This is a genomic window from Bradyrhizobium sp. CIR48, from assembly GCF_014198315.1.
Taxonomy (GTDB): domain Bacteria; phylum Pseudomonadota; class Alphaproteobacteria; order Rhizobiales; family Xanthobacteraceae; genus Bradyrhizobium.
The window spans coordinates 171432-874610 of sequence record NZ_JACIHG010000002.1 but is presented as its reverse complement, the minus strand read 5'-3'; the positions used below and the strand labels follow the sequence as shown (position 1 = coordinate 874610).

The 703179-nt window shown below is 64.5% G+C and carries 648 protein-coding genes, 2 tRNA genes, 2 other RNA genes, 10 pseudogenes and 1 riboswitch (1 of these 663 cut by a window edge); of the genes and pseudogenes, 352 read left to right on the top strand and 310 right to left on the bottom strand.

Annotation, left to right across the window (positions count from 1 at the left end; genetic code table 11):
• Positions 1-364 precede the first annotated feature (364 nt).
• Entirely contained in the window at positions 365-589 is a 225-nt protein-coding gene (locus GGD66_RS10500; protein WP_092253553.1) for a DUF6429 family protein, read from the top strand.
• A gap of 10 nt (positions 590-599) precedes the next feature.
• Positions 600-1154: a phosphohydrolase gene (locus GGD66_RS10495; RefSeq protein WP_183257626.1), complete on the top strand. Its 555-nt coding sequence runs from the start codon at positions 600-602 to the stop codon at positions 1152-1154.
• A 94-nt stretch (positions 1155-1248) separates the two neighbouring features.
• On the opposite strand, the gene GGD66_RS10490 is transcribed toward GGD66_RS10495, so the two are convergent.
• From GGD66_RS10490 to GGD66_RS10455, 8 genes are all read right to left on the bottom strand, one after another.
• Positions 1249-1791 carry a mismatch-specific DNA-glycosylase gene (locus GGD66_RS10490; RefSeq protein ID WP_183257625.1) on the bottom strand — a complete coding sequence of 181 codons (543 nt, stop codon included), beginning with the start codon at positions 1789-1791 and terminating at the stop codon, positions 1249-1251.
• A gap of 319 nt (positions 1792-2110) precedes the next feature.
• Entirely contained in the window at positions 2111-2419 is a 309-nt protein-coding gene (locus tag GGD66_RS10485; RefSeq protein ID WP_183257599.1) for a hypothetical protein, read from the bottom strand.
• 67 nt (positions 2420-2486) lie between these two features.
• Positions 2487-4385 (bottom strand): phosphomethylpyrimidine synthase ThiC, encoded by a 1899-nt coding sequence (gene thiC / locus GGD66_RS10480; protein ID WP_183257598.1) that lies wholly within the window; start codon positions 4383-4385, stop codon positions 2487-2489.
• A gap of 189 nt (positions 4386-4574) precedes the next feature.
• Positions 4575-5183, bottom strand: a complete 609-nt coding sequence (locus GGD66_RS10475; protein WP_183257597.1) for a thiamine phosphate synthase — start codon at positions 5181-5183, stop codon at positions 4575-4577.
• Positions 5170-5952 carry a thiazole synthase gene (locus tag GGD66_RS10470; protein ID WP_092253539.1) on the bottom strand — a complete coding sequence of 261 codons (783 nt, stop codon included), beginning with the start codon at positions 5950-5952 and terminating at the stop codon, positions 5170-5172. The genes GGD66_RS10475 and GGD66_RS10470 overlap by 14 nt, the downstream gene beginning before the upstream one ends.
• Before the next feature lie 164 nt (positions 5953-6116).
• Positions 6117-6314, bottom strand: a complete 198-nt coding sequence (thiS, locus tag GGD66_RS10465) for a sulfur carrier protein ThiS (protein ID WP_018318622.1) — start codon at positions 6312-6314, stop codon at positions 6117-6119.
• The gene (locus GGD66_RS10460) at positions 6305-7315 is read right to left on the bottom strand and encodes an FAD-dependent oxidoreductase (protein ID WP_183257596.1); all 1011 of its coding nucleotides are present in this window, start codon (positions 7313-7315) and stop codon (positions 6305-6307) included. Before GGD66_RS10460 ends, thiS begins: the two co-directional genes overlap by 10 nt.
• A riboswitch (TPP riboswitch) is annotated at positions 7303-7431 on the bottom strand. It overlaps the preceding gene by 13 nt.
• Before the next feature lie 178 nt (positions 7432-7609).
• On the bottom strand, positions 7610-8167 hold the full coding sequence (locus GGD66_RS10455) for a lytic transglycosylase domain-containing protein (RefSeq protein ID WP_092253535.1): 558 nt from the start codon (positions 8165-8167) through the stop codon (positions 7610-7612).
• Between the two features lie 242 nt (positions 8168-8409).
• Between GGD66_RS10455 and GGD66_RS10450 the strand changes: the two genes are divergently transcribed.
• Positions 8410-8625 carry a hypothetical protein gene (locus GGD66_RS10450; RefSeq protein ID WP_028145575.1) on the top strand — a complete coding sequence of 72 codons (216 nt, stop codon included), beginning with the start codon at positions 8410-8412 and terminating at the stop codon, positions 8623-8625.
• A 1-nt stretch (position 8626) separates the two neighbouring features.
• On the opposite strand, the gene GGD66_RS10445 is transcribed toward GGD66_RS10450, so the two are convergent.
• Both GGD66_RS10445 and GGD66_RS10440 read right to left on the bottom strand, forming a co-directional pair.
• Positions 8627-9949 (bottom strand): ATP-binding protein, encoded by a 1323-nt coding sequence (locus GGD66_RS10445; RefSeq protein ID WP_183257595.1) that lies wholly within the window; start codon positions 9947-9949, stop codon positions 8627-8629.
• 14 nt (positions 9950-9963) lie between these two features.
• The gene (locus GGD66_RS10440; protein WP_183257594.1) at positions 9964-10743 is read right to left on the bottom strand and encodes a response regulator; all 780 of its coding nucleotides are present in this window, start codon (positions 10741-10743) and stop codon (positions 9964-9966) included.
• A 180-nt stretch (positions 10744-10923) separates the two neighbouring features.
• On the opposite strand from GGD66_RS10440, the gene GGD66_RS10435 reads away from it, so the two are divergent.
• Positions 10924-11496, top strand: a complete 573-nt coding sequence (locus GGD66_RS10435) for a hypothetical protein (protein ID WP_183257593.1) — start codon at positions 10924-10926, stop codon at positions 11494-11496.
• Between the two features lie 231 nt (positions 11497-11727).
• Positions 11728-12258, top strand: coding sequence for a PRC-barrel domain-containing protein (locus tag GGD66_RS10430; RefSeq protein WP_183257592.1), 531 nt, complete (start codon positions 11728-11730; stop codon positions 12256-12258).
• A 105-nt stretch (positions 12259-12363) separates the two neighbouring features.
• Here the strand turns inward: GGD66_RS10430 and GGD66_RS10425 are convergent, their stop codons facing one another.
• The 8 genes from GGD66_RS10425 to GGD66_RS10390 all read right to left on the bottom strand — a co-directional run bounded on the left by GGD66_RS10425 (position 12364) and on the right by GGD66_RS10390 (position 22000).
• A complete protein-coding gene (locus tag GGD66_RS10425; RefSeq protein WP_179736248.1) occupies positions 12364-13575 on the bottom strand; it encodes an ABC transporter substrate-binding protein in 1212 nt (403 codons plus the stop codon).
• A 367-nt stretch (positions 13576-13942) separates the two neighbouring features.
• Positions 13943-14773 (bottom strand): ABC transporter permease, encoded by an 831-nt coding sequence (locus GGD66_RS10420; RefSeq protein ID WP_183257591.1) that lies wholly within the window; start codon positions 14771-14773, stop codon positions 13943-13945.
• Complete coding sequence (locus tag GGD66_RS10415) at positions 14770-16032, bottom strand: ABC transporter permease (RefSeq protein ID WP_183257590.1); 1263 nt, start codon at positions 16030-16032, stop codon at positions 14770-14772. Before GGD66_RS10415 ends, GGD66_RS10420 begins: the two co-directional genes overlap by 4 nt.
• 22 nt (positions 16033-16054) lie before the next feature.
• Complete coding sequence (locus GGD66_RS10410; protein WP_026202048.1) at positions 16055-17113, bottom strand: ABC transporter substrate-binding protein; 1059 nt, start codon at positions 17111-17113, stop codon at positions 16055-16057.
• A gap of 48 nt (positions 17114-17161) precedes the next feature.
• Positions 17162-18271 (bottom strand): ABC transporter ATP-binding protein, encoded by a 1110-nt coding sequence (locus GGD66_RS10405; RefSeq protein ID WP_183257589.1) that lies wholly within the window; start codon positions 18269-18271, stop codon positions 17162-17164.
• A 136-nt stretch (positions 18272-18407) separates the two neighbouring features.
• Positions 18408-19973 (bottom strand): DUF4403 family protein, encoded by a 1566-nt coding sequence (locus tag GGD66_RS10400; protein WP_183257588.1) that lies wholly within the window; start codon positions 19971-19973, stop codon positions 18408-18410.
• 139 nt (positions 19974-20112) lie between these two features.
• Positions 20113-20751: a PQQ-binding-like beta-propeller repeat protein gene (locus GGD66_RS10395; RefSeq protein WP_183257587.1), complete on the bottom strand. Its 639-nt coding sequence runs from the start codon at positions 20749-20751 to the stop codon at positions 20113-20115.
• A gap of 28 nt (positions 20752-20779) precedes the next feature.
• Entirely contained in the window at positions 20780-22000 is a 1221-nt protein-coding gene (locus tag GGD66_RS10390) for a helix-turn-helix domain-containing protein (protein WP_183257586.1), read from the bottom strand.
• Between the two features lie 153 nt (positions 22001-22153).
• Here GGD66_RS10390 and GGD66_RS10385 point away from each other — a divergent pair, with 153 nt between their 5' ends.
• Positions 22154-22945, top strand: a complete 792-nt coding sequence (locus GGD66_RS10385; protein ID WP_409362358.1) for a DUF899 domain-containing protein — start codon at positions 22154-22156, stop codon at positions 22943-22945.
• Positions 22938-23204: a hypothetical protein gene (locus GGD66_RS10380; RefSeq protein ID WP_092253514.1), complete on the top strand. Its 267-nt coding sequence runs from the start codon at positions 22938-22940 to the stop codon at positions 23202-23204. The genes GGD66_RS10385 and GGD66_RS10380 overlap by 8 nt, the downstream gene beginning before the upstream one ends.
• Here GGD66_RS10380 and GGD66_RS10375 read toward each other — a convergent pair.
• Positions 23201-23617: a cytochrome c family protein gene (locus GGD66_RS10375; protein ID WP_246788803.1), complete on the bottom strand. Its 417-nt coding sequence runs from the start codon at positions 23615-23617 to the stop codon at positions 23201-23203. The two genes, GGD66_RS10380 and GGD66_RS10375, sit on opposite strands and share 4 nt — an antisense overlap.
• A 114-nt stretch (positions 23618-23731) precedes the next feature.
• Positions 23732-24448 carry a L,D-transpeptidase gene (locus GGD66_RS10370; protein ID WP_018318642.1) on the bottom strand — a complete coding sequence of 239 codons (717 nt, stop codon included), beginning with the start codon at positions 24446-24448 and terminating at the stop codon, positions 23732-23734.
• A 275-nt stretch (positions 24449-24723) separates the two neighbouring features.
• Between GGD66_RS10370 and GGD66_RS10365 the strand changes: the two genes are divergently transcribed.
• From GGD66_RS10365 to GGD66_RS10355, 3 genes are all read left to right on the top strand, one after another.
• On the top strand, positions 24724-25776 hold the full coding sequence (locus tag GGD66_RS10365; protein ID WP_183230670.1) for a glycosyltransferase family 1 protein: 1053 nt from the start codon (positions 24724-24726) through the stop codon (positions 25774-25776).
• 34 nt (positions 25777-25810) lie between these two features.
• Positions 25811-26500 carry a methyltransferase domain-containing protein gene (locus GGD66_RS10360; protein ID WP_095426049.1) on the top strand — a complete coding sequence of 230 codons (690 nt, stop codon included), beginning with the start codon at positions 25811-25813 and terminating at the stop codon, positions 26498-26500.
• Positions 26501-26625: 125 nt separating this feature from the next.
• On the top strand, positions 26626-27285 hold the full coding sequence (locus GGD66_RS10355; protein ID WP_018318645.1) for a hypothetical protein: 660 nt from the start codon (positions 26626-26628) through the stop codon (positions 27283-27285).
• A gap of 350 nt (positions 27286-27635) precedes the next feature.
• On the opposite strand, the gene GGD66_RS10350 is transcribed toward GGD66_RS10355, so the two are convergent.
• On the bottom strand, positions 27636-29300 hold the full coding sequence (locus GGD66_RS10350; RefSeq protein ID WP_183257584.1) for an aminotransferase class III-fold pyridoxal phosphate-dependent enzyme: 1665 nt from the start codon (positions 29298-29300) through the stop codon (positions 27636-27638).
• 35 nt (positions 29301-29335) lie between these two features.
• Between GGD66_RS10350 and asd the strand changes: the two genes are divergently transcribed.
• Both asd and GGD66_RS10340 read left to right on the top strand, forming a co-directional pair.
• Entirely contained in the window at positions 29336-30199 is an 864-nt protein-coding gene (asd, locus tag GGD66_RS10345) for an archaetidylserine decarboxylase (RefSeq protein WP_183257583.1), read from the top strand.
• 69 nt (positions 30200-30268) lie between these two features.
• On the top strand, positions 30269-30832 hold the full coding sequence (locus GGD66_RS10340) for an NUDIX hydrolase (RefSeq protein WP_183257582.1): 564 nt from the start codon (positions 30269-30271) through the stop codon (positions 30830-30832).
• Between the two features lie 179 nt (positions 30833-31011).
• On the opposite strand, the gene GGD66_RS10335 is transcribed toward GGD66_RS10340, so the two are convergent.
• Positions 31012-32460 carry a FecR domain-containing protein gene (locus tag GGD66_RS10335; protein WP_183257624.1) on the bottom strand — a complete coding sequence of 483 codons (1449 nt, stop codon included), beginning with the start codon at positions 32458-32460 and terminating at the stop codon, positions 31012-31014.
• Positions 32461-32792: 332 nt separating this feature from the next.
• A complete protein-coding gene (locus GGD66_RS10330; RefSeq protein ID WP_092253502.1) occupies positions 32793-33572 on the bottom strand; it encodes a DUF2147 domain-containing protein in 780 nt (259 codons plus the stop codon).
• 194 nt (positions 33573-33766) lie between these two features.
• On the opposite strand from GGD66_RS10330, the gene GGD66_RS10325 reads away from it, so the two are divergent.
• A complete protein-coding gene (locus GGD66_RS10325) occupies positions 33767-34606 on the top strand; it encodes a DUF2147 domain-containing protein (protein WP_183257581.1) in 840 nt (279 codons plus the stop codon).
• A gap of 468 nt (positions 34607-35074) precedes the next feature.
• The gene (locus GGD66_RS10320; RefSeq protein WP_018318653.1) at positions 35075-36280 is read left to right on the top strand and encodes an extensin family protein; all 1206 of its coding nucleotides are present in this window, start codon (positions 35075-35077) and stop codon (positions 36278-36280) included.
• A 43-nt stretch (positions 36281-36323) separates the two neighbouring features.
• Here the strand turns inward: GGD66_RS10320 and GGD66_RS10315 are convergent, their stop codons facing one another.
• A complete protein-coding gene (locus GGD66_RS10315) occupies positions 36324-36659 on the bottom strand; it encodes a DUF6665 family protein (RefSeq protein WP_183257580.1) in 336 nt (111 codons plus the stop codon).
• A gap of 44 nt (positions 36660-36703) precedes the next feature.
• Positions 36704-37339: a TetR/AcrR family transcriptional regulator gene (locus GGD66_RS10310; RefSeq protein WP_183257579.1), complete on the bottom strand. Its 636-nt coding sequence runs from the start codon at positions 37337-37339 to the stop codon at positions 36704-36706.
• A gap of 196 nt (positions 37340-37535) precedes the next feature.
• Between GGD66_RS10310 and GGD66_RS10305 the strand changes: the two genes are divergently transcribed.
• The 5 genes from GGD66_RS10305 (at position 37536) to GGD66_RS10285 (ending at position 45636) form a co-directional block, all read left to right on the top strand.
• The gene (locus GGD66_RS10305; RefSeq protein ID WP_092253495.1) at positions 37536-38849 is read left to right on the top strand and encodes an HlyD family secretion protein; all 1314 of its coding nucleotides are present in this window, start codon (positions 37536-37538) and stop codon (positions 38847-38849) included.
• 29 nt (positions 38850-38878) lie between these two features.
• Positions 38879-40462: a DHA2 family efflux MFS transporter permease subunit gene (locus GGD66_RS10300; RefSeq protein WP_183257578.1), complete on the top strand. Its 1584-nt coding sequence runs from the start codon at positions 38879-38881 to the stop codon at positions 40460-40462.
• 519 nt (positions 40463-40981) lie between these two features.
• Entirely contained in the window at positions 40982-42781 is a 1800-nt protein-coding gene (locus GGD66_RS10295; protein WP_183257577.1) for an ABC transporter ATP-binding protein, read from the top strand.
• A gap of 102 nt (positions 42782-42883) precedes the next feature.
• Positions 42884-44290, top strand: coding sequence for an MATE family efflux transporter (locus GGD66_RS10290; RefSeq protein ID WP_183257576.1), 1407 nt, complete (start codon positions 42884-42886; stop codon positions 44288-44290).
• Positions 44291-44364: 74 nt separating this feature from the next.
• Positions 44365-45636: an O-antigen ligase gene (locus GGD66_RS10285; protein ID WP_183257575.1), complete on the top strand. Its 1272-nt coding sequence runs from the start codon at positions 44365-44367 to the stop codon at positions 45634-45636.
• Here GGD66_RS10285 and GGD66_RS10280 read toward each other — a convergent pair.
• Entirely contained in the window at positions 45633-46376 is a 744-nt protein-coding gene (locus GGD66_RS10280) for a sulfite exporter TauE/SafE family protein (protein WP_179736387.1), read from the bottom strand. The two genes, GGD66_RS10285 and GGD66_RS10280, sit on opposite strands and share 4 nt — an antisense overlap.
• A 224-nt stretch (positions 46377-46600) precedes the next feature.
• On the opposite strand from GGD66_RS10280, the gene GGD66_RS10275 reads away from it, so the two are divergent.
• The gene (locus GGD66_RS10275) at positions 46601-46864 is read left to right on the top strand and encodes a hypothetical protein (RefSeq protein ID WP_049814900.1); all 264 of its coding nucleotides are present in this window, start codon (positions 46601-46603) and stop codon (positions 46862-46864) included.
• A gap of 1 nt (position 46865) precedes the next feature.
• On the opposite strand, the gene GGD66_RS10270 is transcribed toward GGD66_RS10275, so the two are convergent.
• Positions 46866-48236 (bottom strand): PLP-dependent aminotransferase family protein, encoded by a 1371-nt coding sequence (locus tag GGD66_RS10270; RefSeq protein WP_183257574.1) that lies wholly within the window; start codon positions 48234-48236, stop codon positions 46866-46868.
• A 49-nt stretch (positions 48237-48285) separates the two neighbouring features.
• On the opposite strand from GGD66_RS10270, the gene GGD66_RS10265 reads away from it, so the two are divergent.
• Positions 48286-48750 carry a DUF983 domain-containing protein gene (locus GGD66_RS10265; RefSeq protein WP_183257573.1) on the top strand — a complete coding sequence of 155 codons (465 nt, stop codon included), beginning with the start codon at positions 48286-48288 and terminating at the stop codon, positions 48748-48750.
• A gap of 135 nt (positions 48751-48885) precedes the next feature.
• On the opposite strand, the gene rnpB is transcribed toward GGD66_RS10265, so the two are convergent.
• Positions 48886-49365, bottom strand: an RNA gene (gene rnpB, locus GGD66_RS10260) — RNase P RNA component class A.
• Between the two features lie 150 nt (positions 49366-49515).
• Here rnpB and GGD66_RS10255 point away from each other — a divergent pair.
• Both GGD66_RS10255 and GGD66_RS10250 read left to right on the top strand, forming a co-directional pair.
• The gene (locus GGD66_RS10255; protein ID WP_026202052.1) at positions 49516-49869 is read left to right on the top strand and encodes a YciI family protein; all 354 of its coding nucleotides are present in this window, start codon (positions 49516-49518) and stop codon (positions 49867-49869) included.
• Positions 49870-49891: 22 nt separating this feature from the next.
• Positions 49892-51127, top strand: a complete 1236-nt coding sequence (locus GGD66_RS10250) for an RNA polymerase sigma factor (RefSeq protein ID WP_183257572.1) — start codon at positions 49892-49894, stop codon at positions 51125-51127.
• A 4-nt stretch (positions 51128-51131) separates the two neighbouring features.
• On the opposite strand, the gene GGD66_RS10245 is transcribed toward GGD66_RS10250, so the two are convergent.
• Entirely contained in the window at positions 51132-51914 is a 783-nt protein-coding gene (locus GGD66_RS10245) for an N-acetylmuramoyl-L-alanine amidase (protein WP_092253477.1), read from the bottom strand.
• A gap of 524 nt (positions 51915-52438) precedes the next feature.
• Between GGD66_RS10245 and rsmH the strand changes: the two genes are divergently transcribed.
• The 20 genes from rsmH (at position 52439) to ligA (ending at position 79017) form a co-directional block, all read left to right on the top strand.
• Complete coding sequence (rsmH, locus tag GGD66_RS10240) at positions 52439-53428, top strand: 16S rRNA (cytosine(1402)-N(4))-methyltransferase RsmH (RefSeq protein WP_183257571.1); 990 nt, start codon at positions 52439-52441, stop codon at positions 53426-53428.
• Positions 53429-53431: 3 nt separating this feature from the next.
• Positions 53432-53824 (top strand): hypothetical protein, encoded by a 393-nt coding sequence (locus tag GGD66_RS10235; RefSeq protein ID WP_183257570.1) that lies wholly within the window; start codon positions 53432-53434, stop codon positions 53822-53824.
• Positions 53821-55563, top strand: coding sequence for a penicillin-binding protein 2 (locus GGD66_RS10230; protein ID WP_092253471.1), 1743 nt, complete (start codon positions 53821-53823; stop codon positions 55561-55563). Before GGD66_RS10235 ends, GGD66_RS10230 begins: the two co-directional genes overlap by 4 nt.
• Before the next feature lie 79 nt (positions 55564-55642).
• On the top strand, positions 55643-57100 hold the full coding sequence (locus tag GGD66_RS10225) for a UDP-N-acetylmuramoyl-L-alanyl-D-glutamate--2,6-diaminopimelate ligase (RefSeq protein ID WP_183257569.1): 1458 nt from the start codon (positions 55643-55645) through the stop codon (positions 57098-57100).
• Positions 57097-58476, top strand: a complete 1380-nt coding sequence (gene murF, locus GGD66_RS10220; RefSeq protein ID WP_183257568.1) for a UDP-N-acetylmuramoyl-tripeptide--D-alanyl-D-alanine ligase — start codon at positions 57097-57099, stop codon at positions 58474-58476. The genes GGD66_RS10225 and murF overlap by 4 nt, the downstream gene beginning before the upstream one ends.
• 176 nt (positions 58477-58652) lie before the next feature.
• Positions 58653-59756, top strand: coding sequence for a phospho-N-acetylmuramoyl-pentapeptide-transferase (gene mraY / locus GGD66_RS10215; protein WP_018318673.1), 1104 nt, complete (start codon positions 58653-58655; stop codon positions 59754-59756).
• A gap of 7 nt (positions 59757-59763) precedes the next feature.
• Positions 59764-61164, top strand: a complete 1401-nt coding sequence (murD, locus tag GGD66_RS10210) for a UDP-N-acetylmuramoyl-L-alanine--D-glutamate ligase (RefSeq protein WP_183230667.1) — start codon at positions 59764-59766, stop codon at positions 61162-61164.
• A 2-nt stretch (positions 61165-61166) separates the two neighbouring features.
• Positions 61167-61571: a hypothetical protein gene (locus tag GGD66_RS10205; RefSeq protein WP_183257567.1), complete on the top strand. Its 405-nt coding sequence runs from the start codon at positions 61167-61169 to the stop codon at positions 61569-61571.
• A gap of 211 nt (positions 61572-61782) precedes the next feature.
• On the top strand, positions 61783-62934 hold the full coding sequence (ftsW, locus tag GGD66_RS10200; RefSeq protein WP_018318676.1) for a putative lipid II flippase FtsW: 1152 nt from the start codon (positions 61783-61785) through the stop codon (positions 62932-62934).
• A 180-nt stretch (positions 62935-63114) separates the two neighbouring features.
• On the top strand, positions 63115-64215 hold the full coding sequence (murG, locus tag GGD66_RS10195) for an undecaprenyldiphospho-muramoylpentapeptide beta-N-acetylglucosaminyltransferase (RefSeq protein WP_183235119.1): 1101 nt from the start codon (positions 63115-63117) through the stop codon (positions 64213-64215).
• Positions 64216-64339: 124 nt separating this feature from the next.
• A complete protein-coding gene (gene murC / locus GGD66_RS10190; protein ID WP_183257566.1) occupies positions 64340-65743 on the top strand; it encodes a UDP-N-acetylmuramate--L-alanine ligase in 1404 nt (467 codons plus the stop codon).
• 193 nt (positions 65744-65936) lie between these two features.
• Positions 65937-66857: a UDP-N-acetylmuramate dehydrogenase gene (gene murB, locus GGD66_RS10185; protein ID WP_183257565.1), complete on the top strand. Its 921-nt coding sequence runs from the start codon at positions 65937-65939 to the stop codon at positions 66855-66857.
• 96 nt (positions 66858-66953) lie between these two features.
• Positions 66954-67940, top strand: coding sequence for a D-alanine--D-alanine ligase (locus tag GGD66_RS10180; protein ID WP_183257564.1), 987 nt, complete (start codon positions 66954-66956; stop codon positions 67938-67940).
• Positions 67941-68289: 349 nt separating this feature from the next.
• The gene (locus GGD66_RS10175; protein ID WP_018318681.1) at positions 68290-69312 is read left to right on the top strand and encodes a cell division protein FtsQ/DivIB; all 1023 of its coding nucleotides are present in this window, start codon (positions 68290-68292) and stop codon (positions 69310-69312) included.
• Positions 69309-70631 carry a cell division protein FtsA gene (ftsA, locus tag GGD66_RS10170; protein WP_183257563.1) on the top strand — a complete coding sequence of 441 codons (1323 nt, stop codon included), beginning with the start codon at positions 69309-69311 and terminating at the stop codon, positions 70629-70631. Before GGD66_RS10175 ends, ftsA begins: the two co-directional genes overlap by 4 nt.
• Before the next feature lie 87 nt (positions 70632-70718).
• Positions 70719-72518: a cell division protein FtsZ gene (gene ftsZ / locus GGD66_RS10165; protein WP_183257562.1), complete on the top strand. Its 1800-nt coding sequence runs from the start codon at positions 70719-70721 to the stop codon at positions 72516-72518.
• A 363-nt stretch (positions 72519-72881) separates the two neighbouring features.
• Positions 72882-73844 (top strand): UDP-3-O-acyl-N-acetylglucosamine deacetylase, encoded by a 963-nt coding sequence (gene lpxC, locus GGD66_RS10160; RefSeq protein ID WP_018318684.1) that lies wholly within the window; start codon positions 72882-72884, stop codon positions 73842-73844.
• 245 nt (positions 73845-74089) lie between these two features.
• Complete coding sequence (locus tag GGD66_RS10155; RefSeq protein WP_026202056.1) at positions 74090-74980, top strand: outer membrane protein assembly factor BamD; 891 nt, start codon at positions 74090-74092, stop codon at positions 74978-74980.
• A 13-nt stretch (positions 74981-74993) separates the two neighbouring features.
• On the top strand, positions 74994-76667 hold the full coding sequence (gene recN / locus GGD66_RS10150) for a DNA repair protein RecN (protein ID WP_183257561.1): 1674 nt from the start codon (positions 74994-74996) through the stop codon (positions 76665-76667).
• A 196-nt stretch (positions 76668-76863) separates the two neighbouring features.
• Complete coding sequence (gene ligA / locus GGD66_RS10145) at positions 76864-79017, top strand: NAD-dependent DNA ligase LigA (RefSeq protein WP_183235124.1); 2154 nt, start codon at positions 76864-76866, stop codon at positions 79015-79017.
• A gap of 180 nt (positions 79018-79197) precedes the next feature.
• On the opposite strand, the gene GGD66_RS10140 is transcribed toward ligA, so the two are convergent.
• Both GGD66_RS10140 and GGD66_RS10135 read right to left on the bottom strand, forming a co-directional pair.
• On the bottom strand, positions 79198-80472 hold the full coding sequence (locus GGD66_RS10140) for a multidrug effflux MFS transporter (protein WP_183257560.1): 1275 nt from the start codon (positions 80470-80472) through the stop codon (positions 79198-79200).
• A 190-nt stretch (positions 80473-80662) separates the two neighbouring features.
• Positions 80663-82492, bottom strand: a complete 1830-nt coding sequence (locus GGD66_RS10135; RefSeq protein ID WP_183257559.1) for an aminopeptidase P family protein — start codon at positions 82490-82492, stop codon at positions 80663-80665.
• Positions 82493-82678: 186 nt separating this feature from the next.
• Here GGD66_RS10135 and GGD66_RS10130 point away from each other — a divergent pair, with 186 nt between their 5' ends.
• A complete protein-coding gene (locus GGD66_RS10130; protein ID WP_018322541.1) occupies positions 82679-82858 on the top strand; it encodes a hypothetical protein in 180 nt (59 codons plus the stop codon).
• Positions 82859-82983: 125 nt separating this feature from the next.
• On the opposite strand, the gene GGD66_RS10125 is transcribed toward GGD66_RS10130, so the two are convergent.
• A complete protein-coding gene (locus tag GGD66_RS10125) occupies positions 82984-83871 on the bottom strand; it encodes a 50S ribosomal protein L11 methyltransferase (RefSeq protein ID WP_183230662.1) in 888 nt (295 codons plus the stop codon).
• 162 nt (positions 83872-84033) lie between these two features.
• Between GGD66_RS10125 and GGD66_RS10120 the strand changes: the two genes are divergently transcribed.
• A complete protein-coding gene (locus GGD66_RS10120) occupies positions 84034-84189 on the top strand; it encodes a Flp family type IVb pilin (protein WP_018322539.1) in 156 nt (51 codons plus the stop codon).
• A 271-nt stretch (positions 84190-84460) separates the two neighbouring features.
• On the opposite strand, the gene GGD66_RS10115 is transcribed toward GGD66_RS10120, so the two are convergent.
• Positions 84461-86071: an NAD(P)/FAD-dependent oxidoreductase gene (locus GGD66_RS10115; RefSeq protein ID WP_183257558.1), complete on the bottom strand. Its 1611-nt coding sequence runs from the start codon at positions 86069-86071 to the stop codon at positions 84461-84463.
• 228 nt (positions 86072-86299) lie between these two features.
• On the opposite strand from GGD66_RS10115, the gene GGD66_RS10110 reads away from it, so the two are divergent.
• Positions 86300-88579 carry a fused MFS/spermidine synthase gene (locus GGD66_RS10110; protein ID WP_183257557.1) on the top strand — a complete coding sequence of 760 codons (2280 nt, stop codon included), beginning with the start codon at positions 86300-86302 and terminating at the stop codon, positions 88577-88579.
• Positions 88580-88731: 152 nt separating this feature from the next.
• On the opposite strand, the gene GGD66_RS10105 is transcribed toward GGD66_RS10110, so the two are convergent.
• Positions 88732-89715 carry a glycerophosphodiester phosphodiesterase gene (locus GGD66_RS10105; RefSeq protein ID WP_183257556.1) on the bottom strand — a complete coding sequence of 328 codons (984 nt, stop codon included), beginning with the start codon at positions 89713-89715 and terminating at the stop codon, positions 88732-88734.
• Positions 89716-89783: 68 nt separating this feature from the next.
• Complete coding sequence (locus GGD66_RS10100) at positions 89784-90578, bottom strand: L,D-transpeptidase (protein WP_026202764.1); 795 nt, start codon at positions 90576-90578, stop codon at positions 89784-89786.
• 304 nt (positions 90579-90882) lie between these two features.
• Between GGD66_RS10100 and GGD66_RS10095 the strand changes: the two genes are divergently transcribed.
• Positions 90883-91209: a hypothetical protein gene (locus tag GGD66_RS10095; RefSeq protein WP_018322534.1), complete on the top strand. Its 327-nt coding sequence runs from the start codon at positions 90883-90885 to the stop codon at positions 91207-91209.
• Between the two features lie 7 nt (positions 91210-91216).
• Here GGD66_RS10095 and GGD66_RS10090 read toward each other — a convergent pair whose 3' ends face one another.
• Positions 91217-91978: an ABC transporter permease gene (locus GGD66_RS10090; RefSeq protein WP_018322533.1), complete on the bottom strand. Its 762-nt coding sequence runs from the start codon at positions 91976-91978 to the stop codon at positions 91217-91219.
• Positions 91975-92898: an ABC transporter ATP-binding protein gene (locus GGD66_RS10085; RefSeq protein ID WP_183257555.1), complete on the bottom strand. Its 924-nt coding sequence runs from the start codon at positions 92896-92898 to the stop codon at positions 91975-91977. Before GGD66_RS10085 ends, GGD66_RS10090 begins: the two co-directional genes overlap by 4 nt.
• Positions 92899-93174: 276 nt before the next feature.
• Between GGD66_RS10085 and GGD66_RS10080 the strand changes: the two genes are divergently transcribed.
• Positions 93175-93894: a hypothetical protein gene (locus GGD66_RS10080; protein WP_183257554.1), complete on the top strand. Its 720-nt coding sequence runs from the start codon at positions 93175-93177 to the stop codon at positions 93892-93894.
• A gap of 30 nt (positions 93895-93924) precedes the next feature.
• Here the strand turns inward: GGD66_RS10080 and GGD66_RS10075 are convergent, their stop codons facing one another.
• Together GGD66_RS10075 and GGD66_RS10070 are read right to left on the bottom strand one after the other, a co-directional pair.
• A complete protein-coding gene (locus tag GGD66_RS10075) occupies positions 93925-95103 on the bottom strand; it encodes a cytochrome P450 (RefSeq protein ID WP_183257553.1) in 1179 nt (392 codons plus the stop codon).
• A gap of 14 nt (positions 95104-95117) precedes the next feature.
• Positions 95118-96326 (bottom strand): ABC transporter substrate-binding protein, encoded by a 1209-nt coding sequence (locus tag GGD66_RS10070; protein WP_092253423.1) that lies wholly within the window; start codon positions 96324-96326, stop codon positions 95118-95120.
• A 100-nt stretch (positions 96327-96426) separates the two neighbouring features.
• On the opposite strand from GGD66_RS10070, the gene GGD66_RS10065 reads away from it, so the two are divergent.
• A complete protein-coding gene (locus GGD66_RS10065; RefSeq protein WP_092253421.1) occupies positions 96427-96921 on the top strand; it encodes a MarR family winged helix-turn-helix transcriptional regulator in 495 nt (164 codons plus the stop codon).
• A 180-nt stretch (positions 96922-97101) separates the two neighbouring features.
• A complete protein-coding gene (locus tag GGD66_RS10060; protein WP_183257552.1) occupies positions 97102-98043 on the top strand; it encodes a LysM peptidoglycan-binding domain-containing protein in 942 nt (313 codons plus the stop codon).
• A gap of 210 nt (positions 98044-98253) precedes the next feature.
• On the opposite strand, the gene GGD66_RS10055 is transcribed toward GGD66_RS10060, so the two are convergent.
• Positions 98254-99327: a tartrate dehydrogenase gene (locus tag GGD66_RS10055; protein ID WP_183257551.1), complete on the bottom strand. Its 1074-nt coding sequence runs from the start codon at positions 99325-99327 to the stop codon at positions 98254-98256.
• A 144-nt stretch (positions 99328-99471) separates the two neighbouring features.
• Between GGD66_RS10055 and GGD66_RS10050 the strand changes: the two genes are divergently transcribed.
• Both GGD66_RS10050 and GGD66_RS10045 read left to right on the top strand, forming a co-directional pair.
• Positions 99472-100389, top strand: coding sequence for a LysR substrate-binding domain-containing protein (locus tag GGD66_RS10050; RefSeq protein ID WP_183257550.1), 918 nt, complete (start codon positions 99472-99474; stop codon positions 100387-100389).
• Between the two features lie 37 nt (positions 100390-100426).
• A complete protein-coding gene (locus GGD66_RS10045; protein ID WP_183257549.1) occupies positions 100427-101251 on the top strand; it encodes an aspartate dehydrogenase in 825 nt (274 codons plus the stop codon).
• A gap of 203 nt (positions 101252-101454) precedes the next feature.
• On the opposite strand, the gene GGD66_RS10040 is transcribed toward GGD66_RS10045, so the two are convergent.
• The 9 genes from GGD66_RS10040 to GGD66_RS10000 all read right to left on the bottom strand — a co-directional run bounded on the left by GGD66_RS10040 (position 101455) and on the right by GGD66_RS10000 (position 109944).
• Positions 101455-102759 (bottom strand): sorbosone dehydrogenase family protein, encoded by a 1305-nt coding sequence (locus tag GGD66_RS10040; protein ID WP_183257548.1) that lies wholly within the window; start codon positions 102757-102759, stop codon positions 101455-101457.
• A gap of 143 nt (positions 102760-102902) precedes the next feature.
• On the bottom strand, positions 102903-103112 hold the full coding sequence (locus GGD66_RS10035; RefSeq protein WP_018319662.1) for a hypothetical protein: 210 nt from the start codon (positions 103110-103112) through the stop codon (positions 102903-102905).
• Positions 103113-103405: 293 nt separating this feature from the next.
• Positions 103406-104032, bottom strand: a complete 627-nt coding sequence (locus GGD66_RS10030) for an isoprenylcysteine carboxylmethyltransferase family protein (RefSeq protein ID WP_018319663.1) — start codon at positions 104030-104032, stop codon at positions 103406-103408.
• Between the two features lie 27 nt (positions 104033-104059).
• Positions 104060-105091, bottom strand: a complete 1032-nt coding sequence (locus GGD66_RS10025; RefSeq protein WP_183235139.1) for an NAD-dependent epimerase/dehydratase family protein — start codon at positions 105089-105091, stop codon at positions 104060-104062.
• A gap of 28 nt (positions 105092-105119) precedes the next feature.
• Positions 105120-105638, bottom strand: coding sequence for a DUF962 domain-containing protein (locus GGD66_RS10020; RefSeq protein ID WP_165637545.1), 519 nt, complete (start codon positions 105636-105638; stop codon positions 105120-105122).
• A gap of 172 nt (positions 105639-105810) precedes the next feature.
• Complete coding sequence (locus GGD66_RS10015; RefSeq protein WP_183257547.1) at positions 105811-106479, bottom strand: OmpA family protein; 669 nt, start codon at positions 106477-106479, stop codon at positions 105811-105813.
• Entirely contained in the window at positions 106479-106895 is a 417-nt protein-coding gene (locus tag GGD66_RS10010) for a hypothetical protein (protein WP_183257546.1), read from the bottom strand. Before GGD66_RS10010 ends, GGD66_RS10015 begins: the two co-directional genes overlap by 1 nt.
• A gap of 88 nt (positions 106896-106983) precedes the next feature.
• The gene (locus GGD66_RS10005) at positions 106984-107271 is read right to left on the bottom strand and encodes a type II toxin-antitoxin system HicB family antitoxin (RefSeq protein ID WP_183257545.1); all 288 of its coding nucleotides are present in this window, start codon (positions 107269-107271) and stop codon (positions 106984-106986) included.
• A 9-nt stretch (positions 107272-107280) separates the two neighbouring features.
• Positions 107281-109944 carry an ATP-dependent helicase gene (locus GGD66_RS10000; protein WP_183257544.1) on the bottom strand — a complete coding sequence of 888 codons (2664 nt, stop codon included), beginning with the start codon at positions 109942-109944 and terminating at the stop codon, positions 107281-107283.
• Between the two features lie 237 nt (positions 109945-110181).
• Between GGD66_RS10000 and GGD66_RS09995 the strand changes: the two genes are divergently transcribed.
• Positions 110182-110355 (top strand): DUF1328 domain-containing protein, encoded by a 174-nt coding sequence (locus GGD66_RS09995; protein WP_018319670.1) that lies wholly within the window; start codon positions 110182-110184, stop codon positions 110353-110355.
• A gap of 16 nt (positions 110356-110371) precedes the next feature.
• Here GGD66_RS09995 and GGD66_RS09990 read toward each other — a convergent pair whose 3' ends face one another.
• Positions 110372-110878, bottom strand: coding sequence for a thioesterase family protein (locus GGD66_RS09990; protein ID WP_183235142.1), 507 nt, complete (start codon positions 110876-110878; stop codon positions 110372-110374).
• Positions 110879-110962: 84 nt separating this feature from the next.
• On the opposite strand from GGD66_RS09990, the gene GGD66_RS09985 reads away from it, so the two are divergent.
• From GGD66_RS09985 to GGD66_RS09975, 3 genes are all read left to right on the top strand, one after another.
• Positions 110963-112387: an FAD-binding oxidoreductase gene (locus tag GGD66_RS09985; RefSeq protein WP_183257543.1), complete on the top strand. Its 1425-nt coding sequence runs from the start codon at positions 110963-110965 to the stop codon at positions 112385-112387.
• 133 nt (positions 112388-112520) lie between these two features.
• Positions 112521-113819 (top strand): Spy/CpxP family protein refolding chaperone, encoded by a 1299-nt coding sequence (locus GGD66_RS09980; RefSeq protein ID WP_183257542.1) that lies wholly within the window; start codon positions 112521-112523, stop codon positions 113817-113819.
• 36 nt (positions 113820-113855) lie between these two features.
• Positions 113856-114227 carry a hypothetical protein gene (locus tag GGD66_RS09975; RefSeq protein WP_183257541.1) on the top strand — a complete coding sequence of 124 codons (372 nt, stop codon included), beginning with the start codon at positions 113856-113858 and terminating at the stop codon, positions 114225-114227.
• Between the two features lie 52 nt (positions 114228-114279).
• Here the strand turns inward: GGD66_RS09975 and GGD66_RS09970 are convergent, their stop codons facing one another.
• A complete protein-coding gene (locus GGD66_RS09970) occupies positions 114280-115752 on the bottom strand; it encodes a caspase family protein (protein ID WP_183257540.1) in 1473 nt (490 codons plus the stop codon).
• A gap of 425 nt (positions 115753-116177) precedes the next feature.
• Here GGD66_RS09970 and GGD66_RS09965 point away from each other — a divergent pair, with 425 nt between their 5' ends.
• From GGD66_RS09965 to GGD66_RS09955, 3 genes are read left to right on the top strand one after another with little or no spacing between them, the layout of a single operon-like run.
• Complete coding sequence (locus GGD66_RS09965; RefSeq protein WP_183257539.1) at positions 116178-117209, top strand: TRAP transporter substrate-binding protein; 1032 nt, start codon at positions 116178-116180, stop codon at positions 117207-117209.
• Complete coding sequence (locus GGD66_RS09960; protein WP_246788801.1) at positions 117209-119083, top strand: TRAP transporter large permease subunit; 1875 nt, start codon at positions 117209-117211, stop codon at positions 119081-119083. The genes GGD66_RS09965 and GGD66_RS09960 overlap by 1 nt, the downstream gene beginning before the upstream one ends.
• A 12-nt stretch (positions 119084-119095) precedes the next feature.
• Positions 119096-120073: an NAD(P)-dependent oxidoreductase gene (locus GGD66_RS09955; protein ID WP_183257538.1), complete on the top strand. Its 978-nt coding sequence runs from the start codon at positions 119096-119098 to the stop codon at positions 120071-120073.
• A gap of 6 nt (positions 120074-120079) precedes the next feature.
• Here the strand turns inward: GGD66_RS09955 and GGD66_RS09950 are convergent, their stop codons facing one another.
• Complete coding sequence (locus GGD66_RS09950; RefSeq protein WP_183257537.1) at positions 120080-121246, bottom strand: ABC transporter substrate-binding protein; 1167 nt, start codon at positions 121244-121246, stop codon at positions 120080-120082.
• 328 nt (positions 121247-121574) lie between these two features.
• Here GGD66_RS09950 and GGD66_RS09945 point away from each other — a divergent pair, with 328 nt between their 5' ends.
• The 3 genes from GGD66_RS09945 (at position 121575) to GGD66_RS09935 (ending at position 128110) form a co-directional block, all read left to right on the top strand.
• Positions 121575-123965: an EAL domain-containing protein gene (locus tag GGD66_RS09945; RefSeq protein WP_246788800.1), complete on the top strand. Its 2391-nt coding sequence runs from the start codon at positions 121575-121577 to the stop codon at positions 123963-123965.
• Positions 123966-124068: 103 nt separating this feature from the next.
• Entirely contained in the window at positions 124069-125370 is a 1302-nt protein-coding gene (locus GGD66_RS09940) for an MFS transporter (RefSeq protein ID WP_092253379.1), read from the top strand.
• 157 nt (positions 125371-125527) lie between these two features.
• The gene (locus GGD66_RS09935; RefSeq protein ID WP_183257535.1) at positions 125528-128110 is read left to right on the top strand and encodes an EAL domain-containing protein; all 2583 of its coding nucleotides are present in this window, start codon (positions 125528-125530) and stop codon (positions 128108-128110) included.
• Between the two features lie 74 nt (positions 128111-128184).
• On the opposite strand, the gene GGD66_RS09930 is transcribed toward GGD66_RS09935, so the two are convergent.
• From GGD66_RS09930 to GGD66_RS09905, 6 genes and pseudogenes are all read right to left on the bottom strand, one after another.
• On the bottom strand, positions 128185-129138 hold the full coding sequence (locus tag GGD66_RS09930; protein ID WP_183257534.1) for an MBL fold metallo-hydrolase: 954 nt from the start codon (positions 129136-129138) through the stop codon (positions 128185-128187).
• A gap of 130 nt (positions 129139-129268) precedes the next feature.
• Entirely contained in the window at positions 129269-130222 is a 954-nt protein-coding gene (locus GGD66_RS09925; protein ID WP_183257533.1) for an MBL fold metallo-hydrolase, read from the bottom strand.
• 87 nt (positions 130223-130309) lie between these two features.
• Positions 130310-131515 carry an NAD(P)/FAD-dependent oxidoreductase gene (locus GGD66_RS09920; protein WP_183257532.1) on the bottom strand — a complete coding sequence of 402 codons (1206 nt, stop codon included), beginning with the start codon at positions 131513-131515 and terminating at the stop codon, positions 130310-130312.
• A 125-nt stretch (positions 131516-131640) separates the two neighbouring features.
• Complete coding sequence (locus tag GGD66_RS09915; protein WP_104463432.1) at positions 131641-131961, bottom strand: hypothetical protein; 321 nt, start codon at positions 131959-131961, stop codon at positions 131641-131643.
• A gap of 97 nt (positions 131962-132058) precedes the next feature.
• Positions 132059-132394 (bottom strand): annotated as a pseudogene (locus GGD66_RS09910) (helix-turn-helix transcriptional regulator); the annotation flags it as partial.
• Positions 132395-132415: 21 nt separating this feature from the next.
• Positions 132416-133375, bottom strand: coding sequence for an AraC family transcriptional regulator (locus GGD66_RS09905; protein ID WP_177237001.1), 960 nt, complete (start codon positions 133373-133375; stop codon positions 132416-132418).
• A 402-nt stretch (positions 133376-133777) separates the two neighbouring features.
• On the opposite strand from GGD66_RS09905, the gene GGD66_RS09900 reads away from it, so the two are divergent.
• Positions 133778-134710 (top strand): AraC family transcriptional regulator, encoded by a 933-nt coding sequence (locus GGD66_RS09900; protein ID WP_183257621.1) that lies wholly within the window; start codon positions 133778-133780, stop codon positions 134708-134710.
• Positions 134711-134733: 23 nt separating this feature from the next.
• On the opposite strand, the gene GGD66_RS09895 is transcribed toward GGD66_RS09900, so the two are convergent.
• The 4 genes and pseudogenes from GGD66_RS09895 to GGD66_RS09880 form a co-directional block, all read right to left on the bottom strand.
• The gene (locus GGD66_RS09895; RefSeq protein ID WP_246788819.1) at positions 134734-135609 is read right to left on the bottom strand and encodes a catalase; all 876 of its coding nucleotides are present in this window, start codon (positions 135607-135609) and stop codon (positions 134734-134736) included.
• A gap of 201 nt (positions 135610-135810) precedes the next feature.
• Positions 135811-136110, bottom strand: a pseudogene (locus GGD66_RS09890) (TetR family transcriptional regulator C-terminal domain-containing protein); the annotation flags it as partial.
• 77 nt (positions 136111-136187) lie between these two features.
• On the bottom strand, positions 136188-137888 hold the full coding sequence (locus tag GGD66_RS09885; RefSeq protein WP_183257531.1) for a hypothetical protein: 1701 nt from the start codon (positions 137886-137888) through the stop codon (positions 136188-136190).
• Positions 137889-138054: 166 nt separating this feature from the next.
• A complete protein-coding gene (locus GGD66_RS09880) occupies positions 138055-138666 on the bottom strand; it encodes a TetR/AcrR family transcriptional regulator (protein WP_092253363.1) in 612 nt (203 codons plus the stop codon).
• 130 nt (positions 138667-138796) lie between these two features.
• Here GGD66_RS09880 and GGD66_RS09875 point away from each other — a divergent pair, with 130 nt between their 5' ends.
• The 4 genes from GGD66_RS09875 (at position 138797) to GGD66_RS09860 (ending at position 145535) form a co-directional block, all read left to right on the top strand.
• On the top strand, positions 138797-140026 hold the full coding sequence (locus GGD66_RS09875; RefSeq protein WP_183257530.1) for a cytochrome P450: 1230 nt from the start codon (positions 138797-138799) through the stop codon (positions 140024-140026).
• A 142-nt stretch (positions 140027-140168) separates the two neighbouring features.
• Positions 140169-143780: an AsmA-like C-terminal region-containing protein gene (locus tag GGD66_RS09870; protein WP_183257529.1), complete on the top strand. Its 3612-nt coding sequence runs from the start codon at positions 140169-140171 to the stop codon at positions 143778-143780.
• Between the two features lie 359 nt (positions 143781-144139).
• Positions 144140-145258 (top strand): DUF2336 domain-containing protein, encoded by a 1119-nt coding sequence (locus GGD66_RS09865; protein ID WP_177236959.1) that lies wholly within the window; start codon positions 144140-144142, stop codon positions 145256-145258.
• 34 nt (positions 145259-145292) lie between these two features.
• Positions 145293-145535: a hypothetical protein gene (locus tag GGD66_RS09860; RefSeq protein WP_092253357.1), complete on the top strand. Its 243-nt coding sequence runs from the start codon at positions 145293-145295 to the stop codon at positions 145533-145535.
• Between the two features lie 154 nt (positions 145536-145689).
• Here the strand turns inward: GGD66_RS09860 and GGD66_RS09855 are convergent.
• Positions 145690-146186 (bottom strand): annotated as a pseudogene (locus GGD66_RS09855) (GNAT family N-acetyltransferase).
• Between the two features lie 167 nt (positions 146187-146353).
• Positions 146354-147457: a calcium/proton exchanger gene (gene cax / locus GGD66_RS09850; RefSeq protein WP_183257528.1), complete on the bottom strand. Its 1104-nt coding sequence runs from the start codon at positions 147455-147457 to the stop codon at positions 146354-146356.
• 218 nt (positions 147458-147675) lie between these two features.
• Between cax and GGD66_RS09845 the strand changes: the two genes are divergently transcribed.
• Together GGD66_RS09845 and GGD66_RS09840 are read left to right on the top strand one after the other, a co-directional pair.
• The gene (locus GGD66_RS09845) at positions 147676-148017 is read left to right on the top strand and encodes a hypothetical protein (RefSeq protein ID WP_409333976.1); all 342 of its coding nucleotides are present in this window, start codon (positions 147676-147678) and stop codon (positions 148015-148017) included.
• A gap of 159 nt (positions 148018-148176) precedes the next feature.
• Entirely contained in the window at positions 148177-148938 is a 762-nt protein-coding gene (locus GGD66_RS09840) for an outer membrane protein (protein WP_091961499.1), read from the top strand.
• 115 nt (positions 148939-149053) lie between these two features.
• On the opposite strand, the gene GGD66_RS09835 is transcribed toward GGD66_RS09840, so the two are convergent.
• From GGD66_RS09835 to ssrA, 8 genes are all read right to left on the bottom strand, one after another.
• Positions 149054-149494 (bottom strand): hypothetical protein, encoded by a 441-nt coding sequence (locus GGD66_RS09835; protein WP_183257527.1) that lies wholly within the window; start codon positions 149492-149494, stop codon positions 149054-149056.
• Between the two features lie 426 nt (positions 149495-149920).
• Positions 149921-151792 carry a ferrous iron transporter B gene (locus GGD66_RS09830; protein WP_183257526.1) on the bottom strand — a complete coding sequence of 624 codons (1872 nt, stop codon included), beginning with the start codon at positions 151790-151792 and terminating at the stop codon, positions 149921-149923.
• A 37-nt stretch (positions 151793-151829) separates the two neighbouring features.
• On the bottom strand, positions 151830-152105 hold the full coding sequence (locus GGD66_RS09825) for a FeoA family protein (RefSeq protein ID WP_018319701.1): 276 nt from the start codon (positions 152103-152105) through the stop codon (positions 151830-151832).
• 114 nt (positions 152106-152219) lie between these two features.
• Entirely contained in the window at positions 152220-152471 is a 252-nt protein-coding gene (locus tag GGD66_RS09820; protein ID WP_018319702.1) for a ribbon-helix-helix domain-containing protein, read from the bottom strand.
• Positions 152468-152671, bottom strand: a complete 204-nt coding sequence (locus tag GGD66_RS09815) for a DUF4169 family protein (protein WP_018319703.1) — start codon at positions 152669-152671, stop codon at positions 152468-152470. The genes GGD66_RS09820 and GGD66_RS09815 overlap by 4 nt, the downstream gene beginning before the upstream one ends.
• A 281-nt stretch (positions 152672-152952) precedes the next feature.
• Entirely contained in the window at positions 152953-154401 is a 1449-nt protein-coding gene (gene fumC / locus GGD66_RS09810; protein WP_183257619.1) for a class II fumarate hydratase, read from the bottom strand.
• Between the two features lie 89 nt (positions 154402-154490).
• Complete coding sequence (locus GGD66_RS09805) at positions 154491-155009, bottom strand: SspB family protein (RefSeq protein ID WP_183257525.1); 519 nt, start codon at positions 155007-155009, stop codon at positions 154491-154493.
• Between the two features lie 115 nt (positions 155010-155124).
• Positions 155125-155490, bottom strand: a transfer-messenger RNA (tmRNA) gene (ssrA, locus tag GGD66_RS09800).
• 132 nt (positions 155491-155622) lie between these two features.
• On the opposite strand from ssrA, the pseudogene GGD66_RS09795 reads away from it, so the two are divergent.
• The 12 genes and pseudogenes from GGD66_RS09795 to GGD66_RS09740 form a co-directional block, all read left to right on the top strand.
• A pseudogene (locus tag GGD66_RS09795) lies at positions 155623-155930 on the top strand (chromate transporter); the annotation flags it as partial.
• Positions 155927-156458, top strand: a pseudogene (locus GGD66_RS09790) (chromate transporter). The pseudogenes GGD66_RS09795 and GGD66_RS09790, both read left to right, overlap by 4 nt.
• 95 nt (positions 156459-156553) lie before the next feature.
• Positions 156554-157315 (top strand): tripartite tricarboxylate transporter TctB family protein, encoded by a 762-nt coding sequence (locus GGD66_RS09785; protein ID WP_183257524.1) that lies wholly within the window; start codon positions 156554-156556, stop codon positions 157313-157315.
• A gap of 7 nt (positions 157316-157322) precedes the next feature.
• A complete protein-coding gene (locus tag GGD66_RS09780; protein WP_026202241.1) occupies positions 157323-158837 on the top strand; it encodes a tripartite tricarboxylate transporter permease in 1515 nt (504 codons plus the stop codon).
• Between the two features lie 179 nt (positions 158838-159016).
• Complete coding sequence (locus GGD66_RS09775; protein WP_018319710.1) at positions 159017-159997, top strand: tripartite tricarboxylate transporter substrate binding protein BugD; 981 nt, start codon at positions 159017-159019, stop codon at positions 159995-159997.
• Between the two features lie 171 nt (positions 159998-160168).
• Positions 160169-160963, top strand: a complete 795-nt coding sequence (locus GGD66_RS09770) for a thymidylate synthase (RefSeq protein WP_018319711.1) — start codon at positions 160169-160171, stop codon at positions 160961-160963.
• Positions 160964-160968: 5 nt separating this feature from the next.
• Entirely contained in the window at positions 160969-161454 is a 486-nt protein-coding gene (locus GGD66_RS09765) for a GNAT family N-acetyltransferase (protein WP_183257523.1), read from the top strand.
• Positions 161454-161966: a dihydrofolate reductase gene (locus GGD66_RS09760; protein WP_183257522.1), complete on the top strand. Its 513-nt coding sequence runs from the start codon at positions 161454-161456 to the stop codon at positions 161964-161966. The genes GGD66_RS09765 and GGD66_RS09760 overlap by 1 nt, the downstream gene beginning before the upstream one ends.
• 153 nt (positions 161967-162119) lie before the next feature.
• Entirely contained in the window at positions 162120-163256 is a 1137-nt protein-coding gene (hflK, locus tag GGD66_RS09755; RefSeq protein ID WP_018319714.1) for an FtsH protease activity modulator HflK, read from the top strand.
• Positions 163253-164149, top strand: a complete 897-nt coding sequence (hflC, locus tag GGD66_RS09750) for a protease modulator HflC (protein ID WP_018319715.1) — start codon at positions 163253-163255, stop codon at positions 164147-164149. The genes hflK and hflC overlap by 4 nt, the downstream gene beginning before the upstream one ends.
• 72 nt (positions 164150-164221) lie before the next feature.
• Positions 164222-164428: a DUF2065 domain-containing protein gene (locus GGD66_RS09745; protein WP_018319716.1), complete on the top strand. Its 207-nt coding sequence runs from the start codon at positions 164222-164224 to the stop codon at positions 164426-164428.
• A gap of 141 nt (positions 164429-164569) precedes the next feature.
• A complete protein-coding gene (locus GGD66_RS09740) occupies positions 164570-166087 on the top strand; it encodes a Do family serine endopeptidase (RefSeq protein WP_092253339.1) in 1518 nt (505 codons plus the stop codon).
• Positions 166088-166250: 163 nt separating this feature from the next.
• Here GGD66_RS09740 and serB read toward each other — a convergent pair whose 3' ends face one another.
• Complete coding sequence (gene serB, locus GGD66_RS09735; RefSeq protein WP_183257521.1) at positions 166251-167156, bottom strand: phosphoserine phosphatase SerB; 906 nt, start codon at positions 167154-167156, stop codon at positions 166251-166253.
• Between the two features lie 11 nt (positions 167157-167167).
• On the opposite strand from serB, the pseudogene miaA reads away from it, so the two are divergent.
• The 9 genes and pseudogenes from miaA (at position 167168) to GGD66_RS09690 (ending at position 176191) form a co-directional block, all read left to right on the top strand.
• Positions 167168-168123 (top strand): annotated as a pseudogene (gene miaA / locus GGD66_RS09730) (tRNA (adenosine(37)-N6)-dimethylallyltransferase MiaA).
• A 329-nt stretch (positions 168124-168452) separates the two neighbouring features.
• Positions 168453-170228 (top strand): acetolactate synthase 3 large subunit, encoded by a 1776-nt coding sequence (locus tag GGD66_RS09725; protein WP_183257519.1) that lies wholly within the window; start codon positions 168453-168455, stop codon positions 170226-170228.
• Positions 170229-170232: 4 nt separating this feature from the next.
• Entirely contained in the window at positions 170233-171204 is a 972-nt protein-coding gene (locus tag GGD66_RS09720) for a threonine dehydratase (RefSeq protein ID WP_092253331.1), read from the top strand.
• Between the two features lie 23 nt (positions 171205-171227).
• Positions 171228-171770 carry an acetolactate synthase small subunit gene (gene ilvN / locus GGD66_RS09715; RefSeq protein WP_011089241.1) on the top strand — a complete coding sequence of 181 codons (543 nt, stop codon included), beginning with the start codon at positions 171228-171230 and terminating at the stop codon, positions 171768-171770.
• A gap of 3 nt (positions 171771-171773) precedes the next feature.
• A complete protein-coding gene (locus tag GGD66_RS09710; protein WP_091961418.1) occupies positions 171774-172469 on the top strand; it encodes a class I SAM-dependent methyltransferase in 696 nt (231 codons plus the stop codon).
• A gap of 45 nt (positions 172470-172514) precedes the next feature.
• Positions 172515-173405, top strand: coding sequence for an EamA family transporter (locus GGD66_RS09705; protein ID WP_183257518.1), 891 nt, complete (start codon positions 172515-172517; stop codon positions 173403-173405).
• Between the two features lie 7 nt (positions 173406-173412).
• Complete coding sequence (locus GGD66_RS09700) at positions 173413-174015, top strand: LysE family translocator (protein WP_183257517.1); 603 nt, start codon at positions 173413-173415, stop codon at positions 174013-174015.
• A gap of 147 nt (positions 174016-174162) precedes the next feature.
• Positions 174163-175182, top strand: a complete 1020-nt coding sequence (gene ilvC, locus GGD66_RS09695; protein ID WP_018319725.1) for a ketol-acid reductoisomerase — start codon at positions 174163-174165, stop codon at positions 175180-175182.
• Positions 175183-175342: 160 nt separating this feature from the next.
• Entirely contained in the window at positions 175343-176191 is an 849-nt protein-coding gene (locus GGD66_RS09690) for an SDR family oxidoreductase (protein WP_183257516.1), read from the top strand.
• An 11-nt stretch (positions 176192-176202) separates the two neighbouring features.
• Here GGD66_RS09690 and GGD66_RS09685 read toward each other — a convergent pair whose 3' ends face one another.
• Complete coding sequence (locus GGD66_RS09685; protein WP_183257515.1) at positions 176203-176823, bottom strand: hypothetical protein; 621 nt, start codon at positions 176821-176823, stop codon at positions 176203-176205.
• A gap of 107 nt (positions 176824-176930) precedes the next feature.
• Between GGD66_RS09685 and GGD66_RS09680 the strand changes: the two genes are divergently transcribed.
• Positions 176931-177584 (top strand): TetR/AcrR family transcriptional regulator, encoded by a 654-nt coding sequence (locus GGD66_RS09680; RefSeq protein WP_246788798.1) that lies wholly within the window; start codon positions 176931-176933, stop codon positions 177582-177584.
• A gap of 215 nt (positions 177585-177799) precedes the next feature.
• Entirely contained in the window at positions 177800-179512 is a 1713-nt protein-coding gene (locus GGD66_RS09675) for a sulfatase-like hydrolase/transferase (protein ID WP_183257513.1), read from the top strand.
• 147 nt (positions 179513-179659) lie between these two features.
• Here GGD66_RS09675 and GGD66_RS09670 read toward each other — a convergent pair whose 3' ends face one another.
• Positions 179660-181219 carry a glycine betaine ABC transporter substrate-binding protein gene (locus tag GGD66_RS09670; RefSeq protein WP_183257512.1) on the bottom strand — a complete coding sequence of 520 codons (1560 nt, stop codon included), beginning with the start codon at positions 181217-181219 and terminating at the stop codon, positions 179660-179662.
• Positions 181216-181998 (bottom strand): ABC transporter ATP-binding protein, encoded by a 783-nt coding sequence (locus GGD66_RS09665; RefSeq protein ID WP_092253315.1) that lies wholly within the window; start codon positions 181996-181998, stop codon positions 181216-181218. Before GGD66_RS09665 ends, GGD66_RS09670 begins: the two co-directional genes overlap by 4 nt.
• A gap of 280 nt (positions 181999-182278) precedes the next feature.
• Here GGD66_RS09665 and GGD66_RS09660 point away from each other — a divergent pair, with 280 nt between their 5' ends.
• Positions 182279-183097, top strand: coding sequence for an ABC transporter ATP-binding protein (locus tag GGD66_RS09660; RefSeq protein WP_018319733.1), 819 nt, complete (start codon positions 182279-182281; stop codon positions 183095-183097).
• Positions 183097-183885, top strand: coding sequence for an ABC transporter permease (locus GGD66_RS09655; RefSeq protein WP_183257511.1), 789 nt, complete (start codon positions 183097-183099; stop codon positions 183883-183885). Before GGD66_RS09660 ends, GGD66_RS09655 begins: the two co-directional genes overlap by 1 nt.
• A gap of 48 nt (positions 183886-183933) precedes the next feature.
• Here GGD66_RS09655 and GGD66_RS09650 read toward each other — a convergent pair whose 3' ends face one another.
• Positions 183934-184383, bottom strand: a complete 450-nt coding sequence (locus GGD66_RS09650; protein ID WP_028145436.1) for a cupin domain-containing protein — start codon at positions 184381-184383, stop codon at positions 183934-183936.
• A 138-nt stretch (positions 184384-184521) separates the two neighbouring features.
• Here GGD66_RS09650 and GGD66_RS09645 point away from each other — a divergent pair, with 138 nt between their 5' ends.
• From GGD66_RS09645 to GGD66_RS09555, 19 genes are all read left to right on the top strand, one after another.
• Positions 184522-185547 (top strand): ABC transporter substrate-binding protein, encoded by a 1026-nt coding sequence (locus tag GGD66_RS09645; RefSeq protein ID WP_183257510.1) that lies wholly within the window; start codon positions 184522-184524, stop codon positions 185545-185547.
• 30 nt (positions 185548-185577) lie between these two features.
• Complete coding sequence (locus GGD66_RS09640) at positions 185578-186282, top strand: NUDIX hydrolase (RefSeq protein ID WP_092253309.1); 705 nt, start codon at positions 185578-185580, stop codon at positions 186280-186282.
• Between the two features lie 93 nt (positions 186283-186375).
• Entirely contained in the window at positions 186376-187686 is a 1311-nt protein-coding gene (locus GGD66_RS09635) for an ABC transporter substrate-binding protein (protein ID WP_092253307.1), read from the top strand.
• A 15-nt stretch (positions 187687-187701) separates the two neighbouring features.
• The gene (locus tag GGD66_RS09630; protein WP_183257509.1) at positions 187702-188469 is read left to right on the top strand and encodes an ABC transporter ATP-binding protein; all 768 of its coding nucleotides are present in this window, start codon (positions 187702-187704) and stop codon (positions 188467-188469) included.
• 2 nt (positions 188470-188471) lie between these two features.
• Entirely contained in the window at positions 188472-189176 is a 705-nt protein-coding gene (locus GGD66_RS09625; RefSeq protein WP_018319740.1) for an ABC transporter ATP-binding protein, read from the top strand.
• 5 nt (positions 189177-189181) lie between these two features.
• Entirely contained in the window at positions 189182-190063 is an 882-nt protein-coding gene (locus GGD66_RS09620; RefSeq protein ID WP_092253303.1) for a branched-chain amino acid ABC transporter permease, read from the top strand.
• The gene (locus GGD66_RS09615) at positions 190060-191079 is read left to right on the top strand and encodes a branched-chain amino acid ABC transporter permease (RefSeq protein ID WP_183257508.1); all 1020 of its coding nucleotides are present in this window, start codon (positions 190060-190062) and stop codon (positions 191077-191079) included. The genes GGD66_RS09620 and GGD66_RS09615 overlap by 4 nt, the downstream gene beginning before the upstream one ends.
• Positions 191039-191968 carry a polyphosphate kinase 2 family protein gene (locus tag GGD66_RS09610; RefSeq protein WP_183257507.1) on the top strand — a complete coding sequence of 310 codons (930 nt, stop codon included), beginning with the start codon at positions 191039-191041 and terminating at the stop codon, positions 191966-191968. Before GGD66_RS09615 ends, GGD66_RS09610 begins: the two co-directional genes overlap by 41 nt.
• The gene (locus GGD66_RS09605) at positions 191965-193002 is read left to right on the top strand and encodes a patatin-like phospholipase family protein (protein WP_183257506.1); all 1038 of its coding nucleotides are present in this window, start codon (positions 191965-191967) and stop codon (positions 193000-193002) included. The genes GGD66_RS09610 and GGD66_RS09605 overlap by 4 nt, the downstream gene beginning before the upstream one ends.
• 811 nt (positions 193003-193813) lie before the next feature.
• Entirely contained in the window at positions 193814-196153 is a 2340-nt protein-coding gene (locus GGD66_RS09600; protein WP_183257505.1) for a mechanosensitive ion channel domain-containing protein, read from the top strand.
• 97 nt (positions 196154-196250) lie between these two features.
• A complete protein-coding gene (locus GGD66_RS09595; RefSeq protein WP_183257504.1) occupies positions 196251-197243 on the top strand; it encodes a tripartite tricarboxylate transporter substrate binding protein in 993 nt (330 codons plus the stop codon).
• A 161-nt stretch (positions 197244-197404) separates the two neighbouring features.
• Entirely contained in the window at positions 197405-199057 is a 1653-nt protein-coding gene (locus tag GGD66_RS09590; protein ID WP_312014101.1) for an NAD-dependent malic enzyme, read from the top strand.
• 286 nt (positions 199058-199343) lie between these two features.
• Entirely contained in the window at positions 199344-199736 is a 393-nt protein-coding gene (locus tag GGD66_RS09585) for a BlaI/MecI/CopY family transcriptional regulator (RefSeq protein WP_018319749.1), read from the top strand.
• Positions 199733-202249 carry a M56 family metallopeptidase gene (locus GGD66_RS09580; protein ID WP_183257503.1) on the top strand — a complete coding sequence of 839 codons (2517 nt, stop codon included), beginning with the start codon at positions 199733-199735 and terminating at the stop codon, positions 202247-202249. Before GGD66_RS09585 ends, GGD66_RS09580 begins: the two co-directional genes overlap by 4 nt.
• A 144-nt stretch (positions 202250-202393) precedes the next feature.
• Positions 202394-203866 carry a DUF1800 family protein gene (locus GGD66_RS09575; RefSeq protein ID WP_092253287.1) on the top strand — a complete coding sequence of 491 codons (1473 nt, stop codon included), beginning with the start codon at positions 202394-202396 and terminating at the stop codon, positions 203864-203866.
• Between the two features lie 2 nt (positions 203867-203868).
• Positions 203869-205119, top strand: coding sequence for a DUF1501 domain-containing protein (locus GGD66_RS09570; RefSeq protein WP_183257502.1), 1251 nt, complete (start codon positions 203869-203871; stop codon positions 205117-205119).
• A gap of 170 nt (positions 205120-205289) precedes the next feature.
• Positions 205290-206444 (top strand): serine hydrolase, encoded by a 1155-nt coding sequence (locus GGD66_RS09565; protein WP_183257501.1) that lies wholly within the window; start codon positions 205290-205292, stop codon positions 206442-206444.
• Between the two features lie 167 nt (positions 206445-206611).
• Positions 206612-207130 (top strand): septal ring lytic transglycosylase RlpA family protein, encoded by a 519-nt coding sequence (locus GGD66_RS09560; RefSeq protein ID WP_092253281.1) that lies wholly within the window; start codon positions 206612-206614, stop codon positions 207128-207130.
• A 103-nt stretch (positions 207131-207233) separates the two neighbouring features.
• On the top strand, positions 207234-207389 hold the full coding sequence (locus GGD66_RS09555) for a hypothetical protein (protein ID WP_177236955.1): 156 nt from the start codon (positions 207234-207236) through the stop codon (positions 207387-207389).
• On the opposite strand, the gene GGD66_RS09550 is transcribed toward GGD66_RS09555, so the two are convergent.
• From GGD66_RS09550 to GGD66_RS09540, 3 genes are all read right to left on the bottom strand, one after another.
• Positions 207361-207705: a hypothetical protein gene (locus GGD66_RS09550; protein WP_091961321.1), complete on the bottom strand. Its 345-nt coding sequence runs from the start codon at positions 207703-207705 to the stop codon at positions 207361-207363. The genes GGD66_RS09555 and GGD66_RS09550 overlap by 29 nt on opposite strands.
• A gap of 85 nt (positions 207706-207790) precedes the next feature.
• Positions 207791-208063, bottom strand: a complete 273-nt coding sequence (locus GGD66_RS09545; RefSeq protein ID WP_179736050.1) for a hypothetical protein — start codon at positions 208061-208063, stop codon at positions 207791-207793.
• Positions 208064-208195: 132 nt separating this feature from the next.
• On the bottom strand, positions 208196-210883 hold the full coding sequence (locus GGD66_RS09540) for an alpha/beta hydrolase fold domain-containing protein (protein ID WP_183257500.1): 2688 nt from the start codon (positions 210881-210883) through the stop codon (positions 208196-208198).
• Between the two features lie 190 nt (positions 210884-211073).
• On the opposite strand from GGD66_RS09540, the gene GGD66_RS09535 reads away from it, so the two are divergent.
• Both GGD66_RS09535 and GGD66_RS09530 read left to right on the top strand, forming a co-directional pair.
• Positions 211074-211322: a hypothetical protein gene (locus GGD66_RS09535; protein WP_092253276.1), complete on the top strand. Its 249-nt coding sequence runs from the start codon at positions 211074-211076 to the stop codon at positions 211320-211322.
• An 81-nt stretch (positions 211323-211403) separates the two neighbouring features.
• Positions 211404-212894 carry a carboxylesterase/lipase family protein gene (locus GGD66_RS09530; protein WP_183257499.1) on the top strand — a complete coding sequence of 497 codons (1491 nt, stop codon included), beginning with the start codon at positions 211404-211406 and terminating at the stop codon, positions 212892-212894.
• Positions 212895-212915: 21 nt separating this feature from the next.
• Here GGD66_RS09530 and GGD66_RS09525 read toward each other — a convergent pair whose 3' ends face one another.
• On the bottom strand, positions 212916-213095 hold the full coding sequence (locus GGD66_RS09525) for a hypothetical protein (protein ID WP_018319760.1): 180 nt from the start codon (positions 213093-213095) through the stop codon (positions 212916-212918).
• Positions 213096-213244: 149 nt separating this feature from the next.
• Between GGD66_RS09525 and GGD66_RS09520 the strand changes: the two genes are divergently transcribed.
• Entirely contained in the window at positions 213245-214039 is a 795-nt protein-coding gene (locus GGD66_RS09520) for a class III extradiol ring-cleavage dioxygenase (protein WP_183257498.1), read from the top strand.
• 117 nt (positions 214040-214156) lie between these two features.
• Here GGD66_RS09520 and GGD66_RS09515 read toward each other — a convergent pair whose 3' ends face one another.
• The 3 genes from GGD66_RS09515 to glgC are packed head-to-tail and all read right to left on the bottom strand — an operon-like array spanning position 214157 to position 217169.
• The gene (locus GGD66_RS09515) at positions 214157-214417 is read right to left on the bottom strand and encodes a SemiSWEET transporter (protein ID WP_028145410.1); all 261 of its coding nucleotides are present in this window, start codon (positions 214415-214417) and stop codon (positions 214157-214159) included.
• 38 nt (positions 214418-214455) lie between these two features.
• A complete protein-coding gene (gene glgA / locus GGD66_RS09510) occupies positions 214456-215910 on the bottom strand; it encodes a glycogen synthase GlgA (RefSeq protein WP_183257497.1) in 1455 nt (484 codons plus the stop codon).
• A complete protein-coding gene (gene glgC, locus GGD66_RS09505; protein ID WP_183257496.1) occupies positions 215907-217169 on the bottom strand; it encodes a glucose-1-phosphate adenylyltransferase in 1263 nt (420 codons plus the stop codon). The genes glgA and glgC overlap by 4 nt, the downstream gene beginning before the upstream one ends.
• Positions 217170-217536: 367 nt before the next feature.
• Here glgC and GGD66_RS09500 point away from each other — a divergent pair, with 367 nt between their 5' ends.
• From GGD66_RS09500 to GGD66_RS09490, 3 genes are all read left to right on the top strand, one after another.
• Positions 217537-217989 (top strand): hypothetical protein, encoded by a 453-nt coding sequence (locus GGD66_RS09500; protein WP_183257495.1) that lies wholly within the window; start codon positions 217537-217539, stop codon positions 217987-217989.
• A gap of 241 nt (positions 217990-218230) precedes the next feature.
• A complete protein-coding gene (locus tag GGD66_RS09495; RefSeq protein WP_092253266.1) occupies positions 218231-218545 on the top strand; it encodes a septal ring lytic transglycosylase RlpA family protein in 315 nt (104 codons plus the stop codon).
• Positions 218546-218588: 43 nt separating this feature from the next.
• Complete coding sequence (locus tag GGD66_RS09490) at positions 218589-219758, top strand: Gfo/Idh/MocA family protein (protein ID WP_183257494.1); 1170 nt, start codon at positions 218589-218591, stop codon at positions 219756-219758.
• A 52-nt stretch (positions 219759-219810) separates the two neighbouring features.
• On the opposite strand, the gene GGD66_RS09485 is transcribed toward GGD66_RS09490, so the two are convergent.
• The 4 genes from GGD66_RS09485 to GGD66_RS09470 form a co-directional block, all read right to left on the bottom strand.
• Positions 219811-221121 carry an ABC transporter substrate-binding protein gene (locus GGD66_RS09485; protein WP_018322896.1) on the bottom strand — a complete coding sequence of 437 codons (1311 nt, stop codon included), beginning with the start codon at positions 221119-221121 and terminating at the stop codon, positions 219811-219813.
• 158 nt (positions 221122-221279) lie between these two features.
• A complete protein-coding gene (gene uvrA, locus GGD66_RS09480) occupies positions 221280-223790 on the bottom strand; it encodes an excinuclease ABC subunit UvrA (protein WP_183257493.1) in 2511 nt (836 codons plus the stop codon).
• 154 nt (positions 223791-223944) lie between these two features.
• The gene (locus GGD66_RS09475) at positions 223945-225129 is read right to left on the bottom strand and encodes a hypothetical protein (RefSeq protein WP_244550617.1); all 1185 of its coding nucleotides are present in this window, start codon (positions 225127-225129) and stop codon (positions 223945-223947) included.
• A 370-nt stretch (positions 225130-225499) separates the two neighbouring features.
• On the bottom strand, positions 225500-226747 hold the full coding sequence (locus GGD66_RS09470; RefSeq protein WP_183230638.1) for an SMP-30/gluconolactonase/LRE family protein: 1248 nt from the start codon (positions 226745-226747) through the stop codon (positions 225500-225502).
• 297 nt (positions 226748-227044) lie between these two features.
• Between GGD66_RS09470 and GGD66_RS09465 the strand changes: the two genes are divergently transcribed.
• The 5 genes from GGD66_RS09465 to GGD66_RS09445 all read left to right on the top strand — a co-directional run bounded on the left by GGD66_RS09465 (position 227045) and on the right by GGD66_RS09445 (position 232711).
• Entirely contained in the window at positions 227045-227308 is a 264-nt protein-coding gene (locus tag GGD66_RS09465; protein WP_049815127.1) for a hypothetical protein, read from the top strand.
• 1478 nt (positions 227309-228786) lie between these two features.
• Positions 228787-230349: a 2-isopropylmalate synthase gene (locus tag GGD66_RS09460; RefSeq protein ID WP_018321622.1), complete on the top strand. Its 1563-nt coding sequence runs from the start codon at positions 228787-228789 to the stop codon at positions 230347-230349.
• A 306-nt stretch (positions 230350-230655) separates the two neighbouring features.
• Positions 230656-231660: a TRAP transporter substrate-binding protein gene (locus GGD66_RS09455; RefSeq protein WP_183257492.1), complete on the top strand. Its 1005-nt coding sequence runs from the start codon at positions 230656-230658 to the stop codon at positions 231658-231660.
• A gap of 209 nt (positions 231661-231869) precedes the next feature.
• Positions 231870-232478 carry a Spy/CpxP family protein refolding chaperone gene (locus GGD66_RS09450; protein WP_177236954.1) on the top strand — a complete coding sequence of 203 codons (609 nt, stop codon included), beginning with the start codon at positions 231870-231872 and terminating at the stop codon, positions 232476-232478.
• Positions 232479-232635: 157 nt separating this feature from the next.
• Positions 232636-232711, top strand: a tRNA-Lys gene (locus GGD66_RS09445).
• Between the two features lie 130 nt (positions 232712-232841).
• On the opposite strand, the gene GGD66_RS09440 is transcribed toward GGD66_RS09445, so the two are convergent.
• Positions 232842-233078 carry a hypothetical protein gene (locus GGD66_RS09440; protein ID WP_018318142.1) on the bottom strand — a complete coding sequence of 79 codons (237 nt, stop codon included), beginning with the start codon at positions 233076-233078 and terminating at the stop codon, positions 232842-232844.
• A gap of 979 nt (positions 233079-234057) precedes the next feature.
• On the bottom strand, positions 234058-234399 hold the full coding sequence (locus GGD66_RS09435) for an H-NS family nucleoid-associated regulatory protein (RefSeq protein ID WP_183257491.1): 342 nt from the start codon (positions 234397-234399) through the stop codon (positions 234058-234060).
• 486 nt (positions 234400-234885) lie between these two features.
• Here GGD66_RS09435 and GGD66_RS09430 point away from each other — a divergent pair, with 486 nt between their 5' ends.
• Complete coding sequence (locus tag GGD66_RS09430) at positions 234886-235602, top strand: hypothetical protein (RefSeq protein WP_183257490.1); 717 nt, start codon at positions 234886-234888, stop codon at positions 235600-235602.
• Between the two features lie 1515 nt (positions 235603-237117).
• Here GGD66_RS09430 and GGD66_RS41285 read toward each other — a convergent pair.
• Positions 237118-237336 (bottom strand): hypothetical protein, encoded by a 219-nt coding sequence (locus tag GGD66_RS41285; protein WP_244550616.1) that lies wholly within the window; start codon positions 237334-237336, stop codon positions 237118-237120.
• On the opposite strand from GGD66_RS41285, the gene GGD66_RS42350 reads away from it, so the two are divergent.
• From GGD66_RS42350 to GGD66_RS09355, 15 genes are all read left to right on the top strand, one after another.
• On the top strand, positions 237247-237522 hold the full coding sequence (locus GGD66_RS42350) for a hypothetical protein (RefSeq protein ID WP_409362357.1): 276 nt from the start codon (positions 237247-237249) through the stop codon (positions 237520-237522). The genes GGD66_RS41285 and GGD66_RS42350 overlap by 90 nt on opposite strands.
• A 48-nt stretch (positions 237523-237570) precedes the next feature.
• The gene (locus GGD66_RS09420; RefSeq protein ID WP_244550615.1) at positions 237571-237885 is read left to right on the top strand and encodes a hypothetical protein; all 315 of its coding nucleotides are present in this window, start codon (positions 237571-237573) and stop codon (positions 237883-237885) included.
• 99 nt (positions 237886-237984) lie between these two features.
• On the top strand, positions 237985-238491 hold the full coding sequence (locus GGD66_RS09415; protein WP_179735986.1) for a prepilin peptidase: 507 nt from the start codon (positions 237985-237987) through the stop codon (positions 238489-238491).
• Between the two features lies 1 nt (position 238492).
• A complete protein-coding gene (cpaB, locus tag GGD66_RS09410; RefSeq protein ID WP_018318135.1) occupies positions 238493-239458 on the top strand; it encodes a Flp pilus assembly protein CpaB in 966 nt (321 codons plus the stop codon).
• Positions 239458-240663: a pilus assembly protein CpaE gene (locus GGD66_RS09405; RefSeq protein ID WP_183257489.1), complete on the top strand. Its 1206-nt coding sequence runs from the start codon at positions 239458-239460 to the stop codon at positions 240661-240663. The genes cpaB and GGD66_RS09405 overlap by 1 nt, the downstream gene beginning before the upstream one ends.
• A complete protein-coding gene (locus tag GGD66_RS09400) occupies positions 240660-242084 on the top strand; it encodes a CpaF family protein (protein WP_183257488.1) in 1425 nt (474 codons plus the stop codon). Before GGD66_RS09405 ends, GGD66_RS09400 begins: the two co-directional genes overlap by 4 nt.
• Positions 242081-243013 (top strand): type II secretion system F family protein, encoded by a 933-nt coding sequence (locus GGD66_RS09395; RefSeq protein ID WP_183257487.1) that lies wholly within the window; start codon positions 242081-242083, stop codon positions 243011-243013. Before GGD66_RS09400 ends, GGD66_RS09395 begins: the two co-directional genes overlap by 4 nt.
• Entirely contained in the window at positions 243010-243918 is a 909-nt protein-coding gene (locus GGD66_RS09390) for a type II secretion system F family protein (protein WP_183257486.1), read from the top strand. Before GGD66_RS09395 ends, GGD66_RS09390 begins: the two co-directional genes overlap by 4 nt.
• A gap of 2 nt (positions 243919-243920) precedes the next feature.
• On the top strand, positions 243921-244568 hold the full coding sequence (locus GGD66_RS09385; RefSeq protein ID WP_018318131.1) for an isoprenylcysteine carboxylmethyltransferase family protein: 648 nt from the start codon (positions 243921-243923) through the stop codon (positions 244566-244568).
• Positions 244569-244618: 50 nt separating this feature from the next.
• Positions 244619-245050: a hypothetical protein gene (locus GGD66_RS09380; RefSeq protein ID WP_049814884.1), complete on the top strand. Its 432-nt coding sequence runs from the start codon at positions 244619-244621 to the stop codon at positions 245048-245050.
• 9 nt (positions 245051-245059) lie between these two features.
• On the top strand, positions 245060-246442 hold the full coding sequence (locus GGD66_RS09375) for a pilus assembly protein TadG-related protein (protein WP_183257485.1): 1383 nt from the start codon (positions 245060-245062) through the stop codon (positions 246440-246442).
• Entirely contained in the window at positions 246439-246858 is a 420-nt protein-coding gene (locus GGD66_RS09370) for a TadE family protein (RefSeq protein WP_018318128.1), read from the top strand. Before GGD66_RS09375 ends, GGD66_RS09370 begins: the two co-directional genes overlap by 4 nt.
• Positions 246859-247291: 433 nt before the next feature.
• Positions 247292-248971: a type II and III secretion system protein family protein gene (locus tag GGD66_RS09365; RefSeq protein WP_092253231.1), complete on the top strand. Its 1680-nt coding sequence runs from the start codon at positions 247292-247294 to the stop codon at positions 248969-248971.
• 12 nt (positions 248972-248983) lie between these two features.
• Positions 248984-249382: a hypothetical protein gene (locus tag GGD66_RS09360; RefSeq protein ID WP_092253229.1), complete on the top strand. Its 399-nt coding sequence runs from the start codon at positions 248984-248986 to the stop codon at positions 249380-249382.
• Positions 249383-249463: 81 nt separating this feature from the next.
• Positions 249464-250000, top strand: coding sequence for a tetratricopeptide repeat protein (locus GGD66_RS09355; RefSeq protein ID WP_183257484.1), 537 nt, complete (start codon positions 249464-249466; stop codon positions 249998-250000).
• A gap of 37 nt (positions 250001-250037) precedes the next feature.
• On the opposite strand, the gene GGD66_RS09350 is transcribed toward GGD66_RS09355, so the two are convergent.
• On the bottom strand, positions 250038-250808 hold the full coding sequence (locus GGD66_RS09350; protein ID WP_183257483.1) for a hypothetical protein: 771 nt from the start codon (positions 250806-250808) through the stop codon (positions 250038-250040).
• Between the two features lie 481 nt (positions 250809-251289).
• Between GGD66_RS09350 and GGD66_RS42170 the strand changes: the two genes are divergently transcribed.
• From GGD66_RS42170 to GGD66_RS09330, 4 genes are all read left to right on the top strand, one after another.
• Complete coding sequence (locus tag GGD66_RS42170) at positions 251290-251940, top strand: response regulator transcription factor (RefSeq protein WP_183257482.1); 651 nt, start codon at positions 251290-251292, stop codon at positions 251938-251940.
• Between the two features lie 57 nt (positions 251941-251997).
• The gene (locus GGD66_RS09340) at positions 251998-253767 is read left to right on the top strand and encodes an ATP-binding protein (protein ID WP_183257481.1); all 1770 of its coding nucleotides are present in this window, start codon (positions 251998-252000) and stop codon (positions 253765-253767) included.
• A 256-nt stretch (positions 253768-254023) separates the two neighbouring features.
• On the top strand, positions 254024-254425 hold the full coding sequence (locus tag GGD66_RS09335) for a hypothetical protein (RefSeq protein ID WP_183235216.1): 402 nt from the start codon (positions 254024-254026) through the stop codon (positions 254423-254425).
• 90 nt (positions 254426-254515) lie between these two features.
• A complete protein-coding gene (locus tag GGD66_RS09330) occupies positions 254516-255247 on the top strand; it encodes a sulfite exporter TauE/SafE family protein (protein WP_183257480.1) in 732 nt (243 codons plus the stop codon).
• A gap of 214 nt (positions 255248-255461) precedes the next feature.
• On the opposite strand, the gene GGD66_RS09325 is transcribed toward GGD66_RS09330, so the two are convergent.
• The 3 genes from GGD66_RS09325 to GGD66_RS09315 form a co-directional block, all read right to left on the bottom strand.
• Positions 255462-255914, bottom strand: a complete 453-nt coding sequence (locus GGD66_RS09325) for a VOC family protein (RefSeq protein ID WP_183257479.1) — start codon at positions 255912-255914, stop codon at positions 255462-255464.
• Positions 255915-255947: 33 nt separating this feature from the next.
• Complete coding sequence (locus GGD66_RS09320; RefSeq protein ID WP_183257478.1) at positions 255948-256157, bottom strand: hypothetical protein; 210 nt, start codon at positions 256155-256157, stop codon at positions 255948-255950.
• 261 nt (positions 256158-256418) lie between these two features.
• The gene (locus GGD66_RS09315; protein ID WP_183257477.1) at positions 256419-257348 is read right to left on the bottom strand and encodes a LysR substrate-binding domain-containing protein; all 930 of its coding nucleotides are present in this window, start codon (positions 257346-257348) and stop codon (positions 256419-256421) included.
• Positions 257349-257548: 200 nt separating this feature from the next.
• Between GGD66_RS09315 and GGD66_RS09310 the strand changes: the two genes are divergently transcribed.
• From GGD66_RS09310 to GGD66_RS09285, 6 genes are all read left to right on the top strand, one after another.
• The gene (locus GGD66_RS09310; RefSeq protein ID WP_183257476.1) at positions 257549-259249 is read left to right on the top strand and encodes an acyl-CoA dehydrogenase family protein; all 1701 of its coding nucleotides are present in this window, start codon (positions 257549-257551) and stop codon (positions 259247-259249) included.
• Between the two features lie 5 nt (positions 259250-259254).
• The gene (locus GGD66_RS09305; RefSeq protein WP_183257475.1) at positions 259255-260040 is read left to right on the top strand and encodes a 2-keto-4-pentenoate hydratase; all 786 of its coding nucleotides are present in this window, start codon (positions 259255-259257) and stop codon (positions 260038-260040) included.
• A gap of 191 nt (positions 260041-260231) precedes the next feature.
• The gene (locus GGD66_RS09300; RefSeq protein ID WP_244550612.1) at positions 260232-261155 is read left to right on the top strand and encodes a tripartite tricarboxylate transporter substrate binding protein; all 924 of its coding nucleotides are present in this window, start codon (positions 260232-260234) and stop codon (positions 261153-261155) included.
• Positions 261156-261304: 149 nt separating this feature from the next.
• A complete protein-coding gene (locus GGD66_RS09295) occupies positions 261305-262252 on the top strand; it encodes a tripartite tricarboxylate transporter substrate binding protein (protein ID WP_244550630.1) in 948 nt (315 codons plus the stop codon).
• Positions 262253-262255: 3 nt separating this feature from the next.
• Positions 262256-262741, top strand: a complete 486-nt coding sequence (locus GGD66_RS09290) for a tripartite tricarboxylate transporter TctB family protein (RefSeq protein WP_092253205.1) — start codon at positions 262256-262258, stop codon at positions 262739-262741.
• Positions 262742-262750: 9 nt separating this feature from the next.
• Entirely contained in the window at positions 262751-264259 is a 1509-nt protein-coding gene (locus GGD66_RS09285; RefSeq protein ID WP_092253202.1) for a tripartite tricarboxylate transporter permease, read from the top strand.
• Positions 264260-264290: 31 nt separating this feature from the next.
• On the opposite strand, the gene GGD66_RS09280 is transcribed toward GGD66_RS09285, so the two are convergent.
• A complete protein-coding gene (locus GGD66_RS09280) occupies positions 264291-264905 on the bottom strand; it encodes a TetR/AcrR family transcriptional regulator (protein ID WP_092253200.1) in 615 nt (204 codons plus the stop codon).
• Between the two features lie 98 nt (positions 264906-265003).
• Here GGD66_RS09280 and GGD66_RS09275 point away from each other — a divergent pair, with 98 nt between their 5' ends.
• Both GGD66_RS09275 and GGD66_RS09270 read left to right on the top strand, forming a co-directional pair.
• Entirely contained in the window at positions 265004-265492 is a 489-nt protein-coding gene (locus GGD66_RS09275; protein WP_183257474.1) for a tautomerase enzyme, read from the top strand.
• A 15-nt stretch (positions 265493-265507) separates the two neighbouring features.
• Positions 265508-266287, top strand: a complete 780-nt coding sequence (locus GGD66_RS09270) for a crotonase/enoyl-CoA hydratase family protein (protein WP_179735950.1) — start codon at positions 265508-265510, stop codon at positions 266285-266287.
• A 144-nt stretch (positions 266288-266431) separates the two neighbouring features.
• Here the strand turns inward: GGD66_RS09270 and GGD66_RS09265 are convergent, their stop codons facing one another.
• From GGD66_RS09265 to GGD66_RS09220, 10 genes are all read right to left on the bottom strand, one after another.
• Positions 266432-269584 carry an efflux RND transporter permease subunit gene (locus GGD66_RS09265; RefSeq protein ID WP_183257473.1) on the bottom strand — a complete coding sequence of 1051 codons (3153 nt, stop codon included), beginning with the start codon at positions 269582-269584 and terminating at the stop codon, positions 266432-266434.
• Positions 269581-270816 (bottom strand): efflux RND transporter periplasmic adaptor subunit, encoded by a 1236-nt coding sequence (locus GGD66_RS09260; protein WP_183257472.1) that lies wholly within the window; start codon positions 270814-270816, stop codon positions 269581-269583. The genes GGD66_RS09265 and GGD66_RS09260 overlap by 4 nt, the downstream gene beginning before the upstream one ends.
• 64 nt (positions 270817-270880) lie before the next feature.
• Positions 270881-271126: a hypothetical protein gene (locus tag GGD66_RS09255; RefSeq protein WP_183235230.1), complete on the bottom strand. Its 246-nt coding sequence runs from the start codon at positions 271124-271126 to the stop codon at positions 270881-270883.
• A gap of 332 nt (positions 271127-271458) precedes the next feature.
• Positions 271459-272016 (bottom strand): HdeD family acid-resistance protein, encoded by a 558-nt coding sequence (locus GGD66_RS09250; protein WP_018318104.1) that lies wholly within the window; start codon positions 272014-272016, stop codon positions 271459-271461.
• 171 nt (positions 272017-272187) lie between these two features.
• Entirely contained in the window at positions 272188-272673 is a 486-nt protein-coding gene (locus GGD66_RS09245; protein WP_183257471.1) for a DUF992 domain-containing protein, read from the bottom strand.
• Positions 272674-273261 (bottom strand): hypothetical protein, encoded by a 588-nt coding sequence (locus tag GGD66_RS09240; protein WP_183257470.1) that lies wholly within the window; start codon positions 273259-273261, stop codon positions 272674-272676.
• Positions 273258-274370, bottom strand: a complete 1113-nt coding sequence (locus tag GGD66_RS09235; RefSeq protein WP_179735938.1) for an AI-2E family transporter — start codon at positions 274368-274370, stop codon at positions 273258-273260. The genes GGD66_RS09240 and GGD66_RS09235 overlap by 4 nt, the downstream gene beginning before the upstream one ends.
• A gap of 48 nt (positions 274371-274418) precedes the next feature.
• Complete coding sequence (locus GGD66_RS09230; protein ID WP_183257469.1) at positions 274419-274661, bottom strand: hypothetical protein; 243 nt, start codon at positions 274659-274661, stop codon at positions 274419-274421.
• A gap of 31 nt (positions 274662-274692) precedes the next feature.
• A complete protein-coding gene (locus tag GGD66_RS09225) occupies positions 274693-276132 on the bottom strand; it encodes a basic amino acid/polyamine antiporter (RefSeq protein ID WP_183257468.1) in 1440 nt (479 codons plus the stop codon).
• 131 nt (positions 276133-276263) lie between these two features.
• Entirely contained in the window at positions 276264-276467 is a 204-nt protein-coding gene (locus GGD66_RS09220; RefSeq protein ID WP_018318098.1) for a DUF6894 family protein, read from the bottom strand.
• 241 nt (positions 276468-276708) lie between these two features.
• Here GGD66_RS09220 and GGD66_RS09215 point away from each other — a divergent pair, with 241 nt between their 5' ends.
• Positions 276709-277419 (top strand): Bax inhibitor-1/YccA family protein, encoded by a 711-nt coding sequence (locus tag GGD66_RS09215; protein WP_183257467.1) that lies wholly within the window; start codon positions 276709-276711, stop codon positions 277417-277419.
• 19 nt (positions 277420-277438) lie between these two features.
• Here GGD66_RS09215 and GGD66_RS09210 read toward each other — a convergent pair whose 3' ends face one another.
• On the bottom strand, positions 277439-277942 hold the full coding sequence (locus GGD66_RS09210; RefSeq protein WP_018318096.1) for a DUF1269 domain-containing protein: 504 nt from the start codon (positions 277940-277942) through the stop codon (positions 277439-277441).
• 206 nt (positions 277943-278148) lie between these two features.
• Positions 278149-278349, bottom strand: coding sequence for a DUF3551 domain-containing protein (locus GGD66_RS09205; RefSeq protein ID WP_018318095.1), 201 nt, complete (start codon positions 278347-278349; stop codon positions 278149-278151).
• 273 nt (positions 278350-278622) lie between these two features.
• Here GGD66_RS09205 and GGD66_RS09200 point away from each other — a divergent pair, with 273 nt between their 5' ends.
• From GGD66_RS09200 to GGD66_RS09150, 11 genes are all read left to right on the top strand, one after another.
• Entirely contained in the window at positions 278623-279729 is a 1107-nt protein-coding gene (locus tag GGD66_RS09200) for an efflux RND transporter periplasmic adaptor subunit (protein ID WP_246788797.1), read from the top strand.
• Entirely contained in the window at positions 279726-282791 is a 3066-nt protein-coding gene (locus tag GGD66_RS09195; protein ID WP_183257466.1) for an efflux RND transporter permease subunit, read from the top strand. Before GGD66_RS09200 ends, GGD66_RS09195 begins: the two co-directional genes overlap by 4 nt.
• 143 nt (positions 282792-282934) lie before the next feature.
• Complete coding sequence (locus GGD66_RS09190; RefSeq protein ID WP_183257465.1) at positions 282935-284368, top strand: basic amino acid/polyamine antiporter; 1434 nt, start codon at positions 282935-282937, stop codon at positions 284366-284368.
• Positions 284369-284394: 26 nt separating this feature from the next.
• On the top strand, positions 284395-285657 hold the full coding sequence (gene arcA, locus GGD66_RS09185) for an arginine deiminase (RefSeq protein ID WP_183257464.1): 1263 nt from the start codon (positions 284395-284397) through the stop codon (positions 285655-285657).
• Between the two features lie 145 nt (positions 285658-285802).
• The gene (locus tag GGD66_RS09180) at positions 285803-286624 is read left to right on the top strand and encodes an outer membrane beta-barrel protein (protein WP_183257463.1); all 822 of its coding nucleotides are present in this window, start codon (positions 285803-285805) and stop codon (positions 286622-286624) included.
• Between the two features lie 618 nt (positions 286625-287242).
• A complete protein-coding gene (locus GGD66_RS09175; protein ID WP_092253162.1) occupies positions 287243-288451 on the top strand; it encodes an ATP-binding protein in 1209 nt (402 codons plus the stop codon).
• Positions 288452-288511: 60 nt separating this feature from the next.
• Positions 288512-289135 (top strand): response regulator transcription factor, encoded by a 624-nt coding sequence (locus GGD66_RS09170; RefSeq protein ID WP_183257462.1) that lies wholly within the window; start codon positions 288512-288514, stop codon positions 289133-289135.
• Positions 289136-289303: 168 nt separating this feature from the next.
• Positions 289304-289939, top strand: a complete 636-nt coding sequence (locus tag GGD66_RS09165) for a response regulator transcription factor (protein ID WP_028143785.1) — start codon at positions 289304-289306, stop codon at positions 289937-289939.
• A 129-nt stretch (positions 289940-290068) separates the two neighbouring features.
• Entirely contained in the window at positions 290069-291415 is a 1347-nt protein-coding gene (locus GGD66_RS09160) for a hypothetical protein (RefSeq protein WP_183257461.1), read from the top strand.
• A gap of 12 nt (positions 291416-291427) precedes the next feature.
• Positions 291428-291937: a DUF2249 domain-containing protein gene (locus tag GGD66_RS09155; RefSeq protein WP_183257460.1), complete on the top strand. Its 510-nt coding sequence runs from the start codon at positions 291428-291430 to the stop codon at positions 291935-291937.
• Complete coding sequence (locus GGD66_RS09150; RefSeq protein WP_092253157.1) at positions 291934-292257, top strand: metal-sulfur cluster assembly factor; 324 nt, start codon at positions 291934-291936, stop codon at positions 292255-292257. The genes GGD66_RS09155 and GGD66_RS09150 overlap by 4 nt, the downstream gene beginning before the upstream one ends.
• 17 nt (positions 292258-292274) lie before the next feature.
• On the opposite strand, the gene GGD66_RS09145 is transcribed toward GGD66_RS09150, so the two are convergent.
• Both GGD66_RS09145 and GGD66_RS09140 read right to left on the bottom strand, forming a co-directional pair.
• Positions 292275-292871: a UbiX family flavin prenyltransferase gene (locus tag GGD66_RS09145; RefSeq protein ID WP_018318082.1), complete on the bottom strand. Its 597-nt coding sequence runs from the start codon at positions 292869-292871 to the stop codon at positions 292275-292277.
• Positions 292868-294397: a UbiD family decarboxylase gene (locus GGD66_RS09140; protein WP_183257459.1), complete on the bottom strand. Its 1530-nt coding sequence runs from the start codon at positions 294395-294397 to the stop codon at positions 292868-292870. The genes GGD66_RS09145 and GGD66_RS09140 overlap by 4 nt, the downstream gene beginning before the upstream one ends.
• A gap of 100 nt (positions 294398-294497) precedes the next feature.
• On the opposite strand from GGD66_RS09140, the gene GGD66_RS09135 reads away from it, so the two are divergent.
• Genes GGD66_RS09135 through GGD66_RS09125 form a run of 3 tightly spaced genes read left to right on the top strand, consistent with a single transcriptional unit; the run spans position 294498 to position 296980 of the window.
• Positions 294498-295043 carry an SCP2 domain-containing protein gene (locus GGD66_RS09135; RefSeq protein ID WP_183257458.1) on the top strand — a complete coding sequence of 182 codons (546 nt, stop codon included), beginning with the start codon at positions 294498-294500 and terminating at the stop codon, positions 295041-295043.
• On the top strand, positions 295043-296020 hold the full coding sequence (locus tag GGD66_RS09130; protein WP_183257616.1) for a peptidase U32 family protein: 978 nt from the start codon (positions 295043-295045) through the stop codon (positions 296018-296020). Before GGD66_RS09135 ends, GGD66_RS09130 begins: the two co-directional genes overlap by 1 nt.
• A 27-nt stretch (positions 296021-296047) precedes the next feature.
• Positions 296048-296980, top strand: a complete 933-nt coding sequence (locus GGD66_RS09125; RefSeq protein WP_183257457.1) for a U32 family peptidase — start codon at positions 296048-296050, stop codon at positions 296978-296980.
• Between the two features lie 23 nt (positions 296981-297003).
• Here the strand turns inward: GGD66_RS09125 and GGD66_RS09120 are convergent, their stop codons facing one another.
• The 20 genes from GGD66_RS09120 to GGD66_RS09025 all read right to left on the bottom strand — a co-directional run bounded on the left by GGD66_RS09120 (position 297004) and on the right by GGD66_RS09025 (position 319072).
• Positions 297004-297630, bottom strand: a complete 627-nt coding sequence (locus GGD66_RS09120; protein ID WP_183257456.1) for an FMN-dependent NADH-azoreductase — start codon at positions 297628-297630, stop codon at positions 297004-297006.
• A gap of 3 nt (positions 297631-297633) precedes the next feature.
• The gene (locus GGD66_RS09115) at positions 297634-299208 is read right to left on the bottom strand and encodes an isochorismatase family protein (RefSeq protein ID WP_183257455.1); all 1575 of its coding nucleotides are present in this window, start codon (positions 299206-299208) and stop codon (positions 297634-297636) included.
• A 21-nt stretch (positions 299209-299229) separates the two neighbouring features.
• Positions 299230-300078: an N-acyl homoserine lactonase family protein gene (locus GGD66_RS09110; RefSeq protein WP_018318076.1), complete on the bottom strand. Its 849-nt coding sequence runs from the start codon at positions 300076-300078 to the stop codon at positions 299230-299232.
• A 31-nt stretch (positions 300079-300109) separates the two neighbouring features.
• Positions 300110-300994, bottom strand: a complete 885-nt coding sequence (locus GGD66_RS09105) for an amidohydrolase (protein ID WP_183257454.1) — start codon at positions 300992-300994, stop codon at positions 300110-300112.
• Entirely contained in the window at positions 300991-302112 is a 1122-nt protein-coding gene (locus tag GGD66_RS09100; RefSeq protein ID WP_183257453.1) for a VWA domain-containing protein, read from the bottom strand. Before GGD66_RS09100 ends, GGD66_RS09105 begins: the two co-directional genes overlap by 4 nt.
• Positions 302109-302990, bottom strand: a complete 882-nt coding sequence (locus GGD66_RS09095; protein ID WP_018318073.1) for a MoxR family ATPase — start codon at positions 302988-302990, stop codon at positions 302109-302111. Before GGD66_RS09095 ends, GGD66_RS09100 begins: the two co-directional genes overlap by 4 nt.
• Positions 302991-303000: 10 nt before the next feature.
• Positions 303001-304023: a xanthine dehydrogenase family protein molybdopterin-binding subunit gene (locus GGD66_RS09090; protein WP_018318072.1), complete on the bottom strand. Its 1023-nt coding sequence runs from the start codon at positions 304021-304023 to the stop codon at positions 303001-303003.
• 1 nt (position 304024) lies between these two features.
• Entirely contained in the window at positions 304025-305617 is a 1593-nt protein-coding gene (locus GGD66_RS09085; RefSeq protein ID WP_183257452.1) for a xanthine dehydrogenase family protein molybdopterin-binding subunit, read from the bottom strand.
• A gap of 12 nt (positions 305618-305629) precedes the next feature.
• Positions 305630-306106 (bottom strand): (2Fe-2S)-binding protein, encoded by a 477-nt coding sequence (locus GGD66_RS09080; protein WP_028143768.1) that lies wholly within the window; start codon positions 306104-306106, stop codon positions 305630-305632.
• Positions 306107-306112: 6 nt separating this feature from the next.
• A complete protein-coding gene (locus GGD66_RS09075; RefSeq protein ID WP_183257451.1) occupies positions 306113-306931 on the bottom strand; it encodes a xanthine dehydrogenase family protein subunit M in 819 nt (272 codons plus the stop codon).
• A 2-nt stretch (positions 306932-306933) separates the two neighbouring features.
• Positions 306934-307377 (bottom strand): SRPBCC family protein, encoded by a 444-nt coding sequence (locus GGD66_RS09070; protein ID WP_092253134.1) that lies wholly within the window; start codon positions 307375-307377, stop codon positions 306934-306936.
• Positions 307378-307379: 2 nt separating this feature from the next.
• A complete protein-coding gene (locus tag GGD66_RS09065; RefSeq protein WP_018318067.1) occupies positions 307380-307817 on the bottom strand; it encodes an SRPBCC family protein in 438 nt (145 codons plus the stop codon).
• A 9-nt stretch (positions 307818-307826) separates the two neighbouring features.
• A complete protein-coding gene (locus tag GGD66_RS09060) occupies positions 307827-310739 on the bottom strand; it encodes a flotillin family protein (RefSeq protein ID WP_183257450.1) in 2913 nt (970 codons plus the stop codon).
• A gap of 26 nt (positions 310740-310765) precedes the next feature.
• A complete protein-coding gene (locus GGD66_RS09055; RefSeq protein WP_092253132.1) occupies positions 310766-311599 on the bottom strand; it encodes a phosphoenolpyruvate hydrolase family protein in 834 nt (277 codons plus the stop codon).
• Positions 311600-311602: 3 nt separating this feature from the next.
• Positions 311603-313813: an ABC transporter permease gene (locus tag GGD66_RS09050; protein WP_183257449.1), complete on the bottom strand. Its 2211-nt coding sequence runs from the start codon at positions 313811-313813 to the stop codon at positions 311603-311605.
• Entirely contained in the window at positions 313806-314588 is a 783-nt protein-coding gene (locus GGD66_RS09045; RefSeq protein WP_018318063.1) for an ABC transporter ATP-binding protein, read from the bottom strand. Before GGD66_RS09045 ends, GGD66_RS09050 begins: the two co-directional genes overlap by 8 nt.
• Entirely contained in the window at positions 314581-315663 is a 1083-nt protein-coding gene (locus GGD66_RS09040; RefSeq protein ID WP_018318062.1) for a branched-chain amino acid ABC transporter permease, read from the bottom strand. Before GGD66_RS09040 ends, GGD66_RS09045 begins: the two co-directional genes overlap by 8 nt.
• 1 nt (position 315664) lies before the next feature.
• Positions 315665-316675 (bottom strand): branched-chain amino acid ABC transporter permease, encoded by a 1011-nt coding sequence (locus GGD66_RS09035; protein ID WP_183235254.1) that lies wholly within the window; start codon positions 316673-316675, stop codon positions 315665-315667.
• A gap of 193 nt (positions 316676-316868) precedes the next feature.
• On the bottom strand, positions 316869-317696 hold the full coding sequence (locus GGD66_RS09030) for an AraC family transcriptional regulator (protein WP_018318060.1): 828 nt from the start codon (positions 317694-317696) through the stop codon (positions 316869-316871).
• Between the two features lie 125 nt (positions 317697-317821).
• Positions 317822-319072: an ABC transporter substrate-binding protein gene (locus GGD66_RS09025; protein WP_183257448.1), complete on the bottom strand. Its 1251-nt coding sequence runs from the start codon at positions 319070-319072 to the stop codon at positions 317822-317824.
• A 230-nt stretch (positions 319073-319302) separates the two neighbouring features.
• Here GGD66_RS09025 and GGD66_RS09020 point away from each other — a divergent pair, with 230 nt between their 5' ends.
• The gene (locus GGD66_RS09020; protein WP_092253126.1) at positions 319303-320160 is read left to right on the top strand and encodes an SDR family oxidoreductase; all 858 of its coding nucleotides are present in this window, start codon (positions 319303-319305) and stop codon (positions 320158-320160) included.
• 75 nt (positions 320161-320235) lie between these two features.
• Here the strand turns inward: GGD66_RS09020 and GGD66_RS09015 are convergent, their stop codons facing one another.
• Positions 320236-320751 (bottom strand): ferritin-like domain-containing protein, encoded by a 516-nt coding sequence (locus GGD66_RS09015; RefSeq protein ID WP_018318057.1) that lies wholly within the window; start codon positions 320749-320751, stop codon positions 320236-320238.
• A gap of 87 nt (positions 320752-320838) precedes the next feature.
• Between GGD66_RS09015 and GGD66_RS09010 the strand changes: the two genes are divergently transcribed.
• The 3 genes from GGD66_RS09010 to GGD66_RS09000 all read left to right on the top strand — a co-directional run bounded on the left by GGD66_RS09010 (position 320839) and on the right by GGD66_RS09000 (position 323959).
• Positions 320839-321033: a hypothetical protein gene (locus GGD66_RS09010; RefSeq protein ID WP_018318056.1), complete on the top strand. Its 195-nt coding sequence runs from the start codon at positions 320839-320841 to the stop codon at positions 321031-321033.
• A complete protein-coding gene (locus GGD66_RS41280) occupies positions 321030-321341 on the top strand; it encodes a hypothetical protein (RefSeq protein WP_246788796.1) in 312 nt (103 codons plus the stop codon). The genes GGD66_RS09010 and GGD66_RS41280 overlap by 4 nt, the downstream gene beginning before the upstream one ends.
• A gap of 296 nt (positions 321342-321637) precedes the next feature.
• On the top strand, positions 321638-323959 hold the full coding sequence (locus tag GGD66_RS09000) for a molybdopterin guanine dinucleotide-containing S/N-oxide reductase (protein ID WP_183257447.1): 2322 nt from the start codon (positions 321638-321640) through the stop codon (positions 323957-323959).
• A 123-nt stretch (positions 323960-324082) separates the two neighbouring features.
• On the opposite strand, the gene GGD66_RS08995 is transcribed toward GGD66_RS09000, so the two are convergent.
• A complete protein-coding gene (locus GGD66_RS08995; protein WP_183257446.1) occupies positions 324083-325069 on the bottom strand; it encodes a helix-turn-helix domain-containing protein in 987 nt (328 codons plus the stop codon).
• Between the two features lie 355 nt (positions 325070-325424).
• Between GGD66_RS08995 and GGD66_RS08990 the strand changes: the two genes are divergently transcribed.
• Positions 325425-328307 carry a winged helix-turn-helix domain-containing protein gene (locus GGD66_RS08990; protein ID WP_183257445.1) on the top strand — a complete coding sequence of 961 codons (2883 nt, stop codon included), beginning with the start codon at positions 325425-325427 and terminating at the stop codon, positions 328305-328307.
• Between the two features lie 167 nt (positions 328308-328474).
• Here the strand turns inward: GGD66_RS08990 and GGD66_RS08985 are convergent, their stop codons facing one another.
• The gene (locus GGD66_RS08985) at positions 328475-329182 is read right to left on the bottom strand and encodes a hypothetical protein (protein ID WP_183257444.1); all 708 of its coding nucleotides are present in this window, start codon (positions 329180-329182) and stop codon (positions 328475-328477) included.
• Between the two features lie 118 nt (positions 329183-329300).
• Positions 329301-332174, bottom strand: a complete 2874-nt coding sequence (locus tag GGD66_RS08980; protein WP_183257443.1) for a winged helix-turn-helix domain-containing protein — start codon at positions 332172-332174, stop codon at positions 329301-329303.
• Between the two features lie 330 nt (positions 332175-332504).
• On the opposite strand from GGD66_RS08980, the gene GGD66_RS08975 reads away from it, so the two are divergent.
• The 6 genes from GGD66_RS08975 (at position 332505) to msrA (ending at position 337615) form a co-directional block, all read left to right on the top strand.
• On the top strand, positions 332505-333176 hold the full coding sequence (locus GGD66_RS08975; protein WP_183257442.1) for a sensor histidine kinase: 672 nt from the start codon (positions 332505-332507) through the stop codon (positions 333174-333176).
• Between the two features lie 129 nt (positions 333177-333305).
• Positions 333306-333995 (top strand): VOC family protein, encoded by a 690-nt coding sequence (locus GGD66_RS08970; RefSeq protein ID WP_183257441.1) that lies wholly within the window; start codon positions 333306-333308, stop codon positions 333993-333995.
• A 245-nt stretch (positions 333996-334240) separates the two neighbouring features.
• A complete protein-coding gene (locus tag GGD66_RS08965) occupies positions 334241-335548 on the top strand; it encodes an epoxide hydrolase family protein (protein WP_183257440.1) in 1308 nt (435 codons plus the stop codon).
• A 31-nt stretch (positions 335549-335579) separates the two neighbouring features.
• A complete protein-coding gene (locus tag GGD66_RS08960) occupies positions 335580-336428 on the top strand; it encodes an enoyl-CoA hydratase/isomerase family protein (protein ID WP_183257439.1) in 849 nt (282 codons plus the stop codon).
• Positions 336429-336538: 110 nt separating this feature from the next.
• Entirely contained in the window at positions 336539-336961 is a 423-nt protein-coding gene (locus GGD66_RS08955; protein WP_092253109.1) for an OsmC family protein, read from the top strand.
• 138 nt (positions 336962-337099) lie between these two features.
• Positions 337100-337615 carry a peptide-methionine (S)-S-oxide reductase MsrA gene (gene msrA, locus GGD66_RS08950; RefSeq protein WP_179735870.1) on the top strand — a complete coding sequence of 172 codons (516 nt, stop codon included), beginning with the start codon at positions 337100-337102 and terminating at the stop codon, positions 337613-337615.
• Positions 337616-337634: 19 nt separating this feature from the next.
• Here msrA and GGD66_RS08945 read toward each other — a convergent pair whose 3' ends face one another.
• The 8 genes from GGD66_RS08945 to GGD66_RS08910 form a co-directional block, all read right to left on the bottom strand.
• Entirely contained in the window at positions 337635-340481 is a 2847-nt protein-coding gene (locus GGD66_RS08945; RefSeq protein WP_183257438.1) for a winged helix-turn-helix domain-containing protein, read from the bottom strand.
• Between the two features lie 158 nt (positions 340482-340639).
• Positions 340640-341794 carry an MFS transporter gene (locus GGD66_RS08940; protein WP_183257437.1) on the bottom strand — a complete coding sequence of 385 codons (1155 nt, stop codon included), beginning with the start codon at positions 341792-341794 and terminating at the stop codon, positions 340640-340642.
• A 1113-nt stretch (positions 341795-342907) separates the two neighbouring features.
• Entirely contained in the window at positions 342908-344140 is a 1233-nt protein-coding gene (locus GGD66_RS08935; RefSeq protein WP_183257436.1) for a Zn-dependent hydrolase, read from the bottom strand.
• Complete coding sequence (locus GGD66_RS08930; protein ID WP_020508750.1) at positions 344133-344918, bottom strand: ABC transporter ATP-binding protein; 786 nt, start codon at positions 344916-344918, stop codon at positions 344133-344135. The genes GGD66_RS08935 and GGD66_RS08930 overlap by 8 nt, the downstream gene beginning before the upstream one ends.
• On the bottom strand, positions 344915-345688 hold the full coding sequence (locus GGD66_RS08925) for an ABC transporter permease (protein WP_028142738.1): 774 nt from the start codon (positions 345686-345688) through the stop codon (positions 344915-344917). The genes GGD66_RS08930 and GGD66_RS08925 overlap by 4 nt, the downstream gene beginning before the upstream one ends.
• A 72-nt stretch (positions 345689-345760) precedes the next feature.
• Complete coding sequence (locus GGD66_RS08920) at positions 345761-346705, bottom strand: ABC transporter substrate-binding protein (protein ID WP_026202420.1); 945 nt, start codon at positions 346703-346705, stop codon at positions 345761-345763.
• A 105-nt stretch (positions 346706-346810) separates the two neighbouring features.
• Complete coding sequence (gene hutC, locus GGD66_RS08915; RefSeq protein ID WP_183230526.1) at positions 346811-347539, bottom strand: histidine utilization repressor; 729 nt, start codon at positions 347537-347539, stop codon at positions 346811-346813.
• Positions 347536-348894, bottom strand: coding sequence for a formimidoylglutamate deiminase (locus GGD66_RS08910; RefSeq protein WP_183257435.1), 1359 nt, complete (start codon positions 348892-348894; stop codon positions 347536-347538). The genes hutC and GGD66_RS08910 overlap by 4 nt, the downstream gene beginning before the upstream one ends.
• An 84-nt stretch (positions 348895-348978) precedes the next feature.
• On the opposite strand from GGD66_RS08910, the gene hutI reads away from it, so the two are divergent.
• Genes hutI through hutU form a run of 3 tightly spaced genes read left to right on the top strand, consistent with a single transcriptional unit; the run spans position 348979 to position 353429 of the window.
• Positions 348979-350193 (top strand): imidazolonepropionase, encoded by a 1215-nt coding sequence (gene hutI, locus GGD66_RS08905; protein WP_183257434.1) that lies wholly within the window; start codon positions 348979-348981, stop codon positions 350191-350193.
• Positions 350190-351749, top strand: a complete 1560-nt coding sequence (hutH, locus tag GGD66_RS08900; protein ID WP_183257433.1) for a histidine ammonia-lyase — start codon at positions 350190-350192, stop codon at positions 351747-351749. The genes hutI and hutH overlap by 4 nt, the downstream gene beginning before the upstream one ends.
• Positions 351750-351758: 9 nt before the next feature.
• Positions 351759-353429, top strand: a complete 1671-nt coding sequence (hutU, locus tag GGD66_RS08895; RefSeq protein WP_183257432.1) for a urocanate hydratase — start codon at positions 351759-351761, stop codon at positions 353427-353429.
• A 168-nt stretch (positions 353430-353597) separates the two neighbouring features.
• Here hutU and GGD66_RS08890 read toward each other — a convergent pair whose 3' ends face one another.
• Positions 353598-354218, bottom strand: a complete 621-nt coding sequence (locus GGD66_RS08890) for a TetR/AcrR family transcriptional regulator (protein WP_183257431.1) — start codon at positions 354216-354218, stop codon at positions 353598-353600.
• 254 nt (positions 354219-354472) lie between these two features.
• Here GGD66_RS08890 and GGD66_RS08885 point away from each other — a divergent pair, with 254 nt between their 5' ends.
• The 9 genes and pseudogenes from GGD66_RS08885 (at position 354473) to GGD66_RS08845 (ending at position 362837) form a co-directional block, all read left to right on the top strand.
• Positions 354473-355333 (top strand): xanthine dehydrogenase family protein subunit M, encoded by an 861-nt coding sequence (locus GGD66_RS08885; RefSeq protein WP_183257430.1) that lies wholly within the window; start codon positions 354473-354475, stop codon positions 355331-355333.
• A complete protein-coding gene (locus tag GGD66_RS08880) occupies positions 355330-355854 on the top strand; it encodes a (2Fe-2S)-binding protein (RefSeq protein WP_092261843.1) in 525 nt (174 codons plus the stop codon). The genes GGD66_RS08885 and GGD66_RS08880 overlap by 4 nt, the downstream gene beginning before the upstream one ends.
• Positions 355851-357968, top strand: a pseudogene (locus GGD66_RS42345) (xanthine dehydrogenase family protein molybdopterin-binding subunit); the annotation flags it as partial. The gene GGD66_RS08880 and the pseudogene GGD66_RS42345, both read left to right, overlap by 4 nt.
• Before the next feature lie 116 nt (positions 357969-358084).
• Positions 358085-358197: transfer RNA gene (locus GGD66_RS08870), tRNA-Asp, on the top strand.
• A gap of 52 nt (positions 358198-358249) precedes the next feature.
• A complete protein-coding gene (locus GGD66_RS08865; RefSeq protein WP_183257429.1) occupies positions 358250-359491 on the top strand; it encodes an ABC transporter substrate-binding protein in 1242 nt (413 codons plus the stop codon).
• 11 nt (positions 359492-359502) lie between these two features.
• The gene (locus GGD66_RS08860) at positions 359503-360378 is read left to right on the top strand and encodes a branched-chain amino acid ABC transporter permease (RefSeq protein ID WP_018320760.1); all 876 of its coding nucleotides are present in this window, start codon (positions 359503-359505) and stop codon (positions 360376-360378) included.
• Positions 360375-361373 (top strand): branched-chain amino acid ABC transporter permease, encoded by a 999-nt coding sequence (locus GGD66_RS08855; protein WP_183257428.1) that lies wholly within the window; start codon positions 360375-360377, stop codon positions 361371-361373. Before GGD66_RS08860 ends, GGD66_RS08855 begins: the two co-directional genes overlap by 4 nt.
• Positions 361370-362125, top strand: a complete 756-nt coding sequence (locus tag GGD66_RS08850; protein WP_183257427.1) for an ABC transporter ATP-binding protein — start codon at positions 361370-361372, stop codon at positions 362123-362125. The genes GGD66_RS08855 and GGD66_RS08850 overlap by 4 nt, the downstream gene beginning before the upstream one ends.
• Positions 362118-362837, top strand: coding sequence for an ABC transporter ATP-binding protein (locus GGD66_RS08845; protein WP_183257426.1), 720 nt, complete (start codon positions 362118-362120; stop codon positions 362835-362837). The genes GGD66_RS08850 and GGD66_RS08845 overlap by 8 nt, the downstream gene beginning before the upstream one ends.
• A 6-nt stretch (positions 362838-362843) precedes the next feature.
• Here the strand turns inward: GGD66_RS08845 and GGD66_RS08840 are convergent, their stop codons facing one another.
• From GGD66_RS08840 to GGD66_RS08820, 5 genes are all read right to left on the bottom strand, one after another.
• The gene (locus GGD66_RS08840) at positions 362844-364847 is read right to left on the bottom strand and encodes a bifunctional diguanylate cyclase/phosphodiesterase (protein WP_183257425.1); all 2004 of its coding nucleotides are present in this window, start codon (positions 364845-364847) and stop codon (positions 362844-362846) included.
• 337 nt (positions 364848-365184) lie between these two features.
• Complete coding sequence (locus tag GGD66_RS08835; protein WP_183257424.1) at positions 365185-365457, bottom strand: TonB-dependent receptor plug domain-containing protein; 273 nt, start codon at positions 365455-365457, stop codon at positions 365185-365187.
• 65 nt (positions 365458-365522) lie between these two features.
• Positions 365523-366752: a hypothetical protein gene (locus GGD66_RS08830; RefSeq protein WP_183257423.1), complete on the bottom strand. Its 1230-nt coding sequence runs from the start codon at positions 366750-366752 to the stop codon at positions 365523-365525.
• Between the two features lie 248 nt (positions 366753-367000).
• Complete coding sequence (locus GGD66_RS08825; RefSeq protein WP_409362360.1) at positions 367001-369286, bottom strand: autotransporter outer membrane beta-barrel domain-containing protein; 2286 nt, start codon at positions 369284-369286, stop codon at positions 367001-367003.
• A 761-nt stretch (positions 369287-370047) separates the two neighbouring features.
• A complete protein-coding gene (locus tag GGD66_RS08820; RefSeq protein ID WP_183257421.1) occupies positions 370048-370347 on the bottom strand; it encodes a hypothetical protein in 300 nt (99 codons plus the stop codon).
• Between the two features lie 161 nt (positions 370348-370508).
• Here GGD66_RS08820 and GGD66_RS08815 point away from each other — a divergent pair, with 161 nt between their 5' ends.
• Positions 370509-371318 (top strand): extracellular solute-binding protein, encoded by an 810-nt coding sequence (locus tag GGD66_RS08815; protein ID WP_183257420.1) that lies wholly within the window; start codon positions 370509-370511, stop codon positions 371316-371318.
• Here the strand turns inward: GGD66_RS08815 and GGD66_RS08810 are convergent.
• The 6 genes from GGD66_RS08810 to pstS form a co-directional block, all read right to left on the bottom strand.
• Complete coding sequence (locus GGD66_RS08810) at positions 371292-371990, bottom strand: ABC transporter permease (RefSeq protein WP_183257419.1); 699 nt, start codon at positions 371988-371990, stop codon at positions 371292-371294. The genes GGD66_RS08815 and GGD66_RS08810 overlap by 27 nt on opposite strands.
• 167 nt (positions 371991-372157) lie before the next feature.
• Entirely contained in the window at positions 372158-372856 is a 699-nt protein-coding gene (locus GGD66_RS08805) for an MIP/aquaporin family protein (RefSeq protein ID WP_183257418.1), read from the bottom strand.
• Positions 372856-373266, bottom strand: coding sequence for an arsenate reductase (glutaredoxin) (arsC, locus tag GGD66_RS08800; protein WP_183235289.1), 411 nt, complete (start codon positions 373264-373266; stop codon positions 372856-372858). Before arsC ends, GGD66_RS08805 begins: the two co-directional genes overlap by 1 nt.
• A 17-nt stretch (positions 373267-373283) precedes the next feature.
• Positions 373284-373763 carry an ArsI/CadI family heavy metal resistance metalloenzyme gene (locus tag GGD66_RS08795; RefSeq protein WP_183235290.1) on the bottom strand — a complete coding sequence of 160 codons (480 nt, stop codon included), beginning with the start codon at positions 373761-373763 and terminating at the stop codon, positions 373284-373286.
• A gap of 11 nt (positions 373764-373774) precedes the next feature.
• Positions 373775-374119 (bottom strand): helix-turn-helix transcriptional regulator, encoded by a 345-nt coding sequence (locus GGD66_RS08790; protein ID WP_183257417.1) that lies wholly within the window; start codon positions 374117-374119, stop codon positions 373775-373777.
• An 88-nt stretch (positions 374120-374207) separates the two neighbouring features.
• Positions 374208-375263, bottom strand: coding sequence for a phosphate ABC transporter substrate-binding protein PstS (gene pstS / locus GGD66_RS08785; RefSeq protein WP_183257416.1), 1056 nt, complete (start codon positions 375261-375263; stop codon positions 374208-374210).
• A 356-nt stretch (positions 375264-375619) separates the two neighbouring features.
• Between pstS and GGD66_RS08780 the strand changes: the two genes are divergently transcribed.
• The 4 genes from GGD66_RS08780 to GGD66_RS08765 all read left to right on the top strand — a co-directional run bounded on the left by GGD66_RS08780 (position 375620) and on the right by GGD66_RS08765 (position 379967).
• A complete protein-coding gene (locus GGD66_RS08780; RefSeq protein ID WP_026202414.1) occupies positions 375620-376471 on the top strand; it encodes a 3-hydroxybutyryl-CoA dehydrogenase in 852 nt (283 codons plus the stop codon).
• 269 nt (positions 376472-376740) lie between these two features.
• Positions 376741-377205: a group III truncated hemoglobin gene (locus GGD66_RS08775; RefSeq protein ID WP_018320743.1), complete on the top strand. Its 465-nt coding sequence runs from the start codon at positions 376741-376743 to the stop codon at positions 377203-377205.
• 263 nt (positions 377206-377468) lie between these two features.
• Positions 377469-378122, top strand: a complete 654-nt coding sequence (locus GGD66_RS08770) for a ubiquinol-cytochrome c reductase iron-sulfur subunit (protein WP_092261860.1) — start codon at positions 377469-377471, stop codon at positions 378120-378122.
• 117 nt (positions 378123-378239) lie between these two features.
• Entirely contained in the window at positions 378240-379967 is a 1728-nt protein-coding gene (locus GGD66_RS08765) for a methanol/ethanol family PQQ-dependent dehydrogenase (RefSeq protein WP_092261827.1), read from the top strand.
• Between the two features lie 280 nt (positions 379968-380247).
• On the opposite strand, the gene GGD66_RS08760 is transcribed toward GGD66_RS08765, so the two are convergent.
• From GGD66_RS08760 to xoxF5, 7 genes are all read right to left on the bottom strand, one after another.
• Positions 380248-380505 (bottom strand): hypothetical protein, encoded by a 258-nt coding sequence (locus GGD66_RS08760; protein ID WP_018320740.1) that lies wholly within the window; start codon positions 380503-380505, stop codon positions 380248-380250.
• A gap of 72 nt (positions 380506-380577) precedes the next feature.
• Complete coding sequence (locus GGD66_RS08755; RefSeq protein WP_183257415.1) at positions 380578-382905, bottom strand: molybdopterin cofactor-binding domain-containing protein; 2328 nt, start codon at positions 382903-382905, stop codon at positions 380578-380580.
• Between the two features lies 1 nt (position 382906).
• On the bottom strand, positions 382907-383359 hold the full coding sequence (locus GGD66_RS08750) for a (2Fe-2S)-binding protein (RefSeq protein ID WP_018320738.1): 453 nt from the start codon (positions 383357-383359) through the stop codon (positions 382907-382909).
• Between the two features lie 631 nt (positions 383360-383990).
• The gene (gene gfa / locus GGD66_RS08745) at positions 383991-384554 is read right to left on the bottom strand and encodes an S-(hydroxymethyl)glutathione synthase (RefSeq protein WP_018320737.1); all 564 of its coding nucleotides are present in this window, start codon (positions 384552-384554) and stop codon (positions 383991-383993) included.
• Positions 384555-384586: 32 nt separating this feature from the next.
• Entirely contained in the window at positions 384587-385696 is a 1110-nt protein-coding gene (locus tag GGD66_RS08740; protein ID WP_018320736.1) for an S-(hydroxymethyl)glutathione dehydrogenase/class III alcohol dehydrogenase, read from the bottom strand.
• A 60-nt stretch (positions 385697-385756) separates the two neighbouring features.
• The gene (locus tag GGD66_RS08735; protein ID WP_018320735.1) at positions 385757-386245 is read right to left on the bottom strand and encodes a c-type cytochrome, methanol metabolism-related; all 489 of its coding nucleotides are present in this window, start codon (positions 386243-386245) and stop codon (positions 385757-385759) included.
• Between the two features lie 111 nt (positions 386246-386356).
• Positions 386357-388159: a lanthanide-dependent methanol dehydrogenase XoxF5 gene (xoxF5, locus tag GGD66_RS08730; RefSeq protein WP_018320734.1), complete on the bottom strand. Its 1803-nt coding sequence runs from the start codon at positions 388157-388159 to the stop codon at positions 386357-386359.
• A gap of 511 nt (positions 388160-388670) precedes the next feature.
• Here xoxF5 and GGD66_RS08725 point away from each other — a divergent pair.
• On the top strand, positions 388671-389639 hold the full coding sequence (locus GGD66_RS08725; protein ID WP_018320733.1) for a helix-turn-helix domain-containing protein: 969 nt from the start codon (positions 388671-388673) through the stop codon (positions 389637-389639).
• Positions 389640-389676: 37 nt separating this feature from the next.
• On the opposite strand, the gene GGD66_RS08720 is transcribed toward GGD66_RS08725, so the two are convergent.
• From GGD66_RS08720 to GGD66_RS08695, 6 genes are all read right to left on the bottom strand, one after another.
• Complete coding sequence (locus GGD66_RS08720) at positions 389677-390102, bottom strand: hypothetical protein (protein WP_183257414.1); 426 nt, start codon at positions 390100-390102, stop codon at positions 389677-389679.
• A gap of 144 nt (positions 390103-390246) precedes the next feature.
• The gene (locus GGD66_RS08715) at positions 390247-391236 is read right to left on the bottom strand and encodes a tripartite tricarboxylate transporter substrate binding protein (protein ID WP_183257413.1); all 990 of its coding nucleotides are present in this window, start codon (positions 391234-391236) and stop codon (positions 390247-390249) included.
• A gap of 110 nt (positions 391237-391346) precedes the next feature.
• Positions 391347-392372, bottom strand: a complete 1026-nt coding sequence (locus GGD66_RS08710; RefSeq protein ID WP_183257412.1) for an FUSC family protein — start codon at positions 392370-392372, stop codon at positions 391347-391349.
• Positions 392373-392621: 249 nt separating this feature from the next.
• Positions 392622-393551, bottom strand: a complete 930-nt coding sequence (locus GGD66_RS08705; protein ID WP_183257411.1) for a transporter substrate-binding domain-containing protein — start codon at positions 393549-393551, stop codon at positions 392622-392624.
• Positions 393548-393904 carry a cytochrome c gene (locus GGD66_RS08700; protein ID WP_091966698.1) on the bottom strand — a complete coding sequence of 119 codons (357 nt, stop codon included), beginning with the start codon at positions 393902-393904 and terminating at the stop codon, positions 393548-393550. Before GGD66_RS08700 ends, GGD66_RS08705 begins: the two co-directional genes overlap by 4 nt.
• A gap of 11 nt (positions 393905-393915) precedes the next feature.
• Entirely contained in the window at positions 393916-395580 is a 1665-nt protein-coding gene (locus GGD66_RS08695) for a methanol/ethanol family PQQ-dependent dehydrogenase (protein ID WP_018320727.1), read from the bottom strand.
• 342 nt (positions 395581-395922) lie between these two features.
• Here GGD66_RS08695 and GGD66_RS08690 point away from each other — a divergent pair, with 342 nt between their 5' ends.
• From GGD66_RS08690 to GGD66_RS08670, 5 genes are all read left to right on the top strand, one after another.
• The gene (locus tag GGD66_RS08690) at positions 395923-396315 is read left to right on the top strand and encodes an EF-hand domain-containing protein (protein WP_183257410.1); all 393 of its coding nucleotides are present in this window, start codon (positions 395923-395925) and stop codon (positions 396313-396315) included.
• A 137-nt stretch (positions 396316-396452) separates the two neighbouring features.
• On the top strand, positions 396453-396782 hold the full coding sequence (locus tag GGD66_RS08685; protein WP_246788793.1) for a hypothetical protein: 330 nt from the start codon (positions 396453-396455) through the stop codon (positions 396780-396782).
• A gap of 229 nt (positions 396783-397011) precedes the next feature.
• A complete protein-coding gene (gene pqqA, locus GGD66_RS08680; RefSeq protein WP_012029362.1) occupies positions 397012-397092 on the top strand; it encodes a pyrroloquinoline quinone precursor peptide PqqA in 81 nt (26 codons plus the stop codon).
• Positions 397093-397354: 262 nt separating this feature from the next.
• Positions 397355-398197, top strand: a complete 843-nt coding sequence (locus GGD66_RS08675) for a hypothetical protein (RefSeq protein ID WP_246788792.1) — start codon at positions 397355-397357, stop codon at positions 398195-398197.
• A gap of 154 nt (positions 398198-398351) precedes the next feature.
• Positions 398352-398561 (top strand): hypothetical protein, encoded by a 210-nt coding sequence (locus GGD66_RS08670; RefSeq protein ID WP_018320724.1) that lies wholly within the window; start codon positions 398352-398354, stop codon positions 398559-398561.
• Between the two features lie 9 nt (positions 398562-398570).
• On the opposite strand, the gene GGD66_RS08665 is transcribed toward GGD66_RS08670, so the two are convergent.
• Genes GGD66_RS08665 through GGD66_RS08645 form a run of 5 tightly spaced genes read right to left on the bottom strand, consistent with a single transcriptional unit; the run spans position 398571 to position 402252 of the window.
• Complete coding sequence (locus tag GGD66_RS08665) at positions 398571-398918, bottom strand: hypothetical protein (protein WP_026202409.1); 348 nt, start codon at positions 398916-398918, stop codon at positions 398571-398573.
• A 26-nt stretch (positions 398919-398944) separates the two neighbouring features.
• Positions 398945-399748 carry a pentapeptide repeat-containing protein gene (locus GGD66_RS08660; protein ID WP_177237451.1) on the bottom strand — a complete coding sequence of 268 codons (804 nt, stop codon included), beginning with the start codon at positions 399746-399748 and terminating at the stop codon, positions 398945-398947.
• 48 nt (positions 399749-399796) lie between these two features.
• A complete protein-coding gene (locus GGD66_RS08655) occupies positions 399797-400525 on the bottom strand; it encodes an ABC transporter ATP-binding protein (RefSeq protein ID WP_183257407.1) in 729 nt (242 codons plus the stop codon).
• The gene (locus tag GGD66_RS08650) at positions 400515-401252 is read right to left on the bottom strand and encodes an ABC transporter permease subunit (RefSeq protein WP_179735803.1); all 738 of its coding nucleotides are present in this window, start codon (positions 401250-401252) and stop codon (positions 400515-400517) included. Before GGD66_RS08650 ends, GGD66_RS08655 begins: the two co-directional genes overlap by 11 nt.
• 1 nt (position 401253) lies before the next feature.
• Positions 401254-402252 carry an ABC transporter substrate-binding protein gene (locus tag GGD66_RS08645; protein WP_183257615.1) on the bottom strand — a complete coding sequence of 333 codons (999 nt, stop codon included), beginning with the start codon at positions 402250-402252 and terminating at the stop codon, positions 401254-401256.
• Positions 402253-402339: 87 nt separating this feature from the next.
• Here GGD66_RS08645 and GGD66_RS08640 point away from each other — a divergent pair, with 87 nt between their 5' ends.
• Positions 402340-402699, top strand: a complete 360-nt coding sequence (locus tag GGD66_RS08640) for a hypothetical protein (RefSeq protein ID WP_026202407.1) — start codon at positions 402340-402342, stop codon at positions 402697-402699.
• A gap of 189 nt (positions 402700-402888) precedes the next feature.
• Here the strand turns inward: GGD66_RS08640 and GGD66_RS08635 are convergent, their stop codons facing one another.
• Both GGD66_RS08635 and GGD66_RS08630 read right to left on the bottom strand, forming a co-directional pair.
• Entirely contained in the window at positions 402889-403707 is an 819-nt protein-coding gene (locus GGD66_RS08635) for a quinoprotein dehydrogenase-associated SoxYZ-like carrier (RefSeq protein ID WP_183257406.1), read from the bottom strand.
• Positions 403708-403763: 56 nt separating this feature from the next.
• The gene (locus tag GGD66_RS08630; RefSeq protein ID WP_092261813.1) at positions 403764-404690 is read right to left on the bottom strand and encodes a quinoprotein relay system zinc metallohydrolase 2; all 927 of its coding nucleotides are present in this window, start codon (positions 404688-404690) and stop codon (positions 403764-403766) included.
• A gap of 126 nt (positions 404691-404816) precedes the next feature.
• Here GGD66_RS08630 and GGD66_RS08625 point away from each other — a divergent pair, with 126 nt between their 5' ends.
• Positions 404817-405698, top strand: coding sequence for a substrate-binding domain-containing protein (locus GGD66_RS08625; RefSeq protein ID WP_183257405.1), 882 nt, complete (start codon positions 404817-404819; stop codon positions 405696-405698).
• The gene (locus GGD66_RS08620) at positions 405695-406252 is read left to right on the top strand and encodes a PQQ-dependent catabolism-associated CXXCW motif protein (RefSeq protein WP_092261811.1); all 558 of its coding nucleotides are present in this window, start codon (positions 405695-405697) and stop codon (positions 406250-406252) included. The genes GGD66_RS08625 and GGD66_RS08620 overlap by 4 nt, the downstream gene beginning before the upstream one ends.
• Positions 406253-406420: 168 nt before the next feature.
• Here the strand turns inward: GGD66_RS08620 and GGD66_RS08615 are convergent, their stop codons facing one another.
• From GGD66_RS08615 to GGD66_RS08590, 6 genes are all read right to left on the bottom strand, one after another.
• On the bottom strand, positions 406421-406720 hold the full coding sequence (locus GGD66_RS08615) for a copper-binding protein (protein WP_018320714.1): 300 nt from the start codon (positions 406718-406720) through the stop codon (positions 406421-406423).
• A gap of 129 nt (positions 406721-406849) precedes the next feature.
• Positions 406850-407458 (bottom strand): hypothetical protein, encoded by a 609-nt coding sequence (locus GGD66_RS08610; RefSeq protein WP_183257404.1) that lies wholly within the window; start codon positions 407456-407458, stop codon positions 406850-406852.
• Positions 407455-408303 (bottom strand): ABC transporter permease, encoded by an 849-nt coding sequence (locus tag GGD66_RS08605; RefSeq protein WP_183257403.1) that lies wholly within the window; start codon positions 408301-408303, stop codon positions 407455-407457. Before GGD66_RS08605 ends, GGD66_RS08610 begins: the two co-directional genes overlap by 4 nt.
• Positions 408300-409106, bottom strand: coding sequence for an ABC transporter ATP-binding protein (locus GGD66_RS08600; RefSeq protein WP_183257402.1), 807 nt, complete (start codon positions 409104-409106; stop codon positions 408300-408302). The genes GGD66_RS08605 and GGD66_RS08600 overlap by 4 nt, the downstream gene beginning before the upstream one ends.
• Positions 409103-410071: a YVTN family beta-propeller repeat protein gene (locus tag GGD66_RS08595; protein ID WP_183257401.1), complete on the bottom strand. Its 969-nt coding sequence runs from the start codon at positions 410069-410071 to the stop codon at positions 409103-409105. Before GGD66_RS08595 ends, GGD66_RS08600 begins: the two co-directional genes overlap by 4 nt.
• 8 nt (positions 410072-410079) lie before the next feature.
• Complete coding sequence (locus GGD66_RS08590) at positions 410080-411261, bottom strand: ABC transporter substrate-binding protein (RefSeq protein WP_183257400.1); 1182 nt, start codon at positions 411259-411261, stop codon at positions 410080-410082.
• Positions 411262-411321: 60 nt separating this feature from the next.
• Between GGD66_RS08590 and GGD66_RS08585 the strand changes: the two genes are divergently transcribed.
• Positions 411322-411894: a DUF3280 domain-containing protein gene (locus tag GGD66_RS08585; protein WP_091966648.1), complete on the top strand. Its 573-nt coding sequence runs from the start codon at positions 411322-411324 to the stop codon at positions 411892-411894.
• Between the two features lie 170 nt (positions 411895-412064).
• On the opposite strand, the gene fghA is transcribed toward GGD66_RS08585, so the two are convergent.
• Both fghA and GGD66_RS08575 read right to left on the bottom strand, forming a co-directional pair.
• Positions 412065-412910 (bottom strand): S-formylglutathione hydrolase, encoded by an 846-nt coding sequence (gene fghA / locus GGD66_RS08580; protein ID WP_092261806.1) that lies wholly within the window; start codon positions 412908-412910, stop codon positions 412065-412067.
• Positions 412911-412984: 74 nt separating this feature from the next.
• Positions 412985-413605: a response regulator transcription factor gene (locus GGD66_RS08575; protein ID WP_183257399.1), complete on the bottom strand. Its 621-nt coding sequence runs from the start codon at positions 413603-413605 to the stop codon at positions 412985-412987.
• 142 nt (positions 413606-413747) lie between these two features.
• Between GGD66_RS08575 and GGD66_RS08570 the strand changes: the two genes are divergently transcribed.
• The 5 genes from GGD66_RS08570 (at position 413748) to GGD66_RS08550 (ending at position 418970) form a co-directional block, all read left to right on the top strand.
• Entirely contained in the window at positions 413748-415106 is a 1359-nt protein-coding gene (locus tag GGD66_RS08570; RefSeq protein ID WP_183257398.1) for a histidine kinase, read from the top strand.
• A 163-nt stretch (positions 415107-415269) separates the two neighbouring features.
• Positions 415270-417741: a TonB-dependent receptor gene (locus tag GGD66_RS08565; protein ID WP_183257397.1), complete on the top strand. Its 2472-nt coding sequence runs from the start codon at positions 415270-415272 to the stop codon at positions 417739-417741.
• Between the two features lie 111 nt (positions 417742-417852).
• Entirely contained in the window at positions 417853-418215 is a 363-nt protein-coding gene (locus tag GGD66_RS08560; protein ID WP_092261803.1) for a hypothetical protein, read from the top strand.
• Positions 418216-418348: 133 nt separating this feature from the next.
• Positions 418349-418501 carry a hypothetical protein gene (locus GGD66_RS08555; RefSeq protein ID WP_183257628.1) on the top strand — a complete coding sequence of 51 codons (153 nt, stop codon included), beginning with the start codon at positions 418349-418351 and terminating at the stop codon, positions 418499-418501.
• A gap of 61 nt (positions 418502-418562) precedes the next feature.
• Positions 418563-418970: a hypothetical protein gene (locus GGD66_RS08550; protein ID WP_018320701.1), complete on the top strand. Its 408-nt coding sequence runs from the start codon at positions 418563-418565 to the stop codon at positions 418968-418970.
• Positions 418971-419037: 67 nt separating this feature from the next.
• Here the strand turns inward: GGD66_RS08550 and GGD66_RS08545 are convergent, their stop codons facing one another.
• Positions 419038-419613: a nuclear transport factor 2 family protein gene (locus GGD66_RS08545; RefSeq protein ID WP_183257396.1), complete on the bottom strand. Its 576-nt coding sequence runs from the start codon at positions 419611-419613 to the stop codon at positions 419038-419040.
• A gap of 81 nt (positions 419614-419694) precedes the next feature.
• Here GGD66_RS08545 and GGD66_RS08540 point away from each other — a divergent pair, with 81 nt between their 5' ends.
• The 3 genes from GGD66_RS08540 to GGD66_RS08530 all read left to right on the top strand — a co-directional run bounded on the left by GGD66_RS08540 (position 419695) and on the right by GGD66_RS08530 (position 424729).
• Positions 419695-420648 carry a LysR family transcriptional regulator gene (locus GGD66_RS08540; protein WP_183257395.1) on the top strand — a complete coding sequence of 318 codons (954 nt, stop codon included), beginning with the start codon at positions 419695-419697 and terminating at the stop codon, positions 420646-420648.
• A 291-nt stretch (positions 420649-420939) separates the two neighbouring features.
• A complete protein-coding gene (locus GGD66_RS08535) occupies positions 420940-421374 on the top strand; it encodes a helix-turn-helix domain-containing protein (RefSeq protein ID WP_104461260.1) in 435 nt (144 codons plus the stop codon).
• 529 nt (positions 421375-421903) lie between these two features.
• Positions 421904-424729: a winged helix-turn-helix domain-containing protein gene (locus GGD66_RS08530; protein ID WP_183257394.1), complete on the top strand. Its 2826-nt coding sequence runs from the start codon at positions 421904-421906 to the stop codon at positions 424727-424729.
• 64 nt (positions 424730-424793) lie between these two features.
• Here the strand turns inward: GGD66_RS08530 and GGD66_RS08525 are convergent, their stop codons facing one another.
• Positions 424794-425210 carry a putative quinol monooxygenase gene (locus GGD66_RS08525; protein ID WP_183257393.1) on the bottom strand — a complete coding sequence of 139 codons (417 nt, stop codon included), beginning with the start codon at positions 425208-425210 and terminating at the stop codon, positions 424794-424796.
• A gap of 29 nt (positions 425211-425239) precedes the next feature.
• A complete protein-coding gene (locus GGD66_RS08520) occupies positions 425240-426079 on the bottom strand; it encodes a VOC family protein (protein WP_026202401.1) in 840 nt (279 codons plus the stop codon).
• 205 nt (positions 426080-426284) lie between these two features.
• On the opposite strand from GGD66_RS08520, the gene GGD66_RS08515 reads away from it, so the two are divergent.
• From GGD66_RS08515 to GGD66_RS08505, 3 genes are all read left to right on the top strand, one after another.
• Positions 426285-427748 carry a GH1 family beta-glucosidase gene (locus GGD66_RS08515; RefSeq protein ID WP_183257392.1) on the top strand — a complete coding sequence of 488 codons (1464 nt, stop codon included), beginning with the start codon at positions 426285-426287 and terminating at the stop codon, positions 427746-427748.
• Between the two features lie 257 nt (positions 427749-428005).
• Positions 428006-429238: an acetyl-CoA C-acetyltransferase gene (locus GGD66_RS08510; RefSeq protein WP_183257391.1), complete on the top strand. Its 1233-nt coding sequence runs from the start codon at positions 428006-428008 to the stop codon at positions 429236-429238.
• Positions 429239-429594: 356 nt separating this feature from the next.
• Positions 429595-429897, top strand: coding sequence for an HU family DNA-binding protein (locus GGD66_RS08505; RefSeq protein ID WP_018320691.1), 303 nt, complete (start codon positions 429595-429597; stop codon positions 429895-429897).
• 72 nt (positions 429898-429969) lie between these two features.
• Here GGD66_RS08505 and GGD66_RS08500 read toward each other — a convergent pair whose 3' ends face one another.
• The 5 genes from GGD66_RS08500 to GGD66_RS08480 form a co-directional block, all read right to left on the bottom strand.
• A complete protein-coding gene (locus GGD66_RS08500) occupies positions 429970-430125 on the bottom strand; it encodes a hypothetical protein (RefSeq protein WP_183257390.1) in 156 nt (51 codons plus the stop codon).
• A 5-nt stretch (positions 430126-430130) separates the two neighbouring features.
• Positions 430131-432512, bottom strand: coding sequence for an endopeptidase La (gene lon / locus GGD66_RS08495; RefSeq protein WP_183257389.1), 2382 nt, complete (start codon positions 432510-432512; stop codon positions 430131-430133).
• 8 nt (positions 432513-432520) lie between these two features.
• The gene (locus GGD66_RS08490) at positions 432521-432904 is read right to left on the bottom strand and encodes an Hsp20/alpha crystallin family protein (protein WP_018320688.1); all 384 of its coding nucleotides are present in this window, start codon (positions 432902-432904) and stop codon (positions 432521-432523) included.
• A gap of 179 nt (positions 432905-433083) precedes the next feature.
• On the bottom strand, positions 433084-433650 hold the full coding sequence (locus GGD66_RS08485; protein ID WP_092261794.1) for a ferritin-like domain-containing protein: 567 nt from the start codon (positions 433648-433650) through the stop codon (positions 433084-433086).
• Between the two features lie 113 nt (positions 433651-433763).
• Positions 433764-433970 carry a hypothetical protein gene (locus tag GGD66_RS08480; RefSeq protein WP_018320686.1) on the bottom strand — a complete coding sequence of 69 codons (207 nt, stop codon included), beginning with the start codon at positions 433968-433970 and terminating at the stop codon, positions 433764-433766.
• Positions 433971-434058: 88 nt separating this feature from the next.
• Between GGD66_RS08480 and GGD66_RS08475 the strand changes: the two genes are divergently transcribed.
• The 3 genes from GGD66_RS08475 (at position 434059) to GGD66_RS08465 (ending at position 437297) form a co-directional block, all read left to right on the top strand.
• Positions 434059-434685 carry a MarC family protein gene (locus tag GGD66_RS08475; protein ID WP_183232111.1) on the top strand — a complete coding sequence of 209 codons (627 nt, stop codon included), beginning with the start codon at positions 434059-434061 and terminating at the stop codon, positions 434683-434685.
• 158 nt (positions 434686-434843) lie between these two features.
• The gene (locus tag GGD66_RS08470) at positions 434844-435497 is read left to right on the top strand and encodes a class II aldolase/adducin family protein (protein WP_018320684.1); all 654 of its coding nucleotides are present in this window, start codon (positions 434844-434846) and stop codon (positions 435495-435497) included.
• A gap of 12 nt (positions 435498-435509) precedes the next feature.
• Positions 435510-437297 (top strand): chloride channel protein, encoded by a 1788-nt coding sequence (locus GGD66_RS08465; protein WP_183257388.1) that lies wholly within the window; start codon positions 435510-435512, stop codon positions 437295-437297.
• A gap of 7 nt (positions 437298-437304) precedes the next feature.
• Here GGD66_RS08465 and GGD66_RS08460 read toward each other — a convergent pair whose 3' ends face one another.
• The gene (locus tag GGD66_RS08460; protein ID WP_026202400.1) at positions 437305-437562 is read right to left on the bottom strand and encodes a DUF2798 domain-containing protein; all 258 of its coding nucleotides are present in this window, start codon (positions 437560-437562) and stop codon (positions 437305-437307) included.
• Between the two features lie 303 nt (positions 437563-437865).
• Between GGD66_RS08460 and GGD66_RS08455 the strand changes: the two genes are divergently transcribed.
• From GGD66_RS08455 to uraD, 5 genes are all read left to right on the top strand, one after another.
• Positions 437866-438267: a hypothetical protein gene (locus GGD66_RS08455; RefSeq protein WP_183235317.1), complete on the top strand. Its 402-nt coding sequence runs from the start codon at positions 437866-437868 to the stop codon at positions 438265-438267.
• A 1303-nt stretch (positions 438268-439570) separates the two neighbouring features.
• Positions 439571-439846, top strand: a complete 276-nt coding sequence (locus GGD66_RS08450) for a hypothetical protein (protein ID WP_183257387.1) — start codon at positions 439571-439573, stop codon at positions 439844-439846.
• Positions 439847-439936: 90 nt separating this feature from the next.
• Positions 439937-440350, top strand: a complete 414-nt coding sequence (locus GGD66_RS08445; RefSeq protein WP_014493672.1) for a DUF3830 family protein — start codon at positions 439937-439939, stop codon at positions 440348-440350.
• Positions 440351-441286 carry an allantoinase PuuE gene (puuE, locus tag GGD66_RS08440; RefSeq protein ID WP_183257386.1) on the top strand — a complete coding sequence of 312 codons (936 nt, stop codon included), beginning with the start codon at positions 440351-440353 and terminating at the stop codon, positions 441284-441286.
• 6 nt (positions 441287-441292) lie between these two features.
• Entirely contained in the window at positions 441293-442180 is an 888-nt protein-coding gene (gene uraD / locus GGD66_RS08435) for a 2-oxo-4-hydroxy-4-carboxy-5-ureidoimidazoline decarboxylase (protein ID WP_183257385.1), read from the top strand.
• Between the two features lie 67 nt (positions 442181-442247).
• Here uraD and GGD66_RS08430 read toward each other — a convergent pair whose 3' ends face one another.
• Together GGD66_RS08430 and GGD66_RS08425 are read right to left on the bottom strand one after the other, a co-directional pair.
• On the bottom strand, positions 442248-444989 hold the full coding sequence (locus GGD66_RS08430) for a molybdopterin cofactor-binding domain-containing protein (RefSeq protein WP_183257384.1): 2742 nt from the start codon (positions 444987-444989) through the stop codon (positions 442248-442250).
• Complete coding sequence (locus GGD66_RS08425) at positions 444986-445813, bottom strand: FAD binding domain-containing protein (protein ID WP_183257383.1); 828 nt, start codon at positions 445811-445813, stop codon at positions 444986-444988. Before GGD66_RS08425 ends, GGD66_RS08430 begins: the two co-directional genes overlap by 4 nt.
• Before the next feature lie 147 nt (positions 445814-445960).
• Between GGD66_RS08425 and GGD66_RS08420 the strand changes: the two genes are divergently transcribed.
• Entirely contained in the window at positions 445961-447310 is a 1350-nt protein-coding gene (locus tag GGD66_RS08420) for an 8-oxoguanine deaminase (RefSeq protein WP_183257382.1), read from the top strand.
• Positions 447311-447404: 94 nt separating this feature from the next.
• Here GGD66_RS08420 and GGD66_RS08415 read toward each other — a convergent pair whose 3' ends face one another.
• The 4 genes from GGD66_RS08415 to GGD66_RS08400 all read right to left on the bottom strand — a co-directional run bounded on the left by GGD66_RS08415 (position 447405) and on the right by GGD66_RS08400 (position 452127).
• Positions 447405-448481: a BMP family ABC transporter substrate-binding protein gene (locus tag GGD66_RS08415; RefSeq protein ID WP_183257381.1), complete on the bottom strand. Its 1077-nt coding sequence runs from the start codon at positions 448479-448481 to the stop codon at positions 447405-447407.
• A 77-nt stretch (positions 448482-448558) separates the two neighbouring features.
• Positions 448559-449476 (bottom strand): ABC transporter permease, encoded by a 918-nt coding sequence (locus GGD66_RS08410; protein WP_183257380.1) that lies wholly within the window; start codon positions 449474-449476, stop codon positions 448559-448561.
• The gene (locus GGD66_RS08405; protein ID WP_183257379.1) at positions 449463-450554 is read right to left on the bottom strand and encodes an ABC transporter permease; all 1092 of its coding nucleotides are present in this window, start codon (positions 450552-450554) and stop codon (positions 449463-449465) included. Before GGD66_RS08405 ends, GGD66_RS08410 begins: the two co-directional genes overlap by 14 nt.
• A complete protein-coding gene (locus GGD66_RS08400) occupies positions 450538-452127 on the bottom strand; it encodes an ABC transporter ATP-binding protein (RefSeq protein ID WP_409362356.1) in 1590 nt (529 codons plus the stop codon). Before GGD66_RS08400 ends, GGD66_RS08405 begins: the two co-directional genes overlap by 17 nt.
• Positions 452128-452673: 546 nt before the next feature.
• On the opposite strand from GGD66_RS08400, the gene GGD66_RS08395 reads away from it, so the two are divergent.
• Positions 452674-453777, top strand: a complete 1104-nt coding sequence (locus tag GGD66_RS08395) for a hypothetical protein (RefSeq protein WP_183257377.1) — start codon at positions 452674-452676, stop codon at positions 453775-453777.
• A gap of 134 nt (positions 453778-453911) precedes the next feature.
• Here the strand turns inward: GGD66_RS08395 and GGD66_RS08390 are convergent, their stop codons facing one another.
• Positions 453912-454397, bottom strand: coding sequence for a nucleoside deaminase (locus GGD66_RS08390; protein ID WP_183257376.1), 486 nt, complete (start codon positions 454395-454397; stop codon positions 453912-453914).
• A 357-nt stretch (positions 454398-454754) separates the two neighbouring features.
• On the opposite strand from GGD66_RS08390, the gene GGD66_RS08385 reads away from it, so the two are divergent.
• Both GGD66_RS08385 and GGD66_RS08380 read left to right on the top strand, forming a co-directional pair.
• Positions 454755-456014 carry an allantoate amidohydrolase gene (locus GGD66_RS08385; RefSeq protein ID WP_183257375.1) on the top strand — a complete coding sequence of 420 codons (1260 nt, stop codon included), beginning with the start codon at positions 454755-454757 and terminating at the stop codon, positions 456012-456014.
• Positions 456015-456124: 110 nt separating this feature from the next.
• Positions 456125-457498: a hypothetical protein gene (locus tag GGD66_RS08380; protein WP_183257374.1), complete on the top strand. Its 1374-nt coding sequence runs from the start codon at positions 456125-456127 to the stop codon at positions 457496-457498.
• Positions 457499-457509: 11 nt separating this feature from the next.
• Here the strand turns inward: GGD66_RS08380 and GGD66_RS08375 are convergent, their stop codons facing one another.
• A complete protein-coding gene (locus GGD66_RS08375; protein WP_183257373.1) occupies positions 457510-458829 on the bottom strand; it encodes a dicarboxylate/amino acid:cation symporter in 1320 nt (439 codons plus the stop codon).
• A gap of 202 nt (positions 458830-459031) precedes the next feature.
• Positions 459032-459253 (bottom strand): hypothetical protein, encoded by a 222-nt coding sequence (locus GGD66_RS08370; protein ID WP_018319158.1) that lies wholly within the window; start codon positions 459251-459253, stop codon positions 459032-459034.
• Between the two features lie 351 nt (positions 459254-459604).
• On the opposite strand from GGD66_RS08370, the gene GGD66_RS08365 reads away from it, so the two are divergent.
• Positions 459605-459787, top strand: a complete 183-nt coding sequence (locus GGD66_RS08365) for a hypothetical protein (RefSeq protein WP_092261854.1) — start codon at positions 459605-459607, stop codon at positions 459785-459787.
• A 19-nt stretch (positions 459788-459806) separates the two neighbouring features.
• On the opposite strand, the gene GGD66_RS08360 is transcribed toward GGD66_RS08365, so the two are convergent.
• The 3 genes from GGD66_RS08360 to GGD66_RS08350 all read right to left on the bottom strand — a co-directional run bounded on the left by GGD66_RS08360 (position 459807) and on the right by GGD66_RS08350 (position 462488).
• Positions 459807-461186: a VWA domain-containing protein gene (locus GGD66_RS08360; RefSeq protein ID WP_183257372.1), complete on the bottom strand. Its 1380-nt coding sequence runs from the start codon at positions 461184-461186 to the stop codon at positions 459807-459809.
• Positions 461187-461191: 5 nt separating this feature from the next.
• A complete protein-coding gene (locus tag GGD66_RS08355) occupies positions 461192-462139 on the bottom strand; it encodes a MoxR family ATPase (protein WP_026202136.1) in 948 nt (315 codons plus the stop codon).
• A gap of 163 nt (positions 462140-462302) precedes the next feature.
• Entirely contained in the window at positions 462303-462488 is a 186-nt protein-coding gene (locus GGD66_RS08350) for a hypothetical protein (RefSeq protein WP_183257371.1), read from the bottom strand.
• A gap of 223 nt (positions 462489-462711) precedes the next feature.
• Here GGD66_RS08350 and GGD66_RS08345 point away from each other — a divergent pair, with 223 nt between their 5' ends.
• Entirely contained in the window at positions 462712-463686 is a 975-nt protein-coding gene (locus tag GGD66_RS08345) for a quinone oxidoreductase (RefSeq protein ID WP_183257370.1), read from the top strand.
• A gap of 14 nt (positions 463687-463700) precedes the next feature.
• On the opposite strand, the gene GGD66_RS08340 is transcribed toward GGD66_RS08345, so the two are convergent.
• Positions 463701-463976 carry a hypothetical protein gene (locus tag GGD66_RS08340; RefSeq protein WP_018319164.1) on the bottom strand — a complete coding sequence of 92 codons (276 nt, stop codon included), beginning with the start codon at positions 463974-463976 and terminating at the stop codon, positions 463701-463703.
• A gap of 110 nt (positions 463977-464086) precedes the next feature.
• Positions 464087-464695: a S24 family peptidase gene (locus GGD66_RS08335; RefSeq protein WP_018319165.1), complete on the bottom strand. Its 609-nt coding sequence runs from the start codon at positions 464693-464695 to the stop codon at positions 464087-464089.
• A gap of 165 nt (positions 464696-464860) precedes the next feature.
• Between GGD66_RS08335 and GGD66_RS08330 the strand changes: the two genes are divergently transcribed.
• The gene (locus tag GGD66_RS08330) at positions 464861-465391 is read left to right on the top strand and encodes a GcrA family cell cycle regulator (protein WP_092261776.1); all 531 of its coding nucleotides are present in this window, start codon (positions 464861-464863) and stop codon (positions 465389-465391) included.
• 42 nt (positions 465392-465433) lie between these two features.
• On the top strand, positions 465434-466009 hold the full coding sequence (locus GGD66_RS08325) for a hypothetical protein (RefSeq protein WP_018319167.1): 576 nt from the start codon (positions 465434-465436) through the stop codon (positions 466007-466009).
• Positions 466010-466055: 46 nt separating this feature from the next.
• Here the strand turns inward: GGD66_RS08325 and GGD66_RS08320 are convergent, their stop codons facing one another.
• Positions 466056-466412 (bottom strand): hypothetical protein, encoded by a 357-nt coding sequence (locus GGD66_RS08320; RefSeq protein WP_018319168.1) that lies wholly within the window; start codon positions 466410-466412, stop codon positions 466056-466058.
• 594 nt (positions 466413-467006) lie between these two features.
• Between GGD66_RS08320 and GGD66_RS08315 the strand changes: the two genes are divergently transcribed.
• Together GGD66_RS08315 and GGD66_RS08310 are read left to right on the top strand one after the other, a co-directional pair.
• Positions 467007-467192 carry a hypothetical protein gene (locus GGD66_RS08315; protein ID WP_028174427.1) on the top strand — a complete coding sequence of 62 codons (186 nt, stop codon included), beginning with the start codon at positions 467007-467009 and terminating at the stop codon, positions 467190-467192.
• 154 nt (positions 467193-467346) lie between these two features.
• Positions 467347-467688, top strand: coding sequence for a phasin (locus GGD66_RS08310; protein ID WP_092261775.1), 342 nt, complete (start codon positions 467347-467349; stop codon positions 467686-467688).
• A 225-nt stretch (positions 467689-467913) separates the two neighbouring features.
• Here the strand turns inward: GGD66_RS08310 and GGD66_RS08305 are convergent, their stop codons facing one another.
• The 3 genes from GGD66_RS08305 to GGD66_RS08295 all read right to left on the bottom strand — a co-directional run bounded on the left by GGD66_RS08305 (position 467914) and on the right by GGD66_RS08295 (position 471334).
• Positions 467914-468231 carry a cytochrome c gene (locus GGD66_RS08305; RefSeq protein ID WP_183257369.1) on the bottom strand — a complete coding sequence of 106 codons (318 nt, stop codon included), beginning with the start codon at positions 468229-468231 and terminating at the stop codon, positions 467914-467916.
• A gap of 320 nt (positions 468232-468551) precedes the next feature.
• Positions 468552-469382 carry an alpha/beta hydrolase gene (locus GGD66_RS08300; protein ID WP_018319173.1) on the bottom strand — a complete coding sequence of 277 codons (831 nt, stop codon included), beginning with the start codon at positions 469380-469382 and terminating at the stop codon, positions 468552-468554.
• 155 nt (positions 469383-469537) lie between these two features.
• Positions 469538-471334, bottom strand: a complete 1797-nt coding sequence (locus GGD66_RS08295) for a ShlB/FhaC/HecB family hemolysin secretion/activation protein (protein ID WP_183257368.1) — start codon at positions 471332-471334, stop codon at positions 469538-469540.
• Positions 471335-471466: 132 nt separating this feature from the next.
• On the opposite strand from GGD66_RS08295, the gene GGD66_RS08290 reads away from it, so the two are divergent.
• Entirely contained in the window at positions 471467-472672 is a 1206-nt protein-coding gene (locus GGD66_RS08290; RefSeq protein WP_183257367.1) for a FecR domain-containing protein, read from the top strand.
• A 58-nt stretch (positions 472673-472730) separates the two neighbouring features.
• The gene (locus GGD66_RS08285; protein ID WP_183257366.1) at positions 472731-475472 is read left to right on the top strand and encodes an EAL domain-containing protein; all 2742 of its coding nucleotides are present in this window, start codon (positions 472731-472733) and stop codon (positions 475470-475472) included.
• 16 nt (positions 475473-475488) lie between these two features.
• On the opposite strand, the gene GGD66_RS08280 is transcribed toward GGD66_RS08285, so the two are convergent.
• Positions 475489-475749, bottom strand: coding sequence for a hypothetical protein (locus tag GGD66_RS08280; protein WP_018319177.1), 261 nt, complete (start codon positions 475747-475749; stop codon positions 475489-475491).
• 261 nt (positions 475750-476010) lie between these two features.
• Here GGD66_RS08280 and rocF point away from each other — a divergent pair, with 261 nt between their 5' ends.
• From rocF to GGD66_RS08250, 7 genes are all read left to right on the top strand, one after another.
• Positions 476011-476988, top strand: a complete 978-nt coding sequence (gene rocF / locus GGD66_RS08275) for an arginase (protein ID WP_183257365.1) — start codon at positions 476011-476013, stop codon at positions 476986-476988.
• A 323-nt stretch (positions 476989-477311) separates the two neighbouring features.
• Positions 477312-477647, top strand: coding sequence for a hypothetical protein (locus GGD66_RS08270; RefSeq protein WP_183257364.1), 336 nt, complete (start codon positions 477312-477314; stop codon positions 477645-477647).
• A 138-nt stretch (positions 477648-477785) separates the two neighbouring features.
• On the top strand, positions 477786-478130 hold the full coding sequence (locus GGD66_RS08265) for a DUF1236 domain-containing protein (protein WP_183230308.1): 345 nt from the start codon (positions 477786-477788) through the stop codon (positions 478128-478130).
• 95 nt (positions 478131-478225) lie between these two features.
• The gene (locus GGD66_RS08260) at positions 478226-478642 is read left to right on the top strand and encodes a hypothetical protein (protein WP_183230307.1); all 417 of its coding nucleotides are present in this window, start codon (positions 478226-478228) and stop codon (positions 478640-478642) included.
• 156 nt (positions 478643-478798) lie between these two features.
• On the top strand, positions 478799-478921 hold the full coding sequence (locus GGD66_RS41990; protein WP_283814461.1) for a hypothetical protein: 123 nt from the start codon (positions 478799-478801) through the stop codon (positions 478919-478921).
• A gap of 114 nt (positions 478922-479035) precedes the next feature.
• Positions 479036-479548 (top strand): PRC-barrel domain-containing protein, encoded by a 513-nt coding sequence (locus tag GGD66_RS08255; RefSeq protein ID WP_183230306.1) that lies wholly within the window; start codon positions 479036-479038, stop codon positions 479546-479548.
• Between the two features lie 267 nt (positions 479549-479815).
• A complete protein-coding gene (locus GGD66_RS08250; protein ID WP_018319184.1) occupies positions 479816-480100 on the top strand; it encodes a hypothetical protein in 285 nt (94 codons plus the stop codon).
• Between the two features lie 54 nt (positions 480101-480154).
• On the opposite strand, the gene GGD66_RS08245 is transcribed toward GGD66_RS08250, so the two are convergent.
• The 4 genes from GGD66_RS08245 to GGD66_RS08230 all read right to left on the bottom strand — a co-directional run bounded on the left by GGD66_RS08245 (position 480155) and on the right by GGD66_RS08230 (position 483430).
• Complete coding sequence (locus tag GGD66_RS08245) at positions 480155-481450, bottom strand: NRAMP family divalent metal transporter (RefSeq protein WP_183257363.1); 1296 nt, start codon at positions 481448-481450, stop codon at positions 480155-480157.
• 244 nt (positions 481451-481694) lie between these two features.
• Positions 481695-481880 carry a hypothetical protein gene (locus tag GGD66_RS08240; protein WP_183230304.1) on the bottom strand — a complete coding sequence of 62 codons (186 nt, stop codon included), beginning with the start codon at positions 481878-481880 and terminating at the stop codon, positions 481695-481697.
• Between the two features lie 577 nt (positions 481881-482457).
• The gene (locus GGD66_RS08235) at positions 482458-483084 is read right to left on the bottom strand and encodes a hypothetical protein (protein ID WP_018319187.1); all 627 of its coding nucleotides are present in this window, start codon (positions 483082-483084) and stop codon (positions 482458-482460) included.
• A gap of 25 nt (positions 483085-483109) precedes the next feature.
• The gene (locus GGD66_RS08230; protein WP_018319188.1) at positions 483110-483430 is read right to left on the bottom strand and encodes a hypothetical protein; all 321 of its coding nucleotides are present in this window, start codon (positions 483428-483430) and stop codon (positions 483110-483112) included.
• A gap of 330 nt (positions 483431-483760) precedes the next feature.
• Between GGD66_RS08230 and GGD66_RS08225 the strand changes: the two genes are divergently transcribed.
• The 4 genes from GGD66_RS08225 to GGD66_RS08210 all read left to right on the top strand — a co-directional run bounded on the left by GGD66_RS08225 (position 483761) and on the right by GGD66_RS08210 (position 485786).
• Complete coding sequence (locus GGD66_RS08225) at positions 483761-484063, top strand: hypothetical protein (protein ID WP_246785859.1); 303 nt, start codon at positions 483761-483763, stop codon at positions 484061-484063.
• A 338-nt stretch (positions 484064-484401) separates the two neighbouring features.
• The gene (locus tag GGD66_RS08220; RefSeq protein WP_091965624.1) at positions 484402-484629 is read left to right on the top strand and encodes a hypothetical protein; all 228 of its coding nucleotides are present in this window, start codon (positions 484402-484404) and stop codon (positions 484627-484629) included.
• A 495-nt stretch (positions 484630-485124) separates the two neighbouring features.
• Positions 485125-485373, top strand: coding sequence for a hypothetical protein (locus GGD66_RS08215; RefSeq protein WP_018319193.1), 249 nt, complete (start codon positions 485125-485127; stop codon positions 485371-485373).
• Positions 485374-485516: 143 nt separating this feature from the next.
• A complete protein-coding gene (locus GGD66_RS08210; protein ID WP_018319194.1) occupies positions 485517-485786 on the top strand; it encodes a DUF6894 family protein in 270 nt (89 codons plus the stop codon).
• Here GGD66_RS08210 and GGD66_RS08205 read toward each other — a convergent pair.
• Positions 485780-485986: a hypothetical protein gene (locus GGD66_RS08205; RefSeq protein ID WP_018319195.1), complete on the bottom strand. Its 207-nt coding sequence runs from the start codon at positions 485984-485986 to the stop codon at positions 485780-485782. The genes GGD66_RS08210 and GGD66_RS08205 overlap by 7 nt on opposite strands.
• A complete protein-coding gene (locus GGD66_RS08200) occupies positions 485983-486183 on the bottom strand; it encodes a hypothetical protein (protein WP_018319196.1) in 201 nt (66 codons plus the stop codon). The genes GGD66_RS08205 and GGD66_RS08200 overlap by 4 nt, the downstream gene beginning before the upstream one ends.
• Positions 486184-486513: 330 nt before the next feature.
• Here GGD66_RS08200 and GGD66_RS08195 point away from each other — a divergent pair, with 330 nt between their 5' ends.
• Positions 486514-486684 carry a hypothetical protein gene (locus GGD66_RS08195; RefSeq protein WP_183257362.1) on the top strand — a complete coding sequence of 57 codons (171 nt, stop codon included), beginning with the start codon at positions 486514-486516 and terminating at the stop codon, positions 486682-486684.
• Between the two features lie 159 nt (positions 486685-486843).
• Here the strand turns inward: GGD66_RS08195 and GGD66_RS08190 are convergent, their stop codons facing one another.
• From GGD66_RS08190 to GGD66_RS41985, 3 genes are all read right to left on the bottom strand, one after another.
• Entirely contained in the window at positions 486844-487062 is a 219-nt protein-coding gene (locus GGD66_RS08190) for a hypothetical protein (protein WP_143109132.1), read from the bottom strand.
• 208 nt (positions 487063-487270) lie between these two features.
• Positions 487271-487582, bottom strand: coding sequence for a hypothetical protein (locus GGD66_RS08185; RefSeq protein ID WP_092261766.1), 312 nt, complete (start codon positions 487580-487582; stop codon positions 487271-487273).
• A 158-nt stretch (positions 487583-487740) separates the two neighbouring features.
• Positions 487741-488196: a dodecin family protein gene (locus tag GGD66_RS41985; RefSeq protein ID WP_283814460.1), complete on the bottom strand. Its 456-nt coding sequence runs from the start codon at positions 488194-488196 to the stop codon at positions 487741-487743.
• Positions 488197-488372: 176 nt separating this feature from the next.
• Between GGD66_RS41985 and GGD66_RS08175 the strand changes: the two genes are divergently transcribed.
• Both GGD66_RS08175 and GGD66_RS08170 read left to right on the top strand, forming a co-directional pair.
• Positions 488373-488567, top strand: coding sequence for a hypothetical protein (locus GGD66_RS08175; protein WP_179735699.1), 195 nt, complete (start codon positions 488373-488375; stop codon positions 488565-488567).
• Positions 488568-488745: 178 nt separating this feature from the next.
• The gene (locus GGD66_RS08170) at positions 488746-488973 is read left to right on the top strand and encodes a hypothetical protein (RefSeq protein WP_026202141.1); all 228 of its coding nucleotides are present in this window, start codon (positions 488746-488748) and stop codon (positions 488971-488973) included.
• An 83-nt stretch (positions 488974-489056) separates the two neighbouring features.
• Here GGD66_RS08170 and GGD66_RS08165 read toward each other — a convergent pair whose 3' ends face one another.
• Positions 489057-489521 carry a GNAT family N-acetyltransferase gene (locus GGD66_RS08165; RefSeq protein WP_183257361.1) on the bottom strand — a complete coding sequence of 155 codons (465 nt, stop codon included), beginning with the start codon at positions 489519-489521 and terminating at the stop codon, positions 489057-489059.
• 172 nt (positions 489522-489693) lie between these two features.
• On the opposite strand from GGD66_RS08165, the gene GGD66_RS08160 reads away from it, so the two are divergent.
• The 3 genes from GGD66_RS08160 to GGD66_RS08150 all read left to right on the top strand — a co-directional run bounded on the left by GGD66_RS08160 (position 489694) and on the right by GGD66_RS08150 (position 493246).
• A complete protein-coding gene (locus tag GGD66_RS08160; protein ID WP_183257360.1) occupies positions 489694-490470 on the top strand; it encodes a DUF4261 domain-containing protein in 777 nt (258 codons plus the stop codon).
• 62 nt (positions 490471-490532) lie between these two features.
• Complete coding sequence (locus GGD66_RS08155) at positions 490533-491153, top strand: imm11 family protein (protein ID WP_183257614.1); 621 nt, start codon at positions 490533-490535, stop codon at positions 491151-491153.
• Between the two features lie 464 nt (positions 491154-491617).
• Positions 491618-493246 carry a hypothetical protein gene (locus GGD66_RS08150; RefSeq protein WP_183257359.1) on the top strand — a complete coding sequence of 543 codons (1629 nt, stop codon included), beginning with the start codon at positions 491618-491620 and terminating at the stop codon, positions 493244-493246.
• A gap of 252 nt (positions 493247-493498) precedes the next feature.
• Here GGD66_RS08150 and GGD66_RS08145 read toward each other — a convergent pair whose 3' ends face one another.
• From GGD66_RS08145 to GGD66_RS08125, 5 genes and pseudogenes are all read right to left on the bottom strand, one after another.
• Positions 493499-494050: a hypothetical protein gene (locus tag GGD66_RS08145; protein WP_183257358.1), complete on the bottom strand. Its 552-nt coding sequence runs from the start codon at positions 494048-494050 to the stop codon at positions 493499-493501.
• Between the two features lie 198 nt (positions 494051-494248).
• Positions 494249-494365: pseudogene (locus GGD66_RS08140) on the bottom strand (hypothetical protein); the annotation flags it as partial.
• Positions 494366-495085: 720 nt separating this feature from the next.
• The gene (locus GGD66_RS08135) at positions 495086-495502 is read right to left on the bottom strand and encodes a hypothetical protein (protein ID WP_244550751.1); all 417 of its coding nucleotides are present in this window, start codon (positions 495500-495502) and stop codon (positions 495086-495088) included.
• Positions 495503-495638: 136 nt separating this feature from the next.
• On the bottom strand, positions 495639-496076 hold the full coding sequence (locus GGD66_RS08130; protein ID WP_092260841.1) for a nuclear transport factor 2 family protein: 438 nt from the start codon (positions 496074-496076) through the stop codon (positions 495639-495641).
• A 126-nt stretch (positions 496077-496202) separates the two neighbouring features.
• Positions 496203-496373: a hypothetical protein gene (locus tag GGD66_RS08125; protein WP_177237327.1), complete on the bottom strand. Its 171-nt coding sequence runs from the start codon at positions 496371-496373 to the stop codon at positions 496203-496205.
• 492 nt (positions 496374-496865) lie between these two features.
• On the opposite strand from GGD66_RS08125, the gene GGD66_RS08120 reads away from it, so the two are divergent.
• Positions 496866-497618, top strand: a complete 753-nt coding sequence (locus GGD66_RS08120) for a hypothetical protein (protein WP_183257356.1) — start codon at positions 496866-496868, stop codon at positions 497616-497618.
• Between the two features lie 121 nt (positions 497619-497739).
• On the opposite strand, the gene GGD66_RS08115 is transcribed toward GGD66_RS08120, so the two are convergent.
• The 3 genes from GGD66_RS08115 to GGD66_RS08105 all read right to left on the bottom strand — a co-directional run bounded on the left by GGD66_RS08115 (position 497740) and on the right by GGD66_RS08105 (position 500137).
• Positions 497740-499278, bottom strand: coding sequence for an FAD-dependent monooxygenase (locus GGD66_RS08115; RefSeq protein WP_183257355.1), 1539 nt, complete (start codon positions 499276-499278; stop codon positions 497740-497742).
• A gap of 241 nt (positions 499279-499519) precedes the next feature.
• The gene (locus GGD66_RS08110) at positions 499520-499864 is read right to left on the bottom strand and encodes a response regulator (RefSeq protein ID WP_183257354.1); all 345 of its coding nucleotides are present in this window, start codon (positions 499862-499864) and stop codon (positions 499520-499522) included.
• Positions 499865-499936: 72 nt separating this feature from the next.
• On the bottom strand, positions 499937-500137 hold the full coding sequence (locus GGD66_RS08105; protein WP_092260849.1) for a hypothetical protein: 201 nt from the start codon (positions 500135-500137) through the stop codon (positions 499937-499939).
• Positions 500138-500654: 517 nt separating this feature from the next.
• Here GGD66_RS08105 and GGD66_RS08100 point away from each other — a divergent pair.
• The 6 genes and pseudogenes from GGD66_RS08100 to GGD66_RS08075 all read left to right on the top strand — a co-directional run.
• Positions 500655-500852 (top strand): annotated as a pseudogene (locus GGD66_RS08100) (hypothetical protein); the annotation flags it as partial.
• The gene (locus tag GGD66_RS08095) at positions 500849-501148 is read left to right on the top strand and encodes a hypothetical protein (RefSeq protein WP_092260851.1); all 300 of its coding nucleotides are present in this window, start codon (positions 500849-500851) and stop codon (positions 501146-501148) included. The pseudogene GGD66_RS08100 and the gene GGD66_RS08095, both read left to right, overlap by 4 nt.
• A 61-nt stretch (positions 501149-501209) precedes the next feature.
• Positions 501210-501638 carry a GNAT family N-acetyltransferase gene (locus tag GGD66_RS08090; protein ID WP_183235347.1) on the top strand — a complete coding sequence of 143 codons (429 nt, stop codon included), beginning with the start codon at positions 501210-501212 and terminating at the stop codon, positions 501636-501638.
• A gap of 241 nt (positions 501639-501879) precedes the next feature.
• A complete protein-coding gene (locus GGD66_RS08085) occupies positions 501880-503148 on the top strand; it encodes a CaiB/BaiF CoA-transferase family protein (RefSeq protein WP_183257353.1) in 1269 nt (422 codons plus the stop codon).
• A 154-nt stretch (positions 503149-503302) separates the two neighbouring features.
• Positions 503303-504508, top strand: coding sequence for an acyl-CoA dehydrogenase family protein (locus GGD66_RS08080; RefSeq protein ID WP_246788791.1), 1206 nt, complete (start codon positions 503303-503305; stop codon positions 504506-504508).
• 9 nt (positions 504509-504517) lie between these two features.
• The gene (locus GGD66_RS08075; protein ID WP_018319227.1) at positions 504518-505081 is read left to right on the top strand and encodes a flavin reductase family protein; all 564 of its coding nucleotides are present in this window, start codon (positions 504518-504520) and stop codon (positions 505079-505081) included.
• Between the two features lie 25 nt (positions 505082-505106).
• Here GGD66_RS08075 and GGD66_RS08070 read toward each other — a convergent pair whose 3' ends face one another.
• Positions 505107-506015, bottom strand: coding sequence for an NAD(P)-dependent oxidoreductase (locus GGD66_RS08070; RefSeq protein WP_183257351.1), 909 nt, complete (start codon positions 506013-506015; stop codon positions 505107-505109).
• A 168-nt stretch (positions 506016-506183) separates the two neighbouring features.
• On the opposite strand from GGD66_RS08070, the gene GGD66_RS08065 reads away from it, so the two are divergent.
• The 6 genes from GGD66_RS08065 (at position 506184) to GGD66_RS08040 (ending at position 512534) form a co-directional block, all read left to right on the top strand.
• Positions 506184-507167 (top strand): ABC transporter substrate-binding protein, encoded by a 984-nt coding sequence (locus GGD66_RS08065; RefSeq protein WP_183257350.1) that lies wholly within the window; start codon positions 506184-506186, stop codon positions 507165-507167.
• A gap of 80 nt (positions 507168-507247) precedes the next feature.
• The gene (gene ilvD / locus GGD66_RS08060) at positions 507248-508942 is read left to right on the top strand and encodes a dihydroxy-acid dehydratase (protein WP_183257349.1); all 1695 of its coding nucleotides are present in this window, start codon (positions 507248-507250) and stop codon (positions 508940-508942) included.
• A gap of 116 nt (positions 508943-509058) precedes the next feature.
• Positions 509059-509904, top strand: coding sequence for an ABC transporter ATP-binding protein (locus GGD66_RS08055; protein WP_049814925.1), 846 nt, complete (start codon positions 509059-509061; stop codon positions 509902-509904).
• Complete coding sequence (locus GGD66_RS08050; RefSeq protein ID WP_028142596.1) at positions 509901-510686, top strand: ABC transporter permease; 786 nt, start codon at positions 509901-509903, stop codon at positions 510684-510686. The genes GGD66_RS08055 and GGD66_RS08050 overlap by 4 nt, the downstream gene beginning before the upstream one ends.
• Complete coding sequence (locus GGD66_RS08045) at positions 510686-511450, top strand: ABC transporter permease (RefSeq protein ID WP_183257348.1); 765 nt, start codon at positions 510686-510688, stop codon at positions 511448-511450. Before GGD66_RS08050 ends, GGD66_RS08045 begins: the two co-directional genes overlap by 1 nt.
• Before the next feature lie 37 nt (positions 511451-511487).
• Positions 511488-512534, top strand: coding sequence for a peptidase M29 (locus GGD66_RS08040; protein ID WP_183257347.1), 1047 nt, complete (start codon positions 511488-511490; stop codon positions 512532-512534).
• On the opposite strand, the gene GGD66_RS08035 is transcribed toward GGD66_RS08040, so the two are convergent.
• From GGD66_RS08035 to GGD66_RS08015, 5 genes are read right to left on the bottom strand one after another with little or no spacing between them, the layout of a single operon-like run.
• Positions 512531-513523, bottom strand: a complete 993-nt coding sequence (locus GGD66_RS08035) for a 3-hydroxybutyryl-CoA dehydrogenase (protein WP_183257346.1) — start codon at positions 513521-513523, stop codon at positions 512531-512533. The genes GGD66_RS08040 and GGD66_RS08035 overlap by 4 nt on opposite strands.
• A gap of 3 nt (positions 513524-513526) precedes the next feature.
• On the bottom strand, positions 513527-514615 hold the full coding sequence (locus GGD66_RS08030) for an NAD/NADP-dependent octopine/nopaline dehydrogenase family protein (RefSeq protein WP_183257345.1): 1089 nt from the start codon (positions 514613-514615) through the stop codon (positions 513527-513529).
• Positions 514612-516147 carry a class I adenylate-forming enzyme family protein gene (locus GGD66_RS08025; RefSeq protein WP_183257344.1) on the bottom strand — a complete coding sequence of 512 codons (1536 nt, stop codon included), beginning with the start codon at positions 516145-516147 and terminating at the stop codon, positions 514612-514614. Before GGD66_RS08025 ends, GGD66_RS08030 begins: the two co-directional genes overlap by 4 nt.
• 2 nt (positions 516148-516149) lie before the next feature.
• The gene (locus GGD66_RS08020; RefSeq protein ID WP_183257343.1) at positions 516150-517439 is read right to left on the bottom strand and encodes an acyl-CoA dehydrogenase family protein; all 1290 of its coding nucleotides are present in this window, start codon (positions 517437-517439) and stop codon (positions 516150-516152) included.
• Positions 517440-517451: 12 nt separating this feature from the next.
• On the bottom strand, positions 517452-518267 hold the full coding sequence (locus GGD66_RS08015) for an alpha/beta fold hydrolase (RefSeq protein WP_026202152.1): 816 nt from the start codon (positions 518265-518267) through the stop codon (positions 517452-517454).
• Between the two features lie 183 nt (positions 518268-518450).
• Here GGD66_RS08015 and GGD66_RS08010 point away from each other — a divergent pair, with 183 nt between their 5' ends.
• The 4 genes from GGD66_RS08010 to GGD66_RS07995 all read left to right on the top strand — a co-directional run bounded on the left by GGD66_RS08010 (position 518451) and on the right by GGD66_RS07995 (position 523847).
• The gene (locus tag GGD66_RS08010; RefSeq protein WP_179735656.1) at positions 518451-519212 is read left to right on the top strand and encodes an SDR family NAD(P)-dependent oxidoreductase; all 762 of its coding nucleotides are present in this window, start codon (positions 518451-518453) and stop codon (positions 519210-519212) included.
• 43 nt (positions 519213-519255) lie between these two features.
• On the top strand, positions 519256-520092 hold the full coding sequence (locus tag GGD66_RS08005; protein WP_183257342.1) for an enoyl-CoA hydratase family protein: 837 nt from the start codon (positions 519256-519258) through the stop codon (positions 520090-520092).
• Positions 520093-520189: 97 nt separating this feature from the next.
• Entirely contained in the window at positions 520190-522541 is a 2352-nt protein-coding gene (locus GGD66_RS08000) for a bifunctional salicylyl-CoA 5-hydroxylase/oxidoreductase (protein WP_183257341.1), read from the top strand.
• 55 nt (positions 522542-522596) lie between these two features.
• On the top strand, positions 522597-523847 hold the full coding sequence (locus GGD66_RS07995) for a flavin-dependent oxidoreductase (RefSeq protein ID WP_183257340.1): 1251 nt from the start codon (positions 522597-522599) through the stop codon (positions 523845-523847).
• 9 nt (positions 523848-523856) lie between these two features.
• On the opposite strand, the gene GGD66_RS07990 is transcribed toward GGD66_RS07995, so the two are convergent.
• Both GGD66_RS07990 and GGD66_RS07985 read right to left on the bottom strand, forming a co-directional pair.
• On the bottom strand, positions 523857-524315 hold the full coding sequence (locus tag GGD66_RS07990; RefSeq protein WP_183257339.1) for a cupin domain-containing protein: 459 nt from the start codon (positions 524313-524315) through the stop codon (positions 523857-523859).
• A gap of 28 nt (positions 524316-524343) precedes the next feature.
• Positions 524344-525519 (bottom strand): ABC transporter substrate-binding protein, encoded by a 1176-nt coding sequence (locus GGD66_RS07985; protein ID WP_026202153.1) that lies wholly within the window; start codon positions 525517-525519, stop codon positions 524344-524346.
• Positions 525520-525771: 252 nt separating this feature from the next.
• Between GGD66_RS07985 and GGD66_RS07980 the strand changes: the two genes are divergently transcribed.
• From GGD66_RS07980 to GGD66_RS07970, 3 genes are all read left to right on the top strand, one after another.
• Positions 525772-526290 (top strand): MarR family winged helix-turn-helix transcriptional regulator, encoded by a 519-nt coding sequence (locus GGD66_RS07980; protein WP_018319244.1) that lies wholly within the window; start codon positions 525772-525774, stop codon positions 526288-526290.
• 137 nt (positions 526291-526427) lie between these two features.
• Entirely contained in the window at positions 526428-528119 is a 1692-nt protein-coding gene (locus GGD66_RS07975) for a benzoate-CoA ligase family protein (protein WP_183257338.1), read from the top strand.
• 21 nt (positions 528120-528140) lie between these two features.
• Positions 528141-528599 (top strand): RidA family protein, encoded by a 459-nt coding sequence (locus GGD66_RS07970; protein ID WP_409362359.1) that lies wholly within the window; start codon positions 528141-528143, stop codon positions 528597-528599.
• Positions 528600-528637: 38 nt separating this feature from the next.
• On the opposite strand, the gene GGD66_RS07965 is transcribed toward GGD66_RS07970, so the two are convergent.
• Positions 528638-529366, bottom strand: coding sequence for a CBS domain-containing protein (locus tag GGD66_RS07965; RefSeq protein ID WP_092260888.1), 729 nt, complete (start codon positions 529364-529366; stop codon positions 528638-528640).
• Positions 529367-529579: 213 nt separating this feature from the next.
• On the opposite strand from GGD66_RS07965, the gene GGD66_RS07960 reads away from it, so the two are divergent.
• Positions 529580-531433, top strand: a complete 1854-nt coding sequence (locus GGD66_RS07960) for an alpha/beta hydrolase (RefSeq protein ID WP_183257336.1) — start codon at positions 529580-529582, stop codon at positions 531431-531433.
• Here the strand turns inward: GGD66_RS07960 and GGD66_RS07955 are convergent.
• The gene (locus GGD66_RS07955) at positions 531430-532401 is read right to left on the bottom strand and encodes a CHAD domain-containing protein (RefSeq protein WP_183257335.1); all 972 of its coding nucleotides are present in this window, start codon (positions 532399-532401) and stop codon (positions 531430-531432) included. The genes GGD66_RS07960 and GGD66_RS07955 overlap by 4 nt on opposite strands.
• Positions 532402-532426: 25 nt before the next feature.
• Complete coding sequence (locus tag GGD66_RS07950; RefSeq protein ID WP_183257334.1) at positions 532427-533959, bottom strand: bifunctional aminoglycoside phosphotransferase/ATP-binding protein; 1533 nt, start codon at positions 533957-533959, stop codon at positions 532427-532429.
• A gap of 194 nt (positions 533960-534153) precedes the next feature.
• On the opposite strand from GGD66_RS07950, the gene GGD66_RS07945 reads away from it, so the two are divergent.
• Both GGD66_RS07945 and GGD66_RS07940 read left to right on the top strand, forming a co-directional pair.
• Positions 534154-534993 (top strand): universal stress protein, encoded by an 840-nt coding sequence (locus GGD66_RS07945; RefSeq protein ID WP_183257333.1) that lies wholly within the window; start codon positions 534154-534156, stop codon positions 534991-534993.
• A 66-nt stretch (positions 534994-535059) separates the two neighbouring features.
• The gene (locus GGD66_RS07940; RefSeq protein WP_183257332.1) at positions 535060-537753 is read left to right on the top strand and encodes a bifunctional acetate--CoA ligase family protein/GNAT family N-acetyltransferase; all 2694 of its coding nucleotides are present in this window, start codon (positions 535060-535062) and stop codon (positions 537751-537753) included.
• An 11-nt stretch (positions 537754-537764) separates the two neighbouring features.
• On the opposite strand, the gene GGD66_RS07935 is transcribed toward GGD66_RS07940, so the two are convergent.
• Both GGD66_RS07935 and GGD66_RS07930 read right to left on the bottom strand, forming a co-directional pair.
• On the bottom strand, positions 537765-538253 hold the full coding sequence (locus GGD66_RS07935; protein ID WP_183257331.1) for a phage holin family protein: 489 nt from the start codon (positions 538251-538253) through the stop codon (positions 537765-537767).
• Positions 538254-538529, bottom strand: coding sequence for a hypothetical protein (locus GGD66_RS07930; RefSeq protein ID WP_092260902.1), 276 nt, complete (start codon positions 538527-538529; stop codon positions 538254-538256).
• Between the two features lie 174 nt (positions 538530-538703).
• On the opposite strand from GGD66_RS07930, the gene GGD66_RS07925 reads away from it, so the two are divergent.
• Genes GGD66_RS07925 through GGD66_RS07915 form a run of 3 tightly spaced genes read left to right on the top strand, consistent with a single transcriptional unit; the run spans position 538704 to position 541717 of the window.
• On the top strand, positions 538704-539840 hold the full coding sequence (locus tag GGD66_RS07925) for an ABC transporter permease (protein WP_183257330.1): 1137 nt from the start codon (positions 538704-538706) through the stop codon (positions 539838-539840).
• Positions 539841-539842: 2 nt separating this feature from the next.
• A complete protein-coding gene (locus tag GGD66_RS07920) occupies positions 539843-540610 on the top strand; it encodes an ABC transporter ATP-binding protein (RefSeq protein ID WP_018319256.1) in 768 nt (255 codons plus the stop codon).
• A gap of 3 nt (positions 540611-540613) precedes the next feature.
• Positions 540614-541717: an ABC-type transport auxiliary lipoprotein family protein gene (locus GGD66_RS07915; RefSeq protein ID WP_092260906.1), complete on the top strand. Its 1104-nt coding sequence runs from the start codon at positions 540614-540616 to the stop codon at positions 541715-541717.
• 6 nt (positions 541718-541723) lie between these two features.
• Here the strand turns inward: GGD66_RS07915 and GGD66_RS07910 are convergent, their stop codons facing one another.
• On the bottom strand, positions 541724-542041 hold the full coding sequence (locus GGD66_RS07910) for a cytochrome c (RefSeq protein WP_092260908.1): 318 nt from the start codon (positions 542039-542041) through the stop codon (positions 541724-541726).
• Positions 542042-542194: 153 nt separating this feature from the next.
• Between GGD66_RS07910 and GGD66_RS07905 the strand changes: the two genes are divergently transcribed.
• The 3 genes from GGD66_RS07905 to GGD66_RS07900 all read left to right on the top strand — a co-directional run bounded on the left by GGD66_RS07905 (position 542195) and on the right by GGD66_RS07900 (position 544130).
• Positions 542195-542908: a helix-turn-helix domain-containing protein gene (locus GGD66_RS07905; protein ID WP_179735622.1), complete on the top strand. Its 714-nt coding sequence runs from the start codon at positions 542195-542197 to the stop codon at positions 542906-542908.
• Positions 542909-542998: 90 nt separating this feature from the next.
• Positions 542999-543127, top strand: coding sequence for a hypothetical protein (locus tag GGD66_RS41980; RefSeq protein ID WP_283814466.1), 129 nt, complete (start codon positions 542999-543001; stop codon positions 543125-543127).
• Positions 543128-543401: 274 nt separating this feature from the next.
• On the top strand, positions 543402-544130 hold the full coding sequence (locus GGD66_RS07900) for a Crp/Fnr family transcriptional regulator (protein WP_092260910.1): 729 nt from the start codon (positions 543402-543404) through the stop codon (positions 544128-544130).
• A 10-nt stretch (positions 544131-544140) separates the two neighbouring features.
• Here the strand turns inward: GGD66_RS07900 and GGD66_RS07895 are convergent, their stop codons facing one another.
• Positions 544141-544917, bottom strand: coding sequence for a cyclase family protein (locus tag GGD66_RS07895; RefSeq protein WP_092261203.1), 777 nt, complete (start codon positions 544915-544917; stop codon positions 544141-544143).
• Between the two features lie 291 nt (positions 544918-545208).
• On the opposite strand from GGD66_RS07895, the gene GGD66_RS07890 reads away from it, so the two are divergent.
• The 4 genes from GGD66_RS07890 to GGD66_RS07875 all read left to right on the top strand — a co-directional run bounded on the left by GGD66_RS07890 (position 545209) and on the right by GGD66_RS07875 (position 548907).
• Entirely contained in the window at positions 545209-546180 is a 972-nt protein-coding gene (locus GGD66_RS07890; RefSeq protein WP_183257329.1) for a TRAP transporter substrate-binding protein, read from the top strand.
• Between the two features lie 64 nt (positions 546181-546244).
• A complete protein-coding gene (locus tag GGD66_RS07885) occupies positions 546245-546796 on the top strand; it encodes a TRAP transporter small permease (RefSeq protein WP_183257328.1) in 552 nt (183 codons plus the stop codon).
• Positions 546787-548079, top strand: coding sequence for a TRAP transporter large permease (locus tag GGD66_RS07880; RefSeq protein WP_092260916.1), 1293 nt, complete (start codon positions 546787-546789; stop codon positions 548077-548079). The genes GGD66_RS07885 and GGD66_RS07880 overlap by 10 nt, the downstream gene beginning before the upstream one ends.
• Positions 548080-548100: 21 nt before the next feature.
• A complete protein-coding gene (locus tag GGD66_RS07875) occupies positions 548101-548907 on the top strand; it encodes an SDR family oxidoreductase (RefSeq protein ID WP_183257327.1) in 807 nt (268 codons plus the stop codon).
• 14 nt (positions 548908-548921) lie between these two features.
• Here the strand turns inward: GGD66_RS07875 and GGD66_RS07870 are convergent, their stop codons facing one another.
• The 4 genes from GGD66_RS07870 to GGD66_RS07855 are packed head-to-tail and all read right to left on the bottom strand — an operon-like array spanning position 548922 to position 553204.
• Positions 548922-549620, bottom strand: coding sequence for a substrate-binding domain-containing protein (locus GGD66_RS07870; protein WP_183257326.1), 699 nt, complete (start codon positions 549618-549620; stop codon positions 548922-548924).
• Positions 549617-551749 (bottom strand): xanthine dehydrogenase family protein molybdopterin-binding subunit, encoded by a 2133-nt coding sequence (locus GGD66_RS07865; protein WP_183257325.1) that lies wholly within the window; start codon positions 551747-551749, stop codon positions 549617-549619. Before GGD66_RS07865 ends, GGD66_RS07870 begins: the two co-directional genes overlap by 4 nt.
• Positions 551746-552216: a (2Fe-2S)-binding protein gene (locus GGD66_RS07860; RefSeq protein WP_183257324.1), complete on the bottom strand. Its 471-nt coding sequence runs from the start codon at positions 552214-552216 to the stop codon at positions 551746-551748. Before GGD66_RS07860 ends, GGD66_RS07865 begins: the two co-directional genes overlap by 4 nt.
• Positions 552217-552229: 13 nt before the next feature.
• On the bottom strand, positions 552230-553204 hold the full coding sequence (locus tag GGD66_RS07855) for a tripartite tricarboxylate transporter substrate binding protein (protein ID WP_183257323.1): 975 nt from the start codon (positions 553202-553204) through the stop codon (positions 552230-552232).
• A 234-nt stretch (positions 553205-553438) separates the two neighbouring features.
• Between GGD66_RS07855 and GGD66_RS07850 the strand changes: the two genes are divergently transcribed.
• Positions 553439-555529 carry a molybdopterin oxidoreductase family protein gene (locus GGD66_RS07850; RefSeq protein ID WP_183257322.1) on the top strand — a complete coding sequence of 697 codons (2091 nt, stop codon included), beginning with the start codon at positions 553439-553441 and terminating at the stop codon, positions 555527-555529.
• Here the strand turns inward: GGD66_RS07850 and GGD66_RS07845 are convergent.
• Positions 555526-556917, bottom strand: coding sequence for a caspase family protein (locus tag GGD66_RS07845; RefSeq protein ID WP_183257321.1), 1392 nt, complete (start codon positions 556915-556917; stop codon positions 555526-555528). The two genes, GGD66_RS07850 and GGD66_RS07845, sit on opposite strands and share 4 nt — an antisense overlap.
• Positions 556918-557085: 168 nt before the next feature.
• Here GGD66_RS07845 and GGD66_RS07840 point away from each other — a divergent pair, with 168 nt between their 5' ends.
• Positions 557086-557868, top strand: coding sequence for an enoyl-CoA hydratase/isomerase family protein (locus tag GGD66_RS07840; RefSeq protein ID WP_183257320.1), 783 nt, complete (start codon positions 557086-557088; stop codon positions 557866-557868).
• Between the two features lie 134 nt (positions 557869-558002).
• Here the strand turns inward: GGD66_RS07840 and GGD66_RS07835 are convergent, their stop codons facing one another.
• Entirely contained in the window at positions 558003-558431 is a 429-nt protein-coding gene (locus GGD66_RS07835) for a heme-binding protein (protein WP_018319272.1), read from the bottom strand.
• Positions 558424-561435, bottom strand: coding sequence for an FAD-binding and (Fe-S)-binding domain-containing protein (locus tag GGD66_RS07830; RefSeq protein ID WP_183257319.1), 3012 nt, complete (start codon positions 561433-561435; stop codon positions 558424-558426). The genes GGD66_RS07835 and GGD66_RS07830 overlap by 8 nt, the downstream gene beginning before the upstream one ends.
• 205 nt (positions 561436-561640) lie before the next feature.
• Here GGD66_RS07830 and GGD66_RS07825 point away from each other — a divergent pair, with 205 nt between their 5' ends.
• Together GGD66_RS07825 and GGD66_RS07820 are read left to right on the top strand one after the other, a co-directional pair.
• Positions 561641-562840, top strand: a complete 1200-nt coding sequence (locus GGD66_RS07825) for an alanine--glyoxylate aminotransferase family protein (protein WP_018319274.1) — start codon at positions 561641-561643, stop codon at positions 562838-562840.
• Between the two features lie 62 nt (positions 562841-562902).
• A complete protein-coding gene (locus tag GGD66_RS07820) occupies positions 562903-563700 on the top strand; it encodes an enoyl-CoA hydratase/isomerase family protein (RefSeq protein WP_018319275.1) in 798 nt (265 codons plus the stop codon).
• Positions 563701-563873: 173 nt separating this feature from the next.
• On the opposite strand, the gene GGD66_RS07815 is transcribed toward GGD66_RS07820, so the two are convergent.
• The 3 genes from GGD66_RS07815 to GGD66_RS07805 form a co-directional block, all read right to left on the bottom strand.
• Positions 563874-564092: a hypothetical protein gene (locus GGD66_RS07815; RefSeq protein WP_183257318.1), complete on the bottom strand. Its 219-nt coding sequence runs from the start codon at positions 564090-564092 to the stop codon at positions 563874-563876.
• Positions 564093-564267: 175 nt separating this feature from the next.
• Entirely contained in the window at positions 564268-565272 is a 1005-nt protein-coding gene (locus GGD66_RS07810; protein WP_312014100.1) for a hypothetical protein, read from the bottom strand.
• Positions 565273-565699: 427 nt separating this feature from the next.
• On the bottom strand, positions 565700-565855 hold the full coding sequence (locus tag GGD66_RS07805; RefSeq protein WP_183257316.1) for a hypothetical protein: 156 nt from the start codon (positions 565853-565855) through the stop codon (positions 565700-565702).
• 283 nt (positions 565856-566138) lie between these two features.
• On the opposite strand from GGD66_RS07805, the gene GGD66_RS07800 reads away from it, so the two are divergent.
• Positions 566139-566534, top strand: a complete 396-nt coding sequence (locus GGD66_RS07800; protein ID WP_183257315.1) for a hypothetical protein — start codon at positions 566139-566141, stop codon at positions 566532-566534.
• A 274-nt stretch (positions 566535-566808) separates the two neighbouring features.
• On the opposite strand, the pseudogene GGD66_RS42165 reads toward GGD66_RS07800, so the two are convergent.
• Positions 566809-566930 (bottom strand): annotated as a pseudogene (locus GGD66_RS42165) (IS5/IS1182 family transposase); the annotation flags it as partial.
• A 14-nt stretch (positions 566931-566944) separates the two neighbouring features.
• On the opposite strand from GGD66_RS42165, the gene GGD66_RS07790 reads away from it, so the two are divergent.
• From GGD66_RS07790 to GGD66_RS07765, 6 genes are all read left to right on the top strand, one after another.
• Positions 566945-567523, top strand: a complete 579-nt coding sequence (locus GGD66_RS07790; protein WP_183257314.1) for a dihydrofolate reductase family protein — start codon at positions 566945-566947, stop codon at positions 567521-567523.
• A 596-nt stretch (positions 567524-568119) separates the two neighbouring features.
• Positions 568120-572025, top strand: a complete 3906-nt coding sequence (locus tag GGD66_RS07785; RefSeq protein ID WP_183257313.1) for an S-layer family protein — start codon at positions 568120-568122, stop codon at positions 572023-572025.
• 205 nt (positions 572026-572230) lie between these two features.
• Positions 572231-573205 (top strand): tripartite tricarboxylate transporter substrate binding protein, encoded by a 975-nt coding sequence (locus GGD66_RS07780; protein ID WP_165637466.1) that lies wholly within the window; start codon positions 572231-572233, stop codon positions 573203-573205.
• 171 nt (positions 573206-573376) lie between these two features.
• Positions 573377-573919: a tripartite tricarboxylate transporter TctB family protein gene (locus GGD66_RS07775; protein ID WP_152102644.1), complete on the top strand. Its 543-nt coding sequence runs from the start codon at positions 573377-573379 to the stop codon at positions 573917-573919.
• Positions 573920-573930: 11 nt separating this feature from the next.
• Complete coding sequence (locus GGD66_RS07770) at positions 573931-575454, top strand: tripartite tricarboxylate transporter permease (RefSeq protein WP_183235383.1); 1524 nt, start codon at positions 573931-573933, stop codon at positions 575452-575454.
• 154 nt (positions 575455-575608) lie between these two features.
• Positions 575609-576490: an outer membrane protein gene (locus GGD66_RS07765; protein WP_104461356.1), complete on the top strand. Its 882-nt coding sequence runs from the start codon at positions 575609-575611 to the stop codon at positions 576488-576490.
• Positions 576491-576568: 78 nt separating this feature from the next.
• On the opposite strand, the gene GGD66_RS07760 is transcribed toward GGD66_RS07765, so the two are convergent.
• Together GGD66_RS07760 and GGD66_RS07755 are read right to left on the bottom strand one after the other, a co-directional pair.
• Positions 576569-577762 (bottom strand): CaiB/BaiF CoA-transferase family protein, encoded by a 1194-nt coding sequence (locus tag GGD66_RS07760; RefSeq protein ID WP_183257312.1) that lies wholly within the window; start codon positions 577760-577762, stop codon positions 576569-576571.
• A gap of 118 nt (positions 577763-577880) precedes the next feature.
• Complete coding sequence (locus GGD66_RS07755) at positions 577881-578183, bottom strand: hypothetical protein (RefSeq protein WP_183257311.1); 303 nt, start codon at positions 578181-578183, stop codon at positions 577881-577883.
• Between the two features lie 199 nt (positions 578184-578382).
• Here GGD66_RS07755 and GGD66_RS07750 point away from each other — a divergent pair, with 199 nt between their 5' ends.
• The 4 genes from GGD66_RS07750 to GGD66_RS07735 all read left to right on the top strand — a co-directional run bounded on the left by GGD66_RS07750 (position 578383) and on the right by GGD66_RS07735 (position 584297).
• The gene (locus GGD66_RS07750; protein ID WP_183257310.1) at positions 578383-581370 is read left to right on the top strand and encodes a M10 family metallopeptidase C-terminal domain-containing protein; all 2988 of its coding nucleotides are present in this window, start codon (positions 578383-578385) and stop codon (positions 581368-581370) included.
• A gap of 489 nt (positions 581371-581859) precedes the next feature.
• The gene (locus GGD66_RS07745; protein ID WP_183257309.1) at positions 581860-582705 is read left to right on the top strand and encodes a right-handed parallel beta-helix repeat-containing protein; all 846 of its coding nucleotides are present in this window, start codon (positions 581860-581862) and stop codon (positions 582703-582705) included.
• A 64-nt stretch (positions 582706-582769) separates the two neighbouring features.
• Positions 582770-583618 carry a right-handed parallel beta-helix repeat-containing protein gene (locus GGD66_RS07740; protein ID WP_246788790.1) on the top strand — a complete coding sequence of 283 codons (849 nt, stop codon included), beginning with the start codon at positions 582770-582772 and terminating at the stop codon, positions 583616-583618.
• A 121-nt stretch (positions 583619-583739) separates the two neighbouring features.
• Positions 583740-584297 carry a tetratricopeptide repeat protein gene (locus GGD66_RS07735; RefSeq protein WP_183257308.1) on the top strand — a complete coding sequence of 186 codons (558 nt, stop codon included), beginning with the start codon at positions 583740-583742 and terminating at the stop codon, positions 584295-584297.
• A 131-nt stretch (positions 584298-584428) separates the two neighbouring features.
• Here the strand turns inward: GGD66_RS07735 and GGD66_RS07730 are convergent, their stop codons facing one another.
• Both GGD66_RS07730 and gspD read right to left on the bottom strand, forming a co-directional pair.
• On the bottom strand, positions 584429-585010 hold the full coding sequence (locus GGD66_RS07730; RefSeq protein ID WP_312014099.1) for an A24 family peptidase: 582 nt from the start codon (positions 585008-585010) through the stop codon (positions 584429-584431).
• Between the two features lie 18 nt (positions 585011-585028).
• Positions 585029-587311, bottom strand: coding sequence for a type II secretion system secretin GspD (gspD, locus tag GGD66_RS07725; RefSeq protein ID WP_246788789.1), 2283 nt, complete (start codon positions 587309-587311; stop codon positions 585029-585031).
• 240 nt (positions 587312-587551) lie between these two features.
• Between gspD and GGD66_RS07720 the strand changes: the two genes are divergently transcribed.
• The 9 genes from GGD66_RS07720 to gspM are packed head-to-tail and all read left to right on the top strand — an operon-like array spanning position 587552 to position 595007.
• Entirely contained in the window at positions 587552-589240 is a 1689-nt protein-coding gene (locus GGD66_RS07720; protein ID WP_210317765.1) for an ATPase, T2SS/T4P/T4SS family, read from the top strand.
• Between the two features lie 3 nt (positions 589241-589243).
• Positions 589244-590455: a type II secretion system F family protein gene (locus GGD66_RS07715; RefSeq protein ID WP_183257305.1), complete on the top strand. Its 1212-nt coding sequence runs from the start codon at positions 589244-589246 to the stop codon at positions 590453-590455.
• A 22-nt stretch (positions 590456-590477) separates the two neighbouring features.
• Complete coding sequence (gene gspG / locus GGD66_RS07710; protein WP_183257304.1) at positions 590478-590933, top strand: type II secretion system major pseudopilin GspG; 456 nt, start codon at positions 590478-590480, stop codon at positions 590931-590933.
• Positions 590896-591390, top strand: coding sequence for a prepilin-type N-terminal cleavage/methylation domain-containing protein (locus GGD66_RS07705; protein ID WP_183257303.1), 495 nt, complete (start codon positions 590896-590898; stop codon positions 591388-591390). Before gspG ends, GGD66_RS07705 begins: the two co-directional genes overlap by 38 nt.
• A complete protein-coding gene (locus GGD66_RS07700) occupies positions 591368-591763 on the top strand; it encodes a prepilin-type N-terminal cleavage/methylation domain-containing protein (RefSeq protein WP_183257302.1) in 396 nt (131 codons plus the stop codon). Before GGD66_RS07705 ends, GGD66_RS07700 begins: the two co-directional genes overlap by 23 nt.
• On the top strand, positions 591760-592479 hold the full coding sequence (locus GGD66_RS07695; RefSeq protein ID WP_246788788.1) for a general secretion pathway protein GspJ: 720 nt from the start codon (positions 591760-591762) through the stop codon (positions 592477-592479). The genes GGD66_RS07700 and GGD66_RS07695 overlap by 4 nt, the downstream gene beginning before the upstream one ends.
• A complete protein-coding gene (locus GGD66_RS07690) occupies positions 592476-593390 on the top strand; it encodes a type II secretion system protein GspK (RefSeq protein ID WP_183257301.1) in 915 nt (304 codons plus the stop codon). The genes GGD66_RS07695 and GGD66_RS07690 overlap by 4 nt, the downstream gene beginning before the upstream one ends.
• A gap of 1 nt (position 593391) precedes the next feature.
• Complete coding sequence (locus GGD66_RS07685; RefSeq protein ID WP_183257300.1) at positions 593392-594429, top strand: PilN domain-containing protein; 1038 nt, start codon at positions 593392-593394, stop codon at positions 594427-594429.
• Entirely contained in the window at positions 594426-595007 is a 582-nt protein-coding gene (gene gspM / locus GGD66_RS07680) for a type II secretion system protein GspM (RefSeq protein WP_183257299.1), read from the top strand. Before GGD66_RS07685 ends, gspM begins: the two co-directional genes overlap by 4 nt.
• 77 nt (positions 595008-595084) lie before the next feature.
• On the opposite strand, the gene GGD66_RS07675 is transcribed toward gspM, so the two are convergent.
• Positions 595085-598642 carry an autotransporter outer membrane beta-barrel domain-containing protein gene (locus tag GGD66_RS07675; RefSeq protein ID WP_246788787.1) on the bottom strand — a complete coding sequence of 1186 codons (3558 nt, stop codon included), beginning with the start codon at positions 598640-598642 and terminating at the stop codon, positions 595085-595087.
• Between GGD66_RS07675 and GGD66_RS07670 the strand changes: the two genes are divergently transcribed.
• From GGD66_RS07670 to GGD66_RS07660, 3 genes are all read left to right on the top strand, one after another.
• Entirely contained in the window at positions 598641-598805 is a 165-nt protein-coding gene (locus tag GGD66_RS07670; RefSeq protein ID WP_183257627.1) for a hypothetical protein, read from the top strand. The two genes, GGD66_RS07675 and GGD66_RS07670, sit on opposite strands and share 2 nt — an antisense overlap.
• A 224-nt stretch (positions 598806-599029) precedes the next feature.
• On the top strand, positions 599030-599707 hold the full coding sequence (locus GGD66_RS07665) for a hypothetical protein (RefSeq protein ID WP_183257298.1): 678 nt from the start codon (positions 599030-599032) through the stop codon (positions 599705-599707).
• A gap of 45 nt (positions 599708-599752) precedes the next feature.
• The gene (locus GGD66_RS07660; RefSeq protein ID WP_183257297.1) at positions 599753-601333 is read left to right on the top strand and encodes a hypothetical protein; all 1581 of its coding nucleotides are present in this window, start codon (positions 599753-599755) and stop codon (positions 601331-601333) included.
• 6 nt (positions 601334-601339) lie between these two features.
• Here the strand turns inward: GGD66_RS07660 and GGD66_RS07655 are convergent, their stop codons facing one another.
• The 7 genes from GGD66_RS07655 to GGD66_RS07625 all read right to left on the bottom strand — a co-directional run bounded on the left by GGD66_RS07655 (position 601340) and on the right by GGD66_RS07625 (position 608490).
• A complete protein-coding gene (locus GGD66_RS07655) occupies positions 601340-602548 on the bottom strand; it encodes a glycosyltransferase family 1 protein (RefSeq protein ID WP_183257296.1) in 1209 nt (402 codons plus the stop codon).
• On the bottom strand, positions 602545-603312 hold the full coding sequence (locus tag GGD66_RS07650) for a class I SAM-dependent methyltransferase (RefSeq protein WP_183257295.1): 768 nt from the start codon (positions 603310-603312) through the stop codon (positions 602545-602547). The genes GGD66_RS07655 and GGD66_RS07650 overlap by 4 nt, the downstream gene beginning before the upstream one ends.
• The gene (locus tag GGD66_RS07645; protein WP_183257294.1) at positions 603309-604430 is read right to left on the bottom strand and encodes a DegT/DnrJ/EryC1/StrS aminotransferase family protein; all 1122 of its coding nucleotides are present in this window, start codon (positions 604428-604430) and stop codon (positions 603309-603311) included. The genes GGD66_RS07650 and GGD66_RS07645 overlap by 4 nt, the downstream gene beginning before the upstream one ends.
• Entirely contained in the window at positions 604427-604873 is a 447-nt protein-coding gene (locus GGD66_RS07640) for a hypothetical protein (RefSeq protein WP_095425660.1), read from the bottom strand. Before GGD66_RS07640 ends, GGD66_RS07645 begins: the two co-directional genes overlap by 4 nt.
• Before the next feature lie 127 nt (positions 604874-605000).
• Complete coding sequence (locus GGD66_RS07635; protein ID WP_183257293.1) at positions 605001-606179, bottom strand: glycosyltransferase; 1179 nt, start codon at positions 606177-606179, stop codon at positions 605001-605003.
• A 4-nt stretch (positions 606180-606183) separates the two neighbouring features.
• The gene (locus tag GGD66_RS07630) at positions 606184-607488 is read right to left on the bottom strand and encodes a hypothetical protein (RefSeq protein WP_183257292.1); all 1305 of its coding nucleotides are present in this window, start codon (positions 607486-607488) and stop codon (positions 606184-606186) included.
• 39 nt (positions 607489-607527) lie between these two features.
• On the bottom strand, positions 607528-608490 hold the full coding sequence (locus tag GGD66_RS07625; protein WP_183257291.1) for a UDP-glucuronic acid decarboxylase family protein: 963 nt from the start codon (positions 608488-608490) through the stop codon (positions 607528-607530).
• Between the two features lie 217 nt (positions 608491-608707).
• Here GGD66_RS07625 and rfbF point away from each other — a divergent pair, with 217 nt between their 5' ends.
• Positions 608708-609478, top strand: a complete 771-nt coding sequence (rfbF, locus tag GGD66_RS07620) for a glucose-1-phosphate cytidylyltransferase (protein WP_183257290.1) — start codon at positions 608708-608710, stop codon at positions 609476-609478.
• Complete coding sequence (gene rfbG / locus GGD66_RS07615) at positions 609475-610539, top strand: CDP-glucose 4,6-dehydratase (protein ID WP_183257289.1); 1065 nt, start codon at positions 609475-609477, stop codon at positions 610537-610539. Before rfbF ends, rfbG begins: the two co-directional genes overlap by 4 nt.
• Here the strand turns inward: rfbG and GGD66_RS07610 are convergent, their stop codons facing one another.
• Together GGD66_RS07610 and GGD66_RS07605 are read right to left on the bottom strand one after the other, a co-directional pair.
• Positions 610540-611430: a phosphotransferase gene (locus GGD66_RS07610; protein ID WP_183257288.1), complete on the bottom strand. Its 891-nt coding sequence runs from the start codon at positions 611428-611430 to the stop codon at positions 610540-610542.
• Positions 611420-612373 (bottom strand): sulfotransferase, encoded by a 954-nt coding sequence (locus GGD66_RS07605; protein ID WP_183257287.1) that lies wholly within the window; start codon positions 612371-612373, stop codon positions 611420-611422. The genes GGD66_RS07610 and GGD66_RS07605 overlap by 11 nt, the downstream gene beginning before the upstream one ends.
• Positions 612374-612542: 169 nt before the next feature.
• Here GGD66_RS07605 and GGD66_RS07600 point away from each other — a divergent pair, with 169 nt between their 5' ends.
• Genes GGD66_RS07600 through GGD66_RS07590 form a run of 3 tightly spaced genes read left to right on the top strand, consistent with a single transcriptional unit; the run spans position 612543 to position 615176 of the window.
• Positions 612543-613460, top strand: a complete 918-nt coding sequence (locus GGD66_RS07600; RefSeq protein WP_183257286.1) for an NAD(P)-dependent oxidoreductase — start codon at positions 612543-612545, stop codon at positions 613458-613460.
• Positions 613438-614256 carry a transketolase gene (locus tag GGD66_RS07595; protein WP_183257285.1) on the top strand — a complete coding sequence of 273 codons (819 nt, stop codon included), beginning with the start codon at positions 613438-613440 and terminating at the stop codon, positions 614254-614256. The genes GGD66_RS07600 and GGD66_RS07595 overlap by 23 nt, the downstream gene beginning before the upstream one ends.
• Complete coding sequence (locus GGD66_RS07590) at positions 614253-615176, top strand: transketolase family protein (RefSeq protein WP_183257284.1); 924 nt, start codon at positions 614253-614255, stop codon at positions 615174-615176. The genes GGD66_RS07595 and GGD66_RS07590 overlap by 4 nt, the downstream gene beginning before the upstream one ends.
• A gap of 13 nt (positions 615177-615189) precedes the next feature.
• On the opposite strand, the gene GGD66_RS07585 is transcribed toward GGD66_RS07590, so the two are convergent.
• The 11 genes from GGD66_RS07585 to GGD66_RS07535 form a co-directional block, all read right to left on the bottom strand.
• On the bottom strand, positions 615190-616152 hold the full coding sequence (locus GGD66_RS07585; protein ID WP_183257283.1) for a glycosyltransferase family 2 protein: 963 nt from the start codon (positions 616150-616152) through the stop codon (positions 615190-615192).
• A gap of 254 nt (positions 616153-616406) precedes the next feature.
• On the bottom strand, positions 616407-617156 hold the full coding sequence (locus GGD66_RS07580; protein WP_183257282.1) for a glycosyltransferase family 2 protein: 750 nt from the start codon (positions 617154-617156) through the stop codon (positions 616407-616409).
• Positions 617157-617167: 11 nt separating this feature from the next.
• Complete coding sequence (locus tag GGD66_RS07575) at positions 617168-618571, bottom strand: capsule biosynthesis protein (protein ID WP_183257281.1); 1404 nt, start codon at positions 618569-618571, stop codon at positions 617168-617170.
• A gap of 4 nt (positions 618572-618575) precedes the next feature.
• Entirely contained in the window at positions 618576-619964 is a 1389-nt protein-coding gene (locus GGD66_RS07570; RefSeq protein ID WP_183257280.1) for a surface carbohydrate biosynthesis protein, read from the bottom strand.
• Positions 619965-619989: 25 nt separating this feature from the next.
• Positions 619990-620922, bottom strand: a complete 933-nt coding sequence (locus GGD66_RS07565; protein WP_183257279.1) for a hypothetical protein — start codon at positions 620920-620922, stop codon at positions 619990-619992.
• Positions 620919-621809 carry a class I SAM-dependent methyltransferase gene (locus GGD66_RS07560; RefSeq protein WP_183257278.1) on the bottom strand — a complete coding sequence of 297 codons (891 nt, stop codon included), beginning with the start codon at positions 621807-621809 and terminating at the stop codon, positions 620919-620921. Before GGD66_RS07560 ends, GGD66_RS07565 begins: the two co-directional genes overlap by 4 nt.
• A complete protein-coding gene (locus GGD66_RS07555) occupies positions 621810-623333 on the bottom strand; it encodes a hypothetical protein (RefSeq protein ID WP_183257277.1) in 1524 nt (507 codons plus the stop codon).
• A 10-nt stretch (positions 623334-623343) separates the two neighbouring features.
• Entirely contained in the window at positions 623344-624165 is an 822-nt protein-coding gene (locus GGD66_RS07550) for an SDR family oxidoreductase (RefSeq protein WP_183257276.1), read from the bottom strand.
• A 13-nt stretch (positions 624166-624178) separates the two neighbouring features.
• On the bottom strand, positions 624179-624880 hold the full coding sequence (locus tag GGD66_RS07545; RefSeq protein ID WP_183257275.1) for an acylneuraminate cytidylyltransferase family protein: 702 nt from the start codon (positions 624878-624880) through the stop codon (positions 624179-624181).
• A complete protein-coding gene (locus GGD66_RS07540; RefSeq protein WP_183257274.1) occupies positions 624877-625785 on the bottom strand; it encodes a Gfo/Idh/MocA family oxidoreductase in 909 nt (302 codons plus the stop codon). Before GGD66_RS07540 ends, GGD66_RS07545 begins: the two co-directional genes overlap by 4 nt.
• Complete coding sequence (locus GGD66_RS07535) at positions 625782-626831, bottom strand: nucleotidyltransferase family protein (RefSeq protein WP_183257273.1); 1050 nt, start codon at positions 626829-626831, stop codon at positions 625782-625784. The genes GGD66_RS07540 and GGD66_RS07535 overlap by 4 nt, the downstream gene beginning before the upstream one ends.
• Positions 626832-627028: 197 nt before the next feature.
• Here GGD66_RS07535 and GGD66_RS07530 point away from each other — a divergent pair, with 197 nt between their 5' ends.
• Complete coding sequence (locus GGD66_RS07530; RefSeq protein WP_183257272.1) at positions 627029-627640, top strand: acetyltransferase; 612 nt, start codon at positions 627029-627031, stop codon at positions 627638-627640.
• Here GGD66_RS07530 and neuB read toward each other — a convergent pair.
• The 7 genes from neuB to GGD66_RS07495 form a co-directional block, all read right to left on the bottom strand.
• Positions 627637-628707, bottom strand: a complete 1071-nt coding sequence (gene neuB, locus GGD66_RS07525) for an N-acetylneuraminate synthase (protein ID WP_183257271.1) — start codon at positions 628705-628707, stop codon at positions 627637-627639. The two genes, GGD66_RS07530 and neuB, sit on opposite strands and share 4 nt — an antisense overlap.
• Positions 628704-629882, bottom strand: a complete 1179-nt coding sequence (neuC, locus tag GGD66_RS07520) for a UDP-N-acetylglucosamine 2-epimerase (protein WP_183257270.1) — start codon at positions 629880-629882, stop codon at positions 628704-628706. The genes neuB and neuC overlap by 4 nt, the downstream gene beginning before the upstream one ends.
• Positions 629875-631059, bottom strand: coding sequence for a LegC family aminotransferase (locus GGD66_RS07515; protein ID WP_312014098.1), 1185 nt, complete (start codon positions 631057-631059; stop codon positions 629875-629877). The genes neuC and GGD66_RS07515 overlap by 8 nt, the downstream gene beginning before the upstream one ends.
• 19 nt (positions 631060-631078) lie before the next feature.
• Positions 631079-632098, bottom strand: coding sequence for an NAD-dependent 4,6-dehydratase LegB (locus GGD66_RS07510; RefSeq protein ID WP_183257268.1), 1020 nt, complete (start codon positions 632096-632098; stop codon positions 631079-631081).
• Positions 632099-632230: 132 nt separating this feature from the next.
• Positions 632231-633433, bottom strand: a complete 1203-nt coding sequence (locus GGD66_RS07505; protein WP_183257267.1) for an HAD-IIIA family hydrolase — start codon at positions 633431-633433, stop codon at positions 632231-632233.
• An 83-nt stretch (positions 633434-633516) separates the two neighbouring features.
• Entirely contained in the window at positions 633517-636024 is a 2508-nt protein-coding gene (locus GGD66_RS07500; RefSeq protein ID WP_183257266.1) for a hypothetical protein, read from the bottom strand.
• Positions 636025-636075: 51 nt separating this feature from the next.
• Positions 636076-636960: a class I SAM-dependent methyltransferase gene (locus tag GGD66_RS07495; protein WP_183257265.1), complete on the bottom strand. Its 885-nt coding sequence runs from the start codon at positions 636958-636960 to the stop codon at positions 636076-636078.
• Positions 636961-637447: 487 nt separating this feature from the next.
• Between GGD66_RS07495 and GGD66_RS07490 the strand changes: the two genes are divergently transcribed.
• The 3 genes from GGD66_RS07490 (at position 637448) to GGD66_RS07480 (ending at position 640344) form a co-directional block, all read left to right on the top strand.
• The gene (locus GGD66_RS07490) at positions 637448-638188 is read left to right on the top strand and encodes a hypothetical protein (protein WP_183257264.1); all 741 of its coding nucleotides are present in this window, start codon (positions 637448-637450) and stop codon (positions 638186-638188) included.
• Between the two features lie 58 nt (positions 638189-638246).
• On the top strand, positions 638247-639122 hold the full coding sequence (locus GGD66_RS07485; RefSeq protein WP_183257263.1) for a hypothetical protein: 876 nt from the start codon (positions 638247-638249) through the stop codon (positions 639120-639122).
• An 82-nt stretch (positions 639123-639204) separates the two neighbouring features.
• Positions 639205-640344 carry a hypothetical protein gene (locus GGD66_RS07480; protein WP_183257262.1) on the top strand — a complete coding sequence of 380 codons (1140 nt, stop codon included), beginning with the start codon at positions 639205-639207 and terminating at the stop codon, positions 640342-640344.
• Between the two features lie 78 nt (positions 640345-640422).
• Here the strand turns inward: GGD66_RS07480 and GGD66_RS07475 are convergent, their stop codons facing one another.
• The 7 genes from GGD66_RS07475 to GGD66_RS07445 are packed head-to-tail and all read right to left on the bottom strand — an operon-like array spanning position 640423 to position 647643.
• Positions 640423-641262 (bottom strand): SDR family oxidoreductase, encoded by an 840-nt coding sequence (locus GGD66_RS07475; RefSeq protein ID WP_183257261.1) that lies wholly within the window; start codon positions 641260-641262, stop codon positions 640423-640425.
• Positions 641263-641275: 13 nt separating this feature from the next.
• A complete protein-coding gene (locus tag GGD66_RS07470; RefSeq protein WP_183257260.1) occupies positions 641276-642037 on the bottom strand; it encodes an SDR family NAD(P)-dependent oxidoreductase in 762 nt (253 codons plus the stop codon).
• Complete coding sequence (locus GGD66_RS07465) at positions 642034-642882, bottom strand: sugar phosphate isomerase/epimerase family protein (protein ID WP_312014097.1); 849 nt, start codon at positions 642880-642882, stop codon at positions 642034-642036. Before GGD66_RS07465 ends, GGD66_RS07470 begins: the two co-directional genes overlap by 4 nt.
• Positions 642879-643643: an SDR family oxidoreductase gene (locus tag GGD66_RS07460; protein WP_183257259.1), complete on the bottom strand. Its 765-nt coding sequence runs from the start codon at positions 643641-643643 to the stop codon at positions 642879-642881. Before GGD66_RS07460 ends, GGD66_RS07465 begins: the two co-directional genes overlap by 4 nt.
• Positions 643636-644325 carry an acylneuraminate cytidylyltransferase family protein gene (locus GGD66_RS07455; RefSeq protein ID WP_183257258.1) on the bottom strand — a complete coding sequence of 230 codons (690 nt, stop codon included), beginning with the start codon at positions 644323-644325 and terminating at the stop codon, positions 643636-643638. The genes GGD66_RS07460 and GGD66_RS07455 overlap by 8 nt, the downstream gene beginning before the upstream one ends.
• Positions 644325-646244 (bottom strand): N-acetylneuraminate synthase family protein, encoded by a 1920-nt coding sequence (locus GGD66_RS07450; protein ID WP_246788785.1) that lies wholly within the window; start codon positions 646242-646244, stop codon positions 644325-644327. Before GGD66_RS07450 ends, GGD66_RS07455 begins: the two co-directional genes overlap by 1 nt.
• Positions 646245-646266: 22 nt before the next feature.
• Positions 646267-647643, bottom strand: coding sequence for a CBS domain-containing protein (locus GGD66_RS07445; RefSeq protein ID WP_183257256.1), 1377 nt, complete (start codon positions 647641-647643; stop codon positions 646267-646269).
• Positions 647644-647840: 197 nt separating this feature from the next.
• On the opposite strand from GGD66_RS07445, the gene GGD66_RS07440 reads away from it, so the two are divergent.
• Complete coding sequence (locus tag GGD66_RS07440) at positions 647841-649478, top strand: carbamoyltransferase C-terminal domain-containing protein (protein WP_183257255.1); 1638 nt, start codon at positions 647841-647843, stop codon at positions 649476-649478.
• Positions 649479-649480: 2 nt separating this feature from the next.
• Here GGD66_RS07440 and GGD66_RS07435 read toward each other — a convergent pair whose 3' ends face one another.
• A complete protein-coding gene (locus GGD66_RS07435; RefSeq protein ID WP_183257254.1) occupies positions 649481-650704 on the bottom strand; it encodes a phenylacetate--CoA ligase family protein in 1224 nt (407 codons plus the stop codon).
• A gap of 86 nt (positions 650705-650790) precedes the next feature.
• Between GGD66_RS07435 and GGD66_RS07430 the strand changes: the two genes are divergently transcribed.
• Positions 650791-651945 (top strand): AGE family epimerase/isomerase, encoded by a 1155-nt coding sequence (locus GGD66_RS07430; protein WP_183257253.1) that lies wholly within the window; start codon positions 650791-650793, stop codon positions 651943-651945.
• 4 nt (positions 651946-651949) lie between these two features.
• Here the strand turns inward: GGD66_RS07430 and GGD66_RS07425 are convergent, their stop codons facing one another.
• From GGD66_RS07425 to GGD66_RS07400, 6 genes are all read right to left on the bottom strand, one after another.
• Positions 651950-652789 (bottom strand): ABC transporter ATP-binding protein, encoded by an 840-nt coding sequence (locus tag GGD66_RS07425; protein WP_018317431.1) that lies wholly within the window; start codon positions 652787-652789, stop codon positions 651950-651952.
• 143 nt (positions 652790-652932) lie between these two features.
• A complete protein-coding gene (locus GGD66_RS07420; RefSeq protein WP_018317430.1) occupies positions 652933-654216 on the bottom strand; it encodes an ABC transporter substrate-binding protein in 1284 nt (427 codons plus the stop codon).
• A gap of 44 nt (positions 654217-654260) precedes the next feature.
• Positions 654261-655334 (bottom strand): branched-chain amino acid ABC transporter permease, encoded by a 1074-nt coding sequence (locus GGD66_RS07415; RefSeq protein WP_183257252.1) that lies wholly within the window; start codon positions 655332-655334, stop codon positions 654261-654263.
• A gap of 3 nt (positions 655335-655337) precedes the next feature.
• Positions 655338-656231 carry a branched-chain amino acid ABC transporter permease gene (locus GGD66_RS07410; RefSeq protein ID WP_018317428.1) on the bottom strand — a complete coding sequence of 298 codons (894 nt, stop codon included), beginning with the start codon at positions 656229-656231 and terminating at the stop codon, positions 655338-655340.
• 118 nt (positions 656232-656349) lie between these two features.
• A complete protein-coding gene (locus tag GGD66_RS07405) occupies positions 656350-658281 on the bottom strand; it encodes a long-chain fatty acid--CoA ligase (protein ID WP_183257251.1) in 1932 nt (643 codons plus the stop codon).
• A complete protein-coding gene (locus GGD66_RS07400) occupies positions 658278-659099 on the bottom strand; it encodes an ABC transporter ATP-binding protein (RefSeq protein WP_104463664.1) in 822 nt (273 codons plus the stop codon). The genes GGD66_RS07405 and GGD66_RS07400 overlap by 4 nt, the downstream gene beginning before the upstream one ends.
• A gap of 337 nt (positions 659100-659436) precedes the next feature.
• Here GGD66_RS07400 and GGD66_RS07395 point away from each other — a divergent pair, with 337 nt between their 5' ends.
• Positions 659437-660111 (top strand): Crp/Fnr family transcriptional regulator, encoded by a 675-nt coding sequence (locus tag GGD66_RS07395; protein WP_018317425.1) that lies wholly within the window; start codon positions 659437-659439, stop codon positions 660109-660111.
• A 7-nt stretch (positions 660112-660118) separates the two neighbouring features.
• Here GGD66_RS07395 and GGD66_RS07390 read toward each other — a convergent pair whose 3' ends face one another.
• Positions 660119-661381, bottom strand: coding sequence for an MFS transporter (locus tag GGD66_RS07390; RefSeq protein WP_183257250.1), 1263 nt, complete (start codon positions 661379-661381; stop codon positions 660119-660121).
• A gap of 375 nt (positions 661382-661756) precedes the next feature.
• Between GGD66_RS07390 and GGD66_RS07385 the strand changes: the two genes are divergently transcribed.
• The 4 genes from GGD66_RS07385 (at position 661757) to GGD66_RS07370 (ending at position 670666) form a co-directional block, all read left to right on the top strand.
• Positions 661757-664891: a CHAT domain-containing tetratricopeptide repeat protein gene (locus tag GGD66_RS07385; RefSeq protein ID WP_183257249.1), complete on the top strand. Its 3135-nt coding sequence runs from the start codon at positions 661757-661759 to the stop codon at positions 664889-664891.
• Between the two features lie 172 nt (positions 664892-665063).
• Positions 665064-668381, top strand: coding sequence for an adenylate/guanylate cyclase domain-containing protein (locus GGD66_RS07380; RefSeq protein ID WP_183257248.1), 3318 nt, complete (start codon positions 665064-665066; stop codon positions 668379-668381).
• Positions 668382-668402: 21 nt separating this feature from the next.
• Positions 668403-669083 carry a redoxin domain-containing protein gene (locus GGD66_RS07375; RefSeq protein WP_018317421.1) on the top strand — a complete coding sequence of 227 codons (681 nt, stop codon included), beginning with the start codon at positions 668403-668405 and terminating at the stop codon, positions 669081-669083.
• Between the two features lie 137 nt (positions 669084-669220).
• Positions 669221-670666 (top strand): adenylate/guanylate cyclase domain-containing protein, encoded by a 1446-nt coding sequence (locus GGD66_RS07370; protein ID WP_183257247.1) that lies wholly within the window; start codon positions 669221-669223, stop codon positions 670664-670666.
• Positions 670667-670672: 6 nt separating this feature from the next.
• Here the strand turns inward: GGD66_RS07370 and GGD66_RS07365 are convergent, their stop codons facing one another.
• A complete protein-coding gene (locus tag GGD66_RS07365) occupies positions 670673-671512 on the bottom strand; it encodes a uroporphyrinogen-III synthase (RefSeq protein WP_183257246.1) in 840 nt (279 codons plus the stop codon).
• A 175-nt stretch (positions 671513-671687) separates the two neighbouring features.
• Here GGD66_RS07365 and purU point away from each other — a divergent pair, with 175 nt between their 5' ends.
• A complete protein-coding gene (purU, locus tag GGD66_RS07360) occupies positions 671688-672551 on the top strand; it encodes a formyltetrahydrofolate deformylase (RefSeq protein ID WP_183257245.1) in 864 nt (287 codons plus the stop codon).
• A gap of 76 nt (positions 672552-672627) precedes the next feature.
• Here the strand turns inward: purU and GGD66_RS07355 are convergent, their stop codons facing one another.
• A complete protein-coding gene (locus tag GGD66_RS07355; protein WP_018317417.1) occupies positions 672628-672921 on the bottom strand; it encodes a hypothetical protein in 294 nt (97 codons plus the stop codon).
• 575 nt (positions 672922-673496) lie between these two features.
• On the opposite strand from GGD66_RS07355, the gene GGD66_RS07350 reads away from it, so the two are divergent.
• The 11 genes from GGD66_RS07350 (at position 673497) to GGD66_RS07300 (ending at position 686103) form a co-directional block, all read left to right on the top strand.
• A complete protein-coding gene (locus GGD66_RS07350; protein WP_183257244.1) occupies positions 673497-674675 on the top strand; it encodes an ABC transporter substrate-binding protein in 1179 nt (392 codons plus the stop codon).
• 181 nt (positions 674676-674856) lie between these two features.
• A complete protein-coding gene (locus GGD66_RS07345) occupies positions 674857-675726 on the top strand; it encodes a branched-chain amino acid ABC transporter permease (RefSeq protein WP_018317415.1) in 870 nt (289 codons plus the stop codon).
• Positions 675727-675734: 8 nt separating this feature from the next.
• Entirely contained in the window at positions 675735-676763 is a 1029-nt protein-coding gene (locus tag GGD66_RS07340; protein WP_183257243.1) for a branched-chain amino acid ABC transporter permease, read from the top strand.
• Positions 676760-677515, top strand: coding sequence for an ABC transporter ATP-binding protein (locus GGD66_RS07335; protein WP_183257242.1), 756 nt, complete (start codon positions 676760-676762; stop codon positions 677513-677515). Before GGD66_RS07340 ends, GGD66_RS07335 begins: the two co-directional genes overlap by 4 nt.
• Positions 677508-678224, top strand: a complete 717-nt coding sequence (locus tag GGD66_RS07330; protein WP_183257241.1) for an ABC transporter ATP-binding protein — start codon at positions 677508-677510, stop codon at positions 678222-678224. The genes GGD66_RS07335 and GGD66_RS07330 overlap by 8 nt, the downstream gene beginning before the upstream one ends.
• Positions 678225-678248: 24 nt before the next feature.
• The gene (locus tag GGD66_RS07325) at positions 678249-679364 is read left to right on the top strand and encodes a cobalamin-independent methionine synthase II family protein (protein ID WP_183257240.1); all 1116 of its coding nucleotides are present in this window, start codon (positions 678249-678251) and stop codon (positions 679362-679364) included.
• Positions 679365-679840: 476 nt separating this feature from the next.
• Positions 679841-681196: a hypothetical protein gene (locus GGD66_RS07320; RefSeq protein WP_018317408.1), complete on the top strand. Its 1356-nt coding sequence runs from the start codon at positions 679841-679843 to the stop codon at positions 681194-681196.
• Positions 681197-681258: 62 nt separating this feature from the next.
• A complete protein-coding gene (gene metK / locus GGD66_RS07315; RefSeq protein ID WP_018317407.1) occupies positions 681259-682455 on the top strand; it encodes a methionine adenosyltransferase in 1197 nt (398 codons plus the stop codon).
• A gap of 124 nt (positions 682456-682579) precedes the next feature.
• Complete coding sequence (gene ahcY, locus GGD66_RS07310; RefSeq protein ID WP_092261070.1) at positions 682580-684001, top strand: adenosylhomocysteinase; 1422 nt, start codon at positions 682580-682582, stop codon at positions 683999-684001.
• A 166-nt stretch (positions 684002-684167) separates the two neighbouring features.
• Positions 684168-684587: a nuclear transport factor 2 family protein gene (locus GGD66_RS07305; protein ID WP_018317405.1), complete on the top strand. Its 420-nt coding sequence runs from the start codon at positions 684168-684170 to the stop codon at positions 684585-684587.
• A gap of 49 nt (positions 684588-684636) precedes the next feature.
• A complete protein-coding gene (locus tag GGD66_RS07300) occupies positions 684637-686103 on the top strand; it encodes an NAD(P)/FAD-dependent oxidoreductase (protein ID WP_183257239.1) in 1467 nt (488 codons plus the stop codon).
• 18 nt (positions 686104-686121) lie between these two features.
• Here the strand turns inward: GGD66_RS07300 and GGD66_RS07295 are convergent, their stop codons facing one another.
• From GGD66_RS07295 to GGD66_RS07285, 3 genes are read right to left on the bottom strand one after another with little or no spacing between them, the layout of a single operon-like run.
• Positions 686122-687375: a YbfB/YjiJ family MFS transporter gene (locus tag GGD66_RS07295; protein WP_183257238.1), complete on the bottom strand. Its 1254-nt coding sequence runs from the start codon at positions 687373-687375 to the stop codon at positions 686122-686124.
• A gap of 32 nt (positions 687376-687407) precedes the next feature.
• Positions 687408-687644: a 4-oxalocrotonate tautomerase family protein gene (locus GGD66_RS07290; protein WP_183257237.1), complete on the bottom strand. Its 237-nt coding sequence runs from the start codon at positions 687642-687644 to the stop codon at positions 687408-687410.
• Positions 687645-687663: 19 nt separating this feature from the next.
• Complete coding sequence (locus GGD66_RS07285; RefSeq protein WP_183257236.1) at positions 687664-688374, bottom strand: SDR family NAD(P)-dependent oxidoreductase; 711 nt, start codon at positions 688372-688374, stop codon at positions 687664-687666.
• 214 nt (positions 688375-688588) lie between these two features.
• Here GGD66_RS07285 and GGD66_RS07280 point away from each other — a divergent pair, with 214 nt between their 5' ends.
• The 4 genes from GGD66_RS07280 to GGD66_RS07265 all read left to right on the top strand — a co-directional run bounded on the left by GGD66_RS07280 (position 688589) and on the right by GGD66_RS07265 (position 691658).
• On the top strand, positions 688589-689512 hold the full coding sequence (locus tag GGD66_RS07280) for a LysR family transcriptional regulator (RefSeq protein ID WP_183257235.1): 924 nt from the start codon (positions 688589-688591) through the stop codon (positions 689510-689512).
• A gap of 146 nt (positions 689513-689658) precedes the next feature.
• Positions 689659-689814 (top strand): hypothetical protein, encoded by a 156-nt coding sequence (locus GGD66_RS07275; RefSeq protein WP_018317399.1) that lies wholly within the window; start codon positions 689659-689661, stop codon positions 689812-689814.
• Positions 689815-689942: 128 nt separating this feature from the next.
• Complete coding sequence (locus tag GGD66_RS07270) at positions 689943-690872, top strand: aspartyl/asparaginyl beta-hydroxylase domain-containing protein (protein WP_183257234.1); 930 nt, start codon at positions 689943-689945, stop codon at positions 690870-690872.
• Positions 690873-691199: 327 nt separating this feature from the next.
• Positions 691200-691658 carry a nuclear transport factor 2 family protein gene (locus tag GGD66_RS07265; RefSeq protein ID WP_183257233.1) on the top strand — a complete coding sequence of 153 codons (459 nt, stop codon included), beginning with the start codon at positions 691200-691202 and terminating at the stop codon, positions 691656-691658.
• Between the two features lie 75 nt (positions 691659-691733).
• Here the strand turns inward: GGD66_RS07265 and GGD66_RS07260 are convergent, their stop codons facing one another.
• From GGD66_RS07260 to galE, 3 genes are all read right to left on the bottom strand, one after another.
• Positions 691734-692435: a fumarylacetoacetate hydrolase family protein gene (locus GGD66_RS07260; protein ID WP_018317396.1), complete on the bottom strand. Its 702-nt coding sequence runs from the start codon at positions 692433-692435 to the stop codon at positions 691734-691736.
• Between the two features lie 34 nt (positions 692436-692469).
• Entirely contained in the window at positions 692470-694272 is a 1803-nt protein-coding gene (locus GGD66_RS07255) for an ABC transporter ATP-binding protein (RefSeq protein WP_183257232.1), read from the bottom strand.
• Between the two features lie 118 nt (positions 694273-694390).
• Entirely contained in the window at positions 694391-695404 is a 1014-nt protein-coding gene (galE, locus tag GGD66_RS07250) for a UDP-glucose 4-epimerase GalE (RefSeq protein ID WP_091959059.1), read from the bottom strand.
• Between the two features lie 126 nt (positions 695405-695530).
• Between galE and GGD66_RS07245 the strand changes: the two genes are divergently transcribed.
• The 3 genes from GGD66_RS07245 to GGD66_RS07235 all read left to right on the top strand — a co-directional run bounded on the left by GGD66_RS07245 (position 695531) and on the right by GGD66_RS07235 (position 697425).
• Positions 695531-696568: a glycosyltransferase family 4 protein gene (locus GGD66_RS07245; RefSeq protein ID WP_183257231.1), complete on the top strand. Its 1038-nt coding sequence runs from the start codon at positions 695531-695533 to the stop codon at positions 696566-696568.
• A gap of 177 nt (positions 696569-696745) precedes the next feature.
• Complete coding sequence (locus GGD66_RS07240; protein ID WP_183257607.1) at positions 696746-697042, top strand: type II toxin-antitoxin system HigB family toxin; 297 nt, start codon at positions 696746-696748, stop codon at positions 697040-697042.
• Positions 697042-697425, top strand: coding sequence for a type II toxin-antitoxin system HigA family antitoxin (locus GGD66_RS07235; protein WP_246788784.1), 384 nt, complete (start codon positions 697042-697044; stop codon positions 697423-697425). Before GGD66_RS07240 ends, GGD66_RS07235 begins: the two co-directional genes overlap by 1 nt.
• Positions 697426-697461: 36 nt before the next feature.
• Here GGD66_RS07235 and waaF read toward each other — a convergent pair whose 3' ends face one another.
• Positions 697462-698526 (bottom strand): lipopolysaccharide heptosyltransferase II, encoded by a 1065-nt coding sequence (gene waaF, locus GGD66_RS07230; RefSeq protein ID WP_183257230.1) that lies wholly within the window; start codon positions 698524-698526, stop codon positions 697462-697464.
• A 159-nt stretch (positions 698527-698685) separates the two neighbouring features.
• Between waaF and rfaD the strand changes: the two genes are divergently transcribed.
• From rfaD to GGD66_RS07210, 4 genes are all read left to right on the top strand, one after another.
• Positions 698686-699666: an ADP-glyceromanno-heptose 6-epimerase gene (gene rfaD / locus GGD66_RS07225; protein ID WP_183257229.1), complete on the top strand. Its 981-nt coding sequence runs from the start codon at positions 698686-698688 to the stop codon at positions 699664-699666.
• 12 nt (positions 699667-699678) lie between these two features.
• Positions 699679-701163 (top strand): D-glycero-beta-D-manno-heptose-7-phosphate kinase, encoded by a 1485-nt coding sequence (rfaE1, locus tag GGD66_RS07220; protein WP_183257228.1) that lies wholly within the window; start codon positions 699679-699681, stop codon positions 701161-701163.
• Positions 701160-702446: an O-antigen ligase gene (locus tag GGD66_RS07215; RefSeq protein WP_183257227.1), complete on the top strand. Its 1287-nt coding sequence runs from the start codon at positions 701160-701162 to the stop codon at positions 702444-702446. The genes rfaE1 and GGD66_RS07215 overlap by 4 nt, the downstream gene beginning before the upstream one ends.
• Positions 702447-702530: 84 nt before the next feature.
• On the top strand, positions 702531-703179 hold the beginning of the coding sequence (locus tag GGD66_RS07210; protein WP_183257226.1) for an SDR family NAD(P)-dependent oxidoreductase. Its footprint extends 1265 nt past the window's final position; 649 of the gene's 1914 nt are visible here — the first part of the coding sequence; its start codon is at positions 702531-702533; its stop codon lies beyond the right edge, outside the window.

Here is a 703179-nt window from a genome sequence, read left to right as displayed (position 1 = left end):
TCGACGCCATGCAGTTGGAAAATATACTTCGACGTATCCATCCCGATACGGATAATCTGGCTCACGGACGGCTCCTGTGAATGGGTGTGTGACAACCTCATTCTGGCACACTGATGCCGTAGGGGGCCGTCCACCCCATCACCGCGTGATCTATCTGTTGCGGTTGGTCCCCGTACCGAAAAGACCAATCCCGTAGGGTGGGCAAAGGCGCGCTCTTCGCGCCGTGCCCACGCGTTGCCGGACCCACGGAAAGATCGTGGGCACGGCGCAAGAGCGCCTTTGCCCACCCCACGCCGCTGAGTCGCCATTGCAGATTGCCTGTTACGCAATAGGATATCCTCCGCCCGCTCCGGAGGAGATCAAGATGGCCATCAACAACGACAAGATCGACGACGCAGCGCTCGCCCTGCTTTACCTGACTCTGCACGACGGCTATCGGGCCTGGAAGGGGTTTGATTGGGACGTGCTCGGCCGCCTGCATGACAAGGGCATGATTGACGATCCCGTCGGCAAGGTGAAATCCGTGGTGTTTACGGAGGAAGGCCTCGAACGTGCGAAGAGGCTGTTCAAGGAACTGTTCGATGAATGATGCCTTGCCGATGAATCGGGAACAGTTGGCCGCGGCCTATGCGGCGCCCGGCCGCCATTATCACAATCTCGCGCATATCGAGGATTGCCTCGCCGCGCTCGCGCGTGTCGAAGGTCTTTCGGTCGCCGAGCGCGAGACGCTGTCGGAGGCGATCTGGTGGCACGACGTCGTGTACGACCCGACCCGGTCGGATAACGAGGAGCGCAGCGCGGAGCTCGCCGAGCAGCATGTCCGCGCCGAGCTTCGTCAGGAGGTCGGCCGCCTGATCCGCCTGACCAAGACGCACGAAATTGCCGCCGGCGATCGTCTCGGTGCGATCCTGATCTCGATCGACCTCAGCATTCTCGGCACTGATGCCGCGCGCTACGACGCCTATGCCGCCGCGATCCGCCGGGAATTCATCCACGTCGGCGAAGACGACTATCGTATCGGCCGTGCCCGCGTGCTCCGCCATTTTGCTGCACGCGAGGTGATCTTTCCCGATCCGGATTTCGCCGCGAGGTTCGATCGGCAAGCCCGCGTCAACCTCGCGCGGGAGCTGAAGGCGTGGGCTGAAGTGCCGTAGGGTGGGCAAAGGCGCGCCCTTCGCGCGCCGTGCCCACGTTCTGCCGGACCCATGGAAAGATCGTGGGCACGGCGCAAGAGCGCCTTTGCCCACCCTACGCACCAATCCACGCCGCAAGCTCACGCCACGGCTCAATCGTCCAATGCCCGGACGCCGCACCCGACGGCGACGGCAGCACGAAGATCTCCGGCCAGCTCTCATCGCGCGCCTGCCGCCCCAGCGCGATCGCAGCTGACGGCCGGCCGTAAAACAAGCTCGCCGCCTTCTTGCTCGTGAACGCAATCGTCCGCGGCCGATATTTTTCGATCTTCGCCCTGAAGCCTGATACGTCGATCGTCTCCGCCGCGATCTGGTGATCCATCCCGGCGCCCGTCTTGCAGAGATCGGTGAAGCCGATCCCGAGCGCGATCAGCGAAGCGAACTCGCTCGGCTGATAGCGCCGCGGCGTGATCCCGGCCTCATGGATCGCGCGCCAGAAGCGGTTGCCGGGATGAGCGTAGTAGTGTCCGACTTCGGCCGAGCGCGTCGAGGCGGCGGTGCCGACGAACACGAGGCGGAGGTTGGGGCGGAGCTGGTCGGGGAGGCGGTCGAGGAGGGGGGTAGGCAAATCAATTATCCGCAACGTTGTAGCCCGCATGAGCGCCAGCGACATGCGGGGCAACTGTCAATCCCGAATGTCGCTGACGCTCATCCAGGCTACGATTGCTAATCTGCTTTTGGCGTTATGTGCACAGCCCGAGCCATGTCCGTTTCATAGATGCCGCCGGTGCAACGGCCGGTCAGAAGATCGAGCGTGAACGGCACCCAAGTATCACCGATCGGAGTCCAAGCTTCGCCGGTAAGTTCGGTTTCCTGAAGGCAGATGCTGCGGAAGCTATCCCACGAAATCCGCGGACTACTCCATCGTGAATTGTCTGACCGAACAGCGTTGAAGCCGACGAGGCCTTGGAAAAGGATTAGCCAAGAGCCGATGCAGGGATTGCTCGCTGGGTATCACTTGCAACGTGCTCTCGAATGGCACGGTGTTCCGGATCGATAATAAAGGTCTCGCCCCAAGCGACGACGATCACATCCCTACCGTTAGGGTGGTCAAGCACATTGGTGTAGTCGGACATGCCACCGAGGAAATTGCCGACCCACGGGTCGGACCTCTTCGGATAGAAGCGAATAACCAAACCTTCACGGAACTCGCTATCGCCACGTTCTGTGAACGATATGGCCGGCGGGCCGTAAGGTGGCAGTCCTGGCAATACTTCAAACCGCATGCACTGTTCGCATCGTGTTGCGACTTTCGGGACGACATTTGTCGTCCCGAAAGCCTATCCTGCCCCCTCACAACACCCGATTGCTCTCCTTCACCTTCTCCGCATCCAGATACAGGCTCTCGCCCATCTCCTTGAACTTCGCGCTCATCTTGGCCATGCCGTCCTCGGCGGTGCCGGCCATCGACATGCCGACGCTGTTCGGATCGTTCAGCGTTGCGGCGTAGTCCCGCACGTCCTGGGTGATCTTCATCGAGCAGAACTTCGGGCCGCACATCGAGCAGAAATGGGCGACCTTGTGGGCTTCCTTCGGCAGGGTCTCGTCGTGGAAGTTTTTCGCGGTGTCGGGATCGAGGCCGAGGTTGAACTGGTCGCTCCAGCGGAAGTCGAACCGGGCGCGGGAGAGGGCGTCGTCGCGCAATTGCGCGGCGGGGTGACCCTTGGCCAAGTCAGATGCGTGCGCGGCGATCTTGTAGGTGATGACGCCGACCTTGACATCGTTGCGGTCGGGCAGGCCGAGATGCTCCTTCGGCGTGACGTAGCAGAGCATGGCACAGCCGAACCAGCCAATCATGGCAGCGCCAATGCCTGACGTAATGTGGTCGTAGCCCGGCGCGATGTCGGTGGTCAGCGGTCCAAGCGTGTAGAACGGCGCTTCGCCGCATTCCTTGAGCTGCTTGTCCATGTTGATCTTGATCTTGTGCATCGGCACATGGCCGGGGCCTTCGATCATGACCTGGCAGCCCTTGTCCCACGCGATCTTGGTCAGCTCGCCGAGCGTCTCCAGCTCCGCGAACTGCGCGCGGTCGTTGGCGTCCGCGATCGAGCCCGGGCGCAGGCCGTCGCCGAGCGAGAACGAGACGTCATACTTGCGCATGAGGTCGCAGATCTCGTCGAAATGCGTGTAGAGGAAGCTCTCCTTGTGGTGCGCCAGGCACCACTTCGCCATGATCGAGCCGCCGCGGGAGACGATGCCGGTGACGCGGCTGGCGGTGAGGTGGATGTATTGCAGGCGCACGCCGGCGTGGATGGTGAAATAGTCGACGCCCTGCTCGCACTGCTCGATCAGCGTGTCCTTGTAGAGCTCCCAGGTCAGCTTGACGGGATCGCCGTTGCACTTCTCCAGCGCCTGGTAGATCGGCACCGTGCCGATCGGCACCGGCGAGTTGCGCAAGATCCATTCGCGGGTGGTGTGGATGTTGCGGCCGGTCGAGAGGTCCATCACGGTGTCGGCGCCCCAGCGGATCGCCCACACCATCTTCTCGACCTCTTCCTCGACGGAAGACGTCACCGCCGAGTTGCCGATATTGGCGTTGATCTTGGTCAGGAAGTTGCGGCCGATGATCATCGGCTCGAGCTCGGAATGGTTGATGTTGGAGGGGATGATGGCGCGGCCGCGCGCGATCTCGTCGCGAACGAACTCCGGCGTGATGAAGGGGGGTACCGACGCGCCGAAGCTCTCGCCGTCGGCGAGGGCTGCTTCCGCGCGCTCGAGCTGCTGCTTGCGGCCGAGGTTCTCGCGGGCGGCGACGTAGATCATCTCCTTGGTGATGATGCCGGCGCGGGCAAATTCGAGCTGGGTGATCTTGTGGCCGTCGAGGCCGCGCAGCGGCTGGTGATAGGCGCTGAAGGCGCGCGCGGCGTTGTCGGTGGAGACGCTGCCGTTGTCCTCCGGCTTGATCTGCCGGCCCTGATATTCCTCGACGCCGCCGCGCTCCAGCACCCATTGCTTGCGGCTGCGGGCGAGGCCGGCGTTGACGTCGATCGTCACGGACGGATCGGTGTAGGGGCCCGAGGTGTCGTAAACCGGCAGGTTCGGCTCGCCCGCGCCTTCGGACAGGATGATCTCGCGCAAGGGCACGCGCAGGTCGGGCGCAGCGTCAGGCGAGGCGAAGATTTTTCGCGAGGAGGGCAGGGGGCCGGTGGTGACGGCGGGGACGGTCTTTTCGGGGTTGGAGCGGATGTTCATGTGATCCTCCGGTTTAATTCTGTTGTCCAGTGTTTGATCTCGTCATCCTGAGGTGCTCGCGAAGCGAGCCTCGAAGGATGAAAGAGCCGGGCCGCCGCCCTTCGAGGGCCGCTGAAGAAGCGGCCACCTCCAGCGACAACGGCTGCGCCGTTGCGCGGGGGTGACGGGTTGAAGAGGGGCGGACGCACATCACGCAGCCTCCGTCGACAGGCCGAGCCACTGGCGCACCCGGGCATCGGGGTCGGCGTTTTGCGTCACGTCGGACACCACCGCGATGGAATCCGCACCCGCCGCAAAGATCTCCGCGGCTTGCTCGAACTTGATGCCGCCGATCGCGACCAGCGGGATGTTGCCGATGCGCTTCTTCCATTCGGTGATCTTCGGAATGCCCTGCGGCTCGAAGCGCATCGATTTAAGCGTGGTGAAGAAGATCGGGCCGAGCGCGACATAGTCGGGCGTTGCCTTGAGCGCGGTTTCAAGCTCGGCATCGTCATGGGTGGAGATGCCGAGCGAGAGGCCGGCCTCGCGGATGGCCTTGAGGTCGGCTTCCGCCAGATCCTCCTGGCCGAGATGCAGATATTTCGCGCCGGCGACGACGGCGGCGCGCCAATAGTCGTTCACGACCAGCTTGGCTTGCGTGTCCTTGGTGATGGCCAGCGCGTCGGTGACGATCTGCAGCGCGTCGGCGTCGTTGAGCTCCTTGGCGCGCAGCTGGATGGTGCCGACGCCGAGCTTTGTCAGTCGCTCGACCCATTTGAGGCTGTCGACGACGGGATAAAATCGATCAGGATACGGCATGCCAGAACGGAGTCCCAACGACAGGGGTGGAGGGGGAGGCGAAGTCGCGGGCGTTCATCAGCCCGGCTTCATAAGCGGTGCGGCCGGCATCACAGCCGAGGCGGAAGGCGTTTGCCATCGCGACGGGATCGGCGGCTTTGGCGATCGCGGTGTTGAGCAGCACGGCGTCATAGCCGAGCTCCAGCGCCTGCGCGGCGTGGCTGGGAGCGCCGAGGCCGGCGTCGACCACCAGCGTGATGTCGGGCAGGCGCTCGCGCAGCAGCCTCAAGGCATCGCGATTGGTGATGCCCTTCGCGCTGCCGATCGGAGCTGCCCACGGCATCACCACCTTGCAGCCGGCATCGACCAGGCGGTTGGCGACCGAGAGATCCTCGGTGCAATAGGGGAACACTTCAAAGCCGTCCTTGATCAGGATGGTGGCGGCTTCGACGAGGCCGACGACATCGGGCTGCAGCGTGTCGTTGTCGGCGATGACCTCGAGCTTGATCCAGCTCGTGCCGAACAGTTCGCGGGCGAGCTTTGCCGTGGTCACCGCCTCGCGCACGCTGCGGCATCCCGCGGTGTTCGGCAGCACGGTGACGTCGAGCTCGCGGATCAGCTTCCAGAACGCGTCCCCGGTCTTGCCGCCGGCGGATTCGCGCCGCAGCGACACCGTGACGATGTTCGAGCCGGAGGCGCGGATCGCTTCCTGCATGATCGCAGGCGAGGGATAGAGCGCGCTGCCGATCAGCAGGCGGGAGGCGAAGGATTTGCCGTAGAAGGTCACCATGGCTTCAATTTCCTTGCGGGCGACTTGCACAGACCGTCATCCTGAGGTGCGCGCACTTGCGCGCCTCGAAGGATGACAGCGCCGCTTGCGGCCATCCTTCGAGGCGAGCCGAAGACGGCTCGCACCTCAGGATGACGGCGTCGTTTGTGGCGACAGGCATCACCTCACCCTCCCTGCCGCGGCGTGATGATCTCGATCTCGTCGCCGGCTTTCAGTGCCGTCTCGGCCCAGCGGCTCTTCGGCACGACGTCGTAGTTCAGCGCGATCGCGAAATGGGTGCCCTCGTAGTCGAGCTCCGAGAGCAGCGCATCGACGCTTCCCGAAGTCACCTCGCGCTGCTCGCCGTTGACGATCACAAGCATCGCATCACCTCGTTGTCGATCTGGCCGCGCTCGACATAGGCGAGCGTCAGCTCGGCGAGCGCCGGCGCGATCAGGAAGCCGTGGCGGTAGAGGCCGTTGACGCTGATCCTGCGGCCGCGAATGCCGATGCGCGGCAGATTGTCGGGATAGGCGGGACGCAGCCCCGAGCCGAATTCGACGATGCGGGCCTCGCCGAAGGCGGGGTGCACGGCGTAGGCCGCGCCCAAAAGCTCCAGCGCGGAGCGGACGCTGACGCCGGTGTCCTCGGCCTCGATCGAGGTCGCGCCCAGCATGAACAGATTGTCCTCGCGCGGGATCACGTAAAGCGGCCAGCGCGGATGCATCAGCCGCACCGGGCGCGCAAGCTGCACCTCGTCTGTCTCGATCAGGATCATCTCGCCCTTGACGCCGCGAAGCTCGCTCTGCTCGTCGCGGGCGCCAAGGCCGCGGCAGTCGATCACGATGCCGTCGAGATCCCCGGCTGCGACGTCGCTGGAGAATTTGATGGTGCCGCCGGCGGCGCGGATGCGATCGTGCAACTGCGGCAGCACGCGGCGCGGCTCGACATGGCCCTCGGCCGGGAAAAACAGCGCGTCGCGAAAGCGGCCCTCCAGCGAGGGTTCGAGCGCGGCGAGGCCTGAGGCATCGAGCCGGCGGTGGTCCTCGGTCATGCGCGCAAAACGCTCGAAATCGTTGCGTTCGCGCGGATGGGCGACGACCAGCGAGCCGTTGAAGGGCGTGTCGGGCAGCTCGCGCCGCCAGAGGTCGAGCGAGCGCAGCCCCAGGCGGCTGATGATGGGTTCGGCGACCTCGGCCTCGCAATAGGGCGCGAGCATGCCGCCGGCCCAATGGCTGGTGGCGTCCGTCATCGCCTCGTCACCGCGCTCGTGCAAGGTCACGGCATGGCCGGCCTGCGCGAACAGCAGGGCTTGCCAGGCTCCGGCGATGCCTGCGCCGATGATGGATACCGGTGAGTCCGGTCGCTTGGTCGTTTGCAACATCCCTGTCCCTTCGCCGGCATGACCCGGATCAGGTTCAAAGGGTCACCGCGGTCCTGGGCGGTATTGCCCATTTAGCGGTATCTCAGCTCCTCCTCGGAGCACCCCTCGGAACGGCTCTAATGTATGCCACGGAGGCGGGGTGGTCAACGCGTGTTGCGGGAACCCTCATGCCCCGGACGCAGCGCATCACGCAGTGCTGCGCTGCTGAGCCGGGGCCCTTGCTGATGCAGGGATGCTGGGTCCCGACTCTGCGCAGCAACGCTACGCGCTGCAGCGCGTCCGGGACACGAGCGGCTATTGCGAGGCCTGCGCCCGCGCATTGCGGACACGCTGGGCCAGCTTCCTGTGCGGAGTGGCGCCGAACATCGGCTGCGGGTTGCCGTTCGGCTCGAGCCAGGGTTGGCCCATATTGCCCATATTGGTATCGCCCATATTGGCGATTTGCACGGCCTGCTGCCGCTGGCGTTTGGCGGCGTAGTAATAGCCGCCGGCGAAATAACGCACGGCCCGGGCATGGTCGCCATTGGCGGCGCGATAGGCGCCGGCGAGGTATTTCACGGCATAAGTGAGGTTGGTGTTGGGATCGCGCAGGCCGGCGGCGTCGCCGGTGTAGCCGACCCCGCGGGCGGTCGCGAGCTTGATCTGCATCAGCCCGATGGTACCGCCGCGGCCGACGAGGTGCGGCTGGTAGCGGCTCTCGCGCATGATCACGCGATGCACCAGCGCTTCCGGCACGCCGTTGGCGCGGGCATGCGCCGCGACCATCTCGGCATATTCGGCTTCGCCCGCGACTGCGGCCTGCGGCAATGTCAATCCGGCCGCGAGCAGCGCGGCAATGCATAAAATTTTCATCAGATATCCCTGAGGTCCCCTAGGTGACCTGCGCCCAGCCGCCGTTAGGCCTTCGGAACGCGGCGATGATGTGACCAAACGCCGCCATCGCCCGATTTTGCGGTGCCGAGCCGCTGTTACGACTCAAAGCTGGCGCAAGAAAGCTTCGGGGACGGACGATCCCCGCTCGCGGCAGCACGCCTGTCTATTCGCGCGTGCCAGCGAAAGCGAGTAAGAAGACGCTGCAAATCGGGAGAGGTGCCATGACAAAATCAAACATGGCCAGGCTGTATGCCGGCGACATCCCCAGACAGAACCCCTGTGCCCAATGTGGCACGCCGATCCCGCAGCCTGACTGGATCGAGCCGGGCGAGGGACGCGTCTCCTATCTCTGGAATTGCCACGCCTGCAATTATCGCTTCGAGGCGGTGGCCATCTTCGACGAGACCGCGATCGAGCACCCGCCGCTCGCGGCGTGAGTCAGGCGGCGAGCCGCGGCTGCTGCCAGAGCGGCAATTGCATCCGTACGATCAGTCCATGTGGGTTGCGGTCGTGCAGCGACAGCTCGCCGCCATGGGCGAGCGCGATGGCGCGCGCGATCGACAAGCCGAGCCCGAAGCCGGTGGATTCGTCCATGGTGCGCGCATCGTCGCCGCGCACGAACGGCTCCAGCATCTCCTGCTTTCGGGCATCCGAAATGCCGGGGCCGTCGTCCTCGACGTCGATGACGAGCGTGGTGCCCGAGATGTCGAGGCGGATCGTCACCTCGGCGCCGAAGCGCACCGCGTTCTCGACCAGGTTGGTGACGCCGCGATGCAGATCGTCGGGCCGCGCGGCGGCGGTCGCGGACGCCGGCCCGTCATAATGCACGACATGGCCCATGTCGCCGAACTGGTCGGCGACGAGCTGGAGCGTGCTGGCGATGTCGACCAGCGTAACCGCCTCGACCTTGCGGTCGTTGCGCAACAGCGACAGCACCGATTCCAGCATCGCGCGCATCTGATCGAGGTCCATCAGCATGCGCTTGCGGTTGCCCTCGTCCTCGATGAATTCGGCGCGCAGGCGCAGCCGCGTGATTGGCGTGCGCAGATCGTGGCTGATCGCGGCCAGCATCCGGGTGCGATCCGACATCAGCCGGGCGATCCGCTCATGCATGCGGTTGAGCGCGCGCGCTACCGAGCGGATCTCCTCCGGGCCGCGCTCCGGCAGCGGCTCCGCCTCGCCGTCGACGCTGAAATTCTCGGCGGCGTTGGCGAATGACGATAGCGGTGCTGCCAGCGCGCGCACCGCCCACAGGCCGAGCACGCTGACGCAGATGAAGGCGGTCATCAGCGCCGTCAGCCAGGGGCCGCCCCAGAACCACGGGCGCGGGTCGCCCTCGACATGTCCGGCGATCACGGTGCCGTCGGGCAACTCGACGCCGACGCGGGATGCTGTGCCGCCCGAGGTCAGCTGGACCGCCCTGTAGCCGCGTCCGAGATGACGGCGCATCCCGCGCAGATGCTGATTGTCGCTCTCTGCGACGCTTGCGGTGCCAGGCGCGAGCATTTCGATGCCGAGCTTGGGGAAGGCGCGCGCGAGATCAGCGACGAGGCGCGGACGCTCGCCGGCCTCGGCCGAGCCGAGCAGCAACGCGGCATCGGTCAGCTGATGCGCTCCGTCCGGCGGCGTGTCGGGGCGGTCGGGCCGGCTGATCAGGAAGGCGGTGGTGACGACGAGATGGAGCGCGACGGTCGAAGCCAGCACCAGCGCGGCGATCTGCCCGCCGATCCCCTTGAGGTGGAAGAATCCGAACGGCTTCATCGTTGGCGTCCCCTTCAACTGCTCAGGGGCGCCACAACCGCTTCAATGCTCGCTGCTTGAGTGCCTTGAGGACTCGCCACCTGCGTTCGCGGCGTGAACAGATAGCCGCCGGAGCGCACCGTCTTGATGAGAGTGGGATCGGTTGGATTGGGCTCGATCTTGCGGCGGATGCGGCTGACCAGCACATCGATGGACCGTTCGAACGATCCGGTGCTGCGCCCTTGCGTGAGGTCGAGCAGGCTGTCGCGTGACAGCACGCGGCCGGGCCGTTCGCAGAACGTGCGCAGGAGATCGAACTCGGCGCTGGTCACCGCGACGCGCGCGCCTTCGGGATTGCGCAATTCGCGCAGGCGCAGGTCGATGTGCCAGCCCTCGAAGGTCAGCGTGCTTGCGCCTTCAATCGAGCTCGCCGCCTGGGCCGCGGCCTGGCGGCGCAGCACCGCGTTGATGCGGGCGAGCAGTTCGCGCGGGTTGAACGGTTTCGGCAGATAGTCGTCCGCGCCCATCTCCAGGCCGACGATGCGGTCGACGTCCTCGCCGCGCGCGGTCAGCATGATGATTGGCGTCTGCGCCTCGGCACGCACCTTGCGGCACAGGCTGAGGCCGTCCTCGCCCGGCAGCATGACATCGAGGATGATGAGGTCGACGCGGTGATCGGCCATGGCGCGCGACATCTCGCGGCCGTCGCTCACGGCGGTGACGTTGCAGGCGTTGTTGCGCAGGTACTTCGCAATCAACGTCCGGGTTTCGCGGTCGTCTTCGACGACCAGGATGTTGGGATTGGGAACGGCCATGCGCTTTGTTTGTCCAGGATTCGGGCCAAATGGCGAAGATTTTTGTTTCGGATTGTTTCTGCCGGGCTTCCCGCAACAGGCGGCAATCGCGCCGTCGCGAAGCGGCAAGGTCTCGTTAAGGCCGTTAACCATAGCGTGGCGTGGTCCGCGACGAAACCCCGCAAAATCCACGGAGCCATCATGACCTCGATTTCGGCGGCCTCCGCCAACAACCACCCCTCGCCGCTGCAGCGGCTGCAGCAGGAATTGCAATCGGAAGTGTCCGCCGGCACGATCTCGTCGTCGGACCAGTCAGCGCTCTCGACGGCGCTGACCGACATCGACACGGCAGTCCAGCAGAGCCGCTCGAGCGACCAGTCGAGCGGCACGCGTCCCTCCAAGGAGGACATGAAGTCGAAGATCGACGACCTCATTTCGAACGAGGTGTCGAACGGCACGCTGACGTCGGATCAGGCCGAAGCGCTCAAGGGCGTGTTTCAGTCCGCCTTCGCGGGCGGTCCGGGCGGGCCGGGTGGCGCCGGCGGTGCAGGCGGACCTCCGCCCGGTCCGCCGCCGGACGACAGCGCTTCGGATTCGGCGTCGTCTGCGGACTCGACCAGCAGGACGTCGACCGATGCCTCCACGGCCGAGATTCTCCAGCAGTTCCTGCAGGCGCTGCAGCAGTCGCAATCATCGAGCTCGTCCTACGGCGCCAACGGCAGTTCGTCCGGCAATTCCGACCTCTCCGCGCTTCTGATCGACTACAAGAGCTGACCCTGAGCGACGCGGGTCGGCGCGAGTCCTCGCCACGATCGTGCTTCACCCAGGGCGCATGATCGTCGGCGGGGAACCGTGCGCCGCAAAATGTTCCTGGGTGACGCAGGAACAGTCCCTGCGAGGTTTCCGCGCTCGCGCATAGCGCGACGAAATTGCGGCGCGCACGGAACTGCGTGTGATCAGCGCTGTTTTCTCCACACGAGTTTTTTCTGTGAAGGAGAGGACAACATGCTGACGAAATCCATCGCCGCCGGCCTCGCCGGCACCGCACTGCTTGCGACCGTTGCGTTCGCGCAATCGCCGACCGCCACCACCGACAAGGCGCCGACCGCGGCAACCGCGACGACGGCCACCACGACCGCTTCCGGCGAGTGGCGTACGTCGAAGATGTCGGGCCTGAAGGTCTATAACGAGGCCAACGAGAACATCGGCTCGATCAACGAGCTGCTGATGGACAAGAACGGCAACGTCAAGATTGCCGTGATCGGCGTCGGCGGCTTCCTCGGCATGGGCGAGCATCTGGTCGCCGTGCCCTATGAGAAATTGAAGTTCGTCAACGAGGCCGTCGCCTATACCGGCACCGGCACGAACCCAGGCGCCAAGCCCGCCGCATCGACCACGACAGGCGCTGCGACCGGCACCGACAGGCCGGCTGCGACCACGACGTCGTCCACCTCGAAGTGGTATCCGGACCACGCCGTGTTCAATGCCAGCAAGGACGAGCTGAAGAACATGCCGGAGTTCAAGTACGCGGAGTAATGCAGCCCGCGTAACTTCCTAAACGAAGCGCGCCTGGTTTTCGCCGGGCGCGCTGTCGTGTCTATTTCTTACCTCGTCCCGCTAGCGGGGCGAGGGAGACGGCTTTCAGTGCGTCACCAGCGGGCAGCCGCCCTTGTCGAGCGGGCGGAAGGCCTCGTCGCCGGGCACGGTGGCGATCAGCTTGTAGAGGTCCCACTCTCCCTTGGATTCCTCGGGCTTCTTGACCTCGAACAGATACATGTCGTGCACCATGCGGCCGTCGATGCGGATCTTGCCGCCTCTGGCGAAGAAGTCGTTGACCGGCGTCTTGCGCATCTGCTCCATCACCTTCGGCGCCTCGTCGCTCTTGATGGCGTCGATCGCCTTCAGATAGTGCATGGTCGCCGAGTAGAGCCCGGCCTGGATCATGGTCGGCATGTGGCCGACCTTCTCGTTGAAGCGCTTGGAGAAGGCGCGGGTCTCCTCGTTCATGTCCCAGTAGAAGGCGTCGGTGACGATCAGGCCTTGGGTTGCCTTGATGCCGAGCGAATGCGTGTCGGTGATCTCCTGCAGGAGCGCGATCATCTTCTGGCCGCCCTGGGTCAGGCCGAACTCGGACGCCTGCTTCAACGCGTTGGTGGTGTCGCCGCCGGCATTGGCCAGCGCGACCACCTTGGCCTTGGAGGCCTGGGCCTGGAGCAGGAACGAGGAGAAATCCGACGAGTTGAGCGGATGGCGGACTTCGCCGAGCACCTTGCCGCCGCTCTCCTTGACGACGTTGGCGGCGTCGCGCTGCAGCGCCATGCCGAAGGCGTAGTCGGCGGTGACGAAGAACCAGCTATCCTCGCCGCGCTTGACCATCGCCTTGCCGGCGACGTTCGACAGCGCATAGGTGTCGTAGGTCCAGTGCACGGTGTTGGGCGAGCAGGCGGTGCCGGTGATGTCGGACGAGCCGCCGCCGGAATTGATGTTGATCCTGTTCTTCTCGCGCGTCAGCGCCGAGACCGGCAGCGCCACCGATGACGTCGGCACGTCGAAGATCGCGTCGACCTTGTCGTTGTCATACCAGTTGCGGGCGATGTTGACGCCGACGTCGGGCTTGTTCTGGTGGTCGGCGGCGACCACCTGCACGGGCTTGCCCGCGACCTTCGCGCCGTAATCGGCGACCGCCATCTCGACGGCGGCGAGCGAGCCCTTGCCGGTCGCGTCCGCATAGAGGCTGGACATGTCCGTGAGCACGCCGATCTTGACGACATCGTCGGAAATCTGCGCCTGCGCCGCGCCGGACGTAGCGGCAAGGGCGAAACCGGCCGCGACGGCGGCGATGAGTTTTTGCATGGTTGTTCTTCTCCCTGTGTTGTTGTTCGGGCTTTGTTGCGGGGACTGTTCTAGCGACAATCGACCGCGGCAGCTAAGCGATGCGCGCCATAGCGGAATGCAAAAAGAGAAGGGGCGCGCAGTGTTCCCTTCGCCTCTCCCCGCAGCTGATGAGGCTCAGCAGGATCAGCGAGCTCAGGATCGTAGGGTGGGCAAAGGCGCATTTGCGCCGTGCCCACCATCTCAGCATGATCGAGGGACATGTGGGCACGCTTCCGCCTTCGCTCTTCGAGCTACGGCGGACAAGTCGCTTTGCCCACCCTACGATACTGCCGTCGTCCTTGCGAAGACTTCCCCTCACCCTGCAATCGTGGAGAAGGAAGAGCGCTCAGGCGCCGCCGGCCTTGAGCCGTTCATTGCGCCGGCGCAGGCCTTCGAGGGTGGCGAGGAGGATCACCGAGACCGCCGTCAGGATCACCGCCGCTGCTGTAATCGTCGGGCTGATGTTCTCGCGGATGCCGCTGAACATTTCGCGCGGCAGGGTGCGCTGCTCGGGACCTGCCATGAACAGCACGATCACGACCTCGTCGAAGCTGGTCGCGAAGGCGAACAATGCGCCCGAGGCGAGGCCGGGCAGGATCAGCGGCAGGATCACACGGCGAAACGCCTCCAGCGGCGAGGCGCCGAGCGAGGCGGCGGCGCGTGCCAGATTGGTGTCGAAGCTCTGCAGCGTCGCGCCGACCGTGATCACCACGAACGGCGTCGCCAGCGCGGTGTGGGCCAGGATCAAGCCGAGATAGCTGCCGGTCAGTCCGATCGGCGCGAAGAAGAAATACAGGCCGACCGCGGTGATGACGCCGGGCACGACGACCGGCGACAGCACGAAAGCCAGCACGAGCGGCTTGAACCGGCTCTTCCACTGCGCCAGGCCGAGCGCCGCGAGCGTACCGAGCACCATGGACAACAGCGTCGAGGCGACGCCAATGATCATGCTGTTCTTCAGCGAATTCATCCAGCGCGGCGAGCTGATGAAGTCGTCGTACCAGCGCAACGACAGGCCCGGAAGCGGATAGGTCAGGTACGAGCCCGAACTGAAGGACAGCGGCATGATCGCCAGGATCGGCGCGATCAGGAAGATGAACACCAGCGCGGAGACAATGATGGTTGCGGTCCACGCAATGCGCTGGCTCGGCGTGCGGAGAGAAGCATTGTCGCTCAATTCTTCATGCCTCCCGTGACCTGCTGGCCCTGCACCAGCTTGCCGTAGACCAGTGCCAGCAGAATGGTGGCGAGCAGCAGCACCGCACCGAGCGCCGAAGCAAGACCCCAATTGGCTGTTTCGGTGGTGTAGAGCGCGATGAAGTAGCTGATCATCTGATCGGCGGCGCCGCCGACGAGGGCCGGTGTGATGTAGTAGCCGAGCGCGAGGATGAAGACGAGCAGGCTTCCTGCGCCGATGCCGGGCAGCGTCTGCGGCAGGTAGATCCTCAAGAAAGCGGTGAACGGCGGCGCGCCGAGCGAGGCGGCGGCACGCATGTAAGCAGGCGAGATCGCCTTCATGCTGCTGTACAGCGGCAGGATCATGAAGGGCAGGAGTACGTGGGTCATCGCCACGCAGACGCCGAAGCGGTTGTAGATCAGGCGCAACGGCTCGTCGATGATGCCGAGCCAGTGCAGGCTGTCGTTCACGACGCCCTTGCTTTGCAACAGCACGATCCAGGCGCAGGTGCGAACCAGGAGCGACGTCCAGAACGGCAGCAGCACGAAGATCATCAGCAGGTTCGATCGTCCCGGCGGCAGTGTCGCCAGGAGGTAGGCGACCGGGAAGCCGAGGATCAGGCAGAGCGCGGTGACGCTGAGGCTGATGATGAAGGTGCGGGTGAACAGGCTGCGATAGATGGCCTGGTCCGGCGGGGCCGCGACGATCGCGCCGTCGACGTTCCTGACCAGGTCGAGCGCCGCCAGCAGGTAGAAGCCCGTGATGGGGCCGCTGGCGTCCCTGATGGTCGTCCAGGTGGCGCGTTCGCGCCAGACCGGATTGATCTTGCCCAGCGTCTCCTTGGCCGTGCCGGGCTCCGGCATCGTCTTCAGATTGCGTGCCGTGCTGGTCAGGATCGTGCGAAAACCGTTGAGTGCGTAGTTCAGCCGCTTGGCCGCAATCGCAATGGTGCCGGAGGCGCGCGCCGCCACGATGTCGCTTGCGAGCGCAGCGTACGCCTTTTCGTCCGGCAGGTCCTTGCCGTCCCAGTCGGCGAGAGCCGCGACGGTGTGAGGCAGAACCTGACGCACCTCCCGGTCATCGACCGCGCGCCACAGCATGCCGGCGATCGGGCCCGCGAAGGTGAAGAGCAGGAAGACGAGAAGCGGTAGGACCAGTGCCAACGCCTTGACCTGGCGTGTCCGCTCTGCGCGCCTCAATCGGCGCTTGAGCGGCACCTCGGTCGACGCATTGGCGCCGGTCAGGGACGCTTCCGTCATTGGTCGAGCCTTGAGCCGCGCGCTATTTCGCGGCCCATTTGTTGAAGCGCTCGGTCAGGCGGTCGATGTTCTCGAGCCAGAAGCCGACGTTGATCTCGACCGCGTTCTTGATGTTGTCAGGCGCCGTCGGCAGGTCCTTCAGAACGGCGGGCTGCAGCTTGCCGGCGGCGTCCTTGTTCGAGGTGCCGTAGGCAATGTTCTCGGAAAGCTTGGACTGGTTCTCCGCCTTGCCGACGAAATCCAGGAATTTGTAGGCCGCGTCCTTGTTCGGGCTGCCCTTCAGGATCACCCAGCTGTCGAGGGTGAACAGCGCGCCGTCCCAGACCATGCCGAAGTTCTTCTTCTCGTTCTTGTTCGCGGTATCGATGCGGCCATTGTAGACCGAGGTCATCGCGACTTCGCCGGAGGCGAGCAGCTGCGGCGGCTGGGCGCCGGCCTTCCACCAGACGAGGTCGCTCTTGATGGTGTCGAGCTTCTTGAACGCGCGGTCGACGCCCTCGTCGGTCGCCAGCACCTTGTAGACGTCCTTCGGCGCGACGCCGTCGGCCATCAGCGCGATCTCCAGCGTGGTCTTCGGGCCCTGACGCAGGGCGCGCTTGCCGGGAATCTTCTTGGTGTCGAAGAAGTCGGCCCAGCCCTTCGGAGCCTCCTTCAGCTTGTCCTTGTCGTAGCCGAGCACAAAGTCATAGAGGATGGCGCCGACGCCGCAGGGATTGACGGATGGCGGGATATAGGCGGCCTCGCCGCCGATCTTGGAATAGTCCATCTTCTCGAACAGACCTTCCTCGCAGCCGACCGCCAGCTCGTCGCTCTCGACCTGGACGACATCCCAGGTGGCGGCGCCGCCCTGCACCTTGGCGCGCAGCACGCCGACGCCGCCGTCCCAGGACTCGTCATTCATGGCAATTCCGGCCGCCTTCTTGAACGGCTCGAAATAGACCTTCTTCTGGGCATCCTGATACGCGCCGCCCCACGACACGACGGTGAGATCACGCGCCTGCCCGACCGTGGCCAGCGCGGCGCTGGCGGTGAAGGCCGCGGCGAAACCCAGAGCAATCTTGCCAATCTTGCGCTTCAGCATGGTCATTGTTCCTTCTTCATGTGCGTTGCATTGAGTTCGATCGCTGGATCAGACGGGATCGAGGGCGAGGCAGTCCTCGGGGCGAAAGGTGACGAACACGTTTGCACCATGTGTCAGGCTATCATGCGCGCCCGGCTGAAGCTTGACCATGAACTCGGCATTCCCCGAGACATCCAGCACGGCCAGCGCGTGGTCGCCGAGATAGATGGTGTTTTGCACCTTGGCCGGCAGCCGGTTCGGTCCGTCACTGGAGGTGCCCTCCGGGATAATGGTGATCCGCTCCGGCCGCACCGACAGCGAGGTCGATGCGCCCGCGCCTGATATGTTGATCGCCCGCGCGGTGACAGTGCCGCCGGCAGCCAGCGCGACGCGGCAATAATCCTTGTCGACCGTCTCGACGGTGCCGGCCAGCACATTGTTCTCGCCGATGAAATGGGCGACGAAGCTGTTCACCGGGTGCTCGTACAGCGCGTCGGGCTTGTCGATCTGCTGCACGATGCCGTCATTGAACACGGCGATGCGGTCCGACATCGTGAGCGCTTCACTCTGATCATGGGTGACGTAAACGACGGTGATGCCCATCGTCTCGTGCAGTTGCTTGATCTCCAACTGCATCTGCTCCCGCAGGCGCTTGTCCAGCGCGCCAAGCGGCTCGTCCATCAGCACGAGCTGCGGATTGAAGACCAGCGCACGGGCCAATGCCACGCGCTGCTGCTGGCCGCCGGACAGCTGTCCGGGCCGCCGGTGCGCCAGGGTTTCCATCTTGATCATGCGTAACGCCGACCCGACGCGCTCCTCCACGTCCGCCTTGTTCGTCTTGCGCACGGAGAGCGGGAAGGCGATATTCTCCGCGATCGTCAGGTGTGGAAACAAGGCATAGTTCTGGAACACCATGCCGATGTCGCGTTTGTGCGGCGGCATGTTCTTGATCGGCCGGCCTGAGAGGTAGATCTCGCCATGGGTCGGAACCTCGAAGCCGGCCAGCATCATCAGCGTGGTGGTCTTGCCCGAGCCCGACGGGCCAAGCAACGTGATGAACTCGCCCTTCCTGATGTCGAGGTCGAGGTTCTTCACCACGAGATGCTCGCCATCATAGGTCTTCTGAATGCCGGAGAAGCGCACCAGTGCCGGCGCAGGCGTGACCATGCCGGCTTCCATCTTGTCCCTCGCGTTACCCAATACAGTGCTGTCGGCACCTCATTCGAGGTTGCGAGGAACAGCTTAGCACCCTCCGATCAGAATGCCAGCGGCGCAACCGATCAAGAGGCGCCCAGATACGGCGAGCGAAAGCGAGCTACATCCCCGACAGCTTCGTCACCGACACATTCAGCGTGCCGCCGGCTTCCGCGACCACGCGCAGCGTCTTGGAATCGAAGGCGATGTCGGCCAGCGTCAGGCTGTCGATCTTGGCGTCGACCTTGACACCGTCCTCGCTTTTCTGGAAGTCGGCGATGACGCCAGCGATCTTCTCGCGCGCGTTCGCCGCAATCGGCTTCAGGTCGAGCGTCGCCCTCTGCAGCAACGCCTGCTGCATCTGCGGCACCACCGCGCGCGCCGCGGCACCCAAGAGGCCAAAAGCGGCTTCCGACTCCACCGCGAGCTGGATGTCGGTGAGCCGCAGCGTCTGCTGGGCCTGATCGAGCACCGGCCGGCCCCAGATGTGCACGGTCGCCTCGGCGCCGAGACCGAGCCAGCTCTTCTTTTCCTTGGCGCGGACCAAAAGCGAGATCAGCAGGCGCTCGCCCGACGGGATCACGTTGACGCTCTTGACGGTGACGTCGACCGGGCCGGAGCCGTCCTCGGGATAGGTGTGGCCGACCATCTGCGCGGCGATCAGCTTGTTGATCTCGGTGAAGGGCACGTCGATGGGCACGCCGATGTTCACGCCGGTGCCGGTCGGCGGCACGATCGAGATCTTGTCGGGGAACGGGCAGTCCGGCTTGGTCTGCGCCGACGTCACGCGCGTCTCCGCTTCCAGGCCCATCAGCAGCGTCACGGCCTGCGCGTCCACGCGCGGCTGCGCGGCAATGGCGCGGATCGGCTTCATCTCCAGCCAGAGCGGCGGAAGCGCGGTCGAGCCCGAGCCCTGCAGCGGGATCGAGCGGCAGGCCTTGGCCCATTGCAGCTTCGCATTCTCGCGCAGGCTCGGATCGTTGCGGATGCGTTCGGAGACGATGTTGATCTGCTCGCCGACATTCTTGTCGATCAGCGGCTTAACCTGCGCCGGAACGTTGACCTTGGCGCCGGCGACGTTGAGATTGGTATCGCCGAGATTGACCTGGGCGCCAAGATTGGGCTCGAGATGCCAGTTGGCCGCAAGCTTCGGGCGCGAGGTGACGACCACGTTGCCCTTGATCTCGGCGCTGGCGTTCAAATTCTTGATGTTGACAGCGCCGATCCGTTTCGCTGCGTCACCGCCAAGCACGCTGCCGAGCGCGTCGCCGAGCGCGCCTGTGGCCTTCGAGGACAGCGAGCCCGTCACGTTCAGCTTGCCGCTCAGCGGTGTCGAGATCGTCAGCACGTCCTTGTCGCCGGCAGTCGCCATCGGCCCGCGCACGGCAGTCCAGCCGATATCGGCGTTCTCCAGGATCTGCGAGATCGGATTGTCGGCCTTCCCTGCGAAATTGCGCGGGGCGGCCTTCTCGGCCTGGTCGCGGATCGCCGACAGCGCGATGGCGACCGGTGCCACCACGATCGAGCTCTTCGCGACCGGCGGCAACGGCGGCAGCTGCGCCACCGGCGGCGCGGAATTCGTCGCGCGCGGCGACAGCCAGTCCATGGCCTTCAAGCTGATGAAGAACGACGCCGCGAGCACTACGACGGCGATCGTGATGGTCTTCAAGTTGAACGTCAGTCGCATCGATCCCCCAGGCCGCCCCGGCTGGGATTTTACAGGGCAGGCGAGGAGGGCGCTAGAGCGCACCGATGGGGTGGAATTGGGGCGAATGGGTTAACGGCAGCGACCGCATCGCTGCCGTGCATTCCGACCATCGTCGGGGCTAGCCGCGCCGGGGACGGCGGACCGCTCTCACATTGCCGTTAGGGCCACCGCCGCAGAAGAAGCGGTCGCCGCCGTCGGACTCCAGCCCTGACACCATCGTCCCTGCGGGGAGGTCGAGCTGCTCGAGCACCTTGCCCGTGTCGGGATCGATCCGCCTGATATCGCTATCCTCGCCCTCCCAGGTACCGTGCCAGAGCTCGCCGTCGACCCAGGTCACCCCGGTCACGAAGCGCTTGCTTTCGATGGTGCGAAGGACCTTGCCCGTGTCCGGATCGACCTGATGGATCTTGCGCTCGCGATATTGCCCGACCCACAGCGAGCCCTCGGCCCAGGCCAGGCCGGAATCGCCACCGCCACCCGGCGCCGGGATGCTGGTGAGCACCTTGCCCGAGGCCGCATCGATCTTCTGGATGCGATCCTCGGCGATCTGGAACAAGTGCCTTCCGTCGAACGCCGTTCCCGCATGGGCGGCGACATCGAGGGAGCGCGCGACCTTGCCGCTATCAGGATCGACTGCATTCAGCTTGTCGCCGGATGCGAACCAGACATGGCTGCCATCATAGGTGACGCCGTGCACGGCCTCGACGCCCTCAAACGGCCCGTACTCCCTGACGATTTCGGCGGCTGAACGCTTCATGTCTCGCTCCCTGTGATGTGCTCCTACCTTACGTCTTCAGCAGCGGCGTGGGGAGTAACAAGCCTGTCGGGAAACCCGGGACCGGCGGCGTCATCCAGCGCCGCGCCCGCCCATGTCCGAACGACTGCACCTTGTTCGACCGCGCCAGCTCGTCGAGCGCGCGCTGCACCGTGCGCGCACTGGTTCCCAGCGCCAGCGCGAGCGCCGAGCTCGACCACGGCTCGCCGTCGGAGAGGAAGGCGAGGACAGCGGCGTGCTTCTCCTCGACGGGCCGCGCCAGCACGAGAATCTCGCGCGTCTTGCGCGGGGTAAGCGCAAAGCCTTGCTTCGTGGCGCCGACATCGGCCACAGGCTTGAGCTTGGCGCGGAGGCGGCCGATCTCCACGCGCAAGCGCGCGCGATGCGATTCATCGACGTGCCTTGCGCCGAACGCTCCGGTGATGAGCTTTTCTCGCGAGACGTCCGCGGGCCAGGCCTGCGCCAGGAGGCGGACGAGCGCGAACAGCACCGGGCGAGTCCCGAGCGATAGGATCGTGCCTCGCCTGCGCACCGAATGATGGAACGTGTCCACGACCAGCGCGTCCGAGGTCGCGAGCTCCTCGACCTGCTCCAGCAGCAACGGACGTTCGTTGCCATCCGTGATCAGGCGTGCTGCGGGCGTATCGAGCACGCGGTTCGTGCTCTCGACCTCGGCTGTCAGCCCAGGGATGCCCGCCAGGCTCGCTGCGTGGGCCGCCCGGGCAAGCGCCGCGCGCGCGTCTTTGGTTCTGAGCCGCCGTATTGCGATGCCGGCGACCACGAGCTCGCGGACGACCTGCGGGGCAGGCGGAAGCGGAGAGGTACCGAGCTCGGCGAGGATACGCTCGGCGTCGTCGAGCCGTCCGACGAGAAGAAGACGGCGTGCCTCGATGTGGCCCGCATGCGTGGCATTGGCGACATCGCCGTGCTTTTCGAGCGTCGTCCGTGCCGCCGCGAGCGTCTTCGCCGACCAGCTCAGATCGCGCGAGACCAGCGCAATCTCGGCTTCGGCCACCACGCATCTGGCGCGCGCCACCGCCTCGCGCGGACCGAACGCGCGCGCCGCGCTTCGCAGCAGCGTCTTCGCCTTCGCGAGATCGCCGAGCTGCGCCATCGCGATGCCGCGCAGCGCCAGCGACGGCGCATCGTTGCGCAGCGCGACGCGGTTCAGCGCGCCGAGCGGATCGCCGGCCTCGAGCGCGCGCGCGGCGGCCGTGATCAGCGACTCCATGTCAATCCCGCCACACTTGTTACTCCCACCGCGCAACCGCGAGGTGCCAGAATTCGTTGACGGCCGACAAGGTGCGGTGAAGGGCGAGCGGTTCCGCGAGACGCGGAGTGATCGCTCAGGCAAGACGTCAAGCAAGAGATTCGGAGAGTCATGATGACATTAGCCCAAAACGAACGGAATAACGGACAGGCAGGCATGCAAACACCGCCGGTGGTGTCGCCGCAGGACTGGGAGGCCGCCCGTCAGCAACTGCTCGTGAAGGAAAAGGCCCATACCCGTGCCCGCGACGCCCTGGCCGCCGAGCGCCGGCGCATGCCGTGGATGGAAGTGAGCAAAACCTATGCGTTCGAGGGGCCCGGCGGCAAGGTCAGCCTGCTCGACCTGTTCCAGGGCCGGCGGCAGCTGATCGTCTACCGCGCCTTTTTCGAGCCCGGCGTGTTCGGCTGGCCCGATCACGCCTGCCGCGGCTGCTCCATGGTCGCCGATCAGGTCGCCCACGTCGCGCACCTCAATGCCCGCGATACCACGCTGGTGTTCGCCTCGCGCGCGCCGCAGGCCGACATCATCAGGCTGAAGCAGCGGATGGGCTGGACCATGCCGTGGGTCACCGTTACCGACAGCTTTGACGCCGATTTCGGCGTCGACGAATGGCATGGCACGAACGTGTTCTACCGCGACGGCAACCGCATCTTCCGCACCTATTTCGTCAAGAGCCGCGGCGACGAGCAGATGGGCGGCACCTGGAATTATCTCGACATCACGCCGCTCGGACGGCAGGAGGTCTGGGAGGATTCGCCAAAGGGCTATCCGCAGACGCCGACCTACAAATGGTGGAACTGGCACGACAGCTACACCGAAGGCGCGGCGCCCGACAAAAAATGGGTCGAGATCTCCGACGCCGGCGAGAAGGCCTTTCGCGACGAGGCCGCGAAAGGACGTGACTAGTCCGCTCAACGCAACGGCCGGCGCCGGTCGCGATGGCGTGGTGGCTGCGCGCCATCTCGCCAAGTGGCTGGCCTTGGCGGCGACGCCAACCTTCGCGATCATGGCCGTGCTGACGGCCATGATCGGGGGTGGGCCGGACATGCTGTGCGGCGCCGGGCAGGGATCTGTGCTCGGCGGCATGGTGCCGATGTATCTCTTGATGAGCGCGTTTCACTCGGCGGCGTGGCTGAGGTTGATTGCGGAGCGGCGGATTCGTTAGGGCGTCCCACCTGCCTGCAAATAAGCAACGATCTTCCCCGCTTCCTCCGCCGAGATGCCGCCATAGGGCTGCATCTTGTTGCCGGAAACGACCTCGTCCGGCTTGACCATGAAGCGCGCGAGCTTGTCCTGGTCCCAGACGAAACCGGCATCCTTCATCGCAGAGGAATAATTATAGTCCGGGAGCGCGCCGGCCTTGCGTCCCAGAATCTTGTTGAGGTTGGGGCCGAGACGGTTGTCGCCTTCCTTCACGGAATGGCAGGTGCGGCAGGAATTGTTGAAGGCTTGGTGGGCTGCCTCGTTGCCCGCAAGCTGCTGCGCGAGCGAGGGGGTCGAGAGAAGCAGTGTCACTGCTCCGGCGGCCGCAATCGTGCGCAGCGATGAACTTCGTGACGTCTGCAGGCGTGATTGCATTTGCGCCTCCATCGGGGACCCGCGCCGCAGCAAGCGCGCGCCGGAATGTCGAGGGCAAACGAAAGCGGCCCCGGGGATGTTCCGGGGCCGTTTGCGTCACAATGTCCTGTCGGTTCAGCGCGTCGCGGTTCCGAGCTCCGCTCTCCGTTCCGTCATCGGCAGCACAATCACCTTGGTGCCGACGTTGACGCGGGAATAGAGGTCGGAAACGTCATCATTGGTCAGGCGAATGCAGCCGGAAGAGACGCGCTTGCCGATGGTGTCGGGGGCGTTGGTGCCGTGGATGCGGTAGATGGTGCCGCCGAGATACATGGCGCGGGCGCCAAGCGGGTTGCCGGGGCCACCGGCCATGTGGCGCGGCAGATAGGGCTGGCGGGCGATCATTTCCGGCGGCGGAGTCCAGGCCGGCCACTCGGCCTTTCTGGTGACGGACTGCGTGCCCGACCAGGTGAAGCCGTCGCGGCCGACGCCGATGCCGTAGCGCAGCGCCTGGCCGTTGCCGAGCACGTAATAGAGATAGGTGTTGGGCGTATCGATGATGATGGTGCCCGGGGCCTCACGCGTCGCGTAGGACACGGTCTGGCGACGGAAGCGTGCCGGCATCTCCACGGCATCCTGATCTTCGGACGGCTCGGTCTGATAGGTCGGCGCCTGGTAGGGCTGATAGGGCTGGATCGGCTGCGGCGCGGCGAACGGCGGCAGCGGCTGGAAGAAGGGGAAGAGCTGCACTGGCGCGGCCTTGGCTGCGCCTGCGAATGCGATCGCGGAAACCGCGACTGCGCCAAAAGCAACGGCGCGCGAAAACGTCTTGAACGTGTCCAGATTGAACATGTGATCGCCCCTGTTTGCTCGGTGGTCTCGGCCACCGCGGCACCGTTGCGGTGCTCCGTTGCGCAAGATCACTAACGGCAAAACGTTTCGGGACATTTGCGCGGAAAACCGAAAACGGTTTCACGGCGGCAAGGATTGTTTCATGACAGTTTCGTGGCCACAGGCGCCCGTTAACGAACAAAACGGTGGGCCGACACTTCTGTGACGTCACACGCCTGAAATATCCTTCGTTGATGGTCGGAAACCGAGAATCATCAAACTCTCGGGATTTCCCCATGCGGGTATTAATCGCGACTGATGCCTGGCATCCCCAGGTTAACGGTGTGGTCCGCACCCTGACCTCGCTGGCGAACGCCGCCAAGGCCCTCGATGTCGAGATCGACTTCCTGACGCCGGACGGCTTTCCGTCCTGGCCTCTGCCGACCTATCCGGGCCTGCGCATCGCGCTGCCGAGTGGAAAGGAGATCGCGCGACGGATCGAGAAGGCTGCGCCGGACGCGCTCCACATCGCGACCGAAGGTCCGATCGGCTGGGCCGCGCGGGCCTATTGCCGTCGCAACCGGCTTGCCTTCACCACGTCCTACACGACTCGCTTTCCCGAATATGTTGCGGTGCGGACCGGCATCCCCGCCGCCGTCGGTTATGCCGTGCTGCGCCACTTCCATGATGCCGCCGCGATGACGATGGTGGCGACGCCCTCGCTGCGCCAGGAGCTCTCCGAACGCGGCTTCAAGCGGCTCGGCTTCTGGACCCGCGGCGTCAACACCGAGCTGTTTCATCCCGATCATCCGGCACGGCTCGATCTGCCGGGGCCGATCTTCATGACCATGGGCCGAGTCGCGGTGGAGAAGAATCTCGAAGCGTTTCTTTCGCTCGATCTGCCCGGCACGAAGGTCGTCGTCGGTGACGGCCCGCAGAAGGCGGCGCTCGAGAGGAAATATCCGGACGTGGTGTTCCTCGGCGAGAAGAAGGGCGCGGATCTCACCGCGCATCTCGCCGCCGCCGACGTGTTCGTGTTTCCGAGCCTGACCGATACGTTTGGCGTGGTGCAGCTGGAGGCGCTGGCCTGCGGCACGCCGGTTGCGGCGTTTCCGGTGACGGGCCCCAAGGACGTCATCGCCGATCACCCGATCGGCGCGATCGACCACGATCTGCGTACCGCGTGCCTGCGCGCGCTCACCATGTCGCGCGAGACCTGCCGCAACTTCGCGCTGGAGCGTTCCTGGGAAAACAGCGCGCGCCAGTTCGTCGGCAATCTCACCTCACTTCAGCCCAGCCGCGTCCTGCGCGCCTCGCCTCGCATGGCGCGGCGGCCGGTGCGCGGTTGATCTTTCATTTTGAACCACAGCGAGAACCTCATCGATGGCTAAGATCATGAACCTTGACGGCACCCAGCAGCTCGACCTCACGCGTGGCACGGTCGAGCAGGCCTATGACCGCTGGGCGCCCGTCTACGATCTCGTGTTCGGCGGTGTGTTCGCCAAGGGCCGGCAGGCTGCGATCGCGGCCACCAACAAGATCGGCGGCCGCGTGCTCGAGGTCGGCGTCGGCACCGGCATCTCGCTGCCGCTCTATGCACCGAACCTGCGCATCTTCGGCACCGACATCTCGGAAGCAATGCTGGACAAGGCGCGCCAGCGCGTCACCGAGGGCAAGCTGAAGAACGTCGAGGGGCTCGCGGTGATGGATGCGGAGAAGCTCGAATTCCCCGACAATTCCTTCGACGTCGTGATGGCGCAATATGTCGTCACCGCCGTGCCGAACCCGGAGAAGGCGCTCGACGAATTCGCCCGCGTGCTGCGTCCCGGCGGCGAGCTGATCATCCTCACCCGCGTCAGCGCCGACGCCGGCATGCGCCGCTTCATCGAGCAGAAGCTGCAGCCGGTGGTGCGTCCGCTCGGCTTCCGCACCGCCGAGTTCGCCTGGTCGCGCTATGCCAAATGGCTGGCCGGCGCCCACGGCATCGAGCTCGCCGAGCGCCGCCTGATTCCGCCGCTCGGCCATTTCTCGCTGGTGCGCTTCCGCAAGGTCGACGTTGCCAAAGCGGCGTGAGCTGAAGCTCACGCGTTAAGTGCGTCATCGCGCCGCTGCACATCGTCACATGACAAAATGATGATGTCACACGGCCTACATCGAATCCCTGTAATCCCGTACCCGAAAGCATTTTGGGGGAGAGCATGATCAAGAACTATCTCGAGCAGCTGCGGATTCAGCGCTGGGACGACCATCGCTACTATCACCACAGCCGCATCAACCAGAGCCTGCACTTCGTCAGCGCGCTGAGCTTTCTCTTCGCCTATGTCTGGCTGTTCATCGATCCCGTCGTCTCCGCGCTGGTCGGCTGGCTGGTCTCGATGACCTCGCGCCAGGCCGGTCACTTCTTCTTCGAGCCGCACGGCTACGACCACATCAACCAGGCCACCCACGAGCACAAGGAAGAGATCAAGGTCGGCTACAACCTGCAGCGCAAGGTGGTGCTGATGGCGATCTGGGCGGCTTCTCCGCTGGTGCTGTTCGCCGATCCGACGCTGTTCGGCCTGTTCACCCCCTGGGCGAGCGCGACCGACTTCATGCGGCAGGTCGCCAAGATCTGGCTCGTGGTCGGCGGCGGCGGTCTGTTGTTCCGCACCGTGCACCTGTTCTTCATCCGTGACGTCGAAACCGGCCTCGTCTGGATGACCAAGATCCTGACCGATCCCTTCCACGATCTGATGCTCTATCGCAGCGCGCCGCTCGCCCTGATGCGCGGCGAGCTGATGGACCCCGGCCTGCACCTCAACCCCGAGCACACGCTGGGCCTCATCGGCGAGCCCACGCTCGAAGAGCAGCACGCCTGAGCGCGCTGCGTACACGACATACTCCGATGTCTAATGGTTGCGTCATGCCCGGGCTTGTCCCGGGCATCCACGTCTTGGGGGCTTCTTCTTCGCCTCTCCCCGCTTGCGCCAAGGCAATCGCATGTGGTGCAAACGATGTAGCGGCATTGGCAGTGGGCTCCCTCTCCCGCTCGCGGGGGAGGGCTGGGGTGGGGGTGTCTCGGCGTCGGGATTGTCGGGGATTGCTGAGGGTGCCCCTATGCGGCGAGAACCCTCACCCGCCGCGCGCGGGACGATGCTTTCGCATCGCCCGGGGCGCGTCGGCCTCTCCCGCAAGCGGGAGAGGCGGAGCAAGCCCGCGCAGTGTGGCCTCAGCGCCCGAAGCGCTTGGCCAGCATCTCTTTCAAAATCTGCCGCTTGATGTTCTTGTTGGTGAGCACGCCGTCGTGCCACCAGAAGCCGTCCGCCTTCATTTTCCCGGCGGCGCGGACGAAGCGTTCGGCAACCTCGGTGAAGTCGGCGTCGGTGTAGTTCAGGCTGAAGATCAGCCGGCCGGTGCCGACCCAGCTCAAGGACAGGCCTTCGGCGCGCAGATAATATTGCAGCATCCAGTTGTAGCGGGACGGCGTGGTGTATTTCACCGTCCAGATCGACGAGAAGTTGGCGAACCGCACCGGCAGGCCGGCGTCGGTCATCATCTGGTTGAGCTTCTGCGCGCGGCTATTCCAGGTCGCGTCCAGCCCGTCATAGATGGCGCGGAAGTTCGGGCTGGCGAGCCGGCTCAGGAACTCGTCCATGGCCGTCATGACGTAGGGATGCGAGTTGAAGGTGCCGCGGGCAAAGCAGATGTCGGCGGGCCGGTCGTCGCGGAAGCGGCGCATCAGCTCGCGCTTGCCGCAGACCACGCCGACCGGCAGGCCGCCGGCGAGGCTCTTGCCGTAGGTCACCATGTCGGCGCGCACGCCGAAATATTCCTGGGCGCCGCCAGCGGCGAGGCGGAAGCCGACGAAGACCTCGTCGAAGATCAGCACGATGCCGCGCTCGGTGCAGACTTCTCGCAGCCTCGCAAGCCACTCGGTGTAGGCCGCGCGATCGAAATTGCCGCCGCGAGAGGAATCCACCAGCGAGGAATCGCCGGGCGCGTTGGCGTTGGGATGCAGGCCCTGCAGCGGATTGACCAGCACGCACGCGATGTCCTTGCGGGTGCGCAGGACGTGCAGCGTCTTCTCGGACATTTCGGCGAGGGTGTAGGTCTCGTGCGCGGGAATCGGGTTGCCGACGCCGGGCTGCACGTCGCCCCACCAGCCGTGATAGGCGCCGGCGAAACGAACCAGATGCGTGCGCTTGGTGTGGTAGCGCGCAAGCCGCACCGCCTGCATCACGGCTTCGGTGCCGGACATGTGGAACGAGACTTCGTCGAGGCCGGAGATCTGGCACAAACGCTGCACGTTATCGAGGATGACGGGATGATAGGGGCCGAGCACGGGACCGAGCGCATGCGCGCGCTTCTCGGCGCCCTCGATGCACTCCTTGTAGAAGTCGTTGCCGAAGATATTGACGCCGTAGGATCCCGTGAGGTCGTAGGACGTGTTGCCGTCGACATCCGTGACGGTGACGCCGCTGGACGATTCCATGAAGGTCGAGGTGCCCAGGTGCTCGCGGACGAGGCGCGAGAACTGGAATGGCACGCGGTAGCTCTCGGTGAAGTGCAGGTCGGAGATTGTCTCCGCCGCTTCCTTCGTCATCGCGCGTCCCTTGGGATAGCGCTCGGCGTAGAGTTTGGCGAGACGGAAGAAGGCGTCCTTGCGCTGCGTCACGACGTTATCAGGCGCGCCATCGCAGCCGAAATACTGATCCCCGCTGAACTCGTAGAACGGGAGCAGCTTCGCCACCCGGCGCGACATCTTGGAGTGCCCGGCGAGAGAGCGGTGCTTGGCGCGGGACAACTCGACCCGCGCCTTGATCTTCGGGAAGACGGCGGCAGCGGACGCTGCGGCGGCCACGGACATCGAGAGAATCGGCAGTGTCGTTTCCATGACAACAAGCGCTAACCCTGTGAGCTGACAGATTCATGACAGTCAAAGCCCTCATCGCCTCTTTCACCCAGCAGGAAGACCTCAACTTCCTGTTGACCAACCGCATTCCGCGCGCGGCCCTGACCCGCTTCATGGGCTGGTTCTCCAAGATCGAGAATCCGCTCGTGCGAGACTTCTCGATCGCGCTGTGGAAGCTGTTCTCCGACCTCGATCTGTCCGAGGCACGCAAGACGCATTTTAGGAGTCTGCACGATTGCTTCACCCGGGAGCTGAAGCCGGGCCTGCGACCCTTTGATCCGGATCCTTCCACTGTCGCCAGCCCCTCTGACGGCATCGTCGGCGCCCACGGGAAGATCGCCGACACCGAGCTGTTTCAGGTCAAGGGCGCGCCCTATTCGCTGCTCGACCTGCTCGGCGATTCCGCGCTGGTCGACCAGCACCGCAACGGCTCCTTCGTCACGCTGCGGCTGACCTCGAGCATGTATCACCGCTTCCATGCGCCGTTTGACGCGCATATCGAGCGTGTCACGCTGATCCATGGCGATGTCTGGAACGTCAATCCGATCGCCTTGAAGCGGGTCGAGCGTCTCTTCTGCAAGAACGAGCGCGCTGTGATCCGGACGCATCTTTCGACCGGCGAGGCGGTGACGCTGGTGCCGGTCGCCGCGATCCTGGTCGCGAGCATCCGCCTGCACTTCCTCGACATGGTGCTGAACGCGCAGACCCGCGGGCCGGTCAATTTCCCCTGCGACGTCAACGTGGCCAAGGGCGAGGAGCTCGGCTGGTTCGAGCACGGCTCGACCATGATCATCCTCGCGCCCGGCGATTTTACCTTTTGCGAGGGCATCGCCGAGGGCACGCGCATTCGTGCAGGAGAGGCGCTGTTGAGGAGAGGATAGCCTTCAATCCGCCGCGTCCGCCGCCTATATCGTCTTTCGGGGATGCATAGATCGACACGGATGTGAGTGATGGCGCGAGCGCCGGTGATGGCGGCGGGTGGTATTGTGCTGCGGCGGGGAGCGGTGCCGCTGGTTGCAGTCGTGCGTCAGCGCAAGCGCAATGAATGGGTCCTGCCCAAGGGCAAGCTCGACGACGGTGAGACTCCGAAAGAGGCCGCGCACCGCGAGGTGCTTGAAGAGACCGGCCACGACGTCGCGATCCACGAATTCCTGGGCACGCTCGTCTACCAGTCCGGCGGCCGCTCAAAAGTCGTGCATTTCTGGCGAATGGAGGCCGACGGCGGTCCGGTCCGCAAGCTGACGAACGACATCAAGGCGGTCGACTGGCTGCCGCTGGACGACGCGCTTGCGCGCCTGTCGCGGGAATATGAGCGCGCCTTCCTGACCCAGATCGGCCCGATCGCGCTTGCGGCCGCGGGGTTGGCGTCCGCGCCGGTGGCCGAGCCGGTACCGTCGAGCGACGACATCGATGCCGCCTTGCAGACATTGACACCCGCCGAAGCCGCATCCGTCGAGGAGCTGCGGCATGGTCTGCTGCAGAAGGTGAAGGCCTGGCTGCGCGGCGAGGCGTGAGTTCAAGCGCGCTGCTTTCGCGAGTTAATGCGGTTGGGCGAGCGCCAACTCCCTCCACATCGTGATTGCGAGCGCAGCGAAGCAATCCAGGATCCTTCCGCGGAAAGATCCTGGATTGCTTCGTCGCAAGGGCTTCTCGCAATGACGAAGGAGAAAGCGGCGCGGCGAGGGCGGCACTATCACCGCCGCTCCTTCTCCTTCGGAGCCGGCGCCGGTCTGCGCGGTGCGGCGGGGCGTTGCGCGGCAGGGAGGCGCTGCTGGAAGCCGCCGGGGTGCTGCATGCCCGGCTGTTGAGCTGCGGGCGGCTGGCCCGGCTGCATCCCGGTGCGCGGCAGTTGCGGCTGCGGATGAGTCCCGCCCGGCTGTGACGGCATGACTCCTCCGGGCTGAATTTGCCCACCACGCTGCGGCTGTGCTTGCGGCGTGCCGTTTGGCTTTGCGCCCTGTCCTTCGCGCGGTGCACGTGGACGCCCGGCGCCTTGCTGCTCGCCGCGCTGCGGCTGGCCTTGCTGCTGGCCTCGCGGCTGCTGCCCCTGGCCCGCACGCTGGCCACCCGGCTGCACCGCGCCACCTTGTCCTTGCCGTTGCGGCGGCTGGGCACCTTGCCGACCTGGCGTGCCCGGCTGCTGCTGACCGGGACGGTTATTCTGGCCGGGCTGGCCGTTCGGCCGCTGCGGCTGCTGTCCCGGCGCGGTCGTCGGCCGCAATTGTTGTTGCTGCGGCGGCTGGACCGGCCGCGGAATGCGGCTGAGCGCGGTCGGATTGGCGCGGCGGAAGTCGCGTTGCTCGGTAACGATCTGGCGGCCCGTGGTCTGCGCCAGATGCACCTGGCCGACGAAACCGCGGTCGCGCGCGATCTGCTGCGCGGGAATCGTGATCGGCACCGCGGCGAAGCGCATCGCGCCGGCAATGCCCGCGCCGGGCCGGATCGCAAAGCCGCTCGCGCCTTGCGTCAGTGCGCCGAGCCGCGTGCCGCTGCTGCGGTCGTCGACGTCGATGTGGCCGACGCGGCCGTCGGCGTCGGGATAGAGCTTGATGTTGACGTTGCGCGCGTTGCTCGCTGCCGCGCCCTCGGGCACGTCGACGACGCCGGTGGTGCCGCGGATGCCGAGCGTCGCGGTCGGCGTCGTGATCTTCATGTTGCCGGTCTTCGCCACCGCAGCCGCGACGAAGGCGACCGTGCCCCTGCCGACGTCGAAGATCGCGGAGTTCTGCTTGCCGCCGTCCTCATAGACGTAATTGTCGATGGTGATCTTCGAGCTGGCTGAAAGATTGAACGTGGTGGCGTCGTCGAAAGTGATGCCAACCGTGGAGTTCGACGAGGTCTGCACGACGTCGTTGAGATAGATGTCGTCGCGCACGCGCAGCGGATAGGAATTCTTGTCACGGATCACGGTCGCGATGCCCGTCACTGTCGCGACGTTGCCGATCGGTTCGACGGCGGCGGGTTGTGCGTCCGCGGCCGGTGTCGGTGAAGCCGACGGCGCCGGGGAGGACGCTGGCGCCGGCTGCGCTTGTGGCTGGGCCTGCGCAACTTCGATCGCATCGGATGCGATCGCAACGCTCGCGCCGGCCGGCGGCAGGGCCAGCAGGGCGAGCGCGAACACGAAGCGGCGCCAAGCCAGCATTGATGTCACGAGGAAGTCCCGGTGAGAACGCGAGGCGAGATCGGTTGATATCAGCCGGGAGGACCTGAATGGCGGATGAACGTGTGTAGCAGGAGGAGGGCCGAACATTCAAACGGCGCTCTCTCTCCTTATGGTGGAGGAGCGCGCCCCTTTGCGCGCGTGGCGGACGACGCTGCGCGTCGCCGCGAGAACCATGCAGGCCCGCTGTCGATCCGGGCCTCGCCCTTCGAGGCGCCTGCTATGCAGGCTCCTCAGGGTGAGGGGATAGAGTGGGGCCGACGCGCGAGATCCCGGGTCGATGCTTCGCATCGCCCGGGATGGCGAGGATAATGTCAGCTCACGCGCTTCCAGGTCTGGCCGCCGCAGAACATGCCGCCGAAGGCGCAGCCCTGCACGCGCATCGCATTCGGGCCCTTCATCGCGATGGTCGAGTCGTAATTGCGGCCGGAGTCGGGATCGTGGATGCGGCCGCTCCACTTCGAGCCCTCTGGCTTCATGTTGATCAGGATGCGCGCATTGGTCTTCACGGCATAGCCGCAGAGATTGGCGCCGCACTGCTCGACGCGGACATTGCCCTTGTTCTCTTCGGTCGCCCAAACGCCGATCGGCGTGTTGGCGGCTTGCACGGGCGCGGCGGCCGCCGGAGCCGGAGCAGGAACATAAGCAGGGGCCGGCGCAGCGGCGACCGGAGCAGGAGCCGCAACGGGCGCGGGCTGCGTCGTCGCATCGATGGACGGCGCGGCGGCGACGGTCGCCGCAGGGGCCGCGGGAGCAACAACGGGGGCGGCCGGCGCGATCGCTTGCACGGGCGCCTGTTGCACGGGCTGCGGCGCCGGGGCGGGCTGCGCGGTGGTGGCGGGAGCCGGCGTGGTGTCGACGTCATCGTCCTTGGAGCCGCCGAGGCCCTTCAGGTTGATGTTGTTCAGCTTGATCGGCTTGTCCGACAGGCCCGGCGCAACGATGGTCACGCAGTTGAGCGAGGCGCAGTTGCGCGGCGTCTCGATGCGGATGTGCTGGCCCTCGATCTGGAACGAGATCGTGTTGCCGCCGGCTTGAGCGGCGGCGGTCGACGCCAGAAAGAGCGCGGCGGCGGCGATGGTGAGCTTGTTCATGACAACCTCCGAAAATGGCGTGATCCCGATATGGACCGAAGTCGCTGGTGGATGAAGCGTGGTTCGACCCTACGCCGGACCGGCCGGGCGTTCTGTGATGGGGGTCACAACGATGCGCGCCGTCTGGGTGCGACACCGCACATTCAGTGGCAACGCCTCTGCGTAAGCTCGTGGCGACACTCAAGGAGGTGTGGATGAAACGGCTTGCGACTTCGCTTGGCACCTTGATCGCACTGATGGCGATCACGCCCGCGGCCGTGGCCGGCTCCTATTCTTTCTCGATCGGCGGTCACCGCTTCCGCGTTGAGTCGCCGCGCAATTGCCGGTCTGCTTCTTGTGTTTCGGTGTCCAGCCGCAGCCTTCGACCGACAGAGGACGTCAACACGACGTCAGCAGCGCCGCCTGCGGTCGCGGCGCTGCAGCCGGTCTATCCCCCGGCGCCGGTCAAACCGGCGCAAGCGAGCGTCGTCGCGGCATCGCCAGCGCCGACCGGCCCTGTTGTCGCTGCCACGACGTCGCAGCCCGTTGTCGTGCCGCCGACCGGGGTCGAGACGCCGACACTCGCGGCGTCGAACCTCAATCCACCGCGGGTCGACCTGCCGCCGCGCCTGGAGCCGCCGCCCTTCCCGAGTCCCGAGATCAAGCAAACCGCAACGGTCGCACAGCCCAGCGACGACGAGCCGGCCCATATGCCGCTCGGCGAATGGGAGAGCCCCGGCGCCAAGGGCACGGTCCGCATCGAGCGCTGTGGTCCTGCATTGTGCGGTTACGCGCTGACGGAGACGTCGAGCCGCGGCGAGAGCGTGCTCGTCAACATGAAGCCGAAGTCGCACGACGTCTGGACCGGCAACATCTACAGCCGCTCCAGCGGCAACACCTATTACGCGACCATGACGCTGAAGAGCTCCGGCAGGCTCCATGTCGAAGCCTGTGCGCTCGGCCGTTTCTGGTGCTCCGGCAATGACTGGACGCGGATCGAGGCGCCACGAGAGCAACTGATCACGACATCGCGGCAATGGAGTGCGCGGTCGTAGCGTTTCTCTTACCTCCCCTGGAGGGGAGGGTCGATCGCGCAAAGCGTGAGCGGGGTGGGGTGATCTCTCCACTCGGGCACTGTTCGATGAGGAGAGACTGTCACCCCACCCCGTCTCACATTCCGCTGCGCTTCATGTGAGCCGACCCTCCCCCTCCAGGGGAGGGTAAGCGGCCGCGATGTGGTTGATCGATGCTAGATCATGCCGAGCACGATGGCGCCAACGAACGCCATGGCGAGGTACGCGGTGACTATGCTCAGTCTCCCGGCGAACGTCATGAGGTCGCTCCCTCCGTGCGCGCCGCTTTGCGCGCGGGCATTATGGTTAACAGAGACTCTCCTCGCGAAAAAGTCAGGCTTGCTGTCGCTCGGTCCTGCCGACTCCAGGCGCGCGCCGGCCCGTATGGTTAAAGAACTCTGAAATCAACGTGTTGAAGAGTCTTTAAGTAAATTCACCGAACGTGCGTGCATGACGCGCGGAGTTCGTTTGTATCTCGTCGGCTCCATCGTCCTTGTTTCGCTAGCGGGTTGCGGACGCGGCTTCTTCCAGGCCGAACGCGAACCGTGGCGGGCCGAGGCCGAAGCCGCATGCCTGAAATCGGGCGCGGTGAAAGAGGGGCCGGATCTCGTCCGCATCGACCCGATCTCCGGGCCCGGCATGTGCGGCGCCGAGTTTCCGCTCAAGGTCGCCGCCATCGGCGAAGCCTCGAGCAGTTACGGCTTTGCCGACGAGGAGCTGCGCCCGCCGGGCAGCATCGGCGGCCAGCCGCGCTGGCCGGTGACGCAGCCGCGGTCGAATTACCCCCAGAGCCAGAATTATCCGGCATCGTCCTATCCGCAACGATCGAACTATCCCGAAAGCGCGGTGCGCCAACCCTCCGGCTATGGCAGCTCGAGCGGGCCGGTGTCACTGAACGCGCCCGGCGTGGCGGCGCAGGAGGACGAGATCGACCTGCCGCCCGATGGCACCGACGCCGCGGGAGCGGCACGCTACATGAATGCGCCGAGCTATCCGGCGCGGCCTGCACCTTACTCCCAGGCGCCTGCGCAGCAGCCGCCGCCGCGCCTTGGCCCGGCGCAGGGCAATCCCGTCACGGCCGTCGGTCCGGTCGCGATCAAGCCGACCGCGACGCTCGCCTGTCCGATCGTGTCCGAGCTCGACCGCTGGCTCGCCGACACCGTGCAGCCCTCCGCGATGCGCTGGTTCGGCGTCCGCGTCGCCGAGATCAAGCAGATCTCCGCCTATTCCTGCCGCGGCATGAACGGCAATCCGCATTCTCACATCTCCGAACACGCCTTCGGCAACGCGCTCGACATTTCCGCCTTCGTGCTCGCCGACGGCCGCCGCGTTACCGTGAAGGATGGCTGGCGCGGCATGCCGGAGGAGCAGGGATTTTTGCGCGACGTGCAGTCGGGTGCCTGCGCGCATTTCACCACGGTGCTCGCGCCGGGGTCGAACGTCTATCACTACGATCACATCCACGTCGATCTGATGCGCCGTGCCAGCCGCCGCCTGATCTGTCAGCCCGCCGCCGTCTCCGGTGAAGAGGTCGCCTCGCGTGCGCAGTCGCGCAGGCCGTACGCGAATGCGCGCGAGCCTTCCGTGACCGGCTCGCTCGGTGCGCGCAAGAGCACGGGGCACAAGCGCGAGGAAGACGACTACGCCGACGATTAGACGGAGCAGTTGCTCTTGTAGCTGCGCTCACGGAGGCTACGATCTACTTCGGCTTCGCCGGTGCGGGGACCAGCCCCATGCAGAGCTGCACCTCGCCCGGCACGTTGTAGGTTCGCATGATATGGCGGCTGTCGCGCAGACCGGACGCCTCACGCTGCACCACGAACATCCAGAGCGCCTGGCCGGCTTCCAGCACGAGCTTGCGCCGCGCCGGCTGCATCGATGCCGGCAGCTCCGAGCGCGCGTGCGCGGCGTCGAACTCGCGCAAGCGCGTCAGTGCCTGTTCGAGTGTGCGGCCCATCCGTCCAAGCGCGGAGGCCTGTTCCTGGACGATCTCGTAATGGAGGATATCGACGGGCGGGCGAAGATCACGGGACATGGCCGCAAATATAGGGCCGCCTGACTGGTCTGCGCAACGCGCCGCTACTTCGCCTTATACGCGGCCAGGAACATCCGCGTCGCGCTGTCGACCACCTCGGTCATGCGCTCTTCCGACGGCGCGGGCGCAGCCTGGAACACGAAGGGCAGGAACAGCGAGGCCTTGCACAGCTCCATGAACTGCGACGCTGCGAGGTCGCAATCGTCGATCCTGAGATCGCCGGAGGCGACATGGATCTTGAGATAATCGGAGAGGCGGTTGATGGTCTTGTCCAGCACTCGCGCATAATAGCGGCGGCCGACATCGGGCATGCGCTCGGCGATCGCCATCACGGTGCGGATCGCCGATCCGCCGCCGGGCCGGCAGAGCAAGTGGATGTAGGCCCGGCCGAACTCCTTCAGCGTGGTCTCGGCATCGCGCGCGGGATCGAAATTGAACACGACCTGGCCGAACTGGAGCGCCTCCTGCTCGAGGATGGCTTCGAACAGCGCGCTTTTGTCGGCGAAGTAGACGTAGAGCGTGCCCTTGGAGACCTGTGCGGCGCGCGCGATCTCGCCCATGCTGGCGCCGTCGAAGCCGAGATCCATGAACACTTTGCGGGCGCCATCCAGGATCTGGCGACGTTTGGAGCCGTCCTCCTCCTGGATGACGTGCAGATGATCGCGGCCGGCTACAACCATTGGTTCAGGGTCTCGGCAGGTTTTTGAGTCGGGTTTGCGGCCATGAAACCCGAATAAAGGATTCTCGTCAGTAGGGTCCGGCCGGGATTATTATGTATATTGACCGAACCGTTCGGTCAATGATATTTGGATTAGCGAGAGGGAACAGGCCGCACGCCGGCTGTCCCTTTGATCGCGCTTTTTTGGGGAGGCCTTTATGGCCGTATCGAGAGATCAGGCCGCGCGCGTCCTTCGCCAGGAAACGGTGGAGGAGCACGCGGACGGTGATGCCGCGATCGAGAACGCTGCCCCCCTTGCCGAGCAATTGCGCGCTCACGTGGCCGAGGAAGCCAAGCGCCGCACTGCCGAGGCGCCGGAGAAGCCCGCGACCGACAAGCCGGCCGCATCTGCGCCGGAGGCACCCGCTGCCGGCGCTCCCAAATCCGGCAAGCGCAAGTTCGTCCTGATGGGCGTCGGCCTCCTGCTGGCGCTCGCGGCCGCGAGCTATGCCGGCTACTACACGCTGGTTGGCCGCTTCTACATTTCCACCGATGACGCCTATGTCCGCGCCAACAACACCATGCTGGGCGCGCGCGTCTCCGGCCACATCGCCTCGATCCTTGCCGGCGACAACACGACCGTGAAAGCGGGCGACATTGTCTTCCGCATCGACGAGGGTGACTACAAGATCGCGGTCGATGCCGCCGCGACCAGGATCGCGACCCAGCAGGCCACCATCGATCGCATCGGCCGCCAGGTCGCCGCGCTCGACAGCCAGGTGGCGCAGGCCAAGGCACAGCTCGTCTCGGCCGAGGCCGGCCTCAAGCGCGCCGATCTCGACTATGAGCGCCAGCAGGCCCTGAGCAACAAGGGGTTTGCCTCGCGCGCCACCTTCGAGAGCTCGGAAGCCGGACGCGACCAGGGCGCCGCTGCGGTCAAGGCCGCGCAGGCCGCCTACGACGTTGCAATCAGCAATGTCGATGTCGCCAAAGCGCAGCAGGCCGAAGCGCAGGCCCAGCTCGCCGAGCTCAAGACCACGCTCGCCAAGGCCGAGCGCGACCTCGCCTTTACCGCGGTGCGCGCGCCGGTCGACGGCACGTTCTCCAATCGCCTCGTCAACACCGGCGACTTCGTCGCGGTCGGTCAGCGCCTCGGCAACATCGTGCCGCTGGACGCCGTCTATATCGATGCCAATTTCAAGGAAACGCAGCTCAAGCGCATCCGTCCCGGCCAGTCGGTGACGATCAAGGTCGATGCCTACGGCATGCGCAAGTTCTCCGGTGTCGTCGACAGCATTGCGGCGGGTGCGGGCTCGGTGTTCACTCTGCTGCCGCCCGACAACGCCACCGGCAATTTCACCAAGATCGTGCAGCGCGTGCCGGTCCGCATCCGCGTGCCGAAGTCGGTGGCGAAGCAGAACCTGCTTCGTGCCGGCATGTCGGTCTATGCGACCGTCGACACCAACAAGGGCGCGGCCGACGCCGACAGCGAGGTCGACCTCGACGATCCCACCGCGATCCACCCGCAGTAGCCACAGCCTGAGCGCTGCGAGGTCAGACCATGGCCAACGCCACCACCGCTTCGCCCGCCATGATGGCCGATCCCGCTTCGGAGCGCATCGCGCCGAAGCGGCTGTTCGCGTTCATCATCATGGTGTTCGGGATGTTCATGTCGATCCTGGACATCCAGATCGTCTCGGCCTCCCTGAGCGAAATCCAGGCCGGATTGTCAGCGAGCTCCAGCGAGGTCTCCTGGGTTCAGACCGCCTATCTGATCGCCGAGGTCATTGCGATCCCGCTGTCCGGATTCCTGTCGCGCGCCTTCGGCACGCGGTTGTTGTTCGCAATCTCGGCGGCCGGCTTCACCGCCTCGAGCCTGCTCTGCGGCTTCGCCACCACCATCGAGGAGATGATCCTCTGGCGCGCTCTGCAGGGTTTCCTCGGCGCCGGAATGATCCCGACGGTGTTCGCCTCGGCCTATACCGTTTTTCCACGCTCCAAATTCCACATCGTCGGTCCCATCATCGGGCTGGTCGCGACGCTGGCCCCAACCATCGGGCCGACGGTCGGCGGTTACATCACCGACCTGATGTCGTGGAACTGGCTGTTCTTCATCAACGTCGTACCCGGCATCGGCATCACCCTGGGCGTGCTGGCGCTGGTCGATTTCGACGAGCCGCATTTCGAGCTGCTCGACCGCTTCGACTGGTGGGGTCTCTTGTTCATGGCCGGCTTCCTCGGCACGCTGGAATATGTGCTGGAGGAGGGGCCGCAATATGAATGGATGCAGGATACCTCGGTCGCAATCTGCGCCTGGATCTGCGCGATCTCGGCGATCGCCTTCTTCTGGCGCGTCTTCACGGCGGCCGAGCCGATCGTCAACCTGCGCACCTTCTCCAACCGCAATTTCGCGATCGGCTGCGTCCTGCAGTTCTGCATCGGCATCGGCCTCTACGGCCTGACCTACATCTATCCGCGCTATCTCGCCGAAGTGCGCGGCTACAGCGCGCTGATGATCGGCGAGACCATGTTCGTCTCCGGGATCACCATGTTCCTGGTGGCGCCGTTGGTCGGCCGCCTCATGGTGAAGGTCGACATGCGCTACATGATCGCGTTCGGCCTCGTCGTGTTCGCGATCGGCTCCTACCAGATGACCTGGATCACGCGCGACTACGATTTCTACGAGCTGCTGGTGCCGCAGATCCTGCGCGGCATCGGCATGATGTTCGCGATGGTGCCCACCAACAACATCGCGCTCGGCACGCTGGCGCCTGATAGGGTGAAGAACGCCTCGGGCCTGTTCAACCTGATGCGCAATCTCGGCGGCGCGGTCGGACTAGCGGTCATCAACACCGTGCTCAACGACCGCACCGATTTGCACATCACCCGCCTGCAGGAGCGCGTGACCTGGGGCAATGCGTCGGCGACTGAAACCCTGACCATGTTCATGCAGAAGTTCCAGGGCCTCGGCGATTCCACGTTGATGGCGATGAAGCAGCTCTCCCAGCTCGTGCACCGCCAGGCCGTCGTGATGAGCTTCGGCGATGCCTTCTTCGTGCTGACGCTGTTCTATCTCGGCCTCACCCTGCTGGTGACGCTGCTGAGCAAGCCGGCCCCAATGACCGGCGGCGGCGACGCGCATTGATGTTGCCACACACGCGGTGTCGTCGTCCGGCTTAACCGGACGATCCAGTATTCCAGAGGCCGGCGTTGGTGAACTCGCTCTCACCACATCCGCCGCGGCGTACTGGATGCCTCGCTTTCGCGGAGCATCACGGCGGAGGGTGGGACGGCTGTGGAGCGCACCAAGGCCGCCCACACCAAATTGCAACACTCATCCGTGATCTCGCGCGAGCCCCGTTGCAAGTCGCAAACGACACATCTATAAAGCGCACCTCATTCATTCGAACCGGGGAGAGATTTGCATGATTTCGTCGCTTTCGCAGATCGTACGCCCGCGCTCGATGATGTTCTGGTTCGGTATGTACGCGGCCTGTTAGAGGCCTCCTCCGCCAGTTTCGATTGGGCCAAGTTTTCGACCAAGCGTCCCGATCGCTTTCTTTCCCAAGCCAAAGCCAACCTTAAGTGACGCCGTCTCGGCCCTCGCGGCCGGCCTATGTCCATCGATGGAGCCGGCCCGCGCCAAAGGCGGCCGGATGATGTCATGACCGCTCTGTCAAAAAAGCCCGCGGCGATCCGCCTGGTGCTGCCCTTCGTATTCCGGCACTGGCTGAAGCAGCCGGGACGGGGGCTCATCGTGGCCGGCGGCCTGTTGGGTGCGACCATTGCCGACCTGTTCATGCCGGTCTTCTCGGGCCGGCTGGTCGATGCGCTGACGCGTGGCCCGTCCGATCCCGATGCGCAGCATGCCGCCCTGGTTGCCTTCGGCGCCATCGTGGCGCTGGGCGCAGCCTCCGTGGCGCTGCGGCTGGCCGGCCTGCAGGCGATCGTGCCGTTCACGCTCAAGACCATGTCGGACGTCGCACAGGAGGCCTTCATCCGTGTGCAGCGCTTCTCCACCGACTGGCACGCAAACTCCTTCGCGGGCTCCACCGTGCGCAAGATCACGCGCGGCATGTGGGCGCTCGACCTGCTCAACGACACCATCCTGATGGCGTTGGCGCCCTCGCTGCTGGTGTTGATCGGCTCGATGGTCCTGATCGGGTTGCATTGGGCCTCGCTCGGCGTGGTGATCGCGGTCGGCGCGTTCTTCTATGTCACCATCACCGTCGTGTTCTCGACGCGCTACATCGCGCCGGCCGCCCGAGTCTCCAATGCCTGGGACACCAAGGTCGGCGGCACGCTTGCGGATGCCCTGACCTGCAACGCGGTGGTGAAGTCGTTCGGCGCGGAAGCGCGCGAGGATACGCGGCTCGCCCGCGTCATCAACCGATGGCGCGTGCGGGTGCGGCGGACCTGGCTGCGCTACAACTACACGTCCATGGCGCAGCTGTCGCTGCTGCTCTGCCTCCGCACGTCCGTGATCGGCGGCGCGGTGCTGTTGTGGATGTCGGGACATGCCTCGCCTGGCGACGTGACCTATGTGCTGACCAGCTACTACATCATCCACGCCTATTTGCGTGACGTCGGCATGCACATCAACAACCTCCAGCGCTCGGTCAACGACATGGACGAGCTGGTGGCGATCCATGCCGAGCCCATCGGCATCGCCGATGCAACCGATGCGCGGCCGATCGCGATCGAGGGCGGCGAGATCGTGTTCGACGACGTGACGTTCCATTATGGCGGCCATCGCGCGCCGCTCTATGACGGGCTGTCGGTGACGATCCGGGCCGGTGAACGTGTCGGCCTCGTCGGACGCTCCGGCTCCGGCAAGACGACCTTCGTCAAGCTGGTGCAGCGGCTCTACGACGTCACCGGCGGCCATGTGCTGATCGACGGGCAGGACATCGCTCTGGCGACGCAGCAATCGCTGCGCAGCCAGATCGCGATCGTGCAGCAGGATCCGATCCTGTTTCACCGCTCGCTCGCCGAGAACATCGCCTATGGCCGGCCCGGCGCCAGCCTCGAGGCGATCGAGCAGGCGGCGCGGCTCGCGAACGCGCACGACTTCATCCTGCGCCTACCCAAGGGCTACGGCACGCTGGTCGGCGAGCGTGGCGTGAAACTGTCGGGCGGCGAGCGGCAGCGCGTGGCGTTGGCGCGCGCGTTCCTGGCGGACGCGCCGGTGCTGATCCTGGACGAGGCGACCTCGAGCCTCGATTCGGAATCGGAGGCGCTGATCCAGGAGGCGATGGAACGGCTGATGAAGGGCCGCACCTCGATCGTGATCGCGCACCGGCTGTCGACGGTGCGCAGCCTCGATCGCATCCTGGTGTTCGACCGCGGCGAGGTCGTCGAGCAGGGCACCCACGCCGTGCTCGCGAGCAAGCCTGCAGGCATCTATCGCGGCCTGTTCGAGCGCCAGGTGGTGGAGCTCGGGCGCGTCGCAGCGGCGGAGTGAGGGGGCGGCAGCGGGGCGAAGGTCGCGCCGTCACGCCGCCAAGGAATTCGTCAAGGAATGCGTCAAGGAATGCGTCAAGGAATGCGTCAAGGATGGAATGAGATGAAAGACCTGACGAACGGCTCCATCGTGAGACACATCCTGGCCATGGCACCTCCGATCATGGCCGGCATGATCTCGATCATGATCTGCCAACTGGTCGATCTGTACTTCGTGTCGGGCCTGGGCGATGCCGCCGTGGCGGGCGTCGCCGCGGCCGGCAATGCTGGCTTTCTCGTCAACGGGCTGATGCAGGTGCTCGGTGTCGGCGCGGGGGCACTGATCGCGCATGCCGTGGGACGCAAGGACCGGCCGGATGCGAACCTGATCTTCAACCAGGCGATCGTGCTGTCGGTGCTGTTCGGACTGTCGACCCTGCTCGCAGGTGCCGCGCTGTCGCGCGCCTACATGCGTTCGATCGCAGCGGACCAGGCCACGATCGAGGCCGGGACCACTTATCTGCTGTGGTTCATGCCGGCGCTCGCGCTGCAGTTCGCGACCCAAGTCATGGGGGCTGCGCTGCGCGCGACCGGTATCGTGCGTCCCACCATGCTGGTGCAGGCGTTTGCCGTGGCCATCAATATCGCGCTGGCGCCGGTCCTGATCACGGGCTGGGGCACCGGTCATGCGCTCGGGGTCGCCGGTGCGGGGCTGGCGAGCTCGATCGCGGTCGCCATCGGCGTGCTGGTGCTGCTGGCGTATTTCCGCAAGGTCGAGCGCTATGTCGCTTTCAATCCGGCGCAATGGCGCCCGCAGCCGCACCATTTGAAGCGCATTCTCAATGTTGGCCTGCCGGCCGGCGGCGAGTTCGCGATGATGTTCATCTTCATGGCGGTGGTCTATTACGTGCTGCGCGATTTCGGCGCGGCGGCGCAGGCCGGCTTCGGCATCGGGCAGCGCGTGCTCGGCCTGATCAACATGCCGGCGCTTGCGGTCGGGCTGGCGGCCGGGCCGATCGCCGGCCAGAATGTCGGCGCAGCCAACGCTGCGCGCGTGCGGGAAACTTTCGTCAAGGCCGCCTTGATCGTCACGATCGCGATGACCGGCTTCATGATCCTTGCGCAAGTGAAGCCGGAGCTGCTGCTCGCCGGATTCTCGAACGACCGCGAGACCATGGACATCGCCTACCTGTTCCTGCGGATCATCTCGCTCAACATGGTCGCACAGGGGCTGATCTTCACCTGCTCGAGCATGTTCCAGGCCCTTGGCAACACCAGGCCGGTGCTCTTGAGCTCGGCGACGCGCGTCTTCACCTACTCGCTGCCGGCGATCTGGCTGTCGACGCGGCCGGGCTTTCGCATGGAGTACGTCTGGTATTTGTCGGTCGCGGCGACAATGTTGCAGGCGGGCTTGAGCCTGTGGTTGCTGCGCCGCGAGTTCAGGAAGCGCCTGACTCCGGCGCCGAAGGAGAAGGCCCCAGAGCAGGCGAGCGCCGAACCCATTGTGCCTCTCGCCCGCGAGCCTGCGTAACGGTGGCTTGTTCCATCCCGGCTGCTCCGGCTAACTTGCCGGGCGGTTGAGGATGGTGGGCTGCAGAAGGGCCAATGACCGGAGTGACCAACGAGCCGCGGGCGGCGTCATGGCTCTCCGCGATCTGGGCGGCGCGCTATCGCACGCCAGCCCGCTTCGTTGCGCTGATCGCGCTGCTGCTGCCGTGGACCACGACCGGGCTGATCTTCGCGCTCATACCCTGGCTGATCGCGTTCGCATTCGTCGATCTTCGCGCGTTTCCACGTTCGCTGCTTCGCCCGATCTGCCTGCTGCCGATCGCGCTGGTCGCGCTCGCCGCCGTCGGAACGCTCTGGTCGGATGCGTTATGGCCGGAGCGAATCCACGCGATCGGGCCGGCGGCGAAGCTGCTGGTCATTCCGCTCCTGATCTACCAGTTCGAGCGCTGGCCCTACGGCCATTGGGTGTTCTCTGCCTTCCTGACGTCCTGCGCGGCCTTGATGCTCTATTCCTTCGCCGTCGCCTTCGACCCCGCACTCTCGCTGAAGCTCTATCTGTCGCGTGGGCCTTTCAGGGCCGAAAGCGGGATCGCAGTGCGCAACTATATCGACCAGAGCCAGGAATTCGCGCTCTGTGCGCTCGCGCTGGTCTATCCGATCGTGTCGCTGCTGCGACAACGCCGCGCCGCCACCGCGGCGCTGTTCGCGGTGCTCGCGATCGGATTCCTCGCCAACATGATCTTTGTCGTGGTCTCGCGCACGGCGCTGGTGACGCTGCCGATCCTGGTAGTGCTGTTCGCTCTGCTGTATCTGCGCCTGCGTGCGGCGCTGCTTGCCGCGGGCGCGATGGGGCTGCTGGCCGTGCTGCTCTTTGGCGTGTCGCCGCATCTGCGCATGACGGTTGCGAAGTTTCAGGCCGATTATGAGACGAGCGTGCAGGATCGTCAGGTCAGCGGCATGGGTTCACGTCTGGAATACTGGCGGAAGTCCCTTCGCTTCATCGCCGATGCGCCGCTGGTCGGCCATGGCACCGGCTCGATCCGCGGCCTGTTCGCAAGCGTGGCCGCCGATGCGAAGATCGATCCGCTGCGCGGCGAGGTCGTCAGCAACCCGCACAATCAGACCCTCAGCGTAGCCGTGCAGTGGGGCGTCGTCGGTGTCCTGATCCTCTACGCGCTCTGGTTTGCGCATCTCTCGCTGTTTCGCGGCGCGGGGCTGGCCTGCTGGATCGGCCTACTGGTCGTGGTGCAGAACATGCTGACCTCGCTGCTCAACACGCATTTGTTCGACTTCACGCCGGGCTGGGTCTACGTCCTCGGCGTCGGTGTCGCCGGCGGCATGGCGCTTGCCAGGAAGACGCAGAATTAGAGTGCGCCGAGACTGTTCCAGACGAGGGTCAGGCCCGACAGGAACAGCAGGCCGAGCACGACGTCGCCAAAATGCTTGTCGTTGAGGGCGTGATAGACGCGCGCGCCGGCCCAGGCGCCGATCAAAGTGCCGGGAAACGCGACCAGCGCCAGCCAGATCACCTTGAGCTCGACGAGGCCCGATGCGGTCTGCAGCACCAGTGCTGTCGCGAGAACCGTGAAATTGAAGAGCTGGAAGATGCCGCGCCGCTCATGCTTGTTCCAGCCGCGGATGTTGGCCCAGAGGATCGGCAGTGGCCCGGACAACCCGGCGAGGCCGCCAAGAATACCGCCGGCAAAGCCGATCGCGCCGTCGGCGAGGCGGCCGCCGAACTTGATAGCGAGCGGCCTCTTGTTCAGATAGAGCGCGCTCGAGAAGACCAGAATCAAAATGCCGACGCTCAGCTTGAACACTTTTGGATCGGCGGAGGCGATCAGCATGGTGCCGAGCGGGACGCCGATCAGACCGCCGATCAGGAACGGCCAGACCAGCGAGAGATCGAAGCTCTTCCACATCGAGGGCAGCGTCGAGGTTTGCGCGATCACCGAGCAGATCAGCACCAGGGGCACCGCGAGCGAGGGCGGCAGCACGTAGAGCCAGATGCCGAGCGCCATCAGTGCCGTGCCGAACCCGGCCAGGCCCGAGACGAAGCCGCCGGCCAATGCGCCGAGCAACAGCAGCGCGTAGGTGAGCGTTTCCAACAGAATGTCCTCGTCGCCGGGGCGATCCCGAACTGTTGATCGCCGTCGCCCGCATAGCATGCTTGCTGCTGTGCAAGTCAATCCGCCCTGCACGCAAGCGTGATCTGCGACGCCGGGCGTTCGCGAAAGACACGCCTACATGACGGTCGTACTTCAAATCGGGGCCCGCCGCCGCCATCTGAGCTCGGATCGGACGGCCCCGAAAGCGACGATGGAGAATGACCATGACCCGCACTGAAATCGCCGCTGCAGCCGCGCTGTTGGCGGCCGCCTTGATGCCGACAATGGCCCAGGCGCAGCTTTCAGAGCCTGCGGCCTATCAGGCCGCTCATCCCGACCGCGACGTGCTGAATGGCGGCCAGCTCACGCCTGCGGCGCGGGCGGCTCTCGGTCAGCGGGGCGCGCCCAGCGATGCATATGCTTTGCAGGCCTATCCGTCGCCTGGGGCACCGGTCGTGCGCTCCGGCCATCGCCGTCATCGTCGATGATCTAGACGATCTGTCTGGTGTCGGCAGGCTTCTGCAGCGCGCCGACCAGGATGCGCAGCGCTTCCGTTAGTTCAGACCTGTTCCGTGCCGCGCCCAGCGAGACGCGCGCCGCATGCGGCGGTGTCCCATCGACCGTGAAGGCATCGCCGGCGACGACCGCAAGTCCGTTCCGCAACAGATGCGCCGCGACATCGGGCCGGTCCTCAGGCAGCCGCAGCCACAGATGATGCGCCGCGGGCTTGGCCAGGAGCTGGAAGCCTTTCAATGCGCGCTGCGCGAGCTGTTGACGGCCGACCGCCTCGCTGCGGATGGCCGCGATGATGCGATCGGCAATGCCACTTTCGATCCAATGCGTCACCAGCGCGACCATCAGCGGCGCCGGCATCTGCACGGTCGCCTGCAAATACGTCCGCATCTCCCGCTGCGCCTCGCTGTCGGGCGTCACCAGATAGGCAACGCGGAGCGCCGGCGCGATGCATTTTGACAGCGTGGTCGCAAGATAAGTCCGCTCCGGAATGAGATTGGCGATCGGCGATGCCGAGCGGTCGAGCAGGCCGTAGGCGTCGTCCTCGATCAGGATCGTGCCGGTATCGCGGATGATCTTTGCGATCGCGCCGCGCCGCTCGGGGACAAGCGTCGCGGTGGTCGGATTGTGCAGGGTCGGGATGAGATAGACGGCCTTCGGCTTGTGCGCGCGGCAGGCCTTTGCCAGCGCATCGGGCAGGATGCCGCCGTCATCCATGGCGATGCCGACGAGCTTGATGCCGAGCCGCGCTGCTGCGGCCTTGATGCCGGGGAATGTCAGCGCCTCCGTCAGCACGATGTCGCCGGGCCGCGCCAGATGGGCGAGCAGGTTGAAGAGGATCGTTTGCGTGCCCGGAAAGACTACGAGCCTGTCGGCATGCGCGTGCGGCACCCGTGCGCGCATCCAGCGCGCGGCGACCTCGCGCTCATGCGCGCTGCCGCCAGGCGGCTGATAGTTGAGATACGCCGTCAGGCCCGATTGCGCGCGGATCGCTTCCATCCCGGCGATGATGCGCTCGTCGAGCTGCGCCTCCAGCGGATGCGGCGGCACGTTCATCGAAAGATCGATCGCGACGGGATGCGGCAGGTCGACCGCGCGGCGCGCGCTGGTCTCCGACACGAACGAGCCCTGTCCGACCCGCGCCTCCATGATTCCGCGACGCCGCGCCTCGGTGTAGGCGCGCGTCACCGTGGTGAGGTCGAGGTCGAGCGCCTTTGCAAGCGCGCGCTGCGTCGGCAGTTGCTGGCCACGCACGAGCCGGCCGGCGGCGATGTCGGCCTCCATGGCCTCGACGATGCGCTGGTAGCGCGGCCCTGATAGCTCCGAGATTGTCGGGGTCCAATCCATGCAATTTAGGTCCATATTCTTTGAATGTATGGATACAAAAGATTATTGTATGGATCGTCTAAAAGGAAGAGGTGTGGTCATGGCGGCCGATTCAGTCTCTCTGGCGAAGGCGATGTGGCGCGGTTGTCGTGGCAAATGCCCGAACTGCGGCGAAGGACATTTGTTCGGCCGCTTCCTGAAGGTCGCCCATAGCTGTGATCATTGCGGCGAGGAGCTGTTCCACCAGCGCGCCGATGACTTCCCCGCCTATCTCGTGATCGTCGTGGTCGGCCATCTCGTGGTCCCCGCGATCCTCGCAGTCGAGACCGCCTATGCGCCGGCGGTCTGGCTGCAACTCGTGGTGTGGTTGCCGGTGACGCTGTTCGCCTCGCTCGCGTTGCTGCAGCCGACCAAGGGTGCCATCGTCGGGCTGCAATGGCAGATCGGCATGCACGGATTTGAAGTGAGCAAGCAGCGGCGTGAAGCCGATGAGCTCGCGCCGGTGCTGGTAAAAGCGGACACGCGCGCGGCCTGAGGTGCGGCGACGTTAAGGCGTTCCTGAAAATGGTGAGGGGTTCGATGCGGTCAGCATCGAACCCCTCGTTGCTTCGTAGCAAGACGCGTTTTCTTCACGCGAACCGGAAACCCACTTCGCTCGAAAACGCTTTAGAATATCAGCCGGCCTGTAAGCCGGGTTCTGTAAGGCATCGTCCGCTTGCGCGAACGATACGTGACGGCCATTCCTCTGGGGCCATGTTTGCACATGGCCTCGAGCAACCTACCCGGACGGCGGGCCTGACATCGCCCCGCGGCGTTATCGCTTGCGCGAACAGCCCGCTACGCCGTCCCTATTCGGTTTTGCTCCCGGTGGGGTTTGCCATGCCGGCTCCGTTGCCGGACCCGCGGTGCGCTCTTACCGCACCTTTTCACCCTTACCCGTCTACGCAGCGTTCGCTGCTACGACGCGGCAGGCCCGAGGGCTTGCCGCGCCAAAGCCCCGTAGGGGCGAAGGCGGGCGGTTCGTTCTCTGTGGCACTTTCCCTGGGGTCGCCCCCGCCGGATGTTATCCGGCACCGTATGTCAAGGGAGCCCGGACTTTCCTCCCCGGCGGCCTTTCGGCACCTGCCGGAGCGGCCGTCCGGCCGACTGACTGACAACGCATGGGGCATTTGTGACGGTTTCGTCAAGCCGATATCGCGGCCCACGATCCGCCCGAAATAATTTATCCTGAAGATGTCGTTTGCTGCGTGCCCCGTTCGACTGGATGTCGGCGACACAGCCGAACAACAGGAGTGAAGCGATGCAATATCTGCTGATGATCTACCAGAACGAGGCCGAGTACGCGAAGATTGACACCGGAACCAGCCAGAAGATGTCGGCGGAGTATGAAGCCTTCACGCAATCCATCATCCGGAACGGCAATTTCAAGGCCGGCGATCGGCTGCGACCGACCACGACCGCGACGACGGTGCGGGTGCGCGACGGCAAGATGCTGACGACCGATGGACCGTTTGCGGAGACCCGCGAGCAGCTCGGCGGCTACTATCTGATCGAGGCCAAGGATCTCGACGCCGCGATCGAGATCGCTGCGCGGATTCCGAGCGCGCGCGTCGGTTCGATCGAGGTGCGGCCGATCTGGGTCTACGACAAGTGACGGCCTGGCCGCGCGTCGCCGCATGACCCCAGGCGAGATCGACAAAATCTTCCGCGACGAGGCGGGGCGGGCGCTGGCCACGCTGATCCGCCTCGTCGGCGATTTCGATCTCGCCGAGGACGCGCTTCAGGATGCTTTTGCCGTCGCGCTGGAACGCTGGGTGGCGTGCGAGGTCCCCGACAATCCGCGCGCCTGGCTGGTCAATGTCGCCAGGCACAAGGCGATCGATCGTGTCAGGCGCCAGGCTGTCTTCCGCGGCAAGCAGCAGGCGCTCCTGCACGAGATCGAGCTCAGCGCACAAACGGTCGACGAGCCGGCGACAACGCTCGACGACGACATGCTGCGGCTGATCTTCACCTGTTGCCATCCGGCCTTCGCACCGGAAGTTCAGGTCGCGTTGACGCTGCGCACCGTCTGCGGGCTGTCGACCACGCAGGTCGCGCGCGCCTTTCTCGTGGGCGAGGAGGCGATGGCGCAGCGGCTCGTCCGCGCCAAGCAGAAGATCAGGCTCGCCGGCATCCCCTACGAGGTGCCCGAGCGCGAGGCGCTGGCGCCGCGGCTCGATGGCGTGCTCGCCGTGATCTATCTCGTCTTCACCGAGGGCTATGTCGCGACCGCTGGCGCGGATCTGATGCGGCCTGATCTTGCGGCCGAAGCCATCCGGCTCGGCCGCTTGCTCGATCGGCTGATGCCGGATCGCGGCGGCATCAAGGGCCTGCTGGCCCTGATGTTGCTGCACGATGCGCGCCGCGCCGGACGCGAGACCGCGGCCGGCGATATCGTGCTGCTCGAGGAGCAGGACCGCATGCTGTGGGATCGCGCGCAGATCGAGGAGGGCCTGGGCCTGGTCGAGGATGCGCTGCGCGTGCCCGGACGGCCGCAGCCTTATGCTGTGCAGGCCGCGATCGCCGCGCTGCATGCCCGCGCGCCGAGCTTCGAGCAGACCGACTGGCGGCAGATCGCCGGGCTCTACGAGGTGCTGCTGCGCATCTCTCCCTCTCCGGTGATCGAGCTCAACCACGCTGCCGCCGTATCGATGGTCGATGGGCCGGCACGTGCGCTCGATCTCGTCGATGCGATCAGCGCCCGAGGCGGGCTCCGCGGCTATGAGCTGTTGCCCGCAGTGCGCGCGGATCTGTTGCGGCGAATGGGGCGCAAGGATGAAGCATGCGAGGCGTATCGGGCCGCGACTGCGGCGACACAGCTCGAGCCGTTGCGGCGGCTCTATGCGCGGCGGGTGAGGGAGATGAATAACTAGCCCGTCACTTCGACGCGACGGTCGTCCCCTCTGCCGGCAGGCTCGCCAGCAGGGCCTGCAATGTCGACAGCGTCGAATGATCCGCGACACCGTCCAGCCGCGCCGGGCGGAAGTGGCGCTGGAAGGCGGTGACGACTTCCATGGTCGCGGCGTCGTATTTGCCGGTCAGCGGCACGCCGTAGCCGTATCTGGCGAGCGCTTGCTGCAGGCTCAGCACCTCGTCGCTGATGGTGCCCAGCATCAGAGTCTCGCCGCGTACGACCGGGGCCGGCGTCACCCAGTGACCGACGCCGGAATTGGCCAGCGAGTGCCACGGAAATTTTTCACCGGGGTCTTTCTTGCGCGCGGGCGCGACGTCGGAATGGCCGAGTACCCGGTGGGCCGGCACCTTGCGGCGGAGCATGATGCCGCGGCACAGCGCGATCACGGCGGCGATCTGGCGCAGCGGATATTCCGGATAGCCCCAGTCATGGCCGCGATTGATGATCTCGATGCCGATCGAGCACGAGTTGATGTCGTCCTCGCCGGCCCAGGACGAGACGCCGGCGTGCCACGCGCGCCTGGTTTCGGGCACGCATTGCACGATGCGACCGTCCTCCAGCACGACGTAATGCGCCGAGACGTCGGTCCCGGCCGTGCACAGCCGCGCCAGCGCGCCCTCGACATCGGGCATGCCGGTATAGTGCAGCACGATCATATCGGGCTGCCGTGCCTTGCTGCGCTCGCCATAGTTCGGCGAGGGGATGATGTCGGACACGATCGAGGAATCCGGCTCGAACGCCCTCATGCTCGCCGCGGCCTTGGGAACCGGGAGAACGCGTTGACGCTTCGAATCAGATCCAGACGGTGTGGACGAACCGGACGGCGGCATAGGCAAACCAAGGTGGGACGGAGAGTGGGCCAAGCCCTTCTCTTTACTATTCCTTTACCCTCCACCCCGCGCAATCGCGCAGCGCGGTTAACGGATGCATTTTGGCGCAAGTGTGTGGATGAAGCATCACCGCCGCATCAGCTTTTCGACTTGTCACCAGCCGAGCAACGCTTTCTTAACGCTAAGGGCCGTTACTGAGGGATGAAGAGCCGACCCGCGTCCGGAGGCGGCCAAAGCGTATTTTGGCTCGAAATCCCATGGCTGCCCGACAAATTCCGCTGGGAACACTGGGTTTGCAGCCCGGGACGACTGGGCGCGGTAACCATGCTGGACGGTGCGGTCGTGGAACCGCCGCGATACGGAGTCATTCGAGGCGTCATGGGCTTGTTCGTCCCCAATCTCGCTTGGACGTCAGGCTGGGCCTCCAGCAGGTCTGGCGCATGAGCCCGGCTCCGCACATTCCCGTTCTTGGCCGTGAGGCCATCGCCCACCTCGCCCCGCGCGATGGCGGTATCTATGTCGATGCCACCTTCGGCGCCGGCGGCTATAGCCGCGCCATCCTCGACGTGCCGGGAACCCGGCTCATTGCCATTGACCGCGACAGCACCGCCATCGCCGGCGGCGCCGAACTGGTCGAGCGCTCCGCGGGCCGGTTGACGCTGGTCGAGGACCGATTCTCCAATCTTGCCGAGGTCTGCGCCGCGCAAGGCGTGGACGCCGTGGACGGCGTCGTGATGGACGTCGGCGTGTCCTCGATGCAGCTCGACCAGGCCGGTCGCGGTTTCTCGTTCCGGCTCGAAGGTCCGCTCGACATGCGGATGGGGCAGGCGGGGCCGACCGCGGCGGACGTCGTCGCCCGCGCCTCGGAAGGCGATCTCGCCGACATCATCTATCTCCTCGGCGAGGAGCGGCATTCGCGCCGCGTCGCCCGCGCCATCGTCGCGGACCGGCAGGAGACGCCGTTCACGACCACGCGCGCGCTCGCCGACCTCATCGGCAGGGTGGTGCGCTCCAAGCCCGGCGACATTCATCCGGCGACGCGGACGTTCCAGGCCCTGCGCATCTTCGTCAACGAAGAGCTCGAGGAACTTCAGACCGCGCTCGCTGCGGCCGAGCGCGTGCTCAAGCCGGGCGGGCGCCTCGTCGTGGTCTCCTTCCATTCGCTGGAAGATCGCATCGTCAAGAATTTCCTCTCCGAGCGTTCCAAGACTGGCGGCGGCTCGCGGCATTTGCCGGAGGTGGCGCAGGTTCCGCCGAGCTTCCAGCTCCTGACGCGGCGGCCCGTAATCGCCGGTGAGGACGAAGTCGCGCATAACCCGCGCGCGCGCTCCGCAAAGCTCCGCGCCGCCGAGCGCACCTCGGCGCCCGCGCATCAGGATGGCGAACCATCGTCCTGGCCAAAACTCTCCGACGTGATGAGGGGCGGCTAGCGCATGCGCATCATCCACCTCTTCGTCATCGGCGCGCTGATCTTCGCGGCGGCCTATGTCTACCGGATCAAGATGGATTCCACTGCGCGCACCGAGAAAGTGCTGCGGCTTCATGCGGAGATCCGCGAGCAGCGCGACGCGATCGCTTCGCTGCGATCCGAATGGGCCAAGCTCGATGCGCCCCATCGGCTGCAAGGCCTGTCCGACCGGCATCTGCAGCTCAAGCCGGTCAACGGCACGCAATATGATCAGCTCAAGAACCTGCCGGAGCGTCCGCCGCGGATGTTCAGGCCGGGCGAGCCCGATCCGATCGGCGCCATGCTCAACACCATCGAAGCCGCGAGCGATCCTGACAATGTGACGGGCTCCGTGCCTCAGCCCGAGGACAAGCAATGAGCGGTGCGATTCCGGCCAAACCGACGGAACCCTGGCGCCAGCGGCTGATCCGCAGCCTGCTCTACGGGCGCAATGTCGACCGCGCCGCGAAGGCACGCGCGCGCGTTGGTCTTGCCATGCTCGCCTTCGCCTCGGTCTACGCCCTGATCGGCGGGCGGCTCGTGATGTTCGCGATCGGCGCCGATGCCCATGGCGCACGCCGCGCCGCGGCGCAGGAGGTGGTGGCGACCGCACGCCCCGACATCGTCGACCGCAACGGTGCCATTCTTGCGACCGACGTCAAGGCGGCGAGCCTGTTCGGCGAGCCGCGCCGCATCATCGACAAGGACGAGGCGATCGAGCTTCTCACGGCGACCGTGCCCGACCTCGACGAGGCCGAGGTGCGCGAGCGCCTGAGGACGCGCAAGGGCTTCGTCTGGCTCAAACGCGAGGTCACGGCGAAGCAGCAGCAGGCGATCCACAAGCTCGGCATTCCCGGCATCGGCTTCCTGCGCGAGAACAAGCGCGTCTACCCGACCGGCAACGAGGTCGCCCACCTCATCGGTCTCGTCAACATCGACAACCAGGGCATCGCCGGCATGGAGAAGTGGCTCGACAACCAGGGTCTCGCCGATCTCCATCGCGCGGGCTTTGCCACCGACCGGCTGCAAAAGCCGATCGAGCTCTCGATCGATCTGCGCGTCGAGCACGCGCTGCGGGACGAGCTCTTGAAGGCCAAGGAGAAGTTCCACACCAAGGCGGCCTCCGGCATCGTCTCCAACGTCAAGACCGGCGAGATCGTGGCGATGGTCTCGCTTCCGGACTTCGATCCAAACAATCCGAAGGAAGCGCACGATCCGGATCGCATCAACCGCCTGACCACCGGCGTCTACGAGATGGGCTCGACTTTCAAGGCGTTCACGCTGGCGATGGCGCTCGATTCCGGAAAGATCAATTTGAACACGTCGTGGGATGCCCGCGGAAACCTGCACTACGGCAAGTTCACCATCCACGACAGTCATCCGCTCGGACGCTTCATCAACACCAAGGAAGTGTTCACCTACTCGTCCAACATCGGCGCCGCGCGGATCGCGCTCGGCCAGGGGGTCGAGGCTCACAAGGCGTTCCTTGCCAAGATGGGCCAGCTGACGCGGCTGCGCACGGAACTTCCGGAGAGCGCGGCTCCGCTGATCCCGCGCCGATGGGGTGAGCTGAACACGGTCACCATCGCGTTCGGCCAGGGCATGTCGGTGGCGCCGCTGCAGGCGGTGATGGGCATCAACGCGCTGGTGAACGGCGGCTATCTGATTCCGCCGACCTTCATGAAGCGCAGCGAATCCGAAGCTGCGGCGATGGCCAAGCGCGTGATCAAGACGGAGACCAGCGACAAGATGCGGTTCCTGATGCGGCTCAATGCCGAAATCGGCACCGCCAAGACCGCTGACGTCAAGGGCTATTATGTCGGCGGCAAGACCGGCACGTCCGAAAAGGTCATCAACGGCCGCTATGCCAAGAAGCGCGTGCTCAACTCGTTCACGGCCATCATGCCCTGCGACGATCCGAAATATCAGATCCTGATCATGCTGGACGAGCCGCAGGCGATTCCCGAAACCAAGGGCTTCATCACCTCGGGCTGGAACGCTGTGCCGACCGGCGGCAAGGTGATCGAGCGGATCGCGCCGCTTCTGGGTGTCGAGCCGCGGTTCGACCTGCCGCCGTCCGAGCGCCTTATTCTTGCAGCATCCAGGACAACCCAGTAATCAATCGGGTGGGCCGTAGCCGCTGCTGAGTCGGGGATTTCCCTCAAGATTCGGGTTTCGGTACGGCGACTGGAAGACCATGAAGCTGCGCGACCTCTTAGGCAATGATGCCGCGATCGAGCCCGCAATCGCGGCGCTCGAGGCGACGGGCCTTGCGCTCGACAGCCGCGTGGTCAAGGCCGGCGATCTCTTCTTCGCACTCGCGGGCAGCAAGACCGACGGTGCGCGCTTCATCGATGCCGCGGTGGCCGCAGGCGCCGTGGCTGTCGTCGGCGACCACGCGCCGGCTGCCTGCAAGGTGCCGTTCATCACTGTCGCCAATCCGCGTCGCGCGCTGGCGCTGGCTGCGGCAAAATTCTTCCCGTCGCAGCCCGCGACCATCGCCGCGGTGACTGGCACCAGCGGCAAGACCTCGGTCGCAGCGTTTACGCGCCAGATCTGGGAGCGGCTGGGGCACGCCTCCGCCAGCATCGGTACCATCGGCCTCGTCTCGCCCAAGCGCACCGTCTATGGCTCGCTGACCACGCCGGATCCGATTGCGCTGCACCGGCAGCTCGACGAGATCGCGCGCGAGGGCGTGACGCACCTCGCCTTCGAAGCGTCCTCGCACGGGCTCGATCAGTATCGGCTCGACGGCGTGCGCGTCTCCGCCGGCGGCTTCACCAATCTGTCGCGCGACCACATGGATTATCATCCGACTGTCGCGCATTATCTTGCGGCGAAACTCCGCCTATTCCGGGAACTCGTTGCTCCGGGCGGCCCGGCGGTGATCTCGGCCGATCATGATTGCTCGGCGGAAGCGATCGATGCTGCGAAGGCACGCGCCCTGCGCGTGATCGCGGTCGGCCGCAACGGCGACGGGGCAGGCGATGGCATTCGTCTCACCGACGCCAAGGTCGAAGGATTTTCGCAGAAGCTGACGGTCGAGCATCGCGGCAAGCGCCACGCCGTCCGGCTGCCGCTGGTTGGCGAATTCCAGATCGAGAACGCGCTGGTGTCGGCGGGCCTTGCGATCGGCACCGGCAGCGATGCGGCCAACGTGTTTGCGAGTCTCGAGCATCTCGAAGGCGCCAAGGGCCGGCTCGAGCGCGTCGGCGAGCGCAATGGCGCGCCGATCTTCGTCGACTACGCGCACAAGCCCGATGCGCTGGCCAAGGCGCTGCAGGCGCTGCGGCCCTATGCGAAACGAAAGCTGGTCGTCGTGTTCGGCGCCGGCGGTGACCGCGATGCCGGCAAGCGTCCGATCATGGGCGAGATCGCGGCCGGCAATGCCGACGGCGTCATCATCACCGACGATAATCCGCGCAGCGAGAAACCGGAAGCCATCCGCGCCGCGATCCTCGCCACGGCGAAGGGCGCCCGCGAGATCGGCGACCGTGCCGCGGCAATCCAAACCGCGATCGAGGAACTACAGGAAGGCGATGCACTGCTCGTCGCCGGCAAGGGGCACGAGACCGGGCAGATCGTCGGCGGAGAGGTTTTTCCCTTCAGTGATCACGAGGCGGTCGCCGCCGCATTAGCGTCGAGGGTTGCATGAGCGCGCCGATATGGACGGTTGCCGAAGTCGCGCGCGCGCTGGGCGCTGCCGGATCATTTCCGGATACGCCGATCCACTTTGTCACCCAGGACAGCCGGCTGGTAAAGCCCGGCAGCCTGTTCGTCGCGCTGAGCGGTACACCGAGCGGCGGCTTCGTCTCGGCCTTCGCCAGCGCGCGCGACGGCTGGGAGTTCGCGGACAAGGCCGAGGCTTCCGGCGCGGTCGCGATGATCGTGCCGCACGAGATCGCGGGCATTCGCATTCCGCAGATCGTCGTCAAGGACACGCTGATCGACGGCCTGTGGGGCCTCGCGCGCGCCGCCCGCGCCCGCTTCCGCGGGCCTGTGATCGGGCTCACCGGCAGCGCGGGCAAGACCAGCACCAAGGAATTTCTGGCGGCCTATCCGAACGCCTATGCAAGCCCCTCGAGCTTCAACAATTTCTGGGGCGTGCCGCTGACGCTGTGCAATGCCAGGCTAGATGCCAGCCTTTGGGTTGTCGAGATGGGCATGAACCAGCAAGGCGAGATCGCGCGGCTCAGCGAACTGACGCAGCCGACCGTCGCACTCGTCGTCAACGTCCAGCCCGTGCATCTGGAAAAGCTCGGCTCGCTCGAAGCCATCCGCCGCGAGAAGGTGTCGATCGCGCTCGGCCTGCCCGAGGACGGGGTGCTGGTGCTGCCGGCCGGGCTGAAGGCATCCGAATGGAAGGGCAAGGTGGTGCGCTTCGGCGAGCATGCCGAGGTGCACGAGGTCACGCACGCGCCGCATGGCGAGAGCTGGCAGGTCGTGGCCATGATCGGCAAGAAGCAGATCGCCTTCAGCCTGACGCCGGGCGCGCCGCACCGCGTGCAGAATGCGCTGGCCGCGCTCGCCGCCATCCGCGCCGCGAGTCTCGATGCGGCGACGCTGGCGATCAAGCTCGATCGGGTCGGCATCATGACCGGCCGCGGCGTCGAGCAGGCGGTCGGCGGTATCACCGTGATCGACGACAGTTTCAACGGCAATCCGGCCAGCGTCGCCGCTGCGCTGCAAAGCCTCCAGGCGCGCAATGTGACCGGCGGCCGTCGCGTTGCCGTGCTCGGTGACATGCTGGAGCTGGGCGATGATGCACCAGACTATCACACCGGCCTTGCCAAGCATCTCGACGGGATCGACGGGATCTACTGCGTCGGCCCTCTGATGCGCCATCTCTACGATGTGCTCCCGGCCGGCAAGGGCCTCGGCTGGCACGACGATCCCGCCACCTTGAAGCCGAGTGAGGTCGCGAACCTGCTGAAGGCAGGCGACGTCGTGGTTGTCAAGGGCAGCAAGAAGATGTTCTGGGTCAACAAGTTTGTGCCGGGCCTGGTGGCCGCCTTGCAGGCAAAGGCGTAAACTGCTTGGAAGGCGCTGTTCCCGAATCCCACCCTTTGCGCCGCGAAGCGTCCGGTTTCCCGGAGGTCGCGCGACCCATGATGAAGACCAGCGAATGCGCGTGAGGCACGTTGAGGCCAAGCTCAAGAAGATCAAGGCCAAGACCGCGTGCGCAAAGGCGCCATAGGACCGTCTGAATGTTTTACTGGCTGATCGAGCTCTCCAACACATTTCCGGGCTTCGGTGCCGTCCGCACCTTCCTGAACGTCTTCCGCTACATCACCTTCCGCACCGGCGGCGCCGTCGTCACCGGCGCGCTGTTCGTGTTCCTGTTCGGGCCCTGGATCATCGATCATTTGCGCATCCGCCAGGGCAAGGGCCAGCCGATCCGGACCGACGGTCCGCAATCGCATCTTGCCAAGAAGGGCACGCCCACCATGGGCGGGCTGATGATCCTGTCCGGCCTCACGGTCGGCACGGTGCTGTGGGCCAATCCGCTCAACCCCTATGTCTGGATCGTGCTGGCGGTGACGCTCGGCTTCGGCTTCGTCGGCTTCTATGACGACTACCTCAAGGTGACCAAGCAGACCACGACCGGGTTCGGCAGCAAGCTTCGCCTGCTGATCGAGGCGGCGATCGCGCTGGTGGCCTGCTACGCGCTGGTGCGGCTGAACCGCGATCCCGCATCGACCGCGCTGACGATCCCGTTCCTGAAGGACACCGTGCTGCACTTCGGCTGGTTCTTCGTCATCTTCGGCGCCTTCGTCATCGTCGGCTCCGGCAACGCGGTGAATCTCACCGACGGGCTCGACGGCCTCGCCATCGTTCCCGTGATGATCGCGACCGCGAGCTTTGCGATGATCGCCTATCTCGCCGGCAACGCGGTGTTCGCCGAATATCTGCAGATCAAATATGTCGCCGGCACCGGCGAGCTCGCGGTGCTCTGCGGCGCGCTGCTGGGCGCCGGCCTCGGCTTCCTCTGGTTCAACGCGCCGCCGGCCTCGATCTTCATGGGCGACACCGGCTCGCTCGCGCTCGGCGGCATGCTCGGCGCCATCGCGGTCGCGGTGAAGCACGAGATCGTGCTGGCGGTGATCGGCGGCCTGTTCGTGCTGGAGGCGGTCTCCGTCATCGTGCAGGTGGTGTCGTTCAAGCTCACGGGCAAGCGCATCTTCCGGATGGCGCCGATCCATCACCATTTCGAGCAGCTTGGCTGGACCGAGCCGCAGATCGTGATCCGCTTCTGGATCATCTCGGTGATGCTGGCGCTGGCCGGTCTCTCCACGCTGAAGCTGCGGTGATCGATCGATGATCCCCGTCACGTCCTTCGCCGGCAAGACGGTCGCGGTGTTCGGCCTCGGCGGCTCGGGGCTTGCCTCCTGCCACGCCTTGAAGGCCGGCGGTGCCGAGGTAATCGCCGCCGACGACAATGCCGAGAATGTCGCCAAGGCCGCGCAGGCCGGCTTCATCACTGCCGATCTGCGCAACGTGTCCTGGGCGAATTTTACCGCGCTGGTGCTCGCGCCCGGCGTGCCGCTGACCCATCCAGTGCCGCACTGGAGCGTGCTGAAGGCGCGCGAGGCGGGCTGTGAGGTGATCGGCGACATCGAGCTGTTCTGCCGCGAGCGGCGCCGCCACGCGCCGGATGCGCCGTTCGTCGCGATCACCGGCACCAATGGCAAGTCGACCACGACGGCGCTGATCGCACATCTGACCAAGGTCGCCGGTTACGACACCCAGATGGGCGGCAATATCGGCACCGCGATCGTGTCGCTGGAGCCGCCGCGCATGGGCCGCGTCCACGTCATCGAGATGTCGTCCTACCAGATCGACCTCACGCCCTCGCTCGATCCCTCCGTCGGCATCCTGCTTAATGTCAGCGAGGACCACATCGATCGCCACGGCACCATCGCGCACTACGCTGCGGTGAAGGAGCGCCTCGTTGCCGGCGTGCAAGCCGGCGGCACCGCGATCGTCGGCGTTGATGACGGCTTTTGCCGCGACATCGCCGACCGGCTCGACCGCGCCGGCAAGACCGTGGTGCGGATCTCCGTCAAGAATCCGCTGGCCTCAGGCATCCATGTCGAGCACGGCAATATCGTGCGCACCGCGGGCGGCGCCCGCAGCGAAATCGCCGCGCTCGGCGGCATCGGCTCGCTGCGCGGCCAGCACAACGCGCAGAACGCAGCCTGCGCCGCCGCTGCTGCGCTCGCGATGGGCATCAGCCTCGATGTTCTGCAAAGCGGGCTGCGCAGCTTTCCAGGCCTTGCGCATCGCATGGAGCAGGTCGGCCGCCGCGGCAACGTGCTGTTCGTCAACGATTCCAAGGGCACCAATGCGGATGCCACGGCGCACGCACTGTCGTCCTTTGCCGACATTTTCTGGATCGCCGGCGGCAAGCCCAAGGCCGGTGGCATCACTGGCCTGACCGGCTATTTCCCGCGCATCCGCAAGGCCTATCTGATCGGCGAGGCCGCGCAGGAGTTTTCGGGAACGCTGGGCACGCAAGTGGCGCACGAGATCAGCCAGACCCTCGACGTCGCGGTCGAGAACGCCGCGCGCGACGCGGAAGCCTCAGACCTTACCGACGCCGTGGTTCTGCTCTCGCCGGCCTGCGCCTCCTTCGACCAGTACCGCAATTTCGAGATCCGCGGCACCAAGTTCCGCGAGCTGGTGCAGGCGCTGCCGGGCGTGAAGCCGGTGGTGTGAGGATGTCGCGGCGACGCTGGATCGGAATTGTCGTCGCTGCTCTCGCCGTCCCGGTCGCCGCGGGTTTTTTCTTCGTTGTCATCGTCGACAATGTCATGAGCAGATTCGGCGCATGCCGCATCGTTCGCCAGCGCGCATTCGCCTCGCCAAGCGGTAGCCAGTTGGTCGTCGTGGTCTGGAAGTCGTGCGGAGCGACGGTGCCCGACAGCACGCAAGCCAGCATCATCGCGCGCGGCCGGACGTTCTCGCCCGAGAGCACGCCGACCTTTCTTAGCGTACTCGAGCATCAGGACGTTCTCGTTGCCTGGAGTAGCGAGCATGCCGTCAGGATCGGGTCCATTTCGGGGACAGTCCAGATTTACAAACGCGACCAACGCGTGGGGGATGTCACGATCAATTACGAGTAGGCCTCTCGTGTCCCGAACGCGGTGCGGCACGAAGTGACGCTCCGGAGAGCCGGGACCCAGGAGCCGCTGGGCCCCGGCTCTGCAGCGCACCGCAAGGGCGCTGCGCTGCGTCCGGGGCACGAGACTGTGCACAACTTCATCCACTTCCTTAACCCTGCGGTAACCAACCTCGGCGACCAATGGACGGACCTCTGTCCGAAAGCGGCCGCCCATGCTCTCCCGTGAAGAACGCACCCCCTTTTCCGAGTGGTGGTGGACCGTCGACAAGCCGCTGATGGGCGCCATCCTGGCGCTGATGCTGACCGGGGTGATCCTGTCGCTGGCTGCAAGTCCGCCGGTTGCGACCCGCATCGGGCTCGATCCCTTCCACTTCTTCAGCCGTCACGTGCTGTTCCTGCTCCCGTCCTGCCTGGTGCTGCTCGGGGTGTCCTTCCTGTCGCCGCGCGCAATCCGCCGCTCGGCGCTGATCATCTTCGCGGCGAGCATCATCCTGATCGTGCTCACGCTTGCGATCGGCCCGGAGGTGAAGGGCTCGCGGCGCTGGATCACGCTGCTCGGCGTCAACATCCAGGCCTCCGAAATTGCAAAGCCGTCCTTTGTCGTGATCGCCGCCTGGCTGTTCGCGGAGTCGACCAAGCGGCCGGAGATGCCGGCGACCTCGATGGCGCTGGTGCTGCTTATGATGCTGGTCGCGCTGCTGGTGATGGAGCCGGACTTCGGTCAGACCATGCTGATCCTGATGGTGTGGGGCTCGCTGTTCTTCATCGCGGGCATGCGCATGATCTGGGTGTTCGGCCTCGCGGGTCTCGGTGCGGCCGGCCTGTTCAGCGCCTATCTCTTTGTTCCTCACGTGGCCGGACGCATCAAGCGCTTCATGAACCCGGCCTCGGGCGACACCTTCCAGGTCGATACCGCCATGGAGGCCTTCTACAACGGCGGCTGGTTCGGGCTCGGGCCGGGCGAGGGCATCGCCAAGCGCAGCCTGCCGGACAGCCACACCGACTTCGTGTTCGCGGTCGCGGCCGAAGAGTTCGGCATCATCCTGTGCCTGGCGATGCTGACGCTGTTCGCCTTCGTCGTCATCCGCACGCTGTCGCGCGCCTATGCCAATGAGGACATGTTCTCGCGCTTTGCGGCCTCGGGTCTTGCGATCCTGTTCGGCGTGCAGGCCGCGATCAACATGTCGGTGAACCTCCAGCTCATCCCCGCCAAGGGCATGACGCTGCCGTTCATCTCCTATGGCGGCTCCTCGATCGTGTCGCTCGCCTATGGCGTCGGCATGATGCTGGCCCTGACGCGGCTGCGCCCACGCACAGAGGTCGAGGCCAGCGGCCATGCCGACGCGATGCGGAGTTACGCGTAGCTGCTCTCGTGTCCCGGACAAGCGCAGCGCAGAGCCGGGACCCGGAATACCGCAACCAATGGGCCCCCGGTTCAGCAGCGCACCACGTCGCCAAGAGCGACGCGCTGCGCTGCGCCCCGGGCACGAGCATCGTGTCGCCGGCTCGCAATGGCGAAAAAGTCCCTGTAAAACTCCCCGACCATGGACAATTCCCCCCTGATTCTTCTCGCCGCGGGCGGCACCGGCGGCCATCTGTTTCCGGCCGAGGCACTCGGCGTCGAGCTGATCCGGCGCGGCTTTCGCGTCCGCCTCGTCACGGATGAGCGCGCGCTACGTTACAGCGGGCTGTTCAGCAAGGACATGATCGACGTTGTTTCGAGCGAGACCGCGCGGGGCCGCAATCCGCTCCAGCTCGCCTATGCCGGGCTCACGCTCGCGGCCGGCACGCTGTCAGCCTACGCCCTGATCAAGCGCTTGAAGCCGGTCGCCGTCGTCGGCTTCGGCGGTTATCCGACGCTGCCGCCGCTGGTCGCTGCCAAATTCGCCGGCGTACCCGGCATCATCCACGACGCCAACGCGGTGCTCGGCCGCGCCAACCGGTTCCTCTCGGGCCGCGTACGCGCGATCGCGACGTCGCTGCCCGGCGTGCTCGACCGCGATCCGGCGCTATCAGGCAAGACCACGACGGTCGGCACGCCGATGCGCCCGGCGGTGCTCGCCGCGGCTGCCGTGCCTTACGCTGCGCCCGAGGTGAACGGCCCGCTGCGGCTGCTCGTCGTCGGCGGCAGCCAGGGCGCGCGCATCATGGCCGACATCGTGCCTGGTGCGATCGAGCGGCTCGAGCCTGCGCTGTGGAGCCGGCTCATGCTGACCCAGCAGGTGCGGGACGAGGACATGGCACGAGTGCGCGCGGTCTATGACAAGCTCAAGATCAAGGTGGAGCTGGCGCCGTTCTTCACCGATTTGCCGGCACGGCTCGCTTCAAACCATCTCGTGGTATCGCGCTCCGGCGCCGGCACGGTGGCCGAGCTCGCAGCGATCGGCCGGCCCTCGATCCTGGTGCCGCTGCCGGGCTCGATCGACCAGGACCAGTTCGCCAATGCCGGCGTGCTGGTCAAGGTCGACGGCGCGATCCGCATCCCGCAGACCGAGTTCACTTCCGACCGGCTGGCCTCCGAAATCTCCGCCTTCGCCGCCGAGCCTGCGCGCCTTGCCGCCATGGCGCAGGCCGCGCGCGGCGCCGGCCGGCTCGACGCCGCCGAGCGACTGGCCGATCTGGTGGTCAAAGTCGCGGGAATCTGACGCGAAAAAGCCCTTGTCTTCGCCTTCTAAAGCGGGGCATCCAGTAGGAAAGGCGCGCGGCTGATTTGGCCGTGACCTTCGCCAGATGCCGCCTCCGCAAGGCGGCGAGGTCAGGGAACAGAGCATGAGACTGCCGCGCGAGATCGGACCCATCCACTTCGTCGGGATCGGCGGGATCGGCATGAGTGGGATCGCCGAGGTGCTGGTCAATCTCGGCTATGCCGTGCAGGGCTCGGACGCTTCCGACAATTACAATCTCGACCGCCTCCGCAAGAAGGGCGCAAAAGTCTCGGTCGGCCACAAGGCCGAGAATGTCGACGGCGCCGAGGTCGTGGTCGTGTCCACCGCGATCAAGCGCGACAATCCGGAACTGATGGCGGCGCGCGAACGGCGCATTCCCGTGGTGCGCCGCGCCGAGATGCTCGCCGAGCTGATGCGGCTGAAGAGCTGCGTCGCCATCGCCGGCACCCACGGCAAAACCACCACGACCACGATGGTCGCAACGCTGCTCGATGCCGGCGGGCTCGATCCCACCGTGATCAACGGCGGCATCATCAACGCCTATGGCTCCAACGCGCGCCTTGGCGCGGGCGACTGGATGGTGGTGGAGGCCGACGAGAGCGACGGCACCTTCCTGAAGCTGCCGACCGATGTCGCCATCGTCACCAATGTCGACCCCGAGCATCTCGATCACTTCAAGACCTTCGAGGCCGTGCAGGACGCGTTCCGTCATTTCGTCGAGAACCTGCCGTTCTACGGCTTTGCGGTGATGTGCATCGATCATCCCATTGTGCAGAGCCTCGTCGGCAAGATCGAGGATCGCCGCATCATCACCTATGGCGAGAATCCGCAGGCCGATGCGCGGCTCGTCGATCTGACCCCGATGGGCGGCGGATCGAAATTCAAGGTCGCGTTCCGCGATCGCAAGACCGGCGCCGTGCACGAGATTCCGGATTTGATGCTGCCGATGCCGGGCCGCCACAACGCCTCCAACGCGACGGCGGCGATTGCTGTCGCGCGCGAGCTCGGCGTGTCCGACGAAGCAATCCGCAAGGCGATCGCCGGCTTCGGCGGCGTCAAGCGCCGCTTCACCAAGACCGGCGAATGGAACGGCGTCACCGTGATCGATGATTACGGCCACCATCCGGTCGAGATCGCGGCGGTGCTGAAGGCGGCGCGGGAATCCACCGACGGCAAGATCATCGCCGTGGTGCAGCCGCATCGCTACACCCGCCTGCAATCGCTGTTCGAGGAATTCTGCACCTGTTTCAACGATGCCGATGCGGTCGTTGTCGCCGACGTCTATGCCGCCGGCGAAGCGCCGATCGACGGCATCGACCGCGATCATTTCGTCACGGGCCTGCGCGCCCACGGCCATCGCGAGGTGGTCCCGCTGCCGAATGCCGGCGAGCTGGCCAATATCGTCCACGGCATCGCCAAGAGCGGCGATCTCGTCGTGTGTCTGGGAGCGGGCAACATCACGCAATGGGCATATGCCTTGCCGGATCAGTTGAAGGCGCTGGGGTGAGAATGCCGATGGGAGGCTTGCAGGCAGCCGCACGGCAAACTGCGCTCCCTCCCCCCTTGTGGGGGAGGGCGGGGGAGAGGGGTAGCCACAAACTCCGATCTCGCTTGGGGCTACCCCCCTCCCTGCCCCTCCCCCACAAGGGGGGAGCGAATGGAGAAAGCTTGCGTCCCTCACACGAGGTGAGTGTTCACGCATGACCTTCCCCGACATCACTCCCGCTCTCAAAGCCGCGATGCCGGAGCTGCGCGGGCGGCTGCTGGCCAACCAGTCGCTGGCCGAGCTCACCTGGTTTCGCGTCGGCGGCCCTGCCCAGGTGCTGTTCACGCCGGCGGATGAGGACGATCTCGCTTACTTCCTCGCGTATCTTTCTCCCGACGTTCCCGTCTACGTCGTCGGTGTCGGCTCCAACCTCATCGTGCGCGACGGCGGCATTGCGGGCGTCGTGATCCGCCTGGCGCCGCGCAGCTTTGGCGAGGCCAGCGCCAGCGGCGATATCGTCACTGCCGGTGCAGCCACGCTCGACAAGCGCGTGGCGGAAGTGGCTGCATCCGCCAATGTCGGCGGGCTCGAATTCTATTTCGGTATCCCCGGCACCATCGGCGGCGCGTTGCGCATGAATGCCGGCGCCAACGGCGGCGAGACCAAGGACGTATTGATCGAGGCGCGCGGCGTCGGGCGAGACGGCAGCAAGCACACCTTCTCCAACGCCGACATGAAGTTCGTCTACCGCAACAGCGGCGTCGATCCCTCCATCATCTTCACCTCCGCGCGCTTTCGCGGCGAGATCAGGGATAGTGAGGCGATCCGCGCGCGCATGGCGGAGGTGCAGACCCATCGCGAGACCGCGCAGCCGATCCGCGAAAAGACCGGCGGCTCGACCTTCAAGAATCCGCCCGGCCATTCCGCCTGGAAGCTGGTGGATGCCGCCGGCTGCCGCGGCTTGCGCGTCGGCGGCGCGCAGGTCTCCGAGATGCACTGCAATTTCCTGATCAACACGGGCGATGCCACCGCACACGACATCGAGACGCTGGGCGAGACCGTGCGCGAACGCGTGAAGGCAAGTTCCGGAATTGAGCTACACTGGGAAATCAAGCGGATCGGGGTTTCCCCCTAACAGTCATTCCGGGGGCGCGCAGCGCAACCCGGAATCTCGAGATTCCGGGTCTGGTGCTTGCGCACCATCCCGGAATGACAAAGCACGAGGCAGCGAATGCGCATCACCATCCTCTTCGGCGGCTCCAACCGCGAGCGCCTGGTTTCGGTCGCCTCGGCCCAGGCCCTGCATCAGGCATTGCCCGAGGCCGATCTGTGGTGGTGGGACGTCGAAGACAAGGTACACACCGTCCAGTCGAAGCAGCTGCTCGAACATGCCCGCCCCTTCGAGGACGAGTTCGCCCCCGGCACGCGCGGCATCCCGCTGGCGCAGGCGCTCGACCAGGCCAAGGCCGAGGATCGGGTGCTGGTGCTCGGCCTGCATGGCGGACGCGCCGAGAACGGCGAATTGCAGGTGATGTGCGAGGCGCGGGGCGTGCCCTTCACCGGCTCGGGCTCGGCCTCCTCGCATCTGGCCTTCGACAAGTTCGCGGCCAAGCGGTTTGCGGCGCTCGGCGGTGTGACGCCGCCGGAAAACGTTGCGCTCGAGAACATCGACGAGGCTTTTGCCGAATACGGAAGGCTGATCGCGAAGCCGGCGCGCGACGGATCGAGCTATGGCCTGATCTTCGTCAACGCCAAGCAGGATCTCGTGGCCGTCCGCAACGCGGCCAAGCACGAAGAGTACGTCATCGAGCCCTACATCGCGGGCGTCGAGGCGACCTGCGGCGTGCTGGAGCGCGCCGATGGTTCGATCATCTCGCTGCCGCCGATCGAGATCATCCCGGGCGAGGGCAGTTTCGATTACGCCGCAAAATATCTCCTGAAGTCGACCCAGGAGATTTGCCCCGGCCGTTTCGCACCCGAGATCACCGCGGCGCTGCAGGCGCAGGCGATGCTGGCGCATCGCGCGATGTCCTGCGCCGGCTATTCCCGGTCGGACTTCATCGTCTCGGACAAGGGCCTCGTCTATCTCGAGACCAACACGCTGCCCGGGCTGACCAAGTCCTCGCTCTACCCCAAGGCGCTGAAAGCCGAGGGCATCGAATTCGTCGACTTCCTGCGCGGCCTGGTGGACCTCGCCGGGCAGCGGGTGCGGAAATAATTAGGACTGGTTAACGGCCGAATCGGCCAAACGGGCCAGTTTGGGGTCCAAAACCGGTAAAATGCCGGACATCGCGGCATAAATGCCTCACGTCGCGGGGCAAAATGCGCCGGACGTTAACGAACTTTACCTTTTGTTTACCAGGACGTCCGAAGGTTAACGCTGGCGGCGCATATGGCGCTTTGGCTGCCGGCGCGTGAGCTGTCGGGGGTGATGTCACCTCCAGCGAACGCTTTGAAGGGGAGAGGCTTCTTCTGCTGAAGACCAGCACCCGGCCCGGCACGTCGAAGACGTCATGTTCGCCAGGATCCGCGCGATGTCGCGGGCAAACTGTTGACGAGCTCGTGCAATGGATGGAGCAGGAAGCCTCACCCGGTCGTTTTTCAGATCGCTGAGGCCCCAAGCTGACCTGAAGGCGGCCGCTGTCGGAGCGGTCGTGCTTCTGCGCGAGTGGCTGCAGGACAAGCGCCAGCAAAGACTTCACGCCGCGCGTGCTGCCGCCAAGATCAAGGCCAAGGCCATCATCGAGCGTGAGCCGCCGCCGCGCGTGGTCGCATTGGTGGAGCGCTATCTGCCGCGCCGGGTCGGGATCAGCATGACCGTGCTGCTTTTGATCGGCAGCACCGGCTTCGGCATCGTCAAGGGCGGCCATCTCCAGGATTTCATCACCGCGGTCAGCGATGCCCGCAACGCGCTGGCCAATTCCGCCGGGTTCCGCATCACTTCCGTCGTGATCAACGGCCGCAAGCATCTGACCCAGGACGAGATCCTGGCCATCGGCGGCGTCAGCGGCCGTTCCTCGCTGCTGTTCCTCGATGCTGACGCGGTGCGCGACAAGCTCAAGGCCAATCCGTGGATCGCGGATGCGACCGTGCTGAAGCTCTATCCGGGCCAGCTGATGATCGAGCTCACCGAGCGCAAGGCATTCGCGCTGTGGCAGGAGGCCGGCCGGCTCTCGGTCATCGCCGATGACGGCGCCGTCCTCGAACCCTATGTCTCGCGTCGCTTCCTGTCGCTGCCGCTCGTGGTCGGCAAGGGCGCCGAGACCCAGGCCCGCGATTTCCTCGCTCTGCTGGCGCGCTATCCGCAGGTCAACTCGATCACCAAGGCCGCGATCTTCGTCGGCGAGCGGCGCTGGAACCTGAGGCTCAAGGACGGCCTCGACATCCGTCTGCCCGAGCAGGACGTCGGCAACGCGCTGGCGATGCTGTCCAAGCTCGACAAGGAGGACAGGCTGTTCTCGCGCGACATCGTCGCCGTCGACATGCGCCTGCCTGATCGCCTGGTGGTGCAGCTGTCCGAGGACGCCGCCAAGGCGCGCGAGGAGCTGTTCAAGGACAAGAAGAAAAAGAAGGCCGGGGATTCCGCATGACCGGTCTCGATCGCACCCAGACCCCGAAGACGCGCCCGATGCCGCACAAGCGCGGCGGCCTCGTCGCCTGCCTCGACATCGGCACCAGCAAGATCGCCTGCATGATCGCGCGGCTGAAGCCGTCGCCGCCGAGCGAGGCGCTGCGCGGCCGCACCCATGCGGTGGAACTGATCGGTTACAGCCAGATCCAGTCGCGCGGCATGAAGGCCGGCGCGGTGATCGACCTTACCGAATGCGAGCAGGCCGTGCGCCAGGCCGTCGCGCTCGCGGAGAAAATGGCCAAGGTGCGGGTCGAGTCCGTGCTGCTCTCGGTCTCCGGCGGTCGGCTTTCCGGCCAACTGGTCGAAGCCGCCGCAGATATCCGTGGTGGCGCCGTGACGCAGGCCGATGTCAGCCGCGTCACCTCCACCGGCATGCGTCATGCCACCGGCGAAGGCCGCACCGTGCTGCACGCGCTTCCGGTCGGCTACACGCTCGACGGCGTCAAGGGCATCCGCGATCCCCGCGGCATGGTTGCGCATCAGTTCGGCGTCGACATGAACGTCGTTACTTGCGACGCCACCGTGGCGCGGAACCTGATGCTGGCGGTGGAGCGCTGCCACATCAATGTCGAAGCCATGGCGGGCAGCCCTTACGTCGCCGGATTGTCCGTGCTGACCGACGACGAGGCCGATCTCGGCGCCGCCGTTGTCGAGATGGGCGCCGGCACCACTACGATTGCCGTTTATTCAGGCGGCCGTTTCGTGCATGCGGCGGGTTTTGCGGTCGGCGGGCAACACATCACGATGGATCTTGCGCGCGGACTCTCCGCGACCATTGCCGATGCCGAGCGAATCAAGACGTTATACGGGACCGTCATCACCGGCGGATCGGACTCGCGTGAGCTGATGTCTGTGCCGACAGCCGGTGACGAGCAGGATCTGCCGCAGATCGTCTCCCGCGCCACCATCGCCAACATCGTCAAGCACCGTGCCGAGGAAGTCTTCGAAATGGTTCGGGACAAGCTGAAGGATTCGCCCTTCGCCTCAGAGCCCAACGGCCGGGTCGTGCTCTCGGGCGGCGCCTCGCAGCTGACCGGCCTCGTCGAACTCGGCACCCAGATTCTCGGCCGGCCCGTGCGGGTCGGACGTCCGCTCGGCTTCGGCCGGCTGCCCAACGAGGCGAAGAACGCCGCGTTCGCGGTGCCGGCCGGACTCCTCGTCTACCCGCAATATGTTCACCACGAACATGTCGAACCGCGGCATACGCGGCAGCAGGTCAAGACAGGGACCGGCGGTTATTTCGGAAAGGTCGGACGATGGCTACGCGAGGGCTTCTGATGATTCATTTCCGCAATTCCCGACTTTCACCAACTCCCGCGGCCGCCGGCCGGGGCGAACCCACGCGCGCGTGATCGAGAGGCAAACATGACCATCAGCATCAATGTTCCTGATATTCACGAACTGAAGCCCCGGATCACCGTGTTCGGCGTCGGTGGCGCCGGTGGCAACGCCGTCAACAACATGATCACGGCGGGCCTTCAGGGCGTCGATTTCGTGGTCGCCAACACCGATGCGCAGGCGCTGACGATGTCGAAGGCGCAGCGCATCGTGCAGATGGGCACGGCGGTCACGCAAGGCCTCGGCGCCGGCTCGCAGCCGAACGTCGGCGCGGCGGCGGCGGAAGAGGTGATTGACGAGCTGCGCGACCATCTCTCGGGTGCCAACATGGTGTTCGTCACCGCGGGCATGGGCGGCGGCACCGGTACCGGTGCAGCTCCTGTGATCGCCAAGACCGCGCGCGACATGGGCATCCTCACCGTCGGCGTCGTGACCAAGCCCTTCCACTTCGAGGGCGGCCGCCGCATGCGCACGGCCGAAGCCGGCATCAACGAGCTTCACAAGGTCGTGGATACGCTGCTGATCATCCCGAACCAGAACCTGTTCCGGGTCGCCAACGAGAAGACCACCTTCGCCGACGCCTTCGCGATGGCCGACCAGGTGCTGTACTCGGGCGTTGCCTGCATCACCGATCTGATGGTCAAGGAAGGCCTGATCAACCTCGACTTCGCCGACGTCCGCGCCGTCATGCGCGAGATGGGCAAGGCGATGATGGGCACCGGCGAAGCCTCCGGCGACAAGCGCGCGCTGACCGCCGCGGAAGCCGCGATCGCCAACCCGCTGATCGACGACAGCTCGATGAAGGGCGCCAAGGGCCTCCTCATCTCCATCACCGGCGGCAAGGACCTCACGCTGTTCGAGGTCGACGAAGCCGCGACCCGTATCCGCGAGGAAGTCGACCAGGACGCCAACATCATCGTCGGCGCGACCTTCGACGAAGCGCTTGACGGCCTGATCCGCGTCTCGGTCGTTGCCACCGGCATCGAGCAGGCCGCGATCGCCCGCAACAGCCAGGCGACCTCCGCCCCGGTTGCGAATGCGGCGCCGCAGGCGCAGCAGGCTCCCGCAGCTCCCGCCGTCGCAGCCGAGAGCCGTCTAGCCGACCTGACCGCGCGGCTCCGCGCCGACAATCAGCGTATGGCTGAGCGCGCCCAGAAGCTGGAAGGCCAGATTCCGGCCGCAGCCCCGGTCGCTGCCGCGCCGATGGCGCCCCGTCCGAATGTCGAGCGCGCCGCGCTCGCCGCCATCGCCGCCGCCGTTGCGGAGGTCCCGCAGGCGCCCGCGCCGATGCAGACCTATGGCGACGTCACTGTGCGCCCGATCGCGCAGAAGCCGACGCTGTTCCCGGAACCCGACATGGCCCCGATCGCGATGCAGGAGCCGATGACGCCGGAAAACTTCATTCCGCCGCAGGCCGAGCGTGCGCCGGCCCGTGCGCCGCGGATGCCGCGCCTCGATGAGCTGCCGATGCCGGCCCAGGCCGAGATTCGCCAGGCCCGCGGCGAGGTCGAGGAGGAGACCCCGCAGAAGACCCGCCTGTCGCTGCTGCAGCGCCTCGCCAATGTCGGCCTCGGCCGTCGCGACGAGGAAAGCGAGCCGCCGGTCGCGGCCCGCACCGCCGGTCCCGCGATGCCGCCGCTGCCCGAGCGCCGCCAGCAGAAGACCGTGGCGCAGCAGATCGCATCGAGCGAGCCGGTATCTGAGTATGCCCGCCGCCCCGCGCCGCAGGGTCTGGACATGCACGGCCGTCCGGCGCCTGTTGCGCCGGCGCCACAGGGCGACGACCATCTTGATATCCCGGCCTTCCTGCGGCGGCAGGCGACCTGAGGATTGTTACAATAAGGCAGACGAAAAAAGGTCCCGGCAACAAGCTTGCCGGGACCTTTCCTTTTATCCCGTGCATGTCCGGATTGCGCAGACAAGCAACTGATTTTAAATCATTAATTACGTGTTTGGGTGTTCAGTCAAACTGCCGGAAGCGACCCAAAACCTCGGCGCAATTTGGTTAAGCCTTGGCGCGAATACGGCAGGTTTGGGGTAACAATCGGTAAAAAAGCGTGAGTTGGCGCTGTTTGAGGCAGTGACTATGGTTTGGCGTGACTTGGGGATACGGATTCGCAGGAGCCCGGCACTGGCCGGCCAAGTGAGTCCAGTATAAGTCGCAGTGGGTCGTAGTGGGGCGGGTTCCTGATGAAATTTAGCCGGCAAACAACGCTTCGTGCGCAAGCCTCCGTGGCAGGCGTAGGCGTTCACTCCGGTCTTCCCGTCACTCTCACCCTTGGGCCTGCGCCTGTCGACGCGGGTTTTATTTTTGTCCGCACCGGCCTCGAGGGAAGTGACCGCGAAGTTCAGGCGACCGCCGAGCAGGTGATCGCGACCGACTTCGCCACCGTCCTCGGCGATCGCAACGGTCCGCTGGTGTCCACCGCCGAGCACGTGCTTGCTGCACTGCGGGGTATGGGTGTCGACAACGCCACCATCGAGATCGACGGTCCCGAAGTGCCGATCATGGACGGCAGCGCGGCGGCCTTCATTGCGGCGATCGACCAGGCCGGCATCGTTACCCAGCCGGCGCAGCGCCGCTTCATCCAGGTTTTGAAGCCGATCTCGGTCAAGATCGGCGACTCCTTCGGCGAGATCAGGCCCTACGCCAATGGGTTCTGCGTCGAGGTCGAGATCGATTTCACCAATCCCGTCATCGGCCAGCAGAGCTACGCCTTCGAGCTCAACCCGGAGCGTTTCCGCCGCGAAGTCGGCCGGGCCCGGACCTTCGGTCTGATGAGCGACGTGGCGCGGCTCTGGAGCGCGGGCTATGCCCTCGGCGCCTCCTTCGACAACACCGTCGTGTTCGACGACGAGCGGCTGCTCAACACCGAGGGCCTGCGCTACGCCGATGAATGCGCCCGCCACAAGGTGCTGGACGTGATCGGCGACCTGTCGCTGGCCGGCCTGCCGCTGCTTGGCGCCTACCGCTCGGTGCGTGGCGGCCACAAGCTCAACCACGCTGTGCTGACCGCGCTGCTCGCCGACCGTACCGCCTGGCGGGTGGTCGAGGGCGAGGCAGCCCGCCGCACCACGCGCCCCGTGGGCGAGGTCGGCCGCGGAATCGTCGGCGGCCGGATCGCTGCGGCCTATGGGCCGGACGTGTCCTGAACAGAGCTGTTGCCGCCTGCCTCAGGCAGCGGCTTACCCCGGGAAACTCCTGGTAACCACGATCGGCTAGGATTGCGGCACGTTCGCCTTAATCCGGGCGAAATGCCTGCCTATCCGGTTGGTTAAAGATCGCTTTTCGGATACATCGGCGTGGTCGCATGGCAGGCACCACGGTTACATTTCGCGCCCATGACGGGGTTCATGGGCTGGCGGCACCGCATCACAGGGCGTCAGGGCTTAAACTCATGTCGGCACAGCGTACGACGCGCGGATATTTCTCGGTCTCGTCGCGAGCCCGCGGGCTGCTTCAGGCCGTCACCTTCATGATGCTCGCGGTGCCGCTGGCCGGCTGCGGCACCGGCTCGCTCTGGGACAAGTTCACCGCCAAGGACGACACCTTCGTCGAGGAGCCCGCCGATAAGATCTACAATGAGGGCCTGTACCTCATGAACGAGAAGAAGGACATGAAGGCGGCGAACAAGAAGTTCGAAGAGGTCGACCGCCAGCATCCTTATTCCGACTGGGCCCGTAAATCGCTGCTGATGTCGGCCTATGCGTCCTACCAGGGCGGCGACTTCGACGGCTGCATCGGCGCTGCCACCCGCTACGTCACGCTGCATCCCGGCAGCCCGGATGCGGCCTATGCGCAATATCTGATCGCCGCCTCCCATTACGACCAGATCCCGGACACCAGCCGCGATCAGGCCCGCACCGAGAAGGCGATCGCCGCCCTTGAAGAGGTGGTGCGCAAATATCCGAACTCGGAATACGCGACATCCGCCAAGGCCAAGATCGAGGGTGCGCGCGACCAGCTTGCCGGCAAGGAAATGAATGTCGGCCGCTATTACGCGCAGAAGCGCGACTACACGGCTGCGATCAACCGCTACAAGACCGTCGTCACGCAGTACCAGACCACCCGCCATGTCGAGGAAGCGCTGTTCCGGCTGACCGAGGCCTATATGGCGATCGGCATTGTCGGCGAGGCGCAGACCGCGGCGGCTGTGCTTGGGCACAATTTTCCTGACAGCCGCTGGTACAAGGACGCCTATAATCTTGTAAAATCCGGCGGTCTCGAACCGAGCGAGAATCAGGGGTCCTGGATCAGCCGGACTTTCAAGAAGATGGGTCTCGGCTAGGAAATTTGGTTCCATGCTGGCGCGTCTGTCGATCCGTGACATCGTCCTGATCGAACGGCTCGATATCGAATTCGCCACCGGCCTTGCGGTTTTGACCGGCGAGACTGGTGCGGGCAAATCCATCCTGCTCGATGCCTTTGCGCTGGCACTCGGCGGCCGCGGCGACGCGGGCCTCGTGCGCCACGGCGTGGAGCAGGGGCAGGTGACCGCCGTGTTCGATGTCCCCAAGAATCACCCCGCGACGAAAATCCTCGCCGAGAACGGCCTCGAGGACACCGGCGAGATGATTCTCCGCCGCGTGCAGCTCGCCGACGGCCGCACCCGGGCCTTCATCAACGACCAGTCGATCAGCGTGCAGACGCTGAAGGCGGTCGGCGCCGCCCTGGTGGAGATCCACGGCCAGCATGACGAGCGTGCGCTGGTCGATGCCGCGACCCACCGCCGCCTGCTCGACGCGTTCGCCGGCCTGGAGAAGGACGTCGCCGCGGTCGAAACGCTCTGGGACGCACGCCGCACCGCCAACACCGCGCTGGAGGAGCATCGCTCCGCCATGGAGCGCGCCGCGCGGGAGGCCGACTATCTGCGCCACGCCTCCGCCGAGCTGAAGCAGCTCGCGCCCAAGGACGGCGAGGAAACCTCGCTCGCCAACCGCCGCACCACCATGATGCAGGGCGAGAAGATCGCCTCCGATTTGCGCGAGGCGCAGGAGGCTGTCGGCGGCCACCATTCGCCGGTCTCGACGCTGTCGGCTGCGGTACGCCGGCTGGAACGCCGCGGCGTCAATTCGCCCGCACTGGTCGAGCCGGCCGTGAAGGCGATCGACATGGCGATCAACGCGCTGGAGGAAGCCGACCAGCATCTGCAGGCGGCACTCGCCGCGACCGATTTCGATCCGGCCGAGCTCGAACGCATCGAGGAGCGCCTGTTCGCGCTGAGGGCCGCCTCGCGCAAATATTCGACGCCGGTCGACGGGCTGGCCGCGCTGGCCGCGAAATACGCCGCCGACGTCGTGCTGATCGATGCCGGCGCCTCGCGGCTGAAAAAGCTGGAGCAGGCCGCGATCGAGGCAGATAGCCGCTATGCCGCCGCCGCCAAGAAGCTGTCGCTGGTGCGGCAGAAATCGGCTGAGAAGCTCAACAAGGCGGTCAACACCGAGCTGGCGCCGCTCAAGCTCGAACGCGCCAGGTTCATGACGCAGGTCGCGACCGATGAGGCAGCTCCGGGCCCGCAAGGCTTCGACCGCGTCGAGTTCTGGGTGCAGACCAATCCGGGCACCAAGGCAGGACCGATGATGAAGGTCGCCTCCGGCGGCGAGCTGTCGCGCTTCCTGCTCGCGCTCAAGGTCGTGCTGTCCGACCGCGGTTCGGCGCCGACGCTCGTGTTCGACGAGATCGACACCGGCGTGGGCGGTGCGGTCGCCGACGCCATCGGCGGGCGCCTGGCGCGGCTTGCCGGCAAGGTGCAGGTGATGGCCGTGACCCACGCCCCACAGGTCGCCGCCCGCGCCGACCAGCACCTCCTGATCTCCAAGGATGCCCTCGACAAGGGCAAGCGCGTCGCCACCCGCGTCAATGCGCTGGCCGCCGACCACCGCCGCGAGGAGATCGCGCGCATGCTGGCGGGGGCAGAGATTACGGCCGAGGCGAGGGCGGCGGCGGAGAGGCTGCTGAAGGCGGCGACGGCTTGATTGTGTGTCCCGGACGCGGCGCAGCGCGTACGCTGCTCCGCAGAGCCGGGACCCAGATTTCTGCCACGTGGGCCCCGGCTCTGCAGCGCACCGCACCGGATGATGCTCCGCATCGCCGGGAGCGCTGCGCTGCGTCCGGGGCACGAGATTTCCACACGCCTTTACCGTGCTACCCGCTCCGTCGTATCCAAGCACCATGGTCAGAGCAGCAAAATCCAAAACAACACCGCTTCGCGACGTCGCCGACCTCACCAAGGCCCAGGCCAAGGTCGAGCACATGCGGCTGGCGCTGGAGATCGAGGGGCACAACGAGCGCTACTATCAGGAGGACGCGCCCACCGTCACCGACGCCGAGTACGACGCGCTGCGCCAACGCTTCAATGCGATCGAGAAGCGCTTTCCTGAATTCGTCACCGCGGACTCGCCCTCGCAGAAGGTCGGCGCGGCGCCGTCAGGCCGCTTCAAGAAGGTCCGGCATTCCGTTCCGATGCTGTCGCTCGACAACGCCTTTGCGGAGGAGGACGTGCGCGACTTCGTCGGCCGCATCGTGCGCTTCCTGAAGCTCGACGACGACAAGGTCAATTTCTCCGCCGAGCCGAAGATCGACGGCCTCTCGATGTCGTTGCGCTACGAGGGTGGCGAGCTGGTCACTGCGGCGACGCGCGGGGACGGTGCGGTCGGCGAGGATGTCACTGCCAACATCCGCACGCTCGAAGACGTACCGCAAAAGCTGAAGGGCCGGAACATCCCCGATATCTGCGAGGTCCGCGGCGAGGTCTACATGACCAAGAGGGCGTTCCTCGCGCTCAACGAGCGGCAGAAGGCGGCGGGCGATACCATCTTCGCCAATCCGCGCAATTCGGCTGCCGGCTCGCTCCGGCAGAAAGACCCGACCATCACCGCCTCGCGCCCCCTCGGCTTCTTCGCCTATGCGTGGGGGCAGATGAGCGCGATGCCGGAAGCGACGCAGAGCGGCATGATCGACTGGTTCGAGCGCTGCGGCTTCAAGACCAATCCGCTGACCAAGCTGTGTCACTCCGTCGAGGAGCTGATCGCGTTCCACCAGAGCATCGAGGAAGAGCGCGCCGAGCTCGACTACGACATCGACGGCGTTGTCTACAAGGTCGACCGCATCGACTGGCAGGAGCGGCTCGGCTTCGTCTCGCGCACGCCGCGCTGGGGCATCGCGCACAAATTCCCGGCCGAGCGGGCCATGACCGTGCTGCGCGACATCGAGATTCAGGTCGGTCGCACCGGCTCGTTCACGCCGGTCGGCAAGCTGGAGCCGGTCGGCGTCGGCGGCGTGATCGTGCAAAACGTCACGCTGCACAACGAGGATTACATCAAGGGCATCGGCAACAAGGGCGAGGTGCTGCGCGAGGGGCGCGATATCAGGATCGGCGACACCGTCGTGGTCCAGCGCGCCGGCGACGTGATTCCGCAGATCGTGGATGTCGTCCTCGACAAGCGGCCGAAGAGCGCCAGGGAATTCTCTTTCCCGAAGAAGTGCCCGTGCCCGCTGCACACCGACGTCGTCCGCGGCGCAACCGCAGCCGGAGAGGAGGAATCCCGCGCCCGTTGTAGCGGCGAGTTCGCCTGCCCCTATCAGAAGGTCGAGCACCTCAAGCTGTTCGTCTCGCGCCGTGCGTTCGACATCGACGGTTTAGGGGAGAAGCAGCTACAGTATTTCTTCGACGAGGGATGGGTCAAGGAGCCCGCCGACATCTTCACGCTGGAGAAGCGCAACGCGAAGCTGAAACTCGAGGAGATCGAGGGCTACGGTGCCACCTCGGTGCGCAATCTGTTCGGCGCCATCGAGAGCCGGCGCACAATCGCGCTCGAACGCTTCATTTATGCGCTCGGCATGCGTCATGTCGGCGAGACCACGGCGCTGGCGCTGGCACGCGGCTATGGCTCTTGGGACGCCTTCCACGACGCCTGCCTCAAGATCGCTCACGGCGACGAGGAGGCGATGGCCGACATGGACGCGCTCGACCAGATCGGCGACACCGTGATCAAGAGCATCGCCGATTATTTCGGCGAGAGCCACAACCGCGGCATCGTCGAGCGGCTGACCAAGGAAGTCGAGATCGTCGACGCCGAGAAGCCAAAGAGCAACTCGGCCGTCGCCGGCAAGACGGTGGTGTTCACGGGCTCGCTGGAGAAGATGACGCGCGACGAGGCCAAGGCGACTGCAGAGCGCTTAGGGGCAAAGGTGTCGGGCTCGGTGTCGAAGAAGACCGATCTCGTCGTCGCCGGCCCCGGCGCGGGCTCGAAGCTGGCAGAGGCCAACAAGCACGGCGTCAAGGTGCTGACTGAGGACGAGTGGCTGACGCTGATCGGGGAGTGAGGTTTCTTCCTTCTCCCCTTGTGGGAGAAGGTGGCGCGAAGCGCCGGATGAGGGGTTGTATCCACAAACTCGACTGAGAGTGATCTGCGTGGAGAGAGACCCCTCACCCGTCTCGCCGCTCCGCGGCGAGCCACCCTCTCCCACAAGGGCAGAGGGGAAGGGTAACGCGCATAGCCTCCCTCACATCATCCCGCTCTCTTCCTCTTCCGCCTGCTTGATCAGCGTCTCGCTCACCGTCATCTCGCGGCGGGGCACGACGAAGATCATCACGCAGGCACAGAGCAGCGAGATCGCGAGGACTGCGGCGGTGAGTGGCAGCGTCGTTGCGGAGTGGCCGCCGAGATAGGCGCCGAATTGCGACATCAGCGCGCCGATGCCCTGCTGGAGGAAGCCCATCGTGCCGGAGGCGGTGCCGGCGGCTTCGGGGCGGATGCTGATGGCGCCTGCGGCCGAATTCGCCATCACGAAGGCATTGCCGGCCATCACGATCATCTGCGTGCCGAACAGCCAGGCCGGCGCCTCGTTCCAGCCGATCAAACTCCACAGCAGGTTCGCAAGGCTGCCGGCGAGCTGAAGGGCGAGCCCGAACCAGATCAGCTTTTCCAGCGAATGCCGCGGCGCAAAGCGTACGCAGAGCAGGTTGCCGACGAGAAATGCAAAGCCCGAGGTCGCGAACCAGGCGCCGTATTCGGCGCTGCTGCGGCCCATCTGCGTCACCACGATGTAGGGGCCGCCGCCCGCGAAAGTGAAGATGATCTGCGAGGCCAGCACCTGGCACATCACATAGCCGACGAAAGCGCGGTTGCGGATCAAGATGCCGACGTCGCCGCGGAAGCCGCTGCCGGCGGCGCGGCTGCGCCGCGTTTCGGGCAGCGCCACCGCGATGCCGGCGGCGACAATGATCGCGGCGATGGTGATGGCGTAGAAGAGCGCGCGCCAGCCGAACGCGGTCTCGATCAGGCCGCCGGTGAGCGGCGAAACCATCTGCCCGATCATCAGCGCGGCGACCACGAGGCTGATCATCGAGGCGACGCGGTCGCGCTCGTAGATGTCGCGGATGATGGCGCGGCTGATCACCATGCCGGAGGCGCCGCCGAGCGCCTGGAAAAAGCGCGCGGCAATCAATTGCGGCAAGGTCTCGGCGAAGATGCACGCGACGCTTGCCACGACCATCAGCGCCAGCCCTCCGAGCAGCACAGGGCGTCGTCCGAACCGGTCGGACAGCGGTCCCATGATGAGCTGCGACAGCGCGATGCCGACCATGTAGAGCGACACCGTCATCTGCGCGATCGAGATGTCGCTGCCGAAATTCGTCGCCAGCACCGGCAGTGCCGGAACCAGGATATAAAGCGAGATCGGCGCGATCCCGGTCATCACGACCAGCAACAGCAGCACCAGGCGCGACGTCGCGAGGTTGGCCGCCGCTCCCGGCGGTTTGCTGATCATGCCGTGCATTGGTGTCCGTCTTTCGAGTTCGAATCGACTGTAGCGCGCTCGCGCAAGACGGATATCGGCGTTTCGGAATGCGGCTATACGGATTCCGGGATGGTTATGCTGGAGGCGCGATATTCGCTTTAGCCTCCGTGTCGGGAAAACAGCGTTGCGCAAACGGCGTAGCGCCATGCGCGCTGCGGCAGGGTGACCCCTACGCCTTCAGCTCCGCCGTCGCCTGATCGAGCCAGGTCTGTGTCGCCTCGTCCAGCGCGGGCCGTATCTCGGCCCGGACACGCGCGTGGTAGGCGTTGAGCCAGCCGAGCTCGTCGCGGCTCAGCATCGCAACATCGATGAGGCGGCGGTCGATCGGCGCCAGCGTCAGCGTCTCGAACGCGTTCATCGGCTTCTCGGCGCCCTTGATGTCGGCGGCCACCACCAGCTCCAGGTTCTCGATGCGGATGCCGAAACCGTCGGTCTTGTAGTAGCCGGGCTCGTTGGAGAGGATCATGCCGCGCTTCAGCGGCGTGGTGCCGAGCTTCGAGATCCGCGCCGGCCCTTCATGCACCGAGAGATAGCTGCCGACGCCGTGTCCGGTGCCGTGCTCGAAATCGACGCCGGCGGCCCAGAGATATTGCCGCGCCAGCGTGTCGAGTTGCGCGCCCGTGGTGCCGTCCGGAAAGACTGCGCGCGCGATCGCGATATGGCCGCGCAGCACGCGGGTGAAGCGGTCGCGCATCTCGTCGGTCGGCTCGCCCACGGCCATGGTGCGGGTGACGTCCGTGGTGCCGTCTTCGTACTGCGCGCCGGAATCGATCAGCAAGAGGTCGCCCGGCGCGATCCGCCGGTTGCTCTTGCGGGTGACGCGGTAGTGCACGATGGCGCCGTTCGGGCCGGTGCCGGAGATGGTCGGAAACGATACGTCCCTGAGCGCGCCGGTGTCGCGGCGGAACGTCTCCAGCGCCTCGACTGCGTCGATCTCGGTGAGCTTGCCGCTTGCGGCCTCGCGATCAATGAAAGCGAGGAAGCGTGCCAGCGCCACGGCGTCACGCACATGGGCCGTCTTCGTGCCCTTGATCTCGGTGGCGTTCTTGACTGCCTTGAGCAGCGCAATCGGATCGCTGCCGCGCACCGGCTTGCCGCCGGCGCCCGCGATCAGGCGGCTGAGCGCATCGGCCGCTGTGGCACCGTCGAGCGCGATCGCAGCGCCGCTTTTGGCCAGCGCCATCAGCGTCGGCGCCATCGCATCGGGCTCGCGCACGTCGGCGGACTGCTCGAGATGGTCGCGCGTGAGGTTGGAGAGTTTGCGGTGGTCGATGAAGATGGTGGGGCGACCTTCCTTCGGCACAAGCGCATAGGACAGCGGCAGCGGCGTGTGCGCGACGTCGGCGCCGCGGATGTTGAAGGTCCAGGCCACCGCGTGGCTGTCCGATAGCACCAGCGCGTCGACGCCGAGCTTGACGATCTCGGCTCTGATCTGCGTCAGCTTCTCGGCTTCAGTGACGCCGGCATTCTGCAGACTGTGCACGGCGACGGGGGCGATCGGCGGCTGCGGGCGGTCCTGCCAGACCGCGTCGATTGGATTGCTGTCGACGGCGACTAGCTCGGCGCCGGCCTTGGCGCAGGCGGCGGACAGGCGCTCGGCTGCCGCAAAAGTGTGCAGCCACGGATCAAATCCGAGGCGGTCACCGGCTTTCAGATGCGCGGACACCCAGCTTTCCGGCGGCGGATCGATCAGCGATTCCACGGCCCAGGCCTTCGCGTCGACCTGCTTGGCGGCCTGAAGCGTATAGCGGCCATCGACGAACAATGCGGCCTCCTGGGTCAGCACCGCCGCGAGTCCCGCCGAGCCCGTGAAGCCGGTCAGCCAGGCCAGCCGCTCTTCGGACGGCGGCACATATTCGTTCTGCTGCTGATCGGCGCGCGGGATCACGAAGCCGGTCAGCTTGCGGCGGGCGAGTTCTTCGCGAAGGGAGGCGAGTCGCGCCGTCAATGCGACGCCGGCCTCCGGCTCCTCGAATGTCTGGAAGTGTGCTTCGAACATGGTGGATCACTTTAGGATCATGGGGACGAGTCCGCAATCTGGACGCATTCGCATCGCATCTGGCATGGACTGTGCTTGAATGGTTCCATTCGAATTGAGTGGAGTAAAGGATGCGGCAGTTGCGCTTCGTCCGGATGACAGGGAAATTCGAGCAGGTGGTTCATCTCAACGGCGAGGGGACACACGATGCCAGCGTTCACGTTTGAGAAGATTACGCCGCCGGTGCGTCGCGCCCCGACTGCGGCGGCACCGAAGAAACCGCGCGGCGTCATGCGCCAGATGATCGACCGTATCGCCGAGCGTCGCGCGAGGCGTAGCTTGCAGGACGAGCCTCCGATGCGGCGGGACGAGAAGCCCGCGGAGTAGCGCGGCGGAATTTCGTAGGGTGGGTTAGCCGAAGGCGTAACCCACCACGTCTTTTCCCGCGGTGACAGAAAAGGTGGGTTACGCCGAGCGATTGCGCTTTTGCGAAATCGCAGGGCTAACCCACCCTACGACATCTTCCGCAGCAACAGGCTGCTCCACCCCTCGATCCGCAGATGCTTCAACGGCACGAGGCCGCGCGCGCGGTACGCGGCGATCACGGCGGGGGCCTGGTGCGTCAACAGGCCGGAGAGGATGACACGTGCGCCGGGCGCGAGATGCCGCGCCATCGGGCCCGCGAGTTGCCTGAGCGGGTTGGCGAGGATGTTGGCCAGCACCAGGTCGAATGGGCCGGCCTTTTCGAAATCCGGCGCGGCGAAGCCGGTGGCGCGTATTACGCGGACCTGGTTGCCGACCTCGTTCAGCACCGCGTTCTCGGCCGCCACCCGCACCGACGGCGGGTCGATGTCGGAGGCGAGCACCGCGCGATGCAGCGCCTTCGCCGCCGCGATGCCGAGGACGCCGGTTCCGGTGCCGAGGTCGAGCAGGTTCCTCGGACGGGAACTCTTAAGGACATGGTCAAGCAGCAGTAAACAGCCACGGGTGGTGCCGTGGTGGCCGGTGCCGAAGGCGAGCGCCGCCTCGATCTCGATGGCGAGCTTGTTCGGCGCCACGCGGTCGCGGTCATGGCTGCCGTGTACGACGAAGCGCCCGGCCGGGACCGGGACGAGATCTTCCAGGCTGGCCTTGACCCAGTCCTTGGCCTCGACCGTGTCGAAGAGAAGCGTCGCGGCGATCGCATTTCCTGCTGAAGTTGCAACGAGTTCGCGTAGCCAAGCCTGATCGGGCGCCTCGGCGAAATGGAGCGTGACGTCCCATGGTCCGTCGGGCCGCTCGAAGGCGGCAACCGCCGCATCGCCGTCGAAAAACACCTCGGTGAGCACGTCGACGACGCGCCTGGCGTCGGCCTCGCTGCCGATCGAAAAGCTGGCGCGATGGGTGGGAGAAGGCTGCATTCAGGGTTCCGTTGAGTTCAATTTTTGGAGCTTTTATTGCCATTTTTCCGCATAAGTTGCGGTTCCCGGTTAACCGGGCTGTAGGTTGCGCCCCGTATCTTTGCGGATGTCGAAACCAACCAACACAGCTTGGAATTGAAACGGAGGCGAGTTTTGAAGCGCATGGTTCAAAAGTTCTGGTCGGACGAGTCCGGCGCAACCGCGATCGAGTACGGCCTGATTGCCGCAGGTATCGCTCTGGCGATCATCACCGTGGTGAACAGCCTGGGCGTCACCCTGAACGACAAGTTCACTTCGATTAGCAGCTCCTTGAAGTAATTTCCGCCTCCATTTCCCAGCGGGGGCTATTTTTCTTTGAGGTTTTTCCTGATCACCGCCCGCGAGGGGATACCCTGGCGGGCGAGGTCGTTTTCGGGCGAGCGTTCTCAGTGATCTTCACAAATTGTCCACCGCTTGCCTGGACGCCGTCCACCCGCTTGTCCCGCGATTGTCCACCGGCTTTCCCCAAATCGGTCCCGGCGTTCTGGCCCATGTATCCTCGGTCTGACCACAGATCATTCAACGGCCAGTCCACAGCTCATCCACAGACCTATCCACGGCTTCCGAACAGCGACCGGTGATCTCTCAAGATCGTCTGCGCGGCGTTATGGCCGGGCGCGCCGGTGACGCCGCCGCCGGGATGGGCGCCGGAGCCGCAATGGTAGAGGCCCTTCAACGGCCCGCGATAATCGGCATGGCCCAGCATCGGCCGCGCCGAGAACAGCTGGTTCAGCGTCAGCGCGCCATGGAAGATATCGCCGCCGAGGAGGCCGAACTGCCGTTCGAGATCGAGCGGGGACAGGATCTGGCGGCCCAGCACACTCGCCGCAAAACCCGGCGCGTATTTGTCCACCGTCGCGATCATGAGATCGGCGACCTCGTCGCGATGGTCGTCCCACGACTTTCCATCGGGAAGCTCCGGCGCGACGTGCTGGCAGAACAGGCTGGCGACGTGCTTTCCAGCTGGGGCCAGCGTGTCGTCGAGCGTCGAGGGGATCAGCATCTCGACGACCGGCTCCCGGCTCCAGCCCTGCGCCCGCGCATCGAGATAAGCGCGGTCCATGTAGCCGAGGCTCGGCGCCAGGATGATGCCGGAGCTGAGATGATCGCCCTCGCCCGGCAGCGCCGTGAAGGAGGGCAGGCGGTCCAGCGCAACGTTCATGCGGAAGGTGCCGGAGCCGTTCTTCCAGTGCCGGATGCGGGCGAGGAAGTCCGCAGGGAGCGCGTCGGCCGCGACCAGCCGCGTGTAAAGCAGCTTTGGATTGACATTGGCCGCGACATAATTGGCGCGGATGGTTGAACCGTTCTCCAGCACGATTCCGACGGCGCGGTCGCGCTCAACGATGATCTCACGGACGCCGGCATCGGTGTCGATCATGACGCCCCGATCGCGCGCTGTGCGCGCCATTGCCTGCGTGATCGCGCCCATGCCGCCGATGGCGTGGCCCCAGACCCCCTTCTTGCCGTTCACCTCGCCGAAGGCGTGATGCAGCATCACATAGGCCGAGCCGGCGGCGTAGGGGCTGGCATAGTTGCCGACGATGGCGTCGAAGCCGAACAGGGCCTTGACCAGATCATGCTCGAAGCGCTCGTCCAGCATCTCGCCGGCCGAGCGGGTGAAGAGATCGAGCAGGCTGCGGCTCTGTTCCAGCGTGAGACCGCGCAGGATGTTGGCGGTCTTCCAGGCGTTGACGCCTTCGCGAACGGCCGCTGTGCCAAAGCCGTCGACGAGGTTCGGCGGCGCGCGAAGCACGAACTGCCGCAGCACGTCGGCGATGTCTTCCAGCTCGCGCGAAAATCCGTCGAGCGCGTCTGCGTCATGCGCGCTCAGCCGCGCGACTGATGGCTTTGTCCGCCCTTCGCCGGTGAGGAGATAGCTGGCATCCGGCGCGGGCAGAAAGTTCTGGGCGCGCCGTTCGACGATCCGCAGGCCCTGTTCAGTGAGCTTGAGGTCGCGGATCACTTGCGGATTGAGCAGGCTCACAGTGTAGGCCGCGACCGAATTGCGGAATCCGGGGTGAAACTCCTCGGTGACTGCGGCGCCGCCGACCACCTTGCGGCGCTCGACCACGCGCACGCGCAGGCCCGCCATCGCGAGATAGGCGGCGCAAGTGAGGCCGTTATGGCCAGCGCCAATGATGACGACGTCGGTTTCGGTCATGATTTCCCTGGCGTCATTCCGGGGCGATGCGCAGCATCGAACTATGGTGCGGGCTCCGCACCGGAGAATCTCGAGGTTCCGGGTTCGCGCTTCGCGCCCCCCGGAATGACATCTCTATATCAGGCATTCCTCGCTGCAACATCACGAGTGCCTTTATTGCCCGTTCAGGCGCCTTGTGCTCCATTGCGCGCGTCCGGCGCCCGCCGGGGAATGTAGGCTGGAGCTTCCATGGATTCGATCGTGCAACCTGCCGCCACGGAGCAGCCGTCGTCCTCGCGCAACCGGCTGCTGCTGACGGTCTACACCGCTGCGATCTTCGTCAGCGCGCTGCTGCTGTTCTCGGTGCAGCCGCTGTTCACGAAGATGGTGCTGCCGCGGCTCGGCGGCTCGCCGGCGGTGTGGTCGGTGGCGATGGTGTTCTTCCAGTCGCTGCTGCTGGCGGGCTATGCCTATGCGCATCTGTTGATGCAGGCGAGGCGCCGCATCGTGCCGGTGGCGGTGCATCTGCTGCTGCTGATCGCGGCCTTCGCCACGCTGCCGCTCGGAATAGCCTCTGCCTACGGCGAGCCGCCCGCTTCGGGTTATGCGTTCTGGCTGCTCGGCCTGTTCGTGGTCTCGATCGGCCTGCCGTTCTTTGCGCTCGCCGCCAACAATCCGCTGCTGCAGGCCTGGTTCGTTCGCACCGGCCATCCCGCCGGGCACGATCCCTATTTCCTCTACGCCTCCTCCAACATCGGCAGCTTCCTGGCGCTGTTGTCCTATCCGTTCCTGCTGGAGCCGATGTTCACGCTGCATGCGCAGAACCGGCTCTGGACCGGTGGCTATGGCCTGTTGATCCTCCTGATCGCCGCCTGCGGCGTGCTGCTGTTGCGCTCGCCGAAGCTGGCGGTGGCCGATGCGCGAACCGAGGACGTCAACGCGCCGGCGCCTGATATCGTGACGCGGCTGCGCTGGATATTCCTCGCCGCGGTGCCTTCGGGTCTGCTCATCGCGGTCACCGCGCACATCTCGACCGACGTCGCCGCGGCGCCGTTGCTATGGGTGCTGCCGCTGTCGCTGTACCTGCTCACCTGGGTCGTGGTGTTCCAGTCGCGGCCGCTGCTGCCGCACAAATGGATGTTGATGCTGCAGCCGGTCGCGATCGCGGGCGTCATCGTCCTGCTCGCCTTCGGCGGCGAGCAGAATTTGCTGCTGACACTCGGCGGCCATCAACTCTGCTTCTTCGTCATCGCCATGGCCTGTCACGGCGAGCTGGCGCGGACGCGGCCGGCCGCCAGATATCTCACCGGTTTTTATGTCGCGCTGTCGTTCGGCGGCATGGTCGGCGGTCTCTTTGCTGGCCTCGTTGCTCCCTTCACCTTCTCGTGGATCGCCGAATACCCGATCCTGATCGCGCTTGCCGCGCTGTGCCGGCCGTCCGCGAACGAGCGTCTCGCAGGTGTCATCAAATGGTATTGGCTGGTGCTCGCCGCGCTCGCGGTTGCGCTGGTTGCGCCGTCCTACACCACTGGCGGCCTCTCGACCTGGTTGGAGGATCACCGCGTCTGGGTCGCCGGCGCCGTCGGCGTGCTCGCCGCGCTGCTGGCGCTGGCGCTCAATGCCGGCCGCTGGAAGATCTTCGCCACCGTAGCGCTCGCGCTGGCGTTGATCCGAGTTTATCCCGCGGACGAAGGTCGCGTTACGACGGTGCGCAGCTTCTTCGGCGTGCACAAGATCGTGGTGACGCCCGGCGGCTATTTCCACGTGCTGATGCACGGCACCACCATCCACGGCGCCGAGCGCTTCCGCAACAATGACGGCACGCCGGTCACCGGCCGGCCCGAGCCGATCACCTACTATCACAAGGACGGCGGCATCGGTCAGGCCGTCAGCGCGATCCGCGAGCGCAAGGGCGCGCCGCTCAAGGTCGCCGCGATCGGCGTCGGATCGGGCACGCTCGCCTGCGCCGCCGAACCTGGCGAGGACTGGAAATTCTTCGAGATCGACCAGTCGATGGTGGAAGCTGCGCGTGATCCCAAAAATTTCCGCTACATCTCGAGCTGCCTGCCGGACATGAGGCCGGTGATCGGCGATGCGCGCCTCACCTTCGCAAAGGAGCCCGACGGCGCCTACGACCTCATCATCGTCGATGCCTATTCGTCGGATGCGATCCCGATCCATCTTGCCACCGAAGAGGCGATGAAGATCTACAAGGACAAGCTCGCGCCGCACGGGGCCGTGGTGATGCACGTCTCCAACCGGCACCTCGATCTCGAGACCGTCGTGGTCGGCATCGCCGACGCCAATGATTTGAAGAGCTGGGTCTTCAACGAGGATTCCGGGCGCGATGGCGACTACATCTTCTCGACCGACGTCGTCATCTCCGCGCGCGACGAGGCCGACATCGGTCGGCTCGCGTCCTCGAAGGTCTGGGAGCAGACCGAAGCCGACGACAGGGTGCGGGTCTGGACCGACGACTATTCCAACATCCTGGGCGCCTTGTACCGGCGTTTGAAGAACGGAGAGTAGGGCGGCACGACAATCGTCTCCGTGCCCCGGACGCAGCGCAGCGCTCCCGGCGATGCGAAGCATCGTCCGGTGCGGTGCGCTGCAGAGCCTGGGGCCCGGCTCTGCGCAGCAGCGTTGCACGCTGCACCGCGTCCGGGACACGAGACCGACGGTTACGGCACGACCGGCGTCCCCGCCGGCAGCACAATGCCCTTCTCGCCGGCAACCTCCCGCAGCAGGTCGGGCCTGTCGGAAATGATCCCGTCGACGCCGAGCTCCATCATCCGCGCCATGTCTTCGCGCTTGTTGACCGTCCACACCACGACGCGCAATCCGAGTCCGTGGGCCTCCGCGATGAGCGCCGCCGTCACGTCGCCGAAATTGGGCGACCAGATCGTGCCGCCCGCCGCCTTGATCGTCCGTGGCAGCGAGCTGCCGTGATCGGCCGGGCTGAAGCCCGCCGTCCAATTGGTGGCTTTGTCCAGCGCGACTGTCTGGCCCGTGCCGCGCTGGAGCGTCAGGTACACGGTCGGTATCTTCGGCGCCTGCTGCTGGACGAGCTTCAGGGTTCTCCAGTCGAAGGATTGGATCATGACCCTGTCGGAGAACGTTTCGGTCTCGATCAGTCCCAGCAGCTTCGTGACAAAGGCTTGCGGATCGAGCGTTTCGTCGGGGCGGTTCGGATCGATCTTGGTCTCGATGTTAAAGCGCACACGCGAGTTGCCAGACTTGCGCACCAGCGCGAACAGCTCGCTCAGGGTGGGAATGCGTGTCCCCGGCAGGGCGCGCTGGTCGGGGAATTGCTTCGCATAGGCACTGTCCGGCCGGATTTGGCCGACGTCATAGGTCCTGACCTCGTCCAGCCGCAATTTTACCAAGGGCGTGCCGGGCGGAGCAATGTAAGTCCCGCCGACGCCGCGTGCGAGATCAGGATTGAGCCCGCGCTCATGCGAGACGACGACCTCACCGTCCGCGGTCACGCCGACATCGAGCTCCAGCGTGTCCACACCCATCGACAGCGCGTTGGCGAAGGCTGGCAGGGTGTTTTCCGGCAGCAGCGCCCGCCCGCCGCGATGCGCCTCGATATCAAAGCCCATGGCCGGGCCCGCGATCAGCATGGAGAACACGATCAGAATGGTCGCGGCACGTGAGGACATGGTGCCTCGAAAGGAAACTATTTGTACATGCAGGTCGGCGAGCGCGGCGGATGGCGGCCGCGGCCGCCTCAGTTCTGATAGTAATAGCCGCGCGGCTGGTAAACCTGCCGCGGCTGCGGCTGATAGTAATAGCCCTGCTGGCCGGAGCCTTGGTCGTAATAGGGACGCGGCTGCTGCTGGTAGACCTGCGCATCATAGAGCGGGCGTGTGCCGCGCGGTGCCGGATAGCGCGCGCCGGTGTCGCTGCCGTCGGCGGGATAGATGTAGTTGTCGTCCTGCGGCATGTAGCGGCGGGCGGGCTGCGCTGGCGGCGTCAGGTTCACGGGATCGCCGGTGGTCGCGTACTGCTCTTCGGCAGGCTGCTGCGGCGCGCGGGCGACTGCATTGTTGGTGCGGCCGCGCGGATTGCGCGCCAGCGCCACCTGCGCCGAGCCGGTCAGCGTCACCGAGGTGTTGAGCACGCCCTGCTGCTGCACCAGCGCATAGAGCGTCGACGCATTCTGGCGCGACAGCCGAACGCAGCCGTGGGACGCCGGCGAACCGAGACGGCCGACCGAGTCGGTGCCATGGATGGCGTGGCCGACTTTGGTGAAGAAGATCGCGTGAGGCATCGGCGCGTCGTCGAATTCCTTGGAATAGTGATCCTCTTCCATGCGGAAGGCGCGGAATGCGCCGTTCGGCGTTTCGCGCGAGGGGATGCCGGTCGACACCGGCCAGTGATACCGCGCGACGCCGTCGACGGCGACGGTCATCTGCTGATTGTCCTTGTCGACGGTGATCTCGACCTTGGCTTGCGCGCTGCCTGCGCTCAAAAGCATCAGTGAGGTGAAAGCGATAAAAAATGAACGCATCTGGAAACGCATTTGAATCCTGGCCTCCGGCCTGTTCACGCTAGGCGCCGCGGCTCTCCGTCCCCGGCGTGCAATATGCCTGCAATCCGGCCTTCGTTCCAGCGGCCTGCCTGCCCATCGTTAACGCGGCGCGAGGCGTAAGCAAGGCCGCTTTGTGCCGCGCCGCGCGCGGCGAAGCTGACATTTTCGCGAGCGGTGCCCCGTTCACAACGCCGACAATTCGTCACAAAGGCGCAACCATTTGGCCGACCGGTGCGTTGACGATCACCTGCCTCGACAGGCGGCGCTCGCCGCCATTCACCGTTTGGGATCGAAGATGAACAAAGCCCGCATCGCCGCCGCGCCGTCGCCGGCCGGTTTAGCCTTCCGTCTGGTGTTCGCAGCCGCCGCCATCCTGCTCGCGCTGTTGGCGCTGCCGCAGGCCGGCCACGCCCAGGGCATCGTCCGCGGCGCCCAGGAAGGCTCGTACGAGGGCAACCGGATTGCCGGCCCCGTGGGCGGCGCGGTCGGAGGCGTCGTCGGTGCAGGCGTCGGCGGCGCCGTTGGTGCAGTCGAGGGCGTGCTCGGCATTCCCCATCGTCACTACCGTCACCGCTGCCACGGCTATTACGACGGCTACCACCGCTTCCACTGCTATCGGTGATGACGCGTCAGTTCTTCAGCCGATACCCCGTCCGAAAAATCCACCAGATCACGACGAGACAAATCACCAGGAACGCCAGCGTCATGCCGACGCTGACGGACATGCTGACGTCCGCGATCTCGTAAAAGCTCCAGCGGAAGCCGGAGATCAGATAGACGACCGGGTTGAGCATCGCCACCGTGCGCCAGGTGGGCGGCAGCATGTCGATGGAATAGAAGCTGCCGCCGAGGAAGGTCAGCGGCGTCACCACCAGCATCGGGATCATCTGCAGCTTCTCGAAGCCGTCGGCCCAGATTCCGATGATGAAGCCGAACAGGCTGAACGTCACCGCCGTCAGCACCAGGAAGGCCAGCATCCAGACCGGATGGTGAATATGCAGCGGCACGAACAGTCCGGCCGTTGCCAGGATGATCAGGCCCAAGATGATCGACTTGGTCGCGGCGGCGCCGACATAGCCGAGCACGATCTCGAAATAGGAGATCGGCGCCGACAGGATCTCGTAGATCGTGCCGGTGAATTTCGGGAAGTAAATGCCGAACGAGGCGTTGGCGATGCTCTGGGTCAGCACCGAGAGCATGATCAGGCCCGGCACGATGAAGGTGCCGTAGCTGACGCCCTCGACCTGGCTGATGCGCGAGCCGATCGCGGCGCCGAACACCACGAAATAGAGCGAGGTCGAGACGACGGGCGAGACGATGCTTTGCAGCAGCGTGCGCCAGGTGCGCGCCATTTCGAACAGATAGATGGCGCGGATGGCGCGATGGTTCATGACGTCCTCACGAGATCGACGAAGATGTCCTCGAGCGACGATTGCGTCGTGTCGAGATCGTTGAAGCGGATGCCGGCGGTGCGGAGATCGCCGAGCAGGCTGGTGATGCCGGTGCGCTCGCCCTTGGTGTCGTAATCGTAGACCAGCGTCGCGCCGGCATCGCAGAGCTCCAGCTCGTAATGGCCAAGGCTCGCCGGCAGCGCGTCGAGCCTGCCCTGCAGATGCAGCGTCAGCCGCTTCTTGCCGAGCTTCTGCATCAACGTCGCCTTGTCCTCGATCAGCACGATCTCGCCCTTGTTGATGACGCCGATGCGGTCGGCCATTTCCTCGGCTTCCTCGATGTAATGCGTGGTGAGGATGATGGTGACGCCGGACTGCTGGAGGGTGCGCACCACCTCCCACATGCCCTTGCGCAGCTCGACGTCGACGCCGGCGGTGGGCTCGTCCAGGAACAGGATCTGCGGCTCGTGCGACAGCGCTTTGGCGATCATGACGCGGCGCTTCATGCCGCCGGAGAGCGTGATGATCTTGTTGTCCTTCTTGTCCCAGAGCGAGAGGTCCTTCAGCACCTTCTCGATGTGATCAGGATTCTTCGGCTTGCCGAACAGGCCGCGGGAGAAGCTCACGGTCGCCCACACGCTCTCGAAGGCATCGGTGTGCAATTCCTGCGGCACGAGGCCGATCAGCGAGCGCGCCTTGCGGTAGGAAGTCTGGATGTTCTCGCCGCCGACGAGGACGCGGCCCTCGCTCGGATTGGCGATGCCGCAGATGATGGAAATCAGCGTGGTCTTGCCGGCGCCGTTCGGGCCGAGCAGCGCGAAGATCTCGCCCCGCTTGATGTCGAGATTGACGTTTTTGAGCGCCTTGAAGCCGGACCCATAGGTCTTCGACAGGTTGGCGACGGAGATGATGGAGGACATGAGGGCCGGTAGGACTGGGGAGGGGAGGCTGGAACCTGCCGGGAACGGCGGGTCAGCGGAGCCCTGAGATAGGAATGCCTTTGCCGGGCCGCAATTGCCCGGAGAAAAATGGTCTCAAAACAGGCGGTTCGGTGGCAGGTTTCGGGCAGGTGTTGCGCGATGGTCACGGGCTGTGGCTAAGATTGCCATTCACGCGGCTCTTTGTTGCGTCTGCGAGCAGGCCATGGCTACGATTCCGGCCAATCGCAAAGCGTATTGTCCCCAGGGAAAACACCGATGAGACCGAACGGCCGTCACACCGCCGGCGCCAGCCAGTTGTCCGCCCTCCGTGTCTGGGCAATCTGCCTGCTCCTGCTGTCAGCTGTTGCCATCAGCCCGACCACGGCCCGAGCGGCCCCGAGCCAGGCCCAGGTCGCGACCACGCATGTCTATCTGCTCCGCGGCGTGCTCAACATCTTTTCGCTCGGCCTCGACACCATCGGTGCCCGGCTCCAGGCGCAGGGTATCCCGGTGACGGTCGCCAACTTCGTGTCCTGGTCGTCGCTCGCCGATGAAGCCGCGACCGCCTACAAGGCCGGCCGGCTCAAGACCATCGTCCTGGTCGGCCATTCCTCCGGCGCGACCGCGCTGCCGGACATGATCGCGAAACTCAACCGGCTCGGCGTGCCCGTGAAGCTCGCGATCGGCCTCGATTCCGTGTTCAAGACCAAGCTCTCGACCGGCGCGGAGCGTTACATCAACATCTATATCGGCGACGGCCCCGGCGAGCCGGTCAAGCGTGCCGACGGTTTCCGCGGCAAGCTCGACAATGTCGACGTGCGCGGCACCGGTGTCGGCCACATCTCGATCGACAAGAACGAGGCGATCCAACGCCGTGTCATCGCCGAGATCGACGCCGCCATCATGCGTTCGCGCGTACCGGCTGTCCCGGTCGCCGAACGCGGCTCGCCCGGGCAGGCGCGCTCGGCGGCCGCGGCCGCTCCGGCACGGAACTGAGCCGTTGCGCATCCTCCCGCGTGATGCCGCCTAAGCGGGCGTCACGCGGACCGGCATGCTCTCCAGCCCGCGCAGGGAATTGTTGAGCCTGCGTTTCGGCTCCGCCGTGAGCTCGATGGTCTTCACGCGCCTTGCGAGCTCGCTGAAGATCAATTCGCCTTCCAGACGCGCGATCATCTGACCGACGCAGGCGTGGATGCCTGCGCCGAAGCCGACATGGCCGGTCGCGGTCCGTTCGACCTCGAACCGGTCGGCTCTCTCCCATCGCGCCGGATCGCGGTTGGCCGAGGCCATGAACAGCAGCACCTTGCGGTGTGCCGGGATCACGCCGCCGCCGATCTCGAGGTCGCGCGAGGTGGTACGAAAGAACGTCTGCACCGGCGAATCATAGCGCAGGCCTTCCTCGAAGGCATTGCGCGCCAGCTCCGGCCGTTGGTGGAGCTTGCGGTATTCATCCGGATGGGTGGCGAGCGCGAGCAGGGTGTTGCCGATGCCGTTGACGGTGGTGTCGATCCCCGCCGTGAGGAATGGCCGCACCAGGTGGGTCGCTTCGTGCTCGGTGATCTCGCCGTCGTCGGCCGCCTGGTAGATCATCATGCCGAGGCTGTCAGGCCGCAACGCATCTCGTGCGCAGCAGTCCATGATCCAGCTCTGGGCGGCGAGGCCTGCCTTGCGTGAAGCCGCTAGCATCTCGTTCTCGGGGCCAAAGCTGTCGAACACGAACGTGCTCCAGGCCAAGAGGTTCTCGCGGCCGTCCGCCCGGATGCCGATCGCATCGGGAAACACCTTCATCGGATAGGCTTCGGCAAGATCGGTGACGGCATCGAACGTGCCTTTGTCGATCAGCTCCGTGACCTTTTTCTCCGCTTCCTGCTGAAACGTCTCGCGCAGCTTCCTCGCGACACCCGGAGACAGCGTGCGGCCGAGGACCCGCCGGCCCTTGTCGTGGTCGGGCGGATCGATCTGGAGCGTCAGTGGCTTCGGCAGCGCAGGGTTCATCCCGTTGAGCCCGACGCCCTCGCCACTGATGAACGTCTTCCAGTCCTTCAAGGCCGGCTCGACCTCGGAATAGCCCGCCATCGCCCACACGCCGTAACGCTCCAGCGCGAAGACGGGCCCGAGCGCGCGTAGCGCCTCATAGGCAGGATAGGGGTTCAACAGGAAGTCAGGCGCAAACGGGTCGATCGGACTGGAGTCGATGCCGCTCATGGTCAGCTCCGCTTCTATGGCTTGCTGAGCGGGCACTGGCCATCGCTCTCCGAGCGGAACGCGTCCTCGCCCTTGATGGTGGCGACGACCTTCAGCAGATCCCAGCTCGATTTCGACTCCTCGGGCGACTTGACCTGCAACAGGTAGAGCGGGTGGATCTTGCGACCGTCCTTGCGGATATAGCCCTTGCCGAACAGCACATCGTCGGTCGGCATCTCCTTCATCGCGGCGACGACGGCCTTGCCATCCTTGGCGCCGCCGGTCTTGTCGACCGCCTTGAGATAGTGAATGACCGAGGCATAGACGCCGGCCTGCATGTCGTTCGGATAGGCCTTCGAGGGAATGCGCTCGGCGAAGCGTTTGGCGAAGGCCCGCGTGCCGTCGTTCAAATCCCAGTAGAACGGATTCATGATCTGCGCGCCTTGCGCAAACTTCAGGCCAAGCGCGGGAAGCCCGTTCATGCCCAGGATCAATCCGACCAGCTTGTGGTCCTTGGTCAGCCCGAACTCGGCGGCCTGCTTCATCGATGTGATGGTGTCGTCACCGGCATTGGCGAAGCCGACGACGTTCGCGCCCGAAGCCTGGGCCTGCAGCAGGAAAGAGGCGTAATCGGCCGTTCCCAAGGGATGCCGCACGCTGCCGAGCACCTCGCCGCCGGCCGCTTTCACGGCTTCCGCGGCCTGCTTTTCCAGATCATGACCGAAGGCGTAGTCGGCGGTGATGAAGAACCATTTCTTGCCGCCCTGCTGCACGATCGCCTTGCCGAGACCGCGGCCGTAAGAATAGGTGTCGTAGGTCCAGTGCACGGTGTTCGGCGTGCACTTTTCACCGGTCAGCAGCACCGTTCCCGCGCCCGACCCGACGAACACCTTGTTCTTCTCGGCGCTCATGCCGGCGACAGCGAGCGCGATCGAGGAATTCGGAAGGTCGAAGATCGCATCGACGCTCTCGTTCTCGTACCAGCGCCGAGCGATGCCGATCCCGATGTCGGTCTTGTTCTGGTGATCGGCCGCGACGACCTCCACCGGCTTGCCCGCGGCTTTTCCGCCATAGTCTTCGACGGCCATCTTGGCGGCGACGACCGAGCCGATGCCCTGGTAGCTCGCGAACGGGCCCGACTGGTCGTTCAGGATGCCGATCTTCACGACCTCCTGTGCGAAGGCCGGCGCCGCGGTCAGGGTTGCGGCCAAGATGCACAATTTATGCAGGAATTTGCTGTTCATTGGATCCCTCCCATGGGCGGTCTTGGTGCCGCTGAATAATAGTTATATTTTATAGCTATTTTTGAGAGTGTCAATTCGGCCGTCCCTAGGATTGAGAATCATGAGCTCGAAGCCTCTAAGACCCGGAGCCAAATCCACTCCGCAAAAGTCCGCTCCGCAGACGGAGAAATCGCTGGACCTGCGCGCGCTGCAGCGCACCCCCGGATTCATGCTGCGCCTGGCGCAGCTGAAGTTCTTCGAAGGCTTCTACGAGGAGTTCGCCGCCTTGGGCCTGACGCCCGCGACCTATGCGATCTTCGCCGTCATTCGCGACAATCCCGGCGTCCCGCCAAGCAGCCTCGCCAGCCTGCTCCGGCTGCGGCTGCCGAACCTGATCAAGATCCTGAACGAGCTGGAATCGTCCGGCTTTATCAAGCGCAACCGCTCGAAGTCCGATCGCCGCGCCGTCGAGCTCATGCTGACGCCGAAGGGGACAAAGCTCATTGCGGAGGGCGCAAGGCTGACGGAGCCCTATAATCGGAAGATGCTGGCGCCGCTCAGCGAGGCCGAGCAGCGCACGCTGCTCGAATTGCTGAACCGGATGCTGCCATTTTAGCCGTTCGCGAGCGAGGACTGAGGCCAATCGTCGCAAAGTCCGGTCGCGCCGCCAGGCGTGCGGTGAGAGTTCGCGCCCGGAAGAGATGGAGGCCGGTTCCGTGCCCCAAATTCCACCCAATCGGCCGTCACTAAGCCCGCGGGGGAGGTGATCGCCTCCCGTCGTGGGACTGCTGGATTGATGATTGATTTGAGGCGACTAGTCGCGCTGGCAGCCGTTGCGCTGCTCGCCCTGAGCCCCGGCATGGCCGCCGCCTCACCTGCCAAGTCCAAGGCCAACGCGGCCGCACCCGCAGCGCCGCCGCCTCCGCCGTTCGAGCCGTTGCCGCCGCCGAACGTCTACCTGTTCCGTGGCGCCATGGGCCCGATCTTCTCGACCGGCATGGACCGGCTCGGCGAGAAGCTGACACAGGCCGGCTTTTCCGCCGATGTCTATGAATTCACCCTCTGCCGGTTCATCGGCAACCGCGTCATCGCCAGCTACAAGGAGAAGGCGGCGCCGATCGTGCTGATCGGGCACTCCATGGGTGGTCTGTGCTCGATCGTCATTTCCGAGATGGCGGCCAAGGAGAGCATCCCGATCAGCCTCGTCATCGCCATCGATCCCGCGCATGCGACCGGCGACGTGCCGCTCAATGTCGAGCGCTTCATCAACATCTTCCTGTCCGACAGCGTGCTCGGCGGCGGCGACGTCGTCGCGGTCCCCGGCTTTCGCGGCCATTATGCGAGCTACGACCTGAAGGAAAACGCGCGCGTCTCGCACATCAACATCGAGAAGTCCGACGACATCCATCGCCAGATCGTCGAGATGGTGACGCAACTGCCGCGCATTCCGCCGCAGACCCAGGGCGATGCCGTGCCGCTGCGCTACCTCGTCCCCGCGGACACCTTGGTCGAGTTATGGGACAGCGGCGTGCGGGTGCCGGTGCGCCGCGGCGACACCATGGAGAGCATCGCCGCCGCCAATCGCGTGCCGCTGTGGACGCTCGCGCAGAGCAACTCGCTTGCAGAGAACGCGCAGCTCACGCCGGGCCAGACCATTATCGTGCCCCGGCATCTGACACCGCCCGAGCCCACGGCCGCGATGGTGACGCCGCCGCCGGCTCCGACGAAGCGGAAGTAGGGCTCGTTATCTTGCCGCAGAGGACGGTGCGCTCCCTCTCCCGCTTGCGGGGGAGGGGTGGGGAGGGGTCTCTCTACGATCGAGGACCCCCGAGAGGAGAGAGCTCCCACCCGCCGCGCTCTGGCGCGCAATTGCGCTGCCGAGCGCGTCGACCTCCCCCGCAAGCGGGAGAGGTGCAGCGAGTGCTGGGCGACACTCGATCCGATAAGGCTACACATTCGACCCGTTGATCGCGTCGATCACGGCGTCCGTCACTTCCTTCGTCGTCGCCTTGCCGCCGACGTCAGGCGTCAGCACGCCCGCCGCGCAGACGCGCTCGACGGCCGCCATCAGCCTTGAAGCGGCGTCCTTCTCGCCGAGATGCTCGAGCAATTGCGCGCCGGTCCAGAAGGTCGCGACCGGGTTGGCGATGCCCTTGCCGGTGATGTCGAAGGCCGAGCCGTGGATCGGCTCGAACATCGAGGGGAAGCGGCGCTGTGGATCGATGTTGCCGGTCGGCGCCACACCCAGGCTGCCGGCCAGCGCGCCGGCGAGATCGGACAGGATGTCGGCATGGAGATTGGTCGCGACGATGGTGTCGAGGCTTTTCGGATGCAGCGTCATGCGCACCGTCATGGCATCGACCAGCATCTTGTCCCAGCTGACGTCGGGGAATTCGCCGGCGACCTCGGCCGCGATCTCGTCCCACATCACCATGCCGTGGCGCTGCGCGTTCGACTTGGTCACGACGGTCAGGAATTTGCGCGGGCGCGACTGTGCGAGCTGGAACGCGTAGCGCATGATCCTGGTGACGCCAACGCGGGTGAAGACGGCGACTTCGGTGCCGACTTCTTCCGGCAGGCCCTTGTGGGCGCGGCCGCCCATGCCGGCATATTCGCCTTCCGAATTCTCGCGCACGATCACCCAGTCGAGATCGCCGACACCGACATTGCGCAGCGGCGAGGCGACGCCGGGCAGGATCTTTGTCGGGCGCACATTGGCGTATTGGTCAAAGCCCTGACAGATCGGCAGGCGCAAGCCCCACAGCGTGATGTGATCGGGCACATCAGGGGCGCCGACCGCGCCGAAATAGATCGCGTCGAATTTCTTCAGCTCAGCGAGGCCGTCGGCCGGCATCATCACGCCGTGTTTCTTGTAATAGTCCGAGCCCCAGTCGAACGTCTTGACGTTGAAGGCGAGGTCGCCGCTGCGCTTTGCCAGCGCCTCCAGCACGCGGACGCCGGCCGAGATCACCTCGGGGCCGATGCCGTCGGCGGGGATTGCTGCGATCGAATGGGTGCGCATGAGAATGCTCCGTGTGAGAGATCGGGCCGGCATATCAGGCCGGCTACGTCGTCGGCGAATCTAGACGGGAGTGCAGGGCGGACTCAATTGGCGCTGGTTTATACAAAAAAATGATATAATCCTCGCGAGACGAGAGGACCCGGGATGGAATTGCATCAGCTCCGATGCTTCGTGGCGGCGGCCGAGCAGCTGCATTTCGGCCGCGCGGCGCAGCAGCTCCAGATGCTGCCTTCCGCGCTGGGCCGCCAGATCAGGCTGCTGGAGGAGGATCTGGGCACGCGGCTGTTCGCGCGGACGACGCGTGCGGTGTCGCTCACCGAGGACGGCACGACGTTGCTGCGCGATGCCCGCGCCATCCTCGCCAAGGTCGAGGCGGTTGAGAGCAATTTGCGCAACCGCTCGCGCGCCGGCGCTGCTCGGCGGCTGCGGATCGGTGCCATCGACAGCGCCGCCGCCGGGCTGCTGCCGCCGCTCTTGCGCGACTTCCGCGCCAAGCATCCTGATATCGCGGTACAGATCCTGGAGGACAAGACGGTCCGGCTGCTGCCGAAGATCCTGACGGGTGCGCTCGATCTCGCCTTCGTCCGCCCGCCCGGCCGCGCGGACAAGCGGCTCGAATTCCGCGATCTGCTCCATGAGACCGCGATCGTGGCCTTCCCGCAGCAGCATGCGCTGGCCCGGCGCAAGTCGATCACGCTGGCCGACATCGCCGACGAGGCGATGCTGGTGCCGGACCGCCGCTCGCGGCCGCACAGCCACGACCTCACGGTGAAGCTGTTCGATCAGGCCGGAATGACGCCGCGCATCGTCCAGGTCGCCGACGAGAAGCAGACCATCATCAACCTGGTGGCGACGAAGCTCGGGGTTGCGATCGTGCCGCGCTGGACGATGCGGATGGCGGTGTCGGGCGTGCGCTTCGTGCCGCTGCGGCCAAGGCAGAGCGGGCCGGTCGGCCGGCTGCCGCTCGCCGCCGCGTGGCTGCGCGGCTCGCGCGATCCGGCTCGCGATGCCATGCTGGCGGTGCTCGAGGCGCGCCTGCGCAGCTATGCGCGGGAGGCGTGAGGGGCTATGACGGAAGCCCGGATCAGAGGTGAGTGCGATGACTGAACAGAGAGCCCCGAGCGAGATGCGGGTCGCCATTGCCGGGCTGGGCTCGATCGGCACCAAGATCGCGACCGCGCTCGATCAGGGCATCGAGGGGCTGGCGCTGTCGGCCGTGGCCGTGCGCGATCCCGCCAAGCATCAGGCCTTCATCGGCGGTCTGCGTCATCCGCCGACGATCCTGCCGATCGATCAGCTCGGCGAGGTCGCCGACATCGTGGTCGAGTGCGCACCGAGCAGCCAGTTGCGTGCGATCGTCGAGCCTGCCGTGAAGCGCGGCAAGGCCGCGGTCGTCGTCAGCGTCGGCGGATTGCTCGACAATTTTGATCTCGTCGATCTCGCGCGTGCCAATGGCGGCCGCATCATCGTGCCGACCGGCGCGCTGATCGGGCTCGACGCCGTTAACGCCGCCGCAATCGGCACCATTCATTCCGTGAAGATGGTGACGCGCAAGCCGATCGACGGACTGAAGGGCGCGCCCTTCATCGTTCAGAACAAGATCGACATCGACAGTCTGCGCGAGCCGCTGAAACTGTTCGAGGGCAGCGCGCGCGAAGCGGCCAAGGGCTTTCCGGCCAATCTCAACGTCGCGGTGGCGCTGTCGCTGGCGGGCATCGGGCCTGATCGTACCGAGATCCAGGTTTGGGCTGATCCAACCGTGACGCGCAACGTTCACCGCATCGAGGTCGAGGCGGATTCGGCGCGGTTCTCGATGGGCATCGAGAACATCCCGTCCGAAAATCCCAAGACCGGTCTGATCACCGCGCTGTCCGTGATCGCGCTGCTGCGCAAGCAGCGCGCCACGCTGTGTGTGGGGACGTGAGCGATCGAAGCGCTCCATCACCGTCATCCTGAGGTGCTTGCTCTGGGACGCGAATGCGGCGCAGAGCAAGCCTCGAAGGACGACGGCCCGGCTGCATCTCGGCCGTTCATCCTTCGAGGCTCCCGGCGCGATGCTGCGCATCGCGCCACTCGCGCCTCAGGATGACGGGACGCCTATGCGAGCGCCCGTGTCGCCTGGCTACCTTACGCCCCCGTGACGCGCCAGATCACGTTGCCGACGTCGTCGGCCATCAGCAGCGATTTTTTGTCGGGGCCGATCACGACGCCGACCGGGCGGCCGTAGGATTCCTTCTCGTCCGGGGACAGGAAGCCCGACAGGATGTCGCGACCGGGACCGGACGGCTTGCCGTTTTCGAACGGGACGAACACCAGCTTGTAGCCGGACAGCTTGCTGCGATTCCACGAGCCGTGCTGGCCGATCACCATGCCGTCGGGGAAGCCCGGCAGCGTGCCCGCGGGCATCCAGCACAGGCCGAGCGAGGCGGTGTGGCCGCCGAGCGCGTAGTCCGGTTGAAGCGCCTTGGCGACCATCGCAGGATCCTGGGGCACGCGGTCGTCCACCGTCTTGCCCCAATAGCAATAGGGCCAGCCGTAGAAGCCGCCGTCGCGCACCGACGTCAAATAATCCGGCGGCGTCTCGTCGCCGAGCCCGTCGCGCTCGTTGACCACGGTCCAGAGCACACCTGTAGTTGGCTCCCACGCCAGCCCGACCGGGTTACGCAGGCCGGCGCCGAAAATGCGGTGCGTGCCGGCAACGAGGTCGAGCTCGTAGACCGCAGCGCGGCCTTCCTCGACCTCCATGCCCATCTCGGCGATGTTGCTGAGCGAGCCGACGCCGGCATAGAGCTTCTTGCCGTCGGGGCTTGCCAAAAGACTGCGGGTCCAGTGTCCGCTTGGCTTGAACGTCGTGAGCCGCTTGCCCGGCGCGGTGATGCGGTCGGCATTGGCGACGTAAGGGAAAGCCATCACGCCGTCGGTATTGCCGACATAGAAGGTGTCGCCGACCAGCGCCATGCCGAACGGCTGGCTGAGATTTTCCATGAAGGCGCCGCGTTGCTCGGCGACGCCGTCGCCGTCCTTGTCCCGCAGCAGCGTGATGCGGTCGGCGGACACGCCGAGCGCTGCGGCGCGCCGCATCGTTGCCTGCATCGCGTAGTGAAACACGCTGCGCGGCGCGCCCGCGATCTGCGTCGCCTCCGCGATCAGCACGTCGCCATTGGGCAGCACCTCGATCCAGCGCGGATGGTCGAGCCCGGTCGCGAACGCGTTGACCTTGAGCCCGGGCGCGACGGTCGGCTTCTGGCCCTCGCTCCAGCCGCGCGCGGTCGGCATCTTCAAGGTCGGGATCGCGCCTTGCGGCTTCGCCTCGGGAATGGCGGGCTTCTCTCCCCAGGCCGGCGCAGGCACGGTGCCTGACAGCTTCCGCCATTGCAGCGCGATGCCGCCGAGGAGCGCAACGAACTGCGCAAAGACGCTGGAGAAGGTCATGAGAGGGCCCCTGTTTGCGCGCGCATCCAACTGGCTGACGGGGCAGACGTCAACCTGTGGGGGGCGCCGGCCGGGCCTATTCCCGTGGAATGGCAGCCGATCGATTTTGCATGGGACGAACGCCGACGGCCCTTGCCCGGAGATCAGCGAGAGATTTGACGCTCCAGCCGGCGCGCTGCGCGAAAATCGTCGAGGTGATGCATGTTCGGCACCAGCGCGGCCTCCTTGGACAGCAGGTGATAGACCCGCGCCACCGTGCGCTGCTTCTGCTTCGGCCGCCCACGCGGCAGCGCCCGCGCCTTGCGGACGGCGGCGATCGCGTGCTCGCGAAAATAATCGTAGGCGTCCGACATGGCTCGATGCTCGCGCAGGTGGCAGTTGTCGAAGGATAACGGGCTTGGGGAGGGGCGGTTCCTGGTTGAATGTTCCGAGTTGCGCCATTCCGTTCCCGTCATCCTGAGGTGCGACCCATGGGGCGCAACGCGCCGCATGGGAGCCTCGAAGGATGGAGGGCCCGGATGCATTGGCGGCCGTGCATCCTTCGAGGCTCGGCTTACGATGCATTCGCATCGCAAACCTCGCACCTCAGGATGACGGGACCAACAGCAGTCTTACGCGGAGAAAATAGTAGGAAGCTGCTACGCCCTCACCGCGGCGACAGGAACGGGATGATCATCGGCACGCGGCGGCAATAGGCGCCGTAGGCGTCTTCGCCCAGCTCCTTCGACAGAAACACCTCTTCCATCCGGCCCTTCTGCCACATGCCGAGCGAGATCAGGATCGCGCCGAGGATCGTCGTTACGAGGCCGATTGCGATGCCGGTGACGAGCATGCCGAAGATCAAGCCGGTGTAGATCGGGTGACGCACGATGCCGTAGGGGCCGGTGTCGATAACGCGGTGATCTTCTTTGTGGGTGATGGTGTTCGACCAGAATTTTCCGAGATGCAGTCGGCCCCACCAGGCGAAAGCGATGCCTGCGGCCGAGAGGACCGCGGCGATGTAGATGCCGGTGTTGCCGAGCACCCAAAGCGGCTTCCAGCCCAGCAGCTGTGCAACCCACGGCGTGTACAGGATGCCGCCGACCAGGATCGGCAGACGATAGCGCTGCGACTCCAGCGTCATGACCTGCTTCTTGGTCCGCCCCTGCCAAAACGAGGCGCCGACCCAGCTGGCGAGAAAGGCGAGCCAGACCAGGGCCAGGAGTTCGGTCGGCCAGGCCGTGGTCCAGCCACCCCAGGCGACCGAGAGAAGCTTGCTGAAATCGAAGGACATGAAGGTTCTTTGCGTTGGGCGGCGGCTTTAGCTCGCGCGCGAGGAGAGCGCGTGATGCTTGATGGCGCCGGAGGGCTGCTGGCCGTTGCGGGCGAGCAGATGGGTGATGGTTTCGCGCAGCACGGGCTCGATCGGACGCGGCGCGTAGCCGAGCTCGGTGCGCGCCTTGCCGATCGAGAGGTCGCTTGCGGCGAGCGCAATGCGCACGCCCTCGGCGGTGCCGTTGGGCGGCCGGCGCGTGACACGATCGGCGAGGTATTCGAGCATGATGCCCGAGAGCTCGGCGATCTTGCCGGGCACGACGACCGGGAACTGCCGGCGGCCGCTCATCGCCGACATCATCCGCAGGATGTTGCCGAGCGGGACGCAGTCGCCGCCGAGGATGTAGCGCTGGCCGATGCGGCCGCGCTCCATGGTCAGTACGAGGCCCATGGCCACGTCGCGGACGTCGACGAGGTTGACCAGGAAGTTGAGATGCGGCTGCACCTTCTTCTGCAGGAAGTACCACAGCATCGCCGTCGGCGGCGTCAGATTGTGGTCGGCCGCGCCGATCGGCATGGTCGGCGTGCCGATCACGAGTGGAAAGCCGCTGGCCGCCGCCTTCGCGGCATGATGCTCGGCGAGCGACTTCGAGCGCGTATAGGCGCCCGGCATCGCGTCGGCCGGCTGTAGCGCCTCTTCGGCGGCAGCGCCCTTGAGGTCGGAATAGGGGAACAGGATCGATTCCGTCGAGCAGTGCAGGAAGCGCGACACGCCGCGCTTCATTGCGGCCGCGAGCACGATTTCGGTGCCGCGACAGTTGACGTCGTGAAAGTCCTGCTTGTTGGCGACCCACATGCCGGGCAGGCCGGCGAGGTGATAGACCTGATCGACCCCGGCGATCGCAGCATCGACCGCGGCGCCGTCGAGCACCGAGCCGTGGACATATTCAACATCCGCGTTCGCCGCGGCCGGCGCGCGGACATCGAGAACGCGCACCCGCTGCCCACGGGCGCGGAGCGCTTCGACGAGGTGATGTCCGATGAAGCCACTGCCACCGGTAACCAGTACGAGAGCCATGCAGAAGGTTGCTGTTTCGCGTCTAGAGCTATCGGGTTGAAAGGGAATTGGTCGGAAGAGGCGCCAGAATCGCGGCAAGGTCGCGACGGAAGCCCAATGCAATGAATAATTTTGCCATCACGAACATCGGTCCAAGCAAAAGATGCGAAGGAAAAGTGAACAACGAGGCTTCGCGGCCCTCAAAAACCTTGTGACCGATGGCTTGCGCGGCGAGGCCGAGCGCCACCAGCGCGGCGAAAATCGCCCACATCGTCGCGGTGCTGACTTGCGCCGCAACGGTCGTCGCAACCGAAAACAGCACGATCGAGACGGCCAGAATGCCGATCCCGAGCGCCACGTCGAGCAGCAGCCAGTACATCAGGACCGGCAAGGCCAGGATCACGGCGAGGCTGACATCGAAACCGAACAGCGGGAGCCTGACCAGCGTCAGCGGCATCACGGCGCCGGTGAACAACAGGAGAATACCAACCACATGCATCGCCGTGTTCCGGGGGTCGCGATGGTACTCGACATAAACGGCAAGTTGGCGCTGAAAATAGCCACCCATTTCGGTCTCATGCAGCACGGGGTCGGGGAAGGGCGAACAGAGGCTATAGCACTGGACCGGGCGGTGCACAAACCGGGGCTTTTGTCGCGTGAAACCGTATTTGTGCGCCCCGGACAGGCTACAAAACGATCAGGACTTCAAAGGGTTCCGTCGGGTGCGAAGCTGCGCTCGCTCAGCGCTTCTTGGCGGGCTTTTTCGCCGCAGGCGCAGGTGCCGCAGCCGTATGCGGCGCGTCCTCCGGCAGCTTGGCATAGGTCAGGATTTGCAACTGGCCGTTGACGGCCGAGGTCGGCTTGGGCCGGTCGAGAAACTGCTCCTCGCCGAGACCGATCGGATGCAGCCGCTTGGTCGAGATCTTGAACGTGTTCACCAGCACGTCGCGGATCGCGTCGGCGCGCCGCTGGCTCAGGATCGCGTTGGCCTCGCGCGTCTTCGAGTTGGATTCGACGTGGCCGACGATCAGGAACGTGTAGGGCAGCAGCGAGGAATGAACCAGCGCGTCCGCGATGCGGCCGACGGTCTGGTAAGACGCCGGCTGGATGATCGGCGTGTCGGCATCGAACTGGATCTGCGCATTGAAGGCGGGCAGCTTGGCGAGATCAGGTGCGATCAGCGGCCGGTTCACCGGGCCGGGATCGTTCTTGATCCTGGTCTTGGCGCGCTCCATCACCTGCTGCTTCAGCGCGGGAAGGTCGACCTCGGCGGCTTCTTCGAAATGGTTGAGCTTGCCGACGATGTCGTCGCGGGTCGGTGCCGCCGTCTGGGCGACGGCCGTGCCCGCGAGCAAAGCGAGACCGAGCGCGACCGCGGTTCCGGCAATGAAGAGCCTGCTCGCGCGCATCAGCGGTACCCCGCGTCGTCGACGGCCTTCAGGCAGTTGTTGCTGATGCCCTTGGGCGTCGAAACCAGGCAGGGGATCGACTTGCTGGTCTCCTTGGTCGAGCCGCCGCAGACCTTGACGATCTCGCGCTGGCAGGCGTTCGCCACCGTGACGCGCGCGGCGACGCGCTTCTGGATGGCATCGAACGCGCCGAGATAGTCGCTCGCGCATTGCTGGGACAGCACGTCGCGGTTGCGCGACAGGCACTCCTTCAGGCGGGTCGAATCCGGGTTGACGCCGCGGCAATTGGCGACGATTTCGGCGCCGCAGCTTTTGGCCAGCAGCCCGATCGAATCGCCAAAGCTCATGGTCTCCGCCGCCGCAAGCGACGGCATCCCCATTGCCAGCAAGATCAGTGTGATGGAGCCCCGGACCATGGCTGCATCTGATACGGGGAAGTTCGGGCGGGTCAAGGGCTGTTCGGGCGAGAACTGTCGAAGGCGAGGGGAGTGCGGCGAACAGTCCTCACTCGTCGGCCTCTTCGCGGGGCGGCCATTCGATCAGGGCGACCGTGTGTTTCCCGAGGTCGTCGGCGAACTCAGGGTCGGCCTTGAGCTCGTCCAATGTTCTGGGCGGGGGAAGCTGCCGTCCGTCCGCGATCAGCTCCTGCGCGTAGAACGCCAGTGCCTCCGGTGCACTCTCCAGGGCCTCGTCGACGTCATCACCGCCGGAAATGCAGCCGGGCAGGTCGGGAAACCACAGGCTGACGGCGTCGGGATCGGTGTCTTCGATGATGGCAACATACTGAGCCATATCGGGCGCTCACGCCCGCTGCACAAAGCTGTCCACGACCTTCTTCTCGCCGGCCTTGTCGAAGGCGATGGTGAGCTTGTTGCCGTCGATCTTGGTGACGCGGCCGTAGCCGAATTTCTGGTGGAAGACGCGGTCTTCGAGCGAGAATTCCGAGGTGGTGCCGGTCGATTTGGCGACCAGCTCGCCCTCGATCGTCAGGGGACCGCGGCGGCGTGAGGAGAAGCTGCCGAAGTCGGGACCTGAGGACGAGGAGGATGAGAACGTCGCCGCCTCTTCCTCGAAGCCGCCGCTTCTATTGCCGCCGCCACCGCCGCCAGTGCGGCCGCCGCCCCGGTTGCGATTGCCTTCTCGGTTTGCCTGGGCGCGCTGCCAGCCCGGCGTCGAATAGGTGGAGCCGAACGCCTCCATGTCGTCGAAGCGTGAGGCGCCGTAACCGCCGGTGCCGCCCCAGGCCGAGCCGCCCTTGGATTCGGTGATCTCGACATTGGCCGCCGGCAGTTCGTCGAGGAAGCGCGACGGGATCGTGGTCGACCAGGTGCCATGGATCCGCCGGTTGGTCGCGAAATAGATCATGGCGCGGCGGCGGGCACGGGTCAGGCCGACATGGCCGAGCCGGCGTTCTTCCTCGAGGCCGGCGCGGCCCTGTTCGTCCAGCGTGCGCTGGCTCGGGAACAGGCCTTCCTCCCAGCCCGGCAGGAACACGTTGTCGAATTCGAGCCCCTTGGCCGAGTGCAAAGTCATCAGCGACACTGCGTCGTCCTCGGCGCCGCCGTCGCGGTCCATCACCAGCGAGATGTGCTCGAGGAACCCTTGCAGGTTCTCGAACTCCTCCATCGAGCGCACCAGCTCTTTCAGGTTTTCGAGCCGGCCCGCGGCGTCCGCCGAACGGTCCTTCTGCCACATCTCGGTATAGCCGCTCTCGTCGAGCACGATCTGGGCGAGATCGGTATGCGCGGTAACCTCGCGCTGGGCGCGCCAGCGGTCGAACTGGGCGACGACCTCGCGAAGCGAGCCGCGCGCCTTCGGCTTCAGCTCGTCGGTTTCGACCACCGCGCGGGCCGCCTCGAACAAGGGAATGCGGCGCTTGCGAGCGTGGTCGTGCAGCATCTGCACGGTGGCATCGCCAAGGCCGCGCTTGGGCACATTGACGATGCGCTCGAAGGCGAGGTCGTCGGCCGGCGAGTTGATGACGCGCAAGTAGGCCAGCGCATCGCGGATTTCGGCGCGCTCGTAGAAGCGCGGGCCGCCGATGACGCGATAGGGCAGGCCGAGCGTGACGAAGCGGTCCTCGAACTCGCGCATCTGATAGGAGGCGCGCACCAGGATCGCGATCTCGTTGAGCTTCTCGCCGCGGCGCTGGATCTGCTCGATCTCCTCGCCGATGCCGCGGGCTTCCTCTTCCGAATCCCACGAGCCTGTCACCGTGACCTTCTCGCCATCCTGGTCCTCGGTGCGCAGCGTCTTGCCGAGCCGGCCTTCGTTGTGTGCAATCAGATGCGATGCGGCGGCGAGGATGTGGCCGGTAGAGCGATAGTTGCGCTCCAGGCGAATGACCTTGGCGCCGGGGAAATCGTGGTCGAAGCGCAGGATGTTGTCGACCTCGGCACCGCGCCAGCCATAAATCGACTGGTCGTCGTCGCCGACGCAGCAGATGTTTTTGGTCTTCTCCTTCTCCCCGCTCATGTCCGCCGAAGCCTTGGCGAAGGCGGATGCGGGGTCGTGACGAGCTTCGCTCGCACTGAGAAGGTCGGGATGAGGGGGAGTCTCCACGAGCTCGGTGCTCGGAGAGTCCCCCTCACCCGCATCGCTGCGCGATGCGACCTCTCCCCGCGGGCGGGGAGAGGTGAAGGAAGGCGCCTGCGACAGCAGCCGCAGCCACAGATACTGCGCGACGTTGGTGTCCTGATATTCGTCGACCAGGATATATTTGAAGCGCTGCTGGTACTGCCTGAGGATATCCGGGTGCTCGCGGAAGATGCGGATGTTCTCCAGCAACAGATCGCCGAAATCGGCCGCGTTCAGAATCTTCAGCCGCTCCTGATAGCTCGCATAGAGCTTGCCGCCCTTGCCGTTGGCGAACATGGCGGCTTCGCCCGAGGGCACCTGCGAGGGCATCAGGCCGCGGTTCTTCCAGCCGTCGATCAGGCCGGCGAGCATGCGTGCCGGCCAGCGCTTGTCGTCGATGTTCTCGGCCTGCAGCAACTGCTTCAGCAGCCGCACCTGGTCGTCGACATCGAGCACGGTGAAGTTCGACTTGAGCTGCGCCAGCTCGGCATGGACACGCAGGATGCGGCCGCCGATGGAGTGGAAGGTGCCGAGCCACGGCATGCCCTCGACGGCGTGGCCGAGCATCTGGCCGAGCCGGTGCTTCATCTCGCGCGCGGCCTTGTTGGTGAAGGTCACCGACAGAATCTCGGCGGGGCGGGCGCGGCCCTGGCTCAGGATGTGGGCGATACGCGTCGTCAGCACGCGCGTCTTGCCGGTGCCGGCGCCGGCCAGCACCAGGACCGGGCCGTCCAGCGTCTCCACGGCCTCGCGCTGCTCCGGATTGAGCCCGGACAGATATTTCGGGCCCACCGAGGCGCGCGCACGCGCGGCGATGCCGCCGGCTGCGGGCTGGTGGTCGGAGACGTTCTGGGACGTGATCTTGCTCGGCTCGGTCATGCGAATCATGGGCCCCACGATGGCACCGCGGGGTGGCGGAAGGGAGCCTTCTAACAGGGATTGGTGCCTATATGGGGCGGCGGAACGAGGTTTTCCACGTGCGGGGCACGTCAATTTGTTCCAGCGGTCCTCGCGAATTTCCACCCTGTCCGGGCCGGAACCATCGTTCCCGCCTCGAGATTGTCTGGACAGGTGGCGCGGCCAGCCGCGCTAGACGCAGACAGACATCAAGACGAGGGTTTGACCATGCTTGGCTGGGTTGTGACGTTTCTGGTTATCGCACTGATCGCCGGCATCCTGGGCTTCGGCGGCATCGCCGGCGCTTCGATCGAGATCGCCAAGATCATCTTCTTCATCGCGGTCGTTCTATTCCTGGTCTCGGCCGTGGTCGGCCTGGCCCGCGGCCGCAACAGGGTATAGGCCGCCGGATCACGCGCTACCGCTTCGAGGGCATCGCCACGTTCCGGCCGATGCCCTCGGGGCGCGAGACCGCGCTGTGGGCCTTTGTGACCGCAGCGATGCGCTCGCTTATATCCGGTGGAAATGGCGCGACGCGCCGCGCATTCATGTCCATGTGAAGCGACATGTTCTCGGACGTCGCCGACAGCCAGCCCTCGGTTGCGTGCCGCATCTCCTCGAACGTGTGCAGCCGCTTGTCGTCGGCCTCCAGCAGCCAGACCAGGATCTGCACGGGATCGCCGAGGTGGATTTCGCGCAAGTAGCGCACATGGCATTCGGCAGTGAAAGTCGAACCGCCTCGCTCCTTCATGTAGGTCGGCCCGATGCCGAGCTCGGCCCAGAGCTGGTCGATCGCGCGGTCGAACATCACGTTGTAATAGGCCATGTTGAGATGGCCGTTATAGTCGATCCATTGCGGCTCGATCTGCATGATCGAGGCGCGGAATGGCTCGGCTTTGGGCGCTGAGGCGGCAGTCTCCGGCATGTTTCCTTCCAGCGATGCGTCCGGTCGCTTGACTTGACCGGTTTTATATCCTTTGCCACGGTTCTTCTGTCGGGAGGAATGTCCGTGGGTACCACCATCACCAATAATCCGCCGCGGCCGGAGCCGAAAGCCCTCGCGAGCGCGTTGGAGCAGCTTGCCGCACGCTTCGGCAACCGTCTCATCACCTCGCAGGCCGTGCGCGAGCAGCATGGCCATACCACCACCTGGATTCCCAACCAGCCGCCGGATGGCGTGGTGATGGCGCAGGAGACCGCCGACATCCAGGACGTGGTGCGGATCTGCGCCAAGAACCGCGTCCCCGTCATTCCCTTCGGGACCGGCACCTCGCTCGAGGGCCAGGTCAACGCGCCGGCCGGCGGTATCTCGATCGACCTGCGCGACATGAACAAGGTGCTGGCGGTCCATGCCGAGGACCTCGACTGCGTGATCCAACCCGGCGTCACCCGCAAGGCGCTGAACGAGCATCTGCGCGACCAGGGCCTGTTCTTCCCGATCGATCCCGGCGCGGATGCCTCGCTCGGCGGCATGGCCTCGACCCGCGCTTCCGGCACCAATGCGGTGCGCTACGGCACCATCCGCGAGAGTGTGCTGGCCCTGAAGGTGGTGCGCGCCGACGGCGAGATCATCACCACGGGCACGCGCGCCAAGAAGTCATCCGCCGGCTACGACCTCACCCATCTGTTCGTCGGCGCCGAAGGCACGCTCGGCATCATCTCGGAATTGACCATCCGCCTGCGCGGCATCCCCGAGACGATCGCGGCCGGTGCGGTGTCGTTCGAGACCGTGCACGGGGCCTGTCAGGCCGTCATCCTTGCGATCCAGACCGGCATCCCCGTGGCGCGCATCGAGCTGCTCAATGCCGCGCAGGTGCAGGCCTGCAACGCCTATTCGAAGCTGACGCTGCCGGAGACGCCGCTGCTGCTGATGGAATTCCACGGCAGCGAGATCGAGGTTGCCGAGCAGTCCAAGGCGTTCGGCGAGATCGCCAGGGATTGCGGCGGCGGCGAATTCTCCTGGACCACCAAGCCGGAGGACCGCACGAAACTGTGGCAGGCGCGGCACGATGCCTATTGGTCCGTGAAGGCGCTGCGGCCCGGCGACAGCATCGGCGTGGTCGCGACCGACGTCTGCGTGCCAATCTCGCGGCTCGCCGATTGCGTCAGCGAGACCGAGGAAGATCTCAGGCGCCTCAATCTGCTGTCGCCGATCGTCGGCCATGTCGGCGATGGCAATTTCCACTGCTCGCTGGTCTGCGACACCAAGGACGCGGCCGAGATGGCGCGCGGCGAGGAGTTCATGCATCGCCTGGTCGAGCGCGCGCAGGCGATGGACGGCACCTGCACCGGCGAGCACGGCATCGGCCAGGGCAAGCAGAAATACCTCCAGGCCGAGCTCGGCCCCGAGGCGCTCGATGCGATGCGGGCGCTGAAGAAGGCGCTCGATCCGCTCAACATCTTCAATCCCGGCAAGATTGTGCCGGAGGCGTAGGCCTTCGGCACAACAAAGTCGCCGCAAGGCCGATGCCGCCCACCCAGCCGGGCGGGAACTTTCGGCAATCCTGTCGGTTCCAATTCCCGCCAAGTTCCGATGCCTCAATGGCGCGGCTCTGCGGGAGGATGCGATGGTGCGACCGGTCATTGGAATTGCCGCGATGGCGCTTGCCTGCATGCTGGCGGGCGCGGCTCTGGCCAAGGGCGGCCATGGGGGCGGACATGGCGGTGGCCATGGAGGCGGGCACGGCGGTGGCCATCACGGCGGCGGACATTTCCGTGGCCACGGCGGTGGACATGGGCATGCCGGCGGGCATCATCGCGGCATGCGGTTCACGTCCGGTGTCCGACGCGGCGGGCCCAACTTCGGTCAGATCCGCAACGCGGCGATCCGCCCCGCGAGCTTCCGCAATGCCCTGAACACCAGCGCATTCCGGAATGGCCGGCTGATCAGCAATCCGGCAGCGCGTGCACAGCTCGCGGCAGCGGCCGCATTGGCCGGCTGGAGCGGCGCAAGCAGCGGATGGTGGCAGCATGCGGGCGGCGGCTATGGCTGGGTCGGGCCGCTGTTCTGGCCGTTCGCCTATAACGATCTCTACGACTACACGATCTGGGGCGACGGGCTCGGCTTCTGGGGTTACGGATACCCGGACATCTATGCCGGCATTTTCGGCCCCTATGGCTATGATCGCCTGTCGGCCTATCTGCCGCAGCAATCGCAGGGACGACGACGGGCGCGTAGCGCACCGCTCGATCAGCTCTGCGGCAGTGACCGCCGTGCCATCGCCGGACTACCGATCGATCAGATCGCATCCGCGGTGCAGCCGACGGATGCGCAGGGCACAGCTCTCGATGCGCTCGGCAATGCCTCGATCGACGCGGCAGCGCTGATCCGCACATCCTGTCCGACGCAGGCCGCAGCGACGGCGCCCGGCCGGCTCGCAGCGATGCAGCAGCGCATCGAGGCAATGCAGAAGGCTGTCGAGCTGGTCCAGCCCGCGCTCGACCAGTTCTATGGCTCGCTCAACGACGAGCAGAAGGCGCGCTTCAATGCGCTCGCCGAGGATCAGCGTCGTGCGACGGCATCGAACAATGCGAGGGAATCGTCGGTGCAGGCTTGCAGTGTGACCGCCGCGTTCGATTGGCCCGGTGCTGCGATCGATGAGAGGCTTCGTCCGAGCGACACCCAGCGCGCGGCGCTGCAGGTGCTCCAGGACACCAGCGCCAAGGTCAGCGCATCGCTCAAGGCGGGCTGCGAGCCCAACGACGTGATGACACCGCCGGCACGCATGGCCACAATCCGCAAACGGCTCGATGCGATGCTGGACGGAATCAAGTCGGTGCGCGCGGCGCTCGATGATTTCTATGCCACGCTCAACGACGAGCAGAAGGCGCAGTTCGAGGCGATCGGGCCGCGCCGCACGTCCTGAATGGTGCAAGCCAAATAAAGGCCATGGGTGGGGGCAATGAAGTGGTTCGCAAGGCGGCAGCCGGCCGACATCTGGGATGAGCCGATCCAGGGACCGATCGGCGATATCGACGCGGCGGAGCGCATTCGTAACATCTGCGAGGCTGCGAGAGCGGGCGCGGAGGCTGTCGGAGGCCCCGCACCGGCTGATAAGCGCGAACGTGAGCGCTTTGAACGTGCAGCCCGCGTCGCGATGGAGATTGCGATGAAGATCGCGGACGATCTGATGCGTGACGATGCGGTCCGCCGCATCGTCGACCTCTGCGTGAAGGCAAATGATATGAAGACGGCGCAGATCCTGTTTCGCGCGATCCAGGCGGGCTGGATCCGGGAGGCCGTCCAGCACGACTATCCGGCGCTGGCGCAGTAGATCCGGCTCGCGCGTCGGGCGCGAGCCGGATCTATGTCAATGCTGGACAGTCTCAGTATCTGCGGTAGTCGCCGCGATAATGGTCGCCGCCGCCGCGGCCGCCCATTCCCATGCCGATCCCGATTCCGATGCCGATACCCTGCATCACGGCGCCGGGCGGTGGGCCGGGGGGCGGCGCGCGTTCGTAGACCACTTCCTCGGGCGGCGGGCGGCGCTTCGGCGGCGTCTCGACCACCTTGCGCTTGGGCGGGGTGTCGTCGACGCGCTTCTTGATCACGGGCGCGACGCTCGGAGTGACCGGCGTTGCCGGTGTCGTTGGCGTCGAGCACGGGCAGGTCGGGCCCATCGCGACGGCGACCGGGATCGCGGCGGCGGCGACGGGGACGCCATAATTGCGGTTCTGGACGCGGAGCAGCAGCCGGCGCGCAGTCGCGGCGAGGTCGCTATTGTCCCAATTGGCCAGGTAAGCCTCGAACGAAGCGCGGGTGTTGATCGCGGTTGCGCGCTCCCAGGCCAGCATCTGGCGCCGCCGTTCCAGCACCGTGCGCACGCGCGGCGTGCGGGTGTCCTGCGCGTACAGCTCGATATAGGCCTGATAGGCCTCCACGGTGTCCTCGGTGATCACGAGCTCATACGCGACCATCGCAGGCTTGCCCCGTAATTCCTTGCGCCAGTCCTCGAGGCTGCGCGTGCCCCCGGCGAGCGCCATCGCGTTCGCGCCCGGAAGAGCGGGTGTGCTGCCGCTGCTCTCGCCGAAGAACTTGAAGTCGGTCGTCAGCGAGGAGCTTTCCCAGGGGATCTGTCGGCCGTCGGTCGATTGCGCGACGGCGACGCGGATGCGCTTGAACACTTCCTCGATCGGCAGATTGGGCTGCTTGGCGATGGTCAGCGCGGCCGTGGTGTAGGGGCTGTCGATGCCGCTGCCGTCCTCGGCTTCGGCGCCGGGCGAAGTCGAATAGGAAATGAAGGAGCCGGGCGCGCCAGCCTTGGTGTCGACGATCGCAAGGCCGTGGCCGGCGCCGCTGAGCGCCGGGAACGGATTGTTGCGGCAGGCATCGAGCATGAAGATGCGCGCCCGCGTCGGCAGCGCACCAAGCGTGTTGAGCATGTCGTTCAGCCGCACGCCCTGGAGCGGAATGTCGGCCTCGCGCTTGGGATCGAGATCGACAGGCACCAGATAGTTCTCGCCGTCGATCTGCAGGCCATGGCCGGCATAGAACACCAGTGCCACCGTGTCGGCGCCGCTGCCGCTGACCTTGCCGGCGAAATCCGAGATTGCCGCGCGCATCTCGTTCTGCGCCAGGTTGGCCGCCGTGGTGACGGTGAAGCCGGCATTGCCGAGCAACTCCGTCATGCCCTTGGCGTCGTTGGCGGCGTTGGGCAGCTCGGGCACGGTGCGATAGGCGGATTGTCCGATCACCAGCGCGAGCCGCGCTTCGGCTGCAGCGTCCGTCGGCGTCATCAACTGGGCGAGGGCGAGAAAACCGGAAGCAAGAAGCAAATTGGAAAGGACTGGACGGCGCATGGTGTCACCTCCATCGGCAATATTTGCGATGATGGCACCTTTTCTACGTCTGCGCCATGACGCCGTCTGTGCGCTGGATCACGCTGCGCGCTGCGGCAAAATGGGGCAGGCGCCGGCCCATGCGCGATGCATCGGTCTAGCCCCATCCATGTGAATCACGCATTGATCCATGCTCCAATTGGATTGATGCAGGCTCGACGCGACGGGGCCCATTGCGCGGATATGGCCGCAGGCCGATCACTATCGCAAAATCCCCGGGAATCGTAGCCGTTTCGGAGCGCTCACGGACTTCCCAACGCACTTCGCGCACGCTCTGCGGTGGCCGGCCGCCCGCTTGCCTGCGCCGTCGCTTTGGCCATAAAGTCCGCGCAACAGGCCACGGCAACGACCGCGGCGAACAAAAATAATGTGGGAGAGACCGCACCATGACCATCGTGCCCGTGAACCGTCGCGCGTTCATCAAGTCATCCGCGGCGGTCACCGCCGGCCTCGTGCTCTCCCCCGCCATCATCGGCCGCGCCGAAGCCGCGACGCTCAAGCTGAAATGCTCCTCCTCGCTGCCGAACGATCCCAAATTCGCCAACGGTCGCGTCTACTACGACAACCTCGTCAAAAATTTGAAGGGCAACGGGCTCGGCGAGCAAATCGAGGTCGCCTTCTTCCCCGACAACCAGCTCGGCCAGGAGATCGACGTCATCAACTCGGTGAAGCTCGGCGTCATCGATCTCATGGTGTCAGGCTCCTCGATCTCGGCCAATCTGGTGCCGCTGGTCGGCACCTACGATCTCGGCTTTCTGTTCTCCAGCTTCCCGCAGCAGACCAAGGCGTTCGATGCCGGCGCCGCCAAGCCGATCGAGGACGCCCTGCTCAAGGGCGGCAACATCCGCATCATCGCCTGGGCCTATAATTTCGGCTCGCGCAGCGTATTGGCGAAGAAGCCGGTGAAAACGCCGGAAGATCTCGCCGGCCTCAAGATCAGGACGCTGCCGAACCCCGTCATCACGGAATGCCTGCGGCTGATGGGCGCCGCCGCGACGCCGCTGGCCTTCGGCGAGATCTACACGGCCTTGCAGGCCGGCGTGCTTGACGGCCTGGAGCACGATCCGCCGACGATCCTGGCCAGCAAGTTCTTCGAGACGGCCAAATTCTACGCCCTGACGCAGCATAATTTCTCGCCGCTTGCGATCTATTTCAGCGACATGACCTACAACCGCATGGACCCGAAGCTGCGCGAGGGCTTTCTCGATGCCGCGAAGAAGGCCGCGGCCGACACGCGTGCGCATGGGCTTGCAGTCGAGAAGGAGGCGCTGGCCGCCTTGACCGAGAAGGGCGTGACCGTGGCCGAATGCGACCGCGAGGCCTTCAAGAAGCGCGTCGCGCCGCAGATCGAGAACTTCATCAAGGCCCGTCCGGAATCCAAGGCCGTCATCGACATCATCCGTACGACGCAAGCCTGATGGCCAGGTCCGAGATGGTGGTGACGGCCGCCGTGCCCGTTTCGGCCGGCCGTCACGGCAGCATCGCCCTGCTGCTTCGGCTCAGCGATGCGATCGCGGCCATCCTGCTCGCCGCCGATCTCGTGGTGGTCTGCGTCTCGGTGCTGCTGCGCTTCTTCTTCAACGCGCCGGTCGAATGGTCCGACGACGTCGCACGCGGATTGATGGTCGGCTCGGCCTTCTTCGGTGCGGCGAGCGCGCTCGCGCGCGGCGAGAATGTCGGCGTGTCGTTCTTCCGCGATCTCCTGCCGCTGCGCCTGCGCGCGCCGGTCGATGCCGCCGGCGCGCTGCTGGTCGTGCTGATCTCCGGCTACGTCGCCTACAACGCCATCAAGCTGGGCTCGCTCACGGCGGGACAGACCACCGGTTCGGGCCTGCCGCTGGAGCTGACCTTCTATCCGATGGGCATCGGCGCGCTGTTCATGACGGTGTTCGCGATCGACCATCTCTGCGCAAGGCCGTTGCCCGACATCGTCAGGGGGCTCGTTGCGGTCATCGTCATCACCGGGCTCTATCTTGCCTGGGATTACCTGTCGCCGTCCTCGGTGCCGTCGGCGGGCACCTTGATGCTGATCGGCTTCTTCGTGACACTGTTCGGCGGCTTGCCGATCGGCTTTGCGCTGGCGCTCGCCGCGCTCATCTTCATCTGGGTCGAGGGCGCGCTGCCCGGTGTCATCTTCGCCCAGCAGATGGCGCGCGGCATCGACAATTTCGTGTTGCTTGCGATCCCGTTCTTCATCCTCGTCGGCTACCTCATGGAAGCCAATGGCATGTCGGTGCGGCTGATCGAGCTGCTGCAGCGCGCGGTCGGGCGCATGCGCGGCGGGCTGAACGTCGTGATGGTGGCGTCGATGGTGCTGTTCTCGGGCATCTCTGGCTCGAAGATGGCCGATGTTGCCGCGGTCGGCTCGGTGCTGATCCCGGCGGCGCGCCGCTCGAAGCAGAACCCCGGCGGCGCGGTGGCGCTGCTGGCGGCGTCCGCGGTGATGGCGGAGACCATCCCGCCCTGCATCAACCTGATCATTCTGGGCTTTGTGGCCAATTTGTCGATCGGCGGCCTGTTCGTCGCCGGTCTCTTGCCGTCGGCGCTGATGGCGCTGGTTCTGATCGCGGTGTCCATCATCTTCGGCAAGCGGCCGGACAAGGTCGAGGACGTCGAGCCGCAGATGCCGGTGTCGGGGCTCTGGAGCGGCGCGATCGCCTCGTTCGGCCTGATCTTCATGATCTTCTTCGGCTTCAAGAGCGGCTTTGCCACCGCGACGGAGATATCGGCCTTTGCCGTGGCCTATGCGCTCGTGGTCGGCAGCGTGGTGTTCCGCGAGCTCAGCTTCAAATCGGCCGCGCATAGTTTCGTGCAGGCGGCGACGCGCGCCGGTCTCGTGCTGTTCATCGTCGCTGCCGCGCAGTCGCTCGCGTTCACGCTGACCTTGCAGCAGGTGCCCCATGCGGTCGGCGATTTCATGCTCGGATTGTCGAAGACCTCAGGCGTCTGGCTGTTCATCCTGCTTGCCATCGCCGTGCTGATCGTGATGGGCTCGGTGTTGGAGGGCGCGGCCGCGCTGATCATCTTCGGGCCGCTGCTGCTGCCGGTCGCGGTGCAGCTCGGCGTCGATCCCCTGCATTTCGGCGTCGTGCTGGTCATCGCCATGGGCATCGGCCTGTTCGCGCCGCCGCTCGGGCTCGGGCTCTACGGCGCCTGCCTGATCGGCAACGTGCCGATCGAGCAGACGGTGAAGCCGATCATGGGCTATCTCGGCCTGTTGTTCCTCTGCCTGCTCGTCATCGCCTTCGTGCCATGGCTGAGCACCGCGCTGCCACGGGCATTCGGCTACTGAAGGAGTTTTGACGTGAAGGTTCTGCTCGCTCACACACCGGAGATGCGGCGCAATTACTATGGCGATCGCAGCCTGAGCGGCCTACGCGCGGCCGCCGAGGTGATCCTGCACGAGAGCGACGAAACCCTGGACGCCGCCGGCCTCGTGCGCGCGGCGAAAGACGTCGACATCATCGTTGCCGATCGCATGACCGAAGGGCGCGGCGAGATCTTCGCAGCGCTGCCGCGTCTGCGCGCCTTCGTCCGCTGCGCGGTCGATATCCGCAACGTCAATGTGGAAGCGGCTTCAAACGCTGGCGTGCTCGTGACCCGCGCCGGGCCCGGTTTCGTGCAGGCCGTTGCCGAGCTCGCACTCGGCTTCATGGTCGATCTCTCCCGCGGCATATCCCGGGCGACGGCGGACTACCAGGCCGGCCGCAAGGTCGAGGCGCGGATGGGCCGCCAGCTCGCGGGCAGCAAAATCGGCATTATCGGTTACGGCAGCATCGGCCGTTATCTCGTCGAGGTCGCAAAGGTGCTGCGCATGGAGGTGCTGGTCGCCGATCCCTTCGCAACCGTCAGCGACGCGGCGATCCGGCAGGTCGGTCTCGACGAGCTCCTCGCCGCGTCGGACTACGTCGTCTGCCTCGCGATCGCTAACGAGCAGACCGAGAATTTGATCGGCGAAGCGGCGCTGGCCCGCATGCAGAGGCATGCCGTCTTCATCAACCTCTCGCGTGGCAATCTCGTCGATGAGCCGGCGCTGGCGCGCGCGCTGCTGGAGCATCGCATCGCCGGCGCGGCGATGGATGTCGGCCGCGCGCCCGACCAGATGCCGACGCCGGAGCTGGCGAAGTTTCCCAACGTCATCGCGACGCCACATGTCGGCGGGCTGACGCCGCAGGCGATCGAATATCAGTCGCTGGAAACGGTTCGGCAGGTCGAGGCAATCGTCAAGGGCGAGATCCCGTCAGGTGCCGTCAATGCCGACCGCTGGACGCGGCGGCCGTGAGCGGCTTCATAGCCGGTCCACCGCCCTGAACGTTCCGTCCTTCTGGATCACCGTCAAAAACACCTTCGGCGGCGCATCGATCATGCGGATGCCGACATTGACGGCGCTGCCGCTGATGTCGAAGCGGCCGACATCGTTGATGGCGCGGAGCAGGCTCGCGCGCGTCGGGTTCGGCCCGGCCCTTTCCAGCGCCGCGGCCGCAAGCCGGCCGGAGAGATAGCCTTCCAGCGACACGAAGTCCGGTGTCAGCGTCGGATCGAACGCCTTCTGCGCCGCCTGGTAGTCGGCGACGAGCTTGAGCGAGCGGTCCCATGGAAACGGCACGACCTGCGAGACGATGACGCCTTCACCCTCGGGGCCGAGTTCCTTGGCCAGCGCATTGGCGCCGACGAAGGACACGTTGACGAAGGTCGGATGGAAACCGCTGCGGTGCGCGAGCTTAATGAACTCCGCGCAGGGCCCATAGGTCCCGACCATCACGATCGCCTCGGGTTCGGCGCGCCTGATCACCCGCCAGGCTGCGGTGACCGCGCGGGTGTTGCGCTCGAACGTGCCCTCGGCGGCAAGCTCGAGGCCGCGCTTGGCGAGCGCGCGCTTGACGCCGGCCAGACCGTCCCGGCCGAAGGAATCGTCCTGGTAGAAGATGCCGATGCGGGTGAAGTGGCGATCCTCGGTGAGGTGCTTGATCCACGCCTCGGCCTCCGCACCATAGCTCGCGCGGATGTTGACGACGTTGGCAAGCTCGAGGTCGCGGAGGAATTCGGCGCCGCTGAACGGGCCGATGAAGGGAACGTTCCTGGCGCTGATGATCGGAATTGTCGCCATCGCGGTCGGCGTGCCCACCGCGCCGATCAGCGCAAACACCTTGTCGTCGTCGATCAGGTGCAGCGTCTGCGCCACCGAACGGTCGGGGTCGTAGCCGTCGTCGCGGCTGATGAGCTGGAGCTTGCGGCCGTGGACCCCGCCCTTGGCGTTGATCTCGGTGAATGCCGCGACGATGCCTTGCCGCATGCGCTGTCCAAGCGCGGAGGAGGGCCCTTCCAGCGCGGCGGCCTGGCCGAACAGGATCGCATCCTCGCTGACGCCGGCCTCGTCGGCTCTCGCCGCCAGCACGGTCGCGGCGAGGAGCGCGCTGGCCAGGACGAGGGATGTCGCTGATCGAAATCGATACATCAGGGAGTTTTGCCGAATGATGGGGAGGAGCCTTGCGCAACATATTCCTGCGAGCCTGAATAGCTCGCTAACCGGCGACGTGTCGGCAGCCCGTAGTACTCCGGGCAAAACCGGCAACTTGTTTCCAGAATGCCGGATCATTCGGGCACTTCATTAACTAATTCACGCGTTGCGGAATGGAGGGGTTCCGAAATTGTGCAGTTCTTAACCGCGGTCTTGTTCCGATAGCGGCGCCGGCACCTCAACCAGAGGTTCGGTTCGTCGCGGACAGGGGGACGGCGGCTTCAAGATGGGCGATCGCGATCAGAACGATCAGGATCGGAGGCGTATGACCGGATGGTGGCGTGCCGCGCCGCTGCTCGGGCTGTATCGCCCTGCGCTCGTCGCGGTCGGCGTCGGTCTTCTGTTTTCGGTCGTGGGCGCGGCCGCCGTGGCGCGGTGGGAGGATCGCGTCAACAGGATCGAGTTCGAGAACGCGGCCGAAACCGAAGCGATCGTCATGCAGAACGGCATGGGCGAATACATTTCCCGGCTCGTCGCGCTGCGCACGCTGTTCGAATCGACCAACGACGAGGTCACCCGCAGCGAGTTCGAAACCTTCAGCGCCCGTCTGTTCGAGCGCCATCCCGGCATGCTGCGCATCGCCTGGTTGCCGCGCGTCAACCGCAAGGAACGCGCCGAATACGAGACCGCGGCGATCGCGGACGGCGTGTCCGGCTATCGCATCAAGTCGCTCCAGGGCGCGGGCTTTGCGACGGCGCCGCAGACCGATGAATATTTTCCGGTGTTCTACTCGACCCAGCCGAAGACCTCGGCGGTCTACGGCATGGATTACGCCACCGTCCCGGAGCGCCGCGCGGTGCTGGAGCGCGCCCGCGACAACGACAAGGTCGCAGCCATTCGCACGCGCCTGTTCGAACCGAAGGAGGGCGGCCGGCTGCCCGACGTCCTCGTTGCCGTTCCCGTCTACGCCAAGGGGACCTCGCGCGATACGGTCGCGGATCGGCGCCGCAATCTGGCCGGCTTCGTGGTCGGCATCTTCGACATGCCGCTGCTGATCCAGGCAATTCGCGTCACGACCGGAGCAAGCCCCGCGGTCAGCATGAACGTCTATCCGCCTTTCACGGCGCAGATCGTCAGCCTGGAGCAGATGCTGCCGGATTATTCGTCGGCGGCCACGGCGCCGCAATCGATGCGGGACGTTGCGCGGGCGCTGCACTGGGCGGGCAGCCTCAAGATCGGCGACACCGATTGGCAGGTGCGGGCGGTTCCAACCGCCGGCGGTCCGCTGGAGACGACTTACGATCGCGCCGGCGCCGTGCTGATCGTCGGCATGCTGCTGACGCTGTCGCTGTCGACCTATCTCATGCTCGCGAGCCGCAATTCGCGGCGACTGTCGCTGGCGAACCGGCGGGTGCTCGAGCTCGCCCAGACCGACATCCTGACCGGACTGCCGAACCGCGCCTTCTTCCTCACCCGGCTCGACGAGATGAACAGCCAGCTCAGCGTGCGGGGCCTGCCGTTCTCGATCCTGATGCTCGATCTCGACCGCTTCAAGAACGTCAACGACTCGCTCGGCCACGGCGCCGGCGATGCATTGCTGCGCCAGGTAGCGCAGCGGCTGAAATCCGCCGTGCGCGCCAACGACGTGCTGGCGCGGCTCGGCGGCGACGAGTTCGCCATCATCCAGGAAACCGGCGAGGATCAGCGCGCCTGCTCGACCGAGCTGGCGGCGCGGATTGCCAAGCTCTTGACCGAACCGTTCCTGCTGCCTGGTCACCGCGTCGAGATCGGCACCAGCATTGGCATCGCCATCGCGCCGGATCACGGCAGCGATCAGGAGCAATTGCTGAAGAAGGCGGACCTTGCGCTCTATCGTTCGAAATCGGCAGGCCGCAACTGCTTCACCATCTACGACGAGGCGATGTCGGCCGAGCTCGAGGCACGCAACACGCTGGAGGGGGATCTGCGCGACGCCATCGCGCGGTGCCAGCTGGAGGTGCATTACCAGCCGTTCGTCGACGCACTCAGCGGCGCGCGGCGCGGCTTCGAGGCGCTGGTGCGCTGGCGGCATCCGACACGCGGCCTGATCCCGCCGGACCAGTTCATTTCGCTTGCGGAGGAGACCGGGCTGATCGTGCCGCTCGGCGAATTCGTGCTGCGGCGCGCCTGCGCGGATGCGGCCGGCTGGCCATCGGATCTCGCGGTCGCCGTCAACCTGTCGCCGATCCAGTTCAAGGAGGCCCGGCTGTTCGAGGTGATCTGCGCGGCGCTCGCCGATTCCGGCCTGCCGCCCCAGCGGCTGGAGATCGAGATCACGGAATCCGTGCTGCTGGAGCGCGGGGTCGAGAACCACGCCTTCATGCAGCGGCTGAAGCAGCTCGGCGTCGAGCTCGCGCTCGACGATTTCGGCACCGGTTATTCCTCGCTCAGCTATCTGACGGCGTTCCCGTTCGACAAGATCAAGATCGACAAGTCGTTCATCCGCAACCTCACCCAGCAGCCGCGCAGCTCCGCCATCATCTCCTCGATCGTGACGCTGGCGCGCGGGCTGGACATGTCGGTCACCGCCGAGGGCGTCGAGACCCGCGAGGAGTACGAGCGACTGAAGGCGCTCGGCGTCAATTTCGCGCAAGGCTATCTGTTCGGCCGCCCGCAGCCGATCGAGCGAATCCTGTTCGACGCGCCGGCCAAACCCTCGCGGCGCGACGCCGCCTGAGATCTCCCTGACGCATCTCGCTCAAGGGGCATGCGCGAAAAGCGCTTGACCCGGACATCTCCAGATGGTCGGAAGGATCGTCTAGGGATGAAATAAGCACAACATGCGGCTTCCGTTCTTCTACGGCTGGGTCGTGGTCGCCGTGACCTTCGTCACCATGGCCATCGGCGTCAACGCGCGTACCGCCTTTTCACTGTTCTTTCCTCCCATCATCTCCGAATTCGGCTGGGAGCGCGGCGTCACCGCGGGCGCCTTCTCCTTCGGCTTCGTGGTGTCTGGCGTGGTCAGCCCGCTGATCGGCCGCCTGATGGACCGCGCCGGCCCGCGCGCGGTGATGGAGCTCGGCGTCGTGCTGATGGGCGGCGGATTGCTGCTTGCGCCGCTCACCAGCGCGCCCTGGCATCTCTATGTCACCATTGGCGTCATGGTTGGTGCCGGGTCGGTGTGTCTCGGCTATTCCGGCCAGTCGCTGTTCCTGCCGAACTGGTTCATCCGCAAGCGCGGCTTCGCCATCGGCATCGCTTTTGCCGGCGTCGGCATCGGCTCGGTGACGCTGCTGCCATGGGTGCAGCACATGATCGAGCAGACCGGCTGGCGCACCGCCTGCACCGCGATGGGCCTGCTCATCCTGGTCGTGCTGGCGCCGGTCAATCTGCTGCTGCACAAGCGCCCGCAGGACATCGGCCTCGAGCCGGACGGCGATGTCGTCCCGGCCGCAGGTGCGGCCGAGCCGATCTCCAATGTCGTCGATCCCGTCTGGGTCGGGACCGACTGGACGCTGAAACGTGCCGTCGCGACCGCGCGGTTCTGGTGGATCGCACTCGGCTATTTTTGCGGCCTGTACATCTGGTACGCGGTGCAGGTGCACCAGACCAAATTCCTGCTCGACATCGGCTTCAGTCCCGGTGTCGCGGTGTGGGCGCTCGGCATCGTCAGCCTGCTCGGCATTCCCGGCCAGATCCTGCTCGGCCATGTCTCCGACCGGATCGGGCGGGAATGGGTGTGGGCGATCAGTTGCGCCGGCTTTGTGATCTGCTTTGCGGCGCTGATGGCGCTGAAGTTCCAGCCGTCGCTGTGGCTGGTCTACGTGATGGTGTTCACGCAAGGCGCGTTCGGTTACGGCCTCACCTCGATCATGGGTGCGGTGGTGTTCGAGATTTTCCAGGGCAAGCACCAGGGCAGCATCTTCGGCACGATCATGCTGGCGGCGTTGGCGGGCGGTGCCGCCGGACCGTGGGTGACCGGCTTCCTCTACGATCGCACTGGTGACTACACGCTCGCCTTCGCCATCGCGATGATCGTGAGCGCCTTGTCGGCGCTCTCGATCTGGCAGGCCGCACCGCGCAAGGTGCGGGCCGTCGCCGGCCGGCTGCACAAGCTTCACGCGGGAACCGGCGCGGATTAGTTCCGCACGCATCAAGATACCGTCGCCGTTTTCGCGGATCGTTAAGCATGCCGCCTCTTGGCGAGGAGCGATGACGCGGCAAAAAACGACTTGGACACCATCGGAGCGTTAGCGTCGGACCGCTTGCCGTAGTTTCCCGATATCGCCGGGTCAAACGATGTCCGCCTTCGATTGTCTCACTGAAAATCCGGACGTGCTGCGAGCCGCGCTCGAACGCGCCGACGATGGCGTCGTCATCGTCGATGACGCGCATCGCATCACTCATTTCAACGCCGCCGCGGAGCGCATCTGGAAGTTGGCACGCACCGACGTGCTGGGTCGCGATGCCGAAATTCTCGCCCTCAAATGCCTTCAGGCCGATCCGGTGGCCGATCTCCGGGACGAGATCAGTCTCGTGCGCCGTGACGGCAGCCGCATCAGGGCGGCTATCGCGCTGTCTTCCGTGAAAATCGGCGGCGTCAATCATTACATCCTGTTTGCGCGTGACGTCACCATCGAAGCTGAGCGCCGCGTCAGGATCGGGCTTCTCCACGCCGTCTCCGACCAGACCAACCGGGCGGTGATCATCAGCGACACCGAGCAGAACATCGTCTATGTCAATTCCGCCTTCACGACGCTGTTCGGCTACACCAACGCGGAGGCCGAGGGCCGCCGCGCTGGCGAGCTGATCGCCGGCCGGCATACCGATCGCAAGGCCATCGCGAAGCTCATCAAGCGCCTGATGCATGGCGGTCGCCGCGGCGAAGCCGAGGTGCTGGTCTACGACAAGGACGGCGAGGAGATCTGGGTCTGCGCCCGGATCGATGCCTTCCGCGACACGAAGGGCCGGGTCAAGCACATCTTCGCGCTGCTCGAGGACATCACCGAGACCAAGCAGCTGCGCTCGCTCCAGCAACTCATCATGGGCGCGCTCGCCGACGAGGTGCCGATCGGCGAGATCGCCGACAGGCTGTGCCGTCGCGTCGAGGAGATCGCGCCCCACGTGGTCTGCTCGTTGCTTCACGTCGATGCCGCGGGCCTGATCCATCCGCTCGGCGGCCCCAGCCTGCCCGATGATTATTCCCGCGCGCTGGACGGCGTGGCCATCGGCCCCGATGTCGGCTCCTGTGGCACCGCCGCTTTCTACGGCGAACCGGTGCTGGCGACCGATCTGGAGACCGATCCGCGCTGGCAGCCCTACAAGGCCATGCCGCTCGCGATCGGCCTGCGCGCCTGCTGGTCGACGCCGGTCAAGGCCAAGGACGGCCGGGTCATCGCGACCTTCGCCTTCTACTATCGAGAGCCCCGCGCACCCAGCAATTGGCACCGGCGCATCGTCGAGGCCTGCGTCAATCTCGGCGCCTTCGCGATCGAGCGCAAGGAAGCGCGCGCCGAGATCGCGCGGCTCGCCTATCACGACATTCTCACCGGGCTGCCGAACCGCGCGCAGCTGCGCCACCTGATCACCACGGCGATCGATGCCTGCCCGACCGGCAGCCATGTCGCGCTGGCCTTCCTCGACGTCGATCATTTCAAGGACGTCAACGACACGCTCGGCCACGCCGCCGGCGACGAGCTCCTGATCCAACTCGCCCAGCGCCTGCGCGAGCAGATCGGCCCCGAGGACATGCTGGGACGGCTCGGCGGCGACGAGTTCGTCATCCTGCTGCCGCAACGCAACGCCGAGAGCGCCGCGCGCGTCGCGGCCGACATCACGGAGGCGTTGGCTGCACCCTTGAAGCTCGGATCGAAGCTGATGCCGATGTCGGCCAGCATCGGCATCAGCCTCTATCCCGACCATGCCACCGACATCGACACACTGATGCAGCAGGCCGATGCCGCCATGTACATGGCCAAGCAGGCGGGCCGCTCGACCTATCGTATCTTCAGCGCCGAGATGAACGGGCTCACCGAGCAGCGGCTGGCGCTGATCGCGGCGCTCCGCCGTGCCATCGCCGAAGGCACACTGACCCTCAGCTACCAGCCGCAGATCCGCAGCTGCGACGGCGCCATCCACGGCGTCGAGGCGCTGTCGCGCTGGCGTGATGCCGTGCTCGGCGACGTCTCGCCGGCAAAATTCATCCCGCTCGCCGAGGAGTGCGGCCTGATCGAGCAGATCGGACTGTGGTCGGTGCGCGAGGCCTGCCGGCAGATGGCGAGCTGGCGCCGCGCCGGGCTCAACGTCCCTAGCGTGTCGGTCAACCTGTCGCCGATCAATTTCCGCAACGTCACGCTGGCCGCGCGGCTCAAGGACATTCTCTCCGAATACGATCTGTCGGCGGACGCCTTGATGCTGGAGATCACCGAAGGCGCTTTCATGCAGGACGGCGTCGCTGCGCTCGAGACGATGAACGCGATTCGCGAGCTCGGCGTCGGGCTCTCGTTGGACGATTTCGGTACCGGCTATTCCAGCCTCAGCCGTCTCGCGCATTTGCCGATCCGCGAATTGAAGATCGACCGCAGTTTCATGCGCGATATCGAGCGTGACGCCGGCGCGCTCGCGATCGCCACCGCCGTGGTGCGCGTCGGCCAGGGCCTCGGCATGACCGTCGTCGCCGAGGGCGTCGAGACCGAAGGCCAGCGCAAGACCCTGGCCGAGCTCGGCTGCGACGTCGTGCAAGGCTTCTTCTACGCCCCCGCACTTCCCCCCGTGGCGTTCGAGCGCTGGCTGATCGAGCACTGCGCCGAGCAGGCGAGGGCGATGCTGGGGCGGCTGGATGTTGCGCCGGCAGGCAGCGACGCCGTAAGGCGGTCGGCTTAGGGGCCGCGCCGAACACAGGGTGCGAACTCACTCATGCGGTGAGTACGCACCCCCGGCTCTAACCCGACGAGCGGTTAGTAGTCCCAGAAGGCTGGCACCCAGCGAAAGTGGTCGCCGTCGACCGCGACCCGTCCGATGGACGGGAACGGCATGTGCGTGGCGACGAGGAGTTCTTCGTTCGCCGCCAGCTCGCGCAGAAGACGGACCCGGACGCGGGCCGCCTCTTCGGGATCATGCTCGAAGCCGTTGTGCCAGTCGGGGTGGTCGAACCCGACAGTGAACACGGCGTCGCCGGCGAATGTCAGCCGATCGCCGCCTGATGCCAGGCGGACCACGCTGTGCCCGGGGGTGTGGCCACCGGTGCGCGTGACCACCACGCCCGGTGCCACCTCGTGCTCGTCCTCGAAGGTACGCAGCTGGTTGTGGTATTCTTTCGCGAACCGCTTGGCGGTCGCCCGAAGCGCGTCCGGGAATCCCGGCGGCATCGAGACGTGGGAGAAATCGGGCGCCTCCCAGAATGCGACCTCGGCGGCTGCCACGTGGATGCGCAGGTCCGGGCGCAGCCGCTCCTTCACCTCGTCGACGAGCAGCCCGCCAATGTGGTCCATGTGCATGTGCGTCAGCACCACGTCGGTCACAGACTCAAGATCGATACCGGCGGCTTCCAGTCGCTTGCTCAACTGGCCGGCCCGCGGCAAGTGCAAGTCCGGGTCGGATCCTAGTCCGGCGTCGACGAGGATGGTCCGGTCGCCGCTACGCACCACGACCACGTTCAGCGCCCAATCGAACGCGTCCGGCGGCAGGAACATGTCCTTCAGCCACGCCGCGCGGACGGCCGGGTCGGCGTTGTGGGCCAGCATCGCGCCTGGCAGCGTCAGTACGCCGTCGCTGATCACCATCACGTCGATCTCGCCGATCTTCAGCGCGTAGCGCGAAGGAACCAGCTCTTGGGACCCCGGCTTGCCGGGGCGTGTGGTGTGGTGCAGGTTCATGTTCGTCTCCTCAGTGTTACGGATCGTCTGGTTCATCTTGAAAGCTCCTTCGTTCTGCCTTGACGCAGTTCAGTAAGTGACCGCGCGTCTGCCGTGGGCAGTGCGGTCAATGCCTTGAGGTGTTCGGAGATTGGGGCGTTCTGGGGCGACCTGATCCAACACGCGGTTAGTAGTCCCACCAGGTCGGGACCCAACGAAACAGGTCGCCTGCGGTCGCTACCCGGCCGATCGACGGGAACGGCATGTGCGTGGCGACGAGCCACGCGCCCGTCTCCGCCAGCTCGCGCATGAGCCCGATCCGGACGCGGGTCGCCTCCTCGGGATCGTGCTCGAAGCCGTTGTGCCATTCGGGATGATCAAACGAGACCGGGAATATGGCATCGCCGGCGAACATCAGCCGGTCGCCGCCGGACGCCAGGCGGACCACGCTGTGCCCGGGGGTGTGACCGCCGGTGCGCCTGACGACCACGCCCGGCGCCACTTCGTGCTGCTCCTCGAAAATGCGCAACTGGCTACGGTATGCGTCCAGGAACTGGCTGGATGCGCGCCGAGCCAAGTCGGCGAGCGCGGGCGGCATGGCGGTGCGGGAGAAATCGGGCGCTCCCCAGAACTTGACCTCGGCCGCAGCCACGTGAATCCGCAGGTCCGGACGCAGCCGCTCTTTCACCCCGTCGACGAGCAGCCCGCCGACATGGTCGAAGTGCATGTGGGTCAGCACCACATCGGTCACCGATCCAAGATCGATGCCGGCAGCATCGAGTCGCGAGCCGAGCTGCCCGGCTCGCGGAAAGTCCGGGTACTCCACACCGAGCCCGCTGTCGATGAGGATGGTCTGGTCGCCGCTGCGCACCACGACTTCGTTCAGCGCCCAATCGAACGCGTCGCGCGAAAGGAACATGTCGTCCAGCCACGCGCCTCGTGCAGCCGGGTCGGCGTTGGTGGCCATCGACTCCGCGGGCGGTGTCAACACGCCATCGCTGATCACCATCACGTCGATCTCGCCGACACGGAGCGCATAACGCGACGGAACCAGCTCGTCGGACCGCGCTCTGTCGAAATGTGTGGTGTCGTGCAGGTTCATGTTCGTCTCCTTTTGAGCGTGAGAGATCATCTGATTCATCTTTGAGACTCCTTTGTTCGCATGTGGATTGTTGAGGGGCTGCAGCGGGCCGCGCCCGCAGGAGCGCGGCCGTCATCAGGTGGGCGTCTAGAGATCAGTCACGCGTTCCGGATCGGCTGACGCGAGCGCGGCGGCACGCTCGGCGCGCGGCGGATAGATCCAGACCGTGTTGATCTCCCGCTTCGTCTTCTTGGCGACGTCGCCGACCATCTCGACGTTGCGCTCCCAGCCGCGCGTAAACAGCGCGCCGGCTTCGCCGAGGTCGAGACAGGTGACATAGGTTTTCTGGTGGTAAGGCCTTGTCGCAAGGCCGAGCAGCTCGGCTGCGGCATTGTTGCCGGCGAAGGCGCCCATCCGCGTGGCGTGCTGGCACGACATCAGCGCGTAATTGCCCTCGTCGTCGCAGGCCGCACGCGCCGCATCGCCGGCCGCGAAGACGCCCTGAACGCCTGTCACCTGCAGGCAGCGGTCGACAAGCAACCGGCCGAAACTGTCGCGCTCGGCGGGAATCTGCGTCGTCAACGGCGCGGCGCGAATGCCCGCCGCCCAGATCACGGTCTCGGTTTCGATGTGCTCGCCACTCGATAGCGTGACGCCGGATTCATCGAGCGAGGCGACGCCGGCGCCGATCCGTGTCTCCACGCCGACCTTGCGCAGGGCTTCCTCGATGACCGGGCGGGGGCCTGCGCCCATATCGGGCGCGATCGCATTGTTGCGCTCGACGATGATGACGCGAGTCTTTGCGCTCGTGCCGAGGATTTCGCGAAGCCGCGCCGGCATTTCGGTGGCCGCCTCGATGCCGGTGAAGCCGCCGCCGGCGACGACGACCGTGTCGCGCCCGTTCCTGGCGGGCCGCTTGGCGAGGCCATGCAGATGCTTGTCCAGCGTGATCGCATCCTCGAGCGAATCGACGCTGAAGCCGTGCTTGGCGAGACCCGGGATATTCGGGCGAAACAGCCGGCTGCCGGTGGTCACGACGAGGCGGTCGTAAGAGAGCGTCTTTTTCGTGCCCTTCGCCGTGGCGATCTTGACCATGCTCGATTTGGTGTCGACCGTCTCGGCAATGCCTTGCACATAGCTGACGTCGATGGCCTCGAGCACGTCGAGCAGGGGTGCCGTCAGGGTCTCGGGCTTTCGTTCATAGAGCCGCGGGCGAACCACGAGCGTCGGCTCGGGGGCAACCAGCGCGATCTCGAGCTGCTCTGGCGAGACGCCCTGGATCTCGCGCAGGCGGGCGGCGGAAAGGGCGGCGTACATGCCGGCAAAGCCGGCGCCGATGATGACCAGTCGCATGAGTTTACTCCTTGATCTCTGCGTTTTCGATCTCTGCGTTTCGAAAGTCCGTGCGCGCGCCCGTCGCTGCTCCGCTTGAGGCAGCGTCCGGTGACGGCACGAAGAGGTGAAGTGAATCGCCGGCCTTAAGGCGCGGCGCAGCGCGACAGCGGCGAACTCGATGGCCAGCCTTGGTGCAATGAACTTTGGCGTAGCCAACCTTGACGAAAGACGACCGGCTGAGTCGTCCTCGGGCCCCAGTCCTGGTAGGGAAGACCGGAGCCATCCCGGGTCATGATGGACACCAGCGGGTAGGTCGGATGCATGGCTTGCGCCGGAATCTCGACCTGCTCGCCCGTCGCCGACGTGAAGCGAACGGCCAGCGAGAGTCCGTACAATGTTGCGGTTGCAAGGCCTCGGCGTCGCGAAGCGATCACCCGCCGGCTGATGAAGTTTTTCCAGGTCATCTTCGGTCTCCGTCGATTGGTCTGGCACGGTGATGGTCTAGCGGATCGAATCTGCCGCCGCGCCAGAGCGATTGCCGTGGTTGCATCGCGATTGCTGCTAACGCTTGTGCCTGCGCCAGTCGCTCGGGCTCTCGCCGGTCAGCTTTTTGAAGGCGACTGCGAATGCCGTTTGCGAGGAATAGCCAAGCGCAGCTGCGATCGAGACGATCGAATCGTCGGAGTCGCGCAGCATCTTCATGGCCTGCTCGAGCCGGTGCTGGCGCAGCCAGGCATGCGGTGAAAGTCCAGTGCTTTCCTCGAACGCGCGGCGGAAATGGAAGCGGGACAGCCCTGCATCCGACACCAGCGCGGCGAGTGACAGGTCCGCCTCGACTTCGAACCGCAGGCGCTGGATCGCGCGGTTCAGTGTCGTCGCTGACAGTCCGCCGATGACGGACCGGATCGGCGGGGCTCGTTAGCGCGCGTGCCGCCTGCGCCAGTCGCTCGGCGTCTCGCCGGTCAGCTTCCTGAAGGCTGCTGCGAACGCCGTCTGCGACGAATAGCCCAGCGCCGCGGCGATCGAGACGACCGCTTCGTCGCTGTCGCGCAGCATCTTCATGGCCTGCTCGAGCCGGTGTTGGCGCAGCCACGAGTGCGGGGAAAGGCCGGTGCTCTCCTTGAAGGCGCGGCAGAAGTGAAAGCGCGATAGTCCGGCATCGGAAGCCAGCGCATCGAGCGAGACGTCCGCATCGCTGTCCGAGCGCAATCGTTCGATCGCACGGAGCAGGATCTTCGGCGACAGCCCGCCCATGGTCGGCTGGAGCGTGGCTGGCGAACCTGTGTGCGCAACCAGCAGGCGCGTGGCCAGAAGATCCGTCAGCTGATGCCGAAACAGCGTATCCAGGGCTTCGTTGCCTCCCAGCGTATCAGCCGCGCTCAGGAGCAGCCGAGACGTAATGGGGTCAGGATGCGCCGTCCGTTCCAGCAGCTCGTTCGTTCCCGTGATCTCGGCTTCGCGAGCAACGCGCTTCAACGTTGCATCGGGAAGATACAGTTGAACCACATCCACGGGCTTCGGAATGTCCCAGCGGGAGCTTGATCCTTCCGGAATGATGACCACGACCCCGCGACGAAACGTGCCGATCGCAACCGATTTTCCTGTCCGCCGCTCCATGCGCTGCACCATGCCGTTATGGGCCATGATCACGTGGTGGCTCATGGGCTTGACGACGTCGTGCAATCGATCATGTTTCCAATGGGCAATCCCGGCGCCGGAGGAGTCCAGTGCCATGCGAAGTGGCTCGGTCCCGAGCACGCGCGCCATTTCCGCATCGGCGCGTCGCTCGGAGCTCGAGCGATCGTGCGGCTGTGAGCCCGGCGGGGGTGGCAAGCCCTGGTGCGAGGGATTGCGCATGAGTGCAGTGCTCCCGGTCATTGCGTGGCTCCTCCTGATCAGCTCAAGCTTTCGATCAGTGTCCGTACTTGTACGGGTCGGCGCGTGTTCTATGCGCTGCGAAGGTTCCGTGTATTTCCTGAAGCGGTGATGCCTTGTCCGATCCTGCTCCAAGCCGGCGCGCGCTTTCACAAACGCACGATGGACCGGCGATGCGCTGGCCAAGGCATTGACCGGGATTGCGCGAGAGAAATCAAAACTCGTTGAAATTGCTCGTGAAAGGCGGTCTGAGGCAATAAATGCGGCGGGCCGTCATGCGGCTGTCGCTCCGACGCGCTGGTCTGGACCGCCGCTTGGCGATGTCGGATAATTGGGCGTGATTTGGCGATGGCGCCGCGCTCCCAAGTCTCCTCTCACACGAGATCCACGCCCGAGATTCCCGCCATGACACAGGCAGCTGCCTTCGCGCAGAAGGTCGAACGGTTTCTGCATCTGAAAGATGCGCCGCCAACGCTGGCCACGCGTTCGCTGCGCAGCGCGGAGCTCGCCGTCACCGAAACCCGGGATGACCATCCAATGCCGCGTCTTTCCGATTCGATGCCCTCGGAGGACGCCTATCTCGTTGGCCTGAAATTTCGCGATTTCGCCGATTGCGAGTGCTGGGAGCGCGGCCGCTGCGTAATCAAGAGCGATATCCAAGCCGGCGCGACATACCTGTACGACCTGAAACGCGATCCGCGCTACGTGATCGACAAGCCTTTCCATTCCCTGTTTTTCTATCTGCCCCGTTCAGTGCTGGACGACATGGCGAGGCAAGGCGGCGCGCCAAGGATTGGCGAACTCGCCTATCAGCCCGGCGTCGGCCATGACGATATGACGATCCGCCATCTCGGCGCATCGTTCCTGGCGGCATTGCGCCAGCCTGATGAGGCCAACCAGCTCTTCATCGACCACATGATGCTCGCGCTCGCCGCACATGTTGCGACGACCTACGGCGGATTGCGGTGCGCCGCCGAGCCGGCGCGCGGCGGCCTTGCTCCTTGGCAGGTCAAGCGGGCCTGCGAAAGGCTGGAATCCGATCTCCGCGGAAAGCTCTCACTGGACAAGATCGCAGCCGAGTTCGATCTCTCCGTCAGTCATTTTTCGCGTGCATTTCGCGTCTCCACCGGCCTGCCGCCGCACCAATGGCTGCTGCGCCAGCGCGTGGACACGGCCAAGCAATTGATGACGGTGCGCGACCTGTCGCTGGCGGAGATTGCGATATCGGCCGGGTTCGCCAATCAAAGCCACTTCACCCGGGTATTTTCCTCGGTGGTCGGGATGAGCCCGGGAATATGGCGCCGCGAGGCGCAGGGCGTGCCGGAAAGCGAAACGTGATCCGGGCTCAAGACGCCATCCGCTCAACGGCGCCTTGCCTGAGAGATGGCATAGGCGGCGCTGCGCGCTGCAAACATCTCGTCCGGCGGCTGGCCGATGCCGTCGGCAAGATTGGCCGGATTGAACGCGGAGCCGTCGCACGCCTCGTTTGATTCTGTGCCCGTGATCACGATCGTTCCGAGGCGCACCGCTTCGCGCGCATCCTCATCGGGCCAACGCGCGGTCACGTCCATGATGGGGTCGCCGGGCCGGTCCAGCAGCGCCATCACGCTGAACCTGACATCGCGTGCCCCGATCCGGGCTTCGAGCTCGCCGCGCAGAAGGCCGGGGGACTCGGGTGCGGCGGCGTCCTCGGGCGGCCTGCCTTCCTCGCCGACCGGCGCGACCTTGAATTTGATGAACCGTGTCTCGCCCTTTGCATTCGTCGCGGGAAAGGCGTGCACGCCCCAATAGGTCGTGCACGCAAGGCTTGCGGGTGGCGGGTGCACGGCAAGGTAGCTTGCCTGATGCAGCGTTTCGGGATTGGCGGCGGAGAATGCCTCGACCTGCGCCATGTCCTGCTTGCCGTCCGGTCCCGGCATGCGCGCCTGGAGGAACGCCAGCATCTGGTCGAGCGTTCTGGCGAAATGAACCGGGGCGCTCTGGGTGAAGATCTCGGAGCGCTGATCCCCGCTGCCGAGCCGGAAGCTGAAGCCGCGCAGCGAGCACCTGTCAGTGACCACCGCATCCGGGGTGCAGCCGTCCGCCGAGAACCGCGCCAGCACCCGGGACGGCTTGGTGAAGCTGCGGGATCTGGTGATCTCCTTGGCCTGATGCGACGGGGTGTAGGTGCCGCGAACGCATTGGCCCCAGGCAAAGCTCGCCCGTGCCTTTGGCGGAAGCCCGGCAACCGCCTTCAGGGCATCGACAACAGACGTCGGCGTGGCAGCGCCGCTGGGGAACTGAGGCAGGACGAAACCCTAGGTTCGAACGATGGCGCTCGTTTGTGACGCAGGGCGGATCGAGCTTCTTTCCCAAAGCGGGCGCGCCTTGTCCGATCCTGCGACAAATCTCGCGGCTCGCTTGCTCGGGGCCGCCGCGCGCTATGAAGACGCCGCCCCCTAGTCCGACGCCAGCCCCGTCCTCCGCCGCAAATCCGTGATCGCCCGCAGAAAGCTGTCCGCAGGCGTCGTCTCGGGATCGATCAGCCGGTGCAGGCGAAAGCCGTCTTCGAGCGCCAGCACGACGGAGGCCATCCAGGGCGGATTCAGATTGTCGTTGCGTCCGTTGCTCTTCAACGTCGCCTCGACGATGTCGGCCACCAGCTTGCGCCGCGCGCGCAGGCGCTTGGCAAGCTCGGGACGGCGCTTCTCGGCGCGGGCGACGAACAGGATCATCTCCATGTGCAGCAGCGGCGAGCGGATCGGCCCGATTACGCCGCGGGCCAGAAGGCGCTTGTCCAGATCGAGATTGAGGTTGGTCGTTCACGAGCCCGGGTTCATTTCGGCGCGCGGCTGGATTGAGGCACGGGGCAATCGACCCCGAATTTCTCGGCGCGAAGAACCGGGTCCGAAATCCGCGCGATGCGTGCGCAGGCCTTGGTGGCGATGGCGTAGGTCTCCGGCGACGCGTTCCTCTGCGGCAGGCTTGTCAGCTCGCCGCTCCAAATCCGGGTCATATACTCCTTCAGATCACGGTCGCGTACCAAGTCGAATTTCGCGGCAAGCCTGACGACCTCGTTGGATGGCCGGTCGTGCGTGCCTCGCAGCATTGCGATGGCCTTGTCGGAATAGGCCAGCGTGTCGTCGAAAAAAATCAGCGGGCGAACGCTCTTGTACATATAGTTGCGCGCCGCCGGATAGCCTTGAGGCCCAAGACTCGTAATGATCCTCAAGCAGCCCTCGTATTGCCATGTCGCAAGATCGTGGTGTTCCACGAAGATCCGGATGACCCGGTCGAGCAACGCCTGGGCACTTGGCAGCCGCTCACTCAGTTTCCACTCGCGCAGGGAGGGGTTGGCAACCGATTGGCTGGCGATACATTCGTCGCAGATGCCCGGTGTCTCGAGACGCTGCACCACCTTCTCGACCAGCAATGCGGTCTGGTCATTGGTGAGGCCCTTCGCAAAATCCGTCACCGCCGTCCAGCCCTCGCTTTCACGTCCGACGAGAGACGTGGCGGCATCTATCGAGCGCTGGTCGACAATGCCCTTGTCCCGCGCTGCAATCAGCATAGCTGCGACGCTCTTCGGGCTGACATTGGCCAGCTTCGCAAATGTCTGCGCCTGATCCAGCGTTTCCGAAGCGCTCAACGTCGCGAGCGGCACAGGCCCGCCGCGGTCCGAGGCGTAAGGAGGAGTGACGCCGTAGATCGCGCTGATCATCTTCGGGGAATCGATCTCGTCGAGCCCGTACCGTACGGGATGGGAGATCCCGGAGCCGATTTCCCAAGGGCGTGTCGAAGGGGAAAAGAAGCCGAATAGCGGAAAATAGGACAGCACGTAGGCTTGTCCCTGATACCACGAGAACAGCGGTCGCTCCTGGCCGCCGGTCCGCAATCTAGCTTGAGTCTCATTGCAGCAGCCAGAGCCGCCGTTGTTGACGCCGATCCGGTAGAATTGCTCGATCACCAGACCGTCGGGTATCTCGGCGAGGCTGCGCCATTTGAAACATTCGTCAGAACGCCGCTCGTTCTGCAATTGCTGCGAAGCCTGCTTTTCTTCGGCCGAGCACGCATCGCCCCTCGCAAGCGAAACCTCTTCAATGCTGGAAATCTTCTGGTTTGAACTGTCGAGCCGCAGCTTGATCAGGCGATCGACACGACCATCGGCGACGATCTTGTTGTCGACGGTCGGTGGCGACTTCACGATCAGCGTGCGTTGAGCGCTGGCTTCTGGACTGATCGGGCGATCCCATACCTTCGGATCAATACTCTTCTGCAGCCGCCACTGGCCGACGACGGACGCGCCGGCCCATATTGCGATGAAAACAAGAGGCGAGAGCGCCAATCCCGGCTTCGATCGCGCCATCCCATAGATCACCAATCCGATCATCACCGCGAACCAGACGAAATTCATCAGGCCTGCGATCGTCGGGGCGACGAAGGCGAGCATTAACACCGGGAATTGTACCACGCCGAGCAGTACGAACGCGACGGTCAGGATGAGAAGACCAACGACGATCTGCCCCAGGATGCGCATGAGAAGCTGGCTCTCGAACGACCGGCGTCCGGTCAATGAGGTTGTGGTTGCTTTGGGCTGCTACTCTTATCCGGAAGTCCTGCGCCGACGTTGCCCAAACTTCTTCGGCAATCATTTGGCGTAAATGATGAGTTAATCGCCCGCGGACGGAAGATGCCGCGACACCCTAGTCCGACGCCAGCCCCGTCCTCCGCCGCAAATCCGTGATCGCCCGCAGAAAGCTGTCCGCAGGCGTCGTCTCGGGATCGATCAGCCGGTGCAGGCGAAAGCCGTCTTCGAGCGCCAGCACGACGGAGGCCATCCAGGGCGGATTCAGATTGTCGTTGCGTCCGTTGCTCTTCAACGTCGCCTCGACGATGTCGGCCACCAGCTTGCGCCGCGCGCGCAGGCGTTTGGCAAGCTCGGGACGGCGCTTCTCGGCGCGGGCGACGAACAGGATCATCTCCATGTGCAGCAGCGGCGAGCGGGCGAGGGGATCCTGCCGCGAGCGGTCCATCGCCTTCAGCGCAGCGATGAAGTCGTCGAGATTGTCGTGCTGGGCGAGGATGTCGAGGTTGCGCCGGATCGACTGCTCGACATGGTCCTCGAGCATGGCGATGATCAGCTCGTCCTTGCTCTTGAAGTTGGAATAGAACGCGCCGCGGGTGAAGCCTGCCGCCGCCGCGATCGCCTCGATGCTGGCGCCGCCGATGCCGTCCTGCTCGAACACGCGCGCGGCCGCCTCGAACAATTTGTCGCGCGTATCGTCCCTGGTAGGCCTGGTTCTCACCCTTGACATCGGACGAGGTTAGGGCAGAATGCAACTCGATACAACAATGTATCGAGTTGATAAATTTTGGGGATGGTTACGCCGGGCAGTGGGGCTGCGATCGGCGTATTCGTGTCATCGGCAACCGATTGAGGTCACCATGAACGAGCACGTGCAAGGCGCAGGCGGACCGCTGTTCAACCCGCTGTCGCCGGACTTCATCCGCGATCCCTATCCGCACTATGAACGGCTGCGCACGAACGATCCGATCCACGTGACGCCGTTCGGCCAGTTCGTCACCAGTCGCCACGCCGACGTCAGCCTCGTGATGCGCGACAAGCGCTTCGGCAAGGATTTCGTCGAGCGCTCCAAGCGCCGATATAGCGCCGCCATCATGGACGAGCCGGTGTTCCGCAGCATGAGCCACTGGATGCTGCAGGCCGATCCGCCCGACCACACCCGCCTGCGCGGCCTCGTCGTGAAGGCCTTCACCGCCCGCCGCGTCGAGGACATGCGGCCGCGCATCCAGGCAATCGTCGACCAGGCCATCGATGCCGTGATCGAGCGTGGCCACATGGACCTGATCGAGGATTTCGCCTTCCGCCTGCCCGTCACCATCATCTGCGAGATGCTCGGCATCCCCGAGGACCATCGCGAGGTCTTCTACAAGAGCTCGCGTGACGGCGGGCGGCTGCTCGACCCCGTTCCGCTCACTGCCGAGGAGATCAGGAAGGGCAACGAGGGCAACCTGATGGCGCAGATGTATTTCCAGCAGCTGTTCGAGCTGCGCCGCAAGAACCCCGGGGACGATCTCACCACCCAGCTGGTGCAGGCCGAGGAGGACGGCAACAAGCTCACCAATGAGGAGCTGACCGCCAACATCATCCTCTTGTTCGGCGCCGGCCACGAGACCACCGTCAATCTCATCGGCAACGGCCTGCTCGCGCTCCACCGCAATCCGGACCAGCTTGCGCTGCTCAAGGCGCGCCCCGAGCTGATGGCAGGCGCGATCGAGGAATTCTTGCGCTACGATTCCTCGGTGCAGATGACCGGACGCGTCGCGCTGGAGGAGATCGAGGATCTCGGCGGCAAGAGGATCCCCAAGGGCGAGACCGTGCTGTGCCTGCTCGGCTCGGCCAACCGCGATCCCGCGGTCTATCCCGATCGGCCCGACCAACTCGATGTCACCCGCCAGAATGTGAAACCGCTGTCGTTCGGTGGCGGTATCCATTTCTGCCTCGGTGCCCAGCTGGCGCGCATCGAGGCCGAGATCGCCATTGCCACGCTGCTGCGGCGGCTGCCCGATTTGCGCATCGACAACGTCGAAAACCCGGAATGGCGGCCGACCTTCGTGCTGCGCGGCCTGAAGCGGCTGCCGGCGAGCTGGTGAGGCGCGCCGGCATTAACCTCCGCGCGCAACAGTCGCTGTGACTTCGCCACACTTCCCCCTATATAAGGGGCTGTTCCGGCACGCCTGAAGTCCACTAAGGCCAGGGTTTGGTCCGGATGCCGGTTTGGCCGAGGGGAGACCCGTGCAGACGACGCTGCTCGGATTGGCGATTGCCTTCATTATTGCGCTGCTGGCCGCGCTGATCGGGCCTTACTACGTCGACTGGAACCAGTTCAGGCCCCAGTTCGAGGCGGAGGCTGGCAAGATCATCGGCGTACCGGTGCGGGTCGCGGGCGAGCTCGACGCGCGGCTGTTGCCGGCGCCGACGCTGCGGCTGCGCCAGGTCACCTTCGGCGGCAACAACGATCTCGGCCGCCTGCGCGCCGACAAGCTCGATGTCGAGTTCAGCCTGGGCTCCTTGATGCGCGGCGAATGGCGCGCCACCGAGCTTTCGGTGGGCGGCATGGCGGTCGACCTCGGCCTCGATGCCCGGGGGCGGGTCGATCTGCCCTCCACCGCGAGCGGCACCTTCAATCTGGCCTCGCTTGCCATCGAGCGGGTCAATCTCACCGGCCGCATTGCGCTCCACGATGCCGCCAGCCGCTCGACGCTGGAGCTGAACGACATCGCCTTCTCCGGCGACGTCCGCTCACTCGCGGGCTCGGTGCGCGGCGACGGAAGATTCACCGCCGCCGGGGTGCGCTATCCGTTCCGCGTCTCCTCCGGCCCGAGCGCCGACGGCAGTGCCACCCGTCTCCATCTCAACATCGATCCCGGCGAGCGTGCCATCCTCGCCGATCTCGAGGGCGTGCTCGCCTTCGACAACCGCCTGCCGAAATTCGACGGTGCGCTGACGCTGGCCGTGCCGGCGGTCAAGAAGGCGGGCGAGGCGGGTCCAACGCCGTGGAAGCTCACGACCAAGCTTAGGGCGGATCCAGCCGGTGCGAAGTTCGAGCAGATCGACGCGAGCTTCGGCGCTGAAGACAATGCGCTGAAGCTCGGCGGCGTCGGCGACCTCAAATTCGGCGCCTCGCCGCTGCTGCGCGCGGTGCTGTCGGCGCGCCAGGTCGATGCCGACAGGCTCGCGGGCAAGGATGATGCCGAGCCGCTCCGCATCCTGCCGGCGCTGCGCGCGGGGCTGGCTGCCATTCCGCAGGCGCCGATCCCGGCGCAGATCGAGTTCAATTCCGACCAGATCATGCTCGGCGGCCGCCCGCTGCAGAACATCGCGGCCGAGCTTCAGACCGATGGACGATCCTGGACCTTCCAGCGGCTCGAGCTGCGCGCGCCCGGCATGACGCAGCTCTCGCTCAACGGCGCAGCTCCCGGCGCCGACAGTTTCAGCGGTCGTCTCAGTGTCGAATCCTCCGATCCTGACGCGCTGGTGGCCTGGTTGCAGGGCCGCAGCGAGATCAACCGCCGCAGCACGCGGCCGCTGCGCCTTGCCGGCGACGTAACCATCGCCGCCAACCATCTCGCCATCGACAGGCTGAAGGCCGACATCGAAGGCGGCGCCGTCACGGGCCGCATCGCCTTCGTGCAAACAGGCGCGAGCAAGGGCTCGCGGATCGACGCCGAGCTCAAGGCCGATCGGCTCGATCTCGACGCCGCCGCGAGCTTTGTGCGCGCGCTTGCGGGGCCGCAGGGCGAATGGCCGGAAGAGGCAAAGCTCTCGCTCGATATCGGCCGCGCCATCTCCGCCGGCCAGGAGCTGCGGCCGTTCGCGGCAAAGCTCGGTTACGGCCCGGCATCGCTGTCGCTGGAGCAGCTGCGCTTCGGCCAGGCCAGCGGCGTGACCACCGAGGCGAGCGGCAGCTTCGACCGCACCAAGGCCACCGGCAAGCTCGCGCTGAAGTCCTCGGCCAATGCGCTGCGCGAGCTCACCGCGTTGATCGAGCCGTTTGCGCCTGCGGTCCGCGCCCGTTTCGATGCCATCCCCTCATTACCAGGCGCGACCCGCCTCAAGCTCGATCTCAGCCTCGACAGGAATGCCGAGCATGCCGATCGCAGCAATGCCCGCGCCGTGCTCGACCTCGACGCGCCGCAGCTCAAGGCCAGTGCGACGCTGGCTGCGCAGACGCCGGTGGCGGCGGTCAACGGCATCGATATCGACAAATTGCGCAACAGCGACTTCACGCTGGACTCGAAGATATCGACGCCGCAGGCCGGCGCGCTGCTGGCGCTGCTCGGGCTCGATCGCGTGGTGGCCGCAGGCGAGGGCGCGTCGCAATTCGAAGGCAAGCTGACCGGTGCATGGCGGCGGCCGTTGCAATTGAACGCCAAGCTCAGCGGCGGCGGGCTCGACGCCGATGCGCAGGGCAGCGTCGAATTGTCGGAGCCGAAAGCCAGCGTGAACCTGCGCGTGCGTAACGCCAATCTGGCGCCGCTGTTCGGGACCAGCCCGGCCGGCAAATCGATGCAGGCCGTCAGCCTGTCCTCCCGCCTCACGCTCTCCGGCAACCGCCTGACCTTCGACGATCTCGACGGCAATGCAGCGGGCTCGCATTTGCGCGGTCATCTGGCGGTGACGCTCGATCAGGAAAGGAGCGTCGACGGCGAAGTCGGCCTCGATACGCTCGATCTGGCGCCCGCGCTGGCGATGGCGATCGGCGCGGCGGGACACGAGTCCGGCGAGCCGCTGAGCGCGGGGTTGTTGGGCGGCTGGCGCGGCCGCATCGCCTTCCAGGCGTTGCGCGGGATGTTGCCCGGCGGCATCGAGCTGCGCCCGTTCGGCGGCACGCTGCGAAGCGACGGCCAGTCGCTCGCACTCGATGCATTAAAGGGCGGCCTCAGTGGCGGCGAGATGTCGGCGAGCCTCGACGCACGCAACGGCGCGAATGGTCTTGCGCTGAACGCGCGCATCGATCTCAGCAATGTCGATGCGGCGACGCTGCGCTATCGCGATCTCGCGCTGCCGAAGGGGCGCGCCTCGGTGCAGATGGCGCTGACCAGCCAGGGCCGCAGCGTCGCGGCACTCACCGGTGCGCTCGCCGGCAACGGCACGGTGACGCTGGACTCCGCGGAAATCGGCGGCCTCAATCCGCGCGCCTTCGAGATCGCGATTCGCGCCAGCGATGGCGGCCAGGTCGCCGACGACAACCGCCTGCGCCAGCTGGTCGAGCCCGCGCTTGCCGCCGCACCGATCGCGGTGGCCTCGGCGCAGATCCCGTTCACGATCCGCGACGGTCGCTTGCGCGTCGGCGCCACGCCGCTGGAAGCGAAGAACGCCCGCGCCATCGTCTCCGGCGGCTATGACATTCCCGCCGACCAGGCCGACATCCGCGCCAGCCTGACGCCGATCATGACCGGCCTCTCCGGCGCCCCGCCGGAGATCCAGCTGTTCGCGGCCGGCCCTCCCGACAAGCTCAATCGCACGATCGACCTTGCGCCGCTGTCGTCCTGGCTTGCGGTGCGCACGATCGACCGCGAGACGCGCCGGCTCGACGCCATCGAGCGCGGCGAGCCGCCGCCGGCGACCGCGGCGCTGCCGACGCTGGTGTCTCCGGATGCAGCGCCCGAGCAGGCGCCGGTTAACGTGCCGCTGCCGGGCCAAGATCCGCGCCGCGCGCCGTCAAAGCCGAAAGCCGCGCCGCTGCCGAAGGCTCCGCAGGCCGCTCCCGCAGCTCCAAGCCCGCCGCTTGCCCAACAGCTTGCGCCGCTGCCGCCGGCCATCGACGTGAAGCCCGCTCCGGGTCCGCCGCCCGCCAAGCCCAAGCCGAAGCCGCCGCTGGTGCTGACGCCGCAGAATCCGTAAGGGTGCCCTTGTTTAGAGAGATGAATCCGCGGGCTCGGTGCGACCTCTCCCGCTTGCGGGGGAGGTCGGCACGAAGCGCCGGGTGGGGGATGTCTCCACATTGGGAGTCTCTCCGTTGAGACAACCTCTCCCCAACCCTCTCCCGCAAGCGGGAGAGGGAGCGCACCTTCCGAGCCGCCTTGTCCGCCCGTAAACCCATTCCCTCGCATTTGAATGAATTTTGCCCGGCAAAACTGATTTGCCGATTTTACCGAATTCTCGCGTTTGATCTCTAGCGTCAGTTCCCAGGGAATCCGGTGTCCCGCCACGAGCGGCGGGGCGGCGCGCCAAAAGAACTGCCAAGAATTGGGGTTATCGAGATGAACGGGGCGAAAACGCTTCTACAGGATCTGGACGACGCGATCGCGCGCGGCACTGACGAGAGCCGGGCCAAGGCGTTGTGGCATGCGACCGACATTCTGATCACGGGCCGCTACAGCGACGACGAGATCAGCATGTTCGGCGAGGTCATCGGGCGGCTCGCCGACGAGATCGAGGTCGCTGCGCGGGCGCAGCTCTCGGAGCTGATGTCGGCGTGCGATCACGCTCCGCTCAACGTCATCGAAAAGCTGGCGCTCGACGACGAGATCGAGGTCGCAGGTCCCGTGCTGCGCGACTCCACTCGTCTCGACGAGAAGATGCTGGTCGAGAGCGCCATGACCAAGGGCCAGTCGCATCTGCTCGCGATCGCCCAGCGCAAATCGATCGGCGAGGCCGTCACCGACGTGCTGGTCAAGCGCGGCGATCAGGAGGTCGTGACGTCGGTGGCCAGGAACGAGGGCGCGCGTTTCTCCGGTTCGGGCCTGTTGCACATGGTCCGGCGCGCCGAAGGCGATTCGATCCTCGCCGAGCAGCTTGGCCTGCGCAAGGACGTGCCGCGCCACATCTTCCAGCAGCTGATCTCGAAGGCGTCGGAAGACGTCCGCCGCCGCCTCGAGACCGAGCGGCCCGAAATGATGGCGCAGATCCAGAGCTCGGTGACCGAGGTCACCGGCGATCTCCAGTCCAAGTTCGGCCCGTCCTCGCGCAGCTATTTCGTCGCCAAGCGCGTGGTGACGACGCAGCATCGCCAGGGCAACCTCAACCAGGATTCGATCTCGAACTATGCGCGCCAGCATCGCTTCGACGAGGTGCAGATCGGCCTGTCGCTGCTGTCGGCGCTGCCGGTTGACGTGATCGAGCGCGCGATGATGGACCGCAACCGCGAGATGATTCTGGTGCTGTGCAAGGCGCTCGACTTTTCCTGGGACACGACCATGTCGCTGCTGTTCCTCGGCGCCAAGGATCATCTGATCACGGCGCGCGAGCTACACGAAAACGAGCGCGATTTCGGCCGGCTCAAGATCGAGACCTCGCGCAGCGTCTTGAAGTTCTACCAGTCGCGCAAGACCGCGGATTCCATCGCCGGCGGCCGTCAGCCCGAGCTTCAGGTCCACTGAGCATCGTCCCGGAATTCGAAGGGGAGTATTTGCAATGTTGCCTCAATTCGGCACCGCGGTTCGCAAGAAGAACCTCAACAGCGCCGTCACCGCCGATCTCGGCGGCGGAGCACCCGACAAGGCGTCGGTGGACGCGGCCTGGCTCGTGCTGGAAGCCGCCAACGACCTCGGCGACCACGCCGCGATCGACGCCTGCCGCCGCGTCATCGACGCCGAGCTGACCGGCACGGTGGCCGGAAGCTCCGACATCGATCTCGTGCTGGGGTATTTCAGGTAGGATCCGCGAGGCCGCGCGGCGACGTCATCATGCATAAACAACAAGCTAAAGCGCGATGACGCTCCATCCTGATCGCATCGCGCCTTAAGGGGCTGGGCGGCTCAACCTCTTGCGCGGTGGTTACGTCGTCACCGCGCAGGAGGACCCGCGGCTTTCATCGACGGATTCGGTAGATCACCACGTCCTCGCCGTGACGGATCGTGCTCCGCTCGACCAGGTAATTCGATTTCTCCAGCACACGGCGCGATGCGCCGTTTGCGACATAGACAATGCCGATGAGAGACGGCAGCTCGAGCTGTGACAGCCCGATCGAGTGAGCGCAGTCGCGATCTCGCTGGCAAATCCGCGGCCCCAGACGCCGCGCACGAACGCATAGGCGATCTCGATCTCGTCGACGTCATTCACCAGGATGTGCCGGATGCCCGCCCGTCCGGCAAAGGCGCCGTCTTTCGTGCGCAGGGTCCACAGGCCGAAGCCGTATTGATCCCAATGCGCCATGTTGGCGACGAGATATTTCTCCGTTGCCTCCGCCGAGCGCACGCCGCCGAGATAACGCGACGCTTCGGGATCCAGATGGAGCGCGACGAGGTCGGCGAGGTGACTTTCGTTCAGCCGCTCGGCGTTCAGGTTGTCGGTACTGAAGCGATTCATGGAAGCAGAGTGTCGCCCGGAGCTGGTCGCGATCTGGATGTTATCGAGGCCGATGATGCCATCGTGCCGCTGTTTTGCCCGACAGGTCAACCGGCGCGCGGCGCTTTAGGTCGTTGTTCAAGCATGATCTTTCCGGAAAACCGCTGCGCACTTTTCCGGATCATGCTTTAGACCGGGCCGTGCGAGCCGGGCGGGACCATGTAGAGCGTCATCGCGAAGATCGCGTAGATGCAGAGCAGGAGCGCGCCGACGAACCAGGCGGAGCGTCCGCCATTGGTGACGAAGCTCGTCACCACGGCGGCGATCATGACCATGGTCACCGCGCCCGGCCAGAATTGAAGATCCATGGGCTGCGGCCCGACAACGTAGCTCAGCAGCACGAGAACGGGTGCGACGAACAAGGCGATCTGGCTGGCGCTTCCGAGCGCGATGCTCACGCTCATGTCGAGCCGGTTGCGGCGTGCCGCGGAAAACGCCACGGCCATCTCGGCCGCGGCCCCGACCAGGGCAACGACGATGAACCCGACGAATGCCGGGGTCATGCCGAGCGTTTCGGCGGCCTTCTGCACCGACGCGACGAAGATTTCGCTCACGAGCGCAACCAGCACGGTGACGATCCCCAGTGTCGGAACGGCGATTGCAATCGGCAGTATCGGGCCGCCAGCCTCGCCATGGTCGCTGCTTGCAAACAGCTCCTTGTGCGTTTTCAGCGAGAACAGCAGGCCGAGACCATAGGCCGCGATCAGCAGGACCGCCAAGGCGGTGCTCAAGCGCTGCACCGTCGCCTCGTGTCCGGGAAAGTCGAGATCGGCCACGGCCGAGGGTGACAACAGCGCAATCGTGGCCATCAGCAGCAGCGCGGAATGGAGCCTGCCACCTGCCCGGTTGTATTCCTGCACGCGATGCCTCAATCCGCCCAGGAACAGCGATGCGCCCAGCATGAACAGCGAGTTGGTCACGATCGCACCCGCGATCGAGGCTTTGACCAGCATGTATTGACCGGCCTGCAACGCTGTGACCGCGATGATGAGCTCCGTGAGATTGCCAAGCGTGGCGTTCAACAGCCCACCGACCGCATCGCCTGTCTTCTCGGCCACGGCCTCCGTCGCGTGGCTGAGCAGGCTCGCGAGCGGCACGATGGCGATCACGGCCAGCACGAACAGCAGCGTATGCGCGTCCGGCATGACGTGCTCGAGCACGATCACGACAGGCACGACAATCAGCAGCCACAGCAGCGGGCTGTGCCGGATTTCCCTGAGCAGCGCATTCATAGTCCGTCCTTCGCGGTCAGACCTCGACGCTGCCGCCGGAGAGGGGCCCGGTGTTGATCTAGCTCAACGGCTTGCGCGCCCTCGAACCGGCGCCTCAATAGCAGGGCGGCTGATATCCGCACGCCCGGCGATAGCCATAGGCGCCAAAGGCGGCGGCTCCCGCCGCTGCTGCGCTGCATCTGGCCTTCCTCGCTGGCGAATTCGACAAGCCATTCGAGTTGATCTGCATCAAGCGCTGCGATCACGGCCAAACCACAACAGCAACCGGGCTGGTTGGCGAGGCGTTGGTGCGAGCGATGATTCCGACTTGGTACGTCACCTTTGAAGTTCGAAAACGGGGGCTACTTTTGAGACAGCGGAGTCCGCGTGAGACGAAGACTTTCGCGACCGAGCATGAAGCCAAGCTGTTCGCGCGTGCCAGGCTCGACGAGGGGCTTGCGGTCTTTGCAGGCACGATCAACCCCCATCTTCCCAGGCGGCTCATCCCATCCTCCGGCATCCACGCTTGGCTTGCCGACGAACAAGACAGCACTTCGCGCTCCGAGATGGATGGCGAGTAAGCACGTTATCGTGCACAGACGTGGCGCTTGAGTGTTGCCATTTTGGTACGAGCCAAAGCTTCCCTCGCGCGTAACCTTCGAGACGTTCGCAATATGCACGCCAGCCTGCATAAGGCTCAATTTTTGAACGGCAGAGATCTAGGAAAAGGGGATTCGACGATGAAGAAGCTCTCGATAGCTGCGATCGGCTTCGCGGCGCTGAGCATGGTGGCTCCGGCCATGGCTGCCGATATGGCTGTCAAGGCAGCGCCGCCGCCGGTACCTGTGATGGCAGTCTATAACTGGACGGGATTCTACATCGGCGCCAACGGCGGCTGGGGGCAGAGCCGTGGCTGCGTGGACTTCGTGACGGCCGCAGGGACGCTCGCAAGTGGTTGCGCCGATCGCTCCGGCGGCTTGATCGGCGGACAGCTCGGGTATCGCTGGCAGACCAATCAGTTTGTGCTCGGCCTGGAAGCGCAGGGCGATTGGGCCGAGATCAAGAACACGCGTGTCAGCCTGATTGATCCGCTGGTCTCGACCACGGGCAAGACAGATGGCATCGGGCTCTTCACGGCCCAGGTAGGTTGGGCATGGAACGCCTCGCTGTTCTACCTGAAGGGCGGCGCGGCGGTGACCCGTAATCGCTTCGACATTTTCAACAACGTCACGGGCGTTGGCCTCGCCTCCGCAGGTCACACGCGCTGGGGCGGTGCTCTCGGTGTTGGCTGGGAATACGGCTTCACGCCGAACTGGTCGGTCGGTGTCGAGTACGACCATCTCTGGATGGGGCGCGACAACACCGCCTTCGCAGCCGGCGTGGTCACGCCCGGCGGGCTCGCGCTCACGGGCAGCGGCGTCACCCAGGATATCGACATGGTCACACTTCGGCTGAACTATCGCTTCGGCGGTTACGGCGCGCCGGTCACGGCTCGCTACTGATCTCAGGTCTTCCCGGTGAACTCAGGCCCCGGCATCGACCGGGGCCTTTTTCGTGGGAGATGAACAGACGCGAGAATGTCCGGCGTGTTCGAGTGCCGCACGAGCGCCATTGCGATCACCAGTCCCGGTAGCCAAACCACCCGAGCTGTGGTTGCCGCGTCGCCAGGACCATCTGCGGCGTCTGATGCCGTTTCGGTCGTGTCGCAATATGTTGCGACTTTCGCGGTCGCTTGTGCTCGATGGCTTCGCGCGGCGGCGGGTTCGCGCGTACCATCGCAAGTGCGTTGGCGACGGCGGGTGTCTCTGCTCGAATGACCGGCGGCTCTGTGCGGTCGAGGGAAGGAGGCTCCGTGATCGAAGGTGCAGATGCGACCGCCACGATCACTGGCGCGGTCGTATCGAGGACCACACGCTGGGGCCATTTGCGGTCCGAGTGAATGCGTATGGTCGCCCGATCCGCGATCGTCCTCTCGGCGACTTGCGCGCCGGGCAGACAAAAGTCCGCAACGAACAGGAGCGCGAGCAACGCCGCTCCGACCTTCCAGAAATAGGCCAATAACGGCATCCCGGTCGCTCCGTGCCCCCACAATGGCCCAGCTTGCGACGACGTTTCGCCAGTTTCCGACTCGTTGCGCGAGGCAGCTTGATCCAGATCAAGTGCGCGAAATATCTCCAACCTGGTCCTGGCGACTCTTTGATGATGTCATTGCATCCATGCTTTGCCCGACGATGCCGCGCCTCGGAAGCAGCATGCAGCTCGACCGCTGCCGCAGCTTCGCAGCAGTCTGGTCGCGCGTCGGCAAAGCTCGTGACTTGCGAGCCAGACCTGTGCGGCATCGATGATTCTCGGAAGAATGGCATCGTGCCAGTTTTTCGCCCGACCAGGCAGCCGAGACGACTCTCGCCCGCGCGTAAGCCATTGATTTCACAGCCCCCGTCTACTGTGCATGGGGTTGTTTTCGCGATTTTTGTTTTGGAGGGGCTAGCCGGCGCCCAGCGCCACCGCGACGTTGTAGGTCAGGAGGCTCGCGGCATAGGCCAGCACCAGCATGTAGGTGAAGGTCACGGCCATCCAGGTCCAGCTTCCGGTCTCGCGCCGGATCACGGCCAGCGTCGAGGCGCATTGCGGGGCGAAGATGTACCAGGCCAGCATCGACAGCGCGGTGGCGAGCGACCATTTCGTCGCCAGCACCTGGCCGATCTGCTCGGCCGCTTCCTTGCCGCCTTCGATCGCATAGACGGTGCCGAGTGCCGCGACCGCGACCTCGCGCGCCGCCATGCCCGGGATCAGCGCGACCGCGATCTGCCAGTTGAAGCCGACCGGGGCGAGCAGCGGTTCGAGTGCCTTGCCGATCATCGCGGCGAGGCTGAAGTCGATCGCGGGTTCGGTCGCGCCCGCCGGAGGCTGCGGGAACGAGGCCAGGAACCAGATCAGCACCATCATCGAGAAGATCGTGGTGCCGGCGCGGTACAGGAACATCTTGGCGCGGGTGAAGATGCCGATCACGATCGATTTCAACCGCGGCATCTTGTAGTCCGGCAGCTCGAGCATGAACGGCGCCGGCGCATAGTCGCGCAGCATGAAGAACTTGATCAGGAACGAGACGAGAAGCGCGCTGATGATGCCGCAGGCATAGAGGCCGAACATCACGAGGCCCTGCAGGTTGATGAAGCCCCAGACGTCCTTCGCAGGGATGAAAGCCGAGATGATCAGCGTGTAGACCGGAATACGCGCCGAGCAGGTCATCAGCGGCGCGATCAGGATCGTGGTCAGCCGGTCGCGCTTGTTGTCGATCACGCGCGTCGCCATGATGCCGGGAATGGCGCAGGCAAAGCTCGACAGCAGCGGAATGAAAGCGCGGCCGTGCAGGCCGGCGCCGCCCATGATGCGGTCCATCAGGAACGCGGCGCGCGCCATGTAGCCGAAATCTTCCAGCAGCAGGATGAACAGGAAGATGAGGATGATCTGCGGCAGGAACACGATGACGCTGCCGACGCCGGAGATCACGCCATTCTGCAGGAAGCTCTGCAACAGGCCGTCGGGCAGGGTGGCCTGCACGAGCTCCCCGAGCCCGTCGAAGCCGGACTTGAGCACGTCCATTGCCGGTTGCGCCCAGGCGAACACCGCCTGGAACATCACGAACAGGATCAGCGCGAGCACGACGAGGCCGCCGACCGGATGCAGCACGATCGCGTCGATCCGCGCGGTCCATGTGTCGGGCCTGGCAGGCAGGCTGACGCAGTCGGCGATGATGCGGTCGGCCTCGCGCTGGGTCGCGCGCAATTCGGAGACACTGAGCGCGCGCCAGTTGTTCGCCTCCGCCTCGGCGGCGAGCTTTGCCGAGACCTCGTCGGTCAGCTTCAAGAGGTCGGCGGTGCCGCCCTTGCGCACCGCGATCGAGGTGACCACGGGCAGGCCGAGCTCCTTGGCAAGCCGCTCCGTGTCGACGGTGATGCCGCGGCGGGCCGCGATGTCGAACATGTTGAGCACGAGCAGCATCGGCCGTCCGGTGCGCTTGAGCTCGAGCAGCAGGCGGATGGTCAGCCGCAAATTGGTCGAATCGGCCACGCACAGCACGAGGTCGGGCACGGTCTCGCCGGAGGCCTTGCCGAGCACGAAGTCGCGGGTGATCTCCTCGTCCGGGCTGCGGCCGCGCAGCGAATAGGTGCCGGGCAGGTCGACCACCGAGACCTGACGTCCCAGGGGAGTGACGAAGAAGCCTTCTTTGCGCTCGACGGTGACGCCCGGATAGTTCGCGACCTTCTGCCGGCTGCCGGTCAGGGCATTGAACAGCGAGGTCTTGCCGCTGTTCGGCGTGCCCACCAGGGCGAGATGCAGCAGGGGTAATTCCATGGAATCACTGGTCCGGGATCAGAGGTCCGGTCGCTGTCTAGGCGACGATGATGGCCATGGCCTCGCGGCGTCGGACCGCAATCGTGATGCTGTCGACCCGCACGGCGATCGGGTCGCGCCCGACCAGCCCCTCGTGCAGGACCTCGACCCGGGCGCCCTCGACGAAGCCGAGCTCGATCAGGCGGCTCTCGAGCTCGATGTCGGAGAGCGCCGAGCCCGCCTCGCGAGCGGAAAGATGCTGGATGACGCCGGTATAGCCGCGCTGGGCCAGACCCAGCGGCATGTGCGGGCGCGTGTCATTGGTGTCGGTCATGCCCTGTATTTTCAACGCAAGGCATTGAGGTCAAGCGCGCGCGCTCGCTGAAACCGCACCTTAGAGTGATTTTAAAGTGCAGGTCGCGGAGCGCCGTCGAAGGCGCCCCGGCGCCTACTGGGCCGCGACCTTGTCCGGCTGGGGGGCCATGGCCCGGCTCTTGAAGTAGTCCAGCACGAACAGGCGGATCGCCGACGACAAATTGCCCTGCTGGCGGTTGTTGTCGATCTCGCCGACCAGCTCGGACAACGTCATGTTGCGCAAGCCGGAGATCTCCTTCATGCCGTTCCAGAACGCCTCTTCCAGGCTGACGCTGGTCTTGTGCCCGGCGACGACGATCGACCGTTTCACGACGGGCGACTTCATGGCTGCTCCTCGCGATCGATCTGGTGCTGGTCCAACTGATGCTGGTCCAGATGCGCCTTCGCCTTGTCCGCGCGCGTCTCCTGCGCCGACCGTTCCGCCTTCGTGCGGCCGAACTTCGTCCGGTTGGCGTCCGCCTGCTTCGCCGAGGCTTCCCGTTCGGCGCGCTTCCTGAAACGATTCAGGTTGATGACGTTCCCCATGCCGCGTCTCCATCATCCGATCCTTTCCAGGCAGGATGAAACACTCAGAAACAGGGTGCCGCACTGCGCCCCACAAGACTTGATCGCCATTCGCTTGTCCTCGTCAATCGGCCTCTCGGGCCATCAAACGATGAATTTCGCCCCCGTCGAGGGGCGGAAGGGCTGCGTAGCACGCCGTCCTGCCGGAACATTGACGGTAATCAAATCCCGCCCCCAAAGCCGCACATTTCTAGGGCGACGAGCGTCCGTATCATTACGGATGGCTATCGGAATTCGGAGTTCTATCCCGGGCTGGTCATCTTCTCGGGGCGGACCAGGCGATCGAACTCGTCGGCCGAGACGAAGCCGAGCCGCAGCGCCTCCTCCTTCAGCGTGGTGCCGTTGGCATGGGCCGTCTTGGCCACCTTGGCGGCGTTGTCGTAGCCGATCTTCGGGGCGAGCGCCGTCACCAGCATCAGCGAACGCTGCATCAGCTCACTTATGCGCTTTTCGTCGGCACGAATGCCGCTCACGCAATGCTCGGTGAAGGATCGCGCCGCATCCGCCATCAGGCGGATCGAGTGCAGCATGTTGTAGGCGAGCACGGGCTTGTAGACGTTGAGCTCGAAATGGCCCTGGCTGCCGGCCACCGTGATCGCGGTGTGATTGCCGAACACCTGGCAGCACACCATGGTCATCGCCTCGCACTGGGTCGGATTGACCTTGCCCGGCATGATCGAGGAGCCCGGCTCGTTCTCCGGCAGGATCAGCTCGCCAAGCCCCGAGCGCGGGCCTGATCCCAGGAGGCGGATGTCGTTGGCGATCTTGAACAGCCCTGTCGCGACCGAGTTGATGGCGCCATGCGCCAGCACGTAGGCGTCGTTGGAGGCCAGTGCCTCGAATTTGTTGGCGGCGCTGGTGAAGGGCAGCTTCGTGATCCCGACCACGTGCTTGGCGAAAAGCTTCGCGAAGCGCGGCTTCGAGTTGAGGCCGGTGCCGACGGCGGTGCCGCCCTGCGCCAGCGGATAGAGGTCCTTCACCGCGCTCCTGAGCCGGGCGATGCCGCTTTCGACCTGCGCGGCATAGCCGGAAAACTCCTGGCCGAGCGTCAGGGGCGTGGCATCCTGCGTATGAGTCCGGCCGATCTTGACGATTTTTGCGAACGCTTTCTCCTTCTTGCGCAGCGCGCGGAGCAGCTCATCGAGCGCAGGAATGAGGTCGGCATTGATGCGACTCGCGGCCGCGACATGCATCGCGGTCGGGAACGAATCGTTCGACGATTGGCTCATGTTGACGTGATCGTTGGGATGCACCGGCTTCTTGGCGCCGAGCTCGCCGCCGAGCAGCTCATTGGCGCGGTTTGCGATCACCTCGTTGAGGTTCATGTTGCTCTGCGTGCCCGAGCCGGTCTGCCACACGACAAGCGGGAAATGGTCATCGAGCTTGCCCTCGATCACTTCGCGCGCGGCGCGGATGATGGCGCCCGCGCGGCGCCGGTCGAGCAGGCCGAGCTCGAGGTTGGACTGCGCCGCCGCGAGCTTGACGATGCCGAGCGCGTGCACGAGCGAGATCGGCATGCGGTCGGTGCCGATGCGGAAGTTCTGGCGCGAGCGCTCGGTCTGCGCCCCCCAATAACGATCGGAGGGGACCTCGATGGGGCCGAAACTGTCGGTCTCGATGCGGGTGTTGGGGCGGGCAGTCTTCGAGCGGTCAGTCTTCGAGCGGGCAGTTTTGGCCATGAGCACATCCATCCTGCCGCCCGAAATGCCGCGCGGCCGTTTCATGTGCTCTTCTATATAGACAGTTTGGCCGGGCGCGATGGCTTCGGCCCCAACCTAGATCATTTCTTGCGGAAACGATCGAGCCGCACGACTTCGGCGCCGCCCTGGTTCGGAGCCGCAGGCTCCTCCGTGCCTTCCGCCGTTTCAGTGGCAGGCGTCTGCACGGCGACGGCCGACGGCGCGGGAGCTGTCGGCAGCGTCTCGGGCGCGACCTCGGCGACGTCGGACGTGTCGAACTGCAGGCCGAATTTCACGGACGGATCGAGGAAGCTCTTGATGGCGCTGAACGGCACGATCAGCCGCTCCGGAATGCCGCCGAAGGACAGGCCGACCTCGAAGCGGTCCTCGAGCACGGTCAGGTCCCAGAACTGATGCTGCAGGATGATCGTCATCTCTTCCGGATATTGCGCCAGCAGCCGCGGCGACAGCTTCACGCCCTCGGCCTTCGACACGAAGGTGATGAAGAAATGGTGCTCGCCCGGCAGGCCCTGGGCCGCGGCATCGGTCAGCACCTTCCGCAGCACGCCGCGCAGCGCGTCGCGGGCCAGCACATCGTATCGGATATGATCGGTCGCCATGGTGGTCCTGTTGCATCCCCGAAGCCGGACCGTGCCGACCCGACTCGCCAAGCCGCAATAGTACCGCGCCTGACGGGTCAGCAGGAGTCCCCGCCGGGGAAGAAATCAAGAGTAAAGTGGAGGCTTCTGTTGCCAGGTGCCTCCGAACCCCGCCTAACGGAGCTTAACCCGTTAGGACTTTAAGATGGTCTTTCAAACTGCGTTACGCAGCCTGAGCAACCGGAGCAAAGTTGTCGTTGGCAACTATTGCAGTAGCCCGATAACGGCGGAACAATACCGGGAAAAAGTACGCCCTTTACGCCCTCGTCGATCCTATTTCGCCCCCGCCAAAGACCGCTTCGGGATGACCCGTTGGTGGGCTTTGGTGGAGGCGCCGGGTACCGCCCCCGGGTCCGAATGGTTTATTGCGACGACCGTTTATTTCCATAGCCGGCGAACCGGCAGCCCCAATATAGGGCGCAAAGGGTTTGAAAAACAGGGGGTTTTGAACGTTCCCGCGCAGTTCCCTTGGGATAGGTTCCGGACGGAGGCGCGACTGGCCTTAGCGACGCCGCGGCCGGCGTTCTAAGCTTCTGAGATGTCCGAGGATTCAGCACCGGCCGGCCGAGCGCCAGGCCTGTTGCTGCCGCCGACGCTGATCATGACGATGCTTGCGATCATCTACGCCCGTTACGGCGACCTCGACGTGCTGCGCCGCAGCCTCGCCGGCATCTCCTGCGCGGCGGTAGGCCTCGTGATCGCAGTAGTGGTCCGCATGATGACGCCGCTGCTGAAGCGGACGGATCCCCTCGCATTGATCCTGATGGCCGGCGTGTTTCTCGCATCGGCGTGCTTCGCCTGCCGCTTCCGGCGGTGCTGCTGATCGCGATCCCCGTCGGTGTCGGCGCCACTTTTTTCCTGCGGCGGAAAGTAGCAGCATGAAGCCCGAGAATCCGATCTGGGCGCTGATCTCCACCTTTGGACTGATGTCGCTGTTCGCGGTCGGCGGCGCCGCGGCGGCGATGGCCGAGATGCACCGCATCGCGGTCGAGGTGCATCACTGGATGACCGACAAGCAGTTCACCGACGCCTACGCGATCGCGCAGCTCTCGCCAGGTCCGAACGTGCTTATCGTGACCTTAATCGGCTATGCCGTCGCCGGCATCCCCGGCGCACTGGCGGCGACGGCTGGCGATGTGCCTGCCGACGGCGCTGCTTGCTTATTATGTCAGCCGCCTCCTCAATCGGCCCAGCAAATCGCGCTGGCCCGGCTTGATCCAAGCTGCACTGGTTCCGCTTTCGATTGGATTGATGGCGGCAAGTGCCTTGATCCTGGCCCAGTCGACCGATCGCACAATTGCTGCAGTGCTTCTGACCGCAATGGTTGCGGTGATCGCCGCGGTCCCGCGCATCAATCCACTCTGGCTCCTGCTCGCCGGGGGACTGTTGGGTTTTGCTGGCATTGTGTAATGAAAATCGCTAGGCAGTGATCCGGGCGGGGGACCCAGTTCCAGCCGATTTAGAACAACAGTGCTCGTGACTTACCGGTCGCGGAGGAGACATGCATGGCCGATACGATGGGCCACACGGCGACAGCCACCCGAAATACCAAGGTGGCGCTCGGCTTCTGTCTGCTGGCGATTGCGCCGCAGATTTTCGAATTCATCTGGTCGATAGGGACGATTTTCGGTTGGGGCGCGGGACGCGGCCCGGCCACGGTCGTGATCAGCCACGTCACCGCGTTGCTCGCCGGCGCGCCCAGTACGTTGATGGGAGCGGCCACCGGTGACACCAAGAAGGCGTCGTCCGAGGTGCTGCTGGCGCTGATCTATTCCTATCCGATCTTCGTGGTCGCGATCGTCACGCTGTTCATGACCATCAGGTCGGCGCAGGACTATGTCGGCGGGGTCATCCTAATGGCGCTGGCCCTGTTTGCGCTGTGGGCCTCGAGCGATCTGCAGGGGATGCGCGGCTTCTCCTTCGGCGCCGGCACCGCGCCGCGGATGTTCGGCGGACTGCTGGTCGCCTTGTCCGCCGGCATCGCCCTGACCGGACTTCTGACCGATGGGCCGACGATGGCCCATTACTCGTGGCGCGGGCCGCTGTTCGTGATGGCCGCGATCCTGTTCTTCGCGCTGGCGATCCGGCCGCTCGGCCTCGTGGTCACGGCCTTTGCGAGCTTCATGATCGCCGCGACGGGGTCGCATGAGACGCGCTGGCTGGAGGCCGCCATCGTCGGCGCCTGCCTGACCATCGGCTGCGCGATTCTATTCCCCTACGTGCTCGGGTTGCCGATGCCGATGTACCCGCGTTTCATGATCCAGTGAGGGTGTGATGGATATCTTTGCCAACCTCGCTCACGGTTTTGCCGTCGCGCTGACCCCGATCAACCTGCTGATGTGCCTGATTGGGGCGCTGGTCGGCACCCTGGTCGGCGTGCTCCCGGGCATCGGCACCATCGCCACCGTCGCGATGCTGCTGCCGATCACCTTCGGATTGCCGCCGGTTGGCGCGCTGATCATGCTCGCCGGCATCTATTACGGCGCCCAGTATGGTGGCTCGACCACGTCGATCCTGGTCAATATTCCAGGTGAGGCGACATCGGTCGTCACCGCTATCGACGGTCACCAGATGGCCAAGCAGGGCCGTGCCGGCCCGGCGCTGGCGATCGCGGCGATCGGCTCGTTCTTCGCCGGCTGCGTCGCGACCGTGCTGATTGCCCTGCTCGGCGCGCCGCTGACCAAGCTCGCGCTGGCGTTCGGTCCGGCCGAGTATTTCTCGCTGATGGTGCTCGGCCTGATCTTCGCGGTCGTGCTGGCCAAGGGTTCGGTGCTGAAGGCGATCGCGATGATCGTGTTCGGCCTGCTGCTGTCGATGGTCGGCTCGGACATCGAGACTGGCGCCTCGCGCATGGCCTTCAACATTCCAGAGCTCGCCGACGGCCTCGGCTTTGCGACGGTGGCGATGGGCGTGTTCGGCTTCGCCGAGATCATCCGCAATCTCGACCATGGCGCCGAGATGAACCGCGATCTCGTGCAGCAGAAGATCACCGGCCTGATGCCGACAAAGAAGGACCTGCTCGACTCGACGCCGCCGATCCTGCGCGGCACCGTGCTCGGCTCGATCCTCGGCATCCTCCCCGGCGGCGGCGCGGTCATCGCCTCCTTCGCGGCCTACACGCTCGAGAAGAAGCTCGCCAAGAACCCGTCGCGGTTCGGCCGCGGCGCGATCGAGGGCGTGGCGGCGCCGGAAAGCGCCAACAACGCTGCGGCGCAGACCTCCTTCATCCCGCTGCTGACGCTCGGCATCCCGCCGAACGCGGTGATGGCGCTGATGGTGGGCGCGATGACCATCCATGGCATCGTGCCGGGTCCGCAGGTGATGCAGAAGCAGCCCGACCTCGTCTGGGGCATGATCGCCTCGATGTGGATCGGCAATCTGATGCTGATCATCATCAACCTGCCGCTGGTCGGAATCTGGGTCCGGTTGCTTCGCGTGCCGTACCGGCTGATGTTCCCCTCGATCGTGATCTTCTGCGCGATCGGCATCTACTCGGTGAACAACGCGCCGGTCGACGTCATCCTTGCCGGCGTGTTCGGTCTCGTCGGCTACTGGCTGATCAAGCACGATTTCGAGCCGGCACCGCTGCTGCTCGGAATGGTGCTCGGACCGCTGATGGAAGAGAACCTGCGCCGTGCGCTGCTGATCTCGCGCGGCGACTGGAGCGTGTTCCTGACGCGTCCGCTGTCGGCGGTGCTGCTCGCGATCGCGGCGAGCCTGCTGCTGCTCACGGTGCTGCCTGTGTTGCGGTCGAAGCGGGACCAGGTGTTCACCGAGTCTGAGAACTAGGGCATGATCCGGAAAAGTGTCAGGCGGTTTTCCGGAAAGATCATGCTCACGTGAAAAGCCGCCTGCGTCGGCGCGCCGCATTCGGAAGTCGAATCGACTTGTGTTACGGCTTCGTGAAATGAAAATGCCGGCCTTTGGGCCGGCATTTTGCTGTGTCCAAGGGAACGACGGGGATCGACATGACCTTCATTCGCGCGCTCACGAGCGCATGTGCCGCAGCGCTCGCCTCGCTGTGCGCTTTTGTTGCGCCGGCTGAGGCGCAGACTTATCCGACGCGCAGCATCACCATGATCGTGCCGTTTGCGGCTGGCGGCCCGACCGACGTCGTCGCGCGCATCGTCACCGGGCATATGGCGCAGACGCTGGGACAGAGCATCATCATCGAGAACGTGGTCGGCGCCGGCGGCACCACCGCAACCACCCGCGCCGCGCGCGCGGCCAATGACGGCTATACGCTCATCACCGGGCATATGGGCACGCATGCCGCCTCGGTGCCGCTCTATCCCAAGCTCGCCTATCATCCCGAGAAGGATTTCGAGCCGATCGCGCTGCTCGCGGGCACCCCGATCCTGATCCTCGCGCGCAAGGACTTTCCGCCGAAGGATTTGAAGGAGTTCGTGGCCTATGTGAAGGCCAACGCCGAGAAGGTGAATGCTGCCCATGCCGGCGTCGGCTCGGTCTCGCACGTTTCCTGCGAGCTCCTGCACTCGATCCTCGACATCAAGCCGGTCGGCGTGCCCTTCAACGGCACGGGACCTGCGATGAACGCGCTGGTGGCGGGGCAGGTCGACTACATGTGCGACCAGATCGTCAACGCCGTGCCGCAGATCAATGCCGGGACCATCAAGGCCTATGCGATCGCAACGCCGGAGCGCAATCCGTCGCTGCCGAACGTGCCGACCACGGCAGAAGCGGGCCTGCCGAAATTCCAGGCCCAGGCCTGGAATGCGATGTTCGCACCCAAGGGAACTTCGCCGGCGATTCTGGCCAGCCTGAACGCTGCGGCCAGCAAGGCGCTCGACGACGAGACCGTGAAGAAGCGCCTGCTCGAGCTCGGCAGCGTCATCCCGGGCCCTGCGGAGCGGACGCCGGAGGCGCTGGCCACCCTCGTCAAGAACGAGATCGCGAAATGGACCCCGGTGCTCAAGCCGGCAACTTAGGCAGTGCGATCAAGCCGATAGGGCAAGGGGCGGGACCTGGGTTCCGCCCCTTGTCGTTTGCGCCGGGACCACTCACTTTTCCGGGTATAATCTGAGCGGACAGCGAATCGCCGCTGTTGCAGCGCGGGGGCGGCCGCTAAGTTCGCCGCCTCCCCAAAGGCTCAGTCGCACATGCACCAGTATCAGGACCTGCTCGAGCGGATTCTTTCAGACGGCGCCGAGAAGACCGACCGGACCGGTACCGGCACGCTCTCGGTGTTCGGTCATCAGATGCGCTTCAATCTGTCGGCCGGCTTCCCGATGCTGACCACCAAGCGGCTGCCGCTGAAGGCAATCATCCACGAGCTGCTGTGGTTCCTGAAGGGCGACACCAACATCAAATATCTGCGCGACAACGGTGTCACCATCTGGGACGAATGGGCGGATGCCAATGGCGATCTCGGCCCGGTCTATGGCCATCAATGGCGCTCCTGGCCGGCGCCTGACGGCCGCAGCATCGACCAGATTGCGAACGTGGTCGACATGATCAAGCGCAATCCGGACTCGCGCCGCCTGATCGTCTCGGCGTGGAATCCAGCCGAAGTCGACAAGATGGCGCTGCCGCCGTGCCATTGCCTGTTCCAGTTCTACGTCGCAGGCGGCAAGCTGTCCTGCCAGCTCTATCAGCGCTCGGCCGACGTCTTCCTCGGCGTGCCCTTCAACATCGCCTCCTATGCGTTGCTGACCATGATGGTGGCGCAGGTCACCGGCCTGAAGCCCGGCGACTTCGTACATTCGTTCGGCGATACCCATCTCTATTCCAACCATCTGGAGCAGGCCCGGCTTCAGCTCACGCGCGCGCCGCGCGCGCTGCCGGTGATGCGGATCAATCCCGATGTGAAGGACATCTTCTCCTTCCGCTTTGAGGATTTCGAGCTCGTCGGCTACGACCCGCATCCGCACATCAAGGCGGAAGTCGCGGTTTAGCGCCGATGTCGCTCAACATTCGCCGTGTGCGCCCGGGCGAAGCCGGGCTCGTTCTCGCTTTCATCCGAGAGCTCGCCGAATACGAAAAACTCTCGCACGAGGTCGAAGCGACCGAGGCCGACATCGCCGATGCGCTGTTCGGCGAGCGACCGCAACTCTATTGCGCGATCGCCGAGTGGGACGGCGAGCCGGTCGGCTTCGCGGTCTGGTTTACAAATTTCTCCACCTTCAGTGGCCGTCACGGCATCTATCTCGAGGATCTCTACGTGCGGCCGTCGCATCGCGGCAGGGGGCTCGGCAAGGCGCTGCTGGTTTATCTGGCCAAGGAATGCGCCGATAACGGCTGGTCCCGCCTGCAATGGGCGGTGCTCGACTGGAACGCGCCGTCGATCGCGTTCTACAAATCGCTCGGCGCGGTGATGATGGACGATTGGACGCTGTGCCGCGTCACCGGGCCGGCGCTGACGCGGCTTGCCGGGAGTGCGCCCTGATGGAGATCGTCTTCGTCGTCGCGATCGCGGAGAACGGCGTCATCGGCGCGGGCAACGCGATCCCGTGGCGATTGAAATCCGACATGGCGCGCTTCAAGGCGCTCACGATCGGCAAGCCCGTGATCATGGGCCGCAAGACCTTTGAATCATTGCCCCGCCGTCCGCTGCCGGGCCGCACGAACATCCTTATCACGCGCGATGCGGATTATCGCGCCAATGGTGCCATCGTCACGACGTCGGCCGCGGACGCCGACACGGTCGCGCGCGGCGATGCCCTGCGGCGTTCGGTCACTGAGATCGCGGTGATCGGCGGCGCCGAGATCTTTCGGCAATGGCTCGATCGCGCCGATCGCCTCGAAATCACCGAAGTGCATGCGCGACCCGATGGCGATACGTATTTCGACATCGACAAGGCGGAATGGGACGAGGTGGGACGTGTCCGCCATCCTGCCGCAGGCGAGGACAGCGCCGACTTCTCCTATGTGACATATCGTCGGCGGCCGCGCCATTAACCGCATTCGTCAATGTTTACATTGACTTTTTCGAGCCCGAGCATAGCTCGGAAGACGGGCACCGCTGCGTTGTAAGGGACTTGCCTGTCCCCTATAAAGCCGGACCGGACAAAGCGGGCGGGGGCAATTCCACCCTGCCGAGGAGAGCGTCGAATGCCGTGGAAGAATCAGGGCGGTGGCCCATGGGGCTCGGGTCCGAAGGGACCATGGGGCTCAGGCCCGCAACCGGTCGGGCCGAGGCCGCCGGATCTGGAAGACCTTCTGCGGCGCGGCCAGGACCGCCTCCAGCAGATCATGCCGGGAGGCTATTTCTCCGGCATCGGCATCACGCTGATCGTGCTGCTGATCGTCGCGTTCTGGCTGCTGTCGGGCTTCTTCCGCGTACAGTCCGAAGAGCTCGGCGTCGTGCTGCGTTTCGGCAAGCATGTTCGCACCGTGCAGCCGGGCCTGAACTATCATCTGCCCTATCCGATCGAGACAGTGCTGCTGCCCAAAGCGCTGCGCGTCAACACCATTTCGATCGGCATGACGCTGATCGACGATCCGGCGCGGCGCGGCCGCTCCATTCGTGACGTGCCGGAAGAGAGCCTGATGTTGACCGGCGACGAGAACATCGTCGACGTCGACTTCACCGTGCTCTGGCGCATCAAACCGGACGGCGTCGGCGACTTCCTCTTCAACATCCAGAATCCCGAGGGCACCGTGAAGGCGGTCTCCGAGAGCGCGATGCGCGAGGTGATCGGCCGCTCGCAGATCCAGCCGATCCTGACCGGCGCACGCAACGTCACCGAGCAGGGCGTGCAGGAGCTGATCCAGAGGACGCTGGACAGCTATGGCGCCGGCATTCAGGTCACACAGGTGCAGATGCAGAAGGTCGATCCGCCGGCGCAGGTGATCGACGCGTTCCGCGACGTCCAGGCGGCGCGCGCCAATCTCGAGCAGTTGCAGAACGAGGCGCAGACCTACGCCAACCAGGTGGTGCCGCAGGCGCGGGGCCGCTCGGCCAAGATCCTGCAAGACGCCGAAGGCTACAAGGAGCAGGCGGTCGCCGAGGCCAAGGGCCAGAGCGCGCGCTTCCTGAAGGTGTACGAGGAATACAAGAAGGCGCCCGACGTGACGCGTGAACGGATCTATCTGGAGACGATGGAGCGCGTGCTCGGCGGCGCCGACAAGCTGGTCTATGACGGCGGGCCCTCGGGCCAGGGCATCGTGCCCTATCTGCCGCTCGGCGAACTGACGACCAAGCGGCCGCCTACCACCGGTCCGCAGTCGAGCGGAGGCAACCGATGAGGTCCCCGGTCACAGGTTTCGTCACGCTGGTTGGGCTCCTGCTGGTCGTGATCGTCGGCTACATGTCGCTGTTCACGGTGCAGCAGACCGAGCAGACCATCGTGCTCCAGTTCGGCCGGCCCGTCGACGTCGTCACCGCACCCGGCCTGCACTTCAAGGCGCCGTGGAATTCGGTGATCAACATCGACAAGCGGATCCTCGATCTGGAGAACCCGTCGCAGGAAGCGATCGCCTCCGATCAGAAGCGGCTCGTGGTCGACGCCTTCGCGCGCTACCGCATCAAGGATGCGCTGCGCTTCTATCAGAGCGTCGGCTCGATCCAGGCTGCCAACATCCAGCTGACCACGCTGCTGAACGCGGCGCTGCGCCGCGTGCTGGGCGAGGTCTCCTTCATCAACGTGGTGCGCGACGACCGCGAGAAGCTGATGCAGCGCATCCGCGACCAGCTCGATCGCGAGGCCGATGGCTACGGCATCCAGGTCGTCGACGTCCGGATCCGCCGCGCCGATCTGCCGGAGCAGAACAGCCAGGCGGTCTATCTGCGCATGAAGACCGAGCGCGAGCGCGAGGCGGCCGAGTTCCGCGCGCAGGGCGGCCAGAAGGCTCAGGAGATCAGGTCCAAGGCCGATCGTGAGGCGACCGTCATCGTCGCCGAGGCGAATTCGCAGGCCGAGCAGACCCGGGGCGCCGGCGATGCCGAGCGCAACCGCCTGTTCGCCGAAGCCTACAGCAAGGATGCCGACTTCTTCGCCTTCTACCGGTCGATGACGGCTTACGAGAACGGGCTGCGTTCGAACGACACCCGCTTCCTGCTGCGGCCGGACTCGGATTTCTTCCGGTACTTCAGTAACCCGTCCGGCAAGACGGCGACCGAGACGCCGGCGAAGCCGTAAGTTAGACAAAGGGCGGCGGATCTCGCCGCCCTTCGTCCAGACAAGAACAGCATAACGGGAGGTTCCAATCCGATGAGGTCCATTGCGTTCGCCGACTTCCTCATCGGCTTGGGCATCCTGTTCGTGCTGGAAGGCTTGATGTTCGCGGCAAGTCCCAACTGGATGCGCAAGGCCATGAAGAGCGCCATCGCCACGCCGGACAACATCCTGCGGGCGGTCGGGATCGGTTCGGCCATCGTCGGCCTGGTCCTGATCTGGGTCATGCGGCGCCCCATTTAGGCGGCGCGCCAACGCCAAAGTGAAGGCGAGAGACCGGTTTTCGCCGTATTATCGGGGTGTTGAGGCCCATTAACCTGCGCGCTTGCGCCGTCCCCCCGTCAAGCGCAGTCTGGCGCCGAATCCCTCTCTCTGGAGATCACAATGACCGCTGCCACCATTGCCCCGTCCCGCTCGCGACTTGGTGTGCGAATTGGGCTGGCCGCGCTCGCCGTCGCTGCTGTCAGCGCGTTCGGCTCGCCGGCTTATGCGCGCGGACCGGAGGGCATCGCCGACGTCGCCGAGAAGGTGATCGACGCGGTCGTCAACATCTCGACCTCACAGACCGTCGAGGCCAAGGGCGGCGGCAGCAACGCCATGCCGCAATTGCCGCCCGGCTCGCCCTTCGAGGAGTTCTTCGACGACTTCTTCAAGAACCGCAAAGGTCCGGGCGGCAGCAGCAAGGGTGGCGAGCGCGGCGACGGCGGCCCGCCGCCGCGCAAGACCAACTCGCTCGGGAGCGGTTTCATCATCGACACATCGGGCGTCGTCGTCACCAACAACCACGTCATCGCGGATGCGGACGAGATCAACGTCATCCTCAACGACGGTACCAAGATCAAGGCCGAGCTGGTCGGCGTCGACAAGAAGACCGACCTTGCAGTCTTGAAGTTCAAGCCGACCAAGCCGCTGGTCGCGGTGAAGTTCGGCGATAGCGACAAGCTGCGTCTCGGCGACTGGGTGGTCGCGATCGGCAACCCGTTCAGCCTGGGCGGCACGGTGACGGCCGGCATCGTCTCGGCCAAGAACCGCGACATCTCCTCGGGTCCCTATGACAGCTACATCCAGACCGATGCCTCCATCAACCGCGGCAATTCCGGCGGTCCGCTGTTCAACCTCGATGGCGACGTCATCGGCGTCAACACGCTGATCATCTCGCCCTCGGGCGGCTCGATCGGCATCGGCTTCGCGGTGCCGTCGAAGACGGTTGCGGGCGTCGTCGACCAGCTCCGTCAGTTCGGCGAGCTGCGCCGCGGCTGGCTCGGCGTGCGGATCCAGAGCGTCACCGACGAGATCGCCGAGAGCCTCAGCATCAAGCCGGCGCGCGGCGCGCTGGTTGCGGGCGTCGACGACAAGGGCCCGGCCAAGCCGGCCGGCATCGAGCCGGGCGACGTCGTCGTCAAGTTCGACGGCAAGGACGTCAAGGATCCGAAGGACCTGTCCCGCGTCGTCGCCGACACGGCGGTCGGCAAGGAAGTCGACGTCATCATCATCCGCAAGGGCAAGGAAGAAACCAAGAAGGTCACCCTCGGCCGTCTCCAGGATCCCGAGAAGGTGCAGGCCGCGGTGAAGACCGACGAGCCCGCGCCCGAGAAGCCGGTGACGCAGAAGGCGCTCGGCCTTGATCTTGCGGCGCTGAACAAGGATCTGCGCACCCGCTACAAGATCAAGGAGAGCGTCAAGGGCGTGGTCGTCACCAATGTCGACGCGAATTCCGACGCCGCCGAGAAGCGGCTCTCCGCCGGCGACGTCATCGTCGAGGTCGCGCAGGAGGCCGTCTCCAGCGGCGCCGACATCCAGAAGCGGGTCGACCAGCTCAAGAAGGACGGCAAGAAGTCGGTGCTGCTGCTGGTGTCGAACGCCGACGGCGAGCTGCGGTTTGTCGCGCTGAGCGTGCAGTAGCCGTTGGCCGGTGCCGTAGGGTGGGCAAAGCGACTTGTCCGCCGTAGCTCGACGAGCGAAGGCGGAAGCGTGCCCACCACCTCTCGCCGTCGGAGAAAGATCGTGGGCACGGCGCTTTGCGCCTTTGCCCACCCCACGGCTGCGGACCGCGCCGCGAGGGAGGCTACCCCTCCACGAACTCGTCCCGCCGATACCCCTGCGCATACAGCAGCGCGGTGAGATCGCCGTGGTCGATCCGCGCCGCCGCAGCCGCCGCTACGGCCGGCTTGGCGTGATAGGCGACGCCCAGCCCCGCGGCCTGGATCATTGCGAGATCATTGGCGCCGTCGCCGACCACGACCGAATCGATGTCGTCGAGATCGAACGACTCCATCAGATCCACCAGCGTGGCGAGCTTCGCCGCGCGCCCCAAAATCGGCTCCTTCACCTCGCCGGTGAACTTGCCGTCGCGCACGACCAGCTCGTTGGCGCGGTTCTCCTGGAAGCCGATCTTGGCGGCGACTGCGGTCGTGAACAGCGTGAAGCCGCCGGAGACGAGGCAGGTATAGGCGCCATGGGCGCGCATGGTCGCGACCAGTTCGCGGCCGCCCGGGGTCAGCGTGATGCGCTTGGCCAGCACCTCATCGACCACGCCGGCGGGCAGGTCCTTCAGCAGCGCGACGCGCTCGCGCAGTGCCGGCTCGAACTCGATCTCGCCGCGCATGGCGCGTTCGGTGATGGCGGCGACGTGGGCCTTCATCCCGACGAGATCGGCGAGCTCGTCGATGCATTCCTGGCCGATCATGGTGGAATCCATGTCGGCGAGAAAAAGCTTCTTGCGCCGGGCGCCGACTGGCTGCACGACGATGTCGACGGGCAGGTCGCCGCGAAGCTCGCGGAGCCGCTGCTCGATGGCGTGACGGTCGGCTTCGAGGTTACTGTCGGTGCCGAAGGGAATGTCGACCGCAACCCCGTCGAACAGCCAGTGCGCGGGAGCTGCCTGGGGCAGCACGGCGCGGGCGCCATCGACGATGGTGGAGTCGAGCGCGGGATTGTCGGGATTGCAGATCAGCGTGGCGACGAGGGACATTTGAGGTTTTCGTGAGCGAGGGGCAAGTCAGCAGAAGCCATGTTGGCAAGGCTGTGCTTATCGCAGGCCCGACCGCCAGCGGCAAGTCGGCGCTGGCGCTGGAGCTTGCCCTCAGCACGGACGGGGTCGTCATCAATGCCGATTCCATGCAGGTCTATCGTGACCTGCGCATCATCACGGCGCGCCCCACACAAAACGAGGAAGCGCGCGCGCCGCATCGCCTGTACGGTCATGTCGATGCAGCCGTGAATTTTTCGGCCGGTGCCTGGGTGAGTGATGCCGCCACGGCGCTCGACGAGGCAAAAGCGGAAGGCCGTCTGCCGATCTTCATCGGCGGCACCGGACTCTATTTCAAGGCACTGACGGCGGGGCTCTCCGTGGTGCCGCCAATCCCTGCCGAGGTGCGCGAGGACGTGCGCGCGCGGCTGGAACGCAATGGCGTCGAGGCGCTGCATGCGGAACTGGCGCGTCGCGACCCCAGTGCGGCCGAGCGATTGAACCTGCGTGACCGCACCCGGATCGCGCGCGCGCTCGAAGTGGTCGAGGCGACCGGCCGCTCGCTGCTCGACTGGCACCAGGAGGGCCAGCCGCCGCTGCTGCCGAAGGACAGTTTTCGCGCGGTATTTCTCGCACCCGAACGGGACGAGCTCTATGCCCGTATCGATGCCCGCTTCGACGCCATGCTGGGCGCCGGCGCGCTGAGTGAGGTTGAGCGACTTGCCGCCAGAAACCTCGATCCATTGCTGCCGGCGATGAAGGCTCATGGCGTGCCGGCCCTGATCCGGCATCTGCGCGGTGAGCTCAGCCTGGAGCAGGCCGCCACCACCGGCCGCGCCGACACCCGCCACTATGCCAAGCGGCAATTCACCTGGTTCCGGCACCAATTGCCGGAGTTCGAATGGGTGAAGCCCCGGGAGGCGAGGGGATGGCTCGCCGCCATGTGAACGCGGCCCGCGACCCCGCCTGAGGCGCTTTTCTGTCCGGGTTCCCGAATTTACCTCTCGCCGAACCCGGGGAACACCGGTACACTGCCAAAATCGCGCGGGAACGGCCGCATCGCCTTGACATCCAGGCTTTGGCCGCTATGTTTCGCGCAACCTTTGGGAAGCCGGGCGCCCGCCATGCGTAACATTATTACCAAACTCCTTATCGCCGTCGTACCCAGGCACACCGCCGGGGGTGGCTAGCTGCCACCCACATGACAGGCGGTGTGCATGGGCCCTCTTCGGGGCCTTTTTTATTTCCCGAACCAGACACGAACGAAGCCGCTGACAACAGCGCATCCGGAGCAAGCCAATGAGCGACAAGAGCCACGATCCGAACCAGATGACCGGCGCTGCGATGATCGTTCGCGCGCTCATCGATCATGGCGTGACCGACATTTTCGGCTATCCCGGCGGCGCGGTGCTTCCGATCTATGACGAGATCTTTCAGCAGAGCGAGGTCCAGCACATCCTGGTCCGCCACGAGCAGGGCGCCGGCCACGCCGCAGAAGGTTATGCGCGCTCGACCGGCAAGCCGGGCGTTGCGCTGGTGACCTCCGGCCCCGGTGCCACCAATATGGTGACGCCGCTCACCGACGCGCTGATGGATTCGATCCCGCTGGTCTGCATCTCCGGCCAGGTGCCAACGCATCTGATCGGCAACGACGCGTTCCAGGAATGCGACACCGTCGGCATCACGCGTCCCTGCACCAAGCACAATTGGCTGGTGCGCGACGTCAACGATCTCGCCAAAGTGCTGCACGAAGCCTTCTACGTCGCGACCTCCGGCCGTCCCGGCCCGGTGCTGGTCGACGTCCCCAAGGACGTGCAATTCGCGACCGGCACCTATCATCCGCCGCGCAAATCCGACGTGCACCGCTCCTACGCGCCACGCGTGAAGGGAGATGCGACGCAGATCCGCAAAGCCGTCGCACTGCTGGCCCATGCCAAGCGCCCCGTGATCTACAGCGGCGGCGGCGTCATCAATTCCGGCCCCGAGGCGACCAAGCTGCTGCGCGAGCTGGTCGAGGTCACGGGCTTTCCGATCACCTCGACACTGATGGGCCTCGGCGCCTATCCGGCGTCGGGCAAGAACTGGCTCGGCATGCTCGGCATGCACGGCACTTATGAAGCCAACATGACGATGCATGATTGCGACGTCATGCTGTGCGTCGGCGCGCGCTTCGACGACCGCATCACCGGCCGCGTCGATGCGTTCTCGCCGGGCTCGAAGAAGATCCATATCGACATCGACCCGTCCTCGATCAACAAGAACATCCGCGTCGACGTGCCGATCATCGGCGATTGCGGCAACATCCTCGGCGACATCCTCCAGGTGTTCAAGGCCGAGGCGAAGAAGCCCGACATCAAGGCGTGGTGGCAGCAGATCGCGCAGTGGCGCGCCCGCAACTCGCTCTACTACCGGAAGAGCAACGAGGTGATCCTGCCGCAGCACGCGATCCAGAGCCTGTTCGAGGCGACGCGCGGCAGGGATACCTACATCACGACGGAAGTCGGCCAGCACCAGATGTGGGCGGCGCAGTTCTTCGGTTTCGAGGAGCCGCATCGCTGGATGACCTCGGGCGGTCTCGGCACCATGGGCTACGGCCTGCCGGCGGCGGTCGGCGTGCAGGTTGCCCATCCCGACAGCCTCGTCATCGACATCGCGGGCGATGCCTCGGTGCAGATGACGATGCAGGAGATGTCGACGGCGGTTCAGTACGAGCTGCCGATCAAGATATTCATCCTGAACAACCAGTACATGGGCATGGTGCGGCAGTGGCAGCAGCTGCTGCACGGCAACCGCCTGTCGCATTCCTACTCGGAGGCGATGCCGGACTTCGTCAAGCTCGCGGAGGCCTATGGCGGCGTCGGCATCCAGGTGCACAAGCCCGGCGATCTCGACGGCGCCATCCAGGAGATGATCTCGGTCAAGCGCCCGGTGCTGTTCGACTGCCGCGTTGCCGCGCTCGAAAACTGCTTCCCGATGATCCCCTCGGGCAAGGCGCACAACGAGATGCTGTTGCCGGAGCAGGCCAACGACGAGGCCACCGCCAAGGCTTTCGCCGGCGGCAAGGCGCTGGTGTGAGGCCATGTTCGACCTGACCGAGCTCGAGCGCGCACATGCGATCGTGGGGCAGGCGGTGCCGGCAACGCCGGCGCACGCCTGGCCTTTGCTCGCCGAGCGGCTCGGCGCGCAGGTCGTGGTCAAGCACGAGAACCACACGCCGATCGGGGCTTTCAAGGTGCGCGGCGGGCTGGTCTATCTCGAGCGGCTGAAGCGCGAGCGGCCGAAGACATCCGGCATCATCTCGGCGACGCGCGGCAATCACGGCCAGAGCCTGGCGTTCGCGGCGAGCCGCCACGGCGTGCCCGCAGTGATCTACGTGCCGCGCGGCAATTCGGCCGAGAAGAATCGCGCGATGAAGGCCTTTGGCGCCGAGCTCGTCGAGCATGGCGAGGATTTCCAGGCCGCGCGTGAGGAAGCCGAGCGCCGCGCGCAGTTTGCCGGGCTCCATATGGTGCCGTCGTTCCATCCCGACCTTGTGCTCGGCGTCGCCACTTATGCGCTTGAGCTGTTCAAGGCGGCGGCGGACCTCGACATGCTCTATGTGCCGATCGGGCAGGGCTCCGGCATCTGCGGCTGCATCATGGCGCGCGACCTGCTCGGCCTGAAGACCGAGATCGTTGGCGTGCAGTCGACCGAAGCTCCGTCCTACGCGCTGTCGTTTGCGGCCGGCAAGATCGTGACGACCGAAACCAGCAACACGCTCGCCGACGGCATGGCGACGCGCATTCCGGACGCCGAGGCATTCACGCTGATCCGCAAGGGTGCCTCACGCATCGTAGAGGTCACCGACGCTGAGGTCGCGGCCGCGATCCGTGCGCTCTGGACCGACACGCACAATCTCGCCGAAGGCGCGGGAGCAGCCGCGCTCGCCGCGGCGCTTCAGGAAAAGAGCAAGTTGAAGGGCAAGCGCGTCGGTCTCGTGCTGTCCGGCGGCAATATCGATTTCGATCTGTTCCGCCGTTGGGTCGGGACGGACGCGTCAGCGATGGCGTGAGGAAGAGACAAGAGGGGACGACAATGAACCAGCCCGCATCCGCCTACTTCATCGAGGATCGCCACGATCCCAACGAGACGCATACGCTCTCGGTGCTCGTGCAGAACGAGCCGGGCGTGCTCGCGCGCGTCATCGGCCTGTTCTCGGGCCGCGGCTACAACATCGAGAGCCTCACGGTCTCGGAGACCGAGGCCCAGAAGCACCTGTCGCGCATCACCATCGTCACGACGGGTACGCCGATGGTGATCGAGCAGATCAAGCACCAGCTCGACCGCATGATCCCGGTCTACCGGGTCGTCGACATGACCCAGACCAAGCGCTCGATCGAGCGCGAGCTGGCGATGGTGAAAGTGCGCGGGCAGGGCGAGCATCGGGTCGAGGCGCTCAGGCTCGCGGATGCGTTCCGCGCCCGGGTGATCGACGCCACGACCGAGAGTTTTGTGTTCGAGATCACAGGCAATACGGACAAGATCAATCAATATATCGACCTGATGCGCCCGCTCGGCCTCGTCGAGGTGTCGCGCACCGGCGTTGCCGCGATCGGCCGCGGGCCTGAAGGGATGTGAACCATGCTGGCGCGCGACTGGTACTATAACGAGCGGAACCGGATGGGGATCGAGCCCGCGGTGGCCTCGATCTACGACGCCCACGACGATGCCGATCTGCGGGCGCGCGCCGCGCTGAAAATGCTGGGAGTCCAGCGCGGCTGGCGCATCGCCGACATCGGCTGCGGCAACGGCGTGCTGGCGACCGAAGCCGCACTGCTGGGCGCGGAGGTGGACGCCATCGACATCTCGCCGGCAATGCTGGCGCTTGCCGAGATCTACGCGCGTGATCGCAAGGCGCCCGTGCGCACACAGTCCGCCGGCCTGCTCAGCTTCGCCTATCGGCCGGAATCCTACGACCTGATCGTCAGCGAATTCACGCTGCACCACCTGCCGGATTTCTGGAAGGCAGTGGCGATGTCGCGAATCTATCGTGCGCTGAAGCCGGGCGCGAGCTTCTATCTGCGCGACATCGTCTATGCCTCCATGCCCGATGCGATCGAGCGCGACGTCGAGCAATGGGCCGACTACCAGATCAAGAACCACGATTTTTCGCGCGAAGGCGTCGTCACGCATATGCGCGACGAATACTCCACCTTCGGCTGGGTGATGGAGCGGATGCTGACCGACGTCGGCTTCGCGCTGGTCTCGGCCGATTACCACGCACCGATGCACGGCACCTATCTGCTGCGCAAACCAAGAGCCGGCGAGCAAGGCTAGACGACAACAACAGGGCTGCACGACAGGGCAGAACCGAGAACAACAATGAAGCCGGCCGATATCCTCATCGCCATCCTGGTGGCGATCATCTGGGGACTTGCCTTCGTGGCGAGCCGGATCGCGCTCGACGAGCTTTCGCCGGAGCTGATGACGGCGCTGCGTTTTTCCATCGCCGCGTTGCCGTGCCTGTTCATCCGCAAGCCCAAAATCGCCTGGTCGCTGCTGATCGCAATCAGCTTTATGCTGTTCCTCGGTCAATTCCTGAGCCAGGCCTATGGTATCGCCCATGGCGTGCCGGTGGGGCTGACCAGCGTCGTCGTGCAGAGCCAGGCGCTGTTCACGATCGGCTTTGCCGCGATCGCTTTTGGCGAGCGGCCGACGCCGATGCAGGCGCTCGGCGTTGGTATCGCTGCGATCGGCCTTCTGATGATCTGCGGTACGGTCGGCTATGATTTCAGCGTCGCCGCGTTTGCGGTGCTGATGATCTCGCCGATCAGCTTTGCCGTCGGCAATCTGCTGCTGCGCGGTGCCCGCGGCGTGCCGATGTTCGACCTGTTCGCGTGGTTGTGCCTTGCCGCGGCCGTGCCGCTGTTCGTGCTGGCGCTGATCGCCAATGGCCCTGCGCCGACATGGATATCGCTGAGCCACATAACGCTGACAGCGGCTCTCTGCATGCTGGCGCTTGGCGGCATCTCGACCAGCATCGCCTATTGGCTCTGGGGCCGGCTGCTGCGCGACTATCCCGCCGCGCAAGTGGTGCCGTTTGCGCTGCTGGTGCCGTTCGTCGGCTCGGCCGCCTCCAGCATCGTGTTCGGCGAGCGGTTCGGACCCTTGCGGCTCGCCGGCATGCTGACCGTGATCGGTGGTATCGCGGTGATGGTGCTGGCGAAGCGGCCCAAGGCGTTACCCGAAGAACCGTTGCCGAAAACGGCGTGAGGTGAGCATGTCCCAGTCGCTGCTCTATGCCTTCCTGATCTTCATGGTCGTGATGTACTTCACGCCCGGGCCGAACAACATCATGCTGCTGTCCTCGGGCCTGACCTACGGCTTCCGGCGCACCGTCCCTCACATCGTCGGCATCGTCCTCGGCTTCGCCTTCATGGTCGCCGCCGTCGGCCTCGGGCTCGGCTCCGTGTTCCTGGCCTACCCGATCCTCCAGACCATCCTGAAATATGCCGGTGCGGCCTATCTGATCTATCTTGCCGCCGCGATCGCCATGTCCGGCCCGACCAAGCCGGGCGAGGGGGATGGCCGCGGCCCGATGACCTTCTGGGGCGCGGCGATGTTCCAATGGATCAATGCCAAGGGCTGGGTGATCGTCATCGGCACCATCACCGCCTATGCGGCGATCGCCCAATTTCCGCTCAACATCGCGATCCAAACCGTGATCAGCCTGATCGTCGGCACCGTCTCGACCGTGGTCTGGGCCCTGTTCGGCTCGGCATTGCGGCCGGTCCTGACCTCGGAGCGGCTGGTCCGCGCCTTCAATATCCTGATGGCGATCCTGCTGCTGGCCTCCCTCTACCCCGTTTTCATGGATGCATGATGTCGCGGATTTCCATGCAGAAACGGGTTTCCCAGCCGGCTGAAAATGCTCTAGACAGCCCCCGAAATCCGCAAATTTCACCGTCCAAGACTTGAGCAGTCGGACCTGACCAACGGCCGATTCTGGCCCCTAACGAGGAAACGACCCATGCGTGTTTATTACGATCGCGACGCCGACCTGAACCTGATCAAGGGCAAGAAGGTCGCCATCGTGGGCTATGGCAGCCAGGGCCACGCCCATGCGCTCAACCTGAAGGATTCCGGCGTCAAGGACGTTGCCATTGCGCTGCGCAAGGATTCTGGCTCGGTCAAGAAGGCGGAAGCCGCCGGCTTCAAGGTGATGGAAGTCGCCGAAGCCGCCAAATGGGCCGACCTCGTCATGATGCTGACCCCGGACGAGCTCCAGGGCGATATCTATCGCGATCACCTGCACGACAACATGAAGAAGGGCGCCGCCCTCGTGTTCGCGCACGGCCTCAACGTCCACTTCAACCTGCTCGACCCGCGCGCCGATCTCGACGTGCTCATGATCGCGCCGAAGGGCCCCGGCCACACCGTGCGCTCGGAATATCAGCGCGGCGGCGGCGTGCCCTGCCTGATCGCAATCGCCAAGGACGTCTCGGGCAACGCCCATGACCTCGGCCTGTCCTACGCCTCGGCTGTCGGCGGCGGCCGCGCCGGCATCATCGAGACCACCTTCAAGGAAGAGTGCGAGACCGATCTTTTCGGCGAGCAGGTGGTGCTCTGCGGCGGCCTGGTCGAGCTGATCAAGGGCGGCTACGAGACCCTGGTCGAAGCCGGCTACGCTCCGGAGATGGCCTATTTCGAGTGCCTGCACGAAGTGAAGTTGATCGTCGACCTGATTTATGAAGGCGGCATCGCCAACATGAACTACTCGATCTCCAACACCGCGGAGTACGGCGAGTACGTCACCGGCCCGCGCATCGTCACCGCCGAGACCAAGGCCGAGATGAAGCGCGTTCTCGCCGACATCCAGGGCGGCAAGTTCGCCCGCGACTGGATGCTCGAGAACAAGGTCAACCAGACCTCGTTCAAGGCGACCCGCGCCAAGCTCGCTCAGCACCCGATCGAGGAAGTCGGCGCCAAGCTGCGCGACATGATGCCCTGGATCAAGAAGGGCGCGCTGGTCGACAAGTCGAAGAACTAAGTCGTCTCCCGAACGCAGCGCATCACGCAGGTGGTGCGCTGCTGATCCGGGGGCCATTCCGGCTCCTGGGTCCCGGCTCTGCGCTCCGTTTCGCTGCGCTTGTCCGGGACATGGGCAAAAATCCAAGGCATGATCGCGGGAACTCCAGGGGAGGAAGACCATGCGATCTGTCGTCGTCACCGGTGCGTCCACAGGCATCGGCTGGGCTACTGCCAAATTCCTGATCGGGCGCGGCTATCGCGTGTTCGGCAGCGTCCGCAAGCAGGCCGATGCCGACCGGCTTCAGGCTGAGTTTGGCGCCAATTTCACGCCGCTGCTGTTCGACGTCACCGATGAGGCCGCGGTCCTCGCTGCTGCGCGAAAAGTTCGCGAAGCGCTGAACGGTGAGACGCTGGCCGGCCTCGTCAACAATGCGGGCATCGCCGTCGCCGGTCCCGTGCTCGAATTGTCGGCGGATGATTTCCGCCGCCAGATGGACATCAACGTCATCGGCCCTGTCATCGCGACGCAGGCGTTCGGGCCGCTGCTCGGGGCCGACCCGTCGCTGAAGGGGCCGAAGGGGCGGATCGTGATGATCAGCTCGGTCGCAGGAAAGAACGGCAATCCGCTGTCGGCGCCCTACTGCACCTCCAAGCACGCCGTCGAGGGACTGTCGGAAAGCCTGCGCCGCGAATTGATGCTGTTCGGCATCGACGTCATCATCGTCGCCCCCGGCGCGGTGAAGACGCCGATCTGGAGCAAGGCCGAGCAGATCGATCTCTCCGTCTACCAGAACTCGCCCTATCTCCCGGCGCTCAACAAGGTCATGGCCTTCATGATGGACCTCGGCGCGAAGGGCCTGCCGGCCGAGCGGATCGCCGAGATCGTGTTCGAGGCGCTGACCGCGCCGAGCCCCAAGGTGCGCTATCAGATCACGCCCGACCCGCTCCGCCATCTGATCGGTGCCGTACTGCCGAAACGGACGGTCGACCGGATCATCGCCAAGCGGCTCGGACTGCTGCCGCAGTAAAGGCGGGCGCTTCAGCCCGCCGCAACGGTCTGCCCGCGCGGGTGGCGGGCCATCGCGATCATGCGCAGCGTCATCACGATCAGCAGCGGAATGAGGAACGCGGCATAGATCGGCATCGCCGGCACGCGCTTGCCGAACGACACCATGAACTGGAACCAGAGATAATAGCCGCCGACCAGGTGCAGCGTACGCCAGGCGCGGCGCCCGATCAGCGCGGCGGCGCGGTCGAACGAGGTTGCGCTCATCGCGACGATGAAGCCATAGCCGATGCCGCCGAAGATGTAGGAGACGGCCGAGGTCGCCTCGGCAAAGCCGGCAGGATCCATCCAGGCGAAAACAACGATCGCAACCGCGTGGATGGCGTGGGAAGCCGCAAAACTGAGGCCGAGATAGCGGCGGTTGCGGCGCTGCCAGCGGGTCCATGCGTTGGGCCAAAGCCGCGCCATCGCTGCGGCGCTGAAGGCTAGGCAGAACAGCAGCAGGGAGCTGCGTGCGGTGAAGCGGATCACCATCCGCACGCCCTCGACCTCGAATTGCCGCATCGAGGCGATCCACATGCTGAGAAGGATCAGGCTGAGGGTGAGGGCGGCGAGCAGCCGCCAGCCTTCGAACCAGCTTTGACGTTGCAGCATGGTGATCTTCCTCCGTTATGTAATCATCGATTACATTTCGGCGCCGCGCGGCGGTCAATGGTGTAATCACCGCTTACATTCACGTTCGGGTGATGCTAGGAAGCACCATGTCCGCCCGCCAGCCGTCCAAGCCGCGCGCCCGCCGCCCTGCAGCCCAGGCCAGGCCGTATCACCACGGTGACCTCCGCCGTGTCCTGATCGATGCTGCGCTGCAATTGGCGGCGGAGGGAGAGGAGGTCTCCGTCCGTGAGGCCGCGCGCCGGGCCGCGGTATCGCCGGGCGCGCCGTTCCGGCACTTTCCGAACCGCGATGCACTGATGGCGGCGGCGGCCGAAGAGGCGCAGCGGCGTTTCCGTGCCGAGATCGAGGCCGCGCTGAGCGAGGCTCCGGCGGCCGGCCCGCTTGCCCGTTTCCGTGCCTTTGGCCTTGCTTACCTGCGCTGGGCGATGCGCAATCCCGCCCATTTCGAGATCATCTCCACCGGGCGCTATTTCGCCCATGGCAGCTCCGCGGAATTAACGCGCGACAATGCCGAGTTGATCGCGCTGACCGAGGGAATCCTGGCCGAGGCGGCGGAGCAGGGCCTGCTGCGGTCGGCGGACCTCAAGCGCATCCAGATCGCCGGTCGCGCCCTGGTCTACGGCTTCGCCCGGATGAATCTCGATGGCCACTTTCCGCGCTGGGGCGTCGAGGAGGGCGCGATCGAGCGGATGGCGGAAGGCGTGCTCGACCTCTTCATCGCCGGCATCGCAAAGCCTTAACCGAGCGAGCGGCTCGGCCCGCCGCCGTGCGGGCTTCGCCGGTCACTAACAATAAGCGAAGGTCGGGTCACCGCATGCGTTGCCTGTCCTTGACCGTTCCGTTACAGTTTTATGACACGGTGCAGGCTTCCGGCTGCTCCGGACGCCCCGTCACCGTCTCGAGGACCAGACGGCCTGGCATCACCGCGCCGGACTTGAAGTATAGCGTGTCGTCGATGGCGTCCGCGCCCAATCCAGGTCCTTCTGCCACGACCGCCGTGCTGGCGAGCGTCGCCGCGCTCGGCATCTGGCGGCTGCTCGCGGTTGCCGCGCCGCATCTGGCCGCGCTCGCGCTGATGTACCAGACCGAGACCGATTTCGGCTCGCGGCTCTCCTTCGCGCTGGCCTGGGGCATTCTCAACTTTTTCTGGATCACGCTGCTGCGCCGGCCGGCGCTATCAGGCGCGCTGTCGCTGACCATGGTCGTCGTGCTGGTGCTGCTGTCGCGGCTCAAGCACGACGTCGTCCAGATGACGGTCAACTTCATCGACCTGATGATGATCGACCGCGACACCGTCGCGTTCCTGTTCACGATCTTCCCGAATTTGCGCTGGTCGGTGATCCTGGCCGGCTTCGTCACGCTGCCGCTGATGTATGCGCTGTGGTGGCTCGATCCGTTCCGCATCCGCCGTCTGCCGGCGTTCGCCTGCAAGCTGGCCTGCCTTGCCGCGCTGGTCGGCTATTCGCTCTATCATCCGGACGAAGCCTGGCGCGGCTATTACGACGACGGCTATCTGTCGAAATTCTTCCGCTCCGGCGTCAGCTCGGTCTCCGATTTCGTGCAGTACGGTTTCATGGAATCGGCCGCCGCGACCAACGAGCGCCTCAACATGCCGCTGGTCGATTCCTGCCATCCTGCCGGACGCCGGCCGAACATCATCATGATCCATGATGAATCGAGCTTCGACATCCGCGCCGCCCAGGGCATCAAGGTGCCGCAGGGCTATGGCAGCCACTTCAAATCCTGGGACGGCAAGCAGCGCACGTTCCTGGCCGAGAGCAATGGCGGGCCGAGCTGGTTCACCGAATACAACGTGCTTGCAGGCCTCTCCTCGCGCTCGTTCGGCCGCTTTGCCTATTTCGTGACGCGCATCGCCTCGAACCGCGTCGAGCGCGGGCTGCCGCTGGCGCTACGCCGTTGCGGCTACGACACGATGTCGCTCTATCCCGCCCATGGCGGCTTCATGGCCGCGCGCAGCTTCCAGCTGACGACAGGCATCGAACGCTTCCTCGACGCCAAGGATCTCGGCGCCAAGGACGTCGAGCCCGACGGCTTCTTCTACGACAAGGCGCTCCAGCTGATGGGCCAGCAGCCGCCCAACAAGCCGCTGTTCACCTTCATCTATCTCGGTGCCAATCATTTCCCGTGGGAGACGCGCTTCCGTCCCGACCTGCTGCCGACCTGGCGCGCGCCGGGCAATGTGCCGTCCATCGACGAATATCTGCGTCGGCAGGCGATCAGCGCCGAGCAATACAAGGCGTTCGTCGCGGGCCTGAAGAAGACGTTCCCGGGCGAGCCCTTCCTGATCGTGCGCTATGGCGATCATCAACCCGAGTTCGCGCCTGCTATCCTCGAGCCCGGGCTCGACGAAGGCGCTCTCGGCAAGAAGCTGGACGCCTACGATCCGCGCCTCTACGCAACCTATTACGCGATCGACGCCGTCAATTTCGAGCCGGTGAAGAGTGCTGCCGTGATGGACACGATCGACGGCCCCTATCTGCCGCTGGTGATCCAGGAGGCCGCCGGCATCCCGCTCGATCCGTCCTTCGCCGAGCAGAAGGAGATCATGCTCCGCTGCAAGGGCGTGTTCTACAGCTGCAAGGACGGCGTCGAAGCGCGGCGGCTGAACCGCCTGCTGATCAACGCGGGGATCATCAGGGGACTGTAGGCTCTACCGCCATCCTGAGTGGGCATAGCGACTTGTCCGCCGTAGCTCGAAGAGCGAAGGCGGAAGCGTGCCCACCACCTCTCACACGCATCCAGCGACCGTGGGCACGGCGCTTGCGCGCCTTTGCCCACCCTACGAAATCTCAACCTACCGCCCGCCCACCTTCTCCCACAGCCACTTCGCCACCGCATCCGGCGAGGAATTCGCGTCATTGCCGCTGGCGCGCAGATTCGCCTCGCGCATAGTGGCGATGTCGATCTTGCCGAGCAGCGGTTGCAGCGCTGTCTTGAGCCGCTCATCCCCGGCGCGCTTCGGTGCGAGCAGGAGGATCGCGTCGTAGGGCGGAATCGCGTGCCTGGGATCGTCGAGCGCGACAAGATCGTATTTCGCGATCAACCCGTCGCTGGTGTAGCCGGCGATCACGTCGACTTCGCCGCTCGCAACCGCTGCATACATGAAATCCGGCTGCATCTGGCGCTGGGCGCGGAACGAAAGGCCGTAGGCCTTTTGCAGCGCCGCCCATTCCGGCCGCGAGAAGAACTCGTAGTCGCCGGCAATCGATAGCGTCGATGCGTGCGCCGCGAGATCGGCAATGGTCCGGATGCCAAGCGCTTCGGCGCGCTTCTTCGGAAGCACCAACGCATAGGCGTTCTCGAAGCCGAGCTCGCCGAGCAGGGTGATGTTGTCCTTTGCCAGGCTTGCCTTCAAATCCGTCAACAGCTCTGCGCGCGGCTTGATGTCGGAGCGATGCAGCTGATTGGCCCAGAGCGTGCCGGAATAATCGACATAGAGATCGATGTCGCCGGCCTTCAACGCCCCGAAGATCACGCTGGAGCCGAGGCCCGAGCGCGTCGTCGCGGGCAGACCGGCGGCCTGGAGGCGGTCCCTCAGTAGCGCCGACAGCACATATTGCTCGGCGAAGGTCTTGGCGCCGACGACATAGCCCTGCGACGAGCGTCCCATCGTCGGCACCAGCGTTGCAGCGACCAGCGCCGCGATACCGGCTGCGCCGAGCGCGGTGCGGGCGCGGCTGCGCTGGCGCAGGCCGCCCTCGATCAGGCCGAGCAGCTGATCGACGGCGAGCGCCAGCAGCGCCGAGGCAAAGCAGCCGAACAGCACGAACACCCAGTTCTGGGTTTGAAGCCCGGCAAAGATGTAATTGCCGAGGCTGGTCTGCCCGATCGGCGTCGACAACGTCGCGGTGCCGATCACCCACACCGCGGCGGTGCGGATGCCCGCCATCATCACCGGCAGCGCCAGCGGCAGCTCGACCATGACGAGCGACTGCCGCGCGGTCATGCCGACGCCCTTGGCGGCCTCGATCAGCGCGGGATCGATGCCGTTGAGCCCGGTGATGCCGTTGCGCAGCACTGGCAGCATCGAATAGAGCGCCAGCGCCAGCATCGCCGGCAGGAAGCCGAACGCCGAGAAGGATACGCCGAACCAGGCCAGCGTCACCGAGGCGGCCAGCAGCAGCAGCGGATAGAACAGCGCGAGCAGCGCCAGGCCCGGCACCGTCTGCACGATGCTGGCGATCGCGAGCAGGATGGCTCGCGGCGCCGGACGGCTGCGCGTCAGGATCGCCAGCGGCAGGCTGACGGCAAGGCCAAGCGCGAGCGCGGCGAGACTGACCCGCACATGATTGCCGAGATAATCGGGCAGATGCGCCAGCGCCTCGCCCCAGCGTGGATCGGAAAACAGGCTCATGCCGCACCGCTTTGCGGCAGCAGCGCGTTCAGCCGCTCGACCTGGCGCCGCGGCGTACGCAGCAGCTCCAGCACGTAAGCGTCGCTGCTGTTCGAGAGCTCGGTGGGGGTGCCCTGCGCGAGCAGCTGTCCGCTGCGCATCACCGCGATGCGGTCGGCGAGCAGGATCGCCTCCGTCATGTCATGCGTGATCATCACGGTGGTCAGGCCGAGCTTGCGATGCAGCGAACGATAGTCGTCGCCGAGCGCATCGCGGGTAATGGGATCGAGCGCGCCGAACGGCTCGTCCATCAGCACGATGCGGGGCCTTGCCGCCAGCGCCCGCGCCACGCCGACGCGCTGGCGCTGGCCGCCGGAGAGCGCCTCCGGCAGACGGCTGCGATGCGCGTCACGATCGAGCTGCACAAGCTCCAGCAGCTCGTCGACGCGCGCTGCAATATCGGCCGCCGGCTGGCCCAGCAGTTTCGGCGTGATCCCGATATTGTCGGCAACGCTCAGATGCGGAAACAGCCCGCCGCTCTGGAACACGTAGCCGATCCGCCGCCGCAGCGCGACCGGATCGACGCTTTGCACGTCCTCGCCCTCGACCGTGATGGTGCCGCCCTCGGCCTCGATCAGCCGGTTGGCGAGCCGCAGCAGCGTGGTCTTGCCGGAGCCCGATCCGCCGACGATCGCCACAAATTCGCCCTCGGCGATGTCGAGCGACAAACCGTCCACGGCCTTCAGCAGGCCGAAGCTCTTGGTGACGTGGGCATAGCTGATGGCTGGCTTGGAAGGCATCGCAGGTAAGCTCGCTTTTCTCTTACCCTCCCCTGGAGGGGGAGGGTCGATCGCGCGCTGCGCGAGCGGGGTGGGGTGGTCTCTCGACACGGGCAGTGTTGGACGTGGAGAGACCGTCACCCCACCCCGTCTCACATTTCGCTGGCGCTCATGTGAGCCGACCCTCCCCCTCCAGGGGAGGGTAAGAGCGCGGCGACGCCCATGCGTAGCACGCTTGGCGGCTTGATTGAACTTGGCCGCGCGAGCGGCTAAGGCATCGGGCCAAGTTCGGAGGGAATATATGTCAACGCCAACGGCAGTGGCGCTGGAAGATGCCAAGGTTGCGTTCCGGCTTGGGGACGGGCGGGTCTATACAGCGGTGGAAAAGGCCCACCTCACAGTGGCGCAAGGCGAGTTCGTCGCCATCGTCGGGCCCACGGGCTGCGGGAAATCGACGCTGCTCAACGTCGCGGCCGGGCTGCTGAAGCCGGCCGCCGGCAGCGTCAGGATTTTCGACCGGCCGCTCGCGGGGCTGAACCGGGATGCCGGCTACCTGTTCCAGGCCGACGCGCTGTTCCCGTGGAAGACCGCCCTCGACAATGTCGCGATCGGGCTGGAGATCAAGGGCACGCCGCGCGCCGAGGCACTGCCGCGCGCGCAGAAATGGCTGACCTCGGTCGGCCTTGGCGCGTTCGCGGGGCGCTATCCGCACATGCTCTCAGGCGGCCAGCGCAAGCGTGTGGCGCTGGCGCAGGTGCTGATCCGCGATCCAAAAATCCTCTTGATGGACGAGCCGTTCGGGCCGCTCGATGCGCAGACCCGCCAGGTGATGGGCAACCTGCTGCTGGACCTCTGGAACGCCGACCGCAAGGCCGTGCTGTTCGTCACCCATGATCTCGAAGAGGCGATCGCGCTCGCCGACCGCGTCGTGATCATGTCGGCCGGGCCGTCCTCGCGCATCATCGGCGACTGGCAGGTGAGCCTGCCGCGCCCGCGCGACATCTTCGAGGTGCGACTGGACAAGGAGTTCCATGCGCTCCACCGCGAGATCTGGAGCGTGCTCAAGGACGAGGTGATGAAGGGCTACGCGCAATCCACCCAAGCGGCGGAGGCGGTCTGATGTCGCGCCCGACGCTGTTCGCGCTGCAAGTCCTGGTCGCGGTCGTCTGCATCGTGCTGTGGCAGGTGCTGTCGACCGTTCCCGTGTTCGGCAAGATCCTGCTGCCGCCGTTCTTCTTCTCCAACCCGTTCGACGTGTTCAGCCAGATCGTGAAGTGGTTCTCTTCCGGCGTGATCTGGAAGCACCTCGGCATCACGTTGGCGGAATCGATCCTCGCCTTCGTGATCGGTTCGCTCGGCGGCGTGCTGGTCGGCTTCTGGTTCGCGCGCCAGCCGATTGTAGCGGCAGTGTTCGACCCCTACGTCAAGATGGTCAACGCGCTGCCGCGCGTGGTGCTGGCGCCGATCTTCGCGCTGTGGCTGGGCCTCGGCATCTGGTCCAAGGTCGCGCTCGGCGTGACCTTGGTGTTCTTCATCGTGTTCTTCAACGTCTATCAGGGCGTCAAGGAAGTCAGCCGCACCGTGCTCGACAATGGCCGCATGCTCGGCATGAGCGAGCGGCAGCTGATGCAGCACGTCTATTGGCCCTCGGCGCTGTCCTGGATGTTCTCCTCGCTGCACACCTCGGTCGGCTTTGCCGTGGTCGGCGCGGTCGTCGGCGAATATCTGGGATCGGCAGCGGGCCTTGGCTATCTCATCCAGCAGGCGGAGGGCGTGTTCGACGTTGCCGGCGTGTTCGCCGGCATGTTCGTGCTGTCGGCCTTCGTGATCCTGATCGACTATGGGGTCACGCTGGTGGAGCGGCGCCTGTTGGTGTGGCGGCCGACCGCATCGGATGGGCGCGGCTAGGGTGCGAGGCGGGACCCGCGTATCGGCGCGGGCCCCAATCGCGAAGCCTCAATCCAGCAGCTTGGTGTCGTCGGGTGCCTGCGGCGGTGTCTTGATTGCGATCGCCTTGACCTGTCCGCTGATCGGCTTGGTGCCGCCATGCGGCGTGCCCTTCGGGATGATGACGAGGTCGCCCGGCTTGACCGTGACTTCCTTGTCGCCGAGCCAGATCGTGCCGGTGCCGTCCAGGATGTACTGGATCTCGTTGGTGTTGGGATGCATGTGCTTGGGCACATTGCCGACCTGGATCGAGATCGTGGCGCCGTCGGCGCTCGCGAACATTTTTGAGCGGTAGCCGACATTGTTGGCGGCGCCGAGCGCATCGCCTTCCATCTCGCCGGTGTGGATGATCTGCGCGGTGATGTTCTCGGCGGCCAGCGCCGGCCGGAGCAGCTGGTTCGCGCCGCATCCGGCGGCAAAGGCGGCGGCGATCGACAGCCCGATTGCAAGGCGATTCATGGATGATCCTCCCCATCACGAGTTTGTTGTTGTACCCGCATGCTATTGCGCCAAAAGGCCGATGGCCAGTGCCTTGGGCCACGCTTCTCAAGCCCGTCGCGCTGCTCTATGGTGCCGCCGGCCGAACGGAGGAAACCAATGAAGAACACGATTGCCAGGCTCGCCGCGGCGCTGCTCGCGCTGACGCTCACCACCGGATTTGCCGCGGCGCAAAGCAAGGTCACCATCGCGGTCGGCGGCGGCTCCTGCCTGTGCTATTTGCCGACGGTGCTGGCCAAGCAGCTCGGCGAATACGAGAAGGCCGGCCTCGATGTCGAGCTGGTCGACCTCAAGGGCGGCTCGGACGCGCTCAAGGCCGTGCTCGGCGGCAGCGCCGACGTCGTGTCCGGCTATTTCGACCATTGCGTCAATCTGGCGGCCAAGAAGCAGGAGCTCCAGGCTTTCGTGGTCTATGACCGCTATCCCGGCCTCGTGCTCGTGGTCGCGCCCTCGCGCACCAACGACATCAAGTCGGTCAAGGATCTCGCCGGCAAGAAGGTCGGCGTCAGCGCGCCCGGTTCCTCGACCGACTTCTTCCTGAAGTACATGCTCAAGAAGAACGGCGTCGATCCGACCAGCGCCGCCGTGATCGGCGTCGGCCTCGGCGCCACCGCGGTCGCCGCGATGGAGCAGGGCCAGATCGACGCGGCCGTGATGCTCGACCCCTCCGTCACCGTGCTGCAGGGCAGCCACAAGGATCTGCGCATCCTCTCCGACACGCGGACGCAGAAGGACACGCTCGAGACCTTCGGCGGCGAATATCCCGGCGGCGCGCTGTACTCGACCGCGGCCTGGGTTGCCAAGCACGAGAAGGAGACACAGGCGCTCACCAACGCGATCCTCGCCACGCTCGCCTGGATCCATTCGCACAGCCCTGAGGAGATCATGGCGAAGATGCCGGAGGAGACGGTCGGCAAGAACAAGGATCTCTATCTCGCCGCGCTGAAGAACACGATCCCGATGTACTCGGAGACCGGCAAGATGGATCCGAAGGGCGCGGATGCCGTGCTCGCGGTGTTCAGCGTCGGCTCGCCCGAGGTGGCGAACGCCAAGATCGACGTCAGCAAGACTTTCACCAACAAGTTCGTCGAGCAGGCCAAGAAGACCACGGGGAACGCCAAATAGCTGACGCGAAGGCGTGATAGACGCCCCCTCATGACGTCACCGATCATTCATCGCGTCACGACGCTTGCTCTTGCCGTGCGGCCGATCGTCTGGCCGTTCGCCGAGGAGCGTCGCGCCGAGATCGCGGCGCACTTCGCCGAGAAGCAGCGCGAGCGGCCGAAGATCTGGAACGGCCGCGTCCTGCTCGGGTGCCATCCCGTATTCACGGACGGCCATTTCGCCTCGACCTATTTCGAGACCGATTTCGCAAGCTTCCTTGCCTGGCGCGACTGGGGCTTTCCCGGCGCGCCCGTGTTCAACGGGTTTGGCATGGGCGCGTTGCGCACGTCCGACGGCGCCTTCCTGATGGGCGAGATGGCGCAGCACACCGCGAACGCAGGCCGCATCTATTTCCCGTCGGGCACGCCCGATCTCGACGATGTCAGGGATGGGATGCTGGACATTCCCGGCAGCGTCGTCCGCGAAATTCAGGAAGAGACCGGCTTGACGGCGGCGGACTATCGGGCCGAGCCGGACTGGTATTGCGTCGTCAGCGGCCCCACGATTGCGATGATGCAGGTGCTCAACCTCGATATGCCCGGCGACGAGGCTCGCGCCCGGATCGAAACCAATCTCGCCCGTGAGCACGAGCCGGAGTTGTCGGCGATTCATCTCGTGCGCGGGACGGGTGATCTCACGCCGACCATGCCGCGATTTGTCACGGCCTTTATCGAGCAGCAGTTCGCCTCGCGCTGATGCGCGAGGCTTGACATCCCTGCGCTCTGCCCATGTGATGGGGGCAACCAAAAGCAAGACGAATGCAATGCACAATCGTCCAGGGAGGTTTTGATGCGCCTGCGCATGGCTGCCCGATTGGTACGTGGGCTGGTGATCGCGATATCCGCGACGAGCCTGGCGGTGGCCGCCCAGGCCCAGGACAAGAAGATCAAGATCGGCGTCGTTTTTGATTTGACCGGACCTCTGGCCGGCGGCGGTTCCGAACTCGGCTATATCGGCGCAAAGATCATCCTCGACCATTTCGCCAAGACCGGCGTCGAAGGCTACAAGATCGAGGCGGTCTATGCCGATGCGCAGAGCAAGCCCGACATCGCCATCAACGAATCCGTCCGCCTGCTCGAGCAGGAGAAGGTCGACATGGTGCTCGGCTTCTTCTCCTCGGCGCAGTGCGTGCCGGTGGCTGCCCGCGTCGAGCAGCTCAAGAAGTTCATGTGGATGACGACCTGCATCTCGTCCGCCGTGTTCAACGAGAAGGGCTACAAATACGTCTTCCGCCCGCAGGCGAGCGGCGACCAGTTCGGCATGATGACGATGGATTTCATCGCGCAGAACGCCAAGGCGAAGTTCGACAAGGAGCCAAAGGACCTGCGCGTCGCCATCATCCACGAGGACGGCGCCTATGGCGTCGACGTCTCCAAGGGCAACGAGGCAGGCGCGAAGAAAGCCGGCTTCAACGTCGTGATGAAGGAGGGCTATTCGGCGACCGCGCCCGATCTGTCGGCGCTGGTGACCAAGCTCAAGCGTGCCAAGCCCGACGTGATCTTCCACACCGGCTACAACCCCGACATCACGCTGCTGCTCCGCCAAGCCCGCGAGCAGGGCCTGAAGTTCGGCGCGCTGATGGGCCATGGTGCGGGCTACGGCGTCTATGAGAAGCTGAAGGAAGGCATGGGGGCCGACGCCACCTACATCTTCAACGCCGACCCGATCTCGATCTGGCTCGCCAACCAGAAGACCATGGATCCGAAGCTCCCGCCCGTGATCAAGATGGTCGGCGAGGAGTTCGACAAGATCCGGCCCGGGGTTGCCATCCGCTCCGCCCATGTCGGCATCGGCGCGTCCAACACTTACGTGTTCATGGCCGACGTGCTGCCGCGCGCGATCAAGAAATATGGCGGTGTCGATCCCGAGGCGCTGCGCAAGGCGGCGCTCGACACCGACATCCCCGAAGGCGGCACCATGCTCGGCTTCGGCGTGAAGTTCTACGGCGAGGGCAGCCCCATGGCCGGGCAGAACGAGCGCTCGTTCCCCGTCGTGATCCAGTACATCGACGACAAATCCTCCGTGGTGTGGCCGAAGAGCCAGGCGCAGCGCGAAGCCGTGCTGCCGCTGCCGAAAGGCACCACCTACAGCAACCAATAGCGGCGGAGTGCTCTGGTGCTGGAGGTCAGTGGGCTGGTGAAGCGGTTCGGCGGCTTCACCGCCGTCAACAACGTGTCGTTTCGGGTTGATCAGGGCGAGATCCTCGGCCTGATCGGGCCGAACGGTTCGGGCAAGAGCACGATCTTCAACATGCTCTCCGGCACGCTGGCGCCGACATCGGGCTCGATCGTGTTCGGCGGCACCGAGATTGCGGGCCTCGCACCGCACCGGATCATCAACAGCGGAATCGGCCGCACCTTCCAGATTCCGCGGCCGTTCCGGCGCCTGACCATCTTCGAGAACGTCGCGCTCGCCGGCTTTTACGGCCAGGGCCGCCACAGCCGCATCAAGGCCGAGGAAGCGGCCGAACGGTCACTCGCGATGGTCGGTCTGCCGACCGATCGCCATGCCAGCGTCGACGGTCTCGGCGCAGCGGGGTTGAAGAAGCTCGAGCTTGCGAAAGCGCTCGCCACGGCGCCAAAGCTGCTGCTGGCCGACGAGAGCCTCGGCGGTCTCGACGAAACCGAGATGGATCAGGCCGCCGACATGTTGCGCAACATCCGCGACGAGCTCGGCATCACCATCATCTGGGTCGAGCACATCATGGGCGTGCTGATGCGCGTCGTCGATCGCGTCATGGTGCTCGATCACGGCGAGAAGATCTCGGAAGGCTTGCCGAGCGCGGTTGCGGGCGATCCGCGCGTCATCGAGGTCTATCTCGGCACCGATGCCGAGACCACGCAGGCCGCGGCCGCCGAAGCGCGCCGCCGCGCGGGAGGCTAGGCATGCTGGAGCTCCGCGCGGTCAATGCCGGCTATGGCACGTTCCAGGCGCTGTTCGATGTCAATCTCGACGTGAAGGCCGGCGAAGCCGTCGGCGTCATCGGCCCCAATGGCGCCGGCAAGACCACCCTGATGCGTGTCGTCTCCGGCCTGATCCGGCCCTCGCGCGGCTCGATCCGGATGGAGGTGACCGACGTCGTGGCGACTCCGCCGCACAAGATCGTCAGCCTCGGTATTGCGCATGTGCCGGAAAACCGGCGGCTGTTTCCGCAGCTCTCGGTCGACGACAATCTCAAGATGGGCGCCTTCATGAAGGAGGCGCGCAGTCAGTATGCCGAGCGGCTCGAAGTGGTGTTCGACCTGTTTCCACGCCTGAAGGAACGGCGCCACCAGATGGCCGGCACCATGTCCGGCGGCGAGCAGCAGATGTGCGCGATCGGCCGTGCGCTGATGTCCAATCCAAAGCTGCTGCTGCTCGACGAGCCCTCGGCCGGCCTCGCGCCGGTCGTGGTGCAGCAGGTGTTCGAGCTGGTGAAGCGGATCCGCGCCAGCGGGCTGACCGTGCTGATCGTGGAGCAGAACGTGCAGCAGGTGCTGAAAGTGGTCGATCGCGCCTATCTGATCGAGGCGGGCACCATCCGGGCATCCGGCACGTCCGCCGAGATGCTGGCGAGCGACACGGTCAAGGAAGCGTATCTCGGGGTGTGAGGGGCATGCAGGCATTCTTGGACGTCTTCGACATCTATCTGCTGGAGGCCGTGATCAACGGCATCCTGCTCGGCGGCGTGCTGGCGCTGCTCGCGCTCGGGCTGAACCTGATCTTCGGCGTGATCGACGTGACCTGGATCTGCTATGCCGAGCTGGTGATGATCGGCATGTACGCCATGTATTTCATGGTGCAGTATTACGGCGTCAGCTATTTTGTCGCCGCGCCCTTCACCATCCTGCTGGTCGCGATCCTCGGCGCGGCGCTGCATTACCTCGTGATCGCGCCGCTGTTGACTGCGCCGCCGATCAACCAGCTGCTTGCGACCGGCGGCGTGCTGTTCGTGCTGCAGAGCTTTGCCACCGTCGCCTTCGGCATCGATTTCCGCAATCTCGGCATCCGCCTGCCGGTGCTCGCCCTCGGCGACATGAATTTCAGCTACGCGCGGCTACTGTCGTTCCTGGCCGCGCTGGTCGGCATGGTCGCCGTCTATCTGTTCATGACGCGCACCTTTACCGGCACCGCGATCCGCGCCATCTCGCAGGACCGGCAGATCATGGCGTTGATGGGCGTCGACACCAAGCGGATCTATCTCATCACCTCCGCGCTCGGCGGCGCGCTCGCGGGGCTCGCCGCCTGCCTGCTGGTGCTGCAATATGACGTGCATCCCTTCGTCGGCCTGTCCTTCGGGCCGATCACCTTCCTGATCTGCGTGCTCGGCGGGCTCGGCAATTTCATCGGCGGCTTCATCGCCGCCTTCGTGTTCGCCGAGATCATCTCGCTCGGCGGCCTGTTCTCCGACCTCGAATGGGGTTATGTGCTCGCCTTCGCCTTCTTCATCGTCATGATGTTCATCCGGCCCGCGGGCCTGCTCGCGAGGCGCCGATGATGGGGCAGGGGCGGCTTGCGGCATGGGGGATTGGGCTGGCGGCGCTGGTCGCGCTGCCCTTCGTCTATCGCGATCCCTATCATCTGCACATCCTGGTGCTGATCCTGATCTGGTCGTTCGCCTACACGTCGTGGTCGATGATGGGGCGGTTCGGCCTCGTCTCGCTCGGCCATGGCGGCTTCATGGGGATCGGCGCCTATGTCACCGCGCTGCTGTGGAATCACCTCGGCGTGTCGCCCTGGATCGGCATTCCCGTCAGCATGGTCGCTGCCGGCGCACTGGCGCTGATCGTCGGTTATCCCTGCTTCCGCTTCCGCATCACCGGACACTATTTCGTGCTGGTGACGCTGGCGCTGTCGGGCATCGTGCTCCAAGTCATCACGGCGACGCGCGACTACACCGGTGGCTCGCTGGGCTACACGCCGAATCGAACCTCGGGCAACAAGCTGCTGGCACTGCAGTTCGACGACAAGACGACCTGGTATCTGATTGCGCTCGGAGTCTGGCTGTTCGGCATCGTGGTCTGGCACTGGGTCGACCGCAGCATGAGCCGCTACGCGCTGGAGGCGATCTCGGAGGACGAGGACGCAGCCGCTGCCGCCGGCGTCGACGTCACCGCGGAGAAGCTGAAGATCACGCTGCTCAGTGCCCTGATGACGGCGCTCGCGGGCGCGATCTACTGCCAGTACCAGATGTTCATCACGCCCGACACCGTCAGCGGCATCGCGGTGTCGCTGCAGATGGTGTTCGCGGCCATCGTGGGTGGCCTGTTCGTCTCGCTCGGTCCGACCTTTGGCGCCGTGATCACCATCCTGCTGGCGGAAACCCTTCGCATCGGCTTTGGCACCAAGGCGGTCGGCTGGGACAATCTCGTCTACGGCGTGCTGCTGGTCCTTTTCATCATATTCCTTCCCAAGGGCATCCTTGGTAGCTTGCTCGACCGACTGAAGCCGCAACGCAAGGTGCCCCGCGCTCATGAGCAAGAAGCCGTCCAAATCGCTCGCCCAGGAACTTGACCGCTACATCACGCCGTTCCGCTACGATGGATCGGGCAAGTTTCATCTCAAGGCGCACAAGACCGACGAGAAGGGCGATCTCGACAAGGAGAAGGCGCTGGCGATTCTCGACGCCAACAAGAAGCGGCTGATCGGGTTTCAGGAGAAGCTCTATGCCCAGGACCGCTGGTCGCTCCTGATCGTATTTCAGGCCATGGACGCCGGCGGCAAGGACAGCGCCATCAAGGCGATCTTCGAGGGCATCAACCCGCAGGGCTGCGAGGTGACCGCCTTCAAGGCGCCGAGCAAGAACGAGCTCGACCACGATTTCCTTTGGCGGCACGCGGTCGCGCTGCCCGAACGCGGCCATATCGGCATCTTCAATCGCTCGCACTACGAGGAATGCCTCGTCACGCGCGTTCATCCGCAACTTCTGGCCAACGAGAAGCTGCCGTCAAAGCTCCTCACCAAGAACATCTGGAAAGAGCGGTTCGAGGACATTGCCGCCTGGGAGCGGTATCTCTGCCGCAACGGCACCGTGGTGCTGAAGTTCTTCCTCAACGTCTCCAGAGAGGAGCAGCGCAAGCGCTTCCTCGACCGGCTGGAGGAGCCGGCCAAGCAATGGAAGTTCTCGATGGACGACATCAAGGAGCGCGCGCTGTGGCCGCGCTACCAGGCGGTCTACCAGGATATCGTCCGGCACACCTCTACGCCGCATGCGCCGTGGTATGTCGTGCCGGCGGACCACAAATGGTTCGCGCGCGTCGTGATCGGTTCGGTGATCAATGCCGCGCTCGAAAAGCTCGACCTGCGTTTCCCCCGCGCCGACAAGGCCTCGGTGGCGGAGTTCGACGAGGTGCGCAAGGCCTTGGAGAAAGAGGGGACGGGAGGCAAGAAGAAAGCAAAGTGACAGCCAATCGGACCGCCGACCGCAAGACCATCAATTTCGCGCTCCAGGGCGGCGGCGCGCACGGCGCCTTCGTCTGGGGCGTGCTCGACCAGGTGCTCGAAGACGGCAGGCTCGCGATCGAGGCGGTCAGCGCGACCAGTGCCGGCGCCATGAACGCGGTGGCGATGGCTTCCGGCATGGCGCACGGGGGCGCGGAGGCCGCGCGGGAGAGCCTGCACGCATTCTGGTACGAAGTGTCTCGCATGGACATGGCATACGATTTGATGTCGCCGCTGAACCAGTGGATCCAGGCCCTGAAGCTGCCGCCGGAATATCATCCGGTTCACGCCGTCATCCACACGTTGACGCACACGCTGCCGCCGGGTCTGCTCAATCCCTTTCATTTCAATCCGCTCCGGTCGCTCTTGCAGCGGGTCGTCGATTTCGACCGGCTCAATTCCTCGCCCGAGGCACCGCAACTGTTCCTGAACGCGACCAACGTCCGCACCGGCAAGATCAAGGTATTTCAGAGCCCGCATCTCACCGCAGATACCGTGCTGGCCTCGGCCTGCCTGCCGCCCTATTTCCAGGCCGTCGAGATCGACGGCGAGCATTATTGGGACGGCGGCTATCTCGGCAATCCCGCGATCTTCCCGCTGATCTACCGCAAGGGCAGCCACGACGTCGTCGTCGTGCAGGTCACGGCGATCCGGCGCGACGAGCTGCCGACGAGCGCGGCCGACGTCCTCCATCGCATCAACGAGATCAGCTTCAATTCGTCCCTGATGCGTGAGATGCGCGCGATCGCCTTCGCCACACGACTGATCGACGATGGCGAGCTCGACAGCGGCAAGCACAGCCGCATGTACATGCACTGGATCGGCAACGACCAGCTGATGTCGCAGCTCGGCACGGCCACGCAATTCCATCCCGAATGGAGCCTGTTGTGCCGCCTGCGCGACGAGGGCCGTTCGGCGGCGCGAAGTTGGCTGGCGCGCAACTTCGACCAGGTCGGGATGGCCTCGACGGTGGACCTGGCCGACATGTTTCTCTAGGCCTCAGACAAAAACTACGAAAACAACCCCATGCACAGTAGCCGGGCGCAGCGAAATCAATGGCTTGCCGGCGGGTGTCGTATGAATGTGGATTTTGCGAAATGGACTTGATGCGTCGGGCAAAACAGATGCTGCGCCAAACCCTGCGGAACTGACGCCTCCAATTGTGATCGCGCGCTTGTCGATCCCGCTTGACAGTTTTGTGGCACAGGAGGAGCATTCCGCTGGTCGCAAACAAGCGACGCGCAACGTCCACCTCATGAGCAAGGGGAGGTCTATGACTCCACCTCCGCAAATCCAGCCGCGTTAAGTGCGATGGAGCTCGTTCGGACTATCGCATAGCGGCGGAAACCGCGAACGGCACGCCGGGTCAAGGTTTAGCGGGCTGCATCAGTGAGGCAAAGCCCCTACCTTCCCGGCGCTGTATTTTGCATCACATCGATCGTGTCCGGATGGCCGTGACGAGGCTGACCGCGACAGGTGATTTTGACATCCTGCTTTTCTCCTCCACCTTCCTCCTTGCCGTCATTCCGGGCCGCCTCCCGGAATGACGGAGACTGTTTGCATGGCAGGTCGGCTGACCCGAGCGCGTCTCGAAGGATGGCCGCAGCGCACTTGCCAGGCCACTGACCTGCGCCGATGTTGCGGTTCCCCGATCTTCGCATTGCGGCAAATGCCAAGAGAATGTCGCCTCAAAGGCCAACTTCCGACACAGGCCGGAGGCGAATAGCTGCGATCCGACATGACGCATGTGCTTCGGCGGTGACGGTCCCGACGCCGCCGGCTCATTCATTTTTTCCAGGGAATCCTCGTGTCGCATAAGCTTGCCCCGGCGGTCCTCGCCGCTCTCTTCCTCGCGATCTTCTCTCTCTCCGGTGTCCGCGCCGAAACGCCTCGGCCGGCGACCAACAATGCTGCCGCACTGTCGCCCGACGAAGCCAGGCGCGCGCTGGATACGCTCCAGGATGACAAGAAGCGCGGGCAGATGATCGATACGCTGCGCGCGATCGCGAGTGCGTCTGGTCAGCAGCAGCCTGCGCCGCCCGCACCTGAGCAGAAGTCGCCGATCCCGCTCTCCGCCGACGGCCTTGGCGCGCAACTCCTGCTCACGGTGTCGGAGGAGATTGGCGCGATCTCGAGCGAGATCGCCAGCATGGCGCGGACGCTCACGCACTTCCCGGCCTTCTACTACTGGTTCCTGCGGACTGCGAACGATCCTGCCGCCTACAATCTCCTGATCGAGATCGCCTGGAAGCTGGCGCTGGTGCTCGGCTGCGCCCTTGCGGCCGAGTGGGTGATCTTTCGCCTGATCCGCCGCCCGGTTGCGTTCCTGGAAGGACGCGTGCCGCAAACCGCGCACCTGCCGGCACAGGTGATCCCCATTGCCGACCCGCCGTCCTCAACGGCCGATGTCACGCCCGCGCCCGACTTGAACAAGCGACGCCACAGCCTCGCGCGCGTGTGGCAGGTCCTGTTGCGGCTGCCCTTCGTGCTGGGACGTCTCGTGCTCGAACTGCTGCCGGTGGTCATCTTCGTCGGCGTCGCCACCGCGCTGCTCGGCACCGAGATCGGCGAGCCCACGACCGTTCGCCTCGTGATCCTCGCGGTGGTCAATGCCTATGCCTTCTCGCGCGGACTCATCTGCGTGATCCGGGCGCTGGCGGGACCCTTCGGGCTGTTTCCGGTCCGGGCCGAGACCGCGGCCTATATCGAGATCTGGGCGCGCCGCATCGTCGGCGTCGGCGTCTCCGGCATCGCCTTTGCCAATGTGGCCCTGCTGCTCGGCCTGCATCGTACCGGTTATGCGGCGCTGCTGCGCATGGTGATGCTGGTCGTGCACCTCTTCATCGTCGTCATCATCCTGCAATGCCGCCGGCAGGTCGCCGAGGCCATCCGTGCGCCGGCCGAGCGGCAGGGCATCGCGGCCCGCCTGCGCAACCGCGTCGCCGGCGGATGGCACTATCTCGCCATCGCGCTCGATCTTGCGCTGTGGGCCGTGTGGGCGCTCAACATCCGCAACGGCTATTCGCTGCTTTTGCAGTATTTCGTCGGTACGGTCGTGGTGGCGCTGGTCACGCGCGTCGCCATCATGCTGACGCTCAGCCTGATCGACCGCGGCTTCCGCATCAAGCCGGAGATCCTCCAGCGCTTTCCCGGTCTCGAGATCCGCGCCAACCGCTATCTGCCGCTGCTGCGCAAGATCGTATCCGGCGTGATCGGCTTCATCGGCTTCGTCGCCGTGCTCGAGGTCTGGGGCGTGGACGCCATCGTCTGGTTCTATGGCGGCCAGATCGGCAGCCGGCTGATCTCGGCCGTGGTGACGATCGGCCTTGCCGTCCTGATCGCGGCGGCGATCTGGGAAGCCAGCAACGCGCTGCTGGACCGCCAGATCAACACGCTGTCGCGGGACGGGCACTACGCCCGTGCCGCGCGGTTGCGCACCTTCCAGCCGATGCTGCGCACGGCGCTGCTGTGCCTGATCGCCACCGTCGTCGGCCTCACCGCGCTGAGCGAGATCGGCGTCAATGTCGCGCCGCTGCTCGCGGGCGCCGGCATCGTCGGCATCGCGATCGGCTTTGGCTCGCAGAAGCTCGTGCAGGATCTCATCACCGGGCTCTTTTTGCTGCTGGAGAACACGGTGCAGGTCGGCGACAATGTCAGCGTGTCGGGGCTGTCCGGGGTGGTCGAGAACGTCTCGATCCGCACCATTCGGCTGCGCGCCGGCGACGGCGCCGTGCACATCGTGCCGTTCAGCGCGGTCACGACCATCACCAATGCCAGCCGCGGCGCCGGCAACGCCTCGGTCAGCGTCAACGTCGCCTACAAGGAAGACACCGACCGCGCCGGCCAGATTCTCAAGGACATCGTCGACGAGATGCGCCGCGAACCGGAATTCCGCCCGCTGATCCGCGGCGACCTCGATCTGTGGGGCATCGACAAGGTCGACGGTGCGATGGTGTCGATCGTCGGCCAGATCCGTTGCACCGAGGCCGGGCGCTGGCCGGTCCAGCGCGAATTCAACCGCCGCATGAAGCTGCGCTTCCAGCAGAACGGTATCGACGTCGCTTCCGCCACCCAGACCATCCTGATGCACGTCGTGCCGCCGGCAGATGGCGCGGCCAATCTGACGCCGCGGCGGGCCGCCGGATAGCGGTCAACTTACCGCTTGCCTCGGCCCGCCCGCCAGCGTTCACTCGCCCTCCAGCCCGCTGACAACATGCGGGCGGCAAAAAGGGTGGGAGAGGCTGATGCGGGGGCTGTGGGCCGTGTTGCGCGGTCATGTGATCGTCGTTGGCGCGTTGATCGGATGCGCGATGTGGTGCGCACCGGCAAGCGCCCAGCCATCGCGCCCCATAACCCTCATCGTACCGTTCGCGGCGGGAGGCCCGACCGACACGCTGGCGCGAATCCTGTCCGAGCGAATCGCCGCCGAGTTGCACACCACGGTCGTGGTCGAGAACGTGGCGGGCGCATCCGGCAGCATCGCCGGCGCGCGCGTTGCACGCGCGACACCCGACGGCACCACGATCACCATCGGCCATTGGGGCACCCATGTGCTGAACGGCGCGATCTTCAAGCTGCCCTATGACGTGGTCGCCGATTTCGAGCCGGTCGCAATGATCGCGATGGGAACGCAGCTCATCGTCGGCAGGAAGTCGCTCGAGGCGAATAGCCTGAAAGAGATGATCGCCTGGCTGAGGGCCAACCCCGGCAAGGCCACCGCCGGGACGGCCGGGGCCGGCACGGGCGCACATGTCGCCGGCGTCTTCTTCAAGAACAAGACCGGCACCGACTTCCAGTTCGTGCCCTATCGCGGCGCAGGACCCGCGATGATCGATCTCGTCGCCGGGCAGATCGACATCATGTTCGACCAGGCCTCGAACTCGCTGCCGCACGTCAAAAGCGGTGCGATCAAGGCCTTCGCGGTGACCTCGCCGACGCGGCTCGCATCTGCGCCCGATGTGCCGACCGTCGACGAAGCGGGCCTGCCGGGTCTCTACATCTCCTATTGGCACGGCATCTGGGCACCGAAGAACACGCCGAAGGACATCGTCACCAAGCTCAACGCGGCCATCATCGCCGTGCTCGCCGAGCCCGCCGTCAAGCAGCGCTTTGCCGAACTGGGGCAGGAGATTCCGCACCCGGCGCAGCAGACGCCCGCAGCGCTTGCGGCGTTCCAGAAGGCCGAGACCGAGAAATGGTGGCCGATCGTGAAGGCTGCCGATATCAAGCCGGAATAGCCTTGCGACGTTAACCTTTTCGCGTGCGACTGCCTGTCGTTCGCGAGAGTCTCGCTGCGGTGCGAGATCACAATCGATGCCTCCGTCGCTACGTCCTTGATCTCAATGGAGCGCTGGCCGACAATGTCCGCGGTTCAATATGAAGCTTCTTGGGGGAATTCGTGAATAGACCTGCCCGGGTCGTTGCCCAACCGACATCGTCCAATCCGCCGCAAGGCATGACACTGCTGCGCGATCCCTTGCTCAACAAGGGGACCGCCTTCACGGAAGCCGAGCGCGAGGCGCTGGGCCTGCGCGGCCTGTTGCCACCTTGCGTGCTGACGATGGAGACGCAGGCTCAGCGCGTCCTCACCAATCTGCGCACGCTGCCGACCGATCTGGAGAAATACGTCGCGCTGAACGCGCTGCATGACCGCAACGAGGCGCTGTTCTTCCGCGTCGTCGTCGACAATATCGACGAGATCCAGCCGATCATCTACACCCCGACGGTGGGGCTCGCCTGCCAGAAATTCGGCCTGATCTTCCAGCGGCCGCGCGGCATGTTCATCTCCTCGCGCGACCGCGGTCAGATCGCGGACATTCTGAAGAACTGGCCCTATGCGGCCAAGCTGATCGTCGTCACCGACGGCGAGCGCATTTTGGGACTGGGCGATCTCGGTGCCAACGGCATGGGTATTCCGGTCGGCAAGCTCTCGCTCTATTCGGCCTGCGCGGGCGTGCATCCGGAAGCGTGCCTGCCGATTGTGCTCGACGTCGGCACCAACAACGAAGAGCTCTTGAACGATCCCTATTATCTCGGCCTGCGCGAGCGGCGGCTGACGGGCGAGGCCTATGACAGCTTCGTCGACGAATTCATGCAAGCCGCGCGAAAAACCTTTCCGGGCGTGCTGATCCAGTTCGAGGATTTCGCCAATCATTCGGCGTTCAAGCTGCTGCACAAATATCGCGACGAGGCCTGCATCTTCAACGACGACATTCAGGGCACCGCGGCGGTCGCGCTCGCCGGCCTGTTCTCGGCGCTACGCGTGAACGGCGGCAAGCTGAAGGATCAGCGCATCCTGTTCCTCGGCGCAGGCGAGGCGGCAACCGGCATTGCCGATCTCGTGGTCTCCGCGATGATGGCGGAGGGGGCTTCGGAAGCCGAAGCACTCCGGCGCAACTGGCTGGTGGATTCCCGCGGGCTCGTCGTCGGCGGCCGTGAGGGCCTTTCCGGCCACAAGCTGCGCTATGCGCATACGGGTCAAGCGCCGATCGCCGACTTCCTCACCGCGATCAAGACGCTGAAGCCGACCGCGATCATCGGGGTTGCCGCGGTTGGCGGCGCCTTCACGCCCGAGGTGCTCAAGGCGATGGCTGAGCTCAACGAGCAGCCGATCGTGTTCGCGCTCTCCAACCCGACCTCGAAGGCCGAATGCTCGGCGGAAGACGCCTATCGCTACACCGAAGGGCGCGCGCTGTTCGCCTGCGGCAGCCCGTATGACCCCGTGACGCTCAACGGCCGCAGCTTCGTGCCGCGCCAGGGCAACAACTCCTACATCTTCCCCGGCGTCGGCCTCGGCGTCATCGCCAGCGGCTCGAAGCTGGTGACCGACGAGATGTTCATGGCGGCGGCCCATACGCTCGCCGATTGCGTCGGCAAGGAGGATCTCGCGCAGGGCAGCCTCTATCCGGCCCTGCCGCGCATCCGCGAAGTCTCGGTCCGCATCGCCGCGGCGGTGGCGGATGTTGCCTATCAGCGCGGCCTCGCCGACGGACCCGCACCCAACGACGTCAAGGCGCTCGTGCAGTCGCAGATGTACGAGCCGCATTACTAAGCCGCCATCCCCGGCCAAGCGGCGCGGTTAAGGCGCGTCACGTGTCCGCCTCGTCATGGCCGGGCTTGTCCCGGCCATCCTCGTCTTGACGCGCGGTACGAACGTGGATGCCCGGGAGAAGCCCGGGCGTGACGACCTCGCATATTTCGACTTCCCTCAAATCACGAACCGGCAACTAGGTCAGCACACCGGCACCATCCCAGGTGGAATCGCCATTGTGCCGCGCGGCCGCATATGCGACAGTCTGTAGCGCTACAAGAAAACTCAATCCGCAAGGTAAGTCGCCATGGACGATCGTTTGCCCGAACTGGGCGACCTCGAGCACGAGGTCATGCAATTGGTTTGGGCCCATGGTCCTGTCACGGCCGAAATCGTGCGCGAGCGGTTGTCGCGGCGTCTGAAGGAATCAACCGTGCGCACGGTGCTGCGCCGGCTCGAAGAAAAGGGCTATGCTAATCACACCGTGGACGGACGTACCTACGTCTACCAGGCCGCCGAGCCGCGCGCGAAGGTTGCGGCCAAGGCGGTGCAGCGCATCGTCGACTGGTTCTGCAACGGCTCGATCGAGGAGGTCCTCGTCGGCATGGTGGACAACAAGATGCTCGACCAGCAGCAATTGCGCACGCTGGCCGACCAGGTGGCCAAGGCGAAGAAGGCGAGGGGAGTGAAGAAAGAATGATCGCAACTCTGGCGGAGGCGGCACTGCGCTCCCTTGTGCTGGGAGGCGTCGTCTGGTTCGGTCTCAACCTGTTTCGCGTGCGCAACCCGCACGTTCACATGACGGCCTGGGTCGTCGTGCTGCTGGCATCGCTGGCGATGCCGTTCGTGATGCATTGGCCGACGCTCACGATCACCCGGCTGCCTTTGCCGGTCGCCGTGCCGGATGATTTTCTGCCGGCCGACATCTCGATGCTGGAGACGCCGCACCCCGCGCTGCCAGTCGCGCCCGGCATTGCCATCGCGCCGCAGGCCAGAAGCGGGCTCTCGATCAATTGGTGGCTCGTTGCCACCGTGATCTATGCCGGCGTCGCTGGCCTGTTGCTGCTGCGGCTCGCGATCGGGCTCTGCCTGACCTGGCGTCTGGCGCGCGCGGCAAAGCCGATGAAGGGCCTGCAGATGATCGACGCCGACGTGCGCGTCAGCCGCGATGTCGGCGGCCCCGTCACCTTCGGCTCGACCATTCTGGTGCCGCCGCAATTTTTCAGCTGGGACGCGAAGAAGCGCCTTGCGGTGCTCGCGCATGAAGGCGCGCATGTCGTCAACCGCGATTTCTACGTCCTCCTGCTGGCGTCGTTCAACCGCGCGGTGTTCTGGTTCAGCCCGTTCTCGTGGTGGCAGCTGGCGCGGCTTGCCGAGCTCGCCGAGATCATCAGCGACGCCGAGGCGATCGAGGTGATCGACGACCGGCTGTCCTATGCGGAAATCCTGCTCGATTTCGCCAGCACCGTGAAGCCGCGCCCGGTCGAGCTCGCGATGGCGCGGGCCTCGACCGTTCGCGCCCGTGTCGAGCGCATCATCGCGGCTGCCGCGATGCCCGTCGCCGTCAGCTGGCGCAAGCGGCTGTGGATCGCGGCTGCGATCGTCCCCGTGGTGATCGTGTCCGCCGGCATGATCGCCTATCGCACGCCGGACGCGGCGCCCGTGGCCGCGGATATCGGCGAGGTGCCCGTCCAGCATTACCGCCCGTTCGTCAATTTCTACGCCATGGGTCCGACCTCGGTGTTTGCCGTCTTCCGCGAGGGCGACGAGCTTTACGGCCAGCTCACGGGCCAGCGCAAGCTGCGCCTCACGGTCGGCAATGACGGCACGGCGTCCTATGCGGCTTCGTCCGGCGAGATTACGTTCTCAGCTGATGCGGAGCGCCGCTCGTCCGAGCTGACGCTGCGCATGAACGGCCGCGACATTCGTGCGGTTCGTGTCGCAGAGATGCCGGCGGCGGTAGCCGAGCCCGTATCGCTCGACCCGTATGTCGGTTGGTACAGGATTGCGCCAAACCGCGTGCTGACGGTGCGGCGTGACGGTGATCGGCTCCGGGTGCAGGAAACCGTGCTGAGCCCGGCGACGCTCCTCGCCGAAGGTGCCGACATCTTCTCAATCCGTGGCGAGAATCTCCTGATCTTCCTGCGTGACGAGCAATCAAAGGTCTCGCGCGTGCTGGTGCACAATTCGGTCTTTGGCGCCCGCCTGGCGCCCCGGATCGATGCGGCGGTGGCTCAGGCGATCGAGGCGGATTTCGCGCGCCGCCTTGCGGAAGTGCCTGACCGATTCAGGGAGCAGGTCCCGGCGCCCGGCGGCAAGGAGATGATCTTGCGCGGCATCGAGGATCTTCGCCGCGGTACGCCCAACTACGATCGGATGAGTGCGCCGCTGGCGGCCAAGGTTCACCGGCAGCTCAGCGAGTCGCAAACGACGTTCGTGTCGCTCGGCGCGGTGCAATCGATCTTCTTCCGCGGCGTCGGCCCCGGCGGCTACGACATCTATGGCGCGAAGTTCGAGAACGGCACGGCGGAATTTCGCCTGATGATCGAGCCGGACGGTAAGGCCGGCGACGTGCTATTCCGGGCCGACGGCAATGAGGAGCTCGGCGGCATCGTGCCTTGCGCGGAGGAGGCGAGCGTTCGCGGCCGCGCCGGCACCTCGCCGATCAGGATCATGCTCTACAACGAGATGGCCGACGACATCCAGGTGTTCAAGCTGGACGCGGACGGCAATCGCAAGGCGCAGATCGTCAGGCCCAACATGACCTGGTTCACCACCACCACCGTAAATAATCCCTGGATGATCGCCGACAAATCGGGACGGTGTCTGGAGATCCTGATGCCGGGCCGGCAGACCCGCTTCCACAATGTCGAAGCCTCGAATATCGGCGCGCATCCCGGTCGCGCCGCGCGCCGCGCCGTTCCGATCGCCAATGGCGAGGCGATGCTGCGCCGCTATATCGAGGGCGTCGGCAGAGGACAGCCGGACTACGAGCACATGACCTCGGAAGTGGCCGACATCACACGTCAGCAGTTGCCGTTCGACCAGGCGATCCTGGCGCGGCTCGGTGCGTTGCGTGCGGTCTCCTTCCGCGGCGTCACCGCGCTCGACAGCGACATCTACATCGCCCAGTTCGCCAACGGCTCGGCGGAATGGCGCATCGGCGTCAGGAACGACACCATCACGAAGATCGCGCTCGGGCCGAATTTCTAGGGCCGCCGGCCGCTCCCGATGTCTTGATGGAGGTGTTTCAATCTCCGCTTGTCTGTCAGTCCCGCGAATGCTACGATATGTAGCACTACAATTCGTAGCCTCGAGCGATGCCGTCGGGCGGGCTCGTAGAATTGGGCATTCGCCATGAGCAATTCCGCAAAGGCCGAAGCCGTGCTGGCGCTCCATCGCTTCGGGATGGGGCCGCGGCCGGGCTCGATTGCCGCGCTGGGAAGCGACCCGCGCGCCGCGCTGATTGCCGAGCTCGACCGGCCGCTCGTGCTCGCCGCGGCGGCCAGCCTGCCCTCCAGTGCGAAAGCCTATCGCACCGTGGCCGATGCCAATGCGCGGCGCACGGCCCGCGCCAAGCAAGCGCAGCAGCAGGCCAAGAAGCAGCAGATGGCGTCGGCACCCACCGCAGCTGACGACCAGGCTCAGCCGCAATTGCAGACGCAGGGGCAAGCGGGCCAGGAAAAGGACGCCGCCGAGATGGCGGCGAAGCAAGCCGCCGACGCTATTCCTGATCCCGGACGTCCGATGTATTTGCAGGAAGCCAAGCTGCGCACGGAGGCAGCGCTTGCAGCCGATATCGGCTTTGCCGAGCGGCTGGTCTGGTTCTGGTCAAATCATTTCTGCATCTCGGCCAACCGGATCCAGAGCATGTCCGGTGCCTATGAACGCGAGGCGGTTCGCGCCAATGCGCTTGGCCGGTTCGTCGATCTCCTGCTGGCCGTCGAAGGCCATCCGGCGATGCTGTTCTATCTCGACAATCTCGGTTCGATGGGGGCGAATTCGACCGCGGGCATCAACCGCAGCAGCGGCCTCAACGAGAACTTTGCCCGCGAGATCATGGAGCTGCATACGCTCGGCGTGCGCTCCGGCTACACCCAGGACGACGTCATCAGCTTCGCCAACGTGATGACCGGCTGGACGCTGGTGCCGCCGGGCGCAGATCCCCAGCATGGCGGCGAGTTCACCTTCAATCCCCGGCTGCACGAGCCCGGCGGACAGACCGTGCTCGGCAAGCGCTATGAGCAGGAAGATGTCGAGCAGGGCCGCGCCGTGCTGCGCGATCTCGCCGCGCATCCGGCCACCGCGACCCATGTCGCGACCAAGCTCGCGCGGCACTTCGTCGCCGACGAGCCGCCGCCGGCGCTGGTCGAACAGATGGCGAAGGTTTTTCGCGACACCGAGGGCGATCTCAAGCAGGTCGCGACCCTGATGGTGTCGTCGGACGAGGCGTGGCGTGCGCCGCCGTCAAAGCTCAAGCGTCCCGGCGAATGGGTCGTCGGCATGGTGCGTGCGACCGGCATCACGCAGGTCGATCCCGTCCTCTACACCGGTGGCCAGCAGCTGCTCGGCGAGCCGCTGTGGCGTCCGCCCGCGCCCAAGGGTTATCCGGACGATGAAGCGAGCTGGATCGACGGCGTCGGCCGGCGGCTCGACGTCGCCAACAATTTCGCCGAACGCATCACCGGCATGGCCGATCCGCAAGCCATCATCGAGGACGTCCTTGCATCGCAAATCGCCCCCGAGGTGAAGCAGGCGGTCGGCCGCGCCGAGAGCCGGCAGCAGGCACTGGCGCTGCTGTTCATGTCGGCGGATTTTCAGAGGAGGTGAGCATGGGCTTCGTCGATCACCTGCCCACGCGGCGGGAGCTTCTGGTCGGCTCCGGGGCGCTGTTCGCATGGAGCCAGATGCCCAGGATCGCGCGCGCGGAGGGGCGCGATCCGCGCCTGCTCGTCATCGTGCTGCGCGGTGCGCTCGACGGCCTCGGCGCCGTCGCGCCGGTCGGCGATCCCGACTGGATCTCGTTGCGCGGCGATCGCGCGCTGGTGCTGGACGGCAAGCCGCCGGCGCTGCCGCTCGATGCCTTCTTCGCGCTCAATCCGGCGATGCCGAATTTGCACCGGCTCTACAAGAGCGGCAAGGCCGCGATCGTCCATGCAGTTGCGACGCCCTATCGCGAGCGCTCGCATTTCGATGGCCAGGACGTGCTGGAGAGCGGGCTCGTCAAGCCGGGGATGACCAGTTCGGGATGGCTCAACCGCGCGCTGCTCGCGCTGGAATCGGGCGGCCGCGTCGATCCACGCGGCAGCCGCGCGCTCGGCATCGGCTCGGTGACGCCGCTGGTGGTGCGCGGCTCGGCGCCGGTCATGACATGGGTGCCGCAGAAATTGCTCCCGGCGAGCGAGGACACGCAGAGCCGCCTGCTCGATCTCTACCAGCACACCGACCCGAAGCTCGCGACCGTGCTGCAGGCGCGCATGAAGCTCGCTTCGCTCAGCGGGGCACCCAGCGCGGGCGACGTCATGTCGGACGATCCGACCCTGGCGCCGCCGGGCATCGCGCGCGTGCGCGCCTACTTTGCGGAAGCGGCCGGCACCGCTGCGCGCTATCTCGCCAAGCAAGACGGTCCGCGCGTCGGTGCCATGGGTTTTGTCGGCTGGGATACGCATATCGCCGAAGGCGCGGCGTCGGGCCAGCTCTACAATCTGCTCGGCGCGCTCGACGGCGCCTTCGCCGCGATCGAGAGCAACATGGGCGAGGCCTGGGGCGAGACCGTCGTCGCCGTGGTCACCGAGTTCGGGCGCACTGCGCGCATCAACGGCACGCAAGGCACCGATCACGGCACCGGCACGGTCGCATTCCTGATCGGCGGCGGGCTCGCCGGCGGCCGCGTGATCGCGGACTGGCCGGGACTGAAGCCGGCGCAACTGTTCGAGGATCGCGACCTCAAGCCGAGCACCGATCTGCGCGCCGTGCTGAAGGGCCTGCTCAGGGATCATTTGCGCGTCGAGGAGAAGGTGCTGGCGGATGCGGTTTTCCCCGGCAGCGCCGACGTCAAGCCGATGGGGGGCCTTGTGGCCTGAAGGCGCAATGTGCACGCTGACGCAAAGAGAGCTCGATTTTCTCGCCAGCTTGAAGACGAACTGGCAAAGGCTCTATTGGCGTGAGTTCGCGCGCATCCTCAGAGAGAACGCGCAGCCCCGATACGCCGGCGCCGAAGCTGGCTCCGCGCCGCAACAGGGATGAGGCTCGCATGAGGCGGCGCCAGTTCATTTCGCTTCTCGGCGGCGCCGCACTGGCGCCGCTCTCCGCGGTCTGCGCGAACGCAGCCGACGGCTGCGGTGTTCCGCCCGAACGGGGCGACGGCTGGCCGGGCGGCTCCGTCGCTGGCGACAGTCTCGTCAATCGCGAGGCGCTGTGCGGGATGGCCGACCGGCTCGCCACGAGCGATGCCAATATCCATGCGGTGCTGGTCGCCCGCGACGGCAAGCTGGCGTTCGAGCGTTACTTCAAGGGCGCCGACGAGATACCCGGCTACATCTACGGCCGCCGTGTGGAAACCATCGCCTTCGATGCCGATACGTTGCACAACATGAAGTCTGTTTCGAAGAGCGTTGCATCGCTCGTCGTCGGGATTGCGATCGATCGCGGGCTGATACGCGGCGTCGACGAGCCGATCTTCAGCTTCTTCCCCGAGCTGTCCGACTTGCGTTCTCCCGAAAAGGACCGCATCCGGCTGGTGCATGTGCTCACCATGTCGATGGGCCTGAAGTGGGTCGAGGCGACGCCCGCGACGGGAGACGACGACAATGACGAGACGCGCATGCATATGGCGTGGGATCCGTGTCGTTACGTTCTCGGTCTTCCCGTGACCGCCGCGGCGGGGCAGGAGTTCTTCTACAACACCGGCGCGCTCACGCTTGTGTCGGCCATCATCCGCAAGGCGACGGGACGTCCTCTCGATGAATTCGCGCGCGAGAATTTGTTCGAGCCTCTGGGTATCACCGGCACGGCGTGGGGCCGGTACAGGGGGGATACCGATGCCGGAGGAGGATTGCGCTTGCGACCGCGCGACATGGCCAAGATCGGCCAGCTCGTGCTTGCGGGCGGTCGCTGGAACGGCCGCCAGATCGTCTCCAAGGCGTGGATCGAGGCAGAGAAGATCAAGGCGACGGACTCTCAAACCTACGGATATCTGTGGTGGCGCGGCCAAACGCGCCTCAATGACCGCAAGATCAACTGGATCGGCGCGCTTGGCCGCGGCGGGCAGTCGATCCGCATCGTTCCGGAACTCGATCTCGTCGTCGCAGTGACTGCGGGTTACTATCAGGACTACAGCTCGCAAGCGTTTCGATTGCAGTTCGGCGTCTTCCGGGACGTGTTGCGCGCGATCCCGCCTCCGGCCTGAACGGGAAGGGCCCCTCTGGGGCGGTCGCCGTCCCGATTCAGGACATGCAGGTGTGGTGGAATCGTCACAGCTGACGCGAAACGGCGGCGGCCCCACGCCCGCTTTTGTTCCGACAAGGTTCTGCCCTCATTGCCCACCGAAACTCCGGGCAGTTCGGAGGGCGCATCATGTCTTGCATTGCACGTGCCGAAACTGCCCCGATTTCACTGGCAACCGCGAGCCGGCTGCTGCTGGCCATCGTCGGGGCCGCCTCGCTCGCCGCCTGCGCGCAATCGCCTGTCGGCCGCCAGAAGGCCGATCTCGGGGGCACCGGCCGGCAGGCCGCGATCGAGCGGCCGCACCGGGTGGCGGCGCTGCATCCAAGGCCGATCAGCCGGGTGCGCATTCCCAATGGCGATGCAAAGCAAGCGGCCTCGCACGGCGTTGCCAGCTTCTATTCGGATACGGAGACTGCGAGCGGCGAGAAGTTCGACAAGAACGAATTGACCGCGGCCCATCCGACCCTGCCATTCGGCACCAAGCTGCGCGTCACCGACGTTTCCTCCGGCCGCTTCGTGACCGTCAGGGTCAACGATCGCGGGCCCTATATCCGCGGACGCGTCGTCGACGTCTCGCCTTCCGCAGCCGAGGCGCTCGGCATGGTCGACAGGGGCATCACCAATGTCCGGCTCGACGTCGTGCAATGAGTTCGAGACATCGCGTTCGGCCCGCCGCGCTTAACCGGGTGTTAGCGGCTTCTCAAGCACCATGTCTGTCCGAACAATTTGGGGCTGTTGGGGAGGCGGGCGCTTGAACACGATCCGATATCTCGAAGATCAAGCCGCGCGCGCCGAGCGACTCGCCAAACGGATCACGGATACGCTGACGATCGAAAAGCTCCAGGCCTTCGCCGACGAGCGCCGTCGCGAAATCGAAGTCATCGCCGGCAAATATCGGCGCGCATAACTCCCGCATTCATGCTATGGCTATCGATGAAGTCGCTGAGATAGTCGGGTAGCTCTATGCCATAGATGTCGCAGCGTGCCTTTATCGCGCCGGCGACATCGGTCGAGATGTCCTTCATCCAATGTTCGAGCGTGTTGAACGAAATCACCTTGATGGGGTCGTTGAAGCAGCCGGCGACGAGCTCGCCGATAGTGGCTTCGAGATCGCTTCGTTCGATGCGAATCTCCGTCGCCTGGTCGAGGCGATCGATCACCACGAACAGGGTCTGGTCTGCGCCATAGGGCACGACCGGGGGTGGTACGCCAGCTTCAAGCATGTGAGGCACTCGCGGCTTGACTTCCGATCTCCAACAACGGGAAAAACCGGCAGAAGGTTCCTACGCGCCTGCATGTGAAGCGCCGTCAGAGAAACTCTCTCCAGCGCGAGAGTTCGATAACGTGTTCGGGCGAAAGGATGCCGGTCACGAGCGGCGGCTGCGCCGCTGTCCGGATCTCATAGAGATGCCGGGTCGTCGCCGGCTTCCCCATGAACGCCGAGATGCACTCGTCGAGCGTGCCTTCCCTTATCGGGTATGATTCCCGGTCCGGCCGGCGCTGGTTTGCCAGCGATGGCCATTTATGCAGGGCCGCAAGCGCATCGAAATCGACCTTTGAAGCCGCAACCACGTCCCCCATCGTCCCACCTCACGCAAAAAACACCCCAGCACGCGGATTTGCGTGCCGGGGCCCATACCTGTCGCTGCATCTCAATGCCACACGCACTTAACGGGGCAGCGGGGAAAAGGTTCCCGGCCGCTCCGTTTCCGCTCAACTCGCGGCCGCCGCGATTTTGTGCCCTGGGCTGGCGTTGCCGTGATTGTCCTCGTCACCGCGGCTGATCTCCGGCGGCAGCCCGGCGAAGCGTCGCAAGGCTTCCGCCATTTGCACGCGGCCCGGCACGCCCGTGATCACCACATCGACCATGGTGAAGGACGAGTGGAAATGGCCGTTCGCCCTGAGCTGCTCGACCGGGACGCCTGCGGCCGCCATCGCTTCGGCATAAGCGATGCCTTCGTCGCGCAAGGGATCGAACTCGCAGGTCGCCACGAAAGCAGGCGGCAACCTTTCGACCTTGCCGCGGAGCGGCGAGGCGCGCGGATCGGTGCGGTCCGCCGGCGAGCAGTAGAGGTCCCAGAACCAGTACATCAGCGATCGCGTCAGGAAGTAGCCGGTCGCATTGTCGTTATAGGACGGGCGATCGAAGGTGCAGTCAGTGGCCGGGCAGATCAGGAGCTGGCCAGCGATCTCCGGCCCGCCGCGGTCGCGCGCGAGCTGGCAGGTGACGGCGGCGATGTTGCCGCCGGCGCTCCAGCCCGCCACCATTACCGGGCCCGGCTTGCCGCCGAGTTCAGTGGCGTGTTCGGCGATCCAGCGCGTGGCCGCATAGCCGTCTTCGGCAGCGGTCGGGAAGCGATGCTCGGGGGCGTGGCGATAGCCGATGCTGACGAACGTCATGCCGGTCCGCCGCACCATGTCGCGGCAGAACGGCTCGTCCGACTGCTCGTCGCCGAGCACCCAGCCGCCGCCGTGGAAATAGACCACGACCGGATGCGGTCCCGGCGTCGCCGGCTTGTAGACGCGGTAGGGCAGCGCGCCGCCCGTGACGGGCAGGGTACCGTCGACGATCTCGCCGATCGGCCGTCCGGCGGGCCGGCCCTTGTTGAACTCGTTCACGAACTCGCGCGCGCCGATCGCGCCCATCGACTCGATCGGCGGCAGGTTCAGCGACGCGAGCAGGTTCATCACCAGCCGCACGTCGGGCTGCAGCCGCACCACCTCGCCGTCATTGCATTGCTCCGTGCCGCCAGGGCCGGTGAGCTTGAAACCGAGCATGCCGCGGCTGACCACCTCGTCGCAGATGCTGCGATAGGGGCCGACGCCGCCGGTATAGGGCATCAGGCCCTGCACCTTGCCGGGGACGTTGGCGCCCGTATACCAGGTGTTGGCGAGCCGATGCAGCGTCAGCATCGAACAGTCGGCCATGTGCCTGTTCCAGCCGGCCTGCGCCGTCTCGGTCGGCTCGATCGTGGTGAAGCCGGCGTCGCACAATGCGGCCAGTCGGTCGACCACCCAGTCGACATGCTGCTCGATCGACACCGCCATGTTCGACAGCACCGACGGGCTGCCGGGCCCGGTGATCATGAAGAAGTTGGGAAAGCCTTCGACCGTGAGCCCGAGATAGGTCTGCGGCCCCTGCGCCCAGACATCGGTCAGCGACTTGCCGCCGCGCCCGGTGATCGGATGCACGGCGCGGATCGCGCCGGTCATGGCGTCGAAACCGGTCGCGAACACGATGACGTCGACGTCGAAGCTGCGGCCGTTCGTGGAGATGCCACTTGCCGTGATCGCCTTGATCGGCTCCTGCCGCAGATTGACCAGCGTGACGTTCGGCCGGTTGTAGGTGGCGTAGTAGTTGGTGTCGAGGCAGGGACGTTTGGCGCCGAACGGATGGTCGTGCGGCATCAGCGCCGCGGCGGTTTCGGGATCCTTCACGGCCGCCGAGATCTTCTCGCGGATGAGATCGCAGATCAGCTTGTTGCCGTCGACGTCGACGGCCTGGTCGGCCCAGAGCTGGGTCAGGATGTGGACGAGGTCGCCGGCGGCCCAGGCACGTTCGAACCGCTCGCGGCGCTCGGCATCGCTCAATTGCCAGCTCACTGCCATCTGCTGCGGATAGGGCACGCCCGCCATCGACTGGCGCGCCTGCTCGCGATAGGCCGGGCGATCGGACTGCAAAAGGCTCATGCGGTCCGATGGCGCCGGGCCATTATGCGCAGGCAGTGCGAAGTTCGGCGTGCGCTGGAACACGGTCAGATGCGCGGCCTGCTCGGCGATCAGCGGGATCGACTGGATCGCCGACGAGCCGGTGCCGATCACGGCGACGCGCTTTCCCGCGAGATTGACGCCGCCATGCGGCCAGCGTCCGGTGAAATAGACCTCGCCTTTGAAATCCTTGACGCCGTCGATCTCCGGCGGCTTCGGCGCCGAGAGGCAGCCGGTGGCCATGATGTAATGGCGGCAGGAGACCGGTGGGCCATTGTCGGTGGTGAGCTGCCAGCGCTCGGCCTTCTCGTCCCATTTGGCTTCGGTGACCTTGGTCCTGAAGCGGATGTCGCCCCTGAGGTCGTAGCGGTCAGCGACGAAGCCGAGATAGCGCAGGATTTCGGGCTGGGTCGCGTATTTCTCCGACCAGGTCCAGGCCGTCTCGAGCTCGGGATCGAAGGTGTAGCTGTAGTCAATGGTCTGGATGTCGCAGCGCGCGCCCGGATAGCGGTTCCAGTACCAGGTGCCGCCGACGTCGCCGGCCTCTTCGAGCCCGACCGCCCTAAAGCCGGCCTTGCGCAGGCGATGAAGCAGATAGAGGCCGGCAAAGCCGGCGCCGACCACGGCGACATCGACCTGCTGAGCGGTTCCGCGCTCATCGGAGGCACGTGTGGCAACCATCGCGTCAGGCATGGCATCCTCCCGTATGTTTTGTTTTGCCGGCAAGGCTATCGCCACATGCACGGCTTGTCATCACGGCATGTGCAATCTTGGGTAGGCGTTTGCGGCGTCATCGTGGCCGCGTGAATGTTGCGGCACTACACGCACCGCGATGCACAATGGCCGTGATTACCCGGGCTAATCATGCCCGATCCGCCTCTGTATGCTTGCGGTTACAAGCCACGCGTACCGGCCGGGCGTCATGACAGAGTTGAGTGAGCGGACCAAAGCGAACATGGACGTCGTCCTGGAGCAGACGTGCCGGCAATTGCCGCATGGCGGCGATCACGACAGCCGCAGGTTCATCGCCGAGCGCCTGATCGAAGCTGCGCGGGCCGGGCACGCCACGCTTGGCGAGCTCGGCATCGTCGCGCGGCACGCGCTGGCGGAGATTCTCGCAAAGCGCGGTTAGTGCGAGCCGGCAGACTTGCCCCGCCGACGGCGGCGGACGTAACCTGCAGGAAACCGTTCCGCGCATCGAGATGCACCGAAGATGCGATCCCTGCTCGCGCTTCTTGCGGCCTCCATTGTCCTGTGTTGCGCCGGCCCGGCCGTGGCGCAGCCGGTCGGACAATTTCCATTCGCGCTGACGCGTGAAGGACAGATGCTCGGCGCCGTCGAAGGCGAGGTGGCCTCGTTCAAGGGACTGGCCTACGCCGCGCCGCCGGTCGGCGCGCTGCGTTGGCGCCCGCCGCAGCCGACGCCCGAAAGTTCGGAGATGCACACCGCCTACGATTACGGCGCGCCGTGCCTTCAGCCGTCCTTGCCTGATGCGAGCGAGGATTGCCTGACGCTGAACGTGTTTCGTCCCTTCGGGGTCGACGGCCCGCTGCCGGTGATGATGTTCATCCATGGCGGCGGCTTCATCAGCGGCACCGCGAATGAGCGGCTGTTCGACGGTGCCAGGCTGGCGCAAGCCGGCCTCATCGTGGTCACCGCAAATTATCGCCTCGGCGCGCTCGGCTGGCTCGCTGATCCCGCGTTGGCGGACGGCGGCTCCGGCAATTACGGCCTGATGGACCAGATCGCCGCGCTGCGTTGGGTTCATGACAACATCGCGGCCTTCGGCGGTGATCCGCACAACGTCACCTTGTTTGGCAGCGACGCGGGCGCGACATCGATCGCGCTTCTGATGCTGTCCGCGCAGTCGCGCGATTTGTTCCAGAAGGCCATTCTGCAATCGGTGCCCGGTCGCGCGCCTCTGCGCTCGGTGCAGGACGCGCAGGCGACCGGCCGGCAGTTCGTGGCGGCGCTCGGACCGCAGGCGGATTTGCGCGCCGCCGAACCGCGCCGCCTGCTTGCCGCCGAAAGCCGTCTGCTGGAGCAATCGCGGTATGCCTTCGCGCCAATGATGGATGGAAGTCTGGTGACCGAGGATATCGCTGCCGGCTTTGCGGCCGGACATCAAAGCCGCATTCCTCTGATGATCGGCTCGAACGACGACGAGACGGGTTTCGACGGCGAGTTCGATACCAGGGAGGAGCTTGCAGCGTCAGGCCTCACAAGCGATGAGCTGCGCAAGCTCTATCCCGATCTCGCCAAGCCTTCTCTCGACAGGCCTTCTCTCGCCAAGCCTTCGGATATTGCGGCAAGATTTTACACCGACAAAGTTTTTTCCGAGCCCGCAAGGCTGCTGGCGCGCCTGCATGCCGCAAGCGGCGCAGCGACCTTTCGCTATCGCTTCGCTTACGTGCCCGAGGCGCGCCGCGCCAATCCTGGGGCTGGGCACGGGCGCGAGTTGCAGTTCATCTTCGGTGCAGAAGGCGTGCCGGGAGCGGGCATCTTCTCGCGAGCCGATCGCGAGGTCGCAAGCCGCATGCGGTCCTATTGGATCAACTTCGCCAGAAGCGGCGATCCCAACGGTCCCGGTCTGCCGCATTGGGACGCAGCCGCAGGGAGCGATCGCCTGCTGCTGATCACGAACGATCGCATCGCGAGCGGCGACGATCCCTTGGCGGAGCGTCTCGACCGGCTCGCGCGCTAGCGCCGATAAAAATGGTTGGACTTAAGCCGCGAGCTCGACGCGGGGCGCCGGCGTCAGCCGGCCTTCCTCCAGATAGTCCATCGCGCCGTCCTTCTCGACGGCGTAGAACTGCTGGCCGTCCCGCGACTTGAAGGCGGCGCGAACGATGCCGCGGCGGCCCTTGTCACTGTTGACGACATCCCCCAGCGCAAACTTCTTCATCTCACGTCTCACTTGTCTTCAGGCCGACTGCTTCGGCCACGCCGGGGATTTTGGGCGGCAAATCGTTAACGACTTGCTAACCATGCCGGTTTGCCTATGCTCGTTGCCGGACGCGCGGGCACGCGCAGAGTGCCGATGAGACGAGCCCCATGACGCGATTTCCGACCCTGTTCCTGTCGCACGGCGGCGGCCCCTGGCCGTTCATGGAGGACAGGCGGGTGCAATATGCCAGAACCGCCGAAGAGTTCGGCCGGTTGCCGCAGCTTCTGCCGGAGAGGCCGAAGGCCGTGCTCGTCATCACCGGCCATTGGGAGGCCGATGCCTTCACCGTCTCGACCTCGGCGCATCCGCCGATGGTGTACGACTATTACGGTTTCCCCGAGCATACCTATCATCTCAAATATCCGGCGCCGGGCCGGCCCGAACTTGCGACCGAGGTGAAGGCGCTGCTCACGCGCGCGGGCCTCGAATGCCGGGAAGATCCCAACCAGGGTTTTGATCACGGCACCTTCGTGCCGCTCGGCCTGATGTATCCGAACGCCGACATGCCGATCGTGCTGCTGTCGCTGAAGTCTGCTTACGATGCGGCCGAGCACGTCAAGGTCGGCGAGGCGATTGCCCCGCTCCGCGATGAAGGCATCCTGATCGTCGGCAGCGGGCTGACCTATCACAATATGCGTGGCTTCAACCGGCCGGAGTCCAAGCCGGTCTCGTATGACTTCGAGGCCTATCTGAACGAGGCGATCAGCAACCCGGATGCGGCTCGCCGCAACGCGATGCTGGTCGACTGGGAGAACGCACCGAGCGCGCGCCTCGCGCATCCGCGCGAGGATCATCTGCTGCCGCTGATGGTGGCCGCCGGCGCCGCCGGCAGCGATATCGGCAAGCGCGTCTTCGTCGACGAGGTCGCGAGTGTGGCGATGGCGTCGTATGTATTCGGTTGATTCCGTAGGGCGGATTAGCGAAGCGTAATCCGCCGTCGTGCGGCAAGGTGGCGGATTACGCCCGCGGACTGCGCTTCGCGCAGCTGGGGGCTAATCCGCCCTACGCATCCCGCGACCTCACCCGTATTTCAGTTTCATGAACAAAATGCCGCCGGCGAGCAGCATGGTGATGGCGTTGGCGGCGACCAGCGGCGCATCGCCCGAGAGCAGGCCGTAGATCAGCCAGAGCGCGAGGCCGAGCACCATCACAAGAAACATGCCGAGCGAGATGTCTCCGGTGGAGCGCGTCTTCCATACCTTGATGGCTTGCGGCGCGTAGGCCACGGTGGTGCAGGTGGCGGCGGCAAAGCCGATCAGCTTGATCACGAACGGGTCCATGCCGGCTCTATAGCATGGATTCGACGATGGTCATCGCCTCAGGCACGCTCCGTCATGAGCCCGCGATACAGCGCGGCATAGTCGCCGGCGCGGTTGCGCCAGGAGACGTCGGTCGCAAGGCCGTTTAATTGCAGCCGGCGCCAGGTCTGCTTGTCGTGGAAGGCGGTGTTGGCCTTGCGCAGCGTGCCGGCGAGGGCAGCCGCCGTCACGGGTGCGAACTTGAAACCGGTGGCATCGCGGTCGGCGGCGTCGGCTTCGCTGATGTCGACGATGGTGTCCTCGAGCCCGCCGACGCGTGAGACGATCGGAACGGCGCCATAACGCAGCGCGCAGAGCTGGGTCAGGCCGCACGGCTCGAAGCGTGACGGCACGATCAGCGCGTCCGATCCGGCCTGGAGCAGGTGCGCCAAAATCTCGTCATAGCCGATCACGACGCCGATCCGGCCGGGATTGGCGCGGGCGGCGGCCTGATAGCGATCCTGGAGATCGCGGTCGCCGCTGCCGAGCAGCGCGAGCTGCATGCCTTCGGCCAGAATGGTCGGAATGGCCTCGAGCAGCAGATCGAGCCCCTTCTGCCACGACAGCCGGCTGATGACGCCGAGCAGCGGCGCCTCGTCGGAGGAATCGAGATTGAACTGCTGCTGCAGCACCGCCTTGTTCGCGGCCCGGAAGGTCAGGTCCTCGGCGCCGTAGCGGTAGGCGATGTGCGCATCGTCCTGCGGATTCCACACCGAGATGTCGATGCCGTTGAGGATGCCGCTCAGCACGTTCGCGCGTGCGCGCAGCAGGCCACCGAACCCCATGCCGCCTTCGTCGCTCTGGATCTCCTGCGCGTAGGTCGGCGACACCGTCGTGATGCGATCGGCGAATTGCAGGCCCGCCTTCAAGAAGCTGATGCCGCCGAAATATTCGATCTCGTTGACGTTGAACGCGTGCCAGGGCAGGCCGATCGCACCGATCAGCTCCGGAGCGAACTTGCCCTGATAGGCCATGTTGTGGATGGTCATCACGGTGCCGGGCCGCGGGCGATTGTCATAGTGCAGATAGGCCGGCGCGAGCCCGGCCTGCCAATCATGGGCGTGCACGACATCGGGAACGAAGGCGGGGACGAGGCCGTGGCCGATATCGGCGGCGATGCGCGACAGCGCCGCGAAGCGCACGCCATTGTCCGGCCAGTCGACGCCTTCGGTGGTGACATAGGGATTGCCCGGCCGCGCATAGAGATGCGGCACGTCGAGCACGAACAGGTCGAGCCCGTCATGGGAGCCCGCGAGCAGCCGGCCCGGCCCGCCGAAATAATCCGGCCAGCTCCGGATCTCCTCTGCGTTCGATACGATCCGCGTCACGTCGGGATAGCCCGGCATCAAGGTGCGCATCTCGACGCCATGCGCCTTCAACGCGATCGGCAGCGCGCCGGCGACATCCGCGAGGCCGCCGGTCTTGACGATGGGATAGACTTCAGAAGCGACCGCGAGGACGCGAACAGGCCTCATGTATTGAGCCTGTCGATCATCGGCTGGGTGACGAGCGAAATCCCCTGCTCGGTGGTGCGGAAGCGCCTGGCATCGAATGCGGGATCCTCGCCGATCACGAGTCCTTCCGGAATCTCGACGCCGCGGTCGATCACGACGTTCTTCAGCCGCGCGCCGCGGCCGACATTGACATAGGGCATGATCACGGCGTTCTCGACATTGGCATAGGAGTTGATGCGCACGCCGGTGAACAGCAGCGACCGGCGCAGCGAGGCGCCAGAGATGATGCAGCCGCCCGAGACCAGTGAGCTCACGGCCTGGCCGCGCCGGCTCTCCTCGTCATGGACGAATTTCGCCGGCGGCGTGATCTCGGCATAGGACCAGATCGGCCAGGAGCTGTCGAACAGGTCGAGCTCGGGCACGACGTCGGTGAGGTCGATATTGGCGGCCCAATAGGCATCGACCGTGCCGACGTCGCGCCAATAGGCGCGCGGGTCGCTGCCGGAACGCACGCAGGAGGTGGAATATTGGTGCGCCATCGCGCGGCCGTTCTTGACGAGGTAGGGAATGATGTCCTTGCCGAAATCGTGGTTCGAGTTCGGGTCCTCGGCGTCGCGCTTGAGCTCCTCGAACAGGAACTTGGCGTCGAACACGTAGATGCCCATGCTGGCGAGCGAGACGTCCGGCTTGCCCGGCATCGGCGGCGGATCCTTCGGCTTCTCCAGGAACTCCTGAATCCAGCCGTTCTCGTCGATATGCATGATGCCGAAGCCCGAGGATTCCGTCCGCGGCATCTCCAGGCAACCGACGGTGACGTCGGCGCCGCTGTCGACGTGCTGGCGCAGCATCACCTCGTAATCCATTTTATAGATGTGGTCGCCGGCCAGCACCACGATGAAGCGGCAGGCGTGGGATTCGATGATGTCGATGTTCTGGTAGACCGCATCCGCCGTGCCGACATACCACATGTTCTCGGAGACGCGCTGGCTCGCGGGGAGGATGTCGAAGCTCTCGTTTCGCTCCGGGCGGAAGAAGTTCCAACCCATCTGAAGATGCCGGATCAGGCTGTGCGCCTTGTACTGGGTTGCGACCGCGATGCGTCGGATGCCCGAATTGACGGCATTCGACAGCGCGAAATCGATGATGCGGGACTTGCCGCCGAAATAGACGGCTGGCTTGGCGCGGCGGTCGGTCAGCTCCAGGAGCCGGCTGCCACGTCCGCCAGCCAGGACGAACGCCAGCGCCTGACGGGCAAGCGGCTCGGGTCTCGCGGCACTCATGTCATTCCTCCCACTCACACCCGGCGCAGGCCGAGGCTATTTGTCGCGAGAAGCCTCGCGCCATTGGAACCGATAGTAGCGGTACGAATAGTCAATCGTGAAGTAGGTTGTTGGTTGCGCGGGCGAGAAGCTTAATGCTCTGCCTTGGCCGCGGGGCTCCGGCATCGCACCGGTGTCACGTCGGGCAGAGCGGGCGCGTTGGTCCGCCTCGCATGCCGGCAGCCGGCTCGCAGCGAGGCTTGGACGAGGCTTGTGCGCCGCACGCAAATCCGGGCTTGGAAAATCCGGGCTTTGACTTGGCGCAAAGATGCCCGATCATGTCGCTGCGATCCTTTTCCAAGCAAGACGTTAGACAGGGAGCAAGTCGATGAGGATCTGGAAAACGGCAATTGCCTGTTCGGTCGCCGGTGTGGTCATCGCCGGTCAAATTCAACAGACGGCAGCGGCCCCGCTGCCGACCAACGTCGCGACCATGAAGGCCGCTGTTGGTGACGATGTCGCGCAGGTGCATTGGCGCGGCCGAGGCTGGGGCGGGGGCTGGGGCTGGGGTCTTGGCGGCCTTGCGGCCGGCGCGATCATCGGCGGCGCCATCGCCAGCAGCGCGCCTTATGGCTACGGCTATTACGGCGGCGGCCCGTATTACGGCGGCTATGGCTATCCGGGTTACGGCTACGGTTATGCCCCCGCCTATTACGGCGGCTACGGCTACGCGCCGGTGTATCCGCGCTATTATCGGCCCTATCGTCCGTATTACGGCTATGGCTACGGCTACCGGCCGTACCGGGTCTATCACCGGCACTATTATCGCCGATATTGGTGAGCCGTCGCGCTTTGGCTTTGAGCATGGTCTGCGCGCAAACGCGTCACAGGTTTTCGCGCACGATCGCGGCGTGATGTCGCTAGGCCGGCGACGATGCTGCGCGAGATCACCGTACGCGCCGCTCTTTCCGGAAAGTAACAATGTGTGATGGCACGGTCGCTCCTTGCGCGCCGTGAGTTGGGAACCTTAGGGAACAAAGCGACGTTTGCAGCGCCGGGTGTGGCCAACCTGGAGCGGTGCCGTGCAAGCGCAAACCACGCTATTCCTCTGTCTGGCCATTTTTTCGTTTTCACCATTTTCTGTTGCATATGCCGAAAGCGGGCTCGCCTCGTACTACGGCTACGCAAAAGCCGGCAAAGGCGGCGAGCTCACCTGCGCGCACCGGACGCGCCCGTTCGGCAGCGTGCTGAGGGTTTCCTATGGCAGCCGCACGATCCAGTGTCGCGTCAACGATCGCGGCCCGTTCATCCGCGGCCGTATCGTCGACCTCTCGGTGCCGGCCGCCCGCGCGCTCGGGATGATGAGCGCCGGCGTGGTGCGAGTCTCCGTGGAATAGGCCGGCCAGCGCGCTATAGTGCCGCCCAAAGCAAGGGGGCACTATGGTTGGGATCAGGGTCGGACTCGTCGGCTGCGGCTTCGTGTCGGAGCTGCATATGTATGCGTTCCGGCGCGTCTATGGCGTGGACGTCGAGGTCACGGCGGTGGCCGCGCGCGGCGACCACGTCGTCGAATTCGCCGGCCGTCACAACATCCCGCGCGTCTATCGCAGCTTTGCCGATCTGATCGCCGACCGCGAGATCGACGTCGTCGACATCTGCACCCCGCCTAACCTTCATGCCGAAATGATCGTCGGGGCGATGCAGGCCGGCAAGCATGTCATTTGCGAAAAGCCGTTCGCTGGCTATTTCGGCCGCGACGGCGACAAGCAGCCGATCGGCAAGCACGTGCCGAAGGCGCTGATGTATGAGCGCGTGCTGGAGGAGATGGACAAGACGCGCGCCGCGATCGAGCGCACCGGAAAGCTCTTCATGTATGCCGAGGACTGGATCTACGCGCCCGCGGTGACCAAGACTGCGGAGATCATCAAGGCGACCAAGGACAAGATCCTCTTCATGAAGGGCGAGGAGAGCCATTCCGGCTCGCACGCGGCCCACGCCGCGCAATGGGCGATGACCGGCGGCGGCTCGCTGATCCGCATGGGCTGCCATCCGCTCTCGGCCGTGCTCTATCTCAAGCAGGTCGAAGCCAAGGCGCGCGGCGAGACTATCCGCGTTGCAAGCGTCACCGGCGATGTCGGCAACGTCACAGCGGGCCTCAAGCCGGAGGAACGCACCTACATCAAGGCCAATCCCGTCGACGTCGAGGACTGGGGCACGCTGACGGCGACGTTCTCGGACGGCACCAAGGCCACCGTGTTCTCCGGCGACATGATCATGGGCGGCGTGCGCAATCTGGTCGAGACGTATACGTCAGGCGGCTCGCTGTTCGCCAACATCACCCCGAACAATCATCTGATGAGCTACCAGACCTCCGAGGAGAAGCTCGCCAGCGTCTACATCACCGAGAAGGTCGATCGCAAAACCGGCTGGCAATATGTCTGCCTCGAGGAGGAATGGACGCGCGGCTATCTTCAGGAAATCCAGGACTTCATGGAATGCGTGGCGACTAGCCGGCAGCCGCTGTCAGACCTCGCGCTGGCCTATGAGACGATCAAGGTGAACTACGCAGGGTACTGGGCCGCGGAGGAGGGGCGGAGGGTGGTGTTGTAGGGCACGCTTCTCTTACCCTCCCCTGGAGGGGGAGGGTGGGAGCAAGCCGCCCCTACGTCCCGTAGGTCGATCCCTTCGGCAGCGGGAATACCGGGTCTTGCGTCCTGATATTGGTCGGCCACACCACCGAGATGTGCTCGCCGGCGTTCTGCATCACCACCGGCGTCGAGCGCTCGTTCTGGCCGGACAGCGGCGTGCCCGGCGGGAAGAACTTCACGCCATAGCCCTGGATGGTGCCGCCGGCGGGAATGTCGACGTCGAGCGCGGCCTTGCGGATCGCCTCCGGCTCGAAGCTGCCGTACTTCTCCTTGGCCACCGGCAGCACGTTGTTGAGCAGCACCCAGGTCTGGTTGAATCCCATCGAGCAGTGCGGCGGCACGTCGGTGGCGCCGGTCTTGGCCTGGTAGCGCGAGACCATGGTCTTGATCAGCTCGCCCATGCCCGGCGCGAGTTTTGCCGCATCGAGCAGCTGCGCCGGCACCGGGTCGATGTTGCAGAAATTGTCGATGTCGGGACCGAAGGTGGCGCGCAGCTTGTCGAGCTGGCTGTAGCCGGCGCCGGCACCGAACAGCATCTTGAAGCGCAATCCGCTCTCGCGGGCCTGGCGCAGGAACAAAGTGATATCGGGGTTGTAGCCGGCATGCGAGATCACGTCGGCCTTGGCGCGCTTGATCTTGGTCACGAGCACCGAGAGGTCGGGAGCGGACGCCGAATAGCCTTCGCGCAGCACGACCTGAATGCCGGCCTGCTTGGCATAGGCCTCGTCGGCCGCGGCGACGCCGACGCCATAGGGGCCGTCCTCGTGGATCAGCGCGACCTTGACGTCCTTCGCCTCCATGCCGAGCTTGGCTTTCGCATGCTCGGCGATGAAGCCGGCAAAGGCCTGGCCGTACTGGTCGGAATGGATCTGCGCGCGAAACACGTATTGCAAATTCTTGTCCTTGAACACGGCGGTCGAGACCGCAGTCGTGATCCAGAGGATCTTCTTCTGCTGCTCGACCTTCGCCGCCATCGGCACCGCATGCGCGCTGGAATAGACGCCGTTGATGATGTCGATCTTTTCCTGGCTGATCAGCCGCTCGGCCTCGTTGATGGCAACATCCGCCTTGCTCTGCGAGTCCGCCGCAACCGGCACGATCTTGGTCTTGCCGCCGATGCCGCCCTTCTCGTTGACGAGGTCGATGGCGATCTGCGCGCCGACCGAGGAGGCGACCGAGCCGCCGGCGGCGAACGGGCCGGTGAGGTCGTAGATCAGGCCGATGCGTAAATTCTCGGCCTGCGCCTGGGCCCTGGTCCAATCGAGGCTGAGTGTGGCGGCGGCAGCCGCCGTACCCTTCAGCAGCTGCCTGCGTGAAGTCGGCATCCTATCCTCCCTCAAAACCGTTCTTATGACTGGTTGTTATTTTTTTGCGAAGTATGGGGAGCGGGACAGCGGAAAGTCAACATGGCGAAAGTCGGGTCTGTCAGCTGCGCCATAGAACGCAATTGCGAAATGACGGTGAGGTCCGGCGAGACCGAGCGCTACTGCTTCAAGCGCCGCGCCAGATAATGCGCGGTCTTTCCGCTGGCCTTGGCAACCTGATCCGGTGTCCCCGATGCGACGATGCGTCCGCCCTCGTCGCCGGCGCCGGGGCCGAGATCGATGATCCAGTCGCTGTGAGAGACGACGTCCATGTCATGCTCGACCACGACCACGCTGTTGCCGGCGTCCACGATCCGGTCGAGTTGGGCGATCAGCCGCTCGACATCCCGCGGATGCAGCCCTGTGGTCGGTTCGTCCAGCACATAGAGCGTATGGCCGCGTTGCGGACGCATCAGCTCGGTCGCCAGCTTGATCCGCTGGGCTTCGCCACCGGACAATTCGGTGGCGGACTGGCCGAGGCGGATATAGCCGAGACCGACCTCGCGCACCACCGAGAGCGACCGGTTCAGCGCGGCATCGCCCTCGAAGAACTCGAAGGCCTCGTCGACGCGCATCGCCAGCACGTCGGCGATGGATTTGCCGCGGATTGTCACCTCGAGCGTCTTGTCGTTGTAGCGGGCGCCTTTGCAGGTCGGGCAGGGCGCGTAGACGCTGGGCAGGAACAAGAGCTCGACACAGACGAAGCCCTCGCCCTCGCAAGTCGCACATCGGCCTTTCGCGACATTGAACGAGAAGCGTCCCGCGTCGTAGCGGCGGGACTTTGCCTGCGGCGTTGCCGCGAACATCCGCCGCACATGGTCGAACAGGCCGGTATAGGTCGCAAGGTTGGACCGCGGCGTGCGGCCGATCGGCTTCTGGTCCACCACGACGAGGCGGCCGATCCGGTCGAGGCCGGCAACAATCTTGCCGCCCAAGGTCTCGACCCTTGCGGCGAGGCTGTCGTCGTCCGCTTCGTCCGCGAGCGTATGGCCGAGATGCCCGGCGACGGCCTCGACGAGGAATTGGCTGATCAGGCTCGATTTGCCGGAGCCCGACACGCCGGTGATGCTGGCGAGGACACCCAGCGGGATATCGACGTCGAGACCGCGAAGATTATTGCGGGCGACGCCCCTGACCTTCAGGTGGCCCTTCGGCTCGCGACGGGTCGTCGGCAGCTTCTTGCGGGGATGCGCGAGATAGTGGGCGGTGCGCGATTGCTCGATCTGACCGAGCTCTGCCGGCGGCCCGCTGTAGAGGATGAGCCCGCCGCCGTCGCCCGCGTCAGGCCCGACATCCACCAGCCAGTCGGCATGCCTGATCACTTCGATCTCGTGCTCGACCACGAAGATCGAGTTGCCGGCGTGCTTCAGCCGGTCCAGCGCCCGCAGCAGCGCCTCGGTGTCGGCGGGATGCAGGCCCGCGGACGGCTCGTCGAGCACGTAGACGACGCCGAACAGGTTCGAACGAACCTGCGTCGCAAGGCGCAGCCGTTGCAATTCGCCCGGCGACAGCGTCGGCGTGCTGCGCTCGCAGGCGAGATAGCCAAGGCCGAGGTCGAGCAGAACGGCGAGGCGCGCCGACAGATCCTCGCAGATGCGCCTGGCGACGACGGTCTTTTCCGATCTGTCCGTCGAAGTCTTTGCGAACGGCTTGACCAGCTCCTGCAGCTGCTTGAGCGGCAAATGCGACATCTCGGCGATATTGAGCCCGGCGAACCTGACCTTGAGCGCCTCGGGCTTGAGCCGGGTGCCGTGGCAGGTCGGGCAATCCCGCGTGATCATGAATTGCGCGACACGGCGCTTCATCATCGCGCTCTCGGACTTGGCGTAGGTCTGCATCACGTAGCGCTTCGCGCCGGTGAACGTGCCCTGGTAGCTCGGCTCCTCCTTGCGGCGCAGCGCGCGTTTGACCTCAGCGGCGTCGTAGCCGGCATAAACAGGAACGGTCGGCTGCTCCTCGGTGAACAGGATCCAGTCGCGGTCCTTTTTCGGCAGCTCGCGCCAGGGCTTGTCGACGTCGTAGCCGAGCGTCGTCAGGATGTCCCGGAGGTTCTGCCCTTGCCAGGCACTCGGCCAGGCCGCGACGGCGCGCTCGCGGATCGTCCTGGTGTCGTCGGGCACCATGGACTTCTCGGTAACGTCGAGCATCCTGCCGATGCCGTGGCAGGTCGGGCACGCCCCCTCGGGCGTGTTCGGCGAGAACGCCTCCGCATAGAGCATCGGCTGTCCCCGCGGATAATCGCCGGCGCGGGAATAGAGCATCCTCAGCAGGTTCGAGATGGTGGTGACGCTGCCGACGGATGACCTTGTCGTCGGCGCCCCGCGTTGCTGCTGGAGCGCGACGGCGGGCGGCAGGCCCTCGATGTCGTCGACCTCGGGGACTTGCATCTGGTGGAACAGCCGCCGCGCGTAGGGCGACACCGACTCCAGATAGCGCCGCTGCGCCTCGGCGTAGATCGTTCCAAAGGCAAGCGAGGATTTCCCGGAGCCCGACACGCCCGTGAATACGACGAGCGCGTTGCGGGGAATGCGAACGTCGACGTTCCTTAGATTGTGCTCGCGCGCGCCGCGCACCCGGACGAAGCCGTCGTCCTGCATCAGGCTGTCGGGTCGTCTTGGTCGATCGTCCATCTTGCTTCTCCATGCCGCGTCGGAATTAACGGCAAGATCGCAGGATGGGTCCTTCGAGGCCAGTGGGCCTCTGCGTTCTGCACAAAGCCAAGGCCCGCCGCGATGACAGTGAAGGGCCTTGCGAGGGATTTGGGTCGCGGCGGCAAGCCGCGCCTCAGACCATGAAATCCCTGGCGTTGAGATCGGCGGCATGGATGCCATCCAGCGTGATGGTGTCGTTGGCCGTCAGCTGGATCACCGCATTGCCGGCGCTGTCATCGCTGATCAGGCTCTTCAGCGCGCCCCAGTCCGCAAAGCCATAGGCCCGCACATCGATCACGTCCTGCTCGAGTATCGTGCTGCCCGCCGCCTTGTTGCCCTGATCGAAATCGTTGATCACGTCCTGGCCCGAGCCTGCCCCGAACACGAACAGATCGTTGCTCGGTCCGCCCCAGAGCTGATCGTTGCCGCCTCCGCCGTTCAGCAGATCCCTGCCGCCGGTGATCGAGCCGCCTACGAACGGGTTGTAGGCTCGTGCATCGCCATAGAGCCAATCGCCGCGATCGCTCCCGTAGAGAATATCATTGCCACCCTGTGCGTTGCCGGACATCTGCGAGCCATCGCCGACGAGCGCGATGGAGGTCGAATTGGGATTGCCGTCGACGGCTGCGATCAGGATGTCGTCCCCGCCACGGGCATTGTCGCTCATGTAGCCGCTATCGCCGAGCAGTGATGCGCCGCCGGACCGCGCATCGTCGCCGGCCGTATAGATGAGGATGTCATTGCCGCCGCGTGCATCGCCGATCATGGACACCAAGGCATCACCTGACATCGATATGTTGCCAGAGGCGCCAGCCTGGACCACGCTGACGATGTCGTTGCCGCCTTGGGAGTTGCCGCTCATGAGCGATCCGGAATCGCCGCTGAACGCACCATACGATCTGTCGCCCATCTCTGCCTTGATGAGGTCATTGCCGCCCTTGGCATCCCCGGTCATGGCGATTTCGGCGTCGCCTGAGAGATAGACGCTCGCATAGATCGCATTCGAGGCCTCGACATGCAGCAAATCGTTGCCGCCGCGGGCTTGGCCGGACATGATCTGCGCGTCGCCGTCAAAGGTCGTATAGGGCAAGCGGCCCTGGATCGTCGCGACGAGAAGGTCATTGCCGCCATGCGATTGGCCTTCCAGGATCGACTCGTCGCCGACAAACAGCAGGCTACTGGGCCCGTCATCGACTGTTGCGATCATGATGTCGTTACCGCCATGGCCGTCGACCGGTAGACCGGGGTCTCCGAACGCGATCACGAGCTCCTGGCTTCCAACGCTGACGATGATCGTGTCGTTTGGCATACGGCGCATCGTGCAACTCCCAATTTCTTGTCCGGCGCGGACGGAGGCGAAGCGACATGCCTGCGCACCGCGCTGCGGCCCTGCCGCGTCACACATCATCTTTGGTTTGATGGCGGAGATTGGCCCGCGATGGAGCTTGATTGCGGCCGCGGAACCGCCGGAGCGGGCGCGTCGTTAAGCTGTCATGAAACGCACAAGCGAAGGGGTATTTACGGCGATCGATCCGCAGATCGTGCCGCAGAAAGCAGTGCCGTAGGGTGGGCAAAGGCGCAAAGCGCCGTGCCCACCATCTCGTTCCGTATCAAGGGGATCGTGGGCACGCTTCGCTTTGCCCACCCTACGAGAGCGCTGCAAGCCTGCAGGATGCAGCGCTCTCGGCTCAGCCCGGCCCGGCGCCCTGCGTTGCCGTGAACACCGCGTAGAGCGACTGGCTCGCGGCCATGAACAGGCGGTTGCGCTTGGGGCCGCCGAAGGTGATGTTGCCGCAGACCTCCGGCAGGCGGATGCGGCCGAGCAGCTTGCCCTCCGGCGACCACACCGTCACGCCGCTGTAGCCGACGGCGCGGCCGGCATTGCTCGAAGCCCAGACATTGCCGTTGACGTCGCAGCGCACGCCGTCCGGCCCGCACTTCACGCCGTCGATCACGCAATCGCTGAACTTCTTGGGGTTGGAGAGCTTGTTGTCGCCGCCGACGTCGAACACGAAGATCTCGCCCTTGCCGCCCGGGCCGGTGTCGCCCGGCCCTTTGCCGGTCGAGGCGACGTAGAGCTTCTTGTAATCCGGCGAGAAGCACAGTCCGTTCGGATCGGGGACCTGCTCCTCGGTAACGACGAGGTCGATGCGGCCGGAAGGGTCGATGCGATAGCAATTGGTCGGCAGCTCGCGCTTGCCCGGCTGGAAACCGGCCGGCTGTCCGATCCGCGGATTGAGCTTGCCGCCCGCATTGCTCGGGCCGCCCGCGGCATCCGGCTCGCCTTCGTAGAGCTGGCCGCCATAGGGCGGATCGGTGAACCAGTAACTGCCGTCGGGATGCGCGGCGATGTCGTTCGGCGAGTTCAGCTTCTTGCCTTGATAGGAGTCCGCGAGCACGGTGGCGGTGCCGTCATGCTCGTAGCGCGTCACCCGGCGGGTCAAATGCTCGCAGGAGAGCTGGCGGCCCTGGAAGTCGAAGGAGTTGCCGTTGGAATTGTTGGACGGTGTGCGAAACACGCTGACGCGGCCGTCATCCTCGCTCCAGCGCATCTGCCGGTTGTTGGGAATGTCGCTCCACAACAGATACCTTCCTTGCGCGCTCCACGCCGGGCCCTCGGCCCACAGCAGGCCGGTGTACAGGCGCTTGATCGCGGTGTTGGGCTGGGCGAGATCGTTGAAGGAGGGATCGACCGCGATGATGTCGGGGTCCCAGAAATAAGTGGTCGGCGCGCCGTGGGGGCCGAAATCGCGCGGCGGGGTGGTGATGGTGGTCGGCGGTGCGGCGGGTCCGGTCTGGGCCAGAGCGGGGCCGGCGACGGTGGCCGCGGCGCCAAGCGCAAGCCCCCGGACAAGCGTTCGTCGTGAAAGCGCAGCATCCTGGTCACGCTGCTCGTGGTCACGAGCCGTGTGGTCACGAGCCTCTTGGCGTGTCATCGCGTCCTCCCAATGATGTTCGCTGACCGGTTGATCCGGCCGAGCAACCGGAGGTTAATGCGGTCCGGCGCCGGTTGCGAGGGTGGAATCGGATTCGCGCAGGCCGCAATCCCGTCATATTCGAATGCACTTCGCGTCCGCCTTGTGCCGTTTGCAAGGCGCGAAAATGTTCCGCGGATCGAAGCAAAAATTTGCTTGCGGCAAAGCGCGGCAGTCCGCCCGTTCGGCGCAGTTCAAGCCTTGATTTCGCGCTGATTGCCACGCAGAACCCGTGCGGGGGCATGGACGGAGTTGATTGTGGCTGGCGTCATCGTATTGATCGTGTTGCTGGGAATCGCGTTCGCGGCCGGCTATTTCACGCGTGACTACATCTCCAGCAAGCGACGCGCCGAAGCACGCCGCTGGCGCGAATACACCGAGCCGGATTGGCTTCCCGCCAACGCGCCCGCCAACACCAACGAGATCGCGAGCGCCATCACGGCGGTCCCCGTGGTCAACGGCGAGCTCGGCCAGATGCTCGACCGCTGGGAAAGCAGAGCCCGCGCCCGCCGCGCGGGATAGGGCGAAGTTCGTAGCCCGGATGAAGCGACTTGTCCGCCATAGCTCGAAGAGCGACGGCGGACAAGTCGCTCCATCCGGGCTACGGCGCCGAGAGCCTGTGTCGCGCTCTGTCAATCCAAGCGCGCGAAAATATTCCACTTTACCGAAATTCGGTTTCGGCGTATGTGTTTGCCCATCCCGGCTCACCCAAGAGGGGCGACTATGTGTCGTCACTGTCGCGAGCCGGGGTTGCGGTGGACGCGGCAGCGTCGGCATGAGAGGTGCGGGCAGGGCGGGTAGTCCCTGTGAGCCCGAGGCTTCGTGCGGACGACGGCGCTGCCAGGCTTCGTCTCGTCTGTAAGTTTCCGGCTCCGTCGACAGGGCTCGGGAAAACTGCGGCGAAATGGCGGGCCGTGCGTACGGCAAAACCGTGTGGTCCTGGCCGTCGTTGCTACGGTCAAGTGCTTGCGAAGGTGCGAGCGAGCCCAACCGGGCAGACTGCATCATCCAAATTCGCGGGGCGAGGGAGGCCAGAAGGAATGGTCGGCTCCCGGGAGATCACGGCATAAGCCGTCCAACCATCGCGCAGGGAAGGCCGAGTGATCGGCACCACCTGTATGCTGCTGTGCGGTTCTTCCTGCGTGTGCATTTCGCGCAGCAGACCGCGGGTGCGAGCCGGCACCCGGCCTTCCCTGCGCCCTCTTGGATTTAGAGGGTCGCGAGACCAAGCAAAGCTCGGGCGAATGAAGCCGCGAGGCGGAAGAGGCGTGTCTGCGAGTTGAGCTACGTGCCACAAACCAGATCTCGTAGGGTGGGCAAAGCGCAGCGTGCCCACGCCTTGTTGCTTATGGACAGAGATCGTGGGCACGGCGCTATGCGCCTTTGCCCACCCTACGGCACTGCCGCTGGGATGTGCACTGGAGCATCGCAATGATAAGTGGAGACAGCGTGCGCCACGCTCCGCTCTCGTGCCCCGGATGCCGCGCAGCGTCCGCGGCATGCGAAGCATCGTCCGGTTCGACGGCGCGCTGCAGAGCCGGGGCTCCATCCGCATCGCGCCGTGCCGCCCTTGGGTCCCGGCTCTGCGCAGCAACGCAAGTGCGTTACAACGCGTCCGGGACACGAGATCGGCGCAACCAGGTCAGGCTACCTGACCATCTTTTGGCGTTGCAGTTGCTGCTATTTCTCGTCTAGAAACGGGTCACTGAGCCTCCCGGCAACCAACCGTCAATGGTTTTGACCGAGGATTTGGGGCTCAAAAGGGTCTGGCAATGCTGATTCGCGGCCAAATCGATGGGATTTCGGGGGAGGTGGCTCTGGCCGCCGCCACGATCCCGGCCGCGCTGCTGCCCACCCTCCTTATTGGCGGCCTCCTTCTTACTTGCCCCTGAGGGCCGGCTGGGCGCGACGCGCCTGGGCGCTCAGGGGTTGGTCGAGATCACCGGACACCTCAAGCGCCCAGCAGACTGACGGCGCAAAAGCTCAAAAGGAAATTTGCAATGGCCACCGCGAACAAGTCCGACAAGGACCGCGTCATCATTTTCGACACCACCTTGCGCGACGGCGAGCAGTGCCCCGGCGCCACCATGACCTTCGAGGAGAAGCTCGAGGTCGCCGAGCTGCTGGACGATATGGGCGTCGACGTCATCGAAGCCGGCTTCCCGATTACCTCGCAAGGTGACTTCGAAGCTGTGAGCGAGATCGCCCGTCGCTCGAAGAATGCCGTCATCGCCGGCCTGTCGCGCGCCCACCCGGCCGACATCGACCGCTGCGCCGAGGCGGTCAAGTTCGCCAAGCGCGGCCGCGTCCACACCGTGATCGCGACCTCGCCGTTGCACATGCGGGTGAAGTTGAACAAGACGCCGGAAGAAGTGCTCGAGACCTCGGTCGCGATGGTCGCCCGCGCCCGCAACCAGATCGACGACGTCGAATGGTCGGCCGAGGACGGCACCCGCAGCGAGATGGATTTCCTGTGCCGGATCGTCGAGGCCGTGATCAAGGCCGGCGCCACCACGGTGAACATTCCCGATACCGTCGGCTACACGGTGCCGGAGGAATACACCCACTTCATGAAGACGCTGATCGAGCGCGTGCCGAACTCGGACAAGGCCGTGTTCTCCGTGCACTGCCATAACGACCTCGGCATGGCCGTGGCGAATTCGCTGGCCGGCATCGTCGGCGGCGCGCGCCAGGTCGAGTGCACCGTCAACGGCATCGGCGAGCGCGCCGGCAACGCGGCGCTCGAAGAGATCGTGATGGCGATCAATGTCCGCAACGACAAATTTCCGTACTGGAACAAGATCGACACCACCCAGCTCACCCGCGCCTCCAAGGTGGTGTCGGCAGCGACCTCGTTCCCGGTGCAGTATAATAAGGCGATCGTCGGCCGGAATGCGTTCGCGCATGAGAGCGGCATCCACCAGGACGGCGTGCTGAAGGACGCCTCGACTTACGAGATCATGCGGCCCGAAATGGTCGGCCTGAAGCAGTCCTCGCTGGTGCTCGGCAAGCATTCCGGCCGCCACGCCTTCGTGCACAAGCTGGAGGAGATGGGCTACAAGCTCGGCCCGAACCAGCTGGAAGATGCGTTCACGCGGATGAAGGCGCTGGCCGACCGCAAGAAGGACATCTACGACGAGGACATCGAGGCGCTGGTCGACGAGGAGATGGCGGCCTCGCACGACCGCATCAAGTTGACCTCGCTCACCGTGATCGCCGGCACCCATGGCCCGCAGCGCGCGACCATGAAGCTCGACGTCGACGGCCAGATCAAGATCGAGGAGGCCGAGGGCAACGGTCCGGTCGACGCCGTGTTCAACTGCATCAAGCGCCTGGTGCCGCACGAGGCCAAGCTCGAGCTCTATCAGGTCCACGCCGTCACCGAAGGCACCGACGCGCAGGCGGAGGTGTCGGTGCGGCTGTCGCAGGAGGGACGCGCGATGACCGCGCGCGCGGCGGATCCGGACACGCTGGTGGCCTCGGCCAAGGCCTATCTCGGCGCGCTCAACAAGATCGTCATGAAGCGCCAGCGCGACAATGTGACGACGGCGGCTGCGAGCTGACGCCGCTTGCCTTCGCCTCTCCCGCTTGCGGGAGAGGCCGACACGCTCCGGGCGATGCGAAGCATCGTCCCGTGCGTGGCGGGTGAGGGTTCTCTCGGCACAGGCTGTCCCGTTGCGAAGGCACCCTCTCCCAACCCTCTCCCGCAAGCGGGCGAGGGGGGCGCAGCGGCGTGTGCAGCATTCACCATGAATACCTGCCCTGCTAAGGGCCAATAGCGGCTGCGTCTCCCAGCCGCTATTGATGCTGTCGGCATAAGGATTGGCCGCCCGCGCGCCGGGCTGCCTAGATAATAACAGGGAGAGACTATGCGCACCTTCGCGATCGCCGCGTCCATCGCGGCACTGGCACTCGGACTTGCCGGGCCGGCATCGGCGCAATCGCCGATCATCATCAAGTTCAGCCACGTCGTCGCCACCGACACGCCGAAGGGCAAGGGGGCGGAGAAGTTCAAGGAGCTCGCCGAGAAGTACACCGGCGGCAAGGTCAAGGTCGAGGTCTATCCGAACTCGACGCTGTACAAGGACAAGGAAGAGCTCGAGGCGCTGCAGCTCGGCAGCGTGCAGATGCTGGCGCCGTCCAACTCCAAGTTCGGACCGCTCGGCATCCGCGAGTTCGAGGTGTTCGATCTGCCCTACATCCTGCCCGACCTGAAGACGCTGAGGAAGGTGACGGAAGGCCCGCTCGGCACGCGGTTGCTCAAGCTGCTGGATGCCAAGGGCATCACCGGCCTTGCCTATTGGGACAACGGCTTCAAGCAGATGAGCGCCAATAAGAAGCTGATCACGCCCGCCGACTATCAGGGCGTCAAGTTCCGCATCCAGTCCTCGCGCGTGCTGCAGGCCCAGTTCAAGGCGCTCAGCTCGCTGCCGCAGGTGATGGCGTTCTCGGAAGTCTACCAGGCGCTCCAGACCGGCGTGGTCGACGGCCAGGAGAACACCTGGTCGAACATCTATACCCAGAAGATGCACGAGGTGCAGAAGTACATCACCGAGACCAATCACGGCTACATCGGCTACGTCGTGATCGTGAACAAGAAGTTCTGGGACGATCTGCCGGCCGACATCCGCGACCTGCTCACCAAGGCGATGAAGGAAGCGACCGACTTCAGCAACGCGCAGTCGCAGAAGGAAAACGACGACGCGCTCGCCGAGATCAAGAAGAGCGGCAAGAGCGAGATCATCAAGCTCACGGCCGAGCAGGACGAGGCGATGCGCAAGGCGATGGAGCCGGTCTACAAGGACGCCGCCGGCCGCGTCGGCCAGCCGCTGATCGACGAATTCCTTAAAGAGGCCAAGAGCACCACGAACTGAGCACGACGAACCGATCGTTTCGAACGATGAACGAAGGCTTCCGTGCAGCCTGCACGGAAGCCTTTTTGTTGCGAATGATTTCCGATTGCGGCTGGAGGTAAAATCGGGCGTTACAATCCTGGCAAGGGCCCGCTTCCTGTCCAAGTTGTAAGTTGCGTGTCAGCGGCGTCGCGCCCATCTTCATGGACATCCTTCCAGAGGAGGTCCGGATGAAGAAGTTCACCATCGCCGCCATCGCCGTGCTCAGCATCGCCGGCTCGGGCGCGGTCTATGCGCAATATCATCGCCCGTGGATGGAGCACATCCGCCACATCCGCATGAACCCGGAAGACCGCGCCGCTTTTGTCGACGCGCGGATCGCCGCCGTCCATGCCGGCTTGAGGCTCAACGCCGACCAGGAGAAGCTGTGGCCGCCGGTCGAGGCTGCCGTGCGCGAATTCGCCAAGCTGCGCATCGACCGCGCCAATGCGCGGATGAATGCCGGCCCCGGCGATGCCGGCAAGGACGCCGACAGGCCGGAGGATCCGGTCGCCCGCCTGCGCCAGCGCGCCGAGGACATGGGCGCGACCTCGGCGGCCCTGAAGAAGATCGCCGATGCCGCAGACCCCCTCTACAAGACCCTGGACGAGGGCCAGAAGCGGCGCCTCGCCGTGCTGACCCGCCACCGCGGCCCCTTCGGCGGCGGCGAAGACGGCCCGCACCGCCACTTCATGGAACGCGGCATGGACCGCATGATGGAGCGCGGCATGGAGCACTTCCATCGTGACCGTTTCGACCGCGACGGCGGCCCCGACCGGGATCGCGAGGGCCGGCTCTGAACGGGGCGGGATTCTGCGACGATTAACCCTGGAGAAGCCGCTGGAATCCAGCGGCTTTTCGCTTTCTGGGGACTGTGGAAAAACCTTCATTGCATCGCTTGCCAGACCCGGATCGCTTTGCTAAACGACCGACCTCGCAAGGCACTAACCGCCTTTCGGGCGCATAGCTCAGTTGGTAGAGCAGCTGACTCTTAATCAGCGGGTCCCAGGTTCGAGCCCTGGTGCGCCCACCATCCTTAAGAGATTGGCCCGCAAGGGCTTTTTTAAATTCTTCGACAGAACAAAGCGCGTCTCGTGCGACGTTCTTTGTGTGGGGTGGACACGGCGTGCACGCACGATCTGGCCGGCTTAACCTCTTCCGCGTCAGCCGCGCTTTCGCTCAGAGGGTGGCTTAAACTCCACGACCTCGTGCGGGTTGCTCGGATCAGGTGGCTCACTTTTCTTCACGATTAGCTCGAGCTCGAGAGCCTCGAAGGCGAGCTCATCCGCCAAGCGCCTAAACAGCTCACGCTTTTCCATGTCCGTGGCCTGCTGACTCATCAGCGTAAACTCTCTGGCGTCAGCGCGGACCTTTTCCAAACGTCGTCGGAAGTCCTTCATGTGTGCCGGCTTAGCTTTTAAACTTTATCGGCCCGAACAATCAGTTTGCTTGTTCGGATCCACCGGGAGTCAACTGCCGAAACTCGATATTGGTTCTAGGCGGACCGCCAAATTCGCCGCTCATCGTGCTGCGATATTTAGGCCATGCTCTATGACCATGCCCCTGTTCAGGGGTTGCGGGCTGGAGGACGCCGCTGGCTGATGAGCCATCCCTGTCCGGCTCTCGCCGGATGACGCATAGCACTAGCATACCTGAAGGGGCATGAATGTTCGAAAGCGCACAGACGCGAGTGTTGCGCCCGACTAGGCTGCGAGCGATCCTGCAGGCTCGCGAAGCGCTCAGGGCCCAACGGCCTCGGGGGATGCCAAATTGTGCCGGCTGCGCTGAAGCGGCTCCGTCCGCGAACGCAGTGTTGCCGGCTGCGTGCCGGGTATGAGGCAGGATTAAGCTCGACAGATTTTAGATCAACGATGGTCGTCTCGTGCGTACTTTCCTTCTCATTGTGGGAATATGGCTACTGGCGAACGTTCTGTTCGTTGTCGCTGTCCTGCCCTCGCGCAGACCGGCACCTACTCGACGAGCGGGAACTCCATCTCCGGTGACGATCAACACGACGGCCGGTCGCTCGGACGATCACGACCTACCACTCCTGCAGCGCGGGATGACGCCGGTTTCAATCAGAGTTCTTTTCCTCGTCCTCCTCCTTCCAATCCTTCGAGCGTGGAATGCGGTTAGGCGGCACTTCAGAGGGCACCACGACTAGACGTGGGCCATCGCGCGCTTGAGATTCTCGTCGATGTCTTCACTGCGCCGCGGGGCCCCCGAGCGATTCAGCGAGAACCATCAGCCAGATCGCAAGTGCGCTCGCTACGGCCATGCCTCCAAGCATGGTTATGACCCGCGTTGAAACGATGATGTGAAAAGCTCAGAGCCCCAGGGTGCGCCGGCATTCCCATCCCGAAATGCCGCAATCGGCGCTCAATTTGTCTGCCGCTTTTGAGCTGAAGCCTGATCGATCAGAAAATCGTCCAGAGCTCGGCCGCTTCGAAGCTGCGGACGCAGCCATCGCGGCTGCCTGCCGCGACCCGACCATGTCTCCGCTGGGTTCTTCGGATTGCGATATTTAGGACGAACGGGCGGATATGGACGGCGGCGCTTACGATTGAGCCGCGTGACCTCGTTGGCCAGTGCAATCCTGTGGAGCCTTTCCTCCAAATGCGCTTTTTGCACCAACATTTTCTGAGTGAGTTTGGCGGCGACCTCTTGATGAATTATCCAGAGCTCGTCAACGGAGAGCGAATTAAAATGCGCGGTGTTCATGGCTCCATCCGAATCTTGGGCAGAAGGCCCAGGCAGACAAGTCGGGAATCCGGGAGCAGACAAGCCGTCAGTTAAATATTGATCGTGAAATCCACATTTAAATCGAGAGGTGGCAGGGAGAAAGGCGCGACAGTGGTAATATCGTGGCGCAGTATTTAATTCGCCGCGAGGGGATAGCCACGTCTCGTGACATCCACAAACTCACCCCTCGGCGAGTTGCGCTTTCGTGATCGACGAGCGCAACGTTGGCGATCGAGCGGGCGGCCGCGGCGCGGATCGTGGGCAGGTGCGAGGCCCGGCGCAACTCAGATGGATCGATGAATCGATCGCGCCGCCTCGTGTTGCACCCCTGGAGTGCCGGGCCGGCATATTAAATTAGGTGGCCAAGAGAATAATTAATTCATCGCGCCGCCCGATTTAAGCCGCATCGGGGCCGTTGTCGCCGCTAAGGCTCAAGCGGGGGTGGGGCGCACCCGGGAGTTTTCGATGTCCGGTCAATTGCGATTGTACTTCGCCAGTTTGGTCCTTGTCGGAGGTTTTTCGGCGGCGCCCGCGTCTTCCAATCCTGTTGCCGACTTCTTCAATACTGCTACGTCCCAACCCACGGTAACCCCTCCGCCGCAAGCCGAATGCGTGCCGCGTCCCGGTACCGCGACCAGTGGTGGACAGCATTGGGTCTACCGAACGGACGGTCGCCGCAAATGCTGGTTCCTGGCCGAGGGCATCGCGAGGGTGAAGAAGCCCATTCGGGCTCGCGTGGCCAAAGACCGCAGCGCCAGTTTGGACGAAAACGGGACCACGCAGACCAGGCGGAGCGCGGTCGTTGATGCGCGCGCGGAGTTGCTGCGCTCCGCACCGCCCGAGCGATCTCAGACGCCTGTGCCCGAAATGCACGTAGCAGATGCCGCTTCCGATCCTGGCACGGGCCCCACCCTGATGTCGGCGACCCCCATCGTGAATCTTGCCAGCAACCAGCTCACGCCCGAACACTCCGTGCCGGGCCAAGTCGACGCTGGGCAGCTTCTCGCCGCCGCGCCCGCCGACCCACCTCAAGATATGCCGCTGGGCGCGCGCACTGCAGAGGCGCACGGCGAAGCGCGCAGCTGGACGGCCTGGTTCGGTGTGCTGCTGATGACGCTTGGTGGTCTCTCGCTTTTAAGCTCGAACCGCACGCTTCGGCACGCAGTGAGATTACGCCACTGAGGTAGTACAAGGTACTGCCGGCCGCGCGACCGAGGGATTGCACGAGCAGGTATAGCCGAACTGCCACACGTACCAAGGTTCCGTGTGTCGTCACTTAGTTTTACACTGTCCTAGACGGACATTCGAGTATGATGACGGTCGCCTTTTGGATCGGACTGCATCATGCGGTACAAGGTGTTCGTGGTGGACGGCAGCCGGCAAGTAATCTGCACAGCAAAGCTCGACTGCATTGACGAGCAGGCGGCGAGACGCCGAGCCGAGCAAATGCATGAAGAGCACGACGTTGAGCTTTGGGAAGGCGATCGACTCGTTGCGGTGTTCCGAAGTGCAACATCGCATGAAAGTCGGAGCTAACGCGCGATCCTGAATAGGTTGGCCGATCTCGCCGCCGAGTTAGTTAAAGCGTTGTGAGGCACCCCGCCTGGCTGGTTGGCGACATGTCTCAGCGACGTCATAGCCGAGGCTCGCTACTGCCGGGATGAAGGCGCCCAGTCTCTTTCAAGATAGTGGCAGATGCCAGGAACGCGGGCAATCCGTGCATCGAATCGCGCGAGTGAGCCAACGCGGGTCAACCTTCGGACCCGGCGGGGGTCTCTAACCGGCTCTTGCTCTGCCGCTCGCTTTGATACGCCGTCTTCTGCCGATTGTTTTTGCTTCTACATGTCGGAGCTTACTTCGAAGCTTCTCCACCTCTCTAAGCTCAGCCAGAAGCGCCTGATGCCGTTCGCTCAGAACAGCACTCGAAAAAAATCGACGCGTACTCGACATCACATGCCTCAGAAAATGACTTGAAGTAAGAAGTCGACGAAAAGCGAAAGACACAAAGAACGCTCGACCGAAGCTCAATGAGCTAAAGCCGCAGCCGCCAGATGCTCCCAGTACTCTGCCTCTGCAAGCAGTTTCCAGCTTCTCTCAGGTTGGAGTGCGGCAGTCTGTCGGCAAAGCAACGCCATTGCGCGAAAGCGGCGGGCAGCTTCCATTCCAACCTCCCATGTTTTCTTTTCCCCAACATATTTTTCAATTTTGCGATGGAGTCATCATGATTATATACGATAATCAAATATATCATTTAATGGCAGGTCGATTTGACCGACTTCCCGAGTCAAGCGGGAACTGGTTTCGGTTTAAGCTTCACATGGATTTCGAATGCGCCTTGCCGCGCCCTTTTGCGCGTTAAAGCGAACGAGAAAGCGTGCGCGGGGCAGCACCAGGTGATGCGAAGCTTCGTGCGCGAGCATCGCAATGTCAGAAATCCCAACCGAGGGCTCTTCACGCCGCACCCAGGGCACGTGCGCCGGCTACCGAGCCATGACCCGGTCATTGGATGCGTCAGCGGTCTGGCGACGCGCCTCGCTCTTAACGCACAATGCCGCCAACGGCTCGGTGAATGGCCTTACGTTCTGAACAACGGGGCCGCCCAGTACCTCGCTGCGGACCAGGCGATCACCGAGAGCTTCCCGGTGACGATCAATGGCGGCCACGGCCCGACAGATAGCCAGACGGTGACTGTCACGATCACACACAAACGATGCGGCCACGGTCTCTTCCGAGGCGAAGTCCGTCACCGAGGGCAATGCCGCGGCGGCGCTCAATACCACCGGGCAGCTCAGCATCACTGACCCGGATGCGGGCGAAGCCCATGTCGTGGCGCAGAGCAATGCGCACGGCAGCTACGGCGACTTCAGCATCGACGCCACTGACAGGTTGCTGCAGCGCGATAGCTGTTGCCGTCACATTATTCTCGAAGCTCAGAATAACAAAATTATACCCTTGGTCACCCGTACTATTCCGGTGAATCTTTGCCGACCCTTGGCCGGCGCCCTCCGCGGGGTTCGATTGCGGAGTCTGCCATCATCTTCATATTTCGACGTTTTTGCCGGTTTATGGATTCTCACGGTGGCTTGTTTCGCGCGCGATTAACTCAGAAAGGTCATTAATATATTAAATGTTGACGATAATAAACATTTAATGGATAGTTTTATCGCTGGCGGGGCCGGACATAAATCCGCGGCCGCTGGAAGTTGCCGAGGTGTCTGCAAATTCATCTTGAAAGAAGGGATTCTTCCTATGTTGCATCATTTCATCGAGACCAAGGAAGCGTTGAAGCGTCTGCGGACGGACCAGGACGGCGTGGTGTCATTCGAGTACATCATCGTCGCGGTTTGCATCGTTGGCGCAGTGGGTGCCGTGTTCGGCGGTGGAGCCGGCGGGCAGATTGGGGCGGCGCTGACCACCGGGATCACCGCAATCACCACCGCTTTCGCTACCGCGATCGCTGGCTGATACAGCCATTTTGGCGCCAGAGGGGGGCAATCCAGCTGCCCCCCTCCCGCAGGAGTGCTCCCGCCAGTTTGCCTTCCACTTTTTTGAAACGTGCATTTCATGAGTTGGATTGCTCCCACAGCCTCGATCCTGGAAATCCTTTTGTTGCTCTATGTCGCAACGATGGACGTTGCGACCCGCTTGATCCGAAACGAATTTTGTCTTGCGCTGGCGCTCCTCGGGATCGCCGGTCAATTGCCCAGCCCGATTCAAGTCGCTGTGTCGCTGATCACAGCCGCGATCCTGTTTCTGCTGCTTTTTGTCCTATACGCGCGCGGAGGAATTGGTGGCGGCGATGTCAAGCTGCTGGTTGCCCTGGCGGTTGGTCTCCCGCCGAGCGGCGTGATGCAGTTGCTGACCGTCACCGTGCTGGCCGGCGGCGTTCTTGCCTTGGTGCATCTGATGATGCGTCACTTGCCATATCCCAGGTTGGCACCCGCCGGATCGTCGCTCGCGCGCCGGATCTACGCGATCGAGCGTTGGCGCCATTTGCGACACGCCCCGCTGCCTTACGGAGCCGCTATCGCCTGCGGCGGTATCTGGACCATTTTGAGCAAAGGATCATGAAATGTCATCCGCGCTGCGTCTGTCGATCATCGTGGTGCTTTTGCTTGCAACCACAGCGTTCGGATTGATCGCCTATAGCATGAACCTGCCGAAGGCGCAGACTCCGGTCCCAGTACAGGTGACAGCGGCGCCCCTCGCGCCGGCGGCGCCGGCGACCGCCGGGTACTTTGTCGCGGCACGACCATTGCCGAGGGGGACGTTGGCCCGCGAAGAGGATTTCGCCGTCCGCTCGGTGCCACCGGAGCGCGTTCCCCAAGGGGCTATCCTTGAAAACCCCGAGTCCAAGGCCGGACTTCCCGGTTCACTCATCCGCAACTTCGTCGAAGCGGGCAGTCCCGTTACGTTGCAGGACATCCTGCGTCCGCGGGATCGAGGTTTCCTCGCCAGTGTCCTGGCGCCAGACAGCCGTGCCATCAGCATCAAGGTTGACGAGGAGGCCGGTGTCTCGGGCCTCATCAGGCCAGGCGATCACGTCGACGTCGTGTTGACCCAGGTCTTCGAGAAAGTCGATACCGCGCGCCGCGCCCTCAGCGAAACCGTTCTGCGTAATGTTCGAGTCATCGCGATTGATCAGGAGATCGTGCAGGGCGCGCGACCCATCAGCGGGATGGCAGGTAAGCAAACCCAGACCGTGTCACTGGAGCTTACGCAGGTGCAGGTCAAGAAAGTCACTGTCGCAAAGCAGCTCGGGACGCTCTCCTTGGCCGTGCGCGCAGCAGTCGATCAGTGGGACAAGGCAGACACCGGCGCGATGTCGAGCTGTGATGTGTCGCCTGAACTTGCCCGCCAGTATGCAATTTCCGCACAGAGAACGGCAGTGGTCGTTCATTCAGGCGGCGAGGTCAAGCAATATACGGTCAGGAAGCAAGAGGAAGACGCTCTCGTCAGCTGCGACGGTGCATCGGAAACTGTACGCCCGACTGCGACGGCGGCGGGTTACGATAACAGGTTGTCGGAGAAACGGTGATGAACATTGCCATAGCCACCCCGCCTGAAGAATCGACGTCGATCGTCACGCGTAACCGCATCATCGGCTTCGTAAACGATGAACTCAGCGCCGCGGCGTTGCGCAAGGGCCTCGAGGGTGCCAATCTCTCGATCAGGCGCGGCACGATCCGCAATGCCATACGGATGCTCGAAACCGACACGGATCTGTTCGCGCTGGTGGTAGACATCAGTGGCATCGATGATCCCTTTACTGAACTGGAAAGACTGGCCGGCGTCTGTCCGCCCGATGTCCGCGTAGCCGTGATCGGCGACAACCGGGAGATCACCTTCTACCGTGAGCTCCTGGAACTCGGCTTGACCGAGTATCTGCCGCGGCCGCTCACGCGCGATCTGGTGTTGGACAAGCTGCGCCCCAAGCTTCTCGGCGACGTCGCAGCCAACCAGATCGATCGTGGCGGGCACGTGGTCTCGATCTGCGGGGCGCAGGGCGGCGCCGGTGCCACAAGCATCGCGATCAATCTGGCGCTGCAGCTTGCCGAGACAACCAAGGCGAAGGTGGCCCTGCTTGATCTTCATCTGCAGGGCGGCGAAGCCGCCGTGATGCTGGGTGTTCGTCCCGGGCCGGGGCTGCGTATCGCTCTGGAAAATCCGACGCGGGCGGACACACTCTTCCTCGAGCGCGCGGCAATCGAGGTCAACGAAAGGGTTTGCCTGGTCTCGGCCGACGAGGACCTCGATGCGCAGCTCGAAATTACGGAAGCTGGCATACGACACGTGCTGGGTCTGCTGCGTCAACGGTTCAACTACATCGTCGTCGATGTACCCGTCCCATTTCCGCCGTCGATCTATCCCGTGATTGCGCTTTCCCGTCATGTGATGGTGCTGCTCGAATCCGAGGTGACCGGACTTCGCAATGCCCATGCGCTACGCTCCGCCGTGATCAACATCGCGGGCAAGGACCGGGTCTTTACCTTGCTCAACCGGGCCGGTCGTCCCGGGGGCCTTCCGAGGGCGGCGGTTGTCAAGGCCTTGGGTGCAGAGCCCGATATCGTCGTTCCCGATCTCGGCAAGGGCATGACCGAGGCGCTCAATCTCGGAATTCCAGCTCTGAAACACGTCAGAAAATTGCGGCGTCACCTGGCACCGATCGTGCGGGAGATCAGCGGTGTCGCTGCCGAGCGGGTTAGCTGGTGGAGGAGGGTGCTCACAGCACATCTGCGATGAAGAAGTTTGGTAGGCGCGAAGACGACGCACCAGCTCACGTATCTGCATTGGCGGCAGGCCTCCCTGCATCTGCGATAGGCTTGCCTTTGCCGTCGCCCAGCGCGGCTGCATCCGCACCGAGCGTGCCGTCACCTGCGCCAAGGCGCGACGAACCAGCGATCCACCAACCCGTCATCCCGCCTTCGCTGCGTGAGCGGGTGATTGAGCAGATCGAGCCATCGGTGGCCGCAACCGTCTCGCGGGAAGTTCTCCGGCGACAGATTGAAGAGATCATCCATCACATTGCCAACCAGGAACGGCTCGAACTGTCGGGCCGCGAGCAGCTGCAGCTCGCGGACGAAATTGCCGACGACATGACAGGTTACGGGCCGCTCCGTCCGCTACTGCTGGACCAATCGATCAGCGATATCATGGTGAACGGTCCAAGCAATATCTACGTGGAGCGAAGCGGCAGGCTGGAACGAGTCGCGGTGCGCTTCCGCGACAATGACCACATCGCCTCCGTCGCCCAGAAGATTGCCGCGCAGGTTGGTCGGCGCGTCGACGAATCCAGTCCGATGGTGGATTGTCGCCTGCTGGACGGCAGCCGGGTCAACATCATCCTCCCGCCGCTGGCGATCCATAGTCCGTGCATTTCCATCCGAAAATTTCCAAGCCGCCGGTTGGACATCGCCGGATTGATTGAAAACGGCTCGATGACCGCGGCCATCGGACAATTGCTGGAGATCGCCGCCCGCTCGCGGCTCAATGTTCTGGTCTCCGGCGGCACCGGATCCGGCAAGACGACGCTCCTGAACGCGATGAGTCAGTTCATCGATCTCACCGAACGTATTGTCACGATCGAGGACGCGGCGGAGTTGCAGCTTCAGCAGCCGCACGTGATCAGCCTGGAGACCCGGCCTCCCAGCCTCGAGGGCACAGGTCAGGTGACACAACGCGATCTGCTGGTGAATGCCCTGCGCATGCGTCCCGACCGGATCGTCGTTGGCGAGGTGCGCAGTGCCGAAGCATTCGACATGCTGCAGGCGATGAACACCGGCCATGATGGTTCGATCTCCACGGTACACGCGAATAGTACCCGGGATGCCCTGACCCGCATCGAAAACATGGTGCAGATGGGACAGGTCAATCTTCCGTCGCGCGCCATTCGAAGTCAGATCGTCGCTGCGCTGGATCTCATCGTGCAGGTCGAACGCATGCGAGACGGACAGCGCCGCATCGTTCAGATCAGCGAGGTGATCGGCCTTGAAGGGGAGGTGATCACCACCAATGACATCGCAGCCTTCGAGTATCAGGATGAGGATGTGAACGGGCGGATATCGGGCAGCTATAAGTCCAATCTTGCAACCCCGAAGTTCAAGAGCCGTCTCGTCTATTTCGGGCTAGATGGGGCTTGGGCCGAGGCCATGAGGCAAATATGACGCTGGAGTCCGTGATCGTCACTGTTCTGGCGCTCGCGATGTGCGCAGCGGCCGTTTCGTTGTGGCTCGACGCTCGGGAAAGACGCATCAATCGCCGGTTGGCGGTTGCTCTGCCAACGTCGCATCCGGCTAACCTGCCATCCATTCGCCGCTTGGAGAGCGGGTCCCAGGATCAGTTTCTCAATCGGCTGTCCAACTACAATCCCGATATACCTTACACGTTGCATCCGGCCTATGTGCTGCTTGCCGGTGCATTCGGAGCAGCAGCGATCCTTTATGCGAACAGCCAGCTGGGATATTCCATTGTCTACGCGTCCATTGTCGCCGCAATCGCGGCCCTCATTGTGATACGAGGCCTGTTCGGATGGCAGCAACGTCGCTTCGCTCTTCAGCTTTTTCGACAGCTGCCTGATGCGATCCAGTTGGTGACAAGTACCGTGCGATCGGGTCTGCCTGTGCACGAGGCATTTCGTGCCCTCGCGCGCGATATGCCGCAGCCAACGGCCGGGCAGTTTGCCATCGTATGCAGCGAAGTGAATCTGGGAAGACCTGCAGAGGAAGCTATCCAAGCCGTCTATCGGCGAACGCAGGTGGCGGAGTATGCGATCTTTGCGGTGACACTTGCCGTCCAGTTGAAGTCCGGTGGCAGCCTGGCCGAGACCTTGCAGAACCTGGGAGACACTGTCAGGCAACGTGTTGCGCTGGCCGCTCGCGCCAAGGCGCTGGCTGGAGAGGTGATCTTTTCCTCACGAGCGCTGACAGTCTCGCCCTTGATCGCGGGTGGGGTCCTGTACGCAGCCAATCCGCAAACGGTTGATCTGTTGTTCACCGATCCGGTTGGAAACAAGCTGCTGGCTTACGCAGTCCTTTCGGTGCTTGTCGGAGCCCTGGTGATAAGTTGGATGGTCAGAAGGGAAACAGAACTATGACCCCTGGTCTCAGTCTGGTGGCCCTCGCAGTCGTGGCTGCGACCGCGTCCTGCATGTTGATTATCCGCGAAATACACATTCGTACATTGGACGCCCGGGTATCAAACGCCGTGATGGGCGTTGCTGGCCGGTCTGCACCCTTCCAGGATTTGACCGGTTGGTTTTCGTCACTCGGCATGCGGTATCGTCGCTTCTACGCTGAGGAAAATCTGGATCAGCTACGAACCATCCTTCAATCGTCAGGTTTCAATCATCATCGAGCCTTGCCGACCTGGATCGGTGTCAAAGCCGTCAGCATGGCGCTATGCCCGATCATCGCCGGGTGTGTCGCTCAGCTTTTCGGGAAGGCACTGCTGGATGTGATGGTCTTCACACTTATCGGCTTGGCGATCGGGATTCTAGCGCCGCGATTGATACTGGCGGTACTGAAGCGGCGGTTTGATGCCGCCATTCGACTGGGCACGCCGGACATGATCGATTTGCTGGTTGTGTGCAGCGAAGCGGGAATGGGCCTGGAAAGCGGGCTGGCACGCGTCGCGCAAGAAATGCAAGAGACCAATCCCGCTATAGCCCGGGTCATGAGCGGCCTTCTTGATGATCTGCGGATCCTGCCAAGCCGCAGCGACGCATTCGAGAAACTGGGATCTACATCGGATGGGCTTCGCCGATTCGGAATCATGGTCGGCCAAAGCCTGCAATACGGAACGCCGGTGGGGCAGGCTCTGCGGAGTATCGCCGTCGACCTCCGGCGCGAACGTATTACCAAGCTTGAAGAAAGAGCACACAAGCTGGGCGCCAAGCTGACCATTCCGATGGTGTTGTTCCTGCTTCCAGCCATGTTCGTCATTTTGGGTGGAAGTCCCATTCTGCACCTCGTGCGTTCGTTCGCCAGCTTCGGTAAGTAGCCATGAGCACGATCGCCCTTCCGAAAACGTCCTCTTACGACCGGACAATGCAGCTGTTCGGCGGCATGTGGTTCATGTTGCTGGCGCTTGGCGTGGCGATCAAGATCGGATCATCGGCTCATGATCCTTGGCCGTCGCTCCTGTCGAGTGTTTGCCTCGCTGTCTTTTACGTGCTCCTGGCGCTATTGGTCATCACGCGGCCGCCGGCGAAGGCGCAAGCGAACGGCCGTCTCCCAAGGATAGCGGCGTTCGTCGGCACCTATATGCCCTGGACGATCGCCTTCTTCGGCGAAACCGACAAGGCGTTGCCAAACCTGGCGTCCACCGTGTGCGTGTTGATCGGCATGATCATGATGCTGGTCACCATCCGACATCTTGGCAGGTCGTTCAGTCTGGTGCCACAGGCGCGCAACGTGGTGCAAACGGGTCCGTATCGATGGATCAAGCACCCGCTCTACCTTGCGGAAGAAATCGCCGTGTTGGGTGTGGTGCTGAGAAGCCCGACGCCGCTGACAGCTGTCCTGCTCGTCTTGCATATCGGCGTTCAGGTTTGCCGGATTTATTACGAAGAGGACCTGCTTCGTCGCAACTGCCCGGAATATTCCGGTTACGAAGCATCGCGCTGGAGAGTGATCCCTTACGTTTGGTGAGTTCTGTTCCGGTTGACGACCGGAAGGTGAGTATCGGTCGAGGTCAACTCATGAGCCACAAGAGGTCGTTCGTCGTGGATCAGCGCGGCGCCGTCGCATTTGAGACATTGATCGTCTACCCGGTTTTGGTGGCGTTCCTGCTCATGCCGCTCGCCGACCTGGCTGCTGCGGGCTTCCAGTTTATCTCCGCATGGAGCGCATTGCGCTCCTTCGGGCAGTATGTGCAGTACGCTAATCCGCTCGCCCCTGACGGCACGGTGAGCTGGAAGACAGGGCTACAGACCACAGTCGCTGGTCATGCGATCAGCAACCTTCAGGTTTTGTGCGGAGACGCAGGAGCCACCTGTTCGCCAGGCAATCTGGCTTCTCCCAAGTACATTACATTCTCGACAACCATCACTTTGGCTCCAATTGTGTGGAGAGGGGTGCTGTGTCCCACCACTTGTACCTACACGCTGCCTTACTCAGAACGCTTCCAGTAGGAGGCCCCCATGCGTAGTCTACTCCATTCCCAACGAGGCTCTGTCGCATTCGCAACGGTCATCGCTCTCGTGCCGCTCATCGGAGTAGTCGCACTCGGGGCCGAGGCGGGATCGTGGTACGTCACCCGCCAGCACGCGCAGAACGCCGCCGACTCGGCCGCCTATTCGGCCGCCTTGCGGCTCGCATGCGAGATTGCTGGTGCGACCTGCGATACCCAATCAGTGGATTATCGTGGCAAGGAATTTGCGGCACAGAATGGGTTTTGCAACTCCAGCCCGAACGACAGCACGCCCTATCCTGGCACCACGTGTTCGCCTAGTCTTCCGAGCAGAATCTCGCGGGCCGTGCAGATCGATATCGGCAACTACAATGCGGGCACGTTCACAACGCCACCTGCAGGCATCGGCAATGCCGTTCGCGCCAGGGTCAGCCAGCAACAACCGGCGTACTTGGCGGCCGTGCTGGGTTTGACCACCGTCAACATCCCCGCCCAAGCCATTGCACTGGTGCAGCTGCCAAGCAAGGTGTGCGCCCTAGCGCTTGGACCTGATCCGAACGGTGGAGGCGCGCTTAAACTCGCTGGTGGTCTCAGCAATAACGGAACGGGTTGCCCACTGATGTCTGACTACAGTGTGCAACTCGGCAGCACTCCAACTTTTAACGGTTCGGGATGGGCCCTGTTCGGTGCAACCGGCTGTAAGCCGGCTGGCACCTGCGCAAGCACCAGCGTAACGCACAACTATTTTATGCCTCCTGCGCTGGATCCACTTCTGGGACTGCAGAGTGCTACGTTCAACACGAGGACTGGCACTACCTCGGCCAACAGTACAAAGGTGACATGCCCGGTCACTAATCCAATCACCGGATTACCATATCCCAATGGCAGCAAGTGTTATAACCTTCCGCCCAACGACAGCAGCGGCGCGTATACCGGGAATTTTAACTGGGGCAACCAAGACTACGTGACGTTTACTGGGTCAGGAACCTATTTTTTCTATAATGCATCCATAAATATGACGGGCGCGACCGTCACGGGAACAGCGGTGAACATTGTGTTGCTCGGAAATTCGAGCCTCACGATCAACGGCGGGACCATCACGCTCTCCGCTCTTGCCAGTAACCCGACATACCCTGCGCTGAGTGGGGTTCTGATTGACGATCAATCGACCGGGAGCGTCAACATCAGCGGCAACGGCGGGATTAAGCTTGCGGGCTCGATGTACTTTCCCAAGGCAGATGTCTCGTTCAGCGGAACGACTCAACCTGAGAATACTACCTGCTCGCAAGTGATCGCCAAGACCTTGAGCATGAGCGGTAGCCCCTACTTGAGCACGGATGGATGTGCTCCAACCACCATCATTTACACCCAAGTTGTCGCTTTGGTGCAATGATGAGAAAGCTCGACAATCGCGGTATGGCGCCGTTTGAATTTATCATGGTGTCCGTGGCGCTTTTCACATTGATGTTCGCCATCTTCGATCTCGGGCGCTATGCCATCACGATGCAATCCTTGCGGACGCTCGCGAGTGCTGGCGCCCGTGCGGTCATGATCAGCTGCTATACGCCTGCCTTGCTTCAAAGCCCGCCGCAGTCGCCGGCCGGCTGCACCGGGGATCCCCTGTCCACCGCTGCCAAGCAGAACGCGGCCCCCTTCCTGTTTTTCGGTGGTCTGACGCCAACGCTGACCGTGGGGGCCAACAGCAACAGCTTGAGCGTTACAGCTTCCCAGGCAAACTTCACGATGCTGATGCCCATATGGGGCGCAGCGCTCAATGCGCCGAGCGCCTCCAACCAAATTCCCTTCTAGCACAAATATGGCAGCACGACTGACATGTTTCGCTCGACAGCTTTTCGTGGACGCGGCGTGCGGACCAAACGCGCGGGGGCGGAATTACTCGTTCAGGCGAATCGCCAAGCTGCCACCGACTGTCCTTCGATCGCAAAGCCACGACGAGAGCGCGCGCCAAGAGCGGTTGTGCTGCGGGATAGTTCCCCACAACCAGTGAGAATGATGCGCGCTGGCAACATCGAAGGGTTTTCTTTCTGCTTGCGGCGGTGCGGTAAGTATCTCGTCTTGCAAGCTGCCTGCATGAGGGAGGATGATCTTGGAAACACGAAGTAACGAATTGTAGTGGGACAGATTGTAAGCTCTGCGACGTGGTGCGCAGAGGGGAAATGTTGAGGACGTCGGGCACGTAGATTTGCGGGGATCTCCGTGGATCGCAGTGGGGGGACTGGGGATGAGTGGCGATCGCGTATCGGGTAACAGGGCCGGGAGGCTTCTCGCCTTCGGCGTGATGGGTCTGGGCGCGGCACTCGCCTCCTCTGGGTTCGCCGACCGCGCGGCGGCTGCAGACCGGCGGGGCTCCTCCGGTGGCGTCATCGTCAGCGAGATGAATGACGTCCAGCGGGTCAAGCTCGTCGTCAACAAGTCACGTACCTTCAAGGTCGACACGGCCTTTGCGACGATCGTGGCGGGTTCGTCTGACATCGTCGACGTGAAGTCGCTGAGCGATCATCTCATCTACGTGCAGGGCAAGCAGACCGGCACCACCAATGTCATCCTGTTCGACAGCTCGATGAAGCAGATCGGGATCCTCGACGTCGAGGTCGTGATCGATACCGGCAATCTACAGCAGAACATCCGGACCAGCACCGGCGGGCAGGGTATCCGCGTGTCGGCTTCCGAGGGCCAGGTGGTGCTCAGCGGGGTCGCCGCCGACGCAGTTACGGCCGAGCGGGCCATGGCGATCGCCACAAGCACGGTCGCGAAAGGGGGCGTCGTCGTTAACGCGATGAGCGTCGCGGCGCCGCAACAGGTGATGCTCGAGGTGCGCTTTCTAGAGGTGAGCCGGGAGGCTGGACGCAACCTGGGCGTCAATCTGTACGCGGCGAATGCCAATGGTACCAACGTCGGCAATACCGGTCTTGGTTCAACCACGGCCGTCGGGCGGGCACCCATCGGTGGCGTCAATAGTCTCACTAGGGTACCCACCACCGGCGGCACCAGTAACCTTAGCGCCAGCAGCACTCCTGTTGGCGCCAATCCTGCTGGCAGCCTTCCGATACTCGGAACACTCGGGACGCTCGCCGGTACTGCGGGAGGCATTGCGCCGGCGCCGTTCGGAAGCTTGTTGACCAGCATTATCAGGACCAGCAGCGGGGGCTCGGTGGACCTGTTGATCTCGGCGCTGGAAACCAAAGGATTGGCACGCCGGCTGGCGGAGCCAAATCTGACCACGCTGTCCGGCGATGCCGCCCGCTTTCTCGCCGGCGGCGAGTTTCCAGTGCCGATACCGACCCAGACGCAGAACGGCTTTCCCACCATCACAATTGACTACAAGAAGTTCGGTGTTGAGCTCGCCTTCGTCCCCACTGTGCTCTCGCGCGGTGTGATCAATCTTCGCGTCGAGCCGTCGGTCAGCGAACTTGATTTCGCCAACGCTGTGACGATCCAGGGGACGACCGTTCCTGCGCTGACCCGCCGCGACGCGCGAACCACGGTTGAGTTGCGCGATGGCCAGAGCTTTGCCATCGCCGGCCTGTTGCAGACCCGCAATCGCCAGGACGTCTCGCAGTTGCCTTGGATCGGCTCGGTGCCGGTGATTGGAAGCCTGTTCAGCAGCAAATCGTATCAGCAGGAAGAAACCGATCTGGTGATCATCGTGACGCCGCGTTTGGTCGCGCCGGCGGCACCCGGTCAGCAACTGGCATCGCCACTCGACTCCCGCCTGCCGGCCAACGACGTCGATTTCTTCCTCAATGGTCAGATGGAAGTCCGCAAGCGGTACAATGACTACGTCAATTCGGGAGGCGAGGTGAAGGGGCCGTATGGCCACATCATCGCGCCTGAAGTCCGGACCCCCGTCGTCGTCCCGGCCGCGAGTGCCGATCAGACGGTCGTCAAAACTCTAAACTAGAGGACGCGCGAGATGACGATCAGGTATCTGGCTCTGTTTGCGCCCTTCCTCCTCGGGGGATGTTACGGCGTCGCCGGTCATGACGAGGTAGACCGCTACTTTCAGCGTTCCGACAGCATCACGATGACTGCCGGTGATGCGAAGCAGGTCAACGCCGTGACCCATACAATTCATCCATGGCCGCGATACGTCGGTGATCGCCGGATTGCATACGACGCTCGACGTGTGGGCTCGGCCGTGACGCGTTACGGCAACCAGCAACAGCCGGTGGATCAGCTTCCCGACATGGGCGATCCGACGAAACTCATGGGCCAGCGGCCTCCGGTCACGCAGAATGTCAACGTAACTGGATTGGGTGCGGGAGCATCGGCGGGAGTATCGGTGCCAGTCGGCGGGGCAGCGGGCAGGTAGCGGCTTCTGGTAAATGAGTTTAGCGACGGGACAGTTGAGTGCGGTGCAGTGCGTCCGCTGGGCCGGGCGGGGGACAAAATTATGCGACGTGCCATTCTACTGCTGACCTGTTGCTGGCTGGCGTCAGGCCTTGCGGCATGTGACTATACCACGAGAGAGGCTGCCATCGTGGCTCCGGTCGAGCCACCGGGTGGGGACCCGGTGCAGGAGCCGACGGACGTCAAGTACTACCCGTCGGACGAGCCTGTGCGGCTGGGCCTGGAGCATTACAATCGCGGCAGTTACGGGCTCTCACAGCGCTATTTCAAGGACGCCGTCGAGAAATCACCCAAGGACGTCACGGCCTGGATTGGTCTCGCAGCGAGCTACGACAAGCTGCGTCGTTTCGACCTGGCCGATCAGGCCTATGCCCAAGCGATCCGGCTGGGAGGCGAAACCGTTCAGATCCTGAATGACCAGGGGTATTCGTACATGCTGCGCGGCAATCTGAGTGCGGCGCGACGGAAGTTCGAGAAGGCTTATTCGCTCGATCCAGGCAATCCGGTCATCGCCAATAACCTCGAGCTTCTCAATGGCAGCCGGCGGTTCATTGAAAGACCACCAAACAACCAGCCTTAAGCGGTCGATCGGCTGCTGCGATCGCGGCCAGTTCTCGTCAGTTTGGCCCAATCACAGCATCAGCGTGACGGCTGCCGCTCCGGATGATGACAACAACGCCATTGCGAACGGTAAATCGCGCGCCGAGCAGTTTCCGCACCTTCTCCGTGATCGGAGAGGGAAAGGGAACGGTTTCTCCCACGACGGGTTCGCCGACCTTTATCGTCTCAGTCGCGGGGCCAGCAACTGGTGCAGGCTTGATATAGTCTCGGATAAGCTGAATCTCTTCACGTGACAGGATGAGCGGAGCCTGGTCAGGTTGGGTCTCCGACAGCGGCTTGGGTGTTCCGCTGCTTGCCTTTTCACGTATCTCATTGGTGCTTGCGATCTGATCGAGCCTGGCTACGCGTAGCTTGAGCGCGATGATGTCACGTTGCAGTGTTGCGATCTCCAATTTGCGCGCGTTGACCTGCATGAAGACGATGATCGCGCAAACGCAGCTCACGATGAAGCCGACGCTCAGCAGTGCGATCAGCCAACGCTCGAAGTTTCCCATCGACCCTCCGGTCGTCCGGGGGAGTTGATCGCGCTGGAGATGGCGCCGCCAGATGCGGCGTCCTCGGTCGATCCAATTGGTAGAGCCCGTTACGCCGGTCGCCGCCTGGCCCGACCCAAAATGCGCAGGCGACGAGGTGGCTTCCTCGCGGGCCGGATCGACGAACGACGTCGTGTCGACTTGCTCAAGCTCTGGATTCTCGGGAACGCGATCCGCCGTCGTCAGATGGGCGGCAGGATGGAAGGGATCCATCTGCTTATCGAGCCGGCCCATCTCCGCTCTCCATGCAGCCATCTATCAACTTCAGCAGTTCCGCCGACGCGGCTAGAATAGGGTACCCGAGGATTCGATCAATCGAAACGGAAAAGGCTCTAAGCCGCGGAGCCGCTCGAAGGGTAGCTTCAAGAGATAGGGTGCCAACTCGATGCCAGGGTTCACCCGCGCGGATGCTCCGACCACGCAGAACTCGGCAACCACCCTCGCATAGTAAGCACAACCATAAGTGGTAGAATGCCCGCTCTCTTGAAAAGCCGGAATGCGGGCGTCGGCCGCCAGAAGAGATTCAAATCCGACGGAGAATCGCACAGGATCAACGTCCACTTGCCGCCAGCGGCGCGACACGGCTATGGGGCAGGGCCACCGAAAATTGCCTAGGTGACCACGTCCGGCAAGTGGATTGGTGGATTGCCAATCCTTGATTGAAGTTGATTGATACCCTAATACCGTTGCTGACAGGCAACACAGGTGCGGACCGGTGCGGACGATCATTGCTGACGATCACGCGATCATGCGGGAAGGTCTGAAGCAGCTCCTGTCGACCGTCGACGATCTTATTGTCAGCGGAGAGGCGGCGGACGCAGAGGCTGTTCATCGGCTGCTGAACGAAAACTCCGCCGATCTTCTCATCCTTGATCTCGGCATGCCGGGTGTGAGCGGCTTTCAATTCATAGCTCACCTGAGAACCGTTTGGCCGGAGCTGCAGGTTCTTGTCCTCACCGCCAATGTCGAGCCGCGTTCCGTTCGAGCAGCTTTTTCCGCGGGCGCGAGCGGCTATTTGACCAAGAGCGGCGATCCCTCCGAACTTATCACTGCGATCGATGCCATCAGAAAAGGCAACCTCTATGTTGCGGAGGAGGTTCGCTTCGCAGTGGACCACCATGACGGCCCGAACGAAATCCCGGAGCCGATCGCCGCGATCGTATCTCCGGTTGCGCTGACAAGGCGTGAGCGGCAAATCCTGGCGATGATCCCTCACGGCGCCACCAACCGCGATATCGCCAGCCGTCTCGGCATCAGCCCGCTCACCGCCCGGAAACATCGCGAAAATCTCATGCGGAAGCTTGACCTGCACAATGGCGCTGAGTTGACCGCCTACGCGGTTCGTCTCGGCCTTCCTGCGGGTTAGCGCAACGGCAACTCGCAAACGAAGCCGCCGCACCGGCCGGCGCGCGGAGAGGTCTCGATGCAAGAGGACAAGATACGCGAGGCGCTCGTTGAACTCCTGTATCGCAATTCCTATGGGGTCGTGGCTTCCAACGTCGTCATCTCCCTAGCGGCAGCGTCCGTGCTGAGGAGCGCGGTGCCGGCAAGCTGGTTGATCGGATGGCTCGGCGCGGTGTATGTGCTCACCGCCATACGCGTCCTGGCGGCGCGCCGGTTCTTCAAGCGGGTCAGAGAGCCGACCTCAGTGTTGCGATGGGCTTGGCTTGCGGCTGCGTTTTCCTGTGTGTCGGGCCTGCTGTGGGGAATGCTTGGTTGGGTTGGCTTCCGTCCCGAGGAGCCCATTCTTTTTTCATTCACTGCTGTTGTCTTGACCGGTCTGATCTGCGGCACGGTTCCGTCGCTCTCGGCCTTTCCGCCAGCCTTGGTCGGCTCGATCGTCGCAACGATGCTGCCCTTCACGGTACGCTCGATCACCAATGGAGGCGATATTTCCGGCGCATATCTCGCCCTGCTCGCCGGGCTTTTGACCATCAATCTCTATTACTGCCGTACGACGTACCGCATGCTGCATGAGAGCATCAGGTTGCGCCTGGAAAATGTCGAGCTCGTTAGCCACCTCCAGGAAGAACGCGACCGCGCACAAGCCGCGGACCGCGCTAAAACGCGTTTCCTCGCGGCGGCCAGTCATGACCTGCGTCAGCCGATCCATGCCTTGAGTCTTCTGATTGCCACGCTGGCGGCGCTGGGCCACCGCGGCGTTGTCCAGTCCGGCGATGCACGCGATCTGGCAGGCAAGGCAAAATCCATCGTCGGAAATCTCAGCGCCCTTCTGAACGGACTGCTCGACATCTCCCGTCTTGATGCCGGCGTCGTCACTGTTGCGATGGAGACGGTGAATCTGTCCCAGCTTTTCAACCAGCTCAGCAATGAATTCGCTCCCGAAGCGAAGGATCGCGGCCTGGATTGGCGTGTCGTTGAAAGCCGTCTCCAGGTGGACAGCGATCCCATGATGATGAAACGGGTCCTGGGCAATCTGCTGTCGAACGCCTTTCGATACACGAGGTCCGGTGGCGTTCTGCTCGGTTGCCGCAGGCGCGGTGCCTCGGTGGAAATCCAGATATGGGATACCGGCCCCGGCATTCCCGCAGATCAGCAAGCGATGATCTTCGAGGAATTCGTGCAGTTGCAGAACCCGGCGAGGGATCGCACCCAAGGCCTTGGCCTTGGCCTCGCCATCGTTCGCCGCACCGCCGCACTGCTGCAACATCCGCTGAAGCTGGTTTCCGTCGTCGATCGCGGTTCGATGTTTTCCGTTACGGTTCCGCAAGCCAGTGCAGTGGCGCCTCCCTTGCCCGATCACAGCGCGCCACCTGCAGATATCGCCATCAGCATCATGGTCGTGGAAGACGAGGGGGATGTTCTCGACGTCATGGTGCGGCTGCTCACGCTGCAGGGCCATCGGGTCTATGCCGGCCGGTCTGCAGCCGAGGTGCAACAGATTCATGCGGAGGCAATGGCGACCGGCGATGCGCCGGTCGATCTGATTGTGACCGACTACCGCCTCGGAGGTGGTGCTACTGGCCAGGACGCAATCGAGGCTCTTTGCGCCTATATCGGCCGCTCCCTGCCTGCCATCATCGTGACCGGCGATACCTCGCCGGCGCGCATCAAGGAAGCCAGCGCCAGCGGTCATCGTATTCTCCACAAGCCGATCGCCGGCGAGCAATTGAATGAAGCGATTGTTGCCGCCTATGTAGATCGCAAGCAATCAATCAAGAGCGGCTGCTAAAAGCACGCGTAGCTTGCTGCCAAAATTGGCGATCAACCGGCCACGGTTGAGGTTGTATCTCCGCGCGGACGCCCACCGCGCCACTACCTGTGGCGACAAAGGTCTTTCGGCTTTCCCTTCCAGCCGGGTACGAAATACGACATCTGCCGTATCGCTCGCGGATTGCCCCAGTGATATCCACGTGGATGTCATTGCCGCCGTCGCTGGGTACGGTGCTATTTCGCCCAGCAGCGATAATCAATTTCGAGTTTAAAGCATGACGCTCGAATATGAGAAGCAGACGATGTGTCATCAATCGCGCGATTTAGCTCCCTCAATATCTATTCTCGACAGCAAGGTGCGAAGCGTCCTCAACGATATTCTCGTCTCCCTTCACGTATCGCGGCGCCTTGGAGCGAAACGCGTAATCGGAGAGTATCGGCATTTGCTTGCGAAGGACTGTGCTTCGTTGAATTTTCGGACGCGCACAATGCGTAATCTGGACAGGGGAGTTGCCGATAACCCCCGCGCCCGGCGAGCTGCGCCACCTCTCAAGGCGTGGACAATGGCTGTCCTGGTTGGCTTCGGCATTTTGCACGTCGTCGGAGAACGCACGCTGCATCAGGCGCCGAGTATTCGACCGATCGAGCCGGCAACGGCAGCGATCCAAGGCGACTAGATGGATTGGTTGTTTGTCGTTTGAGTGAGCTCGAACGACCCGACGCTGTCCCGCCATCCACGACGACCAGCATCTTTAGGAAGCGGTGTCATGTCCGACATAGCGGTTTATCTTGTGCTAAGCGGGGCGGTGTTTGCAGGCGCGTTCGTGTCTGGCCTTTCCGGGTTTGCGTTCTCGGCGGTCGCTGGCGCCATCCTGCTACACGTGTTTCCGCCTATCGAAGCTGTGCCGTTGATGATGGCCTGCAGCATCACCGTGCAAGCCGCCAATCTGTATGCTCTCCGCAAGAGCATGCAATGGAGAACCAGCCTGGTTTTCATCGCTGGTGGACTATTAGGCGTTCCGATTGCGATCTATCTCCTGCAGAACGTGGATACAGGTATTTTCAGATTGGGATTTGGAGCGCTCGTGTCGCTTTACGCGGCATACGCCCTGGTGCGGCCGACGGCTGCCTACTTGCGTCAGATGGAGAGCCAGAGCAGGAACGCGCTGGTGGGGTTTGGCGGCGGCCTGGTCGGCGGGTTGACAGCGATGCCTGGCGCACTTCCTGCGATCTGGTGCGATATTCATGGTCTTCCGAAAACGCAGCAGCGCGGCCTGGTTCAACCCTACATCGGGGTCATGCAACTTTTTGCCCTCGCCCTCATGCTTTCGCACCACAGCCTCTCGTTGAAAGTCTTGATCGACCTTGGCATTTCTCTGCCCGCCTTAGCTGCGGGAACGGCTGCAGGTATCGTCTTGTTCGGTAGAATCAACGAAGCAGCCTTCAAACGTATCATCCTTGGCTTGCTGCTGTTTTCGGGACTTTGCCTTGTGATTTAGCAGGACCTCGTGGGAAGGCATGCGAGCTTCTGCGTGCGCGCCGGTCCGGGCCGGCTGCTCATCTGCGCGAGCGCGGAATTGAAGTTGTCGCCGACCTACCGGGTGTGAGCGAAAAGACCGTCAGCCGTCACGTCCACGAAATGTCAGGGCAGTGGCTGGAGTTTCCGCAGCATGGTCGGCGACGGTATCGAGCGAGGAGCGGTGTCCACGGGCCTCATCCCCCGAAGCCATAATAGTCACGCACCACGGTCTCGCGGAGCTTGCCCGGCTCGAAGATCTCGATGACGACCCCGTCGGGTGCGCCGAGCATGAAATAGCCGCCGCCTCCGCCCAGGCGGCGGATGGGATTGGGAATATGCAGGCCGGCGGCCTTCATGCGTTCGTAAAGCTCGTCGATGCCGACGACCTGCATGCCGAGATGATGGACGGCATTCTTGCCCTCGCCGCGTGGCAACTGGTCATAGAGATGCAGGGCGCCGATGCCGACCTTGATGAAGACGTTGCGGGCACCGGCAACGTCGCCATCCCACTTCACCTCGGCATCGAACCACTTTTTGTAGAAGGCGATTGTCGCATCGACGTTGGATGCGAACAGATGTACGTGCTGGAGGTGGTAGCGCTGCTTGGTGCCGTAGGGATACTGCCACTCGTTCTCGGGTGTCGTCATTGTCGTCCTCGGATGTTGAAGTCGGATATCGGGTCAGCGCTTCACGAGCGGGCAGGTGCTCTCGGCCAGCGGAATGGTCACCTCCTGGGCCGGGATCGTGCGGAGGATCTTGTAGAGGTCCCACTCTCCCTTGGAGTCCTTGGGGGCCCTGACTTGGGCGAGGTACATGTCGCGGACGACGCGGCCGTCCTCGCGGATCGTGGCGCCATGCGTGAAGGCGCTCTCGATCCGCGTTGCGCGCATTCTTGCGACGACTTGATTTGCGTCGTCCGACCGGTCGCCTCCACGGCCTGTAGATAGTGACGCACCGCCTCGTAAACGCCGATCTGCATGAAGGTCGGCCGCTGTCCCTTGCGGCCGGGCAATCGGAGCAAGCGCGCGCGACGAGCATCCCGAATACAGCCTCATCCGGCGTTCCCCCATCATTGCTGTGGAGGGTCTGTGTCAGAGCTGGTTCAGGCTGGCAAACGAGGTTTTCGCGGTGTCCCTTGAGTGAAACTCAACTCAATCGTTTGCACGCTTTCGCGAGGATGTCCTGGCCGCCGCCTTGTTGGCGCCCTGTTGCTTGCAGGCGTTGCAGAGCCACGTGGCAAAGGCCGCGACCGCCGGATCGTCCGCCATGCGTTGCTCATATTCGAGCACAAAGTGGCGCCGCGTCGGCCGGACCACGGGATGCGCTCTGGCGAGATTGAGTTGTGCAAGATCCGGAGCGAGCAGGCTCTCGATGGCGATGGCGGCGCCGAGCCCGGCCGCAGCGGCCTCGATCGCGAGCCCCAGGTTTTCAAAGCTGCTTCCGCCGCGGATCGGCACCTTGGTGAGCTGCGCGTGGTCGAGCCAGCGTCGCCAATCGTCTGGCCGCGGCCTGTTGTGCAGCAGCGGAACTGACGCGAAATCCAGCACGCCATCCTTCAACAGAGCTGGCGAGCAGACCGGCACGGTGGCGATCGGCAGCAGAGGCCGGGTGACGAGGCCGGCTCTCGGCTCTCCGTCCGAGACGGCAATGACGGCATCGTAGCGGCTGGCAAGAAGATCAACCGGGTTGGCGCTGGTGTGCAGATCGATCTCCAACTCGGGATGTGCCGCCTTGAGCCCCGGCCATATCGGCAGGAGAAAACGCGACAGGAAGAATCCGTAGACGCCGACGGATAGCCGTCTGAACTGCCGCAGGTGCAGGCCTTCAGCGGCATCCGCAATGCGATCGAGGGCCTCGCGGGTGGAATCGGCGAACGCCTTGCCGGCCGAGGTCAGGACGAGGCCGCGCGATCCCCGCAGGAACAGCGCGGTGCCCATGCGCACCTCGAGTGCGCGGACGTGCCTGCTGACTGCGCCGACCGTCACGTTCAACTCGTCGGCGGCTCGCGTGATCGACAGGTGTCGTGCGGCCGCTTCGAATGCCCGCACGGCATGGAGTGGAGGAAGTCGTCGTGAAGCCATGATGGTGCGCCCCGCGGGATGACCGGGCCTTGAGTTTCGCTCAAGGCGCCCGCCCAAGAAGTCGTTTGCGTGGAGCGCTGTCAAGTCATACCCGAACACTGGCCCGGGGTCCGCCCCGCCCAAGATACGTCCGTCCGGAGAGGAAGCTCATGACCGTTCATGCCGGTTTGGCCCGTCGCGAAGCGTCGTCCCGACGCTCGATGGCGTTAGCGCCCACCTGCCGTGGGCTGAACTACTTTGCGATCGACCGGAGCATTCGGGATCTGCTTCCCCTGTACATGGAAGCGCCGCTGCTGGCGCAGCTCGGGCCGCATCTCGCCGAGCTTGGCGCGCTTGCCGGAAGTAAGCTCTACGATCTGTCCGATCAGGCCGAGCGCCATCAGCCGGTGCTGCATCCGCGCGATGGCTATGGCCGCGATGAGGAGTGGGTCGAATACCACCCGGCTTACCGGGAGATGGAGCGGATCGCATTCGGACAATTCGGTATGCACGCGATGTGCAATCGAGGTGGCGTGCTGGGCTGGCCCTCGGTGATGCCGCCGATCGCAAAATACGTGTTTCACTACCTGTTTTCGCAAGCCGAGTTCGGCCTGCTGTGCCCGGTGAATCTGACCGACAGCTCGTCCGAGCTGGTGCGACGTTTCGGCAGCGACGAGCTTCATAAGCGCTATCTGCAACGCATGTGGAGCCAGGATCCGGCCACGCTGTTCAAATGCGCGCAGTTCATGACCGAGAAGGCGGGCGGCTCCGATGTCGGTGCGGCCGAACTGACCGCCGTGCGCGATGGCGCGCATTGGAGGCTCTATGGTGAAAAATGGTTCTGCTCCAACGCCGATGCGGAGCTTGCCGTGTTGCTGGCACGGCCGGAGGGCGCAGTCGGCGGCGGGCGCGGCCTTGGCCTGTTCCTGATGCCGAAGACGCTGCCGGACGGCAGCCGCAACGCCTATCGCATCGTGAGGCTCAAGGACAAGCTCGGCAGCCGCACCATGGCCAGCGGCGAAATCGTGTTCGATGGTGCCGTCGCCTATCAGCTCGGTGAGCTCGATCAGGGCTTGAAGCATATGCTGGTGATGGTGAATTCCAGCCGTGTCTCGCATCTGGCGCGCGCCGCCGGCATGATGCGCCGCTGCCTCAACGAGGCGCTTCAGGCCTCGCGCCATCGCAACGCCTTCGGCCGCGCAGTGGTCGATCATCCCCTGATGCGCCGGCAGCTCGTCAAGCTGATGGTGCCGACCGAGCAGGCGCTGTCCGCGCTACTCTATTCGGCAACCGCACCGGAGAAGGTGCTGCGGCTGCTGACGCCGATCGTCAAATACCGGGCCTGCCGCGACAATGTCACGGTGGCGACCGGTGCGATGGAGGCGCGCGGCGGCAACGGCTACATCGAGGACTGGCCGAACGCGCGGCTGGTGCGCGATGCCCATCTCGGCCTGATCTGGGAGGGCACCAGCAACATCAACGCGCTCGATGCCGTGCAGCGCGCCGTTGGAAAGGTCGGCGCGCACGCCGCCCTGCGCGACGATCTCCTCACCCGGCTCGCGGACACACAGGGCATTCCCGGACAGTTTCGCACGCGGCTCGATGGCGCGGTCAATGGCGCGCTGCGCTTTGCGGAAGAGGTCGCGTCCCGCAAGGAGAATGAGCGCTTCTGCCGGGCCGCGGCGGGCAAGCTCTATCACGCCGTCACCGCCGCGCTGTTCATTCAGGAGGGCTTGCGTCTGGGTGCATCCGGCGGCGACGCCCGCCGCCTGCTGCTCGCGCGTTTCGTGCTGGAGCACCGCGTGCAAGAGCCGAACACGTTGAACCTGGAGAGCCAGCGCTGGGAGGACGAGGCCATCGACCTGTTGCTGGATGAGGCGCCGGTGCCGTTGTCGCGCGCGGCCGCGCTGCTGGTGAGGTAATCGCGATGGATCAGTCGGCCCAACGCGAACTCGCTCGCCTGCTTGCGACCCTGCGCCGCGAAGGACGCCAGCAGAGCGGCCTCGACCAGCGCCTCGTGCCGCCGGACAAGCCGACCGCCTATCGCGTCGCGCGCATGGTCGAGGAGGAGCTCGGCTGGACCGTCGCGGGCTGGAAGATCGCAGCGATGAAGGAAGGGCTGCAGCGCGAGTTGCGTACGGATTCGCCGATCTATGGCCGGGTCTACGCGCCGCTCATCAAGGCGTCGCCAGTTACGGTCGAGTATGCACGTCAGTGCAGTCCGATTCCCGAAGTCGAGTACCAGGCGCTGCTCGGCGCCGATCTTCCGCCGCGTGAAGCTCCCTACAGCATCGAAGAAGTCAAAGAAGCCGTCGTTTCGCTGCATCCGGGCGTGGAGCTGGCCGAGTGTCGTTTCGTCCACGACGCCGCGTTTCCTCCTTTGCCCGCCATCCTTGCGGACGGAGCCGGCAGCGGGACGATTGCATACGGTCCGCCGATCGAGAATTGGCGGCAGCGCGACATTGCCGGCCAGGAGGTCGTGCTGACCTGCAACGGGACGCTGAGGCGGAAAGGCAGTGCGGCGATCGCGCTGGACCATCCGATCGTGCCGGTGACATGGCTCGCCAACGAACTCTCGCGGACCGGCATCGGCCTGAAGGCGGGGCAGATGATCAGCACCGGCACGGTGACGGGAATGTTGAGACCGAAGGCTGGCGAGACGTTCGTCGCGGATTTCGGACCTTTCGGCAGCGTGACGGTGACATACGCGTGATCTGATCGAACTGACAATCTTCCAAGAACAACAGTCGGACGTGGGGGCGCGATGATGTCGTGGTCACACACCCAACCGGCGAGGAGTTGGAAACGGCATGGCGCCAGCCTTGCCTCGAGGGAGGGGAGAAGCCTATGGGATTGATCAGTCTTTGCCGCAAATTACTTCTCGTGTCAGCCGTTGCGTTATCCATGCCTGCGATGGCGAGGGCGGAATTTCCCGAGCGACCGATCAAATTCGTGGTGCCTTTTGCCGCCGGCGGGCCGACGGATGCATTGGCGAGATCTCTCGCCGAGGGGGTCCGGGCCAAGCTCGGCCAGCCCGTCATTGTCGAAAACCGGGCTGGCGCCGGCGCCAATGTCGGAGCCGACTTCGTCGCGAATTCGCCAGCTGACGGTTACACCCTCCTGTTCGGGACATCGGGCCCGCTCGCCATCAATGTGAGCCTGTACACCAAGCTCAGCTACGATCCGATCAAGAGCTTCGATCCGGTCATCATGATCGGCAAGATGCCGAACGTGCTCTCGGTGCATCCCTCCGTGCCGGCGCAGAATGTGCAGGAGTTGATCGCGTATGCGAAAGCCAATCCGGGAAAATTGAGCTTTTCCTCGTCCGGCAACGGCGCATCGACGCATCTCGCTGGCGTCATGTTCAATGCCATCGCCGGCACCGATATCCTGCATGTGCCTTACCGCGGCGGCGCACCCGCGATCAACGATCTCATCGGCGGCCAGGTTCAGATGAGCTTTGCCGACATCTTCGTCTCCGCACCTCACATCAAGGCCGGACTCCTTCGCGCGCTCGGCGTGACGACGATCGAGCGGACGCCGGTTCTGCCTGATGTGCCGACCTTCGACGAGCAGGGCCTGAAAGGTTTCGATGTCAGCGTGTTCTTCGGCGTCGTCGCACCGAAGGGCGTGCCTGAGCCGATCATCGCGAAGCTCAATGCGGCTTTCGTCGCCGCCATGAACGACAACTCGATCAAACCGATTCTCGATGCGCAGGGAATCATCCCGGCGCTGTCGAGCAGTCCCGCCTATCTGGGGACGTTCATGGCGCAGGAAATTCCAAAATGGCGGGACGTCATCAACTCGATCGCACTGCGAATTGATTGAGGCGGGAGAAGCCATCGGCAGTCGTGGTTCGCCAGGGGGCGGTAATTCACGGTGCCGATGACGAGCCGCCGGCAGGGCACATGAAGACACGAGCTTGGCCCCGAGCGAACCACTGGAGAGAGGATCTTATGTTTCAACGTAGCAGTTTGATGATTGCGATCGCGGCGCTCGCCATGTTCGTGCCCGTCTGCGCCGGCGCACAGGAATACCCGATCAAGCCGATCACGCTGATCATTCCCTGGCCAGCCGGCGGATCGACCGACCTCACCATGCGCGCGATCGCCGAGAGCGCCTCGAAGGTGCTGGGACAACCGATCGCGATCGACAACAAGGCCGGAGGAAGCGGCACGGTCGGCCCAGCCACCATGGCCGCATCCGCGAAGCCCGACGGCTACACCATCGCGCAGCTCCCGATGGGAGTGTTCCGCCTGCCGCTGATGCAGGAAACCCCCTGGGATCCGTCGAAGGACTTCAGCTATATCATCCACCTCTCGGGCTACACCTTCGGCGTCACGACCAGTGCGGAAGGTCCGTTCCAGACATGGCAGGACGTGGTCGACTACGCCAAGGCCAATCCGGGCAAGGTCACCTATGCGACGCCTGGCGTGGGCACTTCGCCACATGTCGGCATGGAGCAGATCGCTATGCTCGCGGGCATCAAGCTCACGGCTGTTCCGTTCAAGGGCGGCGCGGAGACGAATGCCGCGGTGCTCGGCCAGCACACCATGCTGCAGGCCGACGCCACCGGCTGGCGTCCGCTGGTCGACGCCGGCAAGCTGCGCCTGCTGATGGTGTGGACCGCGAGCCGCTCGCCGAACTTTCCCGACGCGCCGACGCTGAAGGAGCTCGGCTATCCCGTGGTCTACGACTCGCCGTTCGGCATAGCCGGCCCGAAGGGCATGGATCCCAAGATCGTCGCCAAGCTGCACGACGCCTTCAAGAGGGCGCTGGATGATCCGGCTGTGGTCGCGACGCTGTCCAAATACGACATGGTGCCGAACTACAAGAACAGCGAGGACTACAAGAAGTTCGTCGTCGAGGTCACGGACTCCGAACGCAAGGTGATCGATGCACTCGGGCTCGGCAAGAAGAACTGAGCCATGAGTGACAACAGCAACGTCAAGTTCCGTCCCGACAACACCGAGCTCTGGGGCGGGCTGATCGGTCTCGGGCTCGGCCTCTTCGTGATACGGTCGGGGCTGCACCTCAAGCTCGGCACGATCCACGATCCCGGCTCGGGTTTCGTGCTGTTCTACACCGGCATCCTGATGTGCGCGTTCGCTGCAACGATCATCGTTGCCGCGCTGGCCGACGGCGGACCGACGTTCGGCGCGCGCTGGAAAGATGTGCACTGGGCCAAGCCTGTCATCGTCATCGCGTGTCTCATCATGTTCGCCTTCGCGCTCGATCCTTTCGGCTTCCTGCTGTCCTCGATCCCGCTGATGCTGCTGCTGATGCGTCTGATCGATCCGGTACGCTGGGTCCTCGCGGTGCCGATCTCCGTCCTGGTCCCCGTCGGCATGTGGTGGCTGCTCAAGCATGGGCTTGGCATCCAACTGCCATCCGGCATGTTCGAAATCGGCTGAGCGCTCGCCATGGATACTCTCGTCAATGTCGCGCATGGGTTCGGGGTCGCGTTGGCGCCGATCAACCTGCTTTACTGCTTCATCGGCGTCTTCATCGGCACGCTGGTCGGCGTGCTGCCGGGCATCGGGCCAATCTCCGCGATGTCGCTGCTGCTGCCCGTGACGCTCTCGGGAACACCGGAATCCGGTATCATCATGATGGCCGGCATCTACTACGGCTCGATGTATGGAGGCTCGACCACCTCGATCCTGGTCAACATCCCCGGCGAGGCAGCTTCCGTCGTCACTTGCATCGACGGCCACCAGATGGCGAAGCAGGGCCGCGCGGGTCCCGCGCTCGGCATCGCCGCCTTCGGCTCCTTCATCGCCGGCACCTTTTCGCTGGTCGCCTTGATGCTGGTCGCGCCGAAGCTCGCGAGCGTCGCCATTGTCTTTGGTCCCACCGAGTATTTCAGCCTGATGGCGCTCGGGCTCGTGGTGCTGACCTTCCTCAGCCAGGGCTCGATGGCGAAGGCCTTGTTGATGGCCTGTATCGGCGTCGTGCTCGGTCTGATCGGGCTCGACAGCATTACGGCGCAGCCGCGCCTGACGTTCGGCCGCATGGAACTGATGGACGGCATCGGGCTCGTGCCTGTCGTGATGGGCCTGTTCGGCGTCGCCGAAGTACTGCTCAACACCGAGCAGTTGATCCGGCGCGACATTATCAATGCCAAGATCACCCAGCTCTTTCCGAACCAGGAGGATTGGAAGGCGAGCGCTGGCCCCGTCGGCCGCGGCACCATTCTCGGCTTTTTCCTCGGCATCCTGCCGGGCGGCGGCGCGGTAGTAGCCTCTTTTGCTTCCTATGCCCTGGAGATGCGGCTCTCCAAGACTCCCGAGCGCTTCGGCCACGGCGCGATCGAGGCCGTCGCGGGGCCGGAATCCGCCAATAATGCCGCCGCCGGTGGCGCCTTCATTCCGCTGATGACGCTTGGGATTCCACCGAACGTGGTGATGGCGCTGCTGCTAGGCGCCTTCGTGATTCACGGCCTGCAACCGGGACCGCTAATGATCACGCAGAACCCCGGACTGTTCTGGGGCATCGTCGCCAGCATGTATATCGGCAACCTCATGCTGCTAGTGCTCAATTTGCCGATGATCGGCATGTGGGTGCAGCTCCTGAAGCTGCCCTACAACATTCTGTTCCCCCTCATCATCCTCTTCACCATCATCGGCGTCTATTGCAGCGGCAATAACGTGTTCGACGTCTACGTCATGATCGCGTTCGGGATCATCGGCTACTTCATGCGCAAGCTCGGCTATGAGCCGGCACCGCTGGTGCTCGCCTTCGTGCTGGGACCGATGCTGGAGAACAATCTGCGCAAGTCGCTGATCCTTTCGCAGGGCGATCTCGGCACCTTCGTGACGCGGCCGATCTCGGCGGTGTGCCTCGCGCTTGCTCTGGTGCTGCTGATCGGACCGCTGTTGCCGACGCTGCGCAGAAAGCGCGAACTGGTGGCGCTTGACGAGGGAGCCTGACGTTGACCTGTGCGGCTCTCGCTTCTCGACGCTATGGCTTGTCGATTGCGCTCTTCAGCAGGAGCTCGAGCTCGTGACTGACCTCCTCCAGGGGTTGGGCGCTACGCGCAGCCCTGCACATGGCGACTGTACCTTCGACCGATGCGACGATCAGCGTGGCAAGCCGCCGTGCGCGCGACGCGGTGAGGCCTTCCTGCTTCAGCGCATTGGACAGGATCTGCTGCCAGTCCGCAAAGATGCCCTGAGCGAGATCAAGCAGATGGCGCTGGACCGCCTGTCCGCCGGCGGTTTCCTGATCGGAGGGATCGCTGACATATTCCTCGACGGCAACTGCCAGGATAGGACATCCGGCCTGATAATTCGTCTGCTCCAGCGTCCTCTTCCAAAGCGTGATGAAGGCGCGCAGGCCGGCCATGGCCCCCCGTTCGCTGGTGAGATGCCGCAGGGGACCGCTGACCTGGGTGCCCGCAAAGACAATGGCATCTTCGATGAGCTGCCGTTTGCCCCCGGGAAAATGATGGCTGATCGATCCGCGCGGCGTGCCGGTGTGGCGCACGACCTCCCGTACGCTCGTCGCATTCACGCCGCGGCGGCTCATCAGATCGGCGGCCCCGGCCACCATTTTCGCTCTCGTATCGGACGTCATCGGGCACCTCGTCGTCCGACGCTACAATATGACAGTTGACATAGCTAGCGCCGTGTGGGTGTATGTCACATGACATAGTCAGCCCCGGAGAGCTCGAGATGACCTTTATCCACGTGATGACCCCGCAAGGCCGATTGACCGGTCAGCAGCGCCGGGTGCTTGCCAAGACACTGACGGATGCCGTGCTGGTGCCTGAGGTCGGCCGGCTCGTTACCCAGGCACGGCGAGGTTACCAGGTGCATTTCCTCGAGCGCCCGCTCGACATGATCGCGCACGGCGGAGAGCTGCTCTCGGACCAGCCGAGCGACGTCATGGTGGTGGACGTCGTCGTGATGGATTGCTGCTGGACCCGCGAGGATCGAGCCGCCGTCATTCGCAATGTGCTGAGGGCGCTCGCCGATGCTTGCGAGATGAAGGAGCCCGCTCCGAGCTGGTGGGTCAATTTCCGCATCATCGAAGAGGGCAATTGGGGCTCCCGCGGTGGCGTGCTGTCCTTCCTCGACATTCTCCAGGAGGGCGCAGCGACGTTCCCGCCGGAGCGGGCAGCAGCCATTCGAACCGCACTCGCCATCAAGAACGACAGGTAGACAGGAGACGCTCGCATGACCACCGAAGGCACGATCCGCACCGAGGCGCATGATCACATCCTGAAGATCATCATCGACAATCCCGCGAAGAAGAACTCCTTCTCCCCACAGATGATGGATCTGCTGTCGGACGCGTTGACCGAGTTGCACGACAACGACGGCTACTGGGTCGGCGTGATTTGCGCGGAAGGCAAGGACTTCACCGCGGGCCTCGACATGCCGAAATTCTTCGGCCCGAACGCCGAGAAGCGGACTGTCAAGGAAGGCAATGTCGACGTTTTCGGCCTCACCAAGCGCTGCAAGAAGCCAATCGTCACCGCGACGCAAGGCATCGTCTACACCGTCGGCATCGAGCTGATGCTGGCCGGCGACATCGTGGTGGCCGCCGACGACAGCCGATTCTGCCAGATGGAGGCCAAGCGCGGCATCGCGCCCCTGGGCGGCGCTCACTTCCGCTATCTGTCCCGCGCAGGCTGGGGTAACGCCATGTACCACCTCTTCCTGTGCGATGAATTCACGGCGCAACGCGCCCGAGAGATCGGTCTCGTTCAGGAGGTCGTTCCGGCCGGCCAGCAGATCGGCCGGGCCATGGAGATCGCGGCGATCATCGCCCGCAACGCACCGCTTGGGATTCAGGTGACCAAGGAAGCGGCCGCGAAATACACCGAGCAGGGTGAGGCGGCTGCGATCGCCTGCATTCCGGCGATCCGGGACCGTGTGCTCAAGAGCGCCGACGCGCGCGAGGGCATCCAGTCGTTTATTGAGCGGCGGCCAGCAGTCTTCCAGGGACGGTGAGCCAATGCCACAAGCATCTTTGTGACGGGCGACAGGCGGATGAAGGTGGCTGATAACCAGATCTTTGGACAGTCATCAGCCCCTGGGGGCCTTCTTCGTTGAACGACGCAGCGTTGCGGGATGCAAGGCACCCCCAAAGCCTGTCTAGATTGCATTGCGGTCGGGCGATTTCGGCTGATGGCTTGACTTGAAGGCCGCCTTCGCCCGCTCACGCAGGCGCTGGAAAACCACGTAGAGCATCGGCACGATGAATATTCCGATCGAGCTTGCGGCCAGCATGCCGGCGAAGACCGCCGTGCCGACGGCGCGCCGGCTGAGCGCGGCAGCGCCGGTCGCGATCACGAGCGGCAAGAGGCCCAGGATGAAGGCCGCCGAGGTCATCATGACGGCGCGAAAGCGCATATGTGCGCCCTGGATCGCGGCCTCGTCGAGCGGCACGCCGGCCTCGCGTTGCTCCTTGGCGAACTCGACGATCAGGATGCCGTTTTTGGCGGCAAGCGCGATCAGGACGACGAGGCCGATCTGACCGTAGAGGTCGAGATTGAGCCCAGCGATCTGGATGCCGAGATAGGATCCGAGCACGCCGACGACGACCGAGAGCAGCACGGGGATCGGAATCACGGTGCTTTCATAGAGCGCGACCAGGAACAGATAAGCGAAGAGGACGGCGAGCATAAGCACGATGCCGGTCTGGCCGGCCGCCTGCTGTTCCTGGTAGGCGGTGCCAGTCCACGCGAAACCGTACCCCGGCGGCAGAACATCCTCCGAGATCTGCGCCATGGCGGCGATCGCGGTCCCGGAGGAGATGCCCGATGCCGGGCTGCCGTTGACGGTCACCGAACGATAGTTGTTGTAGCGGGTGATGACCTGTGGCCCGGTCACGATCTTGAGGCCGGCGAGGGATCGTAACGGCACCATCTCGCCCGAGCTGTTACGCACATGGATGCGCCAGACATCGGACGTATCGGCGCGATCGAATGCTTCACCTTGCAGATTGACCTGCCAGGTGCGACCGAACAGGTTGAAGTTGTTGACGTAGATGCCGCCAAGCGTGGCCTGGAGGGCAGTGAAGATGTCGTTGACGGTGACGCCCAGCGCCTGGGCCTTGCGGCGGTCAATATCGAGATAGAGCGATGGATTGGTCGCCGTGAATGTCGAGAATACGCGCGCGAGCTGCGGATCGGCATTGGCTGCGCCGATCAATGCGTTCGTGACGCTGGAGATCGCGGCCGGGGCCTGACCTTCCAGGGCCTGCAATTGATATTCGAAGCCACCGCCGGTGGAGAGCCCGATGATCGGCGGCAGGTTGAACGGTAGCACATTGGCTTGCCGCATCTGCGCGCCGGCGGCGAAGGTCTTGGCGATCAACGCCTGGGCGGAATCCGTTGCCGTCTTGCGGTCGGCGAACGGCTTCAGTCGCGCCACCACGAGTGCGCTGTTCGGCTCGGAGGCTCCGTCGAGCAGGGAAAAGCCGATTACCGCGAGGACGTGGTCGACGGCCGGCATCTGTTTCAAGATGTCCTCGATCTGCCGGGTGGTCTCGCTGGTCCGCGCGACCGATGCGCCGTCCGGCAATTGAACCGAGGTGAAGAAGGCACCCTGGTCCTCCTCGGGCAGGAAGCCCGTCGGGGTCACCAGCGACAGGCCGAAGATTCCTGCGGCAAAGGCTGCCACCAGCAGGAGCGACAAGGCTGCCATGCGCACCAGCCGGCGGACCGCGCCGCTGTAGCGATCGCGCACCCAGTCGATGCCGGTAAGCATGCGGCCGATGATGCCGCGGCGCTGTCCTGTATGACGCAGCAGCAGCGCACAAAGGGCTGGCGACAGCGTCAGGGCATTCAATGCCGAGATCATCATGGCGGCGCTGATCGTCACCGCGAATTGGCGGAACAGCGTGCCCGAGATACCGGGAATGAAAGCGATAGGCACGAACACCGAGAGCAGTACCAGCGTGATCGCGACGATCGGCGCGGTGATCTGGCTCATGGCTTTCTTGCTGGCCTCGGCCGGAGACAGGGCAGGCTCCTCCGCCATGACACGTTCGACATTCTCGACCACGACGATGGCGTCGTCCACCACGATGCCGATCGCGAGCACCATTGCGAGCAGGGATACGGTGTTGGCGGAATAACCGAGCGCGAGCAGGACGGCGAAGGTGCCCACGAGGCTTATCGGGACCGCGACGGCCGGAATAGCGGTGGCACGCATGTTTCCGAGGAACAGATAGACCACGATCACAACCAGGACGAAGGCCTCGCCCAACGTCCACAGCACCTCCGTGATCGTGTCGCGTACGAATGTGGTGGAGTCGTATTGCACGAGATAACCGAGCCCTGCCGGAAACCGGCCGGACAGCCGCTGCATCGTGTCCGCGACCGCACGCGCGGTGGTCACCGCGTTGGCGCCGGGGGCGAGGTAGATCGCAATCGGAACTGCAGCTCGCCCGTCGATCCGGGCTTCGCTGTCGAGATTTTGCGCGCCCAACTCGACGCGGGCGACGTCCTTGACCAGCAGTGAGGATCCGTCCGGCTCGGCGCGCAGCACGATGTTGGCGAATTGATCGACAGTGGCGAGGCGGCCCATTGTCTGCACGTTGAACTGGAACTGCTGATCGTCGCTGATCGGCCGCGCGCCAATGCGGCCGACGGGAGCCTGGACGCTCTGTACGCGAATGGCGGCGACCACGTCCGAGGGGGTCAGGTTGAGGCTTGTGAGGCGCTGCGTATCGAACCAGATCCGCATCGAATAATTCATCCTGGCGAACAGATTGGCCTGGCCGACACCCGGGCTGCTCGCAATCGCGTCCAGCACGTTGATGATGGCGTAATTGGTGATGAAGAGCGGGTCCTGCTGACCATCTGCACTGTAGAGCACCAGGAACTGCAGGATCGAAGAGGATCGTTTCTGGACGGTCACGCCCTGCTGTTGCACTTCCGTGGGCAATTGCGACAATGCGCTCTGGACGCGATTATTGACGTTGACCGTGTTGATGTCGGGATTGGTGCCGAGCGCGAACGAAACCGTCAGCGTATAGCTGCCGTCGTTGCCGCTGGTCGATTTCATATAGAGCGCGCGGTCGACGCCGACCACCTGCGCCTCCAACGGCTGTGCGACGCTGCTCTCCACGACCTCGGCGGAGGCGCCGGGAAAGTTCGCGGCTACGGTGACCTGCGGCGGCACGATATCGGGAAACTGCGCCACCGGGATCTGCGTGAGCGCCAGCGCGCCGGCAATGGTGATGACAAAGGCGATCACCATCGAAAGACGTGGCCGGTCGACGAAGACGCTCGATATCATTGGCTACCGCCCTTGCCGGTTCGGGGCGGCGGGGCGCGCCCGCCTTGCGGAGTCGCCTCGCCGGTTGAGTCTTTCATGCTCGACAAGATCAGCGGACTTGCCGGCTCTGGAGAGACGGTTTGGCCGGCGCGAACCCGCTGCAGCCCTTCCGCGATCACCTTGTCACCGGCCGTCAATCCGCTGATGACGGCGGCGATCGTGGGAGTCGATTGCCCGAGCTGAATGCGCCGCTGCTCTGCCTTATCGTTTGCCCCGACGACAAGAACGTAGTCGCCGCGCTGGTCGGACAGCACCGCCGAGCGCGGGATCGCCAGCACCTCGACAGGCTGGACTCCTTCGAGGACGACGGTGACGAATTCGCCGTTGGTGAGCTCGTGGACGGTAACGCCTGCGGCCGAGGGAGCGCGCAGGATCGGGTTGGCGATCTCTCCACGCACCGTGATCGTGTCGGTGTTCTGGGCGATGGTGTTGTCGACGAAATTCAGCTTGCCGGATTGCCCATACATGCGCCCGTCGGGCAGCCGCAACCGGATCGTCACCGCCTCGAGGCCGCCTTGGGGGCCGTAGCGTTCGCGCAGCTCGAGCCCCTGGCGGAGCGGCACCGGGAACGTGACATACATTGGATCCTGGCTGACGATCGTGGTCAGCACGCCCGAACTCGGACTGACGATGTTGCCTTCCGTCACGGCCGTGCGCCCGATCTTGCCGTCGATCGGCGCGCTGATGATGGTGTAGTCGAGGTTGATCTGTGAGGCCTGGACCTGCGCCTGCGCAGCCTTGACCTGGGCCTCGAGGCTGCGCTGGCTCGCGAGCGCGGCATCGTAGGTCGATTGCTGCCCGGCCGGTCCGCCAAGCAGGGTGCGGGCGCGCTCGGTGGTCAATCTGGCATTCTCGAGCGTCGCTTCGAGCTGTGCCACCTCCGCCTGCTTGGCGGCGACATCGGCCTCGAACGGGCCGCGTTCGAGCTTATAGAGCTGCTCGCCTTTCCTGATTTCGGCACCCTCGGTGAACAGCCGCTGCTCCAGAAATGCGGTGATGCGAGCGGCAATGTTGACCTGGTTGATGGCCTCGATCCGGCCGAGAAACTCACTGCTCTCGGTGATCGGCCGCCGCGCCGCTTCGACGACGCCGACGGCGGGCGCAGGCGGGGCCGGCTGCGGCCGCGCGGGTTCGCCGGCTAGTGTCACGAGGCTCGCCGCCAGCAGTCCGAGCCGGACGTCAGCAAGGTTCATCGTCCGCTCCCTGCACCAGGCTCGGAACTGCCGGCGTCAGGCCTCCGCGATTCGACCAGCTGAGCTAGTCCCGCGCGGTTCGGTTGCTGCGCGCCGGCTCGTCGTAGCCCTTGCGATGGCTATAGAACATCAGCGCGATCAGGCCGCAGCCGAGCACCAGAACAAGGATGGCGGCCGCCGCCAGCACGATGTTTCCGTAAAGCGGCATCGAGGGTGTCGCCGTCCAGACTGACAGGCAGAACCAGCTCGCGCCGAGGAAAAGCACTGCAAGCACGGCGACGAGGATCCATTGGTTCTTGTTGCGTACCATTTCCTCATCCTCTTCGGACTACCAGCGCCATCCGCAATGACGGCGCCCACGATGCCACCAGCAAACCCAGCGGCGGCGCCGGCGCGGTCGCGGGCCCCAGCCAGGATGAGAAGGGCCCCAGCCGGGCCGCGGCGGAGGTCCCCATTGCACCGGGATGGCGCGATCCCCCGGTGCCCGGCCGGCCCGAGAGAGACCGGGATCGGCCGGCATTGCGTCCGCAACACCGATGAATTGAGCGCCGGACGCTCCGATCGCGGCGACGGCAATGGTGTTCATCGCAAGGCTGAGGAAGACGCGGCGACTGGGAGCATCCATGGTTGTTCTCTCCTCTGTTATCCGGTCGTTCGCACCGATTGCAGCGCGTAGAGCAGCCATGCCAGGCCATGAGCAATCAGGTCGACGCCCAACAGAAAGCCGAGAGCCCAAGCGCTGATGGTGGGGAAGCCGAACAGGACCAGCACGCCGGCGATCACCGCGAAGACGCCCGAGATCAGCATCATCCATCCGTTCTGCCGCCAATAGGCAAAGCTCAGCACGCATCGAATGACCCCCGAAGCGAACAGCACCGCGCCGAGGAAATAGGTCAGGATCAGCGCGCCCGAGACCGGCTGGGTGAGCAGCACGACACCGAAGGCGAGGTAGAGCGCGCCGAGCACGACTTGCCAAAGGAACCCGCCCCACCCCTTGGTCCAGAAGGCGTGGGCAATCTCGAATGCGCCGGCGGCGATCGCGGTGAGCCCGATGAGCTTGACACTGACGACGGTGGCGAAGGCAAGGTCGCCGAGCGCGAACAGGCCGGCGGCGATCAGGACGACGCCGAGGAGCGCACAAACCCACAGCGGCGGAGCAACCACGGCATCGAGACTTCCGCGACTGTCATACACTGTCATGCGATCCTCCTGGGCGGTTACGGCCCGAACGAGCATGCATCGGATCCTAGCTTCGAACACCCGACGCCGACATCGGACGAAACCCTGAACAGCGGGGCGGGAATGTTCTCATCCTCTCCCTGCGCGAACCGGCATCAGGAGCGGACCGAACCGGGGACCGAGACGGCGGGATCAGAGCCCGCCTCGCGGTCCCAGTGTCAGCTGAGTTACGCCAGCCGCGAGATTGAGCCCGATCGAGCGTTCGACCGAGATCGGCTGCAGCATCACGCTCCTGCGCGAGCCGCCGACCAGGACGTTGGCGCCGAGGCCGGGACCGAATGCAAGATTGCCGCTCGCGCCGACGTAACTGCCGCGCAACGTGCCGGGGCCTATCCGCGAGTTCCTGGCGAGGACGGCCCACGATAGCGCGCCGGCGCTGGTCACGCCGATATCAACGCCGACGCGCCGTATCCGCCCCTCGTAGACGTACTGCCGGGGCGGGCGCAGCGCGTTGAATACGCAACGCAGCGCCTGCGTCGATCCAAGCACCAGTCCGACGCGTGGCTCCGAGAAGCACAGGAGCCTGCCCACCCTGAATCTCTCGGCTTGCGCGGGCGAGGTGACGGCGCAAAGAACGAGTGATGCGCCAATGGCGGCAAGATATCGCAACGTTCGCATTCAATCCTCCCGGTGGTTCGTGATGTCCCTGGCGCTCTGCGAGGGGCTGCCGTCCTGACGCCACCAGAACGAGATGGCGAGGCCAATCAGCAGCACTGCGCCGAGCAGGAAGAAGAAGATGGATTGCTTCAGCCAGGAAATCGCCCGAACGGCGGCGCCCATCGCAAGGCCAAGGAAGGCGATCTGCAACGACAGCAGGCTCAGGCCCGCAAGGAACGTGCCGAGCGCGAGCAACGTCAGCAGGACGAGTCCCGTTGCAGGGGTCGGAAGCAGTTGCTGCACGCCGGAGATCAGCATGATGTTCATCGTGATCAGGACCGCGATCCAGTGCAGGGCCTGCGTCCAGATCAGCCGGATCTGGCCCTCCTTCCCCTCGATCTCCGGCCACTTGGTGACAACGCAGACGACGCCGATGGCGAGCGCCAGGAATTCCCAATAGCCGGTCAACGGCTGGTGCGAGACGTTGGTATAGGCAACGCCGACGATGGCGAGCAGCAGCGCGACGACGTAGGGGAGTTGCTGCCACAGGAAACGCGCCGTCGTCGAACGCGCAGGGGCATCACTCGGCTGCGCTTCGAATTCGCTCATGGCTGCTCGCTCGCAATTAATGGCGGCTTGGGATCGCCGCCCAGATAGTCCTCGACATAGAACCTGACGATCGCAACCCGACCGATCGCAACCAGCGGCATCGCGACCGCGACGCCCATGACGCCGAACTGAGCGCCGAGAAGGACGATCGCAACCAGTGTCCACGCCGGCGGGGTCTCGACTGCCTGGCGCTGGATCAGTGGGCCGATCACGTAGCCTTCGATCGACTGGATGATGGTGTACACGGCGACCGCCCAGATCAGGGGCGATGCGCCGAGCGGCATCGCGACGAGCGCGATGGGGATCGCGGCAACGATCGGCCCGAGATAGGGAATGAAGTTGGACAGACCGGCCTGAAGTCCAAGCACGAAGGGACCGGGCAGCCCGATAAGATAGAGCGCGAGCCACACGCACAACGTCATCAGCATGATGCGGATCAATTGTCCGACGAACCACAGCCGCATGACGTTGCCCATCTCGTCCATCACGGCGCGCGCACGGGCGCGATGGGAATGCCTGACCAGCGCGATCACGCTTTCGCGGTGGCCGGTGGGATCGAAAGCGAAGAGAATGCCGAGGAACAGGATCACCAGCACGGCGGTCAGAACGCTCGATGCTCCGCCGAGCAGAAATTGAGCGTGGCTGAAGAACCGGCCCTGATCGGCGAATAGCCATTGTGCAAAGTCGCGGCCCCATTCCGGGCCGAGCAGGTCGACACCATACGACAGCAGGTGCTCCTGGAGCAGGTCGACCTGCGCATCCATCACTTTCAGAAGCAGACGCGTCTGTTCCGGCAGCTTGCGCGCGCCCCAGGCGAGGCCAAAGCAGGAGAGCGCGGACAGAAGCAGGACAACGAGCGTCAACCGCCAGGCTCGTTTGAGTGGAAGGACCGGCGCCAAGGTTCGCGCCAAGGCGTCCAGAAAGGCGGCGAACAGCACCCCGGCGAAGACAATCAGGAGGCTGGAGACCGTTTGCCAGATCAGGAACAAAGCGATGCCGGCGGCGAGCAGGGTGAGACCGACGGCCAGCAGACTTGGCCGTCCGGCCTCTCCGGTCTCGTCGACAGCGGTCTCGTGCCGAGGGAGTTCTCGGTAGTTTAGGGAGCGCATCCGGGAATCGCTGTCAGGTTGATCCATTGAAGGGGCCACTACGAGGTCTCAGGTGCGAAGGCGCCGGCTGCCATAATGCGGGTGTCTGCCACCGCGATGACGCCAGTACCGGTGCTTTGTCGGATTGGTGTTGGTGTTCGGGGGCGCCTGCTTTTTGGATGCGGCGGTGCCGGTCTCCTTTGCCATCGCCGCGCTGTTGTCCTTCGATTGCGCGAGCGTGACGGTGGGTGGCGCCGTGACGGCCAGCAACCCGGCGAGCAGCAAGCTGCAACGCGTGATCGTCATGTTCATGTTCGCCTCCCTACAATTCAAAGACGCTGGGTCAGATCGAAAGGGCACCGACGGCGAGCCCATAGACTCCGCCGCCCGCCGCGATTGCGACCGCTGCAAACAGGATGGCTTCGGTTCTCGTGAAGGTGCTTTCCTTGCGCTCGCGTTTGGCCATCAGGAACAGCAAGGTTCCGGGCGCGTAGAGGATCGAGGACAGCAGGAGAAACTTCGGGCCGCCGGCGTAGATCATCGCGGCGGCGTAGAGCGTCGCAACGGCGGCGCGGATCCAATCGGTCGTGCGGGCGCGCTCGCCGGCGTTATAGGTCTCGCCGGTCGATGCGAGCTTGAGGCCATAGGCCGCGACGAGGACGTACGGGATCAGCGTCATCGCACTCGTCATCTTGAGTGCGAGCGTGAAGGCATATTCGGCGAACCAGCTGACGAGCAGAAACGCCTGGATCACGCAGTTGGTCAGCCAGAGCGCACCCACAGGAACCTTGTTCGCATTCTCACGCGCGAGAAAGGACGGCATCGTGTGGTGTATCGCCGCCGAATGCAGGATCTCCGCGGCGAGCAGCGACCAGGACAGATAGTTGCCGAGGATCGAGATCAACAGCGCCACGCTGATGAACACGTTGCCCCAGCGCCCGACCATTGATTCCATCACGCCTGCCATCGACGGCGTTGAAAGATCCGCCAGCTCGTTCCGCGGCAACACGCCGTAGGAGAGCAGCGTCACCAGGACGAGCAGGCAGAGAACGCTCAGAAAGCCCACCACCGTTGCAATGCCGATGTCCGCGCGATTCCTGGCGTAGCGCGAATAGACGCTCGCGCCCTCGACGCCGACGAAGACGAATACGGTAAGCAGCATCGTAGAGCGTACCTGGCTCAGCACCTGTCCGAGACTCGGCGGCTCCGTTCCCCAGAAATTCCGCACCAACAGGTCGCGATCTAGAACGAACGCGGCCACGACGATGAACAGGAGTATCGGAACGATCTTTGCGAAGGTTGCAATCGTGTTGAGCCTGGCCGCGCCCCTGATGCCCCGCAGGACTAGAAAGTGCACACTCCACAGAAGCAGTGTCGCCGATGCAATGGCCGTCGGTGTCGTGCCGTCGCCAAAGATCGGAAAGAACTGCCCGAGTGTGGCCTTGATCAGAATGAGACAGGCGACGTCGGCAAGACAGCAGCCGATCCAGTAGCCGGCTGCCGAGGCGAATCCGATGTAGTCGCCGAATCCGGCCTTGGCGTAGGCATAAATGCCGGCATCCAGTTCCGGTTTGCGCTGCGACAGCGACTGGAAAACGAGCGCCAGCATAAGCATGCCCGTCCCTGCGATGATCCATGCGATGATCGCACCGAAGGCGCCGGTGGCGCGTCCGAAGGCAGCCGGCAGGGCGAAGATACCGGATCCCACCATCGATCCGATCACAAGCGCAATCAACGCGTTGCGGGAAAGCTCTTGATCGGCCTCGTTCGACGAAGACGCCATGACGGAAGGTGGCCTCCCAATCCGGAGCGCGGCGGTGGTCACATCTGCCGACCGCCCCCCGCGGACGACCTTAGAAGTGTCTGCCGCATGCGCACATCAGGGATTCTCTGTAGGAGGTGAGGGCAGAAAAATCAGCCGCCGCCCGGGGCTCCGCAAGCCGTCTGCGGCGGGCTGGCCACAAGCACGACGCCGCCGCGGCAGAATTCACCGGCCTTGGCGAGCTCGGCGGCGAGGCGCCTGGCGTGCAGGATGGCTGCATCCTGATCTCGGCAGTCCTGTCCGATCCCGTCGGGAAAGAGGCCGTATTTGTCGGCGATGTGAAAGAAGAAGCGCATGGCATGGGTTAGATCGCGACCCGCCCGGCTTCCAAGTGACAAAGCTGTAAGGAGCGTAGGCCAAAAGGCTTAGACGTCGTTCCAAGCTCTCGCATCGGTAATGTGCGGCGTCGCTGCGATGCCCGCAGTTGCGACAGAGAAGGGTAATTTCCACGGGCGGCATTCGGGTGATTGTCCGATGCCGCTCCGGAAGCCCGAGGATTAGTGTCGCCTCCCTCGGCAAAGTCCTGAGGAGGCGGATGTGTCAAATTTCGATCAAGACCTGACTGCGGCAGAGACGACTGGCAGTGCGTTTGCGGTGGACGCCGGCCTGCATGAATACATGCTCCGCATCTACGCTCACATGGCCGCGGGCGTCGGCTTGACCGCCGTTGTGGCCTGGCTGACCTATCAGGTCACAGGCCCGGCACTGCTGCAGAGTCCTTTGATGTGGGTCTTCATTCTGGCGCCGTTGGGGCTGGTGTTCTTCATCGGCTCGCGCATCAACACGCTGTCCGTGTCGACGGCACGGCTGCTGTTCTTCCTCTACGCAGCCTTGGTCGGCGTATCGCTCTCGACATTGTTCCACATCTACACGGACTCGTCGATTGCCCGGGTCTTCTTCATCGCCGCCGCGAGTTTCGGAGCGCTCAGTGCGTTCGGGTATACGACGCGACGCGATCTCTCCGGGCTGGGTACGTTCCTGTTCATGGGGTTGATCGGCGTCATCATCGCAAGCCTGATCAACATCTTTCTGTCCTCGAGCGCGCTCGACTGGCTGATCTCGATCGTTGGCGTCGGCGTATTTGCCGGGCTTACCGCCTACGACACGCAGCGGATCAAGGCGATGTACGACAGCGCGGATGACCATACCGCTGCGGGTCGCAAGTCGGTCATCGCGGCGCTGTCGCTCTATCTGAATTTCATCAACCTCTTCATGATGCTGTTGCGGCTTGCAGGCGGCCGGCGCTGAGATGGGGAGGACGGCGGCTTCAGGCCGCCGGCCGCTCCACCGCACTCGTCAGCGCATCGCGAAGGAGCTTTTCCTTCGTCTCGTCGAGTGACGTCTTGAGCACAACGCCGCCGGCGCTCTTGATCTCGTTGATTACCTTGTCCGCCGTCATGTGCTTGATCAGGACGAACAGGGCCGCGTTGCCGGGCTGGAGGCTGGTCGACAGGCTCTTCATGAAGGCGTCGTCGATGCCGAAATCCGAGAGCGCGCCGCCGAGCGCGCCGGACGCGGCGCCCACCGCGACTCCGAGGATCGGGTTCAGGAACAGGACGCCGATGAGAAGGCCCCAGAAGCTTCCCGTCATTGCGCCCATGGCAGTGGTATTGACGAGTTGATTGAGCTTGATGCCGCCCGCGTCCGTCTTAACGGCAATCACGGCGTCGCTGATTGTGATCAGATATTCCTTCTGCAGCCTGAACAGCTGCTGGCGGACTTCTTCTGCCTTTGCTTCCGACGGATACACGATCGCGACAAGATCGGACATTGACACCTCCCGTTGATCCAAATGCGAGGGAGCAGTCGATGCTACCGTGCAAGGAGACCCGCCGCGATTGGAGGAAACCCCGGACGTTGGCGGAGGAATGTCCCGATGGGGCAGGCACAGTTGGCAAATGCCGAATCCGGGTGGCGTACGACAACCAACAGCACGTCATTTACGCCGCCCGGCCGATATCGGACTGAGCGCTGCCGTCAGCGGCGGCGATTTTGCACGCAGGTGCCCTGGCGCCCGCTCACCGATGCGCGGCATTGGGAGCGGGTCTCATACATGCAGTTGAGCATTCCCTTGATCTTCGAGCACCATGCCAGATCCTGCGCCTGTACGGGCGTCGTCGAACCCATCGCGCTGAGCGCAATGAAGATGGCCGCGGACAGCAAAGCCAGCTTTCTCATGTCGATCCTCCTGTCGTCGTGTGAATCATTCGGAGCCTGAGCGGCCGGTTCCCTTGCCACCTGCTGCTTTGGCGAACGCGCCGCGGCGGGAGCAGGTGCAGCCTTAATGCACCGCTTGCGGCGTTTCCGGTATCGGGTGATTGCCTGACGTTGCCCTGGGAATCTTCTGACTGCTGCCGGAAGGGTCTCCGGACCACGATTGCATCTGTGATCGCTCAGTAGATTTACCGATGGAAGCGAGATGATCTATCGACAAGATCGTCAGCGGAGCAGTTGACCGATGATCATGTCATGCCGATGCGGCCGCTGAACATCGCGCTTGTCGCAGCGGTTACCACGCTGCTGGTTGCCGCCTGTGAAAGAGACCCGGTGGAGGATGCGCCCCCGGCGCCACGTCCGGTTCGCACGACCACGGTCGAGAAGCGCGAGCAGTTAACGCCGTTCACGTTTACGGGGCGTATCGAGGCGGAGGACGAGGTAAGCATCGCATTTCGAATCGGCGGGCGGCTGCTTTCGAACAACACCCGGCTTGGTGATCGCGTCCAGGCCGGCCAGCTTCTGGCGCAACTGGAAGCGCAGAACGAAGCGAACGCGCTACGCCAGGCGCAGGCGGCACTTGCTGCTGCGCAAGGCCAGCTCACTCAGGCCCGCAATCATTTCGAGCGTCAGCAGACGCTGCTGGCGCAGGGTTGGACCACCCGCGCCAACTTCGAAGCCGCGACGCAGGCGCAGCAGACCGCCCAATCGCAGCTCGATATGGCCGAAGCCCAGTTGAGCGCCGCCCACGATCAAGTTGGCTTTACCGAGCTGCGCGCCGATGCGCCGGGCAAGGTCACCGAAACCGGCCCCGCCGCCGGCGAGGTCGTTCAGGCCGGGCAGACGATTGCGAAGATCGCTCGCCAGGACGGTCGCGATGCGGTCTTCGATGTGCCCGCCCAACTGGTGAGAGCGGCGCCTGCCAATCTGCAGGTAACGGTCGCGCTCACGGACGATCCGGCAGTGACGGCACAAGGGCGCATCCGGCAGGTCGCCGCCCAGGCCAACCCGGTCACGCGGACCTTCGAGGTCAAGGTGGGCCTTACCGATCCGCCGGCTGCGATGCGGCTCGGGGCGACCGTGATCGGGCGCGCCGAGGCGAACTCCGGCCCGATGATCGGCATTCCCGCAACCGCGCTGACGAGGATGAATCAACAGCCGGCCGTCTGGGTCTTCGATCCCTCGGCCAATACGGTCTCAGTGCGGAACGTCGACGTGCTGCGGTTCGACCAGGCGCAGGTGATCGTCGCGCAAGGGCTTGATAGCGGCGAGATCGTCGTGACCGCAGGCGTTCAGGCACTTCATCCAGGCCAGAAGGTGCGCGTGCTCGGGTCGGGGCGATGAGTGGATTCAACCTTTCGGAATGGGCCCTGGGGCGACGCTCGCTGGTCGTCTACCTCATGCTGATAGCGGTGGCCGCCGGCGTCCTGTCATATTTCCGGCTGGGCCGGAACGAGGATCCCGCCTTCACGATCCGGACCATGGTCGTTCATGCCGTCTGGCCAGGGGCGACGGCCGACGAGACGATGAAGCAGCTGACGGAGCGCCTCGAGCGCCAATTGCAGGAGACCCCGCATCTGGATTTCCTGCGCAGCTTCACCCGGCCAGGCCTCACGACCATCTTCGTGAACCTCAAGGGAAGCACCAATGCGCGGGATGTCTCCGATACCTGGTACCACGTGCGGAAGACGATCGGCGACATTCGCCATACGCTGCCTGCCGGTGTCGTCGGGCCGTTCTTCGACGACGATTTCGGCGACACCTTTGGCATCGTCTATGGCTTTACCAGCGATGGCTTCGAGCAACGCGAGCTGCGTGACCGGGTCGAGGCGATCCGTTCGCAGCTCCTGGCTGTGCCGGATGTCGCGAAGATCGAGCTGCTGGGCGTACGGGAGGAGGTGATCTTCGTCGAGTTCTCCAAGCAGGAGCTCGCAAATCTCGGTGTCGATCGCACGGCTCTGATCGCGGCGTTGCGGACGCAGAATATCGTGATGCCGGCTGGAACGATTCAGACCGGCACCGAGCGGATATCGCTGCAGGTGTCGGGCAGCTTCCTGTCCGAGCAGGACATCGCCGATATCAACTTCGCCGCCGGCGGTCGCATGCTGCGCCTCAGCGACCTTGCGATGGTGCGGCGGGGCTATGCCGATCCACCCCAGCCGCTGTTCCGGATCAATGGCCGCCCGGCGATCGGGCTTGCCATCGCCATGCGCGACGGCGGCGACATCCTCGCGCTCGGCAGGAACGTCAAGGCGGCGATGGCGCGGATCACCGCTGATCTGCCGATCGGGATCGAGCCCAGCCTGGTGGCCGACCAAGCCGTCGTCGTGGGCAAGGCGGTCGGCGAGTTCATGACCTCGTTGGTGCAGGCGATCGCCATCATTCTGGCCGTGAGCTTCATCAGCCTTGGGGTTCGTCCGGGCCTGATCATCGCGCTGGCGATCCCGCTCACGCTCGCGGTCGTGTTTCCGGTCATGGCGGTGCTTCAGATCGACATGCAGCGGATATCGCTAGGGGCCCTGATCATTGCGCTTGCCCTGCTGGTCGATGACGCCATGACGACGACGGATGCCACGCTCATTCGCCTGGCGTTGGGCGACAGCAAGGTCGAGGCCGCCAGCTACGCCTTTCGGACCCACGCGCTGGCCATGCTTGCGGGGACGCTCGTGACGATCGCGGGCTTCATTCCGGTCGGCTTTGCCGCCAGCGCCGCGAGCGAATACACGTTCTCGCTGTTCGCGGTGGTCGCGATCGCGCTGCTGGCGTCCTGGTTCGTCGCGGTGACCTTCGCGCCACTGCTCGGCGTTGCCATCCTTGTCCCGCCCAAGCAGAAGGGCGCTGCGGCTCCCGGACGGGTATTCCGGCTGTATCGACGCTTGCTGATATCGGCGATCCGCGCCAAATGGCTGACCCTCGGTGGGACCGCCGCGCTGTTCGTCGCCTCCGTGCTCGCGCTGCCGCTCATTCCGCAACAGTTCTTTCCGTCCTCCGATCGGCCGGAACTGCTGGTCGATCTCAGCCTGCCGCAGAACTCGTCGATTTTTGCCAGCGAAACCGCGGCAAAGCGTCTGGACAAGATGCTGACGGGGGATCCCGATGTCGCGCATTGGAGCACCTATGTCGGGCGCGGTGCGATCCGGTTCTATCTGCCGCTCAGCGTCGAATTGCCGAACGACTTCTTCACGCAGGCGGTCGTCGTGGCCAAAGACATCGGGGCGCGTGAGCGGCTGCATGGCAAGCTGGAACGATTCCTCGCCGATGAGTTTCCGAACGCGATCTCGTCGGTGTCTCCGCTCGGCCTCGGTCCCCCGGTCGGATGGCCACTGCAGTATCGCGTCAGCGGTCCGGACGTCGAGTGGGTGCGCGACATCGCGCTCGAGGTCGCACGGATCGTCGGGGCCGATCCGGCCGCCAAGAGCGTGAATTTCGACTGGATGGAGCCCGATCGCCAGGTGCGGATTCGCGTCAACCAGGACGAGGCCCGACTTCTCGGCCTCAGTTCGCAGACGATTTCCACCGTTCTGAACACCGTGATATCCGGCACGCCGGTCACGCAGGTGCGGGACGATATCTACCTGGTCGATGTGGTGGTCCGCGCAACCGATGAACAGCGCGTCTCGCTGGCGAGCTTACGCACGTTGCAGATGCCGATCGCGGGTGGCCGGACCGTTCCATTGAGCCAGCTTGCATCGTTCGAGTATGATCAGGAGTTTCCGCTGATCTGGCGACGAGACCGCGAGCCCACGCTCACGGTTCGGGCGGCCATTGCCGACCGTGTGCTGCCGGAGACGGTCGTCAACAGGCAGGCCGCGGCCATGGCAAAGCTGAAGGCGGCGCTGCCGGCTTCATACCGCGTCGTGGTCGGTGGCACGGTGGAGGAAAGCCGGAATTCGCAGGCGTCCGTCATGGCGGTGGTGCCCGTGATGCTGTTCGTCATGTTCACGGTCCTGATGGCCCAGTTGCAGAGCTTTCCGCGATTGTTGATGGTCGTCAGCGTTGCACCGCTCGGTCTGATCGGCGTCGTCGCAGCGCTGCTGTTGTCGGGGCGGCCGTTGGGCTTCGTCGCCATTCTCGGTGTGCTTGCTCTGCTCGGCATGATCAGCAAGAACGCGGTCATCCTGATCGGCCAGATCGAGGCGGAGCGTTCACTGGGGAAGGGACCCTGGCAGGCCGCGGTGGATGCCAGCAGTTCCCGCTTTCGTCCAATCATGCTGACGGCCGTCTCCACCGTTCTCGGCATGATCCCGATTGCTCCGACGGTGTTCTGGGGGCCGATGGCCTTTGCGATCATGGGCGGCCTGCTGGTTGCGACAGGTCTGACCCTGGTCTTCCTGCCGACACTGTATGTGGCATGGTTCGGCGGAAAGGAGCCGGCCGAAGCTTCCGGTTCTTCGTTCGCGGCCTGAGGGCGTGTGGGCGGTGAGGGTAATCCCGGACCTCGACTAGGTAATCACCTGATTGGCCATGCGCGCTCCACGGCGCATCGTCCGGCTCGCAGCGAGCGACGCGGCCGCTGCGCCGACCATCGTTCGCGGTCCGAGGCCTTCACATGAGCGCGACGCCGTCGATCCAGAAGCTTTCGCTGTTTGCTCTGACGGCCATGGTGGTCGGCTCCATGGTCGGTTCCGGCATCTTCTCACTGCCGCGCACTTTCGGCATCGCAACCGGTCAATTCGGCGCCATCTTCGCCTGGTGCATCGCCGGTGGTGGCATGTACACGCTGGCGCGCGTGTTTCAGTCATTGGCAGAGCGAAAGCCTGAACTCGACGCCGGTGTCTACGCCTATGCGAAAGCGGGTTTCGGCGATTATCCCGGCTTCCTCTCGGCGCTTGGCTACTGGATGGGAAGTTGCATTGGCAACGTGTCGTATTGGGTCCTGATCAAGTCGACCTTGGGCGCGTTCTTTCCCGTGTTCGGTGACGGCAATACCGTCACCGCCATCATCGTCGCCTCGATCGGGATCTGGCTCTTCCATTTCATGATCCTGCGTGGCGTGCAACAGGCCGCCGCGATCAACACCATCGTGACGATCGCCAAGATCGTGCCGATCCTGGTCTTTATCGTCATCCTGATCTTCGCCTTCAAGGCCGACCAGTTCAGCGACAATTTCTGGGGTGGCGAGGACATGCCGGACAAGGGGCTCTTCGAGCAGATCCGCGCGACCATGCTGGTCACGGTGTTCGTGTTCCTCGGGATCGAGGGGGCCAGCGTCTATTCCCGCTATGCCAAGGAGCGATCCCATGTCGGGGCGGCGACGATCATCGGCTTTGTGATGGTGACCAGCCTGATGGTGCTCGTCACCATGCTGCCCTACGCCGTGCTGCCGCGCGCCGACATCGCCGAGATGCGACAGCCGTCCATGGCGGCGGTGCTGGAGGCCGTGGTCGGGCATTGGGGCGCGGTCTTCGTCAGCATCGGACTTCTGGTTTCGGTGCTCGGGGCTTATCTCGCCTGGAGCTTGATCTGCACCGAAGTTCTTTCGGCCGCCGGCCGCACCAGGGATATGCCGGCCCTGTTCGGCACCGAGAACGAGAACAAGGTCCCGGCTGCGGCTCTGTGGCTGACCAACATCGTCGTCCAGCTCTTCGTCATCAGCACCTATTGGTCGCGGGACGCCTTCTCGCTGATGCTCAATCTGACGAGCGTCATGAATTTGATCCCGTTTTTCCTGGTCGCCGCCTACGGGCTCCTGCTGGTCAAGCGGGGCGAGACCTATGAGAAGCGTCCGGACGAGCGTCGAAGCGGGCTGGTCTTTACCGGCATTGCGCTGATCTACACGCTCTTCCTGATCTATGCGGCCGGCATGAAATATCTGCTGCTGTCGGCCATCCTCTACGCGCCCGGCACGGCACTGTATTTGTGGGCGCGCCTCGAGCAGAAGGCGAGAGTCTTCACCTTCGTCGAGTGGATCATCTTCATTGTCGTTGCGATCGGCGCGGTGATCGGCGTTCATGGCCTGGCCACCGGCTACATCACGATCTGAACGGAGCAATTCCGGAGATAGGCCTCATGACAAAGCAGACATCGGATGCAGGGATTCCCTTCGGTGTTCATTCGGAAGTCGGCCAGCTGCGCAAGGTGCTGGTCTGTTCGCCGGGGCGGGCTCATCAACGTCTGACGCCGACGAACTGCGACACCTTGCTGTTCGACGACGTCCTATGGGTCGACAACGCCAAGCGCGATCATTTCGATTTCGTGCAGAAGATGCGTGATCGAGGTATCGAAGTCGTCGAGATGCACAATCTCCTCGCCGACACGGTCGCCATTCCGGAGGCGAGGACGTGGATCCTCGACAACCAGGTGATCCCCAATCAGGTTGGCCTCGGCCTGATCGACGAGCTGCGCGGCTATCTGGAAAGCCTCAAGCCGCGCGAGCTGGCGGAGACGCTGATCGGCGGATTGTCGACCCAGGACTTTCCGGAAGCCCGCGGCGGCGAGACGCTCAGGCTCATCCGGGAAGCGGCCGGCATGACCGAGTATCTTCTGCCGCCCCTTCCCAACACCCTGTACACGCGCGATACGACCTGCTGGATCTACGGGGGCGTTACGCTGAATTCGCTGTTCTGGCCGGCGCGCCACGAAGAGCCTATCCTCGCCGCCGCGATCTATAAGTTCCATCCGGATTTCGCCGGCAAGGTCAATGTCTGGTGGGGTGATCCGACACAGGATCACGGCCTTGCGACGCTCGAGGGCGGCGACGTGATGCCGATCGGAAAAGGCAACGTGCTGATCGGATTGAGCGAGCGTACTTCGCGGCAGGCCATCAGCCAGCTCGCTGCCGCCCTGTTCAAGAAGAAGGCGGCCGAGCGCGTGATCGTGGCTGCCATGCCCAAGCTTCGAGCGGCGATGCATCTGGATACGGTCTTCACATTCGCCGATCGCGATTGCGTGCTGCTTTATCCGGACATCGTCAACAATATCGCGGCATTTTCCTACCGTCCGGCCGACAACTCCGCAGGCATCGAGCTGCGCAAGGACGAAAAGCCCTTCGTCGAGGTCGTCGCAGAGGCGCTTGGGCTGAAGAAGCTGCGCGTGGTGGAGACGGGTGGAAATGCCTATATGCGCGAGCGGACCCAGTGGGATAGCGGCGCCAATCTCGTCTGCGCATCCCCTGGCGTCGTGTTCGCCTATGACCGCAACACCTACACCAACACGCTGCTGCGCAAGGAAGGCATCGAGGTCGTCACCATCGTTGGTGCGGAACTCGGACGTGGTCGCGGCGGTGGTCATTGCATGACCTGTCCGATCACCAGGGACGCGGTCGACTTTTAGGCCCGCATCAGCTGTCACTGCGGCCTGTTACGAAACGATGATCGATCTGATCAACCCATGATTTAGTCCGAGAACATTAACACGCCACAATCGTGTCACAGCCTGACGCGAATCCCGATGCACGCGACAGCCATCGAGGGACGCCATGCGAAGATCCAGAATTCTTCTGCCGATCTTTGGTCTGCTCGGCGCAAGCACGGCAGGCGCAGCCGACCTTGATGTCACCGAGTTCAAGACGATCGCGACCCCTGTGCCGTACACCTCAGTACCATCCTGGAGCGTCGTCGGTTCCATCGCGCCCACCTTCACCGACAACGCCCTGTTTACCCGCGACAACCGCAAGTCGGACGTTTACTACGTGCCCGACGTGAGCGTCCGGCTGGACGGGAACCTCAGCAATGACCTGTCGTACCGCCTCTATGCACGCGCGCAATATGAAGCGTTTTCGCGGGAGAAGGACGGCAACTTTGCCGTCGCGCGGATGGGCGGGCGCCTGACCCAAAATTGGGACGGCTGGCGCTTCTCCGCCATTTACGAGCATCGCTACGATTTTGACGGAATCTACCGCGACCTCGCCTTCACCTCGAACGATGTGATGGGCTCGGTTGCGCGCGACTTCCGCTTCAACAACGCGACGTTTTCGCCATTGCTGCTCCTGACCTATCGATTTTCCGACCTGGCGGAGGCGCGCCGCTGGCGCTTTGACGCCGTGCTCGGTATCGAGGTCAAGCTCGATTCCAAATGGTCGATTGTGAGCACGCCGTTGTTCGAAGCTTACTGGTTCACCGATGGACTCAATAGCGGGCGGCGCGATCAGCTCTATTCGGCGGACGTCGGTCTGAAGTATAATTTTGCGAGCAATGTGTCGCTCACGACGACCGTGCTGTACGAGGCGCGAACGTCGAACGTGCCGCTCCGGCGATATCGGGACGTTCGCATCGGCCCTCGTCTGGACTTCGCATTCTGAGAGGTATCCGATCAATGCACGCAAGAGGCTTGTCGCTGTTGATCGGTATCGTTGTGGGCATAGCGGCGGCATCCGTTGCCGCCGCCGATCCGCGCGACTCCGTCGATCGAAGCCAGCGTCTTGATACCGATGCGCTTCGGGACGATGCTGCGACAAACCGTCTGACGCCGCCATCGCATCCTCTGCAGATTGCACCGCCTCCAACGGCCCCGAAAGCAAGGACGGAACGCAGGAGGAAGTCCGGCGCAAATGGTGGCGGCAGCCGCTAGCGTCATCGGTACGTTGGTAGGCATGGCCGCCTATCGGCGCGGGAGTTCGTTGTCTCGGAACTCCGCTGTCTCCGAACTCCGCTGCCTCGGAACTCCGCATTTTTAATCTCTGTTGCGCCAAATTCGAACGCGCAGAACCGCTTTCGTCGCGCAGCGCAGACGTCGCGTCGCGGATTCAAGATTTTAATCCCATGGAAATGCTACCTCTTGTTGTAGGACGATTCCGGGGTGTATAGTCGGATCGGCTCCAAGGCGCGTCCGCGAGCCGGCGAGGGGAGATGTCCCCGAACAGGCGAGCGGACACAAGCGATGCTGTTGTCAGCGTCGCGATGTCGCCGGAGAAGAGTGAGTGCGTATCGTGAAGGTACATGTCTCCCCCGCCAGCGAGTCGCATCGAACCGGCCTCGGAAACTGGCTGCGGACAGGTTCGGAACAATCGATCGAAGCGCTCTATTGGACGTTTTCGGCTGATCTCCTCTTCGTCGTGCGTCCGTCTCCTGAAGGGCGCTTCGTCTATGAGGCGATCAATCCGGAGTTTGGGTCCCGGCTCGGTCTCTCGCCGGAAGACGTCTACGACATGGATGTGTTCGATTGCATGAACGCGGACGACGCTAGAATCGTCTGCCAGGCGCTGGGGGCGTGCGTTGCGGAAGGAGCGGAAATCAGGATCCGGCAGCGTCTCGCGTTCGGCGGCTCGCCCCGGAACGTCGAAACGGTAGTAACTCCGGTCGTTCAATCTTCGTGTGGTGGTGCGGTTCGCTTGATCGGCAGCCACCGCGCCCTGCGCAGCCGCGCGTTCGAGAGCGGGGTCGGACAGGGCAACGGGCTCGACGTGAATCTCGGCCTGGTATCGATCCAGGAAGGCATCCAGCAGCGGATAGCCTCCGATCTCCATGATTCGACCTGCCAGCACCTGATTGCCGCGAGTCTCGGTCTCATGCGGATCCGGAGCAGCATCGGCGAACCGGACTTGGCCGAGCGGCTCTGCGACGAAATCGATGCATCGATCGATGAAGCCCTCCGGGAAATCCGCGCCTTTGCCTATCTGCTGCATCCCCGGAACCTCGCCGGTGAGGGCCTGAAGGCTGCGATCGAGCGGTACGCGGAGGGATTTGCGGCGCGCACGTCGTTGCGCGCGAGTGTCGACATCGTGCCGGATGTGGATCGGTTGCCTTACGAGACGAAACGAACGTTGCTGCGGGTCGTCCAGGAAGCGCTGACGAACGTCTTCCGTCATGCGAACGCGACCGAGGTGGCCATCGTCATCGATACCGCGGACGGCCGGTTTCACCTGACGCTCAGCGACAATGGAATTGGGCTCCCGCCGGGTTTCGGCAGGAGCGCGGTCTCTGTTGGTGTCGGAATTCCGGCGATGCAAGCACGGCTGCACGAGATCGGAGGTACGCTCGACATCCAATCCAGTCGCGCGCCCCGGCATGCCGGCACGGTGCTGTGCGCAGTATTTCCCTATGCTCCCCCGGCGAACAGGGCCAATCGCCGCGGGGCCACGACAAATGCAAGGGCCCGCGCAGGCGCACAATCAGCGAAAAAACACTAACCGCGGGGCGGCGGGCCGGGGTCACGGCCCATCGCCGATGCGGATTCGGAGTGCTCTGCCATGAAGCGAATTCTCATCGCGGATGATCATGAGGCGGTACGGTCGGGCTTGCGGGCGGTGCTCGAGCAACGGGTGGATTGGGAGGTGGTCGCCGAGGTGAATGACGGCGGCATGGCGGTAGCAGCCGCGATCGAAAGCCGGCCCCACGTCGCCATCGTCGACTTCTCGATGCCGCGCATGACCGGCGTCGAGGTGGCGCGGCGGATCAGAGAGTATCCGCTGCAGACCGAGGTGCTGATCTTCACGGTGCACAATTCGGGCCTGCTTGCCCAGCAGGCATTCGAGGCGGGGGCGCGTGCGTTCCTGGTGAAGTCCGACGCCAACAAGCTGCTTGTCGCAGCTGTCGAAGCCTTGATGCTGCACCGGCCATTCTGGCCCCGGAAGACCGAACTCGACCATGCGCCGCGGACCAACGGCGAGCGGCATCACGAACTCACGGCCCGCGAGCAACTGGTCGTCAAGCTGGTCGCGGAGGGATACAGCAACAAGGGCATCAGTGCGATCCTCGACCTCAGCGTCAAGACCACCGAGGCCCATCGGGCAGCCGCGATGCGCAAGCTGGAGGTGAACTCGACGGCGGGGCTGGTCCGGTACGCCGTTCGGACCGGGCTGGTCGAGGCTTGAAACGGCGATATTGGCGAGCAATACGGGCGTCGGTACCTTCGCCCGGAGATATCAGGGTTTTGTGGGATAACGATTCCAGCCACGCTCCCTATGATCGTTCGACTGTGCTGCCGGTTTGCTGCCGGTATCGGCCCGGAAGCGCAAGGGTCGGCCAACGGGAACGACACGGTGAAACGCATCTTGATTGCGGATGATCATGAAGTTGTGCGTTCCGGGCTGCGTGCAATCATCGAAGCGCATTCCAGCTGGATCGTGAGCGGCGTGGCGACCGATGGCGAGCAGGCGGTCGCGCTGGCGCTCGAGACCAGGCCGGACATCGTGATCGTCGATTATTCCATGCCGGTCATGAACGGGTTGGAGGTCAGTCGCCGCCTCAAGGCGCTCCACCTTGGCGCGCAGGTTCTGATCCTGACGATGCACGAGAGCGAAGAGCTTCTGACTGAAGCCATTCTGGCCGGGGTACGCGGGTTTCTGTTCAAGTCAGACGCACGCAAGCACCTCATTTCCGCCATCGAGGCCCTGCTGGACGGCAGGCCCTACTTCACCAGCATCCTGCTGGAGAGGCTGCTGCACGACTACCAGGGCAACAAGGAGAATCGGGCCGACATGCTGCTGACTTCGCGCGAGCAGAGCGTGGTCCAGCTGATCGCGGAGGGGCATACCAACAGGTCGATCAGCTCCATCCTGAAATTGAGTGTGAAGACCGTCGAGACCCATCGCGCCTCGGCCATGCGCAAGCTCAGGATGTCGTCCACCGCTGAGCTCGTCCGCTATGCGATCCGCAAGAAGTTGGTCTTGCCCTGAACAGATGCTGATGTCGGCAGTCGCGAAAGGCGCCGGAGTTTGCGCCTCGACAAAGTGGTCGTGACTGCAACCGCTTACCTTTTCGTGCGCCGACACGGGTTTCGTGTTGCACGCGATGGGAAGCAAGCCGTGATTGGAACCAGCCTCTGTAGATGGGCCATCAGTTACTTCGCGGTCGCAATCGTATGGCTGCTGCTTGCGGAAGTGCTTGTTGTCGCCGGGTTCGGTTTTCCGAACCACGACATCGGCGGCCCGGACACGCTCGTCATCGTGCACATGGTCAGCATCGGCTGGTTGAGCACGGTCTTGTGTGGCGCGCTGTTCCAGTTCGTGCCGGTGCTGGTCGCAATGCCGCTCTATGCCGAGCGCTGGACACTGCCGGCTCTGGCGCTGCTGACGCTTGGGCTGACCATCCTGCTCGCGGGCTTCCTGACGCTTGGCGGGCACTTCACCGGGCCGCCCGGGCTGCTTCCGGTCGGCGCGAGCCTGCTGATTGCCGGTTTTGCGTTGGTCGTTGCCAATCTCGGCATGACACTCTGGTCGGCCCGCCCGCTGCCGGGGCCTGCGCGGTTCGTCGCAGCCGGGCTTGCCTGCATTTGCGTCACGGCGGCATTCGGCGGCATGTTCTCTCTGGTGCTGTCCGGAACCGCCGTCGGCGCGCAATGGCCGGACCTGTTGGTGTCCGGCGTTCCGATCCACGCGATTGCCGGGCTTGGCGGATGGCTGACATTCACGGCCATGGGCGTCAGCTATCGCCTGCTGGCGATGTTCATGCTCGCGCCCGACGGCGATGCGCGGCTGGGCCGGCTGGCCTGGCTTGCCGGCGTTGCCGCGCTGGCCGTCGGAGCTGTCGGCGGCGTGCTCGCACTCTGGCGCGCGACCGGGGTGAATTTGGCGCTTCTGCTGGCAGGAGTTGCGGCGCTGCTGTCGCTAATCGCCTACGGCCGCGACATGCTCGGCCTGTACAGAGCCCGCAAGCGCCGCGCGCTCGAGCTCAATACACGCATGAGCCTCGTTGCGCTGGCGAGCCTGGTTGCGGTCGCAATCCTCGGCGCCGCGTTTGTTGCGACCGGTTCTCTCCCGTCGCATGTCGGGGCGCTCGCCTTTCTCGGCGCGTTCGGCTGGCTCACTGGCCTCGTGCTCGCCAATCTCTACAAGATCGTCCCGTTCCTGACCTGGCTCGAGACCTACGGTCCGGTGATGGGCAGAGTGCCGACGCCCCGCGTGCAAGATCTCGTTGACGAGCGCCGCGCGTTGAAATGGTTCGTGCTGTTCTTTGCCGGAAGCTGGGCGGCAACCCTGATGCTCCTGGTCGACGCGGCACTCGGCTTCCGCATCGCCGTCGCCGCCGTGACGCTCGCGACGCTCGGCCTGGGCGAGGAGTTCATCAGGGCAAGGCGGCTTGCGGACGTGGCGGAGCCGCTGCGTCTGCCGACCGGAGCAGTCGTGCCCCAACTGTTGGTCTCGCGAAATTGAAAGGAGACTGCAATGACCGAGTTCATCGACGTCGATGTCCGGCCGATCCTGCGTGCAGGCGGCGAGCCGTTCTCGATTATCATGGCCGCGCTCGCGCGGCTCGCGCCCGGGGAGGGGCTGCGGCTCTATGCCCCCTTCAAGCCGGTGCCCCTGTTCGACGTCATGGCGAGCAAGGGCTTTGCGCATCGGGAGGCCGAGCTCGAAGGCGGCGAATGGGAGATCCGGTTTCTGCCGGGCGACGGCTCGCCCGATGCGGCCGAACCGGCGCGCGCGGCGTTGAGCGATGGCGATTGGCCGGAGCCTGTGGTTCATCTCGACAACCGCGACCTCGATCCGCCGGAGCCGATGGTCCGGATTCTGGCTGCAGTGGAGCGGCTTGCACCCGGGCAGACGCTCGGCGCCTTGCTCAGTCGTGAGCCGGTCTTCCTGTTTCGGGAGCTGACCAAGCGCGGCCATCAGTGGCGCGGCGGCTTCACGCCGCAGAAGGATTCCTATCGACTGACCGTGAGGGTGCGCGCATGAATTTCAACGATGATGATCTCGTGGAGCAGATCAGGCAGGCGCTGAAGGTTGTAATCGACCCCGAGCTCGGCCACAACATCGTCGATCTCGGCTTCATCTATGATGTGTCGGTCGAGGACGGTGCCGCGCACATCACCATGACGGCGACGACACGCGGCTGCCCCGCCGCGTCCTTTCTCAAGGAGGGCGTCGCCAACAGCGCGTGCCTGGTTCCTGGCGTGGAATCGGTCGACGTCACCATGACGTTCGAGCCACCCTGGCAGCCCTGGATGATCGCGCCGGGAGTCAAGGCGTCGCTCGGATTTGCCGAGGTGAACTGATCCGCCGAGGCGGTCGGCTAGACGCCTTCGGCGCCCGGGCCGGACCAGATCCTTGCCGGTATTCGAAGCTTTGCAAGGTCGAGCAGGTTGATCGCCCGGGCGGCGATCTGGTCGATCACCTCGTCCAGCGATTGTGGTTTGAGATAGAAGGCCGGCATCGGCGGGGCGATGATCGCGCCGATCTCGGTCGCCTGCAGCATCGCTCTGAGATGGCCGAGATGCAGCGGGCTTTCGCGGACCAGCAACACCAGCCGGCGCCGTTCCTTGAGCTGCACGTCGGCCGCACGCGTCAGAAGGTTATCGAGCTGCCCCCAGGCGATGGCCGAGAGCGTACGGATCGAGCACGGCGCCACGATCATGCCCGCGACCGGATACGAGCCGCTGGCGATCGCGGCGCCGATATCGGAATGAAGATGATGGCGGAAGGCGAGGGCGCGCAGCCGCGCGAGCGCATCGCTTCCCACTTCCTCGCTCAGCGTACGCTCTGCCGCGGGCGAAACCACGAGGTGCACCGCGTAGTGTGGATCATCGGCCAGAAGCTCGACGATGCGCATGCCGATCGCAGCACCCGAGGCGCCGCTGATGCCGACGATGATGCCTTGCCGCCCGCTCATGTGAGAACCGGCGCGCGCGCCGGCATGCCCGATAGGCCGAGGCTCGACCACATCGCATCGACACGCGCGACCACGGCGGGATCCATGGCCAGCGGAACGCCCCATTCGCGATCCGTCTCCGGCGGAATCTTCGTGGTGGCGTCGATGCCGAGCTTGCCGCCGAGACCGGATTTCGGCGAGGCGAAGTCGAGATAGTCGATCGGCGTATCGGTAAGCGTCACGAGATCGCGCGAGGAATCGCTGCGCGTCGAGACGGCCCACATCACCGCGCGCCAGTCGCGGATGTCGATGTCGTCGTCGACCACGATCAGCAGCTTCGTGTAGCTGAACTGCGGCAGCATCGACCACAGGCCCAGCATCAGTCGCCGCGCCTGGCCGGGATAGCGTTTTTTGATCGCCGCAATCGCGACACGGTAGGAGCAGGCCTCCGGCGGCAGCCAGCAGTCGGTCACCTCGGGGAATTGCTGCCGGATCAGCGGCACGAACAACTGATTGAGAGCTTCGCCGATCCGCGACGGTTCGTCCGGCGGCCGGCCCGTGAAGGTCGATAGGTACACAGGCTGACGCCGGCTGGTGATCGCCGTCACGCGCATCACCGGGAATTTCTCGACGGAATTATAGTACCCGGTGTGATCGCCATACGGCCCCTCGGGCGCGGTTTCGGTCGCGGAGACGAAGCCCTCGATGACGATTTCGGCCTCGGCCGGGATCGCGAGCGGGACGGTGAGGCATGGTGCGAGGTCAGGCCGCTCGCCGCGCAGGATGCCGGAAAAGCGCAGCTCGGACAGCGTTTCGGGCAGCGGAAGCACGGCGGCAAGGATCGTGGCGGGGTCGGCGCCGATGACGATCGCGACCGGCATGTCGCGCCCGAGCGCCTTCCATTGCTGGTGATGCCTGGCGCCGCCGCGATGCGCCAGCCAGCGGATGATGGCGCGGTCGCGGCCGAGCACCTGCATGCGGTAGACGCCGACATTCTCCTCCTGGTCCGCCGTCGCGGATTCCGGCGGCACGGTGATCACGAGTGGCCAGGTGATCAGCGGCGCCGGCTCGCCGGGCCAGCAGATCTGGATCGGCAATCTTGCGAGATCGATGTCGGGTCCCATCGCGACGCAGTCCTGGACCAGGGCCGCCGCGCGCGTGCGCGGGCGCGTCGCCAGCGCGGCGCGCGCGAGCGGGAGCTTCTCGAGGACATCCCTGATGCCGTGCGGTGGTCGCGGTGCGCGGAGCTCGGCCATCAACTCGCCGAGCTCTCCAAGACGGTCGGGCGCGATGCCCATGCCCCATGCGATCCGGTCGACGGTTCCAAACAGATTGGTGAGGAGCGGCATCTCCGACACGCTGCCGTCGGCCTTGACGGGCTGCTCGAACAATAATGCCGGTCCGTGCGCGCCGAGCACACGCCGGTGGATCTCCGTGATCTCGTGGACGACGGAGATCTTCTCGCGAATGCGTCGCAACTGCCCCCGGCTTTCGATGAAGCGCAGGAAGTCGGACAAGTCGCGAAAGCGCGGCACATCACGTTGCAACTGGACTAGCTCCCAAAAAATCACAGCTAGCCGTGTTGTTTTCGGTCTTCATTGTTCCGGCTCAAATACAGCGGCGTGCAATACGTCCAGATGTGTGGCCATGAATGATCCGTCCTCCGCATCGCCCGGCCCGTTGCCGACGATTCCGCCGCTTGTCGCATTGGCCATGCGTCCGCTGCCTCTGCTGCCGTTGCAACTCGCTCTCGGCGGTGTCCTGCAGCGGATCCATCGGCGCAACCCCGCAATATTCGACCGGCTCGGCGATCACGCGCGCGCGCGGTTCGGTATCAAGCCGATCGATCTGCCCTTCGCCTTCGTGGTCGAGGCCAGGCCGCCGCGCCTGTCGGTGGTGCGTGACTTGCCGCGCGGTCTGGATGCGCGGATCTCGGCTTCGCTCGCCAACCTGCTGGCTCTGCTCGAAGGCAGGGTCGATGGCGATGCCCTGATGTTCTCGCGTGAGCTCGTGGTCGAGGGCGATGTGGAGGCGGTGCTGGCGCTGCGCAATGCGATCGACGACGCCCAGCTCGATCTGGCCGAAGAGCTGTCCTCGCTGTTCGGTCCGCTGGGCGCGCCGGCGAGGCGGGCCTTCGAGGCTACCCGTGGCCGCGTGATCGCCTCATCCGGCCATGGCGAGCAATCGAGATGATGGAGCTGATCTGTCCTGCCGGCACCCCGGCGGCGCTGAAGAGTGCCATCGATGCCGGCGCCGATGCGATCTATTGCGGCTTCAACGACGAGACCAACGCGCGCAATTTTCCGGGGCTGAATTTCAGCCGCGACGAGCTGCGCAAGGGGATCGCGCTGGCGCATGGCCGCGGCGCGAAGATCCTGGTGGCCATTAACACCTTCCCGCGCGCCTCCGCGGTCGACATCTGGCATCGCGCGGTGGACGATGCGGCGAGTGCGGGGGCCGATGCGCTGATCCTCGCCGATATCGGATTGATGGACTACGCCGCGCGGCGCCATCCTAACCAGCGCTTGCACGTCTCGGTTCAGGCCGCGGCCGCAAATCCCGATGCTATCGCCTTCTACGCCGAGAATTTCGGGGCGCGGCGCGTAGTGCTGCCCCGCGTCCTGAGTGTGCCGGAGATCGCCGAGATCACCCGGGAATCGGCCTGCGAGACCGAAGTCTTCGTGTTCGGCGGCCTCTGCGTGATGGCCGAGGGGCGCTGTTCGCTGTCGTCCTATGCAACCGGCAAGTCACCGAACATGCAGGGCGTCTGCTCGCCGCCGAGCCATGTGACCTACGAACAGACCGCGGAGGGGACGAAGTCCAGTTTGGGTGGCTTCACCATCAACCGGTTCGGGTCGAGTGAGCCTGCGGGCTATCCGACGCTGTGCAAGGGGCGCTTCTCGACCGCGCAGGGCGCCGGCTATATTTTCGAGGACCCCGTCAGCCTGGATGCCACGACGCTGCTCAAAGGCTTGCGCGATGCCGGCGTGACCGCGCTCAAGATCGAGGGCCGCCAGCGCGGCCGTGCCTATGTCGAGAGCGTGGTGCGACATTTCCGCCGTGCGCTCGCCGCGCTCGAGAGCGGCAGTGAGGCAGAGATCGCAAGCCTGAAGCCGTTCACCGAAGGGCAGGCCTCCACGGTCGGCGCCTATCGCAAGACCTGGCGCTAATCTTTTCGAATAGGTGAGGTCCGGAAGATGCAACTCAGCCTCGGTCCCGTTCTGTACAATTGGGCGCCGGAACGCTGGCGCGACTTCTATTTCCGGATCGCCGACGAAGCGCCGCTCGACGTCGTATCCGTCGGCGAGGTCGTCTGCTCGAAGCGCTCGCCGTTCTTCGCAGACTTGATTCCGGGCGTGGTCGAACGGCTGCAGAGCGCGGGCAAGCAGGTGTTGCTGGGTTCGCTGATCCTGGTTTCGCTGCGGCGTGAGCGCCGCCAGACCGAGGAGCTTGCGGCGGCCGAAGGCGTGATGGTCGAGGTCAATGACCTGACCTGTCTCAGGGCGCTCGCAGGCCGGCCGCACGCGATCGGGCCGTTCGTCAACATCTACAACGAGGCGAGCGCGGCCTTTCACGCCGCGCGCGGGGCGAGGCGCATCTGCCTGCCGCCGGAGCTGCCGCTGGCCTCGGTGGCGACCATCGCAAGGGCTGTTCCCGATGCCACGATCGAAGTGTTCGCGTTCGGCAGGGTGCCGCTGGCCATCTCGGCCCGTTGCTATCATGCGCGCCTGCACAAGCTCGCCAAGGACAATTGCCGCTTCGTCTGTGAGAAGGACCCGGATGGTCTCCTTCTGAACACGCTGGAGCAGCAGGATTTTCTGACCATCAACGGGGTGCAGACCCTGTCGCACACCTGCGCCAATCTGCTGGGCGAGGCCGGCATCTTGCGTGAGAGCAACGTCGGCTCACTTCGCCTGTCGCCGCAGGATTGCGACATGGTCGTCGTCGCCAGGACCTTTCGCGACGTGCTGAACGGCCGTGACGATGTCGAGGGCGGCAACCGCCGGCTTGCGGCGGCCTATCCTGGTGTGCCGTTCTCGAATGGGTTTCTGTGGGCAGAGCCAGGGCACGTCTATCGTCAGGCCCGATCAGGCGACGCGCAAGGCTCAGCGCAAATCGGGCCTCTCTGAACGGGGTCGGCGTTGGCGGGCGCTCAGAAATTCGCGGCCATTGCGGCCAGACGTCGATGGGCCCTTTCCCGCGCAGCCTCAATCGGCTGCTGCGGTCCCGTGGTTGGCCCGATCGGCACGAAACGGACATTGTCGATACCGATGAAGCGCAGGATGTCTCGCAGGTAAGGCGTTGCCATGTCGATGCGGCCGCGGTTCATGCCGGTGGCAAAGTCGCTGCCGCTGGCGAGAATCACCAGCGTCGGCCGGTCCTTGAGCAGTGGCAGATAGCCCTGTGACGGGTCGAACCGGAACGTCAGCCCGGGCTGAACGATGATGTCGAACCACTGCTTGAGCTTGTAGGGAATGCTGAAGTTCCACATCGGCGTCGAGATCAGCACCCGATCGGCCAACGAAAACCGCAGCGCCATGCGCTCGGCCTCGGCAAAGCTGTCGCGTTGCGTGTCGTTGAAGGCTTGCCCGTTCATCCGTGCATATTTGGCCTCGGCGATGGGGCCTGAGAATTCCGGCATCCGCTCCCGCCAGAGGTCCACGACATCGAGGTCCCAGTCCGGCCGGACCTGGCGAAAGCCGTCAAGAAAGACGCGCGCGCCGGCACTTGACTCGGAGTCAGGACGTGGCGAGCAGGAGAGGTGCAAAATCTTTGCCACCGCTCATCCCAACGCCCTGATGACGGCATCTGCCCTCGTGACGATCGCGACGTTGTGCATGGCGAAATTGATCGACGCGTGGTGCCAGTCGGCGTTCATGGTCGAGCAGCAATCTTCGGGGACGATCATGAAGTAGCCCTTGTCCGCCCCGGTGCGGGCGGTGTGCTCGACCGACATGTTGGTCCAGGCGCCGGTGTTGATGATCATGTCGCGCCCGGTCGCCTTGAGGATCGTCTCCAGCCGAGTGCCCTCCCACGCGCTCATCCGCATCTTCTCGACGACGAAATCGCCGGGCCGGGGTTCGAGGCCGGAGACGGGCGCCGCGCCCCAGCTTCCGCGCACCATCGCCTTGCTGTCGACGAGGCCTTCGAACAGCGGTGCGTTCAGCGTCACGCCGGGCGCGCCCGGCTCGACGACGAACCAGACATGAATGATCGCAACGCCCCGTGCCCGCGCGGTCTCCGCGAGACGGCGGACATTCTCGACGACATGCTGCTGCTTCGCATGTCCCGGCGCACCGGAGTCGGCGAAGGCGCCGCCATCCATGATGACGTCGTTCTGCAAATCCTGGATGATCATGGCACAGCGCTGCGGATCAAGCCGCATGTCGCCGTCCGCGAGGATAGGCGCCGCCGGCGAGGCGCTTGCCGCCGCGCCGCCGCTACTTCGCCGGCCGCTCATATAAGGCTCGTGCCGCGGACCGACCTTGGTCGGGATCGCGTAGACCGAATGCGTCGAGGTCAGATACAGCGTGCGGAAATCCGGCCCGCCCCAGGTGAGGTTGGCGACCATCTCGGGCACGCGGACCTTGCCGAGCAGCTCGCCGCGCGGCGAATAGACCCAGACCCCGCCGGGCGCGGTGACCCAGACATTGCCGTGCTGGTCGCACTTCATGCCGTCGGGCAGGCCGGCCTCGAGCTCGGAGCGGATGCCGCTTGCGAACACCCGCGCATTCGACAGCGAGCCGTCGGCATTGACGTCGAAGACGCGGACCAGCGCCTGCACGGTGTCGTTGACATAGAGCAGCTTCTCGTCCGGCGAGAAGCACAGCCCGTTCGGCTGGTCGAACAGATTGCGCTCGACCACGAGCTTCGGTTCGCCGCCGGGCATCAGGCGATAGACGCCCTGGAAGCCGAGCTGGCGCGGCCGCTCGACGCCATAGACCGGCATGCGGCCGTACCAGGGGTCGGAGAAATAGATCGCGCCGGAGGAGTGCACGCAGACGTCGTTCGGGCTGTTCAGCTCCTGGCCCTGGAAGTGCGAAGCCAGCACCTCGCGCCGCCCGTCCGGCCGTTCGCGGATCAGCGACGAGGTCGCGTGCTCGCAGACGATCAGATTGAGCTCGGCATCATAGGTCATGCCGTTGCACTTGTTCGAGGGACGCTTGACCTCGACCACGCCGCGCCGCGCATCCCAGCGCCGGCGCACGTCGCCCGGCATGTCCGAGAACAGCAGATAGTGATCGACCGGATGCCAGATCGGCCCCTCCGTGAAGTCAAAACCGGTGCCGACCTGCGCAACCGGCGCATAGGGGTCGATCAAGGTTTCGAATTCGCTTCGCAAGGTGACGTGCGTCATCGGTCGATCCCCAAGATCATCTCAAGCCGGGAACCAGTTGCGTGCGGGCAGGGACTGCACGATCGGTCCGGGGACCTGATCGTGCAGGCGCCCGACGACGTTGCCGCCTTCGATCTTGGCGGGGCGGTCGTGCACCGGCAGCAGATAGCGCGAATTGCTCAGGAGCTTCTTGATCGAGGCCTTCTCGGCGCGCTTGCTGGTGCCGTGGTTGCCCGTCGTGCGCGGCTCCCAATCGTGGATCTCGTTGAAGGGCGTCACGATCTGGTCGTTGAAATCGTAGATCACGTCGCCGCAGATGGTCGCAATCCCGTCGGCCGTCTCGACGATGACGTTCATCGAGCCCTCCGTATGCGCATTGGCGGCGTCGCAATAGACGCCGGGCATCAGCTCGATCGGACCGGTGATCTCGAGGTCGAGGAAGCGCAGCGCGCTCTTGGTGTGCAGCCGGTCGATCAGGTGCTTGATGTCGGGCGCCGGATACTGCGGATGCATCAGGCCGGAGACGGAATATTCGAGCTCCTTGCGGTTGAGCACGACGGTCGTGTTCATCGGAAACAGATCGTCCTTGCCGGCATGGTCGATGTGCAGATGGGTGTGGCAGACGAAGCGGACGTCGCCCATGCGCACGCCGTGGCGCGCGAGCTGGTTCTCGATCATGTTCTCGTGGTACTGCAGGCCGCGCATGCCCAGCGTCTCCATGATCTGGTTGGAGCGGTAGCCGGTGTCGACCACGACCGGATATTTCCCCCCGAGGATCAGGAAACCGAGGGTGAGGACGCGGCGGGTGCGGCCGCAGTCGCGGCCGAGAACCAGAAAGCTCGATTCCAGTTCGATATCGCCATAGTCCAGGATCTTGATCTCCAGCGCCATTCGTTGCCCTCCCTCATCTGTTTCTTGTCTGTCAAAGCCGGTAGACGCGCGTCGCCGTCGTCCTGAAGATGGCGTCCTGCTGCTCCGCGCTGAACGGCGCTGCGGCCGTGCGAAAGGCGCCGACGAGCTCGCGATAGCTGGTCCACAATTTCTCGATCGGGAAATTGGAGCCGAACAGGCAACGCTCGGCGCCGAAGATCGCGACGGTATCCGCGAGTACGGCAGCGATGTGTGCGGGATCGTTGCGATGGATGAAAGTGCCAAGCCCGGAGAGCTTTGAGACCACGTTCGGGCAGGCCGCGAGCCGGGCAATGCCGCCGCGCCAGGCGGCGCGGCCTGCCGGCGAGAGATCCTCCAGCATGCCGGCATGCTGAAGGATGAAGGTCACGTCGGGGCAGGCCTCGGCCAGCGCTGCGGCGTCCGGCATCTGCGGGGTGAACACCTGCAGGTCGAAGCTCCAGCCATAATCGGCGAGACGCGCGACGTTGCGGCGGATCATCGGATCGGCGCAGAGATCCGCCCGGGCCGCAAAGCGGTACAGCGGGTTCTCGTGCCAGTGCAGCTGCATGCGCACGCCGCGCACCAGCTTGTAGCGCTTCAGGCGGTCGAGCTGCGGACGCACGTCGTCCACGGCGAAATTGGCATAGGCTACGATCGCGTGCGGCCAGCCGTGTTCGTCCGCAGTCTGCTGCACCCACGCGGCCTCGTCCTCGAAGCGGTCGTTGGCCCAGTTGGTCTGCACATAGACCGAGCGCGTGACGCCGGTACCCTTGAGGTCGTCGAGATATTCCTGGATCGGGTAGTCGCGCCGGATCGGCTCGTAAGGTCCGAAGATGCGCGGCTGCATGGGGCCGGTCAGCCAGGGCAGGTCGGCCTGCCGCCAGATGTGATGATGGCCGTCGACAATATCGGTCACGCCGCTCTCCTTCGTCCCAACGCCAGAATATGCGCGACGATCGACGCGCTCGAACCGCCATCCACGAGGTCATCGACGAAGCGCTCGATGGCGACGAGCGCTTCGGTCTGCGGGCGGAAGCCGGGGCTTGTCGCCAGCGGCGTCAGCCAGCTCAAGCGCCAGGCCCGCCGCGACAATTTCGCGACGGCGTCGCGAAGTGCATCGGTCTCGCCACGCTCGAGTCCATCGGAGACGATGACCACGGCGGCGCCGCGCGCATAGCCGCCGAAGCGGGGCACGGCGAGGAAGGCCTGGAGCGCGTCGCCGATGCGGGTGCCGCCGTCCCAGTCGCTGACCAGGTGCGCGGCGGCGTTCATGGCCTGCTCGCGGCGCTTCAGCCGCAACGGGCGGGTGATGCGGGTCAGCCGCGTGCCGAAGGTGAAGACCTCGACACCAGGCGCGGCCTGCACCAGTGCATGCGCGAGCTTCATGTTCTCCTCGGTGCGGCTCTTCATCGAGCCGGAGACGTCGATCAGCAGCAGCATCTTGCGCGGACGCTGGCGCCGCTTCATGTGACGGAGCCGCAGGATCTCGCCGTCGCTGCGGACAGAGTCGCGTAAAGTGCGGCGGAGATCGGCAAACGATCCGCGACGTGCGCGCATGCGGCGATGGCCGCGCCGTCGCGGCAGGCGGCGCGGTGCCTCGCGCGCCAGGCGGCGTAGGGCGTCGGCGGTTGAGGTCATCCGAAAGTGGCGCTCGACCAGCGCCTCGCTTCGGCTCGCGGCGAGGCCTGACTCGTTCGCCTCGTCGGAGAGCAGGGGCGCCTCGTCGCCGCGGCCCTCCTCCTGGAGGCGGACTGTCTCGTCATCCTCGCCCTCATCGTCTCGTGCGATGGCCTCGCTGCCGCGGAAGTGGAGATCGAACAGCCGGTCGAAGGTCGCGCGCCGTTCGGGCGGCGGAGCCAGCGTTGCGAGGGCGGCTTGCCTGATGTGCTCGATGTCGCGCGGGCCGAGCAGCTCGATCGCGGCGAGGAATGTCGTGGTCTGCTCCGGCGCCACCGCAAAGCCGTTCGCGCGCAGCAGCGGGACGAACGCGACGAAGATGCGCGCGGCGCGCGGAAGCTGCGGCTCGGGGTTCATGCGGTCGCCTCCGCGAGCATGGCATCGAGCCGCGGCGAGATGAAATGCAGATCCTCTTCGTCCTTCAGCGCCACGCCGATCGAGCGCTTGAACGCGTCCGGCCAGCGCGCGCCGCCCTTGTGCAGGAGCGTCGCGGCCTCGGCCCAATCGACGGCCTCGGCAATGCCGGGCGCCTTGCTCAGGGGCTCGCGCCGCAACTTCTCCACGGCTGCGACGACGGCGCGGGCGGTGGCCTCGGCGACGCTGGAGGCGCGCATCATGATGATCCGCGCCTCGCGCTCGGCGGTCGGATAGTCGATCCAGTGGTAGACGCAGCGCCGGCGCAGAGCCTCATGCAGATCGCGCGTCCGGTTCGAGGTCAGCACGACCACAGGGCGTTCGGCCGCGCGCACCGTGCCGCGCTCGGGAATCGAGATCTGGAAGTCGGACAGGAATTCGAGCAGGAAGGCCTCGAACTCCTGATCGGCGCGGTCGATTTCGTCGATCAGCAGCACGGTGGAATCGGGCGCGCGGAGCGCGGCCAGCATTGGCCGCTCGATCAGGAAGGTCTCGCCATAGATGTCGATGCTCTCGTCGCCGGCCTGGCGGATCGCCAGCATCTGGCGCGGATAATTCCACTCATAGAGTGCGGCGGAGGCGTCGATGCCCTCGTAGCATTGCAGGCGGATCAGGCGCCGGCCGAGCACGGCCGCGATCGCCTTGGCGGCCTCGGTCTTGCCGACGCCGGGCGCGCCCTCCAACAGCAGGGGCTTGCCGAGCGCGAGGCCGAGATAGGCTGATGTCGCAAGGCCTTCGTCGGCAAGGTAATAGGCCGCCCGAAGCGCTCTCTCCAGCGCCTCCGGACTGTCGATGCCGACGATGTTGCTGCGAACCGCCACGACCGATCCTCTAGCGCCGCGCCTGCGGCCGCGCGCCGCCCTGGGCCTTGATTGCGCGCAACACCTTTTCGGGCGTGATCGGCAGGTCGTCGATGCGTACGCCGACGGCGTTGAAGATCGCATTCGCGACGGCCGGCAGCACCGGATTGGCGCACATCTCGCCGGGGCCCTTGGCGCCGAACGGACCGTCGGGAGCGGGCCGTTCCAGCACGGCGATATCGTGCGGGCAGATGTCGCCGGGGCCGGGCATCAGGTATTCGACGAAGTCGCGCGGGCCGTGAACGGGATCGGGATAATAGGGCTCCGGGGTTTCGTAGAGCGCGTGGCTGACGCCCATCCAGGCGCCGCCGACCAGCTGCTGCTCGACCAGACGGGGGTTCAGCGCGCGACCGAGCTCATAGGCGGAATCCATGCGCACCATCGCGACATCGCCGGTCTCGTCGTCGACCTCGACTTCCGCGACGAGACAGGCATGGGCGTAGCATGTGGCCGGCGACATCTCGCCGGTCTCCGGATCGACGTTGGAGAGCGGGACGAGAAAGATGCCGCGGCCCGAAATGGTCTTGCCCTGCTTGAACTGCGCGGCAATCGCGACATCCTTGGTCGAGATCGAGCGATGCGGCGCGCCCTTGACGTGGATATTGCCGCGGCCGTCGGTTTCGAGATCGGCGGCATTGACCTCGAGCTCCTCGGCTGCCGCCTCCATCATCACCCCGCGGGCCTCTCGCGCCGCGGCCATCACGGCGTTGCCGACCCGGTGGGTGCCGCGCGAGGCGAACGAGCCCATGCAATGCGGGCCGGTATCGGAATCCGCCGTGTCGACATAGACGTCCTCGACCGGCACGCCCAGCGTCTCGGCGCAGATCTGCCGCGTCACCGACTTCATGCCCTGGCCGAGGTCGATCGACGACAGCGCCACCGTGAACTTGCCGCTGGGATTGGAGTGAACCAGGGCCTGGCTTGGATCGCCGCCAAGGTTCATGCCGATGGGATAGTTGATCGACGCCATGCCGCGTCCGCGATGCCTGGTCATGTCAGCGTCTCCTGGTGCCGAACACGGATGAGAACCGTGTTGCGCCATGCGATGGCGCGGCCGGGCGCGGTGGGGGAGGCGGCGGTGCCGGCGGGGGCGGATCGCGCGGCGGCTCCCGTGTCGCGGTCACCGGCGCGCGGTCATAGCTCGTGCGCTGCTGTGCAGGCGCAGCCGGACGCACACGCGACTCCGTTGGCGTCGGCGGGATCGCGGCGCGGCTGCCGCCGCCGTCCTTGCGCGAGGAGGCACGCTTGAACTCGTCGCGGATCGGCCATTTGGCCTTTTCGGCAGCGACCTGAACGCATTCGATCAGCGCGGTGTTCTTGGCCTCGCGCCGGTGCGCCTTCATGTCGCCGTCGCGATAGGCGTTGAGGATGCGAAACTCCATCGGGTCCATGCCGACGAGGTTCGCGAGCTTGTCCATCTGGCATTCGATCGCAAAGTCCATCGCGGTGACGCCGAAGCCGCGCATCGCGGTCGCGGGCGTGCGATTGGTGAAGACGCAATAGACGTCGCCATAGACGTTCGGGATGGTGTAGGGGCCCGGCAGATGCGCGGCGCATTTCACGGCGGCGTAGCTCGACAGCCGCGTATAGGCGCCGCTGTCGAAAAACGCGCGGATCTTGCGCGCGACGATGCGGCCGTCGCGCATGACGCCGTCCTTGATGTAAATGCGTTCAGCCCCGCGCGGCGGGCCGTACTGCATCTCCTCCTCGCGCCCGAACACGTAGCGGACGGGCCGTCCCGTCAGCATGGCGCCGAGGATGGCGAGCGGCTCGGTCAAGGTGTCGACCTTGCCGCCGAAGCCGCCGCCGACGGTGCCGCCGATGAAGTGGAACGTGTTGGAGGGCACGTCCAAAATCTTGGCGCAGGTATCGACCGAGAAGAACAACGCCTGGGTCGAGGTGTAGACGACGTAGCGGCCATTGGTGTCGGGCGCCGCAATCGCGCCGTTGGTCTCAGTGGGGGCGTGCTCGATCGGCGACATCTGGTAGCGCTGCTCCAGCACGTGGTCGGCGCTCGCGAGCGCCGCGTCAGCATCGCCGAAGCGCAGGCGCTGGTGGTCGTAGACGTCGTGATAGATGAAGGCGTTCTTCGGATAGGTCTCGTTGACCACGGGCGCGCCGGGTTTCAGCGCGTCCTCGACGTCGAACAGAGCCGGGAGTGGCTCGTAGTCGACCTTGACCTTTGCGATGGCCTCGAACGCCTCGCGCTCGCTGTCGGCGACGATGGCGAGGATCGGCTCGCCCTTGTAGCGGACCTTGTCGACCGCCAGCGACGGCTCGTCATCCTTGCCGAAATTGATCAGGCTGAGAAGGGTGTTGAGATTAACCGGCACATCGGTGCCGCGAATGATCCGGCGTACACCGGCCGAACGTTCGGCCTCGGTGGTATCGATGCGGCGGATCCTTGCATGGGCCTGCGTCGAGCGTACGACCTTCAGGTGCAGCATGCCTTGCAGCTTGTGATCGTTGAAGTAGCTCGACGTGCCCGTGACATGGCCGAGCATGTCCTGACGCTGGGTGCCCTTGCCGATTTCTTTTAAGTTATCGTCGCGCTCGTCAGCGAAGATATCTTTGCGCAGTTCCAGCATGGTCGCGTTCCCTTACGCGCTGACCCGGCCGCTCGCGGCGGCAAGGATGGCATTGATGATCGGCTCATAGCCGGTGCAGCGGCAGATGTTGCCGGAGATGGCCTCAATGACCTCGTCGCGGCTCGGCGAGGGATTGCGGTCGAGCAGCGCCTTGGCGGCCATCAGCATGCCCGGGGTGCAATAGCCGCACTGGGCCGCGAAATGGTCGGCGAAGGCGCGCTGCAGCGGGTGCAGGTTCGGGCCCTGCTTCATGCCGTCGAGCGTCTCGATCGAGCGGCCGGCCACCGTCTCCGCCAGCGTCAGGCAGGAGAGATGAAGCTCGCCATCGATCAACACACTGCAAGTGCCGCAGCCGCCCTGGCCGCAGCCGAATTTCGGCGTCATGTCGCCGATCAGCTCACGCAGCGCCACCAGCAGATTGGTGCCGCCGTCGACGAAGATCGCGACATCGCGGCCGTTGTGACGAAACTGCAGGGGGATTTTTGACATGGCGATCTATTCCTGGCCTGACAGCAGGCGCCGCAGATGGACGCCGACGATCTCGCGGCGATACCAGGCGCTGCCGAGCGCGTTGTCGGATGGCGATGTTCCCTCGGTCGCCGCGGATGCGGCGGCCGCGATGGTCGCGGCATCGAGCGAGCGGCCCTCCAGCGCGCGCTCGGCGGCACGGGCGCGGATCTGGGTCGGCGCCATCGATCCCAGCGCGATCCGGGCGCCCGCAATCCGTCCGCCGCTGATCGGCAGATGCGCCGCGAGCGTGACGACCGAGCCGCCCTTCGGCTTGATGCGCGCGATCTTGCGGTAGCGGAACGCGTCGCTGCTCGCCGGCCGGGTGCAGGAGACCGACAGCACCAATGTTCCGGCCTGCCGTTCGCGCGCCTGCAGGAACTCTTCGATCGGGATGTCGCGCGCGCCAAAGCCGCCCGCGACGGCGACGGTCGCGTCGAGCGCCAGCAGCGCCACGGTGAAATCGCCGTAAGGACTCGGCGCGAAAAGATTGCCGCCGACCGTGCCCATGTTGCGCACGGCGGGCCCCCCGATCGAACGGGCGGGCGCGTGCAGGAAGGCAAGGTCCCGTTCGGCAAGGATGCGCGCGAAGGTGACGCCGGCGCCGAGCGTGATGCGCGGCCCCGACGCGTCGACCCGGGTCAGCGCCTGGTCCTGGGCGCGGACCACGGTCGAGATCGCGACATCGCCTTCGTTCAGCGCGCGCATCACCAGCGTGCCGCCGCCGAGATACCGCGCGGTGCGGTCCGAGGACAGCGCCCCCGCCGCCTCGCTGGCGCTTGCAAACGTCTTCACTGTCACGGCCATGACTATGCGGCCTCCCTCAGATGCCGGCGGATTGCCTCGAACCCGGCCTGGTAAATGTCTTCCGCGACCATGTGGGTGATGCGGTCGCGATCTTCCGGCTTGGTGGTGAAGCGGGACTCCCAGTGCCAGAAGGTGCGGTCGCCGTCGGTGACCGGCAGCAGCCGGACATGGGCGACGTAGTTGAACATCGGCACCGGCGTATCGAGCAGGCAATAGCTGAAGGACTGTTCCAGGTCCGACAGCGCCAGCAATTGCTCGCGCAGCTCGGAACCGTCGTTGAGCTTGAACCGTCTGATGCAACCGATCTTGTCGGAAGACTGCGCGCGCTCGATCGAGGACGTCGCGACAACCGGATGCCAGCGATCATGGCCGTTGAAATCGCGCAGCACGGTCCACACCGCATCGGTCGGTGCGTCCAGGATCGTGCTCTTGACGACATGCGGCACGGTCAGCCTCCGAACACGCGCTTGAGCGCATCAAATCCGCCCTGGAACACGCCGCCGCCGATATTGCTGACGAGCTCGGTCTCACGCTCCGGCGCGCAATCGAATTCGGCGGTCCATTCCATGAAGGTCTGGTCGCCGTCGGTGACGGGGGTCAGCCGCAGGGTTGCGACGTAGTTCTCGACGCCCATCGGAGATTCCAGGATCGAATAGGTGCAGAACATGTCGTAGTCGGAGAGGCCGAGCAGCTTCTCGCGGATGCGGTCGCCGTTGCGCAGGCGGAAATCCCTGACGCAACCGATCTTGTCGGCGGGCTCGCCGCCCTCGATGCGGCTTTCGGCGATGGCCGGATGCCAATTCGGCAGGCCGTTGAAATCGCGGACCCGCGCCCAGACGCGGTCGTTGCGGGCATTGACGACAGTGGAGACGTAGACGCGGGCCATGGCGCGACCTCAGCTCTTCTTCCGCGGCCCGCGCTCGGCCGGCGGCTCGCCGCCCTCGGCCGCGGGCGGGGCGGCCGCCGGCTTGTCGCCGCCACCTCCGCCACCACCGCTCTTGCGGGCGGACTCCTTGATCCCCTGCATGTCACGCGCCTCTCGGATCAGGCCCGGCATCTTGGCGAGGCTGCCGCCTTCGACGCCGATGTCGGAAAGGATGGAATCGATCAGCGGTGCCTGGACGCGGTAGCGCAGGGCGGAATCGATCACCTCGTCGGTGGCGCTGCGGCCGCCATTGCCACCATGGCCGTTGCCGTTGAGGCCGTCGACCTGGAGGATGCGGATGCCCTCGATCTTCTCCATCGGCTTGACGCTCTCGCGGACGATGCCCTCGATCCGGTCGAGCAGCTTGCGGCGGAACAGCGAGTAGCGCGCCTGATCGGTCAGCACGTTCTCGGCCTCATTCAGCATCCGCTGCGCTTCCGCCTCGACGGCCGCGCGCACGCGCTCGGCTTCCGCGGCGATCCGGGTCTCCTCGGCCTGTTTCTCGGCGAGCAGCACCTCGACCGTCTTGCGCCGTTTGGCGATCTCGCTCTCGCGCGCGGTGATGACGCGCTCAGTGGCTTCGGTCGCGCGCATCCGCGCTTCCTCGGCGGCGGCGCGAGCCGCGGACTCTTCCAGCGATTTCTGATGGATGGCGATGGCCTTTTCCATCAGCACCGTCTCGACATCCTTTTCGCGGTTGACCTCGAGCTTGCGCAGCTCGCGCTCACGGCCGACGCGGGCTTCGTCGAGGCCGCGGTCGGATGCGATGCGCGCGCGCTCGACCTCCTCGCGGGAGGCGATCTCGGCCTCCTGCAGCGACTGGACGCGGGCGACCTCGAGCTGCTCGATCGCGCGGCGGCGCTCGATGCGGGCGGCTTCCAGCGCCTGCTCGCGCGAGACGTCGGTGGTCTCGACCTCCTTGCGCGCGACGATCTCGGCTTGCCGGACCTGGCGATCGGCATCGATCCGCTCGGACTTCTTGGTCGACAGCGCGATGACGCGGTCCTCGTCGGCGATCTCGATCGCCTTCTTCTGCTCGATGTTGAGAACTTCGCGCTTCTTCGACGAGTTGATGCGCTCGGCCTCCAGCGCCAGGTCGACCGTGATGCGCTGGCGCTCGATGGCGTCGCGCCGCTTGAGCTCGGCCGCCTCCAGCACGCCGGTGCGCTCGATTTCGAGCGAACGGGTGTCGCGCTCGGCCTGGATCCGCTCGGCCGCGACCGCCTTCTCCTGGGCGATGCGGGCCGCCTCGATCGCCTCGCGCGAGGCGATGTCGGCCTCCTCGACGGCGCGGTTGCGGGCGATCTCCAGCGAGCGCACGCGCTCCTCCTGGGCGATCCGGCTGGCCTCCGTGGTCTCGCGCGCGGCGATGCCGGCGACGTCGAGCGCCTGGTTGCGCTCGATTTCCAGCTGCCGCGTGTTCTGCTCGGCGGCAATGCGCTCGGCGGCGAGCGTCCGCTCGCGGGCGATGCGGGCGGCCTCGACCGCGCGCTGGGCCTCGATCTCGGCCTCCTGGATGGTGCGCACCTGCTGGATCTCCAGCGCGCGGGTGCGCTCGTCGGAAGAGATGCGCTCGACATTGACGATCAGCGTCTGGGCGATGCGGGCCTTCTCGGTCGCCTCACGGGCGGCGATCTCGGCCTCGTCGACGGCACGCGTGCGCTCGATCTCGCGGCGCCTGGTTTCCTCCTCGTTGGCGATGCGGGCGTCGGTGACGACGCGGTCCTGCTGGATCCGCGCCTTCTCGATGGCTTCGCGGGCGGCGATCTCGGCTTCCTCGACGGTCCGCATCCGCTCGATCTCGCGCTGACGCACGTCGCGCTCGGATGCGATGCGGGTGGTGTCGATCGAGCGCTGGTTGGCGATCCTGGTCTTCTCGATCTCCTCGCGCGCCAGCAGCTCCTTCTCCTCGATGGTGCGGGTCCGCTCGATCTCCTTCTGGCGGGTTTCGCGCTCCGAGGCGATGCGGGCTTCCGCGATCGCCTGGTCGTTGGCGATGCGGGCGCGCTCGATGGCTTCGCGCGCGGAGATCTGCGCCTGCTCGGCCTCGGTCTCGCGCAGCGCCCGTTCGCGGGCCACTTCCGTGCGCTGAAGCGCACGGCGCATCTCGATGTCGCGTTCCTGTTCCAGGCGCGCGGTCTCGCTCTCGCGCTCGATCTCCAGCGCCTGCCGCTCGGCCTCCAGATTGCGGGCGCGGATCTTGATCATCGAATCCTGCTCGATGTCGTTGCGCAGCTTCCGCTTGGCCTCGATGTCCTGCATCAGCTGGGTCAGGCCTTCGGCGTCGAAGCGGTTCGAGGGGTTGAAGAATTCGAGATCGGTCTGGTCGAGATCGGTGATGGCGACCGATTCCAGCTCGAGGCCGTTCTGGGCGAGGGCCTCTGCCGCGTTGGTCTTGACCCGCACGACATAGTCGCCGCGCCGCTCGTGCATCTCCTCCATGGTCATCTCGGAGGCGACCGAACGGATCGCGGAGATGAACTTGCCGGCCAGCAGCGCATGGAGCTGCCCGGGCTCCATGGTGCGGCGGCCGAGCGTGGCAGCCGCGATCGAGACGGCCTCGCGGGTCGGCTGCACCCGGACATAGAAATCGGCTTCGATGTCGACGCGCATGCGGTCGCGGGTGATCACGGCGTCCTGCCTGGAGCGGACGATGCCCATCGGCAGCACGTTCATGTTGACGGGCGTGTAATCGTGGATGAACGGCAGCACGAACGCGCCGCCATTGATCACCACGCGCTCGCCGAGGAAGCCGGTCCGGACGAACGAGGTCTCCTTGGATGAGCGATGGTAGAGCCAGTTCACAATATAGACGCCGACCACGATCACGACGACCGTGACGATCAGCCAGAGGATCAATTCACCGACCAACATCCCCGACATCTTTTCCTCCCTCGAACCTTCAGGCGTTACCGCGCGCCGATCGCCTTGAATTGACGTACCTGCTCCGTCAGCGCTCGCTCCACGGGAAGCCGCTCCATCGAGGAGGCTCCGTAGAAGCCGTGGCAATGGCGGGTGTTCTTCATGATGAAATCGGCATCGGCGGGATCAGCGATCGGGCCGCCATGCGCCAGCACCAGGATATCAGGGTTGACGCTGAGCGCGGCGGAGGCCCAGGTGTCGATCTGCGCCGGACAGTCCTTCAGCCTCAATGCGGTCTGCGCGCCGATCGTGCCGCCGGTCGTCAGCCCCATGTGGCAGACGACGATGTCGGCGCCAGCGATCGCCATCGCGGCCGCTTCCTTCTCGCTGAACACATAGGGCGTCGTCAGCATGTCCTTGTCGTGCGCCTTGGCGATCATGTCGATCTCGAGCGCGTAGGACATCCCGGTCTCTTCGAGATTAGCTCGGAACGTGCCGTCGATCAGGCCGACGGTCGGAAAGTTCTGCACCCCGGCAAATCCGAGCGCCTTCAGCTGGTCGAGAAACGCGTCCATGTCGCGGAACGGATCGGTGCCGTTGACGCCCGCGAGCACCGGCGTCTTCGTGACTACGGGCAGCACCTCGCCGGCCATGTCCAGCACGATGGCGTTGGCATCGCCGTACGCCATCAGCCCCGCGAGTGAGCCGCGGCCGGCCATGCGGTAGCGTCCGGAATTGTAGATCACGATGAGATCGACGCCACCGGCCTCCTCGCATTTGGCTGACAGCCCGGTGCCGGCGCCGCCGCCGACGATCGGCTCGCCGCGCTTCGCCATCTCGCGGAACCGCCTCAGGAGTGCTGCGCGTTCAAACCTTGGCATCGCTTACCTCGCTAGTCTCCGCCGCGCGCCGGCGCGGCCGAACAGGGTTCGGAACGCACCGACGATGGCGGCGGCGAAGTCGGGATCGTTGATGTTCTTGGGCGTGCGGATGAGCTGCCGATTTCCGGTCTGCCGCACGGTGCGCTCCAGCGTGCGGAACAGTGCGGCATCGGCGTCCGGATCCCAGAATGGCTGGCCCCGCGCATCGAGCGCGGAGACGCCGCCCTCGGGCAGGAAGAACCGCACCGGGCCGTCCATCTGGTTGAGCCGCTCGCCGATCCACCGGCCGATGCGCTCGTTCTCTTCCACGCTCGTCCGCATCAACGTCACTTGCGGATTGTGGACGTGGAATTTGCGGCCGCGGTAGCGCTCGGGAATGGTGTCGGGCGCGCCGAAATTGACCATGTCGAGCGCGCCGACCGAGCCGACATAGGGGACGCGCGTGCGGATGATCGCACCGAAGCGATCCTCGGTTGCGGGAAACACGCCGCCCATCAGGAGATCGCAGACCTCCGTCGTGGTGAGGTCGATGACGCCGGCGAGCTGGCCGGATTCGACGAGTTTCTCCATGGAGCGGCCGCCGACGCCGGTGGCATGGAAGACCAGGCACTCGAAATCGTCGCGCAGCTCGGCAGCGATCTTCTGCACCGCCGGCGTCGTCACGCCGAACATGGTGATGCCGACCGACGGCAGGCCGCCGGCCTCCCGTGCCGTCGCGGCCCGCACATCCAGCCGCGCCTTGACCATGCCGGCGAGCGCATTGGCACCGTTGGCGAGCACCGCGCGCGAGATCGAGTTCAGCCCCTGCACGTCGGTGACCGAGTGCATCATCGTGATGTCGGCCGGACCGACATAGGGCCCGACATCGCCGGAGGCGACGGAGGAGATGATCAGCTTCGGCACGCCGACGGGAAGCGCGCGCATGCCCGGGGCAACCAGCGACGCCGCGCCCGAGCCGCCGGCCGAGATCACGCCGGCGACATTGCCCTGGCGCCGCAGCCAGCTGGCGAACGCGTCGGCCATCGCGGTCACGGCAGCGCCGCGGTCGGGGCCGAACACCGCGGCACCGCCGCGGCCGTGGTTGAGCGCGATCTCCTGCGCGGAGACATCGCAGCTGGAATGCTTGCCGCTGGTCGAGACGTCGACCAGCCGCGTGCGCAGGCCGGTTTCGGCGATGATGTCGCGGATGAAGCGCAGCTCGAGGCCCTTGGTGTTGAGCGTGCCGACGACCAGCACGACGGGCGGGCCGGCGGTCTGCGCCGCCAGCGGCTCGCGCTTGCGCCGCGCGGTCTCGTCGAGCCGCGCGACCTGGGTCGAGAGTGTGCGCGCCGCCGCCTCGATGCGGGCGATCGGCACCGGCTGCGACCATCGCGTCGGCAGCGTTGGGTTGGAGACGTAGATGCGGATCGGCCCGTCGCGGCGCGGCGCCGGCGCCGGTTTAGCGTCCGGGCCGGATGCGGGGATCTCGATATCCGGCTCGAGCTCGGCGTGAAGCCCGACGCCGAGCAGGCGTTGCTGGAGCTCGCGGTCGGCGGCGAGCCGCGCGGAGTCGATGATGCGATTGATGCGGCCATTGACCATGATCGCGACGTTGCGCGAGACAGCGGTGGCGACGCCGATGTTCTGCTCGATCACCAGCACGGACATGTCGCCGTCCTCACCGAGCCGCAGCAGCATCTCCTCGACCTGCGCCACGATGACAGGCGCAAGTCCCTCGGTCGGCTCGTCCATGATCAACAAATGCGGATTGGTGAGCAGCGCGCGCGAGATCGCCAGCATCTGCTGCTCGCCGCCGGAGAGCTGGCCACCGCCGTGATCTTTGCGCTCGGCGAGGCGCGGGAAGGTGTCGTAGATGCGCTCGACCGTCCAGGCGCCGGAGCGTATGCCGCCGGCCAGCCGCAAATGCTCGTCGACGCTGAGCGAGCGCCACAGGCGGCGGCCCTGCGGCACGTAGCCGACGCCGAGCCGCGCAATCTGGGCGGAAGGCCGCCGCGTGATGTCCTCGCCGCGAACCCGGATCGACCCGCCGCTGACGCCGACCAGCCCCATGATCGCCTTGCACAGCGTGGTCTTGCCCATGCCGTTGCGGCCGACGACGGAGAACACGCCGCTCTCCAGCGTCAGGTCGACGCCCTGCAGGGCGTGCGAGTGACCGTAATAGACGTCGAGCCCGCGGACCTCGAGCGCGGCGGCGGAGCGGCGGGCCTCATTCATGGCCGCCTCCGAGATAAAGCTCCTGCACCTCGGGGTCGGACTGGATCTCTTCCGGCAGGCCCTCCTTGAAGATGCGGCCGTTGTGCATCATCGTGACGCTCTCGACGACGCGCAAGGCGACGTCCATGTCGTGCTCGATGATGATGTAGCCGATATGCGCCGGCAGCGAGGTCAGGATCTCGATCAGCTCGGCCCGTTCGGTCGGCGACAGGCCCGCGGCCGGCTCGTCGAACAGGACGAAGCGCGGGGCGCCGGCGAGCGCGAGCGCGATCTCGAGCTGGCGCTGCTGGCCGTGCGCGAGCTCGGCGACGCGCTGGTCCTTCACGGCGGCCAGATGCACGGCCTGGACGAGGTTGTCGGCCGCATGCATCAGGGCATCGTTCTGTCCCGGACGCAGAAACGAGAAGCGCCCGCGCGAGACGCCGCGGCAGGCGAGATAGACATTGTCCTGCACGGTGAGGCCGGGGAACAACGCTGAGATCTGGTAGGTCCGGCGCAGCCCGCGGCGGATGCGTTCATAGGGCGGGAAGTGGGTGACGTCCTCGCCGAAGAAGCGGATGGTGCCGGAGGAGGGCGCGAAGTCGCCGGTGATGCAGTTGAACAGCGTGGTCTTGCCTGCGCCGTTGGAGCCGAGCACGGCGCGGCGTTCGCCGGGCCGCACGGTGATGGTGACGTCGGTCAGCGCCGCGAGCGCGCCAAACAGCCTTGTCACGCCGCGCAGCTCCAGCGCGGCACCGGCGCCGACGGCCGAGAGGCGCTGCGCGACGCTATCCATGACCGCGTCCTCCGCTTTGGCGGTCGGTGCGGGAGCGTTGGCTCTGGCGCCAGCGCTGCCATAGGCCGATGACGCCGTCCGAGGACCAGAACACGATGGCGAGGAACCCGAGCCCGATCAGTAGCCGGAAGCGGTTGCCGTCGAGGCCGAGCCTGACCAGGAAGTCGAGCGCGAAGGTGCGCAGCAGCACGAAGATCAGCGCGCCGATGAACGGGCCGATCGGACGCGTGATGCCGCCGACGACGGCGATGATCAGCACGTCGATGCAGGCCCCGACGCTGACCGAGCCCGGCGAGATCTGGCGGTAGTTCCAGACCTGGAGCACGCCGGCAAGTGCGGCCACGAAGGAGGCGAAGGCATAGGCGGCGACGCGGTGCGCATTGACGTTGAAGCCGAGCGCCGCCATGCGGCGCGGATTGTCGCGTACGCCCTGCAGCGCAAGGCCGAAGGGGGCACGCGAGATATATTCGACCGCGAAATAGCAGAGCGCGGCAACCGCGAGCACGACATAATAGAAGGGAATGTCGGCGCGCCAGTTCACGCCCCAGAAGTGCGGCGTGGCCACGGTGTTGATGCCGGTATGGCCGTTGAAGATCGCCCAGTTCTGGTTGGTGAAATAGTAGAAGGCAGCTCCAATCGCGAGCGTGATCATGATGGTGTAGATGCCTTCGGTGCGCACCGCGAGCGCACCGCCGAGCGTGCCGAACGCGGTCGCCAGCGCCAGCGCCATGGGCACCGCGAGCCACCACGGCCAGCCCAGGCTGATATTGGCGTTGCCGCTGACGCCGAACACGGCGACCATGTAGGCCGAGAAACCCGCGATCGTGAGCTGCATCAGGCTGACCATGCCGCCGTAGCCGGCGAGGAACATCAGGCTGAGCGCCATGATGCCGAGGATCAGCGTGGTCGCGAAGATCTCGATCAGGAAGAAGCCGCTCGCGATCAGCGGCATGATCAGGAGAATGATCGCGACGATCCAGGCGGCGGGATTGTTGATCTCCGGCCATGTCCGCGCGGGGCGCTGCGCGACATCGGCGGGACGAACGGCAATGCGGGCATCGTGGGTGAGCGACATGTCAGCGCCTCGCCAACAGGCCTTGCGGCCGGATCGCCAGCACCAGCACCATGATCAGGAAGGTCACGACGATGGCATAGGTCGGGATGTAGACCGAGCCGAGCTGCTCGGCGAGGCCGATGATCAGCGCACCCAGCGCCGCGCCGGGGATCGAGCCCATGCCGCCCACGATCACGACGACGAGGGAGGCGAGCAGGAAGCGGATGTCCTCGCCCGGGGATAATGACTGGAAGGTGCCGCCGACGACGCCGGCAATGCCCGCAAGTCCCGCACCGAACGCGAACACCGCCACGAAAACGAGCTGGATGCGCACCCCGGTCGCGGCGAGGATATCGCGGTCGTCGACGCCGGCGCGGATGATCATGCCGGCGCGGGTGCGATTGAGCGCGAGCCACATCGCCACGCCGATCACGACGGAGGCGGCGAAGATCACCAGCCGCACCAGGGGATACCGGAGATAGACCGGCTCGCCCGAGGATTTGATCGCCGTGACCAGCGGCAGCTCGATGGGGCCGATCAGCCAGTTCGGCGTCTGGATCTGGTAGAAGTCGCCGCCACAGGCCCACAGCATGAGATCGGCGAACACGATCGAGAGCCCGATCGTCACCATGGTCTGCCTGAGGTCCTGGCCCTCCATCCGGCGGAACACGATCAGCTGGAGCAGGACGCCGACCAGGGCGGTGAGGATGAAGGCGACGATGAAGCTGAGCAGCCAGGAGCCGGTCGCAGTGCTGATGGCGTAGCCGACATAGCCGCCGAACAGATAGAGCGAGCCGTGCGCGAGGTTGACGTTGCGCATCAGGCCGAAGATCAGCGTGAAGCCGCTGGCGACGAGGAAGTAGAGTCCGCCGAGCGTGATGCCGTTGAAGACCGCGTTGAGGAAGACGCGCTTGCGGCCGATGGCCTCTTCGAGGCCGGGCGGCCAGACCGCGAAGACCAGCCAGAGCGCGACGGCAATGGCAATGATCGAGATCAGCGCCCAGGCCGGGTGGCGTTCGACAAAGCGGCTCATGTGCGCCACCCGCTTGGCCAGGGCGCATCCCGAAGGTCCACCAAATACAGGTCAGGCAGCCTTGCGCCGGCCGCTAGCCTCGCCATGAACGTGCGCTCCCGTCGGTCGCGACCCTCTTTCGGGATCGCGTTGCCCGCATCCTAGCGGGGCTGCGAGGACGACGTTTGATTGTGAGTATCTTTTCGTGGCCCGCTCAGGCGCGCAAAATCTTGGCCGCGCGACGATAATCGGTCGGGGCCATTCCCACATTGGCGGCGAAGAAGCGGGTGAAGCCGCTCTGCGACGAGAAGCCGAGATCGAAGCCGATATCGGCGATCGGCGTCTCGCTGGCCACGAGCGCTTCGAGCGCATGTTCCATGATCAGCGTGTTGAGATAGAGGTTCGGCGTCACGCCGGTCTGGACGCGGAACAGCCGGTAGAAGTGCGGTCGCGACAGTCCTGATTCCCGCGCGATCGTATCGAGCTCGATCTCGGCGCCGGGGCTCTCCGACATCATCTTGATGCATTTGCGCACGCGGAAATCGGTGACGGAGCCGTTTGCGCGTGGATCGCGCGCGATCTCGGCCTGCTGCCAGCTTTCGTCGTAACAGATGTCGATCAGCCGCCGCAGCTCGGAATCCAGGCTGGAGAGCGATGGTGCGCCGCACACGAGCGCGGCCGTCCGCCTGATGTGCTTGTCCAGCGCCGGCGTGCGCCGGAACTGGGTGCGGCCGAAACGCATCCGGTGGGTGCCGGAGGCATCGGGCGCAAACCATTCGGCGTTGACATAGAGCACGAAGAAGATCGCGCCGCCGTCGAGATCGGCCGGCAGGAAATTGTGCGGCTCCCAGGGATTGACCGCGACGACGGACGTCTCGTTGAGATCGTGGTGTCCGTCGGAGACGTCGATGCATGCGGGCATGCCGCCAACATGGAAGATCAGATGACCTTCACGATGGGCGTGAATATTGAAAGGGCGGTTCAACTGATAAACCGTCGCCCGGCCGAACCGGCCGTGGAAGACGGCGAGCGCACGGCTCATGCCTTCCCCTCCCGAATGTTCTTGTCTTTTCGCTCAGCGTTCAACAACGCCGACGAGATTGCAAGAGTGGAGAGCGACCGCGTCAGCAAGTCGCTCCCCGGATTGCGCATCGCAGGGGTGATGCGTCAGTATTTCTTACATTCCGGCACGGTGCGGCTCGGCAGCCCGATCTTGGAGAATACGGCCGGGTCGTAGCCGAGTGTCTGGTTCACGTTCGGGATCACCTTCACGACCTTGCTGAACAGCGCGCCCTTGCCGTCATCGACAACCTCGGTGACGAAGTTGGTGCCGATCGCCTGGCGGTTGGAGTCGAGCTTGATCTTGCCGTTCGGCGCGTCGATCTCGATCTTGGCGAGGGCTTCCTTGTACTTGGCCTGGTTGTTGGAGAGATCGCCATTGACCTGACGCAGCGCCAGGATCAGCGCCATGGTCGAGTCATAATAGTTGGTGGCGAGCAGCGACGGGCTCGGGAAGCGTTTGTTGGGCGGGAAAGCGTCCTGATAGGCCTTCACGAATTTCTGCCAGCCCGGATCCTCCCAGGTATCGGCCTGGCCGCTCGCCGCGATGGTGCCGACCAGGGCGTTCTTGGCGTTGCCCTTCGACGACAGGATGGTCTGGTCGATCATGATGGAACCGCCCATCAGATGCGCCTTGCCGCCGGCCTGCTGGTACTGGTTGAGGAAGTTGACGGCATCGGCGCCGCCAAGCCCGAGATAGATCGCGTCGACATCGTCCGGCAGTGCGGCGATCACCGAGGCGAAATCCTTGGTGCCGAGCGGCACCCATTGCCGGTTGGTGACCTGTCCACCGGCGCCGCAGAACTCGAGCACGAGGCCGAACACCTGCGTGTAGATGAACGAATAGTCCTCACCCACGGTCGCGATCTTGCGATACTTCTTTTCCTCATAGGCATATTTGCCGAGGCCGACCTGCCACTGCGCGCCGTCCATGTTGTAGCGGAAGAAGTTCGGGGCGGGATCGACATAGGTCGTCTCCTGCGCGCCGGAGGCCGCGTTGATGAAGGTCAGCTCGGGATGGGTTTTCGCAAAGTTCTTCACCGCGATGCCCTCGTCGCCGGAGAGCGGCGAGAGCAGGATCTGCACTTTGTCCTGCTCGATCAGCTTGCGCACGGCGCGTACCGCGCTGTCCGGCGTCGCGTCGGTCGAGGCGACGATGAATTCGAGTTCCTTGTCGCCGACCTTCTTGCCCAGGACGTTGAGGGCCGTCTGGTGGCCGCGCATGCCGTCCTCGCCGAGCACCGTGTACGTGCCTTCGAGGGTTGCGGTTACGCCCACCTTGATCTTTTCCTGGGCGATCGCTGCGCTTGAAAGAAACAAGCTGCTCAGCGCGAGCAGTCTCACACTGCATTTCGACATTGTGCTCCTCCCTGTGTGTTCGTCTTTTGTCGCCGCGTGGCTCTCGGCCCGCGGCTTTGATGGGAAAGCTAACCGAAGTCGGATGCGGTGCATGCGTTGGCGCCCCCTTTGGTTTGACGGGCAGTCTCATTTTTGAATGGTGCGGCGCAAATGGTTTCGCGGTGCAACAGGCGGTCACAGGAACGCTTCCGGCGGGGCTCCGTTAGCGGAGCAAATTGCTGGAGTTGTCCATGATCGAATACCCCAAGCCGCCTTATCCTTCGCAACAGCAGCCGATGCCCGGTTCGACGCGTGCGATGAATCCACGTCCCGATCATGGTGAGGAGAGTTACAAGGGCGCCGGACGCCTGGCCGGGAAAAAGGCGCTGATCACCGGAGGCGACAGCGGCATCGGCCGCGCGGTCGCGATCGCCTACGCCCGAGAGGGCGCCGACATCGTCATCTCCTATTTGAACGAGGACGAGGATGCAGCCGAGGTCAAGGCGCTGGTGGAGCAGGCGGGACGCAAGGTCGTCCTCATTCCCGGCGACATCAGCAATCCCGAGCACTGCCGCGGCATCGTGCGTCGCACCGTCGACGAGCTCGGCGGCATCGATATCCTCGTCAACAATGCGGCGCATCAGGCCACGTTCAAGGACATCGCCGACATCAGCGACGAGGAGTGGCAGCGCACGTTCGCGACCAACATCCACGCCATGTTCTATCTGACCAAGGCTGCGGTCCCTCATATGAAGCCGGGAGCTGCGATCATCAACACGGCGTCGGTGAACTCGGACATGCCCAACCCGACGCTGCTGGCCTATGCCACGACCAAGGGCGCCATCCAGAATTTCACGGGTGGGCTGGCGCAGATGCTCGCCGAGAAGGGCATTCGGGTCAACGCCGTCGCTCCAGGTCCGATCTGGACGCCGCTGATCCCGTCGACGATGTCGGAGGAAAGGGTCAAGAATTTCGGCAAGCAGGTCCCGATGCAGCGCGCCGGCCAGCCGGCCGAGCTCGCAACCGCCTACGTCATGCTGGCCGATCCGCTCTCGAGCTACACCTCGGGGGCCACGTTGGCCGTCACCGGCGGGAAGCCGTTCATCTGATTGGATGCGCCTCGTCAGCGTCTGCACCGTGGCGGCGCCGGGCGCCGGGCCGCCACGTCCTGGTCAGCAGATCGATCAGGCGGCGTTGGACGCCTTGGCGTTGACTCCCTTGCGGAGCGCCACCGTGTTCAGCTTGGTGTTGGCCGCCTTCTCTTCGTTCAAATTGGTCGTGAGGAAGCGCACGATGTCGTCGTGGCCGAGCTCTTCCGCCCAGGCGATCAACGTGCCGTAGCGGCAAATCTCGTAGTGCTCCACGGCCTGCGCGTTGGCCACGATCGCGGCATCGAGCACGGCCTTGTCCTCGATCTCGCCGGCGGTCGCGTCGGCTTCCTCGATCAGGCCGTCGATGGCCGGACACTGCGTGCCGCTGGGCTCCTTGCCGAGCTTGGCGAACACCTTGTCGAGCCGTTCGACCTGCTTGTTGGTCTCGTCCAGATGAGCCTTCAGGCCGGCGGCGAGATCCCTGTTGGTCGCCTTGTCGATCATCTTCGGCAGCGCCTTCAGGATCTGCTGCTCCGCGTAATAGATGTCCTGCAGCCCGTGCAGCAGCAGGTCTTCCATCGATTTGATGTCCTTGGTGAAGAATCCCATAAAAGACGGCTCCTTTTCACAATGATGACACTGGAACGCTGCGCGGCCGCAGCTGTTCCATTCCGGTGTGCAGATCGGGAGAGCCGAATGAGCGATGGAATTGATCATCTTGCAGGCCTGCTCGGACGCGCGGCGATGGACGTGTGGGGCGACATGCCTCGCGACATCCAGGAAGCGCTGTTCGAGTCCGCCATGAAGGGACGCGAGAGTGAGCGCGAGGAGCTCGCACGGCTGCTGCACGAGCGCCATCCGCGCACGCTTCATCCGGCCCGGCCGGGATGATGCAGCGGGTGGAACGATCGTACGCGCCGCTGATTGGTAAACTGAGTGACGCGTCGCCGAATGACTCGAACGAGGCCGCGGGAGGCGCATCGCTCGACCGTTGGAAAATTTGTGAGTCGATCGCCTTGACTGAGGTAAACATCGGAAAATGGTACGACCCGATCTCGGAACGGTGGATCGTGCCGCGTGAAGCGCGCGCCATCGCCGGCTATGGTCAGTCCGGCGCCGAGAAGGTGCCGGAGAGCCACGAGAGACGCGAGGCGCAGCGGATCTGGGAGCTGTTGGTGGATTGCTGCGCAGGTGAGTGATGCCGAGCCTCAGGCGGATTTGGGCCGAAGCCAAACTGTCGTGGTCCCCCCTTTAAGCGCCCGTCGAATAGTTGTGGTCAGATAGATCCCGGGCGCTCCGCGGCACCTTTGAAACCGCTTTCGTTCCTCGCGGTGCGGCCGACAGCTCCGGGCTTGGGCGAACGCCTCCTGCAACGACCTCTGGCATCGCGGGGCAGCCCAGCGTTTCCGTCAACGCTGATCTCGACGACCTCACGATCGGATCGGTATATTACCACCCCGATTAGCAGGCCGGACGCCGGAACAAGGATCACGCGATGGACGATACGATTGGCTTTCCCGATCCCGGTCTCGACCTGTCGGATGGCTTCAAGCCGCACACCTCGCATTGGGGCGTGTTTTCCGCGCGCCAGGGCGTGGCCGGGCTGGAGGTCAGGGCCTATGCGGGCGACCCCGATCCGAACGGCATCATCGACAATTTCCCTGGTGCGCTCCGCCATCAGGCGCGCATATCCCAGCCGGCGATCCGCCGCGGCTGGCTCGAGCGCGGGCCGGGTCCCGACGATCGCCGCGGCCGCGACGAATTCGTCTCCGTGAGCTGGGAGAAGGCGCTTGACCTGCTCGGCGACGAGCTGTCGCGCATCCGCGATACAAGCGGGCCTGGCGCCGTGTTCGGCGGTTCCTATGGCTGGTCGAGCGCCGGCCGCTTTCATCACGCCCAGAGCCAGGTGCATCGCTTCCTCAACATCGCGATGGGCGGCTATGTGCGCTCGGTCAACTCCTATTCCTCCGGCGCGTCCTCGGTGCTGCTGCCGCAAATCCTCGCCGGCTACGAGGACATTACCAAGCGCAACGTCACCTGGGAGCAGATCGCCGATCACACCGACATCGTGCTGGCCTTCGGCGGCATGGCGCTGAAGAACTCCATGGTGGCCGGCGGCTCGATCAGCAAGCATGTCGAGCGCGGCGCCATGGCAGCGGCCCGCAAGCGTGGCTGCGAGTTCATCCTGGTCAGCCCGCTTCGCGAAGACCTGCCCGTCGAGGCCGGTGCGGAGTGGATGACCTGCGTGCCGAGCACCGACACCGCCTTGATGCTCGGCCTCGTCCACACGCTGGTCAGCGAAGGCCTGAACGACCAGGCCTTCCTCGATCGTTACACGGAGGGATGGCCGGTCTTCCTGCGCTATCTCACCGGCGAGAGCGACGGGCAGGCAAAGCATGCCGAATGGGCCGCCGCGATCTCAGGCGTCGAGGCGGAGACGATCCGCAAAGTCGCGCGCCGGCTCGCCGGAAAGCGCGCACTGATCACCGTCTCTCATTCGCTGCAGCGCGCCGAGCATGGCGAGCAGCCGGTATGGATGGGCATGGTGCTGGCGGCGGCGCTCGGCCAGATCGGCCTTCCCGGCGGCGGCTACGCCTATTCGCTCGGAGCGATCGGCTATTACGGCCGCCGCGTCAACGACGTGCCGGGGCCGACGCTGGGGCAGGGCCGCAACGGCGTCGCCGATTTCATTCCGGTGGCGCGCATCGCCGACATGCTGCTCAAGCCGGGCAGCACCTATCGCTACAATGGCGAGACGCGGACCTATCCGGACATCCGCATGGTCTACTGGGCTGGCGGCAATCCCTTCCATCATCACCAGGACATCAATCGCCTGCGCAAAGCGTTTGCGAAACTCGATACGTTCGTCGTGCATGAGCTTGCCTGGACCGCCACCGCCCGTCACGCCGACATCGTGCTGCCGTCGACGATGACGCTCGAGCGCGAGGACATCGGCTATTCCAGCAACGACCCCCTCATGGTGGCCATGCACCGGATTGCCGAGCCGTTCGGGCTTTCGCGCGACGACTACGACATCTTTGCCGATCTCGCCGATCGTTTGGGGGCCCGCGAGCCCTTCACCGAGGGACGCACGTCGCGGCAATGGCTCGAGCATCTCTACGAGCCGACCCGCGCCTCGCTCGCCAAGCGTGGCCTGGAAGCCCCTCACTTCGACGAGTTCTGGGCGCGCGGCAGCCTCGTCGTTCCGCAGCAGCCCGATGACGGCGGACGGTTGCGCCGCTTCCGCGAAGATCCGGTCAATCACGCGCTGCCGACGCCGAGCGGGCGCATCGAGATTTTCTCGCAGAAGATCGCCGGCCATGGTGATGCGGATTGTCCGGGGCATCCGGTCTGGCTCGACAAGACCGACATGCCCAAGCCGGGGGCGCCGTGCTTCCTCGTCGCCAACCAGCCGGTGACGCGGCTGCACAGCCAGCTCGACTTCGGCGGGCATTCGCTTGGCTCGAAACATCGCGGCCGTGAGGTCGCGCGGATGAACCCGCGCGATGCGGACGCGCGCGGCATCAAGGACGGCGACATCATCCGCCTGTTCAACGATCGCGGTGCGTGCCTTGCCGCGGTCCACGTCACCGACGGCATCGCGCCCGGCGTGGTGCAGCTTCCGACCGGCGCCTGGTACGATCCGATGGATCCGGAAGACGAGGCGCCGCTCTGCGTTCACGGCAATCCGAACGTGCTCACCCGCGACATCGGGACCTCGTCGTTCGCGCAAGGCTGCACCGGGCAGCTGACGGTGGTCGAGGTGGAGAAGTTCACCGGAAATCTGCCGCCGATCCGCGCGTTCGATCCGGTGTAGGGTGTCGTAGCCCGGATGGAGCGCAGCGTTGCGCCAAGAAAATGGGGCCGTCCTGTGTGGGAGCAGGGACGGCCCCGAGAGGCTCGCCGGCCCCGGAGGATGAGGGCGCGAGCCGCCGGATGCCTAGGCCGCGGCGCTGGCGGTCCAACCGATCTGCGGGGAAGAACGACGCCGCAGCGGCGCTTCGACCTCGAGCCGCTCACCCCTGCTGGCGAGGCGCCAGCGCGCCGGTGATTGACCGCTGATGCGTTTGAACACGGTCGAGAAATGCGCCTGCGTGCTGAAGCCCACGGCAAGCGCGATCTCCGCCAATGGCCGCTCGGTGCTTGCAAGCAGCGTCTTCGCCTGCTCGGTGCGGTGATTGAGCAGATATTCGCGGGGACGGTAACCGGTCGCGGCGCGGAATTGTGCCGCAAAGTGCATCCGGGACAGGCCGGCGACATTGGCAAGCTCGGACAGGCTGATGCCGCGGTGGAAATGATCGGCGATATATTGCTCGACACGCCGCAGCCGCCATTTCGGCAAGGCATTGACCCTTGCGCGCGGCAACTCGATCCGGGTGAGATGCATCGCCAGGGTCTGGCCGATGCACTGTGTGAAATGCCGGTCTGCGGCATCACTTTGCTCGATCAGCGCCTTGGCAAGCTCGGCGGCGAGCGGATCGCGCAGCAGCACGAGGTCATTGAGCCCGTCGGCCGCAACGACATGGGCCGGAAGATGATCCGTGGAGATGTGGACGTGCAGGAAGGCGCATGGCGACTGGAATTGCACGCCGAGAGATTTCGAGGGAGCGGTGACATAGAGCGTCCCCGCAGGCATGGTGCCGTCGAAAATGATCTGGCGGTCCCGTGTCAGCTTCGCGCGCGTGGTCTTCAGGGCGATGCCGATGAAATAGCGATCATCCGGCGTCGTCGTTTCGTGCGACGAGCTGCTCCGCGAGTCCTCCCATCGCGAGATCGTGATGTCCTGGATCGCGCCGTCCACAGTGCGATCGATCTGACGCCATTGGCTCTCCCGGGCGATCACCTGCGTCGGGCGAAGAACCTCGTGATCCCGCGAGCCGGCCGGAAAATCGATCCAGGCATGGGCCGCGTGCAAATTGTTCGACATCGCTCGTCCTCTCCTGGCTTTGCCGCGGTTTGCAACGACCGGCAAACGCGCAAAGCCAATGCTGTCCATGCTCGGAGGATAGGCGTGAGCTGGCCAGGACGCCCGTTAGTGGTGATTAGGATCTGTTAGATTTTGTGCGCGTGCATCAGGTGCGACAGCCCGCCGCAGACGTTTGATTAAGTCCAATTTGTCAGAGATTTGCCCGGCTGCCCCTGTTTGAGGGGACCTCAAGGAGCATCGCGTGGCGATCGACGTGCCGGTGTGAGATCCGCGCAGGGCCTTCGCTGGACCTCGCATCGGTGCCGGGTATAGTCCCCGCGCGTTTCGAGGAAGCAGTCGTCAAGATGAGCAAGATGTGACCGACCTCTCGGCAGGACATGGCCCCCGCAGCGGCGGCGCCGGAACGATCCTTGATCTCGATGCCGTCTCGTTCGGGCCGTTCTCGCTGCGCTCGCGGCTGCTGGAGAAGGACGGCGTGCCAGTCAAGCTCGGCAGCCGCGCGATGGATATTTTGCGCCTTCTCGTCAGCCGTGCCGGCGAGGTGGTGCCAAAGAACGAGATTCTCGGCTACGCGTGGTCCGGCCTCTCCGTCGAGGAGATCAGCCTGCGGGTTCATGTCGCCGAGCTGCGCAAGGTGCTCGGCGACGGCAAGGACGGCGTCCGCTACATCACCAACATTCCGAGCCGGGGTTATTGCTTCGTCGCGCCGGTGCAGCGTGGTCCACGCGCGGAGCCGCCGTCGCTCACGTCGCGGCCAGCCGAAAAGGTGACGTCGTCACCGTCTCTGCCGCATCGTTTGGACCGGATGGTCGGGCGGGACGAAATCGTGGCCGAGCTGGCGCCGCGCTTGCTCCGCGATCGTTTCGTCACGCTGCGAGGGCCAGGCGGCATCGGCAAGACCACCATTGCGGTCGCGCTCGCGCATGCCCTGTGCGACAGATTCGAGGGCAACGTCCACTTCCTCGAATTCGGTCCGCTCAAGGACGCCGCGTTGGTGGCGAGCACGGTTGCCGCCGCGCTGGGCCTCGTCGTGCACCACAACGATCCGAGTGACAGCATCGTCAATTTCCTGCGCGGGCGCCGGCTGCTTCTCGTTCTCGACAGCTGTGAGCACGTCATCGACGCGGTCGCACGTCTCGCGGAAGACATTCACCGCGAGGCGCCCGGCGTCGCCATCCTCGCCACCAGCCGCGAGTCGCTGCTGGTGGCTGGCGAGCAGATTTTCGAACTTGCTCCGCTGCGCGGCCCGCCGCAAGGCACGCGCCTCAGCGCCGGCGAGGTGCTGAATTATCCGGCGGCGCGCCTGTTCGTCGACCGCGCCAATGCGGCGGGGCATCGCGACGATCTCACCGACGAGGATGCGGAAGTCCTGGTGCAGATCTGCGGCAAGCTCGATGGCATCGCGCTCGCGATCGAACTTGCTGCCGCGCGCGTCGGCCTCTACGGGCTGCGCGAGATGGCGGCGCTGCTCGACAGCCGCCTGCAGCTCGAGTGGCGCGGGCGACGAACGGCGCCGCCGCGGCAGCAGACGCTCGGTGCCACGCTTGACTGGAGTTTCGGCCTGATCGGCGAGAACGAGCGCATCGTGTTCCTGCGGCTCGCCGTCTTCGCAGGTCACTTCACCCTGAAGGGCGCCATAGCGGTGGTGGCCGAGGAGGAAACGCCGGAGGAACGCGTCATCGACGCGCTGGAGCAGCTCGTGGCCAAGTCGCTGGTGTCCTCGCAGCCGGACGGCGCATCGCGGCGCTATCGCCTGCTGGACGCAACGCGTGCCTATGCCATGCAGAAGTTGGCGGATGGCGGTGAGGCAAGCGTCATCGCGCGCCGTCACGCTTGTTATGTTCAACGCACGCTCGAAGCCGGCCTGACGGCGCAGGGTGGCAGCGGCCAGATGTCCCGCTCGCAGGAGCGTGCGGGCCTGCTCGCCGATGCCCGCGCGGCGTTGGCATGGAGCTACGCCAATGATGACGGCGCCGACTTGCGCGTGCCGCTTGCCGGCAGTTGCACGGGCCTGTTCGTCGAGCTGAATTTGCTGAACGAGGCGCGCATCTGGTCCGATCGCGCGCTCGCGATGCTCGACGACGCCGATCGTGGCGGCCGATGGGAGCTCGAGCTTCAGTCAACGCTCGGTCACGCCTTCATGTTCACCGAGCGCAACAGCGAGCAGGCGGAAGCGGCGCTCCGGCGCGGGCTGGAGATCGCGCAGACGATCGGCGACCACGCCAACACATTCAGGTTGTTATCGCGACTGAACATGTTCTATCGCCGGACCGGCGGCTACCGGCATCTGGTGCCGACTGCGCGTCACGCCGAACGGATTGCGCGCCTGATCGGCGATACCGCGGGCATTGCCGGCAGCAAAGCGCTTCTCGGCGTGTCCTATCACCTCGCCGGCGACCAGGCCGAGGCGCAAGCTCATCTCGACGAGGGCATGCGCGACGACGCCGCACTGCGGGGCACGCAACCCGGACATTTCGCCTATTCGCGTACGCCGCAAATTCCGCTGGCGCGCGTGTTGTGGCTGCGCGGCTATCCCGATCGCGCGCTCGAATGCGTCCTCCCGCTCGTCGGCGCATCAGCGCCGCGCGACGTGGTCATGCATTGTATCGCGCTGTGCTGGTCCGCCTCGGTGTTCGGTTGGGTCGGCGACTGGTCCGCCGTCGAGACCATGAGCACTCGCCTGGCGACGCATGCGAGCATGCACGGGCTCGTCCCCTATGAGGCCGTTGCGACCGGCTTTCGGGCGCAGACCATGATCGCCCATGGCGAGGCCCTTGGCGGCATCGACCTGTTGCGAAGCGCACTTCCGCGTCTGCACGCGGATCGCTACGAGCTCTATATGTCGGCATTCGCCGCGGATCTGTCTTCCGGGCTGGTCTCATTGGGGCGCTTGGCGGAAGGCGCTCAGGTCCTGCACGAGACCATCGACCGCGTCGAGCAGGAAGGCGGCGCCTTCGACATGCCGGAGCTGCTGCGTCTGCGCGGAGAGCTCGAGGCGCAGAGCGGAAACCTCGACGCGGCCGAGGCAAGCCTTGTCGCATCGGCGGAGCTCGCCGAGCAACAGGGCGCGCTGTCCTGGCGGCTGCGAACCGAGATGTCGCTGGCGCGGCTGCGCGAGCGGCAGGGTGTACGAGATCCGCGCGAACAGCTCGCCAAGACCTATGCGCGGTTCACCGAGGGGGTCGACACCGCCGATCTCAGGGCCGCACGGCTCATGCTGAATCCGCCTTCCGCCTGATCAAGCCGAACAGCGGCGGCGCCTCCGCAGCGATCCGCCACGCGGTTGCTGTCAGCCCTTGTGTCCGTCCAGTCGCGCAAGGAAGCCGCGAACGAGCGCAGCGATTTCGCTGTTGGCTCGTTATGTATTGTTAGGCGTTGAGAGCGGCCATGTCAGCCGTACCGCCGCTATTCGAAGACGGCGTCGAAGATCTCGACGTCCATCAGCACCGGCTTGGCAATCACGGTTCCATCGGGCCGCAATGTCTGCGCGCGCCGAAGGGTCGGCACCACGATGCCGCCGAAGCTGTCATGAGCCCAGGAGGAGTGTGCAACCTTCATCCCGAAGAGATCGTGATCTGCCCGTCGCTGCAGAGCGCTCTCGTCGAAATAGAAGATCTGCTCGGACGCGAGCGTCATCAGGTGAGCCGGGAATCGTGCCCGCAGCCGCCGCCAGGTTTCGGCATTCTCCTGCCAGGGCGACAGCTCCTCGATCACGACATCGGGGTGGGCAAGCAGGAATGGAATCGTCAGATAACTCCAGATTGCGACGCCGCAGAAGAAGACGAGGTGCAGCTCGTCCGCGAGCGCCGGTGGATCGACCTCGGAAAATGCAAGACCGGGATTAGGCCAGAACCGCAGGACCTCACCATCCAGGCTCTCGATCGTGATCGCGTCCGGTTGAAAGGAGCCGGAGTGCTCACCCCCGGTGATGCCGGTGAAGCGCACCGATTGCGTCCGGGTCGAACCTTCCGCGGTCACGTCCTTGAATTCCCGGGCATGGCCGGCACTGGAGAACAGCGTCCCGCCAACGGAAAGGTGGAGCGTGAACCGGTTCAAGCTGTTCCAGCGGGCCATTCCGCCGCTGGCATCGATTACATCGTCAAGAAGCGCCATGTCCCGCCACATCCACCGTGCAGTGTCTCCACCATGGCGGGGCGCATGCGGCTTGGCGTGTTAGAAGTTGTTAGGAGTTGCGAGCGAGTAGCATGGCAGTATCTCGTTGAAGATACTCTCAATTCAGGGTGCCCAGCAGCTCCCTGGCAGCGATCAGATCGCGGGTCTGGAGACCTTCCTGGTAGCGCGCAACGAGGGGGCTGAGCAAAGCGCTAGCGTCAGCGGCCTTGCCGGCCCGCTCCCAGATGCGGCCGAGGCTGATCGCCCCGCGAAGCTCCCAGCCGACCGCGGATTGACGCCGGGACAGATCGAGCGATTTGCGCAAGGTGCCCTCCGCCTCTACAGCGTTGCCAGACCCGGCGAGGATGTCACCCTTGATCCTGAGCATCTCCGGCATGTCGAAGGATTCGCCGTGATCGGGAATCTGGGCGATCGCCTCGTTGATCGTCTGCAAGGCCTCGTCGGGCTGGTTCTGGGAGGCGAGACCCTCCGCGAGCGCTGTCGCAAACACCGTCGTCATGATGCGGTGCCGTGTCGCGTACAACGTGGCCTGACTGCGGCGAAGGTGCTCGATCCCGGCCGCGACGTCGCCGCGGCGCAGCAGCAACTCGCCCTTCTGGCCGATGCCGACCGCGTGATAGGGGCCGAGGAAGTGCCGCGCGGAATGGTCGATCAGCCGCTCGATCAGGATTTCGGCACTGGCCCAGTCGCCGACCCAGAGGAACACGTAGATCGTCCAGATCAGGGAGATGCCGAGGGTAAGCGGCTGCTCGAGCAGCTCGGCCTCGCGCACCGTGTATCTGGCCACCTCGATCGCTCGCTCGGGCCGGCCCGTGAGCCAGAGCCCGCGCGCCAGCGCAACCAGCGCGACGATGCGGTCGTCATAGCCGAGATGCCCGATATTCAGCCGTTGCGAGCCGGGATTGTGCACCATCGCGCTTTCGCAGAACCGAACCGCCTTGTCCTGGTTGCCGATCAAATGGTGCGCGACGCCGCGCATCCAATCCACGTTCAGCGTGGCGGCGGAATCATTCAGTTTGCGCGCAACGCCCTCGGCCTGTTCGCTGGTGTCGAGCGCGCCGTGAAAATCGCCGACCCTGGTCAGGTAGATGTGCAATCCGCGCAGCAGCCAGAGCTGCCAGTGCAGGTCATCGAGCTGCCGGGCAAGCTCGAGACTGCGCGTGAAGGCCGACCGGACCGCTTCCGTATTACCTTGCGTGAACATCACGGAGACGCCGAGCGCGGCCTGCAGGGTCATCTCCTGTCGGCTGTCCACGGCGCTCGTGTCGAGGGACGCCAGCGCCTGCTGGGTCCATCGGTAGCATTCCGTCAGCAATGTCAGCTCGAGGAAGAACTGCGCCGCCGAGGCCGCCAGATCCACGCCGATCGTCCGGTCGCCGCCGTCCGAAAAGCTGAAGGTCAGCGCGGCCCTGACATTGGGCAAATGGTCGGCATAGGGAAGGAAGCCGCCCGCGCTCTGCATGCCCGTGGATTTCAGCGCAATGTCGCGCAGGAAATCGCGGAAATATTCGGCGTGGGCGCGCGCGACGCGGTCCGCTTCGCCGTTCTCGACGAGCTTGTCCGCCATGAAGGCGCGGGTGGTGTCGAGCAGGCGATAGCGCAGCCGCCGCTCAGCCGGCGAGGTCGCGATCAGGGATTTGGAGAGCAGGTTCGAAATGGCTTCCACACCTTCGCCCTCGCTGATGCCCTGGCAGGATGCGATCGCAAGCGCGGCTTCCAGCGTGAACGGCCCGACGAACACCGACAATCCGCGCAGGGTCGCGCTCTCGGTCGGCGGCAGCAAATCGTAGCTCCAGGCGAGCGCCGCGCTCAGGGTCTGGTGCCGCGGAATCGCGGTGCGCCGTCCCCGCCACAGCAGCGAGAAGCGGCTGTCCAGCAGTGATGCGGTCCCGGCAATGCCATAAGCGTTGACACGTCCGGCCGCGAGCTCGATCGCCAGGGCGATGCCGTCCAGCCGTCGGCAGATCTCGGCGACGAGCGGCGCATCCTCCTCGGTGAGCTCGAATTCGCTCAGGCTCTCGGCAATGCGTTCCACGAAGAGCTGGCTTGCGGGATAGGCAAGGATGTCGGCAATGCCGAGGCCTTCGCGCTGCGGCGGGCAATCCAGCGGAAACAGCCGGTGGACGCGCTCACCTTCGGTGCGAAAGGATTCGCGGCTGGTGGCCAGAATATGCAGCTTCGGCGCCTCGCGGACCATGCGTTCGGCCAGAGGGGCGAGCTCGTCGAGGATATGCTCGCAACTGTCGAACACCAGCAGCATGCGCCGGCTGCGCAGGACCGTCAGCAGGCTCGGCACGGGATCGTCGGCATTGACGGTCAGGCCCAGCGCGGCCGCAATCGTGCCGGGAACGAGCCGGACATCCGTCAGCGCGCCGAAATCGACGAAACATACCTGGTCATCGAAGCCGGCGAGCTCGCGATGCGCGACGGCAAGCGCGACCGACGTCTTGCCGATCCCGCCCGGGCCGACGATTGTGACGAAGCGATGCTGGGCAAGCTCGGCCGAGATCTTCTCGACCGCATCGTTCCGCCCGATCATCTTGGCGAGCGGCGCGGGCAGCGAGCGGGGCGAAGCGTCGGGCAGGCTGGTCCGGCTCTCCGAAGGCGCAGCCCGGAGCAGCGGGGCCGCGAAGCAATAGCCGCGTCCGGGGACGTTGATCACGTAGCGGGAGCCTTCGCCGGCATCGCTTAAGGCCCTATCGTTCAAAGCCTTATCGTTCAAAGCCTTGCGCAACGTCGTGATGTGGAAACGCAGGCTGCCTTCGTCGACGTTCACATCGGCCCAGATGCGCTTGATCAGCTCCCGCTTGTCCACGACCTCGCCGGCACGCTCGGCGAGAAAAATGAGGATGTCGAGCGCGCGGCCGCCGAGGTGAAGCGGGACGCCGTCCTTCTCAAGCAGCCGCGACTTCGTGAACAAGCGAAATGGCCCGAAGGCAATGACCGAATCTTGCTCGTTAGTGTCCGGCACGGGCCAACAATTCCAGTGAAAAGGCTGAAGTCTGCAGTTTTGGTCTAACAGAACGAGACGTCCAGTAAACTGGCCGAAAGTGGCGAAATCGCGTGGCGATCATCGCGATCGGCCGATCACGCGAGGAGCGTCGCAAATCAAACTTAAACGCGAGTGGTCCAGCGAGCGATCGGGACAATCCGGCAATGCGCTGGACCGCGATGGCGGATCTGGATCTCGGTCGTCGCGACGGTGATCATAACAGAATCTTGCAACGTCTAACGAGCAAAGCACGCGAACAGCATCCAGTATGGCATTCGCGTTAGATGCAATTTTCAACGGGAGGCTATGATGTCCGCGATCGGCGCTCGGCCGAACGACCATGTCGTTCGCTCTCAATTTGTACCTGGCCTCGATGATCAGTCGCGTGATTGGGAGCTCGTGCTGCGGGAATCCCACCATCGCATGAAGAACACGCTGACGCTGCTGGGTGCGTCAGTCCGTCGCGATTTCACGCGCGCGGGCAGGGGCGATGTGTCGCTGGCGGTGGACCGGTTTGAGCGGCGCATCGTCGCCTTCGGCAGGCTCTATCAACTTCTGTCCGATCATGACGATCTGCCGGTCGTCTCCGCAGCGGCCTTCTTCGAAAGCTTGTGCAAGGCGATCTCCGAGGCTGTGCTGGAACCGGCAGGCATCCGCTGCGAGGCCGCGATCGAAAGCGGCTCGCTGCCGGCTGCGCAGTGTCATCGGCTCGCGCTGATGTTGACGGAGCTGGTCACGAATGCGGCAAAGCATGCTTTCCCGAACAAGAAGGGGGCGCTGATCCGCATCGGCATGGCCCGGCGCGACGGCGCCTGGCTCTGCACGGTGGCCGACAACGGCACCGGTGCGACCGGTCCGCTCCAGGGCACCGGCAGCCGGATTCTCGAAGGGCTCGCACGCAGCATCCAGGCGCGGCTGCAGGGCGAGGCGGGCGAGGGCGGCACCCGGGTCACCATCGTGATGCCGATCGCTGCGGCGTGAGCCCTCCCTCACAACGGCTAGCGGACTCTAACACCCCATAACGGGTAAAAATCTCTCGTTTGCGCGACAGTCCTGACGTTCGGAGCGGGTGTCGATCCCGGACCCGCGGCTTGAAACAAGGAGTTGGACATGGCTGTGATCGAGCTGAATCGCCAAGCTGAAACCAAGCCCTCGAAATCTCATGAAGTTGATTTGAAGCTCGAGGTCCTCGTGATCCCGGTCTCCGATGTCGACCGCGCCAAGGCGTTCTACACGCGCCTCGGCTGGCGACTGGATGCCGATTTCACCTCAGGCGACGACTGGCGCGTGATCCAGTTCACGCCGCCGGGCTCGGCCTGTTCGGTGATCTTCGGCACGAACGTCACGGCGGCAGCGCCCGGCTCGGCGCGAGGCCTGTATCTGGTCGTCTCCGATCTCGAGGCGGCACGTCAGGATCTGCTCGCCCGCGGCGTCGAGGTCAGCGAGCCTTTCCACGGTGCCGGCGACGTTCATGCCGGGCCTGACGAGCCATATCTGTTCGGCAGCGTCCGAGTCAGTGGTGCTGACCCGAAGCGCGGAAGCTATGCTTCATTCGCCGCGTTCAGCGATCCCGACGGCAATGGCTGGCTGTTCCAGGAAGTCACGACACGATTGCCCGGACGTATTGCAGGCCACGGCACGGCATTCGCCTCAGCGACCGATCTGGCCGCAGCGCTGCGTCGCGCGGCGCTGGCGCATGGCGAACATGAGGCGCGGACTGGCGGACACGACGAGAACTGGCCGGACTGGTACGCCGAATACATCGTCCGCGAGCAGGCCGGCCAGCCGCTGCCGACTTGAGCTGCAGCGAAAGGCATCTTCCGATCCTGGCCGACACGGCGCGCGATGACCTGGTCGTCGCGCGCCGTGTCGTATTGCGCGGATGTCATCGCTCTCTTGCAGTGCGCGGTCTCGCAACGGCTAACGCAGGCTAACAATGCATAACGAGAAAATTGCCGGGGCCTGCGCCAATCTCCCTGCACGCCAACCGATGCGTCGATTTCGAACTCGGTCAGCGTCACCGACCAAAGCAAGGGAGATCCAACATGACCGCGCAAGCCCGAACCGAGAGCCCCGACCGCCGTCAATTGCTGAGCCAGGCTGCGATGACCGCGGTTGCCGCCAGCGTGTCGAGCCTGTTGCCGCTGCATCCTGCCAAGGCTGCCGCAGGCGGCGCCATCCGGCCCTTCCAGATCAGCGTGCCCGAGCAGGATCTGCTCGACCTGCGTCGGCGCCTGGCTGCCACGCGCTGGCCGGATCGCGAGATCGTCACCGATCAGTCGCAGGGCGTGCAGCTGACGACGGTGCAACAGCTCGTGCGCTACTGGCAGAGCGACTACGACTGGCGCAAGGTAGAAGCGCGGTTGAACGCCTTGCCGCAATTCGTCACCGAAATCGACGGCGTCGACATTCACTTCATCCACGTCAGCTCGCGGCACGAGAATGCGCTGCCGATGATCGTCACGCATGGCTGGCCCGGCTCGATCATCGAGCAGATGAAGATCGTCGGTCCGCTCACCGATCCGACCGCGCACGGCGCCAAGGCCGCGGACGCGTTCGACCTTGTGATTCCCTCGCTCCCCGGCCACGGCTTCTCGGGCAAGCCGACGGTGCTCGGCTGGGATCCGCAGCGCATCGCGCGGGCCTGGATCGTGCTGATGAAGCGGCTCGGCTACAGCCGCTATGTCGCCCAAGGCGGCGATTGGGGCAATGCCGTGACGGAGCAGATGGCGCTGATCGCGCCGCCGGAATTGCTCGGCATTCACACCAACATGCCCGCGACCGTCCCCGACGACATCGCCAGGGCGCTTCAACCCGGCGGAACGCGCCCGGCGAACCTCTCGACTGAGGAGCGCCTTGCCTACGACCAGCTCGATGATTTCTACAAGCATGGCCTCGGCTACGCGATCGAGATGTCGAACCGGCCGCAGACGCTCAATGGCCTCGTGGATTCGCCCGCGGGCCTCGCGTCCTGGATGCTCGATCATGATGCGCGCAGCGCCGCGATGATCGCACGCGTGTTCGATGGCAGGACGGAAGGGCTGTCGCGCGATGATGTGGTCGACAACATCACGCTCTATTGGCTCACCAACACCGCGGTCTCCTCGGCGCGGCTGTACTGGGAGAACAAGCTGGTGTTCTTCGCGCCCAAGCAGGTCAAGATTCCCGTCGCCGTCAGCGTCTTTCCGGACGAGATCTACGCCGCGCCGCGGAGCTGGGCCGAGAAGGCGTACCCCAAGCTGATCCACTACAACCGCCTCGACAAGGGCGGACACTTCGCGGCCTGGGAGCAGCCGGCGCTGTTCTCTGAGGAAGTGCGGACCGCGTTCCGTCCGCTGCGGCAATCGATCTGAGATGCGAACCCATACATCAGGAGTGCAAGCAATGAACCGTCCCGAACGCACCTTCACGACCCAAGACATCCACCTCGAGCGCCGCCTGCCGTCCTACTGGCGTGTCACCTTCGACATGCCGCCGGTGAATATTTTCGGTCCGAAGCAGCTGCCGCTGCTGGGCGACATCGTCACCAGGATCGAGACCGATCCGGACGTGAAGGTCGTGGTGTTCGACAGTGCCGTCGAAGACTTCTTCATCACCCATTACGATTTCCTCGCGCCGTTGGAGGATTCGCTTCGCATTCCGCGCGGGCCGACCGGCCTCGAGGCGCTGCCCGACATGCTGGTGCGCCTCAGCCGCGCGCCGGTCGTCTCCATCGCCGCCATCCGGGGCCGCGCGACGGGTGTCGGCAGCGAGCTCGCGCTTGCGAGCGACATGCGCTTTGCCAGCCGCGAGAAGGCGATCCTGTCGCAATGGGAGGTCGGCGCGGGCCTCGTGCCCGGCGGCGGGCCGATGGCGCGGCTGCCGCGCCTGATGGGCCGCGGCCGTGCGCTCGAAGTGCTGCTCGGCGCCGACGACATCCATGGCGATCTCGCCGAACGCTACGGTTACGTCAACCGGTCGTTGCCGGATGCCGAGCTCGACGGTTTCGTCGAGGCACTCGCGATGCGCATCGCCTCGTTCGACAAGGAGGCGATCGCCGAGACCAAGCGTCTTGTCGATGTCGCAAGCCTGCCGCCGGACGCCGAAATCAAGCCGGAGTGGGACGCGTTCCTGGCCTCGCTCAGCCGCCCCGCGAGCCAGACCAGGATCAAGGCGCTGATGGCGCGGGGCTTCCACCGCGCCGGGGACGTCGAGAACCGGCTCGGCTTCCACGTCGGACAGATCGGCAGCTAGCGGAACCGTTGCGACACGCGGCCGGTTGGAGCGGCGGCAGGCGGTCACGCCGATGCCGCCTTCCACCGGTACAGAGCGCCGGTGCGCAAAAACAAACGAGGAGAATTGAGATGATCCGCAAAGCGAAAGCAGTATGGAAGGGCACCGGCCGCGACGGCACCGGCCATCTGACGAGCGAGTCCGGCGTGCTGGCCGAGACGCCCTATTCGTTCAAGACCCGCTTCGAGAACGAGAAGGGCACCAATCCCGAGGAATTGATCGCTGCGGCCCATGCCGGCTGTTTTACGATGGCGCTGGCCTTCGGTCTTCAGATGGCAGGTTTCACGCCGGACGAGCTCTCGACCGAAGCCGCGGTGACCCTGGAGCCCGAAGGCAAAGGCTTCAAGATCAGCAAGTCCGCGCTGACCTTGCGTGCCAAGGTGCCGAACCTCGACGAGGCAGGTTTTGCCAAGTTCGCTGGCGAGGCCGAGAAGAACTGCCCGGTGTCGAAGGTGCTCAACGCCGCGATCACGCTCGACGCCAAGCTGGGCTAGCGGCGAGGGTCAGTTCGTGCCATCCGGGTCGAGGACCCGGATGGTCATACAGGGTATGCCCGGCTTTCGGCAGGGCTGCGGAAGGCATAGGATGTGGCAGATGCAGGACCGACAGAGCGGTCAATTGGGAGCGGACAAATGACGACGGAACGCGCAGTTTTGGCCGGAGGCTGCTTCTGGGGCATGCAGGATCTGATCCGCAAGCAACCAGGCGTGATCTCCACACGCGTCGGCTACACCGGCGGTAAGGTGAAGAACGCGACCTACCGCAACCACGAAGGCCACGCCGAGGCGATCGAGATCATGTTCGATCCCGCCAGGACCAGCTACCGGACCATGCTGGAGTTCTTCTTCCAGATCCACGATCCTACCACGCTCGATCGCCAGGGCAATGATCGGGGCACCAGCTATCGCTCCGCAATCTTCTATGCGAGCGACGAGCAGAAGAAGATCGCCGAAGACACCATCGCCGACGTCGAGGCGTCCGGCCTGTGGCCCGGCAAGGTGGTGACCGAGGTCGCGCCCGCAGGCGAATTCTGGGAGGCCGAGCCCGAACATCAGGACTATCTCGAACGCTATCCTGACGGCTACACCTGCCACTTCATCCGGCCCGGCTGGAAGCTGCCGCGCCGCGCTGCTGCGGTGGGAGGCTAGATCAAGACGCCAGGCGCCGTCAGGCCCGCGATCGCGCGATCAGGTCGCGGGCGATGCGCATGTCGGCGATGCCGGAGCCTTCGGCAAACGTCCCGCAGACATTGTCGAGAACCACCCGCGCTTCCGCGCTCCGGCCGGCTCCGATCATGGCCCGCGCGAGGCTGGTCGCGCAGCGGAGCTCCCAGAAGCGCGCGCCCTGCTCGACGGCGATGTCGATGGCCTCGCGAAAGTGCGCCTCGGCGTCTGCTGAATGCCGCGCGCTTCTGAGCATCAATTCCCCCTTGATGCGGAGCAGCTCCGGCAGATACCAGCGCTCCTGCCGGTCGTTGCAGCGGGTCAGGACCTCCTCGATCGTGTCGAGGCCGCGGTCGACCTGGTCGGCTTCGAGGAAGCACGCGGCGAACTCGCCGAGCAGCGGCAGAAAGCGCGGCAGGAAGCGCGCATCGCCGGCGCGGTTGAGCTCTTCGCGCAGGAGCGGCAGGCCGGTGGCGATGTCGCCGCGCCTGGCCACGACCGCGGCGTTGAAGGCGCGTGCCCATAGGCCCCACAGCCGGATTCCGTGGCGCTCGGTGTGTTCGAGCAGCTCGGTGCCGTGGCGCTCGGCGGCATCGAAATCGCCGGACCAGAACGCGATGGGGCAGGCGGCCTGTCCCAGCACGCTGCAGAAGGTCAGCGCATGGCCGTTGGCGCGGCCTTCCTCGATGTTCTCAGCGGCGAGCGCCTGGGCCTGATCGGCGAGGCCCTGAAGCCAGAGGATGCGGGCCCGGAAATATTGCGTCGATATCCTGAGATCGAGCGGGAAGATTTTCGGCTTCGCCACCAGCACATGCAGCGAGGCGTTCACCCGGTCGATGCGCTGCCGCGCGTCGTTCTGGTCCCCGAGATAGTGCAGCGCGACGGCCATCAGGCGGTCGCCCAGCATGAGATCGGTGCTGTCGGGCGAATTCGCTGCCACCTTCGCAAAGCGCTCGGCGAGCGCGCGGGCCTTGCCGAACTGCCCGTTGTTGAACTGGTCGATGCACAGGCCCCAGAGCGCGCGCAGCCGAAAATCCTTGTCGTCGAGGCTCTCAGCCAACTCGAGCGTCGTCTCGAGGAGCGGGCGCGCCTCGCGCGCGCGGCCCTCGCCATACATCAGCGACCAGCCGAGTGCCGACAGAAGCTGCATGCGGATGCGGTCGTTGTCGCCGTCGTCTCCGAGCGCCGCCAGTGCCGTTCTGCTGCGCTCGCGGCATTCGGCGAACAGCGACAGACGCACCCAAAGGGTGACGGCGGCGGCCGTCAGCGCAATGCCGAGCCTGGTGTCGCCGTCGGGCGCGAAGGCCCAATCCAGCGCCGCGCGCACATTGTCGAGCTCGCCGCCATAGGTGCTGAGCCATTCGGGCAGCGGCGTCGACGTGTCGGCCCCCGCGCGCTCGAAGAAATCGCGAAAATGCTCCGCATGACGCCGCGCGAACTGCCTGGTTTCACCGAGCTCGTTCAGTTTCCCGAGTGCGTAAGTGCGCGTGGTGTCGAGCAGGCGATAGCGCAGCGCCCGCGAGCCGGATGGCGAGATCAGCGATTTGGTGACCAGGCTGTCGATCGCCTCCAGCGTCTCCGAGGTGCTGAGGCCGTCGCCCGACGCGACCGCGGCTGCCGCCTCCGGCGCGAACGGCCCTGCGAACACCGACAATCGTCGCAAGGTGGCGCTTTCCGCCGGAGACAGGAGGTCGTAGCTCCAGTCGAGGGCGGCGGCGAGCGTCTGGTGCCGCGGGACGGCGGTGCGCCGTCCGCGCCATTGCAGCGAGAAGCGGCTGTCGAGCAGGGAGGCGGTGCCGGCGATGCCATACGCATTGACACGGCCCGCCGCGAGTTCGATCGCCAGCGCAATGCCGTCGAGCCGCCGGCAGATGCTGGCGACAAGCGGCGCCTCTTCCGCGCTGAGCTGGAACGGCCCGGAGCTCTGCGCGATGCGCTCGACGAAGAGCTGGGCGGCGGGATAGGCAAGAACTTCTGCGACGTCGAGGCCCTCGCGCTCGGGCGGACAATCCAGCGGAAACAGCCGGAATATCCGCTCGCCTTCGCTCCGGAACGACTCGCGGCTGGTGGCGAGAACACGAAGCTGAGGCGCTTCGCGAACGATGCGCTCGACGAGAGGCGCCAGCGCATCAAGCACATGCTCGCAGCTGTCGAAGATCAGCAGGGCAGGCCCGGTCTTCAAAAATGTCAGCACGGCCGGCGTCGGATCCTCCGCGCTGACGGTCAGTCCGAGGACGGAGGCGATGGTGGTCGGGACATGGCTCGCATCCCGCAGCGGACCGAAATCGACGAAGAAGACGCGGCCGTCGAAATCCGCCGAGCGCCGATGCCCGACCGTGACGGCGACCGCCGTTTTGCCGATGCCGCCCGGGCCGACCAGGGTCATGAAGCGATAGAGCGTCAGGCCGTTTGAAATCTTCTCGATGACCTCCTCGCGTCCGACCATCTTCGCAAGCTGAGTGGGCAGCGAGCGAGGAGGAATGATCTCGGCGGCGGCTGGCGCGACCTGCGAGGCGATTTGGGCGAACGGGGCGACAAAGCAATAGCCGCGGCCGGGCACATTGAGGACATAACGGGCCGATTTACCGGTATCGCCGAGCACCTTGCGCAACGCTGCGACATGGAAGCGCAGGCTGCCCTCGTCGACATTCACGTCGGCCCAGATGCGCTTGACCAGCTCTCTCTTGTCGATGACTTCTCCGGGGCGCTCGGCAAGCAGGATGAGAATATCGAGCGCGCGGCCGCCGACATGAAGCGGCTCCCCTTCCTTCTCCAGGAGCCGGGACTTGGGAAACAGCCGAAATGGCCCGAATGAAATGGCCGAGTCTTGGTTGTTATTGTGAGCTGGCACGTGCCATTGCCCCCCGCAACGGGAGTCAAAAGGTATTGTTGTGGTCTAGCAGAACGAGGCGTCCAGTAAACTGGCCGAAAGCAGCATGGCTGGCAGACCTGCGCAGATGGCGTGGGTCGGCTTCGGCCCCGCCTGAATCATGCCGGAAATGGAAGGGGTTAGGTCGCCGTGGTCTTACCCGGGTCCTTCGTGACGATGTGCGCCGATAGCGTGACCAGACCCATCAGCGCAGCCAGCAGCCAAAACGCCAAGGGCAACCCGGCAAAACGTGCGACGAAGCCGACGCCGGCGGGCCCGATGAGAATCCCTGCGTAGCCCGCGGTCGTGATCGCCGCGACTGCAAGCCCGGTGGGCATCACCGTTTGCCGCGCCGCCCGGCGGAACAACACCGGCACCAGATTCGACGCGCCGAGCCCGATCAGCAGGAATCCGCCGATGGCGACCGCCGCAATGGGCGCCGTCAACAGCACCACGAAACCGGCGATCGCGATGAGGCTGCCCCAGAGCAATGTCGCGCGATCGCCGATGCGCGCAACGACGGCGTCGCCGCCGAGCCGGCCCGCAGTCATCGCGATCGAGAACACGATGTAGCCGGCGCCGCCTTGCGCCTCGGTGACCAGACCTGCGCCGATGACGAGCAGCGCGCCCCAATCCAGCATCGCACCTTCGACCAGGAAGGTGATGGCGCCGAGCAGCGCGAGCAGCAGCACCGATCCGTGCGGCAGCACGAACAGCAGGCCCTCCTGCACCTGCACGGAGCGAAGCAGGCGCGGCGAGGTCGCGACCATCGCGATCAGCATCAGGACGGAGCAGATCAGCGTGCAGGCGAGCGTTCCGAATTGCAGCGATAGCAACGCCGTCATCAGCGCGGATCCGGCAAAGCCCCCGATGCTGAACAGGGCGTGGAAGCCGGACATCAGCGGGCGGTGCGCGGCGCGCTCCACCTCCACGGCGTGGATGTTCATGGCGACGTCGATCGAGCCGAGCGCGGCGCCGAATGCGAAAAGCGCCAGCGCCAGCGTTGCGGGCGTAGCCGCAATCGCGAGCAGGGGCAGAACCAGCGCCAGACCGAACCCGCCCGCGATGATGATCGGCCTGCTGCCGTAGCGCGCGCTCACGATCCCAGTCACCAGCATCGCGATGACCGAGCCGATGCCGAGGCTGAGCAGCAGCAGTCCGAGGACGCCATCATCGACGCCGAGCCGCGTCTTCGCGAACGGCACCAGCGGCGCCCAGCACGAGATGCCGAAACCCGCGACAAGGAAGGCAAGCCGGGTCGCAAGGCGGGTCGAAGGCCGGTCGGCGGAAGACATGGAAACTCCGGGAAAGCAGGGGCAGGGCGATCGACAAGCCCGACGATTGTCGCGACTTTATGTCTGTGGCGTGCATGAGGTGCCGCGCTTCGATCGTTGCGTTCGATCGTTGGAACCGGTGCAGACTGTCTGCGTGTAGCCCGGATGGAGCGAAGCGCAATCCGGGGCCGCTCGCCCGCATTTCGCACCGTCCCGGATTACGCTGGCGCTCCATCCGGGCTACGGGACGGTACCTGTGTCGCCCTCTGTCAATCCGCTTCGCTAAAATATTCCACTTTACCGAAATTCGGTTTCGGCGTATGTGTCGCCCATCCCGGCTCACCCAAGAGGGGCGACTATGTGTCGTCACTGTCGCGAGCCGGGCTTGCGGTGGACGCGGCAGCGTCGGCACGAGAGGCGCGGGCAGGGCGGGTAGTCCCTGTGAGCCCGAGGCTTTGTGCGGACGACGGCGCTGCTAGGCTTCGTCTCGTCTGTAAGTTTCCGGCTTCGTCGACAGGGCTGGAAAAACTGCGGCGAAATGGCGGGCCGTGCGTACGGCAAAACCGTGTGGTCCTGGCCGTCGTTGCCACGGTCAAGTCCTTGCGAAGGTGCGAGCGAGCCCAACCGGGCAGACTGCATCATCCAAATTCGCGGGGCGAGGGAGGCCAGAAGGAATGGTCGGCTCCCGGGAGATCACGGCATAAGCCGTCCAGCCATCGCGCAGGGAAGGCCGAGTGATCGGCACCACCTGTATGCTGCTGTGCGGTTCTTCCTGCGTGTGCTTTTCGCGCAGCGGACCGCGGGTGCGAGCCAGCACCCGGCCTTCCCTGCGCCCTCTTGGATGAGAGGGTGGAGTGATCAAGCAAAGCTCGGGCGAAATGCGCCGCGAGGCCGCGATGCCGCGTCTGCAACTTGAGCTGCGTGCCACAAACCAGATCTCGTAGGGTGGGCAAAGCGCAGCGTGCCCACGCCTTGTTGAATATGGAAAGAGATCGTGGGCACGGCGCTATGCGCCTTTGCCCACCCTACGGCACTGCACGTTGGGATGTGCATTGGAGCCTCGCAGTGACGGTGGAGAGACTGTGCGTCATACCTCCGCTCTCGTACCCCGACGCAGCGCTTCCCTGGCTCGTTCTAACCCGCAAGGATCCGCCGACAGGCGTCCACGTACACCTGCGCGCCGGTGACGATATCGGCATCGGCGGTGTTCTCGGTCCAGTGATGGCTGACGCCGCCGATCGACGGCACGAACAGCATGGCGGCGGGCATGACGGTTGCCAGCATCTGCGCGTCGTGGCCGGCGCCACTGGGCATGCGAATGGATCGTCCACCGGCCTGCGCCTTGCTCGCGGCTTCGATTGCGTCCTGAAAGCCCGAATTCATCATGGCGGGCGCGCCGGTGCGGATTTTCTCGACGGTGACGGTGCAGGGGCCCTTCGTGCTGGCTTCGTCAGCCATGGTCCGCAGCAGCTGCTCCAGCCGGGCAATGACGGCCGGATCGTCGTCGCGGATCTGGAACAGCATCTCCGCTCCACCCGGAATGATGCTCGGCGCGCCAGGATCGAGCGTGATGCGGCCGGTGGTCCAGACCGTTCGCGGGCCGCAGGAATCAGGAAAACGCTGGTCGATCGCGACGCAGAATTTGGCCAGCGCCAGCCCCGCATCCTTGCGCACGGCCATGCGCGTGGTGCCGGCGTGATTCTGCTCACCGGCGAAATTGATACGGTACTGCCAGATGCCGACGATGGAGGTGACGACGCCAATCGCAAGCTTGCCGCTTTCGAGCGTGTCGCCCTGTTCGATATGCGCCTCGAGATATCCGACGTGCCGGCCCGGCTCGACGCCGATGCGCGGGCGTCCTGCGAGCCCCATCTCGGCGAGCGCATCGCGCATGGTGCGGCCGCCAGTGCGGTCGCGCGCGGCGTCGATCTCGGCTTCAGTCACCTGACCGACATAAGAGCGCGAGCCGAGGAAGCTGCCGAAATGACCTTCCTCATCGCACCAGGCGGCCACTTCGACCGCGCCTTTCACGGAGGGGTCGGCATTGAGCACGCGCGCCGCCTCGAGCGCATAGACGACGCCGAGCGGGCCATCGAGCCAGCCGGCGTAGTTCTGGCTCTCCAGATGCGAGCCGGCCAGCAGTTTCGGCCCGGACTTGGCGCTGGTCCCAAACACGTTGCCGATGCCGTCGATCGAAGCAGAGAGACCTGCATCGGGCAGCTTGCGCACCAGCCAGTCCAGCGAGAGCTTGTGCGGCTCGGAGAAGGTCGGCTTGTGCACGCCGGTCTTGTAGGCGCCGATGGCACGAAGCGCATTGAGGTCGGCGAGGACGCGTGCGCCGTCGGCGGAAGGACGATTGTCAGGCATGCTCAGTAACCTTCAGCGCCTCGGTGCGGATCTCCTCGACCAGCCGTTCCTTGAGCTGGACGAATTCCGGCGTGGTCTTGATCTTGTAGGAGCGCGGATGCGGCAGGTCCACTGTGATCTCGGCCTTGATACGGCCGGGACGCGCGCTCATGACGATGACGCGGCTGCCGAGGAAGATCGCTTCCTCAATGTCGTGGGTCACGAACAGCACGGTCTTCTGGTCGCGCTCCCAGATCCCGAGCAGCATCTCCTGCATCAGGGCGCGGGTTTGGTTATCCAGCGCGCCGAAGGGCTCATCGAGCAGCAGGATCTTCGGGTCGTTGGCAAGCGCGCGCGCGATCGCCGTCCGCTGCTGCATGCCGCCCGAGAGCTGCTTCGGCCAATGATTCTCGAAGCCGGACAACCCGACCTGGCGGATGAAGGCGTCGGCGATCTTGTGCCGCTCCGCCTCGGACACGCCGCGCTCGCGCAGGCCGAAGGCGATGTTCTCGCGCACGGTGAGCCAGGGAAACAGCGTGTAGGACTGGAACACCATGCCGCGATCGGCGCCGGGACCAGCCACCTCGCGCCCGTCGAGCGTGACGCGCCCGCTGGTCGGACGGTCGAGGCCCGCAACGATGCGCAGCAGGGTGGACTTGCCGCAGCCCGAGGGGCCGAGGATGGTGACGAAGTCGTTGTTGCCGATGACGAGATCGGTCGGCTCCAGCGCCTTGGTCGGCGCGTTGCCGTGGCGTGCGGGGAAGGTGCGCGAGACCTGTTCGACCTTGAGGATCGTCATGCGAGCCTCCACGGAAACAGCCAGGCGTTGAATGCCTTGAACATGAAGTCGGAGAGGAGGCCGATCAGCCCGATTACGATGATGCCGAAGATGATCTGTCCGGTGTTGAGCAGCGCCTGGCTGTCGGTGATCATGTGACCGATGCCCGAGGACGAGCCGATCAGCTCGGCGACGATGACATAGGTCCAGGCCCAGCCCAGCACCAGCCGCAGGATTTCCGCGATCTCGGGTGCGGAGGAGGGCAGCAGCACGCGGCGGATGATGCCGCGGTCGCGGGCCCCCAACGTATAGGCCGCCTCGACCAGATCGCGCCGCGTGGCGCCGACGGTCACGGCGACCATCAGGATGACCTGGAATACCGAGCCGATGAAGATGACGAGGAGCTTCTGCAGCTCGCCGATGCCGGCCCACAGAATCAACAGCGGAATGAAGGCGGAGGCGGGCAGATAGCGCGCGAAGGAGACGAACGGCTCGAGGAACGCCTCGACCGGCTTGTAGGCGCCCATGAGAACGCCGAGCGGCACTGCGATGATCGCTGCGAGCGCAAAGCCGCCGACGACGCGCCAGATCGTCATGCCGATGTCGAACACAAAACCCTGCTTGGCCAGCAGGTCATAACCTTCCTGCACCATGGTAAGAGGGTTCGCGAGAAAGGTCTTCGACACATAGCCGCCAAAGGTCGCCCACGACCAGAGGGCAACGAACACCACGAAGAACGCAAGGCCGTAGGCCACGCGCTGCTTCGACGTAACAGGGTCCAGGGGACGCATCGACGATATATCCGGGCGGTGAACAGACTTGCCGGCCCCGCCGCGAGACGGGGCCAGCAGCGCGTGAGTGACTTACTTGATGAAGCTGGCGTCGAAGAGATCCTCGACCTTCGGCGCAGCCTTGATGATGCCGATCTCGAGCAGCAGCTCGGCGGCCTCCTTGTTGAAGGTCAGGAAGTCGCCGGCGAAGAACTTCTGGTTCGCGGCCTTGTCCTGCCAGCGCAGATACTTCGCCGAGTTGCCGAACTGCTCGCCGCTCTGCTTCACGTCCGCGCCCATGATCTCGTAGGCCTTGGCCTGGTCCTTGGCGATCATGTCGAGCGCCTCGAAATAGCTGTCGGCGAGCGCCTTGGCGGCCTTGGGATTGTCGGTCAGGAATTTCGGCGTGCAGCCGAAGGTGTCCATGACCATCGGATAGTCCAGCGTGGTCGCGATGATCTTGCCCTTGTCGGGCGCAGCGCGCACCGTCGACAGATACGGCTCATAGGTCATCGCCGCATCGTTCTGGCCGGAGACGAAGGCCTGCGCGGCCGCGGCCGGCTCGAGGTTGACGACGGTGACGTCCTTCACCGTGAGGCCGTTTTTCTTGAGCATCCAGGCCAGCGCGAAATAAGGCGAGGTGCCGGGCGCGGACGCGGCGACGGTCTTGCCCTTCAGGTCCTTGATCGCGGCGACATCGTTGCGCACGGCCATGCCGTCGGCGCCGAAGCTCTTGTCGAGTTGGAAGATCTGCTTGGTCGCAACGCCGTTGGCGTTCCAGGAGATCCAGGTCTCGACCGTGGTCGCCGCGCACTGGATGTCGCCGGACGCGATCGCAAGGTGCCGGTCCTTCTGCGGAATTTTCTTGATGGTGACGTCGAGGCCGTTCTTCTTGAAGATGCCAGCCTCCTTCGCCAAAGTCAGCGGCGCGAAGCCAGTCCAGCCGGAGATGCCCACGCCGACCTTGACGTCGTCGGCGAGCACGGGAGTGGCGGCCGAAAGAGCAATGATTGTCGCAAATATCGTCGAACTACGCATGATTGTCGTCCTCTTGCCGATCGATGGATAGACGTCCTGTTGATCATTGTCGGTCCGGATGGACCGTTGCCCGAAGCGTTGCACGATTTGTGCCGACATGTCCTCTCAGCCTCCCTTGAATCGCGCGACAAGGCGGTGAGAGTCACCGGGATAGAGCAGGCGCACGGCGGTGATGGTGCGTGCGCTGCGCCAGGTGTAGCGGTCGATCACGAGACAGGGCGCGCCGACGGCGATCGCGAGCGCGTCCGCCGTGCGATCGTCTGCAACGATGGCGCTGATCGTGTGCTCGGCCTCGGTCCATGGGACATGGTGCAGCAGCCAGGAGCCCGGCGGCTCGCGCGAGAAATCGGCGGTCGCAGCGTCAGGCACGGATGCAAGGTCGATCAGCCGGTCCTCGATGGCAAACGGCACCTTGTCGGCGCTGTGGCGGCAGTTGATCGCGACCACCTTGCCGACCTTCCTCACGCCGAGACGATCGCGGTCTGCAGCGGTCGCAGAGCGCAGCCTGCGATGGATCAGCTCATAGCCGTAAGCGCGCCCCAGTGCGGTGATCTCGGCGCGGATGTCGGCGATCTTGAGCACCGCCGACATGTGCTGCGGCCGCCGGACGAAGGAGCCGGCGCGCCGCCGCCGCTCGATCAAATCGGCCTGCGCCAGCTCCGACAGTGCCTTGTTCACCGTCATGCGCGAGCAGCCGTAGCGCGCCACCAGTTCATGCTCGAACGGGATGCGATGCCCCGGCGGCCATTCGCCGGTCAGGATGCGCTTCTCGATGTCGGCGCGAATCCGCTTGTACAGCGTCGGCTTGTCGGCCGCGTCGGTGGCAAGGCTCATGCGACAAGCCTCCGAACCGCCGCGTTGAAGCGCTCGCGTGCAGCTTGTCGCAACGCATGACGTCCGCCTTCGACCACCTTGTGACCGCCAGCCCAGACGCAGTCGATCGCGCCGCTGCCCGCGGCAAAGATCCAGCCGTCGATCGTGGCATCGCCGTGACGCCCTGCCAGCGAGGGATGTGCGCCGTCGAGCGTGACGATATCGGCGCGCGCGCCGGGCGCGAGGCCGACGGTCGGTTGCGCCAGCGCCTGTGCGCCGCCTGCGAGCGCATGATCGAACAGCGCCCGTCCGGTCGAGCGGCCTGCGCCGGCGGAGAGCACGTTGCGCTCGCGGTGCTTGAGGCGCTGCCCGTATTCGAGCTGGCGCAATTCGTCGGCGACGCCGACCAGCACGTTGGAATCCGTGCCGACGCCAAAGGCGCCACCGGCAGCGACAAATTCACGGGCGGGAAAGATGCCGTCGCCGAGGCTCGCTTCGGTGATGGGGCAGAGGCCAGCGACCGCGCCAGACGTTGCGAACGCGCTGACTTCGTCATCCGTCATGTGCGTCGCGTGAATGAGGCACCAGCGCCGGTCGACGGGCGCGTGCTCCAGCAACCATTGCACCGGGCGCCGGCGGGACCAGGCCAGGCAATCGTCGACTTCCTTCACCTGCTCGGCGGCGTGGATATGCACCGGGCCGCCCTCGGCGAGCGGAATGATCGCTGCAAGCTCGTCAGGCGTTACCGCGCGCAGGCTGTGCGGCGCGATGCCGATGTTGGCGCCGTGCAATGTGCTGATCGCCTTACGCGACGCCGCCATCAATGCCGCGAACTGATCGACCGAGCAGATGAAGCGGCGTTGGCCGTCATGAGGCGCTGCGCCGCCGAAGGAACCATGCGCATAGAAACTCGGCAGCAGGGTCAGGGCAATGCCGGAGGCTTCGGCAGCCTGCGCGATGCGCGCGGCCATCTCGGCGGGATCGGCATAGGGCGAACCGTCGCGATCATGATGCAGATAATGGAATTCGCCGACGCGGGTAAATCCCTGCTCGAGCATCTCGACATAGAGAAGTGTTGCGACGGCGGCGACGTCGTCCGGCGTCATTGCCAGGGCGAAGCGATACATCGTCTCGCGCCAGGTCCAGAACGTGTCGGTGGAATTGCCGCGCAGCTCAGCAAGGCCCGCCATGCCGCGCTGGAAGGCGTGGCTGTGCAGGCTCGCAAGTCCCGGAAGCGCGATGGCGTGGCGCTCGTCGCCGACGGCCGGCTGCACACCCGCGGACACCGCCGCGATCGCGCCGGCGGTGATCACCACCTGCACGTCATTGGCCCAGCCCGAGGGCAGGAGCGCGGAGGCGAAATGCAGTCGGGTCATGATTACACGCCGGCTGGACAGAACGGTCCCACGATTATATGTCTAGACATATAAGTCAAGCATCCCACGCGAAGGGACCGTTGCATGGCAGAGCGCTTCGACCGGATCTGGCACAATGCCCGGCTTGCCACGATGCGGGCCGACCGGCCCGATCTCGGCGAGATCGAGCCTGGCCTGATCGCCGCGCGCGGCGGCCGTATCGTCTATGCCGGTGCGCAGTCCGATTTTCCGGCGGATGCCGACGCGGCCGAACGGATCGACTGCGAAGGTCGCTGGATCACGCCCGGCCTCGTCGACTGCCACACCCATCTCGTCTATGGCGGCAACCGCGCGCACGAGTTCGAGCTCCGCCTGAAGGGCGCGAGCTACGAGGAGATCGCGCGCGCCGGCGGCGGCATCGTCTCCACGGTGGCGGCGACCCGCAAGGCGAGCGAGGCCGATCTCGTCGCAAGCGCGCTGCCGCGGCTCGACGCGCTGATCGGTGAGGGCGCAACCACGGTCGAGATCAAGTCCGGCTATGGCCTCGACACCGAAACGGAGATGCGACAGCTCGCGGCCGCGCGCAGCATCAGCCGCCAGCGGCCGGTTGCGATCCGCACCTCGTTCCTCGGGGCGCACGCGCTGCCTGTGGAAGCTGACGGTGACAAAAATCGCTATATCGATCTCGTCTGCAAGGAGATCCTGCCGGCCGTTGCGAAGGCCGGTCTTGCCGACGCCGTCGATGCCTTCATGGAGGGCATCGCGTTCTCGGCGGAGCAGACCGCGCAGGTGTTCGAGACGGCGAGGGGGCTCGGGCTGCCGGTCAAGCTCCATGCCGATCAGTTGTCGAACCTCGGCGGTGCGGCGCTCGCTGCAAGATTCTCGGCGCTGTCGGCGGATCATCTCGAGCATACCGACGAAGCCGGCGTCGCCGCGATGGCGAAGGCCGGTACGGTGGCCGTGCTGCTGCCTGGCGCATTCTACTTCATCCGCGAGACGCAGAAGCCGCCGGTTGAGGCGTTCCGCACCCACGGCGTTTCCGTGGCGCTCGCGACCGATTGCAATCCCGGCAGCTCACCGCTGACCTCGCTTCTGCTCACGATGAACATGGGCGCGACCCTGTTCCGGATGACCGTCGCCGAATGCCTCGCCGGAATCACCCGCGAGGGCGCGCGGGCGCTGGGGGTGCTCAGCGAGACCGGCACGCTGGAAGCCGGGAAATGGTGCGACCTCGCGATCTGGGACATCGATCGGCCCGCCGAGCTTGTTTATCGCATCGGCTTCAATCCGCTGCATCGCCGGGTGTGGAGGGGACAGTGACGGAGCAGGGCACAGCGATCGTCGTCAAGCCGGGAGCGGTCAGCCTCGACGATCTCGCGCGCGTGCTTGAAGGTGCCTCCGTCGTCCTTCATCCGTCGTTCTGGCCACGCGTGGAAGCGGCTGCGGAAATCGTCGCGAAGGCCGCGCACGCCGACGCGCCCGTCTATGGCATCAACACCGGCTTCGGAAAGCTGGCATCGAAGCGCATTCCGCCCGATCAGACCGCGCTGCTCCAGCGCAATCTGATCGTGTCGCATTGCTGCGGCGTCGGCCCAGCCACGCCCGAGCCGATCGTTCGGCTGATGATGGCGCTGAAGATCGTCTCGCTCGGGCGCGGCGCTTCCGGCGTGCGCCGCGCGGTGATCGAGCAGTTGCAGGCCATGCTGGCACGGAGTGTCACTCCGCTGGTGCCGCAGCAGGGCTCGGTCGGCGCCTCCGGCGATCTTGCGCCGCTCGCGCATATGACGGCGGTGATGATCGGTGAGGGGCAGGCGATCGTCGACGGGAAAACGGTGTCCGGCGGTGAAGCGCTCGCCGCGGCCGGCCTCGCGCCGCTGACGCTCGGCCCCAAGGAGGGACTCGCGCTGATCAATGGCACGCAGTTCTCGACCGCTTACGCCATTGCCGGCGTGCTGCGCGCGTTTCGCCTGGCTCGTGCGGCGCTCGTGACCGGTGCGCTGTCGGTCGATGCCGCGATGGCCTCGACGGCGCCGTTCCGTCCCGAAATCCAGGCACTGCGCGGTCACGCCGGGCAGATCGCCGCAGCCGCGACGCTTGTCGCGCTGCTGGATGGCAGCGACATCCGCCTGTCCCATCTCGAAGGCGACGAGCGCGTGCAGGACCCATATTGCTTGCGCTGCCAGCCGCAGGTCGCCGGCGCGGCGCTCGACCTGATCACGCAGGCCGCGCGCACATTGATCGTCGAAGCCAACGCGGTCACCGACAATCCACTGGTGCTGGTCGAGACCGGCGAGATCGTCTCCGGCGGCAATTTCCACGCCGAGCCGGTGGCATTTGCCGCCGACGCGCTCGCGCTGGCCCTGTCGGAGATCGGCGCGATCAGCGAGCGGCGCATCGCGACGCTGGTCGATCCCGCGCTGAATTTCGGCCTGCCGCCGTTCCTGACCCCCGATCCCGGCATCAATTCCGGCTTCATGATCGCCGAGGTGACGGCCGCCGCGCTCTATGCCGAGAACAAGCAGCGCGCGGCGGCCTGCTCGATCGATTCGACGCCGACCAGCGCCAACCAGGAAGATCACGTCTCGATGGCGGCGCATGCCGCGCGGCGCCTGTCCGACATGGCGGACAATCTCGCCGCCATCCTCGGTATCGAGCTCCTGGTCGCTGCCCAGGGTATCACGCTGCGCGCGCCGCATGCGACCAGTGCTCCGCTCGTTGCGGTCATCGCCGCGTTGCGCGAGCAGGTGCCGGCGCTCAGTGCGGACCGCTACATGGCCGGCGATCTGGCCAAGGCCGCTGCACTGATCGATGCGGATGCGTTGCCGGCCATTGCGATCACTGCGCTTCCATCCGATCCGTTTCCGAGACTTGATTAAGAGGTCCGCATGAACCGCCGACTGGACAACGACCGCACCATCCGCGCCCCCCGCGGCAGCGACATCAGCGCCAAGAGCTGGCTGACCGAAGCGCCGCTGCGCATGCTGATGAACAATCTCGATCCTGATGTCGCGGAGCGCCCGAGCGAGCTCGTGGTCTATGGCGGTATCGGCCGCGCCGCGCGCGACTGGGACAGCTTTGACCGGATCGTTGCCGCCTTGCGCAAGCTCGATGGCGACCAGACGCTGCTGGTCCAGTCCGGCAAGCCGGTCGGCGTGTTCCGCACCCATGCCGATGCGCCGCGCGTGCTGATCGCGAACTCCAACATCGTGCCGCATTGGGCAACGCTCGACCATTTCAACGAGCTCGATCGCCAGGGCCTGATGATGTACGGCCAGATGACGGCCGGCTCCTGGATCTACATCGGTAGCCAGGGCATCGTGCAGGGCACCTACGAGACCTTCGTCGAGGTCGGTCGGCGCCATTATGGCGGCAGCCTTGCCGGCAAATGGATTCTCACCGCCGGCTTGGGTGGCATGGGCGGTGCGCAGCCGCTGGCCGCGACCATGGCCGGCGCTTCGATGCTCGCGGTTGAATGCCAGCCGAGCCGCATCGAGATGCGCTTGCGTACCGGCTATCTCGATCGCCAGGCGGCAACGCTCGACGAAGCGCTGGCGATCATGGAAGATGCCGCCAAGACGAAGAAGGCGGTCTCGGTCGGCCTGCTCGGCAATGCCGCGGAGATTTTCCCTGAACTGGTGCGCCGTGGCGTCAAGCCGGATGTCGTCACCGACCAGACCAGCGCGCACGATCCGGTCAATGGCTATTTGCCGAAGGGCTGGACGCTAGCCGACTGGGAAGCCAAGCGCGGCTCCGATCCGAAGGGGGTGGAGCGCGCGTCGAAGACGTCGATGGTCGAGCACGTCCAGGCCATGCTGGATTTCCATGCGCAGGGCATTCCGACGCTCGACTACGGCAACAACATTCGCCAGATGGCGCAGGACATGGGCCTGAAGAACGCCTTCGATTTCCCCGGCTTCGTCCCCGCCTATATCCGTCCCCTGTTCTGCCGCGGCGTCGGGCCGTTCCGCTGGGCCGCGCTCTCGGGAGATCCCGAGGACATCTTCAAGACCGACGCCAAGGTCAAGGAGCTGATGCCTGATGACAAGCATCTGCACAACTGGCTCGACATGGCCAAGGAGCGCATCAAGTTCCAGGGCCTGCCGGCGCGGATCTGCTGGGTCGGCCTCGGCGATCGCGATCGACTCGGCCTTGCCTTCAACGAGATGGTGGCGCGCGGCGAGCTCAAGGCGCCGATCGTGATCGGCCGCGATCATCTCGACAGCGGCTCGGTGGCGAGCCCGAACCGCGAGACTGAAGCGATGAAGGACGGCTCGGACGCGGTGTCCGACTGGCCACTGCTGAACGCGCTGCTCAATTGCGCCAGCGGCGCGACCTGGGTGTCGCTGCACCATGGTGGCGGTGTCGGCATCGGCTATTCTCAGCACGCCGGCATGGTGATCGTCGCCGACGGCACGCCGGAAGCGGCCAAGCGGATCGAGCGCGTGCTCTGGAACGATCCCGCCAGCGGTGTCATGCGCCATGCCGACGCGGGCTACGAGACCGCGATCGACTGCGCCCGCGACAAGGGCCTCGATCTGCCGAGTCTGGCGACGTAGCTAGCCGCGGGCTCGATCAACCTCTCCCGCTTGCGGGGGAGGTCGGCGCGGAGCGCCGGGTGGGGGCTCTCTCCAATCAGGGAGTCTCTCTGCGGAGGCACCCCCACCCCCAGCGCTCCCCCGCAAGCGGGAGAGGGAGCGCACCTGCTTCGGGGCAGCGTCGCCGATTCAGCCGCTGACCAAGAGCCTCGGCATCGTCGTCTTCGCGCCGTCCATGAAGGTCTGGACGGCGTCGCGGACGATGGCGTCGAGATCGGGCGGGATCGGCGTCTCGTAGATGAACTTGCGGATGGCGAGATAGAAGATGCGGCCGTGCAGGCCCCAGAACAGCTCTGTCTCGCGCTCGCTCAATGAGTGAGCTTTTGCGTCGGGCAGTTTGAGCTCAAAGCGCAGCTCGGCCGCGGCCGGCTCGATGATCTCGCGGCGGACGATGTCGAGATAGCGGCTGGTGATGCCGAACGACTTCATGCCGGAGAACACAAAGATCCGCACCCAATTATATTCGAACACCCGTTCGACATAGTCGAGATAGAAGCGCGTGAGCCTCGCTTCGAGCGACAGCGAACGATCGCGGATCATCGGACCCCAATCGGGCGACCAGCGGCTGAGATAGACCTCCTGGTAGACCCGCTCGATCAGCGCTTCCTTGCTCGGGAAGTGGCGGTAGATCGCCGAATGCGTGATGCCCATGCGCTTGGCGAGCTCGCGGGTCTGGCCCTCGAAGCCGCGCTCGGCAAAGAAGCGGATGGCCTCGTCCACGATCGCGCGCTCGCGGTCGGCCGCGCGCATGTTGCGACGCTTTGGCGCGGACTTGCTGCCTGTCTCGGTCCGCTTGCGGACCGGTCGTCTCAAAGTTTTCTGCGCTTTTCGGGCCATCTCGTCGCTGAATCAACGTGCCGCTACCTTCATAGCCCAAGGCGCTTTTGTGACCAAATGGTCATTTCCTGTTGACCGGCCTTGGGAGGCGTGTCAGGATTTTGAGACCAGATGGTTACAAATCTGGCATCCCGGCTGATGAGCCGATGGATCTCGGGGAAACGGCAGTGAAGGCGAAGGCTTTCAGCTATTTTCGGGCTGCGACGATCGACCAGGCGCTGGATGCTCACGCACGCGCCGGGGACGATGCGCGTTTCATCGCCGGCGGCCAGAGCCTGGTGCCGGCGCTGTCGCTGCGGCTGCAGGCGCCGCGGCTTTTGATCGACATCACCCACATCGGCGAGCTGCGCGGCGTCAGGCGCGAAGGCGACGCCTTGCGCATCGGTGCGCTGACGCGCCATTGCGAGATGCTGAGCGAGCCTTTGATTGCCGAGTTCGCGCCGCTGCTGCACGCCGCGGCACCGTTCGTCGCCCATCCCGCGATCCGCAACCGCGGCACCTTCGGCGGCAGCGTCGCGCTTGCCGACCCGGCTTCCGAATTTCCGGCGATGACCTTGGCGCTGGATGCCGAGATCGAGATCGCCGGCCTCTCAGGCCGCCGACGCGTGAAGGCCGATGATTTCTTCATCGACCTGTTCGAGACGGCGCTCGAGCCCGGCGAGCTGATCACCGCGGTCTACGTTCCGCTGTTCAGGGCCGATCAGCGCTTTGCGTTCGACGAGCTGGCGCGTCGGCGCGGGGATTACGCGCTGGTTGGTTGCGGCATGCTTGCGACCTGCACCGGTGAGCGCATTGACGACATCCGCATCTCATTCTTCTCCGTTGGCAATACGCCGACGCGGGTGAAGGGGGTCGAAGCCACCTTGATCGGCGCGAGGTTTGATGCAGAACGCATCGCTGCCGCGCAAGGCGCGCTCGAAGGCGATCTCGCGCCGCCCGAGGGCGACGAAGTGCCGCCCTCGATGCGGCTGCATCTCGCTCGCGTGTTGCTTGGCCGCCTGCTCGGACGTCTCGGTGAGGGCGCATGAGCGGCTTCGACGATAGTCTGCTGAACGAGGCCGACGAGACGGTGCGGGTCCGCTTCGTCGTCAACGGGCGCAAGGTCGCCTGCGAGGTCGCGCCGCGCGACACGCTGGTCGATTGCCTGCGCGACAAGCTCGAGCTGACGGGCACGCATGCCGGCTGCGAGATGGGCGCCTGCGGCGCGTGCCTGGTGCAGCTCGACGGCCGCGCCGTGCATTCCTGCCTGATCTTCGCGGTGCAGGCTGATGGCGGCAGGATCGACACCATCGAGGGGCTCAGCGAGAGCGGTCTGCTCGCCGATCTCCAGGCCGAATTCCATCGCCGCAATGCGTTGCAGTGCGGCTTTTGCACGCCGGGCATGTTGATCAACGCCCACGAGCTGCTCTCGCAAACGGCGCAGCCGAGCCGCGAGGATATCCGCGACGCGCTGTCGGGCAATTACTGCCGCTGCACCGGCTACGAGGCGATCGTCGACGCCATCGACGCCGTGGCCAAAGCGCATGGTGAGAATGGAGGCGCGACATGAGCGCGCCGCTGACCTCGCTCGATCGCCCGAACTCCTATATCGGCCGCGCGCTGCCGCGGCCCAACGCCAAGCGGCTGCTTGCCGGGCGGGGACGTTACGTCAGCGATCTCAAGCTGCCGCGCATGCTCTACGCCGCGTTCCTGCGTAGCCCGCATGCGCACGCGAAGATCGTCTCGATCAAGATCGACGAGGCCTGTGCGCTAGAGGGCGTACATCTCGTCGCCACGGGCGCTGATCTCGCAAAAATCTGCACGCCCTGGACCGGCACGCTCGATCATTTCAAGGGCATGACCTCCGCGCCGCAATTGCCGCTGCCGCTCGATCGCGTGGTCTGGGCCGGACAGGCGGTGGTCGCCGTCGTTGCCGAGAGCCGGGCGATTGCTGAAGATGCGCTGGAGCTGATCGAGGTGGACTACGAGGACCTTCCCGTCGTCGTTGACATCGACGGCGCACGTAAGGCGGACGGTCCGCTGGTCAATCCGGGCAGTGCCAACAACACCTGCTTCCGCAGCCAGCTCGACAGCGGCGTCGTTGATGACGCCTTTGCGCATGCGGCCCATGTGGTGGAGGAGGAGTTTTCCTTCGGCCGCCACACCGCGGTGACGCTGGAGCCGCGCGCCATCATCGCCGACTACGATCCATCCGCGGGCATGCTCACCGTGCATCACGGCACGCAGACCCCGTATCAGTTTCAGGACCTCTATTCGCGCCACTACAACATTCCGGAAGCCCGCGTCCGCGTCATCGCGACCGACATCGGCGGCTCCTTCGGCATGAAGCTGCATGTCTATCACGAGGACATGGCGGTGGTCGGTCTCTCGATCCTGCTCGGCCGGCCCGTGAAATACGTCGCCGACCGGATGGAGTCCTTCGTCTCTGACATCCACGCCCGCGACCATCGCGTCCGCGCCCGGGTGGCGCTGGATGCCAAGGGCGAGATCCTGGCGATGGATGTTCTGGACCTGACCGCGATCGGGGCGTTCTCGACCTATCCGCGCACCAGCGTCGTCGAGGGCAATCAGGTCATCCGCCTGATCGGCGCGCCCTATCGCTTCAAAAATTACCGAGCCACGCTGGAGGTGATCTTCCAGAACAAGGTGCAGACCAGCCAGTACCGCGCCGTCGGCCATCCCATCGCCTGCGCGGTGACCGAGCGTCTCGTCGACATGGCAGCAAGCAAGCTCGGTCTCGATCCCTTTGCCATCCGGGCGCAGAACGTCATCCCCGACGATGCCTATCCGCAGACCTCGCCGACCGGCTACCGCTTCGAGGCGCTGTCGCATCAGGCCTGCCTGAAGCGCCTGCACGAAATGATGGGCTATGACGCACTTCGTGCCGAGCAGGCCGACTTGCGCAAGCGCGGCATCTATCGCGGCATCGGCATCGCGGCCTTCGTCGAGATCACCAATCCCAGCCCGGCGTTCTATGGCGTCGGCGGTGCGCGCATCTCGTCGCAGGACGGCGCGATCCTGAGCTTGACGCCCTCTGGCGAGGTGCGCTGCCTGATCTCGGTCACCGAGCAGGGGCAGGGCACCGAGGCGATCATCAGCCAGATCGTGGCCGATCAGCTGGGCCTCGCGCAGGAGTGTGTCAAGGTCATCACCGGAGATACCGAGGTGACGCCGCATGGCGGCGCGACCTGGGCCTGCCGCGGCGCCGGCATCGGCGGCGAGACCGCGCTGCAGGCCACGCGCGCGCTCAAGCGCAACATCCTGGAGATTGCCGCGCTCATTCTGCAGGAGCAGCCATCGGCGCTCGATATCCTCGATGGCGAGATCGTCGATGCAAGCACGCGGAACCCGCGCCTGCCGATCGCCGAAATCGCACGCATCGCCTATTTCCGCTCCGATTCGCTGCCGCCGGGCACGCAGGCGCAGCTCACCGTGAGCCATCACTTCGCGCCGCAGGGCTATCCGTTCGCTTTCACCAACGGCATCCAGGGCTGCTCGCTGGAGGTGGATGTCGAGACTGGCTTCATTAAGCTCCTGAAGCATTTCATCGTCGAGGATTGTGGCCGCGTCATCAATCCGATGCTCGTGGACGAACAGCTCCGCGGCGGCATCGTGCAGGGGCTGGGCGCGGCACTGTTCGAGGAATGCCGTTACAGCGACACCGGTCAGCTCATGAACGGCTCGCTCGCCGATTATCTCGTGCCGATGCCGATGGAGATGCCCGACATCGTCATCGCTCATGTCGAGACGCCGACCGCCGACACGGAGCTTGGCGCCAAGGGCGTCGGCGAAGCCGGTACGGCCGCGGCGTCCGCCTGCGTACTCAACGCCGTCAACGACGCGGTCGCGCCGTTCGATGCGACGATCAGTTCGATTCCGATCACGCCCGCCAAAGTCCTGAAAGCCCTGAAGCGTTTCTAGAAAAAAGACAGTTGGAGGAAATCATGCCAAAATCCGGTTCGACCCCGAAAGTAACCCGCCGCACTGCGCTCGCCGGCCTTTCGGCAAGCGCGGCGCTACTCGCCATGCCGCGGCTCGGCCGTGCCGCCGACGAGACGATCCGCATCGGCTTCCCGACGCCGCTGACCGGCCCCTTCGCAGCGGAAGCACGCGATCAGGTCAAATGCGCCGAACTCGCGGTGAAGCTCGTCAACGATAAGGGCGGCATCGGCGGCCGCAAGGTCGAGCTGCTGGTGCGCGATGACAAACTCAACGCCGGCGAGGCCGCGACGCGTACGCTCGAGCTGATCGAGAAGGACAAGGTTCATGCCGTGGTCGGCGCGCTCTCCAGCGCTGTGCAGCTTGCGGTCAACGAGGTCACGCGCGCCCGCGGCGTGATCTACGTCTCGATCAGCCAGTCCGACACCATCAACGAGGCCAAGGATTTCAGCAAATACACGTTTCACGAGGCGCTGAACCCGCACATGACGACAGCCGCGGTGGCGCGGCAGACGCTGAAGAAGGGCATGAAAGTCGCCCATCTCGTCGCCGATTATGCCTACGGTCATGAGATGCTGCGCGGCTTCAAGCGTGCGCAGGCGGCGATTGGCGCGGACAATGCCGGGGAGATCCTGCATCCGTTCGGTGCGGCCGACTATTCCACCTTCATGCCGCGCCTGATGTCGATGCGGCCGGACGTGCTCTGCATCTCCAATTTCGGCCGCGACCAGGCCAATGCGATCAAGCAGGCCGTGGATTTCGGCGTCAAGCAGCAGATGAAGATCGTGGTCCCCGTCATCCTGCACAACCAGCGGCTCGCAGTCGGCCCCGACGTATTCGAGGGCGTGGTCGGCGGCGCCAATTATTATTGGGGCCTGGAGGCGCAGAGCAAGTCGGCCGCCAGCTTCAACGCGGCGTTCAAGGCCGCCAACGGCGGCGCGATCCCGACCGATTACGGTGCCTACGGCTATTCCGGCGTCGGATCGCTGCTGGCGGCGATGCAGGCCGCCGGCGGCACCGACACCGACAAGGTGGTCGATGCTCTCGAAAAACTGCAATATGATCTGACCAAGGGCTCGCAGCATTACCGCAAATGCGACCACCAATCGGTGCAGTCGGTGCTGGTGCTGGAGTCCAAGAAGAAGTCCGCCATGGCGGGCGACAACGATCTGTTCGCCATTCTCGCCAACGACACAGGCTCGGACGACATGCTGCGCAGCTGCAGCGAGCTCGGCCACGCCACGTAAGTCTTGAGACGATGGACCTGTCGCTGATCATCATGCAGCTTCTCTCCGGGATCGCCCTTGGGGCGGTCCTGGTGATCACTGCGCTTGGACTGACGATCGTGTTCGGCATGCTCGGGGTGGTCAACTTCGCCCATGGTGCGCTGTTCATGATCGGGGCCTATGCGGGGCTGTATCTGGCCTCTCTCACCGGAAGCTTCTGGTGGGGGCTGCTGCTGGCGCCCATCCTGATCGGCGCCTTCGGCATGCTGATCGAGTTCGTGCTGATCCGCAGGCTGTATGGACGCTCGATCGACGATCCGCTGCTGCTCACCTTCGGCCTCAGCTACGTCCTGGTCGAGGGCGTGCGCATCGTGTTCGGCAGCGACGGCATTCCGTTTCCGACCCCGCCGCAGCTGATCGGCGTGCTCGATCTCGGCATCGGCTTCTTCCCGCGTTACCGCCTGTTCGTCATCGTGCTGGTGGCGGTGGTGCTGCTGGCGCTCTGGCTGACGCTGGAGAAGACCCGGGTCGGGTTGATCGTGCGCGCGGGTGCGCGCGATCCCACCATCATGCAGGTGCTCGGCGTCGACATCGGCCGGGTCTGGCTCGCGATCTTCGGGCTTGGCGTCGGACTTGCCGCGCTTGGCGGCGTGCTCGCGGGTCCCATGCGCAGCGTCAATCCGGAGATGGGCTCGCTGGTTCTGGCCGAAGCCTTCGTCGTCACCGTGATCGGCGGCCTCGGCTCGATTGTCGGCGCGGTCGTGGCCGGCCTCATGGTCGGCATTTCCATCAGCCTGGTGGCACTGTTCGCGCCTGAAATGGCGACCATCGTGATGTTCGCGCTGATGGCGGTGGTGCTGCTGATCCGCCCGCAAGGCCTGTTCGGGGTGAGAGGGAGGACGGCGTGACGCATCCTTCGAGCGGCGAGGTTATCGCCAAGCCTGCGCCGAGCGGGCTCGGCCGGCTTCTCGACCATCGCGTGCTGCTCTCCATCGCCGTGCTGGCGATATTGCCCTGGCTGTTGCCGTCCAAGGCGCTCGCCGTCAACGTCCTGATCTACGGCGTCGTGGTGATGGGCTACAATCTGCTGTTCGGCTACACCGGGCTGTTGTCGTTCGGCCAAGCCGCGTTCTTCGGTGCGGGGGCCTACTTCACCGGCATTGCGATCGGGCGTTACGGCGTGCCGTGGTTTGCCGCGGTCGCGATCGCCGTGTGTCTCAGCACCTGCCTTGCGGCTCTGATCGGCATTGTCTCGACGCGCACCCGCGGCATCTATTTCTCCATGGTGACGCTCGCGCTGGCGCAGCTCGTCTATTACGTCGCGCTCCAGGCCTCGTCCTTCACCGGCGGCGAGAACGGCCTGCGCGGCTTTACCGTCGACCGCATCAGCCTGTTCGGCCTCCAGGTCAATTTTCTCGACCCCGTCAACAAATACTACGTGCTGATGGCCTTTGCGGCGCTGGCGATGTGGTTCCAATCGCGCATCCTGAACTCGCCGTTCGGGGCCGTCATCGAGGCGATCCGCGAGAATGAGCAGCGGGCGCGGGCCTGCGGCTACGATGTCGAACGCAGCAAGCTGGTCGTGTTCATGCTGTCGGGCGCGATCTCCTCGCTCGGCGGCTGCATGCTGGCGCTGCATCTGTCGATCGTGCCGCTCGACATCCTGCACTACCAGACCTCGGGCATGATCGTGATGATGGTGCTGCTCGGCGGCGCCCGCAGCTTCTTCGGACCCTTCGTCGGCGCGGCGAGCTTCTTGATCCTGGAGGACGTCATCTCGCTGTGGACGCCGCATTGGCAGATTTTCGTCGGCGCGATCTTCGTGCTGTTCGTGCTGTTCCTGCCCAAGGGCATCTGGGGAACGCTGCTGGACGTCCTCGGTATCGGAAAGGCGCGGCGATGAGCAGCGAGCTGCTTCGCGCCGAGGGAATCGGCAAGCGCTTCGGCGGCTTCGTCGCGCTCGAGGATATTACCTTGTCCTTTGCGGCGGGGCAGCTCACCTCGATTATCGGGCCGAACGGGGCCGGCAAGAGTACGTTCTTCAACATCCTCTCCGGTGTATTGACGCCGACGTCCGGCAAGCTGCACTTCCGCGGACGCGAGCTGAACGGCCTGCCGCAGCACCGCTTCGTGCACCAGGGCATTTCGCGCTCCTACCAGATCACGAACATCTTTCCGGACCTGTCGGTGCATGAGAACGTCCGCGTCGCGGCCCAGGCGCTGGCTGTGAGCTACGACATCTGGCGGAATCGCGCTCGGCTGACCGAATTGCATGCGCGTGCTGATGCGGCACTCGACGCGGTGGGGCTTCTCGGCAAGCGAAGCGAATTTGCAAAATTCCTCTCGCATGGCCAGCAGCGCGCGCTGGAGATCGCGATCGCGCTGGTCTCCGAGCCCGAGTTGCTGCTGCTCGACGAGCCGACCGCCGGCATGGGACCGGAAGAGACCAAGGATATGGTCGCGCTGCTGGAGCGGCTTGCCGACAAGCGCACCGTTCTCCTGGTGGAGCACAAGATGAAGATGGTGCTGGGCCTGTCCAAGCGCGTCGTGGTGCTGCATCATGGCCGCCTGCTTGCCGACGGCGCGCCCGACGAGATCAGGAGCAATCCGGAGGTCCGCCGGGTCTATCTCGGACAGAGTGAAGGTTATGGCTGAAACCGCGCTGCTCGAAATCGAAGATCTCCACGCCTGGTATGGGGCGAGCCACATCCTCCACGGCATCTCCCTGCACGTGAAGGAGGGCGAGGTGGTTGCCCTCGTCGGCCGCAATGGCGCCGGCAAGACCACGACCTTGCGAACCATGATGGGCCTGATGCCGAAGGCGACCGGCCGCGTGCGCTTTGCGGGCAGGGAGCTCCTGCCATTGCGCGCCCATCAGCGCTTCCACCTCGGTCTCGCTTACGTGCTCGAGGAGCGGCGCATCGTTCCCGGGCTGTCGGTGCGCGAGAATCTCCGGCTCGGCCTGGTCGCGGCCGGCAGCGACATCGAGGAGCGGACCGCGATCGATGAGATCGCCGAGACCTTTCCGCGCCTGAAGGAGCGCCTCGACCAGGAGGGCGTGACGCTCTCCGGCGGCGAGCAGCAGATGCTGGCGATCGCGCGCGCGCTGATCGGCAAGCCCAAGATGATCCTGCTCGACGAACCCTCGGAGGGCATCATGCCCGTCCTCGTCGAGGAGATGGGCGTGCTGTTCCGCCGCCTGCGCGATGAGGGCAAGACACTGCTGCTGGTCGAGCAGAACGTCGAATGGGCTCTTCGATTGGCCGACCGCGCCGTGATCATCGACCAGGGCGAGGTCGTGCATCAAAGCAGCGCGGCGGCGCTGCTGGCGGACAAGGACATCCAGGAACGCTACTGCGCGGTGTGAGCGGTCTCAGGCCACGACCTTGGCGCCGTCGAGGCGCTGGCGTTCGTTCGCCAGATGGTCGCCGATCGCATCGCCCGACATGGGTTTTGCGAAATAATAGCCCTGGATGAAGTCGCAGCCGAGCCGGCGCAAGGTATCGAGCTGGGCGCGGGTCTCGACTCCCTCGACGACGCAGGCGATCTCCATGTCGTCGCAGAGGCCCGTCAGCGACTTGATGATCTTGTGACTGACCGGATTTTCGTTGATGTCGGCGACGAAGCTGCGGTCGACCTTGATCTTGTCGAGCGGCAGCCGGTGCACGTGGCTCAGCGACGAATAGCCCGTGCCGAAATCGTCCAGCGAAATGCCGCAGCCCATCGCCTTCAGCGTCGCGATCGACTGCTGCGCGCGCACGAAATCGAAGGTGACGGCGGTCTCGGTGATCTCAAAATCGATCCGGCGCGGCGACAGGCCGCTTTTCTCGATGATCGAGATCAGCGGCAGGATGCCTTCGGCCGCGCAGACGTCGTGCGCAGACAGGTTGAACGACAGGCGGATGTGGTCGGGCCAGGTCTTGGCGGTCGCGAGCGCGCGGGCCAGCAGCGTCTGCGTCAGTGGCCGGATCAGGCCGATGCGCTCGGCGGCAGGAATGAAGTCGGCGGGGGACACCCAGCCGAGACGGGGGCTGTGCCAGCGCGCCAGCGTCTCGAAACCGGCAGTGTGCTCGCTCATGGCGTCGACGATCGGCTGGAACACCAGCTCCATCTCGGCGCCAAAATCGGAGGTGCGCAACAAATTCTCGATCACGCCGCGGCTCCGGATCTCGGCTTCGAGCTCGCCCGAGAAGATCACGGTGCGGCCGCGCTGATGGCGCTTGGCGTGATAAAGCGAATAGTCGGCACATTCATAGAGAGCTTCCGACGTCGTCGCGGAGTCCGGAAACAGCGCAAACCCGATCGAGCAGGACAACCCGGTGTGCGCGGTGTCGAGCTGGTAAGGCAGCTTGACCTGCCCGCCGATGCGTTCGCCAAGCCGTGCCAGATCGGCATCGTCGGGGTCACCACAGACGACGAGGCCAAACTCGTCGCCGCCGAGCCGGGCGAATTCCACGCGTTGCGGGCCGAAGCCCTCGCAGATCTCGCGGATGCGGCGGCCCGCCTCGATCAGCACGCGGTCGCCGACGCTGTGGCCGTAATTGTCGTTGATCGGCTTGAAGCCGTCGAGGTCGATGATGCCGACCGCGACGCGAACGTTCCTTCGCTCGGCGTCGGCAAAGGCGCTCGACAGCTCGGCGAAGAAGCGGCGGCGGTTCGGCAGCTCGGTGAGGGAATCCAGATTGGCGAGGCGGAAGTTCTCGTCCGAGAGCGCCTGGGTCGCCGCCTGCTGTGCCAGCAGCGACTTGCGGCTGGCGACGAGATCGGCGAAGTCGCGGTAGTAGATGGTCAGCACCGTCACCATCGCGCCGGTGACAAGGAGATTGTTGACGGCCATCGCCTCCAGCGTCGGCTCGCCGGTGGCGAAGTAGAACACGACGTACGGCACGTCGACGACGAGAGTCACGATCAGTGCGGCCGAACGCAGATGCATCAGCGAGAAGATGCAGCCGATCACGGTCACCGCCATGTAGAAAGCGACCTGGCTCTTGGCAAAGGGATCGCCGTAGGGATAGAGGGCGAACGACCAGATGGTGAAGCCCGCCGCGATCGGTGCCGCGATCCAGTTGGTGAGGCGCAGATTGCGCAGGATGTCGGCGTCGCTGCGGACGACGTGGCGCTGCCGCAGCCACCAGAAGGTCCGATAGCCCGCCACCGCGACCAACGCGCCCGGCACGATCATGCTGAGCGAGGCCGGCGCCAGCGGCACATAGGTATATGCGACCGCGATCGTGTTGGTGATCAGGATGAAGTAGAGCAGCGGGATCTGCTTGGAGAAGGCGTCGAACTGCGCGCGCGTCAACTCGGGATTGTCGGCCGGCACGCGAAACAGCCGCATTGCGGCGGCGAAGTGAGACTTCAAATCGGCAACAGGCATTGAAATACGAGCCCCGGATCCCTGAAATTGCCGGCGATCTTGCATAGCGTGGGTAAAGGGCGCGTTAGATCGGGTCCTGCGCGAAAGACCAGCACAGGGTTGCACGCTACGGCAGAATTTCCGGCAGCGTGCAATGGTGAGGCCGTGTTAACGATACGGGGCCGCGTCGGCAGGCATATCGGCGGCGAAGTCCTGCAAAAGCCGCCGCTACGTTCTGCTAACCATGCGCTTCGGCGCAACGATGCTTCGCATCGCCCGGAATGCGCCGACCTCTCCCGCAAGCGGGAGCGGTGAACGACCCGCCGCGGGAATCGATTCAGCCTAATGCCATTCCGCTCTAGCGTCCGACCGTGACGCCGGCGGTCGAGCGCATGGCATCGCGGAGGCTCCTCGCGTTCATGTCGTCGAGGACTTCTCGCGTCAGCACGGTGGTCTGGCCGGGCGTGTTGAGGATGGTCTCGCCGCGCGAGGAGGAGAGCCGGTCCGCCTTGGAGGGCGCGGCTGGATCGGTGGCGGGCCTGTGGTGAGGCCGCTTGCTGGAGGCCGCAAAGGCTCCTTGCGGGACGCAGACGGCGGCGATCACGATCAGTCGCAACAGCTTTGCGGGCATGCGATCTCCCATGTTCGGGAAACCTCAGCCTAGCACAAACGTGACGGCGCTGGCAGTGGAAAGGATCAGGCGAGAGCGGCCTGGCGTTCCCGCGCCGGTTCGCGGACACGCTCGGGTTTCCCAGGCTCGGCGAGCCGGGTGAAGCTGCGGTGGCTCGCCTGCGCAGGGGCCTCGACGATGACGCCCTCGCAGACGATCTGTCCGCCGAGCATCTTGAACTCCAGCTTGTCGTAGCGCGGCATCGTCTCGCCGGGCGCAGGCGGCAGCAGTCCGACGCTGCCCTGGATGTTCAGCGTGGCTTCGCCGGTGCCGTGAAGGCGGGGATTCCACATCCTGATCCCGCTTTCCGCCCAGCGCTGCCGGATCAGCGCGGTGCGATCGGCAGGTTCCGCTGCTTTCGCGCGAAGTTTCGGCGCACTGCGAATCTCCTCGGCGGGAGCTGCGAGAGCCGGAGCCGGCTCATCATGCGTGACCACGATGGCGTCGGCCGAAGAGTCGTCCGCGGCGACAGGGGCAGGATCGCTTGCAGCGACCGGCTCGATCGCCACCGCGGTGCCGGAGGTGGGACCGCTGTCGATGCTCTCTTCGACAGGCTCCGTCGAGACGTCGCGATCGGCAGGCGTGACTTGGGAGACGTCTGCAACAGGCTCGGCATCCACGGCCGCACCAGTGGAGGGATCCTCGGCAACGACGAGAGCGGGAGCGTCAACCGAAGCGACCTCGACCGAAGCGACCTCGTGATTGGACGAGGTCTCCTCCACGACATCGGGTTCAACGTCGGCCGCGAGCTCGGGAGATGGATCGCTGCTGATGACGGGCTCAGCGGCTTTGGCCGGCTCGTCCTCGATGTCGATGGCCGCGACCGCTTCCGTGGCGACGGGCTCGAGCTTCGTCGAGACCTCTACAGGCGGATCATTGTCGATGACGGGTTCAGGAACATCGACTGGTTTGGGACCATCAACCGTATCGCTCGAGACTTCGTCCGAGGCCAAGACCTCCGCCACGAAGACCGGCTCGAATTCTGTCGGCAACTGCTGCAGGGACTCGTCGCTGCGGGCGATATCGGCTGCTGCTTCCGCGATGACAGGACGGGCGGTGTCGTCCTCCGCGACCGCGGCGTCGCTGCGCAGTGGATCAGTGCCGATGCCGGTGTCGAGAGCCGGAAGAGCGTCAGTGCTTTCGGCGACGATGACGGGCTGTTCCGCGACGACCGCCGCGCCGTCGATGCTGCCGCTATTCGGCACAGACCGAAGCCGGGTGAACGCCCATTTCACCGCGGGGATGCGGCGCAGCAACGATATCAGTCTCGAAAGCACAGGGAGTTGTCCAAGAGATACTCGGCGTGAGGCAATCGCTGATTCGCCAGCAATGTGAAAAACTGCCCCGGCCGTCACACCCCTGTCAATGTAGGCGGGACCAATTGCAGAACATCCACGCGTTCGTCGCGTGCGAGTGGTGACCGGATCAAGTGTCAGCCATCACACTGAGACTGCGATCGTCGTGACGCTGCAGCGCGATCGACCGCTACCTTCGCGGGCAGCGCTCACCACACCAGACGGAAGCCGCCGGTGCCCCTATAGCTGTGATTGTCCGCGGGAGCATCGACGCTCGCGCGATAGGTGACCTCCCCGAACACGGCGTAGCGGCCGTTGGCCCAGCTATAGGTGCCGCCGCCGCCGATGCTGCCCCACAGCCGGTCATGGCCGCTGGCGAAGCCGGTGCCGGCGACATCGATCCTGGTGCCTTCGAGAAATTCGTAGTGCAGATTGCCGATGGCATAGAGGTCGGAGCGGACGATGCCCGTGCCGTCGTTCCAGGTGCGCTGATGATTGAGCGACAGCCCGAGGCGGCCGAGCAGGCTGTCGGCATTGCCGAGCGAGACCAGCGCGCCGAAGCGGTCGGTGAAGGCATCGAAGTTGACCTTCGAATAGGCAAGCTGTGCCTGCGGCGCCAGCCAGAAGCCGTTGCCAATTGCGATCCGCCTGCCGCCCTCGAGGCTGAACGCGTAGCCAAGGCCCTCATTGCCGTGGATCAACGAGCCGACCAGCGCAGATGACAGGTCGCTGCGATAGAACATGGTCTGTGCCTGGCCGTCGACATAGAAGCCGTCATGGCCGTACCAGGTCGCGGTTGCGCCGACGCCGGTTCCTTGCGCGCGGATGCGGCCGTTGCCGAACAGCGAATTGACGAAGGCCGTGGTCAGGCCGTATTGCGCCGTCAGGCTGACGATCAGCCGGCCGCGCGAATTGTCGAGCGCGGCGCCGTCGAGTCCGACCTGCACCTTCATCTCGTCGGAATCATAGGTGGAGCCGGTGGTGTTGGAAGGCCGCAACGCGCTCTGGCCGCCCTCGATCCGGCCCCAGAACGCTGATTGCGTCCATGAGCCCTCGGCCGTCTGCGCGGTATCAATGCCTGCGCGGGCCATCGCTTCGCTGCCGCCCCAATAGCGGTTGCCGGCGCGCTGCTGCAGGCTCGCCGGCTGGTTCATCCCGAGCAGCACCTGTGCGTAGTTCTCGTAGAGGGGAACGCCGGCCTGATAGAGCGGCCCGGCCGGCGCCGATGGCGGCGGATTGATCAGGCTGGACCGCAGATACCAGTCTCCGTCTGCGGGCGTGCTGATCCCGTTCTTCTGCAGCGTATAGGCATAGGCGCCGCCGACCACGGCCTGCTGGCCGCCAATGACGTAATTGCCCTGCAGCGCGAAGGTGCCGTTCGAGGCGCCGGCGACGTCGATCACCTTGATGCCTTCGACGGTCTGCGCGCCGCCGCCGCCGATATTGGCGATGCGCAGCGTGGAGGCACCGGACGTTGTGCCTTGCACCACCAGGCGGTCGGTGATCGAGGCATCGCCATTCAGCGCGGTGTTGAGAAGAACAGTGCCGCCGCTGCCGACATAATTGCCGCTCACCGTTAGCGTGGTCCCCGGCGCGCCGCCGGTTCGCACCAGGCCGGCATTGTCGAGCGATGCGATGGTCTGGTTGAAGCCGTTCAGGTCGAGCGTTGTGCCTGCGGCCGCGACATAGGCGGATGCGGCGCTGAAGGCGCCGGCCGCGCCGGCGCGCAGGGTGCCGCCGGTGATCGTGGTTGCGCCGCCATAGGTGTTGACGCCGGACAGCGTCTGCGTGCCGCCTGATATCTGCAGGCCACCGGTGCCGCCGAGTGTGCCTGAGAACGGATCGCCGGCATTGGTGATGACCAGGGTCTTGCTGCCGAGCACGACGGTGCCGGTGCCGGCCAGACTTCTGATGTCGGTACCGGCACCTGTCAGGGCAGAAATATCGAAGGTCGAGTTGGCCACCACGCGGCGGGAGCTGCCGATCGAGCCGGCGCCCGTCAGCGCCAGCGTGCCGTCCTGGACAACCGTGTCACCCATGTAGGTGTTGTTATCAGATAGATTGAAAGTTCCGGCGCCGATCTTGGTCAATCCGCCGACGCCGCTAAATCCAAGCGTGCTGACGTTGTGCCCGTTCGTATCGAAGGTCAGTCCGCCCGCGGCAAGATTGATCTGATTGATCGTTCCGCCGAAAAAGGCGGCGTTATTGGCCAATGCTCGGACGACGGCGTTGTCAAAATTCATCTGCCGTGTTCCGAAGTTAACGGTTATGCCCGTCGTCTGCAGGATGCCGCCGCTGCTGATGTTCAGCGTGCCGGAACCACTCGCGCCATTTCCGAGTCTCACTCCGGCTTGCGCGATGACGGTACCGCCGTTCTCAATGTTGAGTGTGCCATTGCCGGCGAGGCCGACGGCCAGTATGGAGGTTGTTGTCGTCCACTGCGATCCGGCTCCGGTAACCGTCACGGTGCCCACAGTTCCCAAAGAGTTGCCAATTCGGACCGTAGCACCGGTGCTGGTCAGCGTGCTGCCGTTCTGAATTGTCAGACTGCCAGATGCCGTCTGCCCGACGTTAATGTTAGCCGAGACGGCCGTGGCCGGACCACCCACGCCGAGAACGAGCGGATTTGGCGAAGACGTATCAACGCGAATGTTGTCACTGGCGACCGGAACCGTTCCAGTTGCCCAGTTCGCGCCTGTCATCCAGTCCGAGCTTGTGGCCCCAGTCCACACGCTTTGGGCTGACGCCGAGCTCGTGAACAACGCCGAGAGCGCCGCCGCCGAGACGCTCATCAACAACAGGCGCCGGAACGCCGCTCGCTGTGAATGCCTGCCCTGACCGTCATTCGCCTGTCGTGAAAACGTCGCAGCCCCGATGCATTCGCGCATGGCGCACAGCCCCTTGTTTTTGCTTTTAGTGCTGCACCCCGGATGGCGGATTGCCCAGACATCATCGACAGCTGATCGTGATTGCGACGGTATGTTGCTGCCTGCGATCGGGTCAATGCTGATCGTTGCCGCGCATCGGGAAAGATGTGCAGTGTGTTTCCGATGCAACGTCAGGTCGACAGAATTAATGCTGCGGTAACTACACCACGCGCGTCGAACATAAATTGATGACGTACACGGCAAGACGGCGACCGGAATCTTGTGCGCGCAACATGACGGAGCGAGCCGAGACTCGCTGCGCCACATGTCGCGGTTGATTCGCGAGCCTCGCGCTTCAAGACGGCCCGGGCCGAGCTCTGCGTCTTGGTCTATCGCCCGCCGGAACCTGAACCTGAACCGGATCCTGAACCCGCGCTGCCTCCGGCCTGGCTGCCCATGTTATTCGTGTTGGTACCACCGGCCGATGGCGACTGCGCGCCCTTGCTGTCGGCGGCCTCGTTCTGCATGTTCGACGACTTGCCGGTCGTCATTCCCTTGGTCGCGGGGCCGCGCGAGGAGGGGCCGACGTCACCCTGACCGGAGGCGCCGGGAGCCGGTTGTGTCTGCGCGAAGGCGCTACCGGTCGCCAGCGCCATGATGCATGCGGATGCCAGAATGATCTTTTTCATGGGATTCTCCTTGACATGACATCTCCGGACAATCCGCCTGCGGCGACGGCGTTCCTGCCGATTTGTCGCCACCGCTTCAACTCTCTGCGGCCGAATGTCGGGGTTCCCGTCGCCATCGCCATCGGCTATTCAGGACCGTCATTGTTTGTGGGGGACGACGCATGAGGAAGATTGTTGCCATCGGAGCAGCTTTGCTCTGGTCCACCATCGCATTCGCGCAGGATCGCACCATCACGGTTGCCTCGACTACGTCGACGGAACAGTCGGGCCTGTTCGGCCATCTGCTGCCGCTGTTCGAGAAGGCCGAGGGCATCAGCGTGAAGGTCGTTGCCGTCGGTACCGGACAAGCGCTGGATATCGGGCGGCGCGGCGATGCCGACGTGGTGTTCGTCCATGACCGGGTTGCCGAAGACAAGTTCATGTCCGAAGGGCAGGGCGTGAAGCGCTTCGACGTCATGTACAACGACTTCGTCGTCGTCGGGCCCAAGAGCGATCCGGCGAAGATCGCCGGCGGCAAGGATGTCACCGATGCGCTGCGTAAGATCGCGGCAGCGAAGGCGCCGTTCATCTCGCGCGGCGACAAATCCGGCACGCACGCGGCCGAGCTCCGGCTGTGGAAGGAGGCGGGCGTCGACATCAGTGCCGGCAAGGACAGCTGGTATCGTGAGATCGGCCAGGGCATGGGCCCGGCGCTGAACATGGCGTCGTCGTCGAACGCCTATGTCCTGTCGGACCGCGGCACCTGGCTGTCGTTCAAGAATCGCGGCGAGCTTGCCATCCTGACCGAGGGCGACAAGCGGCTGTTCAACCAGTACGGCGTCATGCTGGTCGATCCGGCCAAGCATGCGAACGTGAAGGCGAAGGATGGGCAAGCCTTCATTGACTGGCTGGTCTCGCCGAAGGGGCAGGACGCGATCGCCGGCTACAAGGTGGGCGGCGAGCAGCTATTTTTCCCCAACGCGTCCCACTAGAAGGAAGGCGACGGTCGACACCGCGACGCTGAGCGCGAGCAGGATCAGTCCGAGTCCGAGTGCCAGCGGCAGATCGCCCTTGCTGGTCTCCAGCGCGATCGCGGTCGTCATCGTGCGCGTGAAGCCGCGGATGTTGCCGCCGACGATGATGATGGCACCGACCTCGGCGATGGCGCGCCCGAAGGCCGCGAGAAACGCCGTCAGCAGCGAGGTCCGGCCCAGCGCGTACAGCAGCGCCATGCAGCGGAAGATCGACAGCCCGTCGATCCGTGCCAGATCGCCATATTCCGCCCACAGCAGGCTCGCCGGCCGGTGCACCAGCGCCACCACGATCGGCGTGGCCAGCAGCGTCTGCGCGATCACCATGGCGGCCGGCGTGAACAACAATCCGGCCACCCCGAGCGGGCCGGACCGCGACAGCAGAAGATAGAGCGCAAGCCCGACCACGACCGGCGGAAGGCCAAGCAGCGCATTGGTCAGCACGATGATCACCTGCCGCCCGCGGAAGCGCGTGATCGCCAGCAAGGCCCCGATCGGCGCGCCGATCAGCAGGGCAAGGATGCTCGCGGTCAGGCTGACGCGCACCGACAATGCGACGATGCCGAGCAGCTCGGCGTCGGCTTCGCCGATCAGCGAGAGCGCCGCGCCAACGGATCGTGCGAAGTCGTTCATGCGGCCTGACGCTTCGGTGCCGGGCGGAATGCCTCCTGATCGTCGATATCGGGTGTTCGTAGCGGCTTCACGGACCGGTTCCTGCGAGTCTTGCTGACATCCGCAGAATACCCGGGGGGAACGGTTTGGAAACGCGATTCAATTCAAAAAATGCGGCTGGCGCCGCGTTATGCAGGCTCTTCTGACGCGATCTGAGGGGAGCTTTGCCTATCGGGGGCCCAAAGCCAGCGCGCGAGCAGAACGGCGAGAACCGCGCCGATGAACTGGGCGGCAATGAAAGCCGGCATGCCTTGTGGGGCAATACCCGCGAACGTATCGGACAGCGAGCGGGCGATGGTGACCGCGGGGTTGGCGAACGAGGTGGACGAGGTGAACCAGTACGCCGACGTGACATAGAGGCCGACAGCGTAAGGCACGGCGGTGTTGGTCCGGTGCCCGACGCCAAAGATCGTCGAGAGCAGACCGAAGGTGGCTACAGCCTCGGCCAGCCATTGTCCGGCTCCGGTGCGGGCCGTGAGGGAAAGCTGGAGGACAGGAAGCTCGAACATCAGGTGCGCGATCCCGACACCCGCGACCGCGCCGGCGATCTGGGCGATGGCGTAGGTCGCCGCGTCCGTCCACGTCGTTTCGCCGCGCAAGGCGAATGCGAGCGTGACCGCCGGATTGAAATGAGCCCCCGATATCGGAGCGAAGATCAGGATCAGCACCACCAGGATTGCGCCCGTGGCGATCGTATTGCACAGCAGCGCCAGCGCGACGTTTCCGCCCGAGAGCTTCTGCGCCATTATCCCGGAGCCGACCACCGCAGCAAGCAGGAACGCCGTCCCGAGCCACTCGGCGAAGGCGCGCTGTGCAAGGCTCGGCATCAGGCGTCGCGATCCAGCCTGACGCGCTCGCCGTCTTCCTTGACGAATTCGCCCCGCTGCGGCGGCAGCAGATCCAGCACGAGCTCGGAGGGGCGGCAGAGCCTGACGCCTTTCGGCGTCACCACGATCGGCCGGTTGATCAGGATCGGATGCGCCATCATCGCGTCGAGCAGCTGATCGTCCGTCAGCGCCGGATTGGCGAGCCCGAGCTCCGCATAGGGGGCAGCCTTCTCGCGAACCGCCTCACGCACCGAAATCCCCATGCGCGCGACGAGCTGCTGCAGCAGGGTGCGCGACGGCGGCGTCTTCAGATATTCGATCACGTGCGGCTCGATACCGGCATGTCGGATCATGGCGAGCGTGTTGCGTGACGTGCCGCAATCGGGATTGTGGTAGATGATCGCGTCCATTGCAGATGCCATCGTGCTCAGCAGCAGGCCTTTGAGGCTGCCGGCGCCGCCTGCGGCGCGCAGCAGGCCGATTGCTGCTCCGGTTTCTCATGCGCGACCCGCGCCTGATTCTCGCCGCTGCCGTCGCCGTAATCGGTGCTCTCGCCCGTGGTGTGGAAGGTTTCCCAGGCGATGCCGGCCGGATCGTCGATCCAGGACTTTTCCGACTTGGCATAGCAGCAGGTGGTCTGCCCCTGCTCGACGACGTTGCCGCCGGCCTTGCGCAGCCGGGCATAGACCTCCTGGAGTTCCTCGCCGGTCTCGACCTGGATGCCGAGATGATCGAGCCCAGCCGCGCGTCCGCGCGTCGAGATCGCAAAATTCACGCGGGGGTCGTCCAGCATCCATTTGGCATAGTCGGACTTCACGACCGAGGGCTCGCTCGCAAACAGGGCGGAGTAGAATCCGATGGAATGGGAGAGATCCTCGACGGACACGTGAACGTGCAGGCGCTTCATGGTCTGTCCTTTCAGGCTGGAACTTTGCTGCGCTTCCGCGCCGGTTTCGAAGGCTTTGCCGGAGCGCATGACACCCCGCCGCAGCAGCTTTCGGTCAGGAATCCGACCAGCGCGTTCATGGTCTCGAATCGCGCCGCATAGATCATCGAACGCCCCTCGCGACGGACGGTCGCGAGCCCGGCCATCCGTAGCCGGTCGAAATGGAAGGTCAGCGTGTTGGGGGCGAGATCCAGCGCCTCGGCCACCGCGCCGGCGGTCAGGCCTTCGGGGCCGGCCTGCACCAGCAGGCGGAAAACATCGAGGCGATTGTCCTGAGCAAGCGCGGCAAGCGCCGCGACGGCGTCCGTCTTTTCCATATTTCAACGATTATTGAAATAACGGCGGCCTGTCAATCGAGATTGGCATGCGGAGAGCCAATCTCGATTGACGGGCCGCCGTCGCTGTTCAGCGCTTCACGCTAGCCGATGCCGAGACCGTGGGCGCAGCCCCGATGCTCTGCTGCCAATAGCGTTCGATCTGGTCGATCAAGGCAGGCGGCAGCGGGACGTAGTTGAGCGTCTGGGCCTCGGATTTTCCGTTTTCCAGCGACCAGCGGACGAAGTCGATGGCGGCTGCCGATCGTTCCGGTGATTTCGGCGCCTTCGGCATCAGCACGAAGGTCGTCGCCGTGATCGGGTAGGCGTCTTCGCCGGGCGCGTCGGTGAGCACGAGATGGAAATCCTTCTCCGCCTTCCAGTCCGCGCTTGATGCCGCCGCCTGAAAAGATGCGGCGTCGGGCACGACGTAATTGCCGGCGCTGTTCTGCACGATTCCAAAGGAAATCCGGTCGAGCCGTTGCAGCGCGTAAGTATATTCGAGATAGCCGATCGCGCCGGGTATGAGACCGACGAGCGAGGCGACACCATCATTGCCGCGGCCGCCGAGGCCAAGCGGCCACTCGACGGAGGTGCCTTCGCCCACGCTGGCTTTCCACTGCGGGCTGACCTTCGACAGGTAGTTCGACCAGTTGAATGTCGTGCCGGAGCCGTCGATGCGATGGACCACCGTGATCGCAGCGTTCGGCAATCTGACGTCGGGGTTGATCGCGGCGATCGCCGGATCGCTCCAGGATCTGAGCTTGCCGAGATAGATATCGGCGAGCACCTGCCCGGTGAAGCGGATCTGGCCAGGCTTGACGCCGTCGATATTGACCACTGGCACGACGCCTCCGATGACGATCGGGAATTGCATCAGGCCGAGCCTGTCCAACTCCCTGGGGTCGAGCGGCATATCGCTGGTACCGAAATCGACGGCTTCCTTTTTGATCAGGCCGAGGCCGATGCCGGAGCCGACCGCTTGATAGCTGACGACGTTGCCGGTCTTGGCCTTATACGCGTCGGTCCATTTCGCCATCACGGGCGAAACGAAGGTTGAGCCGGCTCCTCTGGTCTCGGCTGCCAAGCCTGGCGTTGCGACGAGCAGAGCGGCGAGGATGATGGGAAGTGCAATATGTGTCTTCATTTGCGCGAGGCTAACAGGTGGGGCACGAAGCCGATGTGGTCGATCTCACAATTGCGTCGCGAGGCATTCGCGCTGGCCATTGCGCGCCGACTACACCACGCCGTCAGCTCCGCCGCGTCGTCCGATTGAGGGAGATTGCCGTCCCGGCCGGGCAGGGACGCAATTTGGGGCAAATTGCGCGCCAGGCGGCCAAATCGGGCCGTTTCGCGCCCGCCGGCAGCTTTATTCCCGCCGTGGATGCTTTAAGGAGAGGGCGGATCAGGTCGCAGGCGCCCCGTGGCGGTGCTAGACCCTGGTGCAGGGAATAATGGGCCGTGCCGTGTCGGCGGGGCCGCAAGGATGAAGGATATGGAGCAATGATCCAGACCGTTGGCATCATCGGGGCAGGGACCATGGGGAATGGTATCGCGCAGGTCTGCGCGGCGGCCGGGCTCTCGGTCGTGATGGTCGACATTTCCGACGCGGCGGTGAACCGCGGGCTGTCGACCGTCGGCGGCAGCCTCGAGCGTCTGGTCAAGAAGGAGAAGATGTCGGCGGCCGATCGCGAGGCGGCGCTCAAGCGCATCACCGGCACCACCGACCGGGCGAAGCTTGCCGATTGCGATCTCGTCATCGAGGCCGCAACCGAGAACGAGGAGCTCAAGGTCAAGATCCTGAAGGATCTCTGCGCGACGTTGTCGCCGCGAACGCTGCTTGCGACCAACACCTCGTCGATCTCGATCACGAAGCTCGCTGCGGCGACCGATCGTCCCGACCGCTTCATCGGCATGCACTTCTTCAACCCGGTGCCGGTGATGGCGCTGCTGGAGCTGATCCGCGGCCTGCAGACCTCCGACGACACCCACGCCAAGGCCCTCGATTTCGCCAAGCGCGTCGGCAAAGTGGCGATCACCGCCAAGAACAGCCCGGGCTTTGCCGTCAACCGCATCCTGTGCCCGATGATCAACGAGGCGATCTTCGCCCTCCAGGAGGGGATTGCGACGGCGGAAGAGATCGACGCCGGCATGAAGCTCGGTTGCAACCATCCGATCGGGCCGCTGGCTCTGGCCGATCTCGTCGGGCTCGACACCATGCTTTCGGTGATGGAGGTCTTTTACAAGGGCTTCAACGATCCTAAATACAGGCCAGCGCCGCTGCTCAAGGAGATGGTCGATGCAGGCCATCTCGGCCGCAAGACCGGGCAGGGCTTCTACAGCTACGGTACGTGATCTGTCATCGCGACAAAGACGGTCCCGTAGGGTGGGCAAAGCGAAGCGTGCCCACGTTCCGTGGCCGTATCGGACTGATGGTGGGCACGGCGCAAGTGCGCCTTTGCCCACCCTACGATACTGATCAAGGAGCAGGCGCCGGGCTCGAAACGCCCGCGGCCCAATCCCGCAATTTACGCCATGACAAAGATGTCGGGCGCATTTGGCCTGACAATGTCGAACGGGCGGCTCGCGGGAACGCGGGGAACAACGAACGGAAAACGAAGGACATGTCGGATCGACTGAAGGCCGAGCGCGAGGCGGCGGCCGCGCGGCGGAACCTGTTGACCCAGGATGCGATCGAGCGCACCGGGATTACCGAAGAGATGATCGGGGAACTCGTCACCCGCTTCTATGGGCGCGTGCGCGAAGATGCACGGCTGGGCCCGGTGTTCGGGATCGTGCAGAACTGGGACGAGCATCTCGCCAAGCTCAGAGATTTCTGGTCCTCGGTAGTGCTGATGAGCGGCCGCTATCACGGCTCGCCAATGCGGGCGCATTTACCGCTGAGCCTGGTCGGCGATCATTTCGACCGCTGGCTCGATCTGTTCGAGCAGACCGCGCGCGAGGTCTGCCCGCCGCCAGCAGCTAGCCTGTTCATCGACAAAGCGCGCCGCATCGCCGACAGTTTTGAGATGGCATCGGCCACCGTCTCCGGTTCTATCGCCGCGCCGCGCCACGTGCTCAGGTCCTGACGACGACCGGCTGCCTGCAAAACATGCAGGGTCGTCGCGCTGCGTTTGCGCAGCGCGACGAATAGCGCGTTGCACCAATTCCAACATCATCGGTCTGATCTGCAAAATCATCATGCCGCTCGCGCGGCGCGACGTTGAAATTGTGAAAAGGCGCTTGAACACGTTCATCGTTGTTCAATCAACGCGAGCAAAGCCACATTGATGCACTGCGGTGCCAACTCTTCGCCTTGTTTTCGGCAGAGTTCCAGCGCCTGCTTGTGAACATGTCCCGCGCATCGTTCACAACCAATTCATCACCGTCCGAGAGTCCTGGGAAACCCGAAGCCGACGCCTGTGCCGAGCAGACGCGGCGAACGATCCTGCTTGGCGCGCTCGCCACCACCGCCTGCCTCGGTTGCTCCGCGTCTGCGCACGCGGGCGAGGATCCGCCCGGGTCCGACGAACGGCCGCAGAAAGGCGATGTGCTTGTCTTTTCCGAAGGCGACAAGGAGGGAAAGCCCATCACCGCGGCCGACCTGCCGGCCGGCGGACCGCCGGTGCATGCCTGGCCGAAGGATCCCAAGACATCGGTGGTGCGCAGCGCCTCCCGGCTCAACGAGATCCTGATCATCAAGCTCGATCCCGCCGAGCTTGACGAGAAGACGGCCGCGCGCGCGGTCGACGGCATCATCGCCTATTCGGCGATCTGCTCGCATGCCGGCTGTCCCGTCACCGCCTGGGTGAAGAGCGATGTCGGCGACAAGGAGGTGTTCAAGTGCATGTGTCACAACTCCGAATACGATCCTCGTGCGGGCGCACAGGTCGTGTTCGGCCCGGCGCCGCGACGGCTCGCGGCGCTGCCGGTGGCGCTCGCTGACGGCTCGCTCAGCGTCGCCGGCAATTTCATCGGAAAGGTAGGTGGCGCGCAGCCAGGATGACGGACGGTGCGGGCCCACGCCCGCGTCACGAGAGGTCGTATCCGCCGTTGGGCGGACGACGGGACGAACGACAAGAATTCAACACAAGAATTCAAACGGATGAAAAGGGGAACGTCCATGACCAGGAAGCAATGGTACCTGTCCGGCTTCGTCGCCTTCACCTGCCTCGCCTCGACCGCCGCCGTGTCAGGTCCGATCGAGAATTACGCACCGGTCACCGCGCAGCGGCTGGAGAATCCGGAGCCAAACAACTGGATGCTCTATCGGCGCACCTATGACGGGCACGGCTACAGCCCGCTCGATCAGATCAACACCTCCAACGTGAAGAACCTCACGCCGGTCTGGACGTTTGCCACCGGCGTCGTCGAAGGCCACGAGGCGCCGCCGATCGTCAACAACGGCGTGATGTTCGTGGCGACCCCGATGGGACAGGTGATCGCGCTCAACGCCAAGACCGGCGACGAATACTGGCGCTACAAGCGGCAGCTCCCCGACGATCTGTTCCAGCTGCACCCGACCAGCCGCGGCGTTGGCCTCTGGGAGGACAAGCTCTATCTCGCCACCACGGACGACCACGTCGTCGCGCTCGATGCCAAGACCGGCAAGGTGGTGTGGGACACCAAGGTGCAGGACTACAAGAAGGGCCAGTACATGACCCTGATGCCGCTGGTCGTCGATGGCAAGGTCATTGTCGGCGGCTCCGGCGGCGAGTTCGGCGTGCGCGGCTATATCGCGGCCTATGATGCCAAGGACGGCAAGGAGCTGTGGCGAACCTTCACCATTCCAGGCGAAGGCGAGCCGGGCCATGACACCTGGCAGGGCGACGATTGGAAGAACGGCGGCGGCTCAGCCTGGATGACCGGCAATTACGACAAGGAGACCAAGACGATCTATTGGGGCGTCGGCAACGCCGCGCCATGGCCCGGCGAGACCCATCCCGGCGACAACCTCTATACCTCCTCTGTGCTTGCGCTCGATCCGAGTACCGGCAAGATCAAGACCTATCACCAGTACCACCAGAACGATTCCTGGGACTGGGACGAGGTCGATGCGCCGATGCTGATCGACCTGCAACGCGATGGCCGCAACATCAAGAGCCTGGTCCATCCGGGCCGCGACGCGATCTTCTGGGTGCTCGAGCGCACGCCGACCAAGATCAACTACGTCGCCGGCTGGCCGTTCGTCTCGACCGACGTCTGGAAGGGCATCGAGCCCGAGAGCGGCAAGCCGATCGTCGACCCCGCGCACAAGCCGGTGATCGGCAAGCGTGTCGAGTTCTGTCCGTCGCTGTGGGGCGGCAAGGACTGGCCGTCGGCGGCCTACAGCCAGAAGACCGGCCTCGTCTACGTGCCCGCCAACGAGAATTTCTGCGGCGGGTTCACCGGTGAGAAAGTTGCCCTCAAGCCGGGTGAGCTCTGGCTCGGCACCAAGCCGGAAGACATCGGCCTGAAGACGAAGCCGGGCGCGGATCATTTCGGCGAGCTGCAGGCCTGGGATCCCACTACGGGCAAGAAGGTGTGGCAACACAACTTCCCGAAGTCACAGCTGTTCGGTTCGGTGACGGCGACCGCGGGCGATCTCATCTTCGTCGGCGGCACCAATGACCGCAACTTCCGCGCCTTCAACGCCAAGACCGGCGAGCTCCTGTGGGAGCAGAAGACCAACTCCGGCATCATGGGCATGCCGGTGTCCTATGAGATCGACGGCACCCAATACATCGCGATCCAGTCGGGATGGGGCGTCGACGCGCAGCGCATCCAGGACGCGCTGGTGACCAACAACATCGGCATCGAAGCCAACGTGCCGCAAGGCGGCGTCATCTGGGTGTTCGCGCTGAAGAAGTAGCTCCGCGGCGGATCGAAAGAAGCGGAGCAGCAGGGGGGTGGCGAATGCGGCGGACGGCAACGTCCGCCGCATTTTTGCGATGGAAGGCGTCGAACGCGCTTACTTCCCTTCTCCCCTTGCGGGAGAAGGTGGCGCGAAGCGCCGGATGAGGGGTTCTATCCGCGCTCTCATCGCGAGGTGGACTCGCCGAGACAACCCCTCACCCTAGTGAGCTCGTGTCAGCCAGCGTCGCTGCCCTCTCCCGCAGGGGAGAGGGCGCATCAATGCGCAGACGCGAAGGCTACTTCCCCTGACGCTCCACCTTGTCCTTTTCCTTCTGGTTCATCTCGCGAACCTTGGGATCCGGATTGTGCTGTCCGGTGGTCTGGGTGGTGGAGGCAGGCGGGGCGGCGTTGGGCAGCGAGTTCTGGTCCGGCGCGGTGGGGCGTGTCGCGGTGGCCGGCGGCGTCGTGTTGCTCTGGGCGAATGCGCCGGAGGCCGTCACAAGAAAGGCGCCCGACAGCAACGAGACTGCGAGCGCCTTTGAGATATTTGTCATCGATCTGCTCCTGTCAGATCGATGGAAACGGCGCGAGACCGCTTGTGTTCCGTCTCGTGCCTCTGTTCCGTCTCACGCTTCCAATTGTTTGCCGATCGGAAGCGAGCGGATGCGTTTTCCGGTCGCCGCGAAGATCGCATTGATCAGCGCCGGTGCGAATGGCGGAACACCGGGCTCGCCGACGCCGCTCGGCGGCGTATCGGGTCCGGGCGGCACGATGTAGACGTTGGTCACCACAGGAGATTCATCCATCCTGACGACCTGGAAGTCGTCAAAGTTCTTCTGCTGCACCTTGCCATCCTTGAAGGTGATCTCGCCGTATTTGGCGAGGCTCAGCCCCATGATCGCCGCGCCTTCGATCTGCGAGGCGATGCGCTCGGGGTTGACATAGGTGCCGCAATCGATCGCCGTGTCGACCCGTGGCACCGTCAGCTTGCCCTTGTCGTCGACGGCGACCTCGACGATGGTCGCGATGTAGCTGACGAAGCTGCGGTGCACCGCGATGCCAAGGCCGTGGCCCTTCGGTACCTTGCGTCCCCACTCACCCTTCTCGGCGACCAGTTCGACCACCTTGCGCAGGCGCGCGGTGTCGATCGGGTAGCTCTCCTGGGGCTCGCCGTAGTTCCAGAGGTCTTTCACCTCCGGTTTGACGATGCGCGGGCTTCCGATCAGCGCGAGCAGCGTCTCCTTCTGGTCGCGGCCGGTCGCTTGCGCGATCTCGCCGACCATTGATTGCACCGCGAAGGCGCGCGGGATGTTCGAGACCGAGCGGAACCAGCCGATGCGGGTGAACGCCGCGGCTTCCGGATTCTCGCACGAGATGTTGGCGATCTCGAACGGCATGTCGACGAGGCCCATGCCGATCTCGAACGGGGCCTGGTGCACGGTCCCGGCAGCGAACGTCGAGGCGATGCTGGGGGCCACGCTGCGATGGCGCCAGGCGACCACCTTGCCGCTCTTGTCGAGGCCGGCCTCGATCCGCTCGACCGAGACGGTATGCAGGAAGCCGTTATGGATGTCGTCCTCGCGCGTCCACTGCACCTTCACCGGTGCGCCGAGCTCCTTCGAGAGCAGCGCGGCCTCGAGCGCAAAGTCGCATTTCGACTTGCGTCCGAAACCGCCGCCGAGAAGCGTGACGTTGACGGTGACGTTGCCCTCGGGAATGCCGAGCGTCTTGGCGACGTCCTCGCGGGTGCCGCCGGGGCTCTGCACCGGCGCCCAGATCTCCGCCTTGTCGCCCTTGACGTCGGCGACCGCCACCGGCGTCTCCATGCTGACATGAGCAAGATGCGGGACGTAGTACTCGCCGACGATCACCTTGTCGGCGCCCTTCAGGGCAGCGTCCGCATCGCCCTCCTTGCGCAAGACGAGGCCCGGCTTGCGCGAGGCTTCCTCGAGCTCCTTACGGTAGGCGACGGAGTCGTATTTGCCGTTGGGACCATCGTCCCAGACCAGCTTCAACGCATCCCGGCCCTTGATCGCCGCGCCGGTGTTGCGCGCGATCACGGCGACGCCGCCGAGCGGCTGGAACTTTGATGGCCACGGCCAGCCTTGAACCTTCAGCACCTTTTCGACGCCGGGGACCTTCAGCGCCGCATCGGGATCGAACGAGACCAGCTTGCCGCCGGTTACCGGCGGGCGCGCGATCACGGCATATTTCATGCCCGGCAGCCGCACATCGGCGCCGTAATGCGCCTTGCCGGTGGTGATGTCGTGGAGATCGACGATGCCGACCTGGCCCTTGCCGAGATACCGGAAATTCTTGGGGTCCTTCAGCTTGAGGCCTTCGATGCTGGGCACCGATTCCTTGGCGGCGTCGGCAGCGAGCTCGCCGAAGCCGAGCTTGCGGCCGCTGGCGCTGTGGACGACCTCGTGATTGACCGCCTTGACCTCGATCGCCGGCACGCCCCAGCGCTTTGCCGCGGCCTGCTCCAGCATGGTGCGGGCCGAGGCGCCAATCTGGCGCATCGGGATCAGATAATGCCGCGTGCTGCGCGAGCCGTCGGTGTCCTGGTTGCCGAACTTGACCTCGTCGCCATGGGCCTGCTGCACCTTGACCCTAGACCAGTCGGCTTCCATCTCCTCGGCCACGATCAGCGGCAGGCTGGTGCGGACGCCGGTGCCCATTTCCGAACGGTGACCCACGATGGTCACGATGCCGTCGGGCCCGACCGAAACGAACACGCGCGGATCCACCACGACGCCGTGCGGCATCTTGCCGGCGCCGGTCTCGTAGGCCAATGCTTGGCGCGACATCACGGGTGCGGCGAGCACGAAGCCGCCGGTGATGCCGAGCCCCTTCAGGATGCTACGGCGCGAGACCTTCTCGACCTTGATGTTCTTTTCGAAGCCACGTTTTTCGAAGCTATGGAGCTTGCCGGGATTGTCGATGAAATTCATGTCACACCCCCGTCGATGCGAGATGGACCGCGTTCTCGATGCGCTGGTAGCAGCCGCAGCGGCAGATGTTGCCTGACATCGACTCGCGGATCTGGTCGTGCGAGGGTTTCGGGTTGTCCATCAGAAGCGCGGCGGCCTGCATGATCTGACCGGCCTGGCAGAAGCCGCATTGCGGTACGTTGACCTGGCGCCACGCCTTCTGCACCGGATGATCGCCAGTCGGATGCAGCCCTTCGATCGTGGTGACCTCGCGTCCGGCGACGTCATTGACCGACGTGATGCAGGCGCGCACGGCTTGCTTGTCGACGATGACGGTGCAGGCGCCGCACAGGGCCTGGCCGCAGCCGTACTTGGTGCCGGTCAGTCCGGCCTCGTCACGCAGGAACCAGAGTAGTGGGAGATCCGGGTCGCCGTCCCAGCTCTGTTCCTGGCCGTTGATCTTCACCTTGATCATGATCGTCCCTCGCTCTTCATAAGCATGCCAAATTCAAAACTTGCCGACGCCGGTCGGCGACGGGTCGTGCCGGGTCGCGCCACATTCCGCCCTCGTCCCGCGCGGGCAGATCCCGGAGGGAGGCAGGAACGCCGATGGCGATGTCTGGATGTGCTCGATACCTCCCCCGTTTTTTGTTCTTAATTGATTGAACGTCGTGCGGCATCGTGACGGCGCGATCGTAGCAGAGATCGCCCCCGCCCGGCGTTCACAGCCGGGTGTTCTCACCGGGAAAAGATTGCATCGATGGTTTGTCAAAAGCAGGGCGCGTCAGCGCGCCGCGTGGGCCGCGTATTCGCAAACAGGGGGTGCGATGAAAAAAGCTTCGTCCGCCAGAAAGACTGCGCGGACGAAGCAAGGTGCCTCAGTCGAGGGAGGGAGAAACGCAGGGGCCGGGGAACTTCAAGACGGAAGTTGGCGGCGCTGCGCAGTCATTCAGAGACCAGGACTGAGGGAGCCAATCACGCTCGCATACACGTAGCTTGCAGGGGCGGCGGCATCGCCGCGACCGTCTCGGGGCCGGGCCCGGGCTCGCTGGCACTGATCGAGGCCAGCGAGCGGATAGGGCATGGCGAACGTCCGACCGCCTTGCTCAGGCGGCCTTGGCTTTGGCGACGTGGGTCGCGATCGCGTCCATCAGCGCCGGTGACAGGCAATCATAGGGCTCGAGCCCGATTTCCTTCAGCCGCGAACGGATGCCCGCCATCTGCTCCGGCTTCACGCCCGCTTCGATCACCGAGGAGACGAAGGCGGCGAATTGCGGCGCCTGCGAGCCCTGCTCCTGGAACAGCTCGGGATGAATGAAGTCGAGACCGTAGAACGGGTGGCCCTTGTTCTCGATGCGGCCGTACATGTGGGTGCCGCACGCCTTGCAGGCGTAGCGCTGGATCACCGCGGACGGATCGACGATCTGGAGCTTGTCGCCGTTCTCGAGCACGGTGACGTTCTGGCGCGGCACCACGGCGACGACGGAGAACGTCGCGCCCTGCGGCTTCCAGCACTTGGTGCAGCCGCAGGCGTGATTGTGGGCGACGTCGCCCTTGATGCCGACCTTGACCTGGTGGTCCTTGCATTTGCAAGCCAGCGTGCCGCCGGCGAAGCTGCCGCTGCCCTGTTTGAGGCCGTTGTCGATCGATGGATGGAGTGCAACAGTCATGGGTCGATCCTCCTTGGGGTGACGCTTTCGAGCTAGTAGACGACGACTGAACGGATGGATTTGCCCTCGTGCATGAGGTCGAAGCCCTTGTTGATCTCTTCGAGCTTGAGCACGTGGGTGATCATCGGATCGATCTGGATCTTTCCGTTCATGTACCAGTCGACGATCTTCGGCACGTCGGTGCGGCCGCGGGCGCCGCCGAAGGCCGTGCCGCGCCAGTTGCGCCCGGTGACGAGCTGGAACGGGCGGGTGGCGATCTCCTTGCCGGATTCGGCAACGCCAATGATGATCGAGGTGCCCCAGCCGCGATGGCAGGCTTCCAGCGCCTGGCGCATCACCGTGGTGTTGCCGGTGCAATCGAAAGTGTAGTCGGCGCCGCCATCGGTGAGGCCGACGAGGTGCTGGACGATGTCGCCGGTGATCTTCTTGGGGTTGACGAACTCGGTCATGCCGAACCTGCGGCCCCAATCCTCCTTGGAGTCGTTGATGTCGACGCCGATGATCTTGTCCGCGCCGGCCATCTTGGCGCCCTGGATCACGTTGAGGCCGATCCCGCCGAGGCCGAACACGACCACGTTGGAGCCGGGCGTGACCTTCGCGGTGTTGACGACGGCGCCGACGCCGGTGGTGACGCCGCAGCCGATGTAGCAGCTCTTGTCGAAGGGGGCGTCCTCGCGGATCTTGGCGACCGCGATCTCCGGCAGCACGGTGAAGTTCGAGAAGGTCGAGCAGCCCATGTAGTGATAGACCGGCTTGCCCTTGTAGGAAAAGCGGCTGGTGCCGTCGGGCATCACGCCCTTGCCTTGCGTCGCGCGGATCGCGGTGCAGAGATTGGTCTTCTGGCTGAGGCAGCTTTTGCACTGCCGGCATTCCGGCGTGTAGAGCGGGATGACGTGGTCGCCCGGTTTCACCGAGGTCACGCCAGGGCCGATCTCGCGGATGATGCCCGCACCCTCATGTCCCAGGACCGATGGGAAAATTCCCTCGCTGTCGAAGCCGTCGAGCGTATAGGCGTCGGTATGGCAGATGCCCGTCGCCTTGATCTCGACCAGGACTTCGCCGGCCTTCGGTCCTTCCAGATCGAGCTCGACGATCTCGAGCGGCTTCTTGGCTTCGAAAGCGACGGCGGCACGTGTCTTCATTGGTAGCTCCTCAAATTCTCGCGAGGTGCCAAGAGGTAGTCTCGGCAGCCTCAGCAACGTTCATTTATGGCCCATGCAGGCGTCTTCCGCCTTGGTGTAGGCCTCCGTTTTCTCCTCCTTCTTGGAGGGACGCTGCCGGCCCCATGCTTCGGTGGAGCGGGCGCGCAGATAGACGTACAGATCGTCCATGTAGCAGGCGACGTTCGGATTATCGCCGAAGGCGGGCATGACGTTCTCCTGCGCGGTCGAGATGTTCTTGCGACCGGAGGCGACGACGCCGAGGAAGTCGCCATAGCTCATGGACTTGACGGAATCCTTGAGTGCTGGCGCGTAGGTGGAGCCCATGCCGTCAGGCCCATGGCAGACGTGGCAGTCGGAGTGATAGCGGCGGTATCCGGAATAGGTGAACCAGTCCACGGTGCCGTCGGAAATCTTGTAGGTCGGAGTGCCTTCCTTATCGAGCCACTTTCCGTCGTCTTCCTTCTTCACGGCGGTCGGATCGCCCGGACCGTCCGCGACCGCAATTCCTCCGGACGCAACCAAGATCATCGCAGCAATGACAGAGCAGATTTTACGCAAGAGATTCATCCTCGAAGGAGCCCGGGGGAGACGAGCCGGCGCGTGGATTTGATTCCACGCGCCGGAGCGATGCTGATGGGCCTAGTTCGGCAGCGCGAACACGGTCAGCGTACCGCCGAGTGCCGTGTAGTTGCTGAGGGCCGCATAGCCACCGACCGCGCCGAGACCTGCGGTCGGATCGGTCAGGCCTGCCGCCAGACCGATGCCGGCCCAGCCGCCGACGCCGGAGAGCACTGCGACATACTGCTTGCCGCCGTTCTCATAGGTGGTGACGTTGCCGATGATGCCGGAGGGAGTCTTGAACTTGTAGAGCTCCTTGCCGGACTTGGCGTCGACCGCCTTCAGGTAGCCTTCGAGCGTGCCGTAGAACACCACGCCGCCGGCGGTTGCGAGCGCACCCGACCAGACCGAGAACTGCTCCTTGTTCGACCAGACGATCTTGCCGGTCTTGCCGTCCCAGGCGATGAAGTTGCCCATGTGGGTTTCACCCGCCGGCGGATACATCGAGAGCGTCGCACCCACATAGGGCTGGCCCGCGGTGTAGCTCACCTTGAACGGCTCGTAGTCCATGCAGACGTGGTTGGTCGGAACGTAGAACAGCTGCGTGTCCGGCGAGTAGGCTGCCGGCTGCTCGTCCTTGGTGCCGAGCGCGGCCGGGCAGATGCCCTTCACGTTGACGTCCTCGCCCGCCTTGTCGGTCGAAGCTGCGTCCAGCACCTTCGGACGGCCGTAGGTCGGCGAGTTCTTGTCCATGTCGACGCCGGAGGTCCAGTTCACCTTCGGATCGTACTTTTCGGCGACCAGCAGTTCGCCGTTGGTGCGGTCCATGGTGTAGGCGAGGCCGTTACGGTCGAAATGCGTCAGCAGCTTGCGCGGCTGGCCGTTGATCGACTGGTCCGAGAGGATCATCTCGTTGACGCCGTCATAGTCCCATTCGTCGTGGGGCGTCATTTGATAGACCCACTTGGCGACGCCGGTATCCGGGTTACGCGCCCAGATCGTCATCGACCATTTGTTGTCGCCGGGACGCTGCTTCGGATTCCAGGTCGAGGGGTTGCCCGATCCGTAGTAGACGAGGTTCAGCTCAGGATCGTAGGAGATCCAGCCCCAGGTGGCACCGCCGCCGATCTTCCACTGATCGCCTTGCCAGGTCTTCAGGCTGGAATCCTTGCCGATCGGCTTGCCGAGCGCGGTGGTCTTGTCGTCGACCAGGAGCTGGTTGTCCGGTCCTTCCGAATATCCGCGCCATGCCAGCTTGCCGGTCTTGATATCGTAAGCCGACATATGGGCCTGGACGCCGAACTCGCCGCCGGAGATGCCGATCAGCACCTTGTCCTTGACGACCATGGGGGCCGACGTGCCGGTCTCGCCCTTGCTCGGATCGCCATTCTTGGCGGTCCACGCAACTTGACCGGTCTTGACATCGAGCGCGACGAGGGTGGTGTCGGCTTGATGCAGGAAGATCTTGCCGTCGCCGTAGGCCAGGCCGCGGTTGACGGTGTCGCAGCACATCACCGGGATGACGTTCGGATCCTGCTTCGGCTCGTACTTCCAGACGATCTTGTTCTCTTGCGAAAGGTCAATGGCATAGACCTTGTTCGGGAACGGCGTGTGGACGTACATCATGTTGCCGATGATCAGCGGGCCGCCTTCATGGCCGCGCAGCACGCCGGTCGAGAAGGTCCAGGCCACCTGGAGCTTGCCTACGTTCTGTGCGTTGATCTGGTTGAGCTTGGAATAGCGGGTATTGGCGTAGTCGCCGGTCGGCATCACCCAATCTTTCGGGTTCTGCGACATCTTGACCAGTTCGTCATTGGCTGAGGCGCCCCCGACGGCGAGCGCCGCCGCGGAGCCAAGAAAGGTCGCCAGTAGCACCTTGCGCATAGTTATTCCTCCGTTGGTCTCGTTTATTGTTTCCGAAGCAATACTGATTCACCGGGCTTCTCGTCCGGCGTCTGCTCGTGCAGGGCGGTCACGGTTGGGACCAGAAACGATGCTGTGCTGTTTCCTCCTCCTGATGAGAGCCACGGGTCCACGTGCAGGAGCGGCCCGTTCTTGTTGTTCCTGCCGCAATCCCTAACGACTTCGTCATCGGGAAACTTGCCCAAGAGAGAAGGCGGTTTGCTTCATAGCGCACGGACGCGAAGATTTTGATTTTGCAGTAGCGAATTCAGCGGCTTCCGCATCGCTTTGACAGTGCCTTCAACGCTCAGGTTCCCCTTGACGGCGCTGCAACTAAGGCGGAGGATTAAGTTTCAAGGGTGGCAATGGAACGATGGCGCTCGTGCCAAAAGACCGCTCAAATTCGAGGTAAACGTCACGCAATCACGGCTGAGGGCTCCGGCAGCGCTGGTTGCGATTCGCGTCTCTCCGGATCAAACCAGTGGCTGGATTAATGTCCGACACCATTCACACGCTCTCGACGACCGGCATGACGCCGAAGCGCCAGATCCAAAGCTGGATCGACGGGCTGACGAGTCTGTGTGGGCATTTCGACGTCGATCCGCTGGAGGCGTCCTCGCTCGAGGGCCGCATCGACTACACCAGCGTCTCGCGCCTGAAGCTCTGCCAGATCGAAGTGAGTCAGCATCGCATCGCCCATACGCTGGCGCGCGCCAAGGCCAACGAGCATCCGTACATCAAGATTCACTTCCAGACTTACGGCGTGTCTTATTTCGAACAAGAAGGCCGCCACATCGAAATCAACCCGGGCGACATCATCGCCTATGACGTCTCCTGCCCGCATTCGATCATCAGCCCGGCCTTCACCCGTCACGACGTCGTGATCGTGCCCAAGGCGCTGCTGCGCGACCGCGGATTCCCGTCGCAGCGGATGCCCGCCTGCAAGCTGTCGTCGAAGACAGGGACGGGGCGGATCGCGCACGATTTCGTTCATGCGACCTTCGACGAGGCGGCAAAGCTGTCGGCAAACAGCGCGGTCGGCGTCGCCGATTCGCTGATCGACCTGTTGCTGCTGCCGCTGCGCGAAGCCGACACGATGTTCGACCGTGTCGGGCCCGAAGCGATGTATGTGCGCGCGCAGTTCTTCATCCGCGAGCACCTGCGCGATCCGGATCTGTGCATCGACCAGATCTCGACCGAGCTCGGCTGCTCCAAGCGCTATCTGCACATGCTGTTCTCGGAGCGCGGCACCACGGTGAGCGACTACATCTGGCAGGCGCGCCTGCAGAACTGCCGCCAGGAGCTCGAGGCCCACGCCGGCAAGACCATCACCGACGTCGCGTTCTCCTGGGGCTTCTCCAGCTCATCGCATTTCAGCCGGGTGTTCCGGAAATATTTCGGCGTGGTGCCGTCCTCGATCCACAAGGCGCAGCAGGCCACCGCGAGTTCGGGCGAGCACTAGGCCGGACGCAAGGGGCTGCCAGCGATTGCGATCCCGCTTACGCCGACGTCGCAATATAGGGAATGCTGACCACGAGAGCGACGAGCAGCACCGCGTTGCCCAGCATTCCGCTCCAATGTAGCCTGCGCAACCGACTCGGGGCTTCGGCATCGCCGGCGTCCCTTGCGCTGAGCTGGTCGTCCATCCGCCGCATGAACCAGCTGCGCCCCCAGATTGCCAGGGCAGCGATCATGCCGACGCCCATCGCAGCCGCCAGGCGGCCGTCGAGGAGGAAGGCCACCGTTCCAATCACGGCGGCGATGCGCATCACCAGAAAATGGGCGTTGAACATTCCGCGCAGCAGCTGGGCGACGGGCTGGATATCGAGCTTCACCAGCAGGAAGGCGGGCGATGCCAGCGTGAAATAGCCCATCGGAAAGAGCAGGATGACCATGACGGCGACAGCGACTCCATCCGGTGTCATGCAATCGGCCTTTCCCGTTCCGCCCCGATGAAGGCTCTCGGCGGTGGCGCACAATCATAGCGTGAAATTGCGTTTCCGACACTAGGCTTTGGTCGGAAGCCGGCCCGGGAAGGACGGCGGGCGCGTTGCGCCGCGCCTCGATCCTCAAGCCGGCTCGAGGCCGAGAGACTTCGCGCTCTCGATCCAGATCGGCAGTTCGCGCTGATACAGGGCGTTGCTCTCCTTGAAGCCGATTGCGGGTTCGAGCACGAAGGTCGTGAGAACTTCCTTCACTTTCGGATCGTTGTTGGCGGCAACGCACAGCTCGGCCAGGCGGTCGACGACCGCTTGCGGCGTTGCCTTCGGCACGGCCCAGCCCGAGAAGCCGCTCACGGTGAAGAATTTCGAGGTCGCGCCCTGCTCCGGGAGGGTCTTGATAGCAGGGATCGCATCGACCTTCTTCGAATGCACCGCGAACACGGTGCCGCGGTCGCTTTGCAGGACCGACTGGGCCGCCGTGTAGCTGCCCATCGCGGCATCCAGCGTGCCTTCGAGCATCCCCGTCCACATCGGGGCTTCGCCGCGGTAATGGACCGGCTCGATGGACAGGCCATACTGCTTGTTGAGCTCGTTGATCGTCATGTGCGGGGCCGAGCCGGCGCTATAGGTGCCGAAGTTCACCTTGCCGCTCTTGCGTGCGAACGCGACGAAATCCTCCAGCGTCTTGACCCCGGTCTTGGGGTTCGCGACCAGCAACAGGCCGGCACCCGGAATGACGCTGACGAGCGCCAAATCCTTGTCCATGTCGTAGCCGGGATTCTTCATCACCACCCGGTTCATGATGTAGGTGGTCGAGATCGAGCACAGCATGGTGTGGCCGTCGGGCTCGGCGCGGGCGACTTCGGCGGTGCCGATCGCGCCGGAGGCGCCGGGCTTGTTCTCGACGACGACAGTCTTGCCGACCTGCTTGGAGATGAACTCACCATAGGCGCGCGCGAGCAGGTCGGTCTGCCCGCCGGCGGGATAGCTGCAAATCATGCGAATCTGCCGCGACGGCCACGCGGCTTGCGCCGAGGCGTTGCGCATGACGAAGGGCATCGCAAGTGCGGTGGTACCGGCGGCGACGAAGTGGCGGCGATCGAATTTGGCGGACATGATTCCCTCCTGATTTTGGCCGAACCTACTGCATCAGGCTGGCGCCGCCATGGCCGGCGAGCGAGACAGATTGGCGCATTCGACACAGCGGCGAGGTGCCCATTCGCGCCTCACCCGGGGGGCGACCGCGCCTTACGCATGATGCGCAGCCACACGATCTCGGTCAGGGCCACGGCAATGAGGCCAAAGCTGCCGCCGATCAGCACGTTGACGATGCGCTCCTCCGCGATGCCACTGGCGCCGCCGGCAAAGGAGGCGGCCAGCGCGATGAAGAAGCAGCGCAGGCCGAAGCCGAGGATGTAGCGGGAAAACGAGATCAGCGTGAGGGTCGCCGCCAGCACCGCGAGCGCATAGCCGACGCGGCTCTGCGGCAATACGATGCCGGCGAGGAAGCCCAGCGGCACGCCGACGAAGGCGCCGATCGTACGCTGCTTCAGCTTGTCGGTGGACGTCGAGAGATCGCCGACCACGACGCTCGCGGCCGACCACATCACCCATTGCCCCTGCGCAAGGTTCAGGATCTCGACCAGCGCTGCCGCCGCGAACACCGCCATGGCGGTTGCCAGCGCGGGCAGAAACCATTCGGCCGCGGGCGGTCCGAACGAGGTTGCGGCATCGCCTTGCCCTCGCTGGTCGTAAATCCGGATGCCGCAGACCAGTGCCAGCGCGATCGGCGAGGAGGCGACGACCACGCCGGCATGGCGCAGCGCTTCGGCGGTGCTCACGCCCTCCCGCACCTCGCAGGCGAGATAGACGGCGGGGATGAATACCCAATTGCCCAGTGTGCGGAAATGCTCGCCATAGCGGGTCCCTGCCACCGCCAGGAAACCGGCAAGCGCCGTCAGCACCGCGAATAGCGGCTTGATCGGGGCTGCCAGGAAGAGTGCGGCAAAGGTCACGAGGATGGCGAGGTAGTGCCAGACGATGACTTTCGGCGGAAAGTGCTGCCTGAGCGCGGGAATGAGCAACGAGACCGCGACCAGCCCGAGATTGAGCAGCGCCGTTTCGCGCGCGATGAAATAGGCGGCCACCATCGGTCCGACGACAATCAGCGCGCGCAGCAGCTCGGCGGTTTTGATTTCGCGGGAGAGCAGGTCGCGCAGGTTGGTGGCGGACGGGCTGATGGGCGAATTCACGGAGCACCAAAGGGGCGAATGAAAAAGCCAAGCATAGCACGGAATGATGCAGAACTTTGCGTAGGGCCCGACGGCCTCGCCACACCCTCGTTGTCATCGCCCGCCTTGTGCGCAATTGCGCACTGGGGCGGGCGATCCAGTACTCCGTGACGGTTGTGATTGACCCGTTGGGCCGCGGCGTACTGGATGCCCCCTTCGCGGGCATGACAGCGGAGCGCGCGGAGGTGCTGCCGCTCGCCGCGACCAGCTCTACCGCTGAATGATCTTCATCCAGACATCGCCCAGAATCGCAGGCTCGCGCGGTGGCAGATAGGTGAGCCCTGCCTGCTTGCCGAGTTCTGCGATCTTGCCTTCGGCCGCGAGGCCCGTCAGCGCCTTGTTGACGGCGTCGATCAGCGCGCCATCGCTGCCCAGTCCGACATAGCCGCGATTGGCGCCGATCGGATAATAGTAGCCCGACGCGGTGATCGTCGTGTCCGGATGCGCGGCGCGATGGGCGTCGAAGCGGCCGAGGTCGATCAGCGTCGCGTCATGGTCGCCGCGCTGGAGTGCGCCCAGCAGATCGTCGCGGCCGGGGACGAGATGGGTGATGTTGTCGATCAGCCGTCCCTTGTCGAAGGTCATCAGGATGGCGTCGCCGAGCGAGCCGCTTTCGATGACGAGACGAAGGCCGGCGAGATCGCCGATGTCGCCGATCTTGCGCCCGCTTGCCTTCGGCCCGAGCACGACCGTCATCGGCGAATAGACGTAAGGCTGGCTCGGCGCGAGCACGCCGAGTGCGACGCGGCGCCGCCGATCGTCGCGCGTGGCCCCGGCGAAGTCAGGCAAGCGCGCCGTTTTCATCCCGGGGGCGACGAGCGAATCCTTCGTCAGCGCGTAGCCGCCGACGAGCGAGCAGCGGCCATCCGAGAGCAACGCATTGGCCTCGAGCTGGGGACTCGAATCCTCGTCCAGCTTGCTCTCGAACCACTGGATCGTCAGCTTCCGTCCGAGCCGCTCCGCCATTACCTGCGCCAGCAGCACGTCGAAGCCGGCATCCGGCTTGCCGCGGTGGTGCATCGAGAACGGCGGCCGGTCCTCGTCGAGACAGATCTTCAGGGGATCGTCGGCCGCAAGGGCGACCGACGCCATCGTCGAAAGGAGGGCCGCAATGCTCCATGCAGCACGCCGGCCCCTCATGGCTTCCTCCGGCTGGAGATGAAGGCCCAGAGGGAGCCGATCTCCTCGTCGTTGAGGATATCGCCCCACGGCGGCATCTTGTTGTTCTTGCCGTTCTTCACTGTGGTGACGAAGCGCGTCTTGTCGTCGGGGATGGCACGCAGGTCCGGCGTGATCGTGCCGGAGTTCATTAGATTGGGGCCGTGGCAGTGCGAGCATTTCGAAGCATAGGTCGACTTGCCGTGGTCGATCTGTGCCTGCATGGGATTGCCGGTTGCGTCGTCCGCGGCGCGAACGGTCGCCGCAAGCGCGACCGTCAGCCCCGCGACGGCGGCGAGGACCGCCGCCGTCTTGTGAGATGGTTTTCTCAGCATCATGCCGTGGATTACTGCTTGACCGCAAAGACCCACAGCGAGCCGCCGGGCGGCACGTTGGCAAGCCGCTCGTCGCCCGAGAACAGCGAGTAGACGCCGCCATAGCCGCTGGTCACCGCGACATACTGCACGCCATCCTGCTGCCAGGTTACCGGCTGGCCCTCGATGCCGGACCCGGTCTGGAACTGCCAGAGCTTCTTGCCGGTGTCGGCATCGAAGGCCTCGAACTCGCCGGTCAGGGCACCCGAGAACACGACGCCGCCCGCGGTCGACAGCACGCCCGAGAAGCGTGGAATGTCGCTCGGTGCTTCCCATTTCGACTTGCCGGTCATGGGATCGATCGCCTTGAGATGACCGCGCGGCCCGTCGCCGTACTCCCAGAGGTCGGTCAGGTCCATCCCGAGATACCATTCACCCTGCTTGAAGGTGACGGGCTCAGTCTTGTACCTGCCGCCGAAGGCGAGCGTGTTGGCATAGGCAAGGCCGGTCTGCGGGTTGAAGGACATCGGCTCCCAGTTCTTGCCGCCGAGGATCGACGGATAGACCGTGACCTTCTTGCCCTCGCGCGCGTCCTTCGACACGTCGGTCTCGATCGGACGTCCCGTCTTCATGTCGATGCCGGTTGCCCAGTTGACCTTCACGTAAGGGTTGGCCGCGAGCAGCTTGCCGTTGGTGCGGTCGAGCACGTAGAAGAAGCCGTTGCGGTTGGCGTCCATCAGCACCTTGGTCGGCTTGCCCTCGACATTCATGTCGGCGAGGACCATCTCGGCCACGCTGTCATAGTCGAACGGATTGTTCGGCGAGAACTGGTAGTGCCACTTGATCTTGCCGGTCTTGGGATCCATCGCCAGCACCGAGCAGGTGTAGAGATTATCGCCGGGACGCACCGCCGAGTTGAACGGTCCGGGATTGCCGATGCCCCAATAGATCGTGTTCAGCTCGGGGTCATAAGACCCCGTGATCCAGGTCGAGCCGCCGCCGAGCTTCCAGGTATCGCCCTTCCAGGTATCGCCGCCGGGCTCTTCCGGCGAGGGGATCGAATGGGTGCGCCACAGATGCTTGCCCGTCGCAGGATCCCAGCCGTCGATGAATCCCCTGGTGCCGAATTCGGCGCCGGAGATGCCGGTGATGACGACGCCGTCGGCGACCAGCGGGGCCACCGTCATGGAGTAGCCTTCCTTGATGTCGGCCGCCTTCTGCCGCCACAGCTCCTTGCCGTTCTTGGCGTCGAGCGCGATCACGTTGGCGTCCAGCGTGGTGCGAAACACCTTGCCGTCATAGAGCGCCGCACCGCGGTTGATGATGCCGCAACAGACGATGCGCGGCGTCTCGGCGGGATATTCGACCTTGGTCTTCCAGATCTGCTTGCCGGTCTTGGCGTCGACCGCCATGGTCGCGTTGTGCGAGGTCACGTAGATCACGCCCTGGTACACCAGCGGCTGCGATTCCTCGCTGCGATCGTCGTTGAACGAGTAATTCCAGACCGGGACGAGGTTCTTGACGCTGTCCTTGTTGATCTGGTTCAGCGTCGAGAAGCGCTGCAGATTGTAGCCCATCCCGTAATTGAGAACGTTCGATGTATCGGTCGCGCCCTTGACCAGTTGCTCGGTGGTCTGTGCGCTTGCACAAGTCGATGCAAGCATGACGAGGCTCGCGGCCATCGCAAAGCGTTTCATCCGTTCCTCCCAATATGCGCGCCTTTTGACGCTGCGGGAGCAACACTCCGTCGGAAACCAAAACGCGTCAATACGAAAGTCATAAGTGTCGTGTCGATATCGTTGAACAGGCGCCGGTCACCTTACGGAAACCTGACGACAGCCGAGTCCCACTTGTGCGGAGACGCTGAAAAATCCCGCGACGCGACGCAGCTCCGGGCATCGGTCGTTCGGGAGCGCAAGCCGGGTTCCCCGGGGTTGTCGCGCGCGCAAGTTGCAGTTACGGACTTGAACCTGGGACTGCTTGTGGATTTATTTCGTTGTGTCCCGCCCGAACCGGGGCTCTTCATCTGGGAGGTCTTGATGATTTCGCGTCGCTCAGTTGCGCTTGCACTCACCATTGCATTGTTGTCCGGTCCGGCGTGGTCGGCCTCCGGCAACGCGGTCAAGTTGTTCGACACCGACAATGACGGCACGCTCGATCTTGCCGAGGTGAAGAAGGCGGCCGCCGCAACGTTCGCAAAGCTCGATCCCGATCATGACGGCACGCTCGACGCGCGCGAATTGCGCGGGCGGTTGACGGCGAAAGAGCTTGCCGCGGCCGATCCCGATCGCGACGGGACCCTGACGCTCGACGAATATCTCGCCGTGGTCGAGCAGCGCTTCAACGCGGCCAATCCCGACATGGACGGAACGCTGGATGCGAAGGAGCTGCATTCGCGCGCTGGCCGGTCGCTGCTGCGATTGTTGCGGTGAACGGTAAATCGGAACAGACGAGGGGGCGTTTGCGGGCATTTCCGCTCCGACACTCGGAACATCAGGCTGTTCGGCCTGTTCTCTTCGCGAGTCCTGCTCGGCGCCGGGGCAGCGCGGCGGGAGAAGAGGAGATGCAGATGAACACGAAACGTTCCATTCTTGCTGCCTGCGCGATCCTGGCGTTGAGCGCCGGCGTCGCCGTCGCCGGCCAGTGCAACACGGGCAGCGCCAGCACTGACAAGGATGCCGGTTCTGGTCCCGTGACGGTGGGCGCAGCGCAGTCGCACTCGTCCAGTTCAGCGGGCGACACCAGCCAGCATCCGCCGACCAGCACGATGAATCGTGCAAGTGGCGAAACGCCGGCTTCATCCGAAGATGCGCAGCGGCAGATGCAGAGCCAGCCGACGGCGGCTCAGCGCGCCGAAGGTGCCAAGCCGGACGCCGCAATGGCCGATAAGGGCTGCTGACGGCGACGGTGCCCTTCGTGTCGATTCGACGTGCGGTGCGTCGCACAAGACGGTGTCTCGCAGGTCGTGTTTGACCAAGAGGGAACTGGCTTTGTCCGAGAGAGAAATGCAGCCGCGAAGAATCGACACGGACGCGCTCGGCAGGCGAATCGAGGCTTGAACTGCACCTAACGCAGCCCTAGGTTTTGCGCCGCGCGATGTCGCGCTCAATACCTTGGGGAGACCCCGAATGGCTTGGAAAGCTCCGAAGATCGTGGAAGTGCCGGTCGGCATGGAAATCAACATGTACGCCTGCGCTGCGCGCAAGTAAGACTGACGACCTGCCGCGGCTTCGACGGTGAGCGCCGTCGAAGCCGTGGCAGTGTCGGATCTCAGGCCTGGCATCGTTGTGCTCTGCGTCTTGCCATCGACGCGATGACACGCCTGCGCAGGCTTCAATCATCTTCCATCAAAATCTCGACCCCGCTCTTGCTGCAGTGTGTTACGCTGATGCTCGGTCAGCGCTGCTGCCGCATCAAAGCGGCGCGCGCCTTCGGGGCATGGGGATGCGCGGCGGAGTTCGCAGACTTCTGATGGTGATTGCAGGCGCGATCGCGCTAACACCGACGCATGGGCACGCCGAGGAGGGCTTCGATACCGAGCACATCTTCGGCTTCATGATCGGCACCGATGTCGGCAATCCCGGCGAGCGCGAATTCCAGAGCCAGACGACGGGGCGCTTCGGCAAGGGCGGCGGGACCTATCGCGCTCTTGAGAAAGAGGTCGAGATCGAGATCGTGCCGCTGCCGAACTTCCGCATCGAGGTCGGCGCCGCCGCCAGCTTGCACGACATCACCGGTGTCCCTGATATCGACGACCGCCGCCAGATCAACTTCCAGGGCGCCTCGCTCGACCTGCGTTATCGCCTGATCAACCGCGAGCACGCCCCGTTCGGCCTCACCATCGCCGCCGAGCTGCATGGCGACCGCATCGACGAGACCAGCGGCGCGAAGGGGCGGATGTACGGCACCGAATTCACCCTCGCTTTCGACCGCGAGCTCATCCCCAACTTCGCCATCGGCGCCCTCAACCTGATCTATCAACCGGAATGGGCGCGCTTCGAGGTGGCGGGGCAGTCCGAGAAGAGTTCGACGATCGGTGCGGCGTTCGCCGGCCTTGTGCGTGTGCGGCCCAACATGCTGCTCGGCGGCGAGCTGCGCTACTTCCGGCAATACGAAGGCATCGGCCTTGGCGAGTTTTCAGGCCAGGCCCTGTTCGTCGGCCCGACCGCTTATTTCCAGCTCTCCGAGCGCTCGCGGCTGACCTTGAGCTGGAGCATGCAGGCCTGGGGGCGCCCGGCCGGATCGGGCGGCAATCTCGACCTCGTCAATTTCGAACGCCACCAGGCCCGGATGGTGTTCGGGGTTAATTTTTAGCAGAGAGCGTCGTCATGCCCGGGCTTTGCTTTGCCCGGGAGCACGGGAAGAGCCCAGTTCCGGCCCCATTTCTCGCCCGGATCTGAAACTTCCGCTTCCGTGGAACGTAACCTTTCGTGCTAATCTTGACCGCCCCTTGCGAGAGGATCCCGGCATGAACCCGATTGACCTGGTGGTGACTGTGTGTGCGGTGCTCTCGCCTGCGACCTGCGAGGAACAGCATCTAATGTTCAACTATGGCGGGTCGCCGCGGCAATGCGCGATGGCCGCGCCCCCCTATATCGCGCAATGGGTCGGCGACCATCCGAAGTGGCAGGCGGTGCGGTGGCGCTGCGAATATCCGCACCCGAACGACAAGGCGTAAGGCGTCTCGCTACTTGCTGCAGTCTTTCAGATCCTTGTCGGCGATCGAGAACACCGCGTCCGCCCTGATCTCGATGTCGCGAACGACGCATTGCCGCGCATTGGGATAGCTGACCTTGGCGTCGTAGCGGCCCGGCTCGACGCCGGTGATGCGCAGCCGCTCGTCGTGGTCGACCTCCTTGTCCTTATCGTTCAAGCACTGGTTCGGGCCCCAGTCGGTCTTGCCGGCGGGTGAGAGCTGGAATCCGGAGATCGTCTCCGTCGTCAGGTTCCAGAGCCTTATGCCCTTGCCCTTGGCCTGCGCGGCGGCTTCGCCGGCAAGCGTCAACGACGCGATCAAAGCTAGAACCCAACGCATCAGCCAGTCCTCCCAAAGGCGGGCCATCATTCCCTGATCAGGCGCTCGCGGTTCTTTGCCTTGTCGAAATTTTTGGCGCGGTCAAGGCCGTTCAGTGCGATCAGCTTCGCCGAGACGAGATCGGCGCCGTCGAAATCTGCGTCGATGACGATGGCGCCCGTCAGATCGGCTCCGCCGAGTTGGGCGTTTTTCAGGGATGCGCCGCTCAGATCGGCGCCCCTGAGGACTGCGAATTCGAGGTCGACGCGCGACAAATCGGCGTTGCGCGCGTTCAGCCGTTCCAGATTGGCGGATCTCAGCACCGCGCGCATCAGCCCCATCGACTGGTTGCGCATATCGGCGCCCAGATTCGCGTCCGCGATCGAAGCGCCGACCAGGCTTGCGCCGGTGAGATCGGCAGCGATGCGCGCTCCTGACAGGTTCGCGCCGTCGAGACGCGCGCGGGCCATTTGCGAGGCGAACAGATTGGCGCCCTTCAGGCTTGCGCCGGTAAGATCCGCATCCAGCAGCCACGCCTGATCGAGGATTGCACGGTCAAGCCTGGCGTCTCGGAGTATTGTCTTGTTGAGCCGCGCGGCGCGGAAGACCGCGTTGGACAGGTCCAGCCCCGAGAGATCGAGGCCCGACAGGCGTTTGCCGGTGAAATCGGCAGGCTGCGCGGCGCTCGCTTTGGCCAGCACGGCCTCGACCTCTGGCCTCGTCATTTCGGACGAGACCATCGCGGGGGAGGTGAGGTCGACGTCGCGCATCATGTCCTGCGCGCCCGCCGTCATCGTGACGAGTGCAAGACCAAGCGTTGCCAGCGTTGAGAGGGCGACCGTCCGCGTCATCATCGACTCCGCCGCCGGCCCAGCCTAGCACGTCCGCCAGGCGACCGGCTATGAGACATCTCGCTCAGTGCGGTCGCCTTGAGTTCGTTGGGCGAGGCCGGCCTTGATCGCCGCAATCTCAGCTTCGTCGCGTCTGTCGCGCGGGATGCCGATAGGCACCTCGGCCACGATCCGCGCTGGCCGCGGCGACAGGAAGAACAGCCGGTCGCCGAGGCGCACTGCATCGTCCAGGCTGTGTGTCACCAAAAGCGTCATCACCGGACGGCTGGCCACCAGCGTCGCGATCTCGTCGCGCAAGCGGCCGGCGAGCGCATCGTCGAGCGAGGCGAGGGGCTCGTCGAGCACCAGCAGATCGGGCTCGACTGCGAAAGCGCGCGCGAGCGCGACGCGCCGGGCAAGACCGAGCGACAACTCGCCGGGAAAGTGGCTTCGATGCGCTTCCAGCTCCAGAATCCTGAAGAGCTCCGACAGCTTCGCCTCGGTCACGTCGGGCGCCGCCAACCGCACATTCTGCTCGACCGAACGCCACGGCAACAGCCGCGGCTCCTGGAACACCATGCCGATCCGCGCCTCCGGCGGCCGCGCAACGTGGCCCCTGAAATCGCTATCGAGCCCGAGGATGATGCGCAGCATCGTGCTTTTGCCGCAGCCGGACGGACCGATGAGCACGCCGACCTCGCCGGATTGAAGCGCGAATCTGACCGGCGCCAGCACCTCGTGCGTTCCGCCCGCGGCACTCCTGAAGGTCTTGCCTGTGATATCGACCTCAAGCCGCACGGGGCCGCCACCTGTTTGCACGAGCTTCGAACGGCTGCACCAGCAAGGTTTCGATCACGAGCACGACCGCGGCGAAGGTCAGCGAATAGGCCAGCAGCCGCGGCGTGTCGAACAGCTGGAAGGCGACGCCGATCTCGAAGCCGACGCCGTTCGGTCGTCCCAGCAGCTCGGCGACCAGCACGATCTTCCACACCAGCGACAGTCCGGAGCGGGCAGCCGCGGCGATATAGGGCGCAAGCTGCGGCAGCACGACATGGCGGAACGCGCGCCAGCGCGGCATCGCGAACACGCTCGCCATTTCGTCGAGCGAGCGGTCGAGCGCGCGGGTGCCCTCGCGCAAGGTGACCACCGCGGTCGGCAGCTTGTTGATGGCGATCGCCGCGATCGCGGCGGCCTCGGTGAGACCGGCCCAGATATAGGCCAGCACGATCACGACCAGCGCCGGCAAATTGAGCAGCAGGATCAGCCAGGGATCGCCGAGCTTATCCGCAAGCCTGACCCGTCCCATCAGGTAGCCGATGGCGCTGCCGAGCGACATCGCCAGCACGAAGGCGAGGGTGACGCGCGCCAGCGTGGCGCCGAGATGCAGGAACAGCGCGCCGGATGAGGCTTCCGCGATCATCACCTCGAGCACGGCTGGCGGCGAGGGCAGCTTCGCGCCGCCAACGAACAGCGCGGCAATCCACCAGATCGCGAGAAACAGGGCGAACGACAGAAGACGCAGCACCTCAATCTCCGGGGACCGCGTGATAGAACGTGCCCGGATCGAGCTCGGCCGCCGGGCCGACGAGGTCGCGGCCGCCGATCTCGGCCAGCACGCGGTAGAGCACGCGCGCGTCTTTCTCCTCGTCGTCGATGCTCCGGCGCGGAATGCCGTCGCGATAGCGGTCGCGATAGGTCTTGAGCATGGCTGCGTCGGACGTGCCGGTCAGCGGCGCGATCTTGTCCCAGGCCGCATCCGAGGTCACCAGCAACTCCTTGGCCCTGCGCGTCATTGCGATGAAGCGCGCCACGGCGTCGCGATGGCTCGACGCCCAATTCTCGTCGAAGACATAGCCGACCGCGGAGACCGCGCCTTTGGCACCGAGCTTCGGCAGAATGTCCTCGATGCCGGCGAGGCGGCGAAATCCCTTGGCCTCGAGCTGGGCACAGAAATTCCAGAAATTGAGGCTCGCCTCCATCTCGCCGTCGAGCGCCTTGGCGGCGATCAGGGGCGGGGCACCGTAGGCGATGGTCGCCTCCGACTTCAGGTCGATGCCGTCCTGCTTCATTCTCGCCTGGAGCAGCAGCCAGCTCTTGTCGATCGCCCCGCCGGCGACCGCGAGCTTGCGCCCCTTCAGGTCGGCGAGCGTCTTGATCGGAGAGGATGCGGGTACCATCACCGCGCCGAGCGCGCTGGAATAGGGATAGAAGGTGAGCTTGGCACCGAGCGCGCGCTCGCGCGACACCCACAGCCAGTCCGACAGGATGATGTCGGCGCTGCCGGCGCGCATCGCGATCTTGCCGGCCTCGGTGCTCGCGAGCTCGGTGACCTCGAGCGAAAGGCCCGCCTCCTTGTCGAGGCCGCTCGCGCGGATCGCGGCCAGCTCCCAGGAAAATGTCCCGGTTTTCTGCACCGCAAGGCGGATCGTATCCGCGGCGCGGCCGGGCGCGGCCAATGTCAGCGCCAGCGTCGTCGCCAGCGCAAATGTCCGACCAAGTGCCCTTATCACGCCAAATGCTCTCATCACCTTGTGAGCCGTTTCCTCTGACAGAGTGCTTTTCAGGACAATACGCATAGCATAGCTTTGCTCGCAACCCGCGGGAGGATGCGCATGAAACTGGCCGGACAGCTACGACCGATTGTCGCCGCATTGACGGTGTTGGCGGCGACCGCGTGCGTGGCGCGGGCCGAGGAGGCCAATGATTATCCGACGTCGGCGCGCGCGGAGTACGTCTATGGCTGCATGAAGGCCAATGGCGAGAGCCGGCAATCGATCGAGCAATGTTCCTGCTCGATCGATGTGGTCGCCTCGATCGTCACCTATGAGCGCTACGTGACTGCCGAGACCGCGCTCAGCATGTCCCAGGTCCGCGGCAACCTCGGCGTCCAGTTCCGCACCTCCGAGCAGGCGAACACGGCAGTGAACGATTTGCGGCGCGCGCAGGCGGAAGCCGAGGTGAGGTGTTTCTGATGATAGCGGCGATGTCTTACCCTCCCCTGGAGGGGGAGGGTCGATCGCGCGCAGCGCGAGCGGGGTGGTGGGGTGATCTCTCCACTCGGCGGTGTCGGATGTGGAGAGACCGTCACCCCACCCCGTCTCACATTTCGCTGCGCTTCATGTGAGCCGACCCTCCCCCTCCAGGGGAGGGTGATCCGCCTCTCACGTCCCCGGCTTCTCTACATCCCACTCATTCCGGAACACGTGCCCATCCGTGTCCTTTGCTTCCGCGCGGAAACGCTTCGCGCCGTTGGAGACGTAGGTGAAGCGCAGATTGGGATCTTCCGAGATCGAGATGCCGCCTTCCATCGACAGCACCGGGCTGTCGTCCTGCGTCAGCTTCAGCTGGTTGACGAAGAAGGCGGGAATGTAGAGCTGCGTGACCTGGTCCATCTGCAGGCCGGAATTGTTGGGATGGCCGATCATGATCTGTGCTTCGCGGATGCGGGTCGCGGGTGCTTCCTCGCGCGCGAACTGCCGGTAGCGCATCTGGCCGAGCCGGTTTTGCGCCTCCTCGGCGTTCTTTCCTGCCGGCGCCGAGCAGCCGCCCGAGGCCTTCACATAGACTTTCGAGACATAGAGTTGGCCGTCGCTGAGCTCGGCCACCGCGTGCACATCGGTGTAATTGTTGACACGCACGCGCGTCGAGATCTCCGTGACATTGGCATCGGAGCCGAGCTCGAACTTCGCCGCCATCGGCGCCGGGTTACGGTCGATCACGAGCGTGATCGAACGGATACGGCGACTGTCTGCGGGTGACAGCTTGCTGCGCAGGGTCACCGGCACGATCGCCGCGTCCTCTGCGCGATACGGCATCTCGATGCCGATGACGGCGCTGCCGTCATTCATCGCACGGCTGTTGAAGATGTCCTGCACCAGGCCCGGCCAGGGATCGTCGGCTTCTTCAGCCTGCACTGGTGCGGCGAAGGCGATGCCGAAAAGGGCGGCGATCAAGGGCAGGTGGCGTGTCCATCGGATCATGGTCATGGTCCCCGGAGCAGCGAGGCTGATCTCCTGCACCTATCGTAGCGCGCCTGCTACTCCCATTCAATTTCCGAAAATGCTGCAGTTGCGTTTCGGGCATTGTAATCGCCGAACAACTCCCAGCGCGGTCGCTCCTGTGCAGCCGCCTTGTCGGCGGCGGCTCGGATCGGCTCGCCCTTCTTGTTCAGCGTGCGCACGTCGGACAACAGCGTTGACAGGTAACGCCGCTCATCGGCCAGCGCGGCAGGCCAGTCGCTCACGGGGCCGTGACCGGGAACGACGCGTTGCGCCGGGATGGTCTCCAATTCCTTCAACGTGTCGAGCCAGCCGCGGATACTGCCGTCCATGACCGGAATGTGGCGAAGAAAGACGAGGTCGCCTGCGAACAGGGTTTTCGTCGTCTCGTCGTACACGGTCAAATCGCTGTCGCTGTGCCCGGTCCGCCAGGCGCGCAAGGTCAGGCGACGCGACCCGAGATCGAGCGTCATCGTGTCCGAAACCAAGAGGGTCGGGGCAACGATCTTCACGGGATCGATCAATTCGCTGCCCATGATGCGGCGAAAATTGTCGAGATAGTAGGGTCCGCGCGTCGCGAGCGCCTGCGGCAGCTTGCTGTGACCGACGAAGCTGGTGTCTCCGGCGGCGAAGGCCGCGTTGCCGAAGACGTGGTCGGGATGGCCGTGGGTGTTGATGACATAGCGAATCGGCTTGGCCGTGCGAGCCCGCACGGCGGCCAGCAGGGCCTCGCCTTCGCGGAGGCTGCCGCCGGTGTCGATGACGGCTACGGCATCATCGCCCACGATGAAGCCGACATTGGCAATGTCGCCCTCGTTCTCGCGGGTCATCAGGGCAATGGCCCCGGAGTGTACGAAGATTCCCGGTGCGACTTCGCTCACAGGCAATTCGGCCGCCCCGGCCCGTGCTAGCGTTACGATCCCCAGCAGGGACAAGGCTGCGATCACTCGAGCGATGCGAGACACTTTTCCGCCTCAGTTCAAAGGGTTGCTGCATTGCACTGCAACAAAGCAAAGCCAGCGAAGTCTGGCAAAACATGGCGCGTCATGCGTTGCATGGATAGCATTCAAACAAAACGAGGAGGAAGCGCGATGACGGAGGCCGGACGACATCGTCGCTGGTTGTTTTCACTGGGGGTCCTGGTTGCGTCCTGTGCGTTCGGCGATGTCGCCATCGCACAGACCAGCGACAGCGGCGACCTCTCGTTCGAGCTGGTCGACCCGAACGTGCTGCGCGTCTGCGCCGATCCGCGCAATCTGCCGTTCTCGAACGAGAAGGGCGAGGGGTTCGAGAACAAGCTGGCCGAGCTGTTTGCCGACAAGCTCAAGAAGAAGCTCGACTACGTCTTCTTCCCGCAGGCCACCGGCTTCGTGCGGATGACGCTGGGCGCACATCGCTGCGACGTCATCATGGGCTTTCCGCAAGGCGATGACGTCGTACAGGGCACCAATCCCTACTACCGCACGTCGTACGCCCTAGTCGCCAAGGTCGGCAGCGGGCTCGAGGACGTCGAAACGCTCGAGGATCCGAAGCTGAAGGGCAAGCATGTCGGCATCGTCGCCGGAACGCCGCCGGCGACCAACATGGCCATCGCCGGCCTGATGAGCGATGCAAAGCCCTATCCGCTGATGATCGACACGCGCTACGACAATTCGGCGCAAGCGATGGTCGACGACCTCGCCGCCGGCAAGATCGACGCCGGGGTGCTGTGGGGACCCATGGCCGGCTACTACGCGAAGAAGGTCGGCTCGCTTCACGTCACGCCGCTGGTGAAGGAAACCACGGGGCCGAAGCTGGTCTATCGCATCGGCATGGGCGTGCGTCCCGCCGACCAGAACTGGAAGCGACAGCTCAACAAGCTGATCCAGGAGAACCAGGGCGAGATCAACAAGATCCTGGTCGACTTCGGTATACCGTTGCTCGACGAGAGCGATCGGCCGCTCAGCGCGGAGGCGGCCAAGAAGTCGCCATGAGGCGGCGTCTTGCCGCTGCGCTCGTCGTTGCCGCGTTGGCGGTGCCGGCATCCGCGCAGCAGCAGGAGCCGTTCGAGCCCGAGGGTTATCGCGCCGACAATTATCGCGCACCGGTGCCGGCGACGCTCGCGGGTGCGCGCGTGCTGAATACGGTGGAAGCCGAAGCGATCTGGCGCGCCAGGAGCGGTGCGTTCGTCGACGTGCTGCCGCGCCCGCCGAAGCCGAAGAACCTTCCAGCAGGCACGGTGTGGCGCGATGCGCCGCGCAAGAACATTCCGGGCAGCATCTGGCTGCCGGATACCGGCTACGGCAGTTTGCCGCCGGCCATGGACGATTATCTCCAGCGCGGCCTCGCACAGGCCTCGCGTGGCGACAAGGCCGCGCTGCTGGTGATCTATTGCCTCGCCGACTGCTGGATGTCCTGGAACGCCGCCAAGCGCGCGCTGGCGTATGGCTACTCCAACATCGCCTGGTACCCTGACGGCACCGACGGCTGGGAGCGCGCCAAGCTGCCGACGGAAGAGGTGCAGCCGGAGCCGCGGCCGGAGCAGTAGACGAGTGAACGCAGGTCTGCTCCCTCGCCCCGCTTGCGGGGAGAGAGTTGGGGTGAGGGGGACTCTCCTCGGGGACGGTGAGAGTTGGACTCGCGGAGACTCCCCCTCACCAGGATTGCATCTTCGATGCAATCCGGCCTCTCCCCGCAAGCGGGGAGAGGCAAGCGCCTACTGCTTCTGCAGCTTCGTCAGCGTGCCCGTGCCGTTGTTCTCGGTCGCAGAATAGTTCACCCTGTCGCCGGCATGAACGGCCTCCAGCATCGCGGCGTCCTTGGTTTTGTACTCCTGGAGCGCGCCGGCGCCGCCAGCGCTGCCACCGACGGTGCCCTTCTGCGTTTGCTGGATCGAGATCGTGCCGTTGAGCCGATCGATCCGCATGACCATTCCGGTCATGTCGTCAGCAAGGGCGCTGGTTGCGAGCATGCTGAGGGCCGCAGCGCCCGCACAGATGAATCTTGTGGTTCCCATCGAGGCCTCCCGACGTCTTGGAGTTCACTTCGACAAGCCATCCTAGATCGATTTGGTTCCGGCAGATAGCAGGGCAAAGGTTAACCGGGCCGATCCGGGAACCTGTGGTGGGCGCCAGCGAGGCGGGCGCTATTCCATTTCCTGCTGGATCACGCGGCCAAGTGCGAACAGGCGCTGGTCGATCGTGGTGGGAACCTCGCAGACGAATCGCACGACCTTGTGACGGTCCTCGAAAATGCGGGTCTTCCAGATCAACTCGTTGCCGAGCGCCTCGACCTTGGCCTCGTCGCGCGGCGTCGCGCCCTGCAGCGCATGAAGGGCGATCGTCTCCTCGCGAATCTTGTCAGCGGCTTCGCGCTGCTTGCGGCTGACGCGTTCGAGCCCGGCCATTACCTGGGAGCGCTGGGCATTGAGCGTGTCGAACAGGCCGGCGAACAGGAGCTTTGCCTTTGCGGTCTTGTCGGTGGCGGAGGCGGCCAGAAATTCCTTCACGGACTTTTCGGCCTCTTCGAGCGGCGTTTTGCGCGCCGATAGTTTTGCGACCAGCGCGCTGATCTTGGCGTCGTCTTTCCATGTGTTCTGGACGTCGTCGAGTGCCGGGCCGGCCCAGACGGCGGCAAGCGAAATCTCCGGCACCTTGGCTTGCGTGCAGGGCCAGTCCGGATAGCGCGGATCGGCCGCGCGCGCGGCCGTGCCCGACAGCGCCAGCGCCACAACAGCCATTGCCAGAACCTTCATCCTTCGCCTCCTGCGGGCCCCCGTCGCGCCAACCCACGCGAGGGATCATAGGCCAGAATTGCGCCGATCATGAAGACGATTGTGCAAGCCGCGACCACTGCCAGCGAGACCCAGTTGATTTGCCCGTAGAGTGCAAAGCGTATCAGCTCGACCGCATGGGTGAACGGATTGGCCTCGCAGAGATAGTACAGATAAGGGCTGCCCTCCTGCACCCGCCACAGCGGATAGAGCGCGGACGAGGCGAAGAACATCGGGAAAATGACAAAATTCATCACCCCGGCGAAGTTCTCGAGTTGCTTGATGCCGGAGGAGATCAGCATGCCGAGCGAGCCCAGCAACAGCCCGGACAGGATCAGCGCCGGCAGCACGGTGAGATAGCCTGACGACGGCGGAGTGATGTCCCAGAACCAGGCGATCAGAAGGAACGCATAGACCTGCAGCAGCGACACCGCGGTGCCCGCCAACAGCTTGCAGAACAGCAGGAACCCGCGCGGCAGCGGGCTCACCAGCAGCGTGCGCATGTTGCCCATCTCGCGGTCGTAGACCATCGAGAGCGAGGACTGCATGCCGTTGAAGAGCTGGATCATCGCCATCAGCCCGGGCGCGATATAGACCTCGTAGAGGATGTAGGTCTCGTAGGGCGGGATGATGGAGATGCCGAGCACCTGACGGAAGCCGGCGGCGAAGATGAACAGCCACACCAGCGGCCGCACCAGCGCCGAGACGAAGCGTTCGCGCTGATGCAGGAAGCGCAACCCCTCGCGCCAGACGATTCCGGTGAGGCAGGTCAGGTACTGCTGGACCGAGAAGCCGCGCGGCACCTCGCGCGTGGTGATGCTGCTCATGCGCCGCCTCCCGGCAGGGTTTGCGCGCCGGTCAGGCGCATGAAGGCGGTGTTGACGTCCTGCGCGCCTGTTGCGGTGACGACGCGGTTCATCGGCCCCTGCGCCAGCACCTTGCCCTGGTGCAGCACCACGAGGTCGTCACTCGGCATGATCTCGTCGAACAGATGCGTGGCCCAGAGCACGCCGATGCCTTGCTCCGTCACGAGCTGGCGGACCTGGCTGATGATGTCGGCGCGCGCCTTGACGTCGAGGCCGACGGTCGGCTCGTCCAGCAACAGCAGCCGCGGCCGGTGCAGCAGCGCCCGGGCGATTTCCAGCCGCCGCATCTGTCCGCCGGAGAGATCGCGCACCTTGCTGCCGGCGCGGTCAGCGAGCCCGATGCGGCCGAGCAGCTCGGTGCTGCGTGCGGCGGCTTCGCTCCGGCTGATGCCGTGGAGCGCGGCGTGATAGAGCAGGTTCTGCGTCAGCGACAGGTCGAGATCGAGCGTGCGTGGCTGGAACACGACGCCGAGTAGCCGCAGCGCTTCGCCGGGGCTTTTGCTGATGTCGTGGCCGAAAATGCCGACCCGGCCGCTCTGGATGCCGAACAGGCGCGTGATCAGCGAGAACAGCGTGCTCTTTCCGGCGCCGTTGAGGCCGAGCAGGGCGGTGAAGCTCGCCGGCTGCACGTTGAAGGAGACGTCGATCAACGCCCGCCGCTGCCCATAGGCATGGCTGACGCCGTCGATCGACAACGCCGGCACCGCGGCCGCCTCCAGCTTCGGCGCCTCCTGTGGCTCGGGAATCGGAGCGGGGCTGGTCATGGCGCGATCGTGATGCCCCAGGGCAGTTCGCCCACCTGAATCGTCTTGATCACCTTTTGCGCGGCGACATCGATAACGGAGACGTCGTTCGACACGCCGTTGGTGGTGAGCAGGTATTTTTCATCGGGCGTGAACGCCATATGCCAGACCCGCTGACCGACCAGCAGGTATTTCGTCACCTTGCGCGAGGCGACGTCGACGACGGCGATGCGATTGGCGGGGCCGAGCGCGACGAAGGCGGTCTTGTCGTCCTTGGTCATGCCGATGCCGACCGGCTGGATCGCCTCTTTCCGCAGGCCCGGAATTTCGAACGTGACCTTGCCGATCACCCCGTGCTTCTTCGGGTCGATCACCGAGACGGTGCCGCCGATCTCGGAGGAGACCCACACTTCGGAAGCATCGTGCTTGAACTCGGCAAAGCGCGGCCGTGCATCGACCAGCACGTTGGCGACGATCTGGCGCGACGCCGTGTCGATGAAATGCGCCATGTTGGTCGTTTCCGACGTGTTGATCAGCGTCTTGCCGTCGGGGCTGATGGTCATGCCCTCGGGCTCGACGCCGACCTGGATGTCGCCGAGCCGGGCGCGCTTCTCGAGGTCGATCACGGTCACCGTGTTGTCGTTCTCGTTGGCGACATAGAGGATCTTGCCGGCCGCATCCTGGGCGAACAATTCCGGGTCGGGTCCGGAGGGCAGGCTGTCCACCACGGCTTGCGTCTTGGCGTCGATCACCTGGATGGTGTCGTCGTCGCCGACGGCGACCATCACGAACTTGCCGTCGCGCGTGAAGTCGATGCCGCGCGGGCGCTGGCCGACCTTGATGGTCTTGGTCACGGTCCAGCTCTCGGTGTCGATCACCGTCACCGTATTGCTCTTCTCGTTCGAGACATAGGCGATGAATGCATGGGCGGGCGCTGCCGCGAGCGCCAATCCGGACAGGAGCCCCACACCCCACATGCGCAACATTTGCGTTCTCACTTCAGCTTGCATTTGCTCTCCGGACGATCGTAGCCGAGCGTGTCGAGCTCGGAGACCTGGTGCAGGAAACCCTCCTGCGGCGAGACCGACACCACCATGCGGCCATCGACCAGCAGGATCGGCTGGCGCAATTGCCAATTCCAGTCGCGCAGGGTCAGCCGCGTGCCCTTGAAGGCGGCGACCGAAAAATCCGGGCCCTTGATGAAGTCGGTGACTTTCTTGACGTCGCCGGAATTGGTGCGCGAGGTCGCTTCGCCGATCATGCGGGCTGCGGTCCAGGCCTGCATGTCGAGCGCGGTCATGCGCCGCGAGTTCAGCTTGACGAAGCGGTTCTGCATCTGGATCGCGCCCCACTGGTCTTGCGCGGCGTCCCAGCTGCGCGGCACCAGGCCGGCCGAGCCTGCGACGGGGCGGGGATCCCAGGTGCGGTAGGGCAAATACGCGCCGAACACCTCGCTCTCGTCGGCGGCGACCAGCACGTCGTAAGCAGGCGCGCCTTGCGTGAACACGGGCATCTGGCGCTGGATCAGCGTCACGCCGCTATCGGTGCGGCGCGCGCCGCCCTTGTCCTCGAAGGTTTTTTCCTGGACGATCTTGGCGCCGAACCGCGCGGCGGTGCGCCGGAGCGCATCGGCAAACAGCTTGTCCTCGTCATGCGAGCCGACCACGAGCAGCCAGCGCGACCACTTCTTCCATACCAGATACTGTCCGAGCGCATCGGCCAGCATCGCCCGCGTCGGTGCGGTGTGGATCACGTTGGCCCGGCAATCGGCCTCGCGCAGCCGTTCGTCGATCGCGCCTGCGTTGAACAGAAGTGTGCCGCGGTCGCGCAAGGCGTCCGAGACTTTCAGCAGCGCATCGGCCGGCAGGTCGGTGATGATGAAGCCGTTCTTCTCCGCGAGCGCGGTCCCGGCCTGGACGACGTCCTCGCCTTCCTTGATGCGGCGCTCCTCCAGCGTGAAGCGCTGGCCCAGGAATTTTCCGGTGGTGTTGTTGTCCTCGATGGCGAGGCGCGCGCCCGCGACGCCGTCATTCTCCGCGGGCTGCTCGACCAGCGACAGCGTCGATCTGGTGCCGGCGAGGCCGAGATAGCCGACGCCGATCAGGGCAGGCTCCGCCGCGAGTGCGCTCGTCGCGGCAAGAGCAAAGCCGATCAGGCCGGCCAACCATCGGATCATGTTTCCTCCGAACGATCTCCCCGGCTTGACCGCAGGTGGAGAATTGTCTCTGCTTCGAGCATGACCGATTTGGCAGGGCATGCAACCCCGCATTTCGTCCCTGCGCGCGCGAGGCCTGGAATCACGATCATGCGAGCATTGATGATGATCGCCGCTTTGCTGTTGACGCCTTCGCTCGCGCGCGCCGATCCACCGAAACTGGCCGTGTTCGATTTCGAGCTGATCGACACCAGCCTGCCAGGGGAGTTCTACGGCTCCAGGCCCGAAGAGGCACGGCTCGTGCTCATCAGCGAGCAGCTGCGCAAGGAGTTGACGGAGTCCGGCAGGTTCCAGGTACTCGACATCGCGCCGGTCAGGGATGCCGCCCGTCACGCCAACTTACAGGCCTGCGGCGGCTGCGACCTCAAGCTCGCCGGCGAATTGGGCGCTGACCTCGAGATCACCGGCATGGTGCAGAAGGTCTCGAACCTGATCATCAACCTCAACATCTATTTGCGCGACGTGAAGACCGGCAACATGATCGCCGCCGCCAGCGCCGACATGCGCGGCAACACGGATGAAGCCTGGACCCGCACGATGAGCTACCTGATCCGCAACCGGCTATTGGCGCCGAATTACGGCAAGCGGGAGTAGGATATTCTCTCAGCGAATTGGGAATCGTAGGGTGGGCAAAGGCGCACTTGCGCCGTGCCCACGATCAATCAATGATTCGAGAGAAATCGTGGGCACGCTTCGCTTTGCCCACCCTACGATACTGCGCGCACGGAGAGATACCCCTCATCGCGAGGGGAGAAGAAAGCCGATCACCCCTTCAGCTTCTCCGCATGCCAGTGCAGATGATCGCCCATGAAGGTCGAGATGAAATAATAGCTGTGGTCATAGCCTGCCTGACGGCGCAGCGTCAGCGGGATGCCCGCCTTGGTGCAGGCGGCTTCGAGCAGCTCCGGCTTGAGCTGTTCTTTCAGGAAATTGTCGGCCTCGCCGACGTCGACCAGGAAGCCGGAAAACTTCGCGCCGTCCTCGATCAGCGCCACCGTGTCGTGGCCGCGCCAGGCGTCCTTGTTCGGTCCGAGATAGCCGGTCAGCGCCTTGGTGCCCCAGGGCACGAGCGAGGGCGCCACGATCGGCGCGAACGCGCTCGCGGCGCGAAAACGGTGCGGGTTGCGCAGCGCCACCGTCAGCGCGCCATGGCCGCCCATCGAATGGCCCATGATCGATTGCCGCTTGGCGTCGACGGGAAAATTTCCCGCTATGAGCTTCGGCAATTCGTCGGTGACATAGCTCCACATCCGATAATTGCGCGCGAAGGGCTCTTGCGTCGCGTCGACATAGAAGCCGGCCCCTAAGCCGAAATCATAGGCGTTGTTGGCATCGCCCGGCACGTCGGCGCCGCGCGGTGAGGTGTCGGGCGCGACGAAGATCAGGCCGAGCTCGGCGCAGGCTTTGCGGAATTCGCCCTTCTCGGTAACGTTGGCATGGGTGCAGGTGAGCCCGGACAGATACCAGACCACCGGCAGCTTGGCGCCGTCGGCATGCGGGGGAACATAGACCGAGAACACCATGTCGGTTCCGGTCGCCTGGCTCGCATGGCGATACACGCCCTGCACGCCGCCGTAGGATTTGTTGGTCGAGACAGTCTGAATCGTCATGCCTTCACTCCGTGGCATCTCACCACATCAATATTGCAACGCTTGTGTGACCGAATTTGTGGCAGCTGCCTGCGTCAGGCAACACCGCTGTCGATCGCCAGCCGCACCAGCTCGACCGAGGTCTTCACCCCGAGCTTCTGGCGCATGATGGACGAGGTGTTGGCGACCGTCTTGTAGGACGATTGCACCAGCCAGGCGATCTCGGACAGGCTCTTGCCGGCGCTGAGCAGCCGCAGGATCTCTATCTCGCGCGCATTCAGCTTGGACAGCGGGCTTTGCGCCAGCGTCGGTCCTGCGAAGGCGATGCTGCGCGCGATCGCGCTCGGCAAATACGTGCCGCCGCCGCCGACGGCACGGATCGCCTCGACGAGGTCGTCGGGGTCGCCGGTCTTGGAGACGTAGCCCTTGGCGCCGCACTCGATCGCGCGCGCGGCAAAGGCCGGATCGTCGTTCATGCTGAACATGATGATGCGAGCCTCCGGCGCGCGCTCGAGGATGCGGCGCGCGAGCTCGAAGCCGGAGACGGTCGGCAAATTGATGTCGATGATGCAGAGGTCGGGGCGTTCGACGATGAAGACGCACTCGCCGTCTTCGGCGTCGGCGGCCTCCAAAATCTCGATCTCGCCCTCGTCGGCCAGCACGGCACGGCAGCCGGAGGCGACAATGGGATGATCGTCGACGATCAGAATGCGCATAGGCGTTTCCTTGTGACAGCGTCGGCCTGTTTCGCGCCCGGCCGGGATTGCTGTACGCTTCCGATTAGATATCGGGCGCTTCGCCGCTGTCAACGTCATCGGACAGCGGCAGGCGGGGCTTCGCGAGGCACGGGCGACACCAATGTGGCAAAATCTATCCTTGCGCGGGCGCATCAACCTCTTGCTGGCGCTGCTGCTGGCGCTGGGGCTCGCCGTCAATATCGGCCGCCAGGTCGCGGAGGCAGGTCCCCGCGTGCAGGCCGAGGATCAGAGCGTGATCCGGCTCGCCCGCGAATTCATCGAGATGATCGTTGCCGATCTCAACGAGGCGCCAGATCCGGATGCCAGGCTGAACCAGATCGCGCGCGATCTCAGCCGCCTGCGCCATGTCAGCATCACGCTTCGGGACACCGGAGGCAATGCGCAGACGCCGCCCCGGCTTGACACTGACGCCGACACGCGCGGGCCGCCGGCCTGGTTCGTCAGCCTGGTCCATCCCGAGCAGACCGCGGTGAGCGTGCCGGTCTCGATCCGTGGCAAGCCCGGCTCGCTCCTGATCACCTCGCATCCCGATGACGAGATCGCGGAAATCTGGGACGGCATCGTGACCCAGCTCGAGGTCGGCACGGCGATCGCGCTGGCGCTGTTTTTCCTGATGATGAAAGTGGTCGGCCGGGCGCTGGCCCCGCTGCAGTCTCTGGCCGAGGCAATGGGGAAGCTCGAAGGCGGACATTACGAAGCCCGCGTCGCACCGGGCGGCGCGCCGGAGCTCGCTGCAATCTGCACCAAGCTCAACCACCTTGCCACAACCCTCGGTGAGGCGGTCGAGGACAAGCGGCGCCTCGCCGAGCGGGCGGTGTCGCTCCAGGACATCGAGCGCAAGGAGATCGCGCGCGAGCTCCACGACGAGTTCGGGCCGTATCTGTTCTCGCTGCGCGCGCATGCCGGCGCGCTGGCGAAGCAGGCGGATGGACGCGTCCCGAGTGCGGAGGCGGTGCGAAAACACGGCAGCGCCATGCTGGAGCAGATCAACGCGCTGCAGCAGTTCAATCGCCGCGTGCTGGAACGGCTCCGGCCGGTCGGCCTCGCCGAGTTCGGGCTGCGCCAGGCGCTCGAATCGCTGTCGCGGCTGTGGCGGGAATCGCATCCCGATGTCGCCATCGAGACCACGATCTCGCCCGCGCTGGGCACGACCGGCGAGACCGCCGACCTCACCATCTACCGCATCGTGCAGGAGGCGCTCACCAACGTGTTCCGCCACGCCGGTGCGACCTCGGTCAATGTCGTCATCGAGCCGGCGCAGCAGATGGCGCAGGACGGTCGCTTTTGCGCCCGGGTGCGGGTCAGTGACAATGGCCGCGGCATGGAGCCGGGCCAGAAGCTCGGCTTCGGCCTCGTCGGCATGCGTGAGCGGATTCTGGCGCTGGGCGGCACGCTCAACGTCGTCTCCGGCGACGGCGGATTGACCGTGGAGGCGCTGGTCCCGACCGCGGCCGCCTGACCGCTCCCGAAGTGATCGGGAATAATTCCCGATTTGGTCGGGAAAACGGGAGCCGATATTGCCCGACCTTTTGTGGCTGGCGGGATTGCGACTGCCGAATACACTCGTTCCGACCAATCGGCGAAAATCAAAACAGCCGGTGGTCACGGATGGGAAGGCGGGGATGGGCAAGGTTCTTTCGTTCAAGCGTCGTTTGTTGATGGCCTCAGTGTCGACCGGTCTGGTGTCCGGGGTGGTCTTGGCGGGCCCCGCCGGCGCCGCGCAGGACGAGGAGACCAACGTCCAGAATCTGCCGCCGGTCGAAGTGGCGGCGCCGCCGCCGTCGGTGGCGAGGCGTACCGCGCCGACGCGGCCGGTTGCGCATATCGGGGCGGCCTCGTCCGCGAGTCCCCGGACCCGCATCTACGTCTATCCGACCGCGCCTGGCACCGGCAGGGGTCTCGATGTCGACAAGGTCCCGTCGGCGATCAACGCCGTCGATGCCAGCCAGATCAAGCGCACCGGCTCGCTGAACGTCACCGACGCGCTGCGCGACAACATCGCCGGCGTCAACATCACCGAGGTCACCGGCAATCCGTTCCAGCCGGATGTCGAATTCCGCGGCTTCGTGGCTTCGCCCGTGACGGGCACGCCGCAAGGCCTTGCGGTGTATCAGAACGGCGTCCGCATCAACGAAGCCTTCTCGGACGCGGTCAATTGGGACCTGATCCCGACCGCCGCCATCAGGTCGGTGACGCTGGTCACCAACAATCCCGCCTTCGGTCTCAACGCGCTGGGCGGCGCCATCAATTTGCAGATGAAGGACGGCTTCAACTATCAGGGCGCCGAGATCGACGTGATGGGCGGCTCGTTCGGCCGCGTCCAGGGCTCGGCGCAATGGGGCAAGCAGGTCGACAAGAACTACGGCGTCTATGCCGCGCTCGAAGGCCTGCGCGACAACGGCTTCCGCAATTTCTCGCAATCAACCGTGCGGCGCTTCTACGGCGACGTCGGCTACAAAGCCGGCGACAGCGAATTCCACGCCAATATGGGCGTGGCCAAGAACGATTTCGGCGCCAGCGCCACCGTTCCAGCCGAGCTGCTCGACAAATATTGGGGCGCGACCTACACCACGCCGCAGACCACCTCCAACCGTGTCGGCTATCTCAACCTGACCGGAAAGGTCGATCCGACGCCGACCTGGACGCTCGAAGGCACCGCGCATGTGCGCAGGTACGAGCAAAAGCTCGTCGACGGCAATCCGACCGACGTGCAGGAATGCGCCGCCTTGGGGCTGTTGTGCTTCGGCGATGATACGACGCCGGCGAATGGCACCAACGGCGCGCAGCTCGTCAATCCGTATCCGTTGGGGACCATCCTCGGCGAGATCGACCGGAGCACGATCCGCTCGACCAGTTTCGGCGTGTCAGGGCAGGCCACCAACACCGATCAACTGTTCGGGCATGACAATCGCTTCGTGATGGGCGCGACTTACGATGCCAGCGTGACGCGCTACAACGCCACCGCCGAGATCGGCTCGATCGGAGAAAACTACGTCGTCAGCGGCAGCGGCCTCTTCCTGGGGCCGACCGGTCAGCCGGAAACAGTTGCCGGTCCCGTCTCGCTGCGGACCGTCAACCAATATAACGGCCTGTATGCGATGGACACGTTCAACGTCACGGACGCCTTCGCCATCACCGGCGGCGGCCGTTTCAATGTCGCGCGCATCAAGCTGGAGGATCAGCTCGGAACCGATCTCAACGGCGATCACACCTTCACCCGCTTCAATCCGGTGATCGGAGGCACGTACAGGATCACGCCGGGGCTGACCGCCTATGCCGGCTATTCCGAGGCCAACCGCGTGCCGACGCCACTCGAGCTCGGTTGCTCCGATCCAGCTCGGCCCTGCCTCATTGCGGCGTTTCTGGTCTCCGATCCGCCGCTCAAGCAGGTCGTGTCCAGGACCGTCGAAGCCGGCCTGCGCGGCTCCAAGGAGCTGAACATCGGCACGCTCGGCTGGAAGATCGGCGGCTTCCGCGCCACCAATAACGACGACATCGTCGCGATACCCGCGGTCGGACGCACCGGCTTCGGCTATTTCTCCAATGTCGGCCGTACCAGGCGGCAGGGCCTCGAGGCCGAGGTCAACATCAAGTCGCCCACGCTCCAGTTCCAGGCGAGCTATGCGTTTGTCGACGCGCGCTTCCTCGATCCGCTCGAGCTGGGCTCCGAAAGCCCGTTTGCCGATCCGGCCACCGAGACCATCCGGGTCTCACCCGGCAACCAGCTTCCCGCGATCCCGCGCCACCGCATCAAGGTCGGCATCGACTATGCCGTGACCGACGTCTGGAAGGTCGGCGGCAACGCGCTGTTCGTCTCCAGCCAATACCTGGTCGGCGACGAATCGAACCAGTACGCGAAGCTGCCGTCCTATACCGTGTTCAATCTCCACACCTCCTACCAGGTGACGAAGAACATCCAGCTTTATGGCAAGATCGACAACATCTTCGACAAGCGCTACGCGACCTACGGACAGTTCTTCGACCGCGAGGCCTTGCCCAACTTCACCAACGGCGGCGCCGAGTTCACCGACCCGCGCTCGCTGAGCCCGGCGAGGCCCCGTGCGTTCTACGCGGGGATGCGGGTGACCTTCTAGGCGCGGGTGCCGTATCCAAGGCCAGCGGCGAAGCATCGGCTCCGAGTGCCGCGGCCGGAGCCAGCACCTCTTGTTCCGCTCGCTGAGCTTGCAGAATATCCCGCCTCCGGCATGATGGGCTCGGAGGCTCGCTTTGCTGTGGCGTTGAAGAATCCGGATGCCGTCGCTGCTATCGTTTCAGCGCTTCGGCACGTCTACGGTGACGAGGTCGCGCGACTTATGCTCGTCGAGGGCATGAGCCTCGCCGACCTGATCGATGCGATGTTTTCTGCGCCTTTGACCCATCGCGAGGCCGTTCGCGATATCACCGACGGATTGGACGATTTTGTCATTTCACCGGACCTGGGTCCCATGTGGCACCTCAGGTACATCTATGGAGACGAGCCCGGCTCTCTACACGTCGTGGACATGGAGATCGCCACGCCGAATGGCACGCTGGCAAGCAGAGATGTCTGGCTTCGTCTGGTCTCCTAGAGCAGCCGAAGCTCCGCGCGGTGTCGTCTTTACCGATCGGAAACCATGTCAAATGATCTGAAAATTTTAATGCAACTGCCTGGCTGTCTCCGCGTCAGTTCGTCGGAGGGCCCATGTGATGACAGAGCACCAATTGATGGAGCAGGAGTGCCGGATCGCGCGTTATCGGCGCTTGGAGCGGGAGGTGACGGATCCGCTTGCCGCGTGCCTGCTTCACGGCATCGTCGAGGAGCTTGAAGCCGAGCTGCGCAAGGAAAGGCCGGATTGGCACGGGCCGCGCGATTAACGGTTCCTTAGCGCTAATCATGCGGATTATCGTGCGGGAATGGCCAAGGGAGACTGCTCCCATGCTGAAGGACGGCACATATGCGGCGTGGTACAAGACGCCGATCGACCAGGGCACCGGGATCGTCCATGTCGCAGACGGGCAGATCTGGGGCCGTGACAGCCTGATGACGTATCACGGCTCGTGCCGGGTCGATGGAGATCGCTTCACCGCCACCGTATCAACGAAGCGTCATACCGACGGGCGTGCGACGGTCTTCGGCGTGGAAGACGAGCTCACCCTGGACATCGAGGGAAACTGCCCCGGCAAGATCGCGACTTACACCGCGACGGCCCAACAGGTGCCCGGAATGATCCTCCAGGGCACGCTCATTCTGACCGAACAGCAGCCGCCGGCAGATGAACGAACCGAGCAGTTCCCGGCATTCAATCCCGACAAGCTGCCAAAGCTGCCGAAGCGCTCGCGCTGAAAATTCTCTATCGCGACGCGTGACGTCACGAGCCAGCTGGCAGGCCGCTCCAGCGAGGTGAGGGATATCATTTTTCCTCCGGCCAGCCCCGGGCGAGTATCGCGGCTTGTTGCAAGGTGATGCTTCGGACCAGCGGATCGGCATGACGGTGCACGAGTTGCCAATCCGTGCCATCCTTGCGGTAGACCTCGGTCACGCGCAGCGACCAGTCTTGAGCCGGCAATCCGCCCACTTCGGCCCGCTGGTGTTCGATCATGACGAGAACGACGATCGCGTCCGATGCATAGGTTTGCGAGACATCGAGCTCGGTTTCGCCTTCCCTGAAGTATCGCGACAGGTCGGCCAGGCGTCTGGGGCTTGCGTCGAATCCGCGACTGGCAGGCCCGCCGAAGGGTTGCATCAACGTGAAATCCGGCGCGATGCGGACGAGCTGGAGCCAGCGATCCATGTCGCCGCGCATGAAGGCGGCATTTTTCGCGCGGGCACGTTCGATGAGGCTCGCTATCGCGTCTTTTGCGACGGCCTCATCGGCTGAAAGCTGAACGGACAGCGGAATTGCAGCCGTGGCGGCCATCATCGAGCGCCGCGACATCTTCGCCTGCCGGTCCGGCCAATTGTTCGCGCCGGGCGGTCTCTGGGTCATTTCACGTCTCCTGGTCGAACGACGAACCACCCATCCATGAGACCTTGAACTTGATGAATCCAGCGATATGATTTCAGCATCATGCTGAACCAAATTGATCTATCCAGGATCGATCTGAATCTCCTCGTGCTCTTCCGCGTTGTTCTGGAAGAACGTCATGTCGCGCGTGCTGCAGGCCGGCTGAGCCTGACGCCGTCGGCTGTCAGCCATGCGCTTGGCCGGCTCCGTCTCCTGCTGAACGACCCGCTGTTTCTGCGGACACCAAAGGGCGTCGTTCCAACGGCGCGGGCCTTGGAGCTCGAGGAGCCCGTGACCGAGATCATCGCGCGCATCGAACAGCTGATCGGCTCGGCTGCACCGTTCGACCCCGCGAAGAGCCGCCGCCGGTTCACGATTGGCGCCCCCGATGCCGTACTGGTCGCGACATCCGTGCAGCTCCTGCGATCGATCGCGACTGCGGCCCCCCATATCGACCTCGCCCTGATCCACCTGATGCCTGCGCCGCGCGGCGGCGCGATCGGGGAGCCCTGGCACCAAAGCCTCGATATGCTCGAAAGACGCGAGCTCGATGTCGCAATGCTGCCGCTCCCGACGGTATCGCCGCGATTCGAGGCGCGCAGGCTCTACGACGAGGATTTTGTCCTGGCCATGCGCAGGGGACATCCCCTCGCAAAAGCGCCAACCCGTGCTGCATTCTCGCAATCACAGCATCTGCTGGTGTCTCTCAGTGGTGAAGCGCGCGGTTTCGTCGATCAGATGTTGGCAAAGCGCGGCCTCGAGCGCCGCATCGCCTTGACTGTCCCGAATTTCATGATGGCGCTCGTCCAGCTTTCAGGATCTGATCTGATCGCAGCATTGCCGCGAAGATTGGTGGAGCACCACGCCGGCCGTTTCGGCTTGGTGTTCGTCGAGCTGCCTTTTGCGCGTAAACCGGATGCGATCCGCGCGATCGCAACCAAGGCAGCAATGAGAGATGCCGGCATCGCGTGGCTCATGCAGGTCGTGGTCGGCGCAATCGGAGCAGGTCGGCCCTAAAGCCGCCCCTCTGGCGCTGAAAGGTATTCATCCGACGCCGAAAAGTGACGTTATTACGTCTGCCGATCCGCGCCTTACCGAAGAGCAGGGTTGGAGGTTTACCTAACGAAGAGAGCAACCAGCAATATGGCGACCGGCAAAAGCCCGAAACAGGTCACAATAATCGCAAAGACCGTCTCGTTCGCGAAAGTCTGTCTGAGATGCCGACGCATGAGCGATGTGCTCCAGCTTAACACAGCTTCATTTGCGGCCGAAGCATGCGCCAGCTAAACACAATCGCGAGCGAAGACAATGGTGGCGAAAATGGCCGGAGAAATCCCAAACAATTCAGATGCAGCAGTGACGAAGCGCGAGAAGCAATCGGCGATTGTCGGCAGGTTGTTGGTGACGTGCTTCGTGGCGATGCGCAGCGGCTATCCTCGCAAGCACCTCGGCGCTGTGTTTGAAGAGCTGCTGGTCGCGATGATGATTCGCGTGAGCGACGAGCTCGGCGCTCCGCCGCGTACGGCCTCCGACGTTTCCAAATATCTCGGGCTCCCGCGCTCGAACGTCCGGCGCTGCCTCAACGTGCTGATCAGCGAAGGCGTAGTCCGCAAGGTGAATGAGCACGGCCATACGGGCGAGCTGGATTGGCTCGCGTCGCGGATCGATGCGGAATATTTCGTCAAGATTCGGGGTGCGATCATCGCTGCGGCTGACGAGTTAAAGGCGCTGGACGCTGCATGACGCGGAACGCGCCGACCCGTGGATCGGGGTGGCCCTTTCCGTGCCTCTTCAGGCATATCGATACAGAGGTGGCCACGCCCTTTTTGGCTTCGAAGCCCTATTTCTGGTGTCCGTCGTTCGACGGTTTGACACCGCAATTCCGCATTCTGCTACCCTGAAACCTCGCTTCTCAAACTGCCTCGCCACCCGCCATTGTGCGGCCGCAGCAATTATCTCGGGAGCAGCATCAATGTCGGACAAGCTCTCGCGTCTGCGACAAATCGCGCGACCTAATTCGTGCCAATAAAGAAGAATTACGCTCCAGTGATTGATAGCTCCGTATATTCGTACCGGCTGAGCACTGGCCAGAACCGATGATCCTGCTTCGATCCGAATGTCCTCCGATCCTGGTTCCCAGGGGTCGGATCAATCGTTCTCTGCGCCCACGACACGTTGTTGGGTTGCTGCCGCCGGAAGGTCAGCGCTCGCTCGGTGCCTTCGCTGAGCTGCCGACCGATCGATCATCAGTGCGCTGAGGGCTGGGCAGGCGATGGCGGGTCCGGAAATCACGTTTGGACCGTTTCGTTTCAGCTTGGCCAGACGCTTGCTGTTGCACGGTGAGACTCACGTCAGGCTCGGCTCGCGCGCGGCCGCGATTCTGGGCGCCCTGCTGGAAGCTCCGGGTGAGCTCGTTTCAAGGGCCGTGCTCTACGATCGCGCATGGCCCGGGCGAACCGTGACCGAGGACAACCTGAAGGTTCAGATCTCCGGCCTGAGAAAGGCTCTGCTTGAATACGGAGACCTGATCCGCGCAGAGGCGTCCTTCGGCTACCGCTTCGTCGGAGACGTCGGCGTCTATCACCCATCGAAGCGCCGATCGCGCGCGCCCGGCGCGATGCATGCGCCGATCGGCCGCGCCGCGGTGATCGGCGACATCAGCGAGCTTCTGCAGAACGACCGGCTCGTCACCATCCTTGGGCCCGGCGGCATCGGCAAGACGACCGTCGCGCTTGCCGTGGCGAGCGAGCTTGAGAAATCCTATTGCGACGGAGTCTGCCTTGTCGAGCTCGACCGTATCACTGACGGAAGTCAGATCTATGCGGCCGTCACCGGCGCGCTTGATCTGCCGGTTCAGATGGCTGCAAGTCTCGATCAGGTCCTGCTTGCCCTTCATGGCCGGCGTCTGTTGCTTGTCCTGGATTCCTGCGAGCATGTCACCGAGAGCGTCGCGCTCCTCGTTGAAAGCGTGCTCAGCGGCACCCGCGACGTCCATATTCTGGTGACGACCCGCGAAACCCTGCGGATCGAAGGCGAACTTGTCTGGCGTCTCGATCCGCTCGAAACCCCGCCGTCGTCTGTTCCGGTGACAGCCGGAAACGTTCAGGATTATTCATCGGCAGAGTTGTTCACGCGAACCGTCTGCCGGAGAACGCCGAACTTCGCGATCGATGATACCGTCGCGGCCGCGATCGCGGATGTTTGCCGGCGCCTCGACGGGATGCCCCTGGCGATCGAACTCGCGGCGTCGATGGTCGACGTCCTCGGCATCGAAGAGGTTCGTCGCGGGCTCGACGAACGATTCTCCCTGCTCTGGGTGGATCGTCGGACCGCAATTCCGCGTCATCGCTCGCTCGCCGCAACGATCGACTGGAGCTACAATCTTCTTCCCAAAAGGGAGCGGGTGGTGCTCGGGCGCCTCTCCATTTTTGCCGGGCCTTTCACCCTCGGTGCTGCAATTGCGGTTGCAGGCGATGACGATCTGGACATGGGAGGTGTCCGCGAAGCGGTTGCCGCATTAGCGAGCAAGTCGTTTCTGAGCCTCGATCATCGGGCCGCGCCGCTGGAATATCGCTTGCTGGAGACCACCCGGGCCTACGCCACTCGGGCATCGGACGCGGCAGACGATCGGGAACGGGTGCACGAGCGCCATGCGCGCTATTTCCTCGACATGCTGGAGCGGAGGGATTGGGATGCCTGCGATTCCGTCGCGGACAGTGCACAGCTGCGTGGTTACATCGACGAGGTTCGCGTCGCTCTCGATTGGGCGTTTTCCGTCAAGCCCGGCCTCGGAATAGCGCTGGTTCTTGCAGCCGAACGTCTATGGCTCGAGTTCACCTCACTCGCGCAAGGCGTTCCTCATCTGGAGCTGGCGTTGCGCTTTGCCGACAGCAGTCCCGATGTCGGACCCGCCGTGAGATCTCGCGTGCTGGTCGCGCTCGCGGCGGCGCAGGTCTATGTACCGGGTCTTGAGGGTGCGAGCCTCTACGAGCACGCCTGGCGCGCAGCACAAATCGCGCGCGACGATCTCCTGGAGATGCGGGCGCTCTACGGCATCATCCAGAACATGCTCCTGACCAGGCGTCCCGCCTCGCCCTACATCGATGCGTTCGCGGCGGTATGCAGGAGATCGAACGATGCCGTGATGTCGAGGCTTCTCCTGCGCTGGTCCGCCTTCCAGGCCTTTGAGGCCTCCGATATGACGCTGGCGCACCAGAAATTCGAGGCGTTCTTGAATGACCGATCGGCGATTCCCCGGAGAGTTTCGCTCTATTTCGGCGGCATCGACTCGATCATCTCCTGCAAGGTCGGGCTCGGGCTTACGAAGTTCTATTTGGGTTATCCCGATCAGGCGCGGTCTCTGCTGGCATCTACCGTCAGCCAAGCGGAAAGCCAGGGCCACGTGACGACCCTGTACTTCGTGCTCGCGCAGGGAGCTATCTGGGCTCATCTTGCATCTGGCGATTTTCAACGTGTCAGACTCTATCTGCGGAAGCTCGAAGCTGTGTCCAGCCTCTATCGTCCATGGCGCGTTCTGGTCGATGTCTTTCAGGCTCTTCTGATCCGCGAGGAAGCCCGTGACCTGGAAGCGGCAGAACGCAGCCTGACCCACAATCTGCAGGACAGATTCATCCTGAAGACAGGGACGCTTCATCCGACCCTTTGGGTTGAGCTCGCGGATACGCGACGCAGGCTGGGCGATCTGGATGGGGCGGAGGCTGCGGCAAAGCAGGCAATGACACAATGTCTCGGTGATCGGGACGGCCGACTCATTGGACGGCATCACCCCGTCCTCGCAAGGATCCTGATGGCGCGGAATCGGCCGGGCGATCTGAGCGCCGCAAGGAGCCTGTTCAGGGGCGCGATCGAGTTGACGCGCGCTCAAGGTATCTATTTCCATGAATGCGATGCCAGTGTCGGTCTCGCCGAACTGGAGTTGATGGCCGGACGGGCGGAAGTCGCGCACGCCGTGCTCAAGGAGCTGTTGGGGCGTCTCGGCGATCGAGAGTGTGTGCCCGGACTTGACCGGGCACGCGAGATTCTTGACGAGCCCACAGCGGGGTCGATCGCCCGGCGGCAGATTGCCCGCTTGTCCTGAAGGTAAATTCAGCAATCAGGTTCAAGCGCTCGCCGCGGGCTCGCTGCGACGGCGAGGCGCGACTTCAACCTCCGTTGTGGCCGAGTATCTCCAGCCGCCTGACCACGACGCCCCCCTCGGCGAGCTCGGGGAGCCGGCCGAACCACTGCTGGACGTAGGGCATGGCATTGTGGGCCTCGAAGTCGTCGCGGCTTGCGAAGATCTCATAGAAGATGAAGCGTCCTGGTGTCTCGCGGTCCTCCTGGAAGAAGTAGACCAGGTTCTTGGGATCGCTTCGGACAAGGGCGACAAGCGGCAGCGTTGCCTCTCGAAGCGCGCGTTCCTTGCCCGGTTTGGCGCGGACTTCGGCGACGACCGAATAGGCGCCATCGGGAATGGCACGATAGCGAACGCCGTCGCGTTCCTGAGCGGTGGCTGATGCTGCGCCGGCCAGTGAAGCTGTGACGACGAGGGCCAGGATCATTCGTTTCCGTGACATCATGGAGATCGTCCTTCTCTGCGATAATTGCTCTAGCCCCGCTGCTGGCGGGCGGCGAGCGCGTCGCTGAAGCGCTTCTTCACTGGACCCAGAGCCTTGACGAACTCGAGCTGCTCTCCCTCTGGGCCCTTGCAATAAATCAGCTCCCAGCCTTCCGAGAGGCCCTGCGTGATGCGATTGGTGTTCGCCTCCATCGGGGCGGCGCGGCGCTGCTGCTCTGATGTCACGGTGATCACACGATTGGCCCGCACCTGGGTCATGCCGCGGCGCGCCGATTCTGCCTCCAGGTCGTGGATGAACTTGTTGAAGTCGACGTCATCCCTCACATAGAAGCAGATGTGCATGGAGCGCGGAAACGCCGGGCTCATGTGGTCGCGCGCTTCTGCGAAGCTGTCGCCGCTGCCCGATGGCTGGCCAGCGTCGCGATACTGCAGAAGCTCGATCACGACGTTGTCGAACTGGACGAAGCGTACGTCCAAGCGTTGTGTGCCTCCCCTGAGATCGGGAACCCCGATCGTGCGCGGGTTGACATGGCGTTCGCGCGCTTCGATTTCCTGATCGGTCAAAAGCGTGTTGTGGATCGGTTCACCCTGGAAATCTCCGTCGCGGAAAATCTCGGTGCCGCCGAGCACTTCGGTGTAGAACTCGAAGGCGCGATTCATGTTTTGCACGGTCACGCCGAAATGCTGAACGCCTTGCAGCCGCGCGCCGAGTGGCGCGGAATCGCGAGCAACCGAAGCGGGGCGCGGAGCGCCTTGGGCATTTGCAGCCGCCGGGTTGGTTGCCGCCATTCCTGCCAGCATGGCCCCTGCCGTAAGGAGAACATCCCGGCGTCCAATGCCCGTCGTCTCAAAGTCTGTCTCTTCGCTCATCTTCCGTCTCCATCGCTTGACCGACATGGCGCGACGTAGAACTTGCTGGAGAACGGAGGGTTTTGCAGGTTAATTGAAGTAAATTCTGTCGTGGGTCGGTGTGCCACAATTCTGCATCCGCAAATCCCGACCCCACGGCTTCTCAAACCGCCTGCGACGCGCCATTGTGCCGCAGCATCAGCATCACCCTTGGAGCAGCATTACCATGTCGGACAAGGTCTCGCGTCGCCAGTTTGCCAAGCTGGCGGGATTGTCCGCGGCCGGAATGGCAAATCCTCTGGAGGCAGCCGACGCCAGGCCGGCATCGCCGCCGCGCAGCGGCAGCGGTTTCCCGACGGGCTTCGTCTGGGGCACGGCGACCTCGTCCTATCAGGTCGAGGGCGCGGTCAACGAGGACGGGCGAGGGGCCTCGATCTGGGACAAGTTCGTGCGCATCCCCGGCAAGATCGAGGACGGCACCAATGGTGACCGCGCCAATGAGCACTATCACCGCTACAAGGAGGATATCGCGCTCATCAAGGCGCTCGGCTGCAAGGCCTACCGCTTCTCGGTGGCCTGGCCGCGGCTGTTTCCGGACGGCGACGGCAAGCCCAACCCGAAGGGGCTCGACTTCTACAATCGCCTCGTTGACGAGCTCCTGAAAAACGGCATCGAGCCGTGGCTGACGCTCTATCATTGGGACCTGCCGCAATCGCTGCAGGATCGCTTCGGCGGTTGGCGCTCGACGGAAACCTGCAAGATCTTCGGCGACTACGCAGCCTATGTCGCCGAGCATCTGACCGACCGCGTCAAGAACGTGTTCACGCTGAACGAGAGCGGCCGCTTCGTCTATTTCGGTTACGGCATCGGCATCGACGCGCCGGGCATGACGCTGCCGCAAGCCGAGGTCAACCAGATCAGGCACAACAGCGCGCTCGCGCACGGGCTCGCGGTGCAGGCGGTGCGCGCCCATGGCCGCCGCGGCACCAGAGTGGGGCCGGCCGAGAACATCGATGCCTGCGCGCCCGCGATCGACACGCCGGAGAACGTCCGTGCCGCGGAGATCGCGCTGCGCGAGATGAATGCCGGCTATCTCAACGTCATCATGACGGGCCGCTACACCGACGCCTTCCTGCAATTCGCCGGCCCCAATGCGCCGAAATACACCGATGCGGAGCTGAAGATCATCTCCTCGCCGGTCGATTTCCTCGGCCTCAACATCTACGCGCCGCAGAACTATGTGGTGGCCTCCGACCAGGGCGCGGGCTTCATGCCGCTGCCGATCCCGAAATCGTTCCCGCACATGAACTCGGACTGGCTGCGCGTCGGACCGGAGACGCTCTATTGGGTGCCGAAGCTGGCGGCAAAGATCTGGAAGACGGATGCGATCTACATCAGCGAGAACGGCGCCTCCGGCGACGACGTCGTCACGCCGGACGGCAAGATCTACGACACCGACCGCATCATGTATCTGCGCAACTATCTCGCCCAGCTCCAGCGCGCCACCGCCGAGGGCGTGCCCGTGCGCGGCTATTTCCTCTGGAGCCTGATGGACAATTTCGAGTGGGTGTACGGCCTCAACAAGCGTTTCGGGCTGTACCACGTCAATTTCGACACCCAGGTCCGCACGCCGAAACTCAGCGCCAGCTTCTATCGCAACGTGATCGCGAAGAACGCGGCGGGGGCGTGAGGTCTTCGCCTCTCCCCGCGCGCGGGGAGAGGCCGGATTTTACGCGGAGCGGAAAATCCGGGTGAGGGGGAGCCTCCGCGAGTCCGTTTGTTACCGTTTTTGCCGAGGCAGCCCCTCGCCCCAACCCTCTCAGGGCGAGCGTAGCTCGTCCCGACCTCGTAAGAACGGGGAGAGGGAGTGCAGCAGCCGCGCATTGACTCCCTTCTCCCCCTGATTCAAAACCATCCGCAACAACCCACAACAAGAGGACAACGCCAATGGCTGACGCGCTGATCATAGATGCCTGCCGGACCCCGCGCGGCGTCGGCAAGGCCGGCAAGGGCGCGCTTTCGGGCATTCATCCGCAGCAGCTCGGCGCCATCGTGCTGCGCGCGCTCGCTGATCGGACCGGCATCAACACCGCCGATGTCGACGACATCGTCTGGGGCTGCAGCGCGCAGGTCGCAACACAAAGCGGCGATCTCGGCCGTATGTCGGCGCTCGATGCCGGCTACGACGTGCGCGCCAGCGCCGTGACGCTCGATCGCTTCTGCGGAAGCGGCATCACCAGCGTCAACATGGCGGCTGCCTCGATCATGGCGGGCGCGGAAGACCTCGTCATCGCCGGCGGCTGCGAGATGATGTCGATGGAAGGACGCCGCGGCGGCGGCCCGATGATGATGGACTCCGGCAATCTGCGCTTGCGCGCGCGGCATCCGCAGTCGCATCAGGGCGTCTGTGCGGACGCGATCGCGACCATGGAAGGCATCACGCGACAGGACGTCGACGCGCTCGGGCTCGAAAGCCAGAAGCGCGCCGCGCATGCGATGGCGAACGGCCACTTCAAGAAGAGCCTCGTGCCGGTCCATCGCGAAGACGGCAGCCTCGCGCTCGACCACGAGGAATATCCGCGGCCGCAGACCACGATGGAGGGCCTCAGCAGCCTGAAGCCGGCATTCCCGGCGATCGCCGACTACGCGCTCGACGACAAGGGCACGACCTATCGCGGCCTGATCCTGCAGAAATATCCTGATCTCGAGATCGACTTCGTGCACCACGCCGGCAACTCGTCCGGTGTCGTCGACGGCGCCGCCGCGATCCTGTTGGCCTCGCCCGCTTATGCCAGGGCGCATGGCCTTAAAGCCCGCGCCCGTGTCGTCGCGATGGCCAATATGGGGGACTCGCCGACCCTGATGCTGAACGCGCCGGTGCCGGCCACGCGCAAGGTACTGGCGAAGGCGGGGTTGACCGTTGACGACATCGACCTGTTCGAGATCAACGAGGCGTTTGCGGTGGTTGCGGAAAAATATATCCGCGACCTCAAGCTCGATCGCGCCAGGGTCAACGTCAATGGCGGCTCGATCGCGCTCGGCCATCCCATCGGCGCCACCGGCTCGATCCTGATCGGCACCGTGCTCGACGAGCTCGAACGGCGCGACCTCAAGCGTGGTCTCGTCACCATGTGCGCCGCTGGCGGCATGGCGCCGGCCATCATCATCGAGCGCATCTAGCGCGAGCGAAGCTCGCCGCGCCCCTGTGGGAATAGGGTGAGGGAGCGGGTGAGACGTCCCAACGCGACGATCTAGCCTTATTTTCTAGGGCGAAACGCGCTCCTCCGCGCACAAAGAGGCACCTCGTCGCTTGTCGAAAGCGGCGAATCAGCTTTAGCAAGGTTGCGTGCGGGCCTTTGAAACAAGGTAAAATCCGCTGCCCGAGGCTTCTCCCGCTCCGGAAGTAGCTAAAAAGCAGGGTTTTTTGCCGCTGAGGGCCAAAAAAGCCCGTAAAACCGCGACAAAACTGTGCAGAAGGCTATAGGCCTTCGCCGGTTGGTCTAATATGCAACCGGCAACGAATCAGAGGAGACACGATGCCAACCCAAATGTCCAAATCGCAGTTGATCGAAAAGATTGCGACCGCCACCGAGCTTTCCAAGCGCGACGTCAAGAACGTCATGGAGACGCTGACCGACGTCGGTCACAAGGAGCTCAAGAAGAACGGCCTGTTCCTGGTGCCGGGCTTCGCCAAGTTCGTGGTCATCAAGAAGCCCGCGACCAAGGCGCGCAAGGGCACCAACCCGTTCACGGGTGAAGAGATGATGTTCAAGGCCAAGCCGGCCCGCAAGATCGTCCGCGCCCGCCCGGTCAAGGCGGCCAAGGACGCCGTGGGCTAACAACGCAAAGGCCCCCTCGGGTCGGAGGGGGCCTTTTGATTGGGGCAGCCGCGAGGGCCTGAGACGGAGGGCTCAACCCTTGCGGCGCTTCACCCGGACCGGAATGGGTTGAAGCTGCGGCCCGGCCGCCGCCAGCCCATCGCGAACCCGGTCGATCGCGCGATCGAGCAACTGGCGCAGCCGCTGCGTCGTCCGCGATCTCTTCGCTTTCTCCAGCAGTTTCTTCATCGCAGTCACTCCGCCGCTTCGACCTTGACCTCGACCGGCTCAAGCGCCGCGGCGATGGCTTCGTCGACGCGCTCCAGCCAGATGAATTCGAGGTTGTCCCGGGCGCTCTTCGGGATGTCGTCATAGTCCCGCTTGTTGCGCGCCGGCAGCATCACCCGCTTCAGGCCCGCCGCCGCGGCCGCCACCACCTTCTCCTTGATCCCGCCGACCGGCAGCACCAGGCCGCGTAGCGAGATCTCGCCGGTCATCGCGGTGTCGCTGCGCACCGTGCGGTTGGTGAGCAGGGAGGTCAGCGCCGTGAACATCGCAACGCCCGCGCTCGGTCCGTCCTTCGGGGTTGCGCCCGCCGGAACGTGAACGTGGATGTCGCTCTTCTCGAACACCGACTGATCGATGCCGAGCTGCGTGGCCTTGCTCTTCACCAGCGTCAGCGCAGCCTGCACGCTCTCGCGCATGACCTCACCGAGCTGGCCGGTCAGGATCATGCCGCCCCGGCCGGGCACTCGCGAAGCCTCGATGAACAGGATGTCGCCGCCAACAGGCGTCCAGGCAAGGCCGGTGGCCACGCCCGGAATGCTGGTACGCTGCGCGATCTCGCCCTCGAAGCGCGGCTGGCCGAGCACGGTGGCGATGTCCTTCGCCCCCACCACGACCTTCACGGCGGTGCCCTCGGCGACCTGCACCGCGGCATGCCGGAACAGCTTGCCGATCTCGCGCTCGAGGTTACGCACGCCGGCCTCGCGGGTGTAGCCCTTGACCACCAGCTTCAGCGCCTCCGGCTCGATCTCGGCCTGCTCGGCGGTCAAGCCGTTGGCCTCGAGCTGACGCCGTACCAGATAGCGCTTCGCGATCTCCAGCTTCTCCTCTTCGGTGTAGCCGGCGAGGCTGATCAGCTCCATGCGATCCAGCAGCGGGCCCGGGATCTGGTCCAGCATGTTGGCGGTCGCGATGAACACCACGCGCGACAGGTCGAAGGGCACGCCCAGGTAATTGTCCCGGAACGTCCCGTTCTGCTCGGGGTCGAGCACCTCCAGCATGGCAGCTGACGGATCGCCCTGCACGCCACGGCCCATCTTGTCGATCTCGTCCAGCATCATGACGCAGTTGCGGCTGCCAGCCTTCTTGATGCCCTGGATGATGTTGCCGGGCAGCGCGCCGATATAGGTGCGCCGGTGACCGCGGATCTCGGCCTCGTCATGCACGCCGCCTAGGCTGACGCGCACGAAGGGGCGATCCATCGCACGCGCGATGGACTGGCCGAGCGAGGTCTTGCCGACGCCGGGCGGGCCGACGAAGCACAGGATCGGCGCCTTGCCCTGCGGGGCCAGCTTGCGCACCGCCAGATATTCGATGATCCGGCCCTTGATCTTCTCCAGGCCGAAATGGTCGGCGTCGAGGATGGCTCGCGCCTCCTTGATGTCGATCGGCTTCTCAGCAGGCAGCGCCCAGGGCAGCTCGATCAGCCAGTCGAGATAGGTGCGGACCATGCCGGCTTCGCCGGCCGCCTCCGGCATGCGCTCGTAGCGGCGCAGCTCCTTCCTGGCGTGCGCGTCCGCCTCCGGCGGCATGTTGGCCTTGGCGATGGCAGACGTCAGCTCGGCGACCTCGGCCGCCTTGCCGTCGCCTTCGCCGAGCTGGCGCTGGATGGTCGCCATCTGCTCGCGCAGGATCGCCTCGCGCTGCCGCTCGTCGAAGCTGGCGCGGGTCTTCTGGCCGATTTCGTTGCTGATGCGCAGCACCTCCAGCCGCTCGGCCAGATGCTTGGACACCTTCTCGACGCGCAAGGCGAGGTCGATGGTCTCCAGCACCTCCTGCTTGTCCTGGGGCTTGATGTCCATGAACGAGGTCGCCAGATCCGCCAGCGCGCCGGGCGCGGTGGTGCCTTGGAACATCGCGGCGAGCTCGGGCGGCGCCTGCGGCAGCAGCTCGATCGCCTCGATCGCCTGGCGCTGCAGGTTCAGCGCGCGCGCCTCGATCTCCGGCGAAGTCGTGGTCGGCTCCGGAATCTGCTGGATGCGCGCGGCCGGGAACGGCGTCCGCGGCAGGAAGTCGAGGATGCGCGCACGCTGCACGCCCTGGCAGACGATGTGATGGGTGCCGTCGGGCGCGGTGATGTAGCGCACGATGTTGGCGATGGTCGCGACCCGGTAGAGGTCGTCCGGCGTGGGATCGTCGACTTCGGGATTGCGCTGCAGGACGATGCCGATCGGCCGCTGCTCGCGCAGCGCCTGTTGCGCCGCCGCGATCGATTTCGGTCGCGCGATCGCGATCGGCCCGATCGCGCCGGGAAACAGCACCATGTCGCGTACGGCGACGATGATCAGCGCGTCTTCGGGGATCTTCACGTCGTTATTGGTCTGTTCGTTGTTCATCTGTTCGGTGGCCATGATCGACCTCAGGATTTGGCGAGGCGTAGCGCGACGCAGCCGTCCATCACGAAGCGGCTGATGGCGTAGCGGCCGAGGGGCAATGCAATGCGGCGCTCAAAACGCCCCTGCGGCAGCTCGAGCCGGTGGATGCGGGCGTTGCGAAGCTCCGGCGGAAGCGTGCGCTGGCCGGAGACGACGAGCACGCCGTCATGAATCACCGTCTCGACATTGTCCGGATTGACGCCGGGAAGCGCGACCAGGATCAGCAGCTCATGCTCGGTTTCGAGCACGTCGATCGGCGGCTCCCAGCAGGCTTCCTGGCGGCCGAACTGCTGGCGCAGCCGGTCGGCGCGCGTCAGCTGGTCCAGGGCTTCGGACAGCATCCAGTCGAGGGGATTTTTGGGTTGCATGATGCGGGCTCAGGGGTGGGAAAGCCTGCATATGGGGCTGGTTCCCGGGAAATCCAGTGCAGTGGCGCTGACGTGCCATGCGCCGTCGTGCGATCGCAAAAGCAAACGCCGCGGCTTTGGCCCAAAATGCAAACGCCGCGGCTTTGGCCGCGGCGTTCCGTCATCGGCAGGGGCGCGGGTCAGGCCGCGGCGCGGTAATCTTCTTCCGCCTCGAGGTTGATCACGGACGTCGCCAGCTCGGTCAGCGTATGGTCGGTCGCCTCTTCTTCCTCCAGCGTTGCCTGAAGCAGCCTTGCTGCGTCCTGCATGCCGAGCTCCTCGGCCCAGGTGCGCAACGTGCCATAGCGGGAGATCTCGTAGTGCTCGACCGACTGGGCGGCCGCGAGGAGCCCCGCATCGAGTGCAGGTGCGCCCTTGAACTCCTTCATGATCTCGGCGCCCTCGTCGGTAATGCCGTTGATGGCCTCGCAGGGCTTGCCGCGTGCCGGCTTGCCCAGCATCTTGAAGATCTGGTCCAGACGCTTGACCTGGCCCTGGGTCTCACGCAGGTGCTTGTTGAAAGCGGCCGCCAGATCCTTCGATTGCGCGGCCTTGGCCATCTTCGGCAGCGTCTTGATGATCTTGTTCTCGGCGAAATAGATGTCCTTCAGCGTTTCCAGAAACAGGTCGCTGAGCATTTTCGGCGCCTGACGCGGTCGGCGCGCGGCGGTCTTCTTGGGTGCGCGTTTCTTCGCTCGTTTAGCCATATGTCCTCCTCTTGAGGTGACACGGGAAGGCATCTCCTTCCCCAATCCTCAGGCGTTCAAAGCCGGTTGGAGAACGAAAGTTCCAAACTGCAACCGGCGCGCGCGGCAACCGTTCAGGTCGGGCGCTTGTAGGGATCTTCCTGGCGCTGCCGTGCCTCGGTATTGCGATCGAGCTGCGCCCGCTCGCTGCGCCTGAGGTGGCCGGCCTTCATCACGCCATAGACGAGGACCCCGCCGAGCACGAAGGCTCCGATGAACCAGAGCCAGAGCAGGTTGGCCGAGAGCTGGCCGAGAAGCATTCCGATTCCACTGTCGCTCATTGTCGCCTCCAGTGATTTCCAAAGCGGCTTTGCTGGGCTAAGTCAGCCCGGCAGCCATCGTTCCAGCGTCCAAGGATCCCACCGACACATGCTCGACTTCGCCCTGTCCGCCTTCGTGACGCTGCTGCTGGTGGTCGACCCGGTCGGCCTTGCGCCGGCCTTCCTGGCCGCGACAGGGGGCATGCCCGACAAGGTCAAACGAACCATCGCGCTGCGCGCGCCGCTGATCGCAGCCTCGATCCTGGTGGTGATCGCGCTGGTCGGAAACTGGTTGCTGCGCCAGCTCGGGATCGGGATCCCCGCCTTCCAGATTGCCGGCGGGTTGCTGCTGTTCGGCGTGTCCTACCAGATGATCTTCGGCGATCGTCCGCATCGCGAGGCCCGCGAGGCCGACAAGGCGACGTCCGAGCACGCCTCCGATGTCGCGGTGTTTCCCCTGGCCATCCCCATGATGGCCGGCCCCGGCGCGATTGCGACCACGCTGCTGCTTTCGGGCGATGCCGGCTATGGGGCGAGACTCGCGGTGATCATCGCGGTCGTCCTCTCGGTCTGCCTGCTCTGCATGCTGTGCTTCGTCTCGGCACATTTGATCGCGACGACCCTCGGACGCACCGGAAATGCGGTGCTGTCGCGCGTCCTCGGCATGCTGCTCGCCGCCTATTCCGTGCAGTTCGTGATCAACGGGATTGCGGCGGTCAGGACCAGCCTGTCATAGGGCTGCGACAATCTGTGAATTTGTCGATTTTGCCGTCCATATCGTGGTTTGGCGGGAGGGGCGACAAGGTGGCACCGGATCCGGGCCGCTTTCGCTTGCACTGCCATGTTGCTTTGACGTACTTCCGGTCTAACAAGTCCATCGATCAGGAAATCGGGATGTCGATGACAGCGGACGAGCCCGCCAAGAGACAGGCCATCATCGACGCCTGCCGGCGCATGAACGCGCTCGGCATCAACCAGGGCACCTCGGGCAATATCTCTGTCCGGCATGTGGACGGGCTCCTGGTCACGCCGACCAGCGTGCCCTATGAGGCCATGACGCCGGACCAGATCGTCTTCATGGCCATGGACGGCACACATGCGCCCGATCAGAAGCCGTCGAGCGAATGGCGCTTTCATCGCGACATCCTGAAGTCGAGGGGTGACGTCAACGCCGTCGTGCACGCCCATCCGACCTATTGCACCATCCTGGCGATCATGGGCATGGAGATTCCGCCGGTGCACTACATGATCGCGGCGGCCGGCGGCGACAGCATCCGCTGCGCGCCCTATGCGACGTTCGGAACCGTGGAGCTGTCCGAACATGCGGTGCGGGCGCTGGAGGGGCGGCTTGCCTGCCTGCTGGACCATCACGGCATGATCGCGATCGGCAAGACGCTGGACAAGGCGATGTGGCTCGCCGTCGAGGTGGAAACGCTGGCGCGGCAATATCACGGTTGCCTCCAGATCGGACAGCCGCCGCTGCTTCCCAGCGCCGAGATCGAGCGGGTCCGCCAGCGCATGGCCGGCTACGGCCTGTCGGAAGGGTAGGGCAGGCAGAAGGTGTTCGTGCGGATCAGGCATCTCGTGGATCGCAAGGGGACGAACCGCACCATGGTTCGGCTGCGCGCCCTCTTGCGCAGCAACGAGTTCTACCTGATCCCGCTGGCGCTGGTGATCGGCACGCTGGCCGGCGCGGTGGTGACGCTGATGGCGCATATCGCGCAGATCGCGCACGTGGTGATCTATGGAATTCCCGTCGATGTCCACTTGTCGGCCCACGCGAGAGTCAGCCCGTGGGCGGCACTGATCGCGCCGGCGCTGGGTGGGCTTTCGCTTGGCATCATGGAGTGGTCGCGGCGGCGGATGAAGATTTCGAATGCGGTCGATCCGATCGAGGCGAACGCGCTGCGCGGCGGCAATCTGTCGATGCGGGACAGCGTCATCGTGTCGAGCCAGACGCTGATCTCCAACGGCTGCGGCGCCTCGGTCGGCCTCGAGGCGGGCTATACCCAGATCGGCTCGGGGATCGCCTCGCTGTTCGGCAAGTTCTTCAATCTGCGCCGCAACGATCTTCGCCTGATGGTCGGCTGCGGCGCGGCGGCTGCGATCGCGGCGGCGTTCGGCGCGCCGATCACCGGGGCCTTCTATGCCTGTGAGTTGATCGTCGGCGTCTATTCGGTCGGCAGCGCCGCCCCGATCCTGGCAGCCTCGCTCGCCGGCGCGCTGACCGCGCAATGGCTCGGCGGCGCGCCATACTCGCTGGAGATACCCAAGGTCAGCGCCGTCGGCGTCGAGCAATATCTGGCCCTGATCGGACTTGCGCTGATCACCAGCGGCGTCGGCATCGCCGTGATGCGCTCCTCGCCGATGTTCGAGCGCCTGTTCGCCTGGCTGCCGATCTGGCTCCGGCCGGTGATCGGCGGCCTCATCGTCGGCGGCTTTGCCATCGTGACGCCGCAGGTGCTGGCGGCCGGCCATGGCGCCATGGTGCTCGATCTCTTTCACGACATGACGATCGGCCTGATCGCGCTGATCATTGCCCTGAAGGTGACGGCCTGCCTGGTTTCGCTCGCCTCCGGCTTCCGCGGCGGTCTGTTCTTCGCCTCGCTGTTCGTCGGCAGCCTGATCGGAAAGTTCTTTGCCGCGGTGCTGCTCTTGATCAGCCCGAACTTCGCGATCGATCCGCTGGTGGCGATGCTGACGGGCATGGCGACGCTCGGTGTCGCCATCGTCGGCGGCCCCCTGACCATGTCGTTCCTGGTGCTCGAGATGACCCGCAATGTCGACGTCACCGCAGTGGTGCTCGCCGGCTGCATCGTCACCTCGATCTGCGTCCGCTTCATGTTCGGCCACTCCTTCTCGACCTGGCGCCTGCATCTGCGCGGCGAGACCATCCGCAGCGCCAACGACGTCGGCTGGCTGCGCAATCTCACCGTCGAGCGGCTGATGCGCTCCGACGTCGGCAAGGTGCCCTCGACCACGACGATCGCCGCGGTCCGCCGCGAGTTCGCTCTGGGATCGCGGCCCGGTATCGTCATCGTCAACAATTCCGACGAATATGTAGGCCTGGTCCTGCTGCCGGACCTGTTCTCCAGCGACCTCGACACCATCGCCGACGACATCCAGGTGATCGAGCTCGCCCGCCTGATCGACATCGTGCTGATCCCGGAAATGAACGTGAAGTCGGCGATGGCGGTGTTCGACGAGGCCGAAGCCGAGATGCTGGCGGTGGTGGATTCCACCGACAGCCGCAAGGTGGTCGGCTTCCTCACCGAAAATTTCGCCCGCCGCCGCTATGTCGAGGAGATCGACAAGGCGACGCGCGGCGTGCTTGGGGCGCTGTCGTAGGCGCCTTCTATCGGCCTGGTTGAGGCGGGGCTGCGACGAGGAGCGTCACGATCCGCCGCACCATCGGCAGCACCACCAGCAGCGTCGGAAAGGCGACCAGCCAGGACAGCGCCCAGGCGCCTGGCCAAGTCGCGAGGAATGCCGGCGTCGCCCCTAAGCTCCGGAGCGTCGAAATGACCGACACCACGGCCGTCATGAGGATGGACAGCACGAACGGCATCACGATCGGCGCATAGCGCGCCGGCAGTTTGCGAACCACAATCATCTGATTTCTCTTGGAAAAGGACGCGTCGATCACGTTGAACCCTGCAAATGGCATCGATCCCGACGGCGTCGGTTGATGCGTTGGTTCACGTGAAACGCTTACGGCGACCGAAAAACGGCGCGGCTGTTCATTATCCGCTCAGGTTCGATGGTTCAAGCTGCGAGTTGGTCGTTCGGTTTACAATCGTTCGAAACGTGGCAGATTGCCGCGAACATGAAACCATCTCAACGGTTTGCGCATTGAATCCGGTTTGCACATCCCTACGTTTGGCAAGAGCATCGGCAAGATTATAGGAAGGTCAAAATGACTGTGAGACCCATGATTTCCGCAGCCGGCCGCAACATGGTGCTGGCCGCGTTCGCAAGCCTGGCATTGGTCGCAACCTCCGCATCGCCCTCGGCTGCGGCGTCCCCCGGGGCGGTGTCAGCAAAGCCCGTCACGGCAGGGCAGGGCTCCTCCGACGTCACCGATTTCAGCGCCCGGCGGCGCCACTATTATCGGCGCGGGTCGAACGCCGCAGGCCTCGCCTTCATGGGCGCCGCGGCGGGGATCATCGGCGGGGTGATCGCCGAGCAGCGCCGCCGCGACTACTACGAGAACCGCTATTATTATGGTTCGCGTCCCTACTACGGCGGTCCGGGCTATTATGGCGGTCAAGGCTATTACGGCGGCGGCAGTCCGTTCTATTACGATCCGGGCTACTGAGCGGCTGTTTTCAACGCGGCCCGGATTGGGCTGCGCGAAAAGGGCGGTACTTTGTGCCGCCCTTTTTTGATGCGTCGGTACGCTCGTAGCCCGGATGGAGCGACTTGTCCGCCATAGCTCGAAGAGCGACGGCGGAAGCGCAATCCGGGTCCGCCCGCCCGGCATCTCGCACCGTCCCGGGTTACGCTGGCGCTCCATCCGGGCTACGGCACCGAGCCTGTGTCGCCCGCTGTCAATCCGCTTCGCTAAAAATATTCCACTTTACCGAAATTCGGTTTCGGCGTATGTGTCGCCCATCCCGGCTCACCCAAGAGGGGCGACTATGTGTCGTCACTGTCGCGAGCCGGGCTTGCGGTGGACGCGGCAGCGTCGGCACGAGAGGCGCGGGCAGGGCGGGTAGTCCCTGTGAGCCCGAGGCTTCGTGCGGATGAGCGGCGCTGTTCAGTTCGTCTCGCCACATTCTTTCGGCAACGTCGACAAGGCCGGGAGATAATGTGGTGACCAGCGAACGCGCGTACGGCAAAACCGTGTGGTCCTGGCCGTCGTTGCTACGGTCAAGCTGTTCGAAGATGCGCGAGCCCAACCGGGTGGACGGTATCATCCAATTCGAACGGCGAGGGAGGCCAGAAGGAATGGTCGGCTCCCGGGAGATCACGGCATAAGCCGTCCAACCACCGCGCAGGGAAGGCCGAGTGATCGGCCACACCTGTATGCTGCTGTGCGGTTCTTCTGCGTGTGCATTTCGCGCAGCGGACCGCGGGTGCGAGCCGGCACCCGGCCTTCCCTGCGCCCTCTTGGATGAGAGGGTGGCGAGACCAAGCAAAGCTCGGGCGAAATGCGCCGCGAGGCCGCGAAGGCATGTCTGCGAGCTGAGCCACAAACTCGATCTCGTAGGGTGGGCAAAGCGAAGCGTGCCCACGCCTTGTCGCTCATGGAGGGAGATCGTGGGCACGGCGCGATGCGCCTTTGCCCACCCTACGGCAGCGCCGCTGGGATGTGCACTGGAGCATCGCAATGACATGTGGAGACAGCGTGCGCCTCACTCCGCTCTCATGCCCCGGACGCAGCGCGGCGTCCCCGGCGATGCGAAGCATCGTCCGGTGCGGTGCACTGCAGAGCCGGAGCCCATCCATCCGCGTCGTACCGTGTCGCCATCTGGATCCGAGCTATGCGCAGCAGCGGCAAGAAGCGCTGCGGCTTGTCCGGGACACGGCTAAATATTCGGCAATCGCGCCCTCTGGCGCCGATGGACTTGCCCGCCTCAATCCGGTTCAATGGCCAATCGAGCTTTCAGGCGACAATGATGTCGAGATATCTGCTGGTCCTGCTGCTGCTGGCGTCACCGGCGGCCGCGCAAGTCAAGTTGGCGCCGAAGACCGCGGCCGGACATCCCGATCCCTGTGCCCCGATCGGGCGTACCGCGGACGGCAAGCTGGTCTACTCCATGAAATGCGAGACCTTGCCGGCACCGCCCCCGCCGCCGCGGGCGGAACTGAAGGAAGCCCCTCCGCCGGCCGCCGAGCCGGAACCAGAAACGCGGCGGAGCGGCATTTTCGGCTGGTCCTACGACCGCAGGTGATGCGTCCGCGCCCCTTGCGCGAAACTGTCGGGAGTGCTCTTTGCTTGAAAATTATCCGTGGGGCCACCGGCCCCGATCCAGAGAGATGAGATGAGCAAACTCGTTATCCGTGCCGGCGACTTCACCTTCGATGCCCGTTTCGAGGAGCAGCTGGCGCCCAAGACCGTCGCCGCCTTCCGCAAGGCACTGCCGTTCGAAAGCCACATCATCCATGTGCGCTGGAGCGGCGAAGGCGTGTGGATGCCGCTCGGCGATCTCGATTTCGGCGTCGGCTACGAGAACCACACCAGCTATCCCGCGCCGGGCCAGATCATCCTCTATCCCGGCGGCATCAGCGAGACCGAGATCCTGCTGGCCTATGGCGGCGTGCATTTCGCCAGCAAGATGGGCCAGCTCGCCGGCAACCACTTCATCACGCTGACCTCGGGCCTGGAGAATCTGGCGACGCTGGGCAAAAGCGTGCTGTGGAAGGGCGCGCTGCCGATCCGCTTCGAGGAAGTCTGAGTGTCTGACACACGCTACCCGCGCGATCTCCGCGGTTACGGCCGCAACCCGCCGCACCCAGAGTGGCCCGGCAACGCGCGGGTCGCGGTGCAGTTCGTCGTCAATTTCGAGGAAGGCGGCGAGAACAACATCCTGCACGGCGACCGCGCCTCGGAAGCGTTCCTGTCCGACGTGCTCGGCGCGCAGCCCTGGCCGGGCCAGCGCCACGCCAATATCGAATCGATGTTCGAATATGGCTCGCGCGCCGGCTTCTGGCGGCTGTGGCGGATGTTCACCGCACGCAACTGGCCGACCACCGTGTTCGGTGTCGCCACCGCGCTGAAGCGCAACCCCGAAATCGTCGCCGCCATGAAGGAGGCGGGCTGGGATATCGCCAGCCACAGCCTGAAATGGATCGAGCACAAGGACATGACCGAGGCGCAGGAGCGCGCCGAGATCGCGGAAGCGATCCGCGTCCACACTGAGGCCACCGGATCGCGGCCGCTCGGCTGGTACACCGGGCGGTCCTCGATCAACACCAACCGTTTGCTGATGGAGGAGGGCGGCTTCCTCTATCTCTGCGACTCCTATGCCGACGATCTGCCCTATTGGGTCAAGAGCGCGGGCGGCAAGCAGCTCATCATTCCCTATACGCTAGACGCCAACGACATGCGCTTCATCAACCCGCAAGGCTTTGCCGAGGGCGAGCAGTTCTTCACCTATCTGAAGGACGCCTTCGACGTGCTCTATGCGGAGGGCGAAACCGCGCCCAAGATGATGTCGGTAGGTCTGCACTGCCGTCTCGCCGGCCGACCCGGCCGCGCTGCGGGCCTGATGCGCTTCCTCGATTATATCGGCAAGCACGAGCGTGTCTGGGTGCCGACGCGTTTGCAGATCGCCCAGCACTGGCACGACAAGCATGCTCATCTTGCGGCCGACGCATTCGAGATCGGTTGAAGGACGATGTCGCAGATCTCGCTCGCCGATCTCAATGCCGCAAGCAAGGCCGATTTCGTCGCGGCGCTCGCCAATGTCGTCGAATATTCGCCGTGGATCGCTGAGCAGCTCGCCGACAAGCGGCCGTTTGCGGGCGTCAACCAGTTGCACGCAGCGCTGATGGCGGCGATCCAGAGTGCCGAACCCGACGCGCAACTGGCGCTGATCCGGGCGCATCCCGATCTCGCCAGCAAGACCCAGCGCGCGGCGGGGCTGACGGCGGAATCGACCGATGAGCAGAACAGCGCCGGCCTCGACCGGTTGTCGGATGCGGAATACGCGGCGTTCGAGCGCGTCAACAGCGCCTATCGGGACAAGTTCGGCTTCCCCTATATCGTCTGCGTGCGTCGTCACACCCGGGATTCCGTGCTGCGCGACTTCGAGACGCGGTTACGCAATATCGCCAAGACCGAGACACGGCGCGCGATCGAGGAGATCGGCCGCATCTCCGCGCTGCGGCTGGATCAGCTCGTCATGGCCGACGACAGGCTGAAGGTGTACGGCCGGCTCTCGACCCATGTGCTGGACAACCACGTCGGCAAGCCGGCGTCCGGCATCCCGGTCGAGCTCGTGGAGCTCGCAAGCCTCGGCGAGAGCCGTGTAATCGCGCGCGCGGTCACCAATGCGGACGGCCGCACCGATCAACCGCTGATCGGCGGCCGTCCGCTGCCGATCGGCCGCTATGAGCTCAAATTCAGCGTTGCCAGATACTACGCCGAGCGCAACGTGCCGCTGTCGGATCCGCCGTTCCTCGACGAGATCCCGCTGCGCTTTGCCGTCAGCGAGCCAGAGGGGCACTATCACGTGCCGCTGTTGGTCACGCCATGGAGCTATTCGACCTATCGCGGCAGCTAAATGCGAGGCGCGCTCTTCACCTCTCCCCGCAAGCGGGGCGAGGGAGAACAGCGTCGCCGTGGTCGAGCTATCGCGTCCCAGTGGAGCCGGCAAACTTGTCGAGCAGCGCCGGAAACAGCCGGTCCGGCTTGAACGGTGGCGCGGTGAAGCGGATGCCGGTGGCATTCGCGATCGCGTTGCCGAGCGCGGCTGCGACCGGATTGTACGGGCTCTCGCTCATCGACTTCGCACCCAACGGACCGATCGTGTCGGACGTCTCGGCGAAGAACACTTCGGTGCGCGGGACGTCGGCGAACGAAGGCAGGTGGTAGTCGCGGAATTTCGGGTTGGTGACCCGGCCGGTCGCGTCGATCACCATCTCCTCGTAGAGCGCGGCGCCGAGCGCCTGCGCAACGCCGCCTTCGACCTGACCGCGGCACTGCATCGGATTGGCAACGATGCCGGCGTCCGCGGCGTGGACGCTCCGGAGTATCCTGAGCTCGCCGGTGGCCTTGTTCACGGCGATGCGAAAACCCTGGACGTTGAAGCCGACCGAGCGCGGCGTGCCGGTGGAATTGCCGCTGCCTGCGAACGGCTGTCCGTGCTCGCGCGCGAGCTTCGCCAGCTCCGTAAACGGCATGCGCCGGACGCCGCTGACGACGGCATTGTCCTCGAGCACGCAGCTCCCGATGTCACAGAGCCACGCGCCGGCGGCGGCCACCTTCAGCTCGGTCGCGAGCTGAATGGAAGCCGCATGCGTCGCCTTGCCGGCGACGAACATGCCCGCGCTGCCATAGGCGCCGGTGTCGTGGCCGCCATGGGCGGTGTCGGACTGGCGCAAGCGGATCCGGTCGACGGTGGTCGCCAGCGTGGTCGCGGCGATCTGCCGGTGCACGGTGCTGGTGCCGTTGCCGAATTCGGCGGTGCCGACGGTGAGATCGAAGCCGCCGTCGTCGTTGAGCGTAATCGTCGCGTCGGCGAGGTGGCCCGCCGGCGGCACGGTGTCGATCATGGTCAGCGCGACGCCGTCGCCGATCAGCCAGTCCGGCGACAGGTCCGGCTGCGGGCCGTCAGCCTGCATCGCGCGCTCGACGAGGTCGAGGCACTGGTCGAGACCGTAGGAGCCGTAAAGCACGTCGTGAAATTCGGACGGCGGCGGCGACAGCATGGGATCGCCGTCCCTCACGATGTTGCGCCGGCGCATCTCGTAGGGGTTGATGCCGAGCTGCTCGCCCAGCTCGTCGATCGCGGCCTCGATCGCGATCAACGTCTGCGGCAGGCCATAGCCGCGAAACGCACCCGCCGGCACCGTGTTGGTGTAGACGGCGTAGCCGTCGACCCGCTTGTTCGGGCAATTGTAGACTGCGATGGACTCCGACAGCGAGTGGAACATCACCGGGCCGGCGTGATTGCCGTAGGCGCCGGTGTTGGAGAGCACGTCGAGCTGGAGCGCGGTGAGCTTGCCGTCGGCATCCGCTCCGGCCTTGATGTTGACCCGCATCGGGTGCCGCGTCGAGGTCGCGATGAACTGCTCCTCGCGGGTGAGCTCCAGCTTCACCGGACGTCCCGTCTTGAGCGCAGCGAGCGCCAGAATGTCCTCGACGAACATCTCCTGCTTGCCGCCAAAGCCGCCGCCGACGCGCTCGCAGAACACGCGGACCTTGTCGGGCGGGAGCTTGAAGATATCCGACAGCGCGCGCCGGGTCAGGAACGGCACCTGCGTCGAGGTGCGGACATTGAGCACGCCGGAAGTATCGAGCCAGGCGAGGCCGCCATGGGTCTCCAGCGCCGCATGCTGGACGCGATGACTGTGGAAGGTGGCCTCGTAGGTGACGGCAGATGTCGCGAGCGCCGCCGCGACGTCGCCGAACTCGCCATGTGTCTCCGCAGCGAGGTTGCGCTGGGCGTCGGCGATGCGGTTCGCGGTGGTGCGATCGGGATGAATAATGGGCGCACCGGGCGCCATCGCCTGCTCCGGATCGATCAGCGCAGGCAAAATCTCATAATCGAGCTTCAGCCGGCGGCAGGCCTCCTCGGCGGCGGCCTCGCTCTCGGCGACGATGGCGGCAACCCTCTGGCCGATGAAGCGGACGACGTCGTCGAGAACGCGGGTGTCCTCGGGGTCCATCCAGTCCATCTCGTGCCGCGCGGTCGAGATCAGCATCGAAGGTGCGTCTTCATGCGTGAGCACCGCGTGCACGCCGGGAACCTTCAGCGCTTCCGACTTATCGATCGCGACGATCCTGGCGTGGGCATGCGGCGACCGCACCAGCTTGACGTGCAGCAGTCCGTCGATGGCGGTGTCGAAGGTGTAGCGCGCCTCGCCGCGCACGATGTCGGGACCTGCGGGCGCCGGCAGGCTGCGGCCAAACGCGGCTCCGGCTTCGACGCTTGCCTCGACATTGGTGTTGCCGAGCAATGCGTCCTCGATCGCGCGATAGCCGGTGCAGCGGCAGATATTGCCCTTCAGCGCCGCGCCGAGATCGGTGCGCTGCGCCTGGTTCAGCGAGGCGCAGGTCAGGATCATGCCGGCCGTGCAGAAGCCGCATTGAAAGCCCTGCGCGTCGAGGAAAGCCTGCTGCATCGGATGCGTGCCGTGGTCTCCGCCCAGACCTTCGATCGTGGTGATGGCGCGTCCCTCGGCCCGGAACGCCGGGATCAGGCAGCTGTGCACCGGCTCGCCGTCGAGCAGCACGGTGCAAGCGCCGCAGTCACCGGCGTCGCAGCCCTTTTTCACGCCGAAATGGCCGAGCTCGCGCAGGAACGTGCGCAGGCACTGGCCGGCGCGCGGCTCCTGCGCAAACGGCTTGCCGTTGATCTCGAAGCTCATGACGGCATTGCCCCAAGCAACTCGCGGCGAACCTCTTCGGCGAGCCGCAATGTCATGTGCTTGCGCCAGAGCGGCTGGCCGTGGATGTCGGTGTGGTACAGGTCATCCGTGATCTGCTGTATGATGGCATCACGAAGCGCGCCCACATCGGGCGGCTTGGCGAACGACAGCTGGATCGGCCGCGCCGTCGATGCGGTGACCGTCAGCGTCAGCGTGCCATCGGCATCGAGGCTGCCGATCAGGAGCGCCGCCGAGCGGCCGACCGGCGCCAGCGAGATCTGGCGATATGCCGTGCGGCGCTTCAGCGCGGCAATCGGAATATCGATCTGGCGAAGCAGGTCGCCCGGCGTCAGGCGATTGCGCTGATTGCCGGTGACGAAGTCGACAACAGGAATCCTCTGCTCGCCGCCGCCGGCCTTCCAGATGGTGCAGACGCCGCCCAGCGCTGCGGTGAGCGAGATCATCGGTCCCGCCGGCAGCGACATGCAGACATTGCCGCCTACGGTCGCGGTCTTCCAGATCTTGAACGAGGCAAGGAAGGCGCGGCAGCATTGGTTGATCAGCGGCGCGGCCAGCCAATCGGACGGGCAGGCAAGTCCGTCGAGCTGCGCGACCGTGCAAGTGGCGGCGATGGAGAGATGGCTGTCTGTGATCGTCAGCGCCGGCCATTTCAAATCGGTCAGATCGATCAGCCGCTTCAGATGGACCTGCGGCTCCGAGAACAACCACGTGCCGCCCGCGAGCCAGGCGTCGCCTGCCGTCCAGGCCGGCAATTGTGTCCGTGTTTGCGGACGGGCCACTGTCGTGATGGTATTCAAATCCATGGCTGCGCCAAAGCTTCCGCCGGTGAATCGTGTCGATGATTCTTGCAAGACCGGAGCCAAGTCGCAACAAGCAAGTCGTGGCGCGAAGGTGATCGAGCCAGCGTTTACCTGGCTGGCCTGTCAGCGGGTATGAGGAGAATCGGGATCATGAGCGACTCAAAGCCGATCTGGATCAGGGATCCCCTGGCCGTCCTCGCCGACGGTGCCGAGCGCGGAATCGTCGTGACGGACGGCCGCATCGTCGAGCTGGTGCCGGCCGGCGCCACGCCTGCGACCGCTGACGTCGCGGTATTCGATGCGAGCGCACATGTCGTGCTGCCGGGCCTGATCAACACCCATCATCATTTCTACCAGACACTGACCCGGGCGCTGCCGGCGGCGATGGATCGGGAGCTGTTCCCCTGGCTCAAGGCGCTCTATCCGGTGTGGGCGAGGCTGACGCCTGAGGCGCTCGAGCTCGGCGTCACCGTGGCGATGTCCGAGCTGTTGCTCTCGGGCTGCACCACCACGACGGATCATCACTACGTCTTCCCCGCGGGTCTCGAGGACGCCGTCGATATCGAGGTCGGCGTCGCAAGTCGTCTCGGCGTGCGGGTGCTGCTGACGCGCGGCTCGATGAACCTGTCGCAGCGGGACGGTGGCCTGCCGCCTGACAGCGTCGTGCAGGACGAGGACACGATCCTCGCCGACAGCGCGCGCGTGGTGGCGAGGCACCACCAGCGCGGCGCCGATGCGATGGTACAGATCGCGCTGGCGCCGTGCTCGCCGTTCTCGGTGACGACGTCGCTGATGCGCGCCACCGCCGATCTCGCCGACAAGCTCGACGTGCGCCTGCACACCCATCTCGCCGAGACCGAGGACGAGAACAAATTCTGCCAGCAGATGTATGGCTGCCGTCCACTCGACTACCTCGAGCAGTGCGGCTGGCTCAATGCGCGGACCTGGCTCGCCCACGGCATATTTTTCAATGCCGACGAGATGAAGCGGCTGGGCAAGGCGAAGACGACCATCAGCCATTGCGCGTGCAGCAACCAGCTGCTGGCGTCCGGCTGCTGCCCGGTCTGCGAGATGGAGGAGGCCGGCGTCGGGATCGGGATCGGTGTCGACGGCTCGGCCTCGAACGACGGATCGAATCTGATGCAGGAGGTGCGGGCTGCGTTCCTGCTGCAACGGGCGCGTTATGGCGTGGCCAAGGTCAGCCACAAGGACGCGCTGCGCTGGGCCACCAAGGGCTCCGCGGCCTGCGTCGGCCGGCCGGAACTCGGCGAGATCGCGGTCGGCAAGGCTGCGGACCTCGCGCTGTTCAGGCTCGACGAATTGCGCTTCTCCGGCCATGGCGACTCCTTGGCCGCATTGGTGCTGTGCGGAGCGCATCGGGCCGACCGGGTGATGGTGGGAGGAAAATGGGCCGTGATCGACGGCGCGATCCCGGGCCTCGATGTGGCAGACCTCATCCGCCGTCACAGCTCGGCGGCGCAGCTCATGCGGATGGGATGAAAGAGGGGGCGACCACAAGTGCCGGGTGCTTCTGGCCACCCCCTCCGAACCTCCTCCGGGAGGAGCAGGTGATCTAGCCTAAGCAAGAAGCGTGCTACTTGCCCGGCAGCTTGTCGTCGATGCCTTTGACGTAGAATTTCATGCCGAGGATCTGGCCGTCGTCGAGGTGATCGCCGCCTTTGCACTCGACCGGCTTGCCGTCCTGCCCAACGATCGGGCACTTGAACGGATGTAGCTTACCTGCAGTGATCGCGGTCTGGGCATCCTCGGCGAGCTTTTTCACCTCGTCGGGCATATTGGTGTAGGGCGCCATCGCGAACATGTGACTGTCGAGACCGCCCCAGCTGTCCTGGGACTTCCAGGTGCCGGCAAGCTCGGCCTTGACCCGCTCGATGTAATAGGGACCCCAGGTGTCGAGGATCGAGGTCAGCTGGGTCTTAGGCCCGAACTTGATCATCTCGGAGTCCTGGCCGAAGGCGAGCTTGCCGCGTTCGCTGGCGATCTGCATCGCGGCGGGCGAATCCGTGTGCTGCATGATCACGTCGGCGCCCTGGTCGATCAGCGCCTTGGCGGCGTCGGCCTCCTTGCCAGGGTCGAACCAGGTGTTGGCCCAGATGATCTTGACCTTGATGTCAGGCTTGATGGTCTGCGCCGCCAGGATCGTCGCGTTGATGCCGGAGACGACCTCCGGAATCGGGAACGAGCCGATATAGCCGAGCACGCCGGACTTCGACATCTTGGCCGCGATCAGCCCCTGGATGTAGCGGCCCTGATACCATCTGGCCGAGTAGGTCGACATGTTCGGATTGCGCTTGTAGCCGGTGGCGTGCTCGAAATGCACGTTCGGATATTTTTTCGCGACCTTCAGCGTCGGATCCATGTAACCGAACGAGGTCGTGAAAATCAGCTTGTTGCCGGCGCGGACGAGCTGCTCGATGGAGCGCTCGGCGTCGGGGCCTTCGGGCACGTTCTCCAGATAGGTGGTCTCGATCTGGTCGCCCAATTCCTTCACCAGCGCCTGCCGCGCCAGATCATGCTGATAGGTCCAGCCCAAATCTCCGATCGGACCCAGATAGATGAAGCCGACCTTCAGCTTGTCGGCGGCGGAGACTGCACTGACGCTGCCGGCGAGCAGGAGTCCGGCGGCCAGCGCAAGAAGTGATTTCCTCATCATCGATCTCCAAACATCAGGGGAACGCCACGATCCGCAACGTGCGCGCCCCATCGCGCGCGCCGCGGAAATGAAATTCAGCGGTCGGGCACGAACACGGTGCCGAGCGCGGCCGGTGCGGTCGATCCGCCGCTGCGCGCGCGGGAGAGCAGGACCAGCACGATGATCGTCGCAAGATAAGGCAGCGCCGACATGAATTGCGAGGGAATGCCGATGCCCCAGCCCTGCGCATGCAATTGCAGGATCGTCACGGCCCCGAAGAGATAGGCGCCGATCACGAGCCGGCCCGGCCGCCAGGACGAGAACACCACCAGCGCCAGTGCGATCCAGCCGCGGCCCGCGGTCATGCCGGGAATGAAGAACGGCGTATAGGCGAGCGGCAGATAAGCGCCGGCAAGGCCGGCGCAGGCGCCGCCGAACATCACCGCGAAGGTGCGGATACGCAGCACGGGATAGCCGAGCGCATGCGCGGAGACGTGGTTGTCGCCGCAGGCGCGCAGGATCAATCCCGCCCGCGTGCGGTACAGGAACCACCAGACGCCGACGACGAGTGCAATCGAGAAGTAGACGAAGCCATCCTCGCCGAACAGCACGCGCCCGACCAGCGGGATGTCGGTGAGGGCCGGAATGGCGAGATGGACCGCCGGCGTGATGCGCTCGCCGACGAAGCCGGCGCCGATCAGTCCGGACAGCCCGACGCCGAGGATGGTCAGTGCGAGTCCCGTCGCCACCTGGTTGACGGCGAGCCCGAGGGCCATCAATGCGAAGATCAGCGACATCATCGTGCCCGCGATGATGCCGAACAGCGCGCCGACGAAGACCGATCCGGTGAGCCAGGCGCCGGCAAAGCCGCAGGCCGCGCCAACGATCATCATGCCCTCGACGCCGAGATTGAGCACGCCGGAGCGCTCGGTCACGAGCTCTCCGGTCGCGGCGATCAGGAGCGGCGTGGACGCGGCGAGCACGGCCAGGATGATGGCTTCAATGAGTTCCACGGGCCACCTGACGGTTCGGGAAGCTCAGCTTGAAGCGATAGAGAATCAGGGAATCGCAGGCGAGCACGTAGAACAGCAGAATGCCCTGAAAGACCTTGGTGACATCCAATGGAATCTTCATCGCGATCTGCGCCTGCTCGCCGCCGATAAAAGTCAGCGCGAGGAAAAGGCCTGCAATTAATATTCCAAGCGGGTTCAGCCGGCCGAGGAAGGCGACGATGATCGCAGTAAAACCGTAGCCGGGTGAGATGCCGGGCTGGAGATGTCCGACCGGACCTGCCACCTCGATGATGCCGGCGAGCCCTGCGAGCGCGCCTGATATCGCGAAGGTCAGGATGATCAGTTGATTGGCGTTGAAGCCGCCGAACCGGGCCGCGCGGGGCGCTGCGCCGACGACACGAATCTCGAACCCCTTGATGGTTCGCCCGAGCAGGATTGCAGCCGCGGCGACGACTAGAAGCGCAATGATCGAGCCGAGATGCAGCCGGCCGCCCTCGATCAGCAACGGCACCGTCGCCACCGGATCGAACTCGGCCGTGGTCGGGAAGTTGAAGCCGTTGGGGTCGCGCCAGGGGCCGCGCACGAGATAATCGAGGAAGAGGTCGGCGACATAGACCAGCATCAGGCTGGTCAGGATCTCGCTGGCGCCGAACTTCACCTTGCAGATCGCCGGGATCAGCGCATAGAGCGCACCCGCAGCGGCAGCGAGGACGAGCATGGCCGGCAGCACCCAGGCGCCGGCGTCGGTGCCTTGCGTCTTCACCGCGATCCAGCTTCCCGCAACCGCGCCGATCAGGAATTGACCTTCGGCGCCGATGTTCCAGGCATTGGCGAGATAGCACAGTGACAGGCCGATCGCGATCATCACCAGCGGCGTCGCCTTCACCGCGATCTCCTGCAGCGAATAGCCGTCCGTCAGTGGCGCGATGAAGTAGGCGTGCAAGGCGAGCAGCGGATTCTTGCCGAGGATCGCGAACAGGATGATCATGGTCACGACCGTGAGGCCGATCGCGATCAGCGGCGAGACCAGCGCGATCGTGCCCGAGCGCTCGGCGCGCTTCTCAAGCACCAATTGCATGCGCGACCTCCTTTGGCTCGAGGCTGCTGCCGCCCATGAGAAGGCCGAGCTTTTCGCGCGTTGCCTCGCGGGTCGCGAGCGGTGCCGACAGCTTGCCGTGGAACATCACGGCGATGCGGTCGGCGATCTCGGCGAGTTCGTCGAGATCTTGGCTGGTCACGAGCACGGCGGCGCCCGCGGTTGCCAGATCAAGCAGCGCCTGGCGAATGACGGCGGCGGCGCCGGCATCGACGCCCCAGGTCGGTTGGCTCACCACCAGCACAGCGGGGTTGCGCAGGATCTCGCGTCCCACAATGAACTTCTGCAGATTGCCGCCGGAGAGGGATGCGGCTTCCGGATCGCGCTTGGCCTTGCGGACGTCGAATGTTTCGGTCGCGCGGTCGACGGTCTTCAGCGTGGCCGCGGTATTGATGAAGCCGCGATTGACCATGCCGCTCGCGGCATGTCCGGTGAGCAGCGCGTTCTCCGAGAGCTTCATGCGCGGCGCGGTGCCATGGCCGAGCCGCTCTTCGGGAACGAAAGCTGCTCCGAGCCTGCGTCGCTGCGTGATGGAGAGATGGCCGGCGGCAATGCCTTCGATCACCACGGTGCCGGGGTCCTTCGACAACCGCTCGCCGGACAGCGCGGCGAACAACTCCTCCTGGCCGTTGCCGGCGACGCCGGCGATGCCCAGGATCTCGCCGCCCTTCAGCTCGAACGAGATGTGCTCGAGCCGGACGCCATGCGGCTCGCTCGGCGCGAGCGAAAGATCGTTGACGACGAGCCGCGGCAAGGTGGTTGTCCGGCCGGATGCCGCCTTCACTTCCTTGATCTCACCGCCGACCATCATGCGCGCTAGCGAAGCGGCGGTCTCGTGCCGGGGATTGCAGGTCTCGACCTTCCTGCCGCCGCGCAGGATCGTGGCGGTGTCGCAGAGCCGCTTCACCTCCTCGAGCTTGTGGCTGATGTAGAGGATGGCGCGGCCTTCGGCCTTGAGCCGCTCCAGCACGACGAACAACTGATCGGCTTCCTGCGGCGTCAGGACGGCGGTGGGCTCGTCCAGGATCAGGAATTTCGGATCCTGCATCAGCGCCCGGACGATCTCGATGCGCTGGCGCTCGCCGACCGACAATTGCCAGACCTCGCGCTTGGGATCGAGCGGAAGGCCGTAAGTCTTCGACACCTGCTCCAGTCGCGCCGACATGTCCTTGAAGGATTCTCGTCCGTCGAGGCCGAGCGCGACGTTCTCGGCGACGGTGAGATTGTCGAACAGCGAGAAGTGCTGGAACACCATGCCGATGCCGAGGCTGCGTGCTTCCGAAGGTCCGGACAGCAGGATTCGTCGGCCCTGCCAGCGAATCTCGCCAGCGCTCGGCTGGATCAGCCCGTAGATCGCCTTGACCAGCGTCGACTTGCCGGCGCCGTTCTCGCCGAGCAGCGCGTGGATTTCGCCTGGCCAAATATCGATGTCGATGGAATCGTTGGCGAGGAAATCGCCATAGCGTTTGGTGAGTCCGATCGTCCGCAGCAGCGGGGACTCGCCGGAATTCAGGCCGTCAGGTGTCGAATCCAACATTCGCTGATGCGCTTGCATGGTGAAATGCCCCAATAGTGGGCCAGTTTGAACCCCGGCGTAAGGTGGGAAAATGCGTCATCCCTTGCTCAACGCTTTGGCAGGCAGCTTGTGGCAGCGCGCCGGCTCTCGCCGGGACGAAGCCCCGTGTTCAGGTGCCCGCACATTGCCTTACGGGCGCGGCTTCCGCGGGCGCCTGTTGCAGATTTGTGACGGTTCAAGGCAAATCGGAACCCGCTATGCAGCCTTGACGTCGCAGTGAGCAAAGTTGCGCCATCGCGCTTATGCATTGCGGATCGACGCAACATTGGCTCCTGACCGTCCGTCCCCCAACATCCGCTCGACATGAAAGAAGAGCGAAATCAGACGGGAATGTCCGGCAATAGCCGGCCTTGCGAGCCGCATGCCCGCTGCAAAAAACTTACTAAATCCCACGAAGAAACGCTGCGCCTTGCCAAAACAAGCGGCATGCCTTGAAAAAAGTTGAGGCTTCTCCGTTCGGGAGATCGGCGCAAGTGTCGCACCCAAGGGCGTTCATTGACGTGTCCAAACTTGGGGGTATTCAGGATGTCGTTTCGTTTCAGGGCAATTGAAGCAACGGCGCTGTCACTTGCCACGCTGGCCACCGGTGGCCTGGCTTTCGCGGCGGATCTGCCGGTCAAGGCTGCCAAGAAGGCGGCGGATCTCCCGTTCTTCCTGGTGATCGATAACCGCGTCACCTTCTCCTACATCTTCAACGCCTCGCAGCCCGGTGCGTGGTCGTTCCGGCCGGATGGATCGATCGACAGCAAGACCACCAAGCAGGTTTACTCGTTCACGCATTTCGATCTCTGGGCATACGGCACGAACTTCTTCACCATCTCGATGTTCAAGTCCGACCACAATGACCCGTCTGCGCCCTGCACCAACGCGGGCACGATCTTCGGCGCGCCTGCAACGTGCGCCGGTGCAACGGAGATCTACGGACTGTTCCGCTCGACGTTCGGCTGGAATGAGCTCTTCGACACCAAGGCCTTCACCGCGGGGCCGCTTCACAACATCTCGTTCGAGGTTGGCATGGATGCCAACACGGAAAACCGGTATTTCGGCGCGGCCAAGCGCGACGTCGTCGGCGGTCTGCAGTTTGCGTTCGATCTGCCCTACAAGGGTTACATCAACGTCGCGCCGCTGGTGTACTGGGAGTTCGCCAATCACAACTCATTCAGCCAGTGCGGACTGTTCGGTGCGGGCGTTCCCGGCGTGACCTGTCTTGCAGACGGCAACACCTCGTTCAAGCCGACCTGGGCGGTCGAGGTCAATTACTACATGGATCTCGGCTTCCTCCCGCCGAACATGCAATATTTCTCGATCAGCGGCCGCGCCGGCTGGTACGGCAAGAAGGGCACCGACACCCAGCCGCTTCCCTACAGACCCGCGAACGGCGTCTACAACACGGCGGTCGAGTTGAATTCGGAGCCGATCCGCCTGACCTTCGATGCCTCGAAGGCCGCCTGGGGTGACAAGTACTCCCACTTTGTGGACGTCTGGGTGGCTTACCGCTATTGGCAGAACAAGTTCGGTCTCGATCACAACCTTGCCGTCGGCTGTACCGCGGCGGTCGGTGGCCGGACGGTGAGCACGGGGTCGTGCACCGAATCCTCGCTCTACTCCGGTATCACCGTGAAGTTCTGACTGCTTGACACGTGGCAGCCGTAGGGTGGGCAAAGCGAAGCGTGCCCACGACTTCTGCTGCCGTAGCAATCCGATGGTGGGCACGGCGCAAGGGCGCCTTTGTCCACCCTACAGATCCGAACTTGTGGTAACGCCTACTTCGTCCACACGCCGTCATGCAGCGCTTCGGCTTCGTCCTCGAGCAGCGGACCAACGACCTCGGTTGGCCGCTGGCCGCTGGCAAAGACCTCGCGGCACGGCAGGTCGAGGGTCGGGTTGTCAGGATGGTTGCCGGTGACGCCGCGCAGGCGATGCTCGCTGAGCCCATAGACGACGCGGCCGATGCCGGCCCAGTAGATCGCGCCGGCGCACATCGCGCAGGGCTCTGCCGAGGAATAGAGCGTCGCTGTCGCCAGCACCTCGCGGCTGAGTGTGCGGCAGGCCTGGGTGGCCGCGAGACGTTCGGCATGCGCGGTGCCGTCATGATCCGGCATGTAGCCGTTCTCGGTCTCGATCAGCACCTTGCCGTCCGCTTCGACGACGATGCAGCCGAACGGGTGGTTGCCATGGGTGAGGGAGCGGCGGGCGACCGCGAAGGACAAACGCAGAAACTGCTCGTCACGCTTCGAAGTGCCGGCCATCGATCCTCCGCTGCCCCGCATGCGCCGACCGATCGCGGCGAGACCGGCTTCGCCGGTCCGTCCTTCATACACGAATTCGCCGTGGAACATCTCCACCAGCCGCCCCCGGCTTATTGACGGTATATTCCGGATAAGCGATTGAAAATATTGATTATGCGGGCGGTTCGGGTCCTGTTATTGGGTGAACCGTTGCCGCGCCTGTGCATGACCGGCGCGACGCAGCCTGCCGCGTACGCGCATTCATGCTAACCACGCGGCGGTTGGGACGGGCGCCGGTGCGTGATTTGCCGCCGAACGTGTACTGATTGTCGCCAGGACAGCCGCTGCCGCGGTCCAGAGAAGAGAAAGCTCGTCGAGATGGGTGCCGCCAACGCCGTTCAAAATGCATCGCTCGGCGAAGAGATCGTGCGTCGGATCAACGATCTGGCTGCGATCTCGGAAGCAGGCGACAACCTCACGCGCATCTATCTCACCAAGGAATTGCGCGAGGCGGCGGACCTCCTGCTGAGCTGGATGCGCGGGGCCGGCATGAGCGCGCGCCCTGACGCGATCGGCAATGTCTGCGGCCGCTACGAAGGCGAGCGGCCCGGCGCGCCCTGCCTGATGCTCGGGTCGCACTACGACACCGTACGCGATGCCGGCAAATGGGACGGGCCGTTGGGGGTGATCACGGCCATTGCCTGCGTTGCCGATCTCAATCGCCGTGGCAAGCGCCTGCCGTTCGCGATCGAGATCGTCGGCTTTGCCGATGAGGAGGGCGTGCGCTTCGCTTCGACCTTGCTCGGCAGCCGTGCCGTGGCCGGCACCTTCGACGAGAGTGTGTTGCATGTGCGCGACCGCGACGGTGTGTCGATGCGCGATGCGCTCGTACAGTTCGGCCTCGATCCCGATCATATCGGAGCAGCCGCGCGGACGCGGCGCGAGCTGCTTGCCTATCTCGAATTGCACATCGAGCAGGGGCCGGTGCTGGAAGCGCAGGATCTGCCTGTCGGTGTCGTCACCGCGATTGCCGGTGCGACGCGGCTTGCCGCGCGGCTGACCGGCATGGCGGGGCACGCCGGTACCGTGCCGATGGCGCTGCGCCGCGATGCGCTCACGGGTGCGGCCGAATGCATCGGCGCGATCGAGCAGTTTTGCCGCACCGACGAGAGCGGCCTTGTCGGCACCGTCGGCTACATCCAGGCGAGGCCCGGCGCCACCAACGTCATTCCGGGCGAGGTGTCGTTCACCATCGACATGCGCGCGCCGACCGATATGCACCGCAAGCGCGCGGTCGCCGATATCGTCCGCCAGATCGAGGCGATCGCCAAGCGCCGGCACCTGGCCCTCCAGCTCGACGTCACCCACGAGAACCGCACCGCGCCTTGCGCGCCGTGGCTCAAGGAGCAGATCGCGCAGGCGATCGGAGCGGAGGGGTTCTCCGTGTTCGAGCTGCCGAGCGGAGCGGGGCATGACGGCATGGCCATGATCGACATCGCCGATGTCGGCATGATCTTCGTCCGCTGCCGCGGCGGCATCAGCCACCACCCGGACGAGCATGTGGAGCTTGCCGACGCCGACGCTGGTGCGCGGGTGCTGCTGCGGGTGATTGAGAATTTCAGGCCGCGGGAAGGCTAGGCTGATCAGGTCGTAAGATGCCCCGCTGGAAGCCGGTACGTCATCTGGAGGAAATACGAATCAGCCATGCTTTGGGTGGTGGCCGCACCATCGGAGTGACCTCGCCACATATGAATAGTGATATCTCGTTGCCCTCAGATCGCGGAAACCGATTTTACCAAGGCGCGGCCGCGACGTTTTTCGCCAACGCCCTCCAGGCGGTCAATTTTCTCGGTGATCGATTCCTGAGGAAGTCACACCATTCGTTGTCGGCCATCGAGGACCTTTACCGGCACTCGATGGACAGCGCGTTTTCGGTCACCGAGGCCTTCCTCGTCACCGGCGCGCCGCACGCATCCGCCTATTATCCCCGTGACTTCGCCTGGTTCTATCCTGATGTTCTCGACCCCGAGACCATCATGGATGCGCAGGACGCAGTGCGGCGGGCCCGGCTGCTCGACAAGAGCATCCGTCTGTTGCTGGAGGCGGTTCGCGCCGACGTCGTCACGACCACCATCGTCCCGGCGGGGCGCGGTCGGTACCTCGGCGTAAACTATTTCTCGCAGCCCTCGGATACGCTGCTCGGCATTCTGGCCGGCCTGCAGCAGATGATCTCGGCCGATCAGAGGGCTCCGTCCTATCTGGCGATGTCGCAATGCGCGCATGCCGGCCGCCTGCTGCTGGCAGAATATGGCGGCGACCTGAAGCGTGCGATCCTCCAGCTCGCAAGCGAGCTCGAGCCGTTCGACGATGACGGCACCAGGTATTTGTTGTGTGATGCCCGCGGCCCTCGCTCCGCTGCAACGGATACCCGTGCGGAACGCAGGCGCTTTGTCACCAATGCCTGCGTCTACACGACCTTCGTGTGGAGCGTGCAGCTCGGCATCGTCGACGAGAGCGAGCTGAAGCGGCTGCTCGGACGCGGCCTTGCGCAGTACAAGAAGGACCTGCTCCGTCTGTTCGGCAAAGACGGCTACATCAGGCATTCCCTGGATGGTCCGAAGGGCCCGCCGGCGTCCTCGGTCGCGCTGGATTTCGTCAGCGTGCATCGCGGCTTCTGGGACATGACCGATGCCGGCGAGCGTGCACTGTTCGCGGCCACGGCGGATCTGATCATTGCAGAGCCGCGCTTCCGCATACCCTCGACGTTCCACTTCCTGGTGTCCGCGGATAATCCGCGGAACAAGATGATCCACAAGATTGCGGCTCCCGCCTATCAGGGGCGCTCATCCTGGCCGACGTTCAACGTCGAATTCGCGGACCGGATGCTCGACTACGACGAGGTCTCCGGCGGTGATCGCTACCGGGCCTGCGCGCAAGGCATATTGAAGGACATTCGCACCGCGACCGAAGTACACGGCGGATATCAAGAGCTGATTTCGGAACAGGGGCTGAAGTATCGCACCTGGGCCTACAAGGGCGCCGTGGCCCATTCCTGGTTTCCGCGCTTCCTGTCGGTCTGGAGGAGAGCGTATGGAACGCCGCTCCTCCAATGGAATGACTGATCCGTAGGGCGCTATCCCGCCGTCACGTCCACCAGCTCGCCGCCCTCCAGCACCTTGGCCGCCTTGGCGCGATCGAGATCGCCTTCCCAGGCCGCGACCACGACGGTCGCGACGCAATTGCCGACGAGGTTGCCGAGTGCGCGGGCCATGCCGATGAACCAGTCGACCGACAACACCAGCACGAGGCCGATTGCGGGAATGCTCGGCACCGCATTGAGCGTCGCGGCCAGGATCACGATGGCCGAACCCGGCACGCCATGCGCGCCCTTCGAGGTGATCAGGGAGACGCCGAGAACCAGCAGGAGATCGCCGAAGGACAGCGGTGTGTTGGTCGCCTGCGCGATGAAGACGACGGCCAGCGTCAGATAGATCGAGAAGGCGTCGAGGTTGAAGGAATAGCCGGTCGGGATCACGAGACCGACCACGGAATCCTTCACCCCCATCCGCTCGAGCTTCTTCATGATCTGCGGCAGCACGGCATCGGAGGAGGCGGTCGCGAGCACGATGGTCAGCTCTTCGCGCAGGTAGGCGAGGAATTTGAGGATGTTGAGTCCGGCGAGCGCCATCACGCCGCCGAGCACGCCCAGCACGAAGATGCCGACCGAGACGTAGAACAGCATCACCAGCGACACGAGCTGCTTCAGCGAGCCGACGCCGTATTTGCCGACGGTGTAGGCGACCGCGCCGAGCACGCCGAGCGGGGCAACGCGGACGATCAGCCCCATGACGCGGAACAGCACGGTGGAAGCCGCATCGATCATGCTGGTGACGAGCTTACTCTTCTCGCCGCCGACGAGCGCGAGGCCGACGCCGAACAGGACCGCGAAGAACAGCACCTGGAGCACGTCGTTGCGCGACAGCGCATCGAAGGAGGTGGTCGGGATCACGTTCATCAGGAAGGCGCCGATGCCGCCGCCTGACAGCTTGTGGGCGTTGTCGGCGTAGGTGTTGAGCGCTTTGGCATCCAGCGTCGAGGGATCGATGTTCATGCCGTGGCCGGGGCCGAAGAGGTAGGCGAGCAACAGGCCGACGACGAGCGCGACGGTCGTCATGATCTCGAAATAGACCAGTGCCTTGACGCCGACCCGGCCGACCTTCTTGAGGTCGCCGGCGCCGGCAATGCCGTGCACGACGACGCAGAACACGATCGGCGCCACGATCATCGAGATCAGCTTCAGGAAGGCGTCGCTGAGGATCTTGAGCCCGATCGCGAAATCCGGGACGGCGATGCCCAGGATGACGCCAAGCACCAGCGCGGCCAGGACCTGCACGAACAGCGAGGTGTAGAGCGGCTTCGGCTCGGCGGCGGGTGCCGCGGTGATGGTCGACATGGTGGATTCCCCCGGTTTGACGCGACGTGGACGTCAAACAGGAGCAACAACCGTGCCAGATTGTCGCGGGGGATCCGGAAAGCGACGCTGGACATCGCTCTGATATCGCGGGGGCGACGCAACGCTTCTTGGGTCGTGCGCTGTGTCGGGAGCGCGGGACCCGCGGTCAGTCGTTATGCCTTCGCCGAAACGAAAGGCATCGTCATGCCGCAAGATCCAGCAGCCGGCATGATCCGCGCACAAGCGCCTTGCGTCCGGTGGGCGTCATCACGGGTACGCCGTCATTGACGACAACGAGGCCGAACTTGACCAGACTTTCGATAAGATAGGCCTTGGAGAGGCGACCGCCCGACACGGGGTTGCGAAGTGTGCGCAGAGCTTCCCACTGGTCCGGCGAAAGATCGAAGTCGACGTCGTTGCTCATGTTGCCTCAAGCGATAGTACCATTCGCGCGCCTCTGTTAGCGGCGCTGCATGAAGACCATGCGACGACAATGAGTCGGGAATTCGGTGCGCAGTTTAGAACCACTCTTCACGAATTGCCGCACTTCATTGCGCCACAAGAGTAAAGATCGTTCGACCGCGAATATCGTCCCGAGCTTCGATCACATATTGATGATTTTGGATTGATGTTGCACTGCAAGTTGCCGCGACGCACGGGAAACGCTGCTGTCCCATTCTGCGTCGCAATATGCACAGAAATCGTGAGGCGAAAGGTTGAGGACTCTGTTACGGTGATTCCCGGGGAATGACTTCACGCTGCAGGAGTGGAGTGCATGAACAGGCTTGTCGAAATTCGCAGTCAGGAATCCCTGTGCCGGGAGCGTGCCGCGCTCGATTTCAATCGCCGGGTTTTTTGGCTCGCGCAAGCCGAGGAATGGGAGCAGCGCGCGCTCGACGAAATTGCCTATCACTTCCGGGAGTGTAACGTCGGCCAAGTGGAGCTTGCGCGGATCTGACGTTAGCCGCGGGCAAAACCTACTGATAAGTCGCCACGATATCTGACACCGCGCGCTCGAGCTGCTGAGCGGTGGCGCATTGGCGCACGACCGTACAGAAGGTCGCATAGCGCGGCATCTCGGAATCACCAAAGCCCCAGGCGAGCCGTCCTTCGGGATTGAGCCAGACCAGCCGCTTCGAGCGTTCGGAGATGCGGCGCAGGATGTCGGCACGCGGGTCGAGATTGTTGCTGCGGGCGTCACCGAGCACGATCACCGTGGTTTGCGGCGTCAGCGTGCCCATGAAGTCCTTTTCGAAATCGACCAGCGAAGAGCCGTAATCGGACGAGCCGAAGCCGACCTTGGACATGATCTCGGCCATCGCCTCTTCCGGCGATTTCTTTTCCAGGATCTTGCTGACCTCGATCATGTGCGAGGAGAAGGCGAAGGAGCGGACGTCGTCGACCACCTCGTGCAGCGAGTGGATCAGCAGCAGGAAGAAATCGGAGACTTGCGCGACCGAGCCGGAGACGTCGCATAGTGCCACGATCTTCGGCCGGTCACGATGCTTGCGCTTCCATGCGGTGAGGAAGGGCACGCCGCCCCACGCCGCATTGCGGCGCAGTGTGCGGCGGACGTCGAGATGACCGCGGCGCTGACGCTTGCGCGGCTTCGAATAGCGCTCGCGCAGGCGGCGTGCGATCTGGCGGATGAGGGCGCGCATCTCCGCGACCTGGCGCCGCTCGATGCGGGCGAGCGGCGCGTTGCGCAGGATCTCGTTGCGGAGATTCTCGGCCTCCTCGCGGGCGTAGAGTGCAAGCCCCTGCGAGACGGTGTCGCGCACAGCTTCGCGCAAGGCGTCGAGCGCGGCGCGCAGACGTTCGGCCAGTGCCGGGTTGCTCGCAGTCAGCGCGTCGAGATCATCGCGCAGGCGCTGGAGGCCCATGGCGTCGAGGATGCGGCTGGAAAAGATCCCGCGCTGGGTGGAATAGCGGATGTCCGACAGGGAGGTGGCGCCGGACGCGCCGGCGATGGCGGCTGCGATCGCATTGCGGTCCTGCGACAGCAGCATCTGCGCCAGCGGACCCAAGCCCTCGGGAGGCTGTCCCTCGCCCGCTTCGCTGGCCGAGCTGGAGGAGGGCGACTGATCTACGTCCTGCGAGGCGCTCTCCTCGCTGTTGGCTTCGGTCTGATCCTGTCGCGGCTCCGGCTGGCTGAAGAACAGATCAAAGCAGTCGCCGAGCGCGAGCTTCTCGTCCTGCGACTTGGCGAGCGTCAGCAGCAGCGCATCGCGCAGGACGGCGCGGTCGGAGATGCCGACCTGTGCGACCGCGCGCATCGCATCGATGCTTTCGGCCGGCGAGACGTGAACGCCGACGCCGCGTGCTGCCCGAAAGAAACGATGGAGGTTCTCGCGCATCGGCGTCAACCGAAGACGTTGGACCGGGCCGCCTTGGCAATGAAGGTCGTCACCTGCGGCGATGCGGCCTCGATGTCGGCTTCGTATTTCAGGAGCACGTTGAGCGTGTCCTTGACGATCTCGGTGTCGAGTTCCGTGGCCTGGAGCAGCACCAGCACGCGCGCCCAGTCGATGGTCTCGCTGACCGAGGGCAGCTTTTTCAGATCGAGCGAGCGGATTTCGTGGATAAAGCCGACCATTTGCCGGCGCAGCGCCTGCGCGATGCCGGGCACCCGGCTTTCGACGATACGCTCCTCGAGCCGCTGCTCGGGGAAGCCGATATGCAGATGCAGGCAGCGCCGCTTCAGGGCATCGCCGAGGTCACGCTCGCTGTTGGAGGTGAGGATCACCGTTGGCGGTGTGATCGCCGAGACGGTGCCGAGCTCGGGGATCGTGACCTGGAAATCGGACAGGATCTCCAGCAGCAGGGATTCGAATTCGGCGTCCGACTTGTCGATCTCGTCGATCAGGAGCACGCAGCCGCCCGGCTGCTCCAGCGCCTGCAGCAGGGGGCGCGGCTCGACGAATTCCTTGGAGAAGAACACGTCGCCGAAATCGTGCAGCTGGTCGAGCGCGGCATGCAGCGTCTGGGCGCCGCCGAGGACCTCGCCGAGCTTGTCCTTGAGGATCTGCGTATAGAGAAGCTGCTTGGCGTATTTCCACTCGTAGAGCGCCTTGGCCTCGTCGAGACCCTCGTAGCATTGCAGGCGGATCATCTTCATGCCGCGCCAGGCTGCGATCGCCTTGGCAAGCTCGGTCTTGCCGACGCCCGCAGGGCCCTCGACCAGGATCGGCTTCTCGATCTGCTGCGACAAATAGACGGCGGTCGCAATCTGCCGGCTCGCGATGTAGCCCTGCGCGGCGAGGCCGCTCTCCACTGCCTCGATCGAGGTCGAGGCCTTCTGATCAGCCACGAAAGGGCGCTCCCAAAGGTCTTGCTTGAGGCTTGTTCTGCCTGCGTTCCCGGCAAAGAACAAGCCTCGTTTGGGAGGCATCAGACCCGCACGGACGGCGCTTTTTCCGCTCGACGCAAATACGTGTCGGCGCGGATATTTGCGCGGCTCGCCGTTCGCGCGATCAGTGCTTGCGGATCGTCTGTCTGACCTCGGCGCCGCAATCGGCGCATTCATAGACAAAGTCGATCTTGGCGAGGCTCCAATGCGGTTCGACCTCGCGCACATACATCGGCAGGAACCCCATGCACGTCGGGCAATTCACAGGCGCGATCTCGATGTCCTGATGATGCTGTACATAAGCTGGCATCTCGGCTCTCCTTCGCAGGCGACAACCAAACCCCGCGCAGAAGCTACTGCCGGCCGCTCCAGGCGCATCATCAACTCTTTCGAACGGAGATGGAACGGCGGACGTTTCTCGCGCGCTGTGACATTCTTGTTACGTGTCTGTACTGTAACGGGCGGACCGAATGCCTATTTCTGCGGCCAATCCGGTTTTTCGGCCCTCAACCAACGATAAGGGAGCAACGCCCATGACGCATGCCATTCGTTTTCACAAGACCGGCGGTCCGGAAGTCCTGGTCTGGGAGGAGGTCAGCGTCGGAAAGCCCGGGCCGGGGGAAGCGCGCATCCGCCACACCGCCGTCGGCCTCAATTTCGTCGACATCTACAACCGCTCCGGCTTGTATCCGGCGCAACTGCCGAGCGGGCTTGGCAGCGAGGCGGCCGGAATCGTCGAGGAGGTCGGGTCCGGTGTCACCGATCTGAAGCCGGGCGATCGTGTCGCTTATGGCGCCTCGCCGCTCGGCGCCTATTCCGAGGCGCGGCTGATCCCCGCGGACCGCTTGCTGAAGCTGCCCGATGGCGTCGACGACAAGACCGCGGCGGCGATGATGCTGAAGGGTCTCACCACGCAATATCTGATCCGGCAGACCTACCGGGTGAAGGCCGGCGATACCATCCTGCTGCACGCCGCGGCCGGCGGCGTCGGTCTGATCCTGGGCCAGTGGGCCAAGCACCTCGGCGCGACCGTGATCGGCACCGTCAGCAACGACGAGAAGGCCAAGCTTGCCAAGGCGCATGGCTGCGACCACGTCATCATCTACACCCGCGAGGATTTCGTGAAGCGCGTGGACGAGATCACGGGCGGCAAGAAGGTCCCCGTGGTTTATGACTCCGTCGGCAAGGACACCTTCCTGAAATCGCTGGATTGCCTCGGCCCGCTCGGCGTCGCCGCGCTGTTCGGCCAATCCTCCGGCGCGGTCGAGCCGCTCAATCTCGGCCTCCTGGCCCAGAAAGGCTCGCTCTACGTCACCCGGCCGACACTGTTCACCTACGCCGCCAAGCGCGAGAACCTCGTGGCGATGGCCGGCGAGCTGTTCGACGTCGTCAAGTCCGGTGCGGTCAAGATCGAGGTGCACCAGACCTATCCGTTGAAGGACGCCGCCAAGGCGCATGCCGATCTCGCCGCACGCAAGACCACGGGATCGACCGTCCTTCTGGTGTAACGTCCGGGCCCGCGTCACGTCCGTTCGTGCTTGCGCAGATCGTGGGCGTGATCGAGGCGAATTGCCTGGAGGTCGACGTCTTCGGGCGGGATCCGGGGCAGGGTGGCCTCGGTCAGGATCGCCTCGGTGACGTCTTCGACCGAACTCCCGGCGATCTCGTGGATGAACGAGACATTCCGGTATTCGCCCGAGGCGATGCGGGAGATGACCTCACGCCTTGTGATTTCGGGGTCGACGACCGCCTCGCGGCCTCGCCGTCCGTAGTCGATCATCACGACGAAATATTGCATCAAATACGACTCTGCCGCGCCCCATTGCGGGCGCGCGGCAGATTATTTCCGAAAAACAGAATCAAGTCAAGGGCGATTTCGAAAAAGCGAAATCGTCGGCCGTGCAGGCCTTACTTGCCCTTCTTGCGGGGGCGCGCCGACTTGGCGCGCAGCCGCTCGAGCTGGCCCTTGGGCATGGAAAGGCAGATCTCACCCACCCAATCGAGCTTCACGCCGACGATCGGCTTGGCGTTGAAGCTGGTGAGATTGACGAGGGATGGGCTTTTCCCCCGCTCGATCGTTTTCAGATAGCGTTCGCCGGTCTTGAGCCGGACGACGGCCTCTTCGCCGTAGAAACTCGACAGCGGATGGCGCTGGTCCTTGTAGACCACGATCACGTCGCCGCTCTCGTATTTGGGCAGCATCGAATCGCCCACGATCTCGAAGGCGACAGTCTCTTCCATGATCGGGAAGGGCAGCGCGATGTCGCCGAGACCCTCCGGGGGGACCTGCTCGTAATCCGGCTCGATCACGGCGCCGGCACCGACGCGGCCCATGATCGGCGCGAGGTTGAGCTCGAGATATTCCATGATCGGAATGATCTCCGAGGCCTTCACCAGGCGTTCGCCGCCGAGGATCTCCGAGACCGCGCCGGGCCGCACGCCCATGGCCGCCGCGAGGCCGCCCTTGCTCTTGCCCGTCTTCTCCAGGCCCCGCTCGATCATTGCAACGTCCAACATGGTGATTCCCTCGATTACCCATCGTCTCGCTCTTGTAATCCGAAATTCGGAATTATTGCAATTATGAATATCAGAATTATCGCTTGACTTTGGCTTCGGAATACCGGAATGTCCGTTTCGTCCCCCGGTCGTGCGATCGGAGGAGGCGCATCACAGGACAGCAGCATGGAACCGGGCCATTGGCCGTCGGAGCATTCCGACGCGCTTCGCGACTATTTTCTCAAAGGCATGTCTTATGCGGAGATCGGAAGACAGATAAACGCAAGGTTTGGAACGGCTTACACGCGCAATGCGGTGATCGGCCGCGCCAAGCGGCTCGGGCTCGTCATACCGGAATGGATCGTGAGCCCATCGGTCGCGCCATATTTGCCCGGTGAAGCTCCGGTTTCGCCGCGCCGCGCGGTGCTACCGAATCTGAGCGTGCCGCCGAAGTCCGCAGTGAAGCCTGCGGTGCAGGTGAAGCTGCGCTGCGTCGGCGTTCAGCCGCGCCTGATCCAACTGGTGGACCTCGATCCGGCCGACTGCCGCTATCCCTATGGCGGCGACAAGGACGGGGAGGAGATCGGCTTCTGCGGCCATCCGCGCCAGCCGGGCTCCAGCTATTGCGCGCCGCATGCGGGCCTGACGCGTCGCTCCAGGGCGGCGTCCGCCCGTGTCCCCGGTCCCGTCGTGCTGAAGCTGGTCTTCGCGGCCTGAACTCTCACCCGTTCCATCGTCAATTTCGCAAGGAGTATCCAAGTGGCTCGTGCACGACGCAACAAGTCCTACAAATTGGCGCAGATCTACGACCGGCGGTCCCGCGATGTGCCGTTCAATGCCGAAGTGGCGGAGGTCGAGGTCGACAATCCGCTGGCGCTCGATGCCGGTGAGAAGATCGTGGCGATCCGGTCGATCCGCGGCGATCCGCTGGGACGGCTGCACGCACACCACCAGATCGACGAGGCGCAATATCTCGGCGGGCGCGCCTTCCAGAACGATTGGGAGAAAGCGGAGCGGGGCCCTCAGGCGATGGACCCGACCCGCGAATATGTCGATGGCGCGCGCACGCGCGAGCCGGTGACCGAGAGCCAGCGCCAGGCGGTGCTGCGGCTGAACCAGGTCGAGCGCGAACTCGGGACCGACGGCGCTGCGCTGGTGCACGACGTGCTGGTGCTGGGCCTGACCATGGATCAGATCGGGCAGCGTCGCGCCGTCCGTACGCAGCGCTGGAACGACTATTTCGCGCGACGCTTTCGCGAGTGCCTGGACCGGCTGGCACTGATTTACGGCTTTGCGACGGAAACTGGGAAACAGCAGGCAGGGCGGCGCAGATGACCATGGCATGCCCGCGGTTTTGGCCGCGGGCGTGCCGGTCTGCCGCTCACGGATGCGGTACGATCTGGTAGGGTGTCGTATAGGGCTCGACGCGGAGCGAGGCGTTCGCCAAAAGCCCGATCCTGGCGGTCGGTGCCTGCTGCAATTCGCCGTTCGGGCCGCGATGCACGTTATATTGCCAGACCGTGAGATCGCCCTTCTGCGCCAGCGCGTGCGCAACCGCGCTCGCATCATTGCCGCCGAGCGCCTGAAGCTCCTCCGCCGACAACCCGACCACGATTTCGTCCTTGACGGTGACGATCTTGAACAGGTTCATCTTGGTCTCCTGCGCCCATGCGCCTTGTATCGAGAGGGTGAAAAGCGCGACCGCGGCGCCCTTGATGAGATCGCAGCGAGAAAGCATGCCGTCGTCCTTTGGTGCTGAGGCGCGCCCGAATCGAAGAGTTTTCAGCCATGGCGCCCGTTGTCTGCGTGGCCGTGTCGCAACGGCTTGGTCGTTCGTTCATGGACAACGGTTCACGCGGAAACATATCCGGCTTGCGAGATCGATCGTTATTTCGCCGTTAATACAACCGCCGAGGCCGCACTCAACAATTACGTGTAGGCGCTGAGAAGCTCATTCGCAGCCGAATGTCCGTCATCTCGGAAACAAGCGGAAACGTTGTGCCGATTGATGGCGATCAAGGCTGTGTGTGTGATTGATGACGCTTCTTGACGCAGGTGGGTGACTGCGGTCGATATACCTGTTATCCGGAATTGCCGTGGTGCGATGCAGACGAAGCATCGCTATAGCTACTGTTGGGCTTGCCGGACGGGTTGTTCCTTGACATAATTGCAACCAATCGGTTGAGCTAGTCGTTTGGACATGTCGTTCGGCGTGCCAACCTGCCGGGGCCACCCGGCCGAGAGTTCGTCGCCATAGGTCCGGTTATGGCGTCTTGTTATGGCGTTCGGTTCTTGAGCGGGTCACGAAGCCGATGCTTGTCATGGGTGCGAGATGAAAAACCTCAATTTCGCGGCTGAACTGCACCTCAAGCTCGGCGCGCCCGCGAGCGGTACGGTCGAAAGCCTGCGCCTGCTCCGCGCGTTCCTGAAGCTCGCGCCACGACAGCGTTTCGAGGTCATCAAGCTGGTCGAAGACCTCGCCACCGAAGAGGTTCTGCCCGAGCACCCCTTGTCCTGAGCCCGGCCACGCGCCGGCCTTACGCCGTCTCTTTCATTTTCCCGTTCGTTTTCCCGCCGGAGCCGGACTGCCGGCGACGTTTCCACGCTGCTGGCCGCTGGAAGGCGATCCGGCAAGTGTGGTATTCAATTGGGAAAACGGGAGGAGTGCGACCATGATCGAACCGAAGCTCGAAGTTCCGGCCGAACTGCGCGACCTGGCCGAGAAGACAATTGATCAGGCGGAGAAAGCATTCGGCATGTTTTTCGACGCCGCCACCAAATCGATGTCGTCCGTTCCAGGACCGGGGACGGAGGTGTCGAAGCAGGCGCTGGTTTTCACTGAGCAGAACATGAAGTCGGCCTTCGAGCATGCGCGCAAGCTGGTTCATGCCACCGACCTTCAGGAAGCGATGCGAATCCAGTCCGATTTCCTGCGCAGCCAGTTCACCAGCGCCGGAGATCACATGCGCCAGATGACCGGCAGTCTCATGCAACCGGGCAAGGGGAAGTCCTGATTCTCTGAGTGCGCACCATAGGTCGATGACAGGCCACCGAACGACCACATTCGTCGTCCGTCATCCCTTCTGCTGATCCCTGCCGGTCCTCCGGCAGGGATTTGCATTTGCGGCAGCGTCGTGCCCGGCGCGCGACCAAAGCGCGTTGCGATCAGGATGTATCGCCATCGCGCTGTTCAAGCTGATCTTTTCGGAAAACCGCTGCGCACTTTTCCGGATGACGCTTTAGCGCAGCGATGCGATGTAGGCCGCGATGTCGCCGGCTTCGGTTCGGCTCAGGGGAAAATTCGGCATCTTCGGATGCGGATCAAGCAGGAAGAAGGCGAGCCTCTCCGGACTGAAGTCCGGCCTGCGCGCGACGGAGATAAAGGAGGGGACGTCGGCGCTCGCCTGGGTCTGGCCGTTCGCGCCGACATGGCAGCTTGCGCACCAGCGCTTGGCGAGGTCGGCACCATGACCGGCGTCGGCCGCGAAAGCGGACGACGTGCCGATGCTCGAGGTCACGGCAAGCAGCAGGCAAATTCGTCCTAAATGCTGGTGCATAGGGCAACCTTCATGCATTGATTAGCGGCCACCATGCTTATCCGCAGCACGATCCCGGAAATTGCGAGAGATCAATGCGGGCGATGATCGACCGCAGCAGCTTGCGGACCGAACGATAGAAATGCCGTACGAAAGCCGGCATCCTCGCCGCGGGCAGGCCAAGATCTTTCGTAACGAGACTTCTCGTACCGAGACTTCTCGTATCGAAACCTTTCGCATCAAGACTTTCGATATAGTGCGACACGTGTCTCTCCGAGGCCATATCGCCCTTTTATCCCGGCGCCTCGGAGCCGCCTTGATCTGTCGCAAAGCGTTCCCGGCTAATAGTCGCCCGGGTTCATGATCATCGGGGTTTTCGTATCAGCCGGCGCGAGCGCGCTGCTGGCGCTGTCACGCAAGAAGCGGTCGAGCGTTTCCTGGATCTTCTCCTTGACCGCGTTGGGACCGCGATCGCTCATTTCCGTGTGCTGCGCGCCGGTGTGAACGATGTCGATACCGCGCGCCTTGGCTTCTTCCGGCGTCGGCAGCACGCCGGGATCGGTCACGAAATGCGGGTCCTTCGACCGGAACGACAGGATCTTCATGCCGTCGCTGAGCACGAAAGGCACCCGCAGATTGTCGAGCGTGATCACCTTCGACACCAGCTCCGGATGCTGATGGGCCACATACATGGAGACATCGCCGCCGTTGGAATGGCCGACGAGGGTGACGTGGTCGTAATCGACGTTCTCCTGCTGCTTTTTCAGCTTGTCCAGCACGAAAAGAATGTTGGCTTCGCAGCGGATATAGACCTCGCGCCGGCCGACATATTGCTCACCGACATGGGTCATCAACGGCGGATCGCTCGGCAGATCCTGCTGGATGCTGGCAACCAGATAGCCGCGCGCGGCGAGCACGTTGGCGAGGAAGGAATATTCGGTGGCCTTGACGGTGTTGCCGTTGCTGATGATGGCGAGCGGGAGTTTCCAGAGGCCGAGATTGGCCTTGGTCTCGTAATCGCGCCGCACCGCCAACTCGACCGAGATCGGCCGCTGCCGCGCGGCGTCGTACAGGGTCAAAGTCTCATGGCGGATCGCGAACCGGCTGACGACAAAATATTCCCCGACGCCGAGGACACAGAGAAACGCCAGGATTGCAAACACCCTCGTCATGATCTCGTCTCAAATCACGTTTGGCTGAACATGGTTATTGGGAACTCCCGGATCGAGCGACCGTGAGCAGGTTACGGGATTAAATTTAGGCAAGTCTGTGAACAAGGGCCGCAAAAAGGGCTGCACGCCGGCTTACCGCGCGAACGACCGGGCGGCTAGAGACAGCCGGACTTGCCGCGTTCGGGGCAGAGCCGGAACGCGCTCGATAGGGTCAACAGGAAGCGCGGGCTGCGGCGCTCGTTGTCCGGCGCCCGGTAGCTCAGGGGCACGGCCACGCCGAGATCGGCCTGGAGATCGTCCGGCAGGAAGAAGCGCACACCGGCGCCGGCCGAGGTGAGCGACAGGCCGTCGCTCAGGCGGTAACCGTCGTTCCAGACTGCGCCGGCGTCGCCAAAGGCATAGAGCTGATAGCCGGTCCAGTAGCGGAAGTTGAGCTTCTGGTCGAAGCGCAGTTCGAGCGAGCCGGCAAGGCCGTTGTCGCCGCTGATCTCGGCTGCGCCATAGCCCCGGCCGAAGGCCGCGCCGCCGAGATAGAATTGCTGCGAGGTGAACAGCGGCCGCGATGCCGTCTGGCTCGCTGCGGAGAGCTTGAGCGACCAGGCATCATTGAGCGTCTGGTAGCGCGTGAACCAGAGGTTCAGCACCGAAAAGTTCGAGGATGCGCCGTCGCGCGACAACAGGTCGTCGTCGAAATGCGAGGCGCCGAAGATGTCGAGGCCCTGGCGGTAGATCAGCGTCGTAAGATTGGTGCCGCCGAAGCGATCCTGCAGCCGGTAGTCGGCGGTCAGGCTCGCGGTCCTGATATGGTCATTGTACCAGGGGCCGTAGAGGTCGTGCTCGGACACGTTGCTGAACGTCGTCGCCGCGGTCAGCGTGAGCGTGGAGGATTGCGACTGGAGCGGGACGATGCTGGCCCGCACCTCGAACGCCTCGGTCGTGGTGATGTCGCTGTCGAGGCGGCGGGCATCGCCCGGCCGAACCGCGCTGTACAGGACGGAAGCGCCGAGGCGCACGCCGTCGACGCCGACGGGCGCGTCATAGGACAGCCGCGCAAAGCCGAGCTGGCGTGGGTCGTTGGCAATGGTCGACAGGTTGACCGCCAGCGTGTCGCCGGGCGTGAGGTAGGAGTTGAACGCGCCGGTCGCGTAGGTCTGCCACGGGCCGACCGAGGATGATCCGAGATTGTCCAGGCCGAACGAGGAGAAGACGTGCCAGGTCTTCAAATAGACTGTGAGACGGAAGTGGCCGGTCGCGCCACCGATCTCCTCCAGCGCAGTATCGGTGATCCGGACGCCCGGCCTGCTGTTGATGAGGAAGAGCTGACGTTCGAGGGTGGGGAGGCGCGACGGCCGCTCGGCCAGAACCGGTCCGAGCATCGGCCTTACGCCGAATTGCTCGGCGCCGTCGCCTTTCAGCTCCGCCTGCACGATGGCGCCTTCGATCACCTGGATCCGGACGCGGCCGCCGGCAACGTTCTGCGGCGGGACGATGGCCCGGCTCAGATGGAAGCCGTCGGCGCGGTAGAGATCGCTGATCGCGCCGGCGATCGCGGCGAGATCCGCCTGCGAAACCTGCTTGCCGAGATAAGGCTGATAGACCGCGGCGATGCGATCTTGGGAGACGGCCTGGGCGCCGCTGACATTGACGCCGCGCAGCACGAATTGCGGCTTCGTATCCCCGCCGGTGTTCGGCTGTCCGACGCTCGGAAGCTGGACCGGAGGCCGGCTCAGCGATTCCCGCTCGCTTTGGTTATCGAAATATTTCTCGGACTGGCGCGGATCGAAACCGGGCTGGTTCGCCTGTTGTGCGAACCCCTGGGAAATTCCCGCAAAGATCGGTACCAGCACTGCCAATGCGGTAATGAGATGCCGCTGCTCGACGCACGTCGCGAATCTGCCTCCGTAGTTTGACGGAGACTTTGCGATGGGGCGGTAAGGGTTCGTTATCCGCATGATTTTTCATAGTTTTTTATGGTCAATGATTGGTTAATGCTGCCACTGCACTGGCCGCTTCCCGCTAAGCCTCTCTTGAGTGATTTCGGATTACCCCTCAGGGCCCGCGCGTAACGCGGACTGAGGATCGTCATGCTTGGCAGAATTGGAATGCGGTGTGCCTTCGTGGCGGCGCTGACCCTTGGAACGGCTTCCGGTGCGTTCGCCGCGGAGGATGGCGTCTGGTCGGTCAGCAAGGCCACCGGTGAGGTGTGGATCGCGACCGAGGGCGCGCAACCGGTGTCGCTGAATCGGGAAGAGACGCTCAAGCCTGGCAATACCATCCGCACCGGACGCAACGGCCGGGTGCTGCTCGTCCGCGGCGAGGAAACCATTCTGATCTCTCCCAACTCCGTGGTCGGCTTGCCGTCGGAGAAGAAGGAAGGGCTCACGACCACCATCATTCAGCGGGCGGGATCGATCCTGCTCGAGGTCGAGAAGCGCAACGTCAAGCATTTCGAGGTCGAGACGCCCTATCTCGCCGCCGTGGTCAAGGGAACGCAGTTCAGCGTCACCGTGGGAGCTGATAGCACCAAGGTCGGCGTGCTTCGCGGCCAGGTCGAAGTCTCCGACTTCAAAACGGGACAGATTGCCCAGGTCATGCCGGGACAAGCGGCCACCGTGTTTGAGCACGGCAAGCCCGGTCTCAGCTTGAGCGGCGCGGGGACGTTCAATCCTATCGAGCATGGCAAGCCGCGCGCCTCGACGATCGAGCGTGTCCCCGTCCCGAAATCGGGCCTGTCGGCGCCGCGCAATGCCGCGAGCGGCCATGCGATCCATGCGCTCGGTCCGATCGACAAGGGGACCAAGGCGGCTGGCGCGCCAAAGGCATCGCATCAGGCGGCTGGAGGTCATGTCTCCAAGGCCGGCGTCGTGCGCATCTCGAGCTCGCTCGGCGAGGTCAAGCTCAATGTCCACAAGGTCACGAACGGGCTCGCCCACGGCGCAGTGGCACCCGGACAGGTGCGCAACGCCAACGCCAGCACGGGTGCCGAGACGGTCTGGAGCGACAGCAAGTCCAGCACGGCAGCGTCCAACAGCGCCGTCCAGACTGCAGCGACGACAAGCGGTGCCGCAACGGCTGGCAGCAGCTCGTCGAACCCAGGCGCAGCGATCGCGGCAGCTGCCGCCAACAACGGAAACGCCGGCAGCAACGGCAATTCCGGCAATGGCAACAACGGCAATGGCGCCGGCAACGGCAACAGCGGCGCCACCGGCAATGGCTGGGGCAACAATGGTAACGGCAATGGGAATGGCGGCTTCAACGGCAGCAATGGCCGTGGCCACAACAGACATTAAAGCGATTTTCTAGGGGATGAGGGGCGTACCTGCAGAAGCGGGTGCGCAGGAGGGTGGAGTGAAACGCTATCGGCCGCATATTCTCGTCGTGATCGCGCTTGCGATCGTGCTGTCCACGGGATGGCATGGTGCGCTTCGCAACGCGCTCACTGATCTGCGGTTCAGCTGGCAATCGCGTGCGGCCAGCGGCAATGTCGTCGTGGTGGCCATCGACGCACCGTCTATCGATCAGATCGGCGTGTGGCCGTGGCCGCGCCGGCTCCACGCGGAGCTGTTGCGCAGGCTCGAGGTGGCGGGCGCGGGGGACATCGCCTTCGACGTCGATTTCAGCACACCTTCGGATCCGGCTTCCGACGAGGCCTTCGTCCACGCCCTTCGCGAGGCCGGCGGCTCGACGATCCTGCCATCCTTCAAGCAGCCGACGCCGAATGGTGGCGCGGCCCACGTCAATCGTCCCCTGAAGCCGTTCAGCAACCAGTCGTGGCCGGCCGTCGTCAACGTCGCTGTCGAATCCGACGGACTCGTTCGCCGCTATCCGTTCGGCGAGAAGCTCGGCGATGCCTTGATGCCGTCGATGGCCGTGGTGCTGGCCGGGCAGGACGCTAACCGGCGGCCGCCCTTCCTGATCGACTTCAGCATTCGTGCGGCCTCCATTCCGAGCATCTCCTATGCCGACGTGCTGCGCGGCGATACTGCGGCTCTCGACAAGATGAGAGGCAAGAAAATCATCGTCGGCGCCACCGCGCTCGAGCTCGGCGACCGGTTCAGCGTTCCCAACGGCAAGCTCGTCTCGGGGCCGGTCCTGCAGGCGCTTGCGGCAGAATCGATCCTCCAGAGCCGGATGCTGCACTGGACATCCGATATCGGCATGATCCTGGGCCTGGGTCTGATCTGCCTGCTGATGATGTATTCGTGGCGCCGCCTCGCGCCAGGAATTCGCGTCGCAGTCCTGATCGCCTCCGGGGCTGCTATCGAGCTGGTCGCGGCCCTCGTGCAGGCAAGATGGCCCTTCGTCATCGACACATCGCTATTTCACATCGCGATCGTCGCCTATCTGGCTGCGATTGCGTTGGACGAAATCGATTTCCGTAGTCTCTTGGGGCGCATCGCCGAGAGCCGCTTTCACCGCATCGCGATGTCGCTCGGTGACGGTCTCGTCTGCACCGACAAGGATCACCGGATCACCGTCTGGAATCCCGGCGCCAGCGCGATCTTCGGCTACGCGCCGGCGGAGATGATCGGCCGTCCGTTCGAAACGCTGTGCGCCGTGCCGGCGGACGGTCATACAAGGCCGTCCATGCATGACGCCGCGCGCCAGGCGCTGCTGGTTCCGAGCGGAGCGGTCGTTGTCGAGTTCGAGGGCCGGCGCAAGAATGGTGAAACCTTCGCTGTCGAGGCGAGCTTCTCGGGCTGGCAGGGAACGGAGGGTTTTCAGTACGGTGCGATCCTGCGCGACATCTCGGTCCGCAAGCGCGAAGCCGAACGCGTCAAATATCTCGCCGAACATGATGCACTGACCGGCCTTGCCAATCGCAACACGCTGCATGCCGGCCTGGCCGGCATGGTAGCGGATGCGGAGCGACGGCCTCGCGAAGTCGCGTTGCTCGTCATCGGGCTCGACGGCTTCCAGGGCATCAACGACACGCTGGGGCATTCGGCGGGAGATCTGGTGCTGCAGGCGGTCGCCATTCGCCTGGAGGGCCGGGCCGGAGATGGGGCGATCGTCGCCCGGCTCGGCGGAGATGAATTCGCCATTGCGCGCGAAGCCGCGGATGGCGGTGAGCCGGTCGCGAAGTTCGCCGAGCGGATCGCGCGTGCATTCGAAACGCCGCTCGCGACGGGTACGCGCCAGCATCGTGTCAGGATCAGCATCGGCGTCGCGGTCTATGGCGAAGGCGGACAGGGTGCCGACGAACTTCTCAGCAATGCTCATCTGGCGTTGAGCAAGGCAAAGATGACGCGGCGCGGCAGCCATGTGATCTTTGAGGCTGCGATCAGGCAGGAGCTGGAGAACCGGCTGACGCTGGAGAGCGCGTTGGCGCTTGCGGCGGATCGCGGCGAGTTTGAGCTGTTCTACCAGCCCCAGGTCCGTCTGATCGACGGCAGCCTTGTCGGGGCCGAAGCGCTTATCCGTTGGCGGCATCCCGTGCGCGGCTACGTCTCGCCCGGAGAGTTCATGCCGGTGGTCAACACTTCCGCACTGTCAGAGCGGATCGCGAACTGGGTGATGGAGACCGCCTGCCGTCAGGCGCGCGTCTGGGAGCTGTCCGGCAACGGCGTGCGCGTCGCGATCAACCTGTCGCCCTCGCAGCTTCACTCCGGCGATCTCGCGCATTCGGTCGCGGCGTTGCTCGAAGCGACGGGGCTTAACCCGTCACTGCTCGAAATCGAGGTGACCGAAGACATCCTGATCCATGACGAACGCCGCGTGCTCGACATGTTCAAGCGAATTCAGGAGCTCGGGGTGCGCGTCCTGTTCGACGATTTCGGCACCGGTTATGCGAGCCTCAGCTATCTGAAGAAGTTTCCGCTCGACGGACTCAAGATCGACCGGTCCTTCGTGCTCGATCTGCTCGCCGATTCCGACGATGCCGCGATCGTCGGCTCGACCATCGGCCTCAGCAAACAGCTCGGCCTCACGGTCGTGGCTGAAGGCATCGAGAACCGCGCGACGGCCGACTTTCTGGTCAGCATGGGATGCGCAGAAGGGCAGGGCTATTTCTTCGGCCGCCCGATGCCGGCCGAGGCATTTGAAAAGCAATTCCTGGCGGCCGAGCTCGGCGCGGTCAGCGCTGCCTGAGCAGGGCGGCTTCGTTCTATCGCCGCCGCGCGACCGCGACCCCGAAGAGGAAAGCGACGAACAGGCTCGCAAGCGGCGCCTCGCGCGTGATCGCTGCGACCGTCGCGAGCGCCCCGCCGGGCTTTCGTGCTTGCTCGATTGCAGAGGTGAGACGATCGACCGCTGCGTGCAGGCCTCCGGCGACTTCACCCACCGTGCGGGAGACGTCCGCCGCGGTATCGATGGCACGTTCGGCCATGCCGGGTTGCGAGGTGGATTGCGGTATCTCCGTGCTCAAGTGCGCGACCTCCAGACCTGACGATGGGCCGGCACCTTTGGCTATCCGCGCGAGCGCTCGTTCTGAACAGCGGGTCTTGATGACCTTTGGCTATCCGCGACAGGCGCCGTGGTTTACGGCGGGTGCCGGCCTTGGATGGGCAATTCAGCGCGCGGGATTTTGTTCCGGACGATAGGACGACCACGGCGGATCTTCCCCGGGAAACGACGGGTGCGAATCTCTGTTAGGCTGGCGGTGGCTTGCTGATGTCAGGAGACAGCCGTGACCGATCGGACCATGACGGATCGAGGCCGGCACATCGCCTTGCTCGGCGCTCCCATCGACATGGGGGCTTCGCAGCGCGGCACCTTGATGGGCCCCGCAGCGCTGCGCACCGCAGGCCTTGCGACAGTGCTCGAAAGTCTGGATTTCGAGGTCGTCGACTACGGCGATCTTTCCGTGGCCGAAGTCGGGGACCTCACCGACAGGCCACCGGAAAGCGCCAATCACTACCGCGAGATCCAGCGCTGGACGCGCGTTCTGAGCCGCAAAGGCTATGAGATTGCGAAGACCGGCGCGCTGCCGATCTTTCTCGGCGGCGATCACACGCTGTCCATGGGATCGGTCAATGCCATGGCGCGTCATTGGCGGGAGCGTGGACGCGAGCTGTTCGTGCTCTGGCTCGATGCCCATGCCGACTACAACACGCCGCAGACGACGATCACTGCGAACATGCACGGCATGTCGGCCGCGTTCCTGTGTGGTGAGCCCGGCCTTGACGGCCTGCTCGGCGACGATCCGCGCGCTTCGATTACCCCTGACAGGCTCGATTTGTTCGGTGCGCGCTCGATCGACAAGCTCGAGAACGAATTGATGCGCGCGCGCCGGATCAGGGTCGTCGACATGCGCCAGATCGACGAGTTCGGCGTCGCCGTCTTGATCCGGCGCGTCATCGAGCGGGTCAAGGCGAGCAACGGCGTGCTGCATGTCAGCTTCGATGTCGATTTCCTCGATCCGTGCGTGGCGCCGGGCGTCGGCACCACGGTGCCGGGTGGAGCGACCTATCGTGAAGCACACCTGATCATGGAGCTGTTGCACGATTCCGGCGTGGTCGGATCGGTCGACATCGTCGAGCTCAATCCCTTCCTGGACGAGCGTGGCCGGACCGCGCGTACGGCGGTCGAGCTGATCGGCAGCCTGTTCGGCCAGCAGATCACCGACCGACCGACGCCGAGCAACGCGATCGCTCCGGGCGAGTGATGCCGTCGACCTGGAACCAATCGAGCTTCTTGCCGCGGACCTCGCGCCTTCAAAATTGGGCCGGAACATTCCCTCGATTGCCAAGTTTTCCCGGTGCTCTTCCCCAAGGGCGACCCCGTATGGCCTCAGTTCGAACGCCCCCGATCTCCCCGCGAGCTGAGGCCTTTTTCTGCTCCGGCAGATTGGATATCGATGGTGCACGCAGTTCTCTCTCCTTCGGGGCGCATCGGTATGTTTTGTCAGAGAGATCGGCTGGTGACCCGGCCGGAACTTTGCCGACATAACACGTTCCCGATGCGCGGGCGCGAACGTAGGCGGACACCATGAAATGGATGCTTGTGGTCCTCGTGGGTGGCGTCGCCCCCGTCAATACCGATCTCGTATTCGACAAGTTCAGTGACTGCCTGTCCGCCGAAGCGCAAATGCGACAGCACTACGCCGATGCGTTCGATGCCTGGGACCGTGTGGCCGCAGCGAGAATCGACCGCCGTAGCGACTACAGGAAAGCCCGCGATCTCGAGGCGAAAAGACTGCTGAGCAACATAGGCACCTGTGTGCCACACGGCGGAGGAGATTCTATTGCGCCGGCGGAGCAGCCCAAGCCGCCCGCCGCACCTTCGCAGCAACCCGCTGCGCCGCCGCCGGCGGTGCGACCTTAGCGAACGCCGACCGATTGCCTTCAGCCAAATTCCGGCCTGCGAGGTCGCAGCGGATCGGGAGAAAGTGGCAATCTCTTGGAACCTTGTCACCAATTCGCGGGTTCTCGCAGCGCCGCGTCCTGCGGTGAGGAGATACCCATGAAGAAGATGATGCTGACGTGCGCGGCTGCTGCGCTGATCTCGACCGGCGCGCTGGCGCAGTCGACCGTTGTCACCACCACCGGCACCGGCCATGCCGCCGCCGTGCAGATCGAGCCGGAATACCGCACGAAGATCCGTACCTACGTGACCGAACACAAGGTGCGCCCGGTGCAGACCCGAGAGAAAATCGTGGTCGGCCAGCCGGTGCCGCGCGAGGTCGAGCTCGAGGCCGTGCCCGCCGATTGGGGCCCCTCGCTCACCAGGTATCGTTACGTCTACTCGGGCGAACGCGTGATGCTGGTCGATCCGTCGACGCGCACGGTCGTCCAAGAGATCGACTAAGTCCCGGGAGGCGGGTCGCTGAGCAGGCGGCCCGCCTCCCGCAACCACGGCCCCGCCCAATACCTTCCCCTTATTCTTGTTTGCGAGCGGCTGTCATGCCGATCATTCGATACTTCGTCTTCGTCGGCGGGGTCCTGCTGACCTTGCTGCTCGCTGCCGACCGGTATTTGCCGGCTCCGGGCGAGCCTGCAGCGACGGCAGATCATGACAGAACCATCATCCGGATCGCATCGGCAAGGATGCTACCGGAGAAGATCGTATTCGATACGCGGCCGCGCGCCGAGATGCTTGAGATCGCGCAGGCCGATCCGATTTCTGAAGAACCGCGGCAGCAAATCCGTGAAGCCATGGCCGCCATGCCTGCAGCACCCTCCGGCCAGATCAAGAAAGAACCGGCCCTCCGCGTCTCCGCACGTACGCATCCGAAGCGCTCGGCCAAATCATCGAAACGGACACCCGAGCGACGGCTTGCCTTCGAGCGGCACGACCCGTCTTCCGGCGGATGGTGGTGAGCGGAAAACTTCGCAAGTGATCTAAAGGAAAAGGCCGCGCCCGTTCGGAGCCCGGCCTTCTTTGCAGATGGGAAGAGCGCGAAAGCGATGCCGAAGAACTCGCCAGCTTCGGGATAGCCTACCTGCACCGGCTTCCCAAGGACGAATGTTGACGACATGAGGATGCTCGTTGCCCGCGTGGCCCGCGGAAGCACAAGGCCGAGTTGGACGCTGCTGGCGATTTCCTTTCTCGTCTCGGCGGTGATCGTGATCGCCTTGCGCATCATGTTCGGGAGCTAGATCGGATCGCCGGGCTTGCGGCTCCGCTCCCGGAGTACCCAACCGGGAACAAGTGGAATATCCAGGCGTTGGCGGCCATGCATCCATCTGGATGCTGACTCACTGGAGGAGACGATGATGAAAATTACTTTCGCCGCGGCTCTGATCAGCAGCGCTCTGATCGGCGGCGCTGCGTTCGCGCAATCCACGCCGCCGGCTGATCGAGCGGCTCCGGCTGCTACCGCACAGCCGGCCGATAAGATGATGCTCAAGGACAATTGGCGCGCCTCGAAGCTCATGGGCCTGAACGTCTATAACGAAGCCAACGAGAAGCTCGGCGACATCAACGAACTGCTCGTCGACAAGAGCGGCAAGATCAACGCAGTGGTGATCGGCATCGGCGGCTTCCTGGGAATGGGCGAGCACGATATCGCCGTTTCGATGGACAAACTGAAGTTCGTGGAAGAGCCGGTCCGGACCAGCTCGACCAGCACTTCGACCACCCCGCGCGAGACGACGACCGGCGCGGCTTCGACCAACGCCACGACCCGCAACACCAATGATTGGGTCCCCGATCACGCCGTCATGAGCGGAAACAAGGAGCAGCTGAAGGCACTCCCGCAGTTCAAATATTCGGACTACAACTGACAGGACGAAACGTTATCGAGATCGAGGGCCTCCATTTGGAGGCCCTTTTCATGCCGACCCACCATCGGGGCCGCCTGCTGCGGCGCTTCACACTCAGCCACGTGAAACTATTCACTCGGTTCGGCAATGCGGTGCCGGGCCGGGTCGATTTCCCGACCGCAGGATCGTGGCCTCTGCAGGGTGGAACCGCCCGTCCCCAAGGGGGCGGGGGAACCGGGAGGGGCGCCATTGAATTAACCCTGCATGAGGACAACAGCGGATCTTTCGATGACAAACACTCGTTTCGCGAGCTCCATTTCTGCCGCCCTCCGCCATCCCGGTGTGATCGCGCTGATCGTGGCTGGCGTGACGATTGCGGCAATGCTGATTGTCGATCACGGCCCCTGGAGCCGCGCCAAGACCCAGCCGGCCCATATTGCGATGTATGCGACCACGGGAGAAGCGGCACGGGCGGCTGGTGCTGCGGTACTCCCGACCAAACCGAAATCGCCGATCGAGCCGTCGCGGCCGGGGCCCAAGACGTCGCCGACCGTCAACCCCGTGACGCCGTAACTTCGCTGCTCACGATGGAGCCGCCTCGCAGATCTCGGTGGCGTTGTCGCCGCTCTAGCCTCGACCGATCACCGACGAGCCGAGCAGAGCGAGCACGGCCAGCGCCATCAGCGCGGTGCCGAGCCAGCCCAGCGCGATCAGCCATGACCGGGCCCTGAAGCGGCCCATGATCGCGCGGCTCGACACGATCAGCATCATCATCGCCATGATGGGCACGGCGACGATGCCGTTGAGCACCGCGCTCCACACCAGCATGTGGATGGAGTCGATGCCGGTGAAGCCGAGGCCGAAGCCGATGAGCGTTGCCGCGGCGATGATGGTGTAGAAGCCGACCGCTTCATCGGGCTTGGCCTCCAGCGTGGCGCGCCAGCCGAAGATCTCTGCGACGCCATAAGCGGCCGAGCCCGCCAGCACGGGGATGGCGAGCAGGCCGGTGCCGATGATGCCGAGCGCGAACAGCGCGAAGGTGAAGTCGCCGGCGAGCGGCCGCAGCGCTTCGGCCGCCTCCGTCGCCGAACCGATGCTGGTAACGCCGTTGGCGTGCAGGACCGATGCGGTGGTGAGGATGATGAAGAAGGCGATGCCGTTGGACAGCAGCATGCCGGAGATGGTGTCGGCCCTGATGCGCGCGAGCTCCGGGCCGGCGCCGCGCTTGACGTCGCGAAGCGGCTTGTCGCGCTTGCCCTGGTTCATCTCCTCGACCTCCTGCGAGGCCTGCCAGAAGAACAGATAGGGGCTGATGGTGGTGCCGAGCACGGCGACGACCATCAGAAAATAGTCGGCGCTGACATTGGCCTTCGGCCACACCGCGGCGAGCAGCGCCGTGCTCCACGGGATCTCGACGGTGAAGGCGGTCGCGACATAGGCGAACAGCGCCAGGGTGAGGAATTTCAGCACCGGCGAATAGCGGCGATAGGGCAGGAAAACCTGGAGCAGGGTCGAGCCCGCCGCGAAGATCAGCGCGTGCTCGTGGTTGAGGCCGCCGATGACCAGCGAAAGCGCCTCGGCCATCGCGGCGATGTCGGCGGCGATGTTGAACGTGTTGGCGGCAACGAGCATGGCGACCAACGCCAGCACCGCCCAGCGCGGCGCGACCTTCATGACGTTGGCGGCGAGCCCCTTGCCGGTGACGCGGCCGATCTGCGCGCTGACGAGCTGGATGGCGATCATGAACGGCGTGGTCAGAAACACCGTCCACAGCAGCCCGTAGCCGAATTGCGCGCCGGCCTGCGAATAGGTGGCGATGCCCGAGGGATCGTCGTCGGCAGCTCCGGTGATGAGGCCCGGCCCCAGCCTTTGCAGCAGCGTCGGCGCGGATTTCGTCGGCGTGAGAGCGCTGTCGCTACTCATGAAGGGGACCTCGTCGGGGCGGGTGCTTTTATGCAAATGCTAATCGGGAAACGAAAGTTCCTCGCCGCGCGGGCGTCCTATCGATTTCTGATAATGCTAAGTCGACTTGACTGTCGGGCAAAACAGGTGTAGATTGCCATCATCGCAAAAATTCCCGCATCCCAGATTCTCGCAAGTTAGTCCGCGAGGCTGCTTGTGTCGGCGGCGGGACTTTGAACGTTGGGGATGAAGGACGTCGGCCGCGCTACTTGACGCTGACGAACATGCCCCATGCGGCGGCCAGCGCCGCTCCGGAAAAGACGATCAGCGGGTTATCGCAGAACGCGCCGCCATAGCTGCACATGGTGACGCCCAACGAGCCGATCTCATGATGGCTCGCGGAGTAGAACAGTCCCGACAGCACCAGCAATGCAGCGGCGACGTAGTACATGGCAATCTCTCCGACGCTTTCCCGATTGCATTCGCGCAAGCACATGTCCCAGCATGGCGCGAAGAGATTGCATCCTGCCGAATTCGGTAGGTTGCATTTGAGTCAAATGTCGGAAAACGCACGGATCGCCTTGTTCCGGAGCAGGAACAGGCATTCATTAGTGCGGTGCACCTTGCTGAATGTAAGTGCGCGCCCCCGCCGGAATTGCCAGAATTTCCCGCTGGTCCAGCGCTGGGCCAAATTATGAAATACCGAAAACGTGGAGGCTGACAATGCATCCGTTTGGCTGCGCACACGATGTCGCACTTCTTCATGAACGAGTTGAAGTGCTAGTTTTACAACTCGCCGCGCTGGAAGAATTGCGCATGCGCGTGCTTGTAGCCGAGCAGGTGATGAAGAGAACTGGAGCAGACCCACGCGGTGAAGCGCCTCAACAACCGCCAACCGAAGCGCGGTGGAGTGGCAGGAAACGTCTCGCGATTGCTACTGCCGAACCGATGCGTAGCCTCGTATGAAGATCGGCTCTCGGCAAGAAAAAGGCCCCGCATGGCGGGGCCTTTATCGTGTGTGTGGAGACCTATCGCCGCGTGCCCACGCCGTAGAGCTCGCGCTCGCGGCCGATGTCCTCGGGAGACAGGGGCGGGCTTGCGGCATCGAAGTCGGTCCAGCCGGCTTTCTGCCAGGCCGCGCTGCGATCCTGAAGGTTCACGGACTTATCGTGGAGAAGCGCATCGAGGCGTGAGCGGTCCTGGTCGGGCACCCTTGCGGACACCAGCGTGCCGCCGCGGCGAATGCCCTCGGCATAGCGCGAGGCATCTTCCCTGGAGACGCCGGCCTGCGTCAGGGCGCCGACGATGCCGCCCGTGGCCGCGCCGGCAGCCGCGCCGACAGCGGTCGAGGCGAGCCAGCCTGCCGCGACGACCGGCCCGAGGCCGGGGATTGCCAGCAGGCCGAGCCCGGCGAGCAGGCCGGCTGCGCCGCCGAGGCCGGCGCCGATGCCGGCTCCGGTCCCGGCGCCTTCAGCGCGATCGTCGACGCCGTCGCGATCGCGGTCGACCTTGCCGGACCGCGAACCGTACCAATTGTCCGAATTGTTGGCGACGATGCTGATATCGGAATGCGGCACGCCGGCGCCTTCGAGCCGGGTCACGGCACGTTCGGCATCGGAGTAATTGTCGTAAAGACGTGAGATGGTGACTGTCATTGTTCGGTCTCCTCGTGATTGCTTGTTACTTGGTGGGGTTCACGTTGCCCTGGAAGTCGACGCTGACGTCGCTCTTGCTGCCGGCCTTGTCGGCCTTGCCGCGCCAGACGCCTTCGTTGTCCTTGTGCAGGCCGGAGACGTTGGAATAACCGGCATCCTCGATCCGCGATTTGGCCTGCCCCTCGGTGAAGCTGTTGCGGCCGGCGACCGGCTTGTTCGAGTTGTTCTGGTCCGAGCTGTTGACGGCGTTGTTGCCCGGCCCACTCTGGGCAGGCTGCGATTGCGCGCTGGCGGGCACCGCTCCGAGCAGCAGCATGGTCGTGGCAAGTAGAGTAAGACGTCGCATTTTTTTGTCCTCCAGCAGGTGAAAGTGCCGGCGACAACAAGTGAGATTCGAATTGGTTGCTTCCGTTTGCAGATGCCGAGTGCCGCAGCCTGTCTCGCGCGAAATGTGCGTGTGCATCGAACCAGATTAGGAACGTCTGCCAGTTTGTCCCGTTTATGCGCGCCGTGCGGATGCCGTTGGCAGATTTATTTCAGCCGCCGCATCAACTGATACGGCACGAAGGCGTGAGGGGCGGATGATGGCCGGAGCGCGCGCGTTGAGTTGGCGCGCTGGCGGCCCCGGCATTTTCGCTCCCCGCGTCCAGCCCCGGAGGTGCCTGGGGTCGCTCCCATGCGGCTTAACTGGTTTTTCGCCTTCGGAACTTCAACTGCTCCGGCCCATTGTCGCCGGGAAATCGAGACAGCTCCCATCATGCAATCTGACTACCCGCTGCTGAAGAAATGGACGGCGCAAGACCACGAGCGATTGAAGGCATTGGCCGAAGCAGGCCGGCGGCCGGACGAGATTGCAAGCGAGCTCAATCGAAGCGAAGCGGCGGTGAGAGTGCGTGCCTGGCAGCACGGCATCGCCTTGCGGCTTGTCATTCAGAGGCGCAAGCCTGTGAAATCCGCTAGTTCGAAGGCCCGGATGTGATTGAACGGCGGCCACGTCACTTCGACGATTGTGCGTCGGCTTGCGTCCTGGCGGGCTCCCAAGGTGCGGGAAGGATGACGCGGATCGGACGAGCCTCAGCGGAGCCTTGACCAGCAGGCCGGGCTTGATCCCCGGCGGGTTCGGCCAGAGCCACGGACAAGAGTGCAATCAGCATCGCCAGCGAAGTCGTGACAAGTCTCATATCCAGCATCGACGCCTCCAGTTTTCGCACCAACGCTGGCGGCGGCTGTCGGTTCAGGCACGATCGGGAACAAGTGGTAATTTTGTATGTTTGAAGAAGACAGATCCGGATGACCGGACTGCTGGAGGAGGACACGATGAACATCAAGACCATCATTGCCGCTGCCGTGTTGACGTCATTTGCGGCTCCCGCATTCGCGCAGTCGTTCTACGTGGTGCAGGACGTCAAGACCAAGAAGTGCACGATCACGGAGGCGAAGCCGACGACCACGGAAACGACCGTCGTCAGCGGTGACACCGTGTACAAGACCAGGACTGAAGCCGAGGCCGGCATGAAGACCGTCAAGGTCTGCACGTCGAACTGAGAAGGACAGATGCCTGTACTTTTGCTTTGGCCGTCCCGGCCGTGATCGTGCTCGGTGGCGGCGTTTATCTGATTGGCCACATGCACTGAGAATGGATGCCGAGGGGGCCTGGCGCGTCCACGGCCCCCTTGCGAGTGAGGTTGCGAAAGCGTCAGCAAAAGCCCGCGTGGAGCGATCCGCGCGGGCTTATTGTATGTGACGCCTCGTCCGCTTGCCGCGCAGACGACCTCGCGGTGACCATGTTCAATTCTGTACTCAAGCAGGCGGCACCCCGAGCCCCTCGTCCGACGAAACACGGCTGAAACATTGCTGAAACCAGATCGTCCTGAACTCCGCGCCCGCTCGTCCCGACCAACGGAGCGAAGAGGAGAGACAGTCATGATCCAGATCGGTTCGAAGGAAGAAGTCGCGTTCCTGCTGGCGCTGTTCGGCACCCACACCCAGCCGGTGCAGCGGCCGAAGCCGAAATCGCAGCAAAGGTGAGAGGCTGAACCCATGCCAGGTTTGGCCGAATGCCAGAGCCTGCTCAGGCTCCTGATCGCCAGGGGCGATCCCAAGGCCATCCCGCTCGCCAAAGGTGCCATCGATCAGTATCTGAACACGGCGCCGCTCAGCGCACGCGGGCGCGGCCTGCGCGTGCTCCAGCGCGACGCACTGGACCAGCACGATGTGGCGGTCGGCGTGCAGCGCTCGTTCGCCGAGACGGTGGATGCCTATATCGAGCACAAGCTTGCGGAGGAATAGGGGGGCCGCGCAGCCAGGCAAAGTCCCCGTCCTGCCGGATCGACCTCGGCGGCGTTCCCGGAACCCGTTGATCCCAAGCGAATTTTTCGTCGCATTTGGAAACCTTTGCCCGTCCCGGGCCTATTAGGGCAAAGGATGCAACGATGCCGCGTTATTACTTCGACCTTCGCGACCACCAGGGAATTGCGCTCGACGAGGAAGGGCTGGAATTGGCCAGCCCGCGCGCCGTTCGGGCCGAGGCCGCCAAGTCGCTTGCCGACATGGCACGCGATGCCGTTCTTTCCGCGCCGCCCACGGGCGGCAGGCAGACGATGGCGATCGACGTTCGCGACGCCAGCGGTCCCGTCATGCAGCTGACATTCTGGTTCGAGATCGAGACTCCGACCTCGCGATCGCCATCACGCGATCATTGACGCGTCAACGCGTCCGGCGGCGACGGCTCGGGATCCAGCACGGCGATCTTCCGGCCGAGCTGCCACACCTCGACCTTGCCATGACGGGTGTACTGTCGTGCGAAGCTGAGAGCGGAGGAATCCGACGGAGCCTCGAACGCTTCGGCGGAGCGGAAGACCCCGTTCTCGCCGACGAGATAAGCGCGATATTGCTGCATCATGTCGGTGCCCTCAGGCCGGGGGAGCGCAGCCAGGCCTCGATCTGCATGGCCGTTTCGTCCTGCCGCGCCCGGCGCAGCAGCATCTCCCGGCGGCGCCCCGGCGCGAGCGCGCGCGCTTCCTCGCGACAGCGCGTGGCTTCGTCGGCGAGTCTTTCGCTGAGAGTCCTGGTCTGTTTGAAACGACGCCGCGTCAGCATGGCGCATCTCCCTGTTCGCGGAGGCGGGAGCGCAAACTGGCGTTCTCATCACCGATAAATGCCACGAGCCTTGCGGTGATGAATTAACGCTACGCCGCCGGCGGCGCCGAGTCTGTATCATTTGGTATGTCCGCAAATTAAATTTTCGGGTGCAAGTTCAGTCATTTGAGCCACTTACTCATCTTGAGTGCGACACAAGAGCTAAGTTCACTTTTGAACCAAAGCGACCTCTGGTCGTTTGCAAGACATCACCGGCCAAGGATTTGTCCGTAGGCGTCGGTGGCCGAGAGACCCAGCGTGCTCCCGCCTGCAAAGCGAAGGAGCATACCGATGCGGGTTTATCGGCCGTTGCCTGCCGATCATGAGCAGGCAGAATACATGCGACAGCTTTTGCGCGAGGCCCGCGAGCTGCTGAAGCAGTCGCCGCCCGATACGTTTCTGGGACGCAAGACAACAGAGGCGCCTCCGAAAAAGCAGGAGCCGGACGCGGATACCGGCTGACGCGTGGGTGCTTGTCGAATCCGGCCACTGATGCCCGCTCTGAATTTACTTCCGCTTCCGGCGGCACAATGGACATCGCTGGACTTGCTGTCGGTCTGGTCCCGTCGCGAATGACCCAACTGAGACATTGACGCTGAGCTTCTGTCCCGCGTTTTGCGTTCAGGACCACGGCGGCTCTTCGCTCGCCCCGGCTGCTTCGTGGCGGATCGTGACATCCGCCGAACGCAACCCGGTCAGCAATACAGTTCTGACAGAGGCAGCATCAAATCCAATATCCTTGGCATTTGGTGGATGTGCCTCGCTGTTCTTCAATCGGAGCGCAAGGTGCAATTGCTCGCAAAGGTGCTGAACGACGAGATTGACCTGATCGTCAGTCATGATCGGCTTCTCCTGCGGCCATTCTGCTACAAAACCAGGTAGCGCACTTGATCGGACGGTATGCGGTTGGACCGCCCATGGGATCACCCTGGGCGATGACCATGTGCGGATGAATGAGACGCATTCCGTTCGCTACAACGCGAAGGGTTCGAAATTCGACGACATCAGAAAGAGGGCGGCGCTCCCACGCAACTGGCGGCGCTTGCGGCTACTTTATGCCCGAGGACCCATTGGGCTCCATGTGCACCAAAACCTCGCCGGTGGTGATTTCGGGAACTCCAAGATCGAGGTCTGGCAGACTTGCCTGAACAAACGCGAGTATCTTGGCATTCGCTGCATTGGCGCTTTCGCAGTCGTCAAATATCATCACAGCGATACCAACACCGTCGCCCGCATCCAGCACATAGTAAGATTTGAATCCGTGCGATTGCCTTAGGATCTCGCCGACGCCGCTCCTGGCGCGGCGAGCAGCGTCCGCGACCGAACGAACCTTGGCGTACTTGCGAATGACCATGTACATGGGGCCACCACGCGCTACACGCCCCCACGCATCAAAGCACATCGGCCCTGGTTGGACTAGGGCCTCCTCTGGATGGGTCACACCGACCGTTGGGCCCGCGCAACGCGCCTTTCCAATCAGCCATCCTCGCCCCGCAAGTGGGGGCCGAGGTGCCGAGGCTAGGAGCCCTCGAACTTGAACGACACGTTGAGCTTGGCGCGATAGGCCTCAACTTTTCCGTTTTCATCCAGTTGCATGTCGAGCTTGATGACCTCTGCAACGCGAAGATCCCGGAGAGATTTCGCTGCTTGCTCGACCGCATTGGCGGCCGCCTTCTCCCACGAGTCGCTGCTGGTACCGACCAGTTCTATGACCTTGTAGACGCTATCAGCCATGTCGTCCTCCTGTTCGGTATGACCCAGGAAATCTAGCATCAGGATCTCGACGCTGATACCGTTTCGGGCGGAGCCGAGAAGGGACAAACTGCTGGCGGAGGGGCGGCTCTTGGCTCCGAATGAACTGCCGGACCGACGCCATCGTGTCCGCTCATGGCGGATCGACGGAAATGCGTCCGATTGGCTGTCTCTTTTCAGTCTCCCCGGACCGGAAGGCAGCACGATCCTGTTGGCGCGCAAGCTCACGCCCAGACAAAACGGCTATGGCTCGTGCCGAGCGCGAGAAAGATGGCCCCAAGGAAGCTCTGGAAGGAAGCTCTGGAAGGAAGCTCTGGCTCGCACGCGAACCATCTCGGTCACCTGCCTCGCCGAAAAAGGGGTAAAGTGCCCAGGGCTCACATCCGAGGAGCAACAACATGACCCTACGCCCCGAACTGGTCCCCGCCAGGATCGACTGGCATGTCTTCGCGGTTATGAGCAACACGATGCCGCCTCGAGATCCTGACGACGACGAAGAAGATGACGACGAAGACGATGAGGACGAAGAGCAAGACGAGGAGGAGAACCAGACCGACGAATCGCCGGTCGTGCGCGAGCCGGACGAAGACTAAGCGGGATGCTTGGAGATAGCCTTGAGCTTCGGTGAGTGCGAGCCCCAGCCTGCGCGCGGCGCGCTGGTGCGTCCGGCGGCTTTCAAGGTCGGTCTGATTCCGAGAGCCACCGATAGACGCTGAAGGGACCGGGTTTCCGGTGCAGCACTATCGGCGTTCACGGGTAGAGGAGGTGAGCATGACCCTCATATGGCTTGGTGTGCTGCTTGTTTTCGGCGGCATACTCCAGATGGCGTTTCAGCCCATCTGGCGAGGCCGATTCAGCGGTGGAAGGTGGCTTCGCTCGGGGCGTGACACGCTGGAGCCTGAAAGGCCGGGTGGCGGCTTCGGCATCAAATCGAACTGGCCTGGACTTGTGATGGTCGCACTTGGCGGCACTTTCTTGCTGGCCGGAGCTGCCATCTGAGTTGAAATGTCTCGGGCGTCACCCGTTATCTGGCCGCGCCAATCTGCTGGAGCCGTGTCTCGTCGTGGCGTCCGCGCGCCGGATCAGGCGCGAAGCGCAAGGTGCAGGAATTGGTTGAAGGCGCTCGCCTGGTAATCGGCGAACGCCTCGCCGTTGACGAAGCCGCGCTTGCGGTACAGCGCCAGCGTCGGCTCGAATGCCGGGCCGCTTCCGGTCTCCAGGCTCAGCCGGGTCAACCCGCGCGCCTTCGCCTCGCGCACGATGTGGTCCAGCAGCAGCGCCGCGACGCCGCGGCGCAGATGATCGGGGTGGGTCCGCATCGACTTCACCTCGGCGCCGCCATCGCCCAGCTCCTTCAGCGCGCCGATGCCGACGACGTCGTCGCCCTCGCGCACCGACCACACGGTGACCCCGGGCACCTGCAGCCCCGACAGGTCGAGCGCGAACACATGGCCCGGCGGCGAGCTCGCATGCATGCCGGCGAGATGCAGCGCGAGCAGGCGGCGGGTCGGTTCGGAGGTGAGATCGTCGGGGTGGATTGAGAACATGGGGGGACCGTTTGGGAGCTGTGCCGACATTCGGATTGCGCCCGCACAATATGAAGCAAACAAAGGCTGGTTGACAATGTTCCCGTTTTGTTCTAGGTAGTCGAAATACTTCAACTGTTGGGCGAGCGGCGCAGCGGATCGCGTCTCGTCCCCAAATTTCCGGGGGTAGTCGATGAGTAGCTCCCTTCTCGCTTTGGTCTTATTGGATAATCCGGTGACGCCGGACATGTCAGCGGTTGCAGAGGTCCTTCACGCCCGACATCCGGAGTTGGCAACGGAGACGATGGACGACGGGCGTGCACCGCAGGCTCGAGCAAACTCGCCGCTCATTCGTTGCGGCAACGAGCTTGTCGCCGTGATGTCGATGCCGGCACCCATCCCGGACGACCAGGGACTGTGGGCACGCGCTGCGACGACGTGGCCGGAGAGCAAGGCGGTGGCCGCCCGGCATCGAGGTCATATGATCGTATCGATGCTCGGTAAGAGCGAACAGCCGCTGGTCGCCGCGCGCATCACGACCGCAGTCATCGGTGCGTTGATTGCGACGATGCCTGAGTGCTGCGGCGTGGTCTGGGCGGGCCGGGTCGCGCGGCCTGCCGATCTCTGGCGCGAGATGTCCCGCGATTCGTTCGCACCGTATCCTGATTACCCCTTTAGGCTATGGGTCGACATTCTTCCGTTCCGGACAGGCTCGAAGATCGCCGCGGTCACGATGGGACTGTCCGCCTTCGTCGGGCGTGAGATCGAGTTCGTGACCGGCAAGCTCACGCTTTCGGCGTTGTTCGACAAGGTGGTTGGGCTTGCCGTGTATCTGATCGAGCATGGCAGCGTGGTGAAGGACGGTGACACGATCGGGGCAAGCGCGAGCGAGCGTATCCAGGTTCGTCACAAGAGCTCCGATGCGTTTGGCGGACTGCCGGTGTTTTACTGTGTGGACGATTCTGCTTAGATGGGCGGCATCGGAACACTGCCACGGAATACGAAATAACCTTCGTAAATGAGTGAAGATTGATGGTCGATTCCCTACCAAAGAGGCGCCGGGCCAAGGCAAAGAATCGAAAGTTTTATGTCGTCGGCCTCGGCGGGTTTCACACGGCGCCGGGATGGGAGATGGACAATCTCGCAACTCTCACAGGCGGACGCCTGGTCCTCATTCCGCCGCGGGAGCGGGGCTTCGTGTCTTTCCCTGAAACGCCGCGACTTGTCATCGACAAGTCTCTCGGTCGCGCTCCCGCGGACTGGGAGCTCTTTCATGACTACCGGCTCATTTCCGACCGGATGAAGAGCCTTCTCGAAACATTGGATCTGGAGGGAGTTCGTTTTGTCAGATGCGAGACCCAATACCGGGATGGCCGTGCGGCGCCAGCTTATTGGCTTTGTGATATTGTCAGGGTTCTCGATGCTGTCGACGAAGCAAAATCGGTTCTTGAGATCGAGTATCGCACGCCCGATCGTAAGGTTTACAATCTGAGTAGAAGAAGCAGTCTTGTCTTCAAAGAGGATAGCGTCGGGGCGGCTCATATTTTCAGGCTCGCCTTTTATCCCATGGTCGTCTGCGACCAAGTCCTGAAGGATGCGTGCAAGGAAGCGGGGATCAGGGGCATTGGATTCACCGATACGACGAAGTATTGACCTGATGTGCCGCGGCTGCCGATATTGAAGTCCTACTTGGAGAAGATCGCCGACCAAAAAGGCGAGAGACTCGGGTTCGTCTGCGGCTCATCGTCCGATGGTGCAGGATAATTTGCGGTGTCTGTTGTCGTGGCCTGTTCGTTGACACGTCGGGCAAAACACCGGCAGAGTAGTATGGTCTAGAGAAGTCGGCTCGCGGTATTTCGCGAGCCTTTTTTATTGGCTCGTTTCCGTAGCAGCTAGGCATTCTTAGCCCACGTCGTTGCAGAGGCCTACTTCAGGCAATTGCATTGAGCGGACCGTCGTCATTCACGGCGTCGCCATTGGCCGCTAGCTGCCGCTTCGCCCGTCAGAACACACAGGCACGCGGGCAAACCTCACGATTCAATTTTCTCCTCGCATGCGGGCACCGAAGGTTTCGGCGCGCCGCTGATGATTGCATTGGCGCAATGCCAGAGGGTAGCATGTTACAAACCCATCACATCTTGCTACAGGAGCTTGCCGGCCACTTCACACTCAAGGTCTTGGGTGATCGTTTCAGGCTCGATGGCATCAAGAATTTGATGAGCCTGCCATCAAATCAAAAAGCAGCTCAAGGGCTGGGATCAAGTCCTCATACGGGCGGCCATCTCGGCAGTTACAGGAAAATATTTTGCAAGTTTCTTGGTGAACTCCAGGAGCACCCATCCTTTGTTGCCGCTCAGGAAGGCGACACTGCTGCTCTTGATCAGCTGGACGCCGAGATGAGTGGCTTTCTCGCGGCGGCCAAGCACGCGCTTGCAAGGGGGCATCTACTTACCAATACACCTTCGGGAAGGACACAGGAGGAAGCGAACAAAAATAATGAAGACTGGTACGCAAACCGGAGGACATATGCCAAAGACAATCAAGACAGCATTCAGCAGATGCAGGACACTGTCGACCAACTCCATGCGGCTGGCCAATGGGACGGCGCCCTGCGTGCGCCCATCCTCTTGCCGGACGGCGGCCTCAGTCTCGCCGACAAGATCGAGCTCTTGAAGAGATATGGCTCCAGTTCAGGGATTTCGCAGCATTTCTCCCCTGTTGGGCCTGTCCCTGATCTGCCTGGCTTTGCCGCCCCCGCGGCCGACGTACGACTGCCCGGCTTTATCCCGCCTTCAACAGAAGGTCTGAATCGACCGGAAGGATTTACGCCAAGTAATCCGCTTCCCACGTTGGGAGTACCAGGATTTCCGGTGATCAATCCTCAAGGTTTTGAACAACTACCTCCCACCACGGCGGTCCCTCAGGATCCCTTCATCTTTAAATACGATCTGGCTAGCGGAACGCCGCATCCCTTCTACGAGAACCCATTGGCCGGCGGCACATCCGTGGCGCACAATGCGCTTCCTTGGTTGGCTGGAGCGGCGGCTGTCGGCATAGCGGCTCCCTCCATTCCCGCTTGGCTGCTTGCCATAGGGGGCGCCTTGGCGCTAACGCGCGCTGCCACTGCGGGGGAAAGCAGTTCCGGCACGATGACAGGCGCCGCCGCTCCCAGCGGAGGAGTGTTCTCGACAGGAGCGCCGCCGCTCAACATCATCGGCAATGGACTCAACGTCGACAGCGCGGCCAGTGGCCGCGGCTCTTCGGCTTCATCGACATTTGGGCGGCAGGTGGGCGGAGCTTCCTCGATCGATCCAGAGACTCGCGCTACCACTTTTGCAGATCGCTTTGGCAGCTGGGCCGGCCCGCCAGGCGGCACTGTACCTGCCAAGCCGGCAAACGTGGATAGATTACCAGACGCTCCTGCAGGCGGATCGGTCGCGCCCGAAAACGTTCGGCGCCTCGCCCGCGTCAATGAGTCCAACGCGGGCAGCGTGTTCACGTCCGGCAGTGCGCCGGTCCCGTATCTGCTGCCTTCCACGGAATTCAACGAGCGGTTCGGCAACTGGACCGTGGCGACCACTGGCAGCGCGCAACCGCAACCCAGCAAGCCGATCGGTCTCTTCGCCGACGAGCCGAGCTACGTCATTCCACCCCCGATCTTCGGAGTGGACGGTCCAGGCAATCCGCATAGTGACGCTGAGGAGTGGTTTTCGCGGTGGATACGGCCGTTGCTTCGACCAGAGTAGAGGTTGAGGTTGCGGAGCGGTGAGTATGCCGTCGGATCGTTCGTTTGACACGTCGGGCAAGAACACCCGCAGAATAGCATCATCGGAAGAGTTCGGATCGAGCCCGCGGGGTGCCGCGGGCTTTCTTTTCGCTGAGACGTTCCGTGCCGTAGGCCGTGTATTCATAAAAAGAATGTCTGTTTATGAGGGCCAAGCGGAAATCTTCTAGTCGGCTAGAGCATTACTGCTTCTGACCCAAAGCGGATCCTCGTTTCATACTTTGGTGTTTGCAGCCTGCACAAGCTTACGCTGCCGTTCGAATACCTCAGCTAACTCACGTATCGGCGTGTCAACGTCGCCGATCATAAACCTGCTTTGACGAAGATACATCAAACGCATGAGACGAGGCATTTCGAGATGTTCAATGATGCCAGGCTTCAGGACGATCACTAAAGTCTTCGCGGACGACGTTGGTCCCATAGCTGCCACAGAGCAAGATATCACGTCTGCCCACCGCACCAGCGTTGGTGAGACCGGATGATAGATAAAGCCCTCGGAGGTCAACGTTAGTTCTGGAAGCCCTTTTGCGTAGAAGCGAATTGCGAGGGAGCTTGACAGGAGCAAGAACACCCCTGCAGAAGCGCCGAGGATGCAAATAGCGCGCAGACCACCACTATGTGAGTTTGCAACAGCGGCGAGGCCAAGGACGCAGGTGAGACCGAGAAGGACAACAAATCTAAAGGCAAATGCAAAGAAGCCCTGCGATCTAATCGAAACAGGGCCTTTCGCCAGATCAATCATGAGACCTAAAGTCACGTCTTTCACGAAGCAACTTTCACAGGCTTGAGAGTACGCCATATCAGAAGTCGACCCGAAGATAACACCTCTAACAAATCCGGCTGACATACAGCTGACGTCAGGCATCTGGCCCATCGGCGACCTTCAATGATGTCCGCTGTTTGTGCTCTCTGAGAGACGATCGGACATCTGGGGCCGCCTAGGCGCCCAATTCAGGAGCGGGCGCTACGCCGCCGCAGCCGATCCGAACCACCGCATCAATGCCTTGTCGAGCCCGGATTGGTTCTCGTCTCCCACCCAGGCGACGTGCCCGTCGGGCCGCACCAGCACTGCGAGCGGCGCGGTGAAGGGCGAGACCGGCGATAGATGGTGGGTGTAGGCAATGTACATCACAAGCGCTAACAGAACGAATGTCAGCGCGTTGGACAAAGGGGCGAGCGTACAACCCGGTTGGCGCGAGTTCTTTCGCCCGTTCGGTCCCGCGCCTGAAAAGCAACGAGGGCGAGGTTCGGGCGGCGTCCTCCGTTGTCGGTTCGTTGGGTTAGACCGGAAGCAACCGGCCGACCTTCCAAGCGGCGCTAATGACCAATATCGGACTTACCGTCATTCTCAATTTGTATATCCGATGGACTAGGCTCACCCGGTATGGGAACCGGTCTTACCTTTTCCAGTTTTGGAGTGGTCGGTAACTTTTCGAGGGGCCGCGCCATGGGAGATCGCCGCAAAAGAGTGAAGCAAACCCGCTCCCTTGAAGAACGAATGGCCGAACAGGCCATTAAGCTCAAAGAGCGGGCCAGCCACTTGCCCGCTGGCAAGGAACGTGAGGGCTTGCTTAAGCGAGCCAGGATTGCTGAGACCGGCGCGCATCTAAGCGATTGGTTGACCTCGCCGGGCTTGCACCCACCCAAGTAAGGGTTTCGGGAAAACTGTCCAGTTTGATGCTTACCGACATTGACAGAGCACGCGGAGATTCGATGTTCCCGAAATCTTCTAGTCGGCCATAGCGTTACTGCTTCCGACTCGTAGCGGACTTAAAATGCTATGTTTGCCAAGGGAGGAGGATCATCCCTCCGGTCCGGGAATGAAGCAGCGCCACAAAGGAGTCATTCTTCCATCGGCGTAGGTTGGCCACCACCAAACCATCGCCCTGCCGCTGAGGTTCTGCCGGTTGAGCACGACAGAGTTTGGCACGTCAAACCATTGCCCGCGTTCGCTTGGCCGCTGCGGATTTTTCAGAAGGACTCTATAGCCATTCTTTGCTGTATCCCACTCGGCCTCCGCATATTGGCCGTCCCCTCCATCACAGCACGGCTCACCTGCCTTGTTCTTGAGACTTTTGAACCAAGCGTTCAGTTCTGGTCGCATCAGGTCGTGTGAATGGGCTGTGTTGATGCTGAAAGATGTGACCGCACACAATCCCACCGTGCGTGCTACCATCAACCGATAAAGATGCACTTGGCGTCCATTGGAACTGGTCATGGAAACCTCCGTTTCCCTGCCCACGTGCGTGGGTCATCGGAACCGCGCGAAGGTTCAAGGCGCCGCACCGGGACAAGTAGCCCTTTGGTGTCCGGTGAGGCTGCCGCCTCACCGGACCGATGAAGCTTCGACCGCTTTAGTTGAATGTTTGCAGCCTCAATTTGAGCGAGCCGTCGGCTTGGCGTTCGAATACGTGCATCGCCAAACCACCCAACGGAGATGGCTTGCCCTCCTTGTCCTTACCCGTGGCACTCCACTTTGCTGTGCCGAATACAACCTTGTCATCTCCGCCGACGTCGATCATCTCCAACTTGTGACCCGTCACACCGTTCGCGAAGAGTCCGGCAAAGAAACTCTCGATCTCAGCCGGACCTGACGCCACCTGATGTGTGGGCGGCATCAATTTTGCCGTCGCGACATAGGAAGCTCCGATGGCTTTCGCGTCGTGCTTGTTGAATGCGGCATCCCAAGCGGCGTAAGCCTGCTGCACGTCCCCCTTGGCGTCCGCGGCCAACGAAATTCCCGGCGCGCCGAGCAGACAAATGACTAGCGCTGATATTTGAGCCAACTTCATAGGATACTCCTCTGTTGGATAATTCCTTTTCCGATTGATCAGATCATCAGTCCAATCGTCTACCGCGGCTGCGCGCCCGCCAGCATGACGACACCGTCGCCGGTCGCGCTGCGGCCGGCCATTGGTTCATAGGGAAGAGGTGCAGGCGATGGTAACTTCAACGGCGCCGTTCACCTCGAAGTCCATATCGCGCGCCATGACACCGCTAATGCAGCCGGTCACACATGCGCCGAACTTCACCACCACGACCAGTTTTACGAAGACACGTTCATCATGGCTGGTGCCGGAAGACTCCATCCAATAGTTCGCGCAACAGCAATTCCGGGCGATTACCGTCAGCCAGGTTGACAAATGGGAGAGAGCGACGGCGCACATACTGCCTGGGCCGGAAATCCCCGCGCTTATCATCGGAGTAATTCGCCTTCTGGACCGAAGGCGAGGTTCGGGCGGCGTCCCCAGTTGTCGACTCGTTGGGGTAGACCGGAAGCAACCGGCCGACCTTCCAAGCCGCGCTAACGATCCGTAGCAGACTTTTGGCATATTGAGCGGATGCAACCACATTGCTATGCTTCATTCACATCGTGCCTTAGTTCTGATGGGCAGGCTTGATCAGGCTTACGGACTGCAGCCTGCAATTTGGAAATTGGAATTCTTGAAGCCATAGGCCCCGCCTCCGGACGCATTTCAAAAGCGGCCGGGGAATGTTCATGGACGTCATTTCCCTCCGTTCTTCCCCTTGACTCGGAGGCGGGCTTTTTCTGTCAGCTTGATCGAAAAAGTGATTCCGCCATGTCTATTCCAAAAAGCATAACCCAATGCACTTCAGTCAATCGTCACAACAGAAGCACGGCGTGCCACTACTTAGTTGTTTTAATCCTTTCAGTTTGCATCCTTCAGCTCGCAAGCAGTACGACGCAGGCCCAGTGCGCAGCTCGCGATGTTTTGGAGAGACAGCTGAAATTCAAGACACGCGCGTCCGAAGCGCCTCAACGGCTTATTAAATCCGAGCGCGACATTGCGATGTGGAAGACAATTGCAATAGGCACGTTCGCCGACTCACTTAAGCTGCGCGATGCAATGGACAGCATGCGATGCAGTGTGGGCAGCCAAGCGGGCGAAATCCTTGCCCGACCGTCCTTTATTACTGCTTCTCAGAAGACAGACATGGAGCTTGCACTCGTCTCCCCGACGCAACTTGGGTTCACGAGCGATAGTGTGACGTTAGCTGACCTCTACTCACGTGCTCAAAAACTCGGCTTTGAACTCGCACCGGCAGAGGTCGGACCACAATTGCGCATCCAATATTTCGACCAGCCCATAGGCGAGTTCCTCATCATCGGAATGGAGCCGATCATGACCTGGAGCGGGGACCCGATTATTCTGAATGTAGCAAATGGCGGCGCCGGATTGATCCTCATCGGCCAAGACGGTAGAGCCGAAGCCGAGATACCTGCTACGTCTCGGATCGTTTTTGCGCGTTCGCATAAACTTGCGGCCAATACCAATCTCGTCGATCAAGCTGCTGCAGTTCCGCGCGAGTAAGGAGGGTGACCGCAACTGGCCCATCGGCGATCTTCGATGATGTCCGCTGTTTGTGCTCGTCTGGAGAGACGAGCGGACATCAGGGGCCGCCGAACTAGCGCCCAATTCAGGAGTACGGGCGCTACGCCGCCGCCGCACCCGGTCCGAACCACCGCCTCACCGCCTCCTCAAGCCCGTGCTGGCTCTCATCTCCCACCCCCGCGACGTGCCCGTCGGGCCGCACCAGCACTGCGCCCGGGGCGGTGACCTGGCCGATGACCGGAAGCTCCCATACGCAATCGGTGCGGGCATCGACGACATCGATCCGGTTCTTCCAGGGGCCGATGTCGATGCCGCCTCGCTTGCCGAAATTGAGCAGCACGCCGCGCGCCCCGTGCAGCAGCGTGAACAGCTTTAGCTTCTGCCCTTCGACCGTCAGATCGAGATCCGGCATGCGCCGCCCCAGCAGCGCGTGGCCTTCGCCGAGATCATAGTGGATGTCGAGCCCGCTCATCATGGCGCCAAAACGTTTGCGCGGCTCGTCCATGCCGAGCAATTCGGAGACGGTGTCGCGCGCGGCCTTGAGGCCGTCGTCGCCGCGGCGGAGCAGGGCGATCTGCGCCATGGTGTTGCGCAGCACGCGCGCGCCGACGGGATGGCGCTCGGCATGGTAGCTGTCGAGCAGGCTGTCGGGCGAGACGCCCTTCACCACCTGCGCCAGCTTCCAGCCGAGATTGACGGCGTCCTGCACACCCAGGTTGAGGCCTTGCCCGCCGACGGAGTGATGGATATGCGCGGCATCGCCGGCGAGCAGCACGCGTCCTTTGCGATAGGTTACGGCCTGCCGTGCCGCATCGGTGAAACGGGAGATCCAGGCGGGATTTTGCAGTCCGAAGTCGGTGCCGTAGACCGCGACGAGCGCATCGCTGAGATCGCGCAAGGAGGGCTCGCCGCTGCGCGCGAGCGTTGCTTCCGTCACGACGACCAGCACGCGGCCGCTCTCGGTCTTACTGAGGCCGTGAAAGCCGAGCGCATCATGACGCAGGCCGAATTCCGGCGCCTCGCGCATCTCGACCTCGGCCATGAGGTTGCTGAGCGTCGGTGAGGTGCCGGCGAAATCGATGCCGGCGGCCTTGCGCACCAGGCTGCGACCGCCGTCGCAGCCGACGAGATAATCTGCGCGCAACGTCTCGCCGCCGGCGAGCGTCACGTCGATGCCGGCTTCGTCCTGTGCGAAGCCCGTGAGCTCGACATTGCGATAGATCGGCACGACGAGCTCTTCGACCCAGTCCGCCAGGATGCGCTCGATGTGGTTCTGCCGCAGCGCCAGCCCGTAAGCGTGCCTTGTCGGGAGGTCGCTGATGTCGAGCCGCGTCCAGGCAAAGCCTGCGAGCTGGACGATCTGTCCCTCGCGCAGGAAGCGATCCGCAACGCCGCGCTGATCGAGGATCTCGATCGTGCGTGCGTGCAGTCCGCCGGCGCGCGTCTCGACCAGTGCCTGGTCGGCACGGCGCTCGACGACGGCAACGTCGACATCGGCGAGCGCGAGCTCCGCGGCCAGCATCAGCCCGGTCGGGCCGCCGCCGGCGATCACCACGGCGTGGTCGGGCTGCATCCGGTTCCGCGCGCCGGCTCCCTGTGGCTGACGGCGAGAACGGGACGTCGGAAGCAGTACAGGCATGTCGTGACCCCTCGGCTGGTTGCTCTGGATGTTTCCCGGGTCGGGGGTTCTACGGCAGAGGCGGGGACTTGAAGCAAGCCCGTTGCGCACCACATATCGAGTTGGGAGGAGGGACTTCCTCCTCCGCGTTCGCCGCGTTGACACGTCGGGCAAAACACCGGCATAAAGGCATCATCGAAAGAGTTCGGTTCAGCCCGCGCGGAGCAATCTGCGGCGGGTTTTCTTTTGCGGCATTGGATGGTCAGCTGATGCCGGTGGTCCGCTGCATGATGTCGGCGAGCTCCTCGAACGAAAACGGCTTCCTGATCATCGGAAGGCCGCCGCGCCGGGGCTCGCGACCCGACAATTGCAGCATCTTCAGCTCCGGGCGGACGCGCTTGGCCAGCTCGGCCAGTTCATGACCATCCATGCCCGGCATGTTGATGTCAGTGATGAGGATGGAGATGCCCTGGTTCTGCTCGAGCCGTTCGAGTGCATCCAGGCCGCTTTGGGCGCTGATCACCTCGCAGCCGAGATCTTCCAGCATGCCAACGATCACGTCGAGGACGGCGGGATCGTCGTCAACAACCAGGACAGTGCGGCTCACAGGAACGTTCCTTCTGACGAAGCATTCAACGCGCCTCTCGTCGGATAAGTTCCCGCCCGGGCGCCGGTCCGCCTAATCGTCCTTCGACAAATCACCGGGCTTGGCGGGAATGTCGATGGTGCCGCCATCGCCGTGAACGAGATCGCGATCGCTCTCCTTTGTCTCGCCTGCGTCTTCGATGATCGCCTCCTGCGTCTCGCGCTCCTTGTCGATGCGCGGCTTGGCTCCGGGCAATTGTCGCGATGTCTCTGGTGACGTCTTCTCAGATGTCATCTCACCGATCCTCCTGATCGGCTAACTTTCGCCGGGCCGGTAAGTTCGTTTGACGCGTCGGGCAAAACACCGGTATATTGGCATCATCGAAAGAAGTTTGGTTCAGCCCGCGCGGAGAATGTCTGCAGCGGGCTGTTTCATTTCAACGGGGCTTTGACACGTCGGGCAAAACACCGGCATAGTGACATCATCGAGACGAGTTTGGTTCACCCGCGCGGAGCACATCCGCTGCGGGTTTTTTCGTCTCGGTTTCCGAGATCGGACGGCGGCGGCGCATTACGGCCACGCACTCGTCAAACCTGGAGCGCCGATCGGCGCGCCGCCGTCCGAACCATTGCCGGCCGTGCACGCGCGAACGTGCCGGCCCGCGGCGCTGGGGCCAGTTGCCCGCGCCGCTGCGGTCTCCGGAAGACACGGAGATAGGGTTCGCGCCCGAAACGATCGCGCCTCGCCTGGCGCGATCTGCCGCGCATTTTCTTTCTTATGGAGGGATGATGACTGCCTATCTGATATCGCTCGCGTCTACGAGCCCGACAAGCTGATGGGCTATTGCGTGGCGCTCTACTTCGCAAAGCTGCTGGTCTGGGACAAGGTCCTTGGATTTGGCTCGACTGACGCTTTGGCGGGATTTGCGGCAATCACGGCCAATCTGGTCGTCTCTTTCTATTTCGCCAAACGCGGCTTCGAGAATGTTGCGAGGATCATCAAGCGGTGAAGATTCAAGACGAGGAGATCCGGGCGATTGTCGCTGAGACACTGGCCGAGCAGCACCGAGTTCAGCAGGAGAGCGTCGATGCCATCGTATTGAAGGCGGTGGCATCGGTCCTGGCCTCGTTCGGGATCGAAGACGATGACCGGAAAGAGCTCAGAGCTGACTTCCAGCACCTGCGGCGCTGGCGGAAGAGCGTGGAACAAGCGCAGAGCTACACCTTCAAGGCGGTGATCACAGTCATTGCGACCGGTCTGATGGGTGCGGTCTGGCTCGGTGTCAAGGTCGTGCTGGGCAAGTGAGCCTCGACCGCTACGGAGTCGCAGTTCGCGCGCTCCCGATTACCCCGCCAATAGGTATCCCATGTACAGAATTCGTATCGTCGATGCCGACGATGATGAGACTGCCGAGATTCTCGGCGATCTGCACCGGCTGACATTCTTCGGTGGGGCGGCCCTGCCGCAGTTCGAATCGGGTACGTGGTGGCTCGCCTATCATGATGATGACGCGGTGGCCTTCGCCGGCGTTGTGCCGTCGACACATGCGCGAAACAGCGGATATTTTTGCCGGGTCGGGGTCTTGCAGCAGCATTGGGGGCGGGGACTTCAACTCAGGCTGATGCGAGCGATCGAGGCACGAGGGCGGCGTCTGGGATGGGACAGCATCGTCTCCGATACGACGGACAATCCGGTATCTGCCAACAATTTCATCCATGCGGGTTATCGGCTGTACGAGCCCGAATCGCCCTGGGCCTGGTCGCATACGCTTTATTGGCGAAAGTGGCTGCGCTGAGCAATTGGAGTGGTTTTCCCGTGATGCGGAACGTGACCTTCTCAGACTAGAATTGCTGCGCAAGATGCGCGCAGCCTCCATACGCTCAAATATCTAACGGCCCGGCAGCTTGACGCTGCCGGGCCGTTTTTGCGTTTCAGGTGAAGCGAGCGAGGCCCTTGCGAAGTTGGCGGCGCCGGGCTTTAAGCTTGCTCCTGCAGGAAATTCGGCGACCACAAGCCGATGTAAGGGAGCGCTATCGATGCCGACCAAGCCTCAATTGCCGGAACGTTCGTCGCGAGCGACGGAAGGGCCGAGTGCGCTCGACGGTCTGCTGGTCATCGATTTCACGCGTGTCGTCGCCGGCCCAGCCTGCACGCAGACGCTTGCCGATTTTGGTGCGCAGGTCATCAAGATCGAAAATCCCGACGGCGGCGACGACACGCGCGCTTACGAGCACGCCGAAATTGGCGGCGAAAGCGCCGCCTATCTCAGCCTGAACCGCAACAAGCGCGGCATTGCGCTCGACCTTGCCGTGCCGGAGGCCCGTGAGATCGCGCTGGATCTGATCCGCAAGGCGGATGTGGTCGTGGAGAATTTCTCGAGCGGGGTCATGAAGAAGTTCGGGCTCGACTATGAGGCGGTCGCCCCGCTCAATCCACGGCTGGTCTATTGCTCGATCTCCGCCTACGGACGTTCCGGACCGTTCGCCTCGCGCCCCGGCTTCGATCCCATCACGCAGGCGGAAAGCGGCTTCATGTCGCTCAACGGATTTGCCGACGGCCCAGCGGTTCGTACCGGGCCGCCCATCGTGGACATGGCAACTGGGATGTCTGCCTGTAACGCCATCCTGATGGCGCTGTTGGCGCGGGACCGGCTCGGTCGCGGGCAGCATGTCGAAGTCGCCTTGTTCGACGTTGCGATGGGGATGACCGGCTTTTACGGCATGGCGTATCTCATCAACGGCGAAAACCCCGGCCGGTTCGGCAATTCGCCGAGCGGGTCTCCCACCGTCGGCGTCTATGAGGCCTCCGATGGGCCGCTCTACATGGCCTGCGCCAACGATCGGCTGTATCGCCGGCTCGTGGTCGAGGTGCTGAACCGGCCTGATCTCATCACCGATCCGCAGTTTGCCACGCGCAAGGCCCGCTCCGAGAACAAGGAGCTTTTGCGAGCAGCCATTGCAGGGGTCTTTGCCAGCGATACGCTCGAGAACTGGATGGCGAAAATGAAGCTGGCCAATATTCCGGTCGGCTATCTCCGGACGGTCGAGGAGGGGTTCAATGCGCCAGAGGCTCGCGAGCGCCATCGCTTGAGTCGCATTCCGCACCGTACAGCGGAATGGGTACCCAACATCGAGCCGCCGATTACCATGAGCCTGACCGGCGCGATCGATCCCGTTGCGGCCCCTCTGTTAGGCGAGCATACCGAGGACGTCTTGCGCAGCATGCTCGGTTATGACGAGCATCGGATCGCGGAGTTTACCCGGAGGGGCGTCTTTGGCTCGGGCAAGCCTTCGACTCCGGTTTAAGCCGGAGCCGTTAGTCCGCTGGCAAGAGGCATCATGAAGGCATCGGAATCGATGCCTTCATGATGCCTGCCGCATTGACTTGATTTGGTAAGGGGCCGGCCGCATAAATACGCCAAAGTGAGGGACACGAATGGCGCCTGGTCGAAAGCCGAGCATGGGTCAGCCCACCGGGCCGGAAGCCGGCGAACGCGCCTATTCGGCGATGATCGCGAAGGCCCGGGCCCTCGTGCCGAGACTACGAGAGCGGGCGGCGCGGACGGAGGAGCTGCGGCATCTCCCGTCGGAAACCGAGATAGACCTCCATGAAGCCGGCCTGTTCCGGATGCTCCAACCGGCACGGATTGGCGGCGCCGAGCTCGACTATGTCGCACTGGTCGACTGCGCTGAGCTGCTCGGACAGGCGGATGCATCGGTAGCGTGGAATCTCGCCAATCTGGCGAGCCACCACTGGATGCTCGGCATGTTCGAGCAAAAGGCGCAGGATCTGGTCTGGGGCCGTGATCCGGATGCGCTGATCGCATCCTCGTTCATTTTTCCCGCCGGACGCGCCACGCGAGTCGAGGGCGGTTATCAGCTGCGCGGCAGCTGGCCATTCTCGTCCGGCGTTGCCTCCTGCGAATGGAACATGCTTGCAAGCGTGGTCTATTCCGACGACGAGGCGGACGGCATCGAGTATCGCATCTTTCTGCTGCCGAAAGGCGATTACAGCGTGCTGGACACCTGGAACGTCGCGGGACTGCGCGGGACGGGGTCCTGCGACGTGGAGGTCAGGGATGTCTTCGTGGCTGACCATATGACAGTCGCCGTCGGCGACCTCTCAGGCGGCCCGACGCCGGGAAGTACGGTCAATCCAAATCCGCTTTATGCGCTGCCCGTGTTCTCGCTGTTTCCATACGTCCTCTCCGGTGTCGCGCTGGGGAATGCGCAAGCGTGCCTCGACGATTATACGGAGGTCGCACGTCATCGTATTTCAACCTACAACCGGGCCAAATTGAGCGATTTTCAAAGCACCCAGATCAAGATCGCGGAGGCCTCGGCGAAGATCGACGCCGCGCGCCTGATCATGCGGTCGGCGTGCCTCGATGCCATGGAGGATGCGCGGCTTGGTCACATCCCTGGCATGGCGACCAAGACCCGTTATCGGCGCGACGGATCTTTTTCGGTGAACCTGTGCACGGACGCGGTCTCGATGCTGTTTGCCGCGAGTGGCGCGCGCGGTCTGTTCACAACCGGCGTGTTGCAGCGGCAATTCCGCGATGCGCACGCGATCAACTCGCATCTCGCATTCAATTTCGATGCGGCCGGGACCAACTATGGACGGGTGGCGCTGGGCCTGCCGTCCGAAAATCTCACGCTCTGAGGCCGGCCGATGAATGATCTGCCGCAGCAGCCCGGCGCTCCCGATCCCGCCAACGAGTTCGCGAGCGACAGCTCGTCGATCGATCCTCGCGACTTTCGCAACGCGCTCGGAACCTATGCAACGGGCGTGGCGATCATCACGGCCGCAGCGCCTGACGGCAAGCCCTACGGACTGACTTGTAATTCGTTCGCCTCCGTCTCGCTGAACCCTCCACTGGTCCTGTGGAGCCTGGTCGTCTATTCCTCTAGTCTGACCATCTTCCAGAACGCCAGCCATTTCACCGTCAACGTGCTTGGCGCTTCGCAGCAGGCGCTTGCGTCAAAATTCGCCAAATCGTCGGACGACAAGTTCACAGGTGTGGATTGGACGCCGGGCCTCGGCGGAGCGCCGGTGCTTGCGGAGAGCGTCGCCAACTTTCAATGCCGCTCCGTGAATCGCTATTATGGCGGCGACCACGTGATCTTTCTCGGCGCGGTCGAGGCCTATACCTACGGTGCGAAGGAGCCGCTGCTCTTCGCGCGGGGGACGTTCGGCCGATTCCTCGCAGATGACGAGCGCAAGACGTCGCCTTGACGTGCTTCAGATCGCGCTCGACAGCTTAGCGCTCTGCCGCTGAAAGCTTGTAAATCTCCAGCGCGTCTGCTTCCGCGCCGCGTGCGGCCTTCGCGAGCCGGAAAAGTTGGCCCGCAAGCGTGGCCATCGGCACCGGCGTCGACGTTGCCTGCGCGACGTCGGCGACCGTATCGAGATCCTTGAGCATCGTGGCAATATGACCGAGCGGGGGCGAGTGAATGCCCTGGACCATTCTGGGCACGAAAAGCTGAAGCGGGATCGAGTCCGCGAAGCCGCCGGCGAGCGCTTCGGGCAGGCGATTGGCGTCAATACCCGCGTTGACGGCCAGGCGCGTGGCTTCTGCCAGCACGGCCATCGCGCATCCCACGATCACCTGATTGCAGAGTTTCGTGGTTTGGCCGGCGCCGGTCGGGCCCATGTGGGTGAACCTGCGCGCCATGGCCAGCACGTAGGGGCGAGCCCTCTCGATCTCGTCTGCTTCTCCGCCGGCCATGATCGCAAGGGTGCCTTCCTCGGCGCCCTTCGTTCCGCCGGAAACCGGTGCATCGATCCAGCCGGCGCCATTGGCGGCATTCAGTCGCTTTGCCAGATCGCGGGCGGCGTCGGGATGTATCGATGAGAAGTCGACGACAAGCTTGCCTGCGCCGGGCGCCGCCGCCAGCCCCTCAGGCCCGAAGATCACCTCCTCGACAGCCGCGGCATCCGTCACGCACATGAAGGCGATATCGGAGTTCGTCAGGAGATCACGAGGCGTGGCTGCGCGCCTGGCTCCGGCCTCGGCGAGCGGAGCCACCTTGCCCTCCGAACGGTTCCAGACAGTGACCTGATGGCCGGCCTTGAGCAGGCGTCGGGTCATCGGCGTTCCCATCAGGCCAAGGCCGAGATAGCCGAGCCTCTCGACGCGTTGCGGGTTTGCCATGCTCGCATCAGCCATAGGTTGCCTCCTTCTGTCGCAGCGCGACGTGGCTTTACCATACATTGTGCGTCGGACGGCAAAACCGCCGGGCTCGCATGGCTTGCCTGATTGTTTGAACCATGAAAGATTTGAGCCCGGTCGGGGTTGGGTGGCGCCGGTCGGCGCCGGAGCAGCGGAGTGGGCACGATGCGTACCGTTTCGAGATGGATCCTGGCTTTGGGGGCGACAGCGGCCGTGAGCGCGGGGGCAAGCCCGTCATGGGCGCAGCAGACGATCCGCGTCGGCTGGACGATCCCGGCCGAGGAATCGAAGTACTGGATGATGCGCCGCCCGGCTGAGTTTCCCAGTATCGGCAAGACCTACAATATCGAATGGACCCAATTCCAGGGCACCGCGCCGATGACGCAGGCCCTGGCAGCCGGCGCGCTGGACTGCGCGACGCAGGCGCCGCTCTCCCTCGCCAATGGCGTGGTCGGCGGCAATCTCAAAGCCTACATCGTGGCGCAGCACGTGTTCGAGAAGCCCGGCGGCTTCTCGGTCTACTGGGCCGTGATGGATGACTCGCCGATCAAGACGATTGCCGACCTCAAGGGCAAGACGGTTGGCATTTCCGTGATTGGCGGCGGTACGCAAGGCCCGTTCAACCTGCTCCTGAAGCAGAATGGCGTCGATCCGGCCAAGGATATCAAGCTGGTCGAGGTCGGCTTTGCCGTCTCCGAGGATGCGCTGCGCCAAGGCCGCGTCGATGCGGTGAATATGAACCAGCCGTTCGCCGCGCGGGCGGAGGCAAAGGGCGGTACAAGGAAGCTCTTCTCGCTGTCCCAGGCCATGCCGAACATCGTGCATATCCTGGAAGCCTGCCGTGCCGATTTCGTCGACAAGAACCCGGAACTGGTCAAGACCTATGTCCGTGACATCACCTCGGGCATGAAAAAGGCGCTGGCCAACCGCGAGGAGACTCTCAAGGTCGTCAATGAAGTGCTGAAGGCGCCGCTCCCGGTGCTCGAGACCTACCTGCTCAAGGATAACGATTTCGGCCGTGATCCGGGCGCGGCGCCGAACTTCCCGGCAATCCAGAAGATGCTGGACATCTACGCCGAGACCGGAATGCTGCCGAAGCTGGATGTCTCGCAGTTCAAGCATCCGACGATCGTCGCGCCGCTGCAGTAAGGCCACCAGGCGGATGATCCGAGCCAGGTGCTCGCGGGCGTCCCGGGTCATCCGGGACGAGGCACGAAGAAGATGCACGTATGAAGAAGTTGCGATCACGAGTCACGACTGACGGTCTCGACCGGGCCCCGCACCGCGCATTCATGCGCGCGATGGGGCTCGACGACGCTGCGATTGCCAAGCCGATGGTGGGCGTTGTCAGCATGAAGGGCGAGCAGACGCCCTGCAACATGACCCACGATTTTCAGGTGGCCGCGGCCAAAACGGGCATCGAGGAGGCCGGCGGCACGCCGCGTGAATTCTCGACCGTGTCGGTTTCTGACGGCATCAGCATGAACCACGAGGGAATGAAGTTCTCGTTGTTTTCGCGTGAACTGATCGCCGACTCGATCGAGGCCGTCGTCCATGGTCTGGCCTACGATGCGCTGATCGGATACGGCGGATGCGACAAGACGCTTCCCGGTGTGATGATGGGCATGGTTCGCTGCAACGTGCCCTCCATCTTCATCTATGGCGGCAGCGCGCTGCCGGGCCGCGTGGACGGGCGCACGTTGACGGTGCTCGATTCCTATGAGGCCGTTGGCAGCTTCATGACGGGTGAGATCGACGGCGCCACGCTGGAGCGGATCGAACGTGCCTGCTTGCCGACGATCGGCGCGTGCGCCGGCCAGTTCACCGCCAACACCATGGGAATGGTCTCGGAGGCGATGGGCCTGACTATCCCCAACGTCTCGATGGTGCCCGGCGTCTATGCCGAGCGTGCGCAGATATCTCGGCGCGCCGGACGCCTGATCATGGAGATGCTGGAACGCGGCGGGCCGTTGCCTCGCGACATCGTGACGCGGAAGTCCCTCGAGAACGGCGCGGCGATCGTTGCGGCGACGGGTGGTTCGACCAATGCCGCGCTGCATCTGCCGGCGATCGCGAACGAGGCCGGCATTGCATTCACAATCGATGATGTGGGCGAGGTCTTCGCCAGGACGCCGTTGATCGGAAATCTGCGCCCCGGGGGCAAGTACACCGCAAAGGATGTCTACGACATCGGTGGCGCGGCGGTCGTGATCCGTGAACTGATCCAGAGCGGGCACATCGATGGCGGCTGCCTGTCCATCACCGGCCGGACACTTGCCGAAGAGTATGGCACCGCCAACGCGCCCGATGGAGAAGTCGTATACGCGGCGGGCGCGCCGATCATGCCTGACGGCGGCGTGGCGGTGCTGAAGGGAAATCTTTGTCCCGACGGTGCGGTGATCAAGGTCGCAGGTTTGAAGAGTCAATTCTTCGAAGGCGTGGCGCGCGTTTTCGAGGACGAGGAAGCTTGCGTCGCATCGGTTCGTGACCGCAGCTACAAGGCGGGCGAGGTTCTCGTCATCCGCAATGAGGGGCCGGTCGGCGGCCCCGGCATGCGCGAGATGCTCGGCGTCACCGCGTTGATCTACGGGCAGGGCATGGGCGAAAAGGTCGCCCTGATCACCGATGGCCGGTTCTCCGGCGCGACCCGCGGCATGTGCATCGGCTACGTGGCCCCCGAAGCTTTTGTTGGCGGTCCGCTGGCGCTCGTTCGCGACGGCGACAGGATCCGGATCGATGCCGCAAACCGGCGGATGGATGTGCTGCTCGATGAGCAGGAACTCACAGCGCGGCGACGGGATTGGAAGCAACGTCCGCCGCGTCACCGTGCAGGCGCGCTCGCAAAGTATGCGCGACTGGTGGGGCAGGCGCCAGGCGGAGCCGTGACGCATGAAGGCCCGGCAGAATGGCCGTGGTTCGAATGACGCACCGTACGGGTGCGAAATCGACCGCCTGTCTGGCAGGTTTCTTGCTAAGCTCATGCCGCTGGCGGAGAACGTTCAGCAGGTTCGTCGAGGAATGTTCGCGCGAGTGAGACGGGATGACGGTAGTGCCTGCGAGATCGAGCGAATGGGTGAGACCGGTGAGATCACAAGAGCCGGCTTCTGCAATCATCGAGATCGACCGCGTCTCGCAGGTCTTTCAGACTTCGGCGCGCAAGGATCATGTGGCGCTTTCCGAGATCTCGCTGACGATCGAGGAGGGCGCCTTCGTCTCCATCCTTGGGCCGTCCGGCTGCGGCAAGTCGACACTGCTTTATATCGTCGGCGGTTTTGTCAGTCCGACCAGCGGCTCGGCGAAGATCAAGGGACATGCGATCACGGGTCCCGGTCCGGATCGCGGACCGGTGTTCCAGGAATTTGCGCTGTTTCCCTGGAAGACCGTGCTGGGCAACGTGATGTATGGCCCGCGTCAGCAAGGAGTGCGCGCCGCCGAAGCGGAAGCGCAAAGCCGGGCCTTGATCGAAATGGTTGGCCTCAAGGGCTATGAGAGCTTCTACCCCAAGGAATTGTCGGGCGGCATGAAGCAGCGCGTGGCGTTGGCGCGGACGCTTGCTTACCATCCGGAAGTGCTGTTGATGGACGAGCCGTTCGGTGCGCTCGACGCGCACACTAGGACGCGGCTGCAGAACGACCTTCTCAACATCTGGGAGCGCGACCGCAAGACGGTGCTGTTCGTCACCCATTCGGTCGACGAAGCCGTCTTTCTCTCGGACAAAGTCGTGATGATGTCGAAATCGCCCGGCCGCATCCGCGAGGTGATCGACATCGATCTGCCGCGACCGCGCCGCCGCAACGAGCTGTTGCTCGACCCCCGCTATCAGAAGTACGTCGTCGATATCGAGCGCATGTTCGATGAAAGCGACGAAGCCGGGCCGGCATCATGATGTCGTCGGCCACCTTGATCAGACGGGCCGCTCCGGTGCTGGCCTGCATCGGGTTGCTGGCCGTGTGGCAGGTTGCGTCACTTGCGCTCAAGAACGACAGCTTCCCGACGGCAACCGAGGCGATCCGGGCAATTCCGGATATTCTTGGCGACAAGGAATCCCTGATCAACATTCTGGCCTCGCTTCGCCGCATGGCGATAGGGTTCGGTGTGGCGGTGCTGGTTTCGATTCCGCTGGGCCTGTTGATGGGACGCAGCCGCGGTGTCGCGGCCTTTTTCAATCCGCTCCTGATGGTCATTTATCCGGTGCCGAAGGCGGCATTGATGCCGATCATCATGCTTTGGCTGGGCGTCGGCGACGTCACCAAGACATTGGTGATCTTCCTGGGCGTCAGCCTTCCCGTGATCTATCACAGCTTCGAGGGGGCCAAGGCCGTCGAAGAGAAGATGCTGTGGTCAGGTGCCGCGATGGGGCTTTCGCCGGCACAACGCCTGGTGCGGATCGTGTTGCCCGCGGCGCTGCCGGAGATCCTGACCGGCTGCCGCACGGGACTGGTGCTGGCGCTGATCACGATGATCACCAGTGAGATGATCGCCCGCCAGTCCGGCGCCGGCAATATCCTGTTCAATGCGCTCGACATGGGCCAATACGACACCGTCTTTGCGATGATCATCATCGTGGGCGCGATGGGTATCTGTCTCGACGCGATTTTTGAAAGGGTTCGGGCCAGACTCGTGCGTTGGTCCGAGCCTCAGTTCGACATGCCGCTGAGTTTTTCGTGATGTCGCGCTTTCTCTCCGCAAACGTCCTTCTCGGCATTGCCCCGATCGTGCTGGTCATCGCCTTGTGGCAAGGCCTGGTGTCATTCGGCTTCGCGCCCGCGGTCTTGCTGCCGCCGCCGGGCTTCGTCTTCAGCCGGCTGCTCCAGCAACTCGTGACGTGGACGTTTCAGCAGGAGATCGCCGCAACCCTGGTCCGGCTGTTTGCCGGCTTCGCGATTGCGGTCGTGCTGGGTGTCACTATCGGCATTGCCGCCGCCGCCAATCCGGCGATCAATGCCGTGGTTCGGCCGATCGTCCGCGTATTAGCGCCGCTGCCCAAGGTCGCGCTCTATCCGGCACTCCTGCTCTTGCTCGGATTCGGCCACGGGTCGAAGATCACATTGGTAGCCGCGGACGCGCTCTTTCCCATTCTGCTCTCGACCTATTACGGCGCGTCGACCGTCGAACAGAAGCTGATCTGGTCGGCGATGGCGGCGGGAACGCCGCGCTACGAAATCCTCTTCAAGGTGGTGCTGCCGGCGGCGATGCCGTCGATCCTGACCGGATGCCGGATCGGGCTTGTCATTTCCTGCATCGTGGTGTTTCTGGCAGAGATGATCACGTCGACGGACGGATTGGGGCACGCGCTCGTGACCGCGGCGCGAACTTTTCAGGCCGTCGACATGTTCGTGCCGCTGATCACGATCTCGCTGCTGGGCCTGATCTTGAATGGCCTCCTCGGCGCGTTGCGCTCGTACCTGCTGCGGGGCTTTCCCGAGGCGTGAACCGACCAAGAAGAAACCAGAAGACCGGGAGTGAACCATGCTGGCTGATCGCATCGAGGCAAAATGGATCGACGCATTTTGCGAGATCTTTGAACGTTGCGCCGTCAAGGCCGGCGATACCGCCGCGATCCTCTCGGAAACCCAGTCGCGTGCGTTGAATGTGCATCTGGCGGAGCTCGCGCTGCTGCGCATGGGCGCTCGGCCGTTTCACGTGGTGATGCCGACACCACGCAACCGGAATATCGTTCCGGTTCGCTCAACGGGGGCGAGCGAGGCGATCCAGAAGCTTGGTCCGGTCATCACCGCGCTTCAGCAGGCCCGTTTCGTGGTGGATTGCACCATCGAGGGCCTGATGCACGCGGTGGAGACGCCGGAGATCCTCAAGGCCGGCGCGCGGATCCTGGTGATCTCGAACGAGCATCCCGAAGCGCTGGAGCGGATGGTGCCGGATCCCGCGCTCGAGAAGCGCGTCCGTGCGGCGGCCAAGATGCTGCGCGGGACCAAGCGGATGCGGGTGACCTCGAAGGCCGGCACGGCGCTCGATGTCGACATGGTCGGCGCCTCCACGGTCGGTGTGTGGGGCTGGACCGACAAGCCCGGCACGCTGGCGCATTGGCCAGGTGGAATCGTCGTCAGCTTCCCCAAGAGCGGGACCATCAACGGCACGCTGGTGATGGCGCCGGGCGACATCAACCTGACCTTCAAGCGCTATCTGACCTCGCCGGTCAAGATGACGCTGAAGGACGATTATGTCGTCGAGCTGGAAGGCGAGGGCACGGATGCCGCGATGATGCGCGCCTATCTCGCTGCGTGGGGCGACCGCGAGGCCTACGCCGTCTCGCATGTCGGTTTCGGCATGAACCCCGGTGCGCGTTATGAAGCGCTGTCGATGTATGATCAGCGCGACACCAATGGCACCGAGATTCGGGCCGTCTCCGGCAATTTCCTGTTCTCGACCGGCGCGAACGAATTCGCCGGCCGCTACACGGCGGGGCATTTCGACCTGCCGATGATGGGAACGACCATCGAGCTCGATGGCGTCGCGGTCGTTCGCGAAGGCGTGTTGCAGGACGTCTTCGGCTAATTGCGGTCGAGCACGGGTGGACGCGCAAGGTCGAAATGGTGCAGCAGATCCACCATGGCCTGAAGCCGCTTTACGCGATAGGCGTCAACGTCCATGCCCGAATAGTCGAGAAAGCCGGCACCCGTGCGTAACCCGATCCGACCTTCATGCATGTTGCGTGAGATGACGTCCGGCGCGCGGTAACGGTCGCTGCCAAGCGCGCCTTCGAGATAGCGACTGGCGTAGTACAAGATATCGCCGCCACCCCAGTCGATGAATTCGAGCAGTCCGAGTACCGCGTAGCGGAAGCCAAAACCGTAGCGGATCGCCTTGTCGATCTCCTCGGCACTGGCGACGCCTTCCTCGACCATGCGTGCGGCCTCGTTCATCGCCAGCGCCTGGATGCGCGGAACGATGAAGCCGGGCGTCGCCGCGCAGACGACCGGAACCTTGCCGATGCCTTCGAGCAGTCCCTTGACCTCGGCGACGATTGCCGGATCGGTGGTCTTGCCGGGCGAAACCTCGACCAGCGGAATCAGATAGGCCGGGTTGAGCCAATGCACGTTGAGAAAGCGGCGAGGATTCACGATCGCGTCGGAGAGATCATCGACGAGGATGGTCGACGTCGTCGATGCCATGATCGTGTCGGGTCGAACCTGCCGTGAGGCTGACCCAAGCACCTCGCGCTTGAGCTCGACGACCTCCGGAACCCCTTCGAAAACCATACCGGCCTCGGAGAGTGCTGCCCCGCTCTGGCTGGCGGGCACCACCGAGACGCGCGCAACGAGCGGATCGACATCCGCCTCCGTCAGCAGCCCCAGCTTCGACAGGCTGGCAAAGGTCTTCGCGACCTCACCGAGCGCGTCCGCCTCCAGCTTGGCAAACTCCTCCGCGGAGCGCGCCTTGACGTCGATCATCGTGACCTGATGCCCGGCGTAGGCAAACGCGACGGCGATGCCGCGTCCCATGCGGCCAGCCCCCAGACAGACGATATCGGCGCGATTGGTCATCGGTCAAAATCCATTGCGAAGCAACGTCTGCAATTCAGCCTTGCTGAGCTTACCAAGCCCCAGCATCTCGAGCGTGCGGCCACCTCGCGCAAAATCCTCGCAGCAGACCGCGCCGCCGATCGACAGGAAAGCTTTGGCCAGCGGCGTGGCCACGCCAGCCAGGCCGCCGACGGAAACCAGCAGCGACAGCCCAAGCCGCAGGTCCTCACGCATGTAGCGGTGCTCCGTCAGCACGATCCGCTCGCGCCAGTCGCCGGAATCCGTCAGCCGGTCATGCGAGCCGCGGCCATACATCCAGATCTCGCCTTCTTTCGCATAGTGATGAGCGAGCGGGAAATGCGGTGCGCCGTAGCCGAGCGCTTCGCGTACGGCAATCCGCTCGGCATCAAGCGCGTCGGTCACCCGGCGGATCGCGGCCTGCGTGCCTTCCTTGTGAATGTCCCAGCGCTCGAAATGTTCGATTGGACCTGCATTCATCACGATCAGCGGCGGATGGATGATCGGCCCTGCATTCATCAGCGCACCGGACAGCGCGTCTCCGCACGGCTCGATCGTATCGGGGAAAGCGCGTCCGATGACCTCGAGCGCATGCGGTGCCCGGTCGAGCGGGAACACGCCGACTGGAAGCCGTTTGGCGCGGATGGTGATCGCGACCTCGAACGGTCCGTGCTTGCGGGTGAGCCACGGCAATGTGCCGGTTTCGGCAAAGCTTGCCTTGGCCTGGTTCCCAGCTTCCCGCGCGGCCTCTGCGAAGATCATCGAGCCGAATGTCGCCGGGGGCAGAAATACGACCTGACCGTCCCGCAGATGCGGGGCGAGCAGGCGAGCGATATCGGTCTGCGCGAAGGCAGGCGCGGGGCACAGGATCAGCTCGGTGCCGTTGACAGCTTCGGCGATGTCGGTCGTGACCAGCGCGAGCTTCACGTCGTGGCGGCCGTTGTGATCCTTGACCAGGATGCGCGAGCCGGCGGCGCGATGTGCCGCGACTTGATTGGCATCGCGGCGCCAGAGCCGCACGTCATGCCCCGACAGCGCAAAATCGCCGGCGGCCGCGAAAGAGCCGTTTCCCCCACCCAGAACTGCAATCTTCAAGATGCTTCTCCTTGCGCGCGCGACTGCGCATCGAGCTGCTTCAGCAGGAAATGCTGGACCTTGCCGAGCGCGGTGCGCGGCAGGTCGGTGACGAAGACGATATCGCGCGGCACCTTGTAGCGGGCCAGTTGCGTCTGGATGTGTGTCTTGAGTTCATCCGCTTCGAGCCGGGAGCCGGATCTGCGGATCACATAAGCGATCGGCACCTCGTCCCAGCGCGGATCCGGCCGGCCGATCACGGCGCATTCGCTGACGTCAGGATGTTCGAGCAGGACGCGCTCGACCTCGGCCGGATAGACGTTTTCTCCACCTGAAATGATCAAGTTCTTCTTGCGGTCGCGGACCCAGAAATAGCCGTCGGCGTCGCACAGGCCGATGTCGCCGGTGCGATACCAGCCGTCGTGCAACGCATCGCGCGTGGCGTCCGCATTGCCCCAATATTCGAAGAACACATTGGGACCGCGCACCGCGATTTCGCCCGGCGTGCCCGCCGGCAGTTCGTTGCCAGCCTGATCGATGATCTTTGCCTCGCAGCACAGGCCGGCGAGTCCGGTCGATCCCATCCGCGAGAGGTCGCCGCCGAGGCGCGTATAGATCGCGATGGGGCAGGTTTCCGTCGAGCCGTAGACCTGAAGCACCGGGACATCGCGCGCGACGAAACGCTCGATCAGATGCGGCGGCACGATGGTCGAGCCGGTGGCGACGGCCTTGAGTGACGTAAGATCAGTGGCGGCCCAGGCAGGATGCTCGCTCACCGCCTGGATGATCGCAGGCACCATGACCGTGAGTGTCGGCCGCTCCTGTTCGATGGTCGTGAGCGCGGTATCCGGCGTGAAGCGCGCGTGGACCGTGACGGTCGCGCCCAACTGGAGCGCCGGCGTAGTCTGGATGTTGAGGCCCCCGACGTGGAAGAATGGCAGCACGGTCAGCACGTGGTCATCGGACGTCATGTTGTGCATGTGCTGGCTCATGACGCCGTTCCAGAACAGCGCCTCCTGGCGCAGCACCGCTCCTTTCGGTCGCCCGGTTGTCCCCGATGTGTAGACGATCAGCAGCGGGCAGGAGAGATCGGTGTGCGGATTTCGGCTGCTGCCGTCGCTGCGCGCCAGCAGGCTTTCGAATGTCGTACCGCGGGGCGGTGCGAAGTCGAGGCCGACGACGGCAGTCCCCGGCGCGGTCCGGGCGAGCCCGGAAAGAACGCCCTCAAAAACCTGCTCGAGCACCAGCACCTTGGCGCCCGCATCGGTGAGGATGAAGAGCTGCTCGGCGACCGCGAGCCGCCAGTTCAGCGGCACAAGTATCGCGCCAAGTCGCGCGCAGGCGTAGAGCAGAACCAGATAGTCCGGCCGGTTCAGACTCAGAATGGCGACGCGGTCGCCGCGGCCGACGCCGAGCTCCTGCTTCAATGCCGTCGCGGTGTGTTCGATGCGTGCGGCGAACGCCGCATAGCTCAGCCGTTCCCCTTCGAAGGCAATGGCTGTCTTGTCTGGCGCGAACGCCGCGTTGCGATCGATCAGACTGCAGAGGTCCACCGTCAGTCGTCCGTCTCGCCGGTCTCATACAGCGCCTCGCGTCCGATCCGGTCGAGGCAGAGTTCGGCAGTCCAGGGCAGCATCAGCGAGCCGCAGCGGCTGTCGCGATAGATCCGCTCCAGCGGCAGCGAGCGAAGCATGGCCTGGCCGCCGCAGGTGCGGATCGCGAGCGCGGCGAGCTCGTTGGCACCCTCCATCACCGAATATTGCGCGGCGTAGGCCCGCAGCACCTGCTCCTTGCTCGGATTGGCGCAGGCTTCGGTGACGGCCTGGAACCAGATCGCCTTGATCTGCTCGAGCTTGATCTGCATCTGCGCGACCGCGATCTGCTTGGTCGGATACATCCGCCGCTTGACCGGCGGCATGCCCGGCACTTCGCCGCGCAGATAGCGCACGGTGAAGTCATAGGCGGCTTGAGCCAGGCCCATATAGGTCGGCGACAACGTCAGGAACATGTGCGGCCAGCGCATCGCGGCCTGGAAATAGACGCCGCGCGGCATCAGTGCAGAGTCGGTCGGCACGAACACGTCCTTGAACAGAAGCGTCCGTGAAACCGTTCCGCGCATGCCGAGCGGGTCCCAGTCACCGACGACCGAGACGCCTTCGGACTTGGCTGATATCGCGAGGTAAAGCGTGTTGCGGCGAGACGCCTTCTCGCCTTCCTCGATCTCGGTGCAGAGCACGCCGTAATAGTCGGCGTGGCCGGAGAGCGATGCAAAAATCTTCTTGCCGTTGACGATCCAGCCGCCCTCGACGGGCCTTGCTTCCGTGCCGAAGGCGACACCGCCTGCGGCGGCCGCTCCGCCCTCGGAGAAGGGTTGCGAATAGATCGCACCGTCCTCGACGATGCGCTTGTAGTGAACCGCGCGCCGCCGCTCGTGCTCGGCGCGGGTGTCCGCGTCCATGTCGAGATCGTCGGCGAGCGGCCCCGACCACAGGGTCGAGCACACGTGCATGTTCCAGGTCAGCGCGGTCGCGCCGCAATAGCGGCCGATCTCGGCAGCCGCCAAAGCATAGGTCTGGTAGTTCGCGCCGAGCCCGCCGTGTTTCTTGGGCACGGCAATGCCGAGCAGACCGACGCGGTGCAGGTCGCGATAATTCTCGATCGGGAAGGTCGCCTCGCGATCGTAGGTCGCAGCGCGAGCGGCGAACACGCTTTGGCCGATCTCCCTTGCGCGGGTGATGATGCCGGCCTGCTCGTCGCCGAGGCGGAATGCAACGGGATCGAAGATCGGCCCATCCAGTGCAACCTTGTCGGTCGTGCCGATCGTCTTGCTGACTTGCATGGTCATTGCGCAGTCACCTTACGCTTTGGTCGCGAGAGAGTTCAGGAACCGGCCGAGGGCCTCGTCGAAGGCCTCGGGGCGCTCGAGGTTGGCGAGATGGCCGACGCCGGCGAGCTCGACATATTCGGCACCAGGGATGTAGCTCGCCGTCTTTGCCATCATCGGCGCGGGCGCATTGTTGTCCTTGGAACCCGACAGCAACAGCGTGGGGACGGAAATATTCGCAAGCGTGCTGCGCTGATCGAAGCCGATCAGAGCCAGCATCATGGCACGATAGCTTGCTTCGGGCACGCTCCCCATGCATTCGCGTGCAAGCTCCATCCCGTTCGGATCGGGATCGTCGCCGACAAGCTCCTTCACCAGCGAGGGCGCCAGTGACTTCATCGTCTCCCCGCGATCGAGCGGCCCGAGCCGTGCCGCGATGAACGATTTCTGCCACTCGCCGTCGGCCTTGCCGAAGGCAGGGCTGGTCTGCGCCAGTACGACCGCGCGTGCCAGCTTTGGAGATTGCACCAGCCATTTCTGCACGATCATGCCGCCGATCGAGTGACCGACCAGGATGGGTCTGGCCGCGCCGAGTTGTTCGATGAATTGCTGGAGTGCCTCCGCCAGGGCAGCAATACTGACGCTGGCGAGCGGCGCCGATCTGCCGTAGCCCGGCATATCCCATGCAATTGCGCGGAAGCCGCCGCCGAACGTGGCAAGTTGCCGCCGCCAGGCCCGCGCTGCACCGCCGATGCCGTGCAGGAAAATGAGAGGTGTCGCATTCGGATCGCCCGCGGCTTCATAGGCGAAGCGTCCGTCCTTTGTTATCATTGGCACAGGCTGCGACACGCGACATCCTTTTGCTTGGCCCTTGATGCTAACAGGCCTGTGGGGGATGGGAAGCGATAATTTTATACTTAAAGCAATTTTCGGGCCGCCCTCTCGTGTCGTGACGGGCGCCGCTTTCGTTGCAAAAATTTGAAGGTTAAAATATATCGGAGGAACGATCATTGGATCCGAGGGAGCCTGCGCATGTCCGGATTGCCGCACTCGCCGCACGCACTGGTGACCGGTGGTGGCCGCGGCATCGGCCGCGCGATCGCGGCGTCTCTTGTCGGTGCCGGGGCCATCGTGACGGTGCTTGGCCGGAATGCCGCGACTCTTGCGGAGGCGGTCGACGCCGGCGCCGCGCATTTTGCGGCCGTTGCCGATGTTTCGGACGAAACGTCGTTGAAGGCCGCTATTAGCGAGGCCAGCGCGCGGCAGCCGATTGATATCCTGATTGCCAACGCAGGCAGCGCCGAATCGGCGCCATTCGCGAAGTCTGACGCCGCTCTTTTTGCGCGCATGATGGATGTCAATTTCATGGGCGTGGTCCACGCCGCCCGTGCTGTGCTGCCGGGCATGAAAGATCGCCCCTATGGCCGAATTGTCGCGGTCGCGTCGACGGCGGGGTTGAAGGGCTACGCCTATGTCAGCGCATACAGCGCGGCCAAGCATGCCGTGATCGGTCTGGTGCGTTCCCTTGCCATCGAGATGGCCGGAAGCAATATCACCGTGAACGCTGTGTGTCCCGGCTTTACCGACACCGATCTCGTCGCGGGCAGCATCGAGAACATCATGAACAAGACGGGGCGTAGTCGCGAGCAGGCGATCGCAGAGCTCGCGAAACACAATCCGCAAGGACGCCTGATCGCGCCTCGGGAAGTGGCAGACGCGGTGCTCTGGTTGTGCGGCGAGGGCGCCGGCGCGATCACCGGGCAGGCGATTGCCGTGGCCGGGGGCGAGGTCTAGCCTGAATGGCGCAGGCGCGGAACAACGAAGCCAAGGAGATCGCATGAGCAGACCAGCAAATCCCGTCACCATTCCGCTCGCGGACTATTCGCCGCAGCACTTCGTGCTGGCGGTGGTCGACGGCGTCGCGACGGTCACGCTCAACCGACCCGAACGAAAGAATCCGCTGACGTTCGAAAGCTATCGGGAGCTGACCGATTTCTTCCGCGCTTGCGCCTTCGACGACGAGGTCAAATCCATCGTCGTCACCGGCGCCGGCGGCAATTTCTCGTCCGGTGGTGACGTGTTCGAGATCATCGGCCCGCTGGTGAAGATGGACACCAAGGGGCTGACGGCCTTCACGCGGATGACCGGCGACCTTGTCAAGGCGATGCGGGCCTGCCCGCAGCCGATCATAGCCGCGGTCGAGGGCATCTGTGCCGGGGCCGGTGCGATCGTCGCCATGGCCTCGGACATGCGTCTCGCGGCAAGCGGGACCAAGGTTGCGTTCCTGTTCAACAAGGTGGGTCTTGCAGGTTGCGACATGGGCGCCTGCGCGATCCTGCCGCGGATCATCGGACAGTCCCGCGCCTCCGAGCTGCTCTATACCGGCCGGTTCATGACCGCGGAGGAGGGCGAGTGCTGGGGCTTCTTCAGCCGCATCGTGACGTCGGAGCAGGTGCTGCTCCAGGCGCAGGTCCTGGCCAAGCAGATCGCGGAAGGGCCTACCTTCGCCAACACCATGACCAAGCGGATGCTGGCGATGGAATGGGCCATGTCGGTGGAGGAGGCGATTGAGGCGGAAGCCGTTGCCCAGGCCCTGTGCATGACGACGGCCGATTTCGAGCGCGCCTTCGAGGCCTTCGCCAACAAGGTCAAGCCGGTCTTCAGGGGCGACTAACGGCGTCGTTGTCCGAGCCGGCCAGCAAGGGGGGACTTGCGCGAAATTATTTTAGGCTTAAAATAGTTTCATGGCCGGGTGAATTGGCGAGGCTCCCATGAAAGTCGCGATCATCGGTGGCGGACCTGCGGGTCTTTACGCTGCGATCCTGCTCAAGAAGCAGCGCCCGGGCGCCGACATCACGGTGTATGAGCGCAATCGGGCCGACGACACCTTCGGGTTCGGCGTGGTGTTCTCGGATGCCACGCTGGACAATTTTGAAAAACACGATCTGCCGAGCTATCGCCGCATCACCCAGGAGTTCGCCTACTGGGACGACATCGCCGTGCATTTCCGCGGCACGGTGCACCGGGTCGGCGGTAACGGCTTTTGCGGCTGCTCGCGGCGCAAGCTGCTCGTGATCCTTCAGGAGCGGGCCCGCGAGCTTGGCGTCGTCCTGCATTTCGAGGTGGACGTCGACGACGAATCCCGCTTCGCCGATGCCGATCTCGTCCTGATCGCCGACGGCATCAACAGCCGCTTCCGCGAGAAATACATCGATCATTTCCAGCCAGAGGTCGACCTCCGCTCCAACAAGTTCGCCTGGATGGGCTCGACCAAGCCGCTCGATGCCTTCACCTTCATCTTCCAGGAGACCGAGTGGGGGCCGTTCATCGCCCACGCCTATCAGTATGAGGCCGGACATTCGACCTGGATCTTCGAGACCGATCCCGAGACGTTCGAGCAGGCCGGCCTCACGGGGCTGGACGAGACCCAGTCCGCCGCGCGGATGGCCGAGATTTTTGGCTGGTTCCTAGATGGGCACAAGCTGCTCATCAACCGTTCGATGTGGCGCAATTTCCCGATGATCCGCAGCAAGCGCTGGGTCAAGGACAACATGGTGCTGCTCGGCGATGCCAAGGCGAGCGCGCATTTTTCGATCGGCTCCGGCACCAAGCTCGCGATGGAAGACGCGATTGCGCTGGCCGAAGCGATGGAGAACGCTCCCAGCATCAAGGCGGCGCTTGATGTCTACGAGCACGGCCGCCGTGAGGAGGTCGAGAAGACGCAGCACGCCGCCGACGTCTCGCTGGTCTGGTTCGAGCATGTCGACCGCTTCTGGGATTTCGACCCCGTGCGGTTCGCCTTCGGCGTGATGACGCGCTCGAAGGCGATCACCTATGACAATCTCAAGCTCCGCGCGCCCGATTTCGTGGCTGAGGTCGAGACGTCATTTGCCAAACAGGTTCGCGACAGCGGCTTTGACGTCGACATCAAAAAGCCGACGGTGCCGTTGTTCCAGCCGTTCCGCCTGCGCGAGATGGAGGTCGCCAACCGCGCCGTGATGTCGCCGATGTGCATGTATTCGGCGAAAGAGGGCGTGCCGACCGACTTCCACCTCGTGCACTATGGATCGCGCGCGATCGGTGGCGCCGGCCTCATCTTCACGGAGATGACCTGCGTCAGCCACGATGCCCGGATCACGCCGGGCTGTGCCGGCCTGTGGAACGACGAGCAGGAGGCGGCGTGGCGGCGCATCGTGGACTTTGTCCACGGCAATTCGGCCGCGAAAATCTGCCTGCAACTCGGCCATGCCGGCCGCAAGGGTGCGACCAAGCTGATGTGGGACGGCATGGATCGCCCGCTGGACGAAGGCGGCTGGGACGTGTTCTCCGCATCGCCACTACCCTATTTCCCCGACAGCCAAGTGCCGCGCGAGCTCGATCGCGCCGGCATGAATGCGGTGCGAGACTCTTTCGTCGCGGCGGCCGAGCGCGGCGAGCGCTGCGGCTTCGACATGCTGGAGCTGCACTGCGCCCACGGCTATCTGCTCGCCAGCTTCATCTCGCCGCTGACGAACACCAGGACGGACGAATACGGCGGCTCGCTCGACAACCGTCTGCGCTTCCCGCGCGAGATCTTCGAGGCGCTCCGCGCGGTCTGGCCGTCGCACAAGCCGATGTCGGTACGTATCTCCGCGACCGATTGGGCTGACGGCGGCATCACCGGCGACGATGCGGTGGCGGTTGCGCGCGCTTTCGCCGAGGCTGGTGTCGATCTCGTCGACGTCTCGACGGGACAGACGGTCCGCGACGCGCAGCCGATCTACGGCCGCATGTTCCAGACGCCGTTCTCGGATCAGGTCCGCAATGAGGCGCGCGTCGCCACGATGTGCGTCGGCAACATCACGACGGCGGACCAGGCCAATACCATCCTGGCGGCTGGCCGGGCGGATCTCGTCGCCCTTGGGCGGCCGCATCTGGTCGATCCGTTCTTCACCATGAGGGCGGCGGCCTGGTACGGGGCAGAAAGCGCATTCTGCCCGCCCCAATATCTGCCCGGGAAGGATCAAATTTTCCGCAACAGCGTCCGCGACCGCCAGGATCTGGAGGAGCTGCGCATTAAGGCTAAGCCCAAGACCCGGGCCGAGCTCAAGGCGGAGGCGACAAAGCCGCTTGCGGCGGAGTAACCGCCCGTGCGACGTTAACCTCATTGCCTGGCATATTTCGAGTGGAGTAAGGGCGATGAAGGCGATTATCGTCGGTGGCGGTATCGGTGGTCTCACCACGGCGCTGATGCTGCGTTCGCGTGGCATCGGATGCGAGATCTTCGAGCAGGCTGACACCATTCGTGAGCTCGGCGTCGGCATCAATACGTTGCCGCATGCCATGCGCGAGCTTGCCGGACTCGGCCTGCTCCAGAAGCTCGACGATGTCGCGATCCGCACCGATCAGCTTTACTATCTCAACCGCCACGGCCAGGAGGTCTGGCGCGAAGCCCGCGGCATCGACGCCGGTCACGACGTGCCCCAATTCTCGATTCATCGCGGCCGGCTTCAGGGCGTCATCCATCGCGCGGTCGAGGAGCGGCTCGGAGTGGATGCAATCCACACCGGCTGCCGCCTCGGCGCGTTCACGCAGGACGAGGGCGGCGTCACCGCTTACTTCTTCGATCGTGCCGGCGCGCATGTCCACACCGCGCGCGGCGACACCCTGATCGGCGCCGACGGCATCCACTCCCGCGTCCGCGAGACGTTGTTCCCAAATGAAGGTCCGCCGTGCTGGAACGGCTTGATGCTGTGGCGCGGTGCGCGCGACTGGCCGCTGTTTCTCACCGGCAAATCGATGATCGTGGCCGGCGGCCTCAATGCCAAGGTGGTGATTTATCCGATCGCGGAGGGATCGAGCCCGGCGAGCCGCCTGACCAACTGGGCCGTGCTGGTGAAGGTGGGCGAGGGCAATGCGCCACCGCCGCGGAAGGAAGACTGGTCGCGGCCGGGCCGCCGCGAGGAGCTGATGCCGCACGTCGCCCGCTTCTCGGTGCCTTATGTCGACGTAAAAAGCCTGATCTCGGCGACGCCCGAATTCTACGAATATCCGACCTGCGACCGCGATCCGTTGCCCTACTGGTCGTCAGGACGTGTCACGCTGCTCGGCGATGCCGCGCACCCCATGTATCCGGTCGGCTCCAACGGGGCGTCGCAGGCGATCCTCGATGCGCGCTGCCTTGCGGATGCGCTGGTGCGCGCCGAGCATCCGCGCCAGGCACTGCTCGAATACGAGAAGAAGCGCCTGCCGATGACGGCGGATATCGTGCGCTCCAACCGGCGCGGCGGCCCTGAAGGCGTCATCGACGCCGTCGAGCAACTCGCGCCGGATGGATTCGACAATGTCGATAACGTGCTGAGCTATTCCCAGCGCGAGGCCATCGTGCGCGGCTATGCGACCAAGGCGGGCTTCGCCGCAGTGCCGGGGCTTGCGGCGGTGCGCGCTTAAGAGCTGCCGCTAGCCAGCGTCGGGAGGTGGCGGCAGGAAGTGGATGTTGAACTCGGCGGCCATCGCCACCACGTCCTCCGGCTTCTGCTCCTTCATGTTGTGGAGGCCCCAGAACAGGTCGAACAGCTTCTTGGTCGGCGACACCCAGAACAGCACTTTTGCGGTCTGCTCGGACTTGTTGAAGATGCCGTGCGGCACGCCCATGCCGAGACGGATCAGGTCGCCGGCGGTTGCCTGCGACTCCGAATTGCCCAGCATGAAGTCGAGCTTGCCCTCCAGCATGTAGAGATATTCATCCTGGTCGGGATGAATGTGCGGCGGCACGAACGTGCCCGGCGGCAATGTCGCGTGCCAGGAGAAGCTGTGCTCGGTCTTGCTCTTCGGCACGTAGGTTTGACCGAGGATGTTCCAGAAAATGCCCTGGATCCCCTCATTGGCGCGCGTGATGCCAGTGATTTCGCTGCTCATTGAAGTCCTCCCGTAACCCGTCGCGGCTTTAGTTCGCCGCCTTGCAGTCCTTGGCGTAGCGGTCGCCGTAATTCTCGAAGACCTTCTGCACGATCTCGGTCTGGAACTTGCCGTCCGGACGCTTGGCGACCTTGGTCAGATAAAAATCCTGTATCGGATAGCCGTTGGTGTTGAACTTGAAGGTGCCGCGCAGCGAGGTGAAGTCGGCCTTCTTCAGCGCGGCCTGGACCGCGTCCTTGTTCGACAGGTCGCCCTTCACGGCCTTGACCGCGCTGTCGATCAGCATCGCGGCGTCATAGGCCTGGAAGGCGTAGGTGCCGGGCACGACGTTATAGGCGGCTTCATAGGACGCGACGAACTTCTTGTTCTGGGCATTGTCGAGATTGGGCGCCCAGTTGGCGCCGCCGAACATGCCGACGGCCGCATCCTGCTGCGCCGGCAGCGTCGATTCATCCACCGTGAACGCCGAGAGCACCGGAATGCTGTCGGCGAGGCCGGCCTGCCGGTACTGCTTGACGAGATTGACGCCGAGACCGCCGGGCATGAACGTGAACAGCGCATCGGGCTTCTGCGAGGAGATCTTGGAAAGCTCCGGCTGGAAGTCCAGCGTGTTCAGCGGCATGTAGGATTCCTCGACGATCTCGCCCTTGTAGTCGAGCTTGAAGCCCGCCACCGAATCCTTGCCGGCCTGATAGTTCGGCACCATCAGGTACATGCGCTTGTAGCCGCGATCCTGCGCGACCTTGCCGAGGATCTCGTGCACCTGATCGTTCTGATACGAGGTCACATAGAAGAACGGGTTGCAGTCCTTGCCGGCAAAGGTCGACGGGCCGGCGTTGGGGCTGATCAGAAAGGTCTTCGATTCCGTCACGGGCCGGTGGATCGCCTGCAGGATGTTGGAGAAGATTGGGCCGATCACGAAGTCGACCTTGTCGCGTTCCAGCAGACCCTTGACCTTGGTCACCGCCGCGTCCGGCTTCAGTTCGTCATCGACGACGACGACCTCGACGTCACGGCCGCCCATCTTGCTGCCGAGGTCCTTTACGGCGAGCGCAAAGCCGTCGCGAACCTGCTGGCCAAGCGCGGCGGCTGGTCCCGACAGGGTCACGATCACCCCGAGCTTGATCTTCTCCTGGGCGAGGGCGGGGGTCATGGCGGTGCCGAGCAGCAGGGCTGTTGCGGCCAAGGTCAATTGCGTCTTCATGATCTGTCCCCCGTGACATCAGGGCTTGCGTTGCAAGCCGCGTACTCTGATCCAAGCTTATGCTGATGATGGCGGCCGCGGCAAGCAGCGCTCAAAGTGTCGTCATCCCGCGGGCAGCGGCGCATGCAAGCGGCGCGCCAATTATTTGAAGCCTAAAGAAATTGGCGTGCGGTCGATTGTTGCAGCTTTGGACTTGCGGCCGGCTCCGATTTATTTGAAGCTCAAAATGTTGGGGAATCCGTGCCGGCGCCAATGCCCGCCGAGAGTGAACGCACCGAGATGCTCGATTCCGAGACCAAGGCCGTCGAAACGCCGGAAGACCATGCCGACGAGCTTCGGCTGTGGCTGCGCCTTCTGACCTGCACCACCCTGATCGAGGGCGAGGTTCGCGGCCGGCTGCGGCAGCGGTTCGACGTCACGCTGCCCCGCTTCGATCTGATGGCGCAGCTCGACAAGGCGCCTGACGGCATGACGCTGTCCGATGTCTCCAAGCGCATGATGGTGTCGAACGGCAATGTCACCGGTCTCGTCGAGCGCCTCGTGGAATCCGGCCATCTCGATCGCCGGACCTCGGAGACGGATCGCCGGGTCCAGGTGATCCGCCTCACGAAGCTCGGCCGCGCCGAGTTCCGCAAGATGGCCGCGGAGCACGAGACCTGGATCGCCGATCTCTTCGCCGACCTCTCGCCGAAGGATGTGCGCGAATTGATGCGGCTGCTCGCCAAGACCAAGGCGTCGGCGCAGAAATCGGCCGCTCGCCGCCGGCCGTAAGCACCGCCGCCCAATCCCTTTTGCCGCAGGAAAAAGCACGGAATGCCCAAAATCCGCTATTGCGCCAAATTGTTTTAAGCCTAAAATGTTTCCCAGATCGTGCTGCCGGGTGCAATCCATGCTGAAAGGAGCGTGCGATGGCCAACGCCGCCAAGATTCAAGTGTCGGGCTCGCATGACGGCAACGCTGCGACGGCCCATGTCGATACGTTTGCGCGGCAGCATCTGCCGCCACGCGAGCTCTGGCCCGAGTTCATCTTCACGCGGCCGGAGCTGCACTATCCGTCGCAACTGAACTGCGTCAGTTATTTCCTCGACCGCTGGGTCGAGCAGGGCCATGGCGATGCGCCCTGCGTCATCAGTCCCGCCGTCAGCTACACCTATCGCGAGCTGCAAGCGCTGGTGAACCGCATCGCCAACGTGCTGGTCGGCAAGCTCGGTCTCATCTCCGGGGGTCGCGTGCTGCTACGCTCGGCCAACAACCCGATGATGGTCGCGACCTATCTCGCAGTGATCAAGGCCGGCGGCATCGTCGTGGCAACGATGCCGCTCTTGCGCGCCAAGGAGCTGTCCTACCCGATCCAGAAGGCGGAGATTGCGCTCGCGCTGTGCGACGGAAAGCTCGCCGAGGAGATGGAGAAGGCAAAGGCTGCGGCGCCAATTCTCAAGCGAGTTGTTTATTGGGGCAATGGCGCGGCGGACTCGCTCGAAGCGCTCAGTGCTGACGCGAGCCCGGAGTTCAAGGCCGTCGATACCGCCTCCGATGACGTCTGCCTGATCGCCTTTACGTCCGGCACGACAGGCGATCCCAAGGGCACCATGCATTTCCACCGCGACATGCTCGCGGTCTGCGACGGCTATGCGCGCAACATCCTGCGAGCCGAGCAGAAGGATCGCTTCGTCGGCTCGGCGCCGCTCGCGTTCACCTTCGGCTTCGGCGGCGTGCTGTTTCCGATGCACATCGGCGCCTCCTTCGTCGTGCTGGAGAAGACGACGCCCGACGACGTGCTGACGGCAATCGAGCAATACAAGACCACGGTCTGCTTCACGGCGCCGACCGCTTACCGGGCGATGATCGGCAAGCTGCCGGGCCGCGACATCTCCTCGCTTCGCAAATGTGTTTCCGCGGGCGAGACGCTGCCCAAGCCGACCTTCGACGCCTGGCTTAAGGCGACCGGGATCAAGCTGATGGACGGCATCGGCTCGACTGAATTGCTGCACATCTTCATCAGCGCGACCGAGGACGAGATCCGCCCCGGCGCAACGGGCAAGCCCGTGCCGGGCTATGAGGCCAAGGTCGTCGACGATGACGGCCACGATTTGCCGCCGGGCACGATGGGGAACCTCGCGGTGCGCGGGCCGACCGGATGCCGCTATCTCGCCGACGAGCGGCAGCGCAAATACGTCAAGAATGGCTGGAATATCACCGGCGACACCTACCTGATGGATAGCGACGGCTATTTCTGGTACCAGTCTCGCTCCGACGACATGATCGTGTCGGCCGGCTACAATATCGCGGGCACCGACGTCGAGGCGGCGCTGCTCACGCATCCGGCGGTCGCCGAGTGCGGCGTGGTCGGTGCCCCCGACGAGGCGCGCGGCATGATCGTGAAGGCCTATGTCGTCGCGACGCCCGGCGTGACACCGGACGCAGAGCTCGTGACCGAGTTGCAGGAACATGTCAAACGCGAGATCGCGCCGTATAAATATCCGCGTGCCATCGAATTCGTGACGCAACTCCCCAAGACCGAGACCGGAAAATTGAAGCGCTTTGCCCTGCGGCAACTGGCGCAGGCCGCCGCAACGTCCTCAGGCGTCGCGGCGGAATGAGAAGAGGATGAAGAATTGTCTGTGACGACGCCGAAAGGCCCGCAACTCGCGGTGCTGCCGACAGCAGCCGAGGATGACACCCGCTCGCGGGTGCAGGTGCTCCAGCCGTCGGGGTGGCCGATGCCGAAGGGCTACGCCAATGGCATGGCCGCTGAGGGGCGCATCGTCGTCACGGGCGGGGTGATCGGCTGGGATGCCGAAGAGCGTCTTGCCGACGGCTTTGTCGCGCAGGTGGGGCAGACCTTGAGCAACATCGCCGCGATCTTGGCCGAGGCAGGCGCGAGGCCCGAGCACCTCGTGCGGTTGACCTGGTATGTCGTCGACATGGACGAGTACCTGTCCAACCTGAAGGAGCTCGGCAAGGTCTACCGTGCCGTCTTCGGCGCAAATTACCCGGCGATGGCGCTGGTGCAGGTGGTGCGCCTCGTGGAGAAGGCGGCGCGCGTCGAGATCGAGGCCACCGCAGTCATTCCGCGCTGAATCGCGTCCGGTTCGGCTCGCCTTGTCAGCTTGCCTTGTCAGCTGGCCTTGGCGAGCTCGTCGTCCTCGGGCGAGTTCAGATAGACGCCCGACATGGTGTCGACCCAGCAGAGATGGTCGTGCACCTTCTTCACGCCATCGACGTTCTCGGCTGCGACGATCGCGGCCTGCCGCGTGCGCTCTTCGGTGATGACGCCGCTGAGATGAACGATGCCGTCGCGGACGATGACGTTCAGCCCGAACGGGCACCAGTCGTTCTTCTCCATGGTGTCGATGATGCGGCTGCGAATGTGGTCGTCATCCGCCGTCGGATCACGCACTTCGCGGGCGAGCCCCGCCACCGCCTGCAGCAGATTGGCGCGGGATACGATCCCGACGACCTTGTCGCCGCGCACCACCGGCAGCCGCTTCACGTTGTTCCGCTCCATGAGGTCGACGATCTCGGCGAGCGCCGTATCCTCCGTGATGGTGACGACCGTGTCGGTCATCACCTCCGCGACCTTGCGGCCGTGCTCGTGGACGAAATCGCTGGCCGACTTGCCCGGACCAAGGATGAACCGCAGCCAGCGTCCGCGCTTGCGCCCGGTGCCGATTTCGCTGCGGCGGATGAAATCTCCTTCCGACACGACGCCGACCAGCTTGCCGGTATCGTCGACCACCGTGAGACCGCTGACATGCCGCTTCAGCATGATATTTGCCGCCTCGACGATGCTTGTGTCGGGGGTAACCGAGATGACCGACCGGGTCATGATCTGGTGGGCGCGCATGGACAACTCCGCTGGCTCTATCGAAATTCGATGCGCGAAAACTAGCGCGGACATCAGGGTGCGGCTTGACTCAGGTCAATCGGACGAGGCCCGTCCGTCCTGATTAAGCAATCGTGATCCGCGCCCCGGATTTGATGCAGCTCAACGCCTCTGCGAAGCCTCGTCATATTCTGCTGCCGACGTAGACCAGAAGCCCCTCGGGAACATTGAGCCATGAGCGTCGTGCAGATCTTTCCACGGGCCGAAGTGCCGGCGGCGCAGGCTCTTCCCGTCAATCCCGTCGCTGCTCCCGAAGCCTCGACGGTGAGCCCCGAAACACCCGCCGGAATGCCTGCCGCCGCCGATCCTCCGCCTGCATCGGAGCCATATCCTCTCGACCGCGCATTTCACGCGATGCTGGCGCGATTCACAGGCGGGATTTCGCCGCTGGCCTTGTCGCTGGCCTGGCTCGACTGGAGTGCGCATCTGGCTGCGGCGCCGCAGCGCCAGATGGAGATTGTTCGCAGCATCCTGCGCGACACCGGCCGGCTGGCGGAAGCCGCCGCGCACGCGGCGTCACCGGAGCAAAAGCCGTGGTCTGTGATCCAGCCGCAGGGACGCGATCGCCGCTTCAGCGGACCGCAATGGGAGACCGCGCCGTTCAATCTGTTGGCGCAGGCATTTCTGCTCACAGAGCGCTGGTGGCGGGATGCGGCGACCGGCGTGCGCGGCGTGTCGCACGCCAATGAGGCCATTGTCGAGTTCTCGATGCGCCAGATGCTTGACATGCTGGCGCCGTCGAATTTCGCGGCGACAAATCCGAAAGTCCTGGAGAAGGCGTTCCAGAGCGGCGGCGAGAACTTTGTCTTCGGTTGGCAGAACTGGTGCAGTGACTTGATGCGCCTGCTGTCCGCCTCGAAACTGGCGGACGGCGAGCAGTTTGTGGTCGGCAGGTCGGTGGCGGCGTCGCCCGGCAAGGTCGTCTACCGTAACGCGCTGATCGAGCTGATCCAATACCATCCGACCACGGCGCAGGTGCGACCAGAGCCGATCCTGATCGTGCCGGCCTGGATCATGAAGTACTACATCCTCGATCTCTCGCCGCAGAACTCGCTGGTCAGATATCTGACCGGTCAGGGTTTCACCGTGTTCGCGATCTCCTGGCGCAACCCGGATGCGACGGATCGGGATCTCGCCTTCGACGACTATCGCAGGCTGGGGGTCATGGCGGCGCTGGACATGATCGGCCGCGTTATGCCGGGTCGGAAGACCCATGCGCTCGGCTATTGTCTGGGAGGTACATTGCTGTCGATCGCTGCCGCCGCGATGGAGCGCGACGGTGATAAGCGCCTTGGCACCGTTACTCTCCTTGCCGCCCAGACAGACTTCACCGAGGCCGGAGAGCTGACGCTCTTCATCAATGAGAGCCAGGTCGCCTTTCTCGAAGACATGATGTGGCAGCGCGGTTACCTCGACACCACCCAGATGGCCGGCGCCTTTCAGCTGCTGCGCTCCAACGAGTTGATCTGGTCGCGGCTGTCGCAGGACTATCTGATGGGTGAGGGCGCGCCACCGAGCGATCTGATGGCGTGGAACGCGGACGCAACGCGGCTGCCTTACCGCATGCATTCGGAATATCTGCGAAAGCTGTTCCTCGACAATGATCTGGCCGGCGGGCGCTATCACGTCGGCGGCAGGAACGTTTCGCTGTCCGATCTTCACGTCCCGATGTTCGTGGTCGGCACGCTGGCCGATCACGTCGCGCCGTGGCGATCGGTCTACAAGATTCACTATCAGGTCGATGCCGACGTGACGTTCCTGTTGACCAGCGGCGGTCACAATGCCGGCGTCGTCGCGCCTCCCGACGAGCCCGGCCACAGCTATCAAGTGCTGAGCAAGGCCGAGGACGCGCCCTATGTTGGTGCGGACGAGTGGCTGAAGCTGGCTCCGCGCGTTGAAGGGTCGTGGTGGCCGGAATGGACCAAATGGCTGGCGGCGCGCTCCGGTGCGCCCTGCGATCCGCCACCGATCGGGCTTGGAGACGCTCCCGGCCTGCCCGATGCGCCAGGGGACTACGTCCACACTTAAACCTCCGGCTCGGAATTCGGTGCGAGGTCCGAGGAGCGGAAGGGTTTGGTCTTGTCCAGTTTGCGGTAGGCCGTTGACGCCGTCCGCAACAGCTTCTTTTCCCGTTTGCGGTTGCGGAATCGATTGCCGGCTTCGAGGCCGGCGCCGTTCAACGACGCCGCCAGCGCCTGTCCCCGCGCATCGTCGTTCAATCGTCCGAGCGACCGTTGCGCTTTGCGCAATTTCTTGAGGATGGATTTCTGTTTCGTCAGCGATTCATCGGCGAACAGGTCCTGGAGCGATTCGATCGAATAGGTCAGCCGCTTGTTGAGAATCCGCAGCTTGTGGCGTTTCTCGACGTCGAGCTTGCGGAGTTTTCGCGCCTTCTTGAGCAGCGCCGTCTCCCACTCGGTCAGCCGCTCCGTCGCGTGATAGGCGAGCGTGCAGCGGCGCAATCGTATGGCTTCCTTGCTGCGCCGGGTCGACCAGGGGCCGCTCTCGATCCAGGTCGAGGTCTGCTCGACAAGGCGGCGATACCGCGCGGATTGCAGCGCGCGCGCCAGCAGGCGGTGGCTCTCGGCGCGCTTTTCGTCCCAACGCTGAAGCTCGGCGACCACCGCGAGATTGTCGCCACTCTCGGCGACGATCCGCTCGATCGCCACGTCGAGATCCCGTACCATGCCGAGCTGACCGTTCAGCCATTTTAGCTCGGTCCAGACCTTCGGGCGAAGGGCGTCGTCGACTATCGGCGAGAAGAAGCGGATGGCTGTTCGCAGATGCGTCAATGCGATCCGGATCTGGTGCAGCGCGTCGGGATCGCCGCGGCAGGTGCCGTCATGCTGGGCGAGCACGGCATCGAGGTGACGGCGCGCGATGATGCGGAACGCCGTATCGCAGGCCATGCTGGGGCTGAGGCGGCCGGGCAGGGCATTGCGCCGCGCCGCCGGCGTGGCGCGAACGGCCGTCGAGGTCGTGGTGGGTCGCGCCATCTTTGTCCGCGCCAATCAGATTGCCTTATTTGCTTTCAGCGATCGCGTCCCGGCAGTTCTGGAGCGTCTGCGCTTGTGTCCCGGATGCATCGATGGTCGCCCAGCCGACGTGACCGATATTATAGTGCTCTTGCTGCGCAGCAACCTCTTGCGTGGCGTCGGATGCGTCTCCCCGGCGACTTCCGATCCGCATCTGCCGGGTCGCGAGGTCCGCAACCAGAAACAGGCCGTTCAGGGGCACATTGCGCTCCCGCGCCAGTGTGGCGATCGCGTCCCGTTCCTCCTCGCGGGCGAAGACGCCGTCGATGATTGCCGAGTGGCCCTGCGCCAGCACCCGCCGGGCGTGCTGAGCCAGCGTGTCGTAGACGCGGGCCGCGTGCTCCGGCGTGTAGGCGGACGGCGGCAGGCGGTGCGTGTCCTCGACCCCGAACATCTGCTTGCGGACGAGGTCGCTGCGCAGCACGATTGCTCCCGGGGGCGGTGCGACGATGGGCGCGAGCGCGAGCGCCAGGACCGTCTTGCCGGTGCCTGACAGGCCGCCGACCGCAATCAGGCGCGGGGCGGCAGGATGGAGCAGCGTCCTGGCGAGGTCAAAATAACGCTGTGCCTGGTCAAGGATGCCGGGGTCATCGGAATGCGGCGGCTTCAGCCGTGCCAGGGCTACCTGGGCGCGGATCGCCGCCCGGATGGACATCAACAGCGGCAGGGCCGAGAGCGCGTCGAGATTGTCGGCCGGCGTCACGGCGAGATAGCGGTTCAGGACGATGTTGGCCGCATCTGGCTGATCGTGGTGCAACAGGTCCATCAGCGTGAATGCGAGATCGTAGAGCACGTCGACGGTTGCCATCTGCGCATCGAACTCGATGGCGTCGAACAGCACCGGCCGGTCATCGATCAGAACGATGTTTGCGAGATGCAGATCGCCATGGCAGCGGCGCACGAAGCCTTGACCGCCGCGCTCTGCGAGCAGCGGACGAACACGCAAAAATGCCTCGTGGGAGGCTTTGCTGAGCTTCTCGATGTCTGCCGCGTTGAAATGGCCGCCGGTCCGCAGACCGTTATCGTTGCCGTCGATCAGGGCGGGGATGGAGGCGACCCATGCGTCGCCGTCGGCGCGTGTCGCCGCGCCGTGGGAAGCCACGATCGCGTCGGCGGCAGCCGAGGCAAGGGCTGCATCCAGCGGGCCGGCCTTTGCCAAATGATCGAGCGTCCGGTTTTCGTCGAAACGCGCCATCTCCACCGCATACTCGATCGGCCGGCCGGGACCGTCGACCTGCATCGAGCCGTCCGCCTCCTCGGTGATCGCCACGACCCGGTGGTAGATCTGCGGCGCCAGCGGCTGGTTGATCCGGATTTCCTCCTCGCAGGCCGCCTTGCGTTTCTCGAGCGTCGAATAGTCAAGGAAGGGAAACTGCACGGCGCGCTTGATCTTCAACGCGCGCTTGCCGTCGAGGAACACGGAAGCTGCGTGCGTATCGATCCGCCTCACGTCAGGATGCTCGGCAGAATCGGTGAGAGCCGCAAAGATCCGGTCCTGGGTCGCAGAATCGTTTGTCATTCCCGCTGGCACATCCAGATGCGTCGGAAGGCGGCCCGTCCGCCGACCAAGGTAATCCTTAGAAGCAGATCGCGGCCAGTCCTTGACGTCGGTTAACGCCAGTTACTGGTGGACTGGACGAGGTTTCCTTGGCTTGACGAGGATCAAGCCTCTCGACCAAAGCCGGCCTATTGTGGCGGCCAAGGAGAATCCCGATGCCCATCAAGGATGTCTTTCTGCCGCTTGTCGGCCAGCCGCGCGGATCGGCCCTGGTTGCGATCGAGAAATGTGTGGCCGTCGCCGCCGACCTCGGCGCCAGGATCACGGCGCTCGCGCTCGAGGAAGACGTTTTCGAGCGGCCGAAAGTGATGCTGCCCTATGACCGCGATTCCGCGGAGGCCGGCAGTTCGCGTGAGGCGAACGACACGCAGCAGCTCCTCAATGCCTTCACCAATGCGGCGTCCCGCGCCAACATTCGCGCCCAGAGCCGAACGGGCAAGGTGCCGGCGGACGAGATCGCGGCGATCCTGGCCGAGCATGCCCGTTTCAGCGATCTCACGCTGTTTCCCGTGAAGCCGCACGACAGCCGAACGGAGCACATCATCGAAACTTTCCTGTTCGAATCCGGGCGGCCGCTGCTGCTCTGCCCGGAGCAGCATGCGGAGCAGTTGCGGCCGGAATTCGAGAACGTCATGATCGCCTGGGATCATTCTGCCCGCGCTGCGCGTGCGGTCGGCGACGCCTTGCCGATTCTTCAGGCTGCCAGCGTGGTCCGTGTGGTGACGGTAACGCAGGACAGGGATGACGCAGTCGTGCAATCCGGCGCGGCTCTCGTCGATCATCTCAGGGAACACGGGGTCTATGCCTCCTTCGAAACGGTGACCGGCAACGGCAGCTCGATCGGCAAGGTGCTGGGAAGCTGGGCGAATTCCCACGGCATGGATGCGATCGTGATGGGCGCCTACCATCATTCACGCCTGAACGAGATCGTGTGGGGCGGTGTGACAAAGACCGTCATTGGCCAGCCACCGTGCTGGGTTATGATCTCGCACTAGGCTCGCCATTTTCCCGGCCTGATCGTCAACCATCGGAACCGCCGCTGACCCGGCGCATTTGCTTTCATGTCAACCTATCGTCTCAACAATCTGCTGGCGCCGCGTTCGGTTGCGCTCGTCGGCGCGAGCGCCCGTCCGGTCTCCGTTGGACGCGCCGTTCTGGAAAACATCCACAAGACCGAATTCAAGGGGCGGTTCGGCCTCGTCAATCCACGCCATGCCGAAATCGGCGGCGTCGCCGCGGTGAAAAACCTGGACGGCTTGGACTTCGTGCCCGAGCTCGTGGTCATCACCGCGCCGGCGCGCGAGATTCCCGGTATCATCGACCAGGCCGGGCGTCGCGGCTCGGCGGGCGCGCTGATCGTCTCGGCCGGGCTCGGCCACGGACCGGGATCTCTGCATGAGGCTGCAATCGCGGCGGCCCGCAAATACGGCATGCGGCTGATCGGACCGAACTGCCTCGGCATCATGATGCCCGGAGTCAGCCTGAATGCCAGCTTTGCCGCACACATGCCAGGGGCGGGCAGCCTCGCGTTGATCTCGCAATCGGGCGCGATCGCTGCCGGCATGGTCGACTGGGCTGCGCAGCGCGGCGTCGGCTTTTCCGGCATCGTCTCGATCGGCGATCAGATCGACGTCGATATCGCCGATCTGCTCGACTATTTCGCGATGGATCACAAGACGCGCGCGATCCTGCTCTACATCGAATCCATCAAGGATGCGCGCAAGTTCATGTCGGCGGCGCGTGCCGCCGCTCGCGTCAAGCCCGTCGTCGTGGTGAAATCCGGCCGCATGGCGCAGGGCGCGAAGGCGGCCGCCACGCATACCGGCGCGCTCGCCGGCGCGGACGCGGTCTATGACGCGGCGTTCCGCCGCGCGGGTGTCCTGCGCGTCTCAGATCTGCGTGAGCTGTTCGATTGCGCCGAGACGCTCGGCCGCGTCGAATCTCCGACGGGAAAGCGTCTCGCCATCCTGACCAACGGTGGCGGCATCGGCGTCCTCGCTGTCGATCGATTGGTCGAGCTCGGCGGAATTCCGGCGACCATCTCTGCGGAGGCTCGCAAGACGCTCGATGCGGCGCTGCCACCGACCTGGTCCGGTGCAAATCCCGTCGACATCGTGGGCGATGCCGACGCCTCGCGCTACGCGGCCGCGCTGGAGGTGCTGCTGGCCGATCGCGACAATGATGCGGTCCTGGTCCTCAACGTGCAAACGGCGATCGCCTCGGCCGCCGAGATCGCCGCGACCGTGACCGAGATCGTCGGCAAATATCGCGAGCAGCACCGCCGATGGGCCAAGCCCGTATTGGCGGCCTGGGTCGGTGCCGATCAGCACATCATTCAGGCCCTTTCCGGTGCCGGTATGCCGAACTATCCGACCGAGGACGACGCCGTGCGCGGATTCATGCATCTGGTCCGGCACCGTGAAGTGGTGGAGGAGCTGAGCCAGGTTCCTCCCGCGATGCCCGATACGTTCGTACCGGATGCAAGGGGGGCAAGGCAGATCGTCACGGCCGCGATTGCTGATGGCCGCGAGTGGCTCGAGCCTGTCGAGATCAAGCACCTGCTCGAGGCCTACGACATCGCGATGGTGCCGACCTATGCGGCGGCCGATGTCGAGCAGGCGGTGGCCTATGCGAAGGAAATCTTCGCGCAGGGCGGCACCGTGGTGCTGAAGATCATGTCGCGGGACATCATCCACAAATCCGATGTCGGCGGCGTCGTGCTCAATCTGACGACGCCGGAGGCCGTGCGAGCGGCCACTTCAGACATCCTCGCCCGGGCGAGAAAGCTGCGACCCGAGGCCCGCATCGGCGGGGTCATCGTCCAGGCGATGGTCGTCAAGGCGAAGGCGCGCGAGTTGATCCTGGGCCTCGCCGACGATCCCACTTTCGGCACCGTCGTGGTGTTCGGCCGTGGCGGCACGGCGGTGGAGATCATCAACGACAAGGCGCTGGCGCTGCCGCCGCTGGACTTGCAGCTCGCCCGCGATTTGATCGACCGCACGCGCGTGTCACGGTTGCTAAAAGCCTATCGTGATGTGCCGGCGGTCAAGCAGGACGCCGTGGCCATGGTGCTGGTCAAGCTGGCGCAGATGGCGGCCGACATTCCCGAGATCCGCGAATTCGACATCAATCCGCTGCTGGCGGACGAAACCGGCGTGACCGCGGTCGACGCCCGCGTTGCCGTCGGCCCGCCGCAGCGGAAGTTCGTCGGCTCGGGCCCGGCCAATTTCGCCGTTCGCGCCTATCCGTCGCAATGGGAGCGCCGCCTCAAGCTCAAGGACGACTGGCGCATCTTCGTGCGGCCGATGCGCCCCGAGGACGAGCCGACCATCCACGAATTCCTGCGTCACGTCACGCCGCACGACCTTCGCCTGCGTTTCTTCGCACCGATGAAGGAGTTCACCCACGAGTTCATCGCGCGCCTGACCCAGCTCGATTATGCGCGCGCGATGGCCTTCATCGCCTTCGACGAGGCCACCGGCGAAATGGTCGGCGTGGTCCGGCTCCATTCGGATTCGATCTACGAGAGCGGCGAATACGCGATCCTGCTGCGGTCCGACCTCAAGGGCAGGGGGCTCGGCTGGGCGCTCATGCAGCTCATCATCAACTACGCCAAGTCGGAGGGGCTGAAAGTTATCTCGGGCGACGTGCTCAAGGAGAACAGCGTGATGCTCGAGATGTGCCGGCAGCTCGGCTTCGAGGTCAAGCCGGACCCGGCCGAACCCGATATCTGCGACGTCAAATTGAAGCTCTGAGCGCGCCTGCTTCAGGAGCGCGCTTCAGCCGAATTCGCTGAGGCGGATGACTTGGCCGCCGTCCGCAGGTTCCTGATGATGATCGCGATCAAGGGCACCAGCACCGGCACGATCGTGCTGAGCGGATGATGCACCGCGCCCGACACCTGGGCCTGAAGCGCACGCGCCTCGAGCTGAAGGGCTTCGATGGAGGTGTCGTGAATTTCGTTGGCGAGCTCGATGTCGCGGCCTGACGGAGCCCGGCCGGCGATCGCGAAGAGAGCGGCCGCGATGGCGAAATTGACGGCGCCGAGGACGGCCGCCGCGGCAATCGCACTCCAGATCTGCACCAGCGCGAAATAGGCCGACAGCTCCAGCATCAGAAGCCCGAACGCCGCGATCAGCGCCGCGAAGGCACGCAAGCCGAGGCCAACAAGCAGATGGCGCAGCCTGATGTCCGCGATGATCCTGTCGGTGCGCCACAGCGCGCGTAGATGTTTGACCACATTCTCGGTATTCACCTAATGTCTCCTCAGCATGAAGCCGACAACGACGCCGAGCGCGAAGGCGGAGGCGAGCGACGTGATCGGACGCTCCGCTATGAGACCCTGGAGCTGCGCCTGCTCTTCGTCCACGGTCTCGCCGAGTTCGGTTAGCGCGGCACGGATCTGATCGGCGAGCGCCTCGGCGCGGTCCTTCGAGCTCTCGAACATCTCCTCGCCGGCGGTGCTCAGCAAGCGTGTGACGTCAACCTTCAGCGCCCGCAATTCTTCGCTCATCCTGTCGCTGTCGAACATGGACTCTTACCCCCATTGAATGGAAGCGAGCCTAAGGCGCACCTGTGCGTTCGCGCTTGATTTGCCTCAAGCGGTGGCCGCAGTCCGGGTCTTGAGACAGGTCAAGCCGGCCGCCATATGCTGGCCTAGAAATGCCGTCTGAATGGGGACCGATTGTCCCGATGAGGTGGAAGCGTGAACCACGAACCGCTGTTGCTCGCGACGCCATCCGGCGACGTGCTGAACCTGCGCCCCGAAGGGCCCTGGACCGCCGCGAATGTGGTCACGCTCGAGACATTGTCCCGGTCGGTCGGTGCCGACGTCGATCGCTCGCGCGTCGTCACCCTGGACATGTCGGGCGTCAGTGCGCTCGACACGCTCGGTGCCTGGGTCCTGGAAAAATTGTCGCGCAGGGCCGCAACATCGGGCAGATCGGCCGAATTCGTCGGCGTCGCCGATCATTTCAGCGGGCTGCTGGATGAGGTGCGCCAGGTCAACCGCCACACGCCGGCCCCGACGGCTGCGCCCAATCCGGTGCTGGCGAGGCTGGGCGATCTTGGCAAGTCCACGGCCGATGCGCGGGAAGACATCACGATCTTCCTCCAGATGCTCGGCGCATTGTTCATGGCCGTGATCGGCGTGCTGCGCCGGCCGCGTTCGCTGCGGCTGACCTCGCTGGTGTATCAGCTCTACCGCATCGGGTGGCAGGCGATCCCCATCGTCGCGCTGATCACCTTCCTTATCGGCGCCATCATCGCGCAGCAGGGCTTCTTCCACTTCCGCAGGTTCGGCGCGGAATCCTACACCGTCGACATGGTCGGCATCCTTGTGCTGCGTGAGCTCGGCGTGCTGATCGTCGCCATCATGGTCGCGGGACGGTCGGGAAGCGCCTACACTGCCGAGCTCGGCTCGATGAAGATGCGCGAGGAGATCGACGCGCTCTCGACCATGGGACTCGATCCCGTCGAGGTCCTGATCCTGCCGCGCGTTGCGGCCCTGGTCATTGCGCTGCCGATCCTCACCTTCATCGGATCGATCGCCGCGCTCTATGGCGGCGGTCTCGTCGCGCAGTTCTATGGCGACATGGGGCCGGCGATCTACATCGCCCGGCTGCACGAGGCGATCTCAGTCACCCATTTCGAGGTCGGCATCCTGAAGGCGCCGTTCATGGCGCTGGTGATCGGAATCGTGGCCTCCAGCGAGGGATTGCGGGTCAAGGGCAGCGCGGAATCGCTCGGGCGGCAGACGACGACGTCGGTGGTGAAGTCGATCTTCCTGGTAATCGTGCTCGACGGCCTGTTCGCGATCTTCTTTGCCTCGATCGGAATGTGACGATGGACGCATCGCAGGACCAGTTCGCGATCCGCGTCCGGGACCTCGTGGTCGGATTCGGCCGCCAGACCGTGCTCGACCATTTGTCCCTCGACGTCCGCCGCGGCGAGATCCTCGGGCTGGTGGGGGCGTCCGGCGGCGGCAAGTCGGTGCTGATGCGCACCATCATCGGCCTCATCCCGCGCCAAGGTGGGACCATCGAGGTCATGGGGCAGCCTACCGGCGGCCACGGCCGCGGCGCCGCCACGACATGGGGCATCCTGTTCCAGCAAGGCGCGCTGTTCTCCTCGCTGACGGTCCGCCAGAACGTCCAGTTTCCCTTGCGCGAAAATCTCGTCCTGTCGCAGGAGCTGATGGACGAGATCGCGATCGCCAAGCTCGAGATGGTCGGCTTGCGCGCCCAGGACGCCGACAAATATCCGGCGGAGCTGTCGGGCGGCATGACCAAGCGCGTGGCGCTGGCGCGCGCCCTCGCGCTCGATCCGCCGATCCTGTTCCTGGACGAGCCGACCTCCGGCCTCGATCCGATCGCCGCCGGCGATTTCGACGCGCTGATCACGACGCTGCAAAAGACGCTGGGGCTGACCGTGTTCATGGTGACCCACGACCTCGCGAGCCTGACCACGGTCTGCGATCGCGTCGCCGCCCTCGCCGACGGCAAGATCGTGGCGATCGGCCCGATGCGCGAATTGCTGCAATCCGAGCATCCCTGGGTGCGCGCCTATTTCCACGGCAAGCGCTCGCAGATGCTGCAACACGAGATGAGATGAGACATGGAAACCCGCGCTCCCTACGTGCTGATCGGCAGTTTCGTGCTGGCCGCGATCCTCGCGGTGTTCGGCTTCGTCTACTGGCTGAACAACACCGGCGGCATCGGGCCGCGCACGAACTACCATGTGCAATTCCAGGGGCCGGTCCCAGGCCTCCTGGTCGGCGCCGGCGTGCTGTTCAATGGCATCCGCGTCGGTGAGGTGACCCAGCTCGGGCTCGCGCCGGATAACCCGCGCTTCGTCAATGCGACGATCTCGGTTGCGACCGCCACCCCGGTGCGTTCCGACACCAGGGTCGGCCTCGAATTCCAGGGCCTGACCGGCGTGCCGGTGGTGACGTTGGAGGGCGGCGCGATCGTCGCCAAAGCAGGCGAGCCCGTGACCTTGATCGCGGAGGCCGGCGCCGGCCAGAGCATGACGCAGGCGGCGCGCGATGCGCTGCGGCGGGTCGACACGGTGCTCCAGGACAATTCGGGCCCACTGAAGGACACCATCGCGAATTTCAAGACGTTCTCCGACGGGCTCGCGCGCAACACCGGCAAGCTCGACGGCATTATTGCGGGCCTGGAGAAGATGACCGGCGGTGGGACGCCCGTGCAGAAAATCACCTACGACCTGCGTACGCCGAAGAATCTTGGGCCGGCCGGCAAGACGCTCTCCGCTTCCCTGGCCATTCCCGAGCCGACCGCGGTCGCAATGCTGCAGACCCAGCGCATGCTGTTCGCGCCCGTCGGGGACAGGCCGGGTTTTGCGGATTTTCTCTGGGCCGACAGCATTCCGAAACTGGTGCAGGCGCGCCTGATCGACAGCTTCGAGAATTACGACATCGCCCACGCCCCGCTACGTACGAGCGATCTCGGTCAGGCGGATTACCAGCTCCTGATCGACATCCGGCGCTTTCGGATCGCCACGGAGGGCGAGGCACGGGTGGAGATCGAACTGTCGGCGCGGATCGTCGACAAGAACGGCAAGGTGGTGGCATCTCGACTGGTCGAGACCAGCGAAAAGCTCGACAAGGTCGAGCCGGCCGCTGCAGTCGCCGCCTTCGATGCAGCCTTTGCCCGCATCGCCAAGGAGCTGATCGGGTGGAGCGTGCAGGCGGTGTGACGCCTTCTATTCCAGCGTCTTCAGGTAGGACAGGAGATCGTGGATCTGGTCCGGACTGAGCTCGAAGGCCGGCATGTCGTCGTGACCGGTGTAGATCCCTTCGGCCAGCGCCTCACCAAGGGTCTCGATCGGATAACGCTGGTGCAGCGTGCGCAGCGGAGGCGCGCGCTCGAGCGGACTGCGGGAGACGCGGTCGATCGCGTGACAGCGTGCGCAATTGGCCCGTGCGAAGGCCTTGCCGCGCTGTTCGGCGGTCGGGGCCGCCAGCGCCGGCATCATCAGAAGTAGCCCGATCAGGCCGTGACGCAGGGCGGCTTGCAGCATGGAAAATGATCCCGTCGAACTCTGGACGCAGAATATGACGGGGATGCCGCTCAAATTTGATCTCTGTCAATTGGCTTTGGCGCAGTGCAGTAAAATGCACCCGCGCGGTGGACTCGGCCTGGTGTCGGGAGCAGCCGGCGCGGGGAGCGGTGGATGAAGCCTTCCGTGGTCACGATCGAGCCGAACGGCCATTTCTGCAGCGATTGCGCCGTACGTGGAGCGGCGGTCTGTTCGTCGCTGGATGCGGCCGAGCTCAGGGAATTCGAGCATCTCGGCCGCCGCGTTCATTTTGACTCCGGCGAGACCGTGTTCTCCGAGGAGGACATCACGACCTCGTTCTACAACGTCCTCGAAGGCGTCATGCGGCTGTACAAGCTGCTGCCCGACGGCCGGCGGCAGATCGTCGGTTTTGCCTTGCCCGGCGATTTCCTCGGGATGAACATATCGGGCCGGCACAATTTTTCGGCCGATGCGATCGGCGCGGTGACCGTCTGCCAGTTCGCCAAGGCGCCGTTCGGCCGTTTCATCGAAGCCCGGCCGCTTCTACTCAGGCGGATCAACGAGCTGGCTATCCGCGAATTGAGCCAGGCGCGCGACCATATGGTCCTGCTCGGCCGCCGCTCGGCCGACGAGAAGGTCGCGACCTTTCTGCTCGGCTGGCGGGAACGGCAGGTCGCGCTCAAGGGGCTGTCCGACACCGTTCCGCTTCCGATGAGCCGTCAGGACATCGCCGACTATCTCGGTCTGACCATCGAAACCGTCAGTCGCACCTTCACCAAGCTAGAGCGTCACGGTGTGATCGAGATCATTCACGGCGGCATCAGCCTGCTCGATCCTGCCCGTGCCGAGGCGCTGGCCGCAGCCTGATAGTCCGTCCGCAACGCCCCGAAATTTTTGATCTCGATCAATGACACCGGGCGGCTGCAGCAAATAATGCTCCAACAATCCGGGAGGTGCATGATGCCCGCTGATGCGTTGCTGGTGACCATCGTCGTCGTCTCGATCTTCGTCGCATTCGCCGCAGCTCTGGCCTGGGCAGACCGGCAAACCAGTGCAGGCCGGCTCGATCCGGATGCCAAGCGCTGACCTCCTGAGATCCTAAGTCCGCTCAGGCGCGCCAACAGCCGACGCTCAGCCGGCTTGGCCTCGCCAGCGCCTCAACGCAAGCGCGGCTTGCGCTGCCTGCAACTCTGCATCGACCGGGCCGCATCGGCGCAGCCTTCGGATGCAGGCTTTCGGCTTGAACGCGGCCTTTTCGCGGCATTTGCCACAAAACGCGCGGGTGCTTTCCGGTTGAAAAGCCTGATAACGTTGACTACGCAGGAACCTCAGTGCCTCGCAGTCTTAGGAGCCCCGCGGCGTGCCTCAGGACAAGACCGGCGACCCCCGACAGTCGGCGGGCAACAAACTATCGGTCCTGCGCAAGCACCCGATCTTCGCGGATCTGGAGCCTGAAGCGCTCGATCAGCTTTGCCGCTACGCCAAGCACACCACCGTGAAGCGCGGCGCGACGATCGCTGCCAAGGGCGATCCCGGCAACAATCTGTTCGCGGTGATCACGGGGACAGTGAAGATTTCCTCCTCCTCGCCCGATGGACGGAACGCCATTCTCAATCTGATCGGTCCCGGAGAAATCTTCGGCGAGATCGCGGTGCTCGACGGCGCTCCCCGGTCGGCCGATGCGACCGCCAACACCAATTGCGAGCTCTACATCATCGATCGCCGGGACTTCCTGCCGTTCGTGAAGAGTCAGCCGGCGCTGGCGATGAAATTCATCGAGCTGCTCTGCGCCCGACTGCGCTGGACCAGCCAGCAGGTCGAGCAAGTCATCCTCCAGAATCTGCCGGGCCGGCTGGCGAGCGCACTACTCGGTCTCACCGAGGAGCGCAAGCTCGACTCCGGCAGCGGCACGCTCGCCATCACGCAGCAGGAGATCAGCGAGATGGTGGGGATGACGCGCGAGAGCATCAACAAGCAATTGCGCGCCTGGGCCGGCCGCAACTGGGTTCGCCTCGAGCACGGCGCCATCGTCGTGCTCGATACGGATGCGCTGCGCGAACTCGCCGAGAGCGGTCTCGACGGCGAGTAGTCGCTTCGTCTTAATCCTCGATGATCGCGACCGCGCGGGTCCAGCCCGCGGAGGCGCGTTCGATCTTCACCGGAAAGCATGAGACCGTGAAGCCGGTCGAAGGCAGCTGGTCGAGATTGTGCAGCTTCTCGAGATGGCAATAGCCGATGTGCCGTCCCGCCTTGTGGCCTTCCCAGATCAGGCCGGCATCCTTTGTTTCGGCATATTTCTTCGCGGTGTAGAGGAACGGCGCGTCCCAGCTCCAGCCGTCGGTGCCGGTCAGCCGCACCCCGCGTTCGAGCAGATACATGGTGGCTTCATAGCCCATGCCGCAGCCGGAATTGACGTAGTCGGCCTTGCCGAATTTGGCGCCGGCGCTGGTGTTGACGACCACGATCTCCAGCGGCGACAGGGTGTGCCCGATGCGCTTCAGCTCCTTCTCGACGTCGTCGGCACCAGCCACGTATCCGTCGGGCAGATGCCGGAAGTCGAGCTTCACGCCGGGCTGAAAGCACCATTCCAGCGGCACCTCGTCGATCGTCCATGACCGCTCGCCGCGGTTCATGGTCGGATGGAAGTGCCAGGGCGCATCGAGATGGGTGCCGTTATGGGTCGACAGCGAGACCTGCTCGACGGCCCAGCCCTGGCCATCGGGCAAATCCTGCGCCTTGAGGCCCTCGAAAAACTGCAGCATGCGAGGCAGGCCCTGCTGGTGATCGATATACTGGATGGTCGGATGGTTGCCCGGCGGATCGGCTGTCACGTCGTTTCTGAGCGGCACCGAGATATCGATCAGCTTCCGCGGCATGGGCATTCCTTCGAGATAGTCCGCTGTTTCGGGCATCTTGAGGGGCCTGTCTTGGTCGCGTCAAGTCACGTGCCGGCGACGCAAGCCGTCCCGCCGCTTCCACAACGACGCGAATTGCGCCAGATTGATCGATGCAACTGCTGCATCGATCAATGCCGGATTTGGCTTGGACATGGAATGCCGCGCGCCCTAGGGACGACATTGGCGCTTGACTTCACACCTGAAGGGGAGCGACCCAAGGCGGCGTGCAGCCTGCCGACAACGACATAATCAACCCAGGAGGAAGCCCAGATGAAGACACTCACCGGTATCATCGCAGCCGTTGCATTGGTGCTCTCAGCGCCGCTGGCGACCGCACGCGACTTCCGCTCCGCCGACGTCCATCCCGCAGATTACCCGACCGTCGAGGCCGTCAAGTTCATGGGCAAGCAGCTCGCGGCGGCGAGCGGCGGCAAGCTCGGCGTGAAGGTGTTTCCCAACGGAGCCCTGGGCTCCGAGAAGGACACCATCGAGCAACTCAAGATCGGCGCGCTCGACATGATGCGGATCAACGCATCGCCGCTCAACAATTTCGTGCCGGAAACCATCGCGCTGTGCCTGCCGTTCGTCTTCCGCGACACCCAGCACATGCGCACCGTCCTCGACGGGCCGATCGGCGATGAGATCCTGGCGGCCATGGAGCCCGCAGGCCTGGTCGGCCTTGCCTATTACGACAGCGGCGCCCGGTCCATTTACACCGTGAAGGCGCCGGTCAAGTCGCTCGCGGACCTGAAGGGTCTGAAGATCCGCGTTCAGCAGTCCGATTTGTGGGTCGGCATGATCCAGAGCCTCGGCGCCAACCCGACGCCGATGCCGTATGGCGAGGTTTATACTGCGCTCAAGACCGGCCTCGTGGACGCTGCCGAGAACAACTGGCCTTCCTACGAGTCGTCGCGCCATTTCGAGGCCGCCAAGTTCTACAACATCACCGAGCACTCCCTGGCGCCCGAAGTCCTGGTGATGTCCAAGAAGGTCTGGGACACGCTGAGCAAGGAGGACCAGGCCATGGTCCGCAAGGCAGCCAAGGAATCGGTTCCCGTCATGCGCAAGCTCTGGGACGAGCGTGAGCAGGCGTCCCGCAAGACCGTCGAGGCCGCCGGCGTTCAGGTCGTGACGATCGCCAACAAGGCGGAATTCGTCGATGCGATGAAGCCGGTGTACCAGAAGTTCGCGGGCGACGAGAAGCTGCAGAGCCTCGTCAAGCGTATCCAGGACACGAAGTAACACCACAGCGTCGGGTCCGGCGTCGCGCGAAGGCGATACCGGACCCTCGCAAGGAGGCGCGGGAATGACAGACCCACACGTCGCAGACCACGAGCAGGGGGCAGTCGTGGCACGCCCGGCGACCGGCTTGCTGTCGCGCGTCAATGCCGTCGTCGCGCGCGCGGGCATGTATCTGTCCGTGAGCGGACTGCTCCTCATCGTCACCGTCGTGTTCTACCAGGTGTTCGGTCGTTACGTGCTCAATTCGAGCCCGACCTGGACGGAGAACCTTGCGCTGGTTCTCATCCTGTACGTCACGCTGATCGGCGCCGCCGTTGGCGTGCGCGATGCCGGACACATCGGGATGGACAGCCTTCTGGTGATGCTGCCGGATCACGCGCGCGAGAGGATCGAGCTCGTCATCCACGTCCTGGTGGCCGCGTTTGGCGTCGCGATGGCCTATAACGGCTGGATTCTCGGCGCATCCGTCGGGACCGTGAAGATCCCCAATCTCGGCCTGCCCGAGGCCATCCGCTATGTCCCGTTGATCGCCTCCGGCGTCCTGATCGTCTCCTTTTCAATCGAGCACATCATTGCTCTCCTGCGCGGCGAAGAGGTCGTCCCCTCATGGAACTGATCATCCTCGGCGCCACCTTCTTCGGCTTCCTGATCCTCGGCGTCCCCGTCGCCTTCGCGATCGGTCTCTCGGCGATCTGCACCATCCTCTACGAGGGTCTGCCGGTCGCCGTCATCTTCCAGCAGATGATGTCGGGGATGAACATCTTCTCGTTCCTTGCCATCCCGTTCTTCGTCTTCAGCGGTGAGCTGATGCTGCATGGCGGCGTCGCTGACAAGATCGTGCAGCTCGCGAAGAATCTCGTCGGTCACATCCGCGGCGGGCTCGGCATGTCGAACGTGGTCGCCTGCACCTTGTTCGGCGGCGTCTCCGGCTCGCCGGTGGCCGACGTGTCGGCGATGGGCGCGGTGATGATCCCGATGATGAAAAAGGAAGGATTCGACACCGACTACGCGGTCAATGTCACGACCCATGCCTCGCTGGTGGGCGCCTTGATGCCGACCAGCCACAACATGATCATTTATGCCCTGGCAGCCGGCGGCAAGGTCTCGATCGGCGCGCTGATCGCCGCCGGCCTCCTGCCGGCAATCGTGCTGATGGTGTGCATGCTGGTCGCCGCCTACGCTGTCGCGGTAAAGCGCGGCTATCCGGCCGGCAAGTTTCCGGGCTGGGCCGAGGTTTTTCGCTCGCTCGCGGCCGCGCTGCCGGGCCTTCTGATCGTCGGCATCATCCTGGCGGGCATCCTGTCCGGCGTCTTCACGGCAACCGAGTCTGCGGCCGTCGCGGTCACCTACACGATGCTGCTGACGTTCTTCATCTACCGCACCATGACCTGGAACAATTTCCTGCGCGCCGCCGCCAAGGCGGTGAAGACGACGGGCGTGGTGCTGCTGCTGATCGGTGTCTCCACCATGTTCCAGTACCTGATGGGGCTCTACGAGGTGGCGGACCTTGCCGGCGACCTGATGAGCAAGGTCTCCACGCAGCCCTGGGTCATCTTCCTGCTCATCAACGTCATCCTGTTCGTGCTCGGCACGTTCATGGACATGGCTGCGACCATCCTGATCTGCACTCCGATCTTCCTGCCGATCGCGATGAAGGCGGGCATGGATCCGGTGCAGTTCGGCATGCTGATGCTGATCAATTGCGCCCTCGGGCTGAACACCCCGCCGGTCGGAACCACCCAGTTCGTGGGCTGCGCCATCGGCGGCATTTCGGTGGGCGCGGTGATGCGCACCATCCTGCCGTTCTACGCCGCGCTGATCGCAGCACTGATGTTCGTGACCTATGTCCCTGCATTCTCGCTGTGGCTGCCCCGCCTGCTGATGGGTTACAAGGGCTAGCAGCTACAGGAGAAGCTATCAGTGACTGACTATCGCAAGCTCTTTGATCTCACCGGCAAGACGGCCGTGGTGCTCGGCGCCGCATCGGGCATCGGCAAATCGTCGGCCGAGGCGCTGGCTGGGCTCGGGGCCCGCGTTGTTTGCGCCGATCGCGCGCTTGACGCCGCGGAGGCGACCGCCGCCGGCATTCGCGACAAGGGCGGCTGGGCTGAAGCAGCCAGCTGTGACGCCGCAAGCGCTGCGGACGTCAATGCGCTGACCAAAACGGTGATGCAGAAATTTCCGCGGCTCGACATCGCGGTGACGACGCCCGGGCTCAACATCCGCAAGACCATCCTCGACTACACCGAGGAGGATCTCGACCGCGTCCTCAGCCTCAACGTCAAGGGCACGGTGTGGTTCTTCCAGGCCTTCGGCCGCATCATGGTCGCGCAAAAGGGCGGCAGCATCATCGCCTGCTCGTCGGTGCGCGCGGTGACCATCGAGCCGGGCCTCGGCGTCTACGGCTCGACCAAGGCGGCGATCGGCCTGCTGGTGAAGGGCTTTGCCTCCGAGGTCGGCCATGCCGGCGTGCGCGTCAACGCGATCGCGCCGAGCATCGCCGAGACCGCGCTGACCGGCCCGTTCAAGCAGCGGCCAGACATCTATAATCTCTACGCCGGCCATACCGTGTTCAACCGCTGGAGCAGCGCCGACGAGGTCGCGACCGCCGTGGCCTATCTCGCTTCGGACGCCGCGAGCTATGTCAGCGGCAGCACGATGTTCGTCGATGGCGGCTGGACCGCCGTCGACGGTCCGCCGACCGGTCTCACCCAGCTGCACAAATAGGGCGTCATCGGCATCTAGCCGGTAAAGCCGGCGCGCTGGCGCAGGTCCTTCCGATCTGCGCCGGTTAGCAACGCGATCAGCGCCGCCGCCTCTTTCGGATGCGCCGCCCGCGCGGTCACGCCGGCCGTGTACATTGTCACGAGTTCGCAGCCGGGGGGCAGCGCCCCCGACAGTGCAATGCCATCTGTCGCGATGATCTCGGTCGCCTGCGTGCATCCGATCGGCCGCGTCGCTGTGGACGCCGCGAGCTCCCGCATCGCAGTTGCACCGTTCGGAAAGATCTTGAGGCGCGATGCCACCTCATAGGCGATGCCGAGCTGGTCCAGCACTTTTGCGAAATGCTGGCCCGCGGTCGAGGCCTTGGTGTCGGGGACGTAGATTGCATCGGCACCGCGTAGTACCTCGCGCAGATCGGCCTCGGTCTTCACCGTCACCTTGGCATCTCGGCTGCGGACCGCCAGCGCGGTCTCGACCCGGCCGACATCCGTGATCGAGGAGGGGACGATGAGCTTCTCCTCGGCAAGCCTCGCAAGCAGCGCCTGGGTCAGGATCGCGAGATCGGCCGGCGCGCCCGCGCGCAGCTTGTCCGCCATCACGCCGACCGCACAAAATTCGCCGTCGATACCGAGGCCGGTTTGCGCCTTGAAGGCCTCGGTGACGCCGCGCACCAGGCCTTGTGCCGCGCCTCCGCTCAAAACGTTCATTGTCGTCAAGACGCACGCTCCATCGCTGCAATGATCTTGTCGCGCGTGATCGGCAGGTCGCGCACGCGGACGCCGAGGCAATCGTGAACCGCGTTCGCGATCGCCGCCGTCACGGGCCCGTGCGCAGCCTCGCCGGCGCCGACCGGCTCGATCTCCGGGCGCTGGATGATCTCGACATCCACCGCCGGCACCTCGCTGAAGGTCAGGATCGGATAGTCGGTCCAGGAGGTCGAGGTGATGCGGGTCCGGTCGAAGCGGACGCGCTCCTTCAGCACCCAGCTCGTGGCCTGGATTGCGCCGCCCTCGATCTGGTTGATCACGCCGTCCGGATTGATGGCCTCGCCGACATCGACGGCGAGCGTCAACCGCCTCACGCTGATATCGTCGGCGCCCTCGATCTCGGCGATGGCAGCGCAATAGGCTCCCGTATTCTTGTAGCGGGCAAAGCCGACGCCGTGTCCGATGCCCGATCGCTTCTGCGGCTTCCACGCGGCGCGCCTCGCCGCGGCGCGGATGACGTCTCTGGCCCGTTCGTCCCGCAGATGCCGCAGACGGAACGCGATCGGATCTTCGCCGCGCAGGGCGGCGATCTCGTCGAGCAGGGACTCGATGGCGAACACGTTGCCTTGGCCGCCCAGCGTCCGCAGCGCCGAGGTGCGCACCGGCATGGTCAGCAGCCGGTGGCTCGTGATCGTCCAGCCCGCGAAGTCATAGAGCGGAACGGAGTTGCGGTCGCCGCCGCCGCCATTGGCAGCCGGCGGGTTGGTCGAGATCATGCGGGGATGGGGATTGGCGATCTCGGTTGCCGCGAGCAGCGCCGGCTGCGCCGCGCGTCCCGGCCGCGCCGCATGGCCGTTGCTCCAGATCGCATGGCGCCAGCCGGTGATCTCGTTGCCTGCGTCGAGATCGGCCTCGATCTCGATGGCCATCGCCGCCCCAAAGGGCGCGTGGGACATCTCGTCGTGGCGTGACCACTGCACCCGCACCGGACGGCCGCCAGCGGCCTTGGCCAGGAGCACGGCGTCGAGCGCGACGTCGTCGGCCGCGTTGTGCCCATAGCATCCGGCGCCCTCGATGTGCTCGACGACGATGTTCTCGGCCGGCAGCTTGAGGACGATTGCGAGATCGGCGCGCAGCAGATAGACGCCCTGGCTATGCGTCCAGACATGGACACGATCACCCTCCCATTGTGCGATGGCGCAGGACGGCGCGATCGAGGCGTGGGCGACGTAGGGGCGGGTGTATTGCCGGCGGAGGGTTTGGGCGGGTTTGCCCGTCGGCTCCGCCGTCCTGGTGTCGATGACGGTGGTCTCGACCGGCTGGCTCTTCAAAAAGCCCGCCAGATCGTCTTCATCCGGCAACGGCTCACCGGCCGACCACGTCGCGCCCTTGCGCAGAGCCTTGAGGGCCGCGTCCGCCGCCGCCTCGTTGTCGGCGACGACGCCGGCAAAGCCGCCGTCGCGGACAATCGCAACGACGCCGGGGACGGCGCGTGCCGCCTCCTCATTCAGTGCGATCAATTTGGCGCCCGAGATATCCGCCCGCAGCACGCGCCCGTGCACCAGTCCCGGCAGCGCAAGGTCGTGGATGAACCGCGGCCGCGCGAACACCTTGTCGGGAATGTCGACACGCTGGACCGAGCGTCCGGCGACGGTGCGCTCGGCGGCACTCTTCGCTGTCGGGCCTGCGGTGGCGTCGTGGTCGAGCGAGACCTCGTCTATCAACTCCCAATAGCTGGTCCTGACATTGCCGGGACCCGAGATGGTGCCGTCATCGATATCGAGCCACGATGCATCGACGCCGAGACGTTCCGATGCCGCGCGAAGGAAGCACTGGCGGACTTCGGCACAGACCTGGCGTAGCGCACGGCCGGATTGCTGGATCGAGAGACTGCCCGAGGTGACGCCTTCATTCGGGCTGGTCGCCGTCGAGGCGCGGATCATCGCGATCCTGACGATCTCGACGTCGAGTTCGTCCGCCGCGATCTGCGCCAGTGCCGTGACGATGCCCTGGCCGATCTCGACCTTGCCGGGCGAGATCGCCACACGGCCGTCATCGGTGAATCGCACCCATGACGACAGCTTGGGATTGGCCGCGAGGCTGACCGGCAGCTTCGGGGCAGGAGAGGGCGCGCTCATGACGTCGCCACCTCTGCTGCCGCACGCAACACGGCGCGGACCATGCGGTTGTGCGACCCGCAGCGGCACAGATTGCGATCCAGCGCGGCCCTGACCTCGGCCTCCGTCGGGGACGGATTGCGCTTCAGCAGCGCCGCCGCGCTGATCAGGATCCCCGCGACACAATAGCCGCACTGCATCGCCTGTTCGGCGATGAAGGAGCGCTGCAGCGGATGCGGCTGCTCCACTGTCCCGAGGCCTTCCACCGTGACGACGTCCTTGTCCGCGACCGACCACATCGGCATGTCGCATGAGGACATTGCGCGGTCACCGACCATGACATGGCAGGCGCCGCACTCCCCGGCGCCGCAGCCGAAATGCGGCCCAGTGATGCCGAGTTGGCTGCGTAGCACATCAAGCAGCATCTGGTCGGGATCTACATCCACGGCGATCGCCGCGCCGTTGAGCCGGAATTGAACGGAGGGCATGAGCAGTACGGCCTCAGGACTTGTCGAATTTCTTGACGACGTCGGCCCATTTCTCGATGTCGCCGCGCAGGAATTTGTCGAACTGTTCCGGCGTCATCGACAAGGGCAGGGCGCCCTGTTCTGTCCAGAGCTTGACGATGTCGGGCCGCTTCACCATTGCGTTGACGGCTGCATTGAGCTTGTCGATCACGGGCTTGGGTGTTCCCGCGGGCGCCATCAGGCCGAGCCAGATGGTCGCCTCGTAGCCTGCTACACCGGCTTCGCCTGCCGTCGGCACGTTCGGCAGCACGGTCGAACGCTGCTTGCCGGTCGTGGCGAGCGCGCGGACTTGATTTTCGCCGATGTTCGGCGCCATCGCCGGCACTGCGTCGATCATCATCTGCACCTGTCCGCCGATCACGCCGCTGCGTGCCTCGCCGCTGTTGCGATAGGGAACGTGCACGACGTCGATGCCGGCCATGGCTTTGAACAGTTCGCCGGCCATGTGGTAGGGCGTGCCCTGGCCCGAGGAAGCGTAATTCAGCTTGCCCGGCTGCGCCTTGGCGAGTGCGATGAACTCGGCCAGCGTCTTCGCCGGGACTTGCGGGTTCACGACGATGACGAGATCGGAATAATTCACCGGTGCGATCGGCGCGAGGTCGCGCATCAGCTCGTATTTGCGCTTGTCTGCCGTCAGCAGCGATTCATTCGCGGTCTGGGTGTTGGACATCATCAGCAGCGTATAGCCGTCGGCCGGCGATTTCGCCGCCTCAATGGTGCCGATGACGCCGCCGGCGCCGGTGCGGTTCTCGACCACAAAGGGCTGACCAAAACTCTCCTGGAGCACGTTGGCGATCAGCCGGGCCGCGACGTCGGCCGGCCCGCCCGCGCCGAACGGCACGACGATACGGACCGAATGGCTGGGATAATCCTGCGCGAATGAGGGGGCTGCGGAGAATGCGGCAAGCAGGCCGGCCGCCAATGCCAGCACGGATCTTCGGGCGATCATGCCCACCTCCCTGATATCGTTCTTGTTGGCCGGCACTGTAGCGGCAGGGAATGCGGACTGTCGACGGCTCACAAAGCCGATTGTACCAGGGAATATCGCGCGGTTTTCGGTGTGACTGCGCCGCCTTCGCGCTTGCAGCAGGAACCCGCGGCGCGCGCGCTTTGAGCAAATCGCATGGGCCGTGCCGGATAAATGCGCTCGGCTGGCTGGTATTTTGGTGTTACGAACTGGGACATGAACCAGCACGCCAAAATCGAAATCCGCCATTCGACCTGTCCGCATGATTGCCCCTCGGCCTGCGCCCTCGATGTCGAGGTGGTCGAAGGCCGCAGCATCGGCCGTGTCCGCGGTTCGAAAAAGCAGACCTACACGGCCGGTGTCGTCTGCGCCAAGGTTGCCCGCTACGCCGAGCGCATACATCACCCCGAGCGGGTCACGTTTCCGATGCGCCGCATTGGGCCGAAGGGCTCGGGGCAATTCGCGCGCATCTCCTGGGACGAGGCGCTGGACGAGATCGGGCATCGCTTCAATCAAGCCGAACGCGAGTTCGGCGCGGAATCGATCTGGCCCTATTATTACGCCGGCACGATGGGCCTGGTGATGCGCGACGGTCTCAACCGTCTCACGCATGTGAAGAAATATTCGCGCTTCTATCAGACCATCTGCGCCAATGTCGCGCGCATCGGATTCGCGATCGGCACCGGCAAGATCGCCGGTGTCGACCCGCGCGAGATGGCGCTGTCCGACCTCGTCGTGATCTGGGGCACCAACCCCGTCAACACGCAGGTCAATGTGATGACGCACGCCTCCCGCGCCCGCAAGGAGCGCGGCGCGAAGATTGCGGCGGTCGACATCTACGACAACGAGACTATGAAGCAGGCTGACATCAAGATCATCCTGCGCCCCGGCACCGACGGCGCCTTCGCCTGCGGCGTCATGCATGTCCTGTTCCGCGACGGCTACGCCGACCGCGCCTACATGGACAAATACACCGACTGCCCGGCCGAGCTCGAGGCGCATCTGAAGACGCGCACGCCGGAATGGGCGTCCGCGATTTGCGGGGTGCCGGTGGCCGAAATCGAAGCCTTCGCGAAAGCGGTTGGCGAGACCAAGCGCACCTTCTTCCGCTTTGGCTACGGCTTTACGCGCAGCCGTAATGGTGCGACCCAGATGCATGCGGCAAATAGCATTCCCGCGGTGACCGGCGCCTGGCAGTATGAGGGCGGCGGCGCCTTCTTCAACAATTACGCGCTGTGGCATTTCAACGAATCCATCATCGAGGGCCACGACGCCATCGACCAGAGCATCCGTGCGCTCGACCAGTCCAAGATCGGCCGTATCCTCACCGGCGATGCCGAGGCCCTGCGCGGCAAGGGGCCAGTCAAGGCGTTGCTGATCCAGAACACCAATCCGATGACGGTGGCGCCGGAGCAGGCGCTGGTGCGGCAAGGCTTTGCGCGCGAGGATCTGTTCGTCGCGGTGCACGAGCAGTTCATGACCGAGACCGCGCAAATGGCCGACATCGTGCTGCCGGCCACCATGTTCATGGAGCATGACGATCTCTATTACGGCGGCGGCCACCAGCACATCTCGGTCGGGCCGAAGCTGATCGACCCGCCCGGCGAATGCCGCTCCAACCACGAGGTCCTGCAGGCTCTGGCGCCGCGGCTCGGCGCCAGACATCAGGGTTTCGAGATGACGCCGCGCGAACTGATCGACGCGACCTTGAGGCTGAGCAACCACGGCGACATCGGCGGCCTCGAGGCCGACATCTGGCGCGATCTGCAACCGGACTTCCGCACCTCGCATTATCTCGACGGGTTTGCCCATGCCGACGGGAAATTCCACTTCAGGGCCGATTGGGCGCATCCGCCGTTCGGCGTGACCATGGGCGATTTCGACAAGATGCCGTCGCTGCCGGACCATTGGGCGGTGATCGAGCACACCGACCAGGCCCATCCGTTCCGGCTCGCGACCAGCCCCTCGCGCAGCTTCCTCAACACCACCTTCAACGAGACGCCGTCCTCGCAGGCACGCGAGGGCAAGGCGAGCGTGATGATCCATCCGCTGGATGCCGCCGCGCTCGACATCGCCGACGGCGATGCGGTGACGCTCGGCAACCCCCGCGGCGAGACCACGCTGGTGGCGACGCTGTTCGACGGCGTGCGGCGCGGCGTGCTGATCGCGGAGTCCGTTCATCCCAACAAGAACCATATCGGCGGGCGCGGCATCAACATGCTGACGGGCGCCGAAGCCGTGGCGCCGATCGGCGGGGCCGCGTTCCACGACAACAAGGTCTGGATCAGGAAAGCGGCCACCCCTTAGGGGCTGCACTCGGTGACGCCGTAGCCCGCGAACTCCTTCGCAATGTTCGGGTTCATGGACTTTGCCTGCGCGATATCGGTGGCGCCGTCGCCGCCGTTCTTGCGGGTGGCGATGCCGCGGCCGAACAGCGACGATGAGGAGCGCGGGTTGCGCTGGATCGCGTCGGTGTAATCCTTGATCGCCTCAGTGGTCCGGCCGAGCTTGAGGTTGACGAGCCCGCGGCTGTCGAGCGCATCGCTCAATCCGGGATCGACCTGGAGCGCCAGATTGCAGTCGGCGAGCGCGCCCTGCAGATCGCCGCTCGCCGCGCGCGTCCAGCAGCGATTGTTGAGCGCCTCGCCATCCCCAGGATTGCGACGGATCACGAGGTCGAAATCCTGCATGGCGGGTGCATAGGCGCGCTTGATCGCGTAGACTTGGCCGCGCTTGTAACGCGAGGCAACGTCATTGGCGTTCGCCACGATCTTGCGGCTGAGATCGGCGATGACCGGATCCCTGGCGAGATCGTCCGCGCTCGGGGCGGGCTCTGCCTGCGGCACCTCGCAGACCGGTTTCTGCGGCTCGGGTTTCTGAGGCTCCGGCCTGGTCGGGTCGCCGATCTTGTTGTCGGGCGGCCGCGTCACCGAACCTGCGAACGAGAATTCCGTGGTGAGCGAGGACGACAGCCACGGCACCTGCTCGCGCCTGGTGGCGGCGACGACGCCGTTCTTGGTGTTGGTCAGGGCCTGCTCGGCGCTGATGTTCGGCGCACGCATCTCGCGCAGCAGCTCGGCGACGAACAGGCCGTGCTCGGTCTTGCCGCTGGCCGCGACCGCGCCGAGCGCGGCGGAGTAGAGCACGAGCGAATTGCTCGGCGCGATCGCCGGGGCAAGGCCCGCCGAATAGCGGCGGAAGCGCCGTTCGAACGGGTTGCGGCGCGAGGCGTCGATCAGCGCGATCTTGATCGCGGCGCCGCGCGTGTTCATCTCGGCGAGGATGCTGTCGAGGCTGAAGCCGTCGCGCGCCACATCCGGCTCCGTCCAGATCTGGGCGTCGACCGGAAGCAAATAGGTCTGCCGGTTCGACTGGATGGCAAAACCGTCGAAGAAGATCAGCGCCACCGCGCCACGTTCGATCCGGGCATAGAAGCGATCCAGCACCTGCCGCATGGCGTCGGCCGTGAGATTGTTCTGCCGGTCGACGACGAAGCCGTCGCGCTTCAATTCTTCAGTGACGTCCTGGATGTCGTTGGCGACCTCGTTCAGCACGAACTCGTTGTCAGGATATCTCGCATTGCCGATCACCAGCGCCAGTTTCGCGGCATCGGCCGCGTGGCTTGCGGGCGCTGCGCCCAGCACGAGCAAGCCTGTCAGCAACAAAATCATCGCGGCGCGCATGAAATGGCTCATCGGTGATCAAAATCTCCAGTCAGGATAACGGCCGTCACCCGCAATTCAATCACCAAGCGAATTTGCGCCCACACGCTATGGTGACACGGTGTTGCAGATTGCCCTTGCGTGCGCCGCCCGTCCTGCCGCAAATGGCTGCAAAATGGATGGCAAGGAAGCGAGCGTACCATGACCGACACCACAGCAATCATCACAGAGAAGCGCGGGCAGGCGTTCTGGATCACCATCAACCGGCCGGAGAAACGTAACGCGCTGAACGGCGAGGTCATCGCCGGCATCACCGAAGGCTATCGCGACGCGCACGACGACAAGGACGTCCGCGTCATCGTGCTGACGGGCGCGGGCGACAAGGCGTTCTGCGCGGGCGCCGATCTACAGAATTCCGGCGCGGCTTTCGCGATGGATCATTCCAAACCAAATGTCGACTATGCCGATCTGTTACGTTTGTCACAGAACGCCACCAAGCCGGCGATTGCGCGGGTCGGCGGCGTCTGCATGGCCGGCGGGATGGGCCTGCTCTGCATGACCGACATGGCAGTGGCGGCCGATCACGTCGTCTTCGGCCTGCCGGAGGTGAAGGTCGGCGTGTTCCCGATGCAGGTGCTGAGCCTGCTGCAGTCCATCGCGCCGCCGCGGCTCGTCAACGAATGGGCGCTCACCGGCGAGCCGTTCGATGCGAAGACGGCGCAAGCCGCGGGTCTGCTCAACTACGTCGTGCCCACCGCCGAGCTCGATGCCAAGGTCGACTGGCTGATCGGCCGCATCGTCGACAAATCCCCGACCGCGATCCGCCGCGGCAAATACGCCATGCGCGCCATCGCCTCGATGTCGTTCGACGAGAGCATCGCCTACACCGAAAGCCAGATCGCGCTGCTCGCGATGACCGAGGACGCCAAGGAAGGCCTGAAGGCGTTCAGCGAAAAGCGGAAGCCGGTCTGGACGGGAAGGTGAGGGGCGCTCGCAACTCGTAGGGTGGGTTAGCGTAGCGTACCCACCGCTTCTGCTGCCGCAGAGAAAGAAGAGGTGGGTTACGCCCTGCGGGTCGCGCTTTGCGCGCCCACAGTGCTAACCCATCCTACGGCATGTCAGCCCGCGTTCGGCTTCAGCCCCGCCGCCTGGATACCCGCCACCGCGCAGGCCTCGTCATTGTCTGAGGTGTCACCGGAGACGCCGACAGCGCCGAGCAGCGTCGCGCCGTCCATGATCAGGACGCCGCCGGGGACCGGCACCAGCGCGCCCTTGGCGATGGTGTTCACGGCGTCAATGAAAAAGGCCTGCTCCTGGGCGCGCTGGAACAGGGCACGTGAGCCCATGCCCATGGCGAGCGCGCCGTAGGCCTTGCCGTGGGCGATCTCGCCGCGCATCAGGCTGGTGCCGTCCTGCGCCGCGGCGAGCTTGAGCACGCCGCGTGCGTCGAGGATGGTGACGACCAGCGGCTTCAGCTTGAGTTCGCCGGCCTTCGCGAAGGCGGCGTCGAGGATCTTGCGGGCGGTGTCGAGGGTGAGGTCAGCCATGGCTGGTTTCCTTTGCGATTGAGTTGGTTGAGGAATTGGATTCGGCATGATCAAGGCTCATCGCCAGCACGCGCGCGACGTGAAGCGCCTCGCGCCGGGCGCCGTCATGGATCTGGTGGCGGCAGGAGGTGCCGTCGGCAACGACGAGAGTCGTTAGGTCCGCGCGCCGCACGGCGGGCAGCAGCGACAGCTCGGCCATCTCGATCGAGGCATCATAAGTGTCCGCGCCATAGCCGAACGCGCCGGCCATGCCGCAGCAACTCGATTCGATGGTCTCGACCGCAAGGCCCGGGACGAGGCGCAGCACCTGCTCGACCGGCTTGAAGGCGCCGAAGGATTTTTGATGGCAATGGCCGTGCACGACGGCCTTCTCAGCGACGGTGCCGAGCGGCAGTTGCAGCCGGCCGGCCTCGGCCTCGCGCACCAGAAATTCCTCGAAGGTCAGCGCATGGGCGCCGACCGCCTTGGCGTCGTTGTCCTTGCGCAGCGAGGCGAGCTCGTCGCGCAGCGTCAACAGGCAGCTCGGCTCGAGACCGACGATCGGCACGCCGCGCGCGGCAAAGGGCGCGAACGCGGCCACGAGACGATCGAGCTCGACCCTGGCTTCATCGACGAGGCCGGCAGAGAGGAAGGTGCGGCCGCAGCAGAGCGGGCGGCTGCCGCTCAGCGCCTTCGGCAGATGCACGCGATAACCGCCGGCCGTGAGCACGCGCAGGGCGGCATCGAGGTTCTCGCGCTCGTAGATGCGATTGAAGGTGTCGGCGAACAGCACGACCTCGCGGCCATCGACGGGCCCGACCACGTCAGCCGCCGGCGCAAAAACGTCGCTGCGGAAGGCGGGCAGGGCGCGGCGCGCGCTGATGCCGGCGAAGCGCTCGAGCAGCTTTCGGAGCAGCGGGCTGCGGTTGCGCAAATTGGCCAGCGGCGCCAGCCGCGATGCGAGGCCGGCATAGCGCGGGAGATAACCGACCAGGCGGTCGCGCAATGTCAGGCCGTGCGAGGCGGCGCGCGCGGCCAGCACCTCGATCTTCATCTTGGCCATGTCGACGCCGGTCGGGCATTCGTGGCGGCAGGCCTTGCAGGAGACGCAGAGTTTTAGCGTTTCCATCATCTCGTCGGACGACAGCGCGCCGGGGCCGAGCTGGCCCGAGATCGCAAGGCGCAGCGTGTTGGCGCGGCCGCGGGTGACGTCCTTCTCGTTGCGGGTGGCGCGATAGGACGGGCACATCACGCCGCCCTCGAGCTTGCGGCAGGCGCCGTTGTTGTTGCACATCTCGACCGCGCCCTGGAAGCCGCCGCCGGCGCCGGGATAAGCCGACCAGTCGAGCTTCGTCTTCAGCTCGCCGACGCGATAATCGGGCTTGAAGCGGAACAGCGAGCGGTCGTCCATCTTCGGTGCGTCGACGATCTTTCCGGGATTGAGCACGCCATCGGGATCGAAGCGCTGCTTCACCTCCCTGAAGTCGGCGACCAGACGCTCGCCGAACATCGTCTCGTGGAATTCGGAGCGCACCAGGCCGTCGCCATGCTCGCCGGAATGCGAGCCCTTGTACTCGCGCACCAGCGCGAAGGCCTCTTCGGCGATGGCGCGCATCGCCTTGACGTCCTTCTCCAGCTTCAAATTCAGCACCGGGCGCACATGCAGGCAGCCCTCGGAGGCGTGCGCATACATCGTGCCGCTGGTGCCGTGCTTCGCAAACACCTCGTTCAGCCGTGCGGTGTAGTCGGCGAGGTGCGGCAGCGGCACGGCGCAATCCTCGACGAAGGAGACCGGCTTGCCCTCCTGCTTCATCGACATCATGACGTTGAGGCCGGCGGCGCGGAAATCGGCGATGCCGCTCTGCAGCGCCGGCTCGGTGATCTCGACCACGCCGCCCCATTTGCGCGTGTCGTTGGTCCAGCCGAAACCGAGATCGCCCATGAGCTCACCGAGCTGTTTGAGACGGAGGACGTTGTCCGCCTGGTCTTCTTCGGCGAATTCGACCACCAGCACGGCGTCCGGATCGCCCTTGATCGCGGCGGAGATAATGGGGCGGAACATCGCGATGTCGCGGCCGAGCGCGAGCATGGTGCGGTCGACCAGCTCGACCGCGATTGGCTTCAGCTTGACGAGGTGCTGGGCCGAGTCCATCGCCTCGTAGAAGCTGCCGAAATGGCAGACGCCCAGCGCCTTGTTGCGGATCACCGGCCACAGCTTCAGCTCGACCTTGGTGGTGAATGCCAGCGTGCCCTCGGAGCCGACCAGCAGATGCGCCATGTTGTTGCGCGCATTGCGCGGCACCAGCGCATCGAGATTGTAGCCACCGACGCGGCGCTGCACTTTGGGAAACCGCGTCGCGACCTCGTCGGCCTCGCGCGTGCCGAGATCGAGCATGTCGCGGAACAGGGCGCGCGCGCTGTCGTTTGCGTCGAGGTCGGAGAGATCGCGCGAGACCTCGCCGTAACGGCTCAGTGTGCCGTCGGCGAGGGCGGCCTCCATCGACAGCGTGTTGTCGCGCATGGTGCCGTAGCGGAGTGAGCGCCCACCGCAGGAATTGTTGCCGGCCATGCCGCCGATGGTGGCGCGCGAGGCCGTGGAGACGTCGACCGGGAACCACAGGCCATGCTTCCTGAGCTGGCGGTTGAGATCGTCGAGCACGATGCCGGGCTCGACCACGCAGGTGCGGCCCTCAACGTCGAGCGAGAGGATGCGATTCAGGTGTTTCGACAGATCGACCACGATCCCGTCATTGACGGTCTGGCCGCATTGCGAGGTGCCGCCGCCGCGCGGGGTGACCTTGCGCCCCTCGTCGCGGGCGATCGCCAGTGCCAGCAAGGCCTCGTCCATGGTCTTGGGCACGACCACGCCGGCCGGCACGATCTGGTAGAACGAGGCGTCGGTGGCGTATCGGCCACGGCTGAAGCGGTCGAACAGGACATCGCCGGTGATTTCCCGGGCCAGGCGTGCCGCCAGGCTGCCCTTTTGAGCCGATTCCGGTGATTTTCCAGCCACTTCCGCCGCCATGGTCCGCTTTCGCCTGTTCGCCGGCACCGTCTTGCCTCCCGTCACGGCCCTTGGCAAGCGAGCCCTGCTTCTTGTGCATTGACGGACCTCGCCGGGCGAGGGACAAGCCCGGCGAATAGTGATATGCGAGCGGCTCGCGGGAGCCCCGAATTCGGGCCCCCGACGCTCACGTCGAGACAAGCCTCAAAGACCGGGAAGGACGCCGATGACCGTGCACACTGGAAGGCATTTCTTACAGATTCCAGGACCGACCAATGTGCCCGACCGGGTGCTGCGGGCGATGGACATGCCGACGCTGGACCATCGCGGTCCGGAGTTCGCCGAGCTCGGTTTTGCGGTTCTCGCCTCGATGCAGCGGGTGTTCCGCACCAAGCAGCCCGTGATCATCTTCCCCTCGTCCGGCACCGGCGCCTGGGAAGCGGCGATGGTCAATGTGTTCGCGCCCGGCGACAAGCTCCTGATGTGCGAGACCGGCCAGTTCGCCGTGCTGTGGCGCGGCATCGCCGACAAGTTCAAGCTCGACGTCGACTTCATCCCGAGCGACTGGCGCCACGGCGCCGACCTCGCCGAGATCGAGAAGCGCCTCGTCGCCGATAAGCAGCACGCGATCAAGGCGGTCTGCGTCGTGCACAACGAGACCTCGACCGGTTGCGTGACGCCGCCCTTGGAGGTGCGCAAGCTGCTCGACCGCGTCAAGCATCCGGCGCTGTTGATGGTCGATACCATCTCCGGCCTCGGCTCGATGGAATATGAGCACGACGCCTGGGGCATCGACGTCTCGGTCGCCGGCTCCCAGAAAGGCCTGATGCTGCCGCCCGGACTCGGCTTCAACGCCGTCTCGGAGAAGGCGCTGGCCGTGGCCAAGGCCAACCCCGGCATGCGCTCCTACTGGGATTGGCAGGAAGTCATCAACTTCAACAAGCTCGGCACCTTCCCCTATACGCCCGCCACCAACCTGCTCTACGGCCTGCGCGAAGCGGTCAAGATGCTGGAAGAGGAGGGGCTGGAGAACGTCTGGACCCGCCACAAGCGCCACAGCGCGGCGACGCGTGCGGCGATCAAGGTCTGGGGCCTGGAGACGCAGTGCGCCGACCCGGCTGCACACTCGCCGGCGCTGACCGGCGTGCGCGTGCCTGATGGCCACGACGCCGACGCCTTCCGCAAGGTTGTGCTGGAGAACTTCGACATGTCACTCGGCACCGGCCTGAACAAGGTCAAGGGCAAGGTGTTCCGCATCGGCCATATTGGCCACTTCAACGATCTGATGCTGATGGGCACGCTCGCCGGCGTCGAGATGGGCCTGGATCTCGCCAAGATTCCGCACCGGAGCGGCGGCGTCCTGGCGGCCATGGACGTCCTGAAGGGACGCGACGTGGTGCCGATGACCAAGGCTCAGGTGGCTTAAAGGCTCGGGTGGCCTGGCGACTCAACTGGCCTGAACCGACCTAGAGAAGAAGAGAGCGCGCGATGAACGCACCGACGACTGCCAACGAGGACCTGCTCTACTCCGTCCAGGACGGCATCGCGCGGATCACCTTCAACCGCCCGCAGGCGCGCAACGCAATGACCTTCGCCATGTATGATCGCATGGCCGAGATCTGCCAGGAGATCAACGCCGACCGTTCGATCAAGGCGCTGATCCTGACCGGCGCCGGCGACAAGGCGTTTGCCTCCGGCACCGACATTTCCCAATTCCGTGCGTTCAAGACGGCGCAGGACGCACTCGACTACGAGGCGCGCATCGACCGCGTGCTCGGCACGCTCGAGCAGTGCCGCGTGCCCGTGATCGCGGCCATCGCCGGCGCCTGCACCGGCGGCGGCGCCGGCATCGCGGCCTGCTGCGACCTGCGCATCGGCACCGAGACGACGCGCATGGGCTTTCCGATCGCGCGCACGCTCGGCAACTGCCTGTCGATGTCGAACATCAGCCGCGTCGTCGCGCTGGTCGGACCCGCCCGCACCAAGGATCTGATCTTCAAGGCGCGGCTCGTCGAGGCGCCGGAGGCGCTGGCGCTTGGCCTCCTCAACGAGGTCGTGCCCGACGTCGAGACGCTGCAGCGCCGCGCCGATGAGACCGCAAAGCTGGTCGCCAGCCACGCGCCGCTCACGCTGGAAGCGACCAAGGAAGCGGTGCGCCGCATCCGCCGCACGCTGTCGCGCGAAGAGGGCGAGGACCTGATCCTGAAAGCCTATATGAGCGAAGATTTTCGCGAGGGCATGGACGCCTTCCTCAACAAGCGCACGCCGAACTGGAAGGGCAAGTAGCCCGCGTCCTTGGCCGGCTGCGCCATATTAGGGCGTGTACTCATAAAGGCGCAGACGTCGGCTTTGAGATCTAAGCAGAAATTTTCTGCTCAATCAGAGCGTTGCCGGCTTTGACCCATAGCGGACACTTTCCGTCCGGGACAACCCCATGTGTTCGCTGCGCCGATGGCGATTTAGCGTGGCTGCTCGATTACGTTAATTCGGAGGTTGCCTTCGAGCTCCCAACGTCCATCGACGTTCACCGTGCATCCGCTTCCGATCAAATAGCGAGCGGAAAAGCCTGCCTTTTTCCAACGCTGCTCGCATCCATCATTCGATATGATTGGGACAAGCTCTACGATCAAAAACAATGCTACAGCGCCGAAACCCAGATAGAAGATGACCTTTCGCATAAGTGCCCTCCGGTCGAAAAACCGTAGCACGAACGACTGAGCCGAAGATCAATAAGCGGCACCTCGGTTAAGGGAGCCATTGACTGCTTCTGGCCGGTAGCTGACCTTCACGACGACGCCTGCTTAGGCCGCTTCTGACCCAAAGCGGACCTGGACGGGCGCCACTGCGGTTCAACTACGGAAGTCCCTTTGTCGCCGTGAAGGGATTGAATCCCCGTTCTGCAAGAGCAGCCCACGAAGCAGCGCCCAGATGTGGCAATCGGAAATAGAGTCGTGGCTTGGCCGGATCGGTATCCAGCATGAACCCGGTCGGTAGCGCTCGGACACTTGTGGCATAGAACCCGCCATCCGGCGACCTCTGGGATTCGATGACAGCGACCAACGATTTTGCCTCCGCAGTCCTGCCGAGCAATTTCAGCAAGAGAGCCATTTGGCTTGTCCCTTCGGTCCACACACCATCTCGGTCTTCACCGTAAGAAAAGCCCTCGTCGACTCTCATTCGCTGTTCGGCGGTCGTAACGGCCGATGCAAATCTCCTGGCCGCTCCGGGGAGCGCCGTTAACGGCCAGACTTGAGCATCAAGGGCCAAAATCGGATTGCGCGTGACACCATCTTCGGCGGTGCCTGCGGCGAAACAGCCGCATGCCGAATCCCACATCGAATCCACGAAGCGCTCAGCAGCTGTTGCCATGTCACGCCAGCGCGAATCGCCTGTACGGGTTGCAAGAAGGCCGAACGCGGCGGCTAGGTCAGTATTGTGTTCAGTCGATTTCCATGTCCGCAACTCGGGCGTCGGTTCGTGCCCAAACGTCCCCCCCGTGAAACCGCCAGTCCCGCGCCTGTCGGCCCATTGCGCGACCCAGGTGCCAAGCCGTGCTGCACCATCGCGGAATCGAGAGCCGGTGTTCACATCATCAATCGACAGCAACGCCAACATGGCCCATGCGATGTTACCGTTATCGCTGCCCACCTGATATCGATCCTCTAACCACTTGTTCTGCGTGTTGTCCCACCACCCCGGAAGTTTGATAGGGCCATTCGCCACCACACCCCCGGCGTAAGCGTTCCGGAGCCGTCCATCATGCCAGGTCCGGTCATTGTCGATGGCCCAGAGAATCGCCGCGCCGATGCGACGTGCTTTGTCTCGCTCACCGCAACCGACCAATGCGATGGCGGCCACCGCATTGTCGTAAAGGTATGCGGCGCCACGCAGAGGTCCCGAGTCCACGGTCGGATAGCTGGGCAAGAACAAGGGCCCTGGCGGTGCCTTATCGATTAGACCAGCGAGGTATCCGCATGCAGACGCTTCCGGTGTTGCCAGAGCCGGTCGTGGAGTGGCGACCACAATGATAATGATAGTCGTTAGGATCCATACGAAGGATGTTATTCGGGCCACTTGCCGTTCTCCGGGTGGACGCTGATCCTATACCCATCGGCGATGTCTGGATGGCCCATCGCAGCCACTCCGCCCTACGTCTCGATATCGGCCGTGAGGAGTAGACTGGACGCCACTTTGACTAACTGAACGACTCGCTCGACCATTACGGACTGAGCGGGCCGATTGCTCCGCGTTTTTAACATGACAACGAACTCATCGGGCAGCGCCCTCAGTCGGCGGCTTCTTTGATCTTCCCCGATCCGCCACATTTCGTGCAGGGACGAAACTCATGCTTTTCGCCTAAGCGAACCGGATGCATGCCCCTGTCTTGGCCGGTCCCGTCACATTCAGGACAATTGCGTTCAATTTCCTTCTGGTCGGTCATATGCACCTCGCAGTTGAGGTGCTTGCTTATCACACTAAGCAGGGAATGTCGCCTTATGGCCCTTAGCTGACCAATCTCGGCATGTTGCGTGACGGCAGCTTCTGACCCGAAGCGGACCTGATGCTTTCAGCTTCTGAGGCCACTCGAGCAGCAATATCCGAGTTGATAGTTGTAGATCAGGCGACCTTTCCTTGTGAACCTACAAGTTCTCTCCTGCGACAGATGTCGCGAGTTTGGTGCCCGGCTGGTCTCAAGTCCGATAGTGGACGCTGGAGAGATTAAAATGAATTGGATCGGACCGGTCATCGGCGGGGCGCTGTTTGTAGCTGGTTTGCTAACATCAGCGGGACCGGGGCTGGCGGCAGGGAGCGATGACGGTTTCACAACGTTCTGGACGCAGTTCAAAGCTGCGGTCGGCAAGAGCGACCAGAAGGCCGTATCGGACATGATTAAATATCCTGTCCTCTACCAGGATCTGCGGCGAGCGGCGGAGTTTCCTGTGATCTGGAAGGGTGCTTTCAGACCTGCGCATCGGGCGTGTCTTGCCAAGCAGAAGCCTGTCAAGGACACATCCCCCAAGGGGGTGGTTACTTACTCTGCTTTTTGCGACTCGATCATCTACTCTTTCGCTAAGGATGAATCCGGCTGGAAATTGACGGACTTTGGCGTAGACGATTGATCGGCCTTGTAAGAACTGATTGCCGACTGTTTCGCTGTTGTGATCGGGGCGCTGTCCGGATTTGGCCCTTCTCGGACCTCGTGCAATGTCCGTTTCTTCGCTCTGCCGGGGGATAAGCGGACATCGCGGATTTATTAGTACACGCCCTAGGCTGCGGACCCATAAAACCTGAGCCAGAGCCGGATAGCACCAAGCTTTGCAAAAGCGAGGTAAGCTGAAGCGTACCTGTCGTATCGTGTTGCGATGTGCGTGAAAGGCGAACCCCAGCTTAGCTGATAGAATACCGTTCAGCGCGCGCCGGTCATCGACCCTCGGAACGCCCCGCGCCTTGTTCGGCAAAAGCGGCTTGATCACATTCCACTCAAACTCAACCGCGTGACTACGGCATCGGAAGATTATATGCTTGTCGCATGGGACTACTGATCTTCAGCACCAACGTCACGTTAGACGGCTGTGTCGACCACCAAGAAGGAATCGCCGACAACGAGACACACGCCGTGTTCACTCGCCTCATGGACGGGAGTGGGGCGATGCTGTGGGGCCGCGTCACCTACGAGATGATGGAGAGCTACTGGCCAGCGGTCGCCCGCGGCGAAGCGGAGGTGCCGCCGCCGATGCGCGAGTGGGCGGTTAAACTGGATGCCAAGCCGAAATACGTGGTGTCGTCAACGCGAAACGACTTTCCGTGGAACAATAGCCACCACATCGCCGGTGATCTGCGAACAGGCGTGCAGAATCTCAAGGATGCGACCCCGGCGGGCGTGCTCCTCGGTAGCGGCAAGCTCGCGGCTGAGCTGGATCGGCTGAATTTGATCGACGAGTACAAGTTCCTCGTTCACCTCAGGATCGTCGGCCACGGCCCCACTCTATACGAGAGCGGCTTGCCGAGCGCGCGACAGCTCGAATTGGTTTCGGCGAAGCCGCTGCGCAACGGCGTTGTTGCTATGCACTACCGACGCTCTCTGGCGAAAGTCGCAAGGCAAGAATAGCTCATAGCCGGATTTTCACAGCGTGGGCGAGGTTTTCTCTGCGGCAACAAATTAATGAGTATGCGACCCAGGTGGGGCGGCCGGCGGAAGCCAACGTCAGCGGGCCCCGCGCAATTGCAATTGTCACAAATCTTTCAAGCGGTTCCGCCCGCCGGAACCGAAGTTGCGCGCGTCTGCGGTTACGCGTCCACGTTGACGGCGCGACGAGCTCAGGCATAAGATCGCAGAGGTTGCATGATGCCTTCTCGTATTCCTCGTGCCGACAGGCCGGCCAGCAAGTGATTTTAAGTCCAATTGAATTGACGTGAACTCTGCGAAGCGTTCTGACCGACCGTCCTGCAACCGGACGTCATTGAACTGAAATTGAACTGAAGACATAGCGACGTAATTTCCACGACGCGAGCCGCGCCAATTTCATTGCTGCCAACCATCCCGGGCACGGCCTCGCGAACAAGCCCACGCTCCTAGATCAAGACCCTAAGCCAACGCTTTGATGCAAGACCGTTGAGTCTCGTCTGATTTCTCAGACCGATCAGTCACGTCGCCGCGCCCCCGTGCGGCGGCGCCTCCATGGCAACGCAGGCAGGGATTTTTCCATGACCAACCACACGCCGGTTTTCACCTCGTCATCCGCGACGGGCAGCTTCACCGAATTTGCCAACCTCAACGATTCAACCACGCTGCACACTTTGTCCGGGACGATGAGCTTCAGGGACAGCGACAGGACCGACACCCATACGACGTCGGCGACGCTGCATTCCGCGGTGGTTTCGGGCGGAACGATCGTCCCGGCGGCCTCGCTTGCGCATTTCCAGACCGCGATGCAATCGCAGATCCTGAGCGATTCAAACGGCTCGGGGCAGCTCAAATGGAGTTTCAGCGACCAGGACCAGGATCTCGACTTCCTGGCCAAGAACCAGACGCTTGTCCTGATCTATGACGTCAAGGTCTTCGACAACTACGGCGGCTTCGCCATCCAGACCGTCAAGATCACCATCACCGGTACTGACGACAAGCCGGTGATCAACATGACCACGGCGGCGACAGTCACCGAGCAGGCCAACCAGACGCTGTCGCTCTCGCCCGACACGGTTCACGTCGCGCTCAACTTCACCGATGACGACCTCGCCAACACCGGGCACACCGCGACCGTGATCGGCGTCTCCGCCTCCGGTGCCACCGCGGGCCTGTTGCCGGGCGCGTTCGGCAACGCCGAGCTGATGTCGTTCTATCACGTCGACAACGTCGTCAAGAATTCGGGCTCGGCTACCGGCACCATCAACACCACCTTCTCCGCGCCCGATCTCGCTTTCGACTATCTTGCGGCGGGACAGCATCTCGACATCACCTACACGGTGCAGCTCGACGACCATGCCGGCGGGATATCGACGCAGACGGTCAGCGTGACGGTGGTCGGCACCAACGACAGGCCATTTTTCCTGTCGTGCCCGGAATCGGCTGCGCTCGTCGAGGATCAGAATGTCGACCCCGGCGGCAATCTCACCGCACATGACAGCCTGCTCTTCACCGACATCGATCTTGCCGACGCGCACACCGTCTCGACGACGGTCACTGCGACCCGCTCGGGCGGCGGAGCGATCCCGCTGACCAATGCGCAGCTGCTGGCCGCATTCGGCACCGCGCTTCAGGATTCGACCGGTCATCTGATCGGCGAGGTCGACTGGAATTTCGCGTTTCCCAATTCCTCCGCCAATTTCCTCAACGGCGGCGAGACGCTCAAGCTCGTCTATCACGTCACGGTCGACGACGGTCACGGCGGCTCCACGACCCAGGACGTCACCATCACCGTTCTCGGGGTCAACCAGCCCGTGGTGATCACGAGCGGTCCGGAATCCTCCACCGTCGCCGAGCAGGACGCCACGACGGGCTCCCCGGTCCTGGACACGACGCCGACGATCCCGGCGGGCACGCTCGCCTTCACCGACCAGGACACCAGCGATACGCACACGGTGACGGTTACGCTGGACTCGACCTCGGGCCCAACGCCGCCCGCCGCGACGCAGGCGGATCTCGCAGCGGCGCTGACGACGACATTGCACGATTCCACGGGCACGGGCACCGGCAGCATCGACTGGAACTTTGCGATTGCCGACAACGATCTCGACTATCTCGCGTTCAACGAGACGCTGACGGTGACGTACAACATCAAGGTCGCGGACGGCTCGACCAGTTCGACGCAGACCGTCTCCGTCGTCATCACCGGCGCCAACGACGCGCCGGTGATCACCAGCGGGCCGCAATCCGCGTCGCTGTCCGAGCAGCCCGGCGTGACCGGATCGCAATCGCCCGACACCACAAGCCCGGTGCCGACGGGAACGCTGAGCTTCAATGACGTCGATCTGTCGGACACGCATTCCGTCAGCGTCGTGCTGAATTCGGCGGTGTGGTCGGCCAATAGCTTTGCCGCCCCGGCGCAGACGCTGGTCGACCTTCAATCGGCGCTCGCAACGGTGCTGCATGATTCCACGGGCACCGGAATCGGCAGCATCGATTGGACTTTCGGCATTCCCGACGCCGATCTCGACTTCCTGAGCGTCGGCGAGACGCTGACGGTGCAATACGATGTCAATGTCTGGGACGGCTTTATCAATTCGGTCCAGACCGTCACCGTGACCATCGACGGCGCGGCTGATCCGCTGGTCCTGACGCCGCTGACGATCGCGGCGTCCGACACGGCGGGCCCCGATGCCGGTACGGGTATCGCCACCGGCGCCATCTTCGACGTCACCCAGCCGATCGATCAGAGCACGCCGCGGACCATCACCGAGGTCAACGGCAGCGCCGCCAATGTCGGCAATTCGGTCGCCGGCGCGCATGGAACGCTGGTGCTCAACGCCGATGGCTCCTACGGCTATGTCGCGGATGCGTCGGTCGACGCGCTGCTCGCCGGCGACAATGTCACCGACCAGTTCACCTTCACTGTCGATGACGGCCAGGGCCACCAGGCCTCGACGACGATCACCTTCGACATCGCCGGCGCCAACGACAATCCGCTGGTTACGGCGGCCAACCTCAGCGGAGCGGTCACCGAGGACGCCGGGCCGCCGGTGATCCTCAACGGCGATTTCGAGACCGGCAATTTAGCCAATTGGACGGTGAGCGGCGGCGGCCACATCCACGTCGCGCAGCTCGAGCTCGGCGGCAGCTTCGGCCATTACTCGGTCGAGCTGTTGCCGACGAGCAATCCGGAAACGCTGTCGCAGAACGTCGCGACCACGCCTGGCCAGCACTATTTCGTCAGCTTCGACGTCATCGGCGATCCCGAGAGCGTCAGTGCCCCGTTCACGGTATCGTGGGACGGCGCCACGATCCTGTCGCTCAGCAATGTGCCGGCCGGCGTCAACCATTATTCCTTCGATGTGCTCGGCGACGGCGTGCTGTCATCCACGCTGCTGCAATTTTCCTATGAGGACAATGACACCGGCATGATCCTCGATTCCGTCAGCGTCAGCCCGGCGACGGGACCCGCCACCGAATCCACGGCGGGCTCGCTGTCGTTCTCCGACGCCGAGACGGGGGATACCCACAGCGCCAGCTTCGTGCCGAACGGCAGCGGTTATGTCGGAACGTTCTCGCTCGATCCCATCAGCGAGGCCGGCGGCGCCGGGTCGCTCGCCTGGCACTTCACGGTCGACAATGCCGACATCCAATTCCTGGCGCAGGGGCAGACGCTGACCCAGGACTATCTGGTGACGATCGCCGACAACAATGGCGGCTCGACCACGCAGGATGTCACCGTCACCATCAATGGCACCAATGATGCGCCGACGGCGGTCAGCGAGACCGTGATCACCGATGTCGGCACCAATGCGACGGTCCAGATCCCCAGCTGGGCTCTCGCCCTGAACGACACCGACCCCGACACCATCGACCATCTTTCGCTCGGCAGTATCACGACGAGCTCGGGAGGCAGTGCTTTCGCGTTCGGAGACGCCTTCTTCACCGACGACGGGACGCTCGGCGGCTCGTTCAGCTACACCACCTCCGACGGAACGACCTCGTCCAATGCGGTCACGGCAACGATCATCAACAACACGGCCGGCGCGAGCGCGCTGACCGGCACCGGCGGCGACGACATCCTGATCGCGACCAACGGGAGCGAGACCATGAGCGGGGGCGGCGGCAACGACGTCCTGATCGCCACGGCCAGCGGCCATGCGATGACCGGCGGCGGTGGCAACGACACCTTCGCCTTCCTCCAGCCATCCGGTCCGAGCACGATCGGCGACTTCAACAACACCACCGAGCACGACCGCATCGCCGTCTCCGCGAGCAGCTTCGGCGGCGGGTTGACGGCAGGGATGGACGTGACGTTCGAGACATCAGGCGACGATGTGTTCTCGGGTTTCTCCCAATTCCATTTCGACACCGGCAACCAGACGCTCTATTACAGCGCCGACGGGACGCAAGGCGCGGCGGTCGCCGTAGTCAGCGTCCAGAACGGCGTGCTGCTCAATCAGCACGACATATTGGTCGTGTAGACAGCGGGCCGAGCTCCAGGCCTCAAGGCGCGGGCTCCGCAAGGAGCCCGCTTTTTTGCGTTGCGTCATCTCATTCCAAAGTCATAACGGGGATGACGTCGGATGGCTTGAACTTGGCCGGATTCGCCAGCACAATGGTCGTTGAATTCATCTCTGAATTTCCAATCCGAACAAGAACATAGGGAAGACGCCCGTGGGACATGGAATGAAGGCCGCGATTGCGCTGACAGTCGCGCTTTGCGGCACGCCGGCTGTTGCAGGCTGGGAGCCGGCAAAGCCCGTCGAGATCGTGGTGGCGGCGGGCGCGGGCGGCGCCTCCGACCAGATGGCGCGGATGATGCAGGCCGCGATCCAGAAGAACAATCTGATGAAGCAGCCGATCGTCGTCTCGCTCAAGGGCGGTGCCTCGGGTGCGGAAGCGCTGATGTACATGAAGTCCAGCGAGGGCGACCCGAACAAGGTGCTGATCGCCTATTCCTTGATCTACATGCTGCCGCTGTCGGCCAAGATCCCGTTCAACTGGCGTGAGCTGACCCCGGTTTCGGTGGTCGCGCTCGACCAGTTCGTGCTCTGGGACAACAGCGCGGGCCCCAAGACGGTGAAGGAATTCGTCGCGGCCGCGAAGGCGGCGAGCGCGCCGTTCAAGATGGGCGGCACCGGCTCCAAGCGCGAGGACCACGTGCTGACCGTCTTCCTCGAGCAGAAGACCGGCGCAAAATTCTCCTATCTGCCCTACAAGTCCGGCGGCGAGGCCGCGACCCAGCTGGTCGGCAACCACACCGAGGCCAACGTCAACAATCCATCGGAAAATCTCGAAGTGTGGCGCGCCGGCCAGGTGCGTCCGCTCTGCGTGTTCGACAAGGAGCGCATCTCCTACACCAGCAAGGTGACGGACACCCAGTCCTGGGCCGACATCCCCACCTGCAAGGAGGAGGGGGTCGACGTCCAGTACCTGATGCTGCGCGCGATGTTCCTGCCCGGCAAGGTGACCGCCGAGCAGCAGGCGTTCTATGTCGAGCTGTTTCACAAGGTGACGCAGACCGCCGAGTACAAGGACTACATGGAGAAGCAGGCGCTGAAGCCGATCTTCCTCACCGGCAAGGATATGGTGCAGTTCCTCGAGGAGGACGATGCCATCAACAAGTCGCTGATGACCGAAGCCGGATTCGTCGCGAAGTAGTCGTCCCTCTCTCTTTCTCCCTCTCCCCGTTCTCACGGGGAGAGGGTTGGGGTGAGGGGCTCTCTCCGCGAGTCCGATTCTCACCGTCCTTGTGGAGGCTCCCCCTCACCCCAACCCTCTCCCCGCACGCGGGGAGAGGGGGAATTGAACGAACTCCGTCCCTAACAGAGCATGTCCCAAACCGATCTAGAAATCGTCGTCGACGATCCGACCGCGCCTGAAGACGACTCGCCCTCCGTCGTCTCGTCCGGCACGATCGAGATCGTCGTCTGCCTCCTGCTGCTCGCGCTGGCCGTCACGCTCGGCTACGACAATTGGCGCACCGGCGCGTCCTGGGATTCGACCGGGCCCGAACCCGGCTATTTTCCGTTCTATCTCTCGGTCATCCTCGGCGGCGGCAGCCTCTACGGCCTGATCGTGGCGCTGCTGGCGCGGCGTGCGGCGTCCGGAACCTTCGTCACGCGCGCACAGGCCCGCCGCGTCATGGCGGTGTTCGTGCCGACGCTGCTGTTCTGCCTCGTGATGCAGTTCCTCGGCCTCTATGTCGCGAGCTTCCTGCTGATCTCCGGCTTCATGCGCCTCGTCGGCAAGATCGCGCTGTGGAAGTCGCTGCTCACCGCGCTTGTGTTCACGGCGATCATGTTCGTCACATTCGATGTCGCCTTCGACGTCATCATGCCGAAAGGGCCGCTCGAAGCGGCCTTCGGCCGCTAGGCGGTCCCGCGATGGAAGCTTTTGGTCTCCTGCTTCACGGCTTTGCCGTCCTGCTGACGTGGAAGACGCTCGTGCTGATGATGGTCGGGCTGGTGCTCGGCATCTTCGTCGGCGTGCTGCCGGGCCTCGGCGGCCCCAACGGCGTTGCGATCCTGCTGCCGCTCACCTTCACCATGGATCCGACCTCGGCGATCGTGATGCTGTCCTGCATCTATTGGGGCGCGCTGTTCGGCGGCGCGATCACCTCGATCCTGTTCAACATCCCCGGCGAAGCCTGGTCGGTCGCGACCACCTTCGACGGCTATCCGATGGCCCAGCAAGGCAGGGCGGCGGAGGCACTGACCGCGGCGTTCACCTCCTCCTTCATCGGCTCGCTGGTCGCGGTGCTGCTGATCACGTTCCTCGCGCCGATGATCTCGTCCTTTGCGCTGAAGTTCGGGCCGCCCGAGTTCTTCGCGGTGTATCTGCTGACCTTCTGCTCGTTCGTCGGATTGGGGCGCGAGGCCAAGCACAAGACGGTCATCTCGATGTCGCTGGGACTACTGCTCGCCGGCATCGGCATGGATACCGTGTCGGGCAATCTCCGCATGACGTTCGGCTCGCCGGAGCTGCTCCGCGGCATCAACTTCCTGGTCGCGGTGATCGGACTGTTCGGCATCAGCGAGATTCTGCTGACGATGGAGGAGCGGCTGGCGCTGCGCGGCCACGCCGCAAGCATCTCGCTCCGCGTCGTGCTCGGCGTCTGGAAGGACCTGCCGAAATACTGGACCACGCTGCTGCGCTCCTCCTTCATCGGCTGCTGGCTCGGCATCACCCCGGGCGGCGCGATCGCGGCGTCCTTCATGGGCTACAACCTTGCCAAGCGCTTCGCCAAGGATCCCGAAAGTTTCGGCAAGGGCCGCATCGAGGGCGTGTTCGCGCCGGAGACGGCGGCACATGCGTCAGGCACCTCGGCGCTGCTGCCGATGCTGGCGCTCGGCATTCCCGGCTCGGGCACCGCGGCGATCCTGCTCGGCGGCCTGATGGTGTGGGGGCTCAATCCGGGGCCGCTGCTGTTCGTCGAGCACAAGGACTTCGTCTGGGGCCTGATCGCCTCGATGTATCTCGGCAATGTCGTCGGCCTCGTGCTGGTGCTGACGACCGTGCCGATCTTCGCCTCGATCCTGCGCGTGCCGTTTGCCGCGGTGGCGCCGATGATCGTGGTGTCCTGCGCGATCGGCGCCTACGCGATCCAGAACGCGATGTTCGACATCTGGCTGATGCTCGGCTTCGGCATCGTCGGCTACGTCTTCAAGAAGATCGGCATTCCGCTGGCGCCGTTCACCCTCGCGCTCGTGCTCGGCAATCGCGCCGAGGATGCCTTTCGTCTGTCGATGATCGGCTCCGGCGGCGACCTCAAGGTGTTCTGGTCGAACGGCCTGGTCGGCTCGATCACGACGCTGGCGATCGTCCTGCTGTTCTGGCCGGTGATCGACGGCATGCTTTCCCGCGTCGGATGGACGCAACGGACCAGGGCGACATCGCGACAGGCATAAATCGATTGGATTCAACTACATAAAGGGAGGCCATGTCGTTGTGGTCCGGAGCGCCACACCCTGCGATTGTTTCTGGATGTTGCCGGCATGGCACAGCCTTTGGGCAGGCGGTGACGTATGTTTTGATCACAAAATTGTGCGGAGGGGGTTCTCCATGAAGCGGATCGTGATTGGAATGGCAGCGGCAATGTCGCTGTTCGCGACGGGCGCGTTGGCTGCCGACATCGCAGCAAGACCCTATGTGAAGGCGCCTATCGTCGATCCGGTGTGGAGCTGGACCGGCTGGTACGTCGGCGCCAATGGCGGCTACAGCTGGGGCCGTTCGCGCACCGACGTATCCTATTTTAACACGCCGACTGGCACACCGATTGCGCCTCCGGCCGGCTCCATCACCAGTGGGGCGTTCGACATGAACGGCGGTATCGCGGGCGGCCAAGCCGGCTACAATTGGCAAAATGCCAACTGGGTCTATGGCATCGAGGGCGACCTCCAGTGGTCGGGCGAGAAGGGCAGCGCCGGCTTCAGCTGCGTCGGTACTGCCGTCGCGCCGGTCGCCGGACCCTGTCTTCCCGGCCTGACGTTCCTGCCGCCCGGCGGTCTGGCTGGCACGACCTTGACGGTCGACCAGAAGCTCCAGTGGTTCGGCACGGTCCGGGGCCGCGTTGGTATCCTGGCGACCCCGAAGGTGCTGTTCTACGGCACTGGCGGTCTGGCCTTCGGCGAAATCAAGACCACAGGCACGATGACGAGCTTCAGCGGCATTGCGCCCTTTGGCGCTCCGATTACATCGGTCGGTTCCAACTCAACCACGCGCGTCGGCTGGACCGCCGGCGTTGGCGTCGAGGGCAAGATCACCCGGAACTGGAGTGCCAAGCTCGAATATCTCTACATGGATCTCGGGCGCTTCTCGTCCGGTCCGTTCACGCTGTCGCCCGCCTTGCCGATCAGCGCCAATGTCTCGTCGCACTTCACCGACCACATCCTGCGCGCCGGCATCAACTACCAGTTCGACAGCCCGGTCGTCGCCAGGTACTAAGATCAACAGAGGCGTCCAACAAGGAGCAAAGCCCGGCTCGCGCCGGGCTTTGTCGTTTGGCGACGTCAGGCGAGGGGCTCACACCACCTTGGCGTCCCTGAGTTTGCTGATCTCGTCCGCGCTGAGGCCGAATTCCTTCAGGACCTCGTCGGTCTGCTCGCCGAATTCCGGCGGCCGCGCCACCATGCTGCTCGGCGTGCGCGACAGCGTCACGGGCTGCCCGATCAGGCGGATGTGGCGGTCCTCGTCGTTCGGCACGTCCTGGGCGATGCCGAGATGCTTGACCTGGGCGTCCTCGAACATCTGGTCGATGGCGTAGATCGGCCCGCAGGGCACGCCGGCCTCGTTGAGCTCGCTGACCCAGGTTTCGGTCGACTTCGTCACGGTGCGCTTCTCGATCTCGGCGTTGAGCGCGTCACGATTCTTGGAGCGGGCAGGGGCCGTCGCATAGTCGGGATGGGCATAGAGTTCCGGTGCGCCGATCGCCTGGGCGCAGCGCTCCCAGATCCGCCCGCCCGTGGTGGCGATGTTGATGTAGCCGTCCGAGGTCTTGAACACGCCGGTCGGAATGCTGGTCGGATGGTTGTTGCCGGCCTGCTTGGCGACTTCCTTCTCCATCAGCCAGCGTGCGGCCTGGAAGTCGAGCATGAAGATCTGGGCCTGGAGCAGCGAGGTCTGCACCCACTGGCCCTTGCCCGACACCTCGCGCTCGAGCAGCGCGGTGAGGATGCCCATGGCGCAGAACAGCCCGGCCGTCAGGTCGGCGACGGGGATGCCGACCCGCATCGGGCCTTCGCCCGGCGCCCCGGTGATCGACATCAGCCCGCCCATGCCTTGCGCGATCTGATCGAAGCCGGGCCGCTTGTGATAGGGGCCGTCCTGGCCGAAGCCGGAGATGCTGCCATAGACGATGCGCGGGTTAATCTTCGCCAGGCTCTCATAGTCGATGCCAAGCTTCTTCTTCACGTCGGGCCGGAAATTCTCGACCACGACGTCGGCCTTGGCGGCGAGGCGCTTGAACAAGGCGAGCCCGCGCTCGTCCTTCAGGTTCAGCGTCATGGCCCGCTTGTTGCGGTGCAAATTCTGGAAGTCGGAACCTCGGCGAGGCCCGCCCGGCTGCTCGCCGCCGGCATCCTCGGTCAGCGCGTCGATCTTGACGACATTGGCGCCCCAGTCCGCCAGCTGCCGCACGCAGGTGGGCCCGGAGCGGACGCGGGTCAGATCGAGCACGGTGAAGCGCGACAGGGCTTCCGAGGCATGCGGAAAGGGCATCTTGAGAGGCTCCGGGACAGATTACGGGCCTACCATAGTGCCGAACGACCACGCGACAAGCCGGCCCGGCGCCGATGCCGCCTGCCGAAATGCCATGCCTGATGCGGTGTCCGAGCGATCAGCGCGACAGGCGCTTCAACTCCGTGCGTGCCTGCTCGGCCAGGGGATCATCGCCGTGGCGCGCAATGAAGAGCTCGAGCGCCTGGCGCGTTCCCTTGCGGCGGGCAGCTTCGTATTCCTCTGCCACCGCGACGGCGGGATCGCGGGCCATCGGCATGGAGGGCGCACGCGCCGCCTTGCCGCTGTCGTCCGCCTTGGCCTTCTCCACCATGACAGGGAATCCTCCGAAGGATTGATGGTCGAGCCCGGCGAGCGCCATCAAGGCGCCAAACAGACCGGCTATGAGTGAACGTCGCTTCATGAAACCCTGCAATTACGGGTGCCGCAGGAACCGAGGCTGTTGTTCGCGTCCCGTATGACTACGGAATCTGATGGCTAACACAGTCTTATGGAAGAGGGGCAGGCGGAGCTGCCCAATTTAAACCAAACGTTTAACTCTCAAGCTAGAATCATGTGCTTTCTTCCCGAATCGCACGCGACGCGTTGCTCTGGAGAGTCCATTGGCCACCGCTGTTAATGTCAGTGCCACCAACAACGCCGAGATCGACGGCCTGCTGTCCGGCTACAAATGGACCGGCACGATCACCTATAGTTTTCCTGACGCATCCAGCGACTACCCCAATCCCTATTACGGCGGCAGCAGCGAGCCGACCACTTCGGGCTTTGCCTCGGCGCCCACCCAGATCCAGGCGGCCATCAACTACGCGATCGGGCTGATCCTCAGCTACACCAATGCCGACATCCAGTACGCGGGCACGAACGGCGCCGACATCATGATCGCGCAGTCGCCGGCGGCCAATCCGACCGCCTACGCCTACTATCCCGGCAATTACGCGTCCGGCGGTGACGTCTGGTTCGGCACTCAATACAATTTCTCGCTGGCCAAGCTCGGCAATTATTACTTCACCACCGCGCTGCACGAGCTCGGCCATGCCTTCGGCCTCAAGCACAGCCAGGAGGCTGGCGGCCCCGGCAACGTCGCGGTGCCGAGCGCGCATGACGACAGCGAATACACCGTCATGAGCTATCGCAGCTATGTCGGCGCTTCGACCACGTCCGGCTACACCAACGAAGCGTACGGATATTCGCAGACCTACATGGCCAACGATATCCTCGCGCTGCAGACGATGTACGGTGCGGACTACACGACCCAGAGCGGCAGCACCGTCTACACCTGGAATCCGACCACGGGGCAGGAGTTCATCAACGGTGTCGGGCAGCTCGCGCCGGGCGGCGGCATTGGCGGCTCGGCCAACCGCATCTACGAGACGGTCTGGGACGGCGGCGGCGTCGATACCTACGACCTGTCGAACTACACGACCAACCTGAGCATCAATCTCAACCCCGGCGCCTCGTCGGTGTTCTCCTCGGTGCAACTGGCATATCTGGGCAACGGCCATTACGCGTCGGGCAACGTCTACAACGCCTATCTCTATAATGGCGACGCACGCTCCTACATCGACAACGCCATCGGCGGATCCGGCAACGACGCCATCGTCGGCAACGCCATCGCCAACACGCTGAACGGCGGCGGCGGCAACGACACGATCACCGGCGGGGCGGGCAACGACACCATCATCGGCGGCTCGGGCACCGACACCGCGGTGTATTCGGGCAGCCGGGCCAACTATCTGGTTTCGTACAATTCCGCGACGCAGACGTTCACGCTGGTCGACCAGCGCAGCGGCGTGCCCGACGGCACAGATACCGTCACCGGCGTCGAATATTTCCAGTTCGGGGGCGCCACGGTGGCCGCCTCCAGCCTCGTGCCGAGCGCGATCGAGACGTTCGGATCGACCAGCGTGGCCCTGACGAACGGCAACTATTACCTGAACAGCATCTCGACCGGCAGCGGACCCACGCTGAAATACGCCGGGTCTGTGGTGAATGCGGCCAATTACAGCACGTGGTCGGTGATCGGCGCCGAGCAGGTGTCGGGCGGTGGATACGACGTCGTCTGGAAGAACTCGGCAAATGCCCATTATTCGGTCTGGAGCACGGACAGCACCGGCAACTTCATCACGACTCTCGGCTCGGCCTCCGAGATGCTGGGGACGGACGCGGCTCTGAAAGGGCTGGAGCCGACGCTGCAGCAGGATCTCAATGGCGACGGCACGATCGGCTTGTCCGCCGTCACCATCCCCGGCGTCACGATCGAGGCGTTCGGGTCGACCGCGGCGGCTCTGTTTGGTGGCTACTATTATCTGGACGATATCTCGACCGGCAGCGGACCTACGCTGAAATATGCGGGCGCGGCTGTGATCGCTGCCAATTACGGCACCTGGTCGGTCGTCGGCGCCGAGCAGGTGTCGGGCGGCGGCTACGACGTGGTCTGGAAGAATTCGGCGAACGCCCACTACTCCGTCTGGAGCACGGACGCCAATGGCAACTTCCTGACCACACTTGCCGCGGCTCCTGAAGTGCTTGGCACCGATGCGTCGCTGCAGGCGTTGGAGCCGACGCTCCATCAGGACATCAACGGCGACGGCACGACTGGCGTCCCCGTTGCCCCCCTCGTCAGCAGCGGCACGATCGAAGCGCTGGGATCGACCAGCGTGGTCCTATCCGGTAGCACCTATTACCTGAACGACATCTCGACCGGCACCGGGCCCACCTTGAAATACGCTGGCTCCGTCGTGAATGCGGCCAATTACAGCACGTGGTCGGTGATCGGCGCCGAGCAAGTGTCGGGCGGTGGATACGACGTCGTCTGGAAGAACTCGGCAAATGCCCATTATTCGGTCTGGAGCACGGACAGCACCGGCAACTTCATCACGACTCTCGGGTCGGCTTCGGAGATGCTGGGGACCGACGCGTCTCTGAAAGGGCTGGAGCCGACGCTCCATCAGGATCTCAACGGTGACGGCACGATCGGTCTCCCCGCCGTCCCCGTCAGCGGTGTCACGATCGAGGCGTTCGGAGCGACCCGTGCGGTCTTGTCCAGCGGCAACTACTATCTGTACGACGCGGCCGGCACCGGCCCCACGCTGAAATACGCCGGGTCTGTGGTGAATGCGGCCAGTTATAGCACGTGGTCGGTGATCGGCGCCGAGCAGGTGTCAGGCGGCGGCTATGACGTGGTCTGGAAGAATTCGGCAAACGCCCACTATTCCGTCTGGAGCACCGACAGCAGCGGCAACTTCCTGACCACGCTCGCGGCGGCGCCCGAAGTGCTGGGGAATGATCCATCGCTGAAGGCGCTGGAGCCGACGCTTTACCAGGATCTCAATGGCGACGGTGCTATCGGCGCAGCGCCGCCCGCGACTGCGGGGCTTGGCACCTCCGGTGATGGCTTTGCGTTCAATTTCACTGAGGGCGGAATCTCAACGGCGGTCCCGTCCGAGTTGCCGGACGCCATGCCCGCGCCGGCCAGTACGCAGACTGCAGAGCAGTGGACTCAACCGGCGGGGAGCCACGACGCGGCTGTGATCGACATGCTAACCGAGTTCTTTCACAACCTGCACGAACATGGCTTTCTGCTGAGCTGACGGCACGCGTCGCGTCGAATCGACGCAGCACGGCGATCATTGCTGTCATGGCAGGCGGTCGCATTGCTATTCGTGTGAGATGCACCTCGTGTTTGCGATCGTTTCTGGCCTGACCGTCACCAGCGGCTTCCTTGGACGAGGTTGGCGACGCCGTAGGCGCGTTGATGGCGTGAAATTCCTCATAAAATGTACACGTCGAATTGAACCTTGCCTGTTCCGGCACGACCACTAGAAAGCTCGCCGTCTGTCGCGCAACAGTTGCGTGATGCGAAGTGGCAAGAAGCCTGCCTTCCGTTTTTCCCAATAGTGTTGCGTATCCAATCATTTGAACACAAAGGCCGTATTGCGAGCGCCGAAAGCGGCGGGGGGAAAGTTTCAACGAAATATCGACAATGATGCCGGAGGGCCGCGCGACGCGCAGGCTGCTGCGGCGAAGACTTGTGCATGGCAACAAGCTGGGATCCCAGCTCAATATCGGGAGAAAGAGAAATGCGTCGACTTGCACTCTTGGCTCTGATTGCAGGATTGTTCGTGCCGGTGATTGCATCGCCGGCTCATGCCCAGGCCACCAGAACGTGGGTGTCCGGCGTGGGCGATGACGCCAACCCCTGCAGCCGCACCGCCCCATGCAAGACCTTTCCCGGGGCGATCTCGAAGACGGCGGCGGGCGGCGAGATCAATTGTCTCGACTCCGGCGGTTTCGGCGTCGTGACCATCACCAAGGCGATCTCGATCTACTGCGAAGGGGTTGTCGGCGGCATCCTCGCAGCGGGTAGCTCCGGCGTCATCGTCAACGCCGCCGCGACCGATCACATCGTGCTGCGCGGCCTGGACATCGACGGATTCGGAACCGGCATCAAGGGCGTCAACATCCTCCAGGCGGCCTCGGTGGTCATCGAGCATTGCTTCATCAGGAACTTCAACAGCGCGGGCGGGGTCGGCGTCTTCGTCAACCCGTCGAATTTCAACTCGATGCTGATGATCCGCGACAGCGTGATCTCGCACAACGGCACCGCCGCCGACGGCGCCGGGATCAGCATCAATACAAACGGCGGCAGTTCGCGGAGCCTGATCATCAATACGGCCATCCACAAGAACTTCGTCGGGGTGAACGTGCAGGGATCGGCCAACGTCCAGATCAACAACACCAACATCTCGGAGAATCTGGGTACGGCTCTCGCCCTTACCGGCGGTGCGGGGGTGCGAATCGGCCGCTCGATGATCGTCAACAATCTGGGGGCGGCGACCTCCGGCAACGTGCTGTCTTATCTGGACAACCAGATCAACGGCAACAATCCGGATACGACGCCGGCGACCGCCGGCGGGTATCACTAGGTCCTTCGAAGCTTCTAGCCTGGCAACAACGTCAAGTTTTTCCGTTCAATTTTGGAGGTTCAATATGCGTCGTATTGCTCTATGGACTCTTGTCGCGGGATTCCTCTTGCCATTCGCCGTGTCGCAGCCGGCTCATGCCCAGGCGACCAGAACGTGGGTCTCTGGGGTCGGCGATGACGTCAATCCGTGCAGCCGCACCGCGCCGTGCAAGACCTTCGCCGGTGCGATTTCGAAGACCGCCGCGGGCGGCGAGATCAATTGCCTCGATTCCGCGGGCTTCGGCACGGTGACCATCACCAAGGCGATGACGATCTACTGCGAAGGTGTCGTCGGCAGCATCCTTGGGTCCGGCACCAACGGCGTCAACATCAACGCTGCGGCGACCGATCACATCGTGCTGCGCGGCCTCGACATCGAGGGGGCCGGCACCGGCGTCAAAGGCGTCAACATCCTCCAGGCGGCCTCGGTCGTCATCGAGCATTGCTTTATCAGGGACTTCAACGGCGCGTCGGGAACCGGCATCTTCTCCAATCCGTCGAATTTCAACTCGATGCTGATGATCCGCGACACCGTCATTTCGCACAACGGCACTGCGGCTGCTGGCGCGGGGATCAGCATTAACACCAATGGCGGCAGCACCCGCGTGCTGATCAACAACACGGCCATTCACAACAACTTCGTGGGCGTGAACGTGCAGGGATCGTCCAACGTCCAGGTCAACAACAGCAACATCTCCGAGAATCTGAGCACCGCCTTGGCTCTCAGCGGCACTGCGGGAGCCCGGATCGGCCGCTCGGTGATCGTCAACAATCTCGGCGCAGCCACCACCGGCAACGTGCTGTCCTATCTGGACAACCAGATCAACGGCAACAATCCGGACACGACGCCGGCTACGGCTGGCGGGTATCACTAGGCCCACCCAATCGACGAGCTCCGGGCGCGATGCGCCCGGAGCTTTTTTGTGTCTGGCACCGCTATGGATTTCGGGATGCCTGCAGACTAGTCTGGCTACATATGCAGGGAGCGCGGGCGGCATGAAGACCCTCGACGGCCAGAATCCGGGGTTTTGCCGTGCGGCGCCGCAGGCGCGCGGTTTTTGGCGACGGGCGGGGTGTGGTTGTGCCGCCATCCTGTTGGGGCTGGCCTTCGCAATCCCGGCCCATGCCCAATCGTTCCGTCAGGGCGTCTCCGCTTTCCATCGTCAGGACTATGTCACGGCATCCCGCATCTTCATTCCGCTCGCCGAGCGGGGCAACGCGGCTGCACAGTCCTATCTCGGTTTCCTGTTCGAGACCGGCCGCGGCGTGCCGCAGAACTACACGGAAGCCGCGATGTGGTACCGGCGCGCGGCGGAGCAGGGCGACAGCCGCGCTCAATATTCGCTGGGGCTGCTCTACGACCGCGGCCAGGGCGTGCCGCAGGATATCGTCGAAGCCTCCAAATGGCTCAATCTGTCCACGGCCGCCGCACCTCCGCCGGCGCGCGAGGCGCGGGCCAGGATTCGCGATGCCGTCACCACGAAGATGACGCGCGGAGAGATCGCGCAGGCCCGCCTGCGCGCGCTGGAATGGGCGCCGAGTCGCGAGCACTGACCGCCACGTAAACTCCGCAAGGCGCGTGCCGTCAGGTAAGTCATTGATAACGCTGCCCCCGTCTACTGTGCATGGGGTTGTTTTCGCGTTTTGATGTGGAGCAGGACCCGCAATGGTCCCGATCCTCGCCTTCAGCCCGGCCAGCCGCCGAGCCAGTTCGTGTACCAGGTCTCGCCCAGCCAACCGATCCAGATCGCCGGCGCCAGGAACAGCCCGAAGGGCAGGAAGGCCGTGGCGCGCAGCGGCTTCCGTCGCAGGGCCGCGCTGACGACATAGGCGCCGATCGCGAGCAACGCCGCAAGCTCGATCACCGCGACCACGGTCGCAAGGTCGAGCCAGGCGCCACCGACCGCAGCGAGCTTGACGTCGCCGAGCCCCAGCCCGTCGCGGCCGCGCCAGCGGCGGTAGAGCACCATCAGCATCAGCAGCGGCAGCCCCGTGGCTGCGGCGCGGGTCAGCGGCCAGAGCAGTGCCTCCGCGCCGATATCGGGCACGAACGCGCCGGCACGGAGCAGCCCGAGCGCGAAGGCGGCGCCCGTCAGCTCGTTCGGAATGCGGTAGTGGCGCGCATCGTTCGCCGCGACCGCAAGCATCAGGGCGGCCAGGAACGCGCCGTACAGGCCTTCGGCGCCCGGGGCAGTGACGAGGCTTGCGAACACGCTGAGCAGCAGGGCGATGGCGAGCGCGAGCGCAGGGCCCGTCGCGACCTTCACCGCCTGATCCGTCACGCCCTAGCGCGCCGCCTTGGGCGGGTTCACGGTGACTACGGGATTGCTGGTGCCGACCAGGCGGCTGTTCATCTTGCTGCGCATTTCCTCCGCAATGACGTGCGCATCGACGCCGTCCTTGATGACGGTCGGGCGGATGAACAGGATCAGCTCGGTGCGGGCGCGCGTAGTGCCCTGGTGCGAGAAGGCATCGCCGACGCCGGGAAGGGAATCGAGAATCGGAATGCCCTGGCGTTGCTTGTTCTCGGTCTCGCTGATCAGGCCGGCGAGCAGCACGGTCTGGCCGCTCGTCACCGCGATCGAGCTCTTGACCCGGCGCTGCGAGATCGTCGGCGTCAGCGAGCCGGTGCTGCCGGCCGCGACGCTCGAGATCTCCTGCTCGATGTCGAGCACGACATTGCCGTTGGCGTTGGCGCGCGGGAGCACGCGCAGGATGATGCCGGTGTTCTTGTAGTCGATGGTGTTGACGACGGTGTTGTTCGCGGTCAGCACGGTCGCGGTGCCGGTCGAGAACGGCACCTGGTCGCCGACCTGCAAGGTCGCCGGCTGGTTGTCCAGCACGACCAGCGACGGGTTGGACAGCACCTTGACGGTGGTGACGTTGTGGAGCGCATCGAGCACCACGCGCGGGGAGTTTTCCGCGCCGATCAGAAAGTTGAAGCCGGGCAGGGCACGGCCGAGCAGCGCGCCGGCGGCGGCGTTGACCGCGCCGGTCTGCTGCTCGATGTTGCTGCCGACCGAGGCGCTGTTGCTGACGCCGCCGATGACGTTGGAGACCGAGCCGTGCTTGCTGGCGATGAAGAACTGGACGCCGTAGTTCAATGCGTCGTTCAGCGTGACTTCGGCAATCGTCGCCTCGATCGCGATCTGGCGCTGCGGCCGGTCGATTTGCCGGATCGTCTGCTCGACGACGCGCTGCGATTCCGCGTTGGCATAGACCAGCACCGCGTTGTTGGTGACGTCCGCCGTGATCCGCACGTTCTGAAGGATGGCATTGTTGACGGGTTTTGCGCCGGTGCCGAGCAGCGAGCCGGAGCCGTTGTCCTGGCCGGGTACGCCGGCCGCCGCCGGGGCGGGGCGCGCGGCCAGCGACGAGCCGGGAGCGCCGGTGACCGGGGTTGCGGCGCCCGCGGCGGCAGTCGGAAGTGCGCTGAGCGAGGCGATCGGATTGGTCCCGGACGATGACGTCGCGATGCCCGAGCCGGGCGAGATCTGGCCCGCGGAATTGTCGAGCGAGGAGCTGCTGGTCGCGCTCTGGCTGAACAGGATCTCATTCAGCAGCGCCACCACGGCCTTGGAGTTGCCGTAGCGCAGCGGATAGGATTTCAGGTTCACGCCGTCGGTGTCGGAGCGGTCGAGCCGCGCGATCCATGTCTGCGCGCGCTTGAGGTATTCGGGCTTCTGGCTGACGACTAGTATCGAGTTGAGCCGGCCGATCGGCTGGAATTTCACCACGTTCTGGCCCAGGCCGCCTTCGCCTGAATCCATGATCTTTTCGATCTCGGCAATAAGCGGCTCCGGCGTCGAGTTCCGCACGGGGAAGATGCCGACCGATTGCCCGCGCATCCAGTCGGCGTCGAAGGAGAGAATGGTGTCGACCGCGGTCGCCCGGTCGGTGCCGCTGCCGCTGACGAGGAGCGTGTTGCGGGCGCTGTCGGGACGCATGGTCTGGGCCTTCACGCCGAAGGCATCGAGCAGCTTGAAGATATTCTGTGCCGAGACGTAGCGCAGCGGCACCACGGTGACGCCCTGGCCGGCGGCGGCGTTCAACGAGCGGTCGACGCCGCCCGGACCGGCCTCCGGCGCCGGCAGCAGGCGATAGCCGGTGCGGTCACGGACCAGCGCGACACCGGACATGCGTAGCGCGTTCTCCAGCACGTAGAGCGCATCCGCCTTGGGCACCGGCCGCACCGAGGCCAGGGTCACGGTTCCCTGTACCCGCGGGTCGATCGTGTAGCCGACATTGAGTACATCACCAAGGATGACCTTGGCGACGCTGGCGACCGGCGCGTTCTCGAAATTGAGGTCGTAGCCGCTGCCGCCGGCATCGTCGCGCTCGGCCAGCGTGCCGCCTTGCGGCGTTGCACCATCGCTGAGATAGATCGCCGGCTTCGATGATCTTGCCTGCGCAATGCCGCTGGCGCCTGCATCCGCAGGTTGACGCGGCTGGAGATCGAGAGAGCGGACCTTGTCGGCGATATCCTGGGCGCGCGGGTCCTTTGGATCGGCTTCGATCGACTGGTCGGCGGTCACGATGCAGGCGCCGAGCACGAAGGCGGACGACAATAGCAGGAGCGTTCCAGACAACGCTGAGCGAAGGCGCAAAAGCGGTTGGACCACCTTAAACAAAATACGCCTGCCAACGCTGGAAGTGACTGAAAATTGCGTCCGATCCCCCTTGGTTCGGACGCGCAATAATTTGCGCCACGATTATGTTTTTGCTAATAAATAAGTCAAGGGCAAAGGGCGCTCCATGTCCCGTCGAGGTTGTTGCATTCAGGTAACAAGGTCAATGCTGTGAATGCGATGCGCGACCGCTCCGCAGATAGCTTCCGACAGCACCTCCTGGAAAAATACTCATTGCCGCCGCGGGCGCATGCCCATGTCGACAAATCGGCCAACCCCGCGCTCACGCGTCCCTTGCGTGAATTGTGGGAGGCCACCGATCTCTCCGCGGCCGAATTCGCAGATGAAGTCTCCGACCATTTTGGTCTGCCGCGGCTGAGCCTTCCGCAACTGCTCGCGGCCACGCCTTGCCTCGACGGCTTCTCGCGCCGCTTCCTGCGTGAATCCACCATCTTTCCCTTCAGTGCGCCCAACGATGTTTTCCGGCTGGCTGTCGCCGACCCCTCCGACACGGCGGCCATTCGCGCCGCCGAAATCGTGTTCGGAGCACCGGTCGATGTCGTCGTCGCCTCATACGAGGATATTACCACCGTCCTCGATCAACGGGCCGATGCCGACGATGCAAATGCCGATCGAAGCGGCAGGAGCGTTGCGCAGCAGTCCGACGACGACATCGAGAGCCTGCGCGATCTCGCCAGCGGCGCGCCGGTGGTGCGCGCGCTCAACGATCTCCTGGAGCGCGCGGTCGACTTGCGTGCCAGCGACATCCACGTGGAGCCGTTCCGTGCCGGTCTTACGGTACGCATGCGCGTCGACGGCCTGTTGCGCGCGCTGCCGTCGCCGCACGGCATTCCGCCGCAGGCGCTGATCTCGCGCATCAAAATTCTCGCCAGCCTCAACATCGCCGAGCGGCGCCTGCCGCAGGACGGCGCGGCCCGCGTGCGGGTCGGGCGCAGCGAGATCGACGTTCGCGTCGCGACCATGCCGACACAGCACGGCGAGAGCGCCGTCATCCGCCTCTTGCCGCGCGACCGTGGCCTCCTTGAGATGAGCAAGCTCGGTCTCGCCGCGCGCGACGAAAGCGTGATGACGCGGCTGCTCGCGATGCCGCACGGCATGATCGTGGTCACGGGACCGACCGGCAGCGGCAAGACCACGACGCTCGCGACCATGCTGTCGATCCTGAACGAGCCGACGCGCAAGATCCTCACCATCGAGGATCCGGTGGAATACGAGATTCCCGGCATCAACCAGTCCCAGGTCAAACCGTCGATCGGGCTGACATTCGCCTCGGCCATGCGCGCCTTCGTCCGCCAGGACCCCGACGTGATCATGGTCGGCGAGGTCCGCGACGCCGAGACCGCGCATATCGCGATCCACGCGGCACTCACCGGCCATCTCGTTCTGACGACGCTGCACACCGAGACCGCCGCGGCCGCCGTGCCGCGCCTGATCGACCTCGGCATCGAGGGCTTCCTGCTGAAGTCGACGCTGCGCGCGGTGGTGGCGCAGCGCCTGGTGCGCGTGCTGTGCGATCGCTGCAAGGTCCCGCATGCGCTGACCGAGGCGGATCTCGCCGAGGACCCGCGCTTTGCGGTGATCGGCTTCAAGTGCGGCGAGGTCGTGCACGAGGCCGGCGGCTGCGAACGCTGCGGCGGCACCGGGTATCGCGGCCGCAACGGCGTGTTCGAGATCCTCGAAATGTCCGACGAGGTGCGCGCGCTGATCGGCCCGCAGACCGACTCCCATTCGATCGACGCCGCGGCGATGCGGGGTGGCATGACGACGATGCTGGAGGATGCGGTGGCCAAATGCCGGGCGGGGCTTACCACCGTGCCCGAGGTCTTCCGCGTCACGACGGTGCGCTAACGCATGCCGAACTATCGCTACCGCGCGCTCAACGCCAACGGCGAACTGGTCTCCGGCGCCATCGCAGCGCCCGCGCCCGGCGACGTCGCGCAGCGGATCGAGCGGCTCGGTCTCGTGCTGGTCGACAACGTCACGCCGGAAGAGGGCGGCTCGGCGGGCCGTGTGTTCAGCCTCTTCAACAGGCCGAAGCCCGAAGACGTCACCATCTTCACCCGCGACCTCGCGCTGCTGTTGCGCGCCGGCGCCCGCATCAACGACGGATTGGAGCTGCTCGCGGCCGATCCCGATTTCGGCCGGCTGCGTCCGGTCGTTGCGGACATTCGTTCGCGCGTCGTCGCGGGCGAGAGCTTTGCCGAAGCGCTGGCGCGGCATGAGGGGCTGTTCCCGCCGATGTATGTCGCGCTGGTGCGGGTCGGCGAGGCCTCGGGATCGCTGGACCAGGTGCTGGAGGTGCTGGCCGGCGAGCGCACCCGCAGCGAGGCGTTGCGACGGCGGCTGTCGGATGCAATCCGCTATCCCCTGTTCGTGCTGGGCGCGGCGGGCTGCGTGCTGTTGTTCTTCCTCACCTTCGTGCTGCCGCAGTTCGCATCCGTGTTGCAGGATTTCGGCGCCAAGATCGATCCCGTCGTCGGCGTCTTCCTGAACATCTCCACCTTCCTGCGCGGCAATTCCGATGCGGTGCTGGCTGGTCTTGCGGCCACTATCGGGGTGGCGTGGCTCCTGCTCCGGCAAGAGCGCGTTCGCCGCGCCGTCGCCAATGCGATCACGCGGCTGCCGGCAATCCGCAACGTGATGAGCGCGTACCGGACGGCACTGTTCTGCCGCAATCTCGGCCTGCTGCTCGGCAGCGGCGTCAATCTCACCATCACGCTGCGAATCCTCGTCGACATGATGGCGACCACAGGCCCGTCCGCGGTCTGGAGCGATGCCGCCGACCGCGTTCGCCATGGCTCGAAGCTGTCCGACGCGCTGGCCGAGACCGAGGCGCTGCCCGCCATGGCGGTGCGCATGCTCAGGCTCGGCGACGAGACCGGGCAATTGCCGATGCTGTCGGGCCGAGTCGCTGAATTCTACGAGGCCAAATTGCAGCGCACGCTGGATCGCGCCGTCGGCATCGCGGGCCCGGCGGCGATCATCGCGATCTCGCTGGTCGTCGGCGGCCTGATCACGTCGGTGATGACGGCACTGATGTCGGTGAGCCAGATTGTCGGTTGAATTGATAGTTGGAGGATTTGAGGTGACGAAACATCGATCGTCAAAACGGGGCCGTCGGCGCGCGGGCCGCGGGGAGGCGGGCTTCACCCTGGTCGAGATGCTGGTCGTCATCACCATCATCGGGATGATCATGGCGTTGGTCGGCCCGCGGGTGCTGAACTATCTCAGCGAGTCCAAGGCCAAGGCGGCGAAGATCCAGATCGAGAGCTTCTCCAGCGCGCTCGATCTCTACTTTCTCGATCTCGGCCGCTATCCCACGTCAAACGAAGGCCTCTCCGCGCTGACCCGCAACTCCAACCAGGCCGGCTGGAATGGGCCCTATTTGCGCGGCGGCGTGGTGCCGAGCGATCCTTGGGGTCACATCTACGTCTATCGCGCGCCGGGCGCGAGCTCGCCTTATGAGATCATCTCGCTGGGATCCGACGGTCAGGAAGGCGGCAGTGGAACGGCGGCCGACATTGTCAGCGGCGCGCGCTGAGGGCATTGGCGAGACGCGCGGCTTTGCGCTGATCGAGATCCTGTGCGTGCTCGCGATCATCGGCCTGCTCGCGGCCATCATCCTGCCGGCTGTCCCGCGCACGACGACGCGGGCCAGGCTGGAGAGCTATGCGGTCGAGACCGCGGCGCTGCTGAAATCCGACCGCAACGCGGCGCTGCGCCGGCAAACCAGGGTGGCAACCCAGGTGGATGCGGAGGCGCGTGCGATCCGTTCCGGCGTCACCGGGCGGACCATCCGCTTGCCCGGCGACGTGGTGGTGCAGGCGATGCTGGCCTCGCGCTGTGCCGACCGGGCCGCGGGGCGGTCGATCGATTTCTTTCCATCGGGCATGTCGTGCGGCGGGGTGATCGCGCTGGCGCGGCCCGGCATGGGATATGAGGTGCGCGTCAACTGGCTGACTGGAGGCGTGGAGATTGTCCCGCAGAAGCTGCTCTGATAGCGCCGGCTTCACCCTGATCGAAGCGCTGGTCGCGCTCGCGATCATCGCGGTTGTGCTGGGGACGATCGGCTCCGTCATCGCCACGACGGCAAAGGGCACGCGCGCGATCGACCAGCGTCTGGCACTCGCCGGTACCGCCGAGACCCTGCTTGCGGACCTGCCGGCGCGTTCCTTGCTGAAGCCCGGCCGGCGCAGCGGCGATCTCGCCGGCAGCCGCTGGCGGGTCGACGTTGCGCCAATGAACGTGCCAGGCGGCGATCCCGCCAGCGATCGCTTCGTGCCGTTGGCCGTCAATCTGCGCCTTCAGCGCGCCGACGGCCGCGCCATCCAGGTCACGACGGTGAAGCTGGTGCCGAGGGCTTCGCAATGAAAAGCCTGGCAATGAAGCGGCTGCGCCGCGCATTGGCCGATGAGGCCGGCTTCACCCTGCTCGAAGTGTTGCTCGCAACCCTGCTGATGACCGTCATCCTGGCAGCGCTGGCGACCGTGACGGCGCAATGGCTGCCGAACTGGAATCGCGGCATCGCTCGCGTGCAGCGAGCCGAGCGTCTCGCAACCGGGCTCGACCGCATCGTCGCCGATCTGTCCGTTGCCGAGCAGATTACAGTGAATGGCGATGCCAGGGTGCCGCTGTTCGACGGCGCCGAATTGTCGGTCACCTTCCTGCGCACGGCCATCGGTCCGAGCACGCGTCCGGGCCTCGAATTCGTCCGCCTGATCGAAAAGGCCGACGCGCAGGGACTCGCGCTGGTGCGCGAGCGCGCGCCGTTCCAACCGATGCCGACCGACGGACAGATCCGCTTCGTCGATCAGGTCGTGCTGATCCGGGCGCCGTTCCGCGTGAGCTTCGCTTATGCCGGACCGGACGGTCAGTGGCAGCCGATTTGGCGCGGGCAGGCGCAGCTGCCAGACCGCATCCGTATCACCGTGCGCGACAGCGGGACCGGGCAGGTGCTCGCGGTCTCGGGCGCGGTAGTCCCGCACATCACGGCGCCGGCCGAATGCGCGCGGGCCAAGAATCCGGCGACTTGCGTCACGGCCCGCACTCGGCCGCAGCAGGCGGAGAAACAGGAGCAGCAGCTGTGAGCGGCGCAAGGCGCGACCAGGCTACGCTTGCCGACGGCCGCGGCTTCATCGTCGTCGCGGTGCTCTGGATGCTGGCGGCGCTGGCGGCGTTGGCGCTGATCTACCTGACCTACGTTACCAACACGGCGGTCACGGTCGCCGTGAATGCCGACAGGGTGCAGGCCGATGCGCTGGTGAACGCGGGGATCGAACTTGCGGCCTACCGTCTGACCGCGCAGAACGAGGCGACGCGTCCGACCAGCGGCACGTTCAATGCCCGCGTCGGAGCCGGTCGGGTGAGCGTGACGTTCCGCTCGGAGGCTGCGCGCGTCGATCTCAACATGGCGCCGAAGCCGCTGCTGTCGGGCCTGATGACGGCGCTCGGTGTGTCCGCCACGGATGCGCCCGTCTATGCCGACCGGATCCTCGCCTGGCGCTCGTCGACGGAGCCCGGCCAGGACAATCCGGAGGATTCCTACTATCGCACGCTCGGCGCGCCCTATCTGCCGCGCCACGCGCCGTTTCCGCACAGCGAGGAGCTCTGGCTGGTGCGCGGCATTCCGGCCGCGGTCGTGGAACGTGTGCTGCCCTTCGTCACCGTGTTCAGCAACATGCGGGCGGTGAACGTGCTCGACGCCGCGCCGCAGGTGGTGGCGGCGCTGCCGGGCATGACGCCCGGGATGCTGCAACAGGTGCTGCGCGACCGCGCCGACCCGAACGTCGATTCCCGTGCCCTGGTCGGGCTTGCCGGCGGCACCAATGCGACGGTCGAGGGCTCGAAGGCGTACCGGCTGACGGTCGCGGTCGAGCTGCCGTCGCATCGGCGGAGCTCGGCCGAGATCGTCATCCTGCTTCTCGAAAGCGGCGATGAGCCGTATCGTGTATTGTCGTGGCACAACGCCGTCGACGGCTCCGCCGGAAAGCCTCTGTGAGATGAGCTCGCTCGATTCCCTTCGCGCCATTCTCGATGCCTGGACCGGCACCGTGGCCACTACGCTCGTGCGCGCCCTGGAGCGGACCGTGTCGCCGCGGGTGGTGCGGCTGGTCGAAAGCGAGACCGGTGCGTTCGCGCTGGAGGCGGCGAAGGCGGAGAACGCCCCGAAGGAGATCGCGTTCGCGGACGGCAAGTTCACAGGCGCCAATCTCGCGCAGATCGTCCGCGGCAGCCGCGTCGAGATCGTGCTGCGGTCCTCGCGCTTCCTGTTTCGTCCGCTGGAGCTGCCGGCGCGCGCGGCCGATTTCCTGGACGGTATCGTGCGGGCGCAGATCGACCGGCTGACGCCGTGGAACGCGAGCGAAGCCGTGTTCGGCTGCCGCGCCCCGGCGCCGCATGGCAGCGACAGCATCACGACCGAGATCGCCGCGGCGCCGCGCAAGGTGGCGATGAGCTATGTCGAGGCCGTGGCGTCCTTCCATCCGTCGGCGGTCGCGATCGCGACGGAGGCGACTGCGGGCGGACGCATCAAGGTGTTCGAGCAGAGATCGCGCGGCGCGGTCGACCCGGCGCGGCTGAGCCGGGCGCTGCAGGCGGTGCTGGCTCTCACCGCCGTCGCCGCCGTGGCCGGATCGGTCGCGGCAAGCTATCTGGCCGACAGCCTCAGCGCGCAGGAGAGGGAGCTCGAACGGCAGATCACCCAGCGCCGCGCCGCGCTCCGCGGCAGCGACGGCGGCGAGCGCTCGCCGCTCGCACTGCTCGAACGCCGCAAATACGAGACGCCGGCCAGCGTAATCGTGCTGGAAACGCTGAGCCGGGTATTGCCGGACCACACCTATGTCACCGAGCTGCATCTGGCGGGCAACAAAGTACAGATCGGCGGCATCACCCGCGATGCGCCCTCGCTGATCCCCTTGATCGAGCAGTCGCAGCATTTCACCCGCGCGACCTTCTACGCCCCGACCACGCGCAACTCCTCCGATCCCGGTGAGCGCTTCCACATCGAGGCGCAGATCGAGCCGAGGAACGTGCCATGAGCAGCGCAAAGGCCGCTGGCAACAATGCGATTGCGCGGGCGCTCGCGAGCTCGCCGCTGATCGCGGTCACGCTCTATGTGGCGGTTGCCGGCGCGCTGTTGCTGACGGCGGGGCTGTCGATCGCTGAAATTCTCGCCCATCGCCAGGCGCTGGCGCAGACCTCCGACCTGCTCGACCAGTTTCGCGGCCGCAAGGGCGGCACCAAGAACGCCGCGGCGGCGATGGCCGAGCATCCCGGTACGCCCTTCCTGGAGGGACCAACCGTGACGGTCGCCGGCGCCAATCTGCTGCAGCGCGTTGCCGCTGCGGTCGGCAATGTCGGCGGCCAGGTTCAGTCCTCGCAGGTCGATGTGTCCGGCGCGCAAGCGAAGGACGGCTTCGTCGGCCTCGTCGTGAGCTGCGAGCTCGAGCAGCCGGCGCTCCAGAGGCTGCTCTACGATCTCGAGGCCGGCATGCCGTTCCTGTTCGTCGATCAGCTCGACGTCCAGGTGCCGCAGACCACGGCGCTGAGCGACGCCGGCACAGGGCGCGTTAGGGTGATCCTGGGCGTTTCGGGCCAGTGGCAGGCGGGGAAGTAGGACGCTAGGCTTTCGTTTAGACGCGTTTTCTTCACACGAACCGGTATCCACTTCGCTCGAAAACGCTCTGGATCAACTCACCAGGAGTACTTGAACACGCCCTTGCCGGAATAGCTGGTGAGGTTGCCGGAGAATTCGCCGTCGAAGGTGCCGGCGATCGAGAAGCCGCTCAGCCATTTCATCTCGGCGCTGCCGCTGACGAGCGCGGAGTCGGCATCGACCCTGGCGCCGTTCACGACGAAGCTGGTGCCCGGCAGGGTCTGGAACAGCGCGGTGACGGCGCGGCCCGGATTGTAGTCGTGCGCCCAGGCGGCGCGGCCACGCAGCGTCAGCACGCCGTTCTGCATCGCATACGATTTGTCGGTGCGCAGGCCGAGCTCGGAGCGGGTGTCGGTCAGCGATTGCGAAGCGTAGTTCAGCGCGAACAGCCCGCCGCCATTGAGGCTGACTTCGGAATAGTTCGGCAGGTTGAAGTTCGTCACCTGCGCCGCAGCGTAGGGCGTGATGCCGATCAGCGGCGTCGTGAAGCGATAGCCGCCCTCGAAGCGGGCCGAGAACGTGTCGGCCTTGAAGCGGCCCTGGAGCTGGTCGAAGCCGCTCGGCGCTACGGTGCGGTTGGTGGTGACGTCATGCCAGCCATAGGCGAGTGCAGCCGAGATGTAGGCCGGTCCGAAATTGTGCCGGCCATAGACGCCGGCCTGGAATAGGTCGGCCGAGCCCGAGCCCATCGCATTGGCGAGCGAGTAGTTCAGTCCGCCGCCGCCGAGCGCAAAGCCGACCAGCGTGTCGACCGAGACCCGATAGTCCGCGCCGGCCGCGCCGCCCCAGACCCGTGCCGTCAGATCCTGCGAGCCGACTGTGGCATTGCCGCCGACCTCGGCCGAGCCGCCATACCCCGCCGTCCAGACGCTCCAGCGACTGCTCGGCTGCGAGGACAGCAGCGGCGCCTTGGTCGCCATCGCATAAGCCTCGCGCTCGCGCGCGGTGGCCGGCCGCATCGACGCATAAGAGGCTGTGTTATCGCTCTCGGCAAACTGGGCGACGCTGCCCGCCTTGGCGAAGCCGCCCGAGCGCCCCACGACGGTCGGGTCGAGCATCAGGTTCAGGAACTGGCTGTCGGCATTGATTGCGGACTGGATGATGCCGGTGCCGAGCTCGCCCGAGGCGGTGGTCAGCCCCGCCGGTGACAGCGCGGCGAAGGCCGCGGGAATGCCGCCGGTGGTGTTGAAGAAATTGGTCAGCGTGTTCGCGACGTTCTGCTGGTTGACGTTGAGCCCGCCGCCTTGCGCGAAATTGACGTTGACGTTGAGGAACACGTTGTTGGTGTTGTAGCTCAGCGTCGCGTTGAGCGTCGGCATGTTCGACAAAACGGTCGGATTGAAGGTGCTGCCGAACAGGGTGCCGGCCGCAGTCAGGATCGTGTACTGCTTCTTGACCGTCCCCGAGGTGAAGTTCGCACGCACGGTCGCGCCGCCGAGGTCGGTCGCGCCCGTGACCTGGGTGAGGCTGGCGTTGGTCGAGGAGACCTGCACCAGATAGGTCGAGGCCGCGGTAAAGGTCAGCGATCCGCTGATCGTCATCGGGCCGAACGGGCTCGCCGCGCTGCCGGGCGCCAGCGTACCGCCATTGACCGCGACGCCGGCGATCGTGCCGCTGCCGGCGAGGGTGCCGCCGGCGTTGACGGTGACCGGGCTATTCAGGATCGAGCCGTTCACCACCAGCGTGCCACCGTTCACGGCGGTAGCGCCCGTGTAGGTGTTGGCGCCGGTAAGCGTCTGCGTGCCGCCGGCGAGCGTGAGGCCGCCGCCCGCGGCGCCATCGTCGATGACGCCGGCGAAGGTGCCGTTGCCGTTCGTGATCGTCAGTGTGTTGGCGCTGAGACTGACGTTGCCCGAGCCTGACAGCGACTTGATTGAGGTGCCGGTGCTCAACGCTGAGATGTCGAAGATGCCGTTGGCGATGACATTGCTCGAGGTCGCGATGCGGCCGTCGCTGCCGCCGCTGTTGACGAGAGCCAGCTCGCTGCCGCTCGCGATCGTCGTGGTGCCCGTATAGGTGTTGACGCCGTAGAGCTGCTGTACAGCTCCATTCGCAATCACGAGGTTGCCGCCGGTGCCACCACCGATGCCGCCATCCTGGATCACGCCGCCAAAGGAGTTGCCGACCGTGACGGTCAGCGTCTTCGATCCAAGCGCAACGACTCCGTTGGCGCCGAATGAGAAGAGCTGGGTGACTGATGCGCCCGACGTGGTCTGGGAAATATCGAAGGTCGCGCCTGCGCCGGCAAATCCAATGTAGAGCGAATTCGCGATCGAGCCACTGCCTTTCAGCGCCAGCGTCGCACCCGCGTCGATTTGCGTGGGACCGCTATAGGTATTTGCGCCAGACAGCGTCTGCGTTCCACCGAAAAGCTCGAGCCCACCGGTGCCCTGGATCACGCCTGCGAACTCGGTCGAGCCGTTGGTGATCACCAGCCCGTTGGTGCCCATGTTGACGAGGCCGGAAGAGCTGCCGGCGAGCGTCGTGATGGCGTTGAACGGAACCGCGGACGCGGAGATGTCGAACGTCGCGTCCACTGTGACGACGCTGGATGACGAGATGCTGCCAAAGCCCGAGATCGCGAGCGTTCCGGCCGAGATCGTGGTTGCGCCGGTATAGGTGTTGGTGCCGGCCAGCGTCAGCGTGCCGGTGCCGACCTTGGTCAGGCCGCCGGTGCCGGAGATGATGCCGTCGACCTGGGTCGAGGTATTGAGGCTGCCGGTGGTGAGCGTGTTGGCGCCGAGAACATAATTGCCGGCGCCCTCGATCGAGCCGGCCGTTGTTCCGCCGCTGGTCAGGCCTGAGATGTCGACGGTGCCGCCGGCATTGGTGATGAACTTGGCGCTGCCGCCGCTAGACGTGCCCGAGAAGTTCGTCGTCGCGCCGTTGTTGGTGGTGATCGTGGCGCTGCCTGCGGTGGCGGAGCCGTCGAAATTCACCGTTCCGTCGTTGATGATGGACGAGGTGGCGGCTGTGGTGGTGTTGTGGAAGTTCAGCACCCCGCCTGCGCCGTTGTTGATCGTCGCGGTGCTGGCCGAGGCGTTGGTGAAGAAATCGATCTGACCGGTGGCGTTGTTGGTGATCTGGGCGCCGCCGGCAGAGGCCGAATCCTCGAACGTGACGAAGCCGCTGTTGGCGAGACTTGCCGTTCCCGCCGTGCTGTCCTGGATGAAGTTGACGTTGCCGCCGACATCGTTCGTGATCGTCACGGCCCCGGCGCCGCCGCTCGCGGTGCTGCTGTTCTGGAACACCAGATTGTTGCCGGAGGTGACCTGAAAGGTCTGGGTATTGACCGTATCGTTGTTGATGATGCCCGTGGCGTTGACGATGAACGGGTTGCCGATCGTGAATGTATAAGCCTGCGAGGTGTTCGCGAACTGGATCGTGCCGATGCTGACGACACCGTTGTTGTTGTCGACCGCCGTGCTTCCGGTGTTGGTGAAGGTTGCGGTCTCGTCGGGTACGCTCGGATTGGAGGACCAGTTGGTCGGATCCGTCCAGTCGGAGGAGCCGCCGGTCCATGTGCCGTCCACGGCGTGCGCGGCGACGACGCCGAGCGCCGTGGTGGCGAGGAGCGTGGCCAGCGAGTGGCGCATGACGGATCGCAGCCCGTATCCGATCCTCCCACCTGCCATTCTCGGTCCAGCCATCCGCTCGTCTCAAATCAGCAAAGAAATCATCGCAAACATGCAACCGGAGCGCGTGCCGAGGCCCGGCGCCCATGCCATGATCTCATGGCGCCGCAATGGCCTGCAATGAACGGATATCCATTTGCGCCGACTTCCTCCCTGTTCCGCTTTGCAATTTCGGCCATCGTGGCCATCGGGCAACATATTCATGCATTGCAACAGGTGCGGGGCAGATTGGGCCTGCGCGTCGGGTTGGGCGGGACGGCGTGGGTTGATGACGCCGCCGATCGGAACTAGTTTGGCGCGGATGCCTCGCCGTCGCGTGGCGCGGCCGGTGGTCGCAGGGGAATGTCGATGTCCAGGTGGCTGAGGCCGACAGGATTGGCCGCGCTGTGCATGGTTCTGGGCATGGCCGGGACCATGGCGGCCACCTCATCGCGCGTGGATGTCTTGTCGGACGACGCGGTGGGCAATCCTGCTGAAAGTGTCGATGTCGGGACGATGAAGCCGATCGCGCGGCCCGCGCAGCAGGCGCCAGGCAAGCCCATTCCTCGCGGCAATCCGCTGTGGTCGGTGCCGCTCTCGGCGCTGACCGCAACCCAGGAACGCCCGATCTTCTCGGCCATGCGCCGGCCGCCGCCGCGCGCTGTCGCCGCATCACCGGTCGAGGAAAGTCCGGCGCCGCCGCCCAAGCCGGTCGAGGCGCCGCCGCCGTTGTCGCTGGTCGGGGCCGTGGTGGGCGAGGGCGATGCGATCGCAATTCTCGTTAACCGCACCGATCAGAAGGTCGTGCGTCTGCGGCAGGGCGAATCGCTCGCAGGTTGGTCGCTAACGTCGGTGCAGCCGCGCGAGGTGACGTTCAAGCAGGGTGAGCGCAGCGAGGTGCTGGTGCTCCAGCGGCTGGAAGCCGCCGCTCCGCCGCCGCCTGCGGAGGCCGGGGGCAAGCTGATGATGCCGGGCCCGTCCGATCCGTCCTTCTCCCCCTTCGTGCCGCGTTCGACGCCGAAGAACGGCGAGTCGGATGGGCTCTGAGCGCTTGTGGGCGCGCGGCCGATTGCTTGACGGGAAGGACGCGGCTTGACCGACAAGCAAATTGACGCGCCCGGCACGGCCGACGGTTCGAGCAGACCTGCCGGCATCAGTCGTGGCCGCCGCCTCTTGCAGGGCTGGTCCGCCAACCTGGTCCAGATGGTGTTGGGGCTGTCGCAGCAGCTCCTGCTCATCCCGGCCTTCCTCCATGTCTGGACCGGCGACATGCTTGCGGCCTGGCTCGCGATCTATGCGGCGGGAAGCCTCGTCGTCGTGGCGGATGCCGGGCTGCAGCTTCGCGCGATCAACCGCTTTCTCGCGTTCAAGGCTTGCGCCGATTGCGACGGGCGCACGGCGAGTTTCTATTCGGCCCTGCTGCGGATCTATCTCGCCATCGTGCTGGTGTTGGGGGGCCTGCTGTGCGCGGCTGTGGTCCTGGCGCCGCCATCGGCCGTGCTCGGCTTTCAGGCCGCGCCGACATTCGATGCAGCGATGCTGGTGATGACGCTGGGCATGCTTCTGACCGTGCCCGCCAACCTCGTTTCCGGCCTCTATCGGGTGCGCGGCCAATATGGCCGGACGGTCTGGTTGCAGAACGCCGCGCTGCTGCTTGGGCAGATCGCACAGCTCGCGGCGCTCGCATTGTTCGGCAGCCTGCTTGCGGTCGCGATCGCCTTCGTGTCGATGCAGCTCCTGTTCGCGATCCTGCTCGCTGCATTCGACGCGCCGCGACTGTTCCCGTTCCTGCGCCGCGCCGGCAAGCCGCCTTTGGTGTCGCCATCCCTGCGCTGGAGCCTCGGGCAATTCGGCCGCGCGGTGCCTTTTGCAGTCGCCAACATCACCGAGCTTGCGCTCGTCAATGTTCCGGTGCTGCTCGTCTCCGCGCTGGTCACGAACCGCGTCGCGGTGGCGCAATGGGGCCTGACGCGCGTGATCGCGAGCCTGGTGCGCGGCCTCTGCCTCCAGGTGACGCTGCCGCTCGCCGCCGAGCTCGGCCACGACCACGCGGTCGGCGACAAGGGTCGGCTGCGCCGGCTCTATGCCCATGGCTCGGTGTTCGTGACAGCCCTTGCCTGCTTGATCGTCGCGGGCCTGCTGCCGTTCTGGCCGGACTTCTTCGCGTTGTGGACCCATGGCAGCATCCCCTATGACGCGCCGCTCACGGTGACGCTGCTGCTCGGCTCAGCAGCCGTCGCGCCATCGCTGCTGGCTCTGGTCTTTGCCAATCACAGCAATCGCGGCGATCTCCTGATCCGGACCAAGGGACTTCAGCTTGTCGTCTTTTTGGTGTTGTCTTTCGTCCTGATCCCGCATCTGGGGCCGCTTGGTGCCGCGCTCGCGGTCGTCGCGAGCGACATCCTCATCCAGTTCGGACTGCTCGCGCTGATCGTCATGCGCCAGACCCTGCATCATCCGGGAAGGCACATCGCCTTCCTGATGCTCATGGCCGTTGTTATCGTGGGAGCAGGCTGGCTGATCGGGCAGGCGATCATTGCGCTGGTGCCGGGCAGCGGGCTCGTGCACTTCATCGTGGAATGCGCGATCTGGCTGGCCGCGGTCGGCATGCTCGCAAGCCCGCTGTTGAATGCGGGCTTGCGCGAGCGCCTGAGGGCGCGCATTCCCGCCTAGGCGAACTCAACGCGCGGTCAGTGCCAGCCGGTGCTTCAGCCGTTCCAGATGGCGGGCGAATTGCTGGTGGCCGGCGTTGGTCTCCTCGGCAAACTGCGCAAGGCGGAGCTGACCGGCCGCGCGCAGCCGCTCGCGCGTGCCGTCGGTACGCAGGCTGACGATCGCATCCGCGAGCGAGCGCGGGTCGTCATAGTCGAACAGGATCGCGGCGTCGCCGGCCTGAGCCTTGAAGGCCTCGGGATAGATCACCGGCGTGCCGACCGCCCAGGCTTCCAGCGGTGGAAGATTGGTCGGGCCGAAATAGCTCGGCATCACCAGCGCCGCGGCGCCGCGATACAGCGCGCCGAGCTCGGCCGACTCGACGAAGCCGATGATGGAGATCTGGTCCGACAAGCCGTAGGCGCGGATCGCCGCATCGATCTTGTCGCGGCCGCCGCGATCCGATCCGCACAGCACCAGCCGTTCGGTGATGCCCCGCTCGCGCAGGCTTGCGAGCGCTGCGAGCAGCGTCATGTGGTTCTTGTGCGGCCAGAATTGCGCCGGATAGAACAGATAGCCGGGCTTGAGGCGGTATCGTGACAGCACCGCATCATCGTCGGCGGCGTCGGACGTGGATTGGCTGACATAGGTGGAGGGTGAGAACGGGATGCAGACCGCGCGCTCTTTTTCCATGGCATAGCGGCGGCAGAGATCATCGACCAGTTCAGGCGCGTTGACGATCACCACCGCGGCCTTGGTGCTGGCGAGGCCGAACAGGATCTCGCGGCGCTCGAATTCGCCGAACGTCCTCACTTCCGGAAACTCCGGCGCGTCGCGATGGCAGCCGTCGAAGATCGTGATGATGAACGGCAGCTCGTAGAGCAGCAGGTGCCGCTTCGAGGTCGAGGTGAAGTGCACGACGTCGATGCCGTCGCGGATCAGCGCACGCTCGAACGGCGATTTCAGCCTCAGCGCGATCTGGACGAGATCGAATGGCCCGCAATATTTCAGGAACAGGAAGACATGGTCGAGCGGGCCGAATTTGAGCAGACGCGCCGCGACGCCGAACTCCTTCAGGATGTCCAGGGTCTTGGGATAGGGCGAGTACACCACGATCTCGTTGCCCGACTTGGCCGCCCAGTCGCGCAGCCAGAGCAGGTCATTGAGCGGCTGCTGGAAGCCGCCGCCGACCTCGAGTGCCTGTTCAAGCATCACGGCGAGCCGCAGCGGTCTCACGGTGCAAAACTCTTTCTGGCGACTGCATAGGCCGCCCAGCTCCTCGAGTTCGGCGCGTCCTGCGTCAGCCATGCGGCTTGAGCGGCGTCCTGGAAGTCGCTCGCCGCAAGCGCCGCGTCGATCTCGAACGGAAACCAGTAGCGCATGCGGTGCGCTTCATCGACACGCTTGATCGTGGCGCGATCCATGTCTTCGCAGAACAGGGTATAGTTCACGGTGACGGTCGCGGCCTGTTCGTCATGATCGGATTGCGCAATGCGGGTGAGGCGCAGCGGCTTCTGCTCGATCACCTTGACGCGCGTCTCGACGCCCTGCGCCAGCACGGCGCCGCCGTACCAATAGTCGAAAAAGAAGACGCCACCCGGCTTCAGCGCCGCATGGGCCGTGCGGAACATGGCCGTCAGCGCATCGCGGCTGGTCTGATAGCTTGCGACGTGGAACAGCGACACCACAGCGTCGAAATCGCGTTCGGCACCTGTCTCGCAGACATTACCCTGTCGGAACGGAATCGACAGTCCGGCCTGCCCGGCGCGCGTCCTGGCGCGCGCGATCATCTCGTCGCTGAGATCGATGCCGGCGACGCTCCACCCCTGGCGCGCGAAGGCGAGCGCATGCAGGCCGGTGCCGCAGCCTAGATCGAGCAGCTTGCCAGAGGATACGCCGTGGTCGCGCAGGCGCGCTTCGACGAATGCCGTCTCGGCCGCGTAATCCTTGTCCTGATAGAGAAGATCATACCAGGGCGCGTAGTCGGCGAACACCGTCACGCCAGGATCTCCTTCAGCGCCGCGGCAGAGCGGGCGATCTCGTCGTCGGTCAGGGCAAGCCCGCTCGGCAGGTAAAAACCGCGCCGGGCGATGTATTCCGCATTCGGATGGCTTTCGTCGCGCATCAGGCCCATCCGGCGCAGCACCGGTTGCTCATGCATGCACCAGAAGAACGGCCGCGTTCCGATGCCCTTTTCGCCGAGGCGCCGCATCGCCTCCTTGGCGTCGAACGGCACGTCGTCGTTCAACACGACGCCGTAGACCCAGTAGATGTTGTCGGCATAGCCAGTGCGGGCGACGGGGCGGCGGATGCGGTTGAGGCCTGCGAGATGTTCGTCGTAGAGCCGGCCGATCCGGCGCTTGATCTCGACCGTGCGCGGCAGGCGCTCGACCTGGGCGACGCCAAGCGCAGCCTGGAGATTGGTCATGCGCGCGTTCCAGCCGAGCTCCTCGTGGACGAAGCGTTGCTGCGGCTGGAAGCAGAGATTGCGGTAGCCCTGCAGCCGATCGGCGAGCGCGTCGTCGTCGGTGAGGATCATGCCGCCTTCACCGGTCGTGATGTGCTTGTTCGGATAGAAGCTGAAGGTCGAGACATCACCGAAGCTGCCGCAGGGCGCGCCGCGATAGGTCTGGCCGTGCATCTCGGCGGCGTCCTCGATCACCTTCAGATCGTGCTTGCGGGCCAGCGCCAGGATCGGATCGAGATCGACCGGCAGACCGTAGATGTGGACCAGCATGATCGCGCGGGTGCGCGGCGTGATCGCAGCTTCCACGCCCTCGGCCGTCATGTTCCAGGTCGCGGCATCGCAGTCGACCCCGACCGGGACGAGGCCGGCGCGCACCAGGGCGGCGGCGCAGCTGATGATCGTGAAGGTCGGGATAATGACTTCCGACCCCTCATCGAGCCCAAGGGCATGGACCGCGATGTCGAGCGCGACCGAGCCGTTGGTGACGGCAATGCCGTGGCGCCGCCCGGCGGCCTTGGCCATCGCCTGCTCGAAGCGCTTGATGAACGGTCCCTCCGAGGAGATCCATCCGGTCCGGATACATTCGGCGAGATAATCGGCTTCGTTGCCGTCGAGCAGTGGCGTGTTGACGGGAATGAATGGTGCGGTCACGGGTTTGGGCCTTTGATCCGGATTTCGGACGGGGAGGCTTCGGCAAACCGGGTCTTGTCGTTCTCGCCCGAATAGGGACCTTGCTTGATCTCGAACATCTCGAGCGGCTCGAGCACGTGGAAGCCGTGAGCGCCGCTGCAGAGCAGGATGATGTCGCCGGCACCGAGCACGCGGCTTTCGAGATATTTTTCTTCGACGGTGTAGAAATCGACCTGGAGCTTGCCCTTCTGGATCAGCAGGACCTCCTGGGTATAGTGCACCTCGCGCGTCACCTTGTTGTGGCGGTGGGGCTCGATGGTCTTGCCTTGCGGATGGCTCATGAAGGCGAGCTGCTGGGACAGCTCCGGCGTCGAAAAGAAGTGGATGCCCGGCTCGCGGAACGAGGCCCGCACGATGATCGCGTAGAGCTGGTCGCCGAATCGAACTTGTTCGACGTGTTCCATCGTGAGCCTCGAAAAAATCGCTGTGATTAGAGAGAGATAGCGGTCCCGCTGTGCACTTTGGCCATTTTGGCCGGGACCGTCAAGGGCGGACGGATCATGAGGATTGCTCTGCCTGCCGGTGCGGAATTCAGCCGATGTAACCAAGTATCTCTTCGACACGCCGGCGAAAAGTGTGTGCGGCAAACGTCCTGGCCTGTCCCGCCTTGGCTATGGACTGGCGCGCCGTGTCGTCGGCGAGATACCGATCGATCAACGTGAGACAGTCCTCGACGCTGCGCCACGCGACGACCTCGCGCTCGGGAGCGAACAACGTGTGCAGATTGTCCTTGAAGTCGGTGAGCAGGAACGCGCCGACGCCGGTCGCTTCGAACAGGCGGGCATTGCCGGCCTCGCGGCCGGCCATGTCGATGTGCGAATTGAGGGTGACGCGGGAGGCGCGCAGTGCCTGGTACATCTCCACGCCCCACACCTCGCCCTGGTAGCAGCGGTGCAGCGGCGAGGAGGCGGGAAGGGAGTGCAGGCCGCTGCCGAACAGTTTGAGATCGTAGCGCCGCGCCACCGCTTCGAGCTGCGCGACGCGAAGCTGGTGATCGGCTGACACGGCCCCGACGAAGGTGACGTCGAATTCTTGCGAGGGCGGCGGCGGCAGGACGTCGAGGATGCCGGGCTCGAAGGCCAGATGAATCACTTCGGCGCGCGCTCCGTGGGCACGGAAGAAGTCCACCACCGCGGCCATCTGCGAGATCATGAGATCGTAAACCGACCAGTCCTCGCCGCGTGAGGGCGAGATGCCGATCTGGCCGATCAGGATCGGGCGGCCGATCCCTTTGATCCGGCGCGCGAGGCGCGTGTCGACGTGAAACAGATCCTGGTTGAGGACGAGATCGGGCTTGAAGTCCTCGATCTGCGCCAGCAGGATCTTTTCTGCTTCGGCATCGAGGCGCGGGCTGAGGCCGACCTTGCGCGCGAGCGGCCGCAGCACGGGCTTGAAGGGGGCGACCGCGCGTTGCAGCCAGCCGGGAACGGCATCGCGCGCGGCCGGCGTGCCGGGCGGCGGCGGCTCGGTGACGGCAAGGCCGTGCTCGCGCGCCCAGGCCGCCCGCATCCAGGGATTATTGACATGGATGTCGGCGGCGGCGTGCCCAAGGCCGGCGAAATTGCGCGAGTAGAAATCGGCAACGCCGAACAGGCTGGCGTTCCGCGCTGCCATCTGCACCGCGTAAGGCGCGTTCTCGAGGCCGGGCGTGCGCCGGTAGAGCCAGGTGAGGAAGCGCGGATAGTCGGCGTTGAGGATCAGGATGCGCACGGCGTCAGGGCTTCGTTTCGAACAGGGTGCGGGGCATCACGTACCAGAGCAGGAACAGAAGCACGGTGCCGTGGGTGAGCAAGGCGACGGAGAGCGGCACGTTAAGCAGGATGTGCGGCAGCACACCCGACGACATCAGCACGAAGCGGGGCGGCAGGCCCGCGGAGGCGCGGTTGCCGAGCGCCAGCACGAGGCCTGCTGCGAGCGCCGTCAGCGGCGCCAGCCACGGGCCGACGGACGCAATGCCTTCGGTCGCAAACAGCGAGGCGTTCACATTGCCGAAGTCGTAGGTGTTCTGCATCACCACCGCGAGCGGCTCATCGTAAGGACAATGCATCAGCGGCTTGAGAACGGAGATCTGGCAGAACCAGGTCATCGGGTGGCTGGCGAAGAAATCGTTGTAGAGCTCGAGCGCGCCCGATGCCGTCGCCATCATCCGGATATTGACGATATCAAAATACCTGCCGGGAATGCTCCTCAGGCTCGCCTCCGTCACCCAGATCACGAGCAGCCCGATCAGCATCGGGACGAAAATCGAGGCGATCACCGATGCTCTCGCCTCCAGGAGCCGCGACAGCACGACCAGCGCGATCAACCAGGCCGGTGTGAAGAACGCGAACTTCGTCAGGGTGATGGGATAGAACAGCAGGAGCAGGACCAGCGCCAGTCCTGCGCGCCACCGATGACCCAGCAGCCAGTAGCTGGCGAACGCAAACGGCAGCAGCGTGCTGGAGACCCATCCGATGAGATATCGCAGCAATCCTGGAAATTCGAGCGTGTCACGGTAGTCATAGATGTTCGCGATCGAGACCAGGCGGAAATTGTAGGTCGAAGCGACGGCGATGGTGACGATGGAGACCAGGAGGATAAGCGTCAGCAAATGCTCGAAGCGGGCATTGGACATGGGCGCGAACTGCCGCAGCGGCGCCCGGATGAACAACATGGGCATCAGGAAGAGCAGCAGCGCCAATGCTGCCGAAACTCCGGCAAGCAATCGCGGGTAATTGTAGTCGGAGAAGACGTCGATCCACAGGAAGCCCAGGATCATCGTGTAGAAATAGAACCCGACGAAATAGCCGAAGCAGAAGCGGGCGGAGGCGAACAGCAGCGAGACGACGGAAAAGCCGGCTGCCACGAGAACGGCGATCCAGAGGCGCTTCGGGTCGAAGTCGATGGAGAGCTGAAAGGTCGCGACCTCGATCAGCGACAGGCAGGTGACGGCGCTGTGCAGCAGCACCAATCTCGTCAGCGCGGCTTTCGAGTTCAGCCGGGCGCGCAAATCGCTGATGATCCCGGCCGGTGCGCTCATTGCGGAAGCTCGCTGCGGACGATGGACGTTGCGAGCAGGTCAGGCGATGTCGAGCGAGTGCTTGAAGTAGGCGATCGTCTCCTTCAGCCCGTCCTCGAGCGCGACCTTCGGCTCCCAGTTCAGCACCGCCTTCGCCTTGGCAAGGTCGGGCTGGCGCTGGCGCGGGTCGTCCTGCGGCAGCGGCTTGAACACCAACTTGGAACGCGAGCCCGTGAGCTTGATGACCTTCTCGGCGAGTTCGCGGATCGTGAACTCGGAATTATTGCCGAGGTTGATCGGACCGGTGATGTCTTCCGCCGTCACCATCAACCGCATGATGGCCTCGACGAGGTCGTCGACATAGCAGAACGAGCGGGTCTGCCCGCCGTCGCCGAACACGGTGATCGGCTCGCCCTGGAGTGCCTGCACGATGAAGGACGACACCACGCGACCGTCATTTGGCTGCATGCGCGGACCGTAGGTATTGAAGATGCGCGCGACCTTGATCGGCAGGCCGTGCTGACGCCAATAGTCGAAGAACAGCGTCTCGGCGCAACGTTTGCCCTCGTCGTAGCAGGAGCGGATGCCGATCGGGTTGACATTGCCCCAGTAATCTTCGGTCTGCGGATGGATCAGCGGATCGCCATAGACCTCGCTGGTCGAGGCCTGGAAGATGCGCGCCTTGAGTCGCTTGGCGAGCCCCAGCATGTTGATGGCGCCATGCACCGAGGTCTTGGTGGTCTGCACGGGATCGCGCTGGTAGTGGATCGGCGAGGCCGGGCAGGCCAGGTTGAAGATCGCGTCGACCTCGATGTAGAGCGGGAAGGTGACGTCGTGCCGGACCGCTTCGAACAGCGGATTTGCGATCAGATGGGCGATGTTGCGCCGGCTGCCAGTGAAGTAGTTGTCGACGGACACCACCTCGGCTCCCGTATCGAGCAGTCGCTCGCAGAGGTGCGATCCGATGAACCCGGCGCCCCCGGTTACGAGGATGCGGCTGTTCTTGTAGTTTTCAAACGGCATGATCGGGTTCCAGCTGGATCTCGGGACGGTCCTCCCGGTGCGGCCGGCAGAGTGGTATCGGCTACGGGCGGAAACGCCAATAGCCTTGCGTAAGGTAATAAAATACCTCTTGACCACAGAAGTGCTTTGAGGACCGATGATTTTCCAGGTTCGGCCACTTCGTATAGAAGCCGGTCTGGACTACGCGGGGAGCGTGCCTCCCGTTCGGAGCAGGTGAATGAAAGTCGTAATTCTTGCGGGAGGCCTGGGCACCCGAATCGCGGAGGAGACCACCACGCGGCCGAAGCCGATGGTGGAGATCGGCGGGCGGCCCATCCTGTGGCACATCATGAAGATCTACAGCCATTATGGCTTCCATGATTTCGTGATCTGCCTTGGCTACAAGGGCTTCATGATCAAGGAGTATTTCGCCAACTACTTCCTGCACATGTCCGACGTGACCTTCCACATCGCCGAGAACCGGATGGAAGTGCATCGCGAGACGGCCGAGCCGTGGCGGGTCACGCTCGTCGATACCGGCGAGGACACCCAGACTGGCGGCCGGCTGAAGCGGGTGTTGCCTTACGTCGCGGACGAGCCCTTCTTCGCGTTGACTTATGGCGACGGTGTTGCCGACATCGACTTGGCCGCCGAGATCGCGTTCCACAAGGCGCACGGGCGGCGTGCCACCGTTTCGGTGGTGCGGCCGGCCAAGCGGTTCGGCGCGATCGCGATCGAGGGCGACCGGGTCGTTAATTTCGAGGAAAAGCCCAATGACGACGGCGGGTGGATCAATGGCGGTTTCTTTCTGTTGTCGCCGTCGGTCGGCGAGCTGATCGCAGGCGACAGCACGATTTGGGAGCGCGAGCCAATGGAGCAGCTCGTGCACGGCGACGATCTGCGCGCCTACGTGCATCACGGCTTCTGGCACCCGATGGACTCGCTGCGCGATCGTAACTTCCTCGAGGGTGAGTGGGCCGGCAACCGCGCCAAATGGAGGGTCTGGTGACGGATCCGGCATTCTGGCGCGGCAAGAAGGTCTTTCTCACCGGCCACACCGGCTTCAAGGGCGCCTGGGCGTCGCTGCTGCTGCGCCGCCTCGGGGCCGACGTCTATGGCTATGCGCTGCCGCCGACACACCAATCCGCGCTATTCGTCGCGGCGCGCATCGCCGACGACATCAAGCACCGCGTCGCCGATATCCGAGATCTCGGCACCTTGCGCTCCGCAATGGCGGAAGCCGAGCCCGACATCGTCATCCACATGGCGGCGCAAGCGCTGGTGCGTCCCTCCTATGAGGAGCCGGTCGAGACCTTTGCGACCAACGTGATGGGCACGGTGCATGTGCTGGAAGCGGCACGGCCTCTGCGCTCGGTGAAGGTGATCCTGAATGTCACCAGCGACAAATGCTACGAGAACAATGGCATGGGCGCCGCCTTCGGCGAGGGCGACCGGCTTGGCGGTGACGATCCCTACAGCAACAGCAAGGCCTGCGCCGAGCTCGTGACGCATTCCTACCGCCACAGTTTCTTCAACGCGACGGGGGCGGCGCGCGTCGCGACCGCGCGTGCGGGCAACGTCTTCGGCGGCGGCGACTGGGCGCGCGACCGCCTGGTGCCCGATGCGATGCAGGCGTTCCTGGCCGGCGAGGCGCTCCGCATCCGCAATCCCAATTCGGTGCGGCCCTGGCAGCACGCGCTCGACCCGGTGCTCGGCTATCTCTCGCTGGTCGAGCGATTGGCGGGCGATGAGCGCTTCGTCGGGGGCTGGAATTTCGGACCGGATGCCGCAAGCGAGGTGCCGGTCGGGACCGTGGTCGATCATCTGATCGCGCTGTGGGGCGACGGCGCGCGGTGGACGGCCGACGCCGGCCCGCATCCGCACGAAGCCGCCTATCTCAGGCTCGACTGCGCGAAGGCGCGGAGCGAACTCGGCTGGACGCCGCGGCTCGATCTGGCGCAGGGCCTTCGCCTGACTGTGGACTGGTACAAGGCGCTGCGTGAGGGCCGGGACCTGCGCAGCTTCTCGCTCGATCAGCTCGACCAGGTCACTGGCGCTGCGCAGGCCTGATCAGACCGGCAGATCGAGGATCTCGGCGATGCGGTCCTCTGCCGACACCGCGTGCTTCAGGTGCTCGCCCGACAAGACCGCCAGATAGGATTTGAGCAGGGCGACGAGCACGAGGATGGCGCGCTCGACGTCGGGCGAAAGGCCGGTCCGGCCGAAAGCGGCCTCTTGGAGGAACGGCCGGTTCTCCATGAAGGTCAGCCAGTAGAGGTAGTCGTAGCCGGCGATGCCGCGGAATGCATCTTCCCAGTCGATGACGCGCCGCACGCCGCCCTGGAGCATGATGTTCTTCGGTCCGAAATCGCCGTGACAGAGCGCCTCGGGCAAGTCCGCGCGACGATCTTCGAGCAGCCCGATCAGCCTGCGCACCTCGGCCGCGCTGGCCTGCTTCAGCAGGCCGCGGCTCGAAAGCGTCTTCAGTGCCTCTGCGGCGGACGCCAGATAGTGATCGAACGAGGCAAGCCCATCCGGCTGCCAGTCGTTGAGCCGCTCACTGCACGCGTAGGCCATTGCGGCGGCATCAGCGGGCGGCATCGGCGCGGCCTGCGGTACCAGCACGGGCATCATGAGGCAGAGTCGCGCCGCTCCATTCGCGAGCGGGATCTCGAAGCGGTCGAGCACGATCGTGTTGCCGTAGAGCTGCTCGAGGATGTCGGCTTCCTTGGCGAGGCTGGCGCGCGCGCGCGTGCCTGGCAGATGCGTCTTCAGAAACCGCTTTTCGCCGGCGATATCCGCGTCAAAGCAGGCACCGAGCGTGCCGCCGGGCGCCGGCGCAACGGTGACGTTGCGGCCCAGGGATTGCAGATGCTGTAGCAGCGCGGGCAGGATGCGCGCGCGGTCGGCGGCGATGTCGGGGCGGTCGTTGGTTTCGAAGAACGCGATCTTACTCAGCACGATAGAGCGGGCTCAGATAGTCGATCCGGTCGTAGCCGAAATGACGGGCGAGTGCCGCGGTGCCCTGTGCGATCTGTTTGCGCTCCTCGTCCGAGAGCTCTTGGATCACGGCCTGGTTGTAGTCCTTGGTGCTCTTGAGCACGGTTCCCCAAGGCGCAATGGAGTCCTTGATCTCGACGCCGTTCCAGCTCGGATAAAGCATGGAATCGGCGAAGGGCACGCCGATGAATCCAGCCGCCTCGGTCATGAACTTGCGCTTGTCGTCGACGAGGTCCTCGTAACGGAAGATCCGTACGTTCTCGGGGTACATCCTGGCAAACATCTCGACCGTCGAGTGATAGATGTTCCAGGTGATCAGGTATTTGGTCAGCGGCTGCGGGAACGGGCGGCGCTTGGTGTCGCGGTAGGCTGAGAACGGATTGCGCACGATGTGCAGGATGCGGACGTTGGGAAAGTCGCGCACCATGCGATCGGCATCGATCCCGATGGCGGGCGAGTAGCCGACATGGACCATGCCCGGCCGCGGCTTGACGTAATAGTTCTCCCAGGCCGCGAAGGTCGCGCGGAAGAAGGCTTCGATCACCTGGCGGCGGAAGATCGGCGGCTCGCCGACGATGCGGGCGAACTCGGCGACCCGCTTCTTCTCGTCCATCACGCAGTCCGCATCGCGGAACTTGGAGCCGTTGCGCTTGCGCAGGAAGGTCTTCAGCTCCTCGTCGATCATCTGCTCATAGAGCTCGGTCGCCGTCAGCCCCTCCGGGAATTCGGGATAGCGGTACTGGACGCGCTCGACCGAGGCCAGGAAGTCGTTGAAGTTGCGGTTGCCGAGCTGGGATTCGAAGGGATAGACGAGCAGGTCGGGATGACCGTCGAAGTGACGATGGGTGACGTTTCCGCCGTGCTCGAAGCCTGCGGAAACCATGGCCAGCCTGAAATCATTCATGCGTCTACCCCTGCGTCGTCGAACCTCGATCCGGCCCTCCGTTTAGCCGCATGGGCCGGATAATCAAGTTCGGATCGCCTTTCGGCCGTGCCGGGAACGTGGCCCGGGCAGGGGGACTTGCCGAAGCGGGACATTGACGGGGCCGGGGTAGCTGATCTACCCGGGGCTTATGCGTGTTTTTGCCACCGGCGCGAGCGGTTTTCTGGGCTCCTATCTCGTTGCGGACCTCATGGCGCGGGGGCACGAGGTGGCCGTCCTGTTGCGGCCGGCAAGTTCCTATTGGCGCCTCGGGCAGCTTCATGACCGGCTGCACGTGATCCCGGGCAGCTTGGAGCATCCGGAGGGGCTACGGGGAGCGCTGGGGGAGTTCGCGCCGGACGCCGTCGTGCACATGGCCTGGCGCGGCGTCGCAGGCAGCGATCGCAACAGCCCGGTTCAGGCCGTCAATGTGGCGGATACGGTAGGCCTCGCCCAGCTCGCGGCCGAGGCCGGCGCCAGGATCTTCGTCGGAGCCGGATCGCAGGCGGAGTACGGACCCTATGATCGTCCGATCCGGGAGGACGACGCGCCACGGCCGACGACATTGTACGGTATGGCCAAGCTCGCGGCCGGATCGATGGCGATGCGCCTGTGCGAGGAGCGCGGCCTGCGTGCCGCCTGGCTCAGGATTTTCTCGACCTACGGACCGAAGGACGCCGATCACTGGCTGATCCCGAGCATGATTCGGAACCTGCGCTCGGGACATCGTATGGCGCTGACGGCCTGCGAGCAGCGCTGGGGATTTCTGCACGCGCGCGACGCCGCGAGCGCTTTCCGGCTGGCGATCACGCATGAAGCGGCGAGCGGCATCTTCAACGTCGGCAGTGCGGACGCGCCGCCACTGCGCGAGACGGTGACGCAGCTGCGCGATCTCGTCGACCCCGGCGCCGCTCTCGGCTTCGGCGAGTTGGCGTATCGGCCCGATCAGGTTATGGTCCTGGCTGCGGACGTTTCGCGCATGCTTGCCTTGGGCTGGAAGCCCGAAGTGCCGTTGGATCAGGGACTACGCGAGACGGTAGAGTGGCATGACGCGACCAAATCTTCCTGAGCCGAAAGAATTCGCGCGACGGATTCGTGCGCACGCGTTGCGCATGGTGCATGCCGCGAAGGCCTCCCATATCGGCGGTTGCCTCTCGATGGCGGACATCCTGGCGGTGCTGTACACGCGGATCCTGCGCGTCGATCCCGCCGAGCCGCAAAGCCCGAACCGCGATCGCTTCGTGCTCAGCAAGGGCCACGCCACGGCGATCATGTACGCTACGCTTGCCGAATGCGGTTTCTTTTCTCTGGCCGAGCTCGACACCTATTGCCGCGACGGTTCGATTTTCACCGGGCATGTCAGCCACGCCGTGCCCGGCGTCGAGGTTTCGACCGGCTCGCTCGGCCATGGCCTGCCGATTGCAATCGGTATGGCGCTGGCCGCCCGAAATGCGGGTGCGGGCAGCCGCGTGTTCTGCCTGCTCAGCGACGGCGAATGCGACGAGGGCTCGAACTGGGAGGGCATCCTGTTCGCGCCCCATCACAAGCTCGACAATCTCTGCGTCATCGTCGACTTCAACAAGATCCAGAGTTTCGGTTCGGTCGCCGAGGTGTTGAACCTGGATCCGTTTGCCGAGAAATGGAACGCGTTCGGCTGGCAGGTCGAGGAGATCGACGGCCACGACCTCACTGCGCTCGAGCGTGTGCTGGGCGGCGTACCCGCGGCGTCGGGTCGGCCGACCGTCGTGATCGCCCACACCGTGAAGGGCAAGGGCGTGAGCTTCATGGAGAACAAGCTCGAATGGCACTACCGCTCGCCTTCGGATGAGCTGCTCGCGCAGGCGTTGGCCGAGGTCGGCGCATGAGGACAACGTTCATCGAGAGTCTGTCGCAGGCTGCAAGCGAAAACCCTGACATCTGGCTGCTCTGCGGCGATCTCGGCTACTCCGTGCTGGAGCCGTTCGCGGCGAAGTTTCCCGATCGCTATCTCAATGTCGGTGTGGCCGAGCAGAACATGGCGGGGATCGCCGCCGGCATCGCCCTGTCGGGCAAGACCGTCTTCATCTACTCGATCGGCAATTTCCCGACGCTGCGCTGCCTCGAGCAACTCCGCAACGACGTCTGCTACCACGGTGCCGACGTCAAGGTCGTGGCGGTGGGCGCCGGCTATGCCTATGGCAGCCAGGGCTACACCCACCACGCGCTCGAGGATGCGGGGATCATGTCGATGCTGCCGGGCATCGAGGTGTTCGTGCCCTGCGATCCCATGGAGGTGCGGGCTGCGACGCGTCTGATCGCAGGAAGCGGCAAGCCCTCTTATCTGCGGCTCAGCCGTCAGGGGGAGCCGAATCTCGGCGCCGCTGTCACCGATCTGTGCAAGCCCAGGATTTTGCGTGAGGGACGGGAGGTCGTTATCCTCGCGTCCGGTCCGATCGCCTCTCGTGCGCTGGAGGCCGCCAGCGAACTCGCCGGGCGCGGCAGGGACGTCGGCGTGGTCAGTGTCTCCTGCCTGAAGCCGCTCGACGAGGTCGCGATCCGCGACGCCGTGCGCGAGGCCTCACTCATCGTGACGCTGGAAGAGCACATCCTGCGCGGCGGCCTGTTCAGCCTGGTGGCGGGCGTGTTTGCCGCAGACGCGGTGCGGCCGCCGATTACGGGCATGGGCATTCCCGAGCAGGGAGGGAAGACGTCGAGCGCGGGGTCGCGCGAGGCGCTGCTCGATGCCGCGGGCCTCTCGGCTGAGGCGATCGCCGCGCGGGTCGAGCAATCGCTGGCGAAGCGCTGACGCTGCCTGCGCGTCACGCGCCGGGCGGCGGTGAGGGATCGAAATTGACGCGCTCGCGCTCGAACACCACGGGCTTCTCGCGCACCTGTCCGTAGATCGCGAGAACGTACTCACCGATCATGCCCATGAAGAACAGCTGTACGCCGCCGAAGAAGAACATGGCGACGATCAGGGTGAGGATGCCAGGTTCGGCGAGCTTCTGATAAAGCACCAGGCCGATGATGAAGTTGACGATCGCGTATGCGATGCTCACGGCCGAGATCAGAAAGCCCGCGAACAGGCCGAATCGGACCGGCGCGGTGGTGAATGACACCAGCCCGTTGAGGCCCTGATCGATCAGCGCGCCGGCGCGGTTCTTCGAAAACCCCTTCTTGCGCTCGCGCCAGGTGTAGGGCACGCCGACCATGCGACCGCCGCATTCGAACGTCATCATTCGCATGAATGGATAGGCGTCACGGACGTGCCGCATGGCCTCGACAACACGCCTGTCGACAAGCTGGAAGTCGCCGACTCCCGGAGGCACCTTGAGCTCGGAGAATCTGGTCAGCACGCGGTAGTAGGCGTTGCGGACGCTGCGCATCAGCCGCCCTTCCTCGCGTGAGGCGCGGATGCCGTAGACGATCTCGTTGCCGGCCTCCCACAGCTTGACGAACTGGGGCAGCAGCTCGGGCGGGTCCTGAAGGTCCGCCGGCATGAACAGCAGAACGGCGTCCCCGCTGCTTGCCATCACCCCGTTATAGGTGTTGCGCAACGGCCCGAAATTGCGCGCGTTGACGATGACTTTCACCGATGGATCCTGCGCGGCGATCTCACGCAGGATCTCGACTGTGCGGTCGTCCGAGGCGTTGTCGCAGAAAATATGCTCGCGCCGATAACCCTGAAGCTCGTCGTCGAAGATCTTCCGGATCGCCTCATAGCAATCCCTGATGTTGAGCTCTTCATTGTAGCAGGGCGTGATGACGCTGATTGTTTTCACGTTGGTGTCTCTGGAGCAGGGCAGGAGGTCATCGCGGCGTGCCAGCGGCGCAGACGGCGGATTTTTGCAGGCAACAGACTGCACGGCGTCCAGCCCGCCCAGACCTGGCGAGGAGTTGCGCTGCCAGCGCAATGACACCTTGATCGTACACGCAAACCCCCTCCAATCCAGGTCAGACTAGAGACAACCGATTCAGGTCGCAATGTCCATTTCCGGCTGTTGCAAGGTGGCTGCGTGCCGGGCCGCCGGCGTCACTAGAATTCCCGTCGTTTCAGCCAGGCCCGCGTACCCCAATGGGCAAAACACCAAGCCGATCTGATCAGCGAGAGTTGCTCGACGTTGCGGTAGATCTGCCAGACCCATTTGGCCGAGCGTGCCGGACGGCTGGAGACCGAGGAGCCCCTGACGCGGTAGCGCGCGAGGTCCTCGTTGAGGCCGTAGGCGGTGTGGCCGCGCTTGAGGATCGAGAGCCACAGGCAGAAATCGTCATAGCCCTCGTTCTTCATCGCGATGGGGCCGGCGATCTCGCGGTCGACCATCGCGGTCAGCGTCGCGATCGCGGTGTTCTCCAGGAGCTGGCCATAGGTGAGCGAGGACGGCACCTCGATCAGCCGTCCGGTGACGGTGTTGGCCTCGTTGATGCGGCGGAAGGCGGTGTAGCTGAGGGCAGCCTGCCTCGCCTTTGCGAAGGCGAGCTGCCGCTCGAGCTTTTCGGGCAGCCACAGATCGTCGCTGTCGAGGAAGGCGAGATAGCGGCCCTGCGCGGCGTCGATCGACGCCTGGCGCGCAAGCGCCGGGCCGCCGTTCTTCGGCATCCGGATCAGCTTGACGCGCGGGTCACGCTCGCTGATGTCAGCGATGATCGCCGGCGTGCTGTCGGTCGAGCAGTCGTCCGCGATCAGGAGTTCCCAATCGGTGAAGGTCTGGCTCTGCACCGAGCGGATCGTCTCCTCGATCAGGCCTTCGACATTCCAGGACGGTGTGATGATCGAGACGAGCGGCATGGTGGGTCCGTTCAGTTCGCACCGGCCGGCTCGGCGATGGCCGCGCGCAGGGAGGCAGCAAAAATGTCGAGCAGCTTGGGATCGCTGATATAGAGCTCGCCCGGAAAAGATCGGCGCCAGGCGGACTCGAAATAGGGCGCGCCTTTGGCCGGATCGAACGGCCCGGTGGAGAGTGCCTCGCGCAGGCATGAGGGCACATCGGCCAGACGATCGACCGCAAAGACCAGCGGGCAGGAGCGGTAGAACGCATCGCCCATCACCACGACCGGCTTGCCGAGCAGCAGTGCCTCGGCGCCCGACTTGCTGTTGACGGAGATGACCGCATCGGCGCGATTGAGCACGGTGTAATTGTTGGTCTGCGGTGGCAGCAGCACGAAATTGTCGAACCTGCGCGCCAGTTCGAACAGGCGATCCGCCGAGATCGCGCCGATCTGCGCCGGATGTTCCTTCACCACGAGCACATGCGAATCCGGGATGGTGCGCAGCAGGAAGTCGACGGTCGCGACCTGATCGAGATAGTCCGGGGAGCGCAACGTCAGCGCCATGTCGGCAGGGACATGGAACGGGTAGTAGACGAAGGGCGCCTCGGGGATCGGCTTATAGAGCTTGCGCAGCCGCGTCGCGTTGAGCGCCATCGCGGCGTGTACCCGGGCGTGGCGCAGATTGTGCCCGAACTCCTGGTGCTTGCCGAGCGCGAACTGGTCCCACAGCTTTTCGGTGAGGCGGCGCGCGTTGCGCAGATTGACGACCTTCTTGAAGGCCGCCGAATAATGGTGCTGATCCTTCTTGGGGATGACGATCGCGCGCTGCGTCAGTGTGTCGTCCAGATAGGCGCGCACCTCCGATGACACGACGTCCGCCGGCGTTCGCATCACGTCGGGTGCTCCGAGAGTGTCGGGTGTGAAGTACATCCGGCCACGAAAGAAAGAGGGTTCGATGAACCAGTTGCGGATGTTGCGGCGCCTGGCGGCGTAGAAGCTCGCGATCACCGAAAGGAAGCCGCCGAGCTCCTGCACCAGTTCGACGCGCTTGCCTTGCGTCTCCAGTCGGTCGAGCACTGTCTCCATCGCATTGGCATAGATCATGAAGCGCCGGCGCAGTGCCGCGGTGTCGCGGATGCCGAAAGTGAAACGCTCATGGCTGAACAGGAAATTGGTCCCGTCGAGCCCGTAGGTCGCAACGCGCGCGTCGAACGCTTTGCGATCGTCCGGCGCGGGACCGGCCTTAAGGCCCTCGCGATACATGTTCGTGACCGGAACGCCTTCGGACGTCGACATCTCCGCGCTGCGGTCGTCGAAGGCCAGCAACTCGACATCATGGCCTGCCGTGCGCAACCGTTGCGCGACCGGAATCCAGAACCGGGTCTGGTATTCGGCAAGCGTGGTGATGAGAATCGTCTTTGCAGGTGTGGCCATGGCTCTATTGGGCGTGTTCGATCGCAATACTTGCGAGCGGCAAGCCCGTCGTCGCGCAATGCGCGCGTCTTGCGGTGAATTGAGACGGGCTCGCCTGATCGTGAGCGGCGATGCGCTGAAGCAGGGTCTGGACGAAGGGCGGTGCGATCCGCTTGTCGCGCCGGGCGTGGTTGAACTGGCTGCGCAGCCGCTCCGTGACGGCAGAGCCGAGCGCGGCGCTGGCGGCGCCCTTGACGATTTGGCCGAGGCTCGGCTTGGCGCGCGTTCCCTTCACGGTCGCGAGCAGCGAGACGTAAGGCCGGCGCGAGCTCGCTACGCCGGTCAGGACATCGGCGACACGTTCGGCGGCTTTTCCGTCATTGAGGTGGAAGAAGGCCTCGATATCGGCGGCGTGAACGCGGGCGAAGTCGAAGGTCTCGGTCTCCCGTTCGATGTGATCGATGGTGCCGAGCAGTTCGTCGAACGAAGCGACCGGGCGACTCACGCGCGCGGGCAGGGCGGCATGGCCGGCGGTGACCGGCGTGTTCAGATATTCAAGCTGGAGCGGCAGCTTTCCGAGCAACACCGATTCGACGGCCGTCCCGCAATTGAGATGGATCACCGCGGCCGCATTGCGTATGCGGTCGAGCACGCTGCCGGTGCCGTCGATCAGGACGTTGCCATGCCGCGCGAGCGCGTTGCGATAGACGTCCTCGCTCTCGAAGGGATGCGGGCGCACGAGAATGCTGCGGTCGGGCCGCGCGGCGGCGAGCCGGTCGAGCTCGGCGAGATAGTTGGTGAAGACCTGCTTTAGGTCCGCGATGAAACGATCGACATAGGCGCCATCCCAACCGGCCCGCACCATCGCCTCGCGCTCGCCACCCGGCTTGCCGGTGAACCGCGAATTGACCAGCGGAAAGTTGGCGTTGACGAGCAGATAGCCGCGCGGCTCGCCGTCGAGCAACGCGCGCCAGCGTGGGGCTGCAAAGTCGAAGCGCGGGCATCCGGTGAGGTGAAGCTGCTCGGGCTTCATGGTTCCGGCGGCCAGGAAGGCGTCGTGCAGCCGGTTGCCCCAGAAGAAATAGCCCGCCAGGATGTCGGCGTAGCCGCTGCCCTTGATGTGAGCGGCCATCGCCGGCGGTGAGTTGCCGCCCTTTTCCGCAAGCACGCCGCCTTCGGTATCGAGCACGTACAGCGCGAGGCCGGCCCTGGCGAAGCTGCGCATCAGGTCGAGATTGACGGGACGCGCGTAGTTGACGACCAGTGCGTCCAGCCCGAGCCGAGGGACATCGACGGCCTGCTCGTACATCGGCACCAGCGCGACGGAGACGCCGCGCCGCGCGAGTTGATAACCAAGCATGACTGCCCCCGGCAGGTCACGCTTGGGGTGATCGACCACCAGGCCTATGCGCAAGATGTGAGCTCCCGGCAGGTCCGTGTCAGAGCCGCATCACGGTGCGCTCGAGGTCCGTCAGGGCACCGACCGCGCGGAAACGCGCCGGCGGTTCGGGAAAGATGCGCGGCTGCTGGATGTAGGTTGCCGTGTACAGCAGGCGGCTGTGATCCGACTGGATTCGGCTGCCCATGTGCAGGCAGCGAGCCGTGTTGACGATGAAGGACGACAGGCGGGGCGCGATCATTTCCTTGACGGCGTCCGGACCGGTCTTGGCGAACACCTGCGCATCGCTCATGTGGCTCTTCAGCGAGTTGCGGAACGCCTTCGATGGTCCCGCCGGAATGAAGGTGAACGGACCGTCGGCGGTGTTTTGAACGTCGGTCAGATAGATGAAGAGCTTGCAGACGCGCTTGTCGTCGTGATCGAGATGCCACAGCTGGGAGAAGCTCAACGCCTGGTTCGGTGTCGGTTGCGACAACGTCAGCACCACGTCCGACAATTGCGGCAGGTCGTGCATGAAGTCGCCGATGATGCGCAGCGCTGCCGGCTGCAGGGCGTAGCGCACGAACGGATGGTCGGTGGCAAAGGCGCCGTTGACGAGATCCTCGTCCAGCAGGCTGACCCAGAACGATTTGTGCCCTTCCTTCTGCCGGCCGACCAGATCCTGGAGGCGGTTCACCTTGCCGTCGGCGAACGATGCGACGGCTTCCGCGAGGCTGCGATCGACGATCGCGGACACGTCGACGTAACCGTCCTTGTCGAGCTTGCGGCTGGCCTCGGCCCATTCGGGCTTCGTCGGAAGCTGCTTCAGCAGCGCGACCCGCTTGGCGCGGGCCGGCAATTGCAGGCTGGTCAGAGCCGCCTTCAGCACCCAACCTAGATCGGTGCGGTTGACGTGCCACAGCAGGCGGCGGAACTGGCTGATCTTCGCCTTCTTCGGGGCAGGCCGATCAGCCGTCGTGTCGACGGTTGTCATGTGGGCTCCCAGCAATACAAAAAACCATCATTGTGGATCGTCGGCGCGAACGGCATGCGTTCGCGCGCCAAGACGCGGACGCGGCCCTGTCGCTCGTAATCGTCGAGCGTCGAGAACAGCTGCGTTTGGTAGTCGACCGAGCGGATGTACAGGAAGCTGACGATATCTCGCGGACTTGCGAGATTCAGCAGCTCCGTCGTCGGCTCGATGTTGATGACGCGTTTCGGCCGCGCAGCAATGATGTTGTCCACCACCTTGCGCACGTCATAAGGAATTTGCTCGATGCAGAAGTAGGTGAAAACAACCTGGTCCCTGATCGCAGCGTAGTTCGGGTCGTCGCCGTCGGTCAGGTCGATCCTGTCGAGCGATATCCGGTCCGACAGGCCATAATGGGCTGCGATCTCGCGGCCCGCTGCCACGCCGTTCGGTGCGATGTCGAACCCGCGCAGCCTCCAGTCGGGATGATTGAGGTGAAGCGACAGCAGGTTGATGCCGCAGCCAGCGCCGAGCTCGACGATCTCCGTGGCGCCGCCCGTGTGCCGCGCGAGCAGTTCGCCGAGGGCCCTGGCGCGATAGCGATAATAGTCGTCGGCCGCGACCCTGCAGATCTGATTGTCGACCTTGCGAAGACCCCGCGCGGGGTTCTTCGGGATCAGGAATTCGCCGATGCTTGAGGTCTTCGTCCAGGCCTTTTCCGACAGCGTTCGCTGCCAATGCGATAGATTGTACTCGGAATCAACGACGTCGGCCGTGCGTTTGACGCGGCGCATCGCGAAACGGCCGATGCTCCTTGCCGCATCCAGCGCATAAGTCGTCGCCTTGTCCGACAACGACGCCGGAGCGAAATCTGAGATGACGGCGTTCGTGTCTGTCGCGTGGATGTTCATTCAACTGCTTTTGGATGTCAGTCCCATCAGTTGTCCGACCGCTGGAAATACAGTCCGGTGCCGCTTTTCGAGCACGAGGAAGTATTGGAGCGTCCAGGTAATCAGACAGAAAACCATGGAACCGAGGGCGAGCTTTAGCACGCTGTCGAACCGAATGTAACCTGCAATTGTTGCTAGAAAAATGCTTGCCAGGATAAGGATTGCGAACTGGGTTCCGATGACCTTCGCGAAGCGATTGCGGTCGAGTTCGAGTGCACCGCGCAACTCTCCCAGCTGAAAGGGCAGGATGAGGATACTGCCGATGACCTGGCCGAGGATCAGGGCGCGTTCCGCGAACAGGTGCAAGGTCGCAGCGGAGACCGCCGCCCAGATCAGAAGCTGAACGGCTATCAGCCTGTTGAGCCTGGACTGCACCTCCGGCCGAGTCAGGAAGATCAGGCTGCCGATCGCCACATATTGGCTACAGATGGGAACCAGGAAGCTCAGGCCCATCCAGAACGCGTAGGGCGCAAGGAGGGGACCGATCCAGATATTCATGATCTCCGGCGAGAGGATCGCGGTCGCGGCAAGCGGCGGCACCACGAACATCGGCATCATGACGAGGCCGAGGTCGCCGAGGCGCTGGAACGACGTCGCGCTGCCGCGCTCGTCGAGGCGGCTGGCAACGGGAAGCAAGGCGGATGTCAGAAGGCTGACAACGACTTTGGATACCCGCGACAATCGCACCAGCGCGTCATAGGTGCCGACCGCCTTGGGCCCGAACAGCAATCCGATCAGGAACGGCTGAAGCGGTCCGGAAATGCCGCCCATCAGTTTGCCCTGCAGCAGCAGCAGGCAGCGGTGCAGAATATCCTGCCGGATGTCCGGGGTCCACGGCAGCAACCGCACGTGCTTGTGCCGCAGCGCGACGAACGCGGCAATTCCAATGACGACGGCGCGGGCCACCAGCGTGGCGAGATAGATGTAGGCGACCACTTCAAAGCCTGTCGCCGCCCACGAGGCTGCGAATGTCAGGCCGACATAGGCTGCCGTTGACGTGACCTCCGCAACACGGAGCAGGTTGTAGCGCTCGAAGCCTTTGACGGTACCTTCCCACACCAGCGCCGGAACGAAGATCAGATTGGCGAGGGCCGTGTAGTGCATGATCCGGGTGAACGTCTCCACATGGACGGCGTCAACCTTCATCACGATGACGAACAGCGGCGTCGCGAACCAAATGGTGGCGCTCAGGATCAAGGTGAGAGCGATGGAGACCACCCCCAAGAACGCGATCTGGCGACTGGCCTGCATCCAATTGCGGTGCTCTCTCGCGCGCGCGACGACCTGGGTGGCGACCTCGGACAGACCGAGGTCGAGCACCGCCATCATGCCGCTGGGAAGCAGCAGCCGCGAGATGACGATGAGGCCGAACTCGGTCACCCCCCAGGTCCCGATGATCAGTGGAATGACCGCAAGGCCCAGCAAGGCGGCCACGCCGAAGGCAAGCGCCGAAATCACCGTATTCTGGATCAGGCGCTTGATCATCGATGTCTTGCTACCAGGCGCTCAGACCGCCGTCGACGGCGATGTTCTGGCCAGTCACGTAGGACGCTGCATCCGACACCAGGAACAGCATCGTCCCCACCATCTCGTCCGCGCGAGCCATGCGGCCGAGCGGGATGCGGGCCCCATAGCGCGCCTTGAAGGTGTCGTTCTGCCCGCTCTCCACCCCGCCCGGGGTGAGGGTGTTGACGCGAACGCCCTTCGCCGCCCAGTAGGTCGCCAGGTGCTTGGTCAGGCCGATGACGCCGGCTTTGGAGGCGGTGTAGACCGCGGGCGTGTTGATGGCGCGGCCGAGATATTCGGACCCTTCGTAGATGCGCTGGTCGGGCGCCATCAGGCCGTAGATCGAGGCGGTCTGCACGATGGCGCCATAGCCACGCTCGGCCATTCGGCCCCCGAACACTTGCGCGATGTTGAACATGCCGTCGAGATTGACCGCCATGATCTCCCGCCAGGTGTCCAGCGAGAACTTCTCGACGGGTGCAAAGAAGGCGTCGACGTCGCGGGTCTTGCTCGCGGCGTTGTTGAGCAGGATCGAGACCGGTCCGAGGTCCGCTTCGATTGCATCGGCCGTGTTGCGGACGGAACTTGGCTCGGTGATGTCGCAGCCATAACCTTTGGCGCGCACGGCATGGCGCGAGGCGACGTCGGCTGCCGCAGCATCGGTTGCGGCCTGATCGAGATCAACGATCGCGACGTTGGCGCCAAACTCGGCAAGGCCCTCGGCGAAGCGACGTCCGAGGATGCCGCATCCCCCGGTGACGACGGCGGTTCGGCCGGTCAGATCGAACAGGGCCTTGAAGCTTGTGGTCATCGCTTGAGGCTCCTCAGGCCGGCAGTCGTTGGCGCAGTAGCAGTTCCACCAGGGCAAAATCGAGATCGGAATCGATGTCGATCGAGCGTTCTTCCGGCATTTCGAACAGGCGCGTATCCGGATAGAACACCGAAGGCTGCTCCAGGAAGGACGCGACACGCCAGACATAGATCGACGCGTTCATGTCGAAGCAGCGCGGCGCATCCTGCCGGCGTGTGATCGGAGGCTCGGCGGTTTTGGAGAGGCCGACGCTGCCATCGGCGCGCTGCTCGACCAGGTTGAAATAGGGCGAGCGTCGCGCCGGTGCCCCCGTGATGACGTTGCGCGCGCCGCTCTCGCGCAGCAGCGCGACCGCACCGGTGATGTCGGAGGCCAGGCGGAGCGGCGAGGTGACGTCGAGGTCGACGAAGATTTCCGGCGTCCGGCCCGTTTGCGCGATGGCCTGCTCGAGACAGTGGCGGATCGCCGGCAGCTTCGGTGCGGTATCGGTCGCCATCTCGTCCGGACGTTTGACCGCGATGTCGACGCCGGCCTTCAGGGCAGCCTCGAGCAGCGCGTCCGAATCGCTGCTGAAGGCGATCGCGTCGAACAGTTCGGTCTCGCGCGCCTGCGCGATGCTCCAGGCAAGCACGGGCTTGCCCAGGAGATCGCGTGCATTCTTGCCGACGACCCCTTTCGAGCCACCCCGCGCGCAGATGGTGCAGAGGGCGCTCATGGCGATATCCAGGTCTTGGTGCGCAGAGCACGCTCGCTGGCGTCGATCAGATGCACGACCCCGAGCGCCTCGGGCAGCGAGCAAGCCGGGCTCGCGCCACGCATCGCCGCGACATGCATGTCGCGATAGCTCTGGTCACGGTCGCTGGGGATCTCCGTTGCCTTGCCGTTGATCGCAAGGCGGCTGCCGACGAGATCGGCTTCGATGGTGTCGTCGTCGACATTGACGCGAATGCGGCGGATTCCCTGGCGGTCGAGATAGTCCATGTGGACGTGGACCGATGGCGCCCGCTGCATATCGAGCAGCAGGTCGAGGTGGTCGTCGACGTCGATGTCGCGGGCGCCGGACGCGCCGCCAAGCGCTGCGACGCGATGCCACGGCCCGAACAGCCAGAGCAAATAGTCCAGTTCGTGGCTGAGATCCCGCAACACGCCGCCTCCGGCGTCGGCCGTGGCGGATGCGGTCGCGCGATGATCGCGGCCGGGCCGCCAGTCCCTGATGTCCTGGCCGACATAGGCGGCGACCGTGATCACGTCGCGGCCGCTTAATGTCTCGGCAAGCGCCGTCATGACCGGGTGGAAGCGCAGATTGTATCCAACGCTGACACGGGCAAACGGATATTTCGGGGGCGCTGCCGGTGTTGCGAACAGCGGCTTTTCGACAAGCACGTTGCCGTGGAAGCCGGCCTGCGCGAGCTCATTCAGATTGTCCGCATGGCGCGCGGTCTCGGTGGCGATCACCACGTAGTCCGGATGCGCGCCCGCGACGGCCTGCGCGATCGATCCGTAGTCGCCGCCTTCGCGGCGGCTGACGGTCGCGACCTCTAGGCCAAGCTCGCGCAGGATGCGCGCATGCCTTGTGCCGATCGAGCCGAGGCCAACCACGACGGCTTTTGTGGAGGTCACGGGAAGACCTCGTGAAACTCCGCATGGGCCTGCTCGAAATCCTCAAGGCGGCCGATATCGAGCCAGTATTCGCGAATGGGATAGACCGCGACCCGCCCCTTGCCGGCGATCACGCGTTCCAGCACGGTCGGCATGTCGATGCTGACGCCCGGCGTGACATGGCTGAAGACGGACTGGCCGATCACATAGATGCCGGCACTGACGAACCAGCTCTCGGTCGGCTTCTCGCGGATGGCATCGAGAAAACCGTCCGACGTGGAAACCACGCCATAGGGCACGTGCACCTTGTGCTCGCGCACGGCCATCGTCGCTTCCGCCGGCGTTGCGTTATGGAAGTCGAGAAGGGCGCCGTAGTTGATCGTGGTGAGGATGTCGCCGTTGGTGACGATCATGGGCAGAGCCGGCGGCGTCTTGAAGAGGCCGAGCGCGCCTGCAGTCCCCAGTCGTTCCGTTTCGTGGACGTACTGGATCGTGGCGCCGAAGGCGGTGCCATCGCCAAAATAGTCCTTGATCGTCTGGGCCCTGTAGTTGACCGAAATGAAGATGTTGCCAAAGCCCTGCTGCACGACGTTGCGGACGATCGTCTCGAGCAGCGGCCGGCCGCCGACATTGAGCATCGGCTTCGGCATGTCGCGCGTCAGCGCGCCCAGGCGTTCGCCGAGGCCGCCCGCCATGATCAGGACAGGGTTTTGATAGTGAGCCGGTTCGAGCAGTTCGTCGAGCGTCTCGACCACGACCAGATGGCCGCCCTCGTCGACGAGCGGAAGCTGCTTGATCGACTTCTGCCGCATTAGCTGCAGGCGATCCTCGCGCGGCAGCGTCGCTGAAGCCGACACCGGCGCGCGGTTCATGATGTCGGTCGCAAGCCCGGTGAGCGGGATGCCGCGCAGCAGGCCGCGCCTCACGTCGCCGTCGGTGACCACGCCAAGCAGGCGGTTCTGGTCGTCGAGCACCAGCGCAATCTGAATGCTTCCGCTCTCGATGGCAGCAATGGCCTCGCCCACGCTCGCCTGTGTTCCAACGACGGCCTTACGCCAGGATTTCATGGCAATCTGCCTCGTATACGCCAGATATTGGGGGGCGGCCCACGGCTGAGCCTGCTATATCGCGGCTGCGAGAGGCGGCGTCAACCCCAACGACATCCCCTGAACTGCCCTGTTAACCCAAGCATTTCGCGGTCCGAATCAACGGTTTGAAGACCCGCGGTACCCCCGGTAAGATTGCCCCGCGCAAGGGAATCGGGATGGACGATCTCATCATCATCGGCGGCGGCGAGCATGCCGTCATGGTCTACGAGGCGGCGCTGCTGTCCGGCCAGTTCAAGGTCGTCGGCTTCCTCGATCGCCAGCCCGGAACGCTCGGCGACGTCAGCTATCTCGGAACCGACGATGCCGCGCCAGAGTATCCCGATGCCGCCTTCGTGGTGGGAATCGGATCGATGCAGGCGGGCCCCGCACGCCGGCAGATGATCGGCCGCATGCAGGTCAGGCGCTGGGCGTCCGTGATTCATCCGCGAGCGATCGTCTCGCCCTCAGCCACGATCGGTGCAGGTACCGTCGTCATGCCGGGCGCGATCGTCAATGCACGGAGCCGGATCGGCGATCACTGCATCATCAATTCCGCCGTCGTCGTCGAGCATGACGTGCGGATCGGTGATTGCACGCATCTGTCGCCGGGAACCGTGGTCGGCGGAGGCGCGAGGATCGGAGAGAACTGCTTCATCGGTCTGGGCAGCCGGGTCAGGGACCACATCGCGATTGGCAACGATACGCTGGTCGCGATGGGATCGGTGGTTACGGCTCCATGTGCGCCGGGGTCCGTTCTTCGCGGGGTTCCGGCAAAGCCGCAAGGCTAAAGCGGATCGTCGGGCTCGAGCGCGCGAGGCGCGGCCGTTCCGACCAGCGACCAGTAGTCGATCGGTGGCCGGCCTGCGCCCGGTCGCTTTGCGGTGATGTCGGTGGGGCCGATGGCCTCGCCGGCCTTCAGCGCGCGCGCCGCAACGATGCTCTTGCGCGCCACAGGGACGTTCCTGATCTCGGAGTCCTTTGGCGACTTCACGCCGTCACCAAGCGCGCGTTCGACGTTGCGGATGGCGGCGACCATGCGCCTGAAATCGTCCGGCTCGAGTGAGGCCGCGTGATCGGGGCCTTGCGCCTTGCGGTCGAGCGTCAGGTGCTTCTCGATGATCGTCGCGCCGAGCGCGACGGCGGCCACCGAAACCTCGAAACCGTCGGTGTGATCGGAGTAGCCGACAGGAAGCTGGAAAGCGGACCGCATCGTCGCCATCGCCGCGAGGTTCACGTCGCCGATGGGGCAGGGATATTCGGTCGTGCAATGGAGCAGGCTCACATGCTGTGCGAGCGCCGTGCGTGCTGCCGGATCGCGCCACGCCGCGCGGAAGGCGGCAATGCCGGGTGGCCCGCCGGATGGGCCGTAGCCATGCGCAAGCACGCCCAGCGCCTCCTCGATCTCGCCGAGCGTTGCCATGCCGGTCGACAGGATCAGCGTCGCGCCGGCCCTCGCCGCCGCATGCAGCAGCGGTGCATTGGTGAGATCGCCCGATCCGATCTTGATGCGCGGCAGTTTCAGCGACAGCAGGAAGGCGAGCGAAGCGTCGTCGAACGGCGTCGACAGAAATTCGATGCCGCGTTCCCTGGCGCGTTCGATCAACGTGTGATGCGCGGCACGCGGCAACTCGAGCCGCTCCAGCATGGCAAGCTGGTTTTCGTCGCCGGCGGTCGTGCGCTGCTGATAGTCGGCCTTCTTTGCCGCGCTGCCCGCCAATGCCTTCGCATTGAAGGTCTGGAATTTGACGATGTCGGCGCCGGCGTCTGCGGCAGCATCGACCAGCGCCAGCGCCGTCTCCAGGCTTCCGTCGTGATTGACGCCGGCTTCTGCGATGATCAGCGTGTGCGTTGTCATGCCTGCGCCCCACCTGGCGGAAGCTCGTAAAAGCCCTTGACCAGAAGCTGCTTGAAATCCGGGATGCCGGTGACGATTTCGGCGAATCGCCGGCTGGATTCGCCGTCGCCGTAAGGGTTGACGGTGGCTTGACGGCCGCGCTGGAGCCCAGCCACGGTGGCAGCGGCAATGGCGCCGCGCTCGGGCGCTGCGTGAAATACCGAGGCCGCGCGCTCGCGTCCCTTCTGACGGTCGCCGATATCGACGGTGGGAACGCCGAAGGAGGGCGCTTCGAGTACGCCGCTCGAGGAATTGCCGATCACCAAATCCACCTGGCTCATCAAGCTGAGATAGCGAAGCTGCCCGAGCGAGGCGACCGCGATCGTGTTTGGCCGGCTGGCGGCGAAAGCCTCGATCCTGGCGTTCAGGGCGCGGCCTTCGGCGTCGGCGTTGGCGAGCGTGAACACGAAACGAAAGGCGGGATCGAGCGTCGACAGGGCCGCGAACAATTCATCGAGTTCCGCCACCGAGCGCCCGGCTTCGACCGTGACGGGGTGAAACGTGATGAGCGCATTGCGTTCGCCGAGCGGCATCCCGATCGCGCCGCCTATGTCGTGGCGATTCATCAGATCGAGATGCTTGATGGCGTCGATGCCGACCGAGCCGATGGTATGGATACGCGAGGGGTGCTCGCCAAGCTGCATCAACCGCTGCGTCGAGCCCTGATTGCTGGTGAAGTGCAGGTGCGACATCTTGCTGAGGGCGTGGCGCGTGGATTCGTCGACCGCGCCCTCGGTGACGTCTCCGCCGAACAGATGCGCCATCGGCAGCCGCATGAACATCGCGGCCTGCGCGGCTGCGAACATCTCGAAGCGGTCGCCGAGCACGACGACGAGATCCGGCTGAAGCCTTGTGAAGGTATCGGCAAAGCCGATGACGCCGAGGCCGACCGATTTCGCGATGCCGGCGCCAGTGTCGCTGCTCAGCAGCGTTTCGACGCGCTCGTCGACCTCAAACCCCTCATCGCGAATTGCGTTGAAGGTGTAGCCAAACTCCGGCGCAAAATGCATGCCGGTGGCGACGAGCTGAAGTGTCAGGCCGGGCGTTTCCCGAATCGCGCGCATCGGCCACACCAACAGCCCGAAATCGGCGCGGCTGCCGGTGACGAAGCAGATCTTTCGCGCGCCACTATTCATCCGGGGACCTGATGCTGGCGCTGCTTGGCAGGTTGATCAGCCGGCGTTCGATGGATTCGGCGGTGGAAAGATCGCCGCGAGGGCTTTGCGCGAACATCGGCAGCTTGTGCATCAAGGTCCAGGCCGGTCGCGCGCCGAAGCCGGCGTCGTTGAGTGCGGCGAGGACCTCGTCGCGGCGACCGGCATTTTCCTCGTCGAGCAGGATCGCATTCAGCCAGTAATTGCTCGTCGTGTCCTTTGGCTCATGCGAGAAATGGACGCCAGGAACGTCCGCAAAGGCCCGTTGATAGGCCGTGGCCAACTTGCGCTTGCTTGCCAGGAAGCCGTCGAGTTGCTCGAGCTGGGCGCAGCCAAGCGCCGCGTTCAAGTTCGGCAGGCGGTAGTTGAAGCCGATCTCGTCGTGGATGAAGGCCCATTTGTGCGGCAGCTTGGCCGTCGTCGTCAGGTGCTTGGCGCGGCGGCCCAGCTCCTCGTCATTGGTCAGGATGGCGCCGCCGCCGCCGGTGGTGACGATCTTGTTGCCGTTGAAGCTGAGTGCTGCAAGGCGCGCCTGCGATCCGACCGCGCGGCCTTTGTAGGTCGATCCCAGCGATTCCGCGGCGTCTTCGACCAGCGCGATGCCCCAGTCGCGGGCGATCGCGGCAATCTCGTCGAGCTCGACCGGATGGCCAAAAGTGTGCATCGGGGCGATCGCCGCGATGCGGCGGCCGGTCTCGCGGTTGATGGTGCCGGTCGCAGTCTTCTGTGCGATCGCATCCAGTCGCACCGCGAGAGCGCGCGCGTCCATGCCGAGCGTCTCCAGCGAGCTGTCGACGAAATGCGGCGTCGCGCCGCAATAGGCGATCGCGTTCGTCGTCGCGATGAAGGTCAGCGCCGGCGAAATCACCTCGTCGCCGGGCTCGACACCGGCGAGAATGAAGCAGGCATGCAGCGCGGCCGTGCCATTGACGACGGCGACCGCGCGCTTGGCGCCGGTGACCTCCTCGAGCATGCGCTCGAACCGATCGACGAAGGGGCCGACCGAGGAGACGAAAGTGCTCTTGATGCACTCTTCCAGATAGGCGACCTCGTTGCCGGCGAACACCGGCTCGTGCAGGCCGAGAATGCCATTCGGCGTTCCCACCGCGCGTCGCACGGCATCGACGATCGTCTTTTGGTCGAAGCCTGTCCTCGTCACGTGACTGTCCACCATCGCCTCAGACATTGTACACGTCCGCCTTGTAGCGGCTGAGATTTGCAGGATTGGTGAACCAGTTCACCGTCTTGACCATGCCCCGGCGCATACCCTCGATGCCGCCGAATTCCGGACTCCAGCCGAGCTGCTGGCGTGCTCTGGAATTGTCGGCCCAGAGCCGCTCGACCTCGCTATTGGCGGGACGCAGCCGCGCTTCGTCGGTCTCGATTTCGATCGCCGTCCCCATGACGTCGGCGATCATCTGCGCGGTCGCGCCGACCGAAATCTCGAAACCGCTGCCGAGATTGATGGTCTGACCGACGACTTGCTCCGCAGGTGCCGTGAGGCCCGCGATCAGGCCGCGCGCGGTGTCGGTGACGAAGGAGAAATCGCGCGTCGGGCTGACGGCACCGAGGCGGATCTTGCGCTTGCCGGTCGCGATCTGGCTGATCACGGTCGGGATCACCGCGCGCGCCGATTGCCGCGGACCAAAGGTGTTGAACGGGCGGATCACCACGACGGGCATGTCGAACGAAGCCTGGAACGACAGCGCCATCTGGTCGGAGGCGATTTTCGAGGCCGAGTAGGGAGATTGCCCCACCAGCGGGTGACTCTCCTTGATCGGAACCGTCTGCGCGGTGCCGTAGACCTCGCTGGTCGAAGTCTGAACGAAGCGCCGCACCCCAGCCATGCGCGCGGCCTGGAGCACGTTCACGGTGCCGCGCACATTGGTCTCGACATAGGAGTCGGGTGCGACATAGGAGAAGGGGATGGCGATCAGCGCCGCCAGGTGCAGCACGTCGGTGCAGCCGCTCGCAGCCGCGATCATGAAATGGGGATCGCGGATGTCGCCAGCGACCACCTCCACGGACTTCATGACGTCGACCGGTATCGTGTCGAGCCAGCCCCAGGAGTTGAGGGAGTTGTAATAGACGATCGCCTTAACGCGGGCGCCGGCCTTTACCAGCTCCTCGACGACGTGCGAGCCGATGAAGCCGTCGCTGCCGGTAACGAGGACGCGAGCGTCCCTCAGATCTGCCATGCCGGACCCCAAAAGGCGATTAAGCCAGTATTCGCAACAAGATGGCGCTATAGCACACTGGCGGTTAGGCGCAACAGAGCAGGCTTTGGGGGCTGCCAAATGCCCGCGGATGCAGCAGTTTTCGTGGCGCGCCTAAGCCTCGCCCGCCGGACTCAGGCGCTGCTTCACGAACGTCTCCAGATTCCCGCCTTCGAACAGGTGACCCGCAACGCCGGCCGCCTGTGCCGCTTCCATGTCGCTTTCCTTGTCCCCGATCACCATGCTGCGTGTCATGTCGACGGGGAAGCGCCTGACGAGATCGGTGATCATGCCCGGCGCCGGCTTGCGCCGGTCGCTCGTGCGGCAATAGCGCGCCACGGTTCCGTCGGGGTGATCAGGACAATATTCGAATGCATCGATATGCGCGCCGATCAGCGCCATCTGGTCCGCCATCCAGCGGTGCAGCATGACCACGTGATGCTCCTCGTAATAGCCGCGCGCGACGCCGGATTGATTGGTGATGACAAAGGCAAAATAGCCGGCGTCGTTGACGGCCTTCACGGCCTCGCGTGCCCCCTCGATCCATTCGAGCCTGTGCGTCTCGAACGTGTATCCGGAATCGTGGTTGAGCACGCCGTCGCGATCGAAGAATACCGCCGGCCGCCGCAGCTGCTGGCGCAATTCGCGATCGGCGCGCGCGAAATCGTCGGGAATGCCGATGTCGATGAAGTAACCGCGATAGGCCGTGCCACGCAGCGCGCCGGACTTGGCAAGTCCGGGGAATATCTCCTGCTCGAGCGAAGCGGGAAGCGTCGCGATGTCGTCGAGAACGGACTTGTCGATGACGTAGATGCCGGCATTGACCGGTCCCGTCGCACCCGCACCCGGGGCGATGAAGTCACGCACCATGTCGCCATCGAGGACGACGCGCCCGTAGCGATCGCCGACGACGCCGTCACGCAATGCCATGTGCACGCGCCCGTCATGCGCGCGGGCGATCAGATCGAGCAGGTTGAAGTCGAACAGGGAATCTCCATTGAGTAGCAGGAAGCGATCGTGCAGCAGATCGCGCGCATGCACGAGCGCGCCGCCGGTGCCGAGCGGCTCGGTCTCGCGCGACACGACGATTCGCGTCCGCCCCCGGACGGCCGCGGCGTAGTGCGTCTCGACGATCTCCGCCTTGTGGCCTGCGAGCAGGAGAATTTCATCGAACACGCCATAGCGCACGAGCTCGTCGATCAGCGTGTCGAGAAACGGCCGTCCGCCGACGTCGAGCATCGGCTTGGGAACCAGCTTCGTGCGCTCACCCAGCCGGGTACCCAGCCCACCGACGAGAATCGCGGCCTGTCTCAGCATGAGGTGCCCTTTTCACAGCATGGTTGGCGGGCCGTCGCGCCAATCTGCGACCATGCGAGGATCAATGTCTGGTCCATTTCATATCAGCGCGAGCAGGGAATGCGAACGACGGCAGCCTGCCTGTTGGCAAACAGAACTGGAAACGGGCCGGTGCGCAACGCATCGGCGACCGCAGGATCGATCGGTTCGACGGGAGGAAAATAGCTGAGGCGCTGGTCGGCCGCGAGATGTGTCCAGGCGATCGTGCGGGGCGTGATGATCGCGACCAGGTTCCAGGCGTTGTCGCCCGCTTCCAGGATGTTCTGGATCGTGGATTTGGCTTCCTCACCAGTGAGTTCCGGGCTCACCGAGGCGCTTGGGTCGGAAGACGGTAGCGCCGTTTCCGGAAGCGGTGCCGTTACGGTGCGGACGGATCGCATCATTCCGCCCAAAGCATCGGCCCTCCGCATCTGAAAGAAGGTCTCCGAATTGATTGCTCCCACCAGGGGGGCGATCAGGCTGCAAGTGTCTTCAAGCCGCTGACGTCCTTCGGCTGGCTGCAGCATCGTGCGCACTACCGATTTTGTCCGCTTCGCGAGCGCCTCGTTCACGGTGTCCAGATTGGAGAACAGATAGGCGGCCGGCGCGCCCGTGATCGCCTGGACGATGCCCATCGTATACGGGTCCGAAAGAATGATTCCCTTTCGCAGATTGTCGCGGAGCCAGCGGGCGACTTCAAGGTCGTCGGCGTTGTAGTGTGAAACGACTGCAGTGCGGTCGGGAAGGGCGCCGTAACTGTAGCTCCTGACAATGCCGGACAGGCCAATCTTGTCGACCGCCACGCCCAATCCCACGACCCCCACCAGGCCGTAGACGTAGATCCGTCTCGACCGGGCGAGGGTCGACAGCGCGAGTATCGCGAGCAGCACGATGCCTGCGATTTCCGTCGGCCGCAGGAACGCCTGGTAGCGGGCAAAAGGCAGGTCGGCCCGCCAGGCAAACGCGTAGACCAGAACCACAAGAACGGTTGCAAGCAGCGTGACGGCTGCCGCAACCAGGACTCGTCGATATCGGGAAGGGCTGGAATCGATCAGCAACTGACAAAAAGTCTCAGCGGCCGTGATCGTGTACAGCGACATTATGATCGTGCTGATACGATACAGGAAAGGGAAGCCCGAGAGTACGGCGAGCATCAGGCCGCAGCCGGCTATCCAGGACCAGACGAGTGTCACGAAGCCTTCGCTTTGAGGTCCGATCGCCCCCGAGGGACTACGCACGACAGGTCTGGTCATCGACCACCATGCAACGCCCAGTGTGATGCAGATGGTGAAAAGCGGGCCCATCGCCCGGCCGAGTTCGATCGTGGCGACCTGTGGTCCGGAGCCCAGGAACAGCTCTTCGCCGCCCTCGATCCGTCTGCCCAGAATCAGGCCGGTAATCGAGGAGAACGTGTCGTTGGCGCTCATCGGCGGAATGTAGCCGAAGCGCATTCCCGCAACGCAGACGACGATTCCGCCAATGATGAGGGGCAGCGCGAAGGACAAAAACCGCAGGGCCGCGATGCTGGCGGACGGCCAGGCGGAGATCATCCGCACGATGGCGAGATACAAAAGCCAACTGGCCAGGACGGTTGGAACGAACAGGAAGGAGCCGCGATGTGCAAGCAGCAGCGTTGCCGGCCAGATCCAGCCAAGAAAGGGAAGCCCTGCATATCTTCCAGTGTTGCTCAGGATCCTGACCACGAGTAGCCCGGCCATAAGCAACGCAAGTACGAGCGTGTTGTTGTTGAATGCGAACGCGAGCAAAAGCGTCGCGCCGGCGATAACCGCCAGCAGTAAAACGGAACGCGTCGACAGATCGTTTGCGCTCCGCTCCGAATTGCGCATCAGCACGCCGAGAAACACGACACTGCTGGCGACAGCCAGGCTGCCGTTTGTCATCAAGACGACTGCGTTGCCGGTCGCGGCGAAGAAGAAGGCGATCCATTTTCGCGGAGACGTGGAATAGATGCCCTGCACGAAGGCATAGGACGCCAACAGGAAGAACAGGATCGAGAAGAAGCGATAGGTCCAGCTGAATCTCAGAAGATCCAGGCCGAGCGTTCCAGTAAGGGAGCCTGCGAGCGCTGAGCGAAGATCGACATAGGATTGGGCCGCGTAGGGATTGATGACGCCACTGTCGGCGTACTCTTGAGCGGTCTTCATCCAGTGAACATCCGCGCCGATGTCCCCGTAAGGAAAGCTGGAAAATGCGCCGAAGGACCACCACCATGTCAGGAGCGCAATCGGCAGCGCCAGGATGCACCAAGTGGCGGCGGCGCGCGTCTCGCCGGAGCTCGGGCGCCAGTTCGGCCATGACCAGGCAAGGCCGAAGCCGGAGACGGCAAGCATCGCGGCGAATTGGAGCCACATATCGTTTACGAATAGCGACAATAGTCCGAGCAGGATGCCCGTTGTAGAGGCGCCAACCGTAAATCCGAGAACGACGAACTGAGCCTTCGTGAGCCGGCATACCTCGATGAATTTCGTTGACGCAATGGTCAGAATCGAAAATCCGGTCCCGAGCTGTATCAGGAAGAACAGAAGCGTCAGGACAAATGTGGTCGTCCACATCGCGAGATCTCTACAATGGGCTTCCGCCAAGCAACCGGGAAATGGCGATCTTCAGTGTCCTGTCGATAGGTCGGCCGGGCGGCCAACGATCAGCGAGCCGAGCGTAAACAGATCCTCTTCGGAGAAGCCTTTGAAGCATGGCGCCAGTCGTTCCAGGATATGCCGCTCCGGCGGCCGGCGGTCAGGTTGGTCGCTCAGCAGTTGAAATCCCGCTTCCCTGAACAGCTGCAGATATTCGCTGTGGCGCAGACGATTGACGTATTGGAAGCGCGACTGGAAAGGCGCCCAATCCTCCTCGGAATATGTCAGGAAGTTGAATGAACTGATGGACGGATCGAAGCCTTTGAAATGGTCGCCATAGTCGATTTGCATGAGGACCAGTCCGTCAGGACGCATGATGCGTCGCAGCTCCTTCAAGATTGCCGCGATGTCGCGCTTGGGAATGTGCTCGAGCGTTTCGACGGAGACAGCGCAGTCGATCGAGGCGGCGGGCAGGCCCGTCGTCCGGGCATCGGACGGTGCGCGATAGTCGATTCGCCACGAAGGTTCGAGGTCCTCCAGGGAATTTATGTCGGCGTGGTCAGTGCCGCTCAATCGGGAAACGATGGCGGCGTTGGAGCGGATCAGCTCCAGCTTGGCCAGGCGCTCGATGTCGACGGTGATGAAGCGCCGGGCCCCGTGAGCGCTGAAAGCCAGCGGAACGATCAGATCGCGTCCGGCACCGAACTCGAAGCAAGTCGAATCCCGCAGCGGCCGCAAGCTGTACTTTTCGTGGACGGTCAGCAGCCGCTGCGCCAGGGTGTAGATGGATCTGACCTGCTTTTCGGGTCGCGGCAGCCGGCGTGTGACGTAGCGTTGCAGGGCGTAGTGCAGATCTTCGCCCCAGGGAATATTCGACAGCACCGAGAACGCCCGTGCCTTTGTTTGCCAGCGCACGTCAGCGTTTCCCCGGCGGAATGGACGCCGTGATTGGAGTGATGCTGAGGAGCAGTCGCTGAAGCACGGTGTGGATCCAGAAAAGGCCGATGTTCCGGCCTGTTTTCAGGCGGGTACCAAGTCACGTAGCCGGATTCGGTCATACGGGAGCCGCAGCGGCAATGCAAGGATTCCAGGACAGGCAGGATCGCGGGCACCTGTACCGGAAGCGGAGCGTCATCTTGTCTGGCTGCCACGCCTTGTCCGCTGCCGCACGGCCGCAAAGACTGGCTGATCCCGAACGTGACGACGGTGCTGGCGCCGTCTCTTTGGAGCCGCTCGATGCGACGCCGTTCCCGGTTGATTCTCCTGTCGGCTCAGCGTAAACAGGCCCTGAAATCGCGTCGACGTTTTAGCATGCGGGCAAGAACATCGCGTTTGATTTGTCCAAAGCCGCCGGCCCGTTCGGTCTGTGCCGATCCCTTGCTTTCCCGCCGAGTCTTGTCGAATGCCCGGTGAATTGCTGATTGGCGAGGCCGTCGCAAGGGGCTATCCGCCCGCCGTGCTCTATCTGCGCAACGATGAGACCGTCACGACGGAAGTCTGCGCATTCAACTACTTCTCGGTCTTCATGAAGGATCATCCGGAGGTTGATGCTCATGTCTGGCTCTTCGACGGAGCGGGCAAGCCGGCCGGATATTTCCACAGGGAACTTGGCGTCAACGGACAATTGCAATTGCAGACTTCGGAGCTGTGTCCGCGCGTTTCGGGAACGGTCGCGATGGCGCTGGTCCCGAAGCACGAGACCAAGCTTCGTCCCGGCCGGAAGGTGACGACCGGCTATTACGCACAATATTTCTCGCAGCACGGGGCGATAACGTTGTCGCACGAGCGCGAACCGGTCGCGGCAGCGCCGTTCCCGACCTCCGCCTGGATGCAGTCCTATCTCACGCGATTCCTGAAGGAGTCCGGCGTGGTGCTCGTGAACTCCTGCATGGCGTCCGAAGGCGTCTCGGTCGGGACCGCACGGCTCATGGCCCTGGACGGCAGGGCATTGGGCCAGCGAGAGCTACCGGAGATCGCGCCGATGGGCGCCATCCGCATCAGCACGCTGGACCTTTTCCCCGAGGCTGAACGGCTGGTCGGCGCGGCAGAGGGTTTTGCCCTGGAGTTCAAGGGCACCAACATCGCCAGCCCGTTCAGCTATTATGAATTTGCCAACGGCAAGTTCAGCTTGCATCATTTTTAGGGGCGCGTCCGTGACACGTTTCTCGTCCAGCCCCTGGAAGCCCTACGAGCCCAGATTCATGTTCCCGACTTTCGCGGGCGTCGAGTCGCGCATGGGTTTTTCGATCCCTGCCTGGTATCGTCCGGTCGACATCAAGTATCTCCGCAGCCTCGTCGCCGGCAGTCTGCGCAAGAATTTTCGCGAAACGGTCAAGGATCTCGTCCCCGAGCTCGCCAGCCTGGTCGCCTCGGGCTTCAGCAAGAAACTAAGGTTCAAGCTGCACATCCTGTCGCGTGACGGCGAGTACCGGGCGACCTATGAATTTCCGGAAGATTACGCGCCGGGCGCCTCCGTCGAGATCGAGCTGTCGCGCCTTTTCGCCTCGCTCAAGCTGCCGCAGCACGATTATCTGGTCATCGCCGTGATGTCGCGCGGGCGCATGGACGGCTTCCGTTCCTCGCCTGCCAGCTATTCGATGACCTATGTCGATCAGGACAATGTCGCGATCTACCGCACCGGCGCGTTTGCCCGGCCCTTGAACGAGGGCAGGCTCAAGGCGCATGTCGGCTTCACCGGGATCAATCCGAAGATCATTGCGACCAGCGACATCGTCAGCAGCGTGATGCTGATCAATCACTCCTCCGATCCCGAATATGCTCACGCGGCGCGGCCGACGTCGAAGCTGATCCGCGAGGACGGCGAGCAGATCGAGGGCGATTTCGGCGAGATTCCGCCGCTCGGTGCGCGAGAGGTGTCGGTCGTCGACATGTTCGGCAGTCAGGTGTTCGACTTTCTCAAGCCGTTCGGCGGCCGCGGGACCACGGTTACCACTTGCACCGGAATGACACTCGCGAGCCTCCACTTGCAGCGCACGAACGACAATCGGCGGACGTTGCTGGGCATCGAGCACTCACGGCCCGCGCACATGAACCTCGCCGGCATTCTGCAGCATTGATCAGGGAAATCGATTGTCGGAGCACGGGGCAATGCTGTCATGGTCCGGCGGTCTTGGCCGCTTGCTGAAGTTTGACGATCACATGAAGACTCCATCCCTCGGCCTGGTGCTCGGGTTCTGGGTGGTCTCGAACGTTCTGGTCATCGCCTGGTATTGGGTGAATATATCAGACAGGTATCTCCCGGGTCTGCTGCGGTACGCCGGGATAGCCTTCTACGTGGCCGTCGCGCTCGTTCCGCTGCTGCTCCTGTTCAAGGTGAGACGGAGCTTCTTCAATCCTGTCGCGCTGGGACTGCTCGTCAGTTGCTGCCTTGCGCTGTCCATCACCGCGCACGAAGCCAATCTGCTGCGTGAGCAATTGCAGTTCAGCCTCGATCACGAGCGCGAGTTTGCCCATATGGACGCTGTCGAGGGCGTCATGCGGCCGTTGCTCGCCAAGATTACCGAGGCCTACGTCCAGATATTCGGCGACGATCGTACCCACGGCGGCTCGACGTTTCACACCCACATCATCGCCAACTATTTGTTCGATTCTCTGTCGTTTCTTGCCGTCTTTGCGCTGGCGACGCTGCTTCTCTCGCCGACTGCGACGTGGCTCTGTCTGCTGACTTTTGCGTTCTACACCCAGATCGCGATCTACCCGGGACGCATGGGGCCCGTTTTCATCGCGGGTGGCCTGTTCTGGCAGCTCTTTCTGCTGACGTCGCGGCGATATCCCGCCGCGATCATTTCGGCGCTGATCATCAGTTTCGGGCGGACCGATGTCGTATTCGCTTCGGCATTCTCGCTGCTGGCCCTCGCAGCTTTCGAGCGGCGATGGCCGACACTGAAAGAATGGGTCGTGTTCGGGTTGCTGGTCGGCATCTCACTAGCCGTGCCGAAGACGCTGATCTGGATGCATCCTGGAACGGATTACAGGTCATTCCTGGTCACCAATGGCGACTTCAGCAAGCTGGTCGGCAATCTTCAAACGATGAAGCTCGTGGTGGCGATCGCCAGTCCCGTGCTTGCGATCGTCATCGTGAGGACGTTTGCGCCGAGCCGGACGATCGCCGTGGTCGGTTCGGCTTGCTTGGTCCATTTGGGGCTCGTCTTTTTCATAGCGGATTTCTCCGAGACGCGGCTCATCATACCTGGGCTGGCGGGGCTCGTCTTCGTGGCCAGCGAAGGGCTCGGGAAATTGCTGGAAGGCAAGAGCGAGGCGCAACCCGGTGGCGGCTGAGGCCGGTGCTGCTTTGCGATTACGGCTGAAGCGGCGGCGAGCGCGGTCTCGTCATCCTCATGCCGGCTCCGCGTTGCGCTACCAGACGCTCCGCCCGCCATCCATGACGAGATTCTGCCCGGTCATGTAGCTCGATGCGTCCGAGCAGAGGAACTGCACTGCCGCGCGATATTCATCGACATCGGCCATCCGGCCCATCGGGATCAGGCGCGTCAGTCGTTCAACGAAGGCTGGGTCCTGGTTGTTGAAGACGCCTCCCGGCGAGATCGCGTTGACGCGCACGCCATGATCGGCCCAATAGGTCGCCAGATATTTCGTCAGCCCGATCAAGCCATGCTTGATCACTGAATAGGTCACGGGCTTCACCGGCTGTTCTTCTTCGCGCGTCACCTGCGGCTGGCGGTAGAGCCGCTGGTCCGGCGCGATCACGCCGAGATCGGAGGCGATGTTGAGGATCACGCCGCGGCCCCGTCTGGCCATCTCGCCGCCGAACACCTGCGCGCACAGCATCGCGCCGGTCAGGCCGACGGCGATTTCGGTCTGCCATTGCGGCACCGGAAACGCCTCGAAGCGCGAGGAGTGCATGACGCCCGGGCTCGACGTCACCTTCGGATCGATCGCGGCGTTGTTGACAAGGATTTCGACGGTGATGCCGCGGCTTGCCAGCTGCTCATTGGCGGCGCGCACCGATTCGAGCGAGGTGACGTTGATCTCGAGCGCGATCAGATCGGCTGAAGGCGTTGCCTGCTTCAACGCCGTGACGGCGGCCTCGGCCTGCGCCAGGCCGACGTCGGTGACGACCACGCGCGCGCCGGATTCGGTGAGGGCTGCGACATGCTGCTTGCCCAGCAGGCCGCCGGCGCCGGTCACAAGCGCGGTTCGTCCGGTCAGGTCGTAGCGCGAGGAGGGGTTTGCCATCGAAGGCTCCTGTTCAGCTTCTGAGCTGGCCGCCGTCCGCCACCATCACGCTGCCCGTGATGAAGGCGGCGCGGGGCGAAGCAAGGAAGGTAACGACGTCCGCGATCTCCTCGGGCGTGCCGAGCCGGCGCAACGCCACCTCGCGCTGGAGCATCTCGTCGACCGCCTGCCTGTTTTCCGCGATCTTGCGCGCCCAGGTACCGTCCGCCGACAGGATGTTGCCGGGCGCAACCGCATTGATGCGGATGCCTTCCAGCGCCAGCGGTCGTGCGAGACCACGCACTGTGGCGTTCAAGGCCGCCTTCGCACCGTAATAGGTCACGGGCGCGCCAAGCGCCGCCATGCCGGCGATCGAGGAGATGCAGACGATGGCCCGGTCGCCGCTGCCGCGCGCCATCAGCGGCCGAGCGGCCTCGATCATGTTGGTCGCGGCGAACAGATTGAGGTCCATCACCCGCGACCATTCCGCTGCGGTTTCCCTGCCCGGCGGCACAGAGGCGCCGCTGCCGACATTGCAGACGAGGACGTCGAGCCGGCCCCAATGCTTCTCGACGCTCTCGACCAGTGCCTTCGCAGCAGCGGGGTCAGTGACGTCGGCGACGTGGGCAGACGAGATGCCTCCAACGGTTGTGCGCGCGGCGTTGAGCGTCTCGGTACCGCGCGCGGCGAGCGCTACTTTTGCTCCCTCTGCCGCGAGCGTCGTCGCGATCGCAAGCCCGATCCCGCGGCTTGCACCGGTGACGAGCGCGACACGATCGTTCAGCTCGAGCTTCATCGCGCGGCGTCCTCGATCCAGCGAACCGTCATATCGCGATATTTCGCCAGCGCGCCGGCATGGTCGCCGTCGGTGGCGCGTGCGGTCTGCAGGATGTATTGGCCCTTGTAGCCGGAGCGCTCGATCAGCCGGATCGTCCTGGCGAGGTCCGCGTTGCCGGTGCCGAGCGCCACGGTGGTGCCGCCGCGAATGCGGTCCTTTACGTGCACGTTGAGAATGCGCGGCGCGTAGGCGGCGATCTCCTCGTCGCTGTCATAGCCGAGCGAGGCGCTGTTGCCGCTGTCATAGTTGATGCCGAAAACGTTGGCCGGAAACGCATCCATGAACCGGGCGAGATCGCGCGGCGGTAGATCGGATTCGAAGACGATCTTGACGTTCCGCTTTGCGAGCTGCTCGGAGCGTGCGAGCAGCACGCGCTTCAACGTATCGCTCTCGCTCTCGCGCTCGATCTTGCCGTTGTCGACCAGCGGGATCACGACGAACTCGATGCCGATGCGGCTGCAGGCGGCGATCAGGAGATCGAGGTCGGCGACGAGTGCGTCGCGCACGACGGCATCGACCTTCCAGAAAGGCGCCTGCATGAAGCAGTCGCCCGTCAGGCTCGGGATGCGCACACCGTTCTCGCGCGACAGCGCGAGAATCTCCTGCTGCCCCGGCTCGGTCGTCAGCGGGTTCTCGCGCAGCCGTTCCTGATCGATGGTCCATTCCATCCGCGTCAGGCCGAGCTCCTTCGCGCGTGGAAACTCGTCCCGCCACTCGTCCCAGGGGAACGCCTGGATCTTGCCGTCGACCAGAGCCGACAGCCGTCCCTGCATGAAGCCGATGCGTTCGAGCGTTGTGGTCACGATTTGCTATCCGAACTGATGGCGAGGCCCTTGGCGATCCAGCCGCCGTCGACGAAGATCTCCTGACCGGTCACATAGGCGGAGGCTTCCGATGCCAGGAAAACGGCGGCGCCCACCATGTCGACGGGCTGTCCCCAGCGGCCTAGCATGGTGTGGCGGCGTCTCTCTTCGTGCATGACAGGATCGGCAAAGCTCTTTGCGGTCATCTCGGTCGCGACATAGCCCGGCGCAAGCGCGTTGACGCGGATGCCGTCGGGCGCGTAGTCGGCGGCGAGCGCGCGCGTCAGCCCGGCAAGGCCCGCCTTCGCCGCCACGTAGCCTGGATTGCCGGGAAAACCGCGGATCGAATTGATGCTGGTGACGTTAACGATCGCAGCCGAGCCCGCCTTCTTCAGGAGCGGGTAGGCGGCAAGAACGGTGGCGTAGACGTCGGTGAGGTCGGTCGCGACCGTGGCGCGGAAGCGCGCCAGCTCGCTCTCGGCCCCCTGCGGAGGAAGGCTGATGCCGGCGGCGTTGACCAGGGCGTCGATGCGGCCGCCCTGCGCCGTTATCGTGCGGAACGCGCTTTCGATTGCCTTGTCGTCGGAGAGATCGCAGGCAATCGCGGTCACACCTTGCGGCGCGGTCCCGGAACGGCTGAGGCCGTACACCGTAGCGCCGGCATCCTGCAGGCCGGTCGCGATGGCCGCGCCAATGCCGCGCGAGGCGCCGGTCACCACCGCGATCTTGTCCTTGAGCGAGAAGGCGCTGAGATCAGGCATAGCCGTAACTGCGCATGATGGCGGCACAAAGCTTGACGTCCTCGGGACGGTCGATCTGGAACATCTTGTGACGTTCCATCACGTGAAAGCCGATCTTGCCGCCGAGACGGTTATTCTCCTCGCGCAGGAGGGAGGGGATCAGGACGTAGAACGAGCCGTTCTCCAGATAACGCTTCTCGATCTGCTGCCGCATGCGGCGGTTGCGATAGTCGTAGTTGATCGGCTCCGGTCCGTTCGCGCCGATATGCCAGTTGAAATAATCCTCGACCTCACAAACCGACAGCAGGCTGTCGAGGTGGTCGCGATCGAAGGTCGCAAGCGCGTTCTCGATGTCCCCGGGTTCGCGGATCGGGGAGGTCGCCTGGAGCGCGACGATCCGCTCGAACCGTCCCATCCGCGCGTCGGTCGCATCGAGCGCATGCAGCCAGGCGGATTCGGAGGAGGCGAGGTCGCCGGAAATGTCGTCGGGGCGCAGCACGCCGACCGCGCCGGCGGCTTCAGCCGCGGAGAGAATTTGATCGCTGTCGGACGAGACCGCCACCACGTCGACGCCGCGCGCGGCGCGCGCCTGTTCGACCGTCCAGGCGATCAGCGGCTTGCCGCAGAGATCGAGCAGGTTCTTGTGCGGGATGCCCTTCGAGCCGCCGCGCGCGGCGATCACGGCCAGCGTCTTGCGCGCCATCAGATGTGTCCCTCGAGACGCTCGAGCGCGGTCCAGAAGCCTTCGCCCATGTTCTTGTGGCCTTGCCAAATTTCCGGAATGAAGGAAGCTCCCGGCGCGTGCTTGCGCAGCACCTGCCCGATGTCGCCGAAATCGATCTCGCCTTCGCCGATCTGCAGGCCTTCGCCATCGAGCCCCTTGGCGTCGCCGAAATGCAGATGCGCGGTGTGCGGCCCGAGCTGTGCGAGGCCTTGCGCGAAGTCGAAACCGAAATGATTGGCCGCGAGCTTGGTGTGCGAGATGTCGACGCACATGCGCAGATCATGCTTGGCGCAGAACGCGGCGGACTCGTCCGGGAAGATGAAGATGTTCTGGTGGCGCTGGCCGCCGAAATGCCAGGGGAACGGCGCCATGGTTTGCGGCGTCAGCTCGACACCGTCCATGTCGAGCTCGGTCAAGCTCTGCGCAAAGATGCGGTAGCGCTCGGCCTTCTCCTCGGGAGGCAGCGGCTCGTCCATGGTGAAGCCGCCGATATTGGCGACGATGGGCGGGCGCTTGGTCTTGGGAAAGTACTTCTTGAGGCCGCGGGTAATGTCGATCACCGCCTGGGTCTGCTCCAGCGAATAGCGCCGCAGCGCCTCGTCAGGCGTTGCCAGGTCCATCAGCTTGGAGCCGGCAAACAGCTCCGGCGCATGCACGACGAAGCCGAGATCATAGGTGCCGGACAGATACGCCGCGGGATCGCGCTCCATGTCGCTGTAGCTGAGATGGAATTCGATGATGTCGGGCTGACAGATCTCCAGGAAGCGCTCGGTGTCATGATAGCGCACCGGCACGCCCCAGGGGCGGTCGAAGCGGTACCGCCGTGCTTTTGCGGCGCCTTCGTCGAGGTCGCTCTGGAAGAAATAGTCGTCGGCCGCCATCGTCCGCGTCAGCTTGCGGCCGAGCAGCGCCGGCATCTTCAGCGGCGACAGGCCCTGTCCCGGGCTTTTCACCGCGATGTCGGCTTCGGAGATCACGGTGCCGGCCGAAAGGTCGCGCGCGGCCACCAGGCTCTTGGCGAGGTTTTCGCGGTTGATCAGCTCGCCCTGGCTCAGCGCGCGCTCGGCCCGTTTCTCGCCGCGCGCCGCCTCCACCTCGCGGATGCCCGAGACCAGCGACTTGAATTCCTCCGGCTCCAGGCTCGCGGCATGGTCCGGACCTTCCATTTCCCGGTCAAGGGTGATGTGACGTTCGATAACGACGGCGCCGAGCGCCACCGCGGCGGTCGAGACGGCAATGCCGCGCTCGTGGCCTGAATAGCCGACCACCGGATGGATCTCGCGCAAAGTTTCCATGAAACGCAGATGGATGTTGTGGAGCGCGGCCGGATAGGTGCTCTGGCAATGCAGCAGCACGTAGCCGGCGTTGCGCTCGTCGAGGAATTTCGCCGCGGCCTTGATCTCGTCCGAGGTGCTCATGCCGGTCGAGACGATCAGCGCCTTGCCGGTGGCGGCGAGGCGCGCGAGCAGCGGCAAATTGGTGAGGTCGGCCGAGGCAACCTTGTAGGCCTGCACGCCGAAACCTTCGAGCACGGCGACGCTGCTCGCGTCCCAGGGCGTGCAGAGATACTGGATGCCCTTGGCCGCGCAATATTCGGCGATCTTCTTCTGCTGCGCCGTCGGAAGCTCGAAGCGGCGCAACAGATCGAGCGTGTATTCGACCGCGAGGTCGTCGTCCTTTCCGGACAGGCTCGACGCACGATAGACCTCGTCGAGCTTGCGCATCTGGAATTTGGCACAATCGGCACCGGCCGCCACCGCGGCATCGACCAGCGCAATGGCGCGGTTGAAGTCGCCATTATGGTTGTTGCCGATCTCGGCAATGACGTAGCAGGGCTCGCCATCGCCCAGAAGACGGTTGCCGATGCGGACCGGAGCAGGCTGTTTGGGCGATGTCATCAACATTCTCGTCTCATATGCGTCAGGCGAAGCGCGCGGGAAAGCGTGACTTCCACGTCCGCAGCCCGTTCTCTTCGAACATGATGCGCGAACAGCTATGCCCCTGTTGCTCCAGCGCGGCGATGAGCTGGTAGCGCTCGAACGGACGTACGAAGAACATGAAGTAACCGCCGCCGCCGGCGCCCAGCAGCTTGCCGCCGACCGCACCGTGCCGCTTGGCGAAATCGTAGATCGCATCGATCGCGTCCGACGAGATCTTCGAGCTGAGCTTCCGCTTGGCGTGCCAGGCCTCGTCGATCAGCCGGCCGCATTCCAGGAGCTGGCCACGCAGGAGATGCCGCCGGATGTGGCGCGTCACTTCCTTCTGCTTGGCGGCCGCGGCGACGGCGTCGCTGGTCTCGTGCTGTGCCTTCTGGTCGCGGTGGATGGCGCCGGAATCGCGGCCCGAGCCGGTGTAGCAGAGCACCAGGCTCTCCTCGAGCTCGGCGATGATGTTGGGGTCGAGACGCAACGGCACGATGGTGTTCTGGTCGGAGAAGAACTCCATGTGATTGAAGCCGCCGAACACGGTGGCGTACTGGTCCTGCCAGCCGCCGGGGATGTTGAGCATCAGCCGCTCGGCCTGGAACGCCATCTCCGCGATCTCATGACGGTCCCACTGGTCGCCGCGGAATTCGTTGAAGCAGCCGATGATGGCGGATGTGACCACGGCCGAGCCGCCGAGGCCTGAGCCGACCGGGAAGTCGGCGGAGACTTCGAGCTCGAACCCGTAAGTCGGCTTGATCAGGCGCACGACGGACTTGATCAGTGCAAGATTCCCGTCCGTTCCGAGCTCCGCAAGATTGTCGGCCTCGATCGTACTGCGGAAATCGTGCGAATAGATCCGGATGCTGGAATCGCTCCGGCGCCGCAGCGTCGCGTGAGCGTACATCTTGATCGTGGCGTTGATGACCGCGCCGCCGTCATTCTCGACGAAATAGTGCGTCAGGTCGGTGCCGCCGCCGGAGAAGCTGATCCGCACCGGCGAGCGGGCGCGCGCGAACACCTCGCTCTCCTCGGACAGGTTGAACAGCTCGCGGCTGAACACGTCGACGAGCCGGCCTTCGCCATCGAGGATCGGCACCACGTGCACGCGCTGATCGAGCAATTTGAGGATCTGCTCGCGCGGACCGCCGGCCCTCGCCGAGACGAAGTTGCGATTGATGCAGGTCGCAACCCGGTCCTGGATCGTGGTGCCGGTCAGCATGCGCCTGCGGATGTCGCCGTCGGTCACGGCGCCGACGATTCGTCCGCTCGCGTCCTGTGCGAACAGAATACCGAGCATGTTCGCATTCAGGCGCCGGAAGGCTTCCTCAATGGTCTCGGTCTCGGCGATGGTGACGAGGGTTCGTTCAAGCACGTTTCGGGGTCCAGGAAGGGCCAATTCCAGGCCATATCGCAGCAGGGTTGGTAATACGGGAGCGGCAGGGGCGATGCAAGGTTCCTGCGCCCGGCGGCATCGGGCCAAAATGGCCGGCGTCAAGCGCTTCGGTCGGGCCGGGGCCGATTTACATTGGCCGCGGTTTCTATAGAAGGCTCCCGAGGGGTCCACGCGACATGTATGTGATCGGAATCAGCTCGGGGATCAAGCACGGGCATCACGACGGTGCGGCGGTCTTGCTGCGTGACGGGGAGCTGATCGCTGCTGCCGAGGAGGAGCGCTTCACGCTGGCCAAACATGCGCGCGGCGAGCTGCCGCGCGGGGCGATCGGCTTCTGCCTGAAGCAGGCCGGCATCACCATGCGCGACGTGGACTGGATCTGCTCGCCGCTGAAGACCTACACCAACTACACGCAGCGTCTCACCGAATATTTCAAGTATCAGTTCGGCCACAGCCCGAAGATCGAGCTCTACGACCATCACCTCTGTCATGCCGCGAGCTCGTTCTACGGCTCCGGTTTCTCGGAGGCGACCGTGGCCTGCTTCGACTTCTCGGGCGATTCCAGCTCCGGCCTCGTCGCCCATGCGCGCGGCAACGACTTCCGCGTGCTGACGCGGTTCGGCCGCAACAACAGTCTCGGGCTCTATTACGGGATGCTGACGCAGTATCTCGGTTATCAGATGACCAATGACGAGTACAAGGTCATGGGCCTGTCGTCCTATGGCAGCCCGGACTATCTTGACAAGTTCGCCAAGCTGTTGCGTCCGAACGGCATCAATTACGAGCTCGATCCCGAGCTCGACAAGCGCAGGCGCGACGCCGAGATCTTCACCAGCGATTTCTCGACACGGCAGGAGCGCATCTTCACCGAGAAGATGGAGGAGATTTTGGGGCCGCGACGGCTGCGCGGTCAGCCGCTCGATCAGCGGTTGACCAACATCGCGGCAAGCGGCCAGAAGCAGCTCGAGATCGTCACCACCGAGGTGATCCGCACGGCGATTGCCGAGACCGGCTGCGGTGATGTCTGCATCGCCGGCGGCGTCGGGCTGAACTGCAAGATGAACATGGAGATCGCGGCCGAGCCGTCCGTCAAGCGTCTCTACGTTCCGCCGGTGCCGCATGACGCGGGCGTGGCGCTTGGCGCCGCGATGATGAAATGCGCCGAGGCAGGCCACGCCATCGCGCCGCTGACCCACGCCTATTGGGGACCGGAATACTCCAACGACACGATCCGGGAGATGCTGGACAAGATCGGCGCGCGGTTCGAGCTGCTCGACGATCCCGTGTCGCGCTGCGTCACCGATTTGACCGAGCAGAAGACGGTAGGCTGGTTCCAGGGGCGGATGGAGTACGGTCCCCGCGCGCTCGGCAACCGCTCGATCCTGGCCGATCCCAGGCATGCGGGCATGAAGGACCGCATCAACCTCACGATCAAGTATCGCGAGGAATTCCGCCCGTTCTGTCCGTCAGTGCTGTACGAACGCCAGGCCGAGTATTTCGAGGACACGTTCGATGCGCCCTTCATGGTGGTGACGTTCCCCGTCAACGAGAAGGTCGCCGAGACCATGCCGGCGGTGGTCCACGTCGACAACACCGCACGCATCCAGAGCGTCCATGCGGACAGCAACCCGCTCTACAGCCGCCTGATCGGCGAATTCGCGAAAGCGACCTCTCTGCCGGTTTTGATCAACACCAGCCTCAACATCAACGAGCAGCCGACGGTGAACGCACCGCTGGAGGCGCTGCACACCTATTTCTGCTCGGGGCTGGACGTCTTGTTTCTCGGTAACTATCGGCTCTCGAAGTCGAGCTGAGACTAGCGCTCGTCCGCGATCACCTTGCCGTCGTTCGGCAGCGCGCCGGGACTGACGAACTCGACGCTTCCGCCGAGTTTCGTCACGGCGCGCAAGCTGGTCGCAATCTCCTCGCGCAGGGCGTCACTCGTGGCCGCCGTTTCCGCTTTCAGCGTCATCGCGTCGGTCTCGCCCTGCCGTGTGACGACGAGGCGCAGTCTTCCGAGCGCAGAATGACGCTTGCCGATCTCGGCGATCTGCTCGGGGCGGATGAACATGCCCTTGACCTTGGTGGTTTGGTCGGCGCGGCCCATCCAACCCTTGATGCGTATGTTGGTGCGGCCGCACTTGCTTGGGCCCGGCAGCGCTGCGGTGAGGTCGCCGAGGGCGAGCCGGATCCAGGGATGGTGCGGATCGAGCGACGTCACCACGATCTCGCCGACGTCGCCCGGCGTCACGGGATCGCCCGTGCCGGGCTTGACGATCTCCAGGATCAGGTCTTCGTTCACGACCATGCCCTCGCGCGCCTCGGTCTCGAACGCAATGAGGCCGAGATCAGCGGTGCCGAAGGCCTGGTAGGCATCGATGCCACGCGCCTTGATCTCCGACTGCAGTGAGGGCGGGAACGCCGCCCCCGAGACCAGTGCGCGCTTGATCGAGGAGACGTCGCGTCCCGCGCTCGCTGCGGCATCGAGCAATATCTTCAGGAAGTCCGGCGTGCCGCTGTAGCCGACCGGGCGGTAGGCCTCGATCAGCTCGAATTGCTGCTCGGTGTTGCCAGGTCCTGCCGGGATCACGGCGCAGCCGAGCGCCCGCGCTGAGGCATCGAATATGAAGCCGCCGGGGGTGAGATGGTAGCTGAAGGTGTTGAGGACGATGTCATCGGGGCGGAACCCGGCCGCGAACAACGCCCTTGCGCCGCGCCAGGGATCGGCCTGCCGTCCCTCCGGTTCGAAAATGGGCCCTGGCGAGGTGAAGAGGCGGGCAAACGACCCCGGCGCCGCCGCCACGAAGCCTCCGAAGGGCGCGGAGGCCTTGTGCAGGGCGGGTAGTTCCGACTTGCGCAACACCGGAAGGCCCGCCAGCGCCTCCCGGGAGGTCACTGTGGCGGGATCGAGGCCTCTCAGCCGCTCGGCATAGGCCGGAGCGGCCATTGCGGCTCGCAGCACCTCTGGCAGGCGGGAGAACAGATCGGCCTCGCGAGCGGCTTGTTCACGCGTCTCGCGGGCATCGTAGTGGGCGGTCATGGCTCTTCTTTCCGTGTTGGCATCCGTTGCGCGCCGCCGCTGGCGTGGGTATCAGACGGCGATTGGCGAGGCCGAGAGAGGACGCGATGGCGGACGAAGGAATCATTGCGGCGGAGGAGGCGACGGACGTCGTCGCGCGCCTGAAGCGCCGTATGATCGAGGAGGCGCTGCCGCTGTGGTCGACCGTCGGCTGGGATCCTGCTGCAGGCGGTTTCATCGACCGGCTGCACCGCGACGGAACTGCGGATGCGGCCGCGCCGCGGCGCGTGTTCGTGCAGGCCCGCCAGATCTATTGCTACGCCAAGGCCGCGCAAATGGGCTGGTACCCTGAGGGCCGCGCCATCGCGCTGAAGGGGCTGGAGCATCTGCTCGGCAACGCCAAAGCGCCTGACGGCCGGCCGGGCTATGTGCACCGGCTGACGCCGGAAGGTGCGGTGCTGGATGGCCGGCGCGATGCCTACGATCACGCTTTCATCCTGTTTGCCCTCGCGACCGTCTACGCGCTCGACCAGGACGCGCAGGTTCGTGCCGAGATCGACGCGCTGCTCGCTTTCCTCGACGGTCATCTCCGCTCGCCGCATGGAGGCGTGCACGAGGGCCTTCCGGTCTCGCTGCCGCGCCGGCAGAACCCGCACATGCACCTGTTCGAGGCGATGATCGCGTGTTTCGACGCGACCCACGACCTGGCGTTCCAGAACCGTGCAGGCGGGTTCTTTGCGCTGTTCCTGGCCAATCTCTACGACAAGCAGAAGCGCATCCTGACCGAGTATTTCGAGGAAGACTGGTCGAAGATCGAGCCGGTCAGCGTCGAGCCGGGCCACCAGGCGGAATGGGTATGGCTGCTGAAGGGGTTCGAGCGCATCACGGGATGCCCGACCGGTCAGCGCCGTGCCGAGTTGCTTGCGACCTCGATGCGCTATCGCGACGAGGTCACGGGCTGCCTGGTCGACGAAGGCGACGACATCGGCAATATCCGCCGCAGCACGCGCCGGCTGTGGCCGCAGACCGAGATCGCGAAGGCGTGGATCGCGCAGGCCGAATCCGGCGAGGCGGGTGCGGCGGACGAGGCGCGCGCGGCGCTGGTGCGGCTCGAACGGCATTATCTCAGCCATCCCGTGAGGGGCGGCTGGTACGACCAGTTCGATCGCGACGGCAAATCGCTGATCGACACCATTCCTGCGTCGTCGTTCTATCATGTTCTCTGCGCGGTCACGGAAGCGGAGCAGGTGCTCGAACCCTAAGAGTTCAGAGCCAGCGCTTGCGCCGCTTGAAGCTCTTGAGGTTCTTGAAGCTCTTGCGCTGGTCGCCGGCCCCGCCGAGGTAGAATTCCTTGACGTCCTCGTTGTCGCGCAATTCGTCCGCGGTGCCGTCGAGCACGACCTTGCCCTGCTCCATGATGTAGCCGTGGCTCGCCACCGACAGCGCGGCGCGTGCGTTCTGCTCGACCAGGAGGATGGTGACGCCGAGATCGCGGTTGATCTTCTGGATGATGGAGAACACCTCTTTCACCAGCAGCGGCGACAGGCCCATCGACGGCTCGTCCATCAGGATCATCTTCGGGCGCGCCATCAGCGCGCGGCCGATCGCGAGCATCTGCTGCTCGCCGCCGGAGAGATAGCCGGCAAGGCCGGTGCGTTCCTTCAGGCGCGGGAAATAGTTGAACACCATGTCGAGATCGGCATCGACCTCGCGGTCCCTGCGGGTGAAGGCGCCGAGCTTGAGGTTCTCCAGCGAGGTCATGTCGGCGACGATGCGCCGGCCCTCCATCACCTGGAAGATGCCGCGGCGGACGATCTTGTCGGGGTCGATGCCGTTGATCCGTTCGTTCTCGAACACGATTTCGCCGCGTGTGACCTCGCCGTCCTCGGTCTTGAGCAGCCCCGAGATCGCCTTCAGCGTCGTCGATTTGCCGGCGCCGTTGGCGCCCAGCAGCGCCACGATCGCGCCCTTGGGTACGTCGAGGCTGAGGCCGCGCAGCACCAGGATGACGTCGTCATAGACGACCTCGATGTTGCGCACGGCGAGGAGGGCGGCGGCGGGCACTGCTGTGGGAGTGGTGCGAGTGGCTTCTGCGATCTGACTCATGCTTCAAAACTCCGCTGTCGTCGCCCGGCTTGACCGGGCGACCCAGTATTCCAGAGACGCCTGACGTTCCCCGAGAGGCCGCGGCGTACTGGGTCCCCCGCCTTCGCGGGGGATGACAGTTGTGTGTAGGGAAACAGCGTGCCTCACCAGCCCAGCAATTCCGGCTTGCGCGGCAGCTCGACGGTCTTGACCTTCTCGAGCTTGATCGTGCCCTTGGCCATGAGGTCGTTGAGGTCGCCGTCGGTCGCGCCCGAGACCTTGGTGCGATAGAGATCGACCTTCAGCGTGCCGCGATGGTCCTTGTCGGTCCAGGTCGAGGGATTGCAGACGCCTTCCATGCCGGCCGGCACCCAATCCTTCTTCTGGTAGAAGCCCTTGGCGACGTTGTCTCCGGTGGCGCCGCCGTTCTTGGCAGCCCAGTCGATCGCTTCCTTCATGTACAGCGCCGAGCAGACCGCCGCGACGTAGTGCACGGGACGGTAGACCTTGCCGCTGGCGTCGGACATCTTCGAGATCTCCATCAGCGTCTTCATGCCGGGCGCATCGCCGCCCCAGCTCACCGCGGTGCGCAAGGGGAAGATCACGCCGTTGGCGGCGTCTCCGGCCGTCTTGGCGGCGTTCTCGTCCATGCCCCAGACATTGCCCATGAACTGGATCTCGACGCCGGCAGTCTTGCAGGCCTTCATCACCGAGATGTTGGAGGCGGCGGTGTTGCCGAGATAGGCGTAGTTGGCGCCCGAGGATTTCAGGCTCAGGCACTGGGCGCTGTAGTCGCCCGGCGCGAGCGCGAACACCAGCGGCGGCAGCACCTCGAAGCCGAGCTCCTGCGCCATCGCTTCACCGGCGGCCTTCGGCGCGTTCGGATAGGGATGGTTGGCGCCCATGTGCACGAATTTCGGCTTGCCGGACTTGCCCTTGGCCTTCCAGTCCTCGGCCGCCCACATCAGCATCGCGCGCAGCGAGTCCGAATAGCTAGGGCCATAGAAGAAATTGTAGGGCGCGGGCTTGGCCTTGCCGCTGACGCCCTCGGGGTCGGTGAGGGCGGCGGCATAGGAGCCGGACATGTCGGGAATCTTGTCCTGGGCGAGGAAGCCGGTCAGCGCCTCGGTGTCGGCGGTGCCCCAACCCATGATCGCGGCGACCTTGCTGTCCGGCGCCGACCACTTCTTGTAGAGCGCGATCGCGCGCGGCACCTGGTAGCCATAGTCGTTGGTGTCGACGTTGATCTGCTTGCCGCCGACGCCGCCGTTCTTGTTGACCCAGGCGAAGGTGTCGGCGACGGCCTGGCCATAGGGCGTGCCGACGTCGGAGGTGCCGCCGGAATAGTCGGCAAGGTGCCCGATCGCGATCTGCGCCTGTGCGCCGGCCGAGAATGCGGCGATCGCGACGGCGAGCGATGCGGTGCTCAAAAAGGATTTCATCGTCATGGGTCGGTTCCTCCTGTTTATTGTTTAAGTGAAGTTGCCCGCGCTCAATGCGAGAACGGGTAGAGTTTCCAATACGCCTTGATCTGCCGCCAGCGATGCGCGAGCCCGTCGGGTTCGAACATCAGGAAGGCGATGATGATCACCCCGATCGCAATCTCGCGCAGGAAGGTGATGTTGGTGTTGAGCGACAGCGCCTTGTCGATCGCGCCGCCCTTCAAATAATGGCTGATGAACTCCATCCCTTCGGGCAGCAGCACCACGAAGGCGGTGCCCATCAGCGTGCCCATGATCGAGCCGGTACCGCCGATGATGATCATGGCCAGGAACAGGATCGAGCGCTCGATACCGAAACCTTCCTGCGACACCACGAGCTGGTAGTGCGCATAGAGCGCGCCGGCGATGCCGGCGAAGAAGGCGGCGAGCCCGAACGACAGCGTACGGTATTTGGTGAGGTTGATGCCCATGATCTCAGCCGAGAGATAATGGTCGCGGATCGCCACCAGCGCACGGCCGTCGCGGGTGCGCATCAGGTTGGTGACGAGGATGTAGCTGAGCAGCACATAGGCCAGCACGACGTAGAAATACTGTTTGTCGCCGCGCAGTGTGTAGCCGAAGATCGAGAACGGGTTGGCGCTCGCCGGCACCGAGCCGCCGGTGAACCATTCGGCGCGGGAGAAGAAGTCGAGCAGGATATACTGCGCGGCCAGCGTCGCGATGACGAGATAGAGCCCCTTCAGCCGCGCCGCAGGGATGCCGAAGATCAGGCCGACCAGCGCGGTGACGACGCCGGCGAGCGGGATCGCGAAGAACACCGGGATCGGCGCGTTGTTGGAGATGTAAGCCGAGGTGAAAGCGCCGAGCAGGAAGAAGGCAGCATGCCCGATCGAGATCTGGCCGGTGAAGCCGACCAGGATGTTCAGCCCGAGCGCCGCGATCGAGAAGATGCCGATCTGGATCAGGATGCTGAGCCAGTATCCGCTGAAGAATTGCGGCGCGAGGCATAGCAACAGCACGCCTGCGATGGCGAAGTTGCGGCTGGTCGCGGTCGGGAAGATCGTGGTGTCGGCCGCATAAGAGGTGCGGAAATCACCAGCAGGAATGAGGGCAGGGCCGGCCATGGGTCAGATCCGCTCGATGTCGTGGGTGCCGAACAGCCCGTAGGGCTTGATCATCAGCACGATGATGAGGACGTAGAACGGCGCGATCTCGTAGAGATTGCCCCAGTGCAGGTACTCGCTGTCGACATATTGTGCGACGTTCTCGAGCAGGCCGATGATGATGCCGCCGAGCACGGCGCCGCCGACGGAGTCGAGCCCGCCGAGGATCGCCGCCGGAAATACCTTGATGCCGTAGGCGGCAAGGCCCGAGGACACGCCGTTCACGACCGCAACGACGACGCCCGCGACCGCCGAGACCGTCGCCGAGATCGCCCAGGCCATCGCGAACACGCTTTTCACGGAAATCCCGAGCGATTGCGCGACCTGCTGGTTGAACGCGGTGGCGCGCATCGCAAGGCCGTATTTGGAGGCGCGGAAGAACCAGGCCATGCCGATCATCATGGCGACGGAGACCACCAGGCTCATGACATAGACAGTCTGGATCTGTAAGCCCAGCAAGCTGACCGACTGGCTCTCGAACACGCGCGGGAACGGCTGCGGATTGACGCCGAACATCCATTTCAGCGTTGCCTGGAGCACGGTGGAGAGGCCGATCGTCACCATGATCACGGAAATGATGGGCTCGCCGATCATCGGCCGCAGGATCAGCACCTGGACCGCGATGCCGAACACGAACATGAACACGAGCGTCATCGGCATGCCGATCCAGAACGGCACCTGATATTTGGCGAGCAGAGCCCAGCACACCCAGGCGCCGACCAGCAGCAATTCACCTTGCGCGAAGTTGACGACCTGCGTCGCCTTGTAGATCAGCACGAACGACATCGCGACCACGCCATAGAGCGTGCCGACCACGAGACCGTTGACCAGGAGCTGGATGAGGAAGGCGGTGTTCATGTCGGTCGACCCAGCTCGTCATTGCCGGGCTTGACCCGGCAATCCATCGATGCGGAAGGAAGATTGTTCGGAAGAGGATGGATGCGCGGGTCAAGCCCGCGCATGACGACCATTTGTTTCACTCCGCAGCCTCCGCCATGTGCCCGTGCCCGCCGAGGTCCACCACGCGCAGTGTCGTCCGCACGCGCTGGGTGGTGCCGTCCTGGAAGCGGATCACGGTGTCGACGGGGATGTCGGCATCGCCGCGGTAGATGGCATCGATGATGCCCTCGTATTTCTCGTTGATGACGCTGCGGCGCACCTTTCTTGTGCGGGTGAGCTCGCCGTCGTCGGCGTCGAGCTCCTTGTAGAGCAGCAGGAAGCGCGAGATGCGCTGCGCCGGCGGCAGCGTGGCGTTGACGGTCTCAACCTCCTTCTGCAGCAGCGTATAGACCTCCGGCCGCGAGGCGAGATCGCTGTAGGTCGTGAAGGAGAGGCGGTTCTTCTCCGCCCATTTCGAGATGATGGAGTAGCGGATGCAGATCATCGCCGCGAGCGCATCGCGGCCGGCTCCGAGCACCACGGCTTCGGCGATGTAGGGCGAGAACTTCAGCTTGTTCTCGATGAACTGCGGCGAGAAGCGCTCGCCGCGCGAGGTCTCGGCGAGATCCTTGATACGGTCGATGACGACGAGCTGCTGGTTCGCGTTGAAATAGCCGGCGTCGCCCGACAACATCCAGCCGTCCTTGATGTCGGCGACGCTGGCCTCGGGATTCTTGTAGTAGCCGAGGAACATGTTGGGATGCCGCACCACGATCTCGCCGACGCCGTGGACGTCGGCATTGTCGATGCGGATCTCGACTTCGTCGGACATAGGCACGCCCGTGGTGTCGGGATCGACCTTGCCCTCGGGATGCAGCGTATAGGCCCCCAGCAGCTCGGTCTGGCCGTACAGCGTGCGCAGCGGCACGCCCATGGCTTGGAAGAACTTGAAGGTCTCGGGCCCGAGCGCCGCGCCGCCGGTCGCGGCCGAGCGCAGCCGGGTGAAACCGAGGCGATCGCGCAGCGCGCGGAACAGGATGGCGTCGGCAAGGCCCGAGCGCTTGCCTTGTTCGAGCGCGGCGAGGCCGCTCTTCATGCCGACGTCGAACAGGCGCTGCTTGAGAGGCGTCGCGTCCATCACCTTGGCGCGGACGTCGGCGGCGATGGATTCCCAAACCCTTGGGGCAAAGAGCACGAATGTTGGCGCGATCTCGCGCAGATCGTTCATCATCGTGTCGGGCTCTTCGACGAAGTTGATCTTCATCCGGCAGAGCAGGCCTTTGCCGAGCACGTAGACCTGCTCCATGATCCAGGGCAGCGGCAGCACCGAGACGTATTCGTCGTCCGGGCCCTTGGGATCGAAGGCAAGATAGGTCGCGCAGTGGCCGAGCACGCGGCCGGCGGCGAGCATCGCGAGCTTGGGATGGGACGTGGTGCCCGACGTCGTGCAGAGGATCGCGACGTCCTCGCCCTTGGTGGCATCGACCAGTCTGTCGTAGAGCTCCGGCTCACGCGCGGCACGTGCCCGGCCGAGCTCGGCAAACCTCTCCGCCGACATCAGCCTGGGGTCGTCATATTTCCGCATCCCGCGCGGATCGGAATAGATGATGTGCTTCAGCTTGGGCGCGCGGTCGGCGAGGGTGAGCAGCTTGTCGACCTGCTCCTCATCCTCGGCGAAGACGAGCTGCGCCTCGCCATAGTTGAGCAGATAGGAGGCTTCCTCGTCCAGCACGTCGCGATAAAGTCCGAGGCTGAGGCCGCCGATGGCGTGCGTCGCCACTTCCGCCGCCACCCAATCCGGCCGGTTATCGCCGATGATGCCGATGACGTCGCCGCGGCCAAGGCCCATTTCGAGAAGGCCGAGCGCAAAATCGCGCACGCGGGTCTGGTAGTCGCTCCAGGTGAACAGCCGCCAGAGCCCGAGATCCTTCTCGCGGAGCGCGATTTCGTTGCCGTGCTCCTTCGCATTGAGCCGGAGCATCTTCGGATAGGTGTCGGCCTGCGCGACGCGGGCTGCGTAATCCATCATGCCGCGCTCTCCTGCGCGGGTGCAGCGTCATCCGGATCGACCAGCACCTCGTCTTCTTCACCAAGATAGGCCCGCCTGACGTGGGGATCGGCGAGCACCGTCGCCGGATCGCCTTCGGCGATCTTCTTGCCGAAATCCAGCACCATGACGCGGTGGGAGATGTCCATCACCACGCCCATGTCGTGCTCGATCATCACCACCGTCATTCCGAACTCCTCGTTGAGATCGACGATGTAGCGGGCCATGTCCTCCTTCTCCTCGAAGTTCATGCCGGCCATCGGCTCGTCGAGAAGAATGAGACGCGGCTCCAGCGCCATGGCGCGGGCGAGCTCCACGCGCTTGCGCAGGCCGTACGAGAGGGTGCCGGCGGTGGCCTTCCGCACCGACTGGAGGTCGAGGAAGTCGATGATCTCCTCGACCTTGCGGCGGTGCTCGAGCTCCTCCTTGCGCGCGCCGGTGAGCCAGTACAGCGAGCCCGTGAGGAAATTGTTCTTCAGGAGGTGGTGGCGGCCGACCATGATGTTGTCGAGCACGCTCATGTGGTGGAACAGCGCGAGATTCTGGAAGGTTCGGCCGATACCGAGCGAGGCGCGGGCGTTCGGCGTCAGGGCGGTGATGTCGCGGCCCTGGTAGAACAGCTGGCCTTCGGTCGGCTTGTAGCGGCCGGAAATACAGTTCACGATCGAGGTCTTGCCGGCGCCGTTAGGGCCGATGATCGAGAACAGCTCGCCCTCCCTGATGGAAAAGCCGACGTCGGTCAGCGCCCGGACGCCGCCGAATCGCAAGGACACGTCGCGCACTTCAAGACTGGTAGCCACCAAACGAAACCCTCCCGGTGATGGCGCTTTTTAGCGGCGCTCTTCGTCCGTTCCTTCCCAGCGATCCTAGTACGGTGGTGCCGGTGAGGCCATGCAGCAGATGGTCTCGACCGGATCCGCGCCACTCTCGTTCCCGTCAGGGATCAAAAGCCGCATCGTCCGAGGTGGTCCTCAATAGGGGAAAGCGCTATTTTGAAATGTCTCGCGGCTGACAATTCTGCGACAAAGTTTGCCGGGCGGCGGCGGCCTTCATCTTTCGTCGGATGGCGGTTGGAATCATCATGCTGCAATGCAGCAGAAGATGGAGTGACGAAACGGTGCGGCTGGCCGCGAGATCATGATTTCAGAAGATCAACTGAAGCGCGTCGCCGCCTGGTCGCGCGAGCTCACGCAAGCGGAGATCGAGGTCGCGCGCGCCGGAATCACGGAGCGGTCCTACGGCACCGGCGAGACCGTGTTCATGCGCGGTGATATTTTTGGCTACTGGGCCGGCATGGTGGGCGGCCTTGCCCGCATGGGCGGGGTCTCCAGGGACGGCAAGGAGACCAGCCTCGCCGGGCTGACGGCGGGGGCCTGGTTCGGTGAAGGCAGCGTGCTCAAGAACGAGCCGCGCCGCTATGACGTGGTCGCGCTGCGCGACAGCCGCGTCGCGCTGATGGAACGCAGCGCCTTCATGTGGCTGTTCGAGAACAGCGTCGGCTTCAACCGATTTCTGGTGCGCCAGCTCAACGAAAGGCTCGGCCAGTTCATCGGCATGCTCGAGGTCAACCGCACCCTGGATGCCACCGCGCGCCTCGCCCGCAGCATCGCCTCACTGTTCAATCCGATCCTCTATCCGGAATCGACCGCTCATCTGGAGATCACCCAGGAGGAGATCGGTGCGCTCTCCGGCATGTCCCGCCAGAACGCCAACCGCGCGCTGAACCGGCTGGAGAAGGAGGGACTGCTGCGGCTCGAATATGGCGGCGTCACCATCCTCGATATCGAGCGGCTGCGCGGATACGGGGACTGAGGCGACCTCATCGGGCATTGGCGGGCGCGTGCACCGGCCATAGATCGGCGCGCCAGCGGATCGCGATCGCCAGCATGGCGATGAAGCCGGCGGCGGCATAGAGCGAACCCGTCGCGGAATAACCAATGACGTCGATCAGGCTGCCGGCCGCGAGCAATCCGATGGGCAGGCCGTAGATCACCATCATGCGCACGCCCATCACGCGGCCGCGAAGGTGTGCGCTTGCGGTGCGCATAAGGATCACGGCCGCCGAGATCATGGACATGCTCTGGGCGGTGCCGGCGAGCACGAGGCAGGCCATCGCCATCGGCATGGTCCTGATCTCGACGAATACCAGCAGCATGGCGTACCAGGCCAGCGTCGCGCCGATCAGAAGCCGGGCAATGCGCAGTCCGCCGACCAGGCTGAGCGTGATGGAGCCGATCAGCGAGCCGACAGCGAAGCTCGCCGAGAGGTAGCCGAGGCCGGTCTGGTCGGTATGAAAGATCTCCCGGGCGATGTAGGGCAGCAATCCGCCGGTGAACGGGAATGCGGTGAGATTGGCCAGGAAGGCGACGCACAGCGCCGCACGCATTCCCGGACCACTCCAGGCGTAGACGATCCCTTCCTTCAGATCGCCGAGCAGCCGCGAGATGGCATGGCTATTCGCCGGAAGATCGCTCGTGATGACGGCCCTCTTGGGCCGGGTCAGACACAGCATGAGAAGCGCTGCCACGAAGTAAAGACAGGCAATCGCCACGTAAACGAGGCCAATGCCGAGGACGGCGAACAGCCCGGCGCCCGTCAACGCTCCGGCGATGCGGGCGCTGTCCTGGGTCGTGCGCGCAACGCTGATGGCACCCACCAGCTGCTCGGCCGGCATGATCTCGGCGAGCAGCGCGCCGCGGACGCCCAGATCCGAGGGACGAATCAGCCCCATGACCGCAACGATGATCATGACGCTCAGCGGCGACAGATGACCGGTCAGCGCCAGAACCATGATGGTCGACGAGAGCACAGTATAGGCAAGACGCATCGCGACCAGGAGGTCGCGATGACCCATGCGGTCGCCGATCATGCCGAACACCGGCGCGACCAAGGTCCCGACGAACTGGAGCGAGGCAAGCACGGTCAGCAGCAGCACCGAGCCGGTCTCGACCAGGATGTACCAGCCCAGCACCAGCGTCTCGACCTCGAAAGCCCAGGAGGTGAGCAGGTCGGACGGCCATTGGAAGCGATAGTTGCGGATGCGGAATGGCGCGAGCGCCGACGCCCGCGTGGCTGCGCTCAAGACGCGATGACGCGTGTCACGGCGAATCCCTTGCCTTGTTGTTTCTTCTTTCGGATCAGCAACGTAGCGTTGGCGACGCGCGTGTCAATCGGACCCGCCGCATGCTGCCATGCATGGCTGCATCAGCATGGCCGCCCGCGGGCGCGTGACCACCGTACGAATGTCGTCCCCTGGTTTCTGCGATCGGTTCGTCCATGGACGCAGGAGGCGGTCATAGTGTCTTCATCTTGCTGTGGCCCAACAGGTCGCGGGCGCGGGGGGGATCGGAGCGATCGCAGCATGTGGATAGGGTGGCCGAGGTTTGCCGCGCAGTCTTTTTGTTTTGTACTTCTCGTAAGCGTCATGGTCTCGCCGGGGCAGGCGGGGTCGCAAGACATGTTGGCGCTGATGCAGCGCATTACGGCGCTGGCGAAGGAGGGCCGCTCTGGCGAGGCGGTCGGCTTTGCCAGGAAGCTCGTCGTTGAGGCCGAGAAAAGCACGGGGCGACAATCGCCCCTGACCGCGACCACGCTCGTCGTGCTGGGTCAGGCTCTCCAGACGAAAGGCGAGACCGCTGAGGCCGAAAGCGTGCTGAGGCGGGCCCTCGTCATTCGCGAGAAGAGCCTTGGTCCCAATCATCCCGATGTCGCAGCCGTGCTCGCTACGCTGGGCCAGATCGAGCTCGGCCAGAACCGGCTCGGCGATGCCGAGCGCGACATGTCGCGCGCGATCGCCATCGACGAGAGCGTGCTGGGCCCTGACCATCTCACCACGGCGCTGGCGCGGATGCAGCTCGGCAATCTCCGTCACCGCCAGATGAAGGAGACGGAGGCGCTCGATCTGTTCAACCGTGCGCTCGTGGTGTTCAGGAAATCTCCGGAACAGGCTGACATCATGATCCCGGTGACCTTGAACAACATCGCGGAGGTGAACCGGGCGCAAGGGCGGTTGCAGCAGGCCGAGGCGAGTTTTGCCGATGCGCTTGTGCTTCAGGAGAAGCAGCATGGCCCGGACAGCATCTATCTGACGGCGACGCTCAACAATCTCGGCGAGCTCCGGCGGGCGCAGGGACGGCTCCCGGAGGCAGAGCAATTGGCCCGGCGGACTTTAGCCATCAGGGAGAAGGCGCTCGGACCTGATCATCCCGATGTCGCCGCGAGCCTCAACAATCTGGCCCTGGTGTTCTCGCGCGAGGGCCGGGACGCCGAGGCCGAGGGGCTGCTGACCCGCGCGCTCGCGATTCAGGAGAAGGCCGTCGGGATAGCGCATCCGAATGTGGCGACGGCATTGAACAACCTTGCGGAGGCCTGGGCCCATCTCAATCGCAAGCAGGAGGCGGAGCAGCTGTTCCGCAAGTCGCTGGCGATCCGCGAGAAGGCGCTCGGTCCGGCGCATCTGGATGTCGCGATCGCGCTCGACAATCTGGTGACGCTGATGAGCGAGGCCGATCGTTACGCCGAGGCCGAACCGTTCGCGCGCCGGTCGCTTGCGATACGCGAGGCTGCGGTCGGGCATTCTCACCCGCTGGTCGCCAACAGTCTCAACAATCTGGCCGTCATTCTGGACAGCACCGGCCGGCCGCAGGAGGCCGAGCCGCTGCTGAAGCGCGCGCTGGATATCCGCCTTCGCGCTCTCGGCGAGCAGCATCCGGATGTGGCCAACAGCTTCGCCAATCTCGGCGCCCATCATATCGATTTGAAGGATTGGCAGCAGGCCCGCGACGCCTTCGCGCGCGCGGTCGCGATCCAGAACGGCCGCCGCGCCGCCGAGCAGGAGAGCCGCGGCGATGTGAAGGTCCATGAAGAGACCAATCCCTATCCCGGACTGATCGTTGCTGCCTATAATCTCGCGAACGCCAATGCGGGGCAGGCCGGCGCATTGCGATCGCAGGGGTTCGAGGCGGCGCAATGGATCGGTGACGAGCAGGCTGCGCGGGCAATCGCCGGCATGTCGGCCCGCATCGCCGATGGCAGCGGGGATCTCGCCGCGCGCGTCCGCGAGCGGCAGGATCTCGCCGCGCAGGCGGTCGCGACCGACAAGATGCTCGTGGCGGCGATCTCGCAGGCGGATGCTGCGCGCAACCCGGCGGCGGAGCAGGCGCTTCGTGCCCGAGCCTCAACCATCGCAGGTCAAATCCGGGAATTGGATCGCACGATCGCTGCGCAGTTTCCGGACTATGCAGCGCTCGTCACCAAGGCGCCGATTGCGATCGAGGATGCCCAGAAGCAGCTTCGTCCCAACGAGGCGATGTTGCTGTTCACGACGACGTCACGCGCCACCTTCGTCTGGACCGTGACGCGCTCGGACGTGCGCTGGCATTCGGCGGATCTCGGCGAAAAGCAACTCGATGAGGCCGTCGGCGCCTTGCGCTGCGGTCTGGATACGGATGCATGGCTGGACAAGGCGACCACATGTCCGCAGAAGCTCGGCCGCAAGACCCCGCTTGGGGCGGACGAGCCATTGCCGTTCGACCAAGAGCGCGCCTTTGCGCTCTACCAGGCGCTGCTCGGGCCTGTCGCGCGCGACATCGACGGCAAGGAGCTGATCCTGGTGCCGTCAGGCCCGCTTGCGACGCTGCCCTTTCAGGTCTTGCTGACCGAGAAACCGGCTGCCGGCCAGGACCTCGCGAAGGCGTCCTGGCTGGTCAAGCGATTTGCCACCACAGTGCTGCCATCAGTCTCCAGCCTCAAGGCATTGCGGCAGGTCGCACGCAAGAGCGCGGCGTCGAAACCATTTCTCGGCGTCGGCAATCCCGTGCTCGACGGCGATGGCCGCAGCGATGTCGCGATGGCGCGTGCCAAGCTGGCGCGCCAGATCCAGACCTGCGCCGCCCTCCCGACGCAGGCGACCCAGGTCGCACAACGGAGCTTGCGCGCCGTGGACGCGCTGTCGGGCGGCACGGCGGACATCGTCCAGCTCAGGCGGCAGATGCCGCTGCCGGAAACTGCGCTCGAACTTTGCGCGGTGGCCAGCACCTTTGTGCCCGTCAAAGGCGACGTCGCCCTCGCCGGCGACGCCTCCGAGACCAGGATGAAGGCGCTCGGCCAAAGCGGCGATCTCGCGAAATACCGCATCCTGCATTTTGCGACCCATGGCGCGCTTGCGGGGCAGGTGCGTGGATCGATCGAGCCAGGACTCATCCTCAGCCCGCCAGCCGCGCCGACGCCCACCGATGACGGCTATCTCTCGTCGTCGGAGATATCCGGCCTCAAGCTCGATGCCGATTGGGTGATCCTGTCGGCCTGCAACACCGCCGGAGGGCAGGCCGCCAATTCGGAGGCCTTCTCCGGTCTTGCGCGGGCGTTCTTCTATGCCGGCACGCGCGCGCTGCTGGTGTCGCACTGGGCGGTGAACTCGGACGCCGCGGTCGCCATCACCACCGGTACGATCGACGCGATGAAGACGCATCCCGATATTGGCCGCGCCGAGGCGCTGCGTCGCTCGCTCTCGGCACTGATCACCAAGGGCGGCGACAGCGCGCAGCCCGCAACTTGGGCGCCCTTCGTGCTGGTGGGGGCCGGCGCCATGTAGCCGACCAGCGCGCCGGCGCGTGCTGAACCGGGATGAGCGAAGCCGCGCCCGCGGCCGTTAACCATCCACCGCTTGCTCTTCCTGCACGACGAGCCCATGCTTGCCAGGTTGCTGGGCCCATCGGACAGGCCCAGTAGACCGCGTCATCGCGGCTTCCGCGGGGTCTTGACCCATGAACTGCTCTTGCTGCGGATCCGAGGTTCAGAGCGGCTTTGCTTTCTGCCCGAAGTGCGGCACGAAGCAGCCGAACGCGTGCCCCGGCTGCGGCTATGCATGCGCACCGGATTTCGCGTATTGCCCGAAATGCGGTGCCCTCGTCAGTGAGGCTCCCAAAGCCGGGGGACAGGCGCAGCCGAGCCGGCCGACAGCGCCGGTCAGAGCGTCGTCACCGCCGCTGGCGCCGGCGGTCGACGCTCACCAGGCTTTTCGACCGCAGCCGGGCAGGATGGACAACGAAGCCAACCGCCGCACCATTACCGTGCTGTTTGCCGATCTCAGCGGCTTCACCGCGATGAGCGAGCGCCTCGACCCCGAGGTCATGCAGATGCTTCAGAACGAATTGTTCGAGGAGCTGACGGAAGCGGTGCAAGGCTTTGGCGGCTTCGTGGACAAATTCATTGGCGATGCGCTGCTGGCGCTGTTCGGCGCGCCAGCAGCGCACGAGGACGATCCGGAGCGGGCTGTCCGCGCTGCACTCGACATGATCAAGCGGACGGAGCAGCTCAGCGGGCGTGCGAAGGTCTACGCCGGCGCCCCGCTGCAGCTCCACATCGGCATCAATACCGGGCACGTGGTTGCGGGCGGACTGGGTGTCGGCGCTGCCAAGTCCTATTCGGTAACCGGCGACACGGTGAATACCGCGCAGCGATTGCAGTCGATGGCGCCGCCGGACGAAGTGCTGGTCGGGCCGTTGACGCACCGCCTGACGCGGCATGCGTTCTCGTATGAATCGCTCGGAGAGGTCTCGCTCAAGGGCAAGATGGGCAGTGTCCTGGTCCATCGTCTCAAGGGACCGCTCGACATGCCGCGTGCGGCGCGAGGCCTCGACACGCTGGGCCTCAGTGCGCCGCTGATCGGCCGCGACGCCGAGCTTGCCCGCATGATCGGCAGCCTCGATCGCGCGTGCGGCGGTGCGGCGCAACTGGTGCGGCTGGTCGGCGAAGCGGGTATCGGCAAAACGCGCCTGGTGAACGAATTCGTCGCCCGCATCCGCGATGAGGAGCGCTTCGCAGGTGTGGCGATCCGGCAGGCCGCCTGCTCGCCACTCGGCGAACAATCCTACGGCACGCTCGCCGCGGTCCTGCGCAGCGCCTACGGCATCGCGCAGAAGGCCAGCGCCGCGGCGGCTGAGGCCAGGCTGGCTGAGGCGCTGTCGGAGCTTGGCCTTGCGGCCGAAGAGGCAGAGCGGCTGATCCCGCTCTATGTGCATGTTCTTGGCCTCGGCGGCCCCGACGCCGCATTGCAGCACGTCGAGCCGGAACAGCTTCGGCGGCAGATCTTTTTTGCGATCCGGACCGTTTTCGAACGGCGCCTGGCCTTGTCACCGCTTCTGATCATCGTCGAGGATCTGCATTGGGCCGACGCCGTCTCCCTTGAGGCGCTCCGGTTCCTGATGGATCGGCTGGAGCGCACGCGGTTGATGCTAATGTTTACGCACCGGCCAATGCTGGAGCTGGATCAGTTCGGTTCGGGTCGGATCAGCCACACGACCCTTCGATTGCTTCCGCTCGGTGACGCCGACGGACAGAACTTGCTGGCGGCTTATTTCAGTCACGGTTGGCGTGAGCCGCCGGGAAATCTGTTCAGTCGAATCCTGGAGCGCGCGAGCGGCAATCCGCTTTTCCTCGAGGAAATCATCCGCGGTCTCATCGAGGCCGGCGCCTTGGAGCGTGACGGCTCGCAGTGGCGGATAAAGTCGGATGAGGCCGCCGCCGACATCCCGGCAAGCATTCAGGCGCTGTTGCTGGCGCGGCTGGACCGGCTGCCGCATGAGGTGCGCCGGCTGGCCCAGGAGGCAGCGGTGATCGGCCCGCGCTTCGATGCGGCTCTGCTCGGTGCGACGGCAACCGCGCCGGCGAAGGTCGAAGTGGGCCTCGAACTTCTGTGCGACGCCGAGATTGTCGAGGAGGTTGCGGGCGCAAACTCGATCTCGCTGCGATCCTACCGTTTCACGCAGACCATGCTGCAGGACGTGATCTATCAAAACCTGCTGTTGCAGCGGCGGATCGAGCTCCATGGACGGATTGGTGCCGCGCTGGAGCGGCTCTATGGCAGCGAGCCCGAACGGCTCGAGGACCTCATCCTGCTCGGCCATCATTTCAGCCTGAGCGCGCACAAGTCGAAAGGCGCGCGCTATCTGCGCGCGGCCGGCGACCGCGCACGCGCGACCTATGCCAATGCCGATGCCATCCGTCTCTACCAGCAGGCCCTCGCCATGTTGTTGACCGGCGGCGAATGCGTGCCGGAGCGCCTGCTTCTGTACGAGGGGATCGCGGACCTCTGCGCCGCGGCGGGCCGCCGCAACACGGCCGAGGAGCACTACCAGAGCGCGCTGGAGGGGCACCGCGCCGCAGAGGACCGCATTGGCGCAGCGCGAATCCTTCGCAAGCTTGGCAGGTTGTTGTGGGACGCCGGCAAGCGGATCAACGCAGAGAGGCATTACGCCGAGGCGGCTGACCTGCTTGGAGGGACCGATGCGCCGATTGAACGGGCGCACCTCTTGCAGGAGCGTGGCCGTCTCGCGTTTCGCATGGGCGATCACGTGGCCGCCGCGACATGGGCGGACGAGGCGCTTGGCTACGCCCGATCCGTCCCGGCGGACGCGGACGAGCAAGCCGGACTCGAGGCGGCGCGCGCCATTGCCGAGGCTCTCAATACCAAGGCGGTTGCACTGGCACGGCTTGGACGACACCAGGATGCGGTGCGTGAAGTGGAGCAAAGTGTCGCGGCAGCCGAAGCCGCCGGCCTTCTCAATGTGGCCTGCCGCGGCTACACCAATCTCAGCGTGCTCTACACGATCGTTGACCCGGCGCAGGCCATGGAGGTTTGCCGGCGCGGACTGGACGTCGCGCATCGTATTGGCGATCTCGGGTTCCAGGCGCGTCTTCTCGCCAATTTTGCCGTTGCCTGTTGCACCTTCACGGACAAATGCACCGACGAAGGTGTGCCGGCTGCCGAAAAGGCCATCGAGATCGACCGCGCGCTCGATCAGCGCGAGCATCTCCCCGTGCCCCTGATCGTGCTCGGGCAAATCCATCAATGCCATTTCCGGCCCGATCAGGCCGCCCGCTGCTACAATGAGGCCATCAAGGTCGCGAGCGAAACCGGCGAGCCGCAGCAGCTTTTTCCGTGCTATGATGGTCTTGCGACGCTGAACCTTGATCGCGGCGACATGCCCGAGGCCGAGCGGTATTTCGCGCTGGCCGATGACGTCTGCACCAAGCACGGGCTTGATCCCGCCGGACTGATTGTATTGCCATTTCTTGACTAGGTCATGTGAAGGAGTTCAACCATGTCAGAACGTCATGTCGATGGACCGCTGCAACCGGGTGATCGCGCACCGAACATCGTGCTGGACGCCATCACCCGCGAAGGGAAGATCGCGCTCGAGGATTTTCGCGGGCAAAGTCCGATATTGGTCGGCCTGTTTCGAGGCCTGCACTGCCCGTTCTGCCGCCGCCATATCGCGGCCCAGGCGCAGCTTGACGCGGCACTGCGCGACAAGGGCGTCGAAAGTCTGACGGTCGTCAATACGCCGATCGAGCGTGCTCGGCTCTACTTCCGTTATCACCCGTTGCCCAATCTGCTTGCCGCGTCCGATCCCGAGCGGATCTCGCACCGCGCGTTCGGCCTGCCCAATCTGGAATTCACCGAGAAGGAAACCGAGTGGCCGCGCAAGGTGGGCATGGATGTGGTCATGAGCATGCAAGTGGACATTCCCGGAGAATTGCCCGGGCCGATGAATCGTTTGGCGGCCGCCGAGCAGCTCAACAACAAGGATGGCTACGAGATGATGGAGGCCGATCAGCGCATGGCGGCAACCGGCCAGGGTCAGCTATTCGGCCAGTTCCTGCTCGATCGGGAAGGGGTCGTGCGCTGGGCCTTTACAGAAGTTCCGGAAGGCGGCCAGCGCATGTTCGGGATGCCGAGCCCGGGTGAGTTGATGTCGGCAGCCTCGCAGGTGGCGGGCTAGGCATCGTCGCGCGGTTGGCGTGGTGCCCCTGACCGCAGCAGGCACGAGCCGGTGCGCGCGAGGTGCTGCCGCCATTTTCCCGACCACGCCTGCGCATGACGAACGATTAATCCGAGCGCACTTAATCCGAGCGCACAATGACCGACATTCAGGAAAGGCTCCTCGAAAGCAAGATGACCGAGATCGAGCGGGCCCGATCCTGGAGCCCCCGCGTGATCTCCAAGTTCGAAACGCTCATCAGGAGCGGTGACGATCTATCGCTCTACCGCGTCAATCCGCTGGCATTCGCGCGCGACCGCGCCATTGCAGAGCCGGAAAGTATTGACCTGTTTCTCTATGCGACGAGAAGCGGGCTATTCGAGATGAGCTGGGACGTTGTTTGTCCCCAATCCGGCATGGTGCTCGATAGCTTCGGCGCCTTGCGCACGCTCAAGACGCACTATGTTTGTGGTTTGTGCGACGTCACTGGTGAAACCGATCTCGACGACTTCATAGAGGTCACGTTTACGGTATCGCCCCAGCTTCGGCGGCTTCCGTTTCATGATCCTGCCTCCCTCTCGGTCGAGGATTTCCATTGGAAGCTTCGATTTCTGAATGACGCGCGGATACCTGGCCAACAAATTCGATTTCTCGACTACTTGCATGCGTTCGTTCGCGGCCTTTCGTTCTTGCCGCCAGGCTCCGCCACGACAATTCGTTGCGAACTCGGTCCCGGCGCGCTGGCGGGGGTCAATATTCAAACCCAGGCTGCGTTCGCCGTTGCGGTGGCCGGCGAGCCGACAACCTCGCCGACAATCCTGCGAGTTGGATACGATGGGCAGCGCTTTTCCCCCTCGCTGGCCGCCGTGCCGCCCGGCCCCGTCATTGTCGAGGCGGAGAACCGCGGATCTACGCGAGGCTCCCTGCTCCTGATCAACTGGCCGCCTGAGGTTCTGGCTCAAGCGATCAAGCCGCCGCTTGATTTCGATCCCTACATGTCCGGCGGGATGTTGCTCGCGAGACAGACGTTTCGCCGCCTGTTCCGGTCAGAACGCGTGGACGAAAAGGAGGGCCTGGGTATTCGGCAGGTGACCCTGCTGTTCACGGATCTCAAAGGTTCGACCGCCATGTACGAACGGCTCGGCGATCTCAATGCCTATGCGCTGGTCCGCGAACATTTTGCTTTGCTCGGTGCGACCGTTCAGGAACATTCCGGGGCCATCGTCAAGACGATCGGCGATGCGGTCATGGCGGTCTTCTCTCGCCCGACGGACGCGATTTCGGCGGCGCTCCACATACTGGGGGAAATCGAACGTTACAATTCCGACCATGGCGATCCGAGCATCATCCTGAAGATTGGAGCCCATTGCGGCCCCTCCATCGCCGTGACCCTGAACGACAATCTGGATTATTTCGGCCAGACCGTAAATGTTGCCGCGCGTGTCCAGTCGCTGGCGGACGCGGGCGAGATTTGTATCTCGGAGGCGCTGTATTCGGCGCCGGGAGTGAGCGATCTCCTTTCCGGGCATGCAATCGCAGTGTTTGAAGCTCCTCTTCGCGGCGTTGAAGGAAATGCCAGCGTGTATCGTGTCGTGCCCGGGTAGGACCCCTTACGTCCCTTGCCGGGGCAGCTTCTCCGCGAGCGCGACTGCCATCGCCGAGATCAGCGGTCGCATGAAATAGGCGTCTTCCGCGGGCGAGACGTCCGTCCGCAGTCCATGCGCAGCAAGCTCGCCCGAAACCGCCGGGCCCACCGACGCAATCAGCGTCCGGTCGAAGCCGGCGCGCAGCTTCGCCTCGCTGCCATGCGCCTTCGCGGCCTCGATCAGGCGGCGGACCTGGCCGAGATTGGTGAGCGCGACGGCATCGATCCGCCCCGCGGCCATGTCGTCGATGGCGGTGACGATGTTGGCATCTGCTGCCTTGGAATCGTAGGCATAGGGCAGCACGGCATCGACCTCGGCGCCTTGCGCGGCAAGGGCACCGATCAGCGCGCCATGGTCCTTGTCGGGATAGAGCTGAAGGCCAAGGCGCCGGCCCTTCAGGTCGAGCTTGCCCAGCATCTCGATCACGCCCTCGGTGGTCGGCTTCTCCGTGGTCTGCTGCGCCTCGAGGCCGATCTCACGCAGCGCCTTGCCGGGCTTCGGTCCGCGGGTGAATTTTCGCGATCCGGCGAGCGCCGCGACAAACGCGCCGTCGAGCCCACGCGCCCGCGCCAGCTTCATGATCCGCCGAAGGCCTTCGCCGGTCATCAGCACAAGGTTGTCAAGGGGCCTGTCGATGGCGCGGCGGATCCAGGCCTCGACCGGAGCAGGGTCCGGTGCATCCTGGATGGTAAACATCGGGCATTGCACGACCTCGGCGCCTTGCTCGGCCAGAAGCTTCGAGAACTGCGCCTCCTCGCGCGTTTCCAGGATCAGGATGCGGTAGCCGTTCAAGCGCTCGGCCATGGGCGTACTCCGGTTAGTCAAAGCAATCGTCCGTTCATCCTGACTCCGCGCTTCAGGTCGAAGCAAGTCTTGGGATTGGCGCAAGGGGACGTCGGTGATAGAGCAGGGCGCAAATCGCGGGTCGTTCCGCATCATTTGCCCAAACCTTCATCAAGAGCCAAGCCTGTTCATCAACATGCCCGATCATCAATATGTCCTGACCCTGTCCTGTCCGGATCGTCCCGGCATCGTCTCGGCCGTGTCGACGTTCCTCGCCCACAACGGACAGAACATTCTCGATGCTCAGCAGTTCGACGACATCGAGACCAAGAAGTTCTTCATGCGCGTGGTGTTCACCGCGGCCGATCTCGCCGTGGAACTGTCGGCGCTGCAGACTGGCTTTGCTGCGATCGCCGAGCGTTTCGGCATGGACTGGCAGATGCGCGACCGGGCTGCGCATCGCAAGGTGATGCTGCTGGTGTCGAAGTCGGACCACTGCCTGGTCGACATCCTCTATCGCTGGCGCATCGGCGAACTGCCGATGACGCTTGCTGCCATCGTCTCCAACCACCCGCGCGAGGTCTATGGTGGGCTTGATTTCGGCGGCATCCCGTTCCACCATCTGCCCGTGACCAAGGAGACCAAGCGCGAGCAGGAGGCACAGATCCTCGACCTCGTCGCCAAGACCAAGACCGATCTCGTCGTGCTCGCCCGGTACATGCAGATCCTGTCGGATGATCTGTCGGCGCAGCTTTCGGGGCGCTGCATCAACATCCACCACTCGTTCCTGCCGGGCTTCAAGGGCGCCAAGCCCTATCACCAGGCCCATGAGCGCGGCGTCAAGCTGATCGGAGCCACCGCGCATTACGTCACGCGCGACCTCGACGAGGGCCCGATCATCGACCAGGACGTCGAGCGCATCAGCCATCGCGACACGCCGGAGGATCTGGTCCGCAAGGGCCGTGACATCGAGCGCCGCGTGCTGGCCCGCGCGATCCGCTACCATCTCGACGACCGCGTCATCCTCAACGGCCGCAAGACCGTGGTGTTCGTGGATTAGCGAATAGGGAGTGGCGAATAGCGAGTGGAAGCGGGAGAGCGCCTTATTCGCTACTCCCTATTTGCCATTTGCTTCCTTAACGCACCGCGCTGCCTGACGTCGCCCCCGTCGCGCCCTTCTGCGCCTGCTCTTCCTTCTCGCGATCCGCCGCCGGCAACAGCCGCTTGCGTTCGCGCTCCTTCATGTAGGCATCGTATTGCGGCGTGCCCGCTCTCGGCGGGGCGTCGGCCGGCAGCCCGCCGGCCCATTGCGGGACGTAGTCGCCCATGCCGGCGGAGAGTCTTTCGTTGACGGTGCCGCAGCCTGCAAGGTTGGAAGCCAGCAAGGCAACGACGGCAGCGATTGAAGGCAAACGGAAACGCATGAGCATCTTCTGGGTCGAACTGGACCGGGCGCGGATGGCGGGACGCCCGATGGCGCCAGCGGCGCACTCTAGTCCTCAACAAGTAAAATTGGCTTATTCGGCGGCGAATTTGTTTGTATACATTAAGGTAAGATAATACGCCAATTTTTGGCATTGATCGCCTTTCTCAAGGTGATACGGTATACAATCCGTATTCACGTTTAAGGGGAAGGGATTGGGAATTCGATCCGGTGATGCCCGGCAAATGTTCGAATTCTGCAAAGCAGAGGCGGATTTCTCCAACCACGTCGCCGCCGGGGCGTTCTTAGAGTGCAGCATCGGCCCGGAGGGCCAGCCAGCGCAGCGAAAGGCTTTCTTGTTGACATCGCCATTTTATTTGTACAATCGTACAAATGCCTCCCCTGCTGTCGATCCGATCGCGCGGCTTGCGCCGAATGGTCGCCCAACGTCCGATTGACAACGGGGTTGCAGAGGACGCCATGTGGCCGTGCGGCATGGCTTGTCCGTAGGTTAGAGCGCGGCAAGGACCGGGTACTCGGTCTGGCGCACAACAGGTCAGGAATGAAGGGGAGGGACATCGGATGTTCGTACGCAGAATTTTTTCACGCACCGTCGCAGCAGCCGCTATCGCGGGCGTTGCAGGCCTTGCGCCTGCCAAGGCGGAGGACAGCGTCAAGGTCGGCCTGATCCTGCCGATGACCGGCGGCCAGGCCTCGACCGGCAAGCAGATCGAGAACGCGATCAAGCTCTACATGCAGCAGAAGGGTGACACCGTCGCTGGCAAGAAGATCGAGATCATCCTCAAGGACGACGCGGCGATCCCGGATAAGACCAAGACTGCCGCGCAGGAGCTGATCGTCAACGACAAGGTCAACTTCATCGCCGGCTTCGGCGTGACGCCGGCTGCGCTCGCGGCCGCGCCGCTGGCGACGCAGGCCAAGATCCCGGAAGTCGTGATGGCGGCCGGCACCTCCATCATCACCGAGCGCTCGCCCTATATCGTGCGTACCAGCTTCACGCTGGCGCAGTCCTCGACCATCATCGGCGACTGGGCGGTGAAGAACGGCATCAAGAAGGTGGCGACGCTGACCTCAGACTACGCGCCGGGCAATGACGCGCTGAACTTCTTCAAGCAGAACTTCACGGTCGGCGGCGGCGAGGTGGTCGAAGAGGTCAAGACGCCGCTGCAAAACCCGGACTTCGCGCCGTTCCTGCAGCGCATGAAGGACGCCAAGCCCGACGCGATCTTCGTGTTCGTGCCGGCCGGCCAGGGCGGCAACTTCATGAAGCAATATGCCGAGCGCGGCCTCGACAAGGCCGGCATCAAGGTGATCGGGCCGGGCGACGTCACCGACGACGACCTGCTCAACAACATGGGCGACGCCGTGCTCGGCACGGTTACCGCGCATCTCTACTCCGCGGCGCACCCCTCGCAGATGAACAAGGATTTCGTCGCAGCCTACAAGAAGGCGTTCGGCAATCGTCCGGGCTTCATGGCGGTGAGCGGCTATGACGGCATCCACCTGATTTACGAGGCGCTCAAGAAGACGAATGGCGACACCGACGGCACCAAGCTGGTCGAGGCCATGAAGGGCCAGAAGTGGGAGAGCCCGCGCGGTCCGATCTCGATCGACCCCGAGACCCGCGACATCGTGCAGAACATCTACATCCGCAAGGTCGAGAAGGTCGACGGCGAGCTCTACAATGTCGAGTTCGCGACCTTCGAAGCCGTCAAGGATCTCGGCAAGACCAAGAAGTGACCCGCGAAAGCGGGGCGTCCCGGGGCGCGCATTAGCGCGAACCCGGGATCTCACACCCCTTGCTCCGCGTCATGCCCGGGCTTGTTCCGGGCATCCACGCGAAGCCAGGAAAGCAAAGTCCGGACAAGAACGTGGATGGCCGGGACAAGCCCGGCCATGACGATAACTCTAAGCTGAGACGATGACCTCTATCCTCACCAACCTGTTCGATGGCGTCGCCTACGGCATGCTGCTGTTTGTGCTCGCATGCGGGCTCGCGGTCACGCTTGGATTGATGAACTTCGTCAATCTCGCCCATGGCGCCTTCGCCATGGCCGGCGGCTATATCTGCATGGTGCTGGTCAACCGGATGGGCTGGCCGTTCTTCGCAGCGCTCCCGCTCGCTTTCGTCTCCTCTGCCGCGATCGGCATCGCGCTCGAACGGACGCTGTACCGCCACCTCTATGCGCGCAGCCATCTCGATCAGGTGCTGTTCACCATCGGCCTGACCTTCATGTCGGTCGCCGCCGTCGATTACATCCAGGGGTCCTCGCGCGTCTTCATCAACCTGCCGGCGGCGCTTCAGGGGCAGTTCGACCTGTTCGGCGTCGGCATCGGCCGCTACCGGCTGATGATCATCGTGATCTGCGGCCTGCTCACCATCGCGCTCCAGATGGTGCTGGCAAAGACCCGCTTCGGCAGCCGCTTGCGCGCCGCCGTCGACGACCCCCGCGCCGCGAGCGGCCTCGGCATCAACGTGCCGCAGGTGTTCGCCTTCACCTTTGCCTTCGGTTGCGGCCTCGCCGGTCTCGGCGGCGCGCTGAGTGCCGAAATCCTCGGCCTCGATCCGTATTTCCCGCTGAAGTTCATGATCTACTTCCTGATCGTGGTCACCGTCGGCGGCTCTTCCTCGATCACCGGCCCGTTCCTCGCCTCGCTCCTGCTCGGCATCGGCGACGTCGCCGGCAAATATTACGTGCCGAAGATGGGCCCGTTCGTGATCTACACCATGATGATCGTAATCCTGATCTGGCGTCCGAACGGCCTGTTCGGACGCACGGCCGCGCGTTGAGTTCGCCGATGAGCGCTTCCTCCGACGTCGGTTTTCACGCCCAGCGCCAGGCGCGCTGGCACTACGGCGAAGTCGCCTTCTGGCTGATCGTGCTGGCCTGCGGCCTTGCATTTCCCACGCGCTATCTGATCATGACCGATATCCTGCGGCTGGCGCTGTTTGCGATGTCGCTCGATCTCATCCTCGGCTATGCCGGCATCGTCTCGCTCGGGCATGCTGCCTTCTTCGGCGTCGGCGCCTATGCCGCGGGGCTTCTCGCGCTCCATGGTATCGTGAGCGAGCCCGTGCTGGCGCTGATCGTCGCTGGCCTCGCCGCGATGGTGCTCGGCTTTGCCACCAGCTTCCTGGTGATCCGCGGCGTTGACCTGACGCGCTTGATGGTGACGCTCGGCATCGCGCTGCTGCTGGAAGCGCTCGCCGAACGCTTCTCCAACATCACCGGCGGCACCGACGGCCTGCAGGGCATCGAGATGCAGCCGATCCTCGGCGTGATCCCGTTCGACATGTTCGGCAAGGCCGGCTTTTTCTATTCGCTGGCTGTCCTGTTCCTGCTGTTCCTGTTCGCCCGCCGCGTGGTGCATTCACCGTTCGGCCTGTCGCTGCGCGCGATCAAGAACAATCCGCTGCGGGCCGCCGCGATCGGCATTCCCGTCAACCGCCGCCTGATCGCGATCTATACGCTCGCGGCGTTCTACGCCGGCGTCGCGGGCGCGCTGTTCACCCAGACCACGGCGATCGCCTCGCTCGACGTCTTCGCCTTCGAGCGTTCGGCCGATCTGATGCTGGTCCTCGTGATCGGAGGCACCGGCTATCTCTATGGCGGGCTGATCGGCGCGGTGGTGTTCCGCATGCTCCAGGAATTGTTCTCCACCATCACGCCGCAATACTGGCAATTCTGGATCGGCCTCGTGCTGGTCGTGATCGTCTTGGCCGGCCGCCAGCGCTTGCATCGCTGGGTGCTGTATGTGCCGAACCTGATCATCAGGCAGGTCGCGGGCCGCAAGGCCGTTGTCGCGGTGCCGGAGAGCGATTCATGACCATCGCGCTCGAAACCCAAAATCTCGAAAAGCAGTTCGGCGGCCTGCGCGTCACCCGCGATCTCTCGCTGAGGGTCGAGCAGGGCGCCCGCCACGCGCTGATTGGCCCGAACGGCGCCGGCAAGACCACGGTCATCAACCAGCTCACCGGCGTGCTCAAGCCGAATTCGGGCCGCATCCTGCTCGAGGGCCAGGACATCACCGATCTGCCCGTGCACAAGCGCGTGCTGCGTGGCCTCTCGCGCACCTTCCAGATCAACCAGCTTTATCCCGACCTGACTCCGCTCGAGACCATTGGCCTGGCCGTCTCCGAGCGCCTCGGCCATGGCGGCGACTGGTGGCGGCGGATGGGCACGCGCAGCGACGTCAACGGCGAGATCGCCGACCTGCTGGCGGGCTTCCATCTGCTCGACGTCATGAACGAGCAGACCGTGACGCTGCCCTACGGCAAGCAGCGCCTGCTCGAGATCGCGGTCGCGATCGCCGCCAAGCCGCGCGTGCTGCTGCTCGATGAGCCCGCCGCCGGCGTGCCGGAGAGCGAGCGCCACGACATTCTCGCCGTGGTCGGCGCGCTGCCGCGCGACGTCACGGTGCTGCTGATCGAGCACGACATGGATCTCGTATTCTCCTTCGCCGACCGCATCTCCGTGCTGGTTTCGGGCGCGCTGCTCACCGAGGGCCCGCCCGAGCAGGTCGCGCGCGATCCGCAGGTCAAGGCCGTCTATCTCGGCGAGGAGGCGGTCAATGTCTGACCTGCTCGCGATCGAGGCGTTGCGCGCCGGCTATGGCGAGGCGGTGGTGCTGCCCAACATGTCCTTGCGCCTCGCCGAGGGCCAGGTGCTGGCGCTGCTGGGCCGCAACGGCACCGGCAAGACCACGCTGATCAATTCGATCGTCGGCGTCACCCGCCGCTTCTCAGGCAGCGTGGCACTCGCCGGCACCGATGTCACTTCGCTCCGGCCCGACCAGCGCGCGCGCGCCGGCATCGCCTGGGTGCCGCAGGAGCGCAACATCTTTCGCTCGCTCACCGTGGAAGAGAACATGACCGCGGTGGCGCAGCCCGGTCCCTGGACGGTCGAGAAAGTCTACGAGATGTTCCCGCGGCTGAAGGAGCGACGGACAAACTTCGGCAACCAGCTCTCCGGCGGCGAGCAGCAGATGCTGGCGATCGGCCGGGCGCTCACCCTCAACCCGAAAGTGCTGCTGCTGGACGAGCCGACCGAGGGCCTTGCCCCCATCATCGTCGAGGAGCTCTTGAAGGCGATCGGCAGCATCACGCGGGCAGGCGGCATCTGCTCGATCATCGTCGAACAGAATGCCCAAAAGATTCTGGGGCTGGCCGACCGCGTTGTGATATTGGAGCGCGGAACGATCGTCCACGACGCTCCGAGCGCCGCGCTGAAAACCGACCCCTCGGTCCTGGAACGCCATCTCGGCGTCGCCGGGGCGGCGGCTCACTAAACTATAATGTCCAGGGAGTAAGACATGCAGCGAACCAAAGCCCCCTTCCGCGCCGACGAGGTCGGCAGCCTCCTGCGTCCGGCCAAGATCAAGGAAGCCCGTAGCCGGCTCGAGAAGGGCGAGATCTCGGCCGACGATCTGCGCAAGATCGAGGACATGGAGATCGAGAAGGTCGTGCACAAGCAGGCCGCGATCGGGCTCAAGCTCGCGACCGACGGCGAGTTCCGCCGCTCCTGGTGGCATTTCGACTTCCTCGCCAAGCTCACCGGCTGCGAGCTGTTTCATCCCGACACCGGCATCCAGTTCGCAGGCGTGCAGACCCGGCACGACGCGGTGCGGGTGATCGACAAGCTCGACTTTCCCGACGACCACCCGATGCTGGACCACTTCCGCTTCCTGAAGAAGGTCGCCGACCAGGCCCACGTGGCCGCCAAGATGACGATACCTTCGCCGGCGGTGCTGCACTTCCGCGGCGGCCGCAAGTCGATTTCCAAGGACGTCTATCCCGATCTCGAAGCCTTCTACGAAGACCTCGGCAAGACCTACCGGAAAGCCGTCAAGGCCTTCTACGACGCCGGCTGCCGCTATCTCCAGTTCGACGACACCGTGTGGGCCTATCTCTGCTCGCAGGATGAACTGCAGAAGGCGCGCGAGCGCGGCGACAATCCGGACGGTCTCCAGCAGATCTATGCCCGCATCATCAACTACGCGCTGGCCGAGAAGCCCGCGGACATGGTGGTGACGACGCATGTCTGCCGCGGCAATTTCCGTTCGACCTGGATTTCTTCGGGCGGCTATGAGCCGGTCGCGGAGACCATGCTCGCCGGCACCAATTACGACGGCTATTTCCTCGAATATGACAGCGACCGCGCCGGCGGCTTCGAGCCGCTGCGCTTCCTGCCCAAGGGCAACAAGGTCGTCGTGGTCGGCGTCATCACCTCGAAGTTCGGCGAGCTCGAGAAGAAGGACGATATCAAGCGCCGTCTGGAAGAAGCCGCCAAGTTCGCTCCGCTGGAGCAGCTCGCGCTGTCGCCGCAATGTGGCTTTGCCTCGACGGAAGAGGGCAACGTCCTCTCCGAGGAAGAGCAGTGGGCGAAGCTGAGCCTTGCTGTCGAGATCGCGAAGGAAGTGTGGGGCTAGTAAGCGTCACAGAACTCCGCTGTCATTCCCCGCGTAGGCGAGGAGTCCAGTACGTCGCGGCTTCTCCGTATCACGTCGGCGTCTCCGGAATACTGGATCGCCCGGTCAAGCCGGGCGATGACACCTGAGTGTAGGGCCAATAGCGCGGCGCTCCTGACCTGCGGGCGCGCAAGCCCACCCTCACTTCTCCGCCAGACCTCGCCCGGCAGCATCGACCACGCACCTGCTTATTCGTCGTGGCCGACTCCGCCTCCCCCGCACCCGCGTCATCATCTCTGCTCAACCTTCAGACTTGGCGCCGCGCATGGCGCGCGAGCGGCGAGTCGCGCCTCGGTTGTCGAACGCAACCTGGCCGGCGCGATCGCATCGGCAAGTGGATGGGGACTGCGGCGCAACGGCATGGATCCCCTATTTCCTGAGTGGGCAGAATTTGCTAGGAGGCAGATCCCAATCATTCTGCCCACCGCGTCCCACCCATGAAAAACGACGAAATCCTGAGCCAGATCACGGAGTTCTGCCGCAAGGCGGACATGGCGGAATCGACGTTCGGCCGGCGCGCGGTGAACGATGGGAAGCTGGTGCATCGCCTGCGCGAGGGCAAGCGCATCACCATCGATACGCTGGACCGGATCCAGGCCTATATGGCGGCGTCCATGGCCGGCGGCGTGCCGCCGCCGCGCGGGCTTCAGGTGCCGCCCGAAAAGCGCGATCCGCGCGGCAATTTCCGCTTCTTCGAGAACCGCCAGAAATACCTGCTGTTCGTCCACACCTGCAGCGAAAAACGGGTGATCGCCGACAGGGTCGCGCTGGAGCTTTCCTCCATCCATCCGCGCCCGCCGGCCCTGCGCGTGTTCGACGCCGGCGTCGGCGACGGCACGGTGCTGGCGCGGGTGCTGCGCGCGACGCACCAGCGCTACCCGCACATGCCGTTCTATGTCGCCGGCAAGGAGCTCAGCCTGGAGGACCTGCGCCTGACGCTGGAGAAGGTGCCGGATCGCATTTTCGAGCATCCGGCGTCGGTGTTCGTCTTCACCAACATGTTCTATTCGGAGGCGCCCTGGCTGACGCCGGCATCGCCTGCGGCGGCGGCGGCGACCGTCTGGCACGAGGTCCCGCTGCGGGGCGCCTCATCGGGCGAGTTCGAGCAGCAGATCGCGGAGCTGAGGCCGTTCCTGGAGCAGAACTGGCGTGCCGCGATCAGCCCACGCACCGCCATGCCGCTGTACGAGCGGCCGGTCGTCCTGGTGCTCTATCGCGAGGACCACAGGTTCTTGCTGGATTCGACCATTCCGCGGCCGGGCCAGACCGAAGCCAATTTCGACCTCGTCATCGCATCCCAGCCCTACCGCGCCCTGTCCTCGGTCAACTTCCGGGCCAAGCGGATCATCGCGCCCCTGGCGCGGGCGCTTCGGCCGGGAGGCCGTCTGATCGGAATCCACTCCCATGGCCAGGATCCGGGCATGGAAATGATCCAGGCGATCTGGCCCGGAGAAAATCCTTTCGCTGTGAGCCGTCATGAGCTATTGCGCGCCGTTAAGTACGAACTTGGTTCGTTGGGCCGCGACTTAAATTTTAATGCATATGCGGATAACCGCTCGATCTTCAGGTATGATATGGAAGCGCTGCCCAACGAGGTAACCGGGACCATCGGAACCTCGACGGCCTTTGCAGCGTGGAATGCGGCGGTGTATGTCGCTCAGATTGAGGACGACCGGTTGACAGAAATGACTCAAAACGGCCGCACTCTGGATGCCGCCAGGGACGTGCTGCGGAAGTACAATGGGCTCTGGTTTCTCGACGAATCCTACGTCATCTCGCGCCGGCGTGATTGACATCATCCACAGGTAAACATCGCAAACGCCCGCCGGTTTAGCGGCGGAACAAGGGGTTACTGATGCGCGCGTCCTATCTCTTCACCAGCGAGTCCGTGTCCGAGGGCCATCCGGACAAGGTGTGCGACCGGATCTCCGACGAGATCGTCGATCTGTTCTACCGCGAAGGGCCGAAGGCCGGCATCGACCCCTGGCAGATCCGCGCCGCCTGCGAAACGCTCGCGACCACCAACAAGGTGGTGATCGCCGGTGAGACCCGCGGTCCGAAGTCGGTGACCAACGAGCAGATCGAGGGCGTCGTCCGCGGCGCGATCAAGGACATCGGCTACGAGCAGGAAGGCTTCCACTGGAAGACCTGCGACATCGAGATCCTCTTGCATCCGCAGTCGGCCGACATCGCCCAGGGCGTCGATGCGCTGCAGCCGGGCGAAGTCAAGGAAGAGGGCGCGGGCGACCAGGGCATCATGTTCGGTTACGCCACCAACGAGACGCCCGATCTGATGCCGGCGCCGATCTTCTACGCCCACAAGATCCTGCGCCTGATCTCCGAAGCCCGTCACTCCGGCAAGGAGAAGGTGCTCGGTCCGGACTCCAAGAGCCAGGTCACCGTGCAGTACGAGAACGGCAAGCCGGTCGGCGTGCGCGAGATCGTGGTCTCGCATCAGCACCTGGTCGAGGACATCTCGTCCAAGCAGATCCGCGACATCGTCGAGCCCTATGTGCGCGAGGCGCTGCCGAAGGACTGGATCACGCCGAAGACGATCTGGCACATCAACCCGACCGGCAAGTTCTACATCGGCGGTCCGGACGGTGACTCCGGCCTGACCGGCCGCAAGATCATCGTCGACACCTATGGTGGCGCGGCCCCGCATGGCGGCGGCGCGTTCTCCGGCAAGGATCCGACCAAGGTCGACCGCTCGGCGGCCTATGCTGCGCGCTACGTCGCCAAGAACATCGTTGCCGCCGGTCTTGCCGACCGCTGCACGCTGCAGCTCGCTTACGCGATCGGCGTGGCCCGTCCGCTGTCGATCTACATCGACACCCACGGCACCGGTAAGGTGCCGGAGGAGCAGCTCGAGAAGGCGGCGGCGCAGGCGATGGATCTGACGCCCCGCGGCATCCGCAGCCATCTCGACCTCAACCGCCCGATCTACGCGCGCACCTCGGCCTACGGCCATTTCGGCCGCACGCCTGACAACGAGGGCGGTTTCTCCTGGGAGAAGACCGATCTCGTCGAGCAGCTCAAGCGCGCGCTCTGATTCACTTGCGTCATTCCGGGGCGCCGCAACAGCGGCGAGCCCGGAATCTCGAAATGCTTGATTCCGGGTTCGCTCGTTTCGCGAGCGGGTCCGGAATGACGAGCCAAACAAACAGGAACCTCCAATGAACGCGAAGCCCGGCTTCACCGATTACATCGTCAAGGACATTTCGCTCGCCGATTTCGGCCGCAAGGAGCTCTCGCTCGCCGAGACTGAGATGCCCGGCCTGATGGCCACCCGCGAAGAGTACGGCCCGAAGCAGCCGCTGAAGGGCGCCCGCATCGCCGGCTCCTTGCACATGACGATCCAGACCGGCGTGCTGATCGAGACGCTGGCAGCCCTCGGCGCCGACATTCGCTGGGTCTCCTGCAACATCTATTCGACGCAGGACCACGCTGCCGCCGCGATCGCGGCCGCCGGCATCCCCGTCTTCGCCGTCAAGGGCGAAACGCTGACCGAGTACTGGGACTACACCGCAAAACTGTTCGACTGGCACGGCGGCGGTCACCCGAACATGATCCTCGATGACGGCGGCGACGCCACCATGTACGTCCATCTCGGTCTGCGCGCCGAGAACGGCGATGCTGCGTTCCTGGACAAGCCGGGTTCGGAAGAAGAGGAAGTCTTCTTCGCGCTGCTGAAGAAGCAGCTCAAGGAAAAGCCCAAGGGCTACTTCGCCGAGATCGCCAAGAGCATCAAGGGCGTGTCCGAAGAGACCACCACGGGCGTGCATCGCCTCTATGACATGCAGAAGGCCGGCACGCTGCTGTGGCCCGCCATCAACGTCAACGACAGCGTCACCAAGTCGAAGTTCGACAATCTCTATGGCTGCCGTGAATCGCTGGTCGACGGCATCCGCCGCGGCACCGACGTGATGATGTCGGGCAAGGTCGCGATGGTCGCCGGCTTCGGCGACGTCGGCAAGGGTTCGGCGGCCTCGCTGCGTCAGGCCGGTTGCCGCGTCATGGTGTCGGAAATCGATCCGATCTGCGCGCTGCAGGCCGCGATGGAAGGCTACGAAGTCGTGACCATGGAAGACGCCGCGCCCCGCGCCGACATCTTCGTCACCGCGACCGGCAACAAGGACATCATCACCATCGAGCACATGCGCGCGATGAAGGATCGCGCCATCGTCTGCAACATCGGTCACTTCGATAACGAGATCCAGATCGCGGGTCTGCGTAACCTGAAGTGGACCAATATCAAGCCGCAGGTCGACGAGATCGAATTCCCCGACAAGCATCGCATCATCATGCTGTCGGAAGGCCGCCTCGTGAACCTCGGCAACGCGATGGGCCATCCGTCCTTCGTGATGTCGGCCTCCTTCACCAACCAGACGCTGGCGCAGATCGAGCTGTTCGCCAACAACAAGGACGGCAAGTACAAGAAGGAAGTCTACGTGCTGCCGAAGTCGCTCGACGAGAAGGTCGCGCGCCTGCACCTCGCCAAGATCGGCGTCAAGCTCACCGAGCTGCGCAAGGACCAGGCCGACTACATCGGCGTCAAGCAGGAAGGTCCGTACAAGTCGGACCACTACCGCTACTGATCCGCACGCAGTTGCGACACAAAGGCCCCGGCGTGATCCGGGGCCTTTTTTTGTTGGGCCTTCCTGTGGTACGCTTTCAGGTAGAGCCGAAACAAGCCTGCCACTTCCGGAGCGGGCGGCCGCTTTTTCCTACGTTCATTGTCAAAATGCATATGGAGGGAATGCGATGTCCAGCGAAGCCAACGTTCAGCTTCTGAAGGAAGCCTATCGCGAGTGGAGCGAGAGTAAGGGCAAGAACGTCGACTATTGGTTCGACCATGTCATTGGCCCGCAAATCAAATTCGATTCGATTCCGCAGGGAGCTGCGGCAGTGCCTTTTGCCAAGCGTTATGACGATCGCAATGCGCTGCGCAGCTATTTCGACGGCCTGCTGGCCGACTGGAGCATGCAGTACTATACGATGAACGAATTCGTCGCGCAGGGCGACACCGTCTTCGCGCGCGGCGAATGCGCGTGGACGAACAAGAAGACCAACAAGGTCGCGAAGACACCGAAGGTCGATTACTGGCGCTTCAAGGACGGCAAGGTGGTCGAATTCCACGAGTATTTCGACACCGCCACAGTGTACGGCGCCACCGTCCCGTGATGTTGCAATTCGGCGCGGCGCTGCCCATGCTATGACGAGGGAGAACGCCATGACCGAAGCCAAAGAACATTTCGACGTCCTCATCGTCGGTGCCGGGCTGTCCGGCATCGGCGCGGGTTATCACTTGCAGACCAAGTGCCCCACCAAGAGCTACGTCATCCTGGAGGGGCGCGACTGCATCGGCGGCACCTGGGACCTGTTCCGCTACCCCGGCATCCGCTCCGACAGCGACATGTTCACGCTCGGCTATTCGTTCAAGCCGTGGACCGATCCGAAGGCGATCGCCGACGGGGCGCAGATCCTGAACTATGTGCGCGAGACCGCGGCCGAGAACGGCATCGAGAAGCACATCCGCTTCCGCCATCGCGTCAAGCGGGCTTCTTGGTCGACGCCGGACGCGCGCTGGACCATCGAGGCCGAGCGCATCACGGGCGAGGGCGCGACGGAGCTGGCGCGCTTCACCTGCAATTTTCTCTTCATGTGCTCGGGCTATTACAAATACGAGGCGGGCTACACGCCGGAGTTCAAGGGCGCCGCTGATTTCGCCGGCCGCATCGTGCATCCGCAAAAATGGACCGAGGACATCGACTACGAGGGCAAGCGCGTCGTGGTGATCGGCTCGGGCGCGACCGCGGTGACGCTGGTGCCGGAGCTCGCCAAGAAGGCGGCACTGGTCACCATGCTGCAGCGCTCGCCGACCTATGTGGTGTCGCGCCCGGCGCAGGATCCCGTCGCCAACAAGATCCGTCGAAATCTGCCGACGCGGCTTGCCTATCATGTCATCCGCTGGCGCAACGTGATGTGGGGGATGTTCTTCTTCCAGCTTAGCCGGCGCCGGCCTGCGAAGGTCAAGGAGCTCGTCCTCAAGGGCGTGCAGATGGCGCTCGGTCCGGACTACGACGTCGCCACCCATTTCACGCCGCGCTACAATCCCTGGGACCAGCGGCTCTGCCTGGTGCCCGATGGCGACCTGTTCAAGGCGATCCGCGAGCAGCGCGTCGCCGTCGTAACGAGCGAGATCGACACGTTCACGCGCGAGGGTATTCGCCTGAAGGATGGCAGCGAACTTGCGGCCGACATCATCGTGACGGCGACCGGGCTGGTGCTTCAGGTCGTCGGCGGTCTCGACGTCAGTGTCGACGGCCGTGCCGTCGATTTCGCCAATACGCTGACCTACAAGGGCATGATGTATGCGGACGTGCCCAACATGGCCTCGGCCTTCGGCTACACCAATGCGTCCTGGACGCTGAAATGCGACCTCACCTGCGAATATGTCTGCCGGCTCATCAACTACATGGACCGGCACAATTTCCGCCAGTGCGTGCCGCATAATGACGACCCTGAGATCACCGCGCAGCCGTCGCTGGACTTCACCTCGGGCTATGTGCAGCGCTCGGTGGCCAAGATGCCGAAGCAGGGCTCCAAGCAGCCGTGGCGGCTGTACCAGAACTACGCGCTCGACATCGTCTCCTTGCGCTTCGGCCGGATCGACGACGGCGTGATGCGATATTCCTGATCGCGCCGCCGCCGGTCGTTACGCCTTGCGCCTGGCAAGCGCCATTGCAAGGTCGACCGCGAGCGCCAGCACCACCGCGCCGCCGCCGAGTGCGAACAGCACCTGATAATCGCCGCCGGTCTGCGCGTAGATCCAGGAGAAGCCGTAAGCGGCCGCGGCCTGGAACAGTGCAAAGCTGGTAGTGGCATGGCTCCAGGTCGCGCGCTGCTGCTCGGCAGAGTACGGAACGAGTTCATGGATGCGCCCGAGCACCAGCGGCACGATGCCGGGCGTGAAGCCGCCGATCACGATGCTCGATACGATCAGCGAAAGAGGCGCGGTGCTGACGGTCGGCAGCAGCACGGCGGCCGCCTCGATCAGAAAGGCCGCCCGCAGCGCCGGACCGAACCCGGCGCGGTCACCGAGATGGCCGGTGACGAGCGGACCGACGATGGCGCCGAGGCCGTACAGCACCCAATAGCGCGATCCGGCGGCAATGCCCTGGCCGAGGCCGCGCGCCACGAAATCGACGATGAAGACCATGTGCGGCACCAATGCCACCGCGTTGAGGCCGTACTGGATCATCAGCGCGCGGGCGATGGGCGAGGTTTGGTGCTTGGTTTGAGAAGGCGCAGTGTCGCTGTTCGCTTCGGCAGGCCAGTTCCACCAGCTTGCGAGGGTGAGCAGGGCGGAGAGCACGCCGAGCCCATACCAGCTCTGCTGCAAGCCCTGTTGCAGCAGCAGCGGCACCAGCGTGCCCGATGCGGCGACGCCGAGGCCGACGCCGGCGAAGATCACGCCGCCGACGATGCCGCGCCTTGCGGCCGAGGTGTGCGGCAGAATGACGGAGGCCGCCAGCACCATGATGATTCCGCCCGTGAGGCCGGAGAGGAAGCGCCAGGCGAAGAACCAGGTGAACGACACCGGCGATGAGCTGGCGAAGAAGGAGAGAGTCGCAAGCAGCATCATCGCCCGCAGCGCGCGAACCGCGCCGATCCGACTGGCGGCACGCCGTGCGGTGAGCGCGCCGGCGAGATAACCGGCGAGGTTCGCAGCACCGAGATAGACGACTTCCGATGCGCTGAACCAGTTTGCAGCGATCAGGGCGGGGATCAGCGGCGTGTAGGAAAAGCGGGCGAGGCCAAGTCCGACGAGTGAGGCGGACAATCCCGCCACCGCATATCGCCAGGTCTGTTGCGAAGAACGTTGCTTTGACGAAGCCTCTCGTGAAGCCGATGCCGCCGTCGGATGCGGCTGAGCCTCGACGAGTGGTTTCAGATCTGCGCTGGTCATGTCATCCTCCTGCGCACACGATCGCGCGCGGATCATCCTGTCTGGGCGGCGCGACGGCGCCGGAACTCCGGCACGGGCAGGCCGCCCCAGCCCCAATTGTCGGTGTCGACTTCCTCGATCACGACGAATGTCGAATCGAGCGGCTTGCCGAGCACGTCGAGCAGCAGCTGGCTCGATCCCTTGATCAGCGCGGCCTTCTCCTCCGCGGTGAGCGACGGCGCCCCCGGCGTCGTTCCTTCGCGGGTCACTTGGATGGTGACGATGGGCATCGTGGCTCTCCTCTCACGCTCAGTGGCCGGCGCTCTGGCCGCCGTCGACATGCAGGATCTCGCCGGTGACGAAGGAGGCGCCCTCGAGATAAAGGACGGCTTCGACGATGTCGGACATCTCGCCCATGTGACCGACCGGGTGGAGCGCGTTGAGCTGGGCATGCGTCGCGACCGGATGCATCGGCGACTTGATGATCCCCGGCGAGACCGCGTTTACGCGAATGCCGCGCTTGGCGTATTCGATCGCAAGCGACTTGGTCGCGGCGTTCAGGCCGCCCTTGCTCAGCGAGGCCAGCACCGAGGGAACGTTCGAATTGGCCTGATCGGTCAGCGTGGTCGTGATCTGAACGACATGGCCCGAACCCTGCTTCTCCATCTCGGCGATGGCGAGCTGCGTGATGTGGAAGAAGCCCGCGACGTTGGTGCCCATCACCGCCGCGTAATCCTCGGCCGTGTACTGCGTGAACGGCTTTGCGACGAAGATGCCGGCATTGTTGACCAGCGTGTCGACGCGTCCGAAGCGGGCGACGGCCTGCGAAACCACACGCTCGGCGGTGCTCCGCTCGGCGATGTCGCCCGCCACGGCGAGGACGTCGTCGTCACCCGACGGCTTAATGGAGCGTGCGGTTGCGACGACGCGGTAGTTGCGATTGCGAAAACCCTGGACCAGGGCGGCGCCGATGCCCTGCGAAGCACCGGTGATGATAGCGACTTTCTGCTCGATACCCATGACGGGCTCCTGTTGTTGGCCTTGAGAACCTGCGTCAGCACTCGGCTGGCTTGGGTCCTGAGGTACGCTGTGGCAGCCCGGCCGCGAATGCCCGCCGTCCGTCAGACACTCTTTCGCGGCGCGTACGAATGCCGGGTCGGCGCCTGGCGACGGTTGTCGCCGCGGAGGGGAACGCCTAGCCTGCGGCCGGAATCCAAGGGGGCGACGGGAAGGCATGGATCGTCTGGATGCGATGAAAGTTTTCGTCCTTGCGGTGGACGAGGGCAGCCTGGCTGCCGCCGGCCGCAAGCTCGGCCGCTCGCCGGCGGCGGTGAGCCGCGCCATCGCCTTTCTCGAGGAACGGGTCGGCGCGGAGCTGCTGCACCGGACGACGCGCTCGATCAAGCTCAGCGAGGAAGGCGAGCGCTATGTCGCGATCTGCCGTCGCGTGCTCACCGAGTTGGAGGAGGCCGACGACATCGCGGCCGGACCGCGGTCGGCGCCGCGCGGCCTGCTCACGATCACCGCTCCCGTGGTGTCGGGCGAGATAGTGTTGCGGCCGATTCTGGATGCATTTCTCGACGCCTGTCCAACGGTGTCGGCCAAGCTGTTGCTGTTCGATCGCGCGGTCAATCTGATCGAGGAGGGCATCGACATCGCGCTTCGCATCGGCCCTCTCGCGGACTCGGCAATGGTGGCGATGCGGGTCGGCGAGATCAGCCGCGTGGTCGTCGCGGCCCCGCGCTATCTGAAGCAGCATCCCCGCATCACCGAGCCCGGCGATCTTGCCAAGCATCAGATCGTGGCGATGGCCCATCTGCCCAATTCCTGGACCTTCGCGCCGCAGGCCGGTGGGTCGGTGCCGCGTACGGTGCAGTTCACGCCGCGTCTTATCGTCAACAGCACCTACGCGGCCGTAGCCTCCGCCGTTGCCGGCCGCGGCGTCGCGCGGATGTATTCGTACCAGGTGGCCGAGCAGGTTGCGCGCGGCGAGCTCGAGATCGTGCTGGCCGGCGAGAAGGATCCGGAGATGCCGGCGCACCTGATCTGCCCGCAGGGTCGGCTCTCCGTGCCGAAGGTGCGGGCCTTTACCGATTTTGCCGTGCCGCGGCTGAAGAAGCACTTTGCGCGGCTGAAGAAGAGCGTGAGTGCGCACTGAGTTACCGCGCGCCCGGCAATGCGTCGTTTTACGTATTCGGCCGCGAGGAGGAATCGGCGACGCTGCCCCGAACGGTTAACGCCGGATTAACCGCGGACTCCTAGCCTGTCTCGGCCGGGGTTACTCGCAAGGCCGAGGTGAGCCTAATGGAAGCCCAGAAGATCGCGGTCGATGCCGTTGTCGCGCTGACCGATTGCGACCGCAGCGCTGTCGTAGCCTTTATCCGCCAGCTCTATCTCGCCGGGGTGACCGACCCCAAACGCCTGACCTTCAAGGGTCTGCAGGCACTGTCGCGGGCGTAGCCGGCTGGTTTCGGCGGGCCATCCCTGCGCTCTCGCCAGTGTGACCGCAGCGCAGCGGTGAATATATTGCCGCTCGGCCCGGCTCAAGGTAGATGACGTCCTCAGCTAAGTCTCTGGGGAACGGGGATATGCTGAAACAGCTTTTTGCACCGCAACTTGTCATCCTTTATGTGCTTGCGGCCTCGACGATTTACGTTCACTTCCGCGGCAAGCAGCGATTGCGCTTTGCGCGCCAGCTCGGCGATCACTCGACCTATCTCGCGCCCTACAATGTGCTGATGTATGCGGGCTCGGCGGTGCCGAACAAGCCGGTGATCCCGGTCGAGCAATTTCCGGAGTTGAAGCCGCTCAGCGAGAATTGGGAGATGATCCGCGACGAGGCGGTTCGCCTGTTCGACGAAGGATTCATCCGTGCCGCCGCGAAGAACAACGACTGGGGCTTCTACTCGTTCTTCAAGAGCGGCTGGAAGCGGTTTTACCTGAAATGGTATGACGACTTCCTGCCTTCGGCGCGCACGCTGTGCCCGAAGACGGTGGAGCTGCTCAACGCGATCCCGAGCGTGCACGGCGCGATGTTCGCGATGCTGCCGCCGGGCGGCAAGTTAGGGGCGCATCGCGATCCGTTCGCGGGCTCGCTGCGCTACCACCTCGGGCTCGTCACGCCGAACTCGAGCAAGTGCCGCATCCTGGTCGACGGCGTCGAATGCGTCTGGCGCGACGGCGAGGCCTTCATGTTCGACGAGACCTTCATCCACAGCGCCGAGAATGCGACCGACGTCAACCGCATCATCCTGTTCTGCGACGTTGAGCGCCCGATGAAATTCGGCTTCATGACCGCGATCAACAGCTGGGTCAGCCATCACATCGTCAAGGCGTCGGCGACCCAGAACGTCGACGGCGAGAATGTCGGCGTGCTCAACAAGGTGTTCGGCAAGCTCTACGAGATCCACCTCGCCAGCCGCAAGGTCAAGGCGTGGAATCGCAACGTCTATTATGCGCTGAAATACTCGCTGACCGCGCTGATCCTCGGCCTGATCGTGTTGTCGGCGCTGCGCTAAGTACGAATGCGTAGGGTGGATCAGCGAAGCGTAATCCACCCTTCGGCGTATCGGCGATTGACGATTCCTGTGTGGCACGATGCGTTGGCGGATTACGCTGCGCTAACCCGCCCTGCGATTTCTGCGGTGATCCCGCGCGTGTCTAGTGATGGTGTTCGTGCCCTGCGGAGCTATCAGGGCGCTGGTAGCCTCGCAGTTCTGCGTATCTTTGCATTTGGCTCTGATTGAGCAAGGCCGCGGTCGACAGGTAAGTCCATATCTTGCTGGAAGGTCTGTCCCATGGCAACAAGGCTTGCCGTGATCACGTAGCCGAAGATGGAGCAGGTGATGGCCCTCTTGCCGACCGCCGACAGCGAGACGAAGCAATTCTTCCTGGCGTGGCTGGAAACCTTCGCGGGCTACGTCCGCGAGGTCGACTACGCCTCGGCGCGGCCGCTCTTCCATCCGGACGTGCTTGCCTTCGGCACGCATAACGACGTCATCCCCGGCGTCGATCAGTGGGTCTCGACGCAATGGGACAACGTCTGGCCGAAGACGACGGACTTCCGTTTTGTGCTCGATCAGACCTCTGTCCTGGCATCCCGCGACGGCACGATGGCGACGGTGATCGCGCCATGGACAAGCACGGGCTATCATCCCGATGGCAGCGCGTTTGCGCGCCCGGGCCGTGCGACCATGATCTTTGCGAAGAATGCCGATGGCTGGCTGTGCGTGCATTCGCACATGTCGCTCAATCGCGGTGTGCCGCAGGTGAGCCACGCCAATCGGCCGGTGAAGGCCTGGTAGATCCACCCCGTCCGCTCGAAATGCAAAAGGCCCCGGACACGTCCGGGGCCTTTCGATTTCCGGATGTCGTGCGGCCTATTCAGGCTGGCCGATGCTCACCTTCAGCGTGCCGACGCCGTCGACGCCGCATTCGAGCTTGTCGCCGGGTTGGAGCTGGGAGACGCCGGCGGGGGTGCCCGTCATGATGATGTCGCCGGCGGCGAGCTTCACCTGCTGGGAGAGCTGCCAGATGATCTCGGGCACGTTCCAGATCAGCTCGGTCAGGTCGCCCTTCTGGGCTTCCTTGCCGTTGACCGTGAGCCAGATCTTGCCCTTGGCGGGATGGCCGATCTTGGAGGCCGGCTGAATCGCGGAGGACGGCGCGGAGCCGTCGAACGACTTGCCGATCTCCCAGGGACGCTCCTTCTTGCGCGAGGCGATCTGGAGGTCGCGGCGGGTGAGATCGATGCCGACGGCATAGCCATAGACGTGATCCAGCGCCTTGTCGGCAGGAATGTTCAGGCCGCCGCTCTTCATCGCGACGATCAGCTCGACTTCGTGATGCAAATCCTTGGTCAGCGGCGGATAGGGAATGGTGGCGCCATCAGGCACCAGCATGTCGGCGTGCTTGGCGAAGAAGAACGGCGGGGCGCGCTCGTCATTGCCCATCTCGCGGATGTGCTCGAGATAGTTGCGGCCGACGCACCAGATGCGGCGCACCGGATAGCGGCCGCTTTCGCCGACGACGGGAAGCGAAGCCTGGGGCGGAAGCGGGATGACGTAGGAGGCGGCGTTCATGCGGGTCTCGCTGCTCTTGAGGTGAAGTGGAACTCTATGCGGTTGCGCTGATCGGCGCCAGAGCGCCGGCATCGTAGTGTTGCAGGCGGAAGAACGAGGCATAGCGGCCGCCGCGGCGGAGCAGCTCGTCATGCCGGCCCTGCTCGACGATCTCGCCGCCCTCGATCACCAGGATCGCGTCGGCATGCATGATGGTGTGCAGGCGATGCGCGATCACGATGGTGGTGCGGTTCTGGCAGAGATGCTCGATCGCCTCCTGCACCTGCCGCTCGGATTCGGAATCGAGCGCAGCGGTGGCTTCGTCCAACAGGATGATCGGTGCGTTCTTGATCAGCGCGCGCGCCACGGCGATGCGCTGACGCTGGCCGCCTGAAAGCTGCGTGCCGTGCTCGCCGACCGGTGTGTCGTAGCCAAGCGGGAAGCCCATGATGAAATCATGCGCGCAAGCCGCTTTCGCCGCCTCGGTGATCTCGGGCTCGCTCGCGCCTGGCCGGCCGAAGGCGATGTTGTTGCGGATGGTGTCGCGGAACAGATAGACGTCCTGCCCGACATAGGCGGTCTGCGCCCGCAGCGACTTGCGAGAGACTGCGCCGATCGACTGGCCGTCGATCACGATGTCGCCTTGCGTCACTTCATAGAAGCGGAGCAGCAGCGCCAGCACGGTCGATTTGCCGCCGCCGGAGGGCCCGACCAGCGCGGTGACCTTGCCGGGCTCGGCGGTAAAGCTCATCCGGTTGAGCACAGTCTCATTGGCGCGATAGGAGAAGCTGACGTCGCGCAGCTCGATCCGGGCGTCGGAGAGCTTCAGCGCCGGCTTGTCGTCGTCGGAGTGCTCGCTCGCCGGGCTGTCGACCACTTCGAGCAGCATGCGCGCGCCGACGAGCTGGCTGTTCAAATCGATGTTGAGCCGCGCCAGCCGCTTGGCCGGCTCGGTCGCCATCAGGAACGCGGTCATGAAGGAGAAGAACGCGCCGGGCGTGGCATTGAGCGCGACCACGCTGTAGCCGCCATAGAGCAGGCAGCCGGCGACCGCGAAGCCGCCGAGCATTTCCATCAGCGGGTTGGAGCGGTTGGCGACGCGCGCCATCTTGTTGGCGTTGCGCTCGACGATGGCGATGTTCTCGTCGATGCGGCTCTGCATGGTGTCTTCGAGCGTGAAAGCCTTCACCGTGCGGATGCCTTGCAGCGATTCCTGCATGGTCTCCATGATGTCGGCGGTGCCGGTGAACTGGTTGTAGGCGAGGCCCTTGATCCGCTTGACCAGCTTGCGCAGCACCAGCATCGCCGGCGGCACCACGACAAGGCCGATAAACGACATCACCGGATCCTGCCACACCATCACGCCGATCATGGCGAGCAGCATCAACAGGTCGCGCCCGACAGCGTTGACCAGCATGTTGAGCACGTCGGTGATCGACTTGGCGCCGGCCGTCAGCCGCGCCAGGAATTCAGACGAATGCCGCTCGGAGAAGAAGCCGACGCTTTCGCGCATCAGTTTTGCGAACAGCTGGCGCTGGTTGGTGGCGAGGATGGCGTTGCTGATCTTGGTCAGGATCACCATGTGGCCGTAGGTCGCCACGCCCTTGATGAAGAGCAGGATCACCGTGATCCCGGAAAACATCGCGATGCCCGGGATGTTCTTGTCGACATAGGCCTGGTTGATGACCTGGCCGAGCACATAGGTCGCGCCTGCCGTTGCGCCCGCGGCGACCGCCATCAGCGCGAAGGCGACGAGGTAGCGCCGCCAATAGACGACCCCCTGTTCCGTGACCAGGCGGCGAATCAGGACCGCTGCCGCATAGGGATCGTCGGTGATTTTCTTTGGAAACTGGGCCATCCGGTGTCCATTGACGGCGCAGGACAAAGCCTGCCCGCACGTCAGGGATCGAAGGGCCTCTGTGCCCGCTCAAGCGGGGTTTTTCAAGCCCAATTAAGGGCTTGCGCTCAGATGGAATCTAGGCCGAGGCGGCGTGGCGGAGCTCGCCATGGCGCTCATGGAACAGCTTGTCCTCCCAAGCCAAAGCGTGGGCCGCGATGGTCTCGAGGTCCTCGTATTGCGGCTTCCAGTCCAGCAGGCCGCGGATGCGGCTGGTGTCGGCGACCATGGTCATGATGTCGCCCGGCCGGCGCGGGGCGTATTGCACGGCGAAGCTGCGGCCCGACACCCGGCGCACGGCGTCGATGGTTTCCAGCACCGAATAGCCGCGGCCATAGCCGCAATTGAGCGTCGTCGAGGCGCCGCCGTTGCGCAAATAGGCCAGCGCCGAACGATGCGCCTGCGAGAGGTCCGTGACATGGATGAAGTCGCGGATGCAGCTGCCGTCGGGGGTCGGATAGTCGGTGCCGAACACGTCGATCTTGGCGCGCTGGCCGGTCGCGGCCTCGACCGCGATCTTGAGCAGATGCGTGGCGCCGACGGTGGCAAGCCCGATGCGCGCCTGCGGATCGGCGCCGGCGACGTTGAAATAGCGCAGGGTGACGTACTGCATGCCGTAGGCGGCGGCGACGTCGTGCAGCATGATCTCGGTCATCAGCTTCGACGAGCCATAGGGCGACAACGGCCGCGTCGGCGCGTGCTCGGGCACCGGCACCTGGTCCGGATTGCCGTAGACGGCGGCGGTCGAGGAGAAGATGAAGCGGCCGATGCCGCGCTTGACGGCGACATTGAGCAGGTTGCGCGCGGTCGTGAAATTGTTGCGGTAGTAGCCGAGCGGATCGCGCATCGAATCCGGCACGACGACGGAGCCCGCGAAATGGATGATGCTCTCGATGTTGTGCTGCGCGATCACGCCTTCGAGCAGGTTCTCGTCGCCGGCATCGCCGATGAACAGCGGCACGCCCTCGGGCAGATAGGCGGAGAAACCGGTCGAGAGATCGTCGATCACGACGACGTCCTCGCCGGCTTCCGCCAGCGCGAGGACCGTGTGACTTCCGATATAGCCGGCGCCGCCGGTGACTAGCACAGTCATGATCTCACCCGTCTTCGATCAACGCGCAAAGTTAGCGCTTGCGTGGTGAAGAGGGGGTATCGGCGCGGCTGAACTGGTCACTATGCTTAATGTTGCGTATAGGGACTTTGCGAAACGGAGCATGACGTGGCCAATTCCCCCGGCGATCTCGAAGTGATCGTGCCAAATCTGCACAGGCGCTATTCCGGGGTCACCGCGACCAACCGGATGGTGGCGCCGCGGCTGGCGAAACTGTACCGCGCCGCCTGGTTCGGCTCGCACGCGCCGGCTGGGATTGCGCGGCTGAGCGTTGCCGATTTCCTCAAGCTATGGCGCCGCAAGGCGCCGCTGATCTGGCATGCGCGGCGCAACAACGAGATGATCGCGGGCGTTGCGCTACGCGCGCTCGGCTGGCCGTTGAAACTCGTGTTCACCTCGGCGGCGCAGCGGCACCACAGCTGGATCACGCGCTGGCTGATCCGGCGCATGGACGCGATCATCGCGACATCGGATCTCTCGGCCTCGTTCCTGAAAGTGCAGGCGACCGTGATCCCGCATGGCGTCGATACCGACATCTATGCGCCGCCGACCGACCGCGCTGTTGCGTTCACGGAGGCCGCGCTGCCCGGCCGTTACGCCATCGGCTGCTTTGGACGCGTGCGCGCGCAGAAGGGCACCGACGTGTTCGTCGACGCGATGTGCCGCCTGTTGCCGCGCTATCCCGATTTCGCCGCCGTGATCGTTGGTCAGGTCACGGCCGAGCAGATGGCCTTTGCGAACGAGCTGAAAAAGCAGATCGAAGCGGCTGGCCTGCAATCGCGCATCGTCATCACCGGCGAGCTGCCGATCGAAGCGGTGCAGCGCTGGTACCAGCGGCTGACGATCTACGCCTTCACCTCGCGCAACGAGGGTTTTGGACTGACGCTGATCGAGGCGATGGCGGCCGGCAGCGCGCTCGTCGCCGCACGCGCCGGCGCGGCCGAGCTGGTGGTCGAGGACGGCGTGAGCGGCGTGCTGATCCCGACCGGCGATGCCGATGCGTTGGTCGCCGCGCTGGAGCCACTGATGCGCGATGTCGATGTCGCGACGGCGATGGGCGAGAGGGGCCGAGCGCGGGTGCTCGAAAAATTCAGCCTCGATGCGGAAGCGGCCCGGATCGGCGAGGTCTATCGGCCGCTGCTCTGAGCCACGCCGCGAGGGCCGAAAGCAAAAAACGCGAAAACAACCCCATGCACAGTAGCCGGGATGAGCGGAATCAATGGCTTGGCGATGGGTTCGTCCGGCTGCCGATTTAGCGGAAGTCGACTTTGTTCCCGTAATGGGAATTTTCGATTGATCCCATTTCGGGAACGTGCTATGGCAATGAACGTTATCGCAAGAAGGGCACTGAAGGTCTTCTGGGAGCGATACCCCAAGGCGCGGACCCCTTTGGGGACTTGGTATGAGATCGTGTCCAAAGGCGATTGGAGCGGTCCGGCTGACTTGAAGAAGGCGTTCGGAAACAACGTGGACTTCGTTGGCGATAACAGAGCGATCTTCGACATCGGCGGCAACAAGTATCGCCTTGTGGTTCATTTCTCCTACACATTCAAAACTGCTCTCATCAAGTTCGTCGGCACGCACAAAGAATATGACGGAATAGACGCGGAGACCGTGTGATGATGGACGTAAGGCCTCTTCGCAATGAACAGGATTACGATTGGGCTATCGGCGAAGTATCTCGTTATTTCCAGGCCGAGCCGGCGCCTGGCACGCCCGATGGTGATCGCTTCGAAGTTTTGTCTTCACTCATCAAGGAATACGAAGACAATCACTTCGCGACCTCGCGCGGCGATCCAGTCGACGTTCTCCATTTCGCGATCGAGTCCATGGGACGGTCGCAGTCAGAGTTGGCGGGTCTGATTGGTCGCAACAGAGCGTCCGAGATCTTGAATCGTGTCCGTCCGCTGACGCTGGACATGATCCGCATCATCAGCAGGGAATGGAGCATTCCAATTGATGCTCTCACAGCTCCCTACGAACTGACGCGCGCGCATGCTTGATCTCATGCCCGGCTTCCGCGGGCGCCACGCTCAATTCTAAGCCGGCTTTCCAGCTTCCTCCAGCACCCGCTGCGCGATCGCCACCACCTCGCTCGCTGCGATATCGCGCATGCAGCGGTGGTCGTTCATCTTGCAGACCGTGCTTTGGCAGGGCTGGCAGGACAGCACTTCCTTGTCCTGGACCACGGTCGCGGCGAGGCCGTTGAGGGGGGCCCAGAGATAGGGGCTGGTCGGGCCGAAGATGCCCATGGTGGGCGTGCCCAGGGCAGCTGCGATGTGCATCAGGCCGGAATCGTTGGAGATGGCTACGCCGGCCGCCGCCATGGCCAGCACGCCGTTGCGCAGATCGTTGCCGGTGAGGTCCCGCACGCCTGAGCCGCCCGCCGCGACGATCTCCTGGGCCAGCCCCTTTTCCGCGGGGCCGCCGACCACCCAGACCTCGAGGCCGCGCTCGACCAGCAGCCGGGCGGCCTCCGGATAGTAGGTCCAGCGCTTTGAGACGCCGACCGAGCCGGGGGCCAGCGCCACCGCGGCGCCGGCGCCGATCCCGTTGGCCTGCCGCCAGCGGACGATGTCCTCGGCCGGGACCCGCAATTGCGGCACCGGCCATTCCGCCGGCAGCGGGGCGCCGTCGGGCTGGGCCAGGGCGGCGTTCTTATCGATGAAGCGCGGCAGCTTCTTCTCGCCCCAGCGCCAGCGGTTGAGCAGGCCGAACCGGAACTCGCCGACGAAGCCGACCCGTTCAGGAATGCCGGCGAGGGCGGGGGCGATGGCCGCCTTCCAGGTTCGGGGCAGCACCAGGGCCGTGCCGTAGTTCCGCTCGCGCAGGAGTTTCCCCAGGGCGAGCTGGCGGGCGACGGCGAGGCGTCCGCGCGGCAGGTCCCAGACGATCCCCTCGCGCACGCCGGGCATGTAATCGACCAGCGGGGCGCACAGGGAGGTGGTCAGAAGATCGACCGGCCGGTTCGGCCAGCGCTCCTTGAGGACCCGGACAACGGTGTGATTCCGGACGAAATCGCCGATCCACATGTAGGGAATGATCAGAATCGGGCGGGTGTCGCTCCGATCTGCATCTCCGCTAAGTGTCGAATCTTGGTTCATTCGTTAATAGGGCCGAGACGATCTGATTGTGGCGGTTCGGTAGCCGCTCCAGGCCGGCAGGTAAAGCCGGCAGACCACTCAATCCCAAAACCGCTTACACTTTGGCGGCTCATGCGCTACGGCAGGACCGGGCCGCAAAGATCGGGCAGGGATTTCGGAATGTTGCTGGTGACCGGCGGGGCCGGTTTTATCGGGTCGAATGTCGTGGCCGCGCTCAATGACGCGGGCAGCAGCGACGTCGTGGTCTGCGATTTCCTGGGCAACGAGGGCAAGTGGCGGAACCTCGCCAAGCGCCAGCTTGTGGATATTGTCCCGCCGGCCGAGCTGATGGACTGGCTGAAGGGCCGCAAGCTCGAGGCTGTGATCCATCTCGGGGCGATTTCCGCGACCACCGCGACCGACGGCGACCTCGTGTTCGAAACCAATTTCCGCCTGTCGATGCGCCTGCTCGATTGGTGCACGGCGGGCGCGGTCCCGTTCATCTACGCCTCCTCGGCGGCAACCTATGGCGACGGTGAGACGGGATTTGACGACGACGCCTCGCTGCCGGCACTGAAGAAACTGCGGCCGATGAATCTCTACGGCTGGAGCAAGCACATGTTCGATCTCGCGGTCGCCGGGCGCGTAGCGAACAGCGATCCGCTCCCGCCGCAATGGGCGGGCCTGAAATTCTTCAACGTGTTCGGCCCCAACGAGTATCACAAGGGCTCGATGATGAGCGTGCTGGCGCGCCGCTTCGACGACGTCAAGGCAGGCCGCGTGGTGCAGCTGTTCAAGTCGCATCGCGAGGGCATCGCCGACGGCGATCAGCGCCGCGATTTCATCTATGTCGACGACGTCGTGCGCGTCGTGATGTGGCTGCTGGCGACGCCGTCGGTATCCGGCATCTTTAATGTCGGAACCGGCAAAGCGCGCAGCTTCAGGGATCTGATGTTGGCGGCCTATGCGGCGCTCGGCACGAGGCCCAACATCGAATATATCGACATGCCCGAGCAGATCCGCGGGGCCTACCAGTATTTCACCCAGAGCGAGGTCGCTCGCCTGCACCGCGCCGGCTATAACGGCGGCTTCACGACGCTCGAGGATGCGGTGAAGGCCTATGTCGGGGATTACCTCGACCGGCCCGACCGCTTCCGCTGAGGCCATTTGACCATGCCGACGCCCATTCTCGATTTCGACGCCCTCGCGCAGGCCATCTCAGGCCGCATGGTGCTGTGCATCGGCGACATCATGCTGGACGAGTTCGTCTATGGCGAGGTGTCGCGGATCTCGCCGGAAGCGCCGGCGCCCGTCATCGCGGCCCAGCGCAGCGAGATCCATATCGGCGGCGCCGGCAATGTCGCGCGCAATGTCGCCTCGTTGGGCGCGCGCTGCATCTTCGTCGGCCTCGTCGGCGAGGACGATGCCGGTGCACGGCTCAAGGCGGCGCTGGACGGGCACGCCGGCATCGAAAGCGTGCTGGTGTGCGATCCCACGCGCCCGACCACGCGAAAAGTCCGCTTCGTCTCCGAGCATTTCTCCACGCACATGCTGCGCGCGGATTGGGAGCAGGCGGCGGCTGCTTCCGATGACATCGAGACGAAGTTGATCGAGGCGATCCTGCCGCAGATCGCGCGCGCCGACATCGTGCTGCTGTCGGACTACGCCAAGGGCGTGCTGACGGCGCGCGTCATCCGCCACACCATCGATGCCGCGCGAAAGCTCGGCAAGCCCGTGATCGTCGATCCCAAGAGCCTGAACTGGGCGATCTATCGCGGCGCCACGCTGCTGACGCCCAATCGCAAGGAGTTCTCCGAAGCGACCCGCAGCCGCGCCGAGACGGTGCAGAGCATCGTCGAGGCCAGCGAGGACGTGATGCGGCTCGCCGATTGCGAGGCGATCCTGGTCACCCAGGGCGAGCACGGCATGACGCTGGTGCCGCGCAATGGCGCGGCGGTTCACGTTCCGGCTTTCCCGGTGAAGGTGCGCGACGTCTCCGGCGCCGGTGACACCGTCGCCGCCGCGCTCGCGGTGTCGCTTGCTACAGGCGCGGACTGGGACACCGCGCTGCGCATGGCCAATGCCGCTGCCGCCGTCGCCGTCGGCAAGCAAGGCACCGCCAGTGTGAGCGCGGCCGAGCTGCGCCGAAAGATCCTGCCGCATGCCACTCTGGCGGCCGAGGAGAAGATCGTGCTCGAGCCGGCCGCACTCGATGCGCAACTCGCCGAATGGAAAACACAAGGCCAGCGCGTCGGCTTCACCAATGGCTGCTTCGACATCCTGCATCCCGGCCACGTCAAGGTGCTGACCGCGGCGCGCGCCGCCTGCGACCGCCTGATCGTGGGGCTCAACGGCGACGCCTCGGTGCGGCGGCTCAAGGGCGCCGAGCGGCCGGTCCAGGACGAGCGCGCGCGTGCCGAGGTGCTCGCCGCGCTCGAGGCCGTCGATCTCGTCGTCATCTTCGATGAGGACACGCCGATCGACCTGATTACCCGGATCAAGCCTGGCGTGCTGGTGAAGGGCGGCGACTACACCCGTGAGCAGGTGGTCGGCCACGAGGTCGTCGAGGCCGCGGGCGGCACCGTCGTGCTGGTCGACATCCTGCAGGGCTTCAGCACGACGGCGCTGGTCCATCGCGCCCGGGGAGGAGGCAAGTGACTGCACTGGCACGCGAGACGACCGGCGGAATGTTGCTTCGCCGCCTGCGCAGCCCGGCGGCCTGGCGCGAGACCGTCGATATATTTGCGGTCCTGACCGCGGCCTCGCTGCCGTGGTCGACCTCGCTGGCGGGGATATTCAACGCGCTGATGCTGATTTGCATGGTGCCGTTTCTCGACGTCCGCGCGTTCCTGCAATCCTTGACGCGTCCGATCTGCGCGGCCCCGATCGCGCTGGTCCTGCTCGCGCTGGTGGGGACGCTGTGGTCGGACGCGAGCTGGGGCGCCCGCTTCTATGCGGTCAATCCGACCATCAAGCTGCTGGTGCTGCCGGTGCTGCTCTATCATTTCGAGCGCTCGCCGCGCGGGCGCTGGATCTTCATCGCCTTCCTGGCGTCCTGCGCCCTGCTGTCGGTGATGTCCTGGCTGGTCGCCTTCTACCCGAATCTCGCGCTCAAGACCGATCCGGCCGAGCGCGGCATCTTCGTCAAGAATTACATCAACCAGAGCCAGGAATTCGCGCTTTGCGCGGTCGCGCTCGCCTATCCGATCGTGATGCTGCTGCGTGAGAAGCGATACTGGTTCGCCGGGCTGCTGACGGCGCTGGCACTGAGCTTCTTCGTCAACATGACGTTCGTGGTGGTGTCACGCACAGCGCTCGTCACCGTTCCGATCATGTTCGGCGTGTTCGCGCTGCTTCATCTCAAATGGCGCAGCATCGCGCTCATCTCCGCCACATTGCTCGTCGCCGCTGTTCTCGCCTGGCAGGCCTCGCCATATTTGCGCCATACCGCCGAGAGGTTTTCCGACGACTACACGCGTTACATGGAAAAGGGCGAGCCGACCTCGGCGGGGCTGCGGCTCGAATTCTGGCGGAAGTCACTCGGCTTCTTCGCCGAGGCGCCGATCATGGGACACGGCACCGGCTCGACGCGCGGATTGTTCGAACGCGTCGCGACGCCCGCCGGTCAGTACCAGGCGTCCGCCGAGGTGATCGGCAACCCGCATAACCAGACGCTGAACGTTGCCGTGCAATGGGGCGTGATCGGCATCGCCGTTCTCTACGCGATCTGGATATTGCATCTACGCTTGTTTCGCGGCGACGGGCTTGCCAACTGGATCGGGCTCCTGGTGGTGGTGCAGAACGTCTTTACCTCGCTGTTCAACTCCCATCTGTTCGACTTCCACGAGGGCTGGATGTACGTCATCGGCGTCGGCGTTGCCGGCGGCATGGTGGTCCGGGCGCAACAGGCCGAGGCGAAGACGGGGGAAGCCGGTTCCTGAAAGGCCGCGCGGCTGGCAAGTCCTGTCCAGATGGGCTATCAGCGCGGTTAGGTTGCATCTAACTGGGTTTTCATCGGTCGGCGGATGACGCGTCTTTCGCATCTCACCTTGCGCAATTTCCTAATCGCGCTCCACGACCTGCTGGCGACCGCGGCGGCGCTTTTTGCCGCTTTCTATCTGCGATTCGAGGGTGGCGACGGCTTCTTCGAGCGCCTGCCGCTGCTGTTCCAGATCCTGCCCTACTTCCTCGCCTTCAGCGTGGTCGTGTTCTTCATCTTCAACCTGACCACGACGAAATGGCGCTTCATCTCGCTGCCTGATGCGCTGAACATCATTCGCGTCTCGACCGTGCTGACGGTCGCCCTGCTGGTGCTCGACTACATCTTCGTCGCCCCCAACGTCCGCGGTGCCTTCTTCCTCGGCAAGGTGACGATCGTCCTCTACTGGTTCCTCGAGATCTCGTTCCTCAGCGCGCTGCGCATGACCTATCGTTACTTCCGCTATACGCGGGTGCGGCGTCACGCCAGGGGCGAGGAGGCCGCGCCGACGCTGCTAATCGGCCGCGCCGCGGATGCGGAGGTACTCCTGCGCGGCATCGAGAGCGGGGCGATCAAGCGCATCTGGCCGGTCGGCGTGCTGTCGCCGTCGAGCTCGGATCGGGGTCAGTTCATCCGCAACGTGCCGGTGCTGGGTGGCATCGATGACGTCGAGGACGTCGTCGCCGACTTCGCCA

Excerpts from the sequence above, each read along its gene's own strand:
- GGD66_RS10410 (WP_026202048.1), bottom strand. The coding sequence starts at position 17,113 with ATGCTGAAGCGCAAGATTGGCAAGATTGCTCTGGGTTTCGCCGCGGCC.
- GGD66_RS09970 (WP_183257540.1), bottom strand. The coding sequence starts at position 115,752 with ATGCGCCGTCCAGTCCTTTCCAATTTGCTTCTTGCTTCCGGTTTTCTC.
- GGD66_RS09035 (WP_183235254.1), bottom strand. The coding sequence starts at position 316,675 with ATGAGCCGCTTTGTCGAACGCCACCCGGCCTGGGCGCTGATCTCGATC.
- GGD66_RS10375 (WP_246788803.1), bottom strand. The coding sequence starts at position 23,617 with ATGCAATCACGCCTGCAGACGTCACGAAGTTCATCGCTGCGCACGATT.
- GGD66_RS08405 (WP_183257379.1), bottom strand. The coding sequence starts at position 450,554 with ATGCAATTGGTGCTTGAGAAGCGCGCCGAGCGCTCGGGCACGATCGCG.
- GGD66_RS10415 (WP_183257590.1), bottom strand. The coding sequence starts at position 16,032 with ATGACGGAAGCGTCCCTGACCGGCGCCAATGCGTCGACCGAGGTGCCG.
- galE (WP_091959059.1), bottom strand. The coding sequence starts at position 695,404 with ATGACTGTGCTAGTCACCGGCGGCGCCGGCTATATCGGAAGTCACACG.
- GGD66_RS10065 (WP_092253421.1), top strand. The coding sequence starts at position 96,427 with ATGAGCTCGAAGCCTCTAAGACCCGGAGCCAAATCCACTCCGCAAAAG.
- GGD66_RS09405 (WP_183257489.1), top strand. The coding sequence starts at position 239,458 with ATGAACATTGCCATAGCCACCCCGCCTGAAGAATCGACGTCGATCGTC.
- GGD66_RS07345 (WP_018317415.1), top strand. The coding sequence starts at position 674,857 with ATGACCTCTATCCTCACCAACCTGTTCGATGGCGTCGCCTACGGCATG.
- GGD66_RS09385 (WP_018318131.1), top strand. The coding sequence starts at position 243,921 with ATGAGCACGATCGCCCTTCCGAAAACGTCCTCTTACGACCGGACAATG.
- GGD66_RS07490 (WP_183257264.1), top strand. The coding sequence starts at position 637,448 with ATGCCCGGTGAATTGCTGATTGGCGAGGCCGTCGCAAGGGGCTATCCG.
- GGD66_RS09220 (WP_018318098.1), bottom strand. The coding sequence starts at position 276,467 with ATGCGCTTCTTCTTTCACATCGCCGACAAATACGGCCTCTTTCCCGAC.
- GGD66_RS08245 (WP_183257363.1), bottom strand. The coding sequence starts at position 481,450 with ATGAGTAGCGACAGCGCTCTCACGCCGACGAAATCCGCGCCGACGCTG.
- GGD66_RS09650 (WP_028145436.1), bottom strand. The coding sequence starts at position 184,383 with ATGAATCGCCTTGCAATCGGGCTGTCGATCGCCGCCGCCTTTGCCGCC.
- GGD66_RS09330 (WP_183257480.1), top strand. The coding sequence starts at position 254,516 with ATGTCCGACATAGCGGTTTATCTTGTGCTAAGCGGGGCGGTGTTTGCA.
- GGD66_RS10245 (WP_092253477.1), bottom strand. The coding sequence starts at position 51,914 with ATGAGGGCGTTCGAGCCGGATTCCTCGATCGTGTCCGACATCATCCCC.
- GGD66_RS08185 (WP_092261766.1), bottom strand. The coding sequence starts at position 487,582 with ATGTACATGGTCATTCGCAAGTACGCCAAGGTTCGTTCGGTCGCGGAC.
- GGD66_RS08265 (WP_183230308.1), top strand. The coding sequence starts at position 477,786 with ATGAAGAAGATGATGCTGACGTGCGCGGCTGCTGCGCTGATCTCGACC.
- GGD66_RS10115 (WP_183257558.1), bottom strand. The coding sequence starts at position 86,071 with ATGACCGAAACCGACGTCGTCATCATTGGCGCTGGCCATAACGGCCTC.
- GGD66_RS10495 (WP_183257626.1), top strand. The coding sequence starts at position 600 with ATGAATCGGGAACAGTTGGCCGCGGCCTATGCGGCGCCCGGCCGCCAT.
- GGD66_RS09470 (WP_183230638.1), bottom strand. The coding sequence starts at position 226,747 with ATGACACGCCAAGAGGCTCGTGACCACACGGCTCGTGACCACGAGCAG.
- GGD66_RS09840 (WP_091961499.1), top strand. The coding sequence starts at position 148,177 with ATGAAGAAGCTCTCGATAGCTGCGATCGGCTTCGCGGCGCTGAGCATG.
- GGD66_RS08075 (WP_018319227.1), top strand. The coding sequence starts at position 504,518 with ATGAATGATCTGCCGCAGCAGCCCGGCGCTCCCGATCCCGCCAACGAG.
- uraD (WP_183257385.1), top strand. The coding sequence starts at position 441,293 with ATGTCGCAGATCTCGCTCGCCGATCTCAATGCCGCAAGCAAGGCCGAT.
- GGD66_RS10140 (WP_183257560.1), bottom strand. The coding sequence starts at position 80,472 with ATGCACGGCATGATCAGCAAACCGCCGGGAGCGGCGGCCAACCTCGCG.
- GGD66_RS08460 (WP_026202400.1), bottom strand. The coding sequence starts at position 437,562 with ATGATTGTGGTTCGCAAACTGCCGGCGCGCTATGCGCCGATCGTGATG.
- GGD66_RS09805 (WP_183257525.1), bottom strand. The coding sequence starts at position 155,009 with ATGGCGACCGATCATATCCGATACGATGTGCTGGCCCGCGACGCGCTG.
- GGD66_RS08130 (WP_092260841.1), bottom strand. The coding sequence starts at position 496,076 with ATGAAGTTGGCTCAAATATCAGCGCTAGTCATTTGTCTGCTCGGCGCG.
- GGD66_RS09570 (WP_183257502.1), top strand. The coding sequence starts at position 203,869 with ATGGGCTTCGTCGATCACCTGCCCACGCGGCGGGAGCTTCTGGTCGGC.
- GGD66_RS41980 (WP_283814466.1), top strand. The coding sequence starts at position 542,999 with ATGATGCCCGCTGATGCGTTGCTGGTGACCATCGTCGTCGTCTCGATC.
- GGD66_RS10135 (WP_183257559.1), bottom strand. The coding sequence starts at position 82,492 with ATGTTCGAAGCACACTTCCAGACATTCGAGGAGCCGGAGGCCGGCGTC.
- GGD66_RS07335 (WP_183257242.1), top strand. The coding sequence starts at position 676,760 with ATGACCATCGCGCTCGAAACCCAAAATCTCGAAAAGCAGTTCGGCGGC.
- GGD66_RS09565 (WP_183257501.1), top strand. The coding sequence starts at position 205,290 with ATGAGGCGGCGCCAGTTCATTTCGCTTCTCGGCGGCGCCGCACTGGCG.
- GGD66_RS09170 (WP_183257462.1), top strand. The coding sequence starts at position 288,512 with ATGAAGCGAATTCTCATCGCGGATGATCATGAGGCGGTACGGTCGGGC.
- GGD66_RS08790 (WP_183257417.1), bottom strand. The coding sequence starts at position 374,119 with ATGGAAAAGACGGACGCCGTCGCGGCGCTTGCCGCGCTTGCTCAGGAC.
- GGD66_RS10295 (WP_183257577.1), top strand. The coding sequence starts at position 40,982 with ATGACCGCTCTGTCAAAAAAGCCCGCGGCGATCCGCCTGGTGCTGCCC.
- GGD66_RS10100 (WP_026202764.1), bottom strand. The coding sequence starts at position 90,578 with ATGCGTTTCCAGATGCGTTCATTTTTTATCGCTTTCACCTCACTGATG.
- GGD66_RS09235 (WP_179735938.1), bottom strand. The coding sequence starts at position 274,370 with ATGCGCTCCCTAAACTACCGAGAACTCCCTCGGCACGAGACCGCTGTC.
- GGD66_RS08395 (WP_183257377.1), top strand. The coding sequence starts at position 452,674 with ATGTCGTTTCGTTTCAGGGCAATTGAAGCAACGGCGCTGTCACTTGCC.
- GGD66_RS09305 (WP_183257475.1), top strand. The coding sequence starts at position 259,255 with ATGGATCAGTCGGCCCAACGCGAACTCGCTCGCCTGCTTGCGACCCTG.
- GGD66_RS10460 (WP_183257596.1), bottom strand. The coding sequence starts at position 7,315 with ATGTTGCAAACGACCAAGCGACCGGACTCACCGGTATCCATCATCGGC.
- GGD66_RS09360 (WP_092253229.1), top strand. The coding sequence starts at position 248,984 with ATGACGATCAGGTATCTGGCTCTGTTTGCGCCCTTCCTCCTCGGGGGA.
- GGD66_RS08590 (WP_183257400.1), bottom strand. The coding sequence starts at position 411,261 with ATGATCCGATGGTTGGCCGGCCTGATCGGCTTTGCTCTTGCCGCGACG.
- GGD66_RS08975 (WP_183257442.1), top strand. The coding sequence starts at position 332,505 with ATGTCCGCGATCGGCGCTCGGCCGAACGACCATGTCGTTCGCTCTCAA.
- GGD66_RS08515 (WP_183257392.1), top strand. The coding sequence starts at position 426,285 with ATGTCGGACAAGGTCTCGCGTCGCCAGTTTGCCAAGCTGGCGGGATTG.
- GGD66_RS07665 (WP_183257298.1), top strand. The coding sequence starts at position 599,030 with ATGTCCAGGTGGCTGAGGCCGACAGGATTGGCCGCGCTGTGCATGGTT.
- GGD66_RS10365 (WP_183230670.1), top strand. The coding sequence starts at position 24,724 with ATGCGGGTATTAATCGCGACTGATGCCTGGCATCCCCAGGTTAACGGT.
- GGD66_RS10435 (WP_183257593.1), top strand. The coding sequence starts at position 10,924 with ATGACCTCGATTTCGGCGGCCTCCGCCAACAACCACCCCTCGCCGCTG.
- GGD66_RS09370 (WP_018318128.1), top strand. The coding sequence starts at position 246,439 with ATGATGAGAAAGCTCGACAATCGCGGTATGGCGCCGTTTGAATTTATC.
- GGD66_RS09190 (WP_183257465.1), top strand. The coding sequence starts at position 282,935 with ATGAGCGCGACGCCGTCGATCCAGAAGCTTTCGCTGTTTGCTCTGACG.
- GGD66_RS09050 (WP_183257449.1), bottom strand. The coding sequence starts at position 313,813 with ATGAATGAGGCCCGCCGCTCCGCCGCCGCGCTCGAGGTCCGCGGGCTC.
- GGD66_RS09020 (WP_092253126.1), top strand. The coding sequence starts at position 319,303 with ATGATCGAATACCCCAAGCCGCCTTATCCTTCGCAACAGCAGCCGATG.
- GGD66_RS08260 (WP_183230307.1), top strand. The coding sequence starts at position 478,226 with ATGCCGATCATTCGATACTTCGTCTTCGTCGGCGGGGTCCTGCTGACC.
- GGD66_RS10305 (WP_092253495.1), top strand. The coding sequence starts at position 37,536 with ATGGCCGTATCGAGAGATCAGGCCGCGCGCGTCCTTCGCCAGGAAACG.
- GGD66_RS09320 (WP_183257478.1), bottom strand. The coding sequence starts at position 256,157 with ATGCGCGCAACGCGGATCGAGAGCGCCTTCACGCATGGCGCCACGATC.
- hutC (WP_183230526.1), bottom strand. The coding sequence starts at position 347,539 with ATGAGCCTTGCCACCGACGCGGCCGACAAGCCGACGCTGTACAAGCGG.
- GGD66_RS09415 (WP_179735986.1), top strand. The coding sequence starts at position 237,985 with ATGAGTTGGATTGCTCCCACAGCCTCGATCCTGGAAATCCTTTTGTTG.
- GGD66_RS07565 (WP_183257279.1), bottom strand. The coding sequence starts at position 620,922 with ATGACAACCGTCGACACGACGGCTGATCGGCCTGCCCCGAAGAAGGCG.
- GGD66_RS09440 (WP_018318142.1), bottom strand. The coding sequence starts at position 233,078 with ATGAAGGACTTCCGACGACGTTTGGAAAAGGTCCGCGCTGACGCCAGA.
- GGD66_RS09430 (WP_183257490.1), top strand. The coding sequence starts at position 234,886 with ATGTCCGGTCAATTGCGATTGTACTTCGCCAGTTTGGTCCTTGTCGGA.
- GGD66_RS07510 (WP_183257268.1), bottom strand. The coding sequence starts at position 632,098 with ATGGCAGATCTGAGGGACGCTCGCGTCCTCGTTACCGGCAGCGACGGC.
- GGD66_RS10370 (WP_018318642.1), bottom strand. The coding sequence starts at position 24,448 with ATGTTCAATCTGGACACGTTCAAGACGTTTTCGCGCGCCGTTGCTTTT.
- GGD66_RS07785 (WP_183257313.1), top strand. The coding sequence starts at position 568,120 with ATGACCAACCACACGCCGGTTTTCACCTCGTCATCCGCGACGGGCAGC.
- GGD66_RS08215 (WP_018319193.1), top strand. The coding sequence starts at position 485,125 with ATGCCAGGTTTGGCCGAATGCCAGAGCCTGCTCAGGCTCCTGATCGCC.
- GGD66_RS08345 (WP_183257370.1), top strand. The coding sequence starts at position 462,712 with ATGACGCATGCCATTCGTTTTCACAAGACCGGCGGTCCGGAAGTCCTG.
- GGD66_RS07395 (WP_018317425.1), top strand. The coding sequence starts at position 659,437 with ATGATTTCAGAAGATCAACTGAAGCGCGTCGCCGCCTGGTCGCGCGAG.
- GGD66_RS08170 (WP_026202141.1), top strand. The coding sequence starts at position 488,746 with ATGACCCTCATATGGCTTGGTGTGCTGCTTGTTTTCGGCGGCATACTC.
- rfbF (WP_183257290.1), top strand. The coding sequence starts at position 608,708 with ATGAAAGTCGTAATTCTTGCGGGAGGCCTGGGCACCCGAATCGCGGAG.
- GGD66_RS09240 (WP_183257470.1), bottom strand. The coding sequence starts at position 273,261 with ATGAGCGAATTCGAAGCGCAGCCGAGTGATGCCCCTGCGCGTTCGACG.
- GGD66_RS09635 (WP_092253307.1), top strand. The coding sequence starts at position 186,376 with ATGCGCCTGCGCATGGCTGCCCGATTGGTACGTGGGCTGGTGATCGCG.
- GGD66_RS07320 (WP_018317408.1), top strand. The coding sequence starts at position 679,841 with ATGAAAAACGACGAAATCCTGAGCCAGATCACGGAGTTCTGCCGCAAG.
- GGD66_RS10285 (WP_183257575.1), top strand. The coding sequence starts at position 44,365 with ATGACCGGAGTGACCAACGAGCCGCGGGCGGCGTCATGGCTCTCCGCG.
- GGD66_RS07625 (WP_183257291.1), bottom strand. The coding sequence starts at position 608,490 with ATGCCGTTTGAAAACTACAAGAACAGCCGCATCCTCGTAACCGGGGGC.
- GGD66_RS07755 (WP_183257311.1), bottom strand. The coding sequence starts at position 578,183 with ATGAAGCGACGTTCACTCATAGCCGGTCTGTTTGGCGCCTTGATGGCG.
- GGD66_RS08485 (WP_092261794.1), bottom strand. The coding sequence starts at position 433,650 with ATGGCTAAACGAGCGAAGAAACGCGCACCCAAGAAGACCGCCGCGCGC.
- GGD66_RS08195 (WP_183257362.1), top strand. The coding sequence starts at position 486,514 with ATGCGGGTTTATCGGCCGTTGCCTGCCGATCATGAGCAGGCAGAATAC.
- GGD66_RS07675 (WP_246788787.1), bottom strand. The coding sequence starts at position 598,642 with ATGCGCCACTCGCTGGCCACGCTCCTCGCCACCACGGCGCTCGGCGTC.
- GGD66_RS10175 (WP_018318681.1), top strand. The coding sequence starts at position 68,290 with ATGGATGGAGCAGGAAGCCTCACCCGGTCGTTTTTCAGATCGCTGAGG.
- GGD66_RS07240 (WP_183257607.1), top strand. The coding sequence starts at position 696,746 with ATGAACGTTATCGCAAGAAGGGCACTGAAGGTCTTCTGGGAGCGATAC.
- GGD66_RS08190 (WP_143109132.1), bottom strand. The coding sequence starts at position 487,062 with ATGACTGACGATCAGGTCAATCTCGTCGTTCAGCACCTTTGCGAGCAA.
- GGD66_RS07815 (WP_183257318.1), bottom strand. The coding sequence starts at position 564,092 with ATGCGAAAGGTCATCTTCTATCTGGGTTTCGGCGCTGTAGCATTGTTT.
- GGD66_RS09705 (WP_183257518.1), top strand. The coding sequence starts at position 172,515 with ATGAAGCCGGCCGATATCCTCATCGCCATCCTGGTGGCGATCATCTGG.
- GGD66_RS10360 (WP_095426049.1), top strand. The coding sequence starts at position 25,811 with ATGGCTAAGATCATGAACCTTGACGGCACCCAGCAGCTCGACCTCACG.
- murG (WP_183235119.1), top strand. The coding sequence starts at position 63,115 with ATGGACAATTCCCCCCTGATTCTTCTCGCCGCGGGCGGCACCGGCGGC.
- GGD66_RS08835 (WP_183257424.1), bottom strand. The coding sequence starts at position 365,457 with ATGCCCGCAAAGCTGTTGCGACTGATCGTGATCGCCGCCGTCTGCGTC.
- GGD66_RS08585 (WP_091966648.1), top strand. The coding sequence starts at position 411,322 with ATGACCGATTTGGCAGGGCATGCAACCCCGCATTTCGTCCCTGCGCGC.
- GGD66_RS07630 (WP_183257292.1), bottom strand. The coding sequence starts at position 607,488 with ATGAGCGCACCGGCCGGGATCATCAGCGATTTGCGCGCCCGGCTGAAC.
- GGD66_RS09515 (WP_028145410.1), bottom strand. The coding sequence starts at position 214,417 with ATGGACCCGTTCGTGATCAAGCTGATCGGCTTTGCCGCCGCCACCTGC.
- GGD66_RS08810 (WP_183257419.1), bottom strand. The coding sequence starts at position 371,990 with ATGAACGACTTCGCACGATCCGTTGGCGCGGCGCTCTCGCTGATCGGC.
- GGD66_RS09460 (WP_018321622.1), top strand. The coding sequence starts at position 228,787 with ATGGCCACCGCGAACAAGTCCGACAAGGACCGCGTCATCATTTTCGAC.
- lon (WP_183257389.1), bottom strand. The coding sequence starts at position 432,512 with ATGGCCACCGAACAGATGAACAACGAACAGACCAATAACGACGTGAAG.
- GGD66_RS09025 (WP_183257448.1), bottom strand. The coding sequence starts at position 319,072 with ATGTCGAAATGCAGTGTGAGACTGCTCGCGCTGAGCAGCTTGTTTCTT.
- GGD66_RS09660 (WP_018319733.1), top strand. The coding sequence starts at position 182,279 with ATGTCAACGCCAACGGCAGTGGCGCTGGAAGATGCCAAGGTTGCGTTC.
- GGD66_RS08930 (WP_020508750.1), bottom strand. The coding sequence starts at position 344,918 with ATGACGATCCTCAAGGTCGAACAGGTCTCGCGCACCTTCCCCGCACGC.
- GGD66_RS09110 (WP_018318076.1), bottom strand. The coding sequence starts at position 300,078 with ATGGCGCTGGAGATCAAGATCCTGGACTATGGCGATATCGAACTGGAA.
- GGD66_RS09000 (WP_183257447.1), top strand. The coding sequence starts at position 321,638 with ATGGACGATACGATTGGCTTTCCCGATCCCGGTCTCGACCTGTCGGAT.
- GGD66_RS09815 (WP_018319703.1), bottom strand. The coding sequence starts at position 152,671 with ATGGGGAACGTCATCAACCTGAATCGTTTCAGGAAGCGCGCCGAACGG.
- GGD66_RS10500 (WP_092253553.1), top strand. The coding sequence starts at position 365 with ATGGCCATCAACAACGACAAGATCGACGACGCAGCGCTCGCCCTGCTT.
- GGD66_RS09760 (WP_183257522.1), top strand. The coding sequence starts at position 161,454 with ATGGAGATCGTCTTCGTCGTCGCGATCGCGGAGAACGGCGTCATCGGC.
- GGD66_RS08965 (WP_183257440.1), top strand. The coding sequence starts at position 334,241 with ATGACCGCGCAAGCCCGAACCGAGAGCCCCGACCGCCGTCAATTGCTG.
- GGD66_RS09210 (WP_018318096.1), bottom strand. The coding sequence starts at position 277,942 with ATGTCCGATCTTGTCGCGATCGTGTATCCGTCGGAAGCAAAGGCAGAA.
- pstS (WP_183257416.1), bottom strand. The coding sequence starts at position 375,263 with ATGAAGACACATATTGCACTTCCCATCATCCTCGCCGCTCTGCTCGTC.
- GGD66_RS08420 (WP_183257382.1), top strand. The coding sequence starts at position 445,961 with ATGAGCGACTCAAAGCCGATCTGGATCAGGGATCCCCTGGCCGTCCTC.
- GGD66_RS07380 (WP_183257248.1), top strand. The coding sequence starts at position 665,064 with ATGAACTGCTCTTGCTGCGGATCCGAGGTTCAGAGCGGCTTTGCTTTC.
- GGD66_RS09935 (WP_183257535.1), top strand. The coding sequence starts at position 125,528 with ATGTCCGCCTTCGATTGTCTCACTGAAAATCCGGACGTGCTGCGAGCC.
- GGD66_RS09535 (WP_092253276.1), top strand. The coding sequence starts at position 211,074 with ATGCTTGCGGTTACAAGCCACGCGTACCGGCCGGGCGTCATGACAGAG.
- GGD66_RS09335 (WP_183235216.1), top strand. The coding sequence starts at position 254,024 with ATGACGCTCGAATATGAGAAGCAGACGATGTGTCATCAATCGCGCGAT.
- GGD66_RS10385 (WP_409362358.1), top strand. The coding sequence starts at position 22,154 with ATGACATTAGCCCAAAACGAACGGAATAACGGACAGGCAGGCATGCAA.
- GGD66_RS09125 (WP_183257457.1), top strand. The coding sequence starts at position 296,048 with ATGCAACTCAGCCTCGGTCCCGTTCTGTACAATTGGGCGCCGGAACGC.
- GGD66_RS07715 (WP_183257305.1), top strand. The coding sequence starts at position 589,244 with ATGCCGAACTATCGCTACCGCGCGCTCAACGCCAACGGCGAACTGGTC.
- GGD66_RS07475 (WP_183257261.1), bottom strand. The coding sequence starts at position 641,262 with ATGGCAAACCCCTCCTCGCGCTACGACCTGACCGGACGAACCGCGCTT.
- GGD66_RS09595 (WP_183257504.1), top strand. The coding sequence starts at position 196,251 with ATGCGGGGGCTGTGGGCCGTGTTGCGCGGTCATGTGATCGTCGTTGGC.
- GGD66_RS09040 (WP_018318062.1), bottom strand. The coding sequence starts at position 315,663 with ATGTCGCTCACCCACGATGCCCGCATTGCCGTTCGTCCCGCCGATGTC.
- GGD66_RS07895 (WP_092261203.1), bottom strand. The coding sequence starts at position 544,917 with ATGCCGCGGAAGCTGATCGATATCTCGGTGCCGCTCAGAAACGACGTG.
- GGD66_RS10310 (WP_183257579.1), bottom strand. The coding sequence starts at position 37,339 with ATGGTTGTAGCCGGCCGCGATCATCTGCACGTCATCCAGGAGGAGGAC.
- cpaB (WP_018318135.1), top strand. The coding sequence starts at position 238,493 with ATGTCATCCGCGCTGCGTCTGTCGATCATCGTGGTGCTTTTGCTTGCA.
- GGD66_RS08995 (WP_183257446.1), bottom strand. The coding sequence starts at position 325,069 with ATGTCGAACAATTTGCACGCGGCCCATGCCTGGATCGATTTTCCGGCC.
- GGD66_RS09575 (WP_092253287.1), top strand. The coding sequence starts at position 202,394 with ATGAGCAATTCCGCAAAGGCCGAAGCCGTGCTGGCGCTCCATCGCTTC.
- serB (WP_183257521.1), bottom strand. The coding sequence starts at position 167,156 with ATGTCCCTCGTCGCCACGCTGATCTGCAATCCCGACAATCCCGCGCTC.
- GGD66_RS08335 (WP_018319165.1), bottom strand. The coding sequence starts at position 464,695 with ATGTTGGACGTTGCAATGATCGAGCGGGGCCTGGAGAAGACGGGCAAG.
- GGD66_RS09310 (WP_183257476.1), top strand. The coding sequence starts at position 257,549 with ATGGCGTTAGCGCCCACCTGCCGTGGGCTGAACTACTTTGCGATCGAC.
- GGD66_RS08320 (WP_018319168.1), bottom strand. The coding sequence starts at position 466,412 with ATGCTTTCTCGCTGCGATCTCATCAAGGGCGCCGCGGTCGCGCTTTTC.
- GGD66_RS09340 (WP_183257481.1), top strand. The coding sequence starts at position 251,998 with ATGCAAGAGGACAAGATACGCGAGGCGCTCGTTGAACTCCTGTATCGC.
- GGD66_RS07995 (WP_183257340.1), top strand. The coding sequence starts at position 522,597 with ATGAAGGCGATTATCGTCGGTGGCGGTATCGGTGGTCTCACCACGGCG.
- GGD66_RS07455 (WP_183257258.1), bottom strand. The coding sequence starts at position 644,325 with ATGGCGCGCAAGACGCTGGCCGTGATCGCCGCGCGCGGCGGCTCGAAG.
- GGD66_RS08040 (WP_183257347.1), top strand. The coding sequence starts at position 511,488 with ATGCTGGCTGATCGCATCGAGGCAAAATGGATCGACGCATTTTGCGAG.
- GGD66_RS08545 (WP_183257396.1), bottom strand. The coding sequence starts at position 419,613 with ATGACCCAGAGACCGCCCGGCGCGAACAATTGGCCGGACCGGCAGGCG.
- GGD66_RS07945 (WP_183257333.1), top strand. The coding sequence starts at position 534,154 with ATGCCCATCAAGGATGTCTTTCTGCCGCTTGTCGGCCAGCCGCGCGGA.
- GGD66_RS08475 (WP_183232111.1), top strand. The coding sequence starts at position 434,059 with ATGCTCGACTTCGCCCTGTCCGCCTTCGTGACGCTGCTGCTGGTGGTC.
- GGD66_RS08595 (WP_183257401.1), bottom strand. The coding sequence starts at position 410,071 with ATGTTGCGCATGTGGGGTGTGGGGCTCCTGTCCGGATTGGCGCTCGCG.
- GGD66_RS08865 (WP_183257429.1), top strand. The coding sequence starts at position 358,250 with ATGCCAAAATCCGGTTCGACCCCGAAAGTAACCCGCCGCACTGCGCTC.
- arsC (WP_183235289.1), bottom strand. The coding sequence starts at position 373,266 with ATGGACGCGATCATCTACCACAATCCCGATTGCGGCACGTCACGCAAC.
- GGD66_RS10395 (WP_183257587.1), bottom strand. The coding sequence starts at position 20,751 with ATGAAGCGTTCAGCCGCCGAAATCGTCAGGGAGTACGGGCCGTTTGAG.
- GGD66_RS08165 (WP_183257361.1), bottom strand. The coding sequence starts at position 489,521 with ATGTTCTCAATCCACCCCGACGATCTCACCTCCGAACCGACCCGCCGC.
- GGD66_RS08175 (WP_179735699.1), top strand. The coding sequence starts at position 488,373 with ATGACCCTACGCCCCGAACTGGTCCCCGCCAGGATCGACTGGCATGTC.
- purU (WP_183257245.1), top strand. The coding sequence starts at position 671,688 with ATGCCCGATCATCAATATGTCCTGACCCTGTCCTGTCCGGATCGTCCC.
- GGD66_RS10025 (WP_183235139.1), bottom strand. The coding sequence starts at position 105,091 with ATGGCTCTCGTACTGGTTACCGGTGGCAGTGGCTTCATCGGACATCAC.
- GGD66_RS09455 (WP_183257492.1), top strand. The coding sequence starts at position 230,656 with ATGCGCACCTTCGCGATCGCCGCGTCCATCGCGGCACTGGCACTCGGA.
- GGD66_RS08815 (WP_183257420.1), top strand. The coding sequence starts at position 370,509 with ATGAGGAAGATTGTTGCCATCGGAGCAGCTTTGCTCTGGTCCACCATC.
- GGD66_RS09090 (WP_018318072.1), bottom strand. The coding sequence starts at position 304,023 with ATGACCAGGCATCGCGGACGCGGCATGGCGTCGATCAACTATCCCATC.
- GGD66_RS08310 (WP_092261775.1), top strand. The coding sequence starts at position 467,347 with ATGATCGAACCGAAGCTCGAAGTTCCGGCCGAACTGCGCGACCTGGCC.
- GGD66_RS10405 (WP_183257589.1), bottom strand. The coding sequence starts at position 18,271 with ATGGAAGCCGGCATGGTCACGCCTGCGCCGGCACTGGTGCGCTTCTCC.
- GGD66_RS08255 (WP_183230306.1), top strand. The coding sequence starts at position 479,036 with ATGATGAAAATTACTTTCGCCGCGGCTCTGATCAGCAGCGCTCTGATC.
- GGD66_RS07435 (WP_183257254.1), bottom strand. The coding sequence starts at position 650,704 with ATGACCGCCCACTACGATGCCCGCGAGACGCGTGAACAAGCCGCTCGC.
- GGD66_RS07405 (WP_183257251.1), bottom strand. The coding sequence starts at position 658,281 with ATGATGGATTACGCAGCCCGCGTCGCGCAGGCCGACACCTATCCGAAG.
- hflC (WP_018319715.1), top strand. The coding sequence starts at position 163,253 with ATGAGGTCCCCGGTCACAGGTTTCGTCACGCTGGTTGGGCTCCTGCTG.
- GGD66_RS09325 (WP_183257479.1), bottom strand. The coding sequence starts at position 255,914 with ATGACGACACCCGAGAACGAGTGGCAGTATCCCTACGGCACCAAGCAG.
- GGD66_RS08750 (WP_018320738.1), bottom strand. The coding sequence starts at position 383,359 with ATGATCAAGGTGAAGATCAACGGCCAGGAACAGAGCTGGGACGGCGAC.
- GGD66_RS10055 (WP_183257551.1), bottom strand. The coding sequence starts at position 99,327 with ATGCGCACCCATTCGATCGCAGCAATCCCCGCCGACGGCATCGGCCCC.
- GGD66_RS07480 (WP_183257262.1), top strand. The coding sequence starts at position 639,205 with ATGAAGACTCCATCCCTCGGCCTGGTGCTCGGGTTCTGGGTGGTCTCG.
- GGD66_RS07595 (WP_183257285.1), top strand. The coding sequence starts at position 613,438 with ATGACGCGACCAAATCTTCCTGAGCCGAAAGAATTCGCGCGACGGATT.
- GGD66_RS07600 (WP_183257286.1), top strand. The coding sequence starts at position 612,543 with ATGCGTGTTTTTGCCACCGGCGCGAGCGGTTTTCTGGGCTCCTATCTC.
- GGD66_RS08155 (WP_183257614.1), top strand. The coding sequence starts at position 490,533 with ATGGTCGATTCCCTACCAAAGAGGCGCCGGGCCAAGGCAAAGAATCGA.
- GGD66_RS09030 (WP_018318060.1), bottom strand. The coding sequence starts at position 317,696 with ATGAGCCGTGCGCTCGCCGTCTTCCACGGCCGGTTCGGCCGGGCGACG.
- GGD66_RS09390 (WP_183257486.1), top strand. The coding sequence starts at position 243,010 with ATGACCCCTGGTCTCAGTCTGGTGGCCCTCGCAGTCGTGGCTGCGACC.
- GGD66_RS09625 (WP_018319740.1), top strand. The coding sequence starts at position 188,472 with ATGCTGGAGCTCCGCGCGGTCAATGCCGGCTATGGCACGTTCCAGGCG.
- GGD66_RS08695 (WP_018320727.1), bottom strand. The coding sequence starts at position 395,580 with ATGAAACGCTTTGCGATGGCCGCGAGCCTCGTCATGCTTGCATCGACT.
- GGD66_RS08560 (WP_092261803.1), top strand. The coding sequence starts at position 417,853 with ATGATGGGCTCGGAGGCTCGCTTTGCTGTGGCGTTGAAGAATCCGGAT.
- GGD66_RS07740 (WP_246788790.1), top strand. The coding sequence starts at position 582,770 with ATGCGTCGTATTGCTCTATGGACTCTTGTCGCGGGATTCCTCTTGCCA.
- GGD66_RS09550 (WP_091961321.1), bottom strand. The coding sequence starts at position 207,705 with ATGCTTGAAGCTGGCGTACCACCCCCGGTCGTGCCCTATGGCGCAGAC.
- GGD66_RS09355 (WP_183257484.1), top strand. The coding sequence starts at position 249,464 with ATGCGACGTGCCATTCTACTGCTGACCTGTTGCTGGCTGGCGTCAGGC.
- GGD66_RS07235 (WP_246788784.1), top strand. The coding sequence starts at position 697,042 with ATGATGGACGTAAGGCCTCTTCGCAATGAACAGGATTACGATTGGGCT.
- GGD66_RS09655 (WP_183257511.1), top strand. The coding sequence starts at position 183,097 with ATGTCGCGCCCGACGCTGTTCGCGCTGCAAGTCCTGGTCGCGGTCGTC.
- hflK (WP_018319714.1), top strand. The coding sequence starts at position 162,120 with ATGCCGTGGAAGAATCAGGGCGGTGGCCCATGGGGCTCGGGTCCGAAG.
- GGD66_RS10355 (WP_018318645.1), top strand. The coding sequence starts at position 26,626 with ATGATCAAGAACTATCTCGAGCAGCTGCGGATTCAGCGCTGGGACGAC.
- GGD66_RS10050 (WP_183257550.1), top strand. The coding sequence starts at position 99,472 with ATGGAATTGCATCAGCTCCGATGCTTCGTGGCGGCGGCCGAGCAGCTG.
- GGD66_RS08535 (WP_104461260.1), top strand. The coding sequence starts at position 420,940 with ATGGTGGCGAAAATGGCCGGAGAAATCCCAAACAATTCAGATGCAGCA.
- GGD66_RS10235 (WP_183257570.1), top strand. The coding sequence starts at position 53,432 with ATGCGCATCATCCACCTCTTCGTCATCGGCGCGCTGATCTTCGCGGCG.
- uvrA (WP_183257493.1), bottom strand. The coding sequence starts at position 223,790 with ATGGACGATCGACCAAGACGACCCGACAGCCTGATGCAGGACGACGGC.
- GGD66_RS10400 (WP_183257588.1), bottom strand. The coding sequence starts at position 19,973 with ATGCGACTGACGTTCAACTTGAAGACCATCACGATCGCCGTCGTAGTG.
- GGD66_RS08850 (WP_183257427.1), top strand. The coding sequence starts at position 361,370 with ATGAGCAGCGAGCTGCTTCGCGCCGAGGGAATCGGCAAGCGCTTCGGC.
- ilvN (WP_011089241.1), top strand. The coding sequence starts at position 171,228 with ATGAACCAGCCCGCATCCGCCTACTTCATCGAGGATCGCCACGATCCC.
- GGD66_RS07800 (WP_183257315.1), top strand. The coding sequence starts at position 566,139 with ATGAATTGGATCGGACCGGTCATCGGCGGGGCGCTGTTTGTAGCTGGT.
- GGD66_RS09015 (WP_018318057.1), bottom strand. The coding sequence starts at position 320,751 with ATGGGATTCTTCACCAAGGACATCAAATCGATGGAAGACCTGCTGCTG.
- GGD66_RS09055 (WP_092253132.1), bottom strand. The coding sequence starts at position 311,599 with ATGCCAAGGTTTGAACGCGCAGCACTCCTGAGGCGGTTCCGCGAGATG.
- murC (WP_183257566.1), top strand. The coding sequence starts at position 64,340 with ATGAGACTGCCGCGCGAGATCGGACCCATCCACTTCGTCGGGATCGGC.
- GGD66_RS10015 (WP_183257547.1), bottom strand. The coding sequence starts at position 106,479 with ATGCGCGCGAGCAGGCTCTTCATTGCCGGAACCGCGGTCGCGCTCGGT.
- GGD66_RS09500 (WP_183257495.1), top strand. The coding sequence starts at position 217,537 with ATGAGGATCTGGAAAACGGCAATTGCCTGTTCGGTCGCCGGTGTGGTC.
- ahcY (WP_092261070.1), top strand. The coding sequence starts at position 682,580 with ATGAACGCGAAGCCCGGCTTCACCGATTACATCGTCAAGGACATTTCG.
- GGD66_RS09745 (WP_018319716.1), top strand. The coding sequence starts at position 164,222 with ATGAGGTCCATTGCGTTCGCCGACTTCCTCATCGGCTTGGGCATCCTG.
- GGD66_RS07915 (WP_092260906.1), top strand. The coding sequence starts at position 540,614 with ATGGAAACCCGCGCTCCCTACGTGCTGATCGGCAGTTTCGTGCTGGCC.
- GGD66_RS07500 (WP_183257266.1), bottom strand. The coding sequence starts at position 636,024 with ATGTGGACGACCACATTTGTCCTGACGCTTCTGTTCTTCCTGATACAG.
- GGD66_RS08675 (WP_246788792.1), top strand. The coding sequence starts at position 397,355 with ATGGTGATTGCAGGCGCGATCGCGCTAACACCGACGCATGGGCACGCC.
- GGD66_RS08755 (WP_183257415.1), bottom strand. The coding sequence starts at position 382,905 with ATGAATTTCATCGACAATCCCGGCAAGCTCCATAGCTTCGAAAAACGT.
- GGD66_RS09780 (WP_026202241.1), top strand. The coding sequence starts at position 157,323 with ATGGATATCTTTGCCAACCTCGCTCACGGTTTTGCCGTCGCGCTGACC.
- GGD66_RS07940 (WP_183257332.1), top strand. The coding sequence starts at position 535,060 with ATGTCAACCTATCGTCTCAACAATCTGCTGGCGCCGCGTTCGGTTGCG.
- GGD66_RS07265 (WP_183257233.1), top strand. The coding sequence starts at position 691,200 with ATGGCCCTCTTGCCGACCGCCGACAGCGAGACGAAGCAATTCTTCCTG.
- GGD66_RS07350 (WP_183257244.1), top strand. The coding sequence starts at position 673,497 with ATGTTCGTACGCAGAATTTTTTCACGCACCGTCGCAGCAGCCGCTATC.
- GGD66_RS07555 (WP_183257277.1), bottom strand. The coding sequence starts at position 623,333 with ATGATCAAGCGCCTGATCCAGAATACGGTGATTTCGGCGCTTGCCTTC.
- msrA (WP_179735870.1), top strand. The coding sequence starts at position 337,100 with ATGACGACGGAACGCGCAGTTTTGGCCGGAGGCTGCTTCTGGGGCATG.
- GGD66_RS08720 (WP_183257414.1), bottom strand. The coding sequence starts at position 390,102 with ATGACACCGGATGGAGTCGCTGTCGCCGTCATGGTCATCCTGCTCTTT.
- GGD66_RS41280 (WP_246788796.1), top strand. The coding sequence starts at position 321,030 with ATGATGCAGCGGGTGGAACGATCGTACGCGCCGCTGATTGGTAAACTG.
- GGD66_RS10250 (WP_183257572.1), top strand. The coding sequence starts at position 49,892 with ATGACCCCAGGCGAGATCGACAAAATCTTCCGCGACGAGGCGGGGCGG.
- GGD66_RS09275 (WP_183257474.1), top strand. The coding sequence starts at position 265,004 with ATGACCTTTATCCACGTGATGACCCCGCAAGGCCGATTGACCGGTCAG.
- GGD66_RS08430 (WP_183257384.1), bottom strand. The coding sequence starts at position 444,989 with ATGAGCTTCGAGATCAACGGCAAGCCGTTTGCGCAGGAGCCGCGCGCC.
- GGD66_RS07720 (WP_210317765.1), top strand. The coding sequence starts at position 587,552 with ATGCGCGACCGCTCCGCAGATAGCTTCCGACAGCACCTCCTGGAAAAA.
- GGD66_RS09640 (WP_092253309.1), top strand. The coding sequence starts at position 185,578 with ATGACGTCACCGATCATTCATCGCGTCACGACGCTTGCTCTTGCCGTG.
- murD (WP_183230667.1), top strand. The coding sequence starts at position 59,764 with ATGATCCCCGTCACGTCCTTCGCCGGCAAGACGGTCGCGGTGTTCGGC.
- GGD66_RS08635 (WP_183257406.1), bottom strand. The coding sequence starts at position 403,707 with ATGATCCGATGGACACGCCACCTGCCCTTGATCGCCGCCCTTTTCGGC.
- GGD66_RS08845 (WP_183257426.1), top strand. The coding sequence starts at position 362,118 with ATGGCTGAAACCGCGCTGCTCGAAATCGAAGATCTCCACGCCTGGTAT.
- neuC (WP_183257270.1), bottom strand. The coding sequence starts at position 629,882 with ATGAATAGTGGCGCGCGAAAGATCTGCTTCGTCACCGGCAGCCGCGCC.
- GGD66_RS10265 (WP_183257573.1), top strand. The coding sequence starts at position 48,286 with ATGGATCGTCTAAAAGGAAGAGGTGTGGTCATGGCGGCCGATTCAGTC.
- GGD66_RS09900 (WP_183257621.1), top strand. The coding sequence starts at position 133,778 with ATGACACAGGCAGCTGCCTTCGCGCAGAAGGTCGAACGGTTTCTGCAT.
- GGD66_RS09010 (WP_018318056.1), top strand. The coding sequence starts at position 320,839 with ATGAGCGATGGAATTGATCATCTTGCAGGCCTGCTCGGACGCGCGGCG.
- GGD66_RS10040 (WP_183257548.1), bottom strand. The coding sequence starts at position 102,759 with ATGACCTTCTCCAGCGTCTTTGCGCAGTTCGTTGCGCTCCTCGGCGGC.
- GGD66_RS08000 (WP_183257341.1), top strand. The coding sequence starts at position 520,190 with ATGAAAGTCGCGATCATCGGTGGCGGACCTGCGGGTCTTTACGCTGCG.
- GGD66_RS09885 (WP_183257531.1), bottom strand. The coding sequence starts at position 137,888 with ATGCGCATCCTGGGGCAGATCGTCGTTGGTCTTCTCATCCTGACCGTC.
- GGD66_RS10230 (WP_092253471.1), top strand. The coding sequence starts at position 53,821 with ATGAGCGGTGCGATTCCGGCCAAACCGACGGAACCCTGGCGCCAGCGG.
- GGD66_RS08315 (WP_028174427.1), top strand. The coding sequence starts at position 467,007 with ATGAAAAACCTCAATTTCGCGGCTGAACTGCACCTCAAGCTCGGCGCG.
- GGD66_RS07365 (WP_183257246.1), bottom strand. The coding sequence starts at position 671,512 with ATGGCCGAGCGCTTGAACGGCTACCGCATCCTGATCCTGGAAACGCGC.
- GGD66_RS09545 (WP_179736050.1), bottom strand. The coding sequence starts at position 208,063 with ATGGGGGACGTGGTTGCGGCTTCAAAGGTCGATTTCGATGCGCTTGCG.
- GGD66_RS08925 (WP_028142738.1), bottom strand. The coding sequence starts at position 345,688 with ATGCGTCCCCTGGACCCTGTTACGTCGAAGCAGCGCGTGGCCTACGGC.
- GGD66_RS09620 (WP_092253303.1), top strand. The coding sequence starts at position 189,182 with ATGCAGGCATTCTTGGACGTCTTCGACATCTATCTGCTGGAGGCCGTG.
- GGD66_RS07425 (WP_018317431.1), bottom strand. The coding sequence starts at position 652,789 with ATGAGTCAGATCGCAGAAGCCACTCGCACCACTCCCACAGCAGTGCCC.
- GGD66_RS08125 (WP_177237327.1), bottom strand. The coding sequence starts at position 496,373 with ATGGAGTCTTCCGGCACCAGCCATGATGAACGTGTCTTCGTAAAACTG.
- GGD66_RS08670 (WP_018320724.1), top strand. The coding sequence starts at position 398,352 with ATGAACCCGATTGACCTGGTGGTGACTGTGTGTGCGGTGCTCTCGCCT.
- GGD66_RS09130 (WP_183257616.1), top strand. The coding sequence starts at position 295,043 with ATGGAGCTGATCTGTCCTGCCGGCACCCCGGCGGCGCTGAAGAGTGCC.
- GGD66_RS08050 (WP_028142596.1), top strand. The coding sequence starts at position 509,901 with ATGATGTCGTCGGCCACCTTGATCAGACGGGCCGCTCCGGTGCTGGCC.
- GGD66_RS07535 (WP_183257273.1), bottom strand. The coding sequence starts at position 626,831 with ATGAAATCCTGGCGTAAGGCCGTCGTTGGAACACAGGCGAGCGTGGGC.
- GGD66_RS07420 (WP_018317430.1), bottom strand. The coding sequence starts at position 654,216 with ATGACGATGAAATCCTTTTTGAGCACCGCATCGCTCGCCGTCGCGATC.
- GGD66_RS08640 (WP_026202407.1), top strand. The coding sequence starts at position 402,340 with ATGAAACTGGCCGGACAGCTACGACCGATTGTCGCCGCATTGACGGTG.
- GGD66_RS09100 (WP_183257453.1), bottom strand. The coding sequence starts at position 302,112 with ATGAACCCCGAGCCGCAGCTTCCGCGCGCCGCGCGCATCTTCGTCGCG.
- GGD66_RS08805 (WP_183257418.1), bottom strand. The coding sequence starts at position 372,856 with ATGCCGAGCCTTGCACAGCGCGCCTTCGCCGAGTGGCTCGGGACGGCG.
- GGD66_RS09225 (WP_183257468.1), bottom strand. The coding sequence starts at position 276,132 with ATGGCGTCTTCGTCGAACGAGGCCGATCAAGAGCTTTCCCGCAACGCG.
- GGD66_RS08760 (WP_018320740.1), bottom strand. The coding sequence starts at position 380,505 with ATGACAAATATCTCAAAGGCGCTCGCAGTCTCGTTGCTGTCGGGCGCC.
- GGD66_RS08470 (WP_018320684.1), top strand. The coding sequence starts at position 434,844 with ATGTCGATGACAGCGGACGAGCCCGCCAAGAGACAGGCCATCATCGAC.
- GGD66_RS08645 (WP_183257615.1), bottom strand. The coding sequence starts at position 402,252 with ATGAGAGCATTTGGCGTGATAAGGGCACTTGGTCGGACATTTGCGCTG.
- GGD66_RS08505 (WP_018320691.1), top strand. The coding sequence starts at position 429,595 with ATGCCAACCCAAATGTCCAAATCGCAGTTGATCGAAAAGATTGCGACC.
- GGD66_RS10090 (WP_018322533.1), bottom strand. The coding sequence starts at position 91,978 with ATGAACCATCGCGCCATCCGCGCCATCTATCTGTTCGAAATGGCGCGC.
- GGD66_RS09150 (WP_092253157.1), top strand. The coding sequence starts at position 291,934 with ATGAATTTCAACGATGATGATCTCGTGGAGCAGATCAGGCAGGCGCTG.
- ligA (WP_183235124.1), top strand. The coding sequence starts at position 76,864 with ATGGTCAGAGCAGCAAAATCCAAAACAACACCGCTTCGCGACGTCGCC.
- GGD66_RS08005 (WP_183257342.1), top strand. The coding sequence starts at position 519,256 with ATGAGCAGACCAGCAAATCCCGTCACCATTCCGCTCGCGGACTATTCG.
- GGD66_RS08520 (WP_026202401.1), bottom strand. The coding sequence starts at position 426,079 with ATGAGCGAAGAGACAGACTTTGAGACGACGGGCATTGGACGCCGGGAT.
- GGD66_RS10470 (WP_092253539.1), bottom strand. The coding sequence starts at position 5,952 with ATGGTGACCTTCTACGGCAAATCCTTCGCCTCCCGCCTGCTGATCGGC.
- GGD66_RS10475 (WP_183257597.1), bottom strand. The coding sequence starts at position 5,183 with ATGCCGTATCCTGATCGATTTTATCCCGTCGTCGACAGCCTCAAATGG.
- GGD66_RS09255 (WP_183235230.1), bottom strand. The coding sequence starts at position 271,126 with ATGGTACGCAACAAGAACCAATGGATCCTCGTCGCCGTGCTTGCAGTG.
- GGD66_RS07975 (WP_183257338.1), top strand. The coding sequence starts at position 526,428 with ATGGCCAACGCCGCCAAGATTCAAGTGTCGGGCTCGCATGACGGCAAC.
- ilvC (WP_018319725.1), top strand. The coding sequence starts at position 174,163 with ATGCGTGTTTATTACGATCGCGACGCCGACCTGAACCTGATCAAGGGC.
- GGD66_RS07930 (WP_092260902.1), bottom strand. The coding sequence starts at position 538,529 with ATGTTCGACAGCGACAGGATGAGCGAAGAATTGCGGGCGCTGAAGGTT.
- GGD66_RS10445 (WP_183257595.1), bottom strand. The coding sequence starts at position 9,949 with ATGAAGCCGTTCGGATTCTTCCACCTCAAGGGGATCGGCGGGCAGATC.
- GGD66_RS10005 (WP_183257545.1), bottom strand. The coding sequence starts at position 107,271 with ATGGCTCAGTATGTTGCCATCATCGAAGACACCGATCCCGACGCCGTC.
- GGD66_RS10155 (WP_026202056.1), top strand. The coding sequence starts at position 74,090 with ATGTCGGCACAGCGTACGACGCGCGGATATTTCTCGGTCTCGTCGCGA.
- GGD66_RS09980 (WP_183257542.1), top strand. The coding sequence starts at position 112,521 with ATGGTGCGACCGGTCATTGGAATTGCCGCGATGGCGCTTGCCTGCATG.
- GGD66_RS07560 (WP_183257278.1), bottom strand. The coding sequence starts at position 621,809 with ATGAACATCCACGCGACAGACACGAACGCCGTCATCTCAGATTTCGCT.
- GGD66_RS08055 (WP_049814925.1), top strand. The coding sequence starts at position 509,059 with ATGACGGTAGTGCCTGCGAGATCGAGCGAATGGGTGAGACCGGTGAGA.
- GGD66_RS07990 (WP_183257339.1), bottom strand. The coding sequence starts at position 524,315 with ATGAGCAGCGAAATCACTGGCATCACGCGCGCCAATGAGGGGATCCAG.
- GGD66_RS09680 (WP_246788798.1), top strand. The coding sequence starts at position 176,931 with ATGTCCGCCCGCCAGCCGTCCAAGCCGCGCGCCCGCCGCCCTGCAGCC.
- GGD66_RS07790 (WP_183257314.1), top strand. The coding sequence starts at position 566,945 with ATGGGACTACTGATCTTCAGCACCAACGTCACGTTAGACGGCTGTGTC.
- GGD66_RS09675 (WP_183257513.1), top strand. The coding sequence starts at position 177,800 with ATGGCGTCCGCGCCCAATCCAGGTCCTTCTGCCACGACCGCCGTGCTG.
- GGD66_RS07885 (WP_183257328.1), top strand. The coding sequence starts at position 546,245 with ATGACAGACCCACACGTCGCAGACCACGAGCAGGGGGCAGTCGTGGCA.
- GGD66_RS07370 (WP_183257247.1), top strand. The coding sequence starts at position 669,221 with ATGACCGACATTCAGGAAAGGCTCCTCGAAAGCAAGATGACCGAGATC.
- GGD66_RS08840 (WP_183257425.1), bottom strand. The coding sequence starts at position 364,847 with ATGCCTGTTGCCGATTTGAAGTCTCACTTCGCCGCCGCAATGCGGCTG.
- xoxF5 (WP_018320734.1), bottom strand. The coding sequence starts at position 388,159 with ATGCGCAAGGTGCTACTGGCGACCTTTCTTGGCTCCGCGGCGGCGCTC.
- GGD66_RS10450 (WP_028145575.1), top strand. The coding sequence starts at position 8,410 with ATGACAAAATCAAACATGGCCAGGCTGTATGCCGGCGACATCCCCAGA.
- GGD66_RS10290 (WP_183257576.1), top strand. The coding sequence starts at position 42,884 with ATGAAAGACCTGACGAACGGCTCCATCGTGAGACACATCCTGGCCATG.
- GGD66_RS08455 (WP_183235317.1), top strand. The coding sequence starts at position 437,866 with ATGACTGTGAGACCCATGATTTCCGCAGCCGGCCGCAACATGGTGCTG.
- GGD66_RS08160 (WP_183257360.1), top strand. The coding sequence starts at position 489,694 with ATGAGTAGCTCCCTTCTCGCTTTGGTCTTATTGGATAATCCGGTGACG.
- GGD66_RS08210 (WP_018319194.1), top strand. The coding sequence starts at position 485,517 with ATGCCGCGTTATTACTTCGACCTTCGCGACCACCAGGGAATTGCGCTC.
- GGD66_RS08235 (WP_018319187.1), bottom strand. The coding sequence starts at position 483,084 with ATGACAGTCACCATCTCACGTCTTTACGACAATTACTCCGATGCCGAA.
- GGD66_RS09825 (WP_018319701.1), bottom strand. The coding sequence starts at position 152,105 with ATGACCGACACCAATGACACGCGCCCGCACATGCCGCTGGGTCTGGCC.
- GGD66_RS08380 (WP_183257374.1), top strand. The coding sequence starts at position 456,125 with ATGAATAGTGATATCTCGTTGCCCTCAGATCGCGGAAACCGATTTTAC.
- GGD66_RS10085 (WP_183257555.1), bottom strand. The coding sequence starts at position 92,898 with ATGTCCTCCATCATCTCCGTCGCCAACCTGTCGAAGACCTATGGGTCC.
- GGD66_RS07450 (WP_246788785.1), bottom strand. The coding sequence starts at position 646,244 with ATGACATCGCCCAAACAGCCTGCTCCGGTCCGCATCGGCAACCGTCTT.
- GGD66_RS08390 (WP_183257376.1), bottom strand. The coding sequence starts at position 454,397 with ATGGCCGGCACTTCGAAGCGTGACGAGCAGTTTCTGCGTTTGTCCTTC.
- GGD66_RS07920 (WP_018319256.1), top strand. The coding sequence starts at position 539,843 with ATGGACGCATCGCAGGACCAGTTCGCGATCCGCGTCCGGGACCTCGTG.
- GGD66_RS08010 (WP_179735656.1), top strand. The coding sequence starts at position 518,451 with ATGTCCGGATTGCCGCACTCGCCGCACGCACTGGTGACCGGTGGTGGC.
- GGD66_RS41990 (WP_283814461.1), top strand. The coding sequence starts at position 478,799 with ATGAGGATGCTCGTTGCCCGCGTGGCCCGCGGAAGCACAAGGCCGAGT.
- GGD66_RS09990 (WP_183235142.1), bottom strand. The coding sequence starts at position 110,878 with ATGCCGGAGACTGCCGCCTCAGCGCCCAAAGCCGAGCCATTCCGCGCC.
- GGD66_RS08685 (WP_246788793.1), top strand. The coding sequence starts at position 396,453 with ATGAACACGAAACGTTCCATTCTTGCTGCCTGCGCGATCCTGGCGTTG.
- GGD66_RS09645 (WP_183257510.1), top strand. The coding sequence starts at position 184,522 with ATGAAGAACACGATTGCCAGGCTCGCCGCGGCGCTGCTCGCGCTGACG.
- GGD66_RS08200 (WP_018319196.1), bottom strand. The coding sequence starts at position 486,183 with ATGCTGACGCGGCGTCGTTTCAAACAGACCAGGACTCTCAGCGAAAGA.
- GGD66_RS10455 (WP_092253535.1), bottom strand. The coding sequence starts at position 8,167 with ATGAAAATTTTATGCATTGCCGCGCTGCTCGCGGCCGGATTGACATTG.
- GGD66_RS09490 (WP_183257494.1), top strand. The coding sequence starts at position 218,589 with ATGGTTGGGATCAGGGTCGGACTCGTCGGCTGCGGCTTCGTGTCGGAG.
- GGD66_RS08625 (WP_183257405.1), top strand. The coding sequence starts at position 404,817 with ATGACGGAGGCCGGACGACATCGTCGCTGGTTGTTTTCACTGGGGGTC.
- GGD66_RS07340 (WP_183257243.1), top strand. The coding sequence starts at position 675,735 with ATGAGCGCTTCCTCCGACGTCGGTTTTCACGCCCAGCGCCAGGCGCGC.
- GGD66_RS09115 (WP_183257455.1), bottom strand. The coding sequence starts at position 299,208 with ATGACGCACGTCACCTTGCGAAGCGAATTCGAAACCTTGATCGACCCC.
- thiS (WP_018318622.1), bottom strand. The coding sequence starts at position 6,314 with ATGCTTGTGATCGTCAACGGCGAGCAGCGCGAGGTGACTTCGGGAAGC.
- GGD66_RS07290 (WP_183257237.1), bottom strand. The coding sequence starts at position 687,644 with ATGCCCATCGTCACCATCCAAGTGACCCGCGAAGGAACGACGCCGGGG.
- GGD66_RS10325 (WP_183257581.1), top strand. The coding sequence starts at position 33,767 with ATGAAACGGCTTGCGACTTCGCTTGGCACCTTGATCGCACTGATGGCG.
- GGD66_RS08780 (WP_026202414.1), top strand. The coding sequence starts at position 375,620 with ATGATCCAGACCGTTGGCATCATCGGGGCAGGGACCATGGGGAATGGT.
- GGD66_RS09880 (WP_092253363.1), bottom strand. The coding sequence starts at position 138,666 with ATGTCAAGGGTGAGAACCAGGCCTACCAGGGACGATACGCGCGACAAA.
- fumC (WP_183257619.1), bottom strand. The coding sequence starts at position 154,401 with ATGGATGTGCTCATGGCCAAAACTGCCCGCTCGAAGACTGACCGCTCG.
- GGD66_RS09775 (WP_018319710.1), top strand. The coding sequence starts at position 159,017 with ATGACCTTCATTCGCGCGCTCACGAGCGCATGTGCCGCAGCGCTCGCC.
- GGD66_RS09740 (WP_092253339.1), top strand. The coding sequence starts at position 164,570 with ATGACCGCTGCCACCATTGCCCCGTCCCGCTCGCGACTTGGTGTGCGA.
- GGD66_RS09395 (WP_183257487.1), top strand. The coding sequence starts at position 242,081 with ATGACGCTGGAGTCCGTGATCGTCACTGTTCTGGCGCTCGCGATGTGC.
- GGD66_RS08920 (WP_026202420.1), bottom strand. The coding sequence starts at position 346,705 with ATGCGTAGTTCGACGATATTTGCGACAATCATTGCTCTTTCGGCCGCC.
- GGD66_RS07830 (WP_183257319.1), bottom strand. The coding sequence starts at position 561,435 with ATGGCGGCGGAAGTGGCTGGAAAATCACCGGAATCGGCTCAAAAGGGC.
- ftsZ (WP_183257562.1), top strand. The coding sequence starts at position 70,719 with ATGACCATCAGCATCAATGTTCCTGATATTCACGAACTGAAGCCCCGG.
- GGD66_RS07470 (WP_183257260.1), bottom strand. The coding sequence starts at position 642,037 with ATGAAGCTCGAGCTGAACGATCGTGTCGCGCTCGTCACCGGTGCAAGC.
- GGD66_RS08880 (WP_092261843.1), top strand. The coding sequence starts at position 355,330 with ATGAGCGGCTTCGACGATAGTCTGCTGAACGAGGCCGACGAGACGGTG.
- GGD66_RS10275 (WP_049814900.1), top strand. The coding sequence starts at position 46,601 with ATGACCCGCACTGAAATCGCCGCTGCAGCCGCGCTGTTGGCGGCCGCC.
- GGD66_RS08565 (WP_183257397.1), top strand. The coding sequence starts at position 415,270 with ATGGGCAAGGTTCTTTCGTTCAAGCGTCGTTTGTTGATGGCCTCAGTG.
- GGD66_RS08205 (WP_018319195.1), bottom strand. The coding sequence starts at position 485,986 with ATGATGCAGCAATATCGCGCTTATCTCGTCGGCGAGAACGGGGTCTTC.
- GGD66_RS08735 (WP_018320735.1), bottom strand. The coding sequence starts at position 386,245 with ATGATCTTGGTTGCGTCCGGAGGAATTGCGGTCGCGGACGGTCCGGGC.
- GGD66_RS09830 (WP_183257526.1), bottom strand. The coding sequence starts at position 151,792 with ATGGAATTACCCCTGCTGCATCTCGCCCTGGTGGGCACGCCGAACAGC.
- GGD66_RS08690 (WP_183257410.1), top strand. The coding sequence starts at position 395,923 with ATGATTTCGCGTCGCTCAGTTGCGCTTGCACTCACCATTGCATTGTTG.
- GGD66_RS09145 (WP_018318082.1), bottom strand. The coding sequence starts at position 292,871 with ATGAGCGGGCGGCAAGGCATCATCGTCGGCATCAGCGGCGCCTCGGGT.
- GGD66_RS10060 (WP_183257552.1), top strand. The coding sequence starts at position 97,102 with ATGATTGATTTGAGGCGACTAGTCGCGCTGGCAGCCGTTGCGCTGCTC.
- GGD66_RS10095 (WP_018322534.1), top strand. The coding sequence starts at position 90,883 with ATGAACAAAGCCCGCATCGCCGCCGCGCCGTCGCCGGCCGGTTTAGCC.
- GGD66_RS07275 (WP_018317399.1), top strand. The coding sequence starts at position 689,659 with ATGGAAGCCCAGAAGATCGCGGTCGATGCCGTTGTCGCGCTGACCGAT.
- GGD66_RS07980 (WP_018319244.1), top strand. The coding sequence starts at position 525,772 with ATGCCCGCCGAGAGTGAACGCACCGAGATGCTCGATTCCGAGACCAAG.
- GGD66_RS09580 (WP_183257503.1), top strand. The coding sequence starts at position 199,733 with ATGATCGCAACTCTGGCGGAGGCGGCACTGCGCTCCCTTGTGCTGGGA.
- cax (WP_183257528.1), bottom strand. The coding sequence starts at position 147,457 with ATGAATGCGCTGCTCAGGGAAATCCGGCACAGCCCGCTGCTGTGGCTG.
- GGD66_RS09530 (WP_183257499.1), top strand. The coding sequence starts at position 211,404 with ATGCGATCCCTGCTCGCGCTTCTTGCGGCCTCCATTGTCCTGTGTTGC.
- GGD66_RS09610 (WP_183257507.1), top strand. The coding sequence starts at position 191,039 with ATGAGCAAGAAGCCGTCCAAATCGCTCGCCCAGGAACTTGACCGCTAC.
- GGD66_RS10300 (WP_183257578.1), top strand. The coding sequence starts at position 38,879 with ATGGCCAACGCCACCACCGCTTCGCCCGCCATGATGGCCGATCCCGCT.
- GGD66_RS07530 (WP_183257272.1), top strand. The coding sequence starts at position 627,029 with ATGGACGATCTCATCATCATCGGCGGCGGCGAGCATGCCGTCATGGTC.
- GGD66_RS10035 (WP_018319662.1), bottom strand. The coding sequence starts at position 103,112 with ATGTCGGACGCCTACGATTATTTTCGCGAGCACGCGATCGCCGCCGTC.
- GGD66_RS07375 (WP_018317421.1), top strand. The coding sequence starts at position 668,403 with ATGTCAGAACGTCATGTCGATGGACCGCTGCAACCGGGTGATCGCGCA.
- gfa (WP_018320737.1), bottom strand. The coding sequence starts at position 384,554 with ATGACTGTTGCACTCCATCCATCGATCGACAACGGCCTCAAACAGGGC.
- GGD66_RS07605 (WP_183257287.1), bottom strand. The coding sequence starts at position 612,373 with ATGAATGATTTCAGGCTGGCCATGGTTTCCGCAGGCTTCGAGCACGGC.
- GGD66_RS07260 (WP_018317396.1), bottom strand. The coding sequence starts at position 692,435 with ATGAACGCCGCCTCCTACGTCATCCCGCTTCCGCCCCAGGCTTCGCTT.
- GGD66_RS09765 (WP_183257523.1), top strand. The coding sequence starts at position 160,969 with ATGTCGCTCAACATTCGCCGTGTGCGCCCGGGCGAAGCCGGGCTCGTT.
- GGD66_RS07950 (WP_183257334.1), bottom strand. The coding sequence starts at position 533,959 with ATGACAAACGATTCTGCGACCCAGGACCGGATCTTTGCGGCTCTCACC.
- GGD66_RS10020 (WP_165637545.1), bottom strand. The coding sequence starts at position 105,638 with ATGGGTGGCTATTTTCAGCGCCAACTTGCCGTTTATGTCGAGTACCAT.
- GGD66_RS09270 (WP_179735950.1), top strand. The coding sequence starts at position 265,508 with ATGACCACCGAAGGCACGATCCGCACCGAGGCGCATGATCACATCCTG.
- GGD66_RS09940 (WP_092253379.1), top strand. The coding sequence starts at position 124,069 with ATGCGGCTTCCGTTCTTCTACGGCTGGGTCGTGGTCGCCGTGACCTTC.
- GGD66_RS09785 (WP_183257524.1), top strand. The coding sequence starts at position 156,554 with ATGGCCGATACGATGGGCCACACGGCGACAGCCACCCGAAATACCAAG.
- GGD66_RS08615 (WP_018320714.1), bottom strand. The coding sequence starts at position 406,720 with ATGGGAACCACAAGATTCATCTGTGCGGGCGCTGCGGCCCTCAGCATG.
- GGD66_RS08375 (WP_183257373.1), bottom strand. The coding sequence starts at position 458,829 with ATGTCGACCATCACCGCGGCACCCGCCGCCGAGCCGAAGCCGCTCTAC.
- GGD66_RS07880 (WP_092260916.1), top strand. The coding sequence starts at position 546,787 with ATGGAACTGATCATCCTCGGCGCCACCTTCTTCGGCTTCCTGATCCTC.
- GGD66_RS10080 (WP_183257554.1), top strand. The coding sequence starts at position 93,175 with ATGAGACCGAACGGCCGTCACACCGCCGGCGCCAGCCAGTTGTCCGCC.
- GGD66_RS07955 (WP_183257335.1), bottom strand. The coding sequence starts at position 532,401 with ATGGCGCGACCCACCACGACCTCGACGGCCGTTCGCGCCACGCCGGCG.
- GGD66_RS10045 (WP_183257549.1), top strand. The coding sequence starts at position 100,427 with ATGACTGAACAGAGAGCCCCGAGCGAGATGCGGGTCGCCATTGCCGGG.
- GGD66_RS09905 (WP_177237001.1), bottom strand. The coding sequence starts at position 133,375 with ATGACCGGGAGCACTGCACTCATGCGCAATCCCTCGCACCAGGGCTTG.
- GGD66_RS08660 (WP_177237451.1), bottom strand. The coding sequence starts at position 399,748 with ATGACGCGGACGGTCGCCCTCTCAACGCTGGCAACGCTTGGTCTTGCA.
- GGD66_RS07545 (WP_183257275.1), bottom strand. The coding sequence starts at position 624,880 with ATGAGCGCCCTCTGCACCATCTGCGCGCGGGGTGGCTCGAAAGGGGTC.
- GGD66_RS09375 (WP_183257485.1), top strand. The coding sequence starts at position 245,060 with ATGCGTAGTCTACTCCATTCCCAACGAGGCTCTGTCGCATTCGCAACG.
- GGD66_RS08150 (WP_183257359.1), top strand. The coding sequence starts at position 491,618 with ATGTTACAAACCCATCACATCTTGCTACAGGAGCTTGCCGGCCACTTC.
- GGD66_RS08035 (WP_183257346.1), bottom strand. The coding sequence starts at position 513,523 with ATGACCAATCGCGCCGATATCGTCTGTCTGGGGGCTGGCCGCATGGGA.
- GGD66_RS09280 (WP_092253200.1), bottom strand. The coding sequence starts at position 264,905 with ATGACGTCCGATACGAGAGCGAAAATGGTGGCCGGGGCCGCCGATCTG.
- GGD66_RS07825 (WP_018319274.1), top strand. The coding sequence starts at position 561,641 with ATGACCGTGCACACTGGAAGGCATTTCTTACAGATTCCAGGACCGACC.
- GGD66_RS08270 (WP_183257364.1), top strand. The coding sequence starts at position 477,312 with ATGAAATGGATGCTTGTGGTCCTCGTGGGTGGCGTCGCCCCCGTCAAT.
- GGD66_RS09520 (WP_183257498.1), top strand. The coding sequence starts at position 213,245 with ATGACGCGATTTCCGACCCTGTTCCTGTCGCACGGCGGCGGCCCCTGG.
- GGD66_RS08020 (WP_183257343.1), bottom strand. The coding sequence starts at position 517,439 with ATGACCATGCAAGTCAGCAAGACGATCGGCACGACCGACAAGGTTGCA.
- GGD66_RS07295 (WP_183257238.1), bottom strand. The coding sequence starts at position 687,375 with ATGACCAGCGCAGATCTGAAACCACTCGTCGAGGCTCAGCCGCATCCG.
- rfaD (WP_183257229.1), top strand. The coding sequence starts at position 698,686 with ATGTTGCTGGTGACCGGCGGGGCCGGTTTTATCGGGTCGAATGTCGTG.
- GGD66_RS09925 (WP_183257533.1), bottom strand. The coding sequence starts at position 130,222 with ATGAATCAGATGATCTCTCACGCTCAAAAGGAGACGAACATGAACCTG.
- GGD66_RS08220 (WP_091965624.1), top strand. The coding sequence starts at position 484,402 with ATGAACATCAAGACCATCATTGCCGCTGCCGTGTTGACGTCATTTGCG.
- GGD66_RS08385 (WP_183257375.1), top strand. The coding sequence starts at position 454,755 with ATGGGTGCCGCCAACGCCGTTCAAAATGCATCGCTCGGCGAAGAGATC.
- GGD66_RS07695 (WP_246788788.1), top strand. The coding sequence starts at position 591,760 with ATGAAAAGCCTGGCAATGAAGCGGCTGCGCCGCGCATTGGCCGATGAG.
- thiC (WP_183257598.1), bottom strand. The coding sequence starts at position 4,385 with ATGAACATCCGCTCCAACCCCGAAAAGACCGTCCCCGCCGTCACCACC.
- GGD66_RS10010 (WP_183257546.1), bottom strand. The coding sequence starts at position 106,895 with ATGGTCCGGGGCTCCATCACACTGATCTTGCTGGCAATGGGGATGCCG.
- GGD66_RS07910 (WP_092260908.1), bottom strand. The coding sequence starts at position 542,041 with ATGCTGCAAGCCGCCCTGCGTCACGGCCTGATCGGGCTACTTCTGATG.
- GGD66_RS08330 (WP_092261776.1), top strand. The coding sequence starts at position 464,861 with ATGGAACCGGGCCATTGGCCGTCGGAGCATTCCGACGCGCTTCGCGAC.
- GGD66_RS09400 (WP_183257488.1), top strand. The coding sequence starts at position 240,660 with ATGAAGAAGTTTGGTAGGCGCGAAGACGACGCACCAGCTCACGTATCT.
- glgC (WP_183257496.1), bottom strand. The coding sequence starts at position 217,169 with ATGAGTGCCGCGAGACCCGAGCCGCTTGCCCGTCAGGCGCTGGCGTTC.
- GGD66_RS08985 (WP_183257444.1), bottom strand. The coding sequence starts at position 329,182 with ATGGCGCTTCTTGACGATGTAATCGATGCCAGCGGCGGAATGGCCCGC.
- GGD66_RS10105 (WP_183257556.1), bottom strand. The coding sequence starts at position 89,715 with ATGTCCTCACGTGCCGCGACCATTCTGATCGTGTTCTCCATGCTGATC.
- GGD66_RS08890 (WP_183257431.1), bottom strand. The coding sequence starts at position 354,218 with ATGCGCGCGGCCGACCGCGAGCGCGCGATCGTGGACGAGGCCATCCGC.
- GGD66_RS10125 (WP_183230662.1), bottom strand. The coding sequence starts at position 83,871 with ATGCAGCCTTCTCCCACCCATCGCGCCAGCTTTTCGATCGGCAGCGAG.
- GGD66_RS10350 (WP_183257584.1), bottom strand. The coding sequence starts at position 29,300 with ATGGAAACGACACTGCCGATTCTCTCGATGTCCGTGGCCGCCGCAGCG.
- GGD66_RS08665 (WP_026202409.1), bottom strand. The coding sequence starts at position 398,918 with ATGCGTTGGGTTCTAGCTTTGATCGCGTCGTTGACGCTTGCCGGCGAA.
- GGD66_RS09245 (WP_183257471.1), bottom strand. The coding sequence starts at position 272,673 with ATGCGAACGTTGCGATATCTTGCCGCCATTGGCGCATCACTCGTTCTT.
- GGD66_RS07300 (WP_183257239.1), top strand. The coding sequence starts at position 684,637 with ATGACCGAAGCCAAAGAACATTTCGACGTCCTCATCGTCGGTGCCGGG.
- GGD66_RS08575 (WP_183257399.1), bottom strand. The coding sequence starts at position 413,605 with ATGCGCATTCTGATCGTCGACGATCATCCCATTGTCGCCTCCGGCTGC.
- asd (WP_183257583.1), top strand. The coding sequence starts at position 29,336 with ATGACAGTCAAAGCCCTCATCGCCTCTTTCACCCAGCAGGAAGACCTC.
- GGD66_RS10490 (WP_183257625.1), bottom strand. The coding sequence starts at position 1,791 with ATGCGGGCTACAACGTTGCGGATAATTGATTTGCCTACCCCCCTCCTC.
- waaF (WP_183257230.1), bottom strand. The coding sequence starts at position 698,526 with ATGAACCAAGATTCGACACTTAGCGGAGATGCAGATCGGAGCGACACC.
- GGD66_RS10430 (WP_183257592.1), top strand. The coding sequence starts at position 11,728 with ATGCTGACGAAATCCATCGCCGCCGGCCTCGCCGGCACCGCACTGCTT.
- GGD66_RS09915 (WP_104463432.1), bottom strand. The coding sequence starts at position 131,961 with ATGACCTGGAAAAACTTCATCAGCCGGCGGGTGATCGCTTCGCGACGC.
- GGD66_RS08070 (WP_183257351.1), bottom strand. The coding sequence starts at position 506,015 with ATGGCTGATGCGAGCATGGCAAACCCGCAACGCGTCGAGAGGCTCGGC.
- GGD66_RS09080 (WP_028143768.1), bottom strand. The coding sequence starts at position 306,106 with ATGTCAAAAATCCCCCTGCAGTTTCGTCACAACGGCCGCGATGTCGCG.
- GGD66_RS08795 (WP_183235290.1), bottom strand. The coding sequence starts at position 373,763 with ATGAAGCGCCTGCACGTTCACGTGTCCGTCGAGGATCTCTCCCATTCC.
- GGD66_RS09350 (WP_183257483.1), bottom strand. The coding sequence starts at position 250,808 with ATGGGCCGGCTCGATAAGCAGATGGATCCCTTCCATCCTGCCGCCCAT.
- GGD66_RS09315 (WP_183257477.1), bottom strand. The coding sequence starts at position 257,348 with ATGGCTTCACGACGACTTCCTCCACTCCATGCCGTGCGGGCATTCGAA.
- GGD66_RS08500 (WP_183257390.1), bottom strand. The coding sequence starts at position 430,125 with ATGAAGAAACTGCTGGAGAAAGCGAAGAGATCGCGGACGACGCAGCGG.
- GGD66_RS09435 (WP_183257491.1), bottom strand. The coding sequence starts at position 234,399 with ATGAACACCGCGCATTTTAATTCGCTCTCCGTTGACGAGCTCTGGATA.
- GGD66_RS08605 (WP_183257403.1), bottom strand. The coding sequence starts at position 408,303 with ATGAGCAGCATCACCACGCGCGAGGTGCCGCGCGGCTTCTCGGTCCAG.
- GGD66_RS09700 (WP_183257517.1), top strand. The coding sequence starts at position 173,413 with ATGTCCCAGTCGCTGCTCTATGCCTTCCTGATCTTCATGGTCGTGATG.
- GGD66_RS09960 (WP_246788801.1), top strand. The coding sequence starts at position 117,209 with ATGGCCAGGTCCGAGATGGTGGTGACGGCCGCCGTGCCCGTTTCGGCC.
- GGD66_RS09710 (WP_091961418.1), top strand. The coding sequence starts at position 171,774 with ATGCTGGCGCGCGACTGGTACTATAACGAGCGGAACCGGATGGGGATC.
- GGD66_RS07960 (WP_183257336.1), top strand. The coding sequence starts at position 529,580 with ATGAGCGTCGTGCAGATCTTTCCACGGGCCGAAGTGCCGGCGGCGCAG.
- GGD66_RS08910 (WP_183257435.1), bottom strand. The coding sequence starts at position 348,894 with ATGACCCGACTGCATTTCGCCTCCGCGCTCCTGCCCTCGGGCTGGGCC.
- GGD66_RS07835 (WP_018319272.1), bottom strand. The coding sequence starts at position 558,431 with ATGGCTGACCTCACCCTCGACACCGCCCGCAAGATCCTCGACGCCGCC.
- GGD66_RS07280 (WP_183257235.1), top strand. The coding sequence starts at position 688,589 with ATGGATCGTCTGGATGCGATGAAAGTTTTCGTCCTTGCGGTGGACGAG.
- GGD66_RS07270 (WP_183257234.1), top strand. The coding sequence starts at position 689,943 with ATGCTGAAACAGCTTTTTGCACCGCAACTTGTCATCCTTTATGTGCTT.
- GGD66_RS09085 (WP_183257452.1), bottom strand. The coding sequence starts at position 305,617 with ATGCTGGAACTGCGCAAAGATATCTTCGCTGACGAGCGCGACGATAAC.
- GGD66_RS07575 (WP_183257281.1), bottom strand. The coding sequence starts at position 618,571 with ATGGCCACACCTGCAAAGACGATTCTCATCACCACGCTTGCCGAATAC.
- GGD66_RS09875 (WP_183257530.1), top strand. The coding sequence starts at position 138,797 with ATGAACGAGCACGTGCAAGGCGCAGGCGGACCGCTGTTCAACCCGCTG.
- GGD66_RS07765 (WP_104461356.1), top strand. The coding sequence starts at position 575,609 with ATGAAGCGGATCGTGATTGGAATGGCAGCGGCAATGTCGCTGTTCGCG.
- GGD66_RS08970 (WP_183257441.1), top strand. The coding sequence starts at position 333,306 with ATGGCTGTGATCGAGCTGAATCGCCAAGCTGAAACCAAGCCCTCGAAA.
- GGD66_RS08600 (WP_183257402.1), bottom strand. The coding sequence starts at position 409,106 with ATGACCAGCCCCGCTCCGATTCCCGAGCCACAGGAGGCGCCGAAGCTG.
- GGD66_RS10315 (WP_183257580.1), bottom strand. The coding sequence starts at position 36,659 with ATGTCCCGTGATCTTCGCCCGCCCGTCGATATCCTCCATTACGAGATC.
- arcA (WP_183257464.1), top strand. The coding sequence starts at position 284,395 with ATGACAAAGCAGACATCGGATGCAGGGATTCCCTTCGGTGTTCATTCG.
- rfaE1 (WP_183257228.1), top strand. The coding sequence starts at position 699,679 with ATGCCGACGCCCATTCTCGATTTCGACGCCCTCGCGCAGGCCATCTCA.
- GGD66_RS07860 (WP_183257324.1), bottom strand. The coding sequence starts at position 552,216 with ATGCCCTCCGTTCAATTCCGGCTCAACGGCGCGGCGATCGCCGTGGAT.
- GGD66_RS10130 (WP_018322541.1), top strand. The coding sequence starts at position 82,679 with ATGCCAGCGTTCACGTTTGAGAAGATTACGCCGCCGGTGCGTCGCGCC.
- rsmH (WP_183257571.1), top strand. The coding sequence starts at position 52,439 with ATGAGCCCGGCTCCGCACATTCCCGTTCTTGGCCGTGAGGCCATCGCC.
- GGD66_RS09950 (WP_183257537.1), bottom strand. The coding sequence starts at position 121,246 with ATGTATCGATTTCGATCAGCGACATCCCTCGTCCTGGCCAGCGCGCTC.
- GGD66_RS10330 (WP_092253502.1), bottom strand. The coding sequence starts at position 33,572 with ATGAACAAGCTCACCATCGCCGCCGCCGCGCTCTTTCTGGCGTCGACC.
- GGD66_RS07805 (WP_183257316.1), bottom strand. The coding sequence starts at position 565,855 with ATGACCGACCAGAAGGAAATTGAACGCAATTGTCCTGAATGTGACGGG.
- GGD66_RS09180 (WP_183257463.1), top strand. The coding sequence starts at position 285,803 with ATGCGAAGATCCAGAATTCTTCTGCCGATCTTTGGTCTGCTCGGCGCA.
- GGD66_RS07855 (WP_183257323.1), bottom strand. The coding sequence starts at position 553,204 with ATGATCGCCCGAAGATCCGTGCTGGCATTGGCGGCCGGCCTGCTTGCC.
- GGD66_RS09540 (WP_183257500.1), bottom strand. The coding sequence starts at position 210,883 with ATGCCTGACGCGATGGTTGCCACACGTGCCTCCGATGAGCGCGGAACC.
- GGD66_RS08080 (WP_246788791.1), top strand. The coding sequence starts at position 503,303 with ATGGGTCAGCCCACCGGGCCGGAAGCCGGCGAACGCGCCTATTCGGCG.
- ftsA (WP_183257563.1), top strand. The coding sequence starts at position 69,309 with ATGACCGGTCTCGATCGCACCCAGACCCCGAAGACGCGCCCGATGCCG.
- GGD66_RS10225 (WP_183257569.1), top strand. The coding sequence starts at position 55,643 with ATGAAGCTGCGCGACCTCTTAGGCAATGATGCCGCGATCGAGCCCGCA.
- GGD66_RS07330 (WP_183257241.1), top strand. The coding sequence starts at position 677,508 with ATGTCTGACCTGCTCGCGATCGAGGCGTTGCGCGCCGGCTATGGCGAG.
- fghA (WP_092261806.1), bottom strand. The coding sequence starts at position 412,910 with ATGACGATTCAGACTGTCTCGACCAACAAATCCTACGGCGGCGTGCAG.
- GGD66_RS07460 (WP_183257259.1), bottom strand. The coding sequence starts at position 643,643 with ATGCCTGATCTCAGCGCCTTCTCGCTCAAGGACAAGATCGCGGTGGTG.
- GGD66_RS09195 (WP_183257466.1), top strand. The coding sequence starts at position 279,726 with ATGAGTGGATTCAACCTTTCGGAATGGGCCCTGGGGCGACGCTCGCTG.
- GGD66_RS09135 (WP_183257458.1), top strand. The coding sequence starts at position 294,498 with ATGAATGATCCGTCCTCCGCATCGCCCGGCCCGTTGCCGACGATTCCG.
- metK (WP_018317407.1), top strand. The coding sequence starts at position 681,259 with ATGCGCGCGTCCTATCTCTTCACCAGCGAGTCCGTGTCCGAGGGCCAT.
- GGD66_RS07325 (WP_183257240.1), top strand. The coding sequence starts at position 678,249 with ATGCAGCGAACCAAAGCCCCCTTCCGCGCCGACGAGGTCGGCAGCCTC.
- GGD66_RS07505 (WP_183257267.1), bottom strand. The coding sequence starts at position 633,433 with ATGCTGAGACAGGCCGCGATTCTCGTCGGTGGGCTGGGTACCCGGCTG.
- lpxC (WP_018318684.1), top strand. The coding sequence starts at position 72,882 with ATGAAATTTAGCCGGCAAACAACGCTTCGTGCGCAAGCCTCCGTGGCA.
- GGD66_RS07745 (WP_183257309.1), top strand. The coding sequence starts at position 581,860 with ATGCGTCGACTTGCACTCTTGGCTCTGATTGCAGGATTGTTCGTGCCG.
- GGD66_RS07865 (WP_183257325.1), bottom strand. The coding sequence starts at position 551,749 with ATGAGCGCGCCCTCTCCTGCCCCGAAGCTGCCGGTCAGCCTCGCGGCC.
- GGD66_RS10075 (WP_183257553.1), bottom strand. The coding sequence starts at position 95,103 with ATGAGCGGCATCGACTCCAGTCCGATCGACCCGTTTGCGCCTGACTTC.
- GGD66_RS08960 (WP_183257439.1), top strand. The coding sequence starts at position 335,580 with ATGAACCGTCCCGAACGCACCTTCACGACCCAAGACATCCACCTCGAG.
- GGD66_RS09975 (WP_183257541.1), top strand. The coding sequence starts at position 113,856 with ATGAAGTGGTTCGCAAGGCGGCAGCCGGCCGACATCTGGGATGAGCCG.
- GGD66_RS10120 (WP_018322539.1), top strand. The coding sequence starts at position 84,034 with ATGGTTCAAAAGTTCTGGTCGGACGAGTCCGGCGCAACCGCGATCGAG.
- GGD66_RS08940 (WP_183257437.1), bottom strand. The coding sequence starts at position 341,794 with ATGTCTTCCGCCGACCGGCCTTCGACCCGCCTTGCGACCCGGCTTGCC.
- GGD66_RS09065 (WP_018318067.1), bottom strand. The coding sequence starts at position 307,817 with ATGGCCCGCGTCTACGTCTCCACTGTCGTCAATGCCCGCAACGACCGC.
- GGD66_RS09720 (WP_092253331.1), top strand. The coding sequence starts at position 170,233 with ATGTTCGACCTGACCGAGCTCGAGCGCGCACATGCGATCGTGGGGCAG.
- GGD66_RS09265 (WP_183257473.1), bottom strand. The coding sequence starts at position 269,584 with ATGATATCGAGCGTCTTCGTCGACCGGCCACGTCTTTCGATGGTGATC.
- GGD66_RS10320 (WP_018318653.1), top strand. The coding sequence starts at position 35,075 with ATGACGCGCGGAGTTCGTTTGTATCTCGTCGGCTCCATCGTCCTTGTT.
- pqqA (WP_012029362.1), top strand. The coding sequence starts at position 397,012 with ATGGCTTGGAAAGCTCCGAAGATCGTGGAAGTGCCGGTCGGCATGGAA.
- GGD66_RS08120 (WP_183257356.1), top strand. The coding sequence starts at position 496,866 with ATGTCTATTCCAAAAAGCATAACCCAATGCACTTCAGTCAATCGTCAC.
- GGD66_RS08090 (WP_183235347.1), top strand. The coding sequence starts at position 501,210 with ATGTACAGAATTCGTATCGTCGATGCCGACGATGATGAGACTGCCGAG.
- GGD66_RS09155 (WP_183257460.1), top strand. The coding sequence starts at position 291,428 with ATGACCGAGTTCATCGACGTCGATGTCCGGCCGATCCTGCGTGCAGGC.
- GGD66_RS09725 (WP_183257519.1), top strand. The coding sequence starts at position 168,453 with ATGAGCGACAAGAGCCACGATCCGAACCAGATGACCGGCGCTGCGATG.
- GGD66_RS07735 (WP_183257308.1), top strand. The coding sequence starts at position 583,740 with ATGAAGACCCTCGACGGCCAGAATCCGGGGTTTTGCCGTGCGGCGCCG.
- GGD66_RS09945 (WP_246788800.1), top strand. The coding sequence starts at position 121,575 with ATGACCGGATGGTGGCGTGCCGCGCCGCTGCTCGGGCTGTATCGCCCT.
- mraY (WP_018318673.1), top strand. The coding sequence starts at position 58,653 with ATGTTTTACTGGCTGATCGAGCTCTCCAACACATTTCCGGGCTTCGGT.
- GGD66_RS07485 (WP_183257263.1), top strand. The coding sequence starts at position 638,247 with ATGTTCCCGACTTTCGCGGGCGTCGAGTCGCGCATGGGTTTTTCGATC.
- GGD66_RS08610 (WP_183257404.1), bottom strand. The coding sequence starts at position 407,458 with ATGAAGGTTCTGGCAATGGCTGTTGTGGCGCTGGCGCTGTCGGGCACG.
- GGD66_RS09290 (WP_092253205.1), top strand. The coding sequence starts at position 262,256 with ATGAGTGACAACAGCAACGTCAAGTTCCGTCCCGACAACACCGAGCTC.
- GGD66_RS07905 (WP_179735622.1), top strand. The coding sequence starts at position 542,195 with ATGAAGCCTTCCGTGGTCACGATCGAGCCGAACGGCCATTTCTGCAGC.
- GGD66_RS08490 (WP_018320688.1), bottom strand. The coding sequence starts at position 432,904 with ATGCAACCCAAAAATCCCCTCGACTGGATGCTGTCCGAAGCCCTGGAC.
- GGD66_RS09685 (WP_183257515.1), bottom strand. The coding sequence starts at position 176,823 with ATGCTGCAACGTCAAAGCTGGTTCGAAGGCTGGCGGCTGCTCGCCGCC.
- GGD66_RS09690 (WP_183257516.1), top strand. The coding sequence starts at position 175,343 with ATGCGATCTGTCGTCGTCACCGGTGCGTCCACAGGCATCGGCTGGGCT.
- GGD66_RS07415 (WP_183257252.1), bottom strand. The coding sequence starts at position 655,334 with ATGGCCGGCCCTGCCCTCATTCCTGCTGGTGATTTCCGCACCTCTTAT.
- GGD66_RS09205 (WP_018318095.1), bottom strand. The coding sequence starts at position 278,349 with ATGAGAAAGCTGGCTTTGCTGTCCGCGGCCATCTTCATTGCGCTCAGC.
- GGD66_RS10440 (WP_183257594.1), bottom strand. The coding sequence starts at position 10,743 with ATGGCCGTTCCCAATCCCAACATCCTGGTCGTCGAAGACGACCGCGAA.
- GGD66_RS08105 (WP_092260849.1), bottom strand. The coding sequence starts at position 500,137 with ATGACATCTGAGAAGACGTCACCAGAGACATCGCGACAATTGCCCGGA.
- GGD66_RS07640 (WP_095425660.1), bottom strand. The coding sequence starts at position 604,873 with ATGGAACACGTCGAACAAGTTCGATTCGGCGACCAGCTCTACGCGATC.
- GGD66_RS08290 (WP_183257367.1), top strand. The coding sequence starts at position 471,467 with ATGCTTGGCAGAATTGGAATGCGGTGTGCCTTCGTGGCGGCGCTGACC.
- GGD66_RS08225 (WP_246785859.1), top strand. The coding sequence starts at position 483,761 with ATGCGGCTTAACTGGTTTTTCGCCTTCGGAACTTCAACTGCTCCGGCC.
- murB (WP_183257565.1), top strand. The coding sequence starts at position 65,937 with ATGACCTTCCCCGACATCACTCCCGCTCTCAAAGCCGCGATGCCGGAG.
- GGD66_RS08700 (WP_091966698.1), bottom strand. The coding sequence starts at position 393,904 with ATGCTGAGAAAACCATCTCACAAGACGGCGGCGGTCCTCGCCGCCGTC.
- neuB (WP_183257271.1), bottom strand. The coding sequence starts at position 628,707 with ATGACAACGCACACGCTGATCATCGCAGAAGCCGGCGTCAATCACGAC.
- GGD66_RS08360 (WP_183257372.1), bottom strand. The coding sequence starts at position 461,186 with ATGCGCGAGAACCTCCATCGTTTCTTTCGGGCAGCACGCGGCGTCGGC.
- gspM (WP_183257299.1), top strand. The coding sequence starts at position 594,426 with ATGAGCAGCGCAAAGGCCGCTGGCAACAATGCGATTGCGCGGGCGCTC.
- GGD66_RS09860 (WP_092253357.1), top strand. The coding sequence starts at position 145,293 with ATGTTGCCTCAATTCGGCACCGCGGTTCGCAAGAAGAACCTCAACAGC.
- GGD66_RS08740 (WP_018320736.1), bottom strand. The coding sequence starts at position 385,696 with ATGAAGACACGTGCCGCCGTCGCTTTCGAAGCCAAGAAGCCGCTCGAG.
- GGD66_RS10270 (WP_183257574.1), bottom strand. The coding sequence starts at position 48,236 with ATGGATTGGACCCCGACAATCTCGGAGCTATCAGGGCCGCGCTACCAG.
- murF (WP_183257568.1), top strand. The coding sequence starts at position 57,097 with ATGAGCGCGCCGATATGGACGGTTGCCGAAGTCGCGCGCGCGCTGGGC.
- GGD66_RS07440 (WP_183257255.1), top strand. The coding sequence starts at position 647,841 with ATGTATGTGATCGGAATCAGCTCGGGGATCAAGCACGGGCATCACGAC.
- GGD66_RS10335 (WP_183257624.1), bottom strand. The coding sequence starts at position 32,460 with ATGCTGGCTTGGCGCCGCTTCGTGTTCGCGCTCGCCCTGCTGGCCCTG.
- GGD66_RS10255 (WP_026202052.1), top strand. The coding sequence starts at position 49,516 with ATGCAATATCTGCTGATGATCTACCAGAACGAGGCCGAGTACGCGAAG.
- GGD66_RS10000 (WP_183257544.1), bottom strand. The coding sequence starts at position 109,944 with ATGATTCGCATGACCGAGCCGAGCAAGATCACGTCCCAGAACGTCTCC.
- GGD66_RS09865 (WP_177236959.1), top strand. The coding sequence starts at position 144,140 with ATGAACGGGGCGAAAACGCTTCTACAGGATCTGGACGACGCGATCGCG.
- GGD66_RS08445 (WP_014493672.1), top strand. The coding sequence starts at position 439,937 with ATGAGCAAACTCGTTATCCGTGCCGGCGACTTCACCTTCGATGCCCGT.
- GGD66_RS08525 (WP_183257393.1), bottom strand. The coding sequence starts at position 425,210 with ATGATGTCACGGAAACGAATGATCCTGGCCCTCGTCGTCACAGCTTCA.
- GGD66_RS08300 (WP_018319173.1), bottom strand. The coding sequence starts at position 469,382 with ATGACGAGGGTGTTTGCAATCCTGGCGTTTCTCTGTGTCCTCGGCGTC.
- GGD66_RS07820 (WP_018319275.1), top strand. The coding sequence starts at position 562,903 with ATGAACGCACCGACGACTGCCAACGAGGACCTGCTCTACTCCGTCCAG.
- GGD66_RS08550 (WP_018320701.1), top strand. The coding sequence starts at position 418,563 with ATGCTGAAGGACGGCACATATGCGGCGTGGTACAAGACGCCGATCGAC.
- GGD66_RS08370 (WP_018319158.1), bottom strand. The coding sequence starts at position 459,253 with ATGAGCAACGACGTCGACTTCGATCTTTCGCCGGACCAGTGGGAAGCT.
- GGD66_RS08935 (WP_183257436.1), bottom strand. The coding sequence starts at position 344,140 with ATGCCTGACAATCGTCCTTCCGCCGACGGCGCACGCGTCCTCGCCGAC.
- GGD66_RS10180 (WP_183257564.1), top strand. The coding sequence starts at position 66,954 with ATGCGCATCACCATCCTCTTCGGCGGCTCCAACCGCGAGCGCCTGGTT.
- GGD66_RS08620 (WP_092261811.1), top strand. The coding sequence starts at position 405,695 with ATGAGGCGGCGTCTTGCCGCTGCGCTCGTCGTTGCCGCGTTGGCGGTG.
- GGD66_RS10425 (WP_179736248.1), bottom strand. The coding sequence starts at position 13,575 with ATGCAAAAACTCATCGCCGCCGTCGCGGCCGGTTTCGCCCTTGCCGCT.
- GGD66_RS08570 (WP_183257398.1), top strand. The coding sequence starts at position 413,748 with ATGTGGCAAAATCTATCCTTGCGCGGGCGCATCAACCTCTTGCTGGCG.
- GGD66_RS08045 (WP_183257348.1), top strand. The coding sequence starts at position 510,686 with ATGTCGCGCTTTCTCTCCGCAAACGTCCTTCTCGGCATTGCCCCGATC.
- GGD66_RS09365 (WP_092253231.1), top strand. The coding sequence starts at position 247,292 with ATGAGTGGCGATCGCGTATCGGGTAACAGGGCCGGGAGGCTTCTCGCC.
- GGD66_RS07430 (WP_183257253.1), top strand. The coding sequence starts at position 650,791 with ATGGCGGACGAAGGAATCATTGCGGCGGAGGAGGCGACGGACGTCGTC.
- GGD66_RS09045 (WP_018318063.1), bottom strand. The coding sequence starts at position 314,588 with ATGGATAGCGTCGCGCAGCGCCTCTCGGCCGTCGGCGCCGGTGCCGCG.
- GGD66_RS09615 (WP_183257508.1), top strand. The coding sequence starts at position 190,060 with ATGATGGGGCAGGGGCGGCTTGCGGCATGGGGGATTGGGCTGGCGGCG.
- GGD66_RS08425 (WP_183257383.1), bottom strand. The coding sequence starts at position 445,813 with ATGGATTTGAATACCATCACGACAGTGGCCCGTCCGCAAACACGGACA.
- GGD66_RS07685 (WP_183257300.1), top strand. The coding sequence starts at position 593,392 with ATGAGCTCGCTCGATTCCCTTCGCGCCATTCTCGATGCCTGGACCGGC.
- GGD66_RS08540 (WP_183257395.1), top strand. The coding sequence starts at position 419,695 with ATGCTGAACCAAATTGATCTATCCAGGATCGATCTGAATCTCCTCGTG.
- GGD66_RS08250 (WP_018319184.1), top strand. The coding sequence starts at position 479,816 with ATGACAAACACTCGTTTCGCGAGCTCCATTTCTGCCGCCCTCCGCCAT.
- GGD66_RS08530 (WP_183257394.1), top strand. The coding sequence starts at position 421,904 with ATGGCGGGTCCGGAAATCACGTTTGGACCGTTTCGTTTCAGCTTGGCC.
- GGD66_RS08955 (WP_092253109.1), top strand. The coding sequence starts at position 336,539 with ATGATCCGCAAAGCGAAAGCAGTATGGAAGGGCACCGGCCGCGACGGC.
- GGD66_RS08715 (WP_183257413.1), bottom strand. The coding sequence starts at position 391,236 with ATGTCCGCCAAATTCGATCGCCGCCACTTCGTCGCCGCCGGTACCACC.
- GGD66_RS07965 (WP_092260888.1), bottom strand. The coding sequence starts at position 529,366 with ATGCGCGCCCACCAGATCATGACCCGGTCGGTCATCTCGGTTACCCCC.
- GGD66_RS08085 (WP_183257353.1), top strand. The coding sequence starts at position 501,880 with ATGCCGACCAAGCCTCAATTGCCGGAACGTTCGTCGCGAGCGACGGAA.
- GGD66_RS10390 (WP_183257586.1), bottom strand. The coding sequence starts at position 22,000 with ATGGAGTCGCTGATCACGGCCGCCGCGCGCGCGCTCGAGGCCGGCGAT.
- GGD66_RS09250 (WP_018318104.1), bottom strand. The coding sequence starts at position 272,016 with ATGACAGTGTATGACAGTCGCGGAAGTCTCGATGCCGTGGTTGCTCCG.
- GGD66_RS10485 (WP_183257599.1), bottom strand. The coding sequence starts at position 2,419 with ATGCGGTTTGAAGTATTGCCAGGACTGCCACCTTACGGCCCGCCGGCC.
- GGD66_RS07670 (WP_183257627.1), top strand. The coding sequence starts at position 598,641 with ATGACGGATCGCAGCCCGTATCCGATCCTCCCACCTGCCATTCTCGGT.
- GGD66_RS08135 (WP_244550751.1), bottom strand. The coding sequence starts at position 495,502 with ATGACCAGTTCCAATGGACGCCAAGTGCATCTTTATCGGTTGATGGTA.
- GGD66_RS07840 (WP_183257320.1), top strand. The coding sequence starts at position 557,086 with ATGACCGACACCACAGCAATCATCACAGAGAAGCGCGGGCAGGCGTTC.
- GGD66_RS09300 (WP_244550612.1), top strand. The coding sequence starts at position 260,232 with ATGCCTGCGATGGCGAGGGCGGAATTTCCCGAGCGACCGATCAAATTC.
- GGD66_RS08725 (WP_018320733.1), top strand. The coding sequence starts at position 388,671 with ATGTCCGACACCATTCACACGCTCTCGACGACCGGCATGACGCCGAAG.
- GGD66_RS07770 (WP_183235383.1), top strand. The coding sequence starts at position 573,931 with ATGGAAGCTTTTGGTCTCCTGCTTCACGGCTTTGCCGTCCTGCTGACG.
- GGD66_RS09230 (WP_183257469.1), bottom strand. The coding sequence starts at position 274,661 with ATGAACATGACGATCACGCGTTGCAGCTTGCTGCTCGCCGGGTTGCTG.
- GGD66_RS09525 (WP_018319760.1), bottom strand. The coding sequence starts at position 213,095 with ATGAAGAAGTTTGCGCTGGGGGATGTCGTCAACAGTGACAAGGGCCGC.
- GGD66_RS09670 (WP_183257512.1), bottom strand. The coding sequence starts at position 181,219 with ATGAGCCTGTTTTCCGATCCACGCTGGGGCGAGGCGCTGGCGCATCTG.
- GGD66_RS10340 (WP_183257582.1), top strand. The coding sequence starts at position 30,269 with ATGGCGCGAGCGCCGGTGATGGCGGCGGGTGGTATTGTGCTGCGGCGG.
- GGD66_RS10030 (WP_018319663.1), bottom strand. The coding sequence starts at position 104,032 with ATGTCCTTCGATTTCAGCAAGCTTCTCTCGGTCGCCTGGGGTGGCTGG.
- GGD66_RS09665 (WP_092253315.1), bottom strand. The coding sequence starts at position 181,998 with ATGCCTTCCAAGCCAGCCATCAGCTATGCCCACGTCACCAAGAGCTTC.
- GGD66_RS08350 (WP_183257371.1), bottom strand. The coding sequence starts at position 462,488 with ATGCCAGCTTATGTACAGCATCATCAGGACATCGAGATCGCGCCTGTG.
- GGD66_RS10110 (WP_183257557.1), top strand. The coding sequence starts at position 86,300 with ATGGATTCGATCGTGCAACCTGCCGCCACGGAGCAGCCGTCGTCCTCG.
- GGD66_RS09285 (WP_092253202.1), top strand. The coding sequence starts at position 262,751 with ATGGATACTCTCGTCAATGTCGCGCATGGGTTCGGGGTCGCGTTGGCG.
- recN (WP_183257561.1), top strand. The coding sequence starts at position 74,994 with ATGCTGGCGCGTCTGTCGATCCGTGACATCGTCCTGATCGAACGGCTC.
- GGD66_RS07850 (WP_183257322.1), top strand. The coding sequence starts at position 553,439 with ATGAACCAGCACGCCAAAATCGAAATCCGCCATTCGACCTGTCCGCAT.
- GGD66_RS08775 (WP_018320743.1), top strand. The coding sequence starts at position 376,741 with ATGTCGGATCGACTGAAGGCCGAGCGCGAGGCGGCGGCCGCGCGGCGG.
- GGD66_RS09930 (WP_183257534.1), bottom strand. The coding sequence starts at position 129,138 with ATGAACCAGACGATCCGTAACACTGAGGAGACGAACATGAACCTGCAC.
- GGD66_RS08295 (WP_183257368.1), bottom strand. The coding sequence starts at position 471,334 with ATGCGGATAACGAACCCTTACCGCCCCATCGCAAAGTCTCCGTCAAAC.
- GGD66_RS08510 (WP_183257391.1), top strand. The coding sequence starts at position 428,006 with ATGGCTGACGCGCTGATCATAGATGCCTGCCGGACCCCGCGCGGCGTC.
- GGD66_RS10205 (WP_183257567.1), top strand. The coding sequence starts at position 61,167 with ATGTCGCGGCGACGCTGGATCGGAATTGTCGTCGCTGCTCTCGCCGTC.
- GGD66_RS08820 (WP_183257421.1), bottom strand. The coding sequence starts at position 370,347 with ATGAAAAAGATCATTCTGGCATCCGCATGCATCATGGCGCTGGCGACC.
- GGD66_RS08415 (WP_183257381.1), bottom strand. The coding sequence starts at position 448,481 with ATGAGGAAATCACTTCTTGCGCTGGCCGCCGGACTCCTGCTCGCCGGC.
- GGD66_RS07550 (WP_183257276.1), bottom strand. The coding sequence starts at position 624,165 with ATGACCACAAGCTTCAAGGCCCTGTTCGATCTGACCGGCCGAACCGCC.
- GGD66_RS09965 (WP_183257539.1), top strand. The coding sequence starts at position 116,178 with ATGACCATCGTGCCCGTGAACCGTCGCGCGTTCATCAAGTCATCCGCG.
- GGD66_RS08230 (WP_018319188.1), bottom strand. The coding sequence starts at position 483,430 with ATGCGACGTCTTACTCTACTTGCCACGACCATGCTGCTGCTCGGAGCG.
- GGD66_RS07355 (WP_018317417.1), bottom strand. The coding sequence starts at position 672,921 with ATGCTCATGCGTTTCCGTTTGCCTTCAATCGCTGCCGTCGTTGCCTTG.
- GGD66_RS09585 (WP_018319749.1), top strand. The coding sequence starts at position 199,344 with ATGGACGATCGTTTGCCCGAACTGGGCGACCTCGAGCACGAGGTCATG.
- GGD66_RS07385 (WP_183257249.1), top strand. The coding sequence starts at position 661,757 with ATGTTGGCGCTGATGCAGCGCATTACGGCGCTGGCGAAGGAGGGCCGC.
- GGD66_RS09560 (WP_092253281.1), top strand. The coding sequence starts at position 206,612 with ATGTCTTGCATTGCACGTGCCGAAACTGCCCCGATTTCACTGGCAACC.
- GGD66_RS08770 (WP_092261860.1), top strand. The coding sequence starts at position 377,469 with ATGTCCCGCGCATCGTTCACAACCAATTCATCACCGTCCGAGAGTCCT.
- GGD66_RS08400 (WP_409362356.1), bottom strand. The coding sequence starts at position 452,127 with ATGCAAGCGCATCAGCGAATGTTGGATTCGACACCTGACGGCCTGAAT.
- GGD66_RS08065 (WP_183257350.1), top strand. The coding sequence starts at position 506,184 with ATGCGTACCGTTTCGAGATGGATCCTGGCTTTGGGGGCGACAGCGGCC.
- GGD66_RS07285 (WP_183257236.1), bottom strand. The coding sequence starts at position 688,374 with ATGGGTATCGAGCAGAAAGTCGCTATCATCACCGGTGCTTCGCAGGGC.
- GGD66_RS08340 (WP_018319164.1), bottom strand. The coding sequence starts at position 463,976 with ATGCAATATTTCGTCGTGATGATCGACTACGGACGGCGAGGCCGCGAG.
- glgA (WP_183257497.1), bottom strand. The coding sequence starts at position 215,910 with ATGAGGCCTGTTCGCGTCCTCGCGGTCGCTTCTGAAGTCTATCCCATC.
- GGD66_RS08365 (WP_092261854.1), top strand. The coding sequence starts at position 459,605 with ATGAACAGGCTTGTCGAAATTCGCAGTCAGGAATCCCTGTGCCGGGAG.
- GGD66_RS09995 (WP_018319670.1), top strand. The coding sequence starts at position 110,182 with ATGCTTGGCTGGGTTGTGACGTTTCTGGTTATCGCACTGATCGCCGGC.
- GGD66_RS08305 (WP_183257369.1), bottom strand. The coding sequence starts at position 468,231 with ATGCACCAGCATTTAGGACGAATTTGCCTGCTGCTTGCCGTGACCTCG.
- ilvD (WP_183257349.1), top strand. The coding sequence starts at position 507,248 with ATGAAGAAGTTGCGATCACGAGTCACGACTGACGGTCTCGACCGGGCC.
- GGD66_RS07845 (WP_183257321.1), bottom strand. The coding sequence starts at position 556,917 with ATGAGCCATTTCATGCGCGCCGCGATGATTTTGTTGCTGACAGGCTTG.
- ftsW (WP_018318676.1), top strand. The coding sequence starts at position 61,783 with ATGCTCTCCCGTGAAGAACGCACCCCCTTTTCCGAGTGGTGGTGGACC.
- hutU (WP_183257432.1), top strand. The coding sequence starts at position 351,759 with ATGAACCGCCGACTGGACAACGACCGCACCATCCGCGCCCCCCGCGGC.
- GGD66_RS09820 (WP_018319702.1), bottom strand. The coding sequence starts at position 152,471 with ATGAAGTCGCCCGTCGTGAAACGGTCGATCGTCGTCGCCGGGCACAAG.
- GGD66_RS09295 (WP_244550630.1), top strand. The coding sequence starts at position 261,305 with ATGATTGCGATCGCGGCGCTCGCCATGTTCGTGCCCGTCTGCGCCGGC.
- GGD66_RS07410 (WP_018317428.1), bottom strand. The coding sequence starts at position 656,231 with ATGAACACCGCCTTCCTCATCCAGCTCCTGGTCAACGGTCTCGTGGTC.
- GGD66_RS09920 (WP_183257532.1), bottom strand. The coding sequence starts at position 131,515 with ATGCGACTGGTCATCATCGGCGCCGGCTTTGCCGGCATGTACGCCGCC.
- GGD66_RS08450 (WP_183257387.1), top strand. The coding sequence starts at position 439,571 with ATGTCGAGATATCTGCTGGTCCTGCTGCTGCTGGCGTCACCGGCGGCC.
- GGD66_RS08480 (WP_018320686.1), bottom strand. The coding sequence starts at position 433,970 with ATGAGCGACAGTGGAATCGGAATGCTTCTCGGCCAGCTCTCGGCCAAC.
- GGD66_RS09380 (WP_049814884.1), top strand. The coding sequence starts at position 244,619 with ATGAGCCACAAGAGGTCGTTCGTCGTGGATCAGCGCGGCGCCGTCGCA.
- GGD66_RS07760 (WP_183257312.1), bottom strand. The coding sequence starts at position 577,762 with ATGCCCTTTCCGCATGCCTCGGAAGCCCTGTCGCGCTTCACCGTGCTC.
- GGD66_RS07890 (WP_183257329.1), top strand. The coding sequence starts at position 545,209 with ATGAAGACACTCACCGGTATCATCGCAGCCGTTGCATTGGTGCTCTCA.
- GGD66_RS10070 (WP_092253423.1), bottom strand. The coding sequence starts at position 96,326 with ATGAACAGCAAATTCCTGCATAAATTGTGCATCTTGGCCGCAACCCTG.
- GGD66_RS07580 (WP_183257282.1), bottom strand. The coding sequence starts at position 617,156 with ATGCCGCTCGTCTCGATCATCACACCGTCCTGGAATGTCGAAGGCCTG.
- GGD66_RS07985 (WP_026202153.1), bottom strand. The coding sequence starts at position 525,519 with ATGAAGACGCAATTGACCTTGGCCGCAACAGCCCTGCTGCTCGGCACC.
- GGD66_RS09450 (WP_177236954.1), top strand. The coding sequence starts at position 231,870 with ATGAAGAAGTTCACCATCGCCGCCATCGCCGTGCTCAGCATCGCCGGC.
- GGD66_RS08115 (WP_183257355.1), bottom strand. The coding sequence starts at position 499,278 with ATGCCTGTACTGCTTCCGACGTCCCGTTCTCGCCGTCAGCCACAGGGA.
- GGD66_RS07590 (WP_183257284.1), top strand. The coding sequence starts at position 614,253 with ATGAGGACAACGTTCATCGAGAGTCTGTCGCAGGCTGCAAGCGAAAAC.
- GGD66_RS08765 (WP_092261827.1), top strand. The coding sequence starts at position 378,240 with ATGACCAGGAAGCAATGGTACCTGTCCGGCTTCGTCGCCTTCACCTGC.
- GGD66_RS09075 (WP_183257451.1), bottom strand. The coding sequence starts at position 306,931 with ATGGCCGTGACAGTGAAGACGTTTGCAAGCGCCAGCGAGGCGGCGGGG.
- GGD66_RS08705 (WP_183257411.1), bottom strand. The coding sequence starts at position 393,551 with ATGAGGGGCCGGCGTGCTGCATGGAGCATTGCGGCCCTCCTTTCGACG.
- GGD66_RS09770 (WP_018319711.1), top strand. The coding sequence starts at position 160,169 with ATGCACCAGTATCAGGACCTGCTCGAGCGGATTCTTTCAGACGGCGCC.
- GGD66_RS08240 (WP_183230304.1), bottom strand. The coding sequence starts at position 481,880 with ATGTACTACGTCGCCGCTGCATTGCTGGTGCTGTCGGGACTGTTCTAC.
- GGD66_RS07775 (WP_152102644.1), top strand. The coding sequence starts at position 573,377 with ATGTCCCAAACCGATCTAGAAATCGTCGTCGACGATCCGACCGCGCCT.
- GGD66_RS09420 (WP_244550615.1), top strand. The coding sequence starts at position 237,571 with ATGGATAGTTTTATCGCTGGCGGGGCCGGACATAAATCCGCGGCCGCT.
- GGD66_RS09060 (WP_183257450.1), bottom strand. The coding sequence starts at position 310,739 with ATGTCGGGGATGTTGGTCGGTGAATTGATCCTCTGGCTGATCGTCACG.
- GGD66_RS07255 (WP_183257232.1), bottom strand. The coding sequence starts at position 694,272 with ATGGCCCAGTTTCCAAAGAAAATCACCGACGATCCCTATGCGGCAGCG.
- hutI (WP_183257434.1), top strand. The coding sequence starts at position 348,979 with ATGGCAGAGCGCTTCGACCGGATCTGGCACAATGCCCGGCTTGCCACG.
- GGD66_RS07305 (WP_018317405.1), top strand. The coding sequence starts at position 684,168 with ATGTCCAGCGAAGCCAACGTTCAGCTTCTGAAGGAAGCCTATCGCGAG.
- GGD66_RS09475 (WP_244550617.1), bottom strand. The coding sequence starts at position 225,129 with ATGCGCCGTATGCCAAACGACACGATCATCGTCAGCGTTGGAAGCCAG.
- GGD66_RS07780 (WP_165637466.1), top strand. The coding sequence starts at position 572,231 with ATGAAGGCCGCGATTGCGCTGACAGTCGCGCTTTGCGGCACGCCGGCT.
- GGD66_RS09485 (WP_018322896.1), bottom strand. The coding sequence starts at position 221,121 with ATGCCGACTTCACGCAGGCAGCTGCTGAAGGGTACGGCGGCTGCCGCC.
- GGD66_RS08860 (WP_018320760.1), top strand. The coding sequence starts at position 359,503 with ATGGACCTGTCGCTGATCATCATGCAGCTTCTCTCCGGGATCGCCCTT.
- GGD66_RS09260 (WP_183257472.1), bottom strand. The coding sequence starts at position 270,816 with ATGAACCTTGCTGACGTCCGGCTCGGACTGCTGGCGGCGAGCCTCGTG.